Below are 922,746 nucleotides of genomic sequence, written 5' to 3' on the forward strand. Positions count from 1 at the left end.
AGTGAATCAGCGCTTCGGTCTGCTGCGCGGGGCAAAACAGACCACCTGTACAGCGCGCCAATGCTTCATCTTCTGGTAGGACAACAGGCGAGTCGCAGACAGGGCAAGTCGAGGGTAAGGTTACTGGCGTGCTATCGGCTGGGCGCTGATCGTGCCAGACGCGTGTGACTTTAGGGATAACATCGCCTGCCCGGTGCACACTGACTGTGTCACCTGCTCGTACATCCAGACGCTGGATCTCACCAAAGTTATGCAAGGTGACATTGCTGACGGTGACGCCGCCAACTTTGACAGGTTCGAGCTTACCGACTGGGGTGATCTGCCCTGTCCGTCCGACTTGCCATTCGATATCGTTGAGACGCGTCATCACGGTTTCGGCGGGGAATTTATAGGCCGTTGCCCAACGCGGCTCGCGGGATAAAAAGCCTAACTGCTGCTGTAACGCAAGGCTATTGACCTTGATGACCATACCGTCAATCTCAAACGGTAGATCGCCACGCCCTTCTATCACAGACTCATAATAGGTCTGCGCGGCGCGTGGATTGGCGACCACTTCTACGGCGCTGACGGTAAAGCCAAGCTCGGTGAGCCATGCCAGCGCCGCAGACTGGGTATCGATATTCTCAGGCAAGCCTTGATTGACCGAATAGCCGTAAAATGCCAATGGACGACTGGCCGCGATAGCAGGATCGAGCTGACGTAAGCTACCAGCGGCGGCATTGCGCGGATTGGCAAAAGTTTTACCTTCATTTTCTTCTGCTAAGCGATTCAGACGCTCAAACCCTGCCTTTGGCATCAGTACTTCACCGCGCACTTCTAACAGCGCAATATCAGCCGCATCAGCTATCCATAGTGGCAAATTACGAATGGTTTTGGCATTTTGCGTAATGTCCTCCCCTGTCTGCCCGTCACCGCGCGTGACCGCTTGCACAAACTTGCCGTGCTCATACTTCAGTGAGACTGCCAGTCCGTCAAGCTTTAGCTCCATCTCGTATTTGGGGTTTTGCTGCGAGTCGCTCAGACGATCATTGACACGGCGCATAAAATCGCGCAAATCATCATATTCAAAGACGTTGCCCAGTGACAGCATCGGAATGTCATGCGTGACTTGAGTAAAGGCTGAGAGCGGCACATCGCCAACTTGATTGATCGGACTGTCAGGTTGTATCAGGTCTGGATAGGCTTCTTCGACCTCTAGCAATGAGCGACGCAATTGATCGTATTCACTGTCTTCTAATATCGGATTATCAAGTACATAGTAAGCGTAATTATGCGTTTTTATCGCGTCGATCAGCGACCGCATTTTTGAGACAACCTCTGTATTATTGCTGCTATCGGTTGAACTGGGCATATTAGATGTCGCAGGAATCTGGTTTTCTACTTGAGCAGATAGGTTTTTAGAATTATTTGATGAGGTGGCGTCAGTCATAGTCGGCGTCTTTTTTGTCATTCAAGATGTCGATATGATAACAAGTTTGCAGGATGCTCGGTATAGTCAATCCGATATAAATCAGATACTGTGTTAGGCTCACTCAGTCTACTATGTGTAGTGCTTTCATCCGCCTTCCTTGTATCTAAATTATCATTAACCAACTCTACTATTTTGCAGCAACTAGAGTACATTAAAAAAGACAAATAACGTTAATCGCTATTTGCCTTCTTTATGATTGCTTATGCTAGTCAACTTTTAACTATCGTAGCTTTTAAGCCTTTAAGTTTTTAGCCTTCATAATCACGAACTTGGTTACGCAGCTGCTGCTTATATTCAGGGGTGATTGGTTCGTTCTCTTCATCCAGCATAATGGCGTCTAAATCGCTTGCCATCATATAAGCAATACTCATCATACTATCAAAGCTACGCACGGCTTGTGGATGCGGCAATGATAAGAATACGACTACGCCGTTGTAAGTGTTGGTGGCAACACTATGCGGATCAAATGGCGCGATACCGCTATCGGTGATACCCATCATACTGAACCACAGCATACCAGTGCCGTCTTTTTGCTCGTAGCGATGGAACATATTCATCGCACCATAACGCAAACCATATTTGTCAATCAACGCTAATAGATCGCGACCACGGATAGTTGAGGCTGGACGATCACGATACTGGTGCGGCAGGATAGTGATATTGATGTTGTCTTTGGCATTGATCAACGGGCCGTTTTGCGCATCATCGTCAGCTGCGGATAGATGCTGATCAAGTACTGGGCTATTATTCTCAAAGCTTGGTTCTTCTGCGGTGTCGATTGAGGGCATCAAACTATCTGTTGCTGACATCAGGCTTGAGAATGCATCAGGCTCTTGCTCGACTTGCATTTGGTCAGCAGCAGCTAAGAACTCAGTATCATCGCTACGTTGCTGCTCCTCTTGCCAGCGTGCGTAGTCTGCATCATCTATAACGTCATGCTCGGTATCTGCCACATGGTTGCGCTCAGCCGTCAGCTGTGCATCGACATTGGTATGAGGCTGAGTCAGTGGCTCTTCTTCGACGACAGCATTGAGATAGCTGCGGTCAGGGCCGATACTCGTCTCGCCCGCGACCGTATCATCAAAATCTGGCTGATCGACGATGTTGCGCTCGTGACGCGGTATGATAGGAATACCGTTTTTGTCATAATTAACCGCTGCCGCTTCAGCATTACCGCGGCGCTTAAAACTGCGAATGACCATAAACAGCCCTGCAAGCACGATAAACGCGGCAATGGCAATCAATATAAACTGAATAACGGTCATGATAAATACATCCTAGTATATATAACAAAAGGGAATACACAAACGAGCATAAATGGCAATATTCTAGCATGGCTAATCTATATCGTCACCACATTGTGTACTTTATAACCAGTATGCTTGGCTGAGGTCAAGCTTATTTGCACTTATGCTAATGGATTGATTATATTTGCATTGCTCTGATTCTCATAACCTATTTGCTGTCGGGCTTTTGCATTAGCTCTCTACGTAACGCGCGGCCTCATCGAGCGACACACTGACTAGTGTAGAAATGCCTGCACTGGGCATCGTGATACCTTTTAGCTCATCAGCAATTTGCATGGTCAGTTTATTATGACTGATAAAGATAAACTGCAAGTCATCTGCCAGCTCATGGATGAGACTGGTAAAGCGTGCAACATTGGCATCATCGAGCGGCGCATCGACTTCGTCTAGCACACAGAACGGTGCAGGATGCTGCTTAAATATCGCAAAAATCAAACTCAGCGCAGTAAGGGTCTTTTCACCGCCAGACAGTACCGCTAAGCGACTGTTGCGTTTGCCCTTAGGCTGCGCCATTAGGGTCAACCCTGCCCGCCATTGCTCTGACTTTGGCGTATCCGTGGGCATCTCGTCCGTATTCAATGTTAGGCTAGCCTGTCCACCGCCGAATACTTTGGCAAATAAATTGGACAGCTCGTTATTGACTGCATCAAGTGTCAGCATAAATAGCGTCTTAGTCGTCTCATCGATAGAGGCAATCGCATCAGTCAACGTCTGCATACTAGCCGCAATATCTGTCGTCTGCTGAGCAAGTGGCTCTAGGCGTTCATTGACCTCAGCAAGCTCTGCCACTGCTGCCAAATTGACTGGCCCAATCTTACTTAACTGCTGGGTTAACTTGGCTCGCTCGGACTCTAGCTCAGCGATTTTGTCTAGACGGACGCGGCGATCATGAGCGATGAAATCTGCTAGCAGGTTTGAGACGCTCATGCTTTGCTGCTGTGTGTGCGCAGCTTTTGCTTTGTACTTATCACTCACGCGCGCATAAGCTTCTAGAGCACTTTGCGTATGCGCAATGGCATCGTCTAACCGTGCTGCGCTTAGCGCCAGTTCAGTTGCATGCTGGGCAAGCACACTCTGCTGCGCTTGCAAGGTGTTCTGTAAGGTATCAAATGCCGTCTGCTGTTGAGTATACGTTTGCTTTAGGGCACTTAACACGCTATCGCGCTCGCTCAATAATACTTGCTGTGCATCGCGAGCTGTCTGGGCGCCCTGCAATGCGGCTTGTAGCTCTGGCAGTTTGGCCTGCTGCTGCTCATAACGCGTCTGTAATGTTTGCTCGTTCTCTAACGATTTGTCATATTGCTCAGTCGCACGAGCCAGACTGTTGATATTATTTTCTAGACGTATCTCATGCTGCTGAATACGTAGCTGCAAGCCTTGCCATGCGTCATCATCGGCTTGACGGGTACGATTTAGCGCACTGCGCTCCGCTTGTAATTGCTGAGTGCGGGTGCGTGCTTCTGCAATTTGCGGTGTGAGCGCAGCGATCTCGCTGTCGATATGCCGCTGCTCATGCGTAAGCGTCTGTTGTTCTTGTATCAGTTCTTGCTCTTCTTGCTCAAGCGTCACTTTTTCAGCGTTTAAACGTTGGCTATCCGCTTGCAAGCGCTCAGCGTTGGCGCGTTCGGTCGTCAGTTGCTGCTGGTAATTGTGCTTATCACGGGTGAGTTGCTCCGCTTGCGCACGCGCTTCTTCTAGACTGACCATCAACGCATCATAGTCGCGCTGGTTTTTGGCGATGGCTTGCTGTTGATCTTCGATGCTCGTTTCGAGCTCATCAAGCAAGTCTTCTAATACTTGTAAACGATTACGCTGCGCCAAACGCTGGGTGAGGAACTGGCTACCGCCTTCGTTCTGTCTGTCTTGCGCCCCAGCAAACTTACTCAGATTAGTTGTTCCATGACGACTGATCATCCAACCATCGGTAGTAAGCAGTATCGCTGACGGCGGCAATGCCTTTAAGACATCGGCAAGTACGTCGATGCTTTGCTGCTGAATATTTCGATGCTGATTGGTTGTAAATTGCTCGGTATATAAATAACACTGCTGCCATAGCGCAAGCGTAGGCTCAGCAATCAACTGCGATAGTGGAAACACTTTATCAATCAAGCCATCTGGTAAATCACTGATAAAAGCATTGTCTTTGACTTCGTTCTGCCCAGTAGGCAGCCATAAGCTATGACCTGTTTCGGCTGTTGCTTTATCTTTGGTATTGGCTGACGTGTTTTGTACGGTTTGATACGTCAGTAAATCATTGACGTTCGGCGCAAGTGCTTGCCACAAGCTATCAGCTTTTTGAGAAATGCCGTTAGCGTTATGAACGTTTGCTTGCTTGATTTGATTGGCTTGTTGGTTAGCAACCAGCACATGGCTGTCTAGCCATAATCCCAAGATGCTATCGAGTAGCTGTGCGTGCGCCTGCCCTTTTGTACTCAGCTCAATTTGCTCACGCAGCGTTGCGATAGCTAACGGATGATGTATACCATCGTTATCTGTATTATCTGTCGCGGTAGATTGAGTCTTTGATGGTTGCTGCTCAGGCTGTTGTGTAGATTTTGGGTGCAATATCTGATGCAAGGTGTCGTATTCGCCTGCCAGCAGCGCATGGCGTTTTTCATCATCGCTCAGCTCGCGTTGCTGCGTGTTCAGTCGTTGCTGCAAGTGATGTGCTTGCGGCTGCATGTCAGATAGACGCTCGTCCACACCGTCCTTTTGACGTTCAATCTGCTGTAGCTGTTTGCTCAGCTCATTGATTTGCTTTTCTAGCACCTGACTTAGGTCTTGCTTATCATCTGCCTGACTTGTATTAGCATTGACACTAGCAGCATTAGCATTAGCATTAGCATTAGCATTAGAATTAGCATTAGAATTAGCATTAGCATTAGAATTAGCATTAGAATTAGCATTAGAATTAGCATTGTCAGATGGTGATAGTGATTGCTGTAGCTGCTGCCAGAGATTTTGCCAATTTTGCTCGCGGCGCTGCCATTTGTCATGATTTTGATGATGACGTTTTTGTGCTTGGGTATTGATCGCTTGCTGCTGCTCAAGTGTGCGTGCTTTATCCTGTAAGCGTGACAGCTGGTTTTGCGCGTCATGCCATGCGCGCTGCAACGGCTGCTCATTACGCTTGTCATTATCGCGCTTACTGGTTAGCTCAGCGAGCTGCGGACGTAATGATTCCAGCGCTTGCTGCTGCTCAGATTGTTCGGCGTTGAGTCGTTCGATATCAGTAAGGGCTTGTTCACGCTGCTGCGCTAATTGAGACCGTTGTTGCTCTATCGCCATCAACTGTGAGGTGGCATCACCCAACTGGTGCTCAGCGTTTTGGTAGCTGAGCTGCTGCTCGTAATGCGCGCTTTGGGCATCGTCCTTGAGCCACTGCTCTTGATTGATACGTGCAGTGAGCTTGTCTTGCTGAGCTTTGAGCGTGTCATAATCAGCTTGCAGCGTTGATACTTCTGCGGTACTTCGCTGATGCGCTATTTTTTGCTGCTGCTGATTGTGCTTGGCTTGATAGAGCTGCTGGATGGCAAGCTGCTGCTCTATATCAGCGAGTGTTAGCGCAATTTCTTCGTAACGCTGTGCGCTCGCTGCCTGTTTAGACAGTGTCTTTTGTTGGCGCAGTAGTTCGCTTTGCACATCATGCAAACGCGCTAGATTGTCTCTTGTTTTCTCAAGCTTCTTTTGCGTCTCTTCGCGGCGCGCCTGATAGCGCGAAACCCCAGCCGCCTCTTCAATAAACTCACGCAGCTGCACAGGGCTAGATTCAACAATACGCCCAATCATGCCTTGCTCAATCACCGCATAACTGCGCGCACCCAGCCCAGTCCCCAAAAACACATCGACGACATCGCGGCGGCGACATCGCGTGCCATTGATGAAGTAATCCGAGCGACCTTCTTTATTTACCTGACGACGAACCGACAGCTCTTGGTACAAGTTAAACTCATGGCGAATGCCCGTCTGCTCATCCTGAGTATGCTCAAAGGTTAGCTCAACACTGGCGACGCTCTTGGCCGTTTTGTCCTGCGTACCGGCAAAGATAACATCACTCATCGCCCCGCCGCGCAGCTGCTTGGCAGAGGTTTCGCCCAGCACCCAGCGAATGGCATCTATCACATTGGATTTGCCGCAGCCATTTGGTCCGACAATGGCAGTGATACCATGACGAAAAGTAAAGGTCGTTGGGTTGGCAAAAGATTTGAAGCCTGCCAGTTTTAGGGATTTTAAACGCATGAATAGTCAGTTGATATGGCGGAAACAGGCGGCTATTCTACCTGAAATTGTCGTGAGTTTTTAGGGTTAAACCGCTAAGTGCATAAACGATTTTGATTGCAGGCTTTGGCGAAACCCTTGTAGTAGTTTTTGCTCTACTTGGCAGACATTGTTTTCTGCTAGATAACAATCATTGAACGCAATCAATGATGACCACGTGAGACTGGCTACTTGCAGATGATCGACGATATCTAACAGCTCTTGTCTTAATAAGTGCTGATACTTCTTAGGTCTTTTATGACACAGTGCCAGTTCTCGGTCGACGAGGCGCTGCTTGTTATACTCTAGCGCATCACCGCCAATAAATAACAGCAAAAACTTTGCCCCTTTCTCGATAAAGCCGTTCTCGAGTAAATGCTCATACATCACGCAGTACTTTAGAATTTGATCTGGGTTTTTTCGACCGTTAAATTTTAGTTCATTGGCGATCAGTATATTTGACTGATGGTTGTAGGCCAAATTGTCCATGTACATTGCTTTTAGCGCTGTACTGGCCTCAAACAAGCCGCTATTGCCGTGCGTCGACCACGTACCACCTGTCGAAAAAGTCACAAATTGCTGATAAAATAAATCTAAATAGACATCACTACATAAGCTCAAAAATATATCGAACTCTTTATTAAGATACTCTTCAGAAAAAAACATGACGCGGCGAGTGGCTTCTCTCGGATGACAGATACCGACCCTTTGTGTTGAATAGGTCTCTAACTGCTCAGACTCATGCATTTTTGTATTGAGCTTTTTGATGATAGCGTGTTCAATTTCTTCTACGTCTTTACCTGCCAGCTCTGGATCGGTCGCCCATTCGATGATTTGGCGTACGTATTGCTTTTTGGTAATACCAAGAATTTGCTTTGGCTCCCACGCCAAAAACTCTACCATGTTCGTAAGACCAGTCGTCCATGATATCTGGTCTTTCAAATGATGTATTGAACCAAAAACACGGCGATATTTTTCTGCTGCTTTCATACTAAGAATGTCTCATGGTTTACATTTTTTACGATAAAAATTTGAGATGGCTACAATATGCCCAGCCCACTCAATAACAACTGTCCTCCTGCAAATATCAGTAGCACGCCAAACGCGCGCTTGAGCATCAAAGCAGGCAATACGTGGGCAAGCTTGGCGCCCACCTTTGCCATCGCAAAACTGACCACTGAAATGCACAAAAACCCTGTGACATGCACAAACCCAATAGTGCCCTCAGGAAGGTTGACCACGTCTTGACCGAACCAAGCAAAGCCAGCAGCGCCAGCTAATGCAATAGGCAGACCGCACGCCGCCGAGGTGCCGACTGACTGCTTCATCGGTAGCCCCGCCCAGTTCAGAAACGGTACCGTCAAGCTGCCACCGCCAATCCCAAAGATGGATGACGCCATACCAATACCCGTACCGGCACCGAACTGCACACCAGCAGGGGGCAACGGTTTGCCCAATTGCTCTTTATTAGAAAAGAACAGCATCTTTAGGGCAACCAATAGCGCACCAAAACCAATGATAGCTTGTAGAGCCTGTCCATCGATCATATCTGCGATACCAGCGCCAACCAGACTACCGATGACTAGACCAAGCGCCATCTTGCGCCATACTTCCCAGCGCACACCGCCGCGCTTATTATGAGCCGTCAGTGAGCTGATCGAGGTCACCACAATAGTCGCAAGAGACGTACCAATGGCCAAGTGGGTGATCACTTCTGGCGAAAAGTCGTAAGCGGTAAATATCCAGACCAGTGCAGGCACGATAATCATGCCACCGCCCACGCCAAACAAACCTGCGCTGACACCAGCAAACGCCCCTGCAATCACAAACCAAACATATAACATCATAGAAAAAACCTTTTATAATACTGACTTAGGGCATACTTGTCATTCGACTCATAGCTATCCAAATGAGCGAGTGGTGAGAACATGCCCCAGTATTAATTTTATTTTGTACTCACATTTTTGATATGCTCAATTTTGTTTGCCAAACCTCAACCTGACCTTTATGCTGTCATTGACAATCGCCCAGTATATCAAAGTTTCCTTCAACCACATCGACTAAACTTATGCCACCACTCTCGAGTTTTTCCGCCTATTTATCTGAGCTCAACCACCGCCACGTCGTCAGTAGTGCCTCGACCAATAGCGAGCTGATAGAGGCGCTACAGGATGGTACGCTAGATGCTGCTACCGTATACGTTTTGACCGCGGAGACTCAAAGCGCTGGACGTGGACAGCACGGGCGCTCATGGCAGTCACCGCGTGGCAATGTCTATCTGTCACTGTACCATCCTGTGCATACGCCAATCAGTGGGTTGTTGTCTTTGATTATTGGCCTTGAGCTGGCAAAGATGCCTGTCATCCAAATATTGAATGAGCAACTGCAAGCACAAGGATTGGCACCAATTGGAGTAAAGTGGGCAAATGATTTGGGCTTTTATCCCCCTCAAGAAGCCCATCATGCATCATCGGATAATACCGTCGCACAGCAACAGCAACAGCAACAGCAACAGCACACACTACCTTTTCAAAAACTCGCTGGCATCCTAATAGAACCCGTAACCAAATCTGGCAAATTGGTCGGTGTGGTGCTGGGCATTGGTTTAAATGTAAAAGCGGCGCCAACGCTCACCGCGCAAACCTCTGAGGGGATGAGTTATCAGGCGATAAGCTTGCAAGATATCCATGCGATGCTACAGCCAGCAGCACAAGCCACCAGCCTGCCAGACTTACAGACGTTGTATCAGCAGATGAGCAAAGCATTGATGGCGGCGATGACACGCTTTGAGCATTTGGATATAGAAAAGCCAACAGGTCATACCTATTATTTAGATGGGTTCTTGCAGCAGTTTGCAGCAATGGACGCACTGGCAGGACTACGTCTACGCGTCACCCAAGACTATAATAATGAAAAACAAGTCGTCACAGGAGTGGCGTGCGGTGTCGATACGCATGGGTGTTTGCAATTGCAGCAAGATAACGGTAAGATTTCTACGCTTTTTACTGGACGCATAGACGTTATTTATTAGGCTTAGATGACTATATTGATGAACCTCATCATTAACGAGCACCATCACTAACGAGCACTTTGTAAAGGGACTTTTATGCTCTGGCTTGATCTTGGAAATACCCGTCTAAAATACTGGCTTACCGATGATATCGGGCAAATAGTCGCACATGATGCCAAGCAGCATCTGCAAGCACCTGCTGAGTTGCTCATGGGTCTAACCGATCGCTTCGAGCGGTATGCACCTGATTTTATTGGTATCTCATCTGTACTGGGCGACGATCTCAATGCCAAGGTCTCAGAGACACTTAGCCGTCTGAATATTCCGTTTGAGTTTGTCCATGTCGATGCTGCACATGCCCTTATGAAAAGTGATTATAACGATCAGCAGCTCGGCTGTGATCGCTGGCTACAGATGCTTGGGGCAGTTGACAAGAAAAAACGCCAATGCGTGATCGGTTGCGGTACCGCGGTGACTATTGATTTGATTGATCATGCTGAGCATTTGGGCGGTTACATCTTCCCTAGTATTTACTTGCAGCGTGAATCACTGTTTTCTGGTACCAAACAAATCACGATCTCTAACGGTACTTTTGATAGTGTTAGCCAAGGCGTGACTACCCAAGATGCGGTTCATCGCGGGATACTATTGTCCATTGTTGGCGCCATTAATGAGATTAGCCGTCGTCATCCCAACTTTGAGGTTATTATGACAGGCGGAGATGCAGCGACTATTGCTCAGCATGTCAATCGCCCCGTACGCTTGCGCGATGATTTATTATTAAATGGTCTGGCACGTTATTTTGATCATACCAAACAGTCGTAATACTCAATAAATGCTTTTACCTTGAAAATAAAAAAAGCAGTACGTGTGAGGCGTACTGCTTTTTTATTATTGTTTAAGCTTTATTAATACTCAAAGACTATTGGGATGGTGACATTACCTACTACTGTCTTACTATCTTTTCTAAATGGTTTAAAAAGAGAACGACGTAGTTCTTTTTCAAATCCACTATCAATTCTATCAGAGCCGCTACTCTTTAATACGGTAATATTGGCGACTTTGCCTTCTTGATTTACCCTTAATAAGAATTCCATTTGAACACGCTTCTTTTTGCAAGGTTCTTCCGGATCGCAATAACCCCCTAAAGCACGAATGTGGCGATTGTTAAAACTTGGCTGACGTAACCACTTCGCATCAGAAGTCGCAAACTGGATGACAGGTTGCGCTGGTGATAAGTCTGCTATTTCAGCATTTGCAATGTGTGCCGAAAATATACTCAGTACTAGCATCGCCTTTGTCAGCGCAGAAATGATAGTTAATCGAAGGCGTATTTTTAAGTGTCTTTTAAGCGCGGTAGTAGTAGTCGGCATCATAAGCAGTATCTGATAAATATGGTGGATAAAAAAGGCTAAGGGTCAGCTTTATTAATCGATTATTGTTAATCAAAAAATAAAACCACATCTTAGCACAATTGTTTATTTTTTTCTACCCGTTACCTCGCACAGCCCAAAGCCATGTTGATCAATCTAGCCTGTGTTAACGTTATTTAGTCTCATTAAACAGCTCACGACCGATAAGCATACGACGAATCTCACTAGTGCCCGCGCCAATCTCATAGAGCTTGGCGTCGCGCCAGTAGCGACCTAGTGGATACTCATTGGTGTAGCCGTTGCCGCCAAATATCTGAATACCCTCGCCTGCCATCCAAGTGGCTTTTTCGGCACACCATAGAATCACACTGGCGCAATCTTTACGCACTTCTCGGCTATGACCGGCACCGCGCGCGTCCAACATATCCAAATTCTTGCCGACGGTATATAAGAAGCTACGACCAGCTTGTAGTATCGTATACATGTCTGCGACTTTGCCCTGAATCAGCTGGAACTCACCAATCGCTTGACCAAACTGCTTACGATCATGGATATAAGGTACAACATTGTCCATTACTGCTTGCATGATACCGATAGGACCGGCGGCCAATACAGCACGCTCATAATCGAGCCCACTCATCAGTACCTTCACGCCCTCATTGAGACCGCCTAAGATATTCTCGCTTGGTACGGTTACGTTATTAAAGGTCATCTCGCCCGTATGACTACCACGCATGCCGAGCTTGTCTAGCTTTTGCGCGGTGCCGAAGCCTTCCATGCCTTTTTCAACGATGAATGCCGTCATGCCTTTCGCGCCCATTTCAGGGTTGGTCTTGGCATAGACTACCATCACATCCGCATCAGGGCCGTTGGTGATCCACATTTTACTGCCATTTAATACATAGTTACCGTCTTTTTCTTCAGCTTTGAGCTTCATGCTAACGACGTCTGAGCCAGCGCCTGTCTCACTCATTGCTAAGGCACCGATGAACTCACCGCTGATGAGCTTTGGTAAATATTTTTGCTTTTGCGCCTCAGAGCCGTTACGTTTGATTTGGTTAATACATAGATTAGAGTGTGCACCATAGCTCAGCGCTACCGATGCCGACGCGCGGCTAATCTCTTCCATTGCGACCATGTGAGCGACATAACCCATATTGGAACCGCCGTACTCTTCAGGAACGGTAATACCATGTAGACCGAGGTCGCCCATCTTTTGCCACAGATCCATTGGGAATTCATCGCTGCTATCAATCTCGGCAGCTCGTGGGGCGATTTCGTTTGCTGCAAACTGCTGCACGACATCACGTAGAGCATCGATATCTTCGCCAAGCTGAAAATTTAATCCAGGTAAACTCATAACCATTCCTTGTATTTTAATATTTAATTTTTGCGATAATTTTAAGACTGACGTTTATTGATTAGAGCCCGAGCTACGTTTGAGCCATTTGGACGCTTCAAATATGCACTGATCCCTTCACCTGCCACGACCAACTTATCCAAATCAATACCGGTGCTGATACCCATGCCATGCAGCATGTATACTACATCTTCAGTCGCAACATTGCCCGTTGCGCCTTTGGCATACGGGCAACCGCCGAGACCAGCGACGGAGGTATCAAACTCACTAACCCCCATTTGTAGGGCAGCCAAAGTATTGCTGAGTGCTTGACCATAAGTATCATGAAAATGACCAGACAGCATCGTGATATCAGCGTATTCAAGCGCTGCTTGTAGGGCGCGCTGTACTTTGAGCGGTGTGCCAACACCGATGGTATCAGCGATGCCAATCTGCTCAGAGCCAATCTCAACCAATCGTTTGGTCACATAAGCGACTTGGCTGGGGTCAATCTCACCTTCATAAGGACAGCCAACCGTACAAGAGATTACGCCGCGTACTTTGATACCCTGCGCTTTTGCTGCCGCAGCCACTGGTGCAAACCGTTCAATACTCTCATCGATACTACAGTTGATATTTTTTTGGCTAAAGGTTTCACTCGCTGAACCAAAGATAACGATTTCATCAGGGCGATGTACGATGGCATTTTCAAAGCCGCGCATATTGGGTACTAATACTGAGTAGCAAATGTCTGTCTGACGCGTAGGTTCAAGTGCGTCAAGCAGCGCACTATTATCGCGCATCTGTGGCACCCACTTCGGTGAAACAAAACTGGTTGCTTCTAGTTTTTTGACACCCGCTGCAATCAGATCATTAATGAGTGCTTGCTTAATAGCGGTCGGCACCGTCATCGATTCGTTTTGCAGTCCATCACGCGGACTGACATCGACGATAGTGACATGCTCTGGATACGAATGGCTCATACTTATTATCCTTTTCTATTCGCTTTCACTATCGATACGTAATAACTCATCACCATCAGCGACCAAATCACCTGCTGCAAACAATAGCTCTGCCACAGCCCCATCCGTCGGTGCCGTAATCGTATGTTCGATTTTCATAGCTTCGATGACGGCAAGTGGCTCGCCTTTTTTTACAGTATCGCCAACAGCTACTTTGAATGCAACCACTTGCCCTGGCATTGGTGATTTTAAGCTACCAACCGCTGCTGTGTCTTCGCCTACATGTGCCATGATATCAATAAGCGTAATTTCATCACGTCCGCTATCTGTGAACACATAAACTGTCTCATTATTCACCCAGCTTTGGGCACTGATACGGGCACCCTCTAACCATAAGGTATGATTGTGCGCGTCACTGCTATCATAGCTGATCTGATCTTCATAAACCGTTTCGGTCTGAGCAGCTACATTGATATTGCTATCATCCTGCGTATTCGCGATTTCCTTACCAATGACGAGCGTAAAACTACTAAGATTATCGTCGCTCTTTTTGCTGTCAGAGCAACTCGCATTGTGCCAATTGCTGATGCGAGCACTATAGGTTTGCTCATCATAGACCAAGCTAAATGAACGAGTATAGTCGCTATAAGCACGGAAACCCGTTGGCTTGTTGAATGGATCTAAGCCCTGCATAGTCGCTTCGCTCGCAAGCTGCTGCGTAATAGCCGTTACCACAAGCGTCGATAATCCAAGCGGATGCTGATCAAACAGCTTGTCCTGTTCGCGCTCAATCAAGGCTGTATCAAGATTTGCTTTGCTAAATGAATCGGTATTCAAAATATAACGCAAAAATGCCACGTTATTTGGCAGACCTACAATACGCGTCTGCGCCAATGCCCGATCTAGTCTAGCTAACGCTTGCTCGCGCGTAGGCGCATGGACGATCAGCTTGGCAATCATAGAGTCGTAGAAAGGACTGATGACATCACCCTCACGTACACCATCATCGATACGTACGCCAGTACCATCTTTATCAATGACAAAGGTACTGTGCTCAGGCTTTTGATAAGTGAATAACGTCCCTGTCGCTGGCAAGAAATTATTGTCAGGGTTTTCAGCGCAGATACGTGCTTCGATTGCATGACCGTTGATAGCCAGATCATTTTGCGTTTTTGGCAATGGCTGACCTGCAGCAACCAACAGCTGCCACTCAACCAAATCGACACCAGTAATGGCTTCACTAACAGGATGCTCAACTTGCAAGCGCGTGTTCATCTCCATGAAATAAAAATTCATAGAACCTTCACGCTGCTCAACGATAAACTCAACTGTACCTGCACCAACGTAATCAACCGCACGTGCTGCTTCGATTGCCGCTGTGCCCATTGCTTCACGCATGGCAGTATCGACACCTGGTGCTGGGGCTTCTTCTAATACTTTTTGATGACGGCGCTGTACGGAGCAGTCACGCTCAAACAGGTGTACATAATTGCCATGCGTATCACCGAATACTTGGATTTCGATATGACGTGGTTTTAGGGCGTATTTTTCAACCAACACTTGATCATTACCAAAACTGGTAATCGCTTCACGGCGGCATGAATCGAGCAGGTCAATAAAATCGCTGCTTTGCTCAACGATACGCATGCCTTTCCCGCCACCACCAGCACTGGCTTTGATCAAGACAGGATAGCCAATACTATCAGCCTGTTGCTGCAAAAACTGAGCATCTTGGTTGTCACCATGATAGCCCGGTATCAGTGGTACGCCAGCCGACTCCATTAAGCGTTTGGATTCGGACTTACCGCCCATGGCACGGATAGCATCCGCCGATGGACCGATAAACACCAAGCCAGCATCCTGGCAAGCCTGCGCAAAGTCGGCATTCTCACTTAAAAATCCATACCCTGGATGAATCGCTTGGGCGCCCGTTTGCTTAGCGATAGCAATAATGGCATCACCTTTGAGATAACTGTCTTTCGGTGCCGAACCACCTAAATAAATTGCTTCATCACAGACCGCTACATGCTTAACACTGCGGTCCGCATCAGAATAGACAGCAACGGTACTGACGCCAAGACGCTTAGCAGTCGCAGCCACTCGGCAAGCAATTTCACCACGGTTGGCGATTAGAATTTTAGAAAACATAACTATCCCTGTGTCTTGTCGTTGTTATTTGACGTCTTGTCTATTTGCTCATTTATCTATTATTTATCGTTAATCTGCTGTCAGCCAATCAGGTTTACGCTTTTGTAGAAAGGCTTGCACGCCCTCTTTGCCTTGTGTTGATGAACGGATATCAGCGATACCTTTTACGGTATCGGCAATCAGCTCATCAGTGATAGGTGCACCAGCAACATCATGTAATAGTTGTTTGCAGGTTTTGACTGCATCTGGACTGTTCTTAACCACTTTGTTACAGAACTCAGCCACTTCATCGCTCAGCCACTCTTCGCTGACACGCTCATGAATAAAGCCAAGCTGACGTGCCTTTTTAGCATCGAATACTTCAGCACTTAAGAAGTAACGCTGTGAGGCTCTAGCACCTAGCGCTCGAATGACATAAGGGCTGATAGTGGCAGGTGCCAATCCCAAACGCACTTCACTGAGGCAGAAATTAGCAATCTTAACGGCAATGGCTACGTCGCAAACAGCGACCAGACCCATGCCACCTGCGTAGACATCGCCTTGAATAGCTGCGACTGTCGGCTTAGGACATTCATAAATAGTCTTTAGCATTTGCGCCAATTTATCAGCATCCGCTAGATTCTCCTCATAGCTGTAATCCGCCATGGCACGCATCCAATTGAGGTCAGCGCCTGCACAGAATGCCTTACCCGCAGCTGCTAATACAATGACACGCACCTCATCATCAGCGCCAAGGGTGGTGAAAGCATCGGTCAGCTCGGCAATCATCTCATCGTTAAAGGCATTGCGTATCTCAGGACGATTTAACGTCACGGTAGCGACGTGTTGTTTTATATCGACTAATAGACTTTTATAATTATTAATATCGTTTTGCATGGTTCTCTCTTCTTTTGATCACGATCCGCTATCTTTACTAACGAATACCGTTATTGAATGTCATTAAATGGTTAGCACTGACCCTTGATCTTACATTCTAAAGACACCAAATGTCGTCTCTTCAATCGGTGCATTATATGCAGCGCTTAGTCCTAAAGCCAATACATTACGGGTATCGGCAGGATCAATTACGCCGTCATCCCACATGCGTGCGGTAGCATAATACGGATGACCTTGCTCTTCGTACATTTCACGAATCGGTGCTTTAAATGCCGCTTCGTCCTCATCGCTCCACGCTTCACCTTTGCGATCAAAATTATCACGCTTGACCGTTGCCAGTACTGATGCAGCTTGCTCGCCGCCCATGACAGAGATACGGGCATTTGGCCACATCCATAAGAAACGCGGGCTATAAGCGCGGCCACACATACCGTAGTTACCAGCGCCGAACGAGCCACCGACGATAACCGTGAACTTTGGCACTTTTGCATTGGCCACTGCCATTACCATTTTGGCGCCATGACGAGCGATCCCTTCGTTCTCGTATTTACGACCCACCATAAAGCCTGTGATGTTTTGCAGGAACACCAACGGTATTTTGCGTTTACAGCACAGCTCGATAAAGTGCGTGCCTTTCTGCGCGGACTCACTAAATAAGATGCCATTATTCGCAATGATACCTACAGGCATCCCTTCGATATGTGCGAATCCGCACACTAACGTTGTGCCAAAGCGCACTTTGAACTCATCAAAGGCACTGTCGTCAACGATACGGGCGATAATTTCTCTGATATCAAATGGCTTGCGCTTGTCCGTTGGAATGACACCATAGAGTTCTTTGGCATCATAACGCGGCGGACGCGGTGTGATTTGGTTGGGAATATTTTTCGCTGGGCGATTGAGATGGCTAACAATATTACGAGCGATAGATAGTGCATGGGTATCGTTTTGCGCTAGATGATCAACCACGCCTGAGAGCCGCGTATGCACATCGCCGCCGCCCAAGTCTTCTGCTGTAACCTCTTCACCAGTCGCTGCTTTGACTAGTGGCGGACCGCCCAAAAAGATAGTGCCTTGTTCTTTTACAATAATAGACTCATCGCTCATGGCAGGCACATATGCACCGCCAGCCGTACAGCTGCCCATAACCACAGCAATCTGCGGAATGCCTGCCGCACTCAGGTTGGCTTGGTTAAAGAAGATACGCCCGAAGTGCTCCTTATCAGGGAACACATCATCTTGATTGGGTAAGTTAGCACCACCTGAGTCGACTAGATAGACGCATGGCAAATGGTTTTCTTGCGCAATCTCTTGGGCACGTAGATGCTTCTTGACGGTCATTGGGTAGTACGTGCCACCTTTTACCGTGGCATCATTACAGACAATCATGCACTCGACCCCATTGATGCGGCCGATACCAGCAATCACACCCGCCGCTGGAATCTCTTCGCCATACATATCATGCGCAGCCATTGGCGCCACTTCTAAAAACGCTGTACCCACATCCAGCAGACGCTCGACCCGCTCGCGTGGTAACAGTTTGCCACGTGCAAGATGCTTAGCACGTGCGCGCTCCGAGCCACCTTGGGCAACTTTACGCAAGTGTATATACAGGTCATCGACGATCTCTTGCATCGCAGCACTGTTTTGCTGAAAATCGCTTGAGTTCGGACTCAGTTTACTGGTTATAGTAGCGCTCATGATATCCCTTTTTCTTTTATACATAGATACGTAATTACGAGTAGCTTGTTATGCAAGTCATTTTTTAGGTGCGCAGTCATTTGTTTAAATATTACTGGCCGCTGTTTGTAGGCTACTCACATGGTTCATCTTTCATGTTCTAGGGCTGATAAACAAGTTTAGAGCTGATAAATAAGCCTATGACAGCCCTAATTCTTCTTTCATTTGCTCGATGATTTTATACTTTTGGATCTTGCCTGTGATGGTCATCGGATACTCAGTCACAAAGCGATAGTATGCCGGCACTTTATAATGAGCGATATGCTCACTACAGAACTCTCGTACTTCCTCTTCGGTCAAGCAGCCCGGTTCTTTCGGAACAATCCATGCTGCGAGTACTTCGCCATATTTTTCATCTGGTATACCGACGATCTGCACATCGCGAATCTTTGGATGACGGTAGAGGTAGTTTTCGATTTCTACCGGATAGATATTCTCGCCACCACGGATGACCATATCTTTACTACGACCGACGATTTTGACATAGCCGTCTTCATCCATTGTCGCCAGATCACCTGTATGCATCCAACCATCTTGGATGGCTTCACGTGTCTTGAAGCGACTGCCCCAATAGCCTTTCATCACTGAATAGCCACGTGTGAGCAGCTCACCTGTCTCGCCTAACGCTACGATCTCACCCGTTGCGGTATCAACGACTTTTACTTCTAGCGCAGGCTGTACTAGCCCCACGGTCGAGACTTGCTTATCAAGTGGCGTGTGCTCATTGGTCTGACAAGACACAGGACTGGTCTCTGTCATGCCATAGGCAATGGTCACTTCACTCATATGCATATTATCGATGACGCGGCGCATGACCTCAATCGGACAGCTGGACCCTGCCATGATACCTGTGCGTAGCGTCGATAGATCAAAGTTTTCGAACTCAGGATGGTCGAGCTCTGCGATAAACATCGTAGGCACACCATGCAGACCTGTACACTTCTCTTCCTCTACAGCTTGCAATACAGTCAGTGGCTCAAAGCCATCATTTGGATAAACGATACAACCACCATGCGTAAGAATCGCTAGGTTGCCAAGTACCATACCAAAGCAATGATATAGCGGTACGGGGATACACAGTCTGTCTTCTTCAGTGAGGTTCATTGCCTCACCAATGAAATAACCATTGTTTAAGATATTGCGGTGGCTTAAGGTGGCACCCTTTGGAGTCCCTGTCGTGCCACTAGTGAACTGTACATTGATAGCATCGGTGTTTTTGAGCTGAGCTTGGCGCTCTGCGACACGTGGATCATTGGTATTACCCTCGCTCATCCAGCTTGAGAATTTCTGCATAAAGCCAAAGGTCTCATCAGACTCTGGCTCATCAATCCAAATGATACGCTCAATCGTTGGAATCTCAACCAAATCAAGCTGAGTATAGTCTTTATGGTAAATCTCAGGACACAGCTCACGGATTAGGCCAGCATAGTCACTGGTTTTGAAATGGCGCATAAGTACAAGCGCTGAGCAGCCCAATTTATTTAGGGCATATTGCAACTCAAAGGTGCGGTAGGCAGGATTGATATTGACAAGGATGACGCCGACTTTTGCTGTGGCTAACTGCATCAGTAGCCATTCAGCATTGTTATGTGACCAGATACCGATACGATCGCCAATCTCAAGCCCCATCTCAATCATACTGCTGGCCAGCTGATTGACTTGCTGCTGTAGCTCACGATATGTCCAGCGGATGTTTTGATGACGAACAACCAATGCTTCGCGATTAGGATATTTAGAGACAATAGCATCAAAAAAGTCGCCGATTGTCGCTTCAATCAGCGGTACATCAGGACCTTTATCATAGCTTTGAGTGAGCGGTGCATTTGCTGAGCGTGCGCCCATATTGATACTAGGAATGTTGTTCAAAATGGCATCGAAGTCAACGCGAGTCGAATCGAGATCTGGAGTTTGAGTCATAACGAGTCCTTTCGTTTTACTTTTTATGTGCTGATTGATCACTTGTATACAAACCTTCTTCCGTGATGAGGTCGTGCATAGCGTTCAGATACTATAACGCCATAGGCGAAAGCCTGTCAACAATATCAATACAATATGTATCATTTAATTAGTCATAAAAAAATACTTGCTCAGAGATATATAACGAAACGTAGCATAGAATCATGGCAAATTTTTGACATAAAAAAGCCAGCCCTATTAACCGCTATAGGGCTGGCGCAGTCATAAACGCTGTTTTTAAACGTGCTTATTCAAAGCCAGTTTATTATGATGCTTTAGGAGTGGCAGGTGCTTTTATCGTTACCGTTGCACTAACAGCATCATTGTCATCCAGTAAATCCATAACAAGCTCATCATCACTTTCGGTTTTGACTTGCCAATTGCCAGCCGCTTGTGGCACACCCGTCACCATCACAGAGATCGCTTTGTTTTTTAGGCGAATCATAGGTGGCTTATGATCGTAGCCATCATGCTCATGACCTAAGATATCATCAGCGATTGTCGCAGCCTGTGCCCTCAGCGGTGCGACGTAGCGACACGCGACCCCATTGATAGACATGCAGTCACCAATGGCATAGATATTCGCCGCGTTGGTACGCAGCGTCGCCGCATCGACCACAATACCCGTACGACGATCGAACTCGACGCCAGCCGCAGTCGGCAGTTGAGCATCAACGGTCAGACCTGTACTGGCAATCACATGATCGACAATTAGCGGCTCAAGCGACTGAGTATCAGTGTTATCTGCATCTGATGATAATGGTGCATAATCTACTCGCAGCTTATCGTTATCACTGTTATCGCCAACACGAGTAACAGCAGACACTTGATAGCCGCCTAAGAACTGAATACCTTGTGACTCCACTGCCTTAGCAATACGTGCCGTCGCTTTGGCCGGTAGCATCTGTGATAGCGGCGCGTCATTTAGATCAATGAGCGTTATTTTGTGACCTGCTTTGAGCAAGTCTTCTGCGATTTCTGTTCCCACCATACCAGCACCAACGATTGCAACGTGTTGGCTACCGGTTGCCAGTTGCTTTTGTAGCTGACCGAAACGCTCAATATGATTGACATGCCAGACCAAATCTTGTGGCAAGCTCTGAGGGAAGATAGGATGTGCGCCCATTGCTAGCACCATTTTTTCATAACTGATGGTCGTCGGTGCGTCGTCTGAATGTTTAGTCGCGCGCAGTTGTACGGTTTGGCTCACCGGATCAATATCTGTTACCTCTGTATTGGCCAGCAAGGTTACGTCTGCTGTTTGCGCCGCATCTACGCCCGTCGCCCTTACTAAATCTGACGCGCGTTTGTTTTGACTGATTGCCATAGTAAGCATCGGTTTGTGATAACGATCACCACTGTCTGCTGTGATCAAAGTGATTGGAATGGCTTTATCTTTGGCACGAATAGCATCAATCACATGCCAGCCTGCTAATCCTGCACCAATGATGACGACACCTGTTTCCGCTGATGCTGGCGACGTTGTAGATAGGTTTTCTGCGCTCATAATAGCTCCAATATAGATAAGGAATTGTTTTAATTATCGATAATAATGGCGGCTATTGTATCAGTAAACAGACATGCACTCACCTATCTAACCACGTGTATTAGTCAATATCGAACGCCATGCGATGTGCGGTTGTACGCATGGTGTTACTGTCTATTAATTTTTCTATACAGTATAGACTGGCATGGATGCCTGCACTGATCCCCGCTGATGTGACAATACTACAGGTATCATCGCTGGCATCGACATAACGGGTGTTAGCAATCACTTTCACATCCGGATAAGACGCCAAGTTGTCTAAGTCCATCCAGTGCGTGGTTGCCGAGCGACCAGCGAGCAAACCTGCCTTTGCTAGTAACAAGGCACCTGTACACACTGAGAGTGTCAGTACTGCCACGTTTGTTTGGGCAATAATCCAATCAATCACTGCCTTATTATGTATTTCTGTTTGTTCAGCACCATAACCACCAGGAACTACCAACACATCAATAGCTGGATGAGTTGCAAAACTATAATCAGGAATAACCTGTAAACCGTTTCTGGCAGAGATCGGTGCTTGATGCTCAGCAATAGTAATAACCTCAAAGTGCTTATCGCTTGCGCCGTTCTCCGCCAACGAGAACACCTCAAAAGGCCCAGCAAAGTCCAATACTTCTACTTCATTAAACAGTAATATACCAACGGTTCGCTTGACCATTATAGTGCCCCTCAATTAAGTTGATATCGTTAAGCAATATTCAATCCGTTAATATCGTAATCATTATCTTCATCGATTTTTCTAAGTCGGTTTTTTAAAGAATGAGTTTAGCCATGGCATCTGCCTTTGCCGTATTACACTGTTGCAGTCCGGCGAGTACACCTGCTCTATTTTCAGCTGTTTTGTTTTGACTCAGCTTAAACTGTGCTTGAATGTCTGTAATACTGATGCGAATACCCACAATTGCTCGACAAAGTGCCTGAATATAATTTTCTGGCGCATCATCAAGTGACCACGGAATAGACTGATTGGCTTCAAAATCTTGAGTGAGTTCCGATAATATTTCCGTCAATACCATAGGGTCGGTCAACAGACTAACTGAGCCTTTGATATGCACACTACGATAGTTCCAAGTCGGCACTTCTTTGTGAGTTATTGCTTTACTTGGGTACCAATTGGGACTGATGTAATGACCCGCATCCTGAAATATAATCAGCCATGGTGCATCGAGATTATCATAGTCGTTCAAAGCGTTTACTTTGGCGATATGACCGTATAGGCAACCGTACTCACTACCATCATCCTGCCAATACATGGGAATATGACAAGCCTCTAATCCATTTTCTGTTTGTACAACAACAGTCGCTAGAGGCTGCTCTTTGATAAATGCTTTTATCGTATCAAAACGCTCTTCTTTAAATGCTTTAGGAGTAAACATAGCAAGCTCCAAGTCGTTTTTTGAATAACCGTAGAAGAGAGAGTAAACACAAAGCGCCCTATTAAAGAGAGCATTTCGCTGTCCTTAATAGGGCGCTTTGTGTAACCATTAATAGTAAAAAGTATATTTGTGGACGTGTCTTTTTACTAGAAGCGGTACTGTTAATAGCATTACGATTAATAGCATTACGATTGCAAATAGTGCCATCAATAGTCGCAAATCAAAATACGATCAATGATTCAAGATCTTTGATAAGAATTGCTGTGCGCGTTCACTTTTTGCACCTTCAAAGAATTCATCCTTACTACAGTTTTCTACCACATGTCCTTCATCCATAAAGATAATACGGTTGGCAACCTGACTGGCAAAACCCATTTCATGGGTCACGCACATCATAGTCATACCATCACGAGTCAGCTCAACCATCACATCGAGCACTTCTTGAATCATCTCAGGATCAAGCGCGGATGTCGGCTCATCAAAGAGCATCGCCACAGGATCCATAGCCAGTGCACGAGCAATCGCCACACGCTGCTGCTGACCACCAGAGAGCTCGGCTGGATATTTTGCTGCCTGTACCGTCAGACCAACGCGGTCTAGATATGCCATGGCTTTTTGCTTGGCCTCGCTTTCTTTTCGTCCCAATACTTTGATCTGTGCGACGGTCAGATTATCAATAATCGTCAAATGTGGAAACAACTCAAAATGTTGAAACACCATGCCGACACGGCTACGTAACTTGGGTAAATTGGTCTTTGAGTCACCGACAGAGACGCCATTGACCATGATTTCTCCTTTTTGAAAAGGTTCAAGTCCATTGACCGTCTTAATCAAGGTTGATTTACCGCTACCTGATGGGCCACAAACCACGACCACATCCCCTTTATGTACATGCGCGGTACACTCCTTCAGTACCTGAAAGTCTCCATACCATTTACTGACATTGGACATTTGAATGACCATCTCATCACTAGCATGACCACTGTTGGTGACCAGTCCGCCAAAGGCATTTAAGTATGTATCCGCTGTGCTCATCACTGGCTCCTAACCACATTGTTTTTGATAACTGTTATTTAAGACGTCATCATTTAAAAAATCACATCAAGTCCTACATCAGAACCGCAGGCGCTTTTGAATGCGCTGCACCCCAATAGAGGCACTCAAGCTAATCACAAAATAGACAGCACCAGCACCTAAGATATAAGGTGTGAGTAATCCCATAAGCTCACCGCGAACGTATGCAGCACGGAAGAAATCTGTCAAACCAATCGCGAATACCAGTGTGGTATCCTGAAATAAAATAATACACTGCTGCAAAATCAATGGCAGCATCTTGCGAAAGGCTTGCGGCAAGATAACCAGACTCATGGTTTGTCTGTATGTCATGCCCAGTGCTTTGGCAGCGTTGACCTGCCCGCTGCCAATGGATTGAATACCAGCACGTACCACTTCTGAAAAATAAGCGGCCTCAAACATCATAAAGGCAACCACACAAGAGGCAAAAGCAGCATCAAGTTGCAAATACTTGCCTGTTACGCCTAGATAAATCATCGGTACGGCAAAATAAAACCACAGTAGCACCAGTAGCAGCGGTACAGAGCGGAAGTAATTGACGTATAGCTTCGCTGGAATTTCCAGCGCCTTGATGCCTGATAAGCGCATCAATGCCAATACGGTTCCTAGACTGATACCGCCCAAAATAGCCAAAAACAGCACTTTTAAGGTGGTGATCATGCCACCCATCAAACCAGGATAGGCGGTTGCCAATTCGGTCATATTCATTTCTGACCTCCTGCAATGAGTCCGGGTACACGCAATTTACGCTCAATCAGTCCCATAATAGCAATTAAGGACAGATTGAAAACCAAGTAAATAATCGTCGCATAGGTATAAATCTCAATGCTGTTTTGGGTGTACTCGCTGATGGTCTTGGTTTGGCTAATCAGCTCCATTACCCCAACAAGCGAGGCGACAGATGCGTTTTTAAAGCAGTTGGTCAGCTCAGAGCTGAGTGGCGGTAAAATAATACGAAAGGCTTGCGGCAGTAGTACTTCTTTGTAGACTTGCGGAATACTAAACCCTAGTGCATAGGCCGCATTGATCTGCCCATCAGGTAGTGACTCAATACCTGTACGTACCTGCTCGACGATACGAGCAGCGGTAAATAGACCCAGACCGATACTGGCTGATAGCATGGCTGAGGTATTCGGAGACAGCTCCTTGTACCACCATTCTTGTATCGTGGGCGTAAGCCAGCCAGGTGCAATATAGAACCAAAAGAACAACTGGACTAATAGTGGAATATTACGAAAAAACGTCACATATGCCGTACCAATGGTACGAGCAGTCTTATTGGGTAGCGTACGCATGATACCAAAAATGGTACCTACGACCATAGCGATGGTCCAGGCAATACTACCAATCAATAGCAGCCAGCCTAGACCAGTAATCATCCAATGGATATAAAGCTCGTTACCGATACCAGTCTGCTCAAAGAGCACACCCCAGTTCCAGCTATAATTCATGGTTGTCTCTCCGAGCAGCGATTGATAAGCCTAAACGTCACAGACAGCATCACAAGCTATCTGAGCGTATAGGCAAGCTATATTGAGGGACAATGAGCGTTACTGAGCCGTTGCAACTTTTGGCTGAGCGCTGTCATGTGGATTGGCAATCAACGCTTTTAGGTTGTCTGACATCTCAAAGTTTAGATTGACGTTCTTTGGCGGGATTGGGTTCAAGAACCATTTGTCATAAATGCTATTGATTTCGCCTGAGCTAAAGACATTGGTCAATGCTTCATCAACCACTGCTTTGAATTCAGGATCGTCTTTACGCATCATACAACCGTAAATCTCAAACGACTGTGGCTCACCAACGATAACCCACTCATCAGGATTTTTTGCTTTGGCTTGTTCACCAGCGAGCAATACATCGTCCATCATAAAGGCATCAGCGCGGCCGTTTTCTAGCATTAAGAAAGCTTCGCCATGATCTTTTGCTGAGATGATGTTGGTATCCATCTGGTTGTCATCATTGTACTGACGAATATAGCGCTCTGACGTCGTACCTGCCGTGGTCACCAAAGTCTGACCTTTTAGGTCTGCAAAATCTTGAATGCCAGAGTCCTTTTTGGTCAATAAGCGTGTACCAATTTCAAAGAAACCGTTAGAGAATGCCACTTGTTTTTGGCGCTCTTCGTTATTGGTGGTTGAGCCACACTCAAAATCTACCGTACCGTTTTGTACCAGTGGGATACGGGTTTGTGAGGTCACCAGGTTATAACGAATGTTGAGGTCTGGCATGTTTAGCTTTTGCTTGACGGCTTCTACTACCTTCATTTCTAGGTCATGTGCATAACCGATAGGCTGGTTAGGGTCATCAGCAATATAAGAAAAAGGGATAGAGGAGTCACGGTGACCGACAACGATGGTACCCGAGTCTTTGATTTTTTGTAGCGTACCATTCATGGTTTCTGTCGCGGTTGCATCATCTGCTGGCGCTTCAGTGCTCGTGTCACTGCTGTTGCTACAACCCGCTAAGCCAAGTGCCATAAAGGCTACCAAAGTCAACGGTTTAGAAAATGAGTAGGTCATGAAATACATCCTTTTATCACAAGATTAATGAGTGCTTGGACGACATAGGTCTAATTGGACGACCTAACTGCGCCGCATCCGTACGGTTGTTGCTGTTGTTTATCACAATGCAATTTAATGTTACTGTACAACAAAATTGCACTCGATGGTGAATTTTTTTCGAGAGAATCTATATCTACATAGATATCTATACTTTGGTTAAATGCCAGTGATTTACTGCTGCTATAAGGTTATAAACTCGAACCAATAAAGGCTATATAGGCTGTGATCAATAAAAACTTGTATAGATATGGCCTTATCCTTTAGACCGCTTATTAGCTTTTACTATTTGAGCAAGCTACAACAGTATGATAAATACAATTGATAAATCGGCAGCAATCCCCATAAAGCAAACAACTTCCTTATACTACAAATGACTTATGACACAAGATATCCAAGTCCCAAATACGGACAGCCAAACTACTGACACTCATGGTAGTAACGACATTCGCCAACGTTTCTTTATTGAAGACTCTCCAGTGCGCGGCGACGTCGTGCGCCTATCACGCAGCTATGCGAGCACCATTGCTCAAAAGCCCTATCCTGAAGCCATCAAACGCTTGTTGGGTGAAATGTTGACCGCAGCGAGTTTGCTCATCAGTACGGTCAAAATCAACGGTCGCTTATCTATTCAATTGCAGTCGTCAGACAGTGATAGTCTACTGAACTGGGCAATGGCAGAATGCGATCAAGACGGTATCATCCGTGCGCTTGCCAGCTGGAAAGGTGAGACAGATGAGCAAATACAAGCATGGGACAACATGACTCATGCCAAAGACGCCTTTGCTGAGTTGGGCGCGATGGGGCAAGGCGTCTTGTTTATTAATATCCAACCTGATGGCGGTGAGCCGTACCAAGGTATCGTTGAGCGTAGCCATGATAACCTAGCGGACTGCTTGGCACATTATCAAAAGCAATCGGCACAGATTCCGACATTGATTAACTTGGCATCTGATGGCCTACAAGCGGGTGGTATATTGGTACAGATGCTACCGCGTACTGCTGAAGAAACATCTGAAGTTGAGCAAAACCAAGATGCCGGTATCGATGATGACTTATGGACTCGTCTGAGCGTGCTGACGCGTACGGTTAAGGCGGAAGAGTTGACGACGCTGGATGCCAATGAGATACTCTATCGCTTATATCATGAAGAAAACATCGTCGCGCCTGAGCCTGCTCCCCTAGCCTTTGGGTGTACCTGCTCACGCGAAAAATGCGAGATGGCAATCGAGCAAATCGGTGAGGCAGAAGCGTTAGATATTATCGATGAGCAAGGCGGGACGTTTGAGATGGATTGCGGATTCTGCGGTGAAATCTATACCTTCAATAAAGATGATGTAGCAGCAATATTTGCTGAGTAAGTTTTCTTACTTACTATAAATCAGTATCTATAAAAAACCCCTCAAGCATCATGCTTGAGGGTTTTTGTTTGGAAAAATGCTATCATGCAAAAATATTTTTATTAGAACATTCTATTCATTTTAGATAAATATGGATTGGACCAGAAATGAGGCATGCTGAACTATTAGAGAGTGACAAGAATATTAGTTTTCCAAGGAGAACAATGTGGATAAGCTTTTCAATTCTTTTAGCTATAGTAGTTGTAATATATTTTTGGTTTAGCGTCAGCGAAACTAACGATTGGTCTAATATATCACTAGGTGATATTGGTGCAGTTTTTTCTGGGACTTTTACAGCACTGGCTTGGTATTGGTTCATTGAAGCTTACTTACTACAGAGCAAAGAGTTAGCCTTGCAACGTAGAACTTTAGAAACTCAAGTTGAAGAACTAAAGCATTCTGTGAGTGCACAACAAGGTTCTGAGCAGGCTCTTCATATCCAGTCAAACGCTCTTACAAGGCAGTTATCAATCACTGAAAAGCAATTCACTGACTATCAAGAAGAGAAAAAGAGAAGTGTTCCTAATTTTATATTAACAGATACCCCATATCATATAGTTCAAGCATATGATGAAAAAGCTGATTCTAGTTATCAAAATGAAGATTTTCTAAAACTATCGCCCATTACAAATCTGAATAACATAACTTTTAATTGTTATATTGCATTCAAGAATATTGGCGCTGAGTGTAAAATAAGCCATATCAATATTAGCGATCTTAGCACTTCCAATAGTAGTATAGACTTCGATCATAAGCTGTTTTTTAATATAGACTCTAACAAAGATACTATTGTTCATATTAATATTAATTTGAACATACTAGCTAAAGACTCATCAACGTTAGAAATTGGAGATTTATATATACTTTACCGCAAACCTGAGATGGTTTTTAGTCTAGAACTATTTTATAGTCAGGACAAACTATCATCTTCTGATAGTTATAGACTATCTATAGACGAACAGAAATATAGCCTAACTAAAAATAATATAGATTAATTTACTCCAATATAAAGTATAGTTTGAGAATTTTTACTACACCGCTACAGCCAAGCTTCTAGGATAAGAATGTATGCGTGGACGTCCGGCATAGTCACTTCGACCGTTGTCGAACAGCCATTCAACGACTTGCTTACGCACCCGTCTACTATGAATTAAGTTCATATGGTTCACACCATAAAATATCGCTTTGTGACCATCTGGCACAAACAAAGCATGCTCAGCATCATCCTCTCCCAGCGCTGATGCCACTGATACCAGACTATCACCTAGCAGATCGGTCACCTTAGAGTCATAATGCGTCTCAAGCAAAGCACTAGCGACAAAGTAGGTTTTAATCCCACTTGGCAGACGCGCAGGATGGCGGAAATCTTGTGGCAATACACTGCGTCCCTCTAATGCCTGCCAGTCAGCATCACGAATACTGCCGTGACGTAAATCAATGATACCAGCACTACGCATGTCACCGAGTTTGGCAAGTGAGCCTGCAAATGGCAGCTTGGCAATGATGTCTTGTACATAATTACCGATACGCTCAAGCACTGCTCCATGATGCGGGGAGCCTAGGGTGATGAGATTACCCACGCGCTTTATCCAGTCTAGGCGCTCTTGCTCGCCATAAAACAGCGCACTACGGGAGACCAATCCACCCATACTGTGACCAACCAAGTCTATCTGACTGATATCTGGATTACCATCGACCAAGTCCTGTAGTAGCTGAGAGAACTTATGACCGCTACGTGAGATACGTCGCCCTGTATTATAGTCTAAGTACAGCACGGTGGTATCAGGCTGACTGACATGGACCGCATCGCCTAGGTTGTTATTTTCTTGTGCGTGCCAGCTCAAATGGCTCATACATAACCCATGGCAAAAAATAACGATACGTCCGGATAGCACCTCTTCTTGGGGGCTACCACTTTTGTTGTATAACATCATCGGAACAGCGAGTGCGTTTTGATTGTTGACCAAATGATCGCCCATGACGCCGTTGATGACATTGACCAGCTTTTTTAATGAGTCAGGCAATGGCTGAGCCGTTTTTTGGACGATGAAGTTTTTGTATATTCGTAGGATAGAGGCCAGATTATTACCGACCATTAGCATGATGTGGCGTATCGTGCCATAAATGCGTCCAGTAAAACCACGCTGCCACTTATTTAGATGTTTATCATTGAATCGACCCATCGGACGCAAGATAACCTCACGGTGGATAGCCTCGACTATTTCAGTGATCTCAACCACACCCATGGTTGCAAGCTGCGCCAATCCTTCAAAAAAGTCCGCCAAAGAGACAGGTTTTTTGACGGCTTCGTTGCCGTCGTCTGTGTCTGCTAATAACTTGACCAGCTCATCCATGTCGATTGCTTCGAGCTGATCTATCTGCTCATACCAGTCACTATGCAGCGGTACGCTAGCATCTGAGAAAAAATGCGCATCAAGCTCATGGTGATTGCGAGTATAATTGCTATCATTTTGAGCGCTACTGTCACTAACACTAGGGTTATAAAACAAATTTGGGCTGCTCATAATATTGACACATTTAGCGATAAGGATAGTTTTCCATACTATCCTTTAACTGTCGCAAATAGAAGCGAATGATTTGATTTCAGCGTCCATTAGTGACCAAAAGAGAGATATAGATGATAAACGGTGGCTTTGTCATCATAAAAGCGTTATTCAGCATATACACCCAAACAAAAATCCCAAGCCATGACTTGGGATTTTTTATATAGTTCTAGTACTTTTGTCTATGCGGTAAACAGTCGTTTATCTGACTGTTCTATCTAGTTGTTTTGCATCACTGTTTTCGCTTATTGCGCCGAGCTATCTGTCTCATCGAATGATTCTGCCAGTATGACATCACCATCATCACGTGTGATCATTACAGTCGCGGAACGAGGAATATTGCCACCAGCCACCGCCCCCCACGTATTGCCTGGATGCTGAATATTAATAAACAAGGTTTTAAAATCTGGTGCCATAGTAATGCCTGTGACTTCACAGCCCTCAGGACCGACAAAGAAGCGTTTGATATTATCGTTGCTAGCGGATGTGCCCACTCGGGTTGACTGCCCTGCTGATGTGGTGGTCATCGATCCATCACTGACCTCACCCGGTAGCGCGGCCAGCAACATACAGCTACTGGTGTCAGTATAAGCGCCATCATCTGTCTGAATCCATAAGACGCCGCGTGGATCAAAATACAAGCCATCAGGTGAAGAAAAATCGTTGTTGTCATTTAGCCCAGATAAGTTCTCCGCTGAAAGATCATTTGGCGCACCAAACAGATAGATATCCCACTCAAAGCTCGTTGCAGCATGATCGCCACCTGCTTCTGCCCAGCGAATGATATGACCATTGTCGTTGCCATCATTATTATAACTGCGAGGATTGGATGCTGAGACAGGTTGATCATCGCGCACACCGCGATATTTGTTATTGGTCAATGTCACATAGACATCGCCTGTCATCGGACTGACCGATACCCATTCAGGTCGATCCATCTTAGTAGCGTTCAGCGCGTCAGCAGCAGCGCGAGCAAATACGAGCACCTCATCTTGTCCGTTAAACGGTAATACGCTGTTAGACGCATCTAAACCGTTTTGACCATGAACGAGGGCTTTCCATTCGCCGCTACCGTCTTCATTGAAGATCGCAACGTATAGTGTGCCGTCATTGAGATACTTATCACCTGCGGTTAGTCCGCCACCTATATCTGAGTTTGACCAGACTGCTGTAGATACAAACTTATAGATGTACTCGCCGCGCGCATCATCACCCATATAGAACACCACTGGCTTGCCTTGCTCTACAGGGGCATAGGCACAGTTTTCGTGAGCGAAACGGCCTAGGGCAGTACGTTTTTGCGGTACAGAGTTTTGGTCAAATGGGTCGATTTCGGTAATATAACCAAACGTATTAAAACCATAGCGATAGTCCTCAGCGGCGCTGGCACCGACGGCCGTCATATCCCAGCGTGAGAACTCGTCTGTTATCTTAGCGTCATTTGCATCTGGGGTATGCCATAGATACTCCCAGCCTGGGAAGTCCTCTGTCGCACCATAGCGCTCACGGCCGTAATTATCACCAGTACTCAATTGGCTGGCATCTTGTCCACGGGCGAACACTCCCAAAAAGTTCTCTTCGGTAGTCAGATAAGTACCCCACGGTGACAGTCCTGCGCCGCAGTTGTTGTTGATACCGCGCGTCTGAAAGCCTGTTGGATCAAACTTGGTTTTGACCAGATCAGAGCCTGCTACAGGACCTGCTAATTGCGCAGTCGTACTACTGGTAATACGGCGGTTGTATTTTGAGTTTGCTACCATCTCATAGCCGTTGCCATCCGCACGGCGAGTGAGCTCAACCACCGAGACACCATGACAGTTAACCTCGCGGCGCACGTCGCTTGCAAGACGTCGGTTTTTGAAGATAGGAGCCGCATCACTATCCTGAGTGACATAGTAGCCAAAAGGACTGAGCTCACTGCTGTTGACGTATTCGTGATTCATGACCAATAGGCTATTTTCTGAAGCTTTGGCGTCATAGGCATTGCCTTTTTTGCCAAAGAACCACATCCCGTCGTGGTTATCGCCCATGCGCCACTCAAACGATTCGGCAGACTGTTCGCGGTTGTCTTTCCAATCCTCAATACCCGACATGAGCGGTGTGCCAAGCGGCAAGATCATCTCAGCGGTGTAGCCTGCTGCTACCGTCATAGTATCGGCAGTTGAATGCGCGACTGCCTCAAACTTCAATGTATCCGGACGGCTCAAATCCCCTTGTGCAGGGATAGGGGCGTTATTGTCACTGCCTACAATACTACCGTCGTCATCATCACTACAACCAACCAATGGTAGTGCGCCAAAAAATGCAGCAGCTGTCAATCCTGTGCCACCTTTTAGGATGCTGCGGCGGTTCAATCGACGATTGATAATCGTCTGAAAGTCAGTATTGTTAGTAGGGTTTGAGTCTTCAACTACTTCGTGGGCAAGCGTTCGCTCATTGTTTAATAATGTCATTATCAGTCACCTTGCTATTAGGCTAGATTGGCGGAGAGTGGGTCGCGGCGTTGCAATTACAACCACAAAAATACGAATTCCGCTTAAGTCTACTGATCCTTTATGACAGCACGCTGAACGATAGATGACAAAATAATGACAATTGTCGGCTAGATGACAACTAAGAACAATTGAGCCAATAAGAACCATCAAGCAGATAAAATAGTGTAATAATCAGGCTTAATATAAAGAGCACAAAATATAAAAAGCACAAACGCAAAAAACCCCAAGTGATCGCTTAGGGTTTTTGATATGTACTACTACAAGCTGTAATTGCTAGCCGTTGTTACAAGATATTATTGTAAATAATGGCTTTAGCTATCTTAGCAAGCCTATCGTACTTGCGACGTCCACTCATGAGCGCCCAACGTGAGGGTAAGCTTATCCCCTGCTTGCAAGACGCCTACGCCACTTGGTGTACCAGTCATGATCACATCACCTGCTTGCAAATTAAAGGCATGACTGATATTGACCAGTAACTCATAGACGGGAAACAGCATCAAAGCACTATCACCATCTTGAGTTAATTTATCATTGATAGTCAGCTGGTACTGTACGTTTTGAAGATTGCCAAACGCTTGTGGGTCAAGCCAATCAGCAAGCACGCATGCCCCATCAAAACATTTGGCGCGCTCCCACGGATGACCTTTTTCTTTTAACTTGCTTTGCAAATCACGCAAGGTCAAATCCAGCCCTAACGTCACCCCGCCGATTGCTTGCTGCGCCTGCTCAATCGTCGCCATGGACAAATCAGCGGATAGCTGAATGCATAGCTCAGCTTCATAATGCGTCTCGCCAAACTGCTCTGGATTGGGTCGGATCACATCGCTACGCATAGAAATCACCGAAGACGCTGGCTTCATAAATAGTATTGGCGATGACGGCACTTCATTGCCTAGCTCTGCAGCATGCGCCGCATAATTACGACCCACACAGACCACTTTACCAATAGTAGCGCGTAGACTGTCGTTATAATTATTAACGCTTTGATCTTGGTTGACACTCGCTGCGATAGCATTGGCTAACGACACATGTGGCGATTGGCTCATACTAGACTCTCCCTGTAAATGATGAATACTTACCAGCACTCCATACTGTTTTGTCTACTGTCACCTTGACGATTTTGATGATCGGCTGCTAACTGCTAACTATGGAATCGTATTGGTCACCACATCTGGCGGCACATAACTGGTATGACGATTCATGCGTTTTTCAAACAATCTAAAGCTAAATAAGATCACCCAAGACAACAGTAAATAAACGATACCCGCCGCAAAGAATAGCTCCATCAAGGTATAAGTACGCGCACTAATCGTACGAGCGACACCCGTGATATCCATCAAAGCGATGGTCGAAGCCAGCGCACTACCTTTTAGCATAAAGATAACTTCGTTACTGTAAGCAGGTATCACGATACCAAACGCACGCGGCAGTGTAACCCGTGTAAGCTTCTGCCATTTTGACATACCAAGCGCATCAGCGGCTTCAAGCTCTCCAACTGGTATCGTCTGAATCGCACCGCGTATAATCTCTGCGAGGTATGCACTGGTATTGAGGGTAAAGGCGATGATAGCACACCAGTATGCTTGGCTAAGTACCGGCTCCCATAAAAACGACTCACGCACCGCCTCGAACTGACCCAAACCATAATAAATCAGGAATATCTGTACCAGTAGCGGCGTACCACGAAAGAAGAAGATATATAAAAACGGAAGTATCTGTACGAGCCAGTTTTTCGACAGTCGTAGCAGCGCTAAAACCAAGCCGAAGAGCAACCCAATAATACCTGAGATCACAACCAGCTGTACGGTCAATACCGCGCCGCCTAGTAAATCAGGGATATGATCAAAAATGACCTGCCAATTCCAATCCATAGTATCTCTCCTCTATCCTATGGTCGATTGACTGTGAGTTGATTGACGGCTTATCTTTTTGGCATAGCGTGCCGCAGGATTGGCGCGCCATTCAAGCCACATCATAAAGCCAGTAATCAACATGGTCAGACCCAAATAAATAATCGCGGCGGCCATATAAAAGGTAAATGGCTGCTGTGTTGACTGCGCTGCTCGTGAAGACTGATACATAATGTCCTTGAGACCCACGACCGATACCAATGCCGTATCTTTGAGCAATACCAAAAACAAATTCCCCAGACCAGGCAGTGCAATCTGCCATACCTGCGGCAACGTAATACGATAAAACGTCTGAAAAGGACGCATACCAATCGCTTGCGCCGCTTCGCGCTGACCTACCGGAATCTCTTGGATGGACATGCGAAAAATCTCAGTCGCATAGGCACCAAAAGCAATAGACAGTGCCATGACACCACCCCAAAAAGCACTGATCTCGACATAGTCGTTATAGCCGAACTTTTTAAGGATGCTCATCAACAATATAGAGCCGCCATAATAAATAAAGAGCACCAATAACAGCTCAGGAATACCGCGCATCGTCGCAGTATAGACAGTCGCAAGCTTACGCAGTAACCAGATGTTGGACATCTTTGCAGTTGCGCCAAGCAAGCCTAAGCCCAGACCAATAATTAAACTGGTCACGGCAAGCTGTATGGTGACGGTAGCGCCGCTTAATAAAAGCGCGCCAAATCCTTGTAAGTCAAACACGATTATCCACTCAGTCTCTTTATATTAGCAATTAGGGCATGTCTTCAGTTCAATCGATAGACATATAAATGGTTTAAAAACGGCTAAATTTTGCCAAACGGCGTCAAATGGCTGACTAATATCTCGATATTATTTGCGCTATTTTCCTTGTTTGACTGCAATTTATCTCATTTTTATTACCATTTTTAAAATGAAGACACGCCCTAGCAAAATATGAGTTAAAAGAATCAGCATCAATAGCTGAACGCGGCTAATCACCGTATTTTATACCAAATCAATAGGGATGGTCGGCGTCAAAAAACGACGTCAGAAGAATACGATTAGCGCTACGATAATTGACACGGTAGAAATGAGCGCTGATTTTATCATATTCACTCGCCGTGATGTTAATACTGACGCGTAAAAGCTGTGCCTAAACCGTACCTAAACAGACACTTGGACTGATAACTAGAAAAAAGACTGACTAAATTTGAGTAAAACGGATGGGGAATAACGATGATCATGCTATGATTATAGAGTACGTTTATGGATTAAGGAAAAAGGACATCGCCATGACAGCGATATCCTTTTGTGAATCAAAACAGTAATTTTTGATCAGTAATTTTGAATCAGTATTTTTTATTGCTATTAGACATCAGCTAGCGTCTGCTACCGCTGGCTGTTCAGTAGCTTCTGTGCTGACCGTGCTCGTCTCAGCTGCTGATACCGCAAAGTACTTCTCATTGATTGTATCGTATGTACCATTAGCCTTGATATTGGCTAGAGACTGATTGATTTTTGCCTGTAGCGGATCGCCTGGACGTACCGCTATAGCAAAGTTATCATTGATATCAATCTCATCACCTTTTAGCGCGTATTTGCTACCAGCAGGTGAGCTAAGCCACTCTATCGCTGGTAGCTTATCGGAGATCATGGCATCAACACGGTTCGACCCAAGATCCAAAAATGCATTGCTCAGCGTATCATAAAGCTTCATCTCAGCTTGTGGGTAGGTGTCTTCAAACCACTGTGATGAGATAGTCGAGCGCTGTGCGGCAATCGAATTAGAGTCGATATCGCTAGGATTGCTGGGGTCGAAGCTACTGTCTTTTTCGGCCAAAAAAACCAAGGCATTACTGAAGTACGGATCGGTAAAACTGACCTGCTCTGCGCGCTCTGGTGTGACCGACATCGCCGCCACAATCGCATCATACTTGCCTGCTTTCAGACCAGGGATAATACCGTCCCAGTCTTGCGCCACAATCTCACAAGTCACCTGCATATCGGCACAGAGTGCCTCTGCTATCTCCACATCAAAACCGCCAAGTGTCCCATCCGCATTGGTATAGTTGAAAGGCGCATACGCCCCTTCAGTCCCGATACGTAATACGTCCTCTTTCGTGACTACCGCTGTATCGGTAGCCTCTGGATTGGTATCGCCTGCATTGTCTTGACCGTTGCTACAACCAGAGACTGCAAAAACAGTCGCTAGTGCAAACAACGGCACAGATAGACGACTGGTCGTTATGGTACTCATAACAGGTTTGTCAATCGTGGCACAGGCTGGGGCACAATGGTCGCTCATGATCATCCTTGGGTTTTCTTAGTTAAACAACATCCTTTTGAGGAACAAGAATTCGCTCGCTAGACGTCCTTTTAGGCAGTTGCCGCCTCGTCGGCGACCACTACCTCTTCGACATTATCTGTGACGACTACTTATTGTGCAGCAGCGGTCGAGCTGGTACCAAAGTAGCTGCCAGTGATTTGGTCATAAGTGCCATTGTCTCTTAGCTCAGCCAATGCCGCATTGAATTTTGCAGCCAATGGATCGCCTTTACGGAATGCAATACCCATCGCATCATCGTCACTGCTGATCTCTTGACCTTTGATTTCGTAATCTTTGCCGGCTTCGGTTTTTAGCCAATCAGTGCCAGTGACTTTGTCAGACATCATACCGCGTACTCGGCCTGACGTTAGGTCTAGGTACGCATTGTCTTGCGTGTCATAAAGTTTGATGTCAGCATCTGCATGCTCGTCTTGTAGATACTGTGAGGAGACCGTCGAGCGCTGTGACGCAATTGGCTGACCTGCTAGCGCATCGACACTGAGGTCATCGCCTTTTTTGCCAATTAGGATGATGCCGCTATAGAAGTACGGGTCACTAAAATCAACCACTTCTTGACGCTCAGGGGTGATCGACATACCAGCGATGGCCGCATCAAACTTCTGTGCGTTCAATCCTGGAATCAACCCATCCCAATCTTGTGAGATCACTTCACACTCAGCTTTCATCTGTGCACACAATGCGTCAACCAGTTCAATCTCATAACCGATTAGCTTGCCATCAGCGTCTGTGTAACTAAAAGGCTTATAGCTTGATTCTGTGGCAATCTTGATGTTTAGAGGTGCTTCGGTAGCGGTATCAGCTTCAGCGCTCTCCTCTGGTGCTGCGCTGTTGTTACAACCTGCCAACATTAGCATTGCTGCGCTAAGCGGCGCCAGCCACAATGCTTTTTTGCTCATTGAAATTGTCATATCTTTTATTCCTTAATATATTTACCAGCCGTATCATCACTTATTACTGACTACTTTGTACTCAACTGTTTCTGCAATACTGAACCGTTTTTTACTTATCAGCATCGCTTGTTTTGAGTACAAACATTCAGGAAAACATTATTGACCAAAGTTCTTTTGCTCAAGGCGTGCAAGCTCACCGTTACTACGGATTTCGCTCAATGCTTTATCAAACTCTGCTTTGAGGCCATCCCCTTTACGCACAGCAATCGCAATGTTGTCATCGTTATCAATTTCATCACCAACAATACCAAAGCCTTCTGTATTGTCTGCTAACCATGATTTGGCAGAGACTTTTTCGGCCAATACCGCATCGCTACGACCAGACTTTAGATCTAGGTAAGCATTATCATAGTTGTCATACAATTGAACCGTGTTGCCCTCTTTGCCTTCGTAGTTATCCTGTAGATAAGCCCCTGGCGTGGTAGAGCGCTGTCCACCTAGTGTGACATTGTTGATCGCCATCGGATCAAAACTGCCATCGTTGTTGGTTAGCCATACCATCGTGTTGGCAAAGTACGGCTCAGTGAAATCGACTTTTTCTTGACGTTCAGCAGTGATAGACATCCCTGCGACAACCGCATCATATTTCTGTGCCAATAGACCTGGGATAATACCATCCCAATCTTGAGCGACGATTTCACATTCAGCTTGCATCTGATCACATAGCGCGTTTGCGACATCGACATCAAAGCCTGACAAGCTACCATCGGCATTGGTATAGTTGAATGGAGGGTAAGCGCCTTCGGTTGCAATACGAATGGTTTGCCCAGTCGTTTCTGCAGCAGGTGCATCGGCGCTGGCATCAGTTGTTTCGTTGGCAGGTTGGCTACAAGCACTCAGCATCAATGCTGCGGTGACGGTCATTGATGACCACAGTAGGCGAGAATTCGACATCATACATTCCTTAAATTCTGATGGGTTTGACATAGGGTTGTGACAGGATTTTCTGGCTTCAGGTTCTGATATTTGGTTCTCTGACGTCCCTGCCAGACAAGCAATATAGATAGCAGAATGACAGGCAGCCAGCAGCTGTGACTACCTATAAACCTTTTGATAATACCTGAGTAAAATATCAAAAACAAACGTTTTGCATACTCACAGTTATTATCGGGTAATAAAGAGTCAACAATGGTTACGATATAGTGATTTTTGCATTTGGCAAGATTTGGTAGCGATAGAAGTGAATAATGGTAGGGATGTGACTGTAACAGAGTTGGATAAGGGTAAAACCTGATGGCAGTAGGATTCTACTACCATCTGATTTGTGCAGAATTAGTTCGGGCGATGTGATGCCATAAAGTCTTTGACACGCTCAGAGGTAGGGTTGTCAAAGACTTGCTCAGGCGTACCGATCTCTTCGACCACACCTTGGTGCAAGAAGACCACCTTACTGGATACTTCACGGGCAAAACGCATCTCGTGGGTGACGATCAGCATCGTACGACCCTCTTCTGCTAGCTCTCGCATGACAGCAAGTACTTCGTTGACCAGCTCAGGGTCCAATGCCGAGGTTGGCTCATCAAACAACAGCACTTGTGGTTTCATAGCAAGTGCACGGGCAATAGCCACACGCTGGCGCTGACCGCCCGATAAGTTGGCTGGATAAGCATCTTTCTTGTCGAGTAGCCCTACTTTGTCGAGTAGCTGCTCAGCATCACTAATCGCTTGCGCTTTCTTAATCTTGAGCACCTGCGTCGGTCCCTCAATGATGTTTTGCAAAATGGTCTTATGCGGCCACAAGTTAAAGTTTTGGAAGACAAACCCCACGCGCGCGCGCAGACTCTCTAACTGCTTAACGTCTGATGCTTGCAGCTCGCCTGACTTTGCAGGTTTGAGCATCAGCTCTTCATTGCCGATTAGGATGCGACCTTGATTTGGGTTTTCAAGCAAGTTAATGCAGCGCAGTAATGTTGATTTACCTGAGCCTGATGAGCCCAAAATAGAGATGACATCACCATCATAGGCGGTAAGAGATACCCCTTTTAGCACCTCTAGTGAGCCATAGCTTTTATGGATGTCTTGTAAGTCTAGGGCGATAGGCCGAGTCGGGGTTTTTACGGTATCAAGCATGGTTCAGCAGACTTCCAATAAATATGAGTGAAAACACGAATAAAAATAAATAAGAGCTTTATATAATAGTATAGGTATCTATAGCACTATCGTAATAGTCCTATGCCTGAGCAGGCCAAGAGAAAAAATGCCATATTGTCTCTTATTCCACAGCAAAAAGGCAAATCTTGTGTTTAACCAGTCAGTTAGTCGTTACTACTGATTATGGCTACTTTATAAACCGTTGACCTAAAAAAGCCCAGACGGCATTTGTCGCTCTGGGCTTTATTTTATCACTTTCGCGTACTAGACGTGGTTTTATCTTATGCGTCTACACTGCGCCTTTTATACTGAGGCTTTGATCAGCAGCTGATGACAGCGCGTCACCCGTCATATGTAGTATAAAACGGGTACGCTATAACTCTTAGTACGTCGATACATGCTCTGAGTCTTCAGTACCATCGAGCACCTCTGCGTCATCTGCGGTAGCAACCGCCACATCATCGTTTGTCTCAACGACCATGCCGTCATCAGCAGTAGCAACGGCGACGTCGTCAGAGCTGGTTGCTGTAGCATTTTCTTCAACGCTCGTTTGCGCATCAACAGTCGTATCAGCTTGCGTTTCCATAGGGGTCTCATCTTTGCTACACGCACTTAGCGCAAGCGCGCCTGCAACCAATCCGGCCATCAACCAATTTTTATACGTTGCGTTTTTAGTAGCCATGTTCATTCTCCATTATTCATCATTTTATGATTCAGCACTGTCTATTGTTAGCGCTGCTTTGTTAATGCTTACTATACTGATGATGCATCATGGCTACCTTAGTATTTACAGCACAGTTCTGTTAAAGACACGTAAAGTTAGAGTGCAGTATTGATAACCAGCATCTAGCGCAGAGTATGTGATATTGCTCATGGCGCTGTTTAAATAAAGGATGATCAGCACTTTGTAAAGCGGGCGCTGTTCACAAAATCATCTTTACTATCGCCTCAATCTACTCTATTTTAAATAGCATAATGACCTACCGCTATGTAAGTAGGCATTCAAAACTTCTTTTTTTGCCAAATTTTCGCCTTTCTAGGCGCTTTTATTTAGAACCACTTTTATCTATATAAAACCTGTATGACATAAGGAAAATAATTTATGAGTCAAGCAAATACAACAGACATCACAACCTACATGCACTCTGTTGGTAAGCAAGCACGTGCCGCTTCTCGCGCCCTTGCTGCTGCCAATACTGGCGATAAAAACGCAGCGCTAATGGCGATTCATGATGAGTTGGTCAACGCCAAGCAAGATATCTTGTCTGCCAACAAAATCGATATGGACAATGGTCAAAAGAACGACCTTGATAGTGCTCTGCTCGATCGCTTAGAGCTAAATGAAGCGCGCTTTGATGGTATGCTTCAAGGTCTTAAAGACGTGGCTGGTCTACCTGATCCAATCGGCGAAGTCACTGACATGACCTATCAGCCATCAGGCATTCATCTTGGCAAGATGCGCGTACCACTGGGTGTGGTCGGTATGATTTATGAATCACGTCCTAACGTAACATTAGAGGCGGCCTCACTAGCTCTAAAGTCAGGTAACGCGATTATATTGCGCGGTGGTTCTGAAGCGTTTGAATCTAACCAAGCGATTGCGAAATGCATCATCAAAGGCCTCAGTCATACTGATCTCTCTAAGCACAGTGTTCAGGTGTTGCAAACCACCGATCGCGCTGCCGTTGGTGAGTTGATTACGATGACTGACTATGTCGATGTCATTGTGCCACGTGGCGGCAAAGGTCTGATTGCACGTATCAGTAACGACGCTAGAGTACCTGTGATCAAGCATCTAGACGGTAACTGCCATACCTTTATTGATAGCGATGCTGATACAGACACGGCTATCAACGTCAGTGTCAATGCCAAAACCCATCGCTACGGTACTTGTAATACGATGGAGACGTTACTGGTCGATGCAGCAGTTGCAGGCGAGCTACTGCCTAAGATTGCTGAAGCCATCGTGGCTGCCGATGATGCCATGCAACTGCGTCTTGATGACAAATCGCAAGCCATCCTAAACGACAATGCTAAGCTTAACGGTCACTTATCTGCTGCCACCTCTGAGGATTGGGATACTGAGTATCTGGCCCCTATCCTCGCAGTAAAAGTCGTCGCAGGCATTGACGAGGCGATTGAGCATATCAATACGCACGGCAGTCACCATACTGATGTTATCATCACAGATAACTATACTAAGTCACAACGCTTCATCCGCGAAGTGGACTCAGCAAGCGTAATGATCAATGCGTCTAGCCGTTTTGCAGATGGTTTCGAATATGGTCTGGGTGCTGAGATTGGTATCTCAACGGACAAAATCCATGCACGTGGCCCTGTCGGTCTTGAAGGTCTTACTTCACAAAAATGGATCGTCTACGGTCATGGCGAGACTCGTGCGTAATCATACGAGCATTCACTACGCCCATGAGTAACCAAAAACGTCAGCAATTTTGCTGGCGTTTTTCATTTGAATAATAGGTATGCAAATTATAGATATTTAAGTCATAGGTTTTTAAATTATAGACATTCAAATTTTAGACATTTAAATTTTAGACATTTAAATTACAGGGAGCGGTGCAACCATGCAAAGTGGCAAGATTAAACACTGGAATCAGGATAAAGGCTATGGCTTTATCGATGTAGATGACCAAAGTGAAGATGTGTTTTTTCATATTAGTAACGCACGATTGGTAGAGCCTATAACGGTTGGTCAAAGCGTGTATTTCAATAGTACCCGTAATGAAAAAAACCAGTTGCGAGCCACCGAAGTCACACCGTCGTCACTGAGCATTGCACCAGATACTGGGCCAAGTGCGCCCAGTAAAACACCTAGTGATAGCAAGCGACGCAATCATTCAAATCACATTAACCAAAACTCCGTTAATCAAAATCGTAGACAACATAACACTCAATACGGCGGTCAAAACAGCAGTCAAAATAAAAGAAGCCTAGGCTCTACCCTATTTAGCCTCATTGCTATTATCGCCATTGCTGTCTATTTCTTTGGCGATATCAGCTCAACGTTATTTGCTAATAGTGTTGAGTCAACCACCTCGACGCAAACTGCCTCAGATAGTACAAGTCAAATCAGTACTAATAGCTCTGCTGCTAGCATAACGGGTGATGCACAAGTCGATGATACGATTGCGCTTATTCAGCAAGGTGGACCATACCCTTACCCACATAAGGATGGCACGACGTTTTATAATCGTGAAGGCAGACTACCAGCACAGTCACAAGGCTACTACCGCGAATACACCGTACCCACACCTGGCGTCTCACATCGCGGCGCACGTCGTATCGTCACAGGGGGTTATCCACCTACTGTGTATTACTTGACCATTGATCATTACGATAGTTTTCAAAGACTGCAGGTGCCTTAGTGCTAAACAAACAAATACTGAGCAAACAGATATGCAGCATAGATAAGGAACAACGGACATGAAACAAGCAGATATAAAAAAAGCAAATATCGATCAAGAACGTATAAGCCAAGCCATCCACTATATTAACCAAAGCCATGTTGATCAAGACCGTATTAATCAAGGCCACATTAACCAAAACGGTACAGCACTACATGCGGATATTCCTGCGCAGGCTGTTACCATACCAGCGGGTGACATACTGGATAAAACCACGCTATTGACGAGTCTTGCCTGCGCCTGTGAGTTCCCTGATTACTTTTCGTATAACTGGGACAGTGCATGGGACTGCCTGACAGATAGCGATGTGATGCACCTGATGCTTGATTTGACGGGAGCAAAAAGTATAAATACCGAAGACTTCAATATGTTTAAATGCATCATTGAAGATGCCTATCGAGACTTTGGCAAACCACAATTGTGGATCATTGTGCCATCTGCAGATGAGATCTAGTGTTGTTAATAGAGTAATCACCGTTAATCATTCATCATCATAAAAACCTGAATCATAGAAACCTGAATTCGAGATAAAGCCATATTTATCCCGAATTCAGGTTAATTTATTTTATATAAAGGATTAACCTATGGAGATTACCTTAAACGGTTATTACACCCTGATACTCGCGACCTTAGTGCTACTGCTGGGGCGTTTTTTGGTAAAGAGAGTCAAGTTTTTAGAAGACTTCAATATTCCTGAGCCTGTTGCAGGCGGTCTAGTCGCAGCGATTGTTGTCTATGTTCTCAATATGGTTTGGGGATATAGCTTCAACTTTCATCAAGGGTTACAAACTGCCACCATGTTGATGTTTTTTGCCTCTATCGGTCTGAGCGCTGATTTTAGTCGTCTAAAAGCGGGCGGTACACCGCTATTAATCTTCACCATCGTAGTGTCCGTATTTATCGTGCTACAAGATGTCGTTGGTGTGGCTATGGCAAGTGCATTAGGGCTTGATCCACTACTCGGTCTGGTCACAGGCTCTATCGCTCTGACGGGTGGTCACGGTACTGCTGGGGCTTGGGGCATTACCTTAGAAGAGGACTACGGCGTGGTTGGCGCGACCACATTGGGTATCGCCGTTGCGACTTATGGTTTGGTCGCAGGCGGTATCGTCGGTGGTCCCGTGGCGCGTCGTCTGATCAATCGACTTGGCCTAAAGCCCGCGCCTGCTAATCCGAACCCAAGCGATATAGAAAAGGTCGCAGGAAATCAGTCGCTTTATAGCACTAAGCACGATGAGGAGTCGGCAGGTAGTAATAAAGATATCTTTGAGAGACCTGATAGCATGCGCTTTATCACAGCGTCCTCTACTATCGAAACCTTGGCACTATTTGCAGGTGCTTTGGCTTTTGCCGATGTGATGGCCATAGTTGCTGAAGGCACTTGGTTTGAATTGCCGACATTCGTGTGGGCACTGGCAGGCGGCGTGATCATACGTAATGTACTAACCATGGTCTTCAACTTTGATATGTTTGACCGCTCGATTGATGTGCTTGGTAATGCGTCATTGAGCCTGTTTTTGGCGATGGCATTGCTGTCCTTGAAACTATGGCAGTTGACGGATTTGGCAGGTCCTGTATTGATCATATTGGTCGTACAGACCATCATTATGATTATCTATGTTTACCTGATTACCTTTAAGGTCATGGGCAAAGACTATGATGCGGCAGTACTATCAGCAGGACATTGCGGTTTTGGTATGGGGGCGACCCCGACGGCGATCGCCAATATGCAAGCAGTTACGGATCGCTATCTGCCCTCGCCTAAAGCGTTTTTAATCGTGCCGATGGTAGGTGCGTTCTTTGTCGATATCGTCAATGCGACGATACTACAGATATTTACCAAGTTACCGTTTATGTAGGCTAATGCTGTCGTAGATTGAAGCTTGATAGTTGTCTATAAAATCAAGAATGTCAGACATCAAAAGCCCGCCAAAACTCATCTTGGCGGGCTTTTTTAATTATCAAATTATTATAGCGTATTCAATCAAACCCACTATTTATACTTTTTGATTTCACCACTCTTCACACGAGCGACGAAAGAATTCACTTCTTTTTTCACAATTGGCATCAAGAAGTATAGACCGATGATGTTAAAGATCGCCATAGCGAACAGAGCCGCATCTGAGAAATCGATAACAAAGCTAAACTGTACGATAGTACCGATAACAACGAACACTAAGAAGATAAGTTTGTATATCATCTCGCCGCCTTTACCTTCACCGAAGAGGTAAGTCCAAGCTTTTAGACCATAGTATGACCATGAAATCATCGTTGAAAATGCGAACAATAATACCGCAACCGCTAGGAAGTACTGGAAGATAGGCGCCGTTTCCATAAAGGCTGCACGGGTTAGATCCACACCAGTGATCGCTTGCGTTTGCAAGTTTGCAGCAGTGTTCACTCCAGAGATGGTGATAACAAGTGCCGTCATGGTACAGATAACAACTGTATCAATGAAAGGCTCCAACAGCGCGACTAAACCTTCAGTAGCAGGTTCTTTGGTTTTTACCGCCGAGTGAGCAATAGCAGCTGAACCAACACCTGCTTCGTTAGAGAAGGTCGCACGTTTTAAACCTTGAATCAACGCACCAATAAAGCCACCAGCCACGCCAGCACCAGTGAAGGCACCCGTGAAAATCTCACCAAATGCAGCGCCGATGAGATTAAAGTTAGCAACCAGTACGATTACCGCCATAGTAATATACAACAACGCCATGAATGGTACGACTTTTTCGGTAACAGTTGCGATGCGCGGCATACCGCCAATGATAACCATACCAACTAAAAACGCTAAGCCAATACCAAAGAATAGACTATATTCCGTTGGCACGTTAAAAGTAGAGCTGACTACTGCAAAGGCTTGGTTACCCTGGAACATGTTACCAGCACCAAAGGTCGCCAATATACACATGAGTGCAAAGCCAACTGCCAGAAATTTACCTAATCCGCCCATACCACGTTCAGACATACCGCGGCTTAGGTAGTACATAGGACCACCTGATACGACGCCAGATGGTAATACCGTCCGGTATTTGACACCTAGCGTACACTCTACAAACTTAGTCGCCATACCGAATAGGCCGACCATAATCATCCAAAAGGTAGCACCAGGCCCACCAATAGCAAGGGCGGCACCAACACCTGCGATATTACCAAGACCAACGGTACCTGATAAGGCAGTCGCTAAGGCTTGAAAATGGCTGACCTCGCCTTCTTCTTTGGTAGCGGGATTGGGATCAGTATATTTGCCTCTGACAATATCTAGAGACAAACCTATTTGGCGAAATTGAATAAAGCCAAAATAAAAGGTAAAGACTAAGGCGGCAACTAACAACCAACCTACAATGAGTGGGAAGCTAACGTCCCCAAGCGGTACTGAGAAGAAAATAAGATCAACGAACCAGCCAAATATACTGGCCATGAAACTGTCGAGACCTGCCCCAAATGCTGCTAGACCTGATTGCTCTGCTGCTTGGGCAAGAGTAGTGCTAAGTAATAGCATCGTTGCGACTAAAGATTGTTTTTTCATATAAATCCCTTTAGTAAAAATAATATTTATATCGTTACTTAATCAATTACATCGACACTAATACAAAGTGTAATTATTTATTATACTTTGTATTAGTATTATTACTAAACGTTCAATGCTGACTATATACTAATACTCTTGTATAAACAAAAAAAATTTATATGTTTTTCTCGACTAAACATCAACTTAGCGCTCTCATATTGACAATCAAATTCAGGCGAATTCACTATATTTGTCAAATAATGTTGATAGTGGTTTGAGGTATACATAACAGACTTAAAGTTGCTTAAAATTACTAGATGATAATGCCAGTACAAGGTTGCGCTAGATGCTCAGATATTTATAGAGGACAACAAAAAAACCGCCTAGCAAATGCTAAGCGGTTTTTTTATTCAACTCTCAAGGAGAGCTGACTCAATCAGTATAGATTTAGGTTTACTGGTTTTTCTCGTACACTGGCAGCTCTTTGCAGATCGCTTCTACTTTACCACGTACTTCAGTTGCAACTGCTTCATCACCGCGGCTGTCTAACACGTCACAGATCCAACCTGCTAGATCAGCTGCTTGCGCTTCGTTAAAGCCACGAGTCGTGATTGCTGGCGTACCGATACGGATACCAGAGGTCACGAATGGTGACTTTGGATCGTTTGGTACTGCGTTTTTGTTGACAGTGATGTGTGCATCACCAAGCCACTTGTCCGCTTCTTTACCAGTCATTTCTTGCTTAACGAGGCTGATCAGCATCAGATGGTTTTCGGTACCACCAGAGATGATGTCATAGCCGCGCTCTTGGATGACTTTCGCCATTGCTTGTGCGTTCTTGACTACTTGCTGTTGATAAGTTTTGAAGTTGTCTTCTAGCGCTTCTTTAAAGCAGACTGCTTTTGCCGCGATGACGTGCATCAACGGACCGCCTTGGTTGCCTGGGAATACCGCAGAATTAAGCTTTTTAGCCAATTTTTCATCACGTGACAAGATCATACCTGAGCGCGGGCCACGTAGGGTCTTGTGCGTGGTAGTGGTGGCTACATCGGCAAAAGGTATTGGGTTTGGATAAACACCGCCTGCAACCAGACCAGCAACGTGTGCCATATCTACCAACAGGTACGCGCCTACTTCGTCAGCGATGTCACGGAAACGCTGCCAATCGACTACTTGTGAATACGCTGAAAAGCCAGCAATGATCATTTTTGGCTTGTGTTCACGTGCTAGAGCGTCTACTTGGTCATAATCGATCAAACCAGTACCGTCTACCAACCCATACTGTACAGCGTTGTAGTTCAGGCCTGAGAAATTAATGTGCGCGCCATGCGTCAAGTGACCACCAGCGTCTAAGCTCATGCCAAGTACGGTGTCATTGGCTTCTAGCAATGCTAAAAATACCGCAGAGTTTGCTTGGCTACCAGAATGTGGCTGGACGTTGACATACTCAGCACCGAACAACTCTTTTGCACGATCAATTGCCAATTGTTCAACGACATCCACATGCTCACAACCACCGTAGTAACGCTTACCAGGATAGCCTTCTGCGTATTTGTTGGTCAGGTCAGTACCCTGCGCTTCCATTACTGCTTGTGAGCAGTAGTTCTCAGACGCAATTAATTCGATATGGTTTTCTTGACGAACGCTTTCTGCGGCCATGGCTTCAGCAAGTACTGGATCAAAATCTTTGATAGAAATATCTTTAAACATAGTGATGTCCTAAGTAGTGACTGTCATTGAAAAAATGTCATTGAAAAGAAGCTGATAGCCTGCCCACAATAAAACAACTAATGCGTCAACGTCGCTTGAGGTATGTTAAACACCTCTGCACTCTGTTTTTCTACAATCTGTTGTCTTTTTACGTTCTGTTTTATGGTATGTCCACTATTGTGAATGGCGTCTATTAGCAAAGAATAAAATAAGAACAAACACAGGCGATTAACCTGCTATTAACTTGACTGATTCGTCAATAAAATCGATATACATTTGCATCGATATCACTGCGAAAGATTAAGTGTAACATGAAAATTTATACGATGAGCGCAAAAAAACCTCACCTTAAGATGAGCGAATTAAATGGTCATATAACGCAGCTAAATAGCCAACAAAATAAAGGATTTACCCATTGAGAATTTTCGCCTACCTGCCTTTTTGTATGAATAAAGGGATAAAAAAATTTACAGCGCGTTAGATAAAAATGCAGGCAAGAACGTTTCGCTAATCATGAGCGTGCGACCATGCCAGTCATAACGCGTTTGTCGTTGCCAACCGTCATTCGTTTGGCTAACAAAGCGCTCATTTGGCAAAGTACGGCAGCGCTTAAACAGCACATAGCCGATAGGGGTGTTTTTGAGTTGTTGAAGGCGGCGTGCTTGACCCTGCAAACTATATAGCGGAAAGATACTTTGGGCTTGTACCCATGGCGCGTCATCACAGCCGTAGAGTTGTACCTCGCGCACCCATGCCAGCATCGGTCGTCCTAACATACCACCTGTTATACCCAGCTGCTTTTTTTGCATTAGAGACAGCTGGCGATAGCCTTCAAAGCTACGTTTTACCCGCAGCGGCTGCCCTGCCCTCTCTTCTAGCATAGCAGTGAGAGAGCCTTTGGCACCCAGCCAAGGCAACAGCTCGGTAGGTGGTAGATAATGCGTAGAATGAGAAAGGTTACAGGTCATAGTTGATAGCTGGTACGCTTTGATAGGTATTTGATAGTTAAAAGGTGCTTGCGCGTAGAAGCAGCATTCACCATGGCTGATTGCCGTTATAAGTGACTGCTATGAGTTGCTACTATTAAAATCAGGCATATTATCCGCGTTAAAAGGCAGCGCCTCAAACGCCTGCTTGCGATACTGTGCCATATGCATCCGATCTCTCATACAAAAGTCACCAATCGCAGGTACAAACCGCGGATCATAAATACGGTGGATAGAGTGCGTCGTTGTTGGAATAAATCCTCGAACCAATTTATGCTCCCCTTGTGTCCCAGGATCAAAAAACGTCAACCCCCGTTCGATGGCGAACTCAAGACCTTGATAATAGCACAGCTCAAAATGCAAACTGTCATACTCACCAAGCGCACCCCAGTAACGTCCATACAAGGTAGCATTGCCATCAACATTATCCCTATCAGAATTCTCATTATCGCTATTAGGGTCATCATATAAGAACAGACTACTCGCGATAATCTCACCACCAGCATCAAACGCTTGTGCGAGCATAATATGTTCAGACATACTCTCTGCCAATACCATAAAAAAGTCTAGCGTGAGATAAGGCTGCTGTCCACGCACCGCATAGGTCATGACATAGCAATGATAAAAAGCTTTCCAGTCTGCCTCACTGATTGCATCGCCGCACTTTCGCTCACAGGTGATACCTTGCTCTGCAACTTTGCGGCGCTCGGCACGAATGGTTTTGCGTTTTTTGGCTTTTAGCGTCATCAAAAACGCATCAAAATCAGCAAATGGTTGACTGTTATTGAGCAAATCTTTGTTTTGCCATAAGAACTGGCAGCCTTGGCGCTCGAGTATAGGCATCTCGATAGGCACGGCATCAGCACCACTCTCTTGTGCGACTATCGCACGCTCTACATCAACTTCAGTAGGCATAGAGATGGTAGCAATAGATGCCAGCGTAGGAGTGACAAATAGCCCATGCCAGCTTGAGGCACCCACTTGCTGGGCAATATCGTCAATACCTGCAATGGCTGTTTTGAGGATATCGTCGTTTAGGGTTTCCCCTTTTGCTATCCAAAGACGCTGACCTGTAATCGGGGTATAGGGTACGCTGGTGACCAAACGCGGATAATAATCTACGCCATAGCGCGCGTAAGCTTCCGCCCATGAATGATCAAATACAAACTCACCGCGATGATGACCCTTTATAAATACAGGCATCACGGCCACAGGTTGCCATGCACTTTCTGCAGGGCTGCTTACTGAGCCATCGGTACTGCCTTCGCTACCAGCATGATTGTCGACTCGATGTACCAAAATAAATATCGGTAGCCAGCCTGCTTGCTCACCAATCGCGCCAGTGTCAGTCAACGCTTGCCAAAACTCAAATGACATAAAAGGGGTATCTGGCGTTTGCCATTCTGTCTGGTTCTGCCAACTGGTATCATTGATCAGCGCATACTCTAAACTCATATTCATCGTCGCTATATATAGATAATCTATCTGTTGATGACCTAGCCTAGCAAATTTTTGCGGTTTTGCTGTCACAATTTGCAAAAATTATTGCGGCGTAATAAAAAACCACCGATTGAGAGGTCGATGGTTTTTTGTTATGCGGTTGCTGCAGCATTTGGGTCGATATAAAAGCCCATAAAAAGACAGTAGTTGTATGGAAAAGATGATATCGAAGCCGATGACTGGTAGAATAAGGTTGTTATTAGCTTAGTACAATTAGAAATCATAGGATATGGATTAAAACAGTATACTTGGTTCATCGTATATGATTGACAACCTATCGGATTTATAGTGGATTGATTATAATATACCGTCAGTGAATGACTCTTAAGCAATATCGCATCACAGTTGACGTATTGCCTAAGAGTGCTGCTTGAATAAATTTTATTAAAAGAAAATGCTTTACCCATCTTGAATATTGCTAATTTGAATATTGCTAAGCAGCTACATACAACGTACTTGATCGAACGATATCATTCATTACTGCATAGTATCATTGACCCATCTTCAACACTGTATTTGAGCTTTATTATTAACGACAACTAAAGGAAGATCTAAATAAAATGTCAAAAATTATTTATACAAAAACTGACGAAGCCCCAGCGCTGGCGACTCTATCTTTTTTACCTATTATTAAAGCGTTTACGCAAACTGCAGGCGTCTCTGTTGAGAGCACTGATATCTCTGTTGCCGCGCGTATATTGGCCGAGTTCCCTGAGTACTTGACTGAAGAGCAACGTGTTCCTGACAACTTAGCTGAGCTTGGTCGCCTGACTCAAGACCCAAATACCAATATTATAAAACTACCTAACATCAGTGCTTCTGTACAGCAGCTCAGAGCCGCTATCAAAGAATTACAAAGCAAAGGTTTTGCACTACCTGATTTCCCAGAAGATCCACAAACTGATGAAGAAAAAGAATTGCGTAAGCGCTATGGCAAGAGCCTAGGTAGCTCTGTCAACCCAGTACTTCGTGAAGGCAACTCAGATCGCCGCGCGCCAAAAGCAGTCAAAAACTATGCCCGCAAACATCCGCACTCTATGGGCGAATGGAAACAGTGGTCAAGCACGCATGTATCACACATGCATGGTGGCGATTTCTATGATGGTGAGCAATCTATCACGCTAGACAAAGCCCGTACCGTACGTATGGAGCTACTACTTGATGATGGCACCACGAAAGTATTAAAACCTAAACTTGCGCTGCTTGATAAAGAAATCATCGACTTGATGGTTATGAGCAAATCTGCGTTGCTAGAATTTTATGAGCGTGAAATGGAAGATTGCCGCGAAGCTGGTATTCTATTCTCACTGCACGTAAAAGCCACCATGATGAAGGTGTCACACCCTATCGTATTTGGTCACGCGGTACGTATTTATTATAAAGAAGCTTTTGAAAAGCATGGCGAGTTCTTTGATGAGCTAGGCATCAATGTAAACAACGGTATGGCAGATCTATACGACAAAATCGCTACCCTACCATCATCAAAACGCGAAGAGATTGAGCGCGACCTACATGCCTGTCAAGAGCATCGCCCGCGTCTGGCGATGGTGGACTCTTCAAAAGGTATCACCAACTTCCATTCGCCAAGTGATGTCATCGTTGATGCCTCTATGCCAGCGATGATTCGCTCAGGTGGCAAGATGTGGGGTGCAGACGGCAAAATGTATGACTGCAAAGCCGTGATGCCAGAGTCTACCTTTGCGCGTATTTACCAAGAGATGATCAATTTCTGTAAATGGCATGGCAACTTTGATCCAAAAACAATGGGCACCGTGCCTAACGTTGGCTTGATGGCTCAAAAAGCTGAAGAATATGGTTCACATGACAAAACATTCGAATCTAGCGATGCTGGTACTGCCCGCATTGTAGATGTTGAGACCGATGAAGTATTGCTAGAAAAGCGCGTTGAGAAAGGCGATATCTGGCGCATGTGTCAGACCAAAGATGAGCCTATCCAAGATTGGGTAAAACTTGCAGTACGCCGTGCGCGTGATTCAGATACACCAGTTATCTTCTGGCTCGACCCATACCGTCCACATGAGAACGAGCTGATCAAAAAAGTCAGAACGTATCTAAAAGATCATGACACTAATGGCTTACATATCGAAATCATGTCTCAGGTTCGTGCCATGCGTTATACCTTGGAGCGTGTCGCTCGCGGTCTTGATACCATCTCTGCTACCGGTAACATCTTACGTGATTACCTCACTGACTTATTCCCAATCCTAGAGCTAGGTACCAGTGCCAAGATGCTATCGGTTGTGCCATTAATGAAAGGCGGCGGTTTGTTTGAGACAGGCGCTGGCGGTTCTGCACCAAAGCATGTTCAGCAGCTCACAGAAGAAAATCATTTACGTTGGGATTCTTTGGGCGAGTTCTTGGCATTGACAGAGTCTCTGGATCATCTGGCGACAAATGATAAAAATGCCAAAGCCAAAGTGTTGGCTGACACGTTAGATACCGCAACTGAGAAGTTGCTATTGAACGACAAGTCGCCATCACGCAAGACAGGCGAGCTGGACAACCGTGGTAGTCACTTCTATCTTGCTATGTACTGGGCAGAAGAGCTGGCGGCGCAAGATCAAGACGCGGAACTAAAAGCGACGTTCGCAGAGCTGTCGCAAAATCTGCAAGACAACGAAGCGGCTATCGTCAAAGAGTTCAATGATGCTCAAGGCAAATCTGTAGATATCAAAGGCTACTACTATGCTGACGAAAAACTAGCGACACAAGTAATGCGCCCAAGCAAATTGTTTAATGACGCATTGGCATCGCTATAGTTTGTTTAAATAGCTGTGCCGAGATAATTGAGCATAATTGTCTTTAGGCTTTAAAGTCGAAGTTAGTTATGCCGGTTATGCTATTTACAGTCACTGTAAATCAAACACCTCAATAGTCTTAGGACATTGAGGTGTTTTTTATGCGCGCTCTAAAAATATGGAACGCTCGCTTTTATACAGCACCCTATATAGATGGTTGACCTTATCGTCCACCTGTCGTATCTACTCTTACAATGACTAGCTCTATTCTTCCTTTTCAATTTTCAAATATACAAAAAGCCACCTACGTCAGCAGATGGCTTTTAATGATGTTTAATAGAGCATAGTGCCCTGAGCACTGATATTATTTAAAACTTCTATGGCGCAGCACGTATATCGCTAAGCATCCATATGCTTAATGACTGCTTTACCAAATTCAGAAGTACTGAGTAAGATAGCGTCAGGCATGAGACGTTCAAAATCATACGTCACTGTTTTGTTTGCAATCGCGCCTTTGATACCGTCGATGATAAGATCAGCCGCCTCACACCAGCCCATGTCACGTAGCATCATCTCAGCAGATAGTATCAATGACCCTGGGTTTACTTTGTTTTGACCAGCATATTTGGGCGCGGTACCATGTGTAGCTTCATAGACTGCGATAGCACCGCCTTTGTTTGCTCCTGGCGCAATACCGATACCGCCGACCTCAGCCGCTAGCGCATCAGAGATATAGTCGCCGTTTAGGTTGAGCGTTGCGACTACAGAATAGTCTGCAGGACGCATCAAAATCTGTTGCAGAAACGCATCAGCAATCACATCTTTAATAATGATGTCGTTGCCGGTTTTTGGGTTTTTTATCGTCATCCATGGGCCGCCATCTAATAGCTCAGCACCAAAGCGCTCTGCTGCCAGCTCGTAGCCCCAATCCTTGAATGCCCCTTCAGTAAATTTCATAATATTGCCTTTGTGTACCAGAGTCACATTTGGCAAATCATTATCAATAGCATACTGGATTGCTTTACGTACTAGACGCTGGGAGCCTTCTTTTGAGACAGGTTTGATACCGATACCGCAGTTATCATCAAAACGAATCTTGGTGACGCCCATCTCTTCTTTTAGGAACTTAATAACTTTTTTAGCATCCTCGCTACCTGCTTTCCACTCGATGCCAGCATAGATGTCTTCTGAGTTTTCACGAAAAATAACCATATCTGTCAGCTCAGGATGCTGAACTGGGCTTGGCACGCCTTCAAACCAACGTACTGGACGCTGACAAACATATAGGTCGAGCTCCTGACGTACTGCCACATTGAGTGAGCGAAAGCCACCACCCACTGGCGTGGTCAATGGGCCCTTGATACTAACGACATAGTCTTTTAAAATCTCTAACGTCTCACTTGGTAGATAATCACCGTCGTATATCTTGGCCGCTTTTTCGCCGAGATACGCTTCCATCCATACAATAGATTTTTTGCCATGATAGGCTTTATCGACCGCCGCATCGACCACCTTTCTCATGACGGGTGTGATGTCTACCCCGATACCATCGCCTTCAATAAACGGAATAATCGGATGATTGGGGACGTTTAACGACAAATCAGCATTTACGGTCACTTTTTCGCCGTCTCTTGGTACGATAACTTTATCATATGACATAGATGATACTCCTTGATTGTCTGTTATAGAGCACAAACGAGTTGGACACGCTGTTATGCTAGCGGTTTTCTTATCGTTCTAGCGCCTACACACTTGTGATTTGAGCAAATATGAACTGAATAAAGCCGTAATAACTGTAGCCCTGGTATCATTGGTTTGAACCGTACTAAAAATAGTTTTAAGCGACAGAAGCTAAGACAAAAACAACATCATAATCAAACTGAATGCTTATCTCGCCAAAAATACAAAAAACCACTATTGGGATATGGATTTAGAATAGCAATAAACCTATATGACCACTGTCCTACTTTTGTAGCGGATGATGCGACATCTATTCTGTCACTGACAAGACGGCTATGCTGATTGTTTAATGCCGATTACTCAATACTGGCGTGACCTTATAAGACATAGGCTACAATAGACCACCACTCACCAAATACTAGGAAATATCGTTTTATGTCTAGTCTCGTTTTATTCAACAAGCCTTATGGCGTGCAAAGTCAGTTCAGAGATGACAGCAATAACGATCACACTACCCTATCTGAGTACTTTACCGATAAGTCTTTACGTGTGGCAGGTAGGCTTGATGCCACATCAGAGGGTCTACTTATTTTGACCGATGATGGGCGTGTCAATAAAGCCATCACTCATCCACCCAAGGCCAATGCTGGACGCAAGCAAGGTAAGACTTACTTAGTACAAGTCGAGGGGATTCCTACTACCGAGCAACTGAGCAAACTGCGTAAAGGCGTGATTCTAAAAGATGGTAAGACCCTGCCCGCCACTGTTAAACACGTCCGTGAAGATGAGTTGCCAATGATGCTCTGGCAGCGTAACCCACCGATACGTGAGCGTAAAAGTGTGCCGGACTCATGGCTGATGATGACGATTTACGAAGGTAAAAACCGTCAAGTTAGACGCATGACTGCTCATGTTGGTCTACCTTGTCTACGCTTGATCCGTTGGTCGGTTGCAGGGTTTGAACTTGACAATCTAGGGGTTGGTGAGTTTGTGCGCATCTCCTTAGATAGCGCACATTATCAGCAATTGGGTATTATCAATCAGTGAACACTACTTAGCTGTCTGTTGCTGAGTTGCTCGTTGCTCAGTTACCGATATATAATTTCATATAATATAAAGATATTACGACCTATTAAACATAGCGTCTCGAATGGGTAAGGTTTATCTGCTAAAATTCGGCACGTCATTGGTTATGTATAGCCATTAGTTGTATAAAGTGGGTCTTATCCATTTATCGTCTTATTTTATAATAGGGATATGTCATGATTGCTTCTCATCGTTTTGCTTTGTTGGCTACCAGCATTTTCGCGGCGCTTTTGCTGAGCGCGTGTCAGCCAGCAGCAGAGGACAATCAACCGGCACCCGTAGAAGAAAGCACGCCACCAGTGACTGATACTACTCATGCTGAGCATGACGACATGAGCGAAGATGCATTGCAAGACGATGTAAACGTCACGGATGCCTCCGAGATGACGGATATTCTCAAGGACTATAAGAAAACCATGACTAATATGCATGCTGAGATGCTGATTGGTATGGGTTACAACGACCCTGATACTGCATTTGCCAAAGGTATGCTTGGACATCACCGCGGCGCAATAGATATGGCAAAAATCCAGCTGAAATACGGTACTGATGAGGCTATGCGACAGCTTGCTCAAGATATTATCACCGCACAGCAAGCTGAGATTGATATTCTAAATAAATGGCTTGCCAGCCACCCTGATGCACCCAAACCTAAGCCTAATACGACTGCCATGCAGCATGCATATGCCAAGAGCATGGAAGACATGCATGGTGATATGACATTAGGTATTGCCGATCCTATGCCTGATATGGCCTTTGCTCGTGGCATGTTACCGCATCATATTGGCGCAGTAGATATGGCAAAAGTCCAGCTCGAGTACGGCACCGATGAGGAAATGCGCCAATTGGCACAGACTATTATCGATACACAGCAGGCAGAGATTGATGTCATGCAAAACTGGATTGCAGCGCTTCAAGTTTTGAACAGCGCTAAGAACAACACTGATGTTATAGATCCTGACAACCAGCCTACTGAGAATGAAAGTTCGGACAATAAAAATACCGATAATAACCGTGTTGACAAAAGTACTGAGGCACAGTAGCAAGAATATCGGGAGGCAGTAAACTACTAATGACAATCCCCCAACAAGCATCATTGCTTATTGGGGGATTATCGTCAGTGCAGCATTAGTCGGTGCGGTATAGGTTATGAATGGCGTTGCGTGTCGCGAGCTATACTAGCGCACCTAATGTTGACACACCACTTAACATATCTAATCTGACTGATGATTCATAACGTTTAGCCACATCTCCCAGCCTGCTTCTGCTTGCGCCTCATCGCCATTGCCTTGTAACGCCTTGCCTTCTTTTGCTAAGCGTAGACCGATTTTATGAGGGAATGAGTTTTCGCTAGCATTATTGCTATCCATGCTGTCTTTTTGCTGCGCTTTAGTTGGTTGCACTTGAATACACATCAGCTCATCACGGCGGAACAAGTAACACTCGACAGGACGCTTGGCGTTACTAAGCGAAGCCAACTGCTTGCTGTCTGCTTTTATACCATCAATCGCAATAATGATGTCATGTGCTGAGATGCCAGCTCTGGCAGCCACGCTACCACGCATTACTCGATTGACCTTAAGTCCAGCTGGCGTGTCGCTACAGCGCATACCCCAAGGCACATGTTTATCAGCCACTTCCTTTTTATTGACCTGTATTTTGATACCGTTTTCGATTAGCAATGTCTCAATGGGTAGCTCCTCTACTCCATTGACATAACGACGCTCAAAATCCTCCCACTCTGCTAGCGGCATGAACTGCCCAATCACCGTACCCATATCGGTGCTACTGATACCGATACGCTTATTGTCGTTTTGCTTGGCTTGAGTATAGAACGCTTTGACCACATCAAAGAGACGATAGCGACCATCGGTGTTTTTGAGCAGTATCAGATCCAAACACAATGCCACTAGCGCACCTTTATTGTAGTAGCTGATGCCTGCATTGCCCGTATTTTCGTCAGTACGATACAGCTTGATCCACGCATCGAAACTCGACTCTGCCACGCTTTGGTTGCTGCGCCCAGGCGTTTGATAGTAACGATTGATTTGTTCCGCCAATAATCTCAGATAGCTTGGCTTGTCGATCACACCAGACGCCTGCAGCATAAAATCATCGATATAAGAGGTAAATCCTTCAAACACCCAAAGCAGAGGCGTAAATGCTTCGCGGCGTAGATCAACATCGATCATGACATCGGGACGCACTGTTTTGACCCACCACGAGTGAAAATACTCATGACTGCATAAGCCCAAGAACCGTTGATAATCGGTACTGGGTAGTTTTGGCTCATCCATATTTGGTAAGTCACGGCGCGGCGTAATCAGGCTAGTAGAGTTAATATGCTCAAGCCCGCCGTAATCTTGACCACTGGCAAAGGTCATAAAGGTATAGTCATTGAATGGCGCATCGCCCAGCCAGTCTAGATAAGTCTGACAAATCTGAGTGACATCTTGCTGTAGCCTGCCCATGTTGGCGCTATGCTTACCTGAGAGATAAAAACTGTGTTGCAGCGTCTCATGCTGATTATCCTTGATAATAAAATCAAATTTTTGCTGTTCTGCAACCTCGAAAGGATAGTCGATCAGCTCGTGGTAGTTGTCTGCCTGTAACTGATAACTGTGCTGTCCATCTGTGTCCTGACCTTCAACACGCAGATGAGTAGCTGCCAAACCACACGCCAAAAGTACATCATTCTCTTTTTTATCTAGCAAAAATGCCGCAGGTACAATCAAACTGACCTGTACGGGTTCTAGCTCTTGTCCATCAATTGCGAGTGCGAGCGAGGTAAAATTACCATACAGACGCTGCTGGTCAACATACGCCGTACGCACTGATAAATCATAACAGTAGACTTCGTACGCGACATTTACCGTTTGTCCTGCCTGTACAGCTGGGAGTTGCCACGTATGTTTATCTATTTTTTGTGCGCGATAAGTCTTGGAGGACTCGTCACCCTCTTTTATTTGGCTGTCTATGATTTGATAGTGTACCGCAGTAATATTGCGGGCAAACTCACGCATCAAATAACTGCCTGGTATCCATGCTGGTAGCCAAAGTTGAGGCGCGGCTGAGGTTGTCGTAAAGGTCAGTGACACATCAACCAAATGCTCAGAAAAACGCGCAAAATCGAACCGATAACTGATCAAGGGCAGTCGCTTGGCATCATTATGGCTGATGGACACATCGCTCGTTGGTTGATTGTTGGCAGTATTGGTAAATGAAGTCATCGTCTCTCTCTTCCTTATTTTTATCATTATGGTAGAAGCCAGTTCTAAAAAACGCAACTCCCAAACCTTAAATAGCCCATAGCTACCCATCAACTATAGAAAATAACAGTTATTATTGTAAATTGGGGCATTAATTGGCTTTTTTTATGTTTTTTGCCTTGAAACTCATGTGACCCATCTCAATTAAAGATGCTAACTGCTAAAGTTACTTTAATAAACTGATGATAATTGACTAATACCGTGGCTATTTGGCTTGCTGATTGGCTTTTTTAGGTTTATTGCAACCGCATTTAATTTTTTACATAGATATATTTAGGATATTTTATGACTACTATCGCAAAAGATACTGCCGTCAAATTTAACTACACGCTAAAAGACGACGAAGGCAATATCCTTGACCAATCACCAGAAGGTCAGCCACTTGCTTATCTACATGGTCACAGCAACATCATCCCAGGCCTAGAAGCACAATTAGAAGGCAAATCTGCTGGCGAAAAAGTCAACGCAGTTGTTGAGCCTGCTGATGGCTACGGTGAGTATCAAGAGCAAGCAGTACAGCACGTACCACGTGAGAACTTCCAAGGCGTTGATGACATTCAGCCTGGTATGCAGTTCCAGTCAGAAGCTGGCGGTCAAGTTATGCTAGTTACTGTAACTGACGTGAATGAGCAAGAAGTTACTGTTGATGCAAACCATCCATTGGCTGGTAAGCGTTTGACATTTGACGTTGAGATTCAAGAAGTACGTGCAGCAACTGAAGACGAACTAAACCACGGCCATGTACATGGCGCAGGTGGCGTTGAGCACTAATCTCTTCTAGAGTACAGTGAACAGCTATTGAGTGATGAGTTATTATTAGACTTGTCGCACAAAAAAAGGTCAGTGACTATGTCTACTGACCTTTTTTATGCGTGTGTCATCATCGGAGACTTATCAAATAGATGCTTTGTCGAATAAATAATCTACCAAGTAAATAGAGTGATTTGAAAAGTTGAATACTTAACAGACTTTGCTTAAGCTCCATTTTGCTATTTGTAGATAATAACCAATAAATATTTATAAATTTTAGACATAACAAAGCCGCATAACGACAAGCATCATGCGGCTTTTATTACCAACCATCCATGTTAGCGTTACGCGATACCTAATCCCGGGGTATCTCATAACTGACAGGCATCCAGCCTTATCATCCCTAATCAGCAAACCACTTATCCCTGATGCGACCTTAAGATACCAATCCCTAGTATCAATGAACCATTCCGTTCAATCGTGCCGTACAGTTATAATCGCAGATTGCTCTATCATTAGTAAGTAGTCTGAACGTCAATCCATGTAAGCATATGCTTACATGGAAGCCGTGGCTACTTATAATTGGTCATAGCTTTTCTTGCGGGCTCAGCATTGCTGTAGGTTCAGCACTAAGCATGAGATAAGCAGCTTCATTAATAAATGCTTCATCTTCTGGTAACTCTGGACGCTCACCAGCTTTCATGCGACTACGCTCTTCGAACTTTGCATCCATCGCAGCTTGGTACGTATTCCAGTTAGAGTATGGACGTTCACCAGTGGCGATCAAGCGCTTGTTTTCTGCTTCTAATGAGCGCTTTTCTATGAGCTGCATTTTAGCGCGGCGGCTGTTGATGTCTAGACGAACAGGTTTCTTTTCATCATCCATGTTACGTATGTCATTGAGCGTCGATAGATAAGTAAACTGCGGGTCTTTCTGTTGGCGAACCTTAGACTGCTGATTGAGCGTTGCGAGTGTATCACTGGTAAACTTACCCTCAGGCTTATAAGGAGACGTTCTGATAGTATCCCAAGGTAGCGCTTTTTTCTGCGCGCGCTCGCCAAAGGTGGCGTCGTCATAGATGTTGACCAGTTCAACATCAGGTACCACGCCTTTGTTCTGAGTACTACCGCCAGTGATACGATAGAACTTACGCTGAGTTAAGGTAGCAGAACCCAGCGCCAAGCTATCGAGCTGAATCTGTGCAGAGCCCTTACCTGTGGTAGTACTACCCACGACCAATCCACGGCCATAATCCTGAATGGCAGCAGCAAAGATCTCACTGGCTGATGCCGATGCCAAATTGGTAATGACGGTCATTTTGCCATCATACAGCTGCTCGCCACCATCATTGTCACGGTATACTTGAATGTTACCGCGGTTATCACGAATTTGTACCAGTGGTCCACTTTTGATAAACATGCCGAGCATTTTGGCAACTTCATCCAAAGAGCCACCAGGGTTGTTGCGTAGATCGACAACCAAGCCATCGATGTTTTCTTTGTTCAACTCCTTCAGTGCTTTTTCGGTATCGATACTGACACTGCGATAATCCTCACCGTTACGGCGCGCACGATAGTTCAAGTAAAAACTTGGTATTTCAAGCACACCGATACGTTTGGGTGTCTCATCTATATTAGGACGCTGCACCTCTACCACACGCTGAGTCACGCCAGACTCTTCTTGCTGAATAATGTCACGTACGACAGTAACCGTACGGGCGCTAGCATCTGGTGTATTTGGTTGACGTAGCTTAAGAGTGACCGAGGTGCCACGCTTACCACGAATCAAGCTGACAATCTCACGCGTTGACCACCCGACCACGTCAGTCATGTTCTCGCCATCTTTTGCGATACCGACGATTAAGTCATTGGGCTTAATTTGACCAGATTTGGCAGCGGGCCCTCCATCTACCAAAGTCACAATACGAGTGTAGTCTGGGTTTTTACGATCAGGGCGGATAGAGACACCGATACCCTCTAACTGTAAGCTAGATTGTATTTGTAGCTCAGTTGCTTGGATCGGTGCGTAGTAGTTGCTATGTGGATCATACGTCAGCATTGCCGTGTTCAAGATGGTTTCCATGATTTCATCGTCTTTGAGGCGTTTGAACTGCTCCTGCTGACGTGACAAACGGTTTTGCAAAATCTCACTTGGTGTACGCTCATCGTTACGTACTAAGTCTTGACCACGTGTGATATCTGGATTGTTTAAAAACACAGCTTCTTTGGCTTTTTCATCTTCTTGCCCCAGCGTAATACTCATTAACTGAAATTTCAGCTGACGCGCCCAGTAGTCTCGTTGTTCTTTTTTGGTTTTGAAGTGACCCAGTTTTTCGCGGTCAAGTATGATGGTGTCATTCCCCGTCAGATCGATGTCTGTTTTTAGCATTTTCGTTGCCATCGCAAAGTATTCATTTGAGCGTTTGCGATAACGATCATAGACTTCTACCCCTGCGGATAGATCGCCCTGTTTGAGACGCGCACCAAAATCAGCCGCGTGCTTTTTTTTCAGCTCATCGACATCAGACTGCAAAAACAACGTATGGTTTGGATCAAGGCTATCAATATACATTGATAAAATCTCGCTGCCCGTTTTGCTATCTAACGGCTGGTTTAGGTAATGACTGCGATCCAGCAAGGCAGCGACTTGGCGAGTAGTGACTTTTTGTTCAGGTGTCTGAACAAAACTTCCTGTATTGGTTTCTGCGACTGCTGTACCGTAACTCTGTGTCAGGATAATACCGGCGATGCCCACTGACGCTGCACTGAGTAACCACTGTGCTGGTTGTTTTTTCATCATATGTACCTAGTTATTTGAAGTTAGTGATTTGTTTGGAATTGGGTATATTGTTTGTTTTGTTAAAATCTAAAAACCCTGAATCTGTGATTACTTATCAATACTGATTGTCTTCGTTATTCGTCAGCTTGAGCTTACTCTCTTCTGTGCTTTTATTGTTGTGTTGTGCATTTCTCTATACGGTTTTTAGAACGCTACTGTTTTTAAGACTTTTTGTGTTTTATAGCCTTTAAAGCTTGCAGCCATTACTATTACATACTGATATATAACCTAAATTAAATAATATTATCATGAGCAATAATACTGAACTGTCTCAAACTGTATAAGCAATCTTACACGCTACGCCTACACATACCAAACTTTCTATCACTTTTCTCACTTAGAGCAAATGCAGACTATCAACCTCTATTTACTGATGATTAATAGACTGAACTGACATCAATAATTCGCGCATTAGGTTCATTTGATAATAGCTGTCATAATGAAGTCTATTGACGATGGCCTGCGAGTGAGTAGACATTTAGAGTTCATCAGACCCATAATATAACAATATAAAGAAGAATAAGGATCATGCAATGTACGGCGTTTTAATGATTGATATTGATAGTACCGCACTGACCGCTGAGGATGTCAGTTTACTCAAACAAGCACAAGTCGGCGGGGTCATACTGTTTGGACGTAATGTAGCCGATGCCGCCCAAGTACGTACACTGTGCGACGATATACGTTATCACAATCCCGATATATTGATTGGTGTTGACCAAGAAGGTGGGCGCGTTGCACGGCTACGTGAAGGCTTTACCCCCTTACCAGCAATGGGTAGACTAGGCGAGTTGTTTAATCAAGATCCGAGTCGTGCACTTAGCTGTGCGTATGACTGCGGCTACCTAATGGCAGCTGAAGTATTGGCAGTAGGGATTGATTTGAGTTTTGCGCCTGTACTAGACAGAGATGGTATTAGCCAAGTCATTGGTGACCGTAGCTTTCATCACGAGCCACAAGCGATTACTGCACTTGCGACACAGTTCATGCGCGGTATGAAAGCAGCAGGCATGGCCACCACTGGCAAACACTTCCCAGGTCACGGCGCTATTGCCCCTGACTCTCATGTGTCAGAAGCCATCGATACACGTAGCTTGGATGAGATCATCAATAGTGACATGCAACCGTTTGCCCAAACACTACCACTGCTCGATGCCCTTATGCCAGCACATGTGATTTTCTCGCAAGTAGATGATAAGCCCGCAGGATTTTCAAAAATTTGGCTAAAAGATATTATTCGCGATCAATTAGCGTTCGATGGTGTGCTCTTCTCTGATGATTTGTCGATGGCTGGGGCACAGGCAGCTGGCGATGTCAGCGCGCGTGTCAAGGCCGCTATCGAGGCTGGCTGCGATATTGCATTGGTATGTAATGACCGCGTGGCCGTTCATGAGGCTGCTGCTGCGGCACAGGAGTTGTCTTATCCCAATCAAAAACGCATCAAAACCATGTGCGGCAATATACCAGAATGGCAAGGCGATCTTGAGTCTACTTGCCAGCATTTTAATTACTGGCAACAAGCAAAGAATAACGTCACTCAAACATTTTTTAACGCCTCTGCTGACACGCAAGTTACTGAAGAATTGAAAGAACCGATAGACCCTACTCATTACAAATAGGTATTCGATAATGGGTAGCCTCTAATAGATGATCAGTAATAGGTAACCACTAACGCGCTGATAAAATAAAACCGCCTTTATATAAAAGGCGGTTTTTTATTTTTAACTATCATGTGATCAGAGGTTTGCAGATTAATTTGTTGGGTCTACTGCCGTGTCTTGCGTAGCGTCATCACCATCTGGTAGCAAATCGTCATTATTACTGTCTAGCGGATTCAAATCTGGGTTTAACGAATCACTGTTAATCGTCATACCATCGTTTGGATCGACCATCTCGTCATTAACCATAAATTCAATGCGACGATTACGGAAACGACCCTGCTCGGTTGAGTTATCTGCGATAGGATCTGACTCACCCATACCTTTGGTTGTCAACTTGCTTGCATCGACACCTTGAGCCACTAGGTACTCTTTCACTGATTCAGCACGCTCACGAGACAGCTCCATATTATAAGAATCAGAAGCTTGACTGTCTGTATGACCAATAATCATCAGGTTCAAGTCAGGTACGTCGTCAATGATTTTTGCAGCGCGGTCTAAAATGGCTTTGTTGACATCAGGAATGACAGCTTCATCCACTTGGAAATTGATAACCTGAATGCTCAAAGCACGAGCAACGTCACGTGGATCTGGGTTTTCACCTAGGTTGTTCATTGCGACATCTGCTGCAGCGACACTATCGTCAATCTCACCTTGTAGATCTAATGGGCCTTCAGCCTCTACCATCATTGCAGGTGCAGCTGCTTGTAGGTCAGATACTAATTGGGCTAATGCCGCATCATCAGGTGCGTTGACTGTGATGGTATCGCCTTTGATAATCATACTGGCATTCGGTACGTTTTTGACGATAGGTAATATAGTGGCGAGTTGAGCGGCAGCTGGCATGTCTATGGCAAAGTTATCATCAACATCGGCGCGGCACTTATTGGCTTCATCGCCGAATGCACCAGTTAACGCATTCATTACATTGGTCTGTAGCGTCTCATTACCCACATTCATGCGGCAGGCATAAAGCTCACCATTTTCGCCAGTAGCGATACGGAGTGAAGCAGGCTCAATATCAGCTGCCATCACTGATTGCTCATTGCCTTGCTCATCTTGCTGTATGGTAGTCGCTGGCGTAGCAACAGGCTCTGGATTTTCCTGGCAACCTCGAAGTAAGGCCCAGGCCAAGGCACCCAAAATGATCAAACCAATAATCGGTAGTAGCGCTTTCATAAAGCTACCTTGTGGTTCTTCTTCTTTTTGTAGCGGTGCAGTGCTGACGGTATCGGACATGGGCGTAGCTGCAACTGCGCTCGCAGGCAACACAGCATCTGCCCATGCAGGAATATGATGCTGATAGCTACTTAGATTATTACTTAAGAATTGAGGTACAGGCGTAGTACCGGCCAAACTTTTTATTTCGTGAAAAGCAAGTGGTGCTGCCATCGCAATTAGGCCACGAGAGGCTGTCTCGTCGACGTTGTGCTCATGAGCAAGCTCACGGGAGATTTGATCGCGATGAGCCCCTTCTGTCCACACGCGATCATAAAAGGCATTGTCATCACGAGCAATGTTTTCATTGGCAAAGCGATTGTAGGTCTCATCATTCGCTAAGCGAGCAGCAAAAATCGCATAAAACTGTTCCAGTAGGTTTTTTTTAGCAGGACTGTGATCGTCCGCTAGTACCGCAGGACTGACTGTACGTGTCAAATGACCGATAATATCCATAATATAACTCTCCCCTTAATTTTTATTTGTATCATCCAATTACTCAATGCATAAGACCGCCAAGTAAAGCTAAAACATGACATCAAAATTTATTATGCAAAAATTCTGTTGTCAGTCTACTATAGTCGCGCTACTGCATTTGATTTCAGACATTATAAAATTATTAAGAGAAGGTTCACAGTCGATGCGTTGTTGTACAAATGATACGTTAAGTAATGTTTGAGTTGGTACTCGTAACTATACAAGCACTTGGGTACATATCAATAACAGTCGAACAATTAGTTGAAGGAGACTACTGTTCGTATTAGAGGGTGTAGTTTTTAAAGCTTGCCTTGCAAAGCTACAAACAAGGTCTGATTAACCCATATGGACAAAAAGCAGTATAGAAAACTATACTGCTTTTGAGTCTTTATAGCTGCTGTTCTCTTAGCCACTTGACCTTTGGACTCCTTGACCTCTTAGCTATCTCACTTGGGCAGGCTCAGCGACAATGACACTGCTCGCCATGTCATCTACTTCTGATTCAGAGATAGGACCTGATGATCGGCTCGTTCTGTTGTTAGAAGGAGCATTGCTAGGAATGTTATTAGACATACTACTTGGGCTATTGCTTGGTATGTTAGGCAGCCCACTGTTTGGGTTATTACTGCTTGGATTGTTATTGAGCCCTCTGTTGTTACTATTATTAGGTAGCGGCGCCGGTATCACGCGATCACTAGTGTTATCGTCAGGCGCTTGATACTCTACAGAGCCATTACCAGTACCATCGTTACTATACTGATTATTAGAGGCTGCTCCACCACCAAACTGATTGTTCACACCATCAGCACTTCCCATACCATATGCAGCGTTATTATTAGGTAGTGGCAACGGTGCAGTACTATCAACTGCCATAGCGGGTACTAAGCTGCGTATGTTTGTCACCAATTGCTGTAGTAGCATATTATCTGGTGCCTCTACTATAAGACGTTCGTTTTGTAACTGTAGACGCGCAAATGGCGTTGATCTGAGCATGGTTAAGACGTTAGGAAGTACGTCCACTGACATATTAGCAATAGTAGTTGCTGTGCCATCTTGTACAGTCAATTCACAAATATCTGCTTGCTCTCCAAAACTTGTATTGAGTGCCTGCTGCAGTGTGCTTTGCAGTCCTACATCACCGACTGTCGCACTACAAGTATAGAGATTGCCGCTATCATCAACACCAATGATGAACTCGACAGGCGTCATTGCTTCTACTACTGGTTCGGGCGCAGGCGCTGTTATCACAGGCGCAGCAGCAATAGGCTCTACTGGTATGTCATTGTTGGGCTTGATCAGCAATGCCCATGCAGCAAGCGCAAGCCCGGCAAGTGCTACTATTGACAAAAACACCCGTATCAGCAAATCGTTTCGCTGATTACGAGTGCGTACTTGCTCTCGCTTCAGGCTGCCGTTCTCTGCCAAATGATGTGCTGCTGGACTGGCATGAATGGCATCGTCACTACCGAAGCGAGTCTCTTCACCCAATCCGTCAGTAGATCCTACACGAGGTTGTCCGCCATCAGAGGCTGTAGTTGCAGCGGCTGTGATGGTAGGGACAGTGCTGGTGTTCAGGCTGGGATCATCAAGTCTATCTAACGTAATTGACGTATTGTCACTCAATGGTCCGATAGAATTGTCCGCCATAGCCGCTGACGATGTTTCTTGACTGACATTACTCTTGTTATCTACGTCTAAAGTAGATGTAATAACTGGTATTGCCCATATGGGTAGATATGGGCGTAGTGAGGGCTGCTCTGCTTGTAAAAATGCTGGTAAAAACTGACCATTAGCGAGTGTTTTTAGCTCACGATACGCTAAGGGTGCGGCATTGATCAGTAATTGGGCAGTGACTGACTCATCAATATGATGTGTGGCTGACAGCTCTTGAATAATCGTATTCTGTAACACCTCACTATGCCATAACTGCTTAAATAAAGGCATTTCAGGGATATTGTCGTTAGCTATTACTTGATCGTTACGCAGCAATTGCGAATAAACCTGCGGCACTGCCAAACGCGCAGCTAGAATCGCATAAAACTGCTCAAGAAGGCTGATATATGCCACGCTCTCGCTACTGTTGCGCTCACCCAATACAGCTGGGGTAACCGTCTGCTCTAATTGGTCAATAATACTCATAAGTCACTGCCTCGTTCGGCTTTTGAAATCCACAAAGGTTAATTGCTCGTTTTTAATTATATATACGGCACTATCTTATTGTTCATACCTTCTCGCTCGTATTTTCTCGCTCGTATTTTCTTATTCATACTTAAGATGCCGTATCTATAGATTGTTTACTGAACTCACATGATACACTGCTACATTACTCACTATAAAAGCATAAAAAAGCATCGTTTTGTCACATAATAAACATTTGCAACCTTATAACTACTGTTAGTATTGTTTTATTACTCTATGAATAGCTTAGATTTATTATTAGTACGTTAATTATCGGTCATATTTAGTTTTCATTCAGCCTTAGCGCTTAGGTTTTGAACACTGTCATTTATCGCATTGTCACACATCAGGCGCGGCCTAAGGATTATCCTTTGTTAAACCATACGACCCTTATTATCATCATTACTGTTATTGTCAGCTTGTTGGCATGGCAAAATAAAAAGCTACTCAATCGCCTCATATTCTATCCACCAGCTGTAAACAATGGACAGTGGGATCGCTTTGTGACGCATGGCTTTATTCATGCTGATAGTATGCATCTACTTTTCAATATGTTTACGTTGTATTTTTTCGGTCGAGCTATCGAAGGTCTGTATCGCTCATTCTTATTCGGCTATGGTTTTGTCGTTTTTTATGTGTTGGCTATTGTTGTGGCCATGATTCCAAGCTACCTGAAAAATAAAAACAATGCCAGTTACTTAAGCCTTGGAGCCTCAGGCGGCGTATCAGCCGTTTTATTTGCTTTCATTTTGCTAGCGCCATGGGAACGCATTTATTTGTTTGCCGTTATTCCGATTCCTGCAATATTATTTGCTGTCGCTTATGTGTTTTATAGTATTTATGCTGACAAACGCGGTGGTTCCAATATCAATCACATGGCTCATATGTGGGGCGGCGCGTTCGGTGTCGTTGCTACCATTATATTGGAACCCAAAGTACTGCCCCATTTCATAAATGCTCTATTATCGCCTGGTTTTTAGACTGACTTTATTTAGAGTGCAGAGCGTTGTTAGAATTAGGAGCGTTATTAGAATGAAGAGCATCAGAATAAACAACCTTTAACATCCAGCTATTGAGCAACCATTTACTTTTATATGTGAGATTTAACCATTCGTTATGATTATAGATATTATCGGTGATATTCATGGTTATGCAGATAAGCTGGTCGGTTTATTAAACCAATTAGGTTACGAGCATAATGGTCAGTATTTTGTCCCGCCTACGGGTCATAAAGCATTATTCATTGGGGATTTGATTGACCGTGGTTCGCAGCAGTTGGCAACGCTTGAAATTGTCTTTGCTATGATAGATGCGGGCGTGGCTGATGCAGTGATGGGCAATCATGAATACAATGCATTGGCTTATGCTACGCTCAATCCTGATGATAAGACTGAGTATCTACGAACGCATAATGCTATACATAAGCGTCAGCACGAAGCATTTTTAGCAGAGGCCGCATTTGGTTCAGAGCTACATAAGTACTGGTTGCAGCGTTTGTATGAGATACCTTTATGGATTGAGACAGACTATGCTTGTTTTGTACATGCATGCTGGGACGTAGATAGTATGGACATCCTCAAACCGTTTCTGACTGATGATAACTGCCTAACTACTGAGGGTCTACTCGCGACTGCCAAAGAAGACACTATCGAGTTCGATGCATTGGAGCGCGTACTAAAGGGCGTCGAAACAGGCTTGCCCGATGGTATCGTAATGGTCGACAAAGAAGGCACAGAGCGCTCGCGAGTGCGAGTACGTTGGTGGCTTGATGAGCTAAATAAACGCACGCTTCGCGAGGTTGCTCGCGTACCCTTATCAGCAATGGCACAAATACCGGCCAATGCACTCGCTGAAAATATTGACTTTGCGCTCAAAACACATAAGCCTGTGTTTGTTGGTCATTATTGGCTGACAGGCACTCCTGAGCCACTTAGTCCACAAGTTGCTTGTACTGATTATTCGGCAGCTGTGGATAGTGGCTACCTGACCTGCTATCAGCTTGATACCAACCAACCCCTACCCTTAGCAGCGTCTCACTTTGTACAGCATTATCATGATAAGAAAACGGATATAAACCAGTGATGTTGCGGCTCTTAATACTAAGCAAGTATTAAAAATCAAACTTGGCTTTACGACTATAGCAAAACTTTTGTATGATGGTCTTTTTGAGGATATCCAGTCATGAGCACCACAAATACTGATGCTAACCAGAACGGCCCTATCACCTCTCCTGCCGGTCAACCGAAAGTTGGCATTATCATGGGTTCGCAGTCGGATTGGGCGACCATGAGCATGGCTGCACAATTGCTGGCAGACTTTGATATTGCCTTTGATTGTGAAGTGGTTTCTGCACACCGTACACCTGACAGACTGTTTGATTATGCCAAGAATGCTAAAGGTAATGGTCTGCAAGTCATCATTGCTGGTGCAGGCGGTGCCGCTCACCTGCCGGGTATGTGCGCAAGCCAAACACCACTACCTGTTTTTGGGGTGCCGGTAAAGTCCTCAATGCTGAGTGGTTGGGACAGTCTACTGTCTATCGTACAGATGCCTAAAGGCGTCGCGGTTGGGACATTGGCGATTGGGTCTGCTGGAGCTTACAATGCTGCTCTACTTGCGATTCAGGTATTGGCACTACATGATGATACGATTGCAACCAAGCTCGATCACATGCGCCAGACGCAAACCGACACCATTCTTGCTAGCCCAACACCTGGCATTATCAATACCTAAATGCATTAATTCTATATAGATTGACCAGCACTTTCGATAGCACAAGATTGCCAGCACAAGGGTAAAGCTATCATGATTTATTTTTGATTCAGTCCTACTAAAGATAAGGTGCATATAGTGCACCTTTTCCTATTTTCATCCATTGAGTTTTAGATTTTAATATACCAAACACCTTATTCACTTTTATTCAAAGAGCCTGCCATGACTACAGCAAACGCTTATCCTGTTACCCAAACCATTCGTACCATCGGTATTTTAGGCGGTGGTCAGCTTGGTATGTTGCTTGCCGAAGCCGCGATGCCGCTCGGCTACCAATGCGTCTTTTTAGAAGACAATCCAGAATGCCCTGCCAGCTTATATGGCCGTGTCTTTCATAGCGATCAATTAGAAGACTTTATCGCAGCCGCTGACGTGTTTACCTTAGAGTTTGAAAACACCCCAACGTCTACGGTCGAGCAACTGGTTAGTTTGTCAAAATCTGGCAGTAAGCAAGGCATGTTCCCGCCACTGATTGCCCTCGACATCGCTCAAGATCGTCTAAAAGAAAAGCAGATGTTTAACACGCTCGATATTGCGACAGTACCTTTTCTGGAAGTTAATTCCGAGACTGAGCTCAAGCACGCTTGTAAAGAGCTAGGACTACCTATTGTCCTGAAAACCAGCCGCGGTGGTTATGATGGCAAGGGACAGTTCGTTATCAAGCAGGACAGTGATATTAAAACAGCTTGGCTTGAGCTAAAAGACGCCGTCAGTGGTAAAGGTTCACTCACACCAACGCCTGCGCCACTGATTGCCGAAGGGTTTATTAACTTTAGCCGTGAGGTCTCTATCATTGCCGCACGAGCGCAAGACGGTCAGGTACGCTGCTATGATTTGGTCGAAAATCATCATCACCATGGTATTTTGGCAAAAACCCAAGCACCTGCGGTTGGTACAAGCCACCTGTTTGAGCAAGCAACAGATGCCATTACCAAAGTCATGAACCACTTAGACTATGTCGGTGTCATGGCACTTGAGCTGTTTGTCACCAAAGACGCTCGTGGTCACAATACGATATTGGCTAATGAAATCGCCCCACGGGTACACAATTCTGGTCACTGGAGTATCGAGGGCGCCATTACTAGCCAATTCGAAAACCATATCCGGGCCGTAGTCAACTTACCACTAGGTGATACAGACAATGTCCATCCAGCAATTATGGTCAATGTATTGGGGCAGTATCCTGATATTAGTGCCGTTCTAAATATCGATGGCGCTCATTATCATAGCTATCACAAAGCTGAGCGTGATGATCGTAAGATTGCTCATATCACATTGATGCCCAATGATGTGACTGATTTAGAACCTGCTATGGCAAAGCTGGTTGCTATATTGCCGAACAAGGTTGGTCTAGATAAAGAGTATGCGAGTGTCAATGTGCAAACCAAAACGGTAGAAGGCGATGCTACGAATGATGATCAGAATGACAATAAAGACGATGATTTGAAAAATAAAGACAGCCAAGCAGACAGCCTGATTTCTCCTTCAGCAAAACCTGAGAAGGTCAAAAAATAATGCAAATTTGGGTAGATGCCGACTCAGTGCCATTGATTGCCAAAGACTTGATTATCAAAACAGCTGAACGTACCAAGACTACGGCAATATTCGTGGCCAATCAGCCGATCAAGCTACGCAAATCGCCCCTACTGGTCATGACTGTGGTGCCATCAGGTTTTGATAAGGCTGATGATTATATCGTTGAGCAGATACAAGCAGGTGACTTAGCTATCACCAGTGATATTCCTTTGGCAAACGACATCTTGGACAAAGGTGGTATGGTACTGACGACGCGCGGCGTGGTTTATGACAAAAACAACATCAAGCAAAAGCTTAACATGCGTGATTTTATGGACACCATGCGAGGCACAGGCGTGTTAGAGCTACAAGAAATGAGTGGACAAAAACCGTATGGCGACCGTGACAAAAAAGCTTTTGCTGACGGTCTCAATCGTCTGGTTCGTTAGAACCTCTCATTTTCTTGGCAGTTATTGTTATAAACTTATAGAACAAAGCCCTTTTTATAACGGCGTTTCTTGAGCTTTACTTGCCTCCTTGCAAACCATATACACTCTATAACCAAACACCATTCAATCAGCACGCTTTATAACGAAGCGTGCTGCCTATTTTTGTTACGCTATATTCAGTTTTTGAGATAAATAGTTTTTATATAAATAGTATTTGTATAAACATTCTATAAGAAAACCAAACAACAAAATTTAGATAAAAATAGGAATTATTATGAAAGTTTTAGTCGTTGGTGCTAGTGGTCGTGTAGGTGGTGATTTGGTTAAGCAGCTATTGGCTGATGATCATCAAGTCATTGGAACGACCCGTCAGGAAGAAAAGTTATTTGATAGCAACAATTATACTCAGCTAGATTTAGATATCATGGCAAGCAAAGATTCGATCGCGAAGCAAATAGAAGAAGATATCGATGCGGTCTACTTCGTAGCAGGGTCTGGTGGCAAAAACGTTTTGGAAGTTGACTTGCACGGTGCCGTAAAAACGATGCAGGCTGCACAAGATAAAGGTATCAAACGCTATATTATGCTCAGCTCTGTATTCTCGCTAGAGACTGAAAAATGGGACGAAAACCCTGGTATCGCAGATCTAAAAGATTACTATATCTCTAAGCACTATGCAGACCATTGGTTGGTCAACAGCACGCTTGATTACACTATCGTACAACCGGGTGCACTAAAAGAGCGCGCAGGTACTGGTAAAATTACTATTAATGATACCAGCTCTGGCGAAAATGCCATTGAAGACGTCGCGACTACATTGGCTGCTGTACTCACAGCAGATAACACCATAGGTAAGGTATTCAATCTACATAATGGTGATATCGACATCAATGAGGCAGTCGCTACCGTATAAGGTACTTTACAAGCTACTATCACATAGGTAGGTAGCTATTAGCTATCATTTGACATATTAGCTTACAGATATAACGCATAAAAAGGTCGTTACCAGATTGCCCACATTTAGTTGGTACATCGGTAACGACTTTTTGTTGTTTGGTCTACAAATAAATTAAAAACCTACTAGCTCATTATGCTTGCCCACTAGGAAAAGGAATCACCTCTTCTAAACTGCTTGCACCTGTTATGACCATCAGCAACCTATCAACACCAACTGCGATACCGCTACAAGGTATTAAATCATTAGACGCCGCTAATAAGTGCTCATCGATTGGCATTTGGGGCAGATGATGACGCTGACGCAATTGATTGTCTTGTTCAAAGCGTGCTCGTAAAGCCTGACCATCTGCCAGCTCATCATAGGCGTTAGCAATCTCAATGCCATTGATATACAGCTCAAAACGCTTTGCGACTTTATTGCCCTCTTTATCTAAAGCCGTTTTTGCCAATGCCGCCGTCGCAGGGGGATACTCTATAATCAACGTTGGCAAATCATGTCCCAGATTTGGCTCTACGGCATGACTGAACAACAAATCCAGCCAGCTCTGGCGTCGATTTTCTTCGCTGTCTTCAGCATCATTAAAATCAAACCCTATCAGACCCCTATCTTCTGCAACGGCTTGTAGCGCAGCTAAACTCGCTGTCAGTGGATGTATACCAACGAAATCCATAAAGGCATCGACGTAGCGGTAATGACTCATCACAATCGAATGACCATAAAGCGCCGCCAACAACTCATTAAGCTCGCCTGCCATATCATCTAGGCTGTAATTAGGTTGGTACCATTCGAGCATCGTAAACTCGATATTATGGCGTACGCCTATTTCGTTATCTCGAAAGACAGGACAGATTTGATAAATAGGTACTTGCCAACTGGCTAATAAACGCTTCATCGCGAACTCAGGAGACGTATGTAAGTAGTAAGTGCGCGGGCGATCTTGGTAGGTTACCTGCGCTGCTACTGATTGTAAAAAAGTATCGGTATTACCTGCCTGCGATAAAAGCGGTGTCTGCACCTCGAGCACTTGGCGACTCGTAAAAAACTGTCGAATATCCCCGATGAACTGCGCACGCTGCTGTGCCATCGCAAGTGTCATGGTTGGTGCGTAGTTTGGCTTTGTGTCGTGACTGGGAATGCTGTTTAGTTGGCTCATGACGGTCTACCGTGATTCACGAATGATAGATTGATAACGACGTAATTGCTTGAGATTTAAATAATAAACGTGAGAAGTCAAGCTTGCCATTCACGGCGTAAATGATAATCACGACGCAGCTGATCAAAATCAGCCCCATTAACCTGTCCTGTCATCTGTTCATCAGATACATTGCTATATGTCTTACTGGATAAATTGTTAGCCACATTGTTAGATACTTTGTTTCGCAATGCAGCGTCATCTTGCATGATGTCATAGAACTTAGCCAATCTGTCTGGATGTGCTTTTAGTTCGGACCATAGAAACATATTGAGTGGTAGCAGGTTAGACATCGACTGGACAGGTGTTATCGCAAGCGTCGCGCATAGGGCATCATAAATAATTTGTGTGCCTCGCAGTTTACCCTCTAGCGTGTAGCCCGCGATATGCGGCGTGGCAATAGCAAGCTTCGATAATAATCTTGCAGCAACTTTTGGTTCATACTCAAACACATCTAGTACCACTTGTCGCCCAGTACGATCAATATCGCTCATTAGGTCACTTTCATTAATGATAGGACCACGTGCGCTATTAATCAGTATCGTATCAGCGGACATCCCTGCCAATGTCTCTGCATCAATAAGGTGATAGGTTGGGTACTCACTCCCGCGGAGATTACTATCGGCTTTCTCGGTCGTCAAAGGCACATGTAGACTGACTACGTCGCTTTGAGACAGGACTTGCTCAAGGCTAGCATTATTGGTTGTGGACGCTGGGACTAAGGGATCATAACCTAGTACTTGCCATCCTATATCATGTGCATACTGAGCAAGCGTACTACCAATATTACCAAGTCCAATGATGCCTAGTGTCATAGGTTTCGTAGATGTTGTCGACTGCTGCCAATATTGCGGACGCAACGTCAAAATAGCCGTTAGCACATACTGAGCCACAGAGTGCTTACTACAGCCTGCCGCATTGGCAAAAGTAATATTACGCATGGCGAGATAGTCTTGATCGACATGATCGGTACCGATAGTCGCCGAACCCACAAATTGCACGCTATGATTATCAGCCAATAATGCCTCATCTACACGCGTCACAGAGCGTATTAGCAATATATCTGGCTGTACCTCAGCAAGCAAATGTGCATCAATATCACGGCCAGCAGTGCTTATGATATTGACGGTTTGCTCAGTCAGCTTACCCAGCGTCTCAGCATTAAAAAACTCACTTAGACTAGTAATGTTGCTATCAGCAACGATAGTAATGCCCTTAATTGTGCTCATCTTATCCATTTTTACTGCCTATAACGTCTGCAACGTTCGGGTTTGTTATTATCAATCTTCTCTATCAATATAGATTTGCTATATAGATTCGTTTTTACCAACTATTTCTTGTTCTGGCCTAGGTACTGGCGTTACAGCACCAGTTTCAGAAAGCATAACTTCTTGCTGAGCAAATATTTCATTCTTGTGCTGTGATATCCACTCGCGCCATACGGCAAGACCGATGGCCAGTACCACAGGACCGATAAACAACCCAACAAAACCAAATGCGGTCAGACCGCCCAATACCCCTATAAAAATAATGATAAAAGGAATTTTGGTCGCGCCACTAATGACGATAGGACGAATCAAATTATCCACCCAACTGATTATCAATACGCCCCATAGTGCCAGACCAATACCGCCTGCAGTATGCCCTTGGCTCAATAGCCAAATCGATACACCGCCCCAAACGAATGGGGTGCCAAATGGGATCAACGCAATGATGAAGGTGACGATGGTCAATAAAATGGGACTTGGCGCACCAGAGAAATAATAGCCAATGCCAGCGAGCGTCGCTTGCGCCAGTGCTGTGAGCCCAATACCGTATACGACCGCACGGGTGGTTGTACCCACAGAGTCAATGTAGCCATCGATGCGGTTGCCAATAATGTTGCGTAGCGCTTGGCGAATCTGGCGTACCAAACTGGTGCCATCACGATAAAAAAAGAACAAGGTCATCAGTGCCATACCAAGTTTGGCCAGCGCACTAAACACCACATCGAATGCGATCTTGCCATAATACAGATGCGACTGAACCCAAAGACGAAAGGTCTCTAATGTCCCTTCTGGATTCTTATTAATTCGCCACAGTACATCTTTGACTTGCTGCCCAATGACAGGCAGCTCTTTGAGTGAGTCGGGCACATCTAAATAACCCACTTTAATACGGTATATCAAATTACTAATGAGACTTAGCGCTTCTTGCTGCAAAATAAAAACCCCGATGACCAGTGGTATACCTATCATCAAAGAGATACTGACCGTCATAATCGCAGCACTAAAATCTGGACTTAACTTAACTTTTTCGTGAAAAAACTTATAAACAGGAAACGTCACATATGCCAAAATCGCAGCCCACAGTGCAGGCACAATAAAAAACTGCACCACTTGAAAGCACAATACAAATAGCGCAACCAACAACGTGATGGCAAGTAGGCGCTGAATAATAAATTCTTTTGTCCAGTTTTCAATCATAGCGTATAAACCAAGAGCGGACAGCAAACGACAGCTTGCTGGCAAGTTTATAAATGGGTGATGAACACCAGCTTATAGACGGTATCCATAAACGGTATCCATAGGCGAGTGTGTAGCTTATTTATATATCAATAGAAAACAGCGTTAACGCTAATCGATTACATGATAGTGTCAAGTACTTACAGACTATCACTCCCATAAGGACATAACGAAAAGCGCCGTTGTTACACTTTATTATGCAATAAAGTACGATAATTATATAACGCTATGTTGTAATCTTTACTTACAACTTTGTCTATGCAAGCTTACTAGATGATGACCACAATAACTAGCGCATAATGCATGGATTTGGTATGTAAAAACGGTGTAATTGAAACCACTTTTGTATGCAGCTATTAAACTGCTATCTTATGAGGGAATTCACTGGTGCGTTCTATTTGTCATGACAATTGATGTTATACTAAAGCAATTATTTTAAGCTTTTCAATATAGTTAAGTGTATTTGTACGCATTTATTTTTGTCGTTGGCACAGACACTATAACTGATAAGGCAGAGTCCAGATCCTCTTGTATCGTTATCATCTAGACTATTATAAACACTAATTTTAAGATGGCGTGATTAGTTGGGACAGCAGGTATAGCGAGTAAAATTTTATACATTGTCTTAGCGCTTATGCCAGATTTAGACTCTTTATATCCACTCAATATTCGAGCGTGATAGTTTAGAGCGAAGTTTTGAATGTATTTAGGACTTATTTTAAACCAATAAAAATTCACCACATTTTAATAATATATCGATAGGAACAATAACAATGTCAAAAGACACTGATAACCCAAACTCTAACCCCTCAAACGAAACCAGCAAGACCAATAAATCACAAGATACTGTCACGTTTGCTTTAGCCCAATCACATTTTTTGGTAGGTGATATCGCAACCAACGTCGAAAAAATGCGTACCTTTGCATTACAAGCTCGCGAACAAGGGGCTGACGTCATTGTATTCCCAGAGCTGGCTTTGCTTGGCTACCCTCCGCAAGACTTATTGCTACGACCAAGCTTATCAGGCCGCGTCAAAAGCGCCCTATCTACCCTGAGTGATATCGACGATATCGTTATGATTGTCGGCTATCCGCATGTCGATCATCACGGTACGTTTAACTCTGCCGCTATCTTGCACAACGGTCATCAAAAAGGCTTTTATCATAAGCAAATTTTGCCAAATTATGGCGTGTTTGATGAGCGTCGTTATTTTGATAAAGGTCGTAACCAAGTTTTGTTTGACTATAAAGGCATTACTATCGGTCTACTCATCTGCGAAGACCTATGGGAAAAGTCACCTATCGCCGAACTCAAGAAACAAGGTGCTGACCTCATTGTTAGCTTAAACGCCTCACCTTTTGAAATCGAAAAACAAGACAACCGCAAGGCCATGCTTGCCAAGCGTAGCCGCGAAAACAATCTACCTATCGTCTATGTCAACGCTGTTGGCGGTCAAGATGACCTTGTCTTTGATGGCGGCTCTATGACTATACAAGCAGACGGTAGCGTGGCCCATGAAGCGCCGCGCTTTATGAATCAATTATTGTTATCTACTTTAGATGTAAAGACTGCCAAATTTGACAGCCAAGCCAAAGCACCGCTAACACTAAGCCGTGAATCAGAGATGTACCAAGCATTAGTCGTCGGTCTGCGCGACTATGTCAATCATTCTGGCTTCTCTGGCATTATCGTTGGATTATCAGGTGGTATCGATTCGGCACTGACGCTTTGTATCGCTGTTGATGCACTAGGCGCTGACAAAGTCTACGCGGTCATGATGCCATATGAGTACACCTCTCAAATCAGTTTAGAAGATGCACAGGCTCAAGCGCGTCGTTTGAATGTCTCTTATACCGTATGTCCTATTTTTGATGCTGTTGAAGGTATCCGTCATACGCTAGCACCATTATTCAATAAATCACCCGCTGACACTACTGAAGAGAATATCCAAGCCCGTGCTCGCGGTGTCGTACTGATGGCACTGTCTAACAAGTTTGGTCATCTGGTCATCACGACGGGTAACAAATCAGAGTTAGCCGTTGGTTACTCAACCTTATATGGTGATATGGCAGGTGGGTTTGATGTCTTAAAAGACGTGTACAAATCACAAGTCTATAAATTAGCAAGCTATCGCAATCGTTTAGAAGACACCCCCGTCATTCCTGAGCGCGTTATCACTCGCCCACCATCAGCTGAACTGCGCCCAGATCAAAAAGATCAAGACAGCCTGCCTGATTATGATGTATTAGACAGCATTTTGATGTCATATATCGATGAAGATATGGGCTATCAGGAAATTGTCGATAAAGGTTTTGATGCTGACATGGTGGCAAAAGTCATCAAGATGGTAGACAACAGCGAATACAAACGCTTGCAGTCTCCTATCGGTACGAAAATTACCCACAAGGCTTTTGGACGTGAGCGTCGTTATCCATTAGTCAATAAATGGTCAATAAAAGGCTAAGTATTGCACCTCTGGCAACTTCTAAAATGTAGAAGTCGCTATGGGCTAGTTAGCTGGTTTTACACAGTCCTGAATTTTACGATTAGCTGGGTGCTTGCCCAGCTTTTTTGGTTTCTATATATCAACAATCTTCATAAATAACGATTTTCTTTTGTACCCTCCCACCGATTATTTCTTTTTTCGAGTACGTCATGAGTTTGCTACCCGCTAGTGTGTTTCTTCTTTTACTGCTTGCCTTGAGTGCCTGTGTTTCTGCTACTGAGATTGCCATTGCCGCTGGACGCAAAATAAAACTCCAAATCATGGCAAAAGAAGGAGACGTCCGTGCCTTTGATGTTCTCAAAATGCAGGAACACCCTGGTAGTTTTATTACTGTCGTGCAGGTGGTGCTAAATGCAGTGGCAATCTCTGCGGGTGCTGTGGGTGAATCAGCCATTAGCCCTTATCTTGAGCAGTTATTAGGTAGCGAGGCAGTAGCATCAGTCATATCGTTTGTGCTCATCACCAGCTTGTTTTCTTTACTTGCCGATTTGATGCCTAGACGTTTGGCCATGTCAAATGCTGAGGCGTTAGCCGTACGACTGGTACGCCCAATGATATTATTAATCTTTGTATTAAAACCAGTCATATGGGTATTCGATGGCGCTGCAAATATTTTGTTTAGATTTCTGGGTATTTCAACCATACGCCAAGATGATATGACCCCAGAAGATATCTATGCCGTCATGGATGCTGGTGCCGAAGCTGGTGTGCTAAAAAAACAAGAACACCACCTCATAGAAAATATCTTTGATATGCAAGAGCGTACTGTCACCTCAGTTATGAACCCACGCGAAAACATCGTTTATTTTGATACCAATACCAGTACCGAAGAGGTGGTAAAGATCATGATTGCGCAGCCACACAACAAGTTCTTGGTCTGTCATGATGACGATTTAGAGCATATCGTCGGCTATGTAGAGTCACGCAGCTTTTTAGCATTGGTGCTAAACCAGCAAGAGGTTAGCGTCACCAATAAAACCTTGTTAAAGCCCGCTCTGTTTGTGCCTGATACGTTGTCTTTGTTTGAAGTGTTAGAGATGTTCAAATCTACTGGCGCTGACTTTGCGGTTATCGTCAATGAATATGGGCTCGTGGTTGGTGTCATCACGCTCAAAGATGTGATGAGTATTGTGATGGGTGAGCTTGTGACGCTTGAGGAGCAACCTATCGTTCAGCGTACTGACAACTCTTGGCTCATCGATGGTATGACACCTATCGAAGACGTGATTCGCGCCTTAGATATCGTTGACTTACCGCGCAGCGAGAACTATGAAACTATTAGCGGCTTTATGATGTATATGCTCCGAAAAATCCCAAAAAAGACCGATACTATTGAGTATGCCAATTATCGATTTGAGATTATTGCGACTGATAATCTCAAAATCACTCAAATGTTAGTAACCAAGTTAGAAGAGGCTACTTAATTGCTAAATGAGTAAGTTTTTATTCAATCAGACGAGTACACAAACTTTGAGAGTGCATACTCATTTTATAGCTGTCATAAAACGAGCCAATAGCTCAAACGAAGAAGTATAGCCAATAGCAATAGTACCAAAACGTTCCTAAGCGACTCAGAATAACTTGACAACGATTAAACCATTCTAAGTCTGCTTACTATTCAATTTAAGGGACACGCCCTAGTCTCGCGCCCCAAAGATAGCCGTACCAACGCGCACCATGGTAGAGCCATTGTCTATTGCCTCTGCTATATCACCGCTCATCCCCATGCTAAGCGTATCCCAAGCCTTTAATTCTGGGTAGTTGATTTTGACCTCTTCAAACAGAGCTTTGGTTCTAGCAAAGGCATTTGTGTCTGTTTTGGCAGGGATAATCATCAAACCGCGTAACTGTAGACGCTCGTATCTTTGAATCGCTGTGATCAGTTCTGGTAATTGTTCTGGTAAGCAGCCTGATTTACTCTCCTCATTATCGATATTAAGTTGTATCAGCACATTCAATGGCGCTAGATCAGCTGGGCGCTGATCATTCAAGCGTTTAGCGATAATATCGCGCTCAAGAGTCTGTACCCAATCGAAATGCTCTGCAATATCACGCGTCTTGTTACGCTGAATACTGCCAATATAATGCCACACAATCTTGTCACCTTCAGGCTGTGACTTTAACGCATTGATTTTTTCGATAGCTTCTTGTAGGTAGTTTTCACCAAAATCCCGCTGTCCCTGCTTGGCTAAAGCTGCCACCATATTAGCAGGTTTGGTTTTCGAAACCGCTAGCAAGGTCGTATGATTGGCAGATCTGTCTGCATGATCGGCTGCTTGTTCATAAACTTGAGTCATTTGTGTTTTTACTTGCTGCCAATTATCAATCAACATTTGATTATCAATATTGCAGTTTGTCTTTGTCGTATTTGTCATATATCAGGATCTCGTTTTTTTTAGCTTTTTAATAGTCTGTGCAGAAAATCTTTATTATTAATAGTAAATAAGGTAATTAAATCTCATCAATAAAGTAAATCACTTATTTTTTATATGTAAATTGAGCTTGAAAATAATTAATTTTATATTTTATTCAGGAGTGGATGGTTAAATACTCATAGTCTTGTTATGATATTGTTACATGCATTAACATATGCTACTAAATATGATAGCAGTCATAAAGACTGCGTACTGGTTGACTCGTAGATACTACGTGATTGTATAGAGCAACTGATCTATAGTTTATCACGTGCTCTCACGCTCTTTTGTCCTACGCTGACTGATTGATAGGAATATCGAATTATGGCTGAAAAAAACGCTTTAAGTATTGAAGATTTGCTACGCTTTACCGTAAAACACAAGGCATCAGATTTACATATTTCGGCAGGTATGCCTGCGATGATTCGTACCGATGGTGAAATGACCCGTATCAATATGCCTGCGATGACTCACCAAATGGTTCATCAGCTCATTTATGACATTATGAATGACAAGCAGCGTGCTGACTTTGAAGAGTTTTTTGAAACAGATTTTTCGTTTGAAATCCCCAATTTGGCTCGTTTTCGGGTAAATGCTTTTAATCAAAACCGCGGTGCAGGTGCAGTCTTCCGTACGATTCCATCCAAAGTTTTGACGATGGAAGACTTAGGAATGGGAGATGTTTTCAGACGTGTTTCAGACTTCAAACGCGGCGTAGTATTGGTAACCGGTCCAACAGGCTCGGGTAAATCAACGACGCTTGCAGCGATGATTGACTATATCAATGAAAGTCGTAAAGAGCATATTTTAACGATTGAGGATCCGATTGAATTTGTTCATGAGTCCAAAAAAAGCCTGATCAACCAGCGTGAAGTGCACCGTGACACATTGGGTTTTGAGCCAGCATTGCGTTCAGCATTACGTGAAGATCCAGACGTAATCTTGGTCGGTGAGCTACGTGACCTTGAGACTATCCGTCTGGCACTGACAGCAGCAGAAACAGGTCACTTAGTGTTCGGTACGTTGCACACCAGCTCAGCTGCCAAAACGATTGACCGTGTCATTGATGTTTTCCCTGCCGCTGAAAAAGATATGATTCGTGCCATGCTATCGGAGTCGCTGCAGGCCGTGATTTCACAGACACTGTTGCGTCGTCAAGCTGGTGGCCGTGTGGCAGCTCACGAAATCATGCTAGGGACGCCAGCTATTCGTAATTTAATACGCGAAAACAAAATTGCTCAGATGTATTCTGCCATTCAAACGGGTGCAGGTGAAGGTATGATCACGCTCGATCAAACCCTAAAGAATTTGGTAGGCAAAGGCACAATTAGTAAAGATGTGGCTCGTCCTTATGCTAAGCAACCTGAGGCATTTTTATAATACAATTTAAGCCAAATAAAAGGAGTAATGCTGGCTAGGTTTTATTGGTTTTTGTTTATAGTTTTAAAATATAACTTCAAATAATATTTAATCTACTTACATCAAATGCAGGTACGATATGGACATTGATAAATTATTGCAATTAATGATTAATAAAAATGGTTCTGACCTTTTTATTACTGCTGATGTAGCACCTTCTATGAAAGTAAATGGGAAAATTTTGCCTGTGGGCAAAACCCCTTTAAGTGCTGATCAAACAATGGCATTGGTTAAAGGAGTAATGACACCAAGCCAACAACAAGAATTCAAAGAAACGAACGAGTGTCAATTTGCGATCACTGATGAAGCACAGCAAGCACGATTTCGAGTCAGTGCATTTATACAACGCGATATGGCAGGAATGATTCTACGGAAAATTGAAAATAAAATTCCTACGGTCGAAGAGCTACGCCTGCCACCAGCGCTCAAAGAATTATCCATGAAAAAGCGCGGTATCATCTTACTGGTAGGCGCGACGGGCACAGGTAAATCCACTACCCTTGCAGCGATGATAGGACATCGCAATCAGCACTCGCATGGTCATATTATCACGATTGAAGACCCTATCGAGTTTGTGCACAAACATCGTGGCTGTATCATTACTCAGCGTGAGGTCGGTATTGATACCCACTCCTTTGAAGCTGGTCTAAAGAACACGCTACGCCAAGCACCAGATGTTATCTTGATCGGTGAGATTCGTAACCGTGAGGTCATGAGCTATGCGATTCAATATGCAGAGACAGGACACTTAGTGTTTGCTACCCTGCATGCCAACAATGCTAACCAAGCCATTGACCGTATCATTCATTTCTTTGAAACCAGTCGCCATAATCAGCTCTTTATGGACTTATCCTTGAACCTACAAGCCATTATCGCTCAGCAACTCATTCCAACTCCTGACGGCAGAGGACGCCGCGCGGCTATTGAAATCTTATTGAACTCTCAGCTGATCAGTGACTATATTCGTAAAGGTGAGGTACACGAGATCAAAGATGTCATGACGCGCTCAAGAGACAGCGGTATGCAAACCTTTGATCAGGCGTTATTTGACTTGTATGAACAAGGAGAAATTACTTATAAAGAAGCCATTCTCCATGCTGACTCTCCTAATGACTTGCGCCTCAAGATCAAACTTAGCAGCAAAAATGGTAAGGCCAATTTAGATGAAGGTGCTGATAGCCTGTCGTTGGATGTCAGTTAAACAGTCAATGTTGCCATAGTATGATAGTGAAATAACTAAAAAAGCCCTCGTTACTGATACGAGGGCTTTTTGATATAAATATGCTGATAACGAACCAAAAGATTATGAAGCTATAAAATCGTTACTTCGCACTGTCTCTACAAGCTTGGTCAGCACAGATACCATATAATACTAGCGAATGACCTGAGAGTTTAAAGCCGTGCGTCTCCGCTACTTTCAGCTGCTCTTCCTCGATCACCTCATTGTGAAATTCAATAATCTTGCCACAAACATCACAGACCAGATGATCATGATGCTCTTCTTGGGTGATTTCAAACACTGACAGATTGTTTTCGAAGTTATGACGCTCAACGATACCTGCTTGCTCAAACTGAGTCAGCACACGATAGACTGTAGCTAGACCAACATCTTCACCTTGCTCGATCAGCGCTTTATAGACTTCCTCTGCGCTCATATGATGCAGTTCTGCACTCTCTAATAGTTCTAGAATTTTGATGCGCGGTAGCGTGACCTTTAATCCTGCTCTGCGTAAATCTTGATTGGTAAAAGAAGCCATAATATCCCTTCTGACTGTGACAGTCTTAGCAAATTAAAAACTAAAAATAGGAGACGAATAATCGTTAAGGATTATTTTTTTGAATATAAGTGATTTTAATATTATAAAAACAGCGCTACTGAGGCAAATCTCTTGCTTATTGTTTTTTCGATGACACCATGCAAGCGCATGAATTTAAAATATAAATAATAAAATCGCTCAGGTAGTGTTTGGTAAATAATGTCGTAAGTGGTAGGCAATTGCAAGTAAATGACGTATCATTTGTCCAAGATTGTCGGTCAGACTTGCATCATCTAACGTTGACCGCGCCTAATTCATTTCTTATGAGTCATCTTACCATGATAAAGACATTAAATTTTCGTCCGTTGAGCCATGCCAGTGTATTACGCAAAATTGTCATGACCAGCATGCTTAGCGCTACTGTCGCTATGTCTGGCTGCTCATTATTGAGTGTTTATAAGATTGATTTGCCACAAGGCACAGCGATTACTCAAGTACAAGCACAAAAACTAAAAGTAGGCATGAACCAAAACCAAGTGCTCTATATTCTTGGTAGCCCTGCGATCCGAGATACCCTTGAGCCTAAGCGCTGGGATTATATCTACGATTATAAAGCAGGCACAGAAGGTAGTCGCAAAGGTATTGCTGATGTCAAAAATGCCAGCCAGCACTTAGTGGTTTACTTCGATGACAATGGCTTGGTCACGCGTATCGAAGGTATCGAGAGCTTACCAGCATCATAGTCAGTAAGATTATGAGATTTAACTAAAGCTATAAGTTCTAACTGCCAATCATTTATCCGCGAGATTTATTTTTGCGCTGAGACATTGGATCAGCGCTCAAACTGCGATACACCTCAATACGGTCAAAAGGCTGTAATACGTAACTGAGCGGCTGTTTTTGTGCATAGATACCTACATGCCAACGTTTAGCCGTTGGCGTAGCCACATCTTTGACTTGCTCACACCACTCTGCTAATTCTGCAAACTTCTCTAACCATCCTGCTTGATTCAGTGCGTCATATAGATTGGTGCCAGATATGACTTTTAATGCCAAGTAATGCTGACGCTGCTCATTTTCAGCATACGCCAGATATACCGTCATTAGCTTGGACTCAACAGATTGCAGCGTACTATTACTATTGGCATTCCCCGTTAGCTCAACCACTGCATCACCCAACCTATCAGTGCTAGCAGTAATGCTAATGGCACCACCAGACGTATTGCTATGCGCCACAAGTTATAGAACGCTTCATTGCTAAAGTTCAATGACTTGCGTAGATGACTGATTTTCATCTGCCAACCTGCAAATATCGATAATAACAATACAGCGATACTACTAACTATCACTAAGATACCTACCAGCCATTGCGTTGGAATGGCAACTACCAGTAGCAACGCTAAAGCAAAAGTCATTATTAAGCTGACTAACAGTCCAAATTTATGCGTTAACTGCTGTGTGCTGTAATGTAATAGGTAGCTTGCCACGAACAGTACCCCGATCCAATATGATAGCTGGCCAATCGGAGGTAATGACATACCACTGATAAACAAGGCTACAACACCCACAATTAGCTGTAATATCCAAATCGGTAATACCAATTTTGTTGCACGGTAATGACGAGCGGTAGCTCTGCTTTGTGCTTGCTGGTCGCTGGTTTCTACTGCTGTGACTGTTTGTTTGCTAACCAAGTTCTGAGCGAACCAGTATAGCCCTGTACCTGCACCGACACTGACCAATGCAAGTGCCACTGCGCGTGCCCACTCCGCCAAGCTGATATTTGTCATAGCAAAACCAGCATTTGGCAAACCATTTGCGATACCCAGTACCAGCCCGACTACCATCAGTCCTAATCCAATGGGTAATGGTGCCACGCCTAATAAACTTAGTAAGACAGCAATAACCATCAACCCAGCAGCAACAGCAAAGCTTGGTATATTGGGTACACTATTTAGCTCAGTAAGCGCGCCTAATATACCAGTGCTGGCACCTGATATGATCAATGCCGCGATCACAATAGAGACCAATGCCGCAAGCCAACCAAAGCTTCGCCATATTGGGCTCGCATCAGCTTCACGAGTCAGCTTTTGCATACCAGCTAGCGGCCCCTCTACACTGCGGTAGGCCAATGCAATCTCAGCATAAACCACTGGCAATGCAACGACTACCATTGCTAACAGCCATAATAACCAAAAATCAATCTCACCAATTGACGTCGGTGCAAACCAACGAAACAGGAGTAACGGTAACAGCGCCGCGATAAAATAAGAGGCATAACGGGTCATCATAATCTCAATCCAAACGATCTAATATCATTAATAAAAACTTGAGTAGCAGAAGAAGTCGCTATCAGTACTACGCATTGTAGACTAAGCGAATTTGATACGGCTAATCATGCTTTTGGGTTTGATATAAAGTGAATAATGATAATTTGTAATTATACAGACCAATGATAGGCATCTGTAAAGGAGTTAAGCTTTTATTACTTGTCTGTTATAAGAGACAAACAGTTATAAAAAAACCCCGAAAACGGGGTTTAATAGTTCAGGCATAGTAGATACAAAATGAAGTACTTAGCCATTTTATCTACAAGTGGCTGTTACTAGTATGCATCAATGCGAGCCAATTAATGAATAGCACTCACATAGTCTGACAAAATACGAATGTCACGATCTGATAGCTTCGATGCAACCGTTTGCATCATACCCATCTCGCCTTCTTTGGCAGCATCATTGACTCGTTTTTGGTCATCGCTATCGATATCATCAACACGTCCCGCAGCACGGAATAGTTTTAGCTGAGTCGCAATATACTCAGCATGCTGTCCGCCTAGCTTTGGAAATGCAGCCCAAGTATTACCTGCAGCATCTGGTCCATGACAACCGGCACAGCCAATGACACCGCGCGACTTATCACCGCCCAAAAACAACTTGGTTGCTTCTTGGTTGGTTGCAGGGTTACCGTAACCAACACCCCAAGGCGCCTGAGTAGCATAATAACCTGCCACGTCAGCCAGGTCTTGCTGAGACAAGTTTGCCACCTGAGACTGCATGATACCGTTTTTGCGATAGCCTGCTTTAAAGTTGACCAACTGTTTGTATAAATACTTTACGTTTTGACCACCAAGGTTTGGCTGTGCAGGAACAACACTGACACCATTAAGACCATGACACGCAGCACAAACGGTTTCTGCAATTTTCTGACCTGCTTCGATATCATGCTCAGGAACAACAATAGCAGCTTGTACGCTGAAACTTGCAACGCATAAGCTGGCAGCAGCGATTAACTTTTTCATTGATACAAATCCTACTAGCTCGGCGTAAGCATTATCTAGAATGATTGCATGGATAAAATACCTGATATAGCCGTCTCTTTAACAATGAGAGTGGCGCATATTTTGAGGTATCGGACACAAGCAGTCTGAAAAGTACTTACTAATATCAGGGTTTATTTTCGATTATTATAGCAAGACTTTGTATCATTTGCCTACTTAATCATAGTATTCATCAGTTTTCTAACTGATACAGCCCAAAGCACCATACAAAAACAAAAAGCGCATCAAGGCCATAAGACCAGCGCTTTGTTTCGTATACTTGGGCTTCGTTTATAAACTGACTACTGGCTCATATACTCGATGAGTTTTCTATAGTCATCATCACTACAGGTGTCACAGAGACCACCTGCCGGCATCTGCGTCATACCACCTTTGACAGACTGAATAAGCGCAGGCATGCTTTTTTGTTCGATAAGCTGCTGCCATTTCGTACTATTGCCTTTTTTAATGGCATTCAACGCGCCACTATCATGGCAGGCTGCACATGAGTTATCATAGATGGTGGCTATATTGGTAACGTCAGCCGCACTTGCACTGCTGATCATAGCAATGCTCAAAAAGAATGCAGCGCCACTAGCGGTCATAGCCGCATGACCTTTACTAAGAAGTTTATTGATTGAAAACATGGAGCACCTCCTCGTGATATTTCACGTGTCTCATCAATCGTTCTATTAAACATCTTTCACTAAACATTGTAACAATATATGTCATGTAAACATAGGCAAATTGAATGTGGCTTTGTTAACGCCATCAACTTGTCTTATGAACCATTAACTTTAATGTTATTCTACTATTTATATGATGCTAATCGCAGTTATTTCAATAAGTAAGACAGGTAATGGTATAGAATAGCTGCCAATATAAAGTCGTAGCTTTTATAGTGTGTAACTAGTGATTTAGATTGAATTTATTGAGAGCAAATGGCTTTCATACATTGCCTGCATTTCAGTGCCAATTTAATATCCAAAAAATAACGTTTTATCACCGTATCCAATTTTTAAGATTAATGAGCCATTTATGAATACCCCGTTTACAGATGTTGCAGCCGAACATGCGCTGTTCAACACCAAGTCTCGTCAAAAAATTCAACAAACTGAATTTATGACATCAGCGCCTACTTTTAAGCTTTGTCCTCCTGATATGGGCTTAGAGGTCGCCTTTGCAGGTCGCTCGAATGCTGGTAAATCCTCGGCCATCAACGCTTTGACCAATCAGCGTCAACTGGCTCGTTCGTCTAAAACACCTGGACGTACGCAAATGATTAACTTTTTTAGTATCGGCGACACTGACAGACGATTGGTCGATTTGCCAGGTTATGGCTATGCCGCTGTACCACTTGAGATGAAAAAAGAATGGCAGGTTGAGCTAGAAGAGTATTTGGTATCACGATCAAGCCTGGCAGGATTGGTGCTGATGACAGATATTCGTCATCCCCTTAAGTTTTTTGATGAGCAGATGCTGCATTGGGCAAAAGATGGCGAGCTGCCGGTACACATTCTATTGACGAAAGCAGATAAGCTGAAATACGGCGCTTCCAAAAACGCCCTACTCAATACGCGCAAAAGACTCAAAAAACTAGGTTTGAACTGTACTATTCAATTATTTTCGGCTTTGAGAAAGGAAGGTCTTGATGAGTTGGCTGGTGTCATGGGTAACTGGTATGAGTATCAGCTCGATGCCGATAAAATCATTGAGTCCTCTTTTGCGTTGTTAGAAGGTGCTGAACTAGAAGAAGCCATTGAAAAAGAAGGCACTCAAGAAGAAGATAAATAAATACGATAGTTTTGAGTTAAAAAGGGTTTATCGATAATAACGATAAACCCTTTTTTTATATAATATAATGATACTGTTATTTAAGCACACAACAGCTCGACCAATGCCTGCGGGGTATCAACCTGATAAGTAGGGTTTTGGGCGGCAAGTTCTGCACTCGTTGCCGTGCCATAGTTCACTGCTATACTGGTCATACCTAATGCTGTTGCCATCTGAATATCATAGATACTGTCGCCGATAAACACAGCATCAGAAATCTGCTGCTGCGTATATTCCAAGATATCGGTCAACATCTGCGGATTAGGTTTTGAGCTGGATTCATCAGCACAGCGCGTCATCACAAAATAATGGTGACTCTTTGAGGCATCTAACACACGATCTAGCCCTTTTCTTTTTTTACCTGTTGCGACCGCAAGTTTTTTATTCTGCTGCTGCAAAGTCTGCAACATATTTTCTATCGGCTCAAATAGCGGCGTCGCATGACTGTTGGCAATATAGTACTCTGCATAGGTTTGCTGAATGGCGAGCATTTGCGACTCGTTTGCCTGAGGATATAAAATCTCTATACCATTCATCAAACTCAAGCCAATGATGTCTTTAACCGCTTTGTCAGTGGTTTCAAACCCGTGCGCCTCTCCCGCTACATGCATAGACTCAACGATCAAACCGATTGAATCCATCAACGTACCATCCCAATCAAAAATAATCAGTGTCTTATCAGAGAGATGATGCTCGTTTGCGGACTGAGTATTTTTAGTGCGCTTTACAGTTTTAGTTGTCATTGGTGCAGTCATGAATTTACCTTAACGAATAACAATAATAAGAGATACAAAAACGTCACGGCGGCTTATTCATAAAAATAAGAGTTCGTGACGTTTTGGTGTTCTAGCAATGCTCTAATAGATCAAGCCACAGTGATTGCCTTAAACTTACCCAGGCAACTGTGTTGTCTCTGGTAACCAATCTGCCATATCGTCTGGCAATGGCGCAGTAATAGTCTTGTAGCCTGGGATATCTAGGCGCCATGCGTGTAGACACAGGCGATGCACGCCCGATTTATCATGGACATTATATTTGTCATCACCCAAGATAGCATGACCAATATGTGCCAAATGCACACGAATCTGATGTGTACGTCCTGTCATTGGCTTGGCTTCGATGACACTTACTGGCTGACCCGCCATCACAAAACGATCATGGACAATGATATCAGTCTGACTTTCTTTTGCCTGCGCATCTTGGCTATCTACTTTGACTCGGCGCTCACCACTGGCTAGTGTATAACGCAGCAGTGGCGCATCGATACGCTGTTCGTTCAATGCAGGTTGCCCTTTCGCTAAACACAAATAGTGCTTCTGAATGGTCTTATCGACCAAATGCTGCTGCAACACTTTTAGCGTTGAGCGTTTTTTAGAGATCATCAATAGCCCTGAGGTATCTTTGTCGATGCGATGTATCAGCTCTAGGTATTTTTTACCAGTCACTTCACGCATGGCTTCGATCACCCCAAAGTCCAGACCACTACCGCCATGCACAGCAATACCAGAGGGCTTATTGAGTACGATTAGGCCTTCGTCTTCATAGACCACACGTGCCAGCAAGCTCTTAGCAAACTCAGTGCTGATGATTGGTTTTTCGCGTGTCGCCAGCTCCACAGGAGCGATACGCACGACGTCTTCACGTTGTACTCTATCGTGGGCTTTGCAACGCTTATTATTGACGCGCACTTCATCTGAGCGAATCATTTTATAGATATGAGGTTTTGGCAATCCCTTTAAGCGATTCAACAAAAAGTTATCCAAACGCTGATCGTGTTGATGGCGTGTCACTTCAAGGTAGTTTACCTTGCCAAAGTTACTAATCTCATCGTCAGCGCTTTGCGGGCGTGTTTTGCTATTGAAAATAGCAGGGGCTTCGTGGGTAGGAGCGTCGTCAGTCATTTTTGAGTTTGTCATTTTTAGTTAGGTGTTTACACAAAGATTTGTTATAGTTTAGCATGTTGAGCGACAATTAAGCAGAGACTACGACAATAATCATTGTTGTTTCAGATAGCTGGTCACCGTTTTATTGCTTTTCAGTATTTACTGATTGCTAGTAAAGAGGTCTATGCTATTTACCTTGCTGATATTAGACGTTTGATCTGATTTAGGGCGCATTATTTACTTAAAGGTATTACTTACCAGATATCGCTCCATAAATTAAAAACACTGTATTGAATGTTATTCGATACCATAAAATAAATAGTGACACTAAACACCATCGCGTTCGTAAATATGACAACAAATCTATTTATCAACGGATGACAACACCACATTGACTCACTAACTGCATGACAACGACTTTACTTGATAACTATTTATTATTTAATGATTACTTATCTGATGGTCCTTTATGACAGCGTAGTTGAGCAAGTATGGGTAGTCTAGCGTTAGGATCGAAAAGCAACTCGATAGCTGCCGAAGTATTGGTGGTCAAACAGATGACGACAAAATGTAAATACAATACCATGCTGATGAGCTGGCTCATTACTCTGTTTGCCAAGTACGCCCCGCTGATAACCACAGCCGCAACCCCTAACCTTGAGGCACCCAAGATATTATTAACGACACACAAAGAACGATAAACAAAGAGTAACCAATCGCTTTACCTGAATAGATAATCGCTGACTGACGAACTATATATAATAGCCACCACGATCGCGATATCATTGTTAGACTTTGATGGATAAATGGCAACATCAGCACGCCTTTTTAATATGAGTACTTTTGAACACTGCAACTGACCATCGCCCACGCTTACAACGTGCGCCAAAATCACGACCAATAAAATGTACTGACTTTAACCAGGCTTGATGAATTCGCTATATGTACCAAGTTTACTGATGGCAATATACAGATACCATAGCCTCACACCCTATATTATTTACATTGACATGAGTATCCCTAACCACTTCAGGTAAAAAAAAGCCATTGAATAAGCCATTGTGCTTTATTAGACCCACGATTTACGTTTTACCGTTAATTGATATCTGTAAATGCTAATGTAATATTAGCCACACTTGCCACTATGTTCTAAAGACTGTCTTATCGTTGTTATGCGTACTCATATAGGATATAAATATGAAACGCATTTTGATCAACGCCACCCAAAACGAAGAGATTCGTGTCGCCTTATGTAAAGGCAACCATTTATACGATTTCGACTTAGAAAACCGTACCCGTGAACAAAAAAAATCTAACATCTATAAAGGTCACGTGACTCGTGTCGAGCCGTCACTCGAAGCTGTGTTTGTTGAATATGGCTCACAGCGTCAGGGTTTCTTGCCAATTCGTGAAATCTCTGCTGAATACCTAAGCGGTAACCCACGCGATGAAAATATCAAAAAGCTGATCAAAGAAGGCGACGAGCTTATTGTTCAAGTCGAAAAAGAAGAGCGCGGCAATAAAGGCGCTGCCCTATCGACGTATGTTTCATTAGCTGGTCGCTATCTGGTACTCATGCCCAACAACCCTCGTGGCGGCGGTATCTCACGTCAGATCTCAGGCAAACTGCGTGAAGACATGAAGCGCATGCTGGGCAATCTTGATCTGCCAAAAGGCATGAGTGTCATCATTCGTACGGCAGGTATTGGCAAGACTCAAGAAGACTTACAGCATGACTTAAATCACTTGCTCAATATTTGGCAAGCCATCCAAGAACAGAACCAAAAATACCCTTCACCGCGCTTAGTCCACCAAGAAGCGGGCGTGGTCACTCGTGCTGTGCGTGACTATCTACGTGATGATATCGCTGAGATTTGGATCGATAACGAAAATGCTTACATTGAAGCGGCGGGCTTTATCGATGCGGTGATGCCAAAGCAAGCCGAGAAGCTACGCAAATATACTGATTATGAGCCGATGTTTTCGCGCTTTAATATCGAAAAACAAATCGAAACCGCCTATCAGCGTGAAGTACGTCTGCCTTCAGGTGGCTCAATTGTTATTGATCAAACAGAAGCCCTGGTGTCTATTGATATCAACTCAGCCAAATCAACCAAAGGTTCAGACGTCGCTGAAACCGCTTACCATACCAACCTAGAAGCCGCTGATGAAATTGCTCGTCAGCTTCGCTTGCGTGATATGGGTGGTTTGATTGTTATTGACTTCATTGACATGAATGACAACAAGCATCAAAAAGAAGTGGAAAAACGTCTGATTGACGCCACCAAATACGATCGTGCGCGTGTTCAGTTTGGTGATATCTCTAAGTTTGGTCTGATGGAAATGAGCCGTCAGCGTCTACGTCCTTCACTAGAAGAGTCGACTGGCTATATCTGCCCGCGTTGCCATGGCAATGGCATGATTCGTGACCTACGTTCATTGTCGCTCTCTATTATGCGTCAAATCGAGCAAATTGCGCTCAAAGAGCGTCAAGGTGAAGTACAAGCAGAAGTGCCCACAGACATTGCAGCATTCTTGTTAAATGAAAAACGCGACAGCTTGGTTTATCTTGAGCAAGACAGTGGGACGCGTATCACGATTTTGCCACATGCTCATCTAGAATCACCAAACTTCAAGCTACACTTTAACCGTGATGGTTTTGCGCCATCAAGCTATGAGCGTATCACTGATGCTCAGGAACAAGAGCACAGCGATCTTGGCTACAATGTCGACTGGCAAACTGCCGAAAAAGAACGTCCTGAGCAGCAGCCTACTCGCCAACCACGCAAAACCCCAAATGACAGCAACAAACCAAACCGCCCAAACGCGCAGCAGAACAAAGCGACACAAACGCAAAATGATACAGTAAACCATAGCAATGATCGCCGTAATCATAAAAATACCAACGATGTTGTGTCTGCACCGCAAGATAGTAAAACCCAGAGCAACTCCGTACCAGTGGCACCGCAAGCTCAAAATATCGAAAGGGCTGCTCAACCACAAGCCGTTGCTTGGTTATCCAACCTATTTGCTCAGGCACCACAAGCGACCACAACACCTAGTGTCAGCAGTCGTGATGCCGCTGAAGCTATCGAAGCGCTAGTAAACACTGGGGCTCAAAGCCTAGGCTCATTCGGTCAAGTTGATAGTAATGCGTTGAATAGTGCTAGCACAAATAGTGCGCAACCAGCTCAACAAAGTAATAGTCAAAATGATGATAGTCAATCGTCAGACAGTAATAGCAACCGTCAGCAAGCTCGCCGCAACAACGACAGTGATACTGATGAAAACAATAACGAGGACAGAAGAAGACGTAAGACCCGTAAGTCTAGATCTTCTAAACCGCGTCAAAGAAAAGAGACAGCTGACGAGAGTACTAATAACGTCAGTAATACGGACAATAGCGCTGATAGTAAATCGTCTGACAGTCAAGACCAAAATCAGCCAGAAAAGCGTCAGCAAGATAGCAGACGTAACAACAATCGCAATCGCAACAATCGTCAAGACAGCAATCGCAGCGCGAATGAGCAGAACAAAGCTGACAGAAATGAGAACGAAAGCAGCCAAAAGCCTGATGAGCAGACTCGTACTAAGCGTAAATCGCATAGCCAACGTGGCTCACGTGGAAAGCTAGAGCGCGGTGAAACGCTAACGGCTGACAATATTGAGCAAAACAAGCATCAAAACGCTAAAAACAACGATGCTGCTAATAGCAAAGGTCACTCTGGTACGCGCCGTAGTCAAGACCCTAATGAAGTCGTGCTACAGGTCAACGAAGCACCTACTGCGTTAAAAGCATCAGAAGTCGTGCATTTGTCTTTAGATGACAGCAAGTCTGCACAGGCTAAGCCTCAATCTAACGATAAGCAAAGTCAAAAAGATAGTACGGCAAAAAACGAAAGTAATAAAGAGCGTGCTGCCAAGCAGCCTACTAACAAACCTAGTAGCAGTGAGCAAAACACTGAAAAGCAAAGTGACAGCGCGAAAAGCGATGAGACGAAAAGCGACAGTACGAAAAGTACGGTAGAGATATCTGATCGTCAGGCTCACGGCAATCAAGAGGCTAACAAAGCCAATGTACAGAATGATACACCTGTACAGGAGTCAGTTGCTAAAGAGAGAAAAGCACCTGTAGAAGCATCATCGAGCTCTACAAGTAACACCGAAAGTAAATCGGAAGCGCCAACACCGGTCACTGCTGATGGGAAACAAACGGAAGAGACTCCAAAACAGCAGGAGACCAATACTGCTGAAAGTACGAGTAAGGGCAATGAAGCTCAAAAAACTCAGTCTGACAGTAATAATGCAGGCACAAGTAGCGTGAGTAACTCAGCACTTGAACTGACACATGAGGCATTGTTTGGTGCACGTTACGTGACTGCTGAGAAGTTTGGTCAAGCCAGTAACGATCCACGAGTCGTACAGAGCAAGCAAGCCCAAGCTGCGCCAATACCTCAAGTAGCAAATTCTGCTGTGGTAAGTGCTCCTGCAATACGCGGTACAGTTGGTGAGTTTATACGTACAACGCTGCCAGACGCGCCAGCTCGCTTGGTAGAAGATGGTGTTATCAACTGCTTTATCGCAACTGTCGCTCTGTTTACTGAGCAGACAAAAGCTACTGATAGTACTGCTGAAGATAAAAACAGTGTCAACAACAGTGACGTGGCCAGTCAGAGCTTTGACTTTAGTAACTACGGTTATCAGCCCCTAGCTGATGAGTATTTGACGCGCTTTGAAGCGATGACGCAAGCCGTTAGTCAATTTGCAGCAGCTCAAGGAAAGACAGATGTAGAGCCACGTACTATCAATAAGCGTGCTAGTAATGATCCACGTGGTCAACATCCTGACTATCAAGAATCCACTCAAGAGTCCGCAGTCTTAAATGTCCCTACCAAGCAAACTTCAGAAAATGAAGAACCGTCGGTAGAGACCAAGCAAGATACTGCTGAAGTGGACGCGCATAACGTTGAGGCAACTGCATTAGCGAATCAAGAGCAGACAGAAAACGTCAGTGCTGATAGTGAGCACTTGCTAGAAGTCGAGCACGCTCAATCAGCGACTGAAAATGTAGAAGATGAAGCTGAGCAAGCTGAGCAAGCTGAGCAAGCTGACGACGATAAAGCAGAAGAGTCTACTAAAGAAGCGGGTAAAGACGATAGCCAGGCAGCCAAATCTAAGACGACCATTGCCAGCTATAAAAACATGATCGAGAATGTGGCTGAGCAATTGCTGCCGCAAACAGGCATGTTTAATCTGACTACACCAAAAGTACCAAAGGCACGCAGTCGTAAGCCTAAGTCTGAGCATAAAAAACCGACACAAGTAGAAAAAGCGGAAGCTGATGACACCGGCGATGATAGCTAAAGCACGGTAATATAAAAGTCATTTAAATGTAAAAGCCCCGATACTTATAAGTATCGGGGCTTTTTATCTTTTTGGCGTGATGATCTTAATTTAATGGTCTTAGCTTGCTTTCAACTTAACTTCTTTAACCTAATACATAGCTAACGGCGCAATGACTGAGTTAGTGCGCAGTAGCATCGCCGCCACGCATTTTGCTAATAGTCGTCACAATGGCCACCACGATAACACCAACGATTAGTCCGACCAGTCCATTTAATAACGACGCGGTCAATCCTTCGAACACTCCAGTAAGATGAGCGATATCTTCTACACTATGATGCAAAAAGCCGATACCGTGAACAATAATACCGCCACCCACCAAGAACATCGCAATTGTGCCCGCTATTGATAAAAACTTCATTAGCTTCGGTGCTGCTGCAAGCATAAACTCACCAAACTTGCGTTTGCTGTCACCTGCTTGTGAGTTCTCAATAAGATGTAAACCTGCATCATCAATCTTGACAATACCTGCAACCAAGCCATAAATACCGACGGTCACCACAGCAGCTACTATCGAGAGCACGATACCTTTTTGAACGATATCGCCACCAGCAGCTGTGACCGCGCCTAAAGAGATAACAATAATCTCAGCCGATAAAATAAAATCGGTGCGTATCGCGCCTTTGATTTTGTCTTTTTCAAACGCAACCAAGTCTATATTGTCATCTGCATTGGCTTTTAAGCGGGCATTTTGCTCCTCATCATGAGGCAATAACTTTGGCCAAAATTTGTGTATGACTTTTTCAGCCCCTTCATAACTCAGATACAACCCGCCGATCATCAATAGTGGGGTAATCAACCACGGTATAAAATAGCTGATCAAGAGCGCCGCTGGTACTAAAATCACCTTATTCACAGCCGAGCCCTTGGCAACTGCCCAAATAACAGGAAGCTCGCGACTTGGCTTAACTCCTGTGACCTGCTCGGCGTTAAGTGCCAAATCATCGCCAACTAAGCCTGCGGTTTTTTTGGCGGCGATTTTGGTCATGACGCCTACATCATCCATTAAGATGCTGATGTCATCGAGTAAGGTTAATAAACTGGCACCTGCCATGCGTGCTCCTTAAAGCAAATTTGTTAAAGATAAATCGTTAAATGATATAAATTATTATAAAAACGATGCTATTAGCTGTAGATTACAAGGGCAGGCATATATATTAAATAGTACAAATGTATCTTATTTTTTTAGCTCACGTTAGCAGCTATTCTTTAAAGTTAGTATTGTTTGCACTAATTGGCTGATGTACTGCCGCTGTCATTACCTACAATTATGGTAATATAGAGAAACTCACCACCTACCCTTTACCATCAACAAGTCATAAAAATGTCTATAAAATTAGACCTTTAAAATACTATTAAGACACACCACTATAGATAAACGTTCATAGTATTTTTATATATAGTGTTGTTATATAACGAACTCATCATTAGGCGCGATGCCTATAGGAAACCCGTATGCCATCACCTATTAGCAAAAAGACCACTGCATATAATCGTTTTTCTCGTACTATCCTCTCTCGTGTTGTGATGGGTGCCTTGCTGGTAGGTGTTGCTGCTGGCTGCTCCAATAATTCAGCGGACGCAACCAGTAATACTAGCGTGGTCGGCTCCACGCAAGCTCAAGCTGCTTCCGGGAAAGTATCAACTGGTGCAACGTCAGCTGACAATGACCCTACCGTTGTCAAAGCATTACAGGCAAATTTAAAAGCATCTGGTATCGAAGAAAATATCGTTTCAGCAGTACCGACAGATATGGATGGTATCTATTGGGTGACGGCTGAAGGACTACCGTCTTTCTTCACTGATAAATCCGGCAAGCATATTATCCAAGGACAAATCGTCGCCGTTGGTGATGCTGCACCCGTTGATATTAGTGCTGCCTTGGTCGCCAATACCGCACAAGAAGCGCTAAAGGCAGTGGATAAAAAAGAGATGATTATCTATCCAGCAAAAGGGGTGACCACCGCTGTTGTCTATGCTTTTACTGATGCAGACTGTGGTTACTGTCGTAAATTGCACGAAGAGATGAATGATATTAATGCCCGCGGTATCGAAGTACGTTACTTGGCATGGCCACGTAGCCAAGAGTCGGTACCAAAAATGGAAGCGGTTTGGTGTAGTCAAGATCGCAACGCCGCTATGGATCAGGCAAAAATGGGTGCCAATGTACAAGCCCCTAACTGCGCAAACCCAGTACAAGAACATATGGCGTTAGGGTCAAGGCTTGGCGTACGTGGCACCCCAGCTATATTTACTGAGACGGGACAACAAGTGGGCGGCTACCTACCTGCGGCACAATTGGCGCAAGCCGTCGGTGCTAACTGATGATTTTTCTGACAAAACTTACGGCTATTATCGCTTTATAACCAGTAGACGATATGACCTTGGCGACATTGTGTAGACGTCACAACTGCTTGTCGGTATGATACGATAAAGCACGATGCAACATCAGCAATACCCTTTTATCTGAGCATTTTTTATTCAACTATGATGAAGTATGTATGCGAGGCTGCCATAGAAAATGCGCACAGACTGTCGGTTTAGTACCGCAGGCTCATTTGGCACTGTCACCGCGTTTTACTCACTTCATTATATTCAACCTCTTGAGGATACTGTGAGCAATTCCATCAAACTAGCGATACTTGGTCTAGGAACCGTCGGAACAGGCGTGATCAACCTAATCAATGACAATTTAGATGAGCTAAAACGCCGTAGTGGACGCGACATTATTATTACCGAAGTGGGTACGCGTCGTCAGCGTGATGATATCGACACCAACATTACGCAAAACAGTGACTTGATGGCAATTGCGGCAAGCGACAATGTCGATATCGTTATCGAAGTGATTGGTGGCACTACCCTAGCCAAAGACGTCATCATGCAGGCCATCAAAAATGGCAAGCATGTAGTGACTGCAAACAAAGCCTTATTGGCTGAGCATGGCAATGAGATCTTTTCTTTTGCTGAAGAAAACAATGTCCACGTTGCCTATGAAGCAGCAGTAGCAGGCGGTATCCCAATCATCAAAGTGATGCGTGAAGCCCTTGCTGCCAACAAAATCGATTGGCTTGCAGGTATTATCAACGGTACTGGCAACTTTATCATGACCGAAATGCGCGACAAGGGTCGTCCATTTGCTGATGTATTGAGCGAAGCACAAGAGCTTGGTTATGCAGAAGCGGATCCAACCTTTGATGTCGAAGGTATTGATGCCGCACACAAACTGGCCTTGCTCGCCTCTATTGCGTTTGGTATCCCATTGCAATTTGACAAGGTTTACTGTGAAGGCATCACTGGTATTACCCTACAAGACGTCAACTATGCCGAGGAGCTGGGCTATCGTATTAAGCACTTAGGATTTGCAGTGCGGCGTGATGGTCAAGGTAACGACGACGATGCTGGCGTTGAGCTGCGTGTACATCCAACGCTTATTCCGCAGGATGCGTTACTTGCCAATGTCAATGGCGTCAAAAACGCCGTGTTGGTCAACTCGCATCCGCTTGGACAAACACTCTATTGCGGTGATGGTGCAGGTGCAGGCGCTACTGCTTCTGCCGTGATGGCAGATGTCATGGATTTGGTCCGTGTACTTGGCAGCAAAGATAATGACGATCAAAGCAGTAGCGATCAAAATAATCATGGACATCATGTGCCGCATTTGGCATTCATCCCTGAACAGTTATCGGACACGCCGATATTACGCGCTGAGCAGATGATTACTGGTTATTACTTACGCGTACATGCTTACGATAGCCCTGGCGTCTTAGCAGACATCACTCGCATCTTAAGTGATGCTGGTATCAATATCGATGCTATTTTGCAAAAGCCTGCTCACAAAGTCGGTCAAGTGCCTGTTATTATATTGACTTTGCCTGTCGTTGAGAGCTGGATGAACCTAGCTATCGAAAAAATTGAAAAACTCGATACCATTACTGATAAAGTAGTACGCATTCGCTTAGATGAGCTAGCGTAAACAAAATACTGAATGAATCGGTCCTTTTAGTAATAAAAATATTTGTAGTCATACAGGTACAGCTAGCTGATCAATGTCTGATCCATTCAGCAAAATTTTAAACAAAACACGTAACAAGGAATAATAACGATGTCAAATGATTCAATTGTAATTTTAAACGGCGCACGTACTCCAATGGGCGGATTCCAAGGCGTATTAAAAGACGTCAGCGCTACCGATTTAGGTGCTGCTGCCATTAAAGCCGCTCTCACACGCTCAGGCGTTAGTGCTGATAACGTTGATGAGGTGATAATGGGTTGTATTTTGACTGCAGGTTTGGGTCAAGGCCCTGCTCGTCAAGCAATGCGCAAAGCAGGTCTACCTGATGCGACTGGTGCTGTGACCATCAACAAGCTATGTGGTTCAGGTCTAAAAGCAGTCATGCAAGCGCACGACGGTATCAAAGCTGGCAGCTTCAATGTTGCTGTGGCTGGTGGTATGGAATCAATGACCAACGCCCCTTACCTGATGCCAGGGTCGCGCGGTGGCTACCGTATGGGTCACAAAGAAGTAAAAGACCATATGTTCTTAGACGGCCTAGAAGATGCTGAAACGGGTAAGCTAATGGGTATGTTTGCTCAAGAAATGGCAGACGAAAAAGGCTATACGCGTGAGAAAATGGATGAGTTTGCTATTGAATCACTTAACCGTGCTCTAACAGCGATCAAAGACGATCATTTCAAAGATGAGATCGAGCCTATAACGTTCAAAACTCGTAAAGGCGAACAGACAGTCGATACTGATGAACAACCAGCCCTAGCAAATGCTGATCGCATCCCTACCCTACGTCCAGCATTTGCTAAAGACGGTACGGTCACGGCGGCAAATGCCAGCTCAATCTCAGATGGTGCTGCTGCTGTTGTCGTCATGAAAGAATCACAAGCGAAAGCTGAAGGTCTGGATTATCAGGCTCGTATCGTCGCGACTGCCTCAAATTCGCGTCACCCAAGCGAATTTACGATTGCACCGATTGGCGCAATTGAAAAAGTACTAGCAAGTGCTGGCTGGTCAGTAGATGAAGTTGATCTATGGGAAATCAACGAAGCCTTCGCGATGGTCACTATGGCTGCTATGGATGAGCTAAAAATCGATCATGCCAAAGTAAATGTTGAAGGCGGTGCTTGTGCCCTTGGCCATCCAGTAGGCTGTTCAGGTGCGCGTATTCTCGTTACACTTATCAACTCTCTTAAGCGTACCGGTGGCAAAAAAGGGATTGCAACCCTATGTATCGGTGGCGGCGAAGCTGTAGCCGTTGCGATTGAGCTACCTTAGGTAAAAACTGCACTTGTACATGACCTTTAGAATGTAACTGACTATTTAGTATATCACTTACTTGATATATGTTACCCAAAAACCGCATTGCCCTAGGTGATGCGGTTTTTTTGTTTTTGCTTAATCAAAATACGCGCCAAACATTACTCTATGTTAAGGCGCGTTAACTTGTACCCACTTCTCTGTTATCGCACTTACAGCCTATTACACGCAATTACGGCAAGTGCACACTTTGCTACCTTGCTCATATATCTCATCCAAAATCATGGTGTTAGGATAGCTACAAGTTGATGAGAGGACTATTCCAATAGTTTAATCCTAACTTTGCAATACAAATGATATTGCGTTAAAACTTAAAAATAACTATTAATTTTAAAACTATAAACTCATATAAAAGGAAGACAATAATGAGCCAGCTAATCCGTTTAAAAGATATTCAAGCCACTCACCGCGACCTAATCGGTGATGACTATTATGATCCAACAGAAAAAACCGCTTACGGTGTGAATGAAGAAAAGATTGGTAAAATTGAAGGTGCCCTAGTAGAAGACACCACTGGCCGCATTCGCTATTTGATCGTTGATGCAGGTGGCTGGTTTAGCTCAAAAGAAGTACTAGTACCAGCAGGTTTAGCACGTATTGTAGGTGACGATGTATTCTTTGATAGCTTGACTAAATCACAAGTAGAGGCGATGGAAGCATATGACCATGACTATCAGTACAGCTACAAAGAGCAATACGAAAAAGATCGTCAAACCTTTACTGCTGATACCCTACCAGCTGAAGAGCGTGTAGATATCGCAGACCATTCTTATGATGCACCAAATACATTAGAGCTTTTAGAAGAGCGTCTAACAGTAAATAAAGACCGCATCGTAGCTGGTCTGGTAAAAGTAGGCAAACACGTTGTAACTGAAGAGCGTAATGTTGAAGTAGAGCTAGAAGAAGAGCATGCTGACATCCAGCGTACTAGTGTCGATCGTCCAACAGATCGCCGTATCGGTGACGTAGATGTAAGCGAAACAGTAGAAGTTGAACTAGAAGCAGAACGTGCTCATGTGGCCAAAGAAACTTACGTAACTGAAGAAGTAAATGTTGGTAAAACAACAGATCGTCATACAGAGACTCTTGTTGAAACTATTCAACGTGAAGAGTTAGACGTAGACAACAACGGTAACGTAGTTGATCGTGAAGGTAACCTCGTAAACCGTGATGATATTACTGCAGATGACGTACGCCGCGCCCGTGGTATGTAATCCATAAAGTAGATACACACTTATATTTAATAAGGAGACCAGAGTTATACTCTGGTCTTTTTTGTGGGTTAGTTTCTTTATCACTCTCTATATAATCTGTTGCACGACTCATACTGAGATGCACGCGCTATATTTAGTATCTTATACAATATAAGTAATTTTAAAAATCTATCATCCATTGCCCGCACAGAATAAGGAAATAAACATGTCTACTGATAATAATAATAGCAATCTATACCAAGACAATTTAGACAATGAGCAACACTTATCAACTGACAACGCATCAAACGTAGTTAATGTTGGGCATCTAGAGCTATTAGAAGAACGGCCAGTTGTAAATAAAGAGCGCTTAGATGTGGGTAAAGTAACTGTCACCAAACACGCGCGCACAAAAACAATCAACGTACCTATTGAGCTTATAGAAGAATATATTACTATTCGTACTGAGTATCACGATACAGAGAGTCAAGATCTGCTCTCAGGTAACTATGATGAAAAAGATATATTACGTCATGTCGAGCCATCACTAGACAGTAAGGCAGTAGTGACTATTAATGGTAAACAAATAGAGATCGGTGATGAGCCAATTAAAATTGTTTTATCACGTCAAGTAGCTACGGTTACTAAAGACACTTATGCTATTCAGGAAATCGATGTCAATAAGAGCACGCACGTACATACCGATAGTATTCAAGTAGAACTCAAGCATGAAGAGCTAGACGTCACTGAAGAGGGATTCTTAGCGCACGAGTCACAGAATAATGGCACTACTCTTTTGAAATAGATGAGAGGCTGACTTTTTGTTTATCAGCCCGCAAAAGCTACAGACAATAAAAAGCAACGCTTACTCGCGTTGCTTTTTATTGTTTATTAACGATTGACTATATCATTATATAGTCGCTAATACTTGACTATGAGACTTTGTTACATTCAAAAGTATCAACGTTTGCCTCATCAGTACCAGCAGTACGCATCACACCTGTATCGCGCGCTTCGTGGGCGACGCGCCACTGAGTGAATCCTTGACCACCATCAATCGATGTTGCCACTTCAAACACTTCAGGGTTAGTACCTTCATTGGTTTGATTCAATGTTACTGTACCCATGTCAGTTGCAACTACCACTTGATTGGTTTCTTCCTTGTAGGTTGCATCAACTTTTAACTCAGGCGAGCACAAATATAGTATCTGTGTCACGCCGCTATTAACAGAAGCAACCGTGTCATCCTCTACTTCATTGAGTGAGGCATCTTCGCTATTGACCACAACGTCACTCGGTTCAGCAGGCTCAGCAGACATAGGCACAGACTCTTCTGTACTAACGCCTTCCATACCTGCTTCTGGCTCTGATTGTTGCTGACAGGCACTGATCGTCAATGCACCAGCTAGCAGTCCTGTCAACGCTACTGAAGTCCGCAACTGTTTTAATAATTCTAAACTCATAACTCTCTCCCAAATAGATATGCTAAACACTATAGCGTGTCCGCAAATTCGCGCCTATGCTGAATTTGTAAATAATCAATACAAATTGTCTGCCAGACATATAAGAATAAATGTCAGTGCAAGAAAGCTTCGTATTCACATAAAAAAGCCCTTACCTAATTTAGATAAGGACTTTTCTTTTTCAGCTCAAAGGTATTGCTTTATGATGACCAATCCTTAGATCTTGCCGTGACACTGCTTATACTTGAGGCCTGAACCACAAGGACAAGGGGCATTACGACTGATATTCATACCAGCGTACGGATTTGGTTCATTGGCATTACTCGGGTTACCTGCCACAGCTGCACTTACGCCAGCTGCTGCTGCACCAGCAATATTGCGGTTCTGTGGTTGCGGCTGAGCGGTGGCACTGTTTGGATTACTATCTAAGTTATCGACATCATCATGCTCGAACTGCATCTGCATGTGAGCGGCATTTTCGCGCTGCTGAGCTTCTAGTGCTTCTAGCTCTTCTTTTGTTGGTATATGTACACGTGACAAGTCCTGTACGGTTTCAGACTTGATTGCACCCAGCATCATCTGGAACAGCTCAAACGATTCACGCTTGTACTCTTGCTCAGGGTTTTTCTGTGCATAACCTCGCAAATGAATCCCTTTACGCAGCTGATCCATCTGTGTCAAATGCTCTTTCCAATGCTTATCTAGGCTTTGTAGCATAAAGTGACGCTCAAGCTGAGCTGCGTCTTGCTCACCCATCTGCTCACGGCGACTGTGATAACGATCTATCGCCGTCTGAACGATTTTCTCGCGTAGCCCTTCTTCATCCAGTCGGCGGTCTTCATCTAACCAATCGTTGATCGGCATTGTGATCTTGAACTCATCCTCAAGCTCATCTTCTAATCCATCGACGTTCCACTGATCATCAATAGAACCAGGCGGAATAAACTGATTAATCATCGCATTGTAGACTTCTTTATGCATCACTTCGATGGCCTCTAATAGCTCCATCTCAGCCAGCAAATCATCACGCTGACCATAAATCACTTTACGCTGCTCATTGGCGACGTCATCATACTTCAATAGGTTCTTACGAGCATCAAAATCGCGGCTCTCAACCTTACCCTGTGCGTTCTCAATCGATCTAGAAACCATCTTATGCTCGATAGCTTCGTCTTCTTTTAGACCCATTGCGCGCATCATATTGACCACGCGATCACCTGCAAAAATACGCATCAAGTCATCTTCAAGCGATAAGAAAAAGCGTGACATACCAGGGTCACCCTGACGACCAGCACGACCACGTAACTGGTTATCGATACGGCGTGACTCATGACGCTCAGAACCAATAATATGCAGACCACCAGCGGCCACAACTTGATCGTGCTTGACTTGCCATTGGGCTTTTAAACGCTGCATCTCCTCCGGGCTAACCGCATCGATATCTTCGATAAATGACTGCCAGTTACCGCCTAAGATAATATCCGTACCACGACCTGCCATGTTAGTTGCAATTGTGACTGATTTTGGACTACCTGCTTGCGCGATGATTTCCGCTTCACGTTCATGCTGCTTGGCGTTTAGAACGTTATGCTTGACGCCTCCTTGATCGAGTAAGTAAGACAACTCCTCACTGGCCTCAATCGTCGCCGTACCAACCAATACTGGCGCACCTTTTTCCTGAATTTCTTTAATCTCACGGATGATACCTTTGTACTTTCCTAACTTTGTTAAGAAAATCTGATCATCCATATCGATACGAGCAATGGGCTCATGCGTTGGAATAACGATGACATCTAGATCATAGGTAGACTTAAATTCTGCTGCTTCGGTATCAGCAGTACCCGTCATACCAGACAGTTTGTCATACAGACGGAAGTAGTTTTGGAACGTCGTCGTTGCAAGCGTTTGGTTCTCTGCTTGAATCTCCACACCTTCTTTCGCTTCTACTGCTTGATGTAGACCTTCTGACCAACGGCGACCTGGCATCGTACGACCGGTATTCTCATCAACAATAACCACTTCGCCTTCATCGACGATATAATGGACGTTTTTGACAAAGACATGATGCGCACGAATGGCTGCCTGAACGTGAGCCAATAATGGCAAGCGGCTTGGACTATACAAGCTTTCGTTTTCACCAAGCTCACCTACTTCGATTAAGAAGCGCTCAATTTTCTCGTAGCCTTTTTCGCTGATTTCAATCTGGCGATTTTTTTCGTCAATCCAAAAATCTTCTTCTTCGTTGTTCTTGTTGGCTTCTTCATCTTTTGAGCGGATCAGCACAGGAATAATGGTGTTAATCAGCGCATACATGCGTGATGAATCTTCAGCTTGACCCGAAATAATGAGCGGTGTACGCGCTTCATCGATTAAGATTGAGTCAATTTCATCAATAATACAGAAATTTAGTGCGCGCTGTTTCTTCTCTTCTAGCTTGAACACCATGTTATCGCGCAAGTAATCAAAGCCGTACTCGTTATTGGTACCATAGGTAATGTCTGCTTGGTAAGCATTGATTTTTTCTTGTGGCGGCTGCTGCGAATAAATAACACCAACGGTCATACCCAAAAACCCAAATAATGGGCGGTTTAGCTCAGCATCACGAGCAGCCAAATAATCGTTGACCGTAACCAGATGGACACCTTTACCACTGATAGCGTTTAGATACATTGCCAAGGTACCCATTAGGGTTTTACCTTCGCCTGTTTTCATCTCAGCGATTTTGCCTTCGTGCAAGGTGATACCACCGATCAGCTGCACATCGTAGTGACGCATACCATTCACACGTAATGATGCTTCGCGGCAAACGGCAAATGCCTCTGGCAATAGTGCATCTAAGCTTTCGCCTTTTTGATGGCGCGCTTTAAACTCTTCGGTTTTTTGTTGTAGTTGCTCATCAGACAGGGCTTGTATTTCAGCCTCTTTTGCGTTGATCTTACTGACCACTTTACGCATGCGTTTTAATTCGCGGTCATTTTTAGTGCCAACCACACTGCCTATAATCTTTGATAACATAATTTTTTGACCTACGGAATATTCGATAATTAGTGCGCATTAGCCAAAGCTTAGCTCGCGGCCTTGTCTTCATTCGACTAAGTACTACCTAATTTAGTATCGCCCAATTAAGTGTGCCGTCATTATATATGGTTATGGCGCTGATGGATACAAGGGCAGTGAGTAGATATTTGCCGCGGTAAAAACCACGCAGGACGTGTTAAAATATTGCATACCCGCTTACATTTCTTAGCGTTTTGAATGACTTTATTGGTTGGCCATTGCTTTGACTCTCGTATAGCTCTATCGGTAAATACTAATCTAGAATTGATAACTGAACCAGTTATGTACGAACATCTGATGCACCTATTAAACCAACATTCATATATCAAACAAGCAACGCTATAAAGCCCCTACTACAACACATTGATCACCACTCATTACAGTACTATAAGAGACTCTGCATGACCGTAAAGCCACCTGTACAAAATCAGCCGTCAAACCCTAATTCAGCGGAAAAACCCTTATCAAAACAAGAGAGCTCTGACTGCTTAAGTATAGGCGATGCTGTCTATAACCTAGCAGACCATACGCCAATGATGGTGCAATATCTAACCATGAAAGCCAACTATCCACAAGCGCTGCTGCTATACCGGATGGGTGACTTTTATGAGCTGTTCTTCGATGATGCCAAACGTGCCGCGCAAATATTAGACATTACACTCACTCGCCGCGGTAATGACAAAGCAGGCAATACGATAGCGATGGCGGGGGTACCGTTTCATGCAGCCGATAGCTATATGGCACGCTTGATCGCAGCTGGGCAAACGGTAGTGGTCTGTGAGCAAGTAGACGACGCTGTCAGTAGCCCTGCCGCTGACGATAGCGTAAGCTTACCTAGCATGGGTGACAAACAAAAAAAGAGTAAAGGTAAATCAGCGGCTGGTAGCATCATGCGCCGCGAAGTCGTCAAAACACTCACTGCAGGCACTATTACTGATGATGCTCTGATTGCGCCAAACCATACACCCACTGTGGTCGCTATTGATATTGCCAGTATAAAAGCTCAAGATAGCAGCCAGATCATACAGGCAGCAGTCAGTCAAATGGACTTGGCCGCCGGCACATTAACCACGCAAACCTTTAGTGCTGACAAAGACGATGCAGATAGCTTGCAGACGCAGATGTTGACGGTGTTGGCACGGTTTGCACCCAGTGAATGTATCATTAGCGAAGCACTCGGCGATAGCTTTAGAGGCAGCATTGGAAGCAATGATACAGAGTGGATGTTGTGGTTACGGCAGCATCTTGACTGCCCCATCATAGAGGTCGCTGCCAATGACTTTCATCGTGGGCACGCTAGCGGCACGCTTTGTCAGCAGTTTGAGGTGCAGCGTCTCGATGGTTTGGGTATTGCAGACAATATACTGGCGCAATCTAGTTGCGCTGCACTGATTCACTACGCACGGCAGACTCAGCAGCGGCATGTGCCACAGGTCAATCAGCTCATCGTTGAGCATAGTGATGACTATCTGATCATTGATGCTAATAGTCAGCAAAACCTTGAGCTATTTACCCCTGTAAGTAGCAGCGGCACGTCTTTGATATCGGTACTGAACCACTGCCAGACGCCAATGGGCAAGCGACTGCTCATGCAGCAGATGAAGCGTCCGCTTCGTCAACATTCACATATCAATATGCGTCTTGATGCAATAGACGCTTTATTAAAGACCGATAGCAACTCCGCTCAAACTACCCAAAATTCAAAAAATGGCTCATTGGTAACCAGCCTACGTGACACACTCAATACCATTGGTGATATCGAGCGCATCAGCAGCCGTATCGGACTGATGAGTGCCAGACCTCGCGATTTGCGCAAGCTCGCCGACAGTATCGCGAGTAGCGCTCACCTTACAACTTTACTCGTGGATGCAGGTATTAATCATGACCATGCTGGACTACTGCCTATGCTGATGCAGCAGCTGCCCGCTCAGCTACCTGCTGTTCAGGCTGCCTCTGAGGTAATCGAGCGCGCCATCATCACAGAGCCGCCTGCACATATACGTGATGGTGGCATGCTAGCAGCGGGTTATGACGATGAGTTCGATCGCCTCACTCACCTCCATGACAATATCCAAGCCACACTGGATACAATGGTAGAGCAGGCTCGTCAAGACAATCAATTACCCAGTCTAAAAGTGGGCTTTAATAAAGTCAGTGGCTTTTACTTTGAACTGCCTAAAATGCAGGCAAAGAACGCTCCAGCTCATTTTATCCGTCGGCAAACCCTCAAAAGTAGCGAGCGTTTTATCACCGATGAGCTAAAAGAAGTCGAGACAGAATATCTGAGCGCGCAGTCTTTGGCACTAGCTCGTGAAAAACAGCTCTATCAAAGGCTATTGAATCAATTAAATGAAAGTCTGGCTGATCTACAACAGCTGAGTGCTGCTATTGCCCAAATAGATGTGCTGAGTAACTGGGCCAATCTTGCCATAACCTATAACTGGCAACGTCCAGTCATGGATCATAGGTCGAAGGATAAAAACGAATTAGTAGCTCGTAATCAGAGCACTATCGATATTCGTCAAGGTCGTCATGTCGTCGTCGAGGCTGCATTGAGTCAAAATAACGCTAACCACAAAAATAATCATTCATTAAGCACCAAACACTTCGTCGCCAATGACTGTACGCTAGGTAGCGCTAATACTGATAGTACTGAAGAAGGGCATCCTGAAAGACTGCTTTTGATTACTGGTCCCAACATGGGCGGTAAATCCACTTATATGCGCCAAACTGCGCTGATTGTCTTGCTCGCTCATTGCGGTAGCTTTGTGCCAGCTGAGCATGCTCGTATTGGTGATATCGATCGTATCTTTACCCGTATCGGTTCAGCAGATGATCTAGCCGGTGGCAAATCGACCTTTATGGTAGAGATGATAGAAACAGCTAATATCTTAAACCAAGCAACGAATAAATCGCTCGTATTAATGGATGAGGTCGGACGCGGTACGGCGACCACTGATGGCTTGGCCATTGCGCACGCTTGTATCAATCGCCTAGTAGAGATTGGTTGCCTAACATTATTTGCCACCCATTATTTTGAGCTGACGCAATTGGTACACAGCGATGAGGGTCATCACAACAATATCCGTAATGTCCATGTTGCCGCTAGCGAAGTCGATGGTCAGTTGTTACTCCTTCATAAAATTAAGGAGGGTGCAGCAAGCTCTAGCTTTGGATTACATGTCGCAAAAATGGCTGGTATTCCCACTCAAGTGTTAGATGATGCCAAACGCTACTTAGCCGATCATCTACAAACAGATAGCCTAAAAACAGATGACCTAAAAGTAGATAGTCAGGAAATTACTGATGATAAAAATGAATTAGCTAAGTCAGTAACGGATAAACGAGCAAAGGCTTATAATAGTGACGCTCTAAGCCAGGGGGTAAATCATATCGCGCAAGCGGAAGACTCAATAGATAATCCAAAACAAAATCAGATATTTAGCTTACAAGACGAGCTAAGTGCTATCGATCCTGATAGCCTGACCCCTAAACAGGCTCATGATATGCTATATCATCTAAAGAAAATCATTAGTCATTAAAGGGAATTGTCAAATAGTAGCAAAGGCGCTAAAATACGATTTATTTTTTCACTATTCTATATAGCCCTTATAGTTGATTAAATTTAAAAGCGATGTAATGCGACCGGGTGTAGGTATACGCCTTACTCCAAGTGAAGTTGACACAGTAGCGCTTTTAAAAATTGACTATATCAGCCAATCCAATAACAGGTAGACCTCGCTATGACCTTTGTCGTTACAGATAACTGTATTCTTTGCAAATACACCGACTGTGTAGAAGTCTGTCCTGTGGACTGCTTTTATGAAGGCCCAAACTTCCTCGTCATCGATCCTGATGAGTGTATCGACTGCGCACTATGTGAGCCTGAGTGTCCAGCCAATGCGATCTTCTCAGAAGACGAAGTACCAAAAGATCAGGAGATTTTCACTCAGCTCAACGAAGAGCTGGCGCAGAAATGGCCGAACATCACTGAGATGAAAGGACAAATGCCAGAAGCCGCTAAGTGGGATGGTGTGGAAGGCAAAATTCAGTATTTAGAGAGATAATTCTTTAAGCGTTTCTCAATATATGAAGCCAATAAAAAACCACCTAATAGCGAGAGGCTACTAGGTGGTTTTTTATTGGCTAGACTGTAAGATATTTAGTAAATACACTATTAGTCCAGTTCTATCAAACTTTCAGTCTACTATTTTCCTTGACTGTTACTTCAAAGAGAACAAGATGCAGCTCTATTAATATCGCAAGTGATCACACTTTCAGTACCTGATTTTGCTTTAGCAGTAATCGATGTTAATACGACGAGTGTAGCGACATTCGTTGGTCTTTCAGTGACCTCTTTACAATGTGTTAAATCACTTACAAGAGGGATATTAACTAGTGTCGGATTTTCTGAAATTTTCTCTGAAACTACTTTGACTGCATAAGATTTCATTTCAGACAAACAAGACGAGTCGTTCGCTTTTTTAGTATAACTTTGATAAATAGGAATAGCAGTGGCTGCGAAAATCCCAATTATAGCAACGACAATCATTAGTTCTATCAAAGTAAAGCCAGATACAGATCTACGACGATAGCTTGGAGATAATTGCATAGTGATAAATTCAATTATGAAGTCTACTTTATCAATGCATACTACATGCCATACTTATCGTTTATATTGATTTAAAGCCAAAAAAATCTATTGACATTTGACAAAATTTCCCGCTATTTAGACTTTTTATAAAAAATAATTTTAGTTCATCATTTTATCATTTAAATAATCTAATAATTTGAACGCCTAGTTTATTCTTATCTATAAAATATTAGTTCTTGGTTATGATTATACTATTGCATCTCTTATATATGAGTCTAAAACACAAAAAGCCAAACTTTATGTTTGGCTTTTTTATAAATTGGCTTTATTTTAATGAACTATAACTTAGACAGATGTGCAAGCAGCTGTACCATCAACATCACAAGAAACTGTAACATTTGGAAGACCGTTAATAGGCGTTGCTACTATCGTAGTAACAGCACGTATTTCTGCAGCATCCGTAGGACGGTTTGCTGGAGTCCACGTCACATTACTGCAATGTGGCATTGAAGCATCTGCAGGAATATTGGCTATTAGAGGATTGTTTGATATCTTTTCTGCTGCTACCAAACCTGAGAATGATTTTAGCTCAGATTGACAAGAAGCAACATTAGCTTTTTGCGTGTAAGTCTGATATGCAGGAATAGCGATCGCAGCTAGGATACCGATAATAGCAACAACGATCATTAGTTCGATTAGGGTAAAACCTTTTTGAGTGTTCATAAGAACTCCTTTTACGATATGATAATGGCAATATAGTGTTGGACTCGATTTAGCTATCATCGCCACTGGTTATAGTTGACAGCTCAGACTAAGTATTCAATCTAGTTACTGTCTTATTATTATCGTTGCAGGTAGCATGCCAACTTTCTGTAATTAACTAAAATAATTGCTTATACTTTTGAACTATCGTCTCTGCTCATATTCGTCATCATCCAGTATTTATTTCACCACCTATCATCATACTTAAGCACATTTATTTTGTTTTTTGGTGAACTTATAATTGACAGTATAAGAGCAATTAATGTTATTGCCAGTTTATTGCTGAAAATTGTCAGTTTATGTAAGTTGTAAAAGATAAACTTGATTATAGGTGACGCTTTTTGTCAGGTAGTTCAGATATTAAGAAACTATCTCCATTCATCGTCCATACCGCATATATTGCTTCGGCATTTTTGTCCAGTACTAGCTAACGTAAGTGTGCCATCTGCTGACATTCGGGTACCTGTTATCGGGGTTGCAGTAACTGTCCAACTTCTACCCGCTAGCTGTGTATTCGCCGCATTTCTTGGGGTTACTGAAACTGTATAAAATGCCGTACCTGTATTAGGGAAGTTCACGCTACCATTAGCTGCCAATACACCTGTTAAAACTACATTTAAAGGTATCCTGTCATATCGTCTATAATTAATTTTGTTAGCCTCGATACGGCTAGCAATTTGCTGCATTTCTGCCATCATATCAGCACGGTTGGTTCTTTCTACATATCCCTGATAACTAGGATAGGCGATAGCTGCTAATATACCTAGTATAACTACTACAATCATAAGCTCTATAAGAGTAAAGCCTGTCTGCTGAATATGCTCAATAGATATACCTTTTGCTGATGTCACATTTACCATATTGTTGCTCCTGTACAGTCAGCATCTGTAATATCAAATGCCTCGCTACTTGCACAACGTAATCCTTGGCTTGATAACAAAAAGCTATCTGCACCTACTAGATCAACGGGCGTTGCTATCATGACCCAACTATTAGCGCGGCCACTGCCCTCATGTAGCGTACTAAATGTCGACGTATTATTTACGATGTGCCCTAGTCTAATAATATAGGATGGATCGTTACTAGGTTGATTGATAGCTCCTGTATTGTTCGCAATACTATCTGACTGAGGTCTAAAACCTTTATACGTAAGTGCCTTTGCTCGCCATTGTTCGAGCTCATTAGTGAGTGCCAGCATCTTACGCTGTGCATCAGTTTCCTCATTATGAACAACATAAGCACGGTAGCTCGGTATCGCGATAGCAGATAAGATACCAAGTACCACCACCACAATCATCAACTCTATGATGGTAAAACCTAATTGCTGCATGGACTTTTTATTTGAGTATCTAGACATATCAATGTTCAATCCAGCTTAATGGATTGATACGCTTATCACTGTTAAAACCGTCTAAAACAGTACAAGTTGGACCAACACACTCGGTACCTATCACTTTTGGCTTACAACTGTCTCCTTCACAACGATTAACTAGTCCACTAAATATACTGGTATCGTTATACTGAGAAACAATATTATCGACAATACCTGAGCCCGCATTGAAAGTTGATCTTGTGGTCAAAACGTCATTGCCAAGGCTATCTAAACAGGTACCAAATGGCAAGCAAGTACGTTCACGTTGGGTTGCACCTTTAACACCAGCACTACACGATAAAATTTCTTGCCCTTTATCAGGATTGTATGAAGAAGATGTCAATATTCCTGCTAGAGCATCCGGTTCATTAAACATTTTCATTTTGTATGGACCAGTAGACTGTGGTGTTTCATTCAGCCAAGTATCAAATGGCATATACCACCCTTGTATCGAACCATTTTCCATTCTTTGCTTGATACCTGCCGAATTGAGATCTGCCGTCGAGAATGTCAGTTTTTGTAGTTTATCGTTTCTACTGGTAGTACCTGCCACTTTGTTTACAGGTGTACGCAAACTTATGGTGGGCGCCGTACCTGTTCCATAGAAGAACAAATCGCTACGAGCAACATCCTTATCAATGATGTTATACAAAGCATTGGGCACACTTCTAGTTGCCGTTACTGGATTGCTACGATCTCCAGTACCAACTGTCACCATCGCTTGTACACCACTAGCGTTACCTGACTCATTAGCAGCATCTTTGTAAGCATATTTACCATTATAGAAGGTAATTAGCGGACGCTCATAAATACGTGGCGGTGCATCTCCTACCCCAGATTGATCGCTAACATCTAATATTTTTACTACTCGATCTACTTTGAAGTTATCAGTATCTGCATCATTATTGATATCTGCTCGCCACACTTGACCACCCAGATCGGCGTAATATATATGGTCTACAAGACCATCGTAGTTTCTATCTAACGTTCTAACTTGTGTCACTACGCTATGTTTCATGTCTCCAGCTTTGGAGTATTGCAGTGAGCTAGAGCGAGAAGTACTATTACTACCTGTACCTTCACTATTTGCCCACCATAGAAGTTTGCCATTGTCTCGAGATACATTTATCTCTTCTTCATTATTTGACTTGGTTTGCACCTCTCCTACCTGCACCATATAGACACTACTGCCTTGAGCAGTACTCTTGTTGCTACATCTAGTATTGTTTGGATAATTTGTATTCAGTTTAAACGTTGAATCCTCGTAGCAAGTATCATATCCCCCTGGCAAGAAACTAACCATAACTCGTTTACCACCACTCTTTACATAGCCAAGTGCAGGTTTGCCCCATGATTGACCCATGTTGGCAAAAGCTTTTTGTTCTGCAGATGCATTCCCAGTAACATTGCCTTTAATACCGCTCAAAGCTGCCGTATCACCCATTAATCTATTGGCATAGTTTGATCCGACACCATAGATTATTTTTGGCGATGTAACACTTGAAACATCTAACGCATAGTATGTCGATCCACCCATACGTAAACCACCTAATGCAAAACTCTGGTCAGCTTCATAAGTATTCACAGTTGTCGCCGTTGCCCCTGTTCCTGTGGTTGTAGATTTATTGGTATAAGAGGCATACGTTAGCCATGGACCATCTACACCATAAGGATAACTACCGTCTTTAGCAGAACCCTTACTACGGATGGCATCAGGTTGTAAGTCAAGTATTTGTTTAGGTATAAAAGTGAAAACCTCTTTACCAGTACTATCATCAAGCATATGTAATGCTCCATCCATAGAGCCATATAGAAGATAATCTGTACGCTGACTAACATCAAACCTACCAGCAGCATCTACAGCGACTTTTTTAGTGATTAGCTGTGGTATAGAGTGTAATACACCACCAATATTCTTTAAGAAATTATCCTTAGTAGAGCTGAGTGTTGCACCATCTGTCACTGTTGTAGTTGTAGGCTCGCTATATCCCATGAAATTAAGTAGTGCTAATTTTTGATTATTACTATAATTTGATAAACCATCAAAATTCGCTGGTTTTTTGCTTGTATCTACTCTTAAATTGACAAGGCTATTACCACTATCGACAAATAAATTTCTATTACCTGCCGCAGGTGTTGTAGCGTTTTCAAAGATTTTTTGATAAGCACCTCCAATCTGTGGAGAGCCTCCATCGGGTCTCAAAGTGTCAGGTCGGGTGGTGTCAACAATAGTATTCCACTCATCTTGAGTGTTCCTTGCAAATAAACCTGCGCTATCAGCAAATACAAAATTATTATCGCTGCCAACTATAGTTGAGTTTCTTACTTTATACTTTTTAAGGTTACCTTTCCATAATAAGGGCGAGCTAGGAATAGGTTCGAGTATCGGTAAATAAGCAAATTGACGAGATTGTAAACCACCTAAACTATCTAAGGGTACAGCCATTGTTCCTGCTGATATTGGGTCAATCTCGGCAGTGCTAACATCTTCAATGAACTTTCTCACACTGTTAGCAATGTCTACAGACTCTTCAGTATAATAAAATCCGCCATTCCCATAGCCTTCACCTTTTTCCCCCAGTTTACAGAGATTTTTGGCATCCTCACTAATACCAGGAGCATCGCATTGATAGACTTGCACTGTCTCAACAGCACCACTAGGACGAGTAATGGATTTTGTTACTTTACCTTGTGCGGTTATTTGCTTGAAAACACTACCAAAACCTACAGTTGCTGTTGCAATAGGTACGCCTCTAGAGTTATCTTCGTTATACAGTAGTTTTGAATACTCTCCAGAGCATTCCCAACCAGAAGCACTATTTGTATCTGCTAAGTTAGAGTTACAAGAGGTGCTCATATCTGTCGAGCCCCCTACTAAACTTCTATTCATCAACTCTAAGGTATTGTTATCTGCGTTATTCGGCACACCGTCAGTCAAGAAGTAAATGCCATAACCATCACATTGGGTACTTTCTTCAGGGACAGGAGAGTTATAAATTAATTTGTCAGGTTGTCGCTTAGTACTATCACTAGATCGGCTAAATCCACTCGTCGAATTTTCTGCCCAATCTTTTGTAACCGCTTGGTAGTAATAGGTGAAAGTTCCATCATAATAATTGCGGCTAGAGTCAACATTTCCTAGCTGATTTAGGTTAAGATTTCTTTCATTATTATCTACTTGAGAGTAACTACTACATGCATAATATGTAGAGTTGTTGCGTGTGAACGAGTTTGAACTAGTACTATTACATTTGTAAACATCGTACCTATTATTGCTTGGTCTCTGATAGCTGGCACCAATCCCAATATACCTAGTCTCATACAAACTAGTTTGAGTGTTTGTTCCTAGCATATAAGCGCCTGCTTCTGCATAAGCATTAGCTATGGGCGTATTGGTTTCTGGATTCAAACCAATTATTGTACTAATAAGTTTTTTTCTATTGTTGAAAGTTAAGTCTAATACTGGCTCTTGTATTCTTCCTCCACCTTCAGATTGAGACTGGTAAAAAAAGCTTCCTAGTCCAATTTTATATTTTTTGAGATCAACATCAATACCAAAGCCACTGGTACTTTTGGGGTTAGCAAATAATGGAATAAGTGCCATCTTAAGACGTGACATACGATCGTAATACTTATTGTCACTATTTTGACTGGTTTTGTAGTATGTCACTTCATATTCTACGTTATCGACTATGTTCTTACCTTCATCATCATATACTGGCTGTTTTTCCTTAACAGTATAGCTATACCTAAAATTAATATTTGGATAATCGTTTGTAATACTGCTAGTACCCATACTTCCTGAATTATCTAGCATCATCATAATAGAAGCGTTGCCATAAGTCGCTCCTTGATATATCTCTAAATCAGAAGTATGCCCAGCACTGCTTGCCATACAACCCAATATAACAGTGGATAATAATTTTAGAGGCCAACCTGTTCCAACAGGATGGGCTTTATTAACTTTGATTCTATTCGAAACTTTCATAATAACCACCCATATATTAATTACTGTTGTAAACAAATCGATGTTTTTCTGTATTAGTGTGAAAGGTTGTGAAATTGTACTTTTAACTTCCTGATATGCATGTAACACCAGTAGGCTGGTTGATATATGTCTGTTGCTGAGTTTGATAAGCAGCACCCAATGCGCTCAAACAACTATCTACAGTATCAGTTCCTGTGCGTGGCTGTTTGAAACAGCCTGCTATAGAGGTAGTATCGTTACTGCTAGCATTCCCTAATGGTGCATTGGATAATGCTGGTATAACCGAAGTCACGTAACCTACAAAAGTAGTACAACCAATCGCTGCATTCACACCTGTCGTTGCCGGCTCTACATCATTGGTCGAAGTGCCTGAGCCTTCTTGAGATAAGATACCCGCACTTTCAGGTCGTACGAAAGTCATTTGGGTAATCACCCTACCTTCACTAACATAGTCATCGCTGTTGTCAGGGTTACAGTAGCCATTGTTTTTGTCCGCTAATAAGGCATTTTTACTATTGACCTCACTAATTTCAAGAATACTAAACAACTTTGTGCTACGGGGTCTAACACAGAAACTGACTTTGTGACCTTCGCGTTCACTACTAGACATATAACCTTTTAGAGTGTCATTTTTCTCACGACTATCGGCACTTAATATCCGATCCTCTTTTTCAACCTTTAACAAAGCTGCATCATTGGCTTGAAATAAGAGTTTATTTACTTGATCGGCAGTCGCTACTTTAAGATCAGTAGTGCTTTGTCTAACGGCAATCGCTCCTACTATCATAATCAAAGTCAACACTAACAGCACTACAATTAATGCCGCACCGGACTGTCCGTACAATCCTATCGACAATTTAGGACGATTTATATTCTTAGACTTCATTACAAACCTCCTCTAGCGTTACGTAGTAGCACCGTAGTTTCATAAACGTTGCGTAGATATGCTGGTCCGTTTATAGCGTCACTACTAAGCGTAGCGTTAACTCTATCAAGAACTGTAAACGTCAACTCGTTGTTCGCTTGCACAGTCACTGTTGGGTTATCTGAGCGTGCTAAAATACCAATTTGTAAGCTGACAATGCGCCTAGTACCGAGCGCTGTTGGCAAATTTGTTGAAGTAGGAATTGGTATATAGGCAATTTCCAAGCTTGCAGGATCTGTAGCAAAGGCTCTACTTGGAGATATACCTAGCTTCGCTCTAAAATAGTCAACATTAGGTATGATAATAGTACCATTGCCTGCTAAATTATTATTAGTCACAGCTGTCTCCCCTGGTACTGTATAGCTACTTATATCAATACCAGATGCACTTCCAGCAGCTGTCTCATCATAATCATAAATAGCCGATGCACAAGCTAATCCAGGGGTGTTAGGTGTGACTGTCGTATCCATTCGCACAAAGTATCGTTCAATCACATAGAACCCTTCTGGTATCGTAAAACCTTCACAGTCGAAACCATCCTCTCTGTCCGACCTGTACTGAATCGTCAGTTGATCGCTATTGGTGATACCCTCTAGATTACTTATGCTATTACCAGATGCATTACCTGACAACAAAGCTGCTGGAATAGCTGAATTATTTAATGTCAATCCTGATAAATTACCTTGTAACCAACTGACTGGCGTACCAGTACCGCTTGGTGCGGTAAGTACAACTCCTCCTTGTGGAGTTAGATGGTTCATAAAGAACTCATCGTTGGCTCCAATAGATTTAGCACCATAATTGGTTCGCCTTAGATGCTGCTGTATCTGAGAAAACCCAAAAATAGCATTATCTTGAATTTGTGAGCTGGCTTCTTGACGGCGACTGTTGACTGAGCTGGTATAAAAAATTTGTAATGCCGCAGCAGATATAAGTAAACCTAGTACTAAAGAAATCATCAATTCTACTAAGGTAAAACCGCCATTACGGACAGAGAATATAGTCGAGGCTCGAGAAAAATGACTAGAGCGCGATAAAGATGTGCTTGTAGATGTATAAACGATCGTCTTCACTTCATATCTCCATCATCATGCAAGTCGCTCTGGTATGATAATTACCTCCAGTAGCCTCTACAACGTCATTGTCACCTACTACTCGTTCGGTTAGGCAGTCAGTTTCATCATCTGTACCAATAGTAGCTGTGGTACTCCCCCATGCAGAAATTAGGCAGTAAGAGAACATGATATTATTTGCTGCATCTACACCTGTTCCTCCTGTATTAGGACAAGGATGCATTTGGACTTGAAAGTCATAATTTTGTAAGTCCATTTTAATTCTGAAGCTTTCAGCTACTGCAAGTTCTGTTGCTGTACAAAGTGAAGTTACTGCTACACCATCTAGACCACACTGACTGCTAGGTGCAGTAATAGAACCCATATTATTTATTTCGGTCTCATAAGTCGCAATAGCAGAGGGGTTTGCATGAATTTTTTCTGCTATGCTTCGCATCATGACTAATGATTGAGAGCGCTCAAAAGATTCGTTAGTAGTTTTGATTGCTTGTCCTTGTAGAGCACTATAGCCAAGCACTGCTACACTTAACAGTAGCAATGCTACCATCACCTCAATTAGTCCTACACCTTTCTGCGTAGATTTCGCTACCATCAGCAGCCCCCAGTGTTTGTAGTATTAATATTAGCAATTTTATTCACACGTACCTGGCCAAGCGTTTCATTGGTAGAGCCACTATCGCATATGGAATACAATATTTCGTCGTCACCTGCAATTAATTTATTAGGCTGAAAGACAACTGTCGTTACTGTTGTAGGTGTAATATTTATTATACTGCTTTCACTAATAGTATAACTAGATATGTCATTACCGTTAGCTTGCAAAGTGATATTTCTTGGCGTGGCAGAAGCATCGTATATCACACTGATATTCTGTCGACGAATGGTACTTTCAGCTTTGGCTTCTTTCAGAGCATTTTCTATTATAGAAGCCGTTGATTTAACCCGCTGGTTAGCAAGCTGTGTACTGATACTTGGTGCAGCAATACTTACAATGATAGCCAGTACCGCAATTGTCACCATGAGCTCAATTAAGGTAAAACCTGAATTAGCCATCAGTCTATTGGGTTGTCGATTATTCACAGATGCATTCACATCAAATCCCTATTTAGCACCGCTAATGTCTGTCTCTTATCAGGTTTTGTTTTAAAATGACTAAAATCTGATGTCGTCTTTGCTAATGATTTTGTAGTTAACTTAACTAATAACATGCAATTTTTGTTCCATAACATTCTGTTGAGTTTATATACAAAACGACAAAAATCCCTATTCAGTGTGTCAACAACTATATACGTATTTAATAATATATCGTGAAGGCAAAGAATTAGCAATATATTAATGATTTCAAATAGATAGCTTAATTAACACTATTGACTACCATGCGCTAAAGCATATGCTGAAATGTGGTAGTTACTATAGCGTTGAGCATTTATCGTATTTGGATGCTCAGGTCCGATAAATGCTCGCGCTAAAGCCTGTAAGCTTGCACCTGTCGTTGAGACATCATCGAACAACAACAAGCGTTTTACAAGAGGGCTCTGTGAGAGCGCGAAAGCATTATCTAGGTTACTTAGGCGTTCAGCACGTGTCAGGCCTTGCTGGCTCATCGTATCGTCAATGCGCTGAACACCGTGCCACAATGGAATGTTCCAGTGCTTTGATAGTTGCGCGGATAGAATACTGACAGGATCAAAACCTCGTTTGGCTAGGCGTTGATCGGTGGTCGGCATAGCGACAATCACACTATTATACTGATGACAGCCATGCGGGCGTGGCAGCTGGCGTATGACGTGTAGTAATAAAGGTAGCTTGGTCATGTCTTCATGATGCTTGAATGCCCAAATTGCTTGGCGTATTGGATAGTCGTAATACGTAGACGCTTGTATGGATAGCGATTTACCAAAAGCGATATCAACGTCAAAAGGTTCTGGGAGCCACGCGATACTATGATGACAGTGAGTACAAAGTAAGCCACTACTCAGGCGAAGTCTGAACTGATGATGGATACGAGTAAGTAAAGCGTCGCTATTCACCAGTGCGAGTTTGGGTTTTGCACTCTCAGATGTTGTGCTTGGCGAGTGACCAGCGTTAGATAGCGCGTGATGCGGTATTAGCTGAGGTGCTAATGTACTACGGTAAATACGGCATAGCTGGCAGCGTATATCTATATACTCTGCCAACCACAGTCCAGTTTGATACGGTGCTAAGTTGTGCATAGATTATTTATCATCATAATGCATGATAAGGCTCTGCTATATTAGAGACCTTTCCAATCATTAAGCACAATACCAAAGCCGATAGAGGTGTTTTCATGATTATAATCAACAATAGACTCGCCATACCCTTGGAACAACTGCACCATACCATTGACGTTTTCTGACAATGGATAGATATAATCGATTTGTGCAGCACCTTTATTGGTGCTTGGGTTATAGCGCAAAGTACCGCTGACACTCTGCTGGTCTGGCAAATCATATAAGAATTTGATATCGCCATAACCCATGTAATCTTCGATATCTGGGTTGTCATCATCGCTGCTACTGTCACTATTCACGCGAGCCCAGAGACGCGGTATGACGGATAGCTTACCCCACTCTGCCCCTGCCATCAGATAAGCACGGTTCCATGAACGTGATAATGGATCATCCTGACCATTTGAGTGATGCACAGCACCAGCCCCTAACATACGTAAACGTCCACCGAAGGGAAGGTCTGCTGTCACAGGTTGGGTCAAGAATATCTCTGGTTGATAGTCGGTGGCACGAAACGGTCGTGAGTTGTCTTCGTTATAAACCTGCCAATGCGACTCCTGAGTATAGCCAAACCATAAATCTGCACTGGTATCGAATAAATCTTCTGCTACTTTACTCTTCAGTGATAACTGAAACTTCAGCTCAGTTTCACGTATGTCATTAGAGTCAAAAGGCTCAATGTCTTGAGAAGGTGTGCTTGGGTTTAAGTTGGGATCAAAAGTATAAAACAACGGTAGCAAATACGTCGGTCGGTATGGTCTTACTGTCCAAGTACCGCGCTCGCTATTTTGATCCAGATCATAAGCTAGGCTCAGCGGTGTATACTTTTCGATATCTGTTTGGGTGACGCCTACGCTATCTAAAACCTGAATCTCTTGCTCACTATCTGCATCTGTATCCATACGCTTAGCAGCAGTCTGTTGAGTAGCAGCTAGACCTGTAGTTGTGCTGTTGCCATTGAAAGTATTGGTTGATTTTTCTTCTACAAAGACAACCTGCGGGTTACCTGAAATGGTCGTTTTAAACGTCTTTGCCAAATCAACGGGCTGTTTGGTCGTGGTATAGCTTGGGGTTTTTCCTTGCTCAGCCACCTTGTCAAAACACGCCAATCGGGCAGCACTACTCTGAACTTGCGTACAGTCAGAAAACAGCTTTGCTTGTTGAGCAATAAACTCTTTACTAATGACGTTGTCACTTTGAGCAGTGACGCTCGTGTATGTCTCATTATTGCTAGTATTCTGAGTCGTCTCCACGCTGCCATACTCAAATGCTGCTTCTGGTACTGGCAGCTCATTGTAAGTCTGGCTATTGTCAGCTGCTTGTACTTGTACCGCTGTACAACTCAAAGCGATAGCAACGGCAACACTCAAATGAGTATGCCTGGTTTGGCTACTGGCGTTACGACTGATTACAGTGGTACGTTGTAATTGACGCTGAGTGGTGATGTGGGCAAACATAAATGTCCTTTATCTAACCAGCATTATCGCTAGCAGAGTATGTGAATTAATTGGTATAACCGTTAGCGTCACCGCTAAAAAACAAGAAGAAATCAATAATACATAAACACCAAAGACAGTATTGACGGACTGATCTATCCCTGCACTATTGTTACTTTATTGTAATGAAAATATAAAGACTATACTAGCGTTATCGGCATATTAAATACGATCAGAAAATCCTAATCTCTATCCAAATAGATATCGGTATAAGATATTACAAGCATGATTTAATGACACTAAAAAACCGATGTACGGTTATTACGGTACACCGGCTGCTCTTTTATTATTAATCCTGAATAAGAATTCTACTCAAATTATTAAATATGCTTATTAACTACAGGTTGTTCATTATTAGTTATTCAGCGTTGTTAGAGTTTGCTCGAACTCTAAGCGACCGATTTCGCCTACTTGCTGATTAACCAATTGACCGTTTTGATAGTAAAGCAACGCTGGTGGACCAAATAATTTATAGCGTGATAAAACAGCTTTGGAATCTTCAGTCGTTTCTGTAATATCGAGCTTGACCAGTTGCCAGTCTTGCATTTGTGCTGGACGACTATGAAATAAATTTTTATCCATAATACGGCACTCAACGCACCAGTCGGCAGTTAAATCAACGATTACTTTTGGGTTGGAGGCAACAATAGTATCTAGCTCAGCAAGCGTCGTGATCCTCTCATCTTTTGAGCTATTGCTACCTACTGGATAAGTAGCATTCGACGGTGCCATCATTGGCGCGGCGCTCAATGACGCTAATGGATGTAAGCTATCATCATTTCCTAGTGCTGCACCCACGATCAAACAAGTGGCCCAAATACCCACAATGAGACTCAACGCTTGAGTCAGCATGCGACCTTTACCCAGCCAACTCCACGCCCATATCGCTACCACCATAAACCATAATGCCCATACCATCAGCATGACTGGTGATATAAACACACGCTCGATGAGGAGCAATGCCACAGCGAATAGCAATAAGGCAAAGCCTTGTTTGACCCAGTTCATCCACGCGCCTGCTTTTGGTATGATCTTGCCTTGGGTAGCACCTATTAAGATAAGCGGCGCTGACAAACCAAACCCCAGCATAAATAAAGCAGCAAAGCCTAACAACGGACTGCCAATGGTCGAAACGGCTAATAACGCACCAAACAGTGGCGCAGAGACACAGGGAGATACTACCAATGCTGACAAGAAACCAGCAATCAAACTGCCCCCCGTACTGCCCAGCTTACTGTCACCCGCTTGGCTTAGATTTTGCATTTTTCTACTTAGCACATGTGGCAAGCGTACGGTGAACGCATCCAACATATATAGTGCTAATAATACAAAAACAACGGCAAAGCTGATAAGAATAATCGGGTTTTGCAACCACCCAATAATACCTAGTGACTCCCCAAACACCGCGATAACCGCACCCAAAACACCATAGGCAGTGGCTACACCAATCGCATAACTGGTGGTTAAGATAATGCCACGTTTGACGGTTGGGTTTTGTTCACGGGCTACGATATTGGCAACGATGGGTAGCATCGGCAGTACGCAGGGCGTCAATGCCAAACCCAGACCTGCTAAAAATAGCAACACCAATGCAAGCCAAGGATGAGAGGCCAGCCCAAAAGGATCACCATCGACCAGCGTATTGCCAGCGACGTTTTCGCTACTGGTCGCGCTGCCTGAGATGTTCGTATCTGTCCCAGAAATCGTGGTCGTCGACGTACTGCCATCTAAAGAGTCATATTCTAAAGTGCTGTCATCAATGAGGTCATAGTCAATAACGTCGTCATCTATCAATGCTTGATCGTTATCAGACTGAGTTATATTGGATATACCAGCCTCTATCGATGTCGTCTCATTGTCATTCGTTGATGCTGTCACATCAGTCAGATTACTACTCGCAGCAGCGCTATCAGTACTAGCGTTGCTTGATCTTACCTGTGGCGACGTCGCTGCGATGTTAACTGTAGTTTTGATTTTTTCGGGTGGATAGCACAGCCCTGCTTTTGCACAGCCCTGCCAGCCAATGACAATCGCTGCGTCATTCATGCTTGTGCCATTGTTACTAGTTAATATGGTCGTTGCGACCATATTGATTTGATCAAACACCAGCACCTTACCAAAGGTCGGATCATCGATTGAGTATGGCTGTTGGCTAAAGGTAAAAGGGGCTGCATTCACGCCAGCCGGTAGCGTGAGTTTTATTTGATCTTTGTAAACATAATGTTCGGGCGTGATATCAAAATTGATAGACAGGCGCGTACCTGTTTGGGTAGGTGTACTACTGCTAATGACCTGAAAAGCCTCATCCACTGGCAAGAATTTCGACTGTGCGTTGCTTTGACTATTGCCAAATAAATCACTCAATCCTGCAGCTTGCGCTGTTATTGGTGCCAAACCAGTTAACAGCGAGCTGCTTGCAATAGCAAACGCTAATACGTACGATTTTTTTGGAGACGTTTTAGCAGTTCGTGAGAAAGGTTGTGATGACGCCTTGATGGACATGAATAGCTACCTGTTATGACTGATATGTGAATCGACCTGCGCGATACTTATTTGAGCGTTGCAGCAACATTTACCTTGGTTTTGATTTTTTCTGGTGGGTAGCAAAGCCCAGCTTTTGCACAGCCCTGCCAACCAATCATAATTGGGACATTTTTTGCTCCTTTACCATTACTGGTCGTCAGCATCGTAGTTGCAACGATGCTTCTTTGCGTAAATACAGGAACCTGACCAAAGGTCGGATCATCAATCGATACAGGTGTCTGATTAAAAACAAGTGGGGCTGCGATCACACCTTTAGGAAAGCTTACAGTCAGCTTATCTTTATAGACATAGTGCCCTGGCGTGATATCAAAAATAATAGATAATCGCGTACCCTTAGATGTCGCCTTGGCACTACTGAGAACTTGAAAAGCCTCATCAACTGGCAAAAATCTCGATTGCGATGAGCTACTACTATTAAATAAATCGCTCAATCCTGCAGCCTGTGCACTTATCGATGTCATTGATAACGCGACTATCAGTGAGGCACTGGTGACAGTAAACGCATAGCGTTTGGCGGCGCGGTTGTTGAACGCAATTATTCGAGATGCTGGCATTTTAATGGGCATAAATCGTTACCTTTGATAATGGCTAGCAGTAAAAGTTTGGTAGTAAAAATATAACCTCAGCGTAGACATACTGATAGCTGATAAAGGTATCAACCCCCCAATACACCACTCATACCAAACGATGAGCACTTTATAAGCTGATAAAAAATATCAACCAATAAGGGATTATTGGTTGATAGTTAGAGGGTAGTAAATATGAGCGAGTGACCGAACATATTTGAAAACACTATAATGCTATGGGTTTTATAAGCATCTGTACAATAAAACGCTATAGCTGAGCGTAAAGATCCGCGTCCTGACCCTCACCACCTTGCTGCCCATCTGCACCCAATGAAAACAAATCATAAGGGCGACCTTCACTACCTGGGGCCACATATTGCATCTCGTTTTCCCAACCATCTGTCGGATAGCCACCCTTTATATAACCACCTTCAGGGTAGTTCTTCGCATCGGCAGGCGGTGTTGTCAGTGCCTCTAATCCTTGAGCCGTCGTTGGATAGCGTGAATTATCGACTTTGTACATATCTAGTGCATTTGAAACAGTAGCCAGCGCGGTTTCAGTCGTTTTGACACGGGCTTTATCGCTTTGTCCGACGACTTTAGGTACGACCAAGCCCGCTAAGATAGCTAAGATCACGATGACGACCATGATTTCAATCAGAGTAAACCCTGACTGCCTAGATCTATGTGCTGAACTGTACGGCATCGTTGAAGACAGCGTCTGATGAACACTTACAGTAGCTGAGTCATCTAATATACTGTTGTCATTTTTGGCGTTGTTATTGTTTGTAGTATAGGCACTTATTGGAATCGTATTCACTTGAGAGTTGTCAGTCATAGTCATCGCTTTGGTCATCACAGTTATGTCAGTGGTAAAAGTAGCATTCTAGTGGCGCTTACTACTGTCAGATCTTATTAGTAATATCCTACATCATTATCACTATAAACTATGGTTTTATTTTTATCCAGCGCGGCGCTCAGATTGTCATTATAGTCAATATCGAACAAACAGAGAGATCTTTAACTGTCGTCTTACCTTCCTTTTACTATAGCGTGGTGCTCAGATTTACCCTAGCAAAACTATAACCTAGACAATAATATACAACAGTAAGCAAATCTTAAGAAAGCTCGCTCAAAGTTTAGCAAGATGTGCCGTATAGGTAAGATAGAGATATCGGATTTGTGTCAGCCGTTCAAGTGACTGCTCGCTAACCTGCCAAGTCATTCATATTAACGATGGGTAGCATAACCGCCATAACGATAATCATCACGACCACACCCATCAATACCAGCATCAGAGGCTCGAGCAATGATAGCAAAGTACTGATGAAGTTGGTTGCTTCTGCCTCCTGCATATTGGCAGCACGGCTTAGCATATTTTCTAGCTCACCTGAGTTTTCGCCACTTTTGATCATCTGCACCATCATCGGTGGAAAATAAGTAGATTTCTCTAACTGACTAGATAAGCTTGAGCCTTCTGTGACTCTATCAGCAGCAGTGATAATCGTTTTTTGAATATGTAAATTGGTCGTGACCGCAGCACCGATATGCAATGCCTCAATCAGTGGCACGCCTGAGCGTACTAATATCGCAAGGGTGCTAGCAAATCGCGCGGCATTCAATCCTTTGGACAATCTGGCCAGTATCGGTAATCTAAGTACCACACTATCAATGGTCAATTTCCCTGCCTGCGTTTGAGCAAAACGGTAGAATAAAAATGCAGCCCCTGCCAATACCAGAAGCATTAGCCACCACCACTGAGTAATGATATTCGATAAGGTCAGAACGACTTGGGTAATCAATGGTAGGGCTTGCTCGGACTGCTCAAAAACTTTGACAATTTTGGGCACCACAAAACTCATTAGACCCATAATCACTACAATTGCCATAACCATCAGTACAATCGGATAGACCATGGCGCCTTGGATTTTCTTTTGGAGGGCAAAACGGTTTTCGGTGTAGTCTGCCAACTGGTTCAGGATGAGATCAAGATGACCTGATTTTTCGCCTGCTGCAATTGTGGCGATATATAGTGGCGGAAAGCTAGCGGCTTGTTGTAGTGCTCGTGCTAAGCTCAACCCTTCTAGGACATGTGAGCGTACAGCGAGCATCAAAGATTTGATATGCGTCTTGGGTGATTGTTTGGCGACCGCAGCCAAAGTCTCCTCGAGTGGAATACCAGCCGCCAGCAAGACAGACAATTGGCGTGTGAGCAGCGCCAGCTCATAAGCAGATGGTTTTTTGTAACGGTTTTTACTTTGGCTTTTTCGGTCATTGACAGCGCTGACTTCGACTGGTGTCCACCGCTTATCACGCAGCTGCTGACGGACTTGCCGCGCCGAGTCCCCTTCTAGCAAGCCTTTTTGGACACTGCCATGGTCATCAAGCGCTTTGAAATGATAAGCGGGCATAGCAGCAGATATCCTAAATGGGTCATAGGTAAATGGTTATAGCGTACGATTTAACGAAAAAAGTCATACCTATCAAAGCGGCGTTGAGTCGTTACTATCAGGCATCAAGCCTTGTAATAATAAAACATCCAAGTGCTGCTGCTGTAACTTTTTATCAAAATCATTGACCTCAGCGATCAGCATGCGCTCAATACGTTTGTCACTAGCAAAAACGCTCAAACGTGCACAAATAACCGCCAATTGATAAATGCGTTTTTTACAATAACCATCCAAGCCTTGTAGCAGTCTAACCATATGCGGGGTCTCAAGACTAGCATAGTCATAATCGGCGACCACTTGCTGACTAAGCGCCGTTACGCCATAACTGACCGATAAGTGCGCGCAAAAATAACAGCTGAATAGATACCCCACCACATGGCCAATATAGTAGCCTCTATCATAGGTAAAACTACTTACCCCAAAGTGACCGAGTACGTAGCTGTTGAGACTGCCTTGATCGCGAATAGGCTTGCCATGTTTTAGCTTACCGACCGTGGCAAAACACAGTGGGTTGCGTCCATCTTGAGTGGTGAGCTGCCAACCTGCTGGCTGCTGCGCAGGCATATGACGCACGATATCTGCGATGATATCATCGACCACATGTAGCTGTTGCCAGAGTCGTTCAAGCATGTCCGTATCCATCAGACCACGCTTATCGAGCTGCTGAGCAAGCAAGTATTGCTGATATTCTATAAATTGTGATTTGAGGGTTTGTACCAAATATGTGGGGCGCGTATTGGCAGATGCCATATATAGTAGCCGGGTACGTTCATGCTGAGTACGATAAAGATCGACACGCTGTGCTGCGACAGATGTCTCACTGGCAGTCGACTGACTGGTTGAGGCATGGGTATTGGACTGCTCTGTAGCGCCTAACTCGTCCGCTTCCTCTTTGGCATCTGATAAAGTAAATAAGGTCAATAGTGCCGCCTTATCAGGAACTTGTCTCACATCCTCTGACTGCGCTGATTGTGTGCTACTCAAATTATCTTTATCAGTATTATTTTCTTTTTTAGCAGTTGCAGTAGCGCCTTGTTGGCTATTGGCTTCTGTACTTGGCTTTGCGGTCGGTTCAGTCATAACATACCATCAGCAGCAAAAATAAACATCGTCTAGATCCTTTTTAGGACTGACATTCAGCCATACATCGTGCGCTAAACGCACACTCTAATATCTCGACGACTCATTACCTCATAGTACCTGAACACGCACGCCTTGTCAGCTTTGTATAACCGAAATAGCACGGTCTAGCTATCAGATGCTTTATTCCTATACCTGCTCGATATATAAAAGATCGCGGAGAAAACAAGAAGAGTTAATTAAAGAAAAAAGCGCTAAAGCAATGTCAGTCGCTTTAGCGCTTCTATAGATAGATACTGCCGATATAGCAAAACTGACCTAGGCGAGTTTTTGTTGTTGATACTGCTGTCGGTACGCTTTTGGTGAGACCCCATAGACACGCTTGAATGCCTGACTAAAGGTAGAGTCGGATGCATAGCCCACCATATCACTGATGCGGCTGATACTGTTCTGCTGTAAGCGTAAATATCGCGCTGCCAAACGCAAGCGGTAATCGATCAGATACGTGAGCGGCGGCATGCCGACTGTGTCTTTGAAACGCTGAGCAAAGCTCGATCGTGACATTCCTGCTACTTCTGCAAGCTTATGAATGGTCCAGCTTTGGCTTGGTGCTTCGTGCATCGCGGCTAGCGCCTTGGTCAAAAACGGATCTTTCATTGCTTTGAGCCAGTTTTCGGTGGCTTCAGGCAAGCTCTCAATATAGACACGTAAGCACTCAATCATCATAATACTTGCCCAATGATTGATGACAGCGGTTTTACCCATACGCTCACGCTCAGCCTCCAAGGTCAGCAGCTTAATCTCTACATCAATAACCTCAAAACGACCATCGGCGGCATCATTGAGCTCGGGTAATATCGGTGGTAGTACAGACAGTAGAGGATTGATCATTTCTTTGTCGTATTTGCATTCGATAAGTATCAAAGACGAATTAGGGTCACCATCACCATCGATGTCAAGCGTACGATCTTTACTGTTAATCAATAACTCATCAAGCGGTTGGGCAACATCACCATTATGATTGAGCGCATAGCTCACATGCTTGTGTGCATTGGGGATCATAATCATATCACCAGCGCGGGCTTCTCTTAGACCATTACCAACATCAATACAAAAACCGCCAGACATCACTAAATAAAACAAAATAGTGTCTTTTCTCGTAATAGAGTAAGACCAATTGCCAGCACCGTTCAAACGATAATACTTGGTCTCAAATAAGTGCACGTTTTGTAGCAATACGCTCAATGCGTCCATTAATCAGTTCCTCAATCATACAGGGTCAATAATAAAGCTTAAAAATGTAGATATATTTAAAATACTTTTGAACGCTAACGTAATCAATAGGATATTTTGACTCGCTATTTTATGCCAGTGCCTAACACCTCAGTTGACGACACGATTAGTGTGATGAATAAATCGAAACATAAGCATAATGCCCGATTTGAAACTTCGTGTCCATTCACTCATAAGTATTACTAATTAATAATAAAGCAAACACAGTGAATCTAGGCTTTTGGAAAAAACCTACAACGATATGAATATCAAAAAATAAAGGACGTAAACCAGCAAAGTATGGGCACTTCGAACGGTTCAATATTGTAGGAGTCTACGGAGGGATGAAAAACAAACAGACATAAAAAAACGCCAACAGTGGCGAATGGTATTGCTTATAGGCTTTGGTATAAATATAGGATATCTATACGGATAATACAAAAAAATGGGGCGACTGATGGGACTCGAACCCACGACAACCGAGATCACAACCCGGGGCTCTACCAACTGAGCTACAACCGCCATAACTATTGCCTGATAAGGCAAGATTTGCAGGCTAAATGGCGCGCCTGGCAGGATTCGAACCTGCGGCCACCTCCTTAGAAGGGAGATGCTCTATCCAGCTGAGCTACAGGCGCTCTTAGAGGACTTTTATATACCACATTCAGTCAAAAATACAGTTTTTACTATATCAGAAACTAAACCATTATACATAAAAAAAAGCCTGTAAGGCTCTTAAAATAGATGGTCGGAGTGATAGGATTCGAACCTACGACCCTCTGGTCCCAAACCAGATGCGCTACCAAACTGCGCCACACTCCGAAATTCTCTATTATCACGATAGCTTGTTGAGTAACTCGTTGTTGGCAATGCCGCTAACTTGTTAACGTTCCTCGCTATCGAGGTGCACATATTAAGGGGAAAAGGCGATTGTGTCAACACTTATTTTCAATTAATTTAAAATAATCTCTAAATTCTTTAAAAAAGCAGATTATCATGAAAACATCGTCGATAACCTTTAATCGACAGTCTCTAATCGGTAGCCTTTAAATAGCAATCTTAATCATTCAGTCTACCTATCAGCTATAGCCTGTATTACTACTAGCGTCATTATGCTCTATTCAAATGTGGTCGCCCATTACCGTTTACTGTCCCTGTCAATACATCAAACGGTATCAACCACAAATGCGCATCACTTGAGCCATCATCATTATCGGTATCAAGAGCTTGATGAATTTGCTGCTTGAGTGCCACTGGCTGCCTCTCATTTCCTAATACGGGATAAACCATCCAAACCTGCCCTGCTTGATAAGCCTGTGCATAGCTGGTCAATTGATAAGCATCGCTCGCGCTAATAGCATTGCTATGAGGTAAGTATTTCCATTTGATATCGATAACATGGCTGTAGTGACCTTTAGTCTTAGTCATTGTAGTCTTAGTCACTGTAGTCCTAGTCACTGCCCTATCATTCTGATCAGTATCACTCTGACCCTGGTAGTGATTATCAGACATTTGATATATCAGTAAGTCAGGTCTTATAGATAGACATGCCCGCCCTTCTGCATCGTTTAGCCAAACACTTTGAGTTTGATACAGGGGACGACAGTGATTACTTAATCGTTGGAACATCGATACGATACGCTGACTTGCCCACTGCTCAAATGCTTGATTCATATCAATCAACAAACACAAGCGCAGTGGGGGTCGATTTGGTTTGGTTGAGTCAACACCATAGCCTGCTGCAGCAGCTGACTGCCGTAATAACCAATAAGCCAAATCTACCAGTTGATGAGCAGCTTGCAGTTTTTGCCTTTGTAGTGGCAGAGTGTCTAGTTGCTTTGTTGCCTGAGTATATATTGACGCTAGGCGCTGTATTTCACGTTGGTCGAGCGTAGGCAAGTGCTGCCACTGCTGTAAGAGCGTCGAATATCCAGATTGTAGAAATAAAGGCATCAAGTAGACTAATGCGCTTTTTATCAATCGATTGGCCAGCATATCATGACTCAGCATACTACTTTCACAGACAAATCGATGCGGCTGCGTGCTATTGCGCCTTAGCTGCTCTTTGATGAGCAGTCGCCCTTGTACTGAAGACTGATTTTGGACACGCTCCTGATAATGCTGGGTTGGTTGATAGTGTACTAGACGCTGTAAAAATTGCGTAATCAGCCAATCCGACAATGGCGGTGCTTCTATGGGTAATCGTACTGATGGATGAGCGAATTGACCGAGATTTTTCATGTTGGGCAGCTTACAACTCTTTGGCCTATCAAGACGCGTCAAGTCGGATAGCATGCCTTGTACCCAGTGACGCGTTTGAGCGATATCGTCGTCTTGAATGGATGTATTCAGCTTTGGTAGTAGCTCAAGCGTCATGCCACTAGGCAGTAAAATAATGCCTATATAGTGTCCGACCTTGAGCTGCCACTGTCCTTGCTTACGCTTGATGGTAAATACAGTAAACTCCTGCGCCATCAACCATTGAAAATCAGACACATGCAAAAAATCATGCGCGGTAAGGCGTTGATGCTCGAACACGGTGATGATATTGGTTTTGACGTTTCTTGCTTTAGCGTTCTTACGAGGCGTATAAGTACGAATGATATTTTCATCGTAGCTTTTATTGTAGCCTTTTTGGTGATATACGCTGTTGTTTATCATAAGTCAGCCACCTTGCTAGTACAGACGCTGATAGATAGAGGGCTGATTGAATTTACCAGTCTTTGCAATGAGGTCTGCATTGATTATATAGCTGCTCATGTTCATAGATTGACTAAGAAAGCTGTCTTGCCCCGTGAACATGTGGTTTTGGTTGGCTATAATCTGCTGATGACTCACCGAATCCTGTAATTTATTATTGATCAGTACATGGCTATCATGAATGAACTGCGCGCTTAGCGGTTGCTGTTCATCTTGAAAAATATACTGTAATACCGCAACTTGACCACCAGCAGCTTGTGCCAGTTGCGGAATGATCTGTTCGACTAAAACGGTTTGTAATTGAGTCAAACTCTCAACTGATAATAAAAATGCATGTCCGAGACAAGCGTCTACTCCTAGCGTCTGTGTAATACGTGTATTCAGACCGTTTAGTAATTTACCCAAGTCAATCGTGTCCGCCTCTACGCTATCAGCTGCGTTACGCTTACTACTAATTATAGGTAATAATTCAGGCTGCGGCGGACAGTCGATAAAGCGAAAGCGTCGACGTAGTGCCATGTCGAGAGGCGCAAGCGAATGATCTTGAGTATTCATAGTGGCATAGATATCGACGTTATCAGGCACACTAAAAGCACGTCCTGAATATGCGAGATTTACTGTCATCGCATTTGGTTTGCCTGCACGCTTATCTGACTCAATCAAACTGAGCAGCTCGCCAAATACTCGTGAGACATTGGCGCGGTTGACCTCATCGATTAGCATCGCGTAACGCTGCTGAGGGTCACGCGCCGCACGCTGACACAACTTCAAAAACGCCCCGTCTTGTACTGCGTAACTCATCTGCGTATGATTAGCGTGGCTATTGTGTACTTGGTTATTATTTACCTGGTTATTGTGTGCTTGGTTAGAGCCCGCCATAACAGGGCGAATCCCTTCCACGAACTCTTCATAACCATAGGCTTGATGGAAGCTCACCATACTAAACCGCTGCTGACCGATGTTTTGATTGTGCTTGGCTTGGTGGTCATGCTGTGCCTGCTGGAACTCTGCTAAGTGCTGTGCCAGCTCATTCAGTAGCGTCATACTCTTAGGCAGTAAATACCATGCGCCGCTGTTGTCTTTATCAAAATAAGCTTGGCTGGCACGATTGTCGAAACTGACTGTTTTAGAGTCTACAGGACTATGTCTGCGCAGCTCTAGCCAAGCGGTACTCTCTAGGTTTTTCTCGCGAGCGTTTTGTGCAGCTTTAGTAATAAAAAATGGATGATCAACGAGCTCTCTGACCTTTACCAAATCCTGCTGCTCCGCGTGTAGGTCCAAAAACACCAAGCACAGCACCTCACGCCAGCTTAAGTCCTGTAACAACTGCCCGAGCAGCTCTTCCCCATTGGTCTCAGGCAGATAATCAGTGTATTGCTTGGCGATTTGGAGCAGTCGATATGTTTTCCCCGTACCTGCGACGCCAGTATAGATAATGTTGGTTGGCTCAGGGGTAGACATATCAGACATAGCGGCATCCAGCATTGAAGCATTCATAAAATAATCATATCGTGTCATTATAACGCGGGTAACAAGCGTGAAGGTATCTACGGGTTAGCTGACTGTCTTGCTATTTTATAAGCGCAGCAGTTCATGCTAATAATAGTCGAAAGGTAGCGGTTAATGTACCATAGTGTTTATAGTGGTTTTACGCACAGTTGCCGTTATCAAAAAACATCATTCGATTTATCTACATTAAGGAGTTTTGTATGTCAGGATTACTAAAAAACCTACCCGCCAAGCTAACTGGTAAGCGACCAGCCAAAGTCTCTGACAACAAAAAACCACCCACCGAAACACCCAGCAGTACGCTAAAACCTATTAACAATCAATTTACCAAACTGCTATCTGTCACCAAATACCTACCTGCTGGTGCACGCTCAAGCATTTTGTCTAAAGCCTTTGGTAAAGTCGTACCTTACGTAGGGACGACAGGTGTGTACTACGAAACCGTCGAACCAAACCAAGTGGTCGTCAGCCTCAACAATGTCAAAGCGGTACAGAACCATATTGGCTCTATTCACGCAGTAGCCATTACCTTGCTGGCTGAAACAGCAACAGGATTCATTTTGGGTTTAAACCTACCCTCTGATCGTATACTACTGATCAAATCCTACTCGGTTAACTTTTATCGTCCAATCAAAAAAGGTCAAATTGCGGCGGTGGCTAGTCTCTCTGATGAGCAGCGCTTGGAGATTTTAAATACACCAAAGGGTGAAATGGTTATTCCTTGCGTCATTGATGACCGTGAGTCTGACAGCGACCGCGACCCTATCGTAGTCGAGATGACTTGGGCCTGGATTCCAAAAGCTGAGCTAGAAGCACGTCGCCAAGGCTCAGCGGACAAAACTGTAGAAAATGAGACCGTTGATAGTAAATAATGAGTTGGATTGAGGTAACCTGTGCTATTTACTTCTTGTAATGCAGGTTACCTATTGGCAATCAATGAGATAAGTGCGCGATGTTCACATCGCGCACTTATTTATCTACAGCCTCGCTGGTCGTCTTGTACTCACTACATCAGTCACCACTTCTCTATTTTTGCTTATTACCTGTCTTGTTCAATCATTTGTATATCACTGAACTTAGACCAGAATTAGACCAGTATTTCGTCATCCGCTACTGCGCTTTCTTTTGTAACTCGCAGCACCTCTTCTAACGTCGTTCGCCCCTCTATCACTTTACGTAGACCATCGGCGCGAATCGATGGCGTTTGTAGGCGCGCATATTCTTCTAGCTCATACTCAGCAGTATTGCTATGGATCATACGGCGCAGCGTATCATCAACTGGCACGACTTCATATATCGCTGTACGACCTCTAAACCCTGATTGATTGCATTTATCACAGCCAACGGGTTTCGGTAAGCGAATGGACGTGTTGACTGCCTTTTCATTATTATCATCTGCATCTGACGCCATGCCAATTTCGGCAAAAAGCTTGGCTTGCTCCATATCTGCTGCCTGCCAGTCATGACAATGTGGACACAAAGTACGCACCAAACGCTGCGCTACCACACCAATGAGCGAAGACGATAGCAAAAATGGCTCAACACCCATGTCTTGCAAGCGCGTCACTGCACCAATAGCCGTGTTGGTATGTAATGTCGACAAAACCAGATGCCCTGTCAAAGAAGCCTGTACAGCAATCTCCGCCGTCTCTAAGTCACGAATTTCACCTACCATCACGACATCGGGATCTTGGCGCAACATCGCTCGTAGACTCTTTGCAAAGGTCATATCTACTTTATTATTCACTTGCGTTTGCCCGATACCGTCGAGCTGGAACTCAATCGGATCTTCGGCGGTCAAAATATTACGAGTTTGGTCATTCAGATCAGTCAATGCAGAATACAGGGTGGTGGTCTTGCCTGAACCCGTCGGCCCTGTCACCAAAATAATGCCATGTGGACGATGAATCAAACGTTTAAGCTCGGTATAATCATTATCAGACAGCCCCAAATACGTCATATTTAGGCGACCTGCTTGCTTGTCTAATAGTCGCATCACCACGCGCTCACCAAAGCTCGATGGCAGTGTCGATACGCGCACATCCACCTCACGCCCTGCCAGCCTCAAACTAATGCGACCATCTTGCGGTACACGTTTTTCAGCGATATCTAACTTTGCCATGACTTTGATACGCGAGACTAATAATGGCGCCAGTTGGCGTTTTGGGGTGATGATTTCTTTTAGCTCACCATCGACACGAAAGCGAACAACCAAGCGCTTCTCGAAAGTCTCTATATGGATATCGGATGCACTTAGACGAATGGCTTCGGACAGTAATGCATTGATCAGACGGATAATAGGCGCGTCGTCCTGCTGATCCATCAGGTCTTCAGTTTCGGGGACACTGTCTGCTAGGCTATCAAGGTCAGGATGATCTTCAAGACCAGCGGCGATATGCTGCGACTCTCCTGTATTACCAGCGTAAGCGGCGTTCATACGTTTTTCAAAGTCATCCGCGCTGATACTTTCATAAGTTGGCACGCTGCGGCTACCTTGCTGCTGCAAAAACCGCACCGCTTCATTAATTGCAGATAATGGTGTGGCTTTTGTCAGTACTAACGTCGGCGGCAACTCAGGGTCAATCGCGAGTATCGCCAAAATTTGATAGCGTTTCGCAAAACTGTACGGTAACTGCATCATAAAGACGACCTAATAAAAAATAGTATCAAAAACCAAATCATAGCCGAGCGTTGTAAACACCTTGTACACCACTGACCAAACCAAAAAGAGTGCAAGTAAGATTGGATGAGTTTGTTATAATAGCATTTTGTTTTAGACGCGTATTATTTTATGCGGTAGGCAGTTTTGGCTATCACCATTCGCTTAGGGTTACGCTATATATAGGCATCGATTTTTTATTTTGCTGATGGTGCGCTATTATTGTCTATTTCACTTTTTAATATTATAAAGACGGCTCATGATATTTCGCTATAATCAATGTCATACCATGTAGGGACGTTGCTCGGCAATGACTTGCCGTACTTGCGCCTATATCCTTTATGTCTGAATTATCTTCAACCGATTATATCTACCTCGCCCGCTCGCCATTAGGATTTTTAGTTATGTCAGAGAACGTTAGCACTGCTACTCACCCGACACCACTGTTGCAAGATACTTTTACCGTTGGTAGTCGTACCTTTTCTTCCCGTCTATTGGTCGGTACAGGCAAATATAAAGATATGACTGAGACTGGGGAAGCCATTGCCGCTTCAGCAGCAGAGATCGTGACCGTTGCTATCCGTCGTGTCAACATTGGTCAAAATAGCAATGAGCCTAATTTGCTCGATGTCATCTCACCTGACAAGTACACCATTTTGCCCAATACTGCTGGTTGCTTCGATGCCGAGACGGCCATTCGTACGTGCAAGCTGGCTCGCGAGCTATTAGGCGGACATAACTTGGTTAAACTTGAGGTATTGGGCGATGAAAAAACCCTTTATCCCAATATCACCGAGACATTAAAAGCCGCTCAGGTGTTGGTCGATGATGGTTTTGAAGTCATGGTTTATAGCTCAGATGACCCTATTGTCGCGCAAGAGCTAGAGAGCATGGGCTGCGTCGCTATTATGCCACTTGGCAGCTTGATTGGTTCTGGACTTGGCTTACTAAATCGTCATACACTCAGTCTTATTATTGAAAACGCCAAAGTGCCTGTATTGGTCGACGCTGGGGTCGGTACGGCATCTGATGCGGCGATTGCCATGGAGCTTGGTTGTGACGGTGTCCTGATGAACTCTGCCATTGCTAATGCGCAAAACCCAGTAATGATGGCACATGCCATGAAACATGCTATATGGGCAGGTCGCGCTGCATTTATGGCAGGTCGTATGCCGATGCGTAAGATGGCAACTGCCAGCTCGCCGCAGACAGGGTACTTTTTTCAGTAAGCCGTTAAACTGAATTACATAAAGACCAATTATAAAATAATAAGACAGAAAGACTACTTGGTCAGCGCTCTGTCAACTATAATTTTTTATTCATTATCGTCATAAAAGGATTTATTATGCGACTTCTCACAGCAGTCGACCAGTTGTTCTTACTTCTTGAGTCGCGTAAACAGCCCATGCATGTTGGCGGATTGTTTTTATTTGAATTACCAGAAGGTGCTGATAGTGACTTTGTCTATCAGCTGGTACAGCAAATGCAAAACTCTGATGTACCGCCAAGCTTCCCGTTTAATCAGGTGCTAGAGCATTTGGTGTTTTGGAAAAAAGACAAAGATTTCGATGTGGAGCACCATTTTCACCATGTCGCACTTCCAAGTCCTGGGCGCGTTCGTGAGCTGTTGATGTATGTGTCAAGAGAGCATGGACGACTGCTAGATCGGGCGATGCCGCTGTGGGAATGTCATATCATTGAAGGGATTGAGCCAGAGGTAGAAGGCGGTCCTGAACGATTTGCTTGGTATTTTAAGATTCATCACTCACTCGTTGATGGTATCGCTGCGATGCGTCTGGTCAAAAAATCCTTGTCACAGTCTCCTGCTGAGCCTGTCACGCTACCCGTGTGGTCACTGATGGCGCGCCACCGTAACCAAGTCAACGCTATCTTGCCTGCCGAAAGATCCATCAAAAAGATCTTAAAAGAGCAGATATCAACCATCAAACCGGTATTTACAGAGTTGGTAGATAACCTCAAGAACTACGGTGATGAAGGCTATGTCGGTACGTTTGATGCGCCGATGAGTATCTTAAATAAGCGTATATCAGCATCGCGCCGAATCGCGGCGCAGTCCTATGATATACAGCGCTTCAATATGATTGCTGACAGACTCAAAATCAGTAGAAATGATGTGGTTCTAGCCGTCTGTGCTGGGGCTATACGTCGTTATCTGATATCCATGGATGCGTTGCCAAGCAAGCCTCTCATTGCTTTTGTGCCCATGTCACTACGCACTGACAACAGCATATCGGGCAATCAGTTGTCATTTATATTGGCAAACTTGGGCACGCATTTAGACGATCCGATGCGCAGAGTAGAGCTGATCCACCGTAGTATGAATAATGGCAAGCGCCGCTTTCGCCGTATGAATCAAGCGCAAGTCATTAACTACAGTATCGTCTCATACGCTTGGGAAGGTATTAATCTAGCGACTGGGCTGTTCCCTAAAAAACAGGCGTTCAACCTAATTATCTCTAACGTTCCAGGCTCTGAGAAACCCCTCTACTGGAATGGTGCACGTTTGCAGTCTTTGTACCCCGCTTCTATCGTATTTAATGGTCAAGCCATGAATATCACCTTAGCCAGTTATTTGGATAGGATTGAGTTTGGTATTACTGCATGTAGCAAAGCCTTACCGCGTGTACAGGACATGCTGATGCTGATAGAAGAAGAATTGCAATTGCTAGAGACTACCAGTAAAGAGATGGCGTTTAAAGGCATTACCGTCGAAGACAAAGGCGGCAATAAGGGTAATAATAAAACAAAAAAGCTGGCTCCATAACGGAACCAGCTTTTTGTTGTTTGGATAACAGCTATTTACTCTTCAGATAACCCAGTGCTATTAGCTATCTACTAGATAGCTATGCATTTCGTCTGCGCTTAGATAGCGTCGCCCCAGATTGGCACGACTGTCTGCATCAATGGCTTGAGTAGCTTAACGTTACAAGCAAAGATAGAACCTGACGTCATAGAGTTGTGTGCACCAGTATGGTCAACCACAACGCCGCGTGCTTCAGTCACAATCAACTCACCTGCTGCGATATCCCAAGGCTTGATAGACATCTCAAAATAACCGTCAAAACGACCAGCAGCAACGTAACATAGATCAAGCGCAGCTGAACCCATACGGCGTACCTGACCACCTGCCTCAGATACCTTTTGTAAGCTCTCAAAATGCTGTTTAGCAAAAGAAACCACTTCGCCATTACGCTTACGCTCAAGCGGATGACCGGTCGTAAAGAAACCACCATCGATTGTTTTGCGTTCGCTCACTTGCATACGGCGATTGTTCAAGCGCGCGCCTTTACCGCGGCTCGCTGAGAACATCTCATCACGGACAGGATCATAGACCACACCATGTTGGGTGACGCCTTTGTGCTGTACGGCGATAGATACACAGAACTGCGGTACACCATGTACAAAGTTTTTGGTGCCATCTAGTGGATCGATAATCCAGCACCAGTCAGCATCTTCACCGCGACCTTCTTGCATACCAAACTCTTCACCCAAAAACGAATGATCAGGGTAGCTGGCTTTTAGCGTCTCGATTGTAAGCTCTTCGCTAAAGCGATCGATACGCGTAACCAGACCATCAAGTCCTTTAGACTCAATATCTAACTCAATTTTGTGGCGGTTTTGATGCGCATATAAAATCTCTTTACCAACTTTTTCAGCAGTACGCGCTGCGATGACGACCATGGGTTCCATAAATAACCTATTTGCTTGATGAATGAATATAAAAAATAAGACCAACTCTGTGCCCACAACATGCCAAACAGCCGCCGCATCACACCACATCTATGCGATTTAAAAACGTGCCTTTTATAAATGAAAATTTATAAACGACAATCGCATTATACTAAAATTGTTCGATAAAAACGAAAAAACCATTACGCTGACGATACCAATGTTTTGGTAGTCACGGACACTGCGCAAGTTGTAAAAAAGTTAGCACCTACGGCTAGCAGGCGTTTGCTCTGTTTAGAGAGCTAATATCTGTGTCATTCAATGTATATTTGAAGTATTGAGTGACACAATCATAGAATGAAATAATCCGTGCTATGACAAGAGCTGCTTGAGCTGCCCTATCACACCAGCGACGTCTAGACCACAGTCTGCCAATTGTTCAGTTTGTGAGCCGTGAGCGATAAAGCGATCAGAAATACCTATATTACTAACTGACGGACGCTGACGTTTGAAAGCTGTGGACTCATTAAGTAAATACTCATTTACCGCGCTGCCTGCGCCGCCCATAATCATGTGCTCTTCTAACGTTGCGATATGAGTCACCCCTTGCGTCAATAATCTTTCAATCATTGCCGTATCTAGAGGTTTTACCCAGCGCATATTGATCACGTGTACCTGACACGCCAGCGTGGTATCGGCGGCTAGGCTCTCAGCTGCTTGCTGTGCTGTTGCCACCATCGTACCAAACGCCAGTAACGCAAGCTTATGAGGCGCATCATCGCTGCCAATGACTGAATCGACAACCGCTTCACCAATTTCATAAATTTGTGCTGGTTGCTCGATAGCAGCGCCAGTACCAGTGCCACGCGGATAACGCACAGCAGTGCAGCCTTGGTATTCATAGCAGGTATTGAGGAGATGGTAGCACTCGTTCTCATCTTTTGGTGCTGCAATGATGACATTAGGAATACCACGCAAAAACCCAAAATCGAACACGCCAGCGTGCGTAGCACCGTCTTCACCCACTAACCCTGCTCGATCGATGGCAAACATCACATCAAGATTTTGCAAAGCCACATCATGAATCAGCTGATCATAACCGCGCTGCAAAAACGTTGAGTAGATCGCGACAATAGGTTTAACGCCTTGGGTTGCCATACCCGCGGCTAGCGTGACCGCATGTTGCTCAGCGATAGCCACATCGAAAAAACGCTCTGGGAAATGACGAGCAAAGTCAATCATCCCTGAGCCTTCTTCCATAGCAGGCGTGATTGCCAACAGCTTATTGTCCTCGTCCGCTTTATCACATAAGAACTTGCCAAATACTTGCGAGTACTTCAGCGCAGGTTTTGTATCTGGTTTAATTGGTTCTATAGATTCATTCGAGATTTCATTATGACTTTCAGCAGGTAGCTTACTAATCGCATGATAGCCAACTGGATCTAATTCTGCTGGCGCAAAGCCTTTGCCCTTGGTGGTATATATATGTACCAAGACTGGACCTTTGATCTGCTTTGCTAGTGACAACACTCGCAAGAGTTCAGGAATATCATGCCCATCGAATGGACCAAAATAGGTAAAACCAATGGCTTTAAACAAGTTATCTTCTAACATCGGTACGTCACGCATCGCTTTGTGACGTTTACGGCGATCAAATGCTTGCATGTCAGGGCGCTTACACAGCACCGGCTTGCCCGTCTCAGAGATATCGACTTGGTAGCCTGACTCCCACAGCATTGCTAGATGTCGCGAAAACCCACCGATAGAACAAGATATCGACATGTCGTTATCATTTAAGATAACCAGTAGATCAGCGTCTTGTTGTACGGCATCGTTCATCGCCTCAAACGCCATACCGCCTGTCATTGCCCCGTCACCAATGATACAAGCAACCGTTTGTGCTCGGCCTTGATAGCGTAGCGCTAGACTCATGCCCAGACCTGCTGAGATAGAAGTCGATGAATGCCCCACACCAAAAGTATCGTAAACAGACTCAGCGCGCTCAGGAAATGCCGTCAGACCATCTTTAGATCTAATGGTCGCCAACTGAACACGGCGACCAGTCAACACTTTGTGCGCATAGGCTTGATGCCCCACATCCCATACAATCTGATCTTGCGGCATATCTAGCAAATAATGCAACACGATGGTCAGCTCAATCACACCCAAATTAGCGCCAAAATGTCCCCCACTCTGACCGGCTGAATACAGCAAAAAAAGACGCAGCTCATCAGCCAGCGTAATTAGCTGAGCTGATGACAACGTATTCATATCAGAGGGAGAGTCTATCGAATCAAGCAATGGCGTATTAGGGCGTACACGTGGAATCACAGTATAAGTCTGCTGTAAGCTCGATAGCTGGGCAGCAGGATCAGATACTGATGCAGATAGGGACTGAGACTTTGGGGAGTGAGGTGACTGCTGCATAAACCGTACGATACCTACCAATCTGCTGACAAGACGCGCCTGTAGTATAGTTGAGACTACAACCAAGGCACGCCAATAATATCTACATCGTTATTGATGTAATCGACCATATAATTATTCATGCAACTTTTACGTGTATATAGCTGCGCTACGTATACCATCGGCACACTACCCTAGTAGATCATGCCTTAAGACTACGTGTTTGATACTGCGTGGTGCGTTGATACTGTGTGCTTCACCGCTAGGGACTATATTCAGGGCTGTGTTAGAGACTGTTATTATGCCCTATTAGTTTGCATCAATATCGGATGTTAGTGACGACATAGTAATGTAAGGGTATAGACTTGTCACTGTATCCGTCAAAATAGTATGGCATAATAGCATTTTTTTTTAATTGTCGCTTTAATCATCGTGCGTCGTATGTGAACTTTGTGTGTTTTTATAATAAATACAATAAGCACGCGCTTTTTACGAACAGAGTATACTGATAATATCTTAGCCAAATTATATGGGTTAGGATATCGTCGCTGTTTTAATACAGACATCACAGACGCTTTACCGCCACGATTATAGGCTTATGCAGGACAGTAATGTCATATCAATTTATCACTAGTGCCAAATTACCAACTCGTCACGGCGAGTTCGATATTCATATCTTTGAGAACGACGAGGGTCAAGAGCATGTGATGTTGACTGCTGGCCTGTCTGCGGTCGATCAAGAGACCAGCAGCACGACTGCACAGCACTCAAGTAATACTGACTCGGTCTCTCCAGCTCCACTGGTTCGTATTCATTCTGAATGCCTGACGGGTGATGCCTTTAGCTCATTGAAATGTGACTGTGGTCCACAGCTCAATAGCGCGATGCAGGCGATACAAGAAGCTGGGTGCGGTGCAATTTTGTATCTGCGTCAAGAAGGTCGCGGTATTGGTCTGACCAACAAGATTCGCGCTTATGCCCTGCAAGACCAAGGACACGATACGCTAGATGCCAATCTTATGTTAGGGTTGCCTGCTGATGCGCGTATATATGACATGTGCGGGCCGATGCTGGCACATATCGGCGTTGACGCTGTGAGACTCATCACTAATAACCCAAATAAGGTTGCTTATTTGACTGAGCACGGTATCGATGTCGTTGAACGTGTGCCCATGCTCGTTGGCGTAAACGATATGAATGCTGAATACCTAGCAACTAAGCGCGATAGAATGGGGCATCTGCTGGATCAAGACCTCAATCTCGACAAAGACTTTAATACAGCCATACACCTAAACAAATAGACAGCTTATGAGTATTTCACACACAGACAACATGACAGACTTGCCCGAGATCGCCTCAGTCGCAACGCCAACCAACAGCGACATCATGCGAGTGCGTGAGTTTTTGGTTGATTTGCAGGCACGTATTTGTGACTCTCTAGAGGCGCAAGAGCGTGACGGTGGCGGTAATGCCACCTTTGTTCCTGATAATTGGGAGCGTGCGGAAGGCGGTGGCGGTCGGTCATGCGTATTAGCCGATGGCGCGGTCATCGAAAAAGCAGGCGTGATGTTCAGCCATATTCATGTCCACAATTTGCCAGCCTCAGCGACGGCACGCCATCCTAATATTGCTGGCCGAAAAGCCCAAGCGATGGGCGTCTCACTGGTTGTCCATCCCAAAAACCCTAATGTACCGACCAGCCATGCCAATGTACGTCTGTTTGTGGCAGAAGCAGAAGGCGAAGCGCCTATTTGGTGGTTTGGTGGTGGTTTTGATTTGACCCCTTTTTATCCTGTTTTGGCAGACTGCGTGCACTGGCATCAGGTGTGCCATGATTTATGTGCGCCATTTGGTGATAATATTTATGCTGATTTCAAGCAGTGGTGCGATGAGTATTTTCATCTGCGTCATCGCGATGAACAACGCGGTATCGGTGGCTTATTTTATGATGACGTCAGTACCGAGAGTCGCGGCTGGGATTTTGAGACCTGCTTTGATTTTATGAAAGCAGTTGGTAACGGTTATCTTGACGGCATCCTGCCCATCTTTGAGCAGCGTAAAAATACATCTTATACTGATGAACAGCGTGAATTTCAGCTCTATCGTCGTGGTCGTTATGTTGAATACAACCTAGTCTACGATCGTGGGACGTTGTTCGGATTACAAAGTAATGGACGTATCGAGTCTATACTAGTCAGTATGCCACCGCTCGCTAGCTGGCATTATCGGCTCGAGCCTGCTGAAGGTACGCCTGAGTTTGAGTTGACTGATTATTATTTGAAGCCCCGTGATTGGCTGGCATTAGAGGTCCATAAATAGTTCGTATTTGTCAGTACTTGCTATCATCATTATCAGGAGTTCTGGTTTTTTTATAGAACTCCCATCGAGTCAGCTGCAATAGCTGACTTTTTTCGTTCAAAAACTTCTATTTATCGTGTACGTTATTGCGTTTTTACAGCAAAAAACAAAAGTATAAAAACAAAACAACTGAGCACTGAGTCCACACGTCTTAAACATCTTCACAATAACCTGAACGCTTACGAGGATATAACAACTATATCATCACCATTTTGCAGATAACGGCTACAATAAGAGAAGTTCTTCGACGGTCACTGTACATAAAAGAATTTTCGGCAGTATTTTTATAATAATATTTTAGGCAAAGTACGCGTTTACAATGACGTCTGCGATTGGCCAAGTTTAAAGGAGTAAGTCATATGGCACAGGTTCACACCAACAAATCTTTAAAGTCTTTATTCAGCATTACCTTGATGGCAGCTGCATTAGGTTTAACCGCCTGTAGCAGTCCAGCTGATGATTCTGATATCAAAGCACGACAAGACAGTATGAAAAGCTGGGGCGATGCGATGGGCGTCATGGGTGATATGGTCAAAGCGCCTGATACATTCGATGCTGCAGTGTTCAAAGAACAAGCCGCATTCTTAGCAGAAGACGCTTCAAGTCCTTGGAGTCATTTTGAAAACCAAGAATCTATGGGTAACGCGACTGAAGCTGTTTGGTCAAATGCTGATGGCTTCAGTGCTGAAGCAGATAATTTCCAAAAAGTGACTGCTGATCTGAGCGCTGCTGCACAGACAGCTACGAGTGCCAGTGACGTTCAGCCTGCTTTTGGTGAAGTGGGTGCAAGCTGCAAATCGTGCCACACAGAATTTAGAGCAAAGAATGACTAGAGCGTATCCCTAATTCAAACGCTTATCACTAAATGGGCTAAAAATGGCTAAATCTTTGACAAACGGCGTCAAATAGCTGGTCAATATCTCGATATTGTCTGCACTATCTTCCTTGTTTGCCTGCGATTTATTTCATTTTTATCACCATTTTTGAAATAGGGACACGCCCTAACTCTAGCCATTCATAAAAAATAGCCAAACAAAAACCACCCTATCAAAGATAGAGTGGTTTTTTCGTTTCTGAAATTAAGTTTCGTCAGCCGCAAACAGTACATTGCGGACCACAGAGCGCGAGTCTGCTGATCCACCTAGCGAGCCTGATAGTATCCCTACAGCTGCCAAAAAAGCCGCTAGACGCATGTGAGCTGCAAAGGTTGCGCCATCCTTGTCAGAGGTCCATGTACTCATCAATGGGTCTGGAAACACAAAGACCACCACACCATACATGAGCACACCAAACATGAAAAACAGACAGATCAAAGTCAGCATCAGTGCGACATAAGTCGCTCCAGCTGTGACCACTGAGCTCTCTGAAGTCTGCCCTCGCCGCGTGGATACTAGCCGAAAGGAAAAAGCGCGGTACAGTACAAACGTGGCTGCCAAAAAACTTGCTACCACAAATATCATTAGCTGATTATAAGAGACCGAGGCTGCAAAGTCCCAAGTCTCACCGCCGAAGATGAGTACAATAATCACTAATAGCGCAGTTGCAATCATGGTTGGCAGTTTGGTAGCGATACGTAAAGGGTTGGCGCGAATAGCCCCGCGAAAAATACGTGGAAGATTACCAAAAGCATGCCGCATAATAAAAGCAAATTTACTGCCTTCAGAGTAACGATCATTAGCCTCTCGCGGCAAGTTTTCACTCATTTGCTGATACTGCGTACTTGTGAAGTGCCGCATGGTATCAAGATCATCTGGGACTTGGACGCGTGCCATATAATTGGTTGGCGCATCCACGTAGTTGAGGTTGAGTAGCCGTCCAAAACAATGCAACATGAGGCTGGCTAAACGCTCGGTACGTAGCGCTGGCTCAGGAGTGCTGTCTTCTCCATATGCGATCAAACGGCGCGTTGAGACCACAGCGACATTGGTGATTTGTGAAGGAAGGGCCAAGAGATAGGACATCGACGCCGCTGCAACCTCTACGTCCGTAACGATAAGCAAAAAAGCGAGTTTGCGTTCGGTTTTCTCATTGATACCGATTTGAATGAAATCGAGCGCCAAATAACCGTTTTCGCTTGAGTTAAGACTAGGACCTGCAAAAGAAAAGAATTCGACCTGTACCGCTAGATTCTGCTGGACGATCTGACTGAAGGTAGCCGTTGCTGCCGCCGTCAGATCATTGAAAGCACCGTCGCTTTCTTGTCCAGCCATATCGAGCCTCATGATACCGACAGCGAGATTTCTATCGGTCACTGAGGGATGCGACGGGTCAAATGAGAACTCCGAATCAGCCAAGCTACTCGGTCACCGCATTGTTGGTCTCGTTAGTGCGGTTAGCCTCTTCACCATGCTGGTCGTTTATCTGTTTAACGATGGACTTTACTGAAGGGTCGCTCAAATCTATCGTGCGGATTGGGAACGGGATATTGATATCTGCTGCATCAAGGGCGTTTTTAATCTCGACGATCACTTGATGAATAGAGGTGACCTTGTTGGCCTGCGTGCCATCTTCGATGAACCAGCGTACCATTAGATCCATAGAGGAACCACCGAACCCTGTCGCAATTACGCTAGGTGTGGCCTTCTTCGACACGCTACTGACTTTATCGAGTGCTTGTAAGATCTCAGCTTTTGCAGTTTCAATGTCATCCTCATAACCAATACCAACAGCCACTTGTAGACGACGCTGTTTATAAGCAGTATTAACCGTCAATGCCGAGGTATACAGCTCCGAGTTTGGGATAACCACTTGCCTGCCATCATAAGTTTTGATGGTCGTCGCACGAATCTTGATATCTTCAACCGTGCCTTCATAGTCCCCTGAGATAATCTGATCGCCGATACGAAATGGCTCTGATATCAGCAGTAAAATACCAGAGAGTAGGTTTTGGAAAATGTCTTTGAAGGCAAAACCAATCGCTACCGAACCGATACCAAGCGCGCCGATGAGCTTAGCAGGTGTGAATCCTGGAATAGCAACAACCATGGCGATCATAAAGCCAATAAATAAAATAAGTGCCCCGCCTATCCGCTGGAACACCTTTACCAAGTTTTGATGACGCACGCGCGCGCCGAGTATTTTATGTACCACTTTTTTGAATACAATAGACAATAACCAAAAAATACCCAGAACAATAAGCGCCGCCACAAAGTATGGAATGCGCTCGATAAAGCCGCTCGCCAAATCTTGCGTGGTATAGACCACTTGTTGATAGATGGTCACACCATCGGTTAGCGTGTTCGATATGCGGCTCACATCAGGGGTGGGCATAAAGGGTTACTCCTATTATTTATTGTTTTAGCGCGTGTTTAAAGGATAAATAACTGGCTGCATTGCCAATTACGATATCTCAATTATGACATTAAATCAGCTTGTACAATTTCGATCCAGTAACCATCGACATCTTTGATAAAGGCAATGTTTTTCATACTGCCATCTTCTGGGCGTTTTTTGAATTCGACATCGTTTTTATCAAACCAAGCAACCGCCTCTTCTAAATTCGGTACGCTAAAACAAATATGACCGAAACCTTGTGGGTCTTGATTGCCATCATGGTAGCTAAAGTCAGCTTTTGTCTCGGTGCCGTAGTTGTGCGTCAACTCCAAAATACCGCGCTGACGGAACGCAAAAATTTCTAAATCATCACCAGATGGTAGGTTTACACGCTCGCTCTCGGTCAACTTTGCCAAGAAATACAAATCAAACCCCATATCAGGGAACTTTTTGACCGCAAGCAGTGTCATACCCAAAACGCCCGTGTAGAACGCTAGTGATTTGGCGGGATCTTTGACACGTAACATCGTATGGTTAAAGGTAAATCCTGTCGTTTGCGCGGAGATTGACTGAACGCCATCAGTACTAACGCTGCTGGCTGGCTGGTTTATAATTGAGTCATTATTATTAGAGGGAGTAGACATAATTATCCTAATGTAATTCAATAAATATATTTATGGTTGCGCGAGACTCGGCTGTCACGATTCGCGCATCACTTTCATCATAATAAAAAATAGCAAAATAAGTGATAGGGTTTTGTAAGAGTATGAAAAAAGTATGTTCATACTTAAGCAAATATTAGCTGTCTAAGAATTTGACCTTCCCTGTTGCCAAATCATACTCAGCCCCAACGACGAGCAGCTTACCACTATTGGTCAGGTCCTCTAGTGCACGTGATCCATGCTTTAGCTGACTGACGGACATACGTACGTTGGCACGGATAGAGCGATCGACCAGCTCATCTGCATCGACAGACTGACCATTGGCAGTCGCTAATTCATGTAAGTTATAGACACTTGGACGAATACGATCAACGATCGACTGTAAGTTAGGTGAGTAATTCTGTTCAGGATTAATCAAAGTCTCAACGCAAGCGGTAACCGCACCGCACTGGGAGTGTCCAAGGACAACTACCAACTGCGTACCAAAAGCCTCTGCTGCAAACTCGATTGAGCCTATCTGTGAAGGTGCCACCACATTGCCCGCAACACGTATGACAAACAAGTCTCCCAAACCTTGATCAAAGACAATCTCAACAGGTACTCGTGCATCAGAGCAGCCCAAAATAATGGCCAATGGATTCTGGTCTTTGACCAGTTCTGGGCGGCGCTGCATATATTCATCGGTACTGGTGAGACTATCCACGTAGCGGGCGTTACCTTCTTTTAACAGCTCAAGCGCTTCTTGACCGGTTGTTGGACGTGTATCGTTAGGCATGAGAGATCCTTTATTATCAATAATATGAGAGTTATAAGTGGCTTTGCATATATATTCAAACATGGGTATACGCACAACTACCAGCTTATCACGCGTATGATGTTTGTCAGCCATATTGTGATTGTATAGGAATAACAGCCAAAAAATGATAAAAAACTTTGTTTAAATGTCATTATATAAAGCACGTATCACTAGAAATATTGCAGTGTTTATCACTGTTATAGCGGTAAGACTCGCATCACTGATAACGAACTTGCACTGATTTGCATCAAGGGTTTGTTATAATGTGCAACAATCAGGCAGTGATCAGACAGCCATCAGGCAGTAATCAAATCATGCTTACACTCTTGCCAATTTTTTGATGACAGCGAGCGACCTCGATAGCCGCACCAGCTACTATATCGGATGCTTAGGAACAGATATTATGACCGACCCATCTCAAAACACGCGCACAACCTCCGCCTCCCCTCATGATGACAAAACACTATTGAAAATAACGGGTCTCAAAAAAACCTACGATCAAACCGAAGTGCTAAAAGACATCAACCTCGATATCAAACACGGCGAGTTTCTGACATTGCTAGGCCCATCAGGATGTGGCAAAACCACATTGCTACGCTTGATTGCTGGTTTTGAGCAACCAAATGCAGGCGCCATACACTTGGATGGCGTACAAATGGCAGGTTTGCCTGCTGATAAGCGTCCGGTCAATACGGTTTTTCAGCAGTACGCATTGTTTCCACACATGAGCGTCGCGCAAAACGTCGCGTATGGACTGACATTAAAAAAAGTACCGAAAGATGAAATTAAAACGCGGGTCAGTGAGATGTTGGCCATGGTGCAGTTGGGGCATTTAGCCAACCGCAAACCACAGGATTTGTCTGGTGGACAGCAGCAACGCGTGGCAATCGCACGCGCGGTGATCAATCGACCCAAGCTACTCTTGCTCGATGAGCCACTATCCGCGCTCGATCATAAACTGCGTTTGCAAATGCAGTCTGAGCTAAAGCGCTTGCAGCGCGAGCTGGGCATTACCTTTGTGTTTGTGACTCATGATCAAGAAGAAGCGTTGTCGATGTCAGACCGTATCGCGGTGATGAAAGACGGCACTTTCCAACAAATCGGTACGCCTATCGAGATTTATGAAACCCCTGCCAACTTGTTTACTGCCAAATTCATTGGTGAGACCAATCTATTTAGAGCCGAAGTCAAGGGTGTCTATCCAGACCAGCCAGATCGCAATGGCAACGTGACCAATGGACGCATTGAGGTTGAAGTCTGTGAAGCACAGGCGCAAGAGGGACCAACCACGCGGCGTAATCTGCGTCGACCCAATTTTGCTAATGATGTGCAAGTGGGCGACATTGTCAATTTATTGCTACGCCCTGAAGATCTGCGTATCTACGATCCAAAAGACAGTGAACATAACGGACTAGTAGGTCGCGTCATAGAAAGTAACTATAAAGGCAGTACCTTAGATTCTATTATTGAATTGGCAAACGGTCATATCATCAAGGCCTCTGAATTCTTTGATGAAGATGACCCAAGCTTTGATTATAAACTGAACGAGGGCGTAAAAGTCTCATGGGTCGATGGCTGGGAGTGGGTATTGCCAGACGATACTGATCATGTAAATAATGCGACTGCACAAAAGGATGGTAGCTGATGGCCCGCAACCACTTAAGCAGCAAAAGTCCATTCCGTACGGCCACGCTCTGGCTGATTTGGGGCTGGTTACTTATTTTTGCGCTATTACCAAATATATTGGTGATCGCGGTCAGCTTTTTGACCCGAGACAGTAGTGATTTTATTAGTTTGCCTGTCAGCATCGACAGCTATGTGCGCATGGTTGATCCGTTATATTTTGAGGTATTTGTCCATTCATTATGGATGGCAGGTATCACAACGGTGATCTGCTTGCTACTGGGCTACCCTTTTGCGTGGCTAGTATCTAGGGTAAAAGTACGATGGCAACCGCTACTTATGCTGCTATTGATACTGCCATTTTGGACCAACTCTTTGGTACGAACCTATGCGCTCAAACTGCTGTTTGCTAACAATGGCTTGATTAATAAGTCTTTGCTAGCCATCGGTGTGATCGATACCCCTATCGATATTTTATATACACAAGGCGCGGTGATTGCAGGCTTAACTTACTTACTATTCCCATTTATGGTATTACCGCTATATGCCGTGTTTACCGACTTACGCAATGATATGCTGCTCGCCTCGCAGGATTTGGGTGCATCAAGAACACAGACTTTTTGGCATGTGGTACTGCCTTTAACGACACCGGGTATCATCTCTGGCGTGCTGCTCGTGCTTTTACCGGCGATGGGTATGTTTTATGTGGCAGATATTTTGGGCGGTTCACGTAACTTACTGGTCGGTAATATCATCAAAAACCAGTTTTTGGACGCCCGCGACTGGCCCTTTGGTGCGGCGGCGAGCGTGCTATTGACGCTTGCGATGGCAGTACTACTGCTGGCTTACCGTGCTAGTAGCCGCCGTATTGGCAAAACTGATTTTAATGAGGTGGCCTAATGTCTTATAGCTCACCGAACAAAACAACTCGTAAGCTAAAAATCGGCAGTATCGCCGCCAAAGGCTATCTCGGACTTATTTATACCTTGTTATATCTACCTATCATTGTCTTGGTAGTGATGTCATTTAATAAGTCAAAAATCGGTTATAACTGGGGCGGTTTTAGCTTAAAGTGGTATGAATCGCTATTTAACAACCAAGCGATGCTCGATGCGTTTTGGCATTCTATTGTACTAGGACTGGTGGCCGCTACCGTCTCAACCTTGATAGGCACGCTCACCGCACTGGCGCTACACCGTTATAACTTTCGCGGTAAAGGCTTGCTAAATGGGCTACTGTTTGTCCTGATGATGTCGCCTGAGATTGTATTAGCCATCTCATTATTAGCACTGTTTTTGTTGATCGGTCTACAGTTAGGCTTTGTCTCACTATTATTGGCGCACATTACCTTTTGCTTGCCTTTTGTGGTCATTACCGTCTTTGCACGCTTAAGTAGCTTAGATGAGCGTTTAATGGAAGCGGCACGTGATTTGGGCGCTAGCGAATCAACCATGGTACGTACAGTGCTCATTCCCGTTATTCTGCCAGCGGTTATGGCAGGTTGGTTACTTGCCTTTACCTTATCGCTCGATGATGTGGTGGTATCGACTTTCGTCACAGGGCCAAGCTATGAGATTTTACCGCTACGTATTTATTCTATGGTGCGGGTCGGTCTCAAGCCAGAGGTCAATGCGATTGGTACATTATTGCTGGTTGCTTCACTGGTATTGGTCGTCATCTCACAGCTGTTATTACGTAAGCGCTAAATGTGGATTGCTTATGAATTGCTCATTAACTACTCATTACTGATGGACTATGAGTGAAAGTCAGCGCTATATTGGCTATAATGAATTTTTCTCACGGTAGCGGTTAGGTAATATCATGCTTGAGTTACGTCATCTTAATACATTAACCGCGCTGCGTGCGCATGGTTCGCTTGCGGCAGCAGCAGACGAGCTACACGTCACGGCCTCTGCCGTTTCGCATCAATTAAAAGAGCTTGAGAACTATTACGATATCAGCTTGGTCAACCGCCGAACTCGTCCGCTTAGCTTTACGCCAGCGGGCAAAGCGGTTCTATCATTAGCAGACAATATCCTGCCACAAGTTACCCGTACCAAATCCAACCTCAAACGCTTAGCACACGGTCAGGCAGGCAGGTTACGACTGGCATCAGAGTGTCACAGTTGTTTTGATTGGCTCATGCCGATACTCAATCACTATCGCCGTGAGTGGTCGGATGTTGAGCTAGATTTTGCCACAGGGTTTGAACCTGAGCCGCATCATCTCTTGATGGAAGGTGATATTGACCTGCTCATTACCACCAGCGATTTGCCGCTCGACGGTATCAGTTATCAGCCATTGTTTGAGTATGAGAGCCGTTTGGTACTGTCCCCGACACATGATTTGGCAGCACAAGATTTTATTGAACCTGATGATTTGACCAATGAGACGCTGATTGCTTATCCAGTAGAAGCCAAACGTCTCGATATCATCGCCAACTTTATGACGCCAGCGCATGTGAGCTTTGAGAATGTCCGTACGACAGAGCTGACTGCTATGCTGATTCAGCTGGTGGCGAGCGAGCGCGGTGTGGCGGCACTACCCGACTGGGTGGTGACTGAATATGAGAAAAAAGGTTGGGTCGTCTCACGACCACTAGGTGATGGTGTACATTGTCAGCTATACGCAGCAACACGTACTTCTAGTCAAGATATTGCTTATATGCAGGGATTTGCCAATTTATTGGAAGGAATAGTGAAGCCGGTTTGATATTCAGTTGTCTGCTACGTTTTTGATTATAAAATACCGTCCGCATTCCTACTTTATGATAGGCGTTGGGAGAGATGATGGTATCCTAGTGAGGACTTGAATCTTTGGCTATGGGCTAATGGTATCAGTGTTCTAACTCTCTAAAATGGTTGCAGTGTACTTAACAAGGTTCTTTGTGGGTAGCTACACAAAATATAGAATACTCTATTAGTCCTCGTAACATGCTTTTTGAGGACTCCTAGTAAGCTTTGAAAAGTAAAAAGTCACGTTATCTACAAGCTTGATTGGCAGAAAACTTAGCTGAGTCACCAAAAGAGTCATAAACATCTGTAATCTTACATATTGCATTCTGGCAAGTTAACTCAAAATCTTTATAATCCATGAAATCAGCTGAATTAATATTTTCGTTTCCTTGAACCATAAGACTTGCTCTTACTTTACCGTTATTAAGAAGTCGATAGCTTACTTCTGATACCTCTTCGATAGAGTAAGCATTGCCTACCGTTAGTTTAGGTATGTAACGCATATCACTACAGTTTGAAATTGCGTATTCATATTCTTCATATCTACTTAGTGCATCAGATTGGATCAGTGCAATCGCGTTTTGTAGCTCTCTGTCTGAATATGCGAATACGGTATCTAGATCGTCAGCTCTAGAATCGTTATAGAGTGTTGCTCTGATAGCATCGTTATACATCGTTTTAACTGTTGCTATTTTAAAACTTTCATTATTAGGGTTTGCATGCGTTGAGATGCTAATTACTACTAGTAAGGGTAGAATCAGTGTAAGTTTTTTCATAGTATCCATCTAATATCTATTATGCTCTAAAAGTTTGTACCTACGTTATATTTCATACATATAGTTTATATAAAACCTTAACGGTAGCTCAGGTTTTTAATAGACATCAAATCCATTTCGCTATTTTCTTTATTCCAACGTTCTGTGACTTCACAATACTGCGTTTCAGCAACACTCCAGTTTCCTTTTTGACCACATTCACCACCCATACCGATACGCTGAATATCTGAATAGCCTTGATTATTAAGTATCAATTTAGGGTAGTTTTCTGAGTCCATATTATATTGTTCATAAAGATGGTATGCATTATCGCTACGTGTACCCATATAAACTGTATGCGGAGCATTATTAGCTGCTCCCCAATAAGATGCTGAATAATCACAAGCTATCTTTCCGTAATTAACAATATAGTCATCAACTCCATCTCCAGTAATATCAGCTTTGGAGACAAACCCCGGTTTGACGAATAATGGAACATACTCTCCATGGTAGCTTGCTTTATCAGCTTGATAGTTAGGACTATCAAGATTGTAGTCAAGATTAAGATTTCCACACGTTCTCTCAAGCTCGTCGAATTCACTTTGCATTTGTAACGGGTAATTACTCAGATTATCGATATGTGTTAATTTGTCATTTGCATGAACTTGCGTATTTAAGATCAATGTTCCAAACGATATTATAGATAATACTTGAATAGTTTTCATATAGTCTAGCCTTAGGACGCATTACATTTGTTTATTTTCACACGATACCGAACTAGCGGGAATATATCAATACGAAACAGACGTGATTACAGGTGCCGTAGAAGTAATAAAATGGTATGAGAGAATAGCTAACGAAGCAGTATTAGAGGAGCAAAATAAGCATACCCCAACGGAACCAACTATCTCACCCCTCAAATCTATTAACAGATCATTTAAAACAGACTGTATTTCGGTGACTACTTAAATCAGACCACCGATCAAGCAGGTAATATAGATACAAGCTCAAAGCACGACCTTAAAGAAATAAAAGCCAATTGCGGTTGCCAATAATGTCAGCCCCACATGCAAACCGATGAGCGCTAAGCCTGCCAGTAGCCGCCCGTCATGGATAAAGCCAAACACCTCTGCACTAAACGTACTAAAAGTCGTCAATCCGCCCAAAAATCCCGTAATCACAAACACGCGTACATGATCGGATAAATTGCTACCCATACGCTCAAACCATACTAGCGCAAGCCCAATTAACAGTCCGCCAAGGATGTTCGCGCTCAAAGTACCTAGTGGCACCCAACCATGCAAAGCATTGAAGCGCGATAACCACGCTCGCAGACAAGCACCGAATGCTGCTCCCAAACCGATAGCAAGCCACTGCATAGACTGTCCTTAATTCATGTAAGCGTGTTGGACTAAATACTCAACTATACAGCTGGCAACTCTGTCATTGGCCAGCGCGGAATACAGCTAACCGCTAGGTTATCTGCCTGACCAGCTTGCAGACGCTCAAACCCTGCATAAGCAATCATTGCACCATTGTCAGTACACAGCGCAGGCGGTGCATAATGTACGGTTGCATTGATCTTAGCCAACTCAGCTTCTAACATCTCACGCAAATGGGTGTTGGCGCTGACGCCGCCTGCAATAACCAGACGGCTCATATCTGCTTGCTTAAGGGCCTTAACGCATTTTTTCACTAGCGTATCGACCACCGCATGCTGAAAGCTGGCGGCGATATCCGCACGAACTTGTGGATCACTATCAGAGCTATTGCCTGAACCACCAGACAGTGGTGTGTCTTTAATCAGATTATGTACCGCTGTTTTCATACCGCTAAATGAAAAGTCCAAACCTCGATGGAGCATCGGTCTTGGCAGTGCGTACGCGTCAGGGTTACCTGTTTCTGCCAGCTTGGCAATATTAGGGCCACCAGGATAAGGCAAACCGAGCATTTTGGCAGCTTTATCAAAACACTCACCCGCTGCGTCATCGATTGACTCACCCAAGATTTCATACTGCCCCACACCATGAGCAGCAATAAGTAACGTGTGACCACCAGATACCAGTAGTGAGACAAACGGAAAAGCGGGCGGATTGGCACCCATCAGCGGCGCCAGTAAATGCCCTTCCATATGATGAATACCAATCGCGGGAATATCCAAACCATATGCCAAGCTACGCCCAAACAACGCACCCGTCATTAGAGCACCGATCAACCCTGGCCCTTTGGTATAGGCAATCGCATCAATATCGCTTTTGCTCATATTGCACTGCTCAAGCAGCTCGTTGAGCAATGGCACCAGTTTACGAATATGATCGCGACTGGCAAGCTCAGGTACGACGCCGCCATAGAGCGCATGCAGCTCAATTTGCGAGTACAGCACTTGCCCGACCAAGCCCTGATTGTCACTATTGATCTGCTCGCTATCAAAAATCGCTAGCCCCGTCTCATCACAAGAGGTCTCTAAACCCAATACCTTCATACTTTTGCCTTTATGCTTTTATTTTCGGACTACTTTTCGTCGCGTCTTTGTCTTATACCGCTTTGGTTTTATATCACTCTAAAACTGTCAATAGTAAATAAGATAAGTGACACATAGCCAGCCGAACGTCTGAGAGTGATATGAATAAAAATGGGCATAAAAAAACCGCCATTGTCAGTCACAATGACGGTCATTTTAACAAATTTCAATGGCTGATATATGCTATATCTACCGTATCAGCTTACTGACGCGAGCATATAATCAACAGCCGCTTTGACTTGTTCCTCAGTCACACCATCTACCGCTTGAGCCGGCATTTTGTTAAAGCCTTTGACAGAGTGCATATATAGCACCTCTTTATCTTTGGTCAAACGAGCCGTCCAAGCTGCTTTATCGCCATATTTTGGCGCATTGAGTAACCCAGCAGTATGACAAACCTTGCAATTTGATTCGTACAGCGCGCTACCAGCATTTACAGTTAACACTTCTGGCTCAGCAGCAACATCATTTTCTGCCGTTATCGTCTGTTCTGTAGCGTCAATCTTGCTAGTGGTATCAATGACTGGTGCATCGGCTGCCACTGTTGCTTCGGTAGCATCAGATTCTACTGGTGCTGCTGTCGCCGTCTCATTGTCACTACTACAAGCGCTTAATGCCAGTAATACGCTTATACTAATTGCAGACAAGCTCAGCGTATTTATATGCTGCTGTATCTCAATCATGACCTGACCTTTTAATTGGCTTATTCAGCAGGCGTGGCTGCTGCGTCTTCCGTTGCCATATCAGCACTTTCATCAGTGGGTGCCGCTTCGGTATCAGTGCCATCTGTAGTCGTCGCTTCTGCCATATCAGCGTCAGCCATTCCCGCTTCGGCAGTCGCTGTCCCATCAGCGTCTGTCGTGGCTGCATCAGTCGCTGGCATTGGTGCAGTCTCTGGGAACTCCATCTCTTGAGCAGGTGGTCCATTTTTGATCGCAAGCTCAGCAGCTTCATCAACGCGATCGATTGCTAGTACTTCTTCGTGCTCTTCGCCGCCACTACAAGCGCTTACGCCTGCACCTAACGCTAGAATAAACGCCATGCTCAATGCTGTCTTTTTCATGCCAAATCCTCAATAAAATACACATAAAACGGTTTATATGCTGACTATAATATGGAAATTATCATAGCATAAACTCCTACTAAACCGTTATAGACCGTAAGGACTTTTTATTTCTAGAGAGTTCTCATGTATGAGCATAATAAATTAAAGCAGCGGATCTTATAGACTGACTTATATAAAGAACATATATGAAATTATAAATAGCTTATAAGCAATAAATCGTTAAAATCATTGACTTTGTTGGTATTTTTTATTAAAATACTTGCCCTCACACTTATGCGTGAGAATTGTCCTAGTTTGAGCTGATGCCAGTAATCTTGAGATATTACGGCTAAATACTAACACACAGCCAAACTAATGCCCTTATATCTCATCCTAATCGAGGAGTCTTCATGCCTGCAGTTAAGGTTAAAGAAAACGAACCAGTTGATATCGCTATCCGTCGTTTCAAACGTTCTTGTGAAAAAGCTGGTGTATTATCAGACGTACGTAAGCGTGAGTTTTATGAAAAACCAACGCAAGTACGTAAGCGCAAAAAAGCTGCTGCCGTAAAGCGTTATAAGAAAAAGTTACAACGCGAAACTATTCGTACCACTCGTATGTACTAATCAACAATCTGATTAGTTAGTACCAGCGCTACACTAACGCCACTGTTATCCATCGATATCAGTGGCGTTTTTTATGCTACAATTTTTGTTATTACTGCTGACGCCACTTTTTATCAAAGCCCGCTCTCAGCAGGTTTTACCCCAAACCTAATTAAACACTATCTAACAAACAGCAGTTAACAAATTAATAAGGATAATAGCAGTGAGCCAACTTAAACAGACTTTGTCAGACAGCATCAAAACTTCTATGAAAGCGCGTGAGCTTGAGCGCGTCAAAGTACTACGCAACGTACAATCAGTGGTTAAACAGATTGAGATCGATCGTCAGACAGAGCTTGATGATGCACAAGTACTAGAAGTACTCCAAAAGCAGCTAAAACAACGTCAAGAGTCGCTCACTATTTTTACAGAAAATGGCCGCGATGATCTAGCGGCAAAAGAGCAGTTTGAGATTGATCTTATCAATGAGTTTATGCCGCAGCAAATGAGTCATGATGAGATTATGGTATTGGTCAATGCTGAAATCGCTGAGCAAGGTGCCACCTCTATGCGTGATATGGGTAGCGTGATGGGCGTATTAAAGAACAAAACTGCTGGCCGTGCCGATCCTGCCCTAATCTCTAAGATGGTCAAAGAGACGTTACAAGGCTAACGCTTTGTTTGCACTGTGAGCATTGCTAAGTGTGATACGTAACATCATACAAAAATAATCCGACAAAACTGAAACCGCCTAAGGCTCAAAGTCTTTGGCGGTTTTTATTGCTTTGATCTCTGCGTTGATATTGGCCAGTAACGGACGCGCACTATTGGCTTGCGCTGTGGTTTGCAAATTCTCAGTCAACTGCTTGGCTTGCGTCAGTGAGGTGAGCGCACTCTCATAACGTCCATTCCACAACTGATCATAACTGCGATAGCGCAATGCGTTGATTGTCGCGATGTTTGCCAGTGTCGATGACGTTGTGGTTTTAGCAAGCTTTTCATTAGCCAGTTGTAGGCTTTGCCACGCATAACGATCGCTTGGTTGCTGCGTTGTGAGCGGTTTTAGCAATGCCTGTGCTTGTGTCGGCTGATTACTGTTGGTGAGCGCTTCTGCCAAATAAAGACGCAGGTCACGGCGCTCAGGATAGAGCCGCTGCTGACTCTCTAAAACATCTACCGCTTGCTGCCATTTGCCTTGCTCACTGAGTAGCTCACTATGGGCAATCGATAGTAAAGGCTCGAGTTGTTGGCGCTGAAGTACAGGGAGCTTATCTATCTCAGCCAACACCCTATTAGCCTCTTGAAAGCGCTGCTGCTCGCCATACCATCTCATCAATGCCAGCTTGGCACCTAGACTGTTTTTAGCAGCGGTTGTGAGCGTCACTTCAGAGGCATGTTTGCCGGTACTTTGTACACGCCAATAGAGCAGATCAAACAATGCCTGATGGCGCTGCTGCTGACTCAGTGACAACGTAGGATACTGCCCAGCACGGCTCTGCGACTCACTTAAGCGTTCACCACTGAGCGGATGCGAGCGCACAAAGCTTGGCAAGAACTGACTTTCAACCTGATTGAGCTGGCTTTGCTGATTCATCGTGGCAAAAAACCGCGGCATCGCTCGAGGGTCATAGCCCGCTTGGGTCATAATTTGCATCCCTACTCGATCGGCCTCGCGCTCGTTGTTTCGACTAAACGCCATACTGCTATTCATAGATACCGTCTGGCTACCCGCCATGACAGCCGCAGCGGCATCGCCATCGACGGCTGATGCAGCGATCGCAGCCAACATACCCCCTATTTGCATCAGCAACGCTTTTTTGCGCTCGTCTGCGCCGTGCTCATAGTGACGTTGACTGATGTGCGCCACTTCATGGGCTATGACACTTGCCAGCTCATCCATACTATTAGCAGCCAATATCGTCCCTGTGTTGATACCTATGACCCCACCAGGTGCCGCAAAAGCATTGATACTAGGGTTATCAAGAATTACCAAACCAAGCGGTGCTTGCTGACGTGCTTGGGCGTTCAGTCGCCACGTCATGTCTTTTACCGTTTCTTGTACCCATGGATCGTGCTCCATTTTGACACGGCCATTAATATTCTGTAGCGACCATTCACCAAGCATTTTGTTTTGATACTGCTCAGAAAAGCTTAGTCCCTGCCCGCGCAAATTGGGTAGTTCTAATGCTCGTGAGTCTATTGTTTGCCCCGCATACTCTCCAAATGACAGCATTTGGGTGTCATTACTATGAGCACCTGTCGACGTCGCTAGTAAAGCCACTGACAGGCTCAATCTCATGACGTGTCTGGTAGTCAACTTGGTCTTTGAGCGTTTATATTTTTTGTCGAGTCGCGACGATTTGCTGTTCATGTGGTGCAAGCGTATATCCTATCGTATTTTTTGTGGCGTCTTTTCGACTATACGAGCTTGTTCCTATCAGGTCAATTCTACTATTCAGTTGACTACCAATAACTTAGCTACCCGTCACTATTGTGCAACATGATTGTGTGATTCTAGAGAACCGAATGTGACGTTGACTATATTCAAATACAACTATACACCAGCGATTTGGTATAATGTGTTGTGACAGTAAGCTCGCATTCATAACTAATATGCTCAAAATAGTCACTTTTGAGAGCGCACTGTCAGCTCATCTGTTAATGAAAAAATACTGTTATTCACAAGGTTTGTTCTATGTCTGCTAATAGCCAATCACTCATCACGCAAGAATCATACGCTATTTGCTTATCAACGGACTTGTCCGATGCTGTACAACAAGAAGTGACTCGTCTATTAGATTTATTGCCAGCCAGTCATAGTATCGTAGATCATTCTAAAAGCGATGTGGATAGTACGCTACCTTTGTTAGATATCAGAGGTTTTGTCGATGGTCGCGGTCTTGCATGCCCGATGCCTTTATTGAAAACTAAAGTCGCCCTACGCAACGTGGCGATCGGTGAGTCATTATATATCGTCGCAACGGATCCCAACTCACAAGCCGACATCACAGCATTTTGCCGACAAAGCCAGCAAGTACAATCATCTGATGGCTTGAAACTGATGGTCAATGACGTTACGGATTTGACAGGTGATAGCACATCATTACAGCGTTTCGCTACAATATATCACTTCATCATTACCAAAACTGATAGCAACTAAACGCTGCTGTCCTTTACAATTACAACTATAGAGATTTTTATCTGACTGTTTGCTTAACTATTTAACCAAGGTCAAGAATATGGCTACTACTACTTCTGATGCTGCAAATGCGAATAAAAAAGACGGCTCAGCTCCTATAAAAAACGATGCGCGCGATGCTGCACTAAAAGCAGCTGCACAGCGTCCTCCTTATGATGCAAGTACGTTAGGTGATATGAATACACGTGATTTGGTGCCTGCGATGCCAACTCACTTGTCAGCGCCAGGTGTGAATTTGGGTGCTTATATCAATACTGTGCATCAAATTCCTATCTTGACCCCTGTCCAAGAACAAGAACTCGCCCATCGCTACTATGATGAAGGTGATGTCGAGGCAGCGCGTCTACTGGTGATGTCGCATCTACGTTTTGTGATTCATATTGCGCGCAGCTATTCAGGTTATGGCTTACCACAAGCTGATTTAATCCAAGAAGGTAACTTGGGCTTGATGAAAGCGGTCAAACGTTTTGATCCCAACAAAGGCGTACGTCTGGTTTCTTTTGCAGTACATTGGATCAAAGCTGAGATTCATGAATTTGTGATCCGTAACTGGCGTATTGTAAAAGTCGCGACGACCAAAGCCCATCGTAAGTTATTTTTTAATTTACGTAGCCTAAAAAAGACCAACAACCAGCTGACACTAGAAGAAGCAGACGCAATCGCTAATGACTTAAATGTCACACGTAAGCAAGTGCTAGAGATGGAGTCACGTCTTACCTCTTATGACGCCTCATTTGAAGCGCAGTCAAGTGACGATGATGATGGTCGCTATGCACCGCAGCTGTTTTTGGAAGATGGTATCGATCCTGCCGAACAGTTAGAAGAAGAAGACTGGGAAGAAAACAACTCGTCAGCGCTAATCGCTGCTATGGGTACATTGGATGACCGTTCACGTGATATCGTTGAGCAGCGCTGGCTCTCTGAGCAAAAATCCACGCTCCACGAGCTGGCGGCGGTCTACTCTATCTCAGCCGAGCGTGTGCGTCAGATTGAAAAGAATGCGATGGACAAAATCCGCGATGCCATGACTATCGATAGTGTTATCTTACCAGATGATATTCAATAGTCTTATGATCATAAGAGTTGTGTCATGTTGAATTGGATTGGTATTGCAGCGATCAATATGGCCGTTGCTGTTGCTTTGGGTGCGTTCGGTGCTCATGGCTTAAAAGACATAGCCAGCCCGCAACAGCTTGAATGGTGGCATACGGCTACGCTATATTTGTTTGTACATGCGCTTGGACTACTGTTTGTTGGCCTGCTGATACGCTTGAGGTATATCACTCAGGCAACGGCTTGGTTACTACAGGGTGGTGTTATCATCTTTGCTGGTAGCCTATATGCTATGACCCTTGGTGCGCCACTTTGGTTTGGCGCGATCACGCCTATTGGCGGAATACTTATGATAGCTGGCTGGTTATGGCTTGCAGTCTCTGCGTTTCGATCAAATGATGTGGCGCGCTAATCTACGGTTCGTCTTCAGTTCGTCGTCTATACAATAGATTTTGCCGATACTATGAGCAACTATCCAGACAGTCGCTCATCAATCGCAGAGACAGAACGATACAAAAGGAATCTTAAATTATTATGGAGCATTTAATATGAGCACCATTACTGTTAATGGTAGAAGTCTACAAACCACTCATCAGACTGTACAACTGGTCGTCAATGAACTTGGGCTTAGTCAAGGGCGTTACGCCGTCGAAGTTGATGGCGATTTGATACCAAAAAGCGAGCTTGCCCAACTACACATCGTAGAAGGAATGAATATCGAAGTAGTGCAAGCTGTTGGCGGTGGTTAGAAAGTTTTTGTACTATGGTTTACTGTCATCCTTCGACAACTCTAAAACCTTAACACCAGTACTAAAAAAGACCCCAACGTATCAAACGTTTGAGGTCTTTTTTCTTTGTAAAATCATTGGTTGTTGATTTTTCATTAAGTTGCTATTTAACTGGCTCGCTACTTAATGGAGCAGCTGTTTATCGTACTTCTTATTTTATTTTCCTAATTTATTATATTTTAGTCTTACGAAACTGTAGTAGGACTATTCGCTACTCAACTAACCCTACTTATTAGTAGACTAGGCAGCTGGTACTGCTTCAACAGGACTGATGTCTTGATAACGTCCATCTCGTCCGGCACCCTGAGTCTTTTTGCGCTCTTGACGGGTTTTATACTTGCGTACTTGTCTATCAAGTTTGTCTGCCATCTCGTTAATGGCTTTATACATATCATCTTCTAATGCTTGGACGAACATTTCTTGACCTGAGACGCGCATAATTGCTTCAGCTTTATGGCTCTTTTTACCACCATCACTTGCGCCGCTATTGTCTAGCGATAATATCACTTTAATACTCTGTATCTGATCAAAGTGTCGCTCTACTTTTTCAAGCTTTTCGCGAACTGCTGTGTCCATAGCTTCGGTAACACTGATATGGTGACCACTGATAGAAACATTCATATTATTGTCCTTTTAGTTGTAACTTACATTCAACAGATGAGGTCGCATTCCTGCTTTTTTCACCTTGCCTTACCAATTACTATACTAGTGTCTCTAGTAAAATATCGACGTATCCTTTTATCGTCTCCTTTATTAGTTATAAATAAATACTATGCTTCGACACTTAGATTTCGTTGTTGGTATGACTCTAATTTGTCATGAAAATCGGATAGTAGCAAGACATTAAATTGTAATTAAATGTAACAATACCTGTTGTTTCTATCATGTTTCTATATAATCAAAAAATTTTATTTTTAAACTATAGTCAATCAAATAATCTAACGCTACTATTAAAGGTTGCGTACCACTTATCTCGTCTTCTACTGTCCTAAAACTTTATATTCAAATAAGAGCTAAATTCATGATGATAATGACGTCTATCCGACCTGCTCTCATTTTTACTGCTCTAATAATCTCGTTCACCATGACTGGCTGCAGTGATAACCAATCGTCTACTAGTGATGAGAAACCTGCTATGAAAGAAATCGATCAAGTAAATGAAAAACTCAATATTGCTTGGTCTGAAATGGTAAGCGAAAATCAAAATAGAATGGCGTTAGTCCCTGAGTTACTAGCTGTTGTCAAAAAGCCTTATGATGAGGAGCAAAGCGCATTTAAACAACTACAAGAGGCACGAGCAGAAGTAGGTAAATTGCAATTGAGTGTAGAGACATTTAATGACACTCAAGAATTGGTAAAATATCAACAGGCACAAACCAACCTGAGTAGTTCGTTAGCAACTGTTATAGAAATCTCAAATCGATATCCTGCTCTTAGTTCTGATGCTGTGTTTCAAGATTTGTTGGCAACTATAGACGCTCAAGAACAGAAGATAACCTTAGCGCGTACACTCTACGAACAACGAAAAGTCGAATATAGGTCTTTATTTGTACATTATCAACGCTTACAAGATGTAGCAGGTAATATTCCCAAAATCATACGGAACCATACTCATAATGATGAGTCGACCTTCACTCAAGTCACCGCTAAAAAATCAGCTTTAGATCGCTTCGATATTAACTTAGAACCACCTACAAGCTTGGAAAAAGCAGCACCTTATCTAAACGCTCAAACAGAGATGGGTATTGCTTTGTCTAGACTGATGGAGCTCTCACAGCATTACACCGAACTACAAGCCAATGCAGAGTTTGTGAGGCTACAATCAACATTGGAAGAAATCGATGATCGAATGATAGCGGCACGCAATATTTACGAGGAAGAAGCCAAAAAGCTATAGGACTTGATGACTGGGCTAGCTTGTAAGACTCAGAAAACCAAACAGGCTTAACTGAGTCTTTCGGGATTTTTTTAATATTTTTGCTTACGCTGAGTAGACGAACCTATATTCATCGCCTCGCGATATTTGGCGACGGTTCTTCTGGCAATATCAATACCGTCGGCTAGCAGCTCATCTTTGAGTCGACTGTCTGATAGTGGTTTTTTGGGGTCCTCGTTGGCAATAAGTTTTTTGATCATAGCACTGATAGCCGTTGATGAAATGTCTCCATCGGTACTACTCACATGTGATGAAAAGAAATGCTTTAACGAAAACAGCCCTTGCGGTGTCAAGATGGTCTTGCTTGTTGTGAGGCGTGAAACGGTGGACTCATGTAGGTCCACCTCTTCTGCAATAACCTTTAAGATAAGAGGCTGCATAGCAGTTGCACCGTGCTGCAAGAACTCTTGTTGATAGCGAACGATGCTGGTCGCTACTTTTAGCAGGTTTTGGTTACGCTCCTCGATACTGCGTATAAATAATCGCGCATCGGTCAGGTTTTCACGTAGATATTGATTATCAGGACTGTCATCACCGCGTTTGACTAGATTGGCGTACTCTTGATTGACTCGTAGCTTGGGTAGTGTGTCAGGATTTAGGCGTACGTGCCAGCCATCTTCTAGCGCTTCAGAGTTGGTAGTCGCTTTACGGCTTCTTATGGGGGTGACCAGCACATCTGGAATGTCATAACTATCAGACTGCTGGGTATAGTCCGGCTGACTAATCTGAAACAGTAATCCTGGTGAAGGGTTTAAAGTACGTAGCAAAGTTATGGCAGGTGTGATTTTTTCAGGTGCAAGTCCTGTCAGTTCAGTAAGTGCTTTGATATTATTACTCACCAAGTGCTCGCCTGCGGTGAGTAGTGCTTTTGCTTCTGTAAGATGTTCGGTGTTCGCATCTAGCTTGGACAGCTGAATAGCTAAGCATTCACTTAAGTGACGCGCCCCAACGCCAATGGGATCACAAGACTGGATAATATGTAATACCGCCATGACTTCATCGTGCTCGACCCGTTCATCCCACTGATAGAAGTTTGCCATGGTATCGAAGCTTTGTAATAACTCATCGACATCTATCCGAATAAACCCCATGTCATCCATAGAATCCATCAGATACTCTGCAATCAGCGTATCCACTTCTGATAAGCGCTTAAAGTTAAGCTGCCAGCGTACGTGATCTTGAATAGTAGAGGAGGTACCGCCTTGATAGCTGTCAAAGTCTTCATCGCTTCTACTACTGCCTGAGCCTGTTTGGGCAGAGGCATAGTTATCTCTATCAAAGCTGCTGTCGCTATCCATCGCACCATCATCGATACTCGGTTGCTGTAACTTGTCTAAGCTATCAGTGGCATCGTCACTGTTATACTCTGTATTGCTCTCAGACCCTGTCTTTGATGAGTCACTACCTTGATTCCAACTATCGAGTGTTAGGGGCTCGCTTAACTCATCTACCCTATCGTCGTGGCTATTTTCGTACTCTTCGTCATCTTCAATACGTTCAAGCAGCGGATTACTATCCAGCTTGGCCTGAACCTCTTGTGCGAGTTCAAGACTAGAGAGCTGCAACAGTTTGATAGCCTGCTGCATTTGCGGCGTTAGTTTTTGTGAGTTACTCAGCGTGGTCGCCAATCCGAACGACATACTCATGGGCGGCTTATTAAACTCCAGTCTTGGTGATTTTATATTTATTGTGCCAATCGAGGCTGTGTCATAACCTTATTAGGACATGACGATAGCATTTTTTGCCACAATTTTGCTATGATAATTTATATTCTACTCAGATACGTCTGAAATATTTTTTATATAAACTTATCATTTTGGCATCAATAACCAATCAATAATTATGAATGGTCTGTTCAGCAACCTTCAAAATTTATAATAAATAAAAGGCAATGAGCGACCATTAAAACTCAGCAGTTACGGAGAACACCGTTATGAATGACATAATAGACAACACTCAATTTAGCATAGCTGCTATCCAAATGAACAGTCAGCAAAATATCGAGAGCAATTTAGCAGCTATCCAATCTGCCATCATTGACGCCAAATCCCAAGGCGCTGAGCTCGTTGTTATACCTGAGAACTGCTGTAGTATGGGGCAGCAATTTGCTACTGCAGAACGTTTTGACGCGCTTTCAGCGACGATGGCTGATTATGCTCGCACTCATGGTATTTACCTACTTGCAGGCTCATTGCCTTGTCCTTATCGTCCCGATGGTGCTGTAGTCCCTGACGGTAGACTGCGTCAAGTCAGTCAGTTGTTTGCACCAGATGGTACGCGGGTGGCACGCTACGACAAAATCCATCTATTTACTGCAACTGTCGCTGATAAGCAAGGCAGCTACAATGAAGCAGCAACGTTTGAGCCAGGTACTCAGACGATAGTCGCTCCTTTGGAGTCAGGCAGTTCTGTCTATCAGCTGGGCATGATGGTGTGCTTTGATTTGCGCTTTCCTGCATTGGCGCAACGCTTGCGCCAAGCAGGTGCCGACATACTGAGTGCCCCGTCTGCCTTTACTTATTTGACTGGGCAAGCGCATTGGTCGCTGCTGTTACAGGCACGTGCTCTAGACAGCCAATGTATGGTGATCGGCGCCGCACAAGGTGGTGACCATAGGTACAAAGATGGTAATACTCGCCAGACATGGGGACATACCGCCATTACTGCGTTTGATGGAAGTGTCATCACGAGCCATGACAGTAGTGAGCTGACTTCCTCTACCGCATCTGAAACAAATAAAGGCTATGCTGTCGTCATGGCCTCGCTCGACAAGCAAGCTCAAATACAAGGGCGACAAAAGCTACCAATCTTTGATTGTCATCGTTTAGCATAAACAAAACTGCTATATCGCTAGGTTTGCTATTGGATAGTGGATAGGACTGCTATTAGGTAGGATTGCTCTCATTCTGAGCATGGGTTGCGCGCGGGTGGGCACGGTCATAGACTTGGGTTAGCTTGGCAAAATCAACATGAGTATAGATCTGAGTGGTACTAATATCACTGTGTCCTAGCATCTCCTGCACGGCGCGCAAGTCGCCACTGCCTGACAGCATGTGTGAAGCAAAACAATGACGTAATAGATGCGGATACATGTTTTGGGCGATGCCTGCACGTGTCGCCGCAACTTTTAAGCGCTGTTGTACAGCACGTGTGGATAGCCGAGTACCGAGCTTTTCGCTGATAAACAAAGCATTATCCATTTGCTCGACCCATAGATTGCGATGTGGTAGATAGCGTCCAATCGCTTCTGCTGCTTTTGCACCCAGTGGCACTAGACGTGTCTTATTACCTTTACCCGTGACACGAACGCGCAAATCAGACAAGTCAACATCCGCAATATCCAGTGCAACCAACTCGCCGACACGTAGACCACTACTATAGAGCAATTCAAACATCGCTTTATCTCGTAGCCATAAGCGCGCCTGCTCTGGTATATCGGGAACTTCTTGATCAAGCAGCTGGGTTAATAAATCAACATCAGCAATAGACGGTAGTGGTCTAGGGCTACGTTTAAGCTGATAGCCGGTGGCTGGATTGATACGTGCTAAGCCCTCTTCTATCAACCAACCATAAAAATGCCGAATCGCTGACAGCTCTTGTTGCACGCTAGCAAGCGCAAGTTTGTCTTCATCGAGGCGCTGACTGATATGCTGAGCCAATTGGCGCTTATCACAGCGTGTCCATGTCAAACGCTTGCCACGTAAGAACAGTGCCAACTGGTTTAAGCCTGCAAAATAAGCCGTGAGCGTATGCGGTGAGTGATTACGTATAGATAGGGTGTTGAGCCAGCGGTGCACAGGGGCTAGAAGCTCTCGTAATATCGCATCTGACTCTATACTGGCCGCCAGCTCATCTGACAGCCAAGGCATAGAAGGCATAGAAGGCATAGAAGGCGTAGAAGGAATAGCCTGCATCGCTTGACTGACTTTATTGGACATAACCATATCAAAAGTACCTGTGCCGTTTATATCATTTGCCTGACATTTATATCATTTTCCTGATAATAGGCAGCAATCTTTAGACGTTATCAGCCTTCAGAGTTTGGCTTGATACCTGCTTGCGCCATTAACCCATCTGGACTAAATACCCCTTCATAAACAAAAGCAGTCGGACCCGTCATCATGACTGAGTAGCCGGGCTGCCATTTGATAATCATGCTGCCACCATAGAGCTGTGCACGGACTTCTTCACCTTCATCGAGCCAGCCTTCGCGTATACCAACCGCTACTGCTGCACAGGCACCAGTACCGCAAGCCTGTGTCTCACCCACGCCGCGCTCATATACACGCAGACGAATATGACGCTGATTCATCACCTGCATAAAGCCTACATTGACGCGGTCTGGGAAAGCGGGATGAGATTCGATGGCCTTACCTAACGTTTCAACTTCAGCATCGAGTACGTCATCAACCTTGATGACGGCATGAGGGTTACCCATATTGGCAACGTATAGCTGCACAGGCGTACCATTTACATCAAGGTGATAGGTGTTTTGAATTTTGGTCGTGGCTCTCGGACTAAAAGGAATCTCATTTGGTTCAAACCGAGGTTTACCCATGTCTACCTCTACCCAGCCAAACCGATCCGTGGTCAAAGAGATAATACCACTGGCAGTCTCCACACGTAGACGCTGCTTAAAAGATAGCTTACGGGCCTGCACAAAACGGGCAAAACAGCGCGCGCCATTGCCGCATTGCTCAACCTCGGTGCCATCAGTATTAAAAATACGGTAGCTAAAATCAACATCAGGGCGCATCGGTGGCTCGACCACCAGCAATTGATCGAAACCAATACCCAAATGGCGATCTCCCAATAACGCTACCAAATCCTTAGTCAACTCCAGACGCTGGGTCACCAAATCGATAACCATGAAATCATTGCCCAGCCCATGCATTTTAGTAAACTCTATTAGCATATCCTTGATGTCCTATCCTATTTTTATGTATGGCTTATATTAGCACGCTGCCAGATACAATCATAATTATCACCGCGCTCAAATACTAACTTATCGTTATGACTAAAAATTGTTTTGGTTACTTAGGGTTTGCCATAAAAAACCCACCATTATCATCATGGTGGGTTTTTTTTATTACTCAAAAACAGTTTAAGTTTTACAGTTTCAGTTTTGCGGTTTTATTTATCCTGCCATAACATTTCATCAGCATATAACGCTTCGACCGTTTCGCGCTTACGGATCAGTTGATGGCTATCACCTGACACCATGACTTCGCTAGCACGCGGACGCGAATTATAATTGCTGCTCATTGTAAAGCCATAGGCACCCGCACCTGTTACGGCCAAGACATCATTGGTGCTTAGTGACAACAAACGGTCTTTTGCCAAGAAATCACCTGTCTCACAAATCGCCCCAACGATATCCCACGGCTGCGTACCTTCCGTATCGATACCGTTGCTTGGGAGTGTGCTTGGGATCACGGCCATCTCAGCTTGATATAAAGCAGGACGAATCAAATCATTCATCGCAGCATCAACGATCGCAAAGTTCTTGTGCTCCGTTGGCTTAAGTACATCAACTTGCGTCAATAGCACGCCAGCATTGGCCACAATACTACGACCCGGCTCAAAGAATACAGTCAATCCAAGCTCGCTAAGTTTCGGCAATAAGGCCTCGGCGAATTCATCGATAGATACAGGCGTCTCATCAATATAACGCACGCCCAGACCGCCGCCTAGATCAATATGACGTAGCGCAATACCACTATCGCGCAAGCTATGTATCAGCTCAATGACTTTGTCTAATGCCGCGACAAACGGCTCCACTTCTGTCAGCTGTGAGCCAATATGGCAGTCGATACCAACGATATCGATATGCGATAGATTTGCCGCTTGCTGATAAACGGCTAGTGCATCTTCATGAGTGATGCCGAACTTATTGTCTTTGAGGCCGGTTGAGATATAGGGGTGTGTTTTGGCATCGACATTTGGGTTGACGCGTAATGAGATTGGCGCCTGTTTATCAAGTGACTGTGCGACCTCATTGATTAGGGTCAATTCACTGATAGACTCGACGTTAAAGCAGCCAATACCTTGGGTCAGTGCGTACTCAATATCGCTATACGTTTTGCCAACACCCGAAAACACAACACGTGACGCGGCGCCACCTGCTGCCAGTACACGCATCAGCTCGCCACGAGAGACGATATCAAACCCAGCACCTGCCTGTGCCAACACACCAAGTACAGCAAGGTTAGAGTTTGCTTTTACGGCGTAGCATACCTGATGATCAAGACTGGCAAAACTGGCAGTATACGCCTGATAGACGTCGAGTATCGCTTGCTTTGAGTAGACATAGCATGGCGTACCATATTGTTTTGCTAGCTTATCGATACTGACCTGCTCCATATATAGCGCATCGTCGCGATAGCTCAGTGCAGGCAAATGGGCACTCAAGGCTTTAGGGTCGATATACAACCCCTGCTCAGTTTGGATAGTGACCGATTCGCCAGTTGCAGAGTCGGTCAAGTCAGCAGGTAGTTCAGAATGACTCATATAAACATCTCTAATATAATCAGGGTAACAGGGGTAACATAAATTTTGGGTAGCGAGCACGACCTAATGATTAGGTATCAGCAGTCGTTAAGCTTTGATAGCCAGACGCTAATAGTCATTAGGATCCGTACTTGGTTCAGGTAGTAATTGCTGCTCATCTAGATAGTCGTTTTTTTGATAGGTATCGTCATCGATGCCCGCAAAGGCGGCATCTTGTGGATTACTTGTACTATTGAGTACCGACGAGCTGCCTTCGACTGTTTGGCTGCTAGACTCTGCCAAATACAAGTCGCCTTTTTGTCCGCAGCCTGATACACCTACCATGACGGCGCTGCCGATAATGAGAGTAGCAATGGCGCGGCGACTGGTAAGCAGAGATGAGGTGTGCTCAGTGTTTGATGGGCGAGATGTAATAGACATAAAGCGTATAACCTATGAGCGTGCAGTGGTGTAAGTGCGATAAAAAATCATAATGGACAGACAGTCAAATAGGTAGCTAAAAAACTGCCAATGCGATCATTTCAATCATAGCATTATTACACAAAGCTGTACGTATACCGAACATGAATGGCTAATAAATTTGCTGCGTATTGAGCGTTACTTTGAAACTATTGTCAGACATTGCTGACGATATTGATTGGTAATGGCACGCAAAAACATGCTTTATCGCAATTTAGACACTGCTTCTGACAACATTTGATACTTCCTTATTGTTTCTGCTGCCAGCAATACTGTCCTAAAACAATTGGGTACTCATGGCTATCGCAATTAAGTACGACTCATAAATATAGTTGTGTCAACGATATGATAGCCTACTATCCAGCACTCTTAAGCCACACCATCATCGAGGTATAGGTACAAAAATATGTTACATTGTAGCGCGACCTTGGCACTATGATGAGTGGCTATGATGATTTACCGCCTAAGACTGTTTTATAAAAAATAGAATCATTGGTCTAAACTAATATAAGTATCATGCAAATCGGTAGCATGTTTGTTTAATGTATTCATTATAAAAACGATACGATATCGACCTGACTATTTAGTAATATTAATGCTGTATTGCCATAAGCGTCTATTTATATCGCGTTGTATTACGCTTGCGATATGATGACGCGCCACCTAATAAACACCAACCTGAGGATAGAGCATGAGCGATAACCTAACCACCACTTTTGATGACAAGAACACTGAAACATCAACCCTGACGAGCCCCACACTGGTTTTGAACTGCGGCTCGTCTTCCATCAAATACGCGTTGATTAGTGATGACAACTCTACTCGTATCACAGGTCTGGCCGAAAACTTAGGGCTTGATACTGCTCGCATCAAACACACTACCCTAGATGGTGACAAGCTCGAGATATCTATTCCTGGTGGTCGACACAAACTGGCACTACAAAAAATCCTTGAGCTACTAGAGCAATATCATTTTATCGCTGTCGGTCACCGCGTGGTACATGGCGGGCGAGAGTACTCAGAAGCGGTACGCGTTGACACTCATGCATTAGAAGAAGTTAAGCGACTTAAAGCGTTGGCACCCCTACACAACCCTGCCAATGCCCTGGGAATTGAAGCAGTTCAAGCTATCTATCCTGATATTCCGCAAGTGGTCGTATTCGATACCGCCTTTCATCAGACCATGCCGCCAGTCGCGTTTCGCTATGCATTACCAAAGTATCTATACGAAGAGCACAAAATTCGTCGCTATGGCTTCCATGGGACGTCGCACGCTTACGTATCAGAACGCACCAGCCAAATTACTGAGTCTACAGGGCCACATGGCTGGCTAACGGCGCACTTAGGCAATGGGTGTTCCGCTGCTGCTGTATACGACGGCAAGAGCCTCGATACCAGCATGGGGCTGACACCGCTTGAGGGGCTCATGATGGGTACTCGTAGCGGCGACGTCGACCCAAGCTTGCACATGCATCTAAAGCGCCAGCTGGGTATGAGCCTAGAAGAAACAGATAAAATGTTGAACAGTGACAGTGGTCTCCTCGGTATCTCAGGTCTGTCCAATGATTTGCGTACTATCGAACAAGCAGCTAGTGAAGGTCATGAAGACGCACAGCTTGCTATCGAGATGTTCTGTTACCGCGCGGGTAAATACCTCGCCAGTCTCAGCTGTGCGCTACCTGAATTTACCGGTATTGTCTTTACTGGTGGTATCGGTGAAAACTCAGACATTACACGTACCAAAATCTTGGCAGTGATGCGTCATTTCGGTATAAAAATAGATGCTGATAAAAACGCAAACTTGATACGCGGTAAAGAAGGCAGTTTTCATGCCGAAGATAGTAGCGTCGAGCTATGGGTTGTACCAACCGATGAAGAGTACCGTATCGCTCAAGAGACCCGTCAAGCACTAAATCTTGGCTAGATTGGGCAATACTGAGCAGCATTGAGCAATGATTACTTGGCATTCATTATAAAAATATAAAATAAACCATAGGATTTATTATGCAAACTATTTTACTTGTTCCCATTAGCCGCGGTATTGGCGTGACATCAGCCGCTCTTGGTTTGATTCGTGCTTTCGATTATAACGGCATCAAGGCCGGCTTTATGAAGCCATTCTTGCAAGATGACACGCTTGATAAGCAACATAGTCTAGACAGCTCAAACGCTCTAACCATGCATGCGTTTGGTCTAAAACCGCCCAAATCGATCAGCCGTCAGCACGTTGAGCGTATGCTAGGTGATGACAATTTAGATGACTTGATGGAAGAGGTAATCGCCAATTACCACACCATGGATAGTGGGCATGATGTTGTCATTTGCGAAGGACTTGTGCCTACTACTGAGACGTCTTATGCCTCTCAAATCAACCGTGCGCTTGCTCATGCTTTAGATGCCAAAATCATCTTTGTTGGTACAGCAGATATCAGTAAACCTGCTTATCTAGCGGACAAACTCGACGTCCATGCCCGTGAGTTCGGCGGTGTCATCGATACCCGTACGCTGGGTGTGATATTGATGCGCGTACAAGACGTGCCCAATACTTTTGATAACCAACCCGTTGCCCCTGGTGAAGCAGTTGTTAGTTTAGACCCAACCTTTTTGCAAGAAGTGCAGCGCTTGTCGCCATCGTTCAATACCGAAGCGTTCCGTCTTATCGGTGTGGTGCCGTTTAGCGATTCACTGTCAGTACCGCGTACGTGGGATATCGCGACAGAGCTTGATGCTACATGGCTGAATGTCGGTGAAGCAAAGACTCGTCGTATCAATCGTATTAGCTTGACCGCGCGCTCAGTGGCCCGAGTCAATGAAGTCTTTAAACGTGGCACATTAATGGTCGTCCCTGGTGACCGTGATGACTTATTATTGGCGGCGGGCTTGGCTTGTATCAATGGGATTCCACTTGCAGGACTGGTGCTGACTGGTGGTATCACGCCAGGCAAAACCGTGGCTGAGCTATGGCAGTCAGCGCTCAAAACAGGTATCCCTGTTATGAGTGTCGAGACCGACAGTTATGAAACGGTACAGAGCCTGATGCATATGAGCTCTGAGATTCCAAGCGATGATACCGAGCGTGCAGAAGAAGTGGCTCGTTACGTGGCGGCGCACTTAGATCTGAGCTGGATCAAAGAATACTTCAGCCGTAATCACGAACCACGCCTCTCGCCATCAGCGTTCCGTCATCAGCTGGTCAAAAAATCACAACAGGCCAAAAAACGCATCGTACTGCCCGAAGGGTCTGAGCCACGTACCGTTGAGGCGGCCTGTATCTGCCAAAGCCGCGGTATCGCCAACTGCGTCCTACTTGCCAAGCGTAGCGATGTCGAACAAGTCGCTAAAAACCGTGATTTGACGTTGCCAGAAGGGCTAGAAATCATCGATCCTGATAGTGTCGATATGAGCAAATACATCAGCGCAGTAGTAGAACGCCGCAAAGGCAAAACCAATGAAGATGTCGCTGCTGAATATCTAAAAGACACAGTATATCTTGGTACCATGATGCTGCAACTGGATGAAGTTGATGGTTTGGTTTCAGGTGCTATTCATACCACAGCCAACACGGTACGCCCAGCGTTTCAGTTGATCAAGACCGCACCGCAATACTCTTTAGTATCGTCTGTGTTCTTTATGCTGTTGCCTGAGCAAGTGGTGGTCTATGGTGACTGTGCCATTAACCCTGACCCCAACGCCGAAGAGCTGGCAGAGATTGCTATCCAATCAGCACAGTCAGCTGCTGCATTTGGTATCGATCCAAAAGTGGCAATGATCAGTTACTCTACTGGCTCATCAGGCGCTGGCGCGGATGTCGAAAAAGTCGCCCGTGCCACTCAAATCGTTCGTGAGCGCGCACCAGACCTAAAAGTCGATGGTCCACTACAGTATGATGCCGCCTCGGTCATGAGTGTGGGTAAACAAAAAGCACCTGACTCGCCTGTCGCTGGTCAAGCCAATGTCTTTATCTTCCCTGATCTCAATACGGGTAACACCACCTACAAGGCCGTACAGCGCAGTGCCAATGTCGTCAGTGTCGGTCCTATGCTCCAAGGGCTCAATAAACCGGTAAATGACTTGTCTCGCGGTGCGCTCGTTGATGATATCGTCTATACCATTGCACTGACGGCGATCCAAGCACATAGCGACTTGATTTAATTGCTATAGGTCTTGCTAGTTATCCTCTTATATAATGCCGACTATCGCCATGATAGTCGGTTCTTATTGATGATGCGGTGATATGCAGTTGCTATGCGGACAGGCAGTGGTGACAGATGCTCATCTGCCCTCTACAATGGTTCTATCACTTACTCACGACTGCCATACTCTGATAGCTCATGTACTATCACCACAACAAGCGCCTGCCCCTTTATAACTATGCCTAATACCACAAGCGACCAGCAAAGCACACTCACCTCACCCCTACCTGCTATCCGCGCGTATCTTGGTGGCTCATTTGATCCGGTACATAATGGACATCTACAAGTGGCTATGTCTGTCTATCAGCATCTACTACCCATCGCTATACAACAACAGCGCGCCTTGCACGTCTACCTACTACCCAATGCACGCTCACCATTTAAAGCGCAGAGCACAGACCCTAATCACCGCTTAGCCATGCTAAGACTCGCAACGCAAAACACACCGATACAGATCAGTGAGCTGGAGCTATGGCAAACGCCACCTGTCTATACGATTGATAGTGTGCGCGCATTCAGACAGCAATATCCTCATGACAGCTTGATATTTATTATGGGTATGGATAGCGCGCATAGCTTGGACAAATGGAAAGATGGATTACGACTCACTGACTATGTCAATCTATGGGTGTTCAATCGTGCAAGCCACGATAGTAACAATGATGGTATTTCTGACAGTGTATCGCCACTTGCAGATACAGCGACTGCTCAAGATATCTCTACTCTCAAGTCGCAACTGCCAGTGTCATTGCAGCCCCGTATCACAGACTCACCTATGACACTATTAACCTCAAGTTCCAAATGCTTGAAAGACAGCACTCATTTAAATAGCTCTGACTTGAAAAACGCCAATCAAGGACGCATTTATATAGATACGCGGCCCATCACTGCCGTATCCAGCACCCAAATACGTGAACAGCTACAAGAGCTGGCACAAAAAATAAATAAAATACCCGCCGCTGATAGGCAAATCGCATCTATAGCATCAATAAATGCTATCATTAGCAATACTGAATTCAATCCATTAGCTAAATGGCTAAATCCTGCTGTTTATCACTATATTATCGCCCATCAGCTATATTCTGCTGCTCAATTCCGTTAAAATCGCCTTATCTATGTCATTTTTCCTATCCTGTTTTTATGCATGACTGACAATATGTGATCAGTCGGATAAGACAAATTGACGTTTTACCCCTTTATTTTTAATATTTACGATTCAAGAGATTAAAGTTTATGACCAAAACCATGACTGAAGAACGCCTAAAAGAATGTTTGACCATAGTACAAAGCGCTCTAGATGATATGAAAGCAAAGAACATTACTGTAATGAATGTAGAAGACTTGACCGACGTCACCGAACGCATCGTCATCGCTGATGGTACCTCAAAACGTCATGTCCGTGCGATGGCGGATAGCGTTGGTGCTGAAGCCAAGCAATCAGGCTTTATGCCGCTGGGTCGTGAAGGCGGTATCGACTCTGACTGGACACTGATCGATTTGGGCGCAGTTGTCGTTCATATCATGACCCCGCAAGCGCGTGAGTTCTATGACTTAGAAGGTCTATGGTCATCACCTGACCAGTTGGCTGAGCTGGTTGCTACGCCGCGTGAAAAGAAAACTGCTGGTCGTCGCAACAAGAACAAATAAAGTCATTGAGTACAATGATCGCATCATCCTAAAAGCATGAGACCAAAAAGACCAGAATCATTATTCTGGTCTTTTTTTGTGCTTATATTTGAGCATATATGTCATGATAAATACCCATTAAAATGGCTAATAATGCGATAGCTTGCTATGATAATATCTTACTTATTTTCCCAATTTTTGTCTTGTCTATGACGCTTTTATTAAGGACTGCTCATGTCTGCTGACCACAGCTCAAACCCTAAGATTAACCTACCCTTGCATGTGGCAAACTTAGTATGTGTCCGCGCGGGAAAAGCCATGCCATTCACTCGCGAAGAAATGAGTGCCATTGATAAAGCGCCAATCAAAACGCCTGTTGCCGTCAACTTTATGGGATTGATCACCGATGAGCAAGCCGACCGCAAACATCACGGCGGCCCACTCAAAGCAGTGCATCAACTGCCAACTGCGACTTATGAAAAAATCAATACAGAGTTTGACCTAAAAGTACGCGTCGGTACACTCGGTGAAAACCTTACGACTGAAGCCGTCAATGGCTTGTCTGAGATGGACGAGTCTAATGTCTGTATTGGTGATGTTTATCAGTATGGCGGGCAGTATAGTGAAGACAATATAAAAGGTGAAGATAGCGTACAACTACGTATCGTCCAACCGCGCCGCCCCTGCTACAAAATCAATGACCAAATTGGCCAATTTACCAAGGTGCCCAATATCGCAGCATGGGTCAGCAAGCGAGGTATCTCTGGCTGGTATTTTCAAGTGGTGCGTGATGGCATGATTAACGCTGATTTGCCAGTATATCTCGTCGAACGTCCTTATCCGTTTGCCACGCTAGAGACACTTTGGCAACTGGCCAATTCGAAAGAAAAGTTTGATGCCGAGGTGATTGAGCCTTGGCTGGCAATTGAGTGTTTGGAGGCGAGTTGGAAAAAGGTTCTGGCTAAAAAAATCCAACAGGATCGCAAAAGCATCACTTAATAAAAACCTTTAGTATGACTTTTCTATTTATAAGAGATGGCCAGTACCCTGCGTAATGGCGTCACAAGGTTTTTCATGCCCCAGCCCAATTCTACAATAAGAACGACACTCTCCTTTGTTTTACATCTCAAAGGAGACAGCCATGAGTGAACAAACAGAAAGCATCAGTTATCTACAGGCGATTGCCATCAGCGTAGGCGCCATTATCGGCTGGGGTGCTTATGTGATGCCAGGCGATTTATTTTTGCCCCAGTCACAGCTATTAGGCTCTTCTGTTGCCATTATTATCGGTACTTTGGCAATCTATATGGTAGCGCGCGCTTACATCAACTTGCTGACCCAAACACCAGAAAACGAGTCAGGCGGTATCTATTGGATTGAAAAGTATATCAATAGAAAGCACGCCTATATTTATGGTTGGGGCGTCACGATAGGTTATATCTCCATTATCGCGCTCAATATATCAGCTGTCGCTTTACTGTTGCGATATCTATTGCCCAGCGGCTTACAATTAGGTTATCTGTATACGATTGCCGGTTGGGAAGTCTACGCCAGTGAAGTATTCCTATGCAGTGCGGCTATTATTTTGTTCAGCTATATCAATTTAAAGGGCGTACGAGTCGGCGCAAAAATCCAGCTATATATCGCCCTATTTATGATTTTGTCAGTGACGGCATTGTTTTTTGCCTCGCTCTGGATGACGCCTGCTACTCAAGCATTTTTGCCCACTGATATGTCCAGTAGCTCTATCACTAGTTTCGCATGGCTGCCTATATTAGCCGTAATGCCATGGGCATATGTCGGTTTTGAGACCACGCCGCAGATCTCAAAAGCCATCAGTGACTCAAAAACCAAGACTAAAAGCATTATCCTAATTTCACTCATCGCAGGCGTGTTGTTTTATTTTTTGATCAACTATTTTACTGCGCTAAACATGAGTTTTGACTACCAAGCTATCAAAGACAGCAACTGGGCGACAGGTGAAGGCATAGACAATCGTATCGGTAGCATCGGCATCTGGCTGCTATCGATAGCGATGATTGGCTCAATAATGAGCGGTATCAATGGCTTTATATTGTCATCTGTTAAGCTCTTAGAATCTATGAGCGACACGTCGCTATTGCCTAGTATATTTACGGATAAAAACAATCACTTTAGTAAGCAAAAAACCGTGATATTGATCTGCTTCGTATGTCTGCTTTCTCCTTGGCTCGGTAGAAACTACCTGCTCGATATCGTGACCATGGCATCTTTGGGTATTACGGTGGGCTTTGCTTATGTCACGACCGCTGACCTCGTCAATGAGCGAAAAAAGAAACAAGCAGGTCTACTGAACTATCTTTCTGTAGTGATCAGCGTGGTCTTTATATCGCTACTACTGCTACCATTTTCACCAGCGGCGCTGTCATTCAATGCTTATGTCTTGCTAGGACTCTTTGTTATCCTAGGCATAATGGGGTATCGAAAAATAATGCCTGTGCAAACCGTAGCACCGTAGCGCATAATATCAGCACACTACACTCCCGCTATATAGAGCAATTTATGGCAAAAAGTATGACCTCTTTAGCATTGGCATCAGTACTAGTATCGTGCTTCACGCTGCCCTTGATTGGCTGCGTGACCACGACTGCACCAGCCGCTACGACCAAAAGCTACAGCGTCGATAGCGATACTTATCAATCGACAGGCAAAAGCCAGCGTATAAAGACCATCGTCCTGCACTATACGGTCTCAGATAATGAGCGCTCGATAAAGACATTGACGACGGGCAAGGTCAGCGCGCACTATCTAATCCTAGACAGTGATGATGATAAAATTTATAACCTCGTACCCGAATCTGAGCGCGCGTGGCATGCAGGCGACGGTGGCTTTGCAGGACGTACCATCCTCAACGATACCTCTATCGGTATCGAAATCGTCAACGCGGGGATCAAGCCTGAATACCGAGACGCGCTAAAGAATGGTGCTATGGATTACCATCCTTATGAGCATTATGTGGCATTTGATGAATTGCAGATTAAGAAGGTCGCGGAGCTAGTACAAGATATCGCCATACGCTATGACATCTCGCCGAAGAACATCATCGGTCACTCGGATATGGCACCCTCACGCAAGATCGACCCGGGTGCCAAATTCCCGTGGGAACGACTGTATTTCGATTATGGCATCGGCGCTTGGTATGATGAAGCGGACAAGCAAGAAATTATGAATCGGCGTACCTTGGTCGCGCCAAGCGTACAAGAGATCAAGCAAGCCTTTCGCACATACGGCTATCAGATCAATAATAGTGACGAGTGGGACAAACCCAGCCGTGATGTGATTTATGCGTTTCAGCTACATTTCAGACCGCAGCAGCCAACCGGTAATATGGATAGCGAGACCTATGCGATATTACAGGCGCTCAATATGAAGTATGCTGATCGGGATGACTTCTATTAAAATTAGGTATTGGCCATTAACAACTATCTATCTATTTATTTATCTACCCATAACAACAATGAAAAAGGAAATATGATGAGCACCCTATTTAGTGTTAATTTAAACAAACTCGCCTTAATCAGAAACTCTCGCGGCACAGATTATCCCAACCTACTGTATTTTGTAAAAAAGCTCATTGATCTCGGTGTCAAAGGCTTTACCGTGCATCCGCGACCTGATGAGCGTCATATCAGATACCAGGATGTCTATGATATCAGTGCATTCTTAAAAGACTATCCAGAGATTGAGTTCAATATCGAAGGTAACCCAAACGAGCAGTTCTTAAAGATTATCCGTGAGGTCAAACCGCATCAATGTACGCTTGTGCCCGATAGCGAAGACCAACTGACCTCCGATCATGGTTTCGACATCATTAAATACAAAGATATGCTGTCAGCACTGAGTCATGAGCTGCAAGGGTTTGGCACACGCTGCGCGGTATTTATCGACCCTGATATCGAACAAATCAAAGCGGTCATCGACAGCGACGTGCAAACGATCGAGATGTATACCGAAGAATGGGCGCGCGCCTACAGTAATGGTAAGAGTGATGCCAATATTGACTTCGATGAGGTCAAGCAACGCTTTAGCGACTGTGTCACCCTAGCCAATCAAAACGGTATCCGCGTCAATGCGGGTCATGATCTGAATTTGGATAATTTGGCTGATCTGCTCGCGCTTAGTGATATCGCTGAGGTATCTATCGGTCATGCGTTTACCATCGAGTCGCTAGAGCAAGGCATGGATAATGTAGTGCGCCAGTATCTAACGATTTGTGCTTAACCCGCATTAATAAGTGAATAATTTGGTTCTATCAGCAGTCCCAATGTTTGTACGTTAAACAGATCCTAAGCAGACACTAATAATATAAAAAAGGAATTTTTATGTATCAAGCCTTTCAGAAGCATCTACAACAAGAAATCGACGATATCCGCGACGCAGGTCTGTATAAAACCGAGCGCGTTATTACCTCTCCGCAAGATGCGCTCATCACCATCGCCGATGGTCGTGAAATGCTTAACTTCTGTGCCAATAATTACCTTGGATTGTCTGACCATCCTGAGATTAAAAAGGCGGCCACCGATGCCATTGAAGACTCAGGTTATGGCATGTCATCGGTACGTTTTATTTGTGGTACGCAAGATTTACATAAGCAATTAGAGGCGGCGATTTCTCAATTTTTTAATACCGAAGATACGATTCTTTATGCAGCCTGTTTCGACGCCAATGGCGGTGTCTTTGAACCACTGCTGACCGCAGATGATGCCATTATTTCTGATTCGTTAAACCATGCCTCAATCATCGATGGTGTGCGTCTGTGTAAAGCTGCGCGTTATCGCTACGCCAATGCGGATATGCAAGACTTAGAGACTCAGCTGCAAGCAGCACAAGCACAGCGTTTTCGCTTAATTGTCACCGATGCTGTGTTTTCAATGGATGGTAATGTGGCGCCGATGGATGAGATTTATGCGCTCGCACAAAAGTACGATGCTATGGTCATGATCGACGAGTGTCATTCAGCAGGCGTCGTCGGTCGCACGGGTGGCGGCGTGACTGAATTATTTGATTTACGCGGTGATATCGAGCTGATCACAGGTACTTTAGGCAAGGCATTTGGCGGTGCGATTGGCGGCTTTACGACGGGTAAAAAAGAAATGATTGAGATGCTGCGTCAACGCTCACGCCCGTATCTGTTTTCAAACTCCATTCCGCCCATGATCGCGGCCGCCGGGTTAAAAGCGTTTGAGATGCTAGCAGAAGACAATACCCTACAAGACAAACTGCATGAAAATACCGCCTATTTTGTGAAGCAAATGCAAGATGCGGGCTTCGATATCAAGCCTACCGAATCGGCAATTTGTGCGGTGATGCTGTATGACGCCACTGTCTCGCAACAAATGGCAGAGGCGCTACTTAGCGAGGGCATTTATGTGATTGGCTTCTTCTACCCTGTCGTCCCCAAAGACGAGGCACGCATTCGTGTCCAGCTCTCCGCTGCCCATACGCGCGCGCAGCTCGACCAGTGTATCGCCGCCTTTATCAAAGTCGCCAAGCAAATGGAAGTGATTGCTTAGGTATTTGATAATTCATAGGTAGGCACTACTTATAGCCAAAATAAGAGAAAATTATGAAAGCACTGGTTAAAACGCATGCCGAAAAAGGCATCTGGATGCAAGACGTGCCAGAACCGACAGTCGACATCAATGACGTCAAAATAAAAATTAAAAAGACCGCCATTTGTGGTACGGATTTGCACATTTATAAGTGGGATGAGTGGTCACAAAAAACCATAAAGACGCCGATGATCATCGGGCACGAGTACGTCGGTATCATTAGTGAAATGGGCGATGGTGTCAAGCATTTTGCAGTGGGCGACCGCGTTACAGGCGAAGGTCATATCGCTTGCGGGCATTGCCGTAATTGCCGCCGAGGTAAGCTCCATGTGTGCGAAAACACGATAGGCGTGGGCGTGAATCGCGATGGCGCGATGGCCGAATATTTGGTGATACCTGCCGATAATGTCATCAAACTCGATGAGCGTATCAGCGATGAGATGGCCGCCATTATGGACCCGTTTGGTAATGCCACGCATACTGCCCTATCCTTTCCTGTCCTTGGTGAGGATGTGCTAATCACGGGTGCGGGACTGATTGGTTCTATGGCAACAGCGATTTGCCGATTTGCCGGAGCGCGTAATATTGTGGTCAGTGATATCAGCGATTATCGCTTAGAGCTTGCCAAAAAGATGGGCGCGACGATGACCATCAACCCAGCCAAAGGTGAAACTATCGAAGGCGCTATCGATACGTTAAAAATGCACGGATTTGATATTGGGCTTGAGATGTCAGGCTCGCCTCAGGCTTTTGATTCAATGATTAGTAATATGTATAACGGCTCTAAAATCTCTCTTTTGGGCATTTTGCCTAACACCACTACGGTGGATTGGAGCAAGATTATTTTTAAGGCGCTAACCCTAAAAGGTATTTATGGGCGTGAGATGTGGGAGACGTGGTATCAGATGGAGCAAATGCTGATTAGCGGTATTGATCTGTCGCCTATCATTACCCATCGCATGCACATTGATGACTTCCAAGAAGGCTTTGATATCATGGAAAGTGGGCAATGCGGTAAGGTGATTTTAAGCTGGGATTGATTTTGTTGATTATTGGTTAAATTTTAAATGTTCACGACTCAAAAAACGGCGCTGATTTTAGTGCCGTTTTTTTTGGATATTAAAAAGCGATAAGATTCATGAGTTGATTGCTGAGGCTAAGAGAAACTGTGAATATTAATTTGGAACGTGAGTGAGTAAATCAAATTACAACACATTATCAGATAAGTCACTCACACTAAAACCGACATCATAAAGTGATATTTCATGGTCAGCACTACCTATACATTCTATTTCAGGAATTTGAGTTTTTTGACGTAAACCCAAATCGATACGACCTGAAAAAACTTTGTTACTTTCTATATTCAATATTTTGGTTATGTCAATTTGTATCTTAACTCTTGATCCTGCGGAAATTATTTCCGAATTATGAGCATCTGATCTTTCAACTCTAGCTAAATTTTGATAATTATGAGAGCTTTGCGAAAATATCATTAGCGATGGAAGCTCTACAATCTCTTTCATATAATGAGTTGTCGCTTTTATCTTAACTTTTTCGATATTCCTGTCGAGTAAATCCATAAATCCAGCATAACCTTCTACTTGTAAATCATATGGAAAACTCTTTATTTCCCCATTTTCATTTATTGCGTATTTCAGTTTATTAAAAATAGTATTAATAAAGTTATTTTTAACTCTGAACGCATTCACAATTTCTTGAAGATTGGCATTTGGTAATTCATTAAATACTAAATGTATATCTAAGGGGTGAAAACCGTAATATCCAACTTCAACTTTTGAGGATCGACCCCATGTATGAGCTATTTCAGGCGAGTGCTCTGTTAAGGTATGGAGAAAAATACCATGTTTTTCAGCTTTTTTAGTTGCTCCTTCGGTAAAACCTGAGCTAGATACTGCTATCATCGCGAACGCATCTAGACTCAACTTTCTACCTATTAGCTCTTCAATCCATTTTACGTCTTGGGGTGCGCTATGATGCCTGCACTCAATATGGCTTTTTAAACCATCATGATTAATCGCAATATCGATTTGTCTCATCTGCTTTGGGTTATCAGGGTCAGAAATCTTAACATTCCATACTACTTCGTCACCTGACTTAACCATAATTGAGATTATGCGACCAACTATCTGTTCGAACTCTTTTGGAGTCATTAATCTACCCCCTACCTTCAGATAGTCTATATATATTATGATCTAACTCATCTATGTCATAGCCTAATCCTTCTATTTGAGAAATTACTTCTCCAACAGCATCAAAATGCTCATGATTAATATTTTTAACTTCAATAAAGAGCTTCCCTGAATTAAAACTTACTTTTTCTATAATAAAACTAAATTCCGCTAAAACCTCTTGTAAGTTTATAACTAACTCGTCTTTATTTCTAATTCCATCAAGATAAAACTCTAAAATATTAGGCTCTTCATAATTATGAAAATCTAGCTGGTGTGCTGTTGCATTCCTAACGAACTGCGTTTTACTATTGCGGTTTGTAGACTTAGAATTCATAGAGCTAGAAAGGCGATTAACTGATAATTGAAGGCTTTTAAGCTCTTCTAACACATATCTATCAACAGAAACTGTTTCTTCAGTAATTAATGGAGCTTTAAACGCACCATAGTTTTTTAAGAAGGTAGAATAATTTTCAGGGTCACTTTCATATGCTTTGTAAGTCTTTTTTATTCTATCTTTTAAATTTTCTTTAAAAATTTCAATGTCATGATATCTTAAGTCTTTTGGATAACTTAGATGTTCAATTACAGAGGTATCAAAAGAATAAGGTGTTACTTCATCTTTTATAATGATTGTTGGTTTATCGAAAGCTAGACGCAATCCTAGCTCAAACATGACGTTTGGATTTCTACCGCTTATATCGCAAACTATCATTGGGTTATCGTATAAGTTCTGAACAATACGTTTGTGAATAACGCCTATATCATCCGCATCACTCACTAATCTAGCTTCAAAATTAGCTTCTTTAATAGCAGATTCTATTATCCTTTTGACATCTTTCCAATGAGATTCAGGATAGCCTTCCATACTTGCAATAGGCATTACAATGCCACATTTTTTCGGTAAATTATCATCTGATTTTTCGTGTGGCTTGCTTTCGACTTTATTCGGTTCAGATTGATTGTCCATTCTAATCTCCAAAGAAAACAATGAGTTCGTAGGGTGCGCCCAGCGCACCAATAACACTAAAATTAAAGTTTAGACTAATTTATCATAAAATGGTCATTCAGAAGCGCGTTTTAGCCCTGATTGCAGCGTATATACTTGGTTGGTCACTGGGCTGCGCAGGCGTGGCTAGAAGTGGTCGCTCGAATGTTGGAACGCCTCTAGTCTTAGCCACCGCCCCAGTGGACGACCAAGATAGTAGCGAAAAGCAGGATCAGCTCTCCTACTTTAAAAACCCAAACCCCAAACACAAAAAAGGTGAGCATTACGCTCACCTTTTCATTCTAAAAAACAGTTATCTACAATATTATCTAAACCAACTTAGCCTATCTAAACCAAGCACGAGCGTTACGGAACATACGCATCCACGCGCCGTCCTCATCCCATTCTTCTGGTTTCCAGCTGTGGTTATACGCTTTTAGGTTACGCTCAGGATGCGGCATCATGATAGTGACGCGACCATCGGTGCTACACAGACCCGTGACTCCGCCGAGCGAACCGTTTGGATTGAGCGGATACGTCTCAGTTGGATGACCTTGGCTATCGACATAACGCATCGCCAGCTGACCGTGGTTTGCCATACCGTCGATCTCGGTATTGTTCAGCGTCGCATAGCCTTCACCATGCGCCACAGCGATTGGCAAGATGCTGTCTTGCATCCCTTTGAACAGGATAGACTTGGTACGCTCAACTTTTACGTTGACGGTACGCGCTTCAAAACGAGCGGATTTATTTGCGACGAAACGTGGGAAGTTTTCTGCACCTGGGATGAGGTCTTTTAACTGCGCCATCATCTGACAACCGTTACAGACACCCAAGCTAAAGGTATCAGGACGGGCAAAGAAGCGGACAAACTGCATGCGTAGCTCGTCATGGAACAAAATAGAGTTCGCCCAGCCTGAGCCTGCGCCGAGTACGTCACCATAACTAAAGCCACCACAAGCGACCAGACCATCGAAGTCACGTAGATTGATACGGCCACTGAGTAGATCGCTCATGTGTACATCGACTGCTTCAAAGCCCGCTTGGGTAAAGCCTGCTGCCATCTCTGTCTGACCATTGACGCCTTGCTCGCGGAGAATTGCGACTCTTGGCTTCTCTTTGCGGCTAGCCAAGTACGGTTCTTCAACTTTTTGATTGAGATCAAAGTTTGGCGCAGCGATCAGGCCTTTATGGCTCGCGTCGCTAATCAAGTCATACTCTTGCTGTACGCACGCTGGATTATCACGGCGACGCGCGATCTGATAGCTGACCTGCGTCCATGCTTGCTGCAATTCAGTACGGCTAAAGCGTAGCGTGTCATCACCCATAAGCGTTGGCGTTTGAATTAGTAAGCTATCTTCTTCCGAGCTTTGACCAACGAGGCTGAGCATATCGCTAACGTTAAACTCTTCTGCCAACTGCATGAGAGCGGCGACGTTTTCTGGTAGTACTTGAATGACTGCACCCAGCTCTTCACTGAACAGCTGACCGAGTAAGTTGTCGTCATCTAATGACAGCTTGATACCTTGACGGCTGGTGAACTGCATTTCAGCGATAGTCGCTAGTAGACCACCATCACCGATATCGTGATAGGCACTGATGATGCCTTGCGCGTTGCCTGCTTGGACAAAGTTAAAGAAGTCGATTAAGTCGCTTGGCTGTGCTAGATCTGGGCAATCGTTACCCAATTGGCTCAGCGTTTGCGCAAGGATTGAACCGCCTAGACGCAATTTGCCTTTTGACAAGTCAATACGGTAGAACGCGCTATCGCCATTAATTAGCTCAGGGGTTAGCATTTTTGCCACATCAACCACAGGGGCAAAGGCAGTAATCACCAAACTCATTGGCGACACGACTGATTTATCCGTATCACCTTCTTCACTGCTGTCAGTCCAGTTCGCACGCATCGATAGCGAGTCTTTACCGACTGGGATAGCAATACCCAGTGCTGGGCATAGCTCTTCACCGACGGCATGTACCGCGTCAAATAATGCAGCATCCTCGGCGTCATCACCGCATGCTGCCATCCAGTTCGCTGACATGGTGATATCAGACAGCTGAGCAATACGCGCACCAGCGATGTTAGTAATTGCTTCACCCACTGCTAAACGCGCAGAAGCTTTTGGACTGATAAGCGCTACTGGTGTACGCTCACCGATACTCATGGCCTCGCCGCTCATCACCTGACCATCAAGCGCGACCAAGCCTGACGCTGTTACCGCACAATCTGCCACGGGCACTTGATAGCGACCCACATACTGATCACGCACGACCATACCCGTGATAGAACGATCACCGATGCTGATCAAGAATGATTTACTAGCGACGGTTGGATGACGCAATACGTCTTTGATAGACTCAGCTAAATTAACATCGCCAAGCGCTAATGCTGGCAACGTGCCATCAGTACGCTCAAAGCTACGCTTCATCTTTGGCGTGCCACCGAGCAATACTTGCATCGGCATATCGACAGGCTGCTCATCTAGCAGCGAATCGTTAACCACCAATTGACGCACATCCGTAGCTGTACCCAAGATGGCATACGGGCAGCGCTCACGCGCGCAGATCGCATCAAACTGGGCTTCGCTATCTGGGCGAATCGCGAGGACATAACGCTCTTGAGCTTCGTTTGACCAGATGGCCATTGGCGACATGCCCGCTTCTAACGATGGAACGTTACGCAGGTTCAGTACCGCTCCCATCTCGTGGTCATTGACCAGCTCTGGCATTGCATTAGAGATGCCGCCCGCGCCCACATCATGCAATGACACGATAGGGTTACCGTCTTTGCCATTATTGCTCGCATCGACATCATTACCGGCTAGTGCCCAGCAGCGATCCATCACTTCTTGGCAACGACGCTCCATCTCAGCGTTGTCACGCTGGACTGAAGCAAAATCCAAACCTTCATCAAGGTCACCGCTATCGACCGACGATGCTGCACCGCCGCCCAAACCGATTTGCATCGCAGGACCACCAAGGACGATGAGTAAGTCACCTTGTTGAATGGTGTTTTTTTCAATGAGGTTGCGTTTGATATTGCCGTAACCACCTGCCAGCATGATTGGCTTATGATAGCCACGCATCTCGCTACCGTCTTTTGCCGCTGACGTATCTAGCTGAAAGCTACGGAAATAACCACACAGATTAGGACGACCAAACTCATTCGAGAAGTTGGCACTACCTAATGGCGCTTCGGTCATAATCTCAAGGCTGGTTGCCATACGATCTGGCGTGCCATAGTCTTGCGTGCTCAGTTGACCTGACTGTTCCCATTTCTCAGCCAGCTCAGGGATATGCAAATGTGATACGTGAAAACCTGTTAGACCACCTTTTGGCTTACCGCCGCGACCTGTTGCGCCTTCATCACGAATCTCACCACCAGCACCTGTCGCTGCACCAGAGTACGGTGCAATCGCTGTTGGGTGGTTGTGCGTCTCAACTTTCATCAGGATATCGATTTCTTCTTGATGGAAATCATAAGGATGAGCAGAATTTACATCCATAGCGTCGGTCGGGATAGGATAAAAACGCATACCATTAGCGCCTGCCATGACCGCAGCGTTGTCTTTATAGGCAGATAAGATGCCTTGTGGATTAGACTGGTAGGTGTTCTTGATCATTTGGAACAGTGATTTGGGTTGTACCTCACCATCGACGGTCCACTGGGCATTGAAAATCTTATGACGGCAATGCTCTGAGTTTGCCTGTGCAAACATCATCAGCTCAACGTCCGTTGGATTGCGTTTTAGTTCATTGACGTACGCATTCATCAGGTAATCGATATCTTCACTTGATAAGGCAAAGCCAAACTCGGTATTGGCTGACTCTAGCGCTGCCTGACCTTGTCCAATGACGTCGATATGATTCAATGATGCTGGCGCTTGATCATCAAACAATTTGCTGACATCGCTCAAGTCATAAACCAGGCTCTGGGTCATACGATCAAACAATAACTGCTCGGCATCTACTGGTAGTTTTTCGCCTGCTTCACCGTCTATTTTTTTATCGAGGGTCAACGTATAAACAACGACACGCTCAACGCGGTTGATCTCGATTTCACAGTTATTAAAGATATCGGTTGCTTTACTTGCCCATGGTGAGATGGTGCCGAAACGTGGCCCAACGATGACTTGATGTTGGTTTTCTTGCGGCGCAGCTAGCGTTGTTGATGAGTCAACCGCAAGTAGATCTAGCGCTTTTTTATGCTCATCACCCGATAGCTCTCGTGATAGCACATAGACTTGCTGAGTACTTATTTGACTGACATTTAGCTCGGTTTTTTGCTGGAACTGACTGATGAGTTGCTGCGTCTGAAAATCGGTAAGAAACGGTTGTCCGGCGATGGTCATCATAAAGGCATAATCCGTAAGATCAAGGCATCTCTGCCATGCTAAGTAAATGGTCTGGGTATTATAACAAGAAGACCTATAATAAGCAGGTCTAAACCAAGATAAATTGCTGATAAGTTGTGCGCTACTGCTATCGAATAATTGCAGAATAATAAGCTTGTGCCATGATGTATTCACTACCCTTCTAATGCTGTACTGGACAAACAAAAGTGAAAAATACACAGCGTCACACTTTTTACCTAACCCTCATACTCCTTACAAACACTCACATCGCATTACTGGGCACCTATATAAATGTATGGGTACAACTCGGTATTCTAAATCCAGATAAAAACTAAAACGTGTAATCAAAACGTTTCACTATAATTCTAAAGTAAAAGGGATATCCTATGAGCAAGCAAGACCAAATTGATAAAATCCAAAACGTCATTAAAGATGTAAAGTTTGCAATGCTGAGCACTGTTAATAGCAAAGGCGATGTACACGCTTGGCCAATGACAACCAGCGAAGCGAGCATCGGTGGCAAAGAGATTTGGTTCATCGGTGACAAAACATCAGACATAGTAAAAGACATCCAGAATAACGAAAAAGTCGGTCTATCTTATGCTTCTCAAGATGAGAAAGACTATGTCTCTGTAAGTGCCAATGCAGAACTGCCAACGGACAAAAATAAGTTAGAAGAGCTTTGGTCACCAGTCTACAATGCGTTTTTTGAACATGGTAAAGAAGATCCAAATGTACAGCTAATCAAAGTCGTACCACATGGTGTTGAGTGCTGGTTAGGCGGTAGTTCTACTATTAATATGTTCAAGATGGCAGCAGCAGCATTACAAGATGGCAAAACAGCTGAAGACATCGGCGAACAGTTCGAAGTATCGCTATAAGTTACAGTTTATAAGTATTAGATAAGACGATTATTTGATAATCGGATATTTAATAATCTAAAACGTCAGTAAGCATCTGCTTATTGGCGTTTTTTAGTAGGTACTGTAGCAGTAGCCAGATCGATTGCTGCACGGTGATCAGCCCTTACAAACCATCACAGAGTATTACAGATCGACTGTATCGTCGCATTGAACAATATCGTTATATTAACTGTGGTTGCGCTGATAATAGTTGTTACGATCATTGGTTTGATTACAGGCATCAACTGGTGCTGATCAACTAACAATGATAGTGCCTATCTGGTAATACAAAGATTATTTTTTATCAGATAGCTTTTATCTCGCACCCTCATTTTATTATAAAAATTAAATAGTAAAGGATAACTATTATGAATAAGCAAGAACAGCTAGACACCCTCCAAGCTATGGTAAAAGACATCAAATACACGATGATGACTACTCGCACCAGCGAAAACCACCTGCATTCCTGCCCGATGAACACTACCGAAACAGGTTTTGGTGCCAAAGAGATTTGGTTCATCGCTCATAATCCGTCTGAGACCGTTGATAACATCAACAACGATGCACAAGTCAATCTGGCCTATGTCAGTCAAGACAATAAAAAATACCTGTCTATCACGGGTAAAGCTGAGCTGGTAGATGACAAAGATAAGTTAGATGAGCTGTGGTCAGTAACTTATAACGCTTACTTTGAGAAAGGTAAAGAGGACCCAACAGTACAGCTGATCAAAGTCATCCCTCATGGCGCTGAATACTGGGCAAACGGTAATGCTATCGCTAGTGCTGTGAAGATGACAGCTGCAGCGGTGACGGATACCGCTATTGAAAAAAGCTTAGGTGAGAACTTTTCTATAGAACTATAGTATGTTACACATCAAAAATTTGAACACAAAAAAACGCCAGTGGCAGTAGCGACTGGCGTTTTTTATTAGTGACGGCTCTCAATACTAGCTACTTTACTAGCCGCTTTGTTTTAAATAAGGCCATGCCGCTTTTAGATAAATCATCATTGACCATAATGTCAATATCACAGCGGCCACCATCAAAACATAACCAATCGTCTCAAGCGACTCCCAATTTAACAACAGCACCGTAATGGCAACCATCTGAAAGGTCGTCTTTAGCTTGCCAACGTAAGACACCGCAACGCTGGTGCTTTTGCCGAGCTCTGCCATCCACTCACGTAGCGCAGATACCGCGATCTCACGTGAGATAATGACGATAGCGGCGATTGCCATAATGATATTAGGGTGCCACTGTACAAGCACAATCAATGCGACCGCTACCATGAGCTTGTCAGCCACAGGATCTAAAAAACGCCCAAATGCTGACATGACGTTTAGTTTACGAGCAAAGTAGCCATCGAGCCAATCAGTAATCGCCGCAATAACAAAGACACCGGTCAAAAGTAAGTGGCGCAGCAAACTATCGCTAAACTCGCTCATCCCTACTCGGGCAATAACATTGTCTGAGATTGCCGGCATACCGATACCCATAGCAGGTGGCCAGTAGGCAATTGCAACAAACAGCGGAATCATCAAGATACGAGCAATCGTAAGATTGTTGGGCAAGTTAAAAATACTCTTAGTATTTTGCGAACTTGACGGCTCCTGCGTGTGCAAATGCGTGCTCTCAGTCATGGCAAACCCAGTTCAATATAGACATAATAATGGCAGATAGCTTAGCATTTTTCGGACAAGACGTCATGCCATCTCTTCAGCGATTGAGTGATCAAAACTATCTAGATCAGATATTTGGGGCCCTAGATACTTAACTTATTGAAAGCATTGAACGTTAAAAGCATTGAACACTTTGATCACTAACTTTTAACCCCAACCGTAGAGACCTTTTCATTTATTTAATCGCTTACCGTTTAGAAGCCCTTTAAACGACAATGGCTCAAATGCTAACTACTTAAAACGTGTGCAACTGTTCTAGCAGTCAGAGGTTATCTTCAGACAAATAGTTTGAGATTTTTAAAACGTAATATACTGTAACCAAAACCGCCCAACCATAATCAATTAGGTTATGATAGCAGCTGCAATAAAACACTTGTACACTCAAAAATAAGTCTATCTTGCCTTTTTATATGAATCATTATGACTATGATAAATGACAATATAGAGAACTAATAACTACAATAAATCATGACCACGGAATATGTAGCTTACCTACCTACACAGCCCGTTTTCCTCAGCCCGCAGTATCTCCTCTGTGGGCCTTTTTTTTGTCTCTGAACTTCTCGCTTGCACTGTCTTTATCTAACTCAGATTGAATGAGTGACTGATCTGGTTACTGCTTGGTTTGATATGTCTATAATTCAAAAAAATTAATATCTACTACGCTTGTTGCGCTTGCCCAATGGTCTGAGCGGTTTGTAGTGCTGCTTGGTAGCAGCTCTCGATGTTCCCTTTTGTACACCAGTCACCGCTGACTATCCATTGTTTGGACTCATCTACTAGGATGCCTAATGCTTTCGTATCCGTATCTACTATAGTTGCTGCATAGCGCCAGCGATGACAATCTGTCTGGCTAGGGGCGCTATTCTCATCCCAGCCCAATGCCTGCTTGGCTGCCTGTAATAATTGCTCTTTGACCGCCTCGATATCATCATCGACATGTATCTGCGACCAGTCATTGCGTGCATGAATCGTGATACTTGGTAGTAGTCCATCATGTCCAGGCTTATGATGTTCGATAAATATTCTATCGAGTACAGTGCTATTTACGTAAGCAACATCCCATTGTGGTGCCAACTGATTGTTTAGTGTTTCAGGCAACGGCTGGGAGTCATCCCAACCGAGCATCAGCGTGTAGCACGCCTGCATCTTTGGTTCAGTAATGTTATCTTGCTGACTAAACCCGCTCCCTGCCATGAGCTCTACCGCCTGACCATTCGGTGCAGTACAGATTACCCAATCAAACCAGCCAAGACTAGCCCCAGTCTCATCGAAGAGCTCAGTTTGCTTTTCGTTTTGATGCTTTTCATTTTTATGTTGAGTCGGGCTTTGGGTAAACTGAGCAAGTGGTGCTACACGAGTTTTGAATACTATGTCTGTGTGTTTGAGTGCAGCCGCTAACTCACGTCCCCAGCTGGTCATCTTTGGTGCGCTGATATAGCGTGCATGGACGGTATCCCATTGTTCCTTGCTTTTGATATCAGGCGATTGAGCATTGTTGTGCTGTGATTCAGATGCTGGCGTCAGCTCAGCCACTTTGGCACACCATGGCTGTAACAGCCGCGTCTCTAACCAAGGAGCGACAAACGCTTGGAAGCGCGTGGTCTTTGCTGTAAAGAACTGCGCACCAAATGCCCATTGCCAGTTTTTGCTTGTATCACTATCAGTACGATAACGCGTTGCTAGGCGCCCCACACTACGTGACTTTTCAAAGATAGTGATGTGCGGTATGAGTGCGTGATTATCGTTCTGGCTTGATTCGCGTTCTAATAGTGTCGCAGTTATCAGCCCTGTCAGACCACCGCCGATGATCGCTATTTTTGGTGATAGGGTATCTGTTGAAATCGAAACATATTCCGTCATAATGGCCGTAAACCTTATAGAGTCTTTGTGAGTCGCTATCATAGCCACTCTGTGAATCACATTGTCGTATGTGTAGTCATGATATTGTCGCTTAGACGTATTGAACCTTCAAAACATCTCAATATCAATATCGTCTACGTAAAAAAGCCACGCTATTCACGATAGCATGGCTTTTTTGGTGTTTGTTTAAGGTGTACAAGCGAGCCCTAAAGGTCAGTTTTGCACGTCTTCCTCTGGCAAAAACCAACCCATCAACGACTTTACTCTCCGCGACCAGCTTTGACCTGTTCAACCAGATCATTAATCACTGAGCTGTCTGCTAGTGTAGATAAGTCACCCAGTCCAACATACTGCCCTTCTGCTAGTTTACGCAAAATACGGCGCATGATCTTTCCTGAGCGGGTTTTTGGTAGTGCCTCAACCATATAGATGGCATCTAAAGTTGCAATCGGCCCGATCTCAGCACGTACATGACGTTTGAGCTCTGCTTTTAGATCATCTGTTGCTTCTTCGCCTGATTTTAAAATAATGAAGGCACAGATACCTGTACCCCGTATCTCATGCGGCATACCGACAATCGCAGCTTCGGCAGTAGCTGGATGAGCAACCAACGCACTCTCAATCTCTGCTGTACCCAAGCGATGCCCTGCGACGTTAAGGACGTCATCGACACGTCCCGTAATCCAGTAATGCCCGTCTTCATCGCGCTGGGCACCATCACCTGTGAAGTAATGACCTGGGTAATCGCTAAAATATGTCTTTAAGAAGCGTGGATGGTCATTATAAATCGTCCGCATCTGTCCTGGCCAACCACTACTGATGACCAAGTTGCCTTCTGCTGCGCCTTCCATTATTGCGCCGTCAGCATTGACGACTTGTGGCTTAACACCATATAGCGGCGTCATTGCGGCACCTGGCTTTAAATCAACCGTCCCTGGTATTGGCGCCATTAGGATACCTCCTGTCTCGGTCTGCCACCATGTATCAACGATTGGACATTTACTATCACCGACGACATTATAGTACCAGTCCCATGCTTCTGGATTTATCGGCTCACCGACCGAACCTAGCAAGCGTAAACTTGAGCGATCCGACTCACGTACAAAGGCATCGCCTTCTTTCATCATCGCTCGGATAGCGGTTGGCGCAGTATATAGAATAGTAATGTCATGCTTGTCAATGATGTGTCCGATACGCGCCCAAGTTGGATGCTCTGGTACCCCTTCAAACATAACCGTGGTTGTGCCGTTAGCGAGCGGTGCATACGTGGAGTACGTGTGACCTGTAATCCAGCCGACATCTGCGGTACACCAATACACATCATCTTCTTTGACATCGAAGACATCACGGAAGGTAGACAACGCATAAGTAATATAACCCCCTGTGGTATGCACCACACCTTTGGGTTTACCTGTCGAGCCAGAGGTATATAGCAAGAATAATGGATCTTCGGCATTCATCACTTCAGGCTCACAGATCTCTGACTGTCCATCAACGAGATTGTGATACCAGACGTCGCGGCGACCACTCATTGGGATAGAGTTACCTGTACGGTGGACGACGATAACTTTCTCGACACTGTCAGTCCCATCCATTTCTAACGCCTGATCGACATTGGCTTTGAGCGGGGTATGTTTGCCGCCACGTAAGCCTTCATCAGCGGTGATAACGACTTTTGAGCGGCTGTCTATCAAACGATTGCCTAGACTCTCGGCAGAGAAACCACCAAATACCACTGAGTGCACCGCACCAATACGTGCACATGCCAGCATCGAAACCATGGCTTCTGGTATCATTGGCATATATAAGGTGACACGATCACCTTTCCCAACGCCAAGCTTGCGTAGCGAATTACCCAGACGACAAACGGCCTCATGTAATTCTTTGAAAGAAATAATCTTGTGCAATGAAGGGTGATCCCCTTCCCAAATAATAGCAGGCTTATAGGGATTGTCTTCGAGATGGCGATCTAGGCAGTTTACTGAGATATTCAGCTCACCATCTTCAAACCATTTGATATTAAAATCATCGAGATCATAATTGACGTTGCTGATTTTTGTTGGTTTCTTTATCCAGTCAATCAGCTCAGCACGCTGTGCCCAAAACGCATCACTGGCTTCGGTTGATTCGATGGATTGTGCATAGTCTTTGGTGTACTGCTCAGGGGTGGTATTTGCTGCAGCCATGAACTCGGCTGTGATAGGGAATGATTTCTGGGTCATAGTTTTGTCCTTTTAATTGTTATGACCTACACAGATAATCGTCTATGACAACTGTCTATACAGGTAATAAGAGCCATCTTCCATAATGTGTGACACTCAGCGATAGTTTGACAAATAAGCGTGACGGTTGCAAGGCTTCAACCGCCAAACATAACAATTTCGCTGTACAACTATGTACTTGCAGACCAATAGTCTCGTCTTTGTAAATGCTTACCTTGTTCCCTCCTCTTGTTCCTTTAATTGCTTTTGATTGCCTATAAGTGATGACCTATTTTGATATTGAGCTGATATTGAGCAAAACCTTTAGATTTATAAGACTATAAGAAACCATTAAGACAAAGGGTAGGATATTAAGCTGTAAACGACACAAGCCATACATAAGTATGACTTGCTGTTATCAATATTTAACTATGTATAGTACGTACTTATTTTAGCTGAGTGACGGTTTTCCATGCACCACTGTTCACTTGTGACAAATAAACATCGTTAATCGCAACATGGCTCTCAGGTGTGATAGCGACCGTAGATCCTGTCACGCCATCAACAAAACTAACTGTCTCTAGACCCGCATTGAATGTATCGGCATTCAAATCAGGACCTGCAGCTTTTAGTCCATCAACGGTGATTCTTGCAGCAACATGACCGATGATCGCGCCTGCTGATACGTCTTCACCAGTGGCTTTTTTGAACTTATCAACGAACGCTTTGGTTTCAGGCTCATTGGCTCTTAATGCCAAATCATTGTAGTAAGAGACCGCATACAGACCTTCACTTGCACCGCCTGGCGCTGCAGCAACTGCCGGATGGAACCCTGTTGCAGGCGCGATAAACTTCACATCGCTCCAGCCCATTGCGTTTGCCGTACCGACAGCCGTGATAGCGCCTCGGATGGTGAGAGATAACGCAATCAAATCACAGTTGGATTCTTTTAGTTTAGCAATTGCCCCTGAGAAATCTGTCTCATCTGGACGATGTGAGCTGGAGGCAACCAAAGTGACATTAGGATTATTATCACTGATGTCCTTTGCCGCTGCATTGGTCTCCTCACCATAATCCGATGGGATATACATGACGCATAGGTTTTTCACATCGTTTTCAGCGATCAGATACTCCATCCCAAGTTTCATCGAATCGTAATAAGTGCTCCCGATTGTATAACGACGATTTAGCGCGCCCTCTTCTTGCATAGGGGTTGCAAACGTGATCGGCATGACACTAGGGACATTGGCACGATCCATAATAGGGAAACTGGCTAAGTTATGCGGTGTGCCTAACGACATCAACATCGCAAAGACTTTATCGCGGCTCACTAATTTGTTGGCAGCCTGTACTGCCTTTGGCACTTGATAAGAATGGTCTTCGACAATGTAGCGAATCTTTCGACCGTTGACACCGCCTGCAGCATTTACTTCGTCAAAATACATATTGGCCGCAGTGACCGCAGGATTACCAAAACCTGCAAACGGACCTGATAAATCATTTGCACCGCCCAAGACAATTTCGGTATCGGTGACGCCTTGTACTGGTATATCACTCGTAGAAGCTGTCGCTTCGGCATCAGTGCCAGTTGCTGATGTGGTTTCTGGATTATTACACCCAACCAAACCTATCGTCCCAACTGTCAATGCCAGTAGCGTCGTTTTGAATGTCCATCTCATTGCCTATCTCCTTGCGACTGAGTCGCTGTCAGTTTGATGTTACGGTAAATTTGATAGCACTGATCTATACCAACTGTCCGTGTGTAATCAGTACATAGACTCGATTAACGCTTGATGTTTTTTCTCAACCAGATTTCTTTTTAATTTCATAGTTGCTGTCAGCTCATCATCTTCAGGACTGAGTAACACGTCTATTAGTCGGAACCTTTTTATGGTTTCGACTTGTGCTAGGGTCGCATTGGCAGACTGAACCACATTATCTATCAAGGCGATTACTTCAGGCGCGTGACACAATGAGCGAAAATCAGAGAACATCACTTGATTGTCTTGGGCATATTTTTCTACGTTTTCTTGATCTATCATGATAAGACAAGTGAGGTACTTACGCTTATCGCCAATGACGACCGCGTCTGAGATATAAGGTGAAAACTTGAGCTTACTTTCTATGGCGGCTGGGGTAACGTTCTTACCACCTGCTGTGATGATGATGTCTTTGATACGGCCTGTGATAAATATATAGCCATCTCTTATCTCGCCCACATCACCTGTATGTAGCCAGCCGTCACGTAAGTCATCAGCGGTTTTTTCGGGCTTGTTCCAGTACCCTGCAAACACATTGCCACCTTTTAGTAATATCTCGCCATTATCAGCGATGCGAACTTGAGAGTGTGGTAAGGGTTTACCGACGCTACCGACCATTTGGGCATCTTGAGTATTCATGGATATCACGCCTGTACTTTCAGTCATGCCGTAGCCCTCATAGATAGGCACACCTATCGCATGAAACCAACGAATAATATCCAATGATATTGGGGCAGCACCAGTAGTAGCACGGCGAACATTGGTCATTCCGATAAGATCGCGAATCTTACGCAATACCAGCTTGTCCCAAAACTCGTAACGAAGCCGTTGACCAGCCGTAGGCGTTTTCCCTGCCATAATCGTGTCAGCATGGTCATGACCCGCTTTTATGGCTTGATCAAATGCCCAGCCATTAAACACACTGGCATCGCTACGCATATTACTGATAGAGGCGTACATTTTTTCCCATAGCCTTGGAACAGCCGTAAAGGTATTGGGCGATACTTCTTTCATGTTTTCGAATACGGTCTCGGTACTCTCCGCAAAGTTGACGATACAGCCTCTATGAATGGGGACATCTACCGACACCACACGCTCTAGTACATGGCATAAGGGCAGGAAACATAACTGCTCATCAGTAGGTAGAACCTCGATGACCTCGGTGGTTGTCTTTAGCCCGAACATGACGTTGGCATGCGTTAAAATGGCGCCTTTTGGATCACCAGTCGTGCCTGACGTGTAGATCAGTGTGCGTATGTCATTCGCGGTGCTTTGGTCAATATATCTGCCAAAACGCTCTAGAGAATTGTCAACACTTTGACCAAGCGCGTACAGCTCATCCAAAAAGATAACCTGTTCATCTTCTAGGCTACGTAGACCTTTGCGCTCAAAGACGATGACTTTTTTGAGCATCGGTGTCCGCTCACGTATCTCTAAAAACTTATGAAGCTGCTCATCGTTTTCAACGATCAAAAATTTAGATTGACTGTCATTGAGTATATAGGCGAGCTGATCTGGACTGTCTGTGGTATAAACGCCATTGGGTATACCGCCTACAGCGCAGATACCCATATCGCAATAGAGCCACTCTTTATTGTCTTCACTCAAGATAGAAACCGTGTCCCCTTTGGTCAGACCTAGCTCAATAAGTGCCATGCCGATATCACAGCCGCGATGATAGTAATCAAGCCAGCTATAACTTTGCCAAATACCAAAGGCTTTTTCGCGATGGGCGATTTTTTCTCCTCGGCTCAGGCACATCTGTCGCCAGAGCTTACTTAAGGTATCGCAGCCTTCTAGGACCTGCAGCTCATGGTCATAAGGCGCATTACGTATCTTGCGGCTGTTATTGTGGTCGTTACTATGGCTGTTATTGAGCGTAGAAGACTCCATATGAGCCGATGCTTGCGCTACAGAGACGCTCTCAGTGACTGCTGTATCAGCAGTAGCGGGATAGGTCACATCAATCGAATTATCAGTAGAATTAGTCATGAGTATTATCGCCAAGTCTTTTTGCGTTTCCACCGAGTGGCTTCCGCTGTATTGTCTTTGGTTTGTCCGAGGTAGAACTCTTTAATATCATCAGAGTGCATCAGCTTGTCTGCTGAGCCTGCCATGACGATACGTCCCGTTTCTAACACATACCCATAATCCGCAGCAGCGAGCGCGACTCTTGCGTTTTGTTCAACCAGTAAGATTGTCACGCCCTGCTCTTTGTTCAATCTGCGAATGATGGCAAATATCTCTTGTACCAGAAGTGGTGACAGACCAAGCGACGGCTCATCGAGTAGCATTAGTGAAGGACGTGACATCAGTCCGCGACCGATCGCCAGCATCTGCTGCTGACCTCCAGACATCGTACCAGCAGCCTGCGTGCGGCGGTCTTTGAGTATGGGAAAATACTCGTATATCATCTCAACATCACGCTCAATCTCAGACTTATCACGGCGAGTATAAGCGCCCATTGCTAGGTTTTCGGCAACATTCAAGAAAGGGAAAACCTCTCGGCCTTCTGGCACATGTGATAGACCTTTCTTTACTAACCGATCAGGTTCAGTGCCATCGATACGCTCACCGTGGAACCATACCGCGCCTTTACGTGGATTGATAACCCCAGAGATGGTCTTCATAAGCGTGGTTTTACCCGCGCCATTAGCGCCTAAAATTGTGACTACTTTACCTTCTGGTACCTCAAGGCTTACGCCCCTTAATGCCATGACAGGGCCATAGGCAGATTCTAGGTTACGTACCTCTAGCATGTTGTTCTTTACTTCAGAATCTACTAAATTCATCTCAGTTGCTGGCGCTGCAGATGACAGTGATTTTTTAATTGGTTTCATCACACGCTCTCCTGCCCAAGATAGGCCTCGATGACTTGTGGATTGGCTTGAACCTCAGCTGCCGTGCCCTGCGCCAAAAACTTACCTTCAGCGACGGCCAAGACACGATCTGATACTCGGTTGACTAGGCTCATGTCATGCTCGACCATCAATATCGTCAAACCCAAGTCTTTTTGCATATCCTCAATCCACCATGCCATCTCGGACGTCTCCTCTACACTGAGACCGGATGCGGGCTCATCGAGCAAAATAAGCTTGGGATTGGCCGCAAGCGCGCGAGCAATTTCAACGACTTTTCTAATACCATAAGGCAAGCCTGCAATCAGCTGATCTCGATAAGGCGCAAGCTCCAAGAAGTCTATAATTTTCTCAACGTGCATACGATGCTCGCGCTCACTGCGGCGCACCTTTGGTGAAAACAGCAAGTCCTGTATCCATGAGGTGCTACGCTGAGAGTGGCGACCAATGAGTAGATTCTGTAGCACACTAGAGTGATCAAACAGCTCGATATTCTGAAACGTGCGTGCAATGCCTAGTTTGGCAATATCATGAGCAGGCAGTTCGGTGATGTCCGTACCATCAAAAGTAATACGACCACTAAGCGGCTCATACAAGCGACTGATTAAGTTAAAAATAGTCGACTTGCCCGCGCCGTTAGGTCCTACGATCGTAAATACTTCACCTTCGTTCACCTCAAAACTAATGTTATCAACGGCTTTTACACCGCCAAACGCGATAGATAACGACTCTACTTGTAATAGGCTCATCGCATACGCTCCGTTTTTAGATAGGTTTTGGAACGGCGGAACAGACCTTTTCGATACAGCGGAAACATATTGAACCAAGTGCGTATCTTAATCCACATACCGTATATACCGCGCGGCTCATAAATGATCATAATGACGATAACCAAAGCAAATAATGCGGTATCAATACCAGGAATATTGGTGATACTAGCGCCCGTACTTTGCCCGATGACGTCACCTAAGATTGCAATAACTTGCGGTAATAAGACGACAACCACTGCACCAAAAAACGCACCGTGTATAGACCCTAAACCACCGATGACAATTTGCAGCAGTATGGTGATGGAGATAACGACAGTAAAACTCTCATAGTTAACCGCTTGCACGAAATGCCCGTACATCGCGCCGCCGACCGCTGTAATCGCACAAGACAAGCTAAAAGCTAACGTTTTGGCTTGTGGCACATTGACACCAAGCGCACGGGCAGAGACCTCACTGTCTCTAATGGCCAAAAACGAGCGTCCAGTATTACTTCTGAGTAGATTGATATAACCAAAGGTAATCAGGATCACTAGTGCCAAGCATAAGTAATAAAAGGCTTTTGGTGTGATGTAGCGATCGATGGTATAGCCAAAGAGATTGATGGGAGACGCGAAGGTACCAGAGATACCACCGGTAATCGGCTCAGCTACGATAGCAATATCTTCGATGATAATACTAAGCGCCAAGGTAGCAATGGCTAAGTAAATACCACTGGTTCTCAAGATCGGCCGAGCAATCATCGCGCCAATGACACCTGTAATAACTGCACAGGCGATCAAAGCTGGAAAAAAGTTCCAACCTCGACTCATCAGTGCCAGATGGCTAAAGGCGCCTATCGCCATAAAGGCGGCATGACCCAGGCTGACTTGACCGGTATGGCCCGTCAAAAGCATGAGACCGAGTCCTGATATGGACCAAATCAATATGGCACTGAGCTCACTAATATAATAGTTGCTGAGCAACCAAGGTGCCATTAGGAGTAGTAAGAGAAGCACGCCGTATTTTATAAGCTGGCGTTTATCGTCGAAGACATTGATGTCTTGATCGTAGCTGTGTTTAAACTGGGCTTTCATTGACAGTACTCTTCCTTGAAATTGTTTAGAGAAAGCTTTGTCATCCTTGAATCAAAGCGTCTATGAATCAAAGCTTCTATACTTTTTTCTGTTTGACCTGCGAAAAAATACCGCCTGGACGTACGATCAGCACAATCAACATCACCACATAAGGCGCAATCTGACTGAGACCTAACGGCAGATAACGACTGGCGAATGGTTCTATTACGCCAACTAACAGCCCGCCAACGAGAGCACCTGGGAGAGAGCCTAGACCGCCGATTACCGCAGCGGCAAACGCCTTGATGCCGAATAACAGCCCGATGGAGGGTTCGATCGCGCCTTTGGCTGCAAACAATATGCCCGCAAGCGCAGCGACAACACCGGACAGCGCCCACACAATACCGTTGACTCGTTTGACGGGGATGCCCATATAGTAAGCCGCCATTTGGTTTTGGCTACTCGCTTGCATCGCGATACCGAGCCGCGTATGGGCAAAAAAGAAGTACAAAATAGAAGTGAGTGCGATGGTAGATACGATAATTATCAGATCAACATAAGCAATACTCAGTGACCCTAACGCCAGCATCTGACCTGAGAACGGTGTCTGTAATGAGACTGGGCTATGCCCCCAAATGACCCCCGCAACAAAGCGTATCAAAAAGCCCAGCGAGATAGTGAGAATAACCATGGCGAATTGCGGCTGACCAAAGATTCCGCGCAATACGAATCGATCAAGCAGATAACCAAATACCCCCATAATGATGGAGGCAAGCGTAATACCCAGTAGAAAAGGAAGGTTTGCTTCATCAGCATTGATGAAAGCGATGCCTAAAAAAGCGCCAAGCATGAGCATATCGCCCTGAGCAAAGTTTACGGCCTCAGAGGCTTTGTAAATCAGTACAAAACCCAGCGCTAACAGCCCATATATACAGCCATTAGCAATCCCGCTAATGAGCAGTTGTAGGATATCCATAAAGTCCCTTTTGTCTTAACATTGTCATCCATGACAATGTCTAAATAAGCCAGTCAGTCGGCTGGGTTTTAACTCAACTACTTTTGGAGAACATCATGTCCTTCCAATAAAAATGCCTACATTTTCAACAAATAATAAACGCAATAGCAGTACTAACGAACAATATTTGTGCTTTTACATTATACCAACTACTGTTTGTTGTCTATAAAAAAATAAGGTCATTCAATGATTTATAGTAAATAGGCTAAAGTGATATGCATCAATCACTTAAAACACTTCTATTATTGCCATGATATAATTTGGATACTTTATATCGTTTATCTAAATCTATTTTATAAGTTATCATCATGAGTCAAATGCAAAAACAAGCCAGGTCAGCCAAGCCACATAACCAATCAATAGATAATCCGTCAGTATCTAAAAAGTCTAATGACAAACATTATGACGTCATCATCGTTGGTGCTGGCGCTTCAGGATTGTATTGTGCGCTGACAGCTGGTCGCCGTGGTCGCCGCGTGTTAGTCATAGATCACGCCAATAAAGCGGGCAAAAAAATCTTGATGTCAGGTGGTGGTCGCTGCAACTTTACCAACTATTTCGTTGAGCCTGAGCACTTCATCGGTACCAACCCGCATTTTTGTAAGTCAGCGCTGAGTCGTTATCCGAGTTGGGAGTTTATCGGTATGGTGGAGGCGCATCAGATTCCTTATCATGAGCGTGAGCATGGTCAGCTGTTCTGTGATGACTCTGCCCAAGATATTTTGACCATGCTCTTGGACGAATGCACGGCAGTCGGCGTCCAAGTCAAGCTCAACACTCAGATTGACCACGTGCAAAAGACCGACCATGATAAAGGTAAACGTTTTACACTCACCACCAGCAAAAAACTGGGGAAGAAAGACACACCAACTGAGGGTCAGCCTGTGCAGACACGCTATAGCTGTGAGTCCCTAGTTGTGGCAACTGGTGGTCTGTCTATCCCAACGATGGGGGCAACTGGTCTCGGTTATGAATTAGCGCAGCAATTCGGTCATACACTAATAGCCACCGATGCTAGTCTGGTACCGTTTACCTTCACAGACAAGACTGGCGAGCTGATCCGTGCATTGGCAGGTATCAGCCTACCTGTCATTGCCAGTAATGAGCGTGTCTCCTTTAAATTGCCTGTACTGTTCACTCATCGCGGACTCTCTGGCCCTGCGATGCTACAGCTGTCGAACTATTGGCAGACTGGAGAGACCATCAGTATCAACCTATTACCTGATGTGAATGTCACTGATATTTTGCTTGCCCGCAAGCAGTCGCATCCACGCCAGCTGATCCGTACTGTACTGGCAGAGAACACAGACAACGCCCTACCCAAAAAACTACTGGCAGCACTACAGACTCATCTGTGGGATGACATCAAAGATACGGAGCTTGCCAATATCAAAGATGAGCGGCTAGCTGATCTTGGTGCTACTCTTAACGGTTGGCCACTCAAACCCTCTGGTACCGAGGGCTATCGTACCGCTGAGGTTACACGTGGCGGAGTAAAGACGGATGAAGTATCTTCAAAGACCATGCAAAGCAACTTGCAAGAGGGCTTGTACTTCATCGGTGAAGTGCTCGATGTGACAGGCTGGCTTGGTGGCTATAACTTCCAATGGGCATGGGCCAGTGGGTTTGTCAGTGGCGAAGTCGTTTAACGCTACTTAGCATCAGCACCAGCACCAGCACCAGCACCATGAAATACAACACAACATAAGTTCATCTTATTGTGTTATTCGTATATAATATTTATTTATTGTTATTTATGCCAATAGTATCGCGAGGTAATCCATGCGCCCAATCAAACAGATCCACGGTGATAAAGCACCACATTGGGTCGGTGATGGATTTTTTGTAAAGACGTTAATCAATCATCTTGATGACCATCCAGACTTTAACTACAGTCACACCGATCCGTTTTTATTGTTTGACTATGGTGAGCCCACGACCTTTTCACCCAATCCTGACTACCAGACACAGCCTCATGGTGTCGGTCAACACCCCCATAAGGGCTTTGAAACCGTTACTATCGCTTACTCAGGTGAGATCAGTCATGCTGACTCGACAGGAGGGCGCGGTGATATTTTAGAAGGTGGTGTACAGTGGATGACTGCTGGTCGCGGTATCTTGCATGAAGAGTTTCATTCTGAAGCCTTTGGGCAGCGCGGTGGCGTGTTTAGTATGGTGCAGCTATGGGTAAACTTACCAAGTGCCGATAAGTTGACCGATCCCAAGTATCAGTCTATCAAGCGTGCTGATATGCCTATCATCGAGCTGATGGATGATAGTGACGCTGGCTCTCAAGATGCTGTTGCTAAAGGTGCTGACAAGCAAACTGTCATAGGACAAGTCGCTATCATCGCAGGTGACTGGCAGGGTCTCACTGGCGCGGCTACAACCTTTACCCCTATTAACTTATGGGATATCGAGCTGCACACAATGGGCACAACGACCCTACATATACCAAATACACACAACACGTTGCTGCTCGTACAAGAAGGTACTCTATTGGTTAACGGCGTATCCGTCAGTGCAGGTAGACTGATTCAGTTTGCAGCGCCAGTCCCTGTAGATAATCAGCTTGTACCATTATCTGACGCTACTACCGATACCATCGAGCTGATCTGCCTTGCGACCACTGATAAGAGCACTCCCATTAAGTTACTCCTGCTGAGTGGACAACCAATCGGTGAGCCAGTTGCAGGTTATGGCCCCTTTGTCATGAATACACAAGAAGAATTAAGGCAGACCTTTCGCGACTACCAAACTGGTAATTTTGGTAAATAAATAAAATTAACCCAAAAAAAGCCCTCTGACTATCGTAGTCAGAGGGCTTTTTGATACGCAATCCAGCTAATGAGTCAAAAACACTGACCCAATGGCTATTACGCTTGATCTAAAGATGGATAGTCGGTGTAACCTTCTGCACCGCCGCCATAGAAAGACTCTGGATGCTGCTCATTGAGTGCCGCGCCTTTTTGGATACGTTCAGGCAGATCAGGGTTTGCAATATAGTCACGACCGAAAGCAACCGCGTCAATATAACCTGCTTTTACGTTTCTCTCTGCTTTTTCGGCTGTATAGCCGCCCGCAGCAATAATCATATTGTCAAACGCATCACGGACGCGCTGACGGAATCCGTCATTGTAAGGCGTACCACCTGCCCAGTCAGGCTCTGATAGATGTAAATACATCAGACCACGCTTGTTGATTTGCTCAACCATCCAGACGTTTTCGTCTTCGTCGTAGCCCGCTTCTACATTGTTAAATGTACCTAGTGGCGAGATACGAATACCAACATGGTCAGCATCCCAAGCATCTACGCATGCGTCAATGACATCTAGCGTCAGGCGCGCACGGTTTTCGCGGCTACCGCCATATTCGTCGTCACGCTGATTGGTCTGCTCAACCCAGAACTGATGTAGCAAGTAACCATGGGCCCCATGAACCTCTACGCCATCAAAGCCAGCTTCTTGAGCGTTTTTGGTTGCTTGAGCAAAATCAGCAATGACCTGTTTGATTTCATCTAGCGTGGCTGGACGCGGCGGCGTTGCATCGACGCGGATAGCTTGGTTATCGCTATCACGTAGCGAGGTGCGCACACCAACATCGACATTAGACGCAGAGATTGGCGCTTTGCCATCTGGCTGTACGCTCTCATGAGAGACTAGACCTGTATGCCATAGCTGCACGACGATCTTGCCGCCTTTTGCATGGACATTATCTACGATGGCTTTCCATGCCGTGATTTGATCTTTGGTGTGGACGCCTGGTGCACCTGCATAGCCTTTTGCTTGGAAGGAGACTTGCGTCGCCTCAGTGATGACCAGACCAGAGCTTGCACGCTGAGAATAATACTCGCCAGCAAGCGCTGTCGGTACATCGCTTGGCTCAACTGAACGCAGACGCGTGAGCGGTGCCATAATGATACGGTTCTTTAGGGTCTGAGTGCCCATTTCGACGGTTTCAAATAAATTATCGTGTGCCATAAAAAGCCTTGTTTGTTGTGTCAAACCTAAATCATAGGTTCTGTATTTGTTGGTATATAGCGCTCGGTTTTATTGATTTGATTTGCCAAGCGCTTTATTCGTTAGCCGAGTTCTTTATAGGGGGCAGCTGCAATTATTCCAAGCAATATTTACAAACAGATACACTAATATTCAATTATTTGAATCTTTGTAAGTCATTGCTACTAAGACTGTTTACCAAGCCTTAAGCCTTATTTGTCTGAGTGGTATTCTTTGACTGCAGCATACTCTTAACAGATAGCTCTAATGACAGATAGGTACCGATCAAGATCACGATTGAGCCAATAATAGCTTGTATATTTAGCGCTTCACCAAGCAATACATATCCCAAAATAATCGCGAAAATAGGAATAACCAATGTGATGCTCGTGGCACGCGTTGGACCAATATTTTTGATTAACTGGTTCATAAATATCAGAGCGATAGCGGTTGAAAATACGCCGATACATATCACAGATACCCATGCTTTTAGACTGATTGCCTGACCATAAGGGAACTCATTAAAGGCAACAGGCAGCATAATGATGCTACCAATAATTAGTGAGCCTGCCGTGATCGCTACAGGGGAGACATTGAACAGATAGTTTTTGGTGATGTTAGCGCCGACAGCATAACCGACACAGGCCAGTAACGCGTAGCCCATCGGTAGTAATCCTTCAACCAAGCCTTTACCCTGCTCCCCGCCGCCAAACAGGCTTTCGCTCATCAATATAATGACCCCCACCACGCCAATAACCAGACCGAGTGCTTGTTTTTTTGATAGCCTGTCTTTAAAAAACACGCGAGCGATAAAACCACTCATCATCGGTACAGAGGCATTCAATACTGCCAATACGCCAGCATTCACTGACTGAGCAGAGAAAGAAAACAGTACAAAAGGAAGCGCTGCCGAAAATATGCCGACGAGTGATAGCATTTTCCAATGCTCTTTGATACCGACTCTGTTTTTTTTCTTTAGTAGTACAAAGACGAGCATAACCAGTCCGGCAAATATCACACGCAGGCTGGCAAAGGCCAATGACCCAAACTCAGGCACGCCAACCCGATAAAACACAAAGGAGAGCGACCACATAAAAGAGAGCGTCACAAAGATGATGAGGTCACGGTTGGTCATTAGGTAATCCTATTAAGTGCTTAGACTGCATTTGCCAACTCGTGTCGGTCATAACTGTCTGCTATGTGGTGGAGGTTAACGTGCTAATAAGGCACTATGATGGTAAATCTATAACCACTTGGTATGTCTTTTTTTATAGATGTTATCTCGCATTCTTATGGATTAACCTGTCTTATTTAAAGTCATTTCACGATGTCTAGCTTTTCTATACCTTAGATAATTGGGTAAAATACTTTATTGAGCGAAAAACCAGTAGACGCTGCTACCCTATAATTTGTCTACTTTAGCCTATTTCAGCGCTTTATTATCCATATACTGGCAAACTCCAAAGTCACTCTTGAGTCATTACTCTCATCAGTATGTATAAGAATAGAACCTATCTTGATATCGAAGCTTTCTAACAATAAGACTCATCGATAGATAATCTTAATAATATCAAAGTATAACCAATACTATCTAATCAGTAAGAATTTTCCTTAAAAATATAATAGTTGATATTTGTTTGCTAGTTTTTTACTATCTGAAAGGTATTGGCTCGTATCTGGCGATACAAAAATAGATGACAAATATGATTAGTAGGATTTATAAATTATTGAGGAATGATTATGAAACGGATAGCGTTATGCATCGGTATGATGTCAGTTGCAACGGCAGGGTTTTGCGGGGTTGGTCAGTTCTCAGGTGAGACCACTTGCTACGTTTATAAACAAGACAAATTACAAAAAAAGCTAAACTGTCAGTATGAGGGCGCTGAGGGTGCAGCGATGAGTTATAGTTTTAGGCAGGTCGCTTATAATCTGCCGGGATTTGGCAAAATGGCAACCTCGACCAGTGCAAACTATAATGACCGTAATGAAGTGACTGGATGGACGACGACCGTCAATGACGAGCCCGCGATCATCAGATATCGTCTGCCAACCAATCAGCGTATCGTCAGTGATACCTATGCGCAGTCTGGCAAAGCGGTGATGCAGTGTTATCTCAGTACCAAATCGCAGTGGGAGATTTGTGCTAAATAGGGTGAGATATTATTGAGATTTAATACATCATAAAGCTGAGCTCATTGCTCGGCTTTTTCACTACTAGCAGCGAGACTTAATACTTTCTCTGTCATAGTATTGCTTATAGATTTCATCGAAATACTCCCTCTACCACTCTCCCATTGAACCTCAGCCCTTTATCAGTAAGAATATCAGTATCTATTTATAACACTTACCCTATAAAAACGATTAAAAAAAGGATAAATAATGAAACTGCGCATATTAAAGTCTGCGGTGACCAATCCTTGGTTCAACCTTGCCACTGAGGACTGGATATTTAATACACTCAATGCCGACTCGCATACATTATTTTTGTGGCGCAACTCTGAGACCGTGGTCATTGGGCGCTCGCAAAACCCATGGGTCGAGTGCAAGACGGATAAGATGACGGCAGATGATGTGTTTTTGGCGCGGCGTCAGAGTGGTGGCGGTGCAGTTTTCCATGACTTGGGCAACACTAATTTTACTTTTTTGTCCCCCAAGCACGCGTATGACCAAACGGCTAACTTCACCATTATCATCAATGCGCTAAAAAAGCTGGGCATAGACGCCACGCTATCTGGTCGTAATGACATGCAAGTGGGCGATAGAAAAATATCAGGCAGCGCCTTTAAACATGCCGCCGATCGCAGCTTTCATCACGGCACACTACTGGTCAATGCCAACATGCAAAAGCTTGGCGACTATCTCAATCCGCATCCGCTGAAGCTCAAAGCAAAAGGCATCAAATCTGTGCGTGCGCGCGTAGCAAACTTGGTAGAATTCAATGAGACCATCAATCATGAGACGCTGTCTGATGCGATTATCGAGGCGTTTTGTGACTATTATGGAGGAACTGCACCAGTTGAGCAGTTGGATGAAGCCAGCCTTGCCCAGCAGCCAACGCTAAACGCTTACTATCAGCAAATGGCAGACTGGAATTGGCGCTTTGGCAAAACGCCTGAGTTTAGTCATCATATCGAGACGCGCTTTGATTGGGGCATGATGGATGTGCATATAGATGTGAAGCAAGCGGTGATTGCAGAGGTTGTTATCTTCTCTGATGCGTTAAATGTTGAGCTGATTGATTTGCTCAAGGAGACATTGACTGGTGTGAAATATAATAAGAGCGAGATTCAAGATACGCTTGCTGAGCTGGCAAACTCGCAACCTGAGTTGGCGGCTCAGGTGGGTGATGTTGAGAAGTGGTTGGTTGGTGAGATGGAAGGTTAGATTTTGCAACGTCAGATTTAGTCTAACAATTATGGTAGGGTATGCTGCTTGTATTACTTGATAAAAAGTTACTTATACAAAGGCTCTTTATATAGTTGATGACGAAAACTTAGAGCCTATTGAACCATGGATTTCAATGGAGGATATTGATGCATGGTAAATAAGCGAAGCTGATTCATTTTTTTAGAGAGTTACGATTAAACATAACTCACTCTTAGGTATTCAGGTTACGGATTCGATTGGGTTTGATTTGATAACTGCATCTACGCTCGTTATGAGTTAGCTATATTATTAAATTCAACAAGATCTAGAAATGTATATCTATTAGAGTGAGTAATCGGAAAAGTAGAATAAACGTAACTGATAAACTCATTCCAATACATCATTTGCGTGTGTTTAATAACTCTTGTTACGATCTGTTCAACTAATGGATCTAAATGAGGCTTTTCCCCAATATAACGAAACATTGTCTTAGGAGTACCATAAATTGTTTGTGTAATCACAATTTCAACGTCTGGGTCAATATTAGCAACTTCATAAACATCATGTACAAAAGGTCCATAGTTATCAAAATACCATCGAATATCAGTAAGTTGTTGACCAGTAGACTGGACAAACTCCCAATCTGCCAAATATATTATTTTAGTTAACCTAGCATTAGATAGTTCATGAGAATGAGGATAGATCGCACAAATATATCTGATTAAACTATTAAGTATATTCATATTTTATCCTTATTAACATTCGTCTTACTTAAAATAGAATGATTGTAATCTAGAAGTTCTATTAGAATACTGTCATGTTGTTTGAATAATTGATTAATTTTCTCTATATCAAAATCCTTATCAACAGTTACACTTTCACAGAGAAGCACACCAACCCGATCATCTAAGCGCTTCGTAATCATATAAGGATAAAAGCTTTTACTTTTCATTGAAAAATTTTTAGCTATTGACTTATTAATACCTAATTTTTTTGTTTGTTCTAGGTATTCTTCATCATTCTGACTCAAATGAACAACTTCTATATTAGTTCTATCACTGGTGAAAGCTTGACCAATAACGCCTTCATTTTTAGGAAACCTTACTCTATTGATTTTCTTAAAATCTACATTAACACTAAATCTACCAAAAATATGTAAGAAATCTTCGTTAGTCTCATCATCATTGACTTTAATAAGCATGTAAAGACAAATTCTATCATTAGAGGAGAGATTCAACTGTTTGAATAAAAATGCTAAAAATTTAGAAGTCATTTCTCTTGCTTCATTAAGATGCTGAGTTTTTAATTCACCTATGGCTTCTTGCGCTTCATTAAGATTTTGCTCAACTTCAGATAAATTACTACTTACTTCCCTATTAGATTTTTTAAGCTCCTCATTTTCTGTGGTTAAGTTTTCTAAATTGGTATTTTCTTCTTTTCTTTTTTTTAAAAATTTCCATAAAAGAAATGGATATACAACAATTAAAGCCAATAATGCGTAGAATGATTTATTTACGAATACTGTTGTTAAAGGGATATCGCTATTTTGGATTATTTTTATGAGAGAATATGTAGAGGGAGTTAATACTATACTGATAATAAATAGTACTAACCCTTCAACTGTTTTAAAAAACTCAAGAAAATTGTTTTCAAACCATCTAACACACCTAATTAATAAGGAGTCATTTTGTGGATAAGACATATATTTTTAGGCCTTGTTGATATATCTCATATTTCATTATCATTGTTTAAAGCTATAAACAATTAATGCTAACTTATTGAGTAATAGAAAGATAGTTACAAACGTCACTAGATGTCGTTTTATGATAGATTAATTGAGTTCATTTTTTGCAAGCATAAAGGAATATCCTTGATTTTCAAACTGTTTGCTAATTGATAAAAAGTTGAGATGAACGCTGAGCCATTACAGAAAAACGGCAGGAAATGATACCCCTGCCGCCTCATTTCTAATATCTATCTAACTTTTAGATTTCTGCCGCAACCTCAGCACCATCACGAATTGCACGTTTTGCATCTAGCTCAGCTGCGAGCTTAGCACCACCGATGAGATGGTATTGCGCGTCTGGCGCATCGCCAACGTTTGGCATCAGCTCAACGACTGATTCTTGACCTGCGCAGACGACGACGCTATCGACACGGAGTAGCTGGCTTTGACCTTGCGCGTTGGTTACCCAGATACCTTCGTTAGTGATCTTGTCATATTGCACGCCAGCCACTTGGATGACGCCATGCGATTTGATATGCGCACGATGTACCCAGCCTGAGGTTTTGTTCAGACCACTACCCAGACGACCTTTACTACGCTGCATGAGATAGACTTGACGAATTGGCTTAATCGCTTTAGGTCTGACCAGTCCGCCATCACTTTGATAGTCAGTATCATTAGTCACGCCCCACTCTTCGCGCCACTCGCTGATGGACTGCGGTTCAGGGCGATAGCTTGGGTCTTTGAGACCCTCAGGACCGATCTCGTCCAGTGACTGACCATGATTGGCGGTCAGATATTCACTCACATCAAAGCCAATACCGCCAGCACCGATGACCGCTACCGTATCACCCACGGCTTTTTCACCAGAGAGCAATTCTGCGTAGCTGATGACTTGCGGCAGATCAGCACCTTCGAGCTTACCTGCTAGGCTTCTAGGAACGACGCCCGTGGCCACAATGACATGGTGAAACTTAGCTTTTTCTAGCATGTCTTTATCTACAAAGGTGTTGAGTTTGACCTCGACGCCCAAGTGCTCAAGCTCATTAATATAGTAGCGAACGGTCTCAAAGAACTCTTCTTTACCAGGGATGACTTTGGCATAGTTGAACTGCCCGCCTAATACGTCTTTTGCTTCAAACAACGTCACATCGTGACCACGTAAGGCAGCGACGTGAGCGGCTGACATACCAGCGACACCGCCACCGATGACGGCGACTTTTTTCGCTTTTTTCGCTTTTTTGTAGACCAGCTCTGTCTCATAGCACGCTTGCGGATTGACCAGACAAGTCGAGCGTTTGTTTTCAAACGTATGATCGAGGCACGCTTGGTTACAGGCGATACAGGTGTTAATTCGATCTGTCTGACCGTTTTTGGCTTTGTTGACCCAATGCGCATCCGCCAAGAATGGACGTGCCATTTGAATCATATCTGCCTGACCGTCAGCGATGATTTCTTCTGCCGTATCTGGCATGTTGATGCGGTTGGCCGCCATCATTGGAATATTGATGTGTTTTTTGATCTCAGCAGTGAAGTCAACGAAAGCGGCACGTGGAACACTCGTCACAATAGTCGGGACACGCGCTTCATGCCAGCCGATACCCGTGTTCATGATCGTCACGCCCGCCTCTTCTAGCGCTTTTGCTACGGTGATGACTTCATCCATGACATTACCGTCTTTGACCAAGTCAATCACCGACAGACGGAATAAGATAATAAAATCTTCACCCACGGCCTCGCGAACGGCTGTGACCACGTCGACCGCGAATTTCATACGACCTTGAATATCACCGCCATAGATGTCTTTACGTTTGTTGACATGACTGGATAAAAACTGATTGAGCAAGTAGCCTTCAGAACCCATGATTTCGACGCCGTCATAGCCTGCTTGCTTGGCAAGTTTGGCACTGCGTGCATAGTCTTTTACCGTCTGCTCGATGTTTTTGATGCTCATCTTGCGTGGTTTGAACGGTGAAATTGGGGATTTGATTGGGCTAGATGACACCGCAAAAGGATGATAACCATAACGACCACTGTGCAATATCTGCATAATGATTTTGCTGTCGTGCTTATGGACAGCACGAGTGACGCGCTGATGATTGATGACATCTGCTTTGTTATTCATGGTGCCGCCAGCAGGGAGTAGCCAACCTTCGCGGTTGGGCGAGATACCACCCGTGATCATCATTGCCACGCCGCCTTTGGCACGCTCTTCAAAATAAGCCGCGAGCTTACCGTAGTTATAGAAACGGTCTTCAAGCCCCGTATGCATGGAGCCCATGACCATACGGTTTTTTAGGGTAGTAAACCCTAAATCTAATGGCTCGAATAAATGCGGATAGTATTCATTGGTGCTGGCAGTATCGATCGTATTAGCAGAACGGCTGGCGGTCATATCATTTTCCTTATGAATGGTTTTTTTAGACTATTTTTGCAGAACAGACATGCGATAAGATGTAGCGTTATCAGTATCGTAACACACCGCTATTATTGTCAGCTATGCAGACAAACGACTGATGAGTGAGCACTATATACATGACGACAGCAAGATAACGGCTAGATGGCAATTGGGCGACAGTTAGAGGATGGCTAAATAATAATAGGACACCAGGTATGCAACGAGTAATTGCACTAGCTGTTATAAAAACCAACCCAAATTGTCAGGCAGCTTGCCTACAGTGGGGCAGATGCTTTTGCCAGTATCTCTCATAGTTACAGTGTCTCTCATAATTACAGTAGCTCGCGTAGCATAATAGGATAATCGATAAAAATCGACTATTATAAAAGCTTTCTGTGTTAAATTACTGTGCTAGGTGACCGCATTATAGAAAGGTAATATGCTGAGTTACCGCATTATAGCAATACGATAAAGGACTATCACCATGACAGATTTTCATACTGGTCTTGGCAAAAACGCCGCCAACCACCAACCGCTCACCCCTATTGATTTTATCATCCGTAGCGCGCAAGTTTATCCTGATAAAACCGCCATCATCTATGATGATCTAGAGCACAACAACCTCACTCAAACGTGGCAACAGACCTATATTCGCTGTCGTCAACTGGCAGATGGACTACGCAAACTGGGTATAGATAAAAATGACACGGTCGCCGTCATGTTGCCAAACACGCCTGTAATGGTCGAATGCGCGTTTGGTGTGCCGATGTCAGGTGGCGTACTCTGCACGTTGAACACGCGCCTTGATATCAATGCCCTTAGCTTTTGTTTACAGCATTCAGAAGCAAAGGTTTTAATCTTAGATAGCGAGTTTGCTGAGCACGCCGACATCATCGCTGAGACTTTCCCCACCCTGATCGTCATTCACGCAGCAGATGCGGCTATCGATGTTGAGCCGTTTGGACAGATGAGTTATGAGGCGCTGGTTGCCAGTTCAGACAGCCTGGACAATTGGGAGATGCCAGCAGACGAGTGGGATGCTATCGCTCTGAACTATACCTCTGGCACGACAGGCAAACCCAAAGGCGTGGTCTATCACCATCGCGGCGCTACGCTCAATGCCGTCTCCAATATATTAGATTGGGACATGCCAAAACACCCAATTTACTTATGGACATTGCCGCTGTTTCATTGCAATGGTTGGTGTTTTCCTTGGAGTATCGCTGAGCGTGCTGGAGTCAATGTTTGTTTGCGTCACATTGATGCAGATTTGATATTACAGCTGATTGCCAAGCACCAGGTTACCCATTATTGCTCCGCGCCCGTCGTCCACAATATGATTGCTGGTGGCAAATCAGAGTATAAGGATGCCATCACGCATACAGTCAAAGGTTGGGTCGCTGGTGCACCGCCATCCGAGACCATGCTAGCAGCGATGGAAGCAATGGGCTTTCATATCTCACATGTTTATGGACTTACCGAAGTATATGGACCAGTAACCGTCTGCGCTGAGCAAGAAGAATGGGATGAGCTTGATGTCGCCACACGCGCTCAAAAAAAATCTCGTCAAGGTATGACTTCCCATCTTATGGCAGGGTTTGAGGTATTTAAACAAGGTACCACTGAGCCCGTGGCCGCCGATGGCGAAGAGATGGGCGAGCTGGCGCTACGTGGCAATATGGTGATGAAAGGCTATCTCAAAAGCCGCAAAGCCACCGAAGCCGCATTCGCCGATGGCTGGTTCCGTACGGGAGATTTGGGTGTCAAATATCCTGATGGCTATATCAAAATTATGGACAGACTCAAAGATATCATCATCTCAGGCGGTGAGAATATCTCTAGTATCGAGGTAGAAAACGTTTTGTACAAACTCCCAGCAATCGAGAACTGTGCGGTCGTCGCCGCGCCCCATGATAAATGGGGAGAAGTACCCGTCGCCTTTATCGAGATTCATACTGGTAGCACGCTACAACGCGATACCGTGATGGCGCACTGTAGCCAGCACTTGGCAGGTTTTAAAGTGCCCAAATATATTGTTTTTGCCGAAATACCTAAGACCAGTACGGGTAAAGTGCAAAAATTTGAGCTACGCCAAGCCGCAAAATCATTGGCACACGAAACGCCAAAAATAACTGCCAGTGTTAAATAAAATGGCGACTTATTAAGTCATATCATTAATCATTGCTCATAAAAAAGGTCAGCGACACATAACTGACCTTTTTTCGAGTGCTAGCCTATTTATACGATAGTTGGTTCAATATAATTTGGAGACAAGGAAGCCAAGTAAAGGTACTACAAATAGTAGACTAAGCGAGGCTGACACCGTATCCAATTTATAGAAAACTAACTATATCAACCAAGTTTGGGCTCAAGCCATTGGTAAATCAGCATTCCTATGATCATAGCTGGGATAAACACATATGCTTGCCATTGTCCTGTACCAAGCAGCACAATACCAGGCCCTGGGCAAATACCCACCAGTCCCCAGCCGATACCAAACAGCATGGCACCGATGATCAGTTGTTTGGTGATAATGGTTTTGCTTGGCATATCGATCGGCGTGCCGATCCAGCTGATTTGTTGACGTTTGGCCAATAGCACACCAAAAAACGCCACAACCAAACCGCCACCCATCACAAGAGCAAGGGAGATATCCCAGGCGCCAAACACGTCCAAGAATCCTTGCACCTTCACAGGATCAGTCATACCTGATACCAGCAGTCCAAACCCAAATAGCAGCCCGGCTAGCAATCCGATTATATTCTTTAGCATTGTTGTCTCTCGCTATTATTATTTTCTATTGACCATCATCCATCGTTTACGCTCTAACACGACTGATCGCTACTGTCTGGCACTCAATCATCTAGCATCTACAGTAGCCCTAGGACATGCCGACCGATATACACAGTCACAATACCAAACAGCATAAAGGTCACGGTCGCAGCCAGCGAGCGTGGAGACAGACGTGCATTACCGCAAATGCCATGACCACTCGTGCATCCTGAACCCAGACGAGTCCCAAAACCAACCAACAACCCTGCAATAATCAACAGTGGCAACGAGCTGCTAATGTCTACATCAGGTAGTGGTCTTGCTAGCCCATATAGCACTGGTGATATGACCAATCCCACTATAAATAGCACTTGCCACATCTCTACACCCTTAGGTTTTAGCAAGTTTGAAAAAATACCACTGATACCCGCGATACGCCCGATCCCGAGCAGCAAGATAACCGTTGCCACGCCGAGCATCAAACCGCCTACCAAGGAGATCGGTGTAAATGCTTGCCAGTCTATTTGTATACTCATAATGAGCGACCTATTCAGATGTGTTGGATATTTCTGTTCATTATTTATAAAAATACATTATATTATAAAATATAATAAAAAAGTAAAAAAATACTGAGCACGTACATAAACGGCTCAGTACATTGATAACGATAGCAACATCTCAAAAACGTCTATAAATACGACAGCATCAGTTTATAGACGTCTCTTAAATAGTTTTACTTGCTTAACACTTTATCCAGTGCCGCTTCAAAACGCGCCACGGTTCCATCGATATCGGTTAGTTTATCCAAACCAAACAGACCTAGACGGAAGGTCTTAAAGTTATCAGGCTCACCTACTTTTAGTGGCACGCCAGCAGCAATTTGCACTCCGATTTCAGCAAATGCGCTGCCTTTATGCATGTCGTCACGATCGGTATAAGAGACGACAACACCAGGCGCTTTGAAACCTTCAGCTGCTACGCTCTCGACACCTTTGGCTTCTAAGATTTCACGGATGCGTTTGCCAAGCGTCCACTGTGCGTCACATAACTTATCAAAACCGATTGCTTTGGCTTCATTCACAGCATCACGGAACTGGCGTAAGCTGTCTGTCGGCATCGTCGCGTGATAGGCATGACCACCGTTTTCATAAGCACGCATGATGTTTAACCATTGCTTGAGATCAACACTGAAGCTGTCAGACTCAGTGCTGTCTACTTTTTTGACAGCAGCGTCGCTTAGCATGACCAGACCAGCGCTAGGCGTACTGCTCCAGCCTTTTTGCGGCGCGCTAATCAGCACATCGATACCTAATGCTTTCATATCTAACCATACGCAGCCTGATGCGATACAGTCAATGACCAATAAACCACCAACGCTATGCACAGCGTCGCCCAGTGCTTTTATATAGTCATCTGACAAAATCATACCAGACGATGTCTCAACGTGCGGTGCAAATACAACGGCTGGTTTCTCTTCTTTGATCTTGGCTACGGCGGTGTCGATATCGACTGGTGCAAATGGTTTAGGTGACTCGCTATCATCCGCACGATTGGCTGTAAGTACAGTAGAAGATTTGGCAATTTTACCTTTCTCTAAAATTTGCGTCCAACGATAACTGAACCAACCATTACGGATGATCAGGCAATCTTCGTCGTTTGCCAGTTGGCGAGCGACGGCTTCCATACCATAGGTACCAGAGCCAGGTACAATCACCACGGCGTCAGCGTTATACACAGATTTTAGGTCATTAGATAGATCGTTCATTACTTGTTGAAAAGCTTTTGACATGTGGTTCAGCGCGCGATCGGTATATACCACTGAATACTCTAACAAACCGTTTGGATCGATATCTTGACGTAATGCAGGCATTGAACACTCCTAGTGTGTGATTAGATGATTGACTATTTTTTGGCTCTTTTTTCCGTAGTATCTGGGTATGAAATAATATAGATACTGATCAAGTAGCAGAATTAATGACTAGCTAATAAGTAGTAATTAAGCACTGAGCTAGAACAAAAACAAAGGATAGAATAAAATATTGACCAGATAGCACTTTAATATAGCGATATTGTCTTTGATGATATTGTCTTGGATAATAATGTCTTGAGCTGTTTAGAGGTTCCTCGCTTTTGAACGCATAAAAAACAAGGAACACTGATGAGATCTACTAATATTGCATCAATATATTTGTAGTCATATTACGAGCAGACATCAGCACATTATTTTGACCTAAACCATTCATAAGAGCTTGATATTAGCACTGATGCTAGAGGTTGACAACGACATGCTGGGGCAGTGTTATGACTTGCACTGTCGATGATTTGTTGATAAGTCGTGTATAACTATCAGTGCCCGCGATGAGCATCCTGTAGCCCTGAAACCACAAAGTCGAGCAGATCACTATCGCCTTCGCGCGCCGCTTTGCGCATGAGCTTTGATGGTGCATGCGTCAATGTTTGGGTTAAGCGTCGTGACAGTTCGGTGAGGATATCTTCTGGACTGACATCGTCCTGCTGCAGCTTAGCGATAGACTCGTGTAGCAGTTTATCCACTTGACCTTGGGTACAGGCGCGGTACTGTTGAATGTCTTTACCGACTTGACGAACTTGAAAGCGGCGGTCTATCTCAACAACCAATTGACTCACCAGTAACTCAGCGTCAACCGCTGCTTGCCGACGCTGCTCGATATTGCCAGCAATCACATGCTGTAGATCATCGACAGAGTATAGATACACATCATCAATGCGGCTGATGTTGGAGTCGATATCGCGCGGTACTGCCAAGTCTATCATCAGCATTGGCTGATAACGACGACGCTTGAGTGCTTGCATCGTCATTGTCTTATCAATCAACAAGTCCATACTGCCGCTACAGCTACTGACAATATCTGCTTCTGCCAGTACTTGTGGCAACTCTTGCAATGGCTTGACATCGACACGGCGATTGGGACTACGCAGTTCCGCCGCCAATGCTTCGGCACGCTCAGGATTGCGATTACAGATAATGACTCGTCCTACCCCAAGCCCTGCGATATGGGTCGCGACCAAGCGGTTCATTTCGCCTGCAGCAACGACCAATAGTGTACGACTAGGCAGATCATCAAATATTTGCGTGACCAGTTTCGCCGCAGCAAAGCTAAGCGATACCGCTTGCGCGCCGACCTGCGTCTCATTACGTACTCGTTTGGCCGCAGCAAATACTTGATCTACAATCCAACCAAGCTGATTACTGAGTACTTTTTGCTCTTGCGCTAAGTGCACAGAGCGCTTTATTTGACCAAGGATTTGTGGCTCGCCCAGTATCATAGAGTCGAGCCCTGCAGCTACTCTTAACCAATGGGTCAATGCATGAGTATCACGATGTACATAAAGGTAAGGGTCGATGTCTGAGAGTGGGAGCTGTTTGAATTCAGCAAGCCACGTCTTTATTTTGATAATGTGAGCGCTAATAGCAGCAGCCGAAACATTGCTGCTACCACTAAAGTTGTTTTTCTCGGTAGTAACGGTCGTTTGCAAGCTAGATGGTTGCGATGCTGAGTTGTGCGGCACTGAAGGTTGCGATGCTGAGTTGTGCGGCACGAGGGCATAGATCTCAGTACGGTTGCACGTTGAGACAATCACACTACCGTCAGTGAACGTCTCTATCTGGTCGAGCGCGACATTCACATCGTCACCCACAAGTGCCAAGCGCTCTCGTAGAGCGACTGGTGCGGTTTTGTGATTGACCCCAATGACCACTAATCTCATTATTGATAGACCATAAACATGACGCTCAGTTGCCTACTTACGCTATCTTATTGTGCTCAAAAGACAGTTTTTGATGACAGCGCTGAAAGGAAGACCCTAAAAACCGCTTATTATATCATTATTGCTGGCGTTAATTAACACTCACCCATCTATGATAGCTATATCTCTGTATCTGGTCACAACGGTAACAAATCAACTACCCATACGATTTATAAAATCAATAGCCAGATTTTGGCAAGTGGTCAATAAAACAAACATAAATCGCTCGCTTAGTATGACTTAACTTGTTATATTTCCACAGTATTCTGATCGATACGCACCTAAAAATAAAAACATAGTCGACCGTGTTTGCGCTTAAAACAGGCCTCACATGTTGCGTATTCATATAAGAACTATGACTCTCATCGGAGTAACACGGCTCCTATTGTTTATACTGTGCCTCTGCTCTTATAATGTCTGTCATAGGTACTCGTTACCACTATTTAACTTACAATGATTAAAATAAAATACCTCAGTGATGTAGGTAAACCATGGACGAATACGGCTATCTATGATGTTTTTTGGATCATTATTTCACGCGCATCCTCCACTTAATGAGCAATCTAGCCTTCGTGCTCTGTTGCAGGTCGTTATGGAGCGCCTGTGCCAACGGTATAAGCTTGCCTTATCATTGGCCGTTTGTTTGTGCTTGACCACACCAGTTCATGCCAGCCAGCCTGATACTTCGTCACAGGCAACCTTTCCGCAAGCACCAGCTATTATCAATAATAATCTGAATAATACCAGTACTAGCACCAACACGACTATCAACACCATCGTTCGTAGAGTCAGTCAGCCGATAGATAACATTGCAAATATTGATGGTCTAGCGCCTACTGGCTTGTGGAAACCTGAGCTTAATGAGCCAAGTTTATATGCTCTACTAGATGCAGAGTTTGCCGCGGATCGCGACAATCGACAGCGAGCGATTGCAATCTATAAGCAGCAGTCTTTCAAGGAAGACGCCACCGCAGTTTTCGAGAGAGCGCTGACTTTATCCTTACGTAACGAGCGGGTCGAAGACTCGTTAGTATTTGCCAAATCATGGCAAGACCAAAACCCTGATCATGTACCTGCTTGGTTTTATGTGGCGCATTTAGCCCTGCGCGCACACGATTATATCTTAGCTGGTGAGACGCTCAACCGTATCTTACGTTATGATCCGCGTGCAGATCTAAGCGAAATCCTCATCGGTATTTACCCAAATAACGATGAGGATAAACGCGAGCTACTTGCTGCTTTGCAGCCTCTAGATAGCGAGCAAAATGCTTCATTATCTGTACTAAAAGCAGGTCTGCTATACCAGTTTAACGAGCCTGAAGTCGCTATTGTACACATCAACCGCGCATTAGAACGTCAACCTGACTATGTGCCTTTTATTACCTTAAAAGCTGACATACTGCGCAAAATCGTTACCGCCGAGACCGTGGTCAATTATGTCAGCCAAGCGCGCCTTCGTAACCCTGATAGTAAAAGCTTGTACTTGTATGAAATTCGCTATTTATTGGATCTCAAACAAAGCGAGCAGGCTTGGAGATTGCTGCTCGAAGCCCATAATCGCTTTAGCGATGATGCCGAAATTACTTTGCTAGCGGCATTGGTGAGTCTGGATATCGAAGAGTATGCGAGCGCAGACGATCTACTCAACATACTTGCCAAAAGCCCCACCTATCTCGACCAAGCGTATTACTATCTCGGTATCAGTGCTGAGCGTCAGCAGCTCTTTGAGCAAGCCAAATACTATCTTAATGACGTGATGCAAGAGGACTTGGTATTAGAAGCTCGTAGAAAGGTAGTGGCGTTTGAATTACTTGATAACGATGTTGACGCCGCCATCGCTACGTTAGAAAAGCTACGCAAAGACTTTACAGTATTTGCGCCTGACACGTTTGTCATGCAGGCCGATATTTTGTGGCAACAAAACCAATCAGCAGAAGCATTGCTGCTACTAACACGTGCCGCCCGCAAATACCCTGATAATGAAATGCTACTGTTTGCTCGGGCTCAGCTCTTAGATGACAAAGATGATTATGTCGTCAAGCGCACTTTACTCAATCATCTGCAAGCATTAGATCCTAGTAACCTATCTTACCAGCTCAGTTATGCGCAGTTACTATTGGCCAACGAGCGCAGCTCAGAACAAGGTCTAGCACTAGCCACCTCTATTATTCAGATTCGCTACGATGACCCCCGCTATGATAACGAGCTCCATCTGCAAGCCCTAAATGTACTGGCGGGCAATGCACTGGCGAAAGAAAACTATAAACAAGTGATTAACTATCTACAGACACCTTATGATGTTCTGCCAACCCTGCGCTCAGGTACTTTGCTATTGCGCGCTTACCAAGGGCTAGGCAATAACGACAAGGTTGAAGCTCTACTCGCAGACTTACAACAGCGCTTCTCATTTGGACAACACAATATCAATGACCGCATACAGTTGTATTGATATTGACGGTTCAAGCTCCCTGTTTGGTCTTTTAGCTCTATAAATAATATAGCAGTTATAAATTACAAGGCAGTTATAAGAAGCTAACAGCCGTGCATAACCGAGCAACAAATAACGCTTAAGCTAATATCTTTGTTTAATTTCCTATTTTGAGAACCTACTATGTCTGTATCACTCTCGTCTTATAAACCAAATAAATTGACGCTATTGACTGCCATGGCGACCGCAATGGTCATCACCTCTGGCTGTCAGTCGCTAAAAACAGCCAGCGCAACCAATCAACCAACTGCCATGCAAGGTCAAAATGCCGAACAACCCAAAAAGCTAGAAAGCTTTGACATCACTGGTAAAATTGGGGTGACAATGCCTGCTAATGATACTTCAGGTACCCAAGGCGGTAGTGCGTTTTATGCATGGGGTCAACAAGACGATCGTTTTGCGATTGAGCTCATCGGCGCACTCGGTATCGGCAAAACCAACATTGAGTACAACGGTCAAACGGCGACGCTAGTTAGTGAAAAAACAGGCACATTGACCGCTAATGATCCTGAAACCTTGCTCAAAAAAGCCACTGGCTGGCAAGCGCCTATCTCACAGATGCCTTATTGGATATCTGGACGTCCGGCACCTTCAGACAGCGCGCCACAGCTTGATGCTCAAAACCGCTTAGTCAGTTCAGTCAATGGCGAATGGAATGCGAAATTCACTTACAAAGGTGATGATAAGCTACCCAGCAAGATCAGTGCCGTACGGTCACAAGGAAGTAAAGTTGTGATGACGATCAACCACTAACGCATCACAACTCGCTAATAAAACCACTCCACAAGCTATCATTGCTTGTTAAGATAGCTGTTTTTGACCGAGATTATGACTAAAGATACTGCTATAGCGTCGACCTCTACCCTCACTCGTTTATCCCCTGCAAAAATCAATCTATTTTTGCACGTTACGGGCAAACGAGTTGATGGCTATCATAATTTGCAAACGGTATTTCGCCTGCTTGACTGGGGCGATTATTTACATTTTACGGTTAGCGATGATGCTGTGATACAAACGGCTGATAATGAATTAGATGCTACTACCCTTTGTCATCAGCTATTGGTATTAGCAGGTGCCGAGACGATCACGGCCAATATAGAAGACAATTTAATATTTAAAGCAGCGCGCGCATTGCTAGCATTTGCTATACAGTCAGAGGCTCTACCAAAGCAATTGGTACAAGTTACTGTCGCCTTAGACAAGCATTTACCAATGGGCGCAGGGTTGGGCGGTGGCTCGTCCAATGCCGCAACGACCATGCTGGCACTCAATGAGATTTGGCAGCTCAATTTTACTTGCCATGAGCTGATAAAAATTGGTGCAAAGGTCGGTGCAGACGTACCCATATTTATCTTTGGTCAAGATGCCATTGCCATGGGTATTGGTGAAGAATTGACGGCCATTGATCTACCTGATCAGCATTATTTAGTTTTAACGCCTGATGCGCATGTCAATACTGCTACCCTATTTGTCCATCCCCAGCTACAGCGAAATATCTCCCCTATTTCGGCTGACACTATTCAGAACCAATACGCTGACTATGTGCAAACGCTTACCGCGTCCTATCACAATGTTTTTACCCCAGTAGTGACAAGCCTAGCTCCCGCTGTTGCAGAGGCTTTAGATTACTTGCAAGGGTTAGAGGCACAAGCAATGAGTACAGCACGTATGACTGGCTCAGGTAGTGCAGTGTTTTTGCCTTTGGACGCGAGTATTTCCAGTAATAAAAAGCTATTGGAAAAGTGGGTTACAGAGGCACCTTGTGCAGGGTATGTGGTGGAAAGTTTATAGGTCTCTATCATTGCTTCCATACACTTTATTTTTGTTTAAAGTTGATGTAATGCTGTCAATTTTGACCAACTAAAAACTGACAACGGCTGATTCTTATTAATAAATCTCAGAAAAAAGCGCAAATGACTTGCAAAATCTGAAAATTTACTTATAATAGGTCGCCACAATAGGGGTATAGCCAAGTTGGTAAGGCATCAGGTTTTGATCCTGACATCCGTTGGTTCGAGTCCAGCTACCCCTGCCATTTTTAGTACGAAGCGTTAGAGATATAGTGAGTATAAGCGGTTTATAGACAACCTCTTATCTTATTGTCATTGACAACGTTATCCCAGTTTCGGTATAGTTCGCAATGGACACCGCTAGGGAAAGGTTATGTTTTAGACGACGCAATCGTTTATAAGATAACTGACAGGTCGTGACACCATTCTAAGAATGACTATTAGTCGCTATTAGCTCTCGGTTGTTCATAGCCTAGACATTACAGGGGTATAGCCAAGTTGGTAAGGCATCAGGTTTTGATCCTGACATCCGTTGGTTCGAGTCCAGCTACCCCTGCCATTTTTACTGTAATAGTAGTCATCAACACCTTCACCACTCTTTTCTTAATTTGAGCAGTTTGTCACTGCTTAGCGGTCGCTGCTTGAGTCAATCAATAGGACTTCTGTCATGCCTTATTTGGCGATTTTTACGGGTAATGCCCACCCAGAATTAGCAAAAACCGTAGCCGATCATCTTCATATACCTCTTGGTAAAGCTGACATCACGCGTTTTTCTGATGGCGAAATTGCCGTGGAAATCAAAGAACACGTACGTGGTAAAGATGTGTTTATCATGCAGCCTACTTGTGCACCGACCAACGACAACTTGATGGAAATCATGATGATGGCAGACGCCTTGCGTCGCTCTAGTGCTGGCCGTATCACAGCTGTCATGCCATATTTTGGTTATGCTCGTCAGGATCGTCGCCCGCGTTCAGCTCGTGTACCTATCTCAGCCAAAGTCGTCGCTGATATGCTAAATATCGTTAGTATTGATCGCGTCATGACAGTTGATTTGCACTCAGATCAGATTCAGGGTTTCTTTGATATTCCTGTAGACAACATCTACGGTACGCCAGTACTCTTAAACGACCTACAAAAACAAGATTATGACAATATCATGGTGGTTTCACCTGACGTAGGCGGCGTGGTTCGTGCTCGTGCAATGGCCAAGCAATTAGGCGATACTGACATGGCGATTATCGATAAGCGCCGTGCGCGTGCCAATGAGTCACAAGTAATGCATATCATTGGTGATGTTCGTGACCGTGATTGCGTTATCGTTGATGATATGGTCGATACTGCAGGTACGCTATGCAAAGCTGCCGAAGCACTAAAAGAAAATGGTGCACGTCGCGTATTGGCTTATATCACCCACCCTGTCCTGTCAGGTAACGCACTCAAAAACATCAGCGAATCGGCGCTAGACGAAGTCGTTGTGACTGATACAATTCCACTATCAGCTGAAGCAAAAGCCTGCAGCAAAATCCGTCAGGTCAGTATCGCGCCGATGCTTGCTGAGAGCTTACGCCGTATCAATAATGAAGAATCTATTAGCGCGATGTTTGATGCCTAATGTTTAGTGATCAGTGTTTAATACTGAACGCTAGATAGTAGTTGTTATAATCAAAACAGCAACGCCTGTGTTAATAGATATTGAATAAGCCAAAGAAATAGCGCCAAGTATGAGTACTTGGCGCTATTTTTATGTCCGTGATTTGCGTAGGTCTTTATTATTGCTACAAAATCACGTATAATGCGCGCCTGTGCTGACCTTTTGTTTTATTACGCAAGGGTGGCATTATTAAAAGTGCTGATCAAGCTGAACAATAATGGCTACTGTAGTATTTATTACTATAAAAATCATTATCTTAAGCAAATGGCTAATATTGTTAATCGTGTTATTTACATACGATGATAAACCTTAGCTCTCATCACGTATTAGTGGATTGGTCGCAAATCCACTTTTTTATGACCAGACACTTCATCATTCTTTTTATAGGATTATATCCATGAGCATTAATCATTTTGAACTAAAAGCCGTTGATCGTTCTGCTGAACTACAAGGTAAAGGTGCGAGCCGCCGCCTACGTAAGCAGAACCTAGTTCCTGCTATCATCTATGGTGGTAATGAAGAACCAACAGCTATCTCTATCAAGCTTAACGAACTAGTAAAATCACTAGAATTCGAAGCGTTCTTCTCACACATCTTGACTATCAATGTTGATGGTGAAGAGCATCAAGCAGTCATCAAAGACTTGCAGCGTCATCCTGCTAAAGGTTTCCCAATGCATGCTGATTTTCAGCGCATTGTGAAAGGTCAAAAAATCCACATGAACGTTCCTGTGCATTTCTCTGGCCGTGAAGAAGCGCCTGGTACTGCTGCTGGTGGCGTATTGTCTACTCTAGTATCTGACATCGAAATCATCTGCCTACCATCTAAACTTCCTGAATACCTAGATGTAGACGTTTCTGGTATGGAAATCGGTGATTTGTTCCGTCTATCAGACATCGAACTTCCTGAAGGTGTGGTGATTCATGAGCTTGAGCTAGAAGACGGCCATGACCGTACTATCGTTAACATGCAGCCACCTACTGTTGAAGAAGTTGACGAAGATGCTGAAGACGTTGATGCTGATGAAGTACCAGCAACTGAGCAAAACGCTGAAGTTGACACTGAAGAGAAAGAAGACGACGAGTAAGATACACTTTCTATGTAGCGACTCATATTGCGCTATGTAGTGACAGACTCGTTTAGTCAACAAAACAGCAGGTGATTCAAAATCTCCTGCTGTTTTTGTAAGTAAGGTTTGAAAATACACAGTTTTCTCAAATTTAAAGCCTTATCTCTATTTATCGTATTCAAGCAGGGTGTTTTTATGGCCATAAAGCTTATTGTCGGTCTTGGTAATCCTGGTCAGCAGTATATGTTCACGCGTCATAATGCTGGGTTTTGGTTCGTTCATCATTTGGCACAGCAGTTCAATATCACGCTCGCCCCTGACAAGAAGTTTCACGGGGTGACAGGACGCGGGCAAATCCATGGGTCTGATGTGCGTCTACTGATGCCGCTGACGTTTATGAATAAATCTGGTCAGTCAGTCGTGCCTATGGTAAATTTTTATGGCATCAAAAACGACGAGCTATTGATTGCTCATGATGAGCTCGACATCCCAGCTGGCAGCATCAAGCTCAAAACCGATGGCGGTCATGGCGGTCATAATGGTCTGCGTGATATTACACCGCACATCGGCAATGACTTTCATCGTCTGCGCGTAGGTATTGGCCACCCAGGACACAAGTCCAAAGTTAGTGGACATGTCCTCTCAAAAGCGTCACCCGATGAGCAAATCGCTATCGATAGCGCATTGACAGCAGCTTTTGAAGCACTACCCCTGTTGATGAGTGGCGATACTGAGAAAGCCCGCTCACAAATTAATGGCTTTAAATTACCTGAATAATATAGCGTCATTATAACAACGACCTTTTATTTTGGTAGTTTTGTCCCCATTAACCTTTTGATTTAGTTATTTAATATCAGTTACGCTAAGGAAGCAACCTATGCTACTTAATATGCTTAAATGCAAATTACATCGTGCTCGTGTTACCCATGCTGAGCTTCATTATGAAGGCTCATGCGGTATCGATGGTGATCTACTTGACCTTGCTGGTCTACGTGAAAACGAATCTATCGATATCTATAATGTGACCAATGGCAAGCGCTTTCGCACCTATGCTATCCGTGCTGAAGCAGGCTCTGGTATTATCTCATTAAATGGTGCTGCAGCTCATATGGCAGATTTAGGTGACATCGTCATTATCTGTGCTTATGCCCAGTTTGATGAAGTTGAAGCATCTACCTACCAACCAAAACTTGTCTACTGTAATGAAGACAACACGGTTAAAGACACAGCAAATATCATCCCTGTACAAGTTGCTTAATATGACAGGATGACGAGGTTTTGGTTAGATCAAGAGAAATATCAAACTAGAGCGTTGGTTTAACTCTGGTTATTACCAAAAACCTCGATGCTAAAATGAAAGCTGAATCTTTGTGTCGATTCAGCTTTTTTTGTGCCAGTTTTATTTATCAAGTTCATCACTTTTATTATCTATAAGGAAACATACTGATGTGGTTGGCAGTGATTGCAATACTGATTGGGTTAGCAATTTTGGTTTGGAGTGCCGATGTCTTTATTGATGGGGCGACAGCACTAGCAAAGAAGTTTAGCGTGCCAAGCTTCTTGATCGGCGTATTGATACTGGGTATCGGCACATCAGCCCCTGAAATGGTGGTGTCAGTATTGGCCGCAATTGAAGGCAGCCCTGAGCTGGCTTTGGGTAATGCTTATGGCTCAAACATCATCAATATTGCCTTGGTACTCGGTGCAACCGTACTGATTAGCCCTATTATCATTCGTAAGGGCATCGTAAAGCGCGATCTACCTCTATTACTCCTAATCACTGCTACAGCGGCATGGCAGCTACGTGATGGCGTGTTGAGCCAAGCTGATGGTATTGTGCTACTGATACTCTTGGTTGTCGTCTTAGCGATACAGATCGTACTGAGTATCCGTGAAGGGTATCATGAGCATGAGGATGATGTGATTGTTGAGAGCACTGATTCAGATTACATAGAGCCAAGTATGGCGCGTGGTCTTGTCAGCTTACTTATCGGTATGCTGATGCTGGTCATCAGTTCACGTGCTATCGTCTGGGGTGCGGTCGAGCTGGCGACGCTGTGGGGGCTCAGTGAGCTTATCATTGGATTGACGATTGTCGCCGTTGGCACCTCATTGCCCGAGCTGGTGTCTAGCTTGTCAGCGGCGCGTAAAGGCGAGCATGATATGGCGCTAGGTAATATCATTGGCTCAAACATCTTTAACACATTAGCCGTTGTCGGTTTGGCAACCGTGATTGCCCCTATTACCGCTGATCCCATTATTTTTTCACGCGATGTGATGGCGATGGGATTACTGACCGTGTTGCTTGTTGTTCTATGCGTGTTTGCTTTTGCCACCAAGCGCCAATTTGGCCGTCTATCAGGCGCGACCTTGGTACTTTTCTTTGTGGGTTATACCGCATGGCTGATCCAAAGCGTCAGTATGTAACCAGCATTTTTCTTATACCATTCAATTTTCAATAATTTGGATGGTATCGTTTCAAACGGTCTGTTTAGGGTTCAGCAAAAAGCTATCTATTGGATAATGCTATGGTTTTTTGTTACGGTTTCTAAAGCCGCGCCATAACCCTTCGTGTGCTACTTTTGGCATTTTTAGCGTGATGGTATTCGATAGCATGTCCTGTACTGCCAGACCGCGAGGGTTGAACAGACAGAATACATAGTTAAATACCAATCCAAGGAACGCGCTGGCAAGTAAGGCGGCGCGTGACCCATCGACTAAACTACCGATAATGCCAAAAAGTAATGGCATCAAACAAGCTGACAAGATACGTTTGAACGACTGCCCCCATGTTAGCCATTGACCAGCATCATTGATAGTCTTCAATCGCCATGTCTGCATTCCCAATGTCTGCCCGCCGCGGCGCCAAAATATGCCATAGAATGCGACCAACGTCAGCACAAACGACGGCGTCATAATGGCGTTTTGGTACCATAGCGGTAGCGACTGGGCCTGCGATGACTCAGTCCCCGTCTCCATCGTTAGAATCGTTCCCACTACCGTCAGTATCGTTCCCACCAAAAACAACAATGCCAAAATCAGCATGCCATCATAAAGAATCGCCACAACTCGAGTCGTGGGTTTAGCGATGGTAGGCTCTTCATTGGGATTTTGCTGCACAGAAGCACTCGGCTGAGGCTTCGCATTGCGAGTAGATTTTAATGGGCGTTTAGATGGACGTTTTGACATGGTACAAGCTCATAGCAAGCAGTGAATAATAGCGCTATTGTACCGTAAATTATTGGACTGTCGTACATTATCCTAAATGACTGTCCAATCACGCTAGCGACCGTCACCATGCATCTGCATCAGTCATAAGATAATGATGACAAATTACAAAGGAGTCACTGATAACTTTAGACGACGACTGAAGGTTTTAAACCACACAAAATTTGGACATAAAAAAACCGCCAATTGTCATAAGACAGGCGATTGATTTAGTTGATTATGCAAATGGTGCGCCTGGAGAGATTCGAACTCCCGACCCCTTAGTTCGTAGCCAAGTGCTCTATCCAACTGAGCTACAGGCGCGTATTTTGCAAATCATTTACTGACTTGTTAAAAACAATCTCAGTAAATTAGGTTGGCTATTATATAGATAATATCGCTTGTGTCAACATCTTTTTTAATTAAAAAGAAAATACTTTTTGATTTAACCATTAAAATGTTCAACGCCAGTATACTGCGCTACTACTCTAATAACAACTGAATAAATGGCGGTGAAGGAGGGATTCGAACCCTCGATACGCTTACACGTATGGTTCCTTAGCAGGGAACTGGTTTCAGCCACTCACCCACTTCACCTAACGAATCAAGACATTTATAAAACCGCTATAAACATAGTATTGATGCTAACAATACGTCTCATGTCGTGGGCGAGTATTATAACAAAGCCAAAATGAATTGCAAGCCTTGTCTGCTAATTTAATGCAGCTTTTATCATAATTAAAGATATAAGTACCTATCTCACGTACTATTGCTAAAAATTGTACCATCTCTTAGCGAAGCATCACTACTTACTTGGTCATCGTTGATGATGTTTTTGCTACTTGCTACTTGCTCTATAAACGCTAGACTATGATAGATTTTTTGGCAGTAGGTGGCTATAGTATTTATTACTTATTTCAAAATATCTAAAAGGAGCGGTTATGCGACCTGTCGTACTGTGTTTTTCAGGATTGGATCCCTCAGGTGGTGCTGGGTTACAAGCAGATATTGAGGCCATCGGACAGACAGGAGCACATGCTGCCATCGCTTGTACGGCAGTCACTATTCAGAGCTCACAGCAGGTATTTGGTTTTGACGCTTGCGCCGCAGATTTGGTACAAGCTCAAGCCAATGCTGTACTCGATGATCTGCCAGTGAGCGCTATCAAATCAGGCATGCTTGGCACCACTGACAATATTGCAATGCTCACACGCTTATTTGCAGAAGAAAAGATCTCCAAAGACATACCTTTTGTGTTGGATCCTGTATTGGTTGCCAATAGCGGTGGTAGCTTGGGTGACGAAAAGACATTAGTGAGTGCCTTTAGACAGCTCCTACCCTATGCCACCTTAATCACACCAAATACGCACGAGCTTCGAGCATTAAGCGGCGAACAGGACTTACACAGTGGGGCAAAGCAGCTGTGCGCACAAGGCGCTCATGCCGTACTGGTAAAAACTTCACACGATTTTGAAGATGGTGATATCGAGCAGTACCTATACATAAAGGGCGAGATGGTACACAAAAGCACGTTGCCGCGTCTAAATGGTGAGTTCCATGGCTCAGGATGCTCTCTTGCTAGCTTTATCGCTGGACGTTTGGCGATGGGTGATAATTTGATTGATGCAATAAAAGCAGCAGACAGCTGGATTATTCAGACATTACGTGCAGCTGACGCACCGCACCCTAATGATGCTCAGGCTCAATTAATACCCAACCGCTTTGTTAGTTTTTAATACTATTATAGAAGCCTGTCTCACACATGCAGCAAATAAAAAAGCGCTCTATATGCCATAGAGCGCTTTTTTGTACTATATATTTTTGGATTGAACGATATGACGTTTACCCTACCCTAACATTGGCATCACACTGGCAGTTAACCCGCCAATAAATATCTCAAGTAAGTAAAAAGCAAAAAAAGCAACCATTGGTGACAAGTCAAGCATACCTAGATTTGGCGTAATACGACGAAACGGCGCGAGTATCGGCTCTGCTAAGTTCATAATAATGTCGATGATAGGATGCTGAGACTGGGTAAACACCACGATCCAGCTAACGATGATAGAACCAATCACTAAGTAGCGACACATGCGCAAAAAATCTAATATTAAGCTGGTCGTACCCGTAAAGAATAACGGTACAGGGGCTATACCTTGATGCGTCAATGCTGCTTTTCCAGAGATATCGATCAGACGAATCAAAAACATTAGGACAATAGCAGCAATGCTGATACGACCCTGTGCTACCGTTGGAAAAATACGCCCAAATACATCGACGACATGAGTCGCTTTGTAGGCAGGCGCAATCATGGGATTGCTCGCATCCATCCCTGCAAACTGCAACATAAAACGAATAAACACCAGCATCATAGCGAATGTGGTGACCAAATCAAAAATTTGAAATAACATGTTGTTCATGAAGTGCTACTCAATGGGACATTATTAACAGATACTAGGATGACAAAGGTCATTATCAGCTGGTAGTTGCATAAGCGCTATCGTAACTTACAATACCGCGTGTCAGTAATTACTTACTCATCTCTTCACTTAACGCTTGGCTACGATCGTAGCAAGCCTGCATGGCTTCGCTGATTTGACGACCAATTTCGTTGGCTTGCATGGACTCGACCGCTGCCTGAGTCGTACCGTTCGGAGACGTCACTTTGCGGCGCAGTTCAGCTGGTGCATCATCGCTGTTCATCGCCATTTTTGCAGCGCCAAGCATGGTTTGCATTGCAAGCGCTGAGGCTTGTTCTTTGTCTAGACCTAACGCCACGGCCCCATCGACCATCGATTCGATAAAGTAAAACATATATGCTGGCGCTGAACCTGACACGGCTGTGACCGCATGCATATGCTCTTCGTCATCAACCCACATGACCAGTCCTGATGCTTCCATTACCGCAGTTGCTAGCTGTTTTTGTTCTGCTGAGATATTATCTGTGCCATAGAGACCCGTCGCACCCATCTGAATCATAGAGGGCGTGTTTGGCATGGCGCGCACAATATTGCTATAGCCGCCCAGCATACTAGATAGCAGGTCGGTCGACAGACCTGCTGCGACTGAAATGACCAATTGCGTGTCTAATACATCAGCAAAGCTACTAACGACTACTTTCATCATCTGTGGTTTTACAGCGAGTACTACGATATCAGCATCGACTACAGCGGCTGTTGCATCAGCCATTGGGTCAACGGTATTTAAGCCTTTAGCCGCCAGTTGCTCACGTGCATCGCTGCTAGGATCGGCGACCGTGATGAGATCAGGTTTGATGCCGCAGCCTACAAGCCCGCTAATAAGCGCTTGCGCCATATTTCCGCCACCAATAAAACTGATTTTCTTATTATCTAATACCGACATACTTGTCTCCTAGTCACAACATTCAAAGGTATTCAACTTAACATCTTGATATATAAAACGACACTCAGTTTATCATACTGCCACTAGTATCGTTTGATAAATTCAAACTGTGAGTGCCCACCTCAGGCTAATGACAACCAATGCGCCAGTACAAAGCACCTCGATCTTTAGTTTATGGTACGTAGGCTTAGGTTGCTTTTAATATACTCAGTTAACTTCTGATGTGTCATATCAGTTATCACGCTTTCAGAGCTCAAATCCCAACTCTCAAATGGTGATATGAGCAATATAGGCGCATCATTTTCGGTACCGTCTTTATTAATAGAAGCGACACTGATTACCAGCAGATTTTGTCGCAGCCACACTGGGATACCTAGGGTTTGATACAGTCTTTTGCCCGCTTGTGGACGCGTCGCCAGTGCAGTCTTGAGACGCTTTTTGCTATTTAACGGGGTTATTTTTAGTGTCGCTTTCGATACTCCCTCATCTGCGTGATCGCTTAGCAGCTTTGCCAGTTTATCTGTACATACTTGTAACTGCCACACATATTCAATACTGCGGCGCAACATGATTGAACCGTCATCAGCTGAATCGCTCTCAATAGAGAGCAGACCAGATAATGGCAGCACTTGCTCTGTGATTGGTATATTTAGCCAAGACAGCCATGTGCTACTCAGACGGTAGATCTGCTGACGATAGCGGCGAACAGTATAGGACTGCTTACGACCCTGCCAAAACAACTCTGTTTGATGATCTTGGTCATCACGTTGGCTTACAGTTAGTACATCATCGACGAGCTGCTTAGCAGGTGGCAACGGCTCATCTTGACCCAGCCAATGATGCAGTAGTTGGCGCTGGCGATAGATCGGTAGTGATCGTAGCGCATCAATATTGAGCACGCGCTGTGCAGTTGGTAGTTGTAGGCTTTCATTGACTGTCTGCTGCATATCTTGCTCAACTTGCGCATTGACAGTGGCTTGTGCCTCACTCAATAGCTGCGCACTACGGGTAATATTATCAATGACGTTGGGGTTATAAGTCGCCAGTATGGGCATAATGTCGCGGCGTAGCCCACTACGTACATTATCGCCGCTGTCATTGGTTGGGTCATCGATGTAGGGCAACTCTAGGCGCTGGGCATAAGCACTAATCGCGGCGCGTCTCACCGTGAGCCAAGGTCGCCACAGGATATTGCACTGTGCGCCCTGCGTTTGCACTCGCCATGGCTGCATACCAGAAATACCATTGACTCCAGCGCCTTGAATCAATCGCATCAGTACGGTTTCAGCTTGATCATCGGCATGATGTGCCAATAGCAGTACGTCATCTTGGTTCATATGTGCGCGCATGACGTCATAACGAGCTTGTCGCGCTGACTGTTCATCATGTCTTGTTATCTGTGCTTGTAGGATATGACAAGGTATATTTTGCGCTCGTGCCCAATTCGCGACATGCGCAGCCCAGTGCTGACTGTCCGCTTGCAGACCATGATCGACATGTAAGAGCTGCGGTAGACATGGCAGTCGCCCTTGGTCGTAGAGCTGCACACATAATGCTGCAAGTGCCAACGAGTCACGCCCGCCACTACATGCTAACCAAAGGCGACGACCATGTAGCTGCTCGCTATACTCAGACATACTGCTCAACAATGCGTCTGCTAATACGTCATCGACCGGCAAATCAACAATGGGTCTAACAGGATATGGGAGGATGGCATTGCTGGTCATAATCAGCCTTAGTCATTAGGGGGTTATATATTTATTGATGTGCCGATGAATGAGCATCTGTATTAGCTAAGACATTGCATGAAATGCTTTGTATTAAGGGCTGCGTATCGGGAACTTCGTATAACAATAGCCACAAAAAAACGCGCCATTAAATGACACGTTTTTATTTTAGCATTAAGACTCAGCCTCTAATATGAAAAGCTTAGAGCATGTCTTGAACTAGCAAGGCAACATCACTTCTGAATCAAAAGATTTGAGCTTTTCGTAACGTAACTCACAACGTTCTTGAGGGTCTAAGTCTTTAATCTCATCAAGCTGTTCAGTGATCAGGGTTTTTAATGCAGCCATTACAGGTTGCGGCTGTACATGTGCGCCCTCGCCTTCATCAACAACAGCATCAATCAAACCCATTTGATAAAGGTTAATGGCATTTAGCTTCAGTGCCTCACTGGCGTCTTGTGCTTTTTCAGCGGTTTTCCATAGGATAGATGCACAGCCCTCAGGAGAGATAACTGAGTAAATACTGTTCTGTAGCATGTTTACTTTGTCACCAACGCCAATAGCAAGCGCACCGCCTGAACCACCTTCACCGATAATGGTCACGATTACAGGTACCTGAAGACTAGAGAATACAGCGATGCTCTCTGCAATCGCTTGCGCTTGTCCGCGTTCTTCTGCACCAATACCAGGATAAGCCCCTTGAGTATCGACAAAAGTCATCACAGGAATATTAAAGCGCTCAGCCATTTTGACCAAACGTATCACCTTGCGGTAGCCTTCAGGATTGGCCATACCAAAGTTATGGGCGATACGCTCACGAGTACTGCGGCCACGGTGTTGACCGATTACCATCACAGGCTGACCATCAAAACGCGCCAGACCACCCAAGATGGCTTTGTCATCGGCATAAGCACGGTCACCGTGCAACTCATCAAATTCGGTAAAAAGCTGATTAACATAGTCCATAAACAATGGACGCTTGGCATGTCGTGCAAGCTGCACACTATCCCAGACAGTGCTCATAAACGCTTCCCTTTACTCATTATACTTAGTATGTATATGTTTAAAATAAGTATGTTTAAAAAATAATATCGTTATCGATCTTTTGATAATGAAAGTACAGTTGTAAACTCAATAGAAGCTATAGTAGCACATCTTATATAGCATGACATTATCGGCGACACCGCTTTTGTTACGTTACTCTTTAACTCGATACTGACAATGGTAACGGCTCGGATTCCTCGGCCTCAATCACACTCAGCTGTATGCCCCATTTGGCAAACTGGTCAATCTCTGTACGCAAATCAGCCAACAAAAATGCATAATGTTCACTGCTATCAGCAACCGTAATCTGCCACTCACTATCGCTTGTGACCTTGAGTGCTAGATCTGGTAGCTTATGATCGCTACGGCTATGGTGTGCCAAGACAGCAAGACGTAACAGCAAGCACAGATAGACCAGCTGATCGCCGCCAACCTGGCAGGTCTGATCTAACATATCGCTTTTAAGCTTGCGGCGATGATTGAGCATCAGCTGCGCCATGCGCTTTTGATCCACTTGCGAAAATCCTGGAATATCAGAATGCTCAAGCAAATAGGCACTGTGCTTATGATAGCTGCTATGACTGATCGCAAGACCTATCTCATGCAAGAACGCGGCGCGTCTGAGTAAGTCGCAATCATCATTAGTAAGATCAAGCGACTCTTTTACTTGTTCAAAAAGATTGCGGCTGGTTTTTACCACTTGTTTGGCTTGCTTTTTGTCACCTGAATAACGTTTTATCAATGCAAGCACACTACGGTCACGCACGTCTTCGCTTGCAAAACGTCCCAGCATGTCATACATCACCCCTTCACGTAATGCCCCATCTGAGTAGGTAATAGTCTCAACACCCAATACTTTCATAACGGCACGCAGTACTGCTACGCCCGCAGGGAACACGGCTTTACGGTGATCTTTGACGCCTTCTAGTTCGATATCGTCAATATTGCCAATCTTAACCAGCAGTCTCTCTAACTTTTTGACTCCTTTATAGGTGATGCGTTCTTGCTCATCAGCCCATCCCTTAGATACCAGAACGTTGCGCACGGCTTTGATCGTACCACTTGAGCCAACCACACTGCTCCAGCCTGTCTTTTGGTAACGACCATTTATTGCCAAGACTTCTTTGCGCGCGCCTGAAATCGCGTCATTGAACGCTTCTTTGGTAACAAGACCATCAGCAAAGAATTTTTGTGTAAAGGCAACGCAGCCCATCTGCAGGCTTTCGGTCAGTAGCGGATCGAACTCTTGACCGATGATAAACTCTGTTGAGCCGCCACCAATATCAATAACCAAGCGTTTATCACTACTCTCATTGGTATGCGAGACACCCAAATAGATCAGTCTTGCCTCTTCACGTCCAGCGATAGTCTCAATGGGCTTTGGCAAGATTTTATTGGCACGGGAAATAAAGTCATTAGCGTTTTTGGCTTGACGCAAGGCATTGGTAGCAACCACACGAATACGCTCTGGCGGCACAGAGTCCAAACGCGCGACAAATCGGCTCAAGCAGTCCAGACCGCGTTGCTCAGCGGCGGCGCTCAATATATTATTCTCATCCAATCCTGCAGCGAGCTGCACTTTTTCAGACATGGAGACTACTTTACGCACTTCCCCGTGATCCAGACGAGCGATGGCTAAGTGAAAACTATTGGAACCAATATCAATAGCGGCCATCATTTGATCATCGCTGAGAGGCGGATTTGCAAGATAGTCAATAGGCATAAGACAAGTCGTCACCGTGTTAGAGAGAATGTGTAGTTTATCAAAATCATGTGCTACATAGATATAGAAACCACATGTGTAGAAAAGAGCAGCATCTACAAAAATCAGGGCAATTTTGTCATTAAAGCATTTATCTCAAACACTCGCAAGCAACGTAAAATCATGGCGAGCACACAACCAACCATTCTATAAAGCAGCAGCGTTGCCATTGGTATGCTTACTGAGGGTATAGATGACGATATGCATAAGGTAAATGGCAGCCAAATAAGCAGTATCATCAAAAATCCAGTACAGATAATATTGGAACATGAGCAACATTTGGCACAGTTTGCTACAGGCTTACTCCCTCTACAGCCTACTCTTTAGACTAAGGGGACATATTGGCATTTATCGTCTAGGCACTTATTAGTTAGGCACTTATTATCTTGACACTTATCCTCTAAGCACTGGACATCTAATGCTTGTGTTAGTGATAGCGGTTTGCTACATTGAAAGTTATCAATAACATGATAGAAAACCGTTATTTAGTGGTTATATACCCTTATAACTGACATCAAAATTATGAGTTATTTGCTCAAATTTCTCTTAAAAATCGTCTTCGATTGATCACCGATAAACCCGCCAGCAAGGAAGCTAGTCGCATGAATCAAACCACCACCACAAATACTACCAAAATCACAAGCCCTCAGGCCAATAACACCAAGACAGATATGGTAAAAACTGAGACGCCATCTGAACAAGCATTCTATGATTTTTATTTGGACGAGCATCAAAACATGGCTTGTCGCCGTCTGCATTTTGCAGGCAGTAGTTTTGGCTTATTGGGACTGGCAAAGTCTGTCAAAACCAGATCAGCAAAACCTTTGGTAAAAGGTATCGCTGCTGGGTATGCTTGTGCTTGGGTTGGGCACTTTTTCTTTGAAAAAAACAAGCCAGCTTCCTTTAAATTTCCACTAAAAAGCTTTGCTAGCGACTTCCGTATGTATAGCGACGTCCTAAGGGGCAATCTGAGCCTAAGAAATCGTAAGTACGATAAAGCACGATAAAAACCAGCTAACGTACGAGACAGGTGACAAAAAAACTGGGCTACTATTTTTAGTAGCCCAGTTTTTTATTATTGATCACTTTATTGCTGTCAGCTCACTTTTATAAACGACACGACACATTTTTTATCTTAAGGATTTACGTAATATCTTGCCAACAGCGGTTTTAGGTAGCTCATCGATAAACTCATAGGATTGCGGACGCTTATAGCCAGTGAGGCGTTTGCTTGCAAAATCCTGTAGCTCCTCTACTGTGAGGTCTGGGTCTTTTTTCACCACAAATGCTTTTGGCACTTCACCGCTATGATCATCTGCAACACCTACCACCGCCACCTCCAATACTTTAGGGTGCTCGGTCAGGGCAGCCTCTACTTCATTGGGATACACATTAAATCCTGAGACCAGTATCATGTCTTTTTTGCGGTCTACGAGCGTCAAAAACCCCTCGTCATTCATAACACCAATATCACCTGATCTAAAGTAGCCATTGTCGGTAAAGGTGTCTGCATTGTCTCGTTGCCAGTAGCCGCGCATGACCTGTGGGCCTTTGATACAAACCTCTCCTCGTGTACCTAGCGGACATGTCTTGCCATTCTCATCTATGATATTAATATCTGTCAACGCCAGCGGCAGTCCAACGCTACCATTGAACGCGGTAACGCCAGAGGGATTGAAAGAAATAACCGGCGCGGTCTCAGACATACCATAGCCTTCGCTAATAATCATACCCGTGACTCGCTGCCACTGATCGGAGACTGCTTTGATAATCGCTGTACCGCCACCGATAGATAGTGCCAAGCGGCTAAAATCAAGGCTGGCAAATTTCGGATGGTGCAACATACCGATGAATAAAGTATTTACCGAAGGAATGACATGAGGTCGATGCTGTTCAATCGTTTTGACCAAGCCATCAATATCACGAGGATTGGTGACTAAGACATCTTCCCAGCCGCCATAAAGACCCAGTAGTCCGCAGACTGTAAATGAAAAGATATGGTAGAGCGGTAAAGGATTGAGGATTTTGATTTGCTCACTACGATTGGCTTCAATTGTCTTGCCAAACATTGCGTAGCACTGACAAACATTGGCCATGACATTGTAATGGGTCAGCATAGCGCCTTTTGGCTTGCCAGTCGTACCACCTGTATACTGCAACAATGCCAAATCTTCACGTTCTATCATAACGTCTTTGAACGCTGACTCATTATACGCCTGCATAACATGGGCAAACGTTATGTTGTGCTTTGATGAGTCAGTTGATGACTCGGTTACTGCCTCAGTTGATGACTCAGTTAATAATTGCGTCGAGGTATGTGCTGGCTTATGTGTGCTTGCAGATTGTGCTGAGTCAATTTGACTGAGCAAGGCAATATCGTTATCAGAAATACTAGGATCTATAGAGCACCTGACCACCCATTTTAGTTGTGCTTTTACCGTTTCATCTAGTTGCTCATAAGCCGTGCTCATACCATCTAGCACAATGAGACCGCAAGCTTGGGCATCCGTCAACTGATGTGCCAACTCATACTGCGTATACATGGGGTTGACGTTGACCAGTACCACACCCGCTCGTAAGCAACCTAACAGTACTACGGCATATTGCAGTATGTTTGGTAGCTGTACGGCAATACGGTCGCCTTTTTCTATACCTTGTGCCTGTAAGAACGCCGAAAAACGGCGGCTGGCACTGTCTAATTGACCAAAAGTAAGGGTCGCAGCGCCCATACTAAAAGCGGGACGATTACTGTGCTGATCTATCTTTGGTTGCAATAAGTCAATCAGGTTTTGCTTACCTGCCAATACGTCCAAGTTGTTGTCCAAACCATACTGCTCATACGTGGTCTGCCATAGAGGCGCTACGCTACTAGAAGTACTATTGCTCATTCTTTTGCATCCTTGCGTTATTGTCCGAATTTATCTCAGAGTATCATAGTTTATTGTCTATTTTTTAGACACACAGGGATTGAATGTATAAGCATCAGTCACGCTATGACCCATATAAACGCGCCTTAGAAATACACCTTTATTTCTGCAATAGCTATAAGACAAGTACCGCTAAACGAAAAAAACCAGCAAAAATCACTGTTTGATTTTGCTGGTTTTTTGAACTTTTGAATGTTTATAAAGCTTGATAACTATATGGTTAAACTACGCTAAAGATAGACTAAGCTTTCGCCATCTCTGCAAATATCTCATCAGCAGCAGCTATCGATGCATCAATATCTTCATTGCTGTGTTTGATTGACATAAAGCCCGCTTCATAAGCAGAGGGTGCAAGATAGATACCGCGATCTAGCATGCCATGAAAGAAAGTATTAAATACCGTCATGTCACACTCTGTCACATCATCGAAGTTCATCGGCGTCTGAGTGTCAGCATCTTTGACAAAGAACATACCAAACATACCGCCTAATTTATTGGTACGCAGATTGACGCCGTGTTTGTCCGCTGCTGCTTGAAAACCATCGACCAAATGATCGACTTTGGCAGCTAAGTCATCGTAGAAGCCTGCTTCCGTCAAGTCTTCAAACATCGCGATACCAGCGCGCATGGCCAGTGGGTTGCCTGATAATGTACCAGCTTGATAGACACCACCCAGTGGCGCGATGCAAGACATGATGTCTTCTTTACCACCGAACGCGCCAACAGGTAGACCGGCACCGATGATTTTGCCAAAACACGTCAAATCAGGCGTGATACCAAAATGTGCCTGCGCACCGCCAAGACCCACACGAAACCCTGTCATGACTTCATCAAAAATCAATACTGCACCATGCTCAGTACACTGGGCACGCAGCGTATCGTGAAAATTCTGCTCTGGAATGATCATATTCATGTTGCCAGCGATAGGCTCTAGGATAACGCAGGCAATCTCCTCGCCCCATTTTTCAAAGCAATCCTTAATCGCTTGCGGATCGTTATAAGGAATCGTGATGGTGTGCTTCGCAAAATCCGCTGGCACGCCTTTAGACGTTGGTTCACCGATATCAAGCATGCCTGAGCCTGCTTTCACAAGTAGACTGTCTGAATGACCATGATAGCAGCCTTCAAACTTAACGATTTTGTCACGCTGGGTATAGCCACGTGCCAGACGGATCGCGCTCATGGTCGCTTCGGTACCCGAGCTGGTCATACGAACCATCTCAACGCTTGGTACGATGTCGCAAATCTTGTCGGCGACCGTCGTTTCAAACGGCGTTGGCGTACCAAAGCTCAAACCATCATCAGCCGCTTTTTTTACCGCATCAATAACTTTTGGATGCGCATGACCCAAAATCATCGGACCCCAAGAACCCACATAATCGATGTAGGCATTGTCTTCGGTGTCATAAATCTTGCTACCGTTGGCACGGTGCATAAATATCGGCGTACCACCAACTCCGGCAAAGGCACGTACGGGTGAATTGACGCCACCTGGTATATGTTTGCGCGCTTGGGCAAAGAGCTGTTCGTTTTTAGTACTCATAGCTAGTCTCTATTTGTAGATGTTGTATTTTATAGGGTCTGTATTTTTTGATTAACGTTAGTTTTATATTTGTTTATTATCCAATCTTTCAAGACGTTTTTACAATTTACGCTTTTTTGACGACAGAAGATTTTAGCTTCATTGGACCATAGCCGTCGAGCTTGCAATCGATATCATGACCATCGGTTGCGTCTGGCAACAAGCGAATACTTTTTGCTTTTGTCCCGACTTTGATGACCAGTGACGAGCCTTTAACCTTAAGGTCTTTGATGACCGTAACAGCATCACCATCCTGCAACTCGTTGCCAACTGCATCACGAATCAATGCATCTTGTTCTTCTGCTTGTGCTGCATCAGTCTCAGCCGCTGTCCACTCATGAGCACACATAGGACATACCAGTAACGCACCATCTTCGTACGTATATTCAGCATCACATTTCGGGCAATTTGGTAAGCTCATTATATCCTCGGTAGTCATCAAATATTGGGTTCAATATAGAGTCAACATTGTACCGTAACTCACCATCTTTAACCAATTTGTACGGTTGAAAATTGGACACTGTACCCAATTTAGCACTTAACCCCTCACTTTAATGCACCCCTTAGCGATGACGTTTTTGTGACTGTATTTTTGTGGTACTCTTCTTAACCTTATAACGATTTATACGCGCACTTTTAGTTAGCAACATGGTCAGTAACAACGGCATCTATATAAAAAGTGCGCGTATAATTTCTTATCACTTCGATGTCGTCTTTTAGCCCATTTATTTATAAACATTTGAATTAGGGACATGCCCCTAATAAATAAGCGCTTAGCAGAAGGATAATAACAATGACTCAGTCTTCAGATACCTCAGTATTACCGCAGTTTTCGCAGCTGACCATTCAAGGCGAGGACGCCGAAAAATTCTTGCAAGGTCAATTGACTTGTGATGTGACCAAACTTGGGCTCAGCTATCAGGCAGCCGCTATCGGCAACCTAAAAGGTCGTATTGAATTTGGCATTTGGATTAAGAAACAAGCAGAAAAGCATTATGATGTGGTCATAAGCAGCGATTGTGCGGCATCTTTGCAAGCGCATCTGAACAAGTACGGCGCGTTTTCAAAGTTTGAGACCAGTGCACCGACTGCGATTTATCCTTGCGTGCTGGCAGATACGCCAACCTTTAGTCACAAAGACGACCATAATACAGCCGCTGATACTGAAGCTTGGATGACATGCAGCATAGCCACAGGCAACTATTGGATCGTGGCGGCGACTCAGGGTGAGTTTCAGCCGCAAGAGCTGCGTCTACATCAGCGCGGCGGTATGGACTATGATAAAGGCTGCTATTTGGGTCAAGAAGTTATCGCCCGTATTTATTTCAAATCTGCGCCCAAAGCATTTTTGCATTATGTGCAAGGTACTGGTGATGTGCCAGCAGCTGGCGACAAGTTAGACAAAATCCAAGTGGTCAACACCATGCAAACCGATGATGGTTTTATCGCACTGGTGGTGGCGCGTCCTGAACAATTGGCAGAAAGCACGCTTAGCATACTGGACTTGCCAGCAGCACTACAAGTAGATGTTGCACGCCCAAAGTAACTCAAGCAATATAGCTACTTGGCAAAGGTGATAGTGGTTTGATACAGAACTGCCATCATGATTAACATGAGCACAGAGAATCCTATGACACATATCGCGGTACTCGGAGCAGGCGTGGTGGGCGTGACCACCGCATGGTATCTACGTCAGGCAGGCTATGATGTGACCGTGATTGAGCGTGAGTCCGCAGCAGGCATGCAGACATCCTTTGCCAATGGCGGTCAAATATCGGTCTCACATGCCACGCCATGGGCCAATCCTGCGACGCCAATGAAAGCGCTCAAGTGGTTGTTTAAAGAAGATGCGCCGCTGCTGTTTCGTCTACGTGCAGATAAGGATCAGCTCAAATGGGCCATGCAGTTTTTGCAAGAGTGCCGCGCTGATCGTGCCGATGCCAATCTGGTACAGATGGTGCGCTTAGGTCTGTATTCTCGCGATACCTTACAACAGCTACGTGCAGACATCGATATCAATTATGAGCAGCAAACACGCGGTATCATGCATTTTTATACCAGCCAAGCGGAGTTCGATGCCGCTATCGAACCTACTGAGCGCATGCAAGCGCTAGGCTGTGAGCGTCATGTGGTTGATATCAATAACGCCGTCAGCTTAGAGCCAGCACTCTACCCTATTGCACACAATCTCACAGGGGCTACCTATACCAGCCGCGACGAGTCTGGCAACGCGCACCTGTTTACGCAGCGCTTAGCACAGCGCTGTATTGATGCGGGTGTCACGTTTTTATATGATACCGAGATATTAGCCCTCAATACTGACGCTCACTCTACTAGGCTCCATGTGCACAGTATTACTATTCGCCCAAAAGGCGAAAACGCGCAGACTTTCACGGCTGATAGTCATGTGGTTGCGCTTGGCAGTTATAGCGTCCCTCTCTTAAAACCACTGGGTATTCATGTGCCCATCTTTCCTGCAAAGGGCTATTCGGCCACCTATAAAGTCAATCCGCGAGCACCGCATTTAGCACCTTTTGTTAGCCTAATAGATGATGAGTTTAAGCTGGTCACCTCACGGCTGGGCGATAAATTGCGAGTGGCGGGTACAGCAGAATTTAACGGCTACAATCTCGACCTAAATACCACGCGCTGTGAGGCCATTACCCGCCGCGTGCAGCAATTGTTCCCCAAAGGCATCATCGCAAATTCTGTTCAGTATTGGACAGGACTACGACCGATGACCCCATCGAACGTGCCATTGATTGGTCGTGCGCACTGTGGTCAAGTCAAACATGGCAGTCACAATACGTCAGCGACTTTTGATAATTTATGGCTCAACACAGGGCATGGCACACTAGGGTGGACACATGCTTGCGGTTCTGCAAAAGCGATTAGCTTGTTAATCCAAGGCGAAACGCCCAATGTTGATTTTGATTTTGTAGGTACAAGTAATTAACCCGATATTGAAATAATATATTAGCGCTATACCTATAAAAAAGCAGGCGCTTACATCGTGTAAGCGCCTGCTTTTTACTTTAAAAAATTGAGTTTATGCGATTGCACTATCTGCTAACGTCTCTGATGCCTCAGTAGATATCTGGTCTGTATTAGCATCCAGCGCTTCTAGTTGGACCGGCACACCATTGACAGCGGCATTACCACTCAGCTGATCGATTAGGGTATCGTCTGTTAAGTCATTGACACTGACACCAGCATGCTCTTGTGCAATTTTCTGTTTGACGCCTTTACGTCCATGACCAAAGCCATGCGGAATACTCACCACACCTGGCATCAGCTCATCGGTTACTTCTGCTGCGATGACTACGCTACCGACTCGAGACGTTACTTTTACGTCTTGACCATCTTCAATACCGTACTGCTCTGCCGTCTGTGGATGCAGCATTAGTGTACAACGAGATTTGCCTTTGACCAATCGATAACTGTTATGCAGCCATGAGTTGTTGCTACGTACATGGCGACGCCCAATGAGTAAAATTTCCTGATTGTCGTACTGCTGCATCATCTCTTTGACCCGTGCCAAATCTGCTTGATAAAAATCAACATTGAGATTGATTTGTTTATCTGCATGCTTGATAGCCTCTGGCAACATACGATGCAATGGTCCCAAATCGATGCCATGTGGATTATCTATCAGCGCATCCAATGTCACGTCTTTATAAGGTCCATATTTAAGACCCTGCTCAAGTAAGAACTTTGGTCCAAACGCTTTAGTCGCCGCGCGCTCTTTTTGTACTGCTTCAGGGGCATCTTTATCCAAACGATCAGCAAGCCCCAAATAAATCTCCCAGTCATGCTTTTCATTGTCTGTTTTGCTAAACAAGGCAGGCGAGTATTTGGCAACATTATGTACCGCAAAACCATTAAACGTGATGTCATAATGATCACGCTCTAATGGCGATACAGGCGGCAGAATAATATTGGCATGGCGACTGGTCTCAGTCACAAAATAATCAAGCGACACCATAAACTCCAGCCCTGATAGCGCCTCGTCTAGTTTTTCGCCGTTTGGTGTCGTGAGGACGGGGTTACCCGCGACAGTCATAAAGCCTTTTAACTGCCCTTCTCCTGCGACCAACATCTCATCAGCCATCGCAACCACGGGATACTCACCATTAAAATCAGGTAGGTTACTCACGCGACTGTGGCGTTTGCCCAAATAGCCAGGACCCGAGCTATTGACCACATCAACAGCAGGGTTCGGGAACATGAGTCCACCCACTTCATCCAAGCGTCCTGTGACGATGTTAATGACCATAGAGAGATACTGGCTCAGCAGCCCAAACTCTTGCACTGAGATACCCATACGACCATAACAGACCGAGCTTTCGGCCTCACAGAACTCCTTGACAATACGTTTGATTTCATCAGCTGTGATACCCGTGATGCCTGCTACCGACTCAGGTGTGAACCCTTCTGCAAATGATTCAATGCGATCAATCTCTGGTGCCAAGCCTGCCACTCGGCTATCTACTTTGGCATAGCCTTGTGCATAGATTTCATTGAGCATGGCAAGTAACAGCAATACGTCTGTCGCTGGGCGAACAAAGTGATGCTCGCTGGCGATATTTGCGGTTTCGGTACGTCTTGGATCGATCACCACCACTTTACCGTCACGGGCTTTGATGTCTTTTAGTTTTTGGCGCATGTTGGGCGCAGTCATGATACTGCCATTAGATGCCAGCGGGTTACCGCCGATGATGAGCATATACTGGGTATGGTTCACATCCGGGACCGGAATACGCAGCATATGACCGAACAGGTGCATACTAACAATATGATGTGGTAACTGATCAATAGATGTCGCAGAAAAACGACTGCGTGTCTTTAGGCTGGTCAATAGCTGTTTTATGGTCAACATACCGCCCATATTATGGACATTCGGGTTACCTAAATAGACCCCAAACGCATTTTGACCGTATTTTTGCTGAACGGACTGAATACCTTCAGCGACTTTGTCTAACGCCTCTGTCCAACTGATGGACTTCCAACCATCCGCCGTTCTCTCAACAGGCCCTCGCAGACGATCAGGGTCTTCGTACAAATCCTGCAAAGCAGTGGCTTTTGGACAAATGTAGCCTTGGGAGAAAGGATCATTTTTATCCCCTTTAATCGATAAGACTTTTTCGCCATCATGCTTTATTTCGACGCCACACATGGCCTCGCATAAGGTACAGGTTCTAAAGTGTATTTGTTCATTGTCTGTTGGTGTAGCCGCTGTTGTGGCCATAGTCGTGCTCCCTTTTATGTGTTGTAAATCCTAGCTATCACGATATGCATCATGACTTGCTATGGTTGCTTCCGTGCAAAAAATTAGCGAACAGCGCATCAAAGCTAATGCTCAATGTGTTAATCGCCTGCGCCCTTGAATAGCGCTGCTGATGATAGCCTAATATCAACTCGTGTACTTGTGCAGCAGCCATATCGACACAAAGATTGACAGCACTCCTCTCAGCAGAACGATTGGATAGCTGTAATCCTTGAATAAATATCTCTGTCCACTCTTCTTGTATTTCACTGACCAGGTTTCCTAGACCATTACTTAGTGAAGACTGGTTTTCTATAGTGGCGCTAAATCGCGGACGGTCTTCGAGCAAGTGCTGAAACAGCTCTATATTCTGAAACGCTGAATCAAAAATCATGGTCAGACATTGCTGACACTGCTCGTTAAACTGCTCCTTACTCAATACGTCGTAGTCTTTGAGCATATTGACCCATGCTAGTCGCATAGGAGATAGATAGTTGTCCTTTAACTGAGCACTTAGCTCGTTTTGCAGCGCATCTAAACTCTCAAAATGATTATAAAAACTGGGCTGTGCTATACCAGCACCCTTAGCAATTTTATTCATGCTCATACCTTGAGCGCCTTGCAAGCTGTACAACCGCAAAGCACTTTTGAGCAATGCGCGCCGCGTCTTAGCCTTTGCTTGCTCGCGTTTTGACTCTATAGGTACTGTCATATCTTGTACTAATACATTCAATACAGGGGTATCCTGATTTGGTTAATAACTTGATTAAGAATTCGTTCAATAACTTAGTCAATAGTATGGTCAACAGGTCAGTAATTTACCTGAGGTGCTATTGTGCTAAAAAAATGTGATGATAGATAGAGATAACGGTTTTTTGGGTGAGCTGCCTTTTGATCAGCCATTTTTAGAATTACCACCCATAAACTCACTACAATTACTAATCATGTTTCGACTATAAGGTTATAGTCATTTAAACTATAAGTCTATAGCCAAACGCATAGTAGAACTCGTGCTTCACAAAAACATAATCTTAGGCCACTATCATGACATCACCTGTTTTTTCATCGTTCGTATTGCCTTGTGGCATCACCTTACCCAATCGCTTAGCAAAAGCTGCCATGGAAGAAAACATGGCTGATGCAGGTCAGATTCCAGGCGCTGTCCTCCTTCGCCTATACAAGCGCTGGGCAGCAGGCGGTACAGGCTTACTCATTACAGGGAATGTCATGGTCGATGGTCGCGCCATGACTGGTCCTGGCGGTGTCGTACTAGATAAGCATAGTGGCATCGCGCCTTTTGAGGCGTGGGCACGTGCCGCCAAACAAAACAACACCCGCGTTGTGATGCAGCTCAACCACCCTGGTCGTCAGGTATACGCTGCGATGGGTGGTGATGTCCTCTCCCCTTCTGATGTGGCGCTTGATTTGGGCAAGCACTCTCATTTATTTAGTAAACCTCGCGCCATGACACTACAGGATATAGAGCAGCTGGTACAGCGGTTCGCTGATAGCGCTGTCAAAGCAGAGCAGGCAGGTTTTGATGGGGTACAAATTCATGCCGCGCACGGCTATCTTATCTCTCAGTTTTTATCCCCGCTCACCAATCAGCGAAAAGATGAATACGGCGGTTCGATTGAAAACCGTATGCGACTGCTACTCGAAGTGATCAAAGCCATTCGTGAGCAGGTTTCTGCCACTTTTATAGTGGCTGTAAAAATAAACTCAGCTGACTTTCAGCGAGGTGGTTTTGATGCCGATGATGCTAAAGTGGTTGTACTAGCCATGAATGAGCTGGCAGTAGATTTGGTCGAGCTCTCTGGTGGTAGTTACGAAAGCCCAGCCATGCAAGGCAATACAGCAGATGGACGCACTCTACAGAGAGAGGCTTACTTTTTGGATTTTGCAAAAGAGATTGCTCAAGCCGCTACCATGCCTATCATGACGACAGGCGGCGTTAGACGGTTGGCTGTTGCAGAAGAGGTACTGGCTCAAGGCATCGATATCGTCGGCATGGGCACAGCGTTGGCGCTGAATCCAACCCTTCCCAATGATTGGAAAAAAGATGCCGCACTGAGTGCTCACGATCCTATGGTACGCTGGAAAGACAAAACCTTGAGTGCGCTTGCGACCATGGCAGTAGTCAAACGTCAGCTACAGCGCATGGGCAATGGCAAGCCGCCTAAGTCTAATGTGTCGCCATTATTTTCACTGGTTAGTGACCGTATTCGCATAAAGAAACTGACCACGCGTTATAAGCGTTACCTGGCTAACCGCTAATGACCTAGCGCTCTTCACTGACCTCTATTGAGTATGAAGAAGTAAAAAGCAGAGACTCTAAATTTAGAGCTCTGCTTTTTTTCGCTACGCATTTTGCCTACACGTTCCCTCTACATTGCAGACACGCTATTTGATTGCGCTCAGATTTCCATATCCAGTTTAATGCTATTACGCACAATAGACGCAATTTACGCTGCACTATCACAGCGTCAGTGTCGATAACACTTAGCGAACGTTCACTATAATTAAGTAACACTATAAACATAGCACATACAGACAGTCGAATTGAAAAGTCCTATATTTGATTTCACAAGATATTTGAAAATAACCAACTATACTTGTGAATCATAAATAAAATAATAATAGCTAGAATAACAATAAACAAAATAAAGATTTTAAAATAAAAATAATATAATAATAAATATCATCCAATAACAAAGAAGAAGTATTAGAAAAGAAACGTTAAAACTAACCGAAGACAATAAGCTAAACAAAAGGAATAATACAATGAACGAACATACTCTAAAAGGCGAATGGAACCAAATGAAAGGTTCGGCTAAGCAAAAGTGGGCAGAGTTGACTGATGATGATCTCACCCATGTCGAAGGTAGCCGAGACAAACTAGTCGGTCGTGTCCAAGAGCGCTATGGTCATGCTAAAGAAGATGCAGAGCGTGAAGTAGATGACTGGCGTCGCGAAAACAAATACTAATTGGCTTTATTTAGAAAAATAGTGATTTCTTAATAAGAATAAAAAACCGCATATTAATATATGCGGTTTTTTACGTCAGATAAATATCAATAATTAAATAAATATTAACCGTCAAATAAAAGCTAGTTATTAAATAAAGACTCGTTATAAACCATCAATATTTTAGATAGTATATGCGTTTCGATAATTAAATAGTAATAACAATGAGCGTCATCCAGACACGATAAAACCGCATAGCAATTAATTGTTATGCGGTTTTATTGTTAACCATCCATGTTACCTATCGCGGACTAATTTCTATGCATCCTTGCACAAATAGTTAGTATATTGCGATACTGGGCATCCTGCCCTTATTACTACATTACAGCTCACTGTTAATTGCTGCTATCAGCAAAGGGTATGTGTCCTTACTTCAACTATCATTATCATCCTGATGGTGATAGCTGAATCATTATCCTTAATGCGGTCAACTCAATCCTTGAGTCACATTCCCTAATGCCGTGTGACTATAATGCCTAAATCTCACTCTCATGTTAAGTCGCGTAAACGTCATTGTATGTAAGCATATGCTTACATCGATTGGATTATAGCAACGATTACAACTTACTAACGCAAATGACACTTAATATAAAGTTTTGCATCTTACTATAGATAATGTAAGAAAACATTTCTAAACGTACTTTCCGATGATAACAACTGTGAACTTTTAAACAAAGATTACCTTACCCAGCAGCCTATTTTTTTAATCAGTACCAGCACTTTACCTTATAGCCCTCTGAAACCTTATAGGATATCGAACTATGAAAACTATAAAGCCGTTCTCATTTAAGACCGCTGTATCTACTGGCCTTGCCCTTACGCTATTAGGTACAACTGTCGGTTGTACAGTAGTTGGTCCAGGCTATGATAACCAACGTGTACATCGTGTCGATAACAATCGTCAAAATGATAGTTTTAATCGTGTCAGCCAGCAATTACGTCAAGACCTGCGCCGCAAAGGCTACCAAGTGATGGCTATTAAACCTGACAGTTACCGCGGCGAGCGTGCAATTACGGCTTTCGTCAAAAAGAACAATCAAGCTTATGAGGTCAAATATACTTATCCTACTCTGAGACTCATCAACTCAAATAAGATAGCGTGGTCAAATAACGGGAGAGATAACAAGTACCAACGAGACAATGACCGATATAAAAAAGACAAGTACAAGGATGATGACAAATACAAAGGGAATAAGCGCTATAAAAAAGGGGATGTCGAAGACAGTATCAAGAGAGAGTCACGTTACCCCGCTATCAAGCGCCGTGCTATCAACAAAGTCAGAGCAATGGGCTACCGTGTCAAAGATATAGATCTTGAAGAAAAGAACAAGCGCGGTGTCTTTGAAGTTGAAGCAAGACGCGGTTCACAGAAATATGAGATATTGCTGAGCTACCCAAATCTAGAGGTTATTAGAGTCAAAAAAGATTGATTGTGCTGAGTCGCTTTTATTAGCGCAGCTCTATATGTCTGTCCATCAAAGCAAGTGTAAATCGTCAATCTTACTGACCTGAGTGTTGGCTAGATATCTTGAAGCATTGCAAAGCAATCTATATTAAACAATGTCCTGTTATGAGAAAATTTTTATGAGAACCATATTACCTTTGGCACTAAAAAATGTAGTATCTGGTGGTATTGTCGCCGCACTACTAGCAGTAACAACTGGCTGTGTGACTACCCCTAATGGCTACAATATCTACGATGACATCTACGGAGATGTCTATAAGGACAGTAAAGATCACAAAAAGCACAAGAACAAAAAAGCTGACAAAAACATCTCCTCAGCCACTGTCGAGCGCCGAGCGGCTAGTAAAGTCAGCAGTATGGGCTACCGTGTCAAAGACGTTAAATATAAAAAGGGCGATCGTAAAATTAAAGTGAAGGCTGAACGTGATCGCGACGATTATAAAATCGAGCTGGGTTATCCGAGCTACAATGTGATTAAGCTTAAAAAAGATTGATCAGTTGTTAAATACTGGCATTCACTATTAATACCTAGTTGGAACATCAAAAATTTTATAACCAAATAAGTCATTGAGTGGTTTATTTGGTTTTTTTATGACAAGTCTTACGCTCAATAAGCTGATATTTCTCTACATAACACTAAAAATCTAACACCTTTATCACATCGTAAGCAGGTGTCTCATACGGGTGCGTCTCTTTTAACGCGGCGATAGTAGCCGTTATAAATGCGTCGTCTACCACCATCTCCACTCGCCACTCATCGACCGTTTCTAAACTATCGTGACAACCGATATGCGGCGTACTACCTGATAATGGCATAAACTGACCGGTTCCTCGTACTTGCCAACAGCACTGCTCGTAGTTACCAATACTCCCAGCACCAGCAGCAAACATTGCAGATTTTACTTGGTCTAACGCTGCATCAGGAATGAATACGGTTAACTTATACATAGGTTTACCTCATAGATGTCGTCAACAGGCAGTCAGTCGACTAGTTTTTGGACAGAGACGGATGATCGGTCCAAATATAGCGTAGTAGCCAGTCTTTGGCATCACCTGCATAATCAATACCAATACGTGGACGCACTGACACGGGTGGCTGGCAACTATCATCTTCGACCCAAACGCTTGAGTCTGGCGTGATTGGTTTGCCATATAAATCGCGGTCGATCTGCAAGCGCTTGGTCAGTTTACCTGGACCTGCGAATTGCTTAGGATGAGTCAGCTGCTTGTTTGGACTCAGTTGTTGCTCTTCAATCAGACGGTCACTATCATCGGTCAAAAACCCAGCGCGAATCAGTACCGACTCAGGGGATTCGGCTGCACCACTGACCAGATTGAGCATATGGTGCACGCCGTAAGTCAAATAGACATAGAACACACCGCCTTGCTCATACATAATCTCTGTGCGCGCTGTTCGAGTGCCTGCATGTGAATGGCAGGCGGGATCATCTTGACCAATATAGGCTTCAGTTTCAGAGATACGCATACGTAGCGTTTTTTGCTGTCCATCACTATCAGTTAGCTCTCGACATAAGACTTTACCAACTAGGTCAGCAGCAACCACACAGGTCGGACGAGTGAACCAATCAGGCTCTAAAACAGTTGATGAGGCAGTAGACATTAGCAAAACCTTTTCTTATTTTTATGGTCTAATTGTTATGAGTAAGTACTAACAAATTAGCATAAAAGTAAGATAAGGTATCGAAGACAGTGTTGGCACTATGTTTGATTTTTTATACGGGCTAAACTACAAACCTATGCCTAAAGAGTGATACTGGTTGATAAATGGGTAGTAATTGCAGTCTGTTATAAGTGGTTCTATTATGGCGGTCTGTTTTAAGTGGTCTATTTATTGTTTTAGAGGTCTGTTTGGTTGGTTCCGATGGGGTATACTTAAAAAATGGTGATAATATATGGAAATGGTTATAGATTTTAAAGATGTTGATACAGTTGATAAAATGCATAAAGAATTGAAGCAAGCTTTTGGCTTTCCAGATTTTTATGGAGCAAATTTCAATGCTCTGATTGATTGTTTGGGTGATATACGTTATCCAGAATACGGCATGTCAGAGGTCACTATAGGAGAAAATGAAATATTGAGTCTAACGATTAAAAACTTTCCTTATAATGATGAGTTGATTATTAATAATTTTTTTTATGCTATTAAATGCGTAAACGATAAATCTATTCTCAATGAAGAAAGCCCTTCTATACATTTGATACTAATTTAGGTCAACTAATAAGTGACCCCTATCATTGATCTCGTAGAAACCAACTTGAAAGATTTTAATCGCACCTCTTAATTATAATGAACTACTCCAACGATTTCGTAGTCATTAAGTTTATATCTAACACTAGCAGTTAGGTTCCTGTATAGCGCACCGAACACGTTCCCATAACAGACGTTATTAAATATAAGGCTTAGCAGTATGTCGAATATAAACGATGTTATTAAGGTATCAAAAGATATTCAAGACGATATCAGAGCAGGTCATTTGGGTACTGTAGTACATATTTTTGATCAAAATCCCCCTGTGTACTTAATTGAGTTTGTAGATGATGAAGGCCGTACAACTGAAATGGCATCTCTAAAAGAAGAAGACGTGAGCCTTTATTGGATTGCCAGCACTGAAACATATGTCGAATAGTTAACGGTGAGTTGTCCTGACTATTAATGACAACGTAATAACCTAGTCAAAAAAAATTAAGACAGGCTTATTAAGTACACTCAGATGTACATTGATTCAATATAAAAGCCTATACTCATAGCAATCACTTGGACTACAGCCGAAGATTCAAGTCCTCACTAGGGTACCATTATAAATATAATGCCATAAAAAAACTGAGCACATGGCTCAGTTTTTTATTTTATATTGTGACTATTGATAGCTTAGTTTAATGGTACACCAATACGGTCAGCCACTTCTTCATAAGCTTCGATCACATCACCCAATGACTGACGGAAACGGTCTTTATCGAGCTTTTTCTTAGTGTTCTTGTCCCAGATACGGCAGCCATCTGGTGAGAACTCATCACCTAAAACGATACAATCATGGAATACGCCAAACTCTAGTTTAAAATCAACTAGGATTAAATCACCCGCATCAAACAATGCTTTTAATACATCGTTGACTTGATAGGTTAGCTCTTCCATTTTAGCCAATTGCTCTTTGGTAGCCCAACCAAGAGACACAGAAAGTGACTCATTCACCATCGGATCGCCTAGCGCATCATCTTTATAAAACAGCTCATACGTTGGCGGCGTCAATGCCTGCCCTTCTTCTAAGCCTAAACGGCGCACTAGGCTACCTGCGGCAAAGTTACGCACCACGCACTCAACAGGAATCATATCCAAGCGCTTGACTAATACTTCATCATCAGATAGTTGCTTTTCGAAATGCGTTTCGATGCCAGCATCAGACAATTTTTGCATGATAAAAGCATTAAAGCGGTTATTGACTACACCTTTGCGTGCCAATTGTTCGATACGCTTACCATCAAGCGCTGAAGTATCATCACGGAAGTGCAAAATCAGAAGATCATTGTCTTCTGTTTCATAGACAGATTTGGCTTTACCTTTATACAGCAGTTGTTGCTTTTGCATTATGGGGTTCCTGTTCGTTCAAGCTTATGTGGTAAAAACGCGCAGCGACCGCTTGCTTTTATCTGGTGATATCGATGTCACTGTAATCAATAACGATAAAAGCCAGCGGTATAAATAAGGAAAATGAAATTAGTTCGAAGCGTTACTAACAGCACGCTGAGGTTTTGGCAGCTGATACTGATTGCCTGATTCGTTCTGTAGTTTGAGCGTATTTGCGCCAACGTTAGGTGTCGGATACAAAGGCACAAAAGGGGCTGTTTCTTGGGCAGCAGGAAGCTCAATTGGCGCAAGCTTTTCGCTTTGTTGATAATCTAAGCTACCATTGTCACGCTTACCAAGTAGGTTCTTGGTTGCCTGACAGCCACTCAATACTAGCGTGCTACCCAAAACTAAGGTCAGCATCGCAGGAAATAGTTTTTTCGTTGATGATACTGTCTTTGATGTTACTGTCATCGTATTGTCTCTCTGAGTTAGCAGTTGTTGCGCATGTGGGCAATTGTCTTACCGTGATAAGGTAACTTGCTGCTAGATCGAATAACACTCATCTAATGTGCAGCAAGTCTTAGATCGCCGAATATCAATGTACTGGTTATCAATTTATCGTATGTTTGCTCGAACCAATGCTTCATCGATAGTCGCATGATGCTGCTCTGCCAACCAAACGAGCGGTAAGCGTATACCTTTATCGATAATGCCCATTTTGTGTAGCGCGTATTTTGCTGGGATAGGGCTTGATTCGATAAACAAATCACGATGTAAATGCTTGACCACGTCGTGAATTTTGTCAGCGGTTTCAAAGTCACCGCGCAATCCTGCTGTAAATGTCTCGCTCATGGCTTTTGGTGCTACGTTAGCAGTCACTGAGATATTGCCTTTACCGCCCACTCTCAGTAAATCAAGCGCCGTGCCATCATCACCTGATAGGACAACCATTCTATCGCCAACTACCTTTATCAGTTGCTCGCCGCGACCGACAGAGCCTGTCGCATCTTTAATAGCAACGATGTTATCGATATCACACAAACGCTCGACCGTGTCTTGCGCAATATCAACTACCGTGCGTCCAGGTACGTTATACAGCATTTGCGGTATGTTTACGGCTTTAGCAATGGCTTGGTAATGTTGATATAAGCCTTCTTGTGGCGGCTTATTGTAATAAGGGGCAACCAATAACGCACAGTCTGCACCAGCATCTGCTGCATCTTGAGTCAGTTTAATGGCTTCCATGGTGTTGTTGGCACCAGTACCCGCGATAACGGGCACGCGACCTTTGACATGCTGGACAAAATAGCGAATAACATCACTATGCTCTTGCATAGATAGGGTTGCCGACTCGCCAGTAGTGCCGACAGCGACGAGGCAATGAGTGCCTTGCTCAATCTGCCAGTCTATGAGGTCTGCCAGACGTTTATAATCGACCGTGCCGTCAGGATGCATGGGCGTTACCAAAGCTACCATTGAGCCTTGTAGTCGGGTTTTAATCTCGTCGTATGCTGTGCTCATAACCGTGCCTTACTGTATTATCCTAGCTTTTATCAAAGCTGTCACATGATAGGTCGTTTGCAAGTGGCCAAATATTTATATGCGTCGATAAACGCTAATGACCATGTCTTGCTTGATGTTGATGCCGAATGTTTGTTTATTATAATAATGCTTACATTAAAAGTGACTGTGTATTTAGACCAGTATTGATATCAACTATGCTAATGATTATAAATACTTGCTCAGTCATCAAATATAATAATAAAAACGCCTGCTAGTGTAGCATATTTTTTTTTGACCGCTATCAATCAATTGATGATTGAAACACAAATTACAGACTAAAAAAGAGTCTTTTTTATTACTAAAAACCGTAACTATCAGCGCAAAAGCGCATCAATAGATAAGCTTATCACTTAATAGTCAGTTTAGCGTAACGAATACCCACTGAGATAATCTTAACGAATCGTCAACACGTCAATAGTCGGGCAATATAGCCACACCTCTTATCTTGATTTCCCGAAAACTCACCTTCAGTAGTATCTACTCAATACGCAAGCCAATAATAGCAGGAATGCCTTGACGGATGACTTCTATCGTTACCACGCCTTTTTTAGGAAGAGATGAGATAGCATTAGAGAAATCCGTTACCTTTTTGATCGGCTTTTGGTGAAAATTGGTGATGACATCACCGGCCAAAATTCCCGAACGTGCCGCAAGCCCAGTAGGGTCAACAGTCGTCACTAAAATGCCCGTTTTTCTATCCTTAGCGATTTCTGCTTGCTCATCCTCAGTCAAATCACGCAAGCGCAAGCCCAGCTGTATATCATCACTCTGCTGATCGCCACCCTGAGCTCTTACGTCATCGGGTGCATAGGCAAGCTTACCGCTCACAATCATTTGCTTACCATTACGCTGAATCTGGGCGCGGAATGGATCGCTTGGCTTTGCTCGATTGAGTAAATTCAATAAGTCAGAAGCTCGCATGATTTGTACATTATTATATTGCAAGATGATGTCACCAGGTTTTAGACCTGATTTTTGTGCTGGTGAATCTGGAGACACACGAGTTAGCAGGGCACCTTGAGGTCGATCCAGCTTATACGCTTCGGCTAGATTACGATCGATGTCTTGCGGATAGATACCCAAATATGCACGGGCTACTTCACCATTGGTTTTTAATTGCTCATAGATATCCATCGCCGCATCAATTGGGATAGAGAACGACAGTCCCATATAGCCACCAGTACCACTGAAAATACGTGAATTAATACCAATGACTTCGCCGCGCTGATTGAACAGCGGTCCACCCGAGTTACCAGGGTTCAGTGCTACGTCTGTCTGGATAAATGGCACACTGGTCTCACGTGAGAAGCTACGCGACTTGGCACTGACGATACCAGCAGAAGCAGAATAATCAAAGCCAAATGGTGAACCAATGGCCAGTACCGGCTCCCCTACTTTTAGGCTGTTTGAATCGCCAATCGGCAGCGCAGGAAACTGACTGCCTTCTACTTTTAACACAGCCACATCTGAGCGCTCGTCACTACCGACCAAGGTCGCATCCAGCTCTGTTCTATCATTAAGTGTGACCGTAATCTTGTCAGCGCCTTCGATGACATGATGGTTGGTCAGCATATAGCCGTTAGATGTGATAAAAAACCCTGTACCGTAAGCATTCTCAATCGCTGGCGTGGCGGCACGATCAGGAATACGCACACGATCACCAAAGAACTGTCTTAACACTTCAGCCGTTTGGACTTTGGCAAGCTCAGCTTCACTGATGGTTTTGGTGACGTTGACACGCGCTACCGCTGGGGTGACTTGTTGAACCAGATCAGAAAAATCAGCCGTCGTCACGGCAGCATGGGCATTATTCATGGTTGTGACGCTGATACCAGCCACCATAGCGGTACTCACAGCAAATGCTAGTGCGCTACGCTGTAACCAAAGTCGCATATCGACAGTGGTTCGTGCTCTAAACATATTGATAGGCATATTGTCCTCCATATGAGTGGTCATTATTATTGTTATCGATCGTTATCGTTGATCATTGTACGACGGTTATTTTTGATGATTACTGTTGATGGTTGTTTTCAATAGTATCTTATCCATGTTGCTTATAACTATCTTACAACCAAGCTACTATATCCATCATTATATCTGCTTACTCTCTCATTACTGCTCTATACATTATAGGACTACAGAACGTGGCAAATACGTCCGATCTCCAGCCGTATATAGCGCCGAGTTGACCTCATATTATTGTCGTATTCGCAGCGTGCAAGACCACCGTCGCTACTGTATGATGAGTAAAACGCTGTATTGTCATCGCCTCTATAGTGCAGAATAACCCAAGGTATCGCTATTTCATACTTACTTTGTACAATTTTATGGCGCTATGATGATATTGTGAACGGCGCTATCTACATGGGCATGAAATAAAACCATGCTATGATAGCAAGCAAAATATATTACTTAATAAACAAAAGTTACTTTAAAAAATATTATCGATGAGCAGTTTTATCAGGCTGACCGTCATCACCCTTGTTTTCCATCTTTTGCATTTTTAGGACAATATTATTTGTCTACAGATGCTTTTGTCTTTACTACTTTATAGTATATATATCATATCTGGCTCATGTTGTGATTCATGATTGCTATCAATGTTGTGACCCAGACAAGATAAATGCTGGTGACAACCGATTATTAGAATGAACGATGGCACTATTTTATAGTAGCTATGGATAGATATAAAATATGACAAGATTATAAAAGGATTAATTTATGGATACCGCCCTATTGCTATCCGGCGTGGTTGGGATCGGCATCGCCGCCCAATGGTTGGCTTGGTACTTAAAGCAACCGTCCATTTTATTTTTATTATTGATTGGTATTATCGTCGGTCCCGTATTAGGGATATTTGACCCTGATTTGGTATTGGGTGAGCTGATGTTCCCCTTTATCTCTCTGGGCGTCGCGATTATCTTATTTGAAGGTTCGCTGACGCTAGAGTTCGATGAGATCAAGCAGCACGGTACTGTCGTGCAAATGCTGGTATCGGTGGGTGTGCTTATCACCATCGCCATCGTAGCGCTATCGACTTACTTACTATTCGATGTTGACCCATTGATTGCCTTGCTGTTCGGGGCCCTAGTCTGTGTGACTGGTCCGACAGTCATTATGCCACTTCTGCGTAGTGTCCGCCCCAACAAAACGATATCTAATATTCTCAAATGGGAAGGTATCATCATTGACCCAATTGGTGCGATTGCCGTGGTATTGGTCTATGAATATATTATCTCAGGCGGCGAAGCCAGTAGTATTTTGCTATTTGCCAAAATCGTTGTATTGGCAACAGCACTAGGTATGGCGGGTGCTTGGTTACTAGCGTTCCTCATGCGTCGACATATGGTTCCTGAGTTTCTACGCAATGTGTTTACCCTCGCGTTTGTGCTGGTATTGTTTTCGATTTCTAACCACCTAGAGCATGAGTCCGGTCTATTGACGGTCACCGTACTGGGTGTGGCATTAGCAAACTGGCCCAAGTTCCCTCGCGAAACGATCTTGGAGTTTAACGAGTCGTTGACCGTTCTGCTTATCTCTGTTCTATTCATTATTCTGGCGGCTCGTGTCGAGTTGGCAAGCTTATTGAGCGTGGGTTTTGCAGGGCTAGTACTACTTGCTATCGTCATGTTTGTGGCACGTCCTCTATCGGTCTGGGCATCAGCTATCGGCTCAAACCTAAAGACCAACGAAAAGCTAATGATTAGCTGGATTGGACCACGTGGTATCGTTGCTGCGGCTATCTCATCACTGTTTGCGATTCGTTTGCAAGAGTATGATATTCAGGGTGTCGAGCTGCTCGTACCACTGGTGTTTATGGTCATCATCGGTACGGTCATGATTCAAGGACTGGGCGCAAAAGTAGTCGGTAACTTGCTCGGCGTACGTGAGCCTGAAACCAATGGTATTCTTATTGTCGGCTCAAATCCCATCGCTCTGTTGATTGCGACATCGCTCAAAGACCAAGGGTTTGACGTTATCGTCGCGCATAACAACTATACCAACATTGCACGCGCCCGTATGAGTGGACTGCGGACGTACTTTGGTAATCCTATCTCCGATCATGCCGATCATCATCTCGATCTTATCGGTATTGGTCGCTTGTTTGCCATGAGTATGGATAAAGAGATGAATACGTTGTCCGAAATTCATTATCGTCATGAATTCGGAGAGCGTAAGCTATACCGTCTCAAATTCAGTGATGAAAAAGTTAGAAGTGAGCGTGACGACAAGCAATCAAATTTTCACTCGCAGTGGCTATTTGGCAAAGATGTGACGTATACCAAACTTGCTAGTATGCTGTCCAAAAAAGCTCGAATCAAGATTACCAACATTACTGACAGTTATAGCTTTGAGCAGTATAAAGCGGATAACAAACAGTTCGTGCCGCTATATACAATAGACAAAGAAGGCAAGCTACATGTCATCACTGATAAATTTGACGGTACGGTACCTCGTGATCGTAAGCTTATCTCACTGGTCGTGGATGACGAAGTACAGCCAAAACCTGTCGATGTGACCGCTAAGCAAGAGCAAGCACGCATGGCAGCTGACGCTAACTTTGAATCGAGTTCAAAAGCGCCTGAAAAACGCAAAGAGAAAGAACTAAGCGGTGATAGTACTCCAAAAGTTGTGCCAGAGACTCCGATGGAGACTACCGAAAGCACTGAGAAAAATACGGCTACTCAGTCATCAACAGTTCAGGATAGTAACGTGGACAAGTCCTCTACTATTACGCCAGTAGCGACTGAGGATACAGATGTGGAGCAAAAAACAGCCTCTACCAGCTCTACTAATAATGCTCATACAGGTGTGATGTCCGCAAACTCAACAGCAACTTCAAAGACGAAGAGCTCTACTCACAGTAATGGTAACGGCAACGCGCCCAAAAACAAGAAAGGCGCACTTGATCCCAATCGTCTTCCTGATTCTGGTCAAGACAATGCGACTAATACGACTGCCAAAGCTGATACTAGTACTGGCACCGATACTTCTGTCACTGTTGAAAAACCAGCAGAGCAAAGTGAGCTAACTGATAAAAATAGTAATAAATGACATCTGTAGCTGTTTCACTGCTAATGCCATAGTCCGTTAAATAATAAACGTTGATTCATAAAAAGCCCCAGCTATATGCTGGGGCTTTTTGTTTTTATCACATCTGATGGAGCATCAGCGCTACTAACAAGATAGAACCGATCAATCAGACCTGATTATTCTATAGCGAACCTTTCTGTGACGGTTTGCCATATGCGAGCACTCACCTCATCTGCGCTGCCTAATGCATCGATACGCTGTATACGTTCAGGATGCGAGCTTGCAAGTTGGCTAAAGCCATTATGTACCCAAGTAAAAAACGTCATTGCCTGCTGCTCAAAGCGATCGGCTGTACTGCGCTTATTGGCGCGCGCCATGCCTTCTGCTACTGGCAAATCAAGCCACAACGTTAGCTCAGGCAATTGCGTTACGAACTGAGCGATTAGCGTCTCAATCTTGGTTAGCATTACCTTATCACCATGCGCCCGTCCGAACCCTTGATAGGCAATAGTAGAGTCCGTAAATCTATCACAGATGACCCATATGCCCTGTTGTAGTGCAGGCATGATGACTCGCTGAATATGATCACAGCGCGCCGCGAACAGCAGCAGCAGCTCTGTATCATCCTCAATCTTAGTGGCAGGGTCTAGCAACATATCACGCAGGCGCTCAGCAAACGGACTACCACCTGGCTCGCGCGTACGTAGATATTCAATGCCGCTGTTCTCTAGTCGCACGCACAGTTGCTCAATGGCGGTGGTCTTACCTACGCCTTCCGTTCCTTCAAAACTGATGAACCGTCCTATACTAGGTGTACTAGTAGTCTGTATAGCGTCGGGGCTGATGAGGTTCGATGATGCTTTGCTGGTATGTGGTGGTGTGCTGATACTCATAGATACTGACATGATATGACCTTATGTCATGGATGAGCGCTATAGTTAATTTATAGCGCTCAATAAACGATAAGTTTTATAAAATAGAGGGTATTTATTGCGGCGGTGTTTGAGATTTTTTCTCACGCATGACGCTTAGATAGTCTTTTACCGCTTGGTTGTGCTCAGCCAGACTATTGGTAAATTTGTGTCCGCCGTTACCTGTCGCCACAAAGTAGAGCGCTTCGCTGTCGGCAGGATGCAGTGTTGCTTCGATAGAAGCAGCAGAAGGCAGTGCAATAGGGGTTGGTGGTAAACCGTCAATTTGATACGTGTTATACGAGGTCTTTTCATCGATGTCGCGGCGGCGAATATTACCATCATAGCGACTGCCCATCCCGTAGATAATGGTCGGATCCGTTTGCATACGCATGTTTTTGTTCAGACGATTTCTGAACACCGCAGAGACCAGCTCGCGTTCTTCAGGTACGCTGGTTTCTTTTTCGATGATAGAGGCCATCACTAGCGCCTCATAGGGACTCTTATAAGGTAGATCCGGTGCGCGATTTTCCCACGCCTCAGTAAGGGCTTGCTGCTGGCGTTTGTATAGGTCAGTAAGGACTTTTTTGTCGCTGGTACCTTCACCATAGTAATACGTATCAGGAGCAAACCAACCTTCAAGATTGTAATTAACAATTGGGTCGCTGCTACTTGTCACGGCATCTGGCAGTATGCTTGTCAGATCCAGTGCTTGTGCAATACTGGCATTATCACTGTCTGCGGTCAGTACTTCTTTTTTGATATTGTCATTATCCCGTAGCGTTTGGTACAAATCTTTTGACGTTTTGCCTTCGATGATTTGTACCTTTACCATAGCCGCTTTTGCGCCCTGCTCTAATATTTGCAGTGCTTCCGCAATGGTTGGGTTTTCAGGCAGCTGATAAATACCGGCGTGCAATGGGGCGTCAACTTGTGACTTAATATACAGCTTGGCGACGCTGGCCGAAAATAGCGGAATCTGGTTTTGCCACTGCGGCAGCAAACCATAGTAAGTCTGACCTTGGTCGATGGTGACCATTTGCTGCGGCTGCTCGATACGACCGAACAGTGTCTGATAGACCATGACTAAGAAAAACGCAGCAATAAGTCCCAACACCAGCAGTACTTGATAACCACGCTGCATAAAAAACGAGGGGTTATTGACTTTGTATTGGCGCGGTTTACTGTCACCACTGATGAGTGAGACGTTGGTTGCTGGCGTTGCAGATGTGTCCTTTACCCCATCTACCACGGTTTGATCGTCCGGTAACGTGGTATCGACACGCTCCTCAACTGTGCCATCTTGTTTATTCGATGGCGTCTCATTGGGACGTTCAGGTGGTGTACTGGGTGTAGGCTTGCTCATGGCAACTCGCGAGGCAGATGTTTGCTAGAATTTAGCACTGAACTGTGCGATTTTCAATGGTATTTGCTTAGCTTATCGATTATCTTGCTACTAGTGCTTATTTACGTGACCCAATTTGTATGCTTTTTCACTGGTATTTTTAGCTTATCTATTAATGATGACAAACTCCTATGAATTTACATTTCAATAAAAGCCTCGTCAAAAACTATACTTCTAAAGCACAGATTATTCGTGTGCTCAGTGAGGGATGGGTAAAAGAAAATGGGTACTGTCCCAGCTGTAACGAGCAGCCTTTGAATGAATTTACGAACAACAGGCCAGTTGCTGATTTTTATTGCGAAAACTGTCATGAGCAATATGAGCTCAAAAGTAAAAAAGCCAAGTTAAGCAATGTTGTCAATGATGGCGCTTATAAGACGATGATTGAGCGTATCAATAGTAAGGATAACCCCAGCTTCTTCTTTTTGACCTACTCAAAGGAATACAGCGTCAATAATTTTCTGATTATTCCCAAGCATTTCTTTACGCCCAATATTATTGTTAAGCGTAAACCCTTATCAGTGACGGCAAAACGAGCAGGTTGGGTTGGTTGTAATATCGACTTACGCCAAGTACCCGAATCGGGCAAAGTATTCTTGGTCAAAAACCAGCAAGTTATACCGCGTGAAAATGTCACCCAACAGTTCCAAAAGACTTTATTTCTACACAAACAATCTATGGCTTCACGCGGTTGGACACTCGATGTCTGGCAATGTATCGACCGACTCGATGTCAGTTTTTCTCTCAATCAGGTCTATGCTTTTGCTAATGAGTTGCAGCTCAAACACCCTGAAAACAACCATGTAAAAGATAAAATTCGCCAACAGTTACAAGTATTACGAGATAAAGGCATTATTGAATTTATAAGCCGTGGTCACTATCGAAAGTTATACTAAGAACACTTATCATCCCATAATGGTAAACCTTTGGCAGCAACCAAACGACCGTAAAACTTATGAGGAGGGTAATCTAGCTCTAGCTCATCATTTACTTTGAAAAAGTGTTTCACATTGCCATCGAGACAGGTATAAGCTCGATTTTTTACCTGTTTATTCCAGCTCATTAACAGCCCTAACGGAGTGCGAGAAGCTTTAGTAAAAGCTTGTCTTTCGGTTGTGATTGCACACATCACAGTATCTTCATGAAACTGCTTATCTAAACCTTGTTCAATGACTTCTTGACGGGTATGCGCATACTTAAACACACTTCCAAATGCTGTGTATTTTTTATCTTTCTTAGAATAAACAATACTAAATGCTATCTGTGAATAACAAGGTAAGTGAATTATTTCATCAGGGTCTCTTTTCGCTGCATAGCAAACTTTATTAAATATCATCAATCTACGAACTTGTAGTGGAATTCGTTGATCTTCATATGTAGTACGCATTTATTATCCCCTGTTAGATAGTATTGGATAGAATGCAATCATTGATCGATTAACATCAGTACGCAATACTCATTAACAAAAGACGATCAATTATGAAGAACGTTGTTGGAGATATGCATCACTCAATAGATTTCTTGCGAAAATACCAGTGCATTAACTTCAGTTGACGGAGCCGCAAAGGCTAGTGATGATTTATGTAAGAAGGCTGATACGTCATATAAACACAGTATCAAGATCATCATATTATAGCCGCTAAATTTATTAGCAGCTATGACTATGAGTAGTAACTTAATTATGAGTCTCGTATAACATAGTAATTATTTCGAACTATAACAGACGCCTTTCATTATAACGTTCAGGTTTAGGTTCTCCTTGATTGTCACGGTATACATCTGCAATTAACTCATCTCTATCATCCCATAGTGGCAGACGAGCTGTCGCAACTAGACGGTCATGAAACTTATGCGGTGGATAATCAGAATCAATTTCATCATTTATCCGAAAAAAAACCTCTTCACGATAGTCAACATAAGCATGCATTCTATTCTTTACATATTTATTCCAATACCACACTAATTGTATAGGTGTACTAGCTGGGCGAGTGAACTGTTTTAGATTAACAGTCAGCGCACACTTTACTGGCTCGTCATTAGGAAAAACGCGAATACGTTGCTCAATAACTTCTTCGGGTGTTTGTGCATACTCAAACACACCACCAAAGGCTATAAATTTCTTAAAATCCTTTAGGTACATAACTCCGAGTGATAACTGAGTAAATCTTGATAAATGAATAATTTCATCAGGTTCTTTCTTCGCTAATTTACAGATTTCATCAAAAATCATCAAACGACGGATTTGTAACGGGATACTTTCATCTTCATAAACTTCGTACATTGGCTTATCTCCTTACCTTATTAGATAAGTAGCATTGATCGATTTGCTTTGTGGCACAAGCCTGCGTAACAAAAGACGATCACTTCTTTTGAGGGCTTTTGCTAATCTAGTTGGCATTGATGACTAAAGTTATTTGTGAGAAATGGAAGTGAATACGACAAGAAAAGATGAGAAAGCGATGCAAAAATTCCAAATAGAGATTGTCGAAACATCAAGTAATATCGTGGAAATCGTCGCAGAAGATAAACAAAGTGCGCTTTTAAAAGCGCAAGAGATGTATAGCAGTGAGCAAGTGGTTTTATATCCTGATGACTTCGTTGATACCCAATTCAATATTTTTCAATAACAGCTAGGTAGATTAAAAATCTACAACATCACCTGACAGTAACGTCAGGCTAGTCATTGGCATGATACCGCGCAGTGCATTGCAAAAGAATAACTGCGTGACTCTAGGCAAATCTTCATCTGATAACGACCGTATCACCACTGGATATTGCGTCGTGGATAGAGCATCGATAATTACCTGACGCATAATACCAGCAACGCCCGATTGAGTCATAGAAGGCGTGTACCATTGACCGCTGGTTAGATAATGACCTTGGGCTAGAGAGCTGTCACCCACCTCATGACTGTTGGAGGATTTCTTGGACTCTGATATTGGCTTATCTGCCAATTGATAAAATACATTACTCATCGTACCCTCGACCCACTGCCCGCTCATATCACGTAGCAGCCCTTCGCCAAGCGTTACCGCAAGTTTAGAGGCCAATGGCTCAGATTTTATCTGCTGTAGCTCACCACTGGCCAGGACATTGTCTAAACGATTAAGACTCTTGAGACCTGCCAGCGGTGGCGGTAAGCAAGCAATTTGCGAAGACAAACATATTGCCGAGGCATGAGGTTGGATGGGTACCAAACTCCCATCAGGCAAGGACAGTTGCAGCGCAGTAGAAACTCTCATGACCGTAGCCTTTAGCCATATCTCACAGTCGTTACCATTTGCATTAGGTGTATAACCATAACCGCGCACATCCTGCGCAGCGCGGGTGACTACGAGTTTTAGCATACCCTGCTCTAATTGCTGGGCATACAGTTGCAGTACTGCTAATAACGCTTCGCTGTTTATATTTAACTGCAAGGCGTCAGCATGAGAGACGAGCCGCTGATAATGATAGTCTGACCACAGTATCAACCCATCGATGACGCCCATGGTAGTAAAAAATCCATCACCATATGCCAGTCCGCGATTATCTAGAGACACCGTCACCGTTTGGCTAGTCGACCGATTATCTTCGGTCACACTATTATCTTCGGTCAAACTGCTGTCTTGTGGATACAGACATACCCAGCCATTCGGTACTGACGTCGTATCTATCATAGTTTAGCTATCGTCTGTTTGGGCATCAGATTTATTGATGACCAGCATACAGCTATAAAACTCGCATTTCGCCAGTTCTACTTTTTGTCCGCCAACGACTCTGTTTTTGACGATTTGACCATTGAGCATTTCACCGACCAGTTTGCCACCTTCATCACTCATCAGTTGTCGCGATAGCTGGTAGGCTTTTTTGGCATGGTTTTGACTCAGCTCTTTTTCGTTGTCAGAGTCGGTAGGGTTGGCATAATACCAGCCAAGCTCTAGATACTTTTCAGAATCGATAATATCCAGATAAGGCGCATCTGTCTTCATAAAGCGGTATTTGGTCGCAGGGTTACTGGCATAGTCTAGGCTATTTTCATCCGTGCTCATCACCTCACCGAACGCCGACTGGATACCATTGAGCTCATTGACACTGATCGGCTCTACCGTATCAGCGCCCCATGCCGAGACGTCATATTTTACTGGCGTGCCTTGCTGGGCAGCTGCCGTATCCGTGTCAGAATTATCAGTCGTATTGGCTGGTGCGTCAGTGACTGTCTGCTCGCTACTCTCAGCATTTGCTTCTGGATTTTGAGTATCGTCTTTGGTGCTATCACAGCCACTTAATGACACACTAACCGCCATTATCGTACCAACTAGCAGGGTCTGAAGGTTATGATTCCACATGGGTTGTTTACTCACACTTTTAAATTAGTCTCAAAATGACATTACCGAGCTGACACAGATGCCACCGATAACGAAGAATTTTTAATAAATAATGTATTTAATAAAAGTTATAACCTTACAATCATTAGAGCATATTAATTAACATATAATCCATAGTTTACCCAACTGCTCATTGCTTGACTACCTTTTACGTTACGCATAGTAGTCTTGGAGAGTACATATTTGTTAAAGCATTAATCCTTTAATATTACTGGCTAATGACTTATTTTTGGTTGACCCTTCGGTTTGTCAATCATCATTTTATCGCTTATGATGATTGGTCGTGACTGACGGCTTGTTTGATGAGCCTTGCCCCTTTTAGATAACGGACTATTTATGACTCAACACTTCATCGTCATTGGCAATCCCATTGCCCATAGTAAATCTCCAGCAATTCACGAGCAGTTTGCGCGACAAGTAGGGGCAGATATCAGCTACCAGCGTCAGTACTGTCCAGCTGACGATGCCAGTTTTATCGCTGTCGTTGAGGCGTTTTTTTGTGGTGGCGGCGTGGGTGCTAATGTAACTGTCCCTTTTAAACAGACGGCTTATAATCTGTGCACAGCGCGTGGTGGTCTATCAGATCATGCCAAGACAGCAGGCGCAGTCAATACCTTGCTGATAGACAAAGCATTAGTTGCAAAAGGCGCGTCGATAACAGAGGCGATATACGGTGATAATACAGATGGGCAAGGACTCGTCAATCATATCGTAAGCTTGGACTGGCCACTGGCTGATGCTCGTGTTGCACTCATTGGGGCGGGTGGCGCTGCACGCGGTGTTATACTGCCACTGATTGAAGCAGGTATTGACACCCTTACCATTGCCAATCGTACCGTGAGTAAAGCAACTGATTTAATAAAAGAGCTAAGTGACGCCAGTCCAATCATTGCAGCAAAGCAAATTGAGAGCTGTGCTACTAGTGAATTGAGCGGTACCTTTGATATTATTATCAATGCTACCTCTATTGGCTTGTCAGGTGATACCTTACCGCTGGATAATAATCTAAACTGCCAGTACGCTTATGACATGATGTATGGACGCGCGCTACCGTTTTTACAGCATTTCGCGGCGCGTGATACGCAAGTATCAGAAGGCTACGGTATGCTCATCGGACAAGCGGCTCTGAGTTTTGACCGCTGGACGGGTCATACTATCGATGTCGCTAAAGCCACAAAAGCATTGATCCAAAAATCATAATGAATACCGCCCATGATTAATGACTACTGACTAAACGAGCGATATCAAAAACACTGCTGCTTTTTATGCACCAAAACGCAGCAGCAACCAGTTCTCAAAACGCCGTAGTGGCACGCGTAGCCGCGTAGAATGTATCGCCAAACCGCCGCTCAATCCAATCGCACAGCCAAGCGCCGTATCAATCATACGTGCATTGATGACCTCGCTCGCCACTGGCGGCACAAGCATCGTGCTGCCATACTCTGCGATAAATATCGTCAACGGTGTGATAAAAATCACCGCTAGTCCGTAATGCCGATCGACAAACGACTCAATCAAAAACATCATAGCTAGTATCGCTACAGCAACACCCCACATCGATAGTCCCCAAGACAGCATCCAGTTTGCGACCGCCATCCCAACCAATGTACCTAGCAAGCGATGCAACTGCTTAATCCACATGGTCCGTAACTGCATGCCTTGGATAATGATAAAACAACTCATCGCCGCCCAGTATGGATAAGGCATATCTAACAGTACCGCTATCACCAATGCCAAACTGACAAAACTTACGACAATGAGACTATCACTAATCGTATCTGGCTCATAGCGATAGCTAGGTGCAGGGGCGATAGGACGTGTAGCGAGTAGAAATAATGTATAGAGCAGCGCTAACAGCATCGAAGACCCGCTGCCCAACAGCACAAGTCCTATGGCTGATAGGGTTTGGTCTATCGGCACAGGAATAAACAGCGCAATAGCACCTGCCATTAACACAAACAGTCCTGCTGGTGGTGGCTGCCGATAATAGCGACCTAGCATCACAACACTAAGAGCAATGAGCATAAATACAGGGAGTCTGAGCACAGGCAATTGCTGCGCCATGAGTCCCAGTGCAAAACTGAGTATCATGGCAAACCCCCAAGCCATCACCGTCACCAATCGATAAGGTAATGTACCAGCCAATGGCAAGTTTAGAATAATCATCGACCCTAATGACGCTTTTATACCAGAGGCCAAGTCACCAAAATAAGCCCCCACAAACACCGGAAAGCTAATAGCAATAGCCATAATAATAGGCATGTGCCACGGTCTTTGGCTACGATTGATGGTGAGTAGATGCCCCAGCTCTCCATCAATAAGCAGTTTTATGCGAGTGAATAGCGCGGACCACCACGACCCTTGTTTTTGCTGTTCTGACTCACTCATAAAAGGCTTTCCTCATTTATTAAATCTACTTATCTTCGACCTTTTACCCATAGAGATAGTCCATTACAGACGGCTTTAAATATATATATCGCTCACACCTAATAACTAAATATAATTAATAAAACATTAAAACATGAATAATAGTTATTAGTTGTATATTTGTTGCCCTATAAGATTTATAATCATATCAACGCCATAACAGCTGACGCTTAACAAGGACGTCTTACTTACCCTCACAACGGACTTGCTGTTTATTACCAGTCCATATGACGACCTATAGTGTCTATCTCACTTAAAATAAGCAAATATCGCTGACATGCATTTTGACTCGAATACTGCGTCGTAAGTCTATGATAGCGAACCAACCAAAGAGAGCGATTATGTTAACTTACAAAGCACCTTTACGTGATATCAAATTTTTGATTAATGATGTATTTGATTATCAGACTCATTACAAAAGCTTAGACAACGGCGAAAACGCTGACCCTGAAACTATCGATATGATTCTACAAGGTATGGCTGACTTTGCTGAAAACGTCATTGCGCCTCTCTACCAATCAGGTGGTGAAGAAGGCTGTCATTTCGAAGATGGTGTAGTGACTACGCCAAAAGGTTTCAAAGAAGCTTATGACCAGTTTGTAGAAGGTGGCTGGCAAGGTATCTCATACCCTGAAGAGTTTGGTGGTATGAATTTGCCAACCTCAATCAACCTTATCAAAGCTGAGATGATCGGTACTGCTAACTGGTCGTGGTCGATGTACCCTGGTCTATCAACGGGTTGTATCAACACGTTGCTACAGTACGGTACAGATGAGCAAAAAGCGCTTTATTTGCCAAAACTGGTCGAAGGCTCATGGGCAGGTACCATGTGTTTGACTGAGCCACAGTGTGGTACCGATTTGGGTCAGGTAAAATCAAAAGCAATCCCGCAAGAAGACGGTACATACAAAGTCAGCGGCACCAAAATCTTTATCTCAAGCGGTGAGCATGACTTAACAGATAACATCGTCCATATTGTTCTAGCACGTCTACCAAATGCACCAGAAGGCACACGCGGTATCTCATTATTCATCGTACCTAAGTTCATGCCGAATGCTGAAGGTGAAGCTGGCGAGCGTAATGCCGTAGTTTGTGGTTCAATCGAACACAAAATGGGCATCAGCGCATCATCGACTTGTGTATTGAACTTTGATGGTGCGACAGGCTATCTGATTGGCGAGCCGCACAAAGGCCTAAAAGCCATGTTTACATTCATGAACACGGCTCGTATCGGTACGGGTATCCAGGGTCTAGCGCATACTGAGCTGTCTTTCCAAAATGCACTGCCTTATGCCAAAGAACGCCGCTCAATGCGTACGTTATCAGGTACTAAAGATCCTGAGAAAGTAGCTGATGCAATCATCCATCATGCTGATGTACGCCGTATGCTACTGACACAAAAAGCCTTTGCCGAAGGCGGCCGCTCAATGATTTATCATTCAGCACGCTACGCTGATAAAATGGCTCAAGGTATCGTCAATGGCGATGATGAAGAATTCGAAAAATGGGATGACAAGCTAGGCTTCTACACGCCAATCCTAAAAGGCTTCTTAACTGAGCTGGGTATCGAAGCTGCCAAGCATGGTCAGCAAGTCTATGGCGGTCACGGCTACATCAAAGAATGGGGCATGGAGATGATCGCTCGTGATGCTCGTATTGCGACGATGTACGAAGGTACTACTGGCGTACAAGCACTTGATCTACTAGGTCGTAAGGTTATCTTACAGTCTAAAGGTAAGATTATCCGTGACTACACGTCAAGCATCATGAAATGGTGTGGCGAGTATGCACTTGATAAAGAAATGCGTAAATTTGTTTGGGCACTGACCAAACTATGTGCTGAGTGGAACACGCTAACAGTACGCTTGATGTTGATGGCACGTAAAGATCGTGAAATCATCTCAGCCGCGTCAGAAGACTTCTTGATGTACTCAGGCTACGTGATGATGGGTTACCATTGGGCGCGTATGGCAGCTGTCGCTTATGACAAGCTTGAAAATGGTGGTACAGAAGCACCAGAATTCTACAAGGCTAAAATTCAAACCGCTGAATTCTACTTTGATAAGCTGTTGCCTCGTACGTCAGGCCATGCTGAAGCGATGGTCGCACCTAGCGAAAGCATGACCGCAATGGATATCGAACACTTTTCGTTCCTAGATTAAGATTGTACTGATAAGCCATAAAAAAGCGCCTATCATTTAGGCGCTTTTTTATGCTTAATTAAAAACACGCTATACATCGTATTCCATACAATAGATTTGAAAAGTATAACCGCCGTTAGCTGCCTAGCATCTTCTTGTGATACACCGCACTAATCTCTTCGACTTCCACACATATCTGCAGGGCTGCACGTCCCGACTGCTCTGCGCCTATTTTTTCTTCGATAGTAGCAACCAATAGCTCAGCCAACTGGTCACGAGTGGCCATATCACGTCCGCTCATCAGCTTTAGGTGCGCATAAATAAATCCATTGGCCTGCTCATCGTCTTCAATACCTACCAAAAATGTCTCCATAGGTATGATACGTGCCTTGATATCAGCAGGTTGTTTGAACTGTCCACTGTCCCACAGCGCTTTGTTTAGCGATTTGAGCAATGACTCTTCGTGAGCGATACGAACGTTTGGCGTGACTTGAAGGGTTAAATGCGGCATGAGTACATCCTTAGATATAGAGAAATTAATAAATAAATTGGCTCATCAGTTTACGCGTTCTGCCTGACAGCCGTAAAATATTTATTGATATTATTCATCAGTAATCGCACTAAAACAGGCATCAAGTGTCTGAGCCAATTGTACGGGTGGCAGCTCAATCTCTAAACCGCGACGACCACCGCTGACATAGATGGTTAACTGATCTTGAGCCGTGCTATCTATCACTGTCTTCAGGCGCTTTTTTTGTCCTAAAGGACTGACGCCGCCCAGTACATAGCCCGTGCTGCGCTCGACTTGTTTTGGGTCAGCCATCTGTACTTTTTTGCAGGACAGCAATTTATTGGCAGATAACGCCTTGGCCATTTTTTTAAAATTAAGCGTTTTGTCTACTGGCAGTATCGCGACAGCAAGCACATCGCTATCCGTTGATACAACCAATGTCTTAAACACTTGTGTCGCATCCACGCCAAGCTTTTCTGCAGCTTCTAGTCCAAACGATGGGGCATGGCTGTCGTGAGTATATTCGTGTACTTGATAATCAAGACCACGTTTTTTGGCAAGGTCGATAGCTGGCGTCATAGGATTTAGGCTTAGTATAGTGAAGTTAAAAAGTAGAAGACACATATGTTTATCATATCTGTCACCACTGTATTATTACGCCAAACACCGTCATATTTCAAATATTTGGATTTTTTATATCATCTATCACTTACTATAGCGTGACCAGACCGTATTAATATTCGCAGTATATGCAGACACGATATATCGCTTTGATGGCTTTTATGGCATCATAAGCGCAACATATTTGACTATTTTTGATACTGATTATGATACCGAAGTTCCTAAAAAAACGGATTTTTAAAGCGCCAGTCGCGACTGATCGTACATCTGAAACTGACACTCCTGAAACTGACGCCGGTCCAGTCGCCACTAAGCCATACTCGAATGCACCGATCAATCAGTTGTATCGCAAGCTATCGGGGCAGCTACTCGATGTCGCGGTCAAACCCAAGCTACTTGGAGAATTGCCTGAGTTTGATAACGACGATCAGATACTCAGGTTTTATGTGCTACAGGACTATTCTCGCTCCAATAGTATTTTGATTGATTTACAGACGCAAGAGCACAACTTGCCGCCTGCATTGGTTGGGGTAAATGATACGGCCCACGGCATTAAAGAAAACGCTGCTATCATATTTTTGAACCACCCACATGCCAAAGATAATCCCTTATCCCCTCGCCTTTCGCGCTTGGTGTCTGCGGTCTTGCAACATCCAGAACTAAAGGTCCGCCTAGTGCCGGTGTCTATCTTATGGGGACGCGCACCTGAAAAAGAAGACTCGCTGTTTAAGCTGCTCACTGCTGATAACTGGCAGGACCCTAGTATCACTAGGCAGTTATTTAATATCGGTGTGATGGGCCGCGATACTTTTGTACAGTTTCATCCACCGCAAGACTTACGTACCATTATCAACGACAGCCTCAAAGGCGATGTAGAAGGACCTGCTGTTTTTGACTCGGTTTCTACAGACTTGGCTACGGCAGAACTAACACCAACTAACGCCAAAAGTGCTGAAGACACCTCTACAAACAATGATGCAAAAACTGATGCCGAGGTAGCACCCAGCTATACTCTGGTTGCAGCCGCGGACGGCAATCGCGAGCTCGTACGTATGCTACAGCAGCAGTTGACGATCTATCTAGATAAGCAACGCGCCAGCATGCTGGGACCGGACTTGTCAGACAAACGTAACCTAGTGGACAAACTGGTGTACTCGCCTGCCATCAAACACGCCATCGAGATGGAAGCAGCAGAGACAGGCACTAGCGTTCGAGACGCTCGTAGCCAGGCCCGTGGCTATGCCAATGAGATGGTCAATGACTACTCTCATTCTATTATTCGCGGATTCTATAAGTTTTTGACATGGCTATGGACGCAGTTATACGATGGCGTCGAAGTACATCACTTCGAGCGAGTGCGCGATCTAGCGACCGATTATGAGCTGATTTATGTGCCTTGCCATCGCAGCCACGTTGACTATTTATTACTGTCTTATGTCATCTACAAGCGCGGTTTGAGTATCCCTTATGTCGCAGCAGGTGATAACTTAGATGTACCTGTATTGGGCCCACTATTACGCGGTGCCGTCGCTTTTTACATTCGTCGTAGTTTCCGCGGGAACGCCCTGTATACTGCGGTACTACGTGAATACATGCACACTCTCATTACGCGTAATACCCCGATTGAGTACTTTATCGAAGGTGGTCGCTCACGCTCAGGTCGCCTACTACCTCCAAAGATGGGTATGCTTGCGATGACAGTGCATAGTCAATTGCGCAAAACCAATAAACCTGTGGTCTTTATTCCAACTTATATTGGTTACGAGCGTATCATGGAAGGCGGTACTTATGTTGGTGAGCTAAAAGGCAAACCAAAAGAGTCAGAGTCTTTGATTGGATTACTCAAAGTTGGTCGTAAGATTGAGCGCATCTTTGGCAATGTACATTTGAGCTTTGGTACACCGCTGCATCTTAGCGACTTTATGGCCAAGTTTGATGTTCCTGCTGACAGCCTGCCATCCGATCGTACTGACTCACCGCTCGATGAAAAAACCAGCGCTATGGTTGATAACATCGGTGTGAAAGTCATGCAGCATATTAACAAAGCAGCAGTGGTGACGCCTGTCTCGCTATTATCATTGGTTTTGCTGTCCGCACCGAAAGCTGCATTGGATGAAAATAGCTGCCGTGAGCAGATCGCTTTATATCAAGGCCTTGCTCAGCAACTGGTCTATGCAGAGGATACGGTGATCACCGATATGACACCGCAGCAAATCATCGATTATGGCATCAAGCTGAAATTGATCGAACGTACGCCGCATATCTTGGGTGATATTATTCAGGTTGCAGGCAAGCAAGCTGCCCTGCTCAGTTACTTCCGCAACAATATTTTGCATGTGTTTATTCTATTGTCGTTCTTGTCCGCGCTAGTCGCTCGCAACGGCCGTATCAAACGCAGTCGCCTAGACAGTATCGCTGAGCAGCTATACCCATTCTTGCAGGGTGAGCTATTTTTATACTACCCCGCACATGGCTTGGCTGAGACCCTCAACAAAAAAGTCGACAGCTTACTCTCTCATGGGCTGATTGTTGAGCTGGGTGATGACACGCTTAGCGTTCCTGAGTCTAATAGTAAGCACTATCAGCAGCTGCAAGTGCTAGCCACTCCAGTTGGTCAAAGCCTTGAGCGTTACTTTATGACACTTGCCCTACTCGCTCAGCAGGGCTCTGGCAATTTAACTGAAAACGAAGTTGTTGACCTGTGTCATCTGCTCGGACAGCGTTTGTCTGTGCTTTATGCAGATGATATTCCTGACTTCTTTGATCGTGCCTTGTTTACCAGTTTCATTAGTGCATTGACTCGTCTTGACTATCTACAAAAAGATGATGAAACAGGCATACTGACTTTCGATCATCGCATTAACGACATCGCTCATCATGCTAAGTACGTGCTAACGCCTGATATGATGCAAATCTTGCAGCAAGTCGCTAGTTTGGACGAAGAAGAAATTACTCATGCCATTACTGAGATTAGTAATAAAAAACAGCGTAAATTTGGGCGTAAGCGTTAATTTTAACGGATACCCATACCCTTTAAGATTTTAAGCTAAACAAAAAAAAGACCGCTAATGATTAGCGGTCTTTTTTTGGATTGAACTATATTAAGCAGCCGTATTAGTTAGTAATTTTCTTATACTTGGCACGTTTAGGACTGGCATCATCACCCATCGTCTTTTTACGATACGCTTCAAACTCAGTATAGTTACCATCGAACCAAACCGGGCCTTCTTCTTCAAATGCCAAGATATGAGTCGCGATACGATCAAGGAACCAGCGATCATGCGATACGACCATTACTGTACCTGGGAATACTTGAATCGCATCCTCTAGTGCACGTAAGGTTTCGATATCCAAATCGTTTGATGGTTCATCGAGCAGCAATACGTTTGCGCCTTGCTTTAGCGTCTTCGCCAATTGTAGACGGTTACGCTCACCACCTGATAATTGACCAACGTGCTTTTGCTGATCTGAGCCTTTGAAGTTAAAACGTCCAATATAGGCACGGCTTGGCGTGGTGTAGTCGCCAACGGTAATGATATCAAGGCCGTCAGAAACTTCTTCCCATACGGTTTTGTTGTCATCTAGATGATCACGTACCTGACCGACATAGGCAACTTTAACACTTTCACCCAAATCAACCGAACCAGTATCTGGCGTATCGCGCTCAGTAATCATGTTAAACAGCGTGGTTTTACCCGCACCATTTGGACCGATAATACCAACGATACCACCAGCTGGTACGTTAAAACTTAGGTTTTCATACAGCAGACGATCGCCAAATGATTTAGAGATGTCATTGATCTCAATAACCTTGTTACCCAAACGTGGACCAGGTGGAATGTAAATCTCAGAAGTCTCATTACGTTTTTGGAACTCAGTTGAGTTCAATTCTTCAAAACGCTGTACACGAGATTTAGACTTAGCCTGTTGGCCTTTTTGGTTTTTGCGAATCCACTCAAGCTCTTTTTTCAGCGCTTTAGCAAATGATTCTTCTTGCTTGTTCTGCTGCTCTAGACGCGTGTTCTTTTGCTCTAGCCATTCAGTATAGTTGCCTTCATACGGATAGCCATGGCCACGGTCAAGCTCCAATATCCACTGAGCAACATTATCCAAGAAATAGCGATCATGGGTAATGGCAACGATAGTACCACTGTAGTTCTGCAAGAACTGCTCTAGCCATGCAACAGACTCGGCGTCCAAATGGTTGGTCGGTTCGTCAAGTAATAGCATGTCAGGGCGCGACAATAGTAGACGACATAGTGCCACACGGCGTTTCTCACCACCTGATAGTTTGCTAACGTCAGCATCCCATGGTGGCAGACGTAGCGCGTCGGCTGCTTTTTCTAGCTGGTTATTTAAGTTGTGCGCATCCCAAGACTGGATGATATCTTCCATCTTACCTTGCTCTTCAGCAAGTTTATCAAAATCAGCATCAGGCTCTGCGTATTCAGCATAGATAGCATCTAGACGTGCTAGCGCATCTAACGCTTCGCGCATACCATCTTCGACATTACCACGAACGTCTTTGCTGTCATCTAGCTGTGGTTCCTGTGGCAGATAGCCAACTTTGGTACCTGCTTGCGCGCGTGCTTCACCACTAAACTCAGTATCCACGCCTGCCATGATACGTAGCAAGGTTGATTTACCTGAACCGTTGATACCTAGGACACCAATTTTGGCACCAGGGAAAAACGATAGGTTGATGTTCTTTAGAATTTCACGCTTAGGGGGAACAAGTTTTGACACGTTGTTCATCGTGTAGATATATTGAGCCATTAACACTCCGATAGACTGCATAGAAGAGAACAGCAAATACCACTCAGCAATGATGCCAAGCGTGCTGTACCTCAAAATCAGGGTTACAAATTATAGGTTATTATCGCATTGTGGCGCATACCCTGCAAGCTAACAGGTTGTTTTCCCCTTTGTTTTGCTACTTTTGGTATTAAGCCATCTACTTTAGTGATATAAGTTTTCTAAAAGAGTCACTTAAAAGTTTGACTCAATACGCAAACCTAACATTCTGATTCATTAGTGTTTTATAAAAACCACAAAAAGTAGCATCAAAAATTTCGCAAATTTAATCAATAGTCGTTAGCATGTTAGGATAGCTTAATAGCGTTGGACAAATAGTTTGACGTAATTGTCTACAACATGACTAGAGAGCTACCGCATGACTGTCAAGCTGACATCGAATGTGCAACATTCATCTCAATCACAATGATAAAGGTACTGGTAATATGGCCACCGGCTATCGCCCTGAAATAGTTCAACGTGCGTTTGTCGATTTTATCGGATCGCGCCTCCATCCATTTTGGTCGCTGACGACGCCGAAGCTCAGACTTGTTGCGCGGTATCCATTGAGCGATGATTTGATTGCACTCAGATTTGAGACCAATGGCGCCTTTAGACAGCAATCTTTTAAAGAGACAGAGAGTTGGCAAGGCGGTCAGTATCTTGATTTACGCGTGCTCATCGATGGCGTGTATCATCAGCGCAGCTATTCAATAGTAGGATTGGCAAACCAGCCATTATGGTGGTCAGATGATACCAATACAAAAGCAGCAAAAAGCCGTCGCCATACAGTGACTATCGCTATCAAACCGCAAGGATTGATATCCAATTACCTTGCTGAGCAAATGCCGATGGCTAGCGTCGTTGATACGAGTGTGCCACTGGGTAGTTTCACTTTAGCAAAAACAAACTTAGATAATAAAAGACTCAACCCTTTGTTATTTGTCGCTGGCGGTAGTGGTATTACGCCTATGTTAGGACTTATTACGCAAGCGCTAGAGATCGGACATCCAGTGACTCTGCTGCATTATAGTCGTTCTGAACTGTCACAGCTTGAGCACCAGTGGCAACAACTAGGCGATGTACACTCGACCTTTACCTATCATCTGATTCGTACTGACACTCCTGCGACCTACTTGGCTGGTGAGCGCTACTTGAGTGCAGATAGCCTGACGGCACTCAATCTGCCTCTAGCAGACACAACAATATTTGCATGTGGCTCACAAACTCTCTTAGCTGGCCTGTACAAAGCGGTAGCAGAGATCAGCTTACTCGAGGGTATCCAGCTACGCGACAATATTATTGTAGAAAACTTCGGTAGTGCGTTACCTGATTTTGAGGGTGATAGTGACCAGATAGATCGACAGCCACAGACAGAAGCGCACACCGTTTATCTACGTGCACGTCAACGACAGTTTAGCAGTAACACGACTTTACTACTGGCTGCTGAGAGCGCAGATCTACGCCTAGCCTATGGTTGTCGGCAAGGTATTTGCCAGTTGTGCCGCTGCAATAAAGTCAGTGGCGTGGTCAAAAACATCCAAACAGGTAAGCTCAGCCACGACGGCTACGAGTCTATCCAGACTTGTATCAATATCGCGATGACTGACGTGGTATTAGACGTTTAAGGCGTGTCATCATTTCATTTGTGGTGTCAGACTTAAGATTTGGCCATTTTAAGCCGACTAAATTCAAAGATAGGCCAGTTCATGACATGCCTCATTAATATTGAAATAAAAATACGACCATTGACCCCTAACTATTGACCTCTTAAAACTAAAAAATAGACTGATGTTAACTCATATTGTATGCTAAAACTCAGATGACTTATTAAACCGGATCCAGTGCTGCTTATTCGTGCCGTTTCGGTTAAGGATTATTTATGCGCTTATTACCACCTATTACTCCAGCACAATCTGCCGTACCTACCTTGACGCCACTATCCGATACACAACGTGCAGCTCAAGGGCAGCTAGCATTAGCCCCAGAGATGTCTGACGCTCATAGCGACGATAAAATAACTGGCAGTGATAACCCGACAAGCTTGCCATCACAGTCAGCTCGCTATCCAACACTGAGTAGTGCACCACTCACAAAAATACAAAGTGAGGCTTTAGGAGCAGAGCTAGATACTATCTATAAGAACGTGATGGATTCACTGGGCAGTGATGATGCTCGTTACATTCAGCGAATATATGCCACTGTGGCCTACAGTGAGGTTGCCGCACGTGGTCTTCTTGCCGCAGTAGGACGTATGCCGTCGCGGCGCTCACAAGTAGCGACTTGGCTACTGGGCACATCCTTACTGAGCTTTAGCAAGATATTAAACAATATGGAGCTTGGGCACAATGTCATGCATGGGCAATACGACTGGATGCAGCACCCGCACCTCAACAGTCAAAAATTTGATTGGGATATTGTCTGTCCTGCGCCATTATGGCAGCACTCTCACAACTACCTGCATCACACATTTACCAATATTGTTGGTCGTGATCATGATGTCGGTTACCATCTGATCAGGGTCACTGATGAGCAGCCATGGGTACCAGAAGACCGTTATAATTTACTCAGTACAGCAGGGTTGGCACTTGGGTTTGAGTGGGCGGTTGCTTTTCATGATATTCAGATTAGCGCAGATGAGTATGCGGATTCTCCTGAGCTGCACCAAATCATGCAGCAAAAATCTCGTGCCCTATTTGCCAAAATCGGACGGCAAATGGGTAAGGACTATGTTGTATTGCCAACGATAGCAGCAATGACACTAGGACGCCGTAGCGCTGTGAGTACACTGAGTGGTAATGTCACAGCTAATATTGTCCGTAACCTATGGACATGGGCGGTGATTTTTTGTGGTCACTTCACTGAGCAAGCGCATATCTACACCCGCCTCGATGCTGATGAAAGCAAAAGCGACTGGTACGTGCGGCAGATCCTTGGTTCTAGTAACATCAAGGGTAGCAAGTGGTTTCATATTTTGACAGGCAATCTATCCCATCAGATTGAGCATCATATCTTCCCTGATATGCCAGCCCGCCACTACGCTAGAATTGCGCCGCAAGTACAGGCCATATGCCACAAATATAATCTGGCATACAACACTGGGCGCTTTAGTACACAGCTTCGACAAGTCTTAGGACGCATTCATTACTTTAGCAAACCTAGCGGACAAGAGTGGCAAGCGTACCAGCAGTCGGTATCACGTACGGACAATACTACCACCAATGATGCTAAACCAGAGATGGAGGACGAAGGTGGACTCAGTCGGTTCTTGCCTCCTGTGGTTCGTAAAGCCATCTCATACGCACGGTGATATATTTAGATTGTTACTCTGATACATCGATGCTAGATGCTTACGCGCTTAAATAACTGAGTGCCTAGATAACTGAGTGCTTAAGTGATTGGGAAATGCCTAGCAGAGACAAGACCTTAATAATGTTAACAATCACCCTATCGACCCTTACGGTAAGCGTCTAGAATATTTAGTATCAATGTTACATAGTTATATATTCAATTAGCAAAATAGGATTCGATAGGTCCCTACTGCTAGCGCCTTAACACTCAAAGACCTTTAACCTACAATAAAAATTCGATAATAATAAATGGAGTTTATCAATGAGTAACCAAGTTTCTAAATCAGAATTAGATATTATGCATAATCAAGCAGCAAAACGTTTTGAGACATCTATTGACGGTCAAACTGGCTATATCAGTTATCAAGAGCGTGATAACACACTTGTATACGATCACACCATTGTCCCTCAGCAGCTAGGCGGCCAAGGTGTTGGGTCTGCATTGGTTGTACATGCGTTGGACTATGCACGTGCGCAAGACAAGAAAGTCATACCACAGTGTTCATTTGTAGCCTCGTACATTAGCAAACATCCTGAGTATCAAGATTTGATCTAGCCTGTTGTCTATCATCGCGACAGTCTGTGCCAAACCATGGTTTTAACAATGATAGATTAGGGCTTGTCCCTAATTCAAACATTTATCACTAAATGGAATAAAAATGGCTAAATCTTTGACAAATGGCGGCAAATAGCTGGTCAATATCTCGATATTATCTGCGCGATTTTCCTTATTTGTCTGCGATTTATCTCATTTTTATCATCATTTTCAAAATAGGGACACGCCCGCACATAACTGTTAATCAACCAATCCGATACAACAATAAAGGTTATTAATATGAGTAGTTTATCTGACAAACAAATCAATCTACAGCTAGAAGACCTTGCTGGTTGGCAGCGTAATGGTAACAGCATCGTCAAGACCTACCACTTTGCTGATTTTATCGAAGCTATGAGCTTTATGAATCAAGCAGCATTTCATTCTGAAGCACTCGAACATCACCCTGAATGGCGCAATACATACAACATAGTAGAAGTACGCCTGACCAATCAGGATACAGGCGGTATTTCTAGTTTGGATATTCGCTTAGCAAAACGAATGGAACATATCGTTCAGCCCAAACGTTTATAGTATTACGCCGAGCGCATTGATAAGTAATTTTTTTAGTCAGACATAAAAAAGACCCTAATGTTAGGGTCTTTTTTATAATTATGAATTTCTTAGAACGATAAGCTTTTTTTACATTTTACGACTAACAAATGCGACGATAAATAAGATGACCGCAACGGCTAAGAAAATGTATGCCAGATTAGCAGATAGTCCTGCTACACCGCCAAAACCTAGTAAACTTGCTAATAGTGCAACTACTGCGAAAATAATAGCCCAACGAAACATAATATTCTCCTAAAATAATTGTTAAAAACCAGATAGTAAACTTTATATAGTATCCATTTAACTTCTTGTTTTTTTGATACCAGTCATATCTGCTTACAAACATAGATTAGCAATATTTTTTTCTAAAGAGCGTACACTTTGGTAATGATATCGGTAGGTTATGTAAACTTTGTAGCAACTCCTAGTGCCTTTTATTTTTTATTGTCTTAATAATTACGCTATTTGGGATTATCCAATATCTTTTGATAATCTACTTATTGATTTATAGCTGTGTACTTTATAGCTGTGCCTATTAGAACTATATACCTATTAGAAATATAGATAAGTAGCATGAGGATAGATGCCCTAACTGTTTTCTGAAACAGATGTTTAGCAATGAAAACTGTAGCGACTCCATAAACTCCTAACCTATTTAAACCACTTGGTTTATAGTTTAAGGTCACATGATTACTCACCCTATTAAGGATAATACCCATGAATACTGACACGGACACCTCAAAATCATTAAAACAGAGCAACAATGATAACCGCCCCTATGCCGTTATCTTGTACGGGGCAACGAGCTTCGTAGGTCAAATCACTGCTCATTACCTAACCAACTTTTTGTCTAATGCCAAAAACAAAGACGGTTCTAATATTACTTGGGCGATTGCAGGGCGCGACGAAGACAAGCTAAATAAACTACAGTCAAAGCTTGAGAGCACAGTAGACATTATCATTGCCAACAGCAAAGATCCTGCCAGTCTCGATGACATGACAAAGCAGACACAAGTTATCATCTCAACCGTTGGTCCCTATCTAAAATATGGTGAGCCACTGATAAAATCTTGTGCTGAAAACGGCACTGATTATGTCGACCTTACCGGTGAGGCGATTTTTATTAAAGATATGATGGACAAGTATCAAGATACTGCCAAACAAAGCGGCGCACGTATCGTAAACTCTTGTGGCTTCGATTCTATCCCATCAGACTTGGGCGTTTATTTCTTACAAGAAAAGGCAGAAGAGAAGTTTGGCGAAACTTGTAATGTGATCAATATGCGCGTAAAAGCGGCGAAAGGTGGCATTTCTGGTGGAACGATTGCCTCGATGGCGTCTATCTTTGAAGAAGCTGGAGAAGATAAATCACGCCGTAAACAAGTCGCCAACCCTTACTTGCTGAATGACGACGCAGAGGCGCCCAATGTACGTCAAGACAATGTCAGCAAACCAAAGTACGATAGCAACCATAAACGTTGGTTAGCGCCTTTTGTGATGGCGACCATTAATACGCGTATTGTCCATCGCAGCAACCAACTACTCAGTTATGAATATGGTCGCGATTTCAAATATGACGAAGCCATGTGGATGCAAGATGGCGTTAAAGGCAAACTATCAAGCTATGCTATGAGTGCAGGGTTGCTGGGTTTCGCTACCGCCATGATGATCAAGCCAAGCCGTGAGTTGTTATCTAAGCATGTCCTTCCTAAGGCAGGGTCAGGCCCGTCTAAAGATGAGCAAGAAAACGGCTATTTCGATATTCGTCATTTTGGAAAAACGGCTAAAAATGACACTATCACTGTCAAAGTCACAGGTGATAAAGACCCTGGTTATGGCAGTACCTCTCGTATGATTGCACAAGCAGCATTGTGTCTGGCACAAGATGTGAGTAAAGAGGACGTCGGCGGTGGATTTTGGACACCAGCTTCTGCAATGGGGGATAATTTGATATCTCGTCTAGAAGAACACTCAGGTCTGAGCTTTGAGGTTGTCGACGGCTAGTCGCTCGAACAATTTTTAAATAGCGATGGGTTAACGCTTATTACTTTTATGACCGTATCTTGGTAACAAGGTACGGTTTTTTAATGGCTGCACGTTTATCAATTTTGCAGTGCATGTTAACAAATACTAATACCGTACTTTTTTAGTAAACAATGTTGCAGCTTTTCGATTTTTTAATACATTATGCTACACATTCCTAGCGTAATGTCACAGCCATAACTGAGGCAGTACGCTAGGATGAAACAGGTCATAAAGTCCGTTCTATAGAAAATAAAAAAGAGACATACAGAAAGGCGCATCAAATTTATAGCGGAAATTTAAAAACAGTTTTGACATACTAATTATTTAAGAAAAAAGAAAACGAAAAAAATAAGTAAACGTATTGGTTAAAGGATTAAGTATTGCTTAAAGAAGTGATACTAGACATAAGAATAGTTCTAGCTTCTTATAAGACAGAGAAACAGCAGGATTGCTAACATTAACTAAAAAGGAAATAACGATGAAATTGAATGTATTAACAGCCGCCATATTAAGTTCAGGTTTTGCTTTTTTTGCCAGTTCAGCTAATGCCGCCATGGTGACAGACGGTCATGGTAATGTTGGTTACGACAGTTATGAAGAATGCGTGACTGCCGTTCGAGATGGCTCAGCCAAATTCTATACCCCATATACGTATCAAAACCCAAAACGCCAGGCTGGTGAAGCAACTGTCGGCAAAATGCGATTGTCTGAAGTCATGATCCCTCAGAGCGTTGTTAATAGTAATAATTTGCCTACCAGCAACTATTCAGCTGGTGCTTGTGACTTAGGTGTTGGTCAAGCAAACGGTCGCTATGGTGTATCAGGAGACTTGGTCGGCAAGTACATCCCTATTGCAGCTGACATGCCTGTCAACGTCTACATGGACAGTGCAGGAAACCCTGTACGCCTGAGCATGCAACAATGTGATAACCATTTTGGCGGCAAGTTCCCTACTCCTATCGTAGGTGAGGTAGCAGCGCCAGAAGCACAACTCGCTATCGCTGAAGCACGTAGCGTAGAACCAGTGATGATTGAGACCACCCGTGTCATCCGCCCTACAAGTTACAGAGTTAAAGAAGTTATCCTCGTGCCAGAAAACCAAGTCAAAAGTATTAATACAGCTAGAGGAGATGCCATTGCCATTGAAAACAGTGCCAATGACACGGTTATCGTTGGGAAAAAAGCAGATGTTGATGTTATTAATAATATAGCAGTGACTCAGAGCTACCCTGTGATAGACCTATCTGATGATAATAGTGACAATCAGCAACGCTCAATGAATTCTGATGATACTGAGTACATGATTATTGAATAAAAACGGTGATGCATGTACCAATAGTCATAGAGCTTGATTTCATAACATCACAAGAATATACCAAGCTGTTAGAACTTTAATGAGTTTACTACTGAAATACCAGCTATATAGCTGGTATTTTGCTTTTACCAATTAGAACAAGGTTAAATCAAAAGCTGATCACATTTATATATGCCCTTATTTAAGTCGATTTATATTCAAAGCAGTTTATATATAAATTACTTATTAATATCTAGGTTACTTATTATAAGTTACCTCATATAAGTTACCTCATATAAGTTACTTTTTTTAAAACACTTTAGCTAAGTGATTGTATTTGGATATAGATGTTAGGACTTGGGTATATAGATCGGTTTTCAATTATCAATTTATAGGTTTTGGAGCTTTACAATGAAAAAGAACGTTTTATCTTTAATCGTAGGAACTACTCTTATGTTACCAGCTGTAGCAATGGCTGCCCCTATGGGGAACAGTGACATTATGCCAGCAGATATGCGTAGCACGGCCGTTGACAACACTTTACGATCTGAAATAGAAGGTCCTGATGGTGAGCTACTAGCTACCCAACCTGGCGCTGTTGATATCGATGAGTCTGATGCCGACGATATGGACGACGAAGCCGATGACATGGGTGACGAAGCCGATGATATGATGCGTAATAAGGCCAACAATAATGCCGCTTTGAGAAACAACGCCCAGGTATCTACCAATGCTGCAGCAATGACTGCGGCGCCAACTGCTCAAGTTCCTGCACGTAGCGTCCAGACACCTAACATGCAGCACAGCAATGCAAACTATCAGCCATTGATTGCAGGTGAAGCGGCTTCCGATAATAAAATGGCAGATACCGCTAGTACTTTACAAGAAAAGAAAAGAGACAAACGCGGTGAGTTACTAGCCACACAGCCAGCCAATGTACAGTTCAAAGAAAACCGCCGTATTGCGGTATCGCGTTAAGGCTAACAATTTTTTTAAGTCAATCAATGCTTTATCACTGATTTACCGAACATAAAAAGGCAGCCATATGGCTGCCTTTTTACGTATTGCGATTGGTATATTACCTATACCGTAGCGTACTTATTTCTTTGTCTTAGTCACGCCAGCTTCTTGTAACAAGGCGCCAAGCGTACCCATCTTGCTCGGTGATTCAGCTTTGTCATTTTTGACTGGTTTACTACTGCGGTTACTGTTTGCATTGTCCGGACGCTTGCCGCGTGGTTTAGCGGAACGCTTATCAGTAGCTGGGCGACTATTATTTGGACGGTTGCTATTTGCAGGATTGCTACGTGGACGACTGGTTTTTTCGCCATCCGTATCTATAGCCGCTGTACGTGCAGGTTTCTCAGATTCAGGTTTCATACTAAAGCCGATACGCCCACGTTTTTCATCGATAGAGATGACACGTACCGATACGATATCACCTGGCTTGACGCGGTTCATAGGATCTGCGACAAAGTCATTAGCCATCTGTGAGATATGTACCAGACCATCCTGATGTACCCCTACGTCAACGAAACAACCAAAGGCCGTCACATTGGTGACAACGCCTTCTAGGGTCATCCCTTCGCTCAAATCTTTGATGCCATTCACATCATCACGGAAGTTAGCCGTTTTAAACTCAGGTCTTGGATCACGTGCAGGTTTAGCCAGTTCATCTAATATCGCTTTTACGCTGACATTATCATCGTTAGCCGCTAGTGTGGTCGTATCGATGGCATTCAGCACACCATCATTACCGATAACTTCTGGCAACGGCTTACCCGCTTGTGCCAATAAGCTATCGACCAAGGCATAACTTTCTGGATGTACGCCAGTCGCATCTAGTGGATTGCTACCATTATGGATACGCAAGAAGCCTGCTGCTTGCTCAAAAGTTTTAGCACCTAGGCGTGGGACATTTTTGAGTGCTTCACGACTATCAAAGGCGCCATGCTCACGGCGATACGTGACGATTTGCTGTGCCACATTGCGGTTAAGACCTGCTATGTGAGCTAAGATAGCAGGGCTCGCCGTATTGACGTCCACACCAACCGCATTCACGCTGTCTTGAGTGACTTTATCGAGACTATCCGCTAGCTGGTTCTGGTTCACGTCATGCTGATACTGACCAACACCGATAGCTTTCGGATCGACTTTGACAAGCTCTGATAACGGATCTTGCAGGCGACGTGCGATAGAAACGGCACCGCGTACAGAGACATCTAAGTTAGCAAGCTCATCACTGGCAAGCTCGCTCGCTGAATAGACAGACGCGCCCGACTCATTAACGATAACAGCTTTAGCTTTCAGTGCATCATTTGCCGCTAGAATCTCTTTAATCATCGCATCGGTTTCGCGGCTTGCCGTACCGTTACCGATAGCCACTAGGTCTACGTTATAAGTGCCTAATAGCTCATCAATGACTGTTTTGGCTTCAGTCATTTTGTTATCAGGTGCAAATGGATAAACCGTCGCGATGACAGGCTTTTCTTCGCTGTCTAGCATCACGTGACCTTGAGCGTCCACGATAGCCATCTTTACGCCATGACGGATACCAGGATCAACGCCCAAAATCACTTTGGGGCCTGCTGGTGCAGACATGAGTAGATGCTGTAAGTTGCTAGCGAATACATCAATCGCATCCGCTTCTGCGGCTAGACGCTTTTCAGTCAACAAGCGATGCTCGATATGCGGACGCCATTTGTCTTTCCACAAGCTACTGGCCGCTTCCGTCAAAAATTCACGACGTGCAGCCGGTGCTTTGGCATCAATATCAAAATTGCTAATGATTTTTTCGATAAAGGGGGCATCCTCGCCTTCAATCTTTAGACCCAAGACGTTCTCTTGACGACCACGTAACATTGCTAATAGACGATGATTTGGGAGACGAGCTAGGCTTTCGCTATGTTCAAAATAGTCTTTGAACTTCTCGCCCACTTCGCGCTTTTCTTCGCTCGCAACACTCGATACGATACTGGCAGTTTTGGCAAAACCACTACGCAAGTTATCTAGCAAGCCTAGTGCCTGTGTCCATTCATCAACGATAATTGCCTGTACGCCCGCGAGCTGTTTTTCAATATCGCTAAAATCAACTTCAATCTCATTACCACTATCATCAGTAATACTTGATTGGACTTGATAATCAGCCAATGCGTCAGTCGGAGTGGTTTCTTGCGTCAATACTGCTTGTGCAGCAACATCGAGACCTGCGGCACGCGCTTTGGCAGCAGGTGAACGACGACGTGGACGATATGGCAGATAGATATCTTCAAGCTCAAGCTTAGAGGTCGCATTATCGATACGCGCCTGTAGCTCATCAGTCAGATTGCCCTGTGTACTGAGTAGCTCCAAGATCTTGAGGCGACGTGTAGCCATATCACGCTCATAGTTCAAAGACTTCTCTAGTGCACGCAGCTGTGCATCGTCCAGATTTTGCGTCTTTTCTTTGCGGTAACGCGCAATAAAAGGAACGGTCGCGCCTTCATCATAAAGTTTCACAAACGCATTGACTTGAGCAGTCTTAATGCCAAGCGCGCGAGCAAGCTTGTCGTGAATATTCGCGTGTGTGGTTGCATCCAAAACCTGTGCATTTGTCGAGGCTTGAGATGACGTTAAGGTATCAGTGCTACTCATATACGTATCAATCGTTGAGAAATGTAGTTTTGCATTATAGCAAAAGCTGCATGAATAAAAATCCTTTTTATCTTTTCGTTATTTATCGTCTATTTTGTAGCGCAAATCGTTTTGTATCAAACGTTCCATGGCTTCGTTAAACAAACGCATACAGCATTTGTCCTTATGAGTGATGCAATTAACGGTGCAATCTTATACACTAAAGTATCAATGACACAAATATCGATATGCGTTGACATATTGAACAATAGTTTTTGATTTTGTGACGTATCTATTTTGCCCAATAACTAAATAATGGCAACCAATAGCAATGTTTTACTCATCGCTTTTGACTCGTAGTTTCTGCTAACAATAATTTTTATAAAAGGATGCCTGTATGACTGATAATAACAGCCCAGATACTTTGACTCAGCGTATTTTAGTCGTCGATGACGATGCCCGTCTGCGCTCTTTGCTGCAGCGCTTTCTAGAAGACGACGGGTTTGTGGTTCGTACTGCTCACGATGGCAGTCAAATGGACAAACTCATGCAGCGCGAGCTTTTCTCTCTGGTCGTACTAGATTTGATGTTGCCAGGTGAAGACGGTATCAGTATCTGTAAACGCTTACGCGAAGACAATGCTGACATCCCAATTATCATGCTGACCGCCAAAGGTGGCGATGCAGATCGCATCGCAGGTCTAGAAGCAGGTGCAGATGACTATCTGCCAAAGCCTTTTAATCCAAAAGAGCTATTGGCGCGTATCAAAGCAGTATTACGTCGTCAGAATCGTGAGCTCCCAGGCGCACCAAGTCATCAATTAGAAGTGGTTGAGTTTGGTCCATGGACCCTAGACTTATCAACTCGTACGCTCAAGCGCGACGGCAATGTAGTGACGCTTACCACAGGTGAATTCTCAGTGCTCAAAGCCTTGGTACAACATCCACGAGAGCCACTGACTCGTGATAAGCTGATGAATCTTGCTCGCGGGCGCGAATGGGGCGCGATGGAGCGATCTATTGACGTACAGGTATCACGTCTACGTCGTCTGATTGAGGATAATCCTTCCCAAGCGCGTTATATCCAAACGGTATGGGGTGTCGGCTATGTGTTCGTCCCTGACGAGGCTGAGGCAGACACCGTCAAAAGCGAGTAGCTTCTGACTACTATCATTTCCTTTTAGTATGGGTCGTGTTCGGTAACTCACAAATACGACCTATATAATGAGCATTTCTGTGAAAAATGCTGTTATTTTTCAAAATATACCCTGCACGTTAGTGACAGGGTTTTTAGGTGCTGGCAAAACCACAGTGATTAATCAGTTGCTTGCCGCAAAGCCTGATAACGAACACTGGGCTTTACTGATCAATGAGTTTGGTCGTATTGGTATTGATGGTGCACTCTTAGCAAGCTCACAAGCCAGCACGCTTGAGCAAAAGAACATTGCCATTCGTGAAGTCAGTGGCGGCTGTATCTGCTGTACCAGCCAGTTGCCCTTACAAATAGCGATCAGTCGTCTACTCAGTGACCATCATCCACAGCGACTCCTTATCGAGCCTACAGGGTTAGCTCATCCGCGCGAGCTTATATTACAGCTCAGTGCCCCGCACTGGCAGACAGCTTTGAAAATGAGCGCCGTGATCACTGTACTGAGCGCTGAGCAGTGGCAACAGACTAAATACCGTCATCATGATGGCTTTCAAGCGCATATCCGTGATGCCGATGTACTGATCATCAATCGCTATACTCAATTGAGTAGTAACGAAAAACAATCCTTGGTAGAGTGGATAGCCAAGCTCAATTCACAAGTAAAAATTGTTTGGGCAGTATCTGAACAAGTAGTGCCTGATATATCAGGCTCGTCAAATACCCCTTTAGCACATAACTACTTAGCAACGCTAAACGAGCAACTGCATAAGCCCAGCGCTATCATTTCAAACCAACGCAAAGTCAACATCGCTCATAATCAAAAACCTACGCTTGGCTCACTGTCACAGCCAAGCACTTTGGGAGTTTCATCATCTTCGAACGGTATTGGGGATGAGGCTGAGACTCAAGCTAATACTGATACCGAATTACCCTATCGATATCATGAAGAGCAGCAAGATTTTCAGCTGGCTGGATGGCGATTGCCTACACACTACGTGCTAGACGCTGATGAATTACAAAACTGGCTATTAGCACTGCCAAACTGGCAGCGTATCAAAGGCGTGGTACATACTTCAGATGGCTGGCTGCAACTCAACTTCAATCCTGGCAGTATAACTACCAAGACAATTGATGCACAGACTGACAGTCGGTTGGAGGTTATCTTACAGTTAGGCAATACTGTCGATACAAATGCTATCGATACAACTATAGAAAAAATAGAGACCGCATCCCATACTGAATCCTCATCAGACTCTGTAGATTGGGAAGCTTTTGATCGAGAGCTGATGGCGATGGTTATACAGTCGCTCTAGAATAAAAGCATTAACACAAAAAAATGAACATAAAAAAGCGACCTCTGCTATGTAGAACAGGGGTCGCTTTTTTATGCTCACTCTGACTTCTCTTACCCAAAGTTGCTTAGCTCTTGCTAAAACCATTCAATTAACGCAATTGACTGTCTTTACTACCGCGGCGATTGAACAGTTCCGCAGCCTTTGCTTCTTGTTCAAGCTCGGTCTGACAGCTGACACAGTGTTGGATACCAGGAACCGCCAGTCGCCGCGCTTCTGGAATAGGATTGCCACATTCATCACATAGCTCAGCACTGATACCTGTAGGCAGCGAACGTCGCGCTCGTTCCAACGCATCATTAACCGTTGCGTCCATCTGCTCGTGCTCAGCACCATCTCTTGACCAACCACCTGCCATAATCTCATCCTATTTATTTGTCATAATTAGACAATACAAAAGTCTTTAATAACAGATAGATGGGGCTGGTTTTACTGGATTGCAACCTGATAACAACCACTGTATCGTAAATATAACTCGGCAATATTAATTAAAATATTTCGCTGTTAGTTTTTAGGCTGTAGCTCAACAACTTGCCCGCGCACGCCAATGCTGTCGTCACTCATCAGACAGACATAACCTGCCATAATATCCTCAGGTGTTTTTAAACTCATAGGGTTTTCACCTGGATAAGCATGAGCACGCATATTAGTGCGCGTACCGCCAGGATTCACGCAATTAAAACGTAAGTTTGTGGTGTTTTGCGTCTCTTGCGTAAATATATTGCTCATACCCTCTACTGCTTGTTTTGAGAGCGCATAAGCGCCCCAAAATGCGCGAGGATGCGTACCTACTGTACTAGAAGTAAAGACGATAGAGCCATGATCAGCATCTTTCAATAAGGGAAGCAGTGCTTGGGTGAGCATAAAGGTCGCTGTAAAGTTAACTTTCATCACTTCAGCAAACGTATCGACGTCGTACATCTCAAGCGGGGTCAATTGACCAAGCACACCAGCATTATGCAATATGCCATCCAGCTGACCCACTTCTTTGTCGATCAATCCTTCTAACTGCTGCATCTCAGCATAAGTCGCCCCTTCTAAATTCATAGGCAACATTGCAGGCTGCTTACCACCCAGACTTTCAATCTCATCATAGACATATTCAAGCTTGCTACTGGTCCGTCCTAGCAATAGGACTGTGGCACCATAGCGAGCGTAGGTCAAAGCGGCAACACGGCCGATACCATCACCTGCGCCAGTCACCAAGATAGTCTTACCATCTAGGCAATCATTAGGTGGCACAAAACTACGAATATCATCATGAGTCAAAGGCTGGAGGCGACTTTGGACGGTTCTTTGGTTGTCTTGCTGACTGTTTTGTTGATTGGCTGGCTGGTCAATATGGTCACTCATAGCGTTGCTCACTACTTATCATTTATTATCATGGAATCGTTAAAATATGTGCTTGTCTTTATAGACTTAAACATACCAATAGCTGATAGCTATAAAACTAAAAACTAAAAACTAAAAATTTATAAATAATCAAATTTACCAGAAGACAACAGCAGTTTGTTTAATTGCTCAGGGGTATCAGCAATATAATCAGCACCCCACTTTTTCAAAGACTTCTGATCTTCAGGCGGAATATAACCATAAGCGGCCAAAATCGTTGGCATACCAGCCGCATTGCCTGCTTCTATATCACGTATATGGTCACCGACGTATAGGACACAACCAGCTGCGCCGCGAGGAATCCCTAGCTTCTCTAATGCCATATACATCGGCTCTGGATCAGGCTTTGATCGGGACACATCATCAGGGCATACCAGAGCGGCACAGCGATCATCTAGTTGCATTTCGCTTAATAGCTTTTCTGCCAGATAACGGGGCTTGTTAGTGACAATTCCCCATGGGACACCTTTTTCTTCTAAATCAGTCAGTACCGCTTCGAGCTCATGGAACACACAGCTGTCCACACAAATATCGGCTTCGTAGTCGTCTAAAAACTGCTGACGAAAATCAAGCAATGCGTCATCGCTAACCTCAAGTTGATCATTGTGTCTGAGCATCAATTGCACCATAGCTGACGCACCCGCCGAGACTTGCTCACGGATTGCTGCCTCAGGCGGCGCTTGCCAGTTATTCTCCAAACTCATTTTGCCAATGATACGAACAAAATCAGCAGCAGTATCGATTAACGTCCCATCAAGGTCGAATAAAACAGCTTTTACGAATTGGGTCATAGTGAATGCTCTTGAGATTGATCATATATTTAATGAATTACGGTGAATGTAGGTAACTGATACCAGTATCAAGCCAATGGCTTTTGGACTGCCATCATATAATTAACATCGACATTTTGGGCAAGCCAATAGCGCTTAGTCAATGGATTGTAATGTAAGCCAATAATATCCTGACGGACAAACCCCGTGTCTATTGCCATCTTGTCTAATTCAGCTGGCGTGATGAACTTGGCATAGTCATGGGTGCCGCGATCGAGCAATCGTAGTACGTATTCTGCTCCCACGATAGCAAACAGATACGACTTGGGGTTTCGGTTAATTGTCGACAGCACACAGACACCGCCAGGGGCTAGCAGCTCATAACAAGCCTGCACAATCGAGCTGGGATCAGGAACGTGCTCAAGCATTTCCATACAGGTTACGACATCGAACTGACCCGCATGCGTCTTTGCCAGCGCTTCTACTGGGATATGCTGGTAGCGTAAAGTGCTTTCTAATCCACTTTGTTCTGCGTGCAACGCCGCCGCTTTCAAGTTTTCGGTACCTAGGTCGATTCCTGTCACATCAGCATTGCGACGTGCCATAGACTCTGCCAATATGCCACCGCCGCAACCAACATCTAGTACTTTTTTGCCAGCAAGTCCTTGTTCAGCTGTTTTGGCAGGCGTACCATTATTACTAGTATCGCCCTGATAGCCACGTTTTATGTTTTCCTCTATCCAGTTCAAGCGTAATGGATTGATCTCATGCAGAGTGGCAAAGGCACCTGTATTGCTCCACCATTCGCTTGCTAAATTATTGAATTTCTCGACTTCGCTAGGATCAACATTGACAGTATTAGCCGATCTATTATTTAAGTTTTCGTCGTTTGAAGATGACGAAACAGGTAAGGCTGAGCTCATAGGATTGTCCTTGATTACTATTATAGTTGTTATCGTATGCAGTGCACGATTATGTGTTCAATATTAGCATGGCAGCTGCGAATTTGTCGTAAGTACATCGTCACTGATTGTGAATAGGTTTGGTAAATACACATTTTTTATGAGTTATCACCTTGTCGCAGGCATTATTTGTTCGCATTATTCGTAATCATCACGGAGCAAGGATAATGATAAGTGTTGGCGAGACAAGGCCAAACAAGCTAAGACTGAAAAGCGCTAAGCAATATGTCTTCAATAATAGCTAACAGCTTTACAACTGTCGGTTAAGAATCCGATTCACAAGTGTATGCATTTTGCGTTATCATAGTCGATACCTTAATACTGCTGTATCGTTCGACTATACTTGGCGCTGCATCATTCAAACACGGTGAAAACTGCATATTGCAAATATCATGCGTTTGAAAGCCACCAGTGCATAAACCTCTTAACGAACTCCAAATCCCTACACCTCAAGGATAAAGTATGAAACGTGTCATGACACTGACTGGTCTAGCGATGGCCATTGGGCTTGCTTCTATGGGCGCACAAGCTGCGGACTATGTCGCTGGAAAAGATTATCGCGTACTAGACAATCCAGAAACCATCAGCGGTGATGCTATCATTGTTCGTGAGTTTTTCTGGTATGGCTGCCCGCATTGTAATGTTCTTGATCCGCATATGGAAAAATGGGCAAAAACCAAAGACAAAGATGTCGTGTTTTTTAGAACACCAGCAGCGCTCAACCCTGTTTGGGAAGCCAATGCACGTGGTTTTTACTCCGCTCAGCTTTTGGGATATGAAGACAAAACTCATGCTGCGTTATTTGATGCCATCCATAAAGACGGCAAAAAACTGTTTGATCAATCATCATTGAGCAAATGGTATGCATCAAAAGGGGTGAACGAGAAGAAATTTAACAGTCTTTATAACTCATTTGCAGTGGGTACAAAAATTGGTCGCTCACAAGCAGGTGCTAAACGTTATCAACTGTCTGGCGTACCAGCCGTCGTTGTACAAGGCAAATATGTGGTAACTGGTGAAGATGCTAAAGTACCTAAAGTTGTTGAATATTTAGTCGATAAAGCGCGTGCCGAGAAAAAATAATTGAAGCAAGTGCAAATCGAAACAGCCTAGTGATACAAAAAAAGCCAATCATAATTGATTGGCTTTTTTATGCTCTAAAATATAATCGATATTATTATGTGTGTCTATTTTTTCAACTGCGACAAAATCGCTACTTCGCGTATATAGCTTGCCAAATCTTCTTTCGATTCTGCCAGTAGCTCATCGTCTTGCATATGCTTAGCATACTCAATCCATAGCAGTAATTGATACATACTGTTGTGCTCAGAAGCCTTGTACTGCTTGACGAACTGCTTGAGTGTCCCTTCATCATTGATATTTAGACGATCGTACCAGCTTTCTATTTTAGAGACTTGCTCTTTTGGGAAGAATGCATCAAACAATGCTTTGACAAGTTCGTGGCGGTTTTCTTCACTGATAAGTTTGCCAACGCGCTTGGTCTGACGGTTGCGAGCATTAGCACTGGTAATGTCAGCCAATGCCATGAGCTCAGCCATAAAGTAATCACTGGCAGGTAGAGTCTTTAGCTGCTTTTTTGACAGGCTTGCGAGCGGTATAGACAATTGCTGCAAGCGCTCATGGGCTTTTTTGAGTTCTGTGCGCGAGACGCGCATGTCCTGTTCTTTCCAGTCGATCATAAAAGCGTTCCAAAATAATAAGTAATAAAATGAATAGGGTCGAAATGAATTACCAACGGCTTTTTTCACGGTGCTTTGCTAGTACTTTGACGCCTTGTGGCATGGTATCGGTGAGGCGGCGCTGTAGGTGGTCAGTAATAAATACTGAACGATGCTTACCGCCTGTACAGCCGATGGCAACGGTTACTGTATGACGATTATTGTGCAAGAACTCGGGCAGCCAGCGCGTCAAAAATTTATCAATGTCATTGAGCATTTCTGTCACTTCAGGATAGTCGCTAAAAAAGGCATCTACTTCAATGTCGAGACCAGTCGATGCGCGCAGCTTAGGATTCCAGTGCGGATTGGGTAAAATCCTAACGTCAAATACAAAGTCCGCATCGATGGGACTGCCGTATTTAAAACCAAAAGACAGCAAATTAATGACGATTTGATTGTCCACACCAACATGTTCGCGCAAGCTGTCTTTTAGCTGATGGATGTTTAAACTACTGGTATCGATGGTGATATCTGCATGAGCAGAAATTGGCTCCAACAGCTCTACTTCTTTTTTGAGTGCAGCAGGCAAATTAAATGCAATGTGTCTGGCGTTGTCGCTATCGACATCTTGAGACATTAGCGGATGGACGCGGCGCGTCGCATTAAAACGTGCAATTAGCGTACTCTCTTGCGCTGTCACATATAGGACTTGTACTGCCTGCGCCCCATAAGTTTTTCGTAACAACTCATGTGTCGCTGCAAAGTTAGACAGATCAGCGCGCGGCGTGCGAATATCAACCCCAAGGGCAATACGATTGATACCGCTCTCACCAATCAGCTTGTGTGCCGCATTGGGTAACAATGACAAGGGTAGATTATCAATAGAATAATATCCCAGATCTTCTAGAATGTTCAGCACCGAGGTTTTCCCCGATCCTGAACGACCTGATACCACCAAGATGCTGAGCTTATCGGTTGATACTTGAGGCGTTGTCGATGCTGTATTATTATCGCTTTGATCCTGACGTGTATCCATGCTCTATTCATCCCATCTAGTACATTACGGTATAAAAAAGCTAACCCATTGTCATTAACTGATAATCACTAATTAATAGCCACTAACTGATTGTCCAATAACCGTGCACGCCCTAACCAAGCTGCGACCAAAATAACGAGATTTTTGTTTTCTGCATTGAAGATTATTGAATCATTAGTCATAGCGTCTAGATCTTCAGTTTTTACTTCTAGATAATCAATCACAAAACCTGCGTCGCTAATACGCTTGTGCGTGTTTGTTAGCAATGTTTGAAACGCCTGCTGACTAATCCCACTATCTGTTAATTTTTCAGCCAAATCTTGTAATGCTTGATGCAATATAGGCGCCGTATTTCTTTCAGATGTGCTTAAGTACTGATTGCGCGATGACAGTGCTAGCCCATCATCAGAACGAACAATAGGGGCGCCGATGATCTCGATGGGATAGCTCAAATCACGCACTAACTGCTTAATGATAGCCAGCTGCTGGTAATCTTTTTGTCCAAAGACGGCGATATCTGGTTGTACAATATTGAATAGCTTGGAGACCACAGTACCCACACCATCAAAATGGCCGGGACGTGATTGACCGCATAATTGATTGGCAATCTCACCAGCCAACACGCTGGTGGGTGGTGGTAATACGGGATACATCTCTTCGATACTAGGGGCAAACACGTAATCTGTACCCACTGTCGCAAGCTTAACCACGTCTTCGTCTAACGTACGCGGATAACTGTCAAAATCTTCACCCACGCCAAACTGAGTAGGATTCACAAAAATGCTCACGACAACCACATCCGCATGCTGCTTGGCAATTTTTACCAGCTCAAGATGACCGTTATGCAGATTGCCCATCGTTGGTACTAGAGCAATACGCTGCACACCTTTATCCTTGGTATGCTGCTGACCACGGCAAGACTGCAAAACCTCACGTAACGACGAGATATGATGATGAATGATAAGAGACATGGTAATTTTTTCTTTTATTAAAGCGTTCTGTTATGTAAAAGCGTCAACGATGTTAATCGAATTGATGTTGTTCAGTTGGAAAGCTGCCTTCGCGTACTGACTGTTGATACAAAGCAAAAGCACCCTCGATGCTGTTTGCATCATTGCGCTCATCGGTCAGAAAGTCATGTACAAAGCGTGGCACACGCCCATGTACCATACCAAGCATGTCATGCATAACGAGTACCTGACCGTCGGTATCTGCGCCTGCTCCGATACCGATAACAGGTACCGCAACCGCTTCTGTGACTGCCTCTGCCAGTGCTGCTGGAACACATTCCAACACTAATAGCGCCGCACCTGCATCAACGACCGCTTTAGCATCAGCGAGTAATTTGTCAGCCGCTTCATCACCGCGACCTTGGATTTTATAACCCCCAAAGACATTAACTGATTGCGGCGTCAAACCGAGATGTACACAAGTTGGTGTCCCTGCTTGTGCTAAGGTAGTGACCAGTTCACACAGCTCATTGCCGCCTTCAATTTTGATTACATGGGCGCCTGCCTGCATCAGTTGGCGGCTATTGGCAATGGCTTCTGGCAATGTCGCATAGCTCATAAACGGTAGATCAGCCAGTATCAGAGCATGTTTATTGCTACGAGCAATATTGGCAGTATGATAAGCCATATCATTGATTGTCACAGGTAGCGTTGAATCATGACCCTGTACGACCATCCCTAAGCTATCACCGATCAAAATCGTATCGATCTGCGCTTTGTCCATCATTCGTGCAAACATTGAGTCATAGCACGTCAAACACGTAAATTTGGTGCCTTCTTTTTTAAATTTATTTAAAGTAGATAACGTTGTCATATGACCCTCAATTAACTTGTAATACCTTTAATGATTGATATCGCTAGCTGTAATTTTGCCGGCAATTGATTACGCTCTCATCACATAACTTTGAGCATTGACTATGGTTTATTTGATATCAAGCATCTGATAGTAGCTTTAAGCCTGTCCAATCGCAGCTTTGTGAATAGTCACCTATTGGTTTGTCTAGTATAGTCAAATGGGGTGCCAACTCTCGTAATGGTATCAGGACAAAATTACGCTCGCCTAGGCCTTCATGTGGAATCGTTAGCTGCGGTTCAGCGACTTGTATATCTCCATATAACAAAATATCGACATCCAGGCTGCGTTCACCCCAACGACGTAAGCGTGCTCGCTTAGCCGACATTTCTAACTGCTGACAAAAGCCAAGCAAATCGAAAGGACTCATCATTGTCTCAAAACCAGCAACTGCGTTAACAAAGTCTGGCTGATCCTGTGGTCCCATCGGCACTGATGCATAAAAAGAAGATACCGTCACTTTACGTATCTTCTCATGATTTTGCATATTTTTAAGCGCTTGCTGCAAATGCTCTATAGGTGACCCTAGCTCGTTAGTCAGATTGCTACCTAAGCCCACATAGCAAGTGAACCACATGGTCTCGTCAACGCTATTAGTTGCTGATATAGATGTGTTGCTACCCGATACGTTGCCACTATCAAAACTACTTTTACTCATCCTACCACCATTTACAAATCATCCTGAGAACATTAAGCGTTATCGGTACTAGGCTGACGACGGCGACGCTTTGATGGTACAGGGCCTTTACTCTCAGTCACTTTGATAGCAGAGAGTTGGTCACTCGCCATTTGACTGGGTTGAGCAGGTTTATCAGTAGTCGTTTTAGCTGGTCTTTTAGCTCTTGCAGGTGTAGCGACTTTCTTTGCTTCGGTATTTGTCGCTTCTTTGACATCAGCTTTACCAGTCGACTGAGCAACTTGTTTAGGTGCTTTTTTCGCATACTTTGCTGTTGCTGGCGCCTTATCATCAGCTTGTACTTGAGCACTGTCTGTGCTGTCAACAGTAGGCTCGCGGCGGCGACGCTTATGCGGAATTGGCTCGTTATTCATACTCACCAATGCAGGTGACCTTGCGATCGAGCGCGTTGGTTTTGCCTGACTAGACAATGAATTAGTCGAATTAGTCTCTGGCAGATCAGTTTTAGTAGGCTGATTCCTATTCTGACGATCAGCTTTGGCGGTTTGCTGCGGTGCATCGCTATCAATAGATGCTCGCTTCTGCATAGCTTCTTGCTTGTTTGCAGGCGTCTTACTGCGCTTTGACGCTTTATCATCTGATAGCTGCTTCCGTAATGGCGGCACGACATTATCGTGCTCTATTACAAACAACGGCGCAGGTTTAGACTGATGGCGTTTGTTTGCTGATTGATCGTCGCTACTGAGCGATAACTGCTGTAGCTGTGCAAGCTCGTTGCTATCTTGTTTCACCTGCTGCGTGTCATGATGCTTACTACCATTTCGACCTGTTTTAGCTTGGCTGGTAGCGCGGCGACGACGTGCTGGAATATTCGATGGATCGTTTACCATTGTCTGATCATTCCTACCCTGCCCAGCACTATTACTGGCTTTGCTTTGTTTAGCGCTGTTTTGATTAGATGATGCATTATCAATGGTATTGGCTTCTGGCTTTTGACGATTGCGGCCACGACCACGTTGTCCTTTTTTGTAGGCACCGCGGCGAATGTTTTCATCAAACTCATCAATCGCCTGTTGTTGCTCGCGCTCAGACAATGTCTGATATGTCTGCCACCAGTCACCCATATCATTGGTCGACTCTGATAGCGGGTGCTCAGCATCACCGCACTGTTCGCGCAGTAACAAAAAGTCAAAACCTGCACGAAAGCGTGGATGCTCAGAGAGCTGAACAATTTGTTTGCTACGAGGAGCGGCAAGTTTTGGCTGCAATATCCAAATATCACGGATAAACTGCTCAGCAAATTTTGGAATTGCTGTTTTGATACGTTGACGGTCAATAACTTTGCCAGCAGCATGCATTTGTGCTTCCGCAAACGGCATATTGCGCTTTTTGGCTTTTGCCAGTTGATGTAAATAGTTTTCCCACAGCAGCGCAGCATAGAAAAATGCTGGATTAATACTTTTGCCAGCAGCAATACGCTTATCAGTATTGATCGCTACTTGGTTGACCAAGGCGCTTGGCTCGGCTGGTGGATAAATGATAAGGCTATCAATGGCACCTGACTCAAAAAGTAACGGCAACAATGGCACTAAATAACCACCAGTAAACATTTTTTGCGTTTCATCATAGAGTCGATGCGGTGATATCTGCTCAAGCAGTGCCCAATTACCATCATGGAATTGCTCAGCCAATGCGTCATCAAACTCAAAGCCTAATTTTGCCTTAAAACGCAGGGCACGGAGCAAGCGCACAGGATCTTCTTCAATACGCACTGGCGCATTACCTAACAGGCGAATGACTCTATTATCGATGTCTTCCAGCGCACCGCAAAAGTCATGGACGACGCCTTTGAGCGGTTGATAATAGAGCGCATTGATAGAAAAGTCACGGCGAGAAAAATCTTGTTGAATATCGCCCCAAACATTGTCGCGCAGGATCATACCATCACGATTGGTATTGGCATCGCTGGTTGGCGGACCGCGAAAAGTAGCCACTTCAATCAACTCGCGACCTGAATATACATGCGCTAACTGAAATCGACGACCGATAATACGGCAACGCTTACCAAAGACATCTTTGATCTCATGTGGTTTGGCATCAGTAACAGCGTCAAAGTCTTTCGGGCGCAAGCCCAATAAAGTATCGCGCACACCACCACCGACGATATAGGCATCAAACCCAGCTCGGGTCAATGTGGCAATCACTTCAGTAATGGAATTGGGTAATTCAGATTTGTTCAGTTCTAACTGCTTGGCGGCACGCTCGGCCATGCATCTACTCCTCGCCGGTATTCTTTAACTACCCCTGAATAACACAGCGTTTATCAGGCGGATGTACCCGTTAGTTTAACAAATTTTGGACGTACTGGGGGTGTTATGACATTTACTTACATGCTATTTTGTCAATATTAGGATTAATTAATGCAAAACACAGCTGTTAATCCACTACGCTTAAACGCTTTTGATTTTTCTCAACTGTTTTCGCCCCAATCCCTTTTACTTTTTCTAACTCGTCAACAGTCCTAAAACCACCAAACATCTCACGATATAGAATAATAGCCTGCGCCTTACTACTGCCAATGCCATCTAATGACACCAGCTCACCTTCACTGGCTCTATTAATATTGATTACTTTTTGCTCACGCGCTTGTATTACAGATTGCTCTTTTGCGATCAAATACTCATAGGCGCGTTTAGGATCATCAAAACAGGGCTCAGAGGCATTAGCCTCAATAGTTGTACCGACAGTCGATACGAGACTAAAGGCCGCTATCATAATCATTCTGGTAAATGACGTTTTATGCTGAGCGTTCATGTTGTTTCGCCGCTTCCCATAGTGCATCCATCTCTGATATATCGCTGTCCTCGACACGCTTGCCACTCGCTGCCAATTGCTCTTCGATATAGCCAAAGCGAGATTTGAATTTGTGCACGCAGGTTAAAGTCGCTGCTTCTGCATCGAGGTTTAGTTTACGTGCGACATTGACGAGCGCAAACATGCAGTCGCCCAATTCTTTTTCGACCTCTCTGATATTGGTCTTGATATCTGCGGCAGATTTATCTGTTAGCTCATGCTTGAGTTCAGCAATCTCTTCGTCTAGCTTGTCTACCGCACCTGCAACACCTTCCCAATCAAAACCTAACTTTGACGCTTGCTTTTGTACATCTTGTGCCTGCATCAAAGCACTACCCGCCTTAACCTGATCTAAGCGACGTTTTGATTTACCACGTGCCTCGCGTGCTTGCTGTTCTTCTAACTTGATTTCGTCCCAGCGCTCTTTTACCGCAGCGTCGTCTTGTAGCGTTTCAGCCTCAAACACATGTGGATGACGACGAACTAACTTCTCTTGCAAAGTACTGATGACATCGCTCATATCAAAGCGTCTTTGCTCAGCATACATCTGACAATGAAACACCACTTGCAGTAGCACATCGCCAAGCTCGCCCTTGATATCTTCGTCATCGTCGCTTTGTACGGCTTCGCCTAGCTCATAAGCCTCTTCGATAGCATAAGGAATAAGGCTATGATTGGTTTGCTTTTTGTCCCACGGACAGTCTGCTCTTAATCGTGCCATCAACGCTAAAAGATCATCGAGCGATCCGCTAGGGGCTGGTGTTCCTTGTACCGGCTTCGGCTCGGTAGTAGTATTCACAATACTCATGATGGTAACTCTTATAATTTTATGGGTTAATTATCTACTTAACAGAACGTGTCGCTTATTATTTTATAACTCAATGTGGCGTATATTGGATTTGCATGGTTGATGGGCATATATTTTGACCCTACCTATCGACACACGCCTCACACCTTTAGTAGTTAGTGTATCATTGAACACAACTTGATTTATAATCGTGCTACGCGCGTTTTAACTCTATCACCGCTCATTCCCAAGGAATTTTATCATTATGTCAACTTCTGCTGCCACCAGCTATCAACCTGCAACGGAATTTACTCCTATTACTATTGGTTCGTTTAAAGCATACGATATTCGCGGCGAGCTGGGCGTCAGTTTAGATGAAAACATAGCCTATCGTATCGGACGAGCATTCGCACAGATTTTGTATCAGCGTTATCAGGCAGCAGTGAAGGCTCAGAATAATGATATGACAGCTCTGAAGCCAGCTATCACTATTGGTAGCGATATTCGTCATTCTAGTGAGCAATTAAAACAAGCCGCCATTCAAGGAATAATGGATGCCGGTGTCGACGTTATTGATTTGGGTATGAGCGGTACTGAAGAAGTGTATTTTGCTACCAGCCATTACGACACGCTTGGCGGTATCGAAGTCACTGCCAGCCACAACCCTATCAACTACAATGGCCTAAAACTGGTCAAAGAGTATTCAAAACCTATCAGTGCTGATGATGGGTTGGCAGAGATTCAGGCATTGGCAGAATCGGGACAATTCACTACAGACAACCAATCAGGTAAATTGCAGTTACTGACCGATAAAAGCGCATACATAGATCATGTTATGACTTTTATTGATGTTGATAAGCTCAAGCCACTCAAGCTGGTGATCAACTCAGGCAATGGCAGCGCAGGTCCCGTGGTCGATTTACTAATCGATCAACTGTCCCAAGCTGGTGCACCTATTGAAGTGATTAAACTGCACCATACCCCTGATGGTAGCTTCCCTAATGGTATTCCTAATCCAATGATTGAAGCCAATAGAGTGGCCACTCAGCAAGCGGTTTTGGATAACAACGCCGACCTTGGTATTGCTTTTGATGGGGACTTTGATCGCTGCTTCTTATTTGATGAGCGAGGTGAGTTTATCGATGGTAGCTACGTCGTTGGCATGCTCGCCCAGGCATTTTTGAATAAACATCAAGAACAAAGCGAATCAATCGTCTATGATCCACGTGTCATTTATAATACTGAAGCGGTGATAGAAAAGCACAACGGCAAGGCTGTCATCAGTAAATCTGGACACTCATTTATCAAGCAAGTCATGCGCAGCTCGGGTGCCGTGTATGGTGGTGAGATGTCTGCTCATCACTATTTCCGTGACTTTTTCTATTGCGATAGCGGTATGATTCCGTGGCTATTGACGATTGAGCTTCTGTCTGTCACTGGCAAGACCTTATCAGAATTAGTCACAGGTTATATTGAAAATTACCCAAGCTCAGGTGAATTAAACTTTCGCCTGACCACCCTCGATGCACCAACCATTATTGATGCCATTGAAGAAAAATTCAGTGTGGATAATCCTACCAAATCAACTCTAGATGGTTTAAGTCTGAACTTTGGTGACTGGCGCTTTAATTTACGTGCATCGAATACCGAACCACTTATTAGATTGAATATCGAGAGTCGTGGTGATAAAGAACTGCTGACCACTAAAACTCAAGCCATTCAGCGATGGCTAGCGGATCAAGGAGCTGTGCCCGCATAGTCTTATCTTTTAGCGCTGATTAGACATTCAAAAAACGCTCACTAATGCTGGTTAGTGAGCGTTTTTTAATCAATAAGTATTGCGGGGCTATGAAAACAAGCTACTTGGATCGACCAATACCCATATAGTCCCCTACCAGATTATTGATTTGCGTTCGAGTGAAAGCGTTTTGTGTATCAAATATGGGCATCGCTTGCTGATTTATTTTGGCAATATCCAACTGATCTCGCGGTGACCAACTGATAATAAAAATAGCGTTGGCATCGTGCAAACTTTCGTAAGGGTTAGCAATCAATTTGAGTAATGGCTGCTGTTGATAGCGTTCGGCAAGTTCGGCCTGCGCCTTATCACCGTACACCAACGTACGAATATTATAAGACCATAACAATGCCAATAGTGGATGAATGGCTGACCCTGCAGTACGTCCTGAACCTGACTTGTAGCTACCACCCCAAATCATGACGGTTTTGTTATCAATAAACCCATCAAAATATTGCCAAAACTTACGAAATATCAATTCTTTTTGATCTTTGTTGATATGTACGACAGACTCTAATAAAGGCATATCCAAACTGTGCATTTTGCTCGACTGCTGCAACTTGGTCAGCTCGGTAGGTAGGGTGTTACCACCGAATCCCCATCCTGCTTGTAGATAGCTGCTGCCTACACGCTCATCTAACCCCATTATACGACTGACCTGACTGATATCAACGTTCTGACTATCAGCCAAGCGTGACATTTCATTCATAAAACTCACTCGTGTTGCCAGCATCGCCATGATACTACTACGAGCAAACTCAATCGTTGCGATATCAGCATAATGAGCAGCACGCGCATGCTGCATCAACGGTTTTAACACATGTAGTTGTTGGCTACTACTCGCTGTTTTTTCACCCAATAGCCATAGCGAAGGGTTCAACATCGAGCTATACGCATCCCCATCTTGTAAGAATATGAAAGGTATATAATACACCCATGCACGCTGCAAATGCTGAGCCAGTTCCGATACATGACCTAGCTGTTCAATACCACTCATAATAACCGGTATCTTCTGCTGATGGCTGTGATTAAAAGCGGTAATCCAGCTGTCCTCTGTCCATACTGCCTGAGTGCTATCAAGAAACAACCAATACAATGCCGCAAGACTCTGCGTATCAGCTTCATTGTGACTTGCAGACTCATAGTGTGCTATTACTGTCTCCGCATTAGTTGGCAATGCTTTGCTAATGATAACTTGCTGTTGCTCATACATCTGCCACAATGCTTGCAAATGATGTTCAAAACTATACTGTTGTATCTGCTCAGTCAATAGATCTATATCTGCATAAAGATGCACACGCTGACCAAGACTTGCCAGCACGACCGCACTGGTAATCGCTTCTATACTGTGACCAATGAGCACACTGACTGCAGGCTCACTCATTTGATTGGTTTCAGATATGTTTTTATATTTATGCTTGTAACTGTCATTTTTGGCAGTCTCCATGAGCGTACTTTCCTGTATTGTTGACCCATAACCGTTATTAGGACAACTTTTTAATATGTTGTAATAACTGGTCAGTAGACGTATCAAATTGACCTTGAGACTCTTTTTGCATGGCATCATGGACAGACTCTGCCATTTGTTTACCCATCTCAACGCCCCACTGGTCAAACGGGTTAATATCCCAAATACTGGCCATCACATAAACTTTGTGTTCGTAGAGCGCGATCAGTGCCCCTAAACTATGCGGTGTGAGCTCATCAATAAGCAATGTGGTTGATGGTTGATTACCACGGTAGTACTTGTATTTATCTACACGAGATACTGTTGTTTGATCGACCAGTTCTGTCACAGCAGCATTACCAAATGCCAGTACCCGACTTTGTGCCAGACAATTGGCTAAAGATAGTTCATGCTGCTGCTGTAATGAAGTATTTTGCGCCTGATCACTATAGCGACGTACGCAAGCGATAAAATCACAAGAGACTTGCTGCGTTCCTTGATGCAAGAGTTGATAAAAGGCATGCTGGGCGTTTGAACCAATTTCTCCCCACAGAATCGGACAAGTATCATAGTCGATACGATCGCCATACTGGGTAACTGACTTACCATTACTTTCCATCTCAAGCTGGGTAAGATAGCTCGGTAAATAACCTAGCCTGCCATCATAAGGCAATACGGTGTGGGCACTTACTTTCAAAAACGTACTATTCCACACTGCTAGCAATCCTAATAATACTGGTAAATTGTCCGCAAAATCAGCTTGCGCAAAGTGCTCATCCATACTATGCGCACCGCTTAGCAGCTCTTTGAATCCAGCCATACCAATACGGATAGCAATAGCCAAACCAATCGCCGACCATAACGAAAAGCGCCCGCCAACCCACTCCCAAAGCTCTAACTGGTGCTCAGGGTGAATCCCCCATGTATCCATCTTTGCACTATTGGCCGAGATTCCGATAAAATGCCGACGCAATACACTATCTTCTGTACCGGCACGGAGGGTTGCCGTTGCAAGTAACCATGACAATGCTGTTTTAGCATTTGATAGCGTATCAACCGTGCCAAAAGATTTAGAGGAAATAATAAATAAAGTGGTTTCAGGATTTAAGTGCTTGAGTAGGTTATCAAGCTGAGTACCATCCATGTTAGAGACAAAATGTACCTCGATACTAGTATCTGCCCATTCATCAAGCGCCGTAGTCGCCATAAGTGGACCAAGGTCAGAACCACCGACTCCGATATTGACAACATCGGTGATGGCCTTTCCTGAGAATCCACGCCACGTTCCGCTACGAACACGCTCGGATAGTCTCGCTACCTGCCCTAGGCTATGGTGTACATCGGCAACAATATTTTGCTCACCTGCTTGTAGCTTTGCCGTCTCAGGTAGACGCAAGGCCGTATGTAACGCCGCACGCTCTTCACTGTTATTAACCATAGCACCTTGCATAAGCGCATCAATCCGAGAGGACAACTCACAGCTGCCTGCTAGCTGTAACAGACTGTCTACTACCTGCTCATCTATGCACTGTTTGCTGTAGTCCATATACAATGCACCCGCTTGAATACTAAAGCGTGTCGTACGGCTATCATCTTGCGCAAATAAATCTGCCAGCGACCATGACCGCGATGCAAGCGATTGCAAGTGCTCCCAATGCTGAGAGCCACGAGCACGCTTATATTTTTTATTGCCTTTTATCTCTTCCATTGGTTATTTATCGTCCGCTAGTTGCTGCTCGGAAAAGTAGATAAACGCCTGCATATATGAGCGCATATCACCTGCGTCATAACTATCACCGCGCATAGTAGTGACATGCACGCCGTACTCACTAATCAAAGCATCAATCGCATCCGTTAGTTGAATTTCACCACCGACTGAAGCTTTTGTATCGGCCAGATAGTCAAAAATATGATTACTAAAAATATAACGGCCTACAACCGCCAGTTTCGAAGGCGCTTCTGCTAAGCTTGGCTTTTCCACAAATCCTGCAACTTTAAAGCTAGTATTAACATCTACGTGGTCGTTCACTTCACTATTACTACTCAGTTTAGCAATACCATATTTATGCACATCCTCATCTGCCACTTGATCAACCAATATCTGTGAATGACCATCTTTAGCAAATGCATCGATCATAAAAGCCAAATTATCAGCCGACATGTCATTAGTAAACGGATCAAGCACAACATCTGGAAGCAATACTGCAAAATCATGATTGCCGATAATGGGGCGTGCTGACAATACCGCATGCCCTAGACCCAAAGCTTTACCTTGACGTATCATCGATACGGTGACGTCTTCTGGTAGCCAGTTCAAGCTGTCAGCCAGCTCATCTTTACCTTTATGGCGCAGTTGGTTATCGAGCTCAGAATTGATATCAAAGTAGTTTTCAATTGCGCTTTTTTGTGCATGACCGACCAAGACGATATGCTTAATACCCGCAGCGATGGCCTCTTCTACCACGTAATGAATAGCTGGACGATTACCTAAAGGCAACAACTCTTTAGGTACAGATTTAGACAATGGCAACATACGAGTACCAAAGCCTGCGACGGGGATAACAGCATGCGTTATTTTATTCATAGTTTTTTAGCTATATTCAAAAGATGAGTTTAGAGAAAAATGTTAAATGAGTAATAGGATTTAATAAGTCTTGGGTAGTTCATATCCGTTTAGATTTATACTCTGTTTACGTAAAATATATTAACAAATATAACCTATATCAATTTCGAAAGTCTCAGATTAATAGCTGCAATATAACTTATGCAAACTTATACAAGTGTGCGAACCGATATATCCAGCACCGCCAGTGACTAATATTTTGTTTTTCATAAAGTTTTCAGACATAAAAAAGACACCCCATTGTAGGGGTGCCCTTTCAACATTTCAACAAAGTTTTGGTAGTTAGTAGGCTTTTGCCTATCTTACCAACCAGTAACTTCTTTTAGCTTATCACCAAGCTTAGATGGGTCACGCGTATACGCGATACCAGCATCTTCAAACGCTTTGAATTTTTCTTCAGCAGTACCTTGACCACCAGAAATGATAGCGCCAGCATGACCCATGCGCTTGCCTTCTGGAGCGGTAACACCAGCAATATAACCAACAACTGGCTTGGTTACATGGTCTTTGATGTAAGCAGCAGCTTCTTCTTCAGCAGTACCGCCAATCTCACCGATTAAGATGATAGCTTCAGTTTGTGGATCCGCTTCGAATAGTTTTAGGGCATCAATCTGGTTCATACCAGGGATAGGATCACCACCGATACCGATACACGTTGACTGACCAAAACCAAGCTTAGTTGTTTGAGCAACCGCTTCATAAGTCAGCGTACCAGAGCGTGAGATGATGCCCACTTTACCTGGCTGATGGATATGACCTGGCATAATGCCGATTTTGCACTGACCTGGAGTGATAACGCCTGGGCAATTAGGACCAACCAAACGTACGTCGCCCGCTTCTTCAAGATAGCGTTTTGCTTTTAGCATATCGATAGTCGGTACGCCTTCAGTGATCACAACGATCAACTTAACGCCAGCATCGATTGCTTCAACGATAGAGTCTAGTACAAATGGTGCTGGTACGTAGATGACAGAAGCGTCAGCTTGAGTCGCTTCCATAGCTTCGCTCATCGTGTTAAATACTGGTAGACCTAGGTGCGTTTGACCGCCTTTACCTGGAGTCACACCACCAACTACTTTAGTACCATATTCGATGGCTTGCTCAGAATGGAACGTACCATTTTTACCAGTAAAACCCTGTACCAATACTTTGGTATCTTTATCGATTAATACACTCATTATATTTTCCTTGTATTCGGTTGTCTTGCAATAATGGTCTTTATGACTCTTATTATCAGATATTGATAACCAATCTTTGTTATAAAAACCACTATTACGATTTGACTACTATGCTTAAAGACTTAGGCTTTAACAGCATCGACAATTTTTTGAGCCGCGTCAGATAGACCTTGAGCTGAAATCAGTTTTAGACCAGACTCTTCTAGGATCTGTGCGCCTTTCTCAGCGTTGTTACCTTCTAAACGCACGACCACAGGTACTTGTACATCAACTTCTTTGATAGCAGCGATGATAGCTTCTGCAATCATGTCACAACGTACGATACCGCCAAAGATGTTGATTAGAACGCCTTCAACACTGCTGTCTTCTAGAATAATTTTGAACGCTTCAACAACGCGATCTTTGGTTGCGCCGCCGCCAACGTCCAAGAAGTTAGCAGGCTTGCCGCCATACAACTTGATGATATCCATGGTCGCCATTGCAAGACCAGCACCGTTTACCATACAACCGATGTTACCTTCTAGAGCAACATAGTTTAGGTCAAACTCAGCTGCTTTAAGCTCACGCTCGTTTTCTTGCGTCTTGTCTTGTAGCGCTGCAATTTTAGGCAGACGATATAGTGCGTTTGAATCGATACCGATTTTGCCATCAACACAAACGATTTCGCCGTTTTCACGAACGGCCAATGGGTTGATTTCCATTAGGGCAAAGTCGTTTTCAACAAATGCTTTATAAGCGCCAGTCATCAATTTAACGAACTGGTTAATTTGCTTGCCTTCTAGACCAAGTTTGAACGCAACATCACGCGCTTGGAAAGGCATTAAACCAACTAAAGGATCAACATTTACTTTGAAGATTTTTTCTGGGGTGCTGTGTGCTACTTCTTCGATATCTACGCCACCTTCGGTAGATGCCATGAAGGTTACACGACGAGTTGCACGATCTACAACGGCACCAAGATATAGCTCAGTCTGTACTGGGTACATATCTTCTGCAACCAATACGAAGTTTACTGGCTGACCGTCAGCGTCAGTTTGGAACGTTACTAGGTTAGTACCGATCAGCTCTTCAGCAACTTGCTTCGCTTCTTCACGAGTTTTAACCAGCTTTACGCCACCCGCTTTACCGCGACCACCAGCATGTACTTGCGCTTTAATTACCGCAATATCAGTTGGGGTTTTATCGAAAGCTGCAGCAGCTTCTTCGCCGTTATGGGCGATGATGCCTTCTTGAATTGGCAAACCGTAGCTTTTTAATAGCTCTTTTGCTTGATACTCATGTAAATTCATTGATTGTATCCTTTATTTTTTACAATTAATAAAAAGTGAAATCAAGTACGCACATATATTAAGCATACATATAACGCACTCATGATCGTGGCTATCGCCAACATAGCGATACCACAATCAGGTTGTAAATCGACAATAACTAAATTAACTACTTATTTTTTACGTTTTTTGCGCTGGATAGCATGGATAGCACGACCATCCGCAGATAGCGCCGCTTCATGCACTGCTTCTGAAATGGTTGGATGCGCAAAGGTCATCAACTGCAAGTCTTCAACACTAGAGACAAACTCCATCGCAATCATACCTTGATGGACGATATCACCAGCACCAGCAGAGATCGCATGCATGCCTAACAGACGATCTGTTTTCGCATCAGCGACTACTTTGACAGAGCCTTGAGCTTCACTTTGCGCTAATGCACGGCCGTTAGCAGCTAGGTTGAAAGAACCTGTTTTAACTTCATAGCCAGCTTCTTCAGCTTCTTGCTCAGTCAAACCTACCCATGCGATTTCTGGGTGAGTATAAATGACATTGATGATAGTGTCATAGTTCACTTGAGGTTTTTCGCCATGAATACGCTCAACAGCCATCATGCCCTCTTCCATTGCTTTGTGCGCAAGCATAGGTCCACGGACCAAATCACCGATAGCATAAACGCCATCAAGGTTGGTTTTACACTGGTCATTGACATCGATAAGACCACGTTCAGTCAACGTGATACCGCTGTCATCGCCAAGCAGTTTTTCAGAATAAGCGCGACGGCCGACACAAACGATTAGCTTGTCAAAGCTTTCCTCGCTTGATTCGCCTTTGTTTTCACTAGTGACGACAACTTGGTCACCTTGAACTTCAGCGTTGGTTACTTTGGTATCAACACGGATATCCAGACCTTGCTTCTTCAGCATTTTGCCAGCTTCTTTTGAGATATCTTTGTCAGCAGCAGCTAGGAAACTAGGAAGCGCTTCATACACAACTACTTCTGCACCTAGGCGACGCCATACTGAACCAAGCTCAAGACCGATAACACCAGCACCAATAACGCCTAGACGCTTAGGTACTTCAGTGAAATCAAGTGCGCCAGTTGAATCAACAATACGGTCACCATCAGTTTTGGCAACAGGAATCTCGATAGGCACAGAACCTGCCGCAAGAATAACGTTCTTAGCAGTGATCGTCGTTTCGCTGTCGTCTTCTAGAGCAGTAAATTTGACTTTTTTGTCAGTGCCCGTACCATCAACTAGCGTACCCCAACCCTGTAGCCAGTCAACACCATTGCCTTTTAGCAACGCTGCAACACCGCCAGTCAATTGCTTAACGATACCTTCTTTACGTTCTATCATTTTTTCGATATTGATAGCAACGTCACCAGTACTGATACCGTGCTCGTCAAGATCATGCTTAGTGGCTTCATAACGATGTGAGCTGTCAAGCAAGGCTTTTGATGGGATACAACCAACGTTTAAGCAAGTGCCACCAAGTGCTGGCTCACCTTTATAAACGCGCTTTTCGATACAGGCAACGCTCATACCGAGTTGACCTGCACGAATAGCCGCTTCGTAACCACCAGGACCGCCGCCGATGACGACTAAATCATAATTGTCTTTCATAGTACGTTCCTATTTTTAATTGTATGTGTCATTTAAATAGATTGTTATCTTAATGATAAATCAGTACGGTCTACACTCTATGGTTAATACACCATATCAGTGAGAAAGACTCACTTATCGCTAGTCGATAGTAAGTCACCGTTTTTAAAATCATTTTCATGTATGTCAGCGGATTAACTGATTGCTGACTGAGCAAAACTATAATCTGTACTAAAGTGAAAAAGCTTGTATCGGCTATTGCCAATACAAGCTTAGAAGCTTACAAGTCTAGTAGCAACATGGCTGGGTCTTCGACCAACTCTTTGATAGTTACTAGGAACTGTACGGCCTCTTTACCATCAATCATACGATGGTCATAAGATAGCGCTAGGTACATCATCGGTAGAATTTCAACCTTACCATCAACAGCCATTGGGCGATCATTGATAGCGTGCATACCCAAGATAGCGGTTTGTGGTGGATTTAAGATAGGCGTTGACATCAACGAACCAAATACACCGCCGTTAGAGATGGTAAAAGTACCACCAGTCATGTCTTCTAGACCAAGCTTACCTTGCTGTGCTTTACTACCAAACTCACGGATAGTACTTTCAACATCAGCCATGCTCATGCGGTCAGTATCACGTAATACTGGTACTACTAGACCACGGTCTGATGATACGGCCACACCAATATCATAAAAACCATGATAAACAATATCGTCGCCATCTAGTGACGCATTTACTGCTGGGAAGCGTTTGAGTGCTTCTGTTGCGGCTTTGATAAACAATGACATAAAGCCTAGACGTACGCCATGACGCTTCTCAAATTTTTCTTTGTACTTAGCGCGCATGTCCATCAATGGCTTCATGTTCACTTCGTTAAACGTCGTCAACATCGCTGTGTCTTGTGATGCTGACAATAGACGCTCTGCAACACGCTTGCGCAGACGAGTCATCGGAACGCGTTTTTCTGTACGTTCGCCCATTGACTCAGCAACGGGACGGCCACTATCAGATTTGATGCTGCTGTCTGATTTTAGCGTTGGATTTGCCATGTCCGTTTTGGTGACACGACCGCCGCGACCACTACCTTCAACTTCTTTAGGATCAACGCCAGACTCTTTTGCTGCTTTACGGACTGCTGGGCTTTGATCTTTGTGATCTGCTTCGTCTTTTTTGTCAGTCGCTTGTACTGGCTCACCGCCGTCTGCAGCTTGCTTTTCTGATGCAGCTGGCTGCTCTGTTGTCTCTGCAGCTGGTGCTTCGCCTGCACTTGCACCGGCTTCGAACTGTGCAATCAACTCATCAGACAATACTGTGTCATCAACTTGCTTGACGATTTTAGTTACTACACCATCATCAGGTGCAACAACTTCTAGTACTACTTTGTCAGTCTCGATCTCAGCTAGTAGGTCATCACGATTAACTTGTTGACCTTCAGTGACATGCCATTCAACGATTGTGCCATCGGCAACCGATTCTGGAAAAACGGGGGCTTTGATGTCAGCCATCGATATACTCCTTAGATGTGGATATTCATACTTATTATTAAGTCGTGATAGGCAGTCAGTATTCGTTAAAAGTAACGCTTAGATTGTATTAACGGATACTAACTGTCATCGCCTGATTCATTTATCTGCTATAGTCTTTCGATTAGATAACCTGTTACTTAGATAGCTCATCGACACTGATACCAAGACCACCTGCGATTAGTGCTTGTTGCTGTTGGGCATGCAATTTTGGCGAACCTGTTGCAGGTGCTGCACTAGGAGGACGTGCCACCGGCTCCATGACTTTTGCCTTAGTTGGATGCGGTACAACAATACGGAACATGTGCGGGGCCAGATAGTACCAAGCGCCTTGGTTCAGTGGTTCTTCTTGCGTCCACACAATCTCAGTCAAGTTGCTATATTTCTCAATCTCAGCAACCAAACGTTGCTCTGGTAATGGATAAAGCTGCTCAATACGTACGATAGCAACATGATCAAGACCCAATGCGCGGCGCTGCTCTAGTAGATCGTAATAGACCTTACCGCCACATAACACCATGCGAGTAACTTTGTCTGCGTTGTGGTCGTCCATCTCTGAAATTACAGTTTCAAACTTACCATCGGCAAGCTCTTCTAGATTAGACGTTGCCAGCTTATGACGTAGCAAACTCTTTGGTGACATAACGATCAAAGGCTTACGAATCGGGCGTACTGCTTGACGACGCAAGGCATGATAAATTTGCGCAGGAGTCGTTGGCGTAATAACTTGCATATTGTCTTCAGCACATAGCTGTAAGAAGCGCTCAAGACGCGCAGAAGAATGCTCTGGACCTTGGCCTTCAAAACCATGTGGCAATAGCATCGTTAAACCACAAACACGCTGCCATTTGGTCTCGCCACTTGAGATGAACTGATCAATAACGACCTGCGCACCGTTCACGAAGTCACCAAACTGTGCTTCCCAAACAATCAATGCATTCGGTACTGTCGTAGCATAACCATATTCAAAGGCTAATACGGCTTCTTCTGATAGCAATGAATTATAGGTAGCAAAGCGTGCTTGCGTTTCACTCATGTGAGCGAGTGGCACGTACATGCTGCCGTCATTGACATTATAGATTTCACTGTGACGATGCGAGAACGTACCACGGCCTACGTCTTCGCCCGTAATGCGTACCAATACATCATCGTTATCGACCAATGATGCATAAGCCAATGTCTCAGCTGCACCCCAGTTGAGAGGCTCTTCACCAGTCTGCATCGCTAGACGCTGTTCAACTACTTTTTGAACTTGGCGTTGTAGCTTGTAGCCCTCTGGCATTTCAGCCATACGGCGTCCGTAAGCTTTTAGTTTTTCGATATCGACACTAGTGTCCCAGTCGTCGATCAATTCGTGACCCAAATAAGGCTTCCAGTCTACAAATAACTGCTCGTTAGGTTCTTGGACTAGTGAGCTTGCAACATAATCTCCACGATCTAAAGATTCACGATAGTCATCTTCGTATTGCTTTTCTTCTTCGCTATTTAAAAGCCCATCAGCGATAAGCTTCTGTGCATAGATGGTACGTGTCGTAGGCAATTTCTTGATAACCGCATACATCAATGGCTGCGTAGCTGAAGGCTCATCTGCTTCATTATGTCCGTTACGGCGGTAGCAGAAAAGATCAATGATGATGTCTTTATCAAACTGATGACGATAATCTAATGCCAACTGAGCTGCAAATACGACTGATTCAGGATCGTCACCGTTCACATGCAAGATGGGCGCATGTACCATCTTAGCGACGTCAGTACAGTATTCGGTTGAACGAACATCTTCTTGACGGCTAGTGGTGAAGCCAACTTGGTTATTGATAACAATATGTACAGTACCACCAGTGGTATAAGCACGGGTTTGTGACATTTGGAAGGTTTCTTGAACCACACCTTGACCGGCAAACGCAGCATCACCGTGAATAACGATTGGCAATACCGAATTACCACCAGTATTGTCTAACAATGGCTGATCATTACGGCGTACTTGGCGTGCACGTACTGAGCCTTGTAATACTGGTGCAACGATTTCAAGATGAGATGGGTTAAACGCTAGTGCCAAATGCGCTTCACCACCTGGGGTCATCACATTTGATGAAAAACCATTATGGTATTTAACGTCACCTGAGCCTTTTTCTGGTTGCACTTTGCCATCAAATTCGTCAAACAGATCCGCAGGATTTTTACCTAGGATATTGACTAGTAGGTTAAGGCGTCCACGGTGAGCCATACCAATGACCATCTCTTTTGTACCATAGCCACCAGCACGTTGAATAATTTCATTGATAGCAGGAATGAAGCTTTCGCCGCCCTCTAGACCGAAACGTTTAACGCCCGTATATTTACGTGCTAAGTACTTTTCTAGACCTTCGGCAGCAGTCAGGCGCTCAAGAATAGATAAGCGCTTTTCTTTATCAAATTGGATATAGCCCAAGTTGGTTTCTAAGTATTCTTCCATCCAGCGCTTTTCTGTGCTGGTGGTGACGTGCATGTATTCGATACCAATATGACGGCAGTACACACGCTCCATGATTTCGATAATTTCACGCAATGGCGCTTCATTTTTACCGATTACTAAATCATTGGTTGGGAATACCGTATCAAGATCTGCTTCTGATAAATTATGATAAGCAAGCGTTAGATCTTCTACTTCTGCACGTGGATGCAAATCTAAAGGATCAAGTTTGGCACGGCGATGGCCACGGCGACGATATGCGGAGATTAATTGCTGTACACCCATTTGCTTTGGATCAGTACAGTTATTTGAGGTACCACTGCTTTGGTCAGTGTTTTCATCACTTACTTTATTCGCGGTTTGATTGCGGGCAAGTAATAAAAATTGGTCCTTGATCGCGTTATGCTTGGCATCGTCTGACGATTTGTACTGTTCAAAGTACGCTTGCCAATCTGTGTCAACACTATCAGGGTCTGTTAGGTACTGCTCGTAAAGAGCTTCTATATAGCTGGCATTATCAGCGGCCAGTTCAGTATGTCCTTGGTCCGCTTTTTCTTTAGTTATACTATTCATAATAATCGTCTATTTGATAGATAAATGAATGGAATCGTGCTTATTATGGTGTCAATCGCTAGATGCTAGGCATATAGACAATTTGTCATATCCCGTTAAATACTATTTGATAAAACACTTTTATCCCTAAGTATTGCCGTCACTATAGAATATTGCCGTCATTGTCTAAAGAAGCAAGGGATGCTAAATAGTGATAACAAGTCTTATTGCAATACCTATATTAAAAATAAAATTATTTGTGAACGCTCAGTTTTGTTAACTGACTCGTTTCACAACATTAATTTATATATACTTCTTTTAGCTATAACCGATTGGTAAGTTGTAAGTTATTAACAATCAACTAAAATTCTAGCTAACCTTTAAAATGGCTGTTAAGGCTAAAACATCTTATATCTACTAGAAATTTTGTCCATCAAGACAGAAATACATTGCTGTATAGCCTATCACGACCATTTTTTGTGACATAGTTTGTTTGTTCAATACTAAGTATTTACGTAATGAATATCTATTATCAATTATACAAGCACAATAATTGTATACATAACGTTTTATTCTATTAATTGATACGTATTACTGAACCACTTGAGCAGCATTTAATCGTATTCAATATTGTTAAAAACGTAATTATACCAAACTTTTCTCGTGTCTATATCCGATTATATAGATTGATTGTCTATATATTATGTCTTCTTACACACAACCAACGTATTGCATATGGTGTTTTGCCAGCTCGATGGCTGAATATTGACCATTTGCGAGTCAAACTTACTGCTTAATTTTCCTGCTACTGTAATCTAAAACTCTATAGGTAAGCCTGCTTGGTATAGAGCCAGTAGAGTATGCACGCAAATATATTTAAGTCCGTTCAACTAACAAAAACACCACCTAACGAATAGGTGGTGTTTTTCGTACTGTATCTATTATAACTGATGCGCTTGTAAACTACTAACCGGCTTGATCAATCAACATATTACGTAGATGGCCGATGGCTTTGGTTGGGTTCAAGCCTTTAGGACAAACCGATACACAGTTCATGATACCGCGGCAACGGAACAAGCTAAACGGATCGTCTAGACGAGCCAAACGTGCCTGGGTATCACCATCACGACTATCAGCAACAAAGCGATAAGCGTGCAGTAACGCTGATGGACCTAGGAACTTGTCAGGGTTCCACCAGAATGATGGACAGCTGGTTGAACAGCATGCACACAAGATACACTCATACAGACCGTTTAGCTTTTCACGCTGTTCAGGTGACTGTAGACGTTCCGTCGGCGGCGCTGGCTGATCATTGATCAAGTACGGGTGTACTTTCTCATATTGCTCGTAAAATTGGTTCATATCAACAACCAAATCACGAACCACTGGCAAACCAGGTAACGGGCGAACCGTTACTTTTTCTGGTAGGGTATTCATGTTGATTAAACATGCTAGACCGTTTTTGCCGTTAATGTTCATGCCGTCAGAACCACAAATACCTTCGCGGCAAGAGCGACGGAAAGTAATTGTCTCATCTTCTTTCTTTAGGCGTAATAATACGTCAAGCAACATACGATCTGAATCAAGTAATTCAATCGTATAGGTTTGCATGCGCGGTGCTGCGTCCACATCAGGATCGTAGCGGTAGATTTCGATGGTGCGAGTACCTCGGCTCATAATGCTAAACTCCACACGTAGGTGATGGCGGGCATACAAAGACTGCAACATATTAGCGCTGGCTATTGATTGATACTGATAACTAAATATCGAGTATCAATCAATAACTTAGTAACGCTGGCATGAGCATGTAGCTGGCGGTCACCTTTTTAATAAATTAATAAGGGATAAAACGTTGAGACTACTGTTGCATGTTGGCTATGAACCAAGCATGCAATCTAGAGTTAATAGACGCGAACTTTTGGTTCAATATAGTCAACAGTCAATGGTACTTTACGAACGGGCTTATAAATAATACGGTTGCCTTCAGAATACCATAAAGTATGCTTCATCCAATCGTGGTCGTTACGACCGTTTGGTGCGTAATCATCATCTTCTGGACGGTCATAGTCAGATACACTGTGCGCGCCGCGACTTTCGTGACGTGTAGCAGCTGATATCATAGTGGCTTTTGCTACTTCGTACAGATTTGCCACTTCAAAAGCTTCGATGCGTGCTGTGTTGAACACTTGTGATTTATCGCCAAGATGAATTTTTTCGATCTTATCGCCTAGCGCTAGGATTTTCTCAACGCCTTCATCCATCATTGCTTGGGTACGGAATACACTAGCATGCTTTTGCATAGTTGCCCGAATCTCATCAGCCACGTCTTGCGCATTGTAGCCTTCAGTAGACTGTTGCAACTTGTCTAAACGCTTCACTGTAAAATCAAGCACACGTGGATCAAGCGGCTTGTAGTTGTGATCAGCGTGATGGAACTCATCAACGATATGTTTACCCGCTGCACGGCCAAATACGAGTAGATCAAGTAGTGAATTCGTACCTAAACGGTTGGCACCATGAACACTCACACAAGCACATTCACCGATTGCATAAAGACCTTTAACCACATTGCCTTTAGCATATAAGCCGTCTTCATCAGTACCTGCTTCTAGATCTGGCACAACAACCTGACCATGAATAGTGGTTGGAATACCGCCCATCATGTAATGAATGGTTGGGATTACTGGAATTGGTTCTTTTGTGATGTCGACGTTGGCGAAGTTTTTACCAATCTCAAATACTGATGGCAAACGCTTCATGATGGTTTCAACACCTAGATGCGTCATATCCATAACGATATGATCAGCATTAGGACCACAACCACGGCCTTCTTTGATCTCTTGGTCCATTGAACGTGATACGAGGTCACGTGGTGCCAAGTCTTTCACGGTTGGTGCATAACGCTCCATGAACGCTTCACCATCTTTATTACGCAAGATAGCGCCTTCACCGCGACAACCTTCAGTCAGTAGTACACCTGCACCATGAACACCAGTTGGATGGAACTGCCAGAATTCCATATCCTGCAATGGGATACCAGCACGTACTGCCATGCCAATACCGTCGCCAGTATTGATATAAGCATTGGTAGACGCTGCAAAGATACGACCCGCACCGCCTGTCGCTAGGACAGTAATTGGTGACTGGAATACCGCAACCGTACCCGTCTCTTGCTCAAGCGCAACGACACCGTTGATGTTACCCGCTTCGTCTTTGATCAAATCAAGGGCAATCCACTCGATAAAGAACTCAGTGCCTTGCTCTAAATTCTTTTGATATAGCGTATGTAGCAGCGCGTGGCCTGTACGGTCAGCAGCAGCACAAGCACGTTGTACGGCTTTTTCGCCATAGTTAGACGTATGACCACCGAACGGACGCTGATAAATCGTACCATCTTCGTTACGGTCAAATGGCATGCCCATGTGCTCAAGCTCATAGACTACTTTTGGCGCTTCACGGCACATATACTCGATAGCATCTTGGTCACCCAACCAATCTGATCCTTTTACGGTATCATAGAAGTGGAAGTGCCAGTTGTCATTGCTCATGTTACCCAAACTTGCACCGATACCACCCTGAGCGGCAACCGTGTGCGAACGCGTTGGGAATACTTTGGTAAGGACTGCAACCTTCATGCCCGCTTCCGCTAAATGCAATGAAGCACGCATACCTGAGCCGCCGCCACCAACGATGACTGCATCGTAGTTTAGGGTCTTGATATTACTAATGGTATTGTCTTGTCTAGTTGCCATTACGGTTTTCCTAATGCCTGTTAATGCTCAGAAGTTAATTAAAACTCTTTAAAAAGCTTGTATCACATTTATGAAAGCTCACTATTTGGCTATTTCATAAACTTGTAACATAACAATCTAAACAGTCTGCAACCACTTCATGTGCATATCTATCGTTATACTGGACTAAGCCTACTCAGCTATAATCAGATTAGCTGGTCATCAATGCTAGTCCAATGCTATGACTATTCTTGGCTATCAGCAGATAATTGCGATTGTCTTTCCAACCAGTCTATCAGTTGGATATACCTGCTGTTATATATAGATATAAGAGGTATTTGTTCAATGGTTAAACAGCAGCGATACCGAAACCGTTACCCCAAAAAATCATAATGCCCCAAAATAGAAATACTAAAATAGCGATAATCATCAATGACTGTAGTACTAAACGTAAACCTGCTGCGCTTGAACCTAGTTTGCCTGTCGTAATATAGTCAGTAAATACTGTCCACATACCGACCCAAGCATGGCCAGCCAGTGCAAGTACTGCAACCAAACTGAATAAACGCATCGGTAAACTGGTCATAAATGATGACCATTCAATGAAAGTGACATCACCATGGGTCAAAAAGAAGCCCAGCAATATCACGCTATAAACGGCTAAAACAACAGCACTAATACGCTGAATAATCCAATCACGTGAGCCTGAACCTGTCAGACCAGTAGCACTTTTGATTCCTGAATCATTTTTTATCATTAGAACATCACCCATACAAATGACGCGACAACCAAAATCGCGGCGATCACAAAACTGACCATAGAGGCAGTGCGGCCAGATTTTAGCTCTTCGTTCATGCCCATATCAGCAAATAAATGTTTCATACCCATTACGAAATGATAGGCAATAGCGGCAACAAATATCCATGCTAAAAAGCGCACAAGTACGTTGTCAAATACAGTTGCAAAACTCTCAGGCGACGCCAGTGAGTTCTGTAATAACCATAGCATGACAGGAATTAATAAGAATAAAATAATGCCAGAGATACGATGCAAGATAGAGGCGATCGCAATCGGTGAGCGATTAACACTAATCACTTGGCTTAAAGGCAGATCAATAGGTCGGTTGCTTTTCACAGCGGGCATCCTTTTTGCGGTTATACTCCTGTATCTGCTATCGAGGCTTGACATGAATAGTGTCAGATGAGCGTCGAGCAACACACGAGACGAATAAAGTAAGGAAGAGCTAGCTGACTTCTTTTAGTTTGCGCTAAATATGAAGAAAGGATCATGTATATAAAGGTAGTAATAGACTGTTCAACATCGCTTGTCGAGATGACAGGCCTATCAAACAACCCATCTATTATACAACAAAGAGAATAAACATGAGTAAGATCGACTAACCAGTCTATTTTTATTGGTCGTATGAAGCGCAAGACAACGTTAATATGTCCTCTACTTCAGAGCGAGCCGCATACTAAGCAACAGATACTTGTGCTCAGCACTCAAAAACAGAATGGTTAATAGGAACACTCAAACCATAGAATTCGGTTTGGTCTATCAAAACACTAGACAATCGTAAATAGGCATATATAAAGCAAGCTATAAACGACACTATGTTATGACCACTTATCAATTTGCACAAGCTAGTGCTAGTTAATTACTACAATTATAAAATGACTGAGCGATAATTACAAACTTATCCCTGAAGCAATAGTAAAACACAGTTATTTAACAAATAAATAGAGATATGTAATACTCAATCTGAAAAGTATTGGTTTATATCAAATTTAAGTCGAATTCGATTGGTTTGCTACTCATGACCTAGAAAATTTTAGACTCACTTTTTATGCATATGTGTCTAGATTTTTGCCAATGTTCGAACAATGTTGTACCGATTTTGACATCATAAATATGGCTAAAAAATGGATAAATTTAAGCAAAATAACCAAACAGACATATTTTGATACAAAAATTACAGCGAATAACCACCGCTAACCCATGCCAATTGGGATGGTAGTCAATAAAAGTTTTTTCAAATCACAAGTGATTGCTGCTAATATACCCTGCGTATTAAATGAGTTAAATTCATTTTACCGTTTGACCGATGATGACGTGAGGTGTACGTCTGTAGTAATTTTATTCTAACAAGCTAAAACCAATGGAGAGCAATTTATGGCTGATAATAATGCCAAACTAACCGTGAATGGTGAAGAATACGAACTTCCTATTATTAAAGGTACTTTAGGGCGCCCAGTTATCGATGTTGCTGCTCTACAAGAATCAGGCTTCTGGTCTTATGACCCTGGCTTTAAAGTTACTGCTCCTGTTGAATCAAAGATTACTTACATCGACGGCGGTAAAGGCGAGTTATTGCATCGTGGCTATCCTATCGACGAGTTAGCAAACAACGCTGAGTACCTAGAAGTTGCTTATGCATTGATTCATGGCGACCTACCAAATAGCGAACAAAAAGCAGATTTCTTCGAAAAAATCCGCGAACATACTGCCGTTCATGATCAATTACGCAAGTTCTTTGAAGGCTTCCGCCGTGACGCACATCCTATGGCTATCATGGTTGGTGTCGTTGGTGCCTTATCAGCGTTCTATCATGAAGACCTAGACGTTAGCAACGAAGACCACCGTGAGATCACTGCTATCCGTCTGATCGCTAAGATGCCAACGCTTGCTGCTATGAGTTATAAATACTCACAAGGCGAACCGTTCATGTATCCGCGTAATGACTTTAACTACGCAGAAAACTTCTTGTACATGATGTTTGCAACGCCTGCTGATGTAGACTACAAAACTAACGACGTTATCACTCGCGCAATGGATAAGATCTTTACCTTGCACGCTGACCACGAGCAAAACGCCTCTACGTCAACGGTACGTCTAGCAGGTTCTACCGGTGCAAACCCTTATGCGTGTATCGCTGCAGGTATTGCTGCGTTATGGGGGCCATCACATGGCGGCGCCAACGAAGCTGTTCTTGAGATGCTAGATGAAATCGGTACGGTTGAAAACGTGCCTGAATTCATGGAAAAAGTAAAAAGCCGTGAAGTGAAGCTCATGGGCTTTGGTCATCGTGTTTACAAAAACTTCGATCCACGCGCTCAAGTAATGAAAGAGACTTGTGATGAAGTACTAGAAGCACTAGGTATCAACGATCCTAAGCTTGAGTTAGCGATGGCACTAGAGAAAATCGCGCTAGAAGACCCGTTCTTCATCGAGCGTAACCTATATCCAAACGTTGATTTTTACTCTGGTATCATCTTGAAAGCCATCGGTATCCCAACGTCAATGTTTACAGTTATCTTCGCATTGGCTCGCACTTCAGGCTGGATCAGCCACTGGTTAGAAATGCATAGTGCACCATTCAAAATCGGTCGCCCGCGTCAGTTGTATACTGGTGAAACGCGCCGTGATTTTGTAAAAGTTGAAGATCGCAAGTAAGCTGAGCTGTGTTTGAACAATAAAAAATCCCGCTATTATGCGGGATTTTTTATTGCTCTTTGATGGGTACTATTGGCTCTAGTATGTATATTTGATACTACGAACATGCCATGGTTATTTACTGAAATTCTTTCAAAGTCTGTTCATACTTTGCGATCTGCTCATCATATCCTTTGATCGTATCATTAAACTTAGTCATGAGCATCTCAAACTCTTGCTGCTGCTGTTGTTTCATCTGCTGCATATCGACTACCTGCTGCGCTTCTATCTGCTCCCATACTTGATGCTGAATAATCAAACGAGCCAGCGCTGGGCTTTTTGCACTTACCCTTCCAGCAATCTCTGCATGTTCAAACAATTGCGGCACTAAAGTCGCGATGTTAATCAGTGTGTCAGAATCCTCTGCACTGAGTGGCGTAGTCACAGGCTGATATAGCGTATCCATCGTTTGTTGATAGCGCTCTATTATCTGCGCTTCAGTCAGTATCACAGGTTTACGTGGCTCCAGACTGATACGCTTTAACACTGTCAAATCACGCTCACCAACCTCGGTGCTGGTATTGATATCGACCGCTGCATCCGAATCTGCATTACTACCTACACCCATTGGGCTATTTGATGCTGTTGTCTGGTCAGCACTATTAACGCCAGCACCCTCTGACGCACTGCCTATCGCCTCATCGTTGCTGTTGTTGCTATTAGTGTTTTCATTGGTACTGTCAGTCACATTATCGTTAGCATTGTCAGTTGCACCGCCAAGTAATAAGGACTCATCGCTGTCTGATGCATCTGCCGCTTGCAGTGACTCATACTCTGCTTGGAGACGGCGCTGCAACCCTTGTGCTTGTGCAACATATATAGGTTGAAACTGTTCTATACGCGCAGCAGCCGAATCGCTTTGCGGCATAGGCTGACTGTCTTCCACGCTTGTTTTTTCACTCGTCTGGGTGTCGTCTGATACAGGCTGCGTATCTGCTTGCTGCTGGCAGCCCGTCAGAAATAATACACCCGTCAACGCTGCTGCAAGCAATGTCGATTGATAATGAGTGTCAGTATTTGGCTTCACTGATAAAAATCTAAGCATAAGAGTACATATCCTTTAATAAAGCAAACATATAAAGAGCTAAAGTGATGACGATAACTGACTTTTGTTATTCGCTATCTACTTATTCTTCAAGCCACCATTGAATTATCAGTCATTGAACAAACTCAATTTGATAGGTATATAATTATTTTTTATCTTATTCACTAGTCGTACCGTTACTAATCGCAGTACTGTCTCTAATCAACACGAGCAGCCAGAAGCTCCATTACAACATGACAGATAAGACCTAGCTGACAAAAGAGCTACTAGAGTTTTTAGCACTAGTAATAGGATTTACGGTCAAAAACGGTATGCAAGCCTCCAAATCTTGGCAGTCTTGTCCGCGCTGCTGACGTACAAAATAGTCTTGTACCATACGTGCCTGCTGCTCTATACCATATTTAAAAAAGGACTTACCCGTTTCTAACACATAGTCGTACCGCCGATCGATAACCGCACCACGCACGACCTTTAAACCCTGCTGCAATTGCCATATGTGAGTCAACTCATGTATTAGCCAGCTCTGTTTGGCCAAAGGCGCGTCACCAAAGTCTATGATCCAATCAGCTGGGTTAAAATAAATATTCCCGTTGGGACTGACGGCATAATTTTTTAATACCCACCAAGCGGTCTTTAGCCGAACCTCATCAAGTCTGATACTCTCACCAAATACGGAGTGTGCCAGCGCTATCTCTCCAGCCGTCAAATCACGCGACTGATGAGTGTAGTTACTTCTACGTAGATATCGATTAAATAAGCGCTTGAGTGTGGGTTTAGACATCGTCAATGTATTACCTTATATTTGATAGGCTACTTCTAATGATTTCTATTTAGTTGTCCATTTTTCTAAGTCTGTTCTCAATAGAACGGTTGAACCGTTAATATAGATGAATTATGAAAACTAAAGTATCAAGGACATAAGCTATACGCTTAGTGAGCTTTCATTAACATATTTTTGCGTTAGCCTAGTGTGTATGACACCTACTTGCAGATAGCATCAGGTTTATAACCTAGCCTACTTTTATGGCTCATGTCCAATATTGATTGTCATCATAAAGTTGCTGCGAGAATCATGCCAAACAACTGAGTATATTTAGATTAACTCAGAATAATAAATATAGAATAGAATGCGGTGCTCTGTACTCAACGTTCTGTATTTAGCGATAACGCCCATCGAGAACTGCCATTATGATCCATTAATGGTTTTTTAATTATTTGATAGAGAGTTCTATGCCGACCAACTTTCATGCCGACACCCCGCTTGCTCAGCGTATGCGCCCCGCCTCGCTTGCTGCCATTATTGGTCAAGAGCACCTTTTAGCCACAGGGGCACCGTTACGGCGTTTGGTAGAGCAAGGACATCTGCCCTCTATTATCTTACATGGTGAAGCAGGTATCGGAAAAACAACCATTGCGATGCTATTGGCTGATGCCGTTGGTAGACCTTTTCATGCGCTCTCTGCCTTGAATACTGGGGTCAAGCAGCTGCGTGAAGTATTAGACAATAAAGACTCATTAAGCCTTGAGTCACCTGTGGTATTTATCGATGAGATACATCGTTTTAATAAAGCGCAGCAAGACGCGCTCTTGGGCGCTGTGGAGTCTGGGGATATTACCTTAATTGGTGCAACCACAGAGAACCCATCATTTAGCGTCAATAATGCTCTATTATCACGTTGCCAAGTATATCGTTTAGAGCCGTTGACGCCTGAGCAGATTAGTGCCGTATTACAGCGATCACTAGCAGAAGACGCTGTCCTTAAAAAGCTGACTATCGACCTACAGGCGCAAGATACCATCAGTCAATTGGCACATGGCGACGCAAGAAAGGCGCTAAACTTACTAGAGCTCGCGATCCAAACAGCCGACACCAAGCAATCACCAACAGTCATTGATGATGAGCTGGTTAGCCAAGTGGCGCAAACGGCGTTGGTACGTTATGACAAAGATGGTGAGCAGCATTACGATATTATCTCAGCCATGATTAAATCAGTACGTGGCTCAGATCCTGACGCAGCGCTATATTGGATGGCTCGGATGCTGGTTGGCGGAGAGCCTGCAGATTTTATTGCGCGTCGATTGGTGATACTCGCCAGTGAGGATATCGGTAATGCCAACCCCAATGCCCTACTCCTTGCTGATACAGCATTGCGCAGTGTGCAGTCAATCGGTATGCCAGAGGCACGCATCATATTGGGGCAAGTCGTGGTCTATCTGGCGACCAGTGCCAAAAGCAACAGCACTTATAAAGCGATAAATGCGGCGATGGCTTTGGCAGAAAAGGATGCCTCCCCTGTACCATTACACCTACGTAATGGCGTGACAAAACTAATGCGTAATCAGGGCTACGGACAAGGTTACGCGTATCCTCATAACTACCCTAACCACTACTATCCTCAAAGCTATCTGCCAGAAAACTTGTTGGGTACCAGTTTTTACGAGTTTGCTGATAATCAGCGCGAGCAGCATAGTAAACAGTTTATAGAATGGCTAAAAACCCAAGCAGCAAGTAATGATTGAGAATACCATCTGATGTGTCGGAAATTTTGAGCTACCGTTGGTTTAGGGCTTAGTCATTATACGTATGAGCCATTAGTTATATTTAACCCCATTTTTAAAAGACTAAGCGTGATAGTTCAGCTTTGAGGCAGCACGCGTGGACAAAAACCGTTAAAATGTATCCTTAATGATATATAAAAGTCATGAGTTACTTCTATATTTAATTACTGCTATTTGATTACTGTTATTCGAGTACCATGATTATCACGCGCTTTGCTCAACAGCAACAGCGCGTTGTACCATCTACTGCTACAATAGGCAGATAACGCTTTATATTCCAAACCACACATATTTATTAATAATAAAATATTGAGACTTACTATGAGTTTACATACGATTCCTGAGATTATCGAAGATATTCGTGCCGGAAAAATGGTCATCTTGATGGATGATGAAGACCGCGAAAACGAAGGTGATATCATCATGGCAGCGACGCACGTTCGCCCTGAAGATATCAACTTTATGATTACTCACGCGCGCGGCTTGGTATGCTTAACCCTATCACAGGCGCGTTGCCAGCAATTAGCCCTACCACTCATGTCTGATCGCAATGAGGCGAAGTTCAGTACAAACTTTACGGTGTCTATTGAGGCCTCTGAAGGTGTTACCACTGGTATCTCTGCAGCAGATCGCGCTCGCACGATTCAAGCTGCAGTCTCGTCTGCTGCCAAACCAGAAGACATTGTCCAACCTGGGCATATTTTTCCAATCATGGCGCAAAACGGCGGTGTTTTACACCGTGCAGGCCACACAGAAGCTGGTTGCGACTTGTCAAGATTGGCAGGACTAGAGCCTGCAGCAGTCATTGTAGAGATCATCAATGCCGATGGTACGATGGCACGTCGAGATGATCTTGAAATATTTGCAAAAGAGCACGATATCAAAATGGGTACCATTGCAGATCTCATTAACTACCGTATCGCCAATGAGCAAACGGTAGAGGAAATCGAGTCGCGTCCTTTTGAAACTGAACATGGCACTTTTACCTTGCATCGTTTTCGCGAGTTTGGTGCTGAAGAAACGCATTTAGCATTGGTGAAAGGTGATGTGAGCGAAGGCGTGAGTACCGTACGTGTCCATGGCTTCCATCCACTACGTGACCTATTTGCGGCCAAAAATGATACGACGGGTCGTAGCGGCTGGAGCGTGCAGTCAGCACTAGAAGAAATCAGTGCTTCAGATCGTGGCGTCATGGTTTGGGTAGGTAACCATCAGCCAGTCGATCTAGGAGATGCGCTAGATAAAGCTTCAGACAATCAGTCACTATCGACCATCGCCCAGCAGCCTTATCGTAGTATCGGCGTTGGTGCACAAATACTGCGTCACTTAGGTGTGCGTGATATGCGTTTACTGTCATCGCCGATGAAGTTTTATGCCTTATCAGGTTTTGACTTAAATGTGGTTGATTTTGTGAGCGCACCGCAACAAAGCTAAAGACTGTTTGAAAGTGGACTGAAACATAAATCGCGAAAAGGGTACGCTAATATCATGTTAGCGTGCCCTTTTTTTATTTTTAATAACCAACGTTTAACCGACGGTACCTTTCAACTTTAACTAGCGAGATTTTTAGTAAGGCGTCAGGTTAATATCACTCTAAAGCTCGGGAGTGTGATCAAATTTCGCTTCTAATGCCAACAGCCGCGCGCGTTCTTCTGCTGTCCATGGCAACTTACCTTTCCCATCACTATCGAGACGTACTACCACCGCCTCGGCCGTCGCCACGATGAGGTTTTGCGCTGTACTATAATAGCTGTATTCCATTGTTATACTGGTATTACCCAAACGCTGGCAGCGAACACCTAGTAGCAAGGTGTCAGGATACGTCACTGGCCGTAAGTATTGGCAGCTCGATTGCGCCAGTACGGTAACCATACTGCCATCAAACATATCTAACGCATGTAAATAACCAATACGCGCTGACTCAGAGTAACGATAGTAAACCACATTATTTAGGTGATTAAATGCATCCATTTCACCCCAATGGATTGGCTGATGGTGAATAATTGGATAATTAGCCAATACATCAGGACGCTCGGTAATCACTTCAGCCAAAAAATCAGATTTTTCGTTGAAATCAGTCATAACTTACCTTTTTCTTTATATTCAATATATGTCGCATTTCTAAATACCCTCTATTGGCTCTGAGGTTTGTCTAAGATTTGTGTGGTCAATAACGGGGTTGGTTTGGGAGTATTAGCAATCAGTTGATCTAACCAAGCAATGACTTCTGGTATATCACTAGGGGCTTTCATAATTTCTAAATTAGTGTCTACGTTGGTTTTTAAACTGGTGTCTAAAGCCGTGTCCGAATTAGCTTGTGCGCTTATCGGTTTTTTGTCCGCGGGCACAATGCCAATCGCATTATCTTGAGTGGACTTTTTGCTCGCTGATGACTTAGGGATTAACGTTTTTAGCTGTTTGCACGCTTGGATCAAATAACTACTCAATTGGTCCTGCTCACGCATATTGCTAGATTGGCTCGCAAGATTTAAGGTCATGATGACTTCGTGAATGACGAGCTGTCTGCGAGAGAGATTTGCCTCATTGTTCACCGGTCTGTTAGCAGGCTTGTTTGTTGCAGCATCGACAAGCTCTCGGCGCTGAATATCCGTACGCTCGTAGCTTCCAAGACGCTCATGACTGTGCAAAAACTCTTGGATATTTTGAATCGCAAGGTTTTGTATTTGCCATGGACTCGGTTGTGAGCTTTGCGCTTGCAAGCGTTCAATATCTTGGAGCAAGCTTTGCTTGATGACCACAGTCAACGCGGGTGCAATCTCATTACTGCTTTGTGCCAACTGCCAATGCAACCCTCGCAGTAGCTCTATCGCTGCACTGTCATTGTTATCCGCTAGTAGTCTATCGGCAGCCTTTATTTGGATACGTAATAAATCCAGTTGGTTCTGCGCTTGACTGCTGGCTTCCACTCTCGGCTCGGGAAGTGTCTGTTGGCTCACTGCAAATAAACGATCGTCCATTTCATTTAAACGACTGACGACCTGCTCGTTACTTTGTAAGCGCTCGTTGACACTATGTTGAAAGCGTTGCTGGCTGATATATAGCCAAAGCAGCGCTGCAACAAGTAGCAGAATAACCAGCCACTGCATCCGTAGCAGCAAAATGTTTGCTTGGCGGCGCTGCTGTACAGCAGAAGGACCTTCGGGTAAAGACTCAGGATTTATTGACATAAGGCTGTACCACTATTCATAGGTGTGACCATGTTTAGAGCAAATAAAGAATTATAAAGCTAATTGGTAGCGTTGATGGCTGAGAGAATCGTATCTGGTGCTAAATCTTCTACACGCCAATAGCTCAAGTGTTCTGATGCCACCATCTTTGCTAAACGCTCACCCAATACGACATAAACAAAATCTGATAGTGTGAGCGGCAAATTTTCCTCGGTATATTTAATCGCATCTGTATCTGGCTTCGGTGCCAAAGTCTCTACTTGTGCACCTTCAACGATATGCTTCCAATGCTCAAAGGCAACACCACTACTCACAACTACGATTGGTTTTGACTGATGGGATTGTGCGTTCCTTTCTTTGTTGTGTGCAAAAAAATCTTGCTGATATTGCTGATACTGAGACCGTGCATCGATAGGCATCGTGCGCTCGTACCACGCAATGCTATCGATATGTACACCGCGGGCCTGTAATGTATCGACCAATAATCGTCGCCCACCTAGACCGCGCCATATCAACAGCTTATCACCTGACTGCAAACTTTCGATCTCAGGCATTGCCAGCATACCTTCATTATTGGCAACCTCGGGCTGCAATACTTGGTAGCTTGTCGGCTCTATTTTTGCCTGATTCAGCACCGTAGCAGTGGCCTGACCGACTGCGATGATTTGACTCGGTGCGATAAGAGGTTCAGAGAGTATTTCAGCTTGCGTGGACGGTGTACGCTCAGTCTCTAGCCGCTTGAGCTCTTCTCCCGCAGGATTACAGTCGTCATACTCATTGCGCGCAAGTGCACGCCAAACATCCAATCCTAACGTAGCAGCAGTTGGGCTGATAACCACAAGGGCCTTATATTGACCAGTTAGCCATGCACGCATCAGTGCCATATCACCACCAGTTGTTGGACGCGATTGCAGCGCCAACATAGGTATCTCAACCACTGTAAACCCAGCTGCTTGCAAGTGATTTGTCAGCGGCGCAGCACGTTCTACTGGACGCGTATTGATGACAATTTGCAGCACTGATGATGAGTCCTCAAGGTGACTATTGTGACTGTCACGACTGAATGTCGCTTGGGTTGACGTTGATGACATAGCTGTACCACGGCAAAAGACCTATAAAGTTAGCTCCGCTATAGACCAGCCATTTGAAGTGCTGGTCTATAACAAAATCACAATGCAATCTATCGGTTACTCAGGCTCATAAATGGCTGATAATATATCTCCAGCTCCATCAGCGAGTAGCATGTCTGCGACATCGATACCCAGCTGATTTGCCTGCACTTCTTGCTCATCTTGCGTACCGACCAACGTCGCTCGCTTTTCTGCCTTTAACAGCTCGCTACCATCAGCTTGACCCACTCGGCCTCGTAACCACAGCACATTACCATCATCGTTATTGCCATTTTCGCCATTGTCATCATTATTGGCACTGGTCTCGTCCGCCATTTGCAACACAGCATAAGCAGCAATCGGCACCTGACAGCCGCCTTCTAGATGACGGTTTAATGCACGCTCAGCGATGAGACGAATGCGAGCTTTGTCATCGTTTAGCGGTGCCAGCAGCTGTAGTACTTCATCGTCACCCTCACGGCATTCGATAGCTAAAGCACCTTGACCAACTGCAGGTAAACAAGCAGCAATATCTAACTCTCCGCGTATACGCGCATCTAATTCAATACGCTGTAATCCGCTGGTCGCTAAAATAATGGCATCATACTCACCAGCATCTAGTTTACCCAAACGCGTACCTACGTTGCCGCGCAGGGTTTTGATTTGTAGGTCTGGGCGGTACGCTTTGATCTGGCATTGACGGCGCAGACTCGACGTCCCAACGACGGCACCTTGCGGCAACTCGTCAATACTATTATAAGTGTTTGAGACAAAAGCATCTGTTGGTGAAGCACGTTTGCAATAAACGCCTAGCATCAAACCTTCAGGAAGCTGCATCGGTACGTCTTTTAGTGAATGTACGGCAATATCTGCTTGTTTGTCATACAGTGCCTGTTCCAGCTCTTTTACGAACAAACCTTTACCGCCGATTTTGGCTAAAGGGGTGTCCAAAATCTTGTCACCCTTAGTGACAATTTTTAGTAACTCGATTGTCAGCTCAGGATAAAGCGCCAATAAACGATCGCGAATATGTTCCGCTTGCCATAGAGCCAAAGGACTCTGCCGCGTAGCGATAGTTAGTGTAGTCAAAGCAGGTTGCTGTGGATTGCTCATAAAGGGCCTCAATAAACTCGATGCTATCAGCCCACCATCATGATGTCATTACCAAATAATAGTGCAAGCTTGCCACAGAAAAGTGGTGACTCAAATCATTGATAGTAGAGGCTGACGCAAAAAAATACCCCTATTTAAGCATAAATAAGGGTTGGATGATATGGCAGGATTATGTCGCAATGGGAACACCTCATTACATGCTTTGAATTTTGTCACGTAAGGCTGGCAGATGGCGCCGACTCACGGCTAGCGTCTCATCAATGTCTTTAAATCGTATCTGATATTGACCTGCATCTAAGGTTTCTAAATAATCCAAGAAATTAAGGTTAATGATCGCATTGCGATGCACGCGAAATAGACGGTCATCAAACTCTTGCTCTAGCTCTTTTAGCGTTTCATCAATCAGTACCATGCCATCTTTGTGACGTACCTTGACGTACTTTTGGTCTGCTGCAAAGTAATAAATGTCTTTTAGTTTAATCAGTTCTACACCGCGGTGAGTACGGGCAGCAATATGCTCGCGTACTGGACGCGCGGTTGGATCTTCTAGCTTACGAATTTCGTTGAGCTGCGCCGCGTTTAGGTTTTTTGCTTTGTTCAGTGCCTCTAACAGCTCATCTTTGTTTGCAGGCTTTAACAGATACCCGATTGCATTGGCTTTTAGTGCCGCTATCGCGTAATGATCATAAGCGGTAACAAAAATAATAGCAGGTGGATGCTCAAGTTTGGCAAGTTCTTGGGCACAGCGTACCCCATCCATCTCAGGCATCCGAATGTCTAATAATATAATATCAGGCTGCTGAATTTTTACAGCGACGATGGCCTCTCCACCTGTTGTGGCTTGAGCGACGACCTCGTGACCTGACTCCTGTACGATTCTGACTAAGCGCTCACGTGCTAAAGGCTCATCATCACAAACTACGATACGCATGAAAACTCCCACCTAAAGACATACTTAATGTTTTTGATGGTATTACGAATATATTGATCGGTTCGATATGATGACGTTTCGTCGCATCCTATTTTATATTAACCATTATTCACCAGATATAAATCGCAATAACCATATAGATATAGAAGATGATGCAATAAATATGCCACACTTCATAATACGTGAACAGTAGCACTCAAAAGCACCTAAAAGGTGCAAATATTATAAACTGACATCTTGTAAGGGATAGTCAATAATGGTGGTAACTTGGTTACTGGTTACGAGACTTTGGATATCAGCACTTTGACCAAAATGGGCACGTAAACGATCCGTCTGAATATAAAAATTCATGTGCTGACGCAAATCATGATTGATGATTAAGGTTTTTTTGGGCAGTTCTACCTCAATCTGAATTGCCACACGGTGCTGCTGCCAAGTGACTTTGATATCAATATGAATCGTTTCGGTGGTCATCTCTACAACATTGAGCAGCATCTTTTCTAAAACACTTTGTAAGGTTAAAGCCGTGATGACCATATCGTACATGATGTCTTCATCAGGCAGCTGCCAGCTTACCTCGAGCTTATCTGCTAAGCGACTAGACTCAATCGCCAAGTAATGCTCACAAAGCGCGACTTCCTCTTCAAAACTGATCTCACGCGCACCGCTAAAACTGGCACGGAACAAAGCAGAGACATGCTGTAGTAAGGCAGCAGCTCTTGGCGGATTGGATTCAATAAGTGATACAAGTGTGTTGATCGTATTAAAGAAAAAATGCGGAGCAGTACGGGCTTTAATCAAATCGTTTTGGGCGGTTAACTTATACTCAAAAGATATTTTGAGTGCGTTGAGCTCACGATGATTACGCAAAAAATATAATAAAAACACAATGGTAAAACCACCAGTCAGTACTGTATTGAATAGCAAATTGATCACAAAAGCTTGACGGTCGTATGCCATCAATCCTAGATTAATCATGACCAACACCACTAACGTCATGGATACCGTAGCAGAAAACATCATGAGCATGACAATACGCACACTCACACTAGGAATGCTCGCATTTTTGAAGGCAGGACGCAGATAATCGACCAAATATAGCGCTGGAATGACGGTTAGTGAATTCTGTAGCACTCGAGAAAAGAACTTGATAATAAAATCAGACCAACCTGACAGACCATGACGCTCAATCACTGTCAGAAACAGTGACCAAAAAACGATATATGTCAGCCACTGCCAAGGTCTCATGAGCTTCATGAGTTTGGGAATAAAAAACTCTAAGCGTTCGGCTAGTAAGGCAACCTCATCATTTGCTATACTCGAGTTCTTATTCTCTTGACTTGTCTTGTACCGATATGAACGCCAATTCTTCAAACCTTAGTAATCCCGAATCAAGTAAAAGTTCATCTGTCTCTGATTCTAGCACAGATGTCTCTACAACAACTGATGCGACACAAAACAGTCAGGGCCAGCAAATGTGGGGCGGACGATTTAGCGAAGCGACGGACAGCTTCGTTGCCGCTTTTACTGCTTCTGTCGGCTTTGATCAACGTTTTGCTCGTCACGATATTCAAGGCTCAATTGCCCACGCAACGATGCTCAAAGAATGCGATATTCTAACCGCTGATGAAACGGCCACGATTATTGATGGACTGCACCAGGTATTACGCGAGATCGAAGCAGGCGAGTTTAACTGGTCAATCGCTCTTGAAGATGTCCACATGAATGTCGAATCACGCCTAACTGACATTATAGGCGCAGTCGGTAAAAAACTACATACTGGTCGTAGCCGTAATGATCAGGTAGCCACTGATATCCGTTTATGGTTACGTGAAGAGACTGATAATATTATTGCCCTGCTAGTGCGCTTGCAAAGCGGCTTACTTGATCTGGCTGATCAACATACCGATACCATTATGCCTGGTTTTACACACCTACAAACCGCCCAGCCTGTCAGCTTTGGTCATCACGTGATGGCTTGGTTTGAGATGCTGTATCGTGATACTGAGCGCTTGGTTGATGCCCGCCGCCGTATCAACCAGATGCCACTGGGCAGCGCAGCCCTCGCTGGCACGACTTTCCCTATCGACCGCACCATCACCGCCGAACTATTAGGGTTCGAAGGTATTTGTCAAAACTCACTTGATGCGGTCTCAGATCGTGACTTTGCAATTGAGTTTACCTCAGCTGCCTCTATCCTGATGATGCACATGTCACGTATGAGCGAAGAGATTATTCTTTGGATGTCAGCACAGTTCAACTTTGTACAGATACCAGATCGCTTCTGTACTGGCTCATCGATCATGCCACAAAAGAAAAACCCTGACGTGCCTGAGCTGGTACGCGGCAAGGCGGCACGTGTCTTTGGTCAGCTCATGACATTGCTCAGCTTGATGAAAAGCCAACCGCTCGCCTACAATAAAGACAATCAAGAAGACAAAGAGCCTTTGTTTGATTGTGTCGACACCCTGACAGGGTCGCTTTTGGCATTCGCTGATATGCTACCAAACATCGTCCCGAATAAAGAAAGTATGCGCGCGGCGACAATGAAAGGCTATGCTACGGCAACTGATTTGGCAGATTATCTGGTACGCCAAGGCGTTGCCTTCCGCGATGCGCATGAAGTGGTCGGTAATGCGGTTGCGCTAGGTATCAAAGAAGGTGTCGATCTCAGTGATTTATCATTAGCACAGTTGCAGCAGTTCAGCGACGCTATTGGCGAAGATGTTTTTGATTATCTAACACTAGAGGGCTCGCTTGCCGCTCGTGACCATTTAGGTGGTACTGCGCCAAACCAAGTTAAGAAAGCTGTGGTCAATGGCCGCGCTCGCTTAAAAGCCTTTGCCTAATCAGTTGATTGATCTAGCTGATCCAAAATAACGGCTAAGCTATGGCTGACGATCAATATTCGTGATATCGATACCCAACACCCGCATCTGTAGCGGGTGTTTCTATTTATCGTACTAAAATTTATGCTGCTGAAATTTACAGTGCTGAAATTTACAGTGCTGAAGTTTACGACGCTGAAGTTTACGATGCTAAAATTTACGACCCTAAGACCTATGCTACTAAACTGACAATTGCAAACGTTACACCAGATATCCTTTGCTAAATCTACCAAGACCGTTATCATGGTCTCATAAGATTATGTGATTTCACCCAATATAATAAATAAGGAGTACCTTATGACTGAGACTTTTAACCCTCAAGCCAATACCGTCTTTTGTCGAAAATACAAGCAAGAACTGCCAAAAATGCCGCATCCGCCTTTTCCAAACAAAAAAGGTCAAGAGCTACAAGAAACGGTATCTGAAAAAGCATGGAAAGAGTGGCTTGAACATCAAACCATGCTTATCAACGAAAATCATTTGAGCATGATGGACCCTGAAGCCAAGAAATTTCTGACTGAGCAACGTGATAAGTTCTTGGACAATGAAGACTACGAACGCGCCCAAGGCTGGACACCAGAAAGCTAATCTCAGTGTTCTATGTATTGGTAATAACCACAAAAAACGCGCTAACTATAGCGCGTTTTTTATTATGAGTAGACTGTGCTGACTGCGTTATCAGTCATCATTACTTTCCAACGACTCATAGTCGTCGACTGACATGGTACTGACTTGACGAGCAGCCAGACGATCATTGGCTTCTTGTACTGCTTTTTCGACCATGGCGTAGTCTGAATGGCGTACATCTTGACCACTGATGTAATTGATGACTAACTCTGCTACATTTTGTGCATGATCGCCAATGCGTTCAAGCGAACGCAAAATCCACATAATATTGATGACCTTTGAGACTTGTCTAGAGTCTTCCATGATATAGGTCATCAATGCTCGGATAGCGGATTGATATTCGTTATTGACCACACTGTCATTGCGCATCACTTCAAATGCCTGCTCTGCATTTGATTGGCTAAAGGCTTCTAGCGCGTTGTTGAGCATCAATCTTACTTGATTACTCAAGTGCTGTACCTCAGCATAGCCATAAGACGACTTGCCTTGTGCTGCAATTTTGCTTGCCATTTTCGCGATTTTTACGGCTTCATCACCGATACGCTCTAAATCTACCACCCCTTTACTGATCGACATGACTAAGCGTAAGTCTCCCGCTGCAGGCTGACGCTTCGCCACCAATAGCAGAATATGTTCATCGAGCTCAACCTCCATTCGGTTGATATCAAAGTCCATCTCGATGACCTCTTGCGCCAGTATCTCATCTTTGTCAATCAGTGCATGGATCGCTTTGGCCACTTGGTTGGCAGCGCTATCACCCATGTACAAAAACAAACGAATGGCTTCATCAAGATCTTGGTCAAAACTTTTGGAGATATGCTTATCACTTTGCATGAGAGGTATTCCCTGAAATCTATATTTTATGAGCTCAGTGTGTGCTTTCTGGATAAAACAGCTTGGCTCACAATGTCCTATTGAGCAACTGGTGTTTGATCCAGCTTCAGTTTCAACGCATTACTACTTACCTTTGGTATCGCTCGATATTAACCATAACGACCAGTAATATAGTCTTCTGTAGCTGTTTGGGCAGGCTTAGTAAATATCTGATCAGTCTCACCCATCTCAATCATATCGCCCAAATACATATATACCGTATAGTCAGACACACGGGCAGCCTGCTGCATGTTGTGCGTGACAATAGCAATCGTATAGTCGTTCTTGAGATCTTCAATTAATGCCTCAATCGCGCCAGTCGAGATAGGATCAAGTGCAGATGTTGGCTCATCGAGCAGTAGAACTTCAGGTTTAGTTGCAACGCTACGGGCGATACATAGACGCTGCTGCTGACCGCCTGATAATGACAGACCTGACGCTTTTAGCTTGTCTTTCACTTCTGGCCATAGCGCTGACTTTTTCAGTGCCCACTCCACGCGATGATCCAGCTCGTCTTTACTCAGCTTTTCGTAGAGTCGTACCCCAAAGGCGACGTTGTCATAGATAGACATAGGGAACGGTGTTGGCTTCTGAAAAACCATACCGACCTGCGCTCTTAGCAAGTTGACATCGACATCTTTACCTAGAACGTTTTTGCCATCGAGATTGATCGTACCTTCTGCACGCATACCCGGATATAGGTCATACATACGGTTAAAGGTACGTAGTAGCGTAGATTTACCGCAACCTGAAGGACCGATAAAAGCGGTAACTTTTTTATCTGCGATATCAATGTTGATATTCTTTAATGCCTGAAAGTCATCATAATAGAAGTTTAGATCTCGCACTTCCATTTTTGCCGCAGGCATGTTTTTCGGTATATCGTGACGGGTTTGTTTGTTGAAATCAGTCGCAACGGGTTGCTGTGATTTTTGGTTATTTGACATAGGTCTACTCAATAGGCTGTCTGTTGCCGTATCAAAATCATTTGTTGTGGTTTTTGTACGGGCTTTGCTTATGACATCATTCATAATATTATTCAACCTATCTTAATTGATTTCATATAAATTTGAGTGAGTATCTGCTGCGATATCACAGGGTATCAGGACTTATTTAACCTGACCTCTATTACCAATAAATCGTGCTAATACGTTTAGTACCAAGACAGACGCCGTGATAAGCAGCGCCGCTGCCCAAGCCAACATATGCCAGTTATCATAAGGACTCATAGCAAACTGATAGATGGTGTTGGGTAAGTTGGCAATCGGCTGACCCATATCGGTACTGAAGTACTGGTTGTTAAGTGCCGTAAATAGCAATGGCGCCGTCTCACCTGTGATACGAGCAAAGGCCAATAGCACACCAGTTGTCAGTCCCGCTTTGGCAGCTTTTACCGTGACCTGCGTCACCATCTTCCACTTAGGCGTACCAAGTGCGTATGCCGCTTCGCGTAAACTATTAGGCACCAAGTTGAGCATGCTCTCAGTCGTACGCACGACCACTGGAATAACAATCAATGCTAGCGCTAATGCACCTGCCCAACCAGAGAAGCTTTGACCTTTTACCATCAGCGCATAAATAAATAGACCAATAACAATCGAAGGCGCTGACAATAAGATGTCATTCAAAAAACGAGTGACCTTACCCAGCATACTCCCTTTAGAAAACTCAGACAAATAAATACCAGTCATAAGACCAATGGGCGCACCGATAAACAATCCTGAGAACGCGAGCATTACCGAACCAACAATAGCGTTACGCAAACCACCAGCACTCATAGGGGGCGGCGTATCAGCGGTAAAGATGGGTAACTCCATCATTCCCTGAAAACCTTCAACAAATAATGTCACTAGAATCCACGACAACCAAAACAAACCAAAAACCATGGCTGACATGGCAAACCCTAGCCCAAGCTTATTGGTCCAACGGCGCTTGTTATAAAGACTCTTGTTATAATGTGCTTTAGAGCTTGTCTTGACTGGTAGTGGTGCGTTGAGCGCATTGTTAGAAGGCATAGTCTTTATTTCCCATATCTTTTATCAATATCAAAGTCTGATACATGATTTATCGGTTGCCCGCTTTATGATCCATACGCATAAGCATGAGTTTGGCCAAAGACAGCACAATGAAGGTAATGACAAACAGTATTAAGCCTAAATGTAGTAGCGAGGCCAAATGCAGCTCACTAGAGGCTTCGGCAAACTCGTTGGCCAAGGCAGAGGTAATCGTCACACCAGAAGTAAACAGACTTGGACTGATATTGAAAGCATTACCTATCAAGAAAGTTACCGCCATGGTCTCGCCAAGTGCGCGCCCCAGACCCAAGATAACGCCGCCAACAACCCCTGCTTTGGTATAAGGGAGGATAATCTTAAACATAACTTCCCACGTCGTCGCGCCCATACCGTAGGCAGATTCTTTGAGCAAATCTGGTACGACAGAGAAGACGTCACGCATGGTGGCTGCGATAAAAGGAATAATCATGATAGCCAGCACTAGAGATGCCGTGAACATCCCCAGTCCCATAGGAGCACCTACAAACAATTTACCGATGATAGGTAGAGGACCGATGTGCTCAATAAACCATGGCTGGATATGATCGCCAAAGAATGGTGCAAAAACAAACAAACCCCACATACCATAAATGATAGAAGGGATACCGGCCAATAGTTCAATGGCAATACCCAGTGGTTTTTTGAGGAACTTAGGGCACATCTCAGTCAAAAATATTGCAATACCAAAACTGACGGGCACGGCAATCACGATAGCGATGAGTGAGGTGACTAGCGTACCGTAAATAGGCGCAAGCGCGCCGTACTCATTGGCGACCGTGTCCCAATTGTTGCTGGTATAAAACCCAAGCCCGAACTCTTGAATACTCGGCCAAGCACCAACGATGAGAGAAACTAGAATGCCCCCTAAAGATAGGAGGACCAGTATGGCAAACGCTTTGGTAGAGTTGACAAATAAAGCGTCGTAACGTTTTTGTTTAGCCAGTTGGGACCTTAAGTCTGTCATAAGTGTCTCAGCATTGAATAGAGTGAATTCAAAAAACCAGTGTGTTTGTTCAGCTTTATCACAACAAGCCCACCCGCATAATCATTAACGATCCTGTGTGCCAATGGCAACTGCTCAATATATCCATCAGTACTGCAGTCAATGTTACGGTCAAAATTGCTGTGATAAAACCTCTCAAACAACCAGGCTCTCTTTAGAGTGGTTGTTTGAGAGTCTAACTATGTCAAAATCAAGAGTAGCAACTTACTGCGCTGGCTTATAAACTGGCTGACCGTCGCTACCTTTTACGTCGTTCCATTTTGCTTTGAATAGAGCCACTGCCGTATCAGAGAATGGGACATAATCTAGGCTCATAGCGCTATCATCACCTTGGGTATACGCCCAGTCAAAGAAGTTCAACACGCCAGCAACTTGCTGAGGATTCTCTGGCTGCTTGTGTACTAAGATAAAGGTTGCAGCAGCGATAGGCCATGCTTGCTCAGTCTCAGAGTTGGTGATGACTTTATAAAAGCCTTCTTGTTGTGACCAATCGATGTCACCTGCTGCGGCAAATGTCTCAGCAGATGGCTGAACGATGTTGCCCGCGGCGTTCTTCAGTGCAGTATGTGACATGTTGTTTTGCTTAGCGTATGCATACTCAACATAACCGATAGAGTTTTTCATACGGTTTACATAGCTTGAGACGCCTTCGTTACCTTTACCACCTGCGCCAGTCGCAGAGGTTGGCCACTTAACCGTTTTATCAACACCAACCGTATCTTTCCAATCTGGTGATACTTTTGCTAGATAGTCAGTAAAGTTGAACGTCGTACCTGAACCGTCTGAGCGGAATACCGTTGTGATTGCCGCATCTGGCAAGGTCAAATCTGGGTTCATAGCTGCGATAGCCGGGTCATTCCAGTTGCTAATTTTACCTAGATAGATGTCTGCCAAAGTCGTACCATCTAGCTTCAAGGCACCTGGCTCAATACCATCAATATTAACGATAGGTACGACGCCGCCGATGACCGTTGGGAACTGGATAAGATCAGATTCTGCTAGCTCTTCAGGTGTCAATGGCGCATCAGAGGCACCAAAATCGACAGTCTTTGATTGAATTTGTTTGATACCGCCAGATGAACCAATTGACTGATAGTTAACTTGCCCGCCAGTCGCACCATTGTAGTCATAAGACCATTTGGCATAGATAGGCTGCGGGAATGACGCACCTGCACCCGTGATGTTCATTGCGATGTTTTCAGCAGATTTAAAACCAGCATCAGCAGCAGTCGTTTCCTGAGTCTGAGTAGTGGTCGTAGCGCTACTAGTATCAGCGGCAGCGGTTTCTGTCGTATCTGTTGACTTATTACACGCCGTAAGCATTAAGGTGCAACTGACGGCTACTGCTAATAACGAATAACGCATGTAGAACTCCTGAAGTTTAACGACGATATAAAAAAGCATTGTTTGTGATATGCGTGCTATCTTGCCAAATCTTTATGACAATTTAATGACAACCGTCGCAATCTTTTATTCGCTTTACATAATATTTAGACAACCTCTGTCTAGCCCAGTGATACCAAGCGATAGTCGTTACTGATACTGAGTGGCCTATTGGATAAGTATATTAAACGTCGCATTTGGAGTCTGATACTTACGTTCAAATACTATTAGCTGTTAGTACAGAATTTTGCTAGTATGAAATCTGATTTACAACACTGACAGACTCGGGGTGCGGTGTAGTATTGGCCTACTTTATTAAGCGTTTATAGTTAAACATTAATAACAGTAGTCGCCTATCTACATTCGCTGAGAGATCACCCGCCGAACCTGATGCGGTTAGTACCGACGCAGGGAAGTCTTAAGCACTTTGTTATTGATGACAAAGGACGCGTAGAAATACATTTTTATCATCACTACTGTCTGAGTATGCGTGCTGCATAAGCAGATAACGAGCGAAGGTATAAAGCTGCGTCCCCTATTTGATGACCATTTACCGCGGCAATTTTTTGCTCGCTTTTAGGTGTCGATAGTCCAAACTTGTCTCAATGATAGATGCTGCACCCGCAGATACTGGCGGTGTTGATTTTATTCAAAAACCAACACGCTAGGACAGCATATGACTACTTTAGACAGCACTTTAGACAACACCTCTTTAGACAGTGCCTCAACTGCACAAACGCATAACCCAGCCAACAACATACCTCTTACCTCAGACTCTACTGACACCGTCAAAGCAGATAAAAAAGCAGACGCCCTAAAAACGCCTGCCCACCGTGCTGCCAGCGATGCGCGCTTTGAAGAAGATGCACGTGATCTGCACCGTATTCTACCCGCCTCTCGCAAAGTCTATATCGAAGGCTCAAGACCTGATATCCAAGTACCGATGCGCGAAATCAGCTTGGCGGATACACCAGTTGGCGGTACGGGTGACAAAGATGGTGAGCATAATCCGCCGTTTTATGTCTACGACACTTCGGGCGTCTACACTGACCCCAATGTCGAGATTGACTTGACGAAAGGTCTACCAAAACTGCGTGAAAACTGGATCGCCGAGCGTGATGATACGGAGCAACTAAGCGGTCTATCTAGCTCATACGGTCAAGCACGTGCTCGCGATATCAGCACTGCCAACCTTAGATTTGCTCTTATTGACAAGCCACGCCGTGCCAAAGCAGGGCAAAATGTCACGCAGATGTACTACGCGCGTCGCGGTATCATCACCCCTGAGATGGAATATATCGCCATACGTGAGACGCAAAAGCAGCACGAGCTGACCGACATGCGTCAACATGACGGCGAGAGCTTCGGCGCCAATACGCCCACTATCATCACCCCTGAGTTTGTCCGTGATGAAGTGGCGGCTGGTCGTGCCATTATCCCAAACAACATCAACCACCCTGAATCTGAGCCGATGATCATCGGGCGCAATTTCTTGGTGAAAATCAATGCCAATATCGGTAACTCCGCGCTGGGTTCGTCTATCGATGAAGAAGTATCCAAAATGACGTGGGCCACACGTTGGGGTGCGGATACCATTATGGATTTATCAACGGGTAATCATATTCATGAAACCCGTGAATGGTTAATCCGTAACTCGCCTGTGCCGATTGGTACCGTACCGATTTATCAAGCGCTAGAAAAAGTTGATGGCGTCGCAGAAGATCTAACGTGGGAAATCTTCCGTGATACGTTGATTGAGCAAGCCGAGCAAGGCGTGGATTATTTCACCATTCACGCGGGTGTCCTACTCCGCTATGTACCGCTCACTGCAAAACGCCTAACGGGTATCGTCTCGCGTGGTGGTTCTATCATGGCACAATGGTGTCTGGCGCATCACAAAGAGAGTTTTTTATACACGCATTTCGAAGACATCTGCGAGATTATGAAGCAGTACGATGTAGCATTTAGTCTAGGTGATGGCCTGCGTCCTGGCTGTCTACAAGATGCCAATGATGAGGCGCAGTTCGGTGAGCTACGTACGCTTGGAGAGTTGACCAAAGTCGCATGGGAACATGATGTACAGGTCATGATCGAAGGCCCTGGGCATGTGGCGATGAACCGCATCAAAGAAAATATGGACTTGCAGCTTGAGCTGTGTGCGGATGCGCCTTTTTATACCTTGGGGCCATTAACGACCGACATTGCACCAGGTTATGACCATATCACCAGTGCGATTGGTGCAGCGATGATTGGCTGGTTTGGTACCGCGATGCTGTGCTATGTGACACCAAAAGAGCACTTGGGTCTACCAAACAAAAAAGACGTCAAAGACGGCATTATTACTTACAAGATTGCCGCTCATGCTGCTGATTTGGCCAAAGGTCACCCCGGTGCGCAGGCACGTGATAATGCACTATCCAAAGCGCGTTTTGAATTCCGCTGGGATGATCAGTTCAATCTGGCGCTCGACCCTGATACCGCGCGCGAATATCACGACGAGACCTTACCAAAAGACGCACACAAATCAGCCCATTTTTGCTCGATGTGTGGTCCGAAGTTTTGCTCCATGAAAATCACCCAAAACGTACGTGAGTATGCAGCAGGTTTGGACAAAGACGCCGCTAATAAAAAAGTCACACCGCAATCAGGCGACTTAAGCGATGCGGATCATTTGATTAAAAAAGTCGACACTGAACTGGTCGGACAAGTTGGCGAAGCCAGTGCTGAGGAAGTCCGTCAAGGAATGGCTGAGATGATGGAGAAGTACAATAAGGAAGGACGTCAGTTGTATAAAGAGGTGTAAAGTTTTTAGCTTTATTAGAGAAGAGTCCTACCAAAGAGAAGCCCGAACCTGATAGTCAGGTTCGGGCTTCTCTTTGGTCTATGTATGACTATCAAGCCAGTACTATTACACCCATCTTATTAAGCCAGTACTGTTAAACATTAGATGCCTGATAAATCTCTTCGATAGAATTATTGATAGTGTCAGCAAACTCGCTATCGCTTTGTTGCTTACTCAAACCTTCGGTAAAGGCACGTGAGAAGCTCGCAATCATACCAGGGTTTTGCTTGAGCTTGGCGCAGGCATCGCTACGGCTATAGCCACCAGATAGCGCGACTACTTTGAGCACTTTTGGATGATCAATCAGCTCTTGATAAAATCCTGCTTCTTCAGGCAATGTCAGCTTAAGCATCACTTGATGTTCATCATTCAAGCGCTCAAGGTTACGCAAGATATCGGCTTTTAATAGTAGCTCACAATCATGTTTTTGCGCGCTGTCGATATTGACCTCAGGCTCAACGATCGGCATGAGACCCTTTGAGATGATTTGCTTGGCCACATCAAATTGCTGCTGTACCACCAGCTCAATACCATCAGCACTTGGCTCATAGATCACTGAACGCATCTTGGTGCCAAATACCGGATAGTTTTTTGCTTTATCCAATAGTAGGTCTAGATTGGGCATCGGCTTCATCACTTGTACGCCGTCCATCTGCTCAGCCAGCCCTTTATCTACCTTCAAAAATGGTACGATATTTTTGTCTTCCCATAGATAATTGGCAGTCGACTTACCATTGACGTCGCGCTCCATGGTGTCTTCAAATAGAATAGCGCCAAGCACACGTTCCTTGTCAAAACAGTCACACGTCATAATACGTGCACGCATTTCGTGCACCAAATCAAACATCGCCTCATCACTATCGTACGCTTCACCGCTAACACCATAGTTCTCTAGTGCTTTTGGTGTACTGCCGCCGCTTTGATCAAGCGCCGCGATGAAACCTGAGCCGTTTTTTATGTGCTGTAATTGCTTATCGTATTCCATTGAGGATGCGTCCTGTTTTTATTGGTTGAGGTCAAATATCACAACGAGACTGTGTGGCTCATATGAACCATGCTATTTGTAAACAACCTTATCATAGGTTGGATTGTCTGCCTATATAGGATACGTGTCAGCATCTCTAAAATTACTTTTATACAACTATTTTGGGTAAAAACTATGCCAAAAAGAGCACGCCCACACAGCATACAGCGAGTAACAACCCCACTATATTGATACGGTTAAGCTGCTCTTTGAATACGCCTACGCCAATTAATGTTGCCACCGCAATAACACCGACATTCATACCCGTAAAGACGATACTGGGTGAATCAGACAATACTTGATGGGCACGTACGTAGGCATAGATATTACCCATGTTTAGCGCCCCAAGTAACAGACCTGCTATGAGTGCGTTCTTTTGCCAGCGTACCCGGCTGATAAGTAGATAGATAAAAAGCAGTGTACCTGCCATACCGAAGCTCACAAACAGCGTCAACGGAAAAGCGGCGCCTTGTTTGGCGACCTGTTTGAACAAGATATCAATAATGCCGTAGCCTGCCCATACCCCGAATAACCACAGTGGCGTATGCTTTGCTTGCCGAGTGATATCATTATGCTGTGGTCGATAGACAAGCGCACCTAGTGCCAAAAACCCTAATGCCAGCCCAAGTATACGAGTACCCGTCAACATTTCACCAAACAATAGAAAAGCGGCGACAATAGGGATAATCAGTGATAAGCGCTGAGACGCATCCGTTGCTACCATGCCGACTGCTTCAATAGCGCGGCCCAGAATGATAAATATCGCAGGCAACAATACCCCAAGCGCGATGATAATACCCCAAGCACTATCAAGCGCATGTATGGCACCAATATCAGGCTGTAATAATACCCACGTCAGTAAAAATGCCACCGGATACCCTGCCACGATAGTCTGACGTATATCTATATTTTTTTGACGCAATACTTTTAAGAGCACGGAGACAGCGACACTGCATAGCACCGCAATTGTTAAATACATCATTCACTTCTACCTTGTTTGACCTCTATATTGGGTGCTTGTTTGCATACCAGTAGTACCTGACTTAAGCCACTTTATTTATCCAACGGGCGCCTGATCACATCATAACTGCCAACGCTATACTTAAGCACATAAACAGTGACTTAGATAAGCGCGCTGTAAAAGGTAGCAAAATATATTTTTTGCAGCAATCCATTTATCATTGCCCATACCAAAGCGCTGGCAATGAGCATCCTAGGTGATCAAATTACAATTAGCATGCAGGTATGATGGGTAATTTTGCTAAAATAGCACCTAACCCCAATCACAAAAGTAAAGATTTGAGATAACGAAACTTCTCGTTCATCTCGACGTACTGCTATTGATGTTTTATTGCTGCCTATGAATGCTCTATTTCGCTTTTTTGAAAACCGTCTACCCGCCTTTCCAGACACCCCTATGCCGCTGCCATCACCTCGCGATGGTATGCTAAAGTTCTTATGGGTATGTACCAACGGTCTGCGTGGCTGGCTGTTGCTCTTTATGGTTTTGTCCGCTGGTATCGGTATCTATGAGGCTATGCTGTTTGCGTGGATTGGTGATATCGTCGACTGGCTAGGTATCTATACACCGCAAAACTTATGGGCAGAAAAAGGCGATATGCTACTGCTTATGCTTGCGGTGATGATTGTCAGCCCGTTGTGGATTGCGTTGTCATCGTTTGTCCATTTTCAAACCTTGCAGGGTGTTTTCCCTATGCAAATGCGCTGGCGTTTTCATCAGCGTATGCTTGGACAGTCGATGCAGTTTTATCAAGATGAGTTCTCAGGGCGTGTCTCCGCCAAAGTCATGCAGACCGCACTCGCTGTCCGCGATACGGTCATGACTGTCACTGATATGTTTATGTATGTCTCTGTCTACTTTATCACCTCAGGGGTGATTTTATTTAACCTAGACAATCTGCTGCTCATACCTTTTATTATTTGGTTGGTGTTAGTAGCACTAACGATTTGGTACTTTATTCCTAAGCTCAAGGACACTGCCATCGTTCAAGCTGATGCTCGTGCTCTGATGACGGGGCGTATCACAGATGCTTATGCCAATATCATGACCGTCAAGCTCTTTAGCCATTCACGTCGTGAGCTGGGTTATGCTAAAAACGCCATGGGACAGTTCTTGGGTACGGTACATGCACAAATGCGCTGGGTCAGCTATCTGGAAGTCTCAACCCACCTCATCAGTGTCATCTTGGTCAGTAGTACCGCAGGTATTGGTTTGTACTTATGGCAACAAGGCGCTGTGGGTGTCGGGGCAATTGCGGCGGCGACCGCTATGGCGTTACGTCTAAATGGTCTGACGCGCTGGATCATGTGGCAGACGGCCAGTTTATTTGAGAGTATCGGTACCGTGCAAGACGGCATGCGTACGCTATCAGCACCGCAAACGATCATAGACAAACCTGATGCAAGCGCGCTTACTGTCACTAATGGTCGTATTGTATTTGAGCATGTTGATTTCAGTTATGAATCTGAAGAAGATGAGCGCGCGCAAGACAGCGAGTCTCATGATGGCAATACGCACACACCTAACTCATATACCAAACTGCTAGATAACTTTCATCTAGACATAAAACCAGGGGAAAAAATTGGTCTGGTCGGGCGCTCAGGCGCTGGCAAATCGACTTTGGTCAACTTATTGCTGCGCTTCTTTGACGTCGATAGCGGAAAAATCTTGATCGACGGTCAAGCTATTGATGCCGTCACTCAAGAATCCTTGCGTCAACAAATAGGTATGGTGACTCAAGATACCTCGTTGCTGCATCGTACTGTGCGTGAAAACATCGCTTATGGTCGCCCTGATGCTACTGACGCGGAGATTATGTTTGCGGCAAAACAAGCCCAAGCATGGGACTTTATCAAAGACTTATATGATGATAAAGGCAATACAGGTCTCGATACGCAAGTGGGTGAACGCGGAGTCAAACTCTCTGGCGGTCAACGTCAGCGTATCGCCATATCACGTGTTATGCTAAAAAACGCGCCGATTCTGCTCTTAGATGAAGCAACAAGTGCGCTAGATTCTGAGATTGAATATGCGATTACTGAGAGTCTAAATGACATTATGACAGGCAAAACGGTTATCGCTATCGCTCATCGACTCTCTACTATTGCTGCACTAGATAGACTGGTTGTCATGCATCAAGGACGTATCATCGAGCAAGGTAGCCATGATGAGCTACTAGCGTTAAACGGTGTCTATGCCAGATTGTGGCAGCGTCAAAGCGGCGGCTTCTTAGGTGAAGACAACTAAGACTCACTAAAACGATAAGCAAATAGATCACAAGCAAATAAATCATAATAAATAAGTCACAAGGAAGTGTTTATTTTATGGACGCATTCACACGCAGCATCACCCTGAGCGGAAAACAAGCACGCTACTATAACCTTAGCCAGTTCAATCAGCCAGTAGAGTCAATGATGACTCAGCGTGCGCCAGCGCATTTTTATGGTGGTAACAGTTTTACAGTTGGTACCTACATGCCGCTACTGAGTGAGCTGATGGCTGAATTCGAGTTGAGCTCACTTGCCTTGCGCGGTTACTGGTATGATAAACCGCATAGCCGTCGCCTCACACGTGAGCAAGATGCTGATATGCTGATTGAGTTTTTAGAACAAACGCAAGATAAGCCTGTCGTGGGTATTGGACATTCGCAAGGCGCAACGGCCACGGCAATCGCTGCTGCCAAGCGTCCAGAGCTGTTTTCGCAGCTGTATCTCATAGAACCTGTCACATTTACCAAAAGCCAAGCCACTTTATATAATCTATTACCTCGCTCTGTACTGCTTAGCCAAGAACCATTCAAAAGCACATCAACCAAGCAATCGACGTGGTCGAGTACTGATGACTACTATCAGAGCCTACGCGCGCAGCGTGCTTATAAGCGCATCAGTGATACACACTTGCAGATATTTGCTGAGCAAAGTCTAAGCAAAAATACTGATGGCAGCTACACGCTTATGTTCGCACCTGAACAAGAGCTGGCAAACTATTTTGGTGCGCCTCATATCGATGCTGCGCTCAAAAAATTAAGCTGCCCTTACACGTTAATCACCGGTAAGCCTACCTTATTTATCAGTGATAAAGTACGTAAAAACTGGCGCAAGTTTGTACCTGATGGTAGTCTGATCTCATTACCAGATTATGGTCATCTACTGCCGATTGAGGCGCCTACACTCTGTGCCCGAGTCATCAATGATCATCATCAAAACAGCAAATAGCGACCATTAATCTATGACTGATCTCTTTGCCCCTGCTCCTACCGATAATTTATTGCCTTATGATGGTAAAGTTAATGATTTGGGCATAATTATCGACGACGCTCATACTCTCTATGACACTTTATTAGATGAGCTACCGTGGCAGCCAGACATCGTGAGATTGTTTGGTAAGACCCATGTGACGACTCGTCAAATTGTCTGGATGGGAGAGACGGATGCCGATTATCAGTATTCAGGGCATAAACGGCAGACGGTACCGTGGTCAAGTATAGTGTTCCACGTGAAACAACAGGTTGAACAGGCTTTGGCAGATGTTGGTATTGTGGTCGATTTTAATACCTGCTTGCTCAACTATTATCCTTCTGGGGTTGACGGTATGGGCTACCATGCCGATGACGAAAAAGAGCTTGGTCATCAGCCAATTATTGCCTCTCTATCTCTAGGTGCCACACGCAAATTTGTTTTTAAGCACAAAAAAACTCAAGACAAAGTTGAACTTCATCTTGAGTCTGGCCAGTTAATTGTCATGCATGGTACAACACAAAGCTTTTGGAAGCACACCATTACGAAAACGAAGACCGTCGCTACTGGACGGATCAGTCTGACATTTCGGCATATGCTCATACGTTAATAGTAGCGCTATGTTGAGCCATATGACGATTAAGTCATCTAGTTTTTTGCACGGTTAATAGTTATGCGCAAATACTAATTATGCACGGCGATCCAAAAAACGCTCTCTGTAGCATTGGTGCGCCGCCTCACAAACACTGGCAGTATAACTGGCATTAACACCGCCTGCGACCACCGCACCCACTGCTGGGATAATCTGTGCTGCTTTTGTTTTGACCATATTGGTCGCCACTTTAGTTGCCGTTTGACGTACTACCCGTGACATGACCTCTTCGTTAACTTGGTTAAATGCCTGCGTCTGCGGATCTTTGACCATTGCATCAGTATTATCCAAAGCAGCTTTACGCTCCTCGGCTGATGCAGACGTCGCCACCGCTAGCAAAGACATGGCAAAAAGCTGCTCGCCTTTATTGTTCATATCAAAACCGTAATAAGTCGCATACTCACCAATCGCACGTAGATTTGCCGTGATGAGACCGACTACATCAGCAGGGATACCTACCCAACCGGCGACTCCAGTAGTCACCCCTTGAGCACTCGTTAGAGCCACATATTTACTCTTAAACAGTTCAACCTGCTTATCAACGACAGCGATCGGTAAGCGTTCAATATCGGAGAATATAGTGATAGAAGAGCCTGCGATATCAGACTCGTTTTGATAAGTATTGATGACGTCCTGGGTATTCAATGTCCAGTTTGCGGCATCACTCAAAGCGGTGATAGACTGCTCTGTGGCTTTTGTCAGCGCATCACCGAATTGCGGCATACTCATAAGCGCGTCACCTGCTTCAACAATAGGTTTGTTGATAACGGACAGCGCTTTATCAAGTACGCTTTTATCAGGGTTTTTCCACGCTTCTATGTCTTCACGGACTTTGGCTTCATAAGCAATGTGATCATTTGTTTTTTCGTTAGTAGCCATATTAGTCCCTTTATTAGTATCGTTCACTTTCTATCTTATGATAAACAAGGGGCGACTACAGGGGTGTTCTGTTGTCCAACATAAAACTTTTGTATGATTTATTAAGTCATCAGTTGGTTTTATTAGGTTTCAACAGAAATCCCATTACTAATAAACCTGACTAAATACTGCCTAATACTCGAGCGATCTTACCATTCAATCAGCAGCTGACAAGACAATTTTGCCAAAAGAATCGCCTTTTTGTAGCTCATGATGAGCGGCAACGACTTCAGATAATGGATAGATCTTTTGAATCTTCAAAATCAGCTTACCATCAGCAACTTGCTGTAAAACACGTGCCATATCTTCACCGTTACGTTGCGACTTATAACCTGCCACGTTTAGGTTTTTTTGACTGCCGGCTTCTTTGAGCTTATCTACCCAAATGGTGGGTAATACATAGACATGACCTTCAGGCTTCATCACGCTAAGCGCGCGTATCCCTGCATCACCGCCGACCAAATCTAACAGCACATCCGCTTGCAGCTCAGGAAAATCCTCATCCTTGGTGTAATCAATCCAGCCTGCCAGCTTAGATACCTCTATTAACTCATCAAGCTTGGCGTACTTTTCTGATGAGCAAATAACCGTTACTTTGATATTATCTTGCGCCACTTTGTCCATAAGTAATTGGATCAATAAATGACCGACGCCGCCCGCTGGTGCATTGATCACCACGTGCTCGCCTGCTTTTATATCAGCAAAATCTACAAACTGTAATGCGGTTTGACCAATACAGGGCAACGCCCCCGCTTGCTCCAGCGTGACACTTTCTGGTACTTTCGCAAGCAACTTGGCATCTACTGCGGCATATTGTGCATAGCCACAACCACTAAAGCTCAAAGCAGCCACTCTATCACCGATAGCAAACTGGTCGCTATTACTGCTGACGACCTCGCCTGCTACATCAAATCCTAAAATTGCAGGCTGGTCATTGTCGAATTTTTCTGTTTGGATAGCAGTCGCTCCCCACCCTTTGCCTTGCCGCGTCTTATAGTCCACAGGGTTGATACCAGCATAGGCAATTTTTATCAATACTTGCTCATCGGCCAGCTCTGGTACTGCCACGTCATCTTGATATTGCATGACTTCAGGCTCACCAAATTCGCGTATGAGTACTGCATGCTGAGTGTTCGGTATTTGATTATTAGACATCGTTGTATATCCTTATATATTATCGGGCAATTTATTTTTTACCCATTTATTGACTAGCACTTTATGTCATAGAGTTTTTTATAGAAGCTTTATTTTATAGAAGCTTTATTTTATAGAAATTTACTGATTATTTTTTCGGTACGGTAGTGCTGTTTTATGGCAAGGCCAATTCTGCGCTAATCGGTAGATGGTCTGATAGTGCCGACCAAGGCTTACCAGTGTGTACCCATGCATCTTTGACTATCAAGTTACGCACATAGATACGATCTAGGCTGAGTACTGGTAGTTTTGCTGGAAACGTCGGTAATAATTTACCGTGACAATCCTTAAACGCTTCTATCATACCCAGCTCGGTCGCAAGCTTGTCACAAGACATCTTTTTCCAGTCATTAAAATCACCTGCCAATATAAGCGGCTGATCAGGCGCGATCTCATGTCGCACATAGTCGCTGATCGCTTGATACTGTTTGATACGATCACGCTCAAACAAATTGAGATGCGCGCATAATACAACGACCGGTCGCTCCCAACCATTAGGCTGTACTTCACAGTGTAAGACGCCGCGTTGCTCAAGTTTATTGACGGTAATATTGACGTTGTGTTTTGGGTCTAACGGGAACCGGCTTAATACGGCATTGCCATGATGACCATTCTCATACTCTGAGTTTTTACCATAGCTGTTTTCTAGATCTAAAAACTCACCAAACCATTCATGCTGTGACTGATCTGGGTATTCATTGTATTGCATGTTGCGCTTTAGGTTCTGTCCCTGCACTTCTTGCAGACACAGTATATCTGCACCGACAGCCTCTAGCGCTTTGGCAATACCTTGCATTTTTACTTGGCGGTTTAGTGGTGACATGCCTTTGTGAATATTGTAGCTGGTCAACACAAAAGAGCTGGTCGTCATAAATTTGTTCGTCATAAATAGATCAGCAAGCAGATGAATACGCTACTGAGTATAACAGCAGTCGTATTTATCAGCAGCAGTTAATCAGAGATAACTCGTAGTAGTATTGCTAAGCAAAACCGATAAACCCATCACAGCTTTTGTGACTAATGATAATAGAGCACAACCGCTGCGCTATATGGCTAGCAACGATTGTGCAGGTTAGAACGGAGACCGAACACTGCCTTTTTTAACTTAAGACAAATAGCTATGTTACGGATTTGTGTTTGTCCAAAGGGGTCATGCGCGGGATATCTGGTATATCTGTCAATGCAGGGTCAATGACAGGTTGTGGGTTATGAACGATGCTATTGATACGTGCTTTTAGTTGTAAAAAACGACTGTCTGTCACAATATCGGGAGAACGAGGCCGTGCGAGCGGTACTTCAATAATCTCTTGCACCTCTCCTGGATTTGCCTTGAGTACCACGATACGATCTGACAGTAACACCGCTTCATCCATATCATGCGTAATAAATACGATGGTAATATCAATATTACGCCATAGATCTAGTAGATGCTTTTGCATTTTTTGACGTGTATAAGGATCAAGTGCACCAAATGGCTCATCCATGATCAACACCTTTGGCTCGTTGACCAGTGCGCGCGCAATCGCAACACGCTGCTTCATACCGCCAGACAGCTGGTGTGGATAGTGGTTTTCGTACTTAGTCAGTCCGACCACATCTAGCCACTCACGGGCACTACGCTCTGCGCTCGACTTACTACGGCCACCCATGATAGGACCAAACATCACATTTTCTTTGACTGTTTTCCAAGGAAATAACGTATAGCCTTGAAAAACCATGCCGCGGCTAGCACTTGGGCCTTTGACTTTTTCTTTATCAACGACTACCTCGCCGCTAGGATACGCATCTAAGCCTGCAACGATACGCCCCAGTGTTGACTTGCCGCAACCAGAAGGACCAATCACACATACAAACTCACGCTCATAGATTTTTAGGCTGACATCTTTCAATATTACTTTTTGGCTACCACCTTGATCAAACGACTGTGTCAATTGATCAACTTGCAACACTACATTTCTCTGATACAAAGCTTTGAAATAATCAGTGGCACCCCTATGGGTGGTGCGAGCACTATCTGCAGGGACGGAAGAGACCATATCGTTATTTATCATTTAAATACTCGCTTTCCATTTGAAGAGTTTTTTACCGAGCTGGTACAACAAGATATCTGTACCTAAACCGATAAACCCAATGAGTAGAATACCTGCATAGACGTTATCAAAATGCTGGTAGCGGGCTTGTTGCACAATAAACCAAGTAATACCGGATGTCGTCCCTATCAGTTCAGCGACAATCAAGTACGTCCATGCCCAGCCGAGTAGAACACGCAGGTCTCGATAGACGTCGGGCAACACGGCAGGCAGCAGTACATAAAAGAAGCTTTTTAGTTTGGTCGTGCCTAGCGTATAACCAGCCTCAATCAGACCAAGATCCATAGTACGCGTGGTATTTGCAATGATTAAAATCTGCTGAAATAGAGTCCCAATCACGATGATAGCGATTTTTGGTCCATCGTAGATACCAAGCACTGCCACGGCCAAAGGTCCAAATGCGGGTGCTGGTAGATAGCGAAAGAACTCTACGAAGGGCTGAGTAATTTGTGCAATTTTTTGAGAAAATCCGCACAGCAGCCCTAACGGAATACCGACGATAGACGAGATAAAAAAAGCGATAAATACCGTACGGATACTCTGCCAGAGACTCTCATGTAACCACGGTCCATCCGCTTGCGCAGGCGGGGTAACGAAGGCAGTGACCATCGCTGTGGCTACCTCATCCGGTGCTGGCAAGTAGACAGGATTGACCAGTTTTCCTTGCGGTGGTACTGCATCAGAGGCCATCGCATCTTGTGCTTCGCGGTAAAATACCTCTTTATCAATGCGGCTACCCTCTTGTAGATAAGTACTCGCGCCAGCATCGGTAATCTCAACTTGTGGATGCCAGATAAAAGGAAGGTAGCTGACCGCACACCATAGTAAGATCGGAATCAAAAATGAGAGTACATTGAGCCCAAGAGTGGTTTTCTTGGTTAGATATGTGTTGATATGACTCATGGGCTACCCTCTAAAACGATGATGAAGACTCAACAACCACTGCCTTTGCAATAGATAAAACGGCACTTATCCTTACTGATTAATCAAGTCAGGATAGATCAATTTATCGATATCAAGCTTTTGATCATAAATCTGATTGTCAATATTGAACTGATTGACATGATAGCTAGATCCATAGATAGAGCTGAGCTCATCAGATTTTGCAAATATTCTCTTGTTATCTTCAAGACCCATCAGTTTTGTCCCATTCAAGAAGGCACTATATTGATCGGCAGGCACGTTGACCTTGTTAGACATAATGCTGATCGCATCATCTCTAGTCGCTGGATCATTGATATAGTTGACGACTTTGCCCCACACTTGGATGATTTTGGTGTACTCTGCCTTGTGCTCAGATAGGCTGGCGGGACTGACGGCTAACGTGTCATAAATAAGACCTGGCTTATCCGCTGAGGTATAGATAGCTTTTGCACTTGGTACATTTTTTAGGGCTTGATTGGCATTGGGCTGCCAGATGGAGACGGCGTCAATACTGTCATTTGTGAAAACTTGCGGTAGCTCGTTTGTGGTGGCATTGACCAGTGTCACATCAGCCTCTGTCAACCCGTTATCGGCCAGCGCGCTATTGAGCAGCAAATGATCTACCAAGCCTTTTTCAACACCGATTGATTTGCCTTTTAGGTCCGCTATGCTAGTGACCGACGGTTTAGCAATGATCTGGTCATTACCTGCTGAATAGTCGTTAACCAAGATAATAATGCCCTCACTACCACTCGCAGCGTTGACTAAATTGTCGCCATTGGTCACAGAAATGGCGTCCAGCTGATTAGAGGCAAAAGCAGATAACGAAGCAGAATAATCAAACCATTTAAATTCAACATTGACGCCAGCTTCATCAAACCAGCCTTTATCAATTGCAATCTGCCACGCTACCCAGCCAGGCCAATCACTGTAACCGATAGAGATTGGATCGTCATTTGAGGCAGTGACTTTTTCTGGTGCTGCCTCCCCTTCAGGTGCTGATACGGTAGCCGTGTTGTCACAACCAAATAGCATAAAGCTTGAGAAAACCGCAAAAGTAAATAAGCGTCGATTCATGAGTCTTGCTCCTTGAATAAAGACAGGCCCATTATGGGAATGTCCGTTGATTATTGTTGTGCAATACCATGAGAGATATCGGCATTGCTTGCGTTACTGTTTTCGGATAATGATTAGAGTTATTTGATATAAGTTACGGACTCTGATTGTTCAGCTATATAAGATTTCCAACCACCAAACTCGGTCACATTCGTACCACCTTCAAATCCGTACTCTTCACAAATAAAGCTTTTGACCCAGCGTCCATCTGCCAATTCGACATTGCCGATGCCTAATGGTGCAGGCACTTCGTTGACGATGTCACCAAATTTTGCTTTGGGGATTCGCCAGACTTCTACTGCAATCGAGCGTCCTTCGTCATGGCGTTTCAGTCCCGGTTTGGCAGGTGTCGATCCTGCCAATGCAAAGAGCTGATAGGCATGTGCCGTTTGGGTTTGCTCAGACAATACACCGCCTCTATCGGTCAGCTGATAGTTGAGCGGCATACCACTCAAATGCGCACCGACCACGGCTAGTGCTACACTACTATCACTATCATCTGTACTCAGTGGAATAAGCGATTGTGGTTGATTAGATTGAGCGGTTTGGGTTTGAGAGGTGCCGGAGTGATAATGATGGTGAGAGGTTCCCATTGGTATATCCAGAGCGGTTTGCCATTGATGCCCAAAGTTGGCTAAGGCCTCATCATGCCAGCCCATAGCGATAAAGGTCACACCGCGTGGCAGGCCATCTCTAGCGACTAGATTTGGCAACGCCAACGCCGACAAGTCTGCTAGATTCACAAAATTAGTATAAGCCCCCATGTGACTGTTTTTCGTTAACGGGTCGGCATTGACCGCATCGATGGTATAGATGGTTGGTGCGGTTGGCACCATTAAGGCATCAAATTTAGATAGCGTTTGTTGAATACGGCGACTTAATGCAGCACGAGAATACTCAGCACTCATCGCATCAACCGCATTATAGTTATCAGCTTGACTGATGATTTGGCGAGTGACAGGTAGTAGCGCATCACGCTCGACGAGCTGATCAATGGCAAAGGTGCGTTCACTAACCCAGCTGTCGTTATAGAGTGCCTCTGCTAACTCATTGAAGACGGTAAAGTCTATCGGTGTGATCTCATAACCCATCGTCTGTAGCTGCGAGATGGCTATCTCAAAAGCCTGCTCTGATTCGGTATCACCGTAAAACTCTAAGGTATCAGGGATAGCAATTTTGCCAAAACTAAAGGCGACTGGCGCAGTGGCAGGATGGATACGACTGTAATCATCCTCTTTATCGTAGCCTTTCATTAGCTGAGCTACTTGCCACGCATCATCAACACCCAGCGCAAAAATAGAAATCACATCATGTAATCGACACGCTGGAATGAGACCCGTGCTGGAAAACCAGCCTTTTGTAGGCTTCAAACCCACTATATTGTTATGACCCGCAGGCACACGTCCAGAGCCTGCCGTGTCCGTTCCTAATGCAAAAGGCACGATACCATTTGCCACACTGACCGCAGAGCCTGAGCTTGAGCCACCACTGATATAGTCAGGGTTGAAACTGTTGGCCACTGCCCCATAAGGTGAGCGCGTACCTACCAGGCCTGTCGCGAACTGGTCAAGATTGGTTTTGCCGATGACGATAGCGCCTGCCGACTTGAGCTTAGCGATCACATGCGCGTCTTTGTCAGCCAAATACAAAGGATCTGTACATCCTGCCGTGGTATGAAACCCTGCCACATCGATGTTGTCTTTTACCGCAAATGGTATGCCGTATAGAGGTAAATCTTGGGAGTTTTGCGTGGCGATACTGTCAATCTGAGCGGTCAGCTGCTCAGGAGTCGCAATCTCAATCCAAGCATTATTATCATCGCTAATACCTGCCACATAATCTAATAGATCACTTAGCTGGGTAGTTCCTTCGGCATAAGCGCTTTGCCAATCTTTGATTGTCCAATTCTTTTGCATAGTTATACTCTCTATTATTCTTTGCCATTTTTATCGTTGTTTTGCTATCTCACTACCGGCTAGATGAGTCCGTACAGCATCAGCTTTCTTCGTGTGCGTTTGAGTCTGCCACCAATGTCTCGTGAGCAGTAATGGGTGCAAGTACAAATAAAGGCTGCTCGGGTTTCACTGTGGTACCAATCTCAATTTCAGTACTCACGACCTGCATCGCAACGGGTGAGACAATTGGTATCTCAATTTTCATGGCTTCTATGATTGCTAGAGTCTGCCCCTCATCGACTACATCACCTACCGCGCAAGAAATCTTCCAGACACTGCCCATCATATGAGCTTTGACGACTACCCCGCCCTCAGGTACAGAGACCTCTGATGATACTTCTACCGCGTCAATATCTTCGCCAACATACTGGTCAAGTCCTTGCTGCTTCCAGCGTTGTCGCTCTGCATCAAAGTTGGCTTGCTGCTGATCTTTGAACGTCTGAATACTGTCTTTGTTTTCATGCAACATCTCGTAATATTCAGCGAGGTTTAACACACTATCCTCAATCTCAATCGAGAGCTCACCTGCTTTAAAGGCAGTTCGCATTGATAACAGTTCTTCTTCACTAACTTCATAAAAGCGAATTTGATCAAAGAATCGTAGTAACCATGGTTTTTCGGCTTCAAAGCTTGGATGCGAGCGATAGCGGTTCCAGATTTGTAGCGTCCTACCGACGAACTGATAGCCGCCTGGGCCTTCCATACCGTAGATGCACATGTAAGCGCCGCCGATACCCACCGCGTTTTCTGGTGTCCATGTTCTGGCAGGATTGTATTTGGTAGTGACCAAACGATGTCTTGGATCGAGCGGTGTGGCAACAGGCGCACCCAAATAGACATCACCAAGTCCCATAACCAAATAGCTGGCATCATAGACAATATCTTTGACCGCTTGGGCAGAGGCCAAGCCATTGATACGTCTGATAAACTCGATATTATCGGGGCACCAAGGTGCGTCAGGATAGACAAGTTGCTGATACTTCTCAGTTGCTAGCTTAGTCTGAGAGTCAGCCCATGCCATTGGTAGATGAACAATTCTGGACGGTACTTGCATATGTTTAATATCGGGTAACGCGCTTTCTGCTTGCTTGAGAATTGCTAGTAGTGCTGCCTGTGGCAATTTCAATGAATGGTAATGCACTAATAGTGAGCGAATACCTGGCGTCATATCGATAATGGCATCGATATGCTGTGCTTGTAGGCACTCCATCAATGCCTGAACGCGGAAGCGCAGTTGCAAATCAAGCACCTGCTCGCCGTACTCAATCAATATATAGCTGTCTCCAGCAGGACGATACACCACTTTTGGTTGGTCATTATTGATGGGTAAAGTGTCTAATATGGCTGTTTGCAATGTTGCTTTTTCTGTATGAATAGGTAAATCATAATCCACCAAATCACAGTGATCAGCCCGTAGCATGTCATCGTAACTCTGATGTAATTGTGCGGCTTGATCGTAGCTGATAGGGACAAACTGCACTCGATCACCTGCTTTGAGCTGTCCCATTTTCCAGCGTTCACCTGCGACAATGACGCTCAAACACACAAAGCCACCGAGGCTTGGTCCATCAGGTCCTAGAATGATCGGCATGTCACCTGTGAAGTCAATCGCACCAACAGCATAGGCATTGTCATGGATATTTGAGGGGTGTAGCCCTGCTTCGCCGCCATCTTCACGCGCCCATTCAGGTTTAGGTCCGACCAGACGGATACCAGTACGGCTAGAGTTGTGATGGACATCCCATTCATGCTCAAAGAACTGCGTCACATCAGCATCCGTAAAGAAATCTGGCGCGCCATGTGGTCCATACATGACCGCGATTTGCCATAGTCCATCAAACGCCGGTTGCTGGGCAGCAGGTAAGGCTTTAGTAGCAATGGACGTATCGCACTGTAAAACGGGTAGCATGTCGCCGATAAGTAAGTTACGACCTGCATGACCACCAAACTGACCTAAACTAAAGGTCGCTTGACTGCCTAGATACTCAGGGACATCTATGCCACCTTTGATAGCGATATAGCTTCGGCAACCTGAGGTGATATTGCCACAAATGAGTTTTTGACCTTTACGTACAGGAATGGTTTGCCACATTGGTTGCTCTACACCATCCAAGGTACAGGCCATGCTACCGCCAGTAATGGCAATCTGACTGTCGCAATGGAACAATAAAGTCGGTCCAGTAACCACGCACTCAAGACCTGCAGTGTTAAATGGGTTGCCCAACAGCTGATTGCCCGTATTGAGACTCAGACCATCTATCGCACCTGATGGAGGTACGCCCACATCCCAGTAACCTTCTCGGCCGAGTACATCTTGTACGGCCGTCTGTACGCCCGACTGCAACACTTCGATTTTTTGACTGAGCCATGTAAAAGTGTTCAAAAACCTTGTAGTCTGCTCGCCTGCATAAAATGTCTCTGAAGCCACTATCTGCTGCAAATACTCAAGATTGGTTTCAAGACCTGCCATACGTGACACGGCCAAACTTTGGCTCATTTTCTCCAGTGCTTGCTTGCGATCAGGTGCCGTAACTATTATTTTTGCTAGCATCGGGTCATAAAAGGCTGATATTTCACTGCCTGTTTCTATCCAAGTTTCAACTCGAGCGGCTGGGTCAAAATAAGCATCCGTTAAAATCCCCGTGCTTGGTTGAAAGCTTTTGACAGGGTCTTCGGCATACAGACGCACCTGAATCGAATGTCCTAATGCGCGCAGTGGCAACTCTGGCAACACGAACTCGCCTGCAGCCAGCTCAATCATCCAGCGTACTAAATCCACTTGATAGATTTCTTCTGTGACACCATGCTCAACTTGCAAGCGTGTGTTCACTTCCAAGAAATAGAAGTCTTGCGTCGACACATCCATCACAAACTCCACGGTACCAGCAGAGCAATAGTTGACCTGTTGCATGAGCTTAGTCGCCACCGCTTGTAGGTTTTGTCTTTGTACGTCTGATAGTAAGGGCGCTGGCGTTTCTTCAATCACTTTTTGATTACGACGCTGAATAGAACAATCACGCTCTCCTAAGGTGATGATATTACCTGCCCCGTCACCAAATACTTGCACTTCGATATGGCGAGCATGCTCTACAAATTTTTCGAGATATAGCCCAGCATCACTGAAGTTGCTTTGTGCCAAATGATGCACAGATTCATAAGCATCTTTTAGTTCGACCTCATTCCATACCAGACGCATGCCGATACCGCCGCCACCTGCAGTGCTTTTGAGCATGACAGGGTAACCAATACGCTCGGCTTCACGTAATGCTTCGTCCACATCTTGTAGCAGCTCGCTACCGGGTAACAATGGCACTTGGCTGTCAATGGCGAGCTTACGAGCTGTATGCTTGAGCCCAAAGCTCAGCAGCTGCTCAGAGGTTGGCCCAATAAAAGCGATTCCAGCATCACTGCAGCGATCACAGAATGCAGCGTTTTCTGACAAAAACCCATAGCCAGGATGAATCGCTTCTGCGCCTGAATCTATCGCTGCTTGCAATACTTTATCCATATTCAGATAGCTATCACTGGCAGGACCCGAGCCGATGTTTATGGCTTCATCAGCCTGACTGACATGTAGTGAGCCTCGATCTACATCGGTATAGACAACGACTGAGCCGACACCCATTTGCTTTAAGGTACGTATAATTCGGCAAGCAATAGCACCGCGATTGGCAATCAATACTTTTTTAAACATCACAACTTCCTCAGCATTCTCATTAATAGGCAGTATCGTCTTGTTCGAAAATCGCTTACTTACTCATAAATCACCAGCTCAATGGGCGTGGGGTTATAGCCGTTGCAGGGATTGTTGAGCTGAGGACAGTTCGATATCAGGACAATCATGTCCATTTGAGCGGTGATATCGACGTATTTACCAGGGGCTGAGATACCATCATCAAACGCCAAACTACCGTCAGGCGTAATAGGTACGTTCATAAAGAAATTGATGTTTGGTCCGACATGATGTAGGTTCAGATCATATTTTTGAGCAACTGAATGCGTTGCTAGAGTATGCATAAAGTTGTTACGGCAGCTATGCATGGGATAAGTATCATGAGCGTAACGCACGGTATTGCTCTCACATGAGCATGCACCGCCCAACGTATCATGACGACCACAAGTGTCATCTGTGATAGTGGCAATAACTTTCCCTCTATTAGTGAATAGCTGACTGCCCATCTCCAAAAACAGCTTTTGATTTTGTGCCAAGGTATCCGTGGCACTATAACGTTCAGCCGTATCAGCACAGCTGATAAACAAAGTATCGACTGCCTGATTACCTTCAGTATCTATAATGCGCAAGGTCTGGTTTTTCTTAACCTCGGCCATCCACCCCTCTCCTGCAGCACACGTTTCACGCAGCTTGATCTGCTTGAGATCCATTGACTCTAAAGTTGTTGTGGCTGGATTTTGCGTATATTCATCGTTATTTTTAATATCATTATTAATTGTCATGAGTCTGCTCTCTTAGTTATTATAAATAGTTACTATGAATGGTTATGGACGTAGGTATGGTGCTCACGAACCTATAGAGTCGTTTTACCAGTCAAAAATTAGAAATTGATAACCACTTACTTAATAAATGCCTTCGACTATCGAACACTGCCTGTCGTTAGGCGTTCGTATAGTCGCCAAAATAGCGTGCATTGTTTTCAAACCCACGTTGGTTTTGCGAGCAGGAGTCACGACAAATATCAAACTCTGCCTTCGACACGATAGGCGCTGCCTGCTGAATGGTTAGTTCAATATCAGCTGACTCATAGATATCTGATGGATCAAGTGGGTGCGGGGCGTTACAGATGAATACTAAGCAATTCATCTCAAACCGTAGGGCGATAGATTGGTTGGTATTGTCAGCTGTGATATAGGACAGCTGCCCTTGTAGATCGGGGGTGACTTTGGAGAATAAATTGACCGTTGCCGTAAGGTCGCGCTCATCTAGCGCAAACTTCGACATCTCTGTTAATAGTCCGTCAAGACCGTTTTGATAGCGCTCGTTACGAGCATCTTGGAAGGTTTTTTTGCCATATTGTGAGCTGATCATAGCAGCAGTGCTAGAGCCACAAATAGCATCGTTCCAGCCATGGTCATCGCTGATAATAGAGGCCAGTACTCGGCCCATATCGGAGTAGAGTACGTGACCTTCAGATAGGTATAAGGTGTGTTGTGCTTTTAGACTATCTGGCATGTTGAAGCGTTCAAGCTTCTCATCAGCATTAACCACATATAGGCTAGCATTGGCATTGGCTGCCAGTGATTTGAGCGTTAATACAGTGTTTTTGTTGATACGTCCACACCAATGGTGGCCACCTGGTAGAGGCGTGGTGAAACGATCTGAATATGAACTATCGGAAGTAGTGATTGAAACGGATGACATAAAAAACTCCACAGTTATGAGCTTAAGTGAGCAGTGTCACTTAGAGTCTCCCGGGCTTTTATCCCTCCGTGTAGTTCTTTCGAACCGCCATCTCTCGGACCAGTCATATAGTTTTAGAAAGCCTTCCTCTACTATATCGGAACCCTAGACGGCATTTTTTTAGCTCTTAGATTAATAGCATACGGTAGTTAACCGTGTACTATTAACTCTGCAAGCGGTATGCCAGCCATTATTCATCACTATCAATTTGGCTCTTATTTTTCGCACAACTTAAAATTAGCTCACTAAAAAATTCGCTATATTAGTCGTATTTCTCCAAGATAAATTTACTTCTAGGGACGCTTATAGCCTAATACATATAGGCTGAGTACATAATAGCAAGTTCGATACTCTCTTAAAAACAAGGCTCTGATATGATTGGCAGTAGCAGTTCATAAAAGATAGAAGTTAGTTACTAGGTAAATTAAAAAACGCACTATCATAGAACATCGTGCACCATAATGAGAAATATCGCTCTATTCTGAACCATGCTAAGTATGCATCGATACTTAGCTTTATCTGCGATAATTTGACTGTTAGAAAGTGAAAAATAGCAAAAAGCACTGACTCAATATGAACCAGTGCTTCGAATCCGTAACCAATATAGTGTGTACTCATGGACGTGAGTAATAAGCATGATAAAAAAGAGCGCTGGTCCATATAGAACCAACGCTCTTGTATCGTAATTGCTTATTCCCGATAGCTTATCTATGGATAAGCATCGTTAATAAAATATGCCTGTTTGATTAATGACCTGTTTAATTAGTAACGAGTTACCAAAGCAATAGGCTGATCTTCACCCATGATATCTTGTGGCATAAACACCGCTTCACCACCATTATGAATGACGTGCTCGATAATTTCACCAACTGCATCGTCAGTGACACCTTCTGCAGTGACATCGCTTGCAAGACTTAGGGTTTGAGCTTTTTCATCGATCTTGGCAGATTGTATATAACCACGGCGCACATAAAGAGTCTCGCCAGCACCTTGGAACGCGCTACGATATACTTCCTGCAAGTCAGTTTGCAACATATTGGCACCGCGAGCTTTATCGATTTCACCCAATGCTGCTTTATGCAATGATGTACGGTAATCTTCTACAGCATCTTGCACGCTATCAACAATATGCTGGGCACTACCATCTTCTAAATTAGTAGCGTTCGATACCGTGGCAATTATGTTGTCTGGACGATCACACACTTCTTTGTAGTAACCGATGTTTTTTGCGTCGCCAACAATCACGAGTGGCATTTTGTGCTCGCCCCACAGCTCTTGCACACTTTTATCAACTTGGTTGAAGTACTCTTTAAGATGGCTGCTTTCGTTATTTGATGAACGATCCGAGCTACCATCACCCGTTGTATACAGTCCGTTGTTCTCTACAGGGAACTGAATATTTTCCATATTGTTTTGCGCATCGTCATCTTTGTCAAACTCTCTGATGACACGGTCATTAGAAGCTTCGATTAAACGTGCTTTGTCACGGGTTAGAATTACTGTGTAATAATGGACAGCGCTTGCCATGTCACGTACCAAATCGCGCGTCGCGAAGCTATCTGAGATTACCACGCGTTCTGTTGTGTCAATTGGCATACGGATAACTTGTACATCATCAGTACTGGCAAATATAGCTAGGGTATCGAGGTTGTAATTATGATTTAAGTCGTTGGTCTTGGCATGAATGTTATCCAAGATAATTGTCGCTGTGCTCTTGTCATACTCTTTATTCAGACGATCTTCTACGACTTTTAACTGATTTTTGAGGGCAATAGGATCTTGTTCGTTAGCAGGATGTGCTCGGTGAGTCTTCACAAAAATACTCACTGCTGGGTTCGCTTTGGTTTCACGTAGACTTTTGAGAGTCGCTTTCATATAGTGCTCCTTGTTTTATTATCATTTACTTTCGATTTTATATATTTTCTTATTAGTACAGCGTTATGTTGTTTTGCTCTATGCCATACTTAGCAATGGTTTTATCAGTATAATCACAAACTATAGACTGGTCATAAAAAACTGCTAAAGCCATTTGCTTATCATTTGCCACTTTTCCATGTTGTACACACCTTACATGTGCATAATTTTTGAATTCCTTTGTCTTAATCCTAGCAGCTGCTCCTCACTCTCTGTAGGGTTAAAATGCAAGCAAATGATAGCGCTTTGTAAATAGAGCAATCTATATTGTTAAAGACAGACATCGTCTCAACCAACTGTCTTCTGAACTCTACTGACCATATCATGTACTCATACATTGAGCGCGCGCTCAGTTTGTGCACACTCAGGTTGTATTTTTATGAAACGAACCCATCTTTTATATAACTTATCTATAAATCGTAGACTATAAAAATAGCCGTGCATTACAGATTGAAACCGTAACGAGTGCGATCTGATACGACAGTTTGCTCTATAACAACCATTAATATTGGATACTTTTATGACTATTCCTTCTTCAGACTTGCGCCTTGTCGACTTTGCCAATGCCGCGCCGCACACACTACAGAACCAAGTCGTTGATGCTATCGATGAAGCCAATAATTTTCTAGATAACCTTTCGGCAGTGACGGACGCTACCAGCGTAAGTGCTGAACAGGCATTGGCAGACGTCATGCGTTTTGATCATATCAATCTGGCGCTAGATCGTAGCTGGGGTATCTTGTCACACCTCAATGGCGTGATGAGCAATGATGAGATTCGACATGTTCATCATGAGCTGCTACCAAAGCTATCTGCTTACGGTACGCGAGTGGGACAGCATCAGCCTTTGTTTAATCGCTATCAAGCTATCGTCAATGACACAGATTTCTTTGCTACGTTAGAGCCTGCTCGTGCACGTGCAATCGAACTGGCATTACGTAGCTTTGAGTTATCAGGCGTTGCGTTACCTCAAGCTGAGCAAGAAAAGTTTGCCGCTATCCAAAGTGAGTTATCGACCCTGTCTGCAACCTTTTCGGACAATATCTTGGATGCGACGCAAGCATTTGCCCTGCCTTTAGAAGATTCTCAGTTAAAGGGGTTAACAGAGAGTGGTTTGGCCCTACTGGCAGATGCAGGCGAGCAATACAAAGCGCGTGAGCTTGCTAGCGGTGCTCTTAGCCAAGCCGATATAGATGCACTTCCTACTCCTTACTATGTGGCCAGTTTGAATATTCCCGTATATCTAGCAATCATGACTCATGCGGACGATCGTAGCCTACGTGAGACGCTTTATCATGCTTATGTCACACGCGCCTCTGAGTTTGATACGCATACCAATGCAAAAGGCAACTCATTAAATAATGCTGACAATATGAGTCAAATACTCTCATTACGTGAGCAAAAGGCTAAGTTATTAAGCTTTACAAATTATGCTGAAGTATCCCTATCGACCAAGATGGCAGACAGTGTCTTAGAAGTTGAAACATTCTTACGTGACTTAGCAACGCAAGCAACCCCTGCTGCCAAAGCAGATTTGGCACAGCTACAAAAATACGCTAGTGATTATGGCATTGACGAGTTGCAACCGTGGGATAGCGCCTATATCGCTGAAAAGGTAAAACAAAGTGAGTTCAGCTTATCGCAAGAGGAAATTCGTCCATATTTCCCATTACCTAAAGTGATTAATGGCTTGTTCACTATCGTTGAGCGTCTATACGGTATTAAAGTACAAGAGCAAGGTCATAAAGATGCAGAAAGTGACTCAGTCTCTCGCTGGCATGACGATGTGAGTTTTTATCAATTATTCGATGCTGATGATCGCTTGCTTGGTGGCTTCTACTTTGACTTGTTTGTACGTAGTGGTAAGCGTGGCGGTGCATGGATGAGTGGTTTCCAATCTCGCTATAGCTATGAAGAACAAAACCATCAACAACTGCCCGTTTGCTTTATGGTTGGTAATTTCACGCCATCACTTGATGGCAAACCTAGTTTATTGACCCATGATGAAGTATTAACCTTATTCCACGAGTTTGGTCATGGTTTGCATCATTTATTAACCCAAGTCACGGTCGGTGATGTCGCTGGTGTCAATGGCGTTGAATGGGATGCCGTCGAGCTGCCTAGTCAGTTTATGGAAAACTGGGCGTGGGATGCTGAAGGCATTGCGCTTATCAGTAGCCATGTCGAGTCTGGTGAGCCATTGCCTAAAGATAAATTGGATGCGCTATTGGCGGTAAAAAACTTCCAAAGCGGTCTACAGACACTGCGTCAAATCGAGTTTGCATTGTTTGATTTACTGATTCACGCTCATACCCCAGCCCTTGATTACGATGGTATCTTAGCAACACTCAATGCAGTACGTAGCGATATCGCTATCATGCAGACGCCTGACTATAACCGTTTTGCTAATGGCTTCAGTCATATCTTCGCGGGTGGTTATGCGGCGGGTTATTACTCTTATAAATGGGCAGAGCTATTATCAGCGGATGCTTTTAGTAAGTTTGAGGAAGAGGGTATTTTTAACCCAGCAACTGGTAAAGCTTTTCGTGAGTCTGTCTTATCCGTTGGTGGTAGTTTCCCAGCCAAGACCAACTTTGAAAACTTCCGTGGTCGTAGTGCCAGTATTGATGCTCTACTACGTCACAATGGCTTTGTCGATACTAAAAACATCGACGCTACAAACGACCAGACGACGCGTGAGGTTATCTAAATGCGCTATCAGTCATCTAAACCCAAGCGTCGGTTTTTGGCAGGAGTACGTTGTCCAAAATGCCAAGAGATGGACGCGGTAGTACAAGTCAATATTGTCACGCCAGCGCCAGATGAGTACATTGAGTGTACCCAATGTGGACATTCGGAACATCGTCCTGATCCTGAGGCGATCAGTGCCAAAAACCATTTAGAGGATCAGCTTGCTCGTAATGCGATGTCTACAGGTACTAGTGGTACCGTAAAGTTCAAACCTTAATTGTTGAAAGCTGGTCGCTTAGTACTAACTACTCAGCAATTGTTTCAAACAACGAACCTATGTATTACTCACTCATTGTTTCATGGTCTATTAAGCCTATCTATCAATAGATAGGCTTTTTATTTTGAGTTTGCTATAGTATGTCTACTTATAGTCTTGATATAAATCGATCATAATATGAACCGTAAACAAATGCGTCCTTTATCTACCAAGTCTTCTAGAGCAACCTCTGCAAAAGCTGGCCGACGAGTTTGGATTACCCTTATTTTTGCGTTACTACTTGTCGCTGTGGCTTACTTTATTTGGGCAAAGCCTCAACCAGATCCTGTCTTACCTATTAGCAAATCACCAACAATGGCTGAGCAAACTGAGGCCGCTAAAGCCGCTTCAAATTCAAAAGACATGACCAATGACGAGCACGATATTATCATTGATGATAGCGAAGACATGAATGAAAGTGTCATTTTAGATGAGAGTGCAAGCACTGAACTACCCAGCCCCGCCGCTATCTTAAACGCGCCTATACCAAAGACTGACAGCCTAGCAAAAGAAGAGATTGATCGTTTAGAAGATGAGCGTAAGCGCTTAGCTGAACAAGAAAAGCTGGCTGCTGAGCAATTAGCCATGAGTAAAAAACTCACCGATATGAAAGCAGAAGAGATCGCCCTACTCGAACAGCAAATAGCACAGCTAGAAGCAGATGGCGCTGGTCAAACAGAGCCACAATAAAAACAGCATTTCTGATAAAGAGGCTTAGGATGGCGAACCTGCAACTTACGCATGCGTCTATATTGAATAGTAGAGCACAACTGCTCATATTACCTGTCAATAACGCTGGCGTTCTTTTGGACCCTGTCCTTGCACGAGCCAAAACCTTGTACCCTGATAACTATCATCGCTATCATCGTGCTTGCCGTGATGGTAGCTTAAACGTTGGCAGCTGCTTACTGCATAAGCGCATGCGTGAGCAAGCAGGTCTGGGTATCAGTAGTAATGGCAATCAGCCAAGCTATATCGCTAACCTTGTGGTATCGAATCACCCATACCATCCTGCGCGTACGCGTTGGTTCACCACTGCCTTGATTGATCTACAACAGCAGATGATGCCGCTCATACGTTATAAAGGCATACGCAGAGTTGCACTATTGGCACGTCCACTTATTTTTGATAATCCACGTGATACTGCAACTCACCAAAGTACTGAAACAAATTCTCTGCCTCTAGATTGGCAGACTGATACATTGCCATTACTGACTACCTATTTACAAGACCTACCAAAGCTACGTATCGATGTGCACGTCCCAAAAAGCATCAGCTTATAAACAGACTATTACTTATAAACTGATTATGAATTGCTCAGTTATCGTTTTTAAAGATAAAAAAAACCGCCTTGAAATACTCTTTATGAGTACTCAAGGCGGTTTTTTTGGGTCAAACTACATCAAATACTGAGCCTTAGTTTTGCTCAACACCTTTCATAGTAAGTTTGATACGACCACGGTTGTCAACGTCTTGTACGAGTACTTTAACGACTTGGCCTTCTTTTAGATAGTCTGATACATTTTCTACGCGCTCTTCTGCGATTTGTGAGATATGCACTAGACCATCGGTGTTTGGTAATACGTTGACAAATGCACCAAAGTCTACGATACGAGCAACCGTACCTTCATAAGTTTTACCAACTTCAACTTCAGCAGTTAATGCTTCGATTTTACCAATAGCGGCTTTGGTAGCTGCTTTGTTTTCACCAAAGATACGAATAGTACCGGCATCATCAATGTCGATAACTGCGCCAGTCTCTTCAGTCAACTGACGGATAGTTGCGCCGCCTTTACCGATAACATCACGAATCTTATCTGGATTGATTTCGATAACCGCGTAGTTCGGTGCATGAGCGTTGATTTCAGTACGGCTCTCAGGCAGTACTTGATTCATTGCGTCCAAGATGTGGATACGACCAGCATGTGCTTGCTTAAGCGCCTGCTCCATGATGTCAGGAGTGATACCTTCGATTTTGATATCCATCTGTAGCGCTGTGATACCGTCTTTAGAACCAGCTACTTTAAAGTCCATATCGCCTAGATGATCTTCATCACCCAAGATATCTGATAAGACAGCAAAACGCTCGCCTTCTTTAACCAGACCCATCGCGATACCAGCAACTGGTGCTTTTAGTGGTACGCCTGCGTCCATCAATGCCAAGCTTGCGCCGCAAACAGACGCCATAGAAGATGAACCATTAGATTCAGTAATCTCTGATACTACACGGATCACATATGGGAAGCGTTCGCTATCTGGTAGCATTGCTTGTACACCGCGACGTGCAAGGCGGCCATGACCGATTTCACGACGTTTTGGAATACCTTCACGGCCCGTTTCACCAACTGAGAAATGCGGGAAGTTATAATGCAGCATGAAATGGTCACGAATCGTGCCACCTAGTGAGTCAATCATGTTGACATCACGGCTGTTGCCAAGCGTAGTCGTAACCAATGCCTGTGTCTCACCGCGGGTGAACAGTGCTGAACCATGCGTGTATGGCAATACACCAACTTGTACGTCAAGCGCACGAACTGTTTCAGGGTCACGACCATCGATACGCGGTTTACCTGACAAGATATTGTCACGAACGGTACGATATTTGAGGTCGTTATAGATTTCTTTAAGCTCAGATACGGTATCAGCATAGCCTTCTGATTCGGCATCACCAGCAAGTGCATCAATAATTGATTGCTTAATTTCGTCAAGCTTGGTGTAACGTGCTTGCTTATCAGTAATGGTATAAGCGTCAGCCACTTGCTCGCCGAACTGCTCTTTCATGCTGCTGGTAAGTGCTTGGTCACGCTCAGGAGCAGAGTATTGCTGCTTAGCAGTACCGATTTCTTCCGCCATTGAAGCGATATTATCGATAACAATTTGCTGCTGCTGATGACCGTACAATACTGCACCTAACATCTGGTCTTCTGACAGCTCTGCCGCTTCAGACTCAACCATCAATACCGCAGACTTAGTACCAGCTACAACCAAATCTAGATCACTGGTCTCAAGCTGCTCAGACGTTGGGTTTAGAACGTATTCACCATTAATGAAACCAACACGAGCGGCAGCAACAGGACCATTGAATGGCGCATCAGAGATAGCCAATGCCGCTGAAGCACCAATTAGTGCAGCGATATCTGCAGACTGAGTTTTATCTGATGATACAACCGTCGCTGTGATTTGGATTTCGTTTACATAACCTTCTGGGAATAGCGGACGAATCGGACGGTCAATCAAGCGCGAGGTTAAAGTTTCAAATTCGCTTGCACGACCTTCACGTTTGCCATAAGCACCTGGAATTTTACCCGCTGCATACATTTTTTCTTGATAGTTTACGGTGAGCGGAAAAAAGTTTTGACCCTCTTTAGCTTCTGACTTTACGACTGCTGCAACTAATACTGTTACGCCGCCCATGTGTACTAAAATAGAGTTTGCTTGACGAGCCATACGGCCTGTCTCGATAACAACTTGCTGGTTACCGTACTGAAATTCACGCTTAATGGTGTTAAACATTGTCATATAATCTTCCTAATGTTGACCGACAAAAGTGATATCAGCAACCTAATAAGCTGATATCTGTCATTAAAATTCTATGTATATGGCTACTACTGATTGACACTCTTTTTCTAAAAACTCATCTCAATCACTGCCAATAACGTCAATTGGTTATCTCTTATATCTGTCTGTGCTAGACATCGTACTATCATATATATTCGGTCGTTCAATTTTGACTTTACTATAAATACTATCAAAAAGGCGTCAAGTCAAAAGACTTTAGTGCTAAAAATCATGTAGGCTACCTTTGCACTCACAGTTATCGGATATCACCTGTCAGGTATTTGCTCATCCAATCAACTTATAGGCTAAGAGACTACTACTTTTAGATAATCGCCATGTATGGAGTAGATATGTTGTAAAAGTCACAAAGCATTATTTTACAGTGATTTGGAGCCATTGACCAATTAATTGCAAAACACAGCGACTATCAATAGAAAAAATTCGATCGTATATACATTTCGTGCTGTTTTTACTAAAGCTGCTGTCTACACTGCGCGTCTTACCTAATGATTTACGAGATTATCTGAACCTGTCTTATAAAATGAATAAGCATAAAAAAACGGCGTGAAACTATTCCACGCCGTTTTATAAAAATCTATATTATCGATAACAACAAACAAGTCCCGAATGGTCTAACGAAAACTTCAAGATTGTGCCATATAATGGTGTCTTTAGTTTTGGTGGCCCCTCGTGATGTATTTGTCAGATTAACGACGTAGACCCAATTGGCTGATAAGAGTCGTGTAACGACCAAGATCTTTACCTTTTAGGTAATCAAGCAATTTGCGACGTGTGTTAACCATACGGATAAGACCGCGACGGCTATGGTGGTCAGCTTTATGTGCTTTGAAATGGTTCTGCAAATCGTTGATACGAGCACTCAACAAAGCTACTTGAACTTCTGGAGAACCAGTGTCATTTTCGCCACGTTGGTATTGAGCGATGATTTGTTCACGATCGGTATTAGTTAGCATAAATATCTCCGGCAATGCTAAGAGCTTTAGAACGGACTACAATTTAAGTCGGCTTTAAAGCAATAGAATAATAAATAAAATAACTTGTACGCCATTCAGGACAACCCTGCATTACTAGAGTTGACCTAGTGTACGACAAGCTCAGTTACAGATAACAATCATTTAATAAGCCTAAACTGCTGCATATTGACTTCTTACCTAGTTTTAGTGCTGGGCAAGATACAATGTACTGTCTAGAACCTGATTTAAATGTGAGGATGATTATAGCAAAAAACCACTGAACTAGCAGCAGTTTTTCATAATACTTGTAAGTCTAATCGTCTATCTAGCAAAGTTACCATTCATTTGCTACTTAACGTCGTTTTCCTTAGCGTTACCGCCCAACTCGTCATCTTCGAGTGGTGCCGTAGTTGCCTCAGCCAAACTATCAGGCGTCTTATCTTCTCTAGGATTGATATCTTCTGAGAGCTGTGCAATTTCTTTTTCTTGCTCGTCCATGTTATCTGCTGAATTACTCATATTAACTCCTAAATTGTTTTTAGACTTTGTGATTGCTAGTGTTTGTTTAATAACTAAATAAGTACCAAAAAAAATAGCGTCATTCAGTTAAGAATGACGCATTAGATGTATTACTTGTCTTCTTTAGCACTCTCTAGATTATCTGCAATGCGATCTGCTGCAGCTTCACTGTCTTCAGTATGATTGTTTTCAGTTTGGCTTTTAAGAGCCGCATTCGCTGAATCAGAACGCTGTTGCTCAAGTTTAGTGTCGTTTGGGTTAGAGTTTGACATAATGTTCCCCTAGTATAGTTGTAATTAATTAAAATGTATTCGTGGTTAAACTTCAACCAGATGAAAAGATTAAGACAGTGCTTTATGTATTGCATCAGCGAAGTTGTCAATATCGTCTGGATTACGTGAAGTAATCAAATTACCATCGATTTGTACTGTTTTGTCTACGTAATTGGCGCCTGCGTTTTCTAAATCGGTTTGCAATGATTGGTAAGAAGTAAGCGTTTTTCCTTTGGCAATGCCCGTATCAATAAGCGCCCAAGGAGCATGGCATATTGCTGCCAGTGGCTTACCTGCATCATTGATAGCGTTGATGATACGATGAGCTTCTTCGTTGCCACGTATCGTGTCTGCGTTCACTGTACCGCCTGGTAACACTAACGCATCGTAGTCTTCGACATTCGCTTCTCTCGCAAAGATATCAGCCGTAAAGGTATCGCCTTTATCTACGTCCTGCTGCATGGCTTGAACTTTTTTGTCTTTGTTGGTAGTGATAAGAAGCGTCTTGTAGCCTTTGCCTTTTAGCTTATTGTTAACTTCTTCGTACTCTGCTTGCTCAAAATTGTTATGTAGTAGAAAAGCAATCGTTTTCATAATATTCCTTACTATCTATAGTTATTTATTTTCTGTAATTATTTTGATTTTATGATCCAGCTAATTATTGCACTGTGTTATTGTTCGTTCTTATTGTCTATTGTTATAAAGTCTTTTGGTTCGTGTTTTTATAGTGATATTTATTTTAGTTATTATTTTCTATTGTTATGGTTTTTTCGTCTTATTTTTCTGCTCAGCTTTCCCTAGCTGGTGTATATAATGTACAAAAAAAACAGGTTTCACCATATGTGAAACCTGCAATAAAATGTGACGGTATGTGATTAGTGTAAACTATTAGTAAAGCGAATGAGTTCTGGCTACTGGTTTGTATACAAAGTGATGTCAGTGTCAGCGCTGGATAAGTTTTTTTGGTTGTAAGCGCCCATTAAGACTGACAGCTCCCAACCCAAGAAACTCTCCTTGTTCATTGAGTAGACGTATATCAACAGGTATTTCATGTGCTAGGAGCTGATAAGACTCGAGGTCAGCGTCGCCTTCTTTATCGATTTCTAGATCAGCGTCATTAGTGCTAATAGCATTAGCATTGGTTAGTTGATAAGAAACCTTATTAGAAATGTAGTCCCTGAGTCCTCCGTTTAGCTCATCAAATACATTCAAACGTTGTCCCATATGTACACGAGCACACTGCTCTTCTGTAAGCGTTAGCTCAGCGTCGATATCGATACAGGCATCGATAGGTAGTAACCAGAACTGACGTTCTTCTAAAAGACATTCTTCTAACGATGATAAGGCGATAGATTTATCGATATTAAACTTACCTACCTGTGTACGGCGCAGAGCAGTCAGATGCCCAAGCGTACCTAGACCCTTTGCAATATCTTCCGCGAGTACACGCACATACGTACCCTTGGTACACGTTACTGTTAAGCGGATTTGATGATCGTCAATCACATTCAGATCGATCGCTTTAATGGTAATATCTCTCGGTGGCCTATCAACCTCAATACCAGCACGGGCGTATTCGTAAAGTTTTTTGCCATCTTTTTTCAGTGCTGAATACATCGGTGGTATTTGCTGCTGCGCACCCAAAAACTGCTGTGCAATAGTCGCTAATAAGTCTTCGTCAAACTCTGGAATAGATGCTTGTGCAATGACTTGACCGTCTGCATCACCAGTATCCGTTTGGCTACCAAGTAGAATAGTCGCTTGGTAAGATTTATCGGCATCCAGTTGATAATGACTGAACTTGGTGGCTTCACCCAAGCAAATCGGCAGTAAGCCTGTTGCCATTGGATCAAGCGTACCTGTATGACCTGCTTTTTTACTGTCATGATTAGGTGATTTAAACAAATACTTCACTTTAGAGACGACTTGCTGTGAAGTCATGCCCTGAGGTTTGTCCACCAAAATAACACCCGACACTTTTATTTTGTCAGGCGTTTTATTCGCTTTTTTATCCACTTGCTTGGACGTTATAGACATAATTATAATTTACTCGTCATTCTCGTTTTGCTCAGTTTGAGTGACGGCTTTGCTGATTAAGTCCATCATGTAATTACCACGAGCCGTCACTTCGTCATAATGAAAACGTAGACGCGGGGTAGTACGTGTCTTGAGACTATGGCTCAGCTCAGTACGCAAAAATCCTGCTGCTTTGTTGAGCACTTTGATACTATCTTCATGGTTGGTCTTAGTCATGGCATCGTTGAGCTCAGGCTCCATGATGGTGACATAGACATCAGCATAGCCTAGATCTGGACTAACTTTGACACTAGAGATTGTGACAAAACCTGTTAGACGAGGGTCATTGACTTCATCACGAATAAGAACAGCAAGCTCACGCTGAATCTGATCGGACAAGCGTTGTAGACGTTGGTTCATGTTATTACCTTACTTTAATGATGCTTATTTTTATTAATAGACTTATCAATTAATTTAGTACAAATACTTGCCAAAAAAGGCCTAGCAGGGTGTACCTGTTAGGCCTATGTACCGCTAGATATCTACAGAGTATTCGGCATGCTTAGCGAATTACGCCTACTGTGTTATGCATACTCTGCTATCGAACAGTGGCTTTAGATAGTACGTGCGAACTCTTGGATTTCAAAGACTTCGATTTTGTCACCAGCTTCGACATCATAGCCACGAACCGCTAGACCACATTCTATACCAGTACGTACTTCATTGACGTCTTCTTTATAACGACGCAATGATTGCAATTGACCAGTAAAGATAACTTGGTCATCACGTAGTACACGGATAGGTTTGTTACGGTAGATTGTACCTTCAACGACCATACAACCAGCCGCCGCACCAAACTTACTAGAGCGGAATACTTCACGGACATCTGCTACACCAAGGATTTTCTCACGATGTTCAGGAGCAAGCATACCGCTCATTGCTGATTTTACATCGTCGATCAAACCATAGATTACGCTGTAGTAGCGAATATCCATATTAGCAGTATCTGCTTTGCGGCGTGCTGTCGCATCTGCACGAACGTTGAAGCCTAATAGTACCGCCTCGCTTGATTCTGCAAGCGTTACGTCAGATTCAGAAATCGGACCAACACCTGAGCTGATGACTCTGACTTTCACTTCTTCAGTAGACAACTCATTTAGGGCAGCTAATAATGCTTCAAGTGAACCACGTACATCTGTTTTTAGCACAATGTTCAAGAATGACACATCGCCTTGGCCCATCTGATCGAACATACTCTCTAAACGCATAGCATTCTGACGTTCGAGTTGACGCTCACGCTCACGATTGGTTCTGAAATCTGCAACTTCGCGGGCTTTCTTCTCATCCGTAACCACCAAGAACTCGCTACCAGCAGCAGGCGTCTCAGGTAGACCTAGGATTTCTACAGGAATAGAAGGACCAGCTGATTTGATACGCTGACCATGCTCGTCAGTTAGTGCACGAACCTTGCCATAGTGCTCACCAGCCAAGACCAAATCGCCTTGCTTCAATGTACCCTTTTTGACCAACACGCTAACAACAGGACCACGACCTTTTTCAAGTCTTGATTCGATAACAACGCCCTGCGCAGCACCGTCTAGAGGCGCTTCTAGTTCCATTAGCTCAGCTTGCAAGCTAATGAATTCTAATAAGTCCTCGATACCTTCGCCGGTTTTGGCTGAGATACGAGCCATTGGAGTATCGCCGCCCCATTCTTCTGAGATAACTTCTTTGGTAGTCAACTCGTTAAGAACACGGTCAGGATCAGCGCCTGGTTTATCCATTTTGTTAATAGCAACAATGATTGGCGTACCAGCAGCACGTGCATGATCAATAGCTTCTGCTGTTTGCGGCATCATACCATCATCAGCTGCAACAACAAGTACCACGATATCAGTCGCTTGAGCACCGCGTGAACGCATAGCACTAAAGGCGGCGTGACCCGGCGTATCTAGGAAAGTAATAACGCCGCGATCGGTGTTTACGTGGTAAGCACCAATGTGCTGAGTGATACCGCCCGCTTCACCATTCGCAACTTTCGTTTCACGAATTTTATCGAGCAATGAGGTTTTACCATGATCAACGTGACCCATGATAGTTACTACTGGTGGACGCGTTTGAATGTTACTACTGCGCTCATCAACAGCGTACTGTAGATCATCTTCAACTTTTGTATCGCTGACTGGCACGGGGTTATGACCCATCTCTTCAACAAGTAAACTTGCTGTAGCTTGGTCAATCGTGTCTGATTCACGAGCCATTTCACCCATTTTCATGAGCAATTTAGTAACTTCGCGAGCTTTAACTGCCATACGCTGCGCAAGATCAGCAACTGAAATCTGCTCACTAATCTCAACATCGTAGACGATCTTTTCAACTGGTTTTTCAAACTTGTGCTGTGACGCCTGAGTTGAACGCAAACCGTTTTTACGGTTCTTAATTTCACGCTCATCTTGATTTTTGCGACGACGGCCACGTGTGCCAGTACTGTTTGAACCTCGTTTGATTTCGCGACGCTCTTTTTCAAATGATTCTTCTAGGGCATCACCAACCAAACCTTCGGCCAATGGTTCATCTTTACGCACTTCAGTAACTGGCTCGCGATCTGTATATTTACCGGCCATTTTACGCATTTGCTCAAGCGTACGCTTTTGCGCTTCTTCAGCTTGAGTGCGGCGGGTTTCTAATTCGATTTCACGTAAACGCGCTTCTTCTTTCTCACGCGTTTCGCGAGCTTTACGCTCAGCAGCTGTTTCTACTTTAGGCTTGGTTGCAGCCACTTTTTTCTTCGGCTGCTCTTTCGGCTTAACTTCAGCAGTGGCTTTGCCACCTTTTTTTACAACAACTGATGTAGAAACATCATCGTTCTTGTCATCTGATTTTTTGCTAGAACCTAAACTTGCACGCATTGCAGCTAATGTGGCTGCTTGGCGTTCTTCAGCTTTTTTCTTAGTGGCTGCACGTTCTTCAGCCTCTTTAGCGGCGCGCTCTTGAGACTCAGCTAAAGCCTGTTCACGGGCTGCCAATTCTTCAGCCATTTTCTCTGGGTCAGGCTTCTCGAATACTTTCTTTTTACGTACTTCAACATTGACGCTCTTAGACTTACCTGAAGAGCCGGTCACACGCGCGGTACTGGTTGTCTTAGATTTAAGACTGATACGGCGCTTTTCTTGTTGACCATGACTTTGCTTTAAATACGTCACTAGCTTCTCTTGCTCAAGCTCGGTGACTAGGTCATCCTCTGCGCGAGCAGGTAGGCCAGCATCTACTAGTTGCTGCTGTACAGCATTTGTAGTTTTGCCTACCATTTCTGCCAGTTCTTTGACGGTCTTATCTGCCATTTATTATCACCTACTGTCTATTATTTGCTATATGTTCAATTCAGTTGTTGGCTACAAATGATTGGGTTAAGGCCAGTACCTACAACACGTAAGTATTGGCACTTTATTCTCAATAGCATATCACCAAAAGACAGCGATATGCAGTTACCGCTTATTCATCGAACCAAGATTCCCGAGCTTTCATGATGAGTTTTCCTGCAGTTTCAGAGTCTAATCCTTCGATATCTTCTAAGTCGAAGACGGCTTGTTCTGCCAAGTCATCAACGGTGATGATGTCTTTTTGTGCCATTTTATAGGCCCAGCTGACTGTCATACCTTCAAGCTCTTGGAGCTCTTGACTTGGCTCTTTCATGTTCTGTTGTTTGACCAATTCGTCTGCGATGACAACTTCTTTGGCACGTTCTTGAATCATATCAATGGCTTCATCATCTAAACCTTCAATATCATAGAAGGTCTCAACAGGAACATAAGCCACTTCTTCAATACTGGTAAAACCAATATCAACCAATGCCTGTGCTAAATCTTGGTCCACTTCTAGACGCTCATAAAACAGCTCAATGAATGCTTTTGATTCATTTTCTTGACGCTGCTTGTACTCTTCTTCAAGCATCATATTCAGCTTATAACCTGTCAATTCAGACGCCAAACGTACGTTTTGACCTTGCGAGCCAATTGCGCGTGCTAGTTGATCATTGGTACTAAATATAATGTCTGCTGTCTGGGCATCTTCATCTAGAATAATGCTGCTAACGTCAGCAGGCTCTAGAGAGCTAATGATGAACTGGGCTGGATCATCTGACCAGACCACGACATCGATACGCTCGCCATCTAGCTCTTGCTGTACTGCTTGGATACGTGTACCACGCATACCGATACAAGCACCCACTGGATCGATACGATGATCATTAGTCTTAACCGCTATTTTAGCACGGGTGCCCGGCAGACGAGCAACGTTGCGAATTTCAATAATTTGTTCTGCAATCTCAGGCACTTCTTTTTGCATCAGTGCTGATAGCATTTCTGGATGCGTGCGAGATAACAATAACTGTGCACCGCGATTTTCACGGTTTACATGATATAAGATAGCGTTGATACGAGATTTGGCACGTAGTTGCTCACGTGGCAACATCTGATCGCGTGATAGATAGCCTTCAGCGTTATCACCTAAGTCGATAATATAGCCATCACGTGTCTGTTTTTTGACTTCGCCATACATCATTTCACCAACACGTGGCTCAAAAGCATCGGCAACAAGCGCGCGCTCAGCTTCGCGGATTTTTTGAATGATGACCTGTTTTGCTTGAGTAGCCGCAATACGACCAAATTCGATCGATTCAATTTGCTCTTCTTTGATATCACCAATTGACCATTCTTCTTGATCTAGATCTGTGATCGCAAGCTGACAAGCTGGCATTTCATGGTCTTCATCTGCAACCACTGTCCAGTAACGATAAGTATCGTAATCGCCAGTTGCACGGTCGATTGATACGCGAACTTCCACTTCTGGCTGTTCGGTATATACTTTTTTCTTAGTCGATACCACCAAAGCATCTTCTATTGCTTCAAAGATATCTTCAGGATTTAAGCCCTTTTCATTACTGACAGTTTCTACTACCGTTAAGATTTCACGACTCATGCTATACCTGTCCTATCATTTTTTAATTGACTTAAATTTTATAATTTGGGTGTTGCTATTATATCGTTACCATAAGCCGCGTAAACTATTGAAAGATGACACCACTACTCTCTTATAGGTCACTTTATAGTCCTTAGCAGTTACGCTATAGTATAAATTTAGGCATCTTCATAAACTAAATTGGCTTTATCAATATTACTTAATGCAATCTCAAACTGTTCGCCATCACTTGACGTCAGCTTAAGCGAATTCTCATCGATACTATCTAAAGTACCTGTAGCTTTGCGACGTTTTTGATCACCAGCACCAATGGCTTGAATCAGACGCAAGCTCACAGTTTGACCGACATACGCATGCATCTGCTCATCTGAGAAAAACGCACGATCAAAACCAGGTGAAGACACTTCTAAGATATATTCGCCAGCGATAGGGTCATGTACCTCTAAAATACCACTAACCTGGTGATTTACCGCTGCACAGTCTTCGATTGTCACATGCTTGTCTTGAGCTTGCTCTTCTGGCAATGCCTCAATATAAATGCGCAGTAAAGAGCGGCGACCTTGTGGCGCAAACTCGATACCCCATAACGACACATCACAAGCAGCCACAGCAGGGGCGATAATATTAGTCAGTTCTGCAACTTTAGTCGAAAGCTTCATAATCTCTTTGTCTATTCCTATTCACTTATCTGTCGTACTTAGTAAACCGTATTGAAGTCTTGCTCTTCTGTCTATATAAATTTTTTAGTTTAGTAAGAAGAGTCACGGTCATTATATAATTATAAATCACAAACATATTAGATGTGTTGTGCCTTTATATAGGGATGAGCATAAAAAACATCAAGCTCAGCCAAACAATGCTTTTATTATTCATAAAGCACTACTATCGATAAAAGCGTGAGGAATAAAAGATAGTGTTGCTTAAGGAGCATCGTGCCAGTAGTGGCCGATGATGACCAGTGACGAGTAACATCATACTCTATTGACCTAGAGCTTAGCACAAGTAGGATAGATACCGCGATAACACCGACCTTCAGATACAAAAAAACCCACAAGCATAATGGTGGGCTAATCGGTACTGACAAATTTAGTGTACAAAGCATCAGTATAAAAAGTGGTAGCGGGGGCTGGATTTGAACCAACGACCTTCGGGTTATGAGCCCGACGAGCTACCAGACTGCTCCACCCCGCATCAATCTAGAACGCATATTATAGGGATACTTTATGGAAGTGTCAATACTTATTTTAAATAAATTATAAATTAAGTATTTTCTACTAAAATATCTAACCTGACGATATGCTACGTCTATAAAACTTGGTGCGATTGGGGGGACTTGAACCCCCACAGCTTGCGCCACCACCCCCTCAAGATGGCGTGTCTACCAATTCCACCACAATCGCATTTTACTACGCTGTTCTCTAGCATCTAATCTACGGTAAATAATGCTTAAGGTAGGCATCGGTAGAAATAGGCATTGCGAAAACAGGAAAGCATTGTAAATCTAACGTGCCAAAATAGCAAGCGTTGCCTGCTCAAAAGACACTTATTCAGGGTTTTCTGTTAACGGACGCGGTGTTTGCGGTACTGACACTGGCGCGTCCAAACGGAACTGATCTTCAGCCTGCTTACGAGCATGAACCGCAAGCGTCATACTCGTAATAAAAAATACCACGGTTAGTGCCGCTGTCGCGCGCGTCAAGAAATTGGCCGTACCTGCTGCGCCAAATACCGTACCTGACGAGCCAGCACCAAAAGAAGCCCCAGCATCTGCCCCTTTACCATGCTGTATCAAAATCAAGCCGATCATGGCAATGGCCACAATAATATGCAGGGCTAATATAAACGTAAACATGGTGGCCTCTTTTGCCGCGTAATGACGACTGATAACGAAAAATAAAACTTAGGGTTAATGGGAGTAGCATCTAATGTCCAACGATGCTAGGTCGATTCTATAAATAAGGCGCATTGTACACGATTGCAAGGGCACTGTTAAACCTACTTTTACCCACTGATAAAGCCACAGTACGTAATAGTCTCTGTAGGCTATGATCTTGATATATGGGAATTATTTATCTAATTAAGCATTAGCTTGATCAAAAGCATTCGCAATTGCTAAAAAGCTCTCTGCCTTTAGTGAAGCACCACCAACCAAAGCACCATCAATCATAGGATCTGCAGCAAAGCTTCCAGCATTACTGGCATTGACACTACCACCATAGAGCACAGTGATATTGTCTATATTGCTAGCAAAGCCTGCAATAGCTTGCTTGATATACTGATGCGTCTTACTGACTTCCTCTACCGTCGGCACTTTACCCGTACCGATAGCCCATACAGGTTCATAAGCGATAATCAGTTTCTCAGAGAGCAGCGAGATAAGATGTGGCTGCTGGACAAGTAAGTCTTTTATTACCGAGAGCTGTGCATCAATAATATCCAGTGTTTGATGCTCATTATACTGCGTTTGTGTTTCCCCAATACAGAACACCACACCTAAGTTCTCCGAAAATGCATGAGATAACTTGTTCAACAGGCAATCGTGAGATTCTTTATGGTATTGGCGACGCTCCGAATGACCAAGTATTGTCCAAGTAGCACCCGCATCGGCGACTTGCTGTGCTGAACAGTCACCAGTATACGCGCCAACATTCGCGCTATAGGTGCTAATATCTTGAGCGGCACTGAGTATTGTGCTGCTTGCTAAGCGTTCGCTGACCGCGGATAAATGAATACAGCTTGGTGCTACCATTAACTTACATTGGCTATTAGAAGTTGTCGTTCCGGTTTGTTTTTGGGTGCCCATTTTAGACAGCAACTCATCTAACAACACACTAACATCGTTGCTAGTTGCTGGATTTTGCTTCCAATTACCGATCACCCAAGCTTGCATACTCATTTACCTTGTCTCATGTATTGATGCCAATTCGGCTAATATGCGCGCCAGTATAACAAATAATTCGCAAGTGCTATAGTAGGGTTCTATCAAGAAGCGCTGAGCGTTTTGATCACTGCATGCAAGCGTCAAGGTTGTCAGCCATACTTTTATACTATGACGATTTGATTGTTAATATAAAGCCTTCAAACTAAAGTAAAGTCGTATATTATTAAGCATAACCATATTAAATGCCGTTATTGGCTTCTCTTTACGTAAATATGCCAAGAATGACAGATTAAGCAAGATCATAAAGTGTTAAAGAGATTTACTGAGAAAACAATGTATCAATCACCGCAAATATTTTAAATTGTAAATAATTAGTACGTACCGAAGACGTATGCAAAATATTTGGTATTAAGGAGAGGTCATAATGTCTATTGCAACCAGTAAGTATGGTGGTCTAGCCCAACAACTCATCAGTGATGGTGTTGTTAGTGAAGCAAACATGAAAACAGCGCAAATGGAATCGCAACAACAGCAAATAGGTTTGGTACCTTACCTTGTAGACAATAAACTGGCTGAAGCTTATCACCTCGCCCAAATGCTATCGCAAGCTTTTGGTGACCCATTATTTGATCTAGATGCACTAAGCACTGATGTTATTCCAAAAGACCTGGTAGATGAAAAGATCGTTCGTAAGTTTAATGCTTTGCCACTATTCAAGCGGGGTCAACGCCTGTTTGTGGCACTCAGTGACCCAACCCGTGTTGATGCCATTGATGCCATTGCTTTTAACTCTCGCTTGTCGATCGAGACCATCGTTGTTGAAGAAAACAAACTCAAGAAACGAATTGAGGATGTTTACGCTGATACGATGCAAAGCTTTGATAGTTTTTCCGATAGTGACTTAAATATTGGTTTCGATGAAGGTCAGGAAGAAGAAAATGAGACGAAACTTAATGAAGGTATCGATGAAGCACCGGTCGTAAAGTTCGTCAATAAAATGCTGGTTGATGCTATACGTATGGGAGCTTCTGATTTACATTTTGAACCCTATGAGAAATCTTTTCGAGTACGTTTTCGCGTCGACGGAGTCATGCAAAAAATGGCCAATCCACCTGTGCAACTTGCCAATAAAATTGCAGCCCGTTTGAAAGTTATGTCACAGATGGATATCTCTGAACGCAGAGTACCGCAAGATGGACGCATTAAACTCAAACTCTCTAAAAATAAAGCCATTGATTTTCGGGTAAACTCACTACCAACATTGTTCGGTGAAAAACTTGTTTTGCGTATTTTGGACCCTTCATCAGCAATGCTCGGTATTGATGCATTGGGCTATGAACCAGATCAGCAGGAAATGTTTTTAGAGGCATTACACAAACCACAAGGCATGCTCCTCATCACTGGTCCTACTGGTTCTGGTAAGACGGTATCACTTTACACTGGTATCAACATCTTGAATACGGGCGCCACCAATATCTCAACGGCCGAAGACCCTGTCGAGATTAACCTTGAGGGGATCAACCAAGTTAACGTCAACCCTAAAGTCGGTCTAACCTTCGCCAATGCGCTCAAGTCTTTCTTACGTCAAGATCCTGATATTGTCATGGTTGGTGAGATTCGTGACTTAGAAACCGCCGAGATTGCTATAAAAGCAGCTCAGACTGGACATATGGTACTTTCAACTTTGCATACTAACTCTGCACCCGAAACATTAACCCGGTTACGCAATATGGGAGTGGCTTCTTTTAACATTGCGACTTCGGTCAACCTAGTCATTGCACAGCGCTTGGCACGGCGACTATGTAAAAACTGTAAAAAACCGATCAGTATTCCACGGCAAAGCCTGCTAGAAATTGGTTTTACTGATGCCGACTTAGACAATCAAGATAATGTTATTTATGAGCCAGTAGGCTGCAATGAATGCCGTGAAGGTTACAAAGGTCGTGTCGGTATTTACGAAGTGATGAAGGTAAGCCCTGATATCTCACGTATTATTATGGAAGACGGCAATGCCATAGATATCAAAGATGCTGCTCTCAAAAATGGTTTCCGCGATCTACGCCGTTCGGGTATTTTAAAAGTCCTACAAGGTGTCACTAGTATACAAGAAATGATGCGGGTTACTTCTGAATAGACACTTAAGTGTTGATATCGGTCTCTCATAAGTTTATAGCTAGTAATTAAAAATAAAACAGATAAACACTGGTTTTTTACGCTAAAATAAAGTATGCCTAGCCAATATTACGCGTTCGGCATCCTCCTATACATTTGTAATATCTATACTGGATCATTTTGAGGGTAGTAACATGGCAAAAGCTAAGACAGATATGTTGTTGGACTTTACCTATGATGGTACGAACAGACGCGGGCAGAAAGTAAAGGGCGAAACGACCAGTCGCAGCTTAGAATTAGCCAAAGCGACCCTACGCAAACAGGGTATCACGGTTAAAGGTATCAAGAAAAAACCAAAACCCTTGTATACCTTCAAAAAACCGATTAAAGCCATTGATATTGCTATCTTTGCTCGTCAGCTAGCAACGATGATGAAAGCAGGCGTTCCACTCACCCAGTCTTTCGAGATTGTCGCTGACTCACTTGATAACCCCAGTATGAAGGATTTAGTCCTACAGATTAAAGCGGATATCGAAGCGGGTGGTACCTTTGCTTCTGCTCTACGCAAACATCCTCGCTACTTTGATGACTTGTTCTGCTCGCTTGTTGAATCTGGTGAACAATCAGGTGCACTTGAAACGATGCTCGAACGCGTAGCTACCTATAAAGAAAAAAGTGAGCTATTAAAAGCAAAAATCAAAAAAGCAATGAAATACCCTATTGCCGTTATTGTAGTTGCCATTATCGTTACTATGATTCTCCTAATAAAGGTAGTCCCTGTATTCTCTGATCTGTTTGGCTCCTTCGGTGCAGAACTACCTGCGTTTACGCAAATGGTTGTTGGCATGTCTGAGTGGATGCAAGCATGGTGGTTTATTTTGATTATTATTATCGGTGGCGCCATTATAGGTTTTTCAGAAGCTAAAAAACGCTCTAAAAAATTCCGTGATTTTTTAGACCGCGCTGTCTTAAAAGCACCAATTTTTGGCAATATCGCCTATCAGGCAATTATCGCTCGCTTTTCTCGCACACTATCTACAACATTTGCTGCCGGTGTACCACTTATCGATGCTTTAGACTCTACTGCTGGCGCGACCAACAACGTTGTATTTTACAATGCTACGCAGCAGATTAAAAATGATGTGTCTACTGGTCAGCAATTGCAATTCTCTATCCGATCTACCAACTTGTTTCCAAGTCTGGTCATTCAGATGGTTGGTATCGGTGAAGAATCCGGTAGCTTGGAAGAGATGCTGGATAAAGTCGCCGTCTATTACGAAAATGAAGTAGACAATGCTGTTGATGGTTTAACCAGTTTGATGGAACCTTTAATTATGGCAGTACTGGGGGTCTTGGTCGGTGGTCTAGTCATTGCGATGTATCTGCCAATCTTCCAAATGGGCTCTGTAGTAGGATAATAGATCGATGCAATTTATACAGTTACTACAAGAACATACTGCCTTAGCTTTAATTATATTTAGTCTATTGGGTCTTTGTATCGGTAGTTTTTTGAATGTGGTTATTCATCGTACTCCCCTCATGATGCTGCATGGATGGCGACAAGAATGCAGTCAGTTCATGACTGAACAAGTAGACATGCCGCGCGAGCACACGCTACCGATAGCAAACATTGTAGCGAAAGACCAGCCAATCACTTTGAGTCGGCCAGCGTCTCGCTGTCCTCATTGTGCCCACAAAATCAGATGGTATGAGAATATACCTTTAATCAGTTGGTTAATGCTGCGCGGACGCTGCTCCAATTGTAAAGCATCAATCGGTATACGTTATCCTTTAGTCGAGCTGGTAACTGCCCTACTATCAGTGTTAGTGATCTATAAATTCGGTGTAAATGCTACAGGGCTGTCCGCTCTGGTTTTGGTATGGACATTAGTGGCTTTAACAGGGATTGATTTTGATACGCAGCTACTACCTGACCGTTTGACGTTTCCATTGGCAGGTTTGGGGCTCGCGGTGAACTCACAAAGTTGGTTTGTGTCGCCAATACAGTCGATTTGGGGGTTACTGCTAGGGTTTTTGTCGCTATGGATCGTCGTGAAGGTGTTTTACTTGATCACAAAAAAACATGGAATGGGACAAGGCGATTTTAAACTATTAGCAGTATTGGGCGCTTGGCTTGGGCCTATGATGTTACCTTTAATAATTCTATTATCGTCCCTACTTGGGTCAATTGTCGGGTTAATCTTGATGAAAAAGCAAGGTGAGAGCAAGCCTTTTGCCTTTGGTCCTTACATTGCTATCGCAGGCATCGTGGCGTTGTTGTATGGTTCAGATATCGTCAGTTGGTATCTTGGCATGTATACTTACTAAATGATTCTCATAACTTTTCAGCAGACATGTATAAACGAATAAACAAGATTTTTTGAAATCTAATGGTTGGTTTATCGCTGCATTCCTTACTATATATACTAGACAAGCTGCTACTATGTTAAAAAACACGCCTCACCCTTATTCGCATCAATCACAAAGTCCCCAAACGAGTAATAAAACACTTGTAGTCGGTTTGACAGGTGGTATTGGTAGTGGTAAATCCGCTGCTAGCGCTTGGTTTGCTGAACAAGGTATCGATATCATTGATGCAGATGTGATTGCACATGAAACTGTTGCCAAAGGCAGCGACACGTTACGCAAAATCCAGAAAAAATTCGGTGATTGGGTGTTGAACGGTGATGGGTCAATGGATAGAGCTGCTGTGCGCACTCATGTGTTTACAAACCCCGAAGCACTGATTGAGCTTGAAGCTATCACTCACCCAGCGATACGTGAAACGGCAAAAGCACAGCTAGAGGCTAGTACCTCCCCCTATGTGATATTGTCCGCACCGCTACTGATTGAGGCTGCGGAAGCAGGACTTGCTAATTTATGTCAACGTATTCTAGTCATGGACGCCGCTGAGGACACGCAGCTTGCACGTGCCAGTCAGCGTGATGATCAAAGTATACAAAAAATCAAAGCCATTATGACCAATCAGCTCAGTCGTGAAGAGCGTAATCGTCATGCGGACAACGTCATACTCAATGAAAGTGATCTGGCATCCTTATACCTACAGCTAGAACCCTTACATCAAGAGTATCTTATGCTTGCCCAGCAGCTAAAGTTCGCTGTCGATTAACTTCGTACAATGCCATACCAGTTGCAACGCTCACATTTAGACTCTGTAAATTGCCATGCTCGTTTCCTGACATTGGGATATATACAAGCTCATCACAGCTTTCCATTGTTAGGCGACGCATTCCCTCTCCTTCTGAACCCATAATAATAGCAGTTTTCCCAGTCAGATCAGCAGCATGTATTGGTTTGGCATCGGCATTGAGCGCCGTACCAAATACAAATACACCAGCACTTTTAATTTGTGACAACGTGCGTGCCAAATTTGTGACACTGATAATCGGCATCATTTCTGCTGCACCAACCGATACTTTGGCTACTGTGGGCGTTAGGCTTGCTGCATGGTGCTTGGGACAAACGACCGCATCTACACCCATGGCAACTGCCGTACGCAAGCATGCACCAAAGTTATGCGCGTCTGTGATTTGGTCCAGTACCAATAACAAGCACTGCTCACGACCAATAATGGTATCGAGTAAGCCCTCATCGGCGAAACCTAGTGGACGAGCATTGAGGACCACGCCTTGATGCTGCGGACTACCGCATAACTGCGTTAGCTTGTCTTTTTGGGTTGGCTGAATACTAATACCATTAGCCTCAGCTTGGGCTATGATGGCTTGTACATGACTGTCAGTCTCGCGCCCTTGCTGCACAAATAAGCTAAGACCATCAAGAGGACGATGTTCAAGTAGCGCATCAATTGCATGGATGCCATAAAAATAAATGGGTTTTGCCATAGTAGGCCTATTAAATATTAGGTGGGTATCGCGATAAGCGATGGAGTAAAAAAGGATGTCGTTAGCACTGATAATAGATGTAGCTATGACTATTCATTGCCAATTGAACAAGACTTAAAAACAGAAATAAACAATACCAATCTGATATTGTTTATTTTTTGGTTGTTGACATTATTAGCCAATCATTAATGATATTAGCGTAACGGTATTTTTATCGTACTGCTAACACTATCAGCCTTCTAATATGATCAGCCCTCTAGGTGGCAGACATACTGAACGATCTCTTCGGTACGAAGATTGAAACCACTATTGCCTTCGACGACAAATGATTGACCTGCACGGTAGTAGCTAAACTCCTCGTCGCCGTTGATTTTCACTTCACATTCGCCACTGGTGATTTCGATACGCTCGGAGGTATTGGTGCTAAAGTGATAGTGCTCTACCAGATTATCACAGGGTAGGATAACACCCAATGTCTTATGGCGACCATCTTCAAACATAATGGTATGGCTCGAGCATCGACCGTCATAAGATATTGTCGCTTGTGCATTGACTGTTACGTTAGTAAATTGCGCCGCTGTCATCGTGGCTTCCTTATCAAATAATTATGGTAAAACTAAAAAATAAGTAACGGGTTACAGTCATCCCAGCATAGCGTCATGACCAGACACTTCTGCTATGCGTACTGTATCCTTTTATACTAGATGTCTGCGCACTACAAGTAATCGCAGCTTCTATGAAAACGCTTTGGAACAACAACTGATCGGGACATTGTGCTTCCCACTATACGCCTATAATTTTACAAAATCATGACTCGTTGTCATGTATTACATTTTATCATTGTGTGAGATTATGCTACCACATTATATCCATAAAGTTTGTTAAAGCGGCTAGGAAAATACTGCTCAGTACTGATTATCCATCGACTTAATTAGTGTTTTTTCGTATGACTATTTAATCAGTATAAGGGATAGGCTGTCATGAGCACTGCCCGAGTTATTTTATATATTGGCTGTTTATATATCCGCTTCATTTTGAGACATCAAACTATCCTAATAGTTGATATTGTAGACATTATAGTAATGACTTGCGGTCTATTTTCGATAGTTATATGATACTCTTCCAAGAAGAAAGTCTATTGTACATCGTCTTAAAGTTTGTATTTAAGCCTATTTAGCACCATACTATTTGCCTACAATATCTATCTACTTAATACGGTTAAATAGATAAAATCATCTCATTATTCATCCCATTCCATAGATGGCTCCTTGAGTTTTATATGAAGTCCATTGTCTGTCACGAGAGGCGTTGATGCTAGTATCATTAACTTTACATCAGTTTGCATTGATCGCTAAGCATGAGCTGAGTGTGGCTGAAGGTTTCAATGTCATCACTGGTGAGACAGGGGCTGGCAAGTCGTTATTACTCGATGCGCTGTCTTTATGTGTCGGCGCGCGTGCAGACAGTGCGATGGTCAGACACGGCGCAGCACATGCAGATGTCTATGCTCAGTTCGATATAGCGAATAACCCTGTTATCACTGAGTGGTTTACCAAAAATGATCGAGCACTAGAAGAGCCTGAAGTACTTATTCGTCGCCAGCTTAGTGATACAGGACGCTCAAAAGCATGGTTGAATGGGTCGCCCGTTAGCTTGGCTGAGCTAAAAAGCTTGGGCACGTTACTGGTCAATATACACAGTCAACATGCTCAGCAAGCTTTGCTAAAGCCGCAGTTTGTGGTGCAATGGCTCGATGAGATGGCACAAATCACGCCACTAGCTGAACAAACTGCCAGTAGCTATCAGGAGTATCAGCAGCTAAAGCGCCGCGCTGATGACCTCGCTAGCCGTGAAGCACAGCGCCAAGACCGTATTCAATTATTACAAAGCCAACTGGCGGATGTTACCCCTTTATTGGCTGTCGATTATACAGACGTTGAATCTGAGCATGAAGAGTTATCCAATATCGAAGCGCTCATGCAAGAGGCCAGTCATGGATTGCATCTGCTCGATAATGATACCGACGAACCAGACGTTATGACGTTGCTTGGTCAGGCTATAAAACTCTGTGATTATCAAGTAAGTGTCAGCCAAACGTTTGAGCAAGCCTCTGAACAGCTGCATTTGGCACAGCAACAAATCACTGAAGCCACGACCCTACTGTCGGACTATGCTGAGCAGCAACTGCCTGACCCTGAGCGTTTGCAATCATTAGACAATCTCATCAGTTTGGGTCATCGCCTATCTCGTAAGCACAACTTGCCAGCGGGTGATTTGATCGATGAAGCAAAAGGATGGCAAGAGCAATTAGAGCAATTAGAAAATGAGCCGAGCAGTGATGTGATGGCTGCGCAAATCGAGCAAGCTTGGCAAGACTATCTGGCATTGGCAGCTCAGCTAAATAAAGCGCGTACAAAAGCGGCGCCCTCAATCAGTAAACAGCTTATTGAGCAGTTACAGCCGCTTGCACTACCCAATGCTCGCTGCGAGTTTGTATTTACCGAAAAGGCAGAGCCGAGTCACTATAACGCGCAGGGGTGCTTCGATGTCGACTTACTGTTCAGTGCCAATGTCGGTATGCCGATGCAGCCACTACACAAAATCGCCTCAGGTGGTGAGCTATCGCGCATGGCGCTGGTCATGCAAGTACTACAAGCGACCAATGCTGATAATAATGCTGCCAAGCCCATGCTCGTATTTGATGAAGTCGATGTCGGTATCAGTGGCGGTACGGCACAAGTCGTTGGTGAGCTGCTACGCGCACTAGGACAAACGCAGCAGTTGCTTGCCATTACTCACCAAGCCCAAGTCGCAGCGCAGGCGCATCAGCATATATTGGTGCAAAAGCATCATCAAGAGCAAACTGAAAGCGAGCTACTCATATTGACTAACAGTGCACAAGTAGATGAACTGGCCCGTATGTCTGGCGGTGTGACCATTACAGAGGTCACTCGTGATCATGCTCGCAGCTTATTGTCTGATGTCAAATAGCCTACTATCAGATAGCACGCCTACTGTCGCTAAATTATCTATTGTTTGTCAGTAAAACAGTGTTTACTAGATAACAGTTTTTACTAGACAGTTATAACCGTCAGTAGCATGTGGCGTGAATCTTGCTTTTCTATCCGTTATCACCATATAGTGATCTCTCACCCTTTTTATTCGGTTGCGTTTGTTTCTATGTCTAAAACCAATTTGACCCATCACTTCTTGATTGCGGCACCAGAGCTGTCAGACCCTAGGTTTGAGCAGGCGCTCATCTATATCTGCCGTCATGACAAACATGGTGCGCTAGGTCTGATGGTCAATCGTCCACTTGAGCAGTCTCGAGTCGGTAAGCTATTAGAAGATTTAGATATCGAAGTGACCAATCCACAAGTCATGGAAGATGTGGCACTAGAAGGTGGTCCCATGTATCCTGAAGTTGGTTTTGTGCTGCATACTGGTCAACCAGAGTGGGCGTCCTCTTTTGCGATTTCGGAGAATGTCTGTATCACAACCAGTCAAGATATCCTAAAGCGTATCGCTGCAGGACAAGGTGTCGGTCATTATCAGCTGTGTCTGGGTCATGCCAGTTGGGGCAAAAAACAGTTGGACCAAGAACTGGGTAATGGTGATTGGCTGGTGTGCCCCGCCGACCTTAATTTACTGTTTGATACGCCATTTGAAGAACGCTGGCAAATCGCTGCGGACAAAATCGGTGTCAATTTTGATTATCTCAGCAGTGACATTGGTCACGCTTGATATCATATGTTTTATGCATTGCGTCTTATAAATACAGATAGAGAACCAAAGGATAGCCGTGACTATGGTAGATAGCCCTTTTACAGCCACTAGCAAAGACGCTATAAATAGTGCCATTGATAGTCTCAATGCCGCTGGTATCAGTTATAGTGACCTGAATACCAGCGACCTTAGTACCATTGATAGTAACAATGACAGTACCGCTGAGACCAGCATTGCTGAGAGTGCTGAACCAACGGTAAAGCCGCATCTTATTTTGGCACTAGATTATGGTGTCAAAAAAATGGGTATGGCGCTTGGTAATACCATGACTCAGACCGCCCGTGCATTTGACATCTTGGCGATGAATAATGGTCAGCCTGACTGGGACAATCTAATCGGTATTATTAAGGTCTGGGGCGTGGCACAAGTCATCGTCGGTCTACCACTTAATATGGATGGCAGTAGCTCCATGCTCTCAAAACGAGCACATAAATTTGCGCGTCGTTTGGCACATAGGATCATGGAGCAACATCTGCCCGTAACCGTGTCACTATGTGATGAGCGCCTGACCTCAATCGAAGCAAGAGAAATCGCATGGGATAATGGTTGGATAAAAAACGAGCGCGACCCGATTGATGACATCTCTGCCTGTATCCTGATGTCGACCTATTTTTCGGACCCAGCTAGCAGTATTGCTATTGACGCGATCAAAGCCGACTAGTCAAAAAAGTACCTGAAATACATAGTTGCCTTATGACGCGACTTCGCTATATCGTCTCTTTCCACAGATAAATGACTGATTACTATGACCACCGCTTCAGACCAAGATTTGCATACTAAGTCGCAACATGGTTTTGCACCGCTTGCTATTGCCCGTATTAGAGGTGCGCAGCGTGCAAACCAAGTAGCGATTTATCTTATTTATGCGGCTATTCTCGCATTTGTGGTCTTTGGCACCATCGCTAGCATCAAGATGTTCCATGACAACCAGCTTCTTTATCGATTGTTTTATAACCTACCCTATGCTCTAGTTGCTCTCACCATTCCTATTACTATTTATGATGCGCTGGTGGTGTATCGCTACCGTTTGAACCAGCCCTCGATGATCGCGATGAGCATTGGTGTCTCGACTATCATACTGATTGGTGGGTTAATATTTGCAGATACTGTCTGGTTGGGATTGTCCTGTTGGCTCGGTGTGGCTTTTTTATTTAAAGTAAGTTTTAAGCGCTTTTTCAACTTTTTAGAAGTGGCTGACTTGCCTGATAATGACGAAACACCAGAGACAGATATGGTAGACGATTCAGACAGCACGCATCAATAAATCACGCAAACCAACTGTTATTAAACCCACCTATTTAGCTTTACGATAATGACTATGACCACTTCTATACCAGATACCCCGATCAACCATCATCTAGACACGCAGGGGCTGATCTGCCCTGAGCCTGTGATGATGCTACACCGAGTCATCCGCAGAGCAGACAGTGGGGATATGATCGAAATACTGGCAACCGACCCTGCTACCACTCGCGATATTCCAAATTTCTGTCGTCATTTGGGTCATGAGCTAATTGGTCAAGAAACGCTGGCTGAAAACGTAAGCTTAGACACTGACCCTGACGAAATTACCATCGATAGTGACGATACTACACCTGCAAGCGTGACGCTGTATCGTTATGTGGTTAAGAAAAAAGAGGCGTAATAGGTCTGGTTTTTTCCTAATAATTACCTGTCACTGCTAACCTACCCCTTATCTGAGATTGTCTTATGAGCCGTGAGCGCGCCGTACAGCAAAGGCAACCCAAAGCACTGGCAGTCGATGATGAGCCAGCTTATATGACGGAATTTCGTCAAGCTATGCTGGCACGTGGCCTGGCAACGCGTACTCGTAATGCGTATGTGCGCGATTTACGTGCTTGTGAATTAACCAATCCTATTGCCCTGACTCGCTGGCAGCCTGATGATGTGCTGCACTGTCTGTCACTACTCACTCAAGATGGCAAAACCCCGCGTACCCAAGCGCGTATGCTCTCAAGCCTACGTCAATTCTATCTGTGGATGATCGCGAGCAACCTACGTGAAGACAATCCTTGTGAACGTATCAAAAGTCCAAAGCTTGGTCGCCCACTGCCAAAAGACTTGAGCGAGGCTGATATTGATAACCTCTTAGCCGCGCCTGATACCAGCACTGCTCTCGGACTGCGCGACAAAGCCATGCTAGAAGTACTCTACGCCTGCGGTCTGCGCGTCAGTGAGCTGATAAACCTAGCACTAGAACAAGTGAACCTAAATGCTGGCTGGCTACAAATCACAGGTAAAGGAAATAAAACGAGGCTGGTGCCACTCGGTGAATATGCCAGTGACGCGCTAGAAGACTATCTGTCTCATGGACGCGGGGATTTGATTGCGCATTTGAAATCTGGTAATTGCCAAGCAGTGTTTTTGACTGCGCAAGGTGGTTATATGACGCGTCAGAACTTTTGGTATCTACTTAAAAAGTATGCCAAAGTTGCCAGTATCGATAAAGAACTATCACCGCATACCCTGCGTCACGCCTTTGCTACCCATCTACTCAATCATGGTGCTGATCTGCGTAGCGTGCAGTTATTGCTTGGGCATAGTGATTTATCCACCACGCAAATCTATACTCACGTAGCAACGGCAAGATTGCAGCAGTTACATGCTACGCATCATCCGCGTGGATAGCCTTTTGGGTAGCTTGGTGAGCAGAACTGTAATTAAATATTGATTAACGATCATCAGAGGAACACATAGTGTCGCAAGCTCAGCCGTCTACCTTATCTACTCTAACCAAAAAGCAAAATGCTGCTCTTCGAAACCTTACTATTATGGGTTATTTGGAAGGCACGTCTTTTCTACTGTTACTTGGTATCGCCATGCCACTCAAATATATGTTGGGCATGCCTGAAGCGGTGAGCTATGTCGGACCAGTGCATGGGGTGTTATTCGTTGCCTATATCATGGTGCTTATCATCACAGCGGGCAGAATAAAACTGCCACTGTGGGCGCTACCCGCTGGTGTGCTTGGCTCATTTTTGCCCTTCGGACCGTTTGTGTTTGATCATTTATTAAAGAAGAGTGTGAGAAAGTAGGATCAAAAATCTTGATGACACAAATCTACAACCCTGTAGTGATGACGCCTGTAGTGATGACAATAGTGCAGAAACTATTGAAACAACATCGATGTCTTTTAAATGAGCCGTAACCCTGTATCATGAATTATTGACTATTGGCTTGTGAATAGCGGGGTGAGCTGTGTTTGGATTTGATATCGACTTACAGTTAATGGGTTATCATTTTTTTCAGTTGTGCATTGCCTTTATATTGTCGTTGCCCATTGCCCTCAATCGGGAGATGAAAGACAGTGGTGCAGGGCTCAGAACCTTTCCGCTAGTGACGATTGCCTCCTGTGCTTTTATGTTGGTGGGTCGAGATATTTATTCAGATGGTGATGCCGAAGCACGTATCATGTACGGTATTATCACTGGTATGGGCTTTATCGGTGGTGGCGCTATTTTTAAAAGTGGCGGCAGCGTAAAGGGTACAGCGACAGCAGCAAGTTTATGGAATACGGGTGCTATTGGCATCTCAGTCGCTTACAGCCGCTACGAGATCGCTATTATTTTATCTGTTGTTAGTTTTTTGATATTGCAGTTCTCTAGTCCATTTAAGACAGAGAAGCAAACCAAAAAGTAAGCTGAAATTTTATTCGGTTGTCGCTACAATACTCACCATACTTATCAATTGAGAATCCCATGAGCCATAGACCACCTGCTGACCTCCTCAAAAACGCCGAACACTGGCGTGAAGACATTAATTTTCGCCAAGAAGTACTGGGTAAGCCGTTTGATTTTGCGACCACGTGGGGTATTTTTTCACCGCAGAAGCTTGATGATGGTAGCCTGATGCTGCTTGATTATGTAGATTTCCAAGACGATGATGATTCGATTGATTTGGGTTGTGGCTATGGTGTGCTGGGTATGACAGCAGCACGTGAATGTCCAAATGGTCAGCATACGCTCATTGATAAAGACTTTATGGCGGTAGAGTATGCGCGCCGTAACTGTGAGAAAAACGGTCTAAACAACGTCGATGTGCATTTATCAAATGGCTTCAACCATGTGGCAGCCGATAAAGACTTTAGCCTTGTGATGTCAAACTTGCCCGCCAAAGTAGGTAAAGAGCAGCATTATCTGTATTTCCTCGATGCTTATGCGCGCATGCGCAAGGGTGGACGTTTTTATGTCGTGACGATTAATGGCTTACGTCAATTTGTGAAACGCTCATTTACTGAAGTGTTTGGCAATAGTGAAAAGATTAAACAAGGTAAAACCTACACAATTACTATGGCGACCAAAGAATAATATTTAGCATCTAGCCATAAAAGATCGTCAAAAAAAGCACGCTACCTCTGATGTAACGTGCTTTTTTATTGGCTTATTTACGGGTATGGGTTATCTGCTACATTTGTCGTTTTATCAAGTAACCACCGAGCGCTGCACTGCCGATAATCGGTAGTAACACCATGAGCATGGGCGAGAATCCTGTGGCGAGCGATACAAACCCAACCAAGTCTTGAATATAGCTAAATAGCAGACCGAAAAGCAAGGCCACGACGATACGCAAGCCTAAGCTATGCGTACGTAGCGAGCCAAAGACAAAAGAGCAAGCAACAATGACCAATGATAATATTGACAAGGGTGAGAGCAGTTTTTGCCAGAACGCCACTTCATGCTCTAAGGAGCGATTGCCCTGTTGACGCATAAAGGTACGATGCTCATAGAGCTGCGTCAATGACAAGTCCTCTGCTTTACGCGTGAGCAAATACACGGACTCTGGGGCAAAAGGTAAGCTGAGGGTATCTGATGCTGAGACTGCTTGACTGCTTTCAAAACCCTGATTGATACTGAGCTTGACCATATCGTTCAGTTGCCACTCGTAGCGATACTGCTCGCTTGGCTTGTCACTGCTAAGGTCAATCGGCTCACGACCAGTATATTTGCCACCTTCAGCATGAACTGCCGTTTGCAGATTGCCATTGTTGTCTAAATGCCAACGTTTGACCTCGCCAATGTTGCCTGCGACATCAGCATAATCGATGTACAAAATATCGCTACCATCAGGTGTCGCGCTACCATCCTCTGCACTATCAAACCGTGGCTGTATCGTCCAATAGCCGCGTACTGAAGTAACCAGAGAGATATTATCCTCGTCATTGATTTGCTTTGCCAATTGATTGGAATGCGGTAGCACAAACTGATTAATCGCCAGTGCCAACAGCACAAAAATCAAAGCAGGTTGTAATACCCAGCCAACGATACGATAGATGCTGACTCCAGCTGCACGCATGACAACCAACTCGCTTTTATTAGCGAGTAAGCCCAGTCCGATAACAGCGCCAAGTAACGCACCCGTTGGAATAAACTGCTCTAAAAAGTACGGCGAACGATAGAATATATATTTAAGCGCCTCACCCATCGTATAGCTGTCATCCAAAGAATCAAGCTCTGACAAATAAGAAAACACCAGCTGCAACGCCCATAGACCCATGACAGCAGCAATAATAGCAAGCAAGGCGTTGAGTTTGACGTAACGGCCTAGCACTTTTAGGCTACCTGGTTTTTTGGCCAGTTGGTCAGTGCTTGCAGACTTAGCAAATAAAGAGCGCATTAAGACTGCCCTCCTGATGGGCGGTGATTTTTATTATCGATATCACTATGTGCAGTGGCTGCAGCCAGTCTATTTTCTTGTTTGCGAAAACGCAGGCGATGTTGCACGCGACTACCCCAATTCAAATAGAGCGCCAATGCCATAAACCCTAGCACTAACCATGCATATGCCCACACGCTGACGCTGCCTTTGCTCACCGCATTTTTGAGCGAGATGATACCTAACGCACAGCTCACAAATAACAAGATAGAGGGAAACAGACGCAACCAACGTCCTTGGCGTGGACGTACCTGTGCAAGCGGTACTGCTAGCATCGGTGCGATAATCATCAGCCATGGTAATGCGAGACGATAACCCAGCTCACCTTGGGCAGCACGCAGCGCGTTATTGGTACTGGTCTGTGCGTCACCCGTTGCCGCTTGCCATAGAGGTCCAATCGCTTGGGTTTCTATATTGTCCTCGGTGATAACGTCTTGTGAGGATTCGGTGAGTGTGATGCGATAACGATCAAAAGCCACTTGATTGTATTTTAAGCTACCTGCGCCCACTTCGTAACGACGACCTTGGAACAAGTCCAATTGTGTCACGCCGCTATTACCTGTGTTTACTTGCTCAGCACGCTTGGCAAGCGTAATCGTATCTTTACTGATATTTTGTGCGCTACTATTTATAATGTTTTTTGGCATATCAGAGATGCCGACCTGATCTGCTGTCTTTTGATCAATAGTGTTGTTCATATCAGCAGCATCTTTAGTATCACTGCCTTTTGACGTAGGTTCAGACTGGATCAGGATCACATCTTGTAGTTTTTTCTTATCATCGCTGAGACTGCCTACATATAAGTGATAGTTACCGCTACTGATAAACTCATTCGGTCGAATCAAATCAAACGCACTGGTCAGTGCTTGCTGCTGCCAGACCGCCTCAGATGAGCGTACGCCCCATGGTTTACCAACAATAGACAATGCCGCCTCTCCAGCGAACAAGACCAATATCAATGGCGTCATCAATCGCGCCAGTCTGCCACGAGACACGCCGCTAGCATTAATAACCGCCATTTCTTGATCGACATATAAGCGACCAAAAACCAGCATCAAGGCAATAAAAAAGGCTAGCGGCAATATCAATTCTAAAAAGTACGGCAGGTTATACCCAATGATCGTGAACAGTAGGCTGATGTCCAAACGCCCTTCAGCAGCAATGCCAAAATAACGTATCAAACGTCCACCAAGCATCATCACCACCAAAAACCCCAACACCAGTGCAGTGGTCGAGGCAACTTGCTGAGTCATATAGCGGCGTAATATCACAATGGGTACTCTTAAACAGTTGGTAGGCGCATGGTCGATTGAGCAGTTCTCATCGAATGTAAAGACGACGATAACACAGCATGGTCAAGACATAAGTTCAAATAGTTCTTCAGGTCTCAGCAAATACTGCTGGACGACTGATTAGTCACACTAAACAAATACAAGCGGCAAATATAACCGCTAATGCTAGCATGTTTTGCCTAAAAATGGCTGTGAAATGTGTTTGAAAACATTACCTACACCTTGCTGACAGCGCATTATTGACAGTAAGAGAGAAATATAGCAAATATTGAATGAAGCAGTAACCCAGTCTTAGATGAGATTAAATGAAAAGACCTCTCTTCCATTATATTTTTGCTTTATTTATTTTAGAAAGGTTTGTTTGTCGTTCGTATCACTGAGTGCGTATGGCTAATATTAATTGCTAGACTGAGTGACATCGTTAAGTGAAAGTTAAGTAAAAAAATGCCAAGTGCAAAAAATACTTTTATATCGTCAAATGGAGAATAAGATTAATGAATAACACAACTTCTACCCCCTCTACCCTACTCGAACTCGCTGGCGGCACGTTTGATGCACTTGACTGGTCGAAGTGCGCGCTCGTGCTTATTGATTATCAGAATGAATATGTCGATGGCGCGATGCCATTAGGAAACGCTGGCACCAAAGCGATTGGAAACGCGCAGCGCTTACTCGATAAGGCCCGTCAGCAGAATGTGCCTGTCTTTCATATTACCCATCACGGTCCAGAAAACGGCAATGTCTTTGATCCCCTCTCAGCCAACGTTGAGATTGTTGAGCAGCTCCAGCCGCAAGATGGCGAGGCGGTGATTACCAAAAAACATCCTAATGCGTTTCACGATACTCAGCTACAAACAATGATTTCATCTGCATCAAAGCAGCAAGTTGTTTTTGCAGGCTTTATGAGTCATATGTGTGTCAGCTCAAGCGTTCGCGCCGCATTTGATTTGGGCTTTGATAGCTTTGTCTGTCATGACGCTTGTGCAACTCGCGACCTACCTAGCACCAAACAAGAAACTATCAGTGCTGAAGTCATGCATGATACGGCGATGGCAGCATTGCAAGATAGATTCAGTGCCCTAATGACAACAGAAGAATTGGTTAATGGCTAAGTCTTAAAATGATCGTGTAAATTGGCGCAGTAAAATTGTACGAACTTATTACCTAAGCCTTGCTAACTGCGCACTATCATCGCAATATGCTACACTACTGTGATTGCTCAATAGGCCAAATACTCTAATAATTTAACAGGCATACGCACTCATACGAACGCTGTATTTTTCATAACTCTAATAAGGATAACGATATGAATATCAAATTATCTCAGCACCTACCAAAGACCCATACGCAAAAAATGCTAAAAAAAGAAGCCAAAAGCAAAGACGACGCTTGTCTGGTTGTATTGGTCGATGATAAGAAAAACATTCTTGCAGAATCTGTGCTGACTGAATATACCGCTCGTATTGAGCAGTTGATCGATGTGTCACATTTCAAAGGCACTGCTTGTGAGACCGTTGCTGACTATGCGTTGGCAGGTGATAAAAAGACAACCAAACAGAATCCTGTACAATTACTGCTAGTCGGTGTGGGCAACACGGATAAGTTCAATAACACTGTATTGCAAAAAATTGCTAAGACCATCTATAGCAGCACACAAAAGCGTGTGTCTTCTATTACGGTTGCATTGGGCGACGCGCTAGAAGAGAATCATTTTGGTCAATTTGCGCTCAATCTACTAGCCGCTAGCTATCGTTTTGATAAGTATAAGTCTGAGCAAGCGACGCCTGTATTGACTGATGTTTACCTAGTAGCTGATGACACCTTGCAACCTGCACTTGCATTTGCTCAGTCAGTATTTGCCGGTCAGAGCCTCACTCGTGACGTGGCCAATGAGCCAGGTAATATTTGCTTCCCAGCCTATATGGCAGAACAAGCTCAAGAACTTGCAACCACTTATCCTGATTTGTTGACCGTCAAGGTACTTGGCGAGGATGAGATGACAGCGCTAGGTATGCATTGCTTTTTAGCCGTTGCACAAGGCTCTACCAAAGAAGGCAAGCTGGTACTGATGGAGTATCGCGGTAAATCAGCATTTGGCACAGAGGCAGGAACGACTGAGTCAACCAGTAGCAATGCAAAAGTATCTGGTCTAAAAGCACTGGCTGATAGGCTACCAACCAAAAAATCAGCTAAGAAAGCAGACAATGCTAGCGATGATGCCCCAATCGTATTGGTCGGTAAAGGGGTTACCTTTGATTCAGGTGGTATCTCAATCAAGCCAGGCGCAGCAATGGATGAAATGAAATTTGATATGGGCGGTTCAGCGTCAGTACTCGGTACCATCAAAGCCTTGTGTGAAGCGCGTCTACCCATCAATGTCGTTGGCGCACTCGCTTGCGCTGAGAACATGCCATCAGGTGATGCCACACGTCCAGGCGATATCGTAAAAGCCATGAATGGTAAGTCAGTTGAAATCTTGAACACGGATGCCGAAGGTCGCTTAGTGCTCGCGGATACCTTATGTTATGTACAGCGCTACAACCCAAAAGCCATTATCGATGTGGCAACCCTGACTGGTGCTTGTGTGGTTGCCTTAGGTCATGTGCGTTCAGCGGTGTTTAGTAACGATGAAGATGTATTGTTTGACTTAGAAAACGCGAGTAATCTGTCGGGCGATCTTGTCTGGCATATGCCATTAGATGAAGAGTATCAGGCTCAGCTTGATTCACCAATCGCTGATATGCAAAACATCGGCGGCAAAGGTGCTGGTGCTGTCACTGCCGCCTGCTTCTTGTCTCGCTTCGTGGAAGAAGGTCAAGCATGGGCGCACTTAGACATCGCTGGTACCGCATGGAATTCAGGTAAAGACAAAGCAGCAACTGGTCGTCCTGTGCCACTATTTATGCAATATCTAAAAAACAGCTCAGAAAGAGTATAAGCGTTCTATGAAGATCAGCTTTTATGTATTAAGTGAGAGTAAAGCCCAAGATTTCTTGGGCTTTGTTTGTCAGTTGACTCAGACAGCGCTCAACAAAAGCGCTCAGTCTTTGCTCATTTTAGTTGAAGATAAAGCATTACTATCAGACCTAGATACGGCACTTTGGGCATACGATGCCACGAGTTTTATACCGCATCAGTGTCTTTTAGATAATCAAACTGATGTCGACATGGCGGCTAGTAAGTCTATGACACCTGTATTGCTTAGTAATCATATACCAGCAGACTTCAACGGTATTGTACTCAATACTACCGCACATCCTGTTAATGATTTTATGGTGGCTACTAGTAATGCCAAACCTTACAGAGTCCTTGAGCTGATCAAACCAGATACGGCAAGTACCCAAGCGGGCCGTGATAAATATAAAGCGTACCAGCAATCAGGCTATGAGTTGACCCACTTTAAGGTTTAGTTTAGTTTAGTTTTACCTTTTACTTTGTCTGTTTGCCACTTTTTATAGAATTTACTATCACAAAATCTACTTGTTACCTGATATATCGCTGTCTTTGATGCCTCATTGTTGAGGCATTTTTATTGCCTAGATTTAGCTAAGTATTATCTAGGTATAACCCTTTCTAGCGTCATAATTTATCCTATTCCATATGCTCGCCTACTACCTTCCACTTTGCGTACGGCACTCGCTTCTATGAGCGGTATGCGAATATGCCAAAAAATGCTACCATCCCTCGACAAATTTCCCCTTAAACAATTCACTTACTTTTGACAGACGTCGAGGATATACACATGCGTTCATTGATTGCGATGTATCAGCGTATAGGACTGGTGCCGCTCATTATTATTGGTTTGGTGTTAGGCGTACTGATCGGTTGGCTTGCACCAAGTGTGGGTACTGCCATAGGCTTACTCGGTACACTATTTGTCGGTGCTTTAAAGGCAGTTGCTCCCATCTTAGTATTTATTTTGGTCATGGCAGCGATTAGTCAGCACCGTAGCGGCAATGAGGTCTACGTAAAGCCGGTGCTGATCATGTATATGTTCGGCACTTTTTTGGCCGCACTAACAGCAGTCGGTGCCAGCTTTTTATTCCCGACGAATTTGGTCTTGATAAACGCCGATATCGCGCAAGTACCACCTGCTGATTTAAAAGAAGTATTAACGAACTTGTTAATGAATCTGGTCGCAAACCCGATCAATGCCATCGCTGAAGCCAACTACATCGGTATATTAGCATGGGCGATTATCATTGGTTTTGCCTTGCGTCAGGCCAGTGATAGTGCGCGCAATGTCGTTGGTGATTTTGCTGATGCCATCTCACAGGTCGTTAAGTGGATTATTGCGTTGGCACCATTGGGTATTTTGGGACTGGTCGCCAGTACTGTCGCTGAGACAGGTTTTGCTTCTTTGGCAGGTTATGCACGTATCTTGATGGTACTCATCAGCTGTATGCTATTTATTGCTTTGGTTGCCAATCCATTGATTATCCTTGTGAAGACTGGCAAAAACCCTTATCCCCTTGTGTTTACTTGCTTGCGTGAGTCAGGTATTACGGCCTTCTTTACCCGTAGTTCAGCTGCCAACATCCCAGTCAATATGAACCTGGCACGCAAGCTGGGTTTACATGAGGACACGTATTCAGTAACCATTCCACTGGGTGCCACAATCAACATGGCGGGTGCTGCAATCACAATTAACGTATTAACGCTTGCGGCCGCTCATACGCTAGGTATCGAAGTTACATTTGCATCAGCACTATTGTTAAGCCTCGTTGCGACGGTCAGTGCATGCGGTGCCTCTGGTGTGGCTGGTGGTTCGTTATTGCTCATTCCATTGGCAGCAAGCTTGTTCAGTATTCCAAATGATATCGCCATGCAAGTGGTGGCCATCGGCTTTATTATCGGTGTCATTCAGGACTCAGCAGAGACAGCCTTGAACTCTTCAACCGATGTACTCTTTACAGCCGCCGCTGACCCTACTTACTCGCGCTAATCTTTAGCACAGCATCACTATAGACAAAAAAAGGGCCTTTTAAAGGCCCTTTTTTATTAAGTATTACCAGTAAATAACTACTTTATACTGTCTATATCAATCTCTATGACTGGGGTTTGCAGCTCTGTTTGACGTTTGAGTTGGCGTAGCTGCTCAACCTCATCTAATAACTCAATAATTAAACCAATGGCAGGTACACTGGCTTCAAAATCACGACTCAACCGTGAAGCGCGGCGTACGGTCGTCAACTGATAGCCGGTGAACTGTTCGCGCTCTGGCACATCATATTCAATGATATTTTCCTCGATTAACTCAATGACCCATTGGCGCTCTTGGCCACAGGCCGTGACCAGCTCATCTAAACTCATGATAATGTCAGTAAATTCAGTCGAGTGTTTCATAGCTATTATCCTCGTTTTCTCTATTTCATCGTTATCCTAGTCATCTCTACGCGTAGCTTATCATTGTAGTGATAGTTGACTCTTATCAAGGGCGTCGTCTAACGGTTGATACTGGTATCAGCAAAGGCTTGCTTGAGCTGTTCATACGCATCGATGGCCTCTTCACTACTGATATCAGGATTGACAATATTTAAAGTTAAGTACAAATCGCCTGATTGTTTGGCAGGAATACCCTTACCCTTTAGACGTAAATTACTACCTGATTTGCTGTCTTTGGGCACCGTTACCCCAAGCGTACCCGCTGGCGTACTGACGTTAATTTTTTCGCCCAGCGCCGCTTCCCACGGTGCGATATTTACGGTCTGGTAGACATCCGCGCCTTCTATTCGGATATTGGCATCGTGGCGAATTTTAACCTTTAAAAACAAGTCACCATTTTTACCATGACTACTACCAGCAGCGCCTTGTCCAGCCAATCTGATTTGCTTACCATCCGTGATGCCCTTTGGGATTTTTATTTTTAGGGTTTTGTTGTCATAGTCGACGTTGCCATTGGCCTGATGCACAGGGACATTTAGTTTGATGCTGTAGTCGTCACCACTATATACTGAGGATAAATCAACCGTAATCTCGGCATGTTGGTCCTGACCTTTGCTATCTTGCGTACCAAAATCACTACCAAACTGATCAAACCCGCTGCTTTGAGAGCGGCTACCCGCTTGCCCACCAGCTGATCCACGCGCGCCGCGACCGAACGCTGAGAAAATATCATCAAAGCGAAAACCACCATCACCAAAAGCCTCACCATCACCAAACTGGCTTTTGATATCTTCCCAACGAAACCCGCCTTGCCCTGCACTACTCTGTCCGCCAAACCCACTTGCGCGGCTTTGATTTGCAAATGGGTTGTTTAGCATCGCGTCATACTCAGCGCGCTTGTCTTTGTCTCTGATGGTCTCGTAAGCGTTGTTTATTTCTGCAATCTTGTTGTCCGCGTCAGGGTGGTCGCTGACATCAGGGTGGTATTGACGAACGAGCTTACGGTATTTCTTTTTGATATCAGCATCTGAAGCATCTTTTTTGACCCCTAAAATGTCATAGTAGTTTTTCTCTGCCATGTTATTTCCCTCAAAATAAAAGCATATTAGTGATATCGGTTCACCAGTTTCGAACGATAGGTCACAAACGACCACTTAATATTGGTATGTTGTCTCTTTCCAACTTACCTTTTATGGTAGTAATAATAAAGACAAACACCGTTATATAAATATTACCAACCACGACGCATAGATGTGCTGAGACTCTAAAATGCAGATAAATAAGTACTTTTACTCTGAGCTAGGTATTTGTTAATTGATAAATATTTTTTATGAAGTGTTCAAAAGAGTATTTAATTTCTTATATTAGTGGTTTAGAAACACTATAGAAAGGTTTTGTTACATTCAGTAGCCAGTGTTTTAATAGATGCAAACCGCCTTAATAATGCTATATCGATAGTATTTGTATTTATATATTACCCATTTACATTATATTATCCAGTCTCCAGTATTTTGTCAGCTCGTTTATGAGAACCAATCTCTATAACATCATATTCAGCCTTTTTAATATCAATTTTTCTTGTCAAAAACAGATTTTTCTCCTTAAAAAACAATCATTTGACCTCATGAGTTTTTTACACAGCAGTAATAATATGACAAGCTATCTCTTGTAGAATCCCCTCATTATTCATACTCATAGGGAGTATAGATAGCGTAGGCAAAAGCATCTGTCTATTTTATTAATTGCTTATAGGTATTAAATGTCTTATTTAATCAAGTCTTTGGTTGTCGCGTTGTCACTATTGCTGAGCACTACAGTTTTTGCTGGTAATACCAGTTACTACGGTAGTAAGTTTCATGGGAAGCGTACAGCGAGTGGTAGTATCTTCAATATGAACTCTTTAACCGCTGCACATCGCACGTTACCGTTTGGTACGAAGGTCCAAGTAACCAACCAAAAGACAAAGCAGAGCGTGGTCGTAAAAATCACCGATAGAGGTCCATTTATTCGTGGGCGCATCCTTGATTTATCGAAAGCCGCTGCTGGTCAAATAAACTGTAAACTTTGTACGACCACAATGGAAGTACTGTCTTACGGTGATGGTAAATACCGTAAAGAATGATGTCATAGATCTAAAAAAAGGGAGGGCTAACGCCCTCCCTTTTTTATTGTTCACTGTTAAGTCTTCAAAGCGATTTATGCAAACCTACTTTCCATTTCTTCTAACGTCGTCATCGATAGCAACAGCTTTTCTTCATTATCACTATGCTGCTGTTGTAGCGCCGTTTGCTCATTTAACAAAACCAGCAAGGCGGACTTACGGCTCTCTTCATATAGAGTCGTATCAGCCAGTTTTTTCTCAAGGGTCACAAGCTGCTCGTCAATTTTAGCTAGCAACTTCTCTGTGTCCTCTATCTCACGGCGAATAGGCGCTGTCAATTTACGTTGTTCAGCGGCGAGCTTACGCTGTTCTTCTTTACTAAGTGCAAGCGTCGTAGGTTTACTTTTTAAGGAATTATCAGCTGCTTTATTACTGACTTGGCTATTATCTGTTTCACGTGAAACAAACTTCTTGCTCTCTTTTTTGCTTTTCTTTTTATGGTTACTTTTGTCTTGTGTGCTTTCTTGCTTACGTTTTTCGGCCAGCCACTTACCGTAGTCACTGATGTCACCGTCGAACTCATCGATTTTGCCATCATGAACGAGATACAGCTCATCACAGACGTTGGCAATCAGTTCGCGATCATGTGACACCAGGACAACGGCACCTTGAAACCCTTGCAGCGCAATAGTCAATGCTTGACGCATCTGTAAGTCCAAATGGTTGGTCGGCTCATCAAGTACGAGAACATTGGGACGCTGCCAAACGATCAATGCCAGTGTTAGACGCGCACGCTCACCACCAGAGAACAGCTCACTTGGGGTATCAATACGCTCACCGCGAAAATCAAAACTGCCTAAGAACGAACGCAATAGCGCATCAGAGGTTTTACCTGCTAGGCGGCGCAGCATCTCTATGGGCGTGGCTTTGGCGTCCAAGATATCCATTTGATGCTGGTTGAAATAGCCCAATTTTAAGGTATCTGAAACGCGGTAGGTACCTGTCAATACGCCAAGCTCACCAACCAATGCTTTAATCAGTGTGGATTTACCCGCGCCATTCATACCCAGCAAGCCGATACGTGTGTCTGGCGTCACTTGCATGCTGGCATTGTGCAGCAGTGGGGTCTCGCTATAGCCAATATCGGCATGAGTCAGCTCAATCAGTGGTGAGCTCATGTTTGCTGGCTCATAAAACTGAAATGAGAATGGATTGTCCGCCATCATTGGTGACAGCTCCGACATACGTTCTAACTGCTTGATACGGCTCTGTGCTTGCTTGGCTTTACTGGCTTTGGCACGGAAACGACGAATAAAGTCATCTAAATGCGCCTTGGTCGCTTCTTGCTTCTCAAAAGCTTGCTGCTGCTGCGCCATACGCTCATGACGTGTACGAATGAACTGCTGATAATTACCGGTATAAAGGGTGATTTTTTGTTGTTCGACATGCAAGATATGACCAACTGTCGCATCCAAGAAAGCTTGGTCATGCGAGATGACAATAACCAGACCCATGTAAGCATTGATCCATGTCTCAAGCCACAAGATAGCGTCTAAGTCCAAATGGTTGGTTGGCTCATCGAGTAGCATCAGATCAGCGCGGCTCATCAAGGTTTTGGCAAGGTTCAAGCGCATACGCCACCCACCAGAGAACCCTTCTACAGGCAGCTCATGCTGGCTGGTATTAAAGCCAAGACCTGCCATGATTTGAGCGGCTTTGGTCGGCGTGCGATAGCCATCGATCTCGTCAAACTGCTGATGCAATACGCCGATCTGCTCATCACTGACTCTACTCAAATCATTAAGTGCCGCATTGATTTCATACCACTGCTCATCACCGCTGAGTACATAATCGACCGCAGACTGCGTCGTTGCGCCCACTTCCTGTGCCATATGTGCCACTTGCCAGCTATCAGGAATACTGACTTCGCCTCTATCCAGCGTGACTTCGGTATCGCCCTTGCCCATCTGCGTCAGTAGTAGCGCAAACAAGGTAGATTTGCCAGTGCCGTTGTTGCCCGTCAGTCCAACTTTGTGACCTGGATGGAGCTGAAAGCTTGCACCTGCAAATAACTCACGTCCATCACGGCGAACACCAACGTCTTTAAATTCGATCATATAATTTCTTCATCTCAGCAATAATATAAATATAGGGCAATAATAAACACACATAGGGTATGCCAACTGGCGGCTATTATTTCAAACGCTTGCCACATAGGCAAACAATTAAATAACTATTTCAAAACTAAGTGTTTATTATGATAATAGCTTGAGGATCGATAGTCGGCTATTGCGCGCTCAAATACCGATTAGCAATTTAAAGATAACTATTATAAAGGTTATGATCACAATGCGCCTATGTATAGACAGCGAGTATCAATACTGCCTAGTAAGCGTTATACATTCTAGTACTGTCTAATAGTGCTTTATACTAGAGCGTGTCTTCACTCTAAAGACAACGATAAAGACACGATAAATGGAAGCCTAACAAGGAAGATAGCGCAGACAATATCAAGATATTAACCCATTATCTATTGTCATCAATGGCATGGTTAGCACACAGTGAATCGTGTCACTCTTGACAAACGAATCAGCACCCCCATTATGATATACTGCTAAAAAATAAGCGCCTAGCATCTATAACGCATTGTGGTAGTGCAAATATCATTTTAAAGCGGCTTATAATGCATTACTAATTTTGACATAACGACAGCACCCAATTAAATCAAACGCCGTGCGTATCTTTTTTTGCAATCGTTTTATTGCAAACCCAAACAGGACGACGACCGCATTTGATCCTAGCAACTGAGGTAGATATGAACGAATCAGCCAACCAATTTAGCCCAAGCTCGAGCCAGCCAGTAGACCCAACCGTATTGAGTCTCACCGATAGTGCTGCCCAAAAAGTACGCCGCCTGCGTGAAGAAGAAGGTGATAGCGATCTGATGCTACGCGTTTATGTGACTGGTGGCGGTTGCTCTGGTTTTTCCTATGGATTCAACTTTGCCAATGATCTCAACGAAGACGATGCCAATTTTGATAACGGTGATGTGACCTTGGTCGTCGACTCACTAAGCTATCAGTACTTGCAAGGCTCGACCGTTGATTATACCGAAGGACTAGAAGGTGCTCGTTTTGTGGTGACCAACCCAAATGCAACCACCACTTGCGGCTGCGGCTCGTCATTCTCTATTTAAATGGTCTATCGTTTTGGCACTATGACCTAAGATACTTAATGGGCGCGCCAAAACGAGATTGGATGATTTAGAGCATAACGGTCAAAGCATCTATCTACACGGTAGGTGCTTTTTTTATCACTCTTAAGTCTATCTAATAAAACTGGCTAGCATGAATACTAGCTAATTTGACTCTAAATACCGAGAAAAACTTTGTCAAATCATCCTTCCTAAAGCTTATCGTATTTGTAATTGTCCGTGGTTTTCAATACGGCTTTGAGCTAAACTGACGGGATTATTGACCTAACATTTACCTATTTTATGGACAAACGCCTATCGTGTTTTGATCCACCATAATAAATAACAATAGATGACTATTATGAGTAATTTTACGAGTAGCTTTGTTAACTTTGACATTCCTAACTGGTTCGATAGCCAGCATCTGACGGGTATGCTTCGTGGTATCGAAAAAGAAGGACTGCGCGTAAAGCCTGATGGTTTTTTGGCACAGACACCGCATCCAGCCAAATTGGGATCAAAACTGACCCATCCTTTTATTACTACTGACTACTCAGAGAGCCTACTCGAGCTCATCACCGAACCAAAAACCTCCCCAAAAGAGACCCTCAACATGTTGCGCCAGCTGCACGTGTTGGTGTATCAGGGTATGCCTGAAGGTGAGCTGATGTGGCCTTTGTCTATGCCATGTATGTTGTCATCGAAAGATGAAGATATTCCATTGGCTGATTATGGCAGCTCTAACACAGGTAAGCTAAAAACCTTATACCGTAGTGGTTTGGGTATTCGTTATGGTCGCCGCATGCAGACCATCGCAGGTCTACATTACAACTTATCTTTTGGTGATACGCTCTTTGAAACCTGGCAAGCACAGACACCAGCGGCACAATCTCAAACGCTGACAGAATTCAAAAACGAAAAATACTTGGGGCTCATTCGTAACTTCAAGCGCTTAACCAGCCTTGTGCTATATTTATTGGGCGCCAGCCCAAGCGTGTGCCCTTGTTTTGTGGCAGGGCGTGAGCATGATCTTGAGTTGCTCAATGACTCAACCTACTATAAGCCTGCTGCGACGAGCCTACGTATGGGCAAGCTTGGCTACACCAATAGCGTGCAAGAACAGCTAGATATTCGTTATAACTATCTGCCAGAGTATGTCGCTGGGCTACGCCGTGCGATTCAAACGCCGCATGACAGCTTTTCTAAACTTGGTTTAGAAGACGCCGACGGTAACCCTGTCCAAATCAATAATCATATCCTCCAGATAGAAAACGAATATTACAGCCCTATTCGTCCTAAACAGATTGCGATGAGTGGTGAGACACCGACCGAAGCGCTTGAACGTCGCGGTATCGCTTATGTTGAGTTTCGTGCGATTGACCTTGATCCTTATAGCGATGTCGGTATCCGTCTATCCAGTGCTTGCTTCTTAGAAGTGATGGCGCTCTACTGTCTATTCAGTGAGTCGCCAGACTTGCTTCCTGAAGAAGAAGAGACACTCGCTATCAATCTTGAGCGTGTGGTCAATGAAGGTCGCCGCGATGATTTACACATTATCAATAACGGTCAAGAGCAGTCACTAGAGCGTTGGATGCTCACGCATTTGGAGCGTATGCAGCCCCTTGCCGCATTGTTAGATGCTCACTATGGTGGTAATGACTACCGCGCAGCAGTAGCATTGATGCAAGGCAAGGCAGGACACTCTGAGTCGACCATATCTGCGCAAGTAAACTCAGATAGCAAACGTTTGGGTAGCCTATGGCAGCTTGGCTTTACTTTGGCTCAGCAGCACCGTGACTCTCTGTTGCAACAAACACTCAGTCCGAATACCCAAGCAAAGTATGAAGTATTGGCAGAAAAATCTGTTCTACAACAAGCTGATATTGAAAAGTCTGAAACAGAAGACTTTATGGAATTTTTGCAGCAGTATCGCTAAGTTTTGATTACTGAGTCTTTATGACTGAGTTCTGATTACTAGGTTCTGACTGCTATCCAACATCTATTGCAGATGACTATATAAGAGTAACGCACTATGCGACACCTGACCACTTACCGTAACTTGCAAGTATTTTTGGTGATAATGGCCATAACAGGCATGAGTTTTGCGCTGTTTTACTTGCAGCGGCATCTTGGACTATCCCCTTGTCCACTCTGTATTTTTCAACGTATTGGTCTGATGGTCATGGGCGGTTTTGCCTTACTATCAGCGTTGTTCAATCCCAAGTCTAAAGTTGTCAGGCTACTGTTATGGCTTGGTAGCTTGGCAGGTATTGGCTGGGCGGCGGCTGTTGCCGCGCGCCATGTATGGTTACAACATTTGCCTGCCGACCAAGTTCCTTCATGTGGTCCGGGTTTGGACTATTGGCTTGATACCCTGCCTATCTTGCAAGTATTCAAAGAGGTGTTTGCAGGCTCTGGTGAATGCGCCTCTGTCGATTGGACATTTATGGGGTTGAGTATTCCTGAGCAGTCCTTGATTTTGTTTAGTGTACTCCTAGTGGTACACGGGTTGATCCTATGGCGTATCGTACGACCTACCCATAACGCTCGTATCGCTTAGTAATTCATCAAAGCACTCTACTACTTTATAGCTAATGTTTTTTCTAAACAGACATTCATACCTTGTTATGCAATGTCTGTTTTAACTTATGTCATTGTTAAATATCTCTTATTAGCTCTATTAGTGCGATCGACAGACGCAAAACTGCTTCTTTTATCTAGCACATATAATAAGCACAACAAAAAGTCTACAGAGATATTCCTAACCCTTTGATATCTTTATACAGCTTATTCCATTAGTCGTTAGCCCCTATAGCTCAATTGCTTTAGAACGACAGGCTGTCTGTATCTCGATGAGCAGATGACGTTCTCAAGTTCCTAAGTTTATATTATCGTTAAACTTATATTCCCCAATGTCGATTAGTTTCGACAACGGCATTATATTGTCAATGGTTTGGAGTTTCGATAGTAGGGGTGATTTTTTAGAAACACTATCTAGAAACTGTTTTTGGTATGACCATGATATTTCTTGCACCCGTTCGCTCTACTACACTTACTGTTATCAAACGCTGGCGTCTACCTTTATTGGCGATACCGCTGTGTGCGTTGTTGGCCAGTTGTGATAGCGCTTCATCTAATGCTGACCAAGACATGATGACCAAAATTGGCTCTGTCAATACATCAGATACGACTGAACCGCAAAACGAGCCAGAAGAGAGTGACGGCACCTCCCTATCAGATGCCAATAGTCACTTGAGCGAGTCTACCGAAGGGCAATCGCTTATTGCTGCTGCCCAATCAAATAATGATGCAAAAACCAAACCATCGGTACCTTATTCAAAATCGAATAGCAGTACGCTGCAAGCAACACTAATGGGCGATTATGGCGGTATGGTGCCTTGCGCAGACTGCGACAGTATTGATGTCACATTAAACTTATTTGCTGACGGTTCTGTATTGAAAGCCAGTACCTATCACAATTCAGAACAGCCGAGACAACCTTTACTTGAATCTGGCGTTTATCGTCAAGACAATGACAAAATCACCATCGTATACGAAGACAAGAACATCGAGTCCTATCACATCCAAGACAACCATTTAATTTTGATAGATGAGCAAAAGAATCTCAATAACGACTATATGTTGTCACGTAAATAATCATCAACGAAGATATGGAAGAAGTCATCAATGAACTCAGTATCAACAACCTATCTTTCTAAATAGATAAGCTGTATTCAACATCGTTTTGAACGAGTCATATTTTGTCAGCCACATAACGCCTGCTTGTTGGGCGTTTTTTGTTGGTCATCGAACAGCGTTTACTTTACAATGATTGCTGATCTGCCACACTGCTATAGTGGCAACGCCTGATCAAAGCACTAATCCTTGCTGATAGCGACTAAGCACACCAAACCTTATCATTCATTAGCTGTTTACCTCCTTTATTCTAGCTCGTACGGAACGTCTATGCATATTCATATCCTTGGTATTTGTGGTACTTTTATGGGCTCGCTAGCGTTATTAGCGCGTGAACTTGGGCATACCGTTACTGGTTCAGATGCCAATGTATACCCGCCTATGTCTACCCAACTTGAAAATGCTGGCGTCATTATCGAAGAAGGTTATCTCGTAGAGCATCTGCAACCAGCGCCAGACTTAGTCGTTGTTGGTAATGCAATGAAACGTGGTATGGATGTGATCGAGTACATGCTAGATAGTGGTCTGCGCTATACCTCAGGTCCACAGTTTTTGTCTGAGCAAGTGTTGCAGTCCCGTCATGTGATAGCCGTCGCCGGTACTCATGGCAAAACCACCACGACCACTATGCTCGCTTGGATACTGCATTATGCTAGTATCGATGCAGGGTTTTTGATCGGCGGTGTGCCACTGGTCGATACGACTGATGAGCACTTGCAGAAGGTGTTTGCGCACAGTAGCTATCTAGGCGCAGAAACAACAAACGATGACACTACCGCTCCTTCTGGCTATTTTGTTATTGAAGCCGACGAGTATGACTCTGCGTTTTTTGATAAACGTTCAAAGTTCGTCCATTACCGCCCGCGTACCGCTATCTTGAACAACCTAGAGTTTGATCATGCTGATATTTTTGCAGACCTTGATGCCATTCAGACTCAGTTTCACCACATGGTACGCATGATTCCAAGCACAGGTAAAATCATCATGCCTGCCGCGACTATCAGTTTAGAGGACACTTTAGCAAAAGGGGTCTGGACGCCTATCTGGCGTACAGCGGTTATCGACTCTACTACGTCCATTTCAAGCACTGACGATACCCTAAAAAACAATAGCGAATGGCAAGCTGAGCTTATTCGCGAGGATGGCAGTCAGTTCCAAGTGAGCTTTGCAGCTGACAAAGAAGCAACTGCTATCGTAAATTGGTCGATGAGCGGTATTCATAACGTCAACAATGCCTTGGTTGCTATTGCAGCAGCCTACAACGTTGGCGTGAGCGTTTCTACTTCTTGCGCTGCATTATCGGCCTTTGCTGGTATCAAACGCCGGATGGAGCTGATCGGTGATGTAAACGATATTCTCGTTTTTGATGACTTCGCCCATCACCCAACTGCCATTACGATGACCTTGGACGGCGCCAAAAAGAAACTGGCTGACAGACGACTTTGGGCGATTATCGAACCGCGTAGTAATACGATGAAAATGGGTATTCACCAAGACAGCTTGGCCGAGTCAGCTGCTCTCGCTGACTATACGATATGGTACGAGCCTGCGGGACTAGAATGGGGTCTAAAAGAAGTCATCGAACACGCCTATACTGCAAGTGACTCTATCGGTAACCAGCAAGTGATGTCTAGTATCGATACCATTATCGAACATATCACTACCCATGCTCAGGCAGGCGATGCCATTGTCGTTATGTCTAATGGTGGTTTTGAAGGTATTCATCAACGTCTGCTCACTGCACTGCGTAATGACTAGACGATTACCCAAAGATTAGACCCCGTATTTATTATGGAAAGCGCAGCCGTTTAGCAGACGAGCTGCGCTTTTTTGTTCCGGTTTCATTATTCCGGTTCACTTATATGAGCTTTTCTAAACAAATTGCTTCTAAGTAAGCTTTTCTGAACACACTTCTCTCTCGTAACCTGCCATTATTTCTTTCTGTTAGCACCACGGCTACCTTTGTAACCTTTCGTTTACTTATTACCCGTACGTAATAGCAAATCAGACTTTTTTCTCACATAGCCCCTACACAGGTAACATTTCGTGCTTACTTTTGTGTTTGAGGACTGTTTACAATGGAGTCATCTAATTAACGACATATTATAAATATTAATAATTTAGGAGAATAACATGAGCTTTATTTGGATGATTATCGTAGGTCTAGTCGCAGGTTTATTGGCACGTGCTATCAAGCCAGGTAGCGATCCTATGGGTTGGATCATGACGATTGTATTAGGTATCGTCGGTGCTATGCTAGGTGGTTTCATTGCAGGCTTGATTGGTATTAATGCGGATGGCGGCTTTACTGGTCTTATCTTCTCAGTAATCGGTGCCATTATCTTGCTATTCTTGTATGAAATGATTGTAAATAAACGCCGTGCATAATTGCTGCACATAGTTAACAGTCACACGAAACACTTCAAGAAGCCTCGCAATAAGCGAGGTTTTTTTGTATCACCAAACATCAACCTCTCTATTCTATAGACTCATAGAACCTAATATGAACGGGAAAGTATTGATAAGCATTACTTTTGTCCCCATTTATCTTATAATATCAACCCTATTTTGTCCCTATCATTGAGGTGAGCGTTATGGCACTACTCCCTATCTTAAGTTACCCAGACCCGCGTTTGCGCACGATTGCCAAACCTGTCAAGGAAGTGACAGCTGAAATCAAAACCTTAATCGCTGACATGATCGAGACGATGTATGATGCTCAAGGTATCGGCCTTGCTGCTAGCCAAGTCGATCGTCACATTCAGCTTATCGTCATGGACTTGTCTGAAGACAAAACTGCTCCTAGAGTATTTATCAATCCAAAAGTCACGCCCTTGGTAGATGACAAAAAACCCTATGAAGAAGGCTGCCTATCTGTGCCCGACGTCTATGACAAAGTAGAACGTCCTACCAAGGTACGCATCGAGGCTTTGGATGGTGAGGGTAACGTCATTGACGAGGAAGTAGAAGGCTTACTTGCTGTCTGTATCCAGCATGAAATGGATCATCTAAATGGTGTGATATTCGTCGATTACCTCTCTCGTCTAAAGCAAACTCGTGCGCGTGATAAAGTTCGTAAAGTCGTCAAAATACGTGAAAAACAAGAAGCTCAGGCGGCTGACAAGCAAGCACAAACCCTCAACTCTTAAATTTCTTATCCTTAATATCGTCTCGCCTAACGTAACTGTGACTCTATAACATTCACGGTGTGGCGACGTTTTTTGTTGGGTATTGTTTTTACTAAAGGTTTATTACTATGACAATGATCAAAATCGACCAATATTTTGAACCTGCCAGCTGGCAGAAATTTACCAAAGCTGCCGAAGGTCGTGAGACCCCATTTCTAGTGGTAGACCTTAGTCGCATAGAAACAAAGTACCACGAAATGGTCAGTCTATTTCCGACTGCCAAATTGCACTATGCAATGAAAGCCAGCCCTGCGGTAGAAGTCATCAACTTATTAGCAAAGCTTGGTTCAAACTTTGACTGCGCGTCAATCTATGAGCTTGATCGAGTGCTAGACTGCGGTGTTGAGCCTTCTCGCATCTCTTACGGTAATACCATCAAAAAAGCCGAACACGTCAAATATGCTTTTGAAAAGGGTATCGATCTATACGCCACCGACTCAGAAGCTGATCTCAAAAATATTGCCACACATGCCCCAGGCTCTAGAGTGTTTGTTCGTATTTTGGTTCAGGGTTCAGAGACCGCAGAGTGGCCACTATCGCGCAAGTTTGGCTGTCACCCTAATATGGCCATTGATTTGTTGGTTCAAGCGCGCGAGCTGGGTTTGGTACCATATGGCATCTCATTCCATGTGGGTAGTCAACAAAAAGACGTGGCTGCATGGGATGATGCATTGGCCAAGGTCAAATATATGTTTGATTGGATGAAAAACGAAGAAGACATCAAGCTACAGATGATCAATCTGGGCGGCGGTTTCCCAACCAACTATATCAGTGAAGTCAACCCGATCAAGGTTTATGCCGAAGAGATTACCAGTTACTTAACCGATGACTACAACGCTGAAGAGATGCCTGAAATCATCTTGGAGCCAGGTCGTTCATTGGTCGGTGGCTCAGGTGTGCTGGTCAGTGATGTCGTGCTTATCTCGCGTAAATCAGATACCGATTTGACCCGCTGGGTATACACGGATGTCGGTCTATTCCAAGGTTTGATCGAAACGCTAGGTGAAGCCATCAAGTATCCTGTCTATACGCCTAAGATGGAAACTTCAACCAGCGAAGGTACCGTCGTACTGGCAGGTCCGACCTGTGACTCAACCGACATTATGTACGAAGAAGCTGGCTATCAGCTGCCTCAAGAGCTTGAGATTGGTGACAAAATCTACTGGCTCACTACTGGTGCTTATACCAACTCTTACTCATCGGTAGAGTTCAACGGTTTCCCGCCGCTAGAAGTGGTTTATATTGACTAGCCTTCAAACCTGTTGTCCATAAAAAAGCGCGGCGCTATTGATTATAGATCAATCACAGCACCGCGCTTTTTTTGTGTTTGGCTGTTTGATTTAGAAGCTATTGAACAAATAAAGCAATCGGTGCGTTATTGTTGCTACTAGTCGTTCGACTACCGCTACTGATTGAGGTTTGTGAGATTTGACCAATCGTCACCCACTGTCCACGTGGCACAATGAGCGTACTATTCAATCTTTGACTATTGACCATGTTATTGCCATAACTATGTTGACGATAAGGCGAATGGGATTGTGCAACTCCGTTTTTAGCTAATGTTTCTTCAACTTGAGATAGTGTGACCTCAACCTGTCCGTTTGACAGTAGCCTTGGTAAGACAGCGATGCCTCTGCTAGTCGGTAGCAATACTTGATTCTGGATAATGATTTGTCTTGAGGGTCGAGTATAGCTTGAATAAATATTAGTATTGTAGAGTGAGTAGAGCGTGCCTGTACTGATACTGGCCGCGCTGCCAGATAGCGTTTGTACTTGGTATAGATTATTGCTCTGCTGCTGACTGCTACGCTGGTTGATAATCCCTGACCCTTGGATACCGCGATTGGTTATGATGACCTGACCCTGCTGAGTGCTACTCTGACTGTCCTGAATATTCCCAACACGTACCGCAACGGTGAGCGCTTGTGGCTGACGATCAATCTGCACGAGTAGCTGCTGTATCATTTGATAATTGCGAGAAGTGGTTCTCAGTATTAGCTTGTCCTGATACACACTTGCCGTACCACCATCAGCGGTGCTATTCAATTGTTGTCTAACAGGGGTCAATAGTGCCTCGCCACCATAAGTATCAATCACATAAGTTTGAATATTATTGGCTTGTACTGCAATAGGTAGGACAGCTAAACTGAGTGCAAATACAGGAAGACATGCACTGCGAGCAATATTGGCTATAGAAATCGCACTGACCAGCTTATACGTTGTATAGCGTCTGATATTACTCACAGGCATTCTCCTTGTTTCTTTAAATCCTCAGTGATCGCGGCTACTCATTTAGACCCAATACATCTTGCATATTGTATTGCCCAACTGCTTGCTCAGTCACCCATGTTGCGGCGCGGACGGCACCCGCGGCAAACGTCATGCGCTCTCGTGCGCGATGAGTGATCTCAACCACCTCACCATCTGCGATAAACATCACAGTATGGTCGCCCACGATCTCGCCGCCGCGTACGGCATGTATACCGATGGTTCCTGTTTCGCGCTCGCCCGTTTGTCCTTCGCGGCCATAGATAGCGACGTCTTTTAGATTTTGTCCGCGGGCGTCGGCGACAGCCTCTGCCATCATATAGGCTGTCCCAGATGGCGCATCAATCTTATGCTTATGATGTGCTTCGATGATTTCTACATCAGCATCAGCACCAAATGCCTTTGCGGCCATGCCAAGTAGTTTTAATGATAAATTTACGCCCGTCGAATAGTTGCCAGCATACACGATGGCGATTGCTTCGCTTGCTTTTGCTAGTACTTGCTCTTGGGCTTCATTGAACCCAGTCGTACCGATAACCATTGCCACCTTGTGCTCAGCACAGACTTGCATATTTTGCTCGGTCGCATCAGGCAGACTAAAATCAATCAGCACATCGATGTCGTTAATCACAGTCTCTAGGTTATCAACAATCTGTACCTCTAAACATCCGATAGCAGCAACCTCTCCTGCATCAGCACCTACGAGACTAGATCCTTGGCGCTCAATCGCGGCATTAAGCATAGTTTTTGAATTGTTCTGTACGGCTTCGATAAGCATGCGGCCCATACGACCACCTGCACCGATCACACCAACTTTGATGGCTTGCTCATTTGTTTGTTGACTCATCTCTCTACCTTAAATACTTTATATTTACTGGGATTATTGTGAATATCATTTATCGTAAGTTTAGCAAATATCATTACCTGAGTGGTTTTTTATCAGCACAAGAAAAAGCCTAAAGGTTTCATGTGAAACCTTTAGGCTTAGTTTAGTACTAGCTACTTAGTTAGACTATTTTTTAATCGAATAAATCGCCGATTTTTTTAAAGAATGATTTTTTGTGTGGTGACTGCTGATGTTTGCTGTCATCATCCAAAGTATCTTGGAATTGACGTAACAGATCTTTTTGCTCACGTGTCAAGTTGACAGGTGTCTCGATGACAACGCGGCAGATCAAATCACCTTTCATTGTGGTGCGTACTGGCGTCACGCCTTTGCCGCGTACACGCAGCAATTTGCCACTTTGTGTACCTTCTGCGACTTTGATCTTTACTTTGCCGTCTAAGGTTGGGATTTCAACTTCTTTACCTAATGCTGCATCGGTGATGCTAACAGGTACGTCCATGTATAGGTCAGCGCCTTGGCGGGTAAAGACATTGTGTTGTTTGACACGTACTTCGACATACAAGTCACCGTTCTGTACACCTGCACCGCCCGCCTCACCTTCTCCTGCTAGGCGAACGCGGTCACCATCATCGACGCCTGCTGGGATAGACACTTCTAGTGTGCGTGATTTGTCTTTGACGCCATTACCATGACAGTCAGGACATGGGTTTTTGATCTGTTTACCAGAGCCACCACACTGCGGGCAAGCCTGCTGCACTGCAAAGAAGCCTTGCTGCATACGCACTTGACCTTGACCATGACACATCTGACAGGTCACGACATCAGAGGCGTTTTTTGCGCCTTTACCATCACAGGTATCACAGGGCGCTGGCGCAGTAAAGCTGATTTCTTTTTTGCAGCCACGTACCGCTTCTTCTAACGTCAGCTCAATGACATAGCGTAAGTCTGAGCCTCGACGTGAACGTCCACCGCCGCCACCACGTGATTGACCAAAAATATCGCCGAAGTTGCCAAAGATATCGCCAAAGATGTCTTGGAAGTTGCCACCGCCTGCACCACCAAAACCGCCGCCGCCCATACCATTCTCAAAAGCAGCGTGACCCATGCGGTCATAGGCTGAGCGCTTTTCTTCGTCACTTAGCACTTCATAAGCCATCGACGCTTCTTTGAATTTGTCATCAGAGTCAGGGTCATCAGAGTTGCGATCTGGATGGTATTTCATAGCAAGCTTGCGGTAGGCTCGCTTAATTTCCTTGCTATCAGCGGTTTTGCTGACACCTAATACTTCATAAAAATCGCGTTTACTCATGGTTTCTCCTATCGTCTTCGCAGTACCGCCAGCTCGTTGACTGATTAACGTTGCTCATTAGCGCTTTATTCATACGTGATTACATCATTAGGTTTCATGTGAAACATAAGAAACAACGATATCACGGGCTAATAACAAGTGGATGCGACGAGCAAGTTTGGTGGGGCCGCTTAGCCAAATCAATTATAAAAAGTTTGCGCTATTTATGGAGATGGTCTGCTGATTTATCAAGCGCTTAAGCCATCAAATTCATAGTTAGCGCTGTTAAATCGCGATATACACGATTTATTAAGGTTGCTACATAGCTTTTCGTACCGAAGTAATGTCCAGTCGTGCTAATATTTACCGCCATATCTACCGTCATTTATATCTATGGCGACAACGTTTGCGACAACGTGCAACAAGGTGCCAAGTCTTATGAAAAAGCTGATTTTTTTACTGATCATCATTGCGGTAGTCGTCTATGCAGGCTCCCCTTATTACAGCGCCTATCAGCTCAAAAACGCTTATGATGATAAAGATGGGGCCACTATCGCAGCGGCTATTGATTATAAGCAGGTACGACCAAGTATTCAAAACCAGCTGACTGGTCAATTTGCAACGACCCTGACCAAGTACCCGCTGATCGCTGAGCTGGGTGGTGAGCCACTTACCCAAGCGGCAAATGGCTTTATTACGCAAGCCGTCGACGGTGCCATCACCCCGCAAAACATCGAGAAACTCATCAATACCCAAGGCCAGGCCAACACAGCCACCAAAGAGCTGGCTGCTGCATGGGCCATCGCTAGTGATCAGGTTGATCTAAAAAACCTTATTCAAAGCTTAATTATTCAACGTGGTGACGTCGATGCTGTGGTCAAAAGCCAAATGCAGCAAGTCATGAAAAAACAAGCGGCTGAGCTTGAGCAGCAGGCCGCCCAAGGCAATGATAGCGAAAAACCAACATTGAGCTATTGCGGTATCAATTGCTTCGATGTTAGTGGTCAAGTGAAAGGCTATCCACTTACTATCGAGATGCAGCGTGAAGGTTTGATTGGATGGAAAATTGTGGATGTGGTGCTGCCATAACTATTTTTGACAGCCAACGATCTTAAAACTACAACGTTCAAACTATAGCCCTTAAACTATAGCCCTTAAACTATAGTATTCGAACTACTATTATATAAAACAAAAAAACCGCCTTATACATAGCGTCATAAGGCGGTTTTTTGTTTGCTTGAAGTGCGGGGCTACATGAGTTATGAATGTTGTATGACGCTGACGTCGTTACTCTATGCCCAAAAACTCCAAGAACTCAGGGCTTTCAAAACTCGCTTGATATAGCACACCATCTTCACGGTAAATGGCTGGCGTTGCCATTACCGCGAGTCCCGCGGCTTTTTCACGATTGGGCGTGACATGATCGACGGTACAACTTGACGATGCAGGTGTCATCTGACCTTGTAACATCGCTCTATCAAATGCTTGACGACGACTGTCTTCATCCGCTTGGCACCAAATACCCCGCATTTGCTCAGGTGATGCTTCATATATTGGATAGCCGATGATATTGACCGTCACGCCTTTTGCATTGAGCGATGGTACTTGCTGATGCAGTCTGCGGCAGTAAGGGCAGTTCACATCATCCGCCACATAGACAACGGCTTTCTCAGGGCTAGTCGCTGGATAAGTAATCAACTGGCTGTTATCCAATGTTGCAAATACAGACTGATTTTTGCGCTTTTCAAAATTCTCATCGAGTCCGATAAATTGACCGTTTTCGATCACTGATATTTCACCATCAGTAATGTACTGTGCATCATCGGATAGTAAAAACGGCACGCCTTCTAGCGTTGCTCCCCAAATCACGCCCGGTACGGCAGTATAAAAGAATGGCGTTTTAGCACTCATGTTTTTCAGTGCTGCCATATTGGCTAGCATGTCAGATTTGACGCTAGCACTGACAGGTTTGCCTACCTGCGCACTCGTGCTACGTGCTGGTGTTTTGGTCACTACCCGCTTGCTTGGATTCTTTTGCAGCTCACCTTGTATGACGTAGCGACTATCTTCAGTGATGTGCAACGGCAACTGCCCTGCCAAGTTTACTTGATACATATTAGGTAAGTTAGAGGGCACGATAGAGGTGATTTGCGTTTTGATACCTGCTTGGGTCAATACTTGGCGCAAGCGCTGATCGATAGCCGTACTTACCGTTTTGGTTGTTTGCGCGCTTTGGCTGTTGTTATTCAACTGAGCACTGCTATCATCCGCTGAGCTTGGCTGAGCGCAGGCCGTGGTTGCTAGCAATATAACGCTGATTAGGCTGGCAGGTTTTAATACAGATAATATCACTGAAGGGTTCCTATCTGGTTTTTGATAATGACGGTTATTCAACGATGATAGTTTTTCGATAACAATTATTTTTACGACTCAGGCATACTGAGCAAATCAGACTCGGCAAGTGATAATAGACAAGTCATGTTATAGATAAAAATAACTGTAGCACATAGGTTGGTTTTGCAAAGTGATAAATGGCCCAAATCGCAAAACTGCTACCTAATCTTAAGAGATAGGCAACACAAGCACCGTGGATGAAAACGGTGAACAAAAACAGCGGACAGCAAAAAGCAGCACACGGTGTCGCGGCTGCTCATGAGTTGTACAACAATGGTCTAAAAATGATAGTGCGAAGAGTAAATCCAGTCTATAACTAGAACTTGGCAACTTCTTCTGGTGTTAAGAAGCGGCTATCGCCTTTTTCTAGGCCGTCTAAATTGATATGACCGATACTAGCGCGGTGCAATTCAGTGACTCTATTGCCAAAATAGCCCATCATGCGTTTGACCTGATGATACTTGCCCTGCTCTAGTGTCAGGCGTGCATGAGTCTCATCAATGAATTCTAGAACAGCAGGCTTGGTTGGCTCATAATCCCCTTCTAATAGAATCCCTTCGGCGACTTTTTTCACAGCTTTCTCTTGTGAATCGCTATCCATCGCATCTGCCAAGGTTAGCTCGTACACCTTGGCATGCTCGTGCTTGGGGCTAGTGACGCGGTGTAGCCAGCCACCATCATCACTCATGAGCAGTGCGCCGGTGGTATCGACGTCGAGACGTCCCGCAATACGCAAGCTACCCAACTCTGGTACCGCAATCAGCTCGGTGACGATTGGATACTCTTTGGCTTTTAATGTACATTCAAAGCCCTCAGGCTTATACAACAAAATATAGCGATTGCCAGTAGCCACTGACAGTGGCTCGCCTGCCCACATTACATCGTCATTAACGATATCGACATGTAGACCAGGGTCTTTGACCACTTGATCGTTTACGGTGATTTCGCCGGCGTGCATGATTTTTTTTGATTCTTTGCGCGACAGCTCGGTGGCTTTACTAATAAATTTATCTAAACGCATACTATGACTACCATCGGTTTTATGATACCAGCCCTAAATCAGAAACTAACGATACCAGCTCTCAGCCGTGAGCGCCTCGTTATCTTCGATGGTTAGAAATGGTACTATAATGAAAAATTGAATGAACACTGCGCCTAATATAAAAGCCAGTGAAAGTCAGACCAGTTTAACATATCCAACCTAAGCCTGATGAAATATGAGCTATCAAACGCTAAAACGTGCGGTTACCGCGCGCCTAGAAATCAAAAAGTCCGAGTTTATTGCTTATGCCTATCCTGTAAGCTCCCGCGAGCAAGCTATGTTTCACGTGGAACAACTATGCGAGCAGTACCCTGATGCCCGTCATTTTTGCTGGGCATATATCGTTGGTGACCCTGACAACACCACCAGTGCAGGGTTCGATGATGATGGTGAACCAAGCGGTACGGCTGGCAGGCCGATATTAAATGTTCTACAACACAAGTCCATCGGCAACGTGATTATCATCGTGGTGCGTTATTTTGGCGGTATCAAATTAGGTGCTGGCGGCCTTACTCGTGCTTATGCAAGCGCGGCACAAGCAGCAGTCGACGAGATGATATTGAGCCCTTATGTACCGATGGCACAAGTGCAGGTACTGGCAACGTTTGCGACTGAAGCACAGTGCCGCTATATCATAGAGAGTCTTGGTGGGCATATCGATGATGTTGCGTACAGCAAACAAGTCACTTTGAGCGCAACCCTTGCTGAAGCAGATATTGAGAATTTAAAAGAGCGTCTGGCAATGGATGGTCGAGTATTGGATCAGCCAAAAAATTAAAAGATCGGATTAACTGCTCTCGTCCGTTAGTTTAGACAGCTTTATTGTTAGTCGCTTTTTTCAACTGCTGCTTTCAGTCTCTGTATTGCATAGCTGCTTTTAAAAAATGCTTTGGAACAACTACTTTCAGTAGCTGTTTTTCAGTAAGCATGCGTTCACTGAAAATCATTGGTTTTCGTAGGTACTAGCGTTATGATAAAAACACTACTTTTTAACCCTCATTAAATAAGACCCTTATATGTCCACCTCGACCACACCTTTTTCTCCAGCACCCTTTAAACCGCCATTTTGGCTGACCAATCCTCATTTGCAGAGCATCTTGCCCAAGTTTTTTGCGCCCAAAGCACCAACGTATCGCCGCGTGGTGATGCAAGACTCCTTAAGTGAAACCGATATTGCTTACGACTTTTATGATGCGCATCCTATAAATCCATCGACTGATGGATCACTTGAGCAAACACCGTTGATTGTCCTATTCCACGGCATGGAGGGCAGCAGTGACAGTCACTATGCTCGCGCATTGGCTTACCAGATGCACGCGCAAGGCTGGCATTTTGTAGTGGTGCACTTTCGTAGTTGTGGCGGTATTCCAGCTAATGGCCGAGTTTTTTATAATGCCGGTGATACCAATGAGGTGCATCACGCGCTACAGAACTTACGTGCGCAGTATGCCAATATCTATGCGGCTGGCGTGTCACTTGGTGGTAATGCACTAGCGAAATACATGGGCGAGTATGGTGACGAAGCCATTTGCAAAGGCGCGGCGGTCATCTCTGCTCCCGTCGATATGTCATCGGCTGCCATTACTATGCACAGCTTTTTGAGTCATCGTATCTATACGCCTTATCTGCTTAATCCAATTATTAAAAAAGCGTTGGCGAACGACATCACCACAGAAGAAATTGATGCTATCAAAGCCGTCAATCGTATCAGCGACTTCGATGATATCTTTACCGCGCCCCGTCATGGCTACCGCTCCAACAATCACTATTATCACTCTTCTTCTGCTCTGCCTTACTTGATCAACGTCACCAAACCTCTACTATTAATTAGTGCAAAGGACGATCCTTTCATTGGCTTTACCGCGACGCCAAACGATGTCTCTGATAGCGTCACTATATTGGATACGGAACACGGTGGACATATCGGTTATCTGCGTTATCGCTCAGACAGTGGTCAGACCAAAAGCAAATCGTCTGTCACCAATGATAAAAAGTCTAAGACTTCAACATTCGATATTAACTGGATACCTGAAACGGTTAGTGCTTATTTTAATTGGATTGGTTTGGCTTCTATTAGCGAGCCTTCTCAAGATGCGGTCTCTGACAACCAATAATCAATGAAAAAATAATAACGCCAACGTTTACAAACTTTTGAGAGTGTTCTATGTATCCATTTATCCGCTATGCCGCCACCATCGCTCATGCTGCCATAAAAGCAAAACGAGGCGATACGTTGACGTTCAAAGACACCAGTGAGATTCAGTTTCGCTGCCGCTTATCCGATATCGATAACTTTTTGGAGATGAATAACGGCCGCGTATTTACGCTATATGACTTGGGGCGTATGGACTTTGCGGTACGGACGGGTCTTGGCAACCAGCTATTAAAACAGCGTTGGGGTTTGGTCATCGCTGGCAGTACTATCCAATACCGTAAGCGTATTCGCGCCTTTGACAAAGTCACGCTAAAGACCAAAATCGTCGGTATCGATGCGCGCTGGCTCTATATCGAGCAATCGATGTGGGTCAAGGGCAAGCCTTGCTCGTCTGGATTACTGCGTACGGGGGTGACCAAAGGTGGCAGAGTAATCGACACGGCACAGGTACTGGCAGCATTGGGGCAGTCTGATTGGGATCTACCGCCAACGGGTTACGTGGCTGAATGGATTAAGAGCGATGCTGATCGTCCATGGCCACCAACGGAATAATAGACAAATTGGTAATAGCTATAATAGTGAATAGACCACTTAGCTAAAAATGACACTGCTGGACATTGATTAAAAGCACGTCAAAGCTATGAAAAAAGGACGCCTTAAGCAAGTCAAAGTCACGTCACAAACAAGTCACCTTATGACTACTATTCCATAACAAGTCATTATATAAATACATATAATAAATGTTAGGATACTAGTGAGTATTATATTTGACTCACCTAAAAATAGTCCTATAAGGAGAACAATATGGCTAACATGACGGATTTTGTCGGTACGTTATTTGATAATAGCGAGACAAACCCAAGTAAGATCACCCTAGCCTTTACTATGGCTGGCGTGGCACTCAAAAAAGGCCACTCTGCTACCGTCATACTCATGGTAGATGCGGTACATCTGGCAAAACCGAACGCGCTAGACGGTGTCGATATTGGCGATCCGTTTGAGCCCGCTGGCGAGTTGTTAGAAGCCTTTATCGAAAAAGGCGGACAAGTACTGGTCTGCGGTGCCTGCATGAAACATGGCGGAGTCGAGGAATCTGAGATCGATAAACGCTTTGAGGTGATTAGCGGTGATGATGTGGTTGAACTGCTGATGAATGCGAAAGGGTCGTTGCAGTTGAACTAATAGCTAAAGTTAAAAAGTAAGATTATAAGAATGGGTCAGTTTTCTTAGTCATCTTTTTGTTGGCTTGGATGATTGGCTCTTTTACTTTCTAAGTTAGTAAAACTCCTTCAAAAGATAAATTTTAATCATCTTTTCTCATTTCATGAGTCTCCAGTAAGTATATAGCCAAAGTAGATGATGCTCCAACTGCTAACTTAGCGTGCCTAGGTTGCAGACCTTTGAAATCACTATCTTTGCCATGACCACTACCATATTCATTTCTAACTTCTGCAATGCCTTGGACAACAGCAGATAAGCTACCTAGAATCTGTCTTATTGACCTTGCCGCTTTCGCTTCGTTAGATATATCATCAGGCGTAATTTTGAGCAGTTTAGTAGTTTCTCTCATTAATTTAGATAAATCCCAGTTTTTATTATATTCTTCTTGTCTACTTTTAAAGATTGATTTACAAGCAGTTTCAATCAACTCTTTCGCTACTCCTATCGCTTGATAAGGTGAAGTCTCAATTGATGATTCCATTAAGTTAATTTGCTGAGAAACGTAATCAGCGTTAAAAATGATTCTAATCTCATTACCTTTTTTTTCTATAGAAGCTTTTCCAGTAAATTTTTTTCTTCCACTAAAAGTTGGTCTATTAAAAATACGAACTGCTTCGACAATTTCAAAATCGTCATGACTTAGAATTTTATTGAAGATATCAAGAATCATTTTTACTTCTTCTCTATCTGTTCTTACTACTGGATGTATCATATGACACAAGAAATCCAGAAAAATATTATCGTTGCAATCTAGCAAATTGAACCTACTATCATAAAAAACCCAGTCGTCATCCCAATCGTGGTTATTAAATCTATGCTGCCAAATGTCACCTTTAGCATTTGGATACCTACTATCAGTTGAAGAGAGGCTTTCTAAATTATAAAGTCTGGATAAAAATGTGGTTTCATCTAACCTTCCAGCCCAATCGATACTTCCTATCTGAATAGAATCAAATATATCGCGTCGAGTAATTGAAGATATTTTATTCATTATTTATTTCCAACTTTCTTTGACTAGGTGTTTAGTAATCTCAAGTATATGTATTAACAAGCTTCAACTACAGTTTTGTAGTCAAAACCCTCCTCGCCTATTTAGCAACTAAATAAACACTATCCAACACGTATACCGCGTACCTCTGCTACAGTAAGCCATGCCAATATCCTAATGAACAGGAAACTCGTCATGAGCTTACTTAATACTCTAAACTTAACCTACCCTATCGTCCAAGCACCAATGGCAGGCGCAACCACACCTGAACTGGCAGCGACGGTAAGTAACTTTGGTGGGTTGGGCTCATTGGGATCAGGCATGACTGCACCAGATGTTTTGGATAGTCAAATCAACACGATTAAGACCATGACCGACCGTCCTTTTATGATTAATCTGATGGTACTCTCTGAGCACGAGTCGGGTACCTTTGATACCGCTATACCTGCTTGGCTGAGTCAGTATTATCAAGAGAATGGCATAGTCGCCGAGTTACCTGAACACCCCGCTCAGAATTTCGCAGATCAGCTACAAGTGCTCTATGACAACCCTGTGCCTGTCGCCAGTTTTACCTTTGGTATTATCAGCGCAGAGCAGGTTCAGCATATACAAAGTGTTGGTACACGCGTCGTCGGTACCGCCAATCATCCATTAGAGGCCAAAGCCTGGAGCGAGATTGGTGCTGATGCGGTCTGTGTACAAGGGGCGGAAGCTGGCGGTCATCGCGGTGGCTGGTTGCCACAAAGCGAAACCGATCCTTTGGGGTTGCTAACCTTGATTAGCCAAACGCGCGCACGCATAGAGATTCCACTAATTGCAGCAGGCGGCATCATGACAGCACAAGATATCAAGGCAGTACAAGCCGCTGGTGCTGAGCTTGCGCAACTGGGAACAGCGTTTTTGACCACAGATCAATGCGGTATTAATGATACCTATAAACAAGCCTTACTCGATGCCAGTCAAGGGTTACGCAGTAGTGAGACACGCTTAACTCGTTTGTTTTCAGGTCAGCTCGCTCGTGGTTTATTAAACGATTATCTACGTGATTTTGCTCAGTTTGAGAACACGGATGTGCTACCACCCTACCCGCAACTCAATGCTATGACTAAGTCTATGCGCGCGCATGCTACTCATAATCTTGATGCAGAACATCTATCATTATGGGCAGGACAAGGGGTAGCTTTAGTCAAACAAGAAAGCACGCTTGATCTGCTTGATCGGTTGGTAAAACAGCTATAGAGTTACTCACTTTTAAGCCCCTCTCGAAACCCTTTGTAATCCTCAGCCGTCTGATCTACCGCCTCGACCATCGGCACATGACCGACTTCGGGCATCACAATAATTTGCGCCTGCGGAATGATTTCTTTGATCAACTCCGTCGTCTCAGGCTTGATGACTCGGTCTTCTTCGCCCCAAACGACTAGCGTTGGGATATTATAGTTTGCGATGACTGCGGCGCGTTCCTCGACATTGTCTACCACGATTTGCTCAAGAATGTTGGCGTGTAGCGCTTTATTTTCAATACGCTCTTGGGCAAAGACTGCTTGCACTGTTTTGGGCAGATAAGGTGGTTTATACATGACAAACTCATACAGCTTGTAGAAATCTTCTGTCTTATTAATCAATAGTGGGTTGTTCTCAAGCGTGGCATTTTCCAGTGATTTTGGGACACCTGCTGACCAAAATCCTGCACTGTCGATGAGCCAAAGACTTTTGATATCATTTGGATACTTTGCTGCATATGCCACACTGATAGCACCACCCATAGAGTTACCACCCAGATGAAGGTTGGCAGCGGTGCCCTTCGCTTGCATCAGCTCATGTAAGCGCTGCGCCTGTGCATCTGCGCGATAGTCTGCGCTATCGGGCTTGCTTGAATCACCAAATCCTAGTAGATCTGGAATAATAAGATGATAGTCTCCAAGCTCGCTTGCAACACGCGTAAAGCTGTCTTTGTTACTACCAAAGCCATGAATCAATAATAAAGGCTCAGCAGCGGTATTGTTGTTTTCGGCATACGTCAACTGCTCACCTGAGGCCAGTGTAAACACCTTAGTGGTCAGATCAGACTTATTGCGCTCGTGCTGGATGATTTTTTGGGTTGTGGCAACGGTGAAACTATTAGGCGTTGTACAACTGGCAACAGACAAAGCCAAGAAAAGAGGAAAACATATACGCATCAATGACATCAAAACATCCTTATTAGTTATCGGTAAATGAGTCGCACAACACCTACTTATGCCACCCTTTTGTGCTCTAGCCTTTTCCACTGCCTTTATTTATTTAGCAGAAACTCTACCGCAGCTGCAGCATGGATAGCAGTAGTGTCAAATACAGGAACTGGGCTATCGGTCTCTTTGATAAGTAGACCAATCTCAGTACAGCCTAATATCACACCCTCTGCTCCTTGCGCAGCCAAGTCTTTAATCACTTGGCGATAATACGCTTTTGAGCTGTCTTTAAACTCACCAATGCACAGCTCTTTTTTGATAATACGGTGTACCTCTACTCTCGCATCCTCCTCTGGTATCAGCACTTGCAAGCCTGCATCGATCAGACGCTGCTTATAAAAATCCTGAGTCATCGTAAATTGCGTGCCGAGTAGCGCTACTGTGGTTATGTTCTGCTTTTTGATAGCATCTACAGTCGCATCAGCGATATGAATCAACGGCAGCGCTATGACGGCTGCTACGTTATCGAACAATTTATGCATCGTGTTGGAGGCGATCATGATTCCTTGCACGCCAGCTGCTTGCAAACGCTGAGCACTGCTAGCCATTATAGCGCCCAGCTCATCCCATTGGCCTTGCTCTTGTAGCTCATTGATCACCGCAAAATCTACACTATGGATCATCAAGTCTGCTGAATGTAGTCCACCAAGCTGATGTTTAATGCCTTCATTAATCAGACGATAATAGCTCTCTGTGCTCTCCCAGCTCATACCGCCAATGATGCCCAATGTTCGTTGCTCAAAGTCTCGCTGTTGTTGATCTGCCATGTCACCCTCCTAGGTATTTCATCATCTGGCTCATAGTCAATGATCGTAGCGACATTGGCTATTTATAGTATGCGCGTGTGTACAAACACTATTTTGCTCAAGACAAAACTATTGTTATCAATATACAACGATTACCATCATTAATAATAACGATTTTACCTATTCATTGTTGAGGCGTATCATGTGCGCTCGTAGCCAACCATCCTGTCAGCTACGCTTGGTAATTACCGCACAATTATATGTATACCATACGCCAGCATCATAGGCTGAGCGTCGCTATTTGCTATTATCCTGTAGGACACCGAACACTATGACAAACTTCCCCACTATCAGAATACGCCTCCGCCGCAAACTCTATCGCCTTATCTTTACAGGTCTGATGGCGATGATGATGTCGCTTATTATCTCGTCAGCGCTATTATTGGTAAAAGTAGGCTACGTTGATGGCTTTTTTGCAGAATTGATGCACTCTTGGGGACTGGCTTTTATCTTTGCGTGGCCGAGCGCGTATATCTGTGCCTATATGATACAAGAGCATGTCTTGAGCAAAATCGAATTTTACTAGACCATAATATTGGGCAATGCATGAGTTAGAACACTGCATGATTTTTATCGATTTATTTTATTGATGTCTATCGCGATGACGCGGTTTTGCAACTGCAAACGGAGCAAGCAACAACGTTACTTAACCAAAAAAGTACTGATAACCGTCTGGTAAAATTGCTACTGTGATTGGCTCGATATGCTTTTTATAACAGAATCGACATGATTTTTATAACAGAGCAATCACCACAGAAAAACAATCGACCAACTAAAAAGTCGAGCAATTAAAACATCGAATAACTAAAAGACAATCATCAAAAATAGACAAAGGAAATCATCATGCGTAGTGCTATTCATAACAGTTTTGGTAAACCCTCTGACGTCTTAAGCGTGGGCGATAGTCCCATGCCGCAGCCTGCTGCCAACGAAGTCCGCATCAAAACCATTCTCTCCCCTATTCACAACCATGACCTGCTAACCGTCAGCGGTCAATACGGCTATAAGCCTGAGATGCCAGCCATCGGCGGTAGCGAGGCGCTTGGTATTATTGACGCTGTTGGCGATGATGTGACAGAACTCAGTGTCGGTCAGCGAGTAGCGTGCGCTAGTGTGCATGAGACATGGGCCGAGTATTTTGTCGCCCCTGCCGATATGGTATTTGTCATCCCTGATAGTATCAAAGACGAGCTAGCAGCCCAGCTGATCGCTATGCCATTGTCTGCCTTGATGCTACTTGAGTTCTTAGAAGTCGATAGCGGTCAGTGGATCATCCATAACGCTGCAAATGGCGCAGTCGGTAAGACGCTAGCGATGCTCGCTGCCGCACGCGGTGTCAATACTATCAATCTGGTGCGTAGCAAAGACTCACTCGAAGAGCTGACTGCACTTGATATCAAAAACAACGTCGTTACAGCTGATGACGACTGGAAAGACCAAGTCCGCGCTATAATCGGTGATGACAAGATTACCGCAGCCGTTGACTCGGTCGGCGGTGAGTCAAGCAATGAGCTGCTATCGCTACTGGGTAGCAAAGGCACGCTGGTCTCATTTGGTATCATGTCAGGCAAGCCAATGGCACTAGATGCTGGTAACCTCATCTTTAAACAAGCGGTGGTAAAAGGATTTTGGGGCAGCAAAACCAGTCAAGAAATGGATCTAGATAACAAACAGCGTCTGATCGATGAGCTACTAGAGCGCGCTTCTAATGGCGACCTAAAACTCCCTATCGAAGCCATTTATAGTCTGGACGACATCACAACTGCCGTCTCTGGAAAAGTGCAATCAAACAAAAAAGGCAAAGTCATCCTAAAGCCGTAAGCAATATACTACCCTTACAATGACTGTCCTCTAGAGAGGTAACATGACATCCAAAAGAGCCCGCTCGTATTACTCGTCAGATAATACCGCGGGCTCTTTTGCTTTGGCCAGACGTCTCTAACCATAGTGCGGCGCTAGTATAGTCGCTACATCATCAATAAGTACCCATAATAAAACCGAATAAGGATATAACTATGTCAAACAACACAACATTCAAAGCACTCGTCGTCGAAGAAACCAGCGACGGTGAATTCAAAAAAAGTATCCAAGAGCGTAGTGTCAGCGACCTACCAGAGAACGACCTACTCATCGAAGTACACTACTCGTCATTGAACTTCAAAGATGCAATGTCAGCGTCAGGCAACAAGCGAATCACCAGAGAATATCCACATACCCCTGGTATCGATGCAGCGGGCGTGGTCGTCAGTGATAAGTCAGGCACGTTTAGCGCAGGGCAAGAAGTATTGGTATTCGGCTATGATCTCGGTATGGATACCGATGGTGGTCTGGGTCAAATGATCTCTATACCAGCAGAGTGGGCGCTGGCATGCCCAGAGACGCTGACACTAAAAGAAGCGATGACCTATGGTACGGGCGGTCTAACCGCAGCGCTAAGTGTCCAGAAGCTAGAGAAAATGGGTGCCAAACCAAGTGATGGTCCAGTCGCTGTAACTGGCGCAACGGGCGGCGTCGGTACGATCAGTATCGCTATCTTAAAGCAGCTCGGCTATGAGGTGATTGCATTCTCAGGTAAGCCAGAGCAAAGCGAGTATCTAAAAGAAGTGGGTGCAAGCGAAGTCCGTCATCGCGATACCATTAATGAAATCGGTAAAAAACCTGTCGGCCGTGAGCTATGGGCAAACGCTATCGATACCCTCGGCGGTGAGTATCTATCTAACTTGCTCAAGCAAACCAAAGCGGGCGGCGCAGTGACTAATTGTGGCCTAGCAGGCGGTGCTGAGTTCTCCATGACGGTCATGCCATTTATCACTCGTGCGGTATCACTACTGGGTATCGACTCGGTTTATATTCCATTGGCTGATAAAGAAGCGATTTGGCAGCGTGTCGCCACTGATATGAAATTGCCTAATCTAGAGAGCTATGGCGAAGAGATTACGCTAGAGCAAACGCCAGAATATCTAGATCGCTTTATGTCGAGTAAAGTGGTTGGGCGTTATGTGGTAAATGTGAAGGGTTAGGATTCACCTTAAGATTGAATTTTATAAATAGTAGCGGTGCTCTTTATCTAAAAGAGCACCGCTTTTTTTGGCATATATACAATGGAAAATTCGTTCATATTGAGACTTAGGATAAAAAGTCGAAAAACATGAATTGACTTTAACAAACTTAAGTTTACTATAATATCTTCATAGAGTATTAGTAATAAGGAAGTTAAATTGTTTGAGATAGGAGAAATTTATAATAGGCGTGCTGATATACACGGTAAATATAAGGGCCAACAATATGGTGGTATAGCGACTCCTGCCGCTCATCCATATATATTTATATTTACAGGTGATTCTGGTAGCGAGTATGGATATATTGACGATTTCGATCCTAATGGTACCTTTAAATACACAGGTGAAGGACAAGAGGGTGACATGAAAATGTCTAAAGGTAATTTAGCTATTCGCGATCATCAAAAAAACAATAAAGAAATCTTACTCTTTGAATCTACATCACGAGGTTATGTACGGCTTTTAGGAACATGCAATTATGTTTTTCATCATATTGAAGAGCGACCAGATAGAAATGGTAATCTTCGTGAGGCTATCATTTTCCATCTAGATATAGTTAACAATCGAAATATTGATGCAGCTCACACTCTAAATTCCAAAATAGTTGAATCACCTAAAGCGATGTACGTTACTAAGCCTAGCAAAGGCCAGTCATTACAAAAACTACGAGAGATTGCTTTAAGTTCAACACCAATCCAAGGAAGTACACAAGAAAAAATTCAGTCTATCCAAAACCGTAGTAGAGCAATTAAGCTTTATGCTAAGAAAAGAGCTAACGGCATATGCGAAGGGTGTAACGAGATAGCTCCATTTGAAACTAAGTCTGGACCTTACCTTGAAGTCCATCACTTAACTAGGTTGGCAGACGGTGGGGCAGACTTACCTCAAAACGTTATCGCGTTGTGTCCTATATGTCATCGAAAAGCTCACTACTCTCTAGATCATTTAGAGTTTAACAGTAGATTAATAGATACAGTTATTGCTATCGAAGCTCGTCTAAACCAATAAGGTACTTGTAACAACCAAAAAAAGCACCCAACTAAGTTGAGTGCTTTTTTATTTACGACAAGCTGTATATCAATTCAAAAAAGCTACTTTGAAAAGCTATTTAGATAAGTTTACGTAGTCTAATATGGTAACAAGGCAACCGAGCGCAGATAGTACGTGTTTGTACATCTGCGCTCGGTTAACACCGTTACTGTTTAGAATACTTAAACGGACTACTCCCACTCAATCGTTGCAGGTGGCTTGCTCGACACATCATAAGTCACGCGTGATACGTCAGCGATTTCATTCATGATGCGGTTCGATACCGTCTCGATCAAATCATACGGCAGATGGGCAAAGCGAGCCGTCATAAAGTCTACCGTCTCAACAGCACGTAGCGCGATGACCCACGCATAGCGGCGGCCATCGCCGACCACGCCGACAGATTTGATTGGTTGGAATACCGCAAATGCTTGTGCCGTCTTGTCATACCAGCCTGAACGCTCAAGCTCTTGCATAAAGATAGCATCAGCCAAACGCAGCACGTCGGCGTATTCTTTCTTAACTTCACCAAGGATACGCACGCCCAAACCTGGACCTGGGAACGGATGACGATAGATCATTTTGGCTGGTAAACCCAAGGTAATACCAAGCTTGCGCACTTCGTCTTTGAACAAATCACGTAATGGCTCAATCAGTTTAAATGCCAAATCATCTGGCAAACCGCCTACGTTATGGTGGCTCTTAATCACATGCGCTTTGCCTTGATGCGACTTAGCAGATTCGATAACGTCTGGGTAAATCGTACCCTGTGCCAAGAACTCAACGACTTTACCATCGCTTTGCTCACTCACTTGACGCGCGCTATCAGCGAATACGTCAATGAACGTCTTTCCGATGATTTTGCGTTTTTTCTCTGGATCAGACTCGCCTGCTAGCGCATCTAAGAACAAATCTTCGGCATCGACGCGGATGACTTTTACACCCATGTTTTCGGCAAAGATTTGCATCACTTGGTCGCCTTCGTGCAGACGCAATAGACCGTTATCAACGAATACACAGGTTAGCTGATCACCAATTGCTTTGTGCAATAGTGCGGCTACGACTGAACTATCGACACCGCCCGATAGACCTAGCAATACCTGCTTGTCACCGATTTGTTCTTTTAGCTGTGCGATACGCATATCAGCGATATTGTCTGGCGTCCACTCACCAGCGCATTCGCAGATTTGATGGACGAAACGACCCAGCAACTCTTGACCTTGTAAGGTATGTGTCACTTCTGGGTGGAACTGTAGACCGTAGTATTGCTTGTCATCATTGGCCATAATCGCAATCGGGCAGCTTGGTGTGCTAGCAACGATATCGAAGCCTTCAGGCGCTTTGATGACTTTATCGCCATGACTCATCCAAACGTTTAGCTTAGCAGCCGCGCCGTCAGTCTTGCTGTCTTCGATACCGTCAGTGAGCTGTGAATGACCAGTGACATCAATGGTCGCGGCTCCAAACTCATGAATATCACTAGCATGAACCTGCCCGCCGAAACGATCTGCCATCGCCTGCATACCGTAGCAGATACCTAATACAGGCACGCCTAGCTCAAACACTGCATCGTTGATACGTGGGCTGTTTTCAGCATGAACGCTCTCAGGACCACCCGATAAGATGACGCCTTTTGCACCAAAATCGATGATGCGCTGAGTATCGATGTCATAAGGGAACATCTCACAAAACACCCCAGAATCGCGCACACGGCGGGCGATTAACTGACTGTATTGCGAGCCAAAATCGAGGATTAAGATGCGATCTTCTTTGATTGTAGGAGTGGCAGCGGCAGTGGTCATAAATCGATGTCCATCAATAGATAAATTGGTGCCCTATTTTAACAAGTTTACGCCTCATAAGGGTTACTTCCTCCGCAATATTTTACTATTCAATCATTTTCTTTGGAAAAAACATTCAATCCTGTCATTTAAACGACCTTGTCCTCTGGCATCCTATTATTTTTCAATCGTATTGTTGTATGTTCAAGACTTTCCTGACTTTTCACTTGCTATAGCACCATGTCTATATAACGACTCTTACTTTTTATAGCGGCTCTTTAGTCAGTATGTTTTAGCTATAAATCTTCTCAAAAGTACAACGACTACACCCACTTAACACCTATCCTTAAATGACGATAAAGCACTGCTATCCAATAAAAAAAATATTCAAACAATAGCGAAATATTAGTCGATTTTTGTTACGACTCCGTGTACATTGTTAAGAGGTTCTTACTATCACAGAGACAATAAACCATTAAATCATTTAGATAAATGCCCTATAAATATGGGGGTCAATACGCCTTTACTCACACTTGTCGTACCAACCACAAGGCTCGTAGGAGCTTTTATCAAAGGAATAAGATTATGCAAAAGGAATTTTCAAAGCGCTCAGTACTTAAGCTTAGCTCACTCACTTTAGCAGTTGCTGCAGCAACATTGACTTCGGTTTCTGCTTTTGCTGATGCAACGCCAGACTGTAATGCAGGTACCGATGCCACTGCTCTAGAGTGCGGTGTCAATGCGGCTGCAACAGGTGTAGATGCACTTGCTGTTGGTACAGACTCTACAGCAACTGGTAACTCAACTACAGCGGTTGGCGGTGAGTCAGTGGCGAGCGGTCCGGGTGCCACAGCTATCGGCTGGCAAGCAGTTACTGCAGGCAATCGATCAACTGCACTGGGTCATCAGACCTCTGCAATCGGTGTTCAGTCAGTTGCTGTCGGTGAGGATGCCACGGCGACAGGTAACGGTGCTATCGCGATTGGTGGTAATAATGATGTCAATAATGACGGGAACTTAGACGAAGATGGTGTTGGCTCAAATGCCAATGGTAATGACGCTATAGCAATCGGTGCTGGTGCTAGCGCGCAAGGCAACTCTACGACAGCGGTTGGTGGCGAGTCAGTAGCAACTGGTCCTGGTGCCACTGCTATCGGTTGGCAGTCGGGTGCAAATGCAGAGCGTGCGCAAGCATTCGGTCATTTGGCTCAAGCAAATGGTGTACGCTCTACTGCAGTTGGTGAAGCAGCTTTTGCTGGCGGGACCAATGATACCGTGGCTGTTGGTAACTTGACGCAGGCCAATGGTAATTCGACGACGGTATTGGGCGGCGAAGCCTTTACTGGAACAGTGGCTGATGGTACAGACTTAAATGCAGGTGCTCTAACTTCTACAGGCGAGACAGCAGGTGCTACTGCCCTTGGTTGGCGTGCAACGGCTACGGCAGAGAGAGCGACCGCAGTCGGTCATTTAGCCAGTGCTACTGGTGTTCGTTCTACCGCAGTCGGTGAAGATGCTTTTGCTGGCGGGACTAACGATACCGTGGCTATCGGTAACAAGACTCAAGCCAATGGTAATTCGACGACGGTATTGGGCGGCGAAGCCTTTACCGGAACAGTGGCGGATGGTACAGATTTAAACGCAGGCTCTCTAACTTCTACGGGTGAGACTGCAGGTGCGACCGCTGTGGGTTGGCGTGCAACGGCTACCGCAGAGAGGGCGCAGGCTTTTGGTCATCTAGCCAGTGCTTCTGGCGTACGCTCACTTGCTGTAGGTGAAGATGCTAGTGCTGAATCAGACAATGCAATTGCTATTGGTAATAACTCAGTCGCCTCAGGTCTTGACGGTGTAGCAATTGGTGGCGATAGAAGCGGCGAGCGTCAAACGACCGCTTCTGGTACCTCTTCTACTGCTATCGGCGCACAAGCCCAAGCAACGCAAGCGGGTGCGACCGCAATCGGCTGGCAGTCAACCGCTAGTGGCGTTCGTGCACAGGCATTCGGTCATCTAGCATCTGCAACTGGCGAACGCTCTACCGCCGTGGGTGAAGCTGCGCAAGCACAAGGTGCAGGATCAGTAGCACTGGGTAATCAGTCATCTGCTAGTGGCTCAAACGGTATCGCTATCGGTAACGGTGCTGCAGCGGCAAACGACAATCAAATCGTCTTAGGTAGCACAAACCAACTGCAAGAGAGCACTCTATCACAATCTGGCGTAACCAATATTGTGACAGCGGATGCAAGTGGTACGCTAGGTACTCTTAATATGGAGTCACTAGCAACATCAAGACAATTCAACGATTTGCGCAGTCAATACAACCGTCAAGAAGACCGCTTAGATGAAGCAGAAGATGGTATTGCGATGGCTCTATCGATGGAAACCCCAGTGATCCCTTCAGGTAAGCGCTACGCCATGACTATCGGTACGGGTTATTACAATAGCAGCTCAGCCATCAGCGCCTCGTTCGCTGGTCGAGTCAGTGACAGTATCACTATCTCAACTGGTGCAGGCTTCGGTACTGACACGGGTAAAGTAGGCGCACGCGGCGGGGTAACCTTTGCTTGGTAAGTGTTGCTTAGTGATTTTCTTTTGATGATTTTGGCTTAGCCACTGGCTCATCTATTAATCGATGTACAGGCTAGTCAATACACGGATATCTACCTCGTCTTCATGCGTATTTGAACATAGCGAGGTAGATATCTCTTAGCGTTAGAGGTTTACTTAAAATAAATAAAAATTCGTTTCACAGAGACGTGTTTACGGTTCCATTAAAACTACTAGGAAGTCTTTAACTATTTTAACAGAGGAAAAATTATGAAAATTGCAGTCTCGTCATACTCAGCACGAAAGATCAGCACTCTTGCCCTAACAGTTGCAGCAGCGTCTTTGAGCACTACCGCTGTGATGGCAGCTGAATGTCAGATTAATGATGCCAATACCCAAACCATCATGGGTGCCACTAGCAACGTCAAGTCTGCTATTGCCTGCGGTAGCGCAGCAACTGCTGGCGGTACTAACGACACTGTCGCTATCGGTAGCAAAGCCAATGCTGGCATGAATTCTGCCACAGCGGTCGGTGGTCAAGCTAATGCAGCCGGTCTAGGATCTACCTCTATCGGTTGGCAATCAAAAGCCACTGCTGAGCGTGCGCAAGCATTTGGTCATCTCGCCAATGCTAGCGGTGTACGTGCAACGGCAGTCGGTGAAGCAGCGATGGCTGGTGGAACTAACGATACTGTTGCGGTCGGTAACAAAGCCAATGCTGGCATGAACTCTGCCACAGCGGTCGGCGGTGAAGCCAATGCAGCGGGTCTGGGGTCGACCTCTATCGGTTGGCAATCAAAAGCCACTGCTGAGCGAGCACAAGCATTTGGTCATCTCGCCAATGCTAGCGGTGTACGTGCAACGGCAGTCGGTGAAGCTGCAATGGCTGGTGGAACTAATGACACTGTCGCGGTCGGTAACAAAGCCAATGCTGGCATGAACTCTGCCACAGCGGTCGGCGGCGAAGCCAATGCAGCAGGTCTGGGCTCCACCTCTATCGGCTGGAAATCAAAAGCCACGGGCGAGCGTGCGCAAGCATTTGGTCACCTAGCCAATGCTAGTGGCATACGTGCAACAGCAGTTGGTGAAGCTGCTGCAGCACAGGGTGAAGCATCTATTGCTATCGGTAATATCTCAGTTGCTAGCGGTTTGAACAGCATCGCTATCGGTAACGGCGTCAAAGCAACCAATAAACATCAAGTCGTCTTGGGTAATGCAGGACAAGTTAAATCAAGTACCGCCTCGCAGACAGGTCAAGTCAGTATCGTAACGATTGATGAGAACGGCACGTTAGGTACCATGCTTGTTGATTATTACAAAGCAGCTCAGTAATCCTAACAACTATTAGTCATGCTATGAACAGCAAAAACCCCGCTATTGCGGGGTTTTTTATATCTCACTATGACGAAACTTATGAGCAAATCATTTGATAATAGCTTCTGTATGTAGCTTTTATATATAGAAGCTATATAGTACTCAAAGCGTGATGGATGCGGTTTAATCCCTCTACCAACACTGCTCGAGGACAAGCTACATTAAGGCGCATTTTTGAGTGCCCTTCTTCACCATATTTAATCCCGGCATTGAGCTCCACTTTTGCCGCACGCAGCGCATCATAAAGTTGTTGATCGTCTTGACTATAAGCTGCGCAATCTAGCCAGATCAAATAGGACGCTTCTGGACGCATGACTTTGATCTTAGGCAAGTGCTCAGCGAAATACTGCATGGTTAGATCAATATTACCCTCAACATATTCCAGCGCCTGTGACAACCATTCACTGCCCTCGCTATACGCACTACGCATCGCTGTGTATGCAAATAAATTCAGTTCATACTCGTCGTTTAGCTGCTGCTGCTGGCTGATTTTTTGGATTAATGCTGCATCCTTAGCAAAAATCATTGAGCCTTTGATACCAGCGATATTGAAGGTTTTGGTCATAGAGGTTAGGCTAACTACCTTATGCTCATACCCTGCCGCTAGTGTTAAAAACGGTGTAAAAGCATACCCACTCAGGGTCAAATCTTGGTGAATCTCGTCACTGACAATCGCCACATCATGTTTTTTGCAAATGGTAAGCAGTGTATTCAGCTCATCTGCTGTCCACACGCGCCCGCCCGGATTGTGTGGATTGCAAAGTAAATATAGCTTCACATCATGCTCAATAATCTTGGCTTCAATATCAGCCAAATTCAAACGATATTTGTCTTCGCTCTCTTGTAGTGAGGAAGTAATGAGCGTGCGCCCATTTTGCTCAACCTTACTCATAAATGGTGTATAGATCGGAGCGTTGACCAGTACCGCATCCCCTGCATCGGTAAAGACATTCATCATTAGCGCTAGGCTTGGCACCACCCCTGGAGAGAACAATATATTTTCTTGATTAAGCGCCAAATCATAGCGACTGCCATGCCAATTAATGATTGCGTTATACAGTGCTTTGGTAGGTTTGGTATAACCTAGTATGCCATGCTGCACGGCTTGCTCAATCGCGTTTAAGATAGGCGGGGCAGCTTTGAAATCCATATCTGCTACCCATAGCGGAATCGTATCATCGCTATAGTGCCATTTGAGCGACCCTGTATCCCTTCTGTCGACGACTTCATCAAAGTTATATGACACCTGCACGCTCCTAAATCTAAAGATAATGACCTAGAGTACAACAGGAATCGCATCATCACCAATCGCTTTGTGAGAATTAGACAAACGCGCGATGACATTAACAAAATCATGCCTACTTTGTACTTTTTGCAACCTAATACTGTTAGATAATAACTGTGTGAACTCAAAATAAAAATCATGGAGACTGATGATGACGACAGAACAAAAGCCATCTACAGACACGCAAACATATGTCTTAACCAAATCCGATATCGATAACATTACCGAGAACAAGCATGTCCATCAGTTCAACGAGCACGCTATTCGCCATACAGTGTCGCTCAGTGATATCGTCGGTCTGACCAAATTTGGCTTGCACCTTGTACGGGTAGAGTCAGGCGATGAGACGACGACCCATCACTATCATGAAGAGTCAGATGAGTTTATTTATGTGCTGTCAGGTGAGCTGTCACTGCGCTATGGCGATGAGCATTATTCGCTAAAGGCTGGCGACTTTGCGGCGTTCCCTGCGCACGGTGCGGCGCACTCGATGCGCAATGATAGCGATGCCGATGCCACTTATTTGATGGGCGGTAGCCGACCTGATATTGATATTACCCTGTATCCAGAGATCGACCGTAAGATGTATAAGATACATGGCAAAAAAGAGTATGTGGATATGGAAGATTTGGGTGAGGTATAAACTATGTAATGGCAGAAAGTAGCCAATCCTGCCATCCGTTATTATCTGCTTATCTAGGCGTGGCGAGGCTACGGTTTGGGGCATTCCTGTTTGGTCACGATACTGCTCCAAAACCTAGCCTTCGCAACACGCCTATCCAAGCAGGATAGCCGCTACTGTCAGGGCTAAAACGCATCACAAGGCAACTATTATTCATCAGAAAGAACATGGGTTTGTAATCTTGTAGAGAGCACTTTTTTACCAGCTAAACTACCCTTTGGTCTTGTTGGCTTAGGGATTCTCATTACTATTTGGGCTACATTCAATGCTCTTAGTAAAGTATAGTTTTCATCAGTATTTTCGAACTCAACCTCTTGATTATTAGCTAGTTTTTGATAGGGATCGTCTAATAGTTTCAGTATTTTTAAGATTTCCTGTTTATCTAAATACCTGATTTGTTTTAGCAATAATTCCCTCAACTCCTTAGGATCAGCATATTTAAGAAGCTTGTCATAAATATGCAAAGACATTCTCTCACTTTCATATATTTCAATAATTTTCTTACGAACAGTCTCATTACTTTCTATAAGGTTGATAGCTTTAGACTCAGCTAAAACTTGCTTGTGTTGGTTACTAATTTCATCAGAACAAAATAAGGCTTCGATATCTTCTGGGCGAAGCTCGACAGAATCCAAATCATATATTACTGTTTGATGATATTTAACTAAAAAATTCAAGAGCACTTCTTTTGATGCATATCTTTTGACTTGTTCCCAGTTTTCAGGAGTTAAGCTTAGCTTTCCAAGAGATATTAGAGTCTGAATTTTCTCTTGGCTTATATTCTTTAAATATGAATTGTCCCAGTTTTTATCAGTCATGCCGATTAGCTTTTCGTATGCTTCATCACTCAAACTGTCACATTTAAAGAGATGATTATCGAACTCAGCTTTAGTAGCTTCCCAGTCTTCAATGTCTATAACAACTGACTCTGTATAATCAACTATTTGTAAGTAGTCTTGTCCATTTTCCAAGAATTTGACAAGTGAGCTATCTATCTCCCGATAAGCACCTTGGTCATCTTCGTCTTCATAAGAGACAGAAAAATACTTAAAAATATTTGACCATGAATATTGGACTTTCAAGCTACCGACAAGATATTGTTGGATGTGATAGTTCTTGACTGTACTTATATCTTTAATTTTAGTGGAAGTGATGTCAATAAACTTCTCTATAATTACATTAGGATGACCTAATAAGTTTAAAGTTTTAATATAAACATCTTCATCTTCAGAATATGAGGTGTTTTCATCTGCATCCAGTAAAATAACTCTTATATATTCTAATAGGTTTTCAGACCAAAAATCTTTAACTAAATAGTTGATTTCAGAATCACATATTGTTGTTAATGGTGTGTTTTTAAGCCTATTTTCTAGTTCATCTAGTGATAGTGATAAATTACCCATCAAAGCAGCCTTGATTATATCTAACTCGATAGAAAAAAATCCTTGTTCACCAAGCCAGTTGAATAGATCAAGGTTTGTAGCATTTAGGCGAGAAAACTTAGGTTTTATGGAAAGACTGAGCTGTTTGAATTTTTCTTCATTCTCTGAAAGAGAATTCATTAAAAAATCGATATAATCGTTTCTTTGGGATAAAAATCTATTAATTTTTTCAGATAGATAGCTGGAGCTATCTAGAATATCAATACCATATCTGATAATTTTTGAGTAATTATTAGTTGTCTGTTCGTCTTCGCTATCATCCTGCATCTCATCAAAAACAGTATCATCTTGCTTTATAAGTATAGGAATGAGTAAGCTGAGATAACTGACGTCCTTATTAAACAAAAGAGCTAAAAACTCAACTGAGATATCTGATTTATCACAAATTTTATATAAAAAATTCTGCTTATGCTTCACAAAATCAGTAGTCTGCAACAAATATCCCAGCATGCTAATATTTAAAACACTAGATGTACTCATCTCATCTTCTGATAAGTAACTTGATAACAGTTCGCTGTGATGGGTTAACTCTAGCTCAAACTTAGGCATTTGACGTCCATTAACAACCATCGCATAGTTTTTATCTGATCTCGATATAGACGACTCAAAAAATAGAGAAACATAATCAGGATAGTTCTCATTAATGTAGCCATTTATAATAAAAAACATTAACTGTTCAGGAATATCTGGTATTTCTTCATCCTGAAGTAATTGTTTTATATCTATATCCTGAAGCAAACTCTTTATCGTCTTATTTTTAATAGTGTAAAAATCCTCCTTGAGTCTGTTTAAACTATTAGATATCTCTTTTTGTTCCTCGTTGGTTTTAGCTCTTATAATAGCTAAGCGCTCACTATAGATGAGCTGCGAATTAGTTGAATCCTCAACATCCGAAAAAGATACACTACTAGACTCAAACCAGTAAGAGTTATTATTTTGAGAGTTAAATTCAATTTTATTATTTTTCAAGCTTTCAAGTTTTAGAAATACATTTTCGTCATACCCATCAATATTGACCGCTTCACCATCAACCTTTATGTATTTAACAACATCATGTTTCTTGCGAATCACACTATTTAAATAGTAGCTATAAACAGCATTGAGCTCGTCAATAGATAATAACATTTCATTTGAAAGCTCTAACTTCCTTCCTTCTAATTCATGAATCCTTTCAGTAATTTCCGCTATCTTTTTATCTATTAAACTAATTTTTACATTATTAAATATATCGTATATCAATCCTCTGTTCGAATTCAGTTTTGAAAAATCGTTTGGATAGTAGTTTTTATATACAACTATAGCAAAAACTTGGTTCTTATCTAGCTGTAAATATTTTAGATGATTATCATAGTCTTGATATTCATTTAAAATATTTTTCACCAGTCTCATATCATCAAAATATAAACAAGCATTCCTCAGAAAACGTTTATCTATATCTTTTACCACTTCTTTATAATTCTTTTGGATTAAATCATATGCATTTGTTGGGTTAATAATCGGAATGATAGGAATGATATACTCAAAGAATTTACTTCTCTCACTGTCAGTAAACATATCGTCTTTAATAGCATATAAGAAGACCACTCTATCTTCACAATACTTGTTTATCATAGAGTTAAGTTCGCGCAGCCTTACAAAAATTTCGTTATTATTGAACCGATCTAAATCTTCGATAATAACAACATTTTTTCCAGTAGCTTCAAAAAAATATAAAATTTCATCTAAATGATCGTTTAGAATAGACTTTTCTTTTTCGTTTTTTATATTAAATTCTGAGTTATGAAAGTTTAGCTTAATCTCAGATAGTTCAAAAGAAACATTTAACAACTTATAGAGCAATATCACAAAACATATTGAAAAACACCAAAACGCTAACTCTGGTAGCCAAGTAGGTAGAGTATAGATAGTTTCAATGTAGTCAACTTTATCAAAAACTATCAACCCACTTACAGTTAGAATTATTACTAACAAAGCTGTAATTTTATTAGTTAAGGCACTACCAGTAATTCGTTTAAACCTTGATAAGGGAATTTCATTTTGAGGTACAGCATAAAAGAACTGTTGTAGTATGCTTCTTTCTATAAGCTGAATCTGCTCAGGCGTTAACTCATCTTCTATTTTCATATCACTATTTTTTTCATCAATAGCATTTGAGTCTTTGTCATCTGGCAAAGCATCTTTATTGATCTGAAAAGAAGAAAGAGAGATATCTAAAAAATTCCATTGACTCTTTTCTTTATATTTTTTCTTAAAGGTATTCAAGATACTACTTTTTCCTGAACCATATATTCCTGTTACAGCTATGTTGAAGACACCTTCCTCATTTAGTGCAGATATTAGTCTATTCTCATATTTTTCATAACTCTCTTTTTCCTCTCCTTGATCCAGATTGTTTAGAGGTGATAAAGAATGAGCTTGTTGATCATTCTTCACTACAGACTTATTCAGCTTTTCTAAACTTATTCTATAGTTGAATACTACTTTCTCCATTTCTTAAATTTCCTTGTCTAGTAATATGTTATAGAATTAGTTTTTAAAGCTTTCAAGCTACCTCCCCTTAAACTCAGCTTCCCTTCTCTCAACCATCGCCATCACACCCTCCTTTGCATCCTCTGAATGAAAGAGCGGCGGCAAGTAGCTATGGATATTGGCCAATGCCGTCGCGGCACCATTGCGGCTCGCATCTTGCGCTGAGGATAGCGCGCCTCTGACTCCTAGCGGCGCAGCTTTGCTGATTTCTTGTGCCAGCGTCAATGCACGCTCATATTCAGTCCCATTTGCCACCACTTCACTGACCAAATTCAGTCGATCAGCCGTTTGCGCATCGAACGCTTTACCTGTAAGCAGATACGGCATGGCTTTTTGCCAGCCTGCCGCTGCGACAAACCGTACCGTCGCCCCGCCAAACGGCATGATGCCGCGTTGGACTTCCATTTGGGCAAAGTTACAGTTATCACTGGCAATGACCACGTCACTATTGAGCATCAGCTCGATAGCTACCGTAAAGCAAGTGCCTTTTACCGCCACGACCACAGGTTTAGTGCGTAAGCGTCCGCTAATGCCCCATGGGTCAATTTGATTGTCATCAAACTCAAACACACCGTCGTTTAGCTTGTCTTGTAGCTCAACCAGATCAAGCCCAGCGGTGAAGTGATCGCCATGGGCGAAGATAAGCGCACAGCGTAAATGATCATCGTTTTCATATTGGGTCAGTGCGTCCGATAGCTGGGTGATCATATGACTGTCAAAGGCGTTGCGTTTGTTGGCGCGATTTAGCCCTATAAGGCAGACGTGACCGTCAGTATCATAGGTGATGCGATTGTCTTGAGTATTACTGTCCGTTGTCATGGTACTGTCCTTGTTAAAATAATTCTTTGTATTAAGTGGTTATATCGCTCACATCGCTCCATCTCGATTGCTTATTGATAGAGATATATTGATAGCGCTTTGTCGATAGTTCTGTCTTTAATCTGACTTTTAATATAGACATCATGCTGCCATAACACAAGCAGTAGAGATGACTTGTATGAAGCATAATCGATAAAAGTTGACCTCATTTACGATAAGTGCAACTATGATTCAGATTCAGGTAGCGTACAGAGTATTTTATGGAATTTTGGCATGGGTTTTTGCTTATCACGAGCGTTCATTTACTAGCAGCCGCCTCACCCGGTCCTGATTTTGTCTTGGTTTCACAGCAGACGTTAGCTAAGGGTCGCCGTACTGGTTTGATTTGTAGTTTGGGGATTACATTAGGGCTGTCGGTGCATATTATCTATTCGGTGCTGGGACTAGCAACAGTCATTGCTCACTCGCAGCCACTATTGACCGCGATTAAATGGTTGGGTGGTGGCTATTTGATCTATCTAGGGTGGCAAGGTATTCAGGCAAAACCAAAAAAGCCAGCAGAACTAGCAACATCGGTAACGCAAGAGAACGCACCTACTGATCACTTACAAGCGAAGCAAAACGCACCTACGCATATCAAATCTGTAAATAGTGAATCTTTGAATGCTGAGCCTACCGTTGCCACATTACGCCGTGGATTTTTCTGCAATGTCTTTAATCCAAAAGCGCCTGTGTATTTTGTGGCTATCTTTACCCTCGTCTTATCGCCAGACATCCCATTTTGGCAATTGGCCATCTATGGTGTATGGATGATGGTGCTACAGATGGCATGGTTTAGCACCGTGGTGATGCTGCTCTCTATCCCTGCAATTCACCGCCGCTTTCAGCGTTTTGAGCATTGGATTGACCGTGTATTGGGGTCAGCGATGATCGTATTGGGACTCAACCTGATCTTTCGTCACAGATAAGCGATCGATAAAACGTGGATAAACAATTAGCAACCTGCGAAATCTGCTACACTGGCTACTTATATCCATATATCGTAGCCTGACATTATGACTAGTAAGCCCATGACCCGTAACCCTGCAAATAATAAACATAGAAATAGATCTCCTGCGACCGCAAAGAAACTCGGTCAGTTGCACCCACGTAACCCGCACCAAGGTCGTTATGACTTTGCCGTATTGACACGCGCGTTGCCTGAGCTTGCTGATCACACCATCACCAACCCCAAAGGCGAGCCGACGATTAATTTCTCGGATCATCAAGCGGTTCGTGTACTGAATAAGGCGCTACTGGCAAATTATTACGGTGTTAAGTTTTGGGATATTCCAGACGGCTATTTATGTCCGCCTATCCCTGGACGTGCCGATTATATCCACTATATTGCGGATTTACTCGCACAGACCACGCACGTCAATGCCGACAACACACCGCCAACAGGCAAAGAGATTCATGCCCTTGATGTTGGTACGGGTGCCAGTGCGATCTATCCGATCGTCGGTAGCCAAAGCTACGGTTGGCGCTTTACGGCAAGTGATATCGATCCGATTTCGGTCAATACTGCCGCCCTTATCTGTGACGCCAATCCTAAGCTAAAAAGCGCAATCAAAGTAAAGCTGCAACCTGAGCCTAAGTTTATCTTTAAGAACATCATCGGTCGTCAAGATTACTTCGATGTGGTGGTTTGTAACCCTCCATTTCACGCGTCATTAGAAGAAGCGATGGAAGCCAACAGCCGCAAGCAGCACAATTTGCAACGCCATCGCGGTAAAAATGAAAGCGAGCAAATCAGCCGTCATTCAACCAAGTCAGGTAACGCGGCGCAAAACCTAAACTTCGGTGGACAGCATAAAGAGCTATGGAGCGAAGGTGGCGAGATTGCTTTCTTGACCAAGATGGCAAAAGAAAGTCAAAGCTTTGCAGAACACGTTGGTTGGTTCACGACACTGGTCTCAAAATCTGAAAACGTGAAACCTTTGCAGCTGCTATTAAAGCAGCTGAATGTCGCGCAAATGCGTATTATCGAGATGAGCCAAGGGCAAAAAAGTACTCGTGTACTGGCGTGGCGCTTTGATACCGACGAAGAATAGTCGTTGAATACGTAATACGCTTAAGTTTCACGTGAAACAAAAAAGCGCCGCTTTGATAGTCTAAGCGGTGCTTTGTATTGGGAATATTTTGGGATACAGTCCATACGTTATAAAAAAGAGATAATACGATCAAGTGATATTTTTTCTAGCCTCTGAAGACGTCGTCATAGCAAGAAAGAAAAATGTCATTTAATTGAGCGACTTTGTAGCCATGTGGTTTTTACCTTATCTCAAGTGCTAGGTATAGCAATCTTTATAAGAAAGGTTTCATGTGAAAAAAAATACCGCTTCGATTATCGAAGCGGTATTTTTTATATTATTGCTGATCAAGTTTAAATTTAGATGTCTAAATTTGACACTGTCAGTGCGTTTTCTTCGATAAAGATACGGCGCGGTTCAACATGATCACCCATTAAGCAGGTAAACATATGATCAGCGGCAATCGCATCTTCGATAGTGACGCGTAGCATACGGCGGTTTTCAGGATCCATAGTCGTATCCCATAGCTGGTCGGCATTCATCTCGCCCAGACCTTTGTAACGCTGAACCGATAGACCACGACGTGCGTCAAGCATCATCTGCTGCCACAGATAATCAAAGTCACGTATCGGCATGTCTTTACTACCACTGTTACTCTCGCGGCGAATAAAGGCATCGTCTTCAAGCAGGGTGTTCCATTCACTCGATAAGCGTAACAGCTTGCCATACTCACTTGAGTTAATAAAACTAGCATCCAGCAAATAATGATGTGCTAACTGGTGCACATATACCGTGACGCGTGGTAGCCACTGAGCCTTAGTAGACAACGTCTCACTGTCTGATACTTCACCTTCTTCAGCGCCTAGTACTGGTGCCATACCTAGTAAATCGGCTGCTGCTGCGTCCATGTTTTCCGGCTGAGGCGCATGAATATTGACCAATTCAATCTCAGGGTTCAAATCACTACCGAAATGATCAAGCTCCAGCTGCATCGCTGCTTTCCAGTCCTGCATTGCAGACTTATCATAAGTCATATCAGTGCTGAGCTTTGGCGTGTGGGTCAACGCGTCCAAAATCACCGCTGGAAAACGAATCTGCAAACGGGCTTTGATAAGCTGCGTTTGGTTATAATCATTTAGCAACGCCTCGAGCGCTTGACCAGTAATCGCAGGCGCATCGGCACTGATATGCAGCTTAGTATTATCAATCGTTGACGACAATAGATACGCTTTGAGCGCTTCATCATCTTTTAAATACAACTCTTGACGACCTTTTTTGACTTTGTATAACGGTGGCTGAGCAATATATACATAACCACGCTCGATCAGCTCAGGAGTTTGACGGAAGAAGAACGTCAACAGTAGAGTACGAATATGGGAGCCATCCACATCGGCATCGGTCATGATGATGATTTTGTGATAGCGCACTTTGTCCGGATTGTACTCATCAGGACCAATACCGCAGCCTAGTGCAGTAATCAGATTACCCACTTCAGCAGAAGATAGCATCTTGTCAAAACGTGCACGTTCTACGTTTAGAATCTTACCTTTTAATGGCAAGATTGCTTGGGTTTTACGGCTACGACCTTGCTTAGCTGAACCACCTGCAGAGTCACCCTCCACAATGTATAACTCTGAGAGTACAGGGTCTTTTTCTTGGCAATCAGCCAGCTTACCCGGCAGACCTGCAATATCTAACGTTGTCTTACGACGGGTCATTTCACGCGCTTTACGGGCTGCATCACGTGCACGTGCTGCTTCCATAATTTTATTAGCAATAGCTTTACCCGCACTTGGGTTCTCTAGCAGATAATCATTGAACTTATCATGCATTGCTGATTCGACAGCAGACTTCACTTCACTCGATACCAGCTTGTCTTTAGTCTGACTTGAGAACTTTGGATCTGGCACTTTTACTGAAACAATGGCCGTCAATCCTTCACGAGCATCATCACCAGTCGCCGCGACCTTCTCTTTTTTGAACAAGTTTTCGCGATCCATATAGCTGTTCAAGCCACGTGTGAGTGCTGAGCGGAAACCTGATAGATGCGTACCACCGTCTTTTTGCGGAATATTGTTAGTAAAGCACAATACTTTTTCGTTATAAGTATCCGTCCACTGCAGTGCAACTTCAACACTAATACCGTCATCCTGCTGACTGGTAAAATGAAAAACTTCATTGATACCGTCTTTACCCGCATTGATATAGCTGACAAACTCTAGCAGTCCGCCTTTGTGCTCAAACTCGTGACGCTTATCAATGCGCTCATCGGTCAGAACGATACGCACGCCAGAGTTCAAGAATGATAGCTCGCGTAGGCGCTTTGCCAAAATATCATACTCAAAAATCGTACCAGTAAACACCTCACTACTTGGATAAAAGCGGATTTGTGTACCCGTTTGATCCGTTGCTTCCATTTGCTGAATATCAGCGTCAGGCACTCCATCAGTATAAGTCTGATGGTAGTGATAGCCTTCACGCCAGATATTCATCTCAAGCTTTTTGGACAACGCATTAACGACCGATACCCCAACCCCGTGCAGGCCACCCGATACTTTATAGCTATTGTCATCGAACTTACCGCCTGCATGCAGGACCGTCATGATGACCTGTGCCGCTGATACCCCTTCTTCTGGATGAATATCAACAGGTACGCCGCGGCCGTTGTCCATCACGCTGACAGACTCATCTTCATGGATAATGATATCAATTTGATCACAGTGGCCGGCCAGTGCTTCATCGATAGAGTTATCCACGACCTCAAAGACCATGTGATGCAAGCCTGTGCCATCGTCAGTGTCGCCGATATACATACCAGGGCGCACGCGTACCGCTTCTAACCCGCGCAGTACACGGATATCTTTAGAGCTATAATCAGAAGGCAACCCTTCTGGCGCTACAACAGGGGCCATCGTTTCGGTAGCACTATCTGACGTCAGTTGTTCGTGGTCAATAGGTAATGAATCACTCATGTACATTCCTTAATCTAGCCATTATCAGCTGTTTCTTTATCAGCTCGCCTATACGGCTAAGCTTTATGATGGCATTTTAAAATTAACTTTTATCGTCAAAACCTTGAGTGCACATAGATGGTGAATGTACTATCAACCATGATCATTTGGAGGGGCGCACAATATTGAAATTATCGAACTATTTATTAACGATGACCTTTGTTGTTTTAAACACAATAAAAGCCATATAAAAATAAAACGTATATATATCAATATGTTAAAAATTAAGAAACGATAAAAGCTAACTGCATGATGCAATCAAATAACTTGCTGAGAACAGGACAAAAATAAAGTGCTATTTTAGCATTTTTTTGTCTCTAAGTCACTGTTTACTGGGAGTTTTACTGCTAGAGAGTCAGTGTTTTGACCCGATAGATTATCTGCGCCATATCTGCCCTATGACGGTAAGTAGATATCACATAAAAGAGTTGAGAATAGACTAGGAAAAGTCATAGGCAAGGATAGGTAAGAGACTAATCAACAGGAAATATCTGCCCACGTTTCACGTGAAACATTTTAGGCTCTGCCCATAACTCATTAACTAAAGGAACAATGTCATCCGTCAAACTGGTCATAAAAACCTGACAAGGTAGCTTAGCCAAGGCTGATAAAAGAATCTTTATCGCTCTGCCATCTAACTCTGCGGTGATGTCATCTAACAATACAACAGGAGTAAATCCTAATGTCGAACCAGTATCAACTGAAGTGTTGTTGTCAGTACTGTTGAGTAGCAGTGGTAATTGAGACAAACGCAGTGCGGTAATAAGCAGTTTTTTCTCACCACGAGATAAGACGTTGGCTGCTTGCTCTTTTAGAGCCGGCAATTTAGCACTCGTCTCATGAGATGATGCCGTTTTGAGACTTGTAGCATGATTATCACCATCAGAGCGCCAGTGCACATGAACATCAGAGCGATGATTGCCTATACGGGTATATCCTAACTGTAAATCTTGCTCCAATCGCTCGTTAAGTTGTATGTCCAGCGCAATACTAGTATCGTAGCCAGCTTGATACATTAGAGTCAATTGTTCAGCGTAGGTTGGCAGTAGTTTGAGAACACTTTCAGCAAAGTAAGGCTGCCACTCTGTAAAGACACGTTCACGATAATGATGGATCAATGCAGCATGATTGCTTAGCCCTTTATCCCACGATTTGAGTTCAGCCAACTGAACTGTAGTCAACTGACGTGTGCTCTTTAGCAAACTATTGCGTTGTTTTAGAAGACGTTGATAGGCTACCCACTGCGCATGAAACCCATGTTTCATGTGAAACACTAGCCAATCTAGCAGCTGTCGACGACTGGCACTACCCTGCTCTAACATATCCATCGTAGAAGGATCTATCAGTAGCGTGGGCAGCTGCTCTGTTAATACGCTTTGGTTATAGACAGTGGTTTGATTGAGACGTAGAATAGTTGTGGCGTCTGCTTGCTTTTGAATAGCCAATGTACGGCTGTCATTGAGTTTAGCGTATACGACGGTATTATCTTGATGGTGCTGAATATAGCGTTTAGGCTGGTGATGACGAAAGCTTTTACCTCTTGATAGTAAAAATATAGCTTCGAGTAAAGAAGTTTTCCCACTACCGTTTGCACCGATCATGACATTACAAACGGTTGGCTGTAAATTGACTTGAGTAAGGTTTCTCAGATTTGATATTTGTAGACGTTCAATCATATTATCGATAGCCGCCTGTTATTTCTAGACACCAAACTAGGCAAAAGTTTATTTGAATTCAATTCATTCACATAGATTTCTAAAAATACTAACATGGTTAAATGCTGTATAGATCGTAAAAAATCAAACTATATACGCATCGGCATAATAACGTATTGATGGAACTCATCATTGAGCTGATTTACTAGTACAGAGGCATTTGACTGACTCATATGCATCTGCAAATCACCTTGTATCACACCTAGCACGTCTTGTAGATAAGCGGCATTAAATGACAACTCCATCGGCTCACCTTGATATTTTGCTTGTATCATCTCAACGGCTTCGTCTTGCTCAGCATTATTAGCACGTACTTCTACCATACCATCACTGGCAAAATTAAAGACTACACCGCGAGACTTCTCGTTACTCAAAATAGCAACGCGGCGTAATACATCAGTCATCTTCTCTTGACTAAATAACGCAAGTTTATCGGTATTACTTGGCATGACACGGCGATAATCAGGGAATTTTCCATCAATCAGACGAGCAGTAAAGGTTACCATTAGATTTTGGCTCACTTGCCCTGCACTATCTACATCACCAAATGGTAAGCTCACTTGCAGAAACTCACGACCAAAGCTTAGAGTAACCGCATTGTCTTGATCACCCAGCATTTTACCCAGCTCAGAAGCCAAACGCTCAAGCTCGATTACTGCCTTACGTGGTAAGATAGCCTGCATATTTAGATCAACATTCACATCAATAACGCTACGTGCTAGAGCCAATCTATGCCCATCAGTTGCTACTGTCGTCAGTTGCTGCTGCGAGACATCAAATAGCATACCAGTTAGATAGTAGCGTACATCTTGGATCGCCATTGCAAACTGAGTCTTATGAATCAGGTCTGTTAGACGGCTACGGCTGATGTTCAACGGTGTGATATTTTCAGGATTACCCAAGCTTGGGTAGTCTTCACTTGGTAATGTGCCTAGTGTGAAACGGCTCTTGCCACTAGTCAGCAGACAGCGCTCATTTGCTTGAGTGGCTAAATTGATTTGTGCCTGTGCAGGCAGTGATTTACAAATATCTTTTAGCTTGGTCGCAGGCAAAGTGGTATTACCCGCTTCAATACAAGCGCCAGCAGGCAATTTTAATGTCGATGTCAGCTCCACCTCTAAATCTGAAGCTGTCAAGATAAGCTCAGACTCTGATAACTGAAGCTTGATATTACCCAATATCACCATATTGTGTCGTTTATCAGCGGCTTTGGCGATCAAGTTGATAGCTTTTAGTAACGATTCTCGATTGATCGATAATTGCATGCTTAGTTACTCTTATTTAAATGATTCTTTTGTGATGACCTGACGTAATGGTCTAATAATACCTTGTCTACTAACGATAATCCACAAAGCATCTGTACGCTTATATCTTCACTATTATAGACCATCTCCATCTGCTAAAACACAATGATATTTGCAGCGTCTAACCTGCCTGTAGCATTAAAGCCAATGTCTTGTAGTCTTTGTCAAATGAAGGATCTGCTGCTCTTAACTCATTTACCTTATCGCAAGCGTGCATCACTGTAGTGTGGTCACGTCCACCAAATGACTGACCGATTTCAGGGAAGCTATCACCTGTTAGTTCACGTGATAGGGCCATCGCTATTTGGCGAGGTCTTGCAATACTACGTGTACGTTTACGTCCCATAATATCTTTAACAGTTACATCGTAGTATTCGGCGACTATTTTACGGATATTATCCATGTTGACGGCTTGCACACGCATTGCAACGATATCTTTTAGTGCGTATTGCACCATTTCAAGCGTAATTTGTGCGCCTGTTAAGTTTGCATTTGCAAATACCTGATTTAAGGCGCCTTCCAAACGCCTGACATTAGATACGACATTCTGAGCAATAAACAGAGCACATTCTTTAGGTAGTGCCATGCCATAGGAGGCTGCTTTTTTCTGCAGAATTTGCACACGAGTATCAATCTCGGGAGGGTCAACAGCAACTGTTAGTCCCCAAGAAAAACGTGATCTAAAACGTTCATCGAACTCTGTCATTTGTGAGGGATGACGATCAGAGGCCAAGATCAGCTGCTTATCACCACTGGTGAAATCAGCAAATAATGTCAAAAATTCATTACTACTTTTTGTCTTTCCAGCCAATACATGAATATCATCTACAATCAATAAATCTACTTTTTTTATTTTCTTTTTAAAATCTTCTATTTTATTGTTTCTCAATGAATAAACCAATTGATTTATAAATTTTTCAGAAGTGAAATAATAAAAACTTTGATTATTTTTTAAATAGCGATGCGCTACAGAGTGCATTAAATGTGTTTTTCCCAATCCAGAAGGACCATATATAAATAAAGGATTGTGTCGATTTTTTGATTGTTTCTTACCAAGCTCATAGCAGGCCTTGTAAGCTAGGTTATTAGACTTACCAGTGACAAACGTCTCAAAAGTAAAATCAGGATTAAGATAACTCAGTGACTTGGCGTCAACGGAATCTATCAATTCTGCATGACGCATATTAGCGTCTATATCTGCTTTTGAATTATTATGATGAATAGATTCAAATTTGTGCTCAGATGGGGTAGGGGAGGGGTTATCTTCTACAAACAACGAGCCTGATTGATCTTGGTTACTACTTTCTACGTCACGACCAGCATTATCAACACGTACGACAACTTCTTCAATACCTCCTTGACTGTGCTTAGCTACCAATTGCTGAATATCCTGCAAGTGATTTTTTTTGATATACGTTACAAAGTAGTCATTAGGAGCAAGAATGATAAGCGTTTGTGCTTCTTGATGAGCTGACAAAGGCCTCAGCCACATAGTGAATACGTTATCTTTGACGTTATAACGCAAATCGTTCAGACATCTATCCCAAATATTTGCTGTGTCTATCATGAAAAGTACTGACCCTATAATTTGAAATGATAGCTACTTTTAGCCGTTTAGCTTGTTGCTTAGTTATCAATATCACTAATGTTTATTTACCTTAAAAACCAGACTAGCACAGTATGTGAAAGCGATTTTAAGGTAGGCGCTAATCTAACACATATACCCTGTGGATAAAACCTTGTTTTTTGGGGATAAAACTGTGGACAGTTTTGTGGATAAGTTCAGATAGAGAGTTATCCATATTTAGCCCACAGGTTATCCACAGGTTTACCCATAGTCTAGTATTTTGATAGTAAAGAAGAAATACAAGTTAACCACAGAAAAATAAGCTCCCAATAACAACAATACTTATATATATTAATTAACTATTATTATAGAGTTGAAGAATAACTGTGGATAACTTCAAAATGTACAAGTAAATAAAGATCTAAATTAGCTGATATTAGATGACGAATTCATTGGAAAATTACTATTAACTTGATAGTAGAAATCGACTAGTTAACAGTTAGCAAAATTAGTTTATTGACCAATACTATGCTGAATGGTATAATCCTCCGTTATTACGAATTTAGTCCATTATTTTGATAGGTGAGTTATGAAACGTACATTCCAACCAAGCGTGATCAAGCGTAAACGTACTCACGGTTTCCGTGCTCGTATGGCAACTAAAAAAGGCCGTCAAGTCTTAGCCCGTCGCCGTGCTAAAGGACGTCATCGTCTTACTGTGTAATCATTAGATTGCGATAAGCATGGCTAATAGTGCTTGTTGTGTTCTTATTGTTTATGGATTGCTATAGGCAGTCATCACAACTAACACTTAGCCACATATTAAAAGCGCCCGCATCGGCGCTTTTTTTGTCTCTATAGTTTGCTATTATCTGTCACACGTCATTCGCTCTTATACTAGGTTATATCATGCCAAAATCCGTTTCAGCTATACCTGCAGCCAGTTTCACTAAAGAGCAGCGTCTGCTTACGCCTGCAGCTTTCCGTGAAGTATTTGACGCACCTGAGCGTAAACTACATCAGAGCCACCTTATGGCTTTTGTGAAGCCTAGTGCTCACGGAAAACCACGTATTGGCATGGCGATCACTAAGCGTAAAGTCCCTACTGCGGTGGCTCGAAATTTGATCAAACGACATATACGTGAACAGTTTCGGACAAAGGCCTTTAAAATAGAAAATAAGGATATTGTTTTTATTGTAAAAAAACCTATAAAAGATATAAATTTTAAAGAAATAAAAAATCAAATAAATAATATATTTAAAAAAATAGAAAAAATATAAAATGAATTTTTTATTAAAAATTTTGAGTAAAATAATTTATAAACTCTTATTTAATTTAATTGTTATTTACCAAAAAATAATTAGCCCGATACTACCTGCTCGCTGTCGTTATTACCCAACTTGCTCAAGCTATGGCAAACAAGCTTTAGCTTGGCATGGAACACATGCAGGTAGTTGGTTGCTTTTAAAACGCCTTAGTAAGTGCCATCCACTTGGTGGGCATGGTATTGATTTTGTTCCTCTCCCTTTGTCCTCCTACCACTATCAATATTTACCTTCTACTGTGGTATCAGTCAGTAGCGCTCAAGGAAGGGGTGTGTACCGAGACAGTCAGAGCTACGTTTCACGTCTCAACTATTTGATGAAATCAATGTAGAAAATAGGGCGTCAAAACTTGAATGTGGATAACTAATGAGTTACCCACAAGTTATCCACACTCTTGGTATCATTTATAGTAGATTTTTAGTAAAATGATGCACATTTTATGTAAATGACTATCAATGCAGTTGTCATGTTAGCCAGCAACTGTGATGTACAGTCATGACACATGCCCTAATTTTTCATTCCCTAATTTTTTAATCTAGGAAAGGTTTATGCAAAAGATATTTCGGGTGATGATCATCATTGCGATGTTAATTACCGCTTATCTGCTGATTTTGGCATGGCGAGATGATTATGCCGATGCGCCAGCTGTCGATGCGGTGCCAGAAACTACAAGTTCAGTAGGTGCTGACATTCCCTCTACCACTGGTGCAGCAGGTGATATTCCGGTACAGACAGTACCTGTCAATAACGGAGCTGTGACAGCTGCGCCTGCGAAAGATACAGGCTTAATCACAGTAACGACCGATCGCTATGATATTAAAATCAACCCAGAAGGTGGTGATATTGTCTATGCTGCACTCAAGCAGTATGACGCAACGCTCGATAGCGATAAGCCTTTCGTATTGCTAGAAAATAACAGCAACCGTGTATATGTCGCTCAGTCTGGTCTGATTGGTCAAAATGGTATTGATACAGCAGAAGGTCGAGCGATATATACGCACACTGCTAACAACTATGTCATGGAAAGTGGTCAACAAACACTCTCAGTACCGCTTACGTACAAAAAAGATGGTGTAACAGTTACTAAGACCTTTACCTTTACCGAAAACAAATATCCAATCGATATCAGTTACAAAATTCAAAACGCTTCTACCAACGCTTGGCAAGGCCAAATGTTTGCGCAGCTAAAGCGTGACGATAGTAAAGATCCTGGCATGTCTGATAAAGGCGCGCTGAGCATGGCGACCTATTTAGGCGGTGCTTGGGGTACACCAGATGATCCTTATAACAAGCTGAAATTTGGTGACTTTAGTGATGGCGAGTTGACTACGACCAGTGATAAAGGTTGGGTCGGCATTGTCCAGCATTATTTCGTCTCTGCATGGACGCCTCAAAACTTTACGGGTAAGTTCTTTAGTCGCGAAACTGGCGATGATTACTTTATTGGCTTTAATAGTCAGCCAGTAAACGTAGCACCGAACAAACAAGTGACTTTGAATGCGACGCTATACTCAGGTCCAAAAGTACAGTCTGAGCTCAAAGATGTGGCTGAAGGTCTTAATCAGACAGTTGATTACGGTTTATTATGGCCGATATCTAAGGTCCTATTCGCTATCTTGGATGGTGTGCATAAAGTAGTAGGAAACTGGGGTTGGTCGATTATTATACTGACTATCTTGGTCAAAATTGCTCTAATGTGGTTCTCTAATAAGAGCTACTACTCTATGGCAAAAATGCGCGCTATCGCTCCAAGACTTAAGGTGCTCAAAGAAGAGCACGGCGATGATCGCATGAAAATGTCGCAAGAAATGATGGCGATATACAAAGAGGAAAAAGTCAATCCAATGGCGGGTTGTTTGCCTATTTTGATGCAGATGCCAATTTTCTTAGCGCTATATTGGGTGTTGGTAGAGAGTGTCGAATTGCGTCATGCCCCTTGGATTTTGTGGATTCAAGATCTTTCAGCAATGGACCCATGGTTTATTTTACCATTGCTAATGGGCGCTTCAATGTTTGTACAGCAGCAGCTGAACCCTCAGCCAGCTGACCCAATGCAAGCAAAAGTTATGAAGTTCTTACCGATTATCTTTACAGCGTTCATGTTGTTCTTCCCAGCAGGTCTGGTTTTATATTGGACAGTGAATAACTTGTTTAGTATGACTCAGCAATATATTGTTAATAGAAAAGTTGAAGAAGAGCAAAAGCGCCGTACGGTAAAAGTAGTTGATTAACTGATACACTATTAAATACCCAATAATAAAGACCATCGCGCAAGCGGTGGTTTTTTTATAGATGGTAGGTTAGTTATCCACAACTTATCAACACAGTAAAGAAAGGACTACCTTTCAAAGTTTGTTTTGTCAGTATGAGTTGAGGCGTCTATAATAGGGTTTTAAGCTATTGAGAGTAATTGTGGATTCCTTAGAGATGGCCCTAGCCACACCTAATTCTTCTGAAAAATCTAATACAGCAGGACTCGCCACGATTGCTGCAATTGCAACGCCGCTTGGACGCGGGGGTGTGGGCGTTATACGTTTATCAGGTAGCCGTGCCTATGCCATGGCCTGCGCCCTCACTGGCAAATCTGAATTTACGCCGCGTATGGCCAGTTTTTGCCGTTTTTATCAGGCGGATGGTACGGTGATCGATGAAGGGTTGGTACTGTATTTTAAAGGTCCGCATTCGTTCACGGGTGAGGACGTGATTGAGCTGCAAGGGCATGGTGGCGTTATTTTGCAAAATCAATTGCTCGCGCGCGTGTTCGAATTAGGTGCCAAACAAGCGAGTGCCGGAGAGTTTTCTTACCGCGCTTTTGATAATGATAAGTTAGATTTGGTACAGGCAGAAGCGATTGCCGATGCGATTGATGCGACCAGTGCTGCTGCAGCCAGTAGTGCGATTCGTTCTTTGAGCGGTGAATTTTCACAAAAAATCAATCAGTTATTAGAACAGCTGATCCATTTGCGCTTGCATGTTGAAGCGGCGATTGACTTCCCTGATGAAGAGGATGTCGATTTTTTATCTGATGGTGTGATACAAAGCAAGCTTGAGCAAACGCAAGATAAAATACAGCAAGTCTTATCGACTGCAAAGCAAGGGCAGCTCTTACGTGATGGCATTCATGTTGTTTTAGCAGGTAGACCAAATGCGGGTAAATCAAGCTTGCTGAACCGCCTTGCAGGACAGGAACGTGCTATCGTTACAGATGTCGCGGGTACCACACGTGATACGCTACAAGAGACAGTGGTACTCAATGGCTTGACCCTACATCTTACCGATACGGCAGGTCTACGTGACACAGAGGACACCGTAGAGCGTATCGGGATTGAACGTGCCCGTACAGCGATCACTCAAGCTGATATGCTGTTGATGGTCTACGATGTGACTCGCGATGTCGAAGAAGAGAGCACGCCACTACAGCTCGCCGAGCAGTTGTTTGGTGAGCTGCCAGAAGCCAAACGCTTACTAATCATTGCCAATAAAAGCGACTTATTAAGTGATCATAACAGTGAAGAATCTGCTTCTATGACACAAGCTGAAATAAGAGACAGAGGCTACGAACAAGTCAATGTTTCATGTGAAACAGGCATTGGTATTGATAGTTTAGTCGAAGCACTATGCGCAAAGGTAGGTTTTCACCCACCAGAAAATAGTCTAATCGCTCGTACAAGACATATAGATGCCCTTAGACGAACTGCTAACTTTTTAGCAGAGGCACATGAGCAACTAACCGTATTTCAAGCAGGTGAATTGGTGGCTGAAAGCTTGCGTCAAGCCCAGCAGAGCTTGGGTGAGATTACAGGTGAGTTTAGCGCTGATGACCTACTGGGTAAGATATTTGGTAGCTTTTGTATCGGCAAGTAATGACCCAGCAATAGCTTCTATGAATCACTTGCATTAGCTACTTATGGAACATCGATCTTATTCTCAATCGTAAAACAAGGAAATGCTATGCACTGCCCGTATTGTAATGCATCAGAGACAAAGGTTATTGACTCACGTCTCGCTGCAGAAGGTGCACAAGTACGTCGCCGCCGTTCATGTAATAGCTGCCAAGAGCGTTTTACGACTTTTGAGATGGTAGAAGTCGTTATGCCCAGAATTATCAAATCAAGCAATAAAATTGAGCCTTATGACAACGAAAAGCTGCGCCGTTCTATTTTACTGCCGTTGCAAAAGCGCCCGATCACTATCGACGAGCAAGAAGCGATGATCAGTCGCATCGAAAAACGTGTCAGACAGATGGGTGAGCGTGAAATCAGCAGTAAAGTATTGGGCGAAATTATCATGAGTGAGCTAAAATCATTGGACGATGTTGCTTATGTACGCTTTGCTAGTGTTTACCGCGACTTCCAAGATATTGATGCGTTCCATCAAGAAATTGCCAATATCCGCCCAAATGATAAATAAGCTCGCAGCTTATCGGCACATAGTTTCCTAATCAGTCATTGTTTCTTAATTACTATTAATCATCTATTAAGTCTACTGCTATGCCAACCGAAAACTACGCTCAAGATATGCAAGATCGTTACTTCATGATGCTTGCTATCGAACAAGCCAAACGCGGTTTATATACCACCAAACCCAACCCAGCGGTCGGCTGTGTGATTGTTCAAAAAGAAGAAATAGTCGGTCAAGGGTTTCATCCCAAAGCTGGTGAGCCACACGCTGAGGTATTTGCGCTCAAAGAAGCAGGCGCGCGCGCAGCAGGTGCAACTGCTTATGTGACATTGGAGCCATGTAGTCATACAGGTCGTACGCCGCCATGCGCGCTTGCACTGGTTGCAGCCAGTGTGAAGCGCGTTGTAATCGCAGGTCTAGATCCGAACCCGCAGGTCGCAGGCCGCGGTGTAAAGCTGCTGGAGCAAGCAGGTATTGACGTGAAGGTTGGTGTGCTAACAGAGCAGGCAGAGACATTGAATCGGGGGTTTTTGAAAGCCATGCGTACACAGATGCCTTACGTCAGACTAAAGATAGCAACCAGTTTAGATGGCCGTACAGCGATGGCATCTGGTGAATCTAAATGGATTACTTCAGCTGCTGCTCGCGAAGATGTGCAAAAACTAAGAGCAATAAGTGGCGCGATTATCACAGGTAGTGAAACAGTAATAATGGACGATCCAAAACTCAATGTACGCTCAACACAGTTAGGCGTATCAGCTGATGAGATACCAAGACCTAAAGTAATTGTACTTGATAGGCGTCAGCGTTTAGCACACAGCCTGCAGTCTGATTATCAATTGTGTCGCCATACAGACACAGTTTATTGGCATACAGATAATCTTACAGGGTTACTCGCGGAGCTAGTAAGTAAGTATCAATGTTATGACATCTTAGTGGAGGCGGGTGCTAGCGTTGCCGGTAGTTTTTTGAGTCAACAGCTTGTAGACGAATTAATTGTTTATCAAGCCCCTTGTCTACTCGGTGATCAAGCAAGGCCGATGGTTAACTTTAACCCTATTTCACTGGCACAGCAGTTACGCTTTGATATTCAGAGCCACGAGCAGCTCGGTTCTGACCTCAAGTTAACCTTGTTACCTTTGTAAACTGCCTATTTTCCGTCTTGCACTTTATAAGTTTCTTATTGTGTGCATTATATGTGGATAAGTAAGCTAGAATATGTTGGGTTTCACATGAAACTGTGTATAACTCTGTTTCACATGAAACATAAAATACGAATTTTTATATCAAAAAAAATTAATTATTTATAAATCAATGACTTGGTATAGTTACCATTACTGTTTATGCCAAAAAATGAATTTAGGAGAGTTGTGGATAACTCTATAATCCTCAAGTTTTTTTGGTGAATGACCATTGATTTACTATTACTTATCCACAATCTATCTTATGAACGTCCACATTGAGTATATAACTCACCATACACATAGATCTGATCAAACAATACTGATGTTTTGGTATACCACAAAATATCGCTGCTAAAGACAATACAATAATGAGATGAGGGTAATATGTTTACTGGAATTATAGAAAGCGTTGGTAAAGTTAAATCCATGCAGCCCACAGGCGGCGATATACGCTTGACCGTAGAGTCTGATGATTTGGATTTTGGTGATGTAAAGTTAGGCGATTCTATTGCGTCAAATGGTATTTGCTTGACTGTGGTAGAGTTCGGTAGCAACTACTATGCTGTCGATGTCTCACGTGAAACTATTGCTCGTACAGCGCTAGAAGAATTGAAAGCAGGCCATATAGTCAATCTAGAGAAAGCAATGCTGCCAACGACTCGTTTTGGTGGTCATATCGTTGCTGGTCACGTAGATGGGGTGGGTGTTGTTAGTAAGCTGCAACAAGATGCGCGTTCTATCTATATTGAAATTGAAATACCACAAGAGCTAGCGCACTATACAGCGACAAAAGGGTCTATTACGGTGGATGGTATTAGTCTGACTACCAATCTTGTGCGTGACAACATTGTTTGTTTGAACATTATTCCGCATACGGCTCAAGTGACCAATATCGCTAAGCATTGGTTGGTTGGTAATAAGGTTAATATTGAAGTGGATATCGTTGCACGTTATTTAGAGCGTTTATTAAATAAGTCGCAACCTAGTGGCATGAATACGTCAAACCCTCAAAGCCAAATTACGGAAGGTTTTTTGGCAGATAATGGTTTTATGAAATAACGTTTAAGTCCTTAATCTGCCACCATCTCAGTCTCTTTATCAAATAACTCACTCTTACAATATTGCTGTAATTTAGTGATATTGAAAGAGTGTTTTTTATGTACCTTTTAGGGTATAAAGCTCTGCAAAACAGTTTCTAGCTCTTTCTTACTGATTGGCTTAGCTAAAAACTCATCCATACCGACTTGCATACAGGCCTCGCGATCCTCTTCTGTGTTGTTTGCAGTTAATGCCACGATAGGTATGTTATCCCCTTGTGCACGGATTGCTTGGGTGGCTTCTAGCCCGTCCATGACAGGCATACGGCAGTCCATCAAAATGAGTGAAATCTCTTCACGTTGGGTTTGCAGTACATCAAGTGCTTGCTGTCCATCCTCTGCCACGATACTGCGATAGCCAATTTTACTCAGCATCTTGCAAGCTATCTTTTGATTGGTTGGGCTGTCTTCTACCACTAAAACAAGCGGCTGTACTTCTTGTTCAACGTCATCTGAGGTATTTATCTGACTGACATTGTTTTTGACGTTTCGTACCTGTGTTAATGTTTGCCTGACTGGTAACGTCAGACGCATCAGCTCAGATAGTAACAGCGCACTGTCTAGAGGTTTTGCTAAGAAACCATCACATTGATCGAGCAGCACAGACGGTATACGGCGCTCAGGTTTCATGCTGAACAATATCTTAGGGAGTATGGTATTAGCAAGTAGGCTGTCTAGTGCTTGTCGTCTATCGATGCTAGTGGCTATCTTAGGGCTATTGCTTAGTATGGCTGTTGCCGATTCAGTTTGTGCCTGTTTCAACTGCTGCGGATAGGTGTCCAGACTATCAGAACTAGAGTTACTGCCCACTACTATAGTACTGGTATCATAGTACTCGTAGTCCAGTAACAGCAAAGGTGCTAGGGTTTGCTTATCCTGTTTGAGTCGGTCTGTCAGCTGCTCTATAGTCGCTAGGTCCACAGAGGTATAAATCGTTGTCGATATAGACAAGTGGTCACACAGTTGCTGCAAGTGTGCTGCAACAAGTGGTTGATGGACAACTGCAATAAGATAAATCTGACTCAAATGCTGACTATGATGATATACCGGCTGGTAGCTTGGCCGTCTACAAGGTAGATAAAGGTTAAATATGCTGCCTTCGTTGACCGTACTTGTCAGTTCAATAAATCCGCCTAATAACCGTACAAAACTATTGACGTTTTTTAGACCAAGCCCTGTGTCGATTACATTTTTCTCTATCTCATTATTATCCTGACCGCGGGGTTTGTTGAAGTATGCCAATAGCTGTTGCTGTTTTGCAGAGGTGATACCGATACCTGTATCTTGCACGCTAAACTGTATCCAGCAATCAACTTCATTTGTGACTATGTTTTTACTAATAAGACGTAATGTCTCTCTACTGGCCTCTGACATTTGCTCCTGAGTTATCGGGTTGATAGTCAGCGCGACGTGACCAGAAGGGGTAAATTTCACAGCATTGTGCAATAAGTTAAGTAAGATCTGCCGGAGACGAATATCGTCAGTAGCGATAGAGCGTGGAGCGTCTGGCGAAAAGAAATATATTAACTCAATCCCTTTGTACCGCGCATCATTTAAGATTAGGTCGTTAACTTCTTGACCCAGTTTATATACATCGACAGGCTCAACACTGAGACGAGTCTTCCTTGCCTCGATATTTCCTATATGTAGAGTATCATTCAGCGCTGTTAGCATATCTTGGCTGGTGGTAATCAAAATATCTAACGTTTTATTTTGCCTAGCATCTAACGTGTTGGGGTCGATTGGCTCAAGGGTATCGATCATAGCCTCTAGCGGTATGCGTAGCTTGTGACCGATGGCGAATTTAAGCGTATTAAACTCATCAAGCTTGCGCTGTAGTTGTGTGTTTTGCTGCTGCAGTTGTTCGTTTTGATTAATGAGTTCATGGATATTATTTATAATGACAGTAAAGCCGTGAACCTGTCCATGTTCACCAAACCACGGTGTAATATGTAACTGGTAGGTTTGCTTATTTTCTATACCATAAGCTGTCAAAATACGTGTAACGCGTAAGTTGGCTAAAGTCTGTAATAGTTGCTGGGTCGATTCATCCTTACCTACAAAAAAATCAGTAAGCTCATGCCTGCCACTATTTTGGGCAGATGGCGAAAATATTTGCTCAAAGCGTTGATTGTAAAAGCTAATCTGACCATGACGTACACTCATCAGCATGGGCAGCGGTGCTTGATCAACCAAGCGCTCCAAACGATGTTTTAATGTTTTGACGCGTCGATAGTCATTATGAAGCTGATAGCTGACACGGCTCAGCGCATTACCTAAAAGTAAAAATTCAGTGGTAGATTTTTTTTGTGAGAAGGGCGGCGGTGTATAGGCTTCCTTTGCCCGGCTGCTCAAGTTGTCGGTATAAACCAGCAGTTGTTCCCAGTTGGTTCGACGATTGAGCATGTAAAGCATAGCCATAAAAAATAGTATGATTGCGACCATTAAAGGTAACCAGTAACGATAAGACGTCCAGTCAATCGTAAAAGGCTCATGCCGCAAAATAACATAGACCTGATGACCACTTTTGAGGTTTATAGTTCCTGTGAGCTCGCTACTGCCAACCCTATACGCACTCTGCTGACTATTATCAGAGGCAGTTGCACTGATAGCAGGGAATGTTACGTTAGCAAACGCTGATTCGTTAGGACGAGTCCTACGATAGATATAGGTTTGCCCAGATGGCATCATTAAAATAAGCTGATAACTGACATGGTGAAGGGTAGGTTGATCTAAAATAGTTTCTATATCTTCATCAATAGGGTCAGCATGCTCAATGATACTGTGCTGTAATGAGTAAAAAGTATCTATGCTATGTTGTTCGCTATGTTGTCTTATCCCATCGAACATTGTGACGTAATACAGCAGTAGCATCACTAACAGAGTCAATGCATAAAAAATCAATAAGCGCTGTAAGGACTGAAACTGTTGCATAAGAGCATGGCCCTATATCGACACAAAGAAATATAGTGAAATCATAGTAATTTTTTAATAATTAATCTTCTCAAAAACTTGGCACTGACTTGATACTGAATCCCTGTACCTATTATTTATAACAGAATAATGGGTCACTGTTTGTAGCACGTCACGATTGGTACGTTTTTATGTTACGCATAAAGACGATAAATAGAATGTTTATCAATAAAATACTTATCGTTTTTATATTATAAAGGTAAACAGTATCAAGGGTTCTACAGGTTTTGTCACTAGCACGGTCATGGCACTACATCGCAAACTCACCTATAATGAGCGAATTAACTTTATATAATGCATGATTATGACTAACACTGCTGCCACTTCTGCTCCATCTGATTCGTCTTTTAACCATGATAACCCATCTGTCCAGCGATTAAGGGTGGTATTTGCAGGGACGCCTGAGTTTGCTGCGGTGAGTCTAGAGGCGTTGATACGTCAGCAAGAAGCACTCAATATAGATATTGTCGCGGTATACACTCAGCCTGATCGCAAAGCGGGACGTGGTCAGAAACTATCAGCATCTGCTGTGAAAGAAGTGGCATTAGCCAATAATATCACGGTAGAGCAGCCAGTTACTTTTAAGAAATCGAGTACAGAAGGAGTGGATGCTCGTCAAATACTGCGTACGTATCAGCCAGATCTTATGATTGTTGCTGCTTATGGTTTGATTTTACCTATTGGAGTATTAGACACGCCTACTCATGGCTGCTTGAACATTCATGCCTCGTTATTACCACGCTGGCGCGGCGCTGCTCCTATCCATCGTGCACTTTTGGCAGGCGATGACGAGACAGGTATTACCATTATGCAGATGGACAAAGGACTAGATACGGGTGATATGATTTACAAGATTAGCGCCAATATCGCGCCGGACGATACTGCTGCCAGCCTACATGATAAGATGGCCACTCTTGGTGCGACCGCGATCACTACGGTGCTTGGTGATTTGTCACAGTATCAAGCGAACGCCGTTCCCCAAGATGATAGTCAAGCAAATTACGCCGAAAAGCTGGTCAAAGCCGAAGGTGAAATTGACTGGACACAGCCAGCTGCTACCATTGAGCGTCAAATTCGTGGATTGACCCCGTGGCCAGGCGCATACACTTTCTTAGAAGGCCAACGCGTCAAAATACTGACGGCACTGCCCATTAACACCACACAAACATCAGATAAGCCTGCAGGTACGGTCGTAAGTGTCGGGCGCAAAGCAATTTTGGTCGCTTGCGGCAAAGAGGTAGAGACGTCAAACAATAATACCGCTCATGACATACAGCTGAGTAATACACTGGCCATAACTAAGTTACAGTTCGCGGGTGGTAAGCCGATGACGGCGGAGCAACTTTGTCATGGCAACCAGTTAAACGATGGTGATAAATTCACAGTAGAATCAAAATAGTTTCACTACACTCCCTTTTACTTGCACAAGACGCGATCGATACGACGTCAAGGAAATACAACTCAATGAGACAAACCAGCACTGGCTCTAGAAACAATGCACCTAGAAACAACAAGCTAAAACCGTCAAGCAATCTGATTATGAACGGTAGCGTACGCGTACGTGTGATTCGTACTTTACTGGCTATTCAAAACGGTCAGTCGCTCTCAAGCGTGCTTGACCCGTTATTAAACAGCTTGCACGATGGTGACAAAGGCTTTGCTCATGCGCTATTGCTGACAACACTACGCCAATGGCATGCTCTGGCACGATTGCTTGATACGCTAGCTGACAACCCTATAGATGAGGTCGAAGTTCGTACCACAATTCAGGTGGGTTTAGCACAATTGTTGTATTTAGAAGTGGCAGATCATGCTGCGATCCACGAGACAGTAGAGTCGGCAAAGGAGATTGAATTTGCGCATGCGACAGGTTTGATCAATGCTATCTTGCGTAAAGTTGCTAAGAATCCGAGTAAATTCCGTAAGAAGTGCGATAAAAAACACAGCTTGCCCAACTGGCTTGCCTATCAGCTTAAGCAAGATTGGAGTGAGCAGTACGATGAGCTGACCCAGGGCTTACGCCAAGCGGCGCCAATGTTTTTGCGAGTCAACTCGGCAGTTACTTCAGTAGAGGATTATCAACAGTCGCTGTGTGGTGCAGAAATTGATGCCGATATCGTTGAGCTTACCAGTGGTTTACAATTAACTGGTTCATCAGAGGCAGCGACAACGACGACGTTGTCGACCAAAGGCTTAAGACTGCATCAGACTACCGCTGTCAATGCTTTGCCTCATTTTGCTGAAGGCATTGCTAGCGTGCAAGACATGCATGCTCAGCTTGCGGCACCTATTATTAATAAAGCGTTAATGGCGAAGCTCAGCGCTGAAAAGTCTGATGCGGAAAATACAAATAACGAGATACATATTCTAGATGCCTGCGCTGCTCCAGGTGGTAAGCTTGCTCATTGGTTAGAGCTGCTCAGCTCAAATGACTCTTCGTCGTTGTTTCACGTGAAACAAAACGATGCAGAAGCAATTTCGCCAGTGTCTAAAATTAAGCTGACGGCTATCGATAATGAAGCACCGCGTATCGAACGCATCTATGACAATTTGCAGCGTCTCAATTTAAAGCAGCAAGATTTAGAACAAGCTGAGAAGAATATTGCTCTTAACGTTGTCTGCGCTGATGCCACCAGATGGCAGCATGGCAAAAACAAAAAAGCGGCAACCAATGAGCCAGTATTTGATGCAATATTATTGGACTCTCCTTGTACCGCGACGGGCGTGATTCGTCGTCATCCTGATATCAGTATTTTGCGTACCGAAGAAGACATCGAACAAACGGTCCTGCTGCAAGCAGATATTTTGCATAACCTATGGCCGCAGCTCAAAGCAGGTGGTTATCTGTTGTACGTTACGTGCTCTATTCTAAAGCAAGAAAACGTGCTGCAAATGCAAGACTTCATCAGCTATCATAACGATGCGTCAGTGATTGAATTTACTGAGGATTGCAATTGGGGTATCGCACAAGAGATTGGTCGCCAATGCTTGCCAATCGATAGCGAGAGTGGCGATGGTTTTTATTATGCGTTATTGCAAAAGACTGCTGAATAAACCGCTTTTAATTATTGAATAACATTATTGTAGACAGGACGATCTAATGAAATATATCAGTACTCGTGGTCAGACAGCACCGATGGACTTTAGTGATGTGCTATTAATGGGCCTTGCGCCAGACGGTGGTTTGATGTTGCCTGAGCATTACCCAACGATTGATAGCGCTGTACTCGATGAGTGGCGCACGCTCAGCTATCCACAGCTTGCGATGGCGATTATGCAGCGCTTTGCCACCGATATTCCTGCGGTTGATTTGCAGGACATTATCGAGCGTACTTATACAGCTGATGTGTTTGGTTCTGATGATATTGTTCCTGTCCGCAAGCTCGAAGATAACTTATACATTTTAGGATTATCAAACGGCCCAACGCTAGCATTTAAAGACGTGGCTATGCAGTTCTTGGGCAATGCCTTTGAATATGTCCTCAAAAGAAAAGAGGCACGTATTACCATTATTGGGGCAACTAGTGGCGATACGGGTAGTGCAGCGGAATACGCCCTACGCGGTAAAGAAAACGTCGAAGTCTTTATGTTGTCACCGCATGGCAAAATGAGTGAGTTTCAGCGGGCGCAAATGTATAGCTTAACCGACGATAATATTCACAACATCGCCATCGATGGCATGTTTGATGACTGTCAGGATATCGTCAAAGCGCTACAGCAAGACGCCGACTTTAAAGCGCAGTATGACTTAGGTACGGTCAACTCTATCAACTGGGGACGCATCCTCGCGCAGATCGTTTATTACTTTAAAGCGTATTTTGCGGTGACGAAAAGCAACGACGAAAAAGTAAGTTTCAGCGTGCCGTCAGGTAACTTTGGTAATATTTGCGCCGGTCACATCGCACGTGAAATGGGTCTGCCCGTTGAGCGTTTAATTGTTGCCACCAATGAAAACGACGTGCTCAATGACTTCTTTAACCAAGGTGCTTATCAGCCGCGCCCCACTGACAAAACCTATGTCACCTCGAGTCCATCAATGGATATCTCAAAAGCTTCGAATTTTGAGCGCTTTGTTTATTTGTTGCTGGATAAAGACAGCGCACGCGTCCACGAGTTATTTGACGGCGTAAAATCAGGACAAGGGTTTGATTTATCTGATTTGATGGAAGCGGTCAATACGCGTTATGGTTTTGCTGCTGGCAAATCAACCCATAGCGATCGCTTAAACACAATCAAAGCACTACATGAGCAGCATGGTGAGCTTGTCGATCCGCATACAGCTGACGGCATCAAGGTCGCCAAAGAGCTACAGCGTGAGGGTGAAATCATTATCTGTGCAGAGACCGCATTGCCCGTTAAGTTTGCTGACACTATCATCGAAGCAGTGGGTCAAATCGACATCGAGCGCCCAGCTCACACGGAAGGTTTAGAGAGCCTACCGCAGCATGTTGTGGTATTAGAAAATAGTGCTGATCTGGTCGCTGAGCAAATTCGTCAGCATGTGACCCCAAACCCAGCTTAGACAACCGGATAGTATAAGCTCATCTTCAATGAACCAGTAGGGCGGTCCAAAGGTTACACCATTGTAATAAAGTGTTTATGATTGTGTTATGGTATAGATAATTGTAGTATTAGAAACAGCGTCGGCAAGTCATCATTATGCTAGACGCTTTTTTAGGAATCGTTCCAGCCAATTATACTGAACAGCCGCCCTATAGTTGTCATGACTGAATTGCTTGTAGATTGCTGATATTAAATGATTTTTGCTATTTTTTAATAAAGTAAAATATCTTTAGATCAATGGTGCTAGTGCAGTTTGTCATGATCAAAACAGTGGTACATATTGTGGATATAACCATGAAGATGAGCTTAAAAAAGACAGCAAAAGCACTGGCAAAAGGATTATTAGTTACGACATTTAGCAGTGCTATGTTGATGACTACAGCACACGCAAACAATCCGCCACCTACTATCAAAGCTGATGCTCCCAACCGCTATACTGTCAAAAAAGGCGATACGTTGTGGGATATCTCAGGTCGCTACCTCGACAGTCCCTGGCGCTGGAAAGAGATCTGGGCCACCAACAAACAAATCAAAAACCCAAACCTTATTTATCCCAATGACATTCTGATCCTTTGTGTTATTCAAGGCAAAACCTTGATCGGAGTCGATACGGGTGAAGGCTGTGCAGGTATCGAAAAACAAATGATGGGTAACGTGGTTGCGAGTACAGTCACTGTTACTTCAACCGCCAATAGTGTCCCGCCTATTCCATGGTCTGCTATCCAACACTGGTTGGATAAAACCCTTATTGTAAATCCAGAAGATTTCAATACTACCCCTTATATTTTGGCGTCAAAAAACCGCAACCTCATTACTGCAAGCGGTGACAAGGTCTATGCCAAAGGTGTACCGCTTATCGTCGGTCAGCGTTATGGCGTATACCGCGAGGGTGATCTGTATGTCGATCCTAAAACTCAAGAGGTTATCGGATTAGAGGTTACACAAGTAGCGACTGGTCTTGTCACATCGACAGAAACGAATGGTATTACCAGCTTACAGCTGACCGAAAGTTATGATAAAGAAGTGCGCGAAGGCGATCGCGTGTTTGTTGAGCTTGATAATGCTATTCCACCAGTATTTTACCCAACACCTGCCAGCGTTAGCCGTGGCGGTATGATTGTACGGGTGATGGATTCCATTAGTGCTGCTGCTAAAGGTAGTGTGGTCGCTATCAACTTAGGTAGCCTACATGGTGCCAAGCCAGGCGATGTGTTGACTGTCTATCAAAAAGGTCCATTAGTACGTGACACCAAAGACAACGATATGCCTGTACGTTTGCCAAATGAGCCAAGTGGGATGGTAATGGTGTTTAACACCTTTGACCACATCAGCTATGCTTATGTACTTGATTCTGAGCTACCACTCAACGTTGGTGACCAGTTATTACCACCACCTTATCTATAAATACGAGTGATAAAACAGCCATACTAAATTTGCTTATAAGAGACAGATAAAATGACGGCAGTCACCGCTTCTTTATCCGACGATCAGCGTGCTATATTGTCGCTATGGTACGAGGTGAATGCATCATTGTCTGCCTACCACAAGCTAGTCACCTCTTATGGTAACGCGCAGCTTGCTTGGCAAGCCACAGTAGAGGCGTGGAAGCAGCTGGGTCTGCACCACACCCATCTCAAACGCCACGAGCAGCCAGATCAAACGCGCGCTAGTATCGATAAAATCCAGCAAGCACTCGTTGATAGTCGCTATAGTCTACTGTTTGCTGATCAGCCTGATTATCCCGCCCAGCTCCTACAGATTTACGATCCACCGCCACTATTGTTTTTTCGGGGGAATAGTGCGCGTCTGCATCAGGCTCAAATTGCTATTGTGGGTAGCCGCAAACCCACTGCACATGCGCAAAAAATTACCTTTGATATGGCGCAATATCTTGCGCAGTCAGGATATATTATCACTAGTGGTCTGGCGATAGGGGTGGATAAACGAGCGCACTTAGGAGCCTTGGCGCAGACAGATCAGGACTATCAAGGCCGTACTATCGGCGTGATGGGTACAGGGATTGATGTGAACTATCCCAATCATCGTGACCAGTTATTTGCTCAAATTGTTGATCAAGGTGGCTGTATTATTAGTGAACTGTTACCGCATACTCAGCCGCACAAACATACTTTCCCGCGTCGTAATCGTCTGGTAGCTGGGCTCAGTCTAGCCACTATCGTAACCGAAGCCACAATCAAAAGTGGCTCACTGATTACCGCCCGTCTAACTTCAGAGCAGGGCAAACAAGTCTTTGCGATTCCAAGTCATATTGATAATAGCAATGCCGAAGGCTGCCATCACTTGATACGTGAAGGCGCAACGTTGATCTATCATCCTGAGCAAGTACTAGAAGATGTGAATGCTCAGCTCGACTACGACAATCGCTCGTATAGTGCACTAAGCGCTACTACTGACCTAAGTCGCGATCAACCAGAAACCAGTCATTCTCCAAAAATGCTTTCTGAGGGCTCAGATGTCGAAAAATCGCCTAGTAGATCGCTTAGCACCGCGAATAACCAGAAAAAGCCTCCTAATGTCAGACCTACTCGTAGCGCGCTTGTTATACCTGAGCATTTGACAGCAATCTATGAGCAGCTCGATTGGCATGGGCAGGATTTAGATGCGCTTATTGTCGCAACCAAGCTTGAGCCATCACAGCTCATCGGACAGTTGATGGAGCTTGAGCTAATTGGTATTATTAGTGTTCAGGGCGGACGGTACCTACGTGTTTAAAGTGTTACACATGTTTGCTTCTACATACAAAGAGGGCTCATCTCTAATGGTAGCGCTCTGAGTTGCTCTTTTTGTTATGCTATTATGAGCATCTACCTCCATCCCAGTATGAAACATTTCAGCTATGAGCTACTCTACATCCTTTGTTACTGATTCTACCGTCCAAGCTGCACAGTGGCTAAAAAAAGGACAGCTGCTTGCGTATCCAACAGAGAGCGTTTGGGGTATTGGTTGCGACCCTTATGACCAAGCAGCTGTTCAGCGTATTTTGGATATCAAACAACGTCCACAAGCCAAAGGCATGATAGTCGTTACTGATAGTGTCTTTCGCTTAGCACCTTTGCTAGCCTCTTTAGATGATGTTCAGCGACAGCAGATTATTGATAGTTGGCAGACAGACGATAGCGGAGATGAACAGCAAAATCGCCAAGCACATACTTGGTTATTACCGATTCCTCAGCCGCTTGTGAGCACTGTACCCACTTGGATTACCGGTCAGCATCAGACTATTGCTGCTCGAGTTATCTCGCATCCTACAGTTCGTAAGCTTTGCCAACAAATGGTAAGTGAACAGAACCCATTTGGTCTATTGGTTTCTACAAGTTGCAACCCATCAGGTCAAATACCTGCTAGCACTTTTGAGGCCGCCTATGCTTATTTTGATGAGCAAATTGTTTATTTGCAGGGCGATACTTTAGGTTATACCTTACCTAGCCAGATTCGTGACGCAACGACAGGCTTGGTTATTCGTTAGTGGACAAGAAATATGTAGACGTTTTTTTGCTACCTGCTTGCCTTACTCAACATGTTTTCTATTGTATGAGCTACATTTTTACAGTAGTTCTGGCACAGATACTGTTTATCACATACTGACGGTAGCCCTGAATAGGATTTAGGCAGTCATATGAAAAATAAATTAAATCAGCCAAGTTATAGTTTGAACGAAAGTTTGGCTGAATATCCAAAAATGAAGGTTACTAAGTTATTTTTATTCGTAGGTGCGCTGTGTGAGCTCATTATCTTTCCATGGATAGCGACACTTCTTAGCTCAGATGACAGCATAGGTCTATTGTTCATACTGTTTTTTCCAGTTTATCTTATTGCAGGTGGCTTGTTTGCGATGCCAACTACATTAATGATGGGAAAGTGGCATTCGTATAAAGAAATATACATACAAGATGGGTGGTGGATAAGAACTTTTTTTATGGGAGTTCTTATTAATGCTTTATTTTTTGTTTGGTTTATATTTTCTAAATTTGGTTTAGTGATATGGTTCTCTATCAGTTTAACTGGAGGAGTAAGTGCCGTATTAGCAGGTATGTCAGCTTTACCAGTATTGAAAGAAAATATTGAAGACGTAGGCTGAGCCATTAAATAAAGAGCTGATCAAACTATTTCTGAAATATTATGATGCGTTTGGATGGTCAAGAAAGTTCGAAATGGTTTATAACAGCTATATTATTTCCATTCACAAATTGACCAACTTATGAGTTAGAACTAATGTTAGATAACAACAGCCACTATCCAAAAAAAATGGTGATATTTTTATTTTTAACTTTAGGTACGCTATATCAGTTGATCTTATTCCCTATTTTAGTATCACTGATAATGTGGAATAAGGATATAGGTCTGGCATACGCTGTAGCCATACCTTTTTACCTTATTGCAGGTGTATTTCTTATTGGAATGCCTACACTATTGTGCGGTATATGGCTTGCTTCCAAACAAACATATAAGTCCAAAAGATGGTGGGTAAGAGTTTTTCTTGTTGGTTTTTCTATTAATGCCACATTTTTTATTGGTCAAGATGCTCGTACATGGTTGGCGATTAGCTTAGTAGGAGGTATAAGTGCTTTGATTGTGGGTATGTCCGCATTACCTAAACCTAAACAAAGTCTGCAATATTAGCCAAAAAATTAAGATACTTTTTTAATAAAAAAACTTCTATCTTTGACAGTAATTATCAAAGTGCAATGTTTGACCTCGTAAACCTTTCATTCCTCACCTTCCTTTACCAAAAGTATGTAAAAGTCATTTTGAGCTATGCTGAAGAAACCGTACAAGTAAACTTGGTAAACTAAGCATATTAATCGGAGTTTATCATGGTCAAGAAAATAAGAACCTATAGCACAGAATTTAAAGCTGAAGCCGTTAAGAAGATATCAGACAATAATGGCAATATCTCAGCGACTGCAAAGCAGCTTGGCATCGCCATGCAAACCTTATCGAACTGGAACAACAAAGCCAATCAAGGCAAGCTGATTGGCACAGAGCAATATGATCCTGATCTCATGAGTGCTCTTCAAGAAATAAAGCAGCTCAAGCGGCAGCTTAAAGTAGCCGAAGAGGAGCGAGAGATATTAAAAAAGGCGACGGCGTACTTCGCGAAAAACAGCTAGTCAGGTACGCCTTCATCAAAGATAACCAGCACTTCTTTACCATCACCACTATGTGCCGCGTGCTAAGGGTTAAGCATTCAAGTTACTACGACTGGCTGAGTCGCGATATCAGCGAGCAGCAGATACATCGCAACCATTGTGAGCTACTCGTTAAAGCCGCTCACAGTGAAACTCATGAGCGCTATGGTGTTGAGCGTCTGCATGCGCATCTAAGTGAGCAAGGTCATAACATCAGTCCCTACATGGTCAGAAGCATCAAAGAGGAATACAGCATCAAATGCCGTCGCCACAAACACTTTAAAGTCACCACCGACTCCAATCACAACAAACTGGTCTATCCAAACGTGTTGGATCAAGAGTTTGATGCCAGTCGCCCTAACCAAGCGTGGGCCAGTGACATCACCTATATTTGGACGCTTGAGGGCTGGTTGTATTTAGCGGGAGTCAAAGATTTATATACCAAAGAGCTGGTCGGCTATGCGATCAATAAGCGAATGACCGCAGATCTAGTATGCAAAGCATTGAACATGGCCATCAAGAATAAACAACCAAGCAAAGGGCTAGTCGTTCACTCTGACAGAGGCAGTCAGTACTGTAGCCATGCTTACCACAAGATCATCAAGCAGCATCAGTTTACAGGTTCAATGAGCGGTAAAGGCAACTGCTTTGACAACGCACCCATAGAAAGCTTCTGGGGCATATTGAAGAACGAGCTAGTATATCACCAAGACTATAAAACAAGGTTTGCAGCTATCAGAGATATCATTGGATATATTGAGTTATATTATAATCAGACTAGGATTCAAAAGGGTTTAGGCTATAAATCGCCAAGACAGGTGTGGTTTGATTATTATCGTCAGGCTGCGTAATCAAAATCTCCCAAGTTTATATATACGGGATTGACGGCAGGGGTCATTTTGATAAACACCACAAAAAAGCAGACGATGGTTATAACCGTTTGGTGTTTATGGAATAACAAATCATTTAACGATAAGTCATAGTTGCAATATTGGTGACAAGCAATATTCGGTACACAAAGGGAGTAGGGTATGCATGTTTTGATCAGTGGTGGTTCAGGGTTTTTGGGTAGTGCGTTCAGCCGAGAACTATTGGCACGGTATCGTAAACAAGATAAAGATGTGAGTGTGACTTGGTTGACTCGTGATAGTAGCCAGACGCACCCCAGTGACATCAATATGATGACTTATGATGAGCTTACGACGTGTGAGACGAGCTTTGATGTCATCTTAAATTTAGCGGGTGCTGGTATTGCCGATTCACGTTGGAGTGATGAGCGCAAAGAGCAACTGGTTGCCAGTCGTATCAAACCTACGCAATCAATACTCGACTTCATCGCCCGTATCAACACAAAACCCAAGCTATTAGTAAGTGGCTCAGCCATTGGCTGGTACGGTACGCAAGGCGACAAACCACTAACTGAAACCAGCGACTACAAAGAAGATTTTGCGCATGCACTGTGTCAGGAGTGGGAGGATATGGCACTCAGAGCAACTGAGTATGATGTCCCTGTAGCAATCGTGCGAACAGGTGTGGTTATTCATCCCAACGGCGGTATGGTGGCCAAGTTACTGCTACCATTTAAGTTTGGTGTTGGTGGGCAACTGGGTGATGGACAACAAATCATGAGCTGGATTAGCCGAGATGATTGGGTAAGTGCGGTGATTTTTATTATCGAACAGCATCTTGCTAATACAAAAGCTGCCAAATATATCAGTGAGCCAGTTACTGATGCTATGAGTCTTAACGAACAGGCTTTAGGTAGTAATGTTTCAAATGACCGAGTTTTAAGCGACCGCACCTCAAATAACAATAGCTTAAAGACGCAAAATAATACAACGGCAGTCATCTATAATCTTACAGCTCCTGATCCTGTGACCAATCACACTTTTACTAAGGCACTTGGCTCGTGGTTACATCGTCCGACAGTGTTTACTTTACCAGAATTCTTGCTCAAGCTCATGTTTGGTGAGATGTCGACATTACTCATCGATGGACAAAAAGTACTGCCAAAAGCATTGTTGGAAGCAGGTTATTCATTTGAACACACTACACTCAAGCAAGCATTAGAAAAGCAAAACCAATAAGTTTCGATTGTTTCATGTGAAACATAGTAAGCTATTCTATATAGCTTTATTTGCTCTGAGCATCATATATTGTAGTTAATCATGCTCAAGGATCTATCATGCGCTATGCGTTCTTTATTACTATCTTTGTGCTATTGCAGCTGTTCAGTGCAGGTGCGGCGTTGAGTATACAGTGGTGGCTACAACCTTGGATCACCCAAACACTACAAACTATCGTATGGTCTGCCGTGTTTATTATCACCAATGGCTTATTAGTACTTAGTGTAAAACGAGTCTTTGCGAACAGTTATCGCTGGGTCAGTGGCTGGATGCTGATCATGCATTTCATATTATTAACCGCCTTGGTAGTAAGCTTTTTGTATGGTGGTTATTGGCTAGTAGTATCGCTAATAGGTAAGACAGGGTACGGGTCAAATACGCTTTCTCTTAGGCTGCGAGCACTGGCAGTAGTCGTGCTCTTAGGACTGTTTATTTTTTCGCTATACAGTGCCTATGTCCCTATCGTACGTCATCTGTCTATCAGTATTGATAAACCTTTAGCCAAACCACTACGCATCGCAGTTGCAAGTGACTTACATTTAGGACGGTTATTCGGGGTTACAGCAATAGATAGACTCACCCGTCTGATGAACAATACACGTGCAGATATGCTGCTAATGCCAGGGGATATCATGGATGATAATACAGACGCATTTAATGATTATAGTATGGAGAATAATCTAGCCGAACTGTGTGCCAATTTGCCATATGGCGTCTATGCGACGTTGGGTAACCATGATTTGTATGGTCATGAGCGACCAATTAGCCAAGCGTTACTTGGTGCAGGTGTGCATCTATTAAATGATGATGTATTTTGTATAGAGCATGAAGGGCAGAAGGTATGGTTGGTCGGACGTTTTGATAATCATAAACGTCAGCGTGTCGCCACGATAGATCTGTTAGCGAAAGTGGATACTTCACAGCCAGTGATTCTACTAGATCATAGACCGAGTGATATCGACGAGCATAGCCAGTTACCAATCGATCTGCAAGTATCAGGTCACACCCACAATGGCCAGGTGTTTCCTGCTAACTTTATTGTCAGTGCTATCAATAGACTAGGTTATGGATATGAAGCAATCGGCCAAGGACATTTTGTAGTCTCCTCTGGCTATGGATTTTGGGGCATTCCCTTTAGATTGGGTTCACGCTCTGAGGTCTGGTTGATCAACGTGTCTGGTAATGCTGATTGATAGATGTTTCTAATTGAACAGTACCTTTGATTGACCTGTACCTTCAACATACTGATGTATTCGTACAATAGCATTTCTAAAAAGTGTCTTTGAGTGGTACCTCTAAGTAATAGCGCTCTTAAACAACGGCATTTTTAAATAAAAGTACCTGTAAACAAAATATCTTTCAAAAAACCACTATGCTGCTAGCTGTGATCGAGTACTGATGACATCGCGCACAAAACCACAAAACCCGTTGATAATGTCTTTTGTCTCTTGCCCAAGACCTTGATGCACGCTCATAAAATGAATAAAACCATGCGGTGCACCTAGGACAGTATGAGTCTCGACGGGAACATTGTAGCTTTTCAACTGCTCTGCATAAGCAAACGCTTCATCACGCAGCACATCGAGCTCAGAGGCTACGATATAAGTCGGACATACTTTGCTGTTATCACCGAGCATGGGTGAGTTTAGTATGTGTAGGCGTGGTAGGGGACTGTCTTTTAGGCAGGCTGCATCAAACACTGCCACGTCCGCATGATCTAACAATAATCCCTCGCCGTATAACTCCCAGCTTGGATAGTCTGTTTCGATATCGGTAACAGGATACAGCGGCATTTGTGCTAATGGCTTTGGTAGGCTCTCTAGTAGCTTGTACATCTTCTGACCTTGAGCGCCCAAGTCTGACCAAGCGCTCTCGGTTGGTGCAGTCAGCTGCTGCGCGATCAAAGTGGATAAACCACCGCCTGCACTATCACCTGCAAGGACGATACGTGATGGCACCGCTCCTAGTGTATGACAGTGTTCAGCCAACCAAGCATACGCTGTGATACAGTCTTTGAGGGCTGCTGGTGCAGGACACTCAGGGGCCAATCTATAATCGACACTAACGACAGGCCAGCCAGTTTGTTCGCAGACTGCATGGCAGAACTCATGGTGCGTATCGACATCGCCGATACAGAACCCACCGCCGTGGAAAAAAAGCATCACTGTCTCGTCAGGATTGTGGACAGACCCTTTCTTAGAACGTTTTTTATTGGCTTTCGTCTGATAGCAGCGAATGGTCATATCACCGTCACCAGCATTGGCTATCGTCTTGTCTTCCCAGTTAACAGGCTTCTCGCCCTTTTTGGTAAAGGGTTTGATATTGTTCAAGATATTGTCGCTAGCTTGCTGCCATACTCTTGGTGCCTGCATTGCCACCGCATCGGTAGTGAACCTTTCGCGAAGCTCATGCATGGGCGTCAGCTCTAAAGGCGTCTTGAGATGACTATTTACAGCGAGGATCAAGCGTAAATGTGCATTGGCATGAAGATATTGTTTTGAGTTCGGACCTTTTAGATAGGCAATTAAGCCCTCTAGTATCGGCGTTGGCAAATAACCAAAGCCTTTCATCGCATAATGCAAAGTATGTGGTTGGTACTGTGAAACTGGGTTGTAGCTGAGTACTTTTTCTCTGACGCTCAGACGCTTCTCATGTTGGCTACTTTCTCTTGTTCCATTGGCTGCTTCATCATTCGATGCTAGGTGCATCGCCATCAAGGTTTTGTTAAGTAAGGTGTTGATTGATGATACTGTGGGATTAGACATAACATCTCTCATAACGGTTTGGGTGTTTACGGTTACATCGATGTATATTTTGATGTAAGTCATAATATTTGTAGCAATAATAAGGCAGTAGTGCGTAAAGCAGGGTGTTGTTTAGTAATGGCGTGAATAGCAATAGTAAAGTGTTTTGACTAATTGACGTTTTTTTGTACGTTTTGTGAGTAAATATGGAGATTCGTTGACACAACGGAAAAATACTGTGCAACGCTGCTAAAGAGTATTTTGACTATATTTGTCGTAAATACGAAAAAATCCTGCGTTTTAGGCTTGAAATTTATACGCATCACCTTTATCAATCAGCTATTAGAGCGCATTAATAAAAACAATGAGTAAGAATCGTTAGGCATCTGATAAAGGTTCAATACAGCCAACAATTGGCTGAGTCATTGTGCCTTGTCGTAACTATTATTGTCGTAATCATTATTATTGAAATTCCAAGGAGCTATCATGAGCGAGCAAACCCCAAATAAAGAAACGCTTGACCAGACTGTGGTACACGATAATGTTGAGCATCAAAACAGTATCTTAGAAGAAACCATGAAAGAGTTTGATCCGCAGAACAACTCAGGTGAAGAGGCGACTATCGAAAACGAAATCAACCTCGATACATTCAAAGCACGTATTGCTGAGCTAGAAGGCGAAGTAAAACAAGCCAAAGAAGGTACTGCGCGCGCTAATGCTGAAGCTTACAATGCGCAAAAGCGTGCTGAGCAAGAAGCAGATAAAAGCAAAAAATTCGCCCTGCAAAAATTCGCTAAAGAGTTACTCGACATCGTTGATAACTTAGAGCGCGCTATGGAAAATGCAAATGCAAACGATCCAGTAGCTGAAGGGGTTCAATTGACCCACAAAGCGTTGGTCGCTGTATTGACCAAAAATGGCGTAGAGACCGTTGACCCACAAGGCGAAAAGTTCAACGCTGACTTCCATGAAGCCGTTGGTATTGACCCAGAAGCAGAAGCGGATACGGTTGGTACGGTTTTGCAAAAAGGCTATAGCCTAAACGGTCGTCTATTGCGTCCGGCGATGGTTCGTGTTGGTCAGTAGTATTTTTAGGGGCTAAACCCTACTAATATGAAGGTTTTTCACAAAAAACCACAGGAAAGACAGTTTTTGCGTATTTATTGCCTTGAAAAATACGACAGGCAAACCGATATATAGCAACAAGTGACCGACTACGGTCTGGATAAATAAGTATTTATAGTTAAAAACAAATTAGGAGCAATTCATTATGGGTAAAGTAATTGGTATTGATTTAGGTACAACTAACTCGTGTGTAGCAGTGATGGAAGGTGACAAAGTTAAAGTTATCGAGAATGCTGAAGGTACGCGTACCACACCATCAATCGTCGCTTATAAAGACGATGAAACGCTTGTTGGTCAGTCAGCTAAGCGTCAAGCAGTAACCAACCCAAGCAACACGTTATTTGCGATCAAACGTTTGATTGGTCGTCGTTTCGATGACAAGGTAGTGCAAAAAGATATCGGCATGGTACCTTACAAAATCGCTAAAGCAGACAACGGCGATGCATGGGTAGAAATCAACGGTAAAAAGCTTGCGCCACCACAAGTCTCTGCTGAAATCTTGAAAAAAATGAAAAAAACAGCAGAAGACTATCTTGGTGAGAGCGTAACTGAAGCGGTCGTAACTGTACCTGCTTACTTCAACGATTCACAGCGTCAAGCAACTAAAGATGCGGGTAAAATCGCTGGTCTTGATGTAAAACGTATCATCAATGAGCCAACTGCTGCGGCACTTGCTTATGGTATGGATAAGAAGCAAGGCGATAGCACGGTTGCTGTATATGATTTGGGCGGTGGTACTTTTGATATCTCAATCATCGAAATCGCAGACGTCGATGGCGAGCAGCAGTTTGAAGTACTAGCGACCAACGGTGACACTTTCCTTGGTGGTGAAGATTTTGACTCAGCATTGATTGATTTCTTAGTTGCTGAATTCAAAAAAGAGCAAGATGTGAACCTAAAAGGTGACTCTCTTGCGATGCAGCGTCTAAAAGAAGCGGCTGAAAAAGCGAAGATTGAACTATCAAGCGCGCAAAGCACTGAAGTCAACTTGCCATACATCACCGCTGATAGCAGTGGTCCTAAGCATTTGGTTGTTACTATCAGCCGCTCAAAACTTGAGAGCCTAACTGAAGACCTAGTACAGCGTACAATCGGTCCATGTAAGACTGCACTTGAAGATGCTGGTCTAAAAATTGGCGATATCGATGACGTTATCCTAGTTGGTGGTCAGACTCGTATGCCACTAGTACAGCAAAACGTACAGCAGTTCTTTGGTCAAGAGCCACGTAAAGACGTGAACCCTGATGAAGCAGTTGCAGCTGGTGCAGCGATTCAAGGTGCGGTATTGTCTGGTGACAAAACTGACGTATTGCTACTTGATGTGACGCCATTGACCCTAGGTATCGAAACCATGGGCGGTGTGATGACGCCAGTTATCGAGAAAAACACCATGATTCCTACTAAGAAATCACAGGTATTCTCAACGGCTGAAGACAACCAGCCAGCAGTAACGATTCAGGTATATCAAGGTGAGCGTAAAATCGCTAACCAAAACAAAATGCTTGGTCGTTTTGACTTGACGGATATTCCACCAGCACCACGTGGCCTACCGCAAATCGAAGTGTCTTTTGACATTAATGCTGATGGTATCATGAACATCTCAGCAACCGATAAAGGTACTGGTAAAGCACAAAGCATCCAAATCAAAGCAGATTCTGGTTTGTCGGATGAAGAAGTTGAACAAATGGTTCGTGATGCAGAAGCCAACGCTGCTGAAGATGAGAAATTCGCTAACCTAGCGCAAGTTCGTAACGAAGCAGATGGTCGTATCCATGCGGTACAAAAAGCACTGAAAGAAGCAGAAGATAAAGTTACTGATGAAGAAAAGTCAACAGTAGAAACTGCGATCACTGAGCTTGAAGCGGCAGCGAAAGAAGACGATCATGACGAAATCAAATCAAAGCTTGAAGCATTAGACAATGCCTTCTTGCCAATCAGCCAAAAAATCTACGCTGATAGCGGTGCTGGTGCAGAAGGTATGGATCCAAGCCAGTTCCAACAAGGTGCTGAAGGTGCAGCAGAAAGCAACCAAGCTGATGACGACGTCGTTGATGCTGAGTTTACTGAAGTAGACGAAGACAAAAAATAATATCAACTCCAAAAACGCGATGAGCTGCGTCAAACTTGCCTAGTCTACTCAATGTAGTACTTATGCTCGTTTTTCTGGCTACTCAAGTTTTTGAAAATGGTATAGTCGATACAAATCGATAAGCAGTTAAATTAAAAAACGCATCTTTCGAGGTGCGTTTTTTTATGGCTGTTTTTTCTATCGACCACTATTCCTGCTAGCTATTATTTCTACTAATAAAATGTGTGCCTATGGTTTAAACGCACTCACTATAAGTACTTCATAGGTTAAATTCACAACAGGTCGTCCCTTTTCATCTTCTGCGGAAAAATACCGCCAGTAGTCTGACTCAAATTGCTGTAGACGTGACTTTGTCCATCTAAAAGTCTGAGTATCATGGGCTGACTGTTGTGTCTGATTGGTCGATACGCCGGTGAGTTTCATATGTTTTAAGACAGCGTAAGGGGACAGAAATGGTAAATCATAGCGCTGGACCGAAAGCTCAGTATTTTTAAAACCAGCACAGTCTAATGCTGATTGCCATGCATCAATGTCTGGATAACTCAGCCCTTGACCAGTGAGCGTCTTAATTTGCAGGAAGTTATTTGGCGTAAAAGTGCTAAAGACCAGCTGTCCGCCAGATTGTAAACGCTGTGCTGATTGAGCGATAAAGCTGAGCGGATTGTCAAACCATTGCACGGCATTGGCACTGATGACTAGGCTGTGATGTGCTGCCAAATTCATCGTTTCAGCATCGCCAATAGCTATCTCGGCAGTTGGTAGTATCGATTGCAATGTCGCAGCTTGCTCAGTACATAACTCATTAATGAGCCACTGCTGGCTATTAATGTGTTCAGCAAGCAGACGCGTCATCTGACCGGTACCTGCACCAATTTCTAACACACTTGATTGCTTAGTATGAGCGATATTTGCGAGCAAATACTGACAGACTTCTCGTTGAATACTGGCGTGCTGATCATAGTCACTGGCACTAGCAAAGTGATGAGCGATGGTTTGTTTTCGGACACTAAAGGTATTAGGGGCGCTAAGTATTGTCATGTGCTTTATTCTATCCAAGTGAGTCACTAATCAGCCGATAGTGAGCGCAAACGTTTGTACTAAACGACTATGTCATAACTGCGCTATCAGTTGCTCGCAGTCTGCGGTGGTTAGTTTGGCATTCATAACGAGTCGAATGCGAGCGGTGTTTGCAGGAACAGTAGGCGGCCTGATAGGCAAGGCGTAAAATCCAGCGGCTTGGAGCTGTTTTGCCTTTGCCATGGTACGCGCATTGTCACCCAAAATATAAGGCACAATAGGCGATTCATAGGTAGGAGTTTGTGCTGATGATGGGACACGATATTCAGGACTGATGGCTTGGCTCAGTTGTTTTGAAATTTGCGCCAGGTGTACGCGTTGATCAGTGAGCGCTGGCATTTTTGCTAAAATAAATCGTGTCCATGCATGATTGATAGGGGGTAAGGCGGTGCTAAAAATTAGTGGGCGCATAGCGTTAATCAGCCACTGCTTTGTGATATCGTCACACATGATGTAAGCACCAATTGATGCAAAGGCTTTACCAAACGTCCCTACTAAGTAATCAATATCTACTAAAGTATGTGTTTCTTCTGCTAGGCCCAAACCTGTTTTGCCAAGTACGCCAACAGCATGTGCTTCATCGACATATAATTCAATACGAGCATCTTTTGCTTTTAGTTGTACTAATTGAAGCAAATCCGCGCGGTCACCATCCATACTAAAAATACTCTCAGTGACAATGATGATGCGCTCAACGCTCTCATCTGCCTGCTCAATAAACCGAGCCAAATGTTCGTAATCGTTGTGACGGTAGCGACGATAGGTGACCAGTTTGCTTTGACTCAAACGCATACCATCGATGATACTCGCATGTACCAGCTTGTCAGCTAATATCAGCGTCTTGACTGGCAGGGCGGTCAACGCGGGCAAAATACCAAGGTTAGCATGATAGCCACTATTCAATACCAGTGCTGTTCTTGAGTTAAAGATATTTTGTTTAGGGACGTTTTGTTTTTCTACTGCGCTCTCGTACCAATTTTGCAGTTCAGACTCTAATGTTTGTAGCTGGGTATCATTGCCCGTTAATAGCCGTGACGAAGTAGCGCTCATTTTGGGAGGCAGTGTATCAGATGATTGCTCCAACTGAACAAGGAATTCAGCCTGCAACTCGGTATCACCGCCCAAGCCTAGATAGTCATTACTGGCGATATTGAGTAATGCTTCGCCTTCTTTAATAATGTAGCGACCATGATGTTGCAGCTCGGGCAGTTGGCGGTATTGTTGTTTCGTTTTGAGGTCTGCAAGCGCGACTTGCAAATGATCGGTGATGGCTTTTTTCATCTTTTCTCTTTATTTTTTATCATTTAAGTCGTATTTGACCAAATATTTGGCAAAAATTCTGCGAAATGAGTAGGAATTATTGCACAAACGGAGCGGTTGTAACAAAAGGTTTCATATCTAAGCCTTTGTAACTAGTGGACTGATAAATGCTTTCAAATTTTAACTGTCATACCATTAAACACTGACAGAGTGTCTGAAATAGTTTGTTACTATATCCTCATCGTTAGCAGACAAGACGATAGGTCACTAAGACCACTATAAATAAACAACTTGTTTGTCCCAATTTTCTCTGAGGAGCTAATAATGAAAACTCTACAAAAAACGTTACTTGCACTAGCAACTGGTTCTTTACTTACTGTTAGCGCACAAGCCGCTGTTAATTATGGTAATGGCTATACAGGTCAGCCGTATGTTGGTGCTAAAGTCGGTCAATTCGATTTAGATATTGATAATGCTGATGATCCAACTGCCTATGGTGTGTATGCTGGTTACAACTTTGATCCTAACTTCGGTGTAGAAGCTGAGTATGTTGGTTCAGATGACGCTGACTATAGAGGCGGCGACATCGATGCCAAAACATATGGCGCTTATGGTACCTATCGTTATGCATTCCCAAATACTGGCTTATATGCAAAAGGTAAGCTGGGTGTAGCGAAAACTGAAGTAGAAGCATCTAATACTAATCTAGGTTTATCTGATGGTTCAAGAGACGATACCAATCTTGCTGGCGGTGTAGGTCTTGGTTACGCAGTAAACTCTGACTTCAGTGTTGAAGCTGAATACGACATGTTAGGTGATGATGTAGATCTTATGACTGTTGGTGCACAGCTAAAATTCTAAGCATTTAGCCTAGATTAAGCATTTAGCTTAAGTACTGCAATAAAAAACGATCACTCTAAGTGGTCGTTTTTTTTCGTCTAAAATTATATAAAACATATGTTTACTTTATTGGATAATTTGGTATGATGTCGCACTACTAAAAACAAGTGAAATATAGTTGAGTAGTATTCAAGGTTAAACAAATCATTTGTTTATTAAATCCAAGGTTGAGAATAGTCTATGAAAAATCTACAAAAAGCGTTACTCGCAGCAATCGTCGGTTCAGTAATGACAATGAGTGCGCAAGCAGCAATCTCTTATGGTGCTGGTCAATCGTATGTTGGTATTAAAGCCGGTAAGTTCATGGTAGATGTTGATGATCTAGATGATCCAACGGCGTACGGTGTATATGCTGGCTATAATTTTGATTCTAACTTTGGTGCCGAGATTGAATACGTAGGCTCTAGTGATACTGATGTCGATACAGGTAATAGTGGTGTTGACGCTGAGTATGACCTTAAAACCTATGGTGCTTATGGTACTTACCGCTATGCATTCCCTAACACTGGTCTATATGCCAAGGGTAAACTAGGCTATGCTAAAGCCGAGATTGATGCTTCTATAAGCGACGACTTTGGCAACTTTGAAAATAACAGTGGTAGTGATAGTGGTGTCGCTGGTGGTATTGGTTTAGGGTATAACTTCAACCCTAACATGAGTGTTGAAGCTGAATATGACTATGTTGCTGAAGACCTTACGCTATTAACTCTTGGTGCACATTACAAATTCTAAGTCTCAAACCTTAGCTAAAAAATGATCACTTAGGTGGTCGTTTTTTTTGCCTAAAATTCGCAACAGATATTTTGACCGCACAGTATGTAAATGTGTATCAGAAATACGGTTAAAGCATTGTTATTCTTAAAAATATGATACATTAAAAACTGGAATGATAAAGATAGGAATGGTGGCAAGGATGGAGATGTTTTTTATGATTGAACCTTGGCATTGGCTGGTATTGGGCTTCTTACTATTGATCGTTGAGATGTTTGTGCCGACGTTTGCCAGCTTGTGGTTTGGCGTAGCCGCTGTGATCATTGCGGCCTTAGCATGGTTGCTCCCTATTCCTTTATTATTTCAGGTGCTGATCTGGCTTACGCTTTCGGTTTTTTTTATGCTGGCTTGGGTCAAATACATCAAGCCCCTATCCATGAGTCGCAAAAAGGCGGCGCAAAGCAGTAATTTAGTGATTGGTGAGACCGGTATGATCGTGGTCAAACCGCAAAAAGGTATCCCTGGTATGGTACGCTTTAACGTACCTGTTTGGGGAGCGGATGAGTGGCCATGCCGCACAGCAGGTGCGAGGGTGGAGATGGGCGATCGCGTGGTGGTCTTAAAAGTGGTCGGCGATGAGCTGGTGGTTGCTCCCACACAGCGCCTCCAAGCACCCAAAACGATACGCCCAAATATTACACCGACACTCAATAGCCAAGTATCTACAAATACTCAAGTACCTGCAAATACTCAAGTGTCTGCCAAAAAACCTAACGGGAATAGACTGAGCTTGCACAAACCTGACCCCACAGAGACAGGCACTAGCAAATGACGCGTATGATATACCGAATATTTTTAAATCAAGATAAAAAGGACATAAATCACGTCGCTGGCAAACAAGGCGAGGATCAAGGAGAATCGTATGAGTAGCATCTTAAGTATTTTAAATGGCGGCGGTATCGTGATGTTGGTATTAGCAGCCTTGGTGGTTTTTACTGTCTTTAAGAGTGTCTGTATTGTCCCGCAGGGGTACAAGTGGGTTGTGCAGCGACTGGGTAAATATCAGCAGACCCTAGAGCCTGGCTTTAGCCTTATTATTCCTTTTGTGGATAGAATCGCTTATAAAGTTACTACCAAAGACATCGTACTAGATATCCCATCGCAAGAGGTTATCACTCGCGATAACGTGGTCATCATCGCTAATGCGGTCGCTTATATCAATATCCTACGCCCAGACAAAGCGGTCTATGGTATTGAAGATTATGAGCATGGTATCCGTAATTTAGTACAGACATCATTGCGCTCAATCATTGGTGAGATGGATCTTGATAATGCTTTATCGAGTCGTGATGAGATCAAGGCGTTGCTCAAACAAGCGATTTCAGAAGACATCGCTGATTGGGGTATTACGCTCAAAACCGTAGAAATTCAAGACATTAATCCTTCGCAAACCATGCAAGCCTCTATGGAAGAGCAGGCAGCAGCAGAGCGTTTACGCCGAGCGACAGTCACTCGTGCTGACGGCCAAAAACAAGCGGCTATATTGGAAGCAGATGGACGTCTTGAAGCGTCACGTCGCGATGCTGAAGCGCAAGTGGTACTGGCCAGAGGTTCAGAGGAGTCGATTCGTCTTATCACAGCGGCAATGGGTGATGAAGAGATGCCGATTGTCTACTTACTTGGTGAGCAGTACATCAAGTCTATTCGCCAACTGGCAGAGTCTGATAATTCAAAAATGGTGGTACTACCAGCAGATATCTTGAGCACTGTAAAAGGTATGGTCGGTGATAAATTAAAAGTGTAGATAGCTAGCTATAAAAAAAGACCTCACATGAGGTCTTTTTTTATAGCTGATAAGTGGTTTTTGAGTCGTAAGCTCAGATCACTTTTGAGAAGTGACCGTTGTGTTTATCTTTCAAGTACTCATCAAACACCATGGCGACATTGCGACCAAGCAGGCGTCCTCTTGGTAAGACACGAATACCTGCTGCATCCATATCGATCAGTCTATCGTTTTGCATCGTCCCTAATTGTTGAATCTCATCAATAAAGTAAGTAATGGCATCGATACCAAACTTTTGGTTCACATCTTTAAAGTCGAGATAATCGTGGCAGAGCAGATTCATAATGACATATTCACGCAATCGATCTCTGATAGATGTCTTGATATATTTTACAGCAGGCATAATCAGAGGGTTAGGTTTTGCTTTGTCTATTCTAGCTTGATAGGTGTGTAGATCGGTATCGTTTTGCAATATATAGCGGGTGTTGCTATTGGCAATCTGACTGATAGATGAGACACCAAAGCCCAATAAATCACAGTCGCCCATGATGGTATAGCCTTGAAAGTTGCGATGTAATTTACCTTGGCGCTGGGCAACAGCCAACTCGTCATCAGGCTTGGCAAAGTGATCGATGCCAATGTATTGATAACCAGCTTCGGTCAGTGTATTGACAGTATTGCCGAGCATGGCAAGTTTGTCAGCTGGAGTTGGTAGGTCTTCATCTTTGATCTGACGCTGAGCTTTAAACCGCTCGGGCAGGTGAGCATAGTTAAAGACTGACAGACGATCTGGTGACATCTCGATAATACGCTGTACAGTGTTGCCCAAAGTATCAGGCGTTTGATGCGGTAAACCGTAAATGAGGTCAATATTAATAGAGCCAAAACCAAGCTTACGCGCTTCATTTAACACATTTTCAATCATTTCTGCTGAGTGCACGCGATTGACGGCGATTTGTACCGTTTCATCCAAATCCTGTACACCCAAGCTGATACGATTGAAACCCAGGTTGCGCAGCGTTTGTAGGGTATTGTCACCCAGTTCACGTGGATCAATCTCGATAGAGTAATCACCTTCATCTTCAGGTAAAAACTCAAACTGAGTCTGCAGAAACTCCCATAACTGTACTATCTCTTCATCACGCAAAAAAGTGGGTGTACCACCGCCTAGATGGAGCTGCTTGACCAGTGGTTTTTCGCTGCCATCTGGCGCAGATAGTAAGCGACGTTTCAAAGCAATCTCAGCGATTAGATATTGTAGATAGTCACCAGAGTCGCTGTTTTTTTTGGTAATGACTTTATTGCAGGCACAGTAATAGCAAAGGTGACGACAAAACGGAATATGAAAATACAAAGATAGTGGCGCGCGCGACTCACGATTTTGAAGAATTTTTGTCTCAAGAGCAGTCGTTTCGAGTCTGTCCGGTATCGGCGTGAACTCTAACGCCGTTGGGTATGAGGTATAACGTGGGCCTGAACGATTATACTTGTTGATGATGCTCTCATCGAACGGGGGTAGTTGCTTACTGGTGATGCTACCGCGGATGCTGGCATAAGGGTTATCTGGTTGCATAACAGGGCGCACCGTGGTGGGCGAGTCGTCCGCACGGTTGTAAGGCTGTTGAGTATGTTGTTCTGAGTAGTCTGTCATGCGATATTCCTCGTTTTAACGCCGAACATACGGATTCTTATATGGTTAGTCGTTCAGTAAGTGAATGCTAGTCTTATTTTTAGAAAGCTGATAAAAACATTTGAGCAGGTTATTGGTAGCTGTATTTATCACCGAATTTATGATGGTTAGTATAACAAATCCTTATTGCCAGTGGGGTGGTTGGTCAGTGTGCTCAGCTATTAAAATACAGCGGTTACTTTGACACAGAAAACCCCAGCACTTTGGATAAAAAAAACCCCAGCACTGGGCTGAGGTTTTTATATTTCTGTTTTACTTATCTACTTCATTTTGCCAATGCTACTCTCTCAGTTGAATGGTACCACCAACCGCTTGGTCATTGACTTCAGTTTTACTAAAAGGCAAGCGTATCCAGTCTTTGGCTGAGTAACGGCGTGTCTGATCACGGTAATACGGTCGCGTGCTGTCTGAGGCTTGTGAATATGCCAGTAACGCTTCTACGACAGGGCCGTTGCTATCAAAAGTTACGGTCTGCATATAGGTAGGACCAGCAGTGATTGGCTTATAAGTACCATCTTCATTGAGTCCTGGGCCTTGAGCGACGTTGAAGATACCTTCGCGTCCAAGTCCGCCATGCATAGAGATTTTTTCGTTATTACTACCTGCATCGATGACGTACTGTAAGTCTGCCAAAGAGGCATCAAGGGCGATATTTTTGTCATTGAAGTAGCTAATGGCATCTCCCAATGCCTGACGTGTATTATCATTGATAATCAGGTCACGTGGCGTATTGACAGGGTCATTGATATCGAACTTCACATTGAAGGCATCATCTGTAGTTTCAGTAAAGTCGACGCTGCGCCAAAACTCTCTGAATACATGAGCACCTTTGCTATCTAGGTTGTTACGGCGATCCCAATTGCTCAGAATATTACAAGCTTGAGTGGCATTGATAGTACCACCGCTAGTCAGTGGCATCATAGGGTTGGTTGTACAGTCTGCCAATACATCATCGAGTACGAGCTCAGCAACATAGCTGCGGTTGCCATAGACCACGTCTTGCATATTATCTAGATTAAAGGTGGTGCCACCAAGTTGGTCTGTATTGCTCAGTCGATCTGAGATCTGTGTCAGTCCCATACGCGAACGCATCAGTAACGGTACGCCTTCTACTGCATTGGGTCCTAAGAATGGTGTTAGACGGCGACGTAGGAGCGGTGAGAACCCAGTCAGTGGCTGCTGTGGATTGCTCAACCAGTAACTGTCGTTTGAGTTGGCGACGTAATCATCACGAATCAAAAACGGCAGGTTTGAGCGTCCAAAAATACCTGCTTGCGGCGAGTCAGCATCATTGCCCCATTCACAGGCAGCGCTAGCACCATTGAGTGCTGGCAAGTCTGCTGCAATCAACGCGCCAAGGAATGGACCAGCATTGGCACTACAAGCTTCAAGCTTATCTTTGGTGACATGCGGTACGGTTGAAATATCGGCGTACAAGGCCTTGCCGTAGCGATCAGTGGCAATGGTGTTAACGAACCCAAGACCAAGGGTATCTTGCATTCTATCGACTAGGTCTTCGACGCTCGTGGCTTTGTTCATACTACGCCATTGATTGAGGGCACGCGGATTTTCAGATGCCGCATCACGAATGGTATAAGCGAGATTGTTATCACCCCAGTTAGGCAGCTGATCGTTTAGTGCTTTTACATTCAACATTGGCCCATATTGAGATAGATATAAAGACTCAACGCGCTCCCCGCCATCTGGCAACTGAATCGTTACCTCGACTTCTTCGATATCACGCTGCTCAAACACACCGTCACTATTTTGATAATTGTATTTCATAGGGTCACCATTTACCAAGCTAAGCTGATAAAGGGTAAAGCGTTTGGCGGTAGAGACTGTATGACTCCATGCCACATCTTTATTAAAACCGATATTGATAAAGGGCTGGCCTTGTTGAGCGGCGCCCATCACATCGAGCTCACCTGGCAAGGTCAAATGAAACTCATAGAAGCGCTGTACGCCCTCCCATGGCTCATGTGGGTTGCCGTACAAGATACCGCTATCAGTACCGGTTACCTCGCTGCCAAATGCGTAGGCGTTACTACCACCTTTCATCGCATTGATTGTTGAATTATCGAAATCAGCTACTGGCTCTGGGCTGACAGTACGCATTCTACTGCTGTCCATAGTCATATCTTGATCAGGCGGTGCTGCTGCGACGATAGATCTGACAAAGTTAGACAAGCCGCCGCGCAAGTTTGCTTTGCCGTAGACAGTCAGCAAATCATCAATCGTAATCTCACGTACCCATTCGGCGCCAGCGCAGTCAGGATTGATGTTATCAACCCCTGTATCACGTAGATACCGGCTATAGCCAGCAGCGTAACCTGTGACAGCATCAATAGTCTCGGGATCCTGAGCGGCCAAGAAACTAGCACGTCTCTCTGGAGAGTTATACCAAGTATAAAAAACGTCGCTGTCTACGTCACCGTCGTCACCGAGGTAACGCATGCTCTGTCCGCTGGCTACGACGACCTCACGTGCTAGTGAGCAAATGTTGTCCTCCGCAAATGCGTAACCTACGCCGTAACCGAGCCCTCTATAATCCTGTGCGGTAATATGCGGAATGCCAAATTCAGTGCGCTGAATATCTGCAGCGTAGGTAGTCTCAGAATCAAAGGGATCGTCATCGCCATCTGTGAAACAACCAGACAGTCCTACAGAAACAGCCACTGTGAGTAGCGCGAGCCTAGGCACACGCTGAGGAAGCATATCAATGCTCATAAGCTTATCCATCCATGGTTAGTTGGTGTGTATAAAGCGGATAGCAAGAAGCCGCTTTATATAGACAATAAAATCCTTTTATTGCCAATGCTCGGATTGATTTTGAACGCTAGTAGTGACTTGATGTTTGCTGAGCAGCAAACAAGAGTGGTATCAAACACGCCTCAGTCTTTAGCCAGTAGGATCAAAATTAAAAGAACATTTGCTCATCATATAATACTATTTACTCACTATACCAGTGATAAAACACGACATTTGCGCACTGATAAATAATACTCTATCATCAATTACCCCCTAATATTAGGAAAACACTGATGTCGTTTGCTCAAGTCTATACCCGATCAGTCGTCGGTTTGCATGCTCCCAAAGTCATCATTGAAGTTCATCTGTCGCAAGGGTTACCTGCGTTGACCATCGTCGGTCTGCCTGAAGCAGCTGTACGCGAGAGCAAAGACAGAGTGCGCTCTGCTATTCTTAATTCAGGGTTTCAGTTTCCCAATCGGCGTCTCACGATTAATTTAGCTCCGGCTGATCTACCTAAAGATGGTGCACGTTTAGATTTGCCAATAGCCATAGGTATATTGGCGGCAAGCGGACAGCTTGAGCCAGAGGTGTTATCAAAGTTTGAGTTTATAGGAGAGCTGGCACTTAACGGTGAACTGCGGCAGGTCACTGGCAGTTTAGCAGTTGCTCGCGCGATCAAAGCGGAAGGGCTAGCATCAAAACTATCGCAGACACCGCAACTTATCGTACCAGTTGATAATGGGGGTGAGGCCAGTCGCGTCGATGGCGTGACGATACTGGCCGCGCAGAGTCTAAAGGCAGTTTGCGACCATCTACAATCCTTGACTGACCCAAGTGCAACTTATGACTGCTTGGAAGTAGTGCAGCCCCGTCCAGCACCGCAGCATGTCGGGTATCAAGTAGATTTAGCGGATGTTAAGGGACAGCATCATGCCAGACGCGCGCTAGAGATTGCAGCAGCTGGTGGTCATTCGTTGTTGTTTACTGGACCGCCAGGTTCGGGGAAGACGCTTATGGCATCACGGTTGCCGACGATACTGCCTGATCTGAGCGATGAAGATGCGCTAGAAGTTGCCAGTACGTACTCAGTGGCAGACAGCGATTATGACTATGGGACAAGGCCGTTCAGGCAGGTTCATCATACGATATCGGCCGTCGCATTGGTTGGTGGTGGCTCACGACCCAAGCCGGGCGAGATTACTTTGGCGAACAAGGGCGTTTTGTTTCTCGATGAGTTACCAGAGTTCGATCGCAGCGTACTTGAGGTGCTGCGTCAGCCGTTAGAGGCCAAGCAAATTACCATTAGCCGTGCCAATTCTCAAATGACCTTTCCGGCGAACTTTCAGCTGGTCGCTGCTATGAACCCTTGCCCGTGCGGTTATGATGGTGATACCTCAGGGCGTTGTCGTTGTCGACCTGAGCAAATAAAACGCTACCAAGACAAATTATCAGGGCCGCTATTAGATCGTATTGATCTGCATATCACCGTACCAGCGCTGCCTATTGCTGACTTGCAAAACACGCAGGCAGGTGAGACGTCTAAACAAGTGCGTACTCGAGTAGCGACTGCGCATCAGCAGCAGTTAAAACGGCAACAAAAAGTCAATAACGAACTGAGCCCTAGTGAGATCGATCAGTACATTGAGCTGGGTGATAGTGAAAAGCAACTATTGCAGCTTGCCCAGCAGCGTTTGAACCTCTCTGCTCGTGGTTACCATCGGGTACTGCGAGTTGCTCGTACCATCGCTGACTTGGCCAATAGTACTGATATTAATAGCGCCCATGTGTCTGAGGCGCTGAGCTATCGCAGCAAAGCGTAACCTTGGTTTTAGCAGATTTTTTGGCAAGCCCTTCTAAGCACTAGGCAGATATTATTACGGATTAAATGCTATCTGCCATAATCCAAGCAACCAAGTCGGCAAAATTATCAAATGCTGCGGTCGGGTTTAGCTCACGAATATCTTGTCCGTAGTTATAGCCATAAGACAGTCCAAGCGTATCCATATTGGCGTTTTGTCCAGCCAACATATCGTTTCTAGAGTCGCCAATCATTATTGCTTGAGCAGCATTAATATTGAGAGCATCGCAGACGTGTAGTAGGGGCGCTGGGTCTGGTTTTTTGACAGGTAAACTATCACCGCCCATCACTTCACTGAACAAATCCTGCCAGCCAAATGACTGTAGTATTTTTGGGACAAAACGAATGGGTTTGTTAGTCACCAAGGCAAGCGTATAGCCAGCGCCATGGAGTTTTTTGAGTCCTTCATCGACATCTGGATAGGCGACAGTTTTGCTACCGCTTAGCTTGTTATACGCATCAAGAAATACGCGTTCTGCGTGATCGGCTTCCTCAACTGTTAACTCGCTGTCTGCCACCTCTACTTTACCCACCAGCGCGCGCTCTACCAGCAACCGTGAACCATTGCCTATCCAATTGCGTATGGTTTCGATAGGGTAGGTTTCCTTGCCAAGGGTGGTCAGCATAGCGTTGGTCGCATCGGCTAAGTCTGGCACGCTATCAATGAGTGTGCCATCAAAATCAAAGATCAAAAGCTGCTTGTCGTTATTGTTCATTTCTTTTTTACTCATTGCTTTGCCTATTGGTTAATGGGTTTGCGTTTGCTCTTGTAGTTACTCGATATCTTTGTAGCGTTCGCGATGCTCTTTTTTCATTCTTAGATAATCTTCATTCTCTCGGCACTCATCCCATTTAACCTTAAAGATTCGCGCAGACTCTGCTTTGATAGGATCCTCGATTTGCCTTGGCAATTCTTCGCGACCATGAGCACCGCTTTGACCTTTTTTATCATCAGGGACCGCGCCTTTGTACTTTTTGCCGCCTTTGTGATTGGCATAGCGACGAGCGCGGGTATAGCCCATTTGAATAAATTTACGCGCCATATCTGCACCAACAAAATCATCGTCGGCCAAGTAGTCCAAAAACATCTGATAAATGGCTTCACTGCTCTCCTTAGCAATATCAGGCGTGGCAAAGCGCCAATGCGGTAGGATTTCAGATTTATAAGGTTCTACGAGTAGCACCCCTTGCTCACCGCGACCCACACGATACAATTCAGGCTGCGCGCGCAAATCTAAGTTTTTGTAATCTAAGTCGTAATCAAATTCTCTCATAACGGCTACCCTTGTTCTTTATTATAATTGGTCTCTACTCACATATGGTTATTGAGTATACTGAGCCAAGCTGTTTAGAAAACAGGATAGAAATGTTATGCAATAGTGACGGTGTGCGACAAGCATAAATAACAGGCATAAAAAAAGCCCCAAACATCGCTGTTCGGGGCTTTTTAGAATTCTATTAACGAATGGTGGCTCGAGGCAGGTTCGAACTGCCGACACACGGATTTTCAATCCGTTGCTCTACCGACTGAGCTATCGAGCCGTCTTCGTTGAGGTCGCTATTAAACTAAATATACGCGTCGCTGTCAAGCTGTTTTTGAATTATATCTAATAAAAGACGATAAATAATCAGATATCGGCAAAATCAACCGTTTTGGCGCTCAGTTTAGTCTTTTACGCGCAGCAGTTCGTACTCGCTCATGATACGGTGAATATCAGTGTCAGCAGGAACAAACTCACGGACGCCTTTTTTGACCTCCGCATCATAGACCAATTTGATAAATTTGGCATCGATGGCGCGTTTACGGTTCTCTGGATGTACTGTGAGATACTGCAAACGTTTGGCATCGGTCTGCCCATCATCAAAGCACCCAACCGCAGCGATAGGCTTGTCATTGAACATACCGACATATAGGGTCTGTCCACGTTTAAATCCTTGCTCAACGATATTTAACACCTCAGTACCATCAGGCTGTGTGTCATCGCTATCGTACAATGCCTGCAAACGCTCTGCTAGCTCATTATCGCGAGATGGTTTTTTGATGAGTGGTGCATCCAAACTATTGATGGCGATCGCTTCTAAAGGCATAGTGGTTCCTATAAATAAAGGGTTTTTATAGTATAAGGGTATAGTACGGCACAGCACAAAGTCATAACATGGCACAACGTTATAAAGAGTAGGCTACAGAATAGAGTATCTAAAAGTTGGTGCAAGTCATGATTGATAATACTCAACACACTATTTTAGCAGAATGAGGTGATTTTGTGCATGGTTTGGCCCCTGAGCGTGGCAGTAAATGTTAGGGTTTGCTATGATGAGGCTACATAATATTAAGTACGTATAAACCCTAATATATTGATATCTTTTGTATATATCATTTTTTAATACTTGTAACGCTAGTGCTGATTAGAGTGCTAGCAGAAAACATAATATAAAGTAATGGGTATTTTTTGCCCTACTTATTGACCGCTTTTCACTGATAAAGAACCGATAGAGAGTAGCCATGACAGCCAATGCAACTGAGCAAAATCAAACAACAAACCTAAATCTACATGGTCGCCCTGAGCGTATTGCGACTGTCGAGCGTATCACCGCCGAAACGCAAATCACCTGTACAGTCAACCTCGATGGTACGGGCAAAGGCGTGGTAGACACGGGTGTGCCATTTTTGGATCATATGATTGATCAAATTAAGCGTCATGGTTTGTTTGACCTAGACATCAAATGTGTTGGCGACACCTTTATCGATGACCATCATAGTGTCGAAGATACGGGTATTACGCTGGGTCAAGCATTCAACAAAGCATTGGGCGACAAAAAAGGCATCCGTCGTTACGGGCATTTCTACGCGCCGCTAGACGAGGCGCTGACCCGTGCGGTTGTTGATCTATCAGGTCGTCCAGGGCTACACATGGATATTCCATTCACCCGCTCGCACGTCGGCCGCTTCGACGTTGATTTGTTCAGTGAGTTCTTTTATGGGTTCGTCAATCACTCATGGATGACCGTACATTTGGATAATCTTAAAGGTAAAAACAGTCATCATCAGATCGAATCAACCTTCAAAGCCTTTGCGCGTGCGTTACGTATGGCCTGTGAATATGATGAGCGTGCATTGAACACCTTGCCATCGACCAAAGAGGCGTTTTAATGGCTAAAGTGACCAAAGTAGCATTACTAGATTATGGCATGGGCAATCTGCACTCGGCTGGCAAAGCGTTGTCAGTCGTTGGCGCAGACGTCTCTATCACTAATGACCCAAAAATCGTAGCGGCAGCAGATAAGATCGTCTTCCCTGGTGTCGGCGCCATGCGCGACTGTATCGCTGGTATGAGAGAGGCTGGCATCGATGATGTCATACGCCAAGCAGTGTTCAACAAGCCCGTCATGGCTATCTGTGTGGGTATGCAGGCATTGTTTGAGCAATCCGCTGAGAATGGTGGCACAGATTGCCTTGGCATCTTAAACGGGACGGTAGAAGCATTCGATCCGACGTGGAAAGACCAGCAAGGCGCTACGATAAAAGTACCGCATATGGGCTGGAATACTATCAATGAGATGGATACCGATCATCCGCTGTGGCACGGTATCGAGGACAACGCGCATTTTTATTTTGTACATAGCTATTACTGCGAGCCTGCTGATAGTGCGCAAGTCGCGGCGGTATGTGACTATGGTCAACCGTTCTGTGCCAGTGTCATCAAAGACAATCTATTCGCCACCCAGTTCCATCCAGAAAAAAGCCATACTGCTGGCTTGCAACTGCTCAAGAATTTTGTAGAGTGGAATATATAGATAAACGATAAATATAAATTGAATATTTAATTTAGCAAAGGGTAGATTATCAATTGTATAATCTACCTTTTTTATTTTCTGCTGTTGTCATTCTTAGTTGTCGATTCTCAGTTATTATTGTTTGATGATACGCTCAATTACTTCTTGCTCGCTTATATTTGGAATACCTCAGTGGATTTTAATGCCTTTAAAATGAATGTTGTGGAAACAACTGACCTTGCCAAAGATGCCTTGCACATCTATGTCGGTATCGGGGTCTATCTACTTTGCTTATTTGTGCTGCGTCCTATCATCAAAAGCCAAAATATCAGAGCATTTATCGCTTTGATTGTTGTGACTGGCATTGCGCTGTTGGGCGAGTATTTAGACAATCAAAAGACTCTTGAAACGCTAGGTATGGCAGGTCTAAGCCGTGTTCAAATTATCGCGAGTATCCGTGATTTGATTAATACCTGTCTGCTATCTTATGTGCTCTTTGCGCTCAATAAATGGACGACGGTCTTTCACCCAACCAATAAATCTACTTCAATCACCAAACGCCATAAAAAAACGGACTATTAATCAGTCCGTTTTTATTTGGTCGTTTGAACTTATGACTATTTGCTTTGTGCTTAATTATAAAGCTCACGAAACACTTCCGCCAATCGCTTTGATAGCATGCTTTTGCATTTGTTCGTCAAGAGCAGTATTCCTATAAGAACATCCACACAAATGACTTCTAAAATAGCTTTTACCTAAATTGGTAGCTATTGCAGCGGTTGTGATTTGACAGATCAAACACGCTCTCTTTACAAAGCTTACGAAATATAAAAAGTCTTGTCTGTTTAACCCTTTCTCAGTTTGTTATTTTAAAATAAAGAGTCGCGGTATCGGCGTATATCCTAAGCACATTGTCTTTAGATACTGCCTTTAGATATAGCCTGACTTGGTATCGATCCTCCATAATTAATAATAACTAGGAAGCACTATGAATATCCAAGAAATACTAGACAATGCAAAAGAAACGTTAGGGTTGCAAGCACAAGAAACCGAAGCGGGGGTATATATTCCTTCCAAGTCATCTTTGAAATTGGCGGCCCCAAGTAAAACCAATTATGACAACACAGAGTATGACACGCCGTATACGGGCAATAAAAAAATCCTCATGGTCTGTACCGAGCAGCAATACATGACTATGGAAAATGGTAAAAAATTTGATACTGGCAATCACCCTGTTGAAATGATGGTGCCCTTATTGCATTTTAAAAAAGCGGGTTTTGACGTGGACGCCTTTACGCCAACAGGAGCGTCTGTCAAAGTTGAGCAATGGGCGATGCCAGAAGACGATGACGACGTTAAACAATTATACGTTGAGTATCAGTCAAAGCTTGAGAGTCCGAAAAGTATTGCTGACTTTGTTAAAAATGAAATGGCCGATAGCGACGACTATGCAGCGATTTTTATTCCAGGTGGTCATGGCGCGATGCTAGGCTTGCCTAAGGACAAGAACCTTGGCGAATTACTACGCTGGGGCCATGAGAGTGACTTGTTTACCTTAGCGATTTGCCATGGACCTGCCGCTTTATTGTCCGCCAATCTAGCCGGTTCTGATAAGGCAGATGATAAGTCCGAGCACGACTTTATCTTTAAAGGTTATGAGATGGTAGCGTTCCCCACTGGTATGGATAAGCAAATGCCAAAAATTGGCTATCTGCCTGGTACGATGCCATGGTATTTTGGGGATAAGCTTGAAGACCTAGGCGTCACTATTAGCAATAAATTGGCTACCGGTAGCACTCATCAAGACAGAAAGCTGATCTCGGGGGATGGACCATTAGCTGCCAATGAGTTTGGTAAACTAAGTGCTAATGAATTACTAAAAGCGCTTAGCTAAAAGGGTGGCAAACCGTTTATTTAAAATAAAATAGATCATTTCATAGTATAAAAAAACGGACTATTAATAAGTCCGTTTTTTGTTGTAACTCAAAAGATATCTAGTTTGTTACCTGAGGAAAGGAACAAAGCTAATACCACAGCAATTATCGGCAACACCAAAAATTTACTCCATCCAAACGGCAAAGCATAAGCTAGCTTCGGGTAAAAAGGGCAGACATAGACAGCTATTCTGTCTTCTGAAGTTATCGACTGAGCTACTGCCTTTCTAACTCCGTTTTCACCAAAACTACGCACGCCTCCAAAAGCATTCAATGATGTGCTGGTATAAATGACACCTTCGAACTCATATTGATACTTAATAAAAAGCTCATGTACGTCACCCAGATAGGAGAATTTGGCAGATGTAATCACTATTCTTTTATTTAAAACTTTTGCAGATATTTTTGGAAAAAATAAAAATGCAAAGTCAGTCATAATTCCTATTAAGACCCACACCAAAAAAGTAGCTGAGAATATAAATATGCCATAAAGTAAAAATATTGGGTACATAGTTATCAGACTTTGAGTTTATATGTCAGCTATTAGCCTCATCATAAAGCTCGCGCACCACATCCCCAATCACCCTAATACCATCCGTTAGCGTCTGCTCATCGGCGGCGATGCTCATACGGATACACTCGTGTGCATGCTGATAGTCACTGACATCAACACCAGGGAAGAAGTACTCGCTTGGTACGATCAATGTGCCTTTTTCCTTTAGGCGCTCGTACAGCTCAAGGGTGCTAATCGGCAAGTCTTTGAACCATAACCAAAAGAATATCGCACCTTCAGGCTTATGAATCATCAGCGGATAATCGCCTAATGCTTCTTTTAATAGCGTCACAGCGAGTTTCGCCTGCTGTTGATAAAACGGTTTAATCTCATTATCCGATAACTGCTTGATACGGTCGTTTTCGACCAGTGGCGTGGCTATCGCAGCACCAAAGCGGGTCGGTGCTAGATTGACCACAGCATTCATCGCGCTCACTGCCTTAATCACTTCGGCATCGGCCACGATAATACCCGTACGCATACCGGGCAAGCCAATTTTGGACAGGCTAAAGCAAAGGATTGTATTGTTATCCCAATTTAAAGTGACATCAGAATAGATGATATTCGGGAAGGGCATACCGTAAGCGTTATCGATAATCAGTGGAATGTCATAGCGCGCCGCAATCTCGGACAAATGCGCCATTTCATCATCGGTGAGCACGTTGCCTGTCGGGTTGGTCGGGCGTGAGCAGCAAATCGCGCCGATACGACCTTCTTTTAGCGCTGGCAAGTTCTCTAACGCGTCAAAATCCACACGATATTTAAAGAAGCCTTCTTCGCCATCATGAGTCACCTCATCGATATGCGGTAATACGGCTGCGAAATGCTGACCTTCCACATGCACATCACTATAGCCGATATACTCAGGAGTCAATGGCAGTAGAATGGATTTGTCGACAGATTTATTCTTCTCATCAGTGAAAGCACCGCCAAATAGATTAAACAGATAGAAAAAGGCATTTTGCGAGCCATTGGTCAGAGCGATATTTTCTGAAGTGAGGTTCCAATCATAGTGACGGTTAAAGAAGCCAACCAAGGCGTCGATAAATGCCGCATCCCCTTGCGGATTAGAGTAGTTTGCCATGCTAATAATCGCGCTACTGTTGGGCACGCCTGCATCGTTATCAACACCAAGCGCCTTATAAGTCTCCAAAAACAGCTCATTGACGGCATCAATTTTGGCAGGGTTACCACCGCCCAGCATGTTGACCGGCTGATCGCTTTTTAGCGCGTCGCCCAGATCATCCATCAATTGTGAGATACCAGTAGGCTGGGTAAATTTTTGACCGAACTTTGAGAATTTCATAAGGCTACCATGCTGTTTGGGAGGGTGTTATAAGTGGGTATTTAACCGATAAAGTGGGGCTAGTATAGCAAATGAGGACTATAAAATAAGCAAAGTGCGGGGCAGATATTGACTTATATGTCTATACAGGTTGTGAAGCAAAAAACGCCTTCTAGGTGAATAGAAGGCGTTTTGGTTTGAGGTTTCAAAGGCTGGGTTTCTTGGAGCTAATCTCGCTATCCGTTCATATCGTATATGCCCACTGGCGCGGTGATTAAAAGCTGATAGTGTTTCTGTCGCCTCGATAACTTTCTCAGCGAAGTCCCTTCAAGCCAGCAGTCACATAAGTATACTCGCTACTGTCGAGGCTAAACATAGCCTTAAAACAGCTATTGATAACTAATTAAAAGTTTGTAAGTGCAAAATTTGAAGCAAGGTTGAGTAAACTTTTCGTATTCTTTAGATGACGGAGTAAATTCGTAATGTACCAAATAAGTTAAGCTTTACTACTAGGCTCATCGATTATAAGTGCAGCCTATTAGGTTACGATGTTACTAATCCAGACTTATTGATTTGATATACTCAGGAATGTTTGTTACTTTTTCTAATATACAAGAAGTTAAAGCCATGTACTTGCTATAAACAAAAATCCGAAAAGTATTAGAGAGGTTACAATTATTAAAAAAGCCCAAGGATAACTAACATCTCTTTTCCCTAACGTTACAGCGATTCTACCCATCGTAATCCAGAACGTATATATTGCTATTAATAGTGGTATTCCTATTGAGAAAAATATTAAAAGATCTCGAAAGCATTCAATTGGCAAGTAAATAGTATGAATATTTTTAAGTATATACATAGCAATAGCAGTGTAAAATAATGCCGTACCTACATTAGAAATATAAAATATTACTACTTCATGAATAGTAGCTTCATCGCTATAAAAACCTTTGCCTAGACTATCAAAATGGTCTTCCAATTTCTCTCTACGTGTCTTAAGTACAGTGCTTGTAGTTAAAGGTAGATCGGTAATAGAAGAATGCAAAAAATATGAGTTTGGTTGTAAAGGATATCTTTCGTATTTCTTTTTTAGCTCAGAAGCTACCACATCATTTCTTTCATTATGAACTAAGGCATAACTATAATTATTTAGGATTACGAAAGTAGCTAAGTTCTTAGGCAATAAATCGAAACGTATGTGCTCTAGAAAGTTATATCTTTCAAGTAGAGCTTGATAATCATCAAGGTTTTCAAGTCCTTTTGGAGTGTATATACAGTTTAAAGCTAATATAGGTAGAAGTGCTACAGGTACGAATCCTCTGGCAATACTAGAATACATTTTTTCATATTCAATACTCAAGTTACTTTGATCACTCAAATATTTAACATCAAAATTATGATCAAGGTTTTTTACGTTATTTCTAGCAATATATTTTAATAGTTGATATAAAACTCTAAAATACTGCGATATCTCAATATCTTCTAAAATCTCTCTTTGCAATTCTTTCAAGTAATCTATATCTGTCTCGCAATTTTCCTCCTTACTTTGAAGAACTGAATAATCAGGTAGTGCTGTAAAGGTAGCGTCAGATATATCGAATACTTTCCCTACCAATGGATTATTGTCAAAAAGTATTGCCAACTTATCTATATTTAAGTCTAAGTTGTTCAATTTTTGATTATGAAGTTCTAAAAGAGAGTAAAAAGTCGCTTCAAATTTCTGGACTTCAATATTTTCAGATTGTTTTTGTTGCAAGCGGAAGGTTGAGAAAAGCATCCAGAATGTTGCGAAAGCAAAACAAGTACCCAATATGCCTCCAACGTATGCACCAAAACTTGCCCAGTCAGCTGTCTTATTACTTAGTCCGTATGAATGAAAATTCCAAAAATATAGGCCTAAGGAAAAAGTGATAATCAAGAATGCTATCAAGCCTATAATCGAAAATGATATATTTTTTTTCTTAGATGTTGGCATTTAAATCTTCTTTTTGAAAGTATTTTAGAGATAGGTATATTCTTACAGAATGTAAGTGTATTACATTAATCAAATAAATAGACATAAGTGTGGAAATAAATTTATATTAAATTATGCTCATAAACTCAATATTAACTATATAATCACTATGTCGTCGCCTAGACCGACAAATATTAGCGAATAAAAAACCCCTATTAAGGGGTTTTTCCGTTTAAAACTAAAATCGAATACGCTTAAATCATCGCCCTTACCCTTGCCATAATCCCGCGTCCAATCACCAATCTCACATAAATAATGGCAATAGCAAACAGTAATACGACTAACGCCACACCACCAATAGCTAGACTCGTCCACGGCACACTAAACTGTAGATTAAACCATTGCGTGATAGCTGCCCATGCGCCCACGCTGGCGATGACAACGGCAAAGGTCGCTGCGCTAATACCAAGCACACCCAGCTCCAAGATATTGAGCATATACAGGTCGCGCTTTTGCATACCGAGTAGTCTAAATGACGCGCTGTCTTTCATGCGATCTTGTGACGTAGACAGTAGTGAGCTGATCAGCACCATGACCCCAGTGAGTAGGGCAAGCAAGGTGAACACATAGACCAAGCGGCTCATCTGTACCACCAGCTCTTGTATTTGCTTGGCAATAGCAGTGCCATCGATGGTCGTGACAGCAGGGAACTCGCGTACCAGTTTGCCTTGTAGATCTGGAATGGCATCTTCTGATACGTGCGCGGTAGCAAATTGAATCTGCGGAGCAGCGGACAGCACAGACGGCTCAAACAAGAAATAGAAGTAAGGACTTGGGCCGCGCTCATAGCGCGTGCGAATACTGGTAATCTGCCCGACGATTTCGATACCTTGAATATTGAAGCGTACCTGATCGCCCATACCGACATTGAGCATACTGGCGGCAGTGTCCAAGATAGATAAGGGTTTGACTTGCTGATCGGCATCATCGATAGGCGTATACAGCGCATCGTCTGTGAGCGAGTCAACGATATACTCGGTATCCATCACCGTATCTGCGTAGCTTAAGTTAAACACCCGCGTAGGATCATCGAAGCCATCCTCAGGCTCGATATCTTTTGCCGGTACATCGTTCGCCGTCTCCACACGCGCGCGAATGACGGGATAATAGGTGACAGGTGCGTCAATGATGGTATCAATTTCATCATGTTGATCGCTTTGCACATCGAGCAAAAACAGATTGGGCGCGTCTTCAGGATAGGCATTGATAAACTGCGCATTGATACTGTGGTTGAGTGTAGTAATGAGCGTCAGCACTGCGACCGATAGTGATAAAGTGACAAAGAACAATGCGGATTGATTGCCCTTACGCGCCAGATTATGAATGGCGATACGCTGCATCCAGCTGACCTTGGTATTGCTCGCTAACTTATTAAGCAGCCATAGCCACCCACGCGCCAATAGCCAAAATATCGCCACAAAGCCAATCAAGCCGCCCAATAACTGCGCCCCTAATGATAGCGAGCCCACTTCATAAGCAAAGAAGGCATACAGCCCTGCCAGCACCAGTCCATACCACAGTAATGGTACGCGTCGATACCACGGCAGGTTTTGCGTCTGCGAGCTCGCCCCTTGATTGAGTAGGGTTGCGGGTTTGGTGGTATTTAGCGTACTTAAGCCGCGCTGCGCTATCAGTAGGGTCAGAGCTAAGGCAATGAATATGGTCTTGATTGCACTGATTGGATTGATAGCGAGACCAACGTCAGCAGGCAAAATAGCCACGAGGTACGGCTGACCGATTTTAAGCAAGCCCAAACTCAGGGCAATCGCGGCAACACAAGCGATGGCGGTGGTGACAATAAGCAGTTGATAATAGCTGCGCTTGAGTGAGCCAAGCGGCTCGCCTAACGCCAAACGAATCGCATTGTTTGATTGCTGCTTGGTGACAAAGGCGCTAATGACGCCGTACATGGCGACCGCAGAGAGTAGCAATACCGCAATGACCAAGAGCTTTAAAAACATCAATACATTGTCAGAGATACGGGACACAGAGGTGTCCGCCGACTCAGCGTCAGAGAGCTCGATATCAGGATAATTGGTCAGAATATCTGTGAACGAATCACGCTGCGTGGTGATCAGCTCGGGATCACCTGCTATCTCAATACGGTAATTGACCCGGCTACGTTGACCGAGTAGGTTGGTGGCTGCCAAGGCATCTTGTTTCATCAACACCCGCCCGCCAAAACCAAACGCGGTCAAAGGTCGGTCAGGCTCTTTGGTCAGCACATCACTGATGGTAAACTGCGCATCACCAATAGCAATACTGTCGCCGACACTGGCGTTTAGGCTGCTCAGCACTTCTGGGGCGACGACGACATTATCAGCGGTTAGCTGATCCCATAGCGGCTGTCCTGAGGCCAGCTCAACGTCGCCGTATAAAGGGTAGGACGGTGAGACGGCTTTGACGCGGGCAAGCAAGGTTTGCTCATCAGTGACCAGCATGGCGCTAAACTGATAATCGTATACGACCTGCGTGTCAGGGATTGTGTCTACTTGTGTCAATACGTCGCTTGACCAATCCTGCTTGCCGTTCAAAATCAAATCGCCACCAACGAGTGCACGCTGATTGTCATTGATATAGCGATCAACAGACTGCTGTACCGAGTCGAGGGTCAGATAGGTCGCAAGCGATAAGGTGAGTGTCAACAAAAACAGGACAGGATAGACCCAGCGCTGCCACCAGCTACGGCTGAGTGCTTGCGAGCCTAAGGTTTTGGTGAAAAGCTGATTGAGCATGCTGGTATCAGCGCTTTTTGTGTCAGTTGGTTGGTTGTCTGTGCGTTGATTCATTAGGTTACAATCCGCCCATCATGCATGGTAATGACGCGATCTGCCATCTCGGCAAGTGCAGGATCGTGCGTCACGACGACCAGCGCCGAGCCAACCTGCTGGCGTAAGTCCAATAATAGCTGCATGACCTGATCAGCATTTTGCTCATCGAGATTCCCTGTCGGCTCATCGGCAAACACAATCTTTGGGTGTGACACCAATGCCCTTGCCACCGCTGTACGCTGCTGCTCACCACCTGATAACTGATTGGGTAAGCTGTGACGGCGATGACCTAAGTCGACCGCGTCAATCAGCTCGTCCACCCGCGCTGGGTTTGAGCGCCGTGCAATATCCAATGGGAATGCGATATTTTCGGCGACAGTCAGTGTTGGCAGTAGATGAAATGACTGAAAGACAAAGCCCATATCCTGCTGACGAATAACGGCAAGCGCGTCTTCGTCCAAACTGCTGAGCGTTTGATCTGCCAGCGACACCGTACCGCTATCGGGGTAGTCCAATGCGGCAAGTAGTCCTAGCAAGGTCGATTTGCCTGAGCCTGATTTGCCCATGATGACCACAAACTCGCCAGCGTTGACGTAGATATCGACGTCTTTGATGATAGACAGGCTTTGCTCGCCGACTTGCACGGTTTTATTTAACTGTGAGGCGGTGAGTAGGGCGGCTTTTTTAGTATCTACTGGCGGTGTTGATTTGGCAGTCGAAGGTGATGTCATTACAGTGTCTCGTTAAGTGGTCTCGTTTGTCGTGTTTTCGGTCATGTCGGTCTAAGGCGTTTCGGCTGCTGTGACTTCTTCTAGCGTGGGTGCTAAGACAGGCAAGATATTGTCATTGACGATGATGGTGTAGCCTTCTTTCGTTGGATGAATCGCATCCGCTTGGTTGAGCGCGCGATCACCGCCCACACCCTCTAAAAAAAACGGAATAAGGGTGACGTTCATGTCTTTTGCTACGCGAGGATAGATATCTGAGAACGCGGCAACATAGTCATCGCCTAAGTTGTCATAGATTGACATCCCGCCCAAGATGACGACACTGCCATTGTCTTGTAATTGTTTGACTGCTGTGCGGATATTGGCTTCAATGGTCGCCACGTCAATACCACGTATGGCATCGTTCGCACCAATGGTCAAAATCGTCACATCAGGTTTGGTTTGTAGCACCCAGTCAAGACGATTGACCAGTCCGGTACTGGTTTCACCGCTCAGCCCTGAGTTGATGACTTCGGTATTCTTATACCCCATGGCTTGCAAACGATCTTCTAACTGCGCGGGGTAGTTATCATCTTTATCCACCCCAAGACCCTCTGTCAACGAATCACCAAGCGCCAAAATAGTCAGGGACGCGTCGTTGACTTGGATATCGGTGGATACGTCGGCATTAGTGTCTACAGACGTCGTATTGGCTTGACTATTAGTCGTTTCAGTACTCGTACTCTGTGTTTCAGTGGTGTTGGTAGATTCAGTAGTTTCCGTTTCTTTCTGACAGCCACTGATAGCCATGACAGCCGCGAGCGTGACGATAGCAGGCAAGAAACGTAAAGGGGAGTTCATCATGGGAGTTGTGTCCTATAAGCAATCGAACCAGTGTAGCAAAATAAGACAGCAACCAATATTGCCCTAAGGTTAATTTAGAGACAGGTTTATTGCGCTTTAGAAATCAAAGACTTGTAGAGAGTGCTATTTAGAGTATTTAAAATTTTATAATCAAATATATTTGCCATCGACCATCACTGGACGACTCACAAGCCACGCAATCACCACGTTTGCAATCATCAGTATCAGCATAATAAAAAGAGGTACACTCCAGCTACCAGTCGCTTCATGGAGCCAACCTGTGCCTAGCGGGCCAAAAAATGCAATCAAATAACCGACGGTTTGCGCCATACCAGACAGCTCACTTGATTGATTGGTGGTATAGGTTCGTAGGGAGAACAGCATCATACTTAAGGTAAAAATCGCTGAGCAGCCAATCCCCATCAGAGCTGACCAGAGCCACGCCAACTCCGTGGATAGATAGCTGACGCCCAGCACCCCAATGACATTGAGCACCGCGGCAAACACAGCGAGTGCCTGTATAGGACGACCGCGATTGATTAGCCATGTGAGACTCAAAATAGAGATGGGCGCCATAAACTGAAACACAGAACCCATTTGTCCAGCGCTCACAGCAGATAATCCTTTACTGACCCAAATAGACGGCAAAAAACTGGCAACAGTGTAAAACAATAATGATTGTAACCCCATAAAAACAGCAATCTGCCACGCAAAGGCCGTGCGCCACATCGAAATATCAGAGGCGTCTGGGTCTGTCGAGACTATGGGTTGATGGTTTGATGAGCCAAGACGCACACGCAAAAATAGCCAAATCAATAAGGCAAAAACCCCTAAAATCGTCCAACCGCCTAGCGCCCATTGCCAGCCTACTCGCTCAGATAAAGGCAGAACTACCCCTGAGACTATCCCTGCGGTCACGGTCATGGTTAAACTGAACAAACCCGTAATCAGCGGGATATGCTTGGGTGTACGTTGCTTAATGATAGGCGCGGCCAGCGTGTTGGCAAAGCCAATAGCTAGTGTTAGTAACAACGTACCTACCAAAAATCCTGTCCATGTTGGGATAACGGTACGAATCATCATACCCGTGGTCAGTAGGCCAATCATCACAATCAGCGTATTCTCAAGCCCGAAGCGTTTAGCAATCGCTGGTGAGATCAGTGCCCCAACGGCGAAACTCAGCATAGGAACAGCGCCTAGCCAGCCAATCTGAAACTCGGAGATATCTAATGCCTCTTGTACCACAGGAGCGATAGCGCCGAGTGCAACGATAGGTGCGCGCATATTGGTCGCTAGCAGAATCATGGCACATAGGACTAGCCAAAATGTAAAACGCGGTGACGGTAGGTGAGGCGAGGTAGACATAGCGATACAACGATGATAATAAAAAAGAATCGTTGTAAGACAGCAACGGCATATCGTCACTTGTAAAACAACACCAGAGAGCTTTTACCTAGCAACTGATACTAGAAACTGATACCTAGAAACAGACCGAGACGATCATTGATAGTATCGATCAGCATTCGAAAATTTTGCAGGAAGCAATACAGACAAATCTGCTGGCTAATATTTCTATATAGAAAGCATCCAAATAAAAGGCATCTATAGTCAGAAAATAGCATTGCGCAATAAAAATAGCGTCAAGCCTCCCATAGAAGACTTGACGCTATTATACGAACAGATGTTAGGTAAATGCTACCCGCATAAGGTAATCAAAGAATCTTATACCGACTTGCCCAGTTGAGCCGCTCTTAATGCGTTCTCTTGCTGTTCTGCCATTAATGAGTCACATTTATTGGGATCGTCACCACAAAATGAGCACTGCTCATCACCCATGAGCTTAGCAACACCGCCGCAAGATCCTTTAAGCGGTTTTTTTTTGACCATATAGCCAATACCCATAAAGATAAAGAACAGGACAAAGACAGTGAAGGTAATGGCAAGCATCGGGAGTAATTGGCTAAGCATAGAGGTAACCTCGATTTAAAATAGGGCAGTCGCGTTAGATATTAAAGGATGATTTTCACAAATAACTTTGCTCGCAACTATAGCTATATTATAGCAAATTTTGGCGCTGCTCGTTTTGCATTAACGTATTCTCTTGTTTCACATCTATACATCTACTGTGTGATCCTGAGCTCAGCATAGGTTTAGCGTTTTTTGTCTGTACGTAATGCTTGCATCGCCGGAGTCTGCACCACTTGCCAGTTGTCGATACTGTCGTTGGTAGCGTCATCCAAAGTATTACTATCAGCGCCACCTACCTCTACATCATCAGCCAATATTACAAACATGGCGGCTAAATCTTGCGTGGTAGCCACATCTAGTGCTTTTTGATAAGGCATTGCCGTAAGAGCAGTCGCCCATGCATCCGCCAGTGCAACAGAGTCAGCGGCGACCGTTACTGAAGGCGCGCCACCTGCAATGGGTTCGCCTGTGGTTGGATCAATAGTATGACTATAGCGTTTACCATCGAATATGACAGAATTGCGATAGTTGCCCGAGGTTGCCAAGTGCATTTGGGTGGCCGTGGTAGTTGGTTGGCGAATGGCAGATATGGTTTGGCGTTCGCTGACAGTACTGCCTTCGATAGGCGCATCAATAGCAATCTGCCATGGCTGCTGTTGGCTATTCACACCGGAAGTGGCAATCTCACCACCAATCTCAACCATATAATTACGAATCTGATACTCATCTCTGAGTACGTCAGCAATCACATCAACGCCATATCCTTTGGCAACCGCAGAAAAATCAAGCTCGACACCGTCTTTCGTCTTATAGAGGGTTTGGTCTTTTTTTATAATGCTTTCAAAGTCTACCAGCGCTTTTGCTTGAGCAATCTCAAGTGCTGTTGGGGGACTCTGCAAACGCTCAACGGTCATGGTACTGCCAAAGCCCCAAGTTTCTACTAATGGCATCACAGTAGGATCAAACGCGCCGCCAGATTGTCCGTAAACAACCTGTGAGATATCTAGCACCCGACTAAAATCAGCGTCAATGACAATAGGGGTATTTGCACCCAACTGATTGAACTTAGATATGGTCGAGTCACTCTGGTAGGTCGACATGCTGTCATTGATTTGTTTTAATCGCTCATCAATCGATGCTTGTATGGCAGCTTCGTCTGCACTGTCTACATTGTCAGGCAGCTGGTAACTGATATGATAGCTCGTCCCCATAGTTTCACCAGTCAGATAGTTATAATCTGGTGTCTGCTGGCAGGCGCTGAGGCTTATAATACTACCAAGACCTGCGATGCTAAGTAGCGTGTTGTTCAAAAGGTTTCTGGAAGCTGGGCGGTACGTGTTATTTTTCATAATATCTTCGGTATGATGCACAAATAAATAGGGTGTAAAACAAGTCATGCTTATTTTACACCCCTTGACCCTAGAAATACCAATGATGGCAATTTTCAGTGACAATCTACTGCAGACCAAATTATTTTACTTGTGACTCACGTATCAGCTTATACAGCTTTGGCGGTGATACTCGATTGACTCTGGTTGCCAACTTTTCTTTACTGCCAGCGACAATGATATATTCTTCGCCCTTTGTGAGCGCCTTCACAACTTGTTTGGCAAACTCAGTTGCAGTCAGACCGTTACTGGTTGCCTCATCCATAGTGCCTTGAGCACTACCATCGCCTGTCAAAGCATTGATAGAGATGTTGGTCTGGATAAACCCTGGGAATATTGTCGCCACTTCTATGCCTTGATCATACAATTCAGCACGTAAGCTGTTTGCCCACATATGAAGTGCCGCTTTGGCTGCCCCGTATGCACCGCGATATTGCGTGCCTAGTAACCCTGCCACACTTGATACCATGACGACCTTACCGCCGCCTTGTGCAATCATATCAGGTAATATCAATCTCGTTAGACGCGTCTGAGCGAAGTAGTCTATCTCCATAATTTGACGCTCGACGTCCTCATCTGTCTCCATGATGAGCGAGCGTTGGCTAATACCAGCATTGTTGATGAGCCAGTCGATCTTTCCTGCTTGAGCTTTGGCAGTATCATAAGCAGCTTTTGTTTGATTGGCATCACTGATGTCGAATGGCACAACGATATGTTTGCCAGCACGCTTGCAGCTTTTTTTGACGGCTTCTAGCTTTTCACTATCACGTCCACTTAGAACAATTCGAGCACCGCGTTTGGCAAAGGCAATAGCGAGGGCTTCACCAATGCCACTAGAGGCACCCGTGATCCAGATGGTTAGATCCTTGTACTTTGTTTTCATAAGAGTCCTTTCTTAGTGTGTAGAGCATCCATAATATAGGATAGCAAAGCTATTCTACCAATTAGATTTGTAGTTGAAATATCGTGATGATTTTACAAACAAAAAAAGAGCCTCAATTGAGGCTCTTTCTACAAATGGTTTTAGGTATATGTAGCTAACTTAACCACCGAAGTCATCAAGCATGATGTTTTCGTCTTCTACGCCCATGCTGTGTAGCATGTCGATGACGGCAGCGTTCATCATCGGTGGCCCACACATGTAATACTCACAATCTTCTGGGTTTGGATGATCTTTCAGATAGTTTTCGAGCAATACATTATGGATAAAGCCAGTCGGACCTTCCCAGTTATCTTCTGGTAATGGGTCAGACAGTGCAACGTGCCACTCAAAGTTATCAAACTCTTCTTCTAGTTGATCATAATCTTCAACATAGAACATCTCACGAATCGAGCGAGCACCATACCAGAAACTGATTTTACGATCAGTGTCTAAGCGCTTCAACTGATCAAAAATATGCGAGCGCATCGGAGCCATACCAGCACCACCACCAACAAAGATCATTTCAGCTTCAGTCTTTTTGGCAAAGAATTCACCATAAGGACCTGAAACCGTCACTTTGTCACCAGGGACGAGACTAAATACCCATGAAGACATTTTGCCTGGTGGGATACCTTCACCGCCACGTGGCGGTGGACTTGCGATACGAATGTTGAACTTGATCAGGCCTTTCTCTTCAGGATAGTTGGCCATCGAGTAAGCACGGATAACAGGCTCATCAACTTTTGACACATAGTCGAAGATACCAAATTTTTCCCAATCTTCTCTATATTCTTCATCAATCGCAAAGTCTTTGTAATGTACTTCATGCGGTGGCGCTTCAAGCTGTACATAACCACCAGCGCGGAAGTTTACTTCTTCGCCTTCTGGGATTTTTAGTACCAACTCTTTGATGAAAGTAGCCACGTTATCATTAGAGATAACTTCACATTCCCACTTTTGTACATCAAAGAACTCAGGATCGATCTCAATCTTCATGTCTTGCTTAACAGCTACCTGACAAGCTAAGCGCATGTGATTGCGGATTTCGCCTTGAGTGAAATAGCCTTCTTCGGTGGGCAAAATAGAACCACCACCTTCAATAACGCGGCAACGGCACTGCGCACAAGTACCACCACCACCACATGCTGAAGACAGAAATATACCTTCGCCTGCTAGGGTTTGCAGTAGTTTACCGCCTGCTGGTGTCACCACGTCATTATCGGGATTATCATTGATATGGATAGTAACATCGCCTGAACTGACCAGTCTTGAGCGTGCCGCCAAAATAATAGCGACAAGGCCCATGATGATCAAGGTAAACATAGCAACGCCACCAATCGCCGTAGCGTAATCCATGGTAGGTATCCTTAATCTATGGGGTAGGGGAGCGGAGGCATGTTTTATGCTGTATCCGAACCCTTACCGAATAAATGAATTAAATAAGTCAAACAGCTAATGAGAGCTTTGAGCTTAGCAGTTTAGATGGACATACCACCGAACGACATAAAGCCGAGCGACATCAGACCAACTGTGAGAAAGGTAATACCAAGACCGCGCAATGGCGCTGGAATGTCTGAGTATTTAAGCTTTTCACGAATACCTGCCAATGCAGTAATAGCAAGTGCCCAACCGAAGCCTGCACCCACACCATAGACAACAGACTCACCAAAGTTATAATCACGCTCTACCATAAATAGTACACCACCTAAGATGGCACAGTTTACAGTGATTAATGGTAAGAATACCCCAAGCGCGTTGTAAAGACTGGGTACAAACTTGTCCAAGAACATCTCTAGAATCTGTACGGTGGCCGCAATCAAACCGATATAACTGAGCAATCCTAGGAAGCTCAAATCGATATCAGGGAAGCCTGCCCATGCCAGTGCACCGTCTTTTAGAATGAACTGGAATAGCAAGTTGTTTAGCGGAACCGTGATGGCCATAACGACGATAACGGCAACACCAAGTCCGATAGCAGTTGAGACTTTTTTGGATACGGCCAAAAAAGTACACATACCTAAGAAGTAGGCAAGTGCCATGTTCTCAATAAAGACTGAGGTTATAAATAAACTAATATAATGTCCCATTAGTGACCGCCTCCATGTGCCATGCCTTTAGACTGCGGCTTCATTACAAACTCAGCTTCTTCCACTTGTTCTGGTTTCCAGATACGCACGATCGCGATAAACAAAGCAATAATAAAGAACGCTGAAGGTGGCAATAGCAACAGACCATTCGGTATATACCAACCGCCATCAGTAACTGGCTGTAGGATAGTGATACCAAACCAAGTGCCCGCGCCCAATAGTTCGCGAATAGTAGCAACGAACAGCAAGACCGCTGAGTAACCAAGACCGTTACCAATACCGTCTAAAAAGCTTGGAATTGGTGGGTTGCTCATGGCAAACGCTTCAGCACGGCCCATAACGATACAGTTGGTGATGATCAGACCAACGAAAACCGACAGACCTTTACTCACATCATAAGCGACCGCTTTTAGCACCTGATCAACCAAGATAACCAATGACGCAATAATCGTCATCTGTACAATAATACGTATACTTGATGGAATCTTTTTACGAATCACGGAGATAAAAAAGCTTGAGAACGCCGTCACCAATGTCAATGCCACACACATAACCATGGCGTTTGCCATACTTGTGGTGACCGCCAGCGCCGAACAGATACCGAGGATCTGTAGGCCAATGGGGTTATTGTCAAAAATAGGCGTGGTTAAAATACTTTTAGTATCAGCCATGTTATGCCTCCTTGCCGTTTGCTACTGGTAGCTTGGCTGCCAATTCGGTTTTAGGTTGAGCGGCCGGTTTTGATTGATTGGCTTGCGCTTCTGCATCATCAATCGTTTGACCGCTCTCTTCACGTAGCATATCTAAATAAGGCTTATAGCCTTGCTCGCCTAACCAAAACTGAATCATGTTACTCACGCCGCGGCTAGTCAGTGTTGCACCGCTGATGCCATCAACCCAGTTTTCTTTTGGATTACCCGCTTTGGTTACACCAGTAGCGACGTCACCATTTTCGTCATAAGACTCGATACCGCTCCACTTTGCACGCCATGCTGGCTCTTCGATACGAGCGCCCAGACCTGGGGTTTCTTTATGCTCATAAAAGCTGATACCTTTGATGGTATTCATGTCGCTCTCAAGCGTTAAGAAACCATAAATCGTACCCCACAGACCGTAGCCTTGAATAGGTAGTACAATCGCCTCTGGCTGACCGGAATCATCTTCTTTGACATAGACTTTGGCATACTTTGGCTTACGACCGATACCAGCAGGATCGTTGTCACCCAAGTCTTCGCTCAAGGCTTGGTTCTTCGTCGCTTGACTGGCGTCATAGGCATTACGATCAGGAATACCAGCAGTTTTTAGCGCATCGTCATCGAGATAAGTGCCTTCGTTTAGATCAATGATTTTCACATCAAAGTCTTTAAAACGTTCAGCAACATCATCGGCGGTATCAGATTCAGCATCATATAGATCAGCAGCAACCAAGATGTTTTTGTTGCGGTCTAAGCGTGCGTTTTCGACTTGTGCAGGCTTTAGACCAACAGCGACCGCTGAGACCAATACTGAGCACACCAAGCATAGCGTCAACGCCACGCTGATGGTTTTTGCGTTATTACTTTTGGGCTTGGACATAACGAACCCTCCGAGCAGTTTGGCGTTTGATGTTTGCTTGAGTCACAAAATAATCAAACAATGGGGCAAATAAGTTGGCAAATAAGATGGCCAGCATGATGCCTTCTGGGAAAGCTGGGTTAATGACACGAATCAATACGGTCATAAAACCAATCAAAATACCATAAGCCCAGCGGCCTTTATTGGTATGTGCAGCTGAAACAGGGTCGGTCGCCATAAAGACCGCACCGAATGCAAAGCCACCAATGACCAGATGCCAGTAGAATGGCAAGCTCATCATCATATTGTCATCAGAGCCGATCATATTGAATACAAGAGAGGTCGCAATCAGACCAACCACACAACCTGCCATGATGCGCCAAGAGGCAATACGTGTCCATAGCAGTACTGCAGCACCCAACAAGATTGCCAGCGTTGATACTTCACCGATACTGCCTTGCATGTTGCCTAAGAACGCATCACTCCACGTGATCGCATTGCCATAGACATCAACGAAGTCTTGAGGAACCACACCAAGCGCGGCAAGACCGAGAGGGGTTGCACCTGAGAATCCATCTACAGCTGTCCATACTGAGTCACCAGACATATAGGCTGGATAAGCAAAGTATAAGAACGCACGACCTGATAGGGCAGGGTTCAGGAAGTTTTTACCGGTACCACCGAACACTTCTTTTGCGACGACTACACCAAAGATAATACCCAAGGCAACTTGCCATAAAGGAATATCTGGTGGTAGACATAGCGCAAACAGAACTGAGGTCACAAAGAAACCTTCGTTAACTTCATGCCCGCGTACGACCGCGAAGATAATCTCACAGAGAATACCAACAGCAAAAGTCACGATATAAATAGGTAAAAACTGCATGGCCCCGTAAACGAAGCTTGCCCAGATACTGTCTGGGTTATAGCCTGCCATGCTAGTGATGACAGTACGCCAGCCGTCGGGCTGTAGACCAAGCTGGGCGATAGCCGTCAGTGCTTGATGACCGATGTTGTACATACCCCAAAACATCGCTGGGAACGTACATAGCCATACCGTAATCATAATACGCTTTAGGTCGATCCCGTCGCGTACATGTGATGAGGCAAATGTCGTTGTACCTGGTTGACGCAGAAACGTATCAAACATCTCAAAAATGGCATAGTACTTTTCGTGTTTGCCGCCTTTGGTGAAAGATGGCTCCATACGATCGAACATATTGTGTAAAAATTTCATCGTGGTTAGCCCTCCAGCTCAATGCGCGTTAAATTATCACGCAAAATATCACCAAACTCATATTTGCCAGGAGATACAAAGGTGCATAGTGCCAAATCTTCTTCATCCAATTCAAGAACGCCCAAATCTACAGCACTAATAATGTCTTCGACAATCAATGCACGTAGTAATTGAGTGGGTAGGTAATCTTGTGGCATGACTTCTTCATAGACACCGATGGGTACCATCGCTCGCGGTGAGCCATTACTTGTCGTGGTGAAGTTGTATTTTTTGCCACCAAAGAACTGCGAAATATAGATAGGCAGCTTTGAAAAGCGGTTTTTACCTGGGCTAAAGAAATGAAACGCTGGGCGCTCATGACCTTCAGTCAGTACACTGATCTGGTTGTGAAAACGACCAAGATAAGCCACATTGTCAAATACCTTGCGACCAGACAACACTGAACCTGAAATAACACGGTTCTCGCCAGCAGCAAGCTTGCCTTTGGTTAATGCCGTAATATCAGCACCGCGCTCGGTTGCAACCAAATGCGGGTTGGTAACCGCAGGACCAGCTAGGCTCAGCATACGGCGAGTATATAGACGACCTGTCGTAAACAGCTTACCAATCGCGATCACGTCTTGATAGCCAACTGTCCACACGGTCGCACCGCGCATAATCGGATGCAAAAAGTGAATGTGCGTACCAGCAAGACCAGCTGGATGTTTTCCAGCAAAACCATGATATTCAGTGACATTATCCGCAGCAGTTTTTGCAACTGGCGTCAGTTTGGCATCACCATGATGACAGATAAAGGTCTTTGGCGTGAGCGTAGACAGTACAGCAAGGCCATCATTGAACGCTTGTAGCTGCTCATTGATCACCAGCATTGGGTCAAGCGCTAATGGGTTGGTATCTGTCGCTGTGACAAAGATAGCGTGTGGACGAGCACCGATTTCTGGTGCGCGGCTATAGGGACGCGTGCGAAACGCTGTCCATTCGCCAGAGGCAATCAGTTGGGTTTCAACGACTTCAGAGTCTAGGTCAGCAAGCTGCTGTGAGTCATAGCGCTCAAAGTCTACTTCTTCACCATTTGGGTCGACCGCAATCACAAGACTCTCAAACACTCGACGCTCGCCACGTTTAACAGCGACGACCTTACCGGCAGCAGGGGCAGTGTAGATGACGCCGACACGTTTTTTATCTTCAAAAACGGGCTGACCTTTGGCTACAATGTCACCTTCTTTGACATTCATTGTAGGTTTCATACCCACATAGTCATAGCCGACAAGTGCTACATGTGTCGGTTGGTGCTCAGATATCTCGCGGGAGGGTTCACCGGTAATGGGCAAATCCAAACCTTTTTTGATGGTAATCATAAGCGAAAACTTAGTCCATAGTCTAAAACGATACCAGACATCCTGTTTGGCACATCGGTAGTATGAAAACCTGTATCACTCAACAGAGCCTTCAACCGTCTATTTCTATATCGAAATAGGGATGAAAGCTCTGTTGGGACAATACATAATCATAACTACTATTAAGAGTATTAACGCTGACCTTAGACTCCTTAACAACACGTTAATGTCTTATTCGAATTACCAAAGTGGCGACTGGCTACCAAGGTGTATGCTAAAACTATTAAGCCAAATTAATCCTCTAAAGCACATTGCTAAAAGAAAGTATTTTGAAAATAACAGTCCTATCACACGTTTCATTGAAATTTAAAACTTGTAACACCAGTATAGGGACCACCTTTATCCAATCAGTATCAGTCAAACATACCTGATTTGTTAGAAGTGTGACCACATAACGATCTATTGAGTAGATGATAAACTGGCTAAAAGATAATCTAGGTCAGCAGGATCACATCGTTGTGATGAGCTGCTACAACGCTAGGTCTAACGGTTCTGATATTGTTGGCTAGTGACAGGAATTTAAAAGGTATCCAATGGGGCTTAATACTGCAGAATCGGTGGTATACAGGCTACCAGATTAGATTTCTATTATAACCTTTTTGGGCAATATATCAGTCAATATCATACGGATACATTCAGCTATTGCTCTTTGTGTCTGAGTCCTCTTAAATTACGACTAAGTAATAATGACTCAACAAAAAGCGTAACACCTGGTTACCATCACATAGAAACAAATAAAAATTTACCTAGGATTATACGCTAAATTGACCTAAAATTGCCAGTCAGTAATGGAATTTAACGAATGTTGGTGGTGATTCCAAATACGAAAACTTATGGTTATGATTGTTTGGTTTCCCTCATTTCCTATTTCTATCTGAGCAGATTTTGACTTTTTTATCTGATTTATAATCTGTCTGTGATTTATACCGCTGTTGAGTGGTGTTTTCTATTATTGTGTAATGCTCTGATATCGTTTGATTTCCAAAAATATGCTTGTCTAAATTTATTACCAATACTGTGCTTTATAAGGAATGCTATATGTGTGCTGTACCTGTCATTATCCCGGCTATTGATTTAAAAGATGGTAAATGTGTACGTTTAAAACAAGGCCGTATGGAAGATGATACGGTATTCTCTGACGATCCAGTTGCGATGGCAGCACGTTGGGTAGATGAAGGCGCACGTCGTCTGCATTTGGTCGATTTGAACGGTGCTTTTGATGGCGTACCCGTGCATAGACAAGTGGTCAATGATATTACCAAAGCCTATCCGAACTTGCCTATTCAGTTGGGCGGCGGAGTGCGTAATATGAATACCATTGAGCAGTACATCACTGCAGGTTTGACTTATATTATCATTGGGACAAAAGCAGTCGAAGATCCTAGTTTTGTCGCAGAAGCTTGCCGTGAGTTTGCAGGACATATTATCGTTGGTATCGATGCCAAAGACGGTATGGTGGCGACACATGGCTGGGCAAATGTTACCGATACCAAGGCAACTGAGCTTGCCAAGCGTTTTGCTGATGTCGGTGTCTCCTCTATTGTGTATACTGATATTGCCCGTGATGGCATGATGCAAGGTGTCAACGTAGAGCAAACCGTCAATTTGGCTCGTGAAGGCGGATTGCCAGTGATTGCCTCAGGTGGCGTTACTGATATAAAAGACATTGAGCTATTGAAGCCTTATGGCGACTGTATCGAAGGTATCATTACTGGCCGTGCTATCTACGAAGGCACATTGAACTTGAGTGAGGCACAGCGCTATCTAGACAGCTAAAGCTCAACAGCTAGTAGAAACGTGACGATACACACTCTGTAACAGCGAAGGATGCTTATGGACACTTATCTTGACCGCCCAAGGATACGTTATCTTCTAAGAGCGTGGGGTCAAATGGTGTTGCTACTCAGCATCTTTTGTACGTTGCCAGCCTATGCTGCTGGTGAAGAGGTTTCTGGTATCGCAGCGGCATTGGGTGTTGAGAGTGCAACATCTGACAGTACAACGACAGCAGATGACGACACGACAGAAACCAATATTTCCACACCGACTTCTGCTCCGCCACCTGCAATCAATGGTGAAAGTACCAACAATGGTCAAATTGAAACCACACCCACCCTCCAAAAAGACAACGACATCCGTCAGCGAATCAATGGAATCTTTTCTGAAATAGAAGGATTACAAGCCGTCACTGTTAATGTTACTCAAGGTGTCGTCACCTTAGCGGGAGAAACTGCCAACGAAAAAAAGGCACAACAAGCTATCAATTTGACCAACCGTTTGACAGACGTCGTGACGGTTGATGACAACATCAACCGTACACTAGACGTCCAAGAAAACGTCTCGACAGTTTATCAGGGTCTAAAAGCGCAACTGGAAAACCTAGTAAAAGCGCTGCCTTTATTGCTGGTTGGTATCGTCATATTTGCACTCGTGACATGGTTTGGTAGTTGGTTATCTAGACGCAAAAAAATGTGGCAGCGCCTTACGCCCAATCCTTTTGTCGCTGAGCTCTTGTCGCAGACCATTAAAGTTATCTTTATTATTTTTGGTCTTATTCTGGCACTGAGCTTGATCGGTGCAGAAACAGTATTGGGCACGTTGCTCGGCGGTGCTGGTGTCATTGGTATCGCTGTTGGTTTTGCGGTCAAAGACACTATCGAAAACTATATTGCCTCACTAATGCTCAGTATCCGTCAGCCATTTCGTGCACGTGATCAAGTAGTGATTAATGGTCAAGAGGGGATTGTGGTTCGTCTGACGTCACGTGCGACGATATTAATGACGCTAGATGGCAATCAGCTGCGTATTCCAAATGCTGAAGTGTTTAAAGGTACGATCTTAAACTATACCAAAAATCCCGAGCGTCGCTTCACCTTTGAGTTGGGTGTGGATGCCAATGATGATCCATTGGCGGCAATCAAAGTAGGGCTGGATGCGATACATACATTAGCATTTGTATTAGAAGAGCCAAAAGCAATTGCGATTATTACCAATGTAGGTGACTCTAATATCGTGCTTGAATTTCAAGTATGGGTTGATCAATCCGAAACGGACTTTTTAAAAGCACGTAGTATTGCCATTCGCGAAACCAAGCATGCGTTAGAAAACGAGGGCTTTAGCTTGCCTGAACCTATTTATCGTCTGAGGTTTAACAACAAATTAGAAAAAGCCTTTGAGCATATGCAGAGTGGTGCGAGTAGTGACAAATCTGATATGACAGTTACGCCAACCATGCCTGATGCACCAGCAAATGATCAACGTCCTGTTGACGATAAAGATAAACAGCAAGCCAAAGCACGAGCCAAGCTTATTTTACAAGGCCGCAGCGTTGATGATGTTCTCGATGCTCGCCCTGATGACAAGCTAATGGAAAAAGTCGAGCAAGAGATTGCTCAAAGCTCAGATGAGACGGATTTACTCAATAACAATAGTCCGCAAGAGTAAACCCTATTAGATAATAGACAGTCTAATCCCCTGTGGGCATGACGGACTGTAATGCGCTATCAGCAGCAACAAGATCATATTGACTAAAAACCTCAATACCATGCTTTCTCAGTAGCGCTGCCGTCACGCCCATACCTGCTATCTTATTATTGCTAAAATGGCCGTTGTATATGGTATTACTACCACAAGAAGGGCTGCTTTCAGTCAGCACTGCTACTTTAATATGATGTTTTTGACACAGTGCCAATGCCAACTGAGCCCCTTTTTTGAAATACACGCTTACATCAGTGCCTGTCTCTTCTATAACCTCCGATTTACCCAGCCAGACATCAGTACCATCACCGCGTACGATCTCTGCAGGCGCTCTTGGTATGCTCATACCTGCGTCGACCTCTGGACACACTAAAACCAGTCGTCCTTCTATTTGCCACCGTGTCAGAAGGTCACTGGCTGCTGCTAATCCCTTGCCATTGTATCGTACAGGTTTGCCCAACAGACAAGCGCTGACCAGTACCTTTTCCATAAATGTTCCTTATCTCATTTTCAGTTGCTTTGTTTTTTGAGCGGCGTTGATTGATAGTATCAGACCACCCTTATTAATGTTATTTGTGTTTATCACATTTTGAGGTTACTGCTCTAACATGTTTTTTAACAAGCGATATCTATTAAGCTTTCGTCCGCATAAGTAACTATGGCGATCTGCATGTTGTTTTTCATTTTATTTACTATTACTGATATTCAGTTACTGCTTCACAAGATAGGCACAAAAAGTGCAACGAAACCCGTATTTGATGGTGAGTCAAACACGGGGTTTTTTATGGAAATGAAACATGTCATTATATTTGCAGTGATTGGCATAGTCGCACTGTTGGGCTTTAATATCATAAACGGTAACAGTCGCGAGAAAAATAGGGAGGTTGCCGTCAGTACTGTCGCTACTGATTCAGCTACTGATGCAGATAGTACTCAGGACAACGCGGCAGCTATTACTAGTAAGCCACTTGGCGAACAGCCAAAAGCTATGCTAGACGATGCCACTAACAAAATCAATCAAGCGCAGCAATCTGAGCAAGATCGCTTGGATCAAATGAATAATACACAGTAATCATCGACTTATCTTATAGTTGAAGTGCACATAAATAAAAAGGGCCAACGATAACGTTAGCCCTTTTTATTTGTAGTATTGCAATCTCAGTTACGGATTAGCTTTTTTTGCTAGACCCTCTGCGATTATTACTTCTCTTCGCAGGACTCTTTTTAGGCTGATCTTTTTTAGCAGGCTGTTTCTTTGACTGGTTCATGGCACTCGACTGCAATTTTTCTTTTAAATCAAAATCAATTTGCAGTAGGTCCATGTTCACGCCAGCAACTTGTACTTTGACTGAGTCACCAAGCCCAAATAATGTACCTTTGTCTTTACCGATAAGCTGTTGCTGCTGCTCATCATAGACAAAGAAGTCATCACCGACGTTTGAGATATGTACCAAACCATCGATGTATAAGTCAGTCAATGTAACAAACAGACCAAAACTAGTAACCGTAGTCACTACACCTTCAAACTCTTCACCAACATGGTCAGTCATGTAATGACACTTGAGCCATGACTCTACAAATCGTGACGCCTTTTCTGCACGGCGTTCTGTGTCTGAGGTCTGCGTACCAGCACCTTCAAGCGAGAAGTCCATAACAGGCTGCTTGCTGTTCGTTACTTGCGCCTTGATACCACGATGCAGCATCAGATCTGGGTAACGGCGAATAGGCGAGGTAAAGTGGCTATATTCGTCATAAGCCAAGCCAAAGTGACCAATATTGTCAGGTGCATAGTTTGCTTGCATCATCGAACGTAGTAGCATGCTATGAATACTGATTGCATCTGGTCTGTCTTTGGTCGCTTCAATAATCCGCTGATAATCCGCTTGCGTTGGGTTCTCTTCTGGGAACGGCAAGCCAAAGTTTTTTGCATATTCATGGATACGCATCGACTTCTCGTTATCAGGCTTATCATGGTTACGATATAAGACTGGTAACTCGTGTTTAAGCGCAAAGTTAGCCGCACAGGTGTTAGCAAGGAGCATACATTCTTCGATTAGCTTTTGAGAGTCACCACGAGTGCGTGGCAAAATCGCTTCGATGCCACCTTTTTCGTTGAACTTGATGTACGTTTCAACCGTTTCAAATTCCATTGCATGACGTTCTTCACGCTTTTTGAGCAGTAGTTCATACAACTGATGTAGGGTATCAACAGACTTTTTAACGTCTTTATTACCTGTCAGTGACTTAGGTAGTCTCTTATCATTCGGGTTCACCAAATAATCGTTCACTTGATTATAGGTTAGACGGGCTTGTGAGTGCATCACTGACGGATAGAACTCATATCCAGTCACTTTACCAGCGCGTGATATCTTGATATCAGCAACCATACATAGACGATCTAGATTAGGATTCAGTGAGCACAGACCATTAGAGAGCACTTCAGGTAGCATCGGAATCACGCGATGCGGGAAGTATACGGACGTACCGCGCTCATAAGCATCTTGGTCTAGTGGTGAATTTGGCGTGACATAGTAGCTAACATCAGCAATTGCAACCACCACACGGTAGTTACCACCTGAGCGCTTCTCGGCAAATACAGCATCATCGAAATCACGAGCATCTTCGCCATCGATAGTGACAAGCGGTAGATGGCGCAAGTCTTTACGACCTTTGATATCATTTTCAGTTGGTTCTTGATAGTCACCAGCTTGCTTGAGCGCGGCCTCACTAAACTCTGATGGAATATCATAGTTAAGAAGGGTTGTTTCGATGATTAGTTCACGATCATTATCGTCAGATAGGACTTCAGTGATTTTACCTGTACCAAACTCATGCTGGTTTGGCCAGTCAATAATATCGACTTTGACAGGTGCGCCTTGCTTAGCACTTAGTGCTTGTACATTTTCATCAGTAACGGTAATTGGCTGATGGTTGTTTGGACTACCAAGCTCCACGCAGTAGCCGTCTTCATCACGTGCAAGCGTCCCAATGAAGTTGTTTTGGCGACGTTCAACCACATCGACGATGCGACCTTCAGTGCGACCACGATTGTCTGTTGATGTACCGACAGCTTCTACCGTATCGCCATTGAATACCCAGCGCATTTGCTTTTCATGCAAAAACAAATCTGGCATATCACTCAATACCACAAACCCAAAACCCTTTGGATGTGCAGACACCATACCTGTGACGATATCTTGCTTAGTAACTGTGCGATAGCGATAAGGACGGCCTTCACGGTTTACTTGTCCATCACGTGCCATTGCTTTTAGGCGATTGCCTAGAGCATCAAATTGGTCAGGATCATCGATATTAAAGGCTTTTGCCAATTGTTGATGTGTGACTTCCCCATGTTCATTAATCGTACTGAGTATCAGTTCGCGACTAGGAATCGGGTTGTCATATTTTTTTGCCTCACTCGAGGCGTTTGGATCATTCCAACTCATAAATTACCGTATCTATTTTTAAGACTATTAATAGGGGCTATCTTAACACGAACGACGGCGCAATATCTTGCGTCAATTTTCTTATGTGTATTCGATAGCAGGAAGCAGCCAACTTTTAGTGACTGCTATGTAGATAAATCAAATATCAATATCGACACTGTTTGATTGGTTAGTGATTTTTTTGCTATCCAGCTCTTTTGAAACTTCGAGCACCGTGGTTTGATTTGATTTATCCAAATATTTTTGTGCTTTATCTACTTCAGTGGTCAAGGTATTGACCGTTTGCTTCATATTTTCTAGCGCTTCAATTTTATAGTTACTGATCATGTCCATAGTGTCATAGACATTATTGAAGGCGTTTTGCAGTTTATCAAGCTCAATGCTACTGCTGGTCGCCTGCTCGTGAATCTCACCTGACTGACGCTTGAGCATCGCTGAAGTTGATTCAATCAAACTACTGGTGGTTTTATTCAATGCAGTGATTTGATCTAATACCAATTTTTGATTGGTCATTGCTTGGGCAACGACAACAGCCGTGCGTAATGCAGACACAGTAGTCGTGGTTGCGCGATCAACACCTTTAATCAGCTCTAAGTTATTACGGCGAATAGTATCAAGCGCCAAATAGCCTTGCACATTCACTGCTAACTGAGTTAAAAAATCAGTGTTTTTTTGACGGACATAGAACAACATCTCTTCTTTAATGATGCGCGCTTTTTCTGGATCTGTTGCTTCTATCGCATAGACCTTCTGCTCAAGTTGCTCATCAATCTTTTTGCCAACGTAGACATACTGGCGAATAGACTGCATCAACTCCCACATATTGACTTTTTCTTGCTCAATCATTGCATTGTCTTTAAGCAATTCATCTTTACCATTGTAGAGACTGGTCACAACGGCATTGATGTGTGACTGCGCTGACTCATACTGACGAAAATAATCTTGCACTTTATTACCGAATGGAATGAGACCGAACAACTTGCGCGAGCTAGTCAGTTCTTTTTTGCTCGGATCTAAGTCTTCTACAATCCCGCGTAGTTCCGTCAATGATTTAGCGATAGGAGAGTTGTCGAATAAACTGTCATTGAGACTTTTTGCAGGCAAATCTAACATTCGATTAGATACTTGTGCAGATTCACGAATCTCTTTGGTACCTAGATTATGAATAGACTGCACATTCTGTCGAAACTCATCGCTATGCACAGAGTTGGTAAGCACATGATCAACAAAAGCATCAACCTTGGCATCGAGCTCAGGAATTTGGCTTTCATCCAATTTGACCATCTGATCTGCTTCACTTTTCTGTATTTCTTTGACAGGTTCAGGTGCTGTTAGAGAGATACTGGGAGTTGTAGCGTTTTCTGGTGGCGTCAATTCTTGCATGAAATATCCTCTGATATCGGAGAAGGGAAGTGTTTTTTGTCAACGACTCTGACAGTCGTGGTATACATTGTTTTTATTTATACACTTAGCTTTTTTACACTTATAAATTATCTTTAGCTCATACTAATTTTTATCGAATGATCACTAGTGACTGCTAAATACTGACGAGCAAACATAACTAGACCTTTAGATTACCGTGTAATCAGAAAGTTGAGAAGGTGGATTTTGTAAAATAGCGTCAGTCAATGATGCTAGGCTATTTATGTTCAATATAGCTATGTTTATTACAGCAGTTTTTGAGTCCACATAATAAAAAACCATCAATATCCCGCAGCATATTGATGGTTAGAGTTATAAATAGCTATATAGACTAACAGCCACCACTCAAAGCAATCCAATAGACAGATTACTTTTTCTTAGTGGGTCCAAGCAGCATACCCATCTGACGACCTTCCATCTTAGGGTACTGTTCGACGTTTGAGATATCAGCAGTATCTTCAATGATACGATCAAGTTGTTTGCGACCGATATCTTGGTGCGCCATTTCACGTCCGCGGAAACGGATGCTAATTTTAACTTTGTCTTGATCTTCCAAGAAGCTCACGATTTTTCTCAGTTTAACCTGATAATCGGCCTCTTCGGTACTAGGACGTAGCTTCATCTCTTTAAGCTGAGTCTGCTTTTGGTTTTTCTTAGCTTCTTTAGCCTTTTGCTTTTGATCATAGAGGAAATGCTTATAATCCATGATCTTACATACTGGCGGCTTAGCTTCAGGAACTAATTCAACCAAATCTAGATTTTCATCACGTGCCGCTTTCATCGCGGTTGCGATATCAACCACGCCCATTTGCTCGCCATCTTCTTTAACGAGACGGACTTCTTTGACATTGATATCTTCGTTGATGTTCAAACGGTTGGACTGTTTAATAGGTATTACTCCTCATCTGTTTTTGGGGTCTGTCGGCCTTTTTTACTGACAGCGGTCTGTACTAATGTAATAAATTCAGAAACACTCATCACGCCAAGGTTCTCACCTTCGCGAGTTCGGACGTTAACACTGCCCGATTCGACTTCTTTATCCCCTAATACTAGCATATAGGGAATACGTTCTAATGTTTTCTCTCGTATCTTAAATCCAATCTTTTCGTTACGCAAGTCGCTAATAGCGCGCAAACCTGCATTTTTGAGCTCGCTAACTACGTTTTCGCATGCATCAGCCTGTTTATCGGTGATATTCATGACCACAACTTGCTGCGGTGCTAGCCATACTGGCATCCAACCGGCATAGTTTTCGATCAAAATACCGATGAAACGCTCAAACGAACCTAAGATTGCACGGTGCAACATAATAGGTACTTCACGATCGTTTTGCTCATTGACGAACTCTGCATCGAGACGTTCAGGCATGTTTGGATCAACCTGAATGGTACCGCACTGCCAAATACGACCTAACGAATCCTTTAGACTGAACTCAATCTTTGGACCATAGAAAGCGCCTTCACCAGGTAAATAATCCCAATCTAAGCCTGAGCTATCTAGCGCATCTGATAAAGCTTTTTCTGCAAAATCCCAAGACTCATCACTACCAACACGTTTTTCAGGACGAGTAGACAGTTTCATAACGATATTGTCAAAACCAAAGTCTTCATAGACAGCAAGGGTTAGCTTGATAAAGTCAGCAACTTCTTGTTGAATCTGTGCTTGCGTACAGAAAATATGCGCATCATCTTGCGTAAAACCACGTACGCGCATCAAACCATGTAATGACCCTGATGGCTCGTTACGATGACAAGAACCAAACTCAGCCATACGCAGTGGCAAGTCACGGTAAGACTTTAGGCCTTGATTGAATACTTGCACATGACAAGGACAGTTCATCGGTTTTACCGCATAATCACGGTTTTCACTAGCAGTCGTGAACATATTGGTTGCATAGTTGCCCCAATGGCCCGAGCGTTCCCACAGACTACGATCAACAATTTGTGGCGTTTTGATCTCTTCATAGCCGTTATCGTATTGCACTTTACGCATGTATTGCTCAAGTACTTGGTAAATTGTCCAGCCATTCGCATGCCAGAACACCATACCTGGCGCTTGCTCCTGCATGTGAAACAAGTTCAACGCTTTACCGATTTTACGATGGTCACGTTTTTCGGCTTCTTCAATACGCTGGATATAGGCTTTTAGCTGTTTCTTATCTGCCCAAGCCGTACCGTAGATACGCTGTAGCTGTTCGTTTTTCGCATCACCACGCCAATAAGCACCTGACATCTTGGTCAGTTTAAATACTTTCAAAAAGCGTGTGTTTGGCACATGCGGGCCACGGCACATATCCACATATTCTTGGTGATGATATAAACCAAAGGCTTCTTCACCTGGCATATCATTGATAAGCTTTAACTTATAGTCTTCGTTACGTGATTCAAATATCTCAATCGCTTCGGCACGTGGCGTCATTTTTTTGATAACATCATAATCTTGCTTGATCAGCTCCATCATGCGTTTTTCGATCGCTTCCATATGCTCAGGCGTAAATGGTGTTTCACTAAAGATATCGTAATAAAAACCATCATCAATAACAGGACCAATGACCATTTTTACATCAGGGTAGAGCTGTTTAACAGCATGACCTAATAGGTGAGCGCATGAGTGACGAATAATATCGACACCGTCGTCGTCTTTTGGCGTTACGATTTCAACATTGGCATCAGCGATGATAGGATCATGTGCATCTACCAGATGACCATTTACACGTCCAGCAACCGTCGCTTTAGCGAGTCCTGTCCCAATACTTTGCGCCACTTCCATGACTGTTGTATGACCTTCAAAGTCTTTTACACTACCATCGGGTAAAGTAATCGCTACCATAATCTATTCGCCTATTATTGGGTCCGTTGGCAGTGATGATTGCAACCATCAATCATATAACCGTGAGACCGCATCAATTATATCTAATCATTGTGATATGTTGTGAAAGGAACGCATTACCTAGAGTCTTACTATGACTATATATGCTAGAGCTGATGTAAGGCTTAAAGCCAGTTAACTAATAGCATTGCAGCAAAATGCATTTCGCTATAGAAGTAACATAACAGCCAACATATATAAGTAATGCAGCAAAATACCTATTATAGCAAAAACCGTCTCTCAACACTAGATATCAAGGGATTGCGCGACGACTAATATAAGAGCCATATCTTATGATAAAGGTAGTATCAAATACTGCACTATATAGGACAATATATTGAAATCGTCATATAACCCCGAATAACTTAGCTTCTATATAGTGCTAATTATATGAATATCAACATTTAAAGATATAAGAGATAATTTGTTTAAGGAAAATACTCAAGAATGACAGGATGAATAAGTCCAGTTATGAGGAACAAATAAGCTCGTCTTCATTAAAAATTGATGAGCTAAATAATATTGCACACTAGTATTTAAGAAAATAAACAACCTCGAATTTATAACCCATTGAAAAAGGTGACAATTTATTCATCTCCTAAAATAAGATTAAAAACATTAATAAAACGGGTTGACACAAAAGTTAAACCGTCTATAATACGCACCTCATCAAGACGAGCTGGAAGTAGCTAGTGTGTGATTACACATTAATAACCCAGTTAACTTGTTGAAACAAATTAAAAAAAGAAGTTGACAGACTATTAAAACATGATATGATGGTCAGCTCGCTAGATAGCTTAACCGGAGACGGATTGGCTAGATGGCAAAAGAAATACCCTATATATCGATGACTGGACGACAGTGATTGAGACTATTTAAAAGCATAACTAAAGAACAACTTGTGTGGATTTTTGCTGATTCAGAATGCTAAAAAATAAAGTTGACTATCTTTTCTTTTCGGAAAGATTATTAACTATAAAAATTATCATTTAAGACAGCAGAAAAACTCAAAGTTAATTCATTACGAACATAATTTTTAGCGATTTTGCCAGATTAGATGAGCCAAGTTTAGAAGCTTCTTTAAAGAGCTTCATAGCAAGATTAAACTGAAGAGTTTGATCATGGCTCAGATTGAACGCTGGCGGCAGGCTTAACACATGCAAGTCGAGCGGAAACGATGATAGCTTGCTATCAGGCGTCGAGCGGCGGACGGGTGAGTAATACTTAGGAATCTACCTAGTAGTGGGGGATAGCACGGGGAAACTCGTATTAATACCGCATACGTCCTACGGGAGAAAGGGGGCAACTTGTTGCTCTCGCTATTAGATGAGCCTAAGTCGGATTAGCTAGATGGTGGGGTAAAGGCCTACCATGGCGACGATCTGTAGCTGGTCTGAGAGGATGATCAGCCACACCGGGACTGAGACACGGCCCGGACTCCTACGGGAGGCAGCAGTGGGGAATATTGGACAATGGGGGAAACCCTGATCCAGCCATGCCGCGTGTGTGAAGAAGGCCTTTTGGTTGTAAAGCACTTTAAGCAGTGAAGAAGACTCTTCGGTTAATACCCGGAGACGATGACATTAGCTGCAGAATAAGCACCGGCTAACTCTGTGCCAGCAGCCGCGGTAATACAGAGGGTGCAAGCGTTAATCGGAATTACTGGGCGTAAAGCGAGCGTAGGTGGCTTGATAAGTCAGATGTGAAATCCCCGGGCTTAACCTGGGAACTGCATCTGAAACTGTTAGGCTAGAGTAGGTGAGAGGGAAGTAGAATTTCAGGTGTAGCGGTGAAATGCGTAGAGATCTGAAGGAATACCGATGGCGAAGGCAGCTTCCTGGCATCATACTGACACTGAGGCTCGAAAGCGTGGGTAGCAAACAGGATTAGATACCCTGGTAGTCCACGCCGTAAACGATGTCTACTAGTCGTTGGGTCCCTTGAGGACTTAGTGACGCAGCTAACGCAATAAGTAGACCGCCTGGGGAGTACGGCCGCAAGGTTAAAACTCAAATGAATTGACGGGGGCCCGCACAAGCGGTGGAGCATGTGGTTTAATTCGATGCAACGCGAAGAACCTTACCTGGTCTTGACATATCTAGAATCCTGCAGAGATGCGGGAGTGCCTTCGGGAATTAGAATACAGGTGCTGCATGGCTGTCGTCAGCTCGTGTCGTGAGATGTTGGGTTAAGTCCCGCAACGAGCGCAACCCTTGTCCTTAGTTACCAGCGGGTTAAGCCGGGAACTCTAAGGATACTGCCAGTGACAAACTGGAGGAAGGCGGGGACGACGTCAAGTCATCATGGCCCTTACGACCAGGGCTACACACGTGCTACAATGGTAGGTACAGAGGGCAGCTACACAGCGATGTGATGCGAATCTCAAAAAGCCTATCGTAGTCCAGATTGGAGTCTGCAACTCGACTCCATGAAGTAGGAATCGCTAGTAATCGCGGATCAGAATGCCGCGGTGAATACGTTCCCGGGCCTTGTACACACCGCCCGTCACACCATGGGAGTTGATTGCACCAGAAGTGGATAGCTTAACCTTCGGGGGAGCGTTCACCACGGTGTGGTTGATGACTGGGGTGAAGTCGTAACAAGGTAGCCGTAGGGGAACCTGCGGCTGGATCACCTCCTTATAGATGGCATTCGGTCAGCAAGAATTCACAACAAGTTGTTCTTTAGTTTAAGCTTACGTTTTAGGACGTATTAGGGTCTGTAGCTCAGCTGGTTAGAGCACCGTGTTGATAACGCGGGGGTCAGTGGTTCGAGTCCACTTAGACCCACCATTTTATATAATGGGGCCATAGCTCAGTTGGTAGAGCGCCTGCCTTGCACGCAGGAGGTCAACGGTTCGACTCCGTTTGGCTCCACCACTACTTTAGTTAAGCTTAGAGTGCTAAATAAAAATAGGTATCAAACAGAAACAAGTGATTTATTAAGATTACTTCTTTCTGTTTTATACAGAATCTGTGACTCGACGAGAGCATAGAGACTATTTAAAAACATAGATATGAGTCTGGGTTAGGAAGAGCGTGTTCACGCGCACTTCTTAACCTTAATAACTCACCTCTTAACGACATCAGTTGTTATCCCAGGGGTGAGTTATTAAAAAAGTAAAGAGAACTGAATCAAGCGTATAAACATAGGTGATATCGTTATCATAATTAGATTGTATGACACTTTGGAGTCGAAAGACTACTTGGGGTTGTATGGTCAAGTAATGAAGCGCACATGGTGGATGCCTTGGCAGTCAGAGGCGATGAAAGACGTGACAGCCTGCGATAAGCTTCGGGGAGGCGGCAATATCCTGTGATCCGGAGATTTCTGAATGGGGAAACCCAGCTAGCATAAGCTAGTTATCCTAATTTATTAGGAAGCGAACGAGGGGAAGTGAAACATCTCAGTACCCTTAGGAATAGACATCAATTGAGATTCCCCTAGTAGCGGCGAGCGAACGGGGAGAAGCCGATTAATTCTAATGTAGAAGAACAGCGTGGGAAAGCTGACCGTAGTAGGTGATAGTCCTGTATTCGAAACATTAGAGTTAACATATTAAGTAGAGCGGGGCACGAGAAATCCTGTTTGAAGATGGGGGGACCATCCTCCAAGGCTAAATACTCCTGACTGACCGATAGTGAACCAGTACCGTGAGGGAAAGGCGAAAAGAACCCCTGTGAGGGGAGTGAAATAGAACCTGAAACCGTGTGCGTACAAGCAGTGGGAGCCTACTTGTTAGGTGACCGCGTACCTTTTGTATAATGGGTCAGCGACTTATATTCTGTAGCAAGGTTAACCGTTTAGGGGAGCCGTAGGGAAACCGAGTCTTAATAGGGCGTCTAGTTGCAGGGTATAGACCCGAAACCGAGTGATCTATCCATGAGCAGGTTGAAAGTGCCGTAACAGGCACCGGAGGACCGAACCCACTGTCGTTGAAAAGCCAGGGGATGACTTGTGGATAGGGGTGAAAGGCTAATCAAACTCGGTGATAGCTGGTTCTCCCCGAAAGCTATTTAGGTAGCGCCTCGGACGAACACCATTGGGGGTAGAGCACTGTTTCGGCTAGGGGGTCATACCGACTTACCAAACCGATGCAAACTCCGAATACCGATGAGTGATATCCGGGAGACACACAGTGGGTGCTAACGTCCATTGTGGAGAGGGAAACAACCCAGACCGCCAGCTAAGGCCCCAAATTCCTAGTTAAGTGGGAAACGAGGTGGGAAGGCATAGACAGCTAGGAGGTTGGCTTAGAAGCAGCCATCCTTTAAAGAAAGCGTAATAGCTCACTAGTCGAGTCGGCCCGCGCGGAAGATGTAACGGGGCTCAAACTAGGAGCCGAAGCTGCGGATTTGAATTTGTTTTCAAGTGGTAGGGGAGCGTTGTGTAAGCCTGTGAAGGTGTGTTGTAAAGCATGCTGGAGGTATCACAAGAGCGAATGCTGACGTGAGTAACGATAATGCGAGTGAAAAGCTCGCACGCCGGAAGATCAAGGGTTCCAGTCCAACGTTAATCGGGGCTGGGTGAGTCGACCCCTAAGGCGAGGCCGAAAGGCGTAGTCGATGGGAAATCGGTTAATATTCCGATACTTGTTTATAATGCGATGGAGGGACGGAGAAGGTTATGTCAGCCTGGCGTTGGTTGTCCAGGTGAAAGGATGTAGGTTTATAGCTTAGGTAAATCCGGGCTATTCTATACCGAGATCTGATAGCAAGTCCTACTTGTAGGACGAAGTGGCAAATACCATGCTTCCAGGAAAAGCTTCTAAGCAATAGTTATAAACAAATCGTACCCTAAACCGACACAGGTGATCAGGTAGAGAATACCAAGGCGCTTGAGAGAACTCTGCTGAAGGAACTAGGCAAAATGGTACCGTAACTTCGGGAGAAGGTACGCTGTTGATGGTGATAGGACTTGCTCCTTGAGCTGTTGGCAGTCGCAGATACCAGGCTGCTGCAACTGTTTATTAAAAACACAGCACTCTGCAAACACGAAAGTGGACGTATAGGGTGTGATGTCTGCCCGGTGCTGGAAGGTTAATTGATGGGGTTAGCGTAAGCGAAGCTCTTGATCGAAGCCCCAGTAAACGGCGGCCGTAACTATAACGGTCCTAAGGTAGCGAAATTCCTTGTCGGGTAAGTTCCGACCTGCACGAATGACATAATGATGGCAGCGCTGTCTCCAGCAGAGACTCAGTGAAATCGAAATCGCAGTGAAGATGCTGTGTACCCGCGGCTAGACGGAAAGACCCCGTGAACCTTTACTACAGCTTTACATTGAACTTTGACCTGACTTGTGCAGGATAGGTGGGAGGCTTTGAAGCCGAGACGCTAGTCTTGGTGGAGCCAATCTTGAAATACCACCCTGGTCATGTTGGGGTTCTAACTCAGGTATAACAATACCGAGGACAATGTATGGTGGGTAGTTTGACTGGGGCGGTCTCCTCCTAAAGAGTAACGGAGGAGTACGAAGGTGCGCTCAGACCGGTCGGAAATCGGTCGTAGAGTATAAAGGCAAAAGCGCGCTTAACTGCGAGACCCACAAGTCGAGCAGGTACGAAAGTAGGTCTTAGTGATCCGGTGGTTCTGTATGGAAGGGCCATCGCTCAACGGATAAAAGGTACTCTGGGGATAACAGGCTGATACCGCCCAAGAGTTCATATCGACGGCGGTGTTTGGCACCTCGATGTCGGCTCATCTCATCCTAGGGCTGAAGCAGGTCCTAAGGGTATGGCTGTTCGCCATTTAAAGAGGTACGCGAGCTGGGTTTAGAACGTCGTGAGACAGTTCGGTCCCTATCTACCGTGGGCGTTGGAAATTTGAGAGGATCTGCTCCTAGTACGAGAGGACCAGAGTGGACGAACCACTGGTGTTCGGGTTGTCATGCCAATGGCATTGCCCGGTAGCTACGTTCGGATGGGATAACCGCTGAAAGCATCTAAGCGGGAAGCCCACCTCAAGATTAGATTTCCCTAAAGAGCCGTTCAAGACTAGGACGTTGATAGGCAGGGTGTGGAAGCACAGCGATGTGTGTAGCTAACCTGTACTAATTGCTCGTTTGGCTTGACCATACAACACCCAAGTGGTTTGTATACAAGTCTAATTAATCTGTCATAGACAGAACATTTCGATATCACCTTTGACCTTGATTCAGTTAGGTTACAAGTTGATCGACCATAGACTAAACATTTATAGTCAAACAATAAAAACAACAGACTCATATCTAACCCCCTTTGCTGACGACAATAGCGCGATGGCCCCACCTGATCCCTTCCCGAACTCAGAAGTGAAACATCGTTGCGCCAATGGTAGTGTGGTTCGCCCATGTGAGAGTAGGTCATCGTCAGCTCTCTATTCTGATTTGCCCCTTGATACTAACGTATCAGGGGGCTTTTCTTTGGCTAGTGAAAAATTCTATAGCAATAGCTGCATTAGATTCGATCTATTATAGCTAAATAACTATTTATAAATTAGTCATAATAATCCTTGCGTTCTCAATAGATGTGCGTATAATGCCACCCAGTCGAAAGGGAAGTGGTTTACTGATTTAAACGATATAGATTGTTTGAATTAAATTAAAAATACTTCTTGACTAAATAAATAAAGCGTCTATAATACGCCCTCATCGGACGGACTAGCGGTGACTAATATGTAAATTACATATTAATAACGCAGTTAACCTGGTGAAACAAATTATAAAAAGTCTTGACAAATCAAATCATTATGATAAGATAGTCGGCTCGCTAGATAGCTTAACCGGAGACGGATTGGCTAGATGGCAAAAGAAATACCCTATATATCGATGACTGGACGACAGTGATTGAGACTATTTAAAAGCATAACTAAAGAACAACTTGTGTGGATTTTTGCTGATTCAGAATGCTAAAAAATAAAGTTGACTATCTTTTCTTTTCGGAAAGATTATTAACTATAAAAATTATCATTTAAGACAGCAGAAAAACTCAAAGTTAATTCATTACGAACATAATTTTTAGCGATTTTGCCAGATTAGATGAGCCAAGTTTAGAAGCTTCTTTAAAGAGCTTCATAGCAAGATTAAACTGAAGAGTTTGATCATGGCTCAGATTGAACGCTGGCGGCAGGCTTAACACATGCAAGTCGAGCGGAAACGATGATAGCTTGCTATCAGGCGTCGAGCGGCGGACGGGTGAGTAATACTTAGGAATCTACCTAGTAGTGGGGGATAGCACGGGGAAACTCGTATTAATACCGCATACGTCCTACGGGAGAAAGGGGGCAACTTGTTGCTCTCGCTATTAGATGAGCCTAAGTCGGATTAGCTAGATGGTGGGGTAAAGGCCTACCATGGCGACGATCTGTAGCTGGTCTGAGAGGATGATCAGCCACACCGGGACTGAGACACGGCCCGGACTCCTACGGGAGGCAGCAGTGGGGAATATTGGACAATGGGGGAAACCCTGATCCAGCCATGCCGCGTGTGTGAAGAAGGCCTTTTGGTTGTAAAGCACTTTAAGCAGTGAAGAAGACTCTTCGGTTAATACCCGGAGACGATGACATTAGCTGCAGAATAAGCACCGGCTAACTCTGTGCCAGCAGCCGCGGTAATACAGAGGGTGCAAGCGTTAATCGGAATTACTGGGCGTAAAGCGAGCGTAGGTGGCTTGATAAGTCAGATGTGAAATCCCCGGGCTTAACCTGGGAACTGCATCTGAAACTGTTAGGCTAGAGTAGGTGAGAGGGAAGTAGAATTTCAGGTGTAGCGGTGAAATGCGTAGAGATCTGAAGGAATACCGATGGCGAAGGCAGCTTCCTGGCATCATACTGACACTGAGGCTCGAAAGCGTGGGTAGCAAACAGGATTAGATACCCTGGTAGTCCACGCCGTAAACGATGTCTACTAGTCGTTGGGTCCCTTGAGGACTTAGTGACGCAGCTAACGCAATAAGTAGACCGCCTGGGGAGTACGGCCGCAAGGTTAAAACTCAAATGAATTGACGGGGGCCCGCACAAGCGGTGGAGCATGTGGTTTAATTCGATGCAACGCGAAGAACCTTACCTGGTCTTGACATATCTAGAATCCTGCAGAGATGCGGGAGTGCCTTCGGGAATTAGAATACAGGTGCTGCATGGCTGTCGTCAGCTCGTGTCGTGAGATGTTGGGTTAAGTCCCGCAACGAGCGCAACCCTTGTCCTTAGTTACCAGCGGGTTAAGCCGGGAACTCTAAGGATACTGCCAGTGACAAACTGGAGGAAGGCGGGGACGACGTCAAGTCATCATGGCCCTTACGACCAGGGCTACACACGTGCTACAATGGTAGGTACAGAGGGCAGCTACACAGCGATGTGATGCGAATCTCAAAAAGCCTATCGTAGTCCAGATTGGAGTCTGCAACTCGACTCCATGAAGTAGGAATCGCTAGTAATCGCGGATCAGAATGCCGCGGTGAATACGTTCCCGGGCCTTGTACACACCGCCCGTCACACCATGGGAGTTGATTGCACCAGAAGTGGATAGCTTAACCTTCGGGGGAGCGTTCACCACGGTGTGGTTGATGACTGGGGTGAAGTCGTAACAAGGTAGCCGTAGGGGAACCTGCGGCTGGATCACCTCCTTATAGATGGCATTCGGTCAGCAAGAATTCACAACAAGTTGTTCTTTAGTTTAAGCTTACGTTTTAGGACGTATTAGGGTCTGTAGCTCAGCTGGTTAGAGCACCGTGTTGATAACGCGGGGGTCAGTGGTTCGAGTCCACTTAGACCCACCATTTTATATAATGGGGCCATAGCTCAGTTGGTAGAGCGCCTGCCTTGCACGCAGGAGGTCAACGGTTCGACTCCGTTTGGCTCCACCACTACTTTAGTTAAGCTTAGAGTGCTAAATAAAATAGGTATCAAATAGAAACAAGTGATTTGAGTAAGATTACTTCTTTCTGTTTTATACAGAATCTGTGACTCGACGAGAGCATAGAGACTATTTAAAAACATAGATATGAGTCTGGGTTAGGAAGAGCGTGTTCACGCGCACTTCTTAACCTTAATAACTCACCTCTTAACGACATCAGTTGTTATCCCAGGGGTGAGTTATTAAAAAAGTAAAGAGAACTGAATCAAGCGTATAAACATAGGTGATATCGTTATCATAATTAGATTGTATGACACTTAGAAGTCGAGAGACTACTTGGGGTTGTATGGTCAAGTAATGAAGCGCACATGGTGGATGCCTTGGCAGTCAGAGGCGATGAAAGACGTGACAGCCTGCGATAAGCTTCGGGGAGGCGGCAATATCCTGTGATCCGGAGATTTCTGAATGGGGAAACCCACTTACCATAAGGTAGGTATCCTAATTTATTAGGAAGCGAACGAGGGGAAGTGAAACATCTCAGTACCCTTAGGAATAGACATCAATTGAGATTCCCCTAGTAGCGGCGAGCGAACGGGGAGAAGCCGATTAGTACTAATGTAGAAGAACAGCGTGGGAAAGCTGACCGTAGTAGGTGATAGTCCTGTATTCGAAACATTAGCATTAACATATTAAGTAGAGCGGGGCACGAGAAATCCTGTTTGAAGATGGGGGGACCATCCTCCAAGGCTAAATACTCCTGACTGACCGATAGTGAACCAGTACCGTGAGGGAAAGGCGAAAAGAACCCCTGTGAGGGGAGTGAAATAGAACCTGAAACCGTGTGCGTACAAGCAGTGGGAGCCTACTTGTTAGGTGACCGCGTACCTTTTGTATAATGGGTCAGCGACTTATATTCTGTAGCAAGGTTAACCGTTTAGGGGAGCCGTAGGGAAACCGAGTCTTAATAGGGCGTCTAGTTGCAGGGTATAGACCCGAAACCGAGTGATCTATCCATGAGCAGGTTGAAAGTGCCGTAACAGGCACCGGAGGACCGAACCCACTGTCGTTGAAAAGCCAGGGGATGACTTGTGGATAGGGGTGAAAGGCTAATCAAACTCGGTGATAGCTGGTTCTCCCCGAAAGCTATTTAGGTAGCGCCTCGGACGAACACCATTGGGGGTAGAGCACTGTTTCGGCTAGGGGGTCATACCGACTTACCAAACCGATGCAAACTCCGAATACCGATGAGTGATATCCGGGAGACACACAGTGGGTGCTAACGTCCATTGTGGAGAGGGAAACAACCCAGACCGCCAGCTAAGGCCCCAAATTCCTAGTTAAGTGGGAAACGAGGTGGGAAGGCATAGACAGCTAGGAGGTTGGCTTAGAAGCAGCCATCCTTTAAAGAAAGCGTAATAGCTCACTAGTCGAGTCGGCCCGCGCGGAAGATGTAACGGGGCTCAAACTAGGAGCCGAAGCTGCGGATTTGAATTTGTTTTCAAGTGGTAGGGGAGCGTTGTGTAAGCCTGTGAAGGTGTGTTGTAAAGCATGCTGGAGGTATCACAAGAGCGAATGCTGACGTGAGTAACGATAATGCGAGTGAAAAGCTCGCACGCCGGAAGATCAAGGGTTCCAGTCCAACGTTAATCGGGGCTGGGTGAGTCGACCCCTAAGGCGAGGCCGAAAGGCGTAGTCGATGGGAAATCGGTTAATATTCCGATACTTGTTTATAATGCGATGGAGGGACGGAGAAGGTTATGTCAGCCTGGCGTTGGTTGTCCAGGTGAAAGGATGTAGGTTTATAGCTTAGGTAAATCCGGGCTATTCTATACCGAGATCTGATAGCAAGTCCTACTTGTAGGACGAAGTGGCAAATACCATGCTTCCAGGAAAAGCTTCTAAGCAATAGTTATAAACGAATCGTACCCTAAACCGACACAGGTGATCAGGTAGAGAATACCAAGGCGCTTGAGAGAACTCTGCTGAAGGAACTAGGCAAAATGGTACCGTAACTTCGGGAGAAGGTACGCTGTTGATGGTGATAGGACTTGCTCCTTGAGCTGTTGGCAGTCGCAGATACCAGGCTGCTGCAACTGTTTATTAAAAACACAGCACTCTGCAAACACGAAAGTGGACGTATAGGGTGTGATGTCTGCCCGGTGCTGGAAGGTTAATTGATGGGGTTAGCGTAAGCGAAGCTCTTGATCGAAGCCCCAGTAAACGGCGGCCGTAACTATAACGGTCCTAAGGTAGCGAAATTCCTTGTCGGGTAAGTTCCGACCTGCACGAATGACATAATGATGGCAGCGCTGTCTCCAGCAGAGACTCAGTGAAATCGAAATCGCAGTGAAGATGCTGTGTACCCGCGGCTAGACGGAAAGACCCCGTGAACCTTTACTACAGCTTTACATTGAACTTTGACCTGACTTGTGCAGGATAGGTGGGAGGCTTTGAAGCCGAGACGCTAGTCTTGGTGGAGCCAATCTTGAAATACCACCCTGGTCATGTTGGGGTTCTAACTCAGGTATAACAATACCGAGGACAATGTATGGTGGGTAGTTTGACTGGGGCGGTCTCCTCCTAAAGAGTAACGGAGGAGTACGAAGGTGCGCTCAGACCGGTCGGAAATCGGTCGTAGAGTATAAAGGCAAAAGCGCGCTTAACTGCGAGACCCACAAGTCGAGCAGGTACGAAAGTAGGTCTTAGTGATCCGGTGGTTCTGTATGGAAGGGCCATCGCTCAACGGATAAAAGGTACTCTGGGGATAACAGGCTGATACCGCCCAAGAGTTCATATCGACGGCGGTGTTTGGCACCTCGATGTCGGCTCATCTCATCCTAGGGCTGAAGCAGGTCCTAAGGGTATGGCTGTTCGCCATTTAAAGAGGTACGCGAGCTGGGTTTAGAACGTCGTGAGACAGTTCGGTCCCTATCTACCGTGGGCGTTGGAAATTTGAGAGGATCTGCTCCTAGTACGAGAGGACCAGAGTGGACGAACCACTGGTGTTCGGGTTGTCATGCCAATGGCATTGCCCGGTAGCTACGTTCGGATGGGATAACCGCTGAAAGCATCTAAGCGGGAAGCCCACCTCAAGATTAGATTTCCCTAAAGAGCCGTTCAAGACTAGGACGTTGATAGGCAGGGTGTGGAAGCACAGCGATGTGTGTAGCTAACCTGTACTAATTGCTCGTTTGGCTTGACCATACAACACCCAAGTGGTTTGTATACAAGTCTAATTAATCTGTCATAGACAGAACATTTCGATATCACCTTTGACCTTGATTCAGTTAGGTTACAAGTTGATCGACCATAGACTAAACATTTATAGTCAAACAATAAAAACAACAGACTCATATCTAACCCCCTTTGCTGACGACAATAGCGCGATGGCCCCACCTGATCCCTTCCCGAACTCAGAAGTGAAACATCGTTGCGCCAATGGTAGTGTGGTTCGCCCATGTGAGAGTAGGTCATCGTCAGCTCTCTATTCTGAAATATCCCCCGACTAGTTATCTAGGCGGGGGATTTTCTTTGGGCATCAAAAATTACTATGTGATATTATTTGCAACCACTTTGATATATTAAGCGTATACAACATTTATGGGACAGTAAAAATATACAGTGTAATTTTTACTGTTATATCGTCGTAAACTGAACTTTAAAATAGTGAGTTGTAGATTACATGGATAAATTATGAGAGATGCCTATATAAGATTCTTTAATGAAGGTTATATATCTAAAGAGAACTTCTTCAATTTTGGTTTGAAAGAAACGATTTATGCTCCTTATGATAAAGCCGAAATTGAATGGAATCTCCTAAAAAATCGTATCTATGGTAATGAGAAAGTATTTATTCGAGGGTTTGGTCGCGATGCAAATGGCACCCATTTATTCCAAGCGCTTTATGGAAAGTTACTCAGCAACTATAACGTTCGAAAAGATTCTACGAACAATGCAGAACCAGCTAAGCTAATTAGATCCTTGACTGGATACTCCAAAACTCAGAGTTCTAAATTCGAATCAATTAGAAATTATCAAATTTCCCATATTTTTGGGCGTACTAAAAATGTTTTTGCCTTTACAGCGCCATGGAATATTGTTTATATGCCAAAAATGCTTGACCCATTCACAGGCCACGAGGCTAAAGGAGAAATGATAGATGAGTATACTTTATTATTTCAAAGACAAGGTTATCATAGGTTCGAAAAGCTGATAGACGAATTCAATGAAATTATGATTAATCCTAATTTTAAAGAAAGAGTTAATGAAGTTTTATACTCATTCCATTCAAATGAGACTTTTAGTATTAAAGAACTTAAAAAGTTAGAAGAAGCAATTAATAGGGAGTTTAGTCCTATTACATTATAAATTTTTAAACAGTTTAGAATGAATTCGAATAGCTGCAAAATTCCCTCAAAACAACTCACCCATCTCAACGTCTTCTTCAAAATCAAATCCTAGTTGCTCGTTTTTACGGAGTCGCATAAGCTCGATACGCAGCTTACGTCCTGCGATAAGCCTTAGCACCTCGCGTTGCTGCTCTGTCGTCATATGATGCCATCGTTGGCGCTCGGCTCGACTGCGCAAGCAACCAAAGCAATAGCCTTTCTTATTGCTTTGACAGACACCGATACAAGGGTTGTCAATGTCGAACAGCTCAAACTGTTGATTCATGGCGACTCCATTGCTATTACCGTCATTCCTTTGACTGGCATAAAACGATTATGACCATATTATTATGTCGCAAATACTGACTAATAGTGTGCCGTTTTATTGTTATTATTTTTGTGCATCGGGTGCTATGCTTAATGTCACTGGCCTATATAAGACAATCATAACAAAATTAATAAGTGAGATGATACGTGAACCTGATTTATATCCATGGACTGGACAGCGATGCCAACTCGACCAAAGGGCTGCTGTTAGAAAAATACTGTCAGCGCTATCATCCTGATATCACGGTGCTGCGTCCTGATTTGAATAAATCGCCTGCGCAAGTGCGTGAGCAGCTGTTGTCATTGATAGAAGGGTTAAACAATAGCCAAGATGAGCAGACCGAATCGTCAAATACGGTATTGGTCGGTAGCTCGTTAGGTGGTTATTTTTCCACTTTAATAAGCAATCAAATAGGTTGTCCTGCATTGCTGCTAAATCCTAGCATTCAGCCTCACGTTACGCTACAGCGTTTTTCTGATTCTGCAATATCCGCTCAAGACAACAGTGATGCGCTGTCTGATAACAACGTCCTGCATACAACGGCGGGTGGCTGGCGTATTACACCGTCAGATTTGCAGTGGTTTGCAGATCATCACATATCCCAAGTCACTTACCCTAATAAAGTTGCTGTATTGCTCAAAGAAGGAGATGAGCTATTAAATTCTGAGTTGTCTCAAGCTTTCTATGAAGGGCAGGGTTCATCAGTAACTGTACAAGCAGGCGGCGATCATCGCTTTAGTGACTTTGGTGAGCAGTTACCGATGGTGATAGAAGTGATACAGGGTTTAGTAAAATATTAGATAGACGACATTATATGACGTGAACGATGGACTATTGACCTTAACGTCGCTGTTTTTCGTTATAATGGTTTTATAGAGTTAAACGCACATGAATAGTTAAGGATGCATTTGTGAGTCAATATAATGCGCAATCGTTAGAAGTTTTAGAAGGGCTTGAACCCGTCCGTCGTCGCCCAGGTATGTATACCGATACCACGCGCCCAAACCATTTGGCGCAAGAGGTTATTGATAACTCGGTGGATGAAGCGTTGGCGGGTTATGCCAAAACCATCAAGGTGCAGCTGCACAGTGATGGGTCGCTGTCTGTCGAGGATGATGGACGTGGTATGCCAACTGATATTCACCCTGAGTTTGGTCAATCAGGTATTGAGCTGATTTTGACCCGTTTGCATGCGGGTGGTAAGTTTTCGACCTCCAATTACGAAGTATCCGGCGGTCTGCATGGTGTGGGTATCTCTGTCGTCAATGCGTTATCCACACGTGTTGAAGTGACGGTATGGCGTGATAGCACCCAGTTTGATATGGCGTTTGAAAATGGCGCATCCGTGACGCCATTGACAGAAGCGGTCAGCTCCAATAAACGTAAACGTGGTACTAGAGTACACTTTTGGGCCGATGGTAGTTTCTTTGATACGCCCAAATTTAATGTCAAGCAGCTCAAGCACAATCTAAAAGCTAAGGCGGTTTTGGCCGCGGGACTAACGATTGAATTCACCGATGATATCAATGATGAAAAGGTCGCTTGGCAGTTTACCGATGGCGTGGTTGAGTATTTGAGCGAGCAGCTAGACGGCCTTGAAACATTGCCTGAAGCACCGTTTTACTATAATTACGATGCGAAAGCGGGTGAACGTGCTGCCATTACCTTTGCCTTGTCTTGGTTGCCTGAAGGTGGTACGCCGATTCAGGAAAGCTATGTGAACCTGATTCCGACAGCGCAGGGCGGTACGCACGTCAATGGTCTACGCACGGGTATCTTAGAAGCATTGCGTGAGTTTTGTGATATCCATAACTTGCTACCGCGCAGTGTGAAGTTAACGGCAGAAGACGTGTGGGATGGGGTGAACTATATCTTATCCTTGAAGTTCTCTGAGCCGCAGTTTTCTGGCCAGACCAAAGAGCGTCTATCGAGCCGCGAGGCTGCTGGTGCTGTACAGACCTTGGCAAAAGATGCGTTTAGCTTGTGGCTTAACCAACATGCCGATATGGGTACGCAGATTGCGGAATTGGCAATTAATAAAGCAGGTCGCCGTCTAAAATCAGCCAAAAAAGTCGCTCGTAAGAAAATCACGCAAGGGCCAGCACTGCCAGGTAAATTGGCAGATTGCCGCGGAGATCTGCGTGATGGCGCGGAGCTGTTCTTAGTAGAGGGGGATTCAGCAGGCGGCAGTGCCAAGCAAGCGCGTGATCGTCACTATCAAGCGATATTACCGTTACGTGGTAAGATTCTAAATACCTGGGAAGTCTCTTCAGATACGGTACTATCAAGCCAAGAGATTCATGATATCGCCATTGCGATCGGTGTGGATCCTGCCTCTGATGATTTGTCCGAGCTGCGCTATGACAAGATATGTATCTTAGCGGATGCTGACTCTGATGGCCTACATATTGCGACGCTGATCTGTGCGTTGTTCGTCAAGCATTTCCCTGCGCTGGTGGATGCTGGTCACTTGTTTGTCGCGATGCCGCCATTGTACCGTGTGGACGTGGGTAAAGAGGTGCACTATGCGTTAGATGAGCCAGAGCTTACGCATATCTTAGCCAATGTACCGGGCAACAAAAAAGCGCAAATCACCCGTTTTAAAGGGCTGGGCGAGATGAGTGCTGAGCAATTGCGTGAGACGACGATGAGCCGTGATACGCGCCGGTTAGTGCAGTTAGATATGGACGATATGGTACTGACCAATGGCATCATGGACATGCTACTGGCAAAGAAACGTGCCGCTGATCGTAAGTCTTGGCTTGAGAGTAAAGGGGACTTAGCTGATATTTCCTAATCAATATCATTGAGCCTTGAGAAATATATGCAAAAGTGAACGACATAGAGTATTACTTATATTTATGACTGAGCGCTATTCTACATAGTAAAAGCACGCAAAATTCAGCCTAGTTAAGCAGGCTAGATGTTATCATATCAGTACCTTTCACTATATTGTGCTGTCAGGATACCAAAGATGTTTAAACGCTCTAAGTCTGCTACTACTGAATCTACACGCTCAAAGATACTGCCAAAGCTCAGTAGAAAACAAGTGGGTGATAACGTGCCTAGGCGCGGTAATAAAGTGTCGCCTGTGATTGGCTTGTGGCTCATGAAGACATTGGGATGGCGAACGGTTGGTGATATTCCTAATATCTCTCAGGCTGTGGTATTGGCACTGCCCCATACCTCTAATGTTGATGGCGTTTATGCACTTCCTAGTTTATTTGCGCTAGATCTAAAAATTAGTATCATGGCAAAGCATACGCTGTTTAGAGTGCCAGTATTGTCTCAGCTGCTGTACTGGATGGGGATTATTCCGATTAATCGCACTGAAAAAGGCTCAGTATTGCAAGCCAGTATCGATAAATTCAAGACAGGTGAGCCACTATTTTTGGGCTTATCACCAGAGGGCACACGGCAGTATACCGAGAGCTGGAAGACAGGATTTTACTATTTGGCGCTCGGTGCTGGCGTGCCTATCTTGCCAGTCGCGCTGGATTATAATACCAAAGAAGTTCGTTTTTTATCTGTGATACATCCAACTGGAGATATTGATGCGGATTTACCGAAAATTTATGCTCAATATCAAGGCGTCATGCCAAGGCACCCTGAGCGTCTATCGCAGCCGCTACAGGATATCAACAACGCAGCTAAATCTGAATAAGCTTTCATAGTATATCGCTAAAGATAAAAAAGCCCCTGATAATATGTTATCAGGGGCTTTTTTTGAGTGATTTTATCGTGGCTGTTAATTTAGAGAGCCAAGATATTAGAACTGTGGCTGACCGTTAGAGGCGCTAACGCCGCCATCAACAGGTAGGTTCACCCCAGTAATCATAGCAGCGTCGCTACTGGCCAAAAAAGTAATGGCAGCGGCAATATCTTCTGGGGCAGCCAAACGCCCAAGTGGACAGCGGGCTAGAAATTTGTCTGTTTTACTGTCATTGTCTTGAATGGCAGTGGTCATGCTGGTCTTAGTCACACTTGGATTGACAGCATTTACGCGCACACCGTCAGGACCATGATCTAACGCCAGTGTACGCGTTAAGTTGGTTACACCTGCTTTGGCAGCGTTGTAAGCGGCCATATTCCAGTCACCGCCCATTCCCGAGAGGGATGAGACATTAACGATACTGCCTTTGGTTTCTATCAAATGGGGCATCGCCGCTTGTGAGACATAAAATGTACCATTTAGATTAACATCAATGGCTGAGCGCCAGTCTTCAGCAGACAGATCGGTTATCTTACCTTGAGTCGCTTTTCCAGCGTTGTTGACCAAAACATCAATCCTTTCAAACTTATCGATAGTATGCCTGATCATCTCCTGTACTTGGCTCTGTACGCTGATATCGCAAGTAACACATAGATAATTGTCAGTATGAATCCACGTATGATCTTCTGGAAACTGTTCTGCTGTTTCTGCTAAGGTATCAGCAGTACGCCCTACCAAAACCACTCTAGCACCTTCTTCAGCAAAGCGAATGGCAGTAGCACGGCCAATACCTGAACCTGCTCCAGTGACGATCACGGTTTTTTCTTTAAAACGCTTCATAATGCTCAATCCTTGTTATTATATAGTGCTGATTAAAATTTGATAAATGAACCTAACAGCGGTGCGCGAATGCAGCTTAGAATTATAAAGTCTACGGACAAGTAACACCGCTTTGATATCATCATAACAAGTCATTGCGTTGAAAGCGACTGTGTCTGATGGTGCTTATGTAGCGTAATTTTACAGTCGTAAATGCGCTAAAGTATTAGCAATGATATTGGTAAAAACGCTATGGTTTTGAGAAGTCAAAAGGCGACTAATCGCCTAATATACGATAATAAAAGGTTGGAATTTGTGTCTCAGTCCTCTACTGCAATATCTGATAAAAGTTATCTTGCTAATGAGCTTGCCTGTTATTTACAGTCAGCTGCGATAGGCGTCACGCTGCCTGCTATACAAACAGCTGGACAAAAATATGATGCTGGTCAATATCTCTACCAACTCTCAGCAGGCAAGCTGCAACTGCTAGCGTTGACACTGTATTTACCTTTAGATACCAGCTCAGCTGATATTAGTGCAGCACGTATAACTGCGGTAAAATCTGCCCTCGCATGGCATAAGGCATCAGCTTCTCAAAATAAAAGCACCGAAAGAAACGACATCGAAAAAAACCGCACCGAAAGTATCGACACCAACACTAAAGACGTAGAGCCCGTTTACCATGATGTTTTAGTTGTCGATATTCAGCTGACTGATGATGAAGAGAGGAATACAGCACATACTGATAGTCATCAGACCAAAACATCCAATCGTCTAAAGCATGACTTTGGTGCTCGCTATTTTTTGGAGGATTTGGTGGTAGATATGAGTGAGGCTGGATCGCAGCTACAAGTGTTCAGCTGGCACGACTGGCAATCGGTCTTGGTAGCGCTACAAACCCCTTGCGAGTTATGGCGGTTTTTGAGTTATCACTTAGCGCAGTTGCAATACTCGGCTATCAGTCATGCACCAAGCTTTGTATCAGAAGAAGCGCTCGCTGCTCAGTTTTTGCAAAGTCCATCCTTATTGACGCCTGCTATCACAGTAGATAATACGCTTATCAAACATGAAACTCAGGATAAACCCAATCCAGCACTTGTCACCATGGCGCTCGCGTACAAAAATCAGAGTGCAACTGCCCAGATGTATCATCAGCACATGCAACAAGCAGCGACACTATGGTCGCAGTTAAGTGCACAAATGATAGCGATATATCGTGAAAAGCAGACAGCGACAGACGACCAAACACAGCCAGATATCTTGGTGTCCCGCTGGCAACAACAACTGTTGGATGAGTCGTTGTTCTCGCGGCATGAGCTGGTCCGTACGCTGTATAGACATCCTAAGCAAAGTGAGAAGCTGCGACAAGATGGCTATGTGGTACATCAGCATTCTTATGAGAGCTTGGGTCGGCACTATGTGCTCATATTCTATGGTCAGGATGCTCAGGCAAATAATAGCAAAGCAGCTATCCAGCCGAATCTAGCAAAAATTGCCCAGGACGTAGCGACGCGCTTGCCAATAGTAGAGTTACATCATATCGTTGTGCTTGGTATTGACTTCATCGATGAAGATAATGAGACATTTATCGATATTGATGTATGGATACAGCCAGTCAATACGATGACCCAAAGAGAGCGGCAGCTAACTAAGCAAATACAGCAGCTAAAAAAGCAGGAATCGCAAAAAAACGTCCAAAGAACAAATAAGCAAGCTGATCAGAATGCTAAATCTGAGGACAATAACGAGCCTGCTAAGTTACCTCAAATACAGCTAAGTCTTTCTATACCTGCAAAAAAAGACAAATAGGGATTAATAATTTCTGCAAAGTAGTTTTTAGAGCAGGGTGGTTCTGAGTCAGGTGCTGTTTCAACATGGTTCCAATGTCGTTTCAATTTTTTATACCCTACCTCTAAGCGATTTCTACTAATACGCGCATAAAAAAAGACAGCCTAGGCTGTCTTTTTCTTATTTGAGAGTAAGGCGTTATGGATGCTTATTTATTGATATCATCGTTAAGATTGCTACCAGGAAGCGTCTGATCACTGTTGTAGATGTCATTGGTATCTACGCGAGGCGTCTCGATAACATCAGTACGCAAGTCAGTAGTTGACGTAGTAGCAGCTGAAGGCGTATTTTCACGTACTGAATCAGCAACTTTCTCTTGCGTCGATGAGTTTGGCGTGACTGCAGACTTTGCTTTCGCTTCGTCACGTTCACGATCCATTTTGTCTTGCATCTTACGTAGGAAGCGTGCGGCTGCTTCTTGACCACCAAGACCAAACGATAGGGCAAAGGCAACGGCTACGGCACCTAGAGTTAGGCCAAATGCTAAATTGACGATCGAATCAGCAATACCCATTGCTTTTAGACCCATAGCAAGTACAAGACCCATGATCAATACACGTACGATGTTTGCTAAGAACTGTGACCCTTGCTCAGAGCGTTCAACAACGCCTGCAATGATATTGGCAAGCCAAAATCCGATGAATAGGATAATCGCACCTAATACGATGTTGGCACCAAAAGCGATGAACATCGTGATGATGCCTGATATAGCAACAAAACCTAATAGATCGGCGGCTGCAATGGCTGCAAATAGCATAGCAAAGAAGATAATCGCATGACCAACTAAGTCCGATACTCTCTGGCTGCCCATGGTTTCTTGCAAGCCTACTTTGGCAGGCAATTGGTTCACTTGCGTATTCTCAAGCAAACCTTTAACAATATTGGCGACCATACGAACAACATAGAAAGTCACTACTAGGATAGCGACTGCCATAAAGATATTTGGCAATGCTTCCATAATTTTGTTAAGCATATTGGTCGCAGGACGAGCAATTACTTCGATTTTCAATGCATTTAACGCAGCAATAATCGTTGGAATAATAACTACTAAAAATGCTAGCGAACCTGCAATGTTAGGTAGGCTGTTTTGTTCACTTAAGCCTGCTTTTGACGCCAATGCTTGAACATTAAACGTAGAAACAAGATTGGTTACGATGCCACGAACCACTTTGGCAATGATATAACCGACAACAAATACCACACCTGCAATCAGGATGTTAGGAATAAAGCTGAAGATTTTGTCGACCATATTCGTTAATGGGGCAAACAAACCATCAAGCTCTAACTGACCAAGTACCATGGTCAACACCACTAACAAGATGAACCAGTAAACCATGTCAGCAATCGTGCTGCTCATTGGTTTTACACCAGCTTTTGCGCTCAAACGCTCATCCATTGAGGTTTTAGACAGTGCAGCATTGATAGCAGTGCGAGCGACTGTAGCAACGACCCAACCGATGACACCAAGAGCAATCGCACCGATGAGGTTAGGGATAAATGCCAATACTTGGTTGACCATATTTGCAAATGGCGCCGAGATTGAGTTTAGGTTCAGTTGGCTAAGCGCGCCTGAAATGGCAATGATAAAGATAAACCAAAAAACAATCTTGGAGATAATGCCCTCAAGATCGTAAGTTTTACCGGTTGAAGAGTTCATGCGTTGATTGAGATTGACTTTAGATAGGACACCGCGGACAAGTGCTGCGATACCGAGTGCTACTAGCCAACCAATGATAAATATCAAAATAGCACCAATGATAGAACCGATAGGCCCACCAAGATAACCGTTAAAAGATGTATACATTGGGTTCATCTTATCCTCCTTGAAGCATCCTATAAATATCGCTAATAAAACTATGAGTGAGCGAGACAGATATGTAGATGATTATTAAAATAATGTCTTGGGGTTGAGTTATACGAAGATAGTATTTTTTGAATGGTTCTATTATCAATGGCATCAGTTTGGTTTTTAGTTATCGATTTGCTACTGATACTCATATGTTGATAATAAATGTCAACATTCGATTACTTATCTCCTTAACGAACTCAGCTTAACTGAAGTATTGATGGATTTAAAGACAGAAAGCTTTACCCGACACTATATTTGTGTGATAACTTGTTATTATCACAGGAAATATTTACACAGACTGTACATTCGCCCGATAATTTTGCGCAAAGCGTGGTTCCCAAAACTAAGATTTGTTATTATAGAGAAATGTGACATCTCGCCACTATTCTTACAATTAGAGAGTACTTTATGAAAAAAATCACTACTTTAAGCGTTAGCGCTCTTGCTAGTGCTATGTTGTTAATGACAGGTTGTAGCACTAATAACGGCAGTCAAGAAACAGCCGCTCAAAGCGTTTCTATCACAGAGCAAAGCTCAGCAAGTGAAAAAGTGGGCTATAGCTTAGGTTTCATGATGGCAGAAGGTAATAAAGAAGCAGTTAAAGATCTGAACCTAGATACTTTTGAAAAAGGCTTCCGTGATGGCTATGAAGGCAATGACTCAGCATTGACTCAAGAGCAGATGCAAGAAGTATTGATGACCTATCAAAAAGAACAAGAAGAGCAGTTCGTCAAAGACATGGAAAACAAAGCAACAGAAAACAAAACAGCAGGTACTGCATACCTAGCAGAAAATGCGAAGAAAGAAGGCGTCAAGCAAACTGATTCTGGCTTACAGTACAAAGTACTAAAAGAAGGTACTGGTAAATCACCAAAAGCAACTGACGTGGTGGAAGTAAACTACGAAGGTAAATTGATTGATGGTACCGTATTTGATAGCTCTTATGAGCGCGGTGAGCCAATTGAGTTCCCACTTAACCAAGTAATCGCTGGCTGGACAGAAGGTCTACAGTTGATGAAAGAGGGCGGCAAATACGAGTTCTATATCCCATCAGACATCGCCTATGGCGAAGCGGGTAATGCTGGTATCGAGCCTAACAGCACGCTTATCTTCACGGTTGAGCTATTAAGCGTTAAGTAGGTATTTAGCGCGTGAAATAAGTATCTAGCGAATAAAAAGCCTTCATAATGATTATGAAGGCTTTTTATTGCGCAAATATTTTAGTTTGATTGATATTACCCTTGTTAGAGCAAGTCAAATAAGAATAATATCAGCTTGGCTATCCTCTATAGGTTCTTTTGAAAGACTTTAGAGTTGCGACCATTATGGTACTGCTCTTGACGTGATTCTGGTAAGGCATCTGCTTCAACTTCAGCAAAGCCTTGCTCAACGAACCAATGCGCAGTACGAGTCGTCAAAACAAATAGCTTATGCAAGCCATGACTGCGCGCTTGCTGCTCCAAGAACGCCAGCAAGTCAGCACCGCGACTACCACTGCGATACTCAGGACGTACGGCCACACAAGCCACTTCTGCTGACTCAGCATCTAACGTATGTAGCGCGGCACAGCCCAAAATCATACCATCACGCTCGATGACACTATAATTATCAATTTCTTGTTCTAAGCGTTCACGTGAGCGGCTGACTAAGATGCCTTGCTCTTCTAGAGGAGATAGCAGCTCGATAAGACCAACCACATCATCGATATTGGCACGGCGAATCTCTTCGTAAGGATCATGGCTGATAAGCGTACCAGAACCATCACGAGTGAATAGCTCTTCTAGTAGTGCGCCATTTTTGGCGTAGGAGATGATATGTGTACGATGTACCCCTTGGCGACATGCTAGGCTTGCGCAGTTTAAGAAGTAATTGATTTCACAGTTTAGATCACGGTCGCGCAAGAAGCGATCCACTTCGTTAGGAATCATCTCATGTAATAAACGATCACCATCATTGATGCCAGCTTCCTCACCCAAGAAGATAAGCTTATCGGCTCCTAACGCTACTGCAGCACTAAGCGCAACGTCTTCAGCGAGCAAATTAAATACCTCACCCGTCGCCGAATAGCCCATAGAGCCTAGTATCACGGTGTGGTCATGTAATAAGTTGTTTTTGATGGCTTCCACATCGATAGAACGAACTTCGCCCGTCATTTGATAGTCAATGCCTTCACGGATGCCATAAGGGCGCGCAGTCACAAAGTTACCTGAGATGGCATCAATGCGCGAACCATACATAGGTGAATTGGCAAGCCCCATCGACAGCTGTGCTTCGATCTGTAAACGAATAGCGCCAACCGCCTGTAGAATAGCTGGCATCGCTGCACGCGGGGTGATACGGATATCTTGATGTAGCGGAGACTCAATATTGTCGTCTTTAAGATTCTTTTCGATTTGTGGTCGCGCCCCATGCACCAGTACCAGCTTGATGCCCAAACTATGGAGCAAAGCAAAGTCATGAATCAGTGTGCTGAAGTTAGGATGGTTGACCGCCTCACCGCCAAACATGATCACGAACGTTTTGCCGCGATGGGTGTTGATGTATGGGGCAGAGTTACGGAACCAATGGACGTATTCAGGATTAATCTGGGGCATGGAACTAGTAGTCATAATGGGAGCAGTAGTCGTTAGAATAAGAAAAAATGCGCAGCAAAAACATGCCTTACGCTAAAGATTTACCATAGCAAAAAACGCGGTTATGAGCTATCTTTTATTTCAGCTGTGTTCGGGTGTTTTATCGCAATATTATGATATACACAACCTCAACACGGGGTTAATGTACACACAAAAGCTTTTTGCTATGCTAAGCGCTATTGCTTTACGGTTAGCGAACGAAGATAATCATAAAAATAGTGATTTTATAAGAAGTAACTCTGTAAGAAGCAACTCTGTAAGAAGTGACTTTATAAAAAGAGTGGCTCTGAAAAAATAGCAACTGTGACGTGATCATGTACTTGATAGGAAAAAATAGTCAAAAAGCAAATAATGCTAACTTGCTTATCGGCTATGGTTTAAGTCATACCATCAGTTATATGTGCTGTAGTATTAGGGCTAGGTTGCTCAAGTAGTCATGAGCGATATAAGACAACTATTGAATAGATCTAAAAAGTTTACGTTTTGCCATCTGCGTTTTACCGAAATATCAACTAGGGATAATGAGAATTATGAAAAAAAGTAACCAATTTGCTAGCCCATTTAGTGCTTGGAGCGGTCATCGCTTATTTCACGTTGTTGCCGGTACGCTCATCGGTGCAATGGTAGTCACGCAAGCATCAGCAATGCTTCCGACACCAGAGCAAGCAGTTGATAGTTCAATGGCAATGCAGGCAAGTGCGAGCGGTAACTCAAGCGCCCAAGCGGTCAATAGCAAAATCACAGCATCGTTGGTAAGCGTCGATGCCAATGGTCAAGAGACTCTCGTTCCTGTTGATACTAATACTCGATTGCAATCAGGCAATGTTTTGGAGTATCAAGGATACTTCACCAATACCAATGCAGATCGTGTACGTAAGATGACGGTTACTATGAGTATTCCTGATCAAGTAGAGCTGCTTGGTACCGTGGCACCTGATTTCCCATATGGTAGTGTTGATGGCAACAACTTCGCTCGTATGCCACTACGTACAAAGGTAGATAATCAACTGCAAGATGTCGCGCTCAGATACTATAAAGCAGTTCGCTGGGATCTCGAAGGCGTTGGCCTGAATGATACGGTAGCAGTAAAATATCGCGCACGTGTTAAATAACACTAAATCAGCTACGGCTTGGAAAACGTTCCTTTGAGGCGTTTGCTAAGCGCTAATAAGTAACAATAGGCTCTAGTACAAAGCACCACGGCTTATAGCTATGGTGCTTTTTTATGTACTGGAATAAATGTTGGCCGAGATTTTTTGGTGGGTGTTTCTGAATAAGTATCTTTGGACAAGCATCTCTAGATAAGTGTCTTTTGGATAAGTAAGACTAAAGGGTTGCGTATTTGCTTTTGGACTTTTCTTGTATCAGTTGTTTGATAGCGCTGATATGCGGTGTAGTTGCTTGTGAGCCTGCTTCTATAAGATGGCGACGCTGCCTAGTATCTATTGAGCTAATATGCCCCACGTTTGGTTCAATGATGATATCAGCACGATCTCGCTCGCGGCGCATTGATGAGGTGCGTTGGTTCGTTGCGGGTGATACGATATTGGTTTCGAGAAATCCCCAAAAGTCACTTAATGAGCTGATGGTTAGAGAGTTATTAACCGTAGCGCCATTATCTTGAGCAGTGGTGACATCAACAGCAATAATAATATCCGCACCCAAGTCACGAGCGCTATCTACAGGGACTAAGCTGACCACCCCACCATCGACATATTTTTTACCGACTTTTTCGGGGATTCGCGGTGCGATAAAAATATTAGGCACGCTACAAGAGGCTTGAACAGCAAGACCTGCATTGCCTGTAGTGAAGACGGCCTTTTTTAGGGTATGCTTTTCTGCTGCAACTGCCGCAAAGCTAATAGGGAAATCCTCTATTGCTTTTGCGTTCACTTTATTATTAATAAAGTTTTTGAGCTTGATGCCTTCGATAAAGCCTTGGTTGGATATCGTAAAATCTGTAAGCTGGCTGCTCGATGTGGTCAGTGCCAACTGCTCAAGCTGTAGTGGTGTATAGCCACTCGCATATAAGCTGCCAATTAAGCTACCGACACTGGTGCCAACTACCATTGTCGGTTTAATGCCATTCTCTTCTAACGCCTTGATTACCCCCACATGAGCAAACCCTTTCGCACCGCCGCCGCCCAATACCAATGCGACACTAGGTGGCTCTATAGCTGGTGCTGACATTGCTGAATCGGCGGGCGCTATAGTGCTACAAGCACTGATAGTGAGTCCAAATACAGTCACTAAACCGGCGCGTATCAGGCCTAGAGGAGAGTGAAAATGACCATGCCAAACAGAAGCAAACATAAAAGCACCTTATAGCGTTGCCATGATGTAAAAAGAAGATAGAAGTTGTTCACTGGATAACAGTCAGACGTTCAGTCGTTTGCCATTGGATTGTTTTGCAGCAGTATTACCAAATAGCTGGGCATAAGCAATTGTATTGTCAGCTATAATGATACGAATTGGTATTTTTATATGTGCTATATATGGTAGCTATTTTATGACAACTGCCAATATGTACGGTATATTAAAAACACCCTTAGTATATAAAAATTAAAAATAATATCGTTAGGATTTTTGATGTCAGTATCAACGAATGCTTCTTTAGCCAGTGTAAAAGTCCACACAAGGCCTGACTTGCCGCCTTCAGCACTAGACATGCCAGTGACAGCGCTGGCAGGCGTTGGAACAAAAGTGGCAGAGCAACTAGCGCAACTGAATATCAAACGGATATTTGATTTGCTGCTCCACTTGCCGCGTGATTATGAAGATCGTAGTCGACTGGTATCAATCGGTGAGGTGGCGCATGGACAGTCGGCGTTGATCACTGGTCGGGTCGTCCATGTCGATACCAAACGCAGCGGTATGACCGTGACCGTGGACGATGATACGGGTACGATATCGTTACGGTTTTTTAAGGTCTATCGTGGTCTGGTACAGACTATGAATTTGGGAACACGCTTACAGCTGTTTGGGGAAGTCAAAGTCAGCCGTTACGGCAAACAAATACATCATCCTGAGTATCAGATCATCACTGACAATACTGTCACAACCGATACCGGTCTACAGCCTATCTATCCTAGCGTGAAAGGTCTGCATCAAAACAAACTACGCACCTTGATTAAACTGGCATTGCAGACAGTTCGTAGTCAGGGTTTGCCCATGACGTTATTCACAGCCAAAGACTTTGCAGTCGTTGCTGATTTACCACTCGTGCCGTTTGAGCCTGCCACACCAACTGTATCTGAGACAGAATACCCAGAAGATATTTTTTCGACGTTGGCGCGTAGCGTGCCTGATAATGTGACTAGCAATGCGATTGGCAATAGCGTCTATAAACCCAGTCCTTCTACCTATCAGGCAGATAACGACATACATAACGTCGCTGCCAGTACTGCTCAGCACAATGTCTATAATTTGACGATATTTGAAGCATTAGTGCTGCTACATACACCGCCGACTTATACAAATGCGAGCCAGCAGTACAAGTTATTGACTCAACTGACGGCACGCACTCATGCTGCCTGTCAGCGTCTAATTATTGAAGAGTTGACTGCGCATCAGCTCAGTCTACTGTATCGCCGCCAGCAACTGCATCAGCACAAAGCGCCTAAATGTACTACTCACAGCCAGCTTACCGATAAGTTGTTTGGCGCATTGCCGTTTGATTTAACGAGTGCCCAAAAAAGAGTAATGACAGATATCACCACAGATATGGCAACCTCAATTCCGATGCTGCGATTGGTACAGGGTGACGTGGGCGCTGGTAAGACATTGGTTGCAGCAGGAGCTGCCGGATATGCGTTAGATAGCGGCTGGCAAGTGGCCGTAATGGCGCCGACTGAGATCTTGGCAGAACAGCATTTGGTAAACTTCAAGCAATGGTTTGAGCCATTGGGAATCAGTGTTGGCTGGCTTGCCGGCAAGCAAACGGCCAAACAACGTCGCGAGGCATTGGAAGCGGTTGCGGAAAATACTGTACAAGTCATCGTTGGTACGCATGCTCTGTTCCAGGAGCAAGTACAGTTTGCCAAACTGGGTCTGGTCATCATTGATGAACAGCATCGTTTTGGTGTTGAGCAGCGAATGGCGTTGACCAATAAAGGCGTGGCCAACAGCACGCCGCACCAACTGATCATGACAGCAACACCAATTCCTCGGACGCTTGCAATGAGTGTCTATGGCGACATGGATACCTCCATCATTGATGAGTTGCCGCCAGGACGCACACCAATCACGACGGTGACCGTTGATCGGAACCGACGTGATGAGGTGATTGAGCGCATAGCTGTTAACTGTGAGGCAGGCAGGCAAGCCTACTGGGTGTGCTCGTTAGTCGAGGCATCAAGCGTGCTAGATGCACAAGCGGCTGAAGCCACCTATGAAGACTTAAATGAGCGCTTAGATATTCGCATTGGGCTGGTGCATGGCAAAATGAAATCTGCTGATAAGCAAGCCATCATGCAAGCGTTTAAGGAAGGTAGCTTGGACTTGCTGATTGCGACAACGGTAATCGAAGTAGGTGTCGATGTCCCTAATGCGTCGCTTATGGTGATCGAAAATGCCGAGCGCTTGGGTCTATCACAGCTGCATCAATTACGCGGGCGCGTTGGGCGCGGCTCTACTAAAAGCTACTGTGTACTGCTCTATCAAAAGCCGCTCTCGGAGACTGGCACAGAGCGGCTCAAGGTACTGCGTGATAGCACTGATGGTTTTGTCATTGCTCAAAAGGATTTAGAGCTGCGTGGACCGGGTGAGCTACTGGGTAAGCGCCAAACGGGTAACGTCGGATATTATTTGGCTGACTTAATACGTGATGAGCAATTATTTGCCATTGCTCAGCGTTTGGCTAAGCATTTGATAGCAGATCCAGCGCGTAAGCCAGATGTTAGCCAATTGATTCATCGCTGGATGCCAGAGGCCAGTCGTTATACCAACGCCTAGTCAATCAAGCCTAGCAATACCGTTTGCGATCTTCTTACCATCAATAAACAGCAAAAAAGAGGACAGCCAACGCTATCCTCTTCTATTTCTAAACCCAAGCTATTTCATAAAAGCGGCTTATTATAAACAACCCCAGTTCGGGATAAGGGCTCAAAAAAAAAATAAAAAAAGAAGTCCGAAGTTGCTAAAGTAAGTTTACCAAGACAAACTTCACAACAAGGACTTCTTACATGGACAACCTAACCGAACTATACTGCCATATTGACGACTTTTATCAGCAATTCAAACCTGAGTTTGACGCTCATTTAATCGCAACGGGACACCAAAGGTTAAGAGCATGCCAGATAAGTGTAGCAGAGATTATGACCATCTTGATACTGTTTCATCAATTACGTTATCGACAGTTTAAGGCGTTTTACTACCATCACATGCTTGGCATGATGAAACGGGAGTTTCCAAATCTGCCGAGCTACTCGCGATTTATAGAGCTTATACCGCGCAGTATCATACCACTGTGCAGCTACTTGCAAAGCATGATGGGCGACTGTACGGGTATCAGCTATATTGATTCAACCAAGATAGCAGTTTGTCATAACAAGCGTATCTACCGTCATAAAGTCTTTAAGGGACTTGCAACCCGAGGCAAAAGCAGCATGGGCTGGTTCTATGGCTTTAAGCTGCACGCCATTATCAATCATAAGGGCGAGCTTGTATCTGTTAAAGTCACTGCGGGTAATACGGATGACAGAGTGCCTGTTAAGGATATGGCAACGCCGTTATTTGGTAAGCTGTTTGGTGATAGAGGATACATCAGTAAAGCACTAAACGCGTGGCTCACAAAACACAGTGATACTAGGCTGATAACGAAACTTCGGCGTAATATGAAACCCCAATTACTTGAGCCTATGGATGAGGCACTACTCAATCATCGCTCTTTGGTTGAAACGGTGTTTGGGGAGCTTAAAAACTTGTGTCAGATTGAGCATTCACGCCATCGTAGTGTCACGGGGTTTATCACAAACTTGCTGTCAGGTTTAATTGCTTATTGCTGGTTTCCCTATAAACCCACCATCAAAAATATGCCTCAGCAGGGACAGGTAGCAACATTGTAAATAGTATCAATGAGTTATAATGTGGCTTATCCCGAACTGGGGTTATAAACATTAAGCCATTTCTCAGCAAAAAGCTATTTGGCTTTTTTCGCTTTTTTTAATGACTTCTTTAAATCTTTGAGGTCTTTCTGTTTTTGCTTAATTTTTACTTTGGTATCTTTAATCTCTTGCTTAATCTTTTTTACTTCTGCTTTATTAGCCATGATGGTTTCCTTTATTGATGACGTTATATCAATAATGACAAATTACCTCATAAGTACAAGTATAAACTGTAGGGCGTATGTATCGTGAGTTATTGCAAGTTGCTGTTTTCAGTGTGCCTTTTACATATGCGTGCATTCGCTGCGACATTATGCTCAGCTACTTATCTATCCAAAGGATAAAGGATTAAGCGTTATTGTCAAAGAGATGCCTTGAAGGCTGAATATTAGATATAGAAGAATAGATAAATAGGTTTGGACGTAATGTGGATATACAACGATAAATTATCGTGGTCGGTTTTTTACTCACATTATAATTTTGGCTGTTAATATCTTTATCAAGTTCAATGTCTTACTATATTCTGATAATCATCATCAATTGACTATGCAGATATTCTACACAATTGACCCTGTAAAGAGATAGTCTACAATGATAAAAGACTATTGTTGATAATACCGGTTTACATCATCTTGTTTCCCTTATACTTCTTGCGGCGTTAGTACCGTGCTTATTTATAGAGACCAACTATGAGTGATTTTAAACAGCCTGAGGATAAGCACGTACCAACTCGCGAGCAAGACACCAATATTGAGCCATCCGGACCCTCCAAACTACCACCGTATCGTCAATCTGATACCCTGTCTCAAAAGCCCACTTCCAAAATGCCGCTATGGCTGCTGCCTGCATTGGCAGCGGTGCTGGTCGTTGGTGTCCTCTTGGGCAAGTATTGGGGCAATAATGATACGGCAGCAACGGACGAGTCAGCAGCGTCCACTAGTGTGGCAGGCGATAATGTAGCTGATGGTAGTGCTAGTACGGAGCAGTCTGTGCTCTCAGTAGAAACTATCAGTCCAAGCCAAGAAGATATCGGCAGTACACTCAGTGCTGATGGCACCATTAATGCCAAAGACACTGCCAACGTCAGTGCAAAAGTAAATGGTGTCGCCATCGAACGTATACTGGTCGAGGAGGGTGACCGCGTAAGCGCAGGACAAGTCCTCGCAATGTTTGACACCGATGCGATGGAGCAACAAGTGCTGCAGGCTGAGGCAGATGTCGCAGAAGCAGAAGCAACACTCGCCAATGCCAGTGCAGATGCGGCACGTGTATTGCCTCTTATCGATATTGATGCCATTAGCAAACAAGAAGCTGATCGCTATCGTACCTCTGAAGTACGTGCAAGAGCCGCTTTGCAGGCGTCCAAAGCTCGTTTGAGCAATCAGCGTTTGACACGTGACAATGCAAAAGTGGTCGCGCCAGTGAGCGGTATCATCAGTGCCAAGATGGTAGAGGTTGGGCAGGTCGCAGGCGGCGAGCCTTTATTTACAATTATCAAAGGCGGTATTTTAGAATGGCAAGCTGATATCGACCCTAAACTCATTGGCGATATCAACGTTGGCACATCGGTACGAGTCGCTCTGCCTGGCGGTGATGCAGTGATGGGGCAGGTGAGCCGTATTGCCCCGACAGCAGACAGCAATCGCCAAATCACGATTTATGCAAGTTTGGCTCCCAATGCAAACATACGTGCTGGTATGTATCAGACAGGCCAGTTCCTGCTTGGAAGTACCAATACCCAAACGATTCCGAATAGCGCTATCGTGAGCAACGATGGCTACGATTATGTGATGCTAGTGATGGCTGAGACCACGTCTCGAGACGACAAGTCTATGGGCCGTATCAAGCAACAGCGTGTGACACTAGGCGAAAGACTGGGTGAAAATGTCGCCGTATTAGAGCCTTTGCCAAGTGATAGCCGAATTGTAAAACAAGGTGGTAGCTTTTTAAATGATGGTGACTTGGTGCGTATCGTAGATGGTGTGAGCCAAACGAGTACAGCAGTGCAGGCACAGTCATGAGTTTAAACGTCTCCGCTTACTCGATTAAAAACCCGCTAGTGGCTATCTTGCTGTTTGTGCTTCTAACATTGGGCGGTATTTACGGCTTCATGAAAATGAAGGTGCAGCAGTTCCCAGATATAGATCTACCCGCTGTGGTCGTGACGGTAACACTACCAGGCGCCGCGCCCTCACAGCTCGAAAACGACATCGCAAAGAAGATCGAAAATAAGCTGACCAGTATCGAGGGTGTGAGTCATATTCGTACCACGTTACAGACTGGTGCCGCGACGATGGCGACTGAGTTTACGTTAGAAAAAGACATTCAAGAAGCCGTCGATGATGTACGCTCGGCAGTCGGTGAAGTACGAGGAGATCTACCAGCCGCTGCCAATGATCCTATTATTACCAAAGTATCTACGGCAGGGTTTCCAGTCGTCACTTATTCTGTGGCTGCTCAAAACATGAGTGTGGAGGATCTATCGTGGTTCGTTGATGATACTGTCACCAAGCGGCTCTCTGATATACCTGGTGTCAGTACCGTCAGCCGTGTTGGGGGACTACAGCGTGAAATCACGGTTGCCGCTGATCCAATTGCGCTCAGTGGTCTAAAACTATCCATCTCGCAACTGTCACAGCAAATCGCTGGTATCCAGCAAGACAGCTCGGGCGGGGAAGCTGAAGTGGGTAATACCACTCAAACTATCCGTGTGCTGGGTGCTGTTGAGCGTGCAAATGAGCTCAATAATGTACAGGTTGCTGTGCCCACAGGCGGTACACAAGCGCTTGGACGTATGGCACAAATTACTGATGGCGCCGCTGATCCAAGCTCTATTGCGAAACTGGATGGGGAGACGGTGGTGGCGTTCAACATCACTCGCTCACGCGGTGCCAGCGAAGTCGATGTCATGAAGCTTGTCGATGACGAACTTGCCAAGCTGACCGCTGATGTGGGTAATATCAGCATCGAAAAGGTTTATGATCGCGCAACGCCAGTAGCTGAGGACTACGAGTCCTCTCTACGGATGTTAATCGAAGGTGGCATTTTAGCGGTCGTCGTGGTATTTCTGTTCTTACGCAATATTCGAGCGACGATTGTTGCTGCCGTTGCCCTACCTTTATCAGTAATACCGACCTTTTTGGGTATGTATCTGTTTGGCTTTAGCCTTAATATCATCTCGCTGCTGGCGTTGTCATTGGTCATCGGGGTGTTGGTTGATGATGCCATCGTTGAGGTCGAAAACATTATCCGGCATTTACGTATGGGCAAGACGCCTTATGAGGCGGCTATGGAAGCGGCAGATGAGATTGGTCTGGCGGTGGTTGCCACTACTTTTACTTTGATTGCGGTGTTTTTACCGACGGCATTTATGGGCGGTATTGTCGGACAGTTCTTTCGTCAGTTTGGTTGGACCGCTGCGTTATCGATCTTTGCATCACTCATGGTAGCGCGTCTGATCACCCCTATGATGGCAGCGTATATACTCAGACCAGAGAAAAAGCACGTCGAAAAACAAAGCGCGATCATGACGTATTATCTTAAGATTGTCTCTTGGACACTGCATCATCGCTGGCTCACTATGGCTGCTACGCTGGTACTGTTCGTGGCTTCACTAGGGTTAGTCAAACTGTTACCGACCTCGTTCATTCCGGATAATGACATCGACCAGACTCGGGTTGCCATTGAGCTGACACCTGATGTCTCATTGGCCGATACAGAACGCGTGGCGGCACTTGCTAGCACTCGTATCTTAGCAATGCCTGAAGTGACCAATATTTTCACCTCAGTGGGAGAGGCGCAAGCGTCAATGGGCGCATCAGATGGTGGCGGCGGCAAAGCTGAGAACATTGCAGGCTTAGATATTGTGCTGGCGCCGCGTGCAGAACGAGGCACCAAAAAAGAAATCGAACGAAAAATCAGCGAGTTGATGACAGATGTGCCAGGAGCACGCTTTACGGTAGGATTATCAAGTGGCGGGGAGAGTGGCTATAACTTTTCATTGACCAGCACCAATCCGCAACTGCTGGAGCAAACGGCCCAGCAAATCATGACCGAAATACGCGGGCTACCAAGTGCAGGCGCTGTGACCAGTGACCGTAGTCTACCGCGTCAAGAGCTGACGGTAACGCCTAATAGACTGGCAATGGCTGATAAAGGGGTCACAACTCAGGACATAGCGACCACATTGCGCGTGGCGACCGTTGGTGACTATGAGCAGCGCTTGTCAAAGCTCAATCTAGATACGCGTCAAATTCCTATCGTGGTGCGTCTGCCAGATGTGGCCAAGCAAAATGTGAGTCAGTTAGAAGGTCTATATGTACCGAGCACACTGCCTGCAGGACAAGGGGTACGCGTGGGCGAGGTCGCCGATCTAGACTTTGGCACAGGTCCTGCGCAGATCAGTAGGTTAGATCGCGAGCGTGCTATTAGTATCACCGTACAACCAGCGAGTGGTGAGCTTGGCGATTTGGTCCAAGCGGTCAAATCTGTGCCGACCATGCAGCAACTACCATCTGCAATTACTATCATTGATCAGGGTCAAGCTGAGAACATGGCCGATCTCTTTAGTGGGTTTATCATCGCCATGTCGGTAGGTGTGGTCTGTATTTTGGGTGTACTCATCTTACTGTTTGGTCGTTTGTTGCAGCCGTTTACTATCTTAATGGCATTGCCATTATCGATAGGCGGGGCGTTTGTTGGCTTGGTTATTACCAATAGTAGCTTGTCGATGCCGTCGATGATTGGTTTTATCATGCTCATGGGTATTGCGACCAAAAACTCAATTCTACTCGTCGACTATGCGCTGATTGCGCAGCGTCAAGGTTTGGCACGTTTTGAAGCTATCGTAGATGCATGCCGCAAACGCGCGCGCCCTATTATCATGACTACCATTGCAATGGGCGCTGGTATGTTGCCACTGGTGTTCGGTTGGGGTGATGCGGACCCGACATTTAGGCGACCAATGGCAGCAGCGGTATTGGGCGGTCTGGTCACCTCAACGTTACTTAGTCTAGTGGTCATTCCAGTCGTCTATACTCTGATGGATGATTTGTCAGGATGGTTTGCCAAATGGCTGGTGCCAAGCGGTAAAGATCAGGCAACCACGGACAGTAAGATATGATGTGATGTCTTTGGTCGATCATTTGCGTGACATACTACTAGCAATGATGTCGTATCAAAACAGACAAGCCCATACTTATTGATTAAGTATGGGCTTGTTGTCATTATATAAGAGCGCAATATACATAAGGGCCTGATTGCGAAGAATATAAATGACACGATTGCCCTATCATTTACGATCACAAAGGAATGTTATTATGAATCGAATGTCTCTTGCGGCAATCATGCTGCCCACTCGCAAGCTTCTACCAGCTGTATGTATAGGCATGTTAGGTCTCACTAGCAGCCATGCGGTGATTTATGATATTGACCCTACTCATACCAATGTACGTTTTGCTATTGACCACTTTAATACCTCGACCAACACAGGTGGGTTCTACAATCTAACTGGACAGCTAGACTACAACGCCGCAGCCAGAACTGGTGATATCTCGTTGGTTATTCCTCTGAACAGCTTAAATACAGGAGATAAAGGGTTTGATATTGCACTCAAAAGCGCAGATTTTTTTGATGTTAAGCAGTTTCCATTAGCGCAATTTGAGTCTACTAAATGGTACTTTTCAACCGATGATAATGGTTCAAACGTCAGTAAAATCGATGGGATGTTGACGCTACATGGCAAGACCAACCCCGTTACATTAACAGCGACTAAGTTCAATTGTTATCTGAACCCAATACTCAAAAAGCCAGTCTGTGGTGGTGATTTCACTACAATCATTGACCGAACAAAATGGGGTATTAGTAAATATACGCTATTAGGTATCACCAGCGAAGTGCGGCTGAATATTCAGATTGAAGCCGCAAAGCGTTAGTAGTAGCTGTGCTCAGACCTTTAAGTATGAGACTGTGTATGAGGTTGGTCCTAATTTGTTAAAGGTGATGGTGTAATAGCATCAGTCTTTGCTATAGTCCCCTCAATTGGAAGTCCGCTCAATTGGATTTATCAAAGAAGCTTTTATTTAGGATGCTGCTATCTAAAACGTCTCTATTCAAAATGCCTTCTATGTCGGGTCGATAAATATTTCAATGATGTTGATACCTCGATTATGCCTGACCTTAATAATGCATTCGATGTCCCAATAGCCAATAGAACTATAAATTAACAATCACAATGATTAAAAATCTAACTATCACAATGACTAAAAATAAGGAATAACGATGATTAATGCATATGCAGCAAAAGAGAAAGGTGGCAAATTTGAACCTTATGAGTATGATCCAGGTGCTCTAGGCGACCATGAAGTAGAAATCGAAGTACACAGCTGCGGTATCTGTCACAGTGATCTATCAATGTGGCAAAACGAATGGGGTATGACCCAATACCCGTTTGTTGGCGGACATGAAGTTGCAGGTAAAGTCCTTAATAAGGGGAAACATGTTAAGCACCTGGAGCTAGGTGATAAAGTCGGCCTTGGCTGGCATAAAGGGTACTGTAACGTTTGTGATTTATGTATCGATGGCGACCATAACCTATGCCCTGAGCAAGAAGGTACGATTATTGGTAACCATGGCGGCTTTGCAGACAAAGTGCGCGCAAAAGATACCAGCGTCATAAAGGTTCCTGAAGGACTAGATTTTAATGCAGTGGGACCACTATTATGCGGCGGTGTCACCGTGTTTAACCCACTTGTAGAGTACGGTATCACACCAACCTCAAGAGTAGCCGTAATCGGTATTGGTGGCTTAGGTCACCTTGCGTTGCAGTTTGCCAATGCATGGGGCTGTGAAGTGACCGCGTTCACTAGTGAGTCGAAACTAGAAGAAGCAAAAGAGATGGGTGCTCACCACTCATTGAACTCACGAAATGATAGCGAAATCGAAAAAGTCGCGGGTTCTTTTGATTTGATCATCTCAACGGTAAACGTCGATATGAATTGGGATCTGGTTGTTCAGACATTGAAGCCAAAGGGTAAACTACACTTTGTTGGCATATTAGAAGCACCACTAGAGATATCAGCTGCACCGATGATTATGGCGCAAAAAAGCCTATCAGGCTCACCAGTTGGCTCACCATCGACGCTGCGCAAAATGCTAGATTTTGCGGCGCGACACAAAATCCAACCAGTGACTGAGACTTACAAAATGTCTGAAATAAACGAAGCGTTTGAGCGCCTAGAAAGTGGTAATGCTCGCTACAGAGTGGTATTAGAAAGAGAATAGCTTCTAAAGACATTACTCTAAAGATAGAGAGCTCTAAACATAGTAGCGATAGGTCATTTAATAGATGACGTATCGCTACTATTTTTTTGTCTGATATAAACGCTTGAGGCTATTTGTCTTGTCTTATCTGAGTTTTCTATAAAGATTAAGGTAGATTACGGAATTTCATTCATTGTTTCTTAGTTGACCTGCCAATATAGCGGCTCGCCATAGATCTCAGTGAAATAATCAATCAAGGTTCTGACATTCAAAGAGATGTGACGCGTATTTGGATAGATAGCAGCGATATGCTGAGGCGTCGTTTTGATGGCAGTTTCATACTCAGGTAGGAGCTTCACCAATTTACCACTCTTTAAATGATCACCGATTAACCAGTCAGGAAACAGTACAACCCCCATGCCTTTGAGCGCTGATACCAGCAACGACTCCGCATTGTTTGACATGAGCAGCGCAGGGGCGGCAACTGGTGTCCAGTTTTCATCATTTTTCTTAAAAAACCAGCGGTTTGGCCCTGATGAGCCCTTATAAAATAAGCATTTATGATGAGCCAAGTCAGAAGGTGCTTGTAGAGTGTCATGCTTGTTTATATATGCTGGCGCGGCTGCAAGGTGATAGGTTTGCTCACCGAAAATACGTGCATGAAAGGACGAATCATTCAATGTGCCAATCCGAAAAATAACGTCGGTTGCATAATGATGGGGATCCACAAAATCATCAGTGAGCGTTAAGTCTATTTGTAATTTGGGATAGCGAGTACTGAGTGCTGGTATCCAAGGTGCGATATGCCGTTGACCAAAAAATACCGGGGCGTTAATTCTTAACAACCCACCCGGTTCTAAAGTCCTGTCTTGCAACTCCTTTTGCGCCGCATTCATGCTTTCAGTCATCGCATGCGCGTAGCCCATAAATACGCGTCCCGCTTCAGTAGGAATAACGGCGCGGGTATTACGATAAAAGAGCTGCTGCCCTAGCGAGTCCTCTAGTTGCTTAATAATTCGAGACACTTTTGAGGCAGAAACCCCTTCTTTTCGTGCCACGACAGAGAAACTCTGGGCATTAAAAACGCTGATAAAAAATAGCAGGGTTTTTATGCTGATGTTGTCGACGTTATTCATCTGTGCAACTTATGCAAAAGTCATTTCTACATTATAGCGTTTTTCGTAGGTATGGGCTGCGGTAAACTACGCCGCATTGCTCATTGAGGATCGTTTTATGCAGATTTTATTGATACTGGTGGTGGTTTTAGGTGGTATGGGATTGTCGGTTGAGGCTGGGCTACTCGGCCCGCTAGGCAGTCAGGTGGGTGAACTTTGGGCGACGCTTAGTATTTTTGGTGTTGGGGCGGCATTGACGTTTTTTTTGATGCTATTTTTTAGTCCGCGAGAGAGTCCCTCGTTTTTCTCGCAGCCACCGTTACTACTAATTGGCGGCGTTTTGGGACCTGTCTACGTGGTAGTGTTAACGGTGGTCACACCTGTTATTGGGATTGCACTGACAATGATTGGCATACTTGCAGGGCAGGTATTTCAAAGTTTGATCATCGATCACTATGGGCTGTTTGAAACCGAGGAGCGCAAAATAGATATTAGACGAGTGATTGCATTAGGTTTCATCATTGCAGCACTTATTTTTATGGCAAAGGGGTAGACCACATGATGCTTATTTTAATGATTGTACTGGCCGTGATTGGCGGTGCTACCCTGAGTGTACAGGCTGCATTGAATGGTCGGCTGGGTAGCAATGTTGGCGTGTTCAAAAGTGCCTTTCTGACGTTTTCTGTTGGGGCAGTCGTGACCGCATTGCTTATTTTCTTCTTTGAGCCCAATCATGCGGTAACGTTGATGGATGTCCCTAAGTGGCAGTTGCTTGGTGCACTGTGCGGTGTGCCTTATATCGTCATCATGGTGGTTGCCGTACAGCGTATTGGTACCGCTGTGGCCACGGTCGCGGTGATCTTTGGTCAGCTGAGTATGAGCGTATTGATCGATAATTTTGGTTGGCTCGGTAATGAAGCCATCAGTTTGTCAGGCAGTCGCATCAGTGCGTTAGTGTGCTTGGCGATTGCGCTGTACTTTATTTATTCGAGTAATAAACCTAAGCCTAAAGAGGTCAGTTAGGTCCAATCTATCTTAGAGTCATAAACTTTAAAAGTATGAAGCCCCTGCTATTAAGCCAATAATAGCGGGGTTAATTGACTTTTATGACAATATTTCAATAACAATATTTTAATGACATTGTTTTAATGAATGAAACAATGCCGTATCGCCTATATCACTTCTCATTAAGTCTCAACCTATATTCTTCGCTCTATTCACTGGTCAAAGCGTTCACTTCTCAGTCTTTTGCAGACCTCGATTTTTTTATAACAGTAGTCAAAATTGCATTTGACAAGCTATATTTAATTTCAAATCTATATAAAGATGAATTTAATTCACTTTATATTAAAATAGTATCGTTTTTATTCATGTAATAGCTCAGGTATTATTTATCTCATATACAAATATGGTTTATCTAGAATTTTAAGGTAGCGAGTTATCATGAGTAAACAATTTAACTGTTCCATTAAGCGCATTCGATTTGACGAAAACTATCATCCTGCTGACAATACGCGACTGACGACAAATTTTGCCAACTTAGCACGCGGAGAGCAGCGCGAGGACAACCTACGCAAAACGTTGACGATGATTAACAATCGTTTTAATACCCTTGCGCATTGGGACAATCCTACGGCAGATCGTTATTCTGTTGAGATTGATATCGTCTCTGTAGATATGGATATCGAAGGCAATGGCGATGCTTTTCCTGTCATTGAAACACTCAAAACAACGATTATTGACCACAAAGAAAACAAACGCATCAACGGTATGATTGGTAATAGCTTTTCATCATATGTGCGCGATTATGATTTTAGCGTCGTGCTATTAGATCATTTCGATAAAAATCCAACGTCACCGCCACCAGAGCACTTTGGTGACTTGCATGGCAAGCTGTTTCAGTACCTATTGAACTCAGATGCCTATAAAGCCAATTTTGATAAGCAGCCTGTGATTTGCCTGAGTGTGTCGACAAGCAAAACCTATCATCGTACCAACAATCAACATCCGGTATTGGGTGTCGAGTACAAGCAAGATGAATACTCGCTCACCGACGACTATTTTCACAAAATGGGCTTAGTTGTGCGATATTTTAAGCCTGAAGGTAGCGTCGCGCCGTTAGCGTTTTATTTTGCAGGTGACTTACTCAGTGACTATACCGATCTTGAGCTCATCAGCGCGATCAGTACCATGGAGACCTTTCAAAAGATCTACCGCCCTGAGATTTATAATGCCAACTCAAGCGCTGGGGAAGTGTATCAGCCAAGCTTGAACTACCAAGATTATTCATTGACCCAGATCGTATATGACCGTGCAGAGCGTAGCCAAATGGCAGTGACCCAAGGCAAGTTCACTGAAACACATTTTATCAAGCCTTATCAGGATATTCTTGAGACATGGGCGGCCAGTTACTCTGTGAAAGAGGCACTGCCTAAACAGCATGCTGCCTAATTGATCATGTCATGAAAAAATTTATAAAAGACCAATACAAAAGAAGAAGCAATATGACAGTATTACTACCAACCTCAACTGCTGGCAGCTTACCCAAACCCACTTGGCTGGCGGAACCTGAAAAAATTTGGTCACCATGGCAGCTGGACGGTGAGGATTTAGTCCAAGCCAAGCAAGATTCGCTATTGGTGTCGCTACAAGAGCAAGTACAGGCAGGGATTGATATCGTCAGTGATGGCGAGCAAACCCGTCAGCACTTTGTCACTACCTTTATTGAGCATTTAGACGGTGTGGATTTTAATGAGCGCGAAACCGTGCGTATCCGCAATCGCTATGATGCCAGTGTACCGTCAGTCGTCGGTGCCGTGAGTCGCCAGAAACCTGTGTTTGTTGATGATGCCAAGTTTTTACGTCAGCACACCGACAAGCCGATCAAGTGGGCGCTGCCTGGGCCGATGACCATGATTGATACGTTGTACGACAGTCATTATAAGAGCCGCGAAAAGCTGGCATGGGAATTTGCCACTATCCTTAATCAAGAAGCCAAAGAATTAGAAGCGGCGGGCGTGGATATCATTCAGTTTGATGAGCCTGCGTTTAATGTATTCTTCGATGATGTCAACGACTGGGGTATTGCCACCCTTGAGCGCGCGATTGAAGGGCTAAAGTGCGAAACGGCGGTACACATCTGCTACGGCTACGGCATCAAAGCCAATAACGATTGGAAAAAAACGCTCGGCTCAGAGTGGCGTCAATATGAAAAAGCCTTTCCCAAATTGCAGCAGTCTAAAATCGATATCGTTTCTTTGGAATGCCAAAATTCGCGCGTACCGATGGACTTGATTGAACTGATTCGTGGTAAAAAGGTCATGGTTGGTGCGATTGATGTGGCGACCAACGACATTGAAACGCCCGAAGCGGTCGCGGATACCTTACGTAAAGCGCTACAATTTGTCGATGCCGACAAGCTCTATCCTTCAACCAACTGCGGCATGGCACCACTATCGCGCCAAGTGGCAAAAGGCAAATTACAAGCATTAAGCGCAGGCGCAGACATCGTTCGTCAAGAACTAGTAGGCTAACGAGAGATTAGTAATAATCCAAATTTGGGGTGTGAGTAATGAGTGAAGCAAGCAATTTTAGAGACGCCATGTCACTGCTGACGACGGCAGTCAACGTGGTCACTACCGCAGGCGCGGCAGGCATACACGGGTTCACTGCTTCAGCAGTCTGCAGTGTTACTGATAATCCACCGACCTTGCTGGTCTGTATGAACCAAACCTCGCGCTCGCACACGCACTTTGTGGACAATAACGTCTTAAGTGTCAACGTGCTCGGCTCGCAGCATGAGCATCTGTCTAATGTATTTGCCTCAAAGCTTGAGTCAGATGAGCGCTTCACCCATGGTGCATGGCATACTTTGGTCACAGGTGCGCCTGTATTAGACGATGCGCTGGTCAGCTTTGATTGCGAGATTGAGCAAGTACAAGCGGTGGGTACGCATAGCGTCTTTATGTGCCGCGTCGTCGCGATTAGCCAAACTGACAGACATGCTGAGGGCGGAGATGGGTCAGGCGAGAGTCTGGTCTATTTCAACCGTCGCTATCATCCAGTCGGTCAAGTCCGTCAAATAGACATAGCTTAACCGTACCCTTCTATCCTCTAACCAAAAGTAACGATTCTGTGGAACTTATCATATTTTTAATCATTGGGGCCTTAGCAGGCTTTGCGGCGGGGCTGTTCGGCGTGGGCGGCGGCACCATCATCGTGCCGCTGTTGTTTATCGTTTTTACCCAAATGGACTACAGTCCTGATACCGTGATGCATCTGGCGCTGGGTACCTCGCTTGCCACCATTATCGTCACCTCTATCAGCTCGCTCATGGCGCACAACAAAAAAGGCGGCGTCATGTGGCCAGTCTTCAAAAACCTAACCCCAGGTTTAGCCATCGGCTGCTTTTTTGGGGCAGGGATTGCAGGGCAAATATCAGGATTGTACCTTCAGCTGATTGTGGGTGTGTTTTTGCTGTGGGTTGCCTATAAGATGTTTATAGGCGGCAAAAAGAAAACAAACAACAGCGCCCAGCATATCGTTGCCGCGTTGCCATCAAAACCGAAGCAACTGGCAGCAGGCGCGGGTATTGGTATTGCCTCCGCTATTTTTGGTATTGGCGGTGGCAGTTTAACGGTGCCCTATCTGACACGTTACGGTGTGATGATGCAAAAAGCGGTAGGCACGTCCGCTGCCTGCGGTCTACCAATCGCTATCGCAGGCGCGCTTGGTTTTATGATTTTTGGGATGCAGGCCAATATCAATGTACCTAATGCGATTGGCTTTGTGCATATCTATGCCTTTTTGGGTATCAGTATCATGAGCTTTTTTACCGCCAAGCTGGGCGCAAAAGTCGCGCATATCTTATCACCAGCGCTACTAAAAAAATGCTTTGCAGTGCTGCTGACTGTTGTAGGGCTTTACTTTCTGTATAAAGGATTGTTTTGAGGGTTTGAAGTGATGTATCTAAAGGATAAAAATCACGAATCGCCTTGTAATGCTTAGTGTTGAGAACCATGGATAGTTTAATGATCTGCTATAAGTGATTTTATTGGTTTGGTCTATTTTGAGTGGTCTATCAATGTGTTTACAGGTGTATCAGGCTAGTTTTTTGAGGTAGGCTGTAAACAGCCCAGTAGATAAATATCCAAAAGTATGGAAACTTGAGACGATTACTCCCCTGAAAAAAATATTCCACAGTTTCAGAAGTTTCTAATTAGGGATGGTTTAAAGTATCAAAGCTAGCGGTCTACTATTAGTAGTTTACTAGCTTGGAACTCAAAATTATTTTCTTAAACCTACAGTGCCAATCTCTACCAGCATAGGAGTTAGGCAATTTTTATCTCCTTGTTTTGCGTATTCTTCTATATCATTATCGGGGTAATATTTTGAATATCGTCCATTGGTTCTAATGTAGTCACCCATTTTAAAAACATACCCATTCAAACTTAAGGTTTTATCATATTCATTCCACTTAACAGCATTTTCAGGATATTTAGGAAACATAGCTGTCATGTAACTACCGTCTTTGTGTATTAGGTAGAGACAACCCTTCTGCCATTTGAAAACTCATCCTACAGATGCCATAGATTGTGCCTGCGTTACGGGATCAGTGTAATAGCGAAAAATACTAGTCTTTGGTGCAGGTTCAATGACCTTTTGAATAGGATTTGTTACTTCCACATATTCAGCTGGGGCAGCCACAGGGTTTGTCGTACAACCGACTACTAATAAGCTTACTAATATTAAAAAATATTTTTTCATATTCATACTCTAAATTTTTGGGGCGTACGCGACATTTTATTTTGAAAATTACACTGCTATGTACACTGATGTTATATGAATAGAGTTAAAGTACTGATGGTAATACCGCACTAGGAACTTAATTCTCAGCACGCTCCACCCAAGAAAATGCTTCTAGGATGCGCATCCATTGATCGTCCATTCCTGCCTTTAGCAGCAATGGCTCACCAGTGACGGGATGACTGAGCGCCAACGTCTGAGCATGTAGCAGCATCCGCGTACAGTCATACTGAGTGCGAAAAAATCGTGTGTGCCGTATATCACCGTGGCTGGTATCACCCACGATATGATGGAATACATGTCTCATATGCCGACGCAGTTGATGCTTGCGTCCCGTCTCAGGTGTCAGGCGCACAAGGCTATAGCGGCTGGTGGGATGCTTTTTTGACACTGCAAACGGCAGCTCAATCTGTGCCAAACTTTGCCAGTGAGTCACCGCCTCTTGAGCGGGTTTGTCCACATTGGCAAACTTATCGGCGATGGCATCAGGCTTAAAGCTGAGCGCATAATCAATCGTGCCGTGCTCTGGCATAAAACCGCGTACCACGGCTATATATTGCTTGGTAACCTTGCGTTCAGTAAACGCCTCGGTCAAGGTACGCGCTACGGCTGAGCTTTTGGCAAACAACAGCACGCCCGAAGTCGGTTTGTCTAAACGATGCACCGGAAACACATGGCAACCGACCGCATCACGGGTCAGCTGCATGGCAAAGCGTGTTTCGCCTTTATCCAGCCAGCTGCGATGTACTAGCAGCCCTGCTTCTTTGTTAATTGCCACTAGGTGCTCATCTTCATAGATAATGTCTATTTGGTTAGTGCTTTCACTCTCAGTATCCATGCGTTCAGTACCTATATAGTAGAAACTATAGTCATATAAATGATGCATAGTTTCTTATTTCGTTATTCAAAAAAAACCCTTCGTCATCTTGTCAGTAGTAGATGGCGAAGGATTTAGTGATGCATCATAGAATGGTTGGTAATACTTCAGTATAATAGGTGACTATTAAGTAATAAATGTCAGAGAGTAATAAAGTATCATACTGATTTTTTTATAAATTATTGATTTTATTATATATAATTTATTGTAAAAAATAATAAAGTATCATACTGAGTAGCTTCAATCATAGCACCGAGTTGTATTTTGGAGTAATAAAGTATCATACTGATTCTTTCGTAAAAGAAAAAATGGTAGTCAATTATCTTCAAGCGCTACCTTAGTATAGTGAGCGTGTAGTAGCGCTGTTACTTCTTCGTTAGTTGCAATTTTACCTTCCACAAAGTCTTTGAAAATATGCTGAGTATCTGGATTGACAGGAAGGTTGTCTACTGCGAAACTGGCCGAAGTAATAGCGCTAATACGGCGTCGTTTTTCTATTTCTTGCTGGCTAACGAGGATAGGACGATCATCAGTAATTGATTCTTCGAATTTAGAGTCTTCCATACTAGCTCCTATTAGTAATAATAAATTTGCTCAGCAAATTATATAGTCTTCTATCTAGACAATCTTTCTCTTACTGGTATACCTTATTTGGCTAATTTAGTTGTGTTAATGATTTAGACGTAGGTAGAGCATGATTGTTTGATATCAAGAGCGATTGTGACTGAATAATTCGTACTTCTAGTATCTCCTAAAGTTGCATAACTTATTGGCTCTAAAACTTTCTGGGGCCTATATGGACTAAATAACTCATCAATAGTGTAGTGAAAACTACCATCATCTACTCCAAATACATAATCAAAAAATATTTTGGCCATTGCAGACTGAGGGTGGCTAGCATCGCGAAAAGATTTATTGCGATTCCAACTACCACTATGTATTTTACCGAAAACCCTTTCTATATTACCAGAAACAGAATTTGAAGCATGTCTTTGAGTAATATTTGGTTTTTGCACGTATGCAGCAGCATTTTCAACAGATTTCCAAATGACATAATGCATGGTTGATACAGCGCATTCAGCTAGACATGATCTGAGAATGCTAACTAGCTTGTCGCCAATAGGCGGTGCTAGATCGTTCAGTCTTGACCTAGTAATCAGGTAGCTTAAACATTCTCCTAGTTGCACCTGTTCACACCAGCTCTTAAATTGACTATCCGCTACTAGAGCACTGACATTTTTTTTAGATTTAGCGTTTATCAAGATTTTAGTAAGATTCTCAATACTATAAGTAAACTCAAAGATCGCTTGATGGAAGTCTATTTCTAACTCCTGTTCTTCGCTGATGGTTACGTATTCGTAGCTATTTTCAGGAGCTAGTATGAGCAGATTTCGGTTAAAGAGATGATGTAGTATCTTTTCATCTAATTTAGAGAACGATGATAAAGGTAGTGATAAGTTATCATGTAGAGAAACTGTATTCTTTAAATTATCTGCTCCTATACTCTCTATAGTCGCTGCAAGTAGCAGCCTATCCACATCGTTAAGCTCAGTGACTGAAGGAATACTGCTTAATTGAATGCTTCTGCATTGATTGATATGCTCTAGAGCGGTCTGTCTTCTCCCCTCTGCTAAACGGTCTTGTTTAAGACGATACTCTAAGTACTCTTGATCCATTCTTTTTTCAAGCGCCTCCCTGCAATCATCACACCGCCATCTAATAGTATCCAATCGAGTTAGCTGTGAGCGAGTATAGCAAATCTTAGTTTTACCGCAGTCTATGCATTGACAGTCCAGTACGACAAGATGAGCATTTATTTTAACGATACTAGGTATATCCTGATGCTTAACATCAAACTCTTGACCTATCTCTTTACAGGTATATATAAAACCACTTCGTTTATCGCCTTCTCTTAGCCAGTACCTCTCACAGATAAGCTTATTAGTTTCTGTTATATCTGACTGATACTCTAGTTTAGTTTTCACGCTCACCTCTCAATACCGACTATATCCCGTGGATATTGTAGCTTACCACTGTGAGTATTGCTATCTTTAGCAGTGGTTAATGAAATGACAACAGATGATCGCATGATTGCCTTCGGGAAGCGTGTTCGTGAGGTGCGAAAAGGCAAAGGAATATCTCAAGAGAGACTGGCAGAGATGGCAGGTATTGATCGAAGCTATATGGGAAATATTGAGCGTGGTGAGAAGAATGTCACGCTCAAGAAAGTCTATGAAATCTGTGATGCGTTAGATGTTGAGATACGGGATCTAGTCCAAGGTTCAGACTAGATTTCGTGAAATTATATACTTTTGGGGATTGATTAGATTATACCTAAGGTTAGGTATATAGCTGCTTAGTCGTCTGTTTCAAATATGTTTTGATCAACATAGGCACTTTCATAGTCTGTTTGAAGTGGTTCCATTATACCAGTCTACTTTAAGTGGTCTATTAATTGGTTTTTGAAGCCTTTTGGTGGTTCCCTTAGAGTATATCCTAAAAATCTAATTAAATTACTCTATATGGCTTGTTTGTCTAAAGCGAATAATTAAATGGTTCGTTACACGCTGTTTAATAGACAAGTATTTATACATAAAACAGGCAAAATAAAGGAGTCTAAAAAATTACCGTTTTTAAGACTTTAAGACTTTGAGAAACTCTTATGAGTTGTGCTGTTCTATTATGCCATCGCAATTGCTTTACTGTCTTGACGACACTTATAGATAATAAATCAACCGCAATCCCAGTTGTATACTAACTGATTAAAATCTCGTGCTAAAAGTGCTTCAGGCGTAATAAAGAAATTCGCTACACCCATATCACCCCACATGATATCCACGTCATCATCGCTATCAAGTTGGAATAATAGAATATGTTGTCTTAATGATTCCTCATATTCACGAGGGTCAGTTTGGGTGAAATAAGAATAGCCTAGGATTTGATGACCACCAATGCCTGCCAGTTCATGGTATTTATCAATAACATCGTAAGGGTCAACATCATCCAACCCTTTTGCTTTGAGCTCTGCTTCTATAGCATCTTCATCATAAAGTTCGCTCGTATCAGATGAGTTGTAAGCATAGAGGTTACAAGACTGTACCGCTTTCTCGAATGTGAGGGCAAATTCATCCTTCACGCCAAAAGGCAATACGTAATCCTCTTCTAGAAAAACTGCTTTGATACTAGCCATAGTCTCATCTAAATCGGCTTGATTAACAGGTAAGTTTGTATCCGCCCAATAACGCACTTGATAAGTATCACTAGGATAAGGATTATCAAAATCAGCACCGTATAAGTCAGTATTGCCAATATATACCTGTAAGATACCATTATCAGGCAATGGTTGCGGTAGTTGCGTTAAATCCACAGCGTTACTTAACTTTGAAAAATTTATCTGCACGAGTAATGCCAATGGTTTGCCGTCTGTCTGACTGGGATAGGTTTCGCCCATCGGCAAATAACCCATACCACCCACTTTACTGGCAGTTAAAGGTAACTTTCCATCGCTATTTTTTAGTATAATTCGCACCATTTCAACACGGCTTTTTTTAAGCAGTGTTTGCAAGGTTGGGCTAGGTAAATTAGTATCGTCCGTCATATTCACTCGCTATAGTTATTTTAATGATTAGTGGATTGCTTTGTATCTAAATACTGATCCCTGCAGTTAATCTAATAGAAATTAACTTGGGAGATTTTAATCACACAGCTCGATAACCCTGTGCTGTGGATTTAATAGTGATTAAGTTCATGTCCAATACTAGCAGTTCGATGCCTGTATAGCGCACCGATCACGAACAGAATAAATCAGTATAAGCACAACCACCCTATAAAAGGCTGTTCATCATGATAAAAGATTTTTTACTTTCGAGAGTAGTTATCGTTGCGGGTACTCTTATTTTTGCTATGCCGACTTTAGCTGAGATCACAGTATCTGAGACTACCGTTGTGATACCAAACGAAGCATTAGAAGCATTACCAGCACCGACTCTGTCAAACTGTATTTCCGACAGCGCAATCACTGCTGATGCCCTTTCAAATACTCGTGATAAGGGTCCTTTTACAGTAAGTACCAAACACGTACCTCGTCAGTCAGCTGATGGCTTCGGTGGCGGCACTATATATTATCCGACTAATGCTAGCGGCTGTGGCCTTTTAGGTGGTATCGCCGTAGTTCCTGGCTATGTCTCTTATGAATCCTCTATAAGATGGTGGGGGCCGCGTCTGGCTTCTTGGGGGTTTGTCGTTATCACTATCAATACAAACCATATCTCTGATAATCCAGATAGCAGAGCCACTCAACTCAGTGCGGCATTGGATCAGCTTCTACTCGATAGTACGGTTGGTAACATTGTAGATCGAGATCGCTTAGGCGTTATCGGCTGGTCAATGGGCGGCGGTGGCGCGCTTAAATTGGCAACTGATCGTAGTACCGTTCGTGCCGTTATTGCACAAGCGCCCTATTACGATACTAGCTATGCCACTATGAACACACCAGCCTTATTCATTGCTTGTGAGAACGACCGTATTGCACCCAATAATAAATATACCAACGTTTTCTATAACAATGCGGCTGGCCCTAAAATGAAAGTTGAGGTTAACAATGGCAGTCATTTTTGCGCAAGCTACGGTTTTCACGAAATGTTGCTCAGTAAGCCTGGTATCGCATGGATGCAGCGTTATATAAATGGTGATACTCGCTTCGATCAATTCTTATGTAGCAGTGAGAATTATAATAGCAGCCCTCGTATATCTTCCTATAATTACAAAAATTGCTTATAGGAGCATTTTAATGGAATTAATATTCGATAACTATTACAAGCTTTACTACACCTTTTTCAACCTGTGGATACTTGAGCTCATCTAGCACGTTTAGAATATCTATTTATTTTATTCCGTTGCTGAAATATTATGACTGCATGTTGTATACCTCAGACTTTGTGAAAGGCTCATTATTTCTCGCCTCTAATGCGATTAAATAACCAACCTGCCAATGGAAAAGACACCATCTGGGTTAGTGGCACAAGTATTATGGTTTCTATCAGTACAACCACTGGAAAGCTCAAATCCTTAGTAACCGGCTTTAATACACTCAGCACGATTAACAGCGTAGGAAAAAGACCTATATAGCCAATTAATATCTGTCTGAGTTTGTTTTTGATTTGACTTTTCATAATCTTGCACCATCTGACTTAGGAAAGATTGTAGGTTTCTGAGAGCTAAAAACGGATTGCTTACTTTTGGTAATAAGGATAATCAGTATAGCCAATCTCAATGCCTCCATACATAGTGGTAGGATCTACGCTATTGAGTGGCCAATTGTTAGAAATACGCCCCAAATATAGGAAAAGCAGAAATATTTTCAGGTATAAAAAATTGCTTGACCATGTAGAGTTAGTCAAGCAATGATAAAGTTTATAATTATTATGTTGTTTTTTTATACTTATTAGATAAGTACCACTGCTTTTTAAGCGACAGTAACATGCAGGCGCACATCAACATTACCACGAGTGGCATTTGAATACGGACAAACTTGATGAGCGGTTTCGATTAGAGTTTGCGCTTGTGACTCGTCAATACCAGACACTTCGATAGATAAATCTATATCTAAGTTATAGCTGTTATCAGCCTTCATACCAATACCGACTTGAGCAGAGGTTTTTGACCCAGTTATTGGTAGTTTCATTTGTTGTGCTGTCATATTCAAAGCACTATCAAAACACGCGGCGTAACCCATCGCAAACAGCTGTTCTGGATTCACACCTTCTTTATCTCGTTCTTGAAAAGATACCAAATCAAACCCTAACGAGCCATCGTCAAGACCTGTATGTCCAGAACGGCCTCCAGTTGCTGTTGCGCGAGTTTTATAAAAAATTTTCATCATGTATTCCTTATCTGGATTCATAGGATTTGTTGAGTATTATTAAAATCAGACTTGATGTGTCGTGATGCCATCATTATAAGTGAGTAATCAAAAACTTATTAGAACAGTCCTACAAAAAAATTGCCTAATTCTACAAAAAATTATATTATTAAGTAAATTCAAAATAAGTAAAATTTTATGCAGACAGAGACCATTGGCCAGTTACTCAATCTATTACCCAAAAATCAAACGATCGAATCTGCTATTCCAGACTTATTTTTTTACTGTGCTGATAGACCAAATAAAACGGTCAGCTATATTCAAGAGCCAAGTCTATGTATCGTTCTGCAAGGTGAGCGCGAGATTTACTTAGGAAAAAAGTGCCAAAAGTTTGACAATAGTGATCTGATGTTTTGTCCGATAGACGCCCCATTGAGCATGCACATTAAAAAGGCATCGTCCGAACATCCTGTCATCGTGCTATCTATGAAATTAAATCTTGTCATGATTCGAGAGGTACTCGCTAAGATGCCACCTAAAAAATATACAGACGAGCGTTATTTAGGAATTAAATGGCAATTAGATGACGCTATCATGGCAGCGTTTGAACGATTAATAGGCTTGCTCAATTATCCAAATAACATTGAGTTTTTATCTTCTTTGATTCACCAAGAGATTTATTATCGCTTATTATCAGGACAGCAAGGCGATAAGCTGCGACAGCTGGTAACAAATGGTAGTCATACCCATCGTATTGCCCAAGCAATCGATTGGCTCAAATTGCATTTAGATGAACCTGTGGTTATTGCAGACTTAGCAAGCCGCTGCGGTATGAGTGTTTCAGGATTTCACCAACATTTTAAAGAAATTACTCAGTTGAGTCCGCTACAGTATCAGAAAAATTTGCGATTAATGGAGGCAAGACGACTGGTTAAAATGAACGACTTGCAAATATCACAAATTGCCATGCAAGTAGGATATGAAAGCCCAAGCCAATTTAGCCGAGAATATAAACGACTGTTTGGAATCAGTCCAAATAGTGATTTAAATTAAAGCATTACTAAAGATTTCAGTAACAGTGTGACTTTAGATAGTACGGTTAACCTATATAGAAAATAGCTGATCTTAAGCTCGAAAAGCTAATGTTCTGTACACTCAAAAGTACATTACCAATATTTCAATAGCTCAACCTATTTATATCATGAGCCTAGAGCCTAGCATTCAAGTCCTCACTAGGGTACCGAACTGATTGAATCAGTTCGGTAATTACCACGTCATTAATTATTGGGTTGGTGCGTTATACAGGTATCGAACTAGGATCTGCCTCTCAGATTGTTGAGTTTCCAACAATTCCACTGTAGTTTACTAAAGCGTTACTTTCTATTAAATAAATCATAGGCTTTTATCTTCTTAGCGACAATCCTGCACCCATTTTCATAATAATCAACAAGTACAAAGCTATCGACAGTATCGACATTACACTTTAGACAATGGTAAGCACCTAGCTTCCAGTCATCTTTTTCGATCACTCTAATTGTCTGTTTAGAGCTACAAGTAGAACAAAATTTAAATTTGCGGTTTGTAAATCTTTTCATGTTCATTGTGTTTTTCATCCAAATTGCAGCAGTATTAATATATCCATCGCAAATAAATTAGAGCTTGGGTGTAGTATCCATTTCTCGCAAACGTAGTAACACCGTATGAGAGAAAGGATTACAATACTTCCAAGCTTTGAATTTTGGTGTATATCTACCACCACCTTCTTTGCTCCATTGCTTCAGTAAAGCTATAATCTCTGGATTATAACTGACCGTTTTTACTGAAATACCCCCATCGTTAAACACCCATGCATCTACCCATACATTATTAATAATAAAGCGATGTTTAACATAATTGTTGGGCAGCTTAGATTGAGCTTCTTCACTACCATCAGCAACGTGGTTCGTATTGATTTCAGGTAAGGGCGTCGTACTTAACCAATCTGCCAACGGCTCGTCAGGTTTCTTAGCCTCAGGGTATAACCATTTTTTATTATCTACTTGTTTTAGAATGAACTGTTCTGCTTCATCGCTGGGAATGCAGACATTGCGCTTTAGTAGTTCTCGCAAGTCTATCTCAATGGTCTTGATATTTAGTTGTTTGATGAAATTAAGTTTGTGAGTATCTACAAATGATGTCACGGCAACTTCGATAAAAAGCATCTCATTATCAATATTTGCTAATAAATCAGGCCGAATTGAGCCAACAGCCTGCTCTGCTACTAAGCTTGAGAACTGCCAATTTTTTGCTTCAGTCTCATCTGTTTCTGGCAAGGGTGGCAATACCACACATTTTTTCTCCATAATAACTTGCTTAGCAAACTTGTGTAGGATACTTTCAGGGTTGATATGGCAACTTTCTTTATTGCTAGAGTGAGCGAAATGATGCTCGTTTTTCTCTCCCTTTCTAGCAACAACGGGTTCGCTACATTCAAAACAATGACAGTTACAAGCGAGTCCTCTTTCTACTTGTTTAATATTAACCAGTTGATCTAGATCATTAATAGCAATATTCATTAGCATGGTTACTATCCTCTTTAGGGTTTGTAAAAACTGAGGTTAGTATGAGCTGAGTATTTTTGCGTAAACACCCTTAAAAGGGATAACAAACGGGTTTGAGTCGGTTTAATACTAATGAAAAACAAATACTTAGAGTTATTTGAGAATTTAAGCAATCGTCTTGACTTGTATCATAACGAAACTAAAAACCAGCGTTATTTACAGATAATGTTAGAGCGTAGGCTAAAGAGCCTGCCAGAAAATGAAGGTGATGTTTACGAGCCTGACAAAATTACTCGTAAAATAATTTATGCCATTGATAAGAATGTCAGTCTAGATGATATCGATAGCAAAGAAGCCCAACAGCAGATAAATATTAGGAAGATCCAAAAGTATTTATCCGATTTTGTTCGAACTCAAATGGACTCCGAAATACTTAATCGTGTTGGCTATACCCCTGTGATCCAGGTGGAGTCTTCACGAGGGGGTCGAGGTAATGAAAAGGCATTTTGGTTGGATATTGAACCTGTCGAATTATTGCTACCATCTGTTGCATTAGAAGATGAAGATCCGCCTGAAGACTATAGCAAGATAATTTATGTGAGAGAGCATAACTCGACAATAAAACCCTCAATTCTCACTCGAATTTTTTTTAAGAATGGTGAATTAAAGATGTACAGCCCTAAAGGCTTACTGTTGACTGCTTTGATGCTTATTAGTCTTCTTATAGATATACTTATCGTCTTGTTCGCGGTCTTATTTATTATATTCATAAAGGATTTGCCATCATTAAGCTTAATAACAGCATTAATTATATTAGCGTTCATACCATTCGCTTATATGAATTTTATATGGTTCTTTAAACCCTTACATCACTTAATGACTCACCGCATCAGTAAAGCGCCTTTGTTATTTGCAAATATAAATACAGACAATGCTGATATTGAAATGTACAAGGGGGCTGACGGTTATAGAATAGCGAGAATAACGGCCTTCACTTCCATTTGTCCAATATGCACAGCACCCATTGAACTAGCTGATGGTAAACCTGATCAAAAGCAGCCGTTGGTTGGTCGATGCAGAGAAGCACCTCATGCCCATGTTTATAGTTTTGACAGGATGACTTTGAAGGGATATTTTTCAGGCCATGAAGGTTATTTGAAGTGAGAGCAGGCATCAAGCAAGTAAATCGAATATTTTCATACTAAATAGTTAAATCAATTCTTCGTAGTTTTTCTTAGTTAAAAGTACAGCCCAAACAGCCGACTATTCCCATAAAGGTACATTTGGGTTAGGTTTTCTACATAATACTAAACGCAACTGGATTCAGTTTGACCCCTGCCGTCAATCCCGTATATATAAACTTGGGAGATTTTGATTACGCAGCCTGACGATAATAATCAAACCACACCTGTCTTGGCGATTTATAGCCTAAACCCTTTTGAATCCTAGTCTGATTATAATATAACTCAATATATCCAATGATATCTCTGATAGCTGCAAACCTTGTTTTATAGTCTTGGTGATATACTAGCTCGTTCTTCAATATGCCCCAGAAGCTTTCTATGGGTGCGTTGTCAAAGCAGTTGCCTTTACCGCTCATTGAACCTGTAAACTGATGCTGCTTGATGATCTTGTGGTAAGCATGGCTACAGTACTGACTGCCTCTGTCAGAGTGAACGACTAGCCCTTTGCTTGGTTGTTTATTCTTGATGGCCATGTTCAATGCTTTGCATACTAGATCTGCGGTCATTCGCTTATTGATCGCATAGCCGACCAGCTCTTTGGTATATAAATCTTTGACTCCCGCTAAATACAACCAGCCCTCAAGCGTCCAAATATAGGTGATGTCACTGGCCCACGCTTGGTTAGGGCGACTGGCATCAAACTCTTGATCCAACACGTTTGGATAGACCAGTTTGTTGTGATTGGAGTCGGTGGTGACTTTAAAGTGTTTGTGGCGACGGCATTTGATGCTGTATTCCTCTTTGATGCTTCTGACCATGTAGGGACTGATGTTATGACCTTGCTCACTTAGATGCGCATGCAGACGCTCAACACCATAGCGCTCATGAGTTTCACTGTGAGCGGCTTTAACGAGTAGCTCACAATGGTTGCGATGTATCTGCTGCTCGCTGATATCGCGACTCAGCCAGTCGTAGTAACTTGAATGCTTAACCCTTAGCACGCGGCACATAGTGGTGATGGTAAAGAAGTGCTGGTTATCTTTGATGAAGGCGTACCTGACTAGCTGTTTTTCGCGAAGTACGCCGTCGCCTTTTTTAATATCTCTCGCTCCTCTTCGGCTACTTTAAGCTGCCGCTTGAGCTGCTTTATTTCTTGAAGAGCACTCATGAGATCAGGATCATATTGCTCTGTGCCAATCAGCTTGCCTTGATTGGCTTTGTTGTTCCAGTTCGATAAGGTTTGCATGGCGATGCCAAGCTGCTTTGCAGTCGCTGAGATATTGCCATTATTGTCTGATATCTTCTTAACGGCTTCAGCTTTAAATTCTGTGCTATAGGTTCTTATTTTCTTGACCATGATAAACTCCGATTAATATGCTTAGTTTACCAAGTTTACTTGTACGGTTTCTTCAGCATAGCTCACAGTTTTTCCAAATTCTTCTCAACTGTCGAAGAGGTCTCGGCTTGCTTTAACCACCAGTTACTCGATCTTCTAGGGCTATCTAGATCCCATATTAGGATGTTTTTGATGTTTATTAGCTGCCTTACATACAATCTATCACGCTTGCCCCAGTCATGTTTAAGTCCGTTTTCAATATGTTTATTATGATGGGACCTGTTATAAGAAAGCAGCCATGGTTTATCATGACGGTAGAGCCAAGCATATAACCCACCATCTTCTTGTCGAGCTTGCTTGATGCTTTTCTGACACTCTACTACTAAGTTTTGCCATTGGTCGCGTTTAAGTTGGATGTTTGAAGTAGACTTTTCGCTAGGTTTTAGTACCTCATCTTCTTTTTTTATATTCAACGCACTTGCATGTGAAATAATATTTTTAAAATCCCAGTTCTTCCCAATAAATGCTTCAATGACAATAAGATGCTGAAGGTAGCTAAAACTTTTTCGATGTTTACGAAATATTGAGCGTAACCAGCTATTATTTGCATCTAAATCATGCAAGTTAAATCGATGTAAACTACTGATACTCCATCTATCTAATACCTTATTTACGATACTATCAAAGTCGATATGTCCCGAGCCTCTATTACAATTGGCCGACAGGGCTAAGTTTTTATAAAACAGAGACCATTGTTCATAGCTAGGAGATGGTAAAGGCGATAAGGTTAACAGCTCTAGGGCTTTACGGGCGACAAAAATATCTGTTTCGGATGCATGCGGTTGAACAATGGCAACATTACTTTTAAAATTGGCCGAAACGTATGAATGCCGTGCAATAGGACGAAAATCAAGCTCAGAATCTATTAAAGATCCATGTTCAAGGCAGCAATTTACTCCTTGTATTTGCCACAGTCTTGACCAGTAAAACTCACCTAAACTATCCAATTGGCTTTTAAAACAAGAGGGGCAGTAGCGTACTTTTTTAGGTGCGGGTACTCTTGATGCATTCAGTCCCACTGCTAGATGTACGGAACCACGTGACTCTCCTTTCATCCACGCTAAGCACTGTCTACGTCTATCTTCAGGAATAAATGGTGCGTAAATAGGAAATAGGGTATGGCTATAGATTAAGGTTTCTACTTTGTATTGATGGCCATGATATAACTTTACGATAGCTGATATCTGATTAGGTAAATCAATTGTAGCGATAACTTTTCGATTATCAAAAACTTCATCAAGTAGCTGTTTAGGACTCATGATGCCAGCTCTAACACCAGCTCTAGCAATGACGCTATAAATCAACTCGTCTTCATAGAGCATGGGAAAGTTAAGCATTTCAACTTACCTTAGGTAGCCAATCATTGATATCAAAAATAAGTGCAGTCGATTTCTTTAAATGATCATAAAGTAGCCCGTCTGTGTCCTTTTGGGTAAACTGAAACCGTAAGTCTTCTGTTTCCAACGTATGCCAGTCTTTTTGCTTAATAAGAGTAGCTTTCGTTTTTGTTTTACTATGCTTTGTTTCTACAGTTGAGATGGTTTTATTACGCTCTTCATCTTTCAGCCACTCTAAGACTATAGACATTAAATCTGATATCGAGGCGTTAGGTAACTCTTGAATAGCTTTTTTAACGGTAGGTACTAATAGGGAAGAGTTTTGTTCCATATTGACTAGCATGCGATGTAGCCTGATGCTCATCTCATGGCCCTGATACTCGGCAACTTCATCAAATTCAATTTTCTTTTTATTTAACAAAGATTGCAACTGTAACAGTTTTTTATCAAAAGCTGGAACTACTAGGTCAGAAAATCTTTCGATTTTATCTACTTGTCCAGAACGTAGAGCTTCGATCATTAAATGGACTGGTTTGAGATCGTCATCATAAGTCTTTTGCAATAATTTGACTGTAATACGTTCTAACCCTGAGTCAATAGCTCGTAATTGAGCTAGAACGAATATTTTAACGACAATATCTAAGATTCCTTGAGATAGGTCATACCAACATTCTCGTATTTCGTCTGTTAAAGTGATATCAGCTTTCCTAAGCCATTGAAGCTTCCACAAACTATCAGTGAATCGATTCCACTCTGATTTGATAAGCCTTCCATCACTTAACTCTATATTTCTATCTTGCTTCATTTGTTCCCAAAAAATTGACCCAAAACCTGCGCCACGCCGAGCAGATCGTAAATCACCTTCAAAAATGAAACGTGCTTTGGGTGTCCCTACCATAACAACTGGTAGACCAACAGTATTTACTAGAGTTACAAAGAAATTGAGCATTTTTTCAGCGCCACCCGACTTATTGACGCTGAGATGTTGAATTTCGTCAATGACCAATAATCCAATAGCATGATGATTAGAGATTTGTCGCATCAAATTCAACAAAGTTTCAATGCCATGACGTTTCAAGGCATATTTCTTTTCGTAGTTAGAGGCTAGTGCTTGGTCAATCGCTCTAAAAAAATGCAGGCATAAACTTTTTAATGAGCCATCATGTGGACAATCTATTCTCAAATAAACAATTTGGGTAAAATTAAATCCTGAATGGTAAACGACTTGAGGATAAGTCGATAATATTTTATTAAGAGTAGTGGTCTTGCCACTACCTGAGCAACCAATGAATGCTAGACTACGCGCTGTAGAGGTTACCGAAGGAAATCTTATTGCATCGTCTACTCCTGACATTAACCTCTCATACCCATTTTGTAGGTGTGTACTCAATGAGCCATCATTGGGGTTACGTCCTATATAGCCTTCACGGATCATAATTGATAGTTTTTTTTCAAGATCAATGTGCCTATTAATTGGCTGGAAAAACTGATTCATCAATTGAGATATAAGATGTCCACGTACTGACGATGACGCCTGCTTATCTGAATCATAACAGTCTACAAAACCCTTTAACTTTTTAGAGACTTGTTCTGGTTCGAGCACTGCAGGTAATGCTTCGATGAATGGATTACCTTTGTATGCGCCAAAACTTTCCCGATAGATAGCGTTAACCATAGTTGACCTCAATTACTTGTGATTAGTCATCATCAGATAAAGCCTGGTGATAGATAGGATATTCTAGTGCCAGCTCTTCATCGCTCAATTTTTTTTGATTGCGTTCGTTTGTTATTGTGTTGGGCAGTTGAATTAACTGACCTTTCTGAGCCTTATTTCTTCTGCTTTGACGCTCTTCATCTTTAGCCAGTTTTTTGTTGTCGTTAATATTGGCTAGCTGAGCTTGCTTAGTTTGAGAAGATTTGGATTTAGATGCTACAGCATTCTGTATAATGCTCTCGATTGTTCGTTCTAACTTCTCTAATGCTAAATCACTTTTCACTTCTTGTGCTGCAACTGTTTTTTTCTGTTCTTGTTGAATCTGCCAAACTTCCCAAAAACTGCAGCCTTTAAACTCTCTAGATCGATCAGATAAATGAGCCTTCCAATACTTTAGGCTATCTTTTTCATAAAAAATATAGATAGTATTTGCATCAAGGAGGTCATAAGCAACTACTAGCGATTTAGGTCTGTGCATTGAATTTTTTCTGTGCAACCAGCCTAGATCTCTCATTTCTGCACAAGTATAGTAATTACCAAAAAGCTTAATCCCTAAATTTGACAATGTTGCTTTTTTTCTAGGTAATAATGCAATGTGTAAAGACTGTTCTGACACAGAACGTAACTTACCTGTTCGATGTTGTAGCCCCCAATTCCATAACTCAAGAGGAACAGCTGGTAAGTCTAATGGCATGTCGCTATCTCTATCATAATGTCTTAATTGATGAGTTTGGTTATACCTTAAAACCGAATTAAGAATAATTTTAGTGAAGTCCTTAATAGTCAAGGCAGCATCTAAACGGTAATCTTTCCCTCCTTTCTTTCTTTCTTTTACACCCGTTACAACGCCTGGAGCAAATGGTTTGAACTTTGCTTGCATAGTTCTAAAGTACCTTTCTACGACAGGTTTCAAATCTCCACGATATGGAGGTGTAGTTTCTATTCGAACGGAAAAGCTCTTTTCTAAGGTTTCAATTTGATGACCAAGTAATTCGCCGCGATCGGCTAGGAGTACATCAGGCAGCCCTATACACGGCCAGTCATCTGTAGAGATATTAATCCCGTATTCTTTGCAATAGTCCTGCTTATCAGTAACTGCCATTTTCAAAGCTTGCATACTAGTGGCATATGAAGGGTTTTCAAATCCAGTATAGAAACCCGCTATCATGCGACTGAATACATCAACAACGAAATAAATGATAGGACGGCCTACGATACTCTGCCTATCTGAATCAGATAATAGATAAACATCTGCAATGGTGGCATCTATTTCGTAGCGTGAACCAGGTCCAAGCACTTGAGTATTAACAGTAGAATTCATTGGTCTAACATCTTTATTATAGATTATTTTATTTTGCCTAGATTTAAGTTTCTGAACAGAGGTAAACTCTTTATTGTAGAAATATTTAAATTGCCAAATACTAGGAAAGTCTTCTTCATAAACATCTGGATTGAGGGATCGATATACAGTTTTAAATTGTCGATAAGCATAAAGTATTGTATGTTGTTTATCGCTTAGTAAGTATTTACTGATGATTTTTAAGAACAACCTTTCCGTTTCACTATTAATTATTGCGCCAGAGCCTTCTTTATGAACTCTTGGTCTACCTAGCTTTTTGTTTTTGGCAGTACGTTTTTTACCTTTTGCACCCGAATTTTTATAGCTTGGTAATAATGTATTAGGAGTTTGTCCTCTTTGCCAATAGCGTCGTAGCAAACGATATAAAGTTTGTTTAGTACTTTTATTTGATTGAATAATTTCGTTTATGGGCTTTGCTCGCTCTGCTGGAAGGTAATATAAACTATGACTGACTATAGGTTTTATCAGCTCGTAATTGCTATCACGTTTTAACTGAGCAGTACTCGCATCTTCAGGGTTTTGTAAGATCAAGTCTTGATAAGGATCATCAACTAAATAGCAAACGTTTTCTTCAATAAGATTAGCTAGCTCTTCATAAGAGATTAACGCAGGTAACGCAGATTCTTTATCGATATCAATCCACACAATCTTTTTAGATAAAAGACTTAAAATCCTATATCTTTCCCCCTGGTTGTTGTATACATCATTGATTCGAAACATAAAGAATCTCCTCAGCTATCAAGCTGTAGTCGTTACTACTGGAGATATAGATATCGCTACACTTCAATCTTCTGAAATCTATAAAAATATCAAAAGTAAAAAATCTAAGTGCTAATAGTTTCCGGATCTCGTTTAAAGAAGCGCCTAATTCACTAAAATAAACCCTATCAACCTCTTTACATAAATCTATGAGACTTTTCGAAGGAGATTGGCCGAACTGATCAATATAGAAGTCTAACTTTTCTTCAATATTGAAAGTGACTCGACTGTTCGATTCTGGGTATAGCCACTTAATATTATTTTGGATAACTACAGGAATATCTTTCTCAGTAATTATTTGCCAAGGAATACATTTGGACTGCCAATAATGACGCTCAATTTCTAACTTTTCTATGGTTCGAATGTCATCTAACTTGGTTGAGTATTTAGCTTGTAATGCAAACTGACTAGAATGTGTATTAGAACTAATTACATAAAAATCTGAGGTCATGATGTTCATATCACCTCCGAAACTCGAATGCTTAATTTGCTTATCTTCTGCGATTTTGAGGGTATCGTCATAGTTAAGAGGGAATTGCTCTCTAATATCAAGAACTGTGGGACTCCATTCAAGCACTAAAAATGTAGCTAACTCTAAATCTGAGAGTAGATGATGAATTCGTTTGGTTTTATGACCGAAAACTCTATGAGATCGACCTGAAGAAGATATGTCAGAGATTTTTATCCAAGGTTTGTAATCGGCAAGCTCACCTTGACCTCGGCCTTCTCTAAGCCACTTCTCTTGTTTTTTTGAGAGCATAAAAAACCCCTGCTAAAGTTACATCAACTTTAGCAGGGGGTAATAATGGAGTCAACAGTATGATACTTTATTACTCAGTATGAATCTTTATTACTCAGTATGAATCTTTATTACTCGTATACAATAAATTAAAAATCAATAGGTTATACTACTCAACCGTCACTGACTTGGCCAAATTGCGTGGTTGATCGACATCAGTGCCACGCATCACTGCTACATGGTACGACAGCAACTGTACGGGTACACTGTAGACGATAGGGGCTAGAGCCTCGCAAACGTCAGGCACATTTACCAAATGCAGTCTGTCCTCTGCTACCATTTGACTGGCTTCACTAGCAAAGACGAATAGCTCACCATGACGCGCATGCACTTCTTGCATGTTGGCTTTTAATTTATCAAACATACTGTCTTTGGGTGCCAATACGACGATTGGCATGTCTTTGTCTACCAGTGCCAATGGTCCGTGCTTGAGCTCACCTGCTGCATAGCCTTCGGCATGAATATAAGAGATCTCTTTTAGTTTCAACGCGCCCTCTAAAGCAATTGGGAACTGTAGACCACGTCCCAAAAACAGACAGCTCTTCTTGTCTTCAAAATGCTCGCTCATGGCTTGGATAGGACCATCTAGACTTAGACTGGCGTGTAGTTGTCCTGGCAACTTTTGTAGCTCTCCAAGTAGGGTATTCAAGTGCTCATCGGTCATACGTTGCTGAGTAGCACCCACTTTAAGTATTAGTAGCATCAGTGCGACCAGCTGCGTGGTAAATGCTTTGGTTGAGGCAACGCCAATTTCAGGACCTGCTAGTGTCGGCAGGAATATATCTGTCTCGCGTACCAGTGATGAGGTCGGTACGTTGCACAGCGCTAAGCTAACTAAGCCTACAGGCGCTTGCTTTTGGATATCGCGTAGTGCAGATAAGGTATCAGCCGTTTCACCCGACTGAGAGATACAGATAACCAGAGTATTATCGACGACGACAGGGTTACGGTAACGGAACTCGCTTGCCACTTCGACTGAACAAGGGATACGAATAAGGCTCTCGAACCAGTACTTTGCGACCATACCAGCATGATAACTGGTACCACAAGCGATGACTTGGACATTACGGATACCTGATAGCTTTGTCTCATGACGCTGCAAAAAATCATCGCGTAGTTTAGTGGTTTCGCCATTATCTAAGGCCATCTCAATAGTACGACCGACAGCATCTGGCTGCTCATAGATTTCTTTGAGCATGTAGTGCTTGAACTCACCTTTATCTGCGTTGTGCTGAGTGGCATCAATTTCATGTACTTGACGTTGGACTTCAACACCATCTGCATAAACCTGAATGCTACTGCGAGTCAATCTAGCAATATCACCTTCTTCTAGATACATAAAGCGATTGGTCACTGGCAGTAGAGCCAGCTGATCTGAGGCGATAAAATTCTCGCCAATACCGACGCCAATCACCAACGGTGAGCCTAGACGTACCGTGATAAGCTCATCTGGGCAATCTACATGTACGATACCCAAAGCAAAGGCACCATGCAGTAATGGGATGATAGTACGGACAGCTTCTAACAAGTCAGGTGTTTTTTTATAGATATCATGGACTAAATGCGCCACCACTTCAGTATCTGTCTGCGAGGTAAACTCATAGCCTTTAGCCAGCAGTTCTTCTTTTAGCTCAGCATAGTTCTCGACGATGCCGTTATGTACAACAGCAATTTTGCCTGATACATGTGGGTGTGCATTGCGCTGTGCTGGCTCACCGTGGGTGGCCCAGCGTGTATGAGCAATACCGATATGGCCATCAAAGAACTCTGGATTGACGGCGACAGCATCCACTAGCGCCTTTACTTTGCCTACTTGACGCTCACGGTGTAGCTCACCATCACGAATAACCGTCAGACCAGCTGAATCGTAGCCTCTATACTCTAAACGCTTCAAGCCTTCAAGTAAGATATTAGCAATATTTCTCTCAGCAACTGCGCCTACAATTCCACACATGGCTATTCCTTAAATTCAATTTTTAGTAGTTCAATATAGGATGGTACAAGATAAAAAGACTAGCCACTGATTCATCACTCTGGTCATCAATTAGCGCATCAGTTTATAAATATGATGAAGCAGTACCACAAAGATTGAAGTACTGCTTAGGGTTGCTCAAGAGTGACGATCATTGATCACGCTGGCAACGAGCCGGTTACTTCTTGGTCGGACGCTGAAAGTCGTTTTTTTGCACTTGACGCGCGCGGCCAAATGCCAAAGCATTATTATCAACATCTTTTGTAACCACAGAACCTGCCGCCACGGTCGCAGTATCACCAATCGTTACAGGCGCAACCAAGCTAGCATTGGAACCGATAAAAGCGTTGTCTTGGATAATGGTCTGCGATTTATTAGCACCATCATAATTACAGGTAATGACACCAGCACCAATATTGACGCCTGTACCAACAGTCGCATCACCCACGTAACTCAAATGGTTTACTTTACTGCCGTAACCGACGGTCGATTTCTTAATTTCTACAAAGTTACCGATTTTACTATTATCAGACAATACCGTCTCAGGACGCAGATGGGCAAAAGGCCCTACATCGACACCAGCACCAATATCAGCGTGATCGATCACGCAGTAAGGTTTGATATGGCAGGCATTACCGATAGTGGCATGTTTAATCACACAGCCAGCTTCGATATAGACGTTATTACCTAAAACGCAATTACCCTCAAATACCACGCCAACATCTACAAACACATCTTGGCCAGCGGTTAAAGACCCACGAATATCAACACGGGTAGGATCAGCAAACTGTACACCTGCTTCTTGTAAATCAGCGACTAACTTGCGCTGCCACGTACGTTCTAGGCTGGCAAGTTGTTGGCGATTATTCACGCCTTCAATCTCAAACGTATGCTCAGGCTCAATCGCCGCAATAGTAATACCATCAGCGACTGCCATCTTGACAATATCAGTCAGATAGTATTCTTTTTGGGCGTTATCGTTAGAGAGGTCAGGTAAATATTTATGCAATAGCGCATTATCCACGCAATAGATACCGCTGTTGATTTCTTTGATGCTTTGCTCATCGGCACTGGCATCTTTTTGCTCAACGATAGCTTCAATATTACCTGCTTGGTCACGCTTGATACGACCGAGTCCAAACGGATTATCAACAGTAAGGGTTAACATAGACATACCGTCAGTGTTGGCAATTTTCAATGCGGCTAACGTCTGACAGCTTACCAATGGTACATCGCCATATAGAACAAGGCTTTGCCCTGATTGTGGCAGAGCAGAGAGCGTCACTTTGACGGCATGACCAGTACCTAATTGCTCAGTTTGAGCAACCCAAGTGATCGATGACTGTGTATATTGATTGGTGATTTCCGACTTCACTTGCTCACCGCCAAACCCATGGACGATAATCGTTTCATCGACAGTGAGCTGATGGCAAGTGTCTAGTACGTGACCCAATAATGATTTACCAGCCAACGTTTGCAATACCTTTGGTTTTGCAGACTGCATACGCGTGCCTTTACCGGCCGCTAAAATAATCACAGAAAGAGGAGATGTCATAATAATCCTACAAATGTAACAAAATATAATATTGGATTATAACGCAAAATCCCTTTTGAAAATAAAATATGACGTGCAGGCTTTGTAACTCGAATATGCCTCGCTTAATTCAGCGAAATCAAACCAGTAAATATACCAAGACTATCCTAGATATTCCTACATACTGCTATCAAAAAGCAAAAAACATGACTGCAACGGTATAAATAATCAGCCAAATAACGGCCGCCATGATGCCTGCAATGATGTCGTCTAACATCACCCCAAGACCGCCAGCAACTTTTTTGTCTGCCCAGCCAATCGGTGGTGGCTTTAAAATATCAAACACACGAAATAGGATAAAAGCTGCCGGTAACCAGCCCCAAAACGTCGGCAACATCATCATCGATAAGGCATCTACAGAAGGAGGAAATACATAGGACAAAATATACGATAGGGGTAGCAAGGTAATCCACATACCAGACCACTCATCCCACACAATATGTGGATCATCGTGTACCTGCATCAATTCAGACGTCCGTCCACATATCCAGATACCAACAATACAAGATAGAATAGTTAATATTAAAAAAGGGACAAACCCCAAGGCCATGAGCGGTACGCCCACAATCAGACCACCAACGGTGCCCCACGTACCAGGGGCACGGCGGGGCAGGCCGCTACCTAAGCCTAGCCCAAGCCAATAAACGATAGCATCAAGCATACTGGCACCCGCTGGCAGTGGTGGGCAGTCATTTGATTTACGGATATCAGGCTTAGATAGGTCATGATCAGTCATAGATTAGCCTGTAAAGTGTTGGTAGCCAGTAATATTAGGCCATGTAGAGAATGGTGCAGGTTGGGTAGGCGTCACTAACTGGTTGCTATAGAACAGTTCAGGACGTAACGCTGTAGATGTGTTTTTATCTGTTGCTGTTGACTCTGTTAGCGCAATCACTTTCCCGATACAAGTGATAGGCGTGTTGCCAGCTGGTGGCTCAATATGCGCAGGCAAAGTAAAAGCCAGCTCATAATCATCTCCACCTGCCAGCTGACACAACAAGCGCTCAGATAAGTCTACTGAACGTAACGAGTCACTAGTAGGAAGTTGCTCAAGGTTAAGCTGCATACTCACACCGCTCTGCTGACAAATATGCCCAAGGTCTTGGTATAGACCATCAGAGATATCGATCATCGCCGTTGCGCCCGCGCTTGCCAGTGCCGCACCCAAAGTGATACGAGGCGTTGGCATGTGCAAGCGATGCGTCAGCTCTGTGCCTTGTGGGCTGTCAGGGAACTCTAATGCATAGGCAGCATCACCAAGCGTCCCTGAGACATAGACCTTGTCACCGACCTGCGCCCCCAAGCGATAGACGGCAGGTGTATCTGCGGTAAGTAACCCTTGCGCACTCACACTGATCACCAATTGCTCGCTGCGTGTAGTATCACCGCCAATTAGCGTGACCCCAAACAGCTGGCACGCATGAAATAAACCTTTGGCAAATACAGTGAGCCAGTCGCTGTTTGCCAATTGCTCAGGCAAGGCCAATGCCAGTAAGATACTGTGCGGGGTGGCACCCATAGCTGCAATATCTGAAACATTGACTGCGACGGCTTTGTAGCCAATTTCAAACGCAAGCTTATTTACTTGCTCAAAATCAGCATGGAAATGGCGACCTTGAACCAGCGTATCGATACAGCTGACGAGGCGCGCTCCTGCTGGCAATGACATGACCGCCGCATCATCACCGATACCTTTTTCGATACCCTTTTTGATAGCATCTGACGGTAAATAGTCAGCTTGCATTTGCAGAAATATACGCTCAATCAGCTCAAACTCGTTCATGACTAGTCTTGGCTTTTGGCATCGTCAGTGGCTTTCTTATTTGCCTTAAATTCACTGATATTGGCACTGGCTTTACTGGCACTACTGCGCTTGACGTTGGCCTTGTTAGCACTGATACGCGGCTTGTTTGAAGCGGTTGGTGCCTCATCGACAGCGTTTGTAGTTTGAGTAGCTGATTCGACATCGTCTGCTAGCACTGTTTCAGCTTGCTTAGATGCTGTTTTTTGTGAGGTACGTAGGTTAGCTTTGGTATCTGCTTGCACTTCAAGCGCGCGCACTTCAACAGCCATTTTGTCCAGTACCGCATTAATCAATTTGTGAGCATCAGTCGCGCCAAAGTGATTGTTAAGCTTCATCGCTTCATCAAGCACAACTTTGTAAGGAATTTCCATACGGTTTTGCAGCTCATAGGCACCAATCAGCAAAATAGCGTGCTCAACGGTATCTAACTTATCAATCTCACGATCGAGATGTTGACTGATAAGGGCGTCTAGCGCTTCAATTTGCTCTGGAATATCACGCATCATTTCGTGATAGTAACCGATATGTACAGTATGCATGGCGTTGGTGGCACGCGTACGTGCAGCGATGTCATGCGGAGCATTGTCTTTCCAGCCAAGCTTGCCATCCACATCAAAGCGGCGGTCGGTGACGAGCCACTCGTATAGTCCTTGCATCGCAAAGCGGCGCGCTTTACGGATAGCAGTGTGACTGGTCTTGTAAGAAGACTCACTCATATCGAAGGTTTGATCACCTGCACTACTGCTCGCTATACGGGTAGCTTCAGCTTCGTTGGCTTGTGCGGTTTTCGCAGCGCTGATAGCGCGCTTGAGTTGGTCAGTCATAGGGGGTCTGTACCTAAATTTTTGAGATGATACCCAGTCAGAAACCAAATCAGCAAAGCATTTATTCAAGTGTGTTGAGACAGAATGCTATCAGAACGCATATGTACTTACTTTGCTTATTCAATTTTATAAAGGGTATAGAAATACGGCGAAAATTCAAAAAATAGCCAGTGTGTTGATAGCTGGCGTCGTGCTATAAGGTGCTGCTATTACCAAATAGCAGCACCAGTTGAAACAGTAAGCTCTAGCTTCAAAGCTTAAGCTTCATCGATATCATCAATATCAAGCTGTGACAAAACAGCGATCATTTCTAGCACAACCATCGCAGCTTCAGAGCCTTTGTTGCCTGCTTTAGTACCAGAGCGCTCAATAGCTTGTTCGATGCTATCCGTGGTGATGATACCGTTGGCAACAGGGATATTATAATCCATTGCCACAGCGCTCAAACCTTTGGCCGACTCGCTGGCTACAATATCAAAGTGTGGAGTACTGCCACGGATGATTGCACCCAATGCCACAATCGCGTCAAAGCGATCTGATTCAGCAGCACGCTGAGCAACAAGTGGCAACTCAAATGCACCAGGAACACGGACAACGGTAATGTTGCTACCCAATACACCATGACGGAGTAGGGCGTCGATTGCGCCATCAACTAGTGACTCGACGACAAAACCATTAAAACGACCAACGACGATGCCAATGCGAGCGTCAGCATTTTGATGCAAGTTACCATCGATATGGGTCACATCGCTGCGCTGCTGTTGTAAGTTCGACATAAAAAATCCTTTGCTTAATAAAGCGTTCAATTGAGATATAGACGTAAATAAATAGCTAAATATACAAATACGTTCAATCAACTCGGTCGCCTATTATTTTGGCGTTGTCATAGTTAATTGAACGAAAATAAATGGTTAGCACTATGATAGCATTTTTTTGGGTTTTATTTGTATTTTACGAACGTGCTATAGACGCATCTGTATACCTTGCGCTGCCATGTATTCTTTGGCCTCCAACACGGTGTACTCACCGAAGTGAAAAATACTGGCGGCAAGTACCGCATCGACGCCACCTTCTAGCACGCCTTCTGCCAAGTGCTGTAGGTTGCCGACGCCACCTGAAGCAATAACAGGTACATTGACCCGGCTGGTGATCTGCTGCATGAGTGCCAAATCATAGCCTTTTTTGGTGCCATCACCGTCCATCGAAGTGACTAGCAATTCACCAGCGCCCAGCTCGGCCATTTTGCTCGCCCAAGCAACGGCATCAATACCGGTTGGCTTACGACCACCATGGGTAAAAATCTCCCAACGCGGCACGGTAATACCATCGACGTTGATATCAGCGACGCGTTTGGCATCGATGGCAACGACGATACATTGATTACCAAATTTTTGGGCAGCTTCACCAACGAACTCAGGGGTGAATACTGCTGCTGAGTTGATTGCGACTTTGTCCGCACCTGCATTGAGCAAATTGCGAATATCAGCGATTTTTCGCACGCCGCCGCCGACGGTGAGTGGCACAAATACCGTTTCTGCCATGCGCTCAACGGTATGATACGTGGTATCGCGCTCGTCATTGGTCGCGGTGATGTCCAAAAAGGTAATCTCATCAGCGCCTTGTTCGTTGTAGCGTCGGGCGACTTCGACAGGGTCGCCAGCGTCTTTGATATCGACAAACTGAACCCCTTTGACCACACGGCCATTATCTACGTCAAGACAGGGAATAATACGTTTCGCTAGCATAAAACCGCCTATTAATTCGCGCAAGAATACAAAGATACATCACATAAAATGCTATGATACGCGTAACTATTTTACAAAACAAATGCAAAGGGTGCTTATGTGTCAACTGCTCGGCATGAACAGTAAAAATCCTGCTGATATCGGTTTCTCTTTTGCTGGTTTTCGGGCTCGCGGCGGGCTTACAGATGATCATGTTGACGGTTTTGGTATTGCTTATTTTGAGCCGACGGGACTGCGTTTGTACTGCGATAATCGCGCAGCGATGGACTCCCCACTTGCTGAGTTGGTCAGTCAAACTCGAGTAAAAGCTGACAATACTATTGTCCATATACGCAAATCAGGTGATCAGTTACTCAGTAATGCTCATCCTTTTACGCGTGAGATTTGGGGCGAGGCTTGGGTGTTTTCTCATAACGGTAAAATGACCATTAAAGAGGCGTCCGATAGTGACCCTATCAAGCAAGGCAAATCACATCACTATTGCCCAGTAGGGGACACCGATTCGGAGTTTGCGTTTTGTTATTTACTCAATCAACTAAAAGACCAATTTGAGTATAAGCCCGATGCGCGGACACTGTATGAGTTTTTAACCGTGCAATGCCGTTTTTTGGCAAATTATGGACTGTTCAATTGCGTGATGTCCAATGGTGAGTGGATGCTCGGCTATGCCAATACGTTATTGTTTCATGTGACTCGTCAAACTCCATTTGGCTCAGCGGCTCTCATTGATGTGGATGTAACGATGGACTTTGAGACCGTCAACGAGACAGACGATGTCATGACGGTGCTCGCTACCACCCCGCTTACTAGTGATGAAAACTGGCAACAGCTGGCCGTTGATGAGTGCATTATTTTTGCAGAAGGTCATATGGTTTATCAAGATGTCCCTAAGTCCCCTGTTTATTTGTCGATTGAAGAGGGTTTAAAGATTGCAAAAAATGCTTAGCCTATATACTAGCTAGCCTATGTGTCAGCTGATTTATTAAGTCATTCTTTTATTAAGTAGCTGTCTTATTGAGCTGCTATTTTACTATGTAGCTATCAGTACCAGTATCAGCTACATTGTAGAGCGCAGCTGGTTGACAAAATATCCTAACGATACTTAAAGTTTGCTTATGGGCGACGTAATGGTCACTATTATTGTCTGCCGCCACATTTATTATTACCCAAATTGAATTTATTATTTCACGTACTACTTTTACCATTTAACCGTCATAAGTGAGATGTCATGTCCGTCTATACCCAGTTAACCGATGATCAGTTTGCCGCCTTTTGCCAAAGCTTTGGTGTGTCGTTCGTCCGTGCGATTCCGATTACTCAAGGTATCAAAAACTCAAACTGGTTTATTCAGACGACTGACGATGTAGAGGGTGCATACTCTTATGTATTTACCTTGTTTGAAGAGCGTCCACCTGCTGATATCGAAAAAATGGCAGTCATCCTAAATCAGTTAGACGGTAAACTGCCTGTTGCCGCGCCATTGGCAGTTATTGAATCGAGTAGCTCTCAAACAGATGATGATAAACGTTATGTCATCCATTATGAAGACAAGGCAATTACCCTAGTGCCATGCCTATCAGGATCGCATCCAGAGCAAACCACGCAAGCGATGTGTCACGATATAGGTGCGGCGTTAGCCATGCTACATGAGACGCTGCAAGCACTACAGCCAAGTGAGCAATATGGCGTACCTTTATATCCATGGGCGGATGTACGTGACCGCGAAATGCAGTTTATGCCAGGTGACGAAGCCAAATTGATGAGTGATATTTGGCAGTCTTATCGCGATCTACCGCTGACCACATTGCCAAATGGCTTATGTCATTTAGATATGTTTGCTGACAACACATTGTGGAATCTACAAAAAGGGGAAGCGCGTCTGACGGGTCTGTTAGATTTCACTGAAGTCAGTGTCGAGCACTATGTGATGGATATTGCTATCACTATCAATGATTTTTGTACCACGTGGGGCGTCGCTGAGCAGGGCGAGTCTGTGAACTTTGATCGCAATAAAATGGCGGCATTCTTACAAGGTTATGAATCGATACGCCCACTAAATACTGATGAGAAACGTGCACTACCTGTTATGCTAGCAAAAGCAGCAGTGATATTCTGGTTACTGCGTCTAAACGTGATTCATTACAACCGTACCGAAGGACGTACGGGTGACAACATCATGGTCAAAAACCCTGACTTGATGAAGCGTTTAGCCGCCTATCATTGGGCACATGTCGAAAAAGCGCAGAACGCAGTGTTTGTATTATCGAACACACAGAACAATCACATTGCTGGTGTGTTTAGTAGCATGGCACAAGCCGAGCAAGCACACGAAAAATTAACTAACAGTAGTGAGTTTGCAGTCAAAGAATATACACTAGATCAAGTATCCTAAACATTGCTTATCCATTTACCCTAGTAACAAATATGCTAGCAGTAGATATCCTAGTAGCAGCACTTTGGAGACGACCCCATGACCGATCAAGTTGATAACTGGCACAAACTGGCACGTTTCGATACCAATATGCAAGGCGAGCTGCATGCCAACCTGCTACGCAATAATGGCATCACGGTGTCTCTACAGCCGCTAAGTGCTATCCCTGGTATGAACTCTGGTATAGTGCTTTGGGTAGAGGGTACAGAGCTGGCAGCAGCCCAGCGTATCTTAGAGGGTATCGATACAGACAGTAGTGCTAGGGCTGATCTACTCGCCAATATGAGCGATGCTGAGCTCGGTATCACGCCAGAAACCGAGCACAATCATGGCAAACAAGACTATAAAGACGGTGAACTATAAATGTGTCAACTCTTAGGAATGAACTGCAATACCCCAACAGATATTGGCTTTAGTTTTTCAGGTTTTCGCAAACGCGGCGGAATGACAGACAGTCACGAAGACGGCTTTGGTATTGCGTTTTTTGAACGTAGCGAATGCAGCAATAATAACAATACTAACGATGGCACGGTAAATGATTCAACAGGCCTGCGTCTATTTCATGACAATAGACCGAGCCACCTGTCACCAGTGGCTGACTTGGTGAACAATTACCCAATCAAAGCCATGAATGTCATCGCTCATATTCGTAAAGCGACGCAAGGGCAGAACTGCTTGGCAAATACGCATCCGTTCGTCCGTGAAGTATGGGGCGAGCAGTGGGTGTTTGCGCACAATGGACAGATGAATAGCGAGTTTATTAAACGCTGCCAACGCCTGCAAGACAACGGTAATGCCGCGCATTGTCAGCCAGTGGGTAGCACTGACTCTGAAATGATCTTTTGCTATCTCATTAATCGTTTAAAGAGTAGCTTCAAAACTCGTCCTGACGACCAAACACTGTTTAATTTTTTGACCACGCAGTGTCGCTATCTGTCTGCAAATGGTCTATTCAACTGCTTGATATCGAACGGCAAGTGGCAACTGGCTTATGCGGGCAGTTTGTTGTTTTATCTAACGCGAAAAGCACCATTTGGTGAGGCTAAATTATCAGACGACGATCTGGCGATTAACTTCGGTGATGTGACCACAGACACAGATAAAGTCACGATCTTGGTCACCGTGCCGCTCACTGAAAATGAGAAATGGCAGCAGCTCGCCGTCAATGAGTGCTTAATCTTTCAAGATGGCGACGTCATTTATAAAGACAGCCCAAGCCAGCGCAAGTTTTTAACAGTCGAGGAAGGGATTGCGATTGCAAGAGAAGTTGGGGCGAGTGTTTAGGATAAGCGTAGCAGTCAACATTAACACCAATGAAAAGTAACGAGCAACTATGGTCTACAACAATCTTTTCCAAGCCTTAGAAGAAATTGATCAGGCAGGGATAGAAGAAGCATCTAATACTAAATATGGTTTTAATGTATTTTCCATTTTAAGAAGAGATGATGAAGAAGTGGGTCTACATTCTAAGTTTTTAGCGGAGCTTTTAAATCCAACAGGTAGCCATGGTATGGATGCCTTTCAAAAGCTATTTATCGACCAAGTAGTGAACGTAGCTTTTGAAAATAAAGATGAAAAACGTCTGCCGCTTTGTCCAAATCAGCCTTATACGTGTCAAACTGAAGTAACTATCAAAAACTCTGGTCGGATAGATATTGTTTTAAAAAATAAAGAAAATATCATCGTTATTGAAAACAAGATCAATGCTTATGATCAAAAAGAACAGCTTCAACGTTATTATGAAGCTTGTAAAAATATAGGCTACACATCAGAAAATATCTATATCTTATATTTAAATAAATATGGCGATCCAGTTAGTGTTTATAGTAAAGGAAATTTAAAAGAGAGTGATTTTGCGCAAATCAGCTATAAAGAGGATATTGCCAATTGGTTAGATACTTGTATTGTTGAGGCAAGACCGTATCCACATATTGAGCACACACTATTACAGTATAGAAGGCTGGTGGGAAAACTAACAGGTGATACAAGGTCGGCAAAAATGAAACAAGCGCATATTGAACTATTATATCAAAAAGAGAATTTTAAGCTGGCGTATGAGCTGAGTGAGTCGCTTGTCAGCTTTCAAATTGATTTGCAAAAGAAATTTTGGCAAGAGTTACAAGAAATATTAAAGAAGAAAGGCTATGATTTCAATTTTTGCGATAAGAATCTACAATTGTGTGATAGAAATAAAAAAATTAAGAACTACTATAAATCTAGAACACCATCAAGATTCTACGGCATACAATCTTTACTTGGTAGTTTTGGTATCTATGGCGTTCATTTTTTTATACAGTTGAACCATAACATTTACTACGGTATAACTATCTCTCAAAATAGCAAACGTATTCCGTATGTGAATGAATTAGATTGTTTAGCAGCTACAATTAAAAGCTCAAATATAGAGATGGTTGATAATGGTAACAAATGGTTCTTAGGAGGTCATCTTAAACCAACCCAACTTCTAAATTTCTTTGAAGCTGAAAGCCTTTATCAAATTACTAACAATGATAATAGAGCACAATGGATTGAACAAACCACCAATGAGATTGTGTCTTTTATTGAAAGCGTCAAAGGCCTTGAGCTTATTGATGTTCAGTCGGCTACAAACACATCCCACAACACCGCTTAAATTTTTCACCAGAACCACAAATACACGGTTGTTTTTGTGTCATCTTCATCGCAACCGTCGGGTCTAAAAAGTACCAACGCGCATCATTACTAGACTTGTCTATTGTTTTCACAAAGGTAGATAACTCATGATGCGCTTGTATTTTTCCTGCTAAATTACGAGCATTATCTTTGGTATTAAAATATGCCTTAAACTCAACCTGCGCATGTCTTTTGCCCAGCTTTGGCGTATGCTTCACAATCTCTAACCCTGCCCAGTCCGTCTCTTTTGCCCAACTCTCAATCGATGTGACGTCAAGCAAAGCCTGCTGTGTAGGTAGCGTGGTCTTAACGATATACTCTGGTTTGACGAGTACAAATGCACTATAGCGCGACCGCATAAGCCGCTCGGCTGTTTCAGCCTTTAGCCCACCTACTTCGCCATCATAAAAAGCATCATGATAAGGCTGGCAGCAGTCTTGATAGGAGAGCGGCGAGTCTGTCTCTGATAACGGATTGATTTGGCAAGGGCAGGTTTGGGTAGTAGATGGTATAAAAAGTGACATATCATACTCTAATGATTGGCAGTAATAGTTTACCGTAGCATATTTTCTAGGAGTGTCGGCAGCATACCAACTCTTAGCTGTGCCCATGCAGAAGGATCACTTAGTCGCGACCAAAACATCTCAAAAGGCGGAGCGACATACACCAGTAATACAAGGATAGTATATAAGAGCAAGTACCACCATTTATCTTTTGGTTGGTAGAACTTCATCGCCGTGCCCGATGAGCGCTTCATTTTCATATTAGACAGATTCACGCTATACAGCTCGTCCAATGATAAGTGCACTATCGCCCCGCCAAACAAAAACAGACCGTAAAACCAGCTGGTCGTCAGTGGTAGGTGTAGACCGTAATAACTTAAACACGTCAGACCCAATCCCAGTATCGCCATATATGGCACAGAGTGGATGACGCCGCGATGCACAGTCATCGTAGTAAAAATATGAAAAACGACATAACGCATAAAACAGTAGCCGGCCAGCCATAATGCTATCAGTGACAGTAAGCTCAGCTCACTGCGCCAGTGCATGACCAAACCAAAGGCAAAGACAAAAGAGGTGATATTAAAACCAAGTTTAATCGGTGTTGAGTTATCCGAATCTAAATCTGGTAACAACCCGCCAATAGTACCAAGTGCCACACACATCAAAAACCCTGAGTCGTCGATCAGTCCAGCTTTATATACGGTCAGACTCATGGCACCGCTAACCATAAATGCAACGTTTAAGTGGGTATTAAAATTTGCCATAAAAACTCATTTATCCATCGCGCTCGAAAAGACCTTTCGAATCGCTCATCTAGCTGTAAAAAAGCGCACCATGATACCATAGACCGTCCATACGTCTAACAGAGATAAACCTTAAGAGATAGCCCTTATGCCCGCCAATAACTTGCCCGCCAAAACAAATCCCGACACAGACAACAACGACCCTTCTATCGTAAAGGGTACACTTGATAAGTCCTTTGCCGATATTGACTGGCAAGCACCGTGGCTGTCTCATATTGCTCAGCTTAATTACCTCAGCACAACCATCGAGCACCTTAGCAATACCAGTCGCCAAGTAGACAGTATGGGCACACCAAAAGCTGTCGGTCGTACACCTGATGTCGTTGGTACGGTATTAAAAGCAGCAATGGAGCGGCAAGCGGCGGCTTTGGAGCAACCCTTACCACAGACCAAACCAGCTGGTGACAACAAGCCGCAGATCCTACAGTTCGTCTCTCAAAATGCATTACCCGTTGGTGAGGCGTATGAGCATTTCATCGGGACGAGCGGCAATATCCCAACGCGGGACAATCTGCATGATTTATTTAACGGTAGTATCTGGCTGACTTTCCCAAAAACCAAGGCAGTGCTCAACTACTATCATATGCTGGAGATCGCCAAGCAAGGCGTTAGTGAGCGACGAGGACGGGTACGTGACACCATTACGGTGTTCGATGAGAATGGCGCCGTGCTGGTGACTTCTGATGTTAGTATCGGTGAGGCGTTGGTTAGTTTTGACTGGCAGGCAAGTTTGGTTAAGCCACGTGCTAAATGGGACAACCCAGCACAACCTGATAACAGCGCTCAGGCAGCAGTCTATATCTTTGGGCATGCACTACTTGAGCAACTGATACAACCGCGCAAGCCATTATGTGCGCATAGTATTGTCATTCATGTTTCACAAGAGTTCTTTATCTTATCATTGGCTGAACGTATGAGCTATTTGGATGATAAGGTTGCCAAATACATGGACACGTTATTATCAAATGATGATGTCAAGCCACACCAGCTTGCGCCGCTACCGATTTTAGGCGTGCCGCATTTCTGGGCAGCAAACGCCGTGACCGAGTTTTATGACGACAGCTACGTGTTCCGTAATGGCAGACGCCAAAAACCCAGCAAGTGATAGCTCCCGTCGCTAGTATATAGCTCATTAAGCCTTTGTTACGTTTACGATTGTGCCACGATTCAATAACGTCTAGACGTTAACAAAGCCTTGCATGTTTGTTATGGTAAAAGAAGCTTTTGTTGAGCGAGCAAATAGCGTTATCAAAGCAGCGTTTTAAAATAGCATTGTTAAAGTAACGTTATTTTCTTTGCGAGCAGAAGCGGTCATAAGATAAATCGACGACACCTTTTGATTATCAAAATCAATTCGATCATTTATTCAGCCACCAGTCATATACCTACACCCATAATAATTGACGTCTAGGATCTATAACAACGATAAGGAAGCTATCATGAGTGATATTTTTAATGTAAAAGACACCCTCTCAGTCGCTGGCAAGGAACATGCCTTTTATAGTTTGCCAAAGCTGACCGAAACTTACGAACATATCAATACCCTACCATTTTGTATGAAAGTGGTATTAGAAAACCTATTGCGCAACGAAGATGGCGGCCAGTCAGTCGGTAAAAACCATATCGAAGCGGTGGCAAACTGGGATGCAGGCGCTGAGGCATCAAAAGAAATCGCCTTTATGCCAGCGCGTGTGGTCTTGCAAGATTTTACTGGTGTGCCGTCAGTTGTTGATTTGGCCGCGATGCGTGATGCAGTGGTTGAGCTGGGCGGTAAGGCTGAGCAAATCAATCCGTTTATCCCTAGTGAGCTGGTCGTTGATCACTCTGTACAGGTCGATGCTTATGGCCGTGAGGACGCACTAGATCTCAACGAAAAAATCGAATTTAAGCGTAACAATGAGCGCTATGAGTTTTTGCATTGGGGCAAACAAGCCTTTGAAAACTTCGTCGTCGTACCACCAGCGACAGGTATCGTGCATCAGGTAAACCTCGAATATCTCGCTCGCGTCGTGATGGCAGCAGATGTTGATGGCGAACTGATGGCTTATCCAGACACCGTATTTGGTACAGACAGCCACACCACGATGATTAATGGTATCGGTGTGCTTGGTTGGGGTGTGGGCGGTATCGAAGCCGAAGCGGCGATGCTGGGCCAACCTTCCTCGATGCTAATTCCGCAAGTGGTCGGGTTTGAGCTCAAAGGCAAGCTAACTGAGGGTGTCACGGCGACCGATTTAGTATTACGTGTGGTAGAAATGCTACGTGCACATGGCGTGGTCGGTAAGTTCGTTGAGTTTTATGGTGAAGGCCTGCACAGTATGCCGCTAGCAGACCGCGCTACCATTGCTAATATGTCACCAGAGTATGGCGCGACTTGTGGTATCTTCCCAATTGATCAGATGGCAATTGATTATCTGCGTCTGTCAGGCCGTGATGAAGCTCAAATTGAGTTGGTTGAGCAATATGCCAAGGCGCAGGGTCTGTGGCACGATGCTGATACACCAGCAGCAACATACTCGAGCAAGCTAGAGTTAGATCTGTCGTCAGTACAACCAGCACTGGCTGGTCCTAATTTGCCGCAGCAGCGTATCAATCTGTCTGATATGCATGAAAAATTTGGCGAAACGCTGGAGAAGATGAATAAAGACCGTAAAGTAGAAGTGGACGGTAAGATACGCTTTGATCAAGAGGGCGGCGAGCAAGAGCAAGCAGAAGATCTAGCGGCTGAACCAAAGATTGAAGTTGACACAAGAGACGATGATCTAAAGCATGCTCCGGCAAATAACGTCTTCTCAAATGTCAGTATTGATGATAAGCAGCACAAATTAAGAGATGGTTCTGTGGTCATCGCTGCCATTACTTCTTGTACCAACACCTCAAACCCAGCGGTTATGATTGGTGCCGGGCTAGTGGCCAAAAAAGCCGCTGCCAAAGGACTCAAAGCCAAGCCATGGGTCAAAACGTCATTGGCTCCTGGTTCTAAAGTCGTCACTGATTACTTAGAAAAAACTAACCTTATGGATGAGCTAGAAAAAACAGGCTTCTATCTTGTGGGTTATGGTTGCACCACCTGTATCGGTAACTCAGGACCACTTCCTGAAGCGATTGAAAAAGGTATTGAAGAGAATGATTTGGTTGCTGCTGCAGTACTGTCAGGTAACCGTAACTTTGAAGGTCGTATCCACTCACATGTGAAGGCCAGTTATTTGGCATCACCGCCGCTAGTAGTTGCCTATGCGTTGGCAGGTACGGTCGACATCGACTTGACTACTCATCCACTAGCACAAGATCAAGACGGTAACGATGTCTATCTAAAAGACATCTGGCCAACTTCAGAAGAGATCAACGAGTTGATTGCCAATAACATCGATGCTGATATGTTCCGCAAAAACTATGGCGAAGTGTTCGACGGTAGTGCCGCGTGGAATGCGATTAGCTCAGCGGACAGCCAGCTGTATCCGTGGGACGAAGGCTCGACCTATATCAAAAACCCACCGTTCTTTGATGGTATGACTATGGAGCCAGAAGGTATCCCTGATATCGAAGGCGCACGTATCCTTGGTCTGTTCGGTGATTCAATCACCACCGATCATATCTCACCAGCGGGTAACATCGACCCAGACTCACCAGCAGGACAGTACTTGCAAGAGCGCGGCGTGATGGAAGCAGACTTCAACAGCTATGGTTCACGCCGTGGTAACGATGCAGTCATGACCCGTGGTACTTTTGCCAACATCCGTATCAAAAACACCATGATGGGTGGCAAGGAAGGCGGTTGTACCTATTACTTCAAAGATGACAGCGCTACGCTACAAGATGGTGAAGAAATGCCCATCTATAATGCAGCGATGAAGTATAAAGAAGACAAGCGTCCGCTCGTCGTACTTGGTGGGTCAGAGTATGGTTCTGGTTCGAGCCGTGATTGGGCAGCCAAAGGTACTATCTTGCTAGGTGTAAAAGCCGTGTTGACCAGCTCGTTTGAGCGTATTCACCGCTCAAACCTCGTCGGTATGGGTGTGTTGCCATTGACGTTTAAAGACGGTCAAAATGCAGAAACCTACAAACTAGATGGTTCTGAAGTATTGAGCATCACGGGTCTGGATAATGGTGAAAGCAAAACCGCCAAAGTCACGGCTACACGTGCTGATGGGTCGAGCGAGACCTTTGAAGTCAATGTCGGTCTACAAACGCCAAAAGAGCGCGAATATGTACGTCATGGTGGTGTATTGCACTATGTACTACGTCAATTGGCTGCTGAGAGCAAAGAAGCTGGCTAGTAGTTAGTTAAGCTTTATATGACAAAAAGCCCAATCTCCGTCAAAGTAGGGGATTGGGCTTTTTTATGAAAGACGTTTTTTATTCTTGTTACTTTACTTTTCAAGCCTTTTCAGTCAACAACTTAATCCCCAAGCCTACAAACACCACACCGCTGATTCTATTGAGCATTGTTTCAATATAGGGGTTCTCACGCAAGCGTGTACTAAACCGCGCTGTTAATAGTGCCAAACATAAGCACCATATAAACCCAGTGGTAGCAAAGGTCAGTCCCAACATTAAAAATGACAGCATGCCATAAGCATAACTAGAATCGATAAACTGAGGAAAAAACGCGAGGAAAAATAGAGCGACCTTTGGATTAAGTACATTAGTTAACACGCCTTGCTTATAGATTTGCCAACCTTCTTTACCCTGTTTGCTGACAACGTTTTGATCATCAGCTAAACTATTCGCTATTGAATTTGAATTTTTGCTTAGTAGCATTTTTAGACCTAAGTAGCATAAGTAAGTCGCACCGATATATTTGACGACCATAAATGCTGTAGGAGAGTTGGCAAGCAATACTGACAATCCTAGCGCCGCTAATAGAGTATGTACCAAAATTCCTGAGGTGATACCCAATACCGAATGAAATCCTGCTGTTTGTCCCTGCGAGATACTACGGGTGATGATGTACATGCTATCCGTACCTGGCGTTAGGTTTAACAAAATAGCCGCCAAGATAAACCCCAGATAATTCTCGATACCAAACATCGCAATCACTTCCCTTCAATCACGCTACGCTCATCATTTGTAGTATGTGGCTGCACTTTGTAAATACGCTTATCAGTTCGATGTTAACGAGTATTAGATAGGTTGGCAATAGCGCTATCAACAGTAAGCTGGGAGCTATTAATAATAAGCTAACGACAACAGAATAAAGGATTTCGAGAAACGACAGGCATAAAAAAGCCCAGTCACCGTATGATGATTGGGCTTTTTTATTGTTCGCTTATTAGTCTAATCTGATGCTAAGCAAAAGTGCTAATAAGTGACGCCGAATAGTGGCGTCCCCAGGGGGATTCGAACCCCCGTTACCGCCGTGAAAGGGCGGTGTCCTAGGCCTCTAGACGATGGGGACGCATAGAGTGTTATAACCAGTGGTTACAACGGTACTTCACAATATCAGATAGCTTATCTATAAATAGAGCAAGCATTGCCTAGGTGCTGATATCGTCCTACTAGCGAGTATTTATTATTACGTTTCAGTAATACTGAGCGTTGCTATAAATAAGTATGGTGGAGCTAAACGGAGTCGAACCGTTGACCCCTTGCATGCCATGCAAGTGCTCTACCAACTGAGCTATAGCCCCTCGCTAAGAGTGTGCGTATTTTATGTAAGAGCGGCAGTCTTGTCAACAACTATTTTAAAAATAATTCATAAATATGCAAAAAAAAGCGTTTTGGCCTATTTTAAAGGCTAAACACGTCCGAATTAGCGTGGATTTTGCTTAAGCGCAATCTCTTTGATGGCTTTATCGGTATAAAAGTCTTCTTCGCTGCCATCAGAAAAAATAATCGCACAGCATTCAGTCGGCATATATTGACCGCCTTTTTCTCGGATCGTTCTTATACCTTTGACGCCAATGATGTCATATTTACTCAATTTATCTAGATTATGCTTGGTGTGACCACAGTAAGCGGTATATATCCATTTTAAATCTTCGAAGTCTTGGCCCTTGGTCAGGGTTAAAGTTGCATCAAACAGCTCCTTTATGAGGGCATCATAATATTTCTGTGCTTCTTTTAAAGTATTGAAGACGTAGTCTTTGCTTTCTATCGTGACGGTTTTGGCGGCCATGTTTGTTTCCAATTAAAAGGTTTAATAAAAGACATCTAACGATCTGAGGGTGTAGTGGCTAATAACAACGAAAAAAGGGTCAGAGATGGACTGACCCTTTTACATTCGATAAGTTTGGCTAATTGGCTGAAACTATTTAGGCTGTTTAGCCGATAAACTATGCAGCAACTGAACTATTCAGCAGAGGCTAAGAAATCTGGTAATTCTGCCGCTTGTTTTTCAAGCTTTTTAAGTTTCTTTTTACCTAAACCACCTAGTACATCAACCGCATGACGCAAGCGAGTCAATGTCATATCAGCACCGATAATCGCCATGGAGTTCATAACGGGCGTCGATGAGGTGCTACCAGCGATAGCGATAAAGAACGGCGCCATAAAGTCGCGCATCTTGATATCCAGGTGAGCAGCAAGGCCTTTTAACGTGGCATAGATGTTTTCTTCCGACCACGTTGGTAGGGTCTCAAGCTGCCAAAGCGCCAATTGCAGCATCTCGATAATTTGCTCAGGTGCAAGCGTCTTATGAGTGAAGCTCTCAGCATTGATATCAGGTAGGTTTTGGAAGTAAAAACCACCCCAATTAACCGCATCAGACAATAGCTCGATACGTGGTTGAATCGCCGCTGCGATAGCAGTCAGTTTGTCACTGTTGCTGGCCCATTCAAGAATTTTATTCTTTAGCTCTTCAGGGCTAAGCGCACGCAGCCATTCGCTATTTACCCAGTTAAGTTTTTCGATATCGAAAATTGGGCCGCCAAGCGACACACGCTGAATATCAAAGCTGGCAATCATCTCATCCAAAGTAAACTGCTCAGCATCATTAGGCATTGAGTAGCCCATACGACCGAGATAGTTTAATAATGCTTCAGGCAGCACGCCTGCATCACGATAGTAGGTGATCGACGTTGGGTTTTTACGCTTAGACAGTTTTGATTTATCAGGGTTACGCAGCAGCGGCATATGGCAAAGCGTCGGCATTTCCCAACCAAAATACTCATAAAGCAGCTGATGTTTAGGCGCAGAGTTCAGCCACTCTTCACCGCGCATCACATGAGTGATGTCCATCAAATGATCATCAACGACGTTGGCTAAATGATAGGTTGGCATACCGTCTGTTTTTAGCAGCACTTGCATGTCGACTTGTGTCCAAGGAATCTCAACGATGCCGCGCAGCATGTCATTTACGTGACAGATGCCTTCAGTCGGTACACGCATACGAATCACATGCGGCTTGCCCTCGCTTACCAATTGCTCAGTTTTTTCCGGTGCAAGATGAGCACAGCGACCATCATAACGAGGGGTCTCGCCATTTGCCATTTGCTCAGCGCGCATGGTATCTAACTCTTCACTGGTACAAAAACAGCGAAACGCATGATCTTTTTCTATGAGTATCTCGGCGTGTTTTTTGTAGATATCGCTACGCTCGCTCTGACGATAAGGCGCATGTGGGCCACCAATATCTGGACCTTCCGCCCAATCTAGACCGACCCAACGTAAGGCGTCCAAAATCATTTGTTCTGATTGCTCAGTCGAGCGCGTCTGGTCAGTATCTTCGATACGTAAGATAAACTCGCCGCCATGCGCTTTGGCAAATGCTAAGTTAAATAGAGCAATATAGGCAGTGCCTACGTGTGGGAAACCAGTGGGTGATGGGGCGATACGCGTGCGCACAGGGCGTGTGCTGTCAGTAGAGGTTTGCATGGTAAAAGTCTCAAAATTTGCTATCGATATAAGCTATTAGTATAAATAGCGATGAAAGATATGAAGTCGATGTGAAGAAATAGCGTAAAATATAGCGCTAGTATAACAGAGACATGTGATATTTTTAATGAAAAGCCCTTCTAGTGCTTGACTAGCCGTGTATCCTTGCGATAATAATGCTAGGCAAGTCATAACTTGTTTATTTTCATCCAATTACTGGCCAGTATGGTCGTCATCTATTGAGTTGTTTGTGTCCCTATCAAAGTCTAAGCCAAAATCGAAAGCCAGTTCTTCTATTGCCACTGATCTCTCTGAGTCAGCGCCCAGCCCATCATTGACAAGTGATGTGTCTACGCAAAATGTCGATATGGATATTACTCACGCCCGTCATGAGGGCGCTATCACGTCTGATGAATTAAGTTTTGTCCATGATGCGGTGCTCCTACAAGAGACTGTCGCTGCAGTGCTGGGCGTAAAATCTCTACCCAAGCAAACTGATGGTAATAACCAAGATAGCTTAGATATAAGTGGAATCTACGTCGATGCTACCTTTGGTCGTGGCGGTCATAGCAGGCTACTACTGAGCCAACTCGCCGATGACGCCACACTGATTGTCTTTGACAAAGACCCGACGGCCATTAGCGTAGCACAAGAGTTGGCAAGTAAAGACAGCCGCGTGCGTGTGGTTCATGATAGCTTTGCGACCTTGACTGACAGTCTAGCTGCTATGGGCATCAGTGAAGTTGATGGCTTGATGGCGGATTTGGGCATTTCATCACCGCAGATTGATGATGGTAGTCGCGGCTTTAGCTTTATGCGTGATGGGGCAGTGGACATGCGTATGGATACCAGCCGCGGTCAGTCCGTTGCCGAGTGGCTTGAAACAGTCGATGATGAGACGTTGGCCAATGTGCTCTATGAGTTTGGTGAAGAGCGTCACAGTCGCCGTATTGCCCGCGCTATCAAACAGATGGAAAGTTATGACTCTACGCTTGAGTTGGCAGAAGTGATTAAGGTTGCGCATCCTAATTGGCAACGCGGTAAGCATCCAGCGACACAAAGCTTTCAGGCCATGCGTATTTTTATTAATAATGAGCTGGGCGATGTCGATGACTTTTTAGCGCAAAGCATTCCTATCTTAAAGTCAGGTGGTCAGCTGGCAGTGATTAGCTTTCATTCATTAGAAGATCGCCGTATCAAACAGTTTTTGCAGCGTCATAGTAAAGGTCAGTACCCAGAAGACGAAAATCTACCGATGCCACCGAATCGCCCGCGCTATTTTAGCAAGCCAAAACGCGTTGGCCCTAGCAAAGCTGAAACCAGTCAGAATCCGCGCGCGCGCAGCGCCTGGTTGCGACTGGCCACTCGTACTGATACAGCGTATCAGCAAACGGACGCATCATAAATCTTGGATGAAGTCACTAAGCAGGTCGCGTATGGTTACCATTGTCTATCTCAATGATGTGCAAATGTCTTAATCGCTACGCCACTGTTAAAAAGCTGTAAATATTGTCTGTTAGGCTCGGCAAATAATTTTTATCTGTTTCACGATCTATGAGACTTATGGGCTCATGGATCGATCGTCTTCTAAGCTAAAATTAAGTGTCCATTCATTTAATCTAGCACGACAGTAGATCTGGTTTTAACAGGATACATTAATAGTTGTAGACCTCTATAGTCATAGGCTTTTATAGTCAGGCTGCTACGGTCATACGATGGTTATCTCTGGTTTTATTTTTATTGATGGTACTGCTAGGCAATGTTAAGTTCGTTGTTTGCAACTCACTATTTACTTTATCGTTTACGTTCACTTTTTTGAGATCGTCATGGCAATATCTGACAAACCTGCAAATCGCCGCGCTGTACCCTCCAACACCGATATCGGTGAGCTGTTCGTGCGCCGATTCAATGTGGTAAGTATTTATGTGGTCGTACTGCTGCTATTGGCAGCCGCAATCGTCTGGAGTGGTATCAAAACTGCCGAAGAAGTTCAGCAATATCATCAGGATTATAAAACCTTGCAAGACATGAAAAAACAAGAGCGTAAGCTACAAGTAGAGCACCAACGGCTATTGATTGAGCAGCAAACTTTCAGTGCAACACCTCAGATTGCCAGCCGTGCCGTTGCTGAACTGGGCATGTACTCCCCAACCCTAAAAGACAAGCTTATTATCCAGCCTGGCGTCGCGACAGCGTTGGTGCCAGTAGTTTCTGATGACTCAGACGAAGAGTTGACTGACGCTACTGGCCCACGTGCTTCCACCGACATCTCTCCTGAAGAACCGGCAATGGAGGCAGGACAATGAGTGAGAAAAAAACCAAACCTACAGCAAAAAGCACCGGCAAAAAACCAGCCAGCGGTAAGGTAACAAAGCCGTTGCGCCGTGCTAGCGCTGCCAAATCTGGCCAAGCGAGTGATAAAGCGGCAGGCAATCGTAAGGCAAAGCTATTTGGCCGTATAAAAAAGAGCGATACCAAAGGCGCTTATAACGCTGGAAAAAACTCAAAGAGCAAACGAGGGTTCTTAGGTAAGGCCTCTGGCGCTTCTTCTCGTGGCGGTTTTGAGCAAGACAAAAACCGTTTTCGTACTGTTTGGGGTTTGGCGCTGGTAATATTAGTGTTATTGATTGGCCGTGCTTATTATATCCAAGTGGCTAATGCGCAGTTTTATCAAGACAAAGGTAATGAGCTCATTACCAGTGAGCGCACACAAAAATCTTATCGAGGCATGATTACAGATCGCAATAACTTACCGCTCGCAGTCAGTGCGCCGCTTGCGACCGTATCATTTAGTCCGCACGACTACGCAAGTGAATATTACGAGCTCAAACGCATTATTTTGACCAATCCTAGTAGTCCACAACTACAGGCGCGTATGCAAAAACGCTTGGATAATATGGATCTGATGACGCTAGCAACGGCTGCTAATATTTCAGTTGATGAGCTAAAAAAAGTCACCGCAATCGATGACAGTCTCGATGTGACTGACGAGGAAGCTGTCAAAGCGGCACTGCCATCTGGTGCAGGCTCGCATTATCTACCGCTGCTCAACAAAGTAACGCCAGAGATTGCTCAAAGCGTTAGCTCTCTTGACTTCCCTGGTGTCCACGAGAAAAACTTCTTTCAGCGTTATTATCCGCAGCCACAATCTAATGCGCAGCTACTAGGATTTATGGGACAGAATGCCAATGATCCCGAGGGCGGTTATGAGGGCCGTGCTGGTATTGAGCGTCAGCATGAAAAAGAGCTGGCAGGTGATGACGGTAAGGTACTGGTCTTAAAAGATGCCAAACAAAATAGCCTAAAAGAGATCAAGCAAATCGAGCCTGAGATACCAGGTAAAGATGTGGCACTGACGATTGATTCGCGTTTGCAGTATTTGCTCTACAAAGAGCTGGAGAAAGCAGGACGCTTGCAAAAAGCGCGCTGGTCAACAGGTATGATCGTCGATGTGCAGACAGGCGAGGTACTGGCACTATCGACATGGCCCTCATTCAACTCGAATAATCTCAATGAGATGACGGGCGAAAACCAACGTAACCGTGCGCTGTTAGATGTGTTCGAACCAGGTTCAGTTATGAAACCATTTACCGTTGCTGCTGCATTGGACTCGGGTAAATATACACCGACTACCTTAATTGATACCAATCCTGGCTCAATTCGCGTGCGCGGCTATACCATTCGAGATCATAACAATCTTGGCATGATCAATATGGCAACGCTGCTACAAAAATCCAGCAACGTTGCCTCCACCAAGATTGCGCTCTCGCTACCGCCTGAAGCCATTACCAATATGCAAAAACAGTTTGGTTTTGGTACAAAAACCCCTCTACAGTTCCCAGGTGAAGGCAGTGGTCTCATTGTGACACCAAAAGAAAAAGAAACCTCACGCCGTGCGACGGTCAGTTACGGTTACGGTCTACAAGTAACGCTAGCACAAGTGGCTCAGGCCTATTCAGCACTAGCGGCAGGCGGGGTAATGCACCCATTGACCTTGATCAAAAATGACAAGCCGCAGCCCAGCAAACGCATTATGGCGCGTGAGCAAGCGATGTCGATTGTCCAAATGCTCGAGAGTGTGACTGAGCCAGGCGGTACCGCTAAAGCCGCTGCTATTGATGGCTATCGTGTGGCCGGTAAGACAGGTACCTCGCGCCGCATCAATCCAGAAGGCGGCTATTACACTGATCAGTATCGTAATGTGTTTGCTGGTATGGCACCAGCCTCTAATCCAAAGCTGGTAGGCGTGATGCTTATTGAAGATCCGCGCGGTCAGATTTATGCGGGTCTAACGGTCGCACCTGTTTTCCACAACGTGATGAAAGAGGCGTTACGATTGTACAATGTGCCTTTGGATAAGCCGCTCAAAACAGAACCACAGTAGGCGTTGAATTATTTTAAGTAGTCAGCTCTTTTAAGTGCTGATTGGTATTAACTGTTTAGGAATCGATCATGACCCTGCCTACATTATCGCCAAATGGCGCCCCTGTTATCTCTGTCACTTTGCAACAGCTTATCGATGCTAGCGATAGCAGGCTGGCGCAGCAATTGACAGAAATGATGGCAACATCGGCCCAAGAGGCGGCAAGTCAGGCAGTCTCAGCTCAGATTCAGTCTGTCGCTGATATCGCCTTCCGGCAGTTTCAATTAGACAGTCGTCAGCTGTCTGATAATGACGTATTTATCCTTCTAAACAGCCACACGCCGAACATTCAAAAAAGCCGCGATTATCTGGTTCAGGCCGCCTCAAAAGCGGCTTTTGTGCTATCGGAAATTGATCCTATCACCTTAATGAGTGATATCAGCGGCTCTGCAGATACTAGTAATGCGTCGGCGGTAGATAGTAAAAGCGATGCGTCACAGCAATTAGCAGCACTCTCATGCCCAGTCTTATACGTTCCTAACATCCGTGATTTTTTGGGTAGCTTAATCCAAGCGTATCTACAGTATCAGCAGCCAGTGACTTTGCCAAAAGTAGTGGCTGTGACTGGGACCAATGGCAAGACCACTATCAGTCAATTGGTAGCGCAGCTTACACAATTGACAGGTATGAGTAGCGCGGTAATGGGTACAGCAGGTAATGGTAGGCTTGGTGCGTTAGTACAGGCGAGTCATACCACAGGAGATGCCTTGGCTGTACAGCAGTTTTTGTATCAAATGGGGACAGAGAATGCTGAAATACTGGCACTAGAAGCCAGCTCTCACGGTTTAGATCAGCAGCGCTTGCAAGGTATGCCAGTTTCTGTGGCGATTTATACCAATCTTAGCCGTGATCACTTAGACTATCATGCCGATATGGCAGAATACGCTACCGCCAAAGCCAAGCTGTTTGATACGGCACATTTTCCAGATTTGACTCATGCCATTATCAATATTGATGATGAGCATGCTCAGGTCATGCTAGATACTGCGAGAGCTAGTCATTTAACGGTATGGACCTACAGTTTAGATCCGTTAGCATCCGCTACCTTTGTCGCGGCTGATATCATGCCGAGTCTGCAAGGGGTCAAGATTAGCTTACGTACAGATTTTGGTGATGAGCAAGCCACGACTATAGATATTGTTAGTCCATTATTGGGCCGTTTTAATGTAGCGAATTTACTTGCAGCGATAGCCGCTACTACGGCGCTGAATACCCAGTTAAATAAAAACCAGTCAAATAGAACTCAGTTAAATGATGTTCAGTTAAATGCTGCCCATTCAGATATAAGTATTCATCGCATTGCAGAGGCAGTGACACAGTTACAAGGCGCTGTCGGGCGTATGCAGCGTGTGCCATCTAATGATGGCTGTTTTATCGTTGATTATGCGCATACACCAGATGCACTCAGTCAGGTGTTAGCGAGTTTGAAAACCCACTGTAAGGGCCAATTGTGGGCAGTATTTGGTTGCGGCGGCGACCGTGATGCAGGTAAGCGTCCGCTGATGGCACAAGCAGGTCTAGCAGGTGCTGATAAAGTTGTCCTAACTGCGGACAATCCACGTACCGAAGACCCCACTGCTATTTTGCAAGACATGCAAGCTGGAATGAGTGCTGAGCAATATCAACACACTCACATAGAGCCTGCGCGCCAACAAGCAATTATGTATGCCGTCAGTCAGGCGGGTCCAGATGACATCGTCGTCATTGCGGGCAAAGGCCATGAGACTTACCAAGAAATAAACAACGTTCGTTATGACTTTGATGACAGTGTTATTTTGCAACAGGCATTAGAACAAGCGGGCCGTGTATAGCCGATAGACGCTCGCTGCATAAAACAGTCAAGAGTGATCATTAAATACAAAAATTAAGTAGTCATCATATAAGGTAACCACTATGACAGCCGACACCGATAACACCATCCAGTCACAAGGGCTTTATGTCTGGCAAATGGATAATATGCTTGCTGCGACAGCGTCGCTCGATGGTCATTGGCAACTGCCACAAGACCATGCAAATGCAGGAGAAGTCGCTCTAGCCAGTAAGCGTATCGCTACCGACACTCGCACGATAAAACCAGGTGATATCTTTTTGGCGTTAAGTGGTGAGAATTTTGATGGTCATGATTATATCGATACGGCAGCATCAAAAGGTGCAATTGCTGCTATCGTGTCTCGTCCTACCGCGTCATCCGACGCAAATACTATCCCACAGTTGGTGGTAAGTGACACCCGTTTGGCTTTAGGTCAATTGGCCAGCTATCGACGTCAGCAGCACACAGACCTGACCGTGATTGCTATTACAGGCTCGAGTGGCAAAACAACCTGCAAAGAGATGCTGGGTAGCATTTTTGGTAGATTGGCGCCGACATTGATTACTCGTGGCAACCTCAATAATGATTTGGGCGTGCCAATGATGCTGCTTGAGCTATCAGATCATCATCGCTATGCTATTTTAGAATTGGGTGCCAATCATATTGGTGAGATCGCTTATACGACTGAGATCGTCCGCCCTGACGTGGCCTGTATCCTAAATATCGGTACTGCCCATTTAGGCGAGTTTGGTAGCCGTGAAGGGATTTGCCAAACCAAAGCAGAGATTTATCACACTTTGACGGACGCACAGTATGCGATAGTGCCTGACAAGGATGATTTTACCAACCAGTTGCGCCGTATTGCTGAAAAGCACACTTCACATGTAATTGGGTTCGGTAATACCGATGTCAGTGCAAGTCATCTGGATGTAGAACCTGAGCGTAGTGAGTTTAAGCTACATATCGGTAATCAAATTCATGATATCAATTTGCCATTAGCAGGCGAGCATAATGTCAATAATGCTTTGGCTGCTGCCGCCTGTGCATACGCGCTAGATATTGAGGTCAATGATATCGTTGTGGGTCTAGAAAATGCGCGTCCAGCAAAAGGTCGCCTGAACAGTCAGATACTGGGTATGCATCGCCTGATTGATGATACGTATAATGCTAATCCTCACTCGGTACGTGCCGCTGCCAAAGTGCTGGCTGCACAAACGGGTACGCAAGTTATGGTGTTAGGGGATATCGGTGAGCTTGGGGATGCGGCAGTTAGTGAGCATCAAAGCTTGGGCCGTACTATCTCGACCACAGGTATTGATGTACTGTTATGTGTAGGTGAGTATGCCGCTTATACTGTTGCCGGCGCGCAAGAGATTTCTGATATCAATGCGCATGCATTTGCAGACAAAGACAGTTTATTAGAATATTTACAGCCGTATTTACAAGCGCAACAAGCTAAGCCTTGCACTGTGTTGTTCAAAGGCTCGCGCTCCATGAAAATGGAAACACTTATACATGCATTAGTAGAGGAGTAGGCGGTGTTAGTTTGGTTGTTTGGCTGGCTTGGTCAGTATTATACGCCGTTTTCTGCGGTTTCTTCGTTGACGCTAAGAGCACTGCTCGCGGTCGTCACCGCGCTTATGTTTAGCATGGTTTTTGGCGGACGTGTCATCAGGCATTTGCGTTCGCTCAAATACGGCCAGGCTATTCGGAACGATGGGCCTCAATCGCATTTGGCCAAGACAGGTACGCCTACCATGGGCGGGGTACTCATTCTGAGTGCTATTGGCATATCGACGCTGCTATGGGCACGCCTAAATAATCCTTACGTCTGGATTTTGCTCGTTGTTATGGTTATTTTTGGTGCGGTAGGCTGGGCAGATGATTGGCTCAAAATTAAATATAAAGACCCCAAAGGTCTGATCGCACGAAAGAAATATTTTTGGTTGTCGATGGGCGCATTGTTCGTCGGCGTCTCGTTGTACTATATCGCCACACTACAGCCAGACATCAACACCACTCGTGAGATGCAGGACCTATTATTGCCCGTATTCAAAGACTGGATGATTCCATTTTCCGCAGTGCCCTTTGGTATTGGTTTTATTATCTTCACCTACTTTGTGATCAATGGCGCCTCCAATGCGGTCAATCTCACGGACGGTTTAGATGGTTTGGCGATTTTGCCAGTCGTTTTGGTTGCTGCAGGTTTGGGCGCAATGGCTTATGTGTCGGGTGATGTGCGCTTTGCGGATTACTTGCATGTGCCTTATATTGCCTATAACTCTGAAGTTCTCATTGTTTGTGGCGCAATGGTTGGGGCAGGACTTGGTTTCTTATGGTTCAATGCTCACCCAGCACAGGTATTCATGGGAGATGTCGGCGCACTGGCACTCGGTGCGATGCTAGGTACGATTGCGGTGATGACGAGACAAGAGATTGCCTTTGCTATTATGGGTGGTTTGTTTGTTGCTGAGGCGCTATCAGTCATGCTACAAGTGGGCTCTTACAAACTGCGTAAAAAACGTGTTTTCCGTATGGCACCGCTGCATCATCATTTCGAAGAGATTGGCTGGAAAGAAACACAAGTAGTAGCCAGATTTTGGATTATCGCTATCATACTTGTTATTCTTGGACTGATGACATTGAAGCTGCGTTAAAACGTCAGCCTCAAACCGTATTGTAAGTACACTTATACTAGCGTTCTAAAAGCCATCTCAAACAATATTGAGGTGGCTTTTTATCGTTCAAGGCACACGAAATTTGTTAAAATGCGAGTCATATTGCGATGACTTTGAGATATCTGTGTCCTTATTTATTTGCCCACTTTGCCAGTCACCACTACAGCCTGCTGCAGACACGTGGCGCTGTGATGGTAGTTTGCACCCCAAAAACACTTCGCACCCCTTTGATGTTGCCCGTCAAGGCTACGTCAATCTGCTGCCTGTGCAACAAAAAAAGTCCAAAGCACCTGGCGACAGTCAAGCGTCTATCAATGCTCGTAAACGGTTTTTGAACCAAGGGCATTATGCACCGCTGCAGGATCTGATCAGCCAAACAATGGAAATGCTGTTATCAAAAAATGAGTCTACCGGTGAGCATGATACCAACTCTGTTCATTGGCTTGATATCGGTTGCGGTGAGGGTTATTATACGCAGGCAATGGCACAAATGGGCTCGTCGCTCATAGACACGCTAATAGCCGCTGATATCAGTAAGCCTGCATTGGTTGAGCTGGCTAAAGTAAGTAAGGTAACGAACCGTCTCTGGTATCAGCAGAGCACAGAAGATACTGCCAAGTCGACAGCAATCTATCCACTAGTGACCAGTGCGGCGCATCTACCACTACGCCCTCATAGTATTACCGGTATTAGTAGTATTTTCAGTCCCATTTTGCCCGAAGCGTTCGCTAAGGTGTTGGCTGATAATGGCTACCTAATCATTGCCAAACCAGACGTCGGACATTTGGCGACGTTGCGTGAAGCCTTATTCGATAGTGTGCGTGAGCATGACTCTGATAAGTTCCTACAAGAGTTGGCGCCATATTTTACGTTGGTCGAGACTCAGCGTGTCAGTAAGAAAATGAGTTTATCCGCAGAGGACTTAGCCGATCTAATGACGATGACACCTTATGCCTACCGAGCGCGTAGTGAGAAAAGACAAGCATTGCTGTCAGCGGTAGAAAAAGCGTCATTCGATACAGAAGCAAAATTTGTGGTTTATGTTCTACAAAGGACAGCATAGCACCGCTCAAAATAGTATGATGTTATACACTGTACTGCACTGCACTGTACTGCAACGATGTCTTCGATGCTCCAAGTATCAGTATTCTTTTAGCAGCCAGCCACTACCAAAGGCAAAGTACTCTCTAAACCAGGCGTTATAGCGAATAGATAGCGGCGTTGGGCTGGCGAGTGCAACAGGCTGCTGGTAGCCCTGATGCTTTGCAATTGCTACAGCACGAATGGTATGAAAATCACTGGTGACAATCGCAATGGGCATGTTTTTATTGATACCATGCTGCGCAAAAATATCCTGACTGTACGCCAAATTTTCCTCAGTGCTGGTGCTTTTGCCTTCTTGATAAATACGATCTAGCGAAATGTCGTGCGTGTCCTGCAAGTAAGTTGCCATAATGTTTGCCTCACTGCGCGGCTGCCCCAGACCGATACCGCCACTGGTAATGATCAATGCTTGTGGTTGCTGCTCAATCAGCGTTGCTGCCGTATCCAGACGATTGGCGAGGGTGGCGCTGGGTTTGCCCGCAACGGTACCAGAACCAAGCACGATAATAGCGGCCACGGGCGGTAGCGTTTGTTTGCCACGAGCAATCTGCTGCTGCAATGAGTAAACAAATACCAAAAAGCTCATGAGCCATAACCCAAATATTAACCATAACCCATACCAGATACGACGCAGTACAGGATGTTTGACAAGCACTCTAGCGATCATAGGCGCACCCAGCCCATGACCCAAAAAAACCACACCTATCAAAAAAGGCAGCACCGTGCCAAAATTAACCTTGTCAATGGCTATCAGTGCGATACAGTCGATGATAAGTATGAGTCCAAGTGCTATCAATACAATACGTAATAACCCAAACATAAGTTTTTCCAGTCAGCACTGATAGATCAGTCGCGCTGTCTATATAAGTGTCAAATATTAAACATTGAATGCTACATCCGCCTCTACAGTAATCAAAAGCATCATATATATACTTTTAGGTCTGCCCATCTATTTACTTACACTAGTAGCACAACTGTTTGGCTGTCTACAGTTTAGTGTCTGAATGTGCCAAACAACGGCAACAATCGCAACCTTTCTTCATGTTTCATAAATCTACTTAATACTAGAATCAGTTATCATTTTCTTTGTCGATAGAGCGATGCGACATCGCAATATCTTATTTGATACGTCATAAGGTATCTTTAATTATTATTCATCAATATGAATGAAACTGGGAAAATAAAATGAAAAAGATAATAGTAAGTTCAATTTTAGCCGCTACCGCTTGTTTGTCTATGGTTGGTCAAGCCAACGCGGCACCTGATTACTCAAAGTCTCATGCCGCCCAAGTACAGCATCAAAAACATGATGCTAAAACAAAAGCAGATAGCAAACACAAGGTTGTCAAAAACAAGGCAAAGGTATCACAGCAAAAAGCAAAAATAATGGCTGCCAAACATAAAGCACAAGAAAAGCACCAAGACAAATACCAGAGCAAGTATAAAAATGATAAACAAAGTAAAAATGATTACAAACATCGCTCTTAAAAGTAATATCTGATTATCTAAAAATGACGCCTCAAGTAGGCGTCATTTTTTTTGTAAGGACGAATTAAGCGTTGTTCAAGATAGGGGCTTATTTAATGCTTATGATCATACCTCAACGTTAGACTATGAATCTATACGGACAGTTCAGCAAAAGGTGATAATCATTGAGAGTACTGAAATATGGTATTGATGCATGGAGATATAGTATCGATACATAGCTTTGAGCCATTTGACGGACTGGTGACCAGAAAATATGTGAGAGAACAGCTACTGTTTTACATCAACGCCACGCTCAGCACCTTCTAGATAACGCATTATTCTGGCGGTTTTTTTGCCCTTTTTACGATAAGTGCAAATATGATGATGTGTTTTATATACTGCCCGACATCTTACTTGAGTTTTCATAAATATAGCTGGTAAGTCTAGCTATTAGGGGTTTCAAAATAATATTTGGCGCTGAGCCTAAGAATATTCTATGTGCTTTTTATAGTAAAAACTCAATAGGACTTAACACTTCTTAAAGTTTCTATAAAGTAAAAGTTGATATTATCTAATCAATATAAGAGATTTATTTTTGAATAAATATCAACAATTACGACGTCTAAACAGGTAACTGATAGTTTTCCCTGTTTCACTACTACTGCCTTTCAGGTCTTACATCCTACAAGAGTGCTTTATGAACCTCACAGAAACGGCTAAAGCTTTCAGCTTGCTTGCTATTGTCACTGCCATACAAGTTTCATCACTGACCTCTGCCTACGCCCACGACCCTAGTGCACATACTTTGCCTGCCAAAGAATGGCAGATCACAGGCCAGCCTAGTGTCGCCGCTGACTTTATCAAATTAGAAGACAGTACGGTTTATCTGACCGATAGTCGCCATCAGCTACTCTCTTTTATTTTGGCGGATTTTTCAGCCGAGGATCAAGCTTATATTCTAGAAAAAAACGCCCATGTTCAAGCGATCAATCAGCTAGCAGTGATTGAAAGGCTAGTAGATAGCAATCAGCTGACGGCTATCCAAAATCCAAATGAGACTAGTATTACCGCTACCGATAATACGGCAACGTCTGTTATAACGGATAACAGTGACACGCGCTCTGTTTTATTCTTCTACCTCTTAGGCGGCTTGATCTTAGCGAGTGGTTTGGTTTGTCTTTATGTTTTGAACATACGCCACCAAAAAAACCGAACCTCAAAAGTAGCTTATTCAGTTTTTGGTGTATTGGGTTCAGCTGCTTTGCTTGTGGCTTGTAGCAGTAATGAGACGGTCCAAAATATCGGTGAAAAGACCAAAGAAGCGATCGCTCACTTGCCAGTACCAGCCAATGATATTGATTTTATGGCGTCAGTATTTGGCTCATTTGATAACGTAAGTACTCATCACGATGATAAATATCTGTATATCGAATCAAATGGTATTCCAAGCCACGAAATGATGACGGGTATCACCAGTTGGCAACAGCAAGTACCTATCGACCAGGATTATACCAATGAAAACAGTTGGGTCATTCCCTTACAGCCTGAGCTTGCCGATGAGCCTTTAATGGCCAAAGACAATTTTATGAAAGGCGCCATCGCGATTGCAGCTAATGGCATTCCTATATTCAACCCATTAAACAATCGGGGTGAGGACGCCAAAGCATTCGGAGAATTAGACAATTGGGGCGGGCATTCTGGACGCGCTGATGATTACCACTATCATCTTGCACCAACCCATCTACAGTCACAAGTTGGCGCAGGTAAGCCCATTGCTTATGCACTAGACGGCTTTCCTGTCTATGGTGAAACGGATGATGAGCTTGATGAATATCTAGGCAAATTCAATGAAGACGGCAGCTATGAATACCATGCTACCTCAGAGTTTCCGTATTTAATTGCAGGTTTGCGCGGTAAGGTCACTATAAACCCAGATACAAAAGCGCCAGAAAATGAAATTTCACCGCAAGCACATACTCATGGCGTTCGCCCAGCGCTGACGCCTTTGCGCGGAGCTGAAATCACAGATTATAAAATTATAAGTCCGACTCAATACAGTCTAACGTATACCCATGACGGTCAAGAGCATAAGCTTAACTATGGTTGGGGCGCTACTGAAGCGACCAAAGATATTTATACTTTTGAATTTATTGATCCAGAGGGTACGACCGTACAGACTTATAAACGCACTGATGACACACAGAAAAAATAATACGTATCTAATGATAATGATCAGTTATAGAGATAATAAGCTGAGTTCAAAAACCATCTTATATAATGCTAAGGAATCCTAATGAAACCTATTTTAATACCTGCTTTGCTAACCACGGCAGTATCTGCTGTATTGCTGGCAGCGTGTAGTCAAACTCAGATAGACTCAGCGGCTACCGATGCCAATGAGCAAGCGACAGCATCAATAATAAGTAGTGCAGATGCCAGCAGCTATACTGGCACCGCTAGCTTAACCCAAGGTGTTGCCCAGACTGATGTGACAAATGCCTATGAATGTGACCGTGGTCGTCAAACCAACATCGGCAGTATCCAGTCATCTGACGGTAAATCGTGGACAGTACCAGCAGCGACCAATTTGCTCAATACAGATTTCCCAGTGGCGTCTGACTTAAACAACCCTTGTACGGGCAACGACTATCGCACTGCCAGTGAAGCTTTAGCTCAACTTGATGGTTCAGACATCGTTGAAATAGATGCAGATGGTGAAGTGTATACCGCTTACGTCTTTGCAGATAATTATTTTGAGATGTATGTAAATGGTGTGGCAGTCGGACGTGACAATGTGCCATTTACTCAGTTCAATTCAAATATAGTGCGTTTCAAAGCAAAAGCACCATTTACCGTTGCTATGCATTTGGTAGATTGGGAAGAAAACTTAGGCATTGGTTCAGAGAGTAATCAAGGCTCAGAGTTTCATGCAGGAGACGGCGGTCTAGTCGCTGTGATCAAAGATAAAGACAATAGTATAATCGCTAAGACCGATGAAACCTGGAAAGCACAAACCTTTTATACCGCGCCGATTAGAGACTTATCCTGTGTTAGTGAGTCAGGTAGCGAGCGCCTATCTAGTAATTGTGTTACCACAGCTAATGTGCAAGACGGTTCGGCAGATTATGGCCTGCATTGGGAATTGCCTACCAACTGGCAACAAGCAGACTTTGATGACTCTAGTTGGCCGAACGCTACTACTTATAGTAACCAAACCATTGGGGTAGATAATAAACAAGCTTATACCAATTTCATAGATATTTTTGATAATGAAAAAGCAGATGCCCAATTCATTTGGTCAACCAATGTCGTACTCGATAATGAAGTTATCGTACGCTATACCGTAGATGCGTTATAAACGCTGAACAAATACTTAAAAGACCATCATAAATGCCGCTCCAAAATAGCTATCTTAGATCTATCTTGGAGCGGCAGTGGTATAACGGTTACGTTTTATTTGTAAGCCGTATCCTTATTCTCAGTATATATTTATAAATAAAAAGCTATCTATCGATATCCTTCCTCGTTTGTCACTACCGCGTACTTGTATGTCTGTAAGCGCTGGTTGAACTCAAAAATCGTTACCTTTCTTAAACTTTCATCAAGCTACTTAACATAGGGACTAGCTATGATAAAGGACAGTATTATTAACATCGTCTACGTGCGCTAGTTATTCAAAGTAATGCTTTCCAACCAAAAAAATGATGCCAAATACCCACTGATTGTCCTAAATAATCATCTCAAAAATCGACTGAGAGCGCCAATGAAACAAACCTTATTCATACTATTTGCTACTTTATTCAGTGCAATAGGCTACTCAGCCAATGCAATGGTACCGAGTATTGCCTTTGCAGAAGCAGTAGACGCGACTCCAAAACCAGTCGTATCTGCTGAAATACGAAAAATCAGACGCGAATGTCGCATCAATTTGGGTCTGAACAAGTTATATACGAATCTAAGTGACAGTGAAAAAGAAGCAATGAAGAGATGTATAGGCAGTAAGTAGCTGTAGGTTTGGATATTAGCAGCGATAGATGAATGGTATGAGCCAGCAATATGCTTTATTGTTGGTTTTTTTGATAGATAAGATAATAACGATTCAGGCAGCATCAAATGACAAGTATAGACTGACAGTCTTACTATTGAAGTGTTTGAATTTTATTTAGAATAGAGTAAGACAAAACAGAAAAACTGGGGCTTTTATCAAAATAGATAAGATTGGCGGTGAAGGAGGGATTCGAACCCTCGATACGCTATGAACGTATACACACTTTCCAGGCGTGCGGTTTCAGCCACTCACCCACTTCACCGTTTTTTGAACGCCTAAGTATAGCGGATACCATTTAAAATGTCACGACTTGCGCACTATCTTTCTTTATTGGTGGCCGCCTGCTAGGATAGCAAGTATGTAATAGCAAGTATAAATGGTTGAGAGTTGAATGATAAGTTTCAGTAAGTCCAAAAGTGGACTTAAACATAGCGTGATGACGGCGATAGTGACTGTTACGATAGGTATGTCTACTCAGGCATATGCTGATGACTTCAGCCAGTGTAGCCAATCTTTTTATGGTGGTATTTATCCTGAATTTACCAATACCAAACTGAGTAATCAGACACAAGCACTATGTATGGATGGTTTTGCTGTCATGTACTCTGGTGTATCACGCACACCCCTATGGTCAGCAGAGTATCTAGATCGGACACGCCTACAACAAGCAAAACAAATCGACCGTGAAGACAGCTTTCACGAAGAAAGTAAGCTCCCGGAGTCAGCACGCGCGTCATTATCTGACTATTCAGGTTCAGGTTATGATCGCGGACATCTCGCACCCAATGCCGACATGGCAACGCGTAGTCAGCAATATGATAGTTTCAGTCTGGCCAATATCGCGCCGCAGTCACCGCGCAACAATCGTTATATCTGGCGTAATATTGAATCGGCTACTCGATATTTAACGCAGCAATACGGTGAGGTCTATACCATCACAGGTGTAGCATTCACTAATAGCAAAACCAAGCAACTTGCGAACCGCGTACTGGTTCCTAGCCATTTTTTCAAAGCGGTATATATTCCAGCAACCAATCAAGCCGGGGTGTACTACGCACCCAATGATGAATCAGAGCGTATCGAAGTTATTAGCATTGATGAGTTAACCGCTGAAACGGGTATCGATGTCTTACCAATGTTAGACATCCAAACAAAAACACAAGCGTTTGATTTACCACTAAAGGCAGGGGAGCGCTCAGACACACCTGATACTACAGATGAAGAGCCTGACTGGATGTTATTTGTATGGGCTATTTTAGAATGGTTAATTGCACAGCTAAAAGCGTAAAAGGCTTTATAAATATCGACGCATAAAAGATTAGAATTGCGCCAAAGCATACTAATAGTGAGGATGAATACATGATTGAGCCATTCGCAAACAACCACCAAAGCATGCAGATAGGCGAGCTGGTTATTGAAAATCAAGAAGACAAGATTGTTATTTATGGTGATATCGATCTGACTTTAGATGCGTCAGGATATGAGCAAGCCCAGCAGTTACATGAGCTAACTAGTAAGATTATTGACGCATTTCAGGTCAATAGCCTTTATAGTAATAATGACAGTAAGTCAAAAGAAATTGATGACCAGTTGGGCAAAGATATCGACAACCCTTTCCTGTAAGTCTTTGATATAGTTTTATTTTTCCAGAAATAATAAAGTATAAAAAAATTACTAGGCAAACTTAAAAAATTGCTTATAATGAATCAAGACATCGCTTATGTCGCTCAGATCTTTGAACAAAACCTTATGAGTCATTGCGGTAATATCCAATTAAGACGCAAGCAATTAGGTAAATATCCAAAAGCTCATAATAAAAGATTCTAGCAAAGGATAAGCATAGGACATCGGAAACATAATGTTTCGAGCAATCATCGTATGAAAGGAGTCAATCTATGAAATTATTTACAAAAACCACTTTAGCAGTTGCTGGTATTGGTATCGCTAGCATGGCTTTTGCCGCTGATCCACTTGCCAATACGACTTGGCAGACATATGATGAAGGCAAGCCAAAAGGTACTGTAAAAATCACTGAGTCAAACGGTGTGTTAACCGGTACGCTTGTTGCTACTAATTCAGCCAAAGGTAAAAAGCACGTTGGTACGACTATTATCAAAGGTCTGAAATCTGATGGTGGTGGTAAATATAGCGGTGGTACGATCACTGACCCTGAAAAAGGTAAAGATTACCGTATGACTGCAAACTTAAGCGGCAACACATTGAAGCTAAGAGGTTATATTGGTCCATTCTCTCGTAGTCAAGAATGGAAAAAGAAATAAGCCAGTATTAATATCTAGCCATCAAGTCTTAACTTGATATAAGAAAATCCCGCATCACCGAAAGGTGTTGCGGGATTTTTTATACTCTAGATTTATTTTCTAGGTCCAATGAGAAGTGCTTTTTTATAGGTTTAATAGAGGAGTTTTCTTACCGATTAAAAGAACAAACGCTGACACTACAGTAGGTAGTATCAGCGCATTTAAGACTCATATTTGGCTTGTGAGAGAGCTTATCTGATAAACTCGGGGTAAGCTTCCATACCACATTCAGCGATGTCAGCACCTTCGTACTCGTCTTCTTCAGAGATACGTAGACCGATAACTGCTTTTATGATTGCCCAGACCACTAGGCTAGCAATGAATACCCAAGCAAAGATAGTCGCGGCGCCTACAATCTGACCAATAAAGGTAGATGCTGGGTTAGTGATCGGTACAATGAGCAAACCAAATAGACCAACAACACCGTGAACTGAGATTGCACCTACTGGGTCATCAATTTTGATTTTGTCTAAAGCTAAGATTGATAACACGACGATGATACCAGCAATGACACCAAAGATAGTGGCTTGTAGTGCAGAAGGGGTTGAAGGCTCTGCAGTAATGGCAACTAGACCTGCTAATGCACCATTTAGGAGCATGGTTAGATCCGCTTTACCAAAGATGATGCGGGCTAAGATCAAGGCACCAACAGCACCGCCAGCAGCAGCAGCATTAGTGTTTAAGAATACCATGGCAACAGCATTGGCACTGGCGATATCACCAAGTTTAAGTACTGAGCCGCCGTTGAAGCCGAACCAACCCATCCACAAGATCAATGTACCAAGTGCAGCAAGTGGTAGATTGGCACCAGGAATGGCACGTATTTCACCGTTAGGACCGTATTTACCTTTACGTGAGCCCAATAGTAGTACGCCAGCTAGAGCTGCAGCAGCGCCTGCCATATGAACGATACCAGAGCCTGCAAAGTCAGAGAAGCCCATGTCACCTAGGTTAAATAACCCAAAGACATCGTTACCACCCCAAGTCCAGCTACCTTCTAATGGATAGATAACACCAGTCATGACGACTGCAAACAATAAGAAAGCCCATAATTTCATACGTTCAGCAACGGCACCTGAAACGATTGACATACAGGTCGCTACAAACACTACTTGGAAGAAAAAGTCTGAGGCTGCAGAGTAAACGGAGTCGCCACCAAAGCCATTTTCGGCAGAGGCTGCCAACGCATCTTCTACTAAGGTGTCACCGCCTGCAATTCCGCTTAAGAACAGATCGCCACCATACATAATAGCGTAACCACATACCATGTACATAATGCTGGCCGTTGCAAATAACGCGACATTCTTAGTTAAGATTTCGACCGTATTTTTTGATCGGACCAGTCCGGCCTCTAACATAGTGAAGCCAGCGGCCATCCACATGACCAACGCCCCACAGATCAAAAAGTAAAACGTATCGAGCGCATACTGGAGCTCAAAGATTTGACTTTCCATTTACATTCCCCTTGAATTTACAATATAGATATCGGTATGACCGATAGATAAAAATGCTGTAAGAACCTATATCTACAAATCTCCTTTTATAGATATGGCCTCAAATCTAGATAGCATCCGGTCCGGTTTCACCTGTACGGATACGAATGACTTGCTCAAGTGCAGTAACAAAGATTTTGCCGTCACCAATCTTGCCAGTACTAGCGATGCGAGTGATGGCTTCGATAGCAGGGTCGACCATCTCGTCGATCACAGCAACTTCAACTTTTACCTTAGGTAAAAAGTCCACCACGTATTCTGCGCCGCGATAGAGCTCTGTGTGACCTTTTTGACGACCGAAACCTTTGACTTCAGTGACAGTAACACCTTTGACACCGATGTCAGAAAGCGCTTCACGCACATCGTCGAGCTTAAACGGTTTTAAGATCGCAGTGATTAGCTTCATAAAAAAATTCCTTATTTGTGTGATGCTGCAGATTGATAGAGGCATTATGGTGCATCGTCGTATCTCTGCCTTGCTTATGGTAAGTCATTCAAGAACTGTGCCAATTTACTCAAGGGGAAGTAAATTGGACGTGTCCGTTCAAAAATAACCGTCATTCCGATAGAGGATATAACCGACGGTACAACAATGAGAGCCTTCATTATAGACGTAATAAAAGTAAATCAACCTTTAGCGTTTGGTTAATGACAACTTTATTATAACCAACTTTTTGAGTGCTTGGGGAAGCTATCCCCGTATTTCATGTGACGATTTGCTAACTTGAGTTTGGCAATCAAAAGGGATTTTTGCGAGGAAGCTATAAACAGAAGATAAATATAAAACAGATATAAGCAGCAGAGCGCCAGCAAGGTAACAGGTGCTCTATGCTTAGATATATGGGGGTGTATGCAGCAGTGTACTTACGCTTTAGGGAATAGCAGATATGGCGTTTTGGTACTGACGAGCAGTTTTTTGGTATCGCTACCTTGTAGTAATTCACGCAGACGAGACTGACCGAAGGCGCCTGTCATGAGCAGACCGATGTCGTTTTGATTTTGATAGTAATTTAAGGCCGCTGCGACATCACGGCAGTCGAGTAGTGTCTTTTTAGACTTAATACCTGCTTGCTTGAGCTTTGCATAAGCTTCACGCAGGGCATCACAGTTGTCAGAATTTTCTCTACCAACCATAACAATATGTACGGTCAAGGCACGTACAAGTGGCGTCTTACATAGCCAATTGAGTAGTTTATGGCACGTTGGGCTGTTATCAAAAGCAAATAAAGCCGTAGTAGGGGTCAAAAATGGTGCATGTGTCACCAAAATGGGGCAGTGACTGACTCTAATAAGCTGACTTAGGGTAGATTTGCAAGTAACATGATGACCAATAACGATCAATTGGGCTTTGTCATCAACGTAATCGATACTTTGGTTTAGGTGTTCATGACGATGTAAGGTATACGTTTTGAGCTTGCGGCGCTGCTGTTCACAATAAGTGGTCGCTTGAGAGAGTAGCAGCCTGCCTTGTGCCTTTAGCTCACAGTTGCTTAGATGCTCTTTACTTGTGAACTGCTCAAGCAATGCATTCTCATCATCGATGTTGAGACAGCCAGAATAATTGACCGCAGCTTTTTGTTGTAAGCTTGGTGCAGAGTGCAATAGTCCAATAGGTGCTTGTAAACGGGTAGAAGCCCACATACTCGCCTCTAATACCGCTTGAACATGATCGGGACAGTCCAAGCAAGCAATCACACTATCTGGTTTTAAGTTACTCATAAAACGACCACATCATTTTAATAATAAAAATCAGCCACTCAGTTCGGGGCTAAGCATAACCATCATACTCAACCCTGATTACCACTATGGCCGCCTATTCATGTATCAATCCACACCATGTATCAAACCACAAACCTTGTTACGCATTCGTATAGCAAGGCTGATAAATATTGGCTTAATCTAATAAGCCAATATCTCGGCGATCATGAACAGAGAAGCGGTCAATCAGTGTGCGACTCGCATTGTTGAGCCCTACCACTTTGACATCAATACCTTCACGTTGCAAGCGCATGACCAGTTTGTCCAAAGTATCCACAGCTGTCACATCCCAAAAATGTGCTTGGCTGACATCAATCTGAATGCTATCTACGGCTTCTTTGGTATCGAAGCTATTTAAGAACTGTGTCGTAGAAGCAAAGAATACTTGACCTTGAACATAGTAGTAACGGGTATTGCTACTGTCATCGTACTCGCTAAAGATGGTCAAGAACTGTCCAATCTTATTGGCAAATGCCAAGGCAGATAGCAGCACACCAACACCAACACCATAAGCTAGGTTATGAGTAAAGACCGTAGTCAATACTGTCGCCAGCATCACAATATTGAACGACATAGGATGCGTTTTGAATTCGCGAATAGATTGCCAGTTAAACGTACCAATCGATACCATAATCATAACGGCAACTAGCGCAGCCATTGGAATTTGGCTGACCCATTCACTCAAAAACACCACCATAATCAGTAAGACAACACCAGCCATCAACGTAGACAGACGCGTACGACCACCAGATTTTACGTTAATCATAGACTGACCAATCATCGCACAGCCTGCCATACCACCGAAAAACCCTGATACCACGTTAGCCATACCTTGACCACGGCATTCTTTGTTTTTATCACTGGGTGTATCCGTCAACTCATCGACGATGGTTGCTGTCATCATAGACTCTAATAAACCAACAATAGCAAGCGCAATAGAATACGGCGCGATGATAAGTAGTGTCGTCAAATTCAATGGGATATCAGGCAGCAAAAATACTGGCAATGAATCTGGCAAGTCACCCATGCTGCCAACGTTGCGAATATCAAGATTCATATACATGGCAACAGCGGTCAATCCAACGATACAAATCAATGGAGAAGGAATCACACGACCTATTTTAGGAATAAGTGGGAACAGGTAAATAATTGCTAAACCCACGGCTGTCATGATATAAACCGTCATACCGACACGTTCGGTCATGGGGTTTAGCTCAGGCAGTTGCGCAGCGAATATCAATATCGCCAATGCGTTGACGAAGCCAATAACCACTGAGCGCGAGACAAAACGCATCAGATTGCCTAGCTTTAGAATGCCCATCACAACCTGAATGGCGCCGCATAATAAGGTAGCAGCAAGCAAATACTGCAAACCATGATCAGCAACCAAATCAACCATGACCAGAGCCATGGCCCCTGTCGCCGCCGAAATCATCCCTGGACGACCACCAACAAAACTGATCACGACGGCGATACAAAATGAGGCATACAAGCCAACTTTTGGATCAACACCCGCGATAATAGAAAAGGCAATAGCTTCTGGAATCAGTGCTAGGGCTACGACTAAGCCCGATAAAACGTCGCCGCGAACATTGGAAAACCACTCGTCACGCAAGTTATCAATAAAAGATGTCATAAGTAAACTACATAGGGTTAGAGGCAAAAAAAGTAATCATTACTCATTTATAAAATGATCGCGTCGCTAATAATAGCTATTCATTTGTCTTTTACGTCAACATGCACTGGGTCATGTTGCTGTGTTGGAATGTGCAAGGTCAATAATAAGTATGTCTACTCATTTTTTCGGTATCGCGTATACGCTCATCAATAATAAATATGATGAAGACAGTAAGATGACCTAAAAATATGGTTTGGACTGGGTTGCTTAAAATAGGCTATTGAATAAAACACCCAAGATAAGGCATAGAATCAGCAATTATTTGCTGTAGTAGAGGGTGATAAATAATTTGCCACACAACGAGTGTTGCCTGACATAAAGTTACCACACACGAATCAGTGCTAAAGAGACGTGACAATAGCGCGATAAATGTGACAACATGCTAAACTAAAATAATCAGGCGTAGCGCCTTATTGCATAACAATGTCACATACCAATCAAGTCAGCCATTATAGCATTAGCTACCAAATATAAAAACAGGCGAATAATAGCATAAAGTCATAAAAAATCATTACCCAAATTTGAACGATACCGTTATGATGCCTATCATCGTGAGGGTGTCATATAAAGTCGCTACACGCTTGTTTTTCTTGACACTACTTTGTTCGTCTAACAGAAGGAATAGATATGACCGCCAATACCGCAACAGAAACCTTGATTCATAAGGGCAACGGTCTACAGGTCGTGGTCGGTTTGGGAAAGTCTGGACTATCGGTAGCGCACTATCTTGCCAAGCAAGGTTATCAAGTAGCAGTAACAGATGCACAAGCAGCGCCTAAGCTTGCGGATCAACTGCCAGCTGACATTGAAATTCGTCAGTTTGGGGCGATCGATGCAGAGCTACTACAGCAAGCAGCACGTATTATTATCAGCCCAGGTATCTCGCTTGAAACCGATGCCGTGGCAGCAGCCCGCCGAGCTAATATTCCAGTCGTCAGTGATATTCAACTGTTTTGTGACGCATGTACAGTACCGATAGTAGCCATTACAGGCTCTAATGCCAAAAGTACCGTGACTACCTTAGTTGGGCAAATGGCATCATATGCTGGCGTTAATGTGGGTGTCGGTGGCAATATTGGCGTGCCAGCACTGACTTTGCTTGATAATACGGATATGGAGTTGGCCGTGTTAGAGTTGTCTAGCTTTCAGCTAGAAACCGTTATTAATTTAGGTGCAAAAGTCGCGACGGTACTCAATATGTCGCCCGATCATTTAGATCGTCACGGTGATATGCTTGGTTATCATCAAGCCAAACATCGTATCTTTCAGGGCGCCAAATCAGTAGTCATTAATCGTGAAGATGCGCTCACCCGTCCATTAGTGGCAGACAACCTCCCAAGAATCAGCACAGGTATTCACGCTCCTGATAAAGGACAGTACGGTCTTATTACCGATACGGAAGGTCAGACTTATCTGGCGCGCGGTACAGAAAGGTTACTATCGGCAGACAAACTGTTGATTAAAGGTCGTCATAATCTGCTAAACGCGCAGGCTGCTTTAGCGCTCGGCGAGCTTGCAGGGTTGCCTATTGAAAGCATGCTGGATACGCTGCAGCAGTTCTCAGGACTTGAGCATCGTTGCCAATATGTTGCTAATGCTGCTGGCATTTATTATTTTAATGATTCTAAAGGCACCAATATCGGTTCTACGATGGCTGCTATCGAAGGATTGGGCGCGGTTTATGCTCCAAAAGATGGCAAGCTGCTATTGATTTTAGGTGGCCAAGGTAAAGGTCAGCAATTTGGTGAGTTAACTCCTTTTATCAATCAATACGTGAGTCAGGTACTACTGATCGGTGAAGATGGACAACAGATTGAGCAGCATTTGCGAGCGGCCAAACTCAGTGATGATGTCGCATTACATCAATGCCAGACACTAAAAAACGCGTTTGCAACGGTTCAGCAAGTGACGACAAGCAGTCTGTCACAAGTGCAAGCGGTGCTGCTGTCACCTGCCTGCGCCAGCTTTGATCAATACAGTGGCTATGCTGCTCGCGGCGAGCACTTTAGTAAATTGGTCGAACAGTTAAGTGCTGCACAATCAGATAACACGATTATCAGCTAAAAGTCTCGATCAGCCAAACGCTCTGATCAGTCAGCTCAGTCGTTGTGGTAGTAGATGGTATTTTCTTTATAAACGATTGTTTTGCTTATAGATTGCTGCTACTGTCACCATAACTGGTTTGATGCTTAGATAGGTGGTAGTTCACGCATCTTTTGTTGCTCATGACTGTCCTATCATCCTCTATCTGGTACGATTTACTTTATCATTTTTTAAACGGTGGCGTTTTATAGACGCCGTGTTTCTTCGTTCGTTAGTGTATATAAAATTATGGCGCTCTCTTCTTTTTTTCGTTCCTCGTCTCAGACCAAGCAAACCTCTGGCACAGATGGTGTGCTTTCTATGCCATCAGCACGTGCAATTTTACTATCGAGCGTAGGCTGCATGATGGTGCTTAGTTTGCTGATGGTCGCATCTGCTTCTATTCCTTTTGCGCTCAGCCGCGGTATGACAGAGCTGTATTTTTTCAAAAATCAGCTGTTGTACATGATGATTGGTTTGATCGTCGCTGTTATCCCTTATTATGGTGTGTCGCTGCGAACGCTTTATAAGACTGAAACCCAATTTCTTTTACTGGGTATCACAGGTCTGTTGCTAGTGGCAACGCTATTTAGTACACCTATCAATGGTTCTAAGCGTTGGCTCACGCTAGGCGGTTTCAATTTTCAGGTCGCAGAGTTGGCCAAGCTGGTCATGATTGTGTTTGTCTCTGACTTTGTGGTGCGCCGCTCGTTTGAGGTGCGCAATGGTCTCGATGGTTTTTTGCGAATCATGCTGGTGGTAGCGCTAATCACGATACTGCTCTTATCACAGCCTGATTTTGGCTCATTTGTCGTTATTTTAGGGACACTATTCGCGATTTTTTATATCGCTGGTGCCCCTTACAAGCACTTCTTAGCATTGGGTGCGGCGGCTATTGGCGGTGCTGTACTGATGGTGACTACGGCAGAGTACCGATTGGTGCGTGTCATGTCATTTATGGATCCATTTGATGATGTGCAAGATACTGACTACCAGTTAGCGCGTAGTTTGATTGCTTTTGGGCGTGGACAGTTCACGGGTGTCGGCTATGGCGAAAGCGTACAAAAACTATCGCATTTACCTGAGGCTCATACTGACTTTTTGTTGGCGATTACGGGTGAGGAGTTGGGCTTTGTCGGGGTCAGCATGGTGTTGGTACTCGAAGCACTGATCATTGGTAGTGCAATGCGCATCAGTTACAACGCACTCAAACGTCGTCAAATGCGCATGAGTTATACGGCGTTTGGTATCGGTGTGGTATTTATTGCGCAGACAATTATTAACGCGGCGATGAATATGGGTGCCATTCCAACCAAAGGCCTCACTATGCCGTTCTTTAGTTATGGTGGGTCTTCGATGCTGATCAGCCTGGTGATGGTTGCACTACTACTAAAAATATATAAGGAAAGTCCTGAAATCGAAAAGAGCCAATGCCGCTACTATTAAAAAATTTTAATTAGTAAAACATCTGAGTTAGCTTATACACTTTATGAGTAAGACCTAAAAAAAGCGCCGCAAATAGTGGTGCTTTTTGCTGTCTGCTGCTATTAAGGGTTACTTGGTTCTCATCAACAGAGTAAATTTAGCTGCTGCATACCTTGTAGCGGTGCATTGTCCCACTGTGCAATGGCTTGGATGAGCATATTAGTTGGCGTGTCGACATCGACTTTTGGTTGCCGCAGGAGTGCCAGTCCATCAGTGATAAGTTGGCTTGGATCCGATGTGTCTATTGGCTGCGCGAGGTTTTGCTTGGAGAGCTTTTGACCATTTGCATTATTAATTAATGGTAAGTGGTACCAATGGTCGATCGTTGGTAGACCCGCCGCCTGCATAATACTGATCTGCGCTGTGGTCATCGGTAGGATATCCAAACCGCGCATAATATGAGTAACCTGTTGTAGACCATCGTCGATACTGGCGGCTAATATGTAGTTGATCATACCATCTTGACGACGCGCTACCATGTCTCCTAGTGTCTGCTGTGGATTATCCCATTGCTGACCCTGAATACCATCATTAAAACCGATTTTATAGTCTGGTAGCTGTATACGTAATTTATGCTGCTGCCTATCAAGATGAGTTGCCACACAGCGCCTTGGATAGCGCTGCCGGTTTGGCTGTTTTTGATTGACTGATGTTGCAGTATGGGTCTGGCTGTGATGTCTATTGATATCTTCTTGTGCCCAGTATTGCTCTAGGTCTTTACGTGAGCATCTGCAGCCGTAGGTTAAGGGGCGCAGCGATGAAGACAGGTAGTCACTGTAAATATCGATACGTTCAGACTGATAGATGACGTCACCGTCCCAGTGCAATCCAAGTATTTCTAGATCCATCAAAATCTGCTCAGTGAACTGCTTGTCACAGCGCGCAGTATCGGTGTCCTCGATGCGCAGCAACCATTGGCCACCGAGCGATTTTATATGACAGAAGCTAGCAAGTGCCGTGGTAAAAGAACCCAGATGCAGCTCACCCGTAGGTGATGGCGCAAAACGGCCAATAGGCTGTGATAATCTGGGTTCAGTTGGTATATCAGTATAAATATTTTTCAAAATAAATAACTATCGATAAAAATGATAGAGATAGAATAATAAAGATCGGTATCAAAAGATATTTATTAAATGAAATTATTTTGTTAGTAATGGCAGCTGTGCGTCGATCATATATTTGAGAGTGGAGTAGGGGTGGTGGTTAAGAAAAATGATAGTCTTGTAAAAGCAAAAAGCGACCCATGATGTGGTCGCTTTTGCTTACGTACGGTTATCTGTATACCGCTTAAGCCCCTTGGTTTTGGCGCTCTTTGATCTCTGACAAGGTTTTGCAGTCGATACACTGCGTGGCTGTTGGACGAGCTTCGAGGCGACGTAGACCAATCTCTACACCACAGGTTTCACAAAATCCATAGTCATCATTTTCGATTTCTAACATAGACTTGTCGATCTTGCGGATGAGCTTACGTTCACGATCACGTGTACGTAAGGCAAGCGCAAACTCTTCTTCTTGAGTTGCACGGTCATTGATGTCAGGCATCGCACTTGACTCATCTTGGATGTAGTTTTTGGTACGATCCGCTTCACCAATCAGTTGGTTTTTCCATTCCAACAAAATTGACTTAAAATGCTCTAACTGTGCATCAGACATGTACTCTTCGTCTTTGGCTGGCACATAGGGAGTAAACTTGACTTCACTTGGATTCGTGGTCACGGTGCTCATATGGGTATCCTACTTTTTCAAATTAATTCAATAAAACGACGTATCAAAAGACAAGACGTTATCAGTTTTACAAACGCTATAAGTTGTCCCTTTATCAAACGTTTTACCACTTGGTGATACAAGTAACACAGCTGATCAAATAATATCGTTATTTTAGTATATCGGCATACTCTGACTCAGGTATATTGCTATGCAAATCTTTAGTTCAATAGCACTGCTCAAATCGTATTATAAATGATTGACTATTAACACTTAGCTTGTGGTTTCTTGGCCATCCTAGCTATTATTCTATTGCCTAATTTTAAATATTAGACCGTCCTCGCTTCATTTTACAAGTTGTATCATTGTTTATAGTAATAATGAAGTTATTTTTTATTTTGATCTCGTTTTTTCTTAATTCATTAACTTGTACAATCTTGGCCAATATAGGCTAAGCTCATAGTGGGCAAGGGGTGGAGCTATTATCTGTAGTAAAAAATATGGCCATTAAGTATCCAGTCTTTCAACCCAGCTTGCAACCTTTCCATTGTTGGCTAATTGCAACCAGCGGTAGCCTGGTAGGCCACTTTCATCATAAGCAAAATCGTGCGAATAAGGTTTGAACTGGTAGCAGGTAGACGGTGTGCTATAGACGGTAACCCCTTGGCGATAACGAACTTGCTCTTGATGAGTGTGACCACTAATAATGACTTGTAGATGCTCAAAAGGCGCCATATGCTCCCAAAAACTCTCCGTGTTTGTTGCCATATGAGTATCAATCCAGTCAGAATCCACTGGTATGATGTGGTGGTGTAGAGCAATGAGCGCTGGCTTATCACAGGCATCAAGACATTCGCACAGCCAATCAATGTCAGTGGTTGTTACTTCACCTGCTACCTTGCCTGTAATCGATGAGTCTAGCAATAGTAATTGCCAGTGATCTCCCTCAATCCTATGCCGGCTGAGCAGACGTGAGTCAGCTGGCTGGGCAACGAGCGACCTCTGAAAAAACGGTAGGTGTTCGCCATCCTCGTCAGTCACATCATGATTGCCAGCGATACAAACAAAAGGGATTTGAGTCGCTTGTAGGACAGCAAATATGTGGTCGTAGGTTGACAGCCTTACTTTATTCACCAGATCGCCGGTCACAATGATCAAGTCGCAGCGAATATCTGCACTCAGTGCTTGCTGGAGTACTGTCTCAAAGCTGCGCTGACAATTGCCAGCATCGTTGTAACCACTGCTATCAATATCAGCAGCGACAGGCGTGGATAAATGCAAATCAGTGATTTGTAAAATATTTATCTGTTCATCGGGCGTACTGATCTTATTGACAGGATAGCTTGGCATCGGGTCAGTCCCTTATCGAATCAAAACAATGGTCATTGTGAGAACGAGTGTGGATAAATGATCTACTATTTTTAATGGTACATGCGCCTATTATAACGGTTATTAGCACTGATTGGTGACGAGTCATAATAGTGAATCGCGACGCGCAGTGGTAAAGCAATTTTATAACATAAAGCCAGTTAAAGCTCTAGTAATATTGGTGAAATAAAGTTGAACAAAGTTTTTAAAAATCTTCATTATAGCCTGAACGTCAATGAACTATTGATGGCGTGCTGAACGAAATTTTATTTTGGTTAGCTTCGAAAAAATCAGAGCGATAAAAAATAATATAGCTAATATCAATACAATAGAGAGACCCGTTTGAATATCTAACCAAATGCTTCCCCAGACACCCAGTGTCACTCCAAGCTGAGCGATGATAAATGCGATAATCACCATTTGTTTTGGCGATGATGACCATAAACGTGCGGTAAGGGCAGGTAGTACTAGCAGCCCACTGATTAATAAGCTACCGACGGCTTGTAAAGCAACGGCACAAAACCCTGCAAGTAAGCCCATAAAAAACAGCCGCTGACGAGTCGGATTAATACCTTGGATACGCGCCAATGCCTCGTGGGTGGCCAGTTTGATTTGAGCAGGCCAAATATAACTGAGCAGGCTTAAGCCTACGAGTACGCACCCTGCGAGTAGGGGCAACTCATCCCAACCAAGCTCCAGTAAATTACCGAATAAAAAACCAAGCACATTGGCTTGTTGGTCTGTCAGCTGGGTCAAGGTCAACAAACCCAAACACAGCAATGACACCGCAACAACGGCCAACACTGCATCAGCAGGCAAACGCTCATCATCAATCAAAACCAGCCCTAACACTACTGCGATACTGACTAACGCAACGCCAATTCCCATTGGCATCTGCCACCAAGCTGCTAGAGCTACGCCCAGCAATGTACCATGTGCTAACGCATCAGCAAAAAAGGCCATACGTCGCCACAATACCAAACAACCTAAAGGTGCCGATAGTAGCGCTAAAATACTGCCAGCGATCCAAGCAGGAGCGATAATAGCTAACCATGAGGTCATAATAAATATCCATGAAATTTTATAGAGCTTAATACTGCACTGCTAAATGTCAAAACATTGAAACCAATACAGCTAAGCTATAGAGTATGTGATGCTAAGGGTTATAGTTCGAGCTCGTTTGGTGCATGGTGCTGGCAAGCATGTGGCTGATGCACGTAAGGCTGTTCATAATAATGACCAAACAACTTTTTAAACTCGGTACTGATGGCTAGCTCGCTGGGTTTTCCTTCGCAGCAAATATGCTTATTGAGACAGATAACACGTCGACTGCCTCTCATAACCCAGTGCAAATCATGGGATATAACCAACATGGCACAACGTAAAAAATCTGGCAATTTATCGATAAACTGATACAGCCAAACCTCTGTATCAGGGTCAAGCCCTTGCATAGGTTCATCCAGAATCAATAAGTTGGGTTTGTCTAACAATGCTCGGGCAAGCAACACTCGCTGCGCCTCTCCGCCCGATAAATGCAACATTTGTCGCGATAATAAGTGTGTTAACGACAAATTATCAAAGATAAACTGGCGCTGCTCAGCGGTAAGACGTTTTTTATCTGCTTGATCTAATAGGTCGCTGACTCGCAATGGCAATATTGGCGGTACGGTAAATCGCTGTGGTACGTAGCCAAGTTGTAGTGGTTGGTGTGCCGTGATGCTGCCTTTGGTCGGGTCGATTAAACCTAAGATGAGTTTGACCAGTGTAGATTTTCCAGCCCCGTTAGGCCCAACGAGACTCACGGTTTCGTTGGTTGCAATGTCGATATCAATGTTCGAGAGAAGACGTTGCGACCCAATATAATAGCTGATATTGCGTAGGCTCAGCAGTTGACTAGCATCGTTCACAATATTTTTATCCATAATAGGGGCAACTGGCTGATTAGAGGGTAGGATAGACAGGCTCATAATATGACAACAAATAGATAAGTAAAGGGGAGGGATAACCAGAATATAAGTGTTAAGAACCAATAGAACAGTATTAAAAGAAAGGTAGGCAGTATTGACGGGTCGCTGAATTTATATATTACTGACAAGCCTGACACCGGCCACTGAGTTCGATCACGCTGCGCTCAACGACAAAGCCTACATCTTGCTCAGCAAAGCTCATCATCTCTTGTACCGGTAAACTACTACACTCTTGAACCCGCTGACACTGATCGCATATTAAAAAGGCGGCCGTATGCCGTGCTCTGGGATGACAGCAAGGAACATAAGCGTTGATAGACGTCAGCTGATGAATCAACCCTTCGCTCAACAAAAACTCTAAGCTGCGATAAACTGTTGGTGGCGCAACGTTTTTGGGGGTGCGCTTCTTAACAGCTGGTTCGTCCACAGGCGTCTTCGATATATCATCTGTTTCAGACAGTCGCATTTGCTGTAATTGAGTGATTAAGTCATAAGCGCCAACAGGTTGATCAGATTCTAGTACCAACTGGTATATCTGCTGGCGTAGCGGCGTAAACCGTGCCCCATTTAAGTGGCAGTGCTCCTTTGCGGCTAGCAATCGCTCAGTAACGTCATGCGCAGTCAAATCTTGCACATCATGCAAATGCTCACAGAGTGACGGAGTAGTAGACATAGTATAGGCTCCTAAAAATAGCATGGTAATCGCATGACGTTTTTTATGATAGCGTTTTTTATTGTTATAGTATAACATAATATAGTTGAAACTATAACTACAGATCTGAATCAGCTGTTTTAAAGCCGCTACAGACAGCCAGACACGCTGTTCCTGTATGCGTGTCTCCTTTTTAAAAGGCGCCTTACAATAAAAACGATGATTCGCATTGTGGTGACTTACTAAATACAGATCGACTTTCAACAAAGAATGACCCATCAACCAAAGAGCTTGCTATGAACGCTATTGTTACTTATTTTCGACGCTCAATCATCACGCTACAACGCTTACTGATTACAGGACTAGTGATAGGATCTTTTACATTAAGTGCGCAAGCTGCGACGGTCAGTGTGAGCAACTATCCGATGTTTTTACTCAGTGAAGCGGTCACTGATGGCACACCATCGGCCAATAGGATTCTACAGGCAGGCGATGTTGGGCATCATGGTAGCGTTAGTCCAAGTGATATGAAAGCTATTAAAGACAGTAAATTTGTTGTTTGGTTTGGGCCTGCATTAGAGAACAGTCTGACTGGTAGTTTGAAAAATGCACCCAACGCCATTGCTCTATTTGAGTTTGATGCCTTTAACCGTTATCCGCTGCGTGATGTAAAAGGCGAGGCGATTGAAGGTACGCTAGATCCGCACATTTGGCTCGATCCTGAAAATGCCAAAGCCATTACCCGTGCACTAGCTGTGATTCATAGCCATGCTAATCCAGAGCATGCAAGTACTTATCAAGCCAATGTCAAAAAGTTTGCTGAACGTATGGATAAAGCCGTTGCTGACGTACAGCAAGGCACACAGACAGATCGCCCTTACTGGGTATATCATGACGCTTATCAATATATTGAAAAAGCGGCGCATATAAAATTAGCAGGTAGTCTAAGCCCCGATCATCATATCTCTCCAAAAGCCAGCCAGCTACTTTGGTTAAATAAAAATCGTCCTGTTGAGCAAATGTGTATGGTCAACCAAGGTAGTGTTTCAAAAGGTTTGCTTGCTAAGTTACAGCCAGTTAATACAACCATCCAAGTCGAAGATATGAGCAACAACAGCGAAGATTTTGTTAGCAGTTGGCAAACTATGGCCCAGCAAATCAATCAATGTATAACATCATAAACGTGATATACACTACACCACGGATCATATAGAGATGTTCAAGTAATGGCGTGATTTGATTTTGATAGATGAAAACACGCCATCGTCGTAAGTCTGTGAGTTAGGTGACTGATAAAGGTCATATTTTACTTGCTTAATAGTAATGGTCTCCTTATAATAAGTGGCGTTTTATTTTGGTTTAAAGGTAATGCCTGTAGAGTAAGTCATTCACGGATAAAAATATGGCAAGTATGCTATATTGTCCCAATGCTGAAAGGCTATAGGAATATCGATGACCAAGCCTGCCAAACGCACGCAAAAAGATAAGATTGGCATCTATATCAAACGGCAAGCATGGATATTGTTTATTTTTATCATTGTTGCTTGGATGGTAGATACTACTTGGTTACGTAGTGAGCTTACAGTAGCAAAAAGCGCCGCAATCGGGGCATTGCTCAGTTTCACGACTCAAGCCGTATTTGCTTTTTTTATCTTTTGGTATACAGGATATCGCGCGCGCCAACATATCGTTAGCCAGCTATATCGAGGTCAGATGGCAAAGTGGCTGTTGACCGTGTTTGGTTTCGCACTAATTTTTATTACCGTACAACCCCTATCTGCGCCTGCGTTGTTTATCGGTTTTATGGTAATGCAAATTAGTCACAGTTGGATGTTGTGGCATATACGCTAGCGCTAATAAATGATTAGATGATTTATTAATAGTACTGGCAAGTCACCCTGCCGTCCAACTTCTCTATGACTAGTTCGGAAAGTCAAAGTACAAAACTGTCTTATGGCAGCACTAATGATCATGAAGACCGAAGTATGAGCCTCTACGTTAGGCGCAGTATGCAACGACACAATGATAGGGTAGGGCGGACGCAGCCATAACTGTCATTAATAATGAACTTTTTACAGTTTAATTATGAACGAAAAGCTATATTAGCAATCGTTGTTGTCAGTTAACTTATTCATACAATGGATAATAAGATCATAATAGACTTTACACGAATACAACGCTGCATTAATATAGGCAGCTAAATATTTTGCTTATAAACGCTACATTGAGCGTCGGTCGTAAAAACGGCCAATAGGCAAGCACATGTATAATAATTTTGCGTATAAAAATGCAAGGGCTATTACTGAGTTATCATAAGCCCTTTTTTGATAGCTAAAATTTATGTCACGCTATCAGATATAGCATTAGCATTAGCAATAGAACTATGGGTTGGATGTTATTGGTTACATGGGCGCTTTAGTATGATTTATTTGCTTGCTTAATAGCACCACAAATAAAAACGCTAAACCCATCAGATGACAACCATATTTTTGGTAGTTGATTAAATCGTTGATTAATAAGAAGCTTACATTATGGCATCCGAGCAAACATCATCAGAATATATCTCTCACCACTTAACGAACTGGACGTACGGCTACCTGCCGGGCGAAGGTTGGAAAGTTGCCTACAATGCTGAAGAAGCAGGGTTAATGGGCTTTAACGCTATCCACCTTGATTCTATGCTATGGTCAATCGGTCTAGGTATCTTATTTTGTGCCGTCTTTTGGATGGTTGCCAAAAAAGTAACCTCAGGCGTACCAGGTAAAACTCAAGCAGCGGTTGAGATGATCGTTGAGTTTGTTGATAACAACGTTCGTGATTCTTACAGTGGTACCTCAAAATTGATCGCGCCACTGGCGTTGACTATTTTTGTCTGGATCTTCTTGATGAACTTGATGGATTTGATACCGGTTGACTTTATTCCAGGTCTAGCTGGACAGATCGGTGCCGCTATGGGCCATGATCCACATCATGTTTTCTTCAAGATTGTTCCAACGACTGACCCTAACATTACGCTTGGCATGTCGTTCTCTGTCTTTGCACTGATTATCTTTTATAGCATTAAAGAAAAAGGTTTGGGCGGCTTTATCGGTGAGTTAACACTACATCCGTTTGGTGCCAAAAACCCAATCGTACAAGCGATTTTGATCCCGATCAACTTCATCCTAGAAGCAGTTACTCTAATAGCTAAGCCTGTATCACTTGGTCTACGTCTATTCGGTAACATGTATGCTGGGGAATTGATTTTCATACTGATTGCTCTAATGCCATTTTGGATTCAATGGGCGTTATCGGTACCGTGGGCTATCTTCCACATCTTAGTTATTACACTTCAAGCGTTCGTATTCATGATGCTGACGATAGTTTATATGTCGCTTGCATCATCAACTGAACATTAATTAGACATTCAATAGGTAAATGAGGATACATCAATGGATCCAGTATTAGGTGGTTACACAGTTATCGCAGTAGCACTACTTATCGGTCTTGGCGCACTTGGCACAGGTATTGGTTTTGCTATTCTAGGTGGCAAATTCTTAGAAGGTGTTGCACGTCAACCAGAGCTTGGCTCACAGTTGCAAACTCGTATGTTCATCGTAGCAGGTCTTCTTGATGCTATTCCGATGATCGGTGTTGGTATTGCTATGCTATTGTTGTTCGCTAACCCTCTAGCAGGTTAATCCGAAAGCTCAGTTGTAAATGTTTGGTACTCAAGAATTTTCTATCAAATATAGTCAAGATTTGACTGCCAAACATGATCAATGAAACTGATTTTTCATTAACAAAGAGGTGATCACGTGAATATCAATTTTACCCTCGTCGGTCAAGCCATTGCTTTTGCAATATTTGTGGTTTTTTGCATGAAATTCGTGTGGCCACCACTTATCGGTGCCATCAATGAGCGTCAGCGTAAAATCGCAGATGGCTTAAATGCCGCAGAAAAAGCAAAAGCAGATTTGGCGACCGCGGAGCAAAGTGTCCAGCAGGAACTTGATCTTGCAAAGACCAAGGCTGCTGCATTAATCGAGCAAGCCAACAAAAGTGCTAATCAGCTTGTCGAAGATGCAAAATCGCAAGCCCAAGCGGAAGGCGAGCGTATTCGTCAACAAGCTCAAGCATCTATTGATCAAGAAATCAATCAAGCACGTGAATCATTACGTGCTCAAGTTGCTGAGCTGGCTGTACTTGGTGCAGAAAAGATTTTGCAAGACAAAGTCGATGCGCAAAAACATGCCAGTATGTTAGACCAACTGGCGGCGAAGCTGTAATTGTGAGGATATAATGGCTGACTTATCAACCTTAGCACGACCGTACGCTAAAGCCGCGTTTGACTATGCCAACGAAAACGGCGCAGTAAATGAGTGGGAAAACTTCTTACTTGTTGCTAGCACTGTTGTCGATGACAAGTCGTTCAGTACTTGGCTAGACAATCCAGCTGTTTCTGCTGAGCATAAGTCAGCTGCTTTGGTCGATCTTTATGATACGCAAGTAGCTAGCGCTAATGACTCTGCTCTTAAGCAGTTATTAGATGATGCTCAAGGTAATAACCTTGGCAGCAACGCCAGCTATCCAAAAGTATCAGTAGCACTTAGCAATTTCGTTAAACAGTTATCAGAACAAGAGCGTCTAGCGCTGCTTCCTGAAGTTTATGAGCATTATCGCCGTCATAAGGCAGTAAGCTTAAAGCAGCTTGACGCATATGTGACCTCTGCTTATCCATTGACTGATGAACAGCGTCAAATGCTACAAACGCGTCTTGCTACCTCGCTAAATGCGAGTGTAGTGATTCACGAAACAGTTGATCCAAGCCTATTGGCAGGCGCTACAATCAAAGTCGGTGATAAAGTCATTGATGATTCGATGCGCGGCAAGTTACAACAGTTAAAAACACAGCTAACTGCCTAATGCCATGTATCGGCGCAGACATATAATACAATCTGCGTGATAGTAAGAGCATTTAAGTCAGTGGGCGGGTTATCATAAATTAAAGGAAACAAGGCAATGCAACAATTGAATCCAGCGGAAATCAGTAACCTGATTAAGCAGCGTATTCAAGACCTTGATGCGGGTGCAACTGCAAAGAATGAAGGCACGATTGTCAAAGTATCTGACGGTATCGTGCAGATTCATGGTCTTGAAGATGCCATGTACGGCGAAATGATTGAGTTTGAAGGTGAAGTCTATGGAATGGCGCTTAACTTAGAGCGTGATTCTGTTGGTGCAGTAGTACTAGGTGACTTCCTAAAGTTACAAGAAGGTCAAAAAGCCTATTGTACTGGTCGCATTCTTGAAGTACCCGTAGGTCCTGAGCTGCTAGGCCGTGTTGTTGATGCTTTGGGTAATCCTATTGATGGCAAAGGTCCTATCGATGCCAAAATGACTGACAAAGTCGAAAAGATCGCTCCAGGCGTTATCGATCGTCAGTCAGTAGATCAGCCAGTAATGACCGGTTATAAAGCCGTTGATACCATGATTCCAATCGGTCGTGGTCAGCGTGAGCTTATCATTGGTGACCGTCAGACTGGTAAAACAGCAATGGCTATCGATGCGATCATCGCACAGAAATCATCTGGCATTAAGTGCGTGTACGTGGCTATCGGTCAGAAACGTTCGACCATCGCTAACGTGGTACGTAAACTTGAGCAAACTGGCGCATTAGAATATACCACGGTTGTGGTTGCTTCAGCATCAGAGCCTGCCGCACTACAGTATATCGCACCGTACTCAGGTTGTACGATGGGCGAATACTTCCGTGATCGTGGCGAAGATGCATTGATTGTATTTGATGACTTATCAAAGCAAGCGGTTGCTTATCGTCAGATTTCACTATTGCTACGTCGTCCGCCAGGTCGTGAAGCATATCCTGGTGATGTATTCTATTTACACTCACGTTTACTTGAGCGTGCATCACGCGTAAACGCTGATTATGTAGAAAAGTTCACTAACGGTGAAGTGAAAGGTAAAACTGGTTCTTTAACCGCATTGCCTATTATTGAAACCCAAGCCGGTGACGTTTCTGCATTCGTACCGACTAACGTGATCTCAATCACTGATGGTCAGATCTTCCTAGAGTCCAGCTTATTCGCTTCAGGTATCCGTCCAGCAGTCAACGCTGGTATCTCGGTATCTCGTGTGGGCGGGGCCGCTCAGACTAAGATCATCAAAAAGCTATCTGGTGGTATTCGTACTGCTCTAGCTCAATATCGCGAACTAGCAGCATTTGCTCAGTTTGCATCAGATCTTGATGACGCAACTCGCGAACAGCTTGATCATGGTGAGCGTGTAACTGAATTGATGAAGCAGAAGCAATACCAGCCGATGTCAATCTCTGAGCAAGCAGCCGTTATCTATGCTTCAAACGAAGGCTTCTTAGCTGACGTTCCTGTTGAAAAGATTGGTTCTTTTGAAGAAGCATACTTGCGCTATATGCATGATGAGCAAAGTGAATTGATGCGTGAGATTGATGACACTGCGAACTACAATGATGATATCGCAGGTCGTTTAAAGTCAGCGTTAGAGACCTTTAAACAAAATCACAGTTATTAATTTAACGGGTTAAGCCGAAATGGTTATAACTGTCGTTTGAAAAGTGGCGCGTTGTCTGACTAGATATTTGCGCCACTGTTTTAACCATTACCGGTATTAGATCGCGTAATGCCACAAGATATAAAATGTTATTCTATAAGAGTGATGTTGCATATCAAATGATTGTCGCATGCGCCAATGCTTTTTAACCCTCTTATATTGGAATCATTATGGCAAGCTTAAAAGAGATACGTGCCAAAGTCACCAGTATTAAAAGCACCCAGAAAATTACTCGTGCTATGCAAATGGTAGCGGCAAGTAAGATGCGCCGTGCTCAAGAGCGCATGGAAGTGGGTCGCCCGTATGCTGATAGTATGCGCCGGGTTATTTCACATTTGGTGCATGCCTCATCAGACTACAAACATCCGTATATGGTATCGCGTCCAGTCAATAAGGTTGGCTATATCGTCATTACCTCTGACCGTGGCCTAGCGGGTGGCTTGAATATTAACCTATTCAAAGCTTTATCTAAAAGTATCCAAGATTATCAAGATCAGTCAGTACAAGCTGAGTTTGCAGTCATCGGTGCCAAAGGTGTGAGCTTCTTCAAAAATTTTGGTGGTAAAGTCACATCGGCTGTGACCGATTATGGCGATAAACCGACGTTTGAGCAGTTGAATGCACCAGTTCAAGCGATGCTTGAAGACTATAGTAACGGCAATATTGACCGTATCTATGTGGTCTATAACCGATTCGTCAATGCGATGACTCAGAAACCAACGGTCAATCAGTTGGTTCCTCTACCAGAGCAGTCATTTGATGATGAAGACAGTGGTCTACAGACAGAACTTAGCTGGGATTATATCTACGAGCCTGATATCAAGACATTGATTGATGAATTGCTTGGTCGCTATATTGAGTCGATTGTTTATCAAGCGGTAATGGAAAACATTGCCTCTGAGCAGTCTTCACGTATGGTTGCGATGAAAGCGGCAACAGATAATGCTGGTGACCTTATTAACGATTTACAGTTGGTTTATAACAAGCTGCGTCAAGCGGCGATTACCCGAGAAATCTCGGAAATCGTTGGCGGTGCTGCTGCTGTTTCATAATTGACTACACCTATATATAGAAGTTCAAGGAGAACGCAATGAGTAGCGGTCGTATTGTACAGATTATTGGCGCGGTTCTTGACGTTGAGTTCAACCGTAATGAAGTTCCTCAGATTTTTGATGCCTTGCAAGTAGATGGTACCGAAACCACCCTAGAAGTACAGCAACAGCTGGGTGATGGTATTGTACGTACTATTGCAATGGGTTCAACCGAAGGCTTAAAGCGTAACCTACCCGTTACCAACACTGGTGCACCGATTTCTGTGCCTGTAGGTACTGGTACGCTAGGTCGCATCATGGATGTTCTTGGTCGTCCTATCGATGAAGAAGGTCCTGTTGCTGCTGACGAAAAATGGTCTATCCACCGTGAAGCGCCAAGCTATGCGGATCAGTCAAATAGCACTGAGCTACTAGAGACTGGTATTAAAGTTATCGATTTGCTTTGCCCTTTCGCTAAGGGTGGTAAAGTTGGTCTGTTTGGTGGTGCAGGTGTTGGTAAAACCGTTAACATGATGGAGCTGATCAATAACATCGCTCTAAAACATGAAGGTTTGTCAGTATTTGCGGGCGTGGGTGAGCGTACTCGTGAAGGTAACGATTTCTATCACGAAATGCAGGAAGCTGGCGTTGTAAACACTGAAGACTTCAGTAAGTCTAAAGTAGCAATGGTATATGGCCAGATGAATGAGCCACCGGGTAACCGTTTACGTGTTGCACTGTCTGGTTTGACCATGGCTGAGTACTTCCGTGATACCAAAGATCCTGCCACTGGTAAAGGTCGTGACGTATTATTGTTTGTTGATAACATCTACCGCTATACACTAGCCGGTACAGAAGTATCAGCCCTGCTTGGTCGTATGCCATCAGCGGTTGGTTATCAGCCAACACTAGCTGAAGAGATGGGTATGCTGCAAGAGCGTATTACGTCAACTCAGTCAGGTTCTATCACGTCAGTTCAGGCGGTATATGTACCAGCGGATGATTTGACTGATCCATCACCTGCTACAACGTTTGCTCACTTGGATGCAACGGTCGTACTAAGCCGTGATATCGCATCACAAGGTATCTATCCTGCGGTTGATCCGCTCGATTCAACGTCACGTCAGCTAGATCCACAAGTGATCGGCGAAGAGCATTACAATGTTGCTCGTGGTGTTCAGGAAGTTCTACAGCGTTATAAAGAGCTTAAAGACATCATCGCTATCTTGGGTATGGACGAGTTATCAGAAGAAGATAAACTGGTTGTTTATCGTGCTCGTAAGATTCAGCGCTTCTTGTCTCAGCCATTCCACGTTGCTGAAGTCTTCACTGGTGCACCTGGTAAATACGTACCATTACGCGATACTATTGCTAGCTTCAAAGCGATCATCGCTGGTGAATACGATGACTTACCAGAGCAGGCATTCTACATGGCTGGTAGTATCGATGAAGTAGTCGCTAAAGCTGAAAAAATGAAGTCTTCTGCAGCGTAAGCTGTATGAGCATGAAATAACGAGTAGATATAATATAGATTTTATGTCTACTCTTCAGTAACGCATCGCAGTTTTACTGTTTTTTGATCGCGCTTTGATGGTAAGGAATTAAGTATGGCAACGTTACAATGTCGCGTCGTAAGTGCTCGTGAAGAGTTGTATTCAGGCGAAATTAGCATGTTAATAGCTACTGGTACCGAAGGCGAGATTGGTGTATTGCCAGGTCACACACCGCTTATTACTTTGTTAAAGCCAGGTGCAATGCGAGTGCAAACACCAAATGGTGAAGAAGAAATAATTTATGTCTCAGGTGGTGTATTAGAAGTACAACCTAAGATGGTTACCGTATTGGCTGACACCGCTATGCGTGCAAGCAATCTTGATGAAAGTAAGATTGTCGAAGCTCGCAAGAAAGCTGAGCAAATGCTAGTAAACCAGTCTGATACACTACAGACTAATGCAGCTTTAGCCTCACTTGCAGAGTCAGTAGGACAGCTACAGACTATTCGCAAGTACAAAAATCGTGTGTAATTTATCATTGTTAGTGATAGTTATCACTGTTAGCGATAGATAGTTATCTGAAGCTAACAGTGTAGTTGAAGACAGAAAGCAGTCCATTATATGGGCTGCTTTTTTATGTCTGTTAGTTTGAATTTGCCAATGCTATGACTGCTACTTTTACTTATATCAGTGTTTGGATAGATAAGTATTTTATGAGCCTCCGTTAATTATTTTTTGAGAACAAGATAATATTGGATTTCCTTAAAATGCCACTAGCAGTAAGGGTGATATGTGGTTATATTAGACTATGAAATATCGTAAGTATGGAGTGATACTGTGGTGCGTCTGTGCGATGTAAGACACTAACATTGGTTATTAAGATGCGCTCTGGTTGTAAGTATTTAACGAAAACGAAATTACTGCCTATTATTGAGATAGGTAGGATTATTCTTGGACGCAAACTAAAGTTTTATTAGAGGTAGTTTATAGGTTTTGTTAACGACTATCAGCTATAGTATAGGAAGCTGTAGGTTTAATAGTATACTGTGCTACCAAGTTTGTAACAGCTATACGAACATCAATTGTACCGCTTTATGGTGCTATTAATTTTACCGCTCTTACTTTTACTGCTTTTAAATTAGATGTATTAGAGGATATAACAATGACAACGACTGAAGAAGACAACACCCCCCGAATCCTGATTGTTGAAGATGATGAGCGTCTGGCCATGTTGACTCAAGATTACTTGGTCAAAAATGGTTTAGAAGTGGCAATTGAAACTGACGGTAACCGTGCTATTCGCCGCATTGTCAATGAACAACCAGATATGGTCGTACTTGATGTCATGCTACCTGGTAGCGACGGATTGACAGTTTGCCGTGAAGTTCGCCCGCACTATCAAAATCCTATTTTGATGCTGACTGCGCGTACCGAAGATATGGATCAAGTATTGGGTCTAGAGATGGGTGCTGATGACTATGTCGCCAAACCTGCTCAGCCGCGCGTATTGCTCGCTCGTATCCGTGCTTTATTACGTCGTTCAGAAAACGCACCATCAGAAGATGTGCCGCAGCGTTTAGAGTTTGGCGAGTTAGTCATTGACAACGGTGGTCGCTCAGTCAATCTAGGTGATGAGCTGGTTGATTTTACTAGCGCTGAATATGATCTATTGTGGTTACTTGCTTCTAACGCAGGTCGCATTTTATCTCGTGAAGATATCTTTGAGCGTCTACGTGGTATTGAGTATGATGGTCAGGATCGTTCAATTGATGTGCGTATTTCACGTATTCGTCCAAAAATCGGTGATGATCCAGAAAATCCAAAGCGTATCAAAACCGTACGTAGTAAAGGTTATCTGTTTGTGAAAGAAGGCAACTAAGATTACTGCATCTACGTAGTGATTAATTATTAGTCATTTTCGAAAAAAACCAGCATCTTTGCTGGTTTTTTTGTGGCTAAATTTTAACTTTTGAACTTAAATGCAGTGTTATGTGGTTTAATTAACCCATTATTATAGACACTGATCGAATATGGGTGACTTGTATCTATATTTGGGCGATTATTGCAGATTAATTAGACTGCATTAGTCAAAGTCTATCTCTATTTGATAATACTCGATATCAGTATATGGCGCTCACTATGTAGCGAATGATATCGGCACTCTCTATCTATTAAGTTGGTCACGGCACGTATGTCATTAGTCTCTTCTCTAAAACACAGTATTTTTGTTCGTATCTATGCTGGACTGCTTATAGTCTGTTTATGCGTAGCATTGTTTGCGCAGTTATTGATGGACACCATCAATAAGGAACGCGTGCAGTCCTATCGCGAGAGTATGGCGATGGGGGCGTTTCATTTAGTAAGTGAAGGCATCTCTCATCAAGATACTAAAGAAGATCGTGAGTATTGGCTGTCTGATGCCAGTAGTCTATTTGGTTCAACGTTTAAGATTGTCCCTATCGATGAGGTAGACTTTACTGCCAGTGAATTAAGACGCTTTAAGAACGATGCCACAGTGGTTCGTTATATGAGCCAACCTGTCTATGCAGATGTGTATTATCGTCTGCCAGACAATGAGAACGTGTTGACCGCGCGAATATCGCAAGTCACAGAGCAGCAAGTACGAGCTATCGCAATATTTTTACTAGATGATTTGTCCTATCAGATGACCTTGTCTGATAAGCGTGCGCGTCTAGCAGAGTTAGAGGAGAAATTTTCTTTTCCTTTAGCGTTTACTGCTGTCAATACGCTCGATTTGGATTCAGATCAGATGTCGCGTTTGCGCCGTGACGAAGTGGTTATCTCATTGCAAGATACTAATAGCAGCAAAAGTAACTCATCTATTAGAGTAGTGGTACCGTCTGAAATCAATGATATGGCGATATTGATTGGTCCTGTACCGTTGTTCAACTGGTTCCCACTTAACCTAATCATCAGTATGATTCTGATTAGTATGTTCTTAATCAGTTTGGGTGTTTATGCGCTTATTTTCCCGCTTGAGCGTAAGCTACAGCTGATTCAAGTAGGTGTCAACGAAGTCAGTAAAGGCAATCTTGATATTCAAGTACAGGTCATTGGGCAAGATGAGATTGCGCGTCTGTCAGCGACATTTAATGCCATGACGTCACATATCAAGCGTTTGATTGAGTCGCAACGAGAGCTGACGCGAGCAGTATCACACGAGCTTCGGACGCCAGTGGCACGTATTCGGTTTGCCGTAGATATGCTTGCTGATACTGACGATGAGGACTCGCGCTTCATGCAACGTGATTATATCGATGAAGATATTGAATCACTTAATGGGCTGATTGATGAGATTTTGACTTATGCTAAGCTTGAGGAAGGCTCGCCAAAATTAGATTTGGAGCCAGTAAACCTCAAAGAGCTGCTAGAGCAGATCGAGCGTGAGACCAATGCACTGGGTAAGCCAATCAAAATCGTGACCAACTTACCAAGTGCAAAAGTCACTGCCATCGCAGATCGCCGCTATTTGCACCGCGTGATTCAGAATCTTGCAGGTAATGCTTTGCGCTATGCTGAGACGACCATCATCGTTAGTGCAGGCGTCAAAAAAGGCAATGCATTTGTCAGCGTAGAGGATGATGGACATGGTATTTCTGAAGCGGATCGCGAAAAAGTATTTATACCGTTTTCACGTTTAGATGACAGTCGTACACGGGCGTCTGGTGGTTACGGCTTAGGCTTATCAATTGTATCGCGCATTGCTTTTTGGTTTAATGGTAGTATGAAAGTCGATGAAAGCCATACGCTTGGTGGTGCGAGATTTGTGATGACGTGGCCTATCAAACCGCTGACCCAGATTCTTGCTGCTGATGAGTTGACGCAAGAGAGAAGCGAACGCGATTTTGATACTAAATAATTGCTCCTCGTAAACATGTTGAGCAATACAAGAACTATGGTTAAACGGATTTGATTACAGACACTTTGGCAATGAGATGATGCGTTTACCATATATTTCTAAAATAGCTTGATAATATAGGAGGGCAAAGGATGCCATATTTATTTGGAGGGCTAGTGCTGTTGAACGCGATAACGTTGGGTTATCATTTGTTCTTAAAGCAGCCTTTAACGACCCAAACGCTGAAGGCAGCACAAGAGGAAATGACCCAGCCACTCACCTTCACCAATGGTGCTGAGTATCTCCCGCCTATTATTGGTACAAGAGACTGAGCGGCTGTCACTCGATTTATATGGGCGACAGTTTTATCGCGTTTCTTTATTTGCTGTAGCATTCTCGGTGGCAGAGGTATCGACCGTATCAGCTGCGATGGTATTATCTCCAGTAACTTTGGAGAGTAGGGGTATGCGTACGCATACTTGTAGCCCGCCATCAGGATGGTTAATGGCCTCCACCGTACCGTGATGTAACCTTGCGATACGATCGACGATAGCCAGTCCTAACCCACTACCTTGCGTCGTACGTGCGGTCTCCCCACGCTCAAACGGTTGCATAATCCGCTCTAACTGATCCTCTGCTACCCCGTTACCGCAGTCCCGCACACAAATCATCAATTGCTCTTGCGCCTCTTGGGTGACTACGTTCTCACTGACCACATCGCTATCTTCTTCTGGAGCCGTTTCTATAAACGTAGGTATTACTGTGGCTGAAAGATAAATCGGTGGTTTACCATAGCGATTGGCATTGTTGATGAGATTGATAATCAGACGTTTGATAGATAAGGGGCGCACCGGAACGACTTTATTACACTCTGATTGATATATAAATTTCATCGGAGCAAACTGCACCATGATTTCATTAAATATCGTATCCAAATTGGTTAAGCTGACGGGCTCATCAGAGCCGTCTTTCATAAACGAGATGAACTGCTCCAAAATGGCATCCATGTCTTCAATATCGTAAATCAACCCTTCACGAAAGAAATCATCTGGCAGCATCTCGGCAGTCAAACGCATACGAGTCAATGGCGTACGCAAGTCGTGTGAGATACCAGCAAGCATAATCGTCCGTTCTTTTTGCGCTTGGTTTAATGTTGTAAACAGACGGTTAAAAGCCATATTTACTTGACGTATCTCAGTAGGACCCTTTTGCGTAGGTAAAGTGGTAGCGTGTCCTAAACGAATGTAATTGGTCGCTGCACGCTGCAAATAACGTAACGGGCGATTGAGTTGCCGTGCAAGCAAAATAATGGTCAGTAGGGATAATATCGGCAACCCAATCAAAAACAGTACGAGCAATGTCGGACTGTACTGTGAATAGTAAACTACTGGCTCACGAATCCAAAAACTGTCGTCGCGGCTGTCCTGTACCCAAAGCTGGGGCGTTGGCTTAAATTTAAAGTACACTTCGACAGGTCGACCCAGCTGTGCACCGATCTCATGCTGAAGTACATCAGTGAAGAAACCGACAAACGCTTTATCAGCAACTTCAGGGAAATCACTGGGATTGTTGACGACGACAACATGAGAGTGCTGATAAACCCACTGACGGATATCAGGGCGGTACTGCCAGTCTTTATTCACGCTATTGATTAAACGTAGCTCACTCGTCAAATAACGGGCATGATTTTTGAGCTCTGGTAGATATAGACTGCGCCAAAAAAATAAAATCGATAAACCCACACTGATAAGAACAATAAAAGAGACCATCAAGGTCGTCAGCCAAGTATTGGAGTAAGAGCTTGGTAGCCAACCTTTGCGACGTGGCTTTGAGTTTGGTGTGATCATATAAATCCAGCAGATTGAGAGAGATATGGTGTTGGGTTTGGTCTGGGGTTAAACCGCTGTATCGTGACTGAAAAAGTCCAATTTATGCCTTGAATATGTGTAAAACCAAGCAAGATACAATAATTATAGAATACCACATCCGATGAATAGTACCTTTATAGTACTCACCAAGGATAACCATTAAATACTTAAGATCAAAATAAAATCACTTATGCATAATTCGCTTGATGCCTAGTTTGGTTTAAAGACAGTTTGATACGTAATTAATTTGTTTGTATGAAGTGGCTACTGTGCGCATTTAAAAAACGCCTATCGACAATTATATTTTACACAGACTGGTATTTAAGCTATTGTTAATAAATAATTAAATATGCACAGTTTATGTTTTCAACAAATAAAGACTGTGATATAATTATGCCCTTTTTGGTATACCTGCGAAAGAGAGAATTCACATGGTTGTTATTCGTTTAGCACGGGGCGGTGCCAAGAAACGCCCATTTTATCAAGTAGTTGTTGCTGATCAACGCCGCGCGCGTGACGGTCGCTATATTGAAAACATCGGCTTTTTTAACCCACTCGCTAAAGAGTCTGAAGAAGCAGTACGCCTAAACATGGAAGCGTACAATGCGTGGATCGCAAAAGGTGCACAACCTTCAGATCGCGTTGCTTCATTAGCAAAAGCTTACAACAAGTCTGCAGCACAAACTGAAGCAACTGCTTAAGTTTTTGTTGTTACTGAGCCACTTATAGTATGACTACAAGCTGATTCAGTAGACTTTAGAATACATAGCGTAACTGGTCTAACCAGGGTGCGCCATTAACTGTTTATCGCTTTTGACACAATTGTTTTTGCAATTGCTGTTGTAATCATTGTTAGGTTAGCTGCTATGTCATCCACTCCAAACGCTAGTGCCCTTATGAAAATCGGTCAGCTTAAGAAGCCTTACGGCATCAAAGGTTGGCTATGGGTATTCAGTGATACGGATGATCGTACAGCGATATTCGATATGAAGCCGTGGTGGATGAAAACTGCCACTGGTATGAAACCTTTGACTGTGAAAGCTTGGCGTGAGCAAGGAACAGGAATTGTGGCTCAATTTGAGCAGATTCCTGATCGTAATGTTGCTGAGACTATGAACGGTGTTACCGTTTGGGTCGAACAAAACGTCTTGCCTGAAACAGCTGAAGACGAATATTATTGGTCGGATTTGGTCAGTCTGCGCGTGATGAACGAGCAGGATGAGTATCTAGGCAATATCACTGAAATGTTTGAAACCGGTGCCCATGACATCATGCGCGTAGCGGCTAATTCAGACAGTTTGGATAATGAAGAGCGCCTAATTCCATGGCATAAGAAAACTGTGATGGAGGTCAACATGACCGAAAAAACAGTACTTGTGGCATGGCCGAGTGATTATTGATAGCGACTCTAGCTTTTAGTTAGATCTCATTGATAGTCATACCGATTGTTTTAGCCTCAATGCAAGTAGACATCAGATGTATTTTGCCGTAATTAGTATTTTTCCTGAGATGTTTGCCACGATTCGTGAGTTTGGAATCACGGGACGGGCAGTGACTCAAGAGCAAGTTACGATTGAATGCATTAATCCGCGTGATTATACCACTGATAACTATCGCCGTATTGATGAGCGCCCTTATGGTGGCGGTCCTGGGATGGTGATGATGGCTGAGCCATTATCGAAAGCCATTGAGGATGCCCGTTTGCGTGCTGAGCAATATGGCTGCCGTGTCGATAGCGAGCACTGTCCGGTGATTTATATGTCGCCGCAAGGACAGACGCTTAGTGAGAGTAGCGTAGTCGGTATGACTGATTACGATGGCATGATTCTATTATGCGGTCGTTATGAAGGTATTGATGAGCGTTTGCTATCACAGTATGTCGATATGGAAGTGTCACTAGGTGATTACGTATTGACTGGTGGTGAGCTACCAGCGATGGTGCTGATGGATAGTGTGATACGTCGTCTGCCCGATATCATGGGTGATGACAAGTCAGCAGAGCAAGACTCGTTCGTCGATGGCTTGCTTGACTGTCCACATTATACTAAGCCGCATGAGTTTGCAGGCATGGCAGTTCCTGAAGTGTTACTGTCAGGGCATCATGCCAATATCGCCAAGTGGCGTTTTGCTCAGCAAGTCAGTCGTACGCAAACGCGTCGTCCAGATTTGTGGCAAGCGTTTACCCCAACGGCAGAGCAAGCGAAGTGGCTAAAAGCACTGGCAAAAGCAGATAAAAAGTAGGGTGTTAACCTTTGATTTTATCGTTTTTAAGTTTGATAAACAGTTAAAAGACAGAATTTTGAGCAATAATAAAACGAGTCATCACTATAGTGGCCGTTGGTTATAACCCATTTACGTTGTGTCTCACTATAAAGAGATATAATTAATTATTACAAACAGGTGATATGCGTCAAGCCTCTATTATCTAATGTGAGGAGATAACTCTCATGAGCAACAAGCATCCATTGGTTCAGGTCATCGAAAATGCTCAATTGATCGAGCGCCCAAGCTTTGCACCCGGCGATACCGTCGTGGTACAAGTAAAAGTACGTGAAGGTGAGCGTGAGCGTTTACAGGCTTTTGAAGGCGTTGTAATTGCTAAGCGTAACCGCGGTCTAAACTCAGCGTTTACCGTACGTAAAATCTCGAGCGGCGTTGGTGTTGAGCGTGCATTCCAGTTGCACTCACCAATCATCGATAGCATTGAAGTGAAACGCCGCGGTGCTGTTCGCCGTGCGAAACTGTACTACTTACGTGAGCGTTCTGGTAAATCAGCACGTATCCGCGAAAAACTTGCGCCACGTCCAGCTCAGAAAAAGACTGATGCTGGCGTACCTGATGCCGTTGATACTGCACCTGGTATTTAAGCACAAGTTTGCCATTTTGAGTTAATCGTATTATTTTAGGGTTGACTCAAAATAAGGTAATAGTAGATACAAGCCCTTATTCATAGGTTTATTTATAAATAAGCGGGCCATACCAAAAAAGACGAAACCCCAATCTATGCATATGCTAGATTGGGGTTTTTGTATGTGTGCCATTATAAATGTAGATTTTATCACCTATCAACCTCACATTAATAGTTGGCAGCTATTCGTTGTCAGGTGTTTCAATACGGCTGACTTGCTCTTTAGATTTACTGTATTTTCGTAGTCGGATATATAGCGTCTTAGTGACGGTAGCGATGAGCTTTTGTTGATCATCGACGATATCGACTTTGTATTCGCGGAATACAGCGTCACCATCTTTTGCTAGATCTTGAATCGTAATGACTTCAGAGCTGGGTATTTTCATGCGTGCAGTGACTTTGCTATTGCCGGGCGCGACAAAGTCAATACTTGAGCTTTTGTCCCATACCACGTAGTTGCTACCCAGTTGATGCATCAGCATGAGCATGTAGAAGGGATCAACCATCGAATATAAGCTACCACCAAATTGAGTACCAACGATGTTTTTGTTTAGCGTGGTCAGTCCCATGCTGACCACACATAATCCCTGATCAAGGCTGATATGGTCGATTTTGATACCTGCGCCAATGTATGGAGCATAAGTATTGAGTCGCAGCTTTAAAAGGTGCGGTGTCAGTAATGGCATGATACTTTGTTTTGCTCGACGCTTTAAAGTCTCAAAATTAGCGGGAAATACACTCATAGCTCTATCCTGTTGCTTTTTTCAATTTTTTGATATTACCAGTAGTACTGTTTTTCGGTATTGACGATCAGGTGAAGATCGTCAAAAAATATTTATCATAGTGAAAAACGGCTACGCTCGCCAGCTCTAAAGCGTAACTAAAAAAACAATATATTTATTTGGTATGCACTTATATATTGTCAATATAGAGCATCTACAAAGTTCTATTGGGCTTTGTACCATTACAAATGCAAACTTTCATTTATGTATTATAGTGAGACACACAGTATCTTTACATGAGTTTTGGGTCGCATTTCACCAATGCATAGCATACAATAGTTTGCAGTTTGCGATGGACACATTGATCGATCCAGTACTTGATCAGCGTATTAGCAATGACAAAAGACGTAACCCACACAAGGAAATGTGATGAGTAACCCTCAGACCCCTTCTCCGGGGTCTAATCCGACGCCGAACCTATCCGATCATGACAATAATAATGACAGTAACAGAGAGGGTAGCTATCCAGAATTACACAAGCCAAGCTCAAGCTTTGATAATCGCGATGCTTATCTGAACCATGAACTACAGATCATGCAGCCGAAGCGCTGGCGACCTAATTTGCCGTTTCGAGATTATCGTTTTGAGTATGAAGATACGATCCCAGCGATGGCAGCAACGATTGGCAAAGTGGTTATGGTGGGCGCCATTGCAGCAACGTTTGCAGGACCACTAGGGTTGGGCGATGCTTTTGTTCTAGAAAACGTACGCTATGAGTTATTGATCGTTTCCTTCTTTATTATACTGTTTTCTGGTTTCTTATTACCGACTGCCAACTTAGCTGGTACTCATGGTCCACTCATTCCATTGATTCCTATTGTCGTGGCCGCTGGTGGTCACCCTATGGCATTTGGTTTGCTTATCGGTGCTTTTGGTCTGCTCCTTGCTATTAGTAAAGGAGGGAGTTTGCTTGCTAACTTGACCAGTAAAGGCGTCTGCGGTGGCCTACTTATTTATTTAGGGTTTATTGGTACGACATCACAGGTCAAAAATCTCTTCGCCTGGTCAGAAAGTATTGGTATGACGCACATTGCTTTCTTTATTATTTTAGCGACTATTCTATTATATGCTTTACTTGAGCATTGGCAAAAGCGCTGGCTTGCGGTACCGCTTAGCTGCGTACTGGGCGGCGGTCTTGCATTTGCATTGGGCGCGCCTTTTGAGTTTCAGACCGCGCCAGGTCTACCAAACATGAATCCGATGTACTGGTGGGGCGAAAATACAGGGTGGATGTTGGGTCTGCCCACGATTGAAAGCTTTATCGTAGTTCTACCGTTTGCCATCCTAGCCGTTGCTATGTGGTCGCCAGATTTTTTGGGTCATCAAGTGTTCCAAAAAATCAGCTATCCCAAACGAACTGAAAAAGTACTTATGGACATTGATGATACGATGACCAGTGCGTCGTTTCGTCAAGTAGTGGGTTCGGTGCTGGGCGGTGCCAACTTTGCGTCGTCGTGGGGCACATACATTGTCCCAGCAGCGATTGCTAAGCGTCCGATTCCGGCTGGTGCGTTATTGACAGCACTATTCTGCGTTATCGCAGGGGTTTGGGGTTATCCGATGGATTTGGCCATCTGGCAGCCTGTGATGTGTGTGGCATTGATCGTAGGGGTGTTTATTCCATTGCTAGAAGCGGGTATGGAGATGACGCGCGAAGGTAAAACCACGCAGTCTGCCGCTATCGTGGTGTTTGCTTCTGCACTGGTCAATCCCGCTTTTGGTTGGTCACTCACATTACTGCTCGATAATTTAGGCTTGATTGGCTCTAAAGAGCGCAGTGCTGGCTTATCTAAAATGAGCCGCTGGATCATACCAGGTATTATGTTTGTGGTGCTGACAGGGGTAATGGCTATCGTTGGTATGCTGCCTGGTATCCCAGCATTGATGGTAAACTTCCGCCAATAATAAAAGCAGGGGATAGAGTCTTCTTTGTCGCTTCATTGATAAGCATAGACGTATAGATTAACTATACTCGCTATTTTCACCTTTGAATCGTCTAAAAAGTTGTCTCTATCAGTGCCATAGTTGAACGGTCAACATACCTTAAAATAAGATGAATCATACGAAGTCAGCATCAAGCTGGCTTTTTTTTGAGTCATCATACACGATCTACTCGCTTGTAAAATGAACATTCCCGCCCCATAACTGGCTATATCAATTAAGGTTTTAAGAGCAAAAAAGTCTATGGTCAACGTATCAGAAGCAAGCCCTGTCGATGATAAAAAAGCCCGTCTCAAACATCTCATCAAACGCCTGCCAAACTTGCCAGGGGTGTATAAGATGCTGGGCAAAAACGGCGATATTTTATATGTGGGCAAAGCCAAATCGTTAAAGAGCCGTGTGAACAGTTACTTTGCCAAGACGATTGATCATCCAAAGACGCGCGCATTGGTGGCTCGGATTCATAATATTGAGACCATTATCACGCGTAGTGAGACCGAGGCACTACTGCTCGAACAAAACCTCATCAAAGAACATCGTCCACCCTATAATGTCCTGCTGCGTGATGATAAATCATACCTCTATGTGTTTATCTCAGCCGATAAGCCTTATCCACGTTTGGCATATGGACGCGGCAAAGGCAACCATCAAAAAGGTCGTTTTTTTGGTCCCTTTCCATCCGCCCACGCCGCAAAAGAAACGCTGGTATTGATGCAGAAAATGTTTCAAATGCGTCAATGTACCAATACTTTTTTTAAGCAGCGTCAGCGCCCTTGTCTTGAGTATCAGATTAAGCGTTGCCGTGCGCCCTGTGTCGGTCTGGTATCGCCAGAGGAATATGCGGAAGATGTGAATAATACTATTCGGTTTTTGAAAGGTGACTCGGGTGATATTCACAATACGCTAATTGAAAAAATGGAAGGGGCTGCTGAAGCGCTAGATTTTGAAAAGGCGGTGTTTTATCGTGATCAGCTGTCCATGTTACGCGAAGTGCAGGCAAGACAAGCAGTCTATACGGTACAAGGCGAGGCTGATGTAATCGCGATTGCCAGTCAGGCTGGCATGACCTGCGTCAACGTACTGACCGTACGCGGTGGCCGCGTGTTAGGCGGCAAAAACTACTTCCCCGATGTGGATAGTAGTGAGTCGCTAGCAGATAATCTATCGGCTTTTATCACATCATTTTACTTTCAGGTGACCGATGACCTACCAGCCGAGATTATCTTGAGTCATGAGATACCCGATCAGGTGGCAGTGAGCGAAGCACTGGCAACGCATTTTGGCAGTAAAGTAACCATTAAGACCAATGTGCGCGAGCACCGCTCAGAATGGCTGGATTTGGCAACGCTCAACACCAGTAATGCGCTAAAAACCAAGTTGGGCGATTATTTAGAGCTACATGCGCGCTTTGGCGCACTAAAAGACGTACTGGCTGATGTGACAGACCGCACTGTTGATCGCATTGAGTGTTTCGATATCTCTCATACCATGGGCGAGGCGACCATTGGTAGCTGTGTGGTGTTTGATCAGGGCGGCGCACGTAAGCGAGATTACCGCCAGTATGCCATTCATGATATCCAAGGCGGTGATGACTATGCCGCAATGAAGCAAGTGCTGACCAGACGCTACAAAAAGCAGCCATTGCCTGATCTATTGCTGGTTGACGGCGGGAAAGGACAGCTTGGTATCGCAAAAGAAGTGCTAACAGAACTGGGTATCCTAGGTGATACCTTGCTTATCAGTGTGGCAAAGGGCGAGGGACGTAAAGCGGGACTTGAGGTACTACATTTCATCGATCATGAGCCGCTTGATTTGCCGATGGATAGCAAGGCGTTACATTTATTGATGCATATTCGTGATGAGGCGCACCGGTTTGCCATTACTGCGCACCGGAAAAAACGCGACAAGCGCCGCTCCTCGTCGGTGTTAGAGGTGATACCAGGGCTTGGTGAAAAGCGCCGCCGCGATTTGCTCAACCACTTCGGCGGTATGCAGCAGTTGCTTGGCGCGTCACAGCAAGAGCTGGCAGGTGTGCAGGGGATTGGACCTGTACTGGCAAAAACAGTCTATAAAGTACTGCACGAGTGATTTTGTATGATTAAAAAGATCATGAATAAAAATGGGGCGGGTTCGGATAAATAAGATTATCTGAAAACGCCCCATTTTTTGAACTATTAAACCCTATTATTCAGCAGATGCTACTTTATAAGTCGTAAATTTAAAGCTTAAATCACTTTTTTCATCATGCATCTGCTCAGACTCTTCTGCTACGTTGAAGCGAGCAGGTAGCTCAGGATAGAACGCATCACCATCGGCAATATCAGTATCTACGTGGGTCAGTTCAATACGATCGGTATACATCAGCGCTTCACTGAATACACGCTCACCGCCAATCACCCAAATCGTATCTAGGTGTAGCCCATGTGCCAAACTTGCCGCGTGAGTTAATGCATCGTCCAAATTATGAACCACATGCACATGGTCATGTCCGACTAGCCCTTGTTGCTCTGCATAGTCCATCTGGGTAGAGATGATGAAGCACACACGTTTGGGTAGTGGCTTGCTATCCATTGACTCAAATGTTTTACGGCCCATGATGACGATGCCCTGCATGTCACTACTAGATGCAGTATTTTGCGGATCGCGTGTGGTCATTTTTTTGAAATGTTGCAGATCTGCCGAGATGTGCCACGGTAGTTTATTGTCTTTACCGATACAACGATTGCTACTTATGGCAGCGATCTGGGCGACTTCAGTGTGGGCATAGCTCATAATGTGTCCTTTATATTATATTTTTAAACGTTTATATTTCTAAATATTGATCTTAGGTGGAGCGAGTACTAAGACTAGCTCTATACGGCAACTTTTGCCTTGATAGCAGGGTGCGACTCGTAGTCATTGACGCTAATATCTTCATATTTAAACGCAAATATATCTTTGACATCCGTATTCAATGACAGTGTTGGCAGCTTATGAAGCGAACGTGTCAGTTGCAGCTCAGCTTGCTCGCGGTGGTTTTGGTAAATGTGGCAATCACCGCCTGTCCAAACGAACTCTCCGACATCCAGACCGCAAACCTGTGCCACCATGTGAGTCAATAACGCATAGCTGGCGATATTGAATGGCACACCCAAAAAAAGATCAGCCGAACGCTGATACAGCTGACAAGAAAGCTTACCGTCTGCCACAAAGAACTGAAACAACGTATGACAAGGGGGCAGTGCTACTTGCTCTGCCTCACCTGGATTCCAACCTGAAACAATCAAGCGGCGCGAGTTAGGATTGGTTTTTATTTGTTCGACCACTTGTGCAATTTGATCGACGCCATCAGAATTATAACTGGCGTCTTCATTTTTGGTCGCGCCATAGTTGCGCCATTGATGACCATATACTGGGCCAAGATCACCTTCCGGACGATTGAAGCGTGCGGTTTGCTCCGCTGTTGCCCACTCATTCCAAATGCGCACCCCATTGTCTTGTAGGTACTGAACATGAGTGCTACCACTCAAAAACCATAGCAGTTCGTAAGCAATGGATTTGAAGTGAACCTTTTTGGTGGTTAGCAGTGGAAAACCTTCTGCTAAGTCAAAACGCAACTGCGCACCAAAGTGACTCAGCGTACCCGTACCCGTACGATCACCTTTTTCGGTACCGTTGTCTAAGACGTGGCGTAGCAAATCAAGATACGCTTGCTCGTTATTACTGTGGTTACCATTGATCATAAAAATGCTCTTTAGTTACTGCTGACAGTAGCTACCGACTAGACGAATAACCGATACCGCCGCTGTCATTATGAAAAGTATTGCTAGGGTAGGTGCTGCGACATTTACCCTATTATTCAAGTTATCCATCACTCTACGGGGAGCATAGCCTTAGTAAGCCGCTTGTTTGCCCCAGTCGTAGATGCCGCGCTTGTAAGCGTAACCGATCAAGAACAGACCAATAATAATCATCGGTGCGCTCAATATCTGACCTTTGGTCATCCAACCGAGCAAGATAAACCCTTGATCAACGTCTGGCTGACGGAAGAACTCAATGATGAAACGGCTCAAGCCATAGCCCAGCATAAAGACACCAGTCACCGCCATGCGTGGACGAGGTTTTGATGAATACCACCAAAGGAATAAGAACAATAGCAGACCTTCGGCAAAGGCCTCATATAGCTGTGACGGATGACGAGGTAGTAGGTACTGACCGTTGACCTCAGTCATAACGTCTTGCAGTGCCGGATTGGCCTGTAGCTGCTGCATATCAAACCCAGCCGCTTGGGGAAAGTAGGTGAGCCAGTTATAGCCACCATCAGAGACGCGGCCCCATAGCTCGCCGTTGATATAGTTACCGATGCGACCAAACAGCAAACCCGTCGGTACGCAGGGTACGATAAAATCGAGCACTTGAAACGGTGTCTTTTTATACTTGCGAGCAAAGTACAGCATACCTAGCATCACACCGATTAGACCGCCATGGAATGACATACCGCCTTCCCAGACTTTGAACAGATAAGCAGGGTTTTGTAGCAGCTCGCTAAATTGATAAAACAACACATAACCGACACGGCCGCCTAAAATAACGCCAAGTGCACCAAAGAACACTAAGTCTGAGACCATATCTGTCGTCCAGCCCTCACGCTTGGTACTGCGATACCATGCCAGACCATAAGCGGCAGCAAATGCCAATAAATACATCAGCCCATACCAGTGGACTTCGACAGGTCCCAGTGCTAAAGCGACAGGATCGTACTGAGGGTGAATCGTCATAAGAGTGTCATAATATTGATAATAAAGTGCTGACTATAATAGCAAATTTCATGCGCCCAGCATACATAATTGCTATGACGCCAGTTAGGGGGCGCTAGGAGATTTACTATTGGTGTTGAGGGTCGTTGATAGAGTGCTAGGCAAGGGGTGTGAGAGATAAAGAACGTTAGATCTCAGATATAGCCACAGTGATAGAAGAAGGGGTTGAGGTGACAATAGGAGGTTCTTGATAGTGGACTTTTTAAGAAAAGTATGGCGTTCTTAGCGCATAAAAGATGCCCACTACCAAGTAGATAGGATTGAAACAATTAGATAGCCACCAGTTCTTGTACGTTGTTATCGACCATGGTGTCGCCTGCACCTTGAGACACGACCTTGCCCCGTGATAGCACTGTATAGTTATCAGCGAGCTCTTCGGCAAACTCATAAAACTGCTCGACCAACACAATCGCCATATCACCCTTGTCTGCTAAGTCGCGAAGCACGCGGCCGATATCTTTGATAATAGACGGCTGTATACCTTCGGTTGGCTCATCCAAAATCAACACTGATGGCTCGGAGGCGAGCGCACGAGCAATAGCAAGCTGCTGCTGCTGACCACCAGACAGGTCACCGCCGCGACGATGCTTCATCTCATCGAGCACTGGAAAGATATCATATAAGTGCTTGGGTACTTGCTTGGCTTTACTGCGTGAGAATTTTGCCATACCAATCAAGATATTCTCTTCTACCGTCAGTGTCGAAAAGATATCTCGACCTTGAGGTACATAAGCCAAACCTGCTCGGACGCGTTGCTCTGGGGACATCTTGCTGATGTCTTTATCATTCAGTAATATCTGCCCTGATTTGATAGGTAATATGCCCATCAAGCATTTGAGCAACGTGGTTTTGCCCACGCCGTTACGCCCAAGTACTACGCTGCACGCACCTATAGGTGCTGTGAACGAGACGTCTCGTAAAATATGACTGCCGCCGTAATATTGATTGATGCCATTGACTTGTAACATGACGGTCTCCTAACCTCTACATTGTTTTCTGATGTCTATATGGTCTAGCCGTGTATTTACTCGAGATATACTTGATTATCGCTCTAACTATTGATCAATTATCGCCCCAAATAGGACTCAATAACTGCTTCATTGGCTTGCACTTCCGCCAAAGTACCTTCGGCTAATATCGCCCCTTGTGCCAATACCGTGACTTTTTCACTAATCGCATCGATAAAGGTCATGTCATGCTCGACAACCACTAGAGTATGGTTCTTTTTGAGGCGTAGGCACAGCTCTGCAGTATGTTCTGTTTCGGCATCGGTCATGCCTGCTACTGGCTCATCGAGCAAAATAAGCTTGGGACTTTGCATCAGTAACATGCCAATCTCTAGCCATTGCTTTTGACCGTGAGAGAGCAGCCCAGCAGGTTTGTTGGTTTTGTCAGTCAAACGAATTTGCTCAAGGGTCGCATCCAGGGTATCGCGCGTGTCGGCATCGAGTTTGTTAAATAAACTTTTGGCCACGCGCTTGTCCTTGGGTGCGGCAAGTAGCAAATTATCCATGACAGTAAAATTTTCGAATACGGTGGGCTTTTGAAACTTACGACCGATACCTGCTTCAGCGATTTCTTCGGTAGATAGGCTGGCAAGGTTATGCGTTTGACCAAAAAACACACTACCGTCAGTAGGGCGGGTCTTACCAGTGATGACATCCATAAGCGTGGTTTTACCCGCACCATTAGGGCCAATAATACAGCGTAGCTCGCCTTCCTCGATATAGAGTGACAGATTGTTCAGTGCTCGAAACGAATCAAACCAAACGCTCACATCTTCTAGGTATAGCGCAATACCATGGCTAAAATCGACGCCTGATGGCTTTGGATGACTGCGTCCCGTACCGCCATGAGTACGCCCATACTCATTGATAAGCTGCTCAGTCGTTGATGGTTTATCACTTAGCATTATTGTTTCTCCTTTTTGAATCGGTCAAACAAGCCCATAATGCCATTGGGTAAAAACAAGGTGACCACAACGAATAGACCGCCTAATATCAATAGCCAAAACTCAGGGTAGGCGACCGTAAAGTAGGTTTTTACTGCGTTCACTACACCCGTACCTAAAATCGCACCGATCAAACTTCCTCGGCCGCCAGTCGCGACCCAGACTGCCATCTCGATTGAGTTCACAGGGTTCATTTCACTCGGATTAATAATACCGACTTGCGGCACATAGAGCGCGCCTGCGATACCAGCAATGACAGCGGATAGTACCCAAGCGGATAGCTTGTACCATAGGGTACGATAACCCAAATACTGCAAGCGGTTTTCGCTATCGCGAATCGCACCCAGTACGCGTCCATAAGGCTGGTTCATCAAATGACGTAGACCCATATAAGACATCAGCAGCGCCAAGGCAGTGACAAAGCATAGCACCGCACGGGTTGAGGCAGCCGTAATGTCATAGCCTAAAAGGGTAGTGAAACCAGTAAAGCCATTATTACCACCAAATCCTGTTTCATTACGGAAGAATAGCAGCGCTGCTGCGTAGACCATCGCTTGGGTGATGATAGAAAAATACACGCCTTTGATCTTGGAGCGAAAGGCAAAAAAACCAAAGATAAAGGCAATCAGTCCTGGTACTAAGACTACTAATGCGACTGCCCACCAAAAATGCTGCGTACCTGCCCAGTACCATGGCATCTCAGTCCAGCTCAAAAACCGCATAAAATCAGGCAGGCCATCGCCAGCAGTCTCACGCGTTAAGTACATACCAAACGCATAACCACCTAAGGCAAAATATAGACCATGTCCCAAGCTTAGAATGCCAGCATAGCCCCAGACCAGATCTAGTGCCAAAGCCACCATTGCTAGTGCCATGATCTTACCAATAAGCGTGATCCAATAAGCTGAGAGATGAAAAGGTGAGGTCTCTGGCATCAGGTGTAGCCAAGGGAGTATCAAAAGTATGGCAAAACATAAACCGATTAAAATGGCACTGCGCCGCGAGTCAGACAGTAATTTGGTCAGTATCATAGAGCTCTCCTTATTCGACAAAGCGGCCTTTGAGGGCAAATAAACCTTGTGGCCGCTTCTGAATAAACAGAATCACAAGAACCAACAACACAATCTTAGCCAATACTGCACCGATACCAATCTCAAGTACGGTACCACTGACACCCAATCCCAAGGCGGCCAATACCGCGCCCCACACTTGTCCGACACCGCCCACAACGACGACTAAAAAGGTATCAATGATATAGGTCTGTCCCAGATCAGGGCCGACGTTGCCCACTTGCGCCAGTGCACAACCAGCCATACCAGCCAGCCCAGAGCCTAGACCGAATGCCATCATATCGATGCGTGCCGAAGGGATACCAACGGCACGCGCCATTTGACGGTTTTGAGTGACGGCGCGTATAAATAACCCAAAGCGAGTCTTGTTGAGCAAGTACACCAGTAGCGCCACGACGATGACCGTGAACACGATGATGGCGATACGGTTATAAGGCAGTACAAGGCTTGAGGACACTTGATACGCACCGCTGAGCCACGCCACGTTACTAACTTCGACGTTTTGCGCGCCAAAAATCATCCGCACCAGCTGCATGAGAATCAGACTCACGCCAAAGGTCGCTAATAGTGTCTCTAGCTCACGACCATATAACGGACGAATGACAATGCGCTCAATAATCATACCGATGATGGCGCTGACCAAAAATGCTGCGGGAATAGCTGCAAGCAAGTACCAGCCCGCCATGTCTGGCATATAAGCTTGAAATGCGTTTTGCACCATATAGGTGGTATAAGCGCCAATCATGATTAGCTCACCGTGCGCCATATTAATGACGCCAAGCAACCCAAAGGTAATTGCAAGACCAAGCGCTGCTAGCAATAAAATACTGGCCGTACTCATACCAGTGAAAATATGCCCCGTCCATGTGCTTATCTGAATACGGCGTGCCACGCTATCTCTGGCATCAACTAGCGCTGCTTCGAGCGTAGGATCCACGTTATCGGCTGCAAGAGCGGACTCGATATCAACCAATACCTGCGGGCTGTCGCTATCGGCGAGTAGATTGACCGCGGCGATCTGAGTGGGGAGGTCACCGTTTTTGAAGTCAATACGAGCTTGCAACGCAGCTAATGCCTTTTTGACTTTGGTATTGTCTTCGTTTGCGGCCGCTGCTGTGATAATAGCTGGATCGACTTGATCGATATTATTAGCCAAAATCTCTACCGCTTGCAGGCGCTGAGCTGGCTTGTCAGATTCGAGCTTTACCTTTGCCTGTCCAAAAATAAGCGCTGAGCGCAATGTGTTGGTCAACGTTATTTGTGATAAATCACTGGGCCAGTCTGACGTTTCTTTTTTGTCGGGATAAGTAAATAGCTGGTCCTCTGCATTGAGCAAATAAGTCTGTCCACCATTGCCTTGGTATAGCTCGTCATTTGCAATCAACTCAACCAAACTGTCCAAACTCTCAACCGATCCTGGCCAATCACTTAGCATGGCTTGGCGTTGACTAAAGTCTCCTGCCACAAATTGGGGAATAGCATCGCCTACAGTTGGTTGGCTAATCGTTGCTGGATGAGCAGTGGGAGATTTTGCAGGCGTTGAGGCATTAGCAGGTGTGGTCAATGACTGATCATTGTTTATGCGTAATGTGTCATTACCGTCGGTCATTGACTCCGATGTCGCAGCGACGGTGTTCGCAGATTGAGTGGCCTTAATCACATGGTCATGGGCATGTTCTGTATTACCATGGTCACCGTGATCAGCATGTGCAGTGGTGGCCAAGGTCGTTATGAATAACGTGGTGACTGCAAGTAGCCGCAAAATCGTGCACACTGAAAAACGAGTGACGTGCGTCATTAGCCCGCTTAACGATGCTTGCTGAGCGTTATCATTTTTGGACGATATTTGCCCTGCAAATGGGCGTAAAGTGTGGCGCTGCATATGCGGCTCCCTATGTTTTACAGACAACAAACCTTCAGCCTCTACCGCTCATGTCTTAAGCGATAAAGGTTTGATAAAGTTTGAAGGGTTTTAAAAGGTCAAACATAACTATAAAGTCAAACATAGCTATGGCAGTTGAGCGCGCTGATTCGTGATTATGCTCAGGCGTTATAGGCTCACCAGCCATATATTTGTCAGCATACAGTCATTAAAAATACGATCTATTTAGGAATGTACTCGTTCCAAGGCTGGGCTTGGATGACTTCTGGCGTCTTAAAAATCGTATCAAATTGACCATCGGCACGAATTTGACCAATCATGACAGGTTTCCATAAATGATGGTTTTCCTCATCCATTTTTAGCGTGTAGCCTGAAGGCGCATCAAATGTCTGTCCAGCCATGCTAATGCGTACTTTATCGACATCAGTGGTACCTGCCTGTTCAACGGCTTGTTTCCACATATTGATGCCCACATAGGTGGCTTCCATCGGATCATTAGTCACAACCTTTTCAGCATTTGGCAGTTTTTGATCTAGTGCATACTGCTTATAGCGTTTGGTAAAGTCGCTGTTGGTTGGGTTTTTGATCGACATAAAGTAGTTCCATGCCGCCAAATGTCCTTGCAATAAACTGGTATCGATGCCGCGTAGCTCTTCTTCACCGACTGAGAATGCCATAACCGGAATGTCTGAGGCGTTGATACCTTGGTTGGCAAGTTCACGATAGAACGGAACATTTGAGTCGCCATTGATGGTAGAGATTACGGCTGTCTTTTTGCCTGTTGAGAATTTTTTGACATTGGAGACGATGGTTTGATAATTACTGAAGCCGAACGGCGTGTATTCTTCCATGATGTCTTCATCAGCAATACCTTTTGACTTTAAGAATGCCTTTAAGATCTGGTTGGTGGTTCTTGGGTAGACGTAATCAGTACCTAACAGTACAAAGCGCTCTGCGCCGCCACCTTCTTCGCTCATTAAGTATTCAACCGCGGGTATAGCTTGTTGATTGGGCGCTGCGCCAGTATAAAAGATGTTTTCTGATTGCTCTTGTCCTTCGTACTGCACAGGATAGAACATCAAGCCATTTAGCTCTTCAACCACTGGTAATACTGACTTGCGTGATACTGATGTCCAGCCACCAAAAATAACATCTACTTTGTCTTGAGTGAGTAGTTGACGGGCTTTTTCAGCAAACAACGGCCAATCAGAAGCAGGATCAACGACCACAGGTTCTAGCTGTTTACCGAGTACGCCGCCGCTGGCATTAATCTCATCAATGGTCATGAGTGCCGTATCTTTTAGAGAGGTTTCAGAGATGGCCATGGTGCCAGATAGTGAATGCAAAATGCCCACTTTGATGGTGTCGCCATCAGCAGAAGGAGTCGTCGTTGTTTCTGTAGTGGTTTCGGTTGTTGTCTCTGTAGAGGTCGCCGTTTCAGCAGGTTTTTGACAGCCAGCGAGGCTCAAGCTACCAACGACAGCGATGGCTAATAGTGAGAAGCGAGATTTGATTTTGCTGGGTAAGTGAGAGTCAACACACTGAGGATTGGCTAAAGTTGGTAACGAAAACATGGACATCTCCTAAATAAACACAAAAAGTAAAAATACTGCTCCTGAACAATAATTAAGACTTCAAGTTTTATGCCAAGTCAAAAAAGTCAGTAATCGAGTAATAATTGAGCAATAATTAAATCTTGTTGGTTGTTTTCATTAATTTAGTGCACGATTGTTAATAAAAGTGCACCATAAAGGGGAGAGGAATAAAAAGTTGGTGCAGTGTATAGAGCAGTACACTGAAATAGAGAAGCTCTCATTCAAAGACCTGAGGCGATAAAAAAGTTTCTATTAAAAACGGTCAAAACGGCTACGGTAATCTTGCTAAGATAGAGGTTCTCTTATGCGCTTATCTGATATAAGACTGACGGTGACGCTATGATAATTTCATTTTGAGGAATGACGTATGAATGTCCACCTAACACACTGGTCTGTCTCAAATGATCGTACCAATATATTGTCTGCGTTCGCTCGAATGACACGGCTCGCTGTCCTGCCAGTGATATGCGGTGGCAGTGCAGTATGGGGTATATCTAGTGCACAAGCAGCTATCAGTAGCGTCGAGCAAGTGACTATCTATCAGGGACTGGCAAGTGTCACACGTTCGTTGCCTATCACAGAGAGTGGCGAGCAAACCGTGATATTCTCTTGCCTGTCACCTTATATAGATAAAGAAAGTCTAAGCGTACAGGCAATAGGTAATGTCAATATTGGTGAAATCAGTATTGAAGCGTTGAGTGGAGAGCAAGCCGCCAAATGCCAATATCAAGGCGATACTAAAGTGCAGACGCAGCAAAACACTCTAGCCAGTATCAATGCTGAATTAGAAGCGGCGCGCTTGGCAAAAGCCTACTTGCAAAATTTGACCAAAGCCACGCAAGTCAACACAGCGAGTACGATTGCAAATAACGCACGCGACATAGAAGCGCAAGCAACCCGCATTAACCAAAAGATTTTGGACATTCAGCAGCGCCAAGCACGCGCCCAAGACGCAATGAATCAGCTGATAGCGAGCAGCGCAACATCAACCTCCAATGATGTGACACAGGTAAGTGTGCGCACTGCCAGTCGCTTGCCAAGTAGCGTTAAATTGCACTATCAGGTGCAAGGCGCAGGATGGGAGCCTACGTATCAGGCGCGTCTCAACACCAGTAGTGATCAGTTGAGTATCACCGCCTCGGCGATCATTGCACAGCAAACGGGTGAGAACTGGACCAACGTACCTGTCACTCTCAGTACCGCCAATCCCAATCAAAGTGCGACAGGACAACTGCCATATGTGCCGCGCATATCGCTATATGAAGAAAACCAAAATGCTCAGTATGCATCAGCTATGGTGGATAACACGCCTGTAGTCGTGTCTGCAAGAGAGAGCTATAGCGACGACTCTAGCTCGCCAAATATGGCGCCGCTACCGAACTTTACGGTCAGTAGCCAGAACAAAAACGGTATCATCGAGTATCGGTTAGCGCAGCTGGTGAGTATCCCTAGTGATGGTAGACGGGTACGCACAGTTATTGGCGAGCAGTCTGGCGGTAGTAAGCTGTGGGTTCGAAGTACCCCTAGCGTTGAGACGACAGCATACTGGTACGCGTCAGCGCCATTTCTGACGCCAGAGTGGGTGGATGGCTCATTACAGCTGTACCGTGATGACAACTATGTCGGACAGTCGCGCTATAACTATCAGATGCTAAAAGAGCAGGGGATTGGTTTTGGCCGTGATTCAAATATGCTCGTGAAAGCGCTGATCAACGAAGATAAGCAAGGTGAAAAAGGCGTGCTAAGCCGCACACAAACCTTAACGACTACCCAAGCCTATCAATTTACCAACCAGCATGACCGCGCTGTACGCTTGCAAGTACTAGGTAGCGAGCCTATCAGCCGCGATGATAGTCTGAAAGTTGCAGTCACCCACACGCCGCCTATCACTGAGCGTAATTGGAATGACAATCAAGGCATGGTGGCGTGGGAGTTTGACTTGCCGAGTAAACAGTCACAGGTGATACGCTCAACGTCTCAAATCAGTTATCCTGCCAATAAAATATTGAGTGATAATCGATAAGCGCCGCTTGATTAGTAAATCAGTTTTAAGCGATGTTTTTTATTTTTACCGAAAATCTCGCGCCCAACAGAAAATAATAAAAGGAATGCTATGTGTATTGTTGCCATTGCTTGGCAGTTATTTGACGAACTACCTTTAGTACTATTGTCCAATCGCGATGAGTTTTTGCAGCGTCCGACGGATCCGCTACATCAGTGGGCCGACCAGCCTATTTATGCAGGACGTGATAAGCAAAGTGGTGGGACTTGGCTGGGCATGCATCAGCAGCCACTGCCAGATAAAGAAGGAAGCGTTATATATGAGCAGAACGGACGCTGGGCGGGGGTATTGAACTTTCGTGATGGTGTGCAGGCAGGTATTAATGAGCGTTCACGAGGTGAGCTGGTCACCCATTTTTTGACCAGTGAGCTCAGTCCGATGACATTTGCACGGCAGATTGATTTGCAAAACTATGCAGGCTTTAACCTGATTATTGGTGATAACAAGCAAGCCGTGCTGGTGAATAATCGCGGTCATGCACCTACGCCACTGCATGCAGGTTTGCATGTCATATCTAACGGGCAGCCAGAATCAGCTTGGTTTAAGACAGAGCGTCTGCGCGGTAGGCTACGCCAAGAGGTATTGCCATTGATTGCTGAGGACAGCTCGGCTGAATACTGGCAAGCGGCGGCATTCGATGTACTAACGGATATCACCAAAGCACCAGACGATCAGCTGCCAGAGACGGGTATGAGCACTGAGGTTGAACAGACTTTGTCATCTGTTTATATTGAGCCAGTGGCCTTTGGTGATGTTAAAACCAATAAGCCCACTTACGGTACGAGGACTCAGAGTATTTTGACCTTGAAACAAGAAAAAGGAAAAAGTTCAGAGATTACTGCTCACATCATCAGCAGAGAATTTGACAGTAACTCAGAATCGTCGTAAATAGTTTTTGGAGCGTATAGGTTTTGAAGCATAAAAAAACACCCACGGTAATGGCTAACATTCTAGCTATTATCGTGGGTGTCTTGCATCGTGATATTGAGTAACTCATTACATAAGCAGATGATTATTTTGCTCAGGAATGATTAGCTCTTGTTTTAGAGGAAGTTCGCGTACCAATTCTTGTAAGGCACGGCGATAAACGCCTCGTTTAAAATGAATCACTTGTCCGAGTGGGTACCAGTAGCTGACCCATTGCCAATGGTCAAATTCAGGCTTCCCTTCATCGAAGCGGATGTGTTGGGTGTTTGGCTCATCTAAGCGTAGCAAAAACCATTTTTGTTTTTGCCCAATACACAAGGGGTGCTGGCCATGACGTACATAACGTTTTGGCAAGCGGTAACGCAGCCAGTCTTGAGTGACTGCCAATAAGTCCACGTGACGCGGATGTAAACCGACCTCTTCCCAGAGCTCGCGATACATTGCATCCATCGGCGTCTCCCCGCGGTCGATACCACCCTGCGGAAATTGCCAAGCGTTGTGACCAATCCGTTTTGCCCACAGAACCTGCCCTTGTGTATTGGCCAAGATGATGCCGACATTGGCGCGAAAGCCGTCTGCATCTATCATGACTAAACCTTTTAATTTGTCTAAAAATAGCTCGTTCTAGATCCAAATCATGATAGCAATCGTAATTATTATAAGGTGATTGTTATCGACATCTGCCTAAAACGAGTTTCATTACCGTTATTAAACCAAGAAACAAGCAAAATGTGTAACAGTATTTTGCTATAAAATGTTTCACGAGTTTTACCTTTTAAAATCAATTATTTATAAATGAACTTTTGTATATTTATAAAATAATGATTTTGTAGGCGTGGTAATGAGTACCGATAACTGCACGATTCTAAAACAATCGAAAGGATTATCAAATGACAGCTTTATCAAGAATCGAAGCATAAGAGTAGTGTATTTACTCGTCGTGACACGATAGCAAAACAATGGCTCTATAAAATCTTGCTTTGGCTTATGCTACACTAGCCAAGTGTTATATATGCAAACAATAAAAAATAGGCACTATGCCAATCAAAGTAAGGAGCATCTGCAATGTCAGAGTCAAAAGCAAGCGTCACATGGCAAGAAAACAAAGCTTTTATGGGCGTGTCACCATCAGGACATAACGTGCAACTCGATGCTGATAAAGAAAAAGGCTCAAGCCCGATGGAGCTTATCCTGCTAGGATTGGGAGGATGCGCCAGTTACGATGTCGTAGAGATTTTACAGAAGTCACGCCAAGCAGTGACGGATGTACGTTGTGAGCTAACTGCTCAGCGCGCTGAGACCGTACCAGCAGTCTATACTGATATCCATATGCATTTCATTGTCACGGGTCAAGATGTCAAAGAGAAACAAGTCGAAAAAGCCATCAGTTTATCAGCAGAAAAATACTGCTCTGCCAGCCGTATGCTGGTCGCAGGTGGGGTCAACATTACCCACGATTTTGAAGTGATTGCAGGTTAGGGACTCATACAATGATCAGTGCATTCTTTGACTTGGTTTCTGATAAGGTTGCCTCCGCCATCTGGGCGATGATAGCCGCAAGCTTACTGCCATGGGCGGTATCCGTAGTGGCAAAAATATCTGGTGGCTTTAGAATCAGAAATAATGCGCATCCACGTGACTTTATGCAAAGCACGACTGGTATCGCCGCACGCGCTGATGCCGCACAAAAAAACAGCTATGAAACCTTACCTGTATTTTTAGCAGCCGTACTGACAGCGATGCTGCTCTTTGTACCGCAGTCTATTATTAATTTACTGGCTTGGCTGTATGTGTTGATTAGAATTGGTTATTGCACCGCTTATATTACCAACTTATCGACATTTCGCTCTATCCTATGGGTATTGTCGATGGCATGCTGTCTAATGCTGTTTTATCTAGCGATACGAGTTAGCGTATAGGACTGCCCATTGTTATTTATAAAGCAAACCACGTATGACTAGGTGATTATTTTTGCACACTCGCTTGTAATGCACTAATAATCACCGCTTTATTCTTTTCTCTTTTAATCCTTTCCCACACCATCTGTGCCTCAGCATAGCCTTTGGTAAGCATACCTAACCATTGCTTGTAGCGACCGACCAACACCACATCGTTTTTGGCTTCACCCTGCAAAAATGCAATTTGATGCGGTACAAGCGCTTGCCAAGACAAGATGCGCGCGTTGTCGTTATCATGCACATCCACACTCGCCACCAAATCAGGACGCGTGACGGCACCGCGCCCAAGCATCAAATGCTGAGTTGCCGATTGCGTCATACAGTCGTTTGCTTGCGCTGCTGTCCATATCTCGCCGTTGGCAATCACAGGAATATCAAGCGCATTAAAGCTTTGGATTTTGTCCCAATAAGCAGGTGGCTTATAGCCTTGGGTCTTGGTGCGGGCATGAATAGTGAGCCAGTCAGCGCCACTTGCGGCAATCGCGCCGCGAATATCATCCATTCGGCTAGTATCGGTGTAGCCCAAGCGAATCTTGGCTGATACGGGAATAGGTGCGGGCACAGCCTGACGTACTGCACTGATAATCTGATACATGGTTTCAGGTTCATCTAACAATACAGAACCCCCACGATGGCTATTAACCGTTTTTGCAGGACATCCAAAATTGATATCAATTGCAGGCGCGCCAAGCTCGGTAGCATAAGCAGCATTTTCTGCCATCAGCTGCGCGTCGCTACCCAAAATCTGCACATGGATGGGCGTGCCAGAGGCGGTCTTGGCATCGTGATGGAGTTCGGGGACGTACCTATAGAAAACATGCGCAGGCAAGACATGCTGAGTAATACGAATAAACTCACTCACTGACCAATCATAAGGACGCCCTAAATCTGATGCAATCTGCGTTAGAATTTGGCGCATTAAAGGATCGGTTAGGCCCTCCATGGGTGCGAGGAGTCGGACAGGAGCTGCAAATAACTGATTAATAGTATTTTGACGCGTTTGAAGTTGCTGGCTATTATTCATGCTGGTGATTCACTGCTAAAGGGTCGTTATAAGAGAAGTTGAATAAAACTCGTGATTGGCAAATTTGGAGGATAATTAAGTGTTACCAAAAACTACCTTCTTCCCTGTCTGTAATCCCGATATCAAGTCCTGAATGTTATGTATATCTAAATTGCTTTGGGCGCGTGTGCAGGCGACATAGAGCAAACGTAACTCTTCTGGGCTTATCTTGACCGCATTGGTTGTCACGTCGTAATAGAAATCATCATCTAGTTGTACTTTACCCCATTCGAGCCCTTTGGCTTTATGCGCGGTAGAGATGACATAGTCCGCATTGTCGATACTGGTGAGACTATTGACCGCTTGGCTGAGTACATTAGTCCCGTGGTCATCGACCAGTTTGACCAATGTTTTTAGATCACTGCCTTCATTGGTTTCAGCGTACTCTTGTACATCGCCCCAATTATAAAAATAAGCTAGCTCAGGGACACCATAAGCCGATTTGCCATTTTTTAAGTTCTCAGCTGCTTGACAGAATTTAAGCATACGGTCGGTATCTGCTTGTAGCGCAACGCGATGCCCGTGCTTTAACCCTGTGAGTAGTTGTGACATCGCTGCAGCATTAGTACGACAGAGAATAGCGTCTTTTTTACTATGTACCATGCCTTTATCGGTAGAGGACTGTTTGTTCGGATTGCCTTTTAGTGGCACGTCCTCTTGTAGGGCTTTTAATAAGGTATTGGCTACCTCTGCAATCGGCTCGCCAAAGCGAAAGGACTGTGTCAGTAATGTCTGCGGTAGGGGTAGTTTTTTCATGGCATTGACCGCGCCGCGCCATTCGTAAATCTGCTGATGCGCATCGCCCACATAGATGACTTGTCTCGATTGCTGGGTCAAGATGCCCATCATCAAGGGATCAGCATCTTGCGCTTCATCAAACAAAATAAAATCAGCTGGGATACTAGGCTTGGATAGCGCCCATAGTTTGAGATAAATATCATGGCCGATACCTGCAGGATGACGCGCATCGATCGATTGTAACCAGCGTTGCTCAACAGCAGGGTAGAGCATCTCACGCAGTTGCTCTGCATCTGATGCATCGAGCCAACTGGGGAACAGGATATGCCTTGGCGCAGGATAGCTGGCATGTGTACTACAGAAATTACTGACCGCGTCGCTGACGAACCGAGACAGCCGTGCTGGCGTGAGCGTAATATATTTATTGACCCCATCCATTTGCCGACGTACTTGCACAGGCTGCAGTCCCAAGTCGTCACCCAGACGTTTGGGCGAAAAGCGCGGCAAAGACAGCTTTGCGGTAATATCACGAGCGACATGGCGATAGGCCAGCGAGTGAAAAGTACGGCATTCTACATGCGGCGGAAACTTCTGCCGTGCATCATTAGCAATGGCTTTGTTAAACGCCAAATATAGACCGCGCCCACGTAAACGTTCCCCAATTAGCTTGAGGGTCGTTGTCTTACCAGCACCTGCATAAGCGACCACTTTAAATGACTTGTGATCCATCGCCATATTTAGCGCGGCAAGCTGCTCATCAGTGGGGTCGCTCATATAAGCTGGCATCGATGCGGACATAATAAAATTACCTAAAGTACAAAAAATGATTAAAACACAAGGGGCAAAAAAAGCCACTGGATAAACAATGGCTTAGAGATGATGATGGTGCTAAAACGTGATAATAAGCGCTAAGCTTACTGATGGGACAAGAAGAAAATATGTGAGCAGTTTACAGCACAGTTTTATGTATCTAGTCTCATTCTAATCTAAATTAGGAGCTATTGGACATCCAAATAGGGCACTGGTGAGACTATTTTTTGACTGCTGATGTCATATTAGGGCTTGGCTCTTCCTTTATTAGAATTTTTGCCAAAAATAAACCAAGCTCAAACAACAGCCACATTGGAAAAGCCAACATCAACATCGATACTCCATCAGGTGGCGTAACCACGGCAGCCACAGCAAAACAGCCGACAATGATGTAACGGCGTTTTTCTTCTAGACTTTGAATGGAGACAATACCAGCCAATATCAATAGTAAAGTGACGACTGGAATCTCAAAGGTTAAGCCAAATACCATAAATAGTTTTAAGGCAAAACTCAGATAACTGTCGATATCGGTCATCGGTAATACGTTTTGCGGGGCAAACAAAATAAAGAATTTTAAGACGCCTTTTAGGACAATAAAATAAGAAAAGGCCACACCTGCATAAAACAAAAATATCGAGGACAGGAGGACTGGAATAGCAATTTTCTTTTCTTTTTTGTATAAGCCTGGCGCGACAAATGACCAAATTTGATAGAGGATATAGGGCATCGCCAAAAATGCAGCAACGAAGACCGTCAGACGTATCGGTGCCATAAAGTTCGATGTGATATCAGTGGCAATCATCGTTGAATTGGCGGGCAGCTGCGCAACTAGCGGATCTGACAAAAAATTATAAAGCTCACGTGAATAACCGACTAATGCCAAAAATATGATTAAAACAGCCACGCATATTTTGATCAAATGCCGGCGCAGCTCGATTAAATGCTCGGTAATAGGCATGTCGCCCAACGAGCTCAGCACATCATCGTCTGTTGCTTTGTCTTTAGAATCGTTTGCTGTATCCGTATCTTGACCAGTGATATTGGCAGGGCTGTCTGAGTGCGCGATTTTTTCTTGGCGGCTTTTTTTGCGTTTGAATAATTGCATTAATCAGTCTCCTGCTTGTTGTCAGAAGTCTGTATATCTATAGGGTTATTTAGCAAAGTATCGGCTTTATAATTTGGTACATATGGGGGCATCGGTAAACGTCTTGCCTTGTCATAAGCACCGAGGCGAAACCACATGTTTTCCCATGGTCGGGTATTTATGACTTGAGTAATTGGAACGACCCTATCGCTTTCAGCGCTGCTGTGGTCACTCTTAGATAGTTGATTATCGTCTAAAGTATCTTCGTGTGTGTCAGTGGCATAACGATAGTCGAATGCTTTTGGTGTGGCTGATTTTCGATGAGGGGTGCCGTTTTCTTTACTCTCTTCATTATTGCTATCACTTGTGACGTCATCAGACATTGAAGATGGACTATGTGAGCTTTCGAAAGCTTTCATGTTGCCACGCATCTCAGCCATCTCACGTCTCATATCAGCTTCGGTTTCGCGAATTTTGGCAAGCTCTTTTTGCATTTGTTGGCGTGTCTCAGCCAGATCTAACTCTGCTTCTATCTCGGACTGTAAGGTCGAGACGGTGCGACGAATTTTGGCATACCATTGCCCAGCCGTACGCGCTGCCTGCGGCAGTTTTTCTGGGCCCAAGACAATGAGAGCGATAACGCCAAAGAGGAGTAGTTCAGAAAACCCAATATCAAACATAATGGTCCGATGTCACTGTCTAAATGCTATACATTATGCTTATCATCAACCTTGGTGGTTGCTGTGCGCTCTTCGGTATGGGCTGTGCCGTCGTGATCAAGCACCACGTGTTTTTTGGCGTGTTCTGTATTTTCGTCTTTGACCGCTTCTTTAAAGCCTTTAACCGCACCGCCTAAATCTTTGCCAGCATTTCTAAGTTTTGAAGTGCCAAAAACGACAACGACAACAACCAGTAGTATTAGCCAATGTGTAATAGAAAAACTACCCATAACGGTATCCTTATGACTTGGTTTTGTGACTTAGTTTTCAGTCTTTATATGCATATTTTGCAGTTATAAAAGGTTTATTTATCAAATAAGGTTTACGTATCAAACAAAAAGCATCGATATATAAGTCGAGATAAAACAGAGATATATTATAACCTGCAGTTATTACAAATAGATGAAAACAACAGTAATCAAATAAAAGTGATGCTTATTGCATAAGTGCTATCTGGCAGCCTTTTCATCGATACCTGACAACCCAAAACGTCTGCCCAGTTCGCCCAACACAGCATCTGACTCAATATCAAACCATGCCAGTCCAACTAGGGTGTGAAACCAGACATCTGCCACTTCATATATTAGCTCGTGACGCGCCTCATCATACTGCGCCTTATCCCTACTTTTATCACAGTGAGCAAAATCTTTAGCAGCGATGATGCTCTCTGTACTTTCTTCACCGACTTTTTCTAATATTTTATTTAAGCCTTTGGCATATAGACTGGCTACGTATGAACTGTCAGCATCGGCTTGTTTGCGTTCTGCTAAGACTTGATCGAGCTGTTGTAGTACAGAGGCTTTATCAACTGACTCTTGGTTAGTAGCAGAATCAGCATGGGCACCATCTTTCTTGCCTTCAGGCATATCGTTAGTAGTTTTTGTAGCATGATAAATATCAGCAGGGTCTTTTAGTACCTTATCAACCGTTTGCCACTCTGGCGTTGGACCAGATAAATCTAGACGCTGATAAAAGCAAGATTCACGGCCAGTATGACAGGCAATACCGCCCGCTTGCGTGACACTAAGTACAATCACGTCTGCATCACAGTCTAGACGAATATCATGCACCGTCTGCGTATGACCTGATGATTCTCCCTTGTGCCACAATTTGGCACGCGAGCGCGAAAAATAAACGGCGGTCTTTGTTTGCGCCGTTAGTTGTAGTGCGTCGCTATTCATCCAAGCCATCATCAAGATACGACCTGACTGGTGATCTTGAGCAATCGCAGGAATCAAACCATCATCGTTAAAAGTTACGGCAGTCAGCCAAGCGGGTAAAGTCATAATGAATCTATCGTCTTATAGGTAAAAGGTGAAAAAGATCAATAAGCAATTATACTACTTATGAGTGAAGCAATGTTATGAGTGAAGTAATGAAGGATGCGAGGAGATGATTCGACAAGTTGTATCAGATGAATACTGATTAAAATAAAAGTACGCTATAGCCCACTATTTTACAGTCTATATAAATGCGGATACAGCGCTTCTTTGGTCGTCTTATCGAGTTTGACTACTTTATTGAGGCTAAAGTCATAATTGACAAAGTGCTGCCGTGATTGTGCCATGATTTCACCAGTATGCATACGGGTGACCTTTATGACTATGTGACCGCCATTGTCATATATTGGCTCCACACCGACTTCGAATAAAAGCTCTTCACGCACTCGTATACGGCTCATGATATCTAGCTGCAATTGATCAATAATCAAACCCTGTTGCTCTGCGTTGATATCCTTAATACCTTTGGCTTGTAGGAATCTAAGACGCGCCTCAGACAGGAGTGCTGTTAGAGACTCAATGGCCATATGCTGTCCCAAATCAATCTCAGTATGACGCACACGCATCACTGTCTCAAAGACAAATAAGTCATCTTCAAATGCTAACGCTTGTTCTGACACACTATCTCCTAAAGTGATGGTAATTGATTACGCCACCTATCATGCGAGAGGCGAGTAGTATTACAGTGATTAAGACCTTATAGTACAGCTATATGTAGGCGATAAATACGCTTGTTTCAATGGCACGCGTATCATGGACACATACAGTACATACTTAAGCACAGCTTAAGCTGACATTCAATCTATTTGGAGACAAATTAGATATTTTATTGGAATTTTTGGCAGTGCTGTTAAGGCTTGTATTCTATTGGCTACCCGTCTTTATTATTCACTAGAGCCAAGCCAAAACTTTACTTGGCAAAACAACGCACTATCTGCTAAAATAGCGCCTCCCACCTCGAGGCAAATAGAGGTTTGGTTGTTATTTATGATAACAATTGGCCAGCATGACTATTTGACGACCAGGTTCTAAAACAGAAAAAGAGGCAAATCATCATGAAAAACAAGATGAAAACCAGAAGCGGCGCAGCTAAACGCTTCAAAAAAACAGCGAATGGCTTCAAGCGTAAGCAAGCATTCAAAAGCCATATTTTGACCAAGAAATCACCTAAGCGTATTCGCCAGTTGCGTGGTCTTAAGTTAGTGCATAAATCTGACGAAGCAGCAGTTCGTCGTATGTGCCCATACATCTAACAGCCTAACGTCATCTATATCTAATCAGAAATTATCTGATGAAATGATATTTGACTTTGCAATCTGACAATGGTGTTTGTCATTTGACAACATCATCACTCGCTTAACAGTGATCAAAAAAATCTTGGAGTAAATTATGGCCCGTGTAAAACGTGGTGTACAGGCAAATCGCCGTCACAAAAAAATCTTAAAGCGCGCAAAAGGCTACTACGGTGCCCGTTCACGTGTTTACCGCGTAGCGGTACAGGCAGTGACCAAAGCTGGTCAATATGCTTATCGTGACCGTCGCAACAAGAAACGTACTTTCCGTCGTCTTTGGATCGCACGTATCAATGCTGGTGCACGCTTAAATGGCTTAAGCTATAGCCGCTTTATCAATGGTATGAAAAAAGCAAACATCGCAATCGATCGTCGTGTTCTAGCAGACATCGCTATGCATGATGCAGCGACTTTCACAGCATTGGTCGAAAAAGCAAAAGCGGAATTGGCCTAAATATTAACTGTCCTTTAGATGTGATGCTTTTAAATAATTATTTATAAGTAGTTATCTAAACGGATAGGACTAATATTGATTAATAGTATGATATTAATAGAAGCTACCGCTGGTCGGTGGCTTTTTTTATATTAAATTATTCCATGCCCAATCGATGTTGAGACTGTATCGACAGTAAATACGCTTATCATCGACCAAATATTCAAGCCATTCTAATAGCCAGTCTCTCTGCATATTCTGTATATGAATATAACTGGATAAATGGTTTGCAATATTTGGTCAAATCCCTACAATTAATAGTTCGTTCAAATCAGGAATAATGCGTCTTATGACTAACCCTGCTGCCACCAACGACTTGTCGGCGCTACCGACCTTGTCTTCAGAGCTTAATGAGCTTAACGAAGTTCAGCTTACCGAATTTGCAAATGCTGCTGAAGCTCTAATCCTACAAGTAAATGATGCGCGTACACTGCAAGATTTGCGTGTGCAATTGACTGGTAAAAAGAGTCCGTTAACGGGCTGGTCAAAGCAGATGGGCAAGCTCGATGCTGATGATAAGAAAACTTATGGCGGCTGGTTGCATCAAGTACGTAGCCGCATTCAGCAAGCATTAACCGATCAACAGCAGCAACTAGAAGTCGCCGCGCTCAATGCCAAGCTAGAAAGCGAGAGCATTGATATCACTTTGCCTGCTCGCGGTGGTCAAAAAGGTCATCTGCATCCAGTAACCATGATTACTCAGCGTATGCAGCAGTATTTTATTCAAGCGGGCTTCAATGTCGCAACTGGCCCTGAAGTCGAGAGTGACTACTATAATTTTGAAGCGTTGAATATCCCGTCGCACCATCCTGCGCGCGCGATGCATGATACCTTTTATTTTGATGCGCATTATCTATTGCGTACGCATACCAGTCCTGTCCAGATTCGTACCATGGAAAAAAATGAGCCGCCGATTCGCATTATTTGCCCAGGTCGTGTTTATCGTAACGACTCAGACCAAACTCATTCGCCGATGTTCCATCAGCTAGAAGGCCTTATGGTCACCGAGTCGAGCACTTTTGCTGAGCTAAAAGGTTTGATTAGTGAGTTTCTAGAAGCGTTCTTTGCCAAAGAGCTGACCGTACGTTTCCGTCCGTCGTTTTTCCCATTCACTGAGCCGTCTGCAGAAGTGGATATCTTAGATGATAATGGCAAGTGGCTTGAAGTGATGGGTTGCGGTATGGTACATCCACAAGTATTGACCAATTGCGGTATTGATAGCGACAAATATACTGGCTTTGCTTTTGGTATGGGTATCGAGCGCTTTGCGATGCTGTATTACGGTATCGATGATTTACGTTTATTTTTCCAAAATGACGTGCGCTTCTTAAAGCAATTTGGCTAGAGTGCTTTTGTTGATATAAAAGTGCCCCTTGTTAATATAGCAAGTTAATTTGCCAAGCTTTACTCCAACATCTTTATTATAAAATTCTGATCCGAGATATTTATGAAAATTAGCGAACAGTGGCTACGTCAATGGGTAAATCCCAACAATACTAGTGAAGAGTTGGCCGAGCAGCTAACCATGGCAGGGCTTGAGATTGATGATCGTTATGCCGTTGCCCGTGAGTTTAGCGGTGTGGTTGTCGGTGAAGTCATTAGTGTGGAGCCGCATCCAGATGCAGATAAATTGCGTGTGACGCAGGTAAATATCGGCGCTGCTGAGCCATTACAAATCGTCTGCGGTGCGCCCAATGTGACCGTCGGTATGAAAGTACCCGTTGCGACTGTCGGTGCGGTATTACCAAGTGACGATAGCAAAGGTTTTAAGATTAAAAAGAGCAAGCTACGCGGTGTGGCCTCAAATGGCATGCTGTGCGGCGCTTCTGAAATTGACTTGGTCGATGACATCGATGGCTTGCTTGAGTTGCCTGAAGATGCACCAATCGGTACTGATATCCGTGAATATCTAGGTTTAGATAACCAAATATTGGACATCTCTATCACGCCAAACCGCGGCGATTGCTTTAGCGTTCGCGGTATCGCTCGCGAGATCTCAGTCATCAATGATTTGTCTGTACAAACGCCTGCGATTCCTGACAACCTAGTCGCTTCTGATAATGGCGCAACACCAGCGGTAACCGTTGATGCAGTAGACGCGTGTCCTCGCTATCTGTTGCAATCAATTAGCAATATCGATCGTAGCATCGGTACTCCAAAATGGATGCGAGATGCGTTGGTACAGTCAGGTCTACGCTCACATGGATTTTTGGTCGATGTGACCAACTATGTACTAATGGAGCTGGGTCAACCGTTACATGCGTTTGATGCTGATACTATCGTAGGTGATATTGTCATACGCCTAGCACAGCCGTCTGAGACTATTACTTTGCTTAATGAGCAAACTGTTACCTTGACGGGTGATGAGCTTGTCATTGCTGATGATAAAGGTGCCTTGGCACTGGCTGGCATCATGGGTGGACAGCGCAGTAGTGTCACGGATAGCACCACCAACATCGTTGTAGAGAGTGCTTTCTTTAATCAGCTTGCTATCGCTGCACGCGCACGTCGTTTTGGTCTACATACTGATGCCTCGCAGCGTTTTGAGCGCGGCGTCGACTTTGAATTACCACAGCTGGCCTTGGCACGTGCTTGTGATCTGATCACTAGCATCACGGGCGGCGAAGCGGGTCAAATAGTAACAGTTGAGACTCTCGAGCATCTACCAGCACGCGCGCCGATTACACTACCAATCGCAAAAGTTCGTGATGTCATTGGTATTGATATCGAGCCATCAGAGATGGTACGTATCTTAACCCAATTGGGCTTTGACGTCACGCAGCAGAGCGATGCACTGGTTTGCACACCGCCATCTTATCGTTTTGATATGAGTATCCGTGAGGATTTAATCGAAGAAATCGCTCGTATCTATGGCTATGACAATATTCCAAGCGTATTGCCGCATTTGCAGGTCAGCATGGATTATGACGATACTGCAGATTTGACGCATCAGATGAAGCTAGCATTGGTTGATAATGGCTATATGGAAGCCATCAGCTTTAGCTTTAGTGATGCAAAACTAGAAGCATTACTTGATGATGAGGCGCTAGGGGAGGTGTTAGCACTTGCAAATCCTATCTCTAGTGATTTGGCTGTGATGCGTCGTACGTTACTATCGAGCTTACTGCCTTGCGTGCAATACAACTTGAATCGTCAGCAGCCGCGTGTACGTTTTTTTGAGACAGGTCTTAGCTTTGTTGGGCAAAGTATTAGCGAGCTGGTACAAACGCCAAGCATTGCTTTAGTTGCCGTTGGTGATATATGGAGTGAGCAAGCGTATCAAAACCGAGCCTTAGATTTCTATGACCTAAAGCATGATGTTGAGCAGCTATTACCAGCACAAATCGATAGCGCCCGTATCCGCTACGAGCGTAGCACGTTGAGCTTCTTGCACCCTGGCCAAAGCGCTGAGTTGTATATCGATGATATATACGTCGGTTGGTTGGGTCAGCTGCATCCAAGTACGGCAAAGCAACTAGATTTGCCAACGACATGGGTTGCTCAATTGTCATTAGCACCGCTATTAACGATGGCTCGTGAGCAGCATGCGATCACCACACCAAGTAAGTTTCCACAAGTACGCCGTGATATCGCTATCTTAGTTGACAGTGATATCAGTTTGCAGACCTTAGAGTCAACGGTGCGAGCTGCGGCAGGGGACTTGTTGGTTGATTTATGGCTGTTCGATGTGTATCAGGGGGACAACGTGCCAACAGGTCAGCGTTCATTGGCGTTTGCATTGATATGGCAAGACAGTACTCAGACCCTATCTGATGACGCTGTAAAGACTGCTACGAACAATGTTGTACAGGCATTAACAGAGCAGCACTCAGCGCAGTTACGCGATAGCTAATTTTTAGTACTTAAAATACCCAGTGCTCTATAGCCTTTTGCTTATTAGGCTATAGAGCATTGTTATTGGTAAAACCATTATCTATAACCTTTTTTGTTTATAGAATACGTTAAGTCGTTATTAATAAAGGATTTTAATGCATACTGTGTTAAAAAGCAGTCAAAAAACCTTTATAATGACTACTCTTAACCTCATACCGCTAAACCATGATATTCGACATCACGACATAGCATAGGAGTCGTACTGTGAGCACCTTAACCAAATCTGACATGATTGAGCACTTGATGAGTCACCTGAACCTAACACGCCAAGAAGGTCGCTGTTTGGTAGAGAACTTTTTTGATGAGCTGTCAGATAGTTTGATTGATGGCAAAGAGGTCAAGCTATCAGGCTTTGGCAACTTTGAGCTTAAAGATAAGAACAGCCGTCCCGGTCGTAACCCAAAGACAGGGGAGCCAGTTGCTGTATCTGCTCGCCGCGTTGTTACTTTTAAAACGGGACAAAAGTTTCGCCAAAAAGTCGATGAGCGTTTATTTGATACTTGATGTGTTGTTTAGTAGGAGCTCAAATGATGCTCTGGTAGCGTTTATTATTACTTTATAGAGCATCTACTGTGGTCTTTTATATCAGTGTTATAATATATAGTTCTGATATCGCTATAGTAGCAAAGGACCAAATATAGCAAGCGATATTGACACCATAATTTAGGCACAAAAAAAGAGAGCATATGCTCTCTTTTTTTTACTACAGTGTATCTATTGTATGAACAATAAATTACTGAGCTTCTTCAACTACTACTTCGTCAGAAGCTTCAACAGCAGCAGTATCAGTTTCGCTAGCTACGTCCATGCTAGTAGTAGTTCCGTCTACAGGAACTTCTGCGTCCATTTCGTCAGTAGCAGTAGCAGCTTGTGCATCAGCGATGTCAGCTTCAGCATCAGCAACAGCAGCTTCAGCATCAGCAGTCATTTCGCCTTCAGCAGCAGCTTCGTTTAGCTCTTCAGATGCGTCTTGCACTTCTTCTTGTGCGTCAGATAGATCTTCAGCAGCGTTTTCTGTGCTGCTATCACAAGCAGTTAAGCCCATAGTTGCAGTCATGATACCAGCTAGAGCAAGTAATTTAAGTTTCATAAGGTTTTCTCCGGAAAAATGAAATGAGCAGTAGCAGCAATAAAGGCTGAATTCTAAGATTTCTCAGAATCCAGCTAGTCTCAGTTACAGCTACTCAGCTTTCACGCATTCTATATGTTTTCTATGTAAATAGGAATAGGCTGTACAATTAAGTAACAATAATATTTTCAATAATATTTTACTTTGTCTAACTGATAGTATTTTTAATACAACAAATAAAATTAATCGACGTATAATCAATGACATCAGCCTACTCAAGAAAGTGTTAGGTGCTTAATATTCACCATGGTTTTTGATTATTCTTGGCGTTTTACCTATAAGTAGTATAAGAAAATATATCAGTTCTTGAGACTATGAGGGACAAAGACAGCTGAAGTATTTTAGAATCGCTCGTTTTAGAGTATCTAACGAAAATATCAGATGGCTGAACAGAAAACCAATTGGAAACTTTGTACTAAAAACTGTATCACATAATGAATAACCAATACGAATGACTATAGATATCGTATATTTGAGGAACAAACTATGAAATGGCAAGGCAGACGAGGTAGCTCTAACGTACGATCCAGTAAGGGTGGCGGTAAGATGATAGGCGGCGGTATCGGCGGTATTATTATTGCTGGAATTTTATGGCTAGTCTTTGGCGTCAATCCAATGACCGCATTACAAACAGGTCAGGTGGTTGCTGGTGGTGGTAGTAATGGGACCTCTACCGAGCCTGCGACCAGTACTGATCGGGATACACAGTTCGTAAAAGTGGTACTGGCGGATACAGAAGAAGTATGGCATCAGATATTCAATGAAGGAGGCAGTACTTATAAAGAGCCCTCGCTAATTCTTTTTAATGGTCAAGTCAGCTCAGCTTGCGGTAGTGCCAGTTCGGCGACAGGTCCATTTTATTGCCCTGGCGATCAAACAATCTATTTAGATACCTCGTTTTTTGTAGAGATGCGTCAGAACCTTGGTATCTCAGGAGATCAGCAAGGGTCAGGTAGTCAAGAGAACCAAGGCAAAGCAGGAGATTTTGCGCAGGCTTACGTCATCTCACATGAAGTCGGTCACCATGTGCAAACGCTACTTGGTATCAGTCAGCAAGTTAATGAAGCTCGTCAGCAAGTCACGCAAGCACAATCTAATAAATTATCAGTATTACAAGAGCTACAGGCAGATTGCTTTGCTGGTGTATGGGCGCAGCGCAATCAAGAGCGCGTACAGTTTTTAGAAGCAGGTGATATTGATGAAGCTGTGAATGCTGCCAGTCAAATCGGTGATGATCGTCTGGCACAAGCTAGCGGCGGGGCAGTTGTTCCTGATAACTTCACTCACGGTACCAGCCAACAACGTGTGGAATGGTTTACTCGTGGTCTGGAGAGCGGTAACGTACAATCTTGCGATACCTTTAGTGGTGCACTTTAGGACTATTAGTAGCGTGCGCTAAAAGCGAAATATACTAACTCGTAAAAACCACAGCTCACATATAACACTAAAATAAAGACATTAAAAAAGCCTGCAATCAATTGCAGGCTTTTTTGATGTCTTGTATCTGATATTACCAACCTAATAGTCAGACAATATCAGAGTAAAGTACTATTAGTTGTTATCAAGAACATAACCACCAGCACCGCCGATAGCTGCACCAGCTAACGCGCCACGAGCGATATCTTTACTGTCGCCTTTACTTCTGATAAGCGCGCCAGCAGCAGCACCAGCAGTTGCGCCTTTCGCAGTGTTGCTCATGCCACCGTATGAGTTACAGCCAGTCATAATTAGTGCTGAACTAGTAATTGCAGTCATTGCGATTGTTTTAGCAAATTTCATATTATCACCTATTGAGTCGTCAAGTTAGAATACAGAACTTTTAAAAAGCAGTACCCATCGTATTTTCAAATATATTTCTACTGTCTGCCATAATAGTCGGTTAACAACTTATTGGTCGTAGTAAAAACGCTAAACTTTGCAAATAACATGTAATCGATGTTGCCAGACTGTATCATCAAGCTAGCACTTACACGTATGAGCACCTATTTATATTAGTGTTTTTCTATATTGACACTTTATCGTGTTGATACCTTCTTAGGTGACATAACTGACGTAATAGTATGATAGCGAGTACGCTGAGTTTTAGATAAGCAAAAAAAAGACCACCTAGTAGTGGTCTTAATCTGAGTTGGCTACAAAAACAGCGCTAGCAAAGTGTATGCAAATTAATGCTGTGATTTACGTTTCATTTGCTCAAAGAATTCGTCATTGGTTTTTGCTTCTTTTAGACGATCTAATAAGAACTCAGTCGCTTGGACACCATCCATCGGCTGTAGTAGTTTACGCAAGATCCATACCTTACGCAGCTTATCTTCATCCAATAGACGCTCTTCGCGGCGCGTACCAGATTTTTTAATATTAATCGCAGGGAAGACGCGTTTTTCGGCCAAGTCGCGCTCAAGCGTGATTTCTTGGTTACCCGTTCCTTTAAATTCTTCAAAGATAACACTGTCCATTTTACTACCAGTGTCGATCAATGCGCTGGCAATAATCGTCAAGCTTCCGCCTTCCTCGACGTTACGCGCAGCACCGAAGAAACGTTTTGGGCGTTCTAAAGCATTGGCATCCAAACCACCAGTCAAGACCTTACCTGATGACGGTATGACTGTGTTATAAGCTCGCGCCAGACGAGTAATCGAATCTAATAAAATGACCACATCTTGTTTATGCTCAACCAAACGCTTGGCTTTTTCGATGACCATTTCAGCCACTTGTACGTGACGCTGTGGCGGCTCATCAAAGGTAGAGGCAACCACTTCACCGCGCACGGTACGCTCCATCTCGGTCACTTCTTCTGGACGTTCATCAATCAAAAGTACAATCAGGTAGCATTCAGGATTATTGCGCGTGATGGACTGAGCAATAGATTGCAATAACATCGTTTTACCCGCTTTTGGCGGTGCAACGATGATAGAGCGCTGACCTTTACCAATCGGAGCGATTAGGTCAATGATACGACCCGTCAAATCCTCAGTAGTACCGTTGCCCAGCTCAAGCTTTAGCTGTTCAGTTGGGAATAGGGGCGTTAAGTTCTCAAAGATCAGCTTATGACGTGAGCGGTCTGGTGTATCAAAGTTGATCTCGCCGACTTTAAGAAGCGCAAAATAACGCTCAGAATCTTTTGGTGGGCGAATCGTACCAGCGATACTGTCACCAGTTTTTAGGCTGAAGCGACGAATCTGGCTAGGGCTGACATAGATATCATCAGGACCTGCTAAATAAGAGCCTTCTGATGAGCGCAAAAAGCCAAAGCCATCAGGAAGAACCTCAAGTACGCCATCGCCATAGATAGCCTCGCCGTTACGAGCGTGAGTTTTTAGGATAGCAAAGATAATGTCTTGTTTACGGCTACGCGCCATGTTATCAAGACCCATTTCTTTGGCGATAGCCAATAGCTCAGAGATTGATTTTTTCTTTAATTCAGTTAGATTCATAGATAGGTCATTAGCAATTGATCAGATGAGAGATGCCATTAGCAGCACAAATCACGACAGTGATTAAAATAACAGTAATATGAGGATAGAGGGTAGTTGTACAGCGCTGTGGTTTATGTAGTTTTGGTTATGCATGTCTGCTTATGGACGCATTGCGATCGGTAGATGCAAGGTCTTAAGAAATAGGGATAAAAAAGGCTACATAAGAGTCTGCGTCAAAAACTCAATATCAGTAATTGCGTTTAGTCATTTTGTTCAGCAATGGTGTTTATAATGACGATTGTGTTTTTGTTGATAAACACGAGGAGAATAGCGACAAGATACTAGGAAAACAGTTGGTTTTCTCTTGTCAGCAGACTATACGGTCTTCACAATAGCATTGTCAATAATTTTTGCCAAAAAATTCGTATAATCAAGTTTTTTGCACAAAAAACAAGCAAAAAAGCCATTATCTGATTCAGATAATGGCTTTTCACGTGTTCTACTTATTTGCCCCAAATAGTTTAGAGCGACTGCATTCGGCTTATAAATGCTTGTCTAGAACTTTAGCCAATTCAGCTTTTGGTTGTAGACCCATTACTGAATCAACTTTTTCGCCGTCTTTGAATACAAATAGCGTTGGGATATTGCGAATACCGAAACGGCTTGCTGCTTGTGGGTTGTTGTCCACGTCTACTTTGACGATTTTAACTTTGTCTTGGTACTCAGTTGCTAGATCTTCTAAAATAGGGGCAATGGCTTTACAAGGACCACACCATGGTGCCCAGAAGTCTACCAGTACAGGTACGTCTGATTGTAGAACGTCTTGATCAAAGTCTGTGTCGGTAGTATGTACAATAAGGTCTGACATAATTTATCTCTCTTGTTTTGTAACTTCTATCATCACATATCGACGTGCATATTGGTTTAATAATGAATCGATTGATGATTAAAGAATTGTTTAGAAGGGGTGAAAATGTGCCATTATATTAACATGTTTGCTCATGCTTGACAGATACAGGCCGGTTAAATTGTTTAACAATTACGATTAGCACAATAAATCAAGACAGAATGATACCGCTTAGGTTTTCCCTGTTACTTACTATCACCATTGTGACAATAATGCATTTCTTTGAGCACCTGTCAATCATCTAGCAGTGGTTGCTTTCGGTATCAAACAATAATATTTTGAGAATAGTAACCACAGCGCTAGCGTATCAAAACGACATCAATCAAAATCACATATTTAATCCAATTTACATAAGTAGTTAATTTTATGCCTTTTACCGATGAAGAAGTCAACGCCCTTAACGCCCAAGAAAATGCTTATCCGCTCGAGTTTTTCAAGAATTTCGCACAAGAAATCACTGTTTATGAGGACGATGATATTTGGGTAGTTGATAAACCAGCAGGGCTGCTAAGTGTCGATGGCAAAACGCTAAAGGTAAGTCTGCTCGCTCGGCTTGCGCGTGCCAATCCAGTGGTCAAGCTGATTCATCGATTGGATATGGATACCTCAGGACTGCTTATTTTTGCAAAAAATGCAGAAGCCCAAACCAATATCAGTAAGCAGTTTATTGAGCGTCTACCACAAAAAAAGTATCAAGCGCGGGTCTTTGGCGAATGGGAGCAGGTGGGTGCAACGGGTAAGATATCCGTACCAGTGCGTTATGAGCCGACTACCAAACCGCGTCATATCGTCGATCACGACTGGTCAAAACATGCATTAACATTGTATGAAGTCATAGCGCACGAAATGTGTAATGGTGAAGCAGTCACTCGAGTGATGCTCAAACCGGTGACGGGTCGCAGTCATCAGTTGCGCGTACATATGGTTCATGCAGGTCACGTGATGATTGGTGATCCGATTTATGCTGAAGGTGCGGCACTCAAGATTGCACCAAGGCTGAACTTACATGCGCAGCAATTACGGTTAAAACACCCAGTATTGGGTGCTTGGATGGATTGGGAAAGCCCATGTCCGTTTTAGGGCGTTAGGTTCTGTGTTTTAGGGCGTTGGATTTTGTAAAGGGAAATGAATAGAGGCCATAATAGCTATGGCCTCAAAGTCAGTCACAGAGTATCAGTTATGCACACAAGGATGAGAACATGCTTAACAACACCGCACAAGGTATCAAAAAACGTCTTAGACGTAAAAGCAAAAAATTGAATGCGCCAGCCGATTATGAAGTCATGATTATTGGCGCCGGTATCGCTGGTATTGGCATGGCTTGCCGTTTACAGCAACTACAGCACACAAATTTATTTGGTCACAAGAGCATAAAAAAGCAAAGGCAGAACAAATCAGTCGATAAGAAAAAGACCTCGCAGCGCTTTGTCGTACTAGAAAAACGTGCTGATCTTGGCGGTACGTGGGACTTATTTACCTATCCTGGTATTCGTTCTGACTCCGATGCGCTCACCTTTGGCTATAACTTTAGGCCGTGGCTAGATTATAGAATGTTGGCAGCAGGGGGCGATATTAAGCGTTATATCGCTGATACGGCGCGCGAGTTTGGTATTACAGATCATATCCGCTACGAGCATGAAGTCCAGCAGATAGCATGGTCGAGCATTGATCAGTTATGGACAGCAACCATAAAAAATCATGCCAGCGGAGAGGTATTTGTCAAAACAGCAAAGTTCGTCGTGGGTGCTACGGGCTACTACGACTATGAGCAAGGGTATCGACCTCATTTTGATGGCGAAGAGGACTTCCGTGGGCATATTGTCCATCCACAGCACTGGAATGATCTAAAGTATCACGACAAAAAAGTAATCATCATCGGTAGCGGTGCGACTGCCATGACGTTATTGCCTGCGATGGTGGATGAAGATAGTGATCAGTGTGCACGCCACGTCACGATGCTACAGCGGACGCCAACTTATGTGGCAAGTGTGCCAGGCGATGATTATGCTATGGATTGGCTATCAGGTAAATTTTCACCCTTGTCAAAAGAGCAAGCTTATACAGCGCTGCGTGCACGCAATGTGCTACGGCAGCAAGGGTTATATAAATTAGCGACTCACGCGCCCAAGCTGATGAGAGCTGTACTCAAGAGTGGCGTGAAAAAAGAGTTAAAAGGTAGCGATATTGATGTCGAGCATTTCATGCCTGACTATGATCCTTGGGATCAACGAGTATGCGCCGTACCAGACAGTGATTTGTTTGAGTCTTTGCAAGGCAAACGTGCAGCGGTGGTGACCGATCAGATCGACCGTTTTACCACGACTGGTATCCTGCTGCAATCAGGCGAGCATCTCGATGCTGATATCATTGTCACTGCAACGGGTTTGAAACTGCAAATGCTGGGCGGCGCAGCGGTATCTATCGATGGTCAAGCTATCGATATCGGCACGCGCATGACGTATAAGGCAGTCATGATCGAGGGCATACCTAACATGGCGGCTTTATTTGGTTACACCAATGCTTCGTGGACGCTGAAAATCGATTTGGCGTGTCAGTATTTGGTAAGGCTACTGAGCTACATGCATAAAAACCGCTACCAAGTCGCGCTGCCACAGGCAAAGACAGCGAGTGCTACTGCCTGTGCTCAGACAGACACGGTGATGGGCTCGCTGTCATCTGGATATGTCAGGCGTGCAAAAGACAGACTGCCTAAGCAAGGCGATCGCTACCCGTGGTACGTGACCAATAACTATCTTAGCGATCATGTCATGCTTAAATACCGCAAAATAAAAGACGACTGGTTGCGGTTTAGTCATTAGTAGCTGATCAGTGTATGACAGTCGCTATTGATGTTCGTTTTCAATGGTGACTGTCAATAAATTCAGCCACCTGTTTGCTCAACATCTGCCATAAAGTCTCTTGTGCGCTTTTACTGCCCCAAGCATTGTGCGGACTAAAGATAACACGCGGATGGTCACTGAGACTGAGCAGTGGGTCGTCCTTAGCAATAGGCTCTTGTTCGAACACGTCACTGGCATAACCGATAACTTGTTCGTTGTTAATCGCGTCGGTCAATGCCTGACTGTCGACCACACCGCCACGAGCCACATTTACGATGAGTGGTTGTTTGCTCATTTTTGCCAGAGTGTCTTTATTAATGAGATGCTCGGTCTGCTCGTTTAGCGGGCAATGCAGGCTTATCACATCAGCCTGTGCTAGCACGTCATCAAATGCCGTGTACTCATCACTACGAGGCGGGCGCCCTTGATGCTCTGCCCATAATACTGTCATGCCAAAAGCACGTGCGATCTCGGTTACGCGCTTGCCAATCGTACCGATACCAATAATGCCTAGCGTCTTGTCTTCCAAATCTATCAGCGGAATATCTAACAGGCAAAAATTGCCGTTTGCTAGCCATGTACCATCAGCGACTTTTTGATGGTAGTGAATACCGGCACGCATGGCAGTTAGCATCAGCATAAAGGTGTGCTCAGGGACGCTTTTTACCGCGTAACCTGCGACATTATAAAGGGCCACATCGTGTTTATCGCAAGCATCACGATCGACATTGTTCATGCCAGTAGCGGTCAACTGGATAAGCTTTAGCTTAGGGAGCTGTGCTATTACCTCAGCGCTGATTTGGACTTTATTGGTGATGATGATATCGGCATCTTTACAGCGCTCGATGATGACATCTGTATCTTTTGGTGTGTCATTATAAGTGACGTAATCGCTCACGCCTGTTGGTGCGGGCAGATCTATACCGTCAGAAAAAGTACCTTTGTCTAAAAAAACGGCTTGCATGGTTGCTCCTTATTTATTGTTGTCATATAGGTCAGTCTTATATAGACAATGCTCGAACAAATCACTTTACATAAGCATTCATCAAATAAATCATTATCGGCTTAATGTAGCACGCTAATATTTTTAGTCAAAAACCAATTCGTGAAATGCTATCGCCGTAGACATAAGCGGCTAAAAACAAAGTAATTTATATCATAAACCGATCTACCCAGGCTGATTTGGTCTGAAGTCTTCATAAAATTATGGGTATCACAATCGACCTCTTGAAAATTCAACTTAACGCACTCATCTAGCCGCTAACGTTATATAATGGTATGGCTTAGCTATTGGTTTTCTTAAGATTGGTTTTACCAAGATTACAATATTGCATTCACATTCACTGATGCTGTGCATGGTTTGTAATCTTATCGCTATCAAAAGCCACCATTGCTATCTAATTTTTAATTATCTGAGTACAAAAGACATCGCCCTATGACTATCTCTATTGCTTCATTGCACAGTACTGAATTCGCCGTTGGCCAACGTTATTTATCTGATACGGAATCTGAGCTTGGCTTAGGTGTGGTTATCGACGTCGATGATCGATGTGTGCATATTTTATTTCCACAAAGTGAAGAGACACGCGTCTACGCAAAAAACTCTGCGCCACTATCGCGCGTGGTGTTCAAAGTGGGCGATACCATCTATGACCAAGATGGCAGAAGCTACACCGTAAATGCTGTCGATGAAGTCATGGGTGTACTCAAGTACGGCGTTGATGAGCACGAAAAAGGCATCATGGAGACCCGTTTGGCTGCCAATATCACATTGGCTAAGCCGCTTGAGCGTCTGCTTGCTGGTCGTATCGAACGTGGTGACTGGTATGAGCTGCGCCAAGATATCTTGCGTATGCAGTCAGCACTGGCAGGTCATCCGCTAAAAGGTCTCATGGGTGCGCGCGTCGATATCATCGAACATCAGCTCTATATCGCGCACGAAGTCGGTAAGCGTATCGCGCCGCGCGTCCTATTGGCTGATGAAGTGGGGCTTGGTAAAACCATCGAAGCGGGTATGATTATCCATCAGCAGCTACTAACAGGCAAGGCTGAGCGCGTGCTCATTTTAGTGCCAGATAGCTTGCAGTATCAGTGGATGATTGAGCTGCGACGCCGATTTAACCTAAACTTTGCGCTGTTTGATTTGGTGCGTACGGCTGCTATCAAAGAACATGACCCTGAGCAAAACGTCTTTGCCACTGAGCAATGCATCATCGCAGGTATGGATCTATTGATAGACCATCCTGATCTGTATGATCAAGCGATGGATGCAGGGTTTGACCTACTGGTCGTTGATGAGGCGCATCATCTGCATTGGGATGAAGCACAGGGCGGTAATGATCAATATGATCTGGTGGCAGATTTTGCAGAAGAGACCCCAGGGGTTATGCTGCTGACCGCAACACCAGAACAGCTTGGTGCGCAAAGTCACTTTGCCCGTCTACGTCTACTTGATCCAGACCGTTTCGATGATCTAGATGAGTTCATCGATGGTCAGGCTGCTTTTGAGGAGACGGCAGCTGTGGCTGGTGTCTTGATAGAAGACAAGCCGCTAAATGAAGGTCAAATCGCTGCTCTGAGTAGTCTATTGGACATCAGTATTGATGAGCTGGCTTCGATCAACGATGACGACAAGCTACGTACGCATGCGCTCAACGAGCTACTAGATCGTCATGGTACGGGTCGTATTTTATTCCGTAATACGCGTGAGAGTGTCAAGGGATTCTATGGCCGTAGTAGCCAGCCGCATCCACTACCATTGCCTGAAGCATGGCGTGACAGCTATCAAACCAATGGTAAATTGCGTGAGCAGCTGTGGGGTGAAGAAAATCAACCAGATGGTGGCTGGTTAGAGGACGACCCGCGTGTTTCTTGGTTGATTGATATCCTACGCGGTGAGCTTAAGCAGCAAAAGGTGCTGTTGATCGCGCGTAGTGGTGCAACCGTAGAGAGCCTAGAAGCGGTATTGCGCCTACATGCCGGTATCAAAACCGCTATCTTTACTGAGCAGATGACGCTACTAGAGCGTGACCAAGCCGCCGCATTCTTTGCCGATAGTGAAGGCGCACAGATACTATTGTGCTCGGAGATTGGCTCAGAAGGTCGCAACTTCCAGTTTGCAAGCCAACTGGTACTATGGGATCTCCCTGCCAATCCAGATACGCTAGAGCAGCGTATTGGTCGCCTAGATCGTATTGGACAAACCCAGCAGATCATGCTGCATGTCCCTTACGTACAAGGTACGGCACAAGAGCGTCTGTATCACTGGTACAACGATGCGCTGAACATGTTTAGCCAAATATCGCCAACCGCACAAAGCGTACAAGAGCAGTATATTCAAGATCTTAAGCCTATGCTTGAAGGCGCTGACACCGCTGAAAACAATGTCATTTTACAAGACATTGTCGATGAAGCGCTGCAAACGCGACTGGGGCTTGAAGCGCAGTTGCAAGCGGGTCGCGATCGTCTGTTAGAGTACAACTCGTGTCGCCCGCGTGTCGCTGGTCGTATCGCTGACGCTATGCGCGATTTTGATGGCAACAATCTATTACCGCACTTCATTGAGCGTTTCTTTGCCTCTGCCAATATCGATCATAACATCCAGCGTGATGGCTCGTGGGTTATCGCGCCTATCGACAGCACAGAGATTAGTGACTATATCGACGGGTTGCCGCTTGGCGATGAAGATGGTATGACATTGACATTTGAGCGTGAGCAAGCGCTGCAGCGTGAAGATATCGACTTTATCACGCATGAGCATCCGTTGATGCGCGCCATCTATGAGCTGGCGAGCACTAGCACCTTTGGTAATACCACTGTGGCTATGCTTAAAAGCGCTGCTGTCCCGCAAGGCATGGTACTGCTAGAGGTCAACTTCCGCGTTGAAGCCATCGCACCAAAGCTGCTTAACTTGCCTGCGACATTGACCACACAAAACATCCGCGTCTTTATCAGTGAGCAAGGCAGTGACTTATCTGCTCGTATTAGTGCCGATATGATCATGCCGCATATTGAGCGTTTGGACAAAAACCGTGCCCGCCAAGTCATCAAGGTACGCAGCGATGTGATTGAGCAGCGTTACTATGAAGCTGAAGATATCGCACGCGCGCAGATCGCTGAGATTGGTGAGCAAGCCAGTAGCCGCTTTAGTCAGCAGTGGTCGCGCGAGATCAAACGTCTCAAGCATCTGCAAACTATCAATCCAAACGTACGTCCTGAAGAGATTGAGCGTCTAGAACAGCTCAAGGCCCAAGGCGAGCAAGCGCTTGGTAACTTGTCATTGGTACCGGACTCTATTCGTGTGCTGGTCGCCGTCAAGCCATAGATAGTGCAGTATTATCGTTGAAACCATCAAAAAACGAGATGTTATCAGACATCTCGTTTTTTTGGTTCATACTACTTACACACACTGATAAATCGTTATTTGTTGAGCAAAAACAGCAAAGCAACACTCGCAAGTAAGCCGACAGTAGCTAGTCAAAGCTATAGATATTGGGTAAGATGTTTACCTTTTCTATCGAAAATAAATATGTAGCGATGGCTCTGTTAGCTACCGTTGTATGTTCGTTCTACAGTATCGCTTGTGTCTGTTAGCAAGTGATCTTATGTTATTTTACATGCAAGCGCAGCAGTTATATCGCGTCGATATGGTTAGATGCTTATTTTCGAATGCTGGGTGTTGTTGATAAAAATAAGGAAACATATCGTCATGTCCAATAATTCACAACTGATCGATGAGCTGCTGGCTACCATCGCACTTATTGAAGTTACCCCTGATGTCTTTGAAGGCAAAAGCCATGACTATGTGGGCAGTCGTATATTTGGTGGACAAGTGCTTGCCCAAGCGATCATGGCAGCCGCGCATACCTTGGAGCAAGACAAGCCCTGTCATTCACTGCATGGGTACTTTTTGCGCGGCGGGGATATCAATCAACCAGTGATCTATCAAGTGCGCCGTCTGCGTGATGGTCGCAGCCTCTCTGCACGCGAAGTGACGGCTATTCAGTATAAAGAAGTACGTGGTAAGCCGCCTGTTGAGCAAGTGATATTTTCGATGATTGCCTCGTTTTCACCGATGGAGGAAGGGCTTGAGTACCAAGAGGACATGCCTGTTTATCCACCGCCAGAAGACTTGCTGACCGAGCAAGAGTTAAAAGAAGAGAACGTTGGTAAGGTACCAGAAGCGCTCAAAGCAAGATTTATGCGCCGCCGTCATGTCGAGATAAAACCCGTTAAGCCGCGTAACCCGATTAGCCCAGAACCTATGAAACCCAAACAGGCAAACTGGCTACGTATTCATAAGCTTGGGAATCAGCCAGTAGCGATTCAGCAAGCACTATTGGCATTTTCGTCGGATTTTTATTTGGTTGGCACGGGGCTGATGTCACATGGCGTGAGCTTTATGACCAGTGGGTTACAAGCCGCTAGTATCGATCACTCGATGCATTTCCATCGTGAGTTTGATTTGAATAAATGGATGCTATACGACATGTGGAGTGACACCACTTCTAATGCGAAAGGGTTGAACCATGGGCAGTTTTGGCAAGAAGGCAAACTGGTCGCAACCGTGCAGCAAGAAGGTCTAATGCGCTTGCGTGTGCCAAAGTCTTAAGATTCTTAGTTTCAGCTACCTTTACATTGCCACCATAAAAAAGCGACTCACTGTCTATAGTGAGTCGCTTTTTTTTATTTCAGTTTTTTATACCAATTTTTACTCTAAGATCTTAATCATCGCACGAGGCAGTCCTAAACTATCCTGCGCTATTTGTTCGGTGAGCCATTTAAAATCAATCTCGGCCGCTGCTAATTTCTCATTAAGCTCTAGTATTTGCGCGGCATCCACAGTGAGTTTTTGCGGGGTCAAATACCAATGAAAATGAGTCAATGAGTGCTTAATAGGAGCGTCATCAAGCAATGACTTACTGACTGATTGTGCGGCTAGCTTATTCTTCGTCAACCATTCATTGATAATTTGCTCAGCCGTGGTGAATTCGGCTTCGTATACTTTTTCATGACTACGGATGTCACTTGGTATATTAGTTGGCTTATCATCGCTCACTGGTTTTTTAGCATCAGTCTTACCAGTGGCTTTACTACTTGTCTTACCATCAACTTTTTCTACAAACTGTAATGGTAAGCTCCACAATCCACCCCAAATACCGTTGTCAGGACGTTGCAGCCATAATATTTCACCATCTGCACTTTCTATCAGCAATGCATTGCTAAATTTGCTTGGCTTGGGCTGCTTTTTTGCTTTGACGGGGTAATCAGTTTCGCGTCCCTCGGCATGTGCTAGGCAGTCGGCTTGCAATGGACATAACAGGCACGCAGGCTTGCTACGGGTACATAATGTCGCGCCCATATCCATCATGGCTTGCGCAAACAATCCTGAGTTCTCTGTAGGTGTCAGTCGCTCTGCCAATGCCCATAACTCTTTGGTTGTGGCAGATTTGGTAATGTCACCATCGATGACCGCCCAGCGCGTCAATACCCGTTTGACATTGCCATCGCAGATGACGCCATAACGGTGTAATCCCATCGCCATAATGGCGCCTGCGGTTGATGGTCCAACGCCAGAAATCGCCTCCCAACCTGCGAGTGTCTGCGGGAACTCGCCCGTTTCATCAATCACTGCAACCAACTGCTTCGCACCTTTATGCAAGTTACGTGCGCGCGCATAGTAGCCAAGCCCTGCCCAGTGCTCAGCGACCACATCCCAGTCTGCCGCAGCCAAATCTTGCACGGTCGGAAACGTCTCCATAAAACGCGCAAAGTAGGGTAATACGGTGGTGACTTGTGTTTGCTGAAGCATGACCTCGGATAACCAGACAATATAAGGATTGGGCGTATCAGTTTGGTGCTGTTGCCACGGCAAATCATGGCGACCGTTATCACTAAACCAATCGAGAAGGCGCGGGGCGAAAGAGTTTAGAGATGACTCAGGTTGAGAGAATAAAGTAGGCAAGAATAATCCTTGTCAATTAATAAAAAATATTAGACCATAAAAGGTTAACTAATTTATGGGGTGGGCTGGCTGGCTATGCAATGGTCTGTTGTTTTTAAAGAAGAGTATTAGTTAGTTATTACGTGTTCTTCACTTTCAGTTTAATAATAAGTAAAACCAATGTTTTCATTAATAGTTTAGGAGATAGTATCTTGTCAGCACAAACCTTTTTCGTTTGGGATATCCATCAAATTACTTGTACACCAAGTAAAGACAGCTCATGGGAACAAGCAACGCACGACTTTGAAGCTTTGCGCCAGCAGCCAGTGGATACTATCAGCCCAAATATCATTGAGCTGGCAGATCGTCTCGTGGACGAAGCCAGCACCTTGGATTATTCAGAAGTTTTTTATGAAACCTACGCAAATACAAATTTAGAGATGAAAGCGCATCCTAAGACCGCTTGCGTAGTCATACCCACACCTGAAGCACTGCACGGTGAAGCGTTAGATGTTATCGCCCCTTTATGTGAAGAATTAGGGCTAGTGTTTTATGACACTCGGGGTATGGTCGCCTATCCAAATGGTGCGATCTATCCGCCTAACATCGCAAGAGGTATGGCACTGCTAAAAGAAAAGCGGGCGCTGGCAAAACAGTCTGCCGACCTCTATAAGCCAGAGATAGACGTTCCCAGAGATAGAGAAGATTTCGAAAAAATACTGCACCCATTCATGCATGATTGTTTAGAACGTTATGGTTACCAGCGTAGCCAAGTAACAAGCGCTAATGTTATTGACTCTCTCAACGTTGATGGTTGTACCAAGGCCATGCCTTATGGTCATGTGCGTCTAACCGGAGGAGCGGAAGGTAAGAACGGCTATTTTAGATTAAAAATTCATGCGTATTTTGTATCACCAGCGTTTGAAGAGATTTATGACAAAGTATCGCCGCCAACTGAACTTAGACAGCAGTTTCCTTATTTAAAGCTACATTATATTAATGTATGCGATAGAAGCTTTACAGATAAGCAAAAACAGATTCCTGAATTTATCAATACTGAGTTTGCCAGTAAACTGGATGAAGCAGATAAAATAGACAGCTATAATCAACTTTTTTTGTTACTGCATGATAGGATTGCAAGAGGGCACAGCTATGGTGAGAGTGTGGATAAACACCTTATTTTAGCCAAACTTGCGGGTCGAGAGGACTTTGATGAATTGGTTACCCAGTATCGTGATCTGATAGATAACTCACCAAACGAGTATGCTAAGAATAGAATGAATGAGCGCTGGGATATGCTTTTAGAGATTTTATCTACCGTAGAGCCATTGGAGTAACCAGTTATGAATGAATATACTTTGTTTTATGTTTGGGATGCAAGTTTGGATGATGGCGATGAGTATCTGCCTATCTCTTACGATAGTGCAGGTGTATTACTACCGCAGCTGCTAGAGGTAGAAGTCAGCGCTCATAGCGAAAACATATTAAAATTCGCCACTGAGTTACAACAACTGGCTCAGGAAGGTGATTTATCATTTGAGCTTTCATTAGCATTTGGGGCAACGGTCGCTCATGCACAGCTACAGAATACATTTGCTGTCTCTCTGCCGCTGCCAGATAATAACATGCACGAAGCTGCTAGAGTAATTGCACCATTGGCAAAGAAACATGGGTTGGTATTTTATTATTTGCTAGGGTTGGTTTCTTTGCCTGACGGGAAAATTTTCACTTCTACATGATTGGTCTTACGTTTATTAAATCTACTTCCGATTCTTCCGCGTTTTGAGACGACGTAAGCGTTTTTCTTCCTCGCGGGCTTTACGCTTCTCTTCAGCAGCGATGCGCTGTTCAGCGACGACAATTTCTTCCGCTTCAATCATGGCTGGGGTTTCAAGCGTCATACGCCCAATCTTCGCGCTACGCAGCTCATTGATGAGAATCTCAGACATGCGGTACGTATCGACTTGGTTGCCCGCGCGCACACAGCCGCGATTACGACCCGCTACTTCAAAAAACTCCCAATCGGTTTTTGGCAGTTCTTCAATTTTGTAGCGAGTCTTTAGCAGTTCAGGATAGGCGTGCATGAGGTACTCAGCGGTATAGCTTGCCACATCAGCGAAATCAAACGCCGTATCACGGATACCGCCCGTTGCGGCTAGACGATAGCCAGAGTTTTCGTTTTCAACTTTTGGCCATAGCATACCAGGGGTATCGTAGAGCATAATATCATCATCAAGCTTGATGAGCTGCTGCGACTTGGTCACGGCTGGCTCGTCACCTGTCTTTGCCACGGCGCGTCCTGCTAGCGTATTGATCAGTGTTGATTTACCGACGTTCGGGATGCCCATAATCATCGCTTTGATCTGACGGCCAGTACCGACTTTGTTGGGTACGAGGTGCTTACAGATGGCGATGATGCGTTTGACGTCATCTGCTTTCTCCGTATCACAAGCAATGGCCTTGACACCATTTTGCTGCTCAAGATGGTCCATCCACGCTTGGGTCAATTCTGGATCGGCAAGATCGGCTTTATTCAGGATTTTGATGACAGGCTTTTCGCCGCGTAGTGCTGCAACCATCGGGTTTTCACTACTATGAGGGATACGCGCATCAATGACCTCGATGACCAAATCCATCTGCGGCATGATTTCTTTGATTTCGTTACGGGCTTTGTTCATATGCCCAGGGAACCACTGAATGCTTGTTCTCTTATCCATTGTCTTTCATAACCTTTTTATTCATAAAATATTGCATTAAAGACAGTGCTCGATTTTGGTAACTTTTGGCATTGTCTTTATTCATAGTCGTCAGTTTACTACAGAACCTATGTATTCACGGGACAATTTCGCCTGACCAGTTCACTTGATCCGCTCGCTTGACCAGGTACGCCACTACTCTTGATTCTTATTTTCTATTTCCTTGGTGGTTGGTGGTAAAGGCGCAAGATAACCAATCAATAGTATCAAGCTACCCGCACCAAGGAAGGAAATCACGCGCCAAATTGCCTCAGTCTGTGACAAATCTACCAAGACTAGCTTGAGCACGACGACGCCTAACAGACTAATACCCATAAACCAAAGCGCACGCTGCCAGTAGCTACTCGCCATAATGGTGGCGACCAATGCCAAGAGCGTCCATAAAATCGTCAGTCCTGTTTGCACTTGCTCACTTTGCCATGCACCGCCTTGAGTGCCAGTACCGTCCCAGAGCGGTGTACCGATAAAGGCATGCAGCGTTCTAACTAACATACTGGATATCAGCCAAAAGCTAATAAACCCTAGTACTATTAGCAAACTGCCAGCATTGAATATCTGCTTGGTTTTGGTGACTGTATCTGATTGGATAGGGTCTTTGTCTCGGTGTCGCCAGTTTATATAATAAAGACTAAAACCAACCAATAGCGTCAACCATGAGGTAATGTCGTATAGGTTGAATAATGGAAAATAAGACATGTCCCAAATTACACCGTCATAAGACCAATTGGTCATGACAATCCAGAATAAAGCAATGGGCGCAAAGATCGCAGCACATCCTCGTAGTGCCTGTTGCCAGTCAAACCAATACAGTAGCCCTTGTTGTGAAGCTTTATTGGTTGACGGATTTTTTTCGCTTTGAGTGAGATCACGATGACTGAGATCACGATGACTGAGCCATAGCCCAGTCAAAATGAGTACAGCTGAGCTCAATACTGCCATGATGCCATCAGAGTCTGGTAGGCCATAATGCGCAGCGGCAGCAATCAGTAAGATACCAGTGCCCAGCCAGCTAATAGCCGTATAGCGTGAGGCGTTGTTATTATTAGACCCTGTATCAGAGCAGATATCAGACCATGATTTTAGCCATAGCTGACCTATCATGAGCCAGCCGATTATCAAACCTACGAATACCAGCCACTCTGTTGTCGTCCATGTCAAATTGAGCTCAAACTTTTGTGGGAGTTGTACCACTAGCATGAGACAAAACAATAGTAGCAATCCACGACTAAACTGCCGGATCTCCGCCCATGGGCGATAGCGATTGATCATCCAATAGGTCGTTAGGCTAATGAGTGCAGCTAGTGCAATGACTGTGGTCTCTAACTGCCAAATATCAAACCAATGATGAAGATCAAGCATAAGCACTTGTAACACCCACGCCATGGCCGTCACTGTCAGAAATTTTATTAGTCTAGGACTGTGCCAAACAAGCTTGAATGCGCGGCTTTGATTATCAATAGAGGTTAGCAATTGCTGGGCAGCTTGGGTGCTGACACCAAGCGTACGGGCGTAACGAGTAACCGACTCTGAGGCAGTTGCCGCGTTATGCTTATTGCTGTTGCCATCAGTGTTGCTATTATTGAGCCCAGTCATGAGCATAACAGGGGAGTTGCTAACTCGTAAGATAAAGACGCTCGCCAGATAAGCAATCGCTGAGATACTAAAGGCTAAGACGGGATAGTCTTTGATAGAGAATATCGCGGTGTTCAAGAGCATGCCGATACTAACAAGCTGTAAAAGCAAACCAAATAACACGGACCATGACCGTAAGGAGCGCCTGCCAAACCAGACCAATGCCAGCCCCTGTACTGACCACCCAAAAGCAATCCACTCAGCATTCAGCGCCAGCGGTATTACCAGCGCTAAAAACCCAAAACCCAATGCCAGCATACCTTCAGTAATGAGTGCATAGCGCCCACTACGCTGGACAAACAGCCAGCCTAGTCCGAGATACACCGCTGCCAAAATTGTACTAGTAAAGGTTAGGGCATTGGGAATGTCATCGAGTAAGGCAGCAAATAAGCCAAAAGCTAGAATCGGTACTGAAAACAGCAGCCCGGTATCGATGGGGAATAGGTAGGGGTAATTACTTTTAGGTATTTTGTCCAAATGTCCTAGCGTGTTCGCATCATCTGTATGGTTAAGACTCTGGTCATTAAGCGTATTGTAAGTAATGATTTGCTGCGCATAACGAATGACGACAAATAAATAAAGCAGCCAATGTAACGCAACCAGTGTCACAAGTGACCAACGCTGCGACTCTATGACAGCGCTCAGGTTTTCACTGACACCCCAGTAGTAGGCCAAGCCAAACGTCACCGATGCACCGAATAAATTTAGGATTTTCCATGGGCGATAATGAGCAATAACGGCAACCGTGACATTTAACAATAGATAATAGCTGAATAAGGTGACTAAACTCCCCGTATCGTCACTGGTCAGAATTGGTGCAAAAAATCCACCAGACAATGCCAATAACGCTAAAGGAAAGGCATTTTGGCGTACGGCTAAAGCAATCGTAATCGCAGACAATAACCCTAGCCCGATAAAGCTCGGTACACTTGGAATGATCTGATAGACGCTATAGGCAAAAAAAGTGCTCAAATAAGCAATCGCTAAGCCTGCGCCTTGTAGCGTAATGCCATACGAGAAGCGTTTTGCCGTGAGCTTCAATCCAAGTGCTGACAGTGCTAATCCTGTGAGACCGACGGCTATCAGCTTTGTGGCAATTGAAATCTCGATATACTCACTCAATAAGCGCAGTAGCAATACCACGCCGATGAGGAGTACCAATACCCCGACACGCACAACAAGATTACCACCGAAAAACCAGTTTTTGATGGAATGAATGAGTGATGTGACGATAGGTAGTGAGCGTTCATCAGGCTCAATTGGGGCAGTTGGTGCGCTCGGCACGGGCACTTGATACGCAGTTGTTTTTGAGTAAGGATTATCTATAGGGTGATCATTAGCGACGCCCGATATGTTATTTTTGGCTGACGTTGACGTTGACGTTGACGTTGATGCCGGTACCATCGTTGGCAATGGTGGCGGTAACGTGGATGACGACGTAAATGATGATGTGGATGATAAGGTATCTGCTGTTGACTGATGTTGTGAATCAAAAGTTGTACTCTTATTAGCGTTGTTTGTCGCAACGATATTAGAGGGCTCAGTCGCGCTATTTTTAGGTGCATTGTTTTCAGTTGCGATATCTTCAGCAACAGACCTGCGCACATGAACACTGTCATCAGCCAAACCGGTAGATGAGGCAGTCATACTACTTATACTATCGTCCTTTCTGAGGTCTTTTTGCTGTGTAAGCTCAGCTTGTAGTTTCGTCACATCACGGCGTAGATGCTCGATTTTTCGAGTTGTCCTAGTGTATAACGCGACTACCACAATCAATAGAATCGTAAAAGCCAGCCAGCCGAGCTGGGTCACCAATAGATATAACATCTTCGTCACTCAAGCCAACGGATAGTAAGATGATAATGACGCGATTTGACAAGAAGTACAAGACTGGTCTGATAACGCTCCTCAAAAATAGTGGCTAAAACACACGCAAAATAAAAGGACAGCTTAAATAGTTAAACTGCCCTTCTTGATAAGTTTTATATCAAACTGCTTTTATCCCAAGTTTGCTTTCATAAACTCAATCATATTTTCCCAGCTTTGCTTAGCAGCTGCTTCGTTATAGCCAAGGTCTACTTCGTTGTTCGCAGCACGCTCATCGGCGTGTGGGTTGGTAAAGCCGTGCTTAGCGTTGTCATAGACATCGATAGTATAATCAACATCAGCAGCATCCAGCTCTGACTTTAGACTTTCGATAGCATCCATCGATACCATTGAATCATCACGGCCATGAGCGACCAGTACTTTTGCAGCAAAGTTTTTGTCTGCTGGCTGTTTTGGGGTTGGGTTACCATGGAACGTGGCAACGGCTTTTAATGGCATGCCTTCGCGCGCCATATCAAGGACAACTTTACCACCGAAGCAGTAACCGATTGCGCCTAGATTGTCACCATCAACTGATAGCTGATCGCTAAAGTCGTTCAAAATCAGACGGCAGCGTGACATGAGCATGTCTTGATCAGCCAATACTTGCTCCATCCACATGTTGGCCATGGCAGCATCGGTAGTTAGTTTGCCTTCGCCATAGACGTCCATAGCGACTGCCGCGTAGCCTGCTTCAGCCAAACGCTCTACTACTGATTTTGGATGATCGACCACGCCCCACCATTCTGGTGCGACCAAAATACCTGCTGCTGGGTTATCATCTGAAGCATTTTCTGGCAGTGCAACATAGCTGATAAGTTCGATACCGTTTTCGGTCGTACTGATTAATTCAAAAGTCTTAATTGACATATTATTGTCCTTTTTTATGTTATGAGTTTTAATTATTGTCACTGTGATGGTTCGCGTTCCTAACTCGTACTACCTTAACGCCCATGTCTAGCAAAAACAGCTATAATACTGTAACGCTCTTTATCAAAATGCTACTGCGACCTTATGACTATAAATTTGTTAAACAAAAATGATGACAAACCAGACTTGCACTCAGGTCTGGATTCAGATACAAAGCCTATGCACTCGATAAGTTTGTTTCCTGATAGCGGCGATGTCGACTCTAATGTTGGTTCTAAGTCTAAGCCACTGCGCGTGCAGTTTTGGTCGCGATTTGCATTGAACGAGCTGAATCATAGCGAATGGGAAGCCTTGTGTGATGGCTGCGGCAGTTGCTGTTTGATCAAATACATCGATGAAGATGAGGATGGCAATGTAGACGAAGAGCTGGTTGAATATACCGATGTCACGTGCCAGCTAATGGACTGTGCGACCGGATATTGTAGCCATTATGCGACGCGTCAAGACTATGTCCCAGATTGCATTCAGCTCACCATGGACAACTTGCCCAACATGATGTGGCTACCATCGCACTGTGCTTACAAGCGGTTATATAAAGGACAGAATCTGCCAAGCTGGCATTTATTATTGACTGAGGATGCAGTGGTAACACAACACGAGATGCGCGCTGCTAATGTCGGCGTTGCAGGGCGCTGTGTGTCTGAAACCAGTCTGTCTGATGAAGAGATGGAGACACGGGTGGTCAGTTGGGTTAACCCTTAGCAAAATACCACGCTACTTTTATTTCTTCATTTATTCGTAGAGTGATGCTTAGTTAGACGCCTGAGCAGTAGACTTAGCTTTTGCCTCGGCACTAGATTGAGAGTGGGCGAGTGGCGGTAGTGGAATGTCTTGACGAATTTGCTGTGAGAACGCATGGCTATTGCCAGTGGAGTGCAGATTGTCAAAACCGAGCGACTTTGGATTAATATGAGTACGCTCATACCATGTATCCATCGACCAAGGTTGATCGGGCTGTTCGGGCGCTGCATCGAGCATACCGACATCGTATAGATAGTTGGGTAACCACCCAGAGACCCAAATCCGGTAATCCCATGGCAAGCGATCGCCACTGACGATACGCGCCATATAAAAGATAATATTGGTACAGTTGCTCGTCAACGTGTTGTACCAAGCTGGCTTGTTATTTAGCTCATCAATGGCAGTCAGGTAGGACTCAAATAACGATCTGACTTCATGCTGCTGCAAGTTGCTAATGGGAAATAGATAGACCTGCTCACCGCGCGCGTTGCTACGGGTATAGATAATGTCACGCTCTTCTGCCGCAATCAGGCTCAGCTCATAACGCCTAAAAAACCCAGCAAGGGCTGAAAACGACTCACCATCTTCTTTACGAATCTCAAAGGAAAAGGCAAGTGGTCTATCGTCTTCAAAACGAAAGCTAACCAAAGTATGAGCGATGAGTGGTCCCATCCAATAAGAGTTGGTCACATCGATGCCTGAGAGTTTGGACAAATCAATCGTACGAGTATCCCAGTGCGCGGTTGCTTCTGTATCTGTACGCCAATCAAAGTTGCGGACATTGGTTAACGTAATCAAATTAGGATTGGTCGCATCGCGCTTATAAGCGACTTGCTGATCGACCTCAGCCATCCAGTCACGATCCTGCTTGGGCTCAATAGAAAAAAACCAGCCCACACCCATAAACCAAATCACGCCGTATAGTCCGACGAGCCATTTATTGGCAGTGGCTTTATTATTAGTCACTGTGTTGTCAGCTGAGGTATGGCGATACAGTATTTTTGTGACGGCACGCCAATAGCGGGTGCTCAGCAGTGCTCCTAGTAAACTTGTGATGACAATGGTGAAAAGCCAGGTCACTATAGAGCCTATCCCGTACTGGTACCAAATCGCTAGCAGTAACCATACTGCCGATAGGAGCAGAGTAATAGCAATCAAAAAAGACACGAGCCGATGTCGCCATGTGGATTTTGGCTGTTTGCTATCTACTACGCCATCGCTCACGCTACGATCCTTAGGATGGCGGCGTGAACGCGACGAGAGCAAGCGAGAAAAAAGAGAAAAAAGAGAACGTAGCGACATAGGGTTTGTTTTGCTAAATAAAGGCTTTGACCATAGCAAAGTTTATAACACGCTGACAATACAAATTGAGTGAATTTGTCGTTGAATGTCGGTGAGCCTTGCGATAAAGTGAAGCTAATTTGTGCTGGCATGTTTACGATTGAATCATCAACTAATGATAAATCAGCCATTTTATTTGCTACTTTTGTCCCCATCTAGGCGCTACTTGTTTTTATTCACGATTATTTTAATTGCCATTAACTAAAGAGGTTAAATCACACCACCATGTCTGACGACACTCCCAGCCCGAGTAGTTGGTCGATGCGCGGCTTAAAACGCTGGCTATCGACCGCCCCCGAGACCCGTGACGAATTGATTCGTCTGGTACAAGACTCGCGCCAGTTCTTAGAGCCTGATACGGTCGATATGCTAGAAGGCGTACTCGATTTACCAGCAACCCAAGTGCGCGAAATCATGACGCCACGCCCGCAAGTGATTGGTATTCACGAAAGCACCAGCCTTGCTGAAGTGATGGACATTATTCTTGAGACCACGCACTCGCGCTATCCTGTTTTTGACAGTCAAGATGATGATGCCGTTATTGGTATCTTACTGGCCAAAGATTTGATTCCTATTTTGGTTCATATGGTGCGTAACCAAGAAGACAAAATCGATAGCAAACGTCTCAAAGACCTAGTACGTCAGCCGCTCTATATTAGTGAGACTGCGCGCTCAGATACTTTGCTACGCTCTTTGCAGCGGACGCAAGTTCATATGGCGATTGTCGTCGATGAGTTTGGTAACTTTGGCGGTGTGGTGACCATGGAAGACTTGCTTGAGGAAATCGTCGGTGACATCGTGGATGAGCATGACGATTTTGATGAAGACAGCGACATCAACAACATCGTTGCAGATCCAGAAAAGCCGAACACATGGCGTGTCCAAGCGTCTACCGTCATCGAAGACTGCAATGATGAGCTTGGTAGCCGTTTCGATGATACCGATGTCGACACGATGGGCGGATTGGTCATGCAAGCACTCGGTTATGTCGGCGACCTAGAAGGCGAGAGCGTTTTGATAGATGATTGGCAGATTACCATCACTGATGTTGAAGGACGATTTATCCAAAACCTAGAGCTGACCAAGACCACTGCAGACCAGCAGATATTAATAGGTAGCCATTAGTTTATTCATATCGTTTGTTAGTCATGTCTTAGCAGCTGAGTGCTCAATGAATTTCGCTAGTAAATGTAATAAAAAACACGATAAAAAATCGTGTTTTTTTGCTTTCTGGCTTTTACTTTTTAGTTTGAGGTTTCGCTACGCAAATTTACCCATTGATGGGTTTTGACTGGTATCATAGGTGGGTTTTATTTGTGGTTCTGCATGACGTATGATGCAGCCAGCTTTGCCTCAGTTCTACTTTAATTTTTCAGTGCTGAGCTGTGAAATATTTGAAAAATATAGTCTTGGATAATTGCTATGCGCCTGTCTACTGTTGATTTACAAAAACGCTTGAACCCTGAGAAGTCAAAAGGCTTACATTTGGGATTGGCGGCACTGATATCTTTGTTGGCAGGGGCTGCTTTTATACTTGCGCTCGCGCCTTATGGTATTTGGCCAGTGGCTCTGATATCACCTGCTATCTTATATGCACTATTGATGCCTGAGATGACAGGTCGCCGCGCCTTTGTTATTGGTCAGGCATACGGTACAGGGCTTTGGTGCGTGGGGGCATTTTGGCTATATACGTCTATTCATGTTTACGGCTCGACCCCTGCATGGCTTGCGCTGATTATGATTGCGTTGATGGGTCTTGGCATGGGACTGTTCCATGGGTTTTTGGCATTGATTTTCAATCGCGTGGTTGGCAAGCAGCCGCTATCTTTTGCTGCGCTTTGGATACTCCAAGAATGGCTGAAAACATGGCTGTTCACAGGCTTTCCTTGGTTGTTTGTCGGTTATGCCTTTACTGAGCAGTATTGGCTGTCATCGCTCGCTCCTGTTGCTGGCGTCTTCACGGTTTCCTTTGTGGCGATATTACTGGCTGCCAGTATCGTTGAGCTGCTGCGTCGCCGTGGCGGTTACATGATTCCATCTATTGCGTTGCTGGTTATTAGTACTACGCTGTGGTTGGTCAATCAGCAATGGACCAAGCCCAAAGGTACACCTGATCTGTCAGTGTCGCTGATTCAAGGCAATATCCCGCAAGATCTAAAATGGCTCACTGAGTATCAGATTGAAACCCTAAAAATCTACGCTACTTTGACGCGTGACGAATGGGGCCGTGATCTTGTTTTGTGGCCTGAGTCATCGATTCCTATGTTTCAGACAGAAGCAGTTGGTTTCATCAATGAAATGGTAGCGATGGCGAAGGAAACGGATACGACATGGGTGACGGGTATTCCGTACAAAGACGAAGCCGCGTTTGATGCCAGTACAGACAAGTATGCGCCGTTTTATAATAGTGTGGTGGCGCTTGGTGCTCAGGCAGAGGGTCTATACAAAAAGCAGCGTCTAGTACCGTTTGGCGAATACATCCCGTTTCAAGGTGTGCTTGATGTATTGCCCAATCTGGCTGGTAGTCAAGATATTATGAGTTATAGCCGAGGCAGTGACCAACAATCACCGTTACAGGTGCGTGGTCATAGCTTAGGTGCTGCCATCTGCTATGAAGTCGCGTATCCAGATACGACGCGCAAAAACGCGATTGGTACGGACTTTTTATTAACCATCTCAAACGATGCTTGGTTCGGTACGTCAGCAGGTCCACTACAACATCTGCAAATGGTACAGATGCGCGCACTAGAGAACGGTCGCTGGTTTATGCGTGCGACCAATACAGGGGTGACCGCTATCATCGATCACAAAGGTCGTATCGTAGAACGCGCGCCACAGTTCGAGCGCACGGTATTACGCGGTGAGGTGCAAGCACGAGTGGGTAACACACCATTCATGCGCTTTGGTCATTATCCTATTTTATTTATTATGGCGCTATTACTCATACTGAGTTACTTGGGCAAGCGTCCAAAGACTCCAGTACGTTTGGGTAAGTAAAAACGATACACGCTCAATGGTGATAGCCTATGATAATCAGGTAATTGGGTGAATGATGGCTATATATACCAAAAATGAGTAGTAAAATTGTTGATAATAAACCCTTTAAATACTTAAGGGTTTTCACAAATCAGTATAAATTGCGATATAATAGGTCAATATTTCAAATATTTTGTGCAAGGTGATAAGGTATGTCAGAAGGTATCGTCAATAACAATCCAAAAAAAGAGCTGTTGTTTACTCTGGGTGGCATTGCCATGTTCTTAGGCATTGTCTTACTCATTGGTGTTTCTGCATTTTTGCGTCCAGCAGGTGAGCATATCACTGCTGAGTCAACGGAAGCATCAGCGGCGGCAGACGAGGCAGAAGCCATTGCGACTGAAGACACAGCTGTTGAGACAGATGCTGCGATGGTTGCAGAAGATGCCGCAGCACCTGATACGGCTGCAGATGCAGCAGTAACACCAGCAGCAGCGACAGATGCTGATAGCGCAATTGTTAGTGCAGAAGCAGGTACAGCGACAGCTTCTGGTACAGTGAGCCAAGCCGCGGTTGCCGATACTGACTTGACCGCTGAGCAAGCAGATGGCGATTTAGATGCTGGCACGACCGCTGACGATACTGCCGCCGCACAGTAGTTTTTGCTGTAGCGCATCGATAGGTAAATAGCTACATTGCAAAATACCTTATAAGTTAGCAGTCGTATAAATACTGATTGTTAGTAACATCAATATGATAGATGTGTTGATAGACCCATAAAAAAGCCCGTTCTCAGTCATTGAGAGCGGGTTTTTTTATGGGTATTTGTGTAATTTTTAACCAATTATTTCTTTACTTGATTATGGCCAAGTGAAACAATGTTCCGCCTATATGACCGCTTGTCTGGATAATAGGGCATTTGGTCATTAAAAAAACAATCTTTAAAGGAATAAAGCTGTGAGTACAGAATCAAAAACAGGTACTAGTGCAGCAGAGCTACAAGCACTAGACAATGGCTTTATGGGACATCCTGCGCCATTACGCTCATTATTTTTTACCGAAATGTGGGAGCGGTTCTCCTACTATAGTATCCGTCCATTATTAGTTCTATTTATGGTTGCGACTGTGGGTAGCGGCGGTTTTGGTTTTAGTGAAGTCACGGCTTCTGCTATCTATGGTATTTTTGCAGGTTCATTGTATTTAGCAGCGGTACCAGGGGGTTGGTTGGCTGACAACTGGCTTGGTCAAGAGCGCGCGCTGTGGTGGGGCAGTATTGTGATTGCTCTTGGTCACTTATGTATCGCGCTTTCTGCCATGTTTGGCATGACATTGTTCTTCGTAGGTCTAATCTGTATCGTCTTGGGCTCAGGATTATTTAAGACCTGTATCTCAGTCATGGTTGGCGCGCTATACCCTAAAGGGGACTCTCGTCGTGACGGTGGTTTTACCTTGTTTTATATGGGTATCAATATCGGCGCGCTATTGGCGGCACTGATCGTTGGTGTCTTCAAAGAAAAAGGCATGTGGCATGTCGGCTTTGGCGTCGGTGGTTTAGGGATGCTCGTGTCCTTGCTTATCTATCGTTTTGTCGCGCAAAAAAATCTGACTCGTTATGCCACAGCCAAAGGTATCTCTGCCGAATGGGAGCATTCCAATGACCGCTATAAAAATATTGGACGCTGGGTTGGTGGGTTTGTCGCGTTGTTAGTCACCGTAGTGCTATTAGTGTCTACTGGCATGATATCGTTCAATCCTGAGATGGTCGCAGAGTACATGACTTATATCATCGCTGCGGTGGTCATCTTATATTTTGCGATTATGTTTATCTCACCTCGCCTTGATAAGACGGACAAATTACGCTTGTTGATCTGTTTTGTCTTAATCATAGGCTCAACGCTGTTTTGGTCAAGTTTTGAGCAGCAGCCCACATCTTTTAACTTATTTGCCGATCGTTATACCGATCTAAACGTTTTAGGGTTTGACGTTCCTAGTATCTGGTTCCAGTCATTGAACCCATTGTTTATTTTGATACTGGCACCTATCGTCAGCATTATCTGGGTCAAGCTTGGTAACCGAGGTCTTGAGCCAAGCAGTATGGCGAAGTTTGCGCTGGGTATGTTACTTGCCGCTGCAGGTTTTGCTTTGATGATTTTTGCCTCTAAAAGCATTTTAGCGCCTGGTGCTGGCTTGGCATCGCCACTATGGTTGGTAGGTAGTCTATTATTATTGACGCTAGGTGAGTTGGCATTAAGTCCTGTTGGATTATCCGCAATGACTAAGCTGGCACCAGAGGGCATGCAAGGTCAAATGATGGGGCTGTTCTTCGCTTCTATTGCCATGGGTAACTTGGTTGCTGCGTTCTTCGGTGGTCATGTATCTGCTGACAAAATCGAAGGATTACCAGGACTGTTTACTACCATGACTATTTTCTTGGTGGTGACAGCATTGTTTTTGCTAGCACTTGCTAAACCTATCAACAAAATGCTTAGAGATAGTGAGCGTGAGAAGCAGCTGGCCAAACAGTAAGCGACGTCTATGGAGCTGAGTGACCGGTATAGCCGCGAATAACAACAGCATAAATGACGTATGACAAGACGTGTTACCATTACTGGTAGCACGTCTTATTGTTTTATTTGGTGAGATATTTGGCATCAGTCATTGAAAGCTTACGCTCTGCCCAAACATCTAAGAGTAGCTCACGCTAAACATCAGTGGTGCAATATCAACCTCAATCAAATATGCTCAATAAGCAGAAGCAACTATCAAGCAAACACATTTAAAGAAAGTGCTTACTTAAACAATTACTATCGATAATAAATATTTTATTAAAACTAAAGCGGTATCAATAACCCAAAAAAGATGACTATTAGAACAAGACGATTGTAAATAATCACGCCATCATAATATTCTTAAAACATCTAGAAGGACACATTCAATGAAAAAACAAACCATTCACGAGCGGATAGCTAGCCTACGTGCGAGCTTAGTAGAGCAAGACCTCACCGCAATCATCGTGCCCTCTGCTGATCCTCACTTGTCTGAGTATCTACCAGAGTACTGGCAAACCCGCCAATGGCTATCAGGATTTACCGGTTCTGTTGGTACGCTGGTTGTGACAGCTGAGTTTGCTGGTCTGTGGACGGATAGCCGTTACTGGGTACATGCCGCTGATCAGTTAGCAGGTACAGGTATCACTTTAGAAAAGCTCGCGCCAGGCCAACCAAACCATATCGATTGGTTAGCCGAACATCTACAAGAAGGGGATAGCGTGGCAATAGACGGTAATGTGCTCTCTATCGCTGAGCAAGACCGATTGCTCACGGCCCTTGATGTAAATGACATTACTTTGATCACTGAGCGTGATGTATTGACGAGCGTTTGGACAGATCGCCCGGCCCTGCCAGCTGCCAAGCTATACGTACATGATGAGCAGTTCCTTGCCCAGTCTGCTGCTTCAAAACTTGCCGAAGTACGCGAAGGTATGGCAGCGGCAGAAGCAACCCATCATTTGCTTTCAAGCTTAGATGACATCGCTTGGTTGACGAACTTACGCGGCGCTGATGTTGACTACAATCCTGTGTTTTTATCACATATGCTGATTGATGCAGACCGTGCGACGTTGTTTGTTGATAGTGATAAAGTCAGTGCTGACATAGCACAGAGTCTAAAAGACAGCGGTATCACCTTGGCTGATTATTCGGCTGTACAAGAAGCACTTGGTGCACTGACGCCAGACGATTTATTGCTATTAGATCCGAGCAAAGTTGCCGTTGGCACACTCTCAAAAATGGCGGATGATATTGGTTTTATTGAGCAGATGGCACCCAGCACACTGCTTAAGTCTGTGAAGTCTGATGCAGATATCGAGCATGTGCGTGAAGCGATGCGTCAAGATGGTGCGGCATTGAGTGAGTTCTTTGCTGAGTTTGAGCAGCGTCTAGCGGCAGGCGAGCGTCTAAGTGAGCTGGATGTCGATAGTATGCTGATAAAGGTACGTAGTCGTCAGCCGCATTATGTGTCGCCAAGCTTCCCGACTATTGCAGGTTTTAACGAAAATGGCGCATTGCCGCATTACCGCGCGACGCCAGAGAGCTTTAGCTACCTTGATGTGAGTGAAGGCGAGGGCGGATTGCTACTGATAGACTCAGGTGCACAGTACCAGAATGGCACGACAGATATCACCCGTGTGGTCGGTATTGGTCAAGTCACGACCGAGCATAAACGTGACTTTACGATTGTGTTAAAAGCACATATTGCACTAGCCCGTGCCCATTTCCCTGATGGCATCGCCTCACCATTGATTGATGCGATTTGCCGTGCGCCATTGTGGCAAGCACAGATGGACTATGGTCATGGTACCGGTCACGGCGTTGGTTATTTTTTAAACGTACACGAAGGCCCACAAGTTATCGCTTATAGTGCCAGCACGCCAAAAGAGCGCGCGATGAAAGTCGGTATGATTTCAAGTAATGAGCCAGGTCTGTACCGCGAAGGCAAATGGGGTATCCGTATCGAGAATTTGGTGGTAAATATGCCAGTTGCTAAGCCTACTGAGACAGAGTTTGGTGACTTCTTAAACTTTGAGACCATCACTTACTGCCCGATTGATACGCGTTTGATTGAACCATCGTTGTTGGATCAAACCGAGATAGACTGGCTAAATGACTATCATAGCCAAGTCTATGCAGAGCTAAAAGATCGGGTCGAATGCGCCGCGCTTGAATGGTTGACTGAACGTACCAAAGCCATTTAATACCGAGCTCAAAACATTGAATAAAAACATTAAAAAGCCCCGTAAAGATTTACGGGGCTTTTTAATGCTCGTTACTTAATGCTGAGCGGATATTTCTAAAGGCAAGTCCAATATTAGAAAATGAGCAAAATTAATGGATGCTCTTAGCAGCTTCGTTATTGATAGTTGAATCATTCTGTTCGTTCAAATGTTGGGTGACTTCAGCACGCAGCCAAGACTTTAGATTTTCAGACAATAGCATCATTTGCTCACTCAAGTAGTCATCGACTTGCGTTTCAAGTTCGCGGATTAGCTCTTGATGCGTTATGTCTAATTTTGCGTCTTTTAAGACTAAGTTAATCGCTGTGCTGGTTTTATGATGAATGTCTTTAATATGACTATCGCCAATAGCATGAGTTTGTTCGCTAATGGCTTTGTGGTCAGCATTTTTGTTATCGCTAGCACTACTTTCAGTCTTTTGTGGTTCTGATGCTGCTGTTTCGGTCTTTGCAATAGAGCTATCAGTAACTGGACTGTCTTTATCAGCACTTGCTTTATCTACGCTAGTAGCGATAACTTGTTCATCAGTGTTATTGCTATCTGCTATCGGCTCATTTTTTTCTTGTTCTTTTTGAGCTTCTTCAGCCAGTTTGGATTCTGCTTGGAGTGTCGCTTCTTCAGCCTTTTTCTTTTGTTCTTCTTCTAATCGCTGTTTTTCGGCTGCTGCATTTGCTTGCTCCTGTTTGTCAGCGATCGCTTTGGCAATGGCTTGTTCGGCATTATAGTTGTCATATAGCTCGTCCACATGAGCGTCCAAATCATGCGTATTAAATTCAAAGCTTTCAAATGGAGTGTCAGCTTGTAGTAGGGTGGTGATGTCTTTGAGCTCTTGAGTGATTGCTGCGCGTACCGGCTCAGGTGCGCACGTCCAACGCTGATAAAACTGATGGGAAAATGAGTAGCTTGACATGGTATCTTCCATAAATGTTCCAAAAATTACCCCTTATCATACGCAAGTACGATAAGGGGCTGCAAGTGGACAAACGTAGCCAATCTGACACCAGCGTTACAACGCATCCATTACCATGCGCTGCGATATAGATAGGTGGCCGTTATTGGCTGATGGGCCAACGTGCAAATACCAAAGACCCATTGGTACCGCCAAAACCAAAGCTATTAGAGACAGCATACTGTAGGTTATCGACCTTACGCGATTGATTAGCTACATAATCGAGATTACAATTGTCTTCGACATCATCTAGATTGATCGTCGGTGGTACATGCTGGTTTTGTAGGGCAAGTACAGTAAAGATAGCTTCAACCCCGCCAGCAGCACCCAGCAAATGCCCCGTCATTGATTTGGTTGAGCTGACCAAGATACTGTCTTTAACGGGTGAGAACACAGTTTCGATAGCAATGGACTCAGCCACGTCACCCGCAGGTGTACTGGTGCCGTGAGCATTGACATAGCCCACGCTTGATGGCTCAATACCGGCATCATTTAGTGCATTTCGCATCGCTTTTGCAGCGCCGCTACCATCTTCTGGTGGTGCAGTGATATGACTGGCATCATCACTCATACCAAACCCGACAAGCTCTGCCAATATAGTTGCGCCGCGAGCTTTGGCGTGAGCAAGACTTTCTAATACGACCACGCCAGCACCATCCCCAAGTACAAAACCGTCACGACCTTTATCGAATGGACGCGACGCTTTGGTCGGCTCATCGTTACGCGTTGAGAGTGCGTGCATGGCGCTAAACCCTGATATACCAAGCGGGCTTGAGCCTTTTTCACTACCACCCGCCAGCATGACATCAGCATCACCGTAAGCAATCAAACGTGCTGCCAGACCCATAGCATGAGTGGCAGTGGTACAAGCGGTTGATGTCGCCAAGTTCGGACCTTTTAGGGTGTGTTTAATCGCGACCAATCCTGCCGCCATATTGACAATAGATCCTGGAATGATGAAAGGCGACACCTTGGCTGCGCCTTTTTCACGTAGGGTATCGCGGCTGTTTTCGATGGTTTGGATACCACCAATACCTGAGCCCAAAATAATACCAAAACGATCTTGCTCCACACCCTGTACTGGCGCATCAGCAGCACCGATCTCATCAATAAACCCAGCATGCTTCAATGCCATAGAAGATGCTGCAATCCCATAATGTATAAACTCATCATAGCGGCGGGCATCTTTGGCGCTCATATACTGTTTGGCATCGAAGTCTTTGACCACGCCTGCGATCTGAGCACGGTAGCCTGTGGCATCGAAATGAGTAATCGGTGCGATACCACTATCACCATTGAGCAATCTGGACCATGAGCTATCAACATCTAGACCAAGCGGTGTGATGGCACCCATCCCTGTGACTACCACGCGAGTCTCATCAGAACGCTCGTAGTGTGGTGGTTTTTGACGCGATTTATGTACAGGTGCTGCGGTCATATTGTTTGTGTCATCATTGGTGGCTTGGTCAATAGGTGAACTGCTGTGTTGGCTCATACGATATGTCCTATACTTACGGGTCCTAAGAGGATGGCGTTTTAAAAGTTATTATAAAACACATAGGTGCACGTATGTAAACTAAAATATAACTGGTCAGGCAAAACAGACCTGACCCAATACCACGCGTTTATTGGCACCAGTTACCGCTGGCAAATTACCCGTTTCACCCATGATAGTTTGACGGGCTAACCACGCAAAAGCGACGGCTTCTACCCACGTTGGTGCCAGCCCTAAATGATCAGTGGTTTTTACTGTGCAGCGAGGTAGATGAGCTTGTAGACGTGTCATTAGATAATTATTTAGTGCGCCGCCACCACAGACGTACACCGAGCTGTTTTTATCCGTATCTGTAAACATACTGATTTGCGTGCTCGCACTGATAGCGGTTAGTTCAGTCAAAGTGGCTTGTACATCAGCTGCTGAATAACTGACGTTGGCATTGGCTTTTTCAAAAGCCTGTAGCTCACCCTGTAGCCATGCCAAATTAAAGTCTTCACGACCAGTACTCTTGGGGTGAGGCTGAGCAAAAAATGCATGGGTCAACAGCTGATTCAGTAGCGGCTCGATGATTGTGCCAGATTGTGCCCAAGCGCCTTTTGCATCATAGTCATTATCTGTATGCAACGCCGTCCATGCATCTAACAATAGATTAGCAGGTCCAGTATCATAGCCAATGACATTATCTGCGTTATCTGTGTTGCTGTCTTCATCATTATTAGCTAACGCTGGCAAGACGGTTATATTAGCAATACCGCCCAAATTTAGGAGCACGCGTGTGCTATCAGGTATCGCAAATAAGGCTTGATGAAATGCAGGTACTAAAGGCGCACCTTGACCACCAACTGCCATGTCACGACGACGAAAATCACTGACCACGCTGATGCCTGTACGCTCAGCGATGATATTGGCGTCGACCAGTTGCAAACTAAATCCCATCTGCGGGCGATGACGGACGGTTTGTCCATGACAGCCAATAGCCAGTACTGATTCGGGGTCGGTATCGGATTGCTGCAATAAGGTATTGACTACTTCGCTTGCGAACTCCGCATACGCGCGGCTTGCCCAGCCAAACCAATCCAATTCACTGTTTGGTTCATCGACCTCCGGTACGAGTTGACTCACACCATTCGGCTGGCATAACGCCAGTAGTACTTCACGCAGCCTTGGTGGAAAATCTTGACTATACGTCGCGAGCAGTTGCATTGCTGGTTGGCTATGCTCTTCATCAATGGTGTTTTCTTTGTTGGTATTTTCTTTATCAGCCATGTCGTTATTGAACTGGCAAAGAACCGCGTCCATTCCATCCAAACTAGTACCTGACATCATGCCGATATATAAGCCATCATCAAAGCTTTCAAACACTGTTTGCTCAAGAGCGTCGGTCAGGGTGGCGTAGTTCGAATTATCATGGGTTAAGTCGTCGATATCGTCTGAACTATCGTCCAAACCATTATTCATAAGCAAGTCGGCAAGGGCATTATGGTCAGTATCAATAGTTGATGAAGGGTTGGTCATGGCAATTTACCTTAAAAAACGCTAGTATATCCGTCAAATTCTAGCATTTTTTCTTACCTTTTGAGCTTCTAAACGTCATAAGGTATCGAGCCGGTAATAATCACTTATAAAAACCCTAACGACAGCAATATATAGAGAGTACCATGACCGATAAAACCTACACCCTAGAAGAACAACTGGCCCTTATTCAGCGCGGTACGCAAGAGATACTCTCCGAAGACGATTTGGTGGCTAAGCTAAAACTCAATCGCCCGCTACGTATCAAGGCAGGCTTTGATCCTACTGCGCCCGACCTGCATTTAGGTCACACAGTACTGATCAATAAGCTCAAGCATTTTCAAGATTTGGGTCATGAGATTTATTTTCTAATCGGTGACTACACGGCTAAGATTGGCGACCCTTCTGGTAAGAACTCTACGCGTCCGCCATTGACTGATGAGCAAATCAAAGCCAATGCAACGACCTATGCTGAGCAAGTGTTTAAAATCTTAGACAAAGAAAAAACTCGCGTGGTCTTTAACTCTGAGTGGTTCAGTGACATGAGCGCCGCTGACATGATTCAGCTTGCCAGTCAGCAGACGGTCTCGCGTATGCTTGAGCGTGATGACTTCTCGAAACGCTATGCCTCGCAAACGCCTATCTCAATCCATGAGTTTTTGTATCCATTAGTGCAAGGCTATGATTCTATCGCGCTAAAAGCCGATGTTGAGCTTGGCGGTACGGATCAAACCTTCAACTTGTTAATGGGACGCACGTTGCAAGGGCGCTATGATCAAGAGCAACAAGTCTGCATCACGGTACCGATTTTGGAAGGGCTAGACGGCGTTAATAAAATGTCCAAGTCACTAAATAACTATGTCGCCATCTATGATGCGCCAGGTACCATGTACCAAAAAATCCTATCGATGCCTGATACCTTAATCCATCGTTACTTTGAGTTTTTGAGTTTCAAACCGATGGAGCAGATCGAAGCCTTGATGGCGGAAATGGAAGCGGGTCGCAATCCGCAAGAAATCAAACGTATCCTTGCCGAGGAGTTGATTGAGCGTTTCCACGATGCGGATGCCGCTGCCAATGCGCACAAATCTGCTGGTAATGTCTTAGCTGATGGTGAGCTACCCGTTGATCTGCCAGAAGTGACATTAATGCTTGAAGAAGGACAAGATGCCTTATTTATCGCGCAAATCCTAAACCAAGCTGAGCTTGCCAAAAACGGTGCGGCTGCCAAAGATATGGTCAAGCGTGGCGCAGTAAAAGTCGACGGTGAAGTGGTTGATGGTGGGTTTAGTCTAACCTCAGGTCAGACGGTCGTGATTCAAGCGGGCAAGAAAGCCTATGCAAAAGTGACTGTTGCTTAAGCGACGGTTGCAAAAGTGATTGTTGCTTAAGTGACTGCTCAACCTGTTATAGCGAGTGAATAACCAAACATAAAGAGTAAACTGTAATAATGACAAATCGAGCCACTATAATTCAAGGCATTTACCGCCACTATAAAGGCAGCCTTTATCAAGTGCTGCATACGGCGCGGCACTCAGAGACTGAAGAGTCGCTCGTAGTCTATCGTTGTCTGTACGGTGAGTATGGGGTGTGGGTACGCCCGCTTGCGATGTTTGCTGAAACAGTCAGCGTTGAAGGTAAAGAGGTACCACGATTTGAGTTGATTCAACCATTGAATGATTAGTACTGAACCACCACGCACGAGAAATTTCACCCAAAAAAAACGACCTATTCAGGTCGTTTTTTTGTTCTATATCTACGGTTTAGATAGATACGTAGTTAGTTATTTAAAAATGCAATCAATGCTTTATTGAACTCTTCGCTATGGGTCACATTGATACCGTGTGGACCACCTTCAATGACGTGTAATCTACTGTCTGCAATCATATCGTGAGAGCGTTCACCACTGGCTTCGATTGGTACGATTTGATCCGCATCGCCATGTATGACCAAGGTTGGTACATCAAACGCTTTTAAATCATCGCGAAAATCGGTATAGCTGAACGATTTAACGCAATCAAGTGTCGCTTTAGCAGAAGCAAATGCGGCAATATCACGATTGTATAGGCGCATTGGCTTGCTGACCAGCAACTTACCATCTTTTGGTGTAAAGAAGTTCTTAGTAAAATCATTCAAAAAAGCGATGCGATCATCGCTTACGCCATTCAAAAACCCTTGAATATCTGACTCTTCGAGACCACCATCAGGATTGTCATCTGCTTTAAACAAATACGGTGGGACCGCAGACGCGAGTACCGCTTTGCTCACACGCTCGGAGCCGTATTTGCCCAGATAACGCGCCACTTCACCGCCGCCCATAGAGAAACCAACGATGGTCGCGTCTTGTAGATCGAGCGCCTCCATCAACCCTTTCAAGTCTTCGGCTAGCGTATCGTAATCATAGCCATTCCATGGTTTAGACGATTGACCAAAACCGCGTCTGTCATAAGTAATGACTTGATAGCCTGCTTCGACTAGCGCAGGTAGCTGTGCTTCCCAAGCGCGTCCACTAAGTGGCCAGCCATGAATGAGTACGACAGGTTTACCAGTACCTTGGGTTTCATAATAGAGTTCGACTGGTTGATCGTCTTGAGTCGCAACGGTAGCGTAGGGCATGATTTTATCCTTTTGATATTATTATATTCATATATTTTTATATTGATGCTTATCAGTGACTGTCACTCTTAGTGAGTCGTTAAGGGTTTGCATCAGGTTTTTAGTATAGAATTAGCCCAAGTTGATTGCTACGACAGGTTGTAAAGTTATAGTAGTAATTATAAAGCGGTTGTGTAAAATCCTAGTCAATCTTGTAGAAATTCTTTTAGTATCTTATGAAATCGCAATGGCTCATCTATTGGTACGGCATGTCCTGAGCGCGGCAGGATGACATCACGAGCATTGGGCAGCATACGTGTGATTTCTTGCTGCCACTTGGGATCATAAAGTTTTGACTGCCCACCGATGAGACTGACCACTGGGATGGTGACGTTCGCTATACCTGCACGAAAATCATAGGGTATCGCGAGATACGCTTGCAGGCAGCGCATTTTATGTTGCCATGTTTGGTGATTATAAAATGCCAGCTTATGATCGTTTTGATGAGTAAGTGCTTGTACGACAGCTTTCGAGCGTGGACGGCTGACAGAGAGTAAAGAAAACAATCTTTCGACATCGGTCACATGGCGTTTGAGAGAAAACGGCAAGTGCGTAAAGTGTTCAACTTGCGCATAGGGTAGTGTCCTATCGACAATGTCTTGAAACACGGCAAACATCTCTTTTTGTCGATCCCCAAACAATCCGCCTTGCCAATTTGGTTGATTGTGAATCACAGGGCTTTGATCGATATTCAGATAGCGACTAACCCGTGATGAACCAAAACGCTCAAAATAAGACCACATCACAAGCGCGCCCATTGAAATCGCGGCAACGGGTAATGACTCTATCTGCCGTGCAAGACAGACATGCTCAATCACTATATCAATATCATCAGCATACTGATGTACAAAGTCAAACTGAGTCAACTCAACATTTTTTGCCGCACCAAAACCTCGAAAATGTGGCAAGTAAAACTCATATTTACCTATCAGTGGCAGTATAAAAGGTAAAAACTCACGTGCATCCATGCCATAAGCATGCATCATAATGACGGGTTTACCATTCCCAATGACAGACACGGGTAGCGCCGTACCATCAGTTGTCTTTATATCGATTGTCCGCAATTGATAGGACGCGGGTAGAGAAAGAAGAGTTTTTTTCATAGAATGACATCACTTTTGGTTATCAAGACATCTTGGTTGAGTGGTCAAGATGTATTTTTACAAACGTATTCATACCGCGAATAAAAGGCTGCTATATTAAACAGTCATCTGACCATAGCACAAAATTTGGCGGGTGGTAAAAGCAGTAGCAATAACTGACAAGGATAGAAGGGCATGGGCAAATCGATATTATCATTATTGGATAGTAGCTTGTATCCACAAGTCTGGGAGCAGCAGACCTTTACCAGTCCACAAGCACTTTTATTGTCGATGTTAAATAATGAGGTCACGGTTGATGCCAGCGCCTTTACCAAGCAGCTACTGGCGAATAATATTTATAAAGAATGGATTAACACCACGGTATTTGGGCGTTATCTACATCGTAATTTCACCGCCTTTTATCAGCAGACAGAAGACAGTTTTAATATAGATATGCCTTCGTTGTTCCGTCAGGAGCTAATGCGCCATACGCAGTATCTGCCGCTCACACAGGTGCTTTTTTTTGCAGGAGATATGCCAAAAAGTGTGCGACAGACCAAACTGCTTACCACTACTGTCAATCCAGCCACTGCGATCGTCAATGCTCAGAAATCATCTAAGACATCAGTCACCAATGCATCAAGAGTCGTGATTAACCAAATTACCATCACGGGTAAGCAAGTATTGGGATTTGCGATACGTCACAACAAACGCACGAGCGAGCGGCTGCGCAATGAAGTGTTGATTATGGACTTTCAGGACCTGCGTCTGGTCAATGAGATAACGATTGAAGACATAAAAAAAAGCAATATAGAGAGCTCTATATTGCTTCGGTCGTATGAGTTACGCTAATAAGTATATCGAGAAGCTAGACCTGTCTTAACTGTCTTGCTTGGCAACGGTTAAGCCATTGTAGGTTTGGGCTACTGGCATGACTTCTAAGCGATTGACATTGATATGCACAGGTGACTCAATCAGCCACAGCAAAATATCGCCAATGTCTTCACCCGTCATGGTCTTAAAACCATCATAGACCTTTGCCGCTTTGTCATCATCACCGTGATAGCGTACGTTTGAAAACTCAGTACCCGCAACTACTCCTGGCTCAAGATTGGTCACACGCACTTGCGTACCAAGCAGATCGGCACGTAAGTTTAGGCTGAATTGTTTTACAAATGCTTTGGTTGCGCCGTAAACGTTGCCACCAAAATAAGGCCAGTTACCTGCGATTGAGCCAACATTAATGATATAACCACTATCGCGCGCAACCATCGCTGGCAAGACTGCATGAGTCAACGCCATCAAACCTTTGACATTGGTATCATTCATGCGCATCCAGTCATCGAGACTGGCTTTGTGTGCAGGCTCTGTACCGAGCGCTAATCCTGCATTATTTACGAGCACATCGATTTGCTTGAAACCATCAGGCAGATCAGCAATGATTTGCGGGATAGAGTCTGTTTCACTCACATCCATAACCACGGGCAAAAACGCATCGCCTAGGGTATCTGCCAACGCATTCAGTTTATCAAGGCGTCTGGCGCAACCAATCACGCGATGGCCGTTTACAACCAAACGCTCTGCTAGCGCTTTACCAAACCCTGCGCTTGCACCTGTAATCAATACGTTCATTATCTGTCCTTATTATCGATGCTGTCTACTTTTGCTACAACCTTGATGACGACTTTGTCTGTTTTGGTACTATTTATTAGATAACTGCTTACCAAAAATCTTGTCGCCCGCATCACCCAAACCTGGGATGATATAACCATGTTCATCCAAATGACTGTCTAGCGCAGCGGTATAAATGGTCACGTCAGGATGCGCTTCGTTCACCAAGCGTACGCCTTCAGGTGCCGCCACGAGTACCAATGCTTTGATATTCGTACAACCATTTTTCTTGAGCATCTCGATGGTGGCTACCATTGAGCCGCCGGTGGCTAGCATCGGGTCAATGATCAGCGCAGGACGTTTGTCCATGTGGCTGACGAATTTTTCAAAAAACGGTACTGGCTGTAGCGTTTCTTCATCACGTTGTAGGCCGACAACAGAAATTTTAGCAGTAGGGATTAGATCGAGCACGCCATCAAGCATGCCAATACCTGCGCGCAAAATAGGTACGATAGTTGCTGTCTTACCGATGATTTGCTCACCAGTGATCTCGCCGCACCAGCCTTGCATTGGAAACGTCTCAATTTCAAAATCGCGACTTGCTTCATATGCCATCAAGCGCGCAAGTTCTTTGGTCAATGTGCGAAACTTATAAGTGCTACAGTCTTTTTCACGCATGAGACTGAGTTTATGACGGACTAGCGGATGATCGATTACCGTAATGTTCAAATCGTTGTTTAAGTCACTCATAGAATCTCTCTTGGTTTCTTGTCTGATGCTTGCGCAGTTGCTGCGGTTGCTATTAGTATAAAAGATACAAACACTTACCGCACTTTAACCATATACCTAGCATATAGATAGTAAGGTTAGAGCTCTCACAATCATGCTTATCAAATACGTTTACTGCCTCACAGCAGTGACTGCTGAGGACGATAACAATATTCACGTTCACAGTTACCGTCAAAGCCTAAGCAATTTAGGCTAAGCAGGTCGATATTTTGCTATTTAAGTTAACCAATCAAATGAACTTAGGTTGACTATAAGCGTAATGACAAGTGAGGTAGTGTTTAGACCTGCTATGATACCAAAAAAACCGCTTTTCTGATGAAGAATATCATGACTATAAAAACACCAATGACCCAAAATATAGAGACAACGCTTACATCTCCTAAAAACAGAGCTACAGAAATTGAAACTCATCCTTTCGAGCCTGTGTTGCCATCAAACGCTACTATCATGATGATGGGTACTTTTCCGCCGACTGCTGACAAATGGGCAATGAGTTTTCATTACCCTAACTTTTATAATGACATGTGGCGCATATATGGTCGAGTATTCTTTGATGATGCTGATTATTTTAGAGTAGGTGATGAGAAGCGATTTGATCCTGAACGTATCCGTGATTTTATGTTTGAGCGCGGTATCGCTTCTTGTCCCACAGTAAAGCAAGCCATTCGCGAGACAGGTAATGCTTCGGATAAAAACCTAACGGTAGTCACCCCCGTTGATTTAGATAGTATTTTGCCACAAGTACCAAAGGTAAAAACGTTGTTCACGACGGGAGGTAAGGCAACCGAAGTGCTGATCGAACTATTGAATGAACCACTTGCCAAGTCAAAGCACCCTAAAACCAACCAAAGTATCAATTATCCTTACGAGTGGCAGAGTAAAGATAATCAGAAAGCTGATGTAAATAATCTAACCTTACATAGGTTACCGTCGACTTCACGAGCCTATCCGTTATCGCTGGATAAGAAAGTTGCTGCGTATAGAGCGTTTTTCGAAAAAATGGGCAAGTTATAAGGTAAGTAAGGTTGTACTAATAGAAGGAAAAATCTAAAAAATAGTAAAGGATCTATATCTGTTAAAACGGAATATTCTTACTAGAAGGGAAGCACGTACCTATTCCTCTACCATACCCACTAATCGACCAATTCATAACCTATTGAAACTATTTAGTATTTTAAGTAGCTGTAAAATAAGTTTAAAAACATGTATAAAATTGGTTGACACTGTTATTAAACTCTCTATAATACGCCCTCATCGGACGGACTAGCGGTGACTAATATGTAAATTACATATTAATAACGCAGTTAACCTGGTGAAACAAATTATAAAAAGTCTTGACAAATCAAATCATTATGATAAGATAGTCGGCTCGCTAGATAGCTTAACCGGAGACGGATTGGCTAGATGGCAAAAGAAATACCCTATATATCGATGACTGGACGACAGTGATTGAGACTATTTAAAAGCATAACTAAAGAACAACTTGTGTGGATTTTTGCTGATTCAGAATGCTAAAAAATAAAGTTGACTATCTTTTCTTTTCGGAAAGATTATTAACTATAAAAATTATCATTTAAGACAGCAGAAAAACTCAAAGTTAATTCATTACGAACATAATTTTTAGCGATTTTGCCAGATTAGATGAGCCAAGTTTAGAAGCTTCTTTAAAGAGCTTCATAGCAAGATTAAACTGAAGAGTTTGATCATGGCTCAGATTGAACGCTGGCGGCAGGCTTAACACATGCAAGTCGAGCGGAAACGATGATAGCTTGCTATCAGGCGTCGAGCGGCGGACGGGTGAGTAATACTTAGGAATCTACCTAGTAGTGGGGGATAGCACGGGGAAACTCGTATTAATACCGCATACGTCCTACGGGAGAAAGGGGGCAACTTGTTGCTCTCGCTATTAGATGAGCCTAAGTCGGATTAGCTAGATGGTGGGGTAAAGGCCTACCATGGCGACGATCTGTAGCTGGTCTGAGAGGATGATCAGCCACACCGGGACTGAGACACGGCCCGGACTCCTACGGGAGGCAGCAGTGGGGAATATTGGACAATGGGGGAAACCCTGATCCAGCCATGCCGCGTGTGTGAAGAAGGCCTTTTGGTTGTAAAGCACTTTAAGCAGTGAAGAAGACTCTTCGGTTAATACCCGGAGACGATGACATTAGCTGCAGAATAAGCACCGGCTAACTCTGTGCCAGCAGCCGCGGTAATACAGAGGGTGCAAGCGTTAATCGGAATTACTGGGCGTAAAGCGAGCGTAGGTGGCTTGATAAGTCAGATGTGAAATCCCCGGGCTTAACCTGGGAACTGCATCTGAAACTGTTAGGCTAGAGTAGGTGAGAGGGAAGTAGAATTTCAGGTGTAGCGGTGAAATGCGTAGAGATCTGAAGGAATACCGATGGCGAAGGCAGCTTCCTGGCATCATACTGACACTGAGGCTCGAAAGCGTGGGTAGCAAACAGGATTAGATACCCTGGTAGTCCACGCCGTAAACGATGTCTACTAGTCGTTGGGTCCCTTGAGGACTTAGTGACGCAGCTAACGCAATAAGTAGACCGCCTGGGGAGTACGGCCGCAAGGTTAAAACTCAAATGAATTGACGGGGGCCCGCACAAGCGGTGGAGCATGTGGTTTAATTCGATGCAACGCGAAGAACCTTACCTGGTCTTGACATATCTAGAATCCTGCAGAGATGCGGGAGTGCCTTCGGGAATTAGAATACAGGTGCTGCATGGCTGTCGTCAGCTCGTGTCGTGAGATGTTGGGTTAAGTCCCGCAACGAGCGCAACCCTTGTCCTTAGTTACCAGCGGGTTAAGCCGGGAACTCTAAGGATACTGCCAGTGACAAACTGGAGGAAGGCGGGGACGACGTCAAGTCATCATGGCCCTTACGACCAGGGCTACACACGTGCTACAATGGTAGGTACAGAGGGCAGCTACACAGCGATGTGATGCGAATCTCAAAAAGCCTATCGTAGTCCAGATTGGAGTCTGCAACTCGACTCCATGAAGTAGGAATCGCTAGTAATCGCGGATCAGAATGCCGCGGTGAATACGTTCCCGGGCCTTGTACACACCGCCCGTCACACCATGGGAGTTGATTGCACCAGAAGTGGATAGCTTAACCTTCGGGGGAGCGTTCACCACGGTGTGGTTGATGACTGGGGTGAAGTCGTAACAAGGTAGCCGTAGGGGAACCTGCGGCTGGATCACCTCCTTATAGATGGCATTCGGTCAGCAAGAATTCACAACAAGTTGTTCTTTAGTTTAAGCTTACGTTTTAGGACGTATTAGGGTCTGTAGCTCAGCTGGTTAGAGCACCGTGTTGATAACGCGGGGGTCAGTGGTTCGAGTCCACTTAGACCCACCATTTATATAATGGGGCCATAGCTCAGTTGGTAGAGCGCCTGCCTTGCACGCAGGAGGTCAACGGTTCGACTCCGTTTGGCTCCACCACTACTTTAGTTAAGCTTAGAGTGCTAAATAAAAATAGGTATCAAACAGAAACAAGTGATTTATTAAGATTACTTCTTTCTGTTTTATACAGAATCTGTGACTCGACGAGAGCATAGAGACTATTTAAAAACATAGATATGAGTCTGGGTTAGGAAGAGCGTGTTCACGCGCACTTCTTAACCTTAATAACTCACCTCTTAACGACATCAGTTGTTATCCCAGGGGTGAGTTATTAAAAAAGTAAAGAGAACTGAATCAAGCGTATAAACATAGGTGATATCGTTATCATAATTAGATTGTATGACACTTAGAAGTCGAGAGACTACTTGGGGTTGTATGGTCAAGTAATGAAGCGCACATGGTGGATGCCTTGGCAGTCAGAGGCGATGAAAGACGTGACAGCCTGCGATAAGCTTCGGGGAGGCGGCAATATCCTGTGATCCGGAGATTTCTGAATGGGGAAACCCAGCTAGCATAAGCTAGTTATCCTAATTTATTAGGAAGCGAACGAGGGGAAGTGAAACATCTCAGTACCCTTAGGAATAGACATCAATTGAGATTCCCCTAGTAGCGGCGAGCGAACGGGGAGAAGCCGATTAGTACTAATGTAGAAGAACAGCGTGGGAAAGCTGACCGTAGTAGGTGATAGTCCTGTATTCGAAACATTAGCATTAACATATTAAGTAGAGCGGGGCACGAGAAATCCTGTTTGAAGATGGGGGGACCATCCTCCAAGGCTAAATACTCCTGACTGACCGATAGTGAACCAGTACCGTGAGGGAAAGGCGAAAAGAACCCCTGTGAGGGGAGTGAAATAGAACCTGAAACCGTGTGCGTACAAGCAGTGGGAGCCTACTTGTTAGGTGACCGCGTACCTTTTGTATAATGGGTCAGCGACTTATGTTCTGTAGCAAGGTTAACCGTTTAGGGGAGCCGTAGGGAAACCGAGTCTTAATAGGGCGATTAGTTGCAGGGCATAGACCCGAAACCGAGTGATCTATCCATGAGCAGGTTGAAAGTGCCGTAACAGGCACCGGAGGACCGAACCCACTGTCGTTGAAAAGCCAGGGGATGACTTGTGGATAGGGGTGAAAGGCTAATCAAACTCGGTGATAGCTGGTTCTCCCCGAAAGCTATTTAGGTAGCGCCTCGGACGAACACCATTGGGGGTAGAGCACTGTTTCGGCTAGGGGGTCATACCGACTTACCAAACCGATGCAAACTCCGAATACCGATGAGTGATATCCGGGAGACACACAGTGGGTGCTAACGTCCATTGTGGAGAGGGAAACAACCCAGACCGCCAGCTAAGGCCCCAAATTCCTAGTTAAGTGGGAAACGAGGTGGGAAGGCATAGACAGCTAGGAGGTTGGCTTAGAAGCAGCCATCCTTTAAAGAAAGCGTAATAGCTCACTAGTCGAGTCGGCCCGCGCGGAAGATGTAACGGGGCTCAAACTAGGAGCCGAAGCTGCGGATTTGAATTTGTTTTCAAGTGGTAGGGGAGCGTTGTGTAAGCCTGTGAAGGTGTGTTGTAAAGCATGCTGGAGGTATCACAAGAGCGAATGCTGACGTGAGTAACGATAATGCGAGTGAAAAGCTCGCACGCCGGAAGATCAAGGGTTCCAGTCCAACGTTAATCGGGGCTGGGTGAGTCGACCCCTAAGGCGAGGCCGAAAGGCGTAGTCGATGGGAAATCGGTTAATATTCCGATACTTGTTTATAATGCGATGGAGGGACGGAGAAGGTTATGTCAGCCTGGCGTTGGTTGTCCAGGTGAAAGGATGTAGGTTTATAGCTTAGGTAAATCCGGGCTATTTTATACCGAGATCTGATAGCAAGCTGTACTTGTACAGCGAAGTGGCAAATACCATGCTTCCAGGAAAAGCTTCTAAGCAATAGTTATAAACGAATCGTACCCTAAACCGACACAGGTGATCAGGTAGAGAATACCAAGGCGCTTGAGAGAACTCTGCTGAAGGAACTAGGCAAAATGGTACCGTAACTTCGGGAGAAGGTACGCTGTTGGTGGTGATAGGACTTGCTCCTTGAGCTGCTGGCAGTCGCAGATACCAGGCTGCTGCAACTGTTTATTAAAAACACAGCACTCTGCAAACACGAAAGTGGACGTATAGGGTGTGATGTCTGCCCGGTGCTGGAAGGTTAATTGATGGGGTTAGCGTAAGCGAAGCTCTTGATCGAAGCCCCAGTAAACGGCGGCCGTAACTATAACGGTCCTAAGGTAGCGAAATTCCTTGTCGGGTAAGTTCCGACCTGCACGAATGACATAATGATGGCAGCGCTGTCTCCAGCAGAGACTCAGTGAAATCGAAATCGCAGTGAAGATGCTGTGTACCCGCGGCTAGACGGAAAGACCCCGTGAACCTTTACTACAGCTTTACATTGAACTTTGACCTGACTTGTGCAGGATAGGTGGGAGGCTTTGAAGCCGAGACGCTAGTCTTGGTGGAGCCAATCTTGAAATACCACCCTGGTCATGTTGGGGTTCTAACTCAGGTATAACAATACCGAGGACAATGTATGGTGGGTAGTTTGACTGGGGCGGTCTCCTCCTAAAGAGTAACGGAGGAGTACGAAGGTGCGCTCAGACCGGTCGGAAATCGGTCGTAGAGTATAAAGGCAAAAGCGCGCTTAACTGCGAGACCCACAAGTCGAGCAGGTACGAAAGTAGGTCTTAGTGATCCGGTGGTTCTGTATGGAAGGGCCATCGCTCAACGGATAAAAGGTACTCTGGGGATAACAGGCTGATACCGCCCAAGAGTTCATATCGACGGCGGTGTTTGGCACCTCGATGTCGGCTCATCTCATCCTAGGGCTGAAGCAGGTCCTAAGGGTATGGCTGTTCGCCATTTAAAGAGGTACGCGAGCTGGGTTTAGAACGTCGTGAGACAGTTCGGTCCCTATCTACCGTGGGCGTTGGAAATTTGAGAGGATCTGCTCCTAGTACGAGAGGACCAGAGTGGACGAACCACTGGTGTTCGGGTTGTCATGCCAATGGCATTGCCCGGTAGCTACGTTCGGATGGGATAACCGCTGAAAGCATCTAAGCGGGAAGCCCACCTCAAGATTAGATTTCCCTAAAGAGCCGTTCAAGACTAGGACGTTGATAGGCAGGGTGTGGAAGCACAGCGATGTGTGTAGCTAACCTGTACTAATTGCTCGTTTGGCTTGACCATACAACACCCAAGTGGTTTGTATACAAGTCTAATTAATCTGTCATAGACAGAACATTTCGATATCACCTTTGACCTTGATTCAGTTAGGTTACAAGTTGATCGACCATAGACTAAACATTTATAGTCAAACAATAAAAACAACAGACTCATATCTAACCCCCTTTGCTGACGACAATAGCGCGATGGCCCCACCTGATCCCTTCCCGAACTCAGAAGTGAAACATCGTTGCGCCAATGGTAGTGTGGTTCGCCCATGTGAGAGTAGGTCATCGTCAGCTCTCTATTCTGAAATATCCCCCGACTAGTTATCTAGGCGGGGGATTTTCTTTGTGTGGCGAAAATATATTATACTATTATCACTATCGTATCTTGGAGCAATGTATTATGGGCACCGCTATTTATTATACAGCTGAGTGCGCGACGCTTTTGACTGAAAAAGAGCAGGAAGATGTCATTTCTATTGTCGATAAGTACAATGAAAGCTTCAAGTATATAGAAGATGCAGAATCTTTTGACCTTTATGCATATGATGATAGTGAGTCAGATGTGATACTGGCAGGAGCGACTAAAGTACCCTCTAGTATTGATATCGAAGTCCTAATGTATAGCATAAACCATTGGCTACAGTGCTTAACTGAAATTCGTCTCGTAGTAGCTGATGCAGAGTGGCATGTGCATGTGGACGATACTGATGCGGTGTGGGTAGACGACAGATGGCATATGGAACAGTAGATTTACATTGCCTACATTTGTAATTTACTTTAGCCATTTTTAGTTTATTCCTAGCTGACAGAAAATCCCTCAACTTGACACCGAGTTGAGGGGTTTTTTTATTTTCATTCGACTCATCTACTCGATATTAATTCGGCTGTATCAGTTATAAATAAGTGCCTAGTAGTGCCCCAAAGGTTCAATTCATTATTTAGCATATTATCAAAATGATTTGACTTATATCATTATAGCTGTTAATTTTAGACTATATTTTTCTTACCAGGATGTAAAAGATATATAAAAGCTTGTAAGTAGTTCAATTTAGTTTGAGTCGGATTATTTACTCGTGATGTTCTACTCCCATTCTTATAATTATCAAAAGGAATTGATAATGAAGTTAGCTCCTCTCTTTTCAATTGGCGCTTTAGCCGCTATTAGTCTTTTCGGCTGCTCCAATCAATCTGCTGATACCTCTGATGGTTCATCAGCGACTTCTCAAGAAACTACTGTTTTGCGCTTTTCGCATTTTTGGCCAGCCACTTCATCTATTAGCAAAGAAGTCTTTGAACCGTGGGCTAAGCAAATAGAGACAGATTCTGATGGTCGCCTAAAGGTAGAGTTGTATCCTTCGGCTGGTCTTGCCAAAGCAGATGTAACCTATGAGTCCGCTGCTAAAGGTACGATCGATATCGGCTCACAAGCGCACGGTTATACCAATGGTCGTTTTCCTTTAACTCAGATCACCGAGCTACCAGGACTATCTAACTCAGCCACTCAAATGGGCTGTATGCTTCAAACTCTTTATGACGATGGTACTCTTGCTAGTGAGTATGAAGACTCACATCTATTGTTTATGTATGGTGCGGGACCTGGTTCACTTCATACCACAGATAAGCTGATTCGCACACCTGAGGATATGAAAGGTATGCGTATTCGTCGGCCCTCTGCAGTCGCTGGTGATATTATCGAAAGTGCTGGTGCGTCCCCTGTAGGTTTGCCTGCAAATGATATGTACACCTCTCTACAGCGTGGTGTCGTTGATGGTTTGAGTTTCCCTTGGGAAGCGGTGACAGCTTTTAAAATTGATGAAATTACTAAATATCATACCAACATTCCTTTTTACAGCTCAGCTCTCATGGTCACTATGAACAAAGATAAGTATGAAAATTTACCTGATGACTTAAAGCAAGTCCTAGACAAAAACTCAGGCATGGCCCTAGCCAGTAAAGTTGGTGAAGTCTTTGATAAGCATGATCAGATGGCAATGCAAGCAGCCAAAGATAAAGGTGATGAGATCGTTGATATTCCTGATCCGTTGAATGATCCAAACTGGAAAGGACCGCTCGAAAAAGGAACACAAAAATATTTAAATGATGTTAATGCTTTAGGTCTAGATGCAAATGGTGTCTACGAAAAGGCCAAAGCTGCTAGTGCCGCCTGTAAAGTGGTATAACCCATTGGAGGTGTCACATGGCATTTTTAGTCAAGCTCAGTGTCTTAATTTCTAGATTGTGTCAGTTTATCGGCGGGGTCAGTCTTATTATTATCGTGCTGACCACCATGCTAGACGTTACTGCACGCTATATCTTCAAGCTTAGCGGCGGTGAGCTTGGATTCACCGTCAAAGGCTCCGTCGAGATTGTTTCTTACTTCATGCTATTTGCATTGCTTGCCGCCTTTGCCGCTTTCGTCGAGCGCTCGCAAATCATCGTTGATGTTTTTACCCAAAAGATGCCGCAGTCTATCAAAGGCTACCTCATGGGCATCTTTATGCTGGGTTTTTTTGTCATCGGTGTCGTTTTCGCATGGGGTCTCTACGAGAGTGCCATTGATGCTGTCGAGTACGGTAAGGTTACCCAAGATCTTCGACTGTCTATGATGCCTATTTATATGATTAGCGCGTTCTTAAGCTTACTACTTGCCATTCGCTCATTGATCGAATCCATTAACATTTTTAAGACAGGCGAATTCTTTGACGCCGAGGAGACAGGCGCATGAGTCCAGAGATTATCGGAGCCATTGGCCTAGTTGTCATGATCCTGCTTGTTATCCTACGGGTGCCCGTTGCCCTTGCCATGTTAGGTGTGGGTTTGGTAGGCTTCGGTGCGGTTACCGCGCCCAGTGGGGCACTACAAATGCTCAAAGACATCCCTGTTGATGTCTTAGCAAAGTATGACTTTAGTGCCATTCCCTTGTTTATTCTAATGGGCGTGTTTGCCACTCACTCTGGTATGGCAGGTAAGCTTTTTGAAGCCACTCGAACCATATTTGGTGGAGTGAGAGGTAGTCTGGGTATTGCAGGTATAGGATCGTCTGGTATCTTTGCCTCTATCTCAGGTTCCTCGCTCGCCACTGCGTCTACTATGACTAAAGTGGCGCTACCGCAAATGGAGAAGTATGGTTATCAGCCGGGATTTGCCTGCGGTATCTTAGCCGCTGGTGGTACTTTAGGTATCATGATTCCACCGAGTATTGCTTTACTTGTCTATGCCATCTTAACCCAGCAATCGGTTGGTGATATGTTTATCGCAGGTTTTTTACCGGGTATGCTGGGCATGGTAATGTACTCTATCACCGTTATGATCATGGTACGCTGGAAACCGCATTTGGCACAGCGCGGCGAAAAAACGTCTTGGAAAGCCAAACTACTATCTTTGACGGGCTTAATACCTTTTAGCTTTATCTTTATTGTGATTATTGCCGGTATCTTCTTTGGATTATTTACGCCAACAGAAGGGGCCGCAGTAGGAGCGTTTGTCTCTTGGGCTTATGCTTTTGCCAAAGGCATGCGTTTAGACGGTCTCAAGCAGTCATTGATTGAGACGTTAGCACTCTCTGCCGTGGTGTTCTTTATGCTATTAGGTGCAGAGGCATTGGGTTATTTTATCTCAGTGTCGCGTTTATCATATTCGTTAGCATCTTGGATTGGTGGGTTGGCTGTTAGTCCAATGATTGTGCTGATCTGTATCCTGTTCATGTACTTCCTATTAGGACTGTTCATGGATGCGCTAGCAATGCTAGTAATCACCATTCCCGTTGTGTACCCAATTATATTAGCATTAGGGTTTGATCCAGTCTGGTTTGGCATTATTGCAGTATTGACGGTAGAGCTTGGTTTGATCACGCCGCCGATGGGGATGAATATCTTTGTGATCAAGGCGATGGCACCGCACATTAAGTTGTCCGATATGTTCCGCGGGGTGGCTCCATTCATTGTCTCTGACGTGATTCGATTGGTAATCTTGGTGGCATTCCCTGCAATATCGCTGGTGTTGTTGGGGTAAGTCATACATAAAGTAACATAGATACACTGTTGTATACGGGGTATAACGCTAGAATGATTGAGAGACAGAAAGCCAAATGGACATTTTTATCATTATTCTGTCTTATAAAAATCATTCTAAAATCATATGGATGCGAAAAATATTATGACTATTGCTAAAAATATCGAGATCAGCAGTACTTCTGAAACCAGCTTTGAAGATGCTATTCAACAAGGTATCGCAAGAATCTCTAAGACAGTCAAAAATGTTGAAGGTGCTTGGATAAAAGAGCAAAAAGTAGGCGTTACTGATGGAAAAATCAGTAAATATCATGTCATTATGATTGTAAGCTTTGTCATCGATGATGGTACTGATATCAGCTAAACGTTGATAAAGATAAAAAAGACTGCAATCGCAGTCTTTTTTTTGCACAAAAAACGGTCATTAGTAGAACTACGATATACACGAGTAGCTACACGGCATACTTTTATATATAGTAAAATAAATCCTCTAATTCTCAATACTTATCATAGAAGCACATATTTATGGCTGTCGATTTTAGTAATACGCTCATTGTCGCAATCTCTGCAACGGCGCTTTTTGATTTAACAGAGTCGGAAAACTATTTGTTAGCGTTATTAGAAGAGCGGCCTGAGAGCGCTATAAAAGAGTTTCGAGATTATATGACAGCGCGTGAAAACGATACGCTAAATAGTGGTGCAGGCTATCCATTGATCAAAGCATTGCTAAACTTGAATGAGTATTGTGAAAATAAGCAGGATTTAGAAACGGAAACGCCTTTAGTAGAAGTCGTTATCGTTTCAAAAAGTAGCCCAGATACAGGCATTCAAGTGCTGAATGCAATTTTAGAACGCGGTATCAATATCTCACGCTCGGCGTTTATTTCAGGCAGTCCTGTAGCGCCCTATATAGAAGACTTTAATGTTGATCTGTTTTTGACCACCAACCGTGACGATGCCCAGCAGGTGGCTGATGCCAATATCTGTGCTTGTGCCATACTAGACGCAACGCCTGTCAACACTTATGAATTGGATACTCAGCAGCTACGTATTGCTTTTGATGGGGACGCGGTACTGTTTGATGATTCAGGTGAGCTGCTGTACAAGCAAAAAGGATTGCGAGCCTTTCATGATCGTGAGGTGCAACTGCGTGATCTACCAATCGAAAAAGGCCCTTACGCTGAGTTGTTGATTAAACTATCAAATTTACAAGAGCGTCTACCAGCGGGACTCAAATATTCTCCAATCAAAATTGCTCTAGTGACAGCTCGTAATGCACCAGCTGACTTACGTGCCATAAAAACCTTGCGAGAGTGGGGCGTCAATGTGGATATGGCGTTTTTTTTGGGAGGGCTTGAGAAAACAGCGGTGCTCAGAACGTTTGCACCGCATATTTTCTTTGATGACTCAATCAAGCATATTGATGCAGCACGTCGTTTCATACCTACGGCACTCGTTCCCTATCATTCAACATCGTTGCTGCATGGGGATAGTTACTTAACCGCCAGTAAGGATGCATCACTGCTGTCGTTCAAGCCTGCTGTACACCCGTTATTTGCTATAAATCAATAAAGCACATATAGATGCGTAAAATATAAAACATAGGATGGGATATGGATTGGCAGCAGTTGCTCAGCTTGATCGTGACACGAATAAAACAAGTTATCGGCTTATATGCTTTTGTACTCATACCGATGTGGGGAATGTTTTTTCTAAATGAAGTGGTGTTATTTGGTCTGTGGAATATCTTTGGTATTGTACCGCGTACGTTGGATGTAGGCAGTATGATTGGGGTATTTGCGTCATGGACCATGCATGGCAACCTGTCACATTTGACCGGCAATACCGTGACATTATTACAAATTTTATTTTTATTTGGGTTATTTGAAAAGAATGCCTATCGGACAATTATTAAGCTGATCATTGCTTCGGGATTGGTCACTTGGGTGATTGGATCACCGTCTTCTATCCATGTCGGCGCATCAGGATTGTGCTTTGCCATGTTCGGTTACATGATAGGCGGCGCTGTGTTTGCTAGGCGCTGGGGTTACCTGATTGCTTGTATTGTGATGGGTGCTGGCTATTGGCTAACCATCAAGCAAGGATTGATGCCGCAGCAAGGCATCTCGTTTGCTGCACACTTCGGTGGTTTATGCGCCGGATTACTATTGGGGGCTAACTCCAAACATACGTATTCAGTAACTGATCGGCGCTAATAAAAGCAACTTACTATCAGCGTTTAATGAATCAGTATCGTCGTACTAGGCGTTATTGAATCAGATGCTTGCATCAGTACAGACCCTAATAAATAAAAGGTCGTCTGTAGCCAGTTCTCGCCATGCGGTAGTTTGTTTGACGTGTTCATCAATCGAAAGGTTACTGTTTTTCTGCGGTATCACATAGTCTGCCCGAGCAGGGGTGTCACAGTCGATCACTTGTAGGATCTTTTGCACACTTCTGCGCCTCTCAAACAGATACAAATTGACCAGATGCATATTTGGGTCATCTACTTGTACGCTAGCATTGCCAGTATCTGCCGCGATAAACCGTAATACTTGCGGCTTAATATAAGACCAGGGTCGAAACCACTCTGTACTTTCGGCAGTTTTGACAACATTGACTCCTTCAGGCAACTGACTCACTTGTTGGTCATACCAGTTGTACTCTTGATGTATTTGAAATCCAAAAATACCAATTGCAGCAAACAAGGGCACCAGCCACCTTGGCGCGCGCTTACCTGACAGCTTACTGAGATGCGCTATGATCAACGCCACCCCAGCCATACCGAATGCGGCAGTTATGGTAGCGATAAACTCAAAAAGCATAAGTATTCCTTAATGCACTAGTCGTCAGGTGTGTTGAACAGTATAAGTACCGTCTAAAAGTTATTCTAATCAGTAACAGACAAAAAATCACTCACCAGCAGTGACTGCTAGTGAGTGAGATAGAGTAACAGAAAGCATAGCATCATTCGTCAAATTAATGATCGACTGCACCGCCAGCACCGCGTGGTGAGCGTACACTCTCAACCAAATCTTGAATGTGTAGCGGTGGTGCTTTGGTCGCATAAGAGACAATGAATGCGACGATAAAGTTAAGCAATGCACCAACCGCACCAAATGATAATGGTGAGATACCAAATAGCCAGTACTCTGCAGTATCAGGGAAGTTGGCAGTACCGCTAATAAAGAACCAGCCTTTGAACACAAATATATAAACCAAGATACTAATCAAACCTGTCAACATACCAGCGATAGCGCCAATATTGTTAATACGTTTTGAGAAGATACCCATCATTAAGGCTGGGAAAAGGGACGCACCAGCGATACCAAATGCGAGTGCGACGACCTGCGCGGCAAACCCTGGCGGATTCATTCCTAGATAGGTCGCAATGACAATCGCGACACCCATAGTGATACGCGCAACTCGTAGCTCTCCCTTATCAGTAATGTTTGGATTCAGGTTTCGTTTGATTAAGTCATGACTGATTGCTGATGAGATGGCAAGTAAGAGACCAGCGGCAGTGGATAGTGCAGCAGCAAGACCACCTGCGGCGATGAGACCAACTACCCAAGGTGGTAGCTGTGCAATTTCTGGATTGGCCAATACCAAGATATCAGCATTGACATCCAGCTCGTTACCGGCCCAGCCTGCATCGGCAAAGCGGCCATCAACCTCTGTATCGTGGGCGAGACGTGCAGTCTCGACAGCAGTCGTCGCAGCAGCTATATCGCCGCCTTCGGTTTGGGCGTTGGTCAGTGCAATCTCTGCTGCACCAAGTCCACTATCATTGTACATCTGAATACGACCATCGTTGTTAAGGTCAGTATATTTGATTAGACCAGTATCTTCCCATGTTCTCATCCAGTCAGGACGTTGATCATAGTTGATAGCAGGCTCTGCAACCCCTTGTGGGTAGATAGTATCAACAAGGTTTAGACGTGCCATCGCACCAACGGCAGGTGCCGTAAAGTACAATAGTGAGATAAATACCAATGTCCAACCAGCTGTCCAGCGAGCATCGGCAACTTTAGGAACGGTAAAGAAACGAATAATAACGTGTGGTAGACCCGCTGTACCAATCATAAGTGATAACGTAAATAGCACCATATTTAGCTTATTAGGTACGTCAGCGGTATATGCCGTGAAGCCCAAATCAGTGACCACTTGATCAAGCTTGGTCAAGATAGGAACACCAGATTCGATATGGTTCGAAAACAAGCCCAAACCTGGGATTGGGTTGCCCGTTAATTCAAGTGAGATAAAGACAGCAGGAATCGTATAAGCAATGATCAGAACCACATACTGCGCAACCTGCGTATAGGTAATCCCTTTCATGCCTCCAAGAACCGCGTAAAAGAAAACAACGACGGCCGCGATAATAAGACCTGTGTCGTTATCGACCTCTAAGAATCGTGAAAATGCAACACCAGCACCCGTCATCTGACCGATAACATACGTAGTAGAGGCAATAATCAAACAAACAACAGCAATCATGGCAGCTGTTTTTGAATAAAAACGATCACCAATAAAATCAGGCACGGTAAATTTACCAAACTTACGTAAATAAGGCGCAAGTAACATGGCTAATAGGACATAACCACCTGTCCAACCCATTAGGTAGGTGGATGCACCATAGCCACCAGCAGCAAGTAAACCTGCCATAGAAATAAAGGATGCGGCACTCATCCAGTCAGCTGCGGTTGCCATACCGTTCACAACAGGGTGAACACCGCCGCCGGCCACATAAAACTCACTGGTAGATCCTGCACGAGCCCAAATCGCAATACCGAAGTATAAAGCGAATGATAGACCCACAAAAATAATATTAATGACATACTGGCTCATGGTCTATTCCTCGTCTACGCCATATTGTTTATCTAACTTATTCATACGCCATGCGTAGAAGAAAATTAAAATAATAAACACCACGATGGATCCCTGCTGGGCGAACCAAAAGCCCAAGTCAGTACCACCAACCTTGATGCCGGCTAAGAGAGGACGTAGCAAGATGGCAAAGCCGTAAGAACATAGCGCCCAGATAACTAGGCTACCTGCAATGAGACGGATATTGGCTCGCCAATATCCAGATGGATCGTTATGACCTTTCATAGGACAACTCCTTTTGTCTTCTAAAATATCCACTATATAAAACGTCTTGAGCCATTCTTATGATAAATACCGTCATAAAAATAGACTGAGACCACTTTATATAGTACCAATGACGATGCACCGCCACATATGTATTTATCGGCAATTATTTAGCAAAATAAATACAGTTTCGGACACGACATTGAACCCTTGAATACAACTATCAAATAGCAAATATAGGATTTATCGAGGAAGACAGAAGGGTAGGACTATCCGGTGTCTTTTTCTTAATCTCGTCTTCCTGACAAGAGTTCTAACAATTTTAACGCTTTAAACTCGAATACAAACTGATCATTATAAAATATTACCAACGAATGTAGGGTTATCTTAGCATGATTAAATAAATATGATTACAAACAACAAATCATGTTTATCGTTATTTTTGCCAAAAATTAGTTTGGAAAAGGTAGCGATAAACAAGTGCATGACTGAAAGTGTATAACAAATATCCAGTATATGCATTTAATTTGTTACTCAATATATTCTATATAAGATGATTTACAAAGATTATTTATTTCAAAAATAAAAATAAGGAACCAATAACCAAACGTGATGGTCGCACGCGACTGAATATCTATATCATGCACAGGACATTTTGGTATCGGACAATATGACAGAGTTGTTTAGTTAGGATTTTGATCAAGCAAAATACGGTATCAATGCAAAATTAAAATGAAGTATATAAAGCGTGAATAAGGAGTCCGCATGAATGAAGGGATAATCGGTTGGTTTAATAGCATCGTTAATTATGGTGTTGGCATTATTTGGGGTAATAACGATTGGTTGGTCGCGAGCAACCCTTGGTACGGGCTACTAATGTTCTTACTGATAGGTGCGGGCCTTTACTTCACCGTTGCTACACGATTTATCCAGTTTCGGCACTTCGGTCATATGTGGAAGTTGCTGCGTGTATCTAACCAAGGACGCAAAGATGGCGGTATCAGCTCATTTGAAGCATTGATGACGTCACTGGCAGCGCGCGTGGGTACTGGTAACTTGGCAGGTGTGGCAATTGCCATCTATTTAGGTGGACCAGGTGCTGTGTTCTGGATGTGGATGACGGCACTTGTCGGTATGTCGACAAGCTTTATCGAATCAACTTTGGCGCAAGCATATAAAGTACCGCATAATGATAATGTGTACCGCGGTGGCCCTGCTTACTATATCGAAAAAGGTCTGGGCAAGCGCTGGCTTGCGGTATTTTTCTCGTTGTGTTTGTTAGTGGCGTTTGGTTTGGCATTCAATGGCGTACAGTCCAATACCATTGCCCAAGCTACCAATGAAGCGTTTGGTATCCCAACGTGGATGACAGGATTGATATTGGTAGTATTGGTAGCGCCAGTGGTATTCGGTGGGTTACGTTCAGTGGCTCGTATCGCAGGCAAGATCGTACCCGTTATGGCGATCTTGTATATTTTGCTAGCACTATTCATTATCGTCACCAACTTTAGTCAATTCCCAGCCGCAATCGCATTGATTATAAAATCAGCATTTGGTTTTGAACAAGCGGCAGGCGGTGTGATCGGTTATGGTATTGCACAGGCCATGATTAACGGTATCAAACGTGGTCTGTTCTCTAACGAAGCAGGGATGGGCTCAGCACCGAATGCTGCGGCAACGGCAAAGAGTCATCCGGATCACCCAGCAGTACAAGGGTTTATGCAGATGCTAGGCGTATTTATGGATACGCTTATTATTTGTACTGCAACAGCATCAATCATCATTCTATCTGGCGTGGTCGATCCCAATGTCGAGCAAGAAGGTATTCAGTTAACCCAGTTAGCGCTGTCGCAATATGTGGGTGACTTGGGTGTGATATTTGTCGCGATTGCTATTTTCTTCTTCTCATTCACCTCTATCATTGCTAACTATAGCTACGGCGAGTCAAATCTTGAGTTTATCTCTGGTGCGAAAAACGCCAAAGTGATGATTATGATTTTTCGCTTTTTAGTGCTTGGTATGGTGTTTGTTGGTGCTGTTGCCAGCCTACCTGCCATATGGAACTTTGCTGACTTGTCTATGGGGCTGATGGCACTGGTTAACTTGGTAGCTATTTTAATGCTATCTCCTGTAGCGCTGCGAATCTTGCGTGACTACGAGCGTCAGGTAAAAGAAGGTAAAACAGGCGATCAGATTAAATTTAACCCTGATAATTTCGTAAAACTCAAAAATGAAGCCAACCGTGATGCGTGGACAGATTAAGTAGCATTGATCAACGAAAATGGTTTGTTCTAGGCATTAAAAAACCGCCTTTCTCCTACGAAGAGAAGGGCGGTTTTTATTAGAGTGCAGTTTTAATGATCTTAACTGCACCAGCGTGAACCAGAATTACTCTGATTTACATGTTTGGATAGTTTGGACCACCGCCACCTTCTGGTGTTACCCAAGTGATGTTCTGTGAAGGATCTTTGATATCACAGGTCTTACAATGTACACAGTTCTGCGCATTGATGACAAACTTAGCACCTTCAGCATCTTTGACCACTTCATATACACCCGCTGGGCAGTATAGACGTGCAGGCTCAGCATACAATGGTAAGTTGATCGAAACAGGCACCGTTGGATCAGTCAATTTTAGATGCGTTGGTTGATCTTCTGCATGGTTGGTATTAGAGATAAACACCGACGACAACTTATCAAATACCAGTTTACCATCAGGCTTGAGGTAAGTAGGCTGATAAGCGTGGTTAGCACGCTCTAACTGATCATAGTCTGGAGTGTTGTCATGTATGGTTAATGGCATCTTACCTTTTAGCAAATTGTGCTCGATAAAGATAAAAGCACCGCCCATGAACTGCCCCATACGATGCATCGCTGGTGAGAAGTTACGCGACTCATAGTTGTCCTGATATAACCAAGATTCTTTGTACATGGTGCTATAAGCAACCACTTCATCATGCTGACGATCTGCTTGTAGCGCCTCAAAGATCGCTTCGGCTGCGAGCATACCTGACTTCATCGAAGTATGAGTACCTTTGATTTTTGCTGGGTTCAAGAAACCTGCATCATCACCCACTAATACGCCGCCTGGGAAGGTAAACTTCGGCAGTGAGTTAAGACCACCTTTGGTCAACGCACGGGCGCCATAAGAGATACGCTTGCCGCCTTCTAATACATTCTTGATAACAGGATGTGTTTTCAAACGCTGCATTTCATCAAAGGGAGACATATAAGGGTTGTGGTAAGACAAATCAGCCACAAGACCAAAACTTACTTGATTGTTTTCATCAAAGTATAACCACCAGCCACCAGTTGAGCCAGTTTCAGTCAATGGCCAGCCAAGACCATGCATGACAACGCCTTGCTCGTGCTTCTCAGGGTCGACGTCCCACAGCTCTTTTAGACCAATACCATAGTGCTGAGCATCAGAGTCTTTGTCTAGATCAAAACGGCTGATCAAACGCTTACCCAAGTGACCACGACTACCTTCAGCAAAGATAGTGTATTTGGCAAGCAGCTCGTAACCCGGCTCAAAGCTAGGCTTGGCTTCGCCATTAGCGGCCACACCCATGTCACCCGTCAACACACCTCGTACCGAGCCATCGTCATTATATAAAATATCATCGGCAGGGAAGCCTGGGAACATCATGACTTCAAGCTCTTCTGCTTGTACCGCTAACCAGCGAACCACATTACCCAATGACACGATGTAGTTGCCATCATTGTGCATAGGTCCTGGAATCAACGAGTGAGGCACTTTGGTTGAGCGTGTGGCAGAGTTCAGATAATAAAAACGGTCTTCTGTCGCTGGCACATTAAGCGGCGCGCCTTTTTCTTTCCAGTCTGGAATCAGCTCATTGAGCGCACGTGGCTCGATAACGGCGCCAGATAACGTATGAGCACCAAACTCTGAGCCTTTTTCGACCACACATACCATAAACTCGTCGTTACCTGCTTCGATAGCGAGCTGGCGTAAACGAATAGCAGCAGACAGACCTGCAGGTCCACCACCAACGATGATAACGTCGAATTCCATTGATTCGCGCTCGATTTCAGGTTCCGCTGCCACAGGCTCTACAACTGGAGCTGCTGTCTCTGTTGCTACTGGCGCATCAGCATTCACAGTGTTGTCATCAACGACTGGCGCTTGATTGTCTTGCTCTTGCATACCTACTCCTAAACTTTAGTGGCTTATCTCAGGGCATCATTAGCTTAACAACTGAATAATAGACTTGCGGCGCTAACGTCACTCAGACATATGGCTGCCCGATAAAACTGTCTTTGCGGTATCAGTTAATACATCGGTGTCGTGAATAATTTATTCAAGGATATCAACACATAACGTAAATTATGTCATTAACATAATGACCGCTTGACCATCTCAATAAAAAATCGTTACTCATTATAAAAGAAAAGTCCTACAAACACGATACGCATTTATGAGTATAGGTGTTAAGGTTATATTGAATAAACGAGTGTGCTTGAACAATATCGTTTCATCATACCCGAAACAAAAATTTATAGTAATAATAGATTTGCCAAACTTTGAATACTAAATAAAGGATTGAGCGATGAGCAATGATAATAACAAGACTAATGAAGATGTAAATTACAGTGCTGAAGCCCCAACTGACAAGGCCTCTAGCATGAATAATGTAGATGCATTAAGTCAATATCTCAAGTCTGCTGCTGGGGCGCGTGAAGGGCGTGCGATACCACCACTCGACAAATGGCATCCTGAAGATATTGCCGATATGGATCTGGTCATAAAAGCAAACGGTGAGTGGTGGCATGAAGGTGGACAAATGACCCGTGAGTCATTGGTCAGTTTGTTTGCGACTATTTTGTGGAAAGAAGAAAATAACGGCGTTACTGAGTATTTTCTGAAGACGCCAGTACAAAAAATACGGATTCAAGTCGAGGATGCCCCGCTTCTAATTAACGATGTTGGTATCGTCCATGAAGACGATGTGAGTTGGCTGGAGTTTACGACGACAACTGGTGATGTAGTGCGTTTGGATGATGAGCATCAAATCACACTACAGGCGTATAATCCTAAAAATAATGATAAAGCGGCGCCTGCAGATCACTCATCAGACATTGAGTACAACGACCTTGAGAATGAAAATTTTAGTGAAAGCCTCAAGAGTGAAAATACGGATCAAAGTAAAAACGTTACGACCGATGAGCCAGTACGCCCTTATATGTTGGTTAGAAATGGCTTGACCGCGCTTATTGGACGCAATACCTTTTACCATTTGGCAGAGATTGGTGAATTGACAGAACGTAATGGTGAGACCATATTGACTTTACAGAGTGGTGGACAGGCTTACTCATTATCTATGCCAGCTAATTGAGCTATTAAGCTGCAATAATGTAATAGATAGCAATCAACAGAGAGACTTCTATTGATTGCTATCTGATGGCGAATGTTATAGGTTTATAGCTTTTACAAATTATAGTGGTCTGATAATGGCTTGCTACGTTGAGATTCGTCGTACAATTAAGCTGTCTTTGGATCATGACCAAACACTGGAATCACACAAAGTTTAAGACGTTTAATTGAGTGATGAAAACATACATAACATGAAGATAATCACATGCATACAAAACTGGCGGTAGAGTAGACATGGATACTACCGCAAATAACATCATGATAGTGGAGCCTGTGCAAGCAAATTCTCTAGCGCGCGTAAACACTTTAGACGGTAATTCTGTTAAAGACGCTAGGATCGATAAAGCTGATATCAGTAAAAACAATATTGTCAAAAACAGTATTGGTAAAAGCAGTATCGGTGAAAACAATATGGCTGCTAATTGTAAAGCGCGTCATGCGCCAATAGGATTGTTTGATTCTGGCGTTGGTGGTTTATCTGTTTATCTACATTTAGCTCAACAACTACCCGCTGAACATTATATATATTACGCTGATACCCTCAATGTCCCCTATGGCAACCGCGATAGCGAGGACATTGAGACGTTGACATTGAATGCGGTGGAGTGGCTGTATCAGCAAGGTTGCAAGTTGATCGTTATTGCTTGTAATAGCGCGTCCGCTTATGCTTTAGACAGAGCAAGACGTTGCTACCCAGAGCTGCCTATTGTCGGCTTAGTACCTGCACTAAAGCCTGCTGTATTGGCCAGCAAGAGTGGACATGTTGCAGTACTGGCTACCAAAGCCACTTTGAATGGTACATTGCTCAATGATGTCATTAGCAATGTGGCTGACCCTAATGGCACATTGGTTACCAAATATTTTGATCCACAATTGGTGCCTTGGGTAGAGTCTGGAATGCCAGTGCAAGACGAAACCGCACAGCGATTGCGTCAACAGATACAAGCATTTGCTGATGATGGCGTGGATCAGCTGGTGTTAGGTTGTACGCATTACCCATTTTTCAAAGCGTTTTTGCTTGATGAGATTGTACGACAGCAGCTATCGATACAAGTGGTTGACTCTGGGCAAGCGATTGCTGAGCGAGTCAAGCAGTTACTGGTAGCAAATCAGATGTCTGCAAGCTTAGATAGTAAAACAAAAGATTATCATTCAGAAGTGATTAGTAAAACAAAAGTTGATATTAGTTATCCATTAACTTTTCATGCTACCAAATATAGTGATAGACTAGGCGCTTTAGTTGTGCGTTTGCTTGGTAGAGAGACTGTGCTGCAATACCACACTGAGTAAGTGCTGATAGTACTATTCAAGCTAATCCTTACTCATTTTGTTGATTTATTTGAAACAAGCTGAGTGCAGTTTTGTTAGAATATGCTAGGCTGCGCAGAACAAGATATTTGTGCTCTATTTCATCTTACACCTATTTATGCCATCACCTAAGCTCAGAGGTAATTGTGCCAAACCGCCGCTATCACCATATTCATGTTATATGCGCTGACAACGATCAATCGTTAGTCTTGGATAGCTTAGCGATATTTTTTCAAGCACGTGCATTTTTGACTTATGATGTGTCTAGCAAGCTCCCCAAAGCCTCTTTATATGGTCGTCAATGCATAGATTCCTGTGATTATGCGTTGATGATTATTGGAGACAGCTACGGAACTGTGCAAAAGAATGGTGTCAGTCAGATGCATCTGAGTTATCTAAATGCCAAAGCCAAGCTCAAACCATTATTAATCTTGGCAAAGAAACACCATCATGAACTGGATGTTAGCCGGCAATTACAAGAGCTTATCAAAACGGTATCTAAGCAAGACAATCAAATATATTATTATGAATCAGAAGATGATATCGAGCCGCTACTCGTCCAAGCCTACTACAACACATTGGCGAGTAATAGAGTAGAGGGTGGCTGGATAAGAGCCACTGAAGAGATTATCAAATTTAGCAATCAGACTGTTGCTGAAAGATTTGCTGATATTTTGGCAATTAATAAGAATACAAAAAAACAAGCCCCTGTAGAGGATAACTTTGCGGATGACAATGTCAGCCAGCCCATTGTATTGACAGAGACTTTCACTGTGAAATACACCGCTCAAGCCTATGAAGGTGGTAATCTAAAAGACGTGACTCGCGAAATTACCTTATCTTGGCAAGAGATATTGGTTGCTCTAGTAAAAATACCTTCTACGTTTTCTAGCTACGGTCTACAAAACGCTATCAACCGTCTAATCGCACCAAAAGCTGAGATAGACATCAAGAATGATATGCCAAATGTTCACGCTGTCTCACGTTGCCAAATCGCTCAAGATGACTTAAACAACTTACAGCGTCAACTGGTAAGCGCAAATTGGATACAGCTGACGACCTATGGTACGCGGCTATCACAAGAGCTTTGGAAGCTCACTTTTTATGCAAAAAATTTACTAGTAAGTAATTCCTCCCAAACACACGAGTAAAGCCAGTTCTTGGCGTACACTAACCTTGTGACATTCAATAAAATATCCGAAAAAACACCACTTCTGTCTATGGCTACGTTTTGTAATACAAAGCATACGCGTCACTGGTTGTGAATCGACTCAGGACTCGTGATAATAAGAACCATCAGATAACGATCTTATCTTTATTAAAACTTGTAGCAATTAAAAATACATAAAATGCAAAACAACATTGATCTATTAAGGAGAACACATAATGAGTAACGATAAAAATGACAAACTGTTAAGCGAGATTGATGGTCTAGAAAAAAGCATGCATGACGCCGATCAGTTTCACACGTTAGAAGAGCAAGTGGCAGACATGAAGCGTCGCGGCATTGATCCAAGCCAAGCCTACAAAGATTTGGATAGAAAAGCAGAAGACGAAGACTGGGGCGATGCCACTTGGAAAGAAAACGGTAAGTGGGAACCGAAAACTGCTGCTGATCTAGATGACAATGCTCGTGAAAATTGGGATGGTGATAACGGTAAGCCAAACCCACCACCTATTGTCTAGATCTGTAATGACTAATGTAGTTAATACAAACTCACAATGACAGACCCGCATTGATACATAAGAAGTGAAAAAAGCCACGCTATGATTAGCGTGGCTTTTTTAGTGCTCTAAGATAAAGCGGTTCAGTACGTTGTTATAACCCTTCGTCAATACGAACCAGCTTAATCGTACCATCGGCACTAGTGGTGCGGCGATAGCGTGCATTGCTAGAGGGTGATGGACTGATCGATGGTTGAGACGAATAGCTATTGGGCGTTGTTTGTTGCTGAATCAGTTGCCCCATACGATCGGCTGGTGCAGGGTTTAATGGTCGACTGTTTATTGGTTGCCCGTACTGAGTTTGGCTTGGTGCTGAACTGCCAACGATAGCGCGATAGAATTTTTGGCCTGCGCGTCCGTCAGCTGGAAAAATACCACGGCTAGATTGATATTGTTGAATAGCGGTACGGGTGTTGTCGCCGATGATGCCATCAACGCCGCCAATATCATAACCAGCATTGAGCAATGCTTGTTGGATATCTTTCGCCTGTTGGCGACTGATACCAGGATCATCTGTCGGCCAAGCAGTTATAAAGTCGGTTTTACTACTGTCTTCACGAGTAATCAAATCTGATAAGTGCGCGATAGCCAACGCATAGTTTTCTGAGGCGTTATAAGAGTAAAACGTATCGAAGTTTTTGCCGACTAGAAACGCAGGACCATCGATACCAGCAGGTAGCAATAAGCCAGCACTACTTAAATCATAAGGTAGCGGGCTACCGTTGGCGAGGGTCAGACCTTGATTGCGCCAGTGGCTGATAGATTTTTTATCTTTACGATTTGAGGCTGCCCAAAATCCATCAGGCAACTTGACTTCGTAACCCCAAGGCTCGCCCGTGCGATAGCCACGATTATCTAAGAAGTTTGCGGTAGAAGCGAGCGCATCAGGAACACTATTGACCAAATCTCGGCGCCCGTCACCATCGAAATCTACTGCCAGCTCCAAAAAGGTGCTGGGCATAAACTGCGTCTGTCCAAAAGCACCTGCCCATGATCCCGTCATGTCACTGGGTGCGATATCACCATTTTGCACAATTTTTAGGGCATTGGCGTACTCACCTTGGAAGTAGCTTTGACGACGATCGAAGCAAGACAATGTCGCCAATGATTCGAACAATGGCTTTTTACCCAATGTCTGACCAAAGTTAGACTCTACGCCCCACACACCCAGTACGTGTTCGGCTTTTACACCGTAGCGTGCCTCAATTTGGCGAAGCGTTGAGCCCCATTGACGCTTGGCTCGGATGCCATCTTCGACACGCTCTTTGTCTACTAGCGATGATAGATAGTCCCAGACATCTTTTTGAAACTCTGGCTGGTAGTTAAGCGACTGAATGACGCTTGGATCAGGCTGGTTTGGGCGATAGTTATTAAAAGTGTAGCTATTCACGCCACTAAATTTACTTGAATTTTTTAGACCATCCAAACACTGCTGAAACTCGCTATTAGATAAATCTGGTGCTGGTGGCTGAGCGGCTTGAGCGGTGCTTGCGAGACTAATGCCAACTGCAACACTAAGCAGTGACATGGTAGAAAAGGGAGTGAAACGCATGAAAATATCCTATAAACGTCAAAGTGGTTACCAAAAGGCAGATAACAAAAGGTAAAACGCGATATTAACGTAGAGTAACCAATCTAAACAGTAAAGAAAAGCTGCCGAAGTACCAAGATTATAAATGGTTACGATAAATTGACGATGGCGTGAGGTTGGGAGAGGGTTTAGCTTTACCAGAACGTCAAGAGTCAAATAACATCTAATTGTTTTTGGTAGATATAATTTAATTACTCAGCCAATACACTATCTAATTCATTGATAAATGTACCAATTCGCGCCGCGTTTTTGCCCAAATCGCTACCACCAACCCGCGACTTGCTGCGTATATCTACTAGGCGCGCGCTATCGTTATCAGTGATGCGCACGATAATATCGTCTTTAAAGCCAAACCAAGCAGTCGTATCCGTCGCTTCGATGATGCCATTATCTACATCCATATTAACCAATTTCCAGCCTAAGTTCTCAACAGCTTGTTTGGTTGCCCTAATCAATTCAGGTTGAGTTTGATCATAACGTAATGTTTGTAGGTCAGGATATGCCTCGCGCTGTTGCTCTGCTGCCTCGATACCAGCGTAAGCAGCTGGATTAGGCGCGTCAGCACGCAGTGGGGCAATAGCCACAAATGCAGGCGGATTTACCAAATCAGTAGAGATATCATGAATGGGTGGTACTTTTTTGGCAGTATTCATCATGTTAAGCGGTATGGCAATGGCGGTTATCGCAAGTAATGCTGATATTAACGCGCTACCAGCGCTCGCTGTGTTTCGTTTAAACAAAAGCTGTATAACTAACAGTATTAAAGCTGCAATACCCGCAAACACGCCAAACTTAAACCCTGCAAAGGCAGTCGCTAACTCAATCATGCCAAATTTGTAGAGTGGGCCTGCGAGCGCGACCAGTAAGACGGCGATTAAACTTATCAGACTAACGAATATTTTCATTCCGCTTTTTCCTTGTGATTTAGTACTGATTAGTCGCTGCGCAAACTGGTTTATTTATGACTTAATAGCCAAGCATGCTCTGTAACTTTTAGATCAGGTGCAGACCCTATAACAGTAGGCACATTTGCCAGTTCACATATTTGAGAGTGACTGCCATAGTACTGCTGTAGTTGTTCTTCACTGATAGAGAATGGCGGTCCATTTTTCTTGCTTTGATCATAATTCAATGTCATTAAAAGCTGCGGTGCGACGTTATTGTCAATGCTATCGACGCTGACAGATTTGCTTACATTACCACTAAGCTGTCGTATCTGCTCACTATATTTTGTTCGCATATCAACTGGTAGGGCAATCAATGCCGCTTTGTCATATACTGCATCGATAGGACCAACATCTGTAGGGGTAAGCGTAAAAATATCGGCGACCCATAATGTAATAGTTCGCCGCTCTTCACCTTCTATCAGTTGACCTTGATAGCATGTGATAGCTGGGTTCTCTACATGCCGAGACACAACAGGCTGGATATTTTGTTCAACAAAGAAATCCTGCACCGCTGACTCTACTAGCTCAACACCAACCACATCATACCCTTGTGCAGCTAGCCAAGCCATATCAATAGACTTACCACACAGCGGAACAAAAATACGGCTGCCCGCTGCTAAATCTAAGCGGTCAATATATTTAACTAGCAATGAATTAGCAGCCGACTGATTAAAACCAATGCGTTTTTCTTGCCAGCGTTTGTACCAAAACTCAGGGTTCATATGTGAGATCTCTAACAGGTATGGTGTATGTGGAGGGAGCGTTTACTATAAATATTAACTGTGGATATAGTCAACGATAATAAAAAGCCAAACACCTATCATATAAGTGTTTGGCTTAGGTATTTTGCTCGCATCGTACTCGGTTTTTTGAACAATACGATGCTCAATTTCTTTAATTAAAATCAACTTACCATGTACTTGCTAAACTCTTTACGCAATTTAGCCAGTTTTGGTGGTATCGCAAAGTTGCAATAAGCCTGTCCTGGATTGCGGTTAAAGAAGTCTTGATGCGCATCTTCTGCTTGATAAAACTCAACCGCAGGGTGTACTTCTGTGACGACATTGACGCCCATATCGCGTAGCTTATTGATCGTGCGATCGACCGTAGGTTTTTGGTCTTCTTCGGTATAAAAGACCACGCTGCGATACTGACTGCCAACATCATTGCCCTGACGATCCATCGTGGTGGGATCATGCGTGGCAAAGAAGACGTCGAGGATGACTTCTAGTGGAACAGTCGTCTCATCAAACTCGACTTTGATAACTTCGACGTGACCAGTTGTACCGCTACATACTGCTTCATAATTGGCAGACACTGCATCACCGCCCATATAGCCTGAGACAACAGATTGTACGCCTTTCACGGACAAAAATACCGACTCAGTGCACCAAAAGCAGCCGCCGCCTAATACGATTGTTTGCATAGTTTTTTCCTATTATTATAAATATGGATTAAGCACTGTATTTGGTTGTAATGTTCTCATTTTTCAATGCCTCATTAGTCCTAGCGCTATTTATTCAGCTTAGCAGGCAAGCCAAAGGCAATAAGTAACAAACAGTAATGTTATAATGAGCTTTTGCTATCTTGCTTATTTATCAACTGACAGTGACAAGCAAAATTCATCAAGTAACGCCTAACGTAAGTTCTATTATTAAAAAATGAGTCGCCCCATGAGCCAATCGCAGCCTGCTATCAAACATGACACCCTATTTGACAAACCGTTTACCACGCCGCTGGATAAAGCAGCGCGTTTTTCCTTTGATGAGCAAGTGGTGGCTTGTTTTCCCGATATGATTCGTCGTAGCGTGCCTGGTTATGGTCAAGTTTTAGCGATGCTACCAATATTTGCCCGTCGTCATTGCAAGTATCGTCAGCAGAGCGATAGTGGTCAGCGCGTTAGTCGAATTTATGATTTGGGCTGCTCATTGGGTGCCGCCAGTATGACGCTGGCAGGCGAGTTTGAGCCGCAAGACCTGCAGATTAAAGCAATTGATATCTCCCCTGCGATGACGACGGAAGCGACGACGTTATTGAGTGATAACTATCCTGAGCATGATATCGAGGTGATCACTGCAGACATTCGCGATGTTGAGCTTGAGCCATGCGACATGGTGATTTTAAATCTAACGCTACAGTTTTTACCAGCCGCCGATAGAGTCGCGGTATTAGAGAAGATTTACGCGGCATTAAGCGCAGGCGGCATACTGGTATTAACCGAAAAAACCCATGCTTTTGATGAGCAGTATGATGCATGGTTGGTTGAGCGTTATTATGATTTTAAACGCGCTAATGGCTATACCGAGATGGAGATTAGCGGCAAACGTAATGCGCTAGAAAACGTCCTGATTACCGATACGCTAGATGAGCATCATGCACGGTTAGATCAAGTTGGCTTTAAACGTCATCTGACGTGGTTTCAGTTTTTGAACTTTGTCTCTATTGTGGCGTTTAAATAAACCTTACTTTTAACACAGTTATTTCTTAATCAATACGGTAACCTGTTCTTATGCTCAACGACACCATCACGCACGCCGAACGCGAATTATATCTAACCCTATTAGAGCTGGCTCAGCAGTACCCAAGCGCTTATGAATGGCTTAAGCAATTACCAACATGGTTAAATGCTATCAAAGACAAAGCCAACTATGCGCACGCACCTGCTTACCAAGCGTCAGTCGCTCGTTTACCAAATTTGACGGTTAATCATGTCGATCTCAATAGTGATGTACTGACGATTGATGCAAGTCTTAATCAATCTCAATATAAACAAACCACCGCGTTATTAAAGCAGCTGATGCCATGGCGCAAAGGCCCATTTCAGATTGGTAATGATGAATCAGGTATTAAGATTGACACCGAATGGCACAGTGATTGGAAGTGGCAACGCGTCGCGCCGCATTTGAGTAGGCTTGACGGTCGCCGTGTACTGGATGTCGGCGGCGGCTCTGGCTATCATGGTTGGCGTATGGCAGGCGCAGGGGCAGATACCGTTATTATCATCGATCCCTCTTGCTTGTTTTACCATCAATTCATGGCGATTCGTCATTTTGTGGGTAGCGCGGATGCGCATGAGACAGGTCGTTACCGCACGCATTATATTCCTGTACCGCTTGAAGCGTTGCCTGAGCACAGTCAGTTATTTGACACCGTATTTAGTATGGGTGTGCTCTATCATCGTCAGTCACCATTCGAGCATTTACAGCAGCTTAGAGGCCAGCTCGTAAAAGGTGGCGAACTGGTGCTTGAGACGTTGGTCATAGAGGGCGATGCCAATACAGTACTGGTACCACATGATCGCTATGCGCAGATGAATAATGTGTACTTTTTACCGTCAGTGGCGGCATTGACAGGCTGGCTAGAAAAAGCAGGATTTGTCGATGTACGCTGCGTGGATGTCGCCGTCACCTCAACTGAGGAACAACGAAAAACGGAGTGGATGACATACCATTCATTAGCAGATTTTTTAGACCCTAACGATGCCGCAAAGACTATCGAGGGCTATCCTGCGCCTATGCGTGCGACTTTGATCGCAAAAAGATAGCAGGTACCGTACTGGACAATACTAGGCAGAATAAGGTATTAGTGACTGTTGGAATCGCGCTGTATGGACGTGGAATGGTCAAACGCTTGCTAAGAGCGAAGAGTCGAGTACGGGAATGTGTCGAGGCTTTGCTGGTGGAGCATGGGATCTGCCAACTTATGTGAGTAAGGTCGTAGAAAATAATAGGAATGCTCACTAGATAGCTGTTTAAGACGAATACCTGATATCTTATTGACCATATTGGTTATGCGCTATATGTGTTTGCTGCATAATCAACACATAAAAAATGACCTTTTACATCAGCCATTTTTTGAAAGCGACTTCCATGACTATCTTAAGTATGAATCCCACAGAGCCTGCCCCTAGTGCCAAAAATATCCAGAATGTACCTGCGCGCCCAGCGTCAGATTTTTTGGAGATATCCCACATAATAAAGAATAAAAAAGCGATGAAAATCGGCAGTAAGACGTACAGTCCCCAACTGGTGACCGTACTGGCAGCAATAGCAAACATGGCGTAATCCTATGAAGTAGTAACGCATCTCCTATATTTTAGAAGAGCCGTACAAACCGCTATTATAACGTGGAAGCAGATAGGTATAAACGACTGCCCAGTGTTGGGCAACAGGAACGCTACAATTGAGCGTGCCATTCGCTGAGTTGCTGTATGTGCGTGATATCAACTTTGCGTCGTTAAGTATAAGCGAGTACGTGACCAATTTTTTATTGTCATCAATTATCAGTCGTAGCTGTCATAACAGTAAGATTTTGGTGCTAATTTTAGTGCAAATGGTGCAATACATCGTAAAGATTGTTATATTTACAGGTTACTTATCTTTTTACGTTATTTTATCCCTGCAATGTCGGTCGCTATTACTATAAACCGTTATTAATCGCTCGTATTTGCACCGCTTTTGTTGTCTATTTAATTGAGTTCAGATCCCTATGTCACAAGCCCAAATTGATACGCTTGCATCCCTATTTAATGATGCGATTCAAACCCTACAAGCAGATGGTACGCTACCAAGTGATTGGCAAAACAACAGCCAAATCACCCGTACTAAAGATCTTAGTCATGGCGACTTTGCCAGTAACATCGCGCTCACTGCAGCAAAGGCTGCCAAAGCCAATCCGCGCCAACTCGCTGAAAAAATTGTCAGCGCGTTGCCTGAGAATCAAGATATCCGCCAAGTAGAAATCGCAGGCCCAGGGTTTATCAACGTATTTCTAAATTCAGAAGCTAAGTTTTCAGTACTAGACGATATCTTTAGCTTGCAAGAACGCTTTGGTTTGAGTGACCAGTTTGATGGTCAAAAGGTACAAGTCGAGTTTGTATCCGCGAATCCAACCTCAAGCCTGCATGTCGGTCATGGGCGCGGTGCTGCGTTTGGTATGAGCGTATCTAACCTGCTAGAAGCAATCGGTTACGACGTCACACGCGAGTATTATGTCAACGACGCTGGTCGTCAAATGGACATTTTGGCGACCAGTACCTATTTGCGTTATCTGGAGTTAAATGGTGAGCAAATCACGTTCCCAGTCAATGGCTACCAAGGTGACTATGTCAGCGATATCGCGCAGACGTTAAAAACGCAACATGGCGATAGTTACGTACATGATTTTACACAAGTTGCCAAGGACGCACCAGAAGATGCCAAGTTTAAGATCAATGCTGATGGCGAAAAAACGCTCATCTCAGGTGATAAAGAAGCACATATTGATGGTTTGATTGCGAATAGCAAGGCACTACTTGGTGACAGCTATGCGCTGTTCTTGAATGCCGCATTGAGCAGTATTTTGGCGGATATCAAAGATGACTTAAATGACTTTGGTGTGAGCTATGAGTGCTGGTTCAGTGAGCGCTCTATCGATAGTGAGATTGAGCCTGTGCTTCAGATACTTGATGACAAAGGCTACTTATACGAAAAAGACGGCAATATCTGGTTCAAGTCGACTGACTTTGGTGATGAGAAAGACCGCGTGGTGCGCCGTGCCAATGGTCAATCGACGTACTTTGCTTCTGACATTGCTTATCACAAAAACAAGTTCGATCGCGGTTTTGATAAAGTGATTAATGTGTGGGGCGCTGACCACCATGGTTATGTGCCACGCGTAAAAGCGGCGCTGCTCGCGTTAGGTATTGATGCAGAGCGCCTTGATGTCGTATTAGTGCAATTTGTGGCGTTGTGGCGCGGCAGTGAAAAAGTACAAATGTCTTCACGCTCAGGGCAGTTTGTTACCTTACGCGATCTGCGCGCAGAAGTCGGCAATGATGCAGCGCGTTTTTACTATGTTGCCCGTAAGCCTGAAGTGCATATTGATTTTGATCTAGAGCTTGCCAAATCACAGAGTAAAGACAACCAAGTGTATTACATTCAGTATGCTCATGCGCGCGTCTGCCGCGTATTAGAAAAGCTACAAAGCAATGGTCTTGCGGTAGATGATACCGTTGGTTTAGCGCAGCAAGACCTGCTTAATGCGCCCAATGAAGATGAGCTGATTAAGCTATTGGCAGGCTATCCAGCAACGCTATTACGTGCAGCGACAGGCTATGAACCACACGTCTTGACTAATTATCTAAAAGAGCTTGCTGCATTATTCCACGGCTGGTACGACACCAATCGTATCTTGCCGGTCAGTGTCACATCAGGTGAGACGCCAAGTGCTGACGAGCTGGACTTAATGCAAGCGCGTTTGCGTTTGTCCAAAGCTGTTAGACAAGTATTAGCGAACGGCCTTGGTCTGCTAGGCTTGTCTGCACCCTCTGCTATGTAATAACTTTTTACTACGTGAAATAAGTGTAGACAGCTGATAGCATTAATTCGATGATGATAGTTAAATTCAGTAGGGAGAACGAGATCCATGCTAGCCAAAAAACCCAAAGGCGCAACAGAAAAGCGCAAATCAAGTAGCGTATCAGGCTTATTGTGGATGTTTGTTGGGGCTGTATTGACCCTTATGATAGGGGTGTTTATCTACCTCTCACCATTATTTAACTTTAGCCCCGCGGATAGTAGTGCTGAGAACGATCCTGACAGACAAGTACAGCCACGCGTGGATACTGATACTGATAATGGTGATTATGAGTTCTATGATATTTTGCCCAATCAAGAGATGGCAACCATCCCTGATGAAGATATCGCAGAAATCGATAACGATCAAATAGGGGATATCGACGAGTTCGAACCAGATGTGGTGGTGACTCAACCAGAGGGCACATCGACCAATGGCGTAGATGGTTCTGGTAGCTTTGGTAGTGCCGACAATGCTGCAGGTGATAGTGGTAATGATGCCGCGAACGATGATATTGTAATTGTTGAAGAAGATGCGACTTATGACGGAACGCCGCCAGCTAGTAGTAATCCTACAACTCGAAACAACACTGCAGGAGCAGGTACGGCAAGTATCCAAGCGGCTAAGCCTGCTGCGACTTATATCTTGCAGATCAATAGTTTTAGTGATGCAGATGAAGCGGATCGCCGCCGCGCCCAAGTTCTGATGGCAGGTGTTGATGCTAGAGTAATCAAAAACACCACAGGTAATGGCTTACCGATCTATCAGGTAATCTCGCGTCCGTTAAATAACCGTCAAGCAGTGACAACAGCACAGCAGCGCCTACAAAACAATGGTATTGATTCTATTATCGTTGAACAGCGCCGCTAAATGTAGGCTAAGCAATACGTATCAGGTGAATCTGTAAATAAAAAAGCGTCATAATGACGCTTTTTTTATCTCTTTATTTTATCAAACCATCATAACGATTTTATCCAATCGCAACGTTTACAAAGAGTACGGTTATGGCAGTATCTCACCCAGCAGCACCGCAAATCGGCATTATCAGAGCATTCTTTCAAAAGTATTTTATCGACGCCTTTACTGGTATGGCGTTAGGGTTGTTTGTCACCTTAATTGCTGGTCTAATTATCTCCCAAATCGGTGGTTGGTTGGATCTGCCAGCACTGGTCGCTGTCGGTAAACTGGCTTCGATATTGATGGGGGCAGGTATCGGTGTCGGTATCGCTTACTACTTAAAAGCACCTACACTTGTGATGCTTAGTTGCCTCGTAGCAGGTATGCTGGGTGCGCATTCTGAGGCATTGATGGCAGGGACGCTATTTACGCCGCAAGAGGTTGGGCCTGCTACCTTTGTGGCATTACCGGGTAATCCAATAGGAGCATATTTGACCTCGGTGTTTGCCTATCGCGCTGGTACTTGGATCGCTGGTAAGACCAAGCTTGATATTTTATTGGTGCCTTTAGTGGTGTGCGGCGTTGCGTTATTGGTTTGTGCGCTACTCAACCCACCTATCGTGGCAGGGGTTGCGGCTATCGGACAGGGTATTCATGCGGCAACTGAATTACAGCCATTACTAATGGGTATTGTCATTGCCGTTGTGGTCGGTATCCTATTGACCTTACCGACATCGAGTGCTGCCATTTGTATCGCGATCGGTCTTGGTGGTTTGGCAGGCGGTGCTGCCGTGGTTGGCTGCGCAGCGCATATGATTGGTTTTGCTGTCGCTAGTTTTAAGGATAATGGCGTTAGCGGTGTGATATCTCAGGGTCTGGGCACCAGTATGTTGCAGATTCCCAATGTACTAAAAAAGCCATTAATTCTACTGCCTGCTGTCATTGCGAGTGCCATCGTAGGTCCTATCGCGACTGTCGGTTTTGAGCTGGCTTGTACCGCGACAGGAGCGGGCATGGGTACGGCTGGTTTGGTCGGGGTATTTGGAGTCATTGAAGCATCACAAGAATTCATGAGTACTGGTCAGCTTTGGACGGCGATTATTCTATTAATGTTTGTATTACCTGCGGTGATCGCAGGTGTGGTTGCTTATATTATGCGCCGTATGGGCTGGTTGATTGCTGGAGATATGAAGCTGCCTTAATACTCAAAATGTTGAATTAAGATATTACTGGCAGTATCAAAGCGCCTTTTGGTCTGCAGTTAATAACTCTCAAAAAGCCCAGCTATTATCGTAACTGGGCTTTTTGTATGCAGGGTTATGCAACTGTCATGTTAAAAACGATGCTCATAGCCTATTACTCAACTGCTTTGAGCTTCTTATGGCGACGGGGCTTTAGCTTGAGAGAGAGCTGATGAAATTCAGTTAGGATTTGACTGTAGTGCGATGGAAATACCCGCTGAATGGCGTCAATCATTTTGGCATCATTACCAATTAAGCAGCGCTGCTGATTGGTCGCTGCTGCATGCAAAATAATCCAAGCGGCTTCACTGGCATCGAATTTTAAGAACTTATTAAAGCTTCTGATGGCTTTGGGTCCAGTGCTCATGCCAATATCATGGATGCTCTCGTTACCGCGCGCACTATTAGCAATATTGGTCTTGATGCCACCTGGGTGAATACAGGTTGCTGATACCCCGCAGCGCTGGATGTTTAACTCTTGGCGCAAGCTCTCTGTGAAGCCGCGTACCGCAAACTTACTAGAATTATAGGCAGATTGTGACGGCTGCGCTGTCAGCCCAAATAGACTTGAGATATTGATAATATGACCGTGCTCTTTTAACTGACTCTGCTGCACACTGTTTTTTATCAAAGGTAAAAAGGCTTTGGTACCATAGACCACGCCCCAAAAGTTGATATTCATTACCCATTCAAGCTCACTGATACTGCTACCTTCGACCGTAGAGTAAAGCGCTACACCTGCGTTATTAAAGATAAAATTCACTTTGCCATGATCGCTCATGACACTATCAGCCCACGTTTCTACAGCTTTATTATCTGATACATCGAGTACAGTCATCGTAATGTTGACATCATAACCGCTGAGTAACTGTTTGGTCTCTGCCAGCTGTTCAGGATTGATATCTGATAGCGCGACATGACAGCCCATTTTTGCTAGATGAATCGCCAGCTCACGTCCCATACCAGACCCTGCGCCCGTGATGGCAGCGACATGATTACGATAATAAGCAGCAATATCAGCATCATCTAGTGAGTCTGTGTGGGAGGAAAATGGCAGGTGCTGGCGCAATGATGTCGCCATAGTGGTCACATGAGTGAGCATAATAAACAGTCCTTTGTATTATTAATAACGAGTATTCGTAGTTACTACAAATATTGAAGCGCAGCAATAGAATAAAGGTCGAAATAGACTATCTACATTAGCATGATTCATGATGAGGTCTACTTGCGATTGATAAACGCGGCTGTCATTGTGTGAGAGATGGTCCATTATCTCTAAAATATGATGTCGCTACGTCTTATTACGACATGAAGCCCAATTGAGAGTTTTTCAGATAATTCAGATGATAAATAGGCATAAAAAAAGCGCCTCAGCTTATTTAGCCAGGCGCTTTTTGAATAACTCATTACTAATAATGAGTCATCTAAGTCTCATTATGCATTAAGCAATTTTAGGAATTTTGCCTTCGTTGATAACTTCTGCATCAACCATAACGGTTTTGGCATTTTCCATAGAAGGCAACTCATACATAGTCTCAAGCAAAGCGTTTTCTACGATAGAACGTAGACCGCGCGCGCCAGTTTTACGCTCCATGGCTTTTTTGGCAATGGCATCAAGCGCTTCTTGCGTAAAGCTAATATCAGCCCCTTCCATATCGAACAAGTACTTATACTGTTTGACCAGTGCGTTCTTAGGTTCGGTCAAGATTTGTACCAGTGCTTCTTCATCAAGCTCTTTTAGTGCCGCAAGTACAGGTAAACGACCGATCAGCTCGGGGATAAGACCAAACTTGATCAAATCCTCTGGCTCAACTTCTTGTAGCAAGTCTGAGCTGCGGCGACTGTCATCTTTTGAGCTGACATCAGCGTTGAAGCCGATACCGCCTTTTTCGGTACGCTGCTGAATAACTTTATCCAGTCCAGCAAATGCGCCGCCCACGATGATTAGGATGTTGCTGGTATCAACTTGGATCAGCTCTTGCTGTGGATGCTTACGACCACCGTGTGGTGGAATCGCAGCAACCGTACCTTCGATCAGCTTTAGCAGTGCTTGCTGTACGCCTTCACCTGATACATCACGGGTAATCGATGGGTTGTCACCTTTTTTGCTGATCTTATCAATCTCATCAATATAGATGATACCTTGCTCAGCTTTGGCCACATCATAATCAGACGCTTGCAATAGCTTTTGTACGATGTTCTCAACGTCTTCACCGACATAACCAGCTTCGGTCAAAGTCGTGGCATCAGCCATCGCAAATGGTACATCAAGTAGACGAGCTAACGTTTGGGCTAGCAATGTCTTACCAGAACCCGTTGGCCCTATCAGCAAGATGTTACTTTTCGCCAACTCTACCATAGCGTCATCAGCACCAATTTTGGCTTTTTTGCTGTCATTAGCGAGTGTTTGGCTAACTTTTAGACGTTTGTAATGGTTGTAAACAGCAACAGACAAGGCTTTTTTGGCAGCGTCCTGACCGATGACGTACTCATCAAGCTTGGCACGCAGCTCTTTTGGCGTTGGTAGCTTTTTATTGACCCACGAGGTATCTACTTCACTATCGTCATCGCTATATTCTGCGCTGTCGGCGATTAGATCCGTACATAGTTCAATACATTCATTACAGATATTGGCATCGTCGGCAGCAATCAGCTGCTGTACATCACTTTTGGCTTTACCGCAAAACGAACACTGCGGGGTATTATCTTCTGCCATAAAAGGCGCTCCTAAAGTTTAAAACTGGTTAGTCCATTTGCGTCACATCGATGGCTATATTGGTTAAACGCTCATACCTGCTTACTATCTATCAGGTATGAGCGACGTATTGATCTACCATACTGCAAACAGACTATAACTTTTCTTATGATTGCACACTCGTTTGAGGGGCATAATACTTATCGCTAGATTACAAAGATTCAGGGCGACGCTCTAACACTTCGTCAACCAATCCGTATTCTTTTGCTTCATCAGCATCTAACCAATAGTCACGCTCAACATCTTTTTCGATTTTTTCGATTGGCTGACCAGTACGCTCGGCTAAGATTTTGTTTAGACGGGCACGAGTCTTAAGGATCTCACGAGCATTGATTTCAATATCAGTCGCTTGACCTTGCGCACCGCCTGATGGCTGGTGAATCATGACACGCGCATTAGCAAGTGAGTAACGCTTACCTTTTTGACCTGCGGCCAATAGGAATGAACCCATGCTATAGGCACCGCCCATACAGATAGTCGATACTTCAGGTTTGATAAAGTTCATGGTATCAAAAATTGCTAGGCCTGCACTTACTGAGCCACCTGGTGAGTTGATATATAAATGAATATCTTTGTCAGGGTTTTCAGCTTCTAAGAATAGTAGCTGTGCGACGATAAGGTTTGCCATGTTATCTTCGACCTGACCAGTCAAAAAGATAACGCGCTCACGTAATAGGCGTGAGAAGATATCAAACGAGCGTTCACCGCGCGAAGACTGCTCAACCACCATTGGTACTAAAGCGCTTTGAGTGTTTTGCGCGCTTTGTACTTCATTGTGCGCACTCATGAGCATGTCAAAATGTGGGTTAGCAGTGATGCGATCATAATCTGTCATAGAGAGGTCCTATCGATAAAAGTATAAAATAAAAATGGTTTGAGTAATTTTATTGTCTAGTAGGTTTTGAACTAATGGATAGTTTATAGGGGGTCTGTGCCCACTATTCAAGCCTATAAAAACGGTTTGTGCACAAAATAGAGGAAAAAATAACTATCCTCTGTTTTTATATTTTCTGTATGAACTAAAAAAGAACTTTTTGATAAAAAATATGTGAATAAAGTCAGTAGTGGCTTAAGTGTTTTTTACAGCGTTTTTCACAATGTTTGACTCAAATGATTACTATAGTATTTCGCCTTGATACAGATATCCTGAGTCTCATGCCAGCCTACTTTTAACATAGAATACCTGATTAACAGCATGACAATCTACCTATCTTGCTAAGGCGCGTCTCTAATTCAAACTTTTATCACCATTTTTAAAACAAGGACACGCCCTAGTCGATTTTATGAGTGGGCAAATATCTTTATAGTCTTCCGTTCGACTTTGTAATTAAATATGCCTAGTGTGGCGTGAAGAACGAATAGGATATGTCCAAGTAATAGCAAGTATCCATATGATATATAGGATACTATCTCTGCTGAAAAATGGTGCATATACTCATTAGAGCGCCATGGTTTGGTGCAAATATAGCTAACTGTCCATGTATAACGAGTCCCAAAATCAGGTGAGAAAATAGCCAAACTAATGTGACTGTTTTTTTAAGCGAATACATACAATAAAAACCAACGCAAAATCACGGTGTTGGATAGATAGGCTGATTTTTACAGCACTAGGCCGATACAAGTTGGCACAATGATTGTATAAATAGTAGTATTGATGGTTTTTTACGTTATGTAACCTAGTTTTTATGTCGATAGCGCTTTAGTTACAATGGCTAAATGATGATGGTTATGTGAGACGCTAGATCATATTTAATGAGTATATAAGATGAGTTGGGCTTCCTCCTTAGCATTGAGTTTTGACGCTGTTAAACGTACGACTACCCAAGGCGCATCTATTGATAAGACGCGGCTGTATCACCGGAAGCACACAGGCGCGCTTATGGTACAGCGTGCGCTTTATCCTGAACCGAGTGTACAACAAGGTATTTGTCATATATTGATGCTATATCCACCAGCAGGTATTGCAGGCGGTGATACCCTGACGATAGACTTACGTTTAGATCAGGGCAGCCATGCTGTTATCACCACTCCAGGCGCCGGTAAATGGTACGGCAAAGACAGTAAGTTGCCAGCTAGTACAGTGAAAGACGAGATGGCTACCTATGCCAGTCAGGATGTACAGGCCAGACTTGCAGCAGATACTCGTTTGGAGTGGCTGCCCCAAGAGAGTATCATTTATAATGAAGCCAATATGCATGCGACGAGTCGCTTTGATTTAGCTGACTCCTCTAGCTTGCTAACCTGGGAGATCAGCGTGTTTGGGCGACAAGCGTATGATGAACAGTTCCTACAAGGGCGTTATCATACTGGCTTACGCATTTACCGAGAAGGTAAAGTCGTCGTTGCTGAACGTGTAGATCAGTCTGCCCAAAGTCGTTGGTTTACCTCAAACTTGGGACTAGCGAGCCATCATATTTATGGTTCATTTTGGGCAGTGCCAAGTTTGAGCGATGTCCATGATAATCCTACATTGTCTGCCTCTCAGCTAACGCAATCAGACGAGACGGCACAAGCAGCTACCAAACAAGCATTAACGCGCTATCTAGACCACACCATAGCAGCATTACGTCAAGTCATTGCTCAAGCTGAACTGCCCGTCTATTGCACTCATAATAGTCAAGCGGTTAATATCCGTTATATTGGCTCAGATGTGCGCGACTGTTTTGAAGCGTTTTATCAGCTCAGAGAGGCTTTACGTGAGCACTGGTGGCAGCTTGAGCGTTGTCGCCCGCGTATTTGGGACACCTAAGCTTGCATTTACTGTCACCAAAGTTGAAGAATACTGAAGCTAATTACTGAGGCTAAGTGGTGCTAAGTCTGTTTTGGGCAGTATGCAATGTTGTCTAATCTCTAGTCTGCTATAAATAATAATCACAAATATAACAAGGATCTGCCATGCATCTGACGCCAACAGAAAAAGATAAGCTCATGCTGTTTACGGCCGGTATGGTCGCTGAGCGCCGCAAAAATCGCGGTGTTAAGCTGAACTATCCAGAAGCCATCGCTTATATCAGTATGCTACTGATGGAAGGGGCTCGAGATGGTAAGCGAGTTGCTGAATTGATGAGTGAAGGGGCAACCTATCTATCTGCCGATGACGTTATGGAAGGGGTGGCAGAGATGGTCGATGAGGTGCAAATCGAGGCGACATTCCCTGATGGTACCAAGCTGGTTACGGTGCATAACCCCATCGTATAGTAGCGTTCATCAACCACTTATATCACTGTATCACTGAAATGATAACTATAAAATAAGGCGGCTCCCATGCAAGCAGGCGAATACAATATAAAAGATGGCGATATTATCTTAAACCAGGGGCGACAGGTTCAGACGATCAGTGTCAGCAACACTGGGGATAGACCTATCCAAATTGGCTCACATTATCATTTCTACGAGGTCAATGATGCGCTGAGTTTTGATAGAGAGTCGACCCGTGGATATCGCCTTAATATTATCTCTGGGACAGCAGTTCGTTTTGAGCCAGGGCAGTCGCGAGAAGTAGAGTTGGTGGCTTATGCTGGCAAGCAGGAAGTCTACGGTTTTGCGGGTCGCGTCATGGGTAATGCACAGCCAAATGAAGAATCAGATACGTCTCACGACAAAGCACCAGTAACCACTTCGCAAAAGCGAGTAAGCCGGCAGATTTATGCTGAGCATTTCGGTCCGACCACTGGTGATAAAGTACGCCTTGCTGACACGGAGCTTTGGTTACAGGTTGAGGCGGACTTGACCAGTCACACAGATATGGATCAAACGCAGACGTCGCAAAGCGATGAGGGTATTAGCAAAACCACAGAGATCAAGGGTGAGGAAGTCAAGTTTGGCGGTGGTAAAGTCATCCGTGATGGTATGGGGCAAGGGCAGTTGTTAGGGGCAGAAGTTGCTGACACAGTGATTACCAACGCATTAGTTGTGGACTATACAGGCATTTATAAAGCCGATATTGGTATTAAAGATGGTCGTATCAGTGCTATTGGTAAAGCGGGCAATCCTGACATTCAGCCTGCTATCGATATCCCTATTGGCGGCGCGACTGAGATCATCGCTGGTGAAGGAAAGATTCTCACTGCAGGGGGCGTTGATAGTCATATTCATTTCATCGCGCCCCAGCAGTGTGAGACGGCGCTGATGTCGGGAGTGACCACGATGCTGGGCGGTGGTACAGGCCCTGCCCAAGGAACACTCGCTACCACCTGTACGCCAGGAGCATATCATATTGCCTCAATGCTAAAGTCTACTGATAGTATCCCTATGAATATTGGGCTATTGGGTAAAGGTAATGTAAGTGTACCCAAACCGATTGCTGAGCAAATCGAAGCAGGGGCGGTCGGACTGAAACTCCATGAGGATTGGGGTACGACGCCGCAAGCCATCGATAACTGTTTGAGCGTCGCTGACGACTATGACGTGCAGGTCGCCATCCATACCGATACGCTAAACGAAAGTGGCTATCTTGAGAGCACGCTAGGCGCGTTTAAAAACCGCTGTATTCATACCTTTCATACCGAAGGCGCGGGTGGTGGTCATGCACCCGATATTCTAAAGGCGATTGGCGAGTCGCATGTGCTGCCATCCTCAACCAACCCAACGCGTCCATATACCGTCAACACCATTGATGAGCATCTCGATATGCTGATGGTTTGTCATCATTTAAGTCCTGCTATCGCAGAAGACGTGGCCTTTGCCGAAAGCCGTATTCGTCAAGAAACCATCGCGGCTGAAGATATCTTGCACGATTTGGGTGCGATTTCAATGATGAGTAGTGACTCACAAGCCATGGGGCGAGTGGGTGAAGTAGTCATCCGTACATGGCAAACCGCACACAAAATGAAAGTGCAACGTGGCCATCTAGCACCAGATGCAACGGCCATCATTGAAGATGAGCAACAGTACATTACTTTGACAGATTATGACCAACGCGCGGACAACGATAACTTCCGTATCAAACGTTATATCGCAAAATATACGATCAATCCTGCAATTACGCATGGTATCAGCGATATGGTTGGCTCCATCGAAGTGGGTAAGTGGGCAGATATGGTGCTGTGGTCGCCTAAGTTTTTTGGAGTAAAACCTGAGTGCATCATCAAAGGTGGACTTATCGCTGCGGTGCCGATGGGTGATATTAATGCCTCTATTCCTACGCCTCAGCCCGTACATTATCGTCCTATGTTCGCGTCGTATCCAAAATCGGTTGCCCAAACCAGTATTACCTTTATGTCGCAAGCCGCTATCGACAAACAAGTAGATAAGCAACTCGGGTTAACCAAAGTTATTCAGCCTGTACACGGTATTCGTGAGATTCGCAAAAGCGACATGCGCTTCAACAGCTACTGCCCAGATATGGACATCAATCCTGAGACCTATGAGGTGCGCGCTGATGGTAAGACACTTACTTGTGAGCCAGCTGAGGTACTACCCATGGCACAGCGTTACTTTTTATTTTAGTCCTTATGACGCACGTTTTTAGGATTTTTAAAAGAGCGAACCATAGACCATGTAAGCCAATGGTTAGGGGGTGTTTTGAGTGTGATCTTGCCTTTATTGCCACCACTTTTACCATTCAAGTTATAGACCGATAGTTTGAGCAACAGTAAACAGAGCCTTATATTTATGAAAATATTTAATACCCGTTTAAGCGCACCTAACGACACACAACAAGCGCAACTAACAGTACAGTATCAAGCGGATGATTACCTGCTACTGGACTTTGACACGCGCCAGCATACACGCTTTAGAGCAGTTACTGCAGCAGGCACAGCTGTTGGTATTGATCTGCCTCGTACAGGGGTGTTGAAAGGAAATGATGTGCTTAGTAATGCAGCAGGAGACTTGATACAAATCATCGCCAAACCGCAAGCAGTGACCAAAGTGACGGCGGCTAACGATGATTTTTTACTCATGAAAGGCGCTTATCATTTGGGCAATCGTCATGTACCGTTGATGTTTGAGCACAGTTTTGATCAGGGTGATGCAGGCTATGCGCTGTATTTTGAAAACGATCATGTGCTGGCTCAAATGCTCGAAAACTTAGGGTTACATACTGAGTCTACGTCCGTACCGTTCGAGCCTGAGACAGGTGCCTATCAAACAGGACAAGGGCATGCACATAGCCATTCTCACTCACACTCTCATTCGCATGCAAGCAGCCACTCTCATTCGAGTAGCGACTCACACAGTCATTCCCATAACCATGATGAGGCATCTGTAGGTCATTCACATGATGGCTAATACCAGCACGCAATCTACTCAATCCGTCCAACTGGGACAGCTATTGATGCTGGCATCAAGTAATTTGCCAATCGGGAGCTATACCTATTCGCAAGGTGTAGAGTCAGCGATTGAGTCAGGGGTTATCTCTGACGAAGCCAGCACACTTGCATTTATGCAGGATTATTTAGAGCTTGCAGTGATTGGCTACGAGCTACCACTATTAGGGCTAATAATGTGTGCGCTCGGTGGAGGACATGAGGCGCTGGCAAACGAGCTAGCACATGACTACCATGCCAGCTTAGAGAGTAAAGAGTTTGTGCTTGAGTCCCAGCAGTTGGCACAGGCGATGGTATCTTGGCTTAATGAAGTTTTAAATCTGGGTGTACCTACAGAGCTACCTGAAGATGGCTTTTTGCCACTTTTCGCTCATATTGCTCAGCATTGGCAACTACCACTAGCGCAGTCAATGACTACCTATGGATTTGCGCAATTAGAGAATATGGTGCTTGCCGCTGTAAAGACCGTACCGCTAGGACAGATGGCAGGTCAGCGTATTTTATGGCAATTACAAAACGATCTCGGCGTTCAAGTTGATGCGTTGAGCGGTGACGTACAGCAAGTCTTTGATGATGTAATCACGTCAGCAAACGCTACTCACGTTTTAGATATGAATGAAGAACAGGTTTGTCAAAAACTGTGTCAAGATCTCTATGAGAGACTCAACATCTCTAACAACTTGCCTAGTCTAGCTATCCTCTCGAGTAGGCATGAGGAGCAATACAGCCGGTTGTTCCGCTCATAGTTTTACATTTGTTTCTATTTACAATTATTCCTATATGAATCCTCTAAGGAGCTTACGATGTCTCTAACCCCAATAAAACCAAAAAATACTCAAGCCATACCTGACTCAGCTATTGATAGTGAGAGCTCACATCAGCCTGCTTTATCGTGTTTACGCCTTGGTATTGGCGGGCCAGTCGGCAGTGGTAAAACTGCTTTGACCTTGAGACTATGTCAAAACCTGCGTGATACGATCAATATGGCAGTTGTCACTAACGATATTTACACCAAAGAAGATTCACAGTTTTTGACCCGTAATAACGCCATGCCAGCTGAGCGTATCCGCGGCGTTGAGACAGGTGGCTGCCCGCACACAGCCATTCGCGAAGATGCGTCTATCAATCTGACTACCATTGCTGAGCTGCAAGCGACCTTTGACGGCTTGGAGATGATCATCATCGAGTCAGGTGGGGATAACTTGGCCGCGACCTTCAGCCCAGAACTGTCTGATTTGACCTTATATGTCATTGATGTCTCTGCAGGCGACAAGATACCGCGTAAAGGTGGCCCCGGTATTACTAAGTCTGATCTACTGATTATCAATAAGACCGATCTTGCGCCTATGGTTGGTGCGTCGCTTGAGGTAATGGAGCGCGATGCCAAAAAAATGCGCGGTGACAAACCTTTTGTCTTTAGCAATATGAAAACAGGTGACGGTCTGGATGAGATTATTGCCTTTATCAAAGAGCACGGCATGCTTGCGTAGCTTAGGCATATCCTTAGTCCAAATCCTTCACCATCGAAAATACAACATGAATAAAAAGGAACAAACCACATGACACGATATACAAAAGAGCTTGATGTCAAAAATGCTAAATTTTCACAGAGGTTGTCTACTCGTAGTCTCGTAGTTGGTTCATCGACACTGGCAATGTTGTCTGTGGTGCCGTCGCTGGCACAAGCACACTCAGGGCATATTCATTCGACTACTGCGCAAGCGCCATCGTTCTTAGGTACGTTGCAAGCAGGACTGATGCATCCAGTAACTGGCCTTGATCATCTGTTTTTGGCAGTCGGCATGGGCATGTTGTTTTATGGACTACAAAAGCAGCGCCTAGGTATGATGTCGTTGACGGCAGGATTGTCATTGGGTGCAATATTGGGCACGATTGGTGTCTTGATAGGCGGTGTTGGGTTTGCTGCGTCATCTGGATTGATCGAAGTCGCCATATCGTTATCGGTAGTCGTATTGGCAATGGTTTTGATGAGCCAAAAAAGCAGACAAGAAGCATTCTCTGCAAAGACGCAGATAGCACGTACGCCAAACATCCAGCAGTTGTCACTGTTTGGCTTTGGTGGTCTAGCAGTCTTTCACGGGTTGGCACATGCGCTTGAAGTGCCAGCGAATGTTGGTGTGAGCGGTCAGCTGGGTTTTTATGCAGGGATGATGGTCACGATGCTAGCGCTATATGCAGTTGGTACGCTAGTTAGTCAACAGTTGCAGCAACGATTTAGCGATAGCTTATGGTTACAGCGCGGGGTAGTACTGCTAGGGTTGAGCGCCGTATTTGCGCCTGTTTTGGTATAAGGCACGTTTTATAGTACAAGTACGATGCTTGTAGGTTCGATAGTTGCGACTAATTTCATCTAGTTAACGAATGCCACAAAAAATGCGCCCCCGATCAAAAGGTCGGGGGCGCATTTTAGTTTTGATAACCGACTACAGCATATCTAAAAAGACAGCCTGTCGTATCAATTACATTGCTTGCTGCTGTTGTTGCTGAGCGGCTAGCAAGTCTTGGTAGCTAACTTCTTTGTCAGTTACTTTACCTTGTGCGATCAAGTAATCTACTACTTGGTCTTCTAGTACAACAGACTCAATGTTAGCGCGCTGCTGCTTGTCATTGGTGTAGTACTCAATAACTTCTGCTGGATCTTCGTAGTTTTCAGCGGCTTCTTTGATGAAGGTTTCAACACGCTCTTGATCTACTTCTAGGCCTTTAGTATCGATAACACGGGCAACGATGATGCCAAGACGGGCAGCACGTAGCGCTTGCTCTTCAAATAGCTCGTTTGGCAGCATGTCTTTATCGAAGCTATCAGCATTTGCGCCGAACTGCTGAGAGAAACGTTGCATCATCATGTTGCGTTGACGCTCGATTTCTTGCTCTAGCATCGCGTTTGGTACATCAAACTCGTTCTTTTCTAGCAATGCGTCAAAAGTCGCTTGCTTAACTTGGCTACGCGCAGCGTTTTTGATTTCGCGTTCCATGTTTTTGCGTACGTCTTCTTTTAGTTTCTCAACGCCGCCTTCTTTTACGCCGAATAGCTCAAGGAACGCATCATCAATTTCAGGTAGCTTAGATTTTTCAACCAATTTTACATTGATTTTGAACTGAGCTTCTTTACCAGCTAAGTTCTCAGCTTGGTAATCTTCTGGGAAAGTTACGTCGATGATTTTTTCTTCGCCAGCTTTCATGCCTTTGATACCAGCTTCAAAACCTGGAATCATTTGGTTGCTACCGATAACCAATTTGAAGTCCTCGCTAGAGCCGCCTTCGAATTTTTCGCCGTCGATAGAGCCTTCAAAGTCAAAAGTCACTTGGTTGTCTTTCGCAGCCATGCCCTTTTTCTCAACGAATTCTTCACGTTGCTTTTGTAGGTTTTCGATCATAGTGTCAACGTCTTCTTCACTCACTTGTGCAGTGTGACGCTCAACTTCGATCTCATCGATACCTTGTACGTCAACTTCTGGGAAGATTTCAACAGTGGCCTGATATACCAAGAAATCGTCTTCAAGTTTTACGTCGTCGATGTTAGGCATGCCAACAGCGCGGATGTCTTCAGACTTGATCGCTTCAAACACAGTATCACGGATGACATCGTTGATAACTTCTTGTTGAATGCCAGCACCGTACTGAGAGCGGATGTGTGACATAGGGACGTTACCTTTACGGAAACCGTCAATCTTGGCAGTTTTCGCAACTTGGCGAATACGGCCTTCAACTTTGTTTTGAATTTTTTCAACGGGCACTTTAACCGTTAGCTGGGTTTCTTTATTAGATAGCTTGTTGGTTGTGACTTGTAAATCTGTAGCCATGTTAATTACACCTTTAGGATTAAGTAGTACGTTTGATTAATGAAATAGTACTTAGGGTTAAATTGTAATAGACAGACCGCGCCTCAAATTACGGGCATGTACGACGGGCTGCCGTTGAAATAAATAGGGGATAGCGATAGCGCACAACGTCAAATTCAGTGCCAGTAGCAATCGCCGCTGATACTAAAAGGTGAACCTGCTGAGGTTGTCCATGCTATCAAATATCGATAATAAACCGTTAATGCACCGCATAATAACGCTTTTTGGTGAATTATACAGCCAAATAACGGATTTCAACAAAATTTTAAAAGTAGAACAGTATAATCTATCTGTTTATTAAAGTAAAAATTATCTCTTTGACAGCATGTTTCCTTATGTTGCTTGATATTTTATGGCTTAATCTTGTATAAAGAGTTAGCCAGATTCGCATTCAATAAATAAGATAACGGATAAGAAACAGCGATAAGGTCGTAAGCGCACTATGAGCATTAAGCGCGCTTACGGATAGTTATGGATAGAACAGCTGTAAAGTACTTATAAAGGTAGCTGCGCCAATAGCTGCTGGATTGCCTGACCACGATGGCTGATGCTGTTTTTATCAGCAGCGCTTAGACTAGCCGCACTGGCTTGCAAGTCAGGTAACCAAAACAATGGATCATAGCCAAAGCCGCCGTCACCATGCGCTGTCTCTGAAATTTCGCCATGCCATAATCCTTGGGCGACAATCGGTAGCGGATCATCAGCATGACGCACCATTGCCAGTACGCATACAAACATACCTTTGATCGGAGCATCTGGCTCTACTGCGCGGATAGGCTGTAAGTCGGCGATGAGCTTGGCGTTATTTTTACTATCGTTGCCGTGCTCACCAGCGTAGCGAGCAGAGTAGATACCTGGCGCGTTGCCCAACACAGGTACACACAGTCCTGAGTCATCAGCAATAGCAGGCAGCCCGCTTATACGGCTGGCGTGACGGGCTTTGATAATGGCGTTCTCTACAAAGCTCAAGCCATCCTCAACAGCATCCTCGATATCGAGTTGACCTTGCGGAACAATCGTTACGTTTAAATTTGCTTCTGCAAATAGCCTTTTGAATTCAGCCAATTTGCCTTTATTATTACTGGCGAGTACCCATTGGTCATCGGAGGTCGACTCAGTAGAAAGTAAAGAGGGGTCAGTGGTGCTCATATAGACATTCCGTTAGGTGAGTAGCGATGATTTGATCGACCTTGATAGCTATGTTGTGACTGTATTATGCTTGATAGCGTATGGCTATATGATGGTGGTGATTATCATTAAATGAATAACCAATTGCTATGCAAATTATGCGGGCTATAACATTTGGTAACTGATATTATTGGCTACTGTTGCTATAATGGTTTCTAAGCTACAGTGAATAAAATCTTATAGCTTGTGAACATTAAGTTAATAAAAGTCTATAGGGTTAGACACTTAGGCTTTAGACAAAGAATAATAGCAATAAGTAATAGCTAGATTAATTTTGGACTCATAATAATACGTGATACTGTGTTAAGCAATAACGTGTATTAAACGATCAAATTCATTTCAAACAATAAACTCAGCCAATTTAGCTCGATATTGTTTATGTCTTTAGTACGCATCTTCTTAGGGTATTTCTGTTTTTAGGCTTGCCTATCGACAGAAATACTAACTTTGATGATATATTTTCGAGATATAAACAGTATGAGTGGCCAAATAAGCAAGGATAAAATAATTATGTCAAACATTACATTGCCAGACCTACCATATGCAAAAGACGCACTAGAGCCACATATCAGTGCCGAGACGCTAGAATACCATCATGATAAGCATCATGCTGCTTACGTAAATAAGCTAAAAGACTTGCTACCAGGTTCTGGTCTAGAAGACAAAACATTGCCAGAAATTATCAAAGCAGCTTCCGAGAGCGAAAGCACTCAAAACCTATTCAACCAAGCAGCTCAAGTATGGAATCACACGTTCTATTGGAACTGCATGACCCCAACGAACGGCGGCGGCGAACCTACTGGCGATTTAAAAGCAAAAATCGAAGAAGACTTCGGTAGCTATGACAAGTTCCGTGAAGAGTTCAAGAACGCAGCATTGACTCAGTTTGGTTCAGGTTGGGCATGGCTAGTGGCTGATAAAGTCGGTGGCAAATTGTCAATCGCCAAAACTGCTAACGCTGATACGCCACTTGCACACGACCAAGTTGCGGTATTGACTTGTGATGTATGGGAGCACGCGTACTATGTAGATTACCGTAACCGTCGTCCTGACTATGTTGATACGTTCCTAGACAAGCTAGTGAACTGGGACTACGCAAATGCAAAATATAAAGGTCAAGATGCTGGCGTTGAAGCATAATCTTTAATAGCTAAGTATTTGATTGATAGAAAAGGACACCGAAAGGCGTCCTTTTTTTTGTTTAATCACTTTCAGTAGAAAAATGCTATTACGCTATACCGCCGTTTGCACCGATATTTTGTCCTGTCACCCAAGCCGCTTCTTCGCTCACTAAAAATGCCACTATGCGGGCGATATCAATTGGTTCACCGATACGATTAAATGGTGACAAACCAGCGAGATTTTCGATAGTCTCGTCAGCTTTACCTTGATTGAATAACTCAGTGTCAGTAGGGCCAGGAGAGACTGCATTGACAGTGATGTTGCGCTCGCCAACTTCTTTAGAAAAGATTCTAGTTAGCTGCTCTACCGCACCTTTGGTTGCACAGTATGTGCCATAGGCAGGCAGCATCATGCGAGTGGTCGTGCTTGAAAGGTTAACAATACGACCGTCATTGTTGAGTTTAGTCGCTGCCTCACGTAGCGTGTTAAACGTGCCCTTTACATTTATAGAAAATATACGATCAAAATCTTCATCAGTAGTTTCTGCAATGGGTTTATTAATCATTATACCTGCGCTATTGACCAAAATATCTGGCTTACCAAATGCGCTGATAGTGGTGTCAAACAGCGTAGCCACTTGCTTGGTATTACTGACATCTGCTTGCACAGCGATAGCTTCACCGCCTGCTGATTTAATCTGGCTCACGATATCATTTGCTGCTGCGTCATCGTTTGCATAATTAATGACGGTTTTAGCTCCTGCCTCTGCAAGCAATATAGCTATCTGTGCGCCGATACCTTTTGATGAACCAGTTACAATCGCGACTTTATTTTTTAGTGTTGTCATCGATACTTTCTCCAATATTATGAGTGAATATCAGTACGCTTATATTATGTTTTGACTGATGTCTCTTGATTAGTAGGATATAAGTTACCAGTGTGCAAAACCAATAAGTAGAGCGATTCTGTAGGCTTGTTTTTAGATAAATGTATGAGCTGGGTTTCTATAGGTTTGAAAGATAAAAATTTTGAGTTGCTAAGGGTTTGGATGAAAAAAAGGACACGGTGAGGTGTCTTTTTTTTGGTTTATAGGTTATGGCTGCTGTCAGATTTTTACGGGTTTATTAGTCTCAATTTCTAGATTAGAAAGAAGGTATTACACAGTAGGCGTTAACAGGTAAAAACCAGAGTAATAATTAGACATTAAGTGAACTTCACCTTTTCGAGTATATGAGAAAGGTAATACTTCTCCATATTTAGTAGTTAAAATACCTGTGACTTTTATAATAGAATCTTTTTTAGGAATTTTTTTTAGACTTATAGTTTGAGCAGCAGTGATGCCCTCATATATGTCATTCAATTCAAATTTTAAAGGATCCTTTTTATATCTAACTTTTAAAATCTCTCCATCAACTATCAAACTGAGGCTGTTAAGCTGTACTTCCTCAATATTTCTGCTTTCATCTTTGAATACAAGTGACCAATTATTTCCCAGTTTGTGATTCTCTAAGTTATAAGATTTTTCGAAATCACCGTTATACCAGAAATCAAACTTTACTTTATTGTCTAAATTGTCGGCAACAGTAAGGTGTTGGTTGTCAGTATCGTATGTAACATGCCTCCACCTTACCTCATAATAAGGGGTTATTAAGAAATAAATTGAAGTAACTATGAGGATTATCATTATAATAATTACGATTTTTTTTATAATAGTGTGTAGTCTTTCACTAGAAACGCTATGTTAATACGTCAAGTGTTAGATTGCACACATGACACTTCCCAATTTATATCTTCATTCAACTACCTTCCATCCGGTACCTCTATCCACAACCGACTCATCAAACACTCTCACAAATCCTTGTTTGACCAATTCAATGCGTGATACTTCGGGTTCGCCATCCGCTTTGATAACGGGTGCTTCTATAGGCGTAATCGATTGCCATAGAGCCCTTTGTCCTGCTTTATTTGCCAATAAAAAACTAAAGAATGCCGTGTCGCCTGCCATCATACGTAGGTCATCAACGACCAGCTGTTCGGCTGCATCGCTAGTGGTAGAAGAGGCGGGTAGCATTTGGACGCGGTAGCCTGTCCAATCACCAGAGAACCAGTCTAGCCTGTGTGCATAGGACTGGCTCGCTATTGGTAAGTTTGCGCGTAGCGTCTGCGAGTTGTCATACTGCGTCAGGTAGCGATACTCAGGTAAGCGACTGTCTAAAACGCTACCGCGTACTTCAATCAATCTATTTTTATCGTCTTCAGCGACTGTACGCCACATAAGCACTGTCGGCAGGGCAGGCATGGTTTTGAGGCGCGTGGTATGGATATTAGCCGCTGCCAAAGTTTGCTCAGCTTGAGACTGTGCATGGTATTTTAATCCTAAGCTAAGCAGTAAGTAACTACTACTAAGCAGCAGCATCCATAGAGTAAAGCGTTGACAGTTGATTAGCAGTCCTGCTTTGAATACCGCAAGTTTGCTACCCTTAATAAGTCCCAGAAGTAGTGCTATAAACAATGGCAAGGTATATAGCGGATCAATGATGAACATTGACGCAATGCTAAAAGGTGTCAGCGATAAAGACTCCTGTAGCGGCCACAGTAATTGAGTGCCATAGACGGTAAAGCTGTCTAAAATCGGATGAGTCGTCAGCGCCAATGTCATGGCTAGCATTAAGCGAGCTTTGGAGTAGGGCAATGGCATATTGCGCCATTGATGGTAACGGCTAATTAGCCAAGCGCCCATGATACCCACTGCAGTCAGGACGATCAGTGAGTGGCTAAAACCGCGATGGTAAGTCATGTCACTGATGGGGTCAGGATAATGAACCAGCACATCCAAATCAGGTAATGTACCTAGCATAGCCCCGTATAGGTAGGCTTTGCGACCTTGGTATTTTCCCAGTATCGCACCTTGTACACTAGCACCTAAGACAATCTGACTGAGTGAGTCCATAGTTATCTACTTGTTGATTATCGAATAAGGATTGTGCGTTATATCAGTGCGTTTATCAGCACATTTTTATTTAGAGAACCACAAAGTGATGCGTCATCAACGCTTCACGCAGCATCGCAATATTATAGTAGGCGTGCGCATTGACGGTGTTTTGAAAGAAAATATACAGCGTGTCAAAATGCTGACGCTGATTGGCAATCGCTTGTGCCCAGCCCTGCATCTCAGCTTCGCTATAACGATAATCATGACGGTCAGCTGCGCTCATCGCATCCCACCAGCCCGTATTATTGCCATGCATACGCAGATAGCCAGTGCGCTCAGTGAATATCAATCGTGATGGTGGCAACCCACCGACTTTTGGATAGTCGACGCTGCACCAAATGAGACCTTGCTGCTGGAAACTATCGACCACTTGTGGTGTGTGCCAGCCGTTATGGCGGAACTCGATAGCAAGTGGATAATCTTTAAACCAACTGACAAGCTCTGCCAGATAGAGGCGATGCGTGCGGGTACGATCAAAACCGTGTGGGAACTGGAGTAATAACGGTGCTAACGCATCCGCTTCGATAAGCGGTGATAGAGCGTTTAGAAATGCTTGTGCGTGTTCGGCAGTGCCTTTGCGAGCGTGGGTAAAGTCTTGATGCAATTTTACAGAAAATTTGAGCTGACTACCTGCTTGGGCGTAGGCCTTATCAACCATCCCCGCAAAGGCTTTTTGCCCGATGGGTGCATAGAATGTGCTGTTTACCTCTACCGCGCCGTACTGCTTGGCGTATTCACGTAGGAAATCTGTTTTCTTGGTGCCTTTTGGATATAGCGTACCGAGTAAGTCAGTATCGCTATAGCCACCAGTACCAAGATAGATACGCGGGGTAGGGGGACTGTCCATGTTGACCACTCACTGCCGTTTTGGGTAATAAAATGTACTACGATATCTGCTTTCGACTGCTATTCGACAAGCTACTTTTTACGCGACCAGAGCCATTCAATCAACGCCAGTAGAGCATCATTGTTTTTGCCAATGTTGTCTTTGTTACCGCCAAGCTCACGACTGATTGCTGCGCGTCCGTCATTAAAAAGAGATTGCGCGTAGCTGGTCGCATTATCGACACCCATCAGTTTTACATAGGTAGACTTGTCCAGCTTTTCATCGCTCCCCGCTGGTTTGCCGAGTGTGTCTGTCGTCATGGTGACGTCCAACACATCATCTTGGACTTGGAAGGCAAGCCCGATGTGTTGTGCGCACTCTTGCAGTGCCATGCGCTGCGGGGCTGTTGCACCAGCACAAACGCTGCCCATAAGCATAGCTGCCTCGATCAACGCCCCTGTCTTGTCGCGGTGGATGGCTTCTAAGTCGTCCTGCGCGATACTGGTACTGGCTTCGGCATTAAGATCTAGCATTTGACCCGACACCATGCGCCGTGCGCGCGGAGCAAAAATTGCCAATAGCTGGCTTGCAATGTCCGCATTGAATGGCGCAAAGGTTGGCAGCTCTGCAGTGAGTACTTCAAATGCTAGCGTCTGCAGCACATCTCCTGCCAGCAGCGCCGTCGCTTCATCAAAAGCAATATGAGCCGTTGGCTGGCCGCGGCGTAGCTCATCATCATCCATACAGGGTAGATCATCATGTACTAGCGAGTAGGTATGCAGTAGCTCCACAGCCAGTGCAGCACGGCGCGACATATCATAGTCTGAGTCGTTCTCGAGTAATGAGTCCAGATCAGCGTTGAGCATATCGACATCATTGCGCTCGTCTTCACGATTACTCTTACTGCTGTTGATACTGGCAAAAGCACTGGCAACCATGAGTGGTCTTACCAGTTTGCCTTGTCCAGTCATCACATAACGGCAAGCATCGACCAGTGGACTAGGAAGCTTGGCATAAGCAAACAATACCTCGATGTCTTGCGCCAATTGTTCGCGCACAGCACCATGAAACTGCTCAGTGCTTTGAAAAGAGATAAAGTCAAAAGAGGTGATATCAGAAGAAGTAGTAGTGCCAGAAGTAAGGGAAACAGTCATAATCCAACCATTTATTAGGAGTACAGTAGAGACTTATCAGAGATAAGGTAAAAACAGTATTAGTGTAGCATGATAGGTTATACAGCTTTTGTGAGACACCGTATCAATTGATTGTTTTTTGCATTTTTTTATCACGACTCTCACAATGAGTGTAGATCCCAAAACAAGCCATGCTGATCTGAAATACAGCGACAAGATTTTGTTACGTATGGATGGTGTCACTCGCTGGTTGAATATGCTTTGATAAAGGTGCAATCTAAGTAAGTCATATTTGTTGAGCACAGCAACGGTTTATCATCCTTGTGGTGGTAGACAGCATAGGCAAGCCAGATAAATTAATATCAAAACAGTGACTCAGTATACAGTCATTCACTAAAACACTTTGCGCATAAGGTAAATGCCTACGGGTGATTTAAGAGTGACTTGCGAGTATGGTATTAGCTTGTGACAGCTAGGGGCATAATCCCCTACACTAATTGACGTGAAAATGGTCCGATAGTGATCGTATTGAGTTTTGCTCAGTGTGGTCGATCATCTGTATTGGAGCATGTCTCAGTCAGTATTTTAATCTCAGTGGTTGTAACATATAAATGAAGCGCCGTGTGATGTGATGCAAGTGTCAACACAAGTATCCCATCATGAGCGCTGGATAATAAAGACATCTTCACTCGTGCGTAAGCTATGTGTTTATCTCTAAGACGTAGCATGCGTGGAGTGCTATTACCCATTTTACTAACAATAACTGGCTATTTATTTAATTCAAAACGTAGCTTTCGTTATATAGAAAGGAGTTTCAAATGGTATACCAAGGAAATCGCATCACGGTGACAATGCTAGAGGATGGCATCGCCAACATGCAGTACAACGCCGAAAATGAGAGCGTGAACAAGTTTGATGCTGAGACCAACAAGCAGTTTGGTGAAGCCGTTAGCGCGTTAGAAAAAGCTGACGACGTAAAAGGTCTTATTGTAACTTCAGCCAAAGGCGTGTTTATCGCTGGTGCTGATATCACAGAATTTGTCGGTTCTTTCAAAAAATCAGAAAGCGAGATCAAAGATTGGGTCGTTCATGTCAATGACGCTTTCAACCGTTTTGAAGACCTACCATTCCCGAAAGTTGCTGCCATCAATGGCGCTGCGATGGGCGGTGGTTGTGAGATGACATTGGTCTGTGAATACCGCGTCATGAGCGACAAAGCAATCATCGGTCTACCAGAAACTCAACTTGGTATTTTCCCAGGATTTGGTGGTACAGTTCGTAGTACACGTGTGATCGGTATCGACAATGCGCTTGAGCTTATCGCTACTGGTAGCCCGAAAAAACCACTTGCTGCTCTTAAACTTGGCTTAGTTGATGCAACCGTACCTGCTGATGACTTACAGGATGCTGCAATTGACCTAGTCAAAAAATGTATCTCAGGTGAGCTTGATTGGAAAGCAAAACGTGAAGAAAAACTAGCTCCAGTTAAGCTAAACCAGCTTGAGCAAGCCATGGCGTTCAACAGTGCCAAAGGTGCTATTTTTGCTAAAGCCAACCCTAAACAATACCCAGCGCCAGCGCTAGCAATCGAAGCGATTGAGAAGCACGTCAATCTACCACGTGACAAGGCAATCGAAGTAGAAGCGGCTGGTTTTGCTAAAGCGGCTAAAACCCCACAAGCAGAGAGCTTGGTTGGTCTATTCTTAAATGATCAATTGGTTAAAAAGCTAGCGAAACAACACAGCAAACAAGCACATGAAATCAATGAAGCTGCTGTACTAGGCGCTGGCATCATGGGCGGCGGTATCGCGTATCAAGCAGCCAGCAAAGGCCTGCCAATCATCATGAAAGATATCAAGTCTGAGCAATTAGACCTTGGTATGGGCGAAGCCAGCAAACTGCTTGGCAAAATGGTTGAACGTAAGAAAATGACCCCAGCGAAAATGGGTGAAACGTTGAGCCGTATTCGTCCTACTTTGAACTATGGTGACTTTTCTGAGACTGATATCGTAATCGAAGCGGTCGTAGAAAATCCAAACGTAAAACGTGCGGTACTAAAAGAAGTAGAAGGCCTGGTAAAAGACGATTGCATCCTAGCGTCAAACACCTCAACGATCTCTATTACTTATCTAGCAGAAGCGCTTGAGCGTCCAGAAAACTTCGTGGGTATGCATTTCTTTAACCCAGTACATCGTATGCCACTGGTAGAAGTTATCCGCGGTGAGAAATCATCTGAGGAAGCCGTGGCGACGACTGTTGCACTAGCCTCTAAAATGGGTAAAGTCCCTGTTGTAGTCAACGACTGCCCAGGTTTCCTTGTAAACCGTGTCTTGTTCCCATACTTTGGCGCGTTTGACTTACTACTCAAGCAAGGTGCTGATTTTGCTCATGTCGATAAAGTCATGGAAAAATTCGGTTGGCCAATGGGCCCTGCATACCTAATCGACGTCGTCGGTCTAGATACAGGTGTACATGGCGCAGCAGTAATGGCTGATGGTTTCCCTGATCGTATGAAGCCTGACTACAAAGGTGCCATTCAGCATCTATATGAGAATGAGCGTCTGGGTCAGAAAAACGGCATTGGTTTCTATAAGTATGAAACTGACAAGCGCGGTAAGCCAAAGAAAGTTGCTGACGAAGCTACTTACGAGTTACTCAAAACCACGACTGACAGCGACAAGCAAGAATTTGATGATCAAGCGATCATCGACCGTACTATGATTGCGTTTTGCAACGAAACGGTTCGCTGCCTAGAAGACAACATCGTAAGCACGCCTGCCGAGGCCGACATGGCAATGATTATGGGCGTAGGTTTCCCACCATTCCGCGGTGGCCCTTGCCGTTATGTTGACCAAATGGGTCTAGATAACTATTTAGCACTGTGTGAAAAGTATGCACACCTTGGCAAAGCCTATGAAGCGCCGCAAAAGATTCGCGATATGGCAGCAGCTGGCGAGACTTTTTACTCGGTCGCTTAATGAACATACCGTATTAGGATAAGTGTGGTACGTCTGGCAAAAGAGAGATAACAATGGATTTATTAATACTCTTTGATTGCAGACGTACTGTTTTAGTAGATTTACTTCAGAACTGATAGATGAGATTAATCATCGACGTACATAGCATACGGTGCTTTGTGCAAGACCAGTAAACCATAGCGCTGAAGTGAACTGCCTACACTGACAATAAAAATTGAAAAGGAAGATAGTATGACAACTTTAAGTCCAAAAGATGTGGTCATCGTAGATGGCGTACGCTCGGCAATGGGCAAAACCAAAAACGGTATGTTCCGCCATGTACGTGCTGACAGTATTTCAGCTGAACTGGTACGTGCTTTGGTAGAACGTAATGACTTTGATACCAATGACATCGAAGATATTATCTGGGGCTGTGTTAACCAGACTCTAGAGCAAGGTCTAAATATCGGTCGTAATATCGGTCTGCTAGCTGGTATTCCAAAAACTGCTGGTGGCCAAACGGTCAACCGTCTATGTGGCTCTTCTATGCAAGCGCTACATACTGCTGCTGCGCAAATCATGACCAACCAAGGTGATGTATTCATCATTGGTGGTGTTGAGCACATGGGCCACGTCGGCATGATGCACGGTGTTGATTTGAACCCAGCTGCCTCTAAGCATTATGCAAAAGCTTCAAACATGATGGGCTTGACCGCTGAGATGCTAGGCCGCATGAATGGCATTACACGTGAAGAGCAGGACGCTTTTGGTCTTGAGTCACATCGCCGTGCATGGGCTGCGACTACCGAAGGTCGTTTTGACAATGAAATCATCGGCATCGAAGGTCATGATGCGGCTGGTCGCTTGCAATTATGTACTGTGGATGAAGTGATTCGCCCAGATGCGACGATGGAGCAAATGCGCAACCTACGTCCAGCGTTTGATCCAAAAGGCGGTACGGTTACAGCAGCAACGTCATCTGCCTTGTCTGATGGTGCGTCAGCCATGCTAGTCATGAGCGCACAAAAAGCCAAAGATCTTGGTCTAAAGCCGCGTGCTCGTATTCGTAGTATGGCCGTTGCTGGTTGTGATGCGGCTATCATGGGCTATGGTCCTGTACCTGCTACCAACAAAGCACTAAAGCGTGCTGGTATGAGCATCGATGACATGCAAACCATTGAGCTAAACGAAGCATTTGCAGCTCAGGGTCTGTCTGTATTGAAAGGACTGAACCTGTCTGACAAGCAAGACATCGTTAACATCAACGGTGGTGCAATCGCTCTAGGTCATCCACTAGGATGTTCAGGTGCTCGTATCACCGTAACCTTACTAAACGCAATGGAGCAGTCAGATACTGAAATCGGTCTAGCGACGATGTGTATCGGTCTTGGCCAAGGTATTGCTACTGTTATTGAGCGCGTTTAATCTAGTCTATATAAATAAGATTATCTGAACACGCAAAAACAGCTATTTGCTCATAAATAAAACCCCCAGCCACCATGACTGGGGGTTTTTTATGGCATAAATAAACGAGCCACATGCACAGAAACAAAACTTGCGGTGCGTTTGCAAATTATCTCCATTGACGCATCCAAAAAACTGTGACTAAATAAGAGTGAGATAAACCATGGCACTATTAATGATAATTCTAAAATAGCTTTTGATAATAACTGTCAGCCGTACAAGGAGTGTACTATGTCTACCATGATTAATGATCGCACCTATCGAATCGCTCGTGAGAACACCCAGGCAATGATTATTGATGTACAAGAGCGCCTAACACCGCATATCTATGACCACGAAAACATCATCAAAAAAACCGTTACTCTAATCAAAGGGCTGCAAGCACTCAATATCCCAATTATGCTGAACGAACAATACAAAAAGGGATTGGGGGATACCTTACCAGAGTTACGCGACGTGCTTGAAGGAGATAATGCCAAAAGCTTCGAGAAAGTTACCTTTAGCGCTTGTGATAACAATGACACGTGGCATCATTTGGCACAGCAGAACCGTAGTACCGTGCTGCTATTTGGTGCTGAAGCGCATGTCTGTATTATGCAGACAGCATTAGATTTATTAGACAACGGCATGCAACCTGTCATCATTGGCGATGCGGTTGGCTCTCGTTTCCCTTACGATAAAAAACAAGCGATTCGCCGTATCCGCCGTGCGGGCGGAGTGATCAGTACCGTTGAGTCGATATTGTTTGAGCTGTGTCGTAGTAGTGAAGATCCTGCGTTCAAAACCATTATTAATTTGATAAAGTAGACAATCATATAATAGGGTGCTCAGTCATTTAACTGAAACATTTATAAGAGATAGCGCTTGATAACATCAGCGCTATCTTGCTGTTAGCAACATCATAATTCGCAAAATCATCAAAAAATTAGAGAGAAACATGTCCTCAAACACAACTATGTCATTGACCAACCCAAAGTCTGCTGCAAACATCGACATAGATGATGTTACTCACTTCTTATTAGAGCTAGATGCCCTCAAGCGTATCAACCGCCGCAGCTATGTGACAAAAACCACTCGCCGCGAAAACTCTGCCGAGCACTCTTGGCACTTGGCTATGGCGTGTTGGTCGATTGCTGAAGCGTTTGAATTAGATGTCAATCATGAGCGACTGCTAAAGATGGCACTGGTACATGATTTGGGTGAGATTGACGCTGGCGATACGTTTTTATTCGCAAACAGCCGTAGCGATGCGCACGTTGAAGAGCGCGCTGGTATTGCTCGACTACAAGCAGAGCGCGGTAATGGTATCGCAGCTTTAAGTGAGGTTTGGGAGGCGCAAGAAACGGGTAGCAGCAAAGAAAGCCAGTTGCTTAGGGTGGTTGACCGCTTATTGCCATTTTTACTCAATCTTAATACTGAGGGAAAAACGTGGGTCGAAGCCCAAGTAACACGTTCGCAGGTAGCTTATACCCTTGCTTTTATCAAAGACAGCTTTCCAACCATTCATGATTGGCTTACCAAAAATATCGACTATGCGACCCAGCAAGGATGGCTGATCGATGCATAACTTTATATGAGTGACAGGCATGAAAAAGCTCAGTTAAGTATGCATTAACATACCTAACTGAGCTGATATTTTGAGCGTTTTTATACAGTCGTATTATTGAGTATTTGCCATCCCTAGCAGTTGACCCATTTGCACGACGCTGTTGGCTTGCATGCTATCCAACCAGTCAGCTTTTGCTGCTTTTGGTAGTACCACGATAGCCGTTGAGCCTAAATAAAAACGTCCAAGTTCATCCCCTGCGGCAAACGGCATGTCATGATCAGCTTCTTGGATGTCGTCAGTACGAGTTATTTTGCCCGTTGCGACGGTTTCGATACCAGCGACGATCATAGCGCCTACCATGACAACGGCTGCTTTGCCGTACTTGGTATCGAACATGCAAACCAGACGCTCATTACGAGCAAATAAATCTGGTACGTTAGCGGCCGTAGTGTTATTAACCGAAAACAACGTGCCAGGTACGTAGCGAGTCTTGGTCAACGTACCTGTAAACGGCACATGGACACGGTGATAGTTGCTAGGTGCTAGGTAGATCGTCGCAAAACTGCCATCCGCAAAGTAACTGCCATCTTCGCTATCAGCCAGCAGCTGTCCGACATCATAGTGACGACCCTTGGCTTGCAATAGCTTATGGTCTTGGATTTGTCCGAGCTGAGAGATAATACCATCAGCAGGGCTGACGATACCGTTGTCAGTGGTATCGATGATACGAGCGTCTTCTTTTAATTCACGAGTGAAAAAATCATTAAAGCTCTCGTATGCGTTGAGACTCTGGCGCTCATAGTCGTCTAGGCTGATGTTATAGGCTTTTGCAAAACTACGAATAAAGGTACGTTTAACATAAGGATGGCGGCTGGCGGCCAAACGTCCAGCGACTTTACTGAGCTGCTGCTGTGGTACCAGCTGTTGTAAGGTGGTAAATACATTCATAATACGGCTACCAAAATAAGAGATGATGTCATTATTGCATGTGCAAGTTAATGACCGTATTTTATCATGGACAGCCCATTATTGTCTGAGCATAATCTGTTAAGGAATGAGTAAATGAAGGCACTTATACAACGAGTTAGGCGGGCTAGTGTGACTATCGATGAGCATTGTGTTGGCAAAATAGATCATGGAATACTGGCTTATATTGGTTTGGGGCATGAGGATAGTCTGAGCACGGCTCAGCGAATGATTGATAAAATTCTCACGTATCGTATTTTTGAAAATAATGAAGATCCCACAAAATTTGGTAAACTGGATAAAGATGTCCAGCAGGCAGGCGGTGGTTTGTTATTGGTGTCGCAGTTCACTTTGATGGCAAAAACAGACAAAGGTCGCCGTCCTGATTTTGGTGGTGCAATGGCACCTGATGCGGCTCAAATACTGTTTGAGCAACTTATAGACTATGCAAAAACACAGTACCCAAACGTCGCCACTGGTCAGTTTGGCGCTGACATGCAAGTCGATAGTGTCAATGACGGACCCCTAAATTTTCTACTGGAGATCTGACACTAGAGTGTCATCAAGCTGTCATAATTAATCCGTTTAATAGATAAAGACTGGTGAGTATTTATCGCCTTTTTACATGCTAAATTTTGCCCTCTAACACTGAGAATGTCATATGTATAACGAGCAAATTTTGATTGTTGAAGATGAACCTGCGATTCGTGAAATGGTTGTGATGACGCTAGAAATGGCTGGATTTGAGAGCCTGCAAGCCGCTGACGTCTCAGAGGCGCACCAGCAAGTGGTCGATCATAGACCGTCGCTGATCTTGTTAGATTGGATGCTACCGGGAGACAAAAGCGGCGTTGATTTTTGCCGTATGCTAAAGAACGATGAGCTGCTCTCTGAGATACCAGTCATTATGTTGACAGCGAAAAGTGAAGAGGACAGCAAGGTTTATGGACTCGATGCGGGTGCAGATGACTACATGACCAAGCCTTTTTCAACCCGTGAGTTGATCTCTAGAATCAAAGCGGTATTGCGCCGTAGTAGTGCGATGAGTAGTGACAAGCCTATTGAAATCGGTCAGTTGAGTCTAGATACCAAAAGCCAGCGTGTGACCGCCGCCGGAAAGGTCATCGATGTAGGCCCAACAGAGTATCGTCTATTGGCGTTTTTTATGAGTCATCCAGAGCGCGCTTATACACGAACGCAGCTCCTCGATCAGGTTTGGGGCGGCAACGTATACATCGAAGATCGCACCATCGACGTACATATTAAGCGTCTGCGTAAACTCTTGCGTCCTCATGACTGTGATACATTGATACAGACGGTACGCGGTACAGGCTATCGATTCTCTAGTCTTATTGAGCCAAGCTAGTCTTGCATACATAAGGTCGCTGGAATACTAAAATAGCGGATAGTGGTAAGGATAAGAAATGGACAAGACAGTGCCAGCACAACACAAAAAAACCCGTAACAGCCATCAGCAAGATACCCCAGAAAACACCTCTGCCCAGCATGAAGCAGAGCAGCTACAAAAAATCAGAAGCGCACTGCGAGCACTACGAGACGCGGTGATTTTAATCGATGAGAATGATTGTTTAGGATGGTGGAATCAGGCGGCGCAGGATCTATTGTCTTTACAGCAAGATGATAAAGGGAAGAGTGTCTTTGATTTTATTACCATACCAGAGTTTCACCAGTATTATGAAGACACCACGCTGCCCAATTATGAAGACACCACGCTGCCTAATGACGGCATCTACATAGAGTCATGGCGCGATCCTAGCCGCTACCTAAAATTTGAGCTCACATCTTTTGGTGATGAAAAGCTCCTATTTATTTATGATGTGACGCGCTTAAAGCACCTAGAGCAGATGCGTAAAGACTTTGTGGCAAATGTCTCTCATGAGCTACGCACACCATTGACCGTAATGACAGGTTACTTAGAAAACTTCACGGATCAGCCAGATATGCCGCCTCATTGGCGCCGTGGTTTTGAGCTCATGACTCAGCAAACAGCCCGTATGAATAGAATCGTAAATGACTTGCTGCTTTTATCTAGAATTGAGATCGAAGAGACGCATGAATTCAACGTTATAGATATGACCAAACTACTCACCCATATCTATGATGATGCACAAGCCTATAACCAAGCTTACAAGCATACCATTCACCTAGATATCGATACATATGATGGGCTATATGGGTCAGAGATGTACTTAAACAGTGCATTGTCTAATCTGGTGATTAATGCGATTAAATATACACCAAAAGGTGGCAATATTACTATCAGTTGGACGCGAACATCAGATGGATGCCGGTTTGCAGTCGAAGACGACGGATTGGGGATAGCACCAGAGCATATTGTTCGTTTGACGGAGCGCTTCTACCGTGTTGATAAAGGTCGCAGCCGTGCCACAGGTGGTACAGGTCTGGGGTTAGCTATCGTAAAGCATGTACTGCATCAACACGAAGCGCAGCTACAGATTGAATCAATAGAGGGTGAGGGTTCGACATTTAGTGTGGTATTTCCAGCCACTTATGTGCGTACAGTCACCGCAAACTAGGGCGTGTCCCTAATTTAAACGCTTATCACTAAATGGGCTAAAAATGGCTAAATCTTTGGCAAGCGGCGTCAAATAGCTGATCAATATCTCGATATTGTCTGCACTATTTTCCTTGTTAGCTTGCGATTTATTTCATTTTTATCGCCATTTTTAAAATAGGGACACGCCCTAGCACCTCTCTTGATATAAGTTATTAGAGCTTTTTATACATTATGCTTAATTCTTTTGTAAAAGCGGGTAGGGGTTCACAGCACTGCCGTTAATATAAATACCATAATGTACATGCGGCGGTGTCCCTTTTGCATTGCCGCTATCACCCACGTAGCCAATAGTATCGCCTTTATTGACCCAATCATTGGGAGAGATATCAGCATAGTCCTCTAGATGAGCATAATAATGTCCTGCACCGCCCGGTCCTACTACGACGACCACGAGGCCACCTAAAGTATTTTCGCCAACCTTGCTCACGATACCCTGCGTGGTTGACTGTATGGGTGTTCCTCGTTCTGCAAAGATATCGATACCTTCATGTGAGCGCCCTTGACTGCGTGCTGCGCCCCACGTATCCGTCAGGTTTTGCCCTGGTAGTGGGCTGGGTAAGCTATCTTCTGTCGGCAGTTCTTGCTGCAGCAAACTCATCTGTTGCCATTTGGCGACCACAAATGATTGGGTCTGTTGGCTGATATCGGGCAGCAGCTTATCAAACACAAATAACAGCCCCAGCAATACCACTGCTCTAATCAGTACGCTCAACACGCGCCCAAAAATAGAAGGCTTGGGTTGTTTGTTTTTTTCATCTACTAGCATTGAGGTCTCTTATCTGTTTTATACGATATAAAGTATTATAAAAGCCCTGTATACAAAGGTGTGTATAGCATTGTTATCTATAGATTTTATCCCCATAAATACAGGTGTCATTAAATACAAGCACAGCAAATATAACGTTATCTACTTAACACTGTTGTTGAGCGATGACGGTGCTATGGATGGTTAACTTCTTATGAATGATGCTTTTAACACGGCTGATATCTCTACTATGGCTGAGACGGCGCTTGTCATCGATACTGAAACTGATCAAGGCCGTGATCCGAGGCCGATTCAAGTGGCGACGATCAATGTGACAACTGGATATGAGTGGATGAAATACTTCAACAGTGGTCGTTCGATATCACCTGTGGTTATCAAGGTGCATGGTATTACGGATGCTGACGTCGCTGGTCTTGAGCGCTTTGAATTAGATCAATTTGAGCTACCAGAGTATTTGATCGGACATAACGTACGCTTTGATTGGCGAGTGATTGGTAGTCCCTCTGCTAAGCTCATCTGTACCGTGAGACTGGCGCGCGCCGCTTTTCCAGAATGGCGCGCGTATGGTCAGTCAAAGTGCATTGAGCAGTTGTTGGGCAAGAGCGAGGCGGGTGCCATGACGATTGCCGCTCATGACGCGTTAGGTGACGCACGAATGTGCTATCTGCTTTATCAGGCATGCTGTGAGCGACTGGAGATTGCCCCGACAGATTTTGCAGCGGCACATGCGATTTCTAACAAAGCGACTCCTGTGAGTAAGATGCCGTTTGGTAAGCATAAAGGCAAACCAATCAAAGAGGTGCCTATCAGCTATGTAAAATGGATGATAGGCAATATTCATAATATGCAGCCGTCACTATACTCCGCCCTAAAGAAGCGTATTGAAGCAGAGAAAACTCAAGAAGGTGAATAATTAAAGCCTATTCACCTTTGCTCAGCCAATCTACTGCCATTTGCCAAAGCTCTGGTGCTTTAGCATTGGTTTTACCACTAAAATAGAGCATATGACCGACTTGATTTAGTCCAAAATCATCAGGGTCCAAGAAGCGCTTTTCTACAGGCATCTTGGTAAATACGCGTATCATATCGTCCATATTTTCACTGTTGGCGATATCATCATCACTAAAGCCTAACCATAGTGCTGGCATGCTGAGCTCATCATAAAAATGCGTATGAATGCTTTTTCCAAACGCGGTTTTGATATAGCCTGCGCCATTGCACCACTCACGCCACTGGCGCGCCACACCGCGTGGTAGCGGCTCGCCCATACCGATCTTGTCTGCGGGGGTATAACCCAATGCTAGATTGGTGGTCGGTATAAAAACGTCCATAAACCACATCGCTTTGAGCTTATAGGGCATACCCATGTTTTTGATCTGCCCTGATGAGCAGGCGACATTGAACACTGAAGAGATGGCGTCATGGTTCGGCATTAACCCAATGAGCTGTCCACCTGCGCTGTGGCCGATGAGATGGTAAGACGCGTTAGGGAACTGATCTTGTAGCGCATCAAGTACGGCTGGCATATCATGGCGACCCCAGCTGATTAAAGAAGCACTACATTTTGCCAGCTCAGTCGACAATGACTCGCCGATACCTTCATTGTCAAAGGTCAGGACACCAAAGCCACTCTGTGCCAAATATGTCGCAAAGTTATGATAAAAACGGCGCTTGATGCCGGTAGCGGGTGCTATCATAATGGCTTTTGTTGGCGCCTCTTTAGGACGATAGACTGTAGCTGCCAGTACTTGATTGCGATCGGTCATGATGCTTAGCGAGTATGTGTCGATATCAGTAGTGCTGTCTATGCTGTTGGCGTTGATCAGATTGTTGTCGATGATAGAGTTTGGGTGGTCTGTGGCCAAAGAAGCGTTGCGATTATCCATCGTTATACCTTAGTGTTTTTTTATTGGTAGATAATAATTATTAAACTATGATGTGTCACAAATACATGTCTTTAAAGTGTAGTTTTTGCGTAGTGATAAATCCCTGTGACTGTGTGATAGCATTGCTTATGTTAAGATAAATGCTGGTGAGACGGTTGCTCAAATATGACTTCCAAGTTTTGTATCCCTTGGCTGAGCGCGTTTTATAAACAATGTGCATGATAATACAATCGAAGGGTGTCGGTGTTTGACCTTCATCAATAACAAGCACTCAATAAAACCTGATATAAAAATTAAGGACGCTGTATGCAAATGAAAATAAATGACGATACTTACGATGTAATCACGAGTAAGGACATCACAAACATAGAAAAAGCAGTGGATAAATCAGCATTGACGATGCCATTGGTCGCGGTATATTGCGGCTCGCGCTTGGGCAACAGTGATGTCTATGAGCAGGCGGCGCGTGAATTGGGCAGTGCGTTGGCAAATAATGGTATGGGGTTGGTGTATGGCGGAGCCAGTATCGGTCTCATGGGTGCTGTGGCAGATGAAGTCATCATAGGTGGTGCCGAGGCCGTGGGTGTTATCCCAACTTTCATGCTCAAGCACGAAATTGCTCATGAGCAGCTAACTCGCTTGCATTTGACTGATACGATGCATACTCGTAAGACCGTCATGGCAGAGTACGCGGACGCTTTTATTACCTTGCCGGGCGGACTAGGTACACTAGAAGAAATCATGGAAATCGCTACATGGCGTCAGTTGTACCAACACGAAAAGCCAATGATTATTTTAAATATCAATGGTTTTTATGACCGTATGATCGAGCATTTAAAATATACGACTGAGCAAGGTTTTATGAAGCAGCAAGATTTAGACCGTCTAGTAGTATGCAATACTATTGATGAGGCAATCGACATGTTACAGACCGTCGTGACTATCAAAGACGATGTCGATACAGAAAAAATGGCAGGCAGTAACCGCTAGGGTTGTCAGTATATAACCTAAATATGCTTATCAATCTGAAATGATGGCAATCATCGTTAGTACATTGAAAGCAAGCACACTGCAAGTGAGCACAAAAAAGTAGCAGATAACCCTATATAGGTTGTCTGCTCTTTTTTCTACGTAGGGACAAAGTAACAACTTATCAATGAACGATAACGGCTACGCACCAGCCGGTGACAAATCGTCCAAAACGGCTTCGCGGACACTATGATTGACATCTGCCATCGCTATTGGAAAACCGCGCTGCTCAGCGAGTACGCGAGCCACCTTATCGACAGACACACCATCGTTGTGTGTCAGATATGACCATTCGTGCGCATAACGACCACGATTCATCGGTGTATCGTTATCTACTAGTCCAAGTTCTGTCAACTCATTGACTATCTGATCAGCAGCGATCAGGGTTGAAGACGCTTTGACATTTTCTGCACGGGCGTAGCGTATATTAGAGTATAGGCTGACATCAGCCACTCGCAATGTATCATCCTCTCCAGGGATTTGCTGCCCACCATATAGCGCGTTACCGATGGTACGTGCACTATTAAATGTTGGTACAAACTCAGCCACATATTCAATCGCTTGCTGACTACGCGCTTGTAATGGTGCCTTGTCCCAACCATCTTCGATATAGTGCACATACTGCTGTGGTAGCTTGGGCTGAGCGCTATCCGTATTAGAGGCGACCAAACCATCATCGAATAAAGTGATCGCTTTACTCATCCCATGTATTTGGAAGTAGCCACCAGGGTAAGGGGTTAGCTGTGCCATGCCCTCGGGCGTACCTCGTTGACCATAAACAATAATCTCAGGTATCTGTCCACCTGCATCGCCCCAGTGAGTAACATAAGAAGATTTGAACTCTACCATACGCGTGACTTCTACACCGACCATATCGTCGATGACGCCAGTGCGAAAACCGCACGCATTGATTAGATAATCAACTTCGATAGACTCAGTTTGAGAGGCGTTCTCTTGTTTTTGAGCTTGGTTGTGAGCTTGCTGATAGTCAATACGCCATTTAGTAACATGATGATCGGCGTTGGTGCAGTTCTCACAATCTACCGGAACTACTTTTTGTACCGTAGTATCGGTGAAGACATGGGCATGGTCATACTCTTCAAGCGCTAACTGCGCAGAGGCCGCCAAACGAAATATATTCCAGCCGTACTCTTGTACAACAATCAGCGGAAATTTTACTTTGTTTAAGTCTAGGTATTTGGCAACAGGTATTACCCATTCATCAACTGTGCTCGGTACGGCAACTTGCTCACGTTTAGAGAGCTCTAGCAGCTGTTCATGACTATAGAGTTGATAGTAGTCTTCAGGCTCGCCCAATACTTTATTGTTAGCGTCTTGCTCGATCAGTTCTTGATAAGCGTCTGTCAACGTATCCAAGCGCGGTAGCAAGTCTTCAGGAAACCCTTCGTCGCGTGTTGGCACCGCAAATACCGTGGGGCGAACGTCGATGGTATGAGGATAGAGGCGTAATATATCGATACATTGTTTAAGAAGTGCCACACAATCCTCATCAGGTATCTCACGGTATAAGTTACCACCTGCATGCAAATGGCACATTGGTGGACCATCAATAAGTGATTTTTTCTTTTCAAACAAGTAAGTTTCAAGTCCTAGCGCTGCTAAGCGAATAGCTATCGTTGACCCTGCAGTACCGCCGCCCAAGATACCAACGCGTTTTGTAGGCGATACGTTTTTGCCTCCATGAGACATCAAGTCAACAGCAGAACCCTGTTTGGCAGAGTCTTGTTTGATAAGGTGAGCGCGATTTTTATTAGAAGACTGAGTCATTGTCGTCGTTGTATCCTTAGTAGCATTTGCATCAGGCTATGCTCGGTGTAATCGTGTAATGTCTTATAACTATTGATATGCGTGCGAAAGGCGCTAAGTTCAACATTCATGTATGAGTTGCAGTGAGCATGTTGTCTATTGTGTCATAGTCTATTGTGTAGACATGCTTCACTTCCATAAGACTATTTTACGAAGAACTGTAGATAATATGATGACAAATACGTAAGTAGATGCATGAGTTTTGTCAACGAGGTGCCATAACCGCAGATTGGTTTTTGACAGAAGAGCGAAGTAAGAAGCAAGATAGTAGAGTTAAGGTGCTAAGTGAAAATGCTCGTACTTAATCATTTTGTAAAGTTCAGCCACTTTTGTAAGTTTGTATATGGATGACCGTTATAGCGAAAAGCTGTGTGCTATATTTATTTCGCTCAAGTGAGGTTAAAGCCCAGTTTTTATATCAGAAAACAAAAACGGCTCATAAAATTTATTATTACAATTATCAAAATGACAAGGAAGTTACTATGAAAAATATCATGATGTTATCTGCTCTAACAGGTGTTTTGGCTCTGACAGGCTGTACGACACTAAAGAGCGTCGTCGGTAATGACATGTCAGGTACACATGAGGTGCAAGCCACTAGCAATAATACTGCACCAGTCGCTAGTAAAAACGGCGTATTGGTCGACGCAACCAATCACATGACACTATATACTTTTGACAAAGATTCAATGAACATGTCAGCTTGCGGCACCGCCTGCCAAGTTGTGTGGCCAATATTTCAAGCTCCAAGCAATGCCAAAGCTTCTGGTCAGTTTGCTGCATTCAAGCGTGAAGATGGTAAGTATCAGTGGGCCATGAATGGTAAACCTTTATACTTTTACGCCAATGACACCAAAATGGGTGATAAAGATGGCGACGATAAGCTTGACGTTTGGCACGTGATCCCAACAAAATAATCTACGATAGTTTGATATAGACATAAAAAAGCAGCACCTATATAGGCGCTGCTTTTTTGTTACCGTCGAATAAAAATTGATATTTAGGACGAACGTAGATATTCAGCAAAGTCTGTCTTTATTTTTTCTCTACCAGTTCACCGTCGATTTGGATAGGGACGTTGGTCGTAATACCGCTAGCATAAGCAGTCATACCATAAGCGGCGCGATCAATCGTACCAGTAGCGCGAAAACCAGCAACGGGCTCTTTAGTCAGTGGGCTGTTATCGATTTTATTTAACGTAACATCCAATGTCAGCGGTTTGGTCTGACCGAGTAAAGTAAAGTCGCCAGTTACTTTAGCTTGCTGTGGGTTGATAAATTTAACTTGGGTCGATTTGAACGTCATGGTTGGGTACTTTTCGACATTAAAAAACTCATCGGTTTTTAGATGTTTATCACGAGCATCCCAATTGGTATCGATACTATCAGTTGCAATAGTAAATTCCATGCTGGCTTGATTTGGTGCTTTCATATCATAATTCACCACGCCCTCGACATCACTAAAATGACCCATTGTGGTTGAGAATCCCATATGGCTCACAGAAAATCCAACACGAGTATGTGAATCATCTAATTCCCACTGAGTTGGTAGTGCCGCACTTGCCATAGTAGTGATAGCAAGCGCTGAGCTGACGAATAACGCTTTAGCAGTAGTTTTCATTGTCGTGTTTATCATTGAATAGTCCTTATTGAGTATTTGTTTTCCATGCTTGATTATGAATCTAAGCTTGTCTATAAATGAGTAGAGCGATACTTCCTGTAGACCTGATCAATACCGCATAGTTGTGTAGTTTAATATGCTAAGTATAAATGACATAGTCACAGCATATATGTTTAGATAAACTACAATATTTTATACTACAGATTAATTTTACTAACTAAATAATTGTACTGAATTACATTGATTATCTCAAGACCGTAGCTATATTATTGACAACTTATCACATATCTCTATCACAACTGCAGCTTGCGTCCGCGTCAAAAAAGCGTTAAAATCGCGGTTTAATTTTCCCGCTGGGGAAAGGCTAAGTGAGCAGAGGCGTGGTATTGGGTGCTGGAATAAGCCAGTGATGCAGTTGCCATACTTGTAATGTCCTTAGTGCCTCAGTTACGTATGTGTTCGCTTGTTTGAGACATCATTTATGATGTTGATTGACACTGCCCTACATACATCGGACCTAGAGAGTATATTATGCGTAAAGATATCCATCCTAACTATCAAGAAGTTTTATTCCACGACACTAACGCTGACGTGTTCTTTTTGACTCGCTCAACGGCTAAGACTAAAGCGACTCGTGAATACGAAGGTAAAGAATACCCATACTACCCACTTGATATCTCAAGTGCGTCGCATCCATTCTATACTGGTGAGCAACGTAAAACGTCTACTGAAGGCCGTGTTGCAAGCTTCAACAAACGCTTTGGTGCATTTGGTGGCCGTAGCAAGAAAGCTGCTGACGCTGCTGAGTAATTTACCCTTATGGTGTAAATATATACTGCCAAGCAATAAAAAACCGCTGACTATTCAGCGGTTTTTTTTGTTTTAAACCTTTCGTTCTTAGGTGTGCTTAGCAGTCAGTCTAAGCGGTAGATGAGTCTAATAACTGAGTCATCGTCTCTACAATCTGCTGCGCCCAGTAGCCATACATCAGGCTACTCGGATGAAAGCCATCACTCGCGAACATCACAGCGATATCGATAGGGTCACCATTTGCATGCTCCTCTATCATACGGGCAAAGTCAGTTGCCATGTAGTGGACACCATTATGAGCTGTGCACACTTGCTGTAATATCTCATCAAGCAATGAGGCTTTTGCACCCACAAAATTATTGAGCGGCGCAGGGATTGCAGGCATTTGCGCCATTGGTGGTAAACTCAAAAATATTAACTCACGGACACCGAATTTACGCTGTGCAATATTAATAATGTCTTCGATCTGCTGCTGCCATTTTTGTACAGAGACATTAGAAGTCGTATCATTGACGCCGACACTCAGCAACATCACATCAATAGGCTGCTCAGGAGCAGGTAGGACATACAATCTGCGCAAAATATCAAAACTGGTATGACCTGTGGTCGCCTGCAATGACCAATTAAGCTGAGCAAAGTTGGCCCGAATAACCTGATGCTGCTCCAATATCGGTATGAGTTTGCCAACCAGCGCCTCTTGCTGAGTTTGGCTGCCGACACCTGCTGCTGCCGAGTCACCGACGACCATTAGGTTGAGTGTGGTATTTATTTCAGATGACGACCCATCTGCTTTCGGCAATTTAACCACACCATGCCTTTCACCGTGTGGCTCAGGCAGACGAACCGTATCACGCTTGATTTTACGACCTTGATAAAAGTATACAGGGGCAAATAGTACGTCTTTTGCAACCGCTGTTAGTTTGTTGGTATCTACCATCCCGCACGTTCCCTAATAGTTGTCAGGCTATCTTCGATTAGTAGTTGACCGTCCACATAGACATCACGTAATAGGTTGTCAGCTGTGGCACTTATGTCTTGTTCTTTTATGGTTTCTATCTGACCGCTTTCGTTTTTTACTAACGCCAGTCGCCCTTTTTTTGAGCGTTTTGAGCGGCTAGTGACGGGGTCTTTGTAAATGTCTTTCCATACGCCATTGATACAGATGGCGCTAGACTTCATTGCCCAGCTCATAGTGTCGCGATTGACTTGTTGTAGTAGACCGCCGCCCATACCAAAAGTCACGTTTTCGGCGCTAAAGCCTGCTTTCGTCACCACATCAATAATTTTGCTCAAGCTCTGGGCACTGATGCCATCCCCTTGGATGATACGCACATAATCGGGCAGCACTTTGTAGCCTTTGCTGTTTGTCGTCGTACCAAATTTCACAGCCAAACGCTCTAACGCTTCTCGAACAACTTTGGTCGGCTCACCGCTATCTGGTCGAATGACTAAGGTGCCGCCCATATTTTTGACGTCATCCTTTAAAGTATCACCCCAGATATTGTCGATTGCATTCCACAAGTCATAGCTATCAGATACGACTGAGAGCGCTTTATCTTCACCGCCAAACTGATCAATCATGTTGTGAAAAGCAGCGGTCTCACCATCGCGTCCCCATGCGGTCATCGTACTGTGCTCAGCTGCTGGGATAGAGAATGCAGGCATGTCCTCACCCATCTGATACCAGCGGCTGGCAGCAACCAATGCTGTCATCGAGTCCGTCCCAGCAAAGTTGACCAAATGTGCCAAACTACCCAGCGCAACGGTCTCTTGACTAGAGGCACCGCGTGCGCCAAAGTCATGCAAGCGAAACGGGAGCGACTCTGTGTTGTCCGCTGACTTTTCTAACGCTTGACGGATAATGTCTTTGCAGTAGCGAGAGACACTAGCAACCGTTGACGGGTACCAAATCGCGCGTAATAGTGCCGTTTCAATATAACTGGGTAACCAATAGAACTCAGGGTCGGTATTGATAACCTGACAGACCACGTTAGACACAGGCACGATGCTGCCTTCGGGTATGGCCTCGATACGCAGTGGCAAGTAGCCATTGTGTTTTTCGATCAAGTGTTCCCAGCCAGCACGATTAAAGGTTAGCCCATGTGCTTGAATCACTTTTTCGGCTTCATCGATATCTTGATGGGTGATAGGGGTACTTAGGTATTCTTTGATAAAGGCTTGCAAGCCAAAAAACACCACATCGTAGTCGCCTTTGCGCGCTTCAATGTAACTTGACAGATACTCACTACCGCTTGGGTATTGCACCCAATGTGAGGTCTTATAGCTGTCGCTGTTTAAGATTAAATTGTTTAGATTGCTGGTGTACATCACAGAACTCCTCTGCTTTGAGATGCCGCAGCTGCTTTAATAAAAAAACAATTAGAAAGCAGTAGCGGCGGTTAAGTGCCGTCTATCGGCACTGGTATAAAATTTTGAGGACGAATGGTGCGCTCGCTAATGATGGTTGAATTAGCAGTTATTCTCTCAACCAGTCACTAAGACAAGCTATGTCTAAAAACAGGCTACAACCCAACCATCTTGGTAATAATCGCATAGTGGTCTTCAAACATCATCTTGGCATCAAGCTCAGCGAGTGGCAACCAAAATGCTTTGGTTGCATCATCGCCGCCTTTTACTTTTGGCAATCCTTTTGGATCGTTTTTGAGTTGAAAATAAAAGGCTTGGGTAATGGTGCGACCACGCGCTGAACGATACGGGTCGTCAAAGGTATGCTGACTGTGGCAAGAGCCGCGCAGTACAGGCTCAGGGACCTTGAGGCGTGTCTCTTCACGCAGCTCGCGGATACACGCATCGAATAGCGTCTCTTTTGGGTCCAAAAACCCGCCCGGCAGTGCCCAAAGCCCACGCCCTGGCATACTGCGTCGCTCAACCAATAGAATATGTCCCGACTGTACAATCAGCGCGTCAGCCGTCATAAAGGTCGGCGGGTAGGGTGCTGACTCCCATTGTCTTTTGTATTTATCGATGAAGTCCGCTTCTTCGTGCAGCTGCTGATAGTCTTCGGTTTGCTTGAACTCGTCGAGGACGTTACGTGTCGACTCAGGCGTACGCTCGGGCGTCGGCGTAGCACCCATTAGGTAGCTGTCGCGAATCGGCGTGGCAGATAGGTTCTGATAATTGGGCACTGACACAGAGTCCCAGTTAGGGAATAGCGATAGGTAATACGATGAGCTGTCTTTTGAATGACCAATCAAGCCAATATCTGTCTGCAAGTCACCAGTGACAGATTTCACGCCTGCTTGGACATACTGGAGCCAGCGTGTGTCGTTATATAGTGCATCGTCTAGACCAACACAGTGGATACGTGCAGCATCCTCTGCTGAGTAAGCGCCTTTGATCATTGCAGCACGCTCAGCGACGCTAAACGGATTACGTAAGCTGCGTGGTAGATTAGCAGAGCCAATCAGCATAATCACATCGTCTGAGCGTTTTAATGCCTCATCAATAACGGCCTTGTGTCCAGCATGAAACGGCTGGAAACGTCCGATAAAAACCAAATAACGATAGTGTTTATTGCCTTTCTGATCCAGGTTTTGCTTATCTGACTGTTGCTCTGATAATTCACTCATAGACGCCAACTTCCTACGACTTATTTTTATTGATTAAAAATTGATGACGCTAATACTGACACAGCCTGTGACTTTCTGACAAGTACAAAGATGTTTTGTTAGATCTATTAGCTAGGTTGTATTTAGATAGATGAGTGTATTTCCTATAAGGAATAGAGTGATAAACAAAATAATTATGACAGTATATATTGAGAAGTAGCATTTAAAGGCATTTGCTTCTTTGGGCGTTAGGTCGCTTTTATGATCCGCATAAAAGATTACATGATATGAGGGATTATAAAACGAGATGAGCACATAGGGCGCCTTGTTGTAACGATTCATTATCTGCTTGGTCACAGTAAAGTAGTAATGATAGACAATTGCCATAGCGATAGTGAAAACAACAAAGATAATCAGTATTAAAGAGGTCATGATTTATCCTGAGTTCCCGCATGCTTCTCTATCCATGCTGTTACGGTTGGCCAAATCTCTGTGGCTGCGTTGCGACTGATCATAATGCGACTGTGTGTGTAGTCATCTAAATTGCCATTACTGAGCGAGTATTCTCGAAAGACATTCTGCGAGTTTTTAAAACCATCAAAAAACAACTGGCAACCGCGAGTAGGGGAGATAAAATTATCTCCTTTAGCACTGATAGAATAAATAGGGGTCGTGATTTGTGGCATATACTGTCGATAGTCGATAAAGTCGTTACTAGCGTTTTTTGAGTGGTGCATAGGCTCGTTCATACTGTCTGCATGCGCAGCGCCTTGGCTAAAACTTGCCGCATTCAAAAAGCTGCTCTTGAAGTTTTTGCGCAAATTCCAATCATACCACTGGGTCATCGTATGATAGCTTTCATTAAAAGGCCCCATGTTGAGTGATTTGGCAGGAATAAAACCAATTAGCCTTGTGACGAGTTTGGCGGCGAGGATTTTCGCGTAGCTTGTTGAATTTAGCGTCGCTCCAAAAGCTTGGCAGGCAAACATACTGATGCTGTTGACCTTATCGATATAGCTGGGGTTTTGGACAAGAAACATGGTCAAACCAACACCGCCACCGCTATGAGTAACGCAGTGCAGGTTATTGAGTTTTAATTCTTCAAAGAAATAACGAAAAGTCGCTTCGTAGTCGTAAGTGGCAACAGTTTCAAAGTTAAACGACTCTTTTGGCTGTGAGCTGTCACCATGACCACGCCATTCCATGATATAGCAATGATGTCCCAAACCCGCAAAATACTCAGCGATTTTTAGACAGGTTTGTTTGTCTGAAAACGTACCATGTGTCAAAAACACATTTTGTGCGGTAACGTCAGAACCAGTATTGGCTAAACCCTCTGTCGTAGTAGCGCTTGCTGCCGTATCGACCACCTTCCAAACGGCAATTTCTTCATCATCTTTGGTAGTTACTAAGTGCAACGTCCGTGTCATCATAAAAGTGATCCTATCTTAAGCATACGCACGACTGATATACCGCCATCCATGGTTCATAAAAACAGCACATCAAATTGTCCAAATCGTTAATAGTACGTCAAAACTAAATCGTTTGCTCGGTATAGGCTCAATCATTGCGGCGTATGCATTAATTTATTTGCAGGGTAGTTTAATTTATTTATAGGGTAGCGATGAAAACCATACTGATGATTATGTAGCAATGTAGAGTGACAAGAATAAAACCTGTGACCTGCTAGAAAAGCAATGAATGCTTGATAAGTGACTAGTCTGTCTTTATATAGAGGGTAGCGTATAAATCATCGTACCAACATGACCTAAATGGATTGTTATCACCATTAAAAAAACCAATGGCAACCATTTGTCGTGGTTACTGTGCAATTCACAGTAGCGCAGTCGGAATTGCGGCTTGATTCAGGTATAATGACCACCATAAACGGATTAAATTTCACAAACATTGTGGTCCTTTCATAAATATAGTAATCAGTGTCATACAATAATAAACTTCAGTCACTGATGACTTGCCAACCAATATAAACGCTAGAAATTAAAGATCCAAATTCACGACACAGTAGCCATAATAGATATCGCATTTGTGTCATAACGCATAGGAAATATTATGAGTGAGCTAAACCAACCAGATCAGTCTACCGATTACGAATCAGCATTAGATACCGAGCAAGCTGAAGCAAAAAGTAATATCACGATCACTGAATCTGCTCAAGGATACTTGGCAGATTTGTTGTCTAAGCAAGACACCGATGGTATTGGTGTACGCATCTTTGTTGAGCATCCTGGTACGCCGCGTGCAGAGTGCTGCATGGCTTATAACCAGCCGGGCGAAGAAGACAGCGCCGATTTGCGTTTTACTTACGATGACTTTTCTGCCTTTATTGAAGCGGCGTCAGTACCTTATCTAGAAGACGCGGTCATTGATTATAATAAAGACCGTTTTGGTGGTCAGCTGACCTTCCGCGCGCCGAATTCTAAGGTGCCTAAAGTGGGCGCTGATGCTAGCGTCGAAGAGCGCATCAACTATGTATTGCAGTCTGAGATTAACCCAGGCTTGGCGGCGCATGGTGGTGACGTACAATTGCTTGAATTGATTGACGAAGAAGGCATTGGTCTGACGGCGGTCTTAAAATTCGGCGGTGGTTGTCAAGGGTGCTCAGCTGTTGATATGACGCTGCGTCAAGGCGTTGAAGTACAGCTTAAGCAGCAAATACCAGAGCTGACGCAAGTGGTTGATGATACTGACCATACGCGCACAGAGAATGCTTATTATAAATAAAAGCTTGTTAGCCATATAAAATCTGAATGGTTAAACAATAGCTTTGGTATTATATTTAATAAAAAAGTCGAGTTCTAATGAACTTGGCTTTTTTTATTGCTATGATTTGGTAGATAGCTTTTTAAGACCGTATTGAAACGCTGACTTTCGAGCAGTAGTTTTCAATCAGTAATTGTTAAACATTAACTTTTGATCTATACATTTTATGCACACAAGGGAATGTACTATGAGTGACGAACAAGCAGCCCAGCAGCAAGACCTAGAGAGCAACCAGCGTCTGGAGACACTAGCCATTCATGCTGGCTATAGTGTTGAACAAACAACCAAGGCCGTAGCCGTACCTATCTATCACACCAGCTCATACGCGTTTGATAATACGCAGCATGGTGCTGATCTTTTTGATCTCAAAGTCGCTGGAAATATTTATACGCGTATCATGAATCCGACCAACGCGGTACTAGAAGAGCGTGTTGCAGCGCTTGAAGGTGGTATCGGTGCGCTTGCAGTCGCTTCTGGTATGGCAGCCATCACTTATGCCATTCAGACTATCTGTGAAGCAGGTGATAACATCGTCGCTGTATCGACGCTATATGGCGGTACTTATAATCTGTTTGCGCACGCACTACCGCGTCAGGGTATCGAAGTGCGGTTTTTTGATCACAAAGACCCAGAAGCGATTCGGGGTTTGATCGATGATAAGACCAAGATGGTGTTTGCAGAGAGTATCGGTAACCCGCTAGGTAATATCGTGGATATTCAGGCGCTCAGTGATATCGCTCATGAATATGGTGTGCCAGTGGTGATTGATAATACAGTGGCAACGCCTGCGCTATGTCGCCCGTTTGAGTTTGGGGCAGATATCGTGATTCATTCATTGACCAAATATATGAGTGGTACAGGAACATCAATTGGTGGTGCAATTGTCGATAGCGGTACGTTTGCTTGGGGCGACTATCCAGAGCGCTTTCCGCTATTGAACACCCCAGACCATAGCTATCATGGCGTGAATTTTGTAAAAGACGTGGGCGCGCCTGCTTTTATCGCTCGCGCACGTGTCGCACCATTACGCAATACGGGCGCCGCGCTTAGCCCACTGAACGCATTTAGTATCTTACAAGGAATGCAGACGTTGAGTCTGCGCATGGAGCGTCATGTACAGAATGCACAAGCTGCCGCAGAATATTTGCATGATCATGACAAAGTCGCTTGGGTGAAGTACGCAGGTCTGTCTGATCATCCTGAACATGAGCTTGCTAAAAAATATATGAATGGCACACCTTCTGCTATTTTGACCTTTGGGGTAAAAGGCGGTCTTGAAGCAGGCGCGCGTTTTATCGATGCGTTACAGCTGATTACTCGATTAGTCAATATTGGCGACGCCAAATCACTGGCCTGTCATCCAGCAACGACGACTCATCGTCAGTTGAATGGACAAGAGCTTGAGCAAGCTGGCGTGAGTGAAGATATGGTGCGATTGTCGATTGGTATTGAGCATATTGAAGACATCAAAGCGGATCTTGCACAGGCACTGGCTGCTGCATAACATCAGCAACTGCTTGCTTTTTTAAGCAACATAGAAGCAAAAGCAACGTAATTGAATGGTGCTCATTCAAATACAAAAAAGCCCATATCTGTCTGATATGGGCTTTTTTATCTAAATATGTTCAGTGATAAAGTAGAGATGATCAGCTTAGATATATAAAGGCGCGTCTGAAACTGTATTTTATCAGTATAAGGCTAGCTATCAAATGTACTGAACTACAGTATGCGCTGCGCGATGTCTCTATAATCTTGCGAGGTCAGGCGTGGTCCAAACTGTTGAATCACTTGCGCTGATATCTCGCTGGCAAGACGTCCGCATTCTGGTAAGCTAAATTGTTGCGACAAGGCATATAAGAAGGCACCAGCATAGTTATCACCTGCGCCATTGGTATCGATAACATTAGCCACTACTGGCGTTGCAACGTCATAAACCTCAATCTCTGCCTCGTCATTTGGTTTGTATACGATAATGGCGCCATTAGCACCATCAGTCACGACCGCTGTCTGACAGTACTCAAGTAGGGCACGCGCTGCTGCTTTCACCTGTTTTTTATCTGTAAATAGCTTGGCTTCTTCGCTGTTGCAGAATATCACCGCGACTTTATTACCCAGCATATTAAGTAGGCCATCTTTGGCGAACTTCACCACGGCAGGATCAGCAAAACTCACCGCGATTTTTGCATTATGAATACCTGCTTGCTGACGCAGCTGCGTCATCGCTGGCTGAATGCTCTCAGACATCGCTAGATATCCTTCGAGGTATAGCCAGTCCGCTTGCGTCAAGGCATCGAAGTCGACGTTGTCCGCAGCGATCTCGCTTGAGGTGCCAAGATAGGTTTGCATAGTACGCTCACCGTCTTCTGTGACAGCGACCACACATGAGCCAGTCACACCGCCTGCATGGATGGATTTTTCTGAAGTGGCGACGCCTGCTTTGTGCAGATCTCTGAGGTAAAATGCCCCTTGATCGTCATCACCCACGCGGCAGGCATAGAACGGTTTGCCGCCTAGGCTTGCAAAGGCATACATCGTATTGGCTGCTGAACCGCCGCCCGCCTGCTTTGACGGTGCAATGTTGGCAAGCTGGAAGTATGCTAGGAGCTGCTGTTGCTCTTCAAATTCTGCTAGGGTCATATTGCCTTTAGTCAGCTCGGTTTCTTCTAGTGCGGCATCTGATAACACATACTCGTGATCAACCAACGCATTACCTATTGCCATTACGTCGTACATTGCTTACCTCTCTTTGATATGTTTATAACTATGATCGATTTATATCGTTGAAATTATTCAGCCTATGACTTATTCAGCTTGTAATTCTAGCAAACGCTGATAGAGCGCATTCTTTTTTACCCCAGTGATGTCAGCCGCTAACGTCGCCGCTTTTTTGACTGACAGATCCTCCAACAACCGCTGCAGTAACTTATCATGAGTACTGATATCGTCGCTATCTTTTGCTACATTGACACCCGCAACGACCACGACGATCTCACCGCGTTGTTGATTGTCATCCGCTTTGACAAACTCGACCAACTCGCCAAGGGTGCTCTTATGTACCGTTTCAAAAGTTTTGGTCAGTTCACGACAAAACGTCACTGCGCGATCTGCTCCAAATATTGTTGCCATATCTTCTAGGCTAGATACGATGCGATGCGGTGCTTCATAAAATATCAAGGTTTCGGTACATGATACCAGTGTACTCAGCTGTTTTTGACGACCGTGGGTCTTGGCTGGCAAAAACCCAATAAAGCTAAATCGATCCGATGGCAGACCTGCCACTGACAAGGCACCAATGGCAGCAGACGCACCAACGATAGGTGATACCGTCACGCCCGCATCATGCGCAGCCTGCACCAGCTGATAGCCTGGATCACTAACCAGTGGCGTACCCGCGTCACTAATCAAGGCAACCGAGTGACCTTGTTCGATCATCTCAATAATCTTAGGCGTTTGAATCGCGCTATTATGCTCATGATAGGCCCATAGCTTATTGTGACCTTTTTGCTTGGTGGTCGTGTCATCACTGTCAGCGTTACTTTTAGCAGTATGAGTCTCAGTGTCTTTTGCCTCGTCAGCTTTACTGCCTTTGGTATCAATGCCAAAATGCGATAACAGCTTACCTGAGGTACGGGTGTCTTCACAGGCAATAATGGCGACTTGTTTTAACACATCAATGGCGTGTGGGGTCATGTCAGTCAAGTTACCAATCGGCGTGGCAACGATATAGAGACAAGCCGGCATCGTAGTGAGAGTAGACATGAAAACCTCGGGTCGTTAAAAAGTAATAGTGCGCCACTATGCACAGTCGCTATTTATGGCGCGCTTCAATCAAATAATGAATGAATAAACGTATAGATATCGAGAGTGGGCGGCGCAGAAGTGGCTAGTTTAGCATGTTGTGCTATGATAATTCTCAAATGTTGATTAGACACATTACTCTTATGACCAATCATAAACCGTTAATGCTCACCTCGCCAAGACAACGCCAAGGAAGTTGGTTTGAGCAGCGTGCCCGTGAGTTTTTGCAAGAGCAGGGGATGGACTTACTTGCACAGAACTGGCAACAGCCAGCGGTAGGTGAGTTGGATCTGGTTATGATAGAGGCAGGACCTGCATGGTCGACGCTGGTATTTGTGGAAGTTCGTCAAAGACGGCGCTCGGTTTATGGCGATGCAGTACTCAGTGTGACGCCCAGTAAACAACGCAAAGTGATCAAAACAGCGCAATGTTTTTTGCAGCAGCACCCTGAGTATAGCCATTATGATTGCCGATTTGATGTTATTGCTTATAATACAGTAAAAGAAGGTCGTACAAACAGCCAACCTGAGTGGTTAAAAGGCGCTTTTGCGGCTACTGCATGGTAGTTAAGCATAAGCATACAAGCGTTAGATGTAAGGCTAGAGAATCATAAGCCCAGAATTTACTGAGCTTGGGCCGTATTTTACGAGCAATACTCGTTACTAAAAACCTAACCGCTCATCATTAAAATTAAGTAAAGTAGCTATTTAAGTAGGGTAGCTTAAGTAGGGTGCCTACCGAAAAAATTTAGCACATCACCACTAAATATAAATTTATTGAATTTATACCATCAGGTTCTAAGAGGTAAGTAATGACACGGATGCATTTGCGCACGGCTATTTTTGGTTCCTCACGTCGTATCATGACAGGTATTATGGTTGCTGCCTGTGTTGCTAGTACGGGCTGTGCCACAAACTATCTGACCAACAGTACAGAGGGTACCTATGGTGTACCAATGACTGAGCGCACGATTCCGCAGCGGCTACTCGATCGTAGTATCGAACACACCGCCAAGATCAATGTCTATGGTCTAAAAGAAGACTTGCAGCAGACCAGTCGCATGGGTATTGATAGCTTTAACAGTGAAGTGCTCCTCACAGGTGAAGTACCTACTGAAGCGCTCAAAGTAGAAGTAGAAAAAGTCATCAGCTCTATGCCAGATGTGCGCCGTGTCTACAACGAGATGGAAGTAAGTGCGTCAAAGGGCTACAGCTCAACTGTGCATGATGGTTACATCACCTCAAAGCTACTGGCAAAGGTAGCTGCTAGTGATGGCGTGAAAGCATCGCAGATCAAAGCCGTTACCAATAATGGTGTGGTTTATATCATGGGGCGGATGACACCCACTCAGCAGAGTAATCTAATTGATGTTGCCAACAGTACGGTTGGTGTCACCGAACTGGTATTGCTAACGACGGTGGTCGACAATACAGGTGTAAAAATAAATAACGACGATATTATGTATGAAAACAATCTAGCCAATCCTACTACCACACCAGTGATTGTAGATACGGCGGTCAGCACGGCAACGCCTATAGTCGTCACAGAAGATGGGAATACTGTTACTCAACCCTCATCGAGTCCTTATATTGAGCTCTACAAGAATCAGTAAAAACGCTAAAGCTACAAAGCTACCGAGCAATATTTTACCGCATGCTGCTCAGTCATAGCGATGAGTGGCTAAAAACGAACATATAAAAACAGGTTGTCTGTATCTGTTGTCAATAGCTCTATGTATTGCTGATAACTTCGTATTGCTAATAGATTTTTTAATTTAATCACAATAAGCCTAAATAGAGATAACAGTAAGAGCACGAGAAATATTGGGTCAGTAGGTACTATATTCATAGTAAAAAGTAGCATAGGCAGCATATTGGTTGCTGATATATTTGAGTAGCAACCCATTCTTAGACAATGGATAAAACAATAGCTGCGATGACGTTACGCATTATTAATAAATATAATAGGATACTGGCAATGAAGGATTCAAAAAACCACACACGACAGAGTGATAGCACCAGTAGAGATACGTTTAGTGATACAGATACGTATGGTCATGTCGCTAGCAATAAAGGTCGCACACTAAAATTTGGCGGGGCGATGATAGTAGCGTTCGGTAGCATTGCGCTAGCCACACAAAATGCACAGGCATTTTCACCGCTGGCTATCGTCAACGGCATTACCTCTAGTGGCGGTGTCAGTGTTAGCAAAGACATCTTATATGGTGATCAGCCATTACAAGACTTGGATATTTACTATCCTAAGCCTCTGGCAAAAGCCATGAAAGAACAAAGCACTATTAGCAATAACTACCCTATGGTGGTGTTTGTGCATGGTGGTTCATGGGAGAGTGGCAACAAAGAGCAATATGCCTTTGTCGGTCAAAGCTTGGCGCAAGCAGGCTATGTCACCGCAGTAATCAATTACCGCAAAGCCCCTGAGCATGTTTATCCTGATTATGTCAAAGATGCAGCCCAAGCAATTGCTTGGAGTGTAAAAAACGCCGAAAGCTTACATGCTGATCCATCACGTGTCGCTGTCATGGGTCACTCTGCTGGCGCGTTCAATGCGGTTGTCGCCATTGCCAATGAAGACTTCTTGGCACCTTACGGTATGAAGCCCACAGACATAGCAGCGGTGGTTGGTATTGCAGGTCCTTATAGCTATGACTTTCGTAAGTTCGATAGTGCGACAGCCTTTGCTCCAGATGCCACACCAGATCAAGTGATGCCGGATCGTCAGATTAAAGGTGCTCAGCCGCCATATCTGTTATTGACAGCAGAAAAAGACAAAATAGTCTATGAAAGCAATACGACCAAGATGACAGCAGCACTCAAAGAAGCAGGTGTCACGGTCGAGACTGGTGAAATCGAAGGCGCAAGTCATGCAACCAGTATTGGCGCAATGGCGCCGCCGCTGCGCTGGGTCAATGATGTGCGTGCGCAAGTGTTAGCGTATTTAGACAAAACGCTCAAATAGTCTATATAGACGCAGTCGGTGTCAATAGTTACGTGCAACCTCATCTCTATTGTCTTGCTCGAGCACTGCAATGTACTTGAGCAAGACAGTGCTGTAAGACATGCAAACTCTTGTTATAATGTCACCACTTTAAATCTACACCCTATTCTAAATTTTAAGGCAGAATATTTATGAGCATGAACGCTGACGATTTGATCGCATTTTTACAGACTCACTTCCCAGACGCTTTTATTCAAGCTGCCAACCAAGGTAATAAGTTTGATGTACGCGTGGTTGATGCCAGCTTTGAAGGCAAACGCGCAGTTCAACGCCAGCAAGCTATCTATGCGCTAGTCAATGATAAGATTGCGAGTGGCGATATTCATGCCCTCAATATCCAAGCGCTAACGCCTGCTGAGTGGGACGCTCAGTCAAAAGGCTAATTAAATAGCTGTATACATGACCAAGTATTATAGAATGCCTCTTTTTAATAGACGCTTTTCATAAATTTGGTTTTCATAATTTCTTATACTCATTGCTAGGTTGTCACCTTTATGGATCAATTTTTAATCACTGGTAGTAGTCGTATCGCAGGGGAAGTCACTATCTCAGGCGCCAAAAATGCCGCTTTGCCGTTACTTGCCGCTATGATACTGGCTGAGACGCCAACGACATTGCATAATGTACCGTCACTAAAAGACGTGCGAACATTGATTGAATTGATCGGTGGTATGGGTATCGATATCCAAAAGCAAGATGATACCGTCACTTGCGATACAAAAAGCATTGATAATTTTTATGCGCCGTATGACTTAGTAAAAACCATGCGTGCTTCGATATTGGTGTTAGGTCCATTGCTGGCACGTTTTGGTGAAGCCGAAGTATCATTGCCAGGTGGCTGCGCGATTGGCTCACGTCCTGTTGATCAACATCTAAAAGCATTTGAAGCGATGGGTGCAGTCATTAGCGTAGAAAATGGTTATGTAAAGGCACAAGCACCTAAAGGCGGTAAGCTTTTGGGCTGTAACTTCTCATTTGACATGGTTACCGTTGGCGGTACTGAGAACGTCATCATGGCAGCGGCACTGGCCAACGGCACAACAGTGCTAGGCAACTGTGCATTAGAGCCAGAAGTGGTTGATTTGGCCAATATGCTGGTCGCTATGGGTGCTAAGATTAGCGGTATCGGTACCTCAACCATGACCATCGAAGGCGTTGAGCGCTTGCACGGTTGTGAGTATTCAGTCGTACCTGATCGCATTGAGACCGGTTCATACCTTGCTGGTGCGTTAATGACGCGTGGTGATGTATTGACTAAAAATACTACAGCGTCGTTATTACATCCTGTACTTGAGAAGTTTGAAGCGATGGGCGCAGTGATTACGACAGGTGATGACTGGATTCGCGCGCAGATGAAAGGCCGTCCAAAGCCGGTCGATATTCGCACTCAGCCACATCCAGGTTTTCCAACAGATATGCAAGCCCAGTTGATGGCGATTTGCTGTCTGGCTGATGGTACCAGCACCATTATCGAAAACATCTTTGAGAACCGCTACATGCATGTACCTGAGCTTAACCGCTTAGGTGCATCTATCCAAGTTGATGGTCATACTGCAGTGATCAGAGGCGTCGAGAACTTCACTGCGGCGCCTGTTATGGCAACAGATTTACGTGCTTCTATGTCACTTGTGATGGCGGCTGCAACTGCAGAAGGCGAGAGCTTAATCGACCGTATTTATCATATTGATCGCGGTTATGAGCATGTCGAAGAAAAGCTACGCAGCCTGGGTGTCAATATTCAGCGTGTGAATACCAACGATTAGTATCACTAGATTGATGCTAACTTTTGGGCACATTACGCTATAAATCAAAACCTCCTTACCTTCTTACTACTTTTAATTGGGGGGAGGTATCAACCGTACATGGACATGATGTCATTATGACTGAGACAAGCAAACCTTTACCAGCCAGTGGTTTATTAAACGAAGTAAACGATGAGTTTTCAGGTCTAACCTTAGCGTTGTCAAAAGGCCGTATTCTAGAAGAAACTATGCCACTGTTACGTGCAGCTGGCGTTGACTTACTAGAAGACCCTGAAGCCTCTCGCAAACTTATTTTTCCGACATCAAACCCAAATGTGCGTGTATTAATCTTGCGTGCCAGTGACGTGCCGACCTATGTCGAGCACGGGGCAGCTGATTTTGGTGTGGCGGGTAAAGACGTGTTGCTTGAGCATGGTGCCAATCATGTTTATGAGCTACTTGATCTAAAAATTGCTCAGTGCAAGCTGATGACTGCTGGTGTGAAAGATGCGCCACTACCCAATCGTCGCCTACGCATCGCGACCAAATATGTGAATGTGGCACGCGCTTATTTTGCAAGCCAAGGTCAGCAAGTCGATGTTATCAAGCTGTATGGCTCGATGGAGCTTGCACCGTTGGTGGGTCTGGGTGATTTGATTGTTGATGTGGTAGATACTGGTAATACTTTGCGTGCGAATGGGCTCGAAGCCCGCGACCATATCTGTGATGTCTCATCACGTCTTATTGTTAATCAGGTCAGCTACAAGCGCAAATTTGCCCTGCTAGAACCAATTTTAGATAGCTTTAAAGACAGTATTGCAAATGCCTAATAGACCGGTGTTGATCATTGGTAATATAAAGCACGGTTATACGAATTTTTAAACCAGTTTGGCGCTCTATGATAGATATAGCGTGCTAAACTGGTTTTGTTGTCTTGGCTTGCCAAAAAATAAAATATAAGTAAACTCTACATTAGAAGACAGCGAATAAGCCATAATTTTATAAAGATCAAGCATACATTAGTTATGTTTACCTCATTTATTTTTAGCAGTATTTTATGCTCAGATATAGGATTAGGTCATGCGCCAGTTAAGTACCCAAGATGCCGATTTTGACAGTCAGTTGACACAATTGCTTGCTTTTGAAACGGTTAACGACTCTGAATTACTACATACCGTTGATGATATCATCGCTCAAGTACGTGCTGATGGCGATAACGTCGTATTGGCGCTAACCCAGAAATTTGATCAGCACCCAGCAACAGCGATGCACGAGCTAGAGCTTTCTAAAGAATCACTTGCTGATGCATTTGCCACTCTCGATGATAAAGTAAAGGCAGCACTGACTACAGCTGCGACTCGAGTGCAGACATTCCATGAGCGCCAAGTACAAGAAACGTGGCAGTATGAGGATGAGCTGGGTAACCGTTTGGGTCAAAAGGTTACGCCACTTGATCGTGTCGGTATTTATGTCCCAGGTGGCTTGGCATCCTATCCTTCGTCGGTATTGATGAATGCTATCCCTGCCAAGGTCGCTGGCGTCAACGAAGTTATCATGGTCGTACCAGCACCCAAGGGCGTGCTTAATCCTCTAGTGTTGGCGGCGGCACATTTGTCACAAGTTGACCGTGTTTTTACTATTGGTGGCGCACAAGCAGTCGCAGCGTTGGCTTATGGTACCCAAACCATTCCAGCCGTGGACAAAATCACAGGCCCAGGTAACAAGTATGTCGCAGCAGCCAAACGCGCGGTATTTGGTCAGGTGGGTATTGATATGATTGCTGGGCCCTCAGAGGTGCTGGTATACGCAGAGGGTGAAGCACAAGATCGTGCTGATTGGCTTGCGATGGATTTATTGTCACAAGCAGAGCATGATCGCATTGCTCAAGCTATCTTTGTGACCACTAGCGAAGATCAGCTTAAAGAAGTGGCAATGGAGATCGAAAAAGCACTGGCTGAGCTGCCAAAAGCAGATATCGCACGCGATTCGTTACAGAACCGCGGTGCGCTTATTTTAGTAAAAGACCGTAGTGAAGGCATGGCACTGATCAATCGTATTGCTCCTGAGCATTTGGAGCTCTCTGTTGATAACCCTGATGCGCTATTAGATGATATTCTTCATGCCGGTGCTATCTTTATGGGACGTCACACGCCTGAGGCTATCGGAGATTATTGTGCAGGTCCGAACCATGTGTTACCGACGTCTGGTACAGCGCGTTTTTCTTCGCCGTTAGGTGTCTATGACTTTCAAAAGAAATCATCTATTATTTATTGTACCCAAGCTGGCAGCAAGCCATTGGCTGAGACGGCTGATATTTTAGCGCAGCGTGAGGACTTAGAAGCCCATGCACGCTCAGCACGTTATCGTTACCAGTAAAATATATTTGAGCGTTTTCTTATTTACTTTTAATATGTATTTAATAGTCTGTCTGACTAATTAGCAGGATAATTTATGAGTGAGTCAAAGATAGATACCAGACTTTGGTCATCTAAAGCACGCAATTTGTCACCTTACGTACCGGGCGAGCAGCCACAGCATGACAATTTGTGCAAACTGAACACCAATGAAAACCCGTTTCCACCGTCGCCAAAGGTAGGGGAGGCAATTGCCAAGGTATTGACGCAGCAAGCAGAAGAGCTGCGCTTGTATCCAGCGCCCGAGTCTAATGATTTGCGTGCGGCATTGGCACAGTCATATGAGTTAGATATCAACCAAGTGTTTGTTGGTAATGGTTCAGATGAGGTGTTGGCACTTATATTTGCCAGCTTCTTCCTAAAAGAGCGTCCACTGTTGTCACCTGATATCAGCTATAGCTTTTATCCCGTCTATGCACAGACCTTTGGTGTACATCTTGTCAAGATACCTCTAGAAGAAGATTTTAGTATCGACCCTGATGCGTACCGTCAGCCTTGTAGCGGTATCATCATCGCCAACCCAAATGCACCAACTGGTTTGCTATTATCGCTTGCTGATATTCGTAAGCTTGCCAGCGAACACTCCAATGCCGTCATTGTCATCGATGAGGCTTATATTGATTTTTCTCAGAGAGAGTCAGAGACTCAAGTATCAGCAGTAAGTCTGATCAATGAGTGTGACAATATTATTGTGACACAAACCTTCTCAAAGTCACGCTCATTAGCTGGTCTACGTGTCGGTATGGCCTTTGCCAATGCGTCATTGATTGAAGCATTGACGCGTATGAAGAACAGTTTTAATAGCTACCCATTAGATAAGCTGGCACAAGCTGGAGCGACGGCGAGTGTGCTAGACGTGGATTACTTCGAACAGACTCGTCAGCAAGTCATCGACCTACGTACGTCATTAACAGAAGCGCTGATAACGTTGGGCTATGACGTATTGCCGTCACATGCCAACTTTGTCTTTGTCCGCCCAAAAGACGGTGATGCTAGTGGAGTGGCAAGTGCGTTACGTGAGCAAGGCATTATCGTTCGTCATTTTGACAAACCGCGTATCAATGAGTACTTGCGTATTACGGTTGGTACAGCAGAGCAGAACAGCCGTTTGATTGAGGCTTTGACAGTGTTGTATGCCGATAACAGCGTTACTAGTGATTAACACAACGCTTTCAATATTTATATCAACGAGCACAGCGCAATGATGAGACAGATGTACTAAGAAGTAATAGATGTGTTAAGAAGTATCGAAAAAGCCTGCTAACGCAACGTGAGCAGGCTTTTTTGAATCATAAGAAAAAGCGCAGTACAATTATTTATGTTTTGTAGCCAGTACTGCTAGCAGATTACCTACCTTGTCCAAGCACTCTTGGTATTCGGCATCGCAATCTGATGCAACCGTGATGCCGCCACCAGCCCATAGGTTGAGATGTCTTTCGCTGACAGCCTCATCATTCCACAATGCATTGGCCTGTAGCGTACGAATGAGCACATTCCATTGACCACTACCATCAAAATTCATATAACCCATCGTACCGCAATAGGCACCGCGCGGTGCGGCCTCTAGTTCAGAGATGATTTCAACAGCGCGCTTTTTGGGTGTACCTGTGATGGAGCCAGCAGGCAAACTACCGAACAACACTGCCAGCGGATGAGTATTCGCTTTTAGCTCAGCGATGATCGTGCTTACCATGTGATGAACATTACTAAAGCTCTCAATCGCGAATAGCTGTGGTACTTTTACACTGCCGATCTTGGCATACTTGCCCAGATCATTACGCAGTAAATCCACGATCATGACGTTTTCGGCACGGTCCTTTTCACTATCGATCAGTTGTTGTTTGTGTGCGTCATCTTGGTCTTGATCGAGGCTACGCGGCATGGTGCCCTTGATAGGCTTGGTTAAGATATGATGTTTGCCAGTATCGCTGTCTCTTGTAAAGGTAAAAAATAATTCAGGTGAGCAGCTTAGTAATTCAAAACGGTTATCACCTGTAGCATCGCTGCCACTTTCACTTAAGTGTTTGGTAGTATAGTTATCGACGCTCAGGTAGCCTGCAAAAGGTGCTTTTGTATTGCGATGTAGTGCAGGGAGATAATCGATAAGCGCGGCTATTGGTTGGTTGGTGTCATTATTATATGGTAGTTTGCCAGACCACTTTTGCGTCAGATTGATCTGATAGCAGTCGCCTTGCTGTAGGTAGTCTTGAGTACGATCAAATGCTTGCTGATAGTCACGCTTGCTCCATTGTGCAGTTAGAACAATAGGCTCTACCTTAGATGCGGTTTCAGATAGTGTTTGAGAAAGATGTTTTTCAGCCAACCTGTGATCTAACTCGTTTAGAGAAGATACAATAGCAGTCAAAAGCTTCTGCTGTGCTTCATTGTCGGTAGTGTCATCCGAGTACTTATTGGTTTGATGACTCGTGAGCTCCCAACCTGTATCAGCTATATGGGTGAGATAAATATCATAATGACCTAATGAGGCACAAGGCTGCTGCGCCAATTCTATACTATCTATAGGGCTTAATTCATGAGCGGCAATATCGTAACCAATAAAACCTATCAAACCGTGATGATAGCTGGGATTTGTATTTTCTAAATTCGAATTTTCTACATTTATGTTTTTTGAATTGTCGCTATCGACATCATAAGTTTTGCTGTAAGCAATCAGCTCATCTTGCCAGTCTAGATAGCTTATATAAGACGCCGTGATAGATTTGCTAGTGTTAGGGCCATCGCCACGCCAGATTTTAACCACTTTGTAGAGATTGCTAGAGCGCTGTTTATCAGTAGGATACACAGACCAGCTGACTTTCGGTAACAGACCAATGACTGGTTGCTTATGGTTATTTAGCCAAACAAGCTGCCAATTGGCTTCATTATCTTGATTGAGCAAATGGTGTTGTAGATGGGTCATCAACTCGGCAGCAGATAAATCACCAAAACGCCAGCTAGAGTTAATAGCTGGCGATGGGGCAGAGTCTATCTGGCTGGTTATATTTTGATTTGGTACAGGCATCATTTAACCGTCGAATTTTTTTATGATTAGCGTAGCATTAGTACCACCAAAGCCAAAGCTATTACTCATCAAGGTATCAAGGTCAGTTTCACGCATCTGGGTGACAATATCGAAGCCTTCAGCTGCAGGATCTAGGTTATCGACATTGATACTTGGTGCGATAAAGCTCTCTTGTAGCATCAATAAGCAATAAATAAGTTCTTGAGCACCGACAGCACCTAAGCTGTGACCTGTCATGGATTTGGTAGAGCTGATAGCAGGTACTTTACTGATGTCATTATCAAAGACTTTGGCAATTGCTTTTAGTTCTGTGATATCGCCTAGCGGTGTGCTCGTACCGTGGCTGTTGATATAATCAACGCTTTCTAGACCAGCTTCGGCTAGGGCTTGTTGCATACAGCGCACGGCACCTTCACCACTTGGGGCAACCATTTCTGCACCATCAGAGCTAGCACCGTAGCCGACGATTTCAGCTAAGATATTGGCACCGCGCGCTTGTGCGTGCTCTAAACTCTCAACCACCACCATTGCACCACCAGCAGCAATGACAAAGCCATCACGATCTTTGTCATAAGCTCTTGAAGCAAGTGTTGGCGTGTCGTTGTATTGTGTACTGACTGCGCCCATCGCATCAAACATACAAGACTGCGTCCAGTGTTCAGCTTCGCTACCACCAGCCAGTATGACGTCAGCTTTACCCAATTGAATAAGCTCAGCAGCATGACCGATACAGTGGGTCGAGGTCGCACAAGCAGAAGAAAGCGAGTAAGAGACCCCTTGGATTTTTAGACCTGTGGCTAAGGCTGCTGATACTGAGCTACCCATAGTTTTGGGTACGGCCATCGCACCAACACCGCGTAAACCTTTTTCGCGCATAGCGTCTACGGCGTTTACGATGTTTTCTGTTGATGCGCCACCTGAGCTGGCGACAACACCTACGCGTGGGTTATTGTTAATAGTCTCAAGTGATAACCCTGAATGCTCAATAGCATTCAAGGCACTGACATAAGCATACAAACTGGCATCGCTAAAGAAGCGCTTGAGTTTGCGGTCGATACCACTGGTATCTAAGTCTGATTGATTAATACTACCACTCACGTGTGACTTGAATTCATGCTCGGCATGAGCCTCATTAAATGTAATGCCAGACTGTCCTTCTTTAAGAGCAGTGGTAACGGTGGCTAAATCATGTCCGATACAAGAGACAATCCCTGCTCCAGTGATAACGACGCGGCGCATATGCTATTCCTTATAAGTAACGACTTGCTAGCAGTTGGTTGCAATAATCGTTGCAAATCTATATATGATATTTAACGATGAATTAATGTGAGCATTATAGTAAAAAGTAGTTTATGTAGAAGAGATAACGATAGCACGAATTTAGGTAACTAGACTCTATTAACAGTCTATTAAAGGTAATATAAACTCAGTGTACAATTATGCTCTCAATTACGGCACATGATAACGTATCAAGCGCTGAAAATCTTTGAGCAAATGTAAAAAAACGCCTAATCGCCCATTGTCGTTAAGGCTTATTAACCAATACATGTTCACAGACGGTTTTTGCTAGATAGATCTATTGGCGCTTAACTGAAATTAGCGAGCGTATTATAAATGAATCAAAAGCTATGGCTAAGTGATAAAAAATTCAATTATACTTTTAGATACAAAATTTGTGACCGCGATAACATTGTTCGCACTGACAAAGGTTACAGCGGTTGGCTAGAATGACAGCTTGACTATTATTAAAACAAAACCAATTACCATATTCATCATATTAAGGACATCACGATGGCAAAGCGTAGTACTCTTTCTAAAAGCATCAATACTATTGGCTCTTTTGCTCGGAATAACCTAGAGCGTATGGGCGCTATGATTGATAACGTCAATGCCAAAACAGGCAAGCCGCGTCAATATAAAGCGGTAGATTTAGGGGATGAAGACTATCAACAAGACTTGTTTCGTGAACAGACTCTAAAAGCAACGCAACAGTTATTAGGACCACGCTTTGCTATGTATGGCAAGTACGCCAAAAAAGTGGTACCAAATAGTTTTTTCCAGTCGACAGTTGATAGTGCATTTGCTCAGGTAGCCAATCTTGCATCAAGCTGGAGCCAGTTAGATCTACCGGATGAGCATCGATTTGCCAATATTGCGACCTTAGATGACGAAGAGCGCTATGCGCTAGCGACAGATATCGCTAACCAAAACCGTGCGCTTGCAGCAATTGGCGGCATAACTGGTCTGGCTGGATTGCCAGGATTGCTTGCTGATACATTATGGTTATTGTTGGTCTCGTTACGTACGGTTTATCAAATCGCATCTGTGTACAATAAGCCATTAACAGGTAAGCAAGGCGTAAAAATGGCTTATGAGCTACTTTCCAGCGCAGACCTGAGCAAAATGCAAGAAAAACAAGCATTGCTAGCAGGTATGGGTATTGGTAAAGGTTTACTTGATAATGCTCAAAGCAGTGGATTACATAGTGAACTCAAAAACTTAGGTCTAAAAAATAAGAATGTGAACTATTATGCCGAGCAAATAGATAGCATTGCCAGTCAAGTAGGCATTGATCTTGACCAGATCGACCTATCATGGGTTCGCCGCTTTATTCCTATCACTGCAGTAGCGGTAGGGGTGCATTACAATAGTCAATTAATCGACGAGGTTATCGGCGTTGCTCAAGCGACTTTTGCACCAGAAGCGAAAATGGCCAATCGCGCCATTACTGATGATAGCAGTAGCGAAGCTGAAGTAAAAAAAGCAAGCGATAGTGACAACACTGGAGAGCAAAATACGAAGGGTGAAACTGAAACAGATAGTGATAAAGACAATAGTGATGATAAGCTATCGGATAAGCAAACATCTGATAAAAAGACCAAGTAAGTATCAATATCCATGCTGATATTGGTTACATACCCAGTCAGCATGGAATCATCACTATAGTATCCATAACGTATTATCTATAATAAGCAATCTGCTTGCATAAATATCAGTATTCACATTGGTACTTGTTTAGATTTCATAAAAAACTTGAAAACTAGAGCAACCATCACAACATATGCGTTATCGAGCAGTTTTTAATATCTTCTGTAAATCCAGCTTGAGACTGACCTATCTGCTTTATTTATTGAGTTATTTTTTAGTTAAAAATTTATAAAATGGTATAGCGTCAGGCTGGATGCATATCTATCAAATGTTGTAAAGTTAAACCATAGATAAGTGGTTGAAATAGCAGCAACAACTCTTTATAATACACTGTCCTAAAAATGGGTGCCCCGAAATCTGCAAATATTGTCAGATAGATGGTGCATTGGCCCATTTTTTTGTTTTATACCAAACGGGAGAAGGATGCCTTATGGCAACAACTAACCAATTGATTCGTAAAGGTCGCAAAACCATCAAGGAAAAGTCAAAAGTTCCTGCGTTGGAAGCGTGCCCACAGCGTCGCGGTGTATGTACTCGTGTATATACTACCACGCCAAAAAAACCTAACTCTGCCATGCGTAAAGTATGTCGTGTACGTTTGACTTCAGGCTATGAAGTATCAAGCTACATCGGTGGCGAAGGTCATAACCTACAAGAGCACAGTGTTGTTCTTATCCGCGGTGGTCGTGTAAAAGATCTACCAGGTGTACGTTATCACACTGTTCGCGGTGCACTAGATTGCGCAGGCGTTAAAGACCGTAAGCAAGGTCGCTCTAAGTACGGTGCTAAGAAGCCTAAAGTTTAATAATTAAACGTTATTAAATAAGCTTTTTGCACTACCCAATAACTGTGCATGGGTTTGGTGTCAGTAGTCACATTACTTTTATATAAGTCGTGTATGCTCGAAACATACCACCATGCAGTAAGGCTAACTGATAACTCGCTATTTGTTATTAAGAAACATAGTTGATGTTATGAATGTTAGACACTCCTGAAGACAAGGAAATTTATTATGCCAAGACGTCGCGTCGTTGCTGCCCGTGAGATCCTACCGGATCCTAAGTTTGGTAGCCAAACTGTTGCAAAATTCATCAACCATGTAATGAGTGATGGTAAAAAATCTACTGCTGAGCGTATCGTTTATGGTGCACTTGAGACAGTAAGTGAGAAGCGTAAAGTTGAAGATCCAGTATCTTTCTTCGAAGAAGTGCTTGAAAATGTACGCCCAATGGTAGAAGTAAAAGCTCGCCGCGTCGGCGGTGCAACCTATCAAGTACCAATGGAAGTACGCCCCTCCCGTCGTACTGCCTTGGCTATGCGTTGGTTAGCTGAAGCTGCTGCTAAGCGTTCTGAAAAATCAATGGCTTTGCGTTTAGCTGGCGAATTGAATGACGCCGCTGATGGTAAAGGCGCTGCTATGAAGAAGCGTGACGAAGTTCACCGCATGGCAGATGCTAACAAAGCGTTCTCTCATTACCGTTTCTAAGCTACTTTTTAATAGTAGTTTGAGACTAGTGGCTCAGGTCAACTAGTCCTACATTGTTGTTTATTCTACTGATTGCCGCCATCATTTATGCAGTTGTATAGTAAGTTCATTTATTAACTGAGATGGCGGACATCTATCAAGATGTTTCTTTTGAAAATAAAATTTTTATTAGAGAGCATCCCGAATTTGATGCCACACTATTCTTAGTATTTGCTCTGTTTTTGTCCGCATTAGGCTCAATAATCAGTCAGTAATATTACGAAGCTGAACGCTTTGTCATAGAGTATGAGGTAGAGACACAATACATTATTATATACACGACTTTTCCTAGGAAAACACTATGGCTCGTAAAACTCCCCTAAAACGCTATCGCAATATTGGTATCTCAGCGCATATCGATGCTGGTAAGACAACCACTACTGAGCGTGTTTTATTCTATACCGGTGTTAGCCACAAAATTGGCGAAGTACATGATGGCGCAGCCACCATGGACTGGATGGAGCAAGAACAAGAGCGTGGTATTACTATTACCTCAGCCGCAACAACTTGTTTTTGGTCAGGTATGGCCAAGCAGTTTGACGAACACCGTATTAACATCATCGATACCCCAGGTCACGTTGACTTCACGATCGAAGTTGAACGTTCTATGCGTGTACTTGATGGCGCTTGCATGGTTTACTGTGCAGTAGGCGGCGTTCAGCCACAGTCTGAGACCGTATGGCGTCAGGCAAACAAATATAAGGTACCACGTCTTGCATTTGTAAACAAAATGGATCGTGTTGGTGCTGATTTCTATCGTGTTATCGAACAGATCAAAACTCGTTTGGGTGGTAACCCGGTACCATTGGTTATCCCAATTGGTAAAGAAGATGACTTCGAAGGTGTTGTTGACTTAGTTACTATGAAAGCCATCTATTGGGATGAAGCATCTCAAGGTATGAACTACGAAGAGCGTGATATCCCAACTGAACTACAAGACAAAGCGGACGAGTACCGTGAACATCTTGTAGAAAGCGCTGCTGAAGCCAACGAAGAGTTGATGAACGAATATCTAGAAAACGGTGAATTGAGCGTAGAGCAAATTCATACCGCTATTCGTCAGTTGACTATCGATAACGAAATCATCCCACTTCTTTGTGGTACTGCCTTTAAAAACAAAGGTGTACAGAAGATGTTGGATGCTGTTATTCAGTATCTACCAGCACCAATCGACGTACCTGCTATTAAAGGTATTCTTGATGACAAAGACGAAAGCGAAGGCAGCCGTGAAGCATCAGATGAAGCACCTTTCTCAGCTCTAGCATTCAAAATCATGAATGACAAATTCGTTGGTAACTTAACCTTCGTACGTGTTTATTCTGGTGTCATGAAGCAGGGTAGCAGTGTTTATAACCCAGTTAAAATGAAGCGTGAGCGTGTTGGCCGTATCGTACAGATGATGGCAAACTCTCAAGAAGAGCTTCCAGAAATCCGTACTGGTGATATCGCAGCTCTAGTCGGCATGAAAGATGTGACTACTGGTGATACGCTATGTGATGAGCAAAACGTGATCACACTTGAGCGTATGGAATTCCCAGATCCAGTTATCTCTCTAGCAGTTGAGCCAAAAACCAAAGCTGACCAAGAAAAAATGTCAATCGCGCTTGGCCGTTTGGCAAAAGAAGATCCTTCGTTCCGTGTACACACTGACGAAGAATCTGGCCAGACGATCATCAGTGGTATGGGTGAGCTACATCTAGAGATTCTAGTTGACCGTATGAAGCGTGAGTTCAACGTTGAAGCAAACATCGGTGCGCCGCAGGTTGCTTATCGTGAGACGATTCGTAACACGGTTGAACAAGAAGGTAAATTTGTACGTCAGACTGGTGGTCGTGGTAAGTTCGGTCACGTTTGGCTACGTCTTGAGCCACTTGATCCAGCTGGTGACACTGAATACGAATTCGCTGAAGAAGTTGTTGGTGGTACAGTACCAAAAGAATTCCACGGTGCCGTTGATAAAGGTATCCAAGAGCGCATGAAAAACGGCGTACTTGCTGGTTACCCAGTAGTTGGCGTAAAAGCGACCTTGTATGATGGTTCTTACCATGACGTCGATTCTGATGAATTGTCGTTCAAAATGGCAGGTTCTATGGCCTTCAGAAAAGGTTTCATGGCAGCTGACCCAGCTCTACTTGAGCCAGTAATGAAAGTAGAAGTTGAAACGCCTGAAGATTACATGGGTGACATCATGGGCGATCTTAACCGTCGTCGTGGTCTAGTACAGGGTATGGAAGATCTACCTGGTGGTACTAAGCAGATCCGTGCTGAAGTACCATTAGCGGAAATGTTTGGCTATGCCACTCAAATGCGCTCTATGTCACAAGGCCGTGCAACTTACTCTATGGAATTCCAAAAGTACGCTGAAATTCCAAAATCAGTTGCTGCTGAAATCATCTCTAAGTTCAACTCTAAAGATGATGACGAGTAAATAAAGCTTACTAAAGGTGACAATATAGAGTATATCTGTGTATTGTCATTAAAGAATAGACCAATAACTTGTTAAAAGACTTGTTATTGGTCGCAATTTTCTTATAATATCTGCACATTAGTATGTGTAACCTTTTAACAATTATCTTAATGTGGTCAAGAACACCTCAATCATCATATTTATATGAGTTGAGCCTTGGACCCCAAAAAAAGAGGAAATACCCATGGCAAAGGCCAAGTTTGAACGTAACAAGCCACACGTCAACGTCGGAACCATCGGACACGTTGACCATGGTAAAACTACCCTTACCGCTGCAATCGCAACCGTAGCTGCAATTACCTCTGGCGGCGAAGCAAAAGACTACGCGTCTATTGACTCAGCACCAGAAGAAAAAGCACGTGGTATCACCATCAACACCTCACACGTAGAATATGACACAGACAGCCGTCACTATGCTCACGTAGATTGCCCAGGTCACGCCGATTATGTTAAAAACATGATCACTGGTGCTGCTCAGATGGACGGCGCAATCCTAGTCGTATCTGCAACTGACGGCCCTATGCCACAAACACGTGAGCACATCCTGCTTTCACGTCAGGTTGGCGTACCGTACATCATCGTATTCATGAACAAATGTGACATGGTTGATGACGAAGAACTACTAGAACTAGTAGAAATGGAAGTTCGTGAACTATTGAACGACTATGACTTCCCAGGCGACGACACGCCTATCGTTAAAGGTTCAGCTACTGAAGCCCTAAAAGGCTCAGAAGACAAATATGGCCAACCAGCCGTAGTAGAACTACTAAACGTACTAGACACCTACATCCCAGAGCCAGAGCGTGACATCGACAAAGCATTCCTAATGCCAATCGAAGACGTATTCTCAATCTCAGGTCGTGGTACCGTAGTAACCGGCCGTGTTGAATCTGGTATCGTTAAAGTTGGTGACGAGATCGAAATCGTTGGTATCCGTGACACTCAAAAAACCACCTGTACTGGTGTAGAGATGTTCCGTAAACTGCTTGACGAAGGTCGTGCAGGCGAAAACTGTGGCGTACTACTACGTGGTACTAAGCGTGAAGACGTACAACGTGGCCAAGTACTAGCTAAGCCAGGTTCAATCACTCCGCATACCAAGTTTGACGCTGAAGTATATGTATTGTCAAAAGAAGAGGGTGGTCGTCACACACCATTCCTAAACGGCTATCGTCCACAGTTCTACTTCCGTACTACTGACGTAACTGGCGCAATCCAATTACAAGACGGTACTGAAATGGTAATGCCTGGTGATAACGTTGAGATGGGCGTAGAGCTTATCCACCCAATCGCTATGGACAAAGGTCTACGCTTCGCTATTCGTGAAGGCGGCCGTACTGTAGGCGCTGGTGTTGTTGCTAACGTATTGAACTAATCATCAAGTATCAGTAATGAGCTTATGAGCTAGTCATAAAAGAGCCACCCTATTTAGGGTGGCTCTTTTTGTGGGTTGCGTTGTGTGTGATGTCGTAGTTGAATGAAGTAATAGCTTAACTGAGATATAGAATCGTTAGTTTAGCCGATGAGACCAGTCACTTATTTACTATACAATGTATTGTAATCTATCTCATAGATTGTTATATTAGCGCTGCACTTAAAACGAGTATCTACTTTTAGCGAAAGTTAAAGCACTGTTAGTACGATAATTCTGTTAGTTAAGTGACAAATCAGGTAAAACTAATAATTTTACCGCTAAAGGCTTGCATTCTATGCTAAATATTGTATAATGCTGTCCTTTACACCCATAGGCGATTGGCTCAATTGGTAGAGCATCGGTCTCCAAAACCGAGGGTTGTAGGTTCGAGTCCTACATCGCCTGCCATCTTCTTATCTCATCTTTGTTGTACCCCACCATCTCCGAAGCGAGTTCTTTATGAGCAATGATCAAGATAACCTCGAGACTAAGTTATCTGATGCCAAGGCGGTTGCTGGTGGAATGCTGTCTAAAGATAAGCACATCTCAGCGAGCGGTACTACTGCTGTTGAAGTGGCTAAGACTGGCTCAATAAAAGATTTGATTTTGTGGCTACTTGCTGCAGCTGTTTTGATCGGTGCGACTCTCGTTAATCAATACTTACCAGGCTATTGGCAACCAGCTAATGATGTTTGGGTACGTATTGGTATCATTGTGGCACTTATTGTATTTGCATTAGTATGCTTGGCATTAACGCATCAAGGTCGCGCTTTTAAAATATTATTAAAAGATGCGGCTGTTGAGCTTCGCCGAGTAACATGGCCAGGTAAAGACGAAACCTTTCAATACACATGGCAAGTTATTGTCGTGATCGGGATTGTTGGGTTTTTTATTTGGTTATTAGATAATTTCTTTAATTGGTTCGTTGGTATCTTTATCGGTTAATGGCGCGTATTAGTGACCATTAGCGAGACATTTACTCACAACAACTTATTTATAACGATCAGGAGCGTGATATGCGTTGGTATATTGTCCAAGCGTTTTCAGGATATGAAAAACAAGTACAACGTTCATTAACTGATCGTATTAACCGTAGTGACTTTACAGAGTCATTCGGTGATGTATTGGTTCCTACTGAAGAAGTCGTCGAAATGAAAGACGGCAAAAAACGTAAAAGCGAGCGTAAGTTCTTTCCAGGATATGTATTGATCCAGATGGAAATGAACGATAATACGTGGCACATCGTAAAAGACTGTCCTCGTATTATGGGCTTCATCGGTGGTACGCCTGAGATGCCTGCACCGATTACGCAAGTAGAAGCTGACCGCATTTTAAACCGTTTGAACCAGACTGAAACTGACCCACGTCCTAAGACGCTATTTGAGCCGGGCGAAGAGTTATTGGTTATCGACGGTCCATTCACTGATTTCAAAGGAATGGTTGAAAAGGTCGATTACGAAAAATCTAAGCTACATCTAACGGTAAACGTATTTAATCGACCTACACAGGTTGAGCTTGAGTTTAGTAAAGTTGAAAAACTAGACTAATTCAGCAAAAATTTCATCAACCGGGGAGCCTTCCGTCACATCAGATAATGATTTGGCTTGGCGTTATCACCCATTTAGGAGAGTATCATGGCTAAGAAGATTGATGGTTACATCAAACTGCAAGTGCCTGCAGGCAAAGCTAATCCTTCACCACCTATTGGTCCAGCTTTGGGTCAAAAGGGCGTGAACATCATGGCGTTCTGTAAAGAATTTAACGCTGCGACCTCAGGCCAAGAGCCAGGTCTACCGATCCCAACTGAGATCACGGTATACAGCGATAAGTCTTTTACCTTCATCATGAAGTCACCACCTGCTGCATACTTACTACGTAAGGCTGCTGGTATTGCTAAAGGTTCAGGTACACCGAACACAGCTAAAGTTGGTAAAGTTGACCGTGCACAACTAGAAGAAATCGTTAAGACCAAAAACGCAGATTTGACTGCTGCTGATCTTGACGCTGCTGTCCGTACCATTGCTGGTACTGCACGTTCAATGGGTATTACCGTGGAGGGTGTGTAAATGAGCAAGCTAACCAAACGTCAAAAAGAAATTCAAAGCCGTATTGATAACGAAAAGCAATACACGCTTGAAGAAGCGGTTCAAATCCTAAACGATTTGCCAGCGCTAAAATTCAAAGAATCTATTGATATCGCAGTAAACTTGGGTGTTGACCCACGTAAATCTGATCAAGTGGTTCGTGGCGCAACCAATCTACCTGCTGGTACTGGTAAAACCAAACGCGTTGCTGTATTCGCTCAAGGCGCTGCTGCTGAAGCCGCTAAAGAAGCTGGTGCAGACATCGTTGGTTTTGAAGACCTAGCAGAAGAAATCAAAGCCGGTAACATGGACTTTGATGTTGTTATCGCCGCTCCTGATGCAATGCGTGTTGTTGGACAATTGGGTACGATCCTAGGTCCACGTGGCCTAATGCCTAACCCAAAAGTTGGTACGGTAACGCCAAACGTTGCTGAAGCTGTGACTAACGCAAAAGCGGGTCAAGCGCAGTATCGTGTTGATAAAGCTGGTATCATCCATACCACTATCGGTCAAGTAGGTTTCACTGCTGAGCAAGTTATCCAAAATGCTCAAGCACTAATCTCAGATCTTAAGCGTGCTAAGCCTGCTACGTCTAAAGGTACTTTCATCAAGAAAATTACTTTGTCTAGCACTATGGGTCCAGGTCTAACGATCGATCCAGTACCTTATCGCACTGCAAAATAATTAGAGTCTCTATCTTTTAATATTTGCACGTCGAATATTTTGAATGATGAGAACAAAGAATTTTTAAAGAATTAGGTCAGCGTAGCATTTGCTACGCTGTCTAAGACCGTAGGTAGAGAGTGGTTTAACGTCATGAGTAATGATCTTAGGATAGTTGCTTATGACAATGAGTCACTTTTGTTAATCGACGACAGATGAAAATCTTAGTTGTCCTACGCAGACGGTGGCCCACACAGTTTAAGACACGAGGCAATAGGGCGGTATGATTGTTTATACGATCTCCAAACTATCACTCAACGTCATTCTGATAACGGTGCCGTAATCAGTCGTTACCAGTTGATACTTTTTTTATTAATCGAATCAGTTGGTAATGTGTCGTATCAAGTCAGTCGTAGCTTTTAGTCCAAAGGCAGATAAACTTCGGTTTTTAGCATTTTTACTATTAGTAGATTGATAAGATTAAAGGAGTCAACTTATGGCATTAACGCTAGAACAAAAACAACAAGTTGTGGCTGAAGTGTCTGAAGTTGCTGCTAATGCTTACTCAGCAGTAGCTGCCGAGTATCATGGAATTGGTGTTGCACAGCTTACTAAGCTGCGCGAACAAGCCCGTGATAAAGGCGTTGTTTTGAAAGTGGTAAAAAATACACTAGCAAAACGCGCTTTTGAAGGCACTAAGTTTGAGAGCATGTCAGACCGTATGACTGGTCCACTACTTTTGGCTTTCTCTATGGAAGATTTGGGATCTGCCGCTCGAGTCGTTTTCGACTTTAGCAAAGATAACAAAGCTTTAGAGACCAAATTAGTATCAGTCGGTGGTGAAGTTTATGGTCCAGAAGAGCTAGAGCGCGTATCGAAGCTACCAACTCGCGACGAAGCAATCTCTATCTTGATGGCTACTATGAATGCACCAGTGACCAAGCTTGTCCAGACTATGAACGCTGTTCCTGGCAAGTTCGTTCGCACTGTAGCGGCAATCAAAGACGCAAAAGAAGCTGCTTAATTGCTTGTTTTAACGTAACTTTAACATCGCTAACCTTGATTGCATTTTATTGCCACACCTATTTGAAATGGTGGCAAGCGGTCAAAGCGATATTAGAATCAATTAATTTTTATCAGATAACGGAGAGTTCTCATGGCACTATCTAAAGATGACGTGTTAAATGCAATCGCTGAAATGTCAGTAATGGATATCGTTGAGCTAATCAGCGACATGGAAGAAAAATTCGGCGTAACAGCTGCTGTTGCCGCTGCTGCACCTGCTGCTGCTGGTCCTGCTGCTGCTGCTGAAGAAAAAGACGAGTTTGACGTAGTTCTTGCTAGCTTTGGTGAGAAGAAAGTAGCTGTAATTAAAGCTGTACGTGAAGCGACTGGCCTTGGCTTGAAAGAAGCAAAAGATTTGGTTGAAAGCGCTCCAGCTCCAATCAAAGAAGCTGCATCTAAAGCTGAAGCTGAAGAGTTGAAGAAGAAGCTTGAAGAAGCTGGTGCAACTGTTGAACTAAAATAAGTTTAACACTGTACGAAAAAAAGCTGGTAATGCCTTGCATTGCCAGCTTTTTTTTATTATAATTCGTAGCTTGACCTTTTGTGTCTGCCAACATACGTATGCAACATCACGGTGGATACCCATCAAAAGGACAGACGATATACATGCAAGCACACATACCAGTTTTTGAAATCAGTTAATATGAGCTAAACGTCCGTAGATGTTTGGCATTTTTTTGTGTCTGCATGCTTTCCTATCAACACTATAGTTTATACTGATTCTAAAAGTTATAGTTACCCCGATTCTTAATTCTGAAAAAAGCTGTTGATCTCAAGGTGCCTACTTGGTGTGGCATTATTGTCGGCATTTAGATTCATAGACCGCTTATACGTGTAGGGTCATGGTTTGGTAGTAAGTAGCTTATTTAGAAGTAGTTTAGATGGCAAGTAGTTTATATGCAATCTCAGCTGACTTTATTTCTAGCAAAGTATTTGTAAGTTTAGCCTGATAGGTAAGATATTATATGATGTTGAATTTCTTGGTCGCAACAGTCATATAGACTGATTCACCTACCATGAATATAGCAATCAACAATGAGATTAAGTGAAATGTACTAAGTAAGCACTGATGAGTAAAGTAGTAATTGACAGAAAAGACATGAACTGAACACGAAGACCCGTTTTATATTATCGTTTACGTCGCTAAGTGTGCATCTTATTTATGCATACTAGCCGCGCTTTTAATTTGTTTCCACGTTTACTGTAAGGACTCTCGATGGCATATTCTTATACTGAAAAAAAGCGTATTCGCAAAAGTTTTGCTGAATTGCCCACTGTAATGGACGTTCCCTATTTACTGTCTATTCAAGTAGATTCTTACGAGCAATTTTTGCAAGAGCACAAAAAGCCAAAAGCTCGTGAGAATACTGGTTTGCAAGCTGCGTATTCCTCTATTTTCCCAATTGAGAGTCACTCTGGTAACGCTGAGTTGCAATTTGTTGAGTACTATTTAGGCACGCCTGAATTTGATGAGCGTGAGTGTATCTTACGTGGTTCAACGTTTGCTGCGCCAATGCGTGTCAAAATCCGTTTGATCATCAAAGACAAAGACAGCAAAGACAAAGATAGCAAAGCCGCTATCAAAGATATCCGTGAGCAAAGCGTCTATATGGGCGAGATGCCTTTGATGACTGCGAACGGTACCTTTATTATCAATGGTACTGAGCGTGTTATCGTCTCTCAGCTACATCGTTCACCTGGCGTCTTCTTTGATCATGATAAAGGTAAGTCGCATTCAAGTGGTAAAGTGCTTTATAACGCACGTATCATCCCTTACCGTGGTTCATGGTTAGATTTTGAATTTGATGCAAAAGACTTAGTATTTGCTCGTATTGACCGTCGCCGTAAGCTGCTTGCATCGATCATTCTGCGTGCACTTGGTCTGACCACTTCTGAAATCTTAGATTTGTTCTTTGATAAAGTTGCTGTTTATAAAGCCGAAGAGACGTTCGAAATTGATCTAGTCGCTGATCGCTTGCGTGGCGAAATGGCGCAGTTTGATATCGTATCACCTGAAGGTGACGTTATCGTAGAGCAGGGTAAACGTATCAATGCACGCCGCATCCGTCAGCTTGAAGAAGCAGGTATGACGAAGATTGCTGTGCCTGATGAGTATCTATATGAGCGTATCTTAGCAGAAGATATCGTTGTTAATGACGAAGTCATCGCTAAAGCAAACACGCCAATTGACCATGAGTTATTGGTTAAATTGAACTCATTTGAAGCCAGTGGTGCCATCAAAGAGTTCAGCATTCTGTTCACGAATGATATCGACCAAGGTAGTTATATTGCCGATACGCTACGTGCTGATAGCACCTCAAGTCGTGAAGAAGCGTTGATCGAAATCTACAAAGTCATGCGTCCAGGTGAGCCACCAACGGTTGAAACTGCCGAAAAGTTATTTGAAAGCATGTTCTTCAACGCTGATCGTTATGACTTATCAAACGTTGGTCGTATGAAGTTCAACCGTCGTCTCGGTTTAGAGTTTGATAATACTGATGATCCTGATGTCCAGCGTGAACGTAGCGTGTTGACCAATGACGATATCGTTAACGTTCTAAAAGAACTTATTGAGATTCGTAATGGTCGTGGTGATGTCGATGATATCGATCACTTAGGTAACCGTCGTATTCGTTCAGTTGGCGAAATGGCAGAAAACCAGTTCCGTGTTGGTTTAGTACGTGTTGAGCGTGCGGTAAAAGAGCGTTTAAGCTCAGCGGAATCTGATAACTTGTCACCACAAGATTTGATCAACTCTAAGCCAGTTGCGGCTGCAGTGAAAGAATTCTTTGGTTCAAGCCAGTTGTCACAGTTTATGGATCAGAACAACCCGTTGTCTGAAGTTACTCATAAGCGCCGTGTATCAGCATTAGGACCTGGTGGTCTTACTCGTGAACGTGCAGGCTTTGAAGTACGTGACGTACATGATACCCATTATGGCCGTGTATGTCCTATTGAGACTCCTGAAGGTCCAAACATTGGTCTGATCAACTCACTAGCGACCTTTGCTAAAACCAACAGCTTTGGTTTCCTAGAGACACCTTATCGCCGTGTGGTTGATGGTAAAGTGACTGACGTTATTGAGTATCTATCAGCTATTGAAGAAGTCGGTACGGTCATTGCACAGGCTGATTCACCAATAACTCCAGAAGGCGCGTTATCTGACGAGATGGTCAGTGTTCGTAGCTATGGTGAGTTTGTTCGTATGCCACCAGAAAAAGTGACGCATATGGATGTGTCGCCAAGTCAGGTAGTATCGGTTGCAGCAGGTTTGATTCCGTTCCTAGAGCATGATGATGCTAACCGTGCCTTAATGGGCTCGAACATGCAGCGTCAGGCGGTTCCTACGCTACGTGCTGATAAGCCGCTAGTGGGTACCGGTATGGAGCGTCATGTTGCTCGTGACTCTGGTGTTTGTGTTATTGCTAAGCGTGGCGGTGTGATCGAAGATGTTGATGCCTCACGTATCGTGGTTCGTGTGAACGAAGACGAGATGACTGCTGGTGAAGCGGGTATCGATATCTATAACTTGATCAAATACACGCGCTCTAACCAGAACACCTGTATCAACCAACGTATTATCGTTAACCAAGGTGATGAGATTGCTTTGGGTGATATCTTGGCTGATGGCCCTTCAACGGATCTTGGTGAGCTAGCACTTGGTCAGAACATTCGCATCGCATTTATGCCGTGGAATGGTTACAACTTCGAAGATTCAATCTTGCTATCTGAAAAAGTCGTGAAAGAAGATCGCTTCACTACTATTCATATCCAAGAATTGACTTGTGTGGCTCGTGATACCAAGCTAGGTACAGAAGAGATCACTGCTGATATTCCAAACGTTGGTGAAGCAGCGTTATCAAGCCTTGACGAAGCAGGTATCGTCTATATTGGTGCTGAAGTTGACGCTGGTGATATTCTAGTGGGTAAAGTGACGCCAAAAGGTGAAACACAACTGACGCCAGAAGAGAAACTACTACGGGCTATCTTTGGCGAAAAAGCGGCGGATGTGAAAGATACGTCGCTACGTGTACCGACTTCTAGTAAAGGTACGGTCATCGATGTACAGGTCTTCACTCGTGATGGCGTTGAAAAAGATGCACGCGCAAGAGCGATTGAAAAATCGCAGCTTGATAGCTATCGCAAAGATTTGAAAGAAGAGCTACGTATCTTTGAAGAAGCAGCTCGTGGTCGTATTGGTAATCTATTAGATGGCCAAAAAGTCAGCGGCGGTGCTGGTCTAAAAGCGGGTACGGTAATGGCTTTGGCTGACATGAAAGACATGAACCTTGAGACATTGCTTGATATCCAACCAGTAGAAGAAGAAATCTCTGAGCGTTTGACCCAGATTTCTGATTACTTGGTTGATAAGCAAAAAGATATCGATGTGAAATTTGCTGAGAAAAAACGCAAATTGACTGCTGGTGATGACCTGCAACATGGCGTACAAAAAATCGTTAAAGTATATCTAGCGGTTAAGCGTCGTATTCAGCCTGGTGATAAGATGGCTGGTCGTCATGGTAACAAAGGTGTTGTCTCGCGCATCATGCCAGTTGAAGACATGCCTTATGATGAAAATGGTAATACCGTTGACATCGTATTGAACCCGCTTGGTGTACCATCTCGTATGAACATCGGTCAGGTTCTAGAGACGCATTTGGGTATGGCAGCGAAAGGGTTGGGCGAGAAGATTGATGGTATGCTCAAATCTCAAGCAGCAATCAAAGAGCTACGCGACTTCTTGGATAAAATCTACAACCAAGTTGGCGGTGAGCAAGTTGATCTTGATAGCTTGAATGATGACGACATCATGGCGCTAGCAGCTAACTTACGTGGCGGTGTCCCAATGGGTACAGCGGTATTTGATGGCGCAAGAGAAAGCCAAGTCAAAGATCTGCTTGAGCTTGCTGGTATGGATCGCGATGGTCAGCAGACATTGTATGATGGTCGTACTGGTCAGAAGTTTGACCGTAAAGTAACCGTTGGTTATATGTACATGCTCAAATTGAACCATTTGGTTGATGACAAAATGCATGCGCGTTCAACAGGTTCTTACTCTCTAGTGACGCAGCAGCCACTCGGCGGTAAAGCTCAGTTTGGTGGTCAGCGCTTTGGTGAGATGGAAGTATGGGCACTAGAAGCTTATGGCGCGACGTACACGTTGCAAGAAATGCTAACGGTGAAGTCGGATGATGTTGAAGGCCGTACTCGTATGTACAAAAACATCGTTGATGGTGAGCAGTATATGGATCCAGGCATGCCTGAGTCGTTCAACGTACTGACCAAAGAAATCAAATCACTGGGTATCAATATTGAGTTAAAACAAAGCAACTAGCCCGTTGTTTAACTTAGTTGTCCACTAAAGGCAGTCTGCTTTGTTGCTGCTGCTTTTAGTGATTTGTCTCAACCCTATTCATTGCCTTCATTCATCTTATCCGCGTCTATAGTACGCTGTCAGATGATTATAAAGATAACGGAGAAGCAACTTGAAAGATTTACTCGATATCATGCAAAGCCCTACCGGCAACGGTAACCAAGAGTTTGATAGCATTCAAATTACTTTAGCCTCACCTGACGTCATCAAGTCATGGTCGCACGGCGAAGTAAAAAAGCCTGAAACCATTAACTATCGTACGTTCAAGCCTGAGCGTGATGGTCTTTTTTGTGCCAAAATCTTTGGCCCAGTAAAAGATTTCGAATGTTTATGTGGTAAATATAAGCGCCGTAAGTTCCAAGGCGTTATCTGCGAAAAATGTGGTGTCGAAGTTACCACTGCTAAAGTTCGTCGTGATCGCATGGGTCATATCGACCTAGCCAGTCCAGTCGCGCATATCTGGTTCCTAAAGTCATTACCAAGCCGCATCGGTCTATTGCTAGACATGACGCTACGTGATATCGAGCGTGTTCTATATTTTGAAAGCTACATCGTAACTGAGCCTGGTCTAACTAGCTTAGAAAAGTACCAGTTGCTTGATGACGAAGATTATTACAAAGCGCTTGAAGAGTTTGGTGACGAATTCACAGCCAAGATGGGTGCTGAAGCCGTTCAAGACCTATTAAAAGACATCGATATCGATCTTGAAATTGATGAGCTACGTGAAGCGATTCCACAAACTGGTTCTGAGACTAAGCTTAAGAAGATGTCTAAGCGTCTCAAATTATTAGAAGCATTCCGTGATTCTAATAATAAGCCTGAGTGGATGGTAATGAATATCTTGCCAGTACTACCACCAGATTTGCGTCCTCTAGTACCGCTAGAAGGTGGCCGCTTTGCGACATCAGATCTAAACGATCTATATCGCCGCGTGATCAACCGTAACAACCGTCTTAAGCGTCTACTTGAGCTAAGCGCACCTGATATCATCGTACGTAACGAAAAGCGTATGTTGCAAGAGTCAGTAGATGCGTTGCTTGATAACGGTCGTCGCGGTCGTGCCATCACTGGTAGTAACAAGCGTCCATTGAAATCTTTGGCAGATATGATCAAAGGTAAGCAAGGTCGTTTCCGTCAGAACTTACTTGGTAAGCGTGTCGATTACTCTGGTCGTTCGGTTATCGTTGTAGGTCCAACACTACGTCTACATCAGTGTGGTCTACCGAAGAAAATGGCACTAGAATTATTCAAGCCATTTACTTATAACAAATTATTGTCTCATGGTCTAGCAACAACGATTAAAGCTGCCAAAAAGATGGTAGAGCGTGAAGAGCCACAAGTGTGGGATATGCTGGCCATGGTTATCCGTGAGCATCCAGTACTTCTTAACCGTGCACCAACACTTCACCGTTTGGGCTTGCAAGCATTTGAGCCAGTATTGATCGAAGGTAAAGCAATCCAGCTGCATCCGCTTGTTTGTACTGCATTCAACGCCGATTTCGATGGTGACCAAATGGCCGTTCACGTGCCATTGACCCTAGAAGCGCAGCTTGAATCACGTGCACTAATGATGTCTACTAACAACATCTTGTCACCTGCGAATGGTGATCCGATCATCGTACCATCTCAGGATGTTGTACTAGGTCTATATTACATCAGTCGCTCGTCTATCAATGCCAAAGGCGAGAGCATGATTTTTGCTACCGTTAATGAAGCATTGCGTGCAATTGGTTCAAACGATCTGCATGTAAACGCTAAGATCAAAGTGCGTGTTACTGAGACGCAAATTGACGAAGACGGTAAAGAGACCAAAGAGATCAGTATCAAAGATACGGTCGCTGGTCGTCTACTTATCTGGAACATCATGCCTAAAGGTATGACGTTTGATGAGTGTAACCAAGAGATGACGAAGAAAAACATCTCTCGTTTGATTAACTCTTGCTACCGTAAAGTTGGCGTCAAAGAAAGTGTTATGTTTGCTGACCAATTGATGTATCTTGGTTTTGCTCAAGCAACGCTATCTGGTGTGTCTATCGGTATCGATGACATGGTCATTCCACCTCTGAAAAAGAATATTATCGAAGTGGCAGAAGGCGAAGTACGCGAAATTGAAGATCAGTTCGAGCAAGGTTTCGTAACTGCTGGTGAGCGTTATAACAAAGTCGTTGATATTTGGTCACGTACTAATGACAAAGTCGCTAAGGCGATGATGGACAACTTGGCAACAGATAAAGTTATTAATGCACAAGGTGAAGAGGACGAGCAGAAGTCATTCAACTCTATCTTCATCATGTCGGATTCTGGTGCTCGTGGTAGTGCGGCACAGATTCGTCAGTTGGCAGGTATGCGTGGTCTGATGGCGAAACCAGATGGCTCAATCATTGAGACACCGATTAAAGCTAACTTCCGTGAAGGTTTGACCGTACTACAGTACTTCATCTCAACTCACGGTGCACGTAAAGGTCTAGCGGATACCGCACTGAAAACAGCTAACTCGGGTTACCTAACTCGTCGTCTGGTTGATGTGGCGCAAGATTTGGTTATCACTAGCGATGATTGTGGTACCGAAGAAGGCCTACTCATGAAACCACATATCCAAGGTGGTGAAATCATTGAGAAGCTAGGTGAGCTAGTACTGGGCCGTGTTACTGCACGCGATGTTGCGTACAATGATGATGCTGATAAGATCTTGATTCCAGCGGGTACATTGATTGATGAGTACTGGGTTAACGTTCTAGATAACAACGCAATCGATGATATCTGGGTACGCTCAGTGATTACTTGTAATATCGAACATGGCGTGTGTTCACAGTGTTATGGTCGCGACCTTGCTCGTGGTCATAAAGTGAACATTGGTGAGTCAGTTGGTGTTATGGCTGCTCAGTCTATCGGTGAGCCGGGTACTCAGTTAACCATGCGTACTTTCCACGTGGGCGGGGCCGCGAGCTCAGCTTCTGTAGACAACAGCATCTCTGTACGTAATGCTGGTCAAGCGCACTTTGAGAACATGAAAACAGTACAGCATACTGATGGTCACTTAGTCATCGTATCGCGTTCAGCTGAAATCGCATTGACCGATGAGCTTGGCCGTGAGCGTGAGCGTTATAAAGTACCATACGGTTCAAGCGTACTTGTGAAAGACGAAGAGCAGGTTGAAGGCGGTCAAACTATCGCTAAATGGGATCCGCATACGCATCCAATCATCACAGAATTTGCTGGTACAGCACGCTTCAGTGACATCACTGATGGTATGACTGCGACAGTAAAAGTTGATGATGCAACAGGTATGAGCTCATTTGAGATTCTAGCCACGCGCGATCGTTCAAGCTCAGCCAAAGACTTACGTCCTGCGATTATCTTGAACACTGACGAAGGTAAAGAAGTGGTTTACTTCTTACCAGCTGAAACGATCATCCGCGTAAGCGACGGTGAAAAAGTAGCAGCAGGTTCGATTCTAGGCCGTGTACCACAAGCGTCTTCTGGTACAAAAGATATTACTGGTGGTCTGCCACGTGTTGCTGACTTGTTCGAAGCACGTCGTCCAAAAGATCACGCCATCATGGCAGAAATGACTGGTGTGGTAAGCTTCGGTAAAGAGACCAAGGGTAAAAACCGCTTTATTATTACTAATGAAGATGGTGAAGTACATGAAGAGCTAATCCCGAAATGGCGTCAAATCAACGTCTTTGAAAACGAGACGGTAGCACGTGGTGAAGTGATCGCTGATGGTCCACAGAACCCACATGATATATTGCGCCTGAAAGGTCAGACTGCACTTGCTGATTATATCGTTAACGAAGTACAGGACGTATATCGCTTGCAGGGTGTAAAAATCAACGACAAGCACATCGAAGTTATCATTCGTCAGATGCTGCGTAAAGTTGAAATCACTGACGGCGGCGATTCAAGTCACTTCAAAGGTGATCAGGTCGAGTATGCAGATATCAAAGCATTGAATGCGAAGCTAGAAGCGGAAGATAAATTCCCAGTACAGTTTGAGCGTCAATTGTTAGGTATCACCAAAGCAAGTCTTGCAACTGAAAGCTTTATCTCAGCGGCGTCATTCCAGGAAACAACCCGTGTACTAACTGCGGCTGCTGTGACTGGTAAAGTGGATGAGCTACGTGGTCTGAAAGAAAACGTGGTTGTTGGTCGCTTGATTCCTGCAGGTACGGGGCTCGCTTACCACAAGGCACGTAAAGAAGCAGCAGATCAGAAGCTACAAGATAAAGATCTTAATGCAGCGTTTGATATGACTGCAAGCACGGATAGCAAAGACTTCGCTAGCTTTGATGAAGCATTTGCTCAAGAGTTAAATCAAGACAACTAATCGCATTAAGTATCTTGATTCATTCTTAATTTGATAAAAAAGCCAGCCTAAGTTGCTGGCTTTTTTGTGCGTGTAAAAAACTGAGAAAGACATGGTGCTATCATCTAAAAAAATAGTACACTGGGAAATAGGCTCTAATCACTATTTATAAAAGGACAATTAGCAAATGGCAGGCAAAACACGCGTCGCTAAATACCAAGCAGATCGAACCAATCAAAAGCTATATTTTTGTCGTCTATCTTGCCAAGCAGCAGGCGGTTCCAATGACAAGCAGTTATACCAAGCACATTGTGAAACCGCTATTTTCCATTTGCATGGCGCGCTATTAGCATTTATTCAAGAACTGGGTCATTTCTATAGTTTAAATATGACGGCACCAACGTTGCTCGATATTGAGCAAGCATTAAGCGCGCGCACGCAGGTATCTCCTGAGATTCAGCGCTTACAGCAATTGCAGCAGCAAGGTTTTGTGGCAAATATAGAACGTGCCTATCAACGCTGTCTCTATGCGGTACCACCAGATACTGTTGTAGACAACACACCAAACGACAACTCAGTATCACCAGATCTTATTGTTAATGTTGTTACTCTATCGAATCAGTGGCTACCTGATGAGGCCACGATACGCGAATGGCGTCAACAGCTTTTAGAGTTGATTGAGCAGTTGCGTGCAGGGATGGTTGAGTTCTAATAAAACTGATTGAATAAACCCGTACTCATAGAACTATATAAAAAACTGCTTGGAAGTATGGGGTAAGAAACATTAATAACTAATAGCATAAAAAAAGACTTGTTCAGTGATTACTAAACAGGTCTCTTTGCGCTAAATACGTGCTATAAATTCATAAAAACTATTCTGGCATTGGTGGCATACGCTGAACGGGTGTTGCTGACAAAGCGTTCTGTGATGATCCGTCAGTACTCCGACTGTTGCCCGATGCCTGTGTCTGTGAAATGCTTGAGTTTTCGATAGGTTCAGGGGCAGTTGGTTTGCGCTGCTGGGTTTGAGTTTCAACCGGTTTTGCGGGTTGATTGGTATTGGACAACTCATCATCTTCAACAGCGTTAGAGACAATGCCATCATCAGTCATTTCTATAATTTGCTGTTGTTGCTTTTTAGATTTTGAGCGATTATTAATAGACACCCACTGATTTGGTGTGTCTTCGAGCTGTGCTTTCATGAAGTCTATCCAAACGGGCAGGGCGGCCACGCCACCGTACTCACGGCGACCCATAGATGTCGGTTGATCAAAGCCCATCCATACTACTGTTGCATTGGTAGGATGAAATCCTGCAAACCAGGCGTCTTTAGCTTCATTGGTGGTACCAGTTTTGCCGCCAATATCATCACGTCCCAAAGCTTTTGCTCGTACTGCAGTACCGCGCTGCACGACATCACGTAGGATATCTGCCATCTCAAATGCGACTCTAGGTTTTAGTATTCGCGGTGCTTGTTTGGCCATTATGTACTGTACAGCAGGCGCTTTTAAGCGATCTGACTGTGGACCTGCGTTGTAGATCGTATCATCAGCAACAGTAGTAGCTTCTTCTTCTTCAGTCTCTCCATCACTCTCTAACTCTTCAGTAGTCGACTCATCGGTGGTGCTAGTCTCATCTTCGAGTGATTGATTGTATTCCTCTAATAGCGTTTTATTGACCTCTTCGAGTTGCTCGTTGAAACATAATGCACAGGCTTGGAGAGGGTTGGCTTGGAATAGTAGCTCGTTCTTATAATTATAGATTTGCTCAATAAAGTAGGGCTGTACACGATGACCACCGTTGGCAAAAGTCGAATAGGCCGTTGCCATTTGTAAAGGAGTTGCTTGTCCTGCGCCGAGTGCTAGCGATAAAGTCGTTGGTAGTTTTTCTTTGTCTAAGCCAAACTCATCTAGTAAGTTACGGGCATCGGAGATACCAATGGCCTGTAGTAAGCGGATAGAAACCAAGTTGCGAGACAGGTACAAACCACGGCGCAAGGTGATATCGCCCAAGAAACGTTCGTCCGAGTTTTTAGGTTTCCAGTCCCCTACTTGTATAGGACGATCTGAGATAATACTATCTGGACGATAGCCTTTTTCTAAAGCAGCGGTGTAGACAAGCGGTTTAATGGTTGAACCAGGTTGACGCCAGCCTTGTAAGGCTCGGTTAAATTTACTGTGGTTAAAGTCAAAGCCGCCTACCAAGGCATTGACAGCACCAGTTTCTGGATTCAAAGAAACCAAGCTACCTTGTACTTCAGGTATTTGACCCAGTTGCCAACTGCCATTGTTAGTAGGTATTACGCGAACGATATCATTTTTGCTGACCACTTGGCTGGCATTATCAGGGTAGTAACCGATACGGTTGGCAGAGATATATTTACGTGCCCAGCGCATACCAGACCAGTTGACTGTTACGTTTTCACCTGACTTCAAGGTCGCTTCAAAACTACGAGCGTTGACTTTGGTAACTTTAGCAGGGGACATATTGCTATAGCGCTGGAAATTTTCGAGAGGCTCGTCATTTGCTTCAGCACCGCGCCAACCATGACGGTGCTCATAGGCCACTAAGCCTGTTAGTATGGCAGCTTCTGCATCTGTTTGTGCTTTGCTATCGACCGTGAGACGTACGCGCCAACCGCCATGCATGACTTGCTCACCGTAGCGTTCAACTAAGGTAGCACGCGTCATTTCTGCTAAATAAGGCATATTTACATCAAGCTTTTCTTGATATAGTTTGATGCCCACAGGTGAGTTGACGGCTTCATCATGTTGAGCCTTGGTAATGTAGCCAAGCTCATGCATACGGCCAATAATCCAGTTGCGGCGAGTCAAAGCCCGCGTAGGATTGGCAACAGGATTGTATTTCGAAGGGGCTTTCGGCAGACCGGCAAGCATTGCCATCTCAGCAATACTTAAACTGTCTAATGACTTACTGTAATACTTTTTGGCAGCAGCGCGAATGCCATAAGCGCCTTCGCCCAAATAAATCTTATTGACATATAGAGTTAAAATATCATTTTTACTCAGCTCGTCTTCGATTTTACGTGCTAAAAATAATTCCGTCAGTTTACGATTTAAGGTACGCTCTGGACTCAAAAAGTAATTTTTGGCGACCTGCATGGTGATAGTAGATCCACCAGTTTGACTATCGTCATCAGTCACAACTTCAGTAACTGCGCGCCCAAGCCCTTTGATACTAATACCACTATGCTGAAAAAAAGAAGCATCTTCTGCTGCTAAAAAAGCATGAGTCAAATCTTTTGGTATTTCATCAAAAGTGACTGGCAATGATAAACGGTTACCATATTGACCAATCAATTTGTCATCGCTACTATAAATCTGCAATGGCATTTCTAAGTTGGCAGTTTTGATTTCTTGAGTGCTAGGCAGAGTCGGCGATAAATACATCGCCATGCCATAAAAACCAATGGGCACAGCAAGTGCTAAGATGACTGCCAATGCTAGGCAAGCGACAAAAAGCCCCACCAAAAAGTGAATGAGACGAGCGGTAGCATTTTTTTTGGCCATAATAAGACTTATTAATTAGAGTTTGTAGCGGATAACTCATTATACCTTGAACAAAATAAGCAGGTCATAATAAATGTGTAAGTAGGCCTTAATATATTTTTAAACGCTTGAATCTATCAATTAAGTAAAGTATTGTATTCAATTATTACAAATAACTATCAGATTGTACACTTAATATAAGGTATAGAGTTTGTGAGGCTATTTACTTCTAAAAGTCGACATTTGATTGGTGTGGATATTTGTGCCACTTCAGTGAAGTTGGTTGACATACAGCGCCAACAAGGCATGTTCCATCTCAAATCTTATGGTATCGAGAGAATACCGGAAGGTATAGTCGTTGACAAACTCTTAGTAGACACAGAAGCGGTTGGCAACATTATAGCCAGTCTAGCGAGACGTTGCCAGGTAGCGGGCAGTAATGCGGCAACAGCCGTGTCAGGATCTGCTGTCATTACCAAAATCATTGACATGGATATGGTGCTAAACGATGTTGAGCGCGAAGCACAGATACGTTTGGATGCTGACCAGTATGTGCCTTATCCACTAGAAGACGTCAATCTCGACTTTGAGGTGCTAGGTCCGTCTTTAGTTGATGACAATATGGTGCAAGTGTTGCTCGCAGCCTCTCGCTCAGAAAACGTCGACCAACGTGTTGATGCCCTCACATTTGGTGGTATGCAAGCCAAGGTCATGGATATTGAGTCACATGCTATTGAACGCGCTTTTGGGTTGATGGTAGACAATCTGCCAAACATGCCAGAGTTGGTTGCATTGGTAGATATTGGTCATAATCAAACTACCTTGTATATCGCAAAAAATGGCGAGTTTATTTATAGTCGTGAGCAGTTATTTGGCGGTGTGCAACTGACAGAAGCCATCCAGAATCGCTACGGATTATCGTTTGAAGAAGCAACACTGAGCAAGCGTGAACGTACTTTACCTGATGATTACTATCCTGAAATCTTGACCCCCTTTATAGAAAGTACCATTCAACAAATCACTCGTTCTTTGCAGTTTTATTTCTCTTCTAGTCAGTACAGCAGTATTGACCATGTAGTACTTGCAGGCGGTAGTAGCTCTATCGCAGGTCTCGCTGGATTGGCACAACAAAAACTCGGGGTGAGTGTTAGTGTGGCCAATCCATTTACCAATATGACCATTGCGCCTAATATTGATAATGAGCAATTGACCATTGATGCACCAAGCCTAATGGCTGCATGCGGTCTTGCGTTAAGGAGCTTTGACTAATGGCTCGTATTAACCTTTTACCTTGGCGACAAGAAGAGCGTGACCGTCGCAACAAAGAGTTTATGACTCTGGTAGTCGCAGTGACTCTACTCACTTTACTGGCTGCATTTGCTTCATGGAGCTATTTCAATAATGAGCTCGATGAGCAGCTTGATGCCAATGCATTAATTGAACAAGAAAACGCACGCTTAGATACGGCACTCACTGAAATTGACAGTTTAGAGCAGCGCCGTGAAGATATTATCTCGCGTATGCAGGTTATTCAGGACTTGCAGGGTCGCCGTCCGGTTCCTGTACGCTTATGGGATGACTTGGCTCGTGCCATTCCACCAGCACTATATTTGAACAACCTAAAACGCGAAGGCGATGTTTTGACTTTGACAGGCCTTGCAGATAACCCAAACATTGTGTCGAGCTTGATTCGTAACTTAGATAGTAGTAAGTGGATGGGTAACTCGGCAGTGAGTAATATTCAGCAGAATATCAGTGCTTATGAAGCAGCTCCAGTACTTAATAACACTGTCGCTACTGGCGAACAACCACGCCCTGTATACCCTGAAGACAGTTATGTGCAGTTTGTGATAACGACTAAAGTACAATCTGAGACACCTGTTCCTGCTGAAGATGGTGTGGGAGGGGAGTTATGAAGCTTGTCCGCAAGAAAAGCCTAGTCAAAACTAAGAAAACGGCGTTAAAACCGAAAAAGCAGTTTGACTTAAATGAATTCCGCCGCAGCTTTGAATCGTTGGATTCTGAGAACTATGGCAGCTGGCCATTACCAGTAAAGGTAACGGTAATTGGTCTTATTATTACCTTTATCGCAGCACTGTCATGGGCGCTACCAATTAGCAGCAAAATAGATGAGATCAAGGCAGCTGAGAGTCAGCAACAGACCTTGCTTGACAGCTACCGTGAAAAAGAGTCACGTGCGCGTCACTTAGAAGCTTATCAAGCGCAAGTTGTGCAAATGGAAACTGAATTTAATACCTTGTTAGATCAGTTGCCAAAAGATACCCGTGTGTCAGAATTGGTAGAAGGTATCAATATGACAGGCGTCGGTAGTAATATTCGTTTCCAAGATATATCAGTAGAGCCTGAGATTGAAAACGAATTCTTTATTGAGCAGCCGATCCGTATCGCGGCTTTGGGTGAGTATCATCAATTTGGTAGCTTTATCAGTGGTCTTGCTGCATTACCTCGAATCATTACTATGCATGATTTTGAAGTGAGTAACCCGCAGCCGAGTTTGGATGTTTTACCAGAACTGAATTTGGTACTGCAAACGAAGACTTATCGTTCCAAAGAAGCTGCTCCTGAAGATGAAGCAGCAGTCGCTACTGATGCAAACGCAGGAGGCAACTAATGAGTATACAAAAATTACCCATGTTGTTGGCTTTGAGTGTCTCAGCTGTATCTATGGCTGGCTGTGCTGACCGTATCGGAATGGCAGAGCAAGCGATGACTGATATTCGTAACCAGCCAGCACAGCCTATCGAACCACCGCCTCAAGCTGAACTGGTAGAAGATTTTGTCTATAGTGCCAGCGCGCAGCGTAGTCCTTTTCTACCGCCAAGCTTGGTCAATGTACAAGGTCCTACGACGTCTATTGATGGCGTCCGCCCAGACATTACAAGGGTCAAAGAACCACTTGAGCAATATGAGTTATCGCAACTGATCTTTCGAGGAGTCGTGGTTTCACCCGAAGGACAGCGATACGCATTGGTACAACGCCCTGATGGTTCAGTTGCTAGTGTGAAGGTAGGTGATTATCTTGGATTGAATGACGGCCGTATTGTTGAAATCACGCCGACCCAGATTAACTTGATTGAAATTGTGCCAGACAGCCGCGCAGGGTTTGTTGAAAAACCCCAGTCGCTGGTATCCCCCATAAGCTAAGTCGGCAGATTTTTTGAGGAATAAATAATGACAGTACGCAATAACAAGGTAATGACGATGAGTAACCGCGTTTCTTCTGCTTTTGCCATTTCAGCATTGGCAGTGAGCATGGTAGCAGTAAGCAATAGCGCTCATGCGGCTCAGCGTATCAATAGTGTCTCTGTGGTACAAACGGCACCAGCAGTGACACAAATGCGTTTGGGGTTTGCAGGACTACCTGTATTGCCGGCAGCCTACCAACTTGATGATCCTAGCCGCTTGGTACTAGATTTTGAACAAGTGCAAAACGGTCTTACTAGTCGCTTTAACGAATACAATATTGGTATGGTTAACGATGTCACCACGTTGAGTAGCGATAGCACAACGCGCCTTATCGTTGGTCTCAAACAGTCAGGAAATTACACAACAGCGATTGAGGGTAATGATCTGCTATTGACGATTACTGATCCCAACCGCCCAGTGATTACTAGCGATCCTATACAAGATGTCCTTAATAACAACAATGGTATAACCACCACGGCAGTCGTGACACCAATTATCGAGACGAGTGCTACTCCTGTGGCGGCTGTCCAAACAACCAGTACCACAGTAGTAAAAAATGAAGTGCCAGCCGACACGATGGTAGTAAGAGTTAATCCACTACTAAATCCGCAGCTCGCTTCCTCACAAGTAAGTAGACAGTACAGTTATGACGGTCTAAGCGCGGTCAATTTTTCGGCAGGTAGTGACGGTGGTGGCAACGTCAGTATGGTACTCGCCAATGAAGCCATTCCAGTGGACGTACAGCGTCAGGGTAACAAGCTTGTGGTACGCCTAACGGGCAGTACCGTTCCTAGAAACCTGTTGCGTCGATTAAATATTAATAGCGGTCTGGTTAGTAGTATTGATACAAAAAACCAAGGTCAAAATGGTGTTGTCACTATTAACATGACTGAGGACTACGAATATCAAGCTTACCAGTCAGGCAATCAATTAAATATCAGTATCAATAGGCCTGAGCTGCTACGTGAGCCGACGCTTGAAGAAAGAGTATATAGCGGCGAGCCATTGTCTATGGAGTTTCAAGACGTTGAAATTCGTAGTGTTCTAGATATCTTAGCGCAGTTTACTGAGATGAATGTTGTGGCTAGCGATTCAGTCGCTGGTAATATTACGTTGCGTCTGATCAATGTTCCTTGGGATCAAGCGCTTGATATTATCTTAAAAAGTAAAAATTTAGGTAAGCGCGAAAACGGTAATGTTATTTTGGTCGCGCCTTCTACAGAGCTTGCAGAGCAAGAAGCTCGTGAGCTAGAAGCACAACAAGCGGTTCAATCTTATGCACCGCTCCGTACTGAATATATTCGTCTGAGCTATGCAAAAGCACAAGATGTCTTAACACTTATTTCTCAAGGCAGCGGCGCATCGAATAACAACAGCGGTCTGTCAAATCGAGTAGATGACAACAATACGTTATTATCCAGTCGTGGCACGGTAACGATTGATGAGCGTACCAACACACTCATCATTAAAGACGTGGCGGATAGCATTGAGAATATCCACAAATTAATCAGTAAAATCGATATTCCTGTTCGACAAGTCATGATTGAAGCGCGTATCGTGAGCGCCACTGATACTTTCAGTAAAGAGATCGGCGTAAGCTGGGGTATCTTGTCTAGTGGCGCAGCTACTAACCGTAACTTATTGGTTGGTGGTAGTAATCAGACGTTAGCAGATCTTAAAGATTTTGATATAGAAACCACGACAATTAACGGACAAACGGTTTCTTACCCTTCTTATGACATCACTAGTCCTGACAACCTCAATGTGGATTTGGGTATTGATAATGCGGCTGGCAGCATTGCCTTTGGCTTACTAAATATTTCTGATTACATGCTCGACCTTGAACTGTCCGCCTTGCAAGCAGACAATCGCGGAGAGGTCATCTCTACACCGAAAGTCTTAACCGCTGATAAGCAAACCGCGAAAGTCTCTTCTGGCACACAGATTCCTTATCAGGAGGCCTCAGCCAGTGGTGCAACCACGACCAGCTTTAGAGAAGCAGCGCTAAGCTTGGAGGCAACGCCGAATATCACGCCTGATGGTAAGATTGGCCTGCAGCTACTTATCACCAACGGCACGCCAGTGTTCACTAATGGCATCGTTGCTATCAATGAAGATTCTATATCAACCAACGTGACTATCGAAGATGGTCAAACGGTCGTGCTGGGCGGAATATTTAGAAACCGTACCAACAATAACGTAGACAAGGTACCTTTCTTAGGTGATTTACCATACATCGGTCGCGCATTCCGTAGAGATGTTCGTAATAACAACAAGGAAGAGTTACTCATCTTTATCACACCAAAACTGATCAATGATGGCACTAGCCGTCTGAACTAGTCGTCTCTCTATTCCGCCTTCGTTGAAAAGCAAGCCATAGTGCTTGCTTTTTTTGTGCATGAATCAAATATCTCTAAGAGCGTGTTATACCTACATTGACTAATGGGTAAGGTGCGATAAATATTACTGACAATAATCATGGCGCATTACTAGCCAGAATATCAATGACGTTGTATCATAGCTAATTTAGCTGAGTGAGTATTATGGTGCAGGAATTGCCGTCGGTGTTTTTAGTGGGACCGATGGGAGCGGGTAAGACGACAATTGGTAAATTGCTTGCCAAGCAACTGGGTCGAACTTTTGTAGATAGTGATTGGTACATAGAATCGCAAACAGGTGCCGATATTGCTTGGATATTTGCCAAAGAGGGCGAAGCAGGTTTCCGTGAGCGTGAAACACGTGCCATCGATGAATTGACTCAGACGCCCCAAATCGTACTAGCGACAGGCGGTGGCGCAGTGATGTGTGCCGAAAACCGAGCGTTTTTAAAACAACGTGGCATTGTGGTTTATCTAAATGCACCCGTTGATGTACAAATGGCACGCACTGCTAAAGACAAGTCGCGACCACTCCTACAACAGCCCAATCCTAGAAAAATATTGCAAGAGCTATATAGCATTCGTGATCCATTATACCGTCAGGTTTCACATATTATTATGCCTACTGGTCACACCTATCCGCGCCATATGGTCAATCAGTTATTGCAGCAGCTAACCACGTTTTTTGACGGTACTGATGCATTGCTGACAGATGATGAGTAATAGGTCGACACTATAGATTTTAACTTTTAATAACTTTAACTTCTAACAATAGTGTTGACCTGCCAACCCAGTTACTTTTACCCCAATAAAAATGCTTAAGGAGTGTCTCATGACAGCATCACTATTTCATGATCGCCTAACTGTTCACGCTCAGAGCCATGACTATCCAATTGTTATTACTGAAGATTCTGAGGCAGAAAACAGTAGTATGGCAAAACAGATTGCCCCTTATATCAGTGGTCGCCAAGTATTAATTGTCACCAATGATACGGTCGCCCCCCTGTACCTAAAAGCATTGGAAGACGAGCTGGCAGAGCAATTCACAGTAAAGGTTTGTGTGTTGCCAGATGGTGAGCAATACAAGAACCAGCAAAGCATTGATAAGATCTATGATGCACTAATGACAGAGCACTTCAATCGTGACGTCACACTTATTGCGCTTGGCGGCGGCGTGATTGGTGATATGACAGGTTTTGCTGCAGCCAGTTTTATGCGAGGAGTGAACTTTATCCAAATTCCAACAACACTATTATCACAAGTTGATTCTAGTGTCGGGGGTAAGACGGGTATCAATCATGCACAAGGTAAAAACATGATTGGCGCGTTCTGGCAGCCGCAGATGGTGCTTGCAGACATGAGTACGCTCAAAACCTTACCTGCGCGTGAGCTATCGGCAGGCGTTGCTGAAATCATCAAATATGCGCTTATTATGGACGATGCATTTTTGGTATGGCTTGAAGAGAATTTGCCAGCGATGATGGCGCTAGATTTGGCTGTGCTTGGTGAAGCCGTGAAGCGCTGCTGCCAATACAAAGCAGATGTCGTAGCGCAAGATGAAAGAGAATCCGGTGTACGTGCATTGCTCAACTTTGGACATACCTTTGGTCATGTGATAGAGACTCATCAAGGTTATGGCAATTGGTTACACGGTGAGGCAGTAGCCGCTGGCATGATGCAAGCTGCTGAATTATCCCAAAGAATCGGTTGGTTGACCCATGATGATGTTGCACGCATTAGACGCGTTCTAATTCTAGGTAATTTGCCAATTACGCCGCCTGCAATTGATGCACAAACGGCTCTGAATTTAATGGGTCACGACAAAAAAGTCAAACACGGACAAATCAGGCTGATTTTGTTAAAATCAATAGGTAGTGCGGTGTTAACTGATGATTTCGATTCGGCACTGTTATCTGAAGTGTTATCACAACATAGCGCATAGTTTATCAAAATCTTAGCGATCAGTTGTTTATATCGAGCGTTGGTAAACACTTTTGATGAGCATTTTTGATAAGTACTAAGGTTATTAAGGTTACTAACGGCACCTCTGCTAGAATGAGTATTTCTACACTGCTCTTAAATGTGTTTTTACCAAGGATATCTCCATGGCAGCATCAAAATCGACGACGCGTACCGCTGGGCAGTCACACAGTCGTCAAGCATTGATTTGGCTAGTAGTGACGCTACTGTTGGGCGTTGTTACCGCCCTAGTGTGGATGCTCAGTCAGACACCAGCAATGGGTGCCAAAATCGAAAACGAGCCGGTATCAGCGCCGCAAATGCTAGCAGAAGAGTTTGAGCAGCCATTGCAGATCGAGTCGCTACATGAGCTTGATACGGATGTGCAGCCAATCAGTTTTGATGCAACTGTCCGTGATTTACGTAACTATCCTGATGAGTTCAAGGATAAGCGTTACTTACTCGCTAATAAAGGCAAGTGGACCGTGCAGGTGATGAACGTTGCTGAGAATGATGTGATTGTCAGCTATCTTGAAGGCCGTGCGGATCGTGATAAGTTTGCTTATTTTCGCTACCTTGATGAAGAAAAACAAGTCCGCTATATGTTGACTTATGGACTGATGAGTAGTCCACAAGAAGCGGCAGGCGCATCGAAATTGGTAGATTTTAAGCTACCTGCTAATGTGCGAGTGCTGCCAGAAGAGATCAATCGATATGTCAGTATTATCGATAACTACGAACGTCCTGATCCAGTAAAAGACTTGAGTACCAAGCGTACGCGGGCTGTGAATCTTAAGCCGACTAAACGTGAAGTACCAGCACGTCAGCAGGCTCAAGCAGTCAATAATACTAGTAACAATCAAGCTACCGATAGCGGGTCTAGTCAAAGCAGTCAGAGTACCGCTAGTAGTAGTCGCAGTACAGAAGAAAGCATCCGCCAGTCAGTCGATACCTCAGCCACGCTATCCGTTACTGAAGAGCGTACCGTTGGAGGAGAGCCACAGTCTACTCCTGAAGCACCAGCAAAAACTGAAAATGATGCCAATAAACCAAAACAGGACAACAAAAAGCCAGTAACACCAGCACCTGAAAACAATACGACTAGTAAAAAACCACCAGTCGTACCTGCACCAAAACCACCAAGCACAGCTAATACTGGCACCAGTAACAGCTCAAACGCTACCAATAAACCTGCTAGCACAAACGCACCTAAAAATAACAGTGATAGCATAAAGACACTGATAGAAGATAAAAGCAACTGATCTTTATTTCTCGTTGCTTATAGAACCCACTAGCCAAATAGCTAGTGGGTTTTTTTGTACTATTTTCTAGGTTGCTAATAGTAGGTCTGAATAATTTAAAAGAGATATCAACGGAGATAAACTGTTATATATCAACGCAGCGAAGCCTTATATGGTCTTATTATATTAAATTTTTAATAGCGTTGTTGTCTATCCTATAACCAATAGTAATAAGTCTTCTTACAAATTATGGCTGATGAATCGACAGAAAAGACTAGATTTTTTGTGAATCATTAACTAATATAACTGTGGGCGACGTTCTGTATAGTTATCGTAAAAACTGTTTATTAAACAATAATTTAGTTACAAATCCAAGGTTTTTTGGTTTTGTAACTATAATTTGTTGTCTCAAGCGCGGCTACTTGCCATCTACAATAAAGTTATCGTAAGTGACGCAACCTCTCTTATTATCACTCTTTTTAGGGTGAATAAAGCGCTTGAATACAGAGCGTCAGATATTCAAAACGAACCAAATGCACGGTTATTAAATGGTCAGATGTCCAGCCTTCATTGCCAGACATGACAACATAACAAACGATGCTTAAACGAATGACATAAGATATTAATGAGTAAGTAACTGGCATTTAGGAGTATAAGTTACCCCGTTGCCAAGGGCTGCTACTTACTATCTATTAATATATGAAGCATATGTCACGACATTATCTAATGACCAGGAGGGTCAGGGGTTTACTTGCTGCTAGAGCATGATGTCTATTGAGCCTCGCGCCATTTACTAATTCGAGAAAACCCGAATATCCATTATCAGCCCGTTCTGCCTACGGGTACCAGCTTATATTCCGCATTGGAGGTGTAAGTTGCCCGTCTACTTAAAAGGACAAGCTATGTCGATGATTTCCTCGCAAACACACCTGGCCACGCCAGATGATTTTTCTGATAATTGCGGTTTTGGTCTGATTGCTCATATTGAAGGTCAAGCCAGCCATGACTTGGTAAAAACCGCCATTCATAGTTTAAGTTGTATGACACACCGCGGCGGTGTAGCAGCTGATGGTAGAACTGGTGATGGTTGTGGCCTGCTGTTAGCAACGCCTACCGACTTTTTTAAACAGATTGCCCATGAGCAGCAATTTGCAATCACAGATAATTTTGCTGTTGGTATGGTGTTCGTCAATTTGAATGATGATAAAGCCAAACATAGCCAGCAAGTGCTAAGCGATGAAATTACTGCTCAAGGATTAGAAGTAGCTGGCTGGCGCGATGTGCCACTTGATTTGAGCATCGTCGGTGATATTGGCCGTGAGACTTTGCCAGACTTTAAGCAAGTATTCGTCAACGCGCCAGATGATTTGGCTGCGGATGACTTTAATCGTAAGCTGTTTGTCGCACGCAAAAAAGCAGAGCAGCGCTTGGCTGACGACGAGCTGTTTTATGTCTGTTCATTGAGTTGCCAGACAATTATCTATAAAGGTCTGGTGATGCCTTCAGATCTACCAGCATTTTTTTTAGATCTACAAGATGAGCGCCTGGCCTCACATATTGTTGTGTTCCATCAGCGTTTCTCCACCAATACATTGCCGCGCTGGCCATTGGCACAGCCATTCCGTTACCTTGCCCATAATGGCGAATTGAACACCATCACAGGTAACCGCAACTGGTCTAAAGCACGTACGCCAAAGCTCAAATCAGATAAACTGCCTAACTTGAATGAGCTGACACCACTTGTAAATAGTACAGGCTCTGACTCATCAAGCTTAGACAATATGCTTGAAGTGCTAATGTCTGGTGGTATGAATCTGTTCCATGCAATGTCGATTTTGGTGCCCCCTGCATGGCAGAATGTCGATAGTATGGACATGGACTTGCGCGCGTTTTATGAGTTTTACTCGCAGCATATGGAAGCGTGGGATGGTCCAGCAGGACTCGTGATTCAAGATGGTCGTTATGCCGTTTGTATGCTTGATAGAAACGGTCTACGTCCGTCACGTTGGGTAACCACCAAGAATGGCTATATTACTGTTGCCTCAGAGGTTGGCGTTTGGGATTATGAGCCAACGGACGTATTGGCAAAAGGCCGTGTTGGGCCTGGTCAGATGCTAGTAATCGATACGCTAACAGGTCAAGTGATGGATACCACAGCCATTGCAAACTTACTGAAAAACGCACATCCGTACCGTAAGTGGTTACGTGAAGAGGCGACGCGTGTTCGTGATGATGAGCGCTTAGAAGAAACTTTGGCCACGCAATCGTGCCGCGGTGACAAGTTAAAAGCCTTACAGAAGATGTACCACATCACCAATGAAGAGCGTACAGAAATCATTCGCCCTAATGCCGAAAACGGTCAGGAGCCAGTTGGCTCGATGGGTGATGACACGCCAATGGCAGTGTTGTCACAGCAAATTCGCCATGTCGGTGATTTTTTCCGTCAGCAGTTTGCTCAGGTAACCAACCCACCAATCGATCCACTCCGTGAATCTATTGTGATGTCATTGCAGACATGCTTAGGTGCTGAGACTAACGTATTTGCACCCTCAGCGAGAGACGCGCACCGTATTATCTTGTCGTCACCAGTTTTGTCAGCCAGCAAGATGCAGCAGCTTGAAAAACTGGATGATCCAGCGTTTAAGATGGCCCGTATTGATCTAAACTATGACCGTACTCTGGAGCTATCTGATGCTATCGTCGCTATCTGCGAGGAAGTGGCAGATAACATCCGCTCAGGTAATACATTGATTGTCCTATCTGATAGAGATATCGATGCAGACAAAATACCAGCCAACGCTATTATGGTTACTGGTGCCGTACACCATTATCTTATCGCGCAGGGTATTCGTACCGATGCCAACTTAGTGATTGAGACAGGTCTTGCTCGTGACTCGCATCAAATAGCAGTATTGATTGGCTTTGGTGCAACCTGTGTGTATCCATACCTAGCATATGATGTCATTGATGACTTGGTTGCTACTGGTGAGCTGCTTGGTGATCCGATCCAAGCGCGCGTCAATTTCCGTAAAGGCTTGGATAAAGGCTTACTAAAAATCCTCTCAAAAATGGGTATCTCTACCATTGTTTCTTATCGCGGGGCACAGCTGTTTGAAGCAGTTGGTCTATCAGAAGAAGTGGTAAACCTATGCTTTAAAGGCGTACAAAGCCGTATCAAAGGCGCTACCTTTGCAGATCTTGCCGCTGACCAAGCGCAACTGGCTGCCAATGCATTTAAGCGCCGTGCACCACTAGATCAGGGCGGCTTGCTCAAGTTTGTTTTCAATAAGGAGTACCATGCCTTTAACCCTGACGTAATCAACAGCCTACATACAGCAGTACGTACGGGTGATTATGAGAATTATCAGAATTATGCCAATCTGGTCAATAGCCGTCCGGTTGCGACGTTACGTGATTTGTTGCAACTCAAAACTGACAACAGTATTGATGTCAATGATGTAGAGGATATCTCTGAGATTTTGACGCGTTTTGATTCAGCTGGTATGTCGTTAGGCGCGCTATCTCCTGAAGCGCACGAGTCAATCGCAATGGCTATGAATACCATCGGTGGGCGCTCAAACTCTGGTGAAGGCGGCGAAGATCCTGCGCGTTACGGTACGCTGCGCAACTCAAAAATCAAGCAAGTTGCCTCTGGTCGTTTTGGCGTGACGCCTGCCTATCTACGCTCAGCTGAGGTGATGCAGATTAAAGTTGCTCAAGGTGCTAAGCCAGGTGAAGGTGGACAGCTGCCTGGTGGTAAAGTAAACGCGCTGATTGCACGTTTACGTTATTCGGTGCCAGGAGTGACACTGATTTCACCGCCGCCGCATCACGATATTTACTCTATCGAAGATTTGGCGCAGTTGATTTTTGATTTAAAACAAGTCAATCCAGACGCATTAGTATCAGTTAAATTGGTGTCGCGTCCAGGTGTGGGAACAATCGCAACGGGCGTTGCAAAAGCCTATGCCGATCTGATTACTATCTCAGGTTATGATGGTGGTACAGCAGCGTCTCCGCTATCGTCTATCCACCATGCAGGCTCACCATGGGAGCTGGGTCTGGCTGAGACTCATCAGTCTCTACGAGTGAATGGATTACGTGATAAGGTACGTGTTCAGACTGATGGTGGCTTAAAAACAGGACTGGATGTCGTCAAGGCCGCTATTCTTGGTGCAGAAAGCTTTGGTTTTGGTACCACGCCGATGATTGCGGTTGGTTGTAAATACCTACGTATCTGTCATTTAAATAACTGCCCAACAGGCGTCGCTACCCAAAAAGCCAAACTGCGTGACGAGCATTTCATTGGCGAAGCAGAAATGCTGATTAACTTCTTTAAGTTTGTGGCGACCGAAACACGCGAATGGTTAGCAGCCCTAGGGGTTCGCAGCATGGAAGAGCTGGTCGGTCGTACTGACTTGCTCGATATTTTAGAAGGCAATACTGAAAAGCAGCGCCATCTTGATTTGACCCCATTGCTATTTAGTCATCCAGCTAGCGTGGGCAAAGCCCAGACGTGTCAAGTGGAGCGTAACGAGCCATTTGATAAAGGGTTACTTGCTGAACAGATGATTAGCGATATGATTGTGAATATTCGCCAAGGTTCAGGTGGTGATTACAACTATTTCGTTGGTAACTGTGACCGCTCTATCGGTGCTCGTATCTCTGGTGAGATTGCACAAGTATGGGGCAACCTTGGCATGAGTGATATGCCGATCAAGCTTCGTCTTACTGGTACAGCAGGTCAGAGCTTGGGTGTGTGGAATGCGGGCGGTCTGAATATTGAGCTTGAAGGCGATGCCAATGACTATGTCGGTAAAGGTATGGCAGGTGGTGAGATTGTTATTTACCCGCCAAAAAATTCGAACTTTACAGCACAAGAAACCGCCATCATTGGTAATACCTGCCTATACGGGGCAACAGGCGGTAAGCTATATGCTGCTGGTACAGCAGGTGAGCGTTTTGGGGTACGTAACTCAGGTACGCATGCTGTCATCGAAGGCACAGGCGATCATTGCTGTGAATACATGACAGGCGGTATCGTGACTATCCTTGGACGTACTGGCCTCAACTTTGGTGCTGGTATGACCGGTGGTTTTGCTTATGTACTCGATATGGAAGGAGATTTCTTTGATCGCTGTAACCATGAGCTGATCGATCTCAACCGTATCTCAAGCGAGCAAACCGAAGAGCATCGTATTCACTTGCAACAAGTGATTGAGACTCACGTAGAAAAAACAGGTAGCGCATGGGGCCAGACCATACTAGATGACTTTGAACATTACGTTCGTAAGTTCTATTTGGTGAAGCCAAAAGCGGCAAATATCGCAAGCCTCCTCAAAACCACTATGGCAGATCCTCAGTAGTCGATCTGTAATGCTTACACAGTAACGATCATTTGCTATTTATGACTTTATGATCGCTACTTGGTAGGTATAGAGTATCGATAGTTTTGATTAGGTTAGCCAGCGTTCCGTTTTTAGAGACGTTTAACTCACAGGTTTTTAGCAGATAAGCGACCACAGTACATCATAAGTCTCAGTGTTAACCCAAATAAGGTAGCAGATAAATGAGACATTGCTGATGGTCGCCGCTCACTATAAAAGAACCTTAGATAAAAGAGATAGCACCATGGCAAAACGCTTAGAAAATAATTTTCAGTTTTTAGATGTACCTCGTTTTGATCCCACCAAAAAAGACATTGCCACACGTTCAACAGAGTTTGTCGAAATCTATAAGCCGTTCGAGAACGAAGCCGTTGCACAGCAGTCGCATCGTTGCCTTGAATGTGGTAACCCTTACTGTGAGTGGAAATGTCCAGTCCATAACTATATCCCTAACTGGTTAAAACTGGCTACCGAAGGACAGATCTTTCAAGCAGCTGAACTCTGCCACCGTACCAATACGTTGCCTGAAGTTTGTGGTCGTGTTTGCCCTCAAGATCGTTTGTGTGAAGGCGCTTGTACGCTGAATGATGGCTTTGGTGCCGTGACTATCGGCAATGTAGAAAAATACATTAACGATACTGCATTTGCATTGGGCTGGCGTCCAGATATGTCTGAAGTCGTTTGGACAGACAAAAAAGTCGCGATCATTGGCGCAGGACCAGCAGGTCTTGGCTGTGCAGACATTTTGGTCAGAAACGGTGTCAAGCCTGTTGTCTTTGATAAGCGCCCTGAGATTGGTGGCTTGCTGACTTTCGGTATTCCTGAGTTCAAAATGGAAAAAGACGTCATGCGCAATCGCCGTGTGATTTTTGAAGACATGGGTATGGAGTTCCGCTTAGAGACTGAGATCGGTACTGATGTCACTATTGACGAGCTATTGGCTGAGTATGACGCGGTCTTTATGGGTATGGGGACATACACGTATATGCGTGGCGGCTTTGCAGGTGAAGAGCTGACAGGCGTTTATGATGCGCTAGATTACTTGATTGCCAATGTAAACCGTTGCAATGACTGGGAAAAAGATGCCGAAGAGTATATTGACTTCAAGGGCAAAAGAGTGGTGGTACTAGGCGGCGGCGATACAGCGATGGACTGTAACCGTACCAGTATTCGCCAAGGTGCTGAACAAGTGGTCTGTGCCTATCGCCGTGATGAAGAAAATATGCCTGGCTCACGCCGCGAAGTAGTCAATGCACGGGAAGAAGGCGTTGAGTTTTTATTCAACCGTCAGCCTACCGAAATCATTGGCTTAAATGGTAAGGTTAATGGGGTTAAGGTCGTGACGACTCACTTAGGTGAGCCAGATAACCGCGGTCGTAGGCGTCCTGAGCCCATTCCTAACTCTGAAGAGATTATCCCATGTGATGCGGTCATTATGGCATTCGGCTTTAGACCGAGCCCTGCTGATTGGTTTGAAGGTTATGAGGTTGAAATGGATCTCAATGGTCTTGTATTGGCTCTTGAAGAGCAGCCTTACAAGTTCCAGACCAAAAATCCAAAGATCTTTGCTGGTGGAGATATGGTTCGCGGTTCTGATTTGGTCGTCACGGCGATTTGGGAAGGTCGTCAGGCAGCGGAAGGTATCCTAGACTTTTTGGAAGTGTAGTTATATTTACCTAAGCTTAGCCACTTATGGCTTTAGTTTATAATTGAACGTCTTTTGTCTTTAATAGGCAAAAGGCGTTTTTTTTGATTAATGCTTTGTAAATGGAGGTTCAACTGCTAGCATGTTTGTGAGCAATCTATGAGCTGTATGATCTGTTTTAATAGTCATTTATCTCGCTTATCAACTAAAAAGAGTAGCCTTGCGTGAAACCAACCCTTTACCAGCGTATTACTGCTCCATTTACTGAACCTTATGTCCGCTATCAGCATGCAGATGTTTTGCACGCTATTCGCTTGGGTGCGGCCGTGATATTGGCTTTTTTGGTCAACAAACTCACCGGTTTACCACATGGAGAGTGGACGACCATTACGGTTTTTATCATTCTTGGTTTATTGCAGTATCAAGGTGCGATCTATACTAAGGCAAAAGAGCGCATATTAGGTACGCTATTCGGTATTGCTGCTGCCCTTGGCGTACTATGGTTCAATCAAAATGCAGGCGCATGGCTATGGGTAGACTATGCGCTCATCGGTCTGCTAAGCGGTATCATTGGCTATTTAGCTGTCAGAAAGCTTGGATATACAGGACTGCTGACGGGTATTACCATGCTGATGATTGTCTCTGACTTGGGCAATAACAGTATTGGTCAAGATGGTATTTACCGTGCTCTAAATATTTTGTTGGGTACAGGTGTTGCCGTTGCGGTTACGCTTATTTTGCCACTGAAATCGACTTTGATGTGGCGGTTCTTGTTGAGCAGCAATCTCGACGCCTGTAGCAGTCTCTACGCGGGCGTAGGTCATCATATTGATGCAGCAGATGGGGTAGTGGATGATTCTGTCCAAAAGGTAAACCCAGTAGCTTTTCCTGTAGAGGAGGTGCCTGTCGATCGAGCACTAGTCACCGCGTTACAGCAAATCAATAAACGCCTGCTAGCCGTACGCCCTCATATCGCCGCAACAGCAAGTGAGTCAGGGATTGAAAAAGAGACGCTAGAGACGATTCAACGCACGCATCGCAATATCATTGGTACGATTGATTTATTGTTGAGTGCTGCACCGCGCTTGGCCAATATCGAAATAGATGAAGAAAACCATGTGCTATTAATACATTATCAGCATGAGCTGACGCAAGCCATGCAACACATCGCAGCGGTGCTACGTAGCCCCAGTGATGAAGTGTTTCGTCCTATTACTCGCATTGCTGTATCGGAGTACCCAAGCGTGCAGCACTTGGCGTTTGAATGGCAGGGATATTTTTGGTTGACGCAGACTTTGCAGACGCAGCTGCAGCAGTTGAGTGATTTGCTACAGACCTGTAAGCCTCACTGGTTTGCAGCGTCAGGTTTGGGCTATCAGCGCCGTGAGCAGCGCCGGATGAAAGAGCAGGGCGGTGAGACAGATTTACACTTATAGCGCACAAAAAACGCTGACCATTTAGGATCAGCGTTTTGCTCTTAAAGACTTACTTTATTTCTAAGACTCTAAATCGTTACTAAGCTATGGCTATTAACGACCAGTTTTTAGTTTATCCCAGTACTGCTGATATACCTGCAACGCTTCGTCGCCTACATCTTCTTGGAACTCAGCTTGTGCAAGGACTTCTTTAGAAGGATAAATTGTCGGGTTGTTCTGAACACTGTCGTCCATCAGCTCACGCGCAGCCATGTTTGGTGAGGCATAACCGATCTCTTCACTAACGATCTTGGCGTTTTCAGGACGCAGCAGATAATCGATAAATTTGTGTGCTGCATCAACTTGTTTGGCGTTTTTTGGAATAACAAAGTTATCCATCCACAATATCGCGCCTTCACTTGGGTATTTATAAACCAAGCTGGTCAGACCCTCGTCATTTGCCATGACAGCCTCGCCATTCCAAGTCATACCAAGCGACGTTTCACCCTCAATATAGGGCATACGTGTTGCATCAGAGTTAAAGGTCTTGACGTTTGGCATCAAGGCAGTCAGCTTATCATAAGCCGCTTCGATCTCGTCAGGGTTGCTACTGTTACCCGAGTAGCCAAGCGTCAGCAAAGCCATACCAAACACTTCACGTACATCGTTGGTCAGCATCACCTGACCTTTGTACTTAGGATCCCATAAGTCATTCCAGCTATTTACAGTCGCAGGATCGACACTATCACCATTTATCGCAAGACCGGTGCTACCCCACATATAAGGGATAGAGTACTTATTTTCAGGATCGACTTTGGTGTTAGTAAATGACGTATCGAGGTTTTTAAAGTTGCTTAATTTAGACTTATCTAGCTCTTGCAACAGTCCTTCTTTCGCCATTTTTTCGACATAATACGTTGAGGGTATTGCCAGATCGTATTGACTAGAGTCATCAAGCAGTTTGAGTTTGGCGTACATCGCTTCATTAGAGTCAAACGTGGTGTAATTGACTGAGATACCAGTCTCTTCTTCAAATCCATCCAAAATCTCTTGCGGCATATACTCTGACCAGTTGTACAAGTTGAGCGTCTCATTGCTCGCCGCTGCGCTACCGTCTGTTGAATTGTCAGAATTGCTACAGCTGGCTAGTGCCAAGCCAATCGCTGCTGCTAGCAGTGCCTTTGGTACGATACGTCCGATAGGGGTTGGGTTGTCTGGGTGAAACGATGATAAATGAGTCAAAATAGCTCTCCTGAATAAAGACAATATAAATTAAAAAGCAAATGAAAACAGCAAAACGATAGATGACCGGCGTCACCAATAACACTATTATGGTTATTATTCCATGCGATTTAAAGGGCAATTACCAAGACAGTGCGGAGTCATACTAATAAAAACAGTGAATATTGCTCATCGAATAGGCTTATACATTAAGTGTAGAGGTAACGCGTGCTGAGCAGGTTTTTTAGGTCATTGCCAATGATAAGCTGAGTGATGATAGTATATAACCATACTACAATGGGTATAGGAAGCAGTATAAAGACCAGCATAGTCTCACAGCCGAACCTGTAGAATATTAAACACACCACAATAGTAAAGGATGCAATACGATGTCTGAACACACCTCTGTTATACCAGCGCTACTCACCAATAAGGTTGCAATTGTCACTGGCGCTAGTCGCGGGCTTGGTGCACAGATTGCCCAGCAAATGGCAGCAGCAGGCGCCATTGTCTGTGTCAACTATCTAAGCAGCGTAGACGCCGCTAATGCGGTAGTTGCTGATATCATAGGGGCGGGCGGACAGGCCTTTGCTTATCAGGCAGATGTTACTGAGCTTGAGCAAGTACAAGCAATGGCTGCTGAGGTCGTCAGCCGTTATGGTCATATCGATATATTGGTAAACAATGCCTTACCGTATTACAAGTTTGACCCAAGTGCTGAATACACCAGTATTGAAACCGTCAAGTGGTCGCATTTCTCGCAGCAGATGGATGGTATTGTCAAAGGCGCAGTCAATACAACACAAGCCGTATTGCCACAGATGAAAACACAGCAGATGGGTAAAATTATCAATATCTCAACCAACCTTGTCTACAACCCTGTCGTCACTTATTACGACTATACTACGGCAAAATCTGCACTGATTGGCTTGACGCGTAATTTAGCAAGCGAGCTTGGGCAATATGGTATTCGTGTGAACTTACTGGCAGGCGGGTTATTAAAGACAACCGATGCGAGTAGCTTGACGACTGAAGACGTGTTCGATTATATCGCGATCACCACGCCGCTGCGTCAAGCAACTTCGGTAGCTGACTTTGCCAACTCCGTATTACTTATGGCATCTGATTTGAGTATGGCTATTACTGGACAATCAATTGCTGTTGATGGCGGTCTGACTATGCCTTAGATTGTATGATTAATGCGAGTCAAAGTAGCCAAATCAATAAGCGCGATGCTTGTATTTGGCTACGGTTTATTTAGCTACGGGCACCGCATAAAATGGCTCTAATATTGCTTGTATACCATACTCTTCGATTGTCCCCGTGACGAAATCAGCACGCTCTATCAGATCAGGTTGTGCATCGCCCATCGCCACGGCGAATCCAACCAAATCAAACATCTCAAGGTCATTAAACCCATCACCAAACGCCATGCAGTCGCTTGCCTCTACGCCATAATATGCACATACATCTTTTATTCCGCGGGCTTTAGAGGCATCCGCGGGTAAGATATCTGCGCCAATTTGATGCCAGTGAACCAGCTTTAGGTCGTACTGTGCAAAGTCAATATTCTGCATCTTTTCTTGCTGGTTATTAAAAAATACAGAACACTGATAGATGGTGTTTGATTGATAGTACTCAGGGTCAACGATAGAATTGGGCGTTATCGCATTGAACTGACGTAATCGATCGTTTTCACCCGACCATGCGATATGAGTGGCGGAGTCAAACTTATGAATGAGCTGGCTCTGCTCACAAAGACGCACGATTTTTTCCGCTTGCTCATCCGTCAATGGATAGTGGCTGATTCGGCCGTTTTTATCGAAGCTATATTGTCCATTCATACAAATAATAGCGTCCAATACGCCGACATCAAGCAGACCCAGAATATCTTCGGGCAGTATAGCTTTGGAGCGACCAGTCGAAATCACCAATTTAATATCAGTGTCTGCTAGCTGTTCAAGGGTGGTTTTATTGTGTGCAGCAATGATACCGCCACGACTCAAAGTATCATCAATATCAAAAAATATGATTTTGGGCGCTGGGGTCTTAGTGGTTATATTTTCTTTGGCAATTTTATCTTCGATAAACATGATGATCCTATTGTTTTTGGTCGTTTAGATACTCATGATTCAAATACTACTACAACAGCGCTAAAGAGATAAATACTCATAGCGTAACCTGTGATGTTGCAAAGTCATCTGACAATCAAGTGCTCGATGCTATAGTGTTGAGATTGACTGACGTTTGTCCAAAAATGTAACAAAACCCCCAACGATATCGGTCACTGAATAGCGTAGTTTTACTAATAGGGCAGTTTAACTAGTAGGTTAGTACCAAACCACCGCCAACAGTTAGCAATATACTAATAATGGTACGTCGCTAACGCATCGGCTATTTAAAGGAATAAATATGAACGTTTCTACTATTATTAATCTTTCTACTATAAAGTCACTCACCACAAAAACGCTTATGGTTTGTACAACGTTAGCCTTATCTACGCATGTTTTTGCGATGGATGTTACATTTGACGATGTTATTTGGAATGGTAAAACAATACCTGAAGGGCAGCAATGTTTGAACTATGATGGCAAAAGTCCAGCCACACCCAGTATGACTGTCTCAAATATTCCAACAGGTGCAGAGAGCTTGGTGTTCGTTTATAACGACGTCAGCAATAAGCGTATGCAAAGTGGTGGACATGGTATCGTAGAGTTTGCGCTACCAGAAGGCGCAATGAATGCCAAAGTACCACGTGTGTTCGGGCATACTTATGAAGTGCCAGTCGGTATTGAGATGATAGCAGAGTATCGTAGCCGTAAGGGCGATATTCGCGGTGCCTACAAACCACCTTGCTCAGGTGGCAAAAACCACCTCTATACGGTGGATGTGCAGGCATGGCAAGGTGATACGATACTCGCTGAGACAACCGTTGAAATGGGTCGCTATTGATATATAGATAATTTAAAATTAAATACAAAGAGTTTTTTATACATCGTTTATAAGCAGGTTTTTGATCAATGCAATCTAGCTGTATGTGTTAAGTATATGACAGTAAATGGTGGAAAAATTAATAAACAGATACTAAAACGTCATCAACTCAACAATAAAAACCCAGCTAGTGCTATTTTGGGATTGAATTAGTGTCATAAAGAAATATGGATTAAACTTTTAACCGATTAGAATAATGCTATCGCCCTAGTGATGCCAAGAGTTGTAGTGTTATTTTACTATGACGAATCTTGGTATGGTATCGTGTTAAAATGTTTAAGCTATAATTTCAAAATCATCAAAAGCTAAAAATTTTTATTGATTGTATTTAACTTCAAAATGTATCTTAATTTAGATTATCATTTTTATAAATGAGGTATTTTATGTCTTCTATTATAAGCCATGTTCCAGAAAACAAAAAAAGAAATGGCGAACATATCCTTATCAACATGACATACATCGCCAGAAATGTCGATCTAGACTCAGGCATTGAATTGACTCGTGCACTTGAGTATTGGAGGAGATATTTTGAAGAAAACGGTATCGTTTCAGCGTTGGTTATTAGTGAAGGCTATTTTGTCCAAAGTTTTCAAGGAACAAGGCCTGCCATCAGCACTGCCTTACATAAGATATTCGATGAGCATTCAACTATCTTTCCTAATATTATCAACATAGAAGAAATAGAATCACGTCAATGGGACGGTTTTTTGATCAAACATTTAACGTCAAGTAATGAAGATGAATTGTATGCCTTAAAAAGCTTCTCGGCAGGCTCTGACTATAACCCTTATCTTATGAGAAGTAGTCAGATTGAGAGCTTCTTGCACGAGATTTTCGCAGACCAAAAAACTTTATGATGACATAACAATCTAACGACCAAAAAGGGTTGTGAAGGAGAGTTGATGAGTTGTTCTCGCTACAGAGCTCCTAGAAAGGGATATTGTAAGTGCTGTTTTTAGAGTTTAATAAGCTGCAATTGAATAAAAATACAAGCTGGATTTTCGATAATTAATAACTTAAGGTTATCAATTAACAGTCATATAACAAAAAAACTAAGAGGCTATTGATTAGGTTGATTCTTAAATAGTATCTTAAGTTAAATGGATTTTTTAATTAGATATCTTATGTGTAGATTTATTGAATTCTAATTCAGAAGAGAGAAGGGAATGATTTCAGACGAGAGAAATAAAAATGGTGCTCACATTCTCACCAGCTTGACGTATATCGGTAAAAACCGCGAAAAAGACAATGGTGTCAAAATGGCTCGTACGTTTGAGATAGCAAGAAGAAACAACGAGCAAAGCGGTATAACTTCAGCACTTGCCATCAATGATAACTACATTATTCAAAATATTGAAGGTTCAAGACTTGATGTCAACGAGCTGATAACCAGAATCATCACAGAACGTCCGCATTTATCAATTCATGTAGTAGAAATTAAAGAAGTGGAAGTACGTAAATGGGACGGCTTTTTGATTAGATATTTAACGTCAGGTCCTGAATACGAAGTGCATACCCTCAAACATTTTTCGGCAGGAACTGATTTCAATCCCTATCTTATGTCAAAGGATCGCATCATAAGCTTTATGGATGCACTTTTTACAGATAAGCAGCTTAGTGAAATTTAAACTGAGTGTATGTGTTCGTTGAAGTGGTATTTTGCCATTTTAGTTTTAATAGCTTCTAGTGTCAGTAGCTCATAGCTTTAATATTCGATATGGTCAGCTACTTCCCTCCCGTAGTACAAGTTCTTGTTTTGGCAATACAAATCTCTAGTAGCACAAAAAAGCCGCCTATATTAGATTTATAGGCGGCTTTTTAATGGGTGATAACTGGGTTTTCAACTCAGCTTGGTTAAACTTGAGAGACTAAAACTACCCAATCTCAACACTCGTTACGTTCTGAAAACCTCTTGGCAGCTGTCCACCCCGGTTGCCGCGACTACCGGTATAGTTAGCCAAATCATTCGGCTTTAGTGTCACATGGCGTTTACCAGCGGTGATGACAAGGCTATCTTGTTTACTTAGTGGCGTGATGGCGAGTACCTCTTCGCCATCTTTTAACTTGATCAGCTTATTTCCTTTACCGCGAGCCTGTTCAGGCAAATCATCGAGGGCAAATATCAGTAAATATCCGGCATTGGTTACCACAGCGACATGATCAGGACTTATATCTAGCTTGGTGGTCTCGTCATCAGTACTATCCGTCATTTTTACTGGTGCATCGATACGAGCAACAGACAGCAGACGGCTATCAGCAGCTAGATTAATGACATTTTTACCTGCCTTTTGATTGCTGTCTAAATTACCAAGAGTGTTGATAAAACCATAGCCCTGCGAGCTGGCAAGAATGATGCGTTGATCGTCAGCACCCGTCAATAGCTGCTCAAAGCTGGCACCTGCTGGCGGCTTCAATACACTGGTCAGTGGATCACCTTGACCGCGCGCTGAGGCGAGGTTGTGCGCATCGATACTGTAGCTGCGTCCAGTACTGTCAAGTACGTAGATTTTTTCATTGGATTTACCGCGCACATGGGCTTGATAGCTGTCACCTGAACGATAGCTCATACCAGCGGCGTCTACGTCATGACCCTTGGCAGCACGAATCCAGCCTGCTTTTGATAAGATGGCAGTAATAGGCTCACTCGGCACCAGATCAGACTCTTTTAAGGCTTGTGCTTCTTCACGTTCTGCTAATGGTGATACGCGCTCGTTGCCATGCTCTTTCATATCGGCAGTCAGCTCATCAATCATCAGATTGGTCAGACTGTCTGGATTATCCAAGTACTCTTGAATAATGGCACGCTCGGCAGCCAATTCATCTTGCTCGCGGCGCAGCTCAATTTCCTCTAGCTTTGCTAACTGACGCAGACGAATATCCAAGATTGCATTGGCTTGAATATCAGTTAAGTCATAGTCCTGCATCAGTGTCGCTTTTGGATCGTCTTCTTCACGAATGATGCGAATGACTTCGTCGATATTAAGATATGCAATCAGCAAACCTGCCAGAATGTGCAAGCGCTTATCGATTTTATCAAGACGATACTGCAAACGGCGCGTGACCACTGAGCGGCGACAGATGAGCCATTCTTCCAACACTTCTTTTAGGTTTTTGACCTGAGGTTTACCATTGAGGCCAATCATATTCATATTGACGCGGTAATTGCTTTCTAGGTCTGTACTGGCAAACAAGTGACTCATGACACGCTCGACATCGACCCGCGTCGAGCGTAGTTCCAATACGATACGGCAGGCATTCTCGTGATCCGACTCATCATGAATATCGGTAATCCAAGGCAGCTTTTTGTCCGTCATAAGCTTGGCGATTTGCTCTTGGATTTTATTGCCTGAGACTTGGTAGGGCAGCGCATCAATGATGACGAGATTCTTTTCTTTGCTATCGATATGGAACGTGGCACGCATTTTATAGCTGCCACGACCCGTCTCGTACATCGCCTGCAAGTCTTTTTTGCTAGTGATGATCTCAGCTGGGGTTGGTAAGTCAGGTGCTGGTATCGATTGCGTGAGCTGCTTTACCGACAGCTCAGGATTTTTTAATAAACGAATCGCTGCGCGCACCACTTCATTGAGATTATGCGGCGGTATGTCAGTAGCCATACCGACGGCAATACCTGTCGTGCCATTCAAAAGGATATTAGGCAAGCGAGCGGGTAGGGTGGTTGGCTCCTGCATAGTGCCGTCAAAGTTATCTTGCCAATCAACGGTGCCTTGACCGAGTTCTGCAAGCAAGGTATTGGCATAAGCTGACATTTTTGCTTCGGTATAACGCATAGCCGCAAAGGATTTAGGATCATCTGGGCTACCCCAGTTGCCTTGACCTGTGATGAGCGGATAGCGATAGCTGAACGGCTGTGCCATCAGTACCATGGCCTCATAACAAGCGCTATCCCCATGCGGATGGTACTTACCCAGAACATCACCGACAGTACGTGCTGATTTTTTTGCTTTAGCAGAGGACTTTAGGCCAAGCTCGCTCATAGCGTAGACGATGCGGCGCTGAACAGGTTTTAGACCGTCGGCGATATTGGGTAGTGCCCGATCCATGATGACGTACATGGCGTAGTTGAGATACGCCTGCTCAGTGAATTCTGCAACTGAGCGAGTATCCATTGGTTCATTAGCAATGGGTGGAGCAATCGTATTATCAATAACATCAGACATAAAATAGATTTCGCTTATAGATTTTTAATTAGTATGGTTTATATAGTGATGCATAGCGTGAATAGGCGCCGCAGTGTCTATTGGGTTCGGCGCAATATCCACTTAAAATTAAGATAGTGCTATCGTAAAGGATATTTAGCCAATTAAAAAGGCATATGTCAGAATATACGACAGCTCGTGACGTGCTTATGACTTACCTTTATAGACTTCCAGTGTGGTGTTTTGAAACGTAGCTTTCGCCCGTTAAGTTGAGTATAGTAAATCTAATATTTTTTTAAGTTATTAATAAATATCTCATTATATTGGCTATAAAAATTTATTAGCTGGCAAGTTTATACTATCGACAAGGACACGTCGCCATTGACCTATTTACAATAAGGAAAATCTGCTATGTCATCTGACCATTTATCATCAATACCAATACGTAACGCTGCGAAAAACACGACCAGGCATATAGTCAAAAGCTCACCTAAGAACTTACCTAAAAGCACATTCTTAACAGTCACTATTGCCACTATCGCCAGTTTAGGACTTGTAGCCTGCAGCTCATCGCAGAGAGACAGCTCCGTGTCAACTGTGACCAGTAGCTCCGTCGGTCAGGACACAGTCGTGGTATCAGAGTCTATGATGATTGCGCCAAACAAGATGAGTGTAACCAATGCCTCACAGATGATGATACGTGCTGCGCCTCAGTTGGGTATTCGTCCTTTGCCTAGTATAGCAATACAGCCAAAAACAAGAGACAACTATCAAGAAAACACCGCCAACCCTGTGCACCGTACGACCGATATGGCAGTATCGACACTGTCTATTGATACAGATACAGGCAGCTATGCCAACGTGCGCCGCTACCTAAACGAAGGTCAGCTTCCTCCAGTTGATGCTGTACGGGTAGAGGAGTTGATTAACTATTTCAATTATCAATTTGATGATGCTAAGCGCATCGGCAACGCGCCATTTGTTGTGGCAACTGAAGTTGTTGAGTCGCCATGGGATAGCGCCGACCAGAACAATAGAATAGTCAAGATCGGTATCAAAGCCGTTGAGAAAAATGGGTCTTATAAGACTGACACGCAGTCTATGCCACCTGCCAACCTCGTATTCTTAGTCGATGTCTCAGGCTCTATGTCGTCGCGTGACAAGTTGCCACTAGCGCAATCCTCGCTTAAGCTGCTGACAGAGCAGATGCGTGCTCAAGACAGCATTAGTATTGTGACGTATTCAGGCAGTACCAATGTGGCATTGTCTGCGACTACGGGTGACCAAAAAGCAAAAATACTTGCTGCAATTGATAGCTTGAGTGCGGCAGGGTCAACCAACGGCGAAGACGCTCTAAAGCTGGCTTATAGACAAGCTGAACAAGCAATGAATAATAGTGGTATTAACCGTATTGTCATGCTAACCGATGGCGATTTTAATGTTGGTATTAGTGATGTCGATGACATGCTAGATGTGGTCAAAGCCAATCGTGACCGTGGTATCTCGTTATCTACTGTCGGCTTTGGTCGCGGTAATCTAAACGACTATATGATGGAGCAAATGGCAGATAACGGCAATGGCAATTATAGCTATATCGATAGTTTAACAGAGGCCAAAAAAGTCTTTGGTGATGAGCTAGCAGCGACATTCAATACCGTTGCCAAAGACGTCAAAGTACAAGTAGAGTTCAACCCTAATGTGGTGAGTGAGTGGCGCTTGATTGGTTACGAAAACCGTGTGCTTGATGAGCAAGAATTTAACAATGACAAAGTCGATGCAGGCGAACTGGGCGCTGGCAAAGCGGTCATTGCGCTTTTTGAAGTGACACCAACAGGACAAAAAGGCTTATATAGTGATAGGCGTTATGGTACGAGTAGTGATAAAGAGATGAATGCCAGTATCAATAAAGGTCAAAGAACCAATGAGCTTGGTTATCTAAAGATACGTTATAAGGATCCTACGGGCAGCCGCTCAAAACTGATCAACCAGCCGATTATGAACGCTACTCAGGTACTTACCAAAGCCAATGTGGACACCCAATTTGCGATAGCTGTAGCAGGGTTTGGTCAGCGTTTAAACCAGAGCGATTATATAAACAATTGGCAATATGATGATAGTGCCAAGCTCGTACAGAACACCATCGACGCTAGAGCAAGTAGCGACAAAGATGGTATTCGTCGCAACTTTTTGACATTGACTGAGCTGGCCGGTGCGCTTGAGAGTACTCGATAACAGGCCTGTACCATGCCAAAAGTATTACTAAAAGTAAAAAACACACTATGCTCGATTTGGGGGATGCGATTGGCTAATAACTATGTAAGTATTTGATATTTATGTCAATAGTAGCAGTCAAGCCAGTTTGAGAACTCGTGTAGCAATCTTTTATATTGAGTAGTCTGTACAAAGTGTGTATGTTAATGAACAAAGGGCTACTTACCACTATATTGTCCGCTTATCATCGTATGATTATATCTTAGTCTCGCTGACCATTATGATGGCAAGCTTGTGCTCTGATTTTTCGCATAGGTATCATATTGCGATTTGCATGAGTGGACGGTAATGTTTATTACTAGGAGAGAAAAGATTATGGAAAATCAAGGTAACATGACTCGTCGTGACGACAAAGTATGGGTAAAAACGTATGAAAAGCTAGGCATTCAGTATGATATCGATATGCCACCAGCCAATACGTCTCTCATCGATATCATTGAGCAAAACTTCATCAACTATGCTGGAAAGACAGCATTTGTCTGTATGGATGTAAAGCTGTCTTACGAAGAGTTGGATCTCTATAGTAAACAAGTCGCCGCCTATCTACAGTCACTAGGATTGCAAAAAGGCGATAAAGTTGCGGTGATGATGCCCAACATTTTACAGCTGCCTGTTGCTGTACTGGGCGTGCTGCGTGCTGGCATGACATTGGTCAATGTCAATCCACTCTACACGACTAAAGAGCTGTCCCATCAGTTAACAGATTCAGATACCAAAGCTCTGATCTTACTTGAGAACTTTGCCAAAACTTATGAAGACATCGGTCAGGACTTGGTTGACCATGTTGTTGTGGCTTCAATGGGCGATATGATGAGTCCGCTCAAAGGATTTATTGTTAATGCTGTTGTACGTCATGTCAAAAAAATGGTACCTGACTATCATATCAAAGGCAGTGTTAAGTTCAAAAAAGCAATGAACCGCTTTTCTGCTGCAAACTATAAGCGTCCCAATAATATCGGTCTCGATGATGTCGCTGTACTTCAGTATACCGGTGGTACTACTGGTGTCGCCAAAGGCGCGATGCTAACGCATGGTAACTTGGTGGCCAACCTGATTCAGAGCGATACGTATCTAGGTGATGCTTTTGAGAAGTTTGAGAAGGGTAACGAGCAGCCGGTTATTATGACTGCTCTACCGCTATATCATATTTTCTCGTTTACCGTTTGTGGTATGTATGGCTTATATCGTGGTTGTATTGGTCTACTCGTACCAAACCCGCGTGATCTACCAAGCTTGATCAAAGCATACAAAGATTATCCGCCAGCGTTTTTCCCAGCAGTAAATACATTGTTTACCGCGCTTGCTAACAACGAAGAGTTTCAGTCGTTAAATCATAGTAAGCTTGAGATGTCTATGGGCGGCGGTATGGCAGTACTAAAAGACACTGCGACCAAGTGGGAACAAGTAACGGGTAACGTCATCGTTCAGGGTTATGGTCTGTCAGAGACTTCGCCAGTGGCGTCAGCAAACCCACATGGTACAGGCGAGTTTTCAGGCAACATCGGTCTGCCGATGCCTGCAACTGATATGGCAATCTTGGATGAAGAAGGCAATGAAGTTGCTCTAGGTGAGCGCGGTGAGATTAGTATCCGTGGTCCTCAGGTAATGAAAGGCTACTGGAAACGCGAAGATGCGACTGCTGAGGTTATGACCTCGGATGGTTTCTTCCGTACTGGTGATATTGGGGTTATGGATGAGGAAGGCTACTTTAAGATTGTCGATCGCAAAAAAGACATGATCTTGGTGTCTGGCTTTAACGTCTATCCAAACGAAGTAGAAGATGCAATGTCGATACATCCAAAAATTTTGGAGTGTGGTGTTATCGGTATTGATGATGAGAAGAGCGGTGAGGTGCCAAAGATTTATGTGGTACGTAGTGACGATAGCCTAACAGCTGATGAAGTCATCGCTTACGGTAAAGAGAACCTAACCGGCTACAAGCGTCCTCGCCATGTTGAGTTTATCGATGAGCTACCAAAATCTAACGTCGGTAAAATCCTACGTAAAGACCTACGTGCGCTCGAAGAGAAAAACAACGGCTAGTCTACCAACGCTCAGTGTCAGGTAGTTAATTTATGAGTACAGTTATTAGTAACGTTTACTTATAAAATACTAGAATGATCAATGCCGTTATAATCAAAATGATAAGGTTGCTCTATGCTGCCTTATCATTTTTTGTATTCGTAATCTTTGTGAACACTCATGCTCAAGCGGTATAGATAGAGAATTTGTGGCAAAACTGCTATAGTGCCCACCGATATATTTTTGTATTTATTTACAACAGAGTATTGATTTTACTTAGTATGACTTGCAAAACGACTATGATTATTATGACTTTGCCCTACCGAGGCTTAAGGTCATTTATTATGCGCTAAGTGATGTTTTTCGATCTACAAAGCTTACGCATGATGCCGCTTATGAATGGTAAATAGCTTGCGACAAACTGCTGTTTATCTACGAGCGTATTATCATAAATCAATTATAAAAAATGGTGTTTTTATATAGAATATTCTATGTCTTCAACGGTAACATTTAGGGAAAATTATGACGGATAACATCAATAAAGAGACGACAGGCAACAACGCTGAGACCAATGGCACAGGCAGTGCATCTGAATATATTTATCAGGATAACGCATTTCCTACTATGCCTACGATCGCCAATGACAGTCCGTGGCTGAGCGCGTATGAGCGCTATAGCATCGATGCGACCATCGATATGCCAGAGGACAACACCTCTTTACTTGATGTATTCGAGCGCAACTTTAGCCGTTATGGGCAAAAAACAGCCTATATCTGCATGGGCGCGTCTATTAGTTTTAAGCAGTTAGATCTATATAGTCGCCAGATTGCGAGTTACTTGCAGTCGTTAGGTCTGGTCAAGGGCGATAAAGTTGGGGTCATGATGCCCAATATCTTGCAGTATCCAGTCGTGGCTTTGGGCGTTATTCGCGCCGGTATGATACTGGTCAATGTAAACCCGCTGTACACCAGTCGCGAGCTGTCGCATCAGTTGCATGACAGCGGTGCCAAAGCATTGTTTATTGTTGAAAATTTTGCAAAAACCTACCAAGACGCAGAAGACAAAGGTCAAGTTGAGCATGTCGTCGTCTGTAAAGTTGGTGACATGCTGGGCACAGTAAAAGGGACCGTGGTCAATCTTGTGGCTCGCCATATCAAAAAAATGATTCCTCCTTATAGTATCCCAAATAGCGTAAGTTTTAAGCACGCATTAGGTGCGGTATCTGCCAGTAAGTATGAGCGTCCTGAATTGAACTTGGATGATGTGGCGTTGCTACAGTATACCGGTGGTACGACAGGTGTGGCTAAAGGTGCGATGTTGTCACATGGCAACCTAGTCGCCAATATGCTACAGGTCAGCGCATTGATGAATAGCGCATTTGATGATGATGTGGATGGCAGAGATGTGATCTTGACGGCGCTACCGCTATACCATGTATTCTCCTTTATGGTGTGCGGCATATGCAGCATGTACCAAGGTTATGCTGGTCTGCTCATTCCTAACCCGCGTGATCTTGATGGTCTTATCAAAGAAATGGGGAAATACAAGCCGTCTTTTATTCCTGCTGTTAATACATTATTTAATGGTCTGGTACATAAAGAAAGTTTTGCCGACTTAGATTTTTCTAATCTAAAAGCTTCTATCGGCGGCGGTATGTCTGTATTGCCGAGCGTCGCCAAAGAGTGGCACAAAATCACTGGTCTGCCGATTGTTGAAGGCTATGGTTTGTCTGAGACCTCACCAGTCGTCGCTTTCAATCCGATGACTATAGCAGAGTTCACGGGAAAGATCGGTATCCCTGCGCCCAGTACTGATGTTGTGCTAATCGATGAAGAAGAAAATGTAGTGGCTATGGGGGATCGCGGTGAGATCTGTGTCAAAGGTCCACAGGTCATGATTGGCTATCAGAACCGCCCGCAAGAGACAGCCGAATCCTTCACTGCTAGTGGCTACTTGAAAACAGGTGACATCGGTATCATGGATGAAAAAGGTTTTATCAAAATTGTCGATCGCAAAAAAGACATGATTTTGGTATCTGGCTTTAATGTCTATCCAAATGAGATCGAAGAAGCTATGAGCGAGCATCCAGCTGTAGTGGAGTGCGGTGCTATCGGTGTGCCAAATGATGAACGCGGCGAAGAGCCAAAGCTGTTCGTGGTCAAAAAAGGCGAGGTCACCGAAAAAGAGCTGCTCGATTACGGCAAAAAACAGCTGACTGGTTACAAGCGTCCACGTCACATACAGTTCGTTGATGAATTACCAAAGTCGAACGTTGGCAAAATCCTACGTAAAGAATTGCGTAAGATGGAAGGCTTAGAATAGCTCTCAACGTCGATTATCCCCTAATGAATGGAGCAATAGCCGGTGCAAATCTTGCTATTGCGCAGCTGCCACGTTAGGATATCTTAAGATTTTAGTCAGCCACGCACCTATTAATTGGTTTATTAGCTATTATATAGTGCGTTTTTATGACACTGCTTTTACAACATCGTACTAGGAATTTTTATGCGTATTGAGAATCGTGAACTTGACCAACTTCGCTCTATCAGCTTTGAGCGCCACTATACTAAGCATGCTGAAGGGTCCGTACTGGTCAGTTTTGGCGATACCAAAGTACTCTGTACGGCTAGTGTCGAATCTGGCGTGCCGCGCTGGCTCAAGGGTAAAGGCAAAGGCTGGATTACCGCTGAATACGGCATGCTGCCACGTGCAACCAATACCCGTAATCAGCGAGAAGCGGCTCGTGGTAAGCAGTCAGGTCGTACCCAAGAGATTCAGCGTTTGATCGGTCGTAGCTTACGTGCCATGATTGATTTGAGTAAGCTTGGTGAAAACACCATTTATCTTGATTGTGATGTATTACAGGCAGATGGTGGTACTCGTACAGCCAGTATCACTGGTGCGGCAATTGCACTGATTGATGCGTTAGAAACCATCCAGAAGAGCAAAAAACTCAAAGCAGATCCACTCATCGGATTGGTCGCTGCGGTCTCTGTCGGTATGAAAGATGGCGAAGCTTATCTAGATTTGAACTACGAAGAAGACTCTAGTTGTGACACTGATTTGAACGTGGTTATGACTCAAAAAGGCGAGTTTATTGAGCTGCAAGGAACTGCTGAAGAAAAGCCGTTCACTCGTGCACAAGCAGACGCTATGCTATCAATGGCAGAAAAAGGCATCGCTGAATTGATTAAGATGCAACAGACAGCGCTTGGCTGGTAGTCCAGTTATCATATAGTACGTTGTCTTTATCTTTGGTTTCAATAACTGCCTGTTAGCTTCTGATAGGCAGTTTTTTATTAAAAAATATCTCCTGTATCTATTAATAGGTAAAAATGCATGCTTAAGCTGACTGACGATGGCGCCAAAATCACCTTACACGGTCAGCCAAGTACTGCTGACAATGGTATGTTCTGGTTTGGGTCTGCGCTACTGATAGGTGCGGTCGCGGTGGCTATGGCAATGATTCTACTGTCTGAACGATTGGCGATTGGTGCGCTGGCACTACTTATCATCGGTAGCTTTGTGTTTAACAAAAAACGCCAGCAGCATAAGAAAGCCATGAGCGGTGTGATCAGCAGTGGTACATTGTGGGTGCGAGCTGGTGAGTTGGTTCATGACAATCTAGGCAAGCGTGAGCATATCCATCTCACTGACAATGACAAAATCATGATAAATGGTGACACCCTACAGATTGTTGATGATAGTGACGTCCGTAAATACCATATTGCAGGTTTTGAAAGTATTCAAGAAGTAAAAGCAACGAAAGCTATATTAGAAGGGCAGGCGCTGACCAAACGTCACGTAAATATCAAAATGAAAAGTAACTGATATGATCGCTCACTCTCATACGGTGCGAAATCATAGCTATTATCCTCGTATCATCTAAACTCCTAACCCAAGTGTCATTTTAAATCTCACTCTGCGCACCTTCCCAATAGTGCCATCCATCATTATATCTGTACCGTCTATCGCCCATACAAAGCGAATAGTGCTTGCAGACGCCTGTCTAAATGGTTTATAAGTAAGCGTATAAACATTAATCCTACTATTACTTATACTGTCATTGATACTTTTTTGACCAGGAGTTAGTCATGTCGCGTTTGCCTATACCGTCAGTCGCAGCGTCGTGCAGTTTGTTGTTATTTACCTATAGTATCACCGGACAGGCCCATGCAGATAGTATGAGCACACTTATCGCTCAAAAGTCAGTTCAGTCTGATACCCATACACGATATACATCATCCTATCCAGTAGTCCCTGCTGTCAAAGTAAGTACACACTCTACCATTCAACGTGCAAGCTTACCTCGACGCTCTACCGAAGTATTGCCTACATACAACAATAACTATTCTATGAGCCCGACATATCAGTACCCTGGAATGCAGCGTCAGGCACCTCAAGTATTGCCCGCGTTTTTATCAGGGAATTATGACAACGTCGATAGCGAGTATTTGCCGCTACTAAGTAGTGCTGAAACGCAAAGTAGTATGGCTGCGCGTGAGGTGGTGAGTACGGCCCGCAAAATGGCGCTCAACGAGCGGACGATTATCAAAGGGGGCTGCTGGGACTATCTGAATGCGGTGTTTAATCGGGCAGGGGTGACCCGCAACACTATCCATAAAGGCACGTATGCGCAAGGCCCTTATGCCAGCAGCAGTGACATTGAGGCGGGTGACTGGCTCTACTACATCAATCATGGCTACAATGGTGTCGAGCACAGCGGGCTTTTCGTTGGCTGGGTCGATGAGCGGGCGAAGCAAGCATTGATACTCAGCTACGCTGGCGAAAACCGCCGTGAGCCTGCGCGCTACCGTGTTTATGACTTGAGCAATGTGTATCAGATCATGCGTCCTAGTGTCTAAGAACAACGTTTAAGCTCAGTATTTAAGAGCAATGTATGAACTCGGGTTTTAGTAGCAAAGCTGAAAAAAGTAGTAAAGAAGAAGAACACCATGAGCACTATTTAGTATTTTTAGTTTGTTATAGTGGATTAACAAAAAAGCGTCCTTCACTCTAAATAGTGAAGGACGCTTTTTTATCATAGCTCATCAGTCGTGTTTGTCGCGACTAACAAGCATGTTTTGACAGGTGTTTAGAACGGTTTTACCACGACCAAAATCACGATAATCACTAAGGCAAAAACAGGCACTTCATTGAACCAACGCCAGAATTTATGCGTTTTATAATGTGGATTATTGATCAGCTTCTTACGATAAAAACCGCAAGCGCCATGATAGCCTGACAGCAGCACTACTAATAGCAATTTGACGTGTAACCAGCCCTGGGTTTTGTAGACATCCCAGCCTAGTCCTAACATCCATAGACCAAAAACCCATGTCGCTATCATCGATGGGGTCATGATACCGCGATATAGCTTGCGCTCCATAATAGAAAAACGCTCTTGGCTAATGGTGTCATCACTCATTGCATGATAAACAAACAGGCGCGGCAAGTAGAAGATCGCCGCAAACCAGCAAACCATCGAAATAATATGAGCCGCTTTGATCCAGTTAAAATAATCTGCCATTACTTAATCTCTTGTTATTAGCCATGTGATACTAGGGCGTGTTCCTAATTCAAACTTTTATCACTAAGTGGTCTAAAAATGGTTAAATCTTTGACAAACGGCGTCAAATAGCTGGTCAATATCTCGATATTGTCTGTACCATTTTCCTTGTTTGCCTGCGATTTATCTTATTTCTATCTCCATTTTTAAAATAGGGAAACGCCCTAGGCTTATTTTCATATACTGTCTGTTAGGGCTAACTGTTGATACGTCAAATGCAGATTATGGATGCAGGTTACTGATGCATGTTGTTAATGCATAGCAACTGCACATGGCCACATTAATCTGCCAATACCACTTGGGTTTGATGACCGTTCATTGCATCCATTACAGGCAATACTCTAGGTGCTCTTGGGGCGGCAAACTGCTTGGTTAGACCAAGCTCACGCATGAGCCTGTCGTCGCCTGATTGACTTGCGTTTCCGGTCGTCAGTAACTTGTCGCCATAAAAGAAAGAGTTGGCACCTGCCATAAAGGCTAAGGCTTGCTCAGAGTCTGATAGACTCTCACGACCAGCAGACAAACGCACGTAACTGGTTGGACAGCAAATACGCGCCACAGCAATGGTACGAATCCACTCAAGTACCGACAATTGGCCCTCCGCCAACACTTTATCACCAATTGGTGTCCCAGCAATAGGAACCAACAAGTTCACAGGGATAGATTCAGGGGCTTTTGGCATCTTGAGTAGCTCGTGAACCCAATCAATACGGTCATCACGGCTCTCACCCATTCCAACGATGTTGCCACTACAGACATTTATGCCAGAGTTGCGCACGTTTTCTATCGTATCCAAGCGCTCGTCATAGCTGCGTGTGCTGACTACTTGCTCATAATAGCTACGCGAAGTATCTAAGTTATGATTGTAATAGTCCAGTCCTGCATCGGCGAGCTGTGTTGCTTGATTGGTATCGAGCATACCTAGCGTCATACAGGTCTCAAGCCCCAATGCTTTGACTTCCTTAACGAGCTCTACCACATAAGGCATATCTTTGGCGCTTGGATGCTTCCAAGCCGCACCCATACAGAAACGTGAAGAGCCAGTTGCTTTAGCGCGTTTTGCTGCAGCGATGACCTTGTCTACTTCTATGCGTTTTTCTGCTTGTAGCTTGGTCGTGTCGCGGTGGTGACCTGATTGCGAGCAATAACCACAATCTTCAGGACAGTTACCCGTCTTAATAGACAGTAACGTACTGATTTGTACTTCATTGGCTTTAAAGTGCTCTCTATGAATGGTTTGCGCTTGTAGCAGCAAATCCATTAATGGAAGATCGAACAACTGAGCGATATCGTCACGACTATATATGGTCGAAGTACTATCATTGATTAGGCTATCATCGATTGGGCTATCGGCGTTTGGTTCAGAGATGCTAAGCAATCCTGCCATAAGGTAAGTCCTTTTATAAATATGAGGTGGCATTAGGTAAAATCAATATTGTTATCTGTTGTCATTTATAAGGTAACAAAAAAGGTTGCAGTATAGTATACCGCAACCTTTTTGGAAAATCAGAATCCTGCTAGAGAGTAGGGATAAATGTCACAGTAGCGCATATAAGTAGTAAGGGTTTGTACTTTACTCAATGCCATAGCAGACATCTAGCCAATCACTATTATCTAATACATGACCCGTTTTATATCCGATCTCTGACTTATTTGACCTGACTCACGACTATTTATTTACCCAATTTATGCTTAGCAACCCCAACCCAGTGCCCAGCAAGCTGCTGTGCTTTATAAGCATAAGGCTTGGCTTTTTGGAGATATGGTTTGCACTCTTCTGGTACGGCTGGCACGATATGTTTAGCCAGCTTATTGAACCACATCATTAGGCTATAGTCGCCTTCAATGCTCAGATTACCTTCTTGAACAGCTGTCATAAATGCAGGTAAGCTGCCTTTGGTTAGTAGCTTTACACCAGTCATAGAGTCTTTGAAAGTGATAGTAAGATCTGCGTCTTTTGCATGACCACTTTGTTGACTAAACTGTCCGTTATCAAAGCTAAAAGAACGAGCGATATCAGATTCGGTACTGGCAAACTCAATGGTGACGTTGCGATCAGCAAACAATGCTTTGACATCTTCGTTGTCGCTATCAGCTAGCATAGATAGACGGTAGCCAACGACTGCCAGCAATGCATCTAATAGGTCAGATTTGATATCTAATACAGGAATAGTAAACATAGTGGAACTCCTAAAGGATGGGGCATAAAAATAAAACGTACTTTATACCAGTTTTTATGATAAATATATAATTAGATTATAAACTATCAGATGCTTTGAACTCTTTAGGAGTTAAGTAGAGTGCGTTAAGTATCTTGTAACATTCGATGTCAGTATTATGAATGAGACAGCGGCATATATAAGACAGGATTAGTGAAAGCGTGGATGGTAATCATCATCGTAAACAGGTGTATGCTCAACATAACGTGCCGCTTCCAGCTCGCGCTGCTGACTCACTGACTGGCTCAGATCGTCATAACGCAAAGCTCGATACAACACCCAACCTACCAAAGGCAACCAGCTGATACCCATGGCAATGACATAGCTGTGCCATTCCGACAGTGCAGATAACATCGAGCGACCTGCCAAGATATTCTGGATAACCTCAACGCTCAGCCAATAAGCCATCCCGCCAAACAGATACCATAAAAGCCAACGCTGTGATGATAAGGCGAGTGCCACAATCATCCCTACCAGCAAGCCATAGCCCAGCCAAGCTGTGCTACTCCATGCCTCTACACCAATAAAAGAAAAAACCGTCATTACCATCATTCATCTCGCTATTCATAAGGTGAACTCCAATGAAGCTATTATGAAAGGTTGTCGGACAAAGCTAAAGAGGGTATAGGCGACTTTGCGACAACCGTTGACGTTTGATTTTTTTGGTTTGTTTTTAAGATATTTGATGGCTAGGTTTTAGGCTAAGCGCCGTGAGGATTGGCGCTTATTTTGAGTGATACGGAAATGGTTTTGTTTGCTTGGAAGGTCATCTGTTAGCTGGTAAGTTCGCTAATATGATTGTCAGTTTTAGAATTGACAGTCTGCTAAGTACTTAGACTCTATTGGTACGATTGCCCCACCACGATAGTAAGGACACCAAAATAGCGCCGATCAGCATAAGACCAATTGTGGTGACCCAGTGTGGACCAGTAGGATATTGCCATGGCATGACGTTATTGATTGCCTCGCTGTTAAGCGCACCCGAAACATCTACTTTCCACGGCCAGACTTTTACTAGAGAGCCTGCGATAAACCCTGTCAGCAGTGCCAATGTTGCTTGATAGTAGCGGGACAATAACCACTTTAATGCGCGAGTAAATAACAACAATCCAGTCGCCATACCTGCGACGACAGTTAGGATGACGCTTAGATTCATCGTGTCGACTGCTTCTAGTACCGCATCATAAGCGCCTAGTAGTAGCAAAATAAAAGACCCTGATATACCTGGCAGGATCATGGCACAAATAGCGATTGCCCCCGCAAAAAATAAATAGGGCAGACTGGGTGTAGCTGCGAGTAGTGGCAGGCTACTAACGCCCACAGCAGTGATTAATCCAATAGTAAACAATGCCACACGGCCTATGTTCCAGTGCTTGATTTCACTCAATAAGATAAATACGGTCGCGACAACCAGCCCAAAAAAGAACGACCAAATGAGGAGCGGTTGGTTGTCCAGTAGATGCTTGATGATACCAGCTAGCGTAGCAAAACTTGTGACAATACCAAGTAGTAAGCACAACAAAAATGTCGCATCAACATGGCGCCAAACCGCAGCGAATCCTTTAATGCCGCCTTCTTGGCGAAATATCTGCCACAAATTGGGACCAATGCTACCAAGTGCATTAATCAAGCGCTCATAGATACCGGCAATCAGTGCAATGGTGCCACCAGAAACACCAGGTACGATATCAGCGGCTCCCATAGCCATTCCTTTGAGATAAACCCCCAAAAGCTGTTTTGGGTTGTCGTTGCGTACAGCATCAGTGCTAGTATCAAGTGGCTGCGCTGCTGACGGCTGGTTTTGCCGCGGAGATTGTGGTGCCGTCATGAACAGTCCTTTATTTTTTGGAAGTGAGTATGGTTTGAGAGTAAGTGTCATCTAAGCATGAATGACTAATAAGCAATGAAAAGTATAAGTGGTGGGTACTACTAAGATATTAAACCATCTAAGTAAAACCATCTCATAAGGCATGCACTAACGCATAAAAGCTGGATCAATGAAAAAAACATCAATCCAGCTTAGCAGAGGCTCTAGAATGTTTAGTGATTACTCAGTAGGCGCAAGCGCTGGATAGCCGAGTGCATAAAGCGTACCCTCAAGCCCAGTTACATTAATAGCGGCATCTGCACGTGCTTGCACGATTGACTTAGCATGGTAGGCAACCCCTAGATCAGCAAGCGCCATCATCGGGAGGTCATTGGCACCATCTCCGATACAGACCACTTGTGACATCTTGATGCCCAAGCGCTCAGCAGTATGCTCGACGATAGCGGCTTTTTTGGCACCATTAACAATAGGAAACTGCACATGACCAGTCACTTCATTGTCTTCGATGTCCAAGGCATTAGCATGGACTTCATCGATACCTAGCTGCTCAGCGATATAGCGAGCAAAATAAGTGAAACCACCTGAGACCAGCACTGTATGATAGCCCAATGCTTTTAGCGCACTAATAGTAGTGCGTGCACCAACTGACAATGTTAAGCGGCTACAAATATCATCAAGTACATCAGTAGAGGTGCCTTTTAGCAGCGCCACGCGCTGAGCAAATGACTCATCAAAATCAATCTCACCGCGCATAGCAGCTTCAGTGATGGCTTCGACTTCTTCACCAATACCAGCCGTTTTTGCCAGTTCTACGATGACTTCTTGTTCAATCAAAGTCGAATCCATGTCAAAGCAAGCAAGTTTATGGGTGCGCAGCATATGACCGACAGACAAAATATGACAATCGACAACATTTAGGTCGACAGCACTGTCTGCACTAGCAGTGTTGTATTGTTCAGACAAATCATGACGCAGGCGAGTGGTCAGCTGATCATCGATGATGTGGGCGGCGGCAGTCTTTTTGCCGGGATGCATTAGAGTGTCAGTCACGGGTACTAGCAAATAGCGGTACACTTGAGCATTGGTAAAAGGGAGGCGCTGTTCATCTGCCGCCGTCGGCTCCGTATCAGATACTGTGATATTGACAAAACTGGCATCCGTATCTTCTGCGACAGTCACCAAATGCCAGCTTGGCTGTTCATCTACCCAAGACTGAATGTATTGATGAATATCGATTGCTGACACTTGAGTCGGTAGCACGACGATAAGTGCAAAAACAGGTAGCGATTGTAGCGCATCAAAATCTTGCAGATTGGTATCATCAGGCAATAATGTCGCAATAGAATCGACGGCTTGCTGCCATGCTTTGCTGTCTTTTGGTAACGAATAAGAGGTATTTTTTGGCATGGCTCATTTGTCCCTTGTATGCTCATATAAGATTGGGAATAATAACAGTTTTCCTGAGCAGCGCCTATAGATGACGCGCAAAGTAACAATGATGTTTAAAAACAGAAATGATGCTCAAAAACAGATCTTATGGTGTAAGACGCGATAAAAATAGCATTGCTATTATTATGATAAATTTATAAAGCGACTCACGCTATAAGGTTTGTTATGGTGATATAGTAGACAAGATAAACTGAGCAATAGGTAGTAACGCTAAGCTAAAGACATCAGAACCTATGTGCTGATAAACCTCAGTGAAGTTGCATCAGTATGCCCGCATCAACATTTTCTAAAAAATAGCCAAAAAATGAGCAATAGCCTCGTTTTTTAATTTCTTTTCTCCAAAAAAGTTTACCATATCATGACGTATTTAGCGCCGCGGCAAGGGTTGTTTGCCATTATTCTTCTGGTTAGTTTTTGTTTGCAGACGCTGTTGTTGGTCATCAGTACCGACCAACAGCTGAGCAAAAGTCGTGCGTTAAAAGGCGAGCAGATGGTCGCCCAGCTGATTGATGAAGCAAGGTTGTCTTTAGAAAACAAAGACCGAGTCAGTCTTAGCGTTATTGCTAATCGCTATACCAGCGAGCAAGATGTGACACGGATACTTATCAAAGACAACACCGACGAGATCCTAGTGCCAGTAGGTAACGCGCCGATGCAACAAGGGGATACGATTCGCCAAATCGCAACCAACGGTGACGCGGTGATTGGTAGCGTCGCACTGACCCTAAAAGATGTCAGTAAGGGCGAAATCATTACCATGCAATGGCCGTTCGTGATCGGCACAATGCTACTGCATTTATTGTTATGGTTAATTTATGGTTATCTTGCACGCCCTACCAAGGAGCAAATCAGCGCACTAAGTCGCAGTATTCAAGAGCTGTACCGCGAGCAATATAATCAGGTCGACCAGCGAGGCTACAATCGTGATCTTGAGCGCCGCACAGACACTAATAGTAAAGCATCTAGCGCCGCTCCCGAACAAGCGCTGACCGAAGACACAACGAACACACGTACGTTCAATGTACATAACGAAGTCAACGAGTACCTCAGAACGCAGCAAAACCAAGGCGTCAATGACGACGCGAGCGACCTGACCGCCACGACTGAGGATAGTGTCGTTGACACAGCAGGGATGAGCGACGCTCAGCTCAGCAGTCAAACAGGTAAGCTGTCTGCGACACGAAACGTTGATAGCGTACGAGTCCAAATCGTCTTTCATGATGAGTTCAATATGCTGGAGCGTTTAGCACCAGCTCAGCGCCTACCTTATCTGGCGCTGTGTACGCAACTGCTCAATCAGGCAGTGACCGAGCTACTCAAACAGCCACTATTGCTTGGCGTCAGTGCGACCAATGAGGCACGTTTCGAGGACGATGGCGCAAGCGTGGTATTAAAGGCGGACAATAGCCATGCAAAAGTGGCGCTGGCTGGTGTGATGCTCGCCAAATTGTACTTGATGCTTAACAAAATTATTCATGATAAGCACATTGAGCTGTCACGTTTTGCCTTACCAGCAAAAGCAGGTGTCAGCGATGAGGCGCAAGCAGAAGCAATGACGCATCTGCTACAGAGTATCGGCAAAAAAGAGCAGCTGTTGATACTATTACCTAATGCAGGTCTCAAACAGATAAGCAATCATGTACAAGTACATAGCATCATGCGCCCAACGACTGTTTATGAGCGAGAATGTGCAATATTCGATGGTGGTAATGACTCACTGATTCAGCGATTGGCAGACGTTCGTAATGCGGTGCTGATGATTGAAGACGATGATGAGTCTTCTATTTAAAGGCATTATTTATATTACAATTGTCCGCTATATTACCTATATCACGGTCTTGGCACTGAGGCCGAAATGTGACATATTAAGAAAAAGCATTGACAACATTCAACAGAGACTTTATAAGGCATATATATATTGATGTATATTCAACACCCTTGCCTAAAAATGATAGGAGTTTGTCATGAGTGACGCTGATATTGACGACGATTTTGATGATGATTTTGTCGACGATGATGATGCAAAGATGGTCGAAGAAGCTGAGACGAGCGTACGTACGCGCTTAAGTAGTCTTGAGAAGCGTCGATTGATCGATAATTTGCTAGAAGAAAAGCGTTTGGCTAAAGAATTAAAAGACGATCTAGATGATATAGATAATTTCGATGAAGACGGCGATGACTGGGACGATGATGACTTTTAATTTGTAGGCTTTGATCGTCTAAGCTGACTAAAGTGCTTTAATGATCGACCGTCACATTACTATTCAATTGTTGATATAGAGTACTCGCTGTTTGTTGTTATTTACAGTTACTCGCAGTCGTTTCTATCTGATGATACGTACTTCATAAAGGCTGCTTGGTTTTAGTGATTCAAGCAGCCTTTGTTTTCAAACCATCTACCATCTTGCATACAACGGATCAATCGCTGCGGTTGATGACACCTATCTTTCAAGGACTACCAAACCATGAGTAACCAACTAAGTTTTGATGAATTACTAGATTATTTGGATAACCAAGAGAGCCAGTTCGTGCTCGATAGTGTGGCGGCGCATGGCTTTTTGACAGCGACTGTCATCGGTCGTCCACTGCCTAACTGGATGGACGCGCTTTTTGAAGGGCATGTGAGTGAGATTCCAGACAATGTCATCGATGGCATCAAACGCTGGCGTGACTCGATCATGGCTGAGCTAAAAAACGAGACGCCAATTGAGTTACCATTTGGTGAAGATGCTGGTGACGAAGAGGTAGCAGTTGATTTTTCAGATGAGTCGGATATCGTGGCTTGGTCGATTGGCTTTGTCGATGCGATGTATGGCGATGAGGCGAGCGATTGGTTCGAAGATGAAGAGACAGCGGAAGACGTTGCTGTACTGACCTTGCCAATGATCGTACTAAGCGGCATCGATGATGAAGATCCAGAGCTGTCTGAAATGCGTAAAGATGAAGATAAGATGGTACAAATGGCCAATAGCATCGAGGGTAATTTGACCGAGCTGTTCTTATTGTTCCATACCAATGACTAGTCGTTACTCTGGGAGGCTGTGCTACTGTGTGGTACTACTAGCGGCATATAGCGGCATATAGCGGCACGCACTAGCATAATAGCATAGTCTCTTTACTTATATTAAAGCTGCCCCATGTGGTTTTGGTCATTTTCTTAGATACGTTATAAGTCACTGATAAGGTCTTGTTATGGCTGTGCAACTCTCCAACCTCGAACACCTGCCCAATTATCAAATCACCGAGCGCCTAGATGTGGTATACGGCAGCACAGTACGTTCAAAGCACGTCGGTAAAGACTTGTTTGCTGGGCTAAAAAACATCGTCGGTGGTGAGCTGACGGCTTATACCGAGCTGTTAGAAGAGTCACGTCAAGAGGCGATAGATCGTATGATAGTCAAGGCAGAAGCGCTGGGTGCTGATGCAATTGTAGGACTACGTTTTTCAACTTCTAGTATCGCACAGGGTGCCTCAGAGCTGTTTGTCTATGGTACGGCTGTCAAAGCGGTACCGCAGCAACAATTCCAAAACCCGCCAAGTGATAGCCACCATCACTCAGCTCAACATACGAATCCTCAAACCCCAACCGCGCCCGATGATTTACCGCGTTTCAATCCCTTTGGTTAATTTTGTTTGATTAATTCATTTTGGTTAATTATATAATGCTAAAAGCTGTAGTGCTTTTTATGATGAGAGACGTGCCATGAATGACTCACTGATGCAAGTGCTTATCAATTATGGGCCGTTTGTCTTTCTCTTCGCTGCTGGTTGGTTTTTTGGCTCGCGTCACGAGCGTCAGCATTTGGCGCAGCTAAGAGTAGCAGAGCAAGCATTAGGTGATATTACCGTCTCAAGTGAACGCTTTTATCGTCCCCTGCTGGCGACTGGTAGTGAGGGTGAGCTGGTACTGGGTAGTGTCGTCATCGCGCAAGACTATTTTAAAATGATTATCGCCCGTGTACTGAGTGTCTTTGGCAAAAACCTAACCACCTACGAGACATTATTAGATCGCGCGCGCCGTGAGGCGATCGTCCGTATGCGCACCCAAGCAAAAGCCAAAGGCTACACACATATCTATGGTTTGCGCTTAGAAGTGACTAATGTCAACCAATTGGGCAGTATGGTAGAAGCCATAGCCTATGGTACAGCGGTAATCAGTACTGACCATACATCTGCTACACCTCACGTGATACCCGTCTAAATCGTTTTTACCTCAGTCTCAGACATATAAACTGATAGTTGACTGACGAGTAGTCAAAAAGATCAAATACATACACTTTTACAACGATATACTGAATTTTGCCGTTCCGTTATTATTTCGGTTCGTATGGACTAAAAATCGTTATTGCCAAAAATTAGTACTACAAGAATCAGTACTACAAGTACTCGTACTATAAAAACCAATACCGTAAAAAACCAGTACCACAAAGAATTAATACCGTAAAAGATGAGTATCATCAAAAAATTGTCGTTCTAAGCACACAGTTGTGTGAATCAAGATTATATAAAGAGCTGACAACATCGATGGCTGTTACCCCAGATATCAGCAGGATTGGCTGATTGAGCATCACAACGTTGTCATAAACTTGCCCGTGTAAGGGCTCTATCTACAAGGATGTAGTTATGGAAGGTGTGGAGTTAGTCACGTTTGTAAATTCAAAAGTTATTCCTATCAGTATTTTTTTGATTATGATGGGAATGGGACTGTCCCTAGTTACCAATGACTTTAAACGAGTCGTCAAGTACCCCAAGGCCGTCGGTATAGGTCTCACCAATCAGCTTATATTTTTACCACTGGTTGGTTTTGCTTTAGCGGCGTCTATGTCATTAGAGCCTGAGTATGCGGTTGGGGTTATGTTGCTGGTACTGTGTCCTGGTGGCACCACATCAAACCTGTTCACTTATCTTGCCAAAGGCGATGTCGCACTGTCGGTTACAATGACCGCTATTGCCAGCGTCATTACTGTATTTACCATTCCTATCGTACTTAGCTTTTCGCTCGTCTACTTCATGGGAGCGGGCAGCGAGTTTCAACTGCCAGTCGCCAAGACCATGATTAGCCTGATTGCACTGACTATCTTGCCGGTTAGTATCGGGATGCTGATCAAAAACTATAAGCCTAACTTTGCTGATAGAGCACAGGTTATGGTATCCCGTTTTGGGGTGATCTTTTTGAGCTTCTTGGTGCTTTTCTTGAGCTATGTGCAACGAGACATCATCGTAGAGGCCCTAATTGCTACTGGTCCTGTGTCGCTCATATTAAACGTATCAACGATGGCACTTGGGTATTATACGAGTAAATGGTTTGGTCTCAATCCTGAACAGAGAAGATCAATCACCATGGAAGTCGGTCTACAAAACAGTACGCTATCGATGTTTATGGCATTGACGCTGCTCGCTAATTATAAGATGTCGTTGACGCCAGCTATCTACACACTAATTATGTTCTTGACCGCTGGTATCATGGTTAGAGTATTCACAGCTCAGCACAATAAAGCCAAGAAAACCGAGATAGAAAACAGCGTATTGGCAGCGCGTAGAATGTAAGGTGTTTAAGATAACCGTAATAATGTATGATTGCGCCAGTTGAGACAGTACTTGGCAAAAAAGTAGCAATGTATGGCGCAACAAAAAAAGCCCGCAACACGCTTCGTATAAGGAAGTGCGTTGCGGGCTTTTGTGTGTAGTACCTTTTTTCATCTCAAATCTAAAATCTTCGTCTGTCCATTTTTGCTCTTGCCTCGGCAGTTTGCTCTTTGACCTTTTCGATTTCAAATAAGAACGTACGGTTTTTGAGTACGGCAACGAATACCACGCCGCCCACCGTATTGCCCGCTAGTACCACGACTAAAAATACTAAATAGTGCCAAAGGCTGA

The 922,746-nt window shown here is 44.1% G+C and carries 747 protein-coding genes, 20 tRNA genes, 9 rRNA genes, 1 pseudogene and 2 riboswitches (2 of these 779 only partly in view); of the genes and pseudogenes, 389 read left to right on the top strand and 388 right to left on the bottom strand.

The genetic code is table 11. The features are described from left to right. The 5 genes from ligA to AC5JP1_RS08175 all read right to left on the bottom strand — a co-directional run. Window positions 1–1,351: the 5' portion of an NAD-dependent DNA ligase LigA gene (gene ligA / locus AC5JP1_RS08155; RefSeq protein ID WP_493844456.1), read on the bottom strand. It extends 689 nt beyond the left edge of the window; only the first 1,351 of its 2,040 coding nucleotides appear in the window; its start codon is at window positions 1,349–1,351; its stop codon lies off the left edge, out of view. A 368-nt stretch (window positions 1,352–1,719) separates the two neighbouring features. Beyond that, window positions 1,720–2,736: a cell division protein ZipA gene (locus AC5JP1_RS08160; protein WP_493843753.1), complete on the bottom strand. Its 1,017-nt coding sequence runs from the start codon at window positions 2,734–2,736 to the stop codon at window positions 1,720–1,722. Between the two features lie 213 nt (window positions 2,737–2,949). Then, a complete protein-coding gene (locus AC5JP1_RS08165) occupies window positions 2,950–7,017 on the bottom strand; it encodes an AAA family ATPase (RefSeq protein WP_493843754.1) in 4,068 nt (1,355 codons plus the stop codon). 66 nt (window positions 7,018–7,083) lie between these two features. Further along, on the bottom strand, window positions 7,084–8,025 hold the full coding sequence (locus AC5JP1_RS08170) for a hypothetical protein (protein ID WP_493843755.1): 942 nt from the start codon (window positions 8,023–8,025) through the stop codon (window positions 7,084–7,086). Between the two features lie 50 nt (window positions 8,026–8,075). Beyond that, the gene (locus AC5JP1_RS08175) at window positions 8,076–8,879 is read right to left on the bottom strand and encodes a sulfite exporter TauE/SafE family protein (RefSeq protein WP_319051233.1); all 804 of its coding nucleotides are present in this window, start codon (window positions 8,877–8,879) and stop codon (window positions 8,076–8,078) included. 224 nt (window positions 8,880–9,103) lie between these two features. Between AC5JP1_RS08175 and AC5JP1_RS08180 the strand changes: the two genes are divergently transcribed. Both AC5JP1_RS08180 and AC5JP1_RS08185 read left to right on the top strand, forming a co-directional pair. Further along, the gene (locus AC5JP1_RS08180) at window positions 9,104–10,066 is read left to right on the top strand and encodes a biotin--[acetyl-CoA-carboxylase] ligase (protein WP_493843756.1); all 963 of its coding nucleotides are present in this window, start codon (window positions 9,104–9,106) and stop codon (window positions 10,064–10,066) included. 75 nt (window positions 10,067–10,141) lie between these two features. Beyond that, window positions 10,142–10,870 carry a pantothenate kinase gene (locus AC5JP1_RS08185; RefSeq protein WP_493843757.1) on the top strand — a complete coding sequence of 243 codons (729 nt, stop codon included), beginning with the start codon at window positions 10,142–10,144 and terminating at the stop codon, window positions 10,868–10,870. An 83-nt stretch (window positions 10,871–10,953) separates the two neighbouring features. On the opposite strand, the gene AC5JP1_RS08190 is transcribed toward AC5JP1_RS08185, so the two are convergent. The 14 genes from AC5JP1_RS08190 to AC5JP1_RS08255 all read right to left on the bottom strand — a co-directional run bounded on the left by AC5JP1_RS08190 (window position 10,954) and on the right by AC5JP1_RS08255 (window position 26,957). Next, entirely contained in the window at window positions 10,954–11,421 is a 468-nt protein-coding gene (locus AC5JP1_RS08190; RefSeq protein WP_060490399.1) for an energy transducer TonB, read from the bottom strand. Window positions 11,422–11,590: 169 nt separating this feature from the next. After that, complete coding sequence (locus AC5JP1_RS08195; protein WP_493843758.1) at window positions 11,591–12,778, bottom strand: isovaleryl-CoA dehydrogenase; 1,188 nt, start codon at window positions 12,776–12,778, stop codon at window positions 11,591–11,593. A gap of 41 nt (window positions 12,779–12,819) precedes the next feature. Then, the gene (locus AC5JP1_RS08200) at window positions 12,820–13,740 is read right to left on the bottom strand and encodes a hydroxymethylglutaryl-CoA lyase (protein WP_493843759.1); all 921 of its coding nucleotides are present in this window, start codon (window positions 13,738–13,740) and stop codon (window positions 12,820–12,822) included. 15 nt (window positions 13,741–13,755) lie between these two features. After that, complete coding sequence (locus tag AC5JP1_RS08205; protein ID WP_493843760.1) at window positions 13,756–15,867, bottom strand: acetyl/propionyl/methylcrotonyl-CoA carboxylase subunit alpha; 2,112 nt, start codon at window positions 15,865–15,867, stop codon at window positions 13,756–13,758. 69 nt (window positions 15,868–15,936) lie between these two features. After that, the gene (locus AC5JP1_RS08210) at window positions 15,937–16,743 is read right to left on the bottom strand and encodes an enoyl-CoA hydratase/isomerase family protein (protein ID WP_493843761.1); all 807 of its coding nucleotides are present in this window, start codon (window positions 16,741–16,743) and stop codon (window positions 15,937–15,939) included. Between the two features lie 90 nt (window positions 16,744–16,833). Further along, window positions 16,834–18,444, bottom strand: coding sequence for a carboxyl transferase domain-containing protein (locus AC5JP1_RS08215; protein ID WP_493843762.1), 1,611 nt, complete (start codon window positions 18,442–18,444; stop codon window positions 16,834–16,836). Between the two features lie 177 nt (window positions 18,445–18,621). After that, window positions 18,622–20,400 carry an AMP-binding protein gene (locus AC5JP1_RS08220; protein ID WP_493843763.1) on the bottom strand — a complete coding sequence of 593 codons (1,779 nt, stop codon included), beginning with the start codon at window positions 20,398–20,400 and terminating at the stop codon, window positions 18,622–18,624. A gap of 304 nt (window positions 20,401–20,704) precedes the next feature. Further along, window positions 20,705–21,946, bottom strand: coding sequence for an FAD-dependent oxidoreductase (locus AC5JP1_RS08225; RefSeq protein ID WP_493843764.1), 1,242 nt, complete (start codon window positions 21,944–21,946; stop codon window positions 20,705–20,707). Window positions 21,947–22,046: 100 nt separating this feature from the next. Continuing rightward, window positions 22,047–22,643, bottom strand: coding sequence for a DJ-1/PfpI family protein (locus AC5JP1_RS08230; protein WP_493843765.1), 597 nt, complete (start codon window positions 22,641–22,643; stop codon window positions 22,047–22,049). A 94-nt stretch (window positions 22,644–22,737) separates the two neighbouring features. Further along, window positions 22,738–23,361: an FMN-binding negative transcriptional regulator gene (locus AC5JP1_RS08235; RefSeq protein ID WP_493843766.1), complete on the bottom strand. Its 624-nt coding sequence runs from the start codon at window positions 23,359–23,361 to the stop codon at window positions 22,738–22,740. 231 nt (window positions 23,362–23,592) lie between these two features. Next, on the bottom strand, window positions 23,593–24,324 hold the full coding sequence (locus AC5JP1_RS08240; protein ID WP_319051235.1) for an amino acid ABC transporter ATP-binding protein: 732 nt from the start codon (window positions 24,322–24,324) through the stop codon (window positions 23,593–23,595). A gap of 150 nt (window positions 24,325–24,474) precedes the next feature. Beyond that, on the bottom strand, window positions 24,475–25,143 hold the full coding sequence (locus AC5JP1_RS08245; RefSeq protein WP_319051088.1) for an ABC transporter permease subunit: 669 nt from the start codon (window positions 25,141–25,143) through the stop codon (window positions 24,475–24,477). Beyond that, on the bottom strand, window positions 25,140–25,886 hold the full coding sequence (locus AC5JP1_RS08250; RefSeq protein ID WP_319051089.1) for an amino acid ABC transporter permease: 747 nt from the start codon (window positions 25,884–25,886) through the stop codon (window positions 25,140–25,142). The genes AC5JP1_RS08245 and AC5JP1_RS08250 overlap by 4 nt, the downstream gene beginning before the upstream one ends. Before the next feature lie 99 nt (window positions 25,887–25,985). Continuing rightward, the gene (locus AC5JP1_RS08255) at window positions 25,986–26,957 is read right to left on the bottom strand and encodes a glutamate/aspartate ABC transporter substrate-binding protein (protein ID WP_493843767.1); all 972 of its coding nucleotides are present in this window, start codon (window positions 26,955–26,957) and stop codon (window positions 25,986–25,988) included. A 419-nt stretch (window positions 26,958–27,376) separates the two neighbouring features. Here AC5JP1_RS08255 and hslO point away from each other — a divergent pair, with 419 nt between their 5' ends. Next, window positions 27,377–28,357 carry an Hsp33 family molecular chaperone HslO gene (gene hslO / locus AC5JP1_RS08260; protein WP_493843768.1) on the top strand — a complete coding sequence of 327 codons (981 nt, stop codon included), beginning with the start codon at window positions 27,377–27,379 and terminating at the stop codon, window positions 28,355–28,357. Window positions 28,358–28,503: 146 nt separating this feature from the next. Then, the gene (locus AC5JP1_RS08265) at window positions 28,504–29,391 is read left to right on the top strand and encodes a hypothetical protein (protein ID WP_493843769.1); all 888 of its coding nucleotides are present in this window, start codon (window positions 28,504–28,506) and stop codon (window positions 29,389–29,391) included. 36 nt (window positions 29,392–29,427) lie between these two features. On the opposite strand, the gene AC5JP1_RS08270 is transcribed toward AC5JP1_RS08265, so the two are convergent. The 10 genes from AC5JP1_RS08270 to AC5JP1_RS08315 all read right to left on the bottom strand — a co-directional run bounded on the left by AC5JP1_RS08270 (window position 29,428) and on the right by AC5JP1_RS08315 (window position 41,402). Further along, a complete protein-coding gene (locus tag AC5JP1_RS08270) occupies window positions 29,428–30,921 on the bottom strand; it encodes an alpha/beta fold hydrolase (protein WP_493843770.1) in 1,494 nt (497 codons plus the stop codon). A gap of 284 nt (window positions 30,922–31,205) precedes the next feature. Continuing rightward, window positions 31,206–33,413 (bottom strand): PhoX family protein, encoded by a 2,208-nt coding sequence (locus AC5JP1_RS08275; RefSeq protein WP_493843771.1) that lies wholly within the window; start codon window positions 33,411–33,413, stop codon window positions 31,206–31,208. A gap of 371 nt (window positions 33,414–33,784) precedes the next feature. After that, entirely contained in the window at window positions 33,785–34,501 is a 717-nt protein-coding gene (locus tag AC5JP1_RS08280) for a fumarylacetoacetate hydrolase family protein (RefSeq protein WP_493843772.1), read from the bottom strand. 99 nt (window positions 34,502–34,600) lie between these two features. Then, window positions 34,601–35,326 carry an ABC transporter permease gene (locus AC5JP1_RS08285; RefSeq protein ID WP_319051095.1) on the bottom strand — a complete coding sequence of 242 codons (726 nt, stop codon included), beginning with the start codon at window positions 35,324–35,326 and terminating at the stop codon, window positions 34,601–34,603. Window positions 35,327–35,338: 12 nt separating this feature from the next. Then, a complete protein-coding gene (locus tag AC5JP1_RS08290; RefSeq protein ID WP_114701215.1) occupies window positions 35,339–36,073 on the bottom strand; it encodes an ABC transporter permease in 735 nt (244 codons plus the stop codon). Between the two features lie 634 nt (window positions 36,074–36,707). After that, window positions 36,708–37,589, bottom strand: coding sequence for an ABC transporter substrate-binding protein (locus tag AC5JP1_RS08295; protein ID WP_493844457.1), 882 nt, complete (start codon window positions 37,587–37,589; stop codon window positions 36,708–36,710). A 179-nt stretch (window positions 37,590–37,768) separates the two neighbouring features. Beyond that, the gene (locus AC5JP1_RS08300) at window positions 37,769–38,587 is read right to left on the bottom strand and encodes a transporter substrate-binding domain-containing protein (RefSeq protein WP_493843773.1); all 819 of its coding nucleotides are present in this window, start codon (window positions 38,585–38,587) and stop codon (window positions 37,769–37,771) included. A 138-nt stretch (window positions 38,588–38,725) separates the two neighbouring features. Beyond that, complete coding sequence (locus tag AC5JP1_RS08305; RefSeq protein WP_443525381.1) at window positions 38,726–39,526, bottom strand: transporter substrate-binding domain-containing protein; 801 nt, start codon at window positions 39,524–39,526, stop codon at window positions 38,726–38,728. A gap of 375 nt (window positions 39,527–39,901) precedes the next feature. Beyond that, window positions 39,902–40,699, bottom strand: coding sequence for an ABC transporter ATP-binding protein (locus AC5JP1_RS08310; RefSeq protein WP_319051097.1), 798 nt, complete (start codon window positions 40,697–40,699; stop codon window positions 39,902–39,904). 403 nt (window positions 40,700–41,102) lie between these two features. Beyond that, window positions 41,103–41,402: a hypothetical protein gene (locus tag AC5JP1_RS08315; protein WP_493843774.1), complete on the bottom strand. Its 300-nt coding sequence runs from the start codon at window positions 41,400–41,402 to the stop codon at window positions 41,103–41,105. A gap of 420 nt (window positions 41,403–41,822) precedes the next feature. Between AC5JP1_RS08315 and AC5JP1_RS08320 the strand changes: the two genes are divergently transcribed. From AC5JP1_RS08320 to gltS, 4 genes are all read left to right on the top strand, one after another. Beyond that, window positions 41,823–43,124, top strand: coding sequence for a glutamate-5-semialdehyde dehydrogenase (locus AC5JP1_RS08320; protein ID WP_493843775.1), 1,302 nt, complete (start codon window positions 41,823–41,825; stop codon window positions 43,122–43,124). 181 nt (window positions 43,125–43,305) lie between these two features. Then, window positions 43,306–44,106: a ribonuclease domain-containing protein gene (locus AC5JP1_RS08325; RefSeq protein WP_493843776.1), complete on the top strand. Its 801-nt coding sequence runs from the start codon at window positions 43,306–43,308 to the stop codon at window positions 44,104–44,106. A gap of 58 nt (window positions 44,107–44,164) precedes the next feature. Next, a complete protein-coding gene (locus tag AC5JP1_RS08330; protein ID WP_493843777.1) occupies window positions 44,165–44,599 on the top strand; it encodes a barstar family protein in 435 nt (144 codons plus the stop codon). Window positions 44,600–44,729: 130 nt separating this feature from the next. Further along, window positions 44,730–46,004 carry a sodium/glutamate symporter gene (gene gltS, locus AC5JP1_RS08335; protein ID WP_443525370.1) on the top strand — a complete coding sequence of 425 codons (1,275 nt, stop codon included), beginning with the start codon at window positions 44,730–44,732 and terminating at the stop codon, window positions 46,002–46,004. A 134-nt stretch (window positions 46,005–46,138) separates the two neighbouring features. On the opposite strand, the gene AC5JP1_RS08340 is transcribed toward gltS, so the two are convergent. From AC5JP1_RS08340 to AC5JP1_RS08355, 4 genes are all read right to left on the bottom strand, one after another. Next, window positions 46,139–47,674 carry an alanine/glycine:cation symporter family protein gene (locus AC5JP1_RS08340; RefSeq protein WP_493843778.1) on the bottom strand — a complete coding sequence of 512 codons (1,536 nt, stop codon included), beginning with the start codon at window positions 47,672–47,674 and terminating at the stop codon, window positions 46,139–46,141. Between the two features lie 435 nt (window positions 47,675–48,109). Further along, complete coding sequence (gene glyA / locus AC5JP1_RS08345; protein WP_319051105.1) at window positions 48,110–49,366, bottom strand: serine hydroxymethyltransferase; 1,257 nt, start codon at window positions 49,364–49,366, stop codon at window positions 48,110–48,112. 467 nt (window positions 49,367–49,833) lie between these two features. Beyond that, window positions 49,834–50,334, bottom strand: a complete 501-nt coding sequence (locus AC5JP1_RS08350; protein ID WP_493843779.1) for a chorismate--pyruvate lyase family protein — start codon at window positions 50,332–50,334, stop codon at window positions 49,834–49,836. Between the two features lie 99 nt (window positions 50,335–50,433). Beyond that, window positions 50,434–51,807 carry a GNAT family N-acetyltransferase gene (locus AC5JP1_RS08355; protein WP_493843780.1) on the bottom strand — a complete coding sequence of 458 codons (1,374 nt, stop codon included), beginning with the start codon at window positions 51,805–51,807 and terminating at the stop codon, window positions 50,434–50,436. A gap of 605 nt (window positions 51,808–52,412) precedes the next feature. Here AC5JP1_RS08355 and AC5JP1_RS08360 point away from each other — a divergent pair. After that, the gene (locus AC5JP1_RS08360) at window positions 52,413–54,632 is read left to right on the top strand and encodes an NADP-dependent isocitrate dehydrogenase (protein WP_493843781.1); all 2,220 of its coding nucleotides are present in this window, start codon (window positions 52,413–52,415) and stop codon (window positions 54,630–54,632) included. 378 nt (window positions 54,633–55,010) lie between these two features. Here the strand turns inward: AC5JP1_RS08360 and icd are convergent, their stop codons facing one another. Continuing rightward, window positions 55,011–56,270, bottom strand: coding sequence for an NADP-dependent isocitrate dehydrogenase (gene icd, locus AC5JP1_RS08365; protein WP_493843782.1), 1,260 nt, complete (start codon window positions 56,268–56,270; stop codon window positions 55,011–55,013). Between the two features lie 456 nt (window positions 56,271–56,726). Here icd and AC5JP1_RS08370 point away from each other — a divergent pair, with 456 nt between their 5' ends. After that, the gene (locus tag AC5JP1_RS08370; RefSeq protein WP_443525360.1) at window positions 56,727–57,338 is read left to right on the top strand and encodes an rRNA large subunit pseudouridine synthase E; all 612 of its coding nucleotides are present in this window, start codon (window positions 56,727–56,729) and stop codon (window positions 57,336–57,338) included. 215 nt (window positions 57,339–57,553) lie between these two features. Continuing rightward, window positions 57,554–58,420 carry a CopM family metallochaperone gene (gene copM, locus AC5JP1_RS08375; protein ID WP_493843783.1) on the top strand — a complete coding sequence of 289 codons (867 nt, stop codon included), beginning with the start codon at window positions 57,554–57,556 and terminating at the stop codon, window positions 58,418–58,420. Between the two features lie 171 nt (window positions 58,421–58,591). On the opposite strand, the gene AC5JP1_RS08380 is transcribed toward copM, so the two are convergent. Continuing rightward, window positions 58,592–60,607, bottom strand: coding sequence for a M61 family metallopeptidase (locus AC5JP1_RS08380; protein WP_493843784.1), 2,016 nt, complete (start codon window positions 60,605–60,607; stop codon window positions 58,592–58,594). Between the two features lie 324 nt (window positions 60,608–60,931). On the opposite strand from AC5JP1_RS08380, the gene AC5JP1_RS08385 reads away from it, so the two are divergent. Continuing rightward, the gene (locus tag AC5JP1_RS08385; RefSeq protein ID WP_319051113.1) at window positions 60,932–61,417 is read left to right on the top strand and encodes an FKBP-type peptidyl-prolyl cis-trans isomerase; all 486 of its coding nucleotides are present in this window, start codon (window positions 60,932–60,934) and stop codon (window positions 61,415–61,417) included. 565 nt (window positions 61,418–61,982) lie between these two features. On the opposite strand, the gene AC5JP1_RS08390 is transcribed toward AC5JP1_RS08385, so the two are convergent. Next, complete coding sequence (locus tag AC5JP1_RS08390) at window positions 61,983–64,193, bottom strand: carboxy terminal-processing peptidase (RefSeq protein ID WP_319051114.1); 2,211 nt, start codon at window positions 64,191–64,193, stop codon at window positions 61,983–61,985. Between the two features lie 575 nt (window positions 64,194–64,768). Between AC5JP1_RS08390 and nagZ the strand changes: the two genes are divergently transcribed. Beyond that, on the top strand, window positions 64,769–65,854 hold the full coding sequence (gene nagZ / locus AC5JP1_RS08395) for a beta-N-acetylhexosaminidase (protein WP_493843785.1): 1,086 nt from the start codon (window positions 64,769–64,771) through the stop codon (window positions 65,852–65,854). 132 nt (window positions 65,855–65,986) lie between these two features. Here nagZ and AC5JP1_RS08400 read toward each other — a convergent pair whose 3' ends face one another. Both AC5JP1_RS08400 and AC5JP1_RS08405 read right to left on the bottom strand, forming a co-directional pair. After that, entirely contained in the window at window positions 65,987–67,567 is a 1,581-nt protein-coding gene (locus AC5JP1_RS08400) for an OmpA family protein (protein WP_493843786.1), read from the bottom strand. 462 nt (window positions 67,568–68,029) lie between these two features. Beyond that, window positions 68,030–69,727 (bottom strand): hypothetical protein, encoded by a 1,698-nt coding sequence (locus tag AC5JP1_RS08405; RefSeq protein ID WP_493843787.1) that lies wholly within the window; start codon window positions 69,725–69,727, stop codon window positions 68,030–68,032. Between the two features lie 410 nt (window positions 69,728–70,137). Between AC5JP1_RS08405 and AC5JP1_RS08410 the strand changes: the two genes are divergently transcribed. The 6 genes from AC5JP1_RS08410 to AC5JP1_RS08435 all read left to right on the top strand — a co-directional run bounded on the left by AC5JP1_RS08410 (window position 70,138) and on the right by AC5JP1_RS08435 (window position 75,415). Beyond that, a complete protein-coding gene (locus tag AC5JP1_RS08410) occupies window positions 70,138–70,746 on the top strand; it encodes a rhomboid family intramembrane serine protease (RefSeq protein ID WP_319051118.1) in 609 nt (202 codons plus the stop codon). Window positions 70,747–70,882: 136 nt separating this feature from the next. Next, entirely contained in the window at window positions 70,883–71,848 is a 966-nt protein-coding gene (locus tag AC5JP1_RS08415; RefSeq protein WP_493843788.1) for a metallophosphoesterase, read from the top strand. Between the two features lie 99 nt (window positions 71,849–71,947). Further along, window positions 71,948–72,499 (top strand): 5-(carboxyamino)imidazole ribonucleotide mutase, encoded by a 552-nt coding sequence (purE, locus tag AC5JP1_RS08420; RefSeq protein WP_493843789.1) that lies wholly within the window; start codon window positions 71,948–71,950, stop codon window positions 72,497–72,499. Between the two features lie 201 nt (window positions 72,500–72,700). Beyond that, window positions 72,701–74,053 (top strand): 5-(carboxyamino)imidazole ribonucleotide synthase, encoded by a 1,353-nt coding sequence (locus tag AC5JP1_RS08425; RefSeq protein WP_493843790.1) that lies wholly within the window; start codon window positions 72,701–72,703, stop codon window positions 74,051–74,053. Next, a complete protein-coding gene (locus AC5JP1_RS08430; protein ID WP_319051122.1) occupies window positions 74,053–74,502 on the top strand; it encodes a YaiI/YqxD family protein in 450 nt (149 codons plus the stop codon). Before AC5JP1_RS08425 ends, AC5JP1_RS08430 begins: the two co-directional genes overlap by 1 nt. A gap of 274 nt (window positions 74,503–74,776) precedes the next feature. Further along, the gene (locus AC5JP1_RS08435) at window positions 74,777–75,415 is read left to right on the top strand and encodes an SDR family oxidoreductase (protein ID WP_493843791.1); all 639 of its coding nucleotides are present in this window, start codon (window positions 74,777–74,779) and stop codon (window positions 75,413–75,415) included. A 175-nt stretch (window positions 75,416–75,590) separates the two neighbouring features. Here AC5JP1_RS08435 and epmA read toward each other — a convergent pair whose 3' ends face one another. From epmA to AC5JP1_RS08450, 3 genes are all read right to left on the bottom strand, one after another. Beyond that, window positions 75,591–76,613, bottom strand: coding sequence for an EF-P lysine aminoacylase EpmA (epmA, locus tag AC5JP1_RS08440; protein ID WP_493843792.1), 1,023 nt, complete (start codon window positions 76,611–76,613; stop codon window positions 75,591–75,593). A 77-nt stretch (window positions 76,614–76,690) separates the two neighbouring features. Beyond that, window positions 76,691–77,872, bottom strand: coding sequence for a 4-phosphoerythronate dehydrogenase (locus AC5JP1_RS08445; RefSeq protein WP_493844458.1), 1,182 nt, complete (start codon window positions 77,870–77,872; stop codon window positions 76,691–76,693). 87 nt (window positions 77,873–77,959) lie between these two features. Continuing rightward, on the bottom strand, window positions 77,960–79,117 hold the full coding sequence (locus AC5JP1_RS08450) for an AI-2E family transporter (protein WP_493843793.1): 1,158 nt from the start codon (window positions 79,115–79,117) through the stop codon (window positions 77,960–77,962). An 812-nt stretch (window positions 79,118–79,929) separates the two neighbouring features. On the opposite strand from AC5JP1_RS08450, the gene AC5JP1_RS08455 reads away from it, so the two are divergent. Together AC5JP1_RS08455 and paeA are read left to right on the top strand one after the other, a co-directional pair. Beyond that, complete coding sequence (locus AC5JP1_RS08455; RefSeq protein ID WP_493843794.1) at window positions 79,930–81,621, top strand: NAD+ synthase; 1,692 nt, start codon at window positions 79,930–79,932, stop codon at window positions 81,619–81,621. A 191-nt stretch (window positions 81,622–81,812) separates the two neighbouring features. Continuing rightward, complete coding sequence (gene paeA / locus AC5JP1_RS08460) at window positions 81,813–83,087, top strand: polyamine export protein PaeA (RefSeq protein WP_493843795.1); 1,275 nt, start codon at window positions 81,813–81,815, stop codon at window positions 83,085–83,087. 213 nt (window positions 83,088–83,300) lie between these two features. Here paeA and AC5JP1_RS08465 read toward each other — a convergent pair whose 3' ends face one another. Continuing rightward, the gene (locus AC5JP1_RS08465; protein WP_493843796.1) at window positions 83,301–84,038 is read right to left on the bottom strand and encodes a YggS family pyridoxal phosphate-dependent enzyme; all 738 of its coding nucleotides are present in this window, start codon (window positions 84,036–84,038) and stop codon (window positions 83,301–83,303) included. A 363-nt stretch (window positions 84,039–84,401) separates the two neighbouring features. Between AC5JP1_RS08465 and AC5JP1_RS08470 the strand changes: the two genes are divergently transcribed. Then, window positions 84,402–85,457 carry a type IV pilus twitching motility protein PilT gene (locus tag AC5JP1_RS08470; protein WP_443525339.1) on the top strand — a complete coding sequence of 352 codons (1,056 nt, stop codon included), beginning with the start codon at window positions 84,402–84,404 and terminating at the stop codon, window positions 85,455–85,457. A gap of 118 nt (window positions 85,458–85,575) precedes the next feature. Next, window positions 85,576–86,697 (top strand): PilT/PilU family type 4a pilus ATPase, encoded by a 1,122-nt coding sequence (locus tag AC5JP1_RS08475; RefSeq protein WP_493843797.1) that lies wholly within the window; start codon window positions 85,576–85,578, stop codon window positions 86,695–86,697. A gap of 121 nt (window positions 86,698–86,818) precedes the next feature. Here the strand turns inward: AC5JP1_RS08475 and fur are convergent, their stop codons facing one another. Continuing rightward, window positions 86,819–87,253, bottom strand: coding sequence for a ferric iron uptake transcriptional regulator (gene fur, locus AC5JP1_RS08480; RefSeq protein WP_319051131.1), 435 nt, complete (start codon window positions 87,251–87,253; stop codon window positions 86,819–86,821). Window positions 87,254–87,576: 323 nt separating this feature from the next. On the opposite strand from fur, the gene AC5JP1_RS08485 reads away from it, so the two are divergent. Further along, entirely contained in the window at window positions 87,577–87,996 is a 420-nt protein-coding gene (locus AC5JP1_RS08485) for an outer membrane protein assembly factor BamE (RefSeq protein ID WP_319051132.1), read from the top strand. Window positions 87,997–88,048: 52 nt separating this feature from the next. On the opposite strand, the gene AC5JP1_RS08490 is transcribed toward AC5JP1_RS08485, so the two are convergent. From AC5JP1_RS08490 to AC5JP1_RS08505, 4 genes are all read right to left on the bottom strand, one after another. After that, window positions 88,049–88,432, bottom strand: coding sequence for an RnfH family protein (locus tag AC5JP1_RS08490; RefSeq protein ID WP_493843798.1), 384 nt, complete (start codon window positions 88,430–88,432; stop codon window positions 88,049–88,051). Beyond that, complete coding sequence (locus tag AC5JP1_RS08495) at window positions 88,408–89,541, bottom strand: hypothetical protein (protein WP_493843799.1); 1,134 nt, start codon at window positions 89,539–89,541, stop codon at window positions 88,408–88,410. The genes AC5JP1_RS08490 and AC5JP1_RS08495 overlap by 25 nt, the downstream gene beginning before the upstream one ends. 338 nt (window positions 89,542–89,879) lie before the next feature. Beyond that, window positions 89,880–90,548 (bottom strand): c-type cytochrome, encoded by a 669-nt coding sequence (locus AC5JP1_RS08500; RefSeq protein WP_319051135.1) that lies wholly within the window; start codon window positions 90,546–90,548, stop codon window positions 89,880–89,882. Window positions 90,549–90,868: 320 nt separating this feature from the next. Next, window positions 90,869–91,213 (bottom strand): c-type cytochrome, encoded by a 345-nt coding sequence (locus tag AC5JP1_RS08505; RefSeq protein ID WP_493843800.1) that lies wholly within the window; start codon window positions 91,211–91,213, stop codon window positions 90,869–90,871. 391 nt (window positions 91,214–91,604) lie between these two features. Between AC5JP1_RS08505 and yihA the strand changes: the two genes are divergently transcribed. After that, window positions 91,605–92,360 carry a ribosome biogenesis GTP-binding protein YihA/YsxC gene (gene yihA / locus AC5JP1_RS08510; RefSeq protein WP_493843801.1) on the top strand — a complete coding sequence of 252 codons (756 nt, stop codon included), beginning with the start codon at window positions 91,605–91,607 and terminating at the stop codon, window positions 92,358–92,360. A gap of 80 nt (window positions 92,361–92,440) precedes the next feature. On the opposite strand, the gene AC5JP1_RS08515 is transcribed toward yihA, so the two are convergent. Further along, window positions 92,441–93,154 carry an HAD-IA family hydrolase gene (locus AC5JP1_RS08515; RefSeq protein ID WP_493843802.1) on the bottom strand — a complete coding sequence of 238 codons (714 nt, stop codon included), beginning with the start codon at window positions 93,152–93,154 and terminating at the stop codon, window positions 92,441–92,443. A 135-nt stretch (window positions 93,155–93,289) separates the two neighbouring features. Then, entirely contained in the window at window positions 93,290–94,300 is a 1,011-nt protein-coding gene (locus AC5JP1_RS08520) for an RluA family pseudouridine synthase (protein ID WP_493843803.1), read from the bottom strand. A 473-nt stretch (window positions 94,301–94,773) separates the two neighbouring features. Here AC5JP1_RS08520 and AC5JP1_RS08525 point away from each other — a divergent pair, with 473 nt between their 5' ends. Continuing rightward, window positions 94,774–94,983, top strand: coding sequence for a hypothetical protein (locus AC5JP1_RS08525; protein WP_493843804.1), 210 nt, complete (start codon window positions 94,774–94,776; stop codon window positions 94,981–94,983). Between the two features lie 496 nt (window positions 94,984–95,479). Next, window positions 95,480–99,646: an Rne/Rng family ribonuclease gene (locus AC5JP1_RS08530; protein WP_493843805.1), complete on the top strand. Its 4,167-nt coding sequence runs from the start codon at window positions 95,480–95,482 to the stop codon at window positions 99,644–99,646. A gap of 160 nt (window positions 99,647–99,806) precedes the next feature. On the opposite strand, the gene AC5JP1_RS08535 is transcribed toward AC5JP1_RS08530, so the two are convergent. Further along, window positions 99,807–100,739 (bottom strand): DUF808 domain-containing protein, encoded by a 933-nt coding sequence (locus tag AC5JP1_RS08535; protein ID WP_443525321.1) that lies wholly within the window; start codon window positions 100,737–100,739, stop codon window positions 99,807–99,809. Window positions 100,740–101,140: 401 nt separating this feature from the next. Here AC5JP1_RS08535 and AC5JP1_RS08540 point away from each other — a divergent pair, with 401 nt between their 5' ends. The 5 genes from AC5JP1_RS08540 to AC5JP1_RS08560 all read left to right on the top strand — a co-directional run bounded on the left by AC5JP1_RS08540 (window position 101,141) and on the right by AC5JP1_RS08560 (window position 107,009). Next, entirely contained in the window at window positions 101,141–102,010 is an 870-nt protein-coding gene (locus AC5JP1_RS08540; RefSeq protein ID WP_493843806.1) for a DsbC family protein, read from the top strand. A gap of 289 nt (window positions 102,011–102,299) precedes the next feature. After that, the gene (locus tag AC5JP1_RS08545; RefSeq protein WP_493844459.1) at window positions 102,300–103,658 is read left to right on the top strand and encodes a homoserine dehydrogenase; all 1,359 of its coding nucleotides are present in this window, start codon (window positions 102,300–102,302) and stop codon (window positions 103,656–103,658) included. A gap of 129 nt (window positions 103,659–103,787) precedes the next feature. After that, the gene (locus AC5JP1_RS08550) at window positions 103,788–104,969 is read left to right on the top strand and encodes a thiolase family protein (protein ID WP_493843807.1); all 1,182 of its coding nucleotides are present in this window, start codon (window positions 103,788–103,790) and stop codon (window positions 104,967–104,969) included. Between the two features lie 407 nt (window positions 104,970–105,376). Next, window positions 105,377–106,225 (top strand): DUF2382 domain-containing protein, encoded by an 849-nt coding sequence (locus tag AC5JP1_RS08555; RefSeq protein WP_493843808.1) that lies wholly within the window; start codon window positions 105,377–105,379, stop codon window positions 106,223–106,225. 205 nt (window positions 106,226–106,430) lie between these two features. Beyond that, entirely contained in the window at window positions 106,431–107,009 is a 579-nt protein-coding gene (locus tag AC5JP1_RS08560; RefSeq protein ID WP_493843809.1) for a YsnF/AvaK domain-containing protein, read from the top strand. A 127-nt stretch (window positions 107,010–107,136) separates the two neighbouring features. Here AC5JP1_RS08560 and AC5JP1_RS08565 read toward each other — a convergent pair whose 3' ends face one another. Both AC5JP1_RS08565 and secA read right to left on the bottom strand, forming a co-directional pair. After that, complete coding sequence (locus AC5JP1_RS08565) at window positions 107,137–107,667, bottom strand: hypothetical protein (RefSeq protein ID WP_443525314.1); 531 nt, start codon at window positions 107,665–107,667, stop codon at window positions 107,137–107,139. Window positions 107,668–107,883: 216 nt separating this feature from the next. Next, a complete protein-coding gene (gene secA / locus AC5JP1_RS08570) occupies window positions 107,884–110,682 on the bottom strand; it encodes a preprotein translocase subunit SecA (protein WP_493843810.1) in 2,799 nt (932 codons plus the stop codon). A gap of 443 nt (window positions 110,683–111,125) precedes the next feature. On the opposite strand from secA, the gene mutS reads away from it, so the two are divergent. Next, a complete protein-coding gene (mutS, locus tag AC5JP1_RS08575) occupies window positions 111,126–114,266 on the top strand; it encodes a DNA mismatch repair protein MutS (protein WP_493843811.1) in 3,141 nt (1,046 codons plus the stop codon). A 201-nt stretch (window positions 114,267–114,467) separates the two neighbouring features. Continuing rightward, a complete protein-coding gene (fdxA, locus tag AC5JP1_RS08580) occupies window positions 114,468–114,791 on the top strand; it encodes a ferredoxin FdxA (RefSeq protein WP_493843812.1) in 324 nt (107 codons plus the stop codon). 161 nt (window positions 114,792–114,952) lie between these two features. Here the strand turns inward: fdxA and AC5JP1_RS08585 are convergent, their stop codons facing one another. The 22 genes from AC5JP1_RS08585 to AC5JP1_RS08690 form a co-directional block, all read right to left on the bottom strand. Next, window positions 114,953–115,336, bottom strand: coding sequence for a pilin (locus AC5JP1_RS08585; RefSeq protein ID WP_493843813.1), 384 nt, complete (start codon window positions 115,334–115,336; stop codon window positions 114,953–114,955). Between the two features lie 327 nt (window positions 115,337–115,663). Beyond that, entirely contained in the window at window positions 115,664–116,041 is a 378-nt protein-coding gene (locus AC5JP1_RS08590; RefSeq protein WP_493843814.1) for a prepilin-type N-terminal cleavage/methylation domain-containing protein, read from the bottom strand. Window positions 116,042–116,448: 407 nt separating this feature from the next. Next, window positions 116,449–116,940 carry a type IV pilin protein gene (locus tag AC5JP1_RS08595; protein ID WP_493843815.1) on the bottom strand — a complete coding sequence of 164 codons (492 nt, stop codon included), beginning with the start codon at window positions 116,938–116,940 and terminating at the stop codon, window positions 116,449–116,451. Next, window positions 116,934–117,437: a type IV pilin protein gene (locus tag AC5JP1_RS08600; RefSeq protein WP_493843816.1), complete on the bottom strand. Its 504-nt coding sequence runs from the start codon at window positions 117,435–117,437 to the stop codon at window positions 116,934–116,936. The genes AC5JP1_RS08595 and AC5JP1_RS08600 overlap by 7 nt, the downstream gene beginning before the upstream one ends. Before the next feature lies 1 nt (window position 117,438). Further along, the gene (locus AC5JP1_RS08605) at window positions 117,439–121,440 is read right to left on the bottom strand and encodes a pilus assembly protein (RefSeq protein ID WP_493843817.1); all 4,002 of its coding nucleotides are present in this window, start codon (window positions 121,438–121,440) and stop codon (window positions 117,439–117,441) included. Between the two features lie 82 nt (window positions 121,441–121,522). Then, window positions 121,523–122,326 carry a PilX N-terminal domain-containing pilus assembly protein gene (locus AC5JP1_RS08610; RefSeq protein ID WP_493843818.1) on the bottom strand — a complete coding sequence of 268 codons (804 nt, stop codon included), beginning with the start codon at window positions 122,324–122,326 and terminating at the stop codon, window positions 121,523–121,525. Then, window positions 122,326–123,438 carry a PilW family protein gene (locus tag AC5JP1_RS08615; protein ID WP_493843819.1) on the bottom strand — a complete coding sequence of 371 codons (1,113 nt, stop codon included), beginning with the start codon at window positions 123,436–123,438 and terminating at the stop codon, window positions 122,326–122,328. The genes AC5JP1_RS08610 and AC5JP1_RS08615 overlap by 1 nt, the downstream gene beginning before the upstream one ends. A 1-nt stretch (window position 123,439) precedes the next feature. Next, on the bottom strand, window positions 123,440–124,030 hold the full coding sequence (gene pilV / locus AC5JP1_RS08620; RefSeq protein ID WP_493843820.1) for a type IV pilus modification protein PilV: 591 nt from the start codon (window positions 124,028–124,030) through the stop codon (window positions 123,440–123,442). Further along, complete coding sequence (locus AC5JP1_RS08625) at window positions 124,030–124,530, bottom strand: pilus assembly FimT family protein (RefSeq protein WP_493843821.1); 501 nt, start codon at window positions 124,528–124,530, stop codon at window positions 124,030–124,032. The genes pilV and AC5JP1_RS08625 overlap by 1 nt, the downstream gene beginning before the upstream one ends. Before the next feature lie 272 nt (window positions 124,531–124,802). Then, complete coding sequence (locus AC5JP1_RS08630; RefSeq protein ID WP_493843822.1) at window positions 124,803–125,651, bottom strand: ComF family protein; 849 nt, start codon at window positions 125,649–125,651, stop codon at window positions 124,803–124,805. A 41-nt stretch (window positions 125,652–125,692) separates the two neighbouring features. Then, on the bottom strand, window positions 125,693–127,144 hold the full coding sequence (locus AC5JP1_RS08635) for a phospholipase A (RefSeq protein ID WP_493843823.1): 1,452 nt from the start codon (window positions 127,142–127,144) through the stop codon (window positions 125,693–125,695). Between the two features lie 393 nt (window positions 127,145–127,537). Then, on the bottom strand, window positions 127,538–129,685 hold the full coding sequence (locus tag AC5JP1_RS08640) for a cytochrome c biogenesis protein CcdA (protein ID WP_493843824.1): 2,148 nt from the start codon (window positions 129,683–129,685) through the stop codon (window positions 127,538–127,540). Between the two features lie 47 nt (window positions 129,686–129,732). Next, window positions 129,733–130,293 (bottom strand): protein-disulfide reductase DsbD N-terminal domain-containing protein, encoded by a 561-nt coding sequence (locus AC5JP1_RS08645; protein WP_493843825.1) that lies wholly within the window; start codon window positions 130,291–130,293, stop codon window positions 129,733–129,735. Window positions 130,294–130,561: 268 nt separating this feature from the next. Then, window positions 130,562–130,999 (bottom strand): type II secretion system major pseudopilin GspG, encoded by a 438-nt coding sequence (gspG, locus tag AC5JP1_RS08650; protein ID WP_493844460.1) that lies wholly within the window; start codon window positions 130,997–130,999, stop codon window positions 130,562–130,564. Window positions 131,000–131,501: 502 nt separating this feature from the next. Continuing rightward, window positions 131,502–132,704, bottom strand: a complete 1,203-nt coding sequence (gspF, locus tag AC5JP1_RS08655; RefSeq protein WP_493843826.1) for a type II secretion system inner membrane protein GspF — start codon at window positions 132,702–132,704, stop codon at window positions 131,502–131,504. A 72-nt stretch (window positions 132,705–132,776) separates the two neighbouring features. Further along, a complete protein-coding gene (locus AC5JP1_RS08660) occupies window positions 132,777–133,823 on the bottom strand; it encodes a hypothetical protein (protein WP_493843827.1) in 1,047 nt (348 codons plus the stop codon). Between the two features lie 318 nt (window positions 133,824–134,141). Next, the gene (locus AC5JP1_RS08665) at window positions 134,142–135,077 is read right to left on the bottom strand and encodes an AraC family transcriptional regulator (protein ID WP_493843828.1); all 936 of its coding nucleotides are present in this window, start codon (window positions 135,075–135,077) and stop codon (window positions 134,142–134,144) included. Between the two features lie 464 nt (window positions 135,078–135,541). After that, window positions 135,542–135,617: transfer RNA gene (locus AC5JP1_RS08670), tRNA-His, on the bottom strand. A gap of 39 nt (window positions 135,618–135,656) precedes the next feature. Further along, window positions 135,657–135,733 (bottom strand) — tRNA-Arg (locus AC5JP1_RS08675). A gap of 107 nt (window positions 135,734–135,840) precedes the next feature. Further along, a tRNA-Pro gene (locus AC5JP1_RS08680) sits at window positions 135,841–135,917 on the bottom strand. Between the two features lie 288 nt (window positions 135,918–136,205). Continuing rightward, window positions 136,206–137,756, bottom strand: coding sequence for an McrC family protein (locus tag AC5JP1_RS08685; RefSeq protein ID WP_493843829.1), 1,551 nt, complete (start codon window positions 137,754–137,756; stop codon window positions 136,206–136,208). Between the two features lie 15 nt (window positions 137,757–137,771). Next, entirely contained in the window at window positions 137,772–139,292 is a 1,521-nt protein-coding gene (locus AC5JP1_RS08690) for an McrB family protein (RefSeq protein ID WP_493843830.1), read from the bottom strand. Window positions 139,293–139,504: 212 nt separating this feature from the next. On the opposite strand from AC5JP1_RS08690, the gene AC5JP1_RS08695 reads away from it, so the two are divergent. Next, on the top strand, window positions 139,505–140,176 hold the full coding sequence (locus AC5JP1_RS08695) for a DUF4442 domain-containing protein (RefSeq protein WP_493843831.1): 672 nt from the start codon (window positions 139,505–139,507) through the stop codon (window positions 140,174–140,176). Window positions 140,177–140,391: 215 nt separating this feature from the next. On the opposite strand, the gene gspE is transcribed toward AC5JP1_RS08695, so the two are convergent. Then, window positions 140,392–141,945 (bottom strand): type II secretion system ATPase GspE, encoded by a 1,554-nt coding sequence (gene gspE / locus AC5JP1_RS08700; RefSeq protein ID WP_493843832.1) that lies wholly within the window; start codon window positions 141,943–141,945, stop codon window positions 140,392–140,394. 464 nt (window positions 141,946–142,409) lie between these two features. Between gspE and AC5JP1_RS08705 the strand changes: the two genes are divergently transcribed. Both AC5JP1_RS08705 and AC5JP1_RS08710 read left to right on the top strand, forming a co-directional pair. Beyond that, the gene (locus AC5JP1_RS08705; protein ID WP_493844461.1) at window positions 142,410–143,192 is read left to right on the top strand and encodes a thiazole synthase; all 783 of its coding nucleotides are present in this window, start codon (window positions 142,410–142,412) and stop codon (window positions 143,190–143,192) included. Between the two features lie 116 nt (window positions 143,193–143,308). Further along, window positions 143,309–144,748 (top strand): WS/DGAT/MGAT family O-acyltransferase, encoded by a 1,440-nt coding sequence (locus AC5JP1_RS08710; protein ID WP_493843833.1) that lies wholly within the window; start codon window positions 143,309–143,311, stop codon window positions 144,746–144,748. Window positions 144,749–144,846: 98 nt separating this feature from the next. Here AC5JP1_RS08710 and AC5JP1_RS08715 read toward each other — a convergent pair whose 3' ends face one another. Both AC5JP1_RS08715 and dxs read right to left on the bottom strand, forming a co-directional pair. Further along, window positions 144,847–145,674, bottom strand: coding sequence for an inositol monophosphatase family protein (locus AC5JP1_RS08715; RefSeq protein WP_319051171.1), 828 nt, complete (start codon window positions 145,672–145,674; stop codon window positions 144,847–144,849). 351 nt (window positions 145,675–146,025) lie between these two features. Further along, window positions 146,026–148,080: a 1-deoxy-D-xylulose-5-phosphate synthase gene (gene dxs, locus AC5JP1_RS08720; RefSeq protein ID WP_493843834.1), complete on the bottom strand. Its 2,055-nt coding sequence runs from the start codon at window positions 148,078–148,080 to the stop codon at window positions 146,026–146,028. A 590-nt stretch (window positions 148,081–148,670) separates the two neighbouring features. Between dxs and ribA the strand changes: the two genes are divergently transcribed. From ribA to AC5JP1_RS08735, 3 genes are all read left to right on the top strand, one after another. Continuing rightward, window positions 148,671–149,360 carry a GTP cyclohydrolase II gene (ribA, locus tag AC5JP1_RS08725; RefSeq protein ID WP_493843835.1) on the top strand — a complete coding sequence of 230 codons (690 nt, stop codon included), beginning with the start codon at window positions 148,671–148,673 and terminating at the stop codon, window positions 149,358–149,360. A gap of 31 nt (window positions 149,361–149,391) precedes the next feature. Continuing rightward, on the top strand, window positions 149,392–150,378 hold the full coding sequence (hemF, locus tag AC5JP1_RS08730) for an oxygen-dependent coproporphyrinogen oxidase (RefSeq protein ID WP_493844462.1): 987 nt from the start codon (window positions 149,392–149,394) through the stop codon (window positions 150,376–150,378). Between the two features lie 398 nt (window positions 150,379–150,776). Beyond that, window positions 150,777–151,250, top strand: a complete 474-nt coding sequence (locus AC5JP1_RS08735) for a c-type cytochrome (RefSeq protein WP_319051174.1) — start codon at window positions 150,777–150,779, stop codon at window positions 151,248–151,250. 246 nt (window positions 151,251–151,496) lie between these two features. Here the strand turns inward: AC5JP1_RS08735 and AC5JP1_RS08740 are convergent, their stop codons facing one another. The 4 genes from AC5JP1_RS08740 to AC5JP1_RS08755 form a co-directional block, all read right to left on the bottom strand. Further along, window positions 151,497–152,669, bottom strand: coding sequence for a hypothetical protein (locus tag AC5JP1_RS08740; RefSeq protein WP_493843836.1), 1,173 nt, complete (start codon window positions 152,667–152,669; stop codon window positions 151,497–151,499). Window positions 152,670–152,712: 43 nt separating this feature from the next. Then, on the bottom strand, window positions 152,713–153,687 hold the full coding sequence (locus tag AC5JP1_RS08745) for a mechanosensitive ion channel family protein (protein ID WP_493843837.1): 975 nt from the start codon (window positions 153,685–153,687) through the stop codon (window positions 152,713–152,715). An 83-nt stretch (window positions 153,688–153,770) separates the two neighbouring features. Then, window positions 153,771–154,334 (bottom strand): lactoylglutathione lyase, encoded by a 564-nt coding sequence (gene gloA / locus AC5JP1_RS08750; protein ID WP_493843838.1) that lies wholly within the window; start codon window positions 154,332–154,334, stop codon window positions 153,771–153,773. A gap of 154 nt (window positions 154,335–154,488) precedes the next feature. Further along, window positions 154,489–155,127, bottom strand: a complete 639-nt coding sequence (locus AC5JP1_RS08755; protein WP_319051178.1) for a carbonic anhydrase — start codon at window positions 155,125–155,127, stop codon at window positions 154,489–154,491. Between the two features lie 424 nt (window positions 155,128–155,551). On the opposite strand from AC5JP1_RS08755, the gene potA reads away from it, so the two are divergent. The 4 genes from potA to AC5JP1_RS08775 all read left to right on the top strand — a co-directional run bounded on the left by potA (window position 155,552) and on the right by AC5JP1_RS08775 (window position 159,483). Further along, window positions 155,552–156,793: a spermidine/putrescine ABC transporter ATP-binding protein PotA gene (gene potA, locus AC5JP1_RS08760; protein WP_493843839.1), complete on the top strand. Its 1,242-nt coding sequence runs from the start codon at window positions 155,552–155,554 to the stop codon at window positions 156,791–156,793. Next, window positions 156,793–157,671: a spermidine/putrescine ABC transporter permease PotB gene (potB, locus tag AC5JP1_RS08765; RefSeq protein WP_493843840.1), complete on the top strand. Its 879-nt coding sequence runs from the start codon at window positions 156,793–156,795 to the stop codon at window positions 157,669–157,671. Before potA ends, potB begins: the two co-directional genes overlap by 1 nt. Continuing rightward, on the top strand, window positions 157,671–158,477 hold the full coding sequence (gene potC, locus AC5JP1_RS08770; RefSeq protein ID WP_319051181.1) for a spermidine/putrescine ABC transporter permease PotC: 807 nt from the start codon (window positions 157,671–157,673) through the stop codon (window positions 158,475–158,477). Before potB ends, potC begins: the two co-directional genes overlap by 1 nt. A gap of 115 nt (window positions 158,478–158,592) precedes the next feature. Next, a complete protein-coding gene (locus tag AC5JP1_RS08775) occupies window positions 158,593–159,483 on the top strand; it encodes a LysR family transcriptional regulator (protein WP_493843841.1) in 891 nt (296 codons plus the stop codon). A 268-nt stretch (window positions 159,484–159,751) separates the two neighbouring features. Here the strand turns inward: AC5JP1_RS08775 and AC5JP1_RS08780 are convergent, their stop codons facing one another. The 6 genes from AC5JP1_RS08780 to AC5JP1_RS08805 all read right to left on the bottom strand — a co-directional run bounded on the left by AC5JP1_RS08780 (window position 159,752) and on the right by AC5JP1_RS08805 (window position 163,845). After that, on the bottom strand, window positions 159,752–160,282 hold the full coding sequence (locus AC5JP1_RS08780) for a hypothetical protein (RefSeq protein ID WP_493843842.1): 531 nt from the start codon (window positions 160,280–160,282) through the stop codon (window positions 159,752–159,754). Window positions 160,283–160,359: 77 nt separating this feature from the next. Beyond that, the gene (locus AC5JP1_RS08785; RefSeq protein ID WP_493843843.1) at window positions 160,360–160,986 is read right to left on the bottom strand and encodes a hypothetical protein; all 627 of its coding nucleotides are present in this window, start codon (window positions 160,984–160,986) and stop codon (window positions 160,360–160,362) included. Between the two features lie 282 nt (window positions 160,987–161,268). Beyond that, the gene (crcB, locus tag AC5JP1_RS08790) at window positions 161,269–161,640 is read right to left on the bottom strand and encodes a fluoride efflux transporter CrcB (protein ID WP_493843844.1); all 372 of its coding nucleotides are present in this window, start codon (window positions 161,638–161,640) and stop codon (window positions 161,269–161,271) included. Between the two features lie 44 nt (window positions 161,641–161,684). After that, window positions 161,685–162,743: a tRNA (adenosine(37)-N6)-threonylcarbamoyltransferase complex transferase subunit TsaD gene (gene tsaD, locus AC5JP1_RS08795; RefSeq protein ID WP_493843845.1), complete on the bottom strand. Its 1,059-nt coding sequence runs from the start codon at window positions 162,741–162,743 to the stop codon at window positions 161,685–161,687. 236 nt (window positions 162,744–162,979) lie between these two features. Next, on the bottom strand, window positions 162,980–163,465 hold the full coding sequence (locus tag AC5JP1_RS08800; protein ID WP_493843846.1) for a c-type cytochrome: 486 nt from the start codon (window positions 163,463–163,465) through the stop codon (window positions 162,980–162,982). Between the two features lie 20 nt (window positions 163,466–163,485). Continuing rightward, complete coding sequence (locus tag AC5JP1_RS08805) at window positions 163,486–163,845, bottom strand: hypothetical protein (RefSeq protein WP_493843847.1); 360 nt, start codon at window positions 163,843–163,845, stop codon at window positions 163,486–163,488. 392 nt (window positions 163,846–164,237) lie between these two features. On the opposite strand from AC5JP1_RS08805, the gene rpsU reads away from it, so the two are divergent. Together rpsU and AC5JP1_RS08815 are read left to right on the top strand one after the other, a co-directional pair. Then, window positions 164,238–164,453 (top strand): 30S ribosomal protein S21, encoded by a 216-nt coding sequence (gene rpsU, locus AC5JP1_RS08810; protein WP_110921885.1) that lies wholly within the window; start codon window positions 164,238–164,240, stop codon window positions 164,451–164,453. A gap of 202 nt (window positions 164,454–164,655) precedes the next feature. Continuing rightward, entirely contained in the window at window positions 164,656–165,105 is a 450-nt protein-coding gene (locus AC5JP1_RS08815; protein ID WP_493843848.1) for a GatB/YqeY domain-containing protein, read from the top strand. Between the two features lie 78 nt (window positions 165,106–165,183). Here the strand turns inward: AC5JP1_RS08815 and AC5JP1_RS08820 are convergent, their stop codons facing one another. After that, entirely contained in the window at window positions 165,184–166,749 is a 1,566-nt protein-coding gene (locus AC5JP1_RS08820; protein ID WP_493843849.1) for a M48 family metalloprotease, read from the bottom strand. Between the two features lie 378 nt (window positions 166,750–167,127). On the opposite strand from AC5JP1_RS08820, the gene AC5JP1_RS08825 reads away from it, so the two are divergent. From AC5JP1_RS08825 to thiS, 4 genes are all read left to right on the top strand, one after another. Continuing rightward, window positions 167,128–167,592: a sulfurtransferase TusA family protein gene (locus tag AC5JP1_RS08825; protein WP_493843850.1), complete on the top strand. Its 465-nt coding sequence runs from the start codon at window positions 167,128–167,130 to the stop codon at window positions 167,590–167,592. Between the two features lie 214 nt (window positions 167,593–167,806). Then, the gene (gene rpoH / locus AC5JP1_RS08830; protein WP_319051242.1) at window positions 167,807–168,697 is read left to right on the top strand and encodes an RNA polymerase sigma factor RpoH; all 891 of its coding nucleotides are present in this window, start codon (window positions 167,807–167,809) and stop codon (window positions 168,695–168,697) included. Window positions 168,698–168,721: 24 nt separating this feature from the next. After that, a complete protein-coding gene (locus AC5JP1_RS08835) occupies window positions 168,722–169,096 on the top strand; it encodes a DUF423 domain-containing protein (RefSeq protein ID WP_493843851.1) in 375 nt (124 codons plus the stop codon). 136 nt (window positions 169,097–169,232) lie between these two features. Then, on the top strand, window positions 169,233–169,433 hold the full coding sequence (gene thiS, locus AC5JP1_RS08840; RefSeq protein WP_319051194.1) for a sulfur carrier protein ThiS: 201 nt from the start codon (window positions 169,233–169,235) through the stop codon (window positions 169,431–169,433). Window positions 169,434–169,712: 279 nt separating this feature from the next. Here thiS and hpf read toward each other — a convergent pair whose 3' ends face one another. Continuing rightward, window positions 169,713–170,093 (bottom strand): ribosome hibernation-promoting factor, HPF/YfiA family, encoded by a 381-nt coding sequence (hpf, locus tag AC5JP1_RS08845; protein WP_493843852.1) that lies wholly within the window; start codon window positions 170,091–170,093, stop codon window positions 169,713–169,715. A 514-nt stretch (window positions 170,094–170,607) separates the two neighbouring features. On the opposite strand from hpf, the gene AC5JP1_RS08850 reads away from it, so the two are divergent. After that, window positions 170,608–171,369 carry a LemA family protein gene (locus tag AC5JP1_RS08850; RefSeq protein ID WP_493843853.1) on the top strand — a complete coding sequence of 254 codons (762 nt, stop codon included), beginning with the start codon at window positions 170,608–170,610 and terminating at the stop codon, window positions 171,367–171,369. 71 nt (window positions 171,370–171,440) lie between these two features. Here AC5JP1_RS08850 and AC5JP1_RS08855 read toward each other — a convergent pair whose 3' ends face one another. Further along, window positions 171,441–173,054, bottom strand: a complete 1,614-nt coding sequence (locus AC5JP1_RS08855; RefSeq protein WP_493843854.1) for an RNA polymerase factor sigma-54 — start codon at window positions 173,052–173,054, stop codon at window positions 171,441–171,443. 287 nt (window positions 173,055–173,341) lie between these two features. Here AC5JP1_RS08855 and AC5JP1_RS08860 point away from each other — a divergent pair, with 287 nt between their 5' ends. Beyond that, window positions 173,342–174,241 carry a nitrilase-related carbon-nitrogen hydrolase gene (locus AC5JP1_RS08860; protein WP_493843855.1) on the top strand — a complete coding sequence of 300 codons (900 nt, stop codon included), beginning with the start codon at window positions 173,342–173,344 and terminating at the stop codon, window positions 174,239–174,241. A gap of 52 nt (window positions 174,242–174,293) precedes the next feature. Here AC5JP1_RS08860 and AC5JP1_RS08865 read toward each other — a convergent pair whose 3' ends face one another. The 4 genes from AC5JP1_RS08865 to lptM all read right to left on the bottom strand — a co-directional run bounded on the left by AC5JP1_RS08865 (window position 174,294) and on the right by lptM (window position 178,338). Beyond that, entirely contained in the window at window positions 174,294–175,352 is a 1,059-nt protein-coding gene (locus tag AC5JP1_RS08865; protein ID WP_493843856.1) for a tyrosine recombinase XerC, read from the bottom strand. Window positions 175,353–175,435: 83 nt separating this feature from the next. Beyond that, on the bottom strand, window positions 175,436–176,323 hold the full coding sequence (gene dapF, locus AC5JP1_RS08870; protein ID WP_319051200.1) for a diaminopimelate epimerase: 888 nt from the start codon (window positions 176,321–176,323) through the stop codon (window positions 175,436–175,438). 218 nt (window positions 176,324–176,541) lie between these two features. Further along, window positions 176,542–177,918 carry a diaminopimelate decarboxylase gene (gene lysA / locus AC5JP1_RS08875; protein ID WP_493843857.1) on the bottom strand — a complete coding sequence of 459 codons (1,377 nt, stop codon included), beginning with the start codon at window positions 177,916–177,918 and terminating at the stop codon, window positions 176,542–176,544. A gap of 108 nt (window positions 177,919–178,026) precedes the next feature. After that, on the bottom strand, window positions 178,027–178,338 hold the full coding sequence (lptM, locus tag AC5JP1_RS08880) for an LPS translocon maturation chaperone LptM (RefSeq protein WP_493843858.1): 312 nt from the start codon (window positions 178,336–178,338) through the stop codon (window positions 178,027–178,029). A 730-nt stretch (window positions 178,339–179,068) separates the two neighbouring features. Here lptM and AC5JP1_RS08885 point away from each other — a divergent pair. The 10 genes from AC5JP1_RS08885 to tdh all read left to right on the top strand — a co-directional run bounded on the left by AC5JP1_RS08885 (window position 179,069) and on the right by tdh (window position 190,827). Then, window positions 179,069–180,301 carry an acetate/propionate family kinase gene (locus AC5JP1_RS08885; RefSeq protein ID WP_493843859.1) on the top strand — a complete coding sequence of 411 codons (1,233 nt, stop codon included), beginning with the start codon at window positions 179,069–179,071 and terminating at the stop codon, window positions 180,299–180,301. An 80-nt stretch (window positions 180,302–180,381) separates the two neighbouring features. Then, window positions 180,382–182,529, top strand: a complete 2,148-nt coding sequence (gene pta, locus AC5JP1_RS08890; RefSeq protein WP_493843860.1) for a phosphate acetyltransferase — start codon at window positions 180,382–180,384, stop codon at window positions 182,527–182,529. Between the two features lie 219 nt (window positions 182,530–182,748). After that, window positions 182,749–183,672 (top strand): nicotinate-nicotinamide nucleotide adenylyltransferase, encoded by a 924-nt coding sequence (locus tag AC5JP1_RS08895; RefSeq protein WP_493843861.1) that lies wholly within the window; start codon window positions 182,749–182,751, stop codon window positions 183,670–183,672. 131 nt (window positions 183,673–183,803) lie between these two features. Further along, window positions 183,804–184,217 carry a ribosome silencing factor gene (rsfS, locus tag AC5JP1_RS08900; RefSeq protein ID WP_443525250.1) on the top strand — a complete coding sequence of 138 codons (414 nt, stop codon included), beginning with the start codon at window positions 183,804–183,806 and terminating at the stop codon, window positions 184,215–184,217. A gap of 213 nt (window positions 184,218–184,430) precedes the next feature. After that, on the top strand, window positions 184,431–185,195 hold the full coding sequence (locus AC5JP1_RS08905; protein WP_493843862.1) for an MOSC domain-containing protein: 765 nt from the start codon (window positions 184,431–184,433) through the stop codon (window positions 185,193–185,195). Between the two features lie 142 nt (window positions 185,196–185,337). Continuing rightward, window positions 185,338–186,693, top strand: a complete 1,356-nt coding sequence (locus tag AC5JP1_RS08910) for an APC family permease (protein WP_493843863.1) — start codon at window positions 185,338–185,340, stop codon at window positions 186,691–186,693. Window positions 186,694–186,737: 44 nt separating this feature from the next. Next, a complete protein-coding gene (locus AC5JP1_RS08915; protein WP_493843864.1) occupies window positions 186,738–187,634 on the top strand; it encodes an N-acetylmuramoyl-L-alanine amidase in 897 nt (298 codons plus the stop codon). 75 nt (window positions 187,635–187,709) lie between these two features. Continuing rightward, window positions 187,710–188,456, top strand: a complete 747-nt coding sequence (locus AC5JP1_RS08920; protein ID WP_493843865.1) for a pyridoxine 5'-phosphate synthase — start codon at window positions 187,710–187,712, stop codon at window positions 188,454–188,456. A gap of 101 nt (window positions 188,457–188,557) precedes the next feature. Then, window positions 188,558–189,748 (top strand): glycine C-acetyltransferase, encoded by a 1,191-nt coding sequence (gene kbl / locus AC5JP1_RS08925; protein WP_493843866.1) that lies wholly within the window; start codon window positions 188,558–188,560, stop codon window positions 189,746–189,748. A 53-nt stretch (window positions 189,749–189,801) separates the two neighbouring features. Beyond that, entirely contained in the window at window positions 189,802–190,827 is a 1,026-nt protein-coding gene (gene tdh, locus AC5JP1_RS08930; protein ID WP_493843867.1) for an L-threonine 3-dehydrogenase, read from the top strand. 165 nt (window positions 190,828–190,992) lie between these two features. Here tdh and AC5JP1_RS08935 read toward each other — a convergent pair whose 3' ends face one another. The 3 genes from AC5JP1_RS08935 to purL all read right to left on the bottom strand — a co-directional run bounded on the left by AC5JP1_RS08935 (window position 190,993) and on the right by purL (window position 197,319). Beyond that, window positions 190,993–191,958, bottom strand: coding sequence for a restriction endonuclease (locus AC5JP1_RS08935; RefSeq protein WP_493843868.1), 966 nt, complete (start codon window positions 191,956–191,958; stop codon window positions 190,993–190,995). Between the two features lie 4 nt (window positions 191,959–191,962). Beyond that, on the bottom strand, window positions 191,963–192,946 hold the full coding sequence (locus tag AC5JP1_RS08940) for a hypothetical protein (RefSeq protein WP_319051215.1): 984 nt from the start codon (window positions 192,944–192,946) through the stop codon (window positions 191,963–191,965). Window positions 192,947–193,308: 362 nt separating this feature from the next. Next, on the bottom strand, window positions 193,309–197,319 hold the full coding sequence (purL, locus tag AC5JP1_RS08945; protein WP_319051216.1) for a phosphoribosylformylglycinamidine synthase: 4,011 nt from the start codon (window positions 197,317–197,319) through the stop codon (window positions 193,309–193,311). Window positions 197,320–197,705: 386 nt separating this feature from the next. On the opposite strand from purL, the gene AC5JP1_RS08950 reads away from it, so the two are divergent. Together AC5JP1_RS08950 and AC5JP1_RS08955 are read left to right on the top strand one after the other, a co-directional pair. Continuing rightward, window positions 197,706–198,200, top strand: coding sequence for a pyridoxamine 5'-phosphate oxidase family protein (locus AC5JP1_RS08950; RefSeq protein WP_319051217.1), 495 nt, complete (start codon window positions 197,706–197,708; stop codon window positions 198,198–198,200). Window positions 198,201–198,589: 389 nt separating this feature from the next. Continuing rightward, the gene (locus tag AC5JP1_RS08955; RefSeq protein ID WP_493843869.1) at window positions 198,590–199,084 is read left to right on the top strand and encodes a pyridoxamine 5'-phosphate oxidase family protein; all 495 of its coding nucleotides are present in this window, start codon (window positions 198,590–198,592) and stop codon (window positions 199,082–199,084) included. A 96-nt stretch (window positions 199,085–199,180) separates the two neighbouring features. Here AC5JP1_RS08955 and pgsA read toward each other — a convergent pair whose 3' ends face one another. The 9 genes from pgsA to AC5JP1_RS09000 all read right to left on the bottom strand — a co-directional run bounded on the left by pgsA (window position 199,181) and on the right by AC5JP1_RS09000 (window position 211,380). Next, window positions 199,181–199,861, bottom strand: a complete 681-nt coding sequence (pgsA, locus tag AC5JP1_RS08960) for a CDP-diacylglycerol--glycerol-3-phosphate 3-phosphatidyltransferase (RefSeq protein WP_493843870.1) — start codon at window positions 199,859–199,861, stop codon at window positions 199,181–199,183. Window positions 199,862–200,560: 699 nt separating this feature from the next. Next, on the bottom strand, window positions 200,561–201,763 hold the full coding sequence (locus AC5JP1_RS08965) for an NAD(P)/FAD-dependent oxidoreductase (RefSeq protein WP_493843871.1): 1,203 nt from the start codon (window positions 201,761–201,763) through the stop codon (window positions 200,561–200,563). A gap of 260 nt (window positions 201,764–202,023) precedes the next feature. Next, window positions 202,024–203,985 (bottom strand): acetate--CoA ligase, encoded by a 1,962-nt coding sequence (gene acs / locus AC5JP1_RS08970; RefSeq protein ID WP_493843872.1) that lies wholly within the window; start codon window positions 203,983–203,985, stop codon window positions 202,024–202,026. 425 nt (window positions 203,986–204,410) lie between these two features. Further along, complete coding sequence (locus AC5JP1_RS08975) at window positions 204,411–205,643, bottom strand: ABC transporter substrate-binding protein (RefSeq protein ID WP_443525228.1); 1,233 nt, start codon at window positions 205,641–205,643, stop codon at window positions 204,411–204,413. 87 nt (window positions 205,644–205,730) lie between these two features. Then, window positions 205,731–207,716: an AMP-dependent synthetase/ligase gene (locus tag AC5JP1_RS08980; protein ID WP_493843873.1), complete on the bottom strand. Its 1,986-nt coding sequence runs from the start codon at window positions 207,714–207,716 to the stop codon at window positions 205,731–205,733. Between the two features lie 5 nt (window positions 207,717–207,721). Continuing rightward, the gene (locus AC5JP1_RS08985) at window positions 207,722–208,564 is read right to left on the bottom strand and encodes an ABC transporter ATP-binding protein (RefSeq protein WP_443525225.1); all 843 of its coding nucleotides are present in this window, start codon (window positions 208,562–208,564) and stop codon (window positions 207,722–207,724) included. Beyond that, a complete protein-coding gene (locus tag AC5JP1_RS08990) occupies window positions 208,564–209,331 on the bottom strand; it encodes an ABC transporter ATP-binding protein (protein WP_319051224.1) in 768 nt (255 codons plus the stop codon). The genes AC5JP1_RS08985 and AC5JP1_RS08990 overlap by 1 nt, the downstream gene beginning before the upstream one ends. Continuing rightward, a complete protein-coding gene (locus AC5JP1_RS08995) occupies window positions 209,328–210,425 on the bottom strand; it encodes a branched-chain amino acid ABC transporter permease (protein WP_493843874.1) in 1,098 nt (365 codons plus the stop codon). The genes AC5JP1_RS08990 and AC5JP1_RS08995 overlap by 4 nt, the downstream gene beginning before the upstream one ends. A 76-nt stretch (window positions 210,426–210,501) precedes the next feature. Then, window positions 210,502–211,380 carry a branched-chain amino acid ABC transporter permease gene (locus tag AC5JP1_RS09000; RefSeq protein ID WP_319051226.1) on the bottom strand — a complete coding sequence of 293 codons (879 nt, stop codon included), beginning with the start codon at window positions 211,378–211,380 and terminating at the stop codon, window positions 210,502–210,504. A gap of 347 nt (window positions 211,381–211,727) precedes the next feature. Between AC5JP1_RS09000 and AC5JP1_RS09005 the strand changes: the two genes are divergently transcribed. Together AC5JP1_RS09005 and AC5JP1_RS09010 are read left to right on the top strand one after the other, a co-directional pair. Continuing rightward, on the top strand, window positions 211,728–213,068 hold the full coding sequence (locus AC5JP1_RS09005) for a BaiN/RdsA family NAD(P)/FAD-dependent oxidoreductase (protein WP_493843875.1): 1,341 nt from the start codon (window positions 211,728–211,730) through the stop codon (window positions 213,066–213,068). A 133-nt stretch (window positions 213,069–213,201) separates the two neighbouring features. After that, window positions 213,202–214,197 carry a pirin family protein gene (locus AC5JP1_RS09010; RefSeq protein ID WP_493843876.1) on the top strand — a complete coding sequence of 332 codons (996 nt, stop codon included), beginning with the start codon at window positions 213,202–213,204 and terminating at the stop codon, window positions 214,195–214,197. A gap of 98 nt (window positions 214,198–214,295) precedes the next feature. Here the strand turns inward: AC5JP1_RS09010 and AC5JP1_RS09015 are convergent, their stop codons facing one another. Together AC5JP1_RS09015 and AC5JP1_RS09020 are read right to left on the bottom strand one after the other, a co-directional pair. Continuing rightward, window positions 214,296–215,399 carry an alkene reductase gene (locus tag AC5JP1_RS09015; RefSeq protein ID WP_493843877.1) on the bottom strand — a complete coding sequence of 368 codons (1,104 nt, stop codon included), beginning with the start codon at window positions 215,397–215,399 and terminating at the stop codon, window positions 214,296–214,298. 223 nt (window positions 215,400–215,622) lie between these two features. After that, a complete protein-coding gene (locus AC5JP1_RS09020) occupies window positions 215,623–216,552 on the bottom strand; it encodes a DMT family transporter (RefSeq protein ID WP_443525216.1) in 930 nt (309 codons plus the stop codon). Between the two features lie 605 nt (window positions 216,553–217,157). Between AC5JP1_RS09020 and AC5JP1_RS09025 the strand changes: the two genes are divergently transcribed. After that, the gene (locus AC5JP1_RS09025) at window positions 217,158–217,571 is read left to right on the top strand and encodes a hypothetical protein (RefSeq protein ID WP_493843878.1); all 414 of its coding nucleotides are present in this window, start codon (window positions 217,158–217,160) and stop codon (window positions 217,569–217,571) included. 228 nt (window positions 217,572–217,799) lie between these two features. Further along, entirely contained in the window at window positions 217,800–218,804 is a 1,005-nt protein-coding gene (gene lplA, locus AC5JP1_RS09030) for a lipoate--protein ligase (RefSeq protein WP_493843879.1), read from the top strand. A gap of 272 nt (window positions 218,805–219,076) precedes the next feature. On the opposite strand, the gene AC5JP1_RS09035 is transcribed toward lplA, so the two are convergent. From AC5JP1_RS09035 to AC5JP1_RS09045, 3 genes are all read right to left on the bottom strand, one after another. Next, window positions 219,077–219,529, bottom strand: coding sequence for a Panacea domain-containing protein (locus AC5JP1_RS09035; RefSeq protein WP_493843880.1), 453 nt, complete (start codon window positions 219,527–219,529; stop codon window positions 219,077–219,079). Next, entirely contained in the window at window positions 219,526–220,488 is a 963-nt protein-coding gene (locus tag AC5JP1_RS09040; RefSeq protein ID WP_493843881.1) for a hypothetical protein, read from the bottom strand. Before AC5JP1_RS09040 ends, AC5JP1_RS09035 begins: the two co-directional genes overlap by 4 nt. A 283-nt stretch (window positions 220,489–220,771) precedes the next feature. Next, window positions 220,772–222,907, bottom strand: a complete 2,136-nt coding sequence (locus tag AC5JP1_RS09045; protein ID WP_493843882.1) for a 2,4-dienoyl-CoA reductase FMN-binding domain-containing protein — start codon at window positions 222,905–222,907, stop codon at window positions 220,772–220,774. Between the two features lie 487 nt (window positions 222,908–223,394). On the opposite strand from AC5JP1_RS09045, the gene AC5JP1_RS09050 reads away from it, so the two are divergent. Then, window positions 223,395–225,059 carry an AMP-binding protein gene (locus AC5JP1_RS09050; RefSeq protein WP_493843883.1) on the top strand — a complete coding sequence of 555 codons (1,665 nt, stop codon included), beginning with the start codon at window positions 223,395–223,397 and terminating at the stop codon, window positions 225,057–225,059. Between the two features lie 203 nt (window positions 225,060–225,262). Here AC5JP1_RS09050 and AC5JP1_RS09055 read toward each other — a convergent pair whose 3' ends face one another. From AC5JP1_RS09055 to hemA, 4 genes are all read right to left on the bottom strand, one after another. After that, window positions 225,263–225,682, bottom strand: a complete 420-nt coding sequence (locus tag AC5JP1_RS09055) for a DUF6691 family protein (RefSeq protein ID WP_493843884.1) — start codon at window positions 225,680–225,682, stop codon at window positions 225,263–225,265. 98 nt (window positions 225,683–225,780) lie between these two features. Continuing rightward, window positions 225,781–226,218, bottom strand: a complete 438-nt coding sequence (locus tag AC5JP1_RS09060; RefSeq protein ID WP_493843885.1) for a YeeE/YedE family protein — start codon at window positions 226,216–226,218, stop codon at window positions 225,781–225,783. A 197-nt stretch (window positions 226,219–226,415) separates the two neighbouring features. Beyond that, window positions 226,416–227,552, bottom strand: a complete 1,137-nt coding sequence (locus tag AC5JP1_RS09065; RefSeq protein WP_493843886.1) for an aminotransferase class V-fold PLP-dependent enzyme — start codon at window positions 227,550–227,552, stop codon at window positions 226,416–226,418. 476 nt (window positions 227,553–228,028) lie between these two features. Then, window positions 228,029–229,429: a glutamyl-tRNA reductase gene (gene hemA, locus AC5JP1_RS09070; protein ID WP_493843887.1), complete on the bottom strand. Its 1,401-nt coding sequence runs from the start codon at window positions 229,427–229,429 to the stop codon at window positions 228,029–228,031. 550 nt (window positions 229,430–229,979) lie between these two features. Between hemA and AC5JP1_RS09075 the strand changes: the two genes are divergently transcribed. The 10 genes from AC5JP1_RS09075 (at window position 229,980) to AC5JP1_RS09120 (ending at window position 238,896) form a co-directional block, all read left to right on the top strand. Beyond that, entirely contained in the window at window positions 229,980–231,917 is a 1,938-nt protein-coding gene (locus tag AC5JP1_RS09075; RefSeq protein WP_493843888.1) for a tetratricopeptide repeat protein, read from the top strand. A 162-nt stretch (window positions 231,918–232,079) separates the two neighbouring features. Further along, on the top strand, window positions 232,080–232,709 hold the full coding sequence (lolB, locus tag AC5JP1_RS09080; RefSeq protein ID WP_493843889.1) for a lipoprotein insertase outer membrane protein LolB: 630 nt from the start codon (window positions 232,080–232,082) through the stop codon (window positions 232,707–232,709). A gap of 75 nt (window positions 232,710–232,784) precedes the next feature. After that, a complete protein-coding gene (gene ispE, locus AC5JP1_RS09085; RefSeq protein WP_493843890.1) occupies window positions 232,785–233,747 on the top strand; it encodes a 4-(cytidine 5'-diphospho)-2-C-methyl-D-erythritol kinase in 963 nt (320 codons plus the stop codon). Window positions 233,748–233,915: 168 nt separating this feature from the next. Further along, window positions 233,916–233,991: transfer RNA gene (locus AC5JP1_RS09090), tRNA-Gln, on the top strand. 238 nt (window positions 233,992–234,229) lie between these two features. After that, window positions 234,230–234,305: transfer RNA gene (locus tag AC5JP1_RS09095), tRNA-Gln, on the top strand. A 108-nt stretch (window positions 234,306–234,413) separates the two neighbouring features. Beyond that, window positions 234,414–235,361 (top strand): ribose-phosphate pyrophosphokinase, encoded by a 948-nt coding sequence (locus AC5JP1_RS09100; RefSeq protein WP_057758042.1) that lies wholly within the window; start codon window positions 234,414–234,416, stop codon window positions 235,359–235,361. 436 nt (window positions 235,362–235,797) lie between these two features. Beyond that, entirely contained in the window at window positions 235,798–236,487 is a 690-nt protein-coding gene (locus AC5JP1_RS09105) for a 50S ribosomal protein L25/general stress protein Ctc (protein ID WP_201548987.1), read from the top strand. Between the two features lie 177 nt (window positions 236,488–236,664). Continuing rightward, window positions 236,665–237,246, top strand: coding sequence for an aminoacyl-tRNA hydrolase (gene pth, locus AC5JP1_RS09110; protein ID WP_201548988.1), 582 nt, complete (start codon window positions 236,665–236,667; stop codon window positions 237,244–237,246). Between the two features lie 100 nt (window positions 237,247–237,346). Beyond that, window positions 237,347–237,727 carry an aspartate 1-decarboxylase gene (panD, locus tag AC5JP1_RS09115; RefSeq protein ID WP_201548990.1) on the top strand — a complete coding sequence of 127 codons (381 nt, stop codon included), beginning with the start codon at window positions 237,347–237,349 and terminating at the stop codon, window positions 237,725–237,727. A gap of 188 nt (window positions 237,728–237,915) precedes the next feature. Beyond that, complete coding sequence (locus AC5JP1_RS09120; RefSeq protein WP_493843891.1) at window positions 237,916–238,896, top strand: calcium/sodium antiporter; 981 nt, start codon at window positions 237,916–237,918, stop codon at window positions 238,894–238,896. Between the two features lie 99 nt (window positions 238,897–238,995). On the opposite strand, the gene AC5JP1_RS09125 is transcribed toward AC5JP1_RS09120, so the two are convergent. The 3 genes from AC5JP1_RS09125 to AC5JP1_RS09135 form a co-directional block, all read right to left on the bottom strand. Then, window positions 238,996–239,658, bottom strand: coding sequence for an RDD family protein (locus AC5JP1_RS09125; protein ID WP_493843892.1), 663 nt, complete (start codon window positions 239,656–239,658; stop codon window positions 238,996–238,998). 265 nt (window positions 239,659–239,923) lie between these two features. Beyond that, a tRNA-Arg gene (locus AC5JP1_RS09130) sits at window positions 239,924–240,000 on the bottom strand. A 183-nt stretch (window positions 240,001–240,183) separates the two neighbouring features. Continuing rightward, window positions 240,184–240,273: transfer RNA gene (locus AC5JP1_RS09135), tRNA-Ser, on the bottom strand. Between the two features lie 344 nt (window positions 240,274–240,617). On the opposite strand from AC5JP1_RS09135, the gene AC5JP1_RS09140 reads away from it, so the two are divergent. Then, window positions 240,618–241,412, top strand: a complete 795-nt coding sequence (locus AC5JP1_RS09140; protein WP_493843893.1) for a hydroxymethylpyrimidine/phosphomethylpyrimidine kinase — start codon at window positions 240,618–240,620, stop codon at window positions 241,410–241,412. Window positions 241,413–241,523: 111 nt separating this feature from the next. Here the strand turns inward: AC5JP1_RS09140 and AC5JP1_RS09145 are convergent, their stop codons facing one another. The 5 genes from AC5JP1_RS09145 to ppx form a co-directional block, all read right to left on the bottom strand. Next, window positions 241,524–242,093 (bottom strand): YggT family protein, encoded by a 570-nt coding sequence (locus AC5JP1_RS09145; RefSeq protein ID WP_493843894.1) that lies wholly within the window; start codon window positions 242,091–242,093, stop codon window positions 241,524–241,526. A gap of 109 nt (window positions 242,094–242,202) precedes the next feature. Further along, window positions 242,203–243,036 carry a pyrroline-5-carboxylate reductase gene (gene proC, locus AC5JP1_RS09150; RefSeq protein WP_493843895.1) on the bottom strand — a complete coding sequence of 278 codons (834 nt, stop codon included), beginning with the start codon at window positions 243,034–243,036 and terminating at the stop codon, window positions 242,203–242,205. Window positions 243,037–243,203: 167 nt separating this feature from the next. After that, window positions 243,204–244,763 (bottom strand): tRNA lysidine(34) synthetase TilS, encoded by a 1,560-nt coding sequence (gene tilS, locus AC5JP1_RS09155; protein WP_493843896.1) that lies wholly within the window; start codon window positions 244,761–244,763, stop codon window positions 243,204–243,206. Between the two features lie 219 nt (window positions 244,764–244,982). After that, window positions 244,983–245,786, bottom strand: coding sequence for an acetyl-CoA carboxylase carboxyltransferase subunit alpha (locus tag AC5JP1_RS09160; RefSeq protein ID WP_493843897.1), 804 nt, complete (start codon window positions 245,784–245,786; stop codon window positions 244,983–244,985). A 181-nt stretch (window positions 245,787–245,967) separates the two neighbouring features. Continuing rightward, a complete protein-coding gene (gene ppx / locus AC5JP1_RS09165; RefSeq protein ID WP_493843898.1) occupies window positions 245,968–247,530 on the bottom strand; it encodes an exopolyphosphatase in 1,563 nt (520 codons plus the stop codon). Between the two features lie 710 nt (window positions 247,531–248,240). On the opposite strand from ppx, the gene AC5JP1_RS09170 reads away from it, so the two are divergent. Continuing rightward, window positions 248,241–248,576 carry an Mpo1-like protein gene (locus AC5JP1_RS09170; RefSeq protein WP_319052142.1) on the top strand — a complete coding sequence of 112 codons (336 nt, stop codon included), beginning with the start codon at window positions 248,241–248,243 and terminating at the stop codon, window positions 248,574–248,576. A gap of 123 nt (window positions 248,577–248,699) precedes the next feature. Here AC5JP1_RS09170 and AC5JP1_RS09175 read toward each other — a convergent pair whose 3' ends face one another. The 3 genes from AC5JP1_RS09175 to AC5JP1_RS09185 form a co-directional block, all read right to left on the bottom strand. Then, window positions 248,700–250,457 (bottom strand): AMP-binding protein, encoded by a 1,758-nt coding sequence (locus AC5JP1_RS09175; protein WP_493843899.1) that lies wholly within the window; start codon window positions 250,455–250,457, stop codon window positions 248,700–248,702. 280 nt (window positions 250,458–250,737) lie between these two features. Further along, window positions 250,738–252,039, bottom strand: coding sequence for a glutamate-1-semialdehyde 2,1-aminomutase (gene hemL, locus AC5JP1_RS09180; protein WP_493843900.1), 1,302 nt, complete (start codon window positions 252,037–252,039; stop codon window positions 250,738–250,740). A 106-nt stretch (window positions 252,040–252,145) separates the two neighbouring features. Next, window positions 252,146–252,499 carry a zinc ribbon domain-containing protein YjdM gene (locus AC5JP1_RS09185; RefSeq protein ID WP_493843901.1) on the bottom strand — a complete coding sequence of 118 codons (354 nt, stop codon included), beginning with the start codon at window positions 252,497–252,499 and terminating at the stop codon, window positions 252,146–252,148. Window positions 252,500–252,871: 372 nt separating this feature from the next. On the opposite strand from AC5JP1_RS09185, the gene ygfZ reads away from it, so the two are divergent. Both ygfZ and AC5JP1_RS09195 read left to right on the top strand, forming a co-directional pair. Next, window positions 252,872–253,624 carry a CAF17-like 4Fe-4S cluster assembly/insertion protein YgfZ gene (gene ygfZ / locus AC5JP1_RS09190; RefSeq protein ID WP_493843902.1) on the top strand — a complete coding sequence of 251 codons (753 nt, stop codon included), beginning with the start codon at window positions 252,872–252,874 and terminating at the stop codon, window positions 253,622–253,624. Window positions 253,625–253,708: 84 nt separating this feature from the next. Continuing rightward, window positions 253,709–255,034, top strand: coding sequence for a D-amino acid dehydrogenase (locus tag AC5JP1_RS09195; RefSeq protein ID WP_493843903.1), 1,326 nt, complete (start codon window positions 253,709–253,711; stop codon window positions 255,032–255,034). A gap of 93 nt (window positions 255,035–255,127) precedes the next feature. Here the strand turns inward: AC5JP1_RS09195 and AC5JP1_RS09200 are convergent, their stop codons facing one another. Together AC5JP1_RS09200 and AC5JP1_RS09205 are read right to left on the bottom strand one after the other, a co-directional pair. Then, window positions 255,128–257,326 carry a molybdopterin oxidoreductase family protein gene (locus tag AC5JP1_RS09200; RefSeq protein WP_493843904.1) on the bottom strand — a complete coding sequence of 733 codons (2,199 nt, stop codon included), beginning with the start codon at window positions 257,324–257,326 and terminating at the stop codon, window positions 255,128–255,130. A 49-nt stretch (window positions 257,327–257,375) separates the two neighbouring features. Continuing rightward, window positions 257,376–258,056 carry a TetR/AcrR family transcriptional regulator gene (locus AC5JP1_RS09205; RefSeq protein ID WP_493843905.1) on the bottom strand — a complete coding sequence of 227 codons (681 nt, stop codon included), beginning with the start codon at window positions 258,054–258,056 and terminating at the stop codon, window positions 257,376–257,378. A 332-nt stretch (window positions 258,057–258,388) separates the two neighbouring features. Between AC5JP1_RS09205 and AC5JP1_RS09210 the strand changes: the two genes are divergently transcribed. The 4 genes from AC5JP1_RS09210 (at window position 258,389) to AC5JP1_RS09225 (ending at window position 262,330) form a co-directional block, all read left to right on the top strand. Next, window positions 258,389–259,621: an NADH:flavin oxidoreductase/NADH oxidase family protein gene (locus tag AC5JP1_RS09210; RefSeq protein ID WP_493843906.1), complete on the top strand. Its 1,233-nt coding sequence runs from the start codon at window positions 258,389–258,391 to the stop codon at window positions 259,619–259,621. 507 nt (window positions 259,622–260,128) lie between these two features. Then, window positions 260,129–260,332 carry a CsbD family protein gene (locus AC5JP1_RS09215; protein ID WP_319052385.1) on the top strand — a complete coding sequence of 68 codons (204 nt, stop codon included), beginning with the start codon at window positions 260,129–260,131 and terminating at the stop codon, window positions 260,330–260,332. Between the two features lie 800 nt (window positions 260,333–261,132). Continuing rightward, window positions 261,133–261,801: a hypothetical protein gene (locus AC5JP1_RS09220; protein ID WP_493843907.1), complete on the top strand. Its 669-nt coding sequence runs from the start codon at window positions 261,133–261,135 to the stop codon at window positions 261,799–261,801. A 154-nt stretch (window positions 261,802–261,955) separates the two neighbouring features. Continuing rightward, on the top strand, window positions 261,956–262,330 hold the full coding sequence (locus AC5JP1_RS09225) for a hypothetical protein (protein ID WP_493843908.1): 375 nt from the start codon (window positions 261,956–261,958) through the stop codon (window positions 262,328–262,330). Between the two features lie 142 nt (window positions 262,331–262,472). On the opposite strand, the gene AC5JP1_RS09230 is transcribed toward AC5JP1_RS09225, so the two are convergent. Then, window positions 262,473–262,784 carry an NGG1p interacting factor NIF3 gene (locus AC5JP1_RS09230; protein WP_493843909.1) on the bottom strand — a complete coding sequence of 104 codons (312 nt, stop codon included), beginning with the start codon at window positions 262,782–262,784 and terminating at the stop codon, window positions 262,473–262,475. Window positions 262,785–262,824: 40 nt separating this feature from the next. Continuing rightward, complete coding sequence (locus AC5JP1_RS09235; protein ID WP_493843910.1) at window positions 262,825–263,457, bottom strand: DNA-3-methyladenine glycosylase; 633 nt, start codon at window positions 263,455–263,457, stop codon at window positions 262,825–262,827. A 292-nt stretch (window positions 263,458–263,749) separates the two neighbouring features. Between AC5JP1_RS09235 and AC5JP1_RS09240 the strand changes: the two genes are divergently transcribed. Continuing rightward, on the top strand, window positions 263,750–264,067 hold the full coding sequence (locus AC5JP1_RS09240; protein ID WP_238036222.1) for a barstar family protein: 318 nt from the start codon (window positions 263,750–263,752) through the stop codon (window positions 264,065–264,067). 198 nt (window positions 264,068–264,265) lie between these two features. Further along, a complete protein-coding gene (locus tag AC5JP1_RS09245) occupies window positions 264,266–264,484 on the top strand; it encodes a DUF4926 domain-containing protein (protein WP_493843911.1) in 219 nt (72 codons plus the stop codon). A gap of 242 nt (window positions 264,485–264,726) precedes the next feature. Here AC5JP1_RS09245 and purC read toward each other — a convergent pair whose 3' ends face one another. The 4 genes from purC to AC5JP1_RS09265 form a co-directional block, all read right to left on the bottom strand. Continuing rightward, window positions 264,727–265,440 carry a phosphoribosylaminoimidazolesuccinocarboxamide synthase gene (gene purC / locus AC5JP1_RS09250; RefSeq protein ID WP_493843912.1) on the bottom strand — a complete coding sequence of 238 codons (714 nt, stop codon included), beginning with the start codon at window positions 265,438–265,440 and terminating at the stop codon, window positions 264,727–264,729. 129 nt (window positions 265,441–265,569) lie between these two features. Next, window positions 265,570–265,893 carry a hypothetical protein gene (locus tag AC5JP1_RS09255; RefSeq protein WP_493843913.1) on the bottom strand — a complete coding sequence of 108 codons (324 nt, stop codon included), beginning with the start codon at window positions 265,891–265,893 and terminating at the stop codon, window positions 265,570–265,572. 144 nt (window positions 265,894–266,037) lie between these two features. Next, window positions 266,038–266,943, bottom strand: a complete 906-nt coding sequence (gene dapA, locus AC5JP1_RS09260; protein ID WP_493843914.1) for a 4-hydroxy-tetrahydrodipicolinate synthase — start codon at window positions 266,941–266,943, stop codon at window positions 266,038–266,040. Window positions 266,944–267,462: 519 nt separating this feature from the next. Next, window positions 267,463–268,827, bottom strand: coding sequence for a Do family serine endopeptidase (locus AC5JP1_RS09265; RefSeq protein ID WP_493844463.1), 1,365 nt, complete (start codon window positions 268,825–268,827; stop codon window positions 267,463–267,465). A gap of 879 nt (window positions 268,828–269,706) precedes the next feature. Between AC5JP1_RS09265 and AC5JP1_RS09270 the strand changes: the two genes are divergently transcribed. Then, window positions 269,707–272,040, top strand: a complete 2,334-nt coding sequence (locus AC5JP1_RS09270) for a cation:proton antiporter (protein WP_493843915.1) — start codon at window positions 269,707–269,709, stop codon at window positions 272,038–272,040. Window positions 272,041–272,195: 155 nt separating this feature from the next. Here the strand turns inward: AC5JP1_RS09270 and tmk are convergent, their stop codons facing one another. Both tmk and mltG read right to left on the bottom strand, forming a co-directional pair. Then, the gene (tmk, locus tag AC5JP1_RS09275) at window positions 272,196–272,912 is read right to left on the bottom strand and encodes a dTMP kinase (RefSeq protein ID WP_493844464.1); all 717 of its coding nucleotides are present in this window, start codon (window positions 272,910–272,912) and stop codon (window positions 272,196–272,198) included. A gap of 94 nt (window positions 272,913–273,006) precedes the next feature. Next, window positions 273,007–274,296: an endolytic transglycosylase MltG gene (gene mltG / locus AC5JP1_RS09280; protein WP_493843916.1), complete on the bottom strand. Its 1,290-nt coding sequence runs from the start codon at window positions 274,294–274,296 to the stop codon at window positions 273,007–273,009. A gap of 170 nt (window positions 274,297–274,466) precedes the next feature. Here mltG and AC5JP1_RS09285 point away from each other — a divergent pair, with 170 nt between their 5' ends. After that, on the top strand, window positions 274,467–275,231 hold the full coding sequence (locus AC5JP1_RS09285; RefSeq protein ID WP_493843917.1) for a DpnI domain-containing protein: 765 nt from the start codon (window positions 274,467–274,469) through the stop codon (window positions 275,229–275,231). Here the strand turns inward: AC5JP1_RS09285 and AC5JP1_RS09290 are convergent. Together AC5JP1_RS09290 and AC5JP1_RS09295 are read right to left on the bottom strand one after the other, a co-directional pair. Next, window positions 275,228–275,722 carry a hypothetical protein gene (locus AC5JP1_RS09290; RefSeq protein WP_319052216.1) on the bottom strand — a complete coding sequence of 165 codons (495 nt, stop codon included), beginning with the start codon at window positions 275,720–275,722 and terminating at the stop codon, window positions 275,228–275,230. The genes AC5JP1_RS09285 and AC5JP1_RS09290 overlap by 4 nt on opposite strands. 327 nt (window positions 275,723–276,049) lie before the next feature. Next, window positions 276,050–276,616: a hypothetical protein gene (locus AC5JP1_RS09295; RefSeq protein ID WP_319052217.1), complete on the bottom strand. Its 567-nt coding sequence runs from the start codon at window positions 276,614–276,616 to the stop codon at window positions 276,050–276,052. A 178-nt stretch (window positions 276,617–276,794) separates the two neighbouring features. Here AC5JP1_RS09295 and AC5JP1_RS09300 point away from each other — a divergent pair, with 178 nt between their 5' ends. Next, entirely contained in the window at window positions 276,795–276,962 is a 168-nt protein-coding gene (locus tag AC5JP1_RS09300; protein WP_493843918.1) for a DpnD/PcfM family protein, read from the top strand. Window positions 276,963–276,974: 12 nt separating this feature from the next. Here the strand turns inward: AC5JP1_RS09300 and AC5JP1_RS09305 are convergent, their stop codons facing one another. Next, a complete protein-coding gene (locus tag AC5JP1_RS09305) occupies window positions 276,975–277,994 on the bottom strand; it encodes an aminotransferase class IV (protein WP_493843919.1) in 1,020 nt (339 codons plus the stop codon). Window positions 277,995–277,997: 3 nt separating this feature from the next. Next, the gene (locus AC5JP1_RS09310) at window positions 277,998–278,663 is read right to left on the bottom strand and encodes a hypothetical protein (RefSeq protein ID WP_493843920.1); all 666 of its coding nucleotides are present in this window, start codon (window positions 278,661–278,663) and stop codon (window positions 277,998–278,000) included. A gap of 375 nt (window positions 278,664–279,038) precedes the next feature. Here AC5JP1_RS09310 and aroE point away from each other — a divergent pair, with 375 nt between their 5' ends. Continuing rightward, window positions 279,039–279,902 carry a shikimate dehydrogenase gene (gene aroE / locus AC5JP1_RS09315; protein ID WP_493843921.1) on the top strand — a complete coding sequence of 288 codons (864 nt, stop codon included), beginning with the start codon at window positions 279,039–279,041 and terminating at the stop codon, window positions 279,900–279,902. Between the two features lie 63 nt (window positions 279,903–279,965). Here the strand turns inward: aroE and AC5JP1_RS09320 are convergent, their stop codons facing one another. Next, complete coding sequence (locus AC5JP1_RS09320; protein WP_493843922.1) at window positions 279,966–281,090, bottom strand: FUSC family protein; 1,125 nt, start codon at window positions 281,088–281,090, stop codon at window positions 279,966–279,968. Window positions 281,091–281,470: 380 nt separating this feature from the next. Between AC5JP1_RS09320 and AC5JP1_RS09325 the strand changes: the two genes are divergently transcribed. After that, window positions 281,471–283,291, top strand: coding sequence for an acyl-CoA dehydrogenase C-terminal domain-containing protein (locus tag AC5JP1_RS09325; protein ID WP_443525134.1), 1,821 nt, complete (start codon window positions 281,471–281,473; stop codon window positions 283,289–283,291). Window positions 283,292–283,406: 115 nt separating this feature from the next. Here the strand turns inward: AC5JP1_RS09325 and AC5JP1_RS09330 are convergent, their stop codons facing one another. Both AC5JP1_RS09330 and ybaK read right to left on the bottom strand, forming a co-directional pair. Then, window positions 283,407–283,781: a 5-carboxymethyl-2-hydroxymuconate Delta-isomerase gene (locus AC5JP1_RS09330; protein WP_493843923.1), complete on the bottom strand. Its 375-nt coding sequence runs from the start codon at window positions 283,779–283,781 to the stop codon at window positions 283,407–283,409. A 90-nt stretch (window positions 283,782–283,871) separates the two neighbouring features. Further along, window positions 283,872–284,360: a Cys-tRNA(Pro) deacylase gene (ybaK, locus tag AC5JP1_RS09335; RefSeq protein ID WP_443525131.1), complete on the bottom strand. Its 489-nt coding sequence runs from the start codon at window positions 284,358–284,360 to the stop codon at window positions 283,872–283,874. A 248-nt stretch (window positions 284,361–284,608) separates the two neighbouring features. Between ybaK and plsB the strand changes: the two genes are divergently transcribed. Next, on the top strand, window positions 284,609–287,413 hold the full coding sequence (plsB, locus tag AC5JP1_RS09340) for a glycerol-3-phosphate 1-O-acyltransferase PlsB (protein WP_493843924.1): 2,805 nt from the start codon (window positions 284,609–284,611) through the stop codon (window positions 287,411–287,413). A 103-nt stretch (window positions 287,414–287,516) separates the two neighbouring features. On the opposite strand, the gene ettA is transcribed toward plsB, so the two are convergent. Beyond that, entirely contained in the window at window positions 287,517–289,178 is a 1,662-nt protein-coding gene (ettA, locus tag AC5JP1_RS09345; protein ID WP_057757965.1) for an energy-dependent translational throttle protein EttA, read from the bottom strand. 419 nt (window positions 289,179–289,597) lie between these two features. Between ettA and AC5JP1_RS09350 the strand changes: the two genes are divergently transcribed. The 4 genes from AC5JP1_RS09350 to AC5JP1_RS09365 all read left to right on the top strand — a co-directional run bounded on the left by AC5JP1_RS09350 (window position 289,598) and on the right by AC5JP1_RS09365 (window position 293,675). Continuing rightward, window positions 289,598–290,824, top strand: coding sequence for a flavin reductase family protein (locus tag AC5JP1_RS09350; RefSeq protein ID WP_493843925.1), 1,227 nt, complete (start codon window positions 289,598–289,600; stop codon window positions 290,822–290,824). A gap of 254 nt (window positions 290,825–291,078) precedes the next feature. Further along, window positions 291,079–292,506: a fatty acid desaturase family protein gene (locus AC5JP1_RS09355; RefSeq protein WP_493843926.1), complete on the top strand. Its 1,428-nt coding sequence runs from the start codon at window positions 291,079–291,081 to the stop codon at window positions 292,504–292,506. A gap of 302 nt (window positions 292,507–292,808) precedes the next feature. After that, a complete protein-coding gene (locus tag AC5JP1_RS09360) occupies window positions 292,809–293,102 on the top strand; it encodes a GNAT family N-acetyltransferase (RefSeq protein ID WP_319052232.1) in 294 nt (97 codons plus the stop codon). A gap of 279 nt (window positions 293,103–293,381) precedes the next feature. After that, window positions 293,382–293,675, top strand: a complete 294-nt coding sequence (locus AC5JP1_RS09365) for a 4a-hydroxytetrahydrobiopterin dehydratase (protein WP_493843927.1) — start codon at window positions 293,382–293,384, stop codon at window positions 293,673–293,675. A gap of 108 nt (window positions 293,676–293,783) precedes the next feature. On the opposite strand, the gene AC5JP1_RS09370 is transcribed toward AC5JP1_RS09365, so the two are convergent. Then, entirely contained in the window at window positions 293,784–293,939 is a 156-nt protein-coding gene (locus AC5JP1_RS09370; RefSeq protein WP_114701374.1) for a DUF1328 domain-containing protein, read from the bottom strand. Between the two features lie 474 nt (window positions 293,940–294,413). Between AC5JP1_RS09370 and AC5JP1_RS09375 the strand changes: the two genes are divergently transcribed. The 3 genes from AC5JP1_RS09375 to AC5JP1_RS09385 all read left to right on the top strand — a co-directional run bounded on the left by AC5JP1_RS09375 (window position 294,414) and on the right by AC5JP1_RS09385 (window position 297,993). Then, entirely contained in the window at window positions 294,414–295,700 is a 1,287-nt protein-coding gene (locus AC5JP1_RS09375; RefSeq protein ID WP_493843928.1) for a saccharopine dehydrogenase family protein, read from the top strand. Between the two features lie 499 nt (window positions 295,701–296,199). Then, a complete protein-coding gene (locus AC5JP1_RS09380) occupies window positions 296,200–297,036 on the top strand; it encodes a hypothetical protein (protein ID WP_493843929.1) in 837 nt (278 codons plus the stop codon). A gap of 432 nt (window positions 297,037–297,468) precedes the next feature. Then, window positions 297,469–297,993 carry a hypothetical protein gene (locus AC5JP1_RS09385; protein WP_493843930.1) on the top strand — a complete coding sequence of 175 codons (525 nt, stop codon included), beginning with the start codon at window positions 297,469–297,471 and terminating at the stop codon, window positions 297,991–297,993. Between the two features lie 120 nt (window positions 297,994–298,113). Here AC5JP1_RS09385 and AC5JP1_RS09390 read toward each other — a convergent pair whose 3' ends face one another. Continuing rightward, entirely contained in the window at window positions 298,114–300,648 is a 2,535-nt protein-coding gene (locus tag AC5JP1_RS09390; protein WP_493843931.1) for a Tex family protein, read from the bottom strand. Window positions 300,649–301,024: 376 nt separating this feature from the next. Between AC5JP1_RS09390 and ompR the strand changes: the two genes are divergently transcribed. Both ompR and AC5JP1_RS09400 read left to right on the top strand, forming a co-directional pair. Then, window positions 301,025–301,783 (top strand): osmolarity response regulator transcription factor OmpR, encoded by a 759-nt coding sequence (gene ompR, locus AC5JP1_RS09395; protein ID WP_319050677.1) that lies wholly within the window; start codon window positions 301,025–301,027, stop codon window positions 301,781–301,783. A gap of 67 nt (window positions 301,784–301,850) precedes the next feature. After that, window positions 301,851–303,089 (top strand): CobW family GTP-binding protein, encoded by a 1,239-nt coding sequence (locus AC5JP1_RS09400; protein ID WP_493843932.1) that lies wholly within the window; start codon window positions 301,851–301,853, stop codon window positions 303,087–303,089. Window positions 303,090–303,219: 130 nt separating this feature from the next. On the opposite strand, the gene AC5JP1_RS09405 is transcribed toward AC5JP1_RS09400, so the two are convergent. The 4 genes from AC5JP1_RS09405 to ubiG all read right to left on the bottom strand — a co-directional run bounded on the left by AC5JP1_RS09405 (window position 303,220) and on the right by ubiG (window position 306,213). Then, on the bottom strand, window positions 303,220–303,486 hold the full coding sequence (locus AC5JP1_RS09405; protein WP_201600864.1) for a DksA/TraR family C4-type zinc finger protein: 267 nt from the start codon (window positions 303,484–303,486) through the stop codon (window positions 303,220–303,222). A gap of 146 nt (window positions 303,487–303,632) precedes the next feature. Further along, window positions 303,633–304,481 (bottom strand): YciK family oxidoreductase, encoded by an 849-nt coding sequence (locus tag AC5JP1_RS09410; RefSeq protein WP_493843933.1) that lies wholly within the window; start codon window positions 304,479–304,481, stop codon window positions 303,633–303,635. Window positions 304,482–304,600: 119 nt separating this feature from the next. Next, complete coding sequence (locus tag AC5JP1_RS09415) at window positions 304,601–305,311, bottom strand: HAD family hydrolase (protein WP_319050680.1); 711 nt, start codon at window positions 305,309–305,311, stop codon at window positions 304,601–304,603. Between the two features lie 68 nt (window positions 305,312–305,379). Beyond that, a complete protein-coding gene (ubiG, locus tag AC5JP1_RS09420; RefSeq protein ID WP_493843934.1) occupies window positions 305,380–306,213 on the bottom strand; it encodes a bifunctional 2-polyprenyl-6-hydroxyphenol methylase/3-demethylubiquinol 3-O-methyltransferase UbiG in 834 nt (277 codons plus the stop codon). A gap of 501 nt (window positions 306,214–306,714) precedes the next feature. Between ubiG and AC5JP1_RS09425 the strand changes: the two genes are divergently transcribed. Then, the gene (locus tag AC5JP1_RS09425) at window positions 306,715–307,335 is read left to right on the top strand and encodes a thiol:disulfide interchange protein DsbA/DsbL (protein WP_493843935.1); all 621 of its coding nucleotides are present in this window, start codon (window positions 306,715–306,717) and stop codon (window positions 307,333–307,335) included. 104 nt (window positions 307,336–307,439) lie between these two features. Here AC5JP1_RS09425 and yjgA read toward each other — a convergent pair whose 3' ends face one another. From yjgA to mazG, 8 genes are all read right to left on the bottom strand, one after another. Continuing rightward, the gene (gene yjgA, locus AC5JP1_RS09430) at window positions 307,440–307,952 is read right to left on the bottom strand and encodes a ribosome biogenesis factor YjgA (protein ID WP_319050683.1); all 513 of its coding nucleotides are present in this window, start codon (window positions 307,950–307,952) and stop codon (window positions 307,440–307,442) included. Between the two features lie 49 nt (window positions 307,953–308,001). Beyond that, entirely contained in the window at window positions 308,002–308,967 is a 966-nt protein-coding gene (gene rapZ, locus AC5JP1_RS09435) for an RNase adapter RapZ (protein WP_493843936.1), read from the bottom strand. A gap of 68 nt (window positions 308,968–309,035) precedes the next feature. Beyond that, window positions 309,036–309,938 carry a pantoate--beta-alanine ligase gene (gene panC, locus AC5JP1_RS09440; RefSeq protein WP_493843937.1) on the bottom strand — a complete coding sequence of 301 codons (903 nt, stop codon included), beginning with the start codon at window positions 309,936–309,938 and terminating at the stop codon, window positions 309,036–309,038. 52 nt (window positions 309,939–309,990) lie between these two features. Continuing rightward, window positions 309,991–310,791 carry a 3-methyl-2-oxobutanoate hydroxymethyltransferase gene (gene panB / locus AC5JP1_RS09445; protein ID WP_493843938.1) on the bottom strand — a complete coding sequence of 267 codons (801 nt, stop codon included), beginning with the start codon at window positions 310,789–310,791 and terminating at the stop codon, window positions 309,991–309,993. 118 nt (window positions 310,792–310,909) lie between these two features. Beyond that, complete coding sequence (gene folK, locus AC5JP1_RS09450) at window positions 310,910–311,407, bottom strand: 2-amino-4-hydroxy-6-hydroxymethyldihydropteridine diphosphokinase (protein WP_493844465.1); 498 nt, start codon at window positions 311,405–311,407, stop codon at window positions 310,910–310,912. Window positions 311,408–311,520: 113 nt separating this feature from the next. Beyond that, on the bottom strand, window positions 311,521–313,737 hold the full coding sequence (gene pcnB / locus AC5JP1_RS09455; RefSeq protein WP_493843939.1) for a polynucleotide adenylyltransferase PcnB: 2,217 nt from the start codon (window positions 313,735–313,737) through the stop codon (window positions 311,521–311,523). A 166-nt stretch (window positions 313,738–313,903) separates the two neighbouring features. Beyond that, window positions 313,904–314,281, bottom strand: a complete 378-nt coding sequence (locus tag AC5JP1_RS09460) for a ComEA family DNA-binding protein (RefSeq protein ID WP_493843940.1) — start codon at window positions 314,279–314,281, stop codon at window positions 313,904–313,906. Continuing rightward, on the bottom strand, window positions 314,265–315,128 hold the full coding sequence (gene mazG / locus AC5JP1_RS09465; protein ID WP_493843941.1) for a nucleoside triphosphate pyrophosphohydrolase: 864 nt from the start codon (window positions 315,126–315,128) through the stop codon (window positions 314,265–314,267). Before mazG ends, AC5JP1_RS09460 begins: the two co-directional genes overlap by 17 nt. A gap of 244 nt (window positions 315,129–315,372) precedes the next feature. On the opposite strand from mazG, the gene AC5JP1_RS09470 reads away from it, so the two are divergent. Further along, entirely contained in the window at window positions 315,373–316,866 is a 1,494-nt protein-coding gene (locus AC5JP1_RS09470) for a phosphohexomutase domain-containing protein (RefSeq protein WP_493843942.1), read from the top strand. Between the two features lie 100 nt (window positions 316,867–316,966). On the opposite strand, the gene AC5JP1_RS09475 is transcribed toward AC5JP1_RS09470, so the two are convergent. From AC5JP1_RS09475 to sdhC, 12 genes are all read right to left on the bottom strand, one after another. Then, window positions 316,967–318,352 carry a UDP-glucose/GDP-mannose dehydrogenase family protein gene (locus AC5JP1_RS09475; RefSeq protein ID WP_493843943.1) on the bottom strand — a complete coding sequence of 462 codons (1,386 nt, stop codon included), beginning with the start codon at window positions 318,350–318,352 and terminating at the stop codon, window positions 316,967–316,969. 37 nt (window positions 318,353–318,389) lie between these two features. Then, window positions 318,390–320,060 (bottom strand): glucose-6-phosphate isomerase, encoded by a 1,671-nt coding sequence (gene pgi, locus AC5JP1_RS09480; RefSeq protein ID WP_493843944.1) that lies wholly within the window; start codon window positions 320,058–320,060, stop codon window positions 318,390–318,392. Between the two features lie 3 nt (window positions 320,061–320,063). Further along, a complete protein-coding gene (locus AC5JP1_RS09485; protein ID WP_493843945.1) occupies window positions 320,064–320,936 on the bottom strand; it encodes a UTP--glucose-1-phosphate uridylyltransferase in 873 nt (290 codons plus the stop codon). Window positions 320,937–321,277: 341 nt separating this feature from the next. Next, complete coding sequence (gene sucD / locus AC5JP1_RS09490) at window positions 321,278–322,153, bottom strand: succinate--CoA ligase subunit alpha (RefSeq protein WP_298808923.1); 876 nt, start codon at window positions 322,151–322,153, stop codon at window positions 321,278–321,280. 122 nt (window positions 322,154–322,275) lie between these two features. After that, on the bottom strand, window positions 322,276–323,442 hold the full coding sequence (gene sucC, locus AC5JP1_RS09495; RefSeq protein WP_201579290.1) for an ADP-forming succinate--CoA ligase subunit beta: 1,167 nt from the start codon (window positions 323,440–323,442) through the stop codon (window positions 322,276–322,278). Window positions 323,443–323,594: 152 nt separating this feature from the next. Then, window positions 323,595–325,049, bottom strand: a complete 1,455-nt coding sequence (lpdA, locus tag AC5JP1_RS09500) for a dihydrolipoyl dehydrogenase (RefSeq protein WP_493843946.1) — start codon at window positions 325,047–325,049, stop codon at window positions 323,595–323,597. Window positions 325,050–325,308: 259 nt separating this feature from the next. Further along, window positions 325,309–326,541 (bottom strand): 2-oxoglutarate dehydrogenase complex dihydrolipoyllysine-residue succinyltransferase, encoded by a 1,233-nt coding sequence (gene odhB, locus AC5JP1_RS09505; RefSeq protein WP_443525086.1) that lies wholly within the window; start codon window positions 326,539–326,541, stop codon window positions 325,309–325,311. A gap of 154 nt (window positions 326,542–326,695) precedes the next feature. Further along, window positions 326,696–329,581 (bottom strand): 2-oxoglutarate dehydrogenase E1 component, encoded by a 2,886-nt coding sequence (locus AC5JP1_RS09510; protein ID WP_493843947.1) that lies wholly within the window; start codon window positions 329,579–329,581, stop codon window positions 326,696–326,698. 945 nt (window positions 329,582–330,526) lie between these two features. Continuing rightward, a complete protein-coding gene (locus tag AC5JP1_RS09515; protein ID WP_192518379.1) occupies window positions 330,527–331,237 on the bottom strand; it encodes a succinate dehydrogenase iron-sulfur subunit in 711 nt (236 codons plus the stop codon). Window positions 331,238–331,461: 224 nt separating this feature from the next. Further along, window positions 331,462–333,312 carry a succinate dehydrogenase flavoprotein subunit gene (sdhA, locus tag AC5JP1_RS09520; protein ID WP_319050699.1) on the bottom strand — a complete coding sequence of 617 codons (1,851 nt, stop codon included), beginning with the start codon at window positions 333,310–333,312 and terminating at the stop codon, window positions 331,462–331,464. 328 nt (window positions 333,313–333,640) lie between these two features. Beyond that, window positions 333,641–334,045: a succinate dehydrogenase, hydrophobic membrane anchor protein gene (gene sdhD / locus AC5JP1_RS09525; protein ID WP_319050869.1), complete on the bottom strand. Its 405-nt coding sequence runs from the start codon at window positions 334,043–334,045 to the stop codon at window positions 333,641–333,643. A gap of 2 nt (window positions 334,046–334,047) precedes the next feature. Beyond that, window positions 334,048–334,434, bottom strand: a complete 387-nt coding sequence (gene sdhC, locus AC5JP1_RS09530; RefSeq protein ID WP_319050700.1) for a succinate dehydrogenase, cytochrome b556 subunit — start codon at window positions 334,432–334,434, stop codon at window positions 334,048–334,050. Window positions 334,435–335,463: 1,029 nt separating this feature from the next. Between sdhC and gltA the strand changes: the two genes are divergently transcribed. Next, the gene (gene gltA / locus AC5JP1_RS09535; protein ID WP_493843948.1) at window positions 335,464–336,744 is read left to right on the top strand and encodes a citrate synthase; all 1,281 of its coding nucleotides are present in this window, start codon (window positions 335,464–335,466) and stop codon (window positions 336,742–336,744) included. Window positions 336,745–336,862: 118 nt separating this feature from the next. Here the strand turns inward: gltA and AC5JP1_RS09540 are convergent, their stop codons facing one another. Further along, entirely contained in the window at window positions 336,863–337,828 is a 966-nt protein-coding gene (locus AC5JP1_RS09540) for a hypothetical protein (RefSeq protein WP_493843949.1), read from the bottom strand. Between the two features lie 247 nt (window positions 337,829–338,075). Beyond that, window positions 338,076–338,609, bottom strand: coding sequence for a type IV secretion protein Rhs (locus AC5JP1_RS09545; RefSeq protein WP_493843950.1), 534 nt, complete (start codon window positions 338,607–338,609; stop codon window positions 338,076–338,078). A gap of 449 nt (window positions 338,610–339,058) precedes the next feature. Here AC5JP1_RS09545 and AC5JP1_RS09550 point away from each other — a divergent pair, with 449 nt between their 5' ends. After that, window positions 339,059–340,348 carry a replication-associated recombination protein A gene (locus tag AC5JP1_RS09550; protein WP_493843951.1) on the top strand — a complete coding sequence of 430 codons (1,290 nt, stop codon included), beginning with the start codon at window positions 339,059–339,061 and terminating at the stop codon, window positions 340,346–340,348. Between the two features lie 360 nt (window positions 340,349–340,708). Continuing rightward, complete coding sequence (ribBA, locus tag AC5JP1_RS09555; RefSeq protein WP_319050705.1) at window positions 340,709–341,821, top strand: bifunctional 3,4-dihydroxy-2-butanone-4-phosphate synthase/GTP cyclohydrolase II; 1,113 nt, start codon at window positions 340,709–340,711, stop codon at window positions 341,819–341,821. Between the two features lie 159 nt (window positions 341,822–341,980). Here ribBA and AC5JP1_RS09560 read toward each other — a convergent pair whose 3' ends face one another. The 6 genes from AC5JP1_RS09560 to AC5JP1_RS09585 all read right to left on the bottom strand — a co-directional run bounded on the left by AC5JP1_RS09560 (window position 341,981) and on the right by AC5JP1_RS09585 (window position 347,976). After that, window positions 341,981–342,469, bottom strand: coding sequence for an acyl-CoA thioesterase (locus AC5JP1_RS09560; protein ID WP_493843952.1), 489 nt, complete (start codon window positions 342,467–342,469; stop codon window positions 341,981–341,983). Window positions 342,470–342,519: 50 nt separating this feature from the next. Then, a complete protein-coding gene (locus tag AC5JP1_RS09565; RefSeq protein WP_493843953.1) occupies window positions 342,520–343,575 on the bottom strand; it encodes a hypothetical protein in 1,056 nt (351 codons plus the stop codon). Window positions 343,576–343,634: 59 nt separating this feature from the next. Further along, the gene (locus AC5JP1_RS09570) at window positions 343,635–344,666 is read right to left on the bottom strand and encodes a uroporphyrinogen-III synthase (RefSeq protein WP_493843954.1); all 1,032 of its coding nucleotides are present in this window, start codon (window positions 344,664–344,666) and stop codon (window positions 343,635–343,637) included. Window positions 344,667–344,762: 96 nt separating this feature from the next. Continuing rightward, window positions 344,763–345,797: a hydroxymethylbilane synthase gene (gene hemC / locus AC5JP1_RS09575; protein WP_493843955.1), complete on the bottom strand. Its 1,035-nt coding sequence runs from the start codon at window positions 345,795–345,797 to the stop codon at window positions 344,763–344,765. Window positions 345,798–345,990: 193 nt separating this feature from the next. Next, complete coding sequence (locus tag AC5JP1_RS09580) at window positions 345,991–346,728, bottom strand: LytR/AlgR family response regulator transcription factor (RefSeq protein WP_319050711.1); 738 nt, start codon at window positions 346,726–346,728, stop codon at window positions 345,991–345,993. Between the two features lie 222 nt (window positions 346,729–346,950). Further along, the gene (locus tag AC5JP1_RS09585) at window positions 346,951–347,976 is read right to left on the bottom strand and encodes a histidine kinase (protein ID WP_493843956.1); all 1,026 of its coding nucleotides are present in this window, start codon (window positions 347,974–347,976) and stop codon (window positions 346,951–346,953) included. 227 nt (window positions 347,977–348,203) lie between these two features. Here AC5JP1_RS09585 and argH point away from each other — a divergent pair, with 227 nt between their 5' ends. Further along, on the top strand, window positions 348,204–349,577 hold the full coding sequence (gene argH / locus AC5JP1_RS09590; RefSeq protein WP_493844466.1) for an argininosuccinate lyase: 1,374 nt from the start codon (window positions 348,204–348,206) through the stop codon (window positions 349,575–349,577). A gap of 336 nt (window positions 349,578–349,913) precedes the next feature. Beyond that, window positions 349,914–350,204, top strand: coding sequence for an oxidative damage protection protein (locus tag AC5JP1_RS09595; protein ID WP_238036003.1), 291 nt, complete (start codon window positions 349,914–349,916; stop codon window positions 350,202–350,204). Window positions 350,205–350,294: 90 nt separating this feature from the next. Here AC5JP1_RS09595 and phoU read toward each other — a convergent pair whose 3' ends face one another. The 5 genes from phoU to pstS all read right to left on the bottom strand — a co-directional run bounded on the left by phoU (window position 350,295) and on the right by pstS (window position 355,538). Then, window positions 350,295–351,077: a phosphate signaling complex protein PhoU gene (phoU, locus tag AC5JP1_RS09600; RefSeq protein ID WP_443525061.1), complete on the bottom strand. Its 783-nt coding sequence runs from the start codon at window positions 351,075–351,077 to the stop codon at window positions 350,295–350,297. A gap of 149 nt (window positions 351,078–351,226) precedes the next feature. Then, entirely contained in the window at window positions 351,227–352,147 is a 921-nt protein-coding gene (pstB, locus tag AC5JP1_RS09605; RefSeq protein WP_493843957.1) for a phosphate ABC transporter ATP-binding protein PstB, read from the bottom strand. Between the two features lie 78 nt (window positions 352,148–352,225). Next, entirely contained in the window at window positions 352,226–353,011 is a 786-nt protein-coding gene (pstA, locus tag AC5JP1_RS09610) for a phosphate ABC transporter permease PstA (RefSeq protein ID WP_493844467.1), read from the bottom strand. A gap of 169 nt (window positions 353,012–353,180) precedes the next feature. Continuing rightward, window positions 353,181–354,134, bottom strand: coding sequence for a phosphate ABC transporter permease subunit PstC (gene pstC / locus AC5JP1_RS09615; protein ID WP_319050716.1), 954 nt, complete (start codon window positions 354,132–354,134; stop codon window positions 353,181–353,183). A 243-nt stretch (window positions 354,135–354,377) separates the two neighbouring features. Beyond that, window positions 354,378–355,538 (bottom strand): phosphate ABC transporter substrate-binding protein PstS, encoded by a 1,161-nt coding sequence (gene pstS / locus AC5JP1_RS09620; protein ID WP_443525058.1) that lies wholly within the window; start codon window positions 355,536–355,538, stop codon window positions 354,378–354,380. 293 nt (window positions 355,539–355,831) lie between these two features. Beyond that, window positions 355,832–355,987, top strand: a riboswitch (TPP riboswitch). Window positions 355,988–356,232: 245 nt separating this feature from the next. Here pstS and thiC point away from each other — a divergent pair. Beyond that, complete coding sequence (gene thiC / locus AC5JP1_RS09625; RefSeq protein WP_493843958.1) at window positions 356,233–358,359, top strand: phosphomethylpyrimidine synthase ThiC; 2,127 nt, start codon at window positions 356,233–356,235, stop codon at window positions 358,357–358,359. Between the two features lie 133 nt (window positions 358,360–358,492). Here thiC and AC5JP1_RS09630 read toward each other — a convergent pair whose 3' ends face one another. Together AC5JP1_RS09630 and AC5JP1_RS09635 are read right to left on the bottom strand one after the other, a co-directional pair. Next, window positions 358,493–359,383: a fructose bisphosphate aldolase gene (locus AC5JP1_RS09630; RefSeq protein ID WP_493843959.1), complete on the bottom strand. Its 891-nt coding sequence runs from the start codon at window positions 359,381–359,383 to the stop codon at window positions 358,493–358,495. A gap of 172 nt (window positions 359,384–359,555) precedes the next feature. Beyond that, window positions 359,556–360,404 carry an EamA/RhaT family transporter gene (locus AC5JP1_RS09635; protein ID WP_493843960.1) on the bottom strand — a complete coding sequence of 283 codons (849 nt, stop codon included), beginning with the start codon at window positions 360,402–360,404 and terminating at the stop codon, window positions 359,556–359,558. A gap of 378 nt (window positions 360,405–360,782) precedes the next feature. Here AC5JP1_RS09635 and AC5JP1_RS09640 point away from each other — a divergent pair, with 378 nt between their 5' ends. From AC5JP1_RS09640 to AC5JP1_RS09650, 3 genes are all read left to right on the top strand, one after another. Then, on the top strand, window positions 360,783–362,690 hold the full coding sequence (locus tag AC5JP1_RS09640; protein ID WP_493843961.1) for an ABC transporter ATP-binding protein: 1,908 nt from the start codon (window positions 360,783–360,785) through the stop codon (window positions 362,688–362,690). A 77-nt stretch (window positions 362,691–362,767) separates the two neighbouring features. Further along, window positions 362,768–363,658, top strand: a complete 891-nt coding sequence (locus tag AC5JP1_RS09645; RefSeq protein ID WP_493843962.1) for an alpha/beta fold hydrolase — start codon at window positions 362,768–362,770, stop codon at window positions 363,656–363,658. Window positions 363,659–363,671: 13 nt separating this feature from the next. After that, window positions 363,672–364,289, top strand: coding sequence for an alpha-ketoglutarate-dependent dioxygenase AlkB family protein (locus AC5JP1_RS09650; RefSeq protein ID WP_493843963.1), 618 nt, complete (start codon window positions 363,672–363,674; stop codon window positions 364,287–364,289). 78 nt (window positions 364,290–364,367) lie between these two features. On the opposite strand, the gene AC5JP1_RS09655 is transcribed toward AC5JP1_RS09650, so the two are convergent. From AC5JP1_RS09655 to AC5JP1_RS09705, 11 genes are all read right to left on the bottom strand, one after another. Beyond that, entirely contained in the window at window positions 364,368–365,210 is an 843-nt protein-coding gene (locus tag AC5JP1_RS09655; protein WP_493843964.1) for an EcsC family protein, read from the bottom strand. 195 nt (window positions 365,211–365,405) lie between these two features. Then, complete coding sequence (locus AC5JP1_RS09660) at window positions 365,406–366,404, bottom strand: NADP-dependent oxidoreductase (protein WP_493843965.1); 999 nt, start codon at window positions 366,402–366,404, stop codon at window positions 365,406–365,408. 154 nt (window positions 366,405–366,558) lie between these two features. Further along, a complete protein-coding gene (locus AC5JP1_RS09665; RefSeq protein ID WP_319050726.1) occupies window positions 366,559–367,314 on the bottom strand; it encodes an endonuclease/exonuclease/phosphatase family protein in 756 nt (251 codons plus the stop codon). A 247-nt stretch (window positions 367,315–367,561) separates the two neighbouring features. Then, window positions 367,562–368,479 carry an ABC transporter ATP-binding protein gene (locus AC5JP1_RS09670; protein WP_493844468.1) on the bottom strand — a complete coding sequence of 306 codons (918 nt, stop codon included), beginning with the start codon at window positions 368,477–368,479 and terminating at the stop codon, window positions 367,562–367,564. A 15-nt stretch (window positions 368,480–368,494) separates the two neighbouring features. Beyond that, complete coding sequence (locus AC5JP1_RS09675) at window positions 368,495–369,436, bottom strand: ABC transporter permease (RefSeq protein ID WP_319050728.1); 942 nt, start codon at window positions 369,434–369,436, stop codon at window positions 368,495–368,497. A gap of 72 nt (window positions 369,437–369,508) precedes the next feature. Continuing rightward, window positions 369,509–370,534, bottom strand: coding sequence for an ABC transporter substrate-binding protein (locus tag AC5JP1_RS09680; RefSeq protein WP_493843966.1), 1,026 nt, complete (start codon window positions 370,532–370,534; stop codon window positions 369,509–369,511). A gap of 119 nt (window positions 370,535–370,653) precedes the next feature. Continuing rightward, window positions 370,654–372,489, bottom strand: coding sequence for an allophanate hydrolase (atzF, locus tag AC5JP1_RS09685; RefSeq protein ID WP_493843967.1), 1,836 nt, complete (start codon window positions 372,487–372,489; stop codon window positions 370,654–370,656). 79 nt (window positions 372,490–372,568) lie between these two features. Continuing rightward, a complete protein-coding gene (gene uca / locus AC5JP1_RS09690) occupies window positions 372,569–376,222 on the bottom strand; it encodes an urea carboxylase (RefSeq protein ID WP_493843968.1) in 3,654 nt (1,217 codons plus the stop codon). A 59-nt stretch (window positions 376,223–376,281) separates the two neighbouring features. Then, window positions 376,282–376,911, bottom strand: a complete 630-nt coding sequence (locus AC5JP1_RS09695) for an urea amidolyase associated protein UAAP2 (protein ID WP_493844469.1) — start codon at window positions 376,909–376,911, stop codon at window positions 376,282–376,284. Window positions 376,912–377,140: 229 nt separating this feature from the next. Continuing rightward, on the bottom strand, window positions 377,141–377,905 hold the full coding sequence (locus tag AC5JP1_RS09700) for an urea amidolyase associated protein UAAP1 (protein ID WP_493843969.1): 765 nt from the start codon (window positions 377,903–377,905) through the stop codon (window positions 377,141–377,143). 45 nt (window positions 377,906–377,950) lie between these two features. After that, window positions 377,951–378,064, bottom strand: a riboswitch (guanidine-I (ykkC/yxkD leader). Window positions 378,065–378,706: 642 nt separating this feature from the next. Next, a complete protein-coding gene (locus AC5JP1_RS09705) occupies window positions 378,707–379,819 on the bottom strand; it encodes an AOC03_06830 family ribosome hibernation factor (protein WP_443525030.1) in 1,113 nt (370 codons plus the stop codon). A 559-nt stretch (window positions 379,820–380,378) separates the two neighbouring features. On the opposite strand from AC5JP1_RS09705, the gene AC5JP1_RS09710 reads away from it, so the two are divergent. The 4 genes from AC5JP1_RS09710 (at window position 380,379) to AC5JP1_RS09725 (ending at window position 384,148) form a co-directional block, all read left to right on the top strand. Next, a complete protein-coding gene (locus AC5JP1_RS09710; protein WP_493843970.1) occupies window positions 380,379–382,568 on the top strand; it encodes a M3 family metallopeptidase in 2,190 nt (729 codons plus the stop codon). Then, complete coding sequence (locus tag AC5JP1_RS09715) at window positions 382,569–382,826, top strand: YheV family putative zinc ribbon protein (RefSeq protein ID WP_493843971.1); 258 nt, start codon at window positions 382,569–382,571, stop codon at window positions 382,824–382,826. A gap of 177 nt (window positions 382,827–383,003) precedes the next feature. Next, complete coding sequence (locus tag AC5JP1_RS09720; RefSeq protein WP_493843972.1) at window positions 383,004–383,555, top strand: hypothetical protein; 552 nt, start codon at window positions 383,004–383,006, stop codon at window positions 383,553–383,555. Window positions 383,556–383,584: 29 nt separating this feature from the next. Further along, window positions 383,585–384,148, top strand: coding sequence for a hypothetical protein (locus tag AC5JP1_RS09725; protein ID WP_493843973.1), 564 nt, complete (start codon window positions 383,585–383,587; stop codon window positions 384,146–384,148). A gap of 133 nt (window positions 384,149–384,281) precedes the next feature. On the opposite strand, the gene pnp is transcribed toward AC5JP1_RS09725, so the two are convergent. The 14 genes from pnp to tpiA all read right to left on the bottom strand — a co-directional run bounded on the left by pnp (window position 384,282) and on the right by tpiA (window position 398,071). Further along, window positions 384,282–386,384 (bottom strand): polyribonucleotide nucleotidyltransferase, encoded by a 2,103-nt coding sequence (gene pnp, locus AC5JP1_RS09730; RefSeq protein ID WP_493843974.1) that lies wholly within the window; start codon window positions 386,382–386,384, stop codon window positions 384,282–384,284. A 746-nt stretch (window positions 386,385–387,130) separates the two neighbouring features. Further along, a complete protein-coding gene (gene rpsO, locus AC5JP1_RS09735) occupies window positions 387,131–387,397 on the bottom strand; it encodes a 30S ribosomal protein S15 (RefSeq protein WP_045443035.1) in 267 nt (88 codons plus the stop codon). A 348-nt stretch (window positions 387,398–387,745) separates the two neighbouring features. Next, window positions 387,746–387,916: a hypothetical protein gene (locus tag AC5JP1_RS09740; protein WP_319050741.1), complete on the bottom strand. Its 171-nt coding sequence runs from the start codon at window positions 387,914–387,916 to the stop codon at window positions 387,746–387,748. Window positions 387,917–388,026: 110 nt separating this feature from the next. After that, on the bottom strand, window positions 388,027–388,188 hold the full coding sequence (locus AC5JP1_RS09745) for a hypothetical protein (RefSeq protein WP_493843975.1): 162 nt from the start codon (window positions 388,186–388,188) through the stop codon (window positions 388,027–388,029). 69 nt (window positions 388,189–388,257) lie between these two features. Continuing rightward, window positions 388,258–388,782 (bottom strand): type 1 glutamine amidotransferase domain-containing protein, encoded by a 525-nt coding sequence (locus AC5JP1_RS09750; RefSeq protein ID WP_493843976.1) that lies wholly within the window; start codon window positions 388,780–388,782, stop codon window positions 388,258–388,260. Between the two features lie 348 nt (window positions 388,783–389,130). Continuing rightward, window positions 389,131–390,225 carry a tRNA pseudouridine(55) synthase TruB gene (gene truB / locus AC5JP1_RS09755; protein ID WP_493843977.1) on the bottom strand — a complete coding sequence of 365 codons (1,095 nt, stop codon included), beginning with the start codon at window positions 390,223–390,225 and terminating at the stop codon, window positions 389,131–389,133. Between the two features lie 9 nt (window positions 390,226–390,234). Continuing rightward, window positions 390,235–390,624: a ribosome-binding factor A gene (locus AC5JP1_RS09760; RefSeq protein ID WP_319050745.1), complete on the bottom strand. Its 390-nt coding sequence runs from the start codon at window positions 390,622–390,624 to the stop codon at window positions 390,235–390,237. Window positions 390,625–390,818: 194 nt separating this feature from the next. Beyond that, complete coding sequence (infB, locus tag AC5JP1_RS09765; RefSeq protein WP_319050746.1) at window positions 390,819–393,545, bottom strand: translation initiation factor IF-2; 2,727 nt, start codon at window positions 393,543–393,545, stop codon at window positions 390,819–390,821. Between the two features lie 151 nt (window positions 393,546–393,696). Beyond that, a complete protein-coding gene (gene nusA, locus AC5JP1_RS09770; RefSeq protein ID WP_319050747.1) occupies window positions 393,697–395,181 on the bottom strand; it encodes a transcription termination factor NusA in 1,485 nt (494 codons plus the stop codon). 158 nt (window positions 395,182–395,339) lie between these two features. Continuing rightward, window positions 395,340–395,840, bottom strand: a complete 501-nt coding sequence (gene rimP, locus AC5JP1_RS09775; protein ID WP_493843978.1) for a ribosome maturation factor RimP — start codon at window positions 395,838–395,840, stop codon at window positions 395,340–395,342. 455 nt (window positions 395,841–396,295) lie between these two features. Beyond that, window positions 396,296–396,372: transfer RNA gene (locus tag AC5JP1_RS09780), tRNA-Met, on the bottom strand. Window positions 396,373–396,496: 124 nt separating this feature from the next. Next, window positions 396,497–396,581, bottom strand: a tRNA-Leu gene (locus AC5JP1_RS09785). A gap of 143 nt (window positions 396,582–396,724) precedes the next feature. Continuing rightward, window positions 396,725–397,033, bottom strand: coding sequence for a preprotein translocase subunit SecG (gene secG / locus AC5JP1_RS09790; RefSeq protein ID WP_319050749.1), 309 nt, complete (start codon window positions 397,031–397,033; stop codon window positions 396,725–396,727). Window positions 397,034–397,258: 225 nt separating this feature from the next. Further along, window positions 397,259–398,071 carry a triose-phosphate isomerase gene (gene tpiA / locus AC5JP1_RS09795; RefSeq protein WP_493843979.1) on the bottom strand — a complete coding sequence of 271 codons (813 nt, stop codon included), beginning with the start codon at window positions 398,069–398,071 and terminating at the stop codon, window positions 397,259–397,261. Window positions 398,072–398,483: 412 nt separating this feature from the next. On the opposite strand from tpiA, the gene pilB reads away from it, so the two are divergent. The 4 genes from pilB (at window position 398,484) to coaE (ending at window position 403,304) form a co-directional block, all read left to right on the top strand. Further along, a complete protein-coding gene (gene pilB / locus AC5JP1_RS09800; RefSeq protein ID WP_493844470.1) occupies window positions 398,484–400,196 on the top strand; it encodes a type IV-A pilus assembly ATPase PilB in 1,713 nt (570 codons plus the stop codon). A gap of 172 nt (window positions 400,197–400,368) precedes the next feature. Then, the gene (locus AC5JP1_RS09805; RefSeq protein WP_319050752.1) at window positions 400,369–401,592 is read left to right on the top strand and encodes a type II secretion system F family protein; all 1,224 of its coding nucleotides are present in this window, start codon (window positions 400,369–400,371) and stop codon (window positions 401,590–401,592) included. Window positions 401,593–401,599: 7 nt separating this feature from the next. Continuing rightward, window positions 401,600–402,502, top strand: coding sequence for a prepilin peptidase (locus AC5JP1_RS09810; RefSeq protein ID WP_319050753.1), 903 nt, complete (start codon window positions 401,600–401,602; stop codon window positions 402,500–402,502). A gap of 115 nt (window positions 402,503–402,617) precedes the next feature. After that, window positions 402,618–403,304 (top strand): dephospho-CoA kinase, encoded by a 687-nt coding sequence (gene coaE, locus AC5JP1_RS09815; protein ID WP_319050754.1) that lies wholly within the window; start codon window positions 402,618–402,620, stop codon window positions 403,302–403,304. Here coaE and rlmB read toward each other — a convergent pair. Together rlmB and ppnP are read right to left on the bottom strand one after the other, a co-directional pair. Then, the gene (gene rlmB / locus AC5JP1_RS09820) at window positions 403,267–404,037 is read right to left on the bottom strand and encodes a 23S rRNA (guanosine(2251)-2'-O)-methyltransferase RlmB (RefSeq protein WP_319050755.1); all 771 of its coding nucleotides are present in this window, start codon (window positions 404,035–404,037) and stop codon (window positions 403,267–403,269) included. The two genes, coaE and rlmB, sit on opposite strands and share 38 nt — an antisense overlap. A gap of 248 nt (window positions 404,038–404,285) precedes the next feature. Further along, window positions 404,286–404,621, bottom strand: coding sequence for a pyrimidine/purine nucleoside phosphorylase (gene ppnP / locus AC5JP1_RS09825; protein WP_319050756.1), 336 nt, complete (start codon window positions 404,619–404,621; stop codon window positions 404,286–404,288). A 727-nt stretch (window positions 404,622–405,348) separates the two neighbouring features. On the opposite strand from ppnP, the gene recN reads away from it, so the two are divergent. The 9 genes from recN (at window position 405,349) to AC5JP1_RS09870 (ending at window position 412,151) form a co-directional block, all read left to right on the top strand. Then, window positions 405,349–407,028, top strand: coding sequence for a DNA repair protein RecN (gene recN / locus AC5JP1_RS09830; protein WP_493843980.1), 1,680 nt, complete (start codon window positions 405,349–405,351; stop codon window positions 407,026–407,028). Between the two features lie 189 nt (window positions 407,029–407,217). Next, window positions 407,218–407,781 (top strand): YqgE/AlgH family protein, encoded by a 564-nt coding sequence (locus AC5JP1_RS09835; RefSeq protein WP_319050758.1) that lies wholly within the window; start codon window positions 407,218–407,220, stop codon window positions 407,779–407,781. A 178-nt stretch (window positions 407,782–407,959) separates the two neighbouring features. Further along, complete coding sequence (gene ruvX / locus AC5JP1_RS09840; RefSeq protein ID WP_493844471.1) at window positions 407,960–408,484, top strand: Holliday junction resolvase RuvX; 525 nt, start codon at window positions 407,960–407,962, stop codon at window positions 408,482–408,484. A gap of 84 nt (window positions 408,485–408,568) precedes the next feature. After that, the gene (locus AC5JP1_RS09845) at window positions 408,569–409,087 is read left to right on the top strand and encodes a hypothetical protein (protein WP_493843981.1); all 519 of its coding nucleotides are present in this window, start codon (window positions 408,569–408,571) and stop codon (window positions 409,085–409,087) included. Between the two features lie 54 nt (window positions 409,088–409,141). Further along, window positions 409,142–409,468: a sulfurtransferase TusA gene (gene tusA / locus AC5JP1_RS09850; RefSeq protein WP_443524998.1), complete on the top strand. Its 327-nt coding sequence runs from the start codon at window positions 409,142–409,144 to the stop codon at window positions 409,466–409,468. Between the two features lie 65 nt (window positions 409,469–409,533). Beyond that, complete coding sequence (gene xerD, locus AC5JP1_RS09855; protein ID WP_443524997.1) at window positions 409,534–410,472, top strand: site-specific tyrosine recombinase XerD; 939 nt, start codon at window positions 409,534–409,536, stop codon at window positions 410,470–410,472. Window positions 410,473–410,540: 68 nt separating this feature from the next. Further along, complete coding sequence (locus AC5JP1_RS09860; protein WP_493843982.1) at window positions 410,541–410,879, top strand: DUF3817 domain-containing protein; 339 nt, start codon at window positions 410,541–410,543, stop codon at window positions 410,877–410,879. 163 nt (window positions 410,880–411,042) lie between these two features. Continuing rightward, on the top strand, window positions 411,043–411,483 hold the full coding sequence (locus AC5JP1_RS09865) for an MgtC/SapB family protein (protein ID WP_493843983.1): 441 nt from the start codon (window positions 411,043–411,045) through the stop codon (window positions 411,481–411,483). A gap of 59 nt (window positions 411,484–411,542) precedes the next feature. Further along, the gene (locus tag AC5JP1_RS09870; RefSeq protein WP_493843984.1) at window positions 411,543–412,151 is read left to right on the top strand and encodes a class I SAM-dependent methyltransferase; all 609 of its coding nucleotides are present in this window, start codon (window positions 411,543–411,545) and stop codon (window positions 412,149–412,151) included. 97 nt (window positions 412,152–412,248) lie between these two features. Here the strand turns inward: AC5JP1_RS09870 and lptG are convergent, their stop codons facing one another. Continuing rightward, window positions 412,249–413,457: an LPS export ABC transporter permease LptG gene (gene lptG, locus AC5JP1_RS09875; protein ID WP_493843985.1), complete on the bottom strand. Its 1,209-nt coding sequence runs from the start codon at window positions 413,455–413,457 to the stop codon at window positions 412,249–412,251. Next, window positions 413,457–414,749 (bottom strand): LPS export ABC transporter permease LptF, encoded by a 1,293-nt coding sequence (locus AC5JP1_RS09880; RefSeq protein ID WP_493843986.1) that lies wholly within the window; start codon window positions 414,747–414,749, stop codon window positions 413,457–413,459. Before AC5JP1_RS09880 ends, lptG begins: the two co-directional genes overlap by 1 nt. Before the next feature lie 533 nt (window positions 414,750–415,282). On the opposite strand from AC5JP1_RS09880, the gene AC5JP1_RS09885 reads away from it, so the two are divergent. The 4 genes from AC5JP1_RS09885 to sstT all read left to right on the top strand — a co-directional run bounded on the left by AC5JP1_RS09885 (window position 415,283) and on the right by sstT (window position 419,733). Continuing rightward, entirely contained in the window at window positions 415,283–415,900 is a 618-nt protein-coding gene (locus AC5JP1_RS09885) for a cysteine hydrolase family protein (protein WP_493843987.1), read from the top strand. 194 nt (window positions 415,901–416,094) lie between these two features. Then, on the top strand, window positions 416,095–417,726 hold the full coding sequence (locus AC5JP1_RS09890) for a leucyl aminopeptidase (RefSeq protein ID WP_493843988.1): 1,632 nt from the start codon (window positions 416,095–416,097) through the stop codon (window positions 417,724–417,726). Window positions 417,727–417,733: 7 nt separating this feature from the next. Continuing rightward, window positions 417,734–418,198 carry a DNA polymerase III subunit chi gene (locus AC5JP1_RS09895; RefSeq protein ID WP_493843989.1) on the top strand — a complete coding sequence of 155 codons (465 nt, stop codon included), beginning with the start codon at window positions 417,734–417,736 and terminating at the stop codon, window positions 418,196–418,198. Window positions 418,199–418,530: 332 nt separating this feature from the next. Next, on the top strand, window positions 418,531–419,733 hold the full coding sequence (gene sstT, locus AC5JP1_RS09900; RefSeq protein ID WP_493843990.1) for a serine/threonine transporter SstT: 1,203 nt from the start codon (window positions 418,531–418,533) through the stop codon (window positions 419,731–419,733). Window positions 419,734–419,810: 77 nt separating this feature from the next. On the opposite strand, the gene AC5JP1_RS09905 is transcribed toward sstT, so the two are convergent. Continuing rightward, window positions 419,811–420,134 (bottom strand): chaperone modulator CbpM, encoded by a 324-nt coding sequence (locus AC5JP1_RS09905; RefSeq protein WP_493843991.1) that lies wholly within the window; start codon window positions 420,132–420,134, stop codon window positions 419,811–419,813. Between the two features lie 98 nt (window positions 420,135–420,232). Continuing rightward, entirely contained in the window at window positions 420,233–421,252 is a 1,020-nt protein-coding gene (locus AC5JP1_RS09910) for a DnaJ C-terminal domain-containing protein (RefSeq protein ID WP_493843992.1), read from the bottom strand. Window positions 421,253–421,932: 680 nt separating this feature from the next. Between AC5JP1_RS09910 and AC5JP1_RS09915 the strand changes: the two genes are divergently transcribed. Next, window positions 421,933–422,295: a septal ring lytic transglycosylase RlpA family protein gene (locus AC5JP1_RS09915; protein WP_319050774.1), complete on the top strand. Its 363-nt coding sequence runs from the start codon at window positions 421,933–421,935 to the stop codon at window positions 422,293–422,295. 74 nt (window positions 422,296–422,369) lie between these two features. On the opposite strand, the gene AC5JP1_RS09920 is transcribed toward AC5JP1_RS09915, so the two are convergent. Next, on the bottom strand, window positions 422,370–424,391 hold the full coding sequence (locus AC5JP1_RS09920; RefSeq protein WP_493843993.1) for an ATP-binding cassette domain-containing protein: 2,022 nt from the start codon (window positions 424,389–424,391) through the stop codon (window positions 422,370–422,372). A gap of 698 nt (window positions 424,392–425,089) precedes the next feature. Between AC5JP1_RS09920 and erpA the strand changes: the two genes are divergently transcribed. The 8 genes from erpA to AC5JP1_RS09960 all read left to right on the top strand — a co-directional run bounded on the left by erpA (window position 425,090) and on the right by AC5JP1_RS09960 (window position 433,601). Beyond that, window positions 425,090–425,470, top strand: coding sequence for an iron-sulfur cluster insertion protein ErpA (gene erpA, locus AC5JP1_RS09925; protein WP_057757666.1), 381 nt, complete (start codon window positions 425,090–425,092; stop codon window positions 425,468–425,470). 358 nt (window positions 425,471–425,828) lie between these two features. Next, on the top strand, window positions 425,829–427,403 hold the full coding sequence (gshA, locus tag AC5JP1_RS09930) for a glutamate--cysteine ligase (RefSeq protein ID WP_493843994.1): 1,575 nt from the start codon (window positions 425,829–425,831) through the stop codon (window positions 427,401–427,403). Window positions 427,404–427,499: 96 nt separating this feature from the next. Then, a complete protein-coding gene (locus tag AC5JP1_RS09935; RefSeq protein ID WP_493843995.1) occupies window positions 427,500–428,027 on the top strand; it encodes a disulfide bond formation protein B in 528 nt (175 codons plus the stop codon). A 452-nt stretch (window positions 428,028–428,479) separates the two neighbouring features. Next, a complete protein-coding gene (locus tag AC5JP1_RS09940; protein WP_493843996.1) occupies window positions 428,480–429,124 on the top strand; it encodes a copper resistance protein NlpE N-terminal domain-containing protein in 645 nt (214 codons plus the stop codon). A 309-nt stretch (window positions 429,125–429,433) separates the two neighbouring features. Next, window positions 429,434–430,921: a UDP-N-acetylmuramate:L-alanyl-gamma-D-glutamyl-meso-diaminopimelate ligase gene (gene mpl / locus AC5JP1_RS09945; RefSeq protein WP_493843997.1), complete on the top strand. Its 1,488-nt coding sequence runs from the start codon at window positions 429,434–429,436 to the stop codon at window positions 430,919–430,921. Between the two features lie 375 nt (window positions 430,922–431,296). Continuing rightward, on the top strand, window positions 431,297–431,551 hold the full coding sequence (locus AC5JP1_RS09950) for a GlsB/YeaQ/YmgE family stress response membrane protein (RefSeq protein ID WP_319050780.1): 255 nt from the start codon (window positions 431,297–431,299) through the stop codon (window positions 431,549–431,551). Window positions 431,552–431,757: 206 nt separating this feature from the next. Further along, the gene (gene def / locus AC5JP1_RS09955; RefSeq protein WP_319050781.1) at window positions 431,758–432,312 is read left to right on the top strand and encodes a peptide deformylase; all 555 of its coding nucleotides are present in this window, start codon (window positions 431,758–431,760) and stop codon (window positions 432,310–432,312) included. 113 nt (window positions 432,313–432,425) lie between these two features. Continuing rightward, entirely contained in the window at window positions 432,426–433,601 is a 1,176-nt protein-coding gene (locus tag AC5JP1_RS09960; RefSeq protein ID WP_493844472.1) for a type III PLP-dependent enzyme, read from the top strand. Between the two features lie 97 nt (window positions 433,602–433,698). Here AC5JP1_RS09960 and AC5JP1_RS09965 read toward each other — a convergent pair whose 3' ends face one another. From AC5JP1_RS09965 to dnaJ, 3 genes are all read right to left on the bottom strand, one after another. Continuing rightward, a complete protein-coding gene (locus AC5JP1_RS09965; RefSeq protein ID WP_493843998.1) occupies window positions 433,699–434,595 on the bottom strand; it encodes a hypothetical protein in 897 nt (298 codons plus the stop codon). Between the two features lie 40 nt (window positions 434,596–434,635). Further along, window positions 434,636–435,466 (bottom strand): 4-hydroxy-tetrahydrodipicolinate reductase, encoded by an 831-nt coding sequence (gene dapB / locus AC5JP1_RS09970; RefSeq protein ID WP_493843999.1) that lies wholly within the window; start codon window positions 435,464–435,466, stop codon window positions 434,636–434,638. A 172-nt stretch (window positions 435,467–435,638) separates the two neighbouring features. Continuing rightward, window positions 435,639–436,775, bottom strand: a complete 1,137-nt coding sequence (gene dnaJ / locus AC5JP1_RS09975) for a molecular chaperone DnaJ (RefSeq protein ID WP_319050784.1) — start codon at window positions 436,773–436,775, stop codon at window positions 435,639–435,641. 417 nt (window positions 436,776–437,192) lie between these two features. Between dnaJ and AC5JP1_RS09980 the strand changes: the two genes are divergently transcribed. Beyond that, entirely contained in the window at window positions 437,193–437,843 is a 651-nt protein-coding gene (locus AC5JP1_RS09980) for a DUF2939 domain-containing protein (RefSeq protein WP_493844000.1), read from the top strand. A gap of 198 nt (window positions 437,844–438,041) precedes the next feature. On the opposite strand, the gene AC5JP1_RS09985 is transcribed toward AC5JP1_RS09980, so the two are convergent. Together AC5JP1_RS09985 and AC5JP1_RS09990 are read right to left on the bottom strand one after the other, a co-directional pair. Beyond that, the gene (locus AC5JP1_RS09985) at window positions 438,042–439,106 is read right to left on the bottom strand and encodes a disulfide isomerase DsbC N-terminal domain-containing protein (protein WP_493844001.1); all 1,065 of its coding nucleotides are present in this window, start codon (window positions 439,104–439,106) and stop codon (window positions 438,042–438,044) included. Window positions 439,107–439,464: 358 nt separating this feature from the next. Next, window positions 439,465–440,169, bottom strand: a complete 705-nt coding sequence (locus tag AC5JP1_RS09990; RefSeq protein ID WP_493844002.1) for a pseudouridine synthase — start codon at window positions 440,167–440,169, stop codon at window positions 439,465–439,467. A 196-nt stretch (window positions 440,170–440,365) separates the two neighbouring features. Between AC5JP1_RS09990 and AC5JP1_RS09995 the strand changes: the two genes are divergently transcribed. The 4 genes from AC5JP1_RS09995 (at window position 440,366) to AC5JP1_RS10010 (ending at window position 443,527) form a co-directional block, all read left to right on the top strand. After that, window positions 440,366–440,968 (top strand): YigZ family protein, encoded by a 603-nt coding sequence (locus AC5JP1_RS09995; protein ID WP_493844003.1) that lies wholly within the window; start codon window positions 440,366–440,368, stop codon window positions 440,966–440,968. A 238-nt stretch (window positions 440,969–441,206) separates the two neighbouring features. After that, a complete protein-coding gene (locus tag AC5JP1_RS10000; RefSeq protein WP_493844004.1) occupies window positions 441,207–442,304 on the top strand; it encodes a YheT family hydrolase in 1,098 nt (365 codons plus the stop codon). A gap of 50 nt (window positions 442,305–442,354) precedes the next feature. Beyond that, window positions 442,355–442,897 (top strand): acyl-CoA thioesterase, encoded by a 543-nt coding sequence (locus AC5JP1_RS10005; RefSeq protein ID WP_319050790.1) that lies wholly within the window; start codon window positions 442,355–442,357, stop codon window positions 442,895–442,897. A gap of 252 nt (window positions 442,898–443,149) precedes the next feature. Further along, a complete protein-coding gene (locus AC5JP1_RS10010) occupies window positions 443,150–443,527 on the top strand; it encodes a DsrE family protein (protein WP_493844005.1) in 378 nt (125 codons plus the stop codon). 121 nt (window positions 443,528–443,648) lie between these two features. Here AC5JP1_RS10010 and AC5JP1_RS10015 read toward each other — a convergent pair whose 3' ends face one another. Beyond that, a complete protein-coding gene (locus tag AC5JP1_RS10015; protein ID WP_493844006.1) occupies window positions 443,649–444,557 on the bottom strand; it encodes an abortive infection family protein in 909 nt (302 codons plus the stop codon). A 192-nt stretch (window positions 444,558–444,749) separates the two neighbouring features. Between AC5JP1_RS10015 and AC5JP1_RS10020 the strand changes: the two genes are divergently transcribed. Beyond that, on the top strand, window positions 444,750–445,793 hold the full coding sequence (locus AC5JP1_RS10020) for an NAD(P)H-dependent flavin oxidoreductase (RefSeq protein WP_493844007.1): 1,044 nt from the start codon (window positions 444,750–444,752) through the stop codon (window positions 445,791–445,793). Window positions 445,794–445,795: 2 nt separating this feature from the next. Here the strand turns inward: AC5JP1_RS10020 and AC5JP1_RS10025 are convergent, their stop codons facing one another. Together AC5JP1_RS10025 and AC5JP1_RS10030 are read right to left on the bottom strand one after the other, a co-directional pair. Continuing rightward, the gene (locus AC5JP1_RS10025) at window positions 445,796–446,743 is read right to left on the bottom strand and encodes an alpha/beta fold hydrolase (RefSeq protein WP_493844008.1); all 948 of its coding nucleotides are present in this window, start codon (window positions 446,741–446,743) and stop codon (window positions 445,796–445,798) included. Window positions 446,744–446,829: 86 nt separating this feature from the next. Then, window positions 446,830–447,552, bottom strand: a complete 723-nt coding sequence (locus AC5JP1_RS10030) for an aspartate/glutamate racemase family protein (protein WP_493844009.1) — start codon at window positions 447,550–447,552, stop codon at window positions 446,830–446,832. A gap of 310 nt (window positions 447,553–447,862) precedes the next feature. On the opposite strand from AC5JP1_RS10030, the gene AC5JP1_RS10035 reads away from it, so the two are divergent. The 4 genes from AC5JP1_RS10035 (at window position 447,863) to AC5JP1_RS10050 (ending at window position 451,658) form a co-directional block, all read left to right on the top strand. Then, window positions 447,863–448,117, top strand: a complete 255-nt coding sequence (locus AC5JP1_RS10035) for a DUF2798 domain-containing protein (protein ID WP_493844010.1) — start codon at window positions 447,863–447,865, stop codon at window positions 448,115–448,117. A 317-nt stretch (window positions 448,118–448,434) separates the two neighbouring features. Further along, window positions 448,435–449,412, top strand: coding sequence for a zinc-binding dehydrogenase (locus tag AC5JP1_RS10040; RefSeq protein WP_493844011.1), 978 nt, complete (start codon window positions 448,435–448,437; stop codon window positions 449,410–449,412). Between the two features lie 194 nt (window positions 449,413–449,606). After that, window positions 449,607–450,611, top strand: a complete 1,005-nt coding sequence (locus AC5JP1_RS10045) for an oxidoreductase (RefSeq protein WP_493844012.1) — start codon at window positions 449,607–449,609, stop codon at window positions 450,609–450,611. A gap of 198 nt (window positions 450,612–450,809) precedes the next feature. Next, on the top strand, window positions 450,810–451,658 hold the full coding sequence (locus tag AC5JP1_RS10050) for an HNH endonuclease (RefSeq protein WP_493844013.1): 849 nt from the start codon (window positions 450,810–450,812) through the stop codon (window positions 451,656–451,658). Window positions 451,659–451,870: 212 nt separating this feature from the next. Here AC5JP1_RS10050 and guaA read toward each other — a convergent pair whose 3' ends face one another. Next, entirely contained in the window at window positions 451,871–453,481 is a 1,611-nt protein-coding gene (guaA, locus tag AC5JP1_RS10055; RefSeq protein ID WP_493844014.1) for a glutamine-hydrolyzing GMP synthase, read from the bottom strand. A gap of 564 nt (window positions 453,482–454,045) precedes the next feature. Between guaA and AC5JP1_RS10060 the strand changes: the two genes are divergently transcribed. Both AC5JP1_RS10060 and AC5JP1_RS10065 read left to right on the top strand, forming a co-directional pair. Beyond that, window positions 454,046–456,028 carry a YadA-like family protein gene (locus AC5JP1_RS10060; RefSeq protein ID WP_493844015.1) on the top strand — a complete coding sequence of 661 codons (1,983 nt, stop codon included), beginning with the start codon at window positions 454,046–454,048 and terminating at the stop codon, window positions 456,026–456,028. Between the two features lie 246 nt (window positions 456,029–456,274). Beyond that, window positions 456,275–457,336: a hypothetical protein gene (locus AC5JP1_RS10065; protein WP_493844016.1), complete on the top strand. Its 1,062-nt coding sequence runs from the start codon at window positions 456,275–456,277 to the stop codon at window positions 457,334–457,336. 133 nt (window positions 457,337–457,469) lie between these two features. Here AC5JP1_RS10065 and AC5JP1_RS10070 read toward each other — a convergent pair whose 3' ends face one another. Next, complete coding sequence (locus AC5JP1_RS10070) at window positions 457,470–458,624, bottom strand: MalY/PatB family protein (protein ID WP_493844017.1); 1,155 nt, start codon at window positions 458,622–458,624, stop codon at window positions 457,470–457,472. Between the two features lie 190 nt (window positions 458,625–458,814). Here AC5JP1_RS10070 and AC5JP1_RS10075 point away from each other — a divergent pair, with 190 nt between their 5' ends. After that, window positions 458,815–459,306, top strand: a complete 492-nt coding sequence (locus tag AC5JP1_RS10075) for a cupin domain-containing protein (RefSeq protein WP_493844018.1) — start codon at window positions 458,815–458,817, stop codon at window positions 459,304–459,306. 8 nt (window positions 459,307–459,314) lie between these two features. Next, on the top strand, window positions 459,315–459,455 hold the full coding sequence (locus AC5JP1_RS10080; RefSeq protein WP_493844019.1) for a hypothetical protein: 141 nt from the start codon (window positions 459,315–459,317) through the stop codon (window positions 459,453–459,455). 39 nt (window positions 459,456–459,494) lie between these two features. On the opposite strand, the gene AC5JP1_RS10085 is transcribed toward AC5JP1_RS10080, so the two are convergent. Further along, window positions 459,495–463,277: a YobI family P-loop NTPase gene (locus AC5JP1_RS10085; RefSeq protein ID WP_493844020.1), complete on the bottom strand. Its 3,783-nt coding sequence runs from the start codon at window positions 463,275–463,277 to the stop codon at window positions 459,495–459,497. A gap of 57 nt (window positions 463,278–463,334) precedes the next feature. Next, entirely contained in the window at window positions 463,335–464,135 is an 801-nt protein-coding gene (locus AC5JP1_RS10090) for a crotonase/enoyl-CoA hydratase family protein (RefSeq protein ID WP_493844021.1), read from the bottom strand. A gap of 260 nt (window positions 464,136–464,395) precedes the next feature. Between AC5JP1_RS10090 and AC5JP1_RS10095 the strand changes: the two genes are divergently transcribed. Beyond that, a complete protein-coding gene (locus tag AC5JP1_RS10095; RefSeq protein WP_493844022.1) occupies window positions 464,396–465,103 on the top strand; it encodes a LysE family translocator in 708 nt (235 codons plus the stop codon). An 87-nt stretch (window positions 465,104–465,190) separates the two neighbouring features. Beyond that, entirely contained in the window at window positions 465,191–466,228 is a 1,038-nt protein-coding gene (gene rlmF, locus AC5JP1_RS10100) for a 23S rRNA (adenine(1618)-N(6))-methyltransferase RlmF (protein ID WP_493844023.1), read from the top strand. Between the two features lie 338 nt (window positions 466,229–466,566). On the opposite strand, the gene gyrB is transcribed toward rlmF, so the two are convergent. From gyrB to dnaA, 4 genes are all read right to left on the bottom strand, one after another. After that, a complete protein-coding gene (gene gyrB / locus AC5JP1_RS10105; RefSeq protein WP_493844473.1) occupies window positions 466,567–469,119 on the bottom strand; it encodes a DNA topoisomerase (ATP-hydrolyzing) subunit B in 2,553 nt (850 codons plus the stop codon). A 572-nt stretch (window positions 469,120–469,691) separates the two neighbouring features. Continuing rightward, entirely contained in the window at window positions 469,692–470,894 is a 1,203-nt protein-coding gene (recF, locus tag AC5JP1_RS10110; RefSeq protein ID WP_493844024.1) for a DNA replication/repair protein RecF, read from the bottom strand. Between the two features lie 128 nt (window positions 470,895–471,022). Then, window positions 471,023–472,198 carry a DNA polymerase III subunit beta gene (gene dnaN / locus AC5JP1_RS10115; RefSeq protein WP_493844025.1) on the bottom strand — a complete coding sequence of 392 codons (1,176 nt, stop codon included), beginning with the start codon at window positions 472,196–472,198 and terminating at the stop codon, window positions 471,023–471,025. Between the two features lie 160 nt (window positions 472,199–472,358). Then, on the bottom strand, window positions 472,359–473,804 hold the full coding sequence (gene dnaA / locus AC5JP1_RS10120; RefSeq protein WP_493844026.1) for a chromosomal replication initiator protein DnaA: 1,446 nt from the start codon (window positions 473,802–473,804) through the stop codon (window positions 472,359–472,361). Window positions 473,805–474,393: 589 nt separating this feature from the next. On the opposite strand from dnaA, the gene rpmH reads away from it, so the two are divergent. From rpmH to AC5JP1_RS10160, 8 genes are all read left to right on the top strand, one after another. Then, window positions 474,394–474,528, top strand: a complete 135-nt coding sequence (rpmH, locus tag AC5JP1_RS10125; protein ID WP_007394757.1) for a 50S ribosomal protein L34 — start codon at window positions 474,394–474,396, stop codon at window positions 474,526–474,528. 185 nt (window positions 474,529–474,713) lie between these two features. Then, window positions 474,714–475,085 (top strand): ribonuclease P protein component, encoded by a 372-nt coding sequence (gene rnpA, locus AC5JP1_RS10130; RefSeq protein ID WP_493844027.1) that lies wholly within the window; start codon window positions 474,714–474,716, stop codon window positions 475,083–475,085. 1 nt (window position 475,086) lies between these two features. Next, the gene (yidD, locus tag AC5JP1_RS10135; protein WP_493844028.1) at window positions 475,087–475,461 is read left to right on the top strand and encodes a membrane protein insertion efficiency factor YidD; all 375 of its coding nucleotides are present in this window, start codon (window positions 475,087–475,089) and stop codon (window positions 475,459–475,461) included. A 217-nt stretch (window positions 475,462–475,678) separates the two neighbouring features. Then, window positions 475,679–477,361: a membrane protein insertase YidC gene (gene yidC / locus AC5JP1_RS10140; RefSeq protein ID WP_493844029.1), complete on the top strand. Its 1,683-nt coding sequence runs from the start codon at window positions 475,679–475,681 to the stop codon at window positions 477,359–477,361. 196 nt (window positions 477,362–477,557) lie between these two features. Continuing rightward, on the top strand, window positions 477,558–478,994 hold the full coding sequence (mnmE, locus tag AC5JP1_RS10145; RefSeq protein ID WP_493844474.1) for a tRNA uridine-5-carboxymethylaminomethyl(34) synthesis GTPase MnmE: 1,437 nt from the start codon (window positions 477,558–477,560) through the stop codon (window positions 478,992–478,994). An 87-nt stretch (window positions 478,995–479,081) separates the two neighbouring features. Then, complete coding sequence (gene nrdR, locus AC5JP1_RS10150) at window positions 479,082–479,540, top strand: transcriptional regulator NrdR (RefSeq protein ID WP_319050816.1); 459 nt, start codon at window positions 479,082–479,084, stop codon at window positions 479,538–479,540. Window positions 479,541–479,620: 80 nt separating this feature from the next. Then, a complete protein-coding gene (ribD, locus tag AC5JP1_RS10155; protein WP_493844030.1) occupies window positions 479,621–480,676 on the top strand; it encodes a bifunctional diaminohydroxyphosphoribosylaminopyrimidine deaminase/5-amino-6-(5-phosphoribosylamino)uracil reductase RibD in 1,056 nt (351 codons plus the stop codon). Between the two features lie 423 nt (window positions 480,677–481,099). Further along, entirely contained in the window at window positions 481,100–481,774 is a 675-nt protein-coding gene (locus AC5JP1_RS10160) for a riboflavin synthase (protein WP_319050818.1), read from the top strand. Between the two features lie 107 nt (window positions 481,775–481,881). Here AC5JP1_RS10160 and AC5JP1_RS10165 read toward each other — a convergent pair whose 3' ends face one another. Beyond that, on the bottom strand, window positions 481,882–484,746 hold the full coding sequence (locus AC5JP1_RS10165) for a response regulator (RefSeq protein WP_493844031.1): 2,865 nt from the start codon (window positions 484,744–484,746) through the stop codon (window positions 481,882–481,884). 343 nt (window positions 484,747–485,089) lie between these two features. Between AC5JP1_RS10165 and fmt the strand changes: the two genes are divergently transcribed. From fmt to AC5JP1_RS10220, 11 genes are all read left to right on the top strand, one after another. Further along, window positions 485,090–486,184: a methionyl-tRNA formyltransferase gene (gene fmt / locus AC5JP1_RS10170; protein WP_493844032.1), complete on the top strand. Its 1,095-nt coding sequence runs from the start codon at window positions 485,090–485,092 to the stop codon at window positions 486,182–486,184. A 65-nt stretch (window positions 486,185–486,249) separates the two neighbouring features. Beyond that, the gene (locus tag AC5JP1_RS10175) at window positions 486,250–487,839 is read left to right on the top strand and encodes a transcription antitermination factor NusB (RefSeq protein ID WP_493844033.1); all 1,590 of its coding nucleotides are present in this window, start codon (window positions 486,250–486,252) and stop codon (window positions 487,837–487,839) included. Window positions 487,840–487,885: 46 nt separating this feature from the next. Then, complete coding sequence (gene thrC, locus AC5JP1_RS10180; protein WP_493844034.1) at window positions 487,886–489,307, top strand: threonine synthase; 1,422 nt, start codon at window positions 487,886–487,888, stop codon at window positions 489,305–489,307. 335 nt (window positions 489,308–489,642) lie between these two features. Beyond that, entirely contained in the window at window positions 489,643–490,752 is a 1,110-nt protein-coding gene (locus tag AC5JP1_RS10185; protein ID WP_493844035.1) for a LysM peptidoglycan-binding domain-containing protein, read from the top strand. A 51-nt stretch (window positions 490,753–490,803) separates the two neighbouring features. Beyond that, entirely contained in the window at window positions 490,804–492,081 is a 1,278-nt protein-coding gene (gene dprA / locus AC5JP1_RS10190) for a DNA-processing protein DprA (protein ID WP_493844036.1), read from the top strand. Between the two features lie 124 nt (window positions 492,082–492,205). Beyond that, window positions 492,206–492,835 carry an L-threonylcarbamoyladenylate synthase gene (locus tag AC5JP1_RS10195; protein ID WP_493844037.1) on the top strand — a complete coding sequence of 210 codons (630 nt, stop codon included), beginning with the start codon at window positions 492,206–492,208 and terminating at the stop codon, window positions 492,833–492,835. 150 nt (window positions 492,836–492,985) lie between these two features. Then, a complete protein-coding gene (locus AC5JP1_RS10200; RefSeq protein WP_493844038.1) occupies window positions 492,986–493,447 on the top strand; it encodes a hypothetical protein in 462 nt (153 codons plus the stop codon). 134 nt (window positions 493,448–493,581) lie between these two features. Beyond that, window positions 493,582–493,989 (top strand): hypothetical protein, encoded by a 408-nt coding sequence (locus AC5JP1_RS10205; RefSeq protein WP_165597793.1) that lies wholly within the window; start codon window positions 493,582–493,584, stop codon window positions 493,987–493,989. Window positions 493,990–494,183: 194 nt separating this feature from the next. After that, window positions 494,184–495,349 (top strand): IS3 family transposase gene (locus tag AC5JP1_RS10210; protein WP_493842780.1). Its coding sequence is split into 2 segments (ribosomal slippage): window positions 494,184–494,442 and window positions 494,442–495,349, totalling 1,167 coding nucleotides; the frame shifts between segments, so codons are not numbered across the junction. A gap of 180 nt (window positions 495,350–495,529) precedes the next feature. Beyond that, on the top strand, window positions 495,530–496,585 hold the full coding sequence (locus AC5JP1_RS10215) for a TIGR01777 family oxidoreductase (RefSeq protein WP_493844039.1): 1,056 nt from the start codon (window positions 495,530–495,532) through the stop codon (window positions 496,583–496,585). Between the two features lie 98 nt (window positions 496,586–496,683). Next, entirely contained in the window at window positions 496,684–497,817 is a 1,134-nt protein-coding gene (locus AC5JP1_RS10220) for a metallophosphoesterase (protein ID WP_493844040.1), read from the top strand. Between the two features lie 177 nt (window positions 497,818–497,994). On the opposite strand, the gene AC5JP1_RS10225 is transcribed toward AC5JP1_RS10220, so the two are convergent. Beyond that, complete coding sequence (locus AC5JP1_RS10225) at window positions 497,995–499,389, bottom strand: alpha/beta hydrolase (protein ID WP_493844041.1); 1,395 nt, start codon at window positions 499,387–499,389, stop codon at window positions 497,995–497,997. 465 nt (window positions 499,390–499,854) lie between these two features. Between AC5JP1_RS10225 and grpE the strand changes: the two genes are divergently transcribed. Both grpE and dnaK read left to right on the top strand, forming a co-directional pair. Beyond that, window positions 499,855–500,454, top strand: coding sequence for a nucleotide exchange factor GrpE (gene grpE, locus AC5JP1_RS10230; protein WP_493844042.1), 600 nt, complete (start codon window positions 499,855–499,857; stop codon window positions 500,452–500,454). Window positions 500,455–500,638: 184 nt separating this feature from the next. Beyond that, on the top strand, window positions 500,639–502,582 hold the full coding sequence (gene dnaK / locus AC5JP1_RS10235; protein WP_493844043.1) for a molecular chaperone DnaK: 1,944 nt from the start codon (window positions 500,639–500,641) through the stop codon (window positions 502,580–502,582). A gap of 228 nt (window positions 502,583–502,810) precedes the next feature. On the opposite strand, the gene AC5JP1_RS10240 is transcribed toward dnaK, so the two are convergent. Continuing rightward, entirely contained in the window at window positions 502,811–503,620 is an 810-nt protein-coding gene (locus tag AC5JP1_RS10240; protein ID WP_493844044.1) for a methyltransferase domain-containing protein, read from the bottom strand. A gap of 72 nt (window positions 503,621–503,692) precedes the next feature. Continuing rightward, a complete protein-coding gene (locus AC5JP1_RS10245) occupies window positions 503,693–504,940 on the bottom strand; it encodes an 8-amino-7-oxononanoate synthase (protein WP_493844045.1) in 1,248 nt (415 codons plus the stop codon). Between the two features lie 303 nt (window positions 504,941–505,243). Between AC5JP1_RS10245 and AC5JP1_RS10250 the strand changes: the two genes are divergently transcribed. The 4 genes from AC5JP1_RS10250 (at window position 505,244) to AC5JP1_RS10265 (ending at window position 508,334) form a co-directional block, all read left to right on the top strand. Then, entirely contained in the window at window positions 505,244–505,780 is a 537-nt protein-coding gene (locus AC5JP1_RS10250; protein ID WP_319050834.1) for a porin family protein, read from the top strand. Between the two features lie 219 nt (window positions 505,781–505,999). Then, window positions 506,000–506,551 carry an outer membrane protein gene (locus AC5JP1_RS10255; RefSeq protein ID WP_319050835.1) on the top strand — a complete coding sequence of 184 codons (552 nt, stop codon included), beginning with the start codon at window positions 506,000–506,002 and terminating at the stop codon, window positions 506,549–506,551. 196 nt (window positions 506,552–506,747) lie between these two features. Then, entirely contained in the window at window positions 506,748–507,362 is a 615-nt protein-coding gene (locus AC5JP1_RS10260) for an NfeD family protein (protein ID WP_493844046.1), read from the top strand. Window positions 507,363–507,452: 90 nt separating this feature from the next. Beyond that, the gene (locus AC5JP1_RS10265; protein ID WP_319050837.1) at window positions 507,453–508,334 is read left to right on the top strand and encodes an SPFH domain-containing protein; all 882 of its coding nucleotides are present in this window, start codon (window positions 507,453–507,455) and stop codon (window positions 508,332–508,334) included. A 73-nt stretch (window positions 508,335–508,407) separates the two neighbouring features. On the opposite strand, the gene hemN is transcribed toward AC5JP1_RS10265, so the two are convergent. Both hemN and AC5JP1_RS10275 read right to left on the bottom strand, forming a co-directional pair. Continuing rightward, on the bottom strand, window positions 508,408–509,964 hold the full coding sequence (gene hemN / locus AC5JP1_RS10270) for an oxygen-independent coproporphyrinogen III oxidase (RefSeq protein ID WP_493844047.1): 1,557 nt from the start codon (window positions 509,962–509,964) through the stop codon (window positions 508,408–508,410). 318 nt (window positions 509,965–510,282) lie between these two features. Further along, on the bottom strand, window positions 510,283–512,733 hold the full coding sequence (locus AC5JP1_RS10275) for a penicillin acylase family protein (RefSeq protein WP_493844048.1): 2,451 nt from the start codon (window positions 512,731–512,733) through the stop codon (window positions 510,283–510,285). A 314-nt stretch (window positions 512,734–513,047) separates the two neighbouring features. On the opposite strand from AC5JP1_RS10275, the gene AC5JP1_RS10280 reads away from it, so the two are divergent. Further along, window positions 513,048–514,577 (top strand): YifB family Mg chelatase-like AAA ATPase, encoded by a 1,530-nt coding sequence (locus AC5JP1_RS10280; RefSeq protein WP_493844049.1) that lies wholly within the window; start codon window positions 513,048–513,050, stop codon window positions 514,575–514,577. Between the two features lie 61 nt (window positions 514,578–514,638). Here the strand turns inward: AC5JP1_RS10280 and AC5JP1_RS10285 are convergent, their stop codons facing one another. The 4 genes from AC5JP1_RS10285 to AC5JP1_RS10300 form a co-directional block, all read right to left on the bottom strand. Continuing rightward, complete coding sequence (locus AC5JP1_RS10285; protein WP_493844050.1) at window positions 514,639–515,346, bottom strand: phosphoglycolate phosphatase; 708 nt, start codon at window positions 515,344–515,346, stop codon at window positions 514,639–514,641. A 42-nt stretch (window positions 515,347–515,388) separates the two neighbouring features. Continuing rightward, on the bottom strand, window positions 515,389–515,889 hold the full coding sequence (locus tag AC5JP1_RS10290; RefSeq protein WP_493844051.1) for a DUF4385 domain-containing protein: 501 nt from the start codon (window positions 515,887–515,889) through the stop codon (window positions 515,389–515,391). Window positions 515,890–516,081: 192 nt separating this feature from the next. After that, window positions 516,082–516,157: transfer RNA gene (locus AC5JP1_RS10295), tRNA-Phe, on the bottom strand. 123 nt (window positions 516,158–516,280) lie between these two features. Then, on the bottom strand, window positions 516,281–516,703 hold the full coding sequence (locus tag AC5JP1_RS10300) for a hypothetical protein (protein WP_493844052.1): 423 nt from the start codon (window positions 516,701–516,703) through the stop codon (window positions 516,281–516,283). Window positions 516,704–517,118: 415 nt separating this feature from the next. Here AC5JP1_RS10300 and hisB point away from each other — a divergent pair, with 415 nt between their 5' ends. The 4 genes from hisB to AC5JP1_RS10320 all read left to right on the top strand — a co-directional run bounded on the left by hisB (window position 517,119) and on the right by AC5JP1_RS10320 (window position 520,283). Beyond that, complete coding sequence (gene hisB / locus AC5JP1_RS10305; RefSeq protein WP_493844053.1) at window positions 517,119–517,766, top strand: imidazoleglycerol-phosphate dehydratase HisB; 648 nt, start codon at window positions 517,119–517,121, stop codon at window positions 517,764–517,766. 8 nt (window positions 517,767–517,774) lie between these two features. Next, window positions 517,775–518,410, top strand: a complete 636-nt coding sequence (gene hisH / locus AC5JP1_RS10310; protein ID WP_493844475.1) for an imidazole glycerol phosphate synthase subunit HisH — start codon at window positions 517,775–517,777, stop codon at window positions 518,408–518,410. 192 nt (window positions 518,411–518,602) lie between these two features. After that, window positions 518,603–518,971: a hypothetical protein gene (locus AC5JP1_RS10315; RefSeq protein ID WP_493844054.1), complete on the top strand. Its 369-nt coding sequence runs from the start codon at window positions 518,603–518,605 to the stop codon at window positions 518,969–518,971. A 406-nt stretch (window positions 518,972–519,377) separates the two neighbouring features. Beyond that, entirely contained in the window at window positions 519,378–520,283 is a 906-nt protein-coding gene (locus AC5JP1_RS10320) for a DJ-1/PfpI family protein (protein ID WP_493844055.1), read from the top strand. 89 nt (window positions 520,284–520,372) lie between these two features. Here AC5JP1_RS10320 and AC5JP1_RS10325 read toward each other — a convergent pair whose 3' ends face one another. From AC5JP1_RS10325 to AC5JP1_RS10400, 16 genes are all read right to left on the bottom strand, one after another. Beyond that, complete coding sequence (locus tag AC5JP1_RS10325) at window positions 520,373–520,759, bottom strand: hypothetical protein (protein ID WP_493844056.1); 387 nt, start codon at window positions 520,757–520,759, stop codon at window positions 520,373–520,375. A 100-nt stretch (window positions 520,760–520,859) separates the two neighbouring features. Next, window positions 520,860–522,182, bottom strand: coding sequence for a valine--pyruvate transaminase (locus tag AC5JP1_RS10330; RefSeq protein WP_493844057.1), 1,323 nt, complete (start codon window positions 522,180–522,182; stop codon window positions 520,860–520,862). A gap of 598 nt (window positions 522,183–522,780) precedes the next feature. Continuing rightward, window positions 522,781–524,136: a putative phage abortive infection protein gene (locus AC5JP1_RS10335; RefSeq protein ID WP_493844058.1), complete on the bottom strand. Its 1,356-nt coding sequence runs from the start codon at window positions 524,134–524,136 to the stop codon at window positions 522,781–522,783. A 233-nt stretch (window positions 524,137–524,369) separates the two neighbouring features. After that, on the bottom strand, window positions 524,370–526,964 hold the full coding sequence (locus AC5JP1_RS10340) for an ABC transporter permease (protein WP_493844059.1): 2,595 nt from the start codon (window positions 526,962–526,964) through the stop codon (window positions 524,370–524,372). Then, complete coding sequence (locus AC5JP1_RS10345) at window positions 526,964–527,677, bottom strand: ABC transporter ATP-binding protein (protein WP_493844060.1); 714 nt, start codon at window positions 527,675–527,677, stop codon at window positions 526,964–526,966. The genes AC5JP1_RS10340 and AC5JP1_RS10345 overlap by 1 nt, the downstream gene beginning before the upstream one ends. A gap of 51 nt (window positions 527,678–527,728) precedes the next feature. After that, window positions 527,729–528,517 carry an arylesterase gene (locus AC5JP1_RS10350; RefSeq protein ID WP_493844061.1) on the bottom strand — a complete coding sequence of 263 codons (789 nt, stop codon included), beginning with the start codon at window positions 528,515–528,517 and terminating at the stop codon, window positions 527,729–527,731. Window positions 528,518–528,667: 150 nt separating this feature from the next. Continuing rightward, window positions 528,668–529,882 carry an MFS transporter gene (locus tag AC5JP1_RS10355; protein ID WP_493844062.1) on the bottom strand — a complete coding sequence of 405 codons (1,215 nt, stop codon included), beginning with the start codon at window positions 529,880–529,882 and terminating at the stop codon, window positions 528,668–528,670. Between the two features lie 357 nt (window positions 529,883–530,239). Next, window positions 530,240–530,485 carry a (Na+)-NQR maturation NqrM gene (nqrM, locus tag AC5JP1_RS10360; RefSeq protein WP_319050857.1) on the bottom strand — a complete coding sequence of 82 codons (246 nt, stop codon included), beginning with the start codon at window positions 530,483–530,485 and terminating at the stop codon, window positions 530,240–530,242. Window positions 530,486–530,667: 182 nt separating this feature from the next. Further along, window positions 530,668–531,834, bottom strand: a complete 1,167-nt coding sequence (locus AC5JP1_RS10365; protein WP_493844063.1) for an FAD:protein FMN transferase — start codon at window positions 531,832–531,834, stop codon at window positions 530,668–530,670. Between the two features lie 121 nt (window positions 531,835–531,955). Next, window positions 531,956–532,756 (bottom strand): SDR family oxidoreductase, encoded by an 801-nt coding sequence (locus AC5JP1_RS10370; protein WP_493844064.1) that lies wholly within the window; start codon window positions 532,754–532,756, stop codon window positions 531,956–531,958. Window positions 532,757–532,915: 159 nt separating this feature from the next. Beyond that, window positions 532,916–534,151: an NADH:ubiquinone reductase (Na(+)-transporting) subunit F gene (gene nqrF, locus AC5JP1_RS10375; protein WP_319050859.1), complete on the bottom strand. Its 1,236-nt coding sequence runs from the start codon at window positions 534,149–534,151 to the stop codon at window positions 532,916–532,918. Between the two features lie 122 nt (window positions 534,152–534,273). After that, entirely contained in the window at window positions 534,274–534,882 is a 609-nt protein-coding gene (nqrE, locus tag AC5JP1_RS10380) for an NADH:ubiquinone reductase (Na(+)-transporting) subunit E (protein WP_075107228.1), read from the bottom strand. Beyond that, window positions 534,882–535,553 (bottom strand): NADH:ubiquinone reductase (Na(+)-transporting) subunit D, encoded by a 672-nt coding sequence (locus AC5JP1_RS10385; protein ID WP_201602231.1) that lies wholly within the window; start codon window positions 535,551–535,553, stop codon window positions 534,882–534,884. Before AC5JP1_RS10385 ends, nqrE begins: the two co-directional genes overlap by 1 nt. Before the next feature lies 1 nt (window position 535,554). Further along, window positions 535,555–536,457, bottom strand: a complete 903-nt coding sequence (locus AC5JP1_RS10390; protein WP_493844065.1) for a Na(+)-translocating NADH-quinone reductase subunit C — start codon at window positions 536,455–536,457, stop codon at window positions 535,555–535,557. Continuing rightward, entirely contained in the window at window positions 536,438–537,673 is a 1,236-nt protein-coding gene (locus tag AC5JP1_RS10395; RefSeq protein ID WP_443524861.1) for an NADH:ubiquinone reductase (Na(+)-transporting) subunit B, read from the bottom strand. Before AC5JP1_RS10395 ends, AC5JP1_RS10390 begins: the two co-directional genes overlap by 20 nt. Before the next feature lie 5 nt (window positions 537,674–537,678). Then, window positions 537,679–539,031, bottom strand: a complete 1,353-nt coding sequence (locus AC5JP1_RS10400; protein ID WP_493844066.1) for a Na(+)-translocating NADH-quinone reductase subunit A — start codon at window positions 539,029–539,031, stop codon at window positions 537,679–537,681. 1,077 nt (window positions 539,032–540,108) lie between these two features. On the opposite strand from AC5JP1_RS10400, the gene hisA reads away from it, so the two are divergent. Together hisA and AC5JP1_RS10410 are read left to right on the top strand one after the other, a co-directional pair. Next, entirely contained in the window at window positions 540,109–540,846 is a 738-nt protein-coding gene (gene hisA, locus AC5JP1_RS10405; RefSeq protein ID WP_493844067.1) for a 1-(5-phosphoribosyl)-5-[(5-phosphoribosylamino)methylideneamino]imidazole-4-carboxamide isomerase, read from the top strand. 57 nt (window positions 540,847–540,903) lie between these two features. Then, window positions 540,904–542,514 (top strand): mechanosensitive ion channel domain-containing protein, encoded by a 1,611-nt coding sequence (locus AC5JP1_RS10410; protein WP_493844068.1) that lies wholly within the window; start codon window positions 540,904–540,906, stop codon window positions 542,512–542,514. A 22-nt stretch (window positions 542,515–542,536) separates the two neighbouring features. On the opposite strand, the gene AC5JP1_RS10415 is transcribed toward AC5JP1_RS10410, so the two are convergent. Next, window positions 542,537–543,037 (bottom strand): 2-thiouracil desulfurase family protein, encoded by a 501-nt coding sequence (locus tag AC5JP1_RS10415; RefSeq protein ID WP_493844069.1) that lies wholly within the window; start codon window positions 543,035–543,037, stop codon window positions 542,537–542,539. A 294-nt stretch (window positions 543,038–543,331) separates the two neighbouring features. On the opposite strand from AC5JP1_RS10415, the gene AC5JP1_RS10420 reads away from it, so the two are divergent. Next, window positions 543,332–543,619: a hypothetical protein gene (locus AC5JP1_RS10420; RefSeq protein ID WP_493844070.1), complete on the top strand. Its 288-nt coding sequence runs from the start codon at window positions 543,332–543,334 to the stop codon at window positions 543,617–543,619. 97 nt (window positions 543,620–543,716) lie between these two features. Here the strand turns inward: AC5JP1_RS10420 and rnr are convergent, their stop codons facing one another. The 4 genes from rnr to thrS all read right to left on the bottom strand — a co-directional run bounded on the left by rnr (window position 543,717) and on the right by thrS (window position 550,244). Beyond that, a complete protein-coding gene (rnr, locus tag AC5JP1_RS10425) occupies window positions 543,717–545,993 on the bottom strand; it encodes a ribonuclease R (RefSeq protein WP_493844071.1) in 2,277 nt (758 codons plus the stop codon). 138 nt (window positions 545,994–546,131) lie between these two features. Next, window positions 546,132–547,376 (bottom strand): toxic anion resistance protein, encoded by a 1,245-nt coding sequence (locus tag AC5JP1_RS10430; protein ID WP_493844072.1) that lies wholly within the window; start codon window positions 547,374–547,376, stop codon window positions 546,132–546,134. A 406-nt stretch (window positions 547,377–547,782) separates the two neighbouring features. Next, complete coding sequence (gene infC, locus AC5JP1_RS10435; RefSeq protein WP_057762155.1) at window positions 547,783–548,286, bottom strand: translation initiation factor IF-3; 504 nt, start codon at window positions 548,284–548,286, stop codon at window positions 547,783–547,785. A 23-nt stretch (window positions 548,287–548,309) separates the two neighbouring features. Further along, complete coding sequence (thrS, locus tag AC5JP1_RS10440) at window positions 548,310–550,244, bottom strand: threonine--tRNA ligase (protein WP_493844073.1); 1,935 nt, start codon at window positions 550,242–550,244, stop codon at window positions 548,310–548,312. Window positions 550,245–551,386: 1,142 nt separating this feature from the next. Between thrS and AC5JP1_RS10445 the strand changes: the two genes are divergently transcribed. The 11 genes from AC5JP1_RS10445 to AC5JP1_RS10495 all read left to right on the top strand — a co-directional run bounded on the left by AC5JP1_RS10445 (window position 551,387) and on the right by AC5JP1_RS10495 (window position 563,477). Beyond that, window positions 551,387–552,925 (top strand): 16S ribosomal RNA (locus AC5JP1_RS10445). A gap of 73 nt (window positions 552,926–552,998) precedes the next feature. Continuing rightward, window positions 552,999–553,075: transfer RNA gene (locus tag AC5JP1_RS10450), tRNA-Ile, on the top strand. 11 nt (window positions 553,076–553,086) lie between these two features. Beyond that, window positions 553,087–553,162, top strand: a tRNA-Ala gene (locus tag AC5JP1_RS10455). Window positions 553,163–553,500: 338 nt separating this feature from the next. After that, a 23S ribosomal RNA gene (locus AC5JP1_RS10460) occupies window positions 553,501–556,356 on the top strand. 164 nt (window positions 556,357–556,520) lie between these two features. Further along, window positions 556,521–556,634 (top strand): 5S ribosomal RNA (gene rrf / locus AC5JP1_RS10465). A gap of 709 nt (window positions 556,635–557,343) precedes the next feature. Continuing rightward, window positions 557,344–558,882, top strand: a 16S ribosomal RNA gene (locus tag AC5JP1_RS10470). 73 nt (window positions 558,883–558,955) lie between these two features. Then, window positions 558,956–559,032 (top strand) — tRNA-Ile (locus AC5JP1_RS10475). 11 nt (window positions 559,033–559,043) lie between these two features. After that, window positions 559,044–559,119 (top strand) — tRNA-Ala (locus tag AC5JP1_RS10480). A gap of 338 nt (window positions 559,120–559,457) precedes the next feature. Continuing rightward, a 23S ribosomal RNA gene (locus AC5JP1_RS10485) occupies window positions 559,458–562,313 on the top strand. Window positions 562,314–562,477: 164 nt separating this feature from the next. Next, a 5S ribosomal RNA gene (gene rrf / locus AC5JP1_RS10490) occupies window positions 562,478–562,591 on the top strand. Together the 16S, 23S and 5S rRNA genes with 4 tRNA genes alongside form the textbook arrangement of a ribosomal RNA operon. A 211-nt stretch (window positions 562,592–562,802) precedes the next feature. Then, complete coding sequence (locus AC5JP1_RS10495) at window positions 562,803–563,477, top strand: hypothetical protein (RefSeq protein ID WP_493844074.1); 675 nt, start codon at window positions 562,803–562,805, stop codon at window positions 563,475–563,477. A 45-nt stretch (window positions 563,478–563,522) separates the two neighbouring features. Here the strand turns inward: AC5JP1_RS10495 and AC5JP1_RS10500 are convergent, their stop codons facing one another. Next, window positions 563,523–563,783 carry a DUF1289 domain-containing protein gene (locus AC5JP1_RS10500; RefSeq protein WP_371532762.1) on the bottom strand — a complete coding sequence of 87 codons (261 nt, stop codon included), beginning with the start codon at window positions 563,781–563,783 and terminating at the stop codon, window positions 563,523–563,525. Between the two features lie 188 nt (window positions 563,784–563,971). Between AC5JP1_RS10500 and AC5JP1_RS10505 the strand changes: the two genes are divergently transcribed. The 3 genes from AC5JP1_RS10505 (at window position 563,972) to AC5JP1_RS10515 (ending at window position 567,489) form a co-directional block, all read left to right on the top strand. After that, a complete protein-coding gene (locus tag AC5JP1_RS10505; RefSeq protein ID WP_493844075.1) occupies window positions 563,972–564,625 on the top strand; it encodes a YqiA/YcfP family alpha/beta fold hydrolase in 654 nt (217 codons plus the stop codon). Window positions 564,626–564,735: 110 nt separating this feature from the next. Continuing rightward, complete coding sequence (gene parE / locus AC5JP1_RS10510) at window positions 564,736–566,622, top strand: DNA topoisomerase IV subunit B (protein WP_493844076.1); 1,887 nt, start codon at window positions 564,736–564,738, stop codon at window positions 566,620–566,622. 177 nt (window positions 566,623–566,799) lie between these two features. Further along, window positions 566,800–567,489, top strand: coding sequence for a lysophospholipid acyltransferase family protein (locus tag AC5JP1_RS10515; RefSeq protein WP_493844077.1), 690 nt, complete (start codon window positions 566,800–566,802; stop codon window positions 567,487–567,489). A gap of 105 nt (window positions 567,490–567,594) precedes the next feature. On the opposite strand, the gene budC is transcribed toward AC5JP1_RS10515, so the two are convergent. Next, window positions 567,595–568,377, bottom strand: coding sequence for a meso-2,3-butanediol dehydrogenase (gene budC / locus AC5JP1_RS10520; protein WP_493844078.1), 783 nt, complete (start codon window positions 568,375–568,377; stop codon window positions 567,595–567,597). Window positions 568,378–568,671: 294 nt separating this feature from the next. Between budC and AC5JP1_RS10525 the strand changes: the two genes are divergently transcribed. After that, a complete protein-coding gene (locus AC5JP1_RS10525; protein WP_493844079.1) occupies window positions 568,672–570,165 on the top strand; it encodes a hypothetical protein in 1,494 nt (497 codons plus the stop codon). Window positions 570,166–570,352: 187 nt separating this feature from the next. Here AC5JP1_RS10525 and AC5JP1_RS10530 read toward each other — a convergent pair whose 3' ends face one another. Further along, entirely contained in the window at window positions 570,353–572,017 is a 1,665-nt protein-coding gene (locus AC5JP1_RS10530) for a mechanosensitive ion channel (protein ID WP_493844080.1), read from the bottom strand. Window positions 572,018–572,461: 444 nt separating this feature from the next. Between AC5JP1_RS10530 and bamJ the strand changes: the two genes are divergently transcribed. Further along, complete coding sequence (bamJ, locus tag AC5JP1_RS10535) at window positions 572,462–573,193, top strand: BamJ family beta-barrel-assembly machinery protein (RefSeq protein ID WP_443526796.1); 732 nt, start codon at window positions 572,462–572,464, stop codon at window positions 573,191–573,193. Between the two features lie 146 nt (window positions 573,194–573,339). Here the strand turns inward: bamJ and argA are convergent, their stop codons facing one another. Next, window positions 573,340–574,662 (bottom strand): amino-acid N-acetyltransferase, encoded by a 1,323-nt coding sequence (gene argA / locus AC5JP1_RS10540; RefSeq protein WP_319052100.1) that lies wholly within the window; start codon window positions 574,660–574,662, stop codon window positions 573,340–573,342. A 554-nt stretch (window positions 574,663–575,216) separates the two neighbouring features. On the opposite strand from argA, the gene AC5JP1_RS10545 reads away from it, so the two are divergent. Then, complete coding sequence (locus AC5JP1_RS10545; RefSeq protein WP_319052099.1) at window positions 575,217–575,798, top strand: hypothetical protein; 582 nt, start codon at window positions 575,217–575,219, stop codon at window positions 575,796–575,798. 214 nt (window positions 575,799–576,012) lie between these two features. On the opposite strand, the gene AC5JP1_RS10550 is transcribed toward AC5JP1_RS10545, so the two are convergent. Then, on the bottom strand, window positions 576,013–576,999 hold the full coding sequence (locus AC5JP1_RS10550; protein WP_493844081.1) for a patatin-like phospholipase family protein: 987 nt from the start codon (window positions 576,997–576,999) through the stop codon (window positions 576,013–576,015). 276 nt (window positions 577,000–577,275) lie between these two features. On the opposite strand from AC5JP1_RS10550, the gene recG reads away from it, so the two are divergent. Next, window positions 577,276–579,639 carry an ATP-dependent DNA helicase RecG gene (gene recG / locus AC5JP1_RS10555; protein ID WP_493844082.1) on the top strand — a complete coding sequence of 788 codons (2,364 nt, stop codon included), beginning with the start codon at window positions 577,276–577,278 and terminating at the stop codon, window positions 579,637–579,639. 230 nt (window positions 579,640–579,869) lie between these two features. Then, window positions 579,870–580,751: an IS982 family transposase gene (locus AC5JP1_RS10560; RefSeq protein WP_057758743.1), complete on the top strand. Its 882-nt coding sequence runs from the start codon at window positions 579,870–579,872 to the stop codon at window positions 580,749–580,751. 74 nt (window positions 580,752–580,825) lie between these two features. On the opposite strand, the gene AC5JP1_RS10565 is transcribed toward AC5JP1_RS10560, so the two are convergent. After that, the gene (locus AC5JP1_RS10565) at window positions 580,826–580,954 is read right to left on the bottom strand and encodes a hypothetical protein (protein WP_493844083.1); all 129 of its coding nucleotides are present in this window, start codon (window positions 580,952–580,954) and stop codon (window positions 580,826–580,828) included. 525 nt (window positions 580,955–581,479) lie between these two features. Between AC5JP1_RS10565 and AC5JP1_RS10570 the strand changes: the two genes are divergently transcribed. From AC5JP1_RS10570 to ahr, 4 genes are all read left to right on the top strand, one after another. Beyond that, on the top strand, window positions 581,480–582,811 hold the full coding sequence (locus AC5JP1_RS10570) for an efflux RND transporter periplasmic adaptor subunit (protein WP_493844084.1): 1,332 nt from the start codon (window positions 581,480–581,482) through the stop codon (window positions 582,809–582,811). Then, a complete protein-coding gene (locus tag AC5JP1_RS10575) occupies window positions 582,808–585,912 on the top strand; it encodes an efflux RND transporter permease subunit (protein WP_493844085.1) in 3,105 nt (1,034 codons plus the stop codon). Before AC5JP1_RS10570 ends, AC5JP1_RS10575 begins: the two co-directional genes overlap by 4 nt. A gap of 196 nt (window positions 585,913–586,108) precedes the next feature. Further along, window positions 586,109–586,723: a YceI family protein gene (locus tag AC5JP1_RS10580; RefSeq protein ID WP_493844086.1), complete on the top strand. Its 615-nt coding sequence runs from the start codon at window positions 586,109–586,111 to the stop codon at window positions 586,721–586,723. 346 nt (window positions 586,724–587,069) lie between these two features. Continuing rightward, entirely contained in the window at window positions 587,070–588,071 is a 1,002-nt protein-coding gene (gene ahr / locus AC5JP1_RS10585; protein ID WP_493844087.1) for an NADPH-dependent aldehyde reductase Ahr, read from the top strand. A 179-nt stretch (window positions 588,072–588,250) separates the two neighbouring features. Here ahr and AC5JP1_RS10590 read toward each other — a convergent pair whose 3' ends face one another. Then, complete coding sequence (locus AC5JP1_RS10590) at window positions 588,251–589,186, bottom strand: LysR family transcriptional regulator (protein ID WP_493844088.1); 936 nt, start codon at window positions 589,184–589,186, stop codon at window positions 588,251–588,253. A 97-nt stretch (window positions 589,187–589,283) separates the two neighbouring features. On the opposite strand from AC5JP1_RS10590, the gene AC5JP1_RS10595 reads away from it, so the two are divergent. The 6 genes from AC5JP1_RS10595 (at window position 589,284) to AC5JP1_RS10620 (ending at window position 594,115) form a co-directional block, all read left to right on the top strand. Beyond that, window positions 589,284–589,718 (top strand): DMT family transporter, encoded by a 435-nt coding sequence (locus AC5JP1_RS10595; RefSeq protein WP_493844089.1) that lies wholly within the window; start codon window positions 589,284–589,286, stop codon window positions 589,716–589,718. An 8-nt stretch (window positions 589,719–589,726) separates the two neighbouring features. Beyond that, entirely contained in the window at window positions 589,727–590,188 is a 462-nt protein-coding gene (locus AC5JP1_RS10600; RefSeq protein ID WP_493844476.1) for a DMT family transporter, read from the top strand. Between the two features lie 420 nt (window positions 590,189–590,608). Next, on the top strand, window positions 590,609–591,616 hold the full coding sequence (locus AC5JP1_RS10605; RefSeq protein ID WP_493844090.1) for a DUF1852 domain-containing protein: 1,008 nt from the start codon (window positions 590,609–590,611) through the stop codon (window positions 591,614–591,616). Window positions 591,617–591,669: 53 nt separating this feature from the next. Continuing rightward, the gene (locus tag AC5JP1_RS10610) at window positions 591,670–592,698 is read left to right on the top strand and encodes a methionine synthase (RefSeq protein ID WP_493844091.1); all 1,029 of its coding nucleotides are present in this window, start codon (window positions 591,670–591,672) and stop codon (window positions 592,696–592,698) included. 38 nt (window positions 592,699–592,736) lie between these two features. Next, window positions 592,737–593,261, top strand: a complete 525-nt coding sequence (locus AC5JP1_RS10615) for a flavin reductase (RefSeq protein WP_493844092.1) — start codon at window positions 592,737–592,739, stop codon at window positions 593,259–593,261. A gap of 38 nt (window positions 593,262–593,299) precedes the next feature. Then, window positions 593,300–594,115 (top strand): sulfite exporter TauE/SafE family protein, encoded by an 816-nt coding sequence (locus AC5JP1_RS10620; protein WP_493844093.1) that lies wholly within the window; start codon window positions 593,300–593,302, stop codon window positions 594,113–594,115. Window positions 594,116–594,451: 336 nt separating this feature from the next. Here AC5JP1_RS10620 and AC5JP1_RS10625 read toward each other — a convergent pair whose 3' ends face one another. The 4 genes from AC5JP1_RS10625 to AC5JP1_RS10640 all read right to left on the bottom strand — a co-directional run bounded on the left by AC5JP1_RS10625 (window position 594,452) and on the right by AC5JP1_RS10640 (window position 597,832). After that, entirely contained in the window at window positions 594,452–594,682 is a 231-nt protein-coding gene (locus AC5JP1_RS10625) for a hypothetical protein (protein ID WP_493844094.1), read from the bottom strand. Window positions 594,683–595,049: 367 nt separating this feature from the next. After that, a complete protein-coding gene (gene truC, locus AC5JP1_RS10630; RefSeq protein WP_493844095.1) occupies window positions 595,050–595,808 on the bottom strand; it encodes a tRNA pseudouridine(65) synthase TruC in 759 nt (252 codons plus the stop codon). Window positions 595,809–596,162: 354 nt separating this feature from the next. After that, the gene (locus tag AC5JP1_RS10635; protein WP_493844096.1) at window positions 596,163–596,411 is read right to left on the bottom strand and encodes an antitoxin VbhA family protein; all 249 of its coding nucleotides are present in this window, start codon (window positions 596,409–596,411) and stop codon (window positions 596,163–596,165) included. Window positions 596,412–596,524: 113 nt separating this feature from the next. Next, window positions 596,525–597,832, bottom strand: a complete 1,308-nt coding sequence (locus AC5JP1_RS10640; RefSeq protein ID WP_493844097.1) for a hypothetical protein — start codon at window positions 597,830–597,832, stop codon at window positions 596,525–596,527. A 102-nt stretch (window positions 597,833–597,934) separates the two neighbouring features. Here AC5JP1_RS10640 and AC5JP1_RS10645 point away from each other — a divergent pair, with 102 nt between their 5' ends. After that, a complete protein-coding gene (locus AC5JP1_RS10645; protein WP_493844098.1) occupies window positions 597,935–598,138 on the top strand; it encodes a helix-turn-helix domain-containing protein in 204 nt (67 codons plus the stop codon). A gap of 440 nt (window positions 598,139–598,578) precedes the next feature. Here the strand turns inward: AC5JP1_RS10645 and AC5JP1_RS10650 are convergent, their stop codons facing one another. Further along, complete coding sequence (locus AC5JP1_RS10650; protein ID WP_493844099.1) at window positions 598,579–599,445, bottom strand: YwqG family protein; 867 nt, start codon at window positions 599,443–599,445, stop codon at window positions 598,579–598,581. Between the two features lie 245 nt (window positions 599,446–599,690). Here AC5JP1_RS10650 and AC5JP1_RS10655 point away from each other — a divergent pair, with 245 nt between their 5' ends. Next, window positions 599,691–600,626 (top strand): alpha/beta hydrolase family protein, encoded by a 936-nt coding sequence (locus tag AC5JP1_RS10655; RefSeq protein ID WP_493844100.1) that lies wholly within the window; start codon window positions 599,691–599,693, stop codon window positions 600,624–600,626. A 170-nt stretch (window positions 600,627–600,796) separates the two neighbouring features. Here AC5JP1_RS10655 and AC5JP1_RS10660 read toward each other — a convergent pair whose 3' ends face one another. Both AC5JP1_RS10660 and AC5JP1_RS10665 read right to left on the bottom strand, forming a co-directional pair. Further along, window positions 600,797–601,018 (bottom strand): hypothetical protein, encoded by a 222-nt coding sequence (locus AC5JP1_RS10660; RefSeq protein ID WP_493844101.1) that lies wholly within the window; start codon window positions 601,016–601,018, stop codon window positions 600,797–600,799. A gap of 293 nt (window positions 601,019–601,311) precedes the next feature. Then, window positions 601,312–601,725, bottom strand: coding sequence for an organic hydroperoxide resistance protein (locus AC5JP1_RS10665; protein WP_493844102.1), 414 nt, complete (start codon window positions 601,723–601,725; stop codon window positions 601,312–601,314). A gap of 180 nt (window positions 601,726–601,905) precedes the next feature. Between AC5JP1_RS10665 and AC5JP1_RS10670 the strand changes: the two genes are divergently transcribed. Further along, the gene (locus AC5JP1_RS10670) at window positions 601,906–602,760 is read left to right on the top strand and encodes an AraC family transcriptional regulator (protein WP_493844103.1); all 855 of its coding nucleotides are present in this window, start codon (window positions 601,906–601,908) and stop codon (window positions 602,758–602,760) included. Between the two features lie 599 nt (window positions 602,761–603,359). Here AC5JP1_RS10670 and AC5JP1_RS10675 read toward each other — a convergent pair. Beyond that, window positions 603,360–604,268: a competence protein CoiA family protein gene (locus AC5JP1_RS10675; protein ID WP_493844104.1), complete on the bottom strand. Its 909-nt coding sequence runs from the start codon at window positions 604,266–604,268 to the stop codon at window positions 603,360–603,362. 111 nt (window positions 604,269–604,379) lie between these two features. Here AC5JP1_RS10675 and AC5JP1_RS10680 point away from each other — a divergent pair, with 111 nt between their 5' ends. Beyond that, window positions 604,380–605,411, top strand: coding sequence for a hypothetical protein (locus AC5JP1_RS10680; protein WP_493844105.1), 1,032 nt, complete (start codon window positions 604,380–604,382; stop codon window positions 605,409–605,411). 211 nt (window positions 605,412–605,622) lie between these two features. On the opposite strand, the gene AC5JP1_RS10685 is transcribed toward AC5JP1_RS10680, so the two are convergent. The 12 genes and pseudogenes from AC5JP1_RS10685 to hisF all read right to left on the bottom strand — a co-directional run bounded on the left by AC5JP1_RS10685 (window position 605,623) and on the right by hisF (window position 620,735). Next, a protein-coding gene (locus AC5JP1_RS10685; RefSeq protein WP_493842780.1) for an IS3 family transposase occupies window positions 605,623–606,788 on the bottom strand; the annotation gives its coding sequence in 2 pieces (ribosomal slippage) (window positions 605,623–606,530 and window positions 606,530–606,788; 1,167 coding nt in all). 62 nt (window positions 606,789–606,850) lie between these two features. Continuing rightward, window positions 606,851–608,164, bottom strand: coding sequence for a TnsD family Tn7-like transposition protein (locus tag AC5JP1_RS10690; protein ID WP_493844106.1), 1,314 nt, complete (start codon window positions 608,162–608,164; stop codon window positions 606,851–606,853). A 1-nt stretch (window position 608,165) separates the two neighbouring features. Next, window positions 608,166–609,839 (bottom strand): AAA family ATPase, encoded by a 1,674-nt coding sequence (locus AC5JP1_RS10695; RefSeq protein WP_493844107.1) that lies wholly within the window; start codon window positions 609,837–609,839, stop codon window positions 608,166–608,168. 22 nt (window positions 609,840–609,861) lie between these two features. After that, entirely contained in the window at window positions 609,862–611,958 is a 2,097-nt protein-coding gene (locus tag AC5JP1_RS10700; RefSeq protein ID WP_493844108.1) for a TnsB C-terminal domain-containing protein, read from the bottom strand. Then, window positions 611,942–612,757, bottom strand: coding sequence for a TnsA endonuclease N-terminal domain-containing protein (locus AC5JP1_RS10705; RefSeq protein ID WP_493844109.1), 816 nt, complete (start codon window positions 612,755–612,757; stop codon window positions 611,942–611,944). The genes AC5JP1_RS10700 and AC5JP1_RS10705 overlap by 17 nt, the downstream gene beginning before the upstream one ends. A gap of 148 nt (window positions 612,758–612,905) precedes the next feature. Further along, window positions 612,906–614,750 (bottom strand): glutamine--fructose-6-phosphate transaminase (isomerizing), encoded by a 1,845-nt coding sequence (gene glmS / locus AC5JP1_RS10710; protein WP_493844110.1) that lies wholly within the window; start codon window positions 614,748–614,750, stop codon window positions 612,906–612,908. A gap of 196 nt (window positions 614,751–614,946) precedes the next feature. Continuing rightward, the gene (gene glmU / locus AC5JP1_RS10715; RefSeq protein ID WP_493844111.1) at window positions 614,947–616,323 is read right to left on the bottom strand and encodes a bifunctional UDP-N-acetylglucosamine diphosphorylase/glucosamine-1-phosphate N-acetyltransferase GlmU; all 1,377 of its coding nucleotides are present in this window, start codon (window positions 616,321–616,323) and stop codon (window positions 614,947–614,949) included. A 169-nt stretch (window positions 616,324–616,492) separates the two neighbouring features. After that, window positions 616,493–617,098, bottom strand: coding sequence for a phosphatidylglycerophosphatase A family protein (locus AC5JP1_RS10720; protein ID WP_493844112.1), 606 nt, complete (start codon window positions 617,096–617,098; stop codon window positions 616,493–616,495). A gap of 3 nt (window positions 617,099–617,101) precedes the next feature. Next, window positions 617,102–618,145, bottom strand: coding sequence for a thiamine-phosphate kinase (gene thiL, locus AC5JP1_RS10725; protein ID WP_493844113.1), 1,044 nt, complete (start codon window positions 618,143–618,145; stop codon window positions 617,102–617,104). Between the two features lie 32 nt (window positions 618,146–618,177). Further along, a pseudogene (gene nusB / locus AC5JP1_RS10730) lies at window positions 618,178–618,990 on the bottom strand (transcription antitermination factor NusB); the annotation flags it as partial. 257 nt (window positions 618,991–619,247) lie between these two features. Further along, window positions 619,248–619,766 (bottom strand): 6,7-dimethyl-8-ribityllumazine synthase, encoded by a 519-nt coding sequence (gene ribH, locus AC5JP1_RS10735; protein WP_319052082.1) that lies wholly within the window; start codon window positions 619,764–619,766, stop codon window positions 619,248–619,250. A gap of 186 nt (window positions 619,767–619,952) precedes the next feature. Next, on the bottom strand, window positions 619,953–620,735 hold the full coding sequence (gene hisF / locus AC5JP1_RS10740) for an imidazole glycerol phosphate synthase subunit HisF (RefSeq protein ID WP_347163512.1): 783 nt from the start codon (window positions 620,733–620,735) through the stop codon (window positions 619,953–619,955). A gap of 97 nt (window positions 620,736–620,832) precedes the next feature. Here hisF and AC5JP1_RS10745 point away from each other — a divergent pair, with 97 nt between their 5' ends. From AC5JP1_RS10745 to AC5JP1_RS10765, 5 genes are all read left to right on the top strand, one after another. Then, window positions 620,833–621,681: a class II glutamine amidotransferase gene (locus AC5JP1_RS10745; RefSeq protein WP_493844114.1), complete on the top strand. Its 849-nt coding sequence runs from the start codon at window positions 620,833–620,835 to the stop codon at window positions 621,679–621,681. 282 nt (window positions 621,682–621,963) lie between these two features. Then, window positions 621,964–623,127 (top strand): homoserine kinase, encoded by a 1,164-nt coding sequence (locus AC5JP1_RS10750; RefSeq protein WP_493844115.1) that lies wholly within the window; start codon window positions 621,964–621,966, stop codon window positions 623,125–623,127. Between the two features lie 78 nt (window positions 623,128–623,205). Further along, a complete protein-coding gene (locus tag AC5JP1_RS10755; protein WP_493844116.1) occupies window positions 623,206–623,529 on the top strand; it encodes a hypothetical protein in 324 nt (107 codons plus the stop codon). Beyond that, the gene (locus tag AC5JP1_RS10760; RefSeq protein ID WP_493844117.1) at window positions 623,530–624,450 is read left to right on the top strand and encodes a class II glutamine amidotransferase; all 921 of its coding nucleotides are present in this window, start codon (window positions 623,530–623,532) and stop codon (window positions 624,448–624,450) included. Window positions 624,451–624,499: 49 nt separating this feature from the next. After that, window positions 624,500–625,798, top strand: a complete 1,299-nt coding sequence (locus tag AC5JP1_RS10765) for a PDDEXK-like family protein (RefSeq protein WP_493844118.1) — start codon at window positions 624,500–624,502, stop codon at window positions 625,796–625,798. On the opposite strand, the gene AC5JP1_RS10770 is transcribed toward AC5JP1_RS10765, so the two are convergent. Then, window positions 625,770–626,342 (bottom strand): YchJ family protein, encoded by a 573-nt coding sequence (locus AC5JP1_RS10770; RefSeq protein WP_493844119.1) that lies wholly within the window; start codon window positions 626,340–626,342, stop codon window positions 625,770–625,772. The two genes, AC5JP1_RS10765 and AC5JP1_RS10770, sit on opposite strands and share 29 nt — an antisense overlap. A gap of 29 nt (window positions 626,343–626,371) precedes the next feature. Further along, the gene (locus tag AC5JP1_RS10775) at window positions 626,372–627,088 is read right to left on the bottom strand and encodes a metal-dependent hydrolase (RefSeq protein WP_493844120.1); all 717 of its coding nucleotides are present in this window, start codon (window positions 627,086–627,088) and stop codon (window positions 626,372–626,374) included. Between the two features lie 127 nt (window positions 627,089–627,215). Here AC5JP1_RS10775 and AC5JP1_RS10780 point away from each other — a divergent pair, with 127 nt between their 5' ends. Beyond that, on the top strand, window positions 627,216–628,232 hold the full coding sequence (locus AC5JP1_RS10780; RefSeq protein WP_493844121.1) for a DUF3025 domain-containing protein: 1,017 nt from the start codon (window positions 627,216–627,218) through the stop codon (window positions 628,230–628,232). A gap of 334 nt (window positions 628,233–628,566) precedes the next feature. Continuing rightward, the gene (acnA, locus tag AC5JP1_RS10785) at window positions 628,567–631,404 is read left to right on the top strand and encodes an aconitate hydratase AcnA (RefSeq protein ID WP_493844122.1); all 2,838 of its coding nucleotides are present in this window, start codon (window positions 628,567–628,569) and stop codon (window positions 631,402–631,404) included. Window positions 631,405–631,504: 100 nt separating this feature from the next. On the opposite strand, the gene AC5JP1_RS10790 is transcribed toward acnA, so the two are convergent. From AC5JP1_RS10790 to gltX, 5 genes are all read right to left on the bottom strand, one after another. Continuing rightward, on the bottom strand, window positions 631,505–632,158 hold the full coding sequence (locus tag AC5JP1_RS10790) for a LysE family translocator (protein WP_493844123.1): 654 nt from the start codon (window positions 632,156–632,158) through the stop codon (window positions 631,505–631,507). 291 nt (window positions 632,159–632,449) lie between these two features. After that, window positions 632,450–632,525, bottom strand: a tRNA-Glu gene (locus AC5JP1_RS10795). A 156-nt stretch (window positions 632,526–632,681) separates the two neighbouring features. Next, a tRNA-Ala gene (locus tag AC5JP1_RS10800) sits at window positions 632,682–632,757 on the bottom strand. 122 nt (window positions 632,758–632,879) lie between these two features. Then, window positions 632,880–633,245, bottom strand: a complete 366-nt coding sequence (locus AC5JP1_RS10805) for a hypothetical protein (RefSeq protein ID WP_493844124.1) — start codon at window positions 633,243–633,245, stop codon at window positions 632,880–632,882. Window positions 633,246–633,418: 173 nt separating this feature from the next. Further along, window positions 633,419–634,942: a glutamate--tRNA ligase gene (gene gltX / locus AC5JP1_RS10810; RefSeq protein WP_493844125.1), complete on the bottom strand. Its 1,524-nt coding sequence runs from the start codon at window positions 634,940–634,942 to the stop codon at window positions 633,419–633,421. Window positions 634,943–635,309: 367 nt separating this feature from the next. Here gltX and rsmH point away from each other — a divergent pair, with 367 nt between their 5' ends. From rsmH to AC5JP1_RS10845, 7 genes are all read left to right on the top strand, one after another. Then, window positions 635,310–636,347: a 16S rRNA (cytosine(1402)-N(4))-methyltransferase RsmH gene (rsmH, locus tag AC5JP1_RS10815; protein ID WP_493844477.1), complete on the top strand. Its 1,038-nt coding sequence runs from the start codon at window positions 635,310–635,312 to the stop codon at window positions 636,345–636,347. A 421-nt stretch (window positions 636,348–636,768) separates the two neighbouring features. Beyond that, window positions 636,769–637,248 carry a cell division protein FtsL gene (ftsL, locus tag AC5JP1_RS10820; protein WP_319052334.1) on the top strand — a complete coding sequence of 160 codons (480 nt, stop codon included), beginning with the start codon at window positions 636,769–636,771 and terminating at the stop codon, window positions 637,246–637,248. After that, window positions 637,245–639,326 carry a peptidoglycan D,D-transpeptidase FtsI family protein gene (locus AC5JP1_RS10825; RefSeq protein ID WP_493844126.1) on the top strand — a complete coding sequence of 694 codons (2,082 nt, stop codon included), beginning with the start codon at window positions 637,245–637,247 and terminating at the stop codon, window positions 639,324–639,326. The genes ftsL and AC5JP1_RS10825 overlap by 4 nt, the downstream gene beginning before the upstream one ends. A gap of 68 nt (window positions 639,327–639,394) precedes the next feature. Further along, window positions 639,395–641,176 (top strand): Mur ligase family protein, encoded by a 1,782-nt coding sequence (locus tag AC5JP1_RS10830; protein WP_493844127.1) that lies wholly within the window; start codon window positions 639,395–639,397, stop codon window positions 641,174–641,176. A gap of 82 nt (window positions 641,177–641,258) precedes the next feature. After that, window positions 641,259–642,710, top strand: a complete 1,452-nt coding sequence (locus AC5JP1_RS10835) for a UDP-N-acetylmuramoyl-tripeptide--D-alanyl-D-alanine ligase (RefSeq protein WP_319052337.1) — start codon at window positions 641,259–641,261, stop codon at window positions 642,708–642,710. Between the two features lie 3 nt (window positions 642,711–642,713). Further along, the gene (gene mraY, locus AC5JP1_RS10840; protein ID WP_443526747.1) at window positions 642,714–643,832 is read left to right on the top strand and encodes a phospho-N-acetylmuramoyl-pentapeptide-transferase; all 1,119 of its coding nucleotides are present in this window, start codon (window positions 642,714–642,716) and stop codon (window positions 643,830–643,832) included. A 139-nt stretch (window positions 643,833–643,971) separates the two neighbouring features. Then, a complete protein-coding gene (locus tag AC5JP1_RS10845) occupies window positions 643,972–644,916 on the top strand; it encodes a putative RNA methyltransferase (protein ID WP_493844478.1) in 945 nt (314 codons plus the stop codon). A 78-nt stretch (window positions 644,917–644,994) separates the two neighbouring features. On the opposite strand, the gene AC5JP1_RS10850 is transcribed toward AC5JP1_RS10845, so the two are convergent. Beyond that, window positions 644,995–645,777, bottom strand: a complete 783-nt coding sequence (locus tag AC5JP1_RS10850) for a YdcF family protein (protein ID WP_493844128.1) — start codon at window positions 645,775–645,777, stop codon at window positions 644,995–644,997. A gap of 365 nt (window positions 645,778–646,142) precedes the next feature. On the opposite strand from AC5JP1_RS10850, the gene AC5JP1_RS10855 reads away from it, so the two are divergent. From AC5JP1_RS10855 to AC5JP1_RS10870, 4 genes are all read left to right on the top strand, one after another. Beyond that, window positions 646,143–646,445 (top strand): hypothetical protein, encoded by a 303-nt coding sequence (locus AC5JP1_RS10855; RefSeq protein WP_493844129.1) that lies wholly within the window; start codon window positions 646,143–646,145, stop codon window positions 646,443–646,445. Between the two features lie 676 nt (window positions 646,446–647,121). Further along, complete coding sequence (locus AC5JP1_RS10860) at window positions 647,122–648,636, top strand: YHYH protein (RefSeq protein WP_493844130.1); 1,515 nt, start codon at window positions 647,122–647,124, stop codon at window positions 648,634–648,636. Window positions 648,637–648,717: 81 nt separating this feature from the next. Continuing rightward, window positions 648,718–649,782: a hypothetical protein gene (locus tag AC5JP1_RS10865; protein WP_493844131.1), complete on the top strand. Its 1,065-nt coding sequence runs from the start codon at window positions 648,718–648,720 to the stop codon at window positions 649,780–649,782. 405 nt (window positions 649,783–650,187) lie between these two features. Further along, window positions 650,188–650,430, top strand: a complete 243-nt coding sequence (locus tag AC5JP1_RS10870; protein ID WP_493844132.1) for a hypothetical protein — start codon at window positions 650,188–650,190, stop codon at window positions 650,428–650,430. Between the two features lie 213 nt (window positions 650,431–650,643). Here AC5JP1_RS10870 and AC5JP1_RS10875 read toward each other — a convergent pair. Continuing rightward, window positions 650,644–650,734, bottom strand: a tRNA-Ser gene (locus AC5JP1_RS10875). Window positions 650,735–650,863: 129 nt separating this feature from the next. Here AC5JP1_RS10875 and AC5JP1_RS10880 point away from each other — a divergent pair. The 3 genes from AC5JP1_RS10880 to AC5JP1_RS10890 all read left to right on the top strand — a co-directional run bounded on the left by AC5JP1_RS10880 (window position 650,864) and on the right by AC5JP1_RS10890 (window position 652,751). After that, complete coding sequence (locus tag AC5JP1_RS10880; protein WP_493844133.1) at window positions 650,864–651,760, top strand: DNA/RNA non-specific endonuclease; 897 nt, start codon at window positions 650,864–650,866, stop codon at window positions 651,758–651,760. A gap of 71 nt (window positions 651,761–651,831) precedes the next feature. After that, window positions 651,832–652,095 (top strand): hypothetical protein, encoded by a 264-nt coding sequence (locus tag AC5JP1_RS10885; protein ID WP_443526739.1) that lies wholly within the window; start codon window positions 651,832–651,834, stop codon window positions 652,093–652,095. Window positions 652,096–652,367: 272 nt separating this feature from the next. Continuing rightward, window positions 652,368–652,751: a DUF2147 domain-containing protein gene (locus tag AC5JP1_RS10890; protein ID WP_319051985.1), complete on the top strand. Its 384-nt coding sequence runs from the start codon at window positions 652,368–652,370 to the stop codon at window positions 652,749–652,751. A 230-nt stretch (window positions 652,752–652,981) separates the two neighbouring features. Here the strand turns inward: AC5JP1_RS10890 and AC5JP1_RS10895 are convergent, their stop codons facing one another. The 4 genes from AC5JP1_RS10895 to AC5JP1_RS10910 form a co-directional block, all read right to left on the bottom strand. Then, the gene (locus AC5JP1_RS10895) at window positions 652,982–654,244 is read right to left on the bottom strand and encodes an ammonium transporter (RefSeq protein WP_319051986.1); all 1,263 of its coding nucleotides are present in this window, start codon (window positions 654,242–654,244) and stop codon (window positions 652,982–652,984) included. A 106-nt stretch (window positions 654,245–654,350) separates the two neighbouring features. Then, complete coding sequence (locus AC5JP1_RS10900) at window positions 654,351–654,689, bottom strand: P-II family nitrogen regulator (RefSeq protein WP_201556743.1); 339 nt, start codon at window positions 654,687–654,689, stop codon at window positions 654,351–654,353. A 458-nt stretch (window positions 654,690–655,147) separates the two neighbouring features. After that, window positions 655,148–656,002, bottom strand: a complete 855-nt coding sequence (locus AC5JP1_RS10905; RefSeq protein ID WP_319051987.1) for a universal stress protein — start codon at window positions 656,000–656,002, stop codon at window positions 655,148–655,150. A 175-nt stretch (window positions 656,003–656,177) separates the two neighbouring features. Next, window positions 656,178–657,677, bottom strand: coding sequence for a SulP family inorganic anion transporter (locus AC5JP1_RS10910; protein WP_493844134.1), 1,500 nt, complete (start codon window positions 657,675–657,677; stop codon window positions 656,178–656,180). A gap of 669 nt (window positions 657,678–658,346) precedes the next feature. On the opposite strand from AC5JP1_RS10910, the gene murD reads away from it, so the two are divergent. Beyond that, a complete protein-coding gene (gene murD, locus AC5JP1_RS10915; protein ID WP_493844135.1) occupies window positions 658,347–659,783 on the top strand; it encodes a UDP-N-acetylmuramoyl-L-alanine--D-glutamate ligase in 1,437 nt (478 codons plus the stop codon). Between the two features lie 267 nt (window positions 659,784–660,050). Further along, window positions 660,051–661,247: a putative lipid II flippase FtsW gene (gene ftsW / locus AC5JP1_RS10920; RefSeq protein WP_493844136.1), complete on the top strand. Its 1,197-nt coding sequence runs from the start codon at window positions 660,051–660,053 to the stop codon at window positions 661,245–661,247. A gap of 122 nt (window positions 661,248–661,369) precedes the next feature. Here ftsW and gluQRS read toward each other — a convergent pair whose 3' ends face one another. The 6 genes from gluQRS to AC5JP1_RS10950 form a co-directional block, all read right to left on the bottom strand. Next, window positions 661,370–662,350 (bottom strand): tRNA glutamyl-Q(34) synthetase GluQRS, encoded by a 981-nt coding sequence (gene gluQRS, locus AC5JP1_RS10925; protein ID WP_493844137.1) that lies wholly within the window; start codon window positions 662,348–662,350, stop codon window positions 661,370–661,372. Window positions 662,351–662,573: 223 nt separating this feature from the next. Beyond that, complete coding sequence (gene dksA / locus AC5JP1_RS10930; protein ID WP_319051992.1) at window positions 662,574–663,011, bottom strand: RNA polymerase-binding protein DksA; 438 nt, start codon at window positions 663,009–663,011, stop codon at window positions 662,574–662,576. 486 nt (window positions 663,012–663,497) lie between these two features. After that, entirely contained in the window at window positions 663,498–664,340 is an 843-nt protein-coding gene (locus tag AC5JP1_RS10935) for a metallophosphoesterase (RefSeq protein WP_493844138.1), read from the bottom strand. 258 nt (window positions 664,341–664,598) lie between these two features. Further along, window positions 664,599–665,420, bottom strand: a complete 822-nt coding sequence (locus AC5JP1_RS10940) for a metal ABC transporter permease (protein WP_493844139.1) — start codon at window positions 665,418–665,420, stop codon at window positions 664,599–664,601. A 101-nt stretch (window positions 665,421–665,521) separates the two neighbouring features. Then, window positions 665,522–666,280 (bottom strand): metal ABC transporter ATP-binding protein, encoded by a 759-nt coding sequence (locus tag AC5JP1_RS10945; RefSeq protein WP_493844479.1) that lies wholly within the window; start codon window positions 666,278–666,280, stop codon window positions 665,522–665,524. 163 nt (window positions 666,281–666,443) lie between these two features. Next, window positions 666,444–666,998, bottom strand: coding sequence for a transcriptional repressor (locus AC5JP1_RS10950; protein WP_493844140.1), 555 nt, complete (start codon window positions 666,996–666,998; stop codon window positions 666,444–666,446). Window positions 666,999–667,273: 275 nt separating this feature from the next. Between AC5JP1_RS10950 and AC5JP1_RS10955 the strand changes: the two genes are divergently transcribed. The 13 genes from AC5JP1_RS10955 (at window position 667,274) to AC5JP1_RS11015 (ending at window position 680,277) form a co-directional block, all read left to right on the top strand. Beyond that, window positions 667,274–668,158: a metal ABC transporter solute-binding protein, Zn/Mn family gene (locus tag AC5JP1_RS10955; RefSeq protein ID WP_493844141.1), complete on the top strand. Its 885-nt coding sequence runs from the start codon at window positions 667,274–667,276 to the stop codon at window positions 668,156–668,158. Window positions 668,159–668,429: 271 nt separating this feature from the next. Continuing rightward, window positions 668,430–668,828 carry an ATP synthase subunit I gene (locus AC5JP1_RS10960; protein ID WP_443526725.1) on the top strand — a complete coding sequence of 133 codons (399 nt, stop codon included), beginning with the start codon at window positions 668,430–668,432 and terminating at the stop codon, window positions 668,826–668,828. Window positions 668,829–669,508: 680 nt separating this feature from the next. Continuing rightward, the gene (atpB, locus tag AC5JP1_RS10965; protein WP_319051999.1) at window positions 669,509–670,375 is read left to right on the top strand and encodes a F0F1 ATP synthase subunit A; all 867 of its coding nucleotides are present in this window, start codon (window positions 669,509–669,511) and stop codon (window positions 670,373–670,375) included. A gap of 33 nt (window positions 670,376–670,408) precedes the next feature. Then, window positions 670,409–670,657, top strand: a complete 249-nt coding sequence (atpE, locus tag AC5JP1_RS10970; RefSeq protein ID WP_010197960.1) for a F0F1 ATP synthase subunit C — start codon at window positions 670,409–670,411, stop codon at window positions 670,655–670,657. Between the two features lie 117 nt (window positions 670,658–670,774). Further along, on the top strand, window positions 670,775–671,245 hold the full coding sequence (locus tag AC5JP1_RS10975) for a F0F1 ATP synthase subunit B (RefSeq protein WP_493844142.1): 471 nt from the start codon (window positions 670,775–670,777) through the stop codon (window positions 671,243–671,245). 13 nt (window positions 671,246–671,258) lie between these two features. Next, window positions 671,259–671,882 (top strand): F0F1 ATP synthase subunit delta, encoded by a 624-nt coding sequence (locus AC5JP1_RS10980; protein ID WP_443526721.1) that lies wholly within the window; start codon window positions 671,259–671,261, stop codon window positions 671,880–671,882. Between the two features lie 96 nt (window positions 671,883–671,978). Continuing rightward, a complete protein-coding gene (gene atpA / locus AC5JP1_RS10985; RefSeq protein WP_319052002.1) occupies window positions 671,979–673,523 on the top strand; it encodes a F0F1 ATP synthase subunit alpha in 1,545 nt (514 codons plus the stop codon). Window positions 673,524–673,732: 209 nt separating this feature from the next. Next, window positions 673,733–674,614 (top strand): F0F1 ATP synthase subunit gamma, encoded by an 882-nt coding sequence (gene atpG, locus AC5JP1_RS10990; protein ID WP_443526718.1) that lies wholly within the window; start codon window positions 673,733–673,735, stop codon window positions 674,612–674,614. A 38-nt stretch (window positions 674,615–674,652) separates the two neighbouring features. Then, window positions 674,653–676,086 carry a F0F1 ATP synthase subunit beta gene (atpD, locus tag AC5JP1_RS10995; protein ID WP_443526717.1) on the top strand — a complete coding sequence of 478 codons (1,434 nt, stop codon included), beginning with the start codon at window positions 674,653–674,655 and terminating at the stop codon, window positions 676,084–676,086. 114 nt (window positions 676,087–676,200) lie between these two features. Further along, window positions 676,201–676,617, top strand: coding sequence for a F0F1 ATP synthase subunit epsilon (locus AC5JP1_RS11000; protein WP_261869167.1), 417 nt, complete (start codon window positions 676,201–676,203; stop codon window positions 676,615–676,617). 631 nt (window positions 676,618–677,248) lie between these two features. Further along, a complete protein-coding gene (locus tag AC5JP1_RS11005; protein WP_058023509.1) occupies window positions 677,249–677,965 on the top strand; it encodes a response regulator in 717 nt (238 codons plus the stop codon). Window positions 677,966–678,277: 312 nt separating this feature from the next. After that, window positions 678,278–679,966 carry an ATP-binding protein gene (locus AC5JP1_RS11010; protein ID WP_443526715.1) on the top strand — a complete coding sequence of 563 codons (1,689 nt, stop codon included), beginning with the start codon at window positions 678,278–678,280 and terminating at the stop codon, window positions 679,964–679,966. A gap of 131 nt (window positions 679,967–680,097) precedes the next feature. Further along, the gene (locus AC5JP1_RS11015) at window positions 680,098–680,277 is read left to right on the top strand and encodes a hypothetical protein (RefSeq protein ID WP_443526713.1); all 180 of its coding nucleotides are present in this window, start codon (window positions 680,098–680,100) and stop codon (window positions 680,275–680,277) included. 33 nt (window positions 680,278–680,310) lie between these two features. Here the strand turns inward: AC5JP1_RS11015 and AC5JP1_RS11020 are convergent, their stop codons facing one another. Further along, entirely contained in the window at window positions 680,311–681,792 is a 1,482-nt protein-coding gene (locus tag AC5JP1_RS11020; protein WP_493844143.1) for an ATP-binding protein, read from the bottom strand. Window positions 681,793–682,244: 452 nt separating this feature from the next. Here AC5JP1_RS11020 and rpsP point away from each other — a divergent pair, with 452 nt between their 5' ends. From rpsP to rplS, 4 genes are all read left to right on the top strand, one after another. Further along, on the top strand, window positions 682,245–682,514 hold the full coding sequence (rpsP, locus tag AC5JP1_RS11025) for a 30S ribosomal protein S16 (protein WP_021812802.1): 270 nt from the start codon (window positions 682,245–682,247) through the stop codon (window positions 682,512–682,514). Window positions 682,515–682,679: 165 nt separating this feature from the next. After that, window positions 682,680–683,213: a ribosome maturation factor RimM gene (rimM, locus tag AC5JP1_RS11030; RefSeq protein ID WP_493844144.1), complete on the top strand. Its 534-nt coding sequence runs from the start codon at window positions 682,680–682,682 to the stop codon at window positions 683,211–683,213. A gap of 76 nt (window positions 683,214–683,289) precedes the next feature. Beyond that, on the top strand, window positions 683,290–684,054 hold the full coding sequence (gene trmD / locus AC5JP1_RS11035; RefSeq protein ID WP_493844145.1) for a tRNA (guanosine(37)-N1)-methyltransferase TrmD: 765 nt from the start codon (window positions 683,290–683,292) through the stop codon (window positions 684,052–684,054). 206 nt (window positions 684,055–684,260) lie between these two features. Continuing rightward, window positions 684,261–684,680: a 50S ribosomal protein L19 gene (gene rplS / locus AC5JP1_RS11040; protein ID WP_290176744.1), complete on the top strand. Its 420-nt coding sequence runs from the start codon at window positions 684,261–684,263 to the stop codon at window positions 684,678–684,680. A gap of 223 nt (window positions 684,681–684,903) precedes the next feature. Here rplS and AC5JP1_RS11045 read toward each other — a convergent pair whose 3' ends face one another. Beyond that, a complete protein-coding gene (locus AC5JP1_RS11045) occupies window positions 684,904–685,464 on the bottom strand; it encodes a DUF4442 domain-containing protein (RefSeq protein WP_319052011.1) in 561 nt (186 codons plus the stop codon). A gap of 408 nt (window positions 685,465–685,872) precedes the next feature. On the opposite strand from AC5JP1_RS11045, the gene AC5JP1_RS11050 reads away from it, so the two are divergent. Continuing rightward, window positions 685,873–687,408, top strand: a complete 1,536-nt coding sequence (locus AC5JP1_RS11050; protein ID WP_493844146.1) for a DUF3360 family protein — start codon at window positions 685,873–685,875, stop codon at window positions 687,406–687,408. Between the two features lie 279 nt (window positions 687,409–687,687). Next, window positions 687,688–689,532, top strand: a complete 1,845-nt coding sequence (gene uvrC / locus AC5JP1_RS11055; protein ID WP_493844147.1) for an excinuclease ABC subunit UvrC — start codon at window positions 687,688–687,690, stop codon at window positions 689,530–689,532. A 96-nt stretch (window positions 689,533–689,628) separates the two neighbouring features. On the opposite strand, the gene AC5JP1_RS11060 is transcribed toward uvrC, so the two are convergent. The 8 genes from AC5JP1_RS11060 to urtA form a co-directional block, all read right to left on the bottom strand. Then, the gene (locus AC5JP1_RS11060) at window positions 689,629–690,216 is read right to left on the bottom strand and encodes a dihydrofolate reductase (RefSeq protein WP_493844148.1); all 588 of its coding nucleotides are present in this window, start codon (window positions 690,214–690,216) and stop codon (window positions 689,629–689,631) included. A gap of 80 nt (window positions 690,217–690,296) precedes the next feature. Then, window positions 690,297–691,166 (bottom strand): thymidylate synthase, encoded by an 870-nt coding sequence (locus AC5JP1_RS11065; RefSeq protein ID WP_493844149.1) that lies wholly within the window; start codon window positions 691,164–691,166, stop codon window positions 690,297–690,299. Between the two features lie 150 nt (window positions 691,167–691,316). Continuing rightward, complete coding sequence (gene lgt / locus AC5JP1_RS11070; protein WP_443526700.1) at window positions 691,317–692,201, bottom strand: prolipoprotein diacylglyceryl transferase; 885 nt, start codon at window positions 692,199–692,201, stop codon at window positions 691,317–691,319. A 308-nt stretch (window positions 692,202–692,509) separates the two neighbouring features. Then, a complete protein-coding gene (gene urtE, locus AC5JP1_RS11075; RefSeq protein ID WP_443526698.1) occupies window positions 692,510–693,208 on the bottom strand; it encodes an urea ABC transporter ATP-binding subunit UrtE in 699 nt (232 codons plus the stop codon). A 98-nt stretch (window positions 693,209–693,306) separates the two neighbouring features. Beyond that, a complete protein-coding gene (urtD, locus tag AC5JP1_RS11080; protein ID WP_493844150.1) occupies window positions 693,307–694,152 on the bottom strand; it encodes an urea ABC transporter ATP-binding protein UrtD in 846 nt (281 codons plus the stop codon). Further along, window positions 694,152–695,222, bottom strand: coding sequence for an urea ABC transporter permease subunit UrtC (gene urtC, locus AC5JP1_RS11085; RefSeq protein ID WP_493844151.1), 1,071 nt, complete (start codon window positions 695,220–695,222; stop codon window positions 694,152–694,154). Before urtC ends, urtD begins: the two co-directional genes overlap by 1 nt. Window positions 695,223–695,232: 10 nt before the next feature. Next, window positions 695,233–696,870, bottom strand: coding sequence for an urea ABC transporter permease subunit UrtB (urtB, locus tag AC5JP1_RS11090; RefSeq protein WP_493844480.1), 1,638 nt, complete (start codon window positions 696,868–696,870; stop codon window positions 695,233–695,235). Between the two features lie 494 nt (window positions 696,871–697,364). Beyond that, window positions 697,365–698,717 carry an urea ABC transporter substrate-binding protein gene (gene urtA / locus AC5JP1_RS11095; protein ID WP_493844152.1) on the bottom strand — a complete coding sequence of 451 codons (1,353 nt, stop codon included), beginning with the start codon at window positions 698,715–698,717 and terminating at the stop codon, window positions 697,365–697,367. 388 nt (window positions 698,718–699,105) lie between these two features. On the opposite strand from urtA, the gene AC5JP1_RS11100 reads away from it, so the two are divergent. After that, window positions 699,106–700,761, top strand: coding sequence for a mucoidy inhibitor MuiA family protein (locus tag AC5JP1_RS11100; RefSeq protein ID WP_493844153.1), 1,656 nt, complete (start codon window positions 699,106–699,108; stop codon window positions 700,759–700,761). 90 nt (window positions 700,762–700,851) lie between these two features. Beyond that, window positions 700,852–701,688, top strand: coding sequence for an NRDE family protein (locus AC5JP1_RS11105; protein ID WP_493844154.1), 837 nt, complete (start codon window positions 700,852–700,854; stop codon window positions 701,686–701,688). 108 nt (window positions 701,689–701,796) lie between these two features. Here the strand turns inward: AC5JP1_RS11105 and AC5JP1_RS11110 are convergent, their stop codons facing one another. Beyond that, window positions 701,797–702,315, bottom strand: coding sequence for an RNA pyrophosphohydrolase (locus AC5JP1_RS11110; RefSeq protein WP_057761956.1), 519 nt, complete (start codon window positions 702,313–702,315; stop codon window positions 701,797–701,799). 477 nt (window positions 702,316–702,792) lie between these two features. On the opposite strand from AC5JP1_RS11110, the gene AC5JP1_RS11115 reads away from it, so the two are divergent. Both AC5JP1_RS11115 and AC5JP1_RS11120 read left to right on the top strand, forming a co-directional pair. Continuing rightward, window positions 702,793–703,206 (top strand): OsmC family protein, encoded by a 414-nt coding sequence (locus AC5JP1_RS11115; protein ID WP_493844155.1) that lies wholly within the window; start codon window positions 702,793–702,795, stop codon window positions 703,204–703,206. An 11-nt stretch (window positions 703,207–703,217) separates the two neighbouring features. Continuing rightward, window positions 703,218–703,646, top strand: coding sequence for an MAPEG family protein (locus AC5JP1_RS11120; protein WP_493844156.1), 429 nt, complete (start codon window positions 703,218–703,220; stop codon window positions 703,644–703,646). Window positions 703,647–703,692: 46 nt separating this feature from the next. Here AC5JP1_RS11120 and AC5JP1_RS11125 read toward each other — a convergent pair whose 3' ends face one another. The 7 genes from AC5JP1_RS11125 to AC5JP1_RS11155 all read right to left on the bottom strand — a co-directional run bounded on the left by AC5JP1_RS11125 (window position 703,693) and on the right by AC5JP1_RS11155 (window position 709,999). After that, window positions 703,693–704,709, bottom strand: coding sequence for a tRNA dihydrouridine synthase (locus tag AC5JP1_RS11125; protein ID WP_493844157.1), 1,017 nt, complete (start codon window positions 704,707–704,709; stop codon window positions 703,693–703,695). Between the two features lie 75 nt (window positions 704,710–704,784). After that, complete coding sequence (locus AC5JP1_RS11130) at window positions 704,785–706,284, bottom strand: UvrD-helicase domain-containing protein (protein WP_493844158.1); 1,500 nt, start codon at window positions 706,282–706,284, stop codon at window positions 704,785–704,787. Window positions 706,285–706,516: 232 nt separating this feature from the next. After that, window positions 706,517–707,401, bottom strand: coding sequence for a twin-arginine translocase subunit TatC (gene tatC / locus AC5JP1_RS11135; RefSeq protein ID WP_493844159.1), 885 nt, complete (start codon window positions 707,399–707,401; stop codon window positions 706,517–706,519). Further along, window positions 707,401–708,060: a Sec-independent protein translocase protein TatB gene (gene tatB, locus AC5JP1_RS11140; RefSeq protein ID WP_493844160.1), complete on the bottom strand. Its 660-nt coding sequence runs from the start codon at window positions 708,058–708,060 to the stop codon at window positions 707,401–707,403. Before tatB ends, tatC begins: the two co-directional genes overlap by 1 nt. Window positions 708,061–708,086: 26 nt before the next feature. Continuing rightward, window positions 708,087–708,329: a Sec-independent protein translocase subunit TatA gene (tatA, locus tag AC5JP1_RS11145; RefSeq protein ID WP_319051606.1), complete on the bottom strand. Its 243-nt coding sequence runs from the start codon at window positions 708,327–708,329 to the stop codon at window positions 708,087–708,089. A gap of 219 nt (window positions 708,330–708,548) precedes the next feature. After that, a complete protein-coding gene (gene hisIE, locus AC5JP1_RS11150) occupies window positions 708,549–709,385 on the bottom strand; it encodes a bifunctional phosphoribosyl-AMP cyclohydrolase/phosphoribosyl-ATP diphosphatase HisIE (RefSeq protein ID WP_493844161.1) in 837 nt (278 codons plus the stop codon). A 170-nt stretch (window positions 709,386–709,555) separates the two neighbouring features. Continuing rightward, window positions 709,556–709,999: an acyl-CoA thioesterase gene (locus AC5JP1_RS11155; RefSeq protein WP_493844162.1), complete on the bottom strand. Its 444-nt coding sequence runs from the start codon at window positions 709,997–709,999 to the stop codon at window positions 709,556–709,558. 435 nt (window positions 710,000–710,434) lie between these two features. Between AC5JP1_RS11155 and rpmI the strand changes: the two genes are divergently transcribed. The 5 genes from rpmI (at window position 710,435) to AC5JP1_RS11180 (ending at window position 715,562) form a co-directional block, all read left to right on the top strand. Next, window positions 710,435–710,632 (top strand): 50S ribosomal protein L35, encoded by a 198-nt coding sequence (gene rpmI, locus AC5JP1_RS11160; protein ID WP_011514608.1) that lies wholly within the window; start codon window positions 710,435–710,437, stop codon window positions 710,630–710,632. Between the two features lie 136 nt (window positions 710,633–710,768). Beyond that, window positions 710,769–711,125, top strand: a complete 357-nt coding sequence (rplT, locus tag AC5JP1_RS11165; RefSeq protein ID WP_011281252.1) for a 50S ribosomal protein L20 — start codon at window positions 710,769–710,771, stop codon at window positions 711,123–711,125. 328 nt (window positions 711,126–711,453) lie between these two features. Continuing rightward, window positions 711,454–712,509: a phenylalanine--tRNA ligase subunit alpha gene (gene pheS, locus AC5JP1_RS11170; protein WP_493844163.1), complete on the top strand. Its 1,056-nt coding sequence runs from the start codon at window positions 711,454–711,456 to the stop codon at window positions 712,507–712,509. 102 nt (window positions 712,510–712,611) lie between these two features. Further along, window positions 712,612–715,017 (top strand): phenylalanine--tRNA ligase subunit beta, encoded by a 2,406-nt coding sequence (gene pheT, locus AC5JP1_RS11175; RefSeq protein ID WP_493844164.1) that lies wholly within the window; start codon window positions 712,612–712,614, stop codon window positions 715,015–715,017. Between the two features lie 245 nt (window positions 715,018–715,262). Beyond that, the gene (locus AC5JP1_RS11180; RefSeq protein ID WP_058023539.1) at window positions 715,263–715,562 is read left to right on the top strand and encodes an integration host factor subunit alpha; all 300 of its coding nucleotides are present in this window, start codon (window positions 715,263–715,265) and stop codon (window positions 715,560–715,562) included. Window positions 715,563–715,791: 229 nt separating this feature from the next. On the opposite strand, the gene AC5JP1_RS11185 is transcribed toward AC5JP1_RS11180, so the two are convergent. After that, window positions 715,792–716,148 (bottom strand): hypothetical protein, encoded by a 357-nt coding sequence (locus AC5JP1_RS11185; RefSeq protein WP_319051601.1) that lies wholly within the window; start codon window positions 716,146–716,148, stop codon window positions 715,792–715,794. A gap of 525 nt (window positions 716,149–716,673) precedes the next feature. Here AC5JP1_RS11185 and ypfJ point away from each other — a divergent pair. Beyond that, complete coding sequence (ypfJ, locus tag AC5JP1_RS11190) at window positions 716,674–717,564, top strand: KPN_02809 family neutral zinc metallopeptidase (protein WP_493844165.1); 891 nt, start codon at window positions 716,674–716,676, stop codon at window positions 717,562–717,564. Between the two features lie 174 nt (window positions 717,565–717,738). Here the strand turns inward: ypfJ and AC5JP1_RS11195 are convergent, their stop codons facing one another. The 3 genes from AC5JP1_RS11195 to trxA all read right to left on the bottom strand — a co-directional run bounded on the left by AC5JP1_RS11195 (window position 717,739) and on the right by trxA (window position 720,471). Then, window positions 717,739–717,966 (bottom strand): YMGG-like glycine zipper-containing protein, encoded by a 228-nt coding sequence (locus tag AC5JP1_RS11195; protein WP_058023542.1) that lies wholly within the window; start codon window positions 717,964–717,966, stop codon window positions 717,739–717,741. A 386-nt stretch (window positions 717,967–718,352) separates the two neighbouring features. Then, window positions 718,353–719,621 (bottom strand): transcription termination factor Rho, encoded by a 1,269-nt coding sequence (rho, locus tag AC5JP1_RS11200; protein WP_319051599.1) that lies wholly within the window; start codon window positions 719,619–719,621, stop codon window positions 718,353–718,355. 523 nt (window positions 719,622–720,144) lie between these two features. Continuing rightward, window positions 720,145–720,471 (bottom strand): thioredoxin, encoded by a 327-nt coding sequence (gene trxA / locus AC5JP1_RS11205; protein WP_319051598.1) that lies wholly within the window; start codon window positions 720,469–720,471, stop codon window positions 720,145–720,147. A 405-nt stretch (window positions 720,472–720,876) separates the two neighbouring features. Here trxA and AC5JP1_RS11210 point away from each other — a divergent pair, with 405 nt between their 5' ends. Together AC5JP1_RS11210 and AC5JP1_RS11215 are read left to right on the top strand one after the other, a co-directional pair. Further along, window positions 720,877–721,590 (top strand): RluA family pseudouridine synthase, encoded by a 714-nt coding sequence (locus AC5JP1_RS11210; RefSeq protein ID WP_493844166.1) that lies wholly within the window; start codon window positions 720,877–720,879, stop codon window positions 721,588–721,590. A 119-nt stretch (window positions 721,591–721,709) separates the two neighbouring features. Further along, window positions 721,710–723,329, top strand: coding sequence for a flavin-containing monooxygenase (locus AC5JP1_RS11215; protein WP_493844167.1), 1,620 nt, complete (start codon window positions 721,710–721,712; stop codon window positions 723,327–723,329). 40 nt (window positions 723,330–723,369) lie between these two features. Here the strand turns inward: AC5JP1_RS11215 and AC5JP1_RS11220 are convergent, their stop codons facing one another. Next, entirely contained in the window at window positions 723,370–724,314 is a 945-nt protein-coding gene (locus AC5JP1_RS11220) for a D-2-hydroxyacid dehydrogenase (RefSeq protein ID WP_493844168.1), read from the bottom strand. A 471-nt stretch (window positions 724,315–724,785) separates the two neighbouring features. Here AC5JP1_RS11220 and rapA point away from each other — a divergent pair, with 471 nt between their 5' ends. Together rapA and AC5JP1_RS11230 are read left to right on the top strand one after the other, a co-directional pair. After that, window positions 724,786–727,674: an RNA polymerase-associated protein RapA gene (gene rapA, locus AC5JP1_RS11225; protein ID WP_493844169.1), complete on the top strand. Its 2,889-nt coding sequence runs from the start codon at window positions 724,786–724,788 to the stop codon at window positions 727,672–727,674. Between the two features lie 384 nt (window positions 727,675–728,058). Next, on the top strand, window positions 728,059–728,961 hold the full coding sequence (locus AC5JP1_RS11230; protein WP_319051593.1) for an acyl-CoA thioesterase: 903 nt from the start codon (window positions 728,059–728,061) through the stop codon (window positions 728,959–728,961). A gap of 99 nt (window positions 728,962–729,060) precedes the next feature. On the opposite strand, the gene mutY is transcribed toward AC5JP1_RS11230, so the two are convergent. Next, on the bottom strand, window positions 729,061–730,314 hold the full coding sequence (gene mutY, locus AC5JP1_RS11235; protein ID WP_493844170.1) for an A/G-specific adenine glycosylase: 1,254 nt from the start codon (window positions 730,312–730,314) through the stop codon (window positions 729,061–729,063). 191 nt (window positions 730,315–730,505) lie between these two features. Here mutY and AC5JP1_RS11240 point away from each other — a divergent pair, with 191 nt between their 5' ends. Continuing rightward, a complete protein-coding gene (locus AC5JP1_RS11240) occupies window positions 730,506–731,630 on the top strand; it encodes a hypothetical protein (RefSeq protein WP_493844171.1) in 1,125 nt (374 codons plus the stop codon). A 6-nt stretch (window positions 731,631–731,636) separates the two neighbouring features. Then, window positions 731,637–732,032 carry a hypothetical protein gene (locus AC5JP1_RS11245; RefSeq protein ID WP_493844172.1) on the top strand — a complete coding sequence of 132 codons (396 nt, stop codon included), beginning with the start codon at window positions 731,637–731,639 and terminating at the stop codon, window positions 732,030–732,032. A 21-nt stretch (window positions 732,033–732,053) separates the two neighbouring features. Here the strand turns inward: AC5JP1_RS11245 and ylqF are convergent, their stop codons facing one another. From ylqF to AC5JP1_RS11260, 3 genes are all read right to left on the bottom strand, one after another. Further along, complete coding sequence (ylqF, locus tag AC5JP1_RS11250; protein WP_493844173.1) at window positions 732,054–733,010, bottom strand: ribosome biogenesis GTPase YlqF; 957 nt, start codon at window positions 733,008–733,010, stop codon at window positions 732,054–732,056. A gap of 174 nt (window positions 733,011–733,184) precedes the next feature. Beyond that, on the bottom strand, window positions 733,185–736,508 hold the full coding sequence (locus tag AC5JP1_RS11255) for a DUF2339 domain-containing protein (RefSeq protein WP_493844174.1): 3,324 nt from the start codon (window positions 736,506–736,508) through the stop codon (window positions 733,185–733,187). 171 nt (window positions 736,509–736,679) lie between these two features. Beyond that, window positions 736,680–737,417 carry a dienelactone hydrolase family protein gene (locus AC5JP1_RS11260; protein ID WP_493844175.1) on the bottom strand — a complete coding sequence of 246 codons (738 nt, stop codon included), beginning with the start codon at window positions 737,415–737,417 and terminating at the stop codon, window positions 736,680–736,682. 156 nt (window positions 737,418–737,573) lie between these two features. On the opposite strand from AC5JP1_RS11260, the gene AC5JP1_RS11265 reads away from it, so the two are divergent. Beyond that, the gene (locus tag AC5JP1_RS11265) at window positions 737,574–738,179 is read left to right on the top strand and encodes a YcgN family cysteine cluster protein (RefSeq protein WP_493844176.1); all 606 of its coding nucleotides are present in this window, start codon (window positions 737,574–737,576) and stop codon (window positions 738,177–738,179) included. A gap of 48 nt (window positions 738,180–738,227) precedes the next feature. Here AC5JP1_RS11265 and AC5JP1_RS11270 read toward each other — a convergent pair whose 3' ends face one another. Continuing rightward, on the bottom strand, window positions 738,228–739,520 hold the full coding sequence (locus AC5JP1_RS11270; protein ID WP_493844177.1) for an Lnb N-terminal periplasmic domain-containing protein: 1,293 nt from the start codon (window positions 739,518–739,520) through the stop codon (window positions 738,228–738,230). A 264-nt stretch (window positions 739,521–739,784) separates the two neighbouring features. Here AC5JP1_RS11270 and AC5JP1_RS11275 point away from each other — a divergent pair, with 264 nt between their 5' ends. From AC5JP1_RS11275 to AC5JP1_RS11295, 5 genes are all read left to right on the top strand, one after another. Beyond that, the gene (locus tag AC5JP1_RS11275; RefSeq protein ID WP_319051586.1) at window positions 739,785–740,684 is read left to right on the top strand and encodes a CBS domain-containing protein; all 900 of its coding nucleotides are present in this window, start codon (window positions 739,785–739,787) and stop codon (window positions 740,682–740,684) included. 297 nt (window positions 740,685–740,981) lie between these two features. Next, a complete protein-coding gene (gene lnt, locus AC5JP1_RS11280) occupies window positions 740,982–742,556 on the top strand; it encodes an apolipoprotein N-acyltransferase (RefSeq protein WP_493844178.1) in 1,575 nt (524 codons plus the stop codon). 191 nt (window positions 742,557–742,747) lie between these two features. After that, entirely contained in the window at window positions 742,748–743,194 is a 447-nt protein-coding gene (locus tag AC5JP1_RS11285) for a hypothetical protein (protein ID WP_493844179.1), read from the top strand. A gap of 361 nt (window positions 743,195–743,555) precedes the next feature. Continuing rightward, window positions 743,556–745,061 (top strand): peptide MFS transporter, encoded by a 1,506-nt coding sequence (locus AC5JP1_RS11290; protein ID WP_493844481.1) that lies wholly within the window; start codon window positions 743,556–743,558, stop codon window positions 745,059–745,061. A 409-nt stretch (window positions 745,062–745,470) separates the two neighbouring features. Further along, window positions 745,471–747,288, top strand: a complete 1,818-nt coding sequence (locus tag AC5JP1_RS11295; protein ID WP_493844180.1) for an aminopeptidase P family protein — start codon at window positions 745,471–745,473, stop codon at window positions 747,286–747,288. 130 nt (window positions 747,289–747,418) lie between these two features. On the opposite strand, the gene AC5JP1_RS11300 is transcribed toward AC5JP1_RS11295, so the two are convergent. From AC5JP1_RS11300 to AC5JP1_RS11310, 3 genes are all read right to left on the bottom strand, one after another. Further along, the gene (locus tag AC5JP1_RS11300) at window positions 747,419–748,249 is read right to left on the bottom strand and encodes a hypothetical protein (RefSeq protein WP_493844181.1); all 831 of its coding nucleotides are present in this window, start codon (window positions 748,247–748,249) and stop codon (window positions 747,419–747,421) included. Window positions 748,250–748,379: 130 nt separating this feature from the next. Beyond that, entirely contained in the window at window positions 748,380–749,714 is a 1,335-nt protein-coding gene (gene fabF / locus AC5JP1_RS11305) for a beta-ketoacyl-ACP synthase II (protein WP_493844482.1), read from the bottom strand. Between the two features lie 153 nt (window positions 749,715–749,867). Next, window positions 749,868–751,289 carry an anhydro-N-acetylmuramic acid kinase gene (locus AC5JP1_RS11310; RefSeq protein ID WP_493844182.1) on the bottom strand — a complete coding sequence of 474 codons (1,422 nt, stop codon included), beginning with the start codon at window positions 751,287–751,289 and terminating at the stop codon, window positions 749,868–749,870. Between the two features lie 143 nt (window positions 751,290–751,432). On the opposite strand from AC5JP1_RS11310, the gene tyrS reads away from it, so the two are divergent. Continuing rightward, complete coding sequence (gene tyrS / locus AC5JP1_RS11315) at window positions 751,433–752,647, top strand: tyrosine--tRNA ligase (RefSeq protein ID WP_493844183.1); 1,215 nt, start codon at window positions 751,433–751,435, stop codon at window positions 752,645–752,647. A gap of 89 nt (window positions 752,648–752,736) precedes the next feature. Next, window positions 752,737–752,970, top strand: a complete 234-nt coding sequence (locus tag AC5JP1_RS11320) for a DUF1653 domain-containing protein (protein WP_493844184.1) — start codon at window positions 752,737–752,739, stop codon at window positions 752,968–752,970. 95 nt (window positions 752,971–753,065) lie between these two features. On the opposite strand, the gene AC5JP1_RS11325 is transcribed toward AC5JP1_RS11320, so the two are convergent. Together AC5JP1_RS11325 and AC5JP1_RS11330 are read right to left on the bottom strand one after the other, a co-directional pair. Next, complete coding sequence (locus AC5JP1_RS11325; protein WP_493844185.1) at window positions 753,066–753,902, bottom strand: alpha/beta fold hydrolase; 837 nt, start codon at window positions 753,900–753,902, stop codon at window positions 753,066–753,068. 185 nt (window positions 753,903–754,087) lie between these two features. Beyond that, window positions 754,088–755,044, bottom strand: a complete 957-nt coding sequence (locus tag AC5JP1_RS11330) for an alpha/beta fold hydrolase (RefSeq protein ID WP_493844186.1) — start codon at window positions 755,042–755,044, stop codon at window positions 754,088–754,090. 210 nt (window positions 755,045–755,254) lie between these two features. Here AC5JP1_RS11330 and AC5JP1_RS11335 point away from each other — a divergent pair, with 210 nt between their 5' ends. After that, entirely contained in the window at window positions 755,255–755,875 is a 621-nt protein-coding gene (locus AC5JP1_RS11335; RefSeq protein ID WP_493844483.1) for a hypothetical protein, read from the top strand. A 27-nt stretch (window positions 755,876–755,902) separates the two neighbouring features. On the opposite strand, the gene AC5JP1_RS11340 is transcribed toward AC5JP1_RS11335, so the two are convergent. Both AC5JP1_RS11340 and upp read right to left on the bottom strand, forming a co-directional pair. Beyond that, a complete protein-coding gene (locus tag AC5JP1_RS11340; RefSeq protein WP_493844187.1) occupies window positions 755,903–756,655 on the bottom strand; it encodes an SDR family NAD(P)-dependent oxidoreductase in 753 nt (250 codons plus the stop codon). Window positions 756,656–756,724: 69 nt separating this feature from the next. Beyond that, window positions 756,725–757,384 carry a uracil phosphoribosyltransferase gene (upp, locus tag AC5JP1_RS11345; protein ID WP_443526642.1) on the bottom strand — a complete coding sequence of 220 codons (660 nt, stop codon included), beginning with the start codon at window positions 757,382–757,384 and terminating at the stop codon, window positions 756,725–756,727. Window positions 757,385–757,768: 384 nt separating this feature from the next. Between upp and AC5JP1_RS11350 the strand changes: the two genes are divergently transcribed. The 13 genes from AC5JP1_RS11350 (at window position 757,769) to AC5JP1_RS11410 (ending at window position 770,289) form a co-directional block, all read left to right on the top strand. Further along, on the top strand, window positions 757,769–758,437 hold the full coding sequence (locus AC5JP1_RS11350) for a DNA glycosylase (protein ID WP_493844484.1): 669 nt from the start codon (window positions 757,769–757,771) through the stop codon (window positions 758,435–758,437). Between the two features lie 673 nt (window positions 758,438–759,110). Then, window positions 759,111–760,649, top strand: a 16S ribosomal RNA gene (locus AC5JP1_RS11355). 73 nt (window positions 760,650–760,722) lie between these two features. After that, window positions 760,723–760,799, top strand: a tRNA-Ile gene (locus AC5JP1_RS11360). Window positions 760,800–760,809: 10 nt separating this feature from the next. Then, window positions 760,810–760,885, top strand: a tRNA-Ala gene (locus tag AC5JP1_RS11365). A 338-nt stretch (window positions 760,886–761,223) separates the two neighbouring features. Then, window positions 761,224–764,079: ribosomal RNA gene (locus tag AC5JP1_RS11370) — 23S ribosomal RNA — on the top strand. 164 nt (window positions 764,080–764,243) lie between these two features. Next, window positions 764,244–764,357: ribosomal RNA gene (rrf, locus tag AC5JP1_RS11375) — 5S ribosomal RNA — on the top strand. A gap of 106 nt (window positions 764,358–764,463) precedes the next feature. After that, complete coding sequence (locus tag AC5JP1_RS11380; protein WP_493844188.1) at window positions 764,464–764,811, top strand: hypothetical protein; 348 nt, start codon at window positions 764,464–764,466, stop codon at window positions 764,809–764,811. 370 nt (window positions 764,812–765,181) lie between these two features. Beyond that, window positions 765,182–766,243, top strand: a complete 1,062-nt coding sequence (locus AC5JP1_RS11385) for a TRAP transporter substrate-binding protein (protein WP_493844189.1) — start codon at window positions 765,182–765,184, stop codon at window positions 766,241–766,243. Between the two features lie 17 nt (window positions 766,244–766,260). After that, on the top strand, window positions 766,261–766,788 hold the full coding sequence (locus AC5JP1_RS11390) for a TRAP transporter small permease (RefSeq protein WP_493844190.1): 528 nt from the start codon (window positions 766,261–766,263) through the stop codon (window positions 766,786–766,788). After that, the gene (locus tag AC5JP1_RS11395; RefSeq protein WP_493844191.1) at window positions 766,785–768,074 is read left to right on the top strand and encodes a TRAP transporter large permease; all 1,290 of its coding nucleotides are present in this window, start codon (window positions 766,785–766,787) and stop codon (window positions 768,072–768,074) included. The genes AC5JP1_RS11390 and AC5JP1_RS11395 overlap by 4 nt, the downstream gene beginning before the upstream one ends. A gap of 144 nt (window positions 768,075–768,218) precedes the next feature. Further along, complete coding sequence (locus tag AC5JP1_RS11400) at window positions 768,219–768,437, top strand: dodecin family protein (RefSeq protein WP_057761866.1); 219 nt, start codon at window positions 768,219–768,221, stop codon at window positions 768,435–768,437. A gap of 161 nt (window positions 768,438–768,598) precedes the next feature. After that, on the top strand, window positions 768,599–769,645 hold the full coding sequence (locus AC5JP1_RS11405) for a 5'-nucleotidase (RefSeq protein ID WP_493844192.1): 1,047 nt from the start codon (window positions 768,599–768,601) through the stop codon (window positions 769,643–769,645). A gap of 41 nt (window positions 769,646–769,686) precedes the next feature. Then, complete coding sequence (locus tag AC5JP1_RS11410) at window positions 769,687–770,289, top strand: rhomboid family intramembrane serine protease (protein ID WP_493844193.1); 603 nt, start codon at window positions 769,687–769,689, stop codon at window positions 770,287–770,289. 60 nt (window positions 770,290–770,349) lie between these two features. Here the strand turns inward: AC5JP1_RS11410 and AC5JP1_RS11415 are convergent, their stop codons facing one another. From AC5JP1_RS11415 to AC5JP1_RS11425, 3 genes are all read right to left on the bottom strand, one after another. Beyond that, window positions 770,350–770,898: a hypothetical protein gene (locus tag AC5JP1_RS11415; RefSeq protein WP_319051066.1), complete on the bottom strand. Its 549-nt coding sequence runs from the start codon at window positions 770,896–770,898 to the stop codon at window positions 770,350–770,352. 154 nt (window positions 770,899–771,052) lie between these two features. After that, window positions 771,053–772,921: a sodium:solute symporter family protein gene (locus AC5JP1_RS11420; protein WP_319051065.1), complete on the bottom strand. Its 1,869-nt coding sequence runs from the start codon at window positions 772,919–772,921 to the stop codon at window positions 771,053–771,055. Window positions 772,922–772,924: 3 nt separating this feature from the next. Next, complete coding sequence (locus AC5JP1_RS11425; protein WP_319051064.1) at window positions 772,925–773,185, bottom strand: DUF4212 domain-containing protein; 261 nt, start codon at window positions 773,183–773,185, stop codon at window positions 772,925–772,927. 744 nt (window positions 773,186–773,929) lie between these two features. Here AC5JP1_RS11425 and AC5JP1_RS11430 point away from each other — a divergent pair. Then, window positions 773,930–775,426 (top strand): alanine/glycine:cation symporter family protein, encoded by a 1,497-nt coding sequence (locus tag AC5JP1_RS11430; protein ID WP_493844194.1) that lies wholly within the window; start codon window positions 773,930–773,932, stop codon window positions 775,424–775,426. Window positions 775,427–775,562: 136 nt separating this feature from the next. Here AC5JP1_RS11430 and AC5JP1_RS11435 read toward each other — a convergent pair whose 3' ends face one another. Next, a complete protein-coding gene (locus AC5JP1_RS11435; protein WP_319051073.1) occupies window positions 775,563–777,200 on the bottom strand; it encodes an electron transfer flavoprotein-ubiquinone oxidoreductase in 1,638 nt (545 codons plus the stop codon). 535 nt (window positions 777,201–777,735) lie between these two features. On the opposite strand from AC5JP1_RS11435, the gene AC5JP1_RS11440 reads away from it, so the two are divergent. The 4 genes from AC5JP1_RS11440 (at window position 777,736) to AC5JP1_RS11455 (ending at window position 781,553) form a co-directional block, all read left to right on the top strand. Further along, complete coding sequence (locus AC5JP1_RS11440) at window positions 777,736–778,521, top strand: DUF1285 domain-containing protein (RefSeq protein ID WP_493844195.1); 786 nt, start codon at window positions 777,736–777,738, stop codon at window positions 778,519–778,521. A 449-nt stretch (window positions 778,522–778,970) separates the two neighbouring features. Then, entirely contained in the window at window positions 778,971–779,849 is an 879-nt protein-coding gene (murI, locus tag AC5JP1_RS11445; protein WP_493844485.1) for a glutamate racemase, read from the top strand. Between the two features lie 164 nt (window positions 779,850–780,013). Beyond that, window positions 780,014–781,018, top strand: a complete 1,005-nt coding sequence (locus tag AC5JP1_RS11450) for a DUF4062 domain-containing protein (RefSeq protein ID WP_493844196.1) — start codon at window positions 780,014–780,016, stop codon at window positions 781,016–781,018. A gap of 235 nt (window positions 781,019–781,253) precedes the next feature. Beyond that, a complete protein-coding gene (locus AC5JP1_RS11455; RefSeq protein ID WP_493844197.1) occupies window positions 781,254–781,553 on the top strand; it encodes a hypothetical protein in 300 nt (99 codons plus the stop codon). Between the two features lie 133 nt (window positions 781,554–781,686). Here the strand turns inward: AC5JP1_RS11455 and AC5JP1_RS11460 are convergent, their stop codons facing one another. From AC5JP1_RS11460 to msrA, 4 genes are all read right to left on the bottom strand, one after another. Continuing rightward, on the bottom strand, window positions 781,687–783,144 hold the full coding sequence (locus tag AC5JP1_RS11460; RefSeq protein ID WP_493844198.1) for a lytic murein transglycosylase: 1,458 nt from the start codon (window positions 783,142–783,144) through the stop codon (window positions 781,687–781,689). A gap of 230 nt (window positions 783,145–783,374) precedes the next feature. Continuing rightward, window positions 783,375–784,088: a DUF1499 domain-containing protein gene (locus AC5JP1_RS11465; RefSeq protein ID WP_493844199.1), complete on the bottom strand. Its 714-nt coding sequence runs from the start codon at window positions 784,086–784,088 to the stop codon at window positions 783,375–783,377. A gap of 50 nt (window positions 784,089–784,138) precedes the next feature. Then, window positions 784,139–784,852, bottom strand: a complete 714-nt coding sequence (locus AC5JP1_RS11470; protein WP_493844200.1) for a thiopurine S-methyltransferase — start codon at window positions 784,850–784,852, stop codon at window positions 784,139–784,141. Between the two features lie 182 nt (window positions 784,853–785,034). Then, window positions 785,035–785,556, bottom strand: a complete 522-nt coding sequence (gene msrA, locus AC5JP1_RS11475; protein ID WP_493844201.1) for a peptide-methionine (S)-S-oxide reductase MsrA — start codon at window positions 785,554–785,556, stop codon at window positions 785,035–785,037. A gap of 235 nt (window positions 785,557–785,791) precedes the next feature. Here msrA and cmoA point away from each other — a divergent pair, with 235 nt between their 5' ends. Genes cmoA through AC5JP1_RS11490 form a run of 3 tightly spaced genes read left to right on the top strand, consistent with a single transcriptional unit; the run spans window position 785,792 to window position 787,873 of the window. Then, window positions 785,792–786,589, top strand: a complete 798-nt coding sequence (gene cmoA, locus AC5JP1_RS11480) for a carboxy-S-adenosyl-L-methionine synthase CmoA (RefSeq protein ID WP_493844202.1) — start codon at window positions 785,792–785,794, stop codon at window positions 786,587–786,589. Between the two features lie 50 nt (window positions 786,590–786,639). Beyond that, window positions 786,640–787,674 carry a tRNA 5-methoxyuridine(34)/uridine 5-oxyacetic acid(34) synthase CmoB gene (gene cmoB, locus AC5JP1_RS11485; protein WP_493844203.1) on the top strand — a complete coding sequence of 345 codons (1,035 nt, stop codon included), beginning with the start codon at window positions 786,640–786,642 and terminating at the stop codon, window positions 787,672–787,674. Between the two features lie 37 nt (window positions 787,675–787,711). Continuing rightward, entirely contained in the window at window positions 787,712–787,873 is a 162-nt protein-coding gene (locus AC5JP1_RS11490; protein ID WP_493844486.1) for a DUF1176 domain-containing protein, read from the top strand. A 95-nt stretch (window positions 787,874–787,968) separates the two neighbouring features. On the opposite strand, the gene AC5JP1_RS11495 is transcribed toward AC5JP1_RS11490, so the two are convergent. Then, a complete protein-coding gene (locus AC5JP1_RS11495; protein WP_319051053.1) occupies window positions 787,969–788,187 on the bottom strand; it encodes a DUF2788 domain-containing protein in 219 nt (72 codons plus the stop codon). Window positions 788,188–788,618: 431 nt separating this feature from the next. Here AC5JP1_RS11495 and argS point away from each other — a divergent pair, with 431 nt between their 5' ends. The 3 genes from argS to AC5JP1_RS11510 all read left to right on the top strand — a co-directional run bounded on the left by argS (window position 788,619) and on the right by AC5JP1_RS11510 (window position 792,565). After that, a complete protein-coding gene (gene argS, locus AC5JP1_RS11500; RefSeq protein ID WP_493844204.1) occupies window positions 788,619–790,448 on the top strand; it encodes an arginine--tRNA ligase in 1,830 nt (609 codons plus the stop codon). Between the two features lie 87 nt (window positions 790,449–790,535). Further along, window positions 790,536–791,336, top strand: a complete 801-nt coding sequence (locus AC5JP1_RS11505; protein ID WP_493844205.1) for an SPOR domain-containing protein — start codon at window positions 790,536–790,538, stop codon at window positions 791,334–791,336. A 134-nt stretch (window positions 791,337–791,470) separates the two neighbouring features. Next, window positions 791,471–792,565: a PTS sugar transporter subunit IIC gene (locus tag AC5JP1_RS11510; protein ID WP_493844206.1), complete on the top strand. Its 1,095-nt coding sequence runs from the start codon at window positions 791,471–791,473 to the stop codon at window positions 792,563–792,565. A gap of 154 nt (window positions 792,566–792,719) precedes the next feature. On the opposite strand, the gene AC5JP1_RS11515 is transcribed toward AC5JP1_RS11510, so the two are convergent. From AC5JP1_RS11515 to clpP, 3 genes are all read right to left on the bottom strand, one after another. Next, window positions 792,720–793,706 (bottom strand): SDR family NAD(P)-dependent oxidoreductase, encoded by a 987-nt coding sequence (locus AC5JP1_RS11515; protein WP_493844207.1) that lies wholly within the window; start codon window positions 793,704–793,706, stop codon window positions 792,720–792,722. Between the two features lie 339 nt (window positions 793,707–794,045). Beyond that, window positions 794,046–795,320 (bottom strand): ATP-dependent protease ATP-binding subunit ClpX, encoded by a 1,275-nt coding sequence (clpX, locus tag AC5JP1_RS11520; protein WP_493844208.1) that lies wholly within the window; start codon window positions 795,318–795,320, stop codon window positions 794,046–794,048. A gap of 190 nt (window positions 795,321–795,510) precedes the next feature. Then, the gene (clpP, locus tag AC5JP1_RS11525) at window positions 795,511–796,146 is read right to left on the bottom strand and encodes an ATP-dependent Clp endopeptidase proteolytic subunit ClpP (RefSeq protein WP_493844487.1); all 636 of its coding nucleotides are present in this window, start codon (window positions 796,144–796,146) and stop codon (window positions 795,511–795,513) included. Window positions 796,147–797,124: 978 nt separating this feature from the next. On the opposite strand from clpP, the gene AC5JP1_RS11530 reads away from it, so the two are divergent. The 7 genes from AC5JP1_RS11530 (at window position 797,125) to AC5JP1_RS11560 (ending at window position 803,940) form a co-directional block, all read left to right on the top strand. Continuing rightward, window positions 797,125–798,108: an urease accessory protein UreD gene (locus AC5JP1_RS11530; RefSeq protein WP_493844209.1), complete on the top strand. Its 984-nt coding sequence runs from the start codon at window positions 797,125–797,127 to the stop codon at window positions 798,106–798,108. Window positions 798,109–798,254: 146 nt separating this feature from the next. After that, window positions 798,255–798,557, top strand: coding sequence for an urease subunit gamma (ureA, locus tag AC5JP1_RS11535; RefSeq protein WP_057761815.1), 303 nt, complete (start codon window positions 798,255–798,257; stop codon window positions 798,555–798,557). A gap of 66 nt (window positions 798,558–798,623) precedes the next feature. Continuing rightward, the gene (ureC, locus tag AC5JP1_RS11540) at window positions 798,624–800,807 is read left to right on the top strand and encodes an urease subunit alpha (protein WP_493844210.1); all 2,184 of its coding nucleotides are present in this window, start codon (window positions 798,624–798,626) and stop codon (window positions 800,805–800,807) included. A gap of 165 nt (window positions 800,808–800,972) precedes the next feature. After that, window positions 800,973–801,590 carry an urease accessory protein UreE gene (gene ureE / locus AC5JP1_RS11545; protein WP_493844211.1) on the top strand — a complete coding sequence of 206 codons (618 nt, stop codon included), beginning with the start codon at window positions 800,973–800,975 and terminating at the stop codon, window positions 801,588–801,590. Beyond that, the gene (locus AC5JP1_RS11550) at window positions 801,580–802,374 is read left to right on the top strand and encodes an urease accessory protein UreF (RefSeq protein ID WP_493844212.1); all 795 of its coding nucleotides are present in this window, start codon (window positions 801,580–801,582) and stop codon (window positions 802,372–802,374) included. Before ureE ends, AC5JP1_RS11550 begins: the two co-directional genes overlap by 11 nt. A 57-nt stretch (window positions 802,375–802,431) precedes the next feature. Then, window positions 802,432–803,118 (top strand): urease accessory protein UreG, encoded by a 687-nt coding sequence (gene ureG / locus AC5JP1_RS11555; protein ID WP_493844213.1) that lies wholly within the window; start codon window positions 802,432–802,434, stop codon window positions 803,116–803,118. 69 nt (window positions 803,119–803,187) lie between these two features. Then, window positions 803,188–803,940 carry a HupE/UreJ family protein gene (locus AC5JP1_RS11560; RefSeq protein WP_493844214.1) on the top strand — a complete coding sequence of 251 codons (753 nt, stop codon included), beginning with the start codon at window positions 803,188–803,190 and terminating at the stop codon, window positions 803,938–803,940. 168 nt (window positions 803,941–804,108) lie between these two features. Here the strand turns inward: AC5JP1_RS11560 and tig are convergent, their stop codons facing one another. Together tig and rdgB are read right to left on the bottom strand one after the other, a co-directional pair. Continuing rightward, window positions 804,109–805,452, bottom strand: a complete 1,344-nt coding sequence (gene tig / locus AC5JP1_RS11565; RefSeq protein WP_493844215.1) for a trigger factor — start codon at window positions 805,450–805,452, stop codon at window positions 804,109–804,111. Between the two features lie 534 nt (window positions 805,453–805,986). Further along, on the bottom strand, window positions 805,987–806,640 hold the full coding sequence (gene rdgB / locus AC5JP1_RS11570) for an RdgB/HAM1 family non-canonical purine NTP pyrophosphatase (protein WP_493844216.1): 654 nt from the start codon (window positions 806,638–806,640) through the stop codon (window positions 805,987–805,989). A gap of 549 nt (window positions 806,641–807,189) precedes the next feature. On the opposite strand from rdgB, the gene sodB reads away from it, so the two are divergent. Further along, window positions 807,190–807,819, top strand: a complete 630-nt coding sequence (sodB, locus tag AC5JP1_RS11575) for a superoxide dismutase SodB (protein ID WP_319051038.1) — start codon at window positions 807,190–807,192, stop codon at window positions 807,817–807,819. 88 nt (window positions 807,820–807,907) lie between these two features. On the opposite strand, the gene AC5JP1_RS11580 is transcribed toward sodB, so the two are convergent. The 5 genes from AC5JP1_RS11580 to AC5JP1_RS11600 form a co-directional block, all read right to left on the bottom strand. Next, window positions 807,908–808,648, bottom strand: a complete 741-nt coding sequence (locus AC5JP1_RS11580) for an SDR family oxidoreductase (RefSeq protein WP_493844217.1) — start codon at window positions 808,646–808,648, stop codon at window positions 807,908–807,910. A 309-nt stretch (window positions 808,649–808,957) separates the two neighbouring features. After that, a complete protein-coding gene (locus tag AC5JP1_RS11585; RefSeq protein WP_493844218.1) occupies window positions 808,958–809,485 on the bottom strand; it encodes a hypothetical protein in 528 nt (175 codons plus the stop codon). Window positions 809,486–809,593: 108 nt separating this feature from the next. Then, entirely contained in the window at window positions 809,594–810,751 is a 1,158-nt protein-coding gene (locus tag AC5JP1_RS11590; RefSeq protein WP_493844219.1) for a metal-dependent hydrolase, read from the bottom strand. A 70-nt stretch (window positions 810,752–810,821) separates the two neighbouring features. Then, window positions 810,822–811,640 (bottom strand): DUF72 domain-containing protein, encoded by an 819-nt coding sequence (locus AC5JP1_RS11595; RefSeq protein ID WP_493844220.1) that lies wholly within the window; start codon window positions 811,638–811,640, stop codon window positions 810,822–810,824. Window positions 811,641–811,711: 71 nt separating this feature from the next. Continuing rightward, entirely contained in the window at window positions 811,712–812,773 is a 1,062-nt protein-coding gene (locus AC5JP1_RS11600; RefSeq protein ID WP_493844221.1) for a polyprenyl synthetase family protein, read from the bottom strand. Window positions 812,774–813,570: 797 nt separating this feature from the next. Between AC5JP1_RS11600 and fadB the strand changes: the two genes are divergently transcribed. The 4 genes from fadB (at window position 813,571) to AC5JP1_RS11620 (ending at window position 818,740) form a co-directional block, all read left to right on the top strand. Continuing rightward, the gene (gene fadB, locus AC5JP1_RS11605; protein ID WP_443527012.1) at window positions 813,571–815,730 is read left to right on the top strand and encodes a fatty acid oxidation complex subunit alpha FadB; all 2,160 of its coding nucleotides are present in this window, start codon (window positions 813,571–813,573) and stop codon (window positions 815,728–815,730) included. A 231-nt stretch (window positions 815,731–815,961) separates the two neighbouring features. Then, window positions 815,962–817,134 carry an acetyl-CoA C-acyltransferase FadA gene (gene fadA, locus AC5JP1_RS11610; RefSeq protein ID WP_443527011.1) on the top strand — a complete coding sequence of 391 codons (1,173 nt, stop codon included), beginning with the start codon at window positions 815,962–815,964 and terminating at the stop codon, window positions 817,132–817,134. 270 nt (window positions 817,135–817,404) lie between these two features. Beyond that, the gene (locus AC5JP1_RS11615; RefSeq protein WP_493844222.1) at window positions 817,405–817,980 is read left to right on the top strand and encodes an isochorismatase family protein; all 576 of its coding nucleotides are present in this window, start codon (window positions 817,405–817,407) and stop codon (window positions 817,978–817,980) included. A 130-nt stretch (window positions 817,981–818,110) separates the two neighbouring features. Then, window positions 818,111–818,740, top strand: a complete 630-nt coding sequence (locus AC5JP1_RS11620) for an HD domain-containing protein (protein ID WP_493844223.1) — start codon at window positions 818,111–818,113, stop codon at window positions 818,738–818,740. 93 nt (window positions 818,741–818,833) lie between these two features. Here AC5JP1_RS11620 and asd read toward each other — a convergent pair whose 3' ends face one another. Continuing rightward, a complete protein-coding gene (gene asd / locus AC5JP1_RS11625) occupies window positions 818,834–819,670 on the bottom strand; it encodes an archaetidylserine decarboxylase (protein WP_493844224.1) in 837 nt (278 codons plus the stop codon). Between the two features lie 114 nt (window positions 819,671–819,784). Between asd and dtd the strand changes: the two genes are divergently transcribed. The 3 genes from dtd to phoR all read left to right on the top strand — a co-directional run bounded on the left by dtd (window position 819,785) and on the right by phoR (window position 822,246). After that, window positions 819,785–820,237 carry a D-aminoacyl-tRNA deacylase gene (gene dtd, locus AC5JP1_RS11630; protein WP_493844225.1) on the top strand — a complete coding sequence of 151 codons (453 nt, stop codon included), beginning with the start codon at window positions 819,785–819,787 and terminating at the stop codon, window positions 820,235–820,237. 112 nt (window positions 820,238–820,349) lie between these two features. Continuing rightward, on the top strand, window positions 820,350–821,054 hold the full coding sequence (phoB, locus tag AC5JP1_RS11635) for a phosphate regulon transcriptional regulator PhoB (protein ID WP_319051026.1): 705 nt from the start codon (window positions 820,350–820,352) through the stop codon (window positions 821,052–821,054). A gap of 58 nt (window positions 821,055–821,112) precedes the next feature. After that, entirely contained in the window at window positions 821,113–822,246 is a 1,134-nt protein-coding gene (phoR, locus tag AC5JP1_RS11640) for a phosphate regulon sensor histidine kinase PhoR (RefSeq protein ID WP_493844226.1), read from the top strand. Between the two features lie 216 nt (window positions 822,247–822,462). On the opposite strand, the gene AC5JP1_RS11645 is transcribed toward phoR, so the two are convergent. Further along, window positions 822,463–823,053 (bottom strand): M23 family metallopeptidase, encoded by a 591-nt coding sequence (locus AC5JP1_RS11645; RefSeq protein ID WP_493844227.1) that lies wholly within the window; start codon window positions 823,051–823,053, stop codon window positions 822,463–822,465. A gap of 193 nt (window positions 823,054–823,246) precedes the next feature. Between AC5JP1_RS11645 and AC5JP1_RS11650 the strand changes: the two genes are divergently transcribed. Next, window positions 823,247–823,966, top strand: coding sequence for a 3'-5' exonuclease (locus AC5JP1_RS11650; RefSeq protein ID WP_493844228.1), 720 nt, complete (start codon window positions 823,247–823,249; stop codon window positions 823,964–823,966). A 7-nt stretch (window positions 823,967–823,973) separates the two neighbouring features. Here the strand turns inward: AC5JP1_RS11650 and AC5JP1_RS11655 are convergent, their stop codons facing one another. Then, window positions 823,974–824,939 carry an alpha/beta hydrolase family protein gene (locus tag AC5JP1_RS11655; RefSeq protein ID WP_493844229.1) on the bottom strand — a complete coding sequence of 322 codons (966 nt, stop codon included), beginning with the start codon at window positions 824,937–824,939 and terminating at the stop codon, window positions 823,974–823,976. 306 nt (window positions 824,940–825,245) lie between these two features. Between AC5JP1_RS11655 and AC5JP1_RS11660 the strand changes: the two genes are divergently transcribed. After that, window positions 825,246–825,929, top strand: a complete 684-nt coding sequence (locus AC5JP1_RS11660) for an LOG family protein (RefSeq protein WP_493844230.1) — start codon at window positions 825,246–825,248, stop codon at window positions 825,927–825,929. 180 nt (window positions 825,930–826,109) lie between these two features. Here the strand turns inward: AC5JP1_RS11660 and AC5JP1_RS11665 are convergent, their stop codons facing one another. After that, a complete protein-coding gene (locus tag AC5JP1_RS11665; RefSeq protein ID WP_493844488.1) occupies window positions 826,110–827,678 on the bottom strand; it encodes an FAD-dependent oxidoreductase in 1,569 nt (522 codons plus the stop codon). A 599-nt stretch (window positions 827,679–828,277) separates the two neighbouring features. Between AC5JP1_RS11665 and AC5JP1_RS11670 the strand changes: the two genes are divergently transcribed. Next, the gene (locus AC5JP1_RS11670; protein ID WP_319051019.1) at window positions 828,278–828,712 is read left to right on the top strand and encodes a COG4315 family predicted lipoprotein; all 435 of its coding nucleotides are present in this window, start codon (window positions 828,278–828,280) and stop codon (window positions 828,710–828,712) included. 118 nt (window positions 828,713–828,830) lie between these two features. Here AC5JP1_RS11670 and AC5JP1_RS11675 read toward each other — a convergent pair whose 3' ends face one another. Beyond that, on the bottom strand, window positions 828,831–829,430 hold the full coding sequence (locus AC5JP1_RS11675; RefSeq protein WP_493844231.1) for a YceI family protein: 600 nt from the start codon (window positions 829,428–829,430) through the stop codon (window positions 828,831–828,833). A gap of 516 nt (window positions 829,431–829,946) precedes the next feature. Between AC5JP1_RS11675 and AC5JP1_RS11680 the strand changes: the two genes are divergently transcribed. Further along, a complete protein-coding gene (locus AC5JP1_RS11680; RefSeq protein ID WP_057761772.1) occupies window positions 829,947–830,225 on the top strand; it encodes a type B 50S ribosomal protein L31 in 279 nt (92 codons plus the stop codon). Window positions 830,226–830,334: 109 nt separating this feature from the next. Here the strand turns inward: AC5JP1_RS11680 and AC5JP1_RS11685 are convergent, their stop codons facing one another. The 4 genes from AC5JP1_RS11685 to AC5JP1_RS11700 form a co-directional block, all read right to left on the bottom strand. Then, complete coding sequence (locus tag AC5JP1_RS11685) at window positions 830,335–831,162, bottom strand: SGNH/GDSL hydrolase family protein (protein WP_493844232.1); 828 nt, start codon at window positions 831,160–831,162, stop codon at window positions 830,335–830,337. Beyond that, a complete protein-coding gene (locus AC5JP1_RS11690) occupies window positions 831,156–832,553 on the bottom strand; it encodes a nicotinate phosphoribosyltransferase (RefSeq protein ID WP_493844233.1) in 1,398 nt (465 codons plus the stop codon). Before AC5JP1_RS11690 ends, AC5JP1_RS11685 begins: the two co-directional genes overlap by 7 nt. Window positions 832,554–832,747: 194 nt before the next feature. Next, a complete protein-coding gene (locus tag AC5JP1_RS11695; RefSeq protein WP_493844234.1) occupies window positions 832,748–833,815 on the bottom strand; it encodes a bifunctional nicotinamide-nucleotide adenylyltransferase/Nudix hydroxylase in 1,068 nt (355 codons plus the stop codon). A gap of 407 nt (window positions 833,816–834,222) precedes the next feature. After that, a complete protein-coding gene (locus tag AC5JP1_RS11700; protein WP_493844235.1) occupies window positions 834,223–835,227 on the bottom strand; it encodes an alpha/beta fold hydrolase in 1,005 nt (334 codons plus the stop codon). A gap of 637 nt (window positions 835,228–835,864) precedes the next feature. On the opposite strand from AC5JP1_RS11700, the gene nfuA reads away from it, so the two are divergent. Further along, window positions 835,865–836,536, top strand: a complete 672-nt coding sequence (gene nfuA, locus AC5JP1_RS11705) for a Fe-S biogenesis protein NfuA (protein WP_443526995.1) — start codon at window positions 835,865–835,867, stop codon at window positions 836,534–836,536. 226 nt (window positions 836,537–836,762) lie between these two features. Then, window positions 836,763–838,079, top strand: a complete 1,317-nt coding sequence (locus AC5JP1_RS11710) for an O-acetylhomoserine aminocarboxypropyltransferase/cysteine synthase family protein (protein WP_493844236.1) — start codon at window positions 836,763–836,765, stop codon at window positions 838,077–838,079. A gap of 215 nt (window positions 838,080–838,294) precedes the next feature. Here the strand turns inward: AC5JP1_RS11710 and AC5JP1_RS11715 are convergent, their stop codons facing one another. Together AC5JP1_RS11715 and rsmI are read right to left on the bottom strand one after the other, a co-directional pair. Then, window positions 838,295–839,308 carry an adenosine kinase gene (locus AC5JP1_RS11715; protein WP_493844237.1) on the bottom strand — a complete coding sequence of 338 codons (1,014 nt, stop codon included), beginning with the start codon at window positions 839,306–839,308 and terminating at the stop codon, window positions 838,295–838,297. A gap of 69 nt (window positions 839,309–839,377) precedes the next feature. Continuing rightward, the gene (rsmI, locus tag AC5JP1_RS11720) at window positions 839,378–840,334 is read right to left on the bottom strand and encodes a 16S rRNA (cytidine(1402)-2'-O)-methyltransferase (protein ID WP_493844238.1); all 957 of its coding nucleotides are present in this window, start codon (window positions 840,332–840,334) and stop codon (window positions 839,378–839,380) included. Between the two features lie 134 nt (window positions 840,335–840,468). Between rsmI and AC5JP1_RS11725 the strand changes: the two genes are divergently transcribed. The 8 genes from AC5JP1_RS11725 (at window position 840,469) to hisC (ending at window position 848,709) form a co-directional block, all read left to right on the top strand. Then, entirely contained in the window at window positions 840,469–840,939 is a 471-nt protein-coding gene (locus AC5JP1_RS11725; RefSeq protein ID WP_493844239.1) for a YraN family protein, read from the top strand. 245 nt (window positions 840,940–841,184) lie between these two features. After that, the gene (locus AC5JP1_RS11730; RefSeq protein WP_493844240.1) at window positions 841,185–841,985 is read left to right on the top strand and encodes a BON domain-containing protein; all 801 of its coding nucleotides are present in this window, start codon (window positions 841,185–841,187) and stop codon (window positions 841,983–841,985) included. A 365-nt stretch (window positions 841,986–842,350) separates the two neighbouring features. After that, window positions 842,351–843,352, top strand: a complete 1,002-nt coding sequence (locus AC5JP1_RS11735) for an alpha/beta hydrolase (RefSeq protein WP_493844241.1) — start codon at window positions 842,351–842,353, stop codon at window positions 843,350–843,352. A gap of 170 nt (window positions 843,353–843,522) precedes the next feature. Continuing rightward, the gene (locus tag AC5JP1_RS11740) at window positions 843,523–843,774 is read left to right on the top strand and encodes a BolA family protein (protein WP_058025509.1); all 252 of its coding nucleotides are present in this window, start codon (window positions 843,523–843,525) and stop codon (window positions 843,772–843,774) included. A gap of 111 nt (window positions 843,775–843,885) precedes the next feature. After that, a complete protein-coding gene (murA, locus tag AC5JP1_RS11745; protein ID WP_443526988.1) occupies window positions 843,886–845,154 on the top strand; it encodes a UDP-N-acetylglucosamine 1-carboxyvinyltransferase in 1,269 nt (422 codons plus the stop codon). A gap of 116 nt (window positions 845,155–845,270) precedes the next feature. Then, window positions 845,271–845,963 carry an ATP phosphoribosyltransferase gene (hisG, locus tag AC5JP1_RS11750; RefSeq protein WP_319051004.1) on the top strand — a complete coding sequence of 231 codons (693 nt, stop codon included), beginning with the start codon at window positions 845,271–845,273 and terminating at the stop codon, window positions 845,961–845,963. Between the two features lie 250 nt (window positions 845,964–846,213). Further along, window positions 846,214–847,509, top strand: coding sequence for a histidinol dehydrogenase (gene hisD, locus AC5JP1_RS11755; RefSeq protein WP_493844242.1), 1,296 nt, complete (start codon window positions 846,214–846,216; stop codon window positions 847,507–847,509). Window positions 847,510–847,584: 75 nt separating this feature from the next. Further along, window positions 847,585–848,709, top strand: coding sequence for a histidinol-phosphate transaminase (gene hisC / locus AC5JP1_RS11760; RefSeq protein ID WP_493844243.1), 1,125 nt, complete (start codon window positions 847,585–847,587; stop codon window positions 848,707–848,709). Window positions 848,710–848,859: 150 nt separating this feature from the next. On the opposite strand, the gene AC5JP1_RS11765 is transcribed toward hisC, so the two are convergent. Beyond that, window positions 848,860–850,572, bottom strand: a complete 1,713-nt coding sequence (locus AC5JP1_RS11765) for an anthranilate synthase component I family protein (protein ID WP_493844244.1) — start codon at window positions 850,570–850,572, stop codon at window positions 848,860–848,862. Next, window positions 850,573–851,808, bottom strand: coding sequence for a beta-ketoacyl-ACP synthase II (locus AC5JP1_RS11770; RefSeq protein WP_443526985.1), 1,236 nt, complete (start codon window positions 851,806–851,808; stop codon window positions 850,573–850,575). Window positions 851,809–852,360: 552 nt separating this feature from the next. On the opposite strand from AC5JP1_RS11770, the gene AC5JP1_RS11775 reads away from it, so the two are divergent. The 15 genes from AC5JP1_RS11775 to AC5JP1_RS11845 all read left to right on the top strand — a co-directional run bounded on the left by AC5JP1_RS11775 (window position 852,361) and on the right by AC5JP1_RS11845 (window position 873,110). Continuing rightward, entirely contained in the window at window positions 852,361–853,455 is a 1,095-nt protein-coding gene (locus tag AC5JP1_RS11775) for an EcsC family protein (RefSeq protein WP_493844245.1), read from the top strand. Between the two features lie 472 nt (window positions 853,456–853,927). Beyond that, entirely contained in the window at window positions 853,928–854,302 is a 375-nt protein-coding gene (rpsL, locus tag AC5JP1_RS11780; protein WP_011281154.1) for a 30S ribosomal protein S12, read from the top strand. A gap of 207 nt (window positions 854,303–854,509) precedes the next feature. Further along, window positions 854,510–854,983, top strand: a complete 474-nt coding sequence (gene rpsG, locus AC5JP1_RS11785; protein ID WP_057761735.1) for a 30S ribosomal protein S7 — start codon at window positions 854,510–854,512, stop codon at window positions 854,981–854,983. A 340-nt stretch (window positions 854,984–855,323) separates the two neighbouring features. After that, complete coding sequence (fusA, locus tag AC5JP1_RS11790; protein ID WP_319050998.1) at window positions 855,324–857,450, top strand: elongation factor G; 2,127 nt, start codon at window positions 855,324–855,326, stop codon at window positions 857,448–857,450. 223 nt (window positions 857,451–857,673) lie between these two features. Then, entirely contained in the window at window positions 857,674–858,864 is a 1,191-nt protein-coding gene (gene tuf, locus AC5JP1_RS11795) for an elongation factor Tu (RefSeq protein ID WP_319050997.1), read from the top strand. A gap of 371 nt (window positions 858,865–859,235) precedes the next feature. Beyond that, window positions 859,236–859,311, top strand: a tRNA-Trp gene (locus tag AC5JP1_RS11800). Window positions 859,312–859,362: 51 nt separating this feature from the next. Then, window positions 859,363–859,848, top strand: coding sequence for a preprotein translocase subunit SecE (secE, locus tag AC5JP1_RS11805; protein ID WP_319050996.1), 486 nt, complete (start codon window positions 859,363–859,365; stop codon window positions 859,846–859,848). Between the two features lie 71 nt (window positions 859,849–859,919). Continuing rightward, window positions 859,920–860,450, top strand: coding sequence for a transcription termination/antitermination protein NusG (nusG, locus tag AC5JP1_RS11810; RefSeq protein ID WP_319050994.1), 531 nt, complete (start codon window positions 859,920–859,922; stop codon window positions 860,448–860,450). Between the two features lie 87 nt (window positions 860,451–860,537). Then, window positions 860,538–860,969 (top strand): 50S ribosomal protein L11, encoded by a 432-nt coding sequence (gene rplK / locus AC5JP1_RS11815; RefSeq protein ID WP_058025423.1) that lies wholly within the window; start codon window positions 860,538–860,540, stop codon window positions 860,967–860,969. Further along, on the top strand, window positions 860,970–861,671 hold the full coding sequence (gene rplA, locus AC5JP1_RS11820) for a 50S ribosomal protein L1 (protein WP_319050993.1): 702 nt from the start codon (window positions 860,970–860,972) through the stop codon (window positions 861,669–861,671). Window positions 861,672–862,146: 475 nt separating this feature from the next. Continuing rightward, window positions 862,147–862,674, top strand: a complete 528-nt coding sequence (gene rplJ / locus AC5JP1_RS11825) for a 50S ribosomal protein L10 (RefSeq protein ID WP_057761724.1) — start codon at window positions 862,147–862,149, stop codon at window positions 862,672–862,674. A 132-nt stretch (window positions 862,675–862,806) separates the two neighbouring features. After that, window positions 862,807–863,178 carry a 50S ribosomal protein L7/L12 gene (gene rplL / locus AC5JP1_RS11830; RefSeq protein ID WP_319050992.1) on the top strand — a complete coding sequence of 124 codons (372 nt, stop codon included), beginning with the start codon at window positions 862,807–862,809 and terminating at the stop codon, window positions 863,176–863,178. A gap of 753 nt (window positions 863,179–863,931) precedes the next feature. Next, window positions 863,932–868,050: a DNA-directed RNA polymerase subunit beta gene (gene rpoB, locus AC5JP1_RS11835; protein ID WP_493844246.1), complete on the top strand. Its 4,119-nt coding sequence runs from the start codon at window positions 863,932–863,934 to the stop codon at window positions 868,048–868,050. Window positions 868,051–868,201: 151 nt separating this feature from the next. Beyond that, entirely contained in the window at window positions 868,202–872,419 is a 4,218-nt protein-coding gene (gene rpoC / locus AC5JP1_RS11840; protein WP_493844247.1) for a DNA-directed RNA polymerase subunit beta', read from the top strand. 166 nt (window positions 872,420–872,585) lie between these two features. Then, window positions 872,586–873,110, top strand: a complete 525-nt coding sequence (locus AC5JP1_RS11845) for a DUF6586 family protein (RefSeq protein WP_493844248.1) — start codon at window positions 872,586–872,588, stop codon at window positions 873,108–873,110. A gap of 160 nt (window positions 873,111–873,270) precedes the next feature. Here the strand turns inward: AC5JP1_RS11845 and AC5JP1_RS11850 are convergent, their stop codons facing one another. Beyond that, entirely contained in the window at window positions 873,271–875,928 is a 2,658-nt protein-coding gene (locus AC5JP1_RS11850; protein ID WP_493844249.1) for a penicillin-binding protein 1A, read from the bottom strand. 192 nt (window positions 875,929–876,120) lie between these two features. Here AC5JP1_RS11850 and pilM point away from each other — a divergent pair, with 192 nt between their 5' ends. The 11 genes from pilM to AC5JP1_RS11905 all read left to right on the top strand — a co-directional run bounded on the left by pilM (window position 876,121) and on the right by AC5JP1_RS11905 (window position 893,160). Continuing rightward, complete coding sequence (pilM, locus tag AC5JP1_RS11855; RefSeq protein ID WP_319050987.1) at window positions 876,121–877,176, top strand: type IV pilus assembly protein PilM; 1,056 nt, start codon at window positions 876,121–876,123, stop codon at window positions 877,174–877,176. Then, a complete protein-coding gene (locus tag AC5JP1_RS11860; RefSeq protein ID WP_319050986.1) occupies window positions 877,176–877,823 on the top strand; it encodes a PilN domain-containing protein in 648 nt (215 codons plus the stop codon). The genes pilM and AC5JP1_RS11860 overlap by 1 nt, the downstream gene beginning before the upstream one ends. Further along, window positions 877,820–878,539 (top strand): type IV pilus inner membrane component PilO, encoded by a 720-nt coding sequence (locus AC5JP1_RS11865; protein ID WP_493844250.1) that lies wholly within the window; start codon window positions 877,820–877,822, stop codon window positions 878,537–878,539. The genes AC5JP1_RS11860 and AC5JP1_RS11865 overlap by 4 nt, the downstream gene beginning before the upstream one ends. Then, window positions 878,539–879,072 carry a pilus assembly protein PilP gene (locus AC5JP1_RS11870; protein WP_319050984.1) on the top strand — a complete coding sequence of 178 codons (534 nt, stop codon included), beginning with the start codon at window positions 878,539–878,541 and terminating at the stop codon, window positions 879,070–879,072. Before AC5JP1_RS11865 ends, AC5JP1_RS11870 begins: the two co-directional genes overlap by 1 nt. Before the next feature lie 27 nt (window positions 879,073–879,099). After that, window positions 879,100–881,454 carry a type IV pilus secretin PilQ gene (locus AC5JP1_RS11875; protein ID WP_493844251.1) on the top strand — a complete coding sequence of 785 codons (2,355 nt, stop codon included), beginning with the start codon at window positions 879,100–879,102 and terminating at the stop codon, window positions 881,452–881,454. Between the two features lie 203 nt (window positions 881,455–881,657). Beyond that, window positions 881,658–882,215 (top strand): shikimate kinase AroK, encoded by a 558-nt coding sequence (aroK, locus tag AC5JP1_RS11880; protein WP_319050982.1) that lies wholly within the window; start codon window positions 881,658–881,660, stop codon window positions 882,213–882,215. 109 nt (window positions 882,216–882,324) lie between these two features. Further along, entirely contained in the window at window positions 882,325–883,434 is a 1,110-nt protein-coding gene (gene aroB, locus AC5JP1_RS11885; RefSeq protein ID WP_493844252.1) for a 3-dehydroquinate synthase, read from the top strand. 163 nt (window positions 883,435–883,597) lie between these two features. Beyond that, window positions 883,598–884,713: a hypothetical protein gene (locus AC5JP1_RS11890; RefSeq protein WP_493844253.1), complete on the top strand. Its 1,116-nt coding sequence runs from the start codon at window positions 883,598–883,600 to the stop codon at window positions 884,711–884,713. Window positions 884,714–885,594: 881 nt separating this feature from the next. After that, window positions 885,595–890,058 carry a glutamate synthase large subunit gene (gene gltB, locus AC5JP1_RS11895; RefSeq protein WP_493844254.1) on the top strand — a complete coding sequence of 1,488 codons (4,464 nt, stop codon included), beginning with the start codon at window positions 885,595–885,597 and terminating at the stop codon, window positions 890,056–890,058. Between the two features lie 265 nt (window positions 890,059–890,323). Beyond that, window positions 890,324–891,745 (top strand): FAD-dependent oxidoreductase, encoded by a 1,422-nt coding sequence (locus AC5JP1_RS11900; RefSeq protein ID WP_493844255.1) that lies wholly within the window; start codon window positions 890,324–890,326, stop codon window positions 891,743–891,745. 203 nt (window positions 891,746–891,948) lie between these two features. Continuing rightward, entirely contained in the window at window positions 891,949–893,160 is a 1,212-nt protein-coding gene (locus AC5JP1_RS11905) for an FUSC family protein (RefSeq protein ID WP_319050977.1), read from the top strand. Between the two features lie 93 nt (window positions 893,161–893,253). On the opposite strand, the gene AC5JP1_RS11910 is transcribed toward AC5JP1_RS11905, so the two are convergent. Further along, the gene (locus AC5JP1_RS11910) at window positions 893,254–894,381 is read right to left on the bottom strand and encodes an ABC transporter substrate-binding protein (RefSeq protein ID WP_493844256.1); all 1,128 of its coding nucleotides are present in this window, start codon (window positions 894,379–894,381) and stop codon (window positions 893,254–893,256) included. A 368-nt stretch (window positions 894,382–894,749) separates the two neighbouring features. Here AC5JP1_RS11910 and AC5JP1_RS11915 point away from each other — a divergent pair, with 368 nt between their 5' ends. Continuing rightward, entirely contained in the window at window positions 894,750–895,547 is a 798-nt protein-coding gene (locus AC5JP1_RS11915) for a 3-oxoacyl-ACP reductase (RefSeq protein WP_493844257.1), read from the top strand. A gap of 66 nt (window positions 895,548–895,613) precedes the next feature. Here the strand turns inward: AC5JP1_RS11915 and AC5JP1_RS11920 are convergent, their stop codons facing one another. Further along, the gene (locus AC5JP1_RS11920) at window positions 895,614–896,453 is read right to left on the bottom strand and encodes an HAD family hydrolase (protein WP_493844258.1); all 840 of its coding nucleotides are present in this window, start codon (window positions 896,451–896,453) and stop codon (window positions 895,614–895,616) included. Between the two features lie 319 nt (window positions 896,454–896,772). Between AC5JP1_RS11920 and AC5JP1_RS11925 the strand changes: the two genes are divergently transcribed. The 3 genes from AC5JP1_RS11925 (at window position 896,773) to AC5JP1_RS11935 (ending at window position 898,979) form a co-directional block, all read left to right on the top strand. Next, window positions 896,773–897,312, top strand: coding sequence for a hypothetical protein (locus tag AC5JP1_RS11925; RefSeq protein ID WP_493844259.1), 540 nt, complete (start codon window positions 896,773–896,775; stop codon window positions 897,310–897,312). Window positions 897,313–897,734: 422 nt separating this feature from the next. After that, window positions 897,735–898,208, top strand: a complete 474-nt coding sequence (locus AC5JP1_RS11930) for a BLUF domain-containing protein (RefSeq protein ID WP_493844260.1) — start codon at window positions 897,735–897,737, stop codon at window positions 898,206–898,208. A gap of 309 nt (window positions 898,209–898,517) precedes the next feature. Then, window positions 898,518–898,979 carry a BLUF domain-containing protein gene (locus AC5JP1_RS11935; protein WP_443525587.1) on the top strand — a complete coding sequence of 154 codons (462 nt, stop codon included), beginning with the start codon at window positions 898,518–898,520 and terminating at the stop codon, window positions 898,977–898,979. Window positions 898,980–899,225: 246 nt separating this feature from the next. On the opposite strand, the gene parC is transcribed toward AC5JP1_RS11935, so the two are convergent. After that, window positions 899,226–901,532 (bottom strand): DNA topoisomerase IV subunit A, encoded by a 2,307-nt coding sequence (parC, locus tag AC5JP1_RS11940; protein ID WP_493844261.1) that lies wholly within the window; start codon window positions 901,530–901,532, stop codon window positions 899,226–899,228. A gap of 567 nt (window positions 901,533–902,099) precedes the next feature. On the opposite strand from parC, the gene AC5JP1_RS11945 reads away from it, so the two are divergent. The 6 genes from AC5JP1_RS11945 (at window position 902,100) to AC5JP1_RS11970 (ending at window position 910,669) form a co-directional block, all read left to right on the top strand. Then, window positions 902,100–903,743, top strand: coding sequence for a vWA domain-containing protein (locus AC5JP1_RS11945; protein WP_493844262.1), 1,644 nt, complete (start codon window positions 902,100–902,102; stop codon window positions 903,741–903,743). Between the two features lie 354 nt (window positions 903,744–904,097). Then, a complete protein-coding gene (locus tag AC5JP1_RS11950) occupies window positions 904,098–905,825 on the top strand; it encodes an AMP-binding protein (RefSeq protein WP_443525592.1) in 1,728 nt (575 codons plus the stop codon). A gap of 501 nt (window positions 905,826–906,326) precedes the next feature. Beyond that, entirely contained in the window at window positions 906,327–908,126 is a 1,800-nt protein-coding gene (locus tag AC5JP1_RS11955; RefSeq protein WP_493844263.1) for an AMP-binding protein, read from the top strand. Between the two features lie 183 nt (window positions 908,127–908,309). Beyond that, window positions 908,310–909,026 (top strand): ribonuclease PH, encoded by a 717-nt coding sequence (gene rph / locus AC5JP1_RS11960; RefSeq protein WP_319050963.1) that lies wholly within the window; start codon window positions 908,310–908,312, stop codon window positions 909,024–909,026. Between the two features lie 117 nt (window positions 909,027–909,143). Then, window positions 909,144–909,635, top strand: a complete 492-nt coding sequence (locus tag AC5JP1_RS11965) for a hypothetical protein (protein WP_493844264.1) — start codon at window positions 909,144–909,146, stop codon at window positions 909,633–909,635. Between the two features lie 263 nt (window positions 909,636–909,898). Further along, on the top strand, window positions 909,899–910,669 hold the full coding sequence (locus AC5JP1_RS11970) for a hypothetical protein (protein WP_493844265.1): 771 nt from the start codon (window positions 909,899–909,901) through the stop codon (window positions 910,667–910,669). A 230-nt stretch (window positions 910,670–910,899) separates the two neighbouring features. Here the strand turns inward: AC5JP1_RS11970 and hemJ are convergent, their stop codons facing one another. The 6 genes from hemJ to serB form a co-directional block, all read right to left on the bottom strand. Beyond that, on the bottom strand, window positions 910,900–911,334 hold the full coding sequence (gene hemJ / locus AC5JP1_RS11975) for a protoporphyrinogen oxidase HemJ (RefSeq protein WP_493844266.1): 435 nt from the start codon (window positions 911,332–911,334) through the stop codon (window positions 910,900–910,902). 319 nt (window positions 911,335–911,653) lie between these two features. Next, complete coding sequence (bioB, locus tag AC5JP1_RS11980) at window positions 911,654–912,760, bottom strand: biotin synthase BioB (protein ID WP_493844267.1); 1,107 nt, start codon at window positions 912,758–912,760, stop codon at window positions 911,654–911,656. Window positions 912,761–913,046: 286 nt separating this feature from the next. Further along, on the bottom strand, window positions 913,047–913,553 hold the full coding sequence (locus AC5JP1_RS11985) for an SCP2 sterol-binding domain-containing protein (RefSeq protein ID WP_493844268.1): 507 nt from the start codon (window positions 913,551–913,553) through the stop codon (window positions 913,047–913,049). A gap of 189 nt (window positions 913,554–913,742) precedes the next feature. Then, on the bottom strand, window positions 913,743–914,135 hold the full coding sequence (aciT, locus tag AC5JP1_RS11990) for an AciT family ciprofloxacin tolerance protein (RefSeq protein ID WP_493844269.1): 393 nt from the start codon (window positions 914,133–914,135) through the stop codon (window positions 913,743–913,745). A 289-nt stretch (window positions 914,136–914,424) separates the two neighbouring features. Then, the gene (locus AC5JP1_RS11995) at window positions 914,425–915,420 is read right to left on the bottom strand and encodes a DUF368 domain-containing protein (protein WP_493844270.1); all 996 of its coding nucleotides are present in this window, start codon (window positions 915,418–915,420) and stop codon (window positions 914,425–914,427) included. A 219-nt stretch (window positions 915,421–915,639) separates the two neighbouring features. Continuing rightward, complete coding sequence (gene serB, locus AC5JP1_RS12000; protein ID WP_493844271.1) at window positions 915,640–916,827, bottom strand: phosphoserine phosphatase SerB; 1,188 nt, start codon at window positions 916,825–916,827, stop codon at window positions 915,640–915,642. A 400-nt stretch (window positions 916,828–917,227) separates the two neighbouring features. Between serB and AC5JP1_RS12005 the strand changes: the two genes are divergently transcribed. The 6 genes from AC5JP1_RS12005 (at window position 917,228) to AC5JP1_RS12030 (ending at window position 922,416) form a co-directional block, all read left to right on the top strand. Continuing rightward, the gene (locus tag AC5JP1_RS12005; protein WP_493844272.1) at window positions 917,228–918,658 is read left to right on the top strand and encodes a hypothetical protein; all 1,431 of its coding nucleotides are present in this window, start codon (window positions 917,228–917,230) and stop codon (window positions 918,656–918,658) included. Between the two features lie 175 nt (window positions 918,659–918,833). Then, on the top strand, window positions 918,834–919,070 hold the full coding sequence (locus AC5JP1_RS12010; protein WP_057761656.1) for a PA3496 family putative envelope integrity protein: 237 nt from the start codon (window positions 918,834–918,836) through the stop codon (window positions 919,068–919,070). Between the two features lie 264 nt (window positions 919,071–919,334). After that, complete coding sequence (locus tag AC5JP1_RS12015) at window positions 919,335–919,892, top strand: YecA/YgfB family protein (RefSeq protein ID WP_319050953.1); 558 nt, start codon at window positions 919,335–919,337, stop codon at window positions 919,890–919,892. 169 nt (window positions 919,893–920,061) lie between these two features. Beyond that, window positions 920,062–920,496: a YbjQ family protein gene (locus AC5JP1_RS12020; protein ID WP_493844273.1), complete on the top strand. Its 435-nt coding sequence runs from the start codon at window positions 920,062–920,064 to the stop codon at window positions 920,494–920,496. Window positions 920,497–920,572: 76 nt separating this feature from the next. Beyond that, window positions 920,573–921,070, top strand: coding sequence for a YbjQ family protein (locus AC5JP1_RS12025; RefSeq protein WP_443525608.1), 498 nt, complete (start codon window positions 920,573–920,575; stop codon window positions 921,068–921,070). A gap of 422 nt (window positions 921,071–921,492) precedes the next feature. Then, window positions 921,493–922,416, top strand: a complete 924-nt coding sequence (locus AC5JP1_RS12030; protein ID WP_319050950.1) for a bile acid:sodium symporter family protein — start codon at window positions 921,493–921,495, stop codon at window positions 922,414–922,416. 160 nt (window positions 922,417–922,576) lie between these two features. Here the strand turns inward: AC5JP1_RS12030 and AC5JP1_RS12035 are convergent, their stop codons facing one another. After that, window positions 922,577–922,746, bottom strand: the end of a protein-coding gene (locus AC5JP1_RS12035; protein WP_493844274.1) for a formate/nitrite transporter family protein. It continues 991 nt past the right edge of the window; 170 of the gene's 1,161 nt are visible here — the last part of the coding sequence; the start codon falls outside the window, past its right edge; its stop codon occupies window positions 922,577–922,579.

It is taken from the genome of Psychrobacter sp. H29, assembly GCF_059073055.1.

Coding starts and splice junctions, on each gene's coding strand:
- AC5JP1_RS08160 (WP_493843753.1), bottom strand. CDS start 2,736: ATGACCGTTATTCAGTTTATATTGATTGCCATTGCCGCGTTTATCGTG.
- AC5JP1_RS08165 (WP_493843754.1), bottom strand. CDS start 7,017: ATGCGTTTAAAATCCCTAAAACTGGCAGGCTTCAAATCTTTTGCCAAC.
- AC5JP1_RS08170 (WP_493843755.1), bottom strand. CDS start 8,025: ATGAAAGCAGCAGAAAAATATCGCCGTGTTTTTGGTTCAATACATCAT.
- AC5JP1_RS08175 (WP_319051233.1), bottom strand. CDS start 8,879: ATGTTATATGTTTGGTTTGTGATTGCAGGGGCGTTTGCTGGTGTCAGC.
- AC5JP1_RS08180 (WP_493843756.1), top strand. CDS start 9,104: ATGCCACCACTCTCGAGTTTTTCCGCCTATTTATCTGAGCTCAACCAC.
- AC5JP1_RS08185 (WP_493843757.1), top strand. CDS start 10,142: ATGCTCTGGCTTGATCTTGGAAATACCCGTCTAAAATACTGGCTTACC.
- AC5JP1_RS08190 (WP_060490399.1), bottom strand. CDS start 11,421: ATGATGCCGACTACTACTACCGCGCTTAAAAGACACTTAAAAATACGC.
- AC5JP1_RS08195 (WP_493843758.1), bottom strand. CDS start 12,778: ATGAGTTTACCTGGATTAAATTTTCAGCTTGGCGAAGATATCGATGCT.
- AC5JP1_RS08200 (WP_493843759.1), bottom strand. CDS start 13,740: ATGAGCCATTCGTATCCAGAGCATGTCACTATCGTCGATGTCAGTCCG.
- AC5JP1_RS08205 (WP_493843760.1), bottom strand. CDS start 15,867: ATGTTTTCTAAAATTCTAATCGCCAACCGTGGTGAAATTGCTTGCCGA.
- AC5JP1_RS08210 (WP_493843761.1), bottom strand. CDS start 16,743: ATGCAAAACGATATTAATAATTATAAAAGTCTATTAGTCGATATAAAA.
- AC5JP1_RS08215 (WP_493843762.1), bottom strand. CDS start 18,444: ATGAGCGCTACTATAACCAGTAAACTGAGTCCGAACTCAAGCGATTTT.
- AC5JP1_RS08220 (WP_493843763.1), bottom strand. CDS start 20,400: ATGACTCAAACTCCAGATCTCGATTCGACTCGCGTTGACTTCGATGCC.
- AC5JP1_RS08225 (WP_493843764.1), bottom strand. CDS start 21,946: ATGAGCGCAGAAAACCTATCTACAACGTCGCCAGCATCAGCGGAAACA.
- AC5JP1_RS08230 (WP_493843765.1), bottom strand. CDS start 22,643: ATGGTCAAGCGAACCGTTGGTATATTACTGTTTAATGAAGTAGAAGTA.
- AC5JP1_RS08235 (WP_493843766.1), bottom strand. CDS start 23,361: ATGTTTACTCCTAAAGCATTTAAAGAAGAGCGTTTTGATACGATAAAA.
- AC5JP1_RS08240 (WP_319051235.1), bottom strand. CDS start 24,324: ATGGTCATTCAAATGTCCAATGTCAGTAAATGGTATGGAGACTTTCAG.
- AC5JP1_RS08245 (WP_319051088.1), bottom strand. CDS start 25,143: ATGAATATGACCGAATTGGCAACCGCCTATCCTGGTTTGATGGGTGGC.
- AC5JP1_RS08250 (WP_319051089.1), bottom strand. CDS start 25,886: ATGAATTATAGCTGGAACTGGGGTGTGCTCTTTGAGCAGACTGGTATC.
- AC5JP1_RS08255 (WP_493843767.1), bottom strand. CDS start 26,957: ATGACCTACTCATTTTCTAAACCGTTGACTTTGGTAGCCTTTATGGCA.
- hslO (WP_493843768.1), top strand. CDS start 27,377: ATGACACAAGATATCCAAGTCCCAAATACGGACAGCCAAACTACTGAC.
- AC5JP1_RS08265 (WP_493843769.1), top strand. CDS start 28,504: ATGAGGCATGCTGAACTATTAGAGAGTGACAAGAATATTAGTTTTCCA.
- AC5JP1_RS08270 (WP_493843770.1), bottom strand. CDS start 30,921: ATGAGCAGCCCAAATTTGTTTTATAACCCTAGTGTTAGTGACAGTAGC.
- AC5JP1_RS08275 (WP_493843771.1), bottom strand. CDS start 33,413: ATGACATTATTAAACAATGAGCGAACGCTTGCCCACGAAGTAGTTGAA.
- AC5JP1_RS08280 (WP_493843772.1), bottom strand. CDS start 34,501: ATGAGCCAATCGCCACATGTGTCGTTAGCCAATGCTATCGCAGCGAGT.
- AC5JP1_RS08285 (WP_319051095.1), bottom strand. CDS start 35,326: ATGGATTGGAATTGGCAGGTCATTTTTGATCATATCCCTGATTTACTA.
- AC5JP1_RS08295 (WP_493844457.1), bottom strand. CDS start 37,589: ATGAGTACCATAACGACCAGTCGTCTATCTGTGCCGTTGTTTGCACTA.
- AC5JP1_RS08300 (WP_493843773.1), bottom strand. CDS start 38,587: ATGACAATTTCAATGAGCAAAAAAGCATTGTGGCTGGCGCCGCTTAGC.
- AC5JP1_RS08305 (WP_443525381.1), bottom strand. CDS start 39,526: ATGATGTCGAATTCTCGCCTACTGTGGTCATCAATGACCGTCACCGCA.
- AC5JP1_RS08310 (WP_319051097.1), bottom strand. CDS start 40,699: ATGCTTGATACCGTAAAAACCCCGACTCGGCCTATCGCCCTAGACTTA.
- AC5JP1_RS08315 (WP_493843774.1), bottom strand. CDS start 41,402: ATGGCTACTAAAAACGCAACGTATAAAAATTGGTTGATGGCCGGATTG.
- AC5JP1_RS08320 (WP_493843775.1), top strand. CDS start 41,823: ATGAGTCAAGCAAATACAACAGACATCACAACCTACATGCACTCTGTT.
- AC5JP1_RS08325 (WP_493843776.1), top strand. CDS start 43,306: ATGCAAAGTGGCAAGATTAAACACTGGAATCAGGATAAAGGCTATGGC.
- AC5JP1_RS08330 (WP_493843777.1), top strand. CDS start 44,165: ATGAAACAAGCAGATATAAAAAAAGCAAATATCGATCAAGAACGTATA.
- gltS (WP_443525370.1), top strand. CDS start 44,730: ATGGAGATTACCTTAAACGGTTATTACACCCTGATACTCGCGACCTTA.
- AC5JP1_RS08340 (WP_493843778.1), bottom strand. CDS start 47,674: ATGAAAAAACAATCTTTAGTCGCAACGATGCTATTACTTAGCACTACT.
- glyA (WP_319051105.1), bottom strand. CDS start 49,366: ATGTTTAAAGATATTTCTATCAAAGATTTTGATCCAGTACTTGCTGAA.
- AC5JP1_RS08350 (WP_493843779.1), bottom strand. CDS start 50,334: ATGACCTGTAACCTTTCTCATTCTACGCATTATCTACCACCTACCGAG.
- AC5JP1_RS08355 (WP_493843780.1), bottom strand. CDS start 51,807: ATGAGTTTAGAGTATGCGCTGATCAATGATACCAGTTGGCAGAACCAG.
- AC5JP1_RS08360 (WP_493843781.1), top strand. CDS start 52,413: ATGTCAAAAATTATTTATACAAAAACTGACGAAGCCCCAGCGCTGGCG.
- icd (WP_493843782.1), bottom strand. CDS start 56,270: ATGTCATATGATAAAGTTATCGTACCAAGAGACGGCGAAAAAGTGACC.
- AC5JP1_RS08370 (WP_443525360.1), top strand. CDS start 56,727: ATGTCTAGTCTCGTTTTATTCAACAAGCCTTATGGCGTGCAAAGTCAG.
- copM (WP_493843783.1), top strand. CDS start 57,554: ATGATTGCTTCTCATCGTTTTGCTTTGTTGGCTACCAGCATTTTCGCG.
- AC5JP1_RS08380 (WP_493843784.1), bottom strand. CDS start 60,607: ATGACTTCATTTACCAATACTGCCAACAATCAACCAACGAGCGATGTG.
- AC5JP1_RS08385 (WP_319051113.1), top strand. CDS start 60,932: ATGACTACTATCGCAAAAGATACTGCCGTCAAATTTAACTACACGCTA.
- AC5JP1_RS08390 (WP_319051114.1), bottom strand. CDS start 64,193: ATGAAAAAACAACCAGCACAGTGGTTACTCAGTGCAGCGTCAGTGGGC.
- nagZ (WP_493843785.1), top strand. CDS start 64,769: ATGTACGGCGTTTTAATGATTGATATTGATAGTACCGCACTGACCGCT.
- AC5JP1_RS08400 (WP_493843786.1), bottom strand. CDS start 67,567: ATGGATATTATCGGTCATTTGACACGTACAGTCAGTCCTGCGGTACTA.
- AC5JP1_RS08405 (WP_493843787.1), bottom strand. CDS start 69,727: ATGAGTATTATTGACCAATTAGAGCAGACGGTTACCCCAGCTGTATTG.
- AC5JP1_RS08415 (WP_493843788.1), top strand. CDS start 70,883: ATGATTATAGATATTATCGGTGATATTCATGGTTATGCAGATAAGCTG.
- purE (WP_493843789.1), top strand. CDS start 71,948: ATGAGCACCACAAATACTGATGCTAACCAGAACGGCCCTATCACCTCT.
- AC5JP1_RS08425 (WP_493843790.1), top strand. CDS start 72,701: ATGACTACAGCAAACGCTTATCCTGTTACCCAAACCATTCGTACCATC.
- AC5JP1_RS08430 (WP_319051122.1), top strand. CDS start 74,053: ATGCAAATTTGGGTAGATGCCGACTCAGTGCCATTGATTGCCAAAGAC.
- AC5JP1_RS08435 (WP_493843791.1), top strand. CDS start 74,777: ATGAAAGTTTTAGTCGTTGGTGCTAGTGGTCGTGTAGGTGGTGATTTG.
- epmA (WP_493843792.1), bottom strand. CDS start 76,613: ATGAGCCAACTAAACAGCATTCCCAGTCACGACACAAAGCCAAACTAC.
- AC5JP1_RS08450 (WP_493843793.1), bottom strand. CDS start 79,117: ATGATTGAAAACTGGACAAAAGAATTTATTATTCAGCGCCTACTTGCC.
- AC5JP1_RS08455 (WP_493843794.1), top strand. CDS start 79,930: ATGTCAAAAGACACTGATAACCCAAACTCTAACCCCTCAAACGAAACC.
- paeA (WP_493843795.1), top strand. CDS start 81,813: ATGAGTTTGCTACCCGCTAGTGTGTTTCTTCTTTTACTGCTTGCCTTG.
- AC5JP1_RS08465 (WP_493843796.1), bottom strand. CDS start 84,038: ATGACAAATACGACAAAGACAAACTGCAATATTGATAATCAAATGTTG.
- AC5JP1_RS08470 (WP_443525339.1), top strand. CDS start 84,402: ATGGCTGAAAAAAACGCTTTAAGTATTGAAGATTTGCTACGCTTTACC.
- AC5JP1_RS08475 (WP_493843797.1), top strand. CDS start 85,576: ATGGACATTGATAAATTATTGCAATTAATGATTAATAAAAATGGTTCT.
- fur (WP_319051131.1), bottom strand. CDS start 87,253: ATGGCTTCTTTTACCAATCAAGATTTACGCAGAGCAGGATTAAAGGTC.
- AC5JP1_RS08485 (WP_319051132.1), top strand. CDS start 87,577: ATGAGTCATCTTACCATGATAAAGACATTAAATTTTCGTCCGTTGAGC.
- AC5JP1_RS08495 (WP_493843799.1), bottom strand. CDS start 89,541: ATGATGACCCGTTATGCCTCTTATTTTATCGCGGCGCTGTTACCGTTA.
- AC5JP1_RS08500 (WP_319051135.1), bottom strand. CDS start 90,548: ATGAAAAAGTTAATCGCTGCTGCCAGCTTATGCGTTGCAAGTTTCAGC.
- AC5JP1_RS08505 (WP_493843800.1), bottom strand. CDS start 91,213: ATGTTTTCAATCAATAAACTTCTTAGTAAAGGTCATGCGGCTATGACC.
- yihA (WP_493843801.1), top strand. CDS start 91,605: ATGAATACCCCGTTTACAGATGTTGCAGCCGAACATGCGCTGTTCAAC.
- AC5JP1_RS08515 (WP_493843802.1), bottom strand. CDS start 93,154: ATGACTGCACCAATGACAACTAAAACTGTAAAGCGCACTAAAAATACT.
- AC5JP1_RS08520 (WP_493843803.1), bottom strand. CDS start 94,300: ATGACTGACGACGCTCCTACCCACGAAGCCCCTGCTATTTTCAATAGC.
- AC5JP1_RS08525 (WP_493843804.1), top strand. CDS start 94,774: ATGGGTAGTCTAGCGTTAGGATCGAAAAGCAACTCGATAGCTGCCGAA.
- AC5JP1_RS08530 (WP_493843805.1), top strand. CDS start 95,480: ATGAAACGCATTTTGATCAACGCCACCCAAAACGAAGAGATTCGTGTC.
- AC5JP1_RS08535 (WP_443525321.1), bottom strand. CDS start 100,739: ATGGCAGGTGCCAGTTTATTAACCTTACTCGATGACATCAGCATCTTA.
- AC5JP1_RS08540 (WP_493843806.1), top strand. CDS start 101,141: ATGCCATCACCTATTAGCAAAAAGACCACTGCATATAATCGTTTTTCT.
- AC5JP1_RS08550 (WP_493843807.1), top strand. CDS start 103,788: ATGTCAAATGATTCAATTGTAATTTTAAACGGCGCACGTACTCCAATG.
- AC5JP1_RS08555 (WP_493843808.1), top strand. CDS start 105,377: ATGAGCCAGCTAATCCGTTTAAAAGATATTCAAGCCACTCACCGCGAC.
- AC5JP1_RS08560 (WP_493843809.1), top strand. CDS start 106,431: ATGTCTACTGATAATAATAATAGCAATCTATACCAAGACAATTTAGAC.
- AC5JP1_RS08565 (WP_443525314.1), bottom strand. CDS start 107,667: ATGAGTTTAGAATTATTAAAACAGTTGCGGACTTCAGTAGCGTTGACA.
- secA (WP_493843810.1), bottom strand. CDS start 110,682: ATGTTATCAAAGATTATAGGCAGTGTGGTTGGCACTAAAAATGACCGC.
- mutS (WP_493843811.1), top strand. CDS start 111,126: ATGACCGTAAAGCCACCTGTACAAAATCAGCCGTCAAACCCTAATTCA.
- fdxA (WP_493843812.1), top strand. CDS start 114,468: ATGACCTTTGTCGTTACAGATAACTGTATTCTTTGCAAATACACCGAC.
- AC5JP1_RS08585 (WP_493843813.1), bottom strand. CDS start 115,336: ATGCAATTATCTCCAAGCTATCGTCGTAGATCTGTATCTGGCTTTACT.
- AC5JP1_RS08590 (WP_493843814.1), bottom strand. CDS start 116,041: ATGAACACTCAAAAAGGTTTTACCCTAATCGAACTAATGATCGTTGTT.
- AC5JP1_RS08595 (WP_493843815.1), bottom strand. CDS start 116,940: ATGGTAAATGTGACATCAGCAAAAGGTATATCTATTGAGCATATTCAG.
- AC5JP1_RS08600 (WP_493843816.1), bottom strand. CDS start 117,437: ATGTCTAGATACTCAAATAAAAAGTCCATGCAGCAATTAGGTTTTACC.
- AC5JP1_RS08605 (WP_493843817.1), bottom strand. CDS start 121,440: ATGAAAGTTTCGAATAGAATCAAAGTTAATAAAGCCCATCCTGTTGGA.
- AC5JP1_RS08610 (WP_493843818.1), bottom strand. CDS start 122,326: ATGAAGTCTAAGAATATAAATCGTCCTAAATTGTCGATAGGATTGTAC.
- pilV (WP_493843820.1), bottom strand. CDS start 124,030: ATGGTAGCGAAATCTACGCAGAAAGGTGTAGGACTAATTGAGGTGATG.
- AC5JP1_RS08630 (WP_493843822.1), bottom strand. CDS start 125,651: ATGCACAACTTAGCACCGTATCAAACTGGACTGTGGTTGGCAGAGTAT.
- AC5JP1_RS08635 (WP_493843823.1), bottom strand. CDS start 127,144: ATGTTTGCCCACATCACCACTCAGCGTCAATTACAACGTACCACTGTA.
- AC5JP1_RS08640 (WP_493843824.1), bottom strand. CDS start 129,685: ATGTCCATCAAGGCGTCATCACAACCTTTCTCACGAACTGCTAAAACG.
- AC5JP1_RS08645 (WP_493843825.1), bottom strand. CDS start 130,293: ATGCCCATTAAAATGCCAGCATCTCGAATAATTGCGTTCAACAACCGC.
- gspG (WP_493844460.1), bottom strand. CDS start 130,999: ATGCCGTACAGTTCAGCACATAGATCTAGGCAGTCAGGGTTTACTCTG.
- gspF (WP_493843826.1), bottom strand. CDS start 132,704: ATGCCCGCTTATCATTTCAAAGCGCTTGATGACCATGGCAGTGTCCAA.
- AC5JP1_RS08660 (WP_493843827.1), bottom strand. CDS start 133,823: ATGACTGAACCGACCGCAAAGCCAAGTACAGAAGCCAATAGCCAACAA.
- AC5JP1_RS08665 (WP_493843828.1), bottom strand. CDS start 135,077: ATGGACGCATTGAGCGTATTGCTACAAAACGTGCACTTATTTGAGACC.
- AC5JP1_RS08685 (WP_493843829.1), bottom strand. CDS start 137,756: ATGATAAACAACAGCGTATATCACCAAAAAGGCTACAATAAAAGCTAC.
- AC5JP1_RS08690 (WP_493843830.1), bottom strand. CDS start 139,292: ATGAATGCTTCAATGCTGGATGCCGCTATGTCTGATATGTCTACCCCT.
- AC5JP1_RS08695 (WP_493843831.1), top strand. CDS start 139,505: ATGTCAGGATTACTAAAAAACCTACCCGCCAAGCTAACTGGTAAGCGA.
- gspE (WP_493843832.1), bottom strand. CDS start 141,945: ATGATGCAGTTACCGTACAGTTTTGCGAAACGCTATCAAATTTTGGCG.
- AC5JP1_RS08710 (WP_493843833.1), top strand. CDS start 143,309: ATGCGACTTCTCACAGCAGTCGACCAGTTGTTCTTACTTCTTGAGTCG.
- AC5JP1_RS08715 (WP_319051171.1), bottom strand. CDS start 145,674: ATGGAACCCATGGTCGTCATCGCAGCGCGTACTGCTGAAAAAGTTGGT.
- dxs (WP_493843834.1), bottom strand. CDS start 148,080: ATGCAGCAGTCACCTCACTCCCCAAAGTCTCAGTCCCTATCTGCATCA.
- ribA (WP_493843835.1), top strand. CDS start 148,671: ATGTCATATCAATTTATCACTAGTGCCAAATTACCAACTCGTCACGGC.
- hemF (WP_493844462.1), top strand. CDS start 149,392: ATGACAGACTTGCCCGAGATCGCCTCAGTCGCAACGCCAACCAACAGC.
- AC5JP1_RS08735 (WP_319051174.1), top strand. CDS start 150,777: ATGGCACAGGTTCACACCAACAAATCTTTAAAGTCTTTATTCAGCATT.
- AC5JP1_RS08745 (WP_493843837.1), bottom strand. CDS start 153,687: ATGCCCACCCCTGATGTGAGCCGCATATCGAACACGCTAACCGATGGT.
- gloA (WP_493843838.1), bottom strand. CDS start 154,334: ATGTCTACTCCCTCTAATAATAATGACTCAATTATAAACCAGCCAGCC.
- AC5JP1_RS08755 (WP_319051178.1), bottom strand. CDS start 155,127: ATGCCTAACGATACACGTCCAACAACCGGTCAAGAAGCGCTTGAGCTG.
- potA (WP_493843839.1), top strand. CDS start 155,552: ATGACCGACCCATCTCAAAACACGCGCACAACCTCCGCCTCCCCTCAT.
- potB (WP_493843840.1), top strand. CDS start 156,793: ATGGCCCGCAACCACTTAAGCAGCAAAAGTCCATTCCGTACGGCCACG.
- potC (WP_319051181.1), top strand. CDS start 157,671: ATGTCTTATAGCTCACCGAACAAAACAACTCGTAAGCTAAAAATCGGC.
- AC5JP1_RS08775 (WP_493843841.1), top strand. CDS start 158,593: ATGCTTGAGTTACGTCATCTTAATACATTAACCGCGCTGCGTGCGCAT.
- AC5JP1_RS08780 (WP_493843842.1), bottom strand. CDS start 160,282: ATGAAAAAACTTACACTGATTCTACCCTTACTAGTAGTAATTAGCATC.
- AC5JP1_RS08785 (WP_493843843.1), bottom strand. CDS start 160,986: ATGAAAACTATTCAAGTATTATCTATAATATCGTTTGGAACATTGATC.
- crcB (WP_493843844.1), bottom strand. CDS start 161,640: ATGCAGTGGCTTGCTATCGGTTTGGGAGCAGCATTCGGTGCTTGTCTG.
- tsaD (WP_493843845.1), bottom strand. CDS start 162,743: ATGAAGGTATTGGGTTTAGAGACCTCTTGTGATGAGACGGGGCTAGCG.
- AC5JP1_RS08800 (WP_493843846.1), bottom strand. CDS start 163,465: ATGATTGAGATACAGCAGCATATAAATACGCTGAGCTTGTCTGCAATT.
- AC5JP1_RS08805 (WP_493843847.1), bottom strand. CDS start 163,845: ATGAAAAAGACAGCATTGAGCATGGCGTTTATTCTAGCGTTAGGTGCA.
- rpsU (WP_110921885.1), top strand. CDS start 164,238: ATGCCTGCAGTTAAGGTTAAAGAAAACGAACCAGTTGATATCGCTATC.
- AC5JP1_RS08825 (WP_493843850.1), top strand. CDS start 167,128: ATGTCTGCTAATAGCCAATCACTCATCACGCAAGAATCATACGCTATT.
- rpoH (WP_319051242.1), top strand. CDS start 167,807: ATGAATACACGTGATTTGGTGCCTGCGATGCCAACTCACTTGTCAGCG.
- AC5JP1_RS08835 (WP_493843851.1), top strand. CDS start 168,722: ATGTTGAATTGGATTGGTATTGCAGCGATCAATATGGCCGTTGCTGTT.
- thiS (WP_319051194.1), top strand. CDS start 169,233: ATGAGCACCATTACTGTTAATGGTAGAAGTCTACAAACCACTCATCAG.
- hpf (WP_493843852.1), bottom strand. CDS start 170,093: ATGAATGTTTCTATCAGTGGTCACCATATCAGTGTTACCGAAGCTATG.
- AC5JP1_RS08850 (WP_493843853.1), top strand. CDS start 170,608: ATGAAAGAAATCGATCAAGTAAATGAAAAACTCAATATTGCTTGGTCT.
- AC5JP1_RS08855 (WP_493843854.1), bottom strand. CDS start 173,054: ATGAGTATGTCGTTCGGATTGGCGACCACGCTGAGTAACTCACAAAAA.
- AC5JP1_RS08860 (WP_493843855.1), top strand. CDS start 173,342: ATGAATGACATAATAGACAACACTCAATTTAGCATAGCTGCTATCCAA.
- AC5JP1_RS08865 (WP_493843856.1), bottom strand. CDS start 175,352: ATGGTTATGTCCAATAAAGTCAGTCAAGCGATGCAGGCTATTCCTTCT.
- dapF (WP_319051200.1), bottom strand. CDS start 176,323: ATGCTAATAGAGTTTACTAAAATGCATGGGCTGGGCAATGATTTCATG.
- lysA (WP_493843857.1), bottom strand. CDS start 177,918: ATGAGTCATTCTGAACTACCTGCTGACTTGACCGACTCTGCAACTGGC.
- lptM (WP_493843858.1), bottom strand. CDS start 178,338: ATGTCTATTACATCTCGCCCATCAAACACTGAGCACACCTCATCTCTG.
- AC5JP1_RS08885 (WP_493843859.1), top strand. CDS start 179,069: ATGAGCGATAACCTAACCACCACTTTTGATGACAAGAACACTGAAACA.
- pta (WP_493843860.1), top strand. CDS start 180,382: ATGCAAACTATTTTACTTGTTCCCATTAGCCGCGGTATTGGCGTGACA.
- AC5JP1_RS08895 (WP_493843861.1), top strand. CDS start 182,749: ATGCCTAATACCACAAGCGACCAGCAAAGCACACTCACCTCACCCCTA.
- rsfS (WP_443525250.1), top strand. CDS start 183,804: ATGACCAAAACCATGACTGAAGAACGCCTAAAAGAATGTTTGACCATA.
- AC5JP1_RS08905 (WP_493843862.1), top strand. CDS start 184,431: ATGTCTGCTGACCACAGCTCAAACCCTAAGATTAACCTACCCTTGCAT.
- AC5JP1_RS08910 (WP_493843863.1), top strand. CDS start 185,338: ATGAGTGAACAAACAGAAAGCATCAGTTATCTACAGGCGATTGCCATC.
- AC5JP1_RS08915 (WP_493843864.1), top strand. CDS start 186,738: ATGGCAAAAAGTATGACCTCTTTAGCATTGGCATCAGTACTAGTATCG.
- AC5JP1_RS08920 (WP_493843865.1), top strand. CDS start 187,710: ATGAGCACCCTATTTAGTGTTAATTTAAACAAACTCGCCTTAATCAGA.
- kbl (WP_493843866.1), top strand. CDS start 188,558: ATGTATCAAGCCTTTCAGAAGCATCTACAACAAGAAATCGACGATATC.
- tdh (WP_493843867.1), top strand. CDS start 189,802: ATGAAAGCACTGGTTAAAACGCATGCCGAAAAAGGCATCTGGATGCAA.
- AC5JP1_RS08935 (WP_493843868.1), bottom strand. CDS start 191,958: ATGACTCCAAAAGAGTTCGAACAGATAGTTGGTCGCATAATCTCAATT.
- AC5JP1_RS08940 (WP_319051215.1), bottom strand. CDS start 192,946: ATGGACAATCAATCTGAACCGAATAAAGTCGAAAGCAAGCCACACGAA.
- purL (WP_319051216.1), bottom strand. CDS start 197,319: ATGATGACCATCGCCGGACAACCGTTTCTTACCGATTTTCAGACGCAG.
- AC5JP1_RS08950 (WP_319051217.1), top strand. CDS start 197,706: ATGAGCAAGCAAGACCAAATTGATAAAATCCAAAACGTCATTAAAGAT.
- AC5JP1_RS08955 (WP_493843869.1), top strand. CDS start 198,590: ATGAATAAGCAAGAACAGCTAGACACCCTCCAAGCTATGGTAAAAGAC.
- pgsA (WP_493843870.1), bottom strand. CDS start 199,861: ATGACTGAGAGCACGCATTTGCACACGCAGGAGCCGTCAAGTTCGCAA.
- AC5JP1_RS08965 (WP_493843871.1), bottom strand. CDS start 201,763: ATGACGGAATATGTTTCGATTTCAACAGATACCCTATCACCAAAAATA.
- acs (WP_493843872.1), bottom strand. CDS start 203,985: ATGACCCAGAAATCATTCCCTATCACAGCCGAGTTCATGGCTGCAGCA.
- AC5JP1_RS08975 (WP_443525228.1), bottom strand. CDS start 205,643: ATGAGATGGACATTCAAAACGACGCTACTGGCATTGACAGTTGGGACG.
- AC5JP1_RS08980 (WP_493843873.1), bottom strand. CDS start 207,716: ATGACTAATTCTACTGATAATTCGATTGATGTGACCTATCCCGCTACT.
- AC5JP1_RS08985 (WP_443525225.1), bottom strand. CDS start 208,564: ATGAAACCAATTAAAAAATCACTGTCATCTGCAGCGCCAGCAACTGAG.
- AC5JP1_RS08990 (WP_319051224.1), bottom strand. CDS start 209,331: ATGAGCCTATTACAAGTAGAGTCGTTATCTATCGCGTTTGGCGGTGTA.
- AC5JP1_RS08995 (WP_493843874.1), bottom strand. CDS start 210,425: ATGAAAGCCCAGTTTAAACACAGCTACGATCAAGACATCAATGTCTTC.
- AC5JP1_RS09000 (WP_319051226.1), bottom strand. CDS start 211,380: ATGGATATCCTACAACTGCTCATTAGCGGGATTGCTAATGGCTGTATA.
- AC5JP1_RS09005 (WP_493843875.1), top strand. CDS start 211,728: ATGAGTCAAATGCAAAAACAAGCCAGGTCAGCCAAGCCACATAACCAA.
- AC5JP1_RS09010 (WP_493843876.1), top strand. CDS start 213,202: ATGCGCCCAATCAAACAGATCCACGGTGATAAAGCACCACATTGGGTC.
- AC5JP1_RS09015 (WP_493843877.1), bottom strand. CDS start 215,399: ATGGCACACGATAATTTATTTGAAACCGTCGAAATGGGCACTCAGACC.
- AC5JP1_RS09020 (WP_443525216.1), bottom strand. CDS start 216,552: ATGACCAACCGTGACCTCATCATCTTTGTGACGCTCTCTTTTATGTGG.
- AC5JP1_RS09025 (WP_493843878.1), top strand. CDS start 217,158: ATGAAACGGATAGCGTTATGCATCGGTATGATGTCAGTTGCAACGGCA.
- lplA (WP_493843879.1), top strand. CDS start 217,800: ATGAAACTGCGCATATTAAAGTCTGCGGTGACCAATCCTTGGTTCAAC.
- AC5JP1_RS09035 (WP_493843880.1), bottom strand. CDS start 219,529: ATGAATATACTTAATAGTTTAATCAGATATATTTGTGCGATCTATCCT.
- AC5JP1_RS09040 (WP_493843881.1), bottom strand. CDS start 220,488: ATGTCTTATCCACAAAATGACTCCTTATTAATTAGGTGTGTTAGATGG.
- AC5JP1_RS09045 (WP_493843882.1), bottom strand. CDS start 222,907: ATGACCGCCAGCCGTTCTGCTAATACGATCGATACTGCCAGCACCAAT.
- AC5JP1_RS09050 (WP_493843883.1), top strand. CDS start 223,395: ATGACAGATTTTCATACTGGTCTTGGCAAAAACGCCGCCAACCACCAA.
- AC5JP1_RS09055 (WP_493843884.1), bottom strand. CDS start 225,682: ATGCTAAAGAATATAATCGGATTGCTAGCCGGGCTGCTATTTGGGTTT.
- AC5JP1_RS09060 (WP_493843885.1), bottom strand. CDS start 226,218: ATGAGTATACAAATAGACTGGCAAGCATTTACACCGATCTCCTTGGTA.
- AC5JP1_RS09065 (WP_493843886.1), bottom strand. CDS start 227,552: ATGCCTGCATTACGTCAAGATATCGATCCAAACGGTTTGTTAGAGTAT.
- hemA (WP_493843887.1), bottom strand. CDS start 229,429: ATGAGATTAGTGGTCATTGGGGTCAATCACAAAACCGCACCAGTCGCT.
- AC5JP1_RS09075 (WP_493843888.1), top strand. CDS start 229,980: ATGATGTTTTTTGGATCATTATTTCACGCGCATCCTCCACTTAATGAG.
- lolB (WP_493843889.1), top strand. CDS start 232,080: ATGTCTGTATCACTCTCGTCTTATAAACCAAATAAATTGACGCTATTG.
- ispE (WP_493843890.1), top strand. CDS start 232,785: ATGACTAAAGATACTGCTATAGCGTCGACCTCTACCCTCACTCGTTTA.
- AC5JP1_RS09100 (WP_057758042.1), top strand. CDS start 234,414: ATGCCTTATTTGGCGATTTTTACGGGTAATGCCCACCCAGAATTAGCA.
- AC5JP1_RS09105 (WP_201548987.1), top strand. CDS start 235,798: ATGAGCATTAATCATTTTGAACTAAAAGCCGTTGATCGTTCTGCTGAA.
- pth (WP_201548988.1), top strand. CDS start 236,665: ATGGCCATAAAGCTTATTGTCGGTCTTGGTAATCCTGGTCAGCAGTAT.
- panD (WP_201548990.1), top strand. CDS start 237,347: ATGCTACTTAATATGCTTAAATGCAAATTACATCGTGCTCGTGTTACC.
- AC5JP1_RS09120 (WP_493843891.1), top strand. CDS start 237,916: ATGTGGTTGGCAGTGATTGCAATACTGATTGGGTTAGCAATTTTGGTT.
- AC5JP1_RS09125 (WP_493843892.1), bottom strand. CDS start 239,658: ATGTCAAAACGTCCATCTAAACGCCCATTAAAATCTACTCGCAATGCG.
- AC5JP1_RS09140 (WP_493843893.1), top strand. CDS start 240,618: ATGCGACCTGTCGTACTGTGTTTTTCAGGATTGGATCCCTCAGGTGGT.
- AC5JP1_RS09145 (WP_493843894.1), bottom strand. CDS start 242,093: ATGAACAACATGTTATTTCAAATTTTTGATTTGGTCACCACATTCGCT.
- proC (WP_493843895.1), bottom strand. CDS start 243,036: ATGTCGGTATTAGATAATAAGAAAATCAGTTTTATTGGTGGCGGAAAT.
- tilS (WP_493843896.1), bottom strand. CDS start 244,763: ATGACCAGCAATGCCATCCTCCCATATCCTGTTAGACCCATTGTTGAT.
- AC5JP1_RS09160 (WP_493843897.1), bottom strand. CDS start 245,786: ATGAGCACTGTCTGGGATAGTGTGCAGCTTGCACGACATGCCAAGCGT.
- ppx (WP_493843898.1), bottom strand. CDS start 247,530: ATGCCTATTGACTATCTTGCAAATCCGCCTCTCAGCGATGATCAAATG.
- AC5JP1_RS09170 (WP_319052142.1), top strand. CDS start 248,241: ATGGTAAAAACTGAGACGCCATCTGAACAAGCATTCTATGATTTTTAT.
- AC5JP1_RS09175 (WP_493843899.1), bottom strand. CDS start 250,457: ATGAGCAATAGTACTTCTAGTAGCGTAGCGCCTCTATGGCAGACCACG.
- hemL (WP_493843900.1), bottom strand. CDS start 252,039: ATGAGTACTAAAAACGAACAGCTCTTTGCCCAAGCGCGCAAACATATA.
- AC5JP1_RS09185 (WP_493843901.1), bottom strand. CDS start 252,499: ATGAGCTTACCAAATTGCCCGAAATGTGATGCTGAATATACGTACGAA.
- ygfZ (WP_493843902.1), top strand. CDS start 252,872: ATGACTCAGTCTTCAGATACCTCAGTATTACCGCAGTTTTCGCAGCTG.
- AC5JP1_RS09195 (WP_493843903.1), top strand. CDS start 253,709: ATGACACATATCGCGGTACTCGGAGCAGGCGTGGTGGGCGTGACCACC.
- AC5JP1_RS09200 (WP_493843904.1), bottom strand. CDS start 257,326: ATGGCCACAACAGCGGCTACACCAACAGACAATGAACAAATACACTTT.
- AC5JP1_RS09205 (WP_493843905.1), bottom strand. CDS start 258,056: ATGACAGTACCTATAGAGTCAAAACGCGAGCAAGCAAAGGCTAAGACG.
- AC5JP1_RS09210 (WP_493843906.1), top strand. CDS start 258,389: ATGACATCACCTGTTTTTTCATCGTTCGTATTGCCTTGTGGCATCACC.
- AC5JP1_RS09215 (WP_319052385.1), top strand. CDS start 260,129: ATGAACGAACATACTCTAAAAGGCGAATGGAACCAAATGAAAGGTTCG.
- AC5JP1_RS09220 (WP_493843907.1), top strand. CDS start 261,133: ATGAAAACTATAAAGCCGTTCTCATTTAAGACCGCTGTATCTACTGGC.
- AC5JP1_RS09225 (WP_493843908.1), top strand. CDS start 261,956: ATGAGAACCATATTACCTTTGGCACTAAAAAATGTAGTATCTGGTGGT.
- AC5JP1_RS09230 (WP_493843909.1), bottom strand. CDS start 262,784: ATGTATAAGTTAACCGTATTCATTCCTGATGCAGCGTTAGACCAAGTA.
- AC5JP1_RS09235 (WP_493843910.1), bottom strand. CDS start 263,457: ATGTCTACTGCCTCATCAACTGTTTTAGAGCCTGATTGGTTCACTCGT.
- AC5JP1_RS09240 (WP_238036222.1), top strand. CDS start 263,750: ATGGAAATGGTTATAGATTTTAAAGATGTTGATACAGTTGATAAAATG.
- AC5JP1_RS09245 (WP_493843911.1), top strand. CDS start 264,266: ATGTCGAATATAAACGATGTTATTAAGGTATCAAAAGATATTCAAGAC.
- purC (WP_493843912.1), bottom strand. CDS start 265,440: ATGCAAAAGCAACAACTGCTGTATAAAGGTAAAGCCAAATCTGTCTAT.
- AC5JP1_RS09255 (WP_493843913.1), bottom strand. CDS start 265,893: ATGACAGTAACATCAAAGACAGTATCATCAACGAAAAAACTATTTCCT.
- dapA (WP_493843914.1), bottom strand. CDS start 266,943: ATGAGCACAGCATACGACGAGATTAAAACCCGACTACAAGGCTCAATG.
- AC5JP1_RS09265 (WP_493844463.1), bottom strand. CDS start 268,827: ATGGTGGCTGGTATCAGCGTCACAACCATGAATAATGCCCATGCTGCC.
- AC5JP1_RS09270 (WP_493843915.1), top strand. CDS start 269,707: ATGGATACCGCCCTATTGCTATCCGGCGTGGTTGGGATCGGCATCGCC.
- tmk (WP_493844464.1), bottom strand. CDS start 272,912: ATGAGTATCAGCACACCACCACATACCAGCAAAGCATCATCGAACCTC.
- mltG (WP_493843916.1), bottom strand. CDS start 274,296: ATGAGCAAGCCTACACCCAGTACACCACCTGAACGTCCCAATGAGACG.
- AC5JP1_RS09285 (WP_493843917.1), top strand. CDS start 274,467: ATGAATTTACATTTCAATAAAAGCCTCGTCAAAAACTATACTTCTAAA.
- AC5JP1_RS09290 (WP_319052216.1), bottom strand. CDS start 275,722: ATGCGTACTACATATGAAGATCAACGAATTCCACTACAAGTTCGTAGA.
- AC5JP1_RS09295 (WP_319052217.1), bottom strand. CDS start 276,616: ATGTACGAAGTTTATGAAGATGAAAGTATCCCGTTACAAATCCGTCGT.
- AC5JP1_RS09300 (WP_493843918.1), top strand. CDS start 276,795: ATGCAAAAATTCCAAATAGAGATTGTCGAAACATCAAGTAATATCGTG.
- AC5JP1_RS09305 (WP_493843919.1), bottom strand. CDS start 277,994: ATGATAGATACGACGTCAGTACCGAATGGCTGGGTATGTCTGTATCCA.
- AC5JP1_RS09310 (WP_493843920.1), bottom strand. CDS start 278,663: ATGTGGAATCATAACCTTCAGACCCTGCTAGTTGGTACGATAATGGCG.
- aroE (WP_493843921.1), top strand. CDS start 279,039: ATGACTCAACACTTCATCGTCATTGGCAATCCCATTGCCCATAGTAAA.
- AC5JP1_RS09320 (WP_493843922.1), bottom strand. CDS start 281,090: ATGAGTGAGTCAGAACAGCAAAAACAAGGGTCGTGGTGGTCCGCGCTA.
- AC5JP1_RS09325 (WP_443525134.1), top strand. CDS start 281,471: ATGTTAACTTACAAAGCACCTTTACGTGATATCAAATTTTTGATTAAT.
- AC5JP1_RS09330 (WP_493843923.1), bottom strand. CDS start 283,781: ATGCCGCATTTAACCCTTCAAGTCACGCCAAACGTTCGTATCGCTCAC.
- ybaK (WP_443525131.1), bottom strand. CDS start 284,360: ATGACGCCAGCTATCGACCTTGCCAAAAAACGTGGTCTTGATTATCAA.
- plsB (WP_493843924.1), top strand. CDS start 284,609: ATGATACCGAAGTTCCTAAAAAAACGGATTTTTAAAGCGCCAGTCGCG.
- ettA (WP_057757965.1), bottom strand. CDS start 289,178: ATGGCTCAATATATCTACACGATGAACAACGTGTCAAAACTTGTTCCC.
- AC5JP1_RS09350 (WP_493843925.1), top strand. CDS start 289,598: ATGTGCAACATTCATCTCAATCACAATGATAAAGGTACTGGTAATATG.
- AC5JP1_RS09355 (WP_493843926.1), top strand. CDS start 291,079: ATGCGCTTATTACCACCTATTACTCCAGCACAATCTGCCGTACCTACC.
- AC5JP1_RS09360 (WP_319052232.1), top strand. CDS start 292,809: ATGAGTAACCAAGTTTCTAAATCAGAATTAGATATTATGCATAATCAA.
- AC5JP1_RS09365 (WP_493843927.1), top strand. CDS start 293,382: ATGAGTAGTTTATCTGACAAACAAATCAATCTACAGCTAGAAGACCTT.
- AC5JP1_RS09370 (WP_114701374.1), bottom strand. CDS start 293,939: ATGTTTCGTTGGGCTATTATTTTCGCAGTAGTTGCACTATTAGCAAGT.
- AC5JP1_RS09375 (WP_493843928.1), top strand. CDS start 294,414: ATGAATACTGACACGGACACCTCAAAATCATTAAAACAGAGCAACAAT.
- AC5JP1_RS09380 (WP_493843929.1), top strand. CDS start 296,200: ATGAAATTGAATGTATTAACAGCCGCCATATTAAGTTCAGGTTTTGCT.
- AC5JP1_RS09385 (WP_493843930.1), top strand. CDS start 297,469: ATGTTACCAGCTGTAGCAATGGCTGCCCCTATGGGGAACAGTGACATT.
- AC5JP1_RS09390 (WP_493843931.1), bottom strand. CDS start 300,648: ATGAGTAGCACTGATACCTTAACGTCATCTCAAGCCTCGACAAATGCA.
- ompR (WP_319050677.1), top strand. CDS start 301,025: ATGACTGATAATAACAGCCCAGATACTTTGACTCAGCGTATTTTAGTC.
- AC5JP1_RS09400 (WP_493843932.1), top strand. CDS start 301,851: ATGAGCATTTCTGTGAAAAATGCTGTTATTTTTCAAAATATACCCTGC.
- AC5JP1_RS09405 (WP_201600864.1), bottom strand. CDS start 303,486: ATGGCAGGTGGTTGGTCAAGAGATGGTGCTGAGCACGAGCAGATGGAC.
- AC5JP1_RS09410 (WP_493843933.1), bottom strand. CDS start 304,481: ATGAGTGACCATATTGACCAGCCAGCCAATCAACAAAACAGTCAGCAA.
- AC5JP1_RS09415 (WP_319050680.1), bottom strand. CDS start 305,311: ATGACCCAATTCGTAAAAGCTGTTTTATTCGACCTTGATGGGACGTTA.
- ubiG (WP_493843934.1), bottom strand. CDS start 306,213: ATGAGCTCAGCCTTACCTGTTTCGTCATCTTCAAACGACGAAAACTTA.
- AC5JP1_RS09425 (WP_493843935.1), top strand. CDS start 306,715: ATGAAACGTGTCATGACACTGACTGGTCTAGCGATGGCCATTGGGCTT.
- yjgA (WP_319050683.1), bottom strand. CDS start 307,952: ATGATCGACTGGAAAGAACAGGACATGCGCGTCTCGCGCACAGAACTC.
- rapZ (WP_493843936.1), bottom strand. CDS start 308,967: ATGGATACACGTCAGGATCAAAGCGATAATAATACAGCATCGACAACG.
- panC (WP_493843937.1), bottom strand. CDS start 309,938: ATGTCTCTTATCATTCATCATCATATCTCGTCGTTACGTGAGGTTTTG.
- panB (WP_493843938.1), bottom strand. CDS start 310,791: ATGACAACGTTATCTACTTTAAATAAATTTAAAAAAGAAGGCACCAAA.
- folK (WP_493844465.1), bottom strand. CDS start 311,407: ATGTGGTTCACTTGCTATGTGGGCTTAGGTAGCAATCTGACTAACGAG.
- pcnB (WP_493843939.1), bottom strand. CDS start 313,737: ATGGCCGAGCGTGCCGCCAAGCAGTTAGAACTGAACAAATCTGAATTA.
- AC5JP1_RS09460 (WP_493843940.1), bottom strand. CDS start 314,281: ATGAACGCTCAGCATAAAACGTCATTTACCAGAATGATTATGATAGCG.
- mazG (WP_493843941.1), bottom strand. CDS start 315,128: ATGAGTATTGTGAATACTACTACCGAGCCGAAGCCGGTACAAGGAACA.
- AC5JP1_RS09470 (WP_493843942.1), top strand. CDS start 315,373: ATGTCAACTTCTGCTGCCACCAGCTATCAACCTGCAACGGAATTTACT.
- AC5JP1_RS09475 (WP_493843943.1), bottom strand. CDS start 318,352: ATGGAGACTGCCAAAAATGACAGTTACAAGCATAAATATAAAAACATA.
- pgi (WP_493843944.1), bottom strand. CDS start 320,060: ATGGAAGAGATAAAAGGCAATAAAAAATATAAGCGTGCTCGTGGCTCT.
- AC5JP1_RS09485 (WP_493843945.1), bottom strand. CDS start 320,936: ATGAATAAAATAACGCATGCTGTTATCCCCGTCGCAGGCTTTGGTACT.
- sucD (WP_298808923.1), bottom strand. CDS start 322,153: ATGAGTGTATTAATCGATAAAGATACCAAAGTATTGGTACAGGGTTTT.
- sucC (WP_201579290.1), bottom strand. CDS start 323,442: ATGAATTTACATGAGTATCAAGCAAAAGAGCTATTAAAAAGCTACGGT.
- lpdA (WP_493843946.1), bottom strand. CDS start 325,049: ATGAAAGACAATTATGATTTAGTCGTCATCGGCGGCGGTCCTGGTGGT.
- odhB (WP_443525086.1), bottom strand. CDS start 326,541: ATGGCTGACATCAAAGCCCCCGTTTTTCCAGAATCGGTTGCCGATGGC.
- AC5JP1_RS09510 (WP_493843947.1), bottom strand. CDS start 329,581: ATGAATAGTATAACTAAAGAAAAAGCGGACCAAGGACATACTGAACTG.
- AC5JP1_RS09515 (WP_192518379.1), bottom strand. CDS start 331,237: ATGAGCCGAGGTACTCGCACCATCGAAATCTACCGCTACGATCCTGAT.
- sdhA (WP_319050699.1), bottom strand. CDS start 333,312: ATGGCAACTAGACAAGACAATACCATTAGTAATATCAAGACCCTAAAC.
- sdhC (WP_319050700.1), bottom strand. CDS start 334,434: ATGCCCGCTGTGAAAAGCAACCGACCTATTGATCTGCCTTTAAGCCAA.
- gltA (WP_493843948.1), top strand. CDS start 335,464: ATGGCTGATAATAATGCCAAACTAACCGTGAATGGTGAAGAATACGAA.
- AC5JP1_RS09540 (WP_493843949.1), bottom strand. CDS start 337,828: ATGCTTAGATTTTTATCAGTGAAGCCAAATACTGACACTCATTATCAA.
- AC5JP1_RS09545 (WP_493843950.1), bottom strand. CDS start 338,609: ATGTCTAAACCCACACTCAAGCGCTTATTTAATCGATATCTACGTAGA.
- AC5JP1_RS09550 (WP_493843951.1), top strand. CDS start 339,059: ATGCCGACCAACTTTCATGCCGACACCCCGCTTGCTCAGCGTATGCGC.
- ribBA (WP_319050705.1), top strand. CDS start 340,709: ATGAGTTTACATACGATTCCTGAGATTATCGAAGATATTCGTGCCGGA.
- AC5JP1_RS09560 (WP_493843952.1), bottom strand. CDS start 342,469: ATGACTGATTTCAACGAAAAATCTGATTTTTTGGCTGAAGTGATTACC.
- AC5JP1_RS09565 (WP_493843953.1), bottom strand. CDS start 343,575: ATGTCAATAAATCCTGAGTCTTTACCCGAAGGTCCTTCTGCTGTACAG.
- AC5JP1_RS09570 (WP_493843954.1), bottom strand. CDS start 344,666: ATGTCATCAACGTCAACCCAAGCGACATTCAGTCGTGACAGTCACAAT.
- hemC (WP_493843955.1), bottom strand. CDS start 345,797: ATGAGCAATCCACAGCAACCTGCTTTGACTACACTAACTATCGCTACG.
- AC5JP1_RS09580 (WP_319050711.1), bottom strand. CDS start 346,728: ATGCGTATCGTAGTTTGTGATGATGAGCCTTTAGCACGTGAGCGCTTA.
- AC5JP1_RS09585 (WP_493843956.1), bottom strand. CDS start 347,976: ATGAGACCTTGGCAGTGGCTGACATATATCGTTTTTTGGTCACTGTTT.
- argH (WP_493844466.1), top strand. CDS start 348,204: ATGTGGGGCGGACGATTTAGCGAAGCGACGGACAGCTTCGTTGCCGCT.
- AC5JP1_RS09595 (WP_238036003.1), top strand. CDS start 349,914: ATGACTGAGACTTTTAACCCTCAAGCCAATACCGTCTTTTGTCGAAAA.
- phoU (WP_443525061.1), bottom strand. CDS start 351,077: ATGCAAAGTGATAAGCATATCTCCAAAAGTTTTGACCAAGATCTTGAT.
- pstB (WP_493843957.1), bottom strand. CDS start 352,147: ATGAATGATGTCATAAGCAAAGCCCGTACAAAAACCACAACAAATGAT.
- pstA (WP_493844467.1), bottom strand. CDS start 353,011: ATGTCAGCCATGGTTTTTGGTTTGTTTTGGTTGTCGTGGATTCTAGTG.
- pstC (WP_319050716.1), bottom strand. CDS start 354,134: ATGACAGACTTAAGGTCCCAACTGGCTAAACAAAAACGTTACGACGCT.
- pstS (WP_443525058.1), bottom strand. CDS start 355,538: ATGCGTTATTCGTTATTAGCAGTAGCCGTCAGTTGCACCTTAATGCTT.
- thiC (WP_493843958.1), top strand. CDS start 356,233: ATGACTACTTTAGACAGCACTTTAGACAACACCTCTTTAGACAGTGCC.
- AC5JP1_RS09630 (WP_493843959.1), bottom strand. CDS start 359,383: ATGGAATACGATAAGCAATTACAGCACATAAAAAACGGCTCAGGTTTC.
- AC5JP1_RS09635 (WP_493843960.1), bottom strand. CDS start 360,404: ATGATGTATTTAACAATTGCGGTGCTATGCAGTGTCGCTGTCTCCGTG.
- AC5JP1_RS09640 (WP_493843961.1), top strand. CDS start 360,783: ATGAATGCTCTATTTCGCTTTTTTGAAAACCGTCTACCCGCCTTTCCA.
- AC5JP1_RS09645 (WP_493843962.1), top strand. CDS start 362,768: ATGGACGCATTCACACGCAGCATCACCCTGAGCGGAAAACAAGCACGC.
- AC5JP1_RS09650 (WP_493843963.1), top strand. CDS start 363,672: ATGACTGATCTCTTTGCCCCTGCTCCTACCGATAATTTATTGCCTTAT.
- AC5JP1_RS09655 (WP_493843964.1), bottom strand. CDS start 365,210: ATGGCTACTAACGAAAAAACAAATGATCACATTGCTTATGAAGCCAAA.
- AC5JP1_RS09660 (WP_493843965.1), bottom strand. CDS start 366,404: ATGTCTAATAATCAAATACCGAACACTCAGCATGCAGTACTCATACGC.
- AC5JP1_RS09665 (WP_319050726.1), bottom strand. CDS start 367,314: ATGACGACCAGCTCTTTTGTGTTGACCAGCTACAATATTCACAAAGGC.
- AC5JP1_RS09670 (WP_493844468.1), bottom strand. CDS start 368,479: ATGGTCTCTTCCGTCCCTGCAGATAGTGCTCGCACCACCCATAGGGGT.
- AC5JP1_RS09675 (WP_319050728.1), bottom strand. CDS start 369,436: ATGAGTCATATCAACACATATCTAACCAAGAAAACCACTCTTGGGCTC.
- AC5JP1_RS09680 (WP_493843966.1), bottom strand. CDS start 370,534: ATGAATCGACGCTTATTTACTTTTGCGGTTTTCTCAAGCTTTATGCTA.
- atzF (WP_493843967.1), bottom strand. CDS start 372,489: ATGCAAAAGAATTGGACAATCAAAGATTGGCAAAGCGCTTATGCCGAA.
- uca (WP_493843968.1), bottom strand. CDS start 376,222: ATGTTTAAAAAAGTATTGATTGCCAATCGCGGTGCTATTGCTTGCCGA.
- AC5JP1_RS09695 (WP_493844469.1), bottom strand. CDS start 376,911: ATGGATCTCAAGCAGATCAAGCTGCGTGAAACGTGTGCTGCAGGAGAG.
- AC5JP1_RS09700 (WP_493843969.1), bottom strand. CDS start 377,905: ATGTCATCCGTTTCAATCACTACTTCCGATAGTTCATATTCAGATCGT.
- AC5JP1_RS09705 (WP_443525030.1), bottom strand. CDS start 379,819: ATGAAAGCGACTCTCAAAAGTCTACGTGAAACCAAAGCGAACCCAGCA.
- AC5JP1_RS09710 (WP_493843970.1), top strand. CDS start 380,379: ATGACTATTCCTTCTTCAGACTTGCGCCTTGTCGACTTTGCCAATGCC.
- AC5JP1_RS09715 (WP_493843971.1), top strand. CDS start 382,569: ATGCGCTATCAGTCATCTAAACCCAAGCGTCGGTTTTTGGCAGGAGTA.
- AC5JP1_RS09720 (WP_493843972.1), top strand. CDS start 383,004: ATGAACCGTAAACAAATGCGTCCTTTATCTACCAAGTCTTCTAGAGCA.
- AC5JP1_RS09725 (WP_493843973.1), top strand. CDS start 383,585: ATGGCGAACCTGCAACTTACGCATGCGTCTATATTGAATAGTAGAGCA.
- pnp (WP_493843974.1), bottom strand. CDS start 386,384: ATGACAATGTTTAACACCATTAAGCGTGAATTTCAGTACGGTAACCAG.
- rpsO (WP_045443035.1), bottom strand. CDS start 387,397: ATGCTAACTAATACCGATCGTGAACAAATCATCGCTCAATACCAACGT.
- AC5JP1_RS09740 (WP_319050741.1), bottom strand. CDS start 387,916: ATGAGTAATTCAGCAGATAACATGGACGAGCAAGAAAAAGAAATTGCA.
- AC5JP1_RS09745 (WP_493843975.1), bottom strand. CDS start 388,188: ATGTCAAACTCTAACCCAAACGACACTAAACTTGAGCAACAGCGTTCT.
- AC5JP1_RS09750 (WP_493843976.1), bottom strand. CDS start 388,782: ATGAAAACGATTGCTTTTCTACTACATAACAATTTTGAGCAAGCAGAG.
- truB (WP_493843977.1), bottom strand. CDS start 390,225: ATGTCTATAACGTCCAAGCAAGTGGATAAAAAAGCGAATAAAACGCCT.
- AC5JP1_RS09760 (WP_319050745.1), bottom strand. CDS start 390,624: ATGAACCAACGTCTACAACGCTTGTCCGATCAGATTCAGCGTGAGCTT.
- infB (WP_319050746.1), bottom strand. CDS start 393,545: ATGGCAGATAAGACCGTCAAAGAACTGGCAGAAATGGTAGGCAAAACT.
- nusA (WP_319050747.1), bottom strand. CDS start 395,181: ATGAGTCGTGAAATCTTAACGGTAGTAGAAACTGTCAGTAATGAAAAG.
- rimP (WP_493843978.1), bottom strand. CDS start 395,840: ATGAAGCTTTCGACTAAAGTTGCAGAACTGACTAATATTATCGCCCCT.
- secG (WP_319050749.1), bottom strand. CDS start 397,033: ATGTTTACGTTTATATTAGCCCTGCATATTATTGTGGCCATTGCCATG.
- tpiA (WP_493843979.1), bottom strand. CDS start 398,071: ATGCAAGCTTGGGTGATCGGTAATTGGAAGCAAAATCCAGCAACTAGC.
- AC5JP1_RS09805 (WP_319050752.1), top strand. CDS start 400,369: ATGGCAAAAGCTAAGACAGATATGTTGTTGGACTTTACCTATGATGGT.
- AC5JP1_RS09810 (WP_319050753.1), top strand. CDS start 401,600: ATGCAATTTATACAGTTACTACAAGAACATACTGCCTTAGCTTTAATT.
- coaE (WP_319050754.1), top strand. CDS start 402,618: ATGTTAAAAAACACGCCTCACCCTTATTCGCATCAATCACAAAGTCCC.
- rlmB (WP_319050755.1), bottom strand. CDS start 404,037: ATGGCAAAACCCATTTATTTTTATGGCATCCATGCAATTGATGCGCTA.
- ppnP (WP_319050756.1), bottom strand. CDS start 404,621: ATGACAGCGGCGCAATTTACTAACGTAACAGTCAATGCACAAGCGACA.
- recN (WP_493843980.1), top strand. CDS start 405,349: ATGCTAGTATCATTAACTTTACATCAGTTTGCATTGATCGCTAAGCAT.
- AC5JP1_RS09835 (WP_319050758.1), top strand. CDS start 407,218: ATGTCTAAAACCAATTTGACCCATCACTTCTTGATTGCGGCACCAGAG.
- AC5JP1_RS09845 (WP_493843981.1), top strand. CDS start 408,569: ATGACCACCGCTTCAGACCAAGATTTGCATACTAAGTCGCAACATGGT.
- tusA (WP_443524998.1), top strand. CDS start 409,142: ATGACCACTTCTATACCAGATACCCCGATCAACCATCATCTAGACACG.
- xerD (WP_443524997.1), top strand. CDS start 409,534: ATGAGCCGTGAGCGCGCCGTACAGCAAAGGCAACCCAAAGCACTGGCA.
- AC5JP1_RS09870 (WP_493843984.1), top strand. CDS start 411,543: ATGAGCCATAGACCACCTGCTGACCTCCTCAAAAACGCCGAACACTGG.
- lptG (WP_493843985.1), bottom strand. CDS start 413,457: ATGCGCTCTTTATTTGCTAAGTCTGCAAGCACTGACCAACTGGCCAAA.
- AC5JP1_RS09880 (WP_493843986.1), bottom strand. CDS start 414,749: ATGACTCAGCAAGTTGCCTCGACCACTGCACTGGTGTTGGGGTTTTTG.
- AC5JP1_RS09885 (WP_493843987.1), top strand. CDS start 415,283: ATGAATAACACAACTTCTACCCCCTCTACCCTACTCGAACTCGCTGGC.
- AC5JP1_RS09890 (WP_493843988.1), top strand. CDS start 416,095: ATGAATATCAAATTATCTCAGCACCTACCAAAGACCCATACGCAAAAA.
- AC5JP1_RS09895 (WP_493843989.1), top strand. CDS start 417,734: ATGAAGATCAGCTTTTATGTATTAAGTGAGAGTAAAGCCCAAGATTTC.
- sstT (WP_493843990.1), top strand. CDS start 418,531: ATGCGTTCATTGATTGCGATGTATCAGCGTATAGGACTGGTGCCGCTC.
- AC5JP1_RS09905 (WP_493843991.1), bottom strand. CDS start 420,134: ATGAAACACTCGACTGAATTTACTGACATTATCATGAGTTTAGATGAG.
- AC5JP1_RS09910 (WP_493843992.1), bottom strand. CDS start 421,252: ATGGCAGAGAAAAACTACTATGACATTTTAGGGGTCAAAAAAGATGCT.
- AC5JP1_RS09915 (WP_319050774.1), top strand. CDS start 421,933: ATGTCTTATTTAATCAAGTCTTTGGTTGTCGCGTTGTCACTATTGCTG.
- AC5JP1_RS09920 (WP_493843993.1), bottom strand. CDS start 424,391: ATGATCGAATTTAAAGACGTTGGTGTTCGCCGTGATGGACGTGAGTTA.
- erpA (WP_057757666.1), top strand. CDS start 425,090: ATGAACGAATCAGCCAACCAATTTAGCCCAAGCTCGAGCCAGCCAGTA.
- gshA (WP_493843994.1), top strand. CDS start 425,829: ATGAGTAATTTTACGAGTAGCTTTGTTAACTTTGACATTCCTAACTGG.
- AC5JP1_RS09935 (WP_493843995.1), top strand. CDS start 427,500: ATGCGACACCTGACCACTTACCGTAACTTGCAAGTATTTTTGGTGATA.
- AC5JP1_RS09940 (WP_493843996.1), top strand. CDS start 428,480: ATGACCATGATATTTCTTGCACCCGTTCGCTCTACTACACTTACTGTT.
- mpl (WP_493843997.1), top strand. CDS start 429,434: ATGCATATTCATATCCTTGGTATTTGTGGTACTTTTATGGGCTCGCTA.
- AC5JP1_RS09950 (WP_319050780.1), top strand. CDS start 431,297: ATGAGCTTTATTTGGATGATTATCGTAGGTCTAGTCGCAGGTTTATTG.
- def (WP_319050781.1), top strand. CDS start 431,758: ATGGCACTACTCCCTATCTTAAGTTACCCAGACCCGCGTTTGCGCACG.
- AC5JP1_RS09960 (WP_493844472.1), top strand. CDS start 432,426: ATGATCAAAATCGACCAATATTTTGAACCTGCCAGCTGGCAGAAATTT.
- dapB (WP_493843999.1), bottom strand. CDS start 435,466: ATGAGTCAACAAACAAATGAGCAAGCCATCAAAGTTGGTGTGATCGGT.
- dnaJ (WP_319050784.1), bottom strand. CDS start 436,775: ATGAGTAAACGCGATTTTTATGAAGTATTAGGTGTCAGCAAAACCGCT.
- AC5JP1_RS09980 (WP_493844000.1), top strand. CDS start 437,193: ATGAAAAAGCTGATTTTTTTACTGATCATCATTGCGGTAGTCGTCTAT.
- AC5JP1_RS09990 (WP_493844002.1), bottom strand. CDS start 440,169: ATGCGTTTAGATAAATTTATTAGTAAAGCCACCGAGCTGTCGCGCAAA.
- AC5JP1_RS09995 (WP_493844003.1), top strand. CDS start 440,366: ATGAGCTATCAAACGCTAAAACGTGCGGTTACCGCGCGCCTAGAAATC.
- AC5JP1_RS10000 (WP_493844004.1), top strand. CDS start 441,207: ATGTCCACCTCGACCACACCTTTTTCTCCAGCACCCTTTAAACCGCCA.
- AC5JP1_RS10005 (WP_319050790.1), top strand. CDS start 442,355: ATGTATCCATTTATCCGCTATGCCGCCACCATCGCTCATGCTGCCATA.
- AC5JP1_RS10010 (WP_493844005.1), top strand. CDS start 443,150: ATGGCTAACATGACGGATTTTGTCGGTACGTTATTTGATAATAGCGAG.
- AC5JP1_RS10015 (WP_493844006.1), bottom strand. CDS start 444,557: ATGAATAAAATATCTTCAATTACTCGACGCGATATATTTGATTCTATT.
- AC5JP1_RS10020 (WP_493844007.1), top strand. CDS start 444,750: ATGAGCTTACTTAATACTCTAAACTTAACCTACCCTATCGTCCAAGCA.
- AC5JP1_RS10025 (WP_493844008.1), bottom strand. CDS start 446,743: ATGTCATTGATGCGTATATGTTTTCCTCTTTTCTTGGCTTTGTCTGTT.
- AC5JP1_RS10030 (WP_493844009.1), bottom strand. CDS start 447,552: ATGGCAGATCAACAACAGCGAGACTTTGAGCAACGAACATTGGGCATC.
- AC5JP1_RS10035 (WP_493844010.1), top strand. CDS start 447,863: ATGACAAACTTCCCCACTATCAGAATACGCCTCCGCCGCAAACTCTAT.
- AC5JP1_RS10040 (WP_493844011.1), top strand. CDS start 448,435: ATGCGTAGTGCTATTCATAACAGTTTTGGTAAACCCTCTGACGTCTTA.
- AC5JP1_RS10045 (WP_493844012.1), top strand. CDS start 449,607: ATGTCAAACAACACAACATTCAAAGCACTCGTCGTCGAAGAAACCAGC.
- guaA (WP_493844014.1), bottom strand. CDS start 453,481: ATGACCACTGCCGCTGCCACTCCTACAATCAAAGAAGATCGCATCTTA.
- AC5JP1_RS10060 (WP_493844015.1), top strand. CDS start 454,046: ATGCAAAAGGAATTTTCAAAGCGCTCAGTACTTAAGCTTAGCTCACTC.
- AC5JP1_RS10065 (WP_493844016.1), top strand. CDS start 456,275: ATGAAAATTGCAGTCTCGTCATACTCAGCACGAAAGATCAGCACTCTT.
- AC5JP1_RS10075 (WP_493844018.1), top strand. CDS start 458,815: ATGACGACAGAACAAAAGCCATCTACAGACACGCAAACATATGTCTTA.
- AC5JP1_RS10080 (WP_493844019.1), top strand. CDS start 459,315: ATGGCAGAAAGTAGCCAATCCTGCCATCCGTTATTATCTGCTTATCTA.
- AC5JP1_RS10085 (WP_493844020.1), bottom strand. CDS start 463,277: ATGGAGAAAGTAGTATTCAACTATAGAATAAGTTTAGAAAAGCTGAAT.
- AC5JP1_RS10090 (WP_493844021.1), bottom strand. CDS start 464,135: ATGACAACGGACAGTAATACTCAAGACAATCGCATCACCTATGATACT.
- AC5JP1_RS10095 (WP_493844022.1), top strand. CDS start 464,396: ATGGAATTTTGGCATGGGTTTTTGCTTATCACGAGCGTTCATTTACTA.
- rlmF (WP_493844023.1), top strand. CDS start 465,191: ATGACTAGTAAGCCCATGACCCGTAACCCTGCAAATAATAAACATAGA.
- gyrB (WP_493844473.1), bottom strand. CDS start 469,119: ATGGCCCCTGTTGTAGCGCCAGAAGGGTTGCCTTCTGATTATAGCTCT.
- recF (WP_493844024.1), bottom strand. CDS start 470,894: ATGATTGAACGTCTACAAATATCAAATCTGAGAAACCTTACTCAAGTC.
- dnaN (WP_493844025.1), bottom strand. CDS start 472,198: ATGCAATTATCGATCAATCGAGAATCGTTACTAAAAGCTATCAACTTG.
- dnaA (WP_493844026.1), bottom strand. CDS start 473,804: ATGATAGACACAGCAAATATTTGGGATAGATGTCTGAACGATTTGCGT.
- rpmH (WP_007394757.1), top strand. CDS start 474,394: ATGAAACGTACATTCCAACCAAGCGTGATCAAGCGTAAACGTACTCAC.
- rnpA (WP_493844027.1), top strand. CDS start 474,714: ATGCCAAAATCCGTTTCAGCTATACCTGCAGCCAGTTTCACTAAAGAG.
- yidD (WP_493844028.1), top strand. CDS start 475,087: ATGAATTTTTTATTAAAAATTTTGAGTAAAATAATTTATAAACTCTTA.
- yidC (WP_493844029.1), top strand. CDS start 475,679: ATGCAAAAGATATTTCGGGTGATGATCATCATTGCGATGTTAATTACC.
- mnmE (WP_493844474.1), top strand. CDS start 477,558: ATGGCCCTAGCCACACCTAATTCTTCTGAAAAATCTAATACAGCAGGA.
- nrdR (WP_319050816.1), top strand. CDS start 479,082: ATGCACTGCCCGTATTGTAATGCATCAGAGACAAAGGTTATTGACTCA.
- ribD (WP_493844030.1), top strand. CDS start 479,621: ATGCCAACCGAAAACTACGCTCAAGATATGCAAGATCGTTACTTCATG.
- AC5JP1_RS10160 (WP_319050818.1), top strand. CDS start 481,100: ATGTTTACTGGAATTATAGAAAGCGTTGGTAAAGTTAAATCCATGCAG.
- AC5JP1_RS10165 (WP_493844031.1), bottom strand. CDS start 484,746: ATGCAACAGTTTCAGTCCTTACAGCGCTTATTGATTTTTTATGCATTG.
- fmt (WP_493844032.1), top strand. CDS start 485,090: ATGACTAACACTGCTGCCACTTCTGCTCCATCTGATTCGTCTTTTAAC.
- AC5JP1_RS10175 (WP_493844033.1), top strand. CDS start 486,250: ATGAGACAAACCAGCACTGGCTCTAGAAACAATGCACCTAGAAACAAC.
- thrC (WP_493844034.1), top strand. CDS start 487,886: ATGAAATATATCAGTACTCGTGGTCAGACAGCACCGATGGACTTTAGT.
- AC5JP1_RS10185 (WP_493844035.1), top strand. CDS start 489,643: ATGAAGATGAGCTTAAAAAAGACAGCAAAAGCACTGGCAAAAGGATTA.
- dprA (WP_493844036.1), top strand. CDS start 490,804: ATGACGGCAGTCACCGCTTCTTTATCCGACGATCAGCGTGCTATATTG.
- AC5JP1_RS10195 (WP_493844037.1), top strand. CDS start 492,206: ATGAGCTACTCTACATCCTTTGTTACTGATTCTACCGTCCAAGCTGCA.
- AC5JP1_RS10200 (WP_493844038.1), top strand. CDS start 492,986: ATGAAAAATAAATTAAATCAGCCAAGTTATAGTTTGAACGAAAGTTTG.
- AC5JP1_RS10205 (WP_165597793.1), top strand. CDS start 493,582: ATGTTAGATAACAACAGCCACTATCCAAAAAAAATGGTGATATTTTTA.
- AC5JP1_RS10215 (WP_493844039.1), top strand. CDS start 495,530: ATGCATGTTTTGATCAGTGGTGGTTCAGGGTTTTTGGGTAGTGCGTTC.
- AC5JP1_RS10220 (WP_493844040.1), top strand. CDS start 496,684: ATGCGCTATGCGTTCTTTATTACTATCTTTGTGCTATTGCAGCTGTTC.
- AC5JP1_RS10225 (WP_493844041.1), bottom strand. CDS start 499,389: ATGTCTAATCCCACAGTATCATCAATCAACACCTTACTTAACAAAACC.
- grpE (WP_493844042.1), top strand. CDS start 499,855: ATGAGCGAGCAAACCCCAAATAAAGAAACGCTTGACCAGACTGTGGTA.
- dnaK (WP_493844043.1), top strand. CDS start 500,639: ATGGGTAAAGTAATTGGTATTGATTTAGGTACAACTAACTCGTGTGTA.
- AC5JP1_RS10240 (WP_493844044.1), bottom strand. CDS start 503,620: ATGACAATACTTAGCGCCCCTAATACCTTTAGTGTCCGAAAACAAACC.
- AC5JP1_RS10245 (WP_493844045.1), bottom strand. CDS start 504,940: ATGAAAAAAGCCATCACCGATCATTTGCAAGTCGCGCTTGCAGACCTC.
- AC5JP1_RS10250 (WP_319050834.1), top strand. CDS start 505,244: ATGAAAACTCTACAAAAAACGTTACTTGCACTAGCAACTGGTTCTTTA.
- AC5JP1_RS10255 (WP_319050835.1), top strand. CDS start 506,000: ATGAAAAATCTACAAAAAGCGTTACTCGCAGCAATCGTCGGTTCAGTA.
- AC5JP1_RS10260 (WP_493844046.1), top strand. CDS start 506,748: ATGATTGAACCTTGGCATTGGCTGGTATTGGGCTTCTTACTATTGATC.
- AC5JP1_RS10265 (WP_319050837.1), top strand. CDS start 507,453: ATGAGTAGCATCTTAAGTATTTTAAATGGCGGCGGTATCGTGATGTTG.
- hemN (WP_493844047.1), bottom strand. CDS start 509,964: ATGACAGACTACTCAGAACAACATACTCAACAGCCTTACAACCGTGCG.
- AC5JP1_RS10275 (WP_493844048.1), bottom strand. CDS start 512,733: ATGAGCATTGATATGCTTCCTCAGCGTGTGCCTAGGCTCGCGCTACTC.
- AC5JP1_RS10280 (WP_493844049.1), top strand. CDS start 513,048: ATGTCGTTTGCTCAAGTCTATACCCGATCAGTCGTCGGTTTGCATGCT.
- AC5JP1_RS10285 (WP_493844050.1), bottom strand. CDS start 515,346: ATGAGTAAAAAAGAAATGAACAATAACGACAAGCAGCTTTTGATCTTT.
- AC5JP1_RS10290 (WP_493844051.1), bottom strand. CDS start 515,889: ATGAGAGAATTTGATTACGACTTAGATTACAAAAACTTAGATTTGCGC.
- AC5JP1_RS10300 (WP_493844052.1), bottom strand. CDS start 516,703: ATGCCTTTAGAAGCGATCGCCATCAATAGTTTGGATGCACCACTCATC.
- hisB (WP_493844053.1), top strand. CDS start 517,119: ATGACAGCCAATGCAACTGAGCAAAATCAAACAACAAACCTAAATCTA.
- AC5JP1_RS10315 (WP_493844054.1), top strand. CDS start 518,603: ATGAATGTTGTGGAAACAACTGACCTTGCCAAAGATGCCTTGCACATC.
- AC5JP1_RS10320 (WP_493844055.1), top strand. CDS start 519,378: ATGAATATCCAAGAAATACTAGACAATGCAAAAGAAACGTTAGGGTTG.
- AC5JP1_RS10325 (WP_493844056.1), bottom strand. CDS start 520,759: ATGACTGACTTTGCATTTTTATTTTTTCCAAAAATATCTGCAAAAGTT.
- AC5JP1_RS10330 (WP_493844057.1), bottom strand. CDS start 522,182: ATGAAATTCTCAAAGTTCGGTCAAAAATTTACCCAGCCTACTGGTATC.
- AC5JP1_RS10335 (WP_493844058.1), bottom strand. CDS start 524,136: ATGCCAACATCTAAGAAAAAAAATATATCATTTTCGATTATAGGCTTG.
- AC5JP1_RS10340 (WP_493844059.1), bottom strand. CDS start 526,964: ATGAATCAACGCACAGACAACCAACCAACTGACACAAAAAGCGCTGAT.
- AC5JP1_RS10345 (WP_493844060.1), bottom strand. CDS start 527,677: ATGACATCACCTTCGACTGCCAAATCAACACCGCCAGTAGATACTAAA.
- AC5JP1_RS10350 (WP_493844061.1), bottom strand. CDS start 528,517: ATGATGAACTCCCCTTTACGTTTCTTGCCTGCTATCGTCACGCTCGCG.
- AC5JP1_RS10355 (WP_493844062.1), bottom strand. CDS start 529,882: ATGTCTACCTCGCCTCACCTACCGTCACCGCGTTTTACATTTTGGCTA.
- nqrM (WP_319050857.1), bottom strand. CDS start 530,485: ATGCTTAGCCAATTACTCCCGATGCTTGCCATTACCTTCACTGTCTTT.
- AC5JP1_RS10365 (WP_493844063.1), bottom strand. CDS start 531,834: ATGAAAAATAACACGTACCGCCCAGCTTCCAGAAACCTTTTGAACAAC.
- AC5JP1_RS10370 (WP_493844064.1), bottom strand. CDS start 532,756: ATGAAAACAAAGTACAAGGATCTAACCATCTGGATCACGGGTGCCTCT.
- nqrF (WP_319050859.1), bottom strand. CDS start 534,151: ATGGATTACGCTACGGCGATTGGTGGCGTTGCTATGTTTACCTTGATC.
- nqrE (WP_075107228.1), bottom strand. CDS start 534,882: ATGGGACATTATATTAGTTTATTTATAACCTCAGTCTTTATTGAGAAC.
- AC5JP1_RS10385 (WP_201602231.1), bottom strand. CDS start 535,553: ATGGCTGATACTAAAAGTATTTTAACCACGCCTATTTTTGACAATAAC.
- AC5JP1_RS10390 (WP_493844065.1), bottom strand. CDS start 536,457: ATGTCCAAGCCCAAAAGTAATAACGCAAAAACCATCAGCGTGGCGTTG.
- AC5JP1_RS10395 (WP_443524861.1), bottom strand. CDS start 537,673: ATGAAATTTTTACACAATATGTTCGATCGTATGGAGCCATCTTTCACC.
- AC5JP1_RS10400 (WP_493844066.1), bottom strand. CDS start 539,031: ATGATTACCATCAAAAAAGGTTTGGATTTGCCCATTACCGGTGAACCC.
- hisA (WP_493844067.1), top strand. CDS start 540,109: ATGTGTGCTGTACCTGTCATTATCCCGGCTATTGATTTAAAAGATGGT.
- AC5JP1_RS10410 (WP_493844068.1), top strand. CDS start 540,904: ATGGACACTTATCTTGACCGCCCAAGGATACGTTATCTTCTAAGAGCG.
- AC5JP1_RS10415 (WP_493844069.1), bottom strand. CDS start 543,037: ATGGAAAAGGTACTGGTCAGCGCTTGTCTGTTGGGCAAACCTGTACGA.
- AC5JP1_RS10420 (WP_493844070.1), top strand. CDS start 543,332: ATGGAAATGAAACATGTCATTATATTTGCAGTGATTGGCATAGTCGCA.
- rnr (WP_493844071.1), bottom strand. CDS start 545,993: ATGAGTTGGAATGATCCAAACGCCTCGAGTGAGGCAAAAAAATATGAC.
- AC5JP1_RS10430 (WP_493844072.1), bottom strand. CDS start 547,376: ATGCAAGAATTGACGCCACCAGAAAACGCTACAACTCCCAGTATCTCT.
- thrS (WP_493844073.1), bottom strand. CDS start 550,244: ATGGTAGCGATTACTTTACCCGATGGTAGTGTAAAAGACTTTGAAGGT.
- AC5JP1_RS10495 (WP_493844074.1), top strand. CDS start 562,803: ATGAGAGATGCCTATATAAGATTCTTTAATGAAGGTTATATATCTAAA.
- AC5JP1_RS10500 (WP_371532762.1), bottom strand. CDS start 563,783: ATGAATCAACAGTTTGAGCTGTTCGACATTGACAACCCTTGTATCGGT.
- AC5JP1_RS10515 (WP_493844077.1), top strand. CDS start 566,800: ATGTTTAAACGCTCTAAGTCTGCTACTACTGAATCTACACGCTCAAAG.
- budC (WP_493844078.1), bottom strand. CDS start 568,377: ATGAAGCGTTTTAAAGAAAAAACCGTGATCGTCACTGGAGCAGGTTCA.
- AC5JP1_RS10530 (WP_493844080.1), bottom strand. CDS start 572,017: ATGAACCCAATGTATACATCTTTTAACGGTTATCTTGGTGGGCCTATC.
- bamJ (WP_443526796.1), top strand. CDS start 572,462: ATGAAAAAAATCACTACTTTAAGCGTTAGCGCTCTTGCTAGTGCTATG.
- argA (WP_319052100.1), bottom strand. CDS start 574,662: ATGACTACTAGTTCCATGCCCCAGATTAATCCTGAATACGTCCATTGG.
- AC5JP1_RS10545 (WP_319052099.1), top strand. CDS start 575,217: ATGAAAAAAAGTAACCAATTTGCTAGCCCATTTAGTGCTTGGAGCGGT.
- AC5JP1_RS10550 (WP_493844081.1), bottom strand. CDS start 576,999: ATGTTTGCTTCTGTTTGGCATGGTCATTTTCACTCTCCTCTAGGCCTG.
- recG (WP_493844082.1), top strand. CDS start 577,276: ATGTCAGTATCAACGAATGCTTCTTTAGCCAGTGTAAAAGTCCACACA.
- AC5JP1_RS10560 (WP_057758743.1), top strand. CDS start 579,870: ATGGACAACCTAACCGAACTATACTGCCATATTGACGACTTTTATCAG.
- AC5JP1_RS10565 (WP_493844083.1), bottom strand. CDS start 580,954: ATGGCTAATAAAGCAGAAGTAAAAAAGATTAAGCAAGAGATTAAAGAT.
- AC5JP1_RS10570 (WP_493844084.1), top strand. CDS start 581,480: ATGAGTGATTTTAAACAGCCTGAGGATAAGCACGTACCAACTCGCGAG.
- AC5JP1_RS10575 (WP_493844085.1), top strand. CDS start 582,808: ATGAGTTTAAACGTCTCCGCTTACTCGATTAAAAACCCGCTAGTGGCT.
- AC5JP1_RS10580 (WP_493844086.1), top strand. CDS start 586,109: ATGAATCGAATGTCTCTTGCGGCAATCATGCTGCCCACTCGCAAGCTT.
- ahr (WP_493844087.1), top strand. CDS start 587,070: ATGATTAATGCATATGCAGCAAAAGAGAAAGGTGGCAAATTTGAACCT.
- AC5JP1_RS10590 (WP_493844088.1), bottom strand. CDS start 589,186: ATGAATAACGTCGACAACATCAGCATAAAAACCCTGCTATTTTTTATC.
- AC5JP1_RS10595 (WP_493844089.1), top strand. CDS start 589,284: ATGCAGATTTTATTGATACTGGTGGTGGTTTTAGGTGGTATGGGATTG.
- AC5JP1_RS10600 (WP_493844476.1), top strand. CDS start 589,727: ATGCTTATTTTAATGATTGTACTGGCCGTGATTGGCGGTGCTACCCTG.
- AC5JP1_RS10605 (WP_493844090.1), top strand. CDS start 590,609: ATGAGTAAACAATTTAACTGTTCCATTAAGCGCATTCGATTTGACGAA.
- AC5JP1_RS10610 (WP_493844091.1), top strand. CDS start 591,670: ATGACAGTATTACTACCAACCTCAACTGCTGGCAGCTTACCCAAACCC.
- AC5JP1_RS10615 (WP_493844092.1), top strand. CDS start 592,737: ATGAGTGAAGCAAGCAATTTTAGAGACGCCATGTCACTGCTGACGACG.
- AC5JP1_RS10625 (WP_493844094.1), bottom strand. CDS start 594,682: ATGACAGCTATGTTTCCTAAATATCCTGAAAATGCTGTTAAGTGGAAT.
- truC (WP_493844095.1), bottom strand. CDS start 595,808: ATGGATACTGAGAGTGAAAGCACTAACCAAATAGACATTATCTATGAA.
- AC5JP1_RS10635 (WP_493844096.1), bottom strand. CDS start 596,411: ATGGAAGACTCTAAATTCGAAGAATCAATTACTGATGATCGTCCTATC.
- AC5JP1_RS10645 (WP_493844098.1), top strand. CDS start 597,935: ATGATTGCCTTCGGGAAGCGTGTTCGTGAGGTGCGAAAAGGCAAAGGA.
- AC5JP1_RS10650 (WP_493844099.1), bottom strand. CDS start 599,445: ATGACGGACGATACTAATTTACCTAGCCCAACCTTGCAAACACTGCTT.
- AC5JP1_RS10655 (WP_493844100.1), top strand. CDS start 599,691: ATGATAAAAGATTTTTTACTTTCGAGAGTAGTTATCGTTGCGGGTACT.
- AC5JP1_RS10660 (WP_493844101.1), bottom strand. CDS start 601,018: ATGAAAAGTCAAATCAAAAACAAACTCAGACAGATATTAATTGGCTAT.
- AC5JP1_RS10665 (WP_493844102.1), bottom strand. CDS start 601,725: ATGAAAATTTTTTATAAAACTCGCGCAACAGCAACTGGAGGCCGTTCT.
- AC5JP1_RS10670 (WP_493844103.1), top strand. CDS start 601,906: ATGCAGACAGAGACCATTGGCCAGTTACTCAATCTATTACCCAAAAAT.
- AC5JP1_RS10675 (WP_493844104.1), bottom strand. CDS start 604,268: ATGCTAATGAATATTGCTATTAATGATCTAGATCAACTGGTTAATATT.
- AC5JP1_RS10680 (WP_493844105.1), top strand. CDS start 604,380: ATGAAAAACAAATACTTAGAGTTATTTGAGAATTTAAGCAATCGTCTT.
- AC5JP1_RS10690 (WP_493844106.1), bottom strand. CDS start 608,164: ATGCTTAACTTTCCCATGCTCTATGAAGACGAGTTGATTTATAGCGTC.
- AC5JP1_RS10695 (WP_493844107.1), bottom strand. CDS start 609,839: ATGGTTAACGCTATCTATCGGGAAAGTTTTGGCGCATACAAAGGTAAT.
- AC5JP1_RS10700 (WP_493844108.1), bottom strand. CDS start 611,958: ATGTTTCGAATCAATGATGTATACAACAACCAGGGGGAAAGATATAGG.
- AC5JP1_RS10705 (WP_493844109.1), bottom strand. CDS start 612,757: ATGCTCTCAAAAAAACAAGAGAAGTGGCTTAGAGAAGGCCGAGGTCAA.
- glmS (WP_493844110.1), bottom strand. CDS start 614,750: ATGTGTGGAATTGTAGGCGCAGTTGCTGAGAGAAATATTGCTAATATC.
- glmU (WP_493844111.1), bottom strand. CDS start 616,323: ATGACATCTCCTCTTTCTGTGATTATTTTAGCGGCCGGTAAAGGCACG.
- AC5JP1_RS10720 (WP_493844112.1), bottom strand. CDS start 617,098: ATGACTGATCATGACCTATCTAAGCCTGATATCCGTAAATCAAATGAC.
- thiL (WP_493844113.1), bottom strand. CDS start 618,145: ATGAACGAGTTTGAGCTGATTGAGCGTATATTTCTGCAAATGCAAGCT.
- ribH (WP_319052082.1), bottom strand. CDS start 619,766: ATGTCGAACTTACAACAGCAGCGCAGCGATGTGACCCATATCGATGGT.
- hisF (WP_347163512.1), bottom strand. CDS start 620,735: ATGCTAGCGAAACGTATTATTCCCTGTCTTGACGTAGATAATGGCCGT.
- AC5JP1_RS10745 (WP_493844114.1), top strand. CDS start 620,833: ATGTGTCAACTGCTCGGCATGAACAGTAAAAATCCTGCTGATATCGGT.
- AC5JP1_RS10750 (WP_493844115.1), top strand. CDS start 621,964: ATGTCCGTCTATACCCAGTTAACCGATGATCAGTTTGCCGCCTTTTGC.
- AC5JP1_RS10755 (WP_493844116.1), top strand. CDS start 623,206: ATGACCGATCAAGTTGATAACTGGCACAAACTGGCACGTTTCGATACC.
- AC5JP1_RS10760 (WP_493844117.1), top strand. CDS start 623,530: ATGTGTCAACTCTTAGGAATGAACTGCAATACCCCAACAGATATTGGC.
- AC5JP1_RS10765 (WP_493844118.1), top strand. CDS start 624,500: ATGGTCTACAACAATCTTTTCCAAGCCTTAGAAGAAATTGATCAGGCA.
- AC5JP1_RS10770 (WP_493844119.1), bottom strand. CDS start 626,342: ATGTCACTTTTTATACCATCTACTACCCAAACCTGCCCTTGCCAAATC.
- AC5JP1_RS10775 (WP_493844120.1), bottom strand. CDS start 627,088: ATGGCAAATTTTAATACCCACTTAAACGTTGCATTTATGGTTAGCGGT.
- AC5JP1_RS10780 (WP_493844121.1), top strand. CDS start 627,216: ATGCCCGCCAATAACTTGCCCGCCAAAACAAATCCCGACACAGACAAC.
- acnA (WP_493844122.1), top strand. CDS start 628,567: ATGAGTGATATTTTTAATGTAAAAGACACCCTCTCAGTCGCTGGCAAG.
- AC5JP1_RS10790 (WP_493844123.1), bottom strand. CDS start 632,158: ATGTTTGGTATCGAGAATTATCTGGGGTTTATCTTGGCGGCTATTTTG.
- AC5JP1_RS10805 (WP_493844124.1), bottom strand. CDS start 633,245: ATGGCCGCCAAAACCGTCACGATAGAAAGCAAAGACTACGTCTTCAAT.
- gltX (WP_493844125.1), bottom strand. CDS start 634,942: ATGCAAACCTCTACTGACAGCACACGCCCTGTGCGCACGCGTATCGCC.
- rsmH (WP_493844477.1), top strand. CDS start 635,310: ATGGATATTACTCACGCCCGTCATGAGGGCGCTATCACGTCTGATGAA.
- ftsL (WP_319052334.1), top strand. CDS start 636,769: ATGGCAATATCTGACAAACCTGCAAATCGCCGCGCTGTACCCTCCAAC.
- AC5JP1_RS10825 (WP_493844126.1), top strand. CDS start 637,245: ATGAGTGAGAAAAAAACCAAACCTACAGCAAAAAGCACCGGCAAAAAA.
- AC5JP1_RS10830 (WP_493844127.1), top strand. CDS start 639,395: ATGACCCTGCCTACATTATCGCCAAATGGCGCCCCTGTTATCTCTGTC.
- AC5JP1_RS10835 (WP_319052337.1), top strand. CDS start 641,259: ATGACAGCCGACACCGATAACACCATCCAGTCACAAGGGCTTTATGTC.
- AC5JP1_RS10850 (WP_493844128.1), bottom strand. CDS start 645,777: ATGTTTGGGTTATTACGTATTGTATTGATAGCACTTGGACTCATACTT.
- AC5JP1_RS10855 (WP_493844129.1), top strand. CDS start 646,143: ATGAAAAAGATAATAGTAAGTTCAATTTTAGCCGCTACCGCTTGTTTG.
- AC5JP1_RS10860 (WP_493844130.1), top strand. CDS start 647,122: ATGAACCTCACAGAAACGGCTAAAGCTTTCAGCTTGCTTGCTATTGTC.
- AC5JP1_RS10865 (WP_493844131.1), top strand. CDS start 648,718: ATGAAACCTATTTTAATACCTGCTTTGCTAACCACGGCAGTATCTGCT.
- AC5JP1_RS10870 (WP_493844132.1), top strand. CDS start 650,188: ATGAAACAAACCTTATTCATACTATTTGCTACTTTATTCAGTGCAATA.
- AC5JP1_RS10880 (WP_493844133.1), top strand. CDS start 650,864: ATGATAAGTTTCAGTAAGTCCAAAAGTGGACTTAAACATAGCGTGATG.
- AC5JP1_RS10885 (WP_443526739.1), top strand. CDS start 651,832: ATGATTGAGCCATTCGCAAACAACCACCAAAGCATGCAGATAGGCGAG.
- AC5JP1_RS10890 (WP_319051985.1), top strand. CDS start 652,368: ATGAAATTATTTACAAAAACCACTTTAGCAGTTGCTGGTATTGGTATC.
- AC5JP1_RS10895 (WP_319051986.1), bottom strand. CDS start 654,244: ATGGAAAGTCAAATCTTTGAGCTCCAGTATGCGCTCGATACGTTTTAC.
- AC5JP1_RS10900 (WP_201556743.1), bottom strand. CDS start 654,689: ATGAAGCTAATCACTGCGATCTTAAAACCGTTTAAGCTCGACGATGTG.
- AC5JP1_RS10905 (WP_319051987.1), bottom strand. CDS start 656,002: ATGAGTAACTTAAAACCAGATAGTGTGATTGCTTGCTTGGACTGTCCC.
- AC5JP1_RS10910 (WP_493844134.1), bottom strand. CDS start 657,677: ATGACATCTTTTATTGATAACTTGCGTGACGAGTGGTTTTCCAATGTT.
- murD (WP_493844135.1), top strand. CDS start 658,347: ATGACCGCCAATACCGCAACAGAAACCTTGATTCATAAGGGCAACGGT.
- ftsW (WP_493844136.1), top strand. CDS start 660,051: ATGGCGCTCTCTTCTTTTTTTCGTTCCTCGTCTCAGACCAAGCAAACC.
- dksA (WP_319051992.1), bottom strand. CDS start 663,011: ATGAGCACCGTGACCACGAATCCAAGTGAAGTCAAGTTTACTCCCTAT.
- AC5JP1_RS10935 (WP_493844138.1), bottom strand. CDS start 664,340: ATGCCAAGCTATCCTGTCAATAAGATCAGTACGCCCGATGAACAGATA.
- AC5JP1_RS10940 (WP_493844139.1), bottom strand. CDS start 665,420: ATGACCTCATGGTTAGCTATTATCGCTCCTGCTTGGATCGCTGGCAGT.
- AC5JP1_RS10945 (WP_493844479.1), bottom strand. CDS start 666,280: ATGGATAAAAATATTGTGAACGATGCTAGTCAACTGCTGAGCCTACGC.
- AC5JP1_RS10950 (WP_493844140.1), bottom strand. CDS start 666,998: ATGTCTACTACTCCGTCACTCTGTGAGCATTTGCATGATGTGCAAGAT.
- AC5JP1_RS10955 (WP_493844141.1), top strand. CDS start 667,274: ATGAACGCTATTGTTACTTATTTTCGACGCTCAATCATCACGCTACAA.
- AC5JP1_RS10960 (WP_443526725.1), top strand. CDS start 668,430: ATGACCAAGCCTGCCAAACGCACGCAAAAAGATAAGATTGGCATCTAT.
- atpB (WP_319051999.1), top strand. CDS start 669,509: ATGGCATCCGAGCAAACATCATCAGAATATATCTCTCACCACTTAACG.
- atpE (WP_010197960.1), top strand. CDS start 670,409: ATGGATCCAGTATTAGGTGGTTACACAGTTATCGCAGTAGCACTACTT.
- AC5JP1_RS10980 (WP_443526721.1), top strand. CDS start 671,259: ATGGCTGACTTATCAACCTTAGCACGACCGTACGCTAAAGCCGCGTTT.
- atpA (WP_319052002.1), top strand. CDS start 671,979: ATGCAACAATTGAATCCAGCGGAAATCAGTAACCTGATTAAGCAGCGT.
- atpG (WP_443526718.1), top strand. CDS start 673,733: ATGGCAAGCTTAAAAGAGATACGTGCCAAAGTCACCAGTATTAAAAGC.
- atpD (WP_443526717.1), top strand. CDS start 674,653: ATGAGTAGCGGTCGTATTGTACAGATTATTGGCGCGGTTCTTGACGTT.
- AC5JP1_RS11000 (WP_261869167.1), top strand. CDS start 676,201: ATGGCAACGTTACAATGTCGCGTCGTAAGTGCTCGTGAAGAGTTGTAT.
- AC5JP1_RS11005 (WP_058023509.1), top strand. CDS start 677,249: ATGACAACGACTGAAGAAGACAACACCCCCCGAATCCTGATTGTTGAA.
- AC5JP1_RS11010 (WP_443526715.1), top strand. CDS start 678,278: ATGTCATTAGTCTCTTCTCTAAAACACAGTATTTTTGTTCGTATCTAT.
- AC5JP1_RS11015 (WP_443526713.1), top strand. CDS start 680,098: ATGCCATATTTATTTGGAGGGCTAGTGCTGTTGAACGCGATAACGTTG.
- AC5JP1_RS11020 (WP_493844143.1), bottom strand. CDS start 681,792: ATGATCACACCAAACTCAAAGCCACGTCGCAAAGGTTGGCTACCAAGC.
- rpsP (WP_021812802.1), top strand. CDS start 682,245: ATGGTTGTTATTCGTTTAGCACGGGGCGGTGCCAAGAAACGCCCATTT.
- rimM (WP_493844144.1), top strand. CDS start 682,680: ATGTCATCCACTCCAAACGCTAGTGCCCTTATGAAAATCGGTCAGCTT.
- trmD (WP_493844145.1), top strand. CDS start 683,290: ATGTATTTTGCCGTAATTAGTATTTTTCCTGAGATGTTTGCCACGATT.
- rplS (WP_290176744.1), top strand. CDS start 684,261: ATGAGCAACAAGCATCCATTGGTTCAGGTCATCGAAAATGCTCAATTG.
- AC5JP1_RS11045 (WP_319052011.1), bottom strand. CDS start 685,464: ATGAGTGTATTTCCCGCTAATTTTGAGACTTTAAAGCGTCGAGCAAAA.
- AC5JP1_RS11050 (WP_493844146.1), top strand. CDS start 685,873: ATGAGTAACCCTCAGACCCCTTCTCCGGGGTCTAATCCGACGCCGAAC.
- uvrC (WP_493844147.1), top strand. CDS start 687,688: ATGGTCAACGTATCAGAAGCAAGCCCTGTCGATGATAAAAAAGCCCGT.
- AC5JP1_RS11060 (WP_493844148.1), bottom strand. CDS start 690,216: ATGAGCTATGCCCACACTGAAGTCGCCCAGATCGCTGCCATAAGTAGC.
- AC5JP1_RS11065 (WP_493844149.1), bottom strand. CDS start 691,166: ATGATCAATGGTAACCACAGTAATAACGAGCAAGCGTATCTTGATTTG.
- lgt (WP_443526700.1), bottom strand. CDS start 692,201: ATGACGATTCACCCTCAGTACGATCCTGTCGCTTTAGCACTGGGACCT.
- urtE (WP_443526698.1), bottom strand. CDS start 693,208: ATGTTACAAGTCAATGGCATCAATCAATATTACGGCGGCAGTCATATT.
- urtD (WP_493844150.1), bottom strand. CDS start 694,152: ATGCTAAGTGATAAACCATCAACGACTGAGCAGCTTATCAATGAGTAT.
- urtC (WP_493844151.1), bottom strand. CDS start 695,222: ATGATACTGACCAAATTACTGTCTGACTCGCGGCGCAGTGCCATTTTA.
- urtB (WP_493844480.1), bottom strand. CDS start 696,870: ATGACCGACGGTAATGACACATTACGCATAAACAATGATCAGTCATTG.
- urtA (WP_493844152.1), bottom strand. CDS start 698,717: ATGTTTTCGTTACCAACTTTAGCCAATCCTCAGTGTGTTGACTCTCAC.
- AC5JP1_RS11100 (WP_493844153.1), top strand. CDS start 699,106: ATGAATGTCCACCTAACACACTGGTCTGTCTCAAATGATCGTACCAAT.
- AC5JP1_RS11105 (WP_493844154.1), top strand. CDS start 700,852: ATGTGTATTGTTGCCATTGCTTGGCAGTTATTTGACGAACTACCTTTA.
- AC5JP1_RS11110 (WP_057761956.1), bottom strand. CDS start 702,315: ATGATAGATGCAGACGGCTTTCGCGCCAATGTCGGCATCATCTTGGCC.
- AC5JP1_RS11115 (WP_493844155.1), top strand. CDS start 702,793: ATGTCAGAGTCAAAAGCAAGCGTCACATGGCAAGAAAACAAAGCTTTT.
- AC5JP1_RS11120 (WP_493844156.1), top strand. CDS start 703,218: ATGATCAGTGCATTCTTTGACTTGGTTTCTGATAAGGTTGCCTCCGCC.
- AC5JP1_RS11125 (WP_493844157.1), bottom strand. CDS start 704,709: ATGAATAATAGCCAGCAACTTCAAACGCGTCAAAATACTATTAATCAG.
- AC5JP1_RS11130 (WP_493844158.1), bottom strand. CDS start 706,284: ATGTCCGCATCGATGCCAGCTTATATGAGCGACCCCACTGATGAGCAG.
- tatC (WP_493844159.1), bottom strand. CDS start 707,401: ATGCAATTATTCAAACGCAAAAAAAGCCGCCAAGAAAAAATCGCGCAC.
- tatB (WP_493844160.1), bottom strand. CDS start 708,060: ATGTTTGATATTGGGTTTTCTGAACTACTCCTCTTTGGCGTTATCGCT.
- tatA (WP_319051606.1), bottom strand. CDS start 708,329: ATGGGTAGTTTTTCTATTACACATTGGCTAATACTACTGGTTGTTGTC.
- hisIE (WP_493844161.1), bottom strand. CDS start 709,385: ATGACTTTACCCGCTTGGCTGACTGCCGTAACTTTTAACGATGATGGT.
- rpmI (WP_011514608.1), top strand. CDS start 710,435: ATGAAAAACAAGATGAAAACCAGAAGCGGCGCAGCTAAACGCTTCAAA.
- rplT (WP_011281252.1), top strand. CDS start 710,769: ATGGCCCGTGTAAAACGTGGTGTACAGGCAAATCGCCGTCACAAAAAA.
- pheS (WP_493844163.1), top strand. CDS start 711,454: ATGACTAACCCTGCTGCCACCAACGACTTGTCGGCGCTACCGACCTTG.
- pheT (WP_493844164.1), top strand. CDS start 712,612: ATGAAAATTAGCGAACAGTGGCTACGTCAATGGGTAAATCCCAACAAT.
- AC5JP1_RS11185 (WP_319051601.1), bottom strand. CDS start 716,148: ATGAAACTTAAATTACTTGCTCTAGCTGGTATCATGACTGCAACTATG.
- ypfJ (WP_493844165.1), top strand. CDS start 716,674: ATGAAATGGCAAGGCAGACGAGGTAGCTCTAACGTACGATCCAGTAAG.
- AC5JP1_RS11195 (WP_058023542.1), bottom strand. CDS start 717,966: ATGAAATTTGCTAAAACAATCGCAATGACTGCAATTACTAGTTCAGCA.
- rho (WP_319051599.1), bottom strand. CDS start 719,621: ATGAATCTAACTGAATTAAAGAAAAAATCAATCTCTGAGCTATTGGCT.
- trxA (WP_319051598.1), bottom strand. CDS start 720,471: ATGTCAGACCTTATTGTACATACTACCGACACAGACTTTGATCAAGAC.
- AC5JP1_RS11210 (WP_493844166.1), top strand. CDS start 720,877: ATGCCTTTTACCGATGAAGAAGTCAACGCCCTTAACGCCCAAGAAAAT.
- AC5JP1_RS11215 (WP_493844167.1), top strand. CDS start 721,710: ATGCTTAACAACACCGCACAAGGTATCAAAAAACGTCTTAGACGTAAA.
- AC5JP1_RS11220 (WP_493844168.1), bottom strand. CDS start 724,314: ATGCAAGCCGTTTTTTTAGACAAAGGTACTTTTTCTGACGGTATAGAT.
- rapA (WP_493844169.1), top strand. CDS start 724,786: ATGACTATCTCTATTGCTTCATTGCACAGTACTGAATTCGCCGTTGGC.
- AC5JP1_RS11230 (WP_319051593.1), top strand. CDS start 728,059: ATGTCCAATAATTCACAACTGATCGATGAGCTGCTGGCTACCATCGCA.
- AC5JP1_RS11245 (WP_493844172.1), top strand. CDS start 731,637: ATGAATGAATATACTTTGTTTTATGTTTGGGATGCAAGTTTGGATGAT.
- ylqF (WP_493844173.1), bottom strand. CDS start 733,010: ATGGATAAGAGAACAAGCATTCAGTGGTTCCCTGGGCATATGAACAAA.
- AC5JP1_RS11255 (WP_493844174.1), bottom strand. CDS start 736,508: ATGTTATATCTATTGGTGACCCAGCTCGGCTGGCTGGCTTTTACGATT.
- AC5JP1_RS11260 (WP_493844175.1), bottom strand. CDS start 737,417: ATGTCAATTAAGACTTTTGAATTAATCAGTACGACCGAAAACGGTATC.
- AC5JP1_RS11270 (WP_493844177.1), bottom strand. CDS start 739,520: ATGTCGCTACGTTCTCTTTTTTCTCTTTTTTCTCGCTTGCTCTCGTCG.
- AC5JP1_RS11275 (WP_319051586.1), top strand. CDS start 739,785: ATGTCTGACGACACTCCCAGCCCGAGTAGTTGGTCGATGCGCGGCTTA.
- lnt (WP_493844178.1), top strand. CDS start 740,982: ATGCGCCTGTCTACTGTTGATTTACAAAAACGCTTGAACCCTGAGAAG.
- AC5JP1_RS11285 (WP_493844179.1), top strand. CDS start 742,748: ATGTCAGAAGGTATCGTCAATAACAATCCAAAAAAAGAGCTGTTGTTT.
- AC5JP1_RS11290 (WP_493844481.1), top strand. CDS start 743,556: ATGGGACATCCTGCGCCATTACGCTCATTATTTTTTACCGAAATGTGG.
- AC5JP1_RS11295 (WP_493844180.1), top strand. CDS start 745,471: ATGAAAAAACAAACCATTCACGAGCGGATAGCTAGCCTACGTGCGAGC.
- AC5JP1_RS11300 (WP_493844181.1), bottom strand. CDS start 748,249: ATGGAAGATACCATGTCAAGCTACTCATTTTCCCATCAGTTTTATCAG.
- fabF (WP_493844482.1), bottom strand. CDS start 749,714: ATGACCGCAGCACCTGTACATAAATCGCGTCAAAAACCACCACACTAC.
- AC5JP1_RS11310 (WP_493844182.1), bottom strand. CDS start 751,289: ATGACCAACCCTTCATCAACTATTGATACTGACCATAATGCCCTTGCC.
- tyrS (WP_493844183.1), top strand. CDS start 751,433: ATGACCGATAAAACCTACACCCTAGAAGAACAACTGGCCCTTATTCAG.
- AC5JP1_RS11320 (WP_493844184.1), top strand. CDS start 752,737: ATGACAAATCGAGCCACTATAATTCAAGGCATTTACCGCCACTATAAA.
- AC5JP1_RS11325 (WP_493844185.1), bottom strand. CDS start 753,902: ATGCCCTACGCTACCGTTGCGACTCAAGACGATCAACCAGTCGAACTC.
- AC5JP1_RS11330 (WP_493844186.1), bottom strand. CDS start 755,044: ATGAAAAAAACTCTTCTTTCTCTACCCGCGTCCTATCAATTGCGGACA.
- AC5JP1_RS11340 (WP_493844187.1), bottom strand. CDS start 756,655: ATGAACGTATTGATTACAGGTGCAAGCGCAGGGTTTGGTAAAGCGCTA.
- upp (WP_443526642.1), bottom strand. CDS start 757,384: ATGAGTGACTTAAACAACGATTTGAACATTACGGTAATCGATCATCCG.
- AC5JP1_RS11350 (WP_493844484.1), top strand. CDS start 757,769: ATGACCCAAAATATAGAGACAACGCTTACATCTCCTAAAAACAGAGCT.
- AC5JP1_RS11380 (WP_493844188.1), top strand. CDS start 764,464: ATGGGCACCGCTATTTATTATACAGCTGAGTGCGCGACGCTTTTGACT.
- AC5JP1_RS11385 (WP_493844189.1), top strand. CDS start 765,182: ATGAAGTTAGCTCCTCTCTTTTCAATTGGCGCTTTAGCCGCTATTAGT.
- AC5JP1_RS11390 (WP_493844190.1), top strand. CDS start 766,261: ATGGCATTTTTAGTCAAGCTCAGTGTCTTAATTTCTAGATTGTGTCAG.
- AC5JP1_RS11395 (WP_493844191.1), top strand. CDS start 766,785: ATGAGTCCAGAGATTATCGGAGCCATTGGCCTAGTTGTCATGATCCTG.
- AC5JP1_RS11400 (WP_057761866.1), top strand. CDS start 768,219: ATGACTATTGCTAAAAATATCGAGATCAGCAGTACTTCTGAAACCAGC.
- AC5JP1_RS11405 (WP_493844192.1), top strand. CDS start 768,599: ATGGCTGTCGATTTTAGTAATACGCTCATTGTCGCAATCTCTGCAACG.
- AC5JP1_RS11410 (WP_493844193.1), top strand. CDS start 769,687: ATGGATTGGCAGCAGTTGCTCAGCTTGATCGTGACACGAATAAAACAA.
- AC5JP1_RS11415 (WP_319051066.1), bottom strand. CDS start 770,898: ATGCTTTTTGAGTTTATCGCTACCATAACTGCCGCATTCGGTATGGCT.
- AC5JP1_RS11420 (WP_319051065.1), bottom strand. CDS start 772,921: ATGAGCCAGTATGTCATTAATATTATTTTTGTGGGTCTATCATTCGCT.
- AC5JP1_RS11425 (WP_319051064.1), bottom strand. CDS start 773,185: ATGAAAGGTCATAACGATCCATCTGGATATTGGCGAGCCAATATCCGT.
- AC5JP1_RS11430 (WP_493844194.1), top strand. CDS start 773,930: ATGAATGAAGGGATAATCGGTTGGTTTAATAGCATCGTTAATTATGGT.
- AC5JP1_RS11435 (WP_319051073.1), bottom strand. CDS start 777,200: ATGGAATTCGACGTTATCATCGTTGGTGGTGGACCTGCAGGTCTGTCT.
- AC5JP1_RS11440 (WP_493844195.1), top strand. CDS start 777,736: ATGAGCAATGATAATAACAAGACTAATGAAGATGTAAATTACAGTGCT.
- murI (WP_493844485.1), top strand. CDS start 778,971: ATGGCTGCTAATTGTAAAGCGCGTCATGCGCCAATAGGATTGTTTGAT.
- AC5JP1_RS11455 (WP_493844197.1), top strand. CDS start 781,254: ATGAGTAACGATAAAAATGACAAACTGTTAAGCGAGATTGATGGTCTA.
- AC5JP1_RS11460 (WP_493844198.1), bottom strand. CDS start 783,144: ATGCGTTTCACTCCCTTTTCTACCATGTCACTGCTTAGTGTTGCAGTT.
- AC5JP1_RS11465 (WP_493844199.1), bottom strand. CDS start 784,088: ATGAAAATATTCGTTAGTCTGATAAGTTTAATCGCCGTCTTACTGGTC.
- AC5JP1_RS11470 (WP_493844200.1), bottom strand. CDS start 784,852: ATGAACCCTGAGTTTTGGTACAAACGCTGGCAAGAAAAACGCATTGGT.
- msrA (WP_493844201.1), bottom strand. CDS start 785,556: ATGCAAACAATCGTATTAGGCGGCGGCTGCTTTTGGTGCACTGAGTCG.
- cmoA (WP_493844202.1), top strand. CDS start 785,792: ATGAGTCGCCCCATGAGCCAATCGCAGCCTGCTATCAAACATGACACC.
- cmoB (WP_493844203.1), top strand. CDS start 786,640: ATGCTCAACGACACCATCACGCACGCCGAACGCGAATTATATCTAACC.
- AC5JP1_RS11495 (WP_319051053.1), bottom strand. CDS start 788,187: ATGTTTGCTATTGCTGCCAGTACGGTCACCAGTTGGGGACTGTACGTC.
- argS (WP_493844204.1), top strand. CDS start 788,619: ATGTCACAAGCCCAAATTGATACGCTTGCATCCCTATTTAATGATGCG.
- AC5JP1_RS11505 (WP_493844205.1), top strand. CDS start 790,536: ATGCTAGCCAAAAAACCCAAAGGCGCAACAGAAAAGCGCAAATCAAGT.
- AC5JP1_RS11510 (WP_493844206.1), top strand. CDS start 791,471: ATGGCAGTATCTCACCCAGCAGCACCGCAAATCGGCATTATCAGAGCA.
- AC5JP1_RS11515 (WP_493844207.1), bottom strand. CDS start 793,706: ATGCTCACTCATGTGACCACTATGGCGACATCATTGCGCCAGCACCTG.
- clpX (WP_493844208.1), bottom strand. CDS start 795,320: ATGGCAGAAGATAATACCCCGCAGTGTTCGTTTTGCGGTAAAGCCAAA.
- clpP (WP_493844487.1), bottom strand. CDS start 796,146: ATGAGTGCGCACAATGAAGTACAAAGCGCGCAAAACACTCAAAGCGCT.
- AC5JP1_RS11530 (WP_493844209.1), top strand. CDS start 797,125: ATGAGTTGGGCTTCCTCCTTAGCATTGAGTTTTGACGCTGTTAAACGT.
- ureA (WP_057761815.1), top strand. CDS start 798,255: ATGCATCTGACGCCAACAGAAAAAGATAAGCTCATGCTGTTTACGGCC.
- ureC (WP_493844210.1), top strand. CDS start 798,624: ATGCAAGCAGGCGAATACAATATAAAAGATGGCGATATTATCTTAAAC.
- ureE (WP_493844211.1), top strand. CDS start 800,973: ATGAAAATATTTAATACCCGTTTAAGCGCACCTAACGACACACAACAA.
- AC5JP1_RS11550 (WP_493844212.1), top strand. CDS start 801,580: ATGATGGCTAATACCAGCACGCAATCTACTCAATCCGTCCAACTGGGA.
- ureG (WP_493844213.1), top strand. CDS start 802,432: ATGTCTCTAACCCCAATAAAACCAAAAAATACTCAAGCCATACCTGAC.
- AC5JP1_RS11560 (WP_493844214.1), top strand. CDS start 803,188: ATGACACGATATACAAAAGAGCTTGATGTCAAAAATGCTAAATTTTCA.
- tig (WP_493844215.1), bottom strand. CDS start 805,452: ATGGCTACAGATTTACAAGTCACAACCAACAAGCTATCTAATAAAGAA.
- rdgB (WP_493844216.1), bottom strand. CDS start 806,640: ATGAGCACCACTGACCCCTCTTTACTTTCTACTGAGTCGACCTCCGAT.
- sodB (WP_319051038.1), top strand. CDS start 807,190: ATGTCAAACATTACATTGCCAGACCTACCATATGCAAAAGACGCACTA.
- AC5JP1_RS11580 (WP_493844217.1), bottom strand. CDS start 808,648: ATGACAACACTAAAAAATAAAGTCGCGATTGTAACTGGTTCATCAAAA.
- AC5JP1_RS11585 (WP_493844218.1), bottom strand. CDS start 809,485: ATGATAATCCTCATAGTTACTTCAATTTATTTCTTAATAACCCCTTAT.
- AC5JP1_RS11590 (WP_493844219.1), bottom strand. CDS start 810,751: ATGGACTCACTCAGTCAGATTGTCTTAGGTGCTAGTGTACAAGGTGCG.
- AC5JP1_RS11595 (WP_493844220.1), bottom strand. CDS start 811,640: ATGGACAGTCCCCCTACCCCGCGTATCTATCTTGGTACTGGTGGCTAT.
- AC5JP1_RS11600 (WP_493844221.1), bottom strand. CDS start 812,773: ATGACTGTTTCCCTTACTTCTGGCACTACTACTTCTTCTGATATCACC.
- fadB (WP_443527012.1), top strand. CDS start 813,571: ATGGTATACCAAGGAAATCGCATCACGGTGACAATGCTAGAGGATGGC.
- fadA (WP_443527011.1), top strand. CDS start 815,962: ATGACAACTTTAAGTCCAAAAGATGTGGTCATCGTAGATGGCGTACGC.
- AC5JP1_RS11615 (WP_493844222.1), top strand. CDS start 817,405: ATGTCTACCATGATTAATGATCGCACCTATCGAATCGCTCGTGAGAAC.
- AC5JP1_RS11620 (WP_493844223.1), top strand. CDS start 818,111: ATGTCCTCAAACACAACTATGTCATTGACCAACCCAAAGTCTGCTGCA.
- asd (WP_493844224.1), bottom strand. CDS start 819,670: ATGAATGTATTTACCACCTTACAACAGCTGGTACCACAGCAGCAGCTC.
- dtd (WP_493844225.1), top strand. CDS start 819,785: ATGAAGGCACTTATACAACGAGTTAGGCGGGCTAGTGTGACTATCGAT.
- phoB (WP_319051026.1), top strand. CDS start 820,350: ATGTATAACGAGCAAATTTTGATTGTTGAAGATGAACCTGCGATTCGT.
- phoR (WP_493844226.1), top strand. CDS start 821,113: ATGGACAAGACAGTGCCAGCACAACACAAAAAAACCCGTAACAGCCAT.
- AC5JP1_RS11645 (WP_493844227.1), bottom strand. CDS start 823,053: ATGCTAGTAGATGAAAAAAACAAACAACCCAAGCCTTCTATTTTTGGG.
- AC5JP1_RS11650 (WP_493844228.1), top strand. CDS start 823,247: ATGAATGATGCTTTTAACACGGCTGATATCTCTACTATGGCTGAGACG.
- AC5JP1_RS11655 (WP_493844229.1), bottom strand. CDS start 824,939: ATGGATAATCGCAACGCTTCTTTGGCCACAGACCACCCAAACTCTATC.
- AC5JP1_RS11660 (WP_493844230.1), top strand. CDS start 825,246: ATGCAAATGAAAATAAATGACGATACTTACGATGTAATCACGAGTAAG.
- AC5JP1_RS11665 (WP_493844488.1), bottom strand. CDS start 827,678: ATGTCTCATGGAGGCAAAAACGTATCGCCTACAAAACGCGTTGGTATC.
- AC5JP1_RS11670 (WP_319051019.1), top strand. CDS start 828,278: ATGAAAAATATCATGATGTTATCTGCTCTAACAGGTGTTTTGGCTCTG.
- AC5JP1_RS11675 (WP_493844231.1), bottom strand. CDS start 829,430: ATGATAAACACGACAATGAAAACTACTGCTAAAGCGTTATTCGTCAGC.
- AC5JP1_RS11680 (WP_057761772.1), top strand. CDS start 829,947: ATGCGTAAAGATATCCATCCTAACTATCAAGAAGTTTTATTCCACGAC.
- AC5JP1_RS11685 (WP_493844232.1), bottom strand. CDS start 831,162: ATGGTAGATACCAACAAACTAACAGCGGTTGCAAAAGACGTACTATTT.
- AC5JP1_RS11690 (WP_493844233.1), bottom strand. CDS start 832,553: ATGTACACCAGCAATCTAAACAATTTAATCTTAAACAGCGACAGCTAT.
- AC5JP1_RS11695 (WP_493844234.1), bottom strand. CDS start 833,815: ATGAGTGAATTATCAGAGCAACAGTCAGATAAGCAAAACCTGGATCAG.
- AC5JP1_RS11700 (WP_493844235.1), bottom strand. CDS start 835,227: ATGATGACACGGACGTTGCACTTAGTAACTACCAAAGATGATGAAGAA.
- nfuA (WP_443526995.1), top strand. CDS start 835,865: ATGAGTGAGCTAAACCAACCAGATCAGTCTACCGATTACGAATCAGCA.
- AC5JP1_RS11710 (WP_493844236.1), top strand. CDS start 836,763: ATGAGTGACGAACAAGCAGCCCAGCAGCAAGACCTAGAGAGCAACCAG.
- AC5JP1_RS11715 (WP_493844237.1), bottom strand. CDS start 839,308: ATGTACGACGTAATGGCAATAGGTAATGCGTTGGTTGATCACGAGTAT.
- rsmI (WP_493844238.1), bottom strand. CDS start 840,334: ATGTCTACTCTCACTACGATGCCGGCTTGTCTCTATATCGTTGCCACG.
- AC5JP1_RS11725 (WP_493844239.1), top strand. CDS start 840,469: ATGTTGTGCTATGATAATTCTCAAATGTTGATTAGACACATTACTCTT.
- AC5JP1_RS11730 (WP_493844240.1), top strand. CDS start 841,185: ATGACACGGATGCATTTGCGCACGGCTATTTTTGGTTCCTCACGTCGT.
- AC5JP1_RS11735 (WP_493844241.1), top strand. CDS start 842,351: ATGAAGGATTCAAAAAACCACACACGACAGAGTGATAGCACCAGTAGA.
- AC5JP1_RS11740 (WP_058025509.1), top strand. CDS start 843,523: ATGAGCATGAACGCTGACGATTTGATCGCATTTTTACAGACTCACTTC.
- murA (WP_443526988.1), top strand. CDS start 843,886: ATGGATCAATTTTTAATCACTGGTAGTAGTCGTATCGCAGGGGAAGTC.
- hisG (WP_319051004.1), top strand. CDS start 845,271: ATGACTGAGACAAGCAAACCTTTACCAGCCAGTGGTTTATTAAACGAA.
- hisD (WP_493844242.1), top strand. CDS start 846,214: ATGCGCCAGTTAAGTACCCAAGATGCCGATTTTGACAGTCAGTTGACA.
- hisC (WP_493844243.1), top strand. CDS start 847,585: ATGAGTGAGTCAAAGATAGATACCAGACTTTGGTCATCTAAAGCACGC.
- AC5JP1_RS11765 (WP_493844244.1), bottom strand. CDS start 850,572: ATGATGCCTGTACCAAATCAAAATATAACCAGCCAGATAGACTCTGCC.
- AC5JP1_RS11770 (WP_443526985.1), bottom strand. CDS start 851,808: ATGCGCCGCGTCGTTATCACTGGAGCAGGGATTGTCTCTTGTATCGGA.
- AC5JP1_RS11775 (WP_493844245.1), top strand. CDS start 852,361: ATGGCAAAGCGTAGTACTCTTTCTAAAAGCATCAATACTATTGGCTCT.
- rpsL (WP_011281154.1), top strand. CDS start 853,928: ATGGCAACAACTAACCAATTGATTCGTAAAGGTCGCAAAACCATCAAG.
- rpsG (WP_057761735.1), top strand. CDS start 854,510: ATGCCAAGACGTCGCGTCGTTGCTGCCCGTGAGATCCTACCGGATCCT.
- fusA (WP_319050998.1), top strand. CDS start 855,324: ATGGCTCGTAAAACTCCCCTAAAACGCTATCGCAATATTGGTATCTCA.
- tuf (WP_319050997.1), top strand. CDS start 857,674: ATGGCAAAGGCCAAGTTTGAACGTAACAAGCCACACGTCAACGTCGGA.
- secE (WP_319050996.1), top strand. CDS start 859,363: ATGAGCAATGATCAAGATAACCTCGAGACTAAGTTATCTGATGCCAAG.
- nusG (WP_319050994.1), top strand. CDS start 859,920: ATGCGTTGGTATATTGTCCAAGCGTTTTCAGGATATGAAAAACAAGTA.
- rplK (WP_058025423.1), top strand. CDS start 860,538: ATGGCTAAGAAGATTGATGGTTACATCAAACTGCAAGTGCCTGCAGGC.
- rplA (WP_319050993.1), top strand. CDS start 860,970: ATGAGCAAGCTAACCAAACGTCAAAAAGAAATTCAAAGCCGTATTGAT.
- rplJ (WP_057761724.1), top strand. CDS start 862,147: ATGGCATTAACGCTAGAACAAAAACAACAAGTTGTGGCTGAAGTGTCT.
- rplL (WP_319050992.1), top strand. CDS start 862,807: ATGGCACTATCTAAAGATGACGTGTTAAATGCAATCGCTGAAATGTCA.
- rpoB (WP_493844246.1), top strand. CDS start 863,932: ATGGCATATTCTTATACTGAAAAAAAGCGTATTCGCAAAAGTTTTGCT.
- AC5JP1_RS11845 (WP_493844248.1), top strand. CDS start 872,586: ATGGCAGGCAAAACACGCGTCGCTAAATACCAAGCAGATCGAACCAAT.
- AC5JP1_RS11850 (WP_493844249.1), bottom strand. CDS start 875,928: ATGGCCAAAAAAAATGCTACCGCTCGTCTCATTCACTTTTTGGTGGGG.
- AC5JP1_RS11860 (WP_319050986.1), top strand. CDS start 877,176: ATGGCTCGTATTAACCTTTTACCTTGGCGACAAGAAGAGCGTGACCGT.
- AC5JP1_RS11865 (WP_493844250.1), top strand. CDS start 877,820: ATGAAGCTTGTCCGCAAGAAAAGCCTAGTCAAAACTAAGAAAACGGCG.
- AC5JP1_RS11870 (WP_319050984.1), top strand. CDS start 878,539: ATGAGTATACAAAAATTACCCATGTTGTTGGCTTTGAGTGTCTCAGCT.
- AC5JP1_RS11875 (WP_493844251.1), top strand. CDS start 879,100: ATGACAGTACGCAATAACAAGGTAATGACGATGAGTAACCGCGTTTCT.
- aroK (WP_319050982.1), top strand. CDS start 881,658: ATGGTGCAGGAATTGCCGTCGGTGTTTTTAGTGGGACCGATGGGAGCG.
- aroB (WP_493844252.1), top strand. CDS start 882,325: ATGACAGCATCACTATTTCATGATCGCCTAACTGTTCACGCTCAGAGC.
- AC5JP1_RS11890 (WP_493844253.1), top strand. CDS start 883,598: ATGGCAGCATCAAAATCGACGACGCGTACCGCTGGGCAGTCACACAGT.
- gltB (WP_493844254.1), top strand. CDS start 885,595: ATGTCGATGATTTCCTCGCAAACACACCTGGCCACGCCAGATGATTTT.
- AC5JP1_RS11900 (WP_493844255.1), top strand. CDS start 890,324: ATGGCAAAACGCTTAGAAAATAATTTTCAGTTTTTAGATGTACCTCGT.
- AC5JP1_RS11915 (WP_493844257.1), top strand. CDS start 894,750: ATGTCTGAACACACCTCTGTTATACCAGCGCTACTCACCAATAAGGTT.
- AC5JP1_RS11920 (WP_493844258.1), bottom strand. CDS start 896,453: ATGTTTATCGAAGATAAAATTGCCAAAGAAAATATAACCACTAAGACC.
- AC5JP1_RS11925 (WP_493844259.1), top strand. CDS start 896,773: ATGAACGTTTCTACTATTATTAATCTTTCTACTATAAAGTCACTCACC.
- AC5JP1_RS11930 (WP_493844260.1), top strand. CDS start 897,735: ATGTCTTCTATTATAAGCCATGTTCCAGAAAACAAAAAAAGAAATGGC.
- AC5JP1_RS11935 (WP_443525587.1), top strand. CDS start 898,518: ATGATTTCAGACGAGAGAAATAAAAATGGTGCTCACATTCTCACCAGC.
- parC (WP_493844261.1), bottom strand. CDS start 901,532: ATGTCTGATGTTATTGATAATACGATTGCTCCACCCATTGCTAATGAA.
- AC5JP1_RS11950 (WP_443525592.1), top strand. CDS start 904,098: ATGGAAAATCAAGGTAACATGACTCGTCGTGACGACAAAGTATGGGTA.
- AC5JP1_RS11955 (WP_493844263.1), top strand. CDS start 906,327: ATGACGGATAACATCAATAAAGAGACGACAGGCAACAACGCTGAGACC.
- rph (WP_319050963.1), top strand. CDS start 908,310: ATGCGTATTGAGAATCGTGAACTTGACCAACTTCGCTCTATCAGCTTT.
- AC5JP1_RS11965 (WP_493844264.1), top strand. CDS start 909,144: ATGCTTAAGCTGACTGACGATGGCGCCAAAATCACCTTACACGGTCAG.
- AC5JP1_RS11970 (WP_493844265.1), top strand. CDS start 909,899: ATGTCGCGTTTGCCTATACCGTCAGTCGCAGCGTCGTGCAGTTTGTTG.
- hemJ (WP_493844266.1), bottom strand. CDS start 911,334: ATGGCAGATTATTTTAACTGGATCAAAGCGGCTCATATTATTTCGATG.
- bioB (WP_493844267.1), bottom strand. CDS start 912,760: ATGGCAGGATTGCTTAGCATCTCTGAACCAAACGCCGATAGCCCAATC.
- AC5JP1_RS11985 (WP_493844268.1), bottom strand. CDS start 913,553: ATGTTTACTATTCCTGTATTAGATATCAAATCTGACCTATTAGATGCA.
- aciT (WP_493844269.1), bottom strand. CDS start 914,135: ATGACGGTTTTTTCTTTTATTGGTGTAGAGGCATGGAGTAGCACAGCT.
- AC5JP1_RS11995 (WP_493844270.1), bottom strand. CDS start 915,420: ATGACGGCACCACAATCTCCGCGGCAAAACCAGCCGTCAGCAGCGCAG.
- serB (WP_493844271.1), bottom strand. CDS start 916,827: ATGCCAAAAAATACCTCTTATTCGTTACCAAAAGACAGCAAAGCATGG.
- AC5JP1_RS12005 (WP_493844272.1), top strand. CDS start 917,228: ATGACGTATTTAGCGCCGCGGCAAGGGTTGTTTGCCATTATTCTTCTG.
- AC5JP1_RS12010 (WP_057761656.1), top strand. CDS start 918,834: ATGAGTGACGCTGATATTGACGACGATTTTGATGATGATTTTGTCGAC.
- AC5JP1_RS12015 (WP_319050953.1), top strand. CDS start 919,335: ATGAGTAACCAACTAAGTTTTGATGAATTACTAGATTATTTGGATAAC.
- AC5JP1_RS12020 (WP_493844273.1), top strand. CDS start 920,062: ATGGCTGTGCAACTCTCCAACCTCGAACACCTGCCCAATTATCAAATC.
- AC5JP1_RS12025 (WP_443525608.1), top strand. CDS start 920,573: ATGAATGACTCACTGATGCAAGTGCTTATCAATTATGGGCCGTTTGTC.
- AC5JP1_RS12030 (WP_319050950.1), top strand. CDS start 921,493: ATGGAAGGTGTGGAGTTAGTCACGTTTGTAAATTCAAAAGTTATTCCT.